Annotated in this window: 811 protein-coding genes, 4 tRNA genes, 35 pseudogenes and 1 riboswitch (1 of these 851 only partly in view); of the genes and pseudogenes, 382 read left to right on the forward strand and 468 right to left on the reverse strand. The window is 62.9% G+C overall.

Features of this window, described 5'->3' with window-relative positions; genetic code table 11:
• Positions 1–1,568: the 5' portion of a thiamine pyrophosphate-binding protein gene (locus IVA93_RS26410; protein WP_018457079.1), read on the reverse strand. It extends 796 nt beyond the left edge of the window; only the first 1,568 of its 2,364 coding nucleotides appear in the window; its start codon is at positions 1,566–1,568; its stop codon lies beyond the left edge, outside the window.
• 133 nt (positions 1,569–1,701) lie between these two features.
• On the opposite strand from IVA93_RS26410, the gene IVA93_RS26415 reads away from it, so the two are divergent.
• Positions 1,702–2,163 (forward strand): Lrp/AsnC family transcriptional regulator, encoded by a 462-nt coding sequence (locus IVA93_RS26415; protein WP_018457080.1) that lies wholly within the window; start codon positions 1,702–1,704, stop codon positions 2,161–2,163.
• Positions 2,164–2,167: 4 nt separating this feature from the next.
• Here IVA93_RS26415 and IVA93_RS26420 read toward each other — a convergent pair whose 3' ends face one another.
• From IVA93_RS26420 to IVA93_RS26470, 11 genes are all read right to left on the reverse strand, one after another.
• Positions 2,168–3,238: a zinc-binding dehydrogenase gene (locus IVA93_RS26420; RefSeq protein ID WP_026233296.1), complete on the reverse strand. Its 1,071-nt coding sequence runs from the start codon at positions 3,236–3,238 to the stop codon at positions 2,168–2,170.
• 59 nt (positions 3,239–3,297) lie between these two features.
• The gene (locus IVA93_RS26425) at positions 3,298–4,239 is read right to left on the reverse strand and encodes a DMT family transporter (RefSeq protein WP_018457082.1); all 942 of its coding nucleotides are present in this window, start codon (positions 4,237–4,239) and stop codon (positions 3,298–3,300) included.
• 185 nt (positions 4,240–4,424) lie between these two features.
• Positions 4,425–5,264: an aldo/keto reductase gene (locus IVA93_RS26430; RefSeq protein WP_018457083.1), complete on the reverse strand. Its 840-nt coding sequence runs from the start codon at positions 5,262–5,264 to the stop codon at positions 4,425–4,427.
• A gap of 45 nt (positions 5,265–5,309) precedes the next feature.
• Positions 5,310–6,212 carry an SMP-30/gluconolactonase/LRE family protein gene (locus tag IVA93_RS26435; RefSeq protein ID WP_018457084.1) on the reverse strand — a complete coding sequence of 301 codons (903 nt, stop codon included), beginning with the start codon at positions 6,210–6,212 and terminating at the stop codon, positions 5,310–5,312.
• A 232-nt stretch (positions 6,213–6,444) separates the two neighbouring features.
• Positions 6,445–9,150: a nitrate reductase gene (locus IVA93_RS26440; RefSeq protein WP_018457086.1), complete on the reverse strand. Its 2,706-nt coding sequence runs from the start codon at positions 9,148–9,150 to the stop codon at positions 6,445–6,447.
• A gap of 15 nt (positions 9,151–9,165) precedes the next feature.
• A complete protein-coding gene (locus IVA93_RS26445) occupies positions 9,166–10,383 on the reverse strand; it encodes an NAD(P)/FAD-dependent oxidoreductase (RefSeq protein ID WP_256469915.1) in 1,218 nt (405 codons plus the stop codon).
• Positions 10,384–10,393: 10 nt separating this feature from the next.
• Positions 10,394–10,822, reverse strand: a complete 429-nt coding sequence (locus IVA93_RS26450) for a globin family protein (protein ID WP_026233298.1) — start codon at positions 10,820–10,822, stop codon at positions 10,394–10,396.
• 119 nt (positions 10,823–10,941) lie between these two features.
• On the reverse strand, positions 10,942–12,321 hold the full coding sequence (locus IVA93_RS26455; protein ID WP_247789267.1) for an MFS transporter: 1,380 nt from the start codon (positions 12,319–12,321) through the stop codon (positions 10,942–10,944).
• Between the two features lie 338 nt (positions 12,322–12,659).
• Complete coding sequence (locus IVA93_RS26460; RefSeq protein WP_247363492.1) at positions 12,660–13,454, reverse strand: ABC transporter ATP-binding protein; 795 nt, start codon at positions 13,452–13,454, stop codon at positions 12,660–12,662.
• 11 nt (positions 13,455–13,465) lie between these two features.
• On the reverse strand, positions 13,466–14,362 hold the full coding sequence (gene ntrB / locus IVA93_RS26465; RefSeq protein ID WP_018457091.1) for a nitrate ABC transporter permease: 897 nt from the start codon (positions 14,360–14,362) through the stop codon (positions 13,466–13,468).
• 60 nt (positions 14,363–14,422) lie between these two features.
• Complete coding sequence (locus IVA93_RS26470) at positions 14,423–15,742, reverse strand: CmpA/NrtA family ABC transporter substrate-binding protein (protein WP_085352121.1); 1,320 nt, start codon at positions 15,740–15,742, stop codon at positions 14,423–14,425.
• 674 nt (positions 15,743–16,416) lie between these two features.
• On the opposite strand from IVA93_RS26470, the gene IVA93_RS26475 reads away from it, so the two are divergent.
• Entirely contained in the window at positions 16,417–17,256 is an 840-nt protein-coding gene (locus tag IVA93_RS26475) for a formate/nitrite transporter family protein (protein ID WP_018457093.1), read from the forward strand.
• A gap of 55 nt (positions 17,257–17,311) precedes the next feature.
• Positions 17,312–19,048 (forward strand): bifunctional protein-serine/threonine kinase/phosphatase, encoded by a 1,737-nt coding sequence (locus tag IVA93_RS26480; protein ID WP_018457094.1) that lies wholly within the window; start codon positions 17,312–17,314, stop codon positions 19,046–19,048.
• Positions 19,049–19,071: 23 nt separating this feature from the next.
• Here the strand turns inward: IVA93_RS26480 and IVA93_RS26485 are convergent.
• Both IVA93_RS26485 and IVA93_RS26490 read right to left on the reverse strand, forming a co-directional pair.
• Positions 19,072–19,745: pseudogene (locus tag IVA93_RS26485) on the reverse strand (NAD(P)-dependent oxidoreductase).
• Positions 19,746–19,787: 42 nt separating this feature from the next.
• Complete coding sequence (locus tag IVA93_RS26490) at positions 19,788–20,657, reverse strand: SDR family oxidoreductase (RefSeq protein ID WP_018457096.1); 870 nt, start codon at positions 20,655–20,657, stop codon at positions 19,788–19,790.
• 100 nt (positions 20,658–20,757) lie between these two features.
• On the opposite strand from IVA93_RS26490, the gene IVA93_RS26495 reads away from it, so the two are divergent.
• Complete coding sequence (locus IVA93_RS26495) at positions 20,758–21,651, forward strand: LysR family transcriptional regulator (RefSeq protein ID WP_018457097.1); 894 nt, start codon at positions 20,758–20,760, stop codon at positions 21,649–21,651.
• 31 nt (positions 21,652–21,682) lie between these two features.
• Here IVA93_RS26495 and IVA93_RS26500 read toward each other — a convergent pair whose 3' ends face one another.
• Positions 21,683–22,600, reverse strand: coding sequence for an intradiol ring-cleavage dioxygenase (locus tag IVA93_RS26500; protein WP_018457098.1), 918 nt, complete (start codon positions 22,598–22,600; stop codon positions 21,683–21,685).
• A 170-nt stretch (positions 22,601–22,770) separates the two neighbouring features.
• Between IVA93_RS26500 and IVA93_RS26505 the strand changes: the two genes are divergently transcribed.
• Complete coding sequence (locus tag IVA93_RS26505) at positions 22,771–24,045, forward strand: serine hydrolase domain-containing protein (protein ID WP_018457099.1); 1,275 nt, start codon at positions 22,771–22,773, stop codon at positions 24,043–24,045.
• A 49-nt stretch (positions 24,046–24,094) separates the two neighbouring features.
• Here IVA93_RS26505 and IVA93_RS26510 read toward each other — a convergent pair whose 3' ends face one another.
• The 4 genes from IVA93_RS26510 to IVA93_RS26525 form a co-directional block, all read right to left on the reverse strand.
• Positions 24,095–25,414, reverse strand: coding sequence for a TRAP transporter large permease (locus IVA93_RS26510; protein ID WP_018457100.1), 1,320 nt, complete (start codon positions 25,412–25,414; stop codon positions 24,095–24,097).
• The gene (locus IVA93_RS26515) at positions 25,411–25,926 is read right to left on the reverse strand and encodes a TRAP transporter small permease (protein ID WP_026233300.1); all 516 of its coding nucleotides are present in this window, start codon (positions 25,924–25,926) and stop codon (positions 25,411–25,413) included. The genes IVA93_RS26510 and IVA93_RS26515 overlap by 4 nt, the downstream gene beginning before the upstream one ends.
• Positions 25,927–26,010: 84 nt before the next feature.
• A complete protein-coding gene (locus tag IVA93_RS26520; RefSeq protein ID WP_247789268.1) occupies positions 26,011–27,009 on the reverse strand; it encodes a TRAP transporter substrate-binding protein in 999 nt (332 codons plus the stop codon).
• Positions 27,010–27,383: 374 nt separating this feature from the next.
• Positions 27,384–27,617 (reverse strand): hypothetical protein, encoded by a 234-nt coding sequence (locus IVA93_RS26525; protein ID WP_026233301.1) that lies wholly within the window; start codon positions 27,615–27,617, stop codon positions 27,384–27,386.
• 137 nt (positions 27,618–27,754) lie between these two features.
• Between IVA93_RS26525 and IVA93_RS26530 the strand changes: the two genes are divergently transcribed.
• From IVA93_RS26530 to IVA93_RS26540, 3 genes are all read left to right on the forward strand, one after another.
• On the forward strand, positions 27,755–28,099 hold the full coding sequence (locus tag IVA93_RS26530; protein ID WP_018457104.1) for a DUF1236 domain-containing protein: 345 nt from the start codon (positions 27,755–27,757) through the stop codon (positions 28,097–28,099).
• Between the two features lie 346 nt (positions 28,100–28,445).
• Positions 28,446–29,903 carry a sensor histidine kinase gene (locus tag IVA93_RS26535; protein WP_039799959.1) on the forward strand — a complete coding sequence of 486 codons (1,458 nt, stop codon included), beginning with the start codon at positions 28,446–28,448 and terminating at the stop codon, positions 29,901–29,903.
• A gap of 13 nt (positions 29,904–29,916) precedes the next feature.
• A complete protein-coding gene (locus IVA93_RS26540; protein ID WP_018457107.1) occupies positions 29,917–31,053 on the forward strand; it encodes a mandelate racemase/muconate lactonizing enzyme family protein in 1,137 nt (378 codons plus the stop codon).
• On the opposite strand, the gene IVA93_RS26545 is transcribed toward IVA93_RS26540, so the two are convergent.
• Positions 31,050–31,781, reverse strand: coding sequence for a cytochrome c biogenesis CcdA family protein (locus tag IVA93_RS26545; protein ID WP_083926459.1), 732 nt, complete (start codon positions 31,779–31,781; stop codon positions 31,050–31,052). The two genes, IVA93_RS26540 and IVA93_RS26545, sit on opposite strands and share 4 nt — an antisense overlap.
• 200 nt (positions 31,782–31,981) lie before the next feature.
• Entirely contained in the window at positions 31,982–32,248 is a 267-nt protein-coding gene (locus tag IVA93_RS26550) for a hypothetical protein (protein WP_018457109.1), read from the reverse strand.
• 512 nt (positions 32,249–32,760) lie between these two features.
• Between IVA93_RS26550 and IVA93_RS26555 the strand changes: the two genes are divergently transcribed.
• The 5 genes from IVA93_RS26555 (at position 32,761) to IVA93_RS26575 (ending at position 37,330) form a co-directional block, all read left to right on the forward strand.
• On the forward strand, positions 32,761–33,807 hold the full coding sequence (locus IVA93_RS26555; RefSeq protein ID WP_018457111.1) for a LysR family transcriptional regulator: 1,047 nt from the start codon (positions 32,761–32,763) through the stop codon (positions 33,805–33,807).
• Between the two features lie 29 nt (positions 33,808–33,836).
• Complete coding sequence (locus IVA93_RS26560; protein WP_026233304.1) at positions 33,837–34,208, forward strand: helix-turn-helix domain-containing protein; 372 nt, start codon at positions 33,837–33,839, stop codon at positions 34,206–34,208.
• A gap of 374 nt (positions 34,209–34,582) precedes the next feature.
• Positions 34,583–35,932 carry a L,D-transpeptidase family protein gene (locus IVA93_RS26565; protein WP_018457113.1) on the forward strand — a complete coding sequence of 450 codons (1,350 nt, stop codon included), beginning with the start codon at positions 34,583–34,585 and terminating at the stop codon, positions 35,930–35,932.
• A 111-nt stretch (positions 35,933–36,043) separates the two neighbouring features.
• Complete coding sequence (locus IVA93_RS26570) at positions 36,044–36,865, forward strand: enoyl-CoA hydratase (RefSeq protein WP_018457114.1); 822 nt, start codon at positions 36,044–36,046, stop codon at positions 36,863–36,865.
• Positions 36,866–37,045: 180 nt separating this feature from the next.
• Positions 37,046–37,330, forward strand: a complete 285-nt coding sequence (locus IVA93_RS26575; RefSeq protein ID WP_085352111.1) for a hypothetical protein — start codon at positions 37,046–37,048, stop codon at positions 37,328–37,330.
• A gap of 33 nt (positions 37,331–37,363) precedes the next feature.
• Here the strand turns inward: IVA93_RS26575 and IVA93_RS26580 are convergent, their stop codons facing one another.
• From IVA93_RS26580 to IVA93_RS26590, 3 genes are all read right to left on the reverse strand, one after another.
• Positions 37,364–38,443: an isocitrate/isopropylmalate dehydrogenase family protein gene (locus IVA93_RS26580; RefSeq protein ID WP_085362255.1), complete on the reverse strand. Its 1,080-nt coding sequence runs from the start codon at positions 38,441–38,443 to the stop codon at positions 37,364–37,366.
• A 127-nt stretch (positions 38,444–38,570) separates the two neighbouring features.
• Complete coding sequence (locus tag IVA93_RS26585) at positions 38,571–39,638, reverse strand: alcohol dehydrogenase (RefSeq protein ID WP_018457117.1); 1,068 nt, start codon at positions 39,636–39,638, stop codon at positions 38,571–38,573.
• Positions 39,639–39,822: 184 nt separating this feature from the next.
• Complete coding sequence (locus IVA93_RS26590; RefSeq protein WP_018457118.1) at positions 39,823–41,019, reverse strand: CaiB/BaiF CoA transferase family protein; 1,197 nt, start codon at positions 41,017–41,019, stop codon at positions 39,823–39,825.
• A 195-nt stretch (positions 41,020–41,214) separates the two neighbouring features.
• On the opposite strand from IVA93_RS26590, the gene glgA reads away from it, so the two are divergent.
• Positions 41,215–42,630: a glycogen synthase GlgA gene (gene glgA / locus IVA93_RS26595; protein ID WP_039799962.1), complete on the forward strand. Its 1,416-nt coding sequence runs from the start codon at positions 41,215–41,217 to the stop codon at positions 42,628–42,630.
• Between the two features lie 128 nt (positions 42,631–42,758).
• Here the strand turns inward: glgA and IVA93_RS26600 are convergent, their stop codons facing one another.
• The 3 genes from IVA93_RS26600 to IVA93_RS26610 form a co-directional block, all read right to left on the reverse strand.
• Positions 42,759–43,757, reverse strand: a complete 999-nt coding sequence (locus tag IVA93_RS26600) for an oxygenase MpaB family protein (RefSeq protein WP_249799825.1) — start codon at positions 43,755–43,757, stop codon at positions 42,759–42,761.
• A gap of 36 nt (positions 43,758–43,793) precedes the next feature.
• Positions 43,794–44,939: a patatin-like phospholipase family protein gene (locus IVA93_RS26605; RefSeq protein ID WP_018457121.1), complete on the reverse strand. Its 1,146-nt coding sequence runs from the start codon at positions 44,937–44,939 to the stop codon at positions 43,794–43,796.
• A 68-nt stretch (positions 44,940–45,007) separates the two neighbouring features.
• Positions 45,008–45,823, reverse strand: coding sequence for a 3-hydroxybutyrate dehydrogenase (locus tag IVA93_RS26610; RefSeq protein ID WP_018457122.1), 816 nt, complete (start codon positions 45,821–45,823; stop codon positions 45,008–45,010).
• A 177-nt stretch (positions 45,824–46,000) separates the two neighbouring features.
• On the opposite strand from IVA93_RS26610, the gene IVA93_RS26615 reads away from it, so the two are divergent.
• Entirely contained in the window at positions 46,001–46,888 is an 888-nt protein-coding gene (locus IVA93_RS26615; RefSeq protein WP_018457123.1) for a LysR family transcriptional regulator, read from the forward strand.
• A 24-nt stretch (positions 46,889–46,912) separates the two neighbouring features.
• On the opposite strand, the gene IVA93_RS26620 is transcribed toward IVA93_RS26615, so the two are convergent.
• Positions 46,913–47,629, reverse strand: a complete 717-nt coding sequence (locus IVA93_RS26620; protein ID WP_018457124.1) for a peroxiredoxin-like family protein — start codon at positions 47,627–47,629, stop codon at positions 46,913–46,915.
• Positions 47,630–47,709: 80 nt separating this feature from the next.
• Positions 47,710–47,994, reverse strand: a complete 285-nt coding sequence (locus IVA93_RS26625; RefSeq protein WP_018457125.1) for a hypothetical protein — start codon at positions 47,992–47,994, stop codon at positions 47,710–47,712.
• Between the two features lie 242 nt (positions 47,995–48,236).
• On the opposite strand from IVA93_RS26625, the gene IVA93_RS26630 reads away from it, so the two are divergent.
• Positions 48,237–48,719 carry a cupin domain-containing protein gene (locus IVA93_RS26630; protein WP_018457126.1) on the forward strand — a complete coding sequence of 161 codons (483 nt, stop codon included), beginning with the start codon at positions 48,237–48,239 and terminating at the stop codon, positions 48,717–48,719.
• A gap of 100 nt (positions 48,720–48,819) precedes the next feature.
• Positions 48,820–50,023 (forward strand): annotated as a pseudogene (locus tag IVA93_RS26635) (MFS transporter).
• On the opposite strand, the gene ccoS reads toward IVA93_RS26635, so the two are convergent.
• The 10 genes from ccoS to IVA93_RS26685 all read right to left on the reverse strand — a co-directional run bounded on the left by ccoS (position 50,020) and on the right by IVA93_RS26685 (position 59,433).
• Positions 50,020–50,187, reverse strand: a complete 168-nt coding sequence (gene ccoS, locus IVA93_RS26640; RefSeq protein WP_007594007.1) for a cbb3-type cytochrome oxidase assembly protein CcoS — start codon at positions 50,185–50,187, stop codon at positions 50,020–50,022. The pseudogene IVA93_RS26635 and the gene ccoS overlap by 4 nt on opposite strands.
• Positions 50,187–52,379 carry a cation-translocating P-type ATPase gene (locus IVA93_RS26645; protein ID WP_018457128.1) on the reverse strand — a complete coding sequence of 731 codons (2,193 nt, stop codon included), beginning with the start codon at positions 52,377–52,379 and terminating at the stop codon, positions 50,187–50,189. The genes ccoS and IVA93_RS26645 overlap by 1 nt, the downstream gene beginning before the upstream one ends.
• Before the next feature lie 11 nt (positions 52,380–52,390).
• Complete coding sequence (locus tag IVA93_RS26650) at positions 52,391–52,876, reverse strand: FixH family protein (protein ID WP_018457129.1); 486 nt, start codon at positions 52,874–52,876, stop codon at positions 52,391–52,393.
• Between the two features lie 15 nt (positions 52,877–52,891).
• The gene (gene ccoG, locus IVA93_RS26655; protein WP_018457130.1) at positions 52,892–54,358 is read right to left on the reverse strand and encodes a cytochrome c oxidase accessory protein CcoG; all 1,467 of its coding nucleotides are present in this window, start codon (positions 54,356–54,358) and stop codon (positions 52,892–52,894) included.
• Positions 54,359–54,469: 111 nt separating this feature from the next.
• The gene (gene ccoP / locus IVA93_RS26660) at positions 54,470–55,345 is read right to left on the reverse strand and encodes a cytochrome-c oxidase, cbb3-type subunit III (RefSeq protein WP_018457131.1); all 876 of its coding nucleotides are present in this window, start codon (positions 55,343–55,345) and stop codon (positions 54,470–54,472) included.
• Positions 55,346–55,351: 6 nt separating this feature from the next.
• Entirely contained in the window at positions 55,352–55,516 is a 165-nt protein-coding gene (locus tag IVA93_RS26665) for a CcoQ/FixQ family Cbb3-type cytochrome c oxidase assembly chaperone (protein WP_018457132.1), read from the reverse strand.
• 13 nt (positions 55,517–55,529) lie between these two features.
• A complete protein-coding gene (ccoO, locus tag IVA93_RS26670) occupies positions 55,530–56,264 on the reverse strand; it encodes a cytochrome-c oxidase, cbb3-type subunit II (RefSeq protein ID WP_018457133.1) in 735 nt (244 codons plus the stop codon).
• A gap of 10 nt (positions 56,265–56,274) precedes the next feature.
• Positions 56,275–57,924, reverse strand: coding sequence for a cytochrome-c oxidase, cbb3-type subunit I (gene ccoN / locus IVA93_RS26675; protein WP_007607681.1), 1,650 nt, complete (start codon positions 57,922–57,924; stop codon positions 56,275–56,277).
• A gap of 211 nt (positions 57,925–58,135) precedes the next feature.
• Positions 58,136–58,561 (reverse strand): CBS domain-containing protein, encoded by a 426-nt coding sequence (locus IVA93_RS26680; protein ID WP_018457134.1) that lies wholly within the window; start codon positions 58,559–58,561, stop codon positions 58,136–58,138.
• 38 nt (positions 58,562–58,599) lie between these two features.
• Positions 58,600–59,433: a universal stress protein gene (locus tag IVA93_RS26685; RefSeq protein WP_018457135.1), complete on the reverse strand. Its 834-nt coding sequence runs from the start codon at positions 59,431–59,433 to the stop codon at positions 58,600–58,602.
• A gap of 205 nt (positions 59,434–59,638) precedes the next feature.
• Here IVA93_RS26685 and fixL point away from each other — a divergent pair, with 205 nt between their 5' ends.
• The 4 genes from fixL (at position 59,639) to IVA93_RS26705 (ending at position 63,061) form a co-directional block, all read left to right on the forward strand.
• Complete coding sequence (gene fixL, locus IVA93_RS26690; protein ID WP_018457136.1) at positions 59,639–61,156, forward strand: sensor protein FixL; 1,518 nt, start codon at positions 59,639–59,641, stop codon at positions 61,154–61,156.
• Positions 61,157–61,159: 3 nt separating this feature from the next.
• A complete protein-coding gene (gene fixJ / locus IVA93_RS26695; protein ID WP_018457137.1) occupies positions 61,160–61,777 on the forward strand; it encodes a response regulator FixJ in 618 nt (205 codons plus the stop codon).
• Positions 61,778–61,836: 59 nt separating this feature from the next.
• Positions 61,837–62,259, forward strand: a complete 423-nt coding sequence (locus IVA93_RS26700) for a response regulator (protein ID WP_018457138.1) — start codon at positions 61,837–61,839, stop codon at positions 62,257–62,259.
• A gap of 103 nt (positions 62,260–62,362) precedes the next feature.
• Positions 62,363–63,061: a helix-turn-helix domain-containing protein gene (locus IVA93_RS26705; RefSeq protein ID WP_026233309.1), complete on the forward strand. Its 699-nt coding sequence runs from the start codon at positions 62,363–62,365 to the stop codon at positions 63,059–63,061.
• A gap of 37 nt (positions 63,062–63,098) precedes the next feature.
• On the opposite strand, the gene IVA93_RS26710 is transcribed toward IVA93_RS26705, so the two are convergent.
• From IVA93_RS26710 to IVA93_RS26725, 4 genes are read right to left on the reverse strand one after another with little or no spacing between them, the layout of a single operon-like run.
• Positions 63,099–64,412 (reverse strand): MFS transporter, encoded by a 1,314-nt coding sequence (locus IVA93_RS26710; RefSeq protein ID WP_018457140.1) that lies wholly within the window; start codon positions 64,410–64,412, stop codon positions 63,099–63,101.
• A 23-nt stretch (positions 64,413–64,435) separates the two neighbouring features.
• Entirely contained in the window at positions 64,436–64,957 is a 522-nt protein-coding gene (locus IVA93_RS26715) for a PRC-barrel domain-containing protein (protein ID WP_026233310.1), read from the reverse strand.
• Between the two features lie 22 nt (positions 64,958–64,979).
• Positions 64,980–67,184, reverse strand: coding sequence for an amylo-alpha-1,6-glucosidase (locus IVA93_RS26720; protein ID WP_026233311.1), 2,205 nt, complete (start codon positions 67,182–67,184; stop codon positions 64,980–64,982).
• Positions 67,185–67,240: 56 nt separating this feature from the next.
• Complete coding sequence (locus IVA93_RS26725) at positions 67,241–69,004, reverse strand: ABC transporter ATP-binding protein (protein WP_247452757.1); 1,764 nt, start codon at positions 69,002–69,004, stop codon at positions 67,241–67,243.
• Here IVA93_RS26725 and IVA93_RS26730 point away from each other — a divergent pair.
• Positions 68,927–69,172, forward strand: coding sequence for a hypothetical protein (locus IVA93_RS26730; protein ID WP_018457144.1), 246 nt, complete (start codon positions 68,927–68,929; stop codon positions 69,170–69,172). The two genes, IVA93_RS26725 and IVA93_RS26730, sit on opposite strands and share 78 nt — an antisense overlap.
• 110 nt (positions 69,173–69,282) lie before the next feature.
• Positions 69,283–70,353, forward strand: a complete 1,071-nt coding sequence (locus IVA93_RS26735; RefSeq protein WP_018457145.1) for a glycosyltransferase family 4 protein — start codon at positions 69,283–69,285, stop codon at positions 70,351–70,353.
• A 133-nt stretch (positions 70,354–70,486) separates the two neighbouring features.
• Here IVA93_RS26735 and IVA93_RS26740 read toward each other — a convergent pair whose 3' ends face one another.
• The 5 genes and pseudogenes from IVA93_RS26740 to IVA93_RS26760 all read right to left on the reverse strand — a co-directional run bounded on the left by IVA93_RS26740 (position 70,487) and on the right by IVA93_RS26760 (position 76,653).
• On the reverse strand, positions 70,487–72,418 hold the full coding sequence (locus IVA93_RS26740; protein ID WP_018457146.1) for an alkyl/aryl-sulfatase: 1,932 nt from the start codon (positions 72,416–72,418) through the stop codon (positions 70,487–70,489).
• A gap of 124 nt (positions 72,419–72,542) precedes the next feature.
• A complete protein-coding gene (locus IVA93_RS40965) occupies positions 72,543–73,835 on the reverse strand; it encodes a TRAP transporter large permease (RefSeq protein WP_039799985.1) in 1,293 nt (430 codons plus the stop codon).
• Between the two features lie 204 nt (positions 73,836–74,039).
• Positions 74,040–74,603 (reverse strand): annotated as a pseudogene (locus tag IVA93_RS40970) (TRAP transporter small permease); the annotation flags it as partial.
• Between the two features lie 67 nt (positions 74,604–74,670).
• On the reverse strand, positions 74,671–75,672 hold the full coding sequence (locus IVA93_RS26755; protein WP_018457148.1) for a DctP family TRAP transporter solute-binding subunit: 1,002 nt from the start codon (positions 75,670–75,672) through the stop codon (positions 74,671–74,673).
• A 210-nt stretch (positions 75,673–75,882) separates the two neighbouring features.
• A complete protein-coding gene (locus IVA93_RS26760) occupies positions 75,883–76,653 on the reverse strand; it encodes a methyltransferase domain-containing protein (RefSeq protein WP_018457149.1) in 771 nt (256 codons plus the stop codon).
• 163 nt (positions 76,654–76,816) lie between these two features.
• Between IVA93_RS26760 and IVA93_RS26765 the strand changes: the two genes are divergently transcribed.
• Positions 76,817–77,560 carry an SDR family NAD(P)-dependent oxidoreductase gene (locus IVA93_RS26765; protein WP_085352088.1) on the forward strand — a complete coding sequence of 248 codons (744 nt, stop codon included), beginning with the start codon at positions 76,817–76,819 and terminating at the stop codon, positions 77,558–77,560.
• A 110-nt stretch (positions 77,561–77,670) separates the two neighbouring features.
• Here the strand turns inward: IVA93_RS26765 and IVA93_RS26770 are convergent, their stop codons facing one another.
• Complete coding sequence (locus IVA93_RS26770; protein ID WP_081747934.1) at positions 77,671–78,024, reverse strand: UBP-type zinc finger domain-containing protein; 354 nt, start codon at positions 78,022–78,024, stop codon at positions 77,671–77,673.
• 237 nt (positions 78,025–78,261) lie between these two features.
• Positions 78,262–79,324: pseudogene (locus IVA93_RS26775) on the reverse strand (isocitrate/isopropylmalate dehydrogenase family protein).
• Between the two features lie 169 nt (positions 79,325–79,493).
• Here IVA93_RS26775 and IVA93_RS26780 point away from each other — a divergent pair.
• The gene (locus IVA93_RS26780) at positions 79,494–80,882 is read left to right on the forward strand and encodes an MFS transporter (protein WP_018457152.1); all 1,389 of its coding nucleotides are present in this window, start codon (positions 79,494–79,496) and stop codon (positions 80,880–80,882) included.
• Positions 80,883–80,886: 4 nt separating this feature from the next.
• On the opposite strand, the gene IVA93_RS26785 is transcribed toward IVA93_RS26780, so the two are convergent.
• Positions 80,887–82,506 carry a B12-binding domain-containing radical SAM protein gene (locus tag IVA93_RS26785; RefSeq protein WP_018457153.1) on the reverse strand — a complete coding sequence of 540 codons (1,620 nt, stop codon included), beginning with the start codon at positions 82,504–82,506 and terminating at the stop codon, positions 80,887–80,889.
• A 257-nt stretch (positions 82,507–82,763) separates the two neighbouring features.
• On the opposite strand from IVA93_RS26785, the gene IVA93_RS26790 reads away from it, so the two are divergent.
• The 10 genes from IVA93_RS26790 (at position 82,764) to IVA93_RS26835 (ending at position 91,908) form a co-directional block, all read left to right on the forward strand.
• Positions 82,764–83,213, forward strand: coding sequence for a (2Fe-2S)-binding protein (locus IVA93_RS26790; protein ID WP_007594050.1), 450 nt, complete (start codon positions 82,764–82,766; stop codon positions 83,211–83,213).
• 11 nt (positions 83,214–83,224) lie between these two features.
• Positions 83,225–85,411 (forward strand): xanthine dehydrogenase family protein molybdopterin-binding subunit, encoded by a 2,187-nt coding sequence (locus IVA93_RS26795; protein WP_018457154.1) that lies wholly within the window; start codon positions 83,225–83,227, stop codon positions 85,409–85,411.
• Between the two features lie 54 nt (positions 85,412–85,465).
• On the forward strand, positions 85,466–86,737 hold the full coding sequence (locus tag IVA93_RS26800; protein WP_018457155.1) for an NAD(P)/FAD-dependent oxidoreductase: 1,272 nt from the start codon (positions 85,466–85,468) through the stop codon (positions 86,735–86,737).
• A complete protein-coding gene (soxX, locus tag IVA93_RS26805) occupies positions 86,730–87,182 on the forward strand; it encodes a sulfur oxidation c-type cytochrome SoxX (protein ID WP_018457156.1) in 453 nt (150 codons plus the stop codon). The genes IVA93_RS26800 and soxX overlap by 8 nt, the downstream gene beginning before the upstream one ends.
• 8 nt (positions 87,183–87,190) lie before the next feature.
• Positions 87,191–87,658, forward strand: coding sequence for a SoxY-related AACIE arm protein (locus IVA93_RS26810; RefSeq protein WP_247539554.1), 468 nt, complete (start codon positions 87,191–87,193; stop codon positions 87,656–87,658).
• Positions 87,658–87,975, forward strand: a complete 318-nt coding sequence (gene soxZ / locus IVA93_RS26815) for a thiosulfate oxidation carrier complex protein SoxZ (protein ID WP_018457158.1) — start codon at positions 87,658–87,660, stop codon at positions 87,973–87,975. The genes IVA93_RS26810 and soxZ overlap by 1 nt, the downstream gene beginning before the upstream one ends.
• A complete protein-coding gene (soxA, locus tag IVA93_RS26820) occupies positions 87,972–88,751 on the forward strand; it encodes a sulfur oxidation c-type cytochrome SoxA (protein ID WP_018457159.1) in 780 nt (259 codons plus the stop codon). The genes soxZ and soxA overlap by 4 nt, the downstream gene beginning before the upstream one ends.
• Before the next feature lie 78 nt (positions 88,752–88,829).
• Positions 88,830–90,152, forward strand: a complete 1,323-nt coding sequence (locus IVA93_RS26825; RefSeq protein ID WP_026233315.1) for an ABC transporter substrate-binding protein — start codon at positions 88,830–88,832, stop codon at positions 90,150–90,152.
• Positions 90,149–91,087: a carbohydrate ABC transporter permease gene (locus tag IVA93_RS26830; RefSeq protein ID WP_018457161.1), complete on the forward strand. Its 939-nt coding sequence runs from the start codon at positions 90,149–90,151 to the stop codon at positions 91,085–91,087. The genes IVA93_RS26825 and IVA93_RS26830 overlap by 4 nt, the downstream gene beginning before the upstream one ends.
• On the forward strand, positions 91,084–91,908 hold the full coding sequence (locus tag IVA93_RS26835) for a carbohydrate ABC transporter permease (protein ID WP_018457162.1): 825 nt from the start codon (positions 91,084–91,086) through the stop codon (positions 91,906–91,908). Before IVA93_RS26830 ends, IVA93_RS26835 begins: the two co-directional genes overlap by 4 nt.
• On the opposite strand, the gene IVA93_RS26840 is transcribed toward IVA93_RS26835, so the two are convergent.
• The 3 genes from IVA93_RS26840 to IVA93_RS26850 all read right to left on the reverse strand — a co-directional run bounded on the left by IVA93_RS26840 (position 91,909) and on the right by IVA93_RS26850 (position 95,450).
• Complete coding sequence (locus IVA93_RS26840; protein ID WP_018457163.1) at positions 91,909–93,564, reverse strand: xanthine/uracil/vitamin C permease; 1,656 nt, start codon at positions 93,562–93,564, stop codon at positions 91,909–91,911.
• 10 nt (positions 93,565–93,574) lie between these two features.
• Positions 93,575–94,276 (reverse strand): cysteine hydrolase family protein, encoded by a 702-nt coding sequence (locus IVA93_RS26845; RefSeq protein ID WP_018457164.1) that lies wholly within the window; start codon positions 94,274–94,276, stop codon positions 93,575–93,577.
• Positions 94,277–94,481: 205 nt separating this feature from the next.
• Positions 94,482–95,450 carry a hypothetical protein gene (locus IVA93_RS26850; RefSeq protein ID WP_026233316.1) on the reverse strand — a complete coding sequence of 323 codons (969 nt, stop codon included), beginning with the start codon at positions 95,448–95,450 and terminating at the stop codon, positions 94,482–94,484.
• Positions 95,451–95,626: 176 nt separating this feature from the next.
• Here IVA93_RS26850 and IVA93_RS26855 point away from each other — a divergent pair, with 176 nt between their 5' ends.
• A complete protein-coding gene (locus tag IVA93_RS26855) occupies positions 95,627–99,103 on the forward strand; it encodes an indolepyruvate ferredoxin oxidoreductase family protein (protein ID WP_247789269.1) in 3,477 nt (1,158 codons plus the stop codon).
• 205 nt (positions 99,104–99,308) lie between these two features.
• Here IVA93_RS26855 and IVA93_RS26860 read toward each other — a convergent pair whose 3' ends face one another.
• The 4 genes from IVA93_RS26860 to IVA93_RS26875 all read right to left on the reverse strand — a co-directional run bounded on the left by IVA93_RS26860 (position 99,309) and on the right by IVA93_RS26875 (position 104,259).
• Entirely contained in the window at positions 99,309–101,033 is a 1,725-nt protein-coding gene (locus tag IVA93_RS26860; RefSeq protein WP_018457167.1) for an FAD-dependent oxidoreductase, read from the reverse strand.
• Positions 101,034–101,092: 59 nt separating this feature from the next.
• Positions 101,093–102,112, reverse strand: coding sequence for a S1C family serine protease (locus IVA93_RS26865; protein ID WP_018457168.1), 1,020 nt, complete (start codon positions 102,110–102,112; stop codon positions 101,093–101,095).
• Positions 102,113–102,203: 91 nt separating this feature from the next.
• Positions 102,204–102,653, reverse strand: a complete 450-nt coding sequence (locus IVA93_RS26870) for a hypothetical protein (RefSeq protein ID WP_018457169.1) — start codon at positions 102,651–102,653, stop codon at positions 102,204–102,206.
• 7 nt (positions 102,654–102,660) lie between these two features.
• On the reverse strand, positions 102,661–104,259 hold the full coding sequence (locus tag IVA93_RS26875) for a GMC family oxidoreductase (protein WP_247363502.1): 1,599 nt from the start codon (positions 104,257–104,259) through the stop codon (positions 102,661–102,663).
• Positions 104,260–104,455: 196 nt separating this feature from the next.
• Between IVA93_RS26875 and IVA93_RS26880 the strand changes: the two genes are divergently transcribed.
• Positions 104,456–105,244 (forward strand): thermonuclease family protein, encoded by a 789-nt coding sequence (locus IVA93_RS26880; RefSeq protein ID WP_018457171.1) that lies wholly within the window; start codon positions 104,456–104,458, stop codon positions 105,242–105,244.
• Positions 105,245–105,463: 219 nt separating this feature from the next.
• Here the strand turns inward: IVA93_RS26880 and cyoD are convergent, their stop codons facing one another.
• From cyoD to IVA93_RS26900, 4 genes are read right to left on the reverse strand one after another with little or no spacing between them, the layout of a single operon-like run.
• Complete coding sequence (cyoD, locus tag IVA93_RS26885; protein WP_018457172.1) at positions 105,464–105,853, reverse strand: cytochrome o ubiquinol oxidase subunit IV; 390 nt, start codon at positions 105,851–105,853, stop codon at positions 105,464–105,466.
• Positions 105,850–106,491, reverse strand: coding sequence for a cytochrome (ubi)quinol oxidase subunit III (locus IVA93_RS26890; RefSeq protein WP_018457173.1), 642 nt, complete (start codon positions 106,489–106,491; stop codon positions 105,850–105,852). The genes cyoD and IVA93_RS26890 overlap by 4 nt, the downstream gene beginning before the upstream one ends.
• The gene (cyoB, locus tag IVA93_RS26895; protein WP_085362444.1) at positions 106,491–108,491 is read right to left on the reverse strand and encodes a cytochrome o ubiquinol oxidase subunit I; all 2,001 of its coding nucleotides are present in this window, start codon (positions 108,489–108,491) and stop codon (positions 106,491–106,493) included. The genes IVA93_RS26890 and cyoB overlap by 1 nt, the downstream gene beginning before the upstream one ends.
• Entirely contained in the window at positions 108,481–109,314 is an 834-nt protein-coding gene (locus IVA93_RS26900; RefSeq protein ID WP_018457175.1) for a cytochrome ubiquinol oxidase subunit II family protein, read from the reverse strand. The genes cyoB and IVA93_RS26900 overlap by 11 nt, the downstream gene beginning before the upstream one ends.
• A gap of 231 nt (positions 109,315–109,545) precedes the next feature.
• Here IVA93_RS26900 and IVA93_RS26905 point away from each other — a divergent pair, with 231 nt between their 5' ends.
• Genes IVA93_RS26905 through IVA93_RS26915 form a run of 3 tightly spaced genes read left to right on the forward strand, consistent with a single transcriptional unit; the run spans position 109,546 to position 111,729 of the window.
• Positions 109,546–110,358, forward strand: coding sequence for an SDR family NAD(P)-dependent oxidoreductase (locus IVA93_RS26905; protein WP_247789270.1), 813 nt, complete (start codon positions 109,546–109,548; stop codon positions 110,356–110,358).
• Between the two features lie 14 nt (positions 110,359–110,372).
• Positions 110,373–110,927, forward strand: coding sequence for a carboxymuconolactone decarboxylase family protein (locus IVA93_RS26910; protein ID WP_018457177.1), 555 nt, complete (start codon positions 110,373–110,375; stop codon positions 110,925–110,927).
• 1 nt (position 110,928) lies between these two features.
• Positions 110,929–111,729, forward strand: a complete 801-nt coding sequence (locus IVA93_RS26915; protein ID WP_018457178.1) for an SDR family NAD(P)-dependent oxidoreductase — start codon at positions 110,929–110,931, stop codon at positions 111,727–111,729.
• Between the two features lie 168 nt (positions 111,730–111,897).
• Here IVA93_RS26915 and IVA93_RS26920 read toward each other — a convergent pair whose 3' ends face one another.
• Positions 111,898–113,238, reverse strand: coding sequence for a PQQ-dependent sugar dehydrogenase (locus IVA93_RS26920; protein ID WP_026233318.1), 1,341 nt, complete (start codon positions 113,236–113,238; stop codon positions 111,898–111,900).
• Positions 113,239–113,473: 235 nt separating this feature from the next.
• On the opposite strand from IVA93_RS26920, the gene IVA93_RS26925 reads away from it, so the two are divergent.
• Positions 113,474–114,664 carry a urate hydroxylase PuuD gene (locus IVA93_RS26925; RefSeq protein WP_026233319.1) on the forward strand — a complete coding sequence of 397 codons (1,191 nt, stop codon included), beginning with the start codon at positions 113,474–113,476 and terminating at the stop codon, positions 114,662–114,664.
• 147 nt (positions 114,665–114,811) lie between these two features.
• Positions 114,812–115,669, forward strand: coding sequence for a VOC family protein (locus tag IVA93_RS26930; protein ID WP_018457181.1), 858 nt, complete (start codon positions 114,812–114,814; stop codon positions 115,667–115,669).
• Between the two features lie 346 nt (positions 115,670–116,015).
• On the opposite strand, the gene IVA93_RS26935 is transcribed toward IVA93_RS26930, so the two are convergent.
• The gene (locus IVA93_RS26935) at positions 116,016–117,050 is read right to left on the reverse strand and encodes a L,D-transpeptidase family protein (RefSeq protein WP_026233320.1); all 1,035 of its coding nucleotides are present in this window, start codon (positions 117,048–117,050) and stop codon (positions 116,016–116,018) included.
• A 183-nt stretch (positions 117,051–117,233) separates the two neighbouring features.
• Here IVA93_RS26935 and IVA93_RS26940 point away from each other — a divergent pair, with 183 nt between their 5' ends.
• A complete protein-coding gene (locus tag IVA93_RS26940) occupies positions 117,234–118,190 on the forward strand; it encodes a lytic transglycosylase domain-containing protein (RefSeq protein ID WP_018457183.1) in 957 nt (318 codons plus the stop codon).
• A gap of 49 nt (positions 118,191–118,239) precedes the next feature.
• Here IVA93_RS26940 and IVA93_RS26945 read toward each other — a convergent pair whose 3' ends face one another.
• Positions 118,240–119,364 (reverse strand): DUF1236 domain-containing protein, encoded by a 1,125-nt coding sequence (locus IVA93_RS26945; protein WP_018457184.1) that lies wholly within the window; start codon positions 119,362–119,364, stop codon positions 118,240–118,242.
• A gap of 102 nt (positions 119,365–119,466) precedes the next feature.
• Between IVA93_RS26945 and IVA93_RS26950 the strand changes: the two genes are divergently transcribed.
• Positions 119,467–119,949 carry an NUDIX hydrolase gene (locus IVA93_RS26950; RefSeq protein ID WP_018457185.1) on the forward strand — a complete coding sequence of 161 codons (483 nt, stop codon included), beginning with the start codon at positions 119,467–119,469 and terminating at the stop codon, positions 119,947–119,949.
• On the opposite strand, the gene IVA93_RS26955 is transcribed toward IVA93_RS26950, so the two are convergent.
• Positions 119,936–120,910: a Bug family tripartite tricarboxylate transporter substrate binding protein gene (locus tag IVA93_RS26955; protein ID WP_026233321.1), complete on the reverse strand. Its 975-nt coding sequence runs from the start codon at positions 120,908–120,910 to the stop codon at positions 119,936–119,938. The genes IVA93_RS26950 and IVA93_RS26955 overlap by 14 nt on opposite strands.
• A gap of 441 nt (positions 120,911–121,351) precedes the next feature.
• Between IVA93_RS26955 and IVA93_RS26960 the strand changes: the two genes are divergently transcribed.
• From IVA93_RS26960 to IVA93_RS40995, 8 genes are all read left to right on the forward strand, one after another.
• Positions 121,352–122,008: a hypothetical protein gene (locus tag IVA93_RS26960; protein ID WP_018457188.1), complete on the forward strand. Its 657-nt coding sequence runs from the start codon at positions 121,352–121,354 to the stop codon at positions 122,006–122,008.
• Between the two features lie 29 nt (positions 122,009–122,037).
• Complete coding sequence (locus IVA93_RS40865) at positions 122,038–122,286, forward strand: HGGxSTG domain-containing protein (RefSeq protein WP_274535510.1); 249 nt, start codon at positions 122,038–122,040, stop codon at positions 122,284–122,286.
• Between the two features lie 407 nt (positions 122,287–122,693).
• Positions 122,694–123,044, forward strand: coding sequence for a hypothetical protein (locus tag IVA93_RS26965; RefSeq protein WP_039799972.1), 351 nt, complete (start codon positions 122,694–122,696; stop codon positions 123,042–123,044).
• Between the two features lie 358 nt (positions 123,045–123,402).
• Entirely contained in the window at positions 123,403–124,809 is a 1,407-nt protein-coding gene (locus IVA93_RS40975; RefSeq protein ID WP_345956515.1) for an invasion associated locus B family protein, read from the forward strand.
• A gap of 335 nt (positions 124,810–125,144) precedes the next feature.
• Complete coding sequence (locus IVA93_RS40980) at positions 125,145–125,489, forward strand: hypothetical protein (RefSeq protein ID WP_026233322.1); 345 nt, start codon at positions 125,145–125,147, stop codon at positions 125,487–125,489.
• Positions 125,490–125,592: 103 nt separating this feature from the next.
• Complete coding sequence (locus IVA93_RS40985; protein ID WP_026233323.1) at positions 125,593–125,826, forward strand: HAMP domain-containing protein; 234 nt, start codon at positions 125,593–125,595, stop codon at positions 125,824–125,826.
• A gap of 14 nt (positions 125,827–125,840) precedes the next feature.
• Positions 125,841–126,041: an adenylate/guanylate cyclase domain-containing protein gene (locus IVA93_RS40990; RefSeq protein WP_345946757.1), complete on the forward strand. Its 201-nt coding sequence runs from the start codon at positions 125,841–125,843 to the stop codon at positions 126,039–126,041.
• A 199-nt stretch (positions 126,042–126,240) separates the two neighbouring features.
• Positions 126,241–126,663 (forward strand): hypothetical protein, encoded by a 423-nt coding sequence (locus IVA93_RS40995; RefSeq protein ID WP_346015378.1) that lies wholly within the window; start codon positions 126,241–126,243, stop codon positions 126,661–126,663.
• A gap of 156 nt (positions 126,664–126,819) precedes the next feature.
• Here the strand turns inward: IVA93_RS40995 and IVA93_RS26985 are convergent, their stop codons facing one another.
• The 8 genes and pseudogenes from IVA93_RS26985 to xylB all read right to left on the reverse strand — a co-directional run bounded on the left by IVA93_RS26985 (position 126,820) and on the right by xylB (position 136,551).
• Positions 126,820–127,866: a sensor histidine kinase gene (locus IVA93_RS26985; protein ID WP_247363506.1), complete on the reverse strand. Its 1,047-nt coding sequence runs from the start codon at positions 127,864–127,866 to the stop codon at positions 126,820–126,822.
• Between the two features lie 387 nt (positions 127,867–128,253).
• Entirely contained in the window at positions 128,254–129,201 is a 948-nt protein-coding gene (locus IVA93_RS26990) for a phosphatase PAP2 family protein (RefSeq protein ID WP_247368254.1), read from the reverse strand.
• Between the two features lie 405 nt (positions 129,202–129,606).
• Positions 129,607–130,407, reverse strand: coding sequence for a vWA domain-containing protein (locus tag IVA93_RS26995; RefSeq protein ID WP_247789271.1), 801 nt, complete (start codon positions 130,405–130,407; stop codon positions 129,607–129,609).
• 62 nt (positions 130,408–130,469) lie between these two features.
• Entirely contained in the window at positions 130,470–130,985 is a 516-nt protein-coding gene (locus tag IVA93_RS27000; RefSeq protein WP_247539546.1) for a TadE/TadG family type IV pilus assembly protein, read from the reverse strand.
• Positions 130,986–131,232: 247 nt separating this feature from the next.
• Positions 131,233–132,180, reverse strand: a complete 948-nt coding sequence (locus IVA93_RS27005) for an ABC transporter substrate-binding protein (protein WP_018458273.1) — start codon at positions 132,178–132,180, stop codon at positions 131,233–131,235.
• 153 nt (positions 132,181–132,333) lie between these two features.
• Complete coding sequence (locus IVA93_RS27010; protein WP_018458272.1) at positions 132,334–133,389, reverse strand: ABC transporter permease subunit; 1,056 nt, start codon at positions 133,387–133,389, stop codon at positions 132,334–132,336.
• Positions 133,382–134,917, reverse strand: a complete 1,536-nt coding sequence (locus IVA93_RS27015) for a sugar ABC transporter ATP-binding protein (RefSeq protein WP_018458271.1) — start codon at positions 134,915–134,917, stop codon at positions 133,382–133,384. The genes IVA93_RS27010 and IVA93_RS27015 overlap by 8 nt, the downstream gene beginning before the upstream one ends.
• 210 nt (positions 134,918–135,127) lie before the next feature.
• Positions 135,128–136,551 (reverse strand): annotated as a pseudogene (gene xylB, locus IVA93_RS27020) (xylulokinase).
• A 143-nt stretch (positions 136,552–136,694) separates the two neighbouring features.
• Between xylB and IVA93_RS27025 the strand changes: the two are divergent.
• From IVA93_RS27025 to IVA93_RS27040, 4 genes are all read left to right on the forward strand, one after another.
• Positions 136,695–137,948: an MFS transporter gene (locus IVA93_RS27025; protein WP_018458269.1), complete on the forward strand. Its 1,254-nt coding sequence runs from the start codon at positions 136,695–136,697 to the stop codon at positions 137,946–137,948.
• Positions 137,949–137,972: 24 nt separating this feature from the next.
• A complete protein-coding gene (locus IVA93_RS27030; RefSeq protein ID WP_018458268.1) occupies positions 137,973–139,166 on the forward strand; it encodes a M20/M25/M40 family metallo-hydrolase in 1,194 nt (397 codons plus the stop codon).
• A gap of 74 nt (positions 139,167–139,240) precedes the next feature.
• Positions 139,241–140,329: a mandelate racemase/muconate lactonizing enzyme family protein gene (locus IVA93_RS27035; protein ID WP_247789272.1), complete on the forward strand. Its 1,089-nt coding sequence runs from the start codon at positions 139,241–139,243 to the stop codon at positions 140,327–140,329.
• Positions 140,330–140,434: 105 nt separating this feature from the next.
• Positions 140,435–141,583 (forward strand): amidohydrolase, encoded by a 1,149-nt coding sequence (locus IVA93_RS27040; protein WP_018458266.1) that lies wholly within the window; start codon positions 140,435–140,437, stop codon positions 141,581–141,583.
• Between the two features lie 6 nt (positions 141,584–141,589).
• Here the strand turns inward: IVA93_RS27040 and IVA93_RS27045 are convergent, their stop codons facing one another.
• Positions 141,590–141,901 (reverse strand): hypothetical protein, encoded by a 312-nt coding sequence (locus IVA93_RS27045; RefSeq protein WP_018458265.1) that lies wholly within the window; start codon positions 141,899–141,901, stop codon positions 141,590–141,592.
• Here IVA93_RS27045 and IVA93_RS27050 point away from each other — a divergent pair.
• Positions 141,900–142,685 carry a DUF72 domain-containing protein gene (locus tag IVA93_RS27050; protein WP_018458264.1) on the forward strand — a complete coding sequence of 262 codons (786 nt, stop codon included), beginning with the start codon at positions 141,900–141,902 and terminating at the stop codon, positions 142,683–142,685. The genes IVA93_RS27045 and IVA93_RS27050 overlap by 2 nt on opposite strands.
• Here IVA93_RS27050 and IVA93_RS27055 read toward each other — a convergent pair.
• Positions 142,682–143,869, reverse strand: a complete 1,188-nt coding sequence (locus IVA93_RS27055; protein ID WP_018458263.1) for a CaiB/BaiF CoA transferase family protein — start codon at positions 143,867–143,869, stop codon at positions 142,682–142,684. The genes IVA93_RS27050 and IVA93_RS27055 overlap by 4 nt on opposite strands.
• Before the next feature lie 166 nt (positions 143,870–144,035).
• Between IVA93_RS27055 and IVA93_RS27060 the strand changes: the two genes are divergently transcribed.
• Positions 144,036–144,923 (forward strand): VOC family protein, encoded by an 888-nt coding sequence (locus IVA93_RS27060; protein ID WP_018458262.1) that lies wholly within the window; start codon positions 144,036–144,038, stop codon positions 144,921–144,923.
• A gap of 109 nt (positions 144,924–145,032) precedes the next feature.
• On the opposite strand, the gene IVA93_RS27065 is transcribed toward IVA93_RS27060, so the two are convergent.
• The 4 genes from IVA93_RS27065 to IVA93_RS27080 form a co-directional block, all read right to left on the reverse strand.
• Positions 145,033–146,379, reverse strand: coding sequence for a carbohydrate porin (locus tag IVA93_RS27065; RefSeq protein WP_026233545.1), 1,347 nt, complete (start codon positions 146,377–146,379; stop codon positions 145,033–145,035).
• A 137-nt stretch (positions 146,380–146,516) separates the two neighbouring features.
• Entirely contained in the window at positions 146,517–147,578 is a 1,062-nt protein-coding gene (locus IVA93_RS27070; RefSeq protein ID WP_018458260.1) for an ABC transporter permease, read from the reverse strand.
• Entirely contained in the window at positions 147,575–149,101 is a 1,527-nt protein-coding gene (locus tag IVA93_RS27075; RefSeq protein ID WP_085352050.1) for a sugar ABC transporter ATP-binding protein, read from the reverse strand. Before IVA93_RS27075 ends, IVA93_RS27070 begins: the two co-directional genes overlap by 4 nt.
• Before the next feature lie 65 nt (positions 149,102–149,166).
• Positions 149,167–150,132, reverse strand: a complete 966-nt coding sequence (locus IVA93_RS27080) for a sugar-binding protein (protein WP_247368261.1) — start codon at positions 150,130–150,132, stop codon at positions 149,167–149,169.
• A gap of 254 nt (positions 150,133–150,386) precedes the next feature.
• Between IVA93_RS27080 and IVA93_RS27085 the strand changes: the two genes are divergently transcribed.
• On the forward strand, positions 150,387–151,649 hold the full coding sequence (locus IVA93_RS27085) for an ROK family protein (RefSeq protein ID WP_026233544.1): 1,263 nt from the start codon (positions 150,387–150,389) through the stop codon (positions 151,647–151,649).
• Between the two features lie 598 nt (positions 151,650–152,247).
• On the forward strand, positions 152,248–153,018 hold the full coding sequence (locus IVA93_RS27090; RefSeq protein WP_026233543.1) for a hypothetical protein: 771 nt from the start codon (positions 152,248–152,250) through the stop codon (positions 153,016–153,018).
• A 37-nt stretch (positions 153,019–153,055) separates the two neighbouring features.
• Here the strand turns inward: IVA93_RS27090 and IVA93_RS27095 are convergent, their stop codons facing one another.
• The 19 genes from IVA93_RS27095 to IVA93_RS27185 all read right to left on the reverse strand — a co-directional run bounded on the left by IVA93_RS27095 (position 153,056) and on the right by IVA93_RS27185 (position 188,299).
• Positions 153,056–153,472 (reverse strand): tetratricopeptide repeat protein, encoded by a 417-nt coding sequence (locus tag IVA93_RS27095; protein ID WP_018458254.1) that lies wholly within the window; start codon positions 153,470–153,472, stop codon positions 153,056–153,058.
• A 202-nt stretch (positions 153,473–153,674) separates the two neighbouring features.
• A complete protein-coding gene (locus IVA93_RS27100) occupies positions 153,675–154,073 on the reverse strand; it encodes a hypothetical protein (protein ID WP_018458253.1) in 399 nt (132 codons plus the stop codon).
• A 12-nt stretch (positions 154,074–154,085) separates the two neighbouring features.
• Positions 154,086–155,741 carry a type II and III secretion system protein family protein gene (locus IVA93_RS27105; protein WP_018458252.1) on the reverse strand — a complete coding sequence of 552 codons (1,656 nt, stop codon included), beginning with the start codon at positions 155,739–155,741 and terminating at the stop codon, positions 154,086–154,088.
• A gap of 494 nt (positions 155,742–156,235) precedes the next feature.
• Entirely contained in the window at positions 156,236–156,655 is a 420-nt protein-coding gene (locus IVA93_RS27110; RefSeq protein WP_018458251.1) for a TadE family protein, read from the reverse strand.
• A complete protein-coding gene (locus tag IVA93_RS27115; RefSeq protein WP_026233541.1) occupies positions 156,652–157,989 on the reverse strand; it encodes a TadG family pilus assembly protein in 1,338 nt (445 codons plus the stop codon). Before IVA93_RS27115 ends, IVA93_RS27110 begins: the two co-directional genes overlap by 4 nt.
• 9 nt (positions 157,990–157,998) lie before the next feature.
• Complete coding sequence (locus IVA93_RS27120; protein ID WP_051113041.1) at positions 157,999–158,445, reverse strand: hypothetical protein; 447 nt, start codon at positions 158,443–158,445, stop codon at positions 157,999–158,001.
• Positions 158,446–158,496: 51 nt separating this feature from the next.
• Positions 158,497–159,144, reverse strand: coding sequence for a methyltransferase family protein (locus tag IVA93_RS27125; protein ID WP_018458248.1), 648 nt, complete (start codon positions 159,142–159,144; stop codon positions 158,497–158,499).
• Positions 159,145–159,146: 2 nt separating this feature from the next.
• Positions 159,147–160,055, reverse strand: coding sequence for a type II secretion system F family protein (locus IVA93_RS27130; RefSeq protein ID WP_018458247.1), 909 nt, complete (start codon positions 160,053–160,055; stop codon positions 159,147–159,149).
• On the reverse strand, positions 160,052–160,984 hold the full coding sequence (locus IVA93_RS27135; protein ID WP_018458246.1) for a type II secretion system F family protein: 933 nt from the start codon (positions 160,982–160,984) through the stop codon (positions 160,052–160,054). The genes IVA93_RS27130 and IVA93_RS27135 overlap by 4 nt, the downstream gene beginning before the upstream one ends.
• Positions 160,981–162,405, reverse strand: coding sequence for a TadA family conjugal transfer-associated ATPase (locus IVA93_RS27140; RefSeq protein ID WP_026233540.1), 1,425 nt, complete (start codon positions 162,403–162,405; stop codon positions 160,981–160,983). The genes IVA93_RS27135 and IVA93_RS27140 overlap by 4 nt, the downstream gene beginning before the upstream one ends.
• Positions 162,402–163,607 carry a CpaE/TadZ family protein gene (locus IVA93_RS27145; RefSeq protein WP_018458243.1) on the reverse strand — a complete coding sequence of 402 codons (1,206 nt, stop codon included), beginning with the start codon at positions 163,605–163,607 and terminating at the stop codon, positions 162,402–162,404. The genes IVA93_RS27140 and IVA93_RS27145 overlap by 4 nt, the downstream gene beginning before the upstream one ends.
• Positions 163,607–164,572, reverse strand: a complete 966-nt coding sequence (cpaB, locus tag IVA93_RS27150; protein WP_018458242.1) for a Flp pilus assembly protein CpaB — start codon at positions 164,570–164,572, stop codon at positions 163,607–163,609. Before cpaB ends, IVA93_RS27145 begins: the two co-directional genes overlap by 1 nt.
• Before the next feature lies 1 nt (position 164,573).
• On the reverse strand, positions 164,574–165,080 hold the full coding sequence (locus IVA93_RS27155) for an A24 family peptidase (protein WP_018458241.1): 507 nt from the start codon (positions 165,078–165,080) through the stop codon (positions 164,574–164,576).
• A 101-nt stretch (positions 165,081–165,181) separates the two neighbouring features.
• Entirely contained in the window at positions 165,182–165,397 is a 216-nt protein-coding gene (locus tag IVA93_RS27160) for a hypothetical protein (RefSeq protein WP_018458240.1), read from the reverse strand.
• A 17-nt stretch (positions 165,398–165,414) separates the two neighbouring features.
• The gene (locus tag IVA93_RS27165; protein ID WP_247368265.1) at positions 165,415–165,654 is read right to left on the reverse strand and encodes a hypothetical protein; all 240 of its coding nucleotides are present in this window, start codon (positions 165,652–165,654) and stop codon (positions 165,415–165,417) included.
• 406 nt (positions 165,655–166,060) lie between these two features.
• The gene (locus tag IVA93_RS27170; RefSeq protein ID WP_026233538.1) at positions 166,061–167,431 is read right to left on the reverse strand and encodes an HlyD family type I secretion periplasmic adaptor subunit; all 1,371 of its coding nucleotides are present in this window, start codon (positions 167,429–167,431) and stop codon (positions 166,061–166,063) included.
• A 9-nt stretch (positions 167,432–167,440) separates the two neighbouring features.
• Positions 167,441–169,153: a type I secretion system permease/ATPase gene (locus IVA93_RS27175; protein WP_026233537.1), complete on the reverse strand. Its 1,713-nt coding sequence runs from the start codon at positions 169,151–169,153 to the stop codon at positions 167,441–167,443.
• A gap of 94 nt (positions 169,154–169,247) precedes the next feature.
• Complete coding sequence (locus tag IVA93_RS27180) at positions 169,248–185,306, reverse strand: cadherin-like domain-containing protein (RefSeq protein ID WP_247789273.1); 16,059 nt, start codon at positions 185,304–185,306, stop codon at positions 169,248–169,250.
• A gap of 2,315 nt (positions 185,307–187,621) precedes the next feature.
• Positions 187,622–188,299: a hypothetical protein gene (locus tag IVA93_RS27185; RefSeq protein ID WP_247477991.1), complete on the reverse strand. Its 678-nt coding sequence runs from the start codon at positions 188,297–188,299 to the stop codon at positions 187,622–187,624.
• A 430-nt stretch (positions 188,300–188,729) separates the two neighbouring features.
• On the opposite strand from IVA93_RS27185, the gene IVA93_RS27190 reads away from it, so the two are divergent.
• Positions 188,730–189,068, forward strand: a complete 339-nt coding sequence (locus IVA93_RS27190) for an H-NS histone family protein (protein ID WP_204510834.1) — start codon at positions 188,730–188,732, stop codon at positions 189,066–189,068.
• 1,132 nt (positions 189,069–190,200) lie between these two features.
• Here the strand turns inward: IVA93_RS27190 and IVA93_RS27195 are convergent.
• On the reverse strand, positions 190,201–190,449 hold the full coding sequence (locus IVA93_RS27195) for a hypothetical protein (protein ID WP_158091481.1): 249 nt from the start codon (positions 190,447–190,449) through the stop codon (positions 190,201–190,203).
• A 486-nt stretch (positions 190,450–190,935) separates the two neighbouring features.
• On the opposite strand from IVA93_RS27195, the gene IVA93_RS27200 reads away from it, so the two are divergent.
• Both IVA93_RS27200 and IVA93_RS41005 read left to right on the forward strand, forming a co-directional pair.
• Positions 190,936–191,493 (forward strand): hypothetical protein, encoded by a 558-nt coding sequence (locus tag IVA93_RS27200; RefSeq protein WP_247367259.1) that lies wholly within the window; start codon positions 190,936–190,938, stop codon positions 191,491–191,493.
• A gap of 2,836 nt (positions 191,494–194,329) precedes the next feature.
• On the forward strand, positions 194,330–194,671 hold the full coding sequence (locus tag IVA93_RS41005) for a cyclic nucleotide-binding domain-containing protein (RefSeq protein ID WP_338014020.1): 342 nt from the start codon (positions 194,330–194,332) through the stop codon (positions 194,669–194,671).
• Here IVA93_RS41005 and IVA93_RS27210 read toward each other — a convergent pair.
• The 3 genes and pseudogenes from IVA93_RS27210 to IVA93_RS27220 form a co-directional block, all read right to left on the reverse strand.
• A complete protein-coding gene (locus IVA93_RS27210) occupies positions 194,619–195,095 on the reverse strand; it encodes a 2Fe-2S iron-sulfur cluster-binding protein (RefSeq protein WP_083926417.1) in 477 nt (158 codons plus the stop codon). The two genes, IVA93_RS41005 and IVA93_RS27210, sit on opposite strands and share 53 nt — an antisense overlap.
• A gap of 75 nt (positions 195,096–195,170) precedes the next feature.
• Positions 195,171–195,450, reverse strand: a pseudogene (locus tag IVA93_RS27215) (aldehyde dehydrogenase family protein); the annotation flags it as partial.
• A gap of 274 nt (positions 195,451–195,724) precedes the next feature.
• Positions 195,725–195,799: transfer RNA gene (locus IVA93_RS27220), tRNA-Gln, on the reverse strand.
• 253 nt (positions 195,800–196,052) lie between these two features.
• Here IVA93_RS27220 and IVA93_RS27225 point away from each other — a divergent pair.
• Positions 196,053–197,831: an acyl-CoA dehydrogenase family protein gene (locus IVA93_RS27225; protein WP_018456266.1), complete on the forward strand. Its 1,779-nt coding sequence runs from the start codon at positions 196,053–196,055 to the stop codon at positions 197,829–197,831.
• Positions 197,832–197,922: 91 nt separating this feature from the next.
• On the opposite strand, the gene IVA93_RS27230 is transcribed toward IVA93_RS27225, so the two are convergent.
• Entirely contained in the window at positions 197,923–199,164 is a 1,242-nt protein-coding gene (locus tag IVA93_RS27230; protein ID WP_085352688.1) for an MFS transporter, read from the reverse strand.
• 245 nt (positions 199,165–199,409) lie between these two features.
• Between IVA93_RS27230 and IVA93_RS27235 the strand changes: the two genes are divergently transcribed.
• From IVA93_RS27235 to IVA93_RS27275, 9 genes are all read left to right on the forward strand, one after another.
• A complete protein-coding gene (locus tag IVA93_RS27235; RefSeq protein ID WP_018456264.1) occupies positions 199,410–200,168 on the forward strand; it encodes an enoyl-CoA hydratase-related protein in 759 nt (252 codons plus the stop codon).
• A 200-nt stretch (positions 200,169–200,368) separates the two neighbouring features.
• Positions 200,369–202,027, forward strand: coding sequence for a bifunctional metallophosphatase/5'-nucleotidase (locus tag IVA93_RS27240; protein ID WP_018456263.1), 1,659 nt, complete (start codon positions 200,369–200,371; stop codon positions 202,025–202,027).
• 133 nt (positions 202,028–202,160) lie between these two features.
• Positions 202,161–203,090 carry a histone deacetylase family protein gene (locus tag IVA93_RS27245; protein WP_018456262.1) on the forward strand — a complete coding sequence of 310 codons (930 nt, stop codon included), beginning with the start codon at positions 202,161–202,163 and terminating at the stop codon, positions 203,088–203,090.
• A 73-nt stretch (positions 203,091–203,163) separates the two neighbouring features.
• Positions 203,164–203,415 carry an exodeoxyribonuclease VII small subunit gene (locus IVA93_RS27250; protein ID WP_007594646.1) on the forward strand — a complete coding sequence of 84 codons (252 nt, stop codon included), beginning with the start codon at positions 203,164–203,166 and terminating at the stop codon, positions 203,413–203,415.
• Positions 203,416–203,637: 222 nt separating this feature from the next.
• A complete protein-coding gene (locus tag IVA93_RS27255) occupies positions 203,638–203,838 on the forward strand; it encodes a hypothetical protein (RefSeq protein WP_085361378.1) in 201 nt (66 codons plus the stop codon).
• 175 nt (positions 203,839–204,013) lie between these two features.
• Positions 204,014–205,942, forward strand: coding sequence for a 1-deoxy-D-xylulose-5-phosphate synthase (gene dxs, locus IVA93_RS27260; RefSeq protein ID WP_026233122.1), 1,929 nt, complete (start codon positions 204,014–204,016; stop codon positions 205,940–205,942).
• Positions 205,943–205,975: 33 nt separating this feature from the next.
• A complete protein-coding gene (locus IVA93_RS27265) occupies positions 205,976–206,530 on the forward strand; it encodes a nucleoside 2-deoxyribosyltransferase (RefSeq protein WP_018456259.1) in 555 nt (184 codons plus the stop codon).
• A gap of 26 nt (positions 206,531–206,556) precedes the next feature.
• Positions 206,557–207,291, forward strand: coding sequence for a TlyA family RNA methyltransferase (locus tag IVA93_RS27270; RefSeq protein ID WP_026233121.1), 735 nt, complete (start codon positions 206,557–206,559; stop codon positions 207,289–207,291).
• Positions 207,284–208,531 (forward strand): class I SAM-dependent RNA methyltransferase, encoded by a 1,248-nt coding sequence (locus IVA93_RS27275; RefSeq protein ID WP_018456257.1) that lies wholly within the window; start codon positions 207,284–207,286, stop codon positions 208,529–208,531. The genes IVA93_RS27270 and IVA93_RS27275 overlap by 8 nt, the downstream gene beginning before the upstream one ends.
• On the opposite strand, the gene IVA93_RS27280 is transcribed toward IVA93_RS27275, so the two are convergent.
• Positions 208,532–209,131, reverse strand: coding sequence for a hypothetical protein (locus IVA93_RS27280; protein WP_018456256.1), 600 nt, complete (start codon positions 209,129–209,131; stop codon positions 208,532–208,534).
• A 167-nt stretch (positions 209,132–209,298) separates the two neighbouring features.
• Here IVA93_RS27280 and IVA93_RS27285 point away from each other — a divergent pair, with 167 nt between their 5' ends.
• From IVA93_RS27285 to IVA93_RS27295, 3 genes are all read left to right on the forward strand, one after another.
• Positions 209,299–210,357, forward strand: coding sequence for a class I SAM-dependent methyltransferase (locus tag IVA93_RS27285; protein ID WP_018456255.1), 1,059 nt, complete (start codon positions 209,299–209,301; stop codon positions 210,355–210,357).
• Between the two features lie 268 nt (positions 210,358–210,625).
• The gene (locus IVA93_RS27290; protein WP_018456254.1) at positions 210,626–211,003 is read left to right on the forward strand and encodes a hypothetical protein; all 378 of its coding nucleotides are present in this window, start codon (positions 210,626–210,628) and stop codon (positions 211,001–211,003) included.
• Entirely contained in the window at positions 210,979–211,143 is a 165-nt protein-coding gene (locus IVA93_RS27295; RefSeq protein WP_018456253.1) for a hypothetical protein, read from the forward strand. The genes IVA93_RS27290 and IVA93_RS27295 overlap by 25 nt, the downstream gene beginning before the upstream one ends.
• Positions 211,144–211,147: 4 nt before the next feature.
• On the opposite strand, the gene IVA93_RS27300 is transcribed toward IVA93_RS27295, so the two are convergent.
• Positions 211,148–211,780 (reverse strand): hypothetical protein, encoded by a 633-nt coding sequence (locus IVA93_RS27300; RefSeq protein ID WP_018456252.1) that lies wholly within the window; start codon positions 211,778–211,780, stop codon positions 211,148–211,150.
• A gap of 175 nt (positions 211,781–211,955) precedes the next feature.
• The gene (locus IVA93_RS27305) at positions 211,956–212,840 is read right to left on the reverse strand and encodes a DUF1194 domain-containing protein (RefSeq protein WP_018456251.1); all 885 of its coding nucleotides are present in this window, start codon (positions 212,838–212,840) and stop codon (positions 211,956–211,958) included.
• A gap of 286 nt (positions 212,841–213,126) precedes the next feature.
• Positions 213,127–213,204: riboswitch (Fluoride riboswitch) on the forward strand.
• A 126-nt stretch (positions 213,205–213,330) separates the two neighbouring features.
• Here IVA93_RS27305 and IVA93_RS27310 point away from each other — a divergent pair.
• The 7 genes from IVA93_RS27310 to IVA93_RS27340 all read left to right on the forward strand — a co-directional run bounded on the left by IVA93_RS27310 (position 213,331) and on the right by IVA93_RS27340 (position 218,107).
• The gene (locus IVA93_RS27310; protein ID WP_051112995.1) at positions 213,331–214,539 is read left to right on the forward strand and encodes an MFS transporter; all 1,209 of its coding nucleotides are present in this window, start codon (positions 213,331–213,333) and stop codon (positions 214,537–214,539) included.
• Positions 214,540–214,546: 7 nt separating this feature from the next.
• The gene (gene crcB / locus IVA93_RS27315; RefSeq protein ID WP_162847276.1) at positions 214,547–214,945 is read left to right on the forward strand and encodes a fluoride efflux transporter CrcB; all 399 of its coding nucleotides are present in this window, start codon (positions 214,547–214,549) and stop codon (positions 214,943–214,945) included.
• A 6-nt stretch (positions 214,946–214,951) separates the two neighbouring features.
• A complete protein-coding gene (gene crcB / locus IVA93_RS27320; protein WP_018456248.1) occupies positions 214,952–215,380 on the forward strand; it encodes a fluoride efflux transporter CrcB in 429 nt (142 codons plus the stop codon).
• A gap of 2 nt (positions 215,381–215,382) precedes the next feature.
• Positions 215,383–215,724: a putative PII-like signaling protein gene (locus tag IVA93_RS27325; RefSeq protein ID WP_085384121.1), complete on the forward strand. Its 342-nt coding sequence runs from the start codon at positions 215,383–215,385 to the stop codon at positions 215,722–215,724.
• A 43-nt stretch (positions 215,725–215,767) separates the two neighbouring features.
• Complete coding sequence (clpS, locus tag IVA93_RS27330) at positions 215,768–216,073, forward strand: ATP-dependent Clp protease adapter ClpS (protein ID WP_007594672.1); 306 nt, start codon at positions 215,768–215,770, stop codon at positions 216,071–216,073.
• 551 nt (positions 216,074–216,624) lie between these two features.
• Positions 216,625–216,876 carry a hypothetical protein gene (locus tag IVA93_RS27335; protein ID WP_026233118.1) on the forward strand — a complete coding sequence of 84 codons (252 nt, stop codon included), beginning with the start codon at positions 216,625–216,627 and terminating at the stop codon, positions 216,874–216,876.
• Between the two features lie 61 nt (positions 216,877–216,937).
• Positions 216,938–218,107 (forward strand): sensor histidine kinase, encoded by a 1,170-nt coding sequence (locus tag IVA93_RS27340; RefSeq protein WP_026233117.1) that lies wholly within the window; start codon positions 216,938–216,940, stop codon positions 218,105–218,107.
• A gap of 44 nt (positions 218,108–218,151) precedes the next feature.
• Here the strand turns inward: IVA93_RS27340 and IVA93_RS27345 are convergent, their stop codons facing one another.
• The 4 genes from IVA93_RS27345 to fabI all read right to left on the reverse strand — a co-directional run bounded on the left by IVA93_RS27345 (position 218,152) and on the right by fabI (position 222,106).
• A complete protein-coding gene (locus tag IVA93_RS27345; RefSeq protein ID WP_018456244.1) occupies positions 218,152–219,342 on the reverse strand; it encodes an adenylate/guanylate cyclase domain-containing protein in 1,191 nt (396 codons plus the stop codon).
• A gap of 80 nt (positions 219,343–219,422) precedes the next feature.
• A complete protein-coding gene (gene aroC / locus IVA93_RS27350) occupies positions 219,423–220,511 on the reverse strand; it encodes a chorismate synthase (RefSeq protein ID WP_018456243.1) in 1,089 nt (362 codons plus the stop codon).
• Between the two features lie 165 nt (positions 220,512–220,676).
• Positions 220,677–221,276: a histidine phosphatase family protein gene (locus IVA93_RS27355; protein ID WP_018456242.1), complete on the reverse strand. Its 600-nt coding sequence runs from the start codon at positions 221,274–221,276 to the stop codon at positions 220,677–220,679.
• 14 nt (positions 221,277–221,290) lie between these two features.
• A complete protein-coding gene (gene fabI / locus IVA93_RS27360; protein ID WP_026233116.1) occupies positions 221,291–222,106 on the reverse strand; it encodes an enoyl-ACP reductase FabI in 816 nt (271 codons plus the stop codon).
• A 172-nt stretch (positions 222,107–222,278) separates the two neighbouring features.
• On the opposite strand from fabI, the gene IVA93_RS27365 reads away from it, so the two are divergent.
• On the forward strand, positions 222,279–222,767 hold the full coding sequence (locus tag IVA93_RS27365; protein ID WP_007594679.1) for a sigma-70 family RNA polymerase sigma factor: 489 nt from the start codon (positions 222,279–222,281) through the stop codon (positions 222,765–222,767).
• A gap of 106 nt (positions 222,768–222,873) precedes the next feature.
• Complete coding sequence (locus IVA93_RS27370; RefSeq protein WP_085352549.1) at positions 222,874–223,644, forward strand: anti-sigma factor family protein; 771 nt, start codon at positions 222,874–222,876, stop codon at positions 223,642–223,644.
• A 328-nt stretch (positions 223,645–223,972) separates the two neighbouring features.
• On the opposite strand, the gene IVA93_RS27375 is transcribed toward IVA93_RS27370, so the two are convergent.
• Both IVA93_RS27375 and IVA93_RS27380 read right to left on the reverse strand, forming a co-directional pair.
• Positions 223,973–224,938, reverse strand: a complete 966-nt coding sequence (locus IVA93_RS27375) for a DnaJ C-terminal domain-containing protein (protein WP_018456238.1) — start codon at positions 224,936–224,938, stop codon at positions 223,973–223,975.
• A gap of 109 nt (positions 224,939–225,047) precedes the next feature.
• The gene (locus tag IVA93_RS27380; RefSeq protein WP_018456237.1) at positions 225,048–225,455 is read right to left on the reverse strand and encodes an RT0821/Lpp0805 family surface protein; all 408 of its coding nucleotides are present in this window, start codon (positions 225,453–225,455) and stop codon (positions 225,048–225,050) included.
• A gap of 113 nt (positions 225,456–225,568) precedes the next feature.
• On the opposite strand from IVA93_RS27380, the gene pdxH reads away from it, so the two are divergent.
• Together pdxH and IVA93_RS27390 are read left to right on the forward strand one after the other, a co-directional pair.
• The gene (gene pdxH / locus IVA93_RS27385) at positions 225,569–226,210 is read left to right on the forward strand and encodes a pyridoxamine 5'-phosphate oxidase (RefSeq protein ID WP_018456236.1); all 642 of its coding nucleotides are present in this window, start codon (positions 225,569–225,571) and stop codon (positions 226,208–226,210) included.
• Positions 226,211–226,307: 97 nt separating this feature from the next.
• Positions 226,308–227,060 (forward strand): SDR family NAD(P)-dependent oxidoreductase, encoded by a 753-nt coding sequence (locus IVA93_RS27390; RefSeq protein WP_026233115.1) that lies wholly within the window; start codon positions 226,308–226,310, stop codon positions 227,058–227,060.
• A 206-nt stretch (positions 227,061–227,266) separates the two neighbouring features.
• Here the strand turns inward: IVA93_RS27390 and IVA93_RS27395 are convergent, their stop codons facing one another.
• Both IVA93_RS27395 and IVA93_RS27400 read right to left on the reverse strand, forming a co-directional pair.
• Positions 227,267–227,485 carry a hypothetical protein gene (locus tag IVA93_RS27395; RefSeq protein ID WP_026233114.1) on the reverse strand — a complete coding sequence of 73 codons (219 nt, stop codon included), beginning with the start codon at positions 227,483–227,485 and terminating at the stop codon, positions 227,267–227,269.
• A 186-nt stretch (positions 227,486–227,671) separates the two neighbouring features.
• The gene (locus IVA93_RS27400; RefSeq protein ID WP_018456234.1) at positions 227,672–228,649 is read right to left on the reverse strand and encodes a magnesium transporter CorA family protein; all 978 of its coding nucleotides are present in this window, start codon (positions 228,647–228,649) and stop codon (positions 227,672–227,674) included.
• Positions 228,650–228,983: 334 nt separating this feature from the next.
• Here IVA93_RS27400 and IVA93_RS27405 point away from each other — a divergent pair, with 334 nt between their 5' ends.
• On the forward strand, positions 228,984–229,670 hold the full coding sequence (locus IVA93_RS27405; protein WP_018456233.1) for a L,D-transpeptidase: 687 nt from the start codon (positions 228,984–228,986) through the stop codon (positions 229,668–229,670).
• Positions 229,671–229,707: 37 nt separating this feature from the next.
• On the opposite strand, the gene IVA93_RS27410 is transcribed toward IVA93_RS27405, so the two are convergent.
• Positions 229,708–230,844 carry an extensin family protein gene (locus IVA93_RS27410; RefSeq protein WP_247363551.1) on the reverse strand — a complete coding sequence of 379 codons (1,137 nt, stop codon included), beginning with the start codon at positions 230,842–230,844 and terminating at the stop codon, positions 229,708–229,710.
• Positions 230,845–230,909: 65 nt separating this feature from the next.
• On the opposite strand from IVA93_RS27410, the gene IVA93_RS27415 reads away from it, so the two are divergent.
• Together IVA93_RS27415 and IVA93_RS27420 are read left to right on the forward strand one after the other, a co-directional pair.
• On the forward strand, positions 230,910–232,538 hold the full coding sequence (locus tag IVA93_RS27415; RefSeq protein ID WP_018456231.1) for a fatty-acid--CoA ligase: 1,629 nt from the start codon (positions 230,910–230,912) through the stop codon (positions 232,536–232,538).
• A 242-nt stretch (positions 232,539–232,780) separates the two neighbouring features.
• The gene (locus IVA93_RS27420) at positions 232,781–233,635 is read left to right on the forward strand and encodes a DUF1499 domain-containing protein (RefSeq protein WP_018456230.1); all 855 of its coding nucleotides are present in this window, start codon (positions 232,781–232,783) and stop codon (positions 233,633–233,635) included.
• A gap of 7 nt (positions 233,636–233,642) precedes the next feature.
• Here IVA93_RS27420 and IVA93_RS27425 read toward each other — a convergent pair whose 3' ends face one another.
• The 4 genes from IVA93_RS27425 to IVA93_RS27440 all read right to left on the reverse strand — a co-directional run bounded on the left by IVA93_RS27425 (position 233,643) and on the right by IVA93_RS27440 (position 239,048).
• Positions 233,643–234,566, reverse strand: coding sequence for an MBL fold metallo-hydrolase (locus tag IVA93_RS27425; RefSeq protein ID WP_085352554.1), 924 nt, complete (start codon positions 234,564–234,566; stop codon positions 233,643–233,645).
• 149 nt (positions 234,567–234,715) lie between these two features.
• Positions 234,716–235,930: an acyl-CoA dehydrogenase gene (locus IVA93_RS27430; protein WP_007594720.1), complete on the reverse strand. Its 1,215-nt coding sequence runs from the start codon at positions 235,928–235,930 to the stop codon at positions 234,716–234,718.
• A 160-nt stretch (positions 235,931–236,090) separates the two neighbouring features.
• The gene (ribB, locus tag IVA93_RS27435; protein ID WP_018456228.1) at positions 236,091–237,167 is read right to left on the reverse strand and encodes a 3,4-dihydroxy-2-butanone-4-phosphate synthase; all 1,077 of its coding nucleotides are present in this window, start codon (positions 237,165–237,167) and stop codon (positions 236,091–236,093) included.
• 153 nt (positions 237,168–237,320) lie between these two features.
• Complete coding sequence (locus IVA93_RS27440) at positions 237,321–239,048, reverse strand: cation:proton antiporter domain-containing protein (protein WP_018456227.1); 1,728 nt, start codon at positions 239,046–239,048, stop codon at positions 237,321–237,323.
• A gap of 67 nt (positions 239,049–239,115) precedes the next feature.
• Between IVA93_RS27440 and IVA93_RS27445 the strand changes: the two genes are divergently transcribed.
• Positions 239,116–239,643: a DUF3124 domain-containing protein gene (locus IVA93_RS27445; protein WP_026233112.1), complete on the forward strand. Its 528-nt coding sequence runs from the start codon at positions 239,116–239,118 to the stop codon at positions 239,641–239,643.
• 91 nt (positions 239,644–239,734) lie between these two features.
• Positions 239,735–240,967 (forward strand): aminotransferase-like domain-containing protein, encoded by a 1,233-nt coding sequence (locus IVA93_RS27450; RefSeq protein ID WP_018456225.1) that lies wholly within the window; start codon positions 239,735–239,737, stop codon positions 240,965–240,967.
• Positions 240,968–240,971: 4 nt separating this feature from the next.
• Here IVA93_RS27450 and IVA93_RS27455 read toward each other — a convergent pair whose 3' ends face one another.
• Positions 240,972–241,244 (reverse strand): helix-turn-helix domain-containing protein, encoded by a 273-nt coding sequence (locus tag IVA93_RS27455; RefSeq protein ID WP_018456224.1) that lies wholly within the window; start codon positions 241,242–241,244, stop codon positions 240,972–240,974.
• Positions 241,245–241,401: 157 nt separating this feature from the next.
• Between IVA93_RS27455 and IVA93_RS27460 the strand changes: the two genes are divergently transcribed.
• Together IVA93_RS27460 and IVA93_RS27465 are read left to right on the forward strand one after the other, a co-directional pair.
• Positions 241,402–241,854: a hypothetical protein gene (locus tag IVA93_RS27460; protein ID WP_026233111.1), complete on the forward strand. Its 453-nt coding sequence runs from the start codon at positions 241,402–241,404 to the stop codon at positions 241,852–241,854.
• A gap of 96 nt (positions 241,855–241,950) precedes the next feature.
• A complete protein-coding gene (locus IVA93_RS27465) occupies positions 241,951–242,178 on the forward strand; it encodes a hypothetical protein (RefSeq protein WP_026233110.1) in 228 nt (75 codons plus the stop codon).
• 235 nt (positions 242,179–242,413) lie between these two features.
• Here the strand turns inward: IVA93_RS27465 and IVA93_RS27470 are convergent.
• From IVA93_RS27470 to IVA93_RS27500, 7 genes and pseudogenes are all read right to left on the reverse strand, one after another.
• Positions 242,414–243,230, reverse strand: a pseudogene (locus IVA93_RS27470) (aldo/keto reductase).
• Positions 243,231–243,457: 227 nt separating this feature from the next.
• Positions 243,458–243,877: a hypothetical protein gene (locus IVA93_RS27475; protein WP_026233109.1), complete on the reverse strand. Its 420-nt coding sequence runs from the start codon at positions 243,875–243,877 to the stop codon at positions 243,458–243,460.
• Positions 243,878–243,984: 107 nt separating this feature from the next.
• A complete protein-coding gene (locus IVA93_RS27480) occupies positions 243,985–244,986 on the reverse strand; it encodes an NAD(P)H-dependent flavin oxidoreductase (protein WP_247789274.1) in 1,002 nt (333 codons plus the stop codon).
• A 107-nt stretch (positions 244,987–245,093) separates the two neighbouring features.
• Positions 245,094–246,713 carry a DHA2 family efflux MFS transporter permease subunit gene (locus IVA93_RS27485; protein WP_018456216.1) on the reverse strand — a complete coding sequence of 540 codons (1,620 nt, stop codon included), beginning with the start codon at positions 246,711–246,713 and terminating at the stop codon, positions 245,094–245,096.
• Positions 246,710–247,864 (reverse strand): HlyD family secretion protein, encoded by a 1,155-nt coding sequence (locus IVA93_RS27490; RefSeq protein ID WP_026233108.1) that lies wholly within the window; start codon positions 247,862–247,864, stop codon positions 246,710–246,712. Before IVA93_RS27490 ends, IVA93_RS27485 begins: the two co-directional genes overlap by 4 nt.
• A gap of 199 nt (positions 247,865–248,063) precedes the next feature.
• A complete protein-coding gene (locus IVA93_RS27495; protein ID WP_204513880.1) occupies positions 248,064–248,222 on the reverse strand; it encodes a hypothetical protein in 159 nt (52 codons plus the stop codon).
• Positions 248,223–248,246: 24 nt separating this feature from the next.
• The gene (locus IVA93_RS27500) at positions 248,247–248,621 is read right to left on the reverse strand and encodes a PRC-barrel domain-containing protein (protein WP_007594753.1); all 375 of its coding nucleotides are present in this window, start codon (positions 248,619–248,621) and stop codon (positions 248,247–248,249) included.
• Between the two features lie 157 nt (positions 248,622–248,778).
• On the opposite strand from IVA93_RS27500, the gene IVA93_RS27505 reads away from it, so the two are divergent.
• From IVA93_RS27505 to IVA93_RS27535, 7 genes and pseudogenes are all read left to right on the forward strand, one after another.
• The gene (locus tag IVA93_RS27505) at positions 248,779–250,566 is read left to right on the forward strand and encodes a thiamine pyrophosphate-requiring protein (protein ID WP_018456213.1); all 1,788 of its coding nucleotides are present in this window, start codon (positions 248,779–248,781) and stop codon (positions 250,564–250,566) included.
• 8 nt (positions 250,567–250,574) lie between these two features.
• Complete coding sequence (locus IVA93_RS27510) at positions 250,575–250,802, forward strand: hypothetical protein (protein WP_018456212.1); 228 nt, start codon at positions 250,575–250,577, stop codon at positions 250,800–250,802.
• A gap of 87 nt (positions 250,803–250,889) precedes the next feature.
• Positions 250,890–251,441: a DUF4142 domain-containing protein gene (locus tag IVA93_RS27515; RefSeq protein WP_026233107.1), complete on the forward strand. Its 552-nt coding sequence runs from the start codon at positions 250,890–250,892 to the stop codon at positions 251,439–251,441.
• A 188-nt stretch (positions 251,442–251,629) separates the two neighbouring features.
• Positions 251,630–251,728 (forward strand): annotated as a pseudogene (locus IVA93_RS27520) (SDR family oxidoreductase); the annotation flags it as partial.
• 134 nt (positions 251,729–251,862) lie between these two features.
• Positions 251,863–252,447: a phosphatase PAP2 family protein gene (locus IVA93_RS27525; RefSeq protein ID WP_018456209.1), complete on the forward strand. Its 585-nt coding sequence runs from the start codon at positions 251,863–251,865 to the stop codon at positions 252,445–252,447.
• Positions 252,444–252,791: a DUF3147 family protein gene (locus tag IVA93_RS27530; protein ID WP_018456208.1), complete on the forward strand. Its 348-nt coding sequence runs from the start codon at positions 252,444–252,446 to the stop codon at positions 252,789–252,791. Before IVA93_RS27525 ends, IVA93_RS27530 begins: the two co-directional genes overlap by 4 nt.
• Entirely contained in the window at positions 252,791–253,279 is a 489-nt protein-coding gene (locus IVA93_RS27535; protein WP_018456207.1) for a DUF3147 family protein, read from the forward strand. The genes IVA93_RS27530 and IVA93_RS27535 overlap by 1 nt, the downstream gene beginning before the upstream one ends.
• Here the strand turns inward: IVA93_RS27535 and IVA93_RS27540 are convergent.
• Positions 253,276–253,443 carry a hypothetical protein gene (locus tag IVA93_RS27540; RefSeq protein ID WP_162847273.1) on the reverse strand — a complete coding sequence of 56 codons (168 nt, stop codon included), beginning with the start codon at positions 253,441–253,443 and terminating at the stop codon, positions 253,276–253,278. The genes IVA93_RS27535 and IVA93_RS27540 overlap by 4 nt on opposite strands.
• Before the next feature lie 176 nt (positions 253,444–253,619).
• Between IVA93_RS27540 and IVA93_RS27545 the strand changes: the two genes are divergently transcribed.
• Positions 253,620–253,868 carry a hypothetical protein gene (locus tag IVA93_RS27545; RefSeq protein ID WP_018456205.1) on the forward strand — a complete coding sequence of 83 codons (249 nt, stop codon included), beginning with the start codon at positions 253,620–253,622 and terminating at the stop codon, positions 253,866–253,868.
• 137 nt (positions 253,869–254,005) lie between these two features.
• Here the strand turns inward: IVA93_RS27545 and IVA93_RS27550 are convergent, their stop codons facing one another.
• Together IVA93_RS27550 and IVA93_RS27555 are read right to left on the reverse strand one after the other, a co-directional pair.
• Complete coding sequence (locus IVA93_RS27550; protein WP_007594775.1) at positions 254,006–254,212, reverse strand: hypothetical protein; 207 nt, start codon at positions 254,210–254,212, stop codon at positions 254,006–254,008.
• A 315-nt stretch (positions 254,213–254,527) separates the two neighbouring features.
• On the reverse strand, positions 254,528–254,722 hold the full coding sequence (locus IVA93_RS27555) for a hypothetical protein (RefSeq protein ID WP_026233106.1): 195 nt from the start codon (positions 254,720–254,722) through the stop codon (positions 254,528–254,530).
• 96 nt (positions 254,723–254,818) lie between these two features.
• Between IVA93_RS27555 and IVA93_RS27560 the strand changes: the two genes are divergently transcribed.
• Positions 254,819–255,331: a DUF4142 domain-containing protein gene (locus IVA93_RS27560; RefSeq protein ID WP_018456203.1), complete on the forward strand. Its 513-nt coding sequence runs from the start codon at positions 254,819–254,821 to the stop codon at positions 255,329–255,331.
• Between the two features lie 4 nt (positions 255,332–255,335).
• On the opposite strand, the gene IVA93_RS27565 is transcribed toward IVA93_RS27560, so the two are convergent.
• A complete protein-coding gene (locus IVA93_RS27565) occupies positions 255,336–255,632 on the reverse strand; it encodes a hypothetical protein (protein ID WP_026233105.1) in 297 nt (98 codons plus the stop codon).
• Positions 255,633–255,913: 281 nt separating this feature from the next.
• Here IVA93_RS27565 and IVA93_RS27570 point away from each other — a divergent pair, with 281 nt between their 5' ends.
• Positions 255,914–262,201 (forward strand): HAMP domain-containing protein, encoded by a 6,288-nt coding sequence (locus IVA93_RS27570; RefSeq protein ID WP_247363566.1) that lies wholly within the window; start codon positions 255,914–255,916, stop codon positions 262,199–262,201.
• A gap of 13 nt (positions 262,202–262,214) precedes the next feature.
• Positions 262,215–263,705 carry an HWE histidine kinase domain-containing protein gene (locus IVA93_RS27575; protein ID WP_018456201.1) on the forward strand — a complete coding sequence of 497 codons (1,491 nt, stop codon included), beginning with the start codon at positions 262,215–262,217 and terminating at the stop codon, positions 263,703–263,705.
• Here IVA93_RS27575 and IVA93_RS27580 read toward each other — a convergent pair.
• The gene (locus tag IVA93_RS27580; protein WP_018456200.1) at positions 263,702–263,923 is read right to left on the reverse strand and encodes a hypothetical protein; all 222 of its coding nucleotides are present in this window, start codon (positions 263,921–263,923) and stop codon (positions 263,702–263,704) included. The genes IVA93_RS27575 and IVA93_RS27580 overlap by 4 nt on opposite strands.
• 138 nt (positions 263,924–264,061) lie before the next feature.
• Here IVA93_RS27580 and IVA93_RS27585 point away from each other — a divergent pair, with 138 nt between their 5' ends.
• Both IVA93_RS27585 and IVA93_RS27590 read left to right on the forward strand, forming a co-directional pair.
• Complete coding sequence (locus IVA93_RS27585; protein WP_018456199.1) at positions 264,062–264,319, forward strand: hypothetical protein; 258 nt, start codon at positions 264,062–264,064, stop codon at positions 264,317–264,319.
• 94 nt (positions 264,320–264,413) lie between these two features.
• Positions 264,414–264,662 (forward strand): hypothetical protein, encoded by a 249-nt coding sequence (locus IVA93_RS27590; RefSeq protein WP_018456198.1) that lies wholly within the window; start codon positions 264,414–264,416, stop codon positions 264,660–264,662.
• Positions 264,663–264,792: 130 nt separating this feature from the next.
• Here IVA93_RS27590 and IVA93_RS27595 read toward each other — a convergent pair whose 3' ends face one another.
• Both IVA93_RS27595 and IVA93_RS27600 read right to left on the reverse strand, forming a co-directional pair.
• On the reverse strand, positions 264,793–265,002 hold the full coding sequence (locus IVA93_RS27595; protein WP_039799669.1) for a hypothetical protein: 210 nt from the start codon (positions 265,000–265,002) through the stop codon (positions 264,793–264,795).
• Between the two features lie 18 nt (positions 265,003–265,020).
• Positions 265,021–265,242 carry a hypothetical protein gene (locus tag IVA93_RS27600; protein ID WP_018456196.1) on the reverse strand — a complete coding sequence of 74 codons (222 nt, stop codon included), beginning with the start codon at positions 265,240–265,242 and terminating at the stop codon, positions 265,021–265,023.
• A gap of 115 nt (positions 265,243–265,357) precedes the next feature.
• On the opposite strand from IVA93_RS27600, the gene IVA93_RS27605 reads away from it, so the two are divergent.
• A complete protein-coding gene (locus IVA93_RS27605) occupies positions 265,358–265,552 on the forward strand; it encodes a DUF3072 domain-containing protein (protein ID WP_018456195.1) in 195 nt (64 codons plus the stop codon).
• A gap of 85 nt (positions 265,553–265,637) precedes the next feature.
• Positions 265,638–265,955 carry a DUF6496 domain-containing protein gene (locus tag IVA93_RS27610; protein WP_018456194.1) on the forward strand — a complete coding sequence of 106 codons (318 nt, stop codon included), beginning with the start codon at positions 265,638–265,640 and terminating at the stop codon, positions 265,953–265,955.
• Positions 265,956–265,961: 6 nt separating this feature from the next.
• Here IVA93_RS27610 and IVA93_RS27615 read toward each other — a convergent pair whose 3' ends face one another.
• The gene (locus IVA93_RS27615; RefSeq protein ID WP_026233103.1) at positions 265,962–266,336 is read right to left on the reverse strand and encodes a hypothetical protein; all 375 of its coding nucleotides are present in this window, start codon (positions 266,334–266,336) and stop codon (positions 265,962–265,964) included.
• 267 nt (positions 266,337–266,603) lie between these two features.
• Positions 266,604–268,142, reverse strand: a complete 1,539-nt coding sequence (locus IVA93_RS27620; RefSeq protein ID WP_247789275.1) for a Do family serine endopeptidase — start codon at positions 268,140–268,142, stop codon at positions 266,604–266,606.
• Between the two features lie 209 nt (positions 268,143–268,351).
• Here IVA93_RS27620 and IVA93_RS27625 point away from each other — a divergent pair, with 209 nt between their 5' ends.
• Complete coding sequence (locus IVA93_RS27625; RefSeq protein WP_018456191.1) at positions 268,352–269,188, forward strand: universal stress protein; 837 nt, start codon at positions 268,352–268,354, stop codon at positions 269,186–269,188.
• A gap of 114 nt (positions 269,189–269,302) precedes the next feature.
• On the opposite strand, the gene IVA93_RS27630 is transcribed toward IVA93_RS27625, so the two are convergent.
• The 9 genes from IVA93_RS27630 to IVA93_RS27670 all read right to left on the reverse strand — a co-directional run bounded on the left by IVA93_RS27630 (position 269,303) and on the right by IVA93_RS27670 (position 278,539).
• Positions 269,303–269,515 (reverse strand): hypothetical protein, encoded by a 213-nt coding sequence (locus IVA93_RS27630; RefSeq protein ID WP_018456190.1) that lies wholly within the window; start codon positions 269,513–269,515, stop codon positions 269,303–269,305.
• 280 nt (positions 269,516–269,795) lie between these two features.
• Positions 269,796–270,533: a ribulose-phosphate 3-epimerase gene (gene rpe, locus IVA93_RS27635; RefSeq protein WP_018456189.1), complete on the reverse strand. Its 738-nt coding sequence runs from the start codon at positions 270,531–270,533 to the stop codon at positions 269,796–269,798.
• Positions 270,530–271,465, reverse strand: coding sequence for a CbbX protein (gene cbbX / locus IVA93_RS27640; protein WP_018456188.1), 936 nt, complete (start codon positions 271,463–271,465; stop codon positions 270,530–270,532). The genes rpe and cbbX overlap by 4 nt, the downstream gene beginning before the upstream one ends.
• A gap of 98 nt (positions 271,466–271,563) precedes the next feature.
• On the reverse strand, positions 271,564–271,971 hold the full coding sequence (locus IVA93_RS27645) for a ribulose bisphosphate carboxylase small subunit (RefSeq protein WP_018456187.1): 408 nt from the start codon (positions 271,969–271,971) through the stop codon (positions 271,564–271,566).
• 11 nt (positions 271,972–271,982) lie between these two features.
• Positions 271,983–273,443, reverse strand: coding sequence for a form I ribulose bisphosphate carboxylase large subunit (locus tag IVA93_RS27650; RefSeq protein WP_085352576.1), 1,461 nt, complete (start codon positions 273,441–273,443; stop codon positions 271,983–271,985).
• A gap of 31 nt (positions 273,444–273,474) precedes the next feature.
• Entirely contained in the window at positions 273,475–274,560 is a 1,086-nt protein-coding gene (fba, locus tag IVA93_RS27655) for a class II fructose-bisphosphate aldolase (protein ID WP_018456185.1), read from the reverse strand.
• 14 nt (positions 274,561–274,574) lie between these two features.
• Positions 274,575–276,596 carry a transketolase gene (gene tkt, locus IVA93_RS27660; RefSeq protein ID WP_018456184.1) on the reverse strand — a complete coding sequence of 674 codons (2,022 nt, stop codon included), beginning with the start codon at positions 276,594–276,596 and terminating at the stop codon, positions 274,575–274,577.
• A 16-nt stretch (positions 276,597–276,612) separates the two neighbouring features.
• Positions 276,613–277,488 (reverse strand): phosphoribulokinase, encoded by an 876-nt coding sequence (locus IVA93_RS27665; protein WP_247789276.1) that lies wholly within the window; start codon positions 277,486–277,488, stop codon positions 276,613–276,615.
• 13 nt (positions 277,489–277,501) lie between these two features.
• On the reverse strand, positions 277,502–278,539 hold the full coding sequence (locus IVA93_RS27670; protein WP_247452740.1) for a class 1 fructose-bisphosphatase: 1,038 nt from the start codon (positions 278,537–278,539) through the stop codon (positions 277,502–277,504).
• 121 nt (positions 278,540–278,660) lie between these two features.
• Between IVA93_RS27670 and IVA93_RS27675 the strand changes: the two genes are divergently transcribed.
• Positions 278,661–279,632, forward strand: coding sequence for a LysR family transcriptional regulator (locus IVA93_RS27675; RefSeq protein WP_018456181.1), 972 nt, complete (start codon positions 278,661–278,663; stop codon positions 279,630–279,632).
• A gap of 257 nt (positions 279,633–279,889) precedes the next feature.
• Here IVA93_RS27675 and IVA93_RS27680 read toward each other — a convergent pair whose 3' ends face one another.
• From IVA93_RS27680 to IVA93_RS27705, 6 genes are all read right to left on the reverse strand, one after another.
• Positions 279,890–280,099, reverse strand: coding sequence for a hypothetical protein (locus IVA93_RS27680; protein WP_018456179.1), 210 nt, complete (start codon positions 280,097–280,099; stop codon positions 279,890–279,892).
• 138 nt (positions 280,100–280,237) lie between these two features.
• The gene (locus IVA93_RS27685) at positions 280,238–280,648 is read right to left on the reverse strand and encodes a hypothetical protein (RefSeq protein WP_026233102.1); all 411 of its coding nucleotides are present in this window, start codon (positions 280,646–280,648) and stop codon (positions 280,238–280,240) included.
• A gap of 136 nt (positions 280,649–280,784) precedes the next feature.
• The gene (locus tag IVA93_RS27690) at positions 280,785–281,978 is read right to left on the reverse strand and encodes an MFS transporter (RefSeq protein ID WP_018456177.1); all 1,194 of its coding nucleotides are present in this window, start codon (positions 281,976–281,978) and stop codon (positions 280,785–280,787) included.
• A 52-nt stretch (positions 281,979–282,030) separates the two neighbouring features.
• Positions 282,031–282,651, reverse strand: coding sequence for a TetR/AcrR family transcriptional regulator (locus tag IVA93_RS27695; RefSeq protein ID WP_039799656.1), 621 nt, complete (start codon positions 282,649–282,651; stop codon positions 282,031–282,033).
• Positions 282,652–283,693: 1,042 nt separating this feature from the next.
• Positions 283,694–284,653, reverse strand: a complete 960-nt coding sequence (locus tag IVA93_RS27700) for an N-carbamoyl-D-amino-acid hydrolase (RefSeq protein ID WP_026233664.1) — start codon at positions 284,651–284,653, stop codon at positions 283,694–283,696.
• A 233-nt stretch (positions 284,654–284,886) separates the two neighbouring features.
• Positions 284,887–285,321 carry a hypothetical protein gene (locus IVA93_RS27705; RefSeq protein WP_018458810.1) on the reverse strand — a complete coding sequence of 145 codons (435 nt, stop codon included), beginning with the start codon at positions 285,319–285,321 and terminating at the stop codon, positions 284,887–284,889.
• A 258-nt stretch (positions 285,322–285,579) separates the two neighbouring features.
• Between IVA93_RS27705 and IVA93_RS27710 the strand changes: the two genes are divergently transcribed.
• The 3 genes from IVA93_RS27710 to IVA93_RS27720 all read left to right on the forward strand — a co-directional run bounded on the left by IVA93_RS27710 (position 285,580) and on the right by IVA93_RS27720 (position 286,692).
• Complete coding sequence (locus IVA93_RS27710) at positions 285,580–285,759, forward strand: hypothetical protein (protein ID WP_371258555.1); 180 nt, start codon at positions 285,580–285,582, stop codon at positions 285,757–285,759.
• Between the two features lie 161 nt (positions 285,760–285,920).
• A complete protein-coding gene (locus IVA93_RS27715; protein ID WP_026233665.1) occupies positions 285,921–286,145 on the forward strand; it encodes a hypothetical protein in 225 nt (74 codons plus the stop codon).
• A 220-nt stretch (positions 286,146–286,365) separates the two neighbouring features.
• Positions 286,366–286,692 (forward strand): hypothetical protein, encoded by a 327-nt coding sequence (locus IVA93_RS27720; RefSeq protein ID WP_018458813.1) that lies wholly within the window; start codon positions 286,366–286,368, stop codon positions 286,690–286,692.
• A 198-nt stretch (positions 286,693–286,890) separates the two neighbouring features.
• On the opposite strand, the gene IVA93_RS27725 is transcribed toward IVA93_RS27720, so the two are convergent.
• Positions 286,891–286,967: transfer RNA gene (locus tag IVA93_RS27725), tRNA-Pro, on the reverse strand.
• A gap of 68 nt (positions 286,968–287,035) precedes the next feature.
• Here IVA93_RS27725 and IVA93_RS27730 point away from each other — a divergent pair.
• From IVA93_RS27730 to IVA93_RS27755, 6 genes are all read left to right on the forward strand, one after another.
• Positions 287,036–288,025 carry an L-threonylcarbamoyladenylate synthase gene (locus IVA93_RS27730; protein ID WP_247452736.1) on the forward strand — a complete coding sequence of 330 codons (990 nt, stop codon included), beginning with the start codon at positions 287,036–287,038 and terminating at the stop codon, positions 288,023–288,025.
• Between the two features lie 22 nt (positions 288,026–288,047).
• The gene (locus IVA93_RS27735; RefSeq protein WP_018458814.1) at positions 288,048–289,475 is read left to right on the forward strand and encodes an FAD-binding oxidoreductase; all 1,428 of its coding nucleotides are present in this window, start codon (positions 288,048–288,050) and stop codon (positions 289,473–289,475) included.
• Positions 289,472–289,915 carry a GNAT family acetyltransferase gene (locus tag IVA93_RS27740; protein ID WP_018458815.1) on the forward strand — a complete coding sequence of 148 codons (444 nt, stop codon included), beginning with the start codon at positions 289,472–289,474 and terminating at the stop codon, positions 289,913–289,915. The genes IVA93_RS27735 and IVA93_RS27740 overlap by 4 nt, the downstream gene beginning before the upstream one ends.
• A gap of 9 nt (positions 289,916–289,924) precedes the next feature.
• Positions 289,925–290,506, forward strand: coding sequence for an NUDIX hydrolase (locus tag IVA93_RS27745; protein ID WP_018458816.1), 582 nt, complete (start codon positions 289,925–289,927; stop codon positions 290,504–290,506).
• Between the two features lie 279 nt (positions 290,507–290,785).
• Positions 290,786–291,715 carry a glycine reductase gene (locus IVA93_RS27750; protein ID WP_018458817.1) on the forward strand — a complete coding sequence of 310 codons (930 nt, stop codon included), beginning with the start codon at positions 290,786–290,788 and terminating at the stop codon, positions 291,713–291,715.
• A gap of 36 nt (positions 291,716–291,751) precedes the next feature.
• Positions 291,752–292,945, forward strand: a complete 1,194-nt coding sequence (locus tag IVA93_RS27755; RefSeq protein ID WP_018458818.1) for a CaiB/BaiF CoA transferase family protein — start codon at positions 291,752–291,754, stop codon at positions 292,943–292,945.
• Positions 292,946–292,957: 12 nt separating this feature from the next.
• Here IVA93_RS27755 and IVA93_RS27760 read toward each other — a convergent pair whose 3' ends face one another.
• Positions 292,958–293,713 carry an SOS response-associated peptidase gene (locus IVA93_RS27760; RefSeq protein ID WP_026233667.1) on the reverse strand — a complete coding sequence of 252 codons (756 nt, stop codon included), beginning with the start codon at positions 293,711–293,713 and terminating at the stop codon, positions 292,958–292,960.
• 63 nt (positions 293,714–293,776) lie between these two features.
• On the opposite strand from IVA93_RS27760, the gene IVA93_RS27765 reads away from it, so the two are divergent.
• The 4 genes from IVA93_RS27765 (at position 293,777) to IVA93_RS27780 (ending at position 295,564) form a co-directional block, all read left to right on the forward strand.
• A complete protein-coding gene (locus IVA93_RS27765) occupies positions 293,777–294,277 on the forward strand; it encodes a hypothetical protein (RefSeq protein WP_085352590.1) in 501 nt (166 codons plus the stop codon).
• Positions 294,278–294,295: 18 nt separating this feature from the next.
• Complete coding sequence (locus IVA93_RS27770) at positions 294,296–294,730, forward strand: NUDIX hydrolase (RefSeq protein ID WP_018458821.1); 435 nt, start codon at positions 294,296–294,298, stop codon at positions 294,728–294,730.
• A gap of 47 nt (positions 294,731–294,777) precedes the next feature.
• Complete coding sequence (locus IVA93_RS27775; protein WP_007607220.1) at positions 294,778–295,155, forward strand: TIGR02301 family protein; 378 nt, start codon at positions 294,778–294,780, stop codon at positions 295,153–295,155.
• A gap of 142 nt (positions 295,156–295,297) precedes the next feature.
• Positions 295,298–295,564, forward strand: a complete 267-nt coding sequence (locus tag IVA93_RS27780; RefSeq protein ID WP_007594892.1) for a hypothetical protein — start codon at positions 295,298–295,300, stop codon at positions 295,562–295,564.
• A gap of 92 nt (positions 295,565–295,656) precedes the next feature.
• Here IVA93_RS27780 and IVA93_RS27785 read toward each other — a convergent pair whose 3' ends face one another.
• The 5 genes from IVA93_RS27785 to IVA93_RS27805 all read right to left on the reverse strand — a co-directional run bounded on the left by IVA93_RS27785 (position 295,657) and on the right by IVA93_RS27805 (position 299,625).
• The gene (locus tag IVA93_RS27785; RefSeq protein WP_018458822.1) at positions 295,657–295,974 is read right to left on the reverse strand and encodes a cupredoxin domain-containing protein; all 318 of its coding nucleotides are present in this window, start codon (positions 295,972–295,974) and stop codon (positions 295,657–295,659) included.
• A 10-nt stretch (positions 295,975–295,984) separates the two neighbouring features.
• Complete coding sequence (locus IVA93_RS27790) at positions 295,985–296,518, reverse strand: DUF4142 domain-containing protein (protein WP_018458823.1); 534 nt, start codon at positions 296,516–296,518, stop codon at positions 295,985–295,987.
• A 90-nt stretch (positions 296,519–296,608) separates the two neighbouring features.
• Positions 296,609–297,313 (reverse strand): RNA polymerase sigma factor, encoded by a 705-nt coding sequence (locus IVA93_RS27795; protein ID WP_026233669.1) that lies wholly within the window; start codon positions 297,311–297,313, stop codon positions 296,609–296,611.
• A gap of 104 nt (positions 297,314–297,417) precedes the next feature.
• The gene (locus IVA93_RS27800) at positions 297,418–298,287 is read right to left on the reverse strand and encodes a sulfurtransferase (RefSeq protein WP_018458825.1); all 870 of its coding nucleotides are present in this window, start codon (positions 298,285–298,287) and stop codon (positions 297,418–297,420) included.
• A complete protein-coding gene (locus IVA93_RS27805; protein WP_018458826.1) occupies positions 298,288–299,625 on the reverse strand; it encodes a dihydroorotase in 1,338 nt (445 codons plus the stop codon).
• A 101-nt stretch (positions 299,626–299,726) separates the two neighbouring features.
• Here IVA93_RS27805 and ygfZ point away from each other — a divergent pair, with 101 nt between their 5' ends.
• The 6 genes from ygfZ (at position 299,727) to IVA93_RS27835 (ending at position 306,425) form a co-directional block, all read left to right on the forward strand.
• Positions 299,727–300,608: a CAF17-like 4Fe-4S cluster assembly/insertion protein YgfZ gene (gene ygfZ / locus IVA93_RS27810; RefSeq protein WP_018458827.1), complete on the forward strand. Its 882-nt coding sequence runs from the start codon at positions 299,727–299,729 to the stop codon at positions 300,606–300,608.
• A complete protein-coding gene (locus IVA93_RS27815) occupies positions 300,605–301,231 on the forward strand; it encodes a DNA-3-methyladenine glycosylase I (protein WP_085361347.1) in 627 nt (208 codons plus the stop codon). Before ygfZ ends, IVA93_RS27815 begins: the two co-directional genes overlap by 4 nt.
• Positions 301,228–301,842: a YfbR-like 5'-deoxynucleotidase gene (locus IVA93_RS27820; protein ID WP_018458829.1), complete on the forward strand. Its 615-nt coding sequence runs from the start codon at positions 301,228–301,230 to the stop codon at positions 301,840–301,842. The genes IVA93_RS27815 and IVA93_RS27820 overlap by 4 nt, the downstream gene beginning before the upstream one ends.
• A 144-nt stretch (positions 301,843–301,986) precedes the next feature.
• Positions 301,987–302,493 (forward strand): tyrosine phosphatase family protein, encoded by a 507-nt coding sequence (locus IVA93_RS27825; RefSeq protein ID WP_007607206.1) that lies wholly within the window; start codon positions 301,987–301,989, stop codon positions 302,491–302,493.
• A gap of 205 nt (positions 302,494–302,698) precedes the next feature.
• Positions 302,699–303,667: an NUDIX hydrolase gene (locus tag IVA93_RS27830; RefSeq protein ID WP_018458831.1), complete on the forward strand. Its 969-nt coding sequence runs from the start codon at positions 302,699–302,701 to the stop codon at positions 303,665–303,667.
• A 49-nt stretch (positions 303,668–303,716) separates the two neighbouring features.
• Positions 303,717–306,425, forward strand: coding sequence for a DUF2339 domain-containing protein (locus tag IVA93_RS27835; protein ID WP_247363575.1), 2,709 nt, complete (start codon positions 303,717–303,719; stop codon positions 306,423–306,425).
• 3 nt (positions 306,426–306,428) lie between these two features.
• Here IVA93_RS27835 and IVA93_RS27840 read toward each other — a convergent pair whose 3' ends face one another.
• The 8 genes from IVA93_RS27840 to IVA93_RS27875 all read right to left on the reverse strand — a co-directional run bounded on the left by IVA93_RS27840 (position 306,429) and on the right by IVA93_RS27875 (position 318,406).
• Positions 306,429–308,117 carry a methyl-accepting chemotaxis protein gene (locus tag IVA93_RS27840; protein ID WP_018458833.1) on the reverse strand — a complete coding sequence of 563 codons (1,689 nt, stop codon included), beginning with the start codon at positions 308,115–308,117 and terminating at the stop codon, positions 306,429–306,431.
• A gap of 281 nt (positions 308,118–308,398) precedes the next feature.
• Entirely contained in the window at positions 308,399–310,369 is a 1,971-nt protein-coding gene (locus tag IVA93_RS27845) for a methyl-accepting chemotaxis protein (protein ID WP_026233670.1), read from the reverse strand.
• Positions 310,370–310,576: 207 nt separating this feature from the next.
• Positions 310,577–312,733 carry a methyl-accepting chemotaxis protein gene (locus tag IVA93_RS27850; RefSeq protein ID WP_247371502.1) on the reverse strand — a complete coding sequence of 719 codons (2,157 nt, stop codon included), beginning with the start codon at positions 312,731–312,733 and terminating at the stop codon, positions 310,577–310,579.
• A 329-nt stretch (positions 312,734–313,062) separates the two neighbouring features.
• A complete protein-coding gene (locus tag IVA93_RS27855) occupies positions 313,063–314,796 on the reverse strand; it encodes a methyl-accepting chemotaxis protein (protein WP_240543332.1) in 1,734 nt (577 codons plus the stop codon).
• Positions 314,797–315,002: 206 nt separating this feature from the next.
• On the reverse strand, positions 315,003–315,254 hold the full coding sequence (locus IVA93_RS27860) for a DUF6894 family protein (RefSeq protein ID WP_007594936.1): 252 nt from the start codon (positions 315,252–315,254) through the stop codon (positions 315,003–315,005).
• Between the two features lie 159 nt (positions 315,255–315,413).
• A complete protein-coding gene (locus IVA93_RS27865) occupies positions 315,414–316,013 on the reverse strand; it encodes a hypothetical protein (RefSeq protein WP_026233672.1) in 600 nt (199 codons plus the stop codon).
• A gap of 112 nt (positions 316,014–316,125) precedes the next feature.
• Positions 316,126–317,112, reverse strand: a complete 987-nt coding sequence (gene acuI / locus IVA93_RS27870; protein WP_085352604.1) for an acrylyl-CoA reductase (NADPH) — start codon at positions 317,110–317,112, stop codon at positions 316,126–316,128.
• Positions 317,113–317,152: 40 nt separating this feature from the next.
• Positions 317,153–318,406: an MFS transporter gene (locus IVA93_RS27875; protein WP_018458839.1), complete on the reverse strand. Its 1,254-nt coding sequence runs from the start codon at positions 318,404–318,406 to the stop codon at positions 317,153–317,155.
• 328 nt (positions 318,407–318,734) lie between these two features.
• On the opposite strand from IVA93_RS27875, the gene nadA reads away from it, so the two are divergent.
• The 3 genes from nadA to nadC are packed head-to-tail and all read left to right on the forward strand — an operon-like array spanning position 318,735 to position 322,342.
• Positions 318,735–319,841: a quinolinate synthase NadA gene (nadA, locus tag IVA93_RS27880; protein WP_204513858.1), complete on the forward strand. Its 1,107-nt coding sequence runs from the start codon at positions 318,735–318,737 to the stop codon at positions 319,839–319,841.
• Positions 319,842–319,850: 9 nt separating this feature from the next.
• Positions 319,851–321,452, forward strand: a complete 1,602-nt coding sequence (locus IVA93_RS27885; protein WP_247363584.1) for an L-aspartate oxidase — start codon at positions 319,851–319,853, stop codon at positions 321,450–321,452.
• An 11-nt stretch (positions 321,453–321,463) separates the two neighbouring features.
• Positions 321,464–322,342, forward strand: a complete 879-nt coding sequence (nadC, locus tag IVA93_RS27890) for a carboxylating nicotinate-nucleotide diphosphorylase (protein WP_085352608.1) — start codon at positions 321,464–321,466, stop codon at positions 322,340–322,342.
• Positions 322,343–322,346: 4 nt separating this feature from the next.
• Here nadC and IVA93_RS27895 read toward each other — a convergent pair whose 3' ends face one another.
• From IVA93_RS27895 to IVA93_RS27905, 3 genes are all read right to left on the reverse strand, one after another.
• Positions 322,347–323,801 carry a cell wall hydrolase gene (locus tag IVA93_RS27895; protein WP_018454891.1) on the reverse strand — a complete coding sequence of 485 codons (1,455 nt, stop codon included), beginning with the start codon at positions 323,799–323,801 and terminating at the stop codon, positions 322,347–322,349.
• 479 nt (positions 323,802–324,280) lie between these two features.
• The gene (gene ppdK / locus IVA93_RS27900; RefSeq protein ID WP_018454892.1) at positions 324,281–327,247 is read right to left on the reverse strand and encodes a pyruvate, phosphate dikinase; all 2,967 of its coding nucleotides are present in this window, start codon (positions 327,245–327,247) and stop codon (positions 324,281–324,283) included.
• A gap of 96 nt (positions 327,248–327,343) precedes the next feature.
• Positions 327,344–327,499 carry a DUF3096 domain-containing protein gene (locus IVA93_RS27905; RefSeq protein WP_007594951.1) on the reverse strand — a complete coding sequence of 52 codons (156 nt, stop codon included), beginning with the start codon at positions 327,497–327,499 and terminating at the stop codon, positions 327,344–327,346.
• 221 nt (positions 327,500–327,720) lie between these two features.
• Between IVA93_RS27905 and IVA93_RS27910 the strand changes: the two genes are divergently transcribed.
• A complete protein-coding gene (locus tag IVA93_RS27910; RefSeq protein WP_018454893.1) occupies positions 327,721–328,074 on the forward strand; it encodes a DUF1236 domain-containing protein in 354 nt (117 codons plus the stop codon).
• 267 nt (positions 328,075–328,341) lie between these two features.
• Here the strand turns inward: IVA93_RS27910 and glyS are convergent, their stop codons facing one another.
• The 6 genes from glyS to IVA93_RS27940 form a co-directional block, all read right to left on the reverse strand.
• The gene (glyS, locus tag IVA93_RS27915) at positions 328,342–330,453 is read right to left on the reverse strand and encodes a glycine--tRNA ligase subunit beta (protein ID WP_026232838.1); all 2,112 of its coding nucleotides are present in this window, start codon (positions 330,451–330,453) and stop codon (positions 328,342–328,344) included.
• Positions 330,453–331,388: a glycine--tRNA ligase subunit alpha gene (locus tag IVA93_RS27920; RefSeq protein WP_018454895.1), complete on the reverse strand. Its 936-nt coding sequence runs from the start codon at positions 331,386–331,388 to the stop codon at positions 330,453–330,455. Before IVA93_RS27920 ends, glyS begins: the two co-directional genes overlap by 1 nt.
• 195 nt (positions 331,389–331,583) lie before the next feature.
• Positions 331,584–331,775, reverse strand: a complete 192-nt coding sequence (locus tag IVA93_RS27925) for a hypothetical protein (RefSeq protein ID WP_018454896.1) — start codon at positions 331,773–331,775, stop codon at positions 331,584–331,586.
• 118 nt (positions 331,776–331,893) lie between these two features.
• Positions 331,894–332,802, reverse strand: a complete 909-nt coding sequence (locus tag IVA93_RS27930) for a S49 family peptidase (protein WP_018454897.1) — start codon at positions 332,800–332,802, stop codon at positions 331,894–331,896.
• 211 nt (positions 332,803–333,013) lie between these two features.
• Positions 333,014–333,784: a tRNA1(Val) (adenine(37)-N6)-methyltransferase gene (locus tag IVA93_RS27935; RefSeq protein WP_018454898.1), complete on the reverse strand. Its 771-nt coding sequence runs from the start codon at positions 333,782–333,784 to the stop codon at positions 333,014–333,016.
• A complete protein-coding gene (locus IVA93_RS27940; RefSeq protein ID WP_007607161.1) occupies positions 333,777–334,004 on the reverse strand; it encodes a putative signal transducing protein in 228 nt (75 codons plus the stop codon). The genes IVA93_RS27935 and IVA93_RS27940 overlap by 8 nt, the downstream gene beginning before the upstream one ends.
• 131 nt (positions 334,005–334,135) lie before the next feature.
• Between IVA93_RS27940 and IVA93_RS27945 the strand changes: the two genes are divergently transcribed.
• The 5 genes from IVA93_RS27945 (at position 334,136) to IVA93_RS27965 (ending at position 338,902) form a co-directional block, all read left to right on the forward strand.
• Positions 334,136–335,143, forward strand: coding sequence for a polyprenyl synthetase family protein (locus tag IVA93_RS27945; RefSeq protein ID WP_007594965.1), 1,008 nt, complete (start codon positions 334,136–334,138; stop codon positions 335,141–335,143).
• Between the two features lie 411 nt (positions 335,144–335,554).
• Complete coding sequence (locus IVA93_RS27950) at positions 335,555–336,070, forward strand: winged helix-turn-helix transcriptional regulator (RefSeq protein WP_018454901.1); 516 nt, start codon at positions 335,555–335,557, stop codon at positions 336,068–336,070.
• Position 336,071: 1 nt separating this feature from the next.
• Entirely contained in the window at positions 336,072–337,328 is a 1,257-nt protein-coding gene (gene fabF, locus IVA93_RS27955) for a beta-ketoacyl-ACP synthase II (protein ID WP_026232839.1), read from the forward strand.
• A 58-nt stretch (positions 337,329–337,386) separates the two neighbouring features.
• The gene (locus tag IVA93_RS27960) at positions 337,387–338,019 is read left to right on the forward strand and encodes a LysE family translocator (RefSeq protein WP_018454903.1); all 633 of its coding nucleotides are present in this window, start codon (positions 337,387–337,389) and stop codon (positions 338,017–338,019) included.
• Positions 338,020–338,026: 7 nt separating this feature from the next.
• The gene (locus tag IVA93_RS27965) at positions 338,027–338,902 is read left to right on the forward strand and encodes an alpha/beta fold hydrolase (protein WP_039799260.1); all 876 of its coding nucleotides are present in this window, start codon (positions 338,027–338,029) and stop codon (positions 338,900–338,902) included.
• A gap of 27 nt (positions 338,903–338,929) precedes the next feature.
• Here IVA93_RS27965 and IVA93_RS27970 read toward each other — a convergent pair whose 3' ends face one another.
• The 3 genes from IVA93_RS27970 to IVA93_RS27980 form a co-directional block, all read right to left on the reverse strand.
• On the reverse strand, positions 338,930–339,814 hold the full coding sequence (locus IVA93_RS27970; RefSeq protein ID WP_018454905.1) for a 4-(cytidine 5'-diphospho)-2-C-methyl-D-erythritol kinase: 885 nt from the start codon (positions 339,812–339,814) through the stop codon (positions 338,930–338,932).
• A gap of 28 nt (positions 339,815–339,842) precedes the next feature.
• Complete coding sequence (locus IVA93_RS27975) at positions 339,843–341,645, reverse strand: tetratricopeptide repeat protein (protein ID WP_026232840.1); 1,803 nt, start codon at positions 341,643–341,645, stop codon at positions 339,843–339,845.
• Between the two features lie 331 nt (positions 341,646–341,976).
• The gene (locus IVA93_RS27980; RefSeq protein ID WP_018454907.1) at positions 341,977–343,638 is read right to left on the reverse strand and encodes an electron transfer flavoprotein-ubiquinone oxidoreductase; all 1,662 of its coding nucleotides are present in this window, start codon (positions 343,636–343,638) and stop codon (positions 341,977–341,979) included.
• A 135-nt stretch (positions 343,639–343,773) separates the two neighbouring features.
• Here IVA93_RS27980 and IVA93_RS27985 point away from each other — a divergent pair, with 135 nt between their 5' ends.
• On the forward strand, positions 343,774–344,583 hold the full coding sequence (locus tag IVA93_RS27985) for a uracil-DNA glycosylase (protein WP_018454908.1): 810 nt from the start codon (positions 343,774–343,776) through the stop codon (positions 344,581–344,583).
• A gap of 124 nt (positions 344,584–344,707) precedes the next feature.
• Here IVA93_RS27985 and IVA93_RS27990 read toward each other — a convergent pair whose 3' ends face one another.
• The 4 genes from IVA93_RS27990 to IVA93_RS28005 form a co-directional block, all read right to left on the reverse strand.
• On the reverse strand, positions 344,708–346,216 hold the full coding sequence (locus IVA93_RS27990) for a glycosyltransferase family 39 protein (protein ID WP_018454909.1): 1,509 nt from the start codon (positions 346,214–346,216) through the stop codon (positions 344,708–344,710).
• Positions 346,217–346,314: 98 nt separating this feature from the next.
• Positions 346,315–347,172, reverse strand: coding sequence for a ribonuclease HII (gene rnhB, locus IVA93_RS27995; RefSeq protein WP_026232841.1), 858 nt, complete (start codon positions 347,170–347,172; stop codon positions 346,315–346,317).
• 77 nt (positions 347,173–347,249) lie between these two features.
• Positions 347,250–347,705, reverse strand: coding sequence for a VOC family protein (locus tag IVA93_RS28000; protein ID WP_018454911.1), 456 nt, complete (start codon positions 347,703–347,705; stop codon positions 347,250–347,252).
• Positions 347,706–347,728: 23 nt separating this feature from the next.
• Positions 347,729–348,892, reverse strand: a complete 1,164-nt coding sequence (locus IVA93_RS28005) for a PA0069 family radical SAM protein (protein ID WP_018454912.1) — start codon at positions 348,890–348,892, stop codon at positions 347,729–347,731.
• Between the two features lie 211 nt (positions 348,893–349,103).
• Here IVA93_RS28005 and IVA93_RS28010 point away from each other — a divergent pair, with 211 nt between their 5' ends.
• The 4 genes from IVA93_RS28010 (at position 349,104) to IVA93_RS28025 (ending at position 354,615) form a co-directional block, all read left to right on the forward strand.
• Positions 349,104–351,518: a phosphoketolase family protein gene (locus tag IVA93_RS28010; RefSeq protein WP_039799262.1), complete on the forward strand. Its 2,415-nt coding sequence runs from the start codon at positions 349,104–349,106 to the stop codon at positions 351,516–351,518.
• 8 nt (positions 351,519–351,526) lie between these two features.
• Positions 351,527–352,711, forward strand: coding sequence for an acetate/propionate family kinase (locus IVA93_RS28015; RefSeq protein ID WP_018454914.1), 1,185 nt, complete (start codon positions 351,527–351,529; stop codon positions 352,709–352,711).
• A gap of 338 nt (positions 352,712–353,049) precedes the next feature.
• Complete coding sequence (locus tag IVA93_RS28020) at positions 353,050–353,625, forward strand: glycosyltransferase family protein (protein ID WP_247789277.1); 576 nt, start codon at positions 353,050–353,052, stop codon at positions 353,623–353,625.
• 63 nt (positions 353,626–353,688) lie between these two features.
• Positions 353,689–354,615 carry a bifunctional helix-turn-helix transcriptional regulator/GNAT family N-acetyltransferase gene (locus IVA93_RS28025; protein ID WP_018454916.1) on the forward strand — a complete coding sequence of 309 codons (927 nt, stop codon included), beginning with the start codon at positions 353,689–353,691 and terminating at the stop codon, positions 354,613–354,615.
• A 244-nt stretch (positions 354,616–354,859) separates the two neighbouring features.
• On the opposite strand, the gene moaB is transcribed toward IVA93_RS28025, so the two are convergent.
• On the reverse strand, positions 354,860–355,423 hold the full coding sequence (gene moaB, locus IVA93_RS28030; protein ID WP_018454917.1) for a molybdenum cofactor biosynthesis protein B: 564 nt from the start codon (positions 355,421–355,423) through the stop codon (positions 354,860–354,862).
• A gap of 134 nt (positions 355,424–355,557) precedes the next feature.
• The gene (gene ypfJ / locus IVA93_RS28035) at positions 355,558–356,493 is read right to left on the reverse strand and encodes a KPN_02809 family neutral zinc metallopeptidase (protein WP_018454918.1); all 936 of its coding nucleotides are present in this window, start codon (positions 356,491–356,493) and stop codon (positions 355,558–355,560) included.
• 400 nt (positions 356,494–356,893) lie between these two features.
• Here ypfJ and IVA93_RS28040 point away from each other — a divergent pair, with 400 nt between their 5' ends.
• From IVA93_RS28040 to IVA93_RS28050, 3 genes are all read left to right on the forward strand, one after another.
• Positions 356,894–358,024: a site-specific DNA-methyltransferase gene (locus tag IVA93_RS28040; protein ID WP_026232842.1), complete on the forward strand. Its 1,131-nt coding sequence runs from the start codon at positions 356,894–356,896 to the stop codon at positions 358,022–358,024.
• Positions 358,025–358,145: 121 nt separating this feature from the next.
• On the forward strand, positions 358,146–358,472 hold the full coding sequence (locus IVA93_RS28045; protein ID WP_018454920.1) for a hypothetical protein: 327 nt from the start codon (positions 358,146–358,148) through the stop codon (positions 358,470–358,472).
• A 132-nt stretch (positions 358,473–358,604) separates the two neighbouring features.
• On the forward strand, positions 358,605–359,291 hold the full coding sequence (locus IVA93_RS28050; RefSeq protein WP_018454921.1) for a glutathione S-transferase family protein: 687 nt from the start codon (positions 358,605–358,607) through the stop codon (positions 359,289–359,291).
• A 59-nt stretch (positions 359,292–359,350) separates the two neighbouring features.
• Here IVA93_RS28050 and IVA93_RS28055 read toward each other — a convergent pair whose 3' ends face one another.
• Together IVA93_RS28055 and IVA93_RS28060 are read right to left on the reverse strand one after the other, a co-directional pair.
• Positions 359,351–361,360, reverse strand: coding sequence for a methyl-accepting chemotaxis protein (locus IVA93_RS28055; RefSeq protein WP_247789278.1), 2,010 nt, complete (start codon positions 361,358–361,360; stop codon positions 359,351–359,353).
• 340 nt (positions 361,361–361,700) lie between these two features.
• Positions 361,701–362,144: a nuclear transport factor 2 family protein gene (locus IVA93_RS28060; protein ID WP_018454923.1), complete on the reverse strand. Its 444-nt coding sequence runs from the start codon at positions 362,142–362,144 to the stop codon at positions 361,701–361,703.
• Between the two features lie 90 nt (positions 362,145–362,234).
• Here IVA93_RS28060 and IVA93_RS28065 point away from each other — a divergent pair, with 90 nt between their 5' ends.
• The gene (locus tag IVA93_RS28065; protein WP_018454924.1) at positions 362,235–363,155 is read left to right on the forward strand and encodes a LysR family transcriptional regulator; all 921 of its coding nucleotides are present in this window, start codon (positions 362,235–362,237) and stop codon (positions 363,153–363,155) included.
• Between the two features lie 199 nt (positions 363,156–363,354).
• Here IVA93_RS28065 and IVA93_RS28070 read toward each other — a convergent pair whose 3' ends face one another.
• Positions 363,355–363,975, reverse strand: a complete 621-nt coding sequence (locus IVA93_RS28070) for a glutathione S-transferase family protein (RefSeq protein WP_026232844.1) — start codon at positions 363,973–363,975, stop codon at positions 363,355–363,357.
• A 128-nt stretch (positions 363,976–364,103) separates the two neighbouring features.
• Here IVA93_RS28070 and IVA93_RS28075 point away from each other — a divergent pair, with 128 nt between their 5' ends.
• Positions 364,104–365,381: a flavin-dependent oxidoreductase gene (locus IVA93_RS28075; protein WP_018454926.1), complete on the forward strand. Its 1,278-nt coding sequence runs from the start codon at positions 364,104–364,106 to the stop codon at positions 365,379–365,381.
• Positions 365,382–365,587: 206 nt separating this feature from the next.
• Here IVA93_RS28075 and IVA93_RS28080 read toward each other — a convergent pair whose 3' ends face one another.
• Both IVA93_RS28080 and mutY read right to left on the reverse strand, forming a co-directional pair.
• A complete protein-coding gene (locus tag IVA93_RS28080; protein WP_018454927.1) occupies positions 365,588–366,010 on the reverse strand; it encodes a PaaI family thioesterase in 423 nt (140 codons plus the stop codon).
• Positions 366,011–366,062: 52 nt separating this feature from the next.
• Positions 366,063–367,178, reverse strand: a complete 1,116-nt coding sequence (mutY, locus tag IVA93_RS28085; RefSeq protein ID WP_018454928.1) for an A/G-specific adenine glycosylase — start codon at positions 367,176–367,178, stop codon at positions 366,063–366,065.
• Positions 367,179–367,300: 122 nt separating this feature from the next.
• On the opposite strand from mutY, the gene IVA93_RS28090 reads away from it, so the two are divergent.
• From IVA93_RS28090 to IVA93_RS28130, 9 genes and pseudogenes are all read left to right on the forward strand, one after another.
• Complete coding sequence (locus IVA93_RS28090) at positions 367,301–367,795, forward strand: DUF721 domain-containing protein (protein ID WP_018454929.1); 495 nt, start codon at positions 367,301–367,303, stop codon at positions 367,793–367,795.
• Between the two features lie 126 nt (positions 367,796–367,921).
• Entirely contained in the window at positions 367,922–368,596 is a 675-nt protein-coding gene (locus tag IVA93_RS28095) for a DsbA family protein (protein ID WP_018454930.1), read from the forward strand.
• 217 nt (positions 368,597–368,813) lie between these two features.
• A complete protein-coding gene (smc, locus tag IVA93_RS28100) occupies positions 368,814–372,278 on the forward strand; it encodes a chromosome segregation protein SMC (protein ID WP_018454931.1) in 3,465 nt (1,154 codons plus the stop codon).
• A gap of 60 nt (positions 372,279–372,338) precedes the next feature.
• Positions 372,339–373,319, forward strand: a complete 981-nt coding sequence (locus IVA93_RS28105; protein ID WP_018454932.1) for a small ribosomal subunit Rsm22 family protein — start codon at positions 372,339–372,341, stop codon at positions 373,317–373,319.
• Between the two features lie 138 nt (positions 373,320–373,457).
• Complete coding sequence (locus IVA93_RS28110; protein ID WP_018454933.1) at positions 373,458–374,018, forward strand: LemA family protein; 561 nt, start codon at positions 373,458–373,460, stop codon at positions 374,016–374,018.
• A gap of 32 nt (positions 374,019–374,050) precedes the next feature.
• A pseudogene (locus IVA93_RS28115) lies at positions 374,051–375,294 on the forward strand (M48 family metallopeptidase).
• A 205-nt stretch (positions 375,295–375,499) separates the two neighbouring features.
• The gene (locus IVA93_RS28120) at positions 375,500–376,255 is read left to right on the forward strand and encodes a P-loop NTPase family protein (protein WP_018454934.1); all 756 of its coding nucleotides are present in this window, start codon (positions 375,500–375,502) and stop codon (positions 376,253–376,255) included.
• A gap of 60 nt (positions 376,256–376,315) precedes the next feature.
• Complete coding sequence (locus tag IVA93_RS28125; RefSeq protein ID WP_018454935.1) at positions 376,316–376,984, forward strand: hypothetical protein; 669 nt, start codon at positions 376,316–376,318, stop codon at positions 376,982–376,984.
• Positions 376,985–377,070: 86 nt separating this feature from the next.
• Positions 377,071–377,403, forward strand: coding sequence for a GIY-YIG nuclease family protein (locus IVA93_RS28130; RefSeq protein WP_018454936.1), 333 nt, complete (start codon positions 377,071–377,073; stop codon positions 377,401–377,403).
• A 23-nt stretch (positions 377,404–377,426) separates the two neighbouring features.
• Here the strand turns inward: IVA93_RS28130 and IVA93_RS28135 are convergent, their stop codons facing one another.
• The 5 genes from IVA93_RS28135 to petA form a co-directional block, all read right to left on the reverse strand.
• Positions 377,427–377,966 carry an adenine phosphoribosyltransferase gene (locus IVA93_RS28135; RefSeq protein ID WP_007595035.1) on the reverse strand — a complete coding sequence of 180 codons (540 nt, stop codon included), beginning with the start codon at positions 377,964–377,966 and terminating at the stop codon, positions 377,427–377,429.
• A 12-nt stretch (positions 377,967–377,978) separates the two neighbouring features.
• Complete coding sequence (locus tag IVA93_RS28140; RefSeq protein WP_018454937.1) at positions 377,979–380,141, reverse strand: anthranilate synthase component I; 2,163 nt, start codon at positions 380,139–380,141, stop codon at positions 377,979–377,981.
• A 314-nt stretch (positions 380,142–380,455) separates the two neighbouring features.
• Complete coding sequence (locus IVA93_RS28145; protein WP_008134159.1) at positions 380,456–381,130, reverse strand: dienelactone hydrolase family protein; 675 nt, start codon at positions 381,128–381,130, stop codon at positions 380,456–380,458.
• A 144-nt stretch (positions 381,131–381,274) separates the two neighbouring features.
• Entirely contained in the window at positions 381,275–383,347 is a 2,073-nt protein-coding gene (gene fbcH, locus IVA93_RS28150; RefSeq protein WP_018454938.1) for a cytochrome b/c1, read from the reverse strand.
• A 62-nt stretch (positions 383,348–383,409) separates the two neighbouring features.
• Positions 383,410–383,940, reverse strand: a complete 531-nt coding sequence (gene petA / locus IVA93_RS28155) for a ubiquinol-cytochrome c reductase iron-sulfur subunit (protein WP_026232845.1) — start codon at positions 383,938–383,940, stop codon at positions 383,410–383,412.
• 279 nt (positions 383,941–384,219) lie between these two features.
• Here petA and IVA93_RS28160 point away from each other — a divergent pair, with 279 nt between their 5' ends.
• From IVA93_RS28160 to IVA93_RS28185, 6 genes are all read left to right on the forward strand, one after another.
• Positions 384,220–384,678 (forward strand): tRNA (cytidine(34)-2'-O)-methyltransferase, encoded by a 459-nt coding sequence (locus IVA93_RS28160; RefSeq protein ID WP_018454940.1) that lies wholly within the window; start codon positions 384,220–384,222, stop codon positions 384,676–384,678.
• A gap of 28 nt (positions 384,679–384,706) precedes the next feature.
• Positions 384,707–385,339, forward strand: a complete 633-nt coding sequence (gene queE / locus IVA93_RS28165) for a 7-carboxy-7-deazaguanine synthase (RefSeq protein WP_018454941.1) — start codon at positions 384,707–384,709, stop codon at positions 385,337–385,339.
• A 17-nt stretch (positions 385,340–385,356) separates the two neighbouring features.
• Positions 385,357–385,722, forward strand: a complete 366-nt coding sequence (locus IVA93_RS28170) for a 6-pyruvoyl trahydropterin synthase family protein (protein ID WP_018454942.1) — start codon at positions 385,357–385,359, stop codon at positions 385,720–385,722.
• A gap of 4 nt (positions 385,723–385,726) precedes the next feature.
• A complete protein-coding gene (gene hemF / locus IVA93_RS28175; protein WP_088930634.1) occupies positions 385,727–386,626 on the forward strand; it encodes an oxygen-dependent coproporphyrinogen oxidase in 900 nt (299 codons plus the stop codon).
• Positions 386,617–387,369: an HAD family hydrolase gene (locus tag IVA93_RS28180; RefSeq protein WP_018454944.1), complete on the forward strand. Its 753-nt coding sequence runs from the start codon at positions 386,617–386,619 to the stop codon at positions 387,367–387,369. Before hemF ends, IVA93_RS28180 begins: the two co-directional genes overlap by 10 nt.
• 371 nt (positions 387,370–387,740) lie before the next feature.
• A complete protein-coding gene (locus IVA93_RS28185; RefSeq protein WP_018454945.1) occupies positions 387,741–387,947 on the forward strand; it encodes a YodC family protein in 207 nt (68 codons plus the stop codon).
• Between the two features lie 112 nt (positions 387,948–388,059).
• Here IVA93_RS28185 and IVA93_RS28190 read toward each other — a convergent pair whose 3' ends face one another.
• Entirely contained in the window at positions 388,060–389,133 is a 1,074-nt protein-coding gene (locus IVA93_RS28190; RefSeq protein ID WP_026232847.1) for a TauD/TfdA family dioxygenase, read from the reverse strand.
• Positions 389,134–389,523: 390 nt separating this feature from the next.
• Here IVA93_RS28190 and IVA93_RS28195 point away from each other — a divergent pair, with 390 nt between their 5' ends.
• A complete protein-coding gene (locus tag IVA93_RS28195) occupies positions 389,524–389,739 on the forward strand; it encodes a hypothetical protein (protein ID WP_018454947.1) in 216 nt (71 codons plus the stop codon).
• Between the two features lie 99 nt (positions 389,740–389,838).
• Here the strand turns inward: IVA93_RS28195 and IVA93_RS28200 are convergent, their stop codons facing one another.
• Positions 389,839–393,588, reverse strand: a complete 3,750-nt coding sequence (locus IVA93_RS28200; RefSeq protein WP_020571944.1) for a LuxR C-terminal-related transcriptional regulator — start codon at positions 393,586–393,588, stop codon at positions 389,839–389,841.
• Positions 393,589–393,629: 41 nt separating this feature from the next.
• Between IVA93_RS28200 and IVA93_RS28205 the strand changes: the two genes are divergently transcribed.
• A complete protein-coding gene (locus IVA93_RS28205) occupies positions 393,630–394,049 on the forward strand; it encodes a nuclear transport factor 2 family protein (protein ID WP_231188813.1) in 420 nt (139 codons plus the stop codon).
• 50 nt (positions 394,050–394,099) lie between these two features.
• Here IVA93_RS28205 and IVA93_RS28210 read toward each other — a convergent pair whose 3' ends face one another.
• From IVA93_RS28210 to IVA93_RS28230, 5 genes are read right to left on the reverse strand one after another with little or no spacing between them, the layout of a single operon-like run.
• Positions 394,100–394,867, reverse strand: a complete 768-nt coding sequence (locus IVA93_RS28210) for a TSUP family transporter (RefSeq protein WP_018454949.1) — start codon at positions 394,865–394,867, stop codon at positions 394,100–394,102.
• The gene (locus IVA93_RS28215; RefSeq protein WP_018454950.1) at positions 394,864–396,120 is read right to left on the reverse strand and encodes a CCA tRNA nucleotidyltransferase; all 1,257 of its coding nucleotides are present in this window, start codon (positions 396,118–396,120) and stop codon (positions 394,864–394,866) included. Before IVA93_RS28215 ends, IVA93_RS28210 begins: the two co-directional genes overlap by 4 nt.
• A gap of 9 nt (positions 396,121–396,129) precedes the next feature.
• Positions 396,130–396,393 (reverse strand): DUF6111 family protein, encoded by a 264-nt coding sequence (locus IVA93_RS28220; RefSeq protein ID WP_018454951.1) that lies wholly within the window; start codon positions 396,391–396,393, stop codon positions 396,130–396,132.
• Positions 396,390–397,061, reverse strand: coding sequence for a CoA pyrophosphatase (locus IVA93_RS28225; protein WP_027568565.1), 672 nt, complete (start codon positions 397,059–397,061; stop codon positions 396,390–396,392). The genes IVA93_RS28220 and IVA93_RS28225 overlap by 4 nt, the downstream gene beginning before the upstream one ends.
• Positions 397,058–397,669: a DUF1285 domain-containing protein gene (locus IVA93_RS28230; RefSeq protein ID WP_018454953.1), complete on the reverse strand. Its 612-nt coding sequence runs from the start codon at positions 397,667–397,669 to the stop codon at positions 397,058–397,060. Before IVA93_RS28230 ends, IVA93_RS28225 begins: the two co-directional genes overlap by 4 nt.
• A 280-nt stretch (positions 397,670–397,949) precedes the next feature.
• Here IVA93_RS28230 and IVA93_RS28235 point away from each other — a divergent pair, with 280 nt between their 5' ends.
• The 7 genes from IVA93_RS28235 (at position 397,950) to IVA93_RS28265 (ending at position 409,182) form a co-directional block, all read left to right on the forward strand.
• Positions 397,950–398,948, forward strand: a complete 999-nt coding sequence (locus IVA93_RS28235) for an AAA family ATPase (protein WP_018454954.1) — start codon at positions 397,950–397,952, stop codon at positions 398,946–398,948.
• On the forward strand, positions 398,948–399,892 hold the full coding sequence (locus tag IVA93_RS28240; RefSeq protein WP_018454955.1) for a DUF58 domain-containing protein: 945 nt from the start codon (positions 398,948–398,950) through the stop codon (positions 399,890–399,892). Before IVA93_RS28235 ends, IVA93_RS28240 begins: the two co-directional genes overlap by 1 nt.
• The gene (locus IVA93_RS28245; protein WP_026232848.1) at positions 399,889–402,702 is read left to right on the forward strand and encodes a DUF4159 domain-containing protein; all 2,814 of its coding nucleotides are present in this window, start codon (positions 399,889–399,891) and stop codon (positions 402,700–402,702) included. The genes IVA93_RS28240 and IVA93_RS28245 overlap by 4 nt, the downstream gene beginning before the upstream one ends.
• Before the next feature lie 7 nt (positions 402,703–402,709).
• Positions 402,710–404,773 (forward strand): membrane protein, encoded by a 2,064-nt coding sequence (locus IVA93_RS28250; protein ID WP_018454957.1) that lies wholly within the window; start codon positions 402,710–402,712, stop codon positions 404,771–404,773.
• 261 nt (positions 404,774–405,034) lie between these two features.
• Positions 405,035–406,048 (forward strand): alpha/beta fold hydrolase, encoded by a 1,014-nt coding sequence (locus tag IVA93_RS28255; protein ID WP_026232849.1) that lies wholly within the window; start codon positions 405,035–405,037, stop codon positions 406,046–406,048.
• Between the two features lie 221 nt (positions 406,049–406,269).
• Positions 406,270–406,674 carry a DUF2946 family protein gene (locus IVA93_RS28260; RefSeq protein WP_018454959.1) on the forward strand — a complete coding sequence of 135 codons (405 nt, stop codon included), beginning with the start codon at positions 406,270–406,272 and terminating at the stop codon, positions 406,672–406,674.
• Between the two features lie 147 nt (positions 406,675–406,821).
• Positions 406,822–409,182, forward strand: a complete 2,361-nt coding sequence (locus IVA93_RS28265) for a TonB-dependent receptor (protein ID WP_247542170.1) — start codon at positions 406,822–406,824, stop codon at positions 409,180–409,182.
• 22 nt (positions 409,183–409,204) lie between these two features.
• Here IVA93_RS28265 and IVA93_RS28270 read toward each other — a convergent pair whose 3' ends face one another.
• The 5 genes from IVA93_RS28270 to IVA93_RS28290 form a co-directional block, all read right to left on the reverse strand.
• Positions 409,205–410,362, reverse strand: coding sequence for a hypothetical protein (locus IVA93_RS28270; protein ID WP_240543335.1), 1,158 nt, complete (start codon positions 410,360–410,362; stop codon positions 409,205–409,207).
• Positions 410,363–410,392: 30 nt separating this feature from the next.
• Positions 410,393–411,094, reverse strand: a complete 702-nt coding sequence (locus tag IVA93_RS28275; RefSeq protein WP_018454962.1) for a methyltransferase domain-containing protein — start codon at positions 411,092–411,094, stop codon at positions 410,393–410,395.
• A gap of 37 nt (positions 411,095–411,131) precedes the next feature.
• Positions 411,132–411,647, reverse strand: a complete 516-nt coding sequence (locus tag IVA93_RS28280) for a GNAT family N-acetyltransferase (RefSeq protein ID WP_018454963.1) — start codon at positions 411,645–411,647, stop codon at positions 411,132–411,134.
• Positions 411,648–411,714: 67 nt separating this feature from the next.
• The gene (locus tag IVA93_RS28285; RefSeq protein WP_026232850.1) at positions 411,715–412,662 is read right to left on the reverse strand and encodes a glycosyltransferase family 2 protein; all 948 of its coding nucleotides are present in this window, start codon (positions 412,660–412,662) and stop codon (positions 411,715–411,717) included.
• Positions 412,663–412,724: 62 nt separating this feature from the next.
• Complete coding sequence (locus IVA93_RS28290) at positions 412,725–413,216, reverse strand: NUDIX domain-containing protein (RefSeq protein WP_018454965.1); 492 nt, start codon at positions 413,214–413,216, stop codon at positions 412,725–412,727.
• 80 nt (positions 413,217–413,296) lie between these two features.
• Between IVA93_RS28290 and IVA93_RS28295 the strand changes: the two genes are divergently transcribed.
• The gene (locus IVA93_RS28295) at positions 413,297–414,178 is read left to right on the forward strand and encodes a metallophosphoesterase family protein (protein ID WP_018454966.1); all 882 of its coding nucleotides are present in this window, start codon (positions 413,297–413,299) and stop codon (positions 414,176–414,178) included.
• Positions 414,179–414,217: 39 nt separating this feature from the next.
• Here IVA93_RS28295 and IVA93_RS28300 read toward each other — a convergent pair whose 3' ends face one another.
• The 3 genes from IVA93_RS28300 to IVA93_RS28310 all read right to left on the reverse strand — a co-directional run bounded on the left by IVA93_RS28300 (position 414,218) and on the right by IVA93_RS28310 (position 416,839).
• A complete protein-coding gene (locus IVA93_RS28300; protein WP_018454967.1) occupies positions 414,218–414,772 on the reverse strand; it encodes a hypothetical protein in 555 nt (184 codons plus the stop codon).
• Positions 414,773–414,971: 199 nt separating this feature from the next.
• Positions 414,972–415,178 carry a DUF4170 domain-containing protein gene (locus tag IVA93_RS28305; RefSeq protein WP_007595122.1) on the reverse strand — a complete coding sequence of 69 codons (207 nt, stop codon included), beginning with the start codon at positions 415,176–415,178 and terminating at the stop codon, positions 414,972–414,974.
• A 29-nt stretch (positions 415,179–415,207) separates the two neighbouring features.
• On the reverse strand, positions 415,208–416,839 hold the full coding sequence (locus tag IVA93_RS28310; protein ID WP_018454968.1) for an isocitrate lyase: 1,632 nt from the start codon (positions 416,837–416,839) through the stop codon (positions 415,208–415,210).
• Between the two features lie 222 nt (positions 416,840–417,061).
• On the opposite strand from IVA93_RS28310, the gene IVA93_RS28315 reads away from it, so the two are divergent.
• Complete coding sequence (locus tag IVA93_RS28315) at positions 417,062–418,507, forward strand: helix-turn-helix domain-containing protein (RefSeq protein ID WP_018454969.1); 1,446 nt, start codon at positions 417,062–417,064, stop codon at positions 418,505–418,507.
• 138 nt (positions 418,508–418,645) lie between these two features.
• Here IVA93_RS28315 and IVA93_RS28320 read toward each other — a convergent pair whose 3' ends face one another.
• Positions 418,646–418,939 carry an antibiotic biosynthesis monooxygenase gene (locus tag IVA93_RS28320; RefSeq protein ID WP_007607017.1) on the reverse strand — a complete coding sequence of 98 codons (294 nt, stop codon included), beginning with the start codon at positions 418,937–418,939 and terminating at the stop codon, positions 418,646–418,648.
• 229 nt (positions 418,940–419,168) lie between these two features.
• On the opposite strand from IVA93_RS28320, the gene IVA93_RS28325 reads away from it, so the two are divergent.
• Both IVA93_RS28325 and IVA93_RS28330 read left to right on the forward strand, forming a co-directional pair.
• Entirely contained in the window at positions 419,169–419,975 is an 807-nt protein-coding gene (locus IVA93_RS28325; RefSeq protein WP_018454970.1) for a hypothetical protein, read from the forward strand.
• Positions 419,976–420,139: 164 nt separating this feature from the next.
• Complete coding sequence (locus IVA93_RS28330; RefSeq protein ID WP_018454971.1) at positions 420,140–420,481, forward strand: hypothetical protein; 342 nt, start codon at positions 420,140–420,142, stop codon at positions 420,479–420,481.
• A gap of 144 nt (positions 420,482–420,625) precedes the next feature.
• Here the strand turns inward: IVA93_RS28330 and IVA93_RS28335 are convergent, their stop codons facing one another.
• Both IVA93_RS28335 and IVA93_RS28340 read right to left on the reverse strand, forming a co-directional pair.
• Positions 420,626–421,375 (reverse strand): DUF4145 domain-containing protein, encoded by a 750-nt coding sequence (locus tag IVA93_RS28335; protein ID WP_026232683.1) that lies wholly within the window; start codon positions 421,373–421,375, stop codon positions 420,626–420,628.
• 12 nt (positions 421,376–421,387) lie between these two features.
• Positions 421,388–421,822 (reverse strand): PIN-like domain-containing protein, encoded by a 435-nt coding sequence (locus IVA93_RS28340; protein WP_247541858.1) that lies wholly within the window; start codon positions 421,820–421,822, stop codon positions 421,388–421,390.
• 130 nt (positions 421,823–421,952) lie between these two features.
• On the opposite strand from IVA93_RS28340, the gene tnpA (IVA93_RS28345) reads away from it, so the two are divergent.
• From tnpA (IVA93_RS28345) to tnpC (IVA93_RS28355), 3 genes are all read left to right on the forward strand, one after another.
• Positions 421,953–422,381: an IS66-like element accessory protein TnpA gene (tnpA, locus tag IVA93_RS28345; RefSeq protein WP_018459013.1), complete on the forward strand. Its 429-nt coding sequence runs from the start codon at positions 421,953–421,955 to the stop codon at positions 422,379–422,381.
• On the forward strand, positions 422,378–422,734 hold the full coding sequence (tnpB, locus tag IVA93_RS28350) for an IS66 family insertion sequence element accessory protein TnpB (protein WP_247295361.1): 357 nt from the start codon (positions 422,378–422,380) through the stop codon (positions 422,732–422,734). The genes tnpA (IVA93_RS28345) and tnpB (IVA93_RS28350) overlap by 4 nt, the downstream gene beginning before the upstream one ends.
• Before the next feature lie 122 nt (positions 422,735–422,856).
• Entirely contained in the window at positions 422,857–424,335 is a 1,479-nt protein-coding gene (gene tnpC / locus IVA93_RS28355) for an IS66 family transposase (RefSeq protein WP_247789924.1), read from the forward strand.
• A gap of 133 nt (positions 424,336–424,468) precedes the next feature.
• On the opposite strand, the gene IVA93_RS28360 is transcribed toward tnpC (IVA93_RS28355), so the two are convergent.
• Complete coding sequence (locus tag IVA93_RS28360) at positions 424,469–425,158, reverse strand: DUF433 domain-containing protein (protein ID WP_247371179.1); 690 nt, start codon at positions 425,156–425,158, stop codon at positions 424,469–424,471.
• Positions 425,159–425,408: 250 nt separating this feature from the next.
• Between IVA93_RS28360 and IVA93_RS28365 the strand changes: the two are divergent.
• Positions 425,409–425,826: pseudogene (locus tag IVA93_RS28365) on the forward strand (hypothetical protein).
• Between the two features lie 80 nt (positions 425,827–425,906).
• Here IVA93_RS28365 and IVA93_RS28370 read toward each other — a convergent pair.
• Positions 425,907–426,227, reverse strand: coding sequence for a hypothetical protein (locus tag IVA93_RS28370; RefSeq protein ID WP_371258507.1), 321 nt, complete (start codon positions 426,225–426,227; stop codon positions 425,907–425,909).
• A gap of 472 nt (positions 426,228–426,699) precedes the next feature.
• On the opposite strand from IVA93_RS28370, the pseudogene IVA93_RS28375 reads away from it, so the two are divergent.
• From IVA93_RS28375 to IVA93_RS28385, 3 genes and pseudogenes are all read left to right on the forward strand, one after another.
• Positions 426,700–426,852 (forward strand): annotated as a pseudogene (locus tag IVA93_RS28375) (SOS response-associated peptidase); the annotation flags it as partial.
• A gap of 195 nt (positions 426,853–427,047) precedes the next feature.
• Positions 427,048–427,257: a hypothetical protein gene (locus IVA93_RS28380; RefSeq protein ID WP_018454200.1), complete on the forward strand. Its 210-nt coding sequence runs from the start codon at positions 427,048–427,050 to the stop codon at positions 427,255–427,257.
• 320 nt (positions 427,258–427,577) lie between these two features.
• Positions 427,578–427,940 (forward strand): hypothetical protein, encoded by a 363-nt coding sequence (locus IVA93_RS28385; RefSeq protein ID WP_157642909.1) that lies wholly within the window; start codon positions 427,578–427,580, stop codon positions 427,938–427,940.
• An 853-nt stretch (positions 427,941–428,793) separates the two neighbouring features.
• On the opposite strand, the gene IVA93_RS28390 is transcribed toward IVA93_RS28385, so the two are convergent.
• The gene (locus IVA93_RS28390) at positions 428,794–429,114 is read right to left on the reverse strand and encodes a hypothetical protein (RefSeq protein ID WP_018454195.1); all 321 of its coding nucleotides are present in this window, start codon (positions 429,112–429,114) and stop codon (positions 428,794–428,796) included.
• Positions 429,115–429,347: 233 nt separating this feature from the next.
• Between IVA93_RS28390 and IVA93_RS28395 the strand changes: the two genes are divergently transcribed.
• From IVA93_RS28395 to IVA93_RS41245, 9 genes and pseudogenes are all read left to right on the forward strand, one after another.
• Positions 429,348–429,932 (forward strand): ATP-dependent DNA ligase, encoded by a 585-nt coding sequence (locus tag IVA93_RS28395; RefSeq protein ID WP_018454194.1) that lies wholly within the window; start codon positions 429,348–429,350, stop codon positions 429,930–429,932.
• Positions 429,933–430,019: 87 nt separating this feature from the next.
• Positions 430,020–430,379, forward strand: a complete 360-nt coding sequence (locus IVA93_RS28400; protein WP_018454193.1) for a hypothetical protein — start codon at positions 430,020–430,022, stop codon at positions 430,377–430,379.
• A gap of 2 nt (positions 430,380–430,381) precedes the next feature.
• Entirely contained in the window at positions 430,382–430,594 is a 213-nt protein-coding gene (locus IVA93_RS28405) for a hypothetical protein (RefSeq protein ID WP_018454192.1), read from the forward strand.
• A gap of 633 nt (positions 430,595–431,227) precedes the next feature.
• Positions 431,228–433,015: an adenylate/guanylate cyclase domain-containing protein gene (locus IVA93_RS28410; RefSeq protein ID WP_247371183.1), complete on the forward strand. Its 1,788-nt coding sequence runs from the start codon at positions 431,228–431,230 to the stop codon at positions 433,013–433,015.
• Between the two features lie 171 nt (positions 433,016–433,186).
• A complete protein-coding gene (locus IVA93_RS28415) occupies positions 433,187–433,750 on the forward strand; it encodes a DUF5625 family protein (protein ID WP_018454190.1) in 564 nt (187 codons plus the stop codon).
• A 372-nt stretch (positions 433,751–434,122) separates the two neighbouring features.
• The gene (locus IVA93_RS28420; RefSeq protein ID WP_026232680.1) at positions 434,123–434,416 is read left to right on the forward strand and encodes a hypothetical protein; all 294 of its coding nucleotides are present in this window, start codon (positions 434,123–434,125) and stop codon (positions 434,414–434,416) included.
• Positions 434,417–434,535: 119 nt separating this feature from the next.
• A pseudogene (locus IVA93_RS28425) lies at positions 434,536–434,933 on the forward strand (response regulator).
• Positions 434,934–434,945: 12 nt separating this feature from the next.
• Positions 434,946–435,149: a hypothetical protein gene (locus IVA93_RS28430; protein ID WP_157158672.1), complete on the forward strand. Its 204-nt coding sequence runs from the start codon at positions 434,946–434,948 to the stop codon at positions 435,147–435,149.
• 140 nt (positions 435,150–435,289) lie between these two features.
• On the forward strand, positions 435,290–435,559 hold the full coding sequence (locus tag IVA93_RS41245; RefSeq protein ID WP_157642908.1) for a PilZ domain-containing protein: 270 nt from the start codon (positions 435,290–435,292) through the stop codon (positions 435,557–435,559).
• Between the two features lie 191 nt (positions 435,560–435,750).
• On the opposite strand, the gene IVA93_RS28435 is transcribed toward IVA93_RS41245, so the two are convergent.
• From IVA93_RS28435 to htpX, 10 genes are all read right to left on the reverse strand, one after another.
• Entirely contained in the window at positions 435,751–435,981 is a 231-nt protein-coding gene (locus IVA93_RS28435) for a hypothetical protein (RefSeq protein WP_247541289.1), read from the reverse strand.
• Positions 435,978–436,316 carry a hypothetical protein gene (locus tag IVA93_RS28440; RefSeq protein WP_018454185.1) on the reverse strand — a complete coding sequence of 113 codons (339 nt, stop codon included), beginning with the start codon at positions 436,314–436,316 and terminating at the stop codon, positions 435,978–435,980. Before IVA93_RS28440 ends, IVA93_RS28435 begins: the two co-directional genes overlap by 4 nt.
• Positions 436,317–436,583, reverse strand: coding sequence for a hypothetical protein (locus tag IVA93_RS28445; RefSeq protein WP_018454184.1), 267 nt, complete (start codon positions 436,581–436,583; stop codon positions 436,317–436,319).
• Between the two features lie 54 nt (positions 436,584–436,637).
• On the reverse strand, positions 436,638–436,877 hold the full coding sequence (locus IVA93_RS28450) for a hypothetical protein (protein ID WP_018454183.1): 240 nt from the start codon (positions 436,875–436,877) through the stop codon (positions 436,638–436,640).
• Between the two features lie 437 nt (positions 436,878–437,314).
• Entirely contained in the window at positions 437,315–439,849 is a 2,535-nt protein-coding gene (locus IVA93_RS28455) for a virulence-associated E family protein (protein WP_247486199.1), read from the reverse strand.
• The gene (locus tag IVA93_RS28460) at positions 439,846–440,100 is read right to left on the reverse strand and encodes a hypothetical protein (RefSeq protein ID WP_018454181.1); all 255 of its coding nucleotides are present in this window, start codon (positions 440,098–440,100) and stop codon (positions 439,846–439,848) included. Before IVA93_RS28460 ends, IVA93_RS28455 begins: the two co-directional genes overlap by 4 nt.
• An 81-nt stretch (positions 440,101–440,181) precedes the next feature.
• Positions 440,182–440,391, reverse strand: a complete 210-nt coding sequence (locus IVA93_RS28465) for a hypothetical protein (protein WP_018454180.1) — start codon at positions 440,389–440,391, stop codon at positions 440,182–440,184.
• 196 nt (positions 440,392–440,587) lie between these two features.
• Positions 440,588–441,775, reverse strand: coding sequence for a site-specific integrase (locus tag IVA93_RS28470; RefSeq protein WP_018454179.1), 1,188 nt, complete (start codon positions 441,773–441,775; stop codon positions 440,588–440,590).
• 312 nt (positions 441,776–442,087) lie between these two features.
• Positions 442,088–442,729 (reverse strand): tetratricopeptide repeat protein, encoded by a 642-nt coding sequence (locus IVA93_RS28475; RefSeq protein ID WP_026232851.1) that lies wholly within the window; start codon positions 442,727–442,729, stop codon positions 442,088–442,090.
• A 134-nt stretch (positions 442,730–442,863) separates the two neighbouring features.
• Positions 442,864–443,796, reverse strand: a complete 933-nt coding sequence (gene htpX, locus IVA93_RS28480) for a zinc metalloprotease HtpX (RefSeq protein WP_026232852.1) — start codon at positions 443,794–443,796, stop codon at positions 442,864–442,866.
• 186 nt (positions 443,797–443,982) lie between these two features.
• Here htpX and IVA93_RS28485 point away from each other — a divergent pair, with 186 nt between their 5' ends.
• From IVA93_RS28485 to IVA93_RS28495, 3 genes are all read left to right on the forward strand, one after another.
• Entirely contained in the window at positions 443,983–445,284 is a 1,302-nt protein-coding gene (locus tag IVA93_RS28485) for a lytic murein transglycosylase (RefSeq protein WP_247366961.1), read from the forward strand.
• A 256-nt stretch (positions 445,285–445,540) separates the two neighbouring features.
• Positions 445,541–446,044, forward strand: coding sequence for a DUF1993 domain-containing protein (locus IVA93_RS28490; protein ID WP_018454975.1), 504 nt, complete (start codon positions 445,541–445,543; stop codon positions 446,042–446,044).
• Positions 446,045–446,227: 183 nt separating this feature from the next.
• Positions 446,228–447,328: an alkene reductase gene (locus IVA93_RS28495; protein ID WP_018454976.1), complete on the forward strand. Its 1,101-nt coding sequence runs from the start codon at positions 446,228–446,230 to the stop codon at positions 447,326–447,328.
• A gap of 188 nt (positions 447,329–447,516) precedes the next feature.
• Here IVA93_RS28495 and IVA93_RS28500 read toward each other — a convergent pair whose 3' ends face one another.
• The 7 genes from IVA93_RS28500 to glpD all read right to left on the reverse strand — a co-directional run bounded on the left by IVA93_RS28500 (position 447,517) and on the right by glpD (position 455,220).
• Positions 447,517–449,259, reverse strand: a complete 1,743-nt coding sequence (locus IVA93_RS28500; RefSeq protein WP_039799251.1) for an ABC transporter substrate-binding protein — start codon at positions 449,257–449,259, stop codon at positions 447,517–447,519.
• 127 nt (positions 449,260–449,386) lie between these two features.
• On the reverse strand, positions 449,387–449,716 hold the full coding sequence (locus tag IVA93_RS28505; protein WP_018454978.1) for a DUF2160 domain-containing protein: 330 nt from the start codon (positions 449,714–449,716) through the stop codon (positions 449,387–449,389).
• Between the two features lie 11 nt (positions 449,717–449,727).
• Complete coding sequence (locus IVA93_RS28510; RefSeq protein WP_018454979.1) at positions 449,728–450,534, reverse strand: carbohydrate ABC transporter permease; 807 nt, start codon at positions 450,532–450,534, stop codon at positions 449,728–449,730.
• A complete protein-coding gene (locus tag IVA93_RS28515; protein ID WP_018454980.1) occupies positions 450,534–451,436 on the reverse strand; it encodes a carbohydrate ABC transporter permease in 903 nt (300 codons plus the stop codon). The genes IVA93_RS28510 and IVA93_RS28515 overlap by 1 nt, the downstream gene beginning before the upstream one ends.
• The gene (locus IVA93_RS28520) at positions 451,436–452,521 is read right to left on the reverse strand and encodes an ABC transporter ATP-binding protein (RefSeq protein WP_018454981.1); all 1,086 of its coding nucleotides are present in this window, start codon (positions 452,519–452,521) and stop codon (positions 451,436–451,438) included. The genes IVA93_RS28515 and IVA93_RS28520 overlap by 1 nt, the downstream gene beginning before the upstream one ends.
• 12 nt (positions 452,522–452,533) lie before the next feature.
• Positions 452,534–453,673 carry an ABC transporter ATP-binding protein gene (locus tag IVA93_RS28525; RefSeq protein ID WP_018454982.1) on the reverse strand — a complete coding sequence of 380 codons (1,140 nt, stop codon included), beginning with the start codon at positions 453,671–453,673 and terminating at the stop codon, positions 452,534–452,536.
• A complete protein-coding gene (gene glpD, locus IVA93_RS28530; RefSeq protein WP_085361305.1) occupies positions 453,670–455,220 on the reverse strand; it encodes a glycerol-3-phosphate dehydrogenase in 1,551 nt (516 codons plus the stop codon). Before glpD ends, IVA93_RS28525 begins: the two co-directional genes overlap by 4 nt.
• Positions 455,221–455,451: 231 nt before the next feature.
• Between glpD and IVA93_RS28535 the strand changes: the two genes are divergently transcribed.
• On the forward strand, positions 455,452–455,730 hold the full coding sequence (locus IVA93_RS28535; protein WP_018454984.1) for a type II toxin-antitoxin system Phd/YefM family antitoxin: 279 nt from the start codon (positions 455,452–455,454) through the stop codon (positions 455,728–455,730).
• Positions 455,727–456,152 (forward strand): type II toxin-antitoxin system VapC family toxin, encoded by a 426-nt coding sequence (locus tag IVA93_RS28540; protein WP_018454985.1) that lies wholly within the window; start codon positions 455,727–455,729, stop codon positions 456,150–456,152. Before IVA93_RS28535 ends, IVA93_RS28540 begins: the two co-directional genes overlap by 4 nt.
• A gap of 2 nt (positions 456,153–456,154) precedes the next feature.
• On the opposite strand, the gene IVA93_RS28545 is transcribed toward IVA93_RS28540, so the two are convergent.
• Both IVA93_RS28545 and IVA93_RS28550 read right to left on the reverse strand, forming a co-directional pair.
• Entirely contained in the window at positions 456,155–456,997 is an 843-nt protein-coding gene (locus IVA93_RS28545; protein WP_018454986.1) for a DeoR/GlpR family DNA-binding transcription regulator, read from the reverse strand.
• 91 nt (positions 456,998–457,088) lie between these two features.
• A complete protein-coding gene (locus IVA93_RS28550) occupies positions 457,089–457,763 on the reverse strand; it encodes an HAD family hydrolase (RefSeq protein WP_018454987.1) in 675 nt (224 codons plus the stop codon).
• Between the two features lie 154 nt (positions 457,764–457,917).
• On the opposite strand from IVA93_RS28550, the gene IVA93_RS28555 reads away from it, so the two are divergent.
• Positions 457,918–458,394, forward strand: a complete 477-nt coding sequence (locus IVA93_RS28555) for a nuclear transport factor 2 family protein (protein WP_026232853.1) — start codon at positions 457,918–457,920, stop codon at positions 458,392–458,394.
• A 230-nt stretch (positions 458,395–458,624) separates the two neighbouring features.
• On the opposite strand, the gene IVA93_RS28560 is transcribed toward IVA93_RS28555, so the two are convergent.
• The 13 genes from IVA93_RS28560 to IVA93_RS28620 form a co-directional block, all read right to left on the reverse strand.
• On the reverse strand, positions 458,625–458,816 hold the full coding sequence (locus tag IVA93_RS28560) for a hypothetical protein (protein ID WP_018454989.1): 192 nt from the start codon (positions 458,814–458,816) through the stop codon (positions 458,625–458,627).
• A gap of 222 nt (positions 458,817–459,038) precedes the next feature.
• Positions 459,039–459,449 carry an acyl-CoA thioesterase gene (locus IVA93_RS28565; RefSeq protein WP_018454990.1) on the reverse strand — a complete coding sequence of 137 codons (411 nt, stop codon included), beginning with the start codon at positions 459,447–459,449 and terminating at the stop codon, positions 459,039–459,041.
• 36 nt (positions 459,450–459,485) lie between these two features.
• Positions 459,486–461,582 (reverse strand): 3-hydroxyacyl-CoA dehydrogenase NAD-binding domain-containing protein, encoded by a 2,097-nt coding sequence (locus tag IVA93_RS28570; protein WP_247542168.1) that lies wholly within the window; start codon positions 461,580–461,582, stop codon positions 459,486–459,488.
• A gap of 2 nt (positions 461,583–461,584) precedes the next feature.
• Positions 461,585–462,868 carry an acetyl-CoA C-acetyltransferase gene (locus tag IVA93_RS28575; RefSeq protein ID WP_018454992.1) on the reverse strand — a complete coding sequence of 428 codons (1,284 nt, stop codon included), beginning with the start codon at positions 462,866–462,868 and terminating at the stop codon, positions 461,585–461,587.
• Complete coding sequence (locus IVA93_RS28580) at positions 462,868–465,135, reverse strand: acyl-CoA dehydrogenase (RefSeq protein ID WP_018454993.1); 2,268 nt, start codon at positions 465,133–465,135, stop codon at positions 462,868–462,870. The genes IVA93_RS28575 and IVA93_RS28580 overlap by 1 nt, the downstream gene beginning before the upstream one ends.
• A 176-nt stretch (positions 465,136–465,311) precedes the next feature.
• On the reverse strand, positions 465,312–465,935 hold the full coding sequence (locus tag IVA93_RS28585; protein ID WP_026232855.1) for a flavin reductase family protein: 624 nt from the start codon (positions 465,933–465,935) through the stop codon (positions 465,312–465,314).
• A 178-nt stretch (positions 465,936–466,113) separates the two neighbouring features.
• Positions 466,114–466,713, reverse strand: a complete 600-nt coding sequence (locus IVA93_RS28590; protein ID WP_018454995.1) for a TetR/AcrR family transcriptional regulator — start codon at positions 466,711–466,713, stop codon at positions 466,114–466,116.
• A 34-nt stretch (positions 466,714–466,747) separates the two neighbouring features.
• On the reverse strand, positions 466,748–469,885 hold the full coding sequence (locus IVA93_RS28595) for an efflux RND transporter permease subunit (protein WP_018454996.1): 3,138 nt from the start codon (positions 469,883–469,885) through the stop codon (positions 466,748–466,750).
• Positions 469,886–470,064: 179 nt separating this feature from the next.
• Positions 470,065–471,171, reverse strand: a complete 1,107-nt coding sequence (locus IVA93_RS28600) for an efflux RND transporter periplasmic adaptor subunit (protein WP_018454997.1) — start codon at positions 471,169–471,171, stop codon at positions 470,065–470,067.
• Positions 471,172–471,387: 216 nt separating this feature from the next.
• Positions 471,388–472,719, reverse strand: a complete 1,332-nt coding sequence (locus tag IVA93_RS28605) for an MFS transporter (protein ID WP_018454998.1) — start codon at positions 472,717–472,719, stop codon at positions 471,388–471,390.
• 145 nt (positions 472,720–472,864) lie between these two features.
• Positions 472,865–474,028 carry a winged helix-turn-helix domain-containing protein gene (locus IVA93_RS28610; protein ID WP_018454999.1) on the reverse strand — a complete coding sequence of 388 codons (1,164 nt, stop codon included), beginning with the start codon at positions 474,026–474,028 and terminating at the stop codon, positions 472,865–472,867.
• Between the two features lie 108 nt (positions 474,029–474,136).
• Positions 474,137–474,385 carry a hypothetical protein gene (locus IVA93_RS28615; RefSeq protein ID WP_007595197.1) on the reverse strand — a complete coding sequence of 83 codons (249 nt, stop codon included), beginning with the start codon at positions 474,383–474,385 and terminating at the stop codon, positions 474,137–474,139.
• A 119-nt stretch (positions 474,386–474,504) separates the two neighbouring features.
• Positions 474,505–474,750, reverse strand: a complete 246-nt coding sequence (locus IVA93_RS28620) for a hypothetical protein (protein WP_018455000.1) — start codon at positions 474,748–474,750, stop codon at positions 474,505–474,507.
• A gap of 513 nt (positions 474,751–475,263) precedes the next feature.
• Here IVA93_RS28620 and IVA93_RS28625 point away from each other — a divergent pair.
• Complete coding sequence (locus IVA93_RS28625; protein WP_018455001.1) at positions 475,264–475,905, forward strand: OmpA family protein; 642 nt, start codon at positions 475,264–475,266, stop codon at positions 475,903–475,905.
• Positions 475,906–475,962: 57 nt separating this feature from the next.
• Here the strand turns inward: IVA93_RS28625 and IVA93_RS28630 are convergent, their stop codons facing one another.
• Positions 475,963–477,393, reverse strand: a complete 1,431-nt coding sequence (locus tag IVA93_RS28630; protein WP_085352672.1) for a phospholipid carrier-dependent glycosyltransferase — start codon at positions 477,391–477,393, stop codon at positions 475,963–475,965.
• A 51-nt stretch (positions 477,394–477,444) separates the two neighbouring features.
• Here IVA93_RS28630 and IVA93_RS28635 point away from each other — a divergent pair, with 51 nt between their 5' ends.
• Together IVA93_RS28635 and IVA93_RS28640 are read left to right on the forward strand one after the other, a co-directional pair.
• Complete coding sequence (locus IVA93_RS28635) at positions 477,445–478,146, forward strand: FecR family protein (RefSeq protein WP_018455003.1); 702 nt, start codon at positions 477,445–477,447, stop codon at positions 478,144–478,146.
• A gap of 2 nt (positions 478,147–478,148) precedes the next feature.
• Positions 478,149–479,318: a hypothetical protein gene (locus IVA93_RS28640; RefSeq protein ID WP_085384930.1), complete on the forward strand. Its 1,170-nt coding sequence runs from the start codon at positions 478,149–478,151 to the stop codon at positions 479,316–479,318.
• Between the two features lie 155 nt (positions 479,319–479,473).
• Here IVA93_RS28640 and IVA93_RS28645 read toward each other — a convergent pair whose 3' ends face one another.
• From IVA93_RS28645 to IVA93_RS28655, 3 genes are all read right to left on the reverse strand, one after another.
• On the reverse strand, positions 479,474–479,962 hold the full coding sequence (locus IVA93_RS28645; RefSeq protein ID WP_018455005.1) for a VOC family protein: 489 nt from the start codon (positions 479,960–479,962) through the stop codon (positions 479,474–479,476).
• Between the two features lie 42 nt (positions 479,963–480,004).
• Entirely contained in the window at positions 480,005–480,433 is a 429-nt protein-coding gene (locus tag IVA93_RS28650) for a VOC family protein (RefSeq protein ID WP_026232857.1), read from the reverse strand.
• Between the two features lie 131 nt (positions 480,434–480,564).
• Positions 480,565–481,077, reverse strand: a complete 513-nt coding sequence (locus IVA93_RS28655) for a cupin domain-containing protein (RefSeq protein WP_018455007.1) — start codon at positions 481,075–481,077, stop codon at positions 480,565–480,567.
• Positions 481,078–481,204: 127 nt separating this feature from the next.
• Here IVA93_RS28655 and IVA93_RS28660 point away from each other — a divergent pair, with 127 nt between their 5' ends.
• On the forward strand, positions 481,205–481,423 hold the full coding sequence (locus tag IVA93_RS28660) for a CsbD family protein (protein WP_247542167.1): 219 nt from the start codon (positions 481,205–481,207) through the stop codon (positions 481,421–481,423).
• 58 nt (positions 481,424–481,481) lie between these two features.
• Here IVA93_RS28660 and IVA93_RS28665 read toward each other — a convergent pair whose 3' ends face one another.
• The 5 genes from IVA93_RS28665 to ggt form a co-directional block, all read right to left on the reverse strand.
• On the reverse strand, positions 481,482–481,946 hold the full coding sequence (locus IVA93_RS28665; protein WP_026232858.1) for an FKBP-type peptidyl-prolyl cis-trans isomerase: 465 nt from the start codon (positions 481,944–481,946) through the stop codon (positions 481,482–481,484).
• Between the two features lie 60 nt (positions 481,947–482,006).
• Positions 482,007–484,298, reverse strand: a complete 2,292-nt coding sequence (locus tag IVA93_RS28670) for a xanthine dehydrogenase family protein molybdopterin-binding subunit (RefSeq protein ID WP_018455010.1) — start codon at positions 484,296–484,298, stop codon at positions 482,007–482,009.
• 2 nt (positions 484,299–484,300) lie between these two features.
• Complete coding sequence (locus IVA93_RS28675) at positions 484,301–485,317, reverse strand: FAD binding domain-containing protein (protein WP_026232859.1); 1,017 nt, start codon at positions 485,315–485,317, stop codon at positions 484,301–484,303.
• 4 nt (positions 485,318–485,321) lie between these two features.
• Positions 485,322–485,936, reverse strand: a complete 615-nt coding sequence (locus tag IVA93_RS28680) for a (2Fe-2S)-binding protein (protein WP_026232860.1) — start codon at positions 485,934–485,936, stop codon at positions 485,322–485,324.
• Positions 485,937–486,105: 169 nt separating this feature from the next.
• A complete protein-coding gene (gene ggt / locus IVA93_RS28685; protein WP_247789279.1) occupies positions 486,106–487,692 on the reverse strand; it encodes a gamma-glutamyltransferase in 1,587 nt (528 codons plus the stop codon).
• 184 nt (positions 487,693–487,876) lie between these two features.
• On the opposite strand from ggt, the gene trhO reads away from it, so the two are divergent.
• A complete protein-coding gene (gene trhO / locus IVA93_RS28690) occupies positions 487,877–488,659 on the forward strand; it encodes an oxygen-dependent tRNA uridine(34) hydroxylase TrhO (RefSeq protein ID WP_018455015.1) in 783 nt (260 codons plus the stop codon).
• Positions 488,649–488,867: a SlyX family protein gene (locus tag IVA93_RS28695; protein WP_007606917.1), complete on the forward strand. Its 219-nt coding sequence runs from the start codon at positions 488,649–488,651 to the stop codon at positions 488,865–488,867. Before trhO ends, IVA93_RS28695 begins: the two co-directional genes overlap by 11 nt.
• Before the next feature lie 6 nt (positions 488,868–488,873).
• On the opposite strand, the gene IVA93_RS28700 is transcribed toward IVA93_RS28695, so the two are convergent.
• The gene (locus tag IVA93_RS28700; RefSeq protein WP_018455016.1) at positions 488,874–490,778 is read right to left on the reverse strand and encodes a sensor domain-containing diguanylate cyclase; all 1,905 of its coding nucleotides are present in this window, start codon (positions 490,776–490,778) and stop codon (positions 488,874–488,876) included.
• A 171-nt stretch (positions 490,779–490,949) separates the two neighbouring features.
• Positions 490,950–491,165 (reverse strand): hypothetical protein, encoded by a 216-nt coding sequence (locus tag IVA93_RS28705; RefSeq protein WP_007595236.1) that lies wholly within the window; start codon positions 491,163–491,165, stop codon positions 490,950–490,952.
• Positions 491,166–491,275: 110 nt separating this feature from the next.
• On the opposite strand from IVA93_RS28705, the gene hemE reads away from it, so the two are divergent.
• Positions 491,276–492,310 (forward strand): uroporphyrinogen decarboxylase, encoded by a 1,035-nt coding sequence (hemE, locus tag IVA93_RS28710; protein WP_018455017.1) that lies wholly within the window; start codon positions 491,276–491,278, stop codon positions 492,308–492,310.
• A 203-nt stretch (positions 492,311–492,513) separates the two neighbouring features.
• On the opposite strand, the gene hemC is transcribed toward hemE, so the two are convergent.
• The 3 genes from hemC to IVA93_RS28725 are packed head-to-tail and all read right to left on the reverse strand — an operon-like array spanning position 492,514 to position 495,787.
• Positions 492,514–493,494, reverse strand: a complete 981-nt coding sequence (gene hemC, locus IVA93_RS28715) for a hydroxymethylbilane synthase (protein WP_018455018.1) — start codon at positions 493,492–493,494, stop codon at positions 492,514–492,516.
• 25 nt (positions 493,495–493,519) lie between these two features.
• On the reverse strand, positions 493,520–495,145 hold the full coding sequence (locus IVA93_RS28720; protein WP_018455019.1) for a GMC family oxidoreductase: 1,626 nt from the start codon (positions 495,143–495,145) through the stop codon (positions 493,520–493,522).
• A gap of 51 nt (positions 495,146–495,196) precedes the next feature.
• Positions 495,197–495,787, reverse strand: a complete 591-nt coding sequence (locus IVA93_RS28725; RefSeq protein ID WP_018455020.1) for a TetR/AcrR family transcriptional regulator — start codon at positions 495,785–495,787, stop codon at positions 495,197–495,199.
• Positions 495,788–495,887: 100 nt separating this feature from the next.
• Here IVA93_RS28725 and IVA93_RS28730 point away from each other — a divergent pair, with 100 nt between their 5' ends.
• Entirely contained in the window at positions 495,888–496,253 is a 366-nt protein-coding gene (locus tag IVA93_RS28730; protein WP_018455021.1) for a nuclear transport factor 2 family protein, read from the forward strand.
• 344 nt (positions 496,254–496,597) lie between these two features.
• Positions 496,598–498,559, forward strand: a complete 1,962-nt coding sequence (locus IVA93_RS28735; protein ID WP_247789280.1) for a putative bifunctional diguanylate cyclase/phosphodiesterase — start codon at positions 496,598–496,600, stop codon at positions 498,557–498,559.
• A gap of 145 nt (positions 498,560–498,704) precedes the next feature.
• Here the strand turns inward: IVA93_RS28735 and IVA93_RS28740 are convergent, their stop codons facing one another.
• The 4 genes from IVA93_RS28740 to pgm form a co-directional block, all read right to left on the reverse strand.
• Entirely contained in the window at positions 498,705–499,685 is a 981-nt protein-coding gene (locus tag IVA93_RS28740) for a PDR/VanB family oxidoreductase (RefSeq protein ID WP_085349959.1), read from the reverse strand.
• 11 nt (positions 499,686–499,696) lie between these two features.
• Positions 499,697–500,449, reverse strand: coding sequence for a GntR family transcriptional regulator (locus tag IVA93_RS28745; RefSeq protein ID WP_007595257.1), 753 nt, complete (start codon positions 500,447–500,449; stop codon positions 499,697–499,699).
• Between the two features lie 6 nt (positions 500,450–500,455).
• Positions 500,456–501,505 carry an aromatic ring-hydroxylating dioxygenase subunit alpha gene (locus tag IVA93_RS28750; RefSeq protein ID WP_247789281.1) on the reverse strand — a complete coding sequence of 350 codons (1,050 nt, stop codon included), beginning with the start codon at positions 501,503–501,505 and terminating at the stop codon, positions 500,456–500,458.
• Between the two features lie 289 nt (positions 501,506–501,794).
• Positions 501,795–503,441: a phosphoglucomutase (alpha-D-glucose-1,6-bisphosphate-dependent) gene (gene pgm, locus IVA93_RS28755; RefSeq protein WP_018455025.1), complete on the reverse strand. Its 1,647-nt coding sequence runs from the start codon at positions 503,439–503,441 to the stop codon at positions 501,795–501,797.
• Positions 503,442–503,582: 141 nt separating this feature from the next.
• Here pgm and IVA93_RS28760 point away from each other — a divergent pair, with 141 nt between their 5' ends.
• Complete coding sequence (locus IVA93_RS28760; protein ID WP_247366976.1) at positions 503,583–504,725, forward strand: alpha/beta hydrolase family protein; 1,143 nt, start codon at positions 503,583–503,585, stop codon at positions 504,723–504,725.
• Positions 504,726–504,810: 85 nt separating this feature from the next.
• Entirely contained in the window at positions 504,811–505,629 is an 819-nt protein-coding gene (locus tag IVA93_RS28765) for a transglycosylase SLT domain-containing protein (RefSeq protein WP_039799270.1), read from the forward strand.
• A gap of 233 nt (positions 505,630–505,862) precedes the next feature.
• On the opposite strand, the gene IVA93_RS28770 is transcribed toward IVA93_RS28765, so the two are convergent.
• The gene (locus tag IVA93_RS28770) at positions 505,863–506,675 is read right to left on the reverse strand and encodes a response regulator transcription factor (protein WP_247542163.1); all 813 of its coding nucleotides are present in this window, start codon (positions 506,673–506,675) and stop codon (positions 505,863–505,865) included.
• 246 nt (positions 506,676–506,921) lie between these two features.
• Between IVA93_RS28770 and IVA93_RS28775 the strand changes: the two genes are divergently transcribed.
• Positions 506,922–507,770 (forward strand): MBL fold metallo-hydrolase, encoded by an 849-nt coding sequence (locus IVA93_RS28775; RefSeq protein WP_018455029.1) that lies wholly within the window; start codon positions 506,922–506,924, stop codon positions 507,768–507,770.
• A gap of 30 nt (positions 507,771–507,800) precedes the next feature.
• Here the strand turns inward: IVA93_RS28775 and IVA93_RS28780 are convergent, their stop codons facing one another.
• The 3 genes from IVA93_RS28780 to IVA93_RS28790 form a co-directional block, all read right to left on the reverse strand.
• Positions 507,801–508,691, reverse strand: coding sequence for an aldose 1-epimerase family protein (locus IVA93_RS28780; RefSeq protein ID WP_018455030.1), 891 nt, complete (start codon positions 508,689–508,691; stop codon positions 507,801–507,803).
• A gap of 74 nt (positions 508,692–508,765) precedes the next feature.
• On the reverse strand, positions 508,766–510,178 hold the full coding sequence (locus tag IVA93_RS28785) for a mannose-1-phosphate guanylyltransferase/mannose-6-phosphate isomerase (protein WP_247366991.1): 1,413 nt from the start codon (positions 510,176–510,178) through the stop codon (positions 508,766–508,768).
• A gap of 24 nt (positions 510,179–510,202) precedes the next feature.
• Complete coding sequence (locus IVA93_RS28790) at positions 510,203–511,210, reverse strand: NAD-dependent epimerase (protein WP_026233673.1); 1,008 nt, start codon at positions 511,208–511,210, stop codon at positions 510,203–510,205.
• A 383-nt stretch (positions 511,211–511,593) separates the two neighbouring features.
• On the opposite strand from IVA93_RS28790, the gene IVA93_RS28795 reads away from it, so the two are divergent.
• From IVA93_RS28795 to IVA93_RS28825, 7 genes are all read left to right on the forward strand, one after another.
• Positions 511,594–512,679 carry a glycosyltransferase family 4 protein gene (locus tag IVA93_RS28795; RefSeq protein WP_085349966.1) on the forward strand — a complete coding sequence of 362 codons (1,086 nt, stop codon included), beginning with the start codon at positions 511,594–511,596 and terminating at the stop codon, positions 512,677–512,679.
• Positions 512,680–512,841: 162 nt separating this feature from the next.
• The gene (locus IVA93_RS28800) at positions 512,842–514,023 is read left to right on the forward strand and encodes a glycosyltransferase (protein WP_210350951.1); all 1,182 of its coding nucleotides are present in this window, start codon (positions 512,842–512,844) and stop codon (positions 514,021–514,023) included.
• Positions 513,944–515,404, forward strand: a complete 1,461-nt coding sequence (locus tag IVA93_RS28805) for a cellulase family glycosylhydrolase (protein WP_247363631.1) — start codon at positions 513,944–513,946, stop codon at positions 515,402–515,404. Before IVA93_RS28800 ends, IVA93_RS28805 begins: the two co-directional genes overlap by 80 nt.
• 27 nt (positions 515,405–515,431) lie before the next feature.
• Positions 515,432–516,706 carry a glycosyltransferase family 4 protein gene (locus IVA93_RS28810; RefSeq protein ID WP_018458846.1) on the forward strand — a complete coding sequence of 425 codons (1,275 nt, stop codon included), beginning with the start codon at positions 515,432–515,434 and terminating at the stop codon, positions 516,704–516,706.
• Positions 516,703–518,094: a hypothetical protein gene (locus tag IVA93_RS28815; protein WP_018458847.1), complete on the forward strand. Its 1,392-nt coding sequence runs from the start codon at positions 516,703–516,705 to the stop codon at positions 518,092–518,094. Before IVA93_RS28810 ends, IVA93_RS28815 begins: the two co-directional genes overlap by 4 nt.
• Before the next feature lie 479 nt (positions 518,095–518,573).
• Entirely contained in the window at positions 518,574–522,485 is a 3,912-nt protein-coding gene (locus IVA93_RS28820) for a glycoside hydrolase family protein (RefSeq protein WP_247789282.1), read from the forward strand.
• Positions 522,486–522,700: 215 nt separating this feature from the next.
• Positions 522,701–523,858 (forward strand): acyltransferase family protein, encoded by a 1,158-nt coding sequence (locus tag IVA93_RS28825; protein WP_018458849.1) that lies wholly within the window; start codon positions 522,701–522,703, stop codon positions 523,856–523,858.
• A gap of 16 nt (positions 523,859–523,874) precedes the next feature.
• Here the strand turns inward: IVA93_RS28825 and IVA93_RS28830 are convergent, their stop codons facing one another.
• Positions 523,875–525,236 (reverse strand): polysaccharide pyruvyl transferase family protein, encoded by a 1,362-nt coding sequence (locus IVA93_RS28830; RefSeq protein WP_240543968.1) that lies wholly within the window; start codon positions 525,234–525,236, stop codon positions 523,875–523,877.
• Positions 525,237–525,255: 19 nt separating this feature from the next.
• Positions 525,256–526,713, reverse strand: a complete 1,458-nt coding sequence (locus tag IVA93_RS28835; protein WP_018458851.1) for a lipopolysaccharide biosynthesis protein — start codon at positions 526,711–526,713, stop codon at positions 525,256–525,258.
• A gap of 247 nt (positions 526,714–526,960) precedes the next feature.
• Here IVA93_RS28835 and IVA93_RS28840 point away from each other — a divergent pair, with 247 nt between their 5' ends.
• Positions 526,961–528,106, forward strand: coding sequence for a glycosyltransferase family 4 protein (locus IVA93_RS28840; protein WP_247366994.1), 1,146 nt, complete (start codon positions 526,961–526,963; stop codon positions 528,104–528,106).
• A gap of 22 nt (positions 528,107–528,128) precedes the next feature.
• Here the strand turns inward: IVA93_RS28840 and IVA93_RS28845 are convergent, their stop codons facing one another.
• From IVA93_RS28845 to IVA93_RS28860, 4 genes are read right to left on the reverse strand one after another with little or no spacing between them, the layout of a single operon-like run.
• Entirely contained in the window at positions 528,129–529,223 is a 1,095-nt protein-coding gene (locus IVA93_RS28845; protein ID WP_247542160.1) for an acyltransferase family protein, read from the reverse strand.
• Positions 529,220–530,326 (reverse strand): acyltransferase family protein, encoded by a 1,107-nt coding sequence (locus IVA93_RS28850; RefSeq protein ID WP_018458855.1) that lies wholly within the window; start codon positions 530,324–530,326, stop codon positions 529,220–529,222. Before IVA93_RS28850 ends, IVA93_RS28845 begins: the two co-directional genes overlap by 4 nt.
• 8 nt (positions 530,327–530,334) lie before the next feature.
• The gene (locus IVA93_RS28855; protein WP_018458856.1) at positions 530,335–531,678 is read right to left on the reverse strand and encodes a hypothetical protein; all 1,344 of its coding nucleotides are present in this window, start codon (positions 531,676–531,678) and stop codon (positions 530,335–530,337) included.
• 7 nt (positions 531,679–531,685) lie between these two features.
• Positions 531,686–532,897, reverse strand: coding sequence for an acyltransferase family protein (locus IVA93_RS28860; RefSeq protein WP_247789283.1), 1,212 nt, complete (start codon positions 532,895–532,897; stop codon positions 531,686–531,688).
• A gap of 281 nt (positions 532,898–533,178) precedes the next feature.
• Here IVA93_RS28860 and IVA93_RS28865 point away from each other — a divergent pair, with 281 nt between their 5' ends.
• The 4 genes from IVA93_RS28865 to IVA93_RS28880 all read left to right on the forward strand — a co-directional run bounded on the left by IVA93_RS28865 (position 533,179) and on the right by IVA93_RS28880 (position 537,122).
• Positions 533,179–533,388 (forward strand): hypothetical protein, encoded by a 210-nt coding sequence (locus tag IVA93_RS28865; RefSeq protein WP_157643072.1) that lies wholly within the window; start codon positions 533,179–533,181, stop codon positions 533,386–533,388.
• A gap of 87 nt (positions 533,389–533,475) precedes the next feature.
• The gene (locus IVA93_RS28870) at positions 533,476–534,036 is read left to right on the forward strand and encodes a hypothetical protein (protein WP_240550517.1); all 561 of its coding nucleotides are present in this window, start codon (positions 533,476–533,478) and stop codon (positions 534,034–534,036) included.
• A gap of 28 nt (positions 534,037–534,064) precedes the next feature.
• Positions 534,065–536,296: an AAA family ATPase gene (locus tag IVA93_RS28875; RefSeq protein WP_018458860.1), complete on the forward strand. Its 2,232-nt coding sequence runs from the start codon at positions 534,065–534,067 to the stop codon at positions 536,294–536,296.
• A gap of 532 nt (positions 536,297–536,828) precedes the next feature.
• The gene (locus IVA93_RS28880) at positions 536,829–537,122 is read left to right on the forward strand and encodes a hypothetical protein (RefSeq protein ID WP_018458861.1); all 294 of its coding nucleotides are present in this window, start codon (positions 536,829–536,831) and stop codon (positions 537,120–537,122) included.
• A gap of 37 nt (positions 537,123–537,159) precedes the next feature.
• On the opposite strand, the gene IVA93_RS28885 is transcribed toward IVA93_RS28880, so the two are convergent.
• On the reverse strand, positions 537,160–538,590 hold the full coding sequence (locus IVA93_RS28885; protein ID WP_018458862.1) for an undecaprenyl-phosphate glucose phosphotransferase: 1,431 nt from the start codon (positions 538,588–538,590) through the stop codon (positions 537,160–537,162).
• Positions 538,591–539,182: 592 nt separating this feature from the next.
• Between IVA93_RS28885 and IVA93_RS28890 the strand changes: the two genes are divergently transcribed.
• Positions 539,183–539,920: a metallophosphoesterase family protein gene (locus IVA93_RS28890; protein ID WP_026233678.1), complete on the forward strand. Its 738-nt coding sequence runs from the start codon at positions 539,183–539,185 to the stop codon at positions 539,918–539,920.
• A 102-nt stretch (positions 539,921–540,022) separates the two neighbouring features.
• Here IVA93_RS28890 and IVA93_RS28895 read toward each other — a convergent pair whose 3' ends face one another.
• A complete protein-coding gene (locus tag IVA93_RS28895; RefSeq protein WP_018458864.1) occupies positions 540,023–540,286 on the reverse strand; it encodes a hypothetical protein in 264 nt (87 codons plus the stop codon).
• A gap of 941 nt (positions 540,287–541,227) precedes the next feature.
• Here IVA93_RS28895 and IVA93_RS28900 point away from each other — a divergent pair.
• On the forward strand, positions 541,228–541,611 hold the full coding sequence (locus IVA93_RS28900; protein ID WP_143273163.1) for a hypothetical protein: 384 nt from the start codon (positions 541,228–541,230) through the stop codon (positions 541,609–541,611).
• 179 nt (positions 541,612–541,790) lie between these two features.
• Here IVA93_RS28900 and IVA93_RS28905 read toward each other — a convergent pair whose 3' ends face one another.
• On the reverse strand, positions 541,791–542,006 hold the full coding sequence (locus IVA93_RS28905) for a hypothetical protein (protein ID WP_018458866.1): 216 nt from the start codon (positions 542,004–542,006) through the stop codon (positions 541,791–541,793).
• Between the two features lie 952 nt (positions 542,007–542,958).
• Between IVA93_RS28905 and IVA93_RS28910 the strand changes: the two genes are divergently transcribed.
• Both IVA93_RS28910 and IVA93_RS28915 read left to right on the forward strand, forming a co-directional pair.
• Positions 542,959–544,179 (forward strand): IS701 family transposase, encoded by a 1,221-nt coding sequence (locus IVA93_RS28910; protein WP_247285483.1) that lies wholly within the window; start codon positions 542,959–542,961, stop codon positions 544,177–544,179.
• A 664-nt stretch (positions 544,180–544,843) separates the two neighbouring features.
• Positions 544,844–545,677, forward strand: coding sequence for a Crp/Fnr family transcriptional regulator (locus IVA93_RS28915; protein WP_018460248.1), 834 nt, complete (start codon positions 544,844–544,846; stop codon positions 545,675–545,677).
• Between the two features lie 114 nt (positions 545,678–545,791).
• On the opposite strand, the gene IVA93_RS28920 is transcribed toward IVA93_RS28915, so the two are convergent.
• Together IVA93_RS28920 and IVA93_RS28925 are read right to left on the reverse strand one after the other, a co-directional pair.
• Positions 545,792–546,223: a hypothetical protein gene (locus IVA93_RS28920; protein WP_018460247.1), complete on the reverse strand. Its 432-nt coding sequence runs from the start codon at positions 546,221–546,223 to the stop codon at positions 545,792–545,794.
• 233 nt (positions 546,224–546,456) lie between these two features.
• A complete protein-coding gene (locus tag IVA93_RS28925) occupies positions 546,457–546,726 on the reverse strand; it encodes a cyclase (protein ID WP_026233982.1) in 270 nt (89 codons plus the stop codon).
• A 606-nt stretch (positions 546,727–547,332) separates the two neighbouring features.
• Here IVA93_RS28925 and IVA93_RS28930 point away from each other — a divergent pair.
• From IVA93_RS28930 to IVA93_RS28940, 3 genes are all read left to right on the forward strand, one after another.
• Positions 547,333–547,740: a hypothetical protein gene (locus IVA93_RS28930; RefSeq protein ID WP_026233981.1), complete on the forward strand. Its 408-nt coding sequence runs from the start codon at positions 547,333–547,335 to the stop codon at positions 547,738–547,740.
• A gap of 841 nt (positions 547,741–548,581) precedes the next feature.
• Positions 548,582–549,019, forward strand: a complete 438-nt coding sequence (locus IVA93_RS28935) for a hypothetical protein (RefSeq protein WP_157643137.1) — start codon at positions 548,582–548,584, stop codon at positions 549,017–549,019.
• A 96-nt stretch (positions 549,020–549,115) separates the two neighbouring features.
• The gene (locus tag IVA93_RS28940; protein WP_247789284.1) at positions 549,116–550,654 is read left to right on the forward strand and encodes an OpgC domain-containing protein; all 1,539 of its coding nucleotides are present in this window, start codon (positions 549,116–549,118) and stop codon (positions 550,652–550,654) included.
• Between the two features lie 359 nt (positions 550,655–551,013).
• Here the strand turns inward: IVA93_RS28940 and IVA93_RS28945 are convergent, their stop codons facing one another.
• Entirely contained in the window at positions 551,014–551,223 is a 210-nt protein-coding gene (locus IVA93_RS28945) for a hypothetical protein (protein WP_245288561.1), read from the reverse strand.
• 1,541 nt (positions 551,224–552,764) lie between these two features.
• Between IVA93_RS28945 and IVA93_RS28950 the strand changes: the two genes are divergently transcribed.
• Both IVA93_RS28950 and IVA93_RS28955 read left to right on the forward strand, forming a co-directional pair.
• Entirely contained in the window at positions 552,765–552,962 is a 198-nt protein-coding gene (locus IVA93_RS28950) for a DUF6494 family protein (RefSeq protein WP_018459985.1), read from the forward strand.
• Positions 552,963–553,182: 220 nt separating this feature from the next.
• Positions 553,183–553,933 (forward strand): annotated as a pseudogene (locus tag IVA93_RS28955) (IS5 family transposase).
• Between the two features lie 400 nt (positions 553,934–554,333).
• Here the strand turns inward: IVA93_RS28955 and IVA93_RS28960 are convergent.
• The 3 genes from IVA93_RS28960 to IVA93_RS28970 form a co-directional block, all read right to left on the reverse strand.
• The gene (locus IVA93_RS28960) at positions 554,334–554,570 is read right to left on the reverse strand and encodes a hypothetical protein (RefSeq protein ID WP_018459966.1); all 237 of its coding nucleotides are present in this window, start codon (positions 554,568–554,570) and stop codon (positions 554,334–554,336) included.
• 497 nt (positions 554,571–555,067) lie between these two features.
• Positions 555,068–555,514 (reverse strand): hypothetical protein, encoded by a 447-nt coding sequence (locus IVA93_RS28965; protein ID WP_245288559.1) that lies wholly within the window; start codon positions 555,512–555,514, stop codon positions 555,068–555,070.
• 860 nt (positions 555,515–556,374) lie between these two features.
• Positions 556,375–557,274: a hypothetical protein gene (locus IVA93_RS28970; RefSeq protein ID WP_018459965.1), complete on the reverse strand. Its 900-nt coding sequence runs from the start codon at positions 557,272–557,274 to the stop codon at positions 556,375–556,377.
• A 1,151-nt stretch (positions 557,275–558,425) separates the two neighbouring features.
• Here IVA93_RS28970 and IVA93_RS28975 point away from each other — a divergent pair.
• Both IVA93_RS28975 and IVA93_RS28980 read left to right on the forward strand, forming a co-directional pair.
• The gene (locus tag IVA93_RS28975) at positions 558,426–558,635 is read left to right on the forward strand and encodes a hypothetical protein (RefSeq protein ID WP_007595423.1); all 210 of its coding nucleotides are present in this window, start codon (positions 558,426–558,428) and stop codon (positions 558,633–558,635) included.
• A gap of 319 nt (positions 558,636–558,954) precedes the next feature.
• Positions 558,955–559,131 carry a hypothetical protein gene (locus IVA93_RS28980; RefSeq protein ID WP_157643135.1) on the forward strand — a complete coding sequence of 59 codons (177 nt, stop codon included), beginning with the start codon at positions 558,955–558,957 and terminating at the stop codon, positions 559,129–559,131.
• A gap of 180 nt (positions 559,132–559,311) precedes the next feature.
• Here the strand turns inward: IVA93_RS28980 and IVA93_RS28985 are convergent, their stop codons facing one another.
• From IVA93_RS28985 to IVA93_RS28990, 3 genes are all read right to left on the reverse strand, one after another.
• Positions 559,312–559,524 (reverse strand): hypothetical protein, encoded by a 213-nt coding sequence (locus tag IVA93_RS28985; RefSeq protein WP_018459962.1) that lies wholly within the window; start codon positions 559,522–559,524, stop codon positions 559,312–559,314.
• Positions 559,525–559,754: 230 nt separating this feature from the next.
• Positions 559,755–559,889: a hypothetical protein gene (locus IVA93_RS40810; RefSeq protein WP_007595432.1), complete on the reverse strand. Its 135-nt coding sequence runs from the start codon at positions 559,887–559,889 to the stop codon at positions 559,755–559,757.
• A 431-nt stretch (positions 559,890–560,320) separates the two neighbouring features.
• Positions 560,321–560,566 (reverse strand): PilZ domain-containing protein, encoded by a 246-nt coding sequence (locus IVA93_RS28990; protein ID WP_018459961.1) that lies wholly within the window; start codon positions 560,564–560,566, stop codon positions 560,321–560,323.
• Positions 560,567–561,079: 513 nt separating this feature from the next.
• On the opposite strand from IVA93_RS28990, the gene IVA93_RS28995 reads away from it, so the two are divergent.
• The 6 genes from IVA93_RS28995 to IVA93_RS29025 all read left to right on the forward strand — a co-directional run bounded on the left by IVA93_RS28995 (position 561,080) and on the right by IVA93_RS29025 (position 568,643).
• The gene (locus tag IVA93_RS28995; RefSeq protein ID WP_162847251.1) at positions 561,080–561,253 is read left to right on the forward strand and encodes a hypothetical protein; all 174 of its coding nucleotides are present in this window, start codon (positions 561,080–561,082) and stop codon (positions 561,251–561,253) included.
• Positions 561,254–561,924: 671 nt separating this feature from the next.
• The gene (gene tnpA, locus IVA93_RS29000; protein ID WP_018459013.1) at positions 561,925–562,353 is read left to right on the forward strand and encodes an IS66-like element accessory protein TnpA; all 429 of its coding nucleotides are present in this window, start codon (positions 561,925–561,927) and stop codon (positions 562,351–562,353) included.
• On the forward strand, positions 562,350–562,706 hold the full coding sequence (gene tnpB / locus IVA93_RS29005; protein WP_247295361.1) for an IS66 family insertion sequence element accessory protein TnpB: 357 nt from the start codon (positions 562,350–562,352) through the stop codon (positions 562,704–562,706). The genes tnpA (IVA93_RS29000) and tnpB (IVA93_RS29005) overlap by 4 nt, the downstream gene beginning before the upstream one ends.
• Positions 562,707–562,828: 122 nt before the next feature.
• Complete coding sequence (gene tnpC / locus IVA93_RS29010; RefSeq protein ID WP_247789924.1) at positions 562,829–564,307, forward strand: IS66 family transposase; 1,479 nt, start codon at positions 562,829–562,831, stop codon at positions 564,305–564,307.
• A gap of 64 nt (positions 564,308–564,371) precedes the next feature.
• Positions 564,372–564,641, forward strand: coding sequence for a hypothetical protein (locus IVA93_RS29015; protein WP_018458898.1), 270 nt, complete (start codon positions 564,372–564,374; stop codon positions 564,639–564,641).
• A gap of 3,786 nt (positions 564,642–568,427) precedes the next feature.
• Complete coding sequence (locus tag IVA93_RS29025; RefSeq protein WP_247369700.1) at positions 568,428–568,643, forward strand: hypothetical protein; 216 nt, start codon at positions 568,428–568,430, stop codon at positions 568,641–568,643.
• A 796-nt stretch (positions 568,644–569,439) separates the two neighbouring features.
• On the opposite strand, the gene IVA93_RS29030 is transcribed toward IVA93_RS29025, so the two are convergent.
• The 5 genes from IVA93_RS29030 to IVA93_RS41250 form a co-directional block, all read right to left on the reverse strand.
• On the reverse strand, positions 569,440–569,787 hold the full coding sequence (locus IVA93_RS29030; RefSeq protein ID WP_018458891.1) for a hypothetical protein: 348 nt from the start codon (positions 569,785–569,787) through the stop codon (positions 569,440–569,442).
• A gap of 100 nt (positions 569,788–569,887) precedes the next feature.
• Positions 569,888–570,463, reverse strand: a complete 576-nt coding sequence (locus IVA93_RS29035; RefSeq protein ID WP_247789285.1) for a hypothetical protein — start codon at positions 570,461–570,463, stop codon at positions 569,888–569,890.
• The gene (locus IVA93_RS29040; RefSeq protein ID WP_247295609.1) at positions 570,456–571,115 is read right to left on the reverse strand and encodes a hypothetical protein; all 660 of its coding nucleotides are present in this window, start codon (positions 571,113–571,115) and stop codon (positions 570,456–570,458) included. Before IVA93_RS29040 ends, IVA93_RS29035 begins: the two co-directional genes overlap by 8 nt.
• A 1,122-nt stretch (positions 571,116–572,237) precedes the next feature.
• Positions 572,238–572,414 carry a type II toxin-antitoxin system VapC family toxin gene (locus IVA93_RS29045; RefSeq protein WP_018458887.1) on the reverse strand — a complete coding sequence of 59 codons (177 nt, stop codon included), beginning with the start codon at positions 572,412–572,414 and terminating at the stop codon, positions 572,238–572,240.
• A gap of 137 nt (positions 572,415–572,551) precedes the next feature.
• Positions 572,552–572,653, reverse strand: coding sequence for a type II toxin-antitoxin system VapB family antitoxin (locus IVA93_RS41250; RefSeq protein ID WP_371258556.1), 102 nt, complete (start codon positions 572,651–572,653; stop codon positions 572,552–572,554).
• A gap of 420 nt (positions 572,654–573,073) precedes the next feature.
• On the opposite strand from IVA93_RS41250, the gene IVA93_RS29055 reads away from it, so the two are divergent.
• The 3 genes from IVA93_RS29055 (at position 573,074) to IVA93_RS29065 (ending at position 575,381) form a co-directional block, all read left to right on the forward strand.
• Positions 573,074–573,883: a YqaJ viral recombinase family protein gene (locus tag IVA93_RS29055; RefSeq protein ID WP_247789286.1), complete on the forward strand. Its 810-nt coding sequence runs from the start codon at positions 573,074–573,076 to the stop codon at positions 573,881–573,883.
• A 71-nt stretch (positions 573,884–573,954) separates the two neighbouring features.
• On the forward strand, positions 573,955–574,182 hold the full coding sequence (locus IVA93_RS29060; protein ID WP_018458884.1) for a hypothetical protein: 228 nt from the start codon (positions 573,955–573,957) through the stop codon (positions 574,180–574,182).
• 17 nt (positions 574,183–574,199) lie between these two features.
• On the forward strand, positions 574,200–575,381 hold the full coding sequence (locus IVA93_RS29065) for an ERF family protein (RefSeq protein ID WP_247363689.1): 1,182 nt from the start codon (positions 574,200–574,202) through the stop codon (positions 575,379–575,381).
• Between the two features lie 833 nt (positions 575,382–576,214).
• Here IVA93_RS29065 and IVA93_RS29070 read toward each other — a convergent pair.
• The 5 genes from IVA93_RS29070 to IVA93_RS29090 all read right to left on the reverse strand — a co-directional run bounded on the left by IVA93_RS29070 (position 576,215) and on the right by IVA93_RS29090 (position 584,897).
• Positions 576,215–577,579, reverse strand: a complete 1,365-nt coding sequence (locus tag IVA93_RS29070; RefSeq protein WP_247295615.1) for an HlyD family type I secretion periplasmic adaptor subunit — start codon at positions 577,577–577,579, stop codon at positions 576,215–576,217.
• 18 nt (positions 577,580–577,597) lie between these two features.
• The gene (locus tag IVA93_RS29075; protein WP_018458879.1) at positions 577,598–579,421 is read right to left on the reverse strand and encodes a type I secretion system permease/ATPase; all 1,824 of its coding nucleotides are present in this window, start codon (positions 579,419–579,421) and stop codon (positions 577,598–577,600) included.
• A 12-nt stretch (positions 579,422–579,433) separates the two neighbouring features.
• Positions 579,434–582,865, reverse strand: coding sequence for a hypothetical protein (locus IVA93_RS29080; protein ID WP_247369694.1), 3,432 nt, complete (start codon positions 582,863–582,865; stop codon positions 579,434–579,436).
• A gap of 730 nt (positions 582,866–583,595) precedes the next feature.
• Positions 583,596–584,138 (reverse strand): hypothetical protein, encoded by a 543-nt coding sequence (locus IVA93_RS29085; protein WP_018458876.1) that lies wholly within the window; start codon positions 584,136–584,138, stop codon positions 583,596–583,598.
• A 141-nt stretch (positions 584,139–584,279) separates the two neighbouring features.
• A complete protein-coding gene (locus tag IVA93_RS29090; protein ID WP_026233681.1) occupies positions 584,280–584,897 on the reverse strand; it encodes a sigma-70 family RNA polymerase sigma factor in 618 nt (205 codons plus the stop codon).
• A 793-nt stretch (positions 584,898–585,690) separates the two neighbouring features.
• Here IVA93_RS29090 and IVA93_RS29095 point away from each other — a divergent pair.
• The 5 genes from IVA93_RS29095 to IVA93_RS29115 all read left to right on the forward strand — a co-directional run bounded on the left by IVA93_RS29095 (position 585,691) and on the right by IVA93_RS29115 (position 592,644).
• Complete coding sequence (locus IVA93_RS29095) at positions 585,691–585,885, forward strand: hypothetical protein (protein WP_157643074.1); 195 nt, start codon at positions 585,691–585,693, stop codon at positions 585,883–585,885.
• Between the two features lie 116 nt (positions 585,886–586,001).
• Complete coding sequence (locus IVA93_RS29100; protein WP_018458873.1) at positions 586,002–587,252, forward strand: beta-barrel domain-containing protein; 1,251 nt, start codon at positions 586,002–586,004, stop codon at positions 587,250–587,252.
• Positions 587,253–587,255: 3 nt separating this feature from the next.
• Positions 587,256–589,646 (forward strand): peptidase domain-containing ABC transporter, encoded by a 2,391-nt coding sequence (locus IVA93_RS29105; RefSeq protein WP_026233680.1) that lies wholly within the window; start codon positions 587,256–587,258, stop codon positions 589,644–589,646.
• 958 nt (positions 589,647–590,604) lie between these two features.
• Positions 590,605–591,024 carry a hypothetical protein gene (locus IVA93_RS29110; protein WP_018458871.1) on the forward strand — a complete coding sequence of 140 codons (420 nt, stop codon included), beginning with the start codon at positions 590,605–590,607 and terminating at the stop codon, positions 591,022–591,024.
• A 693-nt stretch (positions 591,025–591,717) separates the two neighbouring features.
• On the forward strand, positions 591,718–592,644 hold the full coding sequence (locus tag IVA93_RS29115) for an ERF family protein (RefSeq protein ID WP_018458870.1): 927 nt from the start codon (positions 591,718–591,720) through the stop codon (positions 592,642–592,644).
• Between the two features lie 817 nt (positions 592,645–593,461).
• On the opposite strand, the gene IVA93_RS29120 is transcribed toward IVA93_RS29115, so the two are convergent.
• The 5 genes from IVA93_RS29120 to IVA93_RS29140 all read right to left on the reverse strand — a co-directional run bounded on the left by IVA93_RS29120 (position 593,462) and on the right by IVA93_RS29140 (position 606,050).
• Complete coding sequence (locus tag IVA93_RS29120) at positions 593,462–593,785, reverse strand: hypothetical protein (protein ID WP_018458868.1); 324 nt, start codon at positions 593,783–593,785, stop codon at positions 593,462–593,464.
• Positions 593,786–593,926: 141 nt separating this feature from the next.
• Positions 593,927–602,998 (reverse strand): Ig-like domain-containing protein, encoded by a 9,072-nt coding sequence (locus IVA93_RS29125; protein ID WP_247789287.1) that lies wholly within the window; start codon positions 602,996–602,998, stop codon positions 593,927–593,929.
• A gap of 452 nt (positions 602,999–603,450) precedes the next feature.
• On the reverse strand, positions 603,451–604,329 hold the full coding sequence (locus IVA93_RS29130) for a FecR family protein (RefSeq protein WP_247789288.1): 879 nt from the start codon (positions 604,327–604,329) through the stop codon (positions 603,451–603,453).
• 715 nt (positions 604,330–605,044) lie between these two features.
• Positions 605,045–605,284 (reverse strand): hypothetical protein, encoded by a 240-nt coding sequence (locus IVA93_RS29135; RefSeq protein ID WP_247539980.1) that lies wholly within the window; start codon positions 605,282–605,284, stop codon positions 605,045–605,047.
• 610 nt (positions 605,285–605,894) lie between these two features.
• The gene (locus tag IVA93_RS29140; protein ID WP_157642954.1) at positions 605,895–606,050 is read right to left on the reverse strand and encodes a hypothetical protein; all 156 of its coding nucleotides are present in this window, start codon (positions 606,048–606,050) and stop codon (positions 605,895–605,897) included.
• A gap of 174 nt (positions 606,051–606,224) precedes the next feature.
• Here IVA93_RS29140 and IVA93_RS29145 point away from each other — a divergent pair, with 174 nt between their 5' ends.
• Both IVA93_RS29145 and gmd read left to right on the forward strand, forming a co-directional pair.
• Complete coding sequence (locus IVA93_RS29145) at positions 606,225–606,791, forward strand: transglutaminase-like cysteine peptidase (protein WP_247789289.1); 567 nt, start codon at positions 606,225–606,227, stop codon at positions 606,789–606,791.
• Between the two features lie 204 nt (positions 606,792–606,995).
• Positions 606,996–608,087 (forward strand): GDP-mannose 4,6-dehydratase, encoded by a 1,092-nt coding sequence (gmd, locus tag IVA93_RS29150; RefSeq protein ID WP_247368966.1) that lies wholly within the window; start codon positions 606,996–606,998, stop codon positions 608,085–608,087.
• A 121-nt stretch (positions 608,088–608,208) separates the two neighbouring features.
• Here the strand turns inward: gmd and IVA93_RS29155 are convergent, their stop codons facing one another.
• The 4 genes from IVA93_RS29155 to IVA93_RS29170 form a co-directional block, all read right to left on the reverse strand.
• A complete protein-coding gene (locus tag IVA93_RS29155) occupies positions 608,209–609,516 on the reverse strand; it encodes a WcaI family glycosyltransferase (RefSeq protein ID WP_247453932.1) in 1,308 nt (435 codons plus the stop codon).
• Positions 609,517–609,577: 61 nt separating this feature from the next.
• Complete coding sequence (locus IVA93_RS29160; RefSeq protein ID WP_018456090.1) at positions 609,578–610,552, reverse strand: GDP-L-fucose synthase family protein; 975 nt, start codon at positions 610,550–610,552, stop codon at positions 609,578–609,580.
• Positions 610,553–610,830: 278 nt separating this feature from the next.
• Positions 610,831–611,103, reverse strand: coding sequence for a hypothetical protein (locus tag IVA93_RS29165; RefSeq protein WP_245288426.1), 273 nt, complete (start codon positions 611,101–611,103; stop codon positions 610,831–610,833).
• Positions 611,104–611,307: 204 nt separating this feature from the next.
• Positions 611,308–612,306 carry an ABC transporter substrate-binding protein gene (locus tag IVA93_RS29170; protein ID WP_018456092.1) on the reverse strand — a complete coding sequence of 333 codons (999 nt, stop codon included), beginning with the start codon at positions 612,304–612,306 and terminating at the stop codon, positions 611,308–611,310.
• Between the two features lie 379 nt (positions 612,307–612,685).
• On the opposite strand from IVA93_RS29170, the gene IVA93_RS29175 reads away from it, so the two are divergent.
• The 9 genes from IVA93_RS29175 (at position 612,686) to IVA93_RS29215 (ending at position 623,448) form a co-directional block, all read left to right on the forward strand.
• Entirely contained in the window at positions 612,686–614,053 is a 1,368-nt protein-coding gene (locus IVA93_RS29175) for an undecaprenyl-phosphate glucose phosphotransferase (protein WP_018456093.1), read from the forward strand.
• 46 nt (positions 614,054–614,099) lie between these two features.
• Entirely contained in the window at positions 614,100–615,593 is a 1,494-nt protein-coding gene (locus IVA93_RS29180; protein WP_039799615.1) for a lipopolysaccharide biosynthesis protein, read from the forward strand.
• Complete coding sequence (wzy, locus tag IVA93_RS29185; protein WP_247789290.1) at positions 615,590–617,056, forward strand: O-antigen polysaccharide polymerase Wzy; 1,467 nt, start codon at positions 615,590–615,592, stop codon at positions 617,054–617,056. The genes IVA93_RS29180 and wzy overlap by 4 nt, the downstream gene beginning before the upstream one ends.
• Positions 617,057–617,070: 14 nt before the next feature.
• Entirely contained in the window at positions 617,071–618,135 is a 1,065-nt protein-coding gene (locus IVA93_RS29190; protein WP_083926412.1) for a glycosyltransferase, read from the forward strand.
• Between the two features lie 89 nt (positions 618,136–618,224).
• Positions 618,225–618,695, forward strand: coding sequence for an acyltransferase (locus tag IVA93_RS29195; protein ID WP_157642955.1), 471 nt, complete (start codon positions 618,225–618,227; stop codon positions 618,693–618,695).
• Between the two features lie 86 nt (positions 618,696–618,781).
• On the forward strand, positions 618,782–619,558 hold the full coding sequence (locus IVA93_RS29200) for an SGNH/GDSL hydrolase family protein (protein WP_346659612.1): 777 nt from the start codon (positions 618,782–618,784) through the stop codon (positions 619,556–619,558).
• Between the two features lie 7 nt (positions 619,559–619,565).
• Positions 619,566–621,569 (forward strand): right-handed parallel beta-helix repeat-containing protein, encoded by a 2,004-nt coding sequence (locus IVA93_RS29205; protein ID WP_247542923.1) that lies wholly within the window; start codon positions 619,566–619,568, stop codon positions 621,567–621,569.
• A 27-nt stretch (positions 621,570–621,596) separates the two neighbouring features.
• Entirely contained in the window at positions 621,597–622,331 is a 735-nt protein-coding gene (locus IVA93_RS29210; RefSeq protein ID WP_083926414.1) for an FkbM family methyltransferase, read from the forward strand.
• A gap of 4 nt (positions 622,332–622,335) precedes the next feature.
• Positions 622,336–623,448, forward strand: coding sequence for a glycosyltransferase family 4 protein (locus IVA93_RS29215; protein WP_247789291.1), 1,113 nt, complete (start codon positions 622,336–622,338; stop codon positions 623,446–623,448).
• A 414-nt stretch (positions 623,449–623,862) separates the two neighbouring features.
• Here the strand turns inward: IVA93_RS29215 and IVA93_RS29220 are convergent, their stop codons facing one another.
• The 6 genes from IVA93_RS29220 to IVA93_RS29245 all read right to left on the reverse strand — a co-directional run bounded on the left by IVA93_RS29220 (position 623,863) and on the right by IVA93_RS29245 (position 631,357).
• On the reverse strand, positions 623,863–624,534 hold the full coding sequence (locus IVA93_RS29220) for a hypothetical protein (RefSeq protein ID WP_051112994.1): 672 nt from the start codon (positions 624,532–624,534) through the stop codon (positions 623,863–623,865).
• Between the two features lie 58 nt (positions 624,535–624,592).
• Positions 624,593–626,857 (reverse strand): succinoglycan biosynthesis protein ExoP, encoded by a 2,265-nt coding sequence (locus IVA93_RS29225; RefSeq protein ID WP_018456104.1) that lies wholly within the window; start codon positions 626,855–626,857, stop codon positions 624,593–624,595.
• A gap of 280 nt (positions 626,858–627,137) precedes the next feature.
• Positions 627,138–627,764 carry a hypothetical protein gene (locus IVA93_RS29230; protein WP_018456105.1) on the reverse strand — a complete coding sequence of 209 codons (627 nt, stop codon included), beginning with the start codon at positions 627,762–627,764 and terminating at the stop codon, positions 627,138–627,140.
• A gap of 137 nt (positions 627,765–627,901) precedes the next feature.
• Complete coding sequence (locus tag IVA93_RS29235) at positions 627,902–629,389, reverse strand: O-antigen ligase family protein (RefSeq protein WP_018456106.1); 1,488 nt, start codon at positions 629,387–629,389, stop codon at positions 627,902–627,904.
• Positions 629,390–629,417: 28 nt separating this feature from the next.
• A complete protein-coding gene (locus tag IVA93_RS29240; RefSeq protein ID WP_018456107.1) occupies positions 629,418–629,999 on the reverse strand; it encodes a hypothetical protein in 582 nt (193 codons plus the stop codon).
• A gap of 155 nt (positions 630,000–630,154) precedes the next feature.
• Entirely contained in the window at positions 630,155–631,357 is a 1,203-nt protein-coding gene (locus IVA93_RS29245; protein ID WP_018456108.1) for a polysaccharide biosynthesis/export family protein, read from the reverse strand.
• A 278-nt stretch (positions 631,358–631,635) separates the two neighbouring features.
• On the opposite strand from IVA93_RS29245, the gene IVA93_RS29250 reads away from it, so the two are divergent.
• The 3 genes from IVA93_RS29250 to IVA93_RS29260 all read left to right on the forward strand — a co-directional run bounded on the left by IVA93_RS29250 (position 631,636) and on the right by IVA93_RS29260 (position 633,934).
• A complete protein-coding gene (locus tag IVA93_RS29250) occupies positions 631,636–632,157 on the forward strand; it encodes a hypothetical protein (RefSeq protein WP_245288427.1) in 522 nt (173 codons plus the stop codon).
• A 74-nt stretch (positions 632,158–632,231) separates the two neighbouring features.
• Positions 632,232–632,507, forward strand: coding sequence for a hypothetical protein (locus tag IVA93_RS29255; protein WP_018456110.1), 276 nt, complete (start codon positions 632,232–632,234; stop codon positions 632,505–632,507).
• 146 nt (positions 632,508–632,653) lie between these two features.
• On the forward strand, positions 632,654–633,934 hold the full coding sequence (locus IVA93_RS29260; protein WP_018456111.1) for a hypothetical protein: 1,281 nt from the start codon (positions 632,654–632,656) through the stop codon (positions 633,932–633,934).
• 10 nt (positions 633,935–633,944) lie between these two features.
• On the opposite strand, the gene IVA93_RS29265 is transcribed toward IVA93_RS29260, so the two are convergent.
• A complete protein-coding gene (locus tag IVA93_RS29265; protein ID WP_018456112.1) occupies positions 633,945–634,568 on the reverse strand; it encodes a transglutaminase-like cysteine peptidase in 624 nt (207 codons plus the stop codon).
• A 192-nt stretch (positions 634,569–634,760) separates the two neighbouring features.
• Here IVA93_RS29265 and IVA93_RS29270 point away from each other — a divergent pair, with 192 nt between their 5' ends.
• Together IVA93_RS29270 and IVA93_RS29275 are read left to right on the forward strand one after the other, a co-directional pair.
• Positions 634,761–635,498: a metallophosphoesterase family protein gene (locus IVA93_RS29270; RefSeq protein ID WP_018456113.1), complete on the forward strand. Its 738-nt coding sequence runs from the start codon at positions 634,761–634,763 to the stop codon at positions 635,496–635,498.
• A gap of 13 nt (positions 635,499–635,511) precedes the next feature.
• Positions 635,512–636,219, forward strand: a complete 708-nt coding sequence (locus IVA93_RS29275; protein ID WP_245288428.1) for a hypothetical protein — start codon at positions 635,512–635,514, stop codon at positions 636,217–636,219.
• 41 nt (positions 636,220–636,260) lie between these two features.
• Here the strand turns inward: IVA93_RS29275 and IVA93_RS29280 are convergent, their stop codons facing one another.
• A complete protein-coding gene (locus tag IVA93_RS29280) occupies positions 636,261–636,710 on the reverse strand; it encodes a hypothetical protein (protein WP_245288429.1) in 450 nt (149 codons plus the stop codon).
• A 142-nt stretch (positions 636,711–636,852) separates the two neighbouring features.
• On the opposite strand from IVA93_RS29280, the gene IVA93_RS29285 reads away from it, so the two are divergent.
• Complete coding sequence (locus tag IVA93_RS29285; RefSeq protein ID WP_018456116.1) at positions 636,853–637,245, forward strand: hypothetical protein; 393 nt, start codon at positions 636,853–636,855, stop codon at positions 637,243–637,245.
• 322 nt (positions 637,246–637,567) lie between these two features.
• Here the strand turns inward: IVA93_RS29285 and IVA93_RS29290 are convergent, their stop codons facing one another.
• A complete protein-coding gene (locus IVA93_RS29290; RefSeq protein ID WP_231188852.1) occupies positions 637,568–637,900 on the reverse strand; it encodes a hypothetical protein in 333 nt (110 codons plus the stop codon).
• Between the two features lie 104 nt (positions 637,901–638,004).
• On the opposite strand from IVA93_RS29290, the gene IVA93_RS29295 reads away from it, so the two are divergent.
• Positions 638,005–639,228, forward strand: a complete 1,224-nt coding sequence (locus IVA93_RS29295) for a hypothetical protein (protein ID WP_018456118.1) — start codon at positions 638,005–638,007, stop codon at positions 639,226–639,228.
• 20 nt (positions 639,229–639,248) lie between these two features.
• Here IVA93_RS29295 and IVA93_RS29300 read toward each other — a convergent pair whose 3' ends face one another.
• The 3 genes from IVA93_RS29300 to IVA93_RS29310 all read right to left on the reverse strand — a co-directional run bounded on the left by IVA93_RS29300 (position 639,249) and on the right by IVA93_RS29310 (position 640,461).
• Positions 639,249–639,524 (reverse strand): hypothetical protein, encoded by a 276-nt coding sequence (locus IVA93_RS29300; protein WP_083926416.1) that lies wholly within the window; start codon positions 639,522–639,524, stop codon positions 639,249–639,251.
• A 203-nt stretch (positions 639,525–639,727) separates the two neighbouring features.
• Positions 639,728–640,144 carry a hypothetical protein gene (locus IVA93_RS29305; protein ID WP_018456120.1) on the reverse strand — a complete coding sequence of 139 codons (417 nt, stop codon included), beginning with the start codon at positions 640,142–640,144 and terminating at the stop codon, positions 639,728–639,730.
• A 41-nt stretch (positions 640,145–640,185) separates the two neighbouring features.
• Positions 640,186–640,461, reverse strand: a complete 276-nt coding sequence (locus tag IVA93_RS29310; protein ID WP_018456121.1) for a hypothetical protein — start codon at positions 640,459–640,461, stop codon at positions 640,186–640,188.
• Positions 640,462–641,459: 998 nt separating this feature from the next.
• Between IVA93_RS29310 and IVA93_RS29315 the strand changes: the two genes are divergently transcribed.
• From IVA93_RS29315 to IVA93_RS29325, 3 genes are all read left to right on the forward strand, one after another.
• On the forward strand, positions 641,460–641,633 hold the full coding sequence (locus IVA93_RS29315) for a hypothetical protein (RefSeq protein WP_162847250.1): 174 nt from the start codon (positions 641,460–641,462) through the stop codon (positions 641,631–641,633).
• A gap of 638 nt (positions 641,634–642,271) precedes the next feature.
• Entirely contained in the window at positions 642,272–643,822 is a 1,551-nt protein-coding gene (locus tag IVA93_RS29320) for an EAL domain-containing protein (RefSeq protein WP_247368938.1), read from the forward strand.
• Between the two features lie 115 nt (positions 643,823–643,937).
• On the forward strand, positions 643,938–644,303 hold the full coding sequence (locus IVA93_RS29325) for a VanZ family protein (protein ID WP_018456125.1): 366 nt from the start codon (positions 643,938–643,940) through the stop codon (positions 644,301–644,303).
• Positions 644,304–644,346: 43 nt separating this feature from the next.
• On the opposite strand, the gene IVA93_RS29330 is transcribed toward IVA93_RS29325, so the two are convergent.
• Both IVA93_RS29330 and IVA93_RS29335 read right to left on the reverse strand, forming a co-directional pair.
• On the reverse strand, positions 644,347–644,793 hold the full coding sequence (locus IVA93_RS29330; protein ID WP_018456126.1) for a CHRD domain-containing protein: 447 nt from the start codon (positions 644,791–644,793) through the stop codon (positions 644,347–644,349).
• A 148-nt stretch (positions 644,794–644,941) separates the two neighbouring features.
• Positions 644,942–645,226 carry a hypothetical protein gene (locus tag IVA93_RS29335; RefSeq protein ID WP_018456127.1) on the reverse strand — a complete coding sequence of 95 codons (285 nt, stop codon included), beginning with the start codon at positions 645,224–645,226 and terminating at the stop codon, positions 644,942–644,944.
• A 239-nt stretch (positions 645,227–645,465) separates the two neighbouring features.
• Here IVA93_RS29335 and IVA93_RS29340 point away from each other — a divergent pair, with 239 nt between their 5' ends.
• Both IVA93_RS29340 and galE read left to right on the forward strand, forming a co-directional pair.
• Positions 645,466–645,615, forward strand: a complete 150-nt coding sequence (locus tag IVA93_RS29340; RefSeq protein ID WP_240543981.1) for a hypothetical protein — start codon at positions 645,466–645,468, stop codon at positions 645,613–645,615.
• Between the two features lie 6 nt (positions 645,616–645,621).
• Positions 645,622–646,614: a UDP-glucose 4-epimerase GalE gene (gene galE / locus IVA93_RS29345; protein ID WP_018456129.1), complete on the forward strand. Its 993-nt coding sequence runs from the start codon at positions 645,622–645,624 to the stop codon at positions 646,612–646,614.
• Between the two features lie 40 nt (positions 646,615–646,654).
• On the opposite strand, the gene IVA93_RS29350 is transcribed toward galE, so the two are convergent.
• The gene (locus IVA93_RS29350; RefSeq protein WP_018456130.1) at positions 646,655–647,113 is read right to left on the reverse strand and encodes a hypothetical protein; all 459 of its coding nucleotides are present in this window, start codon (positions 647,111–647,113) and stop codon (positions 646,655–646,657) included.
• 186 nt (positions 647,114–647,299) lie between these two features.
• Between IVA93_RS29350 and IVA93_RS29355 the strand changes: the two genes are divergently transcribed.
• The 3 genes from IVA93_RS29355 to IVA93_RS29365 all read left to right on the forward strand — a co-directional run bounded on the left by IVA93_RS29355 (position 647,300) and on the right by IVA93_RS29365 (position 650,547).
• The gene (locus IVA93_RS29355; protein WP_245288431.1) at positions 647,300–647,536 is read left to right on the forward strand and encodes a hypothetical protein; all 237 of its coding nucleotides are present in this window, start codon (positions 647,300–647,302) and stop codon (positions 647,534–647,536) included.
• A gap of 179 nt (positions 647,537–647,715) precedes the next feature.
• Positions 647,716–648,387, forward strand: coding sequence for a hypothetical protein (locus IVA93_RS29360; RefSeq protein ID WP_026233092.1), 672 nt, complete (start codon positions 647,716–647,718; stop codon positions 648,385–648,387).
• An 18-nt stretch (positions 648,388–648,405) separates the two neighbouring features.
• Complete coding sequence (locus IVA93_RS29365; protein WP_247368936.1) at positions 648,406–650,547, forward strand: adenylate/guanylate cyclase domain-containing protein; 2,142 nt, start codon at positions 648,406–648,408, stop codon at positions 650,545–650,547.
• Between the two features lie 35 nt (positions 650,548–650,582).
• Here the strand turns inward: IVA93_RS29365 and pobA are convergent, their stop codons facing one another.
• Positions 650,583–651,755, reverse strand: coding sequence for a 4-hydroxybenzoate 3-monooxygenase (pobA, locus tag IVA93_RS29370; protein ID WP_018456134.1), 1,173 nt, complete (start codon positions 651,753–651,755; stop codon positions 650,583–650,585).
• A gap of 48 nt (positions 651,756–651,803) precedes the next feature.
• Between pobA and IVA93_RS29375 the strand changes: the two genes are divergently transcribed.
• Both IVA93_RS29375 and IVA93_RS29380 read left to right on the forward strand, forming a co-directional pair.
• Complete coding sequence (locus tag IVA93_RS29375; protein ID WP_018456135.1) at positions 651,804–652,709, forward strand: helix-turn-helix domain-containing protein; 906 nt, start codon at positions 651,804–651,806, stop codon at positions 652,707–652,709.
• A gap of 359 nt (positions 652,710–653,068) precedes the next feature.
• A complete protein-coding gene (locus tag IVA93_RS29380) occupies positions 653,069–653,680 on the forward strand; it encodes a LabA-like NYN domain-containing protein (RefSeq protein ID WP_018456136.1) in 612 nt (203 codons plus the stop codon).
• A gap of 18 nt (positions 653,681–653,698) precedes the next feature.
• Here the strand turns inward: IVA93_RS29380 and pcaG are convergent, their stop codons facing one another.
• Entirely contained in the window at positions 653,699–654,325 is a 627-nt protein-coding gene (gene pcaG, locus IVA93_RS29385) for a protocatechuate 3,4-dioxygenase subunit alpha (protein ID WP_026233093.1), read from the reverse strand.
• Positions 654,326–654,329: 4 nt separating this feature from the next.
• The gene (gene pcaH / locus IVA93_RS29390) at positions 654,330–655,118 is read right to left on the reverse strand and encodes a protocatechuate 3,4-dioxygenase subunit beta (protein ID WP_039799636.1); all 789 of its coding nucleotides are present in this window, start codon (positions 655,116–655,118) and stop codon (positions 654,330–654,332) included.
• 97 nt (positions 655,119–655,215) lie between these two features.
• Here pcaH and IVA93_RS29395 point away from each other — a divergent pair, with 97 nt between their 5' ends.
• From IVA93_RS29395 to IVA93_RS29405, 3 genes are all read left to right on the forward strand, one after another.
• Positions 655,216–656,160: a LysR family transcriptional regulator gene (locus IVA93_RS29395; protein WP_018456139.1), complete on the forward strand. Its 945-nt coding sequence runs from the start codon at positions 655,216–655,218 to the stop codon at positions 656,158–656,160.
• 51 nt (positions 656,161–656,211) lie between these two features.
• The gene (gene pncB / locus IVA93_RS29400; RefSeq protein WP_018456140.1) at positions 656,212–657,516 is read left to right on the forward strand and encodes a nicotinate phosphoribosyltransferase; all 1,305 of its coding nucleotides are present in this window, start codon (positions 656,212–656,214) and stop codon (positions 657,514–657,516) included.
• A 246-nt stretch (positions 657,517–657,762) separates the two neighbouring features.
• Positions 657,763–659,070 carry a GGDEF domain-containing protein gene (locus IVA93_RS29405; protein WP_018456141.1) on the forward strand — a complete coding sequence of 436 codons (1,308 nt, stop codon included), beginning with the start codon at positions 657,763–657,765 and terminating at the stop codon, positions 659,068–659,070.
• Between the two features lie 14 nt (positions 659,071–659,084).
• On the opposite strand, the gene IVA93_RS29410 is transcribed toward IVA93_RS29405, so the two are convergent.
• Positions 659,085–659,705 (reverse strand): TetR/AcrR family transcriptional regulator, encoded by a 621-nt coding sequence (locus IVA93_RS29410; RefSeq protein ID WP_247789928.1) that lies wholly within the window; start codon positions 659,703–659,705, stop codon positions 659,085–659,087.
• Between the two features lie 537 nt (positions 659,706–660,242).
• Between IVA93_RS29410 and IVA93_RS29415 the strand changes: the two genes are divergently transcribed.
• Positions 660,243–663,647, forward strand: coding sequence for an acyl-[ACP]--phospholipid O-acyltransferase (locus IVA93_RS29415; RefSeq protein WP_247789292.1), 3,405 nt, complete (start codon positions 660,243–660,245; stop codon positions 663,645–663,647).
• A gap of 72 nt (positions 663,648–663,719) precedes the next feature.
• Here IVA93_RS29415 and tcuB read toward each other — a convergent pair whose 3' ends face one another.
• From tcuB to tcuA, 3 genes are read right to left on the reverse strand one after another with little or no spacing between them, the layout of a single operon-like run.
• Positions 663,720–664,826, reverse strand: a complete 1,107-nt coding sequence (gene tcuB / locus IVA93_RS29420) for a tricarballylate utilization 4Fe-4S protein TcuB (protein ID WP_026233095.1) — start codon at positions 664,824–664,826, stop codon at positions 663,720–663,722.
• 4 nt (positions 664,827–664,830) lie between these two features.
• Positions 664,831–665,859, reverse strand: a complete 1,029-nt coding sequence (locus IVA93_RS29425) for an alpha/beta hydrolase (protein ID WP_018456146.1) — start codon at positions 665,857–665,859, stop codon at positions 664,831–664,833.
• A 28-nt stretch (positions 665,860–665,887) separates the two neighbouring features.
• Positions 665,888–667,279 (reverse strand): FAD-dependent tricarballylate dehydrogenase TcuA, encoded by a 1,392-nt coding sequence (tcuA, locus tag IVA93_RS29430; protein WP_247789293.1) that lies wholly within the window; start codon positions 667,277–667,279, stop codon positions 665,888–665,890.
• 157 nt (positions 667,280–667,436) lie between these two features.
• Between tcuA and IVA93_RS29435 the strand changes: the two genes are divergently transcribed.
• Positions 667,437–668,120, forward strand: a complete 684-nt coding sequence (locus tag IVA93_RS29435) for a GntR family transcriptional regulator (protein WP_018456148.1) — start codon at positions 667,437–667,439, stop codon at positions 668,118–668,120.
• Positions 668,121–668,133: 13 nt separating this feature from the next.
• On the opposite strand, the gene ybaK is transcribed toward IVA93_RS29435, so the two are convergent.
• The 8 genes from ybaK to mobB form a co-directional block, all read right to left on the reverse strand.
• Positions 668,134–668,607 (reverse strand): Cys-tRNA(Pro) deacylase, encoded by a 474-nt coding sequence (gene ybaK, locus IVA93_RS29440; RefSeq protein WP_018456149.1) that lies wholly within the window; start codon positions 668,605–668,607, stop codon positions 668,134–668,136.
• A gap of 246 nt (positions 668,608–668,853) precedes the next feature.
• Positions 668,854–671,622 (reverse strand): formate dehydrogenase subunit alpha, encoded by a 2,769-nt coding sequence (gene fdhF / locus IVA93_RS29445; RefSeq protein ID WP_018456150.1) that lies wholly within the window; start codon positions 671,620–671,622, stop codon positions 668,854–668,856.
• A complete protein-coding gene (locus tag IVA93_RS29450; protein ID WP_018456151.1) occupies positions 671,619–673,328 on the reverse strand; it encodes an NADH-ubiquinone oxidoreductase-F iron-sulfur binding region domain-containing protein in 1,710 nt (569 codons plus the stop codon). The genes fdhF and IVA93_RS29450 overlap by 4 nt, the downstream gene beginning before the upstream one ends.
• 248 nt (positions 673,329–673,576) lie before the next feature.
• The gene (locus tag IVA93_RS29455) at positions 673,577–673,864 is read right to left on the reverse strand and encodes a hypothetical protein (protein WP_026233096.1); all 288 of its coding nucleotides are present in this window, start codon (positions 673,862–673,864) and stop codon (positions 673,577–673,579) included.
• A gap of 91 nt (positions 673,865–673,955) precedes the next feature.
• A complete protein-coding gene (locus IVA93_RS29460; protein ID WP_018456153.1) occupies positions 673,956–675,611 on the reverse strand; it encodes an OFA family MFS transporter in 1,656 nt (551 codons plus the stop codon).
• A 316-nt stretch (positions 675,612–675,927) separates the two neighbouring features.
• On the reverse strand, positions 675,928–676,191 hold the full coding sequence (locus IVA93_RS29465; protein ID WP_018456154.1) for a sulfurtransferase TusA family protein: 264 nt from the start codon (positions 676,189–676,191) through the stop codon (positions 675,928–675,930).
• A gap of 66 nt (positions 676,192–676,257) precedes the next feature.
• Positions 676,258–677,514, reverse strand: a complete 1,257-nt coding sequence (locus IVA93_RS29470) for a molybdopterin molybdotransferase MoeA (RefSeq protein WP_018456155.1) — start codon at positions 677,512–677,514, stop codon at positions 676,258–676,260.
• A gap of 9 nt (positions 677,515–677,523) precedes the next feature.
• Entirely contained in the window at positions 677,524–678,051 is a 528-nt protein-coding gene (mobB, locus tag IVA93_RS29475) for a molybdopterin-guanine dinucleotide biosynthesis protein B (RefSeq protein ID WP_085350470.1), read from the reverse strand.
• A 207-nt stretch (positions 678,052–678,258) separates the two neighbouring features.
• On the opposite strand from mobB, the gene fdhD reads away from it, so the two are divergent.
• Complete coding sequence (gene fdhD / locus IVA93_RS29480; protein ID WP_018456157.1) at positions 678,259–679,149, forward strand: formate dehydrogenase accessory sulfurtransferase FdhD; 891 nt, start codon at positions 678,259–678,261, stop codon at positions 679,147–679,149.
• The gene (gene mobA / locus IVA93_RS29485) at positions 679,094–679,771 is read left to right on the forward strand and encodes a molybdenum cofactor guanylyltransferase MobA (protein ID WP_249799859.1); all 678 of its coding nucleotides are present in this window, start codon (positions 679,094–679,096) and stop codon (positions 679,769–679,771) included. Before fdhD ends, mobA begins: the two co-directional genes overlap by 56 nt.
• 7 nt (positions 679,772–679,778) lie before the next feature.
• Here the strand turns inward: mobA and IVA93_RS29490 are convergent, their stop codons facing one another.
• The 3 genes from IVA93_RS29490 to IVA93_RS29500 are packed head-to-tail and all read right to left on the reverse strand — an operon-like array spanning position 679,779 to position 683,735.
• Positions 679,779–681,728 (reverse strand): molybdopterin biosynthesis protein, encoded by a 1,950-nt coding sequence (locus IVA93_RS29490; RefSeq protein WP_018456159.1) that lies wholly within the window; start codon positions 681,726–681,728, stop codon positions 679,779–679,781.
• Between the two features lie 12 nt (positions 681,729–681,740).
• Positions 681,741–682,847 carry a molybdopterin-binding protein gene (locus IVA93_RS29495; protein WP_018456160.1) on the reverse strand — a complete coding sequence of 369 codons (1,107 nt, stop codon included), beginning with the start codon at positions 682,845–682,847 and terminating at the stop codon, positions 681,741–681,743.
• A gap of 54 nt (positions 682,848–682,901) precedes the next feature.
• Positions 682,902–683,735: an ABC transporter substrate-binding protein gene (locus tag IVA93_RS29500; RefSeq protein WP_018456161.1), complete on the reverse strand. Its 834-nt coding sequence runs from the start codon at positions 683,733–683,735 to the stop codon at positions 682,902–682,904.
• Positions 683,736–684,036: 301 nt separating this feature from the next.
• Between IVA93_RS29500 and IVA93_RS29505 the strand changes: the two genes are divergently transcribed.
• A complete protein-coding gene (locus IVA93_RS29505) occupies positions 684,037–684,921 on the forward strand; it encodes a substrate-binding domain-containing protein (protein WP_247789294.1) in 885 nt (294 codons plus the stop codon).
• Positions 684,922–685,020: 99 nt separating this feature from the next.
• Positions 685,021–686,250 (forward strand): ABC transporter substrate-binding protein, encoded by a 1,230-nt coding sequence (locus tag IVA93_RS29510; protein WP_018456163.1) that lies wholly within the window; start codon positions 685,021–685,023, stop codon positions 686,248–686,250.
• 180 nt (positions 686,251–686,430) lie between these two features.
• Here the strand turns inward: IVA93_RS29510 and IVA93_RS29515 are convergent, their stop codons facing one another.
• Positions 686,431–687,408 carry a TAXI family TRAP transporter solute-binding subunit gene (locus tag IVA93_RS29515; protein ID WP_018456164.1) on the reverse strand — a complete coding sequence of 326 codons (978 nt, stop codon included), beginning with the start codon at positions 687,406–687,408 and terminating at the stop codon, positions 686,431–686,433.
• Positions 687,409–687,514: 106 nt separating this feature from the next.
• Between IVA93_RS29515 and IVA93_RS29520 the strand changes: the two genes are divergently transcribed.
• Both IVA93_RS29520 and IVA93_RS29525 read left to right on the forward strand, forming a co-directional pair.
• On the forward strand, positions 687,515–688,489 hold the full coding sequence (locus IVA93_RS29520) for a Bug family tripartite tricarboxylate transporter substrate binding protein (protein ID WP_039799642.1): 975 nt from the start codon (positions 687,515–687,517) through the stop codon (positions 688,487–688,489).
• A 380-nt stretch (positions 688,490–688,869) separates the two neighbouring features.
• Positions 688,870–688,945 (forward strand) — tRNA-Ile (locus tag IVA93_RS29525).
• 258 nt (positions 688,946–689,203) lie between these two features.
• On the opposite strand, the gene IVA93_RS29530 is transcribed toward IVA93_RS29525, so the two are convergent.
• The 3 genes from IVA93_RS29530 to IVA93_RS29540 are packed head-to-tail and all read right to left on the reverse strand — an operon-like array spanning position 689,204 to position 691,010.
• Entirely contained in the window at positions 689,204–689,962 is a 759-nt protein-coding gene (locus tag IVA93_RS29530) for an ImmA/IrrE family metallo-endopeptidase (RefSeq protein ID WP_247402860.1), read from the reverse strand.
• Positions 689,959–690,384, reverse strand: coding sequence for a hypothetical protein (locus IVA93_RS29535; RefSeq protein WP_247402862.1), 426 nt, complete (start codon positions 690,382–690,384; stop codon positions 689,959–689,961). The genes IVA93_RS29530 and IVA93_RS29535 overlap by 4 nt, the downstream gene beginning before the upstream one ends.
• On the reverse strand, positions 690,381–691,010 hold the full coding sequence (locus tag IVA93_RS29540) for a hypothetical protein (protein WP_247402864.1): 630 nt from the start codon (positions 691,008–691,010) through the stop codon (positions 690,381–690,383). The genes IVA93_RS29535 and IVA93_RS29540 overlap by 4 nt, the downstream gene beginning before the upstream one ends.
• A gap of 149 nt (positions 691,011–691,159) precedes the next feature.
• On the opposite strand from IVA93_RS29540, the gene IVA93_RS29545 reads away from it, so the two are divergent.
• The 4 genes from IVA93_RS29545 to IVA93_RS29560 are packed head-to-tail and all read left to right on the forward strand — an operon-like array spanning position 691,160 to position 695,331.
• Entirely contained in the window at positions 691,160–692,359 is a 1,200-nt protein-coding gene (locus IVA93_RS29545; RefSeq protein ID WP_247402867.1) for a nucleotidyltransferase domain-containing protein, read from the forward strand.
• Between the two features lie 34 nt (positions 692,360–692,393).
• The gene (locus IVA93_RS29550) at positions 692,394–692,858 is read left to right on the forward strand and encodes a type II CBASS E2 protein (protein ID WP_247402870.1); all 465 of its coding nucleotides are present in this window, start codon (positions 692,394–692,396) and stop codon (positions 692,856–692,858) included.
• A complete protein-coding gene (locus tag IVA93_RS29555; RefSeq protein WP_247789295.1) occupies positions 692,855–693,838 on the forward strand; it encodes a CBASS cGAMP-activated phospholipase in 984 nt (327 codons plus the stop codon). The genes IVA93_RS29550 and IVA93_RS29555 overlap by 4 nt, the downstream gene beginning before the upstream one ends.
• Positions 693,839–693,852: 14 nt before the next feature.
• Positions 693,853–695,331, forward strand: coding sequence for a T6SS phospholipase effector Tle1-like catalytic domain-containing protein (locus IVA93_RS29560; RefSeq protein WP_247485820.1), 1,479 nt, complete (start codon positions 693,853–693,855; stop codon positions 695,329–695,331).
• Positions 695,332–696,046: 715 nt separating this feature from the next.
• On the opposite strand, the gene IVA93_RS29565 is transcribed toward IVA93_RS29560, so the two are convergent.
• Genes IVA93_RS29565 through IVA93_RS29575 form a run of 3 tightly spaced genes read right to left on the reverse strand, consistent with a single transcriptional unit; the run spans position 696,047 to position 698,465 of the window.
• Entirely contained in the window at positions 696,047–697,027 is a 981-nt protein-coding gene (locus IVA93_RS29565; protein ID WP_247541364.1) for a cupin domain-containing protein, read from the reverse strand.
• A complete protein-coding gene (locus IVA93_RS29570) occupies positions 697,027–697,551 on the reverse strand; it encodes a MarR family winged helix-turn-helix transcriptional regulator (protein ID WP_157643140.1) in 525 nt (174 codons plus the stop codon). The genes IVA93_RS29565 and IVA93_RS29570 overlap by 1 nt, the downstream gene beginning before the upstream one ends.
• A gap of 38 nt (positions 697,552–697,589) precedes the next feature.
• Positions 697,590–698,465 carry a fumarylacetoacetate hydrolase family protein gene (locus IVA93_RS29575; protein WP_018460125.1) on the reverse strand — a complete coding sequence of 292 codons (876 nt, stop codon included), beginning with the start codon at positions 698,463–698,465 and terminating at the stop codon, positions 697,590–697,592.
• 182 nt (positions 698,466–698,647) lie between these two features.
• Between IVA93_RS29575 and IVA93_RS29580 the strand changes: the two genes are divergently transcribed.
• Together IVA93_RS29580 and IVA93_RS29585 are read left to right on the forward strand one after the other, a co-directional pair.
• On the forward strand, positions 698,648–699,865 hold the full coding sequence (locus IVA93_RS29580; RefSeq protein WP_524536833.1) for an ABC transporter substrate-binding protein: 1,218 nt from the start codon (positions 698,648–698,650) through the stop codon (positions 699,863–699,865).
• A gap of 41 nt (positions 699,866–699,906) precedes the next feature.
• On the forward strand, positions 699,907–701,133 hold the full coding sequence (locus IVA93_RS29585; protein WP_247789296.1) for an FAD-dependent monooxygenase: 1,227 nt from the start codon (positions 699,907–699,909) through the stop codon (positions 701,131–701,133).
• 340 nt (positions 701,134–701,473) lie between these two features.
• Here the strand turns inward: IVA93_RS29585 and IVA93_RS29590 are convergent, their stop codons facing one another.
• From IVA93_RS29590 to IVA93_RS29605, 4 genes are all read right to left on the reverse strand, one after another.
• Positions 701,474–702,337 carry a class I SAM-dependent methyltransferase gene (locus IVA93_RS29590; RefSeq protein ID WP_247402913.1) on the reverse strand — a complete coding sequence of 288 codons (864 nt, stop codon included), beginning with the start codon at positions 702,335–702,337 and terminating at the stop codon, positions 701,474–701,476.
• 93 nt (positions 702,338–702,430) lie between these two features.
• On the reverse strand, positions 702,431–703,357 hold the full coding sequence (locus tag IVA93_RS29595) for an NmrA family NAD(P)-binding protein (protein WP_247368926.1): 927 nt from the start codon (positions 703,355–703,357) through the stop codon (positions 702,431–702,433).
• Positions 703,358–703,507: 150 nt separating this feature from the next.
• On the reverse strand, positions 703,508–704,305 hold the full coding sequence (locus IVA93_RS29600; protein WP_198293413.1) for an alpha/beta fold hydrolase: 798 nt from the start codon (positions 704,303–704,305) through the stop codon (positions 703,508–703,510).
• Positions 704,302–705,195 carry an NAD(P)/FAD-dependent oxidoreductase gene (locus IVA93_RS29605; protein WP_247402903.1) on the reverse strand — a complete coding sequence of 298 codons (894 nt, stop codon included), beginning with the start codon at positions 705,193–705,195 and terminating at the stop codon, positions 704,302–704,304. Before IVA93_RS29605 ends, IVA93_RS29600 begins: the two co-directional genes overlap by 4 nt.
• Positions 705,196–705,309: 114 nt before the next feature.
• Here IVA93_RS29605 and IVA93_RS29610 point away from each other — a divergent pair, with 114 nt between their 5' ends.
• Together IVA93_RS29610 and rnhB (IVA93_RS29615) are read left to right on the forward strand one after the other, a co-directional pair.
• Positions 705,310–705,960, forward strand: coding sequence for a TetR/AcrR family transcriptional regulator (locus IVA93_RS29610; protein WP_247368920.1), 651 nt, complete (start codon positions 705,310–705,312; stop codon positions 705,958–705,960).
• Between the two features lie 64 nt (positions 705,961–706,024).
• A complete protein-coding gene (gene rnhB, locus IVA93_RS29615; RefSeq protein WP_026233098.1) occupies positions 706,025–706,849 on the forward strand; it encodes a ribonuclease HII in 825 nt (274 codons plus the stop codon).
• Positions 706,850–706,876: 27 nt separating this feature from the next.
• Here rnhB (IVA93_RS29615) and ligD (IVA93_RS29620) read toward each other — a convergent pair whose 3' ends face one another.
• The 3 genes and pseudogenes from ligD (IVA93_RS29620) to IVA93_RS29630 all read right to left on the reverse strand — a co-directional run bounded on the left by ligD (IVA93_RS29620) (position 706,877) and on the right by IVA93_RS29630 (position 710,082).
• The gene (gene ligD, locus IVA93_RS29620; RefSeq protein ID WP_247368917.1) at positions 706,877–707,824 is read right to left on the reverse strand and encodes a non-homologous end-joining DNA ligase; all 948 of its coding nucleotides are present in this window, start codon (positions 707,822–707,824) and stop codon (positions 706,877–706,879) included.
• A gap of 11 nt (positions 707,825–707,835) precedes the next feature.
• Entirely contained in the window at positions 707,836–708,399 is a 564-nt protein-coding gene (locus tag IVA93_RS29625; protein WP_018456168.1) for an MOSC domain-containing protein, read from the reverse strand.
• Positions 708,399–710,082: pseudogene (locus IVA93_RS29630) on the reverse strand (DNA polymerase/3'-5' exonuclease PolX). The gene IVA93_RS29625 and the pseudogene IVA93_RS29630 overlap by 1 nt, the downstream one beginning before the upstream one ends.
• Positions 710,083–710,642: 560 nt before the next feature.
• On the opposite strand from IVA93_RS29630, the gene IVA93_RS29635 reads away from it, so the two are divergent.
• The gene (locus IVA93_RS29635; protein WP_018456171.1) at positions 710,643–710,828 is read left to right on the forward strand and encodes a DUF3606 domain-containing protein; all 186 of its coding nucleotides are present in this window, start codon (positions 710,643–710,645) and stop codon (positions 710,826–710,828) included.
• A gap of 39 nt (positions 710,829–710,867) precedes the next feature.
• Here IVA93_RS29635 and IVA93_RS29640 read toward each other — a convergent pair whose 3' ends face one another.
• Complete coding sequence (locus IVA93_RS29640; RefSeq protein ID WP_018456172.1) at positions 710,868–711,569, reverse strand: 3'-5' exonuclease; 702 nt, start codon at positions 711,567–711,569, stop codon at positions 710,868–710,870.
• 484 nt (positions 711,570–712,053) lie between these two features.
• Between IVA93_RS29640 and IVA93_RS29645 the strand changes: the two genes are divergently transcribed.
• Positions 712,054–712,623, forward strand: coding sequence for a PAS domain-containing protein (locus IVA93_RS29645; RefSeq protein ID WP_018456173.1), 570 nt, complete (start codon positions 712,054–712,056; stop codon positions 712,621–712,623).
• Positions 712,624–713,225: 602 nt separating this feature from the next.
• Here IVA93_RS29645 and IVA93_RS29650 read toward each other — a convergent pair.
• Positions 713,226–713,435: a hypothetical protein gene (locus IVA93_RS29650; RefSeq protein WP_026233100.1), complete on the reverse strand. Its 210-nt coding sequence runs from the start codon at positions 713,433–713,435 to the stop codon at positions 713,226–713,228.
• 583 nt (positions 713,436–714,018) lie between these two features.
• On the opposite strand from IVA93_RS29650, the gene IVA93_RS29655 reads away from it, so the two are divergent.
• The gene (locus tag IVA93_RS29655) at positions 714,019–714,219 is read left to right on the forward strand and encodes a hypothetical protein (protein WP_018456175.1); all 201 of its coding nucleotides are present in this window, start codon (positions 714,019–714,021) and stop codon (positions 714,217–714,219) included.
• 516 nt (positions 714,220–714,735) lie between these two features.
• Here the strand turns inward: IVA93_RS29655 and IVA93_RS29660 are convergent.
• Together IVA93_RS29660 and IVA93_RS29665 are read right to left on the reverse strand one after the other, a co-directional pair.
• Positions 714,736–715,488, reverse strand: a complete 753-nt coding sequence (locus tag IVA93_RS29660; protein WP_247360727.1) for a Crp/Fnr family transcriptional regulator — start codon at positions 715,486–715,488, stop codon at positions 714,736–714,738.
• 323 nt (positions 715,489–715,811) lie between these two features.
• A complete protein-coding gene (locus IVA93_RS29665; protein ID WP_018455624.1) occupies positions 715,812–716,543 on the reverse strand; it encodes a PRC-barrel domain-containing protein in 732 nt (243 codons plus the stop codon).
• A gap of 789 nt (positions 716,544–717,332) precedes the next feature.
• Here IVA93_RS29665 and IVA93_RS29670 point away from each other — a divergent pair.
• Positions 717,333–717,779: a hypothetical protein gene (locus IVA93_RS29670; protein ID WP_018455625.1), complete on the forward strand. Its 447-nt coding sequence runs from the start codon at positions 717,333–717,335 to the stop codon at positions 717,777–717,779.
• Positions 717,780–717,851: 72 nt separating this feature from the next.
• On the forward strand, positions 717,852–718,037 hold the full coding sequence (locus IVA93_RS41255; protein ID WP_083926404.1) for a DUF2934 domain-containing protein: 186 nt from the start codon (positions 717,852–717,854) through the stop codon (positions 718,035–718,037).
• A 365-nt stretch (positions 718,038–718,402) separates the two neighbouring features.
• On the opposite strand, the gene IVA93_RS29675 is transcribed toward IVA93_RS41255, so the two are convergent.
• Entirely contained in the window at positions 718,403–719,137 is a 735-nt protein-coding gene (locus IVA93_RS29675; RefSeq protein WP_018455627.1) for a sensor histidine kinase, read from the reverse strand.
• A 186-nt stretch (positions 719,138–719,323) separates the two neighbouring features.
• On the opposite strand from IVA93_RS29675, the gene IVA93_RS29680 reads away from it, so the two are divergent.
• The 3 genes from IVA93_RS29680 (at position 719,324) to IVA93_RS29690 (ending at position 722,421) form a co-directional block, all read left to right on the forward strand.
• Positions 719,324–719,689, forward strand: a complete 366-nt coding sequence (locus tag IVA93_RS29680) for a response regulator (RefSeq protein WP_039799526.1) — start codon at positions 719,324–719,326, stop codon at positions 719,687–719,689.
• A gap of 1,121 nt (positions 719,690–720,810) precedes the next feature.
• Positions 720,811–721,230: a ribbon-helix-helix domain-containing protein gene (locus tag IVA93_RS29685; protein WP_018455630.1), complete on the forward strand. Its 420-nt coding sequence runs from the start codon at positions 720,811–720,813 to the stop codon at positions 721,228–721,230.
• Between the two features lie 3 nt (positions 721,231–721,233).
• A complete protein-coding gene (locus IVA93_RS29690; RefSeq protein ID WP_018455631.1) occupies positions 721,234–722,421 on the forward strand; it encodes an extracellular catalytic domain type 1 short-chain-length polyhydroxyalkanoate depolymerase in 1,188 nt (395 codons plus the stop codon).
• A gap of 22 nt (positions 722,422–722,443) precedes the next feature.
• Here IVA93_RS29690 and IVA93_RS29695 read toward each other — a convergent pair.
• The 3 genes and pseudogenes from IVA93_RS29695 to IVA93_RS29705 all read right to left on the reverse strand — a co-directional run.
• Positions 722,444–722,674, reverse strand: a pseudogene (locus IVA93_RS29695) (sensor histidine kinase); the annotation flags it as partial.
• Positions 722,675–722,676: 2 nt separating this feature from the next.
• Positions 722,677–724,494, reverse strand: coding sequence for a DNA ligase D (ligD, locus tag IVA93_RS29700; protein ID WP_247452882.1), 1,818 nt, complete (start codon positions 724,492–724,494; stop codon positions 722,677–722,679).
• A 124-nt stretch (positions 724,495–724,618) separates the two neighbouring features.
• The gene (locus tag IVA93_RS29705) at positions 724,619–724,921 is read right to left on the reverse strand and encodes a hypothetical protein (protein WP_247369845.1); all 303 of its coding nucleotides are present in this window, start codon (positions 724,919–724,921) and stop codon (positions 724,619–724,621) included.
• Between the two features lie 716 nt (positions 724,922–725,637).
• Here IVA93_RS29705 and IVA93_RS29710 point away from each other — a divergent pair.
• Positions 725,638–725,868 (forward strand): hypothetical protein, encoded by a 231-nt coding sequence (locus IVA93_RS29710; protein ID WP_018455636.1) that lies wholly within the window; start codon positions 725,638–725,640, stop codon positions 725,866–725,868.
• A 221-nt stretch (positions 725,869–726,089) separates the two neighbouring features.
• Here IVA93_RS29710 and IVA93_RS29715 read toward each other — a convergent pair.
• Positions 726,090–727,998 (reverse strand): annotated as a pseudogene (locus IVA93_RS29715) (diguanylate cyclase).
• Positions 727,999–728,647: 649 nt separating this feature from the next.
• Between IVA93_RS29715 and IVA93_RS29720 the strand changes: the two are divergent.
• The 4 genes from IVA93_RS29720 to IVA93_RS29735 all read left to right on the forward strand — a co-directional run bounded on the left by IVA93_RS29720 (position 728,648) and on the right by IVA93_RS29735 (position 734,097).
• Positions 728,648–729,001 carry a hypothetical protein gene (locus IVA93_RS29720; protein ID WP_018455639.1) on the forward strand — a complete coding sequence of 118 codons (354 nt, stop codon included), beginning with the start codon at positions 728,648–728,650 and terminating at the stop codon, positions 728,999–729,001.
• A 91-nt stretch (positions 729,002–729,092) separates the two neighbouring features.
• The gene (locus IVA93_RS29725) at positions 729,093–729,500 is read left to right on the forward strand and encodes a FixH family protein (RefSeq protein ID WP_026232992.1); all 408 of its coding nucleotides are present in this window, start codon (positions 729,093–729,095) and stop codon (positions 729,498–729,500) included.
• Entirely contained in the window at positions 729,497–730,915 is a 1,419-nt protein-coding gene (locus IVA93_RS29730; protein WP_018455641.1) for an efflux RND transporter periplasmic adaptor subunit, read from the forward strand. Before IVA93_RS29725 ends, IVA93_RS29730 begins: the two co-directional genes overlap by 4 nt.
• Positions 730,912–734,097 carry an efflux RND transporter permease subunit gene (locus tag IVA93_RS29735; RefSeq protein ID WP_018455642.1) on the forward strand — a complete coding sequence of 1,062 codons (3,186 nt, stop codon included), beginning with the start codon at positions 730,912–730,914 and terminating at the stop codon, positions 734,095–734,097. Before IVA93_RS29730 ends, IVA93_RS29735 begins: the two co-directional genes overlap by 4 nt.
• 60 nt (positions 734,098–734,157) lie before the next feature.
• On the opposite strand, the gene IVA93_RS29740 is transcribed toward IVA93_RS29735, so the two are convergent.
• Positions 734,158–734,946: a nucleoside phosphorylase gene (locus IVA93_RS29740; protein WP_018455643.1), complete on the reverse strand. Its 789-nt coding sequence runs from the start codon at positions 734,944–734,946 to the stop codon at positions 734,158–734,160.
• Positions 734,947–734,980: 34 nt separating this feature from the next.
• Here IVA93_RS29740 and IVA93_RS29745 point away from each other — a divergent pair, with 34 nt between their 5' ends.
• Positions 734,981–735,601, forward strand: coding sequence for a class I SAM-dependent methyltransferase (locus tag IVA93_RS29745; RefSeq protein WP_018455644.1), 621 nt, complete (start codon positions 734,981–734,983; stop codon positions 735,599–735,601).
• A 48-nt stretch (positions 735,602–735,649) separates the two neighbouring features.
• On the opposite strand, the pseudogene IVA93_RS29750 reads toward IVA93_RS29745, so the two are convergent.
• The 4 genes and pseudogenes from IVA93_RS29750 to IVA93_RS29765 all read right to left on the reverse strand — a co-directional run bounded on the left by IVA93_RS29750 (position 735,650) and on the right by IVA93_RS29765 (position 741,239).
• Positions 735,650–738,893, reverse strand: a pseudogene (locus IVA93_RS29750) (efflux RND transporter permease subunit).
• Between the two features lie 3 nt (positions 738,894–738,896).
• On the reverse strand, positions 738,897–739,196 hold the full coding sequence (locus IVA93_RS41260; protein WP_524536835.1) for an efflux RND transporter periplasmic adaptor subunit: 300 nt from the start codon (positions 739,194–739,196) through the stop codon (positions 738,897–738,899).
• Complete coding sequence (locus IVA93_RS29760; RefSeq protein WP_247371365.1) at positions 739,079–739,939, reverse strand: efflux RND transporter periplasmic adaptor subunit; 861 nt, start codon at positions 739,937–739,939, stop codon at positions 739,079–739,081. Before IVA93_RS29760 ends, IVA93_RS41260 begins: the two co-directional genes overlap by 118 nt.
• 652 nt (positions 739,940–740,591) lie before the next feature.
• Complete coding sequence (locus tag IVA93_RS29765) at positions 740,592–741,239, reverse strand: cation efflux transmembrane domain-containing protein (protein ID WP_247371367.1); 648 nt, start codon at positions 741,237–741,239, stop codon at positions 740,592–740,594.
• A gap of 75 nt (positions 741,240–741,314) precedes the next feature.
• On the opposite strand from IVA93_RS29765, the gene IVA93_RS29770 reads away from it, so the two are divergent.
• Positions 741,315–741,713 carry a MerR family transcriptional regulator gene (locus IVA93_RS29770; protein ID WP_247371371.1) on the forward strand — a complete coding sequence of 133 codons (399 nt, stop codon included), beginning with the start codon at positions 741,315–741,317 and terminating at the stop codon, positions 741,711–741,713.
• 47 nt (positions 741,714–741,760) lie between these two features.
• Positions 741,761–741,943 carry a hypothetical protein gene (locus IVA93_RS29775; RefSeq protein ID WP_247371416.1) on the forward strand — a complete coding sequence of 61 codons (183 nt, stop codon included), beginning with the start codon at positions 741,761–741,763 and terminating at the stop codon, positions 741,941–741,943.
• Positions 741,944–742,300: 357 nt separating this feature from the next.
• Here IVA93_RS29775 and IVA93_RS29780 read toward each other — a convergent pair whose 3' ends face one another.
• The 3 genes from IVA93_RS29780 to IVA93_RS29790 form a co-directional block, all read right to left on the reverse strand.
• Positions 742,301–742,447 (reverse strand): hypothetical protein, encoded by a 147-nt coding sequence (locus IVA93_RS29780; protein ID WP_247371375.1) that lies wholly within the window; start codon positions 742,445–742,447, stop codon positions 742,301–742,303.
• Positions 742,444–742,983, reverse strand: a complete 540-nt coding sequence (locus IVA93_RS29785) for a chemotaxis protein CheB (protein ID WP_247542344.1) — start codon at positions 742,981–742,983, stop codon at positions 742,444–742,446. Before IVA93_RS29785 ends, IVA93_RS29780 begins: the two co-directional genes overlap by 4 nt.
• A gap of 268 nt (positions 742,984–743,251) precedes the next feature.
• Entirely contained in the window at positions 743,252–743,521 is a 270-nt protein-coding gene (locus IVA93_RS29790; protein ID WP_247542345.1) for a hypothetical protein, read from the reverse strand.
• Between the two features lie 237 nt (positions 743,522–743,758).
• Between IVA93_RS29790 and IVA93_RS29795 the strand changes: the two genes are divergently transcribed.
• Positions 743,759–745,450 carry a recombinase family protein gene (locus IVA93_RS29795; RefSeq protein ID WP_256465018.1) on the forward strand — a complete coding sequence of 564 codons (1,692 nt, stop codon included), beginning with the start codon at positions 743,759–743,761 and terminating at the stop codon, positions 745,448–745,450.
• Positions 745,451–745,725: 275 nt separating this feature from the next.
• Here IVA93_RS29795 and IVA93_RS29800 read toward each other — a convergent pair whose 3' ends face one another.
• The 3 genes and pseudogenes from IVA93_RS29800 to IVA93_RS29810 all read right to left on the reverse strand — a co-directional run bounded on the left by IVA93_RS29800 (position 745,726) and on the right by IVA93_RS29810 (position 748,876).
• The gene (locus tag IVA93_RS29800) at positions 745,726–747,936 is read right to left on the reverse strand and encodes an exonuclease domain-containing protein (RefSeq protein ID WP_247371387.1); all 2,211 of its coding nucleotides are present in this window, start codon (positions 747,934–747,936) and stop codon (positions 745,726–745,728) included.
• A 98-nt stretch (positions 747,937–748,034) separates the two neighbouring features.
• A pseudogene (locus tag IVA93_RS29805) lies at positions 748,035–748,247 on the reverse strand (hypothetical protein); the annotation flags it as partial.
• 134 nt (positions 748,248–748,381) lie between these two features.
• Complete coding sequence (locus tag IVA93_RS29810; protein ID WP_157642946.1) at positions 748,382–748,876, reverse strand: hypothetical protein; 495 nt, start codon at positions 748,874–748,876, stop codon at positions 748,382–748,384.
• Here IVA93_RS29810 and IVA93_RS29815 point away from each other — a divergent pair.
• On the forward strand, positions 748,863–750,617 hold the full coding sequence (locus tag IVA93_RS29815; protein WP_247789297.1) for an amidohydrolase: 1,755 nt from the start codon (positions 748,863–748,865) through the stop codon (positions 750,615–750,617). The two genes, IVA93_RS29810 and IVA93_RS29815, sit on opposite strands and share 14 nt — an antisense overlap.
• Positions 750,618–750,651: 34 nt before the next feature.
• Here IVA93_RS29815 and IVA93_RS29820 read toward each other — a convergent pair whose 3' ends face one another.
• From IVA93_RS29820 to IVA93_RS29835, 4 genes are all read right to left on the reverse strand, one after another.
• The gene (locus IVA93_RS29820; protein WP_247542350.1) at positions 750,652–751,224 is read right to left on the reverse strand and encodes a CGNR zinc finger domain-containing protein; all 573 of its coding nucleotides are present in this window, start codon (positions 751,222–751,224) and stop codon (positions 750,652–750,654) included.
• Entirely contained in the window at positions 751,221–752,108 is an 888-nt protein-coding gene (locus tag IVA93_RS29825; RefSeq protein WP_018455650.1) for an EamA family transporter, read from the reverse strand. The genes IVA93_RS29820 and IVA93_RS29825 overlap by 4 nt, the downstream gene beginning before the upstream one ends.
• An 8-nt stretch (positions 752,109–752,116) precedes the next feature.
• Entirely contained in the window at positions 752,117–752,443 is a 327-nt protein-coding gene (locus IVA93_RS29830) for an antibiotic biosynthesis monooxygenase family protein (protein WP_018455651.1), read from the reverse strand.
• 63 nt (positions 752,444–752,506) lie between these two features.
• Positions 752,507–753,382 (reverse strand): alpha/beta fold hydrolase, encoded by an 876-nt coding sequence (locus IVA93_RS29835; RefSeq protein WP_018455652.1) that lies wholly within the window; start codon positions 753,380–753,382, stop codon positions 752,507–752,509.
• A gap of 262 nt (positions 753,383–753,644) precedes the next feature.
• Here IVA93_RS29835 and IVA93_RS40815 point away from each other — a divergent pair, with 262 nt between their 5' ends.
• The 5 genes from IVA93_RS40815 (at position 753,645) to IVA93_RS29855 (ending at position 755,297) form a co-directional block, all read left to right on the forward strand.
• Positions 753,645–753,773, forward strand: a complete 129-nt coding sequence (locus IVA93_RS40815; RefSeq protein WP_018455653.1) for a hypothetical protein — start codon at positions 753,645–753,647, stop codon at positions 753,771–753,773.
• 139 nt (positions 753,774–753,912) lie between these two features.
• Positions 753,913–754,122, forward strand: coding sequence for a hypothetical protein (locus IVA93_RS29840; protein WP_018455654.1), 210 nt, complete (start codon positions 753,913–753,915; stop codon positions 754,120–754,122).
• 120 nt (positions 754,123–754,242) lie between these two features.
• Positions 754,243–754,422: a hypothetical protein gene (locus IVA93_RS29845; RefSeq protein WP_018455655.1), complete on the forward strand. Its 180-nt coding sequence runs from the start codon at positions 754,243–754,245 to the stop codon at positions 754,420–754,422.
• Positions 754,423–754,683: 261 nt separating this feature from the next.
• Positions 754,684–754,896 carry a hypothetical protein gene (locus IVA93_RS29850; RefSeq protein ID WP_018455656.1) on the forward strand — a complete coding sequence of 71 codons (213 nt, stop codon included), beginning with the start codon at positions 754,684–754,686 and terminating at the stop codon, positions 754,894–754,896.
• A gap of 104 nt (positions 754,897–755,000) precedes the next feature.
• Complete coding sequence (locus IVA93_RS29855; RefSeq protein WP_026232997.1) at positions 755,001–755,297, forward strand: hypothetical protein; 297 nt, start codon at positions 755,001–755,003, stop codon at positions 755,295–755,297.
• Between the two features lie 72 nt (positions 755,298–755,369).
• Here the strand turns inward: IVA93_RS29855 and IVA93_RS29860 are convergent, their stop codons facing one another.
• The 5 genes from IVA93_RS29860 to IVA93_RS29880 all read right to left on the reverse strand — a co-directional run bounded on the left by IVA93_RS29860 (position 755,370) and on the right by IVA93_RS29880 (position 758,437).
• Complete coding sequence (locus IVA93_RS29860) at positions 755,370–755,660, reverse strand: hypothetical protein (RefSeq protein WP_018455658.1); 291 nt, start codon at positions 755,658–755,660, stop codon at positions 755,370–755,372.
• A gap of 167 nt (positions 755,661–755,827) precedes the next feature.
• Positions 755,828–756,319 carry an Hsp20/alpha crystallin family protein gene (locus tag IVA93_RS29865; protein ID WP_018455659.1) on the reverse strand — a complete coding sequence of 164 codons (492 nt, stop codon included), beginning with the start codon at positions 756,317–756,319 and terminating at the stop codon, positions 755,828–755,830.
• A gap of 365 nt (positions 756,320–756,684) precedes the next feature.
• Positions 756,685–757,557 carry an RNA polymerase sigma factor RpoH gene (rpoH, locus tag IVA93_RS29870; protein WP_026232998.1) on the reverse strand — a complete coding sequence of 291 codons (873 nt, stop codon included), beginning with the start codon at positions 757,555–757,557 and terminating at the stop codon, positions 756,685–756,687.
• 25 nt (positions 757,558–757,582) lie between these two features.
• Positions 757,583–757,765: a hypothetical protein gene (locus IVA93_RS29875; protein WP_018455661.1), complete on the reverse strand. Its 183-nt coding sequence runs from the start codon at positions 757,763–757,765 to the stop codon at positions 757,583–757,585.
• A gap of 120 nt (positions 757,766–757,885) precedes the next feature.
• Positions 757,886–758,437 (reverse strand): TetR/AcrR family transcriptional regulator, encoded by a 552-nt coding sequence (locus IVA93_RS29880; protein ID WP_247789298.1) that lies wholly within the window; start codon positions 758,435–758,437, stop codon positions 757,886–757,888.
• 115 nt (positions 758,438–758,552) lie between these two features.
• Here IVA93_RS29880 and IVA93_RS29885 point away from each other — a divergent pair, with 115 nt between their 5' ends.
• From IVA93_RS29885 to IVA93_RS29895, 3 genes are all read left to right on the forward strand, one after another.
• The gene (locus IVA93_RS29885; protein ID WP_018455664.1) at positions 758,553–759,410 is read left to right on the forward strand and encodes an oxidoreductase; all 858 of its coding nucleotides are present in this window, start codon (positions 758,553–758,555) and stop codon (positions 759,408–759,410) included.
• Positions 759,411–759,457: 47 nt separating this feature from the next.
• The gene (locus tag IVA93_RS29890) at positions 759,458–760,459 is read left to right on the forward strand and encodes an NADP-dependent oxidoreductase (protein ID WP_018455665.1); all 1,002 of its coding nucleotides are present in this window, start codon (positions 759,458–759,460) and stop codon (positions 760,457–760,459) included.
• A gap of 212 nt (positions 760,460–760,671) precedes the next feature.
• Positions 760,672–761,505, forward strand: coding sequence for an enoyl-CoA hydratase-related protein (locus tag IVA93_RS29895; RefSeq protein ID WP_247363735.1), 834 nt, complete (start codon positions 760,672–760,674; stop codon positions 761,503–761,505).
• Positions 761,506–761,520: 15 nt separating this feature from the next.
• On the opposite strand, the gene IVA93_RS29900 is transcribed toward IVA93_RS29895, so the two are convergent.
• The 6 genes and pseudogenes from IVA93_RS29900 to IVA93_RS29925 form a co-directional block, all read right to left on the reverse strand.
• Positions 761,521–762,318, reverse strand: coding sequence for an adenylate/guanylate cyclase domain-containing protein (locus IVA93_RS29900; protein ID WP_026232999.1), 798 nt, complete (start codon positions 762,316–762,318; stop codon positions 761,521–761,523).
• Positions 762,319–762,451: 133 nt separating this feature from the next.
• A complete protein-coding gene (locus IVA93_RS29905) occupies positions 762,452–763,636 on the reverse strand; it encodes an adenylate/guanylate cyclase domain-containing protein (protein WP_018455668.1) in 1,185 nt (394 codons plus the stop codon).
• Positions 763,637–763,779: 143 nt separating this feature from the next.
• Entirely contained in the window at positions 763,780–764,361 is a 582-nt protein-coding gene (locus IVA93_RS29910; protein ID WP_247363737.1) for a HutD/Ves family protein, read from the reverse strand.
• A gap of 73 nt (positions 764,362–764,434) precedes the next feature.
• Positions 764,435–765,283 carry an SDR family NAD(P)-dependent oxidoreductase gene (locus tag IVA93_RS29915; protein ID WP_247789299.1) on the reverse strand — a complete coding sequence of 283 codons (849 nt, stop codon included), beginning with the start codon at positions 765,281–765,283 and terminating at the stop codon, positions 764,435–764,437.
• A 9-nt stretch (positions 765,284–765,292) separates the two neighbouring features.
• Positions 765,293–765,844, reverse strand: a pseudogene (locus IVA93_RS29920) (carboxymuconolactone decarboxylase family protein).
• Positions 765,822–766,523 (reverse strand): TetR/AcrR family transcriptional regulator, encoded by a 702-nt coding sequence (locus tag IVA93_RS29925; protein WP_247789300.1) that lies wholly within the window; start codon positions 766,521–766,523, stop codon positions 765,822–765,824. The pseudogene IVA93_RS29920 and the gene IVA93_RS29925 overlap by 23 nt, the downstream one beginning before the upstream one ends.
• 303 nt (positions 766,524–766,826) lie before the next feature.
• Between IVA93_RS29925 and IVA93_RS29930 the strand changes: the two genes are divergently transcribed.
• From IVA93_RS29930 to IVA93_RS29940, 3 genes are all read left to right on the forward strand, one after another.
• Positions 766,827–767,630: a Bug family tripartite tricarboxylate transporter substrate binding protein gene (locus tag IVA93_RS29930; protein WP_247371395.1), complete on the forward strand. Its 804-nt coding sequence runs from the start codon at positions 766,827–766,829 to the stop codon at positions 767,628–767,630.
• Between the two features lie 25 nt (positions 767,631–767,655).
• A complete protein-coding gene (locus IVA93_RS29935; protein ID WP_247542354.1) occupies positions 767,656–768,192 on the forward strand; it encodes a VOC family protein in 537 nt (178 codons plus the stop codon).
• 114 nt (positions 768,193–768,306) lie between these two features.
• Positions 768,307–769,119, forward strand: a complete 813-nt coding sequence (locus IVA93_RS29940) for a class I SAM-dependent methyltransferase (RefSeq protein ID WP_247542356.1) — start codon at positions 768,307–768,309, stop codon at positions 769,117–769,119.
• A 24-nt stretch (positions 769,120–769,143) separates the two neighbouring features.
• Here the strand turns inward: IVA93_RS29940 and IVA93_RS29945 are convergent, their stop codons facing one another.
• From IVA93_RS29945 to IVA93_RS29955, 3 genes are all read right to left on the reverse strand, one after another.
• Positions 769,144–770,700 carry a L,D-transpeptidase gene (locus IVA93_RS29945; protein WP_026233000.1) on the reverse strand — a complete coding sequence of 519 codons (1,557 nt, stop codon included), beginning with the start codon at positions 770,698–770,700 and terminating at the stop codon, positions 769,144–769,146.
• Positions 770,701–771,029: 329 nt separating this feature from the next.
• Positions 771,030–772,079 (reverse strand): fatty acid desaturase, encoded by a 1,050-nt coding sequence (locus tag IVA93_RS29950; protein WP_018455677.1) that lies wholly within the window; start codon positions 772,077–772,079, stop codon positions 771,030–771,032.
• 181 nt (positions 772,080–772,260) lie between these two features.
• Positions 772,261–773,697, reverse strand: coding sequence for a lipopolysaccharide biosynthesis protein (locus tag IVA93_RS29955; RefSeq protein WP_018455678.1), 1,437 nt, complete (start codon positions 773,695–773,697; stop codon positions 772,261–772,263).
• Between the two features lie 305 nt (positions 773,698–774,002).
• Here IVA93_RS29955 and IVA93_RS29960 point away from each other — a divergent pair, with 305 nt between their 5' ends.
• The gene (locus tag IVA93_RS29960; RefSeq protein WP_018455679.1) at positions 774,003–775,070 is read left to right on the forward strand and encodes an endo-1,4-beta-xylanase; all 1,068 of its coding nucleotides are present in this window, start codon (positions 774,003–774,005) and stop codon (positions 775,068–775,070) included.
• 3 nt (positions 775,071–775,073) lie between these two features.
• On the opposite strand, the gene IVA93_RS29965 is transcribed toward IVA93_RS29960, so the two are convergent.
• The 3 genes from IVA93_RS29965 to IVA93_RS29975 all read right to left on the reverse strand — a co-directional run bounded on the left by IVA93_RS29965 (position 775,074) and on the right by IVA93_RS29975 (position 780,381).
• Positions 775,074–776,024 (reverse strand): DUF6492 family protein, encoded by a 951-nt coding sequence (locus IVA93_RS29965; protein ID WP_018455680.1) that lies wholly within the window; start codon positions 776,022–776,024, stop codon positions 775,074–775,076.
• Between the two features lie 95 nt (positions 776,025–776,119).
• Positions 776,120–776,914, reverse strand: a complete 795-nt coding sequence (locus IVA93_RS29970) for a protein-L-isoaspartate O-methyltransferase family protein (RefSeq protein WP_018455681.1) — start codon at positions 776,912–776,914, stop codon at positions 776,120–776,122.
• Positions 776,911–780,381: an ATP-binding protein gene (locus IVA93_RS29975; protein ID WP_018455682.1), complete on the reverse strand. Its 3,471-nt coding sequence runs from the start codon at positions 780,379–780,381 to the stop codon at positions 776,911–776,913. Before IVA93_RS29975 ends, IVA93_RS29970 begins: the two co-directional genes overlap by 4 nt.
• A 142-nt stretch (positions 780,382–780,523) precedes the next feature.
• Between IVA93_RS29975 and IVA93_RS29980 the strand changes: the two genes are divergently transcribed.
• The 4 genes from IVA93_RS29980 (at position 780,524) to IVA93_RS29995 (ending at position 789,236) form a co-directional block, all read left to right on the forward strand.
• Positions 780,524–786,967, forward strand: coding sequence for a non-ribosomal peptide synthetase (locus IVA93_RS29980; protein WP_247542359.1), 6,444 nt, complete (start codon positions 780,524–780,526; stop codon positions 786,965–786,967).
• A gap of 141 nt (positions 786,968–787,108) precedes the next feature.
• On the forward strand, positions 787,109–787,282 hold the full coding sequence (locus IVA93_RS29985; protein WP_007600599.1) for a hypothetical protein: 174 nt from the start codon (positions 787,109–787,111) through the stop codon (positions 787,280–787,282).
• A 245-nt stretch (positions 787,283–787,527) separates the two neighbouring features.
• Positions 787,528–788,259, forward strand: a complete 732-nt coding sequence (locus tag IVA93_RS29990; RefSeq protein WP_018455684.1) for a 4'-phosphopantetheinyl transferase family protein — start codon at positions 787,528–787,530, stop codon at positions 788,257–788,259.
• Entirely contained in the window at positions 788,256–789,236 is a 981-nt protein-coding gene (locus IVA93_RS29995; protein WP_018455685.1) for an LLM class flavin-dependent oxidoreductase, read from the forward strand. Before IVA93_RS29990 ends, IVA93_RS29995 begins: the two co-directional genes overlap by 4 nt.
• 138 nt (positions 789,237–789,374) lie before the next feature.
• Here IVA93_RS29995 and IVA93_RS30000 read toward each other — a convergent pair whose 3' ends face one another.
• The 3 genes from IVA93_RS30000 to IVA93_RS30010 all read right to left on the reverse strand — a co-directional run bounded on the left by IVA93_RS30000 (position 789,375) and on the right by IVA93_RS30010 (position 793,497).
• Entirely contained in the window at positions 789,375–790,400 is a 1,026-nt protein-coding gene (locus IVA93_RS30000) for a histone deacetylase family protein (RefSeq protein ID WP_018455686.1), read from the reverse strand.
• 126 nt (positions 790,401–790,526) lie between these two features.
• The gene (locus tag IVA93_RS30005; RefSeq protein ID WP_026233001.1) at positions 790,527–791,468 is read right to left on the reverse strand and encodes an SMP-30/gluconolactonase/LRE family protein; all 942 of its coding nucleotides are present in this window, start codon (positions 791,466–791,468) and stop codon (positions 790,527–790,529) included.
• Positions 791,425–793,497 carry a PQQ-dependent sugar dehydrogenase gene (locus IVA93_RS30010; protein ID WP_247371401.1) on the reverse strand — a complete coding sequence of 691 codons (2,073 nt, stop codon included), beginning with the start codon at positions 793,495–793,497 and terminating at the stop codon, positions 791,425–791,427. The genes IVA93_RS30005 and IVA93_RS30010 overlap by 44 nt, the downstream gene beginning before the upstream one ends.
• Before the next feature lie 206 nt (positions 793,498–793,703).
• Between IVA93_RS30010 and IVA93_RS30015 the strand changes: the two genes are divergently transcribed.
• From IVA93_RS30015 to IVA93_RS30025, 3 genes are all read left to right on the forward strand, one after another.
• Entirely contained in the window at positions 793,704–793,937 is a 234-nt protein-coding gene (locus IVA93_RS30015) for a DUF6894 family protein (protein WP_007606355.1), read from the forward strand.
• A gap of 9 nt (positions 793,938–793,946) precedes the next feature.
• Positions 793,947–794,123, forward strand: coding sequence for a hypothetical protein (locus IVA93_RS30020; protein ID WP_018455689.1), 177 nt, complete (start codon positions 793,947–793,949; stop codon positions 794,121–794,123).
• 227 nt (positions 794,124–794,350) lie between these two features.
• Entirely contained in the window at positions 794,351–795,940 is a 1,590-nt protein-coding gene (locus tag IVA93_RS30025) for a gamma-glutamyltransferase family protein (protein ID WP_018455690.1), read from the forward strand.
• 2 nt (positions 795,941–795,942) lie between these two features.
• Here IVA93_RS30025 and IVA93_RS30030 read toward each other — a convergent pair whose 3' ends face one another.
• From IVA93_RS30030 to IVA93_RS30045, 4 genes are read right to left on the reverse strand one after another with little or no spacing between them, the layout of a single operon-like run.
• Positions 795,943–797,229: an NAD(P)/FAD-dependent oxidoreductase gene (locus IVA93_RS30030; RefSeq protein WP_247789301.1), complete on the reverse strand. Its 1,287-nt coding sequence runs from the start codon at positions 797,227–797,229 to the stop codon at positions 795,943–795,945.
• 12 nt (positions 797,230–797,241) lie between these two features.
• Entirely contained in the window at positions 797,242–797,973 is a 732-nt protein-coding gene (locus IVA93_RS30035) for an amino acid ABC transporter ATP-binding protein (protein WP_018455692.1), read from the reverse strand.
• The gene (locus IVA93_RS30040) at positions 797,970–798,623 is read right to left on the reverse strand and encodes an amino acid ABC transporter permease (protein WP_018455693.1); all 654 of its coding nucleotides are present in this window, start codon (positions 798,621–798,623) and stop codon (positions 797,970–797,972) included. The genes IVA93_RS30035 and IVA93_RS30040 overlap by 4 nt, the downstream gene beginning before the upstream one ends.
• 30 nt (positions 798,624–798,653) lie before the next feature.
• Complete coding sequence (locus IVA93_RS30045) at positions 798,654–799,412, reverse strand: ABC transporter substrate-binding protein (RefSeq protein WP_018455694.1); 759 nt, start codon at positions 799,410–799,412, stop codon at positions 798,654–798,656.
• Between the two features lie 180 nt (positions 799,413–799,592).
• On the opposite strand from IVA93_RS30045, the gene IVA93_RS30050 reads away from it, so the two are divergent.
• The gene (locus tag IVA93_RS30050; protein ID WP_018455696.1) at positions 799,593–800,249 is read left to right on the forward strand and encodes a helix-turn-helix domain-containing protein; all 657 of its coding nucleotides are present in this window, start codon (positions 799,593–799,595) and stop codon (positions 800,247–800,249) included.
• A gap of 106 nt (positions 800,250–800,355) precedes the next feature.
• On the opposite strand, the gene IVA93_RS30055 is transcribed toward IVA93_RS30050, so the two are convergent.
• Together IVA93_RS30055 and aptA are read right to left on the reverse strand one after the other, a co-directional pair.
• Positions 800,356–801,621 carry a D-amino acid dehydrogenase gene (locus IVA93_RS30055; RefSeq protein WP_018455697.1) on the reverse strand — a complete coding sequence of 422 codons (1,266 nt, stop codon included), beginning with the start codon at positions 801,619–801,621 and terminating at the stop codon, positions 800,356–800,358.
• Positions 801,622–801,691: 70 nt separating this feature from the next.
• The gene (gene aptA / locus IVA93_RS30060) at positions 801,692–803,020 is read right to left on the reverse strand and encodes an omega-aminotransferase AptA (RefSeq protein WP_018455698.1); all 1,329 of its coding nucleotides are present in this window, start codon (positions 803,018–803,020) and stop codon (positions 801,692–801,694) included.
• A 149-nt stretch (positions 803,021–803,169) separates the two neighbouring features.
• Between aptA and relB the strand changes: the two genes are divergently transcribed.
• Positions 803,170–803,718 (forward strand): type II toxin-antitoxin system RelB family anti-toxin, encoded by a 549-nt coding sequence (relB, locus tag IVA93_RS30065; RefSeq protein ID WP_007600574.1) that lies wholly within the window; start codon positions 803,170–803,172, stop codon positions 803,716–803,718.
• Positions 803,719–803,858: 140 nt separating this feature from the next.
• Entirely contained in the window at positions 803,859–804,011 is a 153-nt protein-coding gene (locus IVA93_RS30070) for a hypothetical protein (protein ID WP_018455699.1), read from the forward strand.
• A 42-nt stretch (positions 804,012–804,053) separates the two neighbouring features.
• Here IVA93_RS30070 and IVA93_RS30075 read toward each other — a convergent pair whose 3' ends face one another.
• From IVA93_RS30075 to IVA93_RS30085, 3 genes are read right to left on the reverse strand one after another with little or no spacing between them, the layout of a single operon-like run.
• Positions 804,054–806,309, reverse strand: coding sequence for a xanthine dehydrogenase family protein molybdopterin-binding subunit (locus IVA93_RS30075; RefSeq protein ID WP_247542364.1), 2,256 nt, complete (start codon positions 806,307–806,309; stop codon positions 804,054–804,056).
• A complete protein-coding gene (locus IVA93_RS30080; protein ID WP_018455701.1) occupies positions 806,302–807,357 on the reverse strand; it encodes an FAD binding domain-containing protein in 1,056 nt (351 codons plus the stop codon). The genes IVA93_RS30075 and IVA93_RS30080 overlap by 8 nt, the downstream gene beginning before the upstream one ends.
• Entirely contained in the window at positions 807,354–807,851 is a 498-nt protein-coding gene (locus tag IVA93_RS30085) for a (2Fe-2S)-binding protein (RefSeq protein ID WP_018455702.1), read from the reverse strand. The genes IVA93_RS30080 and IVA93_RS30085 overlap by 4 nt, the downstream gene beginning before the upstream one ends.
• A gap of 240 nt (positions 807,852–808,091) precedes the next feature.
• Here IVA93_RS30085 and IVA93_RS30090 point away from each other — a divergent pair, with 240 nt between their 5' ends.
• Both IVA93_RS30090 and IVA93_RS30095 read left to right on the forward strand, forming a co-directional pair.
• Positions 808,092–808,733 (forward strand): TetR/AcrR family transcriptional regulator, encoded by a 642-nt coding sequence (locus IVA93_RS30090; protein WP_026233005.1) that lies wholly within the window; start codon positions 808,092–808,094, stop codon positions 808,731–808,733.
• A 53-nt stretch (positions 808,734–808,786) separates the two neighbouring features.
• Positions 808,787–809,194 (forward strand): DUF4864 domain-containing protein, encoded by a 408-nt coding sequence (locus tag IVA93_RS30095; RefSeq protein ID WP_018455705.1) that lies wholly within the window; start codon positions 808,787–808,789, stop codon positions 809,192–809,194.
• Here the strand turns inward: IVA93_RS30095 and IVA93_RS30100 are convergent.
• Complete coding sequence (locus IVA93_RS30100) at positions 809,191–810,456, reverse strand: MFS transporter (protein WP_026233006.1); 1,266 nt, start codon at positions 810,454–810,456, stop codon at positions 809,191–809,193. The genes IVA93_RS30095 and IVA93_RS30100 overlap by 4 nt on opposite strands.
• Positions 810,457–810,632: 176 nt before the next feature.
• Here IVA93_RS30100 and IVA93_RS30105 point away from each other — a divergent pair, with 176 nt between their 5' ends.
• The 8 genes from IVA93_RS30105 to IVA93_RS30140 all read left to right on the forward strand — a co-directional run bounded on the left by IVA93_RS30105 (position 810,633) and on the right by IVA93_RS30140 (position 817,994).
• Entirely contained in the window at positions 810,633–811,055 is a 423-nt protein-coding gene (locus IVA93_RS30105) for a hypothetical protein (RefSeq protein ID WP_018455707.1), read from the forward strand.
• Positions 811,056–811,134: 79 nt separating this feature from the next.
• On the forward strand, positions 811,135–811,419 hold the full coding sequence (locus tag IVA93_RS30110) for a hypothetical protein (RefSeq protein WP_018455708.1): 285 nt from the start codon (positions 811,135–811,137) through the stop codon (positions 811,417–811,419).
• A gap of 9 nt (positions 811,420–811,428) precedes the next feature.
• A complete protein-coding gene (locus tag IVA93_RS30115) occupies positions 811,429–812,850 on the forward strand; it encodes a TolC family protein (protein WP_247294686.1) in 1,422 nt (473 codons plus the stop codon).
• A 13-nt stretch (positions 812,851–812,863) separates the two neighbouring features.
• Positions 812,864–814,201, forward strand: a complete 1,338-nt coding sequence (locus IVA93_RS30120; protein WP_039799528.1) for a copper oxidase — start codon at positions 812,864–812,866, stop codon at positions 814,199–814,201.
• Between the two features lie 35 nt (positions 814,202–814,236).
• Positions 814,237–814,692 carry a cupredoxin domain-containing protein gene (locus IVA93_RS30125; RefSeq protein ID WP_018455711.1) on the forward strand — a complete coding sequence of 152 codons (456 nt, stop codon included), beginning with the start codon at positions 814,237–814,239 and terminating at the stop codon, positions 814,690–814,692.
• Between the two features lie 16 nt (positions 814,693–814,708).
• On the forward strand, positions 814,709–815,011 hold the full coding sequence (locus tag IVA93_RS30130) for a copper-binding protein (protein WP_018455712.1): 303 nt from the start codon (positions 814,709–814,711) through the stop codon (positions 815,009–815,011).
• A gap of 346 nt (positions 815,012–815,357) precedes the next feature.
• A complete protein-coding gene (flhA, locus tag IVA93_RS30135) occupies positions 815,358–817,499 on the forward strand; it encodes a flagellar biosynthesis protein FlhA (protein WP_018455713.1) in 2,142 nt (713 codons plus the stop codon).
• Positions 817,500–817,793: 294 nt separating this feature from the next.
• Complete coding sequence (locus IVA93_RS30140; protein ID WP_018455714.1) at positions 817,794–817,994, forward strand: hypothetical protein; 201 nt, start codon at positions 817,794–817,796, stop codon at positions 817,992–817,994.
• 299 nt (positions 817,995–818,293) lie between these two features.
• Here the strand turns inward: IVA93_RS30140 and IVA93_RS30145 are convergent, their stop codons facing one another.
• From IVA93_RS30145 to fliI, 6 genes are all read right to left on the reverse strand, one after another.
• Positions 818,294–819,514, reverse strand: coding sequence for an NAD(P)/FAD-dependent oxidoreductase (locus IVA93_RS30145; protein ID WP_018455715.1), 1,221 nt, complete (start codon positions 819,512–819,514; stop codon positions 818,294–818,296).
• A gap of 141 nt (positions 819,515–819,655) precedes the next feature.
• Complete coding sequence (locus IVA93_RS30150) at positions 819,656–820,615, reverse strand: helix-turn-helix transcriptional regulator (RefSeq protein ID WP_018455716.1); 960 nt, start codon at positions 820,613–820,615, stop codon at positions 819,656–819,658.
• A gap of 353 nt (positions 820,616–820,968) precedes the next feature.
• The gene (locus IVA93_RS30155; protein ID WP_018455717.1) at positions 820,969–822,024 is read right to left on the reverse strand and encodes an anti-sigma factor; all 1,056 of its coding nucleotides are present in this window, start codon (positions 822,022–822,024) and stop codon (positions 820,969–820,971) included.
• A gap of 51 nt (positions 822,025–822,075) precedes the next feature.
• The gene (locus tag IVA93_RS30160; RefSeq protein WP_018455718.1) at positions 822,076–822,621 is read right to left on the reverse strand and encodes a sigma-70 family RNA polymerase sigma factor; all 546 of its coding nucleotides are present in this window, start codon (positions 822,619–822,621) and stop codon (positions 822,076–822,078) included.
• 178 nt (positions 822,622–822,799) lie between these two features.
• Positions 822,800–823,219, reverse strand: coding sequence for a flagellar export protein FliJ (gene fliJ, locus IVA93_RS30165; protein WP_007606301.1), 420 nt, complete (start codon positions 823,217–823,219; stop codon positions 822,800–822,802).
• A gap of 121 nt (positions 823,220–823,340) precedes the next feature.
• Positions 823,341–824,666 (reverse strand): flagellar protein export ATPase FliI, encoded by a 1,326-nt coding sequence (gene fliI / locus IVA93_RS30170; protein ID WP_018455719.1) that lies wholly within the window; start codon positions 824,664–824,666, stop codon positions 823,341–823,343.
• Between the two features lie 415 nt (positions 824,667–825,081).
• Here fliI and ctrA point away from each other — a divergent pair, with 415 nt between their 5' ends.
• The 4 genes from ctrA (at position 825,082) to IVA93_RS30190 (ending at position 827,910) form a co-directional block, all read left to right on the forward strand.
• A complete protein-coding gene (gene ctrA / locus IVA93_RS30175) occupies positions 825,082–825,783 on the forward strand; it encodes a response regulator transcription factor CtrA (RefSeq protein WP_007600544.1) in 702 nt (233 codons plus the stop codon).
• Positions 825,784–825,953: 170 nt separating this feature from the next.
• Positions 825,954–826,358: a DUF350 domain-containing protein gene (locus IVA93_RS30180; RefSeq protein WP_018455720.1), complete on the forward strand. Its 405-nt coding sequence runs from the start codon at positions 825,954–825,956 to the stop codon at positions 826,356–826,358.
• A gap of 1 nt (position 826,359) precedes the next feature.
• Positions 826,360–826,746: a hypothetical protein gene (locus tag IVA93_RS30185; protein ID WP_018455721.1), complete on the forward strand. Its 387-nt coding sequence runs from the start codon at positions 826,360–826,362 to the stop codon at positions 826,744–826,746.
• 3 nt (positions 826,747–826,749) lie between these two features.
• Positions 826,750–827,910 (forward strand): glutathionylspermidine synthase family protein, encoded by a 1,161-nt coding sequence (locus IVA93_RS30190; protein WP_018455722.1) that lies wholly within the window; start codon positions 826,750–826,752, stop codon positions 827,908–827,910.
• A 173-nt stretch (positions 827,911–828,083) separates the two neighbouring features.
• Here IVA93_RS30190 and IVA93_RS30195 read toward each other — a convergent pair whose 3' ends face one another.
• The 6 genes from IVA93_RS30195 to chpT form a co-directional block, all read right to left on the reverse strand.
• Positions 828,084–828,956: a CheR family methyltransferase gene (locus tag IVA93_RS30195; protein WP_018455723.1), complete on the reverse strand. Its 873-nt coding sequence runs from the start codon at positions 828,954–828,956 to the stop codon at positions 828,084–828,086.
• On the reverse strand, positions 828,953–830,155 hold the full coding sequence (gene cheB, locus IVA93_RS30200; RefSeq protein WP_026233009.1) for a protein-glutamate methylesterase/protein-glutamine glutaminase: 1,203 nt from the start codon (positions 830,153–830,155) through the stop codon (positions 828,953–828,955). The genes IVA93_RS30195 and cheB overlap by 4 nt, the downstream gene beginning before the upstream one ends.
• A 75-nt stretch (positions 830,156–830,230) precedes the next feature.
• Entirely contained in the window at positions 830,231–830,596 is a 366-nt protein-coding gene (locus IVA93_RS30205; RefSeq protein ID WP_007600538.1) for a response regulator, read from the reverse strand.
• A 71-nt stretch (positions 830,597–830,667) separates the two neighbouring features.
• Positions 830,668–831,138: a chemotaxis protein CheW gene (locus tag IVA93_RS30210; protein ID WP_085409211.1), complete on the reverse strand. Its 471-nt coding sequence runs from the start codon at positions 831,136–831,138 to the stop codon at positions 830,668–830,670.
• 31 nt (positions 831,139–831,169) lie between these two features.
• On the reverse strand, positions 831,170–834,007 hold the full coding sequence (locus IVA93_RS30215) for a hybrid sensor histidine kinase/response regulator (RefSeq protein ID WP_247789302.1): 2,838 nt from the start codon (positions 834,005–834,007) through the stop codon (positions 831,170–831,172).
• Positions 834,008–834,204: 197 nt separating this feature from the next.
• On the reverse strand, positions 834,205–834,858 hold the full coding sequence (gene chpT / locus IVA93_RS30220; protein WP_018458347.1) for a histidine phosphotransferase ChpT: 654 nt from the start codon (positions 834,856–834,858) through the stop codon (positions 834,205–834,207).
• A 171-nt stretch (positions 834,859–835,029) separates the two neighbouring features.
• On the opposite strand from chpT, the gene IVA93_RS30225 reads away from it, so the two are divergent.
• Positions 835,030–835,857, forward strand: a complete 828-nt coding sequence (locus IVA93_RS30225; RefSeq protein ID WP_018458348.1) for a 3'(2'),5'-bisphosphate nucleotidase CysQ family protein — start codon at positions 835,030–835,032, stop codon at positions 835,855–835,857.
• Positions 835,858–835,871: 14 nt separating this feature from the next.
• On the opposite strand, the gene IVA93_RS30230 is transcribed toward IVA93_RS30225, so the two are convergent.
• A complete protein-coding gene (locus IVA93_RS30230; RefSeq protein WP_026233560.1) occupies positions 835,872–836,357 on the reverse strand; it encodes a YHS domain-containing (seleno)protein in 486 nt (161 codons plus the stop codon).
• A 139-nt stretch (positions 836,358–836,496) separates the two neighbouring features.
• Between IVA93_RS30230 and IVA93_RS30235 the strand changes: the two genes are divergently transcribed.
• The 6 genes and pseudogenes from IVA93_RS30235 to IVA93_RS30260 form a co-directional block, all read left to right on the forward strand.
• Positions 836,497–837,102 (forward strand): DUF1134 domain-containing protein, encoded by a 606-nt coding sequence (locus IVA93_RS30235; RefSeq protein WP_018458350.1) that lies wholly within the window; start codon positions 836,497–836,499, stop codon positions 837,100–837,102.
• A gap of 119 nt (positions 837,103–837,221) precedes the next feature.
• Positions 837,222–838,520, forward strand: coding sequence for a coiled-coil domain-containing protein (locus IVA93_RS30240; RefSeq protein WP_018458351.1), 1,299 nt, complete (start codon positions 837,222–837,224; stop codon positions 838,518–838,520).
• A gap of 156 nt (positions 838,521–838,676) precedes the next feature.
• Positions 838,677–838,751: transfer RNA gene (locus tag IVA93_RS30245), tRNA-Val, on the forward strand.
• A gap of 792 nt (positions 838,752–839,543) precedes the next feature.
• Positions 839,544–839,741 carry a hypothetical protein gene (locus IVA93_RS30250; protein WP_247371227.1) on the forward strand — a complete coding sequence of 66 codons (198 nt, stop codon included), beginning with the start codon at positions 839,544–839,546 and terminating at the stop codon, positions 839,739–839,741.
• Entirely contained in the window at positions 839,741–841,198 is a 1,458-nt protein-coding gene (locus IVA93_RS30255; protein ID WP_247789303.1) for a hypothetical protein, read from the forward strand. The genes IVA93_RS30250 and IVA93_RS30255 overlap by 1 nt, the downstream gene beginning before the upstream one ends.
• Positions 841,199–841,256: 58 nt before the next feature.
• Positions 841,257–842,123, forward strand: a pseudogene (locus tag IVA93_RS30260) (IS3 family transposase); the annotation flags it as partial.
• Between the two features lie 7 nt (positions 842,124–842,130).
• On the opposite strand, the pseudogene IVA93_RS30265 reads toward IVA93_RS30260, so the two are convergent.
• Positions 842,131–843,538 (reverse strand): annotated as a pseudogene (locus IVA93_RS30265) (IS30 family transposase).
• 54 nt (positions 843,539–843,592) lie between these two features.
• Between IVA93_RS30265 and IVA93_RS30270 the strand changes: the two are divergent.
• A pseudogene (locus IVA93_RS30270) lies at positions 843,593–843,841 on the forward strand (IS3 family transposase); the annotation flags it as partial.
• Here IVA93_RS30270 and IVA93_RS30275 read toward each other — a convergent pair.
• On the reverse strand, positions 843,811–844,497 hold the full coding sequence (locus tag IVA93_RS30275) for a MerR family transcriptional regulator (protein ID WP_247766882.1): 687 nt from the start codon (positions 844,495–844,497) through the stop codon (positions 843,811–843,813). The pseudogene IVA93_RS30270 and the gene IVA93_RS30275 overlap by 31 nt on opposite strands.
• A gap of 250 nt (positions 844,498–844,747) precedes the next feature.
• Between IVA93_RS30275 and istA the strand changes: the two genes are divergently transcribed.
• Both istA and istB read left to right on the forward strand, forming a co-directional pair.
• Entirely contained in the window at positions 844,748–846,262 is a 1,515-nt protein-coding gene (istA, locus tag IVA93_RS30280; protein WP_524536836.1) for an IS21 family transposase, read from the forward strand.
• On the forward strand, positions 846,259–847,071 hold the full coding sequence (gene istB / locus IVA93_RS30285; RefSeq protein WP_247300139.1) for an IS21-like element ISBj11 family helper ATPase IstB: 813 nt from the start codon (positions 846,259–846,261) through the stop codon (positions 847,069–847,071). The genes istA and istB overlap by 4 nt, the downstream gene beginning before the upstream one ends.
• Before the next feature lie 129 nt (positions 847,072–847,200).
• Here istB and IVA93_RS30290 read toward each other — a convergent pair.
• Together IVA93_RS30290 and IVA93_RS30295 are read right to left on the reverse strand one after the other, a co-directional pair.
• Positions 847,201–848,532: pseudogene (locus tag IVA93_RS30290) on the reverse strand (recombinase family protein); the annotation flags it as partial.
• Positions 848,522–848,692 (reverse strand): hypothetical protein, encoded by a 171-nt coding sequence (locus tag IVA93_RS30295; protein ID WP_247293539.1) that lies wholly within the window; start codon positions 848,690–848,692, stop codon positions 848,522–848,524. The gene IVA93_RS30295 and the pseudogene IVA93_RS30290, both read right to left, overlap by 11 nt.
• Positions 848,693–849,200: 508 nt before the next feature.
• Between IVA93_RS30295 and IVA93_RS30300 the strand changes: the two genes are divergently transcribed.
• On the forward strand, positions 849,201–849,347 hold the full coding sequence (locus IVA93_RS30300) for a hypothetical protein (RefSeq protein ID WP_247338444.1): 147 nt from the start codon (positions 849,201–849,203) through the stop codon (positions 849,345–849,347).
• 478 nt (positions 849,348–849,825) lie between these two features.
• On the opposite strand, the gene IVA93_RS30305 is transcribed toward IVA93_RS30300, so the two are convergent.
• Together IVA93_RS30305 and IVA93_RS30310 are read right to left on the reverse strand one after the other, a co-directional pair.
• Entirely contained in the window at positions 849,826–850,164 is a 339-nt protein-coding gene (locus tag IVA93_RS30305; RefSeq protein WP_346771672.1) for a cupin domain-containing protein, read from the reverse strand.
• A complete protein-coding gene (locus tag IVA93_RS30310) occupies positions 850,068–850,487 on the reverse strand; it encodes a nuclear transport factor 2 family protein (protein WP_247412624.1) in 420 nt (139 codons plus the stop codon). Before IVA93_RS30310 ends, IVA93_RS30305 begins: the two co-directional genes overlap by 97 nt.
• A gap of 130 nt (positions 850,488–850,617) precedes the next feature.
• On the opposite strand from IVA93_RS30310, the gene IVA93_RS30315 reads away from it, so the two are divergent.
• Positions 850,618–851,187: a bifunctional transcriptional activator/DNA repair enzyme AdaA gene (locus tag IVA93_RS30315; RefSeq protein WP_247789304.1), complete on the forward strand. Its 570-nt coding sequence runs from the start codon at positions 850,618–850,620 to the stop codon at positions 851,185–851,187.
• A 318-nt stretch (positions 851,188–851,505) separates the two neighbouring features.
• Complete coding sequence (locus tag IVA93_RS30320; RefSeq protein WP_247338441.1) at positions 851,506–851,979, forward strand: hypothetical protein; 474 nt, start codon at positions 851,506–851,508, stop codon at positions 851,977–851,979.
• Positions 851,980–852,115: 136 nt separating this feature from the next.
• On the opposite strand, the gene IVA93_RS30325 is transcribed toward IVA93_RS30320, so the two are convergent.
• Together IVA93_RS30325 and IVA93_RS30330 are read right to left on the reverse strand one after the other, a co-directional pair.
• Positions 852,116–853,906, reverse strand: a complete 1,791-nt coding sequence (locus tag IVA93_RS30325; RefSeq protein ID WP_247338440.1) for an adenylate/guanylate cyclase domain-containing protein — start codon at positions 853,904–853,906, stop codon at positions 852,116–852,118.
• Positions 853,907–854,088: 182 nt separating this feature from the next.
• Entirely contained in the window at positions 854,089–855,459 is a 1,371-nt protein-coding gene (locus IVA93_RS30330; protein WP_247789305.1) for a transposase, read from the reverse strand.
• A gap of 579 nt (positions 855,460–856,038) precedes the next feature.
• On the opposite strand from IVA93_RS30330, the gene IVA93_RS30335 reads away from it, so the two are divergent.
• The 3 genes from IVA93_RS30335 to IVA93_RS30345 all read left to right on the forward strand — a co-directional run bounded on the left by IVA93_RS30335 (position 856,039) and on the right by IVA93_RS30345 (position 858,081).
• Positions 856,039–856,923 (forward strand): hypothetical protein, encoded by an 885-nt coding sequence (locus IVA93_RS30335; RefSeq protein WP_247789306.1) that lies wholly within the window; start codon positions 856,039–856,041, stop codon positions 856,921–856,923.
• A gap of 409 nt (positions 856,924–857,332) precedes the next feature.
• Positions 857,333–857,695 carry a hypothetical protein gene (locus IVA93_RS30340; protein WP_247336287.1) on the forward strand — a complete coding sequence of 121 codons (363 nt, stop codon included), beginning with the start codon at positions 857,333–857,335 and terminating at the stop codon, positions 857,693–857,695.
• Positions 857,692–858,081: a hypothetical protein gene (locus IVA93_RS30345; RefSeq protein ID WP_247336284.1), complete on the forward strand. Its 390-nt coding sequence runs from the start codon at positions 857,692–857,694 to the stop codon at positions 858,079–858,081. Before IVA93_RS30340 ends, IVA93_RS30345 begins: the two co-directional genes overlap by 4 nt.
• Here IVA93_RS30345 and IVA93_RS30350 read toward each other — a convergent pair.
• Both IVA93_RS30350 and IVA93_RS30355 read right to left on the reverse strand, forming a co-directional pair.
• Positions 858,062–859,084: a site-specific integrase gene (locus tag IVA93_RS30350; RefSeq protein WP_247368943.1), complete on the reverse strand. Its 1,023-nt coding sequence runs from the start codon at positions 859,082–859,084 to the stop codon at positions 858,062–858,064. The two genes, IVA93_RS30345 and IVA93_RS30350, sit on opposite strands and share 20 nt — an antisense overlap.
• Before the next feature lie 143 nt (positions 859,085–859,227).
• The gene (locus tag IVA93_RS30355; protein WP_524536837.1) at positions 859,228–859,497 is read right to left on the reverse strand and encodes a Dabb family protein; all 270 of its coding nucleotides are present in this window, start codon (positions 859,495–859,497) and stop codon (positions 859,228–859,230) included.
• 211 nt (positions 859,498–859,708) lie between these two features.
• Here IVA93_RS30355 and IVA93_RS30360 point away from each other — a divergent pair, with 211 nt between their 5' ends.
• Both IVA93_RS30360 and IVA93_RS41265 read left to right on the forward strand, forming a co-directional pair.
• Complete coding sequence (locus tag IVA93_RS30360) at positions 859,709–859,903, forward strand: chorismate-binding protein (protein ID WP_247335419.1); 195 nt, start codon at positions 859,709–859,711, stop codon at positions 859,901–859,903.
• A 91-nt stretch (positions 859,904–859,994) separates the two neighbouring features.
• Positions 859,995–860,136 (forward strand): annotated as a pseudogene (locus tag IVA93_RS41265) (IS110 family RNA-guided transposase); the annotation flags it as partial.
• 644 nt (positions 860,137–860,780) lie between these two features.
• On the opposite strand, the gene IVA93_RS30370 reads toward IVA93_RS41265, so the two are convergent.
• The 5 genes from IVA93_RS30370 to IVA93_RS30375 form a co-directional block, all read right to left on the reverse strand.
• Positions 860,781–863,156, reverse strand: a complete 2,376-nt coding sequence (locus IVA93_RS30370) for a T3SS effector XopP-like protein (protein WP_524536838.1) — start codon at positions 863,154–863,156, stop codon at positions 860,781–860,783.
• An 849-nt stretch (positions 863,157–864,005) separates the two neighbouring features.
• Complete coding sequence (locus IVA93_RS41270) at positions 864,006–864,167, reverse strand: hypothetical protein (protein WP_524536204.1); 162 nt, start codon at positions 864,165–864,167, stop codon at positions 864,006–864,008.
• On the reverse strand, positions 864,139–864,372 hold the full coding sequence (locus IVA93_RS41275; RefSeq protein WP_524536871.1) for a hypothetical protein: 234 nt from the start codon (positions 864,370–864,372) through the stop codon (positions 864,139–864,141). Before IVA93_RS41275 ends, IVA93_RS41270 begins: the two co-directional genes overlap by 29 nt.
• Before the next feature lie 29 nt (positions 864,373–864,401).
• Positions 864,402–864,716 (reverse strand): hypothetical protein, encoded by a 315-nt coding sequence (locus tag IVA93_RS41280; protein ID WP_524536839.1) that lies wholly within the window; start codon positions 864,714–864,716, stop codon positions 864,402–864,404.
• 727 nt (positions 864,717–865,443) lie between these two features.
• Positions 865,444–865,659 (reverse strand): hypothetical protein, encoded by a 216-nt coding sequence (locus IVA93_RS30375; RefSeq protein ID WP_247335422.1) that lies wholly within the window; start codon positions 865,657–865,659, stop codon positions 865,444–865,446.
• A 569-nt stretch (positions 865,660–866,228) separates the two neighbouring features.
• On the opposite strand from IVA93_RS30375, the gene IVA93_RS30380 reads away from it, so the two are divergent.
• Genes IVA93_RS30380 through IVA93_RS30390 form a run of 3 tightly spaced genes read left to right on the forward strand, consistent with a single transcriptional unit; the run spans position 866,229 to position 869,086 of the window.
• Positions 866,229–866,918, forward strand: a complete 690-nt coding sequence (locus IVA93_RS30380; RefSeq protein ID WP_018458359.1) for a response regulator — start codon at positions 866,229–866,231, stop codon at positions 866,916–866,918.
• 4 nt (positions 866,919–866,922) lie between these two features.
• Positions 866,923–868,413 carry a secretin GspD/PilQ domain-containing protein gene (locus IVA93_RS30385; protein WP_524536840.1) on the forward strand — a complete coding sequence of 497 codons (1,491 nt, stop codon included), beginning with the start codon at positions 866,923–866,925 and terminating at the stop codon, positions 868,411–868,413.
• 10 nt (positions 868,414–868,423) lie between these two features.
• The gene (locus tag IVA93_RS30390) at positions 868,424–869,086 is read left to right on the forward strand and encodes a CpaD family pilus assembly lipoprotein (RefSeq protein WP_018458361.1); all 663 of its coding nucleotides are present in this window, start codon (positions 868,424–868,426) and stop codon (positions 869,084–869,086) included.
• A 43-nt stretch (positions 869,087–869,129) separates the two neighbouring features.
• Here the strand turns inward: IVA93_RS30390 and IVA93_RS30395 are convergent, their stop codons facing one another.
• From IVA93_RS30395 to IVA93_RS30445, 11 genes are read right to left on the reverse strand one after another with little or no spacing between them, the layout of a single operon-like run.
• The gene (locus IVA93_RS30395) at positions 869,130–870,167 is read right to left on the reverse strand and encodes an EscU/YscU/HrcU family type III secretion system export apparatus switch protein (protein ID WP_247789307.1); all 1,038 of its coding nucleotides are present in this window, start codon (positions 870,165–870,167) and stop codon (positions 869,130–869,132) included.
• A complete protein-coding gene (sctT, locus tag IVA93_RS30400) occupies positions 870,164–870,985 on the reverse strand; it encodes a type III secretion system export apparatus subunit SctT (RefSeq protein ID WP_247789308.1) in 822 nt (273 codons plus the stop codon). Before sctT ends, IVA93_RS30395 begins: the two co-directional genes overlap by 4 nt.
• A gap of 11 nt (positions 870,986–870,996) precedes the next feature.
• A complete protein-coding gene (locus tag IVA93_RS30405; RefSeq protein WP_018458364.1) occupies positions 870,997–871,272 on the reverse strand; it encodes an EscS/YscS/HrcS family type III secretion system export apparatus protein in 276 nt (91 codons plus the stop codon).
• Between the two features lie 2 nt (positions 871,273–871,274).
• Entirely contained in the window at positions 871,275–871,940 is a 666-nt protein-coding gene (gene sctR / locus IVA93_RS30410) for a type III secretion system export apparatus subunit SctR (protein WP_018458365.1), read from the reverse strand.
• Entirely contained in the window at positions 871,933–873,018 is a 1,086-nt protein-coding gene (gene sctQ / locus IVA93_RS30415; protein ID WP_051113044.1) for a type III secretion system cytoplasmic ring protein SctQ, read from the reverse strand. The genes sctR and sctQ overlap by 8 nt, the downstream gene beginning before the upstream one ends.
• Before the next feature lie 26 nt (positions 873,019–873,044).
• The gene (locus tag IVA93_RS30420) at positions 873,045–873,578 is read right to left on the reverse strand and encodes a hypothetical protein (protein ID WP_247282067.1); all 534 of its coding nucleotides are present in this window, start codon (positions 873,576–873,578) and stop codon (positions 873,045–873,047) included.
• Entirely contained in the window at positions 873,554–874,912 is a 1,359-nt protein-coding gene (sctN, locus tag IVA93_RS30425) for a type III secretion system ATPase SctN (protein ID WP_524536841.1), read from the reverse strand. Before sctN ends, IVA93_RS30420 begins: the two co-directional genes overlap by 25 nt.
• Positions 874,912–875,532, reverse strand: coding sequence for a type III secretion system stator protein SctL (gene sctL, locus IVA93_RS30430; RefSeq protein ID WP_247789309.1), 621 nt, complete (start codon positions 875,530–875,532; stop codon positions 874,912–874,914). The genes sctN and sctL overlap by 1 nt, the downstream gene beginning before the upstream one ends.
• Positions 875,529–876,161: a nodulation protein NolU gene (locus IVA93_RS30435; RefSeq protein WP_157643061.1), complete on the reverse strand. Its 633-nt coding sequence runs from the start codon at positions 876,159–876,161 to the stop codon at positions 875,529–875,531. The genes sctL and IVA93_RS30435 overlap by 4 nt, the downstream gene beginning before the upstream one ends.
• A 13-nt stretch (positions 876,162–876,174) precedes the next feature.
• The gene (gene sctJ / locus IVA93_RS30440) at positions 876,175–877,041 is read right to left on the reverse strand and encodes a type III secretion system inner membrane ring lipoprotein SctJ (protein ID WP_018458371.1); all 867 of its coding nucleotides are present in this window, start codon (positions 877,039–877,041) and stop codon (positions 876,175–876,177) included.
• Positions 877,042–877,050: 9 nt separating this feature from the next.
• Positions 877,051–877,530 (reverse strand): nodulation protein NolB, encoded by a 480-nt coding sequence (locus IVA93_RS30445; protein WP_245288502.1) that lies wholly within the window; start codon positions 877,528–877,530, stop codon positions 877,051–877,053.
• Between the two features lie 185 nt (positions 877,531–877,715).
• Here IVA93_RS30445 and IVA93_RS30450 point away from each other — a divergent pair, with 185 nt between their 5' ends.
• From IVA93_RS30450 to IVA93_RS40875, 4 genes are all read left to right on the forward strand, one after another.
• Positions 877,716–878,411: an EscC/YscC/HrcC family type III secretion system outer membrane ring protein gene (locus IVA93_RS30450; RefSeq protein WP_018458373.1), complete on the forward strand. Its 696-nt coding sequence runs from the start codon at positions 877,716–877,718 to the stop codon at positions 878,409–878,411.
• Complete coding sequence (locus IVA93_RS30455; protein WP_247789310.1) at positions 878,329–880,089, forward strand: integrase catalytic domain-containing protein; 1,761 nt, start codon at positions 878,329–878,331, stop codon at positions 880,087–880,089. Before IVA93_RS30450 ends, IVA93_RS30455 begins: the two co-directional genes overlap by 83 nt.
• 36 nt (positions 880,090–880,125) lie before the next feature.
• Positions 880,126–880,695, forward strand: coding sequence for a hypothetical protein (locus IVA93_RS40870; RefSeq protein ID WP_276577876.1), 570 nt, complete (start codon positions 880,126–880,128; stop codon positions 880,693–880,695).
• 116 nt (positions 880,696–880,811) lie between these two features.
• Positions 880,812–881,276, forward strand: a complete 465-nt coding sequence (locus IVA93_RS40875) for an ATP-binding protein (protein WP_276577877.1) — start codon at positions 880,812–880,814, stop codon at positions 881,274–881,276.
• Here IVA93_RS40875 and IVA93_RS41285 read toward each other — a convergent pair.
• The 7 genes and pseudogenes from IVA93_RS41285 to IVA93_RS30490 form a co-directional block, all read right to left on the reverse strand.
• Positions 881,266–881,411, reverse strand: a pseudogene (locus tag IVA93_RS41285) (IS3 family transposase); the annotation flags it as partial. The gene IVA93_RS40875 and the pseudogene IVA93_RS41285 sit on opposite strands and share 11 nt — an antisense overlap.
• An 837-nt stretch (positions 881,412–882,248) precedes the next feature.
• Positions 882,249–884,372 (reverse strand): type III secretion system export apparatus subunit SctV, encoded by a 2,124-nt coding sequence (gene sctV / locus IVA93_RS30465; protein ID WP_018458376.1) that lies wholly within the window; start codon positions 884,370–884,372, stop codon positions 882,249–882,251.
• On the reverse strand, positions 884,353–884,796 hold the full coding sequence (locus IVA93_RS30470; RefSeq protein ID WP_018458377.1) for a tetratricopeptide repeat protein: 444 nt from the start codon (positions 884,794–884,796) through the stop codon (positions 884,353–884,355). The genes sctV and IVA93_RS30470 overlap by 20 nt, the downstream gene beginning before the upstream one ends.
• Before the next feature lie 2 nt (positions 884,797–884,798).
• A complete protein-coding gene (locus tag IVA93_RS30475) occupies positions 884,799–885,335 on the reverse strand; it encodes a hypothetical protein (protein WP_247789311.1) in 537 nt (178 codons plus the stop codon).
• 36 nt (positions 885,336–885,371) lie between these two features.
• Complete coding sequence (locus IVA93_RS30480) at positions 885,372–886,262, reverse strand: SctD/MshK family protein (protein ID WP_018458379.1); 891 nt, start codon at positions 886,260–886,262, stop codon at positions 885,372–885,374.
• A 126-nt stretch (positions 886,263–886,388) separates the two neighbouring features.
• Complete coding sequence (locus tag IVA93_RS30485) at positions 886,389–886,673, reverse strand: hypothetical protein (protein WP_247789312.1); 285 nt, start codon at positions 886,671–886,673, stop codon at positions 886,389–886,391.
• Positions 886,674–886,740: 67 nt separating this feature from the next.
• On the reverse strand, positions 886,741–886,926 hold the full coding sequence (locus IVA93_RS30490) for a hypothetical protein (protein WP_247290861.1): 186 nt from the start codon (positions 886,924–886,926) through the stop codon (positions 886,741–886,743).
• A gap of 629 nt (positions 886,927–887,555) precedes the next feature.
• Between IVA93_RS30490 and IVA93_RS30495 the strand changes: the two genes are divergently transcribed.
• Positions 887,556–889,445, forward strand: a complete 1,890-nt coding sequence (locus IVA93_RS30495; protein WP_247789313.1) for an HrpF/NolX family T3SS translocon protein — start codon at positions 887,556–887,558, stop codon at positions 889,443–889,445.
• A gap of 76 nt (positions 889,446–889,521) precedes the next feature.
• Here IVA93_RS30495 and IVA93_RS30500 read toward each other — a convergent pair whose 3' ends face one another.
• Positions 889,522–889,941 (reverse strand): transposase, encoded by a 420-nt coding sequence (locus tag IVA93_RS30500; RefSeq protein WP_247385773.1) that lies wholly within the window; start codon positions 889,939–889,941, stop codon positions 889,522–889,524.
• A 1,786-nt stretch (positions 889,942–891,727) separates the two neighbouring features.
• Here IVA93_RS30500 and IVA93_RS30505 point away from each other — a divergent pair.
• Entirely contained in the window at positions 891,728–892,537 is an 810-nt protein-coding gene (locus tag IVA93_RS30505; protein ID WP_247789314.1) for an effector protein NopP, read from the forward strand.
• 500 nt (positions 892,538–893,037) lie between these two features.
• On the opposite strand, the pseudogene IVA93_RS30510 reads toward IVA93_RS30505, so the two are convergent.
• The 3 pseudogenes from IVA93_RS30510 to IVA93_RS30520 all read right to left on the reverse strand — a co-directional run.
• Positions 893,038–893,533 (reverse strand): annotated as a pseudogene (locus IVA93_RS30510) (transposase); the annotation flags it as partial.
• Between the two features lie 480 nt (positions 893,534–894,013).
• Positions 894,014–894,626, reverse strand: a pseudogene (locus IVA93_RS30515) (ISNCY family transposase); the annotation flags it as partial.
• A 25-nt stretch (positions 894,627–894,651) separates the two neighbouring features.
• A pseudogene (locus IVA93_RS30520) lies at positions 894,652–894,894 on the reverse strand (IS256 family transposase); the annotation flags it as partial.
• 58 nt (positions 894,895–894,952) lie between these two features.
• Here IVA93_RS30520 and IVA93_RS30525 point away from each other — a divergent pair.
• Positions 894,953–895,949 (forward strand): annotated as a pseudogene (locus tag IVA93_RS30525) (IS110 family RNA-guided transposase); the annotation flags it as partial.
• Here the strand turns inward: IVA93_RS30525 and IVA93_RS30530 are convergent.
• The 3 genes and pseudogenes from IVA93_RS30530 to IVA93_RS30540 all read right to left on the reverse strand — a co-directional run.
• Positions 895,936–896,259, reverse strand: coding sequence for a hypothetical protein (locus IVA93_RS30530; RefSeq protein ID WP_247542621.1), 324 nt, complete (start codon positions 896,257–896,259; stop codon positions 895,936–895,938). The pseudogene IVA93_RS30525 and the gene IVA93_RS30530 sit on opposite strands and share 14 nt — an antisense overlap.
• Before the next feature lie 13 nt (positions 896,260–896,272).
• A pseudogene (locus IVA93_RS30535) lies at positions 896,273–897,319 on the reverse strand (IS256 family transposase); the annotation flags it as partial.
• 89 nt (positions 897,320–897,408) lie between these two features.
• Positions 897,409–898,228 (reverse strand): annotated as a pseudogene (locus IVA93_RS30540) (ISNCY family transposase); the annotation flags it as partial.
• 143 nt (positions 898,229–898,371) lie between these two features.
• Between IVA93_RS30540 and IVA93_RS30545 the strand changes: the two are divergent.
• Positions 898,372–898,662: pseudogene (locus IVA93_RS30545) on the forward strand (IS66 family transposase); the annotation flags it as partial.
• A gap of 716 nt (positions 898,663–899,378) precedes the next feature.
• Complete coding sequence (locus IVA93_RS30550) at positions 899,379–902,555, forward strand: Ulp1 family isopeptidase (RefSeq protein ID WP_346771674.1); 3,177 nt, start codon at positions 899,379–899,381, stop codon at positions 902,553–902,555.
• 72 nt (positions 902,556–902,627) lie between these two features.
• Here the strand turns inward: IVA93_RS30550 and IVA93_RS30555 are convergent, their stop codons facing one another.
• The 6 genes and pseudogenes from IVA93_RS30555 to panB all read right to left on the reverse strand — a co-directional run bounded on the left by IVA93_RS30555 (position 902,628) and on the right by panB (position 908,549).
• Complete coding sequence (locus IVA93_RS30555) at positions 902,628–902,900, reverse strand: hypothetical protein (protein ID WP_018458918.1); 273 nt, start codon at positions 902,898–902,900, stop codon at positions 902,628–902,630.
• A pseudogene (locus IVA93_RS30560) lies at positions 902,891–903,010 on the reverse strand (transposase domain-containing protein); the annotation flags it as partial. The pseudogene IVA93_RS30560 and the gene IVA93_RS30555, both read right to left, overlap by 10 nt.
• 1,363 nt (positions 903,011–904,373) lie before the next feature.
• Positions 904,374–905,509, reverse strand: a pseudogene (locus IVA93_RS30565) (MFS transporter).
• A gap of 673 nt (positions 905,510–906,182) precedes the next feature.
• On the reverse strand, positions 906,183–906,389 hold the full coding sequence (locus IVA93_RS30570; protein ID WP_247363771.1) for a hypothetical protein: 207 nt from the start codon (positions 906,387–906,389) through the stop codon (positions 906,183–906,185).
• A gap of 422 nt (positions 906,390–906,811) precedes the next feature.
• A complete protein-coding gene (panC, locus tag IVA93_RS30575) occupies positions 906,812–907,663 on the reverse strand; it encodes a pantoate--beta-alanine ligase (protein ID WP_247363772.1) in 852 nt (283 codons plus the stop codon).
• Positions 907,664–907,676: 13 nt separating this feature from the next.
• The gene (gene panB, locus IVA93_RS30580; RefSeq protein ID WP_247363773.1) at positions 907,677–908,549 is read right to left on the reverse strand and encodes a 3-methyl-2-oxobutanoate hydroxymethyltransferase; all 873 of its coding nucleotides are present in this window, start codon (positions 908,547–908,549) and stop codon (positions 907,677–907,679) included.
• 2,356 nt (positions 908,550–910,905) lie between these two features.
• Here panB and IVA93_RS30585 point away from each other — a divergent pair.
• The 3 genes and pseudogenes from IVA93_RS30585 (at position 910,906) to IVA93_RS30595 (ending at position 913,295) form a co-directional block, all read left to right on the forward strand.
• Positions 910,906–911,232: a Dabb family protein gene (locus tag IVA93_RS30585; protein ID WP_247363774.1), complete on the forward strand. Its 327-nt coding sequence runs from the start codon at positions 910,906–910,908 to the stop codon at positions 911,230–911,232.
• Between the two features lie 97 nt (positions 911,233–911,329).
• Positions 911,330–912,720 (forward strand): annotated as a pseudogene (pabB, locus tag IVA93_RS30590) (aminodeoxychorismate synthase component I).
• The gene (locus tag IVA93_RS30595) at positions 912,717–913,295 is read left to right on the forward strand and encodes an anthranilate synthase component II (RefSeq protein ID WP_247789316.1); all 579 of its coding nucleotides are present in this window, start codon (positions 912,717–912,719) and stop codon (positions 913,293–913,295) included. The pseudogene pabB and the gene IVA93_RS30595 overlap by 4 nt, the downstream one beginning before the upstream one ends.
• 340 nt (positions 913,296–913,635) lie before the next feature.
• Here the strand turns inward: IVA93_RS30595 and xopAD are convergent, their stop codons facing one another.
• Complete coding sequence (gene xopAD / locus IVA93_RS30600) at positions 913,636–922,041, reverse strand: XopAD/skwp family type III secretion system effector (RefSeq protein WP_346771675.1); 8,406 nt, start codon at positions 922,039–922,041, stop codon at positions 913,636–913,638.
• Positions 922,042–922,746 lie beyond the last annotated feature (705 nt).

The following is a 922,746-nucleotide window of genomic DNA, read 5'->3' on the forward strand; positions in this document are numbered from 1 at the left end:
TCGATGAAGGGATCGTAGAGCGTGCCGACCGGCAGCAGCCGCTCGCCGTTGATCTGGTGCGACAGGCCGAGCGCCGAGAGCATGATGAACAGGTTCATCTCGGCGATGCCGAGTTCGAGATGCTGGCCCTTGGGCGAGAAGTCCCAGTTGAAGGTGGATGGAATTTTCTCGCTGCGGAATAAGTCCGCCTTCTCGCCGAGCGCAAACAGGCCGCGCCGGTTCACCCACGGACCGAGATTGGTCGAGACGGTGACGTCAGGCGATGTCGTCACGATGCGCTTGGCGAGCTCCCTGTCGCCGCGCGCGATCTCGTTCAGCACCAGCCCAAAACCCTGCTGGGTCGACATCTGCGGCGCCGGCTTGAAGGCAAGCTGCGACGGCACCTCGATAACAGGCGCGGTGAGCCGGCGGCCGTCCTGGTTGAACGGCACGCCCGCGAGGAAGGCGTCGAGCTCGGCGGCACTTTGCGCGAGACCCTCGTATCTGTCCCATTCGTGTCCGGGCCGGATGTTCTGGCTGTCGCGATATTTCTCCATCTGCGCGACCGTCATCAGGCCGGCATGATTGTCCTTGTGGCCCTGGAACGGCAGGCCGACGCCCTTGATGGTGTAGGCGATGAAGCAGACCGGGCGATCGTGATCGATGGATTCAAAGGCGTCCAGCATGCTCGCCATGTCATGGCCGCCGAGGTTCGACATCAGCGCCAGTAGCTCGTCGTCGCTGCGCCTGTCGATCAGCTTGGTGATGGGGCCCTGATCGCCGATCTCGTCGTGCAAATGCTTGCGGAACGCCGCGCCGCCCTGAAAACACAATGCGGCGTAGAGTGCGTTCGGACAATTGTCGATCCAGCGCTTCAGCGCCTCGCCGCCAGCTTCCGCAAAGGCCTCGCGCATCAGCCGGCCGTATTTCACGATCACCACGTCCCAGCCGAAATTGCGGAACACGGTCTCGAACTTTTCCCAGAGACCTTCGCGGACGACGGCATCGAGCGACTGCCTGTTGTAGTCGACCACCCACCAGGTGTTGCGCAGGCCGTGCTTCCAGCCTTCCGCCAGCGCCTCGAAGATGTTGCCCTCGTCCATCTCGGCGTCGCCGACCAGCGCAATCATCCGCCCCTCGCGGCGATGCTTCATCCAGCCATGCGCCTTGACGTAGTCCTGCACCAGCGAGGCGAACAGCGTCTGCGCAACGCCGAGGCCGACCGAGCCGGTGGAGAAATCGACGTCGTCGACGTCCTTGGTGCGCGAGGGATAGGACTGCGCGCCCTTGAAGCCGCGAAAGTTCTCCAGCTTCTCGCGGCTCTGCCGGCCGAACAGATACTGGATGGCGTGGAACACCGGGCTCGCATGCGGCTTCACCGCGACGCGATCTTCGGGTTTCAGCACGTGGAAATACAGCGCCGACATGATGGTGGCGAGCGAGGCCGACGAGGCCTGATGTCCCCCGACTTTCAGGCCGTCCGCATTCGGGCGGATGTGGTTGGCGTGATGGATGGTCCATGACGACAGCCACAGCGCCTTGCGGGCCAGCGCGGTCAAGGTGTCGAGGCGGGCGGTATCAACGGGCATGGCAATGCTCCCGGAAAACAGGTGCCCGATGATACCCCTGCAGGAAGCGCCAAACTTCTCAATGTTTCGCGCAATACCAGCCAATATTGGGATAGCTTACCAATCAGCCGGCAAAAACGACAGGTTCATCCCAATGCCCGATCTCGACGCCATCGACCGCAAAATCCTCAGCTACCTCCAGAACGACAGCCGCCTGACCATGCAGGAACTGGCCGACAAGGTCGGGCTTTCGGTGTCGCCATGCCATCGCCGGGTCAAGCTGCTCGAGGAACGCGGCGTCATCTCGCGCTACATCGCGACCGTGGACCAGAAGGCGCTGGGGCTGCATGTCAGCGTCTTCATCTCGATCAAGCTGGCCCGGCAGAAGGAGGAGGACCTCAACCGCTTCGCGCGCGCGATCTCGAAATGGGACGAGGTGCTGGAATGCTATCTGATGACCGGCAATCGCGACTATCTCTTGCGCGTGGTCGCCGCCGACCTGGCCTCCTACGAGACTTTCCTGAAGACCAAGCTGACCCGGCTTGACGGCATCGCCTCGATCGAGTCCAGCTTTGCGCTCAGCCAGGTGAAATATTCGATCGCGCTGCCGGTGTAAGGCATCACCGCCACGGCTGCACGATGATCTTGGTGTGAGCCTCAGGATTGGCGAGATCGGCGAAAGCCTTTGCAACGCCGTCGATGCCGACTTCCGCCGTCACCATTGCCGCCGCATCCACCTGCCCCTCCGCGATCAGGCGCAGTGACGCCGCGAATTCGTCCGGCGTGTAGCCGAGCACATACTGGACGTTGAGCTCTTTCATGATGCCGAGCATGGGCTCGCTCCTGTCGGTCTCCATGCACACACCGACCACGACGATCCTCGCATCGCGCGGAGCGCCCTCGAACACCTGCTGCAAGAGACCGGGCACGCCAACGCATTCGAAGATGATCGCGGGTTTGAGCGCGGGCAGCAACGGCGGCCGCGCGGCCTTCTCCGCCTCCGACATCTGCGCATGCTCGGCCCAGGTCAGATAGGGCTGCGACACCCGTGGATCCACGACGACATCGGCGCCGAGCTTTGCCGCAAGCGCGCGCCGCGCCGGCGAATAGTCGGCGGCGACGATCGGATGCAGGCCCTTGAGCTTCAGCGCCGCAATCACCGCTAGCCCGACCGGGCCGCAGCCGATCACGAGCGGCACTTCGCCGCCTCGGATGTTGGCCTTGGCGACGGCGTGAACGCCGACCGCGAGCGGTTCGGTGAGCGCGGCATGCTCCGGCGCGAGACCGTTGGGCACCTCGAGCAGCAGCGCTTCGCTCAGCAGCATCGCCTCGGCATAGCCGCCAATATTGTCGTTGGAGTAACCGATGCCTTCGATGCCCTGCGGCGTTACGAGGGCTGGCAGCGAGCAGACGCGCGTGCACGACTTGAGCTTGCGCACGGTCCCCGGGCCGAAGTCGACGATCTCGCAGCAGAACTCGTGGCCGAACACGACGTCGCGGGCGAGATCCATCGGCTTGCGGCCGGTCTTTCGCGCCATCTCCACCATGCGGTGGGCGTGCTGGCGCGCGTGCAGATCGGAGCCGCAGATGCCGCAGGCGAGCGTCTTGACCAGCACCTGGCCGGGGCCGGGCTTCGGCTCGGCCATTCTGTCGACGACAATCTCACCGTTCCTGAAAATCGCAGCGCGCATCCGGCTCCTCCCGTCTTGTTGGAGCCGTCGATAGCACGAAGCGGACGCGCGATCTTGCGTCAGGGGTTCGGGGAACGCTCTTCCAGGATCAGGAGCTGGGCGCGGCGGATGCGCTCGCGATGGGCGATGTAGAGGCCGCTGGCGACGATGAAGGCCGCACCGGTGACGGTCCAGACATCAGGCACTTCGCCGAACAGGAAGAAGCCGAGGATGCTCACCCACAGCAACTGCGTGTAGGAGAACGGCGCCAGTACCGAGGCATCGCCGTAGCGATAGGCCAGCACGATGATCCACTGGCCGACGGTGGAGGCGACGCCGATCACGATACCAAGCCCGATCGCCGTCCAGGTCGGCGTGACCCAGACGAACGGTACCATCAGGGAGAGGATCGCAACGCCCGTCAGCGCCGAATAGGCCATCGTGGTGAGGACGGCTTCACGCCCGCTCATCATGCGCGTCAGGATCAGCGCCGCGGCCCAGCAGAACGCCGAGACGATCGGGAAGAAGGCGGCGGCGTGAAACGCGCTGGAGCCCGGGCGCAGGATGATCAGCACGCCGGTCAGGCCGATCGCGGTCGCGATCCAACGGCGCATGCCGACCTTCTCGCTCAGGAAGACGATCGAGAGCGCGGTGACGAACAGCGGCGAGACGAAGCCGGTCGCGGACGCTTCTGCGATCGGCAGGAAGCTCAGGCCGGTGATGAAGAACAGCGAAGAGCCGAGCAATGCCGCGCCGCGCATCAACTGCAGGCCGAGGCGCTCGGTGCGCATCGCATGGAGCGGCGAGCCCGGCAGCATCACCGGCGTGAACATCAGCGCAAACGTCACGAAGCGGATCCAGGTGATCTCGATCGACGGCAGGCTCGACGACAGATATTTCGCGGTAACATCGGAGCAGCCGAGAAAGATCGTCGACAGCAGCACCAGCGCGATGCCTTTGAACGGGTGATCGACGCGCGCCGGCGCCCGTCGCGCCTGCGGCTTCTTTTCCGGCATGGGCATGGGAATACTGTCGAGCCTTGCGGCTGCGGCGGGCGGCGGGGTCACGGCTGGAACCTAGGAATGCGAATCGGGAATGATCGTAAAAAACGATAATTGCGCCGCTTTCACAACTTCCGAAAACAGGATGCCGATATGCGCTCACGTCCGCGCACGTCAAGACTCCATTAATAACGGGCGTTTGTGCACTACAGCATGGGCAGGCCGCGCGGCTTCGGACCGCGCGGAAACGCCGCATCGAGCGCCGCGATCTCGTCTTTCGTCAGCACCAGATCGCCGGCCGCAGCATTGTCGCCGGCATGTTCCGCGGACGACGCCTTCGGGATCGCGAACACCGTAGTTGCACGGGTGAGGAAGCTCAGTGCGACCTGGCGCGGCGTCGCGCGACGCGCCTCCGCGATGCGCGCCAGCACCGCGCCGCCCTTGCTGTTGCTCGCAGGGAAATCATCGTGGCCGAATGGCGAATAGGCGACCACAGCGACACCATGCCGTTCGCACCACGGGATCACCGCGTGCTCGATCGCGCGTTCCTTCAGATGATAGAGCACCTGATTGCAGGCGATGCGGTGTTCGCCGGCGGCGTCGAGGATCTCGTCGAGATCATCGGCATCGAAATTGGAGACGCCCCAGGATTTGATCTTGCCGGCCTTCACCAGTTCCTCGAATGCGGCGACGGTGTCCTCCAGCGGATACGAGCCGCGCCAATGCAGCAGATAGCAGTCGAGCCGATCGGTTTTCAGCCGCTTCAGCGAGCGCTCACAGGCGGTGATGGTTCCGCGGCGCGAGGCGTTGCTCGGCAGCACCTTTGACACCAAGAAAACCTCGTCGCGTCGGCCCGCGATCGCATCCGCAATGACGAGTTCGGCATCGCCATACATCTCGGCGGTATCGATGTGGGTCATGCCGAGGTCGAGCCCGCGCTGAAGCGCCGCGATCGCGCGCTTGCGATCGCCATGGTCGAGATACCATGTGCCCTGCCCGATGACGGAGACGCTGGCACCCGTTTTGCCGAAGGGTTTCGTGTTCATCTTTGCTCCGATACCACTCGTTCGCTGAGGCAACCGCCGTCGCGCTCAAGAGTTCAATACGCCGATGTCAGCGACCAATACGCTACCGGTTGCGGACTCCGTGATGTAGAGCCGATCCTTCTTCGCGCCACCAATGGCGACATTGGTGCAATTCGGACCTGCACACGACTTGACCCGCGCAATCAATTCGCCGTTGGGCGCGAACACGAAGACATGGCCGAGTGAGGCGTGACCGACGAACAGGCGGCCCTTGGCATCCATTGTCATGCCATCAGGGCCGCTCGTGCCGAACAGCGAGCAGAAGCGGCCAACCTTCGACACGCTGCCGTCCTTCATGAACGGCAGCCGCCACACCGCGTTGTCGCGCGTCATTGCGACGAACAGCACGGTCTCGGTTGGATCGATCACCAGGCCATTCGGGCTGATACCAGTGTCGATCAGGCAATCGAGCCGGCCGCTTTGCGTCAGGCGATAGACGCGGCCGCTGGGGTCATGCAGGCCGGTCTGTCCCTGGTCGGTGAAATAGATGTCGCCGTTGGACGCGAGATGCAGATCGTTGCAGCCCCGGAAAGACTCCGAGTTGCGCGAGGTCAGCACCGGCGCAATGCGCCCTGCCCTGGCGTCGAACTCCACGATGCCGTGCCTGTAGTCGGCGACCAGGATGCGGCCGTCCGCCGCAATCTTCAGTCCGTTCGGCCAGCCCTCATATTCAATCGCCAGCGACCACTCACCGTCGGGCGCAATGCGGAAGATGCGGCCGAAGGGAATGTCGACGATGTAGAGATTGCCATCCTTGTCGAACGACGGCCCTTCGATGAAGGAATCCGTCGGCACACCGGGCCGGTTGGCATCGGCCCAATCGGTGCGCTCGCCCTTGCGGCGGAATTTGTCGGGCATGGCGGAAAAGAGTCTGGTCTCGATCAGGCGCGGCGGCGTTTCCAGGTACATCATTGTTGTTTTTGCGTGTTGAGGGCGAGAGCGCGGCACCATAGGGCACAATGAGGCGTGCGTCGATTGGGCCGAAGCATAGCGCCCCGCCCTCGCTGTCATTCCCCGCGAAAGCAGGGAATCCAGTACGCAGTGGCCTTAGCGCTTGATCACAGGCGTCTCGGCGTACTGGATCGCCCGGTCAAGCCGGGCGATGACGGCGGAGTATGCGCGACGACCGAGAAAGTCGCCCCTACCCCGCCGCGCCCGCGTGCTTGGCATGCTTCGCCGGCGCAATTTCGGTCGTCGCGATCAGGCGCTTCAGCTCGGGGATGCAGGAGCCGCAATTGGTGCCGGCCTTGAGCTTTGCGCCGATCTCGGCGGCTGTGCGCGCGCCTGCGGCGATGGTGTCGCAGATGGTGCCGCGGCCGACGCCGAAGCAGGCACAGACGACAGGACCGGTCGAAACCGCGCCCTCGCTCGACTTGCCGGACAGCAGCATGCGCCGCTGCTCATCGGTGACGTGGTCGGCCACGAACAGGCTCTTCACCACCTCCCAGTCCCCGGCATCATGCGCGGGGCCGACGAACAGGCAGGTTTCGATGCGGTCGCCGGCAAACGAGGCCGCGCGATAAACGCCGCCGCCGAGGTCGCGATAGTCGGCGACGTCCTCGCCGGCAACGCCACCGAGCCAGGCCGGCCAGCGCGACAGGTCCGCATTGTCGGCGAAGAGGTAGCCGAAGCCGCCGGTAACAGTGACGCGGGTCCACATCAGGTTCGGTGGCAGCTCCAGCTGCTTGCGCGACAACGCAAAGCCGCGGAAGACGTATTCATAAGGCACGATCGCGGCTGGTGTCGCCTTGGACTCCGGCTGCCCCGAAAACGGATCGGTGAACGGTGCGACCAGCGCCCCGACGCGACCGTGCGAGGCGTTCATCGCACTCCAGTGGATCGGCGCGAACAGCGTGCCGCGCTGCTGGTGGTCGCTGACGACGACCTTGAGGGTGCACTGGCCGTAGTCGGTGGTGATGCGGGCATAGCCGTCATGAACGACGTTGTATCTGCCGGCGTCATCGGGATGAATCTCGACGAACGGCTCGGGCAGATGCGCGCCGAGCCGCTGGCTGAGGCCCGTGCGCGTCATGGTGTGCCACTGGTCGCGGATGCGCCCGGTGTTGAGCCGCAGCGGCCGCGACGGCCCGGTCTCGCCGCGCAGCGCCGGCACCTCCGGCGCGACGAAGCGGCCCTTGCCGTCATTGGTGAAGAACCCGCCGGCCGCGAAGAAGCGCTCGCCGGGCGCCTGGCCTTCGCGCGCGGGCCACTGCACGGGCTTCAACGCGTCGAAGCCCTCGTCGGACAGCGAGGTCAGCGCGCCGATATCGAAGTCGCGGCTGCCATCGTTCTCGAACGCCGAGAGCGCGGCGTGCTCGCGAAAGATGTCGGCTGCGGATTTGTAATTAAAACTGTCGCCGAAGCCGAGGCGTTTTGCGGTTTCGCTCAGGATCCACCAGTCCGGCCGCGCCTCGCCGGGCGCCGGCAGGAACGAACGCTGGCGCGAGATCCGGCGCTCGGAATTGGTCACGGTGCCCGACTTCTCGCCCCAGGCGAGCGCGGGCAGCAGCACGTGCGGGCCAGCATCGACCGTGTCGTTGGAGAGCACGTTCTCGGAGACCACGAACAGCTCGAGCTTCTTCAGCGCCTCGCGCACGAAGTCCGCGTCGGGCAGCGACACTGCGGGGTTGGTGCCCATCACCCACAGCGCCTTAACCTCGCCGCGGTTGATGGCTTCGAACAGCTGCACCGCCTTCAACCCTTCATGGGTCGCGATACGCGGCGCCTTCCAGAACCGCCGCACGCGATCGATGTCCGGCGGCGTGAAGTTCATGTGTGCGGCGAGCTGGTTGGCGAGGCCGCCGACCTCGCGGCCGCCCATCGCGTTGGGCTGGCCGGTGAGCGAGAACGGCGAGGCACCGGGCTTGCCGATGCGCCCCGTGGCGAGATGGCAGTTCAGGATCGCGTTGACCTTGTCGGTGCCCTGCGCCGACTGATTGACACCCTGCGAGTACAGCGTGACGACGCGGGGCGTGTCACGGAACATCTTGAAGAAGGTGGCAACGTCCTGCTCGGAGAGGCCGGTCGCCAGTGCGGTCGCGGTGATGCTGCCGGCGATGCTGCGTGCGCGCGCCAGCGCGTCGTCAAAGCCCGACGTGTTTTGCCCGATGTAGTCCTGATCCAGGGCACCATTGTCGGCGAGGTGAACGAACAGGCCGGAGAACAACGCCGTGTCGGTGCCGGGCTTGAGGCCGAGGAACAGATCGACGTCGGTCGCGGTGTCGGTGCGGCGCGGATCGATCACGATCATGCGCGCGCCGCGCTCCTGCCGGTTCTTCAGCATGCGCTGGAACAGCACGGGATGGCACCAGGCGGCATTCGAGCCGACGAACACCAGAAGATCGGCCTGGTCGAGATCCTCGTAGCAGCCGGGCACGGTGTCGGCGCCGAAGGCGCGGCGGTGACCGGCGACCGATGACGACATGCAGAGCCGCGAATTGGTGTCGACGTTCGCAGTGCCGACAAAGCCCTTCATCAGCTTGTTGGCGACGTAATAGTCCTCGGTCAGCAGCTGGCCCGAGAGATAGAATGCGACCGCGTCGGCGCCGTCGCGCGCGACGATGTGCTGCATGCGGTGGGCGACGTGATCGAGCGCATCGCTCCAGGCGACGCGTTCGAGCACGCCCTTGCAGCGGATCATCGGATAGAGCAGCCGGCTTTCGAGCCCGACCGTCTCGCCGAGCGCCGAGCCCTTGGAGCACAGCCGGCCGAAATTGGCAGGATGATCGGGATCGCCCGCGATCGCCGCGCCGCCCTTGCCGTCTGGCGTCGCCAGCACGCCGCAGCCGACGCCGCAATACGGACAGGTCGTTTTGGTAGCGCGGAGCGTGGGATCGATCGCCGTCATATCGAGCCGCCTCAATCAAGCCGCTTTGGAGGGACGCGCGAGCGCGCGGCCGAACATCATGTCGGTGCGGATCGCCGCCACCTTGTCACGATTGCGGATCAGCTCGAGATACCAGAGCGCATCGACGGTATCGCCGATCAGCACCGCGCCGGTGAGCCGGCCGTCGGAGATGACGAGCTTCTTGTAGGTGCCGCGCCTGCGGTCTGACAGCACGAGGCTCTCGCTGCCCTCCCCGCCCATGAAGTCGCCCGCGGAGAATACGCTGACGCCCGACACCTTCAGATTGGTCGAGACCACGCTGCCCTGATAGGCCGCGGGACGGCCCGCGAGATGCCGCGCCAGCACGCGCGCCTGCTCGTAGGCGGGCTCGACGAGGCCGTAGCAGGTGCCGCGATGCTCGGCGCATTCGCCAAGCGCGTAGATATCGGGTGACGCCGTCTGCATCTCGTCGTTGACGACGATGCCGCGGTTGACTGCGATGCCGGCGTCCTTTGCGAGCGCAATGTTGGGCCTGATGCCGGCGGCGAAGATCACCGCATCGGCCTCGATGCGGCTGCCGTCGGCAAGCTCGACCGCTTGGACATGACCTTCGCCGTGGATGCGCGCTGTGGATGCATTGAGCAGGATACGAATGCCCTTGCGCTCGACCAGTGTCTTGAGCAGGTCCGCGGCGGAGGCATCGAGCTGGCGCTCCATCAGCCGGTCCATCAGGTGCAGCAGCGTCACCGGCGCTCCGGCCTTGGCGAGGCCGTAGGCCGCTTCGAGTCCGAGCAGACCACCGCCGACCACGACGACGCGCTTCCTGGCGGCCGCGAGCGTCAGCAGCAGGTCGACGTCGCGGGTATCGCGAAAGGTGTGCACGCCGGCGAGATCGGCGCCGGGCACGTTGAGCCGTAGCGGCGTCGAGCCGACGGCGAGCACGAGCTTGGAATATTCCATGCTCTCTTCGCCTTCGATCTTGAGCTCGCGTCGGCCGGTGTCGACCTCGGTGACCCGATAGCCGTAGCGCACCGTGACACCGCGATGGCGCCACCAGTCGGCGGGTCGGAGCTCGATCTCGTGCGAGCCGGTCTCGCCGGCCAGCACGGAGGAGAGCAGAACACGGTTGTAAGCGAGCCGCGGCTCTTCGCCGATGACGGCGACCGCGTAGCGGCCGAGTGCGGTCTTGGCGAGCTCGTCGACCAGACGCGCGGCCGCCATACCGTTTCCGACAATGACCAGCGGTTCACTCACAACGCATCTCCTATTCAGCGGCCTGCGACTGTGCGCCGTAGGCCTCGGACATCATGTAGCCGGACAACACGCCGTAGGCGTCGGTCCAGGCGGTAGCGAGTTCGGGCGTCCAGGCCTCGCCAAGGCCCTTCTCCAGGGTCCACAGCAAGGTCGCGCCGACCACGGGGTAGTGCTCGGCCTTGGCGCCGTAGCCGACGTGACGCTTCGCAAGCGCGGAGGCCGCCGGAAGAATCGAGTCCAGATTCGACAGACCGCCGACGACGGCGGCGAGCATGCCCATCAGCTTCTTGCGCTGCTCGGTCATGTCCTCGGGGAACATCGCGCGCACGGATGGCGCCACCTCGAACAGGCGATCGTAGAACAGCACCGCGGCCTGCGCGGAAATCGGCGCGACCTTGGCAAAGCTCTGCTGCACGAGGGTGATCTGTTCCGGCGTCATGATGTTCTCCTGCCTGTTGGGTTTGCCTTGGTGCGCGCCATTGCGAACCAGGTTCATTGTCAAACTGTCGGGCAATGCTTCTCCCCGCGTATGGGGAGAAGCGAGATTCGTACCAAGTATTAGACACGCGCGCCGGCGAGGCTTGACGCGCCTTCGCCCTGCGGGCTGCGACGCAGATAGAACCACCAGGTCAGCGCGAGGCAGGAGGCGTAGAAGCCGAGATAGATCGCGAGCGCGAGCTGCGGCCCGCCGGTCAGCGCGATCGACTTGCCGAACCCGGTCGGGATCAGATAGCCGCCAACGGCGCCGACCGCGCCGATGAAGCCGACCGCAGCACCGCTCTCGATGCTCGCCGTCTTCAAGGCGACCGCGCGCTCCGCATCGCCCTTGCCGCGCACCCTGAACAAATTCTGCTCGCGGAAGATCGAGGGGATCATGCGGTAGGTCGAGCCGTTGCCGATGCCCGTCGTCACGAACAGGACCAGGAACATCGACAGAAAGCCGATGAAATCCTTGTGCCCGACGAAGTAGAGCACGCCGATCGTCGCGCCTGCCATCACGATGAAATTCCAGAACGTGATCACCGAGCCGCCGATCCTGTCGGCAAGCCAGCCGCCGAGCGGCCGCGACAGCGAGCCGACCAGCGGCCCCAGGAACGCGATCGCAATGGTGACTTGCGGGAACTGGGTCTTGATCAACAGCGGAAATGCAGCCGAGTAGCCGATGAAGGAGCCGAACGTGCCGATATAGAGATACGCCATGATCCAGGTGTGCTTGCGCCTGACCACGGCGAGCTGGTTCTTGATCGACGACTTGGCCGTGGTCAGGTTGTTCATGAAGAACACTGCGCCGAACACCGCGATCGCGATCGGCAGCACCCACATCAGGCCGGCGTTCTGGAGGAAGACGCCGTCGACGGGCGATGCCTCGAACAGGTTGATGACGGCGAGCGTCATCAGGATCGGGGTCAGGAGCTGCACGCTGGAGACGCCGATATTGCCGCCGGCCGCATTCAGTCCGAGCGCCCACCCCTTCATCCGGTCGGGGAAGAAGAACGAGATGTTCGTCATGCTGGAGGCAAAATTGCCGCCGCCGAGACCGGCGGTCGAGGCAATCAGCAGCATCAGCCAGAACGGCGTGTCGGGCTGGCCGACGAAATAGGCCAGCGAAAGCGTCGGAATGAGCAGGATCGCCGCGCTGAAGATGGTCCAGTTGCGCCCGCCGAAGGTCGTCACCGCGAAGGTGTAGGGAAAGCGCATCAACGCGCCGATCAGCCCGGGCACCGCGACGAGCTGGAACAGCTGGTCGGTGGTGTAGTGGAAGCCCGCCTGCGGCAGCTTGGTGGTGACGATGCTCCAGATCAGCCAGACCGAGAAGCCGATATGTTCGGCCACGATCGACCAGATCAGGTTGCGTCGCGCGATAGTCTTGCCAGTCGCATTCCAGAACGCCTCATCTTCGGGGCGCCAGTCTGAAATCCAGGTTGGATTCTTCGTCATTGAGTATCCCTTCTTGCCTCACCGCTGCGTCGTTGCAGGCTCAGCCTCCGGCCACGGAGGCGCGCGCCGAGGCCAAGCCCCGGTGGCGAGTTCACGATGCTGATTGATGATGTTGAGGGACGTCGTCGTTGGCGTCGCGGCCGGTGTTTCAATTTCCGTGCCAACTGCGCGCATTCCGGAAACGCAGGAAATTCAGGAGCTTGTTCGTCGTGCCCCAAATTCTTGCAGCACTATTTCGCACGCAAATTTTGCGATTCGCTCAATCCCTGTGCGCCGCACAAGGATTGAGCTTGATGATTCAAAATTAGGCGTTGCGTGAGCATCTGTTGGTGACGCGCCTACGCGGCTTCGACGAAGCGATGACGCTCATAGAGGAATTCGAGCACGCGCTGCCGGCACTTCAGGTAAGTGACGTTGGTCGCGAGTTCGAGCCGCTTGCGCGGCCGCGCCAGCGGCACCTCCAGCACCTCGCCGATGCGCGCGCTCGGCCCATTTGTCATCATGACGATGCGATCGGACAGCAGCACCGCCTCGTCGACGTCGTGGGTGATCATCAGAATGGTGTTGCCGAGCTTCTGATGCAGCGCCATCACCGAATCCTGCAAATGCGCGCGGGTCAGTGCGTCGAGCGCGCCGAAAGGCTCGTCGAGCAGCAATACTTTCGGCTCCATGGCAAGCGCGCGGGCAATGCCGACGCGTTGCTTCATGCCGCCGGAGATTTCCGAGGGCCGCTTGTCCTTGGCATGGGCCATCTGCACGAGGTTGAGATTGTGCATGACCCAGGCGTCGCGTTCGGAGCGCTTCTTGGTCTTGGCGAAGACCTTGTCGACGCCGAGCCGGACGTTCTCGTACACGGTCAGCCATGGCAACAGGCTGTGGTTCTGGAACACCACCGCGCGATCCGGTCCCGGCGAGTTCACCTCGCGGTTCTCGAGCAGCACGCCGCCCATGGTGGCGTTGGTCAGGCCTGCGATGATGTTGAGCAGGGTCGACTTGCCGCAACCGGAATGGCCGATGATCGAGACGTATTCGCCCTTGTCGATGGTGAGATTGATATCCTTCAGCACCTCCGTGGAGGCTGCGCCGCGGGTGAAAATCTTGTCGATATGGTCGAGCTTCAGATAAGCGGTCATGTGCTTCCCCTTTAATTCAGCGCGGTGCCGCGGGTGACGATCTTGCCGGCGCCCGCGATCAGGCGGTCGAGCACGAAGCCGATGATGCCGACATAGAACAGCGCCAGGATGATTTCGCTGATATGCGAGGAGTTCCAGGCGTCCCAGATGAAGAAGCCGATGCCGACGCCGCCGATCAGCATTTCCGCGGCGACGATCGCGAGCCATGACAGGCCGATGCCGATGCGAAGTCCCGTGAAGATGTAGGGCGCGGCGGCAGGGATCATGATCTTGGCAAAGAACTCGAGCGGGTTGAGCTGCACCACTGCGGCGACGTTGCGATAGTCCTGCGGAATGTTGCGGATGCCGACCGCGGTGTTGATGATGATCGGCCAGACCGAGGTAATGAAGATGACGAAGATCGCCGACGGCTGGCCGTCACGGAAGGCCGCGAGCGAAAGCGGCAGCCAGGCCAGCGGTGGGATCGTGCGCAAGACCTGGAACAGCGGATCGAGCCCGCGCATGGCCCAGACCGACTGGCCGACCAGGACGCCGAGCGCGATGCCGGCGATGGCGGAGAGCGAATAGCCGAGCGCGACGCGCTGGAGACTGGCGGAGAGATGCCAGAACAGACCCTTGTCGATGCCGCCATGGTCGAAGAACGGATCGAGGATCAGCTCCTTGGTGTCCTTGAAGACTTTTGACGGCGGCGGCAGCGCCGAGCCGGCGCGACGGCAGACCAGCTCCCATATCAGCATGAGCAACGCGACCACGACGAGCGGCGGGATGACGCGCACGGCGGTCTCCCGCGCCATCCGCGCGTAAGTCTCCGATCGCGGCGGCCGCTTCGGTGTCATCGCGACGACCGGCGCGGCAGCGCTCGCAGGCTTCGCGGTCTCAACCTCGATCTTCGTGGCGGGCATCTTCATCGCAATATCTCTCCGGCTGCAAAAGACGATGCGGCCGCCCGGAGGCGGCCGCCGGCTCCATCAGACTTCGACGCGCTTGATCGCGAGCGACTTCAGATAGGCAGCGGGATTTTCCGGATCGAACACCTTGCCGTCGAAGAAGGTCTCCTTGCCGCGCGACGTAGAGGCCGGGATCTCCGCACTTGCGACGCCGAGCGTCTTGGCCGCATCGCGCCACATGTCCTCGCGGTTGACCTTGGCGATCAGCGCCTTGGTGTCGAAATTCGCCTCGTACTTGCCCCAGCGGATGTCCTCCGTGAGGAACCAGAGGTCGTGGCTCTGGAACGGATAGGAGGCGAAGTCGCGCCAATACTTCATGATGTGCGGGGAGTTCTCGACCACCTTGCCCGGGATGCCGTAGTCGAACTTGCCAGCGGTGCGGTCGAGCACGTCTTCGACGGGGCAGTTCATCCACTGCCGCTTGCCCATGATGGCGGCAAGCTCGGCCTTGTTCTCGGCCTTGTCCGACCATTGCTGCGCTTCCATCACCGCCATCAGCAGCGCCTTCGAGGCCTTTGGATATTTATCGACGAAGGCGGCGCGCATGCCGAAGGATTTTTCCGGATGCTTGTTCCAGAGTTCGCCGGTGTTGATGGCGGTGTAGCCGATGTTCTGATGGATCAATTGCAGATTCCAGGGCTCGCCGACGCAGAAGCAATCCATGGTGCCGACCTTCATGTTGGCCACCATCTGCGGCGGCGGCACCACGATGGTCTCGATGTCCTTGTCGGGATCGATCCCGCCGGCGGCGAGCCAGTAACGGATCCAGAGGTCATGCGTGCCGCCGGGGAAGGTCATCGCGGCCTTCACGGCCTTGCCTGAGGCCTTCTTCTTCTCCAGCGCCGCCTTGAAGGGCGTGGCGTCGACGCCGAGCTTCAGGTCGGCATATTCGTTGGCGACGGAGATGCACTGGCTGTCGAGATTGAGCCGCGCCAGGATGTACATCGGCGTCGGCTGATTGTTCTGCGTCACCTTGCCGGCCGAGATCAGATACGGCATCGGGGTGAGGATGTGCGCACCGTCGATGCCGTTGCCTTCTGAGCCGAGCACGAGATTGTCCCGCGTGGTGCCCCAGGAGGCCTGCTTCTGCACGTCGGTGTCAGGCATGCCGTATTTGGCGAACAGGCCCTTGTCCTTGGCGACGAACAAGGGGCCGGCATCGCTCAGCGCGATGAAGCCGAGCTTGGCACCCTTGACCTCGGGGCCGGCGTCCTGCGCGAAGGCGCCAGCGGGGAAATTGAGTTTTACGGCGGCCAGGAGTGCGGCGGTCGAGCCGGCGGCCTTCAACAATTGACGGCGGCTGAGGCCAGTGTCCGACGGCCGGCGGGTGCGCTTGGTCATGGGCGATATCGTCCTTTGCGTCGTTGCAGAATGATTGCGTCAGTGCACACGAGCAGCCCATCCGGTCCGGCGACGCCTGAAGCTGCGCATGCGAACGCGAGGCGGGGAGACCCCCGTCTGGTGGCGTCGGCAATTCGGATGAGAAGTCTCGCGGGACGGCTTCAATGGCGTCGGGCTGGAACTATTCAAGCTTCGTGCCAAGCGCCACAACGTAGAAAATCTCGAAAGATCAGTATGCTACAGGCAGCGCGCCAGTCTGTCGCAGGCCCGTTCCGCTCGCGAAATTTGCGGCTGCCCAATAATTGTGCGGCGCACAACAGTTGTGCAGCAGCCCAAGCAAAAGGCCGCATCAAGCGCAAAAGCCGGGGCAGCCAAAGCTCTACCAGATTGATGTTGCTTGCTTTTTATGAGCCCAGCACACGGCACGCAACTTGCCTCTCCATTTACGTCAATGAAGACTGCGGCTTTGCCGCATTGATGCAGGCGCTGGCGGCTGCATCCCGGAAGCTCAACTGCTTCGCGGCCCTCCTCGGCTCGGTCGTCGTGACGCAATCCCAAAGGCTTCCAACTCTCCATCGCCTCGTGCGCGGCAGGTCAGCCCGCACGGGCAGTGACGTTCAATCGCTCTCGCAGGAGGGCGAGATCTCTTTCTTAGGAAGCAAAAGGAACCATCGATGTCGTATCTCGCGCCTTCGGAATTCGTCACCAAGATGGTGGATGCGGGCGAGTCCAAAGTCTTCATGTCCACCCGGGATACCATCATCCGCGCCTACATGGCCGGCGCCATCCTGGCGCTCGCGGCATGGTTCGCCGTCACGATCAACGTGAACACGGGGCAGCCGCTGATCGGCGCGCTGCTGTTCCCGGTCGGCTTCGTCATGCTGTATCTGCTGGGCTTCGACCTCCTGACCGGCGTGTTCGTGCTCTCCCCGCTCGCGCTGATCGACAAGCGCCCCGGCGTCACCATCGGTGGCGTCTTGCGCAACTGGGGCCTCGTCTTCGTCGGCAACTTCGCCGGCGCCTTCACCGTGGCCTTCATGATGGCTTTCGTCACGACCTTCGGCTTCACGCAGGACCCCGATAAGATCGGCACCGCGATCGGCAATATCGGCGAAGGCCGAACGCTGGGCTACGCTGCGCATGGCGCGGCCGGCATGGCGACGCTGTTCCTGCGCGGCATGCTTTGCAACTGGATGGTCTCGACCGGCGTGGTCGGCGCCATGATCTCGACCTCGGTCCCCGGCAAGGTCATCGCGATGTGGATGCCGATCCTGGTGTTCTTCTACATGGTGTTCGAGCATTCCGTCGTGAACATGTTCCTGTTCCCGTCGGGCCTGATGCTGCACGCAAAATTCTCGATCATGGATTACCTGATCTGGAACGAGATCCCGACGGTGCTCGGCAACCTCGTCGGCGGCCTCGCCTTCACCGGCATGACCCTCTACGCCACGCACGTCATGACCAAGCCGAAGCGCCAGGCCGGCAAGGCCACGTCGCCCCGCGTCGCGGCCTGATACGTCTCGACAGGAGAGCCTCGCCCGATCAGGGTGAGGCTCCCCTTTGCCGGTGATGACGATGACTCGCGGACTTCAGATCTCGGTCGGCCAGCATTCCGACAAGGGTCGCAAGCCCATCAACCAGGATTTTCACGGCGTCCTCGTTCCGGACGAGCCGATGCTCAGCCTGAAGGGCATTGCAGCCGTCCTCGCCGACGGCATCTCCAGCAGCACGGTGAGCCAGATCGCCAGCGAGTCGGCGGTCAAGAGCTTCCTGATGGACTATTATTGCACGTCGGAATCCTGGACGGTGAAGACCTCCGCCCGCCGCGTGCTGGACGCGACCAATTCCTGGCTCCACGCGCAGACGCGCAAGAGCCAATATGCCTATGACCGTGACAAGGGTTATGTCTGCACGCTGAGCGCCATGGTCATCAAGGCGACCACCGCGCACATCTTCCACGTCGGCGACTGTCGCGTCTACCGCGTGGCCGGCAAGGCGCTCGAACAGCTGACCGACGATCACCGGATCATCGTGTCCTCGGAGCAGACCTATCTCGGCCGTGCGCTCGGGATCAATCCGCAGCTCGAGATCGACTACCAGAGTTTCGAGATCGAGACTGGCGACACGTTCCTGCTGGCGACCGACGGCGCCTATGAATTCGTCGACGCGCGTTTTGTCACGAGTGCGCTCAGCGACCATGCAGCCGAGCTCGACGGAGCGGCGAAGGCGATCGTCGAGGAAGCCTACCGGCGCGGCAGCGACGACAACATCACAGTCCAGATCCTCCGCATCGATGCGGTGCCGCAGCGCGAGCCGGCCGGCATCTTCAACCAGACCTCCCAGCTGCCGCTTCCCCCGCTGCCGGAGCCGCGGGCCGTCTTCGACGGCTACAAGATCGTCCGCGAAATCCACGCCAGCAGCCGCAGCCATATTTACCTTGCCGTCGACGCGGTGACCGAGGAGCCGGTCGCGCTCAAGCTGCCGTCGATCGATTTGCGCGACAATGCCGCCTACCTGAAGCGCTTCCTGATGGAGGAGTGGATCGCGCGCCGGATCGACAGCCCGCACGTGCTGAAGCCGCTGTCACAGTCGAAACGGCGCGGTTACCTCTACGTCGCGACCGAATTCGTCGAAGGTCAGACCTTGCGGCAATGGATGACGGACAATCCGCGCCCCGATCTCGAAACCGTCCGCGGACTGGTCGAGCAAATCGCCGCGGGCCTGCGCGCCTTCCACCGCATGGAGATGCTGCATCAGGACCTCAGGCCCGACAACATCCTGATCGACAAGACCGGCACCGCGAAGATCATCGACTTCGGATCGGTTAAGGTGGCAGGCGTCGCGGAGGCCGCGCCACAGGACGAGACCGACGAAATTCTGGGAACGGTCCAGTACACGGCGCCGGAATATTTTCTTGGGCAAGGCGGCTCGCCGCGCTCCGACATGTTTTCGCTCGCCGTGATCTGTTACCAGATGCTGACGGGAAAGCTTCCCTATGGCACCCAAATCGCCAGGGTCCGGCGCAAGGCGGACGTGCGGAGGCTCAAATACCGCCCGGCCGATGACGACAGCAACGTGCCCGCCTGGGTCGACGGCGCGCTCAGACGTGCGCTGCATCCGGATCCCTACAAGCGGCACGAGGATCTGTCCGAATTCGTCTTCGAGCTTCGCACACCCAATCCGGCCTATCTCGACACGCGGATCACGCCGCTCTTGGAGCGCAGCCCGCTGATGTTCTGGAAATTGACCACGGCGGCGCTCGCCTGCGTCGTCGTGGTCCTGCTAGCGATGCTGCACGCGCGCTGATCCGGGTGTAGCCACGCAAAGCATCACCACGTGATCAGCGGAGACCGATGCAGCCAGGTATCGGCGCGCACCTGATCGAGCACGAATGTCGCAACGTCTTCGCGCGCGATGGTACCGCCATGGAAGCCCGAAAAATCCGTCAGGGCCCGGACCGAGCCGCGGCCGGGCTTGTTGTTCAGGATCGAGGGGCGAACCAGGACCCAGTCCAGCCCGCTGTCTCTGACGATTGCTTCCTGCCGGTCCTTGTCGGCGTACACCTTCTTCAGGAGAAGCGGAAAGATCACATTGTCGGCGATAAAGCCGCCGTGCCCGGCACTGTCGCCGGCGCCCATTCCCGTGATGCAAACGAGCCGCGAGACCTGCTCGGCCTTCATCGCGCTCACGAGCGCGCGCGTCGCGGTCGAGAGAAGCGTCACCTCGCGGAACGGGCTTACCGGTGTACCCAGCGCACTGACCACGGCCTCACGGCCTTTGAGGGCTGCGCGCAGGGCTGTTTCATCGCGGGCGTCTCCGACGATAAGCTTCGCCCCGTGATGTCACGTGCCTTCTCGGCGGAACGCACCAGCACGGTGACGTCGTAGCCTCGCGCCACCGCCTGGTTGACGATCAGGCGACCGGTGGCACCGGTCGCTCCAAGCACCAATATCTTCGTCGCACCTTGCGGATCCGCCGGAACAGTGGCGATTGAAGAGGTCATGATGGGAGTCCTCGTTGTCGTGATGGGGACGTGCCCATGCCGTCAGGCAGAGGCCGCGATTTCGGAGACGAAGTCGCGATAGGAGCGCAGGGGACGGCCCAACAACGCGGTCAGACGCTCGACGTCGCCGGCTTCGGGGACCATTCCCTCGGTGAGGAAACGCTCGCTCATCAGCCGCATGTCGTAGGCCATCCAGCTCGGCATGAACTGCCGGAGATTCTTCTCGAAGCCGGCGGTATCGTCACCGGGATAGGCGACCGTGCGGCCCAGCACCTCCGACCAGACCGCGGCGGCTTTCGCGCCGGTCAGCGTATCAGGACCGACGAGATTGACGCGGTCGAGCGCAAGCGGCGTTGCGGCGCGCTCACGACGGATGAGCTCGAGGGCCGATATCTCACCGATGTCGCGCGCATCGATCATGGCGAGCCCCTTGCTCCCGATCGGCATCGGATAGATGCCGTATCCGGTCACCACGTCCTTGATCGTGACGTCGTTGTTCATGAAGTACGCCGTGCGCAGGATGGTGGCGTTGAAGCCCATCTGCTCGATCATCCGCTCGACGCCGAACTTGCCGGCAAAGTGCGGGACGTTCACGTAGCGATCGCTGTGGATCACCGAGAGGTATACGACCCGCTCGACACCAGCCTCGCGGGCGACGTTGAGCGCGATCAGCGCTTGCGTGAATTCATCCGGCACCACTGCGTTGAGCAGGAACAGGGTCGAGACGCCCTTGAATGCGCTGCGGATCGAGTCGACGTCGAGCAGGTCGCCCTGCACGACGGTGACGCCTGCCGGGAGGTTTGCCTTGGCTGGATCGCGGGCGAGAGCACGGACATCGGCGCCGCGTTTGGCGAGCTGTTCGACGACGTGGCGGCCGACGGTGCCGGTTGCACCGGTAACGAGGATGGTCATGGAGATCACTCCGGGTTGGTCAGAAGACACCCGGAAATTAGCGATCCACAAACGAACCGATAGCCGCTATATTTGGACGGACTGTCTCACTGGTGGAACGATGTACCTGCTCGCACTGACCGACTTCAATCTCGTCGCCCGGCACGGCGGCTTCGGACGGGCCGCACGCGCCACCGGACGCCCGAAAGCCACCCTGTCCCGGCGGGTCGCCGAGCTGGAAGCTGCCCTCGACCTGCGCCTGTTCGAGCGCGGGGCGCGCACCCTGAAACTCACACAGGAAGGACGCGCCCTTTACGAGCGGACGGGGGCCTTGCTCACCGAGCTCGATGAGACGGCGACAGCGATCGCCTCGGGTGGGGACAGGCCGCGGGGGCGCTTGCGGATCAGCGCGCCCTTGCTGTTCTCGCAGACTGCAATGGGAAACCTCGCGGCCGGGTTCGCGCTCAGATATCCGGAGATCCGTCTTGAGGTCACGACGGAAGATCGCTCCGTCGACATGGTGGAGGAAGGGTATGACCTCGTCATTCGGGTCAATCCCGATCCGGATGACAGCCTTGTCGGACGAATCTTTCTGCGCGATCGGCTGGTGGTCGTGGCAAGCCCGGACCTGAAACGACCGAGGGACGGCATCGCTGTGCCGGCTGTCATGCGCGGAGCGGGCGACCAGCTGACAAGCTGGGAAGTCACGATGCCCAGTGGAAGGTCGCGCATCGCGATTGATCCGGTCCTGCGCCTGTCATCGCTCGTCATGGTTCGCGACGCGGTCCGGGCGGGCGTCGGCGCCACACGCCTTCCGGTATCACTGGTCAGTCACGACCTGGCTGCCGGCACGCTGGTGCATTGGGGCGACATGGACGGACCAGAGATCGCGTTGTGGACGCTCTATCCATCGCGCCGGCTGTTGAGCGCGCGCGTCTCCGCCTTCCTCGACTTCATGAAAGAAGCCTTTCCGATGGGGACGCCTGACGAGCTGGCGGCGTTTATCGGGAGATGAGCGGGTGGCGCGCGCTGCTCGCGCCTGACGGTCAGGCGTGCTCCTCCGCCTTCGTCCCCAGCGGCCTCGGCGCCATGCCGCCGCCCGGCTTGAGGTGGAATTCGTAGCTCATCAGATGCCACTGCCCGTTCGCCTTGCTGCCGTCGGGCATCGCCGCATCGTTGCGCGGCTCGACCTTGGCGACGAGGTCGTCCTTCACGCCGAACACCACGTCGGAATCCAGATATTTGTCGCCGTCCATGAAGACGTGGGTGATCAGCGGCTCGTAGCCCTTGGCATTGACCAGGAAGTGCACATGCGCCGGGCGCATCGGGTGGCGGTTGGTCTGCACGATCATCTCGCCGACCGGGCCGTCGGTCGGGATCGGGTAGCTGCACGGCAAGATGGTGCGGAAGAAGAAGCGGCCATCGCTGTCGGTGATGAAGCGCGCCCGCGCCGAGGCGCCGACCTCGTCATAGTTCGGCTTCTGCGAGTCATAGAAGCCGTCATCGTCAGCGTGCCAGACGTCGACGGGGACATTCGCGAGCGGCTTGCCGTCGAGATCGGTGACACGGCTCTGCACGAACATCCGTTCGCCGGTTTGATTGTTCGGAGAGATGTCGGTTCCGTGCGCCGTCACCTTGTGCTCGCCGACATAGAACGGCCCGAGCACGGTGGTCTGGGTGGCGCCCTCGCGCTCGCGATGGTTGACCGCGTCGACCAGCATGGAGACGCCGAGCACGTCGGACAGCAGGATGAATTCCTGTCGTGTGTCCGTGCATTTCTGGCCGGTGCGGGTCAGGAAATCGATGGCGTATTCCCATTCCGCGAAAGTGAGGCCGGTCTTGCTCACGTAATCGTGCAGCGACTTCACCAATTCCTGGAGCAGGAATTTCGCGCGCGGGTGAGGTGTCTGGTCAAAGCTCCGGACGACGGCTTCGGTGAGTTCGGTTTCGTTGAACTGGGTCATGGTCGTTTGCCTGCGTTTTCTCATTGGCCCGTTGGGGATCTTTTTGGGCTGCTTGGAGGCGTTCCAAAGTGAAGCCTACACCAAACAGCCGGCCGGCGTTAAGCGCGACCGGCTTGGAATAAGACCGCCTTTTCGGCTATCAACGGCGGACAAAACTTTCGGAGGAACTGATGCTCGCCCCCACCCCCGCGTCGCCCGAATCCGTGGGCATGTCCAAGGCCGCGCTCGACCGTGTCGATGCGCATCTGAAGAGCCGGTACATCGATGCCGGTCGCTTCCCGGGCACGCATCTCCTGGTCTATCGCCGTGGCAAGATCGCCCACAGCTCGGTGCAGGGTTTTGCCGACGTCGAACGCAAGCTGCCCGTCAAGGATGACACCATCTACCGCATCTATTCCATGACGAAGCCGCTCACCAGCGTCGCCTTCATGATGCTGGTCGAGCAAGGCCTCGTCGCCATCGATGAGCCGGTCGCCAAGTACATTCCGGAATGGAAGGATCTCGGCGTGTTCGTCGCCGGCACTGCGCCTTCCTTCCTGACCCGGCCGCCGTCGCGGCCGATGCTGATCGTCGACCTCCTGCGCCACACCTCCGGCCTCACCTACGGCTTCCAGCAGCGCTCGAACGTCGATGCCGCCTACCGCGCCGAAAAGATCGGCGAGGTCGAGAAATCCGGCACGCTCCAGACCATGATCGAGAGCCTTGCAAAAATCCCGCTGGAGTTCTCGCCGGGCGAGGCCTGGAATTACTCGGTTTCGACCGACGTGCTCGGCTACCTCATTGGCAAGATCTCCGGCATACCCTTCGAGCAGTTCCTGAAACAGCGCATTCTCGATCCACTCGGCATGACCGACACTGATTTCCACGTGCCGGCTTCCAAGGCCCACCGGTTCGCTGCCTGTTACTCGGCCGACCCGGGTGGCGGCATGACCTTCCATGCCGGCCAGCGCCGCGAGGGCCTGACGTTGCAGGATGATCCAACCAAGAGTTCGTTCCTGTCACCGCCGTCCCTGATTTCGGGCGGCGGCGGGCTGTGCTCGACGACGGCCGACTATCTCACCTTCTGCCGTGCGCTGCTCAATGGCGGCGAACTCGGCGGCGTCAGGTTGATCGGGCCGAAGACGCTGGCGCTGATGACGACCAACCACATTCCGGGTGGACGCTCGCTGCCGGAAGTGTCGCGCTCGCTGTTCGCGGAAGCCGCCTACAACGGCATCGGCTTCGGCCTCGGCTTCGCCGTGACGATGCGCCCGGCCGAGACGCTGGTCGCCGGCAGCCCCGGTGAATACAATTGGGGCGGCGCGGCCACGACTTCGTTCTGGATCGACCCGGCCGAAGAATTGATCACCATCTTCATGACGCAGGTGCTGCCGTCGAGCGCCTACCCGCTCCGGCGCGAGCTGCGCAGCATGGTCTACGCTGCGATCACCGAGAGCAATCTCTGAGAAAAATGCACCGATTCCGCGGCATCAGAGCCGCGGGATCAAGCCCCGCTCATTTCAACATCTCCGGCACGATCAGGCGCGGCAGGAACAGGGAAACGCTGGGCCAAATAATGAGCGCCGCCAGCACGAGCAGCATGGGGATCAGCATGATCACCGTGTCCTTAAGCGCATAGCGCAGCCGTACCCCGGCGATCGAGCAGGCGATCATCAAGCAGAGGCCATAAGGCGGCGTCACCAATCCGAAGGCGAGCGAGACGATCGAGATGATCGCAAACTGCACCGGATGAAGGTCGACCGATTTCGCCAGCGGTTCGAGAACGGTGCCGACGATGATGATCGCCGGAATGGCGTCGAGGAAGCAGCCCACCACCAGAAAGCAGAACGCGATGAAGAAGCCGGCCCCGATCGCGCCCATGCCCCAGGTCGAGACGTTAGCCAGCAGTTCCTGCGGAATCCTGTAATAGGCCAGCAGCCAGCCGAACGCGCTCGCGGTACCGACGCAGAACAGCGCCACGCCGGCAAGGCGCCCGGTATCGAGCAGCGCCTTGTAGAGTTCGCGCGCGCCGGTTTCACGGTAGAAGAACGTCGACAGCGCCACGGAATAGAGCACTGCGACGCAGGCGGATTCGGTCGCGGTGAACCACCCCAGCAGGATGCCGCCGACAATGATGAACGGCGTCATCAGCGCCGGTATCGAGCGCCAGATGGCGCAGCACATCTCCCTCCAGGTGTCCTTCGGATAGGTCGGATAGCCCCGGCGCACGGCATAGATATGCACTGTTGCCATCTGCGCGCCCGCGATTAGCAATCCCGGCACGATGCCTGCGAGGTACATCGCGGCGATCGAGGTCGAGATCAGTCCGCCCCACACGATCATCAGGATCGAGGGTGGGATGATGACGGCGAGCACGGCCGAGACCGCGGTGATGGCGATCGAGAACGAGAGGTCGTAGCCCTCCTTGGTCTGGGCATCGATGAATATCTTGGACTGGCTCGCCGCGTCCGCGGTGGAGGATCCGGAGATGCCGGCAAAGAACACCGACAGCACCACGTTGATCTGCGCCAGCGACCCCGGCCAGTGCCCGACCATCGAGCGGGACAGCGCGACCAGCCGGTCGGTGATGCCGCCGATGCTCATCAGATTGGCGGTGAGCAGGAAGAACGGGACCGCTAGCAGGATGAATGAATTGTAGGCGTTGAAGGTTTCCTGCGCGAGCGTCATCAGCGACAGATGCGGCTCGATCAGCAGGATCGGCACGCAGGCAAGGCCAAGCGCGAAGGCGACCGGGACGCGGATGATGAGCAGGCCAACGAAAGTACCGAACAGGACCATTGCGGCCTGCCCGGCAGAAAGAACATTGCCGCTCATTGATTTGCCCCAAACAAAATCCGCATCTCGTCGACGATCTGTTCACCGGCGAACACGATCCAGGTCACGCCGGAAATCGGCCAGGCGACGTGGATCAGCCAAAGCGGCAGATCGGCCAGCTCCGAAGTTCTGTTCCAGGCAAAGCGGGTGAACTCGATTCCGGCGGTTACGAACACCAGTGCCAGCGCCAGCACGCCGAGCCGCGCGAGAATCCGGACCATGGCTTCGCTTCGGCGTGACAGGTCAGGCCAGACGTCGACTTCAAAATGCTGCGACTCTCTGATGCCGACCATGGCGCCAATCATGATCGTCCAGATGAACATGAACCGCGCCATCTCCTCGGTCCAGATGTAGGACGGAATCAAAGGCGTGTAGCGCGAGATGATCTGCAACGTGACCGGAATGACCAGCATACCGACGGAGGCGGCGAGCAGGATTTCCAGCAGTTTTGCATAGGCCGCCGTTGCTCGGCGCCATGGCGACGGGTTCGGTGGCATCGATATTTCAGTCATCACGACTCCGGGGGATCACAATCACGCAATGGGGCAAGCCGTCTGGCTTGCCCCGACGTCCTGTCGCGTGGGCGGCGACAGTTTTCAGACGACGTTGATCTTCTCGAAAATGCCTTCCGCGCCAATTTCCTTGGCGTAGGTGGCCATCACGGGATCGGCGAGCTTCTTCATGGTGTCCCGTTCTTCGAAGGGAACGCGCTTGAGCTTCCCGGCCTTCTCCAGCGTGTCGAGCTTGACGACTTCTTCACTCGACTCCAGTTGTCGGCCGTAGTCGCCGGCCTCCTTGCCGGCCTTCATGATCGCGTCCTGCAACTCCTTCGGCAAGGTCTTTAGCGTCTTCACCGAGAAGCAGATCGGCCGGATCGACACGGCGTGTTGGGTCAGGTTGAGATGCGGAGCCACTTCGTAGAACTTCATCGCCTCGACGCCGGCCGCCTCGTTCTCGCCGGCCGCAATCACGCCGTTCTGGATCGCGTTGTAGATTTCGTTGTAGGCGATCACCGTCGGGCTCATGCCCACGGCCGCAAAGGTCTTCGACCAGATCGGCGCGCCCTGTACGCGCACCTTGAGTCCCCTAAGGTCGGCGAGAGTCTTGAGCGGCTTGTTGGCGAAGATATTGCGGATGCCACCGCCGGAATAGCCGATCAGAACGACCTCGGCCTTGGACGCGACTTCGTCGGCGATCGGCGCCAGGATATTGGCTTCGACGACCTTGTTCATGTGGTCGATGCCCTTGAACACGAAGGGCGCGTCGATGAACGGGGCCGCCTTGGCGAAGGTCGACATGTGAGCCGGCGAGACGATGCCGTAATCGACGGCTTTGCCCTGCGACATGTACTCGAAATATTGCTTTTCGAGGCCAAGCGAGGAATTCCTGTGCAGTGTGAAGTTGACGGGCTTGCCGTAGTACTTCTTGACCAGCTCTTCGAACCGGAGCAGGGCCCGGTTGAAGGCGTGGTCGTCGTTGAACTGGACCGCGCCGTTCAATGTGATCGGCGACTGTGCCCTGACGATTGACGGCATGCCCATCGCAGCCGCCGCAGTGGTCGCGCCGAGCCCAGCGAGAAATGATCTTCGCTTCATCGTCTCCCCTCCTTTTGATGCTCCGGCCCTGTCGCCGGGCCGTGAGCGCAGCCGGTATGCGGCTTGCGAGTGGGAAGCGTATGGAAAACCTCGGCGGGACGGAAGTCATTTCACGCGCGCGGGAGGCCCTCTTCGTCGCAGGGCCACCCCTTTCGCGAACTGCTGCACTGCAACTTGCGCTCCTGCCGGTGCGTGGCAGGCCGAGGGGAGCAGCCTCTCTTAGCAGACAGACGGCGTGCGGGCCCGTGCGCTGCACGCACAGACCCGCCTTCCACTGCCGCTTAGTGCATGTGGCCGATCAGATAGATGCCGCCGCCGATCACCAGCACGGCCGGCACGGCCCAGAGAATCAGAACTGGCATTTGTCATCCTCCTCAGTTGGACGTGCAGACCTTGACGGTCTTCATGCCGGCTTCAGCTTCGGTGCGCGATTTGTAGATCGCGCCCGATGGGCTGACGACGGTCATGGACGTGTCCGTCGGCTTCTTGTCGACGATTGTGCACTTCTTCGTCTTGACGTCCTGCACGACATAGAACTCGTCGGCCGCGAACGCCGGCAGGGATATTGCGGAAAGCATCAATGCTGCAGTTACTATCTTCAACTTCATTTGTAGTCCTCCTCCAGAGCCCGAGCCGTCAGCCCGGTCATCTACAAACGGGAAAAAGCGGCAATTAGTTCCCTGAGCCGGGAACGCTGTCCGCAATGAGGGGTTGTTGCGGCGCATGTTCAAACGAGGAGAACGAGATGAAGAAGTTGTTCCTGCTTTCCGCCGCGGCGGTCCTGATGTCGACCGGTGCTTTCGCGCAATCGACCGTCGTGACGACGACCGGGACGGGCCACGCGGCGGCCGTCCAGATCGAGCCGCAGTACCGAACCAAGATCAAATCCTACGTCACCGAGCATCGCATTCGCCCGGTGACCACGAAGGAAAAGATCGTTGTCGGTGCGGCGGTGCCGAGCGACGTCGAGCTTGAGGCCGTTCCCGCAGACTGGGGTCCGTCGCTGACGAAGTATCGCTACGTCTACTCCGGCGATCGCGTGATGCTCGTCGATCCCGGTACGCGCACGGTCGTTCAGGAAATTGATTGATCCAGGTGTAAGGGGGCCGCCTTGAGGCGGCCTCCCTCTCTGGGAGTTGACATTATGAAATCGCATCGAGAGGCCCGGATCGCCGGGCTCAGCCTGGCGGCCGTGTACGCCATGTGTCTCCTACTGACCGCAATCAGCATGAGCTGAGGCGCAGCCGCGGACCGCGCTGCAAAATCTTCTTCCTGGGCGGCGCGTCCGAACGCAAAAATTATTGGCGTAGCGCAAATCCCGCCCCTATGGTCTCCCAAAATCATAAATCCGGCGCTCCCCTGCGCTGGAACCGGGACGCCCGCGTTTGTCAAAGCTCACTTTGCCGGTCCGGCTCGCTCTTCTGGTGACGGGAACGATGTTGCCGCTGATCGTCTTCGCGGTCGGCATTGCCGTCTACAATTACAAACAGGACCGCAACGACGCGACCCGCCGCGTGCTGGAGAATGTGCGCAGCATGCGCCTCGTGCTGGACTCCGAGGTGCAGCGGATGACCGGCGGCCTGCAGGTGCTTGCACTGACGAATTCGCTGCGCAACGACGACTTCCAGAGCTTCCGCCGCATCGCGCTCGGCTTCGTCGACCAGTACGGCAAAGGCGGCCTCGTGCTGATCTCCGATCGCAAGGGCCGGCTGTTGTTTTCCTCCGCGACCGAGGACACCGCAAGCCTGCCGCCACGCGGTCATCTTGAGATCATCGAGAGGGTGTTTGCGACCAGGTCGCCGCAATATTCCGACCTGTTCACCGGCGCGATCAACGGCCGGCAGGTGCTTACGGTCGAGGTTCCGGTGCTCCGCGACGGCGAAGTGATCTACGACCTCTGCTTCAGCCCGCCGGTCAGCACCTTTCAGGACCTGGTGGAAAAGCAACGGCCCGACCGGGATTGGACGGTCTCCCTGCTCGACACCAAGGCTATCGTGTTCGCGCGCACGCCGAACCCTACGGAGATCTTTGGCAAACGGGCTACCGGCGCACTGTACGAGAGTATGTTGCGCACGCCGGAAGCCGCACTCTCGACGGTTTCGCTCGACGGCGTCGCGTTGTCCACCGTCTATACGAGGTCGCGGCTGACCGGCTGGACCATCGTGGCCGGCGTCGCCGAGAGCTCGCTAATCGCTCCGCTCTGGCGCAACATCGCGATCACCAGTTTTATCGGCGGCGTCCTGCTGCTGACCGGCCTGACCTTCGCGGTCCGGATGGCGACCACGATCGCGCGCGGCGAGATGCTGCACGATCTCCTGATCGACGAGCTCAACCATCGCGTCAAGAACACGCTCGCGTTGATGCAGGCGATCGCGGTGCAGACCTTCCGCAGCGCCAGCCGGGACGAGCGGGTAAAATTCGAGGGCCGGCTCGGCGCGCTGGCCGAGGCGCATAATTTGCTGAGCCAGGAGAAATGGGCGGGCTCCGAGCTGCGGGACGTGATCGCCCGCGCGCTCCAGCCGTTCCTGCTGAATAATCCGGAGCGCATCCGCATGGCCGGACCCGCGGTGCCGCTGTCGCCGCGGCTCGCCGTGGTGCTGTCGATGATCGTGCACGAGATCGCCACCAACGCGGCGAAATACGGCGCGCTATCCAACGAGACCGGCCGGGTGACGCTGGAGTGGCAGGTCGTCGCCGATGCGCCGAAGCCGCGGCTGCGCCTGATCTGGACCGAGATCGGCGGACCGCCGGTGACGGCGCCGGTGCAACGCGGCTTCGGCTCGCGCCTGATCGAGCGCAGCGCGCGCGACCAGCTCGGCGGCGAGGCAACGGTCGACTTCCTGCCCCGCGGCGTGGTCTGCACGGTGATTTGCGCGCTGGACGAGGCGCGATGAACGGAGGCCGGCAATGAAGATCACTAGGGTTCGCACGCACATTCTCGAAGCAAAGCTGTCGCAGCCCTTTGCCTATTCGCGCGCCTGGTACGACACGCGCACCGCAATGCTGGTCGAGATCGAGACTGACAATGGTCTTGTCGGATGGGGTGAATGCTACGGCCCGGCGCGCATCACGGCGGCAGTGGTGCAGAGTATCGCTCCGTGGCTGATCGGCGAGGATCCGTTGCGCACCGACGTGCTGTGGCAGATGGTCTATGCGCGCCTGCGGGATCACGGCCAGAAGGGCGTCGTGATCCAGGGGATGAGCGGCATCGACATCGCGCTATGGGACATCAAGGGCAAGCATTTCGGCCTACCCGTGCATCAGCTTCTCGGCGGCGGCGCGCGCAAGCAGGTTGCGGCCTATGCGACCGGTCTCTACCGGCGCAAGTCAGGCGATCCGCTGAACTATCTGGCGGAGGAAGCGGCGGGTTATGCCGCCGAAGGATTCCGCGCCGTGAAGCTGAAGGTCGGTTTCGGAATCGCGGAGGATGCCGCGGTCACCCGCGCGGTGCGCGAGGCGATCGGCCCCGATGTCGCGCTGATGGTCGATGCGAACCACGCCTATGACGCGGTCGCGGCGATCCGGCTCGGCCGCCTGATCGAGCGCCATGACATCGGATGGTTCGAGGAGCCGGTGCCGCCGGAGGACATCGCGGGCTATCGCGCGGTGAAATCCGCGCTTACGATTCCGGTCGCCGGCGGCGAGTGCGAATTCACGCGCTTCGGCTTCCGCGAGTTGTTCGTCTCGCACGCACTTGACATCGCCCAGCCCGACACCTGCGCGGCAGGTGGTCTCTCCGAATGCAAGAAGATCGCCGACATGAGCGAGGCGTTCGGCATCCGCTACAATCCGCATGTCTGGGGCACCGGGATCGCGATCGCCGCGTCGCTCCAGCTCCTCGCGGTGCTGCCCTCGCAAACGCCGACTTCGCTGTCACCGCTCGAGCCGATGCTGGAATTCGACCGCACTGAACATCCGATCCGGCAGGCGATTTTGCAGGAGCCGATCGAGCATGCGAGCGGCGTCGTGCGGGTGCCCGAGGGGGCGGGCCTCGGTATCGAGATCGACCGCGCCGCGCTAGCGCGCTTTGATGCGGAGGCCTAACCGATCGTCTGCAACGTCGGAAACGTCTCCAGCAGCCAGATGCTCACGTTCGAGACCGCGCCGGTGAGGAATCCAATACCGGTGATCACCATCAGGACGCCCATAGCGCGCTCGACATTGACGAGATGGCCCTTCATGCGCGCAAACAGGGTGGAAAACTGCTCGATCATCAGGGCAGCGATCAGGAAGGGAATGCCGAGCCCGGCCGAATAGACCGCGAGCAGGACGGCGCCCTTTGTCACCGTGGCTTCGGCCGCGGCGACCGAGAGGATCGCGGCAAGGATCGGGCCGATGCAGGGCGTCCAGCCAAAGGCAAAGGCCAGCCCCATCACATAAGCGCCCCAAAGGCCGACGGGCTTGGGCGCGGTCAAGCGACCCTCGCGCATCAACAGGCCGATGCGCGTCAGGCCGAGGAAGTGCAGGCCCATGACGATGATGACGATGCCGGCGAGGATCGAGAGTTCGGCCGACCAGGCCCGGATCAGCGCCCCGATCAGCGAGGCGCTGGCGCCGAGCGCCACGAACACCGTGGAGAAGCCGAGCACGAACAGGAGTGCCGACATCATGATGGCGCGTTTGGAGGCGGATGCGGGCTCTTCGCTTTCGACATGCTCGATCGTCGCGCCCGTCAGATAGATCAGGTAGGGCGGGACCAGCGGCAGGACGCACGGGGAGAGGAAGCTGACGAGGCCGGCAATCAGCGCCGCCGGGATCGAAACATTTTGCATGATGCAGTCGGAACCATCTCTGATGCGGCGCGCGGGGAATGCGCGCGGCCCGGAGCCGAACCGGCTCTGGTGTAGCCGATGCCAGCGAATGCGCAACAGAGGCGCACAAAACCAGGGCTCCTCCCGATGCCGTCTGTGATCACAGATGCGGCACCGGGACACGCACAAATCTCGCCAAAAAGCGAAACTCGGCGGCGCGGCTACTTCACCACGCGGAGCAGCGGACGCCGGGGCTGGTCCTGCGTCTGCTTGGAAGGGGGCTGCGGTTCGCTCGTGGCCGTCCGCAGCATTTCGTCGCACAGTGCCTTGAGATCGGCACTGTCAATTCCTTTGAGCTTCATCCGCACGTCCAGGATGACAATGGACAGCAGCTCGGCCGACTCACGGCTATTGCTCTCGTTGAGCACCCTGCGGCACTCTTCGAGCGTTTCCAGCACCGACTGCAACTGTTCGTCTGAATGCGACACGGCGTTCTTTCCGCTAATTCGGCCTGTGAGACGTGGTTGTGACGACCCCTTTGGCCCCCATGGAGCGTCGAGGATAACACGAGGCCGCTACGCCCCCGAACATGATTTCAGTGTGTTTCTGCCTTGAAACCGCGGTTCCGGCGCGTATCGCGTCGCGCCGCCGGCCGTCGAAACGCTCAGTCGTAAAGCGCTCGATCGTAAAACGCTCGCTCGTAAAACGCCTGGCGTGCTGCAATTGATCCATCGTGGAAGGCACCTGCTCTCGCGCAAGGACGTTCATTGCGGACAATGCCGACAATCCCGCAGGCAAGTCACGGCTCACAACGGAACTCACGCCACACCCCCTCATACGGGCGATGGTTTGCCCGATTCCTAGCCCTTGTTCCTAGGCTTGGCAGCACCCGAATACCACCTGCGGCGTAAGGATGACGTTCAAAACTCGTCGTTCCCCAACCCGCCGTGGTTGTGGTTTGCCCGAGATTCTGCCAGTTTAGCGACCCGAAGGGACTTGTATGCACTCCTTGGCGGAAAGGGGCGTTCCTCTGGAGGAACGCCCAAAGACAAACGTCAGCGGCCTCTCGGACTGGGATGCGGCGCGCATTTTCCTGGAAGTTGTCCGATGCGGAAGTTTCCGCTCGGCGGCCGAGCGCCTGTCGCTGTCGATCAACGCCGTTCGCCGCCGGATCGATGATTTCGAACGCCAGACCGGCACCACGTTGTTCACCCGCGACGTCCACGGCACCCGTCTGACCGACGAAGGCGCGCTGGTGGTCTCCGCCGTCGAGCAAATGGAGGCGGCTGCCTTCGACGTGCTGCGCACCAGCGATTCGACAGCGAACGCCCTGTCCGGCGAGGTCCGCGTCGCCGTCACCGAGGGACTTGGCACATTCTGGCTCGCCCCGCGACTGGTCGAATTCCAGCAGACCTATCCGAAGATCCTGGTCGATCTGCATTGCGCGATGCGTTCGGCCGACGTCTCCCGCCACGAGGCCGACGTCGCCATTCACCTGTCGCGGCCTTCGGCACTCGACGTCAAGCTGGTGCGGCTCGGCCGCATGCATCTGATGTTCTGGGCCTCCGAGAAATACATTTCAAAACATGGCGCGCCGCGCTCGGCGGCGGAGTTGATCAAGCACCGCCTGGTGCTGCAATTCGCGGACCAACTCGCCGCCAAGCAAACTTTCGAGAGCTTCTTCCCCGGCGTTCCGGAACGTGACCTTCTGGTCATGAAGACCAACGTCTCGAGCGCCAACTACTGGGCGGTCGCGAATGGCGCCGGAATCGGCGTGTTCCCGAGCTACGCCATTGCGCTTGGCGGGAAGTTGATTCCACTGGAGGTCGAGCTGAACAGACCGCTGGATATCTGGTTGTCCTACCATCCTGGTAGCGGCCGGATTCCGCGCGTACGGCACATGATTGACTGGCTGATCGAAGCCTTCAATCCGGCGCGTTTCCCGTGGTTTAAGGAAGAGTTCGTGCACCCGCATGAATTCAAGGACGAGTATATGGGCGAACCCCTGACCCAGCTCTTCGGGGGGTTTTCAACCGAAGACCGATGAGAAAAAAGATGAAGACAGCGGCGAAGAGAATGAAGCAGCGCAGTGCCGGCAAGCCGGACATTGAGCTGGGCAAGCGAATCCGTCTACGGCGCGTCGAGATGAAGGTCTCGCAGGCCGAGCTCGGCGAGAAGCTCGGCGTCAGTTTCCAGCAGGTCCAGAAGTACGAGAAGGGCGTCAATCGCGTCGGCGCGGCCCGGCTTCAGCAGATCGCCACCGCCCTCGATGTGCCCGTGACCTTCTTCTATGACGGCGACAACAAGGCGCGCGAAGTCGAGAGCCTGCTCTTCCTGGACTCGGCCTTCAGCCTCCGCCTGCTGCGCGCCTACAGCAAGATCAAGGACCAGACGGTGCAGCGTCAGCTCGTCTCGCTGATGGAATCGATCGCAGCGAACGAAGCCTGAGCCGATCGGCGTTCGTGCCTTTCCGCCCGATGTTCAATCCGCCGCGTCACGGGGCGCGGCTGGATTGAACGAGACCCGGACGAGATATATCCGGCCCGCGCTTGCGCGGACTTCTCGGGGCGGCATGACCGCCCCTTTTTGTTGACCATTTTTCCCGCCGTCGCCCGCGGTTTGCGCGAACCCATTCCTGCCCTGTCGCGACCCGATCCAGAGACCGCGTGCCTTGCGCATGGGGCTCGCGATGCGCCGTGCTTGAGGGAGCCGCAACCGGGAGACGCTAGCCTCCCGCCGATTTCTCGAATCAGCCCGACGAACCGGGAATTGCCGATGCGAGCGCCCGTCCGGGCCTCGCTCTCATAGGGAAGATGGGACACATGTCGAAGCGCCATGCGATAATCATTGCCGTCGGCATGCTTGCGAGCGCCTCTGCGCTTGCTCAGACCGAGACCATTGGACAGGCCGGGCCCAAGCCGGCGACTGCGGCTGGCACGGTGCCGGCCACCGCCAATCCGGCCCACGCAGCCGCACCGAAAACCGCCGCGCCGGCGGCCGCATCTACGGCGGAGAGCCGTTCGGCCGCAGCGCTCGCGCTGACGCATGAGCCGACCTATGACGAAGGCTCCGCCCAGCGCATCAAGGATGCGGCGCTGAGCTATTCCGATCTGGCCGTGCGCGGCGGCTGGCCGACGATCCCGGCAGACGCCAAATTCGCGCCCGGCGCCCAGGGCGCCAATGACGATCTCCTGCGCAAGCGGCTGATCGTCTCCGGCGATCTTTCCGCCGACAAGGCGAGCGGCGCCTTCGACCAGGATCTCGCCGACGCCGTGAAACGCTTCCAGGCCCGCCACGGCCTCGCGCCGACCGGAACGATGACGCCGCGCACGATCGCGGCGATGAACGTGCCGGTGCAGAACCGCATCCGGCAGCTCGAGGCTTCGCTGCAGCGGCTCGAGAACATGAATTTCGGCTTCGGCCAGCGCTATGTCGTGGTCAACATCCCCGCCGCCTTTGCCGAAGCGGTCGAGAACGACGTCGTGGTAAGGCGCTATCGCGTGATCGTCGGCAAGACCGAAAAGCCCTCGCCAACGCTCACCGCCCAGATCAGCAGCGTCGTCCTCAATCCCACTTGGACGGTGCCCTCCTCGATCGCCAAGACCGAGATCTCCGCGCATATGCGCAAGGATCCCACCTATCTGTCGCGCATGCACATGGAGGTGCTCGACGCTCACGACAATCCGATCGACCCGAATTCGGTTGACTGGTCGGGCACGCATACGCCGAATTTCACCGTGCGCCAGCACAACGGCACGTTCAACGCGCTCGGCGCGGTCAAGATCGACATGCCGAATTCCTATTCGGTCTACATGCACGACACCAACCAGCGCAATCTGTTCAGCGATGATTACCGCTTCGATTCCCACGGCTGCTCGCGCGTCGACAATGTGCGCGATCTCGCCGCCTGGCTGCTGAAGGACCAGCCGAAATGGAGCCGCGCCGCGATCGACGCGGAGATCGCCAGCGGCCAGCATCTCGACGTCGCCATGGCGAAGAAGGTGCCGGTGGCCTGGATCTACCTCACGGCGTGGATGACCAAGGACCAGACCGTCCAGTTCCGCAACGACGTCTATCACCAGGACGAGCAGTTGCTGGAGGCGACCGCCGAAGAGGCGGCCTTCTTCAGCAATGCCGGCAGCCACCCGCTGACCGCGCACATGACCAGATAGATCGCGCCATGCAATCGCGGCACAGGCGGCTGCAAAGCCAGGTCCGTTGTCGCGGTTGACCCTGGCCTCGCCCCGGCCGAACATTGCGCCTCGCCAACGAAAGCGCCCGCGATGTCCGACATGTCCAGCACGACCGAAATTCCCTACGCCGACGGCAAGATCCTCAAGCACACAGCCAGTGGCGTCGGCGTGATCACGTTCAACAATCCCGACAAGCGCAACGCGATGTCGCTGGAGATGTGGGAGGGATTTGGCGAGGCGCTGACCGCCTTACGCGATGACGCTGCCGTGCGCGTCGTGATCCTGCGCGGCGGCGGTGGCAAGGCATTCGTGTCGGGCGCCGACATCAGCCAGTTCGAGAAGACGCGCCATAACGCCGCCGCTTCCGAGGAATACGCAAAACGCAGCGCCGCCCAGCGCGCGCTGCTCGCCGATTATCCCAAGCCAACGATTGCCTGCATCCAGGGTTTTTGTCTCGGCGGCGGCATGCAGGTGGCGATGCTCGCCGACATCCGCATCGCCTCCCATGGCAGCCAGTTCGGCATTCCCGCGGCGAAGCTCGGCATCGCTTATGGCTATGACGGCTTGCGGCACTTGGTGTCGCTGGTTGGCCCGTCCTGGGCACGGCTCCTGATGTATACGGGCATGCGCATCGATGCGTCGGAAGCGCTGCGCATCGGGTTGGTCGAGCGCGTGCTTCCGGAGGATCAGCTCTGGGGCGAGACCATGGCCATCGCCGAGACGATCTCGCAAAATGCGCCGCTCGCGATCAAGGCCGCCAAGCTCACCATCGCGCAAGTGTTGAAGGACGAAAGCGCGCGCGACATGGACGCGATCAGGGCGGTCGGCACGGCCTGTATGGACAGCGTGGATTTTCGCGAGGGCCGGCAGGCCTTCATGGAGAAGCGCAAGCCGCAGTTCCAGGGACAGTGATTCCGTCGCCAGCGAGCAAAATGAAACAATCCAGAGTGCCTCTGCCTGCTTGGCTCTTCGCGATGACGGCGGGCAAACTGAACATGCATTCAGGAAGATTAAATTCCCACGGCCCCGCAACACCATAGCAACCAGCTGATTTGCTGGAAGTTCTCTCGCCATCAAACGAGGGAGATTGCGATGAAACTGAAATTTGCTGTTGTTGGTCTGGCTGCCCTGGGCGGCGCCGCTCTCGCATCAGGACAGGCACTCGCAGCGATGCCGAACGGCATTCCGCAGGCCGACCGTATCGCGAGCGGCCCGGCAGCCGACGTCGATCAGGTGCGCTGGGTCTGCAACCCCTGGGGTCGCTGCTTCTGGCGTCCGAATTATTACGGCGCCTACGGTTTTTACGGCGGCCCGCGACGCTTCTACGGCGGCCGTCCGTGGGGCTGGGGCGGCCACCGCCACTGGCGTCGCTGGTGAATTGCGAGGGGCCGCGAGGCCTCTCTTCCTTGACTACAGCGCCGCAAGCACCGCCTTCGTGATGTCGGCGGTTCCGTTGCGGCCACCAAATTCCATCGGCTTGAGACCGTCGGCATAGACCTTGTCCACCGCACGCTCGATGGTCTCGCCGGCCTCGGCCGCTCCTTCGACGCCGTGCTTGTCGGCGAGCCAGTCCAGCATCATTGCAGCCGACAGGATCATCCCGGTGGGATTGGCTTTGCCCTGCCCCATGATGTCGGGCGCGGTGCCGTGGCACGGCTGGAACACGGCGTATTTGTCGCCGATGTCGGCCGACGGCGCCATGCCGAGGCCGCCGATCAGGCTCGCGGTGATGTCGGAGACGATGTCGCCGAACATGTTCTCCATCACCATCACGTCGAAATCCCAGGGACGCTTCACCAGCATCGCCGAGCAGGCGTCGACATAGAGCCGGTCGGTCTTCACCTCCGGATGACGCTTGGCGATCTCGTCGAAGATGCCGCGGAAGAACGCAAAGGCCTTGAACACGTTCGCCTTGTCGACGCAGGCCAGCGCGCCGGGCTTGCCGCGCGCCTTGCGCCGCTCGGCGAGACGAAACGAGAACTCGAACAGGCGCTCGGACGTCTTGCGCGTGATCAGCATGGTCTCGCGCGCCTCCTCATGGGTGACGACGCCCTTGCCCATCGAGGCGAACAGGCCTTCGGTGGACTCCCTGATCACGACGAGATCGATGCCGCGCTGGTCGGCGCCGACGATCGGGCTCGGCACGCCCGGAATGAGCCGCGCCGGGCGCACACCGGCATAGAGATCGAAGATGAAGCGCAGCTCGATCTGCGGCGCGATCTCGGTGTTGTCAGGATAGCGCACCGACGGCAGGCCGCAGGCGCCGAGCAGGATCGCGTCCGCCTCCTCGCACAGCTTGATGGTGGTGTCCGGCATCGACTTGCCGGCGGCGAGATAATGATTGGCGCCCGCCGGCGCCTCGGTGAAGCGAAAGCTCAGGCCGGATTTCGTCTCGATCTTGCGCAGGACTTCGATGGCCGGCGCCATGACTTCGGGACCGATGCCGTCACCGGCAAGCACGGCAATGTGGAAGGCGTTATTTGCGGACATCGGTTTCCTACTCTCTCCAACGTCATGCCCGGGATCGTCCCGGGCATCCACGCCTCGATACCAACTCCATGGCAAGACGTGGATGGTCGGGTCAAGCCCGACCATGACGACAAACTAGCAGCGTTGGTTACGGCGTCAGCACCGTGCGGCCAACCACCGCGCCCTGCTGCAGTTGCACCAGCGCGTCGTTGGCCTTGGCGAGCGGCTGCCGCGTCACGGGGATCGGCGCTATGTTCTTCGCTCGCACGAGGTCGAGCAGCTCCTGCGTCTCGCGCAAATTGCCGACATAGCTGCCCTGGATCGTCACCGCCTTGATCGGAATCAGCGGCAGCGCCCAGGTCGCACCGCCGCCGAACAGGCCGACGAGGACGAGCTTGCCGCCCTTGGTCAGGCAGTCGAAGCCGAGTTGCGTGGTGGCGGCGTTTCCGACGAGATCGAGCACGGCGCGGATGGGACCACCGGCTTTCTTGGCAAGCTGCTCCAGCGCGTCGGGCGCCTTGGGATCGACGGTCGCGAGCGCGCCGGCTTGCTCCGCCGCTTCGCGTTTCTTCGCGTCGATGTCGACCATGATCGCGCCCTTGCCGCCCATCGCCTTCAGCAGCGACAGTGCCATCAGGCCAAGTCCGCCGGCGCCGAACATCACGATCGGCGTGTCGAAGTGCTGCTCGAGCTTCTTCAGCGCGCTGTAGGTCGTGACGCCCGAGCAGGCGTAGGGTGCAGCCGACGCGGGATCGAGGCCTTTGAGGTTGAGCAAATAGCGCGGATGCGGCACCAGCATGTGGTCGGAATAGCCGCCGTCGCAATAGACGCCGAGCGAGCGCGGCGTCAGGCACATGTTCTCGTCACCGGCGAGACAGGTCGCGCATTTGCCGCAACCGATCCAGGGATAGACCAACCCGACATCGCCGATCTTCACGTCGCCCTGGTCCGACGACTTCACGTCCGGGCCGAAGGCGAGCACCTCGCCGACCGTCTCGTGCCCCATGGTCAGCGGCAGGTTGATGCCGCGGTCCTTCAGCGAGAGCGGCTTGCGGCCGTGGCCGAGATCGTAGCCGCCTTCCCAAATGTGAAGGTCGCTATGGCAGACGCCGGCGGCCTTCACCTTGATCAGCACCTGCGTGCCGGACGGTTGCGGCGTGGCCTCGTCGAACTCCTGCAGCGGCGCCTTGAAATCGGCGACCTTGAAACTTTTCATTGGCGTCCTCTCGGATATTTTTGTTGTCGTCGCCACCATGGCATGGGCGGCAGGACGAGACAAACTCGGACCTGTCTAATTTAGGCTGACGGATGATGGCAAGCCGGCCACGCGCAACGCCGCATTGCTTGCCACAGCGTGGTATCCGTCAGACTTCCCGTGAGACTTGCCGTCAGCCTTGCCCTCAGCCTTGCACGGCTGTTTTGCCTGACGGAATTGGCGCATTGTCGGTGAGCCCGATCTCCGCGCGCAGTCCGTCCGTGTGCTCGCCAAGAACGGCTATCGTCTTGCCCGGTGTTGTATCAGCACCGGTCATCCGGAACGGCAGATTGAGGACCTGGAACGAGCCGCCTTCATCCTCGACAGACGAGAGCGCCTCTCGGTGCGCGAGCTGCGGATCGGCCAGTGCTTCGGACACAGTGCGGTAGGCCGAGGCCGGCACGCCGGCCGCACCTAACGCGACAAGACAGACATCGGTCGAGAGCTGCCGCGACCAGGCCTCTACACCGTCCATCAAGTCGGCCCAATGATCGCGACGCGCGGCGTAGGTGGAGAAGCGCGGATCGGAGATCCATTCGGGCCGGCCGATCACTCCCATCAGTCCCTGAAACGTCTTCTCGCTGGCAACCGTGATCATGACATAACCGCTCGCCGTCTCGGTCGGCCCGAACATCGGGCGCGGCGGCGGCTTCACGGTGAACTGCGAGTTCTGCAACTCGATCAATGTCAGCGTCAGCATCGATTCCAGCATGGAAACGTCGATATGCTGGCCGAGCCCAGTCAGGGTGCGCTGGTAGAGCGCCGACGCGATCGCGCCGAACCCGTAGGTGCCGGTGACGACGTCGGCATGGTAGATGCCGCAATAATCCGGGCGGCTGCGGCCGGGCTGATAGGCGAGATGCGCCATGTCGTAGCCCGAGGCTGCATGGATCACCGGCGCATAGGCCGGCAGCTCGGCCGACGGGCCGCTCTGGCCGTAGCCGGAGATCGAGCAGTAGATCAGCTTCGGGTTGACCGTGCGTATTCTGTCATAGTCGAGCCGCAGCCGATGCATCACGCCCGGGCGGAAGTTCTCGACCAGGATGTCGGCAGTCGCGGCCAGCCGGCGGACCGCCTCCTTGCCGTCCTCGGACTTGAGGTCGAGCACGACGCTCTTCTTGCCGACGTTGAGCTGGCCGAACACGGTGCTGCAGCCCTTGCGCAGCGGCGGCCGGGTCCGCATCGTCTCACCGCCGTCGGTCTCGATCTTGATGACCTCGGCGCCCATGTCGGCGAGCATCCGCGCACAATGGGGACCGGCGATGGTGGTCGAAAAATCCAGGACCCTGAGGCCGGCGAAGGCCTTTGTCGTGGTCCCCTCATGCTTATCTGATAGCTGCATGCCTGCTTGCGTCCTTGAGTCACTTAGGAACTTATCGAAGTTCTCTGTTGTTGGTGCGCCGACCCTAGAGGGCGGCGGCTGAGTAGGAAAGTCTTTACCGAACAGACACGTCTCGCGGGCGGGCTTGGGAATTCCAGGGCAACTGGACCCGTTCTTGCATAGCAGCAATCGGGCTCCGGCAGAGGGCAGCAGTTCTTGAGGGTCTTGTTCGTTACGACAGAAATGGACGACTTTGTCCGCGTCGGCGGACTTGGAGCCGTTTCCGCTGCACTCCCCCGAGCCCTTCGTCCTTTCGCCGACATCCGGGTCATGTTGCCCGGCTATCGCGACATCATCGAACAACTCACGCATATCCAGGTCGTTGGCCGCTGTCCGGCGTTCGCGGAGATGCCGGCCTGCTCGCTCGGCCGCGCCGCGACCAAGGACGGCCTGCCGGTCTATGTGCTGTTGTGCTCGCAACTCTACGACCGGCCCGGCAACCCCTATGGTGACGAGTCCGGGCGCGACTGGCCCGACAACGACATCCGTTTCGCGCGCTTTGCCTCGGCCGCCGCTGAGCTGGCGATGGGCACGTTGGACAAGGATTGGGCAGCAGACCTGATCCACGCCAATGACTGGCAGGCTTCGCTCGTGCCGGCCTACCTCGCCTGGCGCGGCTCCAAGCTGCCGTCGATCCTGACCATTCACAACCTCGCCTATCAGGGCCTCTTCCCGAAGGACTCGCTGCGGCGGATCGGCGCGCCGGAGAGCTCCTTCCACATCGACGGCGTCGAGTTCTACGACCAGCTCTCCTTCCTCAAGGCCGGGCTGGTCTACGCCTCGCATCTCACCACAGTCAGCGGCACCTATGCGCGGGAGATCACCACGGATGAATTCGGCTGCGGTCTCGAGGGCCTGCTTCGAGTCCGCTCCGACGCGGCCGAACTCACCGGCATCCTCAACGGCATCGACGAGAGCTGGGACCCGCGTTCCTGCGCCCAGCTTGCCCAGCAGTTCGGCGCCGGCGACTGGGTCGGCAAGAAGGCCAATGCGGATTACGTGCGCAAGCAGTTCGGGCTTGCGGTGTCGCGCGGCCCGATGTTCGGCATCGTCGCCCGGCTGGTGCACCAGAAGGGCATCGACCTCGTGCTGGCGGCGGCCGACGAGATCGTCGATGCCGGCGGGCAAATCGTGGTCACCGGCTCCGGCGAGCCGGCGCTCGAGCAGGCGCTAATCGACGCGCATCGCCGGCGGCCTGACGCGATCGGGGTCGTGATCGGCTTCAACGAGGCCCAGGCGCGCCGCATCTTCGCCGGTAGCGACTTCACATTGATGCCGTCACGCTTCGAGCCCTGCGGGCTCAGCCAGATGTACGCCCAGCGCTTCGGCTCGCTGCCGATCGGCCACCAGACCGGCGGCCTCGCCGAGACCATTACCGACGGCGAAACCGGCTTCCTGTTCTCAAAACCTTCGCATGAATCCTTCCTCGGCGGCGTCCGCCGTGCGTTCTCCGCCTTCATGGCGCAGGACCAGCTCGACACCATGCGTCGCAGTGCGATGGGACGGTCGTTCTCCTGGAGCATCCCGGCCGGCAGCTACAACGCGCTGTACCGGAAGCTGGCGGCGGTGTGAGGCCTGCGTGTCCTCGTCATTGCGAGCGTAGCGAAGCAATCCAGACTGTTTTCCGTGGCAGCAGCCTGGATTGCTTCGTCGCAAGAGCTCCTCGCAATGACGGTGGTTTGTGGCAACGGCGGAGGACTTCACCCCCTCCCGCGCACATCCATCTGCGACCGTCCGATCCAGGCACGGTTGAGGCACCGCGTCATCCAGTCGGGCTGCGGCTCTCCGCGCAGCCGCGCTTGCGCTTCCTGGTAGGGACCGACATAGCGCAGCCGGTCTGGCAACCTTGGATAGACCCGCCGTATCCATCGCAGCGCCTTCTCGGCGGATCTGGTGTCACGCTCGTCAAGCTCGAACCCGAATCCCACACGCAAGCTTTCCGGCAGCAGGCTCGCGGTGAGCGCGCGATACCAGCGCGGCGGACGCAACCACGGGCGCGCTCCACCAAAGATCTGCGCGGCGATATCGCGCGCGGCCGGGCTGACGGTCAGCGTATCCGACTGCGTCATTGCCGCGGTGTAGGCCGCAAAGCCGGACCAGTCCGCCGGCAGATCGTGCGCCGTCAACCCGAACAACGCACCGAACAACCGACTCTCGGCCCAGTAGCGTTCGCGTTCGTCCGCCGAGAGAGGCGGCAAGACCAGATCATGCGCCATCAGCGCGGTCTCGACCAGCGTGGCATGAACCCAGCGCAGCGACGGGATGTCGTTGGCACAGTAGCGCGAGCCTGCCGCGAACGGACCGACGGTCTCGGGCATCTCGCCGACGATCATGCTGTGGCGCCGGTGCAATTGCCGCGACGACAACAGCGCGCGGTCAAGCGAACCGAACACCATGGCAAAGACGATGTCGAAGGTGCGGTGAAATCGTCCGATCGGATCAGCGAGGGTTTTCGAATGCTCGGCGATGGCGGCGGCGACCCAGGGATGCGCGAGTTGAAGGAGCAGCGCCCGGCCGGCGCCGAGAAAGATCACGGCCTCGCGGTCGATTTGCCAGGTCACCGTGTCAGGGCCGAACACGCCGGCGACCGGTCCCGCCGCGTTGGCGCGGACGGTATCAAGGGCAGATTCAAGTTCGCTCCCGGACACCACCTGCAGGGACTTTCGATTGCGGACCAGGACCGACAATCCGCAAGGCATGTGGCAATTCGATGAAGGGGACGATCGCTTGCGGCCCTACTCCGCCGCCATCGGCATCTCGTCCATATGTTCGTGCAGCACCACGCTCGCGAGCGGATCGAACTCGCCAACCCACGGCCTTCGCTCAAGCACTGACTTTGTGTGCGAATAGCCGGCATCCCAGCGCCGCATGATGCCGGACGGACTGAAGTCGATATCCTTGGTGTGGCTCTCGCGGTCGAGCTGCGGCGCAAGCAGGCGCACGACATGCATCCTGGTCGGGCAGCCGTAGTCGATCAATTCCCTCACAGCCGGATTGCTGCGCTCGCTTTCAGGCAGTCGCGCGGCGAGCTGGCTAATGACGTGGCGCAGGCGATGGGTTTGCTGCTGGCGCGTGATCTGGCTCGCGATCCGGCTGGAATATTGCACATCCTTGTGCCGGTTCAGCACCTCCGCCATCGTGGTCGGCTCTGCGCCGGCGGGATTCCACAAATGCACGGCGAGGATCAGCGAATTTTTGCGTGGATTGTCGTCGAAGACGGCCTCGGTCGGCGTGTTCGACAGAATGCCGCCGTCCCAATAGAGCTCGCCGTCGATGCGTACCGCCGGAAACGCCGGCGGCAGCGCGCCCGAAGCCATGACATGCTTCACCGTCAGCTCGCCGTCGCGGCTGTCGAAATAGCGCATCTGGCTGCTGCGGACGTGAGCGGCGCCGACCGTCAACCGTGGCGCGCAGCGGTTGATCCGGCCGAAATCGACAAGCTCGAGCAGCGTCCGCTCCAGCGGCGCCGTCGAATAGAAGCCGGCGTGATCGGCTCCGAGCGGATAGGAATCGCCCGCATGCGCCAATGGATTGGGACGGAAGAAGCCGGGAATGCCGTGGGTCAAGGTCGACCAATAGGCGAGCTTTTCATTGAAGCCGGCAAACGGGGTGCGCAGATTCCAGACCGGATTCTGCTCCATCCGTTTCCAGAACTGCTTCAGGCGCAGCAGCCGCTGGTCAGGCGCGTTGCCCGCAATGAGCCACGCATTGATGGCGCCGATCGAGGTGCCGATGATCCAGTCCGGCTCGATGCCGGCCTCGTGCAGCGCCTGGTACACCCCGGCCTGATAGGATCCGAGTGCACCGCCGCCCTGAAGCACCAGCACCACCTGGCCGGGCAGATCCTTCGACACGCTGGTATCGCGCTTCACATCGTTCATATTCTGCTCCCTGAGAGCCCGTACCCTTGCCATGTTCGCTCCTAGCGATCCTATGTTACGCGCTCGCCTCAATGCGCGGTCCAGCCTCCGTCCACGGGCAACGCAATCCCGGTGATCGTGGCCGCTGCGTTGGTGGACAGAAATACGCTGAGCGCACCGAGCTCCTCGACGGTCGAGAAGCGCTTGTTCGGCTGTTGCGCCAGCAGCACGTCACGGATCGCCTGGTCACGCGAGATTCCATGCGCCTTGGCCTGCCCATCGATCTGCGCCTCGACCAGTGGCGTATAGACATAGCCGGGACAGATCGCGTTGCAGGTAATGCCCTCTTCTGCCGTCTCCAGCGCGGTCACCTTGGTGAGCCCGACGATGCCGTGCTTGGCGGCGACGTAGGCCGCCTTGAACGGCGAGGCGACCAGGCCGTGCGCGGAGGCGATGTTGATGATCCGCCCGAACCCGTTCTGTCGCATTGCGGGCAGCGCGAGCCGCGTGGTGTGGAAGGCCGACGACAGATTGATCGCGAGGATCTGGTCCCATTTCTCGACCGGAAACTGCTCCAGCGGCGCAACGTGCTGGATGCCGGCATTGTTGATCAGGATATCCAGGCGGCCGGCCTGCGCAACCGTCGCCGCGATCATTTCGGCGATCGAATTCGGTCTGGTCATGTCGGCCGGCGAAAACCTTGCCTTGACGCCGAACTCCGCCGCGATCTGCTCGCGCGTCCGGTCGAGCTCGGCCGCCACACCAAGGCCGTTCAGCACGATGTCGGCGCCGGCCGCGGCAAGTGCCCGCGCGATACCGAGGCCGATGCCACTGGTTGAGCCCGTGACCAGCGCAACCTTGCCCGCGAGCGCCCGGGAGGCGGACGTCTGCGGCTTGACGGACATATTCACGGGCAAACTCCTTTGACATGACGACTTGTGCTGAGCCGACTGTGAAGCATCGCCGGGTTTGACGGAAATGCCCGTTGGCTTCCGAAACCATGCCTGTGCGCTATTGCGGTCGGGATGTCATTCTCCGCGCCGATCGGCTAGCTTTCGGCTGATCTTGCCGGGAGCCGATCCATGGAAATGCACCAGGTCCGCTATTTCCTCGCGGTGGCGCAACTCTTGAACTTCACGCGTGCCGCCGAGGAATGCAACGTGACGCAGCCTTCGCTGACGCGCGCGATCAAGCAGCTCGAGGCCGAGCTCGGCGGCGATCTGTTTCGCCGCGAACGGCCCGCGGCGCAATTGACCGAGCTCGGCCAGCGCATGCATCCGCTGCTGAAGCAGTGTTTCGAAGCGGCCACCGGCGCCCGATCGCTGGCCTCCTCGTTCCGGAGCGGCGAGATCGGCGCGCTCCGCGTCGCGCTGACGCATGCGATCGACCTGTCGCTCCTCATTCCGCATCTCAACCAGATCAAGCGGCAGTTCAACCGGCTCGAATTCCGCTTCCTGCGCGGCTCGAGTCGTGAAGTGGCCGAGTTCCTGAAGAAGGGCGAGGCCGAGCTAGGGATTGCCGCGGACATCGACGAGGCCTGGGAGCGGCTCGATGTCTGGCCGCTGTTCACCGAGAGCTTCGAGCTCGTGGTCAGCGACGGACATCGCCTGGCCGGCCGCAGCAGCATCGCACTGGACGATCTGCGCGCGGAGCAGCTGCTGAGCCGGACGTTTTGCGAGCATTCCGCCCGTATCTCGGCGAGCCTGCGCGAGCACGGCATCGCGATCGAGCAGGGTCACGAAATCTCGAACGAGCGCGATTTGATCGAACTGGTCGAGGCCGACATCGGCGTCGCCATGCTGCCGCACACCTCGCCCGTTCCGGAGACGTTGACGCGCGCTGCGGTCGCCGGGCTGGACGCCCGTCGCACCGTCAGCCTCTACGGGGTGGCCGGCCGGCAGCGCACGGCGGTGGCCAATGCCGTTATGCGCATGTTGCGCGGTGCGGATTGGCGGGAGATTGCGGGGTAGCAGCCACGCTCGCTCCTCACTCTTTCAGGCCTCCCTGCTCGCGCCTTCCAACGCTTCAAGCAGATCATCGATCTCGATTCGCTTGCGGAAATCCGGATCGACGAAGCGGGCTTTCACGAGACCGTCGCGACCAACGACGAACGCGGCCGGGATCGGCAGCATCCAGCCATCATTGCCGTGGAATTTCGCCATGTCCTGATAGGACAACAGGTGCTGGATCTCGGCACCGAGCCAGATCGCGAGATTGAGCGACAACGCATAGCCGTTGTCGAGGTCGGTCAGGATCGGAAATGGGGCACCAGCTTCCGCCTTGAGCTGCTGGGTGTATTCCTGCGTCTCCGGCATGATCGCGACTATGCGCGCACCCATGGACTCGACGCGGTCCAGCGCCTGGACCACCGCGCGGACATTGAGCCGGCAATAGGGACACCAATGGCCGCGGAAAAACATCACGGCGACCGGGCCGCTCTCCAGCAGTGAGGACAGCGCGACGAGACGCCCGCTCTCGTCCGGCAACATGAACGGCGGCATCGACTCGCCCGGACGCGGCGCGGTCTCGCCGCCGCCGTTTCCATTCAATCTGGTCACCAGATTGTCGACTGCCTCGCCATAGGCCGGGAACACGTCGCGGCTGGCGTCGGCATAGGCGCGGAGTTGCTCGTTCAGCGTGCCATCCATGTCACGGCAGCGCTGGAAGGCGTGTTTAAGCCGCTCGGCATCGGCCGGCGAGAGAGAGGTCATCTTGCGCTCCAGCGTTCAGGGGACGAATATTAGGTGCCCGATCCGGCCGCCCGCAAGGGGCGGCCGTCATGCGCACGCGATCAGTTCACGTAGAAATTGCCGGTCGGGTCCAGCCGCCCCGAGGTGGAATACAGCGATCCGTTGTCCATGAAGAAGACGGTGTTGTCGGGGACTTTCTTGGCGTTCTTCATCATGGCCTCGTGGTTCTTCTCCGCCGGGGCCATGGCCATCGCCGACATCTTGCCGGGTCCGCCATACAGGTAGGCCATGCCGGCCTTGAAGTCCCATGTGGCTTCCGAGAAGGCCGATGTGGCGATGACCACGAACGCAGCCGTGGCAATCAAGGTCTTGGACAATTTCGTCATGAGATGTTCCTCCGGAGTGACGTGAACGCCCGCCAACCGGGCGCCCCACCATCGAACGCCAGTCGCTCGGGAAGCGGAAATGCCAATCCCCAATCGGTTCGATAGCGAGCGCCTATCGGGCCCGATAGCGCCGGTCTATCGCAGCGAGAGCGAAAGAGCATTTCAGAACGAGCGCCCTCTCGACGAAAGTCCCAACAGAGCCAGCGACCATTGCGGTTGCGGCCAACACAGGAGACGTCCCGATGTTCAAGCATCACACATTGTCGCGTGCGGTCTGGCCCGGCCTGGCCATCCTCGGCGTATTGACACTCTCGGCGCAGCCAGTCTCCGCCGGCGAATGCCCGGCCGACAAGATCAAGCCGAACGCGCAGCAGATGGTCGACTACAAGCCGGTCGGCGTCACCGACGTCACGCTCGGCGCCATCGACCTCGGCAAACAGCCGGCGCATATCGAAGGCCACGAGCTGCGCTTCCGCAAGCTGACCATCGAGCCCGGCGGCATCGTGCCCTGGCACAGCCATGACGACCGCCCTGCCCTGATCTTCGTGCAGCAAGGCGAGATCGTCGAACACGTTTCCAACTGCGTCGATCCGATCGTGCACAAGGCCGGCGACATCCGCCCGGAGGTGTCCGGCACCTCGCACTGGTGGAAGAACCTCGGCAAGGAAACGGTCATTCTCTATGTCGGCGACGTCCGCAAGGACCCGCACGACCACAACATGTAACGGGTGCGCGACCCCAGCGCACGCGTGACGGAATGTGGCGCCCGCGATCCCCATGCTGCCCCGCATGCGGGCGCCACATTCATCACAAGGGAGGCCTGCCATGACCGATCTTTCCGCGCCGATCAAACCAACCGCGATGACGATGGACGCGCATTCACCAGGTCTTGCGCTTCGCTCTCTCGTGATCGGCCTCACTGCCTTCCTGACGGTCGTCGATCTCTTCGCGACGCAGGCGATCCTGCCCTCGCTGACGCGCCGCTACGGCGTCACGCCGGCCGCGATGAGCCTGGCCGTCAACGCCAGCACGTTCGGCATGGCTGTCGCAGGCCTCGTCGTCGGCCTTCTCAGCCCGCACATCGACAGGCGGACCGGCATCCTGCTCAGCCTGACCCTGCTCGCGATTCCGACGAGCCTGCTGGCGACTGCGCCCAATCTTGCCGTCTTCACCGGCCTGCGGGTCGCGCAGGGCCTCTGCATGGCATCCGCCTTCGCGTTGACATTGGCTCATCTCGGCGAGCAATGCAGCGCAATGGATTCCGGCGGCGCCTTTGCCGCCTACATCACAGGAAACGTCGCCAGCAATCTCGTCGGCCGGCTGGTGTCGGCCGCGATCGCCGATAGCCTTGGCCTGGCATGGAATTTCTACTTCTTCGCGGCCCTCAATCTGGCCGGTGCCGCCCTGGTCTATTTCACCATTGCGCGCGTACAGCCGACGCGTGCAACGACGTCGACGGCATCGGCGTTTGCCGCGACGATCGCGCAGTGGCAGGATGCACGGCTGCGTGCCGCCTACGGCATCGGCTTCTGCATCCTGTTCGCATTCATCGGCACCTTCACATTCGTCAATTTCGTTCTGGTTCGACCACCGCTGTCGCTGAGCATGATGGACCTCGGCTTCGTTTACTTCGTCTTCCTGCCGTCGGTGGTCACCACGTTGCTGGCTGGCAAAGTGGCGTCGCGCCTCGGAACGCGTCCGACGATCTGGGGCTCGCTCGCCATCGCCGGGGTCGGCTTGCCGCTGATGTTGGTCCCGCACCTGGGCGCGGTCCTCGCCGGGATGGTTCTGGTCGGAAGCGGCACCTTTTCCGCGCAAGCGGCTGCGACAGGATTCGTCGGACAGGCTGCGGCTGTAAACCGCGGCATCGCCAGCGGCACCTATCTCGCCTGCTATTTCTGCGGTGGGCTCGTCGGCACCGCCGTCCTCGGCCGGCTGTTCGACGCGTATGGCTGGCATGCCTGCGTTGGCCGGGGTGGGCCTGGCGCTCGCTGTCGCGGCCCTGCTGACGCTCGCCTTGAAGCGCTAGCGCTTGGCCGGCGCCTCCTGCGGCGGCTCGTCGTCGGCGATGGCGCGCCAGGCGGCGCCGTCGAGATCGTCGTACTGGCCGCTTCGAAGCGACCAAAGGAATGCGGCCAGACCGGCGAGACCGAGCATCAGCGCCAGCGGCACCAGGATGACCAGGATTTCCATCACACGATCTCCCGCGGGGCGCCGCGCGCACGCAGCGAATTCAGCATCACCAGGATCGACGATCCGCTCATGGCGGCAGCCGCGATCAGCGGCGTGACGACGCCGCTGATCGCGACCGGCACCGCGAGGAAATTGTAGCCGATCGCCAGCCAGAGATTCTGCCGCATCAGGTGCAGCGCCTTGCGCGAAGCATCGATGGCGGCGACAACCGGGGCCAGCGGCCGGCCGAGGAAGACGAGATCGGCGGTCGCTTGGCTCAAATGCGCGGCCGAGATCGGCGATATCGAGACATGGGCCGCCGCCAGCGAGGGCGCATCGTTCATGCCGTCGCCGACCATCAGGACCTTCATGCCCCGCTGCTTCAGGACCTCGATCCGCGCGATCTTGTCGGCCGGGGTCACGCCGGCTCGCCATTCGGAGATGCCCAGCGCATGGGCCGCCGCGATCACCGCCGGTTCACGGTCGCCGGAGAGAATCTCGATGCCGATATTGCGCGCCTTCAGCGCCGCGATCACAGCTTGCGCATCGGGGCGGAGGCCCTGGCGCACGGAGAGGATGAATTTTTCGCTGCCCTTGCTGAAACCGACGACCGAGGCTTCGGGATCCAGATTTGTCACGTCCGAGACCAGCGTCTCGGCGCCGCAGAAAGAAGGACGACCGAGGCGAACCTCGATGCCATCGACCACAGCACGCACGCCCTGGCCGGCCTCCTCGACCGCGCCGACGATCGGCGATCTGGCGTCAGAGGCCTGCGCGACCGCGGCGGCGACTGGATGATGGCTCGACAGCGCAAGCCGTCCGGCAAGCTCGAAGATATCAGCGGGAATATCGGCCGCATTCATCACTTCGAGATCGGGCAGCGTCAGCGTGCCGGTCTTGTCGAAGACGACGTGATCGGCTTCCGCGAGACGCTCGATGGCATCGCCGGAATTCAGCAGGACACCAGCCTCGAACATCGCGCCAGAGGCCACGGTCTGTACCGTCGGAATGGCGAGCCCGAGCGCGCAGGGACAGGTGATGATCAGCACCGCGACGCCGGTCACGATGGCATCATGCCAGCCGGCGCCCGCGATGACCCAGCCGAGGATGGTGACGAGCGCGGTGGCATGCACCACCGGCGCGTAGAGTCGCGAAGCGCGGTCTGCGAGCCGCATGTAGCGCGAGCGCGCCTGCAGCGCATTGTCGAGCAGCCGCGTGATCTCGGCGAGCAGCGTCGCCTCGGAGGCCGCCGAGACCCGCACCCGCAAGGTCCCCGAGATGTTCATCGATCCCGCATAGACCGGCGTGCCCTGCTCGGCCGTGACATAGAGCGTCTCGCCGGTGATCAGGCTCTGGTCGATCTCGGAACGGCCCTCGATCACAGTGCCGTCGACCGCGCAGCGCTCGCCGGGCCGCAGCAGCACGATGTCGCCGGGATAGATCGCGGCCACCGGCACTTGGGATATCTCGTCGGGCCCGACGAACTTGGCCGCGGTCTCCGCCTTAAGCGCGGCGAGATTGCCCGCGACCGCGCGGGTCCGCCGCCGCATGTTCTGGTCGAGGAAGCGACCGACCAGGAGGAAAGTGAGCAGCATGATCGCCGCGTCGAAATAGGCGTGCTCGGCGTGGTTGATGGTCTCGACCACGGACATGCCGAGCGCCAGCGTCACGCCGATCGAGATCGGCACGTCCATGTTGGTGGTCCTGGCCGACAGCGCGCGCCAGGCCGAGCGGAAGAACGGCTGGCCGGCATAGGCCGCCGCCGGCAGCGCGATCAGCGCCGACAGCCAGTGGAAGAAATCGCGCTGCTCCGGCAGCATGTCAGAGACGTTGCCGGACCACACCGGGATCGATAGCATCATCACGTTCATGGTGGCGAACGCGGCGACGCCGAGGCAACGCAGCAGGAAGCGCGATTCGGCGACCTCGGTCGCCTCCGCGCTCTCGGTCTCGTAAGGATAGACCTTGTAGCCGAGCTCTTCGAGGCGATCGATGAAGCTGATAGGATCGAGCTTGCCCGCCTTCCATTCCAGCGCAACGCGCCGGTCGGTGAGGTTCACGCGCGCCAGCGTGACGTCGGGAATCGCGGACAGCCCGCGCTCGATCTTGGCCATACAGCCGGCGCAGTGCACGCCCTCGACCGCGAGATCGATGTGCTGGACGCCCTCGCCCGCAGTCCGGACGTAATGCGAAAAGTCCCGCGAGACGTGCATGGCAAAATCCTTCAGTTCAGGATCACGCGGTTGCGGGACATGAACACGCGCGTTCCCCGCGCCTCGCCCTCGATCACCAGGTCCCATTGGCCCGGCGCGACCGATGCGACATTGCCGCGATAGAGGCCGATGCCGGCCTCCGAGAGCTCGATGGCGAGATCGGCGCGCTTGTCGGTCGGCCGCTCCAGGCGGCCGCCGAATTTCAGTCCGGCGATCGGCTGGCCGCTCGCGTCGCGCACCTCGACCTGAAGCACGGCGCCGCCATCGGCGCGGCGCTCGACATGGGCGTTGACCTTCCATTTGCGCGCAGCCTGGTCCTGCGCCGCCGAGATCTCGCGGTCATAGGCGAGCCCAGCGGCATAGGGGCTGTCGACGTCCGTCCCTGGCAGCGTCGCGATCGCGAGCTTCATCATGGTCGCGTTGACGCCGATCACGACGCCGAAGAAGGCGACCAGCATCAGAAACACCTTGGTTCCGGTCAGCGGCTTGGTTGCCATGGCGAACTCCTGATCCTAGGGCGCGACGAAATTGTCGGTGGCGCTGGCGACTTCGCCGAGGCCGATATCGGTGACGTGAAAGTGAACCGGGATGGACTTTTCCGGATTGCCCTCCACCGGAGCGGTCACGAGCAGCCGCAGTTCGCTGGTGGAGTCGCGCGGAACCACGATCATCGGCCGGTCCGGCGTCACAGAATCGATTCCGATGACATGGATTGTCGCATTGACCGGGCCGCTCGCGTCGATCGCGATGACCCGGTCGTAACCGCTCTTGTTGAGCAGCCGCACCGTGTAGGCATTGCGGATCGAGCCGTCGCTGAGCCTGACCGCGACCGGGTTGCGGTCGTGCAGCACGTTGACGTCGAGCAGGCTGCGAGTCGCCAGCGTATAGATCATGATGCCGCCGACCGCCGCGATGATCGCGCTGTAGGCGACGGTGCGGGCCCGGACGATGCGGTAGATCGGCGCCTTGCCTTCCTGGCGGCGCTGGATGTTGACGTCGTTGTCATAGCCGATCAGCCGCTTCGGCCGGCCGATTTTCGTCATCACATTGTCGCAGGCATCAATGCAGAGCCCGCACTGGATGCATTCCATCTGCGGTCCGTTGCGGATGTCGATGCCGGTCGGGCAGACCGCCACGCACTGGTAGCAATCGACGCAATCACCAACCTGCTGCCCGAGCGCGCGCAGCTCGGCCGCCTTCTTCACCGACGTACGCTTCTCGCCGCGGTCGTAGCGGTAGGTGACGTTGAGCGCCCATTCATCGGTCAGCGCCGCCTGGATGCGCGGCCACGGGCACATATAGGTGCAGACCTGCTCGCGCATGTAGCCGGCGAGCAGATAGGTCGTCGCGGTGAGAATGCCGATCCAGACATAGGCGAGCATCGGCGCCTGGAACGTGACGAGTTCCTTGACCAGCGTCGGTGCGTCGTTGAAATAGAGCACCCAGGCGCCGCCGGTCCACCAGCCGATCAAGAGCCAGATCGAATGCTTGAGCACGATCTCGGAGATCCGCTCCAGCTTCATCGGGTCGGACGATTTGTCCTTCTTCATCCGCTCGCGCCGGTCACCCTCGATCAGACGCTCGACCGCATAGAACAGGTCGGTCCACACCGTCTGCGGACAGAGATAGCCGCACCAGATACGGCCGCCGACCGAGTTCATCAGGAATAGCGCCACCGCGGCGACGATCAGCAGGCCGGTGAAGTAGTAGACCTCCTGCGGCCACAGCTCGATGAAGAAGAAATAGAAGCGACTGTTGGGAAGATCGATCAGCACCGCTTGGCTGGGAGCGCCGAGTCCGCGGTTCCAGCGCACGAACGGCAGGAAGTAGTAGACGCCGAGGCAGAAGGCCATCAGGCCCCATTTGATCCGGCGGAAGGTGCCAGAGGTGCTCTGGGGATAGACTTTCTTCTGGGCCACATAGAGCGGCCCGTTGTCATCGTCTAATGGGAGCTCTTTTGGGTTCGCGGTCCTGTTCATCGCCTGCAGCTTTTCGAGAGGTGCGATAAAACCTACACCCGACGCCGCCGCGTCAGTTGATCCAGCGCAAGCGGGGGCTTTTTTTGTTCGCCTCCGCGTGTCCCGGATTGGCTATTTTCCGCCGCCCAGCGAGTGGACGTAAACTGCCATCGCCTTGATGGTGGCGGGATCGAGCCGCCCTTCCCAGGCCGGCATCACGCCCGCGCGGCCCTGGCTGATGGTCTCGATCAGCGTCGCCTCGTCCGAACCATAGAGCCAGATCTTATCGGTCAGGTTAGGGGCACCCATCTCCGGGTTGCCCTTGCCGCCGTCGCCATGGCAGGCGACGCAATTCTCCGCGAAGATCTTCTCGCCCTTGGCCGCGTCATAGCCCTTGCGGGTCGGAAGGCCCGACAGTGCCCGGACATAGTTGGCGGCCGTGACGATCTCATCCGGCTTCAGCACGCCGTCCTTGCCGAATGCGAGCATCTGGCCTTCATGCGTCTTGGCGTGGCCGGAACGTGCGCCGAACTGGATGGTCTGCATGATCTGGTCGAGCGAACCGCCCCACAGCCAGTCGTCGTCGTTCAGATTCGGATAGCCCTTGGCACCCGCGCCGCCTGAGCCGTGACATGGCGCGCAATTGTCGCCGAACACGGTCTTGCCCTTGGCGCGCGCGAGCGCCAGCAGCGCCGGGTCCTTCTCGATGTCGGCGAGCGAGGCCGCGCCCAGCGCAACCATCTTGGCTCCGCGGATCTTCTCGAGATTGGCGAGCTCGACCGCGACATCGGCGCGTGTCGAGTAGCCGAACAGGCCCGTGGTATTGCTGGAGATCAGCGGCCAGGCCGGATACACGATCCAGTAGCCGATCGACCAGACGATGGTGAGGTAGAAGCTGATCACCCACCAGCGCGGCAGCGGCGTGTTGAGCTCCTTGATGCCGTCCCATTCATGTCCGGTCGTGGACTTGCCGGTGACGGAATCGATGTCGCTATGATGATCGGTCATGGTCTCTCACTCCTCCCGCAACGGCAGGTGTGCTGCTTCGTCGAACGCAGCCTTGTTACGGGGCCATAATGCGTAGGCGATGATCGCGAGAAAGATCGCGACGAACACCGGCGTCCAGATCGTGGTCACGAGACCGGACGCGAGATTGTCGAGTGTCAGGATGGCTTTCATCGTGGGTGCCTTCTCAGCGAAGATTGGCTTTCTCGTTGTAGATCTTGAAATCGACCAGCGTGCCTAGCATCTGGAGATAGGCGATCAGCGCGTCCATCTCGGTCGGCGTGCCGGCCTTGCCGTCGAAGTTGCGCACCACGGCCTTGGCGTAGCGCTTGGTGAAAGCGTCGGAGTCGGCATTGTCAGGATCGGCCTGGGCCTTCATGTCGGCGCCCGCATTGGCGATCTGGTCGTCGGTGTAGGGCGTGCCGACGGTCCGCAGCGTGCGCATGTGGTCGGCGATCGTGTCCGGATCGACCTCGGTCTGGCTGAGGAACGGATAGCCTGGCATCACCGACTGCGGCACGATCGCGCGCGGATTGGCCAGATGGGTCACATGCCAGTCGTCGGAATATTTGGCGCCGACGCGGGCAAGGTCGGGACCGGTGCGCTTCGAGCCCCACTGGAACGGATGGTCGTACATGCTCTCGGCGGCCAACGAGAAATGTCCGTAGCGCTCGACCTCGTCGCGCAAGGGCCGGATCATCTGCGAATGGCAGAGATAGCAGCCCTCGCGGATGTAGACGTTGCGCCCGGCGAGCTCCAGCGGCGTATACGGCCTGATCCCGTCGACCGCCTCGATCGTGCTCTTGAGGTAGAACAGCGGGGTGATCTCGACGAGACCGCCGATCGCGATCACCAGCAGGATGCCGACGATGAGGATGATCGAGTTCTTTTCGAAGATTTGGTGGCGTGTCCAGAACGACATGGAAGACTCCTCATTCCGCCGGCTGAAGAGCGACGGGCATCTGGACTTCCTGTTCGCCGACGCGAACCGTCATCCAGAGATTATAGGCCATGATCAGCGCGCCGATCAGGAACAGCCCGCCGCCGGCGGCGCGGATGATGTAGAAGGGATGCATCGCCTCGACGGTCTCGATGAAGGAATATTCGAGGAAGCCGAGCGAGGTGTAGGCGCGCCACATCAGGCCCTGGAGGATGCCGGACACCCACATCGCCGAGATGTAGAGGACGATGCCAAGCGTCGCGATCCAGAAGTGCCAGTTAACGAGCTTGAGGCTGTAGAGGCCCTTCCGATTCCAGATCCAGGGCACGAGGCAGTAGAGCGCGCCGAAGGAGACGAAACCAACCCAGCCGAGCGCGCCGGAGTGCACGTGGCCGATGGTCCAGTCGGTGTAGTGGCTGAGCGAGTTGACCACCTTGATCGACATCATCGGGCCTTCGAAGGTCGACATGCCGTAGAAGGCGACGGAGACCACGAGCATGCGCAGCACGGGATCGGTGCGCAGCTTGTCCCAGGCGCCCGACAGCGTCATCAGGCCGTTGATCATGCCGCCCCAGGACGGCATCCACAGCATGATGGAGAAGGTCATGCCGAGCGTCTGGGTCCAGTCCGGCAGCGCCGTGTAGTGCAGATGGTGTGGGCCGGCCCAGATGTACAGGAAGATCAGCGCCCAGAAGTGGATGATCGAGAGACGGTAGGAATAGATCGGCCGCTCGGCCCGCTTCGGGATGAAGTAATACATGATGGCGAGGAAGCCGGCGGTCAGGAAGAAGCCGACCGCGTTGTGGCCGTACCACCACTGGAACATGGCATCCTGGATGCCGCCCCAGGCGATGTAGGATTTCGAGCCGAACACCGAGACCGGCAGCGCCGGGTTGTTGCCGAGATGCAAGACCGCGATCGTCACGATGAAGGCGAGATAGAACCAGTTCGCGACAAAGATGTGCGGCTCCTTGCGCTTGATGATCGTGGCAAGGAAGACCAGCAGATAGGTGACCCAGACGATGGTCAGCCACAGATCGGCGTACCATTCCGGCTCGGCATATTCCTTCGACTGGGTGACGCCGAGCAGATAGCCGGTGCCGGCGATCAGGATGAAGAAATTGTAGCCTACGACGACGAACCAGGGCGCGAGATCGCCTGCAAGGCGCACGCGGCAGCTCTTCTGGACGACGTAGAACGACGTCGCGATCAGGACGTTGCCGCCGAAGGCGAAGATCACTGCGGACGTGTGCAGCGGACGCAGGCGGCCGAAGCTGGTCCAGGGCAGATCGAAGTTCAGCGCCGGCCACGCCAGTTGCGAGGCGATGATGAGGCCGACGAGAAAGCCGGCAATGCCCCAGAACATCGCCATGACGGAGGAGAACTTGATCGGCCCCATGTTGTAGTTGGGCCGGCCGTTGATCTCCGCAGGCGGCAGCGCCGCCGGTCGGTCGAGGTAACGGTTGATGATGCAGAAGACCGCGGCCAGGCTCGCCGCCGCGCTCAGCGCGGCATGGAAGGCGAAGGGCGCATCGAGCGCCTTGGCCGAGGCAATCACGCAGAGGAAGGCGGTGACTGCGAACACGACAGCCAGGCCGCTTTCACCTGACGTCATGGACTTGGAGATGGAGGGCTGGCTCATGCGGACTCTCTCTGAAAGAACACAGGGCCAGAAACCACATTCGCCCTCGCGGGGAATTGATTGAAATCAAGCTATGTGGATTTCTGTTAATGTGAGACCGATGTAGATCGCAGAGCGATATCAGTCGCTTGGGCACCGCAGAGCATAAACGGGCAGCCCACCGCCTGCGTGACATGGCGGAGTCGAGAATTGCGAATCTGCAGCCGCCTCCTCAGTCGCGTGCCGTCGCCTTGAGCGCCGCGATGACGTCCTCGCGCGCGACGATTCCGATCAGCTTCTGCGCGCCGTCGAGCACCATGATGCTCCTGATGCGGTGCTCGACCATGATCTGGAGCACGCGCGTCAGCCGCGTGTCGGGGCTGACATAGATAAAGTCGGGCGTCATGACGTCGCCGATTTTGCGGGTCATCAGGTCGTGGTAGCGCGGCAGCATCTGGCTCGGCGTGAAGGCGAAGCACTTCAGGATGTCGAACTTGGTGACGATGCCGACGACCTGTCCGTCGTCCTCGACCGGATAGGAATTGAAATCATCGCGCTCGAACATCTCGCTCAGCGCGAGCAGGTCGAGGTCGCGCCTCACTGTCCTGACGTCCTGCGTCATGTAGCTTTCGACGGTCTGTTCAAGGAATCTGTACACGGCGCGTCCTCTTTGATTGGTCTTGTATCGCTCCAGCGTCAGTGCGACAGCAGCACGCAGCGGGCAGATTGAGTGACCAGATATTGGGTGACGCCGCCGAGGATCAGTTCGCGGAAGCGCGAATGACCGTAGGCACCGGCGACGATCATGCTGGCGCCGACGTCGCCGGCAATTTTCTCCAGTTGCCCGGCGACGGTTTCGTTCCGGGCCGCTTCGGAAACGCGCGTGATCGCGGTCACGCCGTGGCGGGCAAGCCACGCCGTCACGTCGGTCGCGCCAGCGACCGCGGCAGTGCGGTCGTCGTCACCTTCGGGAATTGCGAGGACGGTGACATCCCTGGCCTTGCGCAGTAATGGTAGCGCATCGGCGAGCGCCCGCCGCGCTTCCGGCGTATCCTTCCACGCCACCAGGACGCTGCGCAGATCGAGCCAGTTGACCCCGTCAGGCACGACCAGGATCGGTCGGCCGGCCTGCATCACCAGATCCTTTGGGCTCGCGAGCGCGAAGGCGTCGGAGAAGGCCGGGCTCTGCCCGCCAGCGACGACGATGTCGGCGCAACGTGCCTGAGCGAACGTAAAGCGCGCCGGGAAATCCATGGCGCTGCGCCATTCCACATGCCCGCCGCGATTCCTGATCGCGGCGCGGAATTGCGCCTCGAGCCTGCCCAGGCGTCGCTTGACCGAGGCTTCTCCCTCATCGATCAGTCCCTGCGCTGCGGCGCCATCGCTGAAGTAGAGCGGCGGGGCGAACTGCGCCGCAGCAACGCCGATGATCGACGCCTCAAATCGTTCGGCAAGCTCGCCCGCGACCTGAAGCCGCGCCTCGTTGGGCTGATCGAGCGCCAGGCTGACCATCACGGTCGCGTATGTCATCGGAGTCTCCGGGGCAATGAGCTTTGATCCGATCGTAAGCCCACCGCCGCCGGGGCAGGATGAGATAGATCAAAACCTTGGATCACCGCGACGGCCGGAAATCTGCCGATGGTATAAGACATCGGAACTTGCCTCTGGCCCCTCCTTGGGTACATTGCCAACGGTAACGCTGTGCGGTTCCCCGCATCAGAATGGGAGTGATCGTTTGGCGCCGACCCGCGTGATTCATCCGCAAGATGACGGCCGGGGCGAACATTTCCGCGTTCGAATCGAAGGATTTGGCGTCGGGACCTGGGACCTCGATCTCAAGACACTGGAGTTGGAGTGGTCGGAGACGGCCAGGATCCTGTTCGGAATCGAATCTGGCCAATCGGTGAGTTACGCGCTGTTCCTGTCCCAGCTGGAGCCGAACGACCGCGAGCGGATCGAGAGTGCGATCCGACACGTCTCCGAACGGGGCGGCAGCTTCGACGTGTCGTTCAGGGTCGCGGGGGCGTTGGGCAGAGCGCAGTGGATCCGTGCGCGCGCGGGGCTGATTCGGGACGACGCCGGCGCCGCCCGACATCTCAGCGGCATCTTTCTTGACGTCGATGAAGAGAAGCAGGTCGAGGAAACCCTGCGCACGCGCGAGAGTCACCTCCGCTCGATCCTCCAGACGATTCCAGACGCCATGATCGTCATCGACGGCCACGGCGTCATCCAGCTCTTCAGCGCGGCGGCCGAGCGCCTGTTCGGCTGGGCCGAGTCGGAGGCGATCGGCCAGAACGTCCGCATCCTGATGCCGGAGCCCGACAGCTCACGTCACGACGGCTACATCGCGCGCTACCGGACCACCAGCGACCCACACATCATCGGCATCGGCCGCATCGTGACCGGCAAGCGCCGCGACGGCACGACCTTTCCGATGCACCTGTCGATCGGCGAGATGCAGTCGGGCGGCGAGCCCTATTTCACCGGTTTCGTCCGCGATCTGACCGAGCATCAGAAAACCCAGGCGCGGCTCCAGGAACTGCAGTCCGAACTTGTCCACGTCTCGCGGCTGAGCGCGATGGGCGAAATGGCGTCCGCGCTCGCTCACGAGCTCAACCAGCCGCTGGCAGCGATCAGCAACTACATGAAGGGGTCGCGGCGGCTCCTCGCCGGAAGCCAGGATCCGAATACGCCGAAGATCGAGAGCGCGCTGGACCGCGCCGCCGAGCAGGCGCTGCGCGCCGGCCAGATCATCCGCCGCTTGCGCGACTTCGTCTCCCGCGGCGAATCGGAGAAAAGGGTCGAGAGCCTGTCCAAGCTGATCGAGGAGGCCGGCGCGCTCGGGCTCGCCGGCGCGCGCGAGCAGGACGTGCAGCTTCGGTTCAGCCTCAATCCAAATGCCGATCTCGTGCTCGCCGACCGGGTGCAAATCCAGCAGGTGCTGGTCAACCTCTTCCGCAACGCGCTGGAAGCGATGGCGAAGTCGCCACGGCGCGAGCTCGTCGTCGCCAACACCCGCGCCGCCGACGACATGATCGAGATCGAGGTCTCCGACTCCGGCTCCGGCTTCCAGGACGACGTCATGCCAAACCTGTTTCAGACTTTCTTCACCACCAAAGACACCGGCATGGGCGTGGGACTGTCCATCAGCCGCTCGATCATCGAGGCTCACGGCGGCCGGATGTGGGCCGAGAGCAATGCATCGGGTGGGGCGACATTCCGCTTCACCTTGCCGGCAGCTGACGAGAACTGATCCATGACGACCAAGGGAACCATCTACGTCATTGACGACGACGAGGCGATGCGGGATTCGCTGAACTTCCTGCTGGATTCAGCCGGCTTCGGCGTCACACTGTTCGACAACGCGCAGAGTTTTCTCGATGCCCTGCCCGGCCTCGCCTTCGGCTGCGTCGTCTCCGACGTGCGGATGCCCGGCATCGATGGGATCGAGCTTCTGAAGCGCCTGAAGGCGCAGCGCAGCCGGTTTCCGATCCTGATCATGACCGGTCATGGCGACGTGCCGCTCGCGGTCGAGGCGATGAAGCTCGGTGCGATGGATTTCCTGGAAAAGCCGTTCGAGGATGACCGCCTCGTCGCCATGATCGAATCCGCGATCCGCGAGGGCGAGCCGGCCGCCAGGAACGAGGCCATGGGCCAGGACGTCGCCGCTCGCGTCGCGTCCCTGAGCCCCAGAGAACGACAGGTCATGGAGGGGCTGATCGCGGGCCTCTCCAACAAGCTGATCGCTCGCGAGTACGACATCAGCCCGCGCACCATCGAGGTCTACCGGGCCAACGTAATGACCAAGATGCAGGCCAACAGCCTGTCGGAGCTGGTCCGGCTAGCGATGCGCGCCGGAATGCTCAATGATTGAAGTCAACAGGAGTTGAGGCAAGTCAAAACCCTCCGCTCGCCCTGTGCTACCAGATCGGAATGATTGCGATCAGCTCCCATCCCGAGCGGCTCCAGATGTCGTCACCCGCAAAGCCAACTGTCTATGTGGTCGACGACGATGCCGCTGTGCTTGGCTCGCTGAGGTTTTTGCTGGAAACCGACGGTTTTGCCGTACGGACCTTCAGGAACGCCACGGCGCTGCTCAATGCGGCGCGCCCGTCCGGTGCAGACTGTTACGTGATCGACTACAAAATGCCTGACATTAACGGCATCGAGCTGGCCGGGCGACTGCGCCAGTCCGAGGGCGATACCCCCGTGATCCTGATCACCGGCTATCCCGACTCGAATATCTCGGCCCGGGCGGCGGCCGCGGGCGTGAATGAAGTGATTCTGAAGCCGCTTCTGGACGAAAACCTGGTCAAACGCATTCGCCACGCCATCCAGAACCGGGTCCATAGCTGACCTACGGGATTCTACGTAAGGCAATCTCCTTAAGATATCTCGCGAAATTTTCGAGGCACCCGATACCGCGTACCTAAGCGTCATCACAACGGAGATGGCGCAGATGCTGACCCAGACCTTCAACGCCCCGGCGATCAAGACCCAGATCGGCGGCAAGATCGCACCCGCCCATCCCGTCTCCGACCAGTTCGGTGCGATCGCCGGCCATGTCGGCCTCGTTGCCACCGAGTTCTCCTACCGCAAGGAAGAGGAAATCTATGGCGAGGACGAGTCGGCCGAGTATGTCTATCAGGTCGTCACCGGCGCCGTGCGCAGCTACAAGCTTCTCTCCGACGGCCGCCGCCAGATCGGCTCCTTCCACCTTCCCGGCGACGTGTTCGGGCTCGAATCCGGCACCACCCACCGCCTTGCTGCTGAAGCTATCATCGACACCACTGTGCGCCTCGTGAAGCGCGCGAGCCTCGAGAAGGCCGCAGCCACCGACGTCCAGGTCGCCCGCAAGCTTTGGGCGATGACCGCCGGTGAGCTTCGCCACGCCGAGGACCACATGCTGCTGCTGGGCCGCAAGACCGCGATGGAGCGCGTCGCAACCTTCCTGCTCGAAATGGACCGCCGCCTCGCGGTTGCAGGCATGATGGCGCTGCCGATGTGCCGCCGCGACATCGGCGACTATCTCGGTCTCACGCTCGAGACCGTCTCGCGCGCGCTGTCGCAGCTTCACGCCCAGGGCATTCTCGGCTTCTCCGGCGCCCGCCATATCGTGCTGCGCAACCGCGCACGCCTGCACAATCTCGACGCCTGATCTCCCCTCTCCCACCCCTCATGGCCGGCTGATTGATTCAGCCGGCCATTTCTTTTGCTGCGATCATGCCCTTGCGCCGCGTCTCCGGCATGACAAGCAGAATAAGCAGAAGTCCCGTCGCCGCGACGCCGGACAGTCCGGTGAACGCCATGGCATTGCCGAATTTATCGCTGACATAGCCGCCAAGCGCGGCGCTCAGCGACGCGCCGATGCCCATTGCCGTGCCGACAATGCCCTGCGCGAGGTTGAAATGGCCGCTGCCGAAGGCGACGTCGGCCACGATCAGCGGGATCATCACCGCGAACACCGCCGCTGTGAGGCCGTCGAACACCTGCACCAGCACCAGCAGATACGGATCGCGCACTGTCGCGAACAGCAGACCGCGAATCGTCAGCGCCGCGAATCCGATCAGCAGCAGCGGCCTGCGGCCCCATACTTGCGCCTTGCGCCCGACGCTCGGCGACAGCAGCGCCACGATCGCCTGCGGCACGACAATGCAAAAAGCGACGAGCACCGTCGCCCACTCGCTCGATCGCGCTGTCACCGCGCTTGCCATCAGCGGCATCATCGAGGCGTTCGCGAGCTGCAACAAGAGCACGCTGAGCGCAAAGACAATGAGCGGCCGCTGCCGGATCAGATGCCAGATATTGGTGTCGCCGCGATCCTCCGCCTCGCGCGGCATCTCGCCGTGACAGCGCGCGATGTCGACCTCATGCTCGCGGATGCGAGAGAGTGCGATCAAGGTGGGGATTGCGAGCAGAAAGGTGACCAGGAATACCGAGCGGCTCGACAGCAGATAGCCGGCCGTTCCCATCACCGCGGCCGCAACGCCGTTGCCAAGCGAAGCAAAGCGCGCGTTGCGGCCGAGACGCTCGCCGATCGCGAGCGGGCCGACCAGACCGAGGCTGATCGCCGCGATCGCCGGTCCGAGCACGCAGCTCGCAGCCGCGTGCAGGGTGGCCGCAGCCACCACCACGGGGAAGACTGGCATCGCCGCATAGGCGAGCGCGCAGCAGCCGATGGTGGCGATGGCGAGGCCTGCGACCAGCCGTTCGGATTTGGCGGCATCGATGATGGCGCCGCCTGGCATCTGGCCGATCAGGGCAACGATGCCGCCGATCGACAGCACGAGGCCGATCTCGACCTGGGTCCATTTCTGGGTCGTCAGATAAACTGCGATGAACGGCCCGAATCCGGTCTGCACGTCGGCGAGGAAGAAGATGAACCAGTCGAGGCCACGCAGGCTTTGGCGCGACGGCGCCGGAATGCCGGCAGGCGACGGCGCCGAGAATTTATCCTGCTCAACGCGGCCCTCGCGGTCTGCATCATTCGGCTTCCTCGACAACAGCACCGGCGGCCATCCCTCCCCGCGCCTCACTGAACGGCTTGCAGCGGCTGCAGGCTGCCGGACGCGCCGAGTACCACCATCGGCGTGTCCTCCTTGTATTCCGGCGCGGCTGCGACCTGTGCCTTGGTCAATTCCAGCGTGATGCTGTCCTTCTTGTTGGTGATCTTGCCGAATCGGAGCGCGTTCCAGTCCACCACGATCTTGCGGCTGCCGACGCCGAGGAAGCCGCCGAAATCGATCACGGCGGCGCGCACGTGCCCGCTCCGATCGACGATGACGTCGACGATGCGGCCCATGTCTTCGTTCGCCGCGCTGAGCACGTCACGGCCAAGCACACCGTGCGCATCGCTCGCGCCGATGATCGTGACCGACGGCGGTGGCGCGGCATTCTTTGGCGTGACGGGGACCGATGACGCCGGCGGCTGCGCCGTCGGCGGTGCATTCGCTTCCGTCGAGGGTGCGGGCGACTCCTCCGCGGCGCGTGACACGGCGAGAGTCGTTCCGCAGACGATCACGACGCCCAGAGCCAACCATCCGGCGGTACGCATGCACCCTCCTTCCGGCGCGCCGCTAGCGCGCCAGCACGATCGAGACCTGAATCTGGCCACGCGTGCGCAACACCTCCAGCGCCACGTCGTCGCCATGGCGGCTGACGCGCAGGTCCACGCTGGACTCGCCCAGACGCAGATCGCGCAAGATCACCTCGTGCAGGAACGCCGGCAGATGCGGATTGCGCAGCCGGATCTCGCCGCGCGCCACGTCGAACTCGATGCCCAGCGCCGCCTCCAATAGCGTGAACGCCGTTGCGCTGGCCCAGGCCTGCGGCGCGCAGGCGACCGGATAGAGCGTCGGGCCGCGCCGCTTTTCGCGCCGGAAACCGCAGAACAATTCGGGCAACCGGCGCAGGTCCATGTAGGTCGCGGCGTCGAACAATCCCTTGAAGACATGCGCGACCGAATGCTTGAGCCCATAACGCGCGAGCCCGAGCGCGATCAGCGCATTGTCGTGCGGCCAGATCGACCCGTCATGATAGGACATCGGATTGTAACGCACCTCGCCTTGCGCGACGGTGCGGATGCCCCAGCCCGAGAAGAAATGCGGCCGCATCAAATCGGCGGCGACGAGGCGCGCGCGGTCCTCGCGGATCATGCCGCTGAACAGGACCTGGCCGGCGTTGGAGGTCCGCACCTTGCAGGGCCGCTTCTTGCCGTCGAGCGCAAGCGCATAGGTACCGAGCTCCTCGCACCAGAACGCGGCCTCGAAACGCTCGGCCAGCGTCTTGGCCTCGGCCTCGAGCTTCTTGGCGAGATCAGGCTTGCCCAGGCGGAGCGCGCAGCGCGCGGCGAGCCGCTTGGCCGCAAAGACGTAACCTTGCACTTCGGCCAGCGCGAGATTGCCTTCCGCGAGCTGGCCATCAGCATGGAAGATCGCGTCGTAGGAATCCTTCCAGCCCTGGTTGGCGAGGCCCTTTTCCGTGGCGCGCTGATATTCGACGAAGCCGTCCTTGTCGGGATCACCGGGGCCGTCGATCCAGGCCAGCCCCGCCTCGATCGCCGGCCACAGCTCGGTCAATGTCGCCTCGTCGCCGGTGCGTTCGAAATAGCTTCCTGCCAGCAGGACGAACAAGGCCGTGGAATCGACGCTGCCGTAATATTGCGCGAACGGTACCTCCCGCAGCGCCGCCATCTCGCCGCCGCGCATCTCATGCAGGATCTTGCCCGGCGCGGCATCGGCGAGCGGGTCGACCGCCTTGGCTTGGAAATGGGCGAGCCGCCGCAGCACGCCCTTGGCGATTCGCGGATCGACCCACAGCATCTGCAACGCGGTGATCAGCCCGTCACGGCCGAACGTCGTCGAGTACCAGGGAATTCCTGCATAGGGATAGCGGCCCTGCGGCGTCTCCGTCATCAGCATGTTGAGGTCGGCCATGGCCTGGCACAGCACCTCGTTGAAGATGTTGTTGGAGGTCTCGATGCTGGCCGCCCCCATCGTCGATTGCCGCATCTCGCGGCGATGGGCGAGCAGGCTCCTGAAAAAGCGCGCCGGCTTCTCCGCGACCGGCCGGTTGCAGGACACGGCCACGAACAAGGATTTCGACTCATGCGGGTCGAGTTCGAGCTGCCAGGTCGCGGCATTCACCGACAACTTGGTTGGGCGCGGGTCGAAATGCAGGCCCGTGGTGCGCTCGGCGTCATCGAGACCGCGGTAATCGAACAGCACGTCGGTCGGTCCCAACAGCCGGCTCGAGCCGATGCCGCGGCGCGGGCGCCGTTCGCCGCGGACCTCGAACAGATCGGCGAAATCGTTGTCGAACAGCAGCGTCAGCGCAAAGCCGGCTGGGCGGTCGCCGTGGTTCTGCACGCCGATGCGCTGATACGCGGTGCCGCGCCACAGGAAGATCGTGCGCACGATGTGCAGCAGGTCCTTTTGCAGCACGAGGCTGCCCTGCCGGTAGATGTCCGGATTGGTGAGATCGACGGTCAGGGCTGAGTTGTCGTCGCGCAGGTTCGAGCCCAGCAGTAACGGCTGGAGATCGTCGAGCACGAGCTCGAGCCTCGCAAGGTAGCGCGTGTCGTGATGAAACAGGCCATCGGGCCCGCCGGCCGAAGCGCCGATGTCACCATGGCTGTCGAGCACGATAAAGGTGTCGTCGTGCTTGAGCGAACGCCGCGGCCGCGCTGACGGTCCCGTCATCGGAATATAGAAAGGCTGCTCCGCGACCTGGTCCACGGTCCGCGTCACAGAGACGAATTGGGTAACGGCTTCAGCCGACATCAGCAGCTCCCCTGCGCTTGTTTCGACACGCAACCGACTCGAACGCGACTATTGGTTTACGCGGCGGCTTGGGCGAGCCGGCTCATTTCCTGCGTGACCAGCTCACGATAGGGCCCGTGGCCCTGCATCAGACGCTCGGGCGACCCGTCCTCGATGATCTTACCACCCCTCAACACGACCACGCGATCGAAATTGCGCAGGGTCGCGAGGCGATGCGCGATCGCGATGACCGTCCGGCCGCGCATCAGCCGCGACAACGCCTCGCGGATCGCCTCCTCGGATTCGCTGTCGAGCGCGGCGGTCGCCTCGTCCAGCAGCAGGATCGGCGCGTCCTTCAGGAAGGCGCGCGCGATTGCGATGCGCTGGCGCTGGCCGCCGGACATCTTGACGCCGCGGTCGCCGACCATGGTGTCGAGACCACCAGGCAGACTCTCGACGAAATCGCAGCGCGCCGCAATGGCTGCGCGCAGCACCTCGTCGTCGGTCGCGTTCGGGCGACCATAGCGGATATTCTCGCGAATCGAGCGGTGGAACAAGGAAATGTCCTGCGGCACGACCGAGATGGCCTCGCGCAGGCTCAGCTGCGTCACCTTGGAAATGTCCTGGCCGTCGATGGTGATACTTCCCTCGTCGGTATCGTAGAAGCGCTGGAGCAGCGTGAACAGCGTCGACTTGCCGCCGCCGGACTGGCCGACCAGGCCGACGCGCTGGCCGGGTTGCAGCCGCAGGCTGAAGCGCTCGAAGATCTTTTCGCCGCCGGGATAGCCGAAGGTGACATTGTTGAACGCGATCGCGGCGCCGCTCTTCACCAGCGGCTCGGCCTCGGGGTGGTCGCGCAATTCATGCGGCACCAGCAATGTGGCGATCGCCTCGGTCAGCCGCGCAACGTGCTGGGTGACGTCGACCAGCGCCACCGCGAGATCGCGCGTCGCGTTCAGTATGGAGAGACCGAGGGTGCAGACCAGCACGACGTCGCCGGTCGTTGCCCTGCCATCCTGCCAGAGCATGATCGCCCATGCCATCAGGGCGATCGTGAGCACGACTGTGACGCCGGCATGGATAAGCCGCAGCTTCTCCAGATAGCGCAGGCTGCGGCCGCGCGCGGTGAGCTCCCGGTTCACGGTCGCGTCGAACCGCTCATGCTCGTGCCCGATGCCGCAGAAGGCGCGCACCAGCGGCATGTTGCTGATGACGTCGATCATCTCGCCGTCGACGACGGCGGCTTTGTCGGCGAAGTCGTCATGCAGCGGTTTCCCTGCGGCCGCAAGGCGGAACATCGCAAGCACCATGCCGCCGGCAATCACCATCAGGCCGAGTGCCATGTAAGGGCTGACGGTTCCAATCAGCGCGATGGCCGCAACTGTTGCGATGCACGGCGGCAACACATTCCAGACGAACATGTTTTCGACCGTGAACACCGCATTGGACGTCGCCGTGATGCGGCTCGTCAGCATGCCGGGCATCCGGTCGGAGAAGTAGCTCGGCGCGTGGCCGGTCAGATGACGAAATATGTCACGGCGTAAATCACCCGTGACACGGACGAAGGTGAAGCTGGCGGTCCAGCTCGCGATCCGCCAAAGGAAATTATCGGCGCCGATCAACGTCATGAGGAAAATGAATGCCAGCCATACGCTCCCACCATGCGAAGCGCCGGCCGACAAGCTGTCGACCAGGGATTTGACGCCATACTGAGTGCCTACTGAGCAGGCAACGGCCGCCACCACAGCGGTCAGGATCACGAGATGCGACGCGAGCCGACGCCGAAGATAGCGCAAAACAAAGGCAAACGGCCGGTGCGCATACCCAGAAAGATGATCCATGTGACTATTGACCCCGTCGTGATGATTCAAACTTTTGTTGTTAGCCGACTGAACATCGACCACTTCGCCTCGGTTCCCGGGCAACGCCATCACGACATGCGGATGCGGGCGTTCTGCGAAGATGTGATGGCAGCATCGCGACAGGCGTCCGACGTGTCGAATAAGTAACGTTCGGAAGGAGGAACTTCGCAAGTGCGGGAACGTTCCCTTGTCTGGCGTGCCGGTGCAGAACAGGCGGGGGCTTTCTACAATCATGATCGCACAGAGGAGATGGTGAGATGCGCATCGCGCAGGTAGCTCCGTTGACGGAGGCTGTTCCACCCAAGCTGTATGGCGGCACCGAGCGGGTGGTGCATTGGTTGACGGAAGAGCTGGTGGCCCTTGGGCACGACGTAACGCTGTTCGCCAGCGGCGATTCGCAGACCTCGGCGAAGCTGGACGCGTTATGGCCCCGGGCGCTCCGCCTCGACGGTTCCGTGCGCGATCCCAATGCGCTGCACATGGTGATGCTGGAGCGGGTGCGGCAGAAATGTGACGACGAGGAGTTCGACTTCCTCCACTTCCATCTCGATTATTATCCGTGGTCGCTGTTCTACCGGCAGCCGACACCGTTCCTGACCACGCTGCACGGCCGGCTCGACCTGCCGGAGCATCAACCGGTCTTCAACACCTTCTCGAAGGTCCCCGTCATATCGATCTCGAACGCGCAGCGCCGGCCGGTGCCGCAGGCGAACTGGGTGAGGACGATCCACCACGGCCTGCCGGAGAACCTGCTGACGCCGAAGCCGGCGAAACAGGAATACCTCGCCGTGCTTGGCCGCATCGCACCGGAAAAGGGCGTCGACCGCGCCATCAAGATCGCGACGCATTGTGGCATTCCGCTCAAGATCGCCGCCAAGGTTGATCGTGCCGACCAGGATTACTATGACGAGCTGATCCGGCCGATGATCGAGAACAATCCGCTGGTGGAATTCATCGGCGAGATCAGCGATCACGAGAAGTCGGACTTTTTGAGCGGCGCGCTGGGCTTATTGCTCCCGATCGACTGGCCGGAGCCGTTTGGCCTGGTGATGATCGAGGCCATGGCTTGCGGAACGCCGGTCATCGCCTTCAACCGCGGCTCAGTGCCGGAGATCATCGACGAGGGCCTCACCGGCTTCGTCGTCGAGGACGTCCTCAGCGCGGCCGGCGTCGTCGGCCGCCTGCAGCAACTCGACCGCTCCGTCATTCGCAAGCAGTTCGAGACGCGTTTCACGGCGCGTCGCATGGCGCTGGATTATCTCGCGGCCTATCGCAGCCTCGGCGAGGAACAGGCGCCGCGGATCAAGCTGGTGAGCAGCGCGGAGTAGCCACTGTCATGCCCCGCGTAGGCGGGGCATCCAGTACGCCGCGGCAGCAGTTTGCTCACGCAACTCCCGCCGCGGAGTACTGGATCGTCCGGTCAAGCCGGATGATGACAGTAGGAACGCGGTGACGGCTGCCCTACCTCACCACGGCCCGCTTCGGCTCGACGATCTCGAACATGCGCGGGAATTCGTCCATCAGGCCCATCAGCTCGGCGAGGCGCATCGGGTTGCCGGCGAATTTGACCTTGCCGGCGGCCACGGCCTCCGGGAAGCTGGTCAGTTTTGCGATCACCTCGTCGAGCGTCGACCGCGCCAGCGTGAAGCTGGCATCGGCATTGTGCGCCTGCATGCCCTCTGTGTAAGTCAGCGCGCAGTTCTCCAGATTGAGCACGAAGGTTTCGCCGGTGTCGGAGAAGCTCCAGTTCAGCACGATGTGCTTTCCTTCCGCCTTTGGTCCGTTCAGGCGGATGCCGAGCACGTCCCAGAGCTGTGAGGTGCGCAGCGCCGCCAGCGTCTCGCGCGGCATCGGCGGGCGCGCCGGCACCTTCGGCATGCCCTGGCGCAATTCCTGCGCGCCGAACAGATAGGCATTGCGCCAGGTCGCGCTTTCAGCAGCGTAGCCGAGCTGCTCCAGCGTATCCGCAAGCAATGCACGCGCCGCCGCGTTGTCCGGCTGGGCAAAGACGAGATGGCCGAGCGCCTGCGCCACGAAGCGGAATTCGCCCTTGTCGAAATCGACACGCGCCCGCGCGAGGATGGCGTCGGCGCCGCCCATGTACTCGACGTATTTCTTGCCCGACTCAACCGGGGGCAAAGGATCGAGATTGACCGGATTGGCGTCGTACCAGCCCAGATATTTTTGATAGATCGCCTTCACATTGTGCCGGATGTGGCCGTAATAGCCGCGGCCGTGCCAGGCGCCCTCCAGGCTCTTGGGCAGCTGGATCGTTTCAGCGATCTCGGCCGCGGTGAGGCCGTGGTTCATCAGGCGGATGGTCTGGTCATGCGCGAATTTGTAGAGGTCGCGCTGCTGCCGGATCATCGTGCCGATGCGTTCGTGTCCCCACACCGGCCAGTGATGCTGGCCGCACATCGCCTCCGCCTTGCCATCCCAGAGCTGCAAGGCCTCGCCCAGATATTTCGACCAGGCCAGCGCGTCGCGCACGTCGGCGCCGCGGAACGGCAGCAGATTGTGGAAATTGTGGGTGCAGTTCTCGGCGAGGTTCAACAGCTTGTAGCGCGGGATGAAGAAATGCATCTCCGCCGGCGCTTCGCTGTTCGGCGCCATCTGGAATTCGAATTCAACGCCGTCGATCACGCGCCGGTCGCCGGTCGCCATGATCAGGTCGGTCGGCCGCAGCAGCGCCACCGAACCTGCCGCCATCGACTTGCCGAGGCCGCAATCGACCTGCCCGCGCGCGCCCTTGGCGAGGAGAGGCCCGAACTGGTACTGCGCCCGGCGCAGCATCGCAGGTCCCGCGATGATGTTCTCGGAGACGGCATGCTCCATGAACAAGTTCGGCGCGATGATCGGCACGCGGCCGGTCGCGAGTGCATCCTCCTCCAGCACGCCGCGCGCACCGCCCCAATGGTCGGTGTGGGTATGGGTGAAGATCACGGCCGCGACCGGTCGCTGGCCACGATGCTTGTAGTAGAGATCGAGCGCGGCGCGCGCCCCCTCGATCGAGGTCAGGGTGTCGATGACGATGACGCCGCTGTCGCCTTCGATCAGCGTCATGTTGGCGATGTCGAGCCCACGCACCTGGTAGATTCCGGGCACCACCTCGAATAGGCCGTGCTGCATGTTGAGCCGCGACTGCCGCCACAGGCTCGGATTGACCGTGGCCGGCGCCTGCTCGGCGGCGAGAAAGGCGTACGGCTCGAGGCTCCAAACCGTCCGCCCTTGCGGATTGGTGATCTCCGCGTTCTCGATCGTGCCGAGGAAGCCGCGCGCGGCGTCGTCGAAATCGCGCGTGTCGGAAAACGGCAGTGCACTCAGCTTCGCCGTTTGCTGCGCGATGACGCACGGCGTTGCGCCCTTCGGCTCGTTGCTGGACGTGTCCGTCATCTCGATCTCCTCCCCGCCTGTTGCGCGGCATCTAACCGCATCCCGCGGCCGATTGCCATGACGGGAGGACGCAGCAATGCGTAACCCCGCGCCCACAGGTGGAGAGAAGCAGCGTGTTCGCGGGCTACATGCCCAACAGTCTCGGCAGCCACAGCGACAGGCCGGGCCAATAGGTCACGACCACCAGGAATCCCAACATCGTCAGCAGCCATGGCCACACCGCGACCGTGAGCTCGGTGATACCCATCTTGGCGATGCCTGAGGCCACGTAGAGATTGAGGCCGACCGGCGGATGGCACAGCCCGACCTCCATGTTGACCGTCATCAGGATGCCGAAATGGATCGGATCGATGCCGAGCTTGATCGCAACCGGAAACAGGATCGGCGCCATGATCAGGATGATCGAGGATGGCTCCATCACGTTGCCGGCTAATAGCAGCAGGAGATTGACGACGAGGAGGAAGCCGATCCAGCCGAGGCCCTGGTCGATCATCCATTGCGCGAGCGCTTGCGGCACGTTCTCGTAAGTCATCAGGAACGAGAACAAGACGGCGTTGGTGATGATGTAGAGCAGCATCGCTGAAAGATTTGCCGACGACAGCAGCACCCGCGGCACGTCTCGCAGCTTCAGATCCTTGTAGATGAACACTGCGACGATGAAGGCGTACACCGCGCTGACGGCGGCAGCTTCGGTCGGTGTGAACAGGCCGCTGTAGATGCCACCGATCACGATCACGATCAGCAGGATACCCCAGATCGACTTGCGGAACGCATCGAAGCGTTCGTAGAGGGTTGCTTTCGGCATCCTCGGATAGTCGTTACGCCAGGCCCGGTAGAACGTCGTGGCGCCAAGCAGCATGGCGAGCACCATTCCCGGCACGATGCCGGCGATGAACAGCTTGCCGACGGAGGTGTTGGTGGAGACGGCAAACAGCACCATTGGAATCGACGGTGGAATGAGAATTCCCAGCGAGCCGGAGGTCGTGATCACGCCCGCCCCGAACTTCTTGGGAAATCCCTGCGCGACCATCGCGGGCAGGATCACCGATCCGATCGCCACCACGGTGGCCGGCGACGAGCCGGAAATCGCGGCGAACAGCGCGCAGGCGACCACGCCCGAGAGCGCAAGGCCTCCGTACCAATGGCCGACCAGCGAAGTCGCGAACGTGATCATCCGGCGCGCCACGCCGCCATGGGTCAGGAAGTTGCCGGCAAGGATGAAGAACGGGATCGCCATGATCTCGAAGCTCTCGATGCCGGTAAACAGCTTCAGCGCCACCGATTCCGTCCGTACGTCGGTCAACGTGAACATGAAGCTGAGCACGGTCAGGCCGAGCGCGATGGAGATCGGCATGCCCGTGAGCATCAACGACAGCAGAAGGCCGAAAACCACGGCGACACGCAGGCCCTGCGGCATCGTGATCACGTGCGCCGAATGGGCGAAGCACACGGCGACGATGAGGACCGGCAACAACATCAGGACCCAGCCGAGCGGGCTGCGTTCGTCGCGGACGACCTGACTGCGCGTGACCGGGGCCGGATGGACCGGGTCTATTTCGACGCCCTCGACGCCTGCCATGTCGTGATGCGGCAGTTCGCCGGTGCGATAGAACGACCAGGCGACCTGCAGGAAGCGGAAGCACATCAGCCCGGAGCCGAGCGGGATGGTGAGATACACCAGCCACATCGGTGCTTCCAAGTCGTTGGATTGCTGGCCGGTCTGCCACATCTGGCCGACGAACGCGGCCCCGAAATAGCACACGATGGCAGTGAAAAGGGCGCCGCACATCAGGCCGAACGTGATGACGCGGCGGCGCGATCCGCCGGGAAGGACATTGACCAGGACGTCGACGCCTACATGGATGCCGGTGCGCACCCCGTAGGCCGCACCGAACTTCGCCATCCAGATGAACATGTAAATGCAGAGTTCCTGCGCCCAGGACAAGTCGAGAGCGGCAAGCCAGACGAACGCCGCTCGCGCGGGCGCGGCCAGCAAGGACAGATTGCGCGCCTCCGCCCATTTGGCGATGTCGATCGACAGCCCGGCGCCATATCGGTGCAGCACGGCAACGAAGATGAGCAATGTCGCGGCCGCGATCATCGTCGCGATCAGCCATTCCTCGAGATGATCGAGCACACGATTCAATGCACGCAGCAACTTGGTCCCCTCAGCTTGGCTCATCATTCAAGAGCAACGGCCGGGAGTGCGATCACCCCCGACCGTTCATGGTTGTTCTTCCAGCGCGCCGGCGTCAGTTCATCTTGACGTCGAGTTCCTTGGCGAGGAGATCGAGCACCTCCTGCCCGACCCGCCCCTTTGCCCATTTGTAGGTCGGCTGCATCGCCTCCTGCCACGCCTTGCGATCGGCGTCAGTCAGATAATGCAGCGTGGTCTTGCCCGTCTTCTTGATCTCGGCCAGCGCATCCTCGTTTTCCTGACGCGCGATCGAATTGGTGTAGTCGGTCGCCTCGTTCATCGCCTTCTCGAGCTGGGCGCGGATATCGGGCGGCAGGCCGGACCAGAATTTCGAATTGACGATGACGGCATATTGCAGGTGCGCGTGATAGGACACCGTGATGTCCTTCTGCACCTCGTAGAACTTCTGAGTCAGGTAATTGGACGCGGTATTCTCGCAGCCGTCGACCACGCCCGTCTGCAAAGCCTGGTAGACTTCGGAAAACGCCATTATCTGAGGGATCGAACCCATGATACGGAGATATTGGTCGGCGACCTTCGATCCGGAGATGCGGAATTTGAGACCCTGGAAATCGGTCGGCTTTATCAGGGCACGGTTGGCGGAGAGCATGTGGAAGCCGTTGTCCCAATAAGCGAGCCCGGTGATGCCCTTGGTCTCGAGCTTATCGAACAGCCACTTGCCGATCGTGCCCTTCATCGCGTTGGAATAGGTTTGATCGTCCTTGAACAACCAAGGCAGGTCGAGCGCCTCGAACTCCTTGATACCGAGCGGTGCGAACTTCGCGGTCGAGGGGGCGAGCATGTGCACCGAGCCAAGCTGCAGCGCCTCGATCTCCTCCTTGTCCTTGTACAGCGTGGAGTTCGGGTAGATTTCGACCTTGACCTTGCCGTCGGTGTACTTCTCCGCAAGTTCCTTGAACTTCAGGGCGCCCTTGCCCTTGGGAGTATCGTTGGCGACGACGTGGCTGAATTTGATGACGATCGGGCTCTGGGCCTCGGCAACGGCGGGCCCCACGAGAACAGCTGCGGCGGCGACCGCAAGAAGCAGCTTGCGCATGAACGAACCTCCCAACAACCTCTAAAACCGGGTCTTTTTTGTTTTCCGATTTCAGTACTGACAGCAATCCGCCACCCGAACAACTAGACCTAAGCCCAATTTGCCGCAGCCAAGCAACCTTCAAGCTATCTTGGCCGCTGCTGAATGCGCAACCCGGCACCTGCTGCCGCTCCCGGAAACGAGCGCTTATGTCGCATTGCGGCAGTGCGATCAGCCGTTGCGCTGGGCGACCATGAACAGACGCCGGAACGGAAACAGCGTCTGTCCCGCGGCGTTCTTCGGATAGGCTTTCGCGACCCGCATCCCATAGGCGGCTTCGAACGCGGCCTTCTCGTCGCCCTGCAAGATGTCGAGATAGCGCGTCAGCCAGGTCCCCTTGGTCCACTCCTTCACGGGATTCTCGCCTTCCAGCACCTGCAGATATTCGGTCTCCCAGATGTCGATATTGGCCGACATCGGAGCAAGAAGACCGTGATAATAGGCCGGCGCTTCGACCGGCGGCGGCGTGACGAGATGCTCGACCTTGGACCGCCAGGGACCGTTCAGCGCGGTCTCGCCGATCAGCACATGCGAGGGCGCCAGAAAGTTGCGCGGCATCTGCACAGCGAGCATTCCGCCGGGCGTCACCTTCTCCATGATCGACGGAAACAGGGCCGCATGATTGGGCAGCCAGTGCAGCGCGGCATTGGAGTAGACGACGTCATATTGCTTCGTCGGACGCCAGTGGCCGAGATCCTCGTGTGACCATTCCACGTCCGGCGCCGCCTTGCGGCCGGCGGCGACCATCTCGGCCGAACCCTCGACACCGGTCACCGTCGCGTCCGGCCAACGCTCCTTGATCAGCTTGGTGACGTTGCCGGCGCCGGCGCCGAGATCGGCAATCGCACGCGGACCAGAATCCGGGATCCGCATCAAGAGGTCGACGGCGGGCCGGAGCCGGTGGCCGGAGAATTTCAGATATTGCTGCGGATCCCAGACCATCGCTCGGCGCCTTTTCTTTTTCGTGTTCCCTTCAACGCGGCTCTTGGTTACCACTGCTCCTCCCGGTCGGGCAAATCAGGCTGACGGGGACAGGGCAGGAAAACGAACAGAAGAACGAACAGCCCAGCGACAAGCAGAAAAGCGAACAAGAGGGCGTGTCACCATGGATCTCGGGCTCAAATCGAAAACCGCCGTCGTCACCGGAGCGAGCGTCGGCATCGGCCGTGCCATCGCCAAGGGCTTGGCTGCCGAAGGCGTGCGCGTCGTCGGCGTGGCACGGCGCACCGACCTGCTCGCCGAGCTGGTAACGGAAGTCGGCTCCGGTCTGATCACGCCATTCGAGCAGGACGTGATGGCCAAGGACGCGGCCGAGAAGATTTCGGCGTTCGCGCTCAAAGAGCTCGGCCATGTCGACATCCTGATCAACAATGCCGGCGGAAGCCGCCCCCTCCCCGTCGATGCGCCTGACAGCCAATGGGACGAGGCGATCGCGCTGAATTTCACCAGCTACCGCCGCATCGCGCATGCGCTGCTGCCGCAGATGATCGAGCGCAAATGGGGCCGCATCGTCAACATCACCGGCAAGTCCGAGCCGGAAGGCCTCAACGCCGCGTTTGCCGCCAAAGCCGCCGTGCACGCCTGGGCCAAAGGCCTGTCGCGCGAGATCGGCGAGCACGGCATCACCATCAACTGCATCCCGCCCGGCCGCATCATGAGCGAACAGATCCGCCGCAACTACGCGCCTGATTATCGCGAGCGCTTCGCGGAAGAAGAGATCCCGGTCGGCTATTGGGGCGAGCCGGAAGACCTCGCCGCGCTCGCGGTGTTCCTGGCATCACCCGTGGCGCGCTACATCACGGGCACGGTGATCCCGGTGGATGGGGGGTTGCGGAGGTATCAGTTCTAGAACCGATTGGACTTCGTAGGATGGGTAGAGCGCAGCGAAACCCATCGACAGCATACGACGTGAACCTGATGGGTTTCGCAAGTGCTCTACCCATCCTACGGCCTACCGCCTTACTCATGCAGCAGCGTTTGCCAGTCCGGAGGCACCGCGCCGTCCGGTCCGGGCACCGGCTGATCCAACGGATGCGCGTGAGGACCTTGAAGCTTCGGGCCGGCGAAAGCCTCTCCCGTGCGATAGTCGTAAAACCATCGTTCGCCCGGCTCGAAGCTCGTGATGATCGGATGACCTGTCGCCGCGCTGTGTTTCGTTGCGTGCTGATTTGGTGACGCATCACAGCAGCCGATGTGACCGCATTCGACACATCTGCGAAGGTGAAACCACCACCCGCCCGCAGCCGAGCATTCCACGCACCCCGTTCCGCTTGGTTTGGCCGCGAGATTGATGCCACCCCTCTCAGACTTCATAGGTCAGCTCACTGAAATTGCCCGCAGCCACCACCGATGCATTCACGCCGCGATCTCCGCCACGATCGCATTTTGCCAGTGTTTTGCCCGACGGGTCAACGTCATGGCAGCGGCGAATGCCGCCGCTGCGCGGTTCGGAAATCCCTTATTAATCAAGGGGCCTTCTACTGTGCATGGGGTTGTTTTCGCGCTTTTTTGTTTTGAGCCCTTAAAAAAAACAAGGCCCCGCATAACCACTCACCCGGCCTGCAGGATTTCCGCAATCGCCGCCCCCCGCGGCGATCGTGCCGAGCTTTCCGCCGACATCGCGCGTTGCCCTGCCCTCGCCGATCGCTTTTGCCACCGCCGCCTCGATCGCACGTGCGGCTTCCTCGTAGCGCACCGCGCCGCTATTCTCGCCGTGCCATCCGAGCAGCAGGGCCGTGGATAGGATCAGCGAGACTGGATTGGCAACATCCTGTCCGGCTATGTCAGGCGCCGAGCCATGCGCGGCCTGCGCCATGGCGAAGCTGTCGCCGACATTGAGCGAGCCGCCGAGACCGAGGCTGCCGGAGAGTTCGGCGGTGAGATCGGACAGGATGTCGCCAAACATGTTGGTGGCGACGATGACGTCGAAGCGGTCGGGGTTGCGCACCACATGCGCCATCATGGCGTCGACGAGGATGTCGTCGACCTCAAGGCCGGGATAGGCCTTCGCCGCCTCGCGGCAGATCTCGAGGAACATGCCGTCACCGAGCTTGAGCACATTGGCCTTGTGCACGATGGTGAGATGCTTGCGCCGCTTCATCGCCAGCCGGCACGCCGCATGCGCGATGCGCTCGCAGCACAGGCGCGTGATCCGGCGCAGCGAGATCACGACGTCCGATGTGACCAGCATCTCGCCGTTGCCCTGCTCCATGTTGCGGTCGGCGTAAAGCCCTTCCGTATTTTCGCGCACCACGACGAGGTCGAAATCGCCCACCCGGCCGGACCGCCCCGCATAGGTGCGTGCGGGCCTGACATTGGCGTAGAGGTCGAGGTTCTTGCGAAAATATCGCGACGGGTTGATCTCGCCATGGGCCTCGTCCTTGAAGTCGAAGGTCGCGGTCGGCCCGAGGATCAGGCCGTCGGCGGCGCGGACGATGTCGAGCAGCTCGGGGCGCACCGTCGTGCCAAATTGTTTGAGGCTCGCATGCCCGACCGCGTGCTCCTCCAGCTGCAGATTGAGCTGGAAGCGTTCGGAGGCCGCGCGCAACACGCCTGATGTCGCGGCCGTGATCTCGGGCCCGATGCCGTCACCGGGCAAAACGACGATGTGCATGGCGGTCCCCTGACATTGCAGCAGTTCGCGCGATCATACGCCGGCGCGCAGGTTCATCGCCCAGCCTTCGCGCATACACAGCATGCAAGCATATGCCTGTGGAAGGCGGCCGCGCCGTAGTACATGCCGAGTCCCCTGGAGCCGGCCGCCGGAGCAACGCGCTAACGCAATGACAATCACGTTACCCGCCGGCGCGCGCGAGCCCGACCACACCATTTCCGACGGCCTTCCAGCCGCACAGCGGCGCTGGGCCATTGCCGCGATCTTCACCGCGCTGGCGATGGCGTCGCTCGACACCGCGATCGCCAACATCGCGCTGCCCGCCATTGCCGGCGACCTGCATGTGAGCCCGGAGCAATCGGTCTGGGTGGTCAACGTCTACCAGATCGCGCTGGTGGCGACGTTGCTGCCGTTGGGAGCACTCGGCGAGATCGTCGGGCACCAGCGCATCTATCTCGGCGGCCTGATCCTGTTCACCATCGCCTCGCTGTTCTGCGCGGTGGCCTGGTCGCTGGAGAGCCTGCTGGTTGCGCGCACGCTGCAAGGGTTAGGTGCGAGCGGCATCATGAGCGTCAACACGGCGCTGGTGCGCTTCGTCTATCCCGGCCGGATGCTCGGCCGCGGCTTCGGCCACAACGCGCTGGTGGTCGCGACCGCCTTCACCTTTGGTCCCTCGATCGCTTCCGCTATCCTCGCGCTCGGCCCGTGGCCATGGCTGTTCGCCGTCAACATCCCGTTCGGCCTGGTCGCGATCGGCATCGGCTTTGCGATGCTGCCGAAGACGCCGCGCGCCGATCACGGCTTCGATTTTCTCGGCGCGGCCCTGGCGTCGGCCTGTCTCGGGCTGTTCATCACGGGCATCGGCAGTGCCGCGCACAATCTCTCACCGATGGTCGTGGGCATCGAGCTGGTCACTGCCCTCGCGCTCGGCTTCATCCTGACGCGCCGCCACGCCGACCATCCGGCGCCGATGCTGCCGATCGACCTGTTCAGCCGGCCGATGTTCGCGCTGTCGGCGGCGACCGCGGTGTGCTCGTTCGCAGTGCAGGGCCTCGCCTTCGTCTCGCTGCCGTTCTATTTCGAGGACGTGCTGGGGCGTTCGCAGGTCGAGACCGGCTTCTTCATGACCCCATGGCCGCTGGTGGTCGGCATCATGGCGCCGATCGCCGGGCGCCTCTCCGACCGGCACGCGGTCGGACTGCTCGGCGGCATCGGGCTCGTGCTGCTCGGCCTCGGCACGGCGCTGCTGGCGATGCTGCCTGCCAATCCTGCGATTCCCGACATCATCTGGCGGATGGTGATCTGTGGCATGGGATTCGGCTTCTTCCAGGCGCCGAACATGAAAGCGGTGATGTCGAGCGCGCCGCCACATCGCAGCGGCAGCGCCTCCGGCATCGTCGCCACCGCGCGCCTGACGGGGCAGACGACAGGGGCGGCGCTGGCCGCGCTCTGCTTCTCGCTGGCCGGTCACGACGGCGCAGTCGTGGCATTGGCACTCGGCGCCGGCTTCGCCGTACTCGGCAGCGTGATGAGCTTTTTGCGGCTGGCGGTGGAGTAGACGGTCAAGCCAGATGTCGGGCCGCCGTCACCTCGACTGTCGCGGCCGGAATGACAGTCTCCTCGTCGAGCGCAGCGAGGCGCTCATCGATGGCAGCGATGACCTTGCGCGAGAACGGCCCGAGATGCGCATAGGCAGCGATCATCTGCACGGCGATCCGCGCCGATGTTGTGTCGCGCTTGGCGCAGTTCATGAAGGTCTGCCACAGCGGCCCGCGCGCCTCGGGAAGGGCTGTGACCACCTTGTGCACCGTTTCCATCGCGCCGATCCGGGCACGGATATCGCCTTCCGCGAGCTCCTGGCGCTGGCGAGAGCGGTCGAGCAGCGTCATCAGTCGGTCGATACGCCTTGCATAGGCGGCCGGGCTGTAGATGTGCTCCAGCACGCGCTTGTAGTCCGTCAGAATGTCGCGCAATGGACGCACCGGATCGAAGTTGATCCCGGCGGTGCACTGATCCGCGCCGATGGTCGGCGCCAGGTCGTGGCCCGGATGCAACCGGCCTTCGCGCTCCAGGCGGCGCGTCAGCTGCGTGTTCGGCAAGGCATAGAGCAGGCCGACCATGCTGACCGGGATCGCCGCCTCTTCGATGAAGTCGATCATGGCATCCGCCATCGAGAGCTTCTCATTGTCGAAGCCGACGATGAAACCCGCGGTGACGAGCATGCCCGCGGCGTAGATCTTGTGGATGCTCTCGGCGATGTTGCGCCGCGTGTTCTGCTTCTTCCGCATGGCGACCAGCGTCGCCGGATCCGGACTTTCGATACCGACGAAGATGGCGAAGAAATTCGCCTGGCCCATCAGGTTCAGGAGCTCGGGATCGTCGGCCAGATTGACCGAGGCCTCAGTCGACAATTCAAAGGGATAGCCGTGAGCACGTTGCCATTCGGCCAGCTGGGGCAGGAACAGCCGCAACGACTTCTTGTTGCCGATGAAATTGTCGTCGACGAAGTCGAGATGGCCGCGGTAGCCCATGGCATAGAGCCTGTCGAGCTCGACCAGCATTTGCTCGTTCGTCTTGGTTCGCGGCACCCGGCCATAGAGCTCGATGATATCGCAGAACTCGCAGGTGAACGGGCAGCCGCGGGAATACTGCACACCGAGATAAAGGTAGTCCTCGAACTTCAGCAGATCGAAGCGCGGAACCGGCGTCTTGGTGACGTCGGCCTGGAATTTCGGCGCAATGAAGACGCCGGAGCGTGCGCCACTGTCCCAGGCCGCGACGAATTCGTGGAGAACGCTTTCGGCCTCTCCGAGCACCTGGAAGTCGGCCCTCTCATAGATATGGGGGCTCGAGGTGGGATCGGGACCGCCCACGACCACCGGCTTGCCCGCGGCACGGCAAATTTCGATCAGGCGCAGCGTGTCGGCCTGCTGCGGCATCATTCCGCCGGTGAAGACGACGTCGGCCCAGGAAAGATCCTCGTCGCTGAAGGATTCCGTGTTGCAATCGATCAGCCGGACCGTCCAGCTCTCGGGCAGCATCGCGGCAACGGTGATCAGCCCCAAAGGGGCCGCGGGCCGCTTCACACCCAACACTTTGCAGGATTCGCCAAAGCTCCAGAAGGACTCTGCCGAGAACAGCGGATAGAGCATCAGGACTTTGCAAGGCTGCGGTACGTTCATGGAACCCCTTTTTGGCTGATTCCACTGTAGCAGAGCATTCTCGACTTGCACCCTGCCAAAAGGGACAAACTGTCGCTCTCGGTTCCGGGGGCGTCGGCGCGGAAGCCAGTAGACGTCGCTCCAAGCCGTGCCGCGGGCGCCCGGGGAAGGAATCCCCGCCGGTTACCCCTCGGACTATTGATTTGAACGTTTCCAATTTGCCGGACACATTGCGCCGCTGAGTCCAGTCGGTGGATTGGGCCAATCAGGGGACTGCGATGGCAAACCTAACAATCAACGGAAAAACCTTCACGCTCGACGTCGAGCCGGATACGCCCCTGCTCTGGGCGATCCGCGAGAATGCCGGCCTCACCGGCACCAAATATGGCTGCGGCATTGCACAATGCGGCGCCTGCACCGTTCACATCGACGGCGTCGCCACCCGCTCCTGCGGGGTTTCGGTCGGCGAAGCCGCAGGCAAGAAGATCACGACCATCGAAGGGCTCGCCTCCGGCAACGCGCTGCACAAGGTGCAGGAAGCCTGGATTGCCCAGGACGTTCCGCAATGCGGCTATTGCCAGAGCGGCATGATCATGGCGGTGGCGGCGCTGCTGAGCGAGAAGCCGAAGCCGACCGACGCCGACATCGACGAGGCCATCACCAATATCTGCCGCTGCGGCACCTTCCAGCAGGTGCGCGAAGCGATCCACACGATCGCAAGCGCGTAAGGAGCCGCCACATGAACAAGCATGTCTCTCCCAGGATGAACCGCCGTGCCTTCGTCATCGGCACCGCCGCGGTCGGCGCAGGTCTCGCAATCGGCCTCGATATCCCCTTCGGCGGTCCCGCCGTGGTCCGCGCGGCCGACGGCTCCCCGGAGATCGGCGCCTGGGTCGTGGTCAGGCCCGACGACACCGTCGTCATCCGCATCGCCCGCTCCGAAATGGGCCAGGGCTCCCTCACCGGCCTTGCCCAGCTCGTCGCCGAGGAACTCGAATGCGACTGGTCGAAGGTCTCGACCGAATATCCGACACCGGGCCAGAGCGTCGCCCGCAAGCGCGTCTGGGGCGATTTCTCGACCGGCGGCAGCCGCGGCATCCGCTCTTCGCAAGACTATGTCCGCAAGGGCGGTGCCACCGCACGCGTGATGCTGATCCAGGCCGCCGCCGAGGCGTGGAAAGTGCCGGCGTCCGAATGCACGGCCGCCAACAGCGTCATTACCCACACGCCGTCCGGCAAGACCACGACCTACGGCAAGGTCGCCGAGGCCGCGGCCAAGCTGACGCCGCCGGCCGAGGTCAAGCTGAAGGACCCCAAGGACTGGAAGCTGATCGGCAAGGGCGTGAAGCGGCTGGACACCGCCGAGAAGACCACCGGCACCATGGTCTACGGCATCGATGTCAAGCTGCCGGGCATGCTGAACGCCGCGATCAAGGATTGCCCGGTGTTCGGCGGCAAGCTGAAAAGCTATGACGAAGCCAAGATCACCGGCATGAAAGGCGTCAAGAAGGTCGTCAAGGTCGGCGACACCGCGGTCGCCGTCGTTGCCGACACCTGGTGGCACGCCAAGACCGCACTGGAGGCGCTGCCGATCGTCTGGCACGAGGGCGACAACGCCAAGGTCTCGAGCGAGTCGATCGCGAAATGGCTGACCGAGGGCCTCGATAACGGGCAGCCGGCCTATGTCGGCAACAAGAACGGCGACGCGAAGGCGGCGATTGCCGGTGCCGCCAAAAAAATCGAGGCCGTCTACAGCTATCCCTACCAGAACCACGCCACCATGGAGCCAATGAACGCCACGGCGCTCTACACGGCGGACAAATGCGAGGTCTGGTGCGGCACGCAGAATGGCGAGGCAGCCTTCGCGGCCACGTTGGAAGCGTCGGGCCTGCCGGCGGAGAAGTGCGACGTGCACAAGGTGATGCCGGGCGGCGGCTTCGGCCGGCGCGGCCAGACCGACTATGTCCGCCAGGCCGTCTTGATCGCCAAGGAGATGCCGGGCACGCCGATCAAGCTGTTGTGGTCGCGCGAAGAGGACATGGCGCACGGCAGATATCACCCGATCACCCAGTGCAAGATGACCGGCGCGTTCGATGCCGACAACAATCTGGTCGCGCTGCACTACCGCCTGTCCGGGCAATCGATCCTGTTCTCGCTCCGCCCCGAAGCGCTGCAGAACGGCATGGATCCGGCCGCATTCCAGGGCGTCGCCCAGTCCGGCGAAGCCGCGTTCGGTTACTCCGTGCCGAACCTCCTGGTCGAGCATGCGATGCGCAACCCGCACGTTCCGCCGGGCTTCTGGCGCGGCGTCAACGTCAATCACAACGCGATCTACATGGAATGCTTCATGGACGAGCTGGCCCAGGCCGCAGGCCAGGACCCGCTCGAATTCCGCCGCAAGCTGATGGGCAATCACCCCAAGCATCTGGCGGTGCTCAATGCCGTGGCCGAGAAGATCGGCTGGAGCACTCCGGCGCCACAGGGCATCTATCGCGGCATCGCGCAGGTGATGGGCTATGGCAGCTATGTCGCCGGCGCTGCCGAAATCTCGGTGACCGACGGCAACAAGATCAAGGTGCATCGCATCGTCGCCTCCACCGATCCCGGCTACGTCGTCAATCCGGCCCAGGTGGAGCGGCAGATCGCGGGGTCCTTCGTCTATGGCCTCTCCGCGCTGTTCTACGGCGGCTGCACCGTCAAGGACGGCAAGATCGAGCAGACCAACTTCGACACCTACAATTCGATGCGCATCAACGAGATGCCGAAGGTGGAGTCGGTGATGGTGCCGAGCGGCGGGTTCTGGGGCGGTGTCGGCGAGCCGACCATCGGCGTCGCGGCGCCGGCGGTGCTCAATGCGTACTTCGCGGCGACGGGCAAACGCATCCGTTCGGTGCCGCTGCGCGACCAGAACATCACCTTCGCCTGAGAAACGCCGCGGCGGCCGCAATCGCCGCCGCGGCACACTTTCCGGACAAGACTCATGAATGCGCCGGTGACACGGCGGGATGCCGTCCTCGGCATCGCCGCTGCGGCCACATCATTCGCCGCCCCTACGATCCTGCGCGCGCAATCGGCGGGCCGCGTCGTCGTGGTCGGCGGCGGCTTCGGTGGTGCGGCGTGCGCCCGCGCGCTGAAGCGCGCGCAGGCAAACTTGCAAGTCATCCTGATCGAACCCAGTACCGTCTTCACTTCCTGCCCGTTCAGCAACGAGGTGATCGCGGGTCTGCGCGAGATCGACGTGCAGCAGTTTGGCTATGACAAGGTCGCCGCCGAAGGCGTCACGGTGATCAGCCAAGCCGTAACCACAATCGAGCCGCAGCTGCGCAGCGTCGTGACGGCCGATGGCGTTGCGCTGCCCTATGATCGTCTCGTCCTCTCTCCCGGCATCGACTTCCATTTCGAGGCTCTGCCCGGCTACGACGACGCCACATCAGAAAAGATGCCGCATGCCTGGAAGGCCGGTGCGCAGACGCTATTGCTGCGTGGGCAGCTGGAGGCCATGCCGGACGGCGGCACTGTCGCCATTGCCATCCCCGCCAATCCCTCGCGCTGTCCGCCGGCGCCTTACGAGCGAGCCAGCCTGATCGCGCATTACCTGAAAACGACGAAGCCGCGCTCAAAGGTCTTGATTCTCGATGCCAAGGACACTTTCTCCCAGCAGCGGCTGTTCGAGAAGGCGTGGAAGGAGCTTTACGGGGACATGATCGAACGCATCGCTCTGTCGCAAGGCGGCCGCGTGACCTCGGTCGATCCTGCGACCAGGACCATCGTCACCGAATTCGGCAATTACACCCCCGACGTCGCCAACGTCATCCCGCCGCAGCGTGCCGGACGCATCGCTGAGGTCGCGGGCGCGGCGGATGCCACCGGCTGGTGCCCGATCGATCCCGTTACCTTCGAATCGAAACTTGTCCCGAACATCCACGTCATCGGCGATGCCTGCCTCGGCGGGGGCATTCCCAAATCGGCATCCGCGGCAAGCGCACAGGGCAAGGCCTGCGCTTCCGCGATCGTGAACCTCCTTGCCGGCCGCGCACCAGAAACGCCGCGACTGACAGGCGTGTGCTACAACATTGTCGCACCCGGCTACGGCTTTTCACTCGCGGGCAATTACCAGCCCAGGGGCGACATCTTCGCCGAGGTCGAGGGCGGAGCGACCAGCCCGGCCGATGCGCCGCGCGAATTGCGCGCCCGCGAGGCGACTGAAGCCGAGCGCTGGTTTCGAGCCATCACGGCGGACACCTTTGGCTAGAACATCGGTCCATATCGCAGCGCTGATCGCCGCCAATTGCGCCTTCGCCTGCCATGCAGGGGCCGAGGAGCTCCGGCACTACAACGTCGCCGGCGACGGCATCGCGGAATCGCTCACCGGCGCGCCCGGCGATGCCGCGCGCGGGCGCGCGCTGGTGCTCGCGCGCACGACGACCTGCATCCTGTGCCATTCCGGCCCCTTCCCGGAGACCCGGTTCCAGGGCGACCTCGCGCCTGACCTCTCGGGTGCGGGGAACCGCTGGACGGTGAGCCAGTTGCGGCTTCGACTGGTCGATGCGGCGCGCTTCAACCCGAAGACCATCATGCCGTCCTATTATCGCACCGATCACCTCGTGCGGGTCGGGCGAAACTTCGTCGGCAAACCGATCTTGTCCGCCGCCGAGATCGAGGACATCGTGGCTTTCCTTGCAACGCTTCGGGACTAGGACTGTTCATGCCGACCACGCGACGACAATTCCTGAACCTTGCTGGAAGCGTGACGGTCGCCGGGACGCTCCCGATCGTCACGCTGCGGCCGCTCGAGGCGACACCGGCGATGCTCACCGCCGCGATCCGCAACGTCGTCGGCGAAGCACCTGTACGCTCCGGCAAGGTGAAGCTCGACATTCCGCCGCTGGTCGAGAACGGCAACACGGTGCCGCTGACCGTGAGCGTCGCGAGCCCGATGACGGCGGACGACTACGTCAAGAGCATCCACGTCTTCAACGAGAAGAACCCGCAGCCGAACATCGGCAACTTCCATCTCGGCCCCTCCTCCGGCCGCGCCCAGATCTCGACCCGGATTCGGCTCGCGGATACCCAGAAGGTGGTGGCGATCGCGCGTCTTTCCGACGACACGTTCTGGCAGGTCACGACGGAAATCGTCGTGACGCTGGCCGCCTGCACCGAGGGGATGAACTGATGGCCGCGCTCATCAACGTTCCCGCGAAAGCCAGACGCGGCGAAATCGTCGAGATCCGCACGTTGACCTCGCACATCATGGAAACCGGCTTCCGCCATACGGCGGACGGCGCGCTGGTGCCGCGCGACATCATCACGAGCTTCACGTGCCGCTACAACGGTACCGAGATTTTTCGCGCCGATCTCTTCCCCGCGATCGCGGCCAATCCCTATCTGTCGTTCTTCACGGTCGCGAAGGAGAGCGGCAAGTTCGAGTTCGAATGGATCGGCGACAACGGCTATTTGTCCAGCGCATCGGCGTCGATCACGGTCGAATGAGTTTTTGGCGCGCGATATCGGCCGCGGCGTTCCTCGCCACGGCCCCTGCCCTGCTCGCCGGCGAGATTCCGCCGGACGCGCGCCGCTCCGGCTATTCGTTCATGGGGCCCGACACCCGCGCGATGCAGGATGACGACACCTCAAATCCCGGCATGCTGTTCGTGCTCGACGGCGAGGCGTTGTGGACGAAGAAGACCGGCAGCGCCGACAAGGCCTGTGCGGATTGCCATGGCGATGCACGCGGCAGCATGAAAGGCGTCGCGGCGCGCTATCCGGCCTTCGACAAGGCGCTGGCGCGGCCCGTCACGCTCGACCAGCGCATCAATCTGTGCCGCAGCAATCATCAACAAGCACCGGCGCTCCCCTACGAAAGCCGCGACCTGCTGGCCCTGTCCGCCTTCGTCGCGCATCAATCGCGCGGCATCACGATCACGGCCGGCGACGATCCGCAATTGAAGCCATTCGTCGAGCAGGGCCGCGACCTCTTCATGCAGCGCGAAGGGCAGCTCAACCTTGCCTGCACCAATTGCCACGACGACAATTTCAACAACCGGCTTGCCGGCGCGCCGATCACGCAGGGACAGCCGACCGGCTATCCGCTTTATCGGCTGGAATGGCAGACGCTGGGATCGCTGGAGCGCCGGCTACGCAGTTGCATGACGGGTGTCCGCGCCCAGGCCTATGATTTCGGCGCGCCCGAGCTGGTCGCGCTCGAACTCTATCTGATGTCGCGAGCGCATGGCTTGCCGATGGAAACGCCGGCCGTGCGGCCCTGAATTCCACAGATTAGGACTAGGCAGACGCGCAACGGCCGCTAGTATCCGCCCAAATTGAGTCACAGGGAGGGACCTCAAGTGGTCAACCACAAAATCTCGCGTCGTACGCTATTGACCGGCACTGCCGCAGCTGGCGCGCTCAGCCTGACGGGATTGCCGGCGCGCGCCGAGGTGAACTGGAAGAAATACGCAGGGACCAAGCTCGAGGTGATCCTTGCCAAGGGCCCCCGCGGCGACAACCTGCAAAAATACGTCAAGGAGTTCACCGAACTCACCGGCATACAGGTCGAAGCGGAGCAGATTCCCGAGCAGCAGCAGCGCCAGAAGGTGGTGATCGAGTTCACCTCGGGCCGTCCGAGCTTCGACGTCGTCCATCTCAGCTACCACGTGCAGAAGCGGCAGTTCGAGAAGGCCGGCTGGCTCGCCGACTTGACGCCCTTCATGAAGGACCCGGCGCTGACCGCGCCCGATCTCGTCGAGAGCGACTTCTCGGCCGCGGGCCTGCAATATGCCAGGAACGACAAGGGCCAGATGCTGTCGCTGCCCTGGTCGGTCGATTATTTCATCCTCTATTACAACAAGGAGCTGTTCGAGAAGAAGGGCGTCGCCGTTCCCAAGACCCTCGACGAGATGGCTGCGGCCGCCGAGAAGCTCACCGATACCAAGGAAGGGATTTACGGCTTTGTCGGGCGCGGCTTGCGCAATGCCAACATGGCGATGTGGAGCAACTTCTTCCTCAATTATGGCGGGGAATTCCTCGACGCCAAGGGCAACATCCTGACCGATGGTCCGGAAGCGATTGCCGCGACCAAGCTGTATCAGACGCTCCTGACGAAATCGGCACCGCCCGGCGTCGCCGGCTTCAACTGGATGGAGTCGATGGCCTCGTTCACGCAAGGCCGATCCGCGATGTGGATCGACGGCGTCGGCTGGGCGCCACCGCTGGAGGATCCGGCCGCCTCGCGCGTTGTCGGCAAGGTCGGCTACACCGTCGTGCCCGCTGGCCCCAAGGGCCAATATTCCTCGACCTATGGCGACGGCATCGGCGTTGCCGCTGCGAGCAAGAACAAGGAAGCCGCCTATCTGCTCTGCCAATGGGTGGTCTCGAAAACCCAGGGCGCGCGGCTGCTGCAGGCCGGCGGCGGCGTGCCGTTCCGCAATTCGATCCTCGGCGATCCCGAGGTCCAGAAGGGCGTCAAGACCAAGGAATGGCTGCAATCGGTGATCGATTCCGGCAAGATCAGCAAGCTGGGCCTGCCCGTCGTGATTCCGGTCGCCGAATTCCGCGACATCGTCGGCGCCGCGGTCACTGCGACCTTGTCCGGCGCCGATCCTGCCGCCGAGCTGAAGAAGGCCAACGATCAGTACCGGCCGATCCTGGAGCGTAGCGAGAAGGCGTGAGTGCGTTGACACAATCGACTCCGGGCGCGGCACAGTCTGATGCCGCGCCGGAGAAGGAGTTGCGGCCGCCGTCCTACTGGCCGTTCGTGGTCCCGGCGCTGGTCGTCGTGATCGCGATCATCATCTTTCCGTGGGTCTTCACGATCTGGATGAGCCTGAACGAATGGAAGGTCGGCTCGTCGACCACCTTCGTTGGCTTGTCCAATTATCTGCGGTTGACGAGCGATCCCCGCTTCATTGAGGCCATCGGACATACACTGGTCTACACCGCACTCTCCGTGCTGCTGCCGCTCGTGCTCGGCACGTTTGCGGCCGTAGTGTTTCACCAGAAATTCCCTGGCCGCGGCTTTCTGCGCGGCGTCTTCATCATGCCGATGATGGCGACGCCGGTGGCGATCGCGCTGGTCTGGACCATGATGTTCCACCCGCAGCTCGGCGTACTGAACTATCTGCTGTCACTGGTCGGAATCCCCGCGCAGCTCTGGGTATTCCATCCCGCGACCGTCATTCCCTCGCTGGTGTTGGTCGAGACCTGGCAATGGACGCCGCTGGTCATGCTGATCGTGCTCGGCGGCCTGGCAGCGATCCCGACCGAGCCTTACGAAAGTGCACAGATCGACGGCGCCAGCATCTGGCAGGTGTTCCGCTTCATCACCCTGCCGCTGATCATGCCGTTCCTGTTCATCGCCGGCATGATCCGCATGATCGATGCCGTGAAGAGCTTCGACATCATTTTCGCGATCACGCAGGGCGGTCCGGGATCGGCGTCGGAGACGATCAACATCTATCTCTACAGCGTCGCCTTCTCCTATTACGACCTCGGCTACGGCTCGGCGATCGCGGTCGTGTTCTTCCTGCTGATCGTTCTGCTCGCGGCGGTGATGCTTTATGCGCGCCAGCGCATGCTGTGGACCGAGATCGCGAGCGGCACATGACGCCAAGGCAAATCATCGGCAAGATCGGCCTGTGGTTCTCGGTGTTCGTCATCGTATCGCCGGCGATCCTGTTCTTTCTCTGGATGCTGTCGCTGTCGCTCAAATTCGAGATCGACAACGCCGCCTACCCGCCGGTGTTCTTTCCCGAGCATGTCGCCTGGAAAAACTATGCCGACGTGCTCGCCTCCAACCGCTTTCTGACCTATTTCATCAACAGCCTGATCGTCACCGGCAGTGCGACGCTGCTTGCCCTGCTCGTCGGCGTTCCCGCCGGCTACGGCATCGCACGCATGGCCGCGCATAAATCCGCGATCGTGATCCTGATCGCCCGCATCACGCCGGGCCTGTCCTATCTGATCCCGCTGTTTCTCATGTTCCAGTGGCTGGGACTGCTCGGCACGCTGGTGCCGCAGATCATCATCCACCTCGTGGTCACGGTGCCGATCGTGATCTGGATTATGATCGGCTATTTCGAGACGACGCCAATGGAGCTGGAAGAAGCAGCCCTCATCGACGGCGCCACGCGCTGGCAGGTCTTCCGCCATGTCGCGCTGCCGATCGCCAAGCCTGGCATCGCGGTCGCTTTCATTCTCGCCGTGATCTTCTCCTGGAACAACTTTGTCTTTGGCATCGTGCTGGCCGGACGCGAGACCCGCACCCTTCCGGTCGCCGTCTACAACATGATCTCGTTCGACCAGTTGAGCTGGGGACCGCTCGCGGCCGCCGCGCTGATCGTCACGCTCCCGGTGCTGCTGCTCACGGTGTTCGCCCAGCGACAGATCGTCGCCGGGCTCACCGCTGGTGCCGTCAAGGGCGGGTAGCTACTCCGCCGGTGCCGCGTGCATGTCCGCGTGCGGCATGTAAGGCTCGCTCGCGCCGAGCCTGCTGGCCGCGAACAGACCGGCGGCCATCACGGCATAGGCGAACGCGACCGCGGGCGTGACGCCAAATCCGCCGCCGATGCCGACGGCTTCGCCGTGCATGAAGCCGAAGTAGGTCAGGACTGCACCAACCAGCGCGAATGCCGAGGCTTTCTCGAAGTCGCGCTCGATGATGAAGACGCCGATCGCACCCAGGATCAGGCCGCCGAGGATGGAGCCGCCGCCCATCACTTCGAGTCCGTGATAGAACACGCCCTGCTGAGGCAGTGCTGCGATCGCCGCAGCCTTGACCGCGTCGGCCTTGTCGGCGGCCATTCCGCCGACGGTCGCAGCCGCGTTCATGGTCGAGCCCAGCATGGTGTCGATCTGGAGCTTGGCCCAGGCGGCCAGATGCGGCGTCAGCGCCAGCACGATCGCGGGCGCGTGCTTGACCGGCGTGGTCTGGAACGCCTGCGCGCCGATCAGCATGCCGATATAGAGCAAGATTGGCGAGATCGCGACGACCGGGACCAGCGCCAGCAGCACCGAGATGATGCCGAACCAGGCCAGCACCACCACCATGATGCCGGTCGCAGCCGAGTAACCGATGCGGCCGCCCATCGCCTTCCAGCCGGGATGGCCGATATAGACGGCGTTGATGAAGGGATTGCCCATCAGGCAGCCAATCAGGCTGACGATTCCGTCGGCGGTGAGCACGCGCGTGGTCGGATATTCGTCGCCGGCGGCCTCCGCGCTCTCGACATTGTCCATGGCCTCGACGAGATCATAGATGCCGAACGGAATGGCGGTAACCAGAATGATTCCGAGGAATTCGAAACCGGAGAAGACGTAGCCTACCGCCGGGATCGGCACCGAGAAGCCGAAATTGGCAAAGGCATCACCGACGCCTTTGACGCTCAGTCCACCGAGACCGAGGCCGAACAGGTTCGAACCCCATGCGATGACCATGCCCACCGCGATCGCGACGAGACCGGCGGGAATGCCGCGCCAATATTTCACGCCACCGAACCAGCTCACCAGAATGATGGCGAAGCAGACCAGGCCGATCTGCGGCGTCATGTACATTTCGAGCGCCGGCCGCATCGAGATGAAGGTGACGGATACGCCGGCGAGCGTACCGAGCAGCGCCGCGCGCGGTGTGATTTTTCGAATGAACGGCGCGATGAAGCCGCCGATCATCAGGATGAAGCTCTGGAAGAACACCCAGACCAGGCCCGCCGACCAGCCCTTGAGCGGATCGCCGGTCTTGATCGTGATCGGCAGCATGATCACGAAGGTGACGATGAACATGTGCGGTACGCTGACGCCTGACGGTAACGCACAGACGTCGTTGCGGCCGGTCGTCTGTGCCAGACGATAAGCGAGGAACGCGTAGTAGAAGGTGGAAAGGCACATCATCAGCCCGAGTGCGGGAAGGATGCGGCCGAACACCAGTGAGTCGGGCATCTTCAACACGAAGCGCAACAGGCCTGTGAGCACCAGCATGTTGACGAGGATGTTGGTGCCGAAGCCGAAAAACGCGTTCCAGTCGCCCGGTGTCCATAGTGCTGGCTTGAACTCGGAGGTGCCGGCCGTCCCTGTCGTGCCTGTGCTCATCGTGATGCCCCTACGCTGATGTGGAAATCTTCATCGCCTCCAGAACCGCGGCTGAGCTTGCAACCCAGCCGAAGATGCCGCCCTGGGCCTTGATCATCTTCAAGCCCATCTCGTGAAATTCGGGGAAGTAGGATGCGCAGCCGTCCGAGATAACGATGCAGCGATAGCCGCGGTCATTGGCCTCGCGCACGGTGGTGTTGACGCACACCTCGGTGGTGACGCCGCACACCAGCAGATTCTCGATGCCGTATTTCTCCAGCACGTCGGTGAGCTCGGTGGCGTAGAACGCGCCCTTGCCGGGCTTGTCGATCACGATCTCGCTGTCGAGCGGATAGAGCTCCGGGATGATGTCGTGGCCCGCCTCGCCGCGAATGAGAATGCGGCCCATAGGACCGGGGTCCCCGATGCGAAGCGATGGCGCGCCGCGCTCGACTTTCGCCGGCGGCGCGTCGGAGAGATCGGGCAGATGGCCCTCGCGCGTGTGGATCACCAGCATGCCGGTCTCCCGCGCCGCCTTCAGCACCGCACCGATCGGCTTCACCGCGCGCGCGAGCTGGCTGACGTCGTTGCCGAGCGTCTCGCCGAAGCCGCCGGGCTCCATGAAGTCGCGCTGCATGTCGATGATGAGGAGCGCGGTAGCCGACCAGTCGAGCTTGACCGGCTCCGGTTCGGCGATGATGACACCCAATGTCGGCTTGGTTGAGTTCAACATGACTCAAGGCCCCCGCGAGAACTCTCGTTGCCCGGAGTTCTGCAAGCGCCGTGCCATTGTGTACAATGGCAATCGGGCGGACAGCGCGGGAAAATTTCCTGCGCCGTCAGAATGTTATGAGGAAAGCCGGGGTCTGCTTATTCGCTGTGCGGCGGCTTTTGCGACGTGCATTTGCCCAAAGGATGAGCGACAACGAAGCTCGCTTCTACCGGGCAGTATCTCCGTACAGCCGTCGATATTCTTCCTCATACGGCGCGTAAGAATCCTTCAGCGTCGCCATGTTCAGCAGCATGGTCGCCACCACCGAATTCGTCTTGTCGAACACGCGCGTCTTCACCCAGGCGCTCTCGGTGCGTCGGCTGCCGGAGAGCGCGACGACCTCGCGCTCGACTTCGTAGTCCTCGTCCACAAACAGCGGGCCCTTCACCAGCCTGATCTCCTGGTCGGCGAACAGGCCGACGGCCGGGCCCTTGGCCGGGAGAGGATCGTCCTTGGAGCGGTACTGGAACAGCACGCTCAGCATCTCCATCGGGATGATCGCCCTGCCCCACGGATTCGCAGAAGGATTGCCGGCGCCTGAATAATACGGCGAGGTCTCGGTGATGACGGCGAGCTTCTGCCGCAGCGAGAACGGATAAAGCTCGCCCATGATCTGGTCGAACGCCATCCGCACCGCCTGGCGCCGGCTCGTCTGCGCCACCTTCACGTCGCGCAGGATCACGGGATCAGTGAGCGGGTTGAGTTCGCCAAGACGCGCCTCCAGCGCGGTTGCGGCCTGCGGTTCTCCGACCGAGGCCGTGCCACGCAGCACCTCGGTGCCGTCACGTTTGACCATCTGGATCTGGCACTGGCTGGTGCCGGGCAGCGGCTTCGACAGGATCGCCTGCACCTCCTCGCCTTCGTAACAGACGCTGCGGTAATGCGCGGAGAGACAGCCGCTCTCGAACCAGACCTGTCCCCACAAACGCGCGCCGAGCGGAGCAAACTGGCTGAAATGGGTCGGGCCCTCGATGGTGCCGCCCTTGAAGCCGAGCTTCTGCGCGGTGGCGTCGTCGTGGATCGAGGCGTGCGCGTCGTAGGTTTGGGATTGCAGCATCTGACGCGGCTGACGCCACGGCCCGATCAGAGCGCCGTCGGTCTCCGTGATCTCGGTATCGAACACTTGTGCCGTCATGGTGTCCTCCGCAAGCAAGCCATGACTAGCAGGAGCGCCACGGATGCGGCCAGCGATATTGACTTCGCCTGTGCATGCCCTTGACTGTCACAATTCGCGTCGCGCAGCCGCTCCTCCCTCCCGCAGCGCAAACCCCAAGTCGAATAAGAGCCGACCAAGAGACGAGGACTTCCGAAATGACGCTGATGCAGGTCGAGCTGGACGACAAATACCGGCTCGAATCGAAGCGGATCTTCCTGTCCGGCACGCAGGCGCTGGTCCGGTTGCCCATGTTGCAGCGCGAACGCGATCGACTTCAGGGCCTCAACACCGGCGGCTTCATCTCGGGCTATCGGGGCTCCCCGCTCGGCATGTACGACCACGCGCTGTGGCGCGCGAAGTCATACCTCCAGCAGCACGACATTGCCTTCGTCCCCGGCCTTAATGAGGACCTAGCGGCGACCGCCGTCTGGGGCAGCCAGCAGGTCGGCCTGTTTCCCGGCGCCAAGGTCGATGGCGTGTTCGGCATCTGGTACGGCAAGGGGCCCGGCGTCGATCGCTCGGTTGACGCGCTCAAGCATGCGAATGCCGCCGGCACCTCGCTGAATGGCGGCGTACTCGCGCTTGCCGGCGACGACCATGGCTGCCAATCCTCGACACTGGCACACCAGAGCGAGCAGGTCTTCGCAGCGGCGCTGATCCCCGTGATCAACCCGGCGACGCTGCAGGATTATCTCGACCTCGGCCTTTACGGTTTTGCGCTGTCGCGCTTCTCCGGCTGCTGGGTCGGCTTCAAGGCGATCAGCGAAACCGTGGAGAGTTCGGCGTCGATCTACAGTGATCCCGAACGCATCCAGATTAAGCTCCCCGACGATTTCGAGATGCCGCCCGGCGGCCTCAACATCCGCTGGCCCGATCCGCCGCTGGACGCAGAGAGGCGCCTGTTCGGCCCGAAGATGGCGGCGGTGCAGGCCTTTGCGCGCGCCAACCAGCTCGACCGCATCGTGCTCGACTCCAGGCCGGCACGGCTCGGCATCGTCGCGACCGGTAAGGCTTATCTTGATCTGCGGCAGGCGCTGGCCGATCTGGGCATTTCCGACAAGGACGCGGAGGACCTTGGCCTGCGCATCTACAAGGTCGCGATGACCTGGCCGCTGGAAGAAAGCGGGGCCAAGCGCTTCGCCGAAGGGCTTCAGGACGTGCTGGTGGTCGAGGAGAAGCGCGGTTTCATCGAAGACCAGCTGATGCGCATCCTCTACAATATCGATGCGTCCAGGCGCCCAACCGTTACCGGGAAGCGCGACGAACGCGGCGCGCCGCTATTGCCGAGCGAGGGCGAGCTGACGCCGACCATCGTTGCATCCGCACTGGTGGCGCGGCTGCGCAAGCTCGGCCACCACAGCCCAGTGCTGGAGCAGCGCCTCGCCCGGCTCGAGGCCTTCGACACTCCTGTTCCGGCCTCCGGGCAAATCAAGCTCGCGCGCACGCCGTTCTTCTGCTCGGGTTGCCCGCACAACACCTCCACGCGCGTGCCCGAGGGAAGCCGAGCCATGGCCGGCATCGGTTGCCACGGCATGGCTCTGAGCATGCCGACGCGCCGCACCGATCTGATCTCGCATATGGGCGCCGAGGGCGTGAACTGGATAGGACAAGCGCCCTTCACGACCGAGCAGCACATTTTCCAGAATCTCGGCGACGGCACCTACACCCATTCCGGGCTGCTCGCCCTTCGCGCGGCATCGGCCGCCGGCATCAGCATCACCTACAAGATCCTCTACAACGACGCCGTCGCGATGACCGGCGGCCAGCCGGCCGAGGGCGGCTTCAACGTCGCCCAGATCGCGCATCAGGTCTGGGCCGAGGGCGTCAAGCGGCTCGCGATCGTCTCGGACGATCCGACCAAATACCCTGACACCAACTACTTCCCGCAAGGCGCGACCGTCCATCATCGCCGCGAGCTCGACGCCGTGCAGCGCGAGCTGCGCGACATCCAGGGTCTTACGGTCGTGATCTACGACCAGACCTGCGCCGCGGAAAAGCGCCGCCGCCGCAAGCGCGGGCTCTATCCGGATCCCGCCAAGCGCGCTTTCATCAACGAGCTCGTCTGCGAAGGTTGCGGCGATTGCTCGCAAGCGTCGAACTGCGTCTCGGTGCAGCCGCTGGAGACCGAGTTCGGCCGCAAGCGCCAGATCGACCAGTCGAACTGCAACAAGGACTTCTCCTGCGTCGAGGGTTTTTGCCCGAGCTTCGTCACCGTGCACGGCGGCACGCTCAAGCGGATCAAGACCTCGGCGGTGGATTCAGGCCAGTTGTTTGCCGACCTGCCGCTGCCACCCGCGCGTGAGCTGGACGCATCCTACAACATCCTCGTCACCGGCATCGGCGGCACCGGCGTCATCACCATCGGCGCGCTGCTCGGCATGGCCGCCCATGCCGACGGCCGCGGCTGCTCGGCGCTGGACTTCACCGGCCTGTCGCAGAAGAACGGCGCGGTGATGAGCCATGTGCGCATCGCCGCGAAGCCGGAAGACATCTCCGCGGTCCGGATCACGACGGGCGGCGCCGACGTCATCCTCGGCTGCGACATGATCGTCTCGGCCGGTCCCTCCGCGCTCAGTCGCGCCGAGCGCGGAACGACGAAAGCGTATATCAACGCCGACCTGCAGCCGACCGCGAGCTTCGTGCAAAACCCCGACCTCGATTTCGAGATGGGGACGATGCAGACCGTGCTGCGCGACGCCGTCGGCGACAAGAACCTCGACATCATCGATGCCACCGGCATTGCCTCGGCACTGATGGGCGATTCGATCGCGACAAATCCCTTCATGCTCGGCTTCGCCTTCCAGAAGGGCGCAATCCCGCTGTCGCTGGAAGCGCTGCTTCGCGCCATCGAGATCAACGGCGCCGCGATCGAAATGAACAAGCTCGCCTTCACCTGGGGACGCCTCGCCGCCCACGACATGTCGCGGGTGCGGAGCGTGCTGCAATTCAGGAGCCGAACCTCCGCGCCGACAAAGTCGCTCGACGACATCATCGCAACGCGCGCGGAGTTTTTGACCGGCTATCAGGACAGGGCCTACGCCGATCGCTACCTCGCCGCCGTCGCCAAGGTGCGCAAGGCGGAAGCAGCAACCTCGCCTGCTAGCACGGAGCTGACCGAGGCTGTCGCGAAAAACCTGTTCAAGCTGATGTCCTATAAGGACGAATACGAAGTCGCGCGGCTTTACACCGATGGCAGCTTCTCCAAGAAAGTCTCGGAGAAATTCGACGGCGACTTCAAGCTGAAGTTCTATCTGGCCCCGCCGATCTTCGCGCAGCGCGACAAGACGACGGGACACCTCCAGAAGAAGGAATTCGGCGGCTGGATGATTCACGCCTTCCGCCTCCTCGCCGGGCTGAAGTTCCTGCGTGGCGGCGCGTTCGACCCGTTCGGCCGCACCGAGGAGCGCCGCACCGAGCGGAAGCTGGTCGCGGATTATTTCGACATGATCGATCAGCGCATCGCCGGGCTGAAAGCGGAGCAGATCCCGCTGCTGACGAGGCTCGCGCGGCTGCCGGAGACGATCCGCGGCTTCGGGCATGTCAAGGAAGCCAACATCAAACTGGCGGCGGCGGAGAAGGCGCGGCTGGAAGCAAAACTGGAGAACAGCCGCTTTGCTGCGGCTGCGGAGTAGCGGAAGACTGGCGCTACATTCTCGGTGTCATCGCCCGCAAAGGCGGGCGATCCAGTACTCCGAGGCGGTTGTGATTAGTCCGATGGGCTGCGGCGTACTGGATGCCCCGCCTGCCGCCTACGCTAAAGCTTCGGCGCGCCCAGACTTCGACCTCGGCGAAGCCTTGGCGTAGCCGGGTCGCGGGGCATGACAGCGGTGGAAATGGCTAGACCAACGCTGTGGCCGCACTCGCCCCGGCCACACTCCCCTCCGCCAGATGCCTTCCTGCGATGTACCCGAACGTCAGTGCCGGTCCCAACGCGATCCCCGGCCCGGGACAATTGCCGTTCATGATCGAGCCCATGTCGTTGCCGCAGGCGTAGAGGCCCGCAACCGGCGTGCCGTCCTCGCGCAATACGCGCGCCTGGGCATCCACCTTCATGCCGATCGCCGTGCCGAGATCGGCCGGATAAATCCGCATCGCAAAGAACGGCGCGTAGAGGATGGGCGCGACGCAAGGGTTCGGCTTGTGGCTGATATCACCAAGGTGTCGCTGAGAGATGGTGCTGCCGCGACCGAACTCGGGATCGCGGCCGTCCTTCGCATCGGAATTGTAGTTTGCGATCGTCGCCGCGAGTATCGACGGCTTGATGCCGATCTTCGCTGCGACCTGCGCGATATCAGCGGCCTCGACCAACTCGCCGCTCGCCACATAGCGTCTGATATTGCGGGTGAACGGCTTGATGCGGCCTAGGCCGTAACTCCACAGGAACGGACCGTCGCAGATCAGATAGAACGGCCGGTCCGATTCGCCGTCACCGTCACGCAGCATCGCGAGCACGAACTCGTGGTAGGACAGCGCCTCGTTGGCGAAGCGCCGGCCGGCCGCATTGACCGCGATCACGCCGGGCTTGGCGCGGTCGGTCGCTGTATGCGGGAAAACACCACGGCTTCCATCGGCACGCCGGAACAGCGAGGCCGGCACCCAATAGGCCGGGCTCGTCGCATCCGTGTTGAGCGCTGCGCCGGTTACAGTCGCGAGGCGGAGCCCGTCACCCGTGGCGGACGGGTGGGTCGCCGAGATGAATCCGGCAGCGGGTGGGAAGAAGCGCTTGCGCAAGGTTGCGTCGTGCGAAAAGCCGCCGGTCGCCAGCACCACACCGCGCCGCGCGGCGATCAGGCGATCGCGCGAGCCATGACGGATAATTACCCCGCCGACCCGCTCGCCCTGCGTGGACAGGCCTTCGACGTCCGCACTGAAGAGGATCTCGACCTGCCGGGCCAGCAGCGAGGCATACAGCCGTGCGGCGAGTGCGTTGCCAAGCTGCAGCGTCGTGCCGCGCGGGCCGCGCAGCCGCTGCCACGCATGCTCCGAAACCAGCCGCGCCGCGCGAAGAGTCGAGCGCAGCGATCTTCCGGCCCGGTGCAAATGCGGGATGTCGAGGCGGTTGACCATCATCCCGCCGAACAGCGTGAACTCCGGCACCGGCGCGCGCAGCCGCGCGAATGCGGCCCCCAGCCGCGTGCCGTCGAAGACGACCGGCTCGAGCACGCGCCCGCCCGGCGTCGCGCCCAATCGCTCCGGATAATAGTCCGGACACGCTTCCACCGGCTGGAGCCGCACTTGCGTGTTGGCTTCGAGATAGGTGACCGCCTCCGGTCCGCGCGCGAGGAAAGCGGCGCGGAGGCCCGCATTGGCGGGCTCCGGCACTGTGCTCGACAAATATTGCACGGCGTCCGTTACGCTATCGGAGAGCCCCGCCTCTTCCATCTTGGCATTGGCGGGAATCCAGACCGTGCCATCGGACCACGCGGTGGTGCCGCCGACGAAAGCGGTCTTCTCGATCACCAACACGCGCAGGCCTTCGGCGGCGGCGACGGCCGCGGCCGTCATGCCACCGGCACCGGCGCCGACGACGATGACATCGTAGGTCTCATGCGCCGGCATCATGCGGCGGGGTTCCCGAAGCGAGGCATGACACCGTCATACCCCGCTTAGGCGCCCACACGCTAGCGGGCCGGCTTGCGCTCGACCGGGTCGATATCGATCGCCCGCAGACGGCCGAGCCGCAGGACGTCCATGGCGAGCCGCCGGCCGATCCGGTCGCGGTCGAGCACACGGATCAGATCGTCGACGCCGTTGATCTCGACGCCGTCGAGGCCGATGACGACATCGCCGGACAACAGGCCCGCCTTCGCCGCCGGCCCGTCCGGCTCGATCTGCGCCAGCAGCGCGCCCATCTTGTTCTCGACACCCGCCAGCAACGCGTGCCGCCGCGGGATCGGCGCGGTCTGGCCGGCCACGCCGATATAGGCGCGACGGACATAGCCGTGGCGGATGATCTCCGACAGCACGAATTGCGCGGTGTTGCTGGCGACCGCGAAGCAGATGCCTTGCGCGCCGTTAATGATGGCGGTGTTGATGCCGATCACCTCGGCATTCGACGATACCAGCGGGCCACCGGAATTGCCGGGGTTGAGCGCAGCGTCGGTCTGGATCACGTCCTCGATGGTGCGGCCACTGACCGAGCGGATCGAACGCCCGAGCGCCGAGACCACGCCGGCGGTGACGGTCGATTCAAAGCCGAGCGGATTGCCGATCGCGATCACGAGCTGGCCCCGCCGCAAGGTCTTGGAGTTGCCGAGCGCCGCATAGGGCAAGTCCCGCACGCCATTGGCGCGAAGCAGCGCAAGGTCAGTGTCGGGATCGACGCCGAGCACCCGGGCGTCGCCGACATGGCCCTCGACGTCGCGCAGCCGGATCTCCTTCGACGAGCCGACCACGTGGCTATTGGTGAGAACGAGCCCGTCCGGCGAGATCACGATGCCCGAGCCGAGCCCGCCGCGCTCGCGGCCGTTCGGCACCTTTGGCCCGGTCTCGACGCGCACGACGGCGGGACCAACGCGGTCGGTCACGTCGATCACGGCATTGGAATAGGCGTCCAGCAGGGCCCGGTCGTTGCCCGGGACAGCCGCTGTCGCTCGCGATGACGATCCGTCATCGGCAATGTCTGAAGTAAAATCCAGCATGGCAACAGTCCTTGAGGCTCACACAGATGGTGGCCTGCTCCGTGAGGCGCAAGGGATCCGTCCGGCGCGCAAGGCTGGACTGCTCAGGTGGCTAGGGCGCCCGTCGCAGCGTGCCGGCCCTTGCCTTGACCGGGTCGAGCAGCGACCAGTCGCCATCCGGCAGCACATGGCCCTTGGGAAAAGGTGCGCGCGGCTCGATCCCGAGCGAGCCCAGCACACGGTCGTCGCGGTAGTAGCATTGCAGCACCACACGGACGAGCGTCGCGGCAGCCGGGCCGCCATGCCTGCGAAACTCCTGCGCCACCGCATCGCGCCTGGCAGCATCGAGCTCGGCCAACGGTTGGCCAGCAAGCCGCGCCAGATGGTCGAGCGCCGCCACCACCAGTTTGCTGTCCCGTCCCAACGTCGCCAGCATGTCAGCCTGGATCGCGGGATCGTCGGCGCCGGGCACCTTGTACTCTTCGCTGGCGGGAACGATCATCGCGGCGATGGCTCGGAGGTCGTCGCGCTGGGCGCGTGTCAGTTGGTTGTCTGCGGACATGATGGCCTCAGTCGAAGAGATTGGCGAGGCGCTGCTTCATCTGGTCGGCGATGTAGAGCGCGAGGGCCTGGATGGTGGACGTTGGATTGACCCCGCCCGAGGTAACGAAGATGCTGCCGTCGACGATGAAGAGGTTTTTGACGTCGTGCGCGCGGCCCCATTCGTTGACTACGGAGCGGTCGGGGTCGGTGCCCATGCGTGCCGTGCCGAGCAGGTGCCAGCCGCCCCAGGAGATCGGCGAGTTGACGCAGATGTCGCTCGCCCCAGCGGTTTCGAGAATCTCCCGGCCCCGCGCCAGCGCATGCTCCATCATCTTCCGGCTGTTCTCGCTGATCGTGTAATTGATCTTCGGCGCGGGAATGCCGTGACCGTCCTTCAAGACCGGATCGAGCGTGACCTGGTTATGCTCCTCCGGCAGGTCCTCGCAGATCGCGGAAAACCCGATCCGGTGGCCGTTGAGCTTGCGGAAGACGCGGTGATGATCGGCGCCCCACGGCAGAATGCCCTTCTGCTCGCTGACGACAGCCTCGAACACCGGCCCCGCGCCGCGCACGAACTGAACGCCATAGCCGCGCACGAAGCCGCGCGACAGGTCCGTGTCATACCATTCCTTGCTCCACAGGCAGGTCGGCGGCGCGCGGTTGCTATCGGTCGGCTCCTTCACATAGCCGTAGATCTGCGCATAGGGATGGAACATCAGGTTCTTGCCGACGAGTCCGGACGAATTGGCAAGCCCGTTCGGAAAGCGGTTCGATGCCGAATTCAGCAGCAGCCGCGGCGTGCCGACTCCGTTGCAGGCGACGATAACGACATGCGCCGGCTGAAACTGCTCGACGCCGTCCTTGTCGTAATAGACCACGCCGGTGGCCATGCCGCTCTCGTCGGTGGTAATCTCGCGCACACGGCAGTGCGTACGCAGCTCGACACCGGCGCGGACCGCATGCGGCCAATAGGTGATGTCGGTCGAGGATTTGGCGCCTTGCGCGCAGGCCGGCGTGCAATGGCCGAGATTGATGCAGCGCGCGCGGCCCTCGTAGTCCATGGTCGCGACCGTCGTATCCGACGGCCACCAGTGCCAGCCAAGCTTGTTCATGGTCTTGCCGATGATCGCACCCGACAATCCCATCGGCTGTGGCGGCATCGGCGGATGCGTCAGCGGCGAGAGCGGGTCGCCCGACAGGCCAGACGTGCCCATCATCCGGTCGTTCTCTTCGAAGAACGGGGTCAGCGCGTCGTAATCGATCGGCCAGTCGTCGGCGACGCCGTCGAGCGTCCTCACCTTGAAATCGGAGGGATGCAGCCGCGGCCAGTGCGCGGTGTACATCACCGTCGAGCCACCGACCGCATTGTAGTTGACGACCTTGATCGGCGAATTGTCGTCGTTGATCGGATAGTCCTCGGGCCGGCCGCGGACGTTGGGGCTTGACGACCACTCGCCGTAGAATTTGGCCTCCCAGTCCCGGCCCGTGCTGGGATATTCCGCCGGGTTCATCCAGCCGCCCTGCTCCAGGCAGAGAATATGCATCTTGGTCTCGGCCAGCGACCATGCCACCGCCGCGCCTGAAGCGCCGGCGCCGATGATCAGGACGTCCACAGGGTCATTCATCACAAATTTTTCCTCCCTTCGCCGCTTCCCGGGCGATTCGGCCTCCGCTCCGCGAGGCCGGCGAACGATAGGATCAGAGCTGCGGCCGAGTAAAGCCACGAGGCCGGAATGTCGCACTTCGCGGGGCGCAGACCATTGGTATCGCCACATCCGGATGCTAGGAACAAGGCGCACGAGCCATCGATAGCGAGACCTTATGTCCTTCCGAAAATCCTTTGCCAACGCCCGCGCTTTTGCGTTCGTTTGCTTTCTCGCCCTGTCCGGATTTCTGGGCACCACCGGCCCCGGCTCCGCGTTGACGGCCACCGCGACGGTCCGCGACGGCAACGCCGTTCAGCTCGGCGACGTCACCTACCGCCTCGAGGGCATCGACGCACCCGAGCTGGATCAGGTCTGCATCGACGATCACGCCGATCCCTGGACCTGCGGGATCGAGGCCCGCGACCAGCTCGCCAAGCTGATTGGCAAGCGATCGGTGCGTTGCGACGATGTCGGACCGGAAAAGAGTTTTGGCAAGCGGCACCGCGCGATCTGCACGGCCGAAGGCGACAAGACCAGCTTGAACGAGCAGCTCGTCAAGCTGGGCTATGCCATCGCCCGCGAGCCGGTCAAGGCGAACGTCAAGTCGGCCGCGGCCGATGCGAAATCAACCTCGGCCGGAATTTGGAAGGGCTGCTTTGTTGCACCGCAAGAATTCCGCACCGGCAAGAAGGACGGCGCGCTCCTGGGCGCCGCCTGCCGCGCCGACCGCGACAAGGAGATTCGCGCGGTGTTGTTTCCCGAGGATCTGACGATGCCGCCGAGCTGTGGCATCAAGGGCAAGCTTGCGGTGCGCGCGCGCGTGACCGGCAATATCGGCATCTACCATTTACGGGGCTGCCCGAGCTACCCCGCGACCACCAAGCCGGACCGCTGGTTCTGCTCGGAGGACGACGCCCAGGCTGCGGGCTTCCGCAAGGCCTACAATTGCCGGCGGCCAAAATAGCGAAGCTCATCACGCAGCCGTGAGCGGCAGCCGAAGACAGTATTCATCCGGAATTGAACTCTATCGGGAGTTGCTGCATTTGTAAGCGTACGCGAGCGCTTTGCGCGAGCGTTTCTTTAGCGGCAATCCGGCTCCGGCCCGATTGCTTTGCTCGGGCGTTTCCTCCCTAGACTTGGGCCGCTTGTCACAACAAGCGGCTCTTCTTTTTTGCACAATGCGCTAGCGGCGCATCGGCATGATCTGATCCATGGCCGGCATGTTCGCGTTCAGATGCGCCATGATCCAGACGGTGCCACCGACCACCAGGAACACCACCAGCAGCCCGAAGGCGAGCGCCAGCACGTTGTTGGTATTATCGGGGCCGGTGGTGATGTGCAGGAAGAACACGAGATGCACGCCCATTTGCGCGATCGCCAGCACGATCAGCGCGACGGGAATCGAAGGCTGCCAGACCAGATCCGTGCCCGCGATGAAGAACGACGTCGCCGTCAGCAGCAACGCGAGAACAAGACCGACCACGTAGCCGAGGATGCGCGTCCCGACACTGTGTTGCTCCTCATCGCCCGGCGCAAGATCATGGCCGGCCGGCATATGCGTCTGATCGCTCATACGCCACTCCCAAGCAAATAGACGACGGAGAAAACTCCGACCCAGACAATGTCGAGCGCGTGCCAGAACAGCGCAAAGCACATCATCCGGCGCAGCACGTCGGCACGAAAACCCTTTGCGAAGACCTGGGCCATCATGGTGAGCAGCCACAATATGCCGGCGGAGACGTGGAGGCCATGGCAGCCGACGAGGGAGAAGAACGAGGTCAGGAAAGCGCTGCGCGATGGGCCATAGCCGCGGGCAACGAGATCAGCGAATTCGCGAAACTCAATGACCAGAAAGATGAGGCCGAGCAAACACGTCACGGCCATCCCGAGATAGAACCACAGCCGGTTGCGCACATCGGCCGCGATGCTCGCCATGCCACACGTGAAGCTTGACAGCAGCAGGCAGACCGTCTCGATCGCGACGTTTCGCGGCTCGAATATCTCCGAACCCTTCGGGCCGCCGGCGGTCTGGTCGGCCAGCACCGCGTAGGCCGCAAAGAAGCAGGAGAACATCACGATGTCGGAGAGCAGGAAGATCCAGAAGCCATAGGCGGTCACGATGCGCTTCGGCGCCGGCCCGGGATGCTCGATAACGAGGCCGATGTGATGGGGATCGGCGTGCGCTCGGCCGGCGGTCGCGGTCATTGACATCAGACTGTCCCCGCCATGCTGACGAGGCTGCGCCGCTCCTCGAGGTTGACGCGGTCTATCGCCGCGACCTCCTCGGCCGGAATGACGTATTCGTCATGGTCGCGCCAGGCGAACACGACGAATGTCGCGAACGCTCCGATACCGCCCAAAATCACCATCCACCAGATGTGCCAGATCAGCGCAAAGCCCATGACGGTGGCGAAGAACGCGCAGACGAACCCGGTCGGCGAGTTCCTGGGCATCTCGATGTCATGATACTCGGGCGCATCATGATCGAGCGATTGCTGCTTGGCATGAGCCTTCATGTCCCAATAGGCATCCTCGCCGCGCACATCGGGATTGAAAGCGAAGTTGAAAACGGGTGGCGGCGACGACGTCGCCCATTCCAGCGAGCGGCCGTCCCAGGGATCGCCAGTGCGGTCGCGCAGGGCCTCGCGGTTGCGGATGCTGACCACGAGCTGCACGATCTGGCAGATCACGCCGATCGTCAGCACGGCCATGCCGACCGCTGCAACCAGCATCCATGGCCGCCACGCCGCGACGTCATAGTGCTGCATGCGCCGCGTCATGCCCAGCATGCCGGCGACGTAGAGCGGGATGAAGGTGACGTAGAAGCCGAGGAAAGTGAACCAGAATGCGAGCTTGCCCCAGCGGTCGTTGAGGCGAAAGCCGAACGCCTTCGGGAACCAGTACTCGAAGCCGGCGAAGGCGCCGAACAGCACGCCGCCGATGATGACGTTGTGGAAGTGCGCGACCAGAAACATGCTGTTGTGGAGAATGAAATCGGCCGGCGGCACCGCGACCAGCACGCCCGTCAATCCGCCGATGATGAAGGTGACCATGAAGCCTATCGACCACAGCATCGGCGTCTCGAAGCGGATGCGTCCGCCATACATCGTGAACAGCCAGTTGTAGATCTTCACTCCCGTCGGTATCGCGATGATCATGCTGGCAATGCCGAAGATAGCGTTGACGTCGGGACCCGCTCCCATCGTGAAGAAGTGATGCAGCCAGACCATGAAGGAGATGACGCAGATCGCCATGGTCGCCAGCACCATCGAGCGATAGCCAAACAGCGCCTTGCCGGAGAAGGTCGAGACCACCTCGGAGAAGATGCCGAAGGCCGGCAGAACTAGGATGTAGACCTCGGGATGCCCCCAGGCCCAGATCAGGTTCATGAACATCATGACATTGCCGCCGGCCTCATTGGTAAAGAAGTGGAAGCCGAGATAGCGGTCGAGCAGCAGCATCGCGAGGGTGGCGGTCAAGATCGGGAAAGCCGCGACGATCAGGAGGTTCGAGGCCAGTGTGGTCCAGCAGAACATCGGCATGCGCAGATAGTTCATGCCTTTGGTGCGCAGCTTTAGCACCGTCGTCACGAGATTGATGCCGGCCACCAACGTGCCGACGCCGGAGATCTGCAGCGACCATGCGTAATAATCGACGCCGACGCCCGGCGAGTAGGACAGTTCCGACAGCGGCGGAAAGGCGAGCCAGCCGGTGCGGGCGAACTCGCCGATCACAAGCGAGAGATTGACCAGCAGCGCACCGGTCGCGGTCAGCCAGAAGCCGACCGAATTGAGCGTCGGGAAAGCGACATCTCGTACGCCAAGCTGGAGCGGCACGATGAGATTCATCAGTCCGATCACGAACGGCATCGCCACGAAAAAGATCATGATGGTGCCGTGCGCGGAGAATATCTGGTTGTAGTGCTCCGGCGGCAGATAGCCTTGCGACTGGTAGGCGACCGCCTGCTGAATCCGCATCATGATGGCGTCGCTGCCGCCGCGCAGCAGCATCACCGAGGCCAGCAGGATGTACATCACGCCGATCCGCTTGTGGTCGACGCTGGTGATCCACTCGTGCCAGAGATAGGGCAGATGCCCCTTCACCACGACCCAGGCCAGCACGCCGAGAATCCCGACCAACACCACGGCGCCTGCGATCAGCGGTATCGGCTGATCGAACGGAATGGCCGACCAATCGAGCTTACCGAGCATCATGGCCTCCACTGTGCGACCGGCCTGCTTCGGATGCGAGCTCCGGCCCCGGTCCCGGCGGAATGTGCTGGGTCGCGATCAGGTCGAACAGTCGGGGATCGTCGAGCCTGTAGCTTGGCCTGCCCTTTTCGACGCCCTGCTGCATCAGCTTCTTGTAGCTGTCCTCATTGAGGACAGCATCGCTCTTCGCCGTGGTCGCGACCCAGTCCGGAAAGGCGAGCGGCGAGACCACGTTGACGTCGAACATCATGTCCGGAAATCCGTCGCCGGAAAAATGCGCCGACAGTCCCTGCAGCTTGCCTTCGTTGTCGGCGCGTAGGTTCAGCTTCGTCACCATGCCGTTCATGGTGTAGATCATGCTGCCGAGCTGCGGGATGAAGAAGGTGTTCATCACGCTCGAGGACGTCAGCTGGAAATTCAGCTCGGCGCCTGCCGGCACCGTCAGCGTATTGACGGTGGCGATGCGCTGGTCCGGATAGATGAAGAGCCATTTCCAATCGAGCGAGACGGCCTGGATGCGAACCGGGCTGCCGGTGCCGGGCACGGGTGCCGCGGGATCGAGCTGGTGCGAGCCGATCCAGGCGACGCCGCCGAGCAGGATCACGGTGAGCGCGGGGATCGCCCACACCACCATCTCGACGCGCCCGGAATAGACGAAGTCGGGCTGAAACTTTGCTTTGGGATTCGAGGCGCGAAACCAGAACGCAAAGGCCAAAATCGCGAAAATGGTCGGCACCACGATCGCGAGCATGATGAAGACGGAATCGACCAGGATGGTGCTGTTGGCCGCAGCCACAGGCCCTTGTGGATCGAGCAGATTCATCGGCAGGCCAATGACGGTTGGAAAGCCCCGGGGCAGAGCCTAGCGCGGGAAAGGCTCCGCAACAAACGCGATTGCGTGAGATCGGTTCCTAACGGCGCGGTCGATCGTTCGCCCTTCTCGCGCGGCGGCATGCAATTCCATGCGATGTCAATGACATGAAAGCGGGAGCCGGCCCTTCTCGCCGCTCCGCGCGATTGCTAGACTGCACGAAAATATTTGGGATGAAACGACATGCAGGGGCCCGAGGACGATCCCGGTCTCGCCGGCAAGGTGGCGCTGGTCAGCGGCGGGGGTGCTGCGGGCGACGGCATAGGCAACGGCCGCGCCGCCGCACTTCTACTGGCTCGCGCCAGCGCCAAAGTGCTGGTGGCCGATCGCGACCTCAAGCTCGCCGAACGCACCGTGGAGATGATCGCAGCCGAAGGTGGCACGGCCGCGGCGCATGGCGGTGACGTCACCAGCGAGAGCGATTGCAAGACACTGGTCGAAGCCGCGCTCGACCGCTGGGGCCGGCTCGATTTCCTCGACAACAATGTCGGCATCGGGAGCCGCGGCAGCGTGGTCGACGAAGCGCCCGAGCAATATCGCCGCGTCATGCAGGTCAATGTCGAAAGCATGTTCCTGCTCTCCAAGCACGCGATCCCTGCGATGATCCGGACCGCGCAGGGCGGTGCGATCGTCAACATCTCCTCGATCTCGGCGCTGCGGCCACGCGGGCTCACGAGCTATACGACCTCGAAGGCCGCCATCATCGGTCTCACCCGCGCGATGGCGGTCGATCACGGCCGCGACAACATCCGCGTCAACTGCATCTGTTCCGGGCCGATGTACACGCCGATGGTCTATGCCCGCGGCATGAGTGAGCAGGCCCGCGCCCAGCGGGAAAAGGCATCCTTGCTGAAAACGGAAGGCACCGGCTGGGACGTCGGCCATGCCGTCAAATTCCTGCTCAGCAATTTTGCGCGCTACATCACCGGCCAGGTGCTGGTGGTCGACGGCGGCGTGACGCTACAAGCCGCCGAACGTGAATCACAAGAACACTGAAAGGAACATCAGGGATGGCTCGCCTGCCCTATCTCGAGGCCGACCAGGTCGCGCCCGAATATCGCGACATGCTCAAGCGCAACACCAATCTGCACAAGCTGCTGATCAATTCGCCGGATATGGCGCGCGCCTTCAACGGCATCGGCGGCTACATCCGCTTCAAGAGCAAGCTCGACCCGCGCCTGCGGGAGCTTGCAATCCTCCAGGTCGGCTGGATGGAGAAGTCGGAATACGAGTTCACTCATCACGTGAAGATCGGCAGAGAGTTCGGCGTCACCGATGATGACATCGCCGGCCTGATGGCTGAGACCGAGGGCAAGCCCTCGACGCTCGAGCCACAGGCCAAGGCGATCCTGAAAGGTGCCCGCGAGATGGTACGCGAACTCGCGATCTCGGATGTGACCTTTGCCGAGATCAAGCAGCATCTCTCGGACGAACATATGGTCGACCTCGTGCTGACCATCGCCTTCTATTGCGGCGTGGTGCGCGTGCTCGCCACCATGAAGATCGACAACGAGCCATATTACAAAGAGGTACTCCAGCAGTACCCGATTCCGGGAGTGAACTAACATGCGCTTGAAGGACAAGGTTGCGGTCGTTGTGGGCGCCGGGCAGAGCCCGGGCGAAGGCATGGGCAACGGCCGCGCCACGGCGCTGACCTTCGCGCGCGAGGGCGCCAAGGTGTTGTGCGTCGATCATCATCTGGAATCAGCCGAGGAAACCGCCGCCATGATCGCCGCGCAGCATGGCACGGCAGCGGCGTTCAGGGCCGACGTCACAAAGTCTGCCGACATCAAGGCAATGGTCGCGGAGGCACAGGCGCGCTGGGGCCGGATCGACGTGCTGCACAACAATGTGGGCGTCAGCCTGTCCGGCGGCGACGCCGAGCTGCTGCAAATCACCGAGGAGGCGTTCGACCGCGTCGTCGCGATCAATCTGAAGAGCTGCATTCTGGCGGCGAAAGAGGTGATCCCGATCATGCGCGCGCAAGGAAGCGGCGTGATCATCAACATCTCCTCGATGGCGGCGATCACCACCTACCCTTACGTCGCCTACAAGGCGACGAAATCGGCGATGATCGCCTTCACCGAACAGCTCGCCTACCAGAATGCGGAATACGGCATCCGCGCCAACGTCATCCTGCCGGGCCTGATGAACACGCCGATGGCCGTCGACACCCGGGCCCGCGAATGGCACAAGACCCGCGCCGAAGTCGAAGCCGAGCGCGACAGCAAGGTGCCGCTGCGCAAGAAGATGGGCACGGGGTGGGACGTCGCGAATGCCGCGCTGTTCCTGGCCTCGGACGAGGCGAATTTCATCACCGGTGTGACGTTGCCGGTGGATGGCGGAGCGAGTGTGAGACGGGGGTAGACATCCTAAGCACGCTGCTCTTCCTTCTCCCCTTGCGGGAGAAGGTGGCGCGAGGCGCCGGATGAGGGGTTTCTCTCCGCACACGCAGAGGAGTTCGCCGATAGAACCTCACTCGTCCCGCCGCTGCGCGGCGAGCCACCCTCTCCCGCAAGGGGCGAGGGTACACCTTCATCGCGGCACGCTTGTCACCCGCCAGATCGTCCCGTTGCCGTCCTCCGACACCAGCAGCGATCCGTCCTTCGCCACGGCAACACCGACGGGCCGCCCCCACACCTCGGTGTCGCTCACCACGAATCCCGTGACGAAATCCTCATACTCGCCGGTCGGCTTGCCGTCCTTCATCCGGATGCGGATCACCTTGTAGCCGGTGCGCTTCGACCGGTTCCACGAGCCGTGCTCGGCCGCGAAAGCATCGCCCTGATACTCTGACGGAAACTGCGTGCCCTGATAGAAGGTCATGCCCAGCGAGGCCGAGTGCGGCTGCACCAGCACATCGGGCACCGTCACCTTGCCCTTGAGGTCCGGCCGCGCTCCGGCGTGACGCGGGTCTTCGTTGCCGCCGATATAGAACCACGGCCAGCCGTAGAACGCGCCTTCCTTCACGCTGGTGACGTAGTCAGGCACGAGATCGTCGCCGAGCCCGTCGCGTTCGTTGGTCGAGCACCAGGGCAGCCCGGTCTGCGGCTGGATCGCAAGTCCGACGCAGTTGCGGATGCCGCTGGCGTAGATCTTCCGCTCCTTGCCCTCGGGGGTGAAGGCGAGCACGGTGGCGCGTTCGGTCTCGCTGGCCCAGGCCGCACCGAGCGGTTGCGCTTTCGACCAGGCTTCCACGCCACCCGGCGGCGTGCCCATGCCCTCGGCGACGTTGCTGAGCGAGCCGACCGACACCAGCATGCGCTTGCTGTCGGGCGTGAAGACGACGTCGCGGGTGGAATGACCGCCGTCATGCGGCAGGCTCGCGACAATCGTCTCCGCCTTGCCACCCGCCTTGAGATCGCCGGCCTGATAGGGAAAGCGGACGACGCTGTCGGTGTTGGCGACGTAGACCCATTGCGGATTGTCGCCGTTCGGGAAGAAGGCGATGCCGAACGGCTGCCTCATTCCGGCAGCGAACACCTCGTTGGTCGCGGCCTTGCCGCCATCGCCGGCGCGCAACACGCGGATGTTGCCCGCGCGCGTCTCGGCGACGAAGACATCGCCGTTCGGCGCCACGCGCACGATGCGCGGGGCGCGCAGGCCCTCTGCGAACAGCTCGATCTTGAAGCCGGCCGGGACCTGAAGCGCCCCCTCCGGCGGGCGCGGCACCACGCGCGACGAACTCGCAACCGACCGCGTGGCGCCGGGCCTGACCAGATCCTGCGGCCGGATCAACCTGACCGTGCCGGGCTTGTCGGCCTGCCAATCGCCGTAGGCGTCCTTGCCTTGCAGCACCGCCTCAGCCTGTGCGCAGGTCGCGACCGCGGCCAGCCATCCCGCGGACATCGCCGCGAATGAAATCCTGTTCTTCAAATCGTTTCCTCCCGGCCTTCACGTATTGCGCTTCAACGCCGATCGACGCGCAAACGTTCTGCGACAGGTCAAATGCCTGCCGAATCCCACGTCAGCTCATGCCCGCACGATGTGCAACAGCCGCAGCCCATCGTACTGGAAAATACGGCTGATCGGTGCGACACATTGTAAGGGCGGGACCGCCGGTTGCGGTCATCAAGGCTGCGGCATTGGGGTCGCACCTGTTGGGGTGATCATGTGGGGATCCATCATATCGGAATGGGCGAGCCTGCTGCTCCGCTGGCTACACGTGGTCGCCGCGATCGCCTGGATCGGCAGTTCCTTCTATTTCATCGCCCTCGACCTCAGCCTTAGGCCCAGGCGCGATCTGCCGGACGGCGTGCAAGGCGAGGCCTGGCAGGTCCATGGCGGCGGCTTCTACCGGATCATGAAATATCTGGTCGCGCCCGCCCAGATGCCGGACGAGCTGACGTGGTTCAAATGGGAGGCCTACACCACTTGGCTGTCCGGCTTCGCGCTGATGGTGGTGGTGTATTATCTCGAGGCCGATTTGTTCCTGGTCGACAAGTCGATCCTCGATCTCACGCCATTCCAGGCCGGCCTGTTCAGCCTCTGCAGCCTCGCGCTGGCGTGGCTGCTCTATGAAGGCGCCTGCCGTACCGGGCTGGCGCAGCGCGAGCTGCCCTTCGCGATCGGCGGCTATCTGTTCCTGGTCGCGTTGACCTATGCTTTCACCCACGTGCTGAGCGGGCGCGGTGCCTTCAACCAGATCGGGGCGATCATCGGCACCATCATGGTTGCCAACGTCTTCGCGCTGATCATCCCGAACCAGAAGAAGATCGTAGCCGCCCTTCTCGCAGGGCAGGCGCCCGATCCGAAGCTCGGCAAGACCAGCAAGGAGCGCTCGGTCCACAACAACTATCTGACGCTGCCTGTCGTCGTGCTGATGATCAGCAACCACTATCCCCTGCTCTATGCCACCCGCTTCAACTGGATCATCGTCGCAATCATCCTGGCGCTCGGCCCCGTGATCCGCCATTTCTTCAACGAGCGGCACGCCGGGCGCAAATCGCCGTGGTGGGTGTGGGGCGTCGCAGCGGTCGGCGTGATCGCGATCCTGTTCCTCTCGGCGGCCGGCCCGCGCGAGGTCAAGACAAGCGCGCTGTCGGCGCAGCCGACGCTTGCCAATGTCGAGGAGATCGTGATGTCCCGCTGCAGCATGTGCCATGCCGCCGAACCGGTCTGGGCCGGCATCGTCACCGCGCCGAAGGGCATATTGCTGGACGCGCCCGAGCACATCCATCGCAACATCCGCCTGATCGGCCGCGTCGCCGCCTGGTCCAATGCAATGCCGCCGGGCAACATCACCGAAATGACCAGCGAGGAGCGCGCCATCCTCGCCGCCTATATCGAGCAGGCGCGCTGACGCCATCAAGTGTCAGATATCGCGCTTCACGGAATGAAATTTCCGCATGTCCCACCGATTTGAAAATGACTTGACCGCCTATCCGGCGTAGACAGGATTTGCGGCCGCCGACGGCGGTCCAGTCAGTTTGCACTCGGGGAAAGAACAGTGGCCCTCAAGAACGTCATCGGTATCGACCACGCCGTGGTCATGGTGCAGGACCTCGACAAAGCCGCCGAAAACTACCGGCAGCTCGGCTTCACCATCTCGCCGCGCGGCACCCACAGCGCACATATGGGCACCGGCAACTACACGATCATGTTCGACCCGGATTATATGGAGCTGCTCGGCGTGCTCGCGGCGACCGAGCACAACGCGCCGGCGCGTGCCTTCCTCGACCAGCGCGGCGAAGGCATCGAGCGCATCGCCTTCACAGCGGTCGATTCCACCGCCGGCGCGGAGGAAATCCGCGCGCGTGGCCTGGAGCCGATCGGCCCGACCGATTTCGAACGGCCCGTGACGCTGCCTGATGGCACGATCTCGGCGGCGAAATTCCGCACCTTCATGTGGCCGACCGCAGAAGCGCCCGGCGGCGTGCGCATTTTTGCCTGCCAGCACAAGACGCCAGAGACGGTGTGGATTCCCGAGCTGATGAAGCACGCCAATGCGGCCAAGCGGATCAAGCAGACATTGATCGCGACGCCCGAGCCCGCGAAGGAAGCCGCGGATCTGGGACAGCTGATCGACCGCGAGCCGAAGGCTGAAGCCGACGGCGCAGTGACCGTGCCCTCCGGTGGCGATCGTGCCGATTTCGTTTACTTGACGCTGGAGCAGCTCGGCAAACGTTATCCCGGCGTGCCGCTCGCGGGTCTTTCCGAACGCGGTGGCGCTGCCCTGGTGCTTGTCAGCGGCGATCTCGCTGCCACCGACAAGGCGCTTGGTTCGGCAGCCGTGCGCAGCGGACCTGCGATCTGCGTGCCGCCGGCCAAGGCGAACGGCACCCTGCTCGCCTTTGTTGCCGGCTGATTTGAACTAATTCTTCAACGAGCGTCTACAGGGCGGCCCCAGGCTTCGGGGCTACCCGCGCCTTCAGGGCCAAGCGCATGTTCAAAGAGAAATCGCCGATCGCCTATGACGCGCCGGCCGAACTGAAGAAGTGACCGTCGCTGAAGGGCCAGAGGCAAAAGGATCGAGGTCCGCCCTATCCCGTCTACAACGGCACGCTCGCCGACTGCGTCCGCGAGCTCATGGGCAAGCCATCAAGGGCATCTCGCTCTACGATATCATGACGAGGGCAAGCAGCGTTCGACCAGACCGTGCTGTCGCCCGGTGATGCCGCCGAAATCGCGATGCGCAAGGACTTTCCCAAAGACTAGTTCGAGGCGCGCCTACCGCCGGACTTCCGCCGCTGCTCGGACGAGGAGTCCGTCGGCGCATCCAGAAAGACCACCGGTGTGCCGCGCTTGACGTGCTCGCCCAGCGCGCGCACGTCCCAATTGGTCAACCTGACGCAGCCATGCGACGCGGACTTGCTGACCCTGTCGGGCTCCGCCGTTCCGTGGATGCCGTACCCCTGTGCGGACAAGCCGATCCAGTATGCTCCCACCGGATTGTTCGGGCCCGGCTGAACATCGAACGGCTGTTTCGATTTGACGCTTCTGAACTTGTAGTCAGGGTTGTAGTGATAAACCGGATTCTCGTGGGTGCTGGTGACCTTGAGCGTACCGCTCGGCGTCGGACGATCCGGACTTCCGATTGACGCGGGATAGAACGCGATCAGGGTGGCGCCCTGGTCGAATGCTTTCAGCGTCCCGTTCCTTTTGTCGACGTCGAGCCGCGCGATGTTCGGAAGCTCTCGCCGCGCCGGAACGTTTGCAACGACGATGGTCGCTCCCACCTTGTCGAAGGCCTTGTCCGGGTTGAGCGCCTTGAGCAGATCGGCGCTCATGTGGAATTTCTCGGCAAGCCCTTCGAGCGGGCTGGTGTAGCTCAGCGCCTTCAGCGGCTTCATGTCATCAAGCTTGCCGGGCAGCTCCTTCAGAAACGGGCCCTTCACATCCGCGTCCGTGATCTTGTATTCGACGAGGACGGCGCCTTCGCTCGCGGCGTTCAACTTGTCCCAAAGCTCGGGCGCGATCGTTTTATCCGATGCAACGCCGTTCTGCTCGGCGAATGCTTTCAGTGCCTTCTGCGCGTTCTCTCCGAGCTTGCCGTCGATCTCCCCGGGCGAGAACCGCGCACGGTCGAGCAGAATCTGAAGCTTCACGATCGCGGCGTTGAGCTTGTCGCTAGCAGGTTGCTTTGCGGGACGCGCAGCATCGTTTACCGCTGCCGCATCGAGATTGCCCGCAAGCGCCGAAGAGATCGCCGCCAGCGAAATCACCGCGCCAAGCATCCACCGCATCATCTCGCTCGTCCCCATTCGCCAACGCCCCCGCAAATTCGCGGAGCAAAGAGTTTCCGGCGGGAACACCGTAGTAACACCGTGGGAACCGACGAGACCGCAGCTTTGCCGCAATCGCTCGGTTAATAACTCCTTATCGCCGGCGCATCGCTGGCCGTTCACCCACAGTTCGAGGTTGCTCCAGCAATGCGATTTGTCGTCGCGGCGTGCGCCGCGTTCATGATTCTGATGTGCGACTTCGATCCGTCGGCGTCCCGCCAACCATCAGCTTTCGATCACGCCGTTCTTCAAAACACTCAGGCCTCGTCACTTGTTCCGGTGGTCGAGCTGTTCCTTGCAAGCGTGCAGGCCCTCGAGCTCGCCAATGCGCGTGCGGCCTATGAGGAGACCCCCGAGCCGCCGGATACGGTCGAACCCGTCGCGCAGGCGCCGGTTTCGCCGACGGAACGCTTCTGCCACGCGCTTCGCGGAGCTGCCGAAGCCAGCGGCATTCCCGTGCCGTTCTTCGCGCGTTTGATCTGGCAGGAGAGCCGCTTCAAGTCCAACGAGGTCAGCCAGGCCGGCGCGCAGGGCGTCGCGCAGTTCATGCCGGAAACGGCAGCGGAGGTCGGGCTAGATGATCCGTTCGATGCGATGAAGGCGCTGCCGGCATCGGCCAAGTTCCTGCGCAAGCTGCGCGACGATTTCGGCAATCTCGGCCTTGCCGCAGCCGCCTACAACGCAGGTCCCGGCCGAATCCAGAAATGGCTCGCCAAAGAGAGCGAGCTGCCGCGTGAGACACGCGACTATGTCCGCATCATCACCGGCACCAGGGCCGAGGACTGGACCGAACGCGCGGAAGCCCTCGCGATCCGGATCGACCTGCCGCGCGAAGCACCCTGCGAGGGCATCGGCAGCCTGTCCAAGACGAAGGACGTCGCCTGGGTTCCGGTGAACCTGACGCCCTCGGTCGCCACCATCATTCGCAAGGCCGAGCAACTGGCGGCGCGATTGACCGCCAGCCACGCACGCAAGCGGCTCGCGTCTCTGATCCGGAAGAACACCCACGGCAAGGCACGCAGCATGATCGCCGCGCGTGCGGCGGGAAAGAGCGCGAAGGCCCGCGCCATCCGTTTTGCAGCGCGCGAACGATCTTCGGGCTGATGCGCAAATCCGGAAGCCGCTCTATGGAGCGGCTTCCAGTGGCCGCGAACTAGTCGATCTCCTCGATGATGCGGCGTTCGCGGGGCTCGACGACATAGGTCCGCGTATCGCGGTGGATGTAGCGGTACTCGCGGAGGTCGGGCGCGTCCCGATAGACGGTGCTCGGGAATTCCTCGACCTCGACACTCTCGGGAACGCGGTCACCAACATGGATTTCGGACCGCGCGGTGCTGCCGGTGGTCTGTCGTTCGCTCCGTCCCTCGGTGCGGGTCTTCGCATGCTTGCGGATCACTTCGCGATCGCGATCCGAAAACTTGCTGGCGCTGCGCTCACGCGTGGTCGTCGTTGTCGCGGTGGATTGTCCCGAGTACGGCAGCACGGTTACGATCTTGTATGTCGCCGGATCGACCACGACGATTTCATCCTTCACCAGCGCAAAGCTGTAGCCGCGATATTGCGGCACGATCTCGACCACATCGGGTGGCAGCGTCGATAGCTGGACATCGCGCGGCACCACCGTGCCGACGTTGAGCGAGAAATTGACGCTGGTCAGCGGCCGCACGTTGAGATGCGAGATGGACGCGCTGATCTTGGTCTCCTGCTGCTTGTTGAGGTTGACGTCAGTGCGGGCGGCGGCCTGTGAATTGGCACCGGTCCGCTGGTCTTGCGCCTGATTGCTGCTCGGCGTGTTTGGCGATTGCTGGGCCTGGTTGGTACCAGATGAACCAGGCGCCTGCTGCGCCTGATTGGTATTGTTCGACGGAGGGTTGGAGCGATCCTGCGTCTGGTTCGAGTTCGCCGCCGGCGGATTGGCGCTCTGCTGCGAGGCGGGCTGGTTACCGGCCGCGTTGGAGTTTGCCGTACCACTGGGCGGCCGCGAGGACGTGTCCGCGCTGTTGGTGGCGTTGGTCCCGGAGCCGGAATTGGCCGATCCGGAAGACGGAGTGGTCGCCTGGGTATTCTGTGTCGACGCTCCGGGCGTTGATGATTGCTGCGGCTGCGATCGCGACTGCTGTGTTTGTGCCGCGCCAGACGGCGACGTGTTGGACGGAGCTGCGGAATTGGACTGGGATTGCGGCGTTTGCTCAGACTTGGTGTTGCTGCTTGGCGATTGCGCAAAGGCGGCGTTCGCCAGCACCAGCCCTAAGGCGGTCGTTGCCAACAGGCGGATCATGGTTCACTCCCTTGTTCGGTCAAAGCGTTAGCTATTAACCTGCGCTAAAAGCGTCTGTTCCACTTTTTCCCGGCCGAATGCGCCGCCTGAACGGAACCTGCGATGCCATCGAAAAGCGCCGGGATCATTGCCTATCGCAAACGTGGGGAGCTCGAGGTTCTGCTCGTTCATCCCGGAGGACCGTTCTGGCGCAACAAGGACCTCGGGGCATGGTCGATTCCGAAGGGCGAGTACGCAGACGAAGACGCAGAAACCGCCGCGCGACGGGAGTTTGCCGAGGAGCTTGGGCTTGAGCTGTCCACGCCGCTGACTTCGATTGGCCAGGTCAGGCAGCGCGGCGGCAAGATCGTCACCGCGTTCGCGGCCGAGTTCGACGTCGATTTGCGCAGCATTCGCAGCAACACATTCGAGATGGAATGGCCGCCACGCAGCGGCAAACGTCAGACCTTCCCGGAGGTCGATCGTGCCGAATGGTTCACGCTCGCAGCAGCGCACGAGAAGATCAACGCAGGACAGCGCCCGCTGCTCGAGCGGCTGGCTCAGGTGGCCGGCAGCACGCCAAGCAGACGCCCTACTCCGCCTTGATGTTCGCCGCCGCCACCACTTCGGCGAGTTCCTTGATCTCCTTCGCGATCTTGGCGGCGTAGTCGGCCGAACTCAGCACGCTGACGACGCCCTGCGTCTCCAGCCGCTCCCGTAACAGCGGATCGTTGGCTGCGGCGACGATCTCCCGGTGCAGCATCTCGAGCGTCGGCGCGGGGGTTGCCTTCGGCATGAAGAAGCCGACCCAGAACGAGATGTCGAAGCCGGGATAGCCGGCTTCCGCGACGGTCGGCACATCAGGCAACGCCGGCAGCCGCTCGGCGGAGGACACCGCGAGCGCGCGCAGCTTGCCGGCCTTCACCAGCGGCACGGCGGATAAGGGATCGAACACTGCCAGGACCTCCTGCGCGAGGATACCGACCTCGGACGCAGCACCACCGCGATAGGGCACGTGGATCATCTTGACGCCGGCCCTCTCGCTGAGCAGCTCCATGGCGAGATGGGCAAGGTTGCCGTTGCCGCCCGAGCCGTAGGCAAGCGCGCCGGGCGCAGCCTTTGCCGCGGCGACGAGATCGGCGACGGTGTTGATGTTGGCCGTCTTGGAATTCTCCGGATTGACCACCAGCACGAGCGGCGCCGACACGACGGTGGTGAGCGGCGCGAAGTCCTTTTCCGGGTCGTAGCGGATATCCTTGAACAGCGTCTTGTTGAGCGTGATGGTGGAGGAGTTGCAGGCCAGCATCGTGTAGCCGTCGCCTTCCGCACGCGCGACGCCTTCGGCCGCGATCATGCCGTTGGCGCCGGCGCGGTTCTCGACCACGAAAGCTTGTCCGAGCTTGTTGCTCAGCCGATCGGCGACGATGCGCGCGACGACGTCGACCGGGCCGCCCGCGCTGAAGCCGACCATGATCTTGACCGGCCGCACCGGATATTTTTGCGCGAAGGCCTCCGTCGTCACGCACAATCCGGCGACGATCGCCAGCAGGCGAAGCGTTCGTTGCATTCGTTCTCTCCCCAGAAGTTCTCGCCGCTTTTGCAGGTCGCGGCGCATTCGCGGATCATGATGAGCGGCCGCGCCGGATTTCGCAATCGCGTTTGCAGGCCGGCATTCCGTCGCGCGGCAGGTCGGAGCCGGTTCGAAACAAAAAACGCAAAAACAACCGCATGCACAGTAGCCGACGCTTGCGAGATCAAGGACTTGCACGAACGAGGATTTGCACGAACGAGGATTGCGCGCTTCGCAATCTTCGTTTGACACGTCGGGCAAAACACCGGCAGAATGCCATCATCGCAACAATCGTCAGCGTCCACGCCGCCCGACCACGGGGCGTCGCGCGGCGATTGCGCGTAAGCCCTTCATCAACATCCCGAAAACCCCACAGGCGCGCAAGCCGAGCGATCGATGTCGCGCGCAATGAGCCCGCGCGGGCAAAGGACACAGCACATGACGACATCTGCCAAACGCCACGGCACGCTGCCGGTTGCGGCAAACGATCGCAGCGGCCCCGACGCGAGCCCGCGGATCAAGCTCTACAAGCGGGGAATTGCGATCCTCCACGCGGACCCGCAAGCCGGCGAACGGCTGCTGGCCGAGGCGCTCGGCGCCGCTGACCGCGACGCGCTGCATGGTCTCCTCAAGCAATTGGTGAAGGCCAGCGTGACCGGACGCAAGCCCGATGAAGCCAATCTCGCCTTCATGATCTCGCTGGTGAAGAGCATCGCGCCGAAGGACTCGATCGAGGCGATGCTCGCAGTGCAAATGGCGTCCGTTCACGCGGCCACGATGCGCTCTGCCTGCCGCCTCGCCCTCACCGACGACGTTCCGCAGCAAGAGAGCCTCACCCGCGTGCTGACCCGGCTGGCCCGCACCTTCGCGAGCCAGATCGAGGCACTCAGCCGCCACCGCAACAACGGCGAGCGTGCGATCACGGTCCGGAACTTGTCGGTGCAGGATGGCGGCAGGGCGATCGTGGGCAACGTGACCCAGCACGCGAGCATGATCGTCGCGGAGCCGCACGCTGCGACAGTCGCAGGACTGGTCCCGCCGCGTGAGGCCGGCGCATGCGAACAGGCCGAATCCAGGCAAGGCAGCAATGCATGAGCGGCGACCAAATTCGCAAGACGCGTGCGATGTGGACGAGCCCGCGCTGTGGCGCCGAAACGCGAAACGGCACCACCTGCCGCGCGCCTGCAGTGCACGGCAAGTCTCGCTGCCGCATGCACGGCGGCGCACGGAGATCAGGCGCGCCGAAGGGAAATCAGAATGCGCGGACGCATGGCGAATTCACGGGTGATGCGGCCGCTGAACGAGCGCAGGATCGGGCCGTGCTGAATGATGCGTTGAAGCTCCTTGCGGAGCTGTCGCGAGTTGCCGAATAGGCCATAAAGGCGATGCACCGTAGATCGCAATCGTCGTTGACGAACGCGGTTGTGGAGACCCGCAACAGATGCCCTGCAGACTCATGCACCGTGGGTCATTTCCTTAAGTCTGTGAGGGCTTTGGTCGGCTACGCCGTCATGAGCGGACAAGCTCGGCGCCAGCTGAGAGGTCGGCTAAGGGCAGGCTAGGCCAAAGAAGCAGCTGCACTGACCTTTAGTTGAAGCGTTGTCGTATTTGAACCTTCGCTCGAATTTCCGGACTCACCTCAGTGGGGATGGGAATGAACTGTCCCATCACAGCATCGAGCGATCGTCAGCGGCAGTTGCAACGGATTTAGTTTCCGGGTTGCCAGCCTAAGCCGCACCAAGCCAGCGGATCGGCCGGCGAATATCGCGGAGGCAAACAGATGTTTCCAGCGAAACTTGCGGCATCGTTGCTGGGTTCAGCGTTGCTACTGACGCCGGTCCTTGCACGCGACGATGGCCGATACGACCACTCTCCGCTGAAGTCTTGGTTTGAAAGCTTGCAGAGCGAATTTGGAAAGTGCTGTACTGATGCCGACGGATACATAGTGTCCGATGCCGATTGGGAGTCCAGTCGGGGCCGTTACCGCGTCCTCATCGACGGCGAATGGGTGCTCGTACCTGACGGTGCGGTTGTCACAGAACCAAACCGCTTCGGCCGTACAATGGTCTGGAGGCATTACATAGACGGCCATCCGCGCGTCCGATGCTTCATGCCCGGATTCATGACTTGACCTCACTTTCAAGGTGCTCCGCTTCGGGTCATTCGCACCGATTTGCCCGCGTATTCTCGATGTCCGCTATGGCCCTAGCTGCCGGCGTGCCGGATATTTCGCCTTCAGGCCCACAAGCAGACCAACGACGATAGCGGCGGCGGGGTTAAAGCTCGAAACAGGCCCTAAGGCCGTCAAAAAGCCAGGAGCCGCATGAAAGGCCGTGCACGCTCATCCGGGTTTCCGACGACGCTTTCTTTGCTAGGCCACTAAGCCGCACGACGTCGGGAACTTGCGGTTGGTCGCTTTGATCCAAATCAACGGATTCCTGCCTCCGAGACCTAGCGTCAGACCCAGACCAGATCGTCGGAGAAAGAAGATGCTGAAGCACTTGCTGGCCATTCTTCTTTTGCTGGCTTTCCCCTCGGCAGTCCATTTCCCAGCCGCGGCAGATGACCGAACTGCGGGACAAGTAATCCAAGAGGAAATTTGGGCGCTGCCGTTTCCACTGCCGGTGCTTGCCTTCCTGGTACGGCCGGTCGGAGATGGTCCGTTTCCGCTAGTGGTTATGAACCATGGAATTTCGCTGGAAGCCAACCAGCGGACGATGTTTCCGGCGATCGAGTATCGTGACGCGGCACGTTGGTTTGCACGTCGCGGTTATGTGGTCATCTCGCCCGTCAGGTACGGGGCCAGCAGTCTCGATGATAAAGATCAGGGTCTCTACGGAGCCGTCTTTGCCCACGTCGGTAGCTGCGACAACCCAAACTTCCGTGGTCCCGGGCTCGCCATCGCCACTCTGAACGAGTGGGTCATCGACTACATGAGCAAGAAGAAGATGATCCAGCCGGGTAAGGTCATCGTCGTTGGCCAGTCGGGCGGCGGATGGGGCTCGATTGCTCTTGGGAGCCTAAACCCGTCATCAGTTCAGGCCATCATTACCTTTGCAGCGGGACGTGGAGGCCGAGTTGACGGCAAACCCAACAACAATTGTGCTCCCGACAAGCTCGTTGCCGCCACCAGCGAATTCGGCCGCACCGCACGCGTACCGATGCTTTGGATCTACGCGGAAAACGACAGCTACTTCGGTCCGGAATTGACGATGAGGATGCATCAGGCCTTTGTCGAAGCGGGCGGAAATGCCGATTATCGTATGCTCCCGTCCTTTGGGACCGACGGGCACTTCATGATCGATTTCGCCGACGCGGTGCCGATCTGGTCGCCCTTGGTATCGCAATTTCTGGAGAAGCATTCAGCGACCGCTCCGCCGCTTGGGCAGCCAGTCAACGGCCCTTCTGCCCAGCGGGAGCCTCCGTCGAAGCCGCCACGATTGCGGCTGCCTGAGAACATCCATTTCTCAACCTGGAAAAAGCTTTGTTTCGCCTCATCCGATCGAACCAACATATGCCGATCGACGTCAACCGCCACGGACGATCTCGATCAGATCGTGGCCCGTGTCGATCTGATCGAACGAGCTGACGGTCCCGCTCGCCTGCAGCTGTTCGTTCCGCAAGGGGCAAATCTGCAGCAGGGAGTCAAGGTGACGGTAGATCAAGGCAGTCCTGTCCAGGTTCCTTTCACCTGGTGTCTCACCAACATCTGCATCGCAGCACGTGGAATTGAACCAACGGTGGCGGCTCAAATGGAAGCCGGCCAACAGCTCAAACTCGAACTCACAGACCTTTACTCCTCTTCGGTGACGATAAAGTTGCCGCTGAGCCAGTTCGGGGCTGTTCACCAAGACCCGCCTGCCGAAACTTTCGATTTCAGCCTGACTGAAGAATGAATGGAGTTGGACCGCCTGACGGGGCTGACCGAAAGGAAGCTCGACTGTGAGTACGTCGGATATGCCTCTACGGAGCACGAGACAACGGATCCTCGCTCTTAACGGACTGAAAAAATTCTCCGGATCGACGATCAAGCAGTCAATCCGGCAGCGAATTGTAGCAATCGCTGTCGGACTGATCATCCTCATGCTCGTGACGTCGGTCCTATCGATCGCGATGGTCAGGCGAGTCGGCTACCTGCTTGATGAGCTCTCTGCACGTTACGCACCTATCAACGCCCCGTCTGACACGGATCAATACTCTATCGCTCGAACGAGGCCTCGGGCTCCGCCGGATGGTGATCGCGAAGATGCAGGAGCCGCCCGATGTGCTCGGATATAGAGCCCGCTTGGAGCTCTACAACGAGAAGGGAGCCGAGGTCGAAAGCGAAGCGCAAGCCGCGCGGACACTGATCAATTCGATCATTGAAGACACAAGTACACCATCGGACAACGCAGCCCTGGCGTGCATCGACAACCGGATTGAAAATCTGGACGATACTCGCCGCCAGCTGAAGCAGGAGACCAGAGAGCTACTTTCACACCTTGAGGCGAGAGACTTTCCAGCGGCGAGACGCAGCCTTGCGCGAGCAGACGCTGTTCGCGACGACTGGATGAGAAGGTCAGTGCTATTCGATTGAGTATGCTGACCGTCAGCGAGGGGGCTATCGCAAAAGTGAGGTCGGAACAGACCCGGGTGGCGCTGACCTCGGCCATCGTGACGCTGCTTGCCGCGATCGTCGATTGATCTTCGCCAATCTGGTCAGCGGCGGCATCATTCGCTCTGTCCGACTATTGCTTGAAGGTGCCCGCGCGGTGGAAGCGGGTCAGCTCGATCAATCAATCGATGTAAGGGCGACTGACGAAATCGGACAACTGGCTGCCGCCTTCAATCGAATGATTGTGCAATTGCGCAACAACCAACGCATCAAGGAAACATTCGGAAAATACATCGATCCGCGCGTCGTTGAAGGCTGATCGATCACCCAAATTTGACGGCCCCCGAAGGCCAGCGCCGGGTGATGACTGTGTTGTTCTGCGACTTGAAGGGCTTCACCAGCCTTAGCGAAGGCATGACCCCGCAAGGTCTCGTCAAGGTCATGAACCACTACCTTTCGGTCATGTCCGAACCAATCCGGAACAACCGAGGGATCATCGACAAGTATATCGGCGACAGCATCATGGCTTATTGAGCCCCACCTTTCGTCGATGAGGCCGATCATGCCCGACTTGCATGCCTCGCCTCCCTGGAAATGATCGAACGTATCGGAAAATTGCGCGAGGAGATTCCTGAGCTACTTGGCGTTCGCGCAACTCCAATGAAGCAATGCGATCTAAGGATCGGGATCGCGACCGGCGAGGCGCTGGTCGGCAGCATCGGCCGACGTGATGATGAGCTACACCGTCATGGGCGATGTGGTGAACCTCGCCTCGCGGCTGGAAGGCGCGAACAAGGTGTACGGCACCCGCAATCTCGTTTCCGAAAGAACTATTGCTGCCGTGGGCACTTCACTTGAGGCGCGGGAGATCGATCGCATTGTGGTGGCGGGTCAAACTCGTTTCGAGGCCGTTTCTGAAATCCTCGGAAGCCGAGCTGATGTCACGCCACAACAACTGGTCTTGCGGGACAAGTATCTGGAAGGGCTCTCGAACTATCGCAACCGGCGATGGGATGATGCGCTTGCTGCGTTCAATGCGTCGCTTGAAGCGATGCCCGACGACGGGCCTGCAAGGGCCCTAATCGAGCGCATCGGAAGCTTCAAAGCAGAACCGCCTCCGAACGACTGGGACGGGTCGTGGCACATCGAAAAATGAGCGCCGGGCTGATACGGCGGACGTCTCCAATGGGTCACAAGCGGTCCTCCACCGGCTGCGCGCGGCAGGTCAGCTACGGGACAGGACCCGACATGCGGGCCCGTGAGGGGCTCCTCGTCCTCGCGGCAGTCAACATGGGTCGGGTAAAAGCTCCCACTATTGTGGTGACATTTCCAGATTTTCGAGCGGAGCCGTGAGGCGGCAAGTGAGTCCGGTCGATTCATAGGACACCGCAACCGACCCTCTGAAGTCGTATTCCAGCGCCCCCGAAATGAGTTGCGAACCGAAGCCTTTATCGGTGGGCTCCGACACAGATGGACCGCCGAATTCTTGCCAGACGAAGACGAATTTTTGATCACCCGCCTGATCTTCGGTTGACCACACGATGGACACCCGGCCGCCTGTCACGCTCAGAGCGCCATACTTTACTGCATTGGTGGCGAGCTCGTGAACCGCTAAGGAAAGGGCGAGAGCCTGTTGCGATCTGAGAACAAGCGGAGGACCGGACGTCGTAATCCGGCCTTCGCCTGTTCTGTAAGGGCTCAGGGCCGTGTTGACGACATCTCGAAGTGGGGCAGCAGCCCAATTCGCCGCAGTCAGCAAGGCGTGTGCTCGTCCGAACGCGGCAAGTCGTGCCTTATACTTTTCAAGATCGGCGCGGCTCGATACGTCACGAAATGTTTGGCTGGCAACAGCACCAAGCACAGCAAAGGTGTTCTTGAACCGGTGCTTTAGCTCTTCGTTGATAAGCCTCAGGGCTTCCCTTGCCATGTGCTCGGAGGTGACGTCTTTACAGACAACGAGTACGCCGCCGACTTTATCTTCAAGGTCAATTGGACCGAAGCTGTACGTCCACCAGACATCCTCGCGCCGACCGTGGCGGGTTACAGGCACCAATTGATCCTCATGCCACGTCGCCCCCTTACCTGCCATGACGTATTCAATCTGGGGACCAATGATGTCCCATATTTCATCCCAGCATTCACGGCCGCCCGCGCCCAAGGCGCTCGGATGCCGCTCGGGACCCATCGTTTCGCGATACGCATCGTTATAGAACTGGATGAGGTCCGGTCCCCACCAAATGAACATCGGGTGGCGTGAGGTAAGAACGAGCCGCACCGTGACCCGAAGACTTTGCGGCCACGCTTCCGGCGAGCCGAGCGATGTTTTTGACCAGTCAAACGCTCTTGTGAGAGCGCCCATCTCGCTGCCCCCCGACAAGAAAAGGCTACCTGTGTCCCCGCCCATGCGCGCAACTCCTGACACGTTGCCCAAGCGTAAAGCCAAAATTCTCGGCAATGCAATGTCGATGGTTGGTCAAAGCGGTCCACGCCGGGCGCTGCGATAGATCAGTTTCGGGCCAGATGGGGGTGCCACTACACCGGGCGCGCCGGCGACATCGACCAGACCCTGGCGATGTCCGTTCCGGGTCAGTTTGCCCGCGTGTTCTCGATGTCGGCTGGCCCCCGCTCCGGTGTACCGCAGGCGATGGCGACCTTCGCCTTCGGGCCACAAGCGAACTTCAATCTGTTTGTCGTTTGATGACCTCTGCCAAGACAAATCGCTCTGTCGCTTGCAGAGCGTGGATGACTATCCGGCCGCGTGCGATGGCGAGGTGTTCCATCGCGCAAACAAAACGCCCCAGCGAAGCTGTCGAAGGCAAGCGAGGCAGAGAACGATGCCCGCACCGGCGATGATATCGATGAAATAGTGGCCGCCTACAGTAGGTGTTGCAGCAAGCATCAGCAAGTTCAAGACAAGGTATAGTGGGAAAAGCATCTTCACGCCTCGGCTGGCGTATATAAGTATTGTGGCCAGCGCAGCGTGGAACGAAGGAAATGTGATCAGACCATTCACGTGCGTCAACGAAATGCGTGTCATCTCGCCGCTTCGGAGTGCGTTGAAATCGATCAAATGATACGCGTCGACGCGTTCGACGACGCCAAAGTAGACCCATGCGCTCGCTGCCGGCAGTCTCCATGAGATCGGAAGAATCACGAGGAGCGATGTTACGAACAGCCAAACAAACTCTCGCATCCTTTCAAATCGCCCGCACGCACTCAGCCACACCAACAAGATGGCGACCTGCAGCATACAGCTGTGATACGCGACTGCGAGGACCGCTTTGATAATTGGTCTGACCTCAACCCACTCAAAGAAAGCCAGCCAATTCAGTCTCAGCAGGGTGTCGACGCCGGCCAGCTGGGAATCGACCAACGGAAACTTTGCCGTGATGGTTAGATAACTCAGGATCGCGCCCACGACCGTAAAGGCAATGATCTGAGCCAAAGCCGTGGCAAGCTCAGCGATACGCCGATCCGGCCTCAACCTCGTGTAAACAAAGGAGAGAAGAGCAGCAGCACAGAACGCAATCGCTTGCGTCGGATCGATAGCCATCGTCATCCCAGCGGCGCGAAGCCATATGAGGTCAACGGCTGCAACAATCGCAATTGCGATCCACAAGCGCAGAATTTCGCTGAACCGATAAGCATTGAGGACGGCAAAGACAAAGCCTTCATTTCGCATCACTCTGTCCATCTATCGCATCGTTTGGGATCCCTGACCCCTTCTGGAGCATCAATATCTGGTGCTCATCTAATGATTGTTTAATTTGGCTTATACAAATTCAGCGTGTTGGACTCGATGGGTTCCGCGCTGCTCATCAAATCTGACTACGCGTGTTCGCATTCATCGGCTGACCGTAGGCTCCGAGGGAGCTCACGTCCGCTTCGGGTCAAACTGCGACTCCGCTTTGCATGAGCGACGGTCCGGTCTAGCTCGCGAACGGACGTCACGATCGCTCGCGCGAAGGTCAGCCGCCGAGCCAACATATGACGCGCGTTGGCGCTCACGTGAGGATGCGATTTCGCCCTTGGCGGGCTCTGCCTGCTGTTTCAGCCTTTGCTTCCCCGGGCCAATATCAAGCAAAATGGATATGTGGGGCTACTTCGAAACGCGCAGCTTGGAAATGGATGTGCCGATCTGGGTGAAGGCGGCGTCGATTTCGCTGGGGTTGCTCAGCATGAAGAAGTTTGCCGAGCCGCTCGCACATTTGGGAAGCACGGGCGACACCCCGGTGCCGTCGTCGAGCTGGACCGTGTAGATGGTCGTGTTCTTGGCCTTGACGGCGGTGCACAGAGCCTCCATTCGCGTGTCGATCTTGCCGCGTTCAGTCGAGGACGAGGTCATGGACCCGTCGCCGTTCCACCGATTGACCGTGTTCTGGCCGTCGGTGAACAGGATGATCACGTGCTGGTACACGTTGTTGACGTCCTCGGCCGGCGCGTTCAGCGGCGCTTGCTGCAGCAGCGACAGCCAGCCCCAGTGCAGCCCGATGGTCTGATTGGTGCCGCCGTTCGCCGACATCGCGTCGATGGTGCTCTTGACGGTGCTGGCTGTGCTGGTCAGCGCCAGCAATTTGGCCGGGCAGTACGGGTCTTGGTCGGCGACAAATTGCGTTGTCAGCGCCGATGGCAATGCGTCGGAGACGTCGTAGCTCTGATCGCGGTCGGTCACACAGCCGTTCCAGTTCGAAGTTGAAGGCGAGCCTACGGAATGGCTCCAGGGGTAGCCATGCCCCTTGCACATCGCCATCGTGTACCAGGAGCTCCGTCCGCTGCTGCAATAGGAGTTGCTGGAGGAATCCTCCGACCTGGGGTCCCATAGATCCCAGCGCAGCCACGTGGCCGAGACCTTGTCGATGCCGACGTTGACGGCGCTCGCGAACGGAATCACGGAGAACATGACATCGCCCGGGGTCTTCGCCAGCGCCCCGAGCTTGTCGACAAGGTTCTTGGATGCGGTCTTCAGGTTGCTGATCTTGGTGCCCCCATGGAACCGGTGTTGTCGAGCACCAGCGCGATGCGCAGCAGGTTGTTCCCCCAGGTCGAGGTCGAGCCGACGCTGAGGTCGAGGGTTGGAAAGCCGGCAATCTGCATGAACTGGCTCTTGATTTCGCCCGACGCCGCCATCGTCACCGTCGATCCCTTGCCGCTATTGTTGGCGGTGTAGGTGGCGGACGCCTTGACGTTCTGGCTGCCGGTGTGGGTATAGAGTGCGGCGAAGTAAGCGGCGCCAGCGGTCGGAACCTGGTCAGCCGTGATCTTCCCATCGGACAGGTTCTTGGCGACCATCAGCGCGGCCGAATCGAGCGCACCCTGCATCGCGGTGCGGGCGTGGGCGGCGCGGCTGTAGTCGATCGCAGCGCCGACGAATGACAAGACCGGCAACAAGGCGATGGCGAAGATGACGGCGATATTGCCGCGCTCGTCCCGGGCTAGGCGACCCAACGTGGTGGCGGCGGAAGAAGGGCTCAAGGTCATCGGGAATCCTCTGCAACCTCCAATAGGCAGTGGACTCTAAAGTATACGTTAAGTTACGCGCGAAAATGCTGGCAAACCGCCTTCCGCATGCGCGGCGCCGCCAAGGAGACCCGGACCTCCTGCGGGTTCCGCAGGCCGCTTTGGTGATATGCGAACGGGGCCATCCTGCAGGGATCGCTGCCACATCTTCCGCTGGTGCCACGCGAGCCGACCAGCGCCGCATCCGGCGCCGGCCGCCTCTCGCCCGCTACTGCGACCGATCCGAGGTCCAGCCTTTGTACTCGCCGACATTGTCGCGCGTCACGAGTTTCGACGGCAGCAGCTCAACCGTGGACGCCGGCTTCTGGCCGTTGAGAATGCTGACGCCGACCTGCACGGCGCGGCGGGCCATGAAGAACGGGTCCTGCGAGGCGGAGGCCTGAATCTGCGTCGCCTGCGGGTCCTTGAGGGCCGCTTCGATGTCGGGGGCGCCGTCGACCGCGGTGATGACGATGCCGGTGCGCTGCTGCTGGCGCGCGGCGAGGTCGGTGCCGATCGCCTGCGGGTCGTTGATGGCGAAGATGGCGTCGATCTTGGCGAAGCGGGTCAGATAGCCCTGCGCCACCGTGAGGCCGCCTTCGCGCGAGCCCTTGCCGTCCTGGTCGCTGGACAGGACCTTGATGCCGGGATTCTTGCCGAGCACGTTCTTGCAGCCGACCACGCGATCGATCACCGCGGAGACCTGCGGGCCGTTCTCGATGATCACGTCGCCCTTGCCTCCCAGCTTGTCGACGATGTACTGGCAGGAGATCTCGCCGGCCTGGACGTTGTTGGTGGTCACCGTGGCGTCGGCGCCTTCGGCCGCGGTGTCGACGGCAACGACGACGATGCCGGCGGCCTGCGCCTTCTTGATCGCTGGTCCGATCGCCTTGGGATCGCCAGGGTTGAGCAGGATCAGGTCGACGCCGGCGGCGATGAAATTGTCGATCTGGGTGACCTGCTTGCCGAGATCATATTCGAAGCCCACCGTCGTGATCTTCACGTTGGGGTTGGTCTTCTTGGCCTCGAACTCGGCGCCCTTCGACAACGCGACGAAGAACGGATTGCCGAGCGAGCCCAGCGAAATGCCGATCGACTTAAGCTCCTTGGCGTAGGACGGCGCGGAGCTCAGGACGAGCGCCATCGCGGCGCCGGCAAGCGAGATCGACTTCAACATTGGCTTCCTCCCTGGTCTGTTTGAAGCTCCGGCGCGGCGACCAGTTGCCGTGACGGAATGAACATGACGGCGCGGTGCCGGCTGCATTTTCATGCTCCTTGTTTGAGCATGATCCTTTCGAAAAACCGCTTCGCACTTTTTCGGATCATGCTCTCAAGTCCGAGCCGAGCCCTGCAGCCGATAGCGGTCCAGCGCCACCGCGCCGATGATGACCAGACCCTTGATCACATATTGCCAGACGTCGGACACGCCGATCAGGATCAGGCCGTTCGACAGCACGGCAATGATCAGCGCGCCGACCAGCGTTCCCCAGATCGAGCCGATGCCGCCGACAAAGGAGGTGCCGCCCAGGATCACGGCGGTGATGGCGTCGAGTTCGTAGGACTGGCCGAGCTGCAGGCCATTGGCGGCGTAGAGGCGCGCTGCCTGCATCGCGCCGCCGAGGCCCGCGAGCAGGCCGGACACGCCATAGACGAAAATCAACACGGCCCAGACCTTGATGCCGGCGAGCCGCGCCGCGCTCTCATTGCCGCCGACCGCGTAGATGTGCACCCCGAGCACGGTGCGCTTGAGCACCAGCCACGACACCAGGATGACCAGCAACGCGATCACCCAGAGCCAGGGAATCGACAATACGCCGGGAATGAGGGTCAGAGCACCGTTGCCGATGAAGGCATAGGGGATCGACGGATTGAACACCGTGGTGTCGGCGCCGAGCAGGCGCGCCGCGCCGCGCACGGCGGTCAACGATCCCAGCGTGACGATGAAGGGCGGCAGGCGCAACAGCGCGATCAAGCCGCCGTTGAGAATGCCGAAGACGGTGCCGGTGAGCACCGCGGCCGGCAACCACAGCGCCCCGAGATCTGGAAATTTGGAGATGATCAGCCCGGCCATCGCCGCCGCCGCCAAGATGGAGCCGACCGACAGGTCGATGCCGCCGGTGAGGATGACGAAGGTCATGCCTGCGGCCAGCACGGTATTGACCGCGGACTGCTGCACCACGATGCCGATGTTCTGGCCGGTGAAGAAGCGGCCGTCCGACAGCACGTGAAAGCCGATGCACAAGAGCAGCAGCACCGGCAGCATGCCGACCGCGCGAATGATCATCCGCGTCCGCTGCCGCTTCGTCTCCTGCGCGGCGGCAAGACCGGGCGCGACGGGGACGGCTTTGGCGGGGGCGGTGTTGGCGGAAGCGCCGTTCTCAGGCATCGAGCTGCTCCGTTCCGGTGGCGAGGGCCATGATCTCCTCCTGATTGAGCGGCGATGTCGCGTCGCGCCGGATCTGCCCGGCGATATGTCCTGCACGCATCACGATGACGCGGTCGCAGATGCCGATGATCTCGGGCAGGTCGGACGAGATGACGAGAACCGCGGTGCCCGACTTCGCGAGATTGTCGATGATCGAATAGATCTCGGACTTGGCGCCGACGTCGACGCCGCGCGTCGGCTCGTCGAGGATCAGGATTTTCGGGCCGATCGCGAGCAGCCGCGACAGCAGCACTTTCTGCTGGTTGCCGCCCGAGAGCCCGCCAGCGGGAACACCGACATTCGCAGCGCGGATGCCGAGCCCCGCGAACGCGCGCTTGGCGCGGTCGCGGGCCTTGTCGCGATCGAGGATGCCGCCGAATTTCGCGTCGCGGCCGAGCACCGCGAGATTGATGTTGTCGAGACAGGACATGTCGAGGAACAGGCCGAGCGCCTTCCTGTCCTCGGTGAGATAGGCGATGCCGGCGTCCAGCGCCTCGCCGGGCGTGCGGATGGAGACCTCGCGCCCGTCGATCTCGACATGGCCGGAGATCATGGGCGCGGCGCCGATGATGAGGTGCGCAAGCTCGGTGCGGCCGGCGCCGACCAGGCCCGCGAGGCCGACCACCTCGCCCGCATGCACCGCCAGCGAACATCCCTTGACGCGCCTGCCGTCGGCGATGTCGACGGCCGCAAGCACGGGAGCTCCCGACCGCGCGTTGGGATCGTTCCTGGGATCATGCTCCTTCTTGTAGAAGGACGAGACGTCGCGTCCCACCATCATCCGGACGATGGTGTCGGCACGGATGTCTGCCTTGTCGAGCGAGCCGACCAGCGTGCCGTCGCGCAGCACCGTGACGCGGTCGCCGAGCGCATAGACCTCGTCCATGCGATGCGAGATGTAGATGATGGCGAGACCTTCGGCGCGCAGCTGGCGGATCAGCGCGAACAGCCTTTCGCTCTCACCGGCCGACAACGCGGTGGTCGGCTCGTCCATGATCAGGATCCTGGAGCGGGCGTGCAGCGCGCGCGCGATCTCGACCAGTTGGCGCTGGCCCATCGAAAGATTGGCGACCTGCGTCTGCGGCGTGAAATCCGCGCCGAGCCGCGCCAGGATCGGACCGACGCCGGCCTGCATCGCCTCGCGCGCCAGCAAGCCGCCGCGGGAGACCTCGCGACCGAGATAGATATTCTCCGCAACGCTCAGGTTGGGGGCGAGCGAGAGTTCCTGATAGATGATCGCGATGCCGGCTGCGCGGCCGCCGAGCGGACCGCTGATCTGCACGGGCTGGCCGTCGATGCGGATTTCGCTGCCCGGGTCCGGCCGGTAGGCGCCCGACAGGATCTTCATCAGGGTGGATTTGCCGGCGCCGTTCTCGCCCATCAAAGCGTGGATTTCGCCCGCGTAGACGGTGAGGTCGACGTCGCGCAGCGCCTTGATGCTGAAGAACGATTTAGAGACCCGGCGCATCTCGAGGATGGGCTCGCTCATCACACCTCCCCGATGCGCCGACGGCGGCATCGCAATCTCACCCGCGTCTCGTTGGTCCCTGGCGCGCGCGCAAGCATTAAACAAAAGGTTGTGGCGCAGGGCAATACCTCCGGCATACCGACCAACGGTCCGGCGCTGCTTTTATCTTTTGCAGACGGAACCGATCCCGCGCGTGATGCCTTTTCTTCGCCACATCATCGCGTATCGCGATCAGCGCCGCGGCCGGTACAGGCGGCGCCATTGCGGCAGCCGCTCGGCATAGGCCTGCGCAAGCGCGCCGTCGGGCTCGAAGGTCTCGACGCGCTGTGGCGCGGTGCAGACGGCGTCGATCGCCTCACCGGTGACGGCGAGGCGGCCAAGCCGCGCCGCACCGAACGCCGCGCCCGTCTCGCCGTCGGCAAAGCGATGCACCGGCACGTTCAGGACATTGGCCAGCACCGAAAGCCAGAACCGCGACCGTGAGCCGCCGCCGATGACATCCGCCTCCGCGATCACCAATCCGGTCTCGGCCAGCACGTCCCGGCAATCGCGAAGGCGACGCCTTCGAGCACGGCTTGCACGATCGCGTCACGATCGGTGGCGTGACTGATCCCATCGAGCATGCCGCGCACGTCGGGGTCATGGTGCGGGGTGCGTTCGCCGGAGAGGTACGGCAGGAAGCTGACCGGCGACGGCGCCCGCGGGCGCAACCCGAGCGGCGCCAGCAGCTCAGTCTCAGGGATCCCCAACAGCCGCGCGATCCAGGCCAGGCACGATGCCGCCGAGAGGATCGCGCCGGCTTGAATCCACCTGTCGGGGACGGCGTGACAGAACGTGTGCACGACCCGCTCCGGATTGGCCGCGATCGTCTCGGTCGGCACCAGCAATGCGCCGGAGGTTCCGAGCGAAATGAAGGCTGCCCCGGGATTGATGGCGCCGATGCCGATGGCTCCCGCCGGATTGTCGCCGGCCCCGCCCGCGATCATCGGCCAGCGCTGCGCCAACTCGCTCCGCAGCCGTGCAGCCGGCGCGCAGCCCTCGACCAGACGGGGCATCTGCCGGCGCGATAGCGCGGTCGCGGCGAGTCCTTCATCCGACCAATCGCGGCTGCTAACATCGAGCCACAGCGAACCCGAGGCGTCCGAGACATCCTCGATCGCCTCGCCGGTCAGCACCAGGCGCAGATAGGCCTTTGGTTGCAGCACGAGTTTTGTCGCCGCGAAGATCTCCGGTTCGTGCCTGGCGACCCACAGCAATTTTGGCGCGGTGAATCCCGGCATCGCCTTGTTGCCTGTCGTGGTCCGCAAGGCGGGCCAGCGCCGCTCCAGCTCGGCGCATTCCGCAAAGGACCGTCCGTCATTCCAGAGAATGCAGGGCCGCAACGGCCTGTGGCTGGCGTCGAGCAGCGTCGCGCCGTGCATCTGGCCGGACAGGCCGATGCCCTCGACCTCGGCCAGCTCGCGCGCGTGATCCGCCTTCAGCGCGTCCAGCGTCGCGAACGTCGCCTCGATCCACTGTGCCGGGTCCTGCTCGCAATGGCCGGGACGCGGCGAGGAGACCGTCAGTGACCGGCTGCGGCTCGCCACCACGCGCTGCGCGTCGTCGACCAGAACGATTTTGACGGCGGAGGTGCCGAGGTCGATGCCGAGATACATGATGTCACTAGCCTTGCACGTTTAGGATCTTGCGCGTCCGTTGCCTTGTGCATCCACGACATTGCGGCCATGGCGGTCCCGATGTTGGCATGCACCCGTCAATCATGTAACCCCACCCGAAACCTTGCCGGGACGCAACGCCCATGACCACCGCCGCCACCCACGACGCGGGAGCCACCCGCGCGCTGATCTTTGCGCTGCTTGCGCTGGCCTGCGGGCACATGCTCTCGACCTTGCTGCGCACCATTCCGGCGGTCAGCCTCGACCTGATGGCGGCGGATTTCGGCATCGAACCGCAGGCGCTGGCGAGCCTCACCTCGGTCTACCCGTTCGCGTTTGCGGCCGCGCAGATCCCGGTCGGTGCGGCGATGGACCGCTTTGGCGTGCGGCCGGTGTCGCTGAGCCTGCTCGCGGGAACCGTGGTCGGCGCCATCGCGTCGGGGTTCGCAACGGGACCCGAAAGCTTCGCCATCGGGCAGGTGCTGCTGGGCATTGCCACCTCCGGCATGCTGATGTGCCCGATGACGTTGGCGGCCAAGCAATTGTCGGCCGCGCGCTTTGGGCTGTGGTCGGGCGCGATCCTCTCGATCGGCAATATCGGCATGCTGTTGTCGTCGAGTCCGCTCGCCTTCGTGGTCGACACTTACGGCTGGCGCGCCGGGTTCTGGATCTCGGCGCTCGGCGGCGTCGCCGTGGCGCTCGCGGTGTTCCTGCTGGTGCCGAGCCAGCCGGCCGAGCACAAGGACGAGTCCTCGCCGCTGTCGCAGATGATCGAGGTGCTCAGGCTCGGACTGTCGCGGCCCTTGCGCGGCCTGATCGCGCTGGCCCTGGTGTCGCTTGCGACCTCGCTGGTGCTGCGCGGCCTGTGGGGCGGACCGTGGCTGATGCAGGTCAAGGGATTGTCGCGGGTCGAGGCCGGCAACCAGCTCGGCGCGTTCACGCTGGCCATGATCGCAGGTCCGCTTGTCATCGGCATGATCGACCGCAGGCTGGGACGCCGCCGCGCGCTGGTGGCGGGAACGCACCTCGTCGGGGCATTGCTGCTGGCGCTGATGGCGTTAGGGGCCCCGCGCTATGCCATTTCCGTGTTGTCTGGTGTTGCGGTGATGCCGCCGCAATACGACCTCGTGCTGTTCGTGCTCATCGGGCTTGCCACTTCCGCACAGCCGCTGCTGTTCGGCATGTCGCGGCAGCTGGTCGACGCCCAAGTTGCGGGCAAGGCGCTCGCGGCGATCAACCTCGCCTTCTTCCTCGGCGCGGCGCTGATGCAATCGATCACCGGTGCGGTGGCGGCGTTTGCAGGGTTGCCGGCGGTGCTGCTTTTCATGGCAGCCATGCTTGGCATCGGCGCGCTGATCTTTTTGGTCTATACCTCGCCAAGACCGACGATAGAGTAGAGCCCTGCATCAAGGGGACATCTCATGCCTGTCGACACCAAAGCCGCCACCGACCGCCTCTTGCGCTTTCTCGCCGTCGAGGGCGTCACCGGACAGGAGGCCGCGATCGGGCGTGAGCTCACGGCTGCGCTGAAGGAGAGCGGCGTGCCGGCGAAAGCGATCCGGCTCGACGACGCCAATACCCGCATTCCGGTGCCGACCGAGACCGGCAACCTCATCGTCGACCTGCCCGGCCGCGGCGCGCTGCACAACCAGCCGCGCATCATGTTCATGACCCACATGGATACCGTGCCGCTATGCGCCGGCGCCAAGCCGAAAAAGTCGGGTCGCAAGATCGTCAATGATGCGAAGACCGCGCTCGGCGGCGACAATCGCTGCGGCTGCGGCGTGCTGGTGACGCTGGCGGCCGAGCTCGAAAAGCAGCAACTCGATCATCCGCCGATCACGCTGCTGTTCTGCGTGCGCGAGGAGAGCGGGCTCTATGGCGCGCGCCACGTCAAGCTGGACGAGTTCGGCTCGCCGGTGATGGCCTTCAACTATGACGGCGGCTCGGCCTCCAACGTCGTCATCGGCGCCGTGGGTGCCGACCGCTGGACCGTGGAAATCTTCGGCCGCGCCTCGCATGCCGGCGTCGCGCCGGAGCGCGGCATCTCCTCGACCATGATCCTCGCGCTTGCGCTCGCCGACGTGAAGGCCGGCGGCTGGTTCGGCAAGGTGGTCAAGCGCAAGCAGCAAGGCACCAGCAATGTCGGCCCCGTCACCGGCGGCGAGGGAAGGCCCGCGGGCGACGCCACCAACGTCGTCACCGACTACGTGCATGTGCGCGGCGAAAGCCGCAGCCACGACGGAAAGTTCTTCAAGGAGATCACGAAAGCCTACAAGGCCGCGTTCGAGAAGGCGGCCAAGAAAGTCACCAACGCGCAAGGCAAGTCCGGCAAGGTCAAGTTCAAGGCCGAGACCGACTATTTCCCGTTCCGCATGAAGGACAACCTTCCCGTCGTCAGACGCGCGGTGGAGGCCGTGTCCGCCGTCGGCGGCACCCCGAACGTGCGCACCGCCAATGGCGGCCTCGATGCCAACTGGATGGTCCGCCACGGCGTTCCGACCGTGACCTTCGGCGCCGGCCAGAACGAGGTGCACACGATCGACGAGTGGATCAATCTCGACGAATACGACCGCGCCTGCGCGCTGGCCGTGCAGCTCGCGACGATGCGGTGAGCTGCCTTGCATGGCGCGCGCTTGCCGGGCGGTGCGCGTCGGCCTAGCCTGCAAAGAAAACGCAGGGAGGCCGCATGCCGCGCATTTCGACCATCGAGACCGGATTCTACCGGATCCCCCTTCCCGTCACGCTGTCGGACTCGATGCATGGCGACATGGCGGCGTTCGAGCTGATCACCTGCCGCATCCGGGATGCCGATGGCGCCGAGGGCGTCGGCTACACTTACACGGTCGGACGCAATGGCGGCGCCGTCGCCGACATCCTCAAGCGCGAGATCCCGCCGCTCGTCGAAGGCCGCGAGGCCGATGATACCGAGGCGATCTGGCACCAGGTCTGGTGGGCACTGCATTATGGCGGGCGCGGCGGGCCGGCGGTGCTGGCGCTCTCGGCACTCGACATCGCGCTGTGGGATTTGAAGGCGCGGCGCGCGCAATTGCCGCTGTATCGATTGCTCGGCGGGTTCGACGCGCGCGTGCCGTGTTATGCGGGCGGCATCGATCTCGATCTCTCCGTCGAGGCACTGCTCGCGCAGACTGACGGCAATCTCAGCAAGGGCTTTCGCGCCATCAAGATGAAGGCCGGCCGCCCCGATCTCAAATCGGATGTGGCGCGGGTCGCGGCGATGCGACAGCATCTCGGTGACGGCTTTCCGTTGATGGTGGATGCCAACATGAAATGGACGGTCGAGGAAGCGATCCGCGCCGCCCGCGCGTTCCAACCGTATGACCTCACCTGGCTCGAGGAGCCGATCATTCCCGACGACGTCGCGGGCCACACTCGCATCATGCAGGCCGGCGGCGTGCCGATCGCGGCGGGCGAGAATTTGCGTTCGCTTTGGGAGTTCAAGAACTACATCGTCGCGGGCGCGGTGTCCTATCCCGAGCCTGACGTCACCAATTGCGGCGGCGTCTCCGCCTTCATGAAGATCGCGCGGCTGTCGGAGGCGTTCAACCTGCCCGTCACCAGCCATGGCGCGCATGACGTCACCGTGCACCTGCTCGCGGCCTGCCCGAACCGGTCGTATCTGGAGGCGCACGGTTTTGGGCTCGACAAATTTATCGAGCATCCACTGGTGCTGCAGGACCGGCTTGCGCTCGCGCCGGACCGTATCGGCCACGGCATCAGCTTCGATTGGGACGGGCTGGCGAAGCTGTCGGCGTAGACGGGAGCGCGTTGCTGCACGCGAGGCATTCGCTGAGGCTTGATGCAAGCTGCGGTTATTCGGCTATGGTGTCGACGCCGACACACAAGCCGAGAGATTCCCGCCTTGACCCCCGAGCTGCACCAGAAACTGACCGCGTGGCGCCGGCATTTGCATGCGCATCCCGAACTGTCCCTCCAGGAGAAAGTCACCGCGGCCTTCGTGCAGGACAAGCTCACCGAGCTCGGCATTTCCTTCGAGGCCAACATCGGCGGTCACGGCATCGTCGCGACCCTGACGCGCGGCCACGCCCAGGGCCGCGTCGGCCTGCGGGCCGACATGGATGCGCTGCCGATCACCGAAGATACGGGGCTAGCTTACGCTTCGCAAAACCCCGGTGTGATGCATGCCTGCGGCCATGACGGGCATACCGCTTCGCTGCTCGGCGCGGCCGCGCTGCTCGCCGCCGACACCAGCTGGAGCGGGACGGTCGATTTCATCTTCCAGCCGGCCGAGGAAGGTTATGGCGGCTCGCGCGCGATGGTCGCGGCCGGGCTGTTCGACCGCTTTCCGATGCAACGGGTGTTCGGCTTTCACAACTGGCCGGGGCTCGCCGCCGGCACCATCGCGGTCCATGACGGCGTCGTCATGGCCTCCGGCGGGCGCATCACCATCACCATCGATGGCCATGCCGGTCACGCCGGCATGCCGCATCTGACGCGCGATCCGGTGATGGCGGCCGGCCATTTGATCGTGGCGCTGCAATCGATCGTCTCGCGCAGCGTCGATCCGCTCGACACCGCCGTGCTCTCGCTCTGCACGCTCGAAGGCGGCACGGCACGCAACCAAATCGCCGGACGCGTCTCGATCGGCGGCACGCTGCGCTACCATCGCGATGCGGTGAAGGACACCGTTTTGGCGCGGATCGAACAGATCTGCGCCGGGATTGCCACGAGCTTCGGCGTCAAGGTCACGCCCGAGATCGTCATTGGCGTCGGCGTGGTCATCAACACGCCGGCAGAAGCGGATCTCGCGCGCCTCGCGGCGGACACGGTACGGGCCGAGTTGCGGCGCGACCTCGCGCCCAGCATGGCCGGCGAGGATTTTGCCCACTATCTCTCGCGGCGTCCGGGCGCCTTCGTCTGGATCGGCAATGGCGAATTGCGGGATGGCGCCGAGCTGCACGGCCCGCGCTATGATTTCAACGACGCGATCCTACCGGTGGCATCGAGCTGGATGGCGGAACTCGCCAAGGCGGCGCTGGCCTCGAACTAGGCCCGCTCACGAGATCTCGCGCGGCAACTTCCAGCCGGGCTTCGGCTCGAACGTCTCCTCGACCTGCGCGACGTGATAGCCGGCGGGCAGAAGGCGGCCGCCCTCCTCGTCCGCGACCGGTACGTCGGTTACCAGCCCCTCGATCAAGGCGGCTTCCCACACCTCCTTCTCCGTCGGAAAGGGATCGCCGATCTGCTTGTTGCCTTCGAACAGCGCGTACATCGGTTCCGGTCCTGCGTTGATCAAGCTCACGAGCAACGTATCGGCCGCACGGACGTTCCCATCCGGCAAATCGCAATGGATGGACACGTCGAACATGGCGCGCGTTCTGATCGGAACTTCCGGCTGGCATTACGCCTCCTGGCGAGGCCCGTTCTTTCCCAAGGGCGTGACGCTGAAGCAGCAGCTGAGCTACTACGCCGGACAGTTCGACACCACCGAGCTGAACGGGGTGTTCTACCGCACCCCGACGCCGGAGGCCGTCGAGGGTTGGCGGGAGCAGACCGGCCGCGATTTCGTCTTTGCCTGGAAGGCCTCGAAATTCATCACGCACTGGAAGCGCCTGTCGGATCGCTCGGTGAACAGCCTCGAACTGCTGGAGGATCGCATCTCACGGCTCGGCGGCAAGGCCGGCCCGATCCTGTTCCAGCTCCCGCCGCAATTCGAGGCCGACGCGGACCGCCTCGCCGGCTTCTTCAAGCTGTTGTCGCGGAAGCGGCGTTACAGTTTCGAATTCCGTCATCCGAGCTGGTATCAGCCGCGCATCTTGCGGATGCTGGCCGACGAGAACATCTCGCTGTGCCTGTCCGATCATCACGACGCGCCCGCGCCATGGAAGCGCACGGCGGATTTCGTCTATGTGCGCGGGCACGGGCCCAGCGGGCGCTATCACGGGCACTATACGAAACCCACGCTGGCGCAATGGGCGCGGCGCATCAAATCCTGGAAGCGGCAGGGCTGCGACGTCTACGTCTATTTCGACAACGACCAGAAGAGCGCGGCGCCGGCCGATGCACAGGCGTTGAAGCAATTGCTCAACGTGCGGCAAAGCGCGGCGATCACGACGGCAAGCCGCCGTGCAGGTGCCGTTGTTCACCGCTAGACGATGCCGCCTTGCCGGAGCGCCGCGATCGCGGCCTTGTCGTAGCCGAGCTCGGTCAGGATAAGATCGGTATGCTCGCCGAGCGTGGGCGGGCGCATCGCGATTTCGCCGGGCGTTTCCGACAGGCGGACGGCGGCGCGTGCCACCGGTGCGGGCTTCGGCAGACCTGGATAGTCGACGTCCTGCATGAATCCGGCGGCGCGGACGTGCGGATGATCCAGCGCCTGCTGCGGGCTCAGCACGGGGCCGGTCGGAATCATGGCCTTGCCCAGGGTGTCGACGGCTTCCTGCGTGGTGCGCTCGGCGCACCAGCGCGCCATGCGCTCGCTGATGACAGGGCCATTGTTGCCGCGGCTGATGTCGTCGGCAAAGCGCGGATCGTTCAGCCAGACCTCCTCCTCGCCCATCAGTTTCGCCCAGCGCTTGAACAGCGGATGCCCCGTGACCTGGCACAGCACCCAGCCGTCCCTGGTGCGGTAGATGTCGGCAGGCGCCGCGGTCTGGCCGAGATTGCCTGTCGGCACGCGATTGACGTTGATGACGGCCTGCTCGATCAGCGTCGCGTTGGTGAAGGACAAGGCGGTTGCGAGCAACGCGCCCTCGACGATCTGCCCGCGCCCGGATTTGCCGCGCTCGATCAGTGCGGCGAGCGTGCCGAACGCGCAATGTAGCGCGGTCCCGAAATCGACCCAGTTGACCGCGGCCCGGTAGGGTGGATCGCCGGCGCCCGTCATGTACACCGAGCCCGACATGACCTGGCCGACACCATCGAAGCCGACACGGTCGGACCATGGCCCCGGCCCGCCAAACGCGGTGGCCGTCGTCAGGATGATGTCCGGCTTGATCGCCTTGAGCGAATCGTAGTCGAGCTTCATCGCGCCCAAGGTCTGCGGCGGCAAATTGGCGACGACCACGTCCGCGGTCGCAATCAGGCGGCGCATCACCTCCTGTCCTTCCGGCTTCATCGGATCGAGCGTGAGGCACTTCTTGTTGCGGTTGACTTGAAGAAACAGCGCGCCTTCGCCAGTTTCGCCGACCGGCGCCACGAAACGATCCTCGCTGCCGTCGCGCTTCTCCACGCGAATGACCTCGGCGCCGAATTCGGCCAGCAAGGTCGCGCAATAGGGCCCCGCGATATAGCGCCCGAAATCAAGAACGCGGACGCCCGCCAGAACCCCTCCCATCGATCTCTTTCCTTTGTGCTTTTTGTCAGCTTACAGGGATTGGCATTTGCGGCAAGGTGGCAATGGACGCCATGCCCCACCCTCGAGATGTGATCGGCGAATCATTTCGACTGGCGGAAATTGTGCTCTAGTATGGACCTGTCCCTCCCCCATCAGAGCCCCGTCCATGCCGCAACAATTCGATCGATCCAAAGAAGATCTCGGCAACGCGATCCATTTCGAGCACGTCAACATCCAGGTCCCGGACCAGCGCCTCGCCACGCTGTTCTATGTCGCAGGTCTCGGGCTCACCCGGGATCCGTATCTGATGGTGTCCGACACCAACATGTGGATCAACGCCGGACGGAGCCAGTTTCATTTGCCGAGCGGCCGGCCGCAGGTGCTGCGCGGTCATGTCGGACTCGTCATCGCGGGCCGCGAGGCGCTGCTGGCGCGATTGGCGTCGGTCGCCAAAAAGCTCGAGGGCACCGCGTTCGCCTTCGCCGAGCATAACGACCATGTCGAGGCGATTTGTCCGTGGGGCAACCGCCTGCGCTGCTACGAGCCCGACGCCGCGCGCTTCGGCCGTGTCGCGCTCGGCGTTCCCTATGTCGAGTTCGACGTGCCGGTGGGATCGGCCGCTCGCATCTGCGCCTTCTACCCCGAGATCATGGGCATGCCATCCGAGTTACGGAACGGCGACGGTACGGTTGCCGCCGTGAAGACCGGCCGCGACCAGCATCTGTTGTTTCGCGAGACCGATCGGCCGCAAGGCGACTATGACGGCCACCATGTGCAGATGTACATCACCGATTTTTCCGGCCCTTACCGCAAGCTGCTGGCGCGCGATTTGATCTCGCGCGAGGACAATCAGTACCAGTACCGCTTCTGCGACATCGTCGATCTCGACAGCGGCAAGCCGCTGTTCACGGTCGAGCACGAGGTGCGCAGCGCCACCCACCCGATGTTCATGCGGCCGATGGTCAATCGCAATCCGGCGATCAACAACCGCAATTACGCGTTCGGTCACGATCAGGCGTCTTGGGCGATGGGACCGGATCAATACGAGGGATAGGTGATAACCAAGTCCCGGGCGGCTCCGCTGAGTGGAGCCGCCACACGTTGCGTGCGCTCCGGTGGGACGGGCATGCCCCACCTTTCGCATCAGACGGGTGAGCGTCCCGTCAGAAGTGGACCTCGGTGCGCATGCCAAGAACCACGGCGTTGTCGGTCTTCACGCCCGCCGCGTTATAGCCGCGCCCACCGGGATTGATGACATACTGAGCGTCGAACTTGAGGTTCAGCCAGCCGGTCGCCTGCCATCCGTACCAGACTTCAAGCGGCACTTCGTTGCCGCCGGCGTTCGGACTGAGGGCAGCCGTGTTCACGTGCGTCGTGCCGACCGCGAAGCCGACTTCGTCCTGGGGACGCCAGGAGAACGTTCCGGTATGCCTGAAGCCCAGGGCGATCTGGTAATCCTGGTACGAGGTCCGGTGATCGGCAACGGTCGTATTGAGGAAGGTGTACCAACCTACCGCACCGGGACCGTCAACGGTCAATCGTTGCAGGATCGATTCGTAGACACCGTAGCGGCCGCGTTGATCGCTGATATTTTGATCGGGCACACCACCGACGCCCGGGATGGTGCCGATAACACCCGGAAGGCCGCCATCAATGGACGAGGCGCTGTCGTACCAGCCGCCGAGTCTCCAGGTCCCGGTCAAGGGGCCCTTCGGCGTCCAGACCAACTCCACCGGCACCATCACGCCACTGGCGGGGTTCGAGGCGGGAATGCCGGGCAAGAAGTAGACGCCCGGGTCTGACGTCGTCAGGTAACCCGGATTGGCATCGTAGACACCGACCGACACCGTGAATTCCGGCGCGATCTTGTAGTGGACGACACCGGCCCACTGGCTCACCGGCCAATTGTAGATGTAGCCGCCCTGGATGTTGCCGGGCTGACCGCCGCAGAAGGTCAGGTTGATGAACTCGCACAGGCCGAAGAAGAAGTCGGAGCCGACCGGAAGACGGCCGCCCTTGAGTTCAAGGCTGTCATCGAAAAGCTTCTGCGAGTAATAGAGCTGCGTCAGGCGCAGAATATTGCCGCGGCCGAACACTTCGTTGGTCAGCTGCAGGGCGGGAATGTCCGCTTCGGTATTCAGATTCTTGCCGAAGCGGTCGACCAGCGTGAGACCGACGGTGCCGCCGGGAATGCCGGCGAGTTTTCCCATGTCCAGCTTCGCGCCGAACCACAACTGGCCGGCGTTGGCCGCGGTATTCCTGCTTCCGCCGGAGACATTGCCGACCGATTCGTTACCGAGCGTCAGGCCGACATCGATGCCCTGCTCCTTCAGCCTGGTCCTGCCGAGATCGCCGAACAGATACGGTCTCGTCCAGAAATCGTCAGCCGCATAAGGAACAGGCGCAGCTTTCGTCGAAAAGTCGGCCGCATACACTCCACCGCAAAACAGCGATGAGAAAGCAATCCCCACACCGCACACCCCTGCGGTGTTCATAAACCTGCGCAACATTTTACTCGTCCTCCCGCCGTCTCAGGCTTTACTTGTTTCGCCTCACGCCCCTGCCCAAAGCCCTCGAGCCTGGAACGCGCTCCCTCCCCCAGCGGCCGCCGACCAGGCAGCCTTGTGTCAACTGGAGCGTGGATCTGTCATGCCCGATCAACCGTTCTCGCCGGCAATGCATCCGCGGCGCGCGGTGACGTGCCCTGGACTTGCTCCGCCAATGTCGATTTCGGCGCAGTGCGGGCGACGCCGGCCAGTGCCAGCTTGCGCCGCCGTCGCGCCTGCAATTGCTGATCCGCCAACACGCCGATCAGAATGACCGTCCCCATCACCGCGAAGTTCAGCGAATTCGGGATGCCCAGGATATTCACCAGGTTCTGCAGCACCTGCAGCAGCGCCGTGCCCAGCACGATACCGAGAATGGACCCCTCGCCGCCGCGCAGGCTGCACCCGCCCAGCACGGCGGCAGCAATCGCGTAGAGCTCGTAGAAATTTCCGAAGGAGCTCGGCGACACCGAGTTCGTGTAGAACACGAACAAGACCGTCGAAACTCCGGCGAGTCCGCCGCTGATGATATAGGCGGTTGCGATCACGATATTGGTGTTGATGCCCGAGAAGCGTGCCGCCTCCTCGTTCTTGCCGACGGCATAAAGCCAGCGCCCGTAGACCGAGCGGTGCAGCAGCACGCCAAGGATCAGCGCAAGGATGATCAGGAGGATGAAGGTGTTCGGGATTCCCGCCAAATGGCCCGAGGCGATGTTGCTCAGTGTCGCCGCCTCGTCGCCGTAACCGAAGCCGCGGGTCGAATCGCTCGTGTAATAGCGGGCGGCGCCGCGATAGATCAGCAACCCACACAGCGTCACGATGAAGGGCTGCATCTTCAGGCGGGTGATCAGGAACCCCTGGATGCCGCCGAGCACCAGCCCGCCCAGCAGCACGGCCAGCAGTGCCAGGGGCCACGGCACCTGGTAGGTCGTCAGAAGATCCACGAACACGACGCCGAGCAGCGCAAACATCGAGCCGAGCGACAGGTCGATGCCGCCGGTGATGATCACGAGTCCCTCGCCGAGCGCGAACACACCGAAGAGGCCGATCAGATTGGCCATGTTCAAGAGGTTCACCAGCGACAGGAAGGCGGGATTGATCGCGCCGGTGATGGCGGCGATCACCACCAGCAGCAATGCCAGACCGAGCTCTTTCCTGATCATGGCGCGGCCGCTTCCGCGGTTTCCAGCGCCTGGCCCATGGCTAGCCGCAACACGTTGTATTCGCTGAACTGCTCCCGCTCGAGCACGCCGCTGACGCCGCCTTCATGCATGACCGCCACGCGGTCGGAGACGCCGATGACCTCCTCCATGTCCGAGGAGATCATCACGATCGCGACGCCCTGGTCGGCAAGCTCGCGCATCAACGCGTAGATCTCGCCCTTGGCGCCGACGTCGATGCCGCGGGTCGGCTCGTCGAAGAACATCACGCGCGGCTGCATGGACAGCCATTTGCCGAGCACGACCTTCTGCTGGTTGCCGCCGGAGAGCGTCACGGCCTCCATATCGATGCTTGGCGCCTTGATGGAGAGGCGCCTGACCTGCTCTTTAGCGACCTTGCGCTCGGCCGCGCCGCTGACCAGCCACATCCGCGCGTGATCCAATAGGCTCGCCAGCGTCATGTTCTCGCGGATCGGCAGCTCCAGCACGAGCCCGGATTTCTTGCGGTCCTCCGGCACCAGATAGATGCCTTGGCTGATCGCGTCGCGCGGCGATGCGACAGCGACCGGTGCGTTGTCGATCCTGATCTCGCCGCCCAGCAGCGGGTCAATGCCGAAGGCGGCGCGGGCAAGAGAAGTGCGGCCAGCGCCCACGAGCCCCGCCAGTCCCAGGATCTCGCCATGCCGCACGGAAAGATCAACCTGCCGGTCGGGAAAGGCCGATGTCACGGCGCCGACGATATCGCAGCCGCCCGGCCGCGGCGCCTGTTTCGGCGGGGTATGCAGCGCTTTGAGGTCGCGACCGATCATCAACCGGATCAGCGCGGCATGGCTTAGCTCGTTCCGCGCCAGCTCTCCCACGGTGCGACCGTCACGCAGCACCACGACGCGGTCAGCGCAGGTCATGATCTCTCCGAGCCGGTGAGAGATATAGATCACCGAAATGCCGTGCGCCTTCAGATCGGCAATCACCTCCAGCAGCCGTTCGGTCTCCGAGATCGTCAGGCTGGAGGTCGGCTCGTCCATGATGATCACGCGGGCGTCGATCGAGAGCGCCTTGGCGATCTCCACCATTTGCCGCTCGGCGATGGAGAGGTCTTCGACCAGCGTATCCGGCGCAAAATCGGCACCCAGCCGCTCCAGCAGCGGGGTCACCCGAGCACGCATCTCGGCATTGTCCACCAGCTTCAGCGGCCCGCCCATCAGCTTCTCGCGCCCGATGAACACGTTGGCTGCGACGTCGAGATTCTCGAACAAGTTCAGCTCCTGGTGCACGAAGGCGATGCCGGCCCGCGTCGCCTCGGTCACCGTGGTTCGGGCATACTCGCTGGTGCCGATGCGGATCACGCCTTCGCTCGGCGCGATCACGCCACCCAGCACGCGCATCAGCGTCGATTTGCCGGCGCCGTTCTCGCCGATCAAACCCAACACTTCGCCGCGATAGACGCGCAGATTGACGTCGTCGAGCGCCCTGACCCCGGGATAGGTCTTGCTGATCCCGCTGAGCTCCAGCAGTGTCTCTGCCATGTCTCCGCTTTCCTCCCGCCCAAAGCCCGGCCACCGCGGCGGCCGGGCCGTGAAGCACGCTGAAGTCACTTCTTCAGCAGCTCCTTCAGATGAGCGGTAAACTCCGCAACGTTGGACGTGCTGACCACCTGGGTCGGCACGATCAGCTTGCTGTCGGCCGGAATCCAGGACTTGTCGCCGTTCAGCGTCTTGATGATGTTGATGGCGGAGAGATACCCGAACTCGTACGGCTGCTGCACGACAGTGGACTCGATCGTCCCGTCGGATATTCCCCGCAGCGTGCGCTGATCTTCGTCGAAGCCGACTATTTTCACCTTGCCGGCCTTGCCAGCCGCCTTGACTGCGTCATAGATCAGCGGAGTCTCGTAGCTCCAGAGGCCGGACAAAAGCGCGATGTCGGGATATTTGACCAGCACGTTCTCCATGTTCGCCTTGGCCTTGGCGAAGTCCACCTGGTCGGTGAACACGTCGACCAGCTCGACCTTGGTGCCGGCGATCGCGTCCTTGATACCCTGCACCCGCTCGCGGGCGTTGTCCGCGTCCATCGTGCCGACGAACAGCGCGATCTTGCCGCCGTTCGGCAACGCCTTCTTGATCTCCTCGCCTGCCTGGCGCCCGGCCGCGACGTTGTCGGTGCCGATATAGGCGAGACGCTTGCTCTGCGGCGCGTCGCTATCCGTCGTGATCAACACGGTCTTGGCCGCAACCTTGTTGAGCTCTTCGGTTGCGTGCGGCGCATCGTCGACCGAGATGGAGATGCCGGCGACGCCGCGCACCAGCAGGTCATCCAGCTCGCGCCGCTGGCCCGCCGCCGTCGCTTCGTTCGTGACGATCAACTGGATGTCGTATTCCGGGTGCTCCTTCTGAGCCTTTTCGAGCCCCCGGCCGGCGATCGTCCAGAAATCGGCCGCGGCATTGGTGACCAGCGCGATGGTCTTTTTCTGCTGGGCCTGCGCCGCCCCCGTGGCGATGGCCAGCGCAGCTGCGGTCGCAAACAGCGACACCATTAGTTTTTTCAGCGATTCGTTCATGTACACCTCCCTTGGGTCACCCCGTTCAGGGGTTTCACAGCGCTTATGCGCTATCTTTTATTTACGTCGCGAACAAATGTCGCAGGGCAAACCAGCCGGATCAGGATGTACTTGCCCCTTCTTCAAGTCTAAATAGTACAGACGGTACGATAATAGTAAATATGGCTGCTGAAAACCGAATCCGATTGTGCTTTTCTGGTCACACACGCATCCCATCCCTCAATTAAATTTACCTGATGAATTAAAGAGGCAGCATGGTTGACCAAATTGAGCCGTCCAGACGCGTGTCAAACACCGCCCGTGAATCCAACCGCGGCCGTCTCGTCGATGTCTTGCGACGCCAAGGGCCGCTGCCGCGCGTGGCGCTCGCCCGGAGTACAGGGCTGAGCTTCCCGGCCGTTTCCGGCCTGACGTCGCGGCTGATCGCAGAAGAGTTGCTCTGTGAGAGCGAGACGGCGGCAACGCCGTGGTCCGAGGACGGCGAGGAAGAAGATGCGGACGGGCTGAATGGCCGCCGCCGCGGCCGGCCGGCCGTGCTGCTGACCCTGAATCCGGAGTTCGGGCGCATCGCCGCGGTCTCCGTGCGCATGAACCTGATCGAGACGCTGATCGCGGATTTCCGGGGCTCCGGCGTCGCGCAGTCGCGACTTGCACTGTCGACGCGCGCGCTCGATGCAGGCGCGCTGCGCGATCTCGTGATTGCGCAGATCAATGCGCTGCTCGATGCGACGGCGACGCCGCGCCATCGGCTGTTGGGAATCGGGATTGCGCTGCAAGGCATCGTGAACGTCGACACCGGCACGACACTGTGGAGTCCCGCGCTGTCGATCACCGAAGTCGATCTGGCGACGCCGATACGTCAGGCGTTCGGCGTCGATGTCGTCATGGCGAACGACGCTGTCGCGGTCGCGCTCGCCCTCACGGCCGCCGAACCGGCATTGGCGCAAGGCCTCTCGGCCACGATCATGGTCGGTCACGGCATCGGGATGGGCGTCGTTGCCGATGGTGAAGCACGTTGGGGCGCCGGCAGCGAGATCGGCCATGTCAAGCTGGCGCCGGACGGGCCGCAATGCCGCTGCGGCCAGCGCGGCTGTATCGAGGCTTATCTTGCCGATTACGCGCTCTACCGCGACGCCCGCACCTTTCTCGATCTGCCGCCGGCGGACTCGCAGCAGCCATCGGAGGGACAGATGGCCCTGTTGCGCGAGCGCGCGCTGGGCGGCGATCCACGTCTCGAGCACCTATTCCTGCAGGCGGGTCGCGCGCTCGCCGAGGCGGTCGCAGCAACGATATCCGTGCTGCGGCCGCACCATGTCATCCTGGCGGGTCCAGGCCTGATGGCATTCGACATGATGCGCCACGCCTATGAGGAGCGGCTTGAGCAGGCGGTGTTGCCATGGCTGCTCAGGTCCACGGCGATCCATCTGCGTCCAAGCGAATCGGCGGTCATTGTCGAGGGCATGGTGCGACGGACGCTGCGGGTCGTGGACCAAAACCATATGGAAGCGACCGAGTAAGCGCCGAGAGCTAAGCGCTGGCTGGGGCGGGAGGGATCGAACCTCCGAATGGCGGAATCAAAACCTGCCCGATTATATAGTGATTTCAAGGCGCATTTGGAAAAAATGGTCGAAACACGCTCCAGTAATTTCAGTAGGTTGGCTAGTGTTTCCAAATGAAAAGGGGGCAGCTAGCGATCGATCGAGCAACGCAGCTGCCCTTCAGATTCGCTTAGTCATGGCGCGCGCTATCACGCATGCAAGCGCCTTGGCGTAAGCGTCTGAAGAACCCGATAAAGCGGCTCATTGAGAGACAGCCACAGCGGTAGAACAACCAATAACGTACCGGTCGCACCCTGGGCTTAACCAGCTGAAATTGGGCATTCGTCGCACGACATGGTGCCTCATTGCACTGTCTATGGTCCGCGTGGTCGGAACGTGCATTCGCGGGGCGAACCTTGGCATCTGTTGGTGCCCTATCTCCTGAAGCTATCCTCAGAACGGTTCACGGCGCGGCCTGGCGCCTTTTTCGTTCCGATTGATCCAATCTTCGGGTACCCTATTCTATCCGCGTCGGCGGAACTGCTGAAGTTGATAGATGGCTCCACGGAGAATGGAGATGGGCCGGCTCGATAAGCAGATGGATCCCTTCCACCCTGCCGCTCATCTGACTACGGAGGATCGCGTCCCCGAGGATCTAGAGCTTGAGCAAGTCGACACGGCGTCGTTAGTTGATCCGGCCCGAGAGGAAGCCGCCTCGTCGCCCGCGCATTTTGGGTCAGGCCGGTCGGCGGCAAGCGTAACGGGCTCTACCGACTGGATGCACCGAGCACGCCGCATCTGGCGGAGCCATCTCCAGCGCGAACAACTCCCCCGGACGGCCGGACGGTCGATGGGAAACTTTGAGCGGTGGTTGATCGCATTGCTGAGCGTCGGCTTTGTCGTGGGCTGCGTTTGCGCGATCATTGTCTTCATGCAGGCCAACGCGCGCAAATTGGAGATCGCAGCACTGCAACGTGACATCATCGCGCTCAAGCTACGCGTAGCCAGGCTCGATCAGATCGCAAGCACCAATGAGATACGTGAAAAAGCAAGCAGTGAAACATCCAAGCCGCCGTCGGAGACCCGTCCTGACCAGGCTCCGCTCATCCTATCACGTGAAGAGATTCAGCTTATCCGAGACTATATCAAGCCTGCACCAGTTGCAGGCTCCGCGACTGCGACGATCAAGGTCGGCGAACCCGTCGTGGGAGACACCGTTCCGTTTCCCTCTCCGATCACGGAGAAGGTGCGGAAACTGCTCGGCGCACGATTTACCGTTCGCAATGGCGTTGTTGTCATCGTCCGCAGCGGCAGCCGTCACGCTGATGCTGTGATTGGGCCAAATTGACGAGAACTGGCCGTGATCGCAGTATCCGGTCGATTGCTTATGGCTGGTTGTTTGGTGGTCTTTCAATGAACCGCCGGCTGCCATTGAGAAGCTCGAGGTTGTTGGCGATGACCGGATTACCTGGGTCGAGTGAATAGGCCTTCTCGAATTTCCGTCGCGCTGCATTCAGATTGCCGCGCAGCATGTACGAATATCCCTGGTCATTCAGAATCTGAACGGTTTCGCCTCCCAGCCGGATCGCTTGCGCATAGGCCTGATCGGCCAGATCGAAACGACGCAGCTTGTCGTAGCTCGCTGCGAGACCAATCCAGGCGGTGACGTCCTTGGGTGATTTCTCGACGGCGTCCTTGAAATAGCGCTGTGAGAGCCCGTAACTGCCGCGATTGTAATGCTCCAGCCCCAGCCGCACAGGCTCGTCCGACGGGTAGTACTTGACGTCGGTCGGCTCCTGCACCGGGTCCCCACCCGGTGGGTCTACGGGAGCCACGACGGCAGCCACCCTCGTGGTCTGGTCACATGCCGCAAGGCCTGGCGCCAGCCAGCAACAGGTCAGCAGTAGAATGGCACGTCGCATAATTTTTTGTCCCCCGCCCGGCCCAGCGGACTCACTGCACCGCACTCAATGTCCCGTCGCTGAACTCAACTACCAAAAGCCGCTACCTGCCCCCTGCCCCGCCGACTGGCACCGATATGCCCGACGATGCTCCCGCTCCCAATCCAGTTACGTTGACATTCTGCGTGACGGGCGGGCGCTGGCCCATTAGTTTCGTCGGATCACCGTTATCGGGAAGCTGATCCACCGGCTGTTGCTGGTTGCCGTAGCGCGTCACGGCCGAGCCCACACGTCGCGCGTCATACGCGATCCGGCGATCGCCCACGTATCGCGGCCATGGGTGGATGGTATGGGTCACGGCGTTGACCTGCTTGGCATCGCCGGCGGTCATCGTGATGCTGTTGGAACGCTGAAAGTAGCGGTCCACCTCGTCATGACCGGCGACGCCGTAACATCCCCCGAGCAGGATGGGCGCAAACAGAACCAGATGCCTGATCGTCATCTCGCGCGTCCTTTAGTTTAGAGTTTTGACGACCGTCTGATCGGCACTAGCGGCCGGGACGACGATGGGGGCCCGGACTTCAGGCGCGATGATGTGGCCATACGGTCCCTTCACTTCGCCTCCGGAATTGACGTAGTCATTGTAACGCTTGCGGACTTCCATCTGACCATTGAGGAAGAAATCGACGTCGTTGGCCGGCAGGCGGGAGTCGAGCGGCGAGGCCAATTGCTGACCGGGCGCCGCCGGCGCGACCAGGCGCGGCGTCACGATGATCACCAGATCGGTTTCTTCCTGCTGATAAGATTTGCTGCTGAACAGGCTTCCAATCACCGGCACCGAACCGATCCAAGGTAACTGCGAAACGTCCTGGCGATTGCGGGTCTGCAACAGGCCGGCGATGGCAAAGCTCTGGCCATCGCGCAACTCCACCGTGGTTCGCGCGTCGCGACGGGTCAGCGCAGGAACGGTCGTCCCCTGGATCGTCACCGCGTTGGCGAAATCAAGTTCGCTGACCGACGGCTCGACCCGAAGATTGATCACACCGCGCGAGAGCACAGTGGGGACGAAGGCGAGCTCAACACCGAACTTCTTGTAGTCGATCGTGATGGTGGGAAAGCCGTTTGTTGTCTGGGTCGGTATCGGTACCGGAAACTCACCGCCGGCAAGAAAGCGCGCGGCATCGCCGGACAGCGTGGTCAGATTTGGCTCCGCCAGCCGGCGTGCCAACCCCTTGGTTTCCAGCGCCGAGATCAATAGGTCCACCGAGCCGCCGCTGCTGGTTCTGACAATGCTGGTCAACAAGCTTCCGAACGGGGCCGGCGCGATGCCCCCCGCTGTACCGGCGAGCGTTCCCAGAGTTCCTAGTACCGGAAGGCTACCCGTCGGGGGAGCGCCGACATCCCCTCCCCCGGCACCGAGAGGACCGTTGGCGGTATTGATCCCACCAATCGGTGATCGACCGGCGGCGGTCACACGACCCAGCCCGGTGTTACCAACGTTCGTGCCGTTGGCATTGGCCGCATAAAGATTGACACCGAGGTTGCGGCCGGCTTCTCGGTTGACCTCGAGGAAGCGCACCTCGAGCATCACCTGTTGCGGGGCCGCGACGCTCATCGCGTTGACGACGACCCCCCCTTTCGCGACCGTGCTGGTGGCGATCGCCATGGCCCGCTCGGCCGTAACTGCGTCGGCCGCGACCCCGCTGAGCACCACCTGGCCCTCGGAAGCCGACACGCGGATACCTTGCCCGCCGGTGCTGGTCCGGATGTTCTGCTGCAGATTGCCGGTATCGATCACGACCTCGACGTCGAGAATCCCGATCTGCTTCATCGAGCTGTCGAACAGGATGACGTTGGTAGTGCCGGTCTGCTTGCCCTGCACGTAGATGAGGTGATCGCTCAGCGACTTCACGTCGACGATGTCAGACGAGCCCGCCACGATCGTCGCAAAGGCCGTGTCGACTTTGAAGGTACGTGACTTGTTGAGGACGAGCTTGACCCGCTGGACGTCGTTCATCTCGCTGACGATGACGCCGCCGGATGAGCCCCGCCGGTCTGCAGCCGCCGCGCGGTCAGCGAACCCAGACGAGGCGAGCGCCGCGCCCAGACCCATCACGCCGAAGGCGAGAAGCCTCCCGACCTTGTTACCCGAAACGCCATCGCCACTCATCCGAGTCCCCCACTGCGATCCACGAAGATTCCCGCAAATCTACGTGCTCGACGTCCTCAACATTTCCCCTCTGCGCACCACGTCGCAGAGCTTACAATCTGTCCCACTACAATTCGTTACTTCGTGTTTCCAAGATCATCCTCCCTGATGCAGGCAGCTTGCAAGACGAGATACTTACCGCACCGCCGCAAGCGGAAAGAAAACTCTTCAATGTTGCCAGCGCGCATCATTCCCACTGGCTGTGGGGAACTATCCCGCCGCACGAGTGCAATTGGCGCGCGCTTGCGTCGCGGCATTTGCTATCGAAGGACATTCGGTCGCACGCTCGGAGATTCGCTTGGCCGAGTGCAAATCCCTCTGGTGAAATTCCGCACCCGCGCGTTTGACCAAACTCGACCAACTTCTTAATCCCCGATCGAAAAGCGGACGCCCGAACGGCGTGGCCACGTAGCGCTGTCGGGCGAAACATGTCAGGCGTGCTGCCATATTCGCCCCTAGAAGGGAATCTGGTTGGAGGCGCTCGGCGCATTGAGCGCTGTGCCCCATATGGGCATCAGCATCGTAAACTTTGCTTGGGAAGCTGTAACACTCAAGCTGTTGCTGTTGGCCCCCACGGTCAGCGTTGGCGTCAGACCTCCGAAAAACAGGAAGGGAGCCGCGTTCTTCTTGGCGGCGGTGGACAGGGGATCCCCGGTGCAGCCGGCCGGCGACTGCGGCGGGCTTTGAAGCAAGGCAGGCGTATAGCAGCTGATCATGACCGCACGGGCGCCAGCACTCGCAAGCGTCCGCAAGGATTGCATCGTGATGGCATAGCGCCCAAGATCGAAGATGACGAACATCAATGTGAAAAGCGCCACGAACACCACGATGAATTCAAAGGGCGCGATACCGCGATTGTCGAGCTTTCTCATCATTGCACCAAAGCGACAACTTGGGTGTAAATGATGGTGGCCGGCGCACAGCCTTGCGTGCTGAGGTAGCCGCCACCGCTCATGTCGATCGTTTTGGCGATCACTTGCGAACAGGTCGTATTCGCACTTGAAGTCGTACCGGCCCAGCTAACGTCGACCTTGGGAAAGTAGATAGCCCCGCCCAGGCTAACCTGGCCGCCGCCGTTTATAGTGACCTTGTTGCTGGTCTTGCTCGGGGCCTGATCATCAATCAGGACGCCATTTAGATCAGAGGAGAAGGTGTTAGTGGCAGGTGCGGATAGATCAGCCGTCCCCCCGTTGATGGTGAGCTGCGAGTCTCCGAGCAAGACGAGGGTTACGCCTGCGCCTTTCAGTTGTCCGCCGGTCATCTTTATATTTGCTTTGTAGAAGAAATATGTTCCCGGATCCAAAACGTACTTGTCGCCATTCTGCACCGTGAAATTGCCGTAAGCTCCAGTCCCGGCGCTATTGGGCGCGCAATGCTTCCACCCATCCGCCTGAAGGGTGCAGGGCATACTTGTATTGCCCGTCCTGCTGTTAAACGATGCGGTGTCCAGTTTGCTGAGCGGATTGCTAGCGTACGTCATGAAATAGTTGTGCGGCACGCTGACATTGCTGCAGCTGCCCGTGGGGGTGCAGCCACTTACACCATAAACTGCCCATCCCGAGCCGGTGAACGTTGGAGTGCTGGCAAGTTGAACACTGCTATCCGACATCAGCGCGCAGCCGGTTCCGTTGTTGCTGAGGTTGCCAGCAAGCTTGAGCGCGCCTGAGTCAGGTCCAAGCGCCAGGACGCAGGCCTTTGTCGGCTGCTGAACCATGGCAATCGCTTGGGCGGGGATGTTGACGGTTGTCAAACCCAGCACTGCCGCCAAGTACGCCGGTTGTTGCTGGCTGACCCTGGCGCGAACGGCATTGCCGGTGCCTGCAGGTGGCGTTGTGAACGCGCCCGCATTGTAATCGCCGATATCGATCTGCACGGCCCGCGAGGTTCTGGTCGGTAGGCTCGTCGGACAGTTTCTCCCCGGATAGCCGGTAGCGTCGTTGGGACTGTAGTTGCAAAACCCGTTCTGTGCCGCGAATTCCTTGCCGCGATAATCCACTGTCTGGGTTTCGCAGGCCGCGCCCGCCATCGTACATGAAAGCCGCAATGCGCCCGAATAGGCCGCCGAGTCCGCGGCGTTCTGCGCGTGCTGGCGGGTGACGTACCACGATCCGGCCTCGGCCCCGATCGCGACTACTCCGATGAGCGGCACGAGAGCGATGACTGTTGCTAATGCGGCGGAACCTCGTTGGGAACGGAGCAGATCACGCATGGAAACACCCTACTGGAAGCGTTCTGAGTGACGCAGCGTGTACGTGCAGGTGGTCGGACACAGCAGCGAACCCACAAAAGGCGGGCGTGCCCCAAGCGGGGCCAAAGTGACGGTTGTCGAAAATGTAATGTACTTTGGAGAAGCAAGATTGCTCGGCGAACAGGTGGCCCCTGCGTCGCCGCACAAAACCTGAAGGTTGCTGATCGCATGACCTGCGACTGTGGTCTGTAGCCCTGTCTTCCAGCTCACCGTGCCGTCAGGGGCGAGCGGATTAGCGTACTGCACATACTGCCCGAAGGAGCGCAATGCGCTCCATGCGGAGATAAACTGGAAGCCCGCAGCAGCCAGGTCGGCGAGCGGCACAAGCAGGAACGACGCCAAGAAAATGTAGACGATCATGGCCTCAAGCCCGACGGCGCCGCGTTGATCCACGATCAACGACTTCTTGTGGCTCATGAGTTGACCTCCACCGATACTCACCCTTCCGGTCTCCGACCGGAACAGCACTCACCAAACGTAAGGGACCACTCTCCAGCGCGATGCTTCGTAACCGGAATATTCCGGGCAGTTGCGACGAAGCAGGTCCTCTTCGTAATAAATGCGGCAAACCTGAACGCCGATATGCAAGACGAGCAAGGCCGCTGTCAGCGGCGTCGGGCTTCTCAGCACCACGCCCAACACGGCGATTTCCTCCGCAAGGTAGAGCGGGTGCTTGATCCACCGATACGGGCCCGTTTGCACCACGTTGCGCGCCTGTGGCACCAGACTGAACGACCTGCCAAGATGTCGGATGGTGACCAGCATCATGATCATGCCGATCAACACGCACGCGGTGGACGCCAGGTTTGGTAACGCCTTGTCGGTTTCGCCGAAGAAGGCGATCGTCCACGGCATGTAGGTACCGACGAACGCCGCTATCCTTGGCAGACGGCCGTTCGCTTGCGCCTTCGCCGGAGGCCGCGTGATGATCAACAGCGCCAGGAGCACGTAGAAGACAGCGAGGCAAACACTCGACAGGAGCGACGGCCAGGGATCATGAGCCGACGATCCGATCTTGATGGCGACGCCAAGCGCCAGCAACATGAACCACATGCCGCCGAACAGTTGCATCGTCCGATCGTAAGAGGAGGTTTTCGACAGGGCAATCGTGCTCATGGCTACTTACCGAAGCTGGCGAACGAACGCACGAGGTGCAGAATGGGACTTCCTCCCAAAATGACGAACATGGCTGGAAGCAGGAACAACACCATCGGAATAGTCAGCTTGGCGCCCAACTTGTGTGCTCTTTCTTCAAGCTTGGTAATACGTTCGCGCCGGAGGTCGACAGCGACACTCCGCAGAGCCTGGCCCACCGGCGTTCCGTATTGCAGGCTTTGGGCGACCATGAGTCCGAACCGGCGGAGCCCATCCGACGTAGATCCCAGTTTATCGAATGCGTCGCTGCGCCTTGGCAGGATTCGGAGATCATCAAGAAGGCCGCTCATGACCCGGGCTATAGCAGGATTGGTCTCATGCATTTCTTGCGCTACGCGTGCCAGCCCGCTTTCCAGGCCCATTCCCGATTCGCTGCACACAACCAGCAAATCGATCATATCCGGCGTGCCCAGTCGAATGGCGGCATCAAACCGCCGCTTCAGCACCGCCAGTATCAATCGCGGCGCTAAAATGCCGATCGCCACGCCAATAAGTGTGAAGACCAGCACATCCAGCAGTGCCTTCCCGAAAAGCTGAGCGACACACCCGGCGATGATCGGGCAGAGGGCCATGCTGACGGCTTTGACACCGATCCAGGTCGGCAAGGCTCGATGATGATTGAAACCTGATGATTGAAGGATGGTTCGTAGCTGATCCAGATTTTCCTCAGCATAGAAGCGACGATACCGCATGCCGAGTGACGAAAACCAACCGGTCACATCCTGGAAGGGGGCAGACTGGCCAGCAACGCCCATCACAGCGTTCGACACCCGGGCGTCCAATGTACGAACGTGTATTTCGCGGATAATCAACATGCAGGACGCAGTCCCAGCCACGACTGCGAGGGCCACCAGACTGAGACCAGAGGTCATAGTGCTGTTTCCCTTCTGACCATCCAACTTATCACCAGGGCTCCAACAAGCACCGAAACGACTGCGTAGACCAGCAGCTTGTTTCCGACCGGATCGGTGAACAACAGATCGACGGTTTGCGGATTGGCTGCGTATAGGACCCCACCTGCAATCAATGGCGAGACCGTCAGCGCTCGTGAGGAAAAGATCACCTCTCCCGCCAGTGCCTTGGCGCGAGCAGCCAGCGCAACACGTTGCCTGACAGTGTCTCCCAGGTTCTGCAAGGTCTCGGCCAGGCTGCCACCGGACTTCATCTGAACGGCAAGTGTCACCGCAAAGATCGCATACTCCGCCACCTGAGTTCGCCGATAGACAGCCTGGACAGCTTCCTCTGGAGGTCTACCCAGATTCACTTCGCTGCATACGATGGCAAACTGCCCAGCCGTTGGCTGCGGCATATCGCGCGCGAGGGCACGAAATGCCTCGTGCACAGGCAGGCCTGATCGCACGGTACTTGTCACCAGCTGGATCGCGTCAGGCAGCTGTCGAAAAAGCTGAAGAGCGAACCGACGTTTCTGCCATCCAAACAGGCCTCGTATCACAATAATGGCCGTGATTGCGGCGACGATGGACACGTAGACCAGGGAATATCCCAGCTGGCTGTTCGCATAAAGGATCGCTGCTGCTCCGAATGCACCGGCGAGCAGCACATAGGCCGGATGCAACACGTAGGGTATATCGGGATTGTAATTGGACAGCCGATTGAGAAACTGAGCCTGGGACCCGGTCTCCAAGCGGCGAATGGATGGTAGGTTAGCCGGATGCGACGTTGGCAGAGCAATCGCCAACTGGCGATTGATGCGTCTTTCCCGAGCGTCGAGCCACAACGAGATGGCTGCTGCACACATCGCGAGGGCCAGAACAGTGACGATCACGGACTCCAGCATCATACTTGCCTCATGGCCTCGGCCCAAGCACCATCTAGCCCGAAATAGACAAGACGGCTTTTGAACTTCGGAGTTGCAAGGTTGGACTTATAGCTGCCCGATATCCGCCCGTTCACATCCTCCTCTTGATACTCGAAGGCTGCGATGTCATTGGTGGTGATCACCTCCCCTTCAAGGCCGATCACCTCGCTGATCTGAATGATGCGGCGCTGTCCGTCCCGCATGCGTTCGACCTGCACAATGAGATCCAGCGCAGCGACGATCTGACTTCGAATGGCGCGCGACGGTAGATTGACCTGTCCCATCTGCACCATGTTTTCGATGCGGGTCAGGGCATCCCGGGTACTGTTCGCGTGTACCGTGGAGATCGAACCATCATGGCCGGTGTTCATCGCCTGCAGCATGTCGAATGCTTCGGCACTGCGCACCTCGCCAACGACGATCCGGTCGGGACGCATGCGCAGGGCATTCACCAGCAAATCGCGCTGTGTCACCTGCCCTGTGCCCTCGAGGCTGGGGGGCCGGGTCTCCAGGCTGATCACGTGCGGCTGCTGAAGCTGCAACTCCGCCGCGTCCTCGATCGTGACAATGCGTTCGGTGTGATCGATGAACTGGCTCATAGCGTTCAGGAGCGTCGTCTTGCCGGATCCGGTACCGCCGGAGACCAGAACATTGAGCCGCGAGCGGGCGGCGATCTCCAGCAAACGTCCGATGGCCGCGGTCATTGAGCCGTTTTCAATCAATCCGGCTATGTCCAAACGGCGGCTTGGAAATTTTCGGATGGAAATGCACGGACTATGGATCGCCAGCGGCGGGAGGATGATGTTGACCCGGCTGCCATCCAGCAGGCGACAATCGACCATCGGACTGGACTCGTCGACGCGCCGGCCAACCTGCGCGGCAATCTTCTGAGCGACGGAAGCAATGTGACCATTGTCCCGGAATCGCACCGCAACTCGTTCCAGCTTGCCGTTTCGCTCCACGTAGACATTACTCGGACCGTTCACCATGATATCGTTGATCGATTGGTCCAGTAGTAGCGGACGGAGCGGCCCGTAGCCCGTCATGTCGTCGGCAATTTCGTCTGCGAGCTGCAGCTGCTCACGGCCCGACAGCTCGAGCCGTTCCTGGTTGGCAATTTGATGGATGATCTCCTCAATCTGCCGCCGGAGAACTTCCCGCGAGACAGTTGCGGCCACCGATGGCTCGATCTGCTCAATTACCCGTTCGCGCAGCGAAGGCGGGATTATGGGTTGGTCGATCGGCGGTTCGTCGCGCCTTGGCGCGGGCGACGGCACGCTCGGTGCGGATACAGCCGTGCTGAGCGGCGGCAAAGGCAAGGCCATCGCAGATGCAGGGAGGCTTGTCGCCAATGAAGATATGTGAGCTGGTGTGTCGTCTTCACGCCTACCAAATTTTTTCATCGCAGATGTGCTGTGAGCACCCTCCTCCACCAGCCACTCCGCTCAGCAGCGACACCGCTGATCTCCCGTACGATCGGTGCCAGGTGGCGCCGCAATTTTCTGACGTGCTTCAGAGCTGGAATGCCCAGATTGAGCGCCTCGGTCATGCCCTTGCCGAGATCGGGAATGACGATGTCGGGCTCTGCACCCAACGCCTTGACGACCGCCGCCCTCGGCAGGCCCCCGGGACGACCGGCCCGGTTGAGCAAGGTAAAGACCCGGTCCTTGCCCGCGATGTTGATCACGGCGGCGCGTAGCGCATGGGCATTGCGAAGTCCGGTCACCTCGGATTCGAGCAGCACCATCACATGACGGGAAAGTTTAATCACGGGATAGATCGACGGCGGAAACGGGACGGGTACATCCACGACGATGTAGTTGAACCGTTGACGCAGCAGACCCAGCACGTGTCGTATGCCAGCTTCCGTAATTTCGAGCTGCGCATCGAGGTCCTCGTCGGCCGAGACCAAGCAAACCCTTTCGTTGACTTCGATTGCCGCGCGCTCGAGGAAGAGTGTGTCCGCCCGCATCGGATTTTCCAGAGCGATGCGCAGCCCCGGCCCGGGACGAACACCCAGCATCACGGCGGCCTCGCCGCCCTGCAAATGAAGATCAAGCAGCGCCACTTTGGCCTTGGTTGTCTCGGCGAGTTGCAGCGCCAGATTGATCGCGATGCTCGTGGCGCCGGCGCCGCCCTGCGCCCCGCAGATCGAGACCACGTGCCCGCCACGATCGATGTGGTTGGCTGCCACGTCGCCGAGCAGCTTGGGGCGCAGCTTGTCCAGCACCATATCGCGCGTGAGCGGCCGCGGCAGATACTCCGTCAAGCCGAGCTCCAGGAGCTCACGGTAGAAAGTAATCTCCCTGTTATCGCCGATCACGGCTACTCGGACATCGGGTGGACAGACGCCGGACAGCCTTTCCAGTTCAGTAAAAGGATCATCGATGCCACTGATGTCTGCCACCAGCGCAAACAGGTCGGTGTCGGTTTCAAGCATCCGTATGGCATTGCGGATCGTGCCGCGCCTGATCGAGAGGTTGGCGCCTTCGAGCCCCTTGCGCAACGCCGCAGCGCTGAGCTCATCATTTACGAAACCGACGATGCGGTTACGCGTGACGATTGAGGTCGATTCTTCAGGCGGAGTGGCTATGGCAATGTTCATCAGCGTTTCTCCGACAACCTGTTATCGTAACCCACCGCCGTTGCAGTCGGGCCTACGGCATCCGATGCACCGTCGCAGCTGACGAGAGCGTCTTCCACTTGCTTTCTGACCGTGTATTGCTTGACCTCACCGCCTGAATGAACGACTACTGCCGTTCTCTGTGCAGAAATTGCATACTGGCGGGCAAGTTCAGGCGACACATCACAGCTCGACATCGCGCCGGTGTCTGCCTTGTCCCACTGATCGACTGCTGCGCGTACGGCCAAGGAGAGCGTCCCGAGCTGCTTTGCGACGGTGACTTTCTTGACCTGGACCTGCGTAAGCTCCAGTGAAACAGTCTGCGTTTGCTTACCTGCCATCCCGCTAATGGGTCGCGCGCCCTGCACGATCTCCTGATCAATCGCGATGACTCGAACATTGCGCAGAACGGTTTCGCTCAGGGCGCGACGCGCGGTATCGACTTTCTCGAAAACCTGGGTCAACACGACGTCCACGTGATCGCCCGGCCTGATGAGGCCCGAGACACCGGCCTCCTCGTCAACCTTGATGCTGATGGCACGGCTGTCTGGCGCCAGGATACTGGCGAGGAAACCGCGGTCCCGCGGACGCAGGATATCCTGCAATGTAATGAGACTGCCCGCTTCGACGAAGTTGCGGATGAGTGAACCCGGAAGTCCGGACTTGGACTCGGGGGTTTCAAGGATAGCTCCCTGGGGAACGCGCTCCGGCGGCACCGCGCGCACGGCGAAATCCTCTTCGCGGGCCAACGTCCCCCTCGGCAACGGCCGTACCGCGATAAAGTATCCGGCCGTCGCCGGCGCCGCCGGCGCGAGGGTCGTCGCTGTCACCTGTACCGGGACCGGAGGCGTGGCCTTCGGCAGGTTCATGCTATAGGCAATCAGTCCGAACGCTGTGGTTGCAAGCAAAAGCACCACGATGATCGACAGACGCAGCGCGGATGACATTTCACGATCCTTTGCTCAGAATGGTCCAGATACCGCCACATGCGATAGCAACTCCGTAAGGCAGCGGGGCGTGTCGCAAATGGCGCCAACGCTCGATCGCGTAGATCCGCCGTACGAGCGACGATCCGGCGGGTGCCAACCTGGGATATGGCAGGTGGCGCATCATCAGATGCCCCAAGGCAAGAACGCCGCCGGCCAGCACGGTGACCGTTAGCAACTGCATCACGCCGCTCGGGGGGAGACCAACCGCCAGGGCAACCAACAGCTTGACATCGCCGCCACCAATTCCTCCGCGCGCGTATAGGACAAAAAGCAGCAGAAAGAGGATCGCGGCTGCGATCAGCGACACAGCGACTTGAATCGGGCTAGGCAATTGACCGGCGATCCCGAGGAGCGCCAGCGCGAGACAAATTTCGTTTCGGATCAGGCGCGTCGCAACGTCCATCGTTGCGACATAGAGCAACAACAGGATTTCCAGGATCGAGGCTGTGGGAGCAATCCAACTCATGAAATGCACGGTTCAAAAAAGGTGGAAGGCAAACTAGCGGGAGCACTCCTGCGGGAGGGGGGCAGCTTGGATTGCCCCCCTCTGGCGCCAAGATGGCCGTATCAACCAGCGATCGCGGTGGTGAAAGCGGTGGTGATTGCGGTGATCCCGGTCGTTAACGCCGCCCCGATCTGTCCACCGGCTCCGCCACCGAACACAGCACCCACTGCGCCAACGATGCAAACCGCGACGATGATGTACTCGAATGACACCACGCCATCCTGGTCCGTCCGCAGACGCTTCAACGCTTCCTTGGTCTCGATGTAATATTGCAACATTGGAAGAATCCCTTCTTTCAAGATGAATTTGCAGACACCTCGGCAACTTCCAGCGGCTGCGGATTATATCCGGCCGCCAGCGATAAACTATCCATTAAATGTTTATTAGCGTCAATATTTAATATATAATACCATCCTGAATTAACCGCCGCAAAACGCGCCGTCGTGACAATCCAAAAATCGATAAAACGTCGTAATACAAAGCCGATAGCCGGCCAACAATCGGAATCCTGGGCAGAGCGCTGGCTGAGAGTCATTAAAGAATCACCGGATTATTACGGGTGGCCGCCGGTATAATTTGATTATTCGGAAATTCGATATTTGTGCAAAGCCGATGAGCTGTCGGAGTGCATCCAACCCTTTCAATCCACTCGCATATGTCCGGCGGATGCAGCGACGACACCAGCGTGCATGGATCAAATTTCGCGAGGTCGGCCGGATGACCTAGCGCGCCGTCTGCAAGCCGTTGATATCACCCGTGCGGTAAGCGCTATGAATGCCTTGATGGCCTCGTGCCTCTCACACCGCACCTCCTCGGCCTCTGGCTTTTGCAGCGATTTGCGTCGTCCAGCGAAGTTGGCCTCCGGGACGAGGCCATTTGATCCTTCGTCGTCCGGCTCGGCGTCGCTACTGGATTGCCTCGTCCATCGGTTGCTTGACCGGTTACTTCTGCCGGAACGACTGATTGAATGACATCGCGAGCGGCCCGACGATGTAATCAAACGCGGTTCGCTGGACGGTCGGGATCATAACGGTCGCCGGCATGCCAGGGTACAGGCGAATGTTCGGCATGTCCGCCAACTCACTCTGATCAATCCGGACAAAGGCCGTGTAGTACGGCGCATTTGTCTTAGGATCAGTGAGGCGGTCAGCCGAAACCTGAATGACGTCGCCGTGAATGATCGGGACGATGCGCTGCTTGTAGGCAGTGAGATGGACTTCGGCGCGCATATTGGGATGTACGTCGCTGATGTCCTCCACCGCAACCTGGGCTTCGATGGTGAGTGCGTCCTCGGCCGGTACGATGTCGAGGATCTTGTCGCCGCGCTGGATGACGCTGCCGACGGCGAACACGGTCAATCCCACGACCCGGCCGGTATAGGGCGCCCGAATTTCCATGCGACCCAGGACCGACTTTGCACTCAACGCCTTCGGAATGACCTCGAGCAATCTGGCCTGCGTGTCACGCAAGTCCTTGGTGACATCTGTCATCCGATCATTGTCGAGTTGGGCGATCTGCTGCTCTTGCTCGGCGATGGCCTGTCGGGCCTTCGCGATACCGGCTTTTGTATCGGCGATCTGGCCTTCCAAACCGTACGCCGTCCGCTCCAGCTGGAGAATTCGCGGACGCGCAATCAGGCCCCGTTCGACCAACGGCGCAAGATCCTTTGCCTCGTTGCGGACCGAGTTGATCTGATCGGTGAAGGCCTTGACCTGTGCCTCGGCGCCCACAATCTGTGACCCAAGCTGGTTGATCTTCTCGCGAATGACGCTTCGTTGCCCGTCAAGCGATGCTCGCCGACTGTCGAACTGATTGAGCTGACCGGTCCATACGCTCTTAAAGTAGCGGTCATCAGAGCGCGCCCTCAAATCGGCCGGCATGGCCAGCTCGGATCCATGATCGAGCTCCGTCAGGAGCCGTACTTCCGTTGCACGAAGCACGGCATATTGTTGTGTGAGCACCTCATACTCGGCACGGACCTGCGTATCGTCCAGAACGATCAGGAGATCGCCTGCCAGCACCCGCTCCCCTTCTCGGACATGCAATTCCCTGACAATGCCGCCATCGAGGTGCTGAACGCTCTTGCGGTTGCCGTCGACCTTTACGATAGCATTTGCAACCACGGCGCCGTTGAGTGGTGCCGTCAGCGCCCAGGTGCCGAATCCGCCGAAAAAGATGGCGATGATCAGCCATCCCGCGAGTGCTACGCGACGAATCGAGTCGCTCGGTGCACCGCTCCTGAGTTGATCACTCGTCGAGCTCGGCGCTAATGCGCGTGGTTTCGACCAGCTTGTAAACTCCATCAGCGCCATGACCATGTCCTAACCCGTCGTCTCGCGGACCGTGTGGATCGGTACGGGCCTCGTCAGACGGGCCAGGATCTCGGCGCGCGGTCCGAACATCTCGACGACGCCTTCACGCAGCACCAGGATCTTGTCAGCCACGCCGATGGTGGCCGGCCGATGGGAGATAATCACCACCGTCGTGCCGCGCTTCTTGAGTTGAAGAATGCAATCGGCGAGCGCGGCGTCTCCTTCGGCGTCGAGATTGGAGCTCGGCTCGTCGAGCACGAGAAGGCTCGGATTGGCGAAGATGGCGCGGGCAAGACCAATACGCTGACGATAACCGCCCGAGAGTATGGCGCCGCCTTCTCCCACCTGCGTATCATAGCCATCCGGCAGGCGCAGGATCATCTCGTGCACGTCCGCCATCCGCGCCGCCAGAATCACCTCCCTGTCTTCGCCCTCCTGGAATCGGCTGATGTTGACGGCAACAGTGTCAGCAAACAGCTCAATATCCTGGGGGAGATAACCGATATGCTGGCCGAGTGACGTCTTGATCCAGCTCGAGACGTCCGCCCCGTCCAGTCGCACCGCGCCAGCAGATGGCGCAAGCACACCGACCAGATGACGCGAAAGCGTGGATTTCCCGGCGCCCGAAGGACCAATGATGCCTAGTACTTCGCCCGGCTCGATTGCGAACGATACCCCGCGCAGGATGGGCTTCGAACCAAACGGCGGCACATAGGAGAGCCCCTCGACCGAGAGTCGGCCCTGCGGGCGCGGCAGCGTCAAACCGACCTCCCGTTGGGGATCGGCTTTCAAGAGCTCGCGGATGCGCAGGAATGCTCCACGAGCAGATACAAGATTGCGCCAGGATCCAACGATCTGCTCTACCGGCTGCAGGGCTCTTCCGAGCAGAATGCTCGCGGCGAACATGGCGCCGACAGTTGCAAGTCGCTCGATCACGAGATAGGCGCCGAGACCAAGTATCATCGACTGCATGGCAAGCCGCAGAAAACGGATGATGCTCTGCATGGTGGCGGCGCGATCGCTCGCAGAGACCTGCCGTTCAAGCATGCGGGTGCGATCACGGGCCCAACGCCTCAGCAGCCCTTCGGTCATGCCCATTGCCCGCACCACTTCGGTATTGCGCAGGCTCATCTCTGTAAAGCTGTAGCTCCGGGAAGCCGCCTCGCCGGCCTCCGTCAACGGCAGCTTGACCCGCCACTCGTTAAACAGGGCCATAAGAATCAGCAGGATGGAGCAGCCCAATGCGAACGCCCCCAGGAACGGGTGCAGCACAAAAATCACGGCAATGTAGATCGGCGCCCAGGGCAGATCGAAGATCGCATGGATCCCCATGCCGGTGACGAACTGGCGGAAGGTGTCGAAATCGCGCAGCAGCTGGCTGCGCGCGCCGCCGGCGCCAGCGGAGCGATGAATGATCGCCGTCATCACGCGCGCCGCGATCGTCTGGTCGAGGCGAATGCTGGCGCGGGTCAGCACGCGGGCGCGTACGGCATCCAGCCCTGCCAGCGCCAGAAACGCCATCAACAGCGCGATCGTGAGCATCAGCAGCGTGATCTCGCTGGCGCTTGAGATCACCCGGTCATAGACCTGCAGCATGTAGAGCGGCCCGGCCAGGTAAAGCAGATTGATCGCCAAGCTGAAGATCGCGGCAGTGACGAAATAGCCCCGGCAGCTTTGCAGCAAACGCCGGAGTTCGTCGGGTCTTTTGAACGGAGTACTCACACAGATCAGCGGAAAATCCGCCCCTCTTCAAAATCACACCGTAATCCAAAGTCGGGGCCGCAACATTGGCCCCGACCCATTTCCCCGCAGCGCATCAGGCCAGATGGTCGTGGTAGCTGATGAGCGTTCCCGTGTTCTTGTCTGCCTCGGTTTGGAAGCCCGCGGGGTCGTACTGGCCCAACAGGGTAATATTGGCGGTATGGACTCCGTCGGTCACCGACAGGGTTCCTCCAGCACCAGCCTGATTTGCGACATAGCTCGCGGTCGTGCCGGCCCCGAATGCCACATCGAGGAGATCCAGGTGGTCATCCCCGTTAAATCCGGACACGACCCCGCTAAAGTCGAAGGAGTCATGGAGCACGATTGTCCCGGTCGCTTGGGCATCAAGCGTGACATGCGCAGATGAGGCCGCTCCGAATTCGAGTGTGGCCGAACCGCTAATCTGAGCCGTTCCGTTACCGCTGACATTGCCATCGATTGTGACGTTGCCGCCATTGGCCCACAACACGCCGGTGTTGACGAGGTCGCTGTGGACCTCCAGTCCACCGGTTCCTGTTGCCTCGATCGTGCCGGTGTTGATGACGGCGTTAGCTCCGGTATCGATGTCGAGCGCATTGGTGCCGGTGGCGATGATCGTGCCTTCGTTGACCAGCACCATCATCCCATCCCCGAGGTGGCCGGCACCGGAGATCGTGTTGTCCACGTTCGTCAGCGTAACGTCGGAAACCGTTCCGGTGATCACGTTCTCACTGCTGTCGGACAGGATGACCTGCCCGTGGCCCTGCAGCGTGATGCCGTGCTCGATCAGTTCGAGATCGGTCTCGCTTCCGCTCGAGTTCAACTCGATCGTGCCGGTATTGTCGATGATGCCGGAGAGCGGCAGGATTGCACCATCGGCGATCACCATGTGGCCGGCGTTTTCAGTGACCGGCGTTTGATCGAAGATGAAGTCGCTTGCCGTGAGCGACGAGGCATCGACCCCATGCAGCGTGATCGACTGCCCCTCTCCCGCTGAGATCACCGCGTTGCCGTTACTGTCATTGGCCGTGTGCGCCTGAATGTCGCCAAAGCCGGTGAACTCGGCATAACCGACCAGATCGATCTGGTCGTGCGCGGTGTCAAAATTGTAGATCGTATCCCGGCCAATCGGTTGAGCGAAAACGAGCAAGTCGTTGCCGCTCGAAGCGGTCAGGTTGTCGTCGCCCGAAATGGCGAAGATTGGTGAACCGGCCGCGTAAGCTTCAATATTGTCGAAAACAACCCTGGTTCCCGTGCTGCCGTCTGCCTCCGTCCACGTTTCGGCAACGTTCAGGACAACCGCACCCGCGAAGTCGGTGAGCGTGGTAACTGCTAGCGACCGGACATCATTTGTTTGCACCGTCCAGGTGCCGTTGCCTTCGTTCGTCCCCGCGTTCAAACTCCACCCCAACGGAACACCGCTGACTGTGACCGTTATCAGGTCGTTCAGGTCCGACGAGGGATCGGTCAGACCAAGGTTGATCTGCTCGCCGGCGATGCCGGCCGGAGCTACTCCCGTCGCAAAATCGGTGGCAGTCAATGACGTCACCCCTGCGAGGTGTATTTCCAGCAGGCTGGCGGTGCCGCCGTTGAGGGCGCCATTCGTGGCGTTACCGTAGACGATCGTCTGGTTGTTGGCAGTATCGACAAACCAGGCAAATGTATGGGCCGCAACTGAGCTCGTCGCCGTGGCCAACGACGTGCCGATCGATGTGATTGCAAGGCCCGAGGTGGCCGCGATTTTGTCAGACCCCGACGCAAAATCGGTGACAATATCGAAGCCGGCATGGTTTGAGTCGGTAACGGCCGTATACCTGAACGTATTGTTTCCGGTGCCGCCTGACAGAATATCAATGCCGGCCCCGCCGGTGAGCGTATCGTTTCCAGAACCGCCGAGAAGCAGATCGGAGCCGTTTCCGCCATTCAGGGTATCGTCGCCGCCGAGACCCACCACGATATCGTTGCCGTCGTTACCCGAGATTGTCTCACCGTTGGCAGTTCCAACCAGGGTATTATCCGAAGGATTGCCGGTTAACCCCGCAAGGAGATTGGGCAAGTCATCGGCGATCGCGGAATAGGTCGCAGCGCCACCTCCATTGAGTGCGAGCGCGAGATTTCCGTTTTCGAAAGCGGTGGCGCTCGCTTGCCAGCTCGAAGCTAAAAGGTCGAGAGTTCCTGTCGGAGAACCGTTAAAGTAGTTTTGTAACGCTCCTTCGAACGTTGCATTCGAGAGAACTTGCTCAAGCTGAGTGGAGGAGAACACCAGGGTGATGTCGTCTGCACCATTTCCACCGTTATAGGTGGTTGTCCCGTTGATGTGATTCCATGCTGTCACCAGAGTATCGCCGCCATTGCCCATCAAGACAGACCAATTGCCTGAAGGGGCCGGCGTATTTCCATCAAAAGTATTGTTGGCGAAATTGGCAATGTCAGTACCGTTTCCAAAATTGATCACGTGTCCACTGACGCTACCGGCCAACGTTATTGTGACGGTCACAGGATTGGAAGAGAGAGAGCCATCTGAAGTATGATAGGTGAACGAATCCGTGCCTAAGAAAGAGTCTGTCCGCGTGTAAGTAAATGAGCCATTGGGGTTAAGCGTCACCGTTCCGTGGGTCGGGTTGGTGTCTTTGACCGCAGTTATTGCACTGTCTGGATCAGAGTCGTTGGTGAGAACTCCTGGCGTTGTAACCGTCAAGATATTTCCGCCTGAAGTGTCGAGGATATATGCGTCATTCTGCGCCACCGGCGCGTCGTTGACCGGCGTCACCGCCACCGTCGAGGTCGCGATGTTGCTGGCGTGATTGGCGCCGGCCCCATCGTCCACCTGATAGCTGATGGTGCGGGTCGCACCCGAGGGGTTATCGCTTGAGTTCGAATACGTCACCGAACGTAGCGCCGCCTGGTAGTTCGCCACAGTCGCAGAACCGGTCAGCGTCAGCACGCCGGTCCCCGCATTGTAGCTGCCCGTGATGCCATTCTGGTTGGTGAAGCCGAGCACATCCTGGCCTGAGGCGAAGTTGGTTGTGATCGATACCGTCGCCCCGGTCAGATTCGTGCTGTCGACATCCGATGCCGTCAGCACGGTGTCGATGGCCGTCGCCGCCTGGTTCTCGGTATAGGACAGCGTGCCACCATTAGCGTTCAACACCGGCGCGTCGTTGACCGGCGTCACCGCCACCGTCGAGGTCGCGATGTTGCTGGCGTGATTGGCGCCGGCCCCATCGTCCACCTGATAGCTGATGGTGCGGGTCGCACCCGAGGGGTTATCGCTTGAGCTCGAATACGTCACCGAACGTAGCGCCGCCTGGTAGTTCGCCACAGTCGCAGAACCGGTCAGCGTCAGCACGCCGGTCCCCGCATTGTAGCTGCCCGTGATGCCGTTCTGGTTGGTGAAGCCGAGCACATCCTGGCCTGAGGCGAAGTTGGTTGTGATCGATACTGTCGCCCCGGTCAGATTCGTGCTGTCGACATCCGACGCCGTCAGCACGGTGTCGATGGCCGTCGCCGCCTGGTTCTCGGTATAGGACAGCGTGCCACCATTAGCGTTCAACACCGGCGCGTCGTTGACCGGCGTCACGTTGATCGTGTCGGTCACGGCCACGCTGTTGGCGGCCCCGTCATTGGTGATGATGGTGACGGTGCGGGCCAGGCCCGACGGGTTGTCGCTGGTGTTGAAGTAGGTCACCGAGTCCAGCGCGGTCTGGTAGTTCGCGACGCTGGATGACCCGGTCAAAGTGAGCGTTCCGGTCGCTGCATTGAACGATCCGGTGATGCCGTTCTGGTTGGTAAAGCCCAGCACATCCTGGCCGTTGACGTAATTGCCGGTGATCTGCACCGTCGCCGAGACGAGATTGGCGTTGTCGACGTCTGACACCGTCAGCGCCGGGTCGATCGCGGTGGCGGCGTGGTTTTCCGTGTAGTTCAGCGTATGACCGGCAACCGCAACCGGCGTGTCGTTGGTGCCGGTCAGCGTGATCGTCAGCGTCGAGGGGGCGCTGGCGCCATGCTCGTCGGTGACCGTGTAATTCGCAACCACGACCTGCGTCGCGCCCTCGGCCAGGTGCTGGTAGGCCGCATTCGACGCCTCGAAGCTGTAGCTGCCGTCCGCGTTGATCGTCAGGCCGGCGACCGCGCTGGTCTGCGCATAGGTCAGCGTCGCGCCGTCATCCACGTCGCTGTCGTTGGTCGCCACAGAGCCCGTGATGGTGCTGTCTTCCAGACCGCTGTTGGTGTCGGCAACCGCAACCGGCGTGTCGTTGGTGCCGGTCAGCGTGATCGTCAGCGTCGAGGGGGCGCTGGCGCCATGCTCGTCGGTGACCGTGTAATTCGCAACCACGACCTGCGTCGCGCCCTCGGCCAGGTGCTGGTAGGCCGCATTCGACGCCTCGAAGCTGTAGCTGCCGTCCGCGTTGATCGTCAGGCCGGCGACCGCGCTGGTCTGCGCATAGGTCAGCGTCGCGCCGTCATCCACGTCGCTGTCGTTGGTCGCCACAGAGCCCGTGATGGTGCTGTCTTCCAGACCGCTGTTGGTGTCGGCAACCGCAACCGGCGTGTCGTTGGTGCCGGTCAGCGTGATCGTCAGCGTCGAGGGGGCGCTGGCGCCATGCTCGTCGGTGACCGTGTAATTCGCAACCACGACCTGCGTCGCGCCCTCGGCCAGGTGCTGGTAGGCCGCATTCGACGCCTCGAAGCTGTAGCTGCCGTCCGCGTTGATCGTCAGGCCGGCGACCGCGCTGGTCTGCGCATAGGTCAGCGTCGCGCCGTCATCCACGTCGCTGTCGTTGGTCGCCACAGAGCCCGTGATGGTGCTGTCTTCCAGACCGCTGTTGGTGTCGGCAACCGCAACCGGCGTGTCGTTGGTGCCGGTCAGCGTGATCGTCAGCGTCGAGGGGGCGCTGGCGCCATGCTCGTCGGTGACCGTGTAATTCGCAACCACGACCTGCGTCGCGCCCTCGGCCAGGTGCTGGTAGGCCGCATTCGACGCCTCGAAGCTGTAGCTGCCGTCCGCGTTGATCGTCAGGCCGGCGACCGCGCTGGTCTGCGCATAGGTCAGCGTCGCGCCGTCATCCACGTCGCTGTCGTTGGTCGCCACAGAGCCCGTGATGGTGCTGTCTTCCAGACCGCTGTTGGTGTCGGCAACCGCAACCGGCGTGTCGTTGGTGCCGGTCAGCGTGATCGTCAGCGTCGAGGGGGCGCTGGCGCCATGCTCGTCGGTGACCGTGTAATTCGCAACCACGACCTGCGTCGCGCCCTCGGCCAGGTGCTGGTAGGCCGCATTCGACGCCTCGAAGCTGTAGCTGCCGTCCGCGTTGATCGTCAGGCCGGCGACCGCGCTGGTCTGCGCATAGGTCAGCGTCGCGCCGTCATCCACGTCGCTGTCGTTGGTCGCCACAGAGCCCGTGATGGTGCTGTCTTCCAGACCGCTGTTGGTGTCGGCAACCGCAACCGGCGTGTCGTTGGTGCCGGTCAGCGTGATCGTCAGCGTCGAGGGGGCGCTGGCGCCATGCTCGTCGGTGACCGTGTAATTCGCAACCACGACCTGCGTCGCGCCCTCGGCCAGGTGCTGGTAGGCCGCATTCGACGCCTCGAAGCTGTAGCTGCCGTCCGCGTTGATCGTCAGGCCGGCGACCGCGCTGGTCTGCGCATAGGTCAGCGTCGCGCCGTCATCCACGTCGCTGTCGTTGGTCGCCACAGAGCCCGTGATGGTGCTGTCTTCCAGACCGCTGTTGGTGTCGGCAACCGCAACCGGCGTGTCGTTGGTGCCGGTCAGCGTGATCGTCAGCGTCGAGGGGGCGCTGGCGCCATGCTCGTCGGTGACCGTGTAATTCGCAACCACGACCTGCGTCGCGCCCTCGGCCAGGTGCTGGTAGGCCGCATTCGACGCCTCGAAGCTGTAGCTGCCGTCCGCGTTGATCGTCAGGCCGGCGACCGCGCTGGTCTGCGCATAGGTCAGCGTCGCGCCGTCATCCACGTCGCTGTCGTTGGTCGCCACAGAGCCCGTGATGGTGCTGTCTTCCAGACCGCTGTTGGTGTCGGCAACCGCAACCGGCGTGTCGTTGGTGCCGGTCAGCGTGATCGTCAGCGTCGAGGGGGCGCTGGCGCCATGCTCGTCGGTGACCGTGTAATTCGCAACCACGACCTGCGTCGCGCCCTCGGCCAGGTGCTGGTAGGCCGCATTCGACGCCTCGAAGCTGTAGCTGCCGTCCGCGTTGATCGTCAGGCCGGCGACCGCGCTGGTCTGCGCATAGGTCAGCGTCGCGCCGTCATCCACGTCGCTGTCGTTGGTCGCCACAGAGCCCGTGATGGTGCTGTCTTCCAGACCGCTGTTGGTGTCGGCAACCGCAACCGGCGTGTCGTTGGTGCCGGTCAGCGTGATCGTCAGCGTCGAGGGGGCGCTGGCGCCATGCTCGTCGGTGACCGTGTAATTCGCAACCACGACCTGCGTCGCGCCCTCGGCCAGGTGCTGGTAGGCCGCATTCGACGCCTCGAAGCTGTAGCTGCCGTCCGCGTTGATCGTCAGGCCGGCGACCGCGCTGGTCTGCGCATAGGTCAGCGTCGCGCCGTCATCCACGTCGCTGTCGTTGGTCGCCACAGAGCCCGTGATGGTGCTGTCTTCCAGACCGCTGTTGGTGTCGGCAACCGCAACCGGCGTGTCGTTGGTGCCGGTCAGCGTGATCGTCAGCGTCGAGGGGGCGCTGGCGCCATGCTCGTCGGTGACCGTGTAATTCGCAACCACGACCTGCGTCGCGCCCTCGGCCAGGTGCTGGTAGGCCGCATTCGACGCCTCGAAGCTGTAGCTGCCGTCCGCGTTGATCGTCAGGCCGGCGACCGCGCTGGTCTGCGCATAGGTCAGCGTCGCGCCGTCATCCACGTCGCTGTCGTTGGTCGCCACAGAGCCCGTGATGGTGCTGTCTTCCAGACCGCTGTTGGTGTCGGCAACCGCAACCGGCGTGTCGTTGGTGCCGGTCAGCGTGATCGTCAGCGTCGAGGGGGCGCTGGCGCCATGCTCGTCGGTGACCGTGTAATTCGCAACCACGACCTGCGTCGCGCCCTCGGCCAGGTGCTGGTAGGCCGCATTCGACGCCTCGAAGCTGTAGCTGCCGTCCGCGTTGATCGTCAGGCCGGCGACCGCGCTGGTCTGCGCATAGGTCAGCGTCGCGCCGTCATCCACGTCGCTGTCGTTGGTCGCCACAGAGCCCGTGATGGTGCTGTCTTCCAGACCGCTGTTGGTGTCGGCAACCGCAACCGGCGTGTCGTTGGTGCCGGTCAGCGTGATCGTCAGCGTCGAGGGGGCGCTGGCGCCATGCTCGTCGGTGACCGTGTAATTCGCAACCACGACCTGCGTCGCGCCCTCGGCCAGGTGCTGGTAGGCCGCATTCGACGCCTCGAAGCTGTAGCTGCCGTCCGCGTTGATCGTCAGGCCGGCGACCGCGCTGGTCTGCGCATAGGTCAGCGTCGCGCCGTCATCCACGTCGCTGTCGTTGGTCGCCACAGAGCCCGTGATGGTGCTGTCTTCCAGACCGCTGTTGGTGTCGGCAACCGCAACCGGCGTGTCGTTGGTGCCGGTCAGCGTGATCGTCAGCGTCGAGGGGGCGCTGGCGCCATGCTCGTCGGTGACCGTGTAATTCGCAACCACGACCTGCGTCGCGCCCTCGGCCAGGTGCTGGTAGGCCGCATTCGACGCCTCGAAGCTGTAGCTGCCGTCCGCGTTGATCGTCAGGCCGGCGACCGCGCTGGTCTGCGCATAGGTCAGCGTCGCGCCGTCATCCACGTCGCTGTCGTTGGTCGCCACAGAGCCCGTGATGGTGCTGTCTTCCAGACCGCTGTTGGTGTCGGCAACCGCAACCGGCGTGTCGTTGGTGCCGGTCAGCGTGATCGTCAGCGTCGAGGGGGCGCTGGCGCCATGCTCGTCGGTGACCGTGTAATTCGCAACCACGACCTGCGTCGCGCCCTCGGCCAGGTGCTGGTAGGCCGCATTCGACGCCTCGAAGCTGTAGCTGCCGTCCGCGTTGATCGTCAGGCCGGCGACCGCGCTGGTCTGCGCATAGGTCAGCGTCGCGCCGTCATCCACGTCGCTGTCGTTGGTCGCCACAGAGCCCGTGATGGTGCTGTCTTCCAGACCGCTGTTGGTGTCGGCAACCGCAACCGGCGTGTCGTTGGTGCCGGTCAGCGTGATCGTCAGCGTCGAGGGGGCGCTGGCGCCATGCTCGTCGGTGACCGTGTAATTCGCAACCACGACCTGCGTCGCGCCCTCGGCCAGGTGCTGGTAGGCCGCATTCGACGCCTCGAAGCTGTAGCTGCCGTCCGCGTTGATCGTCAGGCCGGCGACCGCGCTGGTCTGCGCATAGGTCAGCGTCGCGCCGTCATCCACGTCGCTGTCGTTGGTCGCCACAGAGCCCGTGATGGTGCTGTCTTCCAGACCGCTGTTGGTGTCGGCAACCGCAACCGGCGTGTCGTTGGTGCCGGTCAGCGTGATCGTCAGCGTCGAGGGGGCGCTGGCGCCATGCTCGTCGGTGACCGTGTAATTCGCAACCACGACCTGCGTCGCGCCCTCGGCCAGGTGCTGGTAGGCCGCATTCGACGCCTCGAAGCTGTAGCTGCCGTCCGCGTTGATCGTCAGGCCGGCGACCGCGCTGGTCTGCGCATAGGTCAGCGTCGCGCCGTCATCCACGTCGCTGTCGTTGGTCGCCACAGAGCCCGTGATGGTGCTGTCTTCCAGACCGCTGTTGGTGTCGGCAACCGCAACCGGCGTGTCGTTGGTGCCGGTCAGCGTGATCGTCAGCGTCGAGGGGGCGCTGGCGCCATGCTCGTCGGTGACCGTGTAATTCGCAACCACGACCTGCGTCGCGCCCTCGGCCAGGTGCTGGTAGGCCGCATTCGACGCCTCGAAGCTGTAGCTGCCGTCCGCGTTGATCGTCAGGCCGGCGACCGCGCTGGTCTGCGCATAGGTCAGCGTCGCGCCGTCATCCACGTCGCTGTCGTTGGTCGCCACAGAGCCCGTGATGGTGCTGTCTTCCAGACCGCTGTTGGTGTCGGCAACCGCAACCGGCGTGTCGTTGGTGCCGGTCAGCGTGATCGTCAGCGTCGAGGGGGCGCTGGCGCCATGCTCGTCGGTGACCGTGTAATTCGCAACCACGACCTGCGTCGCGCCCTCGGCCAGGTGCTGGTAGGCCGCATTCGACGCCTCGAAGCTGTAGCTGCCGTCCGCGTTGATCGTCAGGCCGGCGACCGCGCTGGTCTGCGCATAGGTCAGCGTCGCGCCGTCATCCACGTCGCTGTCGTTGGTCGCCACAGAGCCCGTGATGGTGCTGTCTTCCAGACCGCTGTTGGTGTCGGCAACCGCAACCGGCGTGTCGTTGGTGCCGGTCAGCGTGATCGTCAGCGTCGAGGGGGCGCTGGCGCCATGCTCGTCGGTGACCGTGTAATTCGCAACCACGACCTGCGTCGCGCCCTCGGCCAGGTGCTGGTAGGCCGCATTCGACGCCTCGAAGCTGTAGCTGCCGTCCGCGTTGATCGTCAGGCCGGCGACCGCGCTGGTCTGCGCATAGGTCAGCGTCGCGCCGTCATCCACGTCGCTGTCGTTGGTCGCCACAGAGCCCGTGATGGTGCTGTCTTCCAGACCGCTGTTGGTGTCGGCAACCGCAACCGGCGTGTCGTTGGTGCCGGTCAGCGTGATCGTCAGCGTCGAGGGGGCGCTGGCGCCATGCTCGTCGGTGACCGTGTAATTCGCAACCACGACCTGCGTCGCGCCCTCGGCCAGGTGCTGGTAGGCCGCATTCGACGCCTCGAAGCTGTAGCTGCCGTCCGCGTTGATCGTCAGGCCGGCGACCGCGCTGGTCTGCGCATAGGTCAGCGTCGCGCCGTCATCCACGTCGCTGTCGTTGGTCGCCACAGAGCCCGTGATGGTGCTGTCTTCCAGACCGCTGTTGGTGTCGGCAACCGCAACCGGCGTGTCGTTGGTGCCGGTCAGCGTGATCGTCAGCGTCGAGGGGGCGCTGGCGCCATGCTCGTCGGTGACCGTGTAATTCGCAACCACGACCTGCGTCGCGCCCTCGGCCAGGTGCTGGTAGGCCGCATTCGACGCCTCGAAGCTGTAGCTGCCGTCCGCGTTGATCGTCAGGCCGGCGACCGCGCTGGTCTGCGCATAGGTCAGCGTCGCGCCGTCATCCACGTCGCTGTCGTTGGTCGCCACAGAGCCCGTGATGGTGCTGTCTTCCAGACCGCTGTTGGTGTCGGCAACCGCAACCGGCGTGTCGTTGGTGCCGGTCAGCGTGATCGTCAGCGTCGAGGGGGCGCTGGCGCCATGCTCGTCGGTGACCGTGTAATTCGCAACCACGACCTGCGTCGCGCCCTCGGCCAGGTGCTGGTAGGCCGCATTCGACGCCTCGAAGCTGTAGCTGCCGTCCGCGTTGATCGTCAGGCCGGCGACCGCGCTGGTCTGCGCATAGGTCAGCGTCGCGCCGTCATCCACGTCGCTGTCGTTGGTCGCCACAGAGCCCGTGATGGTGCTGTCTTCCAGACCGCTGTTGGTGTCGGCAACCGCAACCGGCGTGTCGTTGGTGCCGGTCAGCGTGATCGTCAGCGTCGAGGGGGCGCTGGCGCCATGCTCGTCGGTGACCGTGTAATTCGCAACCACGACCTGCGTCGCGCCCTCGGCCAGGTGCTGGTAGGCCGCATTCGACGCCTCGAAGCTGTAGCTGCCGTCCGCGTTGATCGTCAGGCCGGCGACCGCGCTGGTCTGCGCATAGGTCAGCGTCGCGCCGTCATCCACGTCGCTGTCGTTGGTCGCCACAGAGCCCGTGATGGTGCTGTCTTCCAGACCGCTGTTGGTGTCGGCAACCGCAACCGGCGTGTCGTTGGTGCCGGTCAGCGTGATCGTCAGCGTCGAGGGGGCGCTGGCGCCATGCTCGTCGGTGACCGTGTAATTCGCAACCACGACCTGCGTCGCGCCCTCGGCCAGGTGCTGGTAGGCCGCATTCGACGCCTCGAAGCTGTAGCTGCCGTCCGCGTTGATCGTCAGGCCGGCGACCGCGCTGGTCTGCGCATAGGTCAGCGTCGCGCCGTCATCCACGTCGCTGTCGTTGGTCGCCACAGAGCCCGTGATGGTGCTGTCTTCCAGACCGCTGTTGGTGTCGGCAACCGCAACCGGCGTGTCGTTGGTGCCGGTCAGCGTGATCGTCAGCGTCGAGGGGGCGCTGGCGCCATGCTCGTCGGTGACCGTGTAATTCGCAACCACGACCTGCGTCGCGCCCTCGGCCAGGTGCTGGTAGGCCGCATTCGACGCCTCGAAGCTGTAGCTGCCGTCCGCGTTGATCGTCAGGCCGGCGACCGCGCTGGTCTGCGCATAGGTCAGCGTCGCGCCGTCATCCACGTCGCTGTCGTTGGTCGCCACAGAGCCCGTGATGGTGCTGTCTTCCAGACCGCTGTTGGTGTCGGCAACCGCAACCGGCGTGTCGTTGGTGCCGGTCAGCGTGATCGTCAGCGTCGAGGGGGCGCTGGCGCCATGCTCGTCGGTGACCGTGTAATTCGCAACCACGACCTGCGTCGCGCCCTCGGCCAGGTGCTGGTAGGCCGCATTCGACGCCTCGAAGCTGTAGCTGCCGTCCGCGTTGATCGTCAGGCCGGCGACCGCGCTGGTCTGCGCATAGGTCAGCGTCGCGCCGTCATCCACGTCGCTGTCGTTGGTCGCCACAGAGCCCGTGATGGTGCTGTCTTCCAGACCGCTGTTGGTGTCGGCAACCGCAACCGGCGTGTCGTTGGTGCCGGTCAGCGTGATCGTCAGCGTCGAGGGGGCGCTGGCGCCATGCTCGTCGGTGACCGTGTAATTCGCAACCACGACCTGCGTCGCGCCCTCGGCCAGGTGCTGGTAGGCCGCATTCGACGCCTCGAAGCTGTAGCTGCCGTCCGCGTTGATCGTCAGGCCGGCGACCGCGCTGGTCTGCGCATAGGTCAGCGTCGCGCCGTCATCCACGTCGCTGTCGTTGGTCGCCACAGAGCCCGTGATGGTGCTGTCTTCCAGACCGCTGTTGGTGTCGGCAACCGCAACCGGCGTGTCGTTGGTGCCGGTCAGCGTGATCGTCAGCGTCGAGGGGGCGCTGGCGCCATGCTCGTCGGTGACCGTGTAATTCGCAACCACGACCTGCGTCGCGCCCTCGGCCAGGTGCTGGTAGGCCGCATTCGACGCCTCGAAGCTGTAGCTGCCGTCCGCGTTGATCGTCAGGCCGGCGACCGCGCTGGTCTGCGCATAGGTCAGCGTCGCGCCGTCATCCACGTCGCTGTCGTTGGTCGCCACAGAGCCCGTGATGGTGCTGTCTTCCAGACCGCTGTTGGTGTCGGCAACCGCAACCGGCGTGTCGTTGGTGCCGGTCAGCGTGATCGTCAGCGTCGAGGGGGCGCTGGCGCCATGCTCGTCGGTGACCGTGTAATTCGCAACCACGACCTGCGTCGCGCCCTCGGCCAGGTGCTGGTAGGCCGCATTCGACGCCTCGAAGCTGTAGCTGCCGTCCGCGTTGATCGTCAGGCCGGCGACCGCGCTGGTCTGCGCATAGGTCAGCGTCGCGCCGTCATCCACGTCGCTGTCGTTGGTCGCCACAGAGCCCGTGATGGTGCTGTCTTCCAGACCGCTGTTGGTGTCGGCAACCGCAACCGGCGTGTCGTTGGTGCCGGTCAGCGTGATCGTCAGCGTCGAGGGGGCGCTGGCGCCATGCTCGTCGGTGACCGTGTAATTCGCAACCACGACCTGCGTCGCGCCCTCGGCCAGGTGCTGGTAGGCCGCATTCGACGCCTCGAAGCTGTAGCTGCCGTCCGCGTTGATCGTCAGGCCGGCGACCGCGCTGGTCTGCGCATAGGTCAGCGTCGCGCCGTCATCCACGTCGCTGTCGTTGGTCGCCACAGAGCCCGTGATGGTGCTGTCTTCCAGACCGCTGTTGGTGTCGGCAACCGCAACCGGCGTGTCGTTGGTGCCGGTCAGCGTGATCGTCAGCGTCGAGGGGGCGCTGGCGCCATGCTCGTCGGTGACCGTGTAATTCGCAACCACGACCTGCGTCGCGCCCTCGGCCAGGTGCTGGTAGGCCGCATTCGACGCCTCGAAGCTGTAGCTGCCGTCCGCGTTGATCGTCAGGCCGGCGACCGCGCTGGTCTGCGCATAGGTCAGCGTCGCGCCGTCATCCACGTCGCTGTCGTTGGTCGCCACAGAGCCCGTGATGGTGCTGTCTTCCAGACCGCTGTTGGTGTCGGCAACCGCAACCGGCGTGTCGTTGGTGCCGGTCAGCGTGATCGTCAGCGTCGAGGGGGCGCTGGCGCCATGCTCGTCGGTGACCGTGTAATTCGCAACCACGACCTGCGTCGCGCCCTCGGCCAGGTGCTGGTAGGCCGCATTCGACGCCTCGAAGCTGTAGCTGCCGTCCGCGTTGATCGTCAGGCCGGCGACCGCGCTGGTCTGCGCATAGGTCAGCGTCGCGCCGTCATCCACGTCGCTGTCGTTGGTCGCCACAGAGCCCGTGATGGTGCTGTCTTCCAGACCGCTGTTGGTGTCGGCAACCGCAACCGGCGTGTCGTTGGTGCCGGTCAGCGTGATCGTCAGCGTCGAGGGGGCGCTGGCGCCATGCTCGTCGGTGACCGTGTAATTCGCAACCACGACCTGCGTCGCGCCCTCGGCCAGGTGCTGGTAGGCCGCATTCGACGCCTCGAAGCTGTAGCTGCCGTCCGCGTTGATCGTCAGGCCGGCGACCGCGCTGGTCTGCGCATAGGTCAGCGTCGCGCCGTCATCCACGTCGCTGTCGTTGGTCGCCACAGAGCCCGTGATGGTGCTGTCTTCCAGACCGCTGTTGGTGTCGGCAACCGCAACCGGCGTGTCGTTGGTGCCGGTCAGCGTGATCGTCAGCGTCGAGGGGGCGCTGGCGCCATGCTCGTCGGTGACCGTGTAATTCGCAACCACGACCTGCGTCGCGCCCTCGGCCAGGTGCTGGTAGGCCGCATTCGACGCCTCGAAGCTGTAGCTGCCGTCCGCGTTGATCGTCAGGCCGGCGACCGCGCTGGTCTGCGCATAGGTCAGCGTCGCGCCGTCATCCACGTCGCTGTCGTTGGTCGCCACAGAGCCCGTGATGGTGCTGTCTTCCAGACCGCTGTTGGTGTCGGCAACCGCAACCGGCGTGTCGTTGGTGCCGGTCAGCGTGATCGTCACGGTCTGGGTGGCCGTTGAGCCATGACCATCATTGACAGTAACGACAAAGCTCTCGGTCACGCTCTGGCCCGCAGCGAGGTGCTGCGCGGCCACGTTGTCAAGGTTGTAGTGCCACTGCACCGACCCGTTGGCGGCATTTGCCGCCTCGCTCACCGGACCAAGCGAGAAGGTGCCGAGCGCAGTCGTGTTGGCTGGCGCAACGACGAATGTGGCGGTATGCCCGTCGCTTAGATCCACGTCAGTGAAGCTGACCGTGCCGGCTGCGGTCAGAGAATCCGACGGGTCCGGCGTCGCCGGGGCATCCTCGACCACTGTGCCGGCCTGAACACCAGAGGTGACGCTAACGACGTCATTCGCACCAGCTATGGTGATGGCGACGTCCTGAGTGACCGTCGAGCCTTGGCCGTCGCTCACTGTCACGGCGTAGTGCTCGACCACGCTCTGGCCCGCAGCGAGGTATTGCGCGGCCGCGTTGTTCAAGTTGTAGTGCCACTGCACCGAGCCGCTAGCAGTGTTGGCGCCCTCGCTCACCGTATCAAGCGAGAAGGTGCCGAGCGCGGAGGTGTTGGCTGGCGCGGCGACAAACGTCGCGGTATGCCCGTCGCTCAGATCCACGTCGGTAAAGCTGATGGTGCCGGCCGTCGTCAGGGAATCCGACGGATCCGGAGTCGCCGGGGCGTCCTCCACCACCGAGCCGCTCTGGACACCCGAGGTGATCGACACGATGTCGTTGGTGCCGGTGGTCGTGACCGTCACCGTCTGGGTGGCTGTCGAGCCGTGGCCATCATTGATCGTCACCACGAAGCTCTCGGTCACGCTCTGGCCCTCGGCGAGGTACTGCGCAGCCGCGCTGTTCAAGGCGTAGTGCCACTGCACCGACCCGTTGGCAGCATTGGCCGCCTCGCTCACCGGATCGAGCGAGAACGTGCCGAGCGCGGTAGTGTTGCCGGCCCCGGCGACAAACGTCGCGGTATGCCCATCGCTCAGATCTACGTCGTTAAAGCTGATGCTCCCGGCCGTAGCCAGGGAATCCGACAGACTTGGCGTCGACGGGGCGTCCTCCACCACCGCGCCGCTCTGGACACCCGAGGTGATCGACACGATGTCGTTGGTGCCGGTGATCGTGACCGTCACCGTCTGGGTGGCTGTCGAGCCGTGACCATCATTGATCGTCACCACGAAACTCTCGGCGACGGTTTGGCCTGCAGCGAGGTACTGCGCAGCCGCGTTGTTCAAATTGTAGTGCCACTGCACCGCGCCGTTGGCGGCATTGGGCGCCTCGTTGACAGGGTCGAGCGAGAAAGTGCCGAGTGAAGTGGTGTTAGAAGAAGCTGCTGCGAACGAGGCCGAATGCGTGTCGTTGAGATCGGCGTCGTTGAAACTGATAGTGCCGGCCGCGCTCTGCGAATCCGAGAAATCGGGTGTGGCATTCGCGTCTTCGACCACCGAGCCGCTCTGCGGACTCGATGTGATGAAGACCGAGTCGTTTGCCCCATTGAACTGGAGTGTCACGGTCGCCCAACTGAGCGTGCCATTGCCCAGCTGGATCGCGTAGGTGAACGTGTCAGTCAGCGTTTGCCCGGTCGCCAACGCCTGAAGCTGAACGTTGATGTCGCCCTTGTCGTAATGAACGGTGCCGTCCGCTTCGATCCAGATGCGTGCACCGAGGGCGCTGCGGTCACCGGTTGCGGCCATTCCGGCGGCAAAGCTGCTGTACGCTACATCTTTGACCAGTAAGTCCGCTGGTGCGTAGTTTTTGGTGGACGCGGAGGAGCTCATTCCATCGTCCAGGGAGAACAGCGTCTTGGCCGCGCCCCCAAGATCATTTGCCAGCACGTTCAAGATGAGAATGTTGCTGGCGTCTTCCGCAAACGAGAAAATGTCCGTGTTGGCTTGCGGAGTATTGCCGAACGAAACTGTGCTGCCGCCGCCCGTTGCCTGCGTCGCCATAGCTTAAATCCTCTGGATGATGCGCCGTCCGCATTCGCGGACCGGCACAAATTGCACAATGGCGCGGGGATGATCGGCCGTTGCCTTGCCTATGCTGCTGAAGAAAGATGCCGAGCTACTCAGCATCCCTATCGTCCTGCTCAGCGCTTCGTGCCGCTCAAGCCTGTTTAGGGCTAGAGCCGCTCCGAGCTTGCGAGCGAATGTCGTGTGCACGGTCGAGCGCCCGACAGCTGCCATGTTTGCAAACCGCAAACTTGGCTGGATCGAAAAATCGAAAATTGACGGAGAAGAATTCGAAATTTCCCGCGCCCGAGTGAACATTGCTACAAAATGCGTGCACGTCATTCGCAACCTCGCCTGCCAATGCAGAGCAGAGAGCGTCGCCGCAAAATCAATTCACGCAAATTGGTAGCGCTCGCTCGAACGGCGATAGGTCCGCCGACCGCAGCTCCATCAACTGCTGCCAAGTTACGCGAAAGATCTAGCGGTATCCCCCTTGCCCATCGTGGCCAGTGCTTGGCCGCCACGTTTGGCAATTATTGATTTTGCAATATTCGCCACTTCAGAAGCGACCACCGTGGCCAAGAAGCGTCACGATCATCCACTCCCCGATTAAATCGAGCCTATTTTAAATTAAAGCGCCAGTCTATTTATTTATTTATACGCCGCATTTAATGATTAATGCATGAAAATCAAGAAGAAGGAGGCTCTTGCGCCACTCCTTGCGAGGCGACCCCGGAATTTTACGGCTTTTACCCTGATGCACTCCGTCCGCGAGATGGTCATTGCTTCGCGTAGATCGACAGTCGCAGGGAGCCAACTGGAGCCAAACTCAGCCCTATCTGCGAAGACGAGGCATGAAAGCAACAGCCTCGCAATGCGTCGCGCGTGATTATTAACTTACGCACCCGACGCGCTCCAGGTCCGCCCGCCGTGACGCGGCGAATTTGGCTTTCGGCGAATTTGGCTTTCAATGTGATGCTGGTCATCCTCATGGAGGGCGGCAGCCGTCATTGTCGCCGGGGGCCCACGTTCCAGAGTGTGAGACCATCGCGGGACTCAAGGGTGGCGCGCTCCTAGAGCGAGGCGCGTAGCCAGACCGCTGACGCAACCCAACTGCTGGGTTATCGCTCGGTAGCCGTCGCACGTGCCCTGGAGGGCGGCGAGAAGAGTCCTCGGCTGGGATTTCTGACATTGCGATGCTCGCGCATGAAGCTTCGCATCTCGTGCTGCCGTCCCGTGCAGTCTCGTTCGCTTTACCGCGCAGCGGGGGTCGGCGAGCAAGCATTCGAAATCCATGTGAAGCTTAAACCGAAAGCAGTTCCCGGTCGGCTTACAAATGGAACCAAATTGACTACCATTAAATGAGAAATTTGATTATGTCATATAATCATGATGACTCCATCGCAAAAACGAAAAATATGTTGGGGGAAAACATGGGAGGTTGAAATGGAAGCTGCCCGCCGCCTGCGTGCAATGGCGCTGCTGTGCCGACAGACTGCCGCACTCCAACCTGAGAGAAGCTGGAAACTGCTTGCAGAGGCAGAGTACTGGGAGCATCTGGCGGCTGCGGCTTCAGCTCATTGAGCTTCGGTGGAGTATTCTTTAGCTTTCGCTTTTCGTCGACTTCTTACTTCAAATCATTTTCTGAGGCATGTGATGTCGAGTACGCGTCAGATTTTTTCTAGTGCTGTTCTGAATGAACGGCACCAGGCGCTTCTGGAGGAGCTTAGAGAGGTGGAAAAGCTTCGAAGTAAGCTCCGACATGTAGAAGCAAGAACAAGAAGAAAGCGTACCAAAGCGAGCGGCAGAGCAAGAGCCGTTTAGAGACGGCCGGGACCGCAGTAGCGAGCCCCGGTGACGACGTCGCTGCGACATGTCGGCAACCAGCCAGGCCGGGGTGCCTCACAATGCTCGAACTAACTCGGCGGCGAGACCGGCCGTCTATTCAGGATCGCGCGTTAGCTCCGATCTTCATTCGACGTTGCACTTCGGAACACAGCAACGAGTCGATCGCCTTGCCAAAGCTCAACGTCGTGCTCGTCATGCATTTGCTCGGCTCGGCGTCTCGCCGCCTGCTCGTCAATGCAGTCGAGCTTTGCAGCGCAGATCAGTTGCCGGCTGCCGTCCACCACGAACACCTTGTACCGCATAATGCAGTCCGATCCCAAAGGCGACCGTCATCGTACTCGAATGTCCGTCTAAGGCACGTGCCAAACTAGGCGTGGCGCACGGAATCTTTGTACGTGTGGCAGTTCGACTATACCGGCTCGTGGAATCCATTGATTGCGCGGCGGATGTACCTCGCATCTAAGCTAACGTAATCTCCACGCATGCCGAAGCGTGCGGCTCGAGCTCAAGAGCGAGAGGCCACCAAGCGTCATCAGCAGCACACCGAACCAGGCCGTCCAGCTGGGCGCTTCGCCGTGCGCCTCTGCAGTGCGCGCGCCCAGCGGCATATCTCGAGGTGCGTCGGCGAGAAGCTGCCCAACGTCGACTTGGCCCGGCACGGAGTGTTCGGAGGTGAGCTGGTTGGGAAGATCGACAATGGGGGCCGCCGACCCCGTGCCGAGATTGGAAGCGGCATCAGCTACCTTCATTTCGGGTACAGGCGGCTGAGATTGCTCGGGCGGTGCGGAGCGCAGCACCTCCGCGCGCGCATCAACGACCGCGCTCCACCTCGTCCCGTTCTCGTCCAAACTGGCGCTGCGGTCTTTGGCCATGCGAGCCCGAATGGGCTTCTTCACCGTCGCGATGCCCTCGGCCAGGAACCAGCATTTGCGGCGACCGTCCATTCGGTAGACCCAATGCTGTCCACCAGTGGTCGAGCTACCGGGACGCGGCACGCATTCGGCTTGCGGCGGAGAGGTTACCGTGGGTTGGGGCGTAGCAGTATTGAAGAAGTCGGCAAGAGGGTTGGCAGACGCAGGCGCCGCCGATAAACCTCCGACAAGCACCAAACTGACGAAGTATAATCGCAAATGACCGGACATCGAAAACTCCCGGGTGCGCCCCACCCCCGCTCGAACCTTAGCGGCGACAACGGCTCCCATGCGGCTTAAATCGGGCGGCGCGATGAATTAATTAATTGTACTCTTGGCTACCTGATTAATATGCCGGTCACGAGGCAGCGCGATTCATCGAGCCGTCCGCGCCGCCGTCCGGTCGATCGCCATCTTTGCGCTCGTCCCCGAGCACGAAAGCGCAACTGGCCAAGGGTGAGTTTGTGGAGGTCACGAGACGTGGCTACCCCGCGCGGCGATTTAAATACTCCGCCACGATATTACCACTGTCGCGCCTTTCTCCCTGCTACCTCTCGTATTAAATGTGGATTGCACGATCAATATTTCACTGAGGGCTTGTCTGCTCCCGGATTCCCGACTTGTCTGCCTGGGCCTTCTGCCCAAGATTAGGGATGGAGCCATGAACACCGCGCATTTCAATTCGCTCTCCGTTGACGAGCTCTGGATATTTCACCAAGAGGTCGCCGCCAAACTCACTCAGAAAATGTTGATGCAAAAAGCACATTTGGAGGAACGGCTCCACAGGATTGGACTGGCCAACGAGGCCACGCGGTTCAATCGCGAGCGCCGTCCATACCCGCCCGTTCGTCCCAAATATCGCAATCCGAAGAACCCGGCGGAGACATGGTCGGGTCGCGGCAGGCTGCCTCGATGGCTGCGGCCGCAGCTTCGAGGCGGCCGAAAATTGGACGATTTCCTAATCGATCGGGCTTCAGCCGAAAAGCGGCAGACCAATTGAGCGCGCGTTGCGGCATTTTGGGATGGAAATGCTGGCGCCGGCTGTTCCCCCCTGGGCTCTGAGCTCCTCACATCATCGTTGAAGCGCGGGTCATAACCATGCTTCGAGGCATGGCCATAGCGAGAGCGCTGGGCTGATGGTCTCGCTGAATCGCTCGGGGGGCCCGCGGCGCAGTGAGGACATCGACGAGAATCTCAAGCACGCGATGGCCGTGTCTAGTTGTCGTGCCCGCTGAAGTGCCGCCTAACCGCATTCCACGCTCGAAGGACTGGAAGGATGAGCACGATGAAAAGAACCCTGATTGCAACCGGCCTCATTGCGCGCTGCAGGAGTGGTGGGTCGTGATCGTCCAAGCGACCGGCCGTCGTGTTAATCGTCACCGGAGATGGAATTCCTGCTCGCCGAGTAGGTGCCGGTCTGCGCGAGGGCAGGACAACTACAACAAACAGAACGTTCACCAGTAGCCATATTCCCACAATGAGAAGAAAAGTACGCACGAGAACGACCATCGTTGATCTAAATCTGCCGAGCTTACTCCTGCCTCATACCCGGCACGCAACCGGCAACACTGCGTTCGCGGACGGAGCCGCTTCAGCGCAGCCGGCACATTTTCGCATCTCCCCGAGGCCGTTGGGTCCCGAGCGCTTTGCGAGCGTCCAGGATCGCTCCCAGCCTAGTCGGGCGCAACACTCGCGTCTGTGCGCTTTCGAACATTCATGCCCCCTTCAGGTATGCTAGTTCTATGCATCATCCGGCGAGAGCCGGACAGGGATGGCTCATCGGCCAAGACGGCCGTCCTCAGCCCGCAATCCCTGAACAGGGGCTGGGTCATGGAGCATGGCCCAAATATCGCAGCACGAAGAGCGGCGAATTTGGCGGTCCGCATAGAACCAGTATCGAGTTTCGGCAGTTGACTCCGGGTGGATCCGAACCAGCAACTGATTTGTTCGGGCCAAGGATAAGTTTAAAAGCTAAGCCGGCACACATGAAGGACCTCCGACGACGTTTGGAAAAAGTCCGCGCTGACGCCAGAGAGTTTATGCTGATGAGCCAGCAAGCGACGGACATAGAAAAGCGCGAGCTGTTTAAGCGCTTGGCGGATGAACTCGCCTTCGAGGCTCTCGAGCTTGAGCTAATCGTCAAGAAAAATGAGCGAGCTAATCCGTGCGACCAGCACGAGGTCGTGGAGTTTAAGCCGCCCTCTCAGCGAGCGCGTGGCTGATGCGGAAGAGGTCAAGCCGGCTAGATCGGCGTGACAACGGAACTTTGCGCATGGCTCCGCCAGCGAACGCTGCTCCGCCTTCGCCGCATCGCATTGCGGTTGGGAGGGGCCCAATCCGGAAGCGGTGATGTCATTGTACGCCGCCAGCAGTTCATCCATATGGTCCTTCCGTCGATTTCGAAGAACAGCGGGGTTTCAGGCAAGGCGCCGAGGCTACGGAAGTGGTCGACTATTTCTCGGTGAACCTCGATCGCAGCCCACGGACCCACCCGTAAATTTCCCAAGTGTTCGAAACGAGGCGCGCTGGTTAACTGGTACGGGTGAGCACCGCACCATGAAAACGCCGAAGCCAAAGCAATGGACCGACCGCGAGGTCCAGCAATTGTCGAAGCTGGCACGGACGGGCGCTGGCGTATCGAAGATTGCAGCCGAGCTGGGCCGTCACGCAGGATCAGTGATGCGAATGGCGCGAACGATAGGGGTATTGTTGAAGAAGTAGCCGTCGAGGAAGCTCGCGCATGCCCCGCCCGAAGGAGCGCAGCACGGCTGACCTACAGGCCGGAACCACGACTAATGTCCCGCACAAGCCTGAGCGCGGCGCCAGTATTTCTACCGTAGAAGAGCGTCTGATCGAGCTGCGAAAGAATGGTCAGCCCAAATAGCGTGATGGCAATGCCTCTAAACATTGTCGTGGACCACGGTGCAGTGCAAGTTCAAACGGCCCCGGCCGCAGGTTGGGAGGAACAGCCGGGGCCGGTATTCCCATTCCATGTGCCGCAATCGGCGGTAATCGGCACGCACCTAGCAAGCCAGATAAAAGCTAACGAATTGTTTCGTAAGTCCCGAATTCGGAGCGAAGCGCTGCTTTGGTGTTGCAACGGCAACGTGCTTCGCAACCAACATAGCGCGAGCGCCGCCCGTACTTGTACGGAGGTTGAACCAAACCTCTTGCCGTTGCGTGTCGTCCATATTCAACGTCTACTTCAGATTGATTTTGTGACGATCCGATTTTTCAGACGAGGCCGGTCCATGAGCGTCAAAGCCATGATGGCGACTATCCTCAAGAACCACCTGACATCGCGCGGAGTGCATTCGCTGACGCATTCGGACTGCGCGGAGATCGTGGAGCACTTGATCGAAAAGCTCACTGAGCTTGAGCTTAGTTTAGCGCGAGAAGTAGCCAACAACCAGAAACTGCAGTAGCACGAAGCATGATGAGCAATCGAGACTGACAGCGGCGTGATTGCTGATCCGTTCCGCTGCCCGATGGCCGCAGTCTGAACACGCTGCACGTCGCCACGACCGACGACGCTCTCGGCGCGCGAGAATGATGCGCCGGAATGGTGCCCCTAACGACATTGATGCTGTTTGTGGCACTATCGGCGCAGGTCGCGCCCATGGGCGAGAGACCGTCTCGATTAACCCGACCGAGATGTGTAGAGCGCCGACAGCGACCCAACTCACGACTAGGTGAGTAGGCCATGTGCTTACAAGGCAGAGGCCCCAGGAGTGCCTGAGGCGGACCTCTTCCCTCATCAACTAATCGTCGTCCCGGTCGTGAGGATGGTGTTCGAGGTGGTGCTCATGGTGATGGTGCTCTGCCCCACCTCCGTTCACACCTTTTGCCCCAGACGCAGCGATGGCGTTTGACGTGAGTGAGGTCGATAGAAGCAAGGTCATGGCGGGCGGCGTTACGGCCGCAAATCTACCGCAGGTCCTCAAAAATTCACGTCGATCGTCATCTTCTGTCGAGGCATGACATCCACGTCACGAACGTCTTCGGACCGACAGAGGCACCACATTATTTTCAGTTATCCGAATTTAATTCGTTAAATGTATTTAATCGATCATGCAATGCAACGAAGGCAGCTTAATATTCGGGGTTGGGTGAATCCGAACGTGTACCTCCTCAGCGGCGGTGGCGCTCTTGAGTATGTCCAGAGCAGTGATCCGTCGGGAACGGATGGGAGTATCGTCCTAATTAAATGGACAGCTTCTTGATGTTGTTGTAATTTTCTCGGGTTTCAGCTTCGGAACTGATGTTTTGGAGCAACTCATGCCGGAGTATCGAGCCTACATTCTTGGATCGGACGGCCACATACAGCTTCGCCTTGAACTTGATTGCGTCGACGAACCAACGGCGAGCGAACGAGCCAAGCAGCTCGTTAACGGCCAAGTCGTCGAGCTTTGGGAAGGCGCGCGCAAAATCGCGACATATAGGCCAGAAGAGTAAGGTCGCCGACTCTGGCGCGCTGGACCAACCCACATTTCGATTGCCGCGACGAGGATCTTGCTCATAGGGGCATAAGCGCACACTGCGCGTCGTTCGTGGTCGCCGTTGCTTCGGGGGCAATCGTCTCCCGGCGCGAGTAATCATTCGCCTCTGTGCGTGCTTGAGGCTCTGTTCTTTCATTTGCACAAGCGACGTTGCATTCTTGGAAATGGGACGACAGCTCAAGCTCAGCCAAGTGCTCCCAGTATTCTGCTTCCGCGAGGAGCTTCCATTTATTCACGCCATTGTACGCTGCTTGTTGACGACACAGCGAACCCATCGCGCGTAAGCGTCGCACCTTCTCCACTGCGGACCCCCTTCGGCTTGTTTTTGACAAACCTGTTATTTCTGAGTGTCAGAGTTAAAGTCTCGCAGATTGAAATGACAAGCCCGGTGTTTGACTGGTTTTATGACAGCGCAATAGTCTGACTTTTGCCGCTAGCGTGCATCCGGTTGAAACATTGACTAGATCGATAAACCCCGCTCTTCCGACTGCCCGCAATCCCCCTCGCGGAGGCGCTTAGGAAGGTGGCGGCTCCAGTCCGATGACTGGAGCCTTTTGTCCGCCATCCATCAAAGCAGGTGAGCAGTCCCAGCGCTGAGTGCAATGTCGAGTGTCAGCGCCAGAGCGTCGTCCGCCTGTGCTCTGCGCAGGCATGCAATAAGGTTCGCACCAGCAGCAGTGAACTTTTGAGCGATCCTTCTTCGATTATGGTTAGCTTTTCATCACTCCGACGTTTGATCCTTACTTTGTCTCGCCGCATTGGACCACGAACCTGCTCGACGACCGATGCCAATTGATCAACACAACCCCCGCTATTGCGCGAGCCTCGGAGGGCTATCAGTTACTGCAACTTGGACACTAAGAGCCCGACACACGCAACGAGCGTTGCCGTACTCAGGGTCAAGAGCTGCTCGGTGCGGGCTTGCAGATAGCGGTTAGCAACCAGCTGATTCAGTTGGTTTCGAAGCCCCTCAGATCGAATTTGCTGGAATGCCAGTTCGCAGAGCGCTCACACCATCTAATGGGACGTAAGCTCTGACAGATTACGACAGGCGCAAGCAGGAGCCTTTAAACGTTTATGGACGTGGATCGATCTGGAAGATGATCGACATGGACCGGACCGAGCGCTTCTTTGCCGGAATGACTGTCGTGGTCACGATCTGCCTCTGCGCCGCGTTTACGATGTGGATGCTCGTTTGAGCCGCCACTCATGCTGCCAACGGAGGCGCCCTATTTCGGTGGCTGCCATCTTGGCAAGGTCAGCCACTCGGTTACTGAGACGTGATTTCGTTCTGCCGGACCTTCCTAAGCAGACTGTCTCGTTTGTGTCCTGGCGGAAATGACCGGACTTCATCACGTAGCTGTTGAGCTTCTAGGTCAAGCCGAGCCCCACACTTCCGAGATCGCCGCGGCGTTTGCCGCGTCCCGGGAACCGGACCCTATGGTATTACCCATGCGCATTTCGCAATTGTGCAGCGGCGCGCTGGGACCTAACTCCTCAATCACCCTGAGAGACAACAATTCGCCTCCGAGCGCGTGTGGTTGGAGTTTTTGAGATTGAGAGCTTCCGCAGCTGAATTGGACTTCGGGGCGCGAGGCGTAGGCGGATTCAAACAAAGTTCGAGTTGGCCGCCCCATGACGCTCGAAATGCGATGCGGCGATCGTTAGAGGAGGCCGCAGTGACGCTTCCCGCCGAAATTGGTAACCGACTCTGGCAGCACTACCGGCGGCGGACCTCGATCTGCTGGCGCCCGAGCTAGAGATGGTAGCGCTCGATCGGGATGCGGTCGTCTCGCAGGCGGGTGACCAGACCGAGCACGTCCTCTTTCCTCATAGTGGCGCCATTTCTGTGATGATCGACATGGCCAACGGACAGACGGTCGCCAGCGCCGCAATAGGGCGCGAGGGAGCAGTAGGCACTGTTTCCGTGCTGGGGCTGTCCCCTTCGGCCGTTACCGCCGCCGTTCGTGCCGCGGGCATCGCCTCGCGAATCCCCGCATCGGATAAGGCGCACGTTTTGTCATTAGACGTTGGCAGTCGGTTGGGCCTATTTAGAGGTCCAAGGTCAGCTTTTTCGACTTTGCACCCGAATAGCAAATCATGATCGTCTTGTTTGTCTCTTGTTCCTGCTTGCTCAGAAACTGCTCGCGGTGATCCGGCATGCCTTCGATCACGCGTGTCTCGCAGGTTCCGCAGCCACCTTCCACAAGCGAAATTCCTGAATCGATCAGTGCATCCAGGAATCGACTTCCCGGGCTCAACGGCAACCGTACGATATCGAAACATAACGGCCGTGCCCATCTTCCAACCCAAGATCGCGCGAACCATCGGTTTGCTTCAGCGACGCGGAGCCATCTATCCACGGCCGCACGGGTTTCTCGCGACAGATTGATTTCGAAATGGCCTGGAGAAATATGAGATACCGCTCCACATGTCGGGCGAACTGAACTCACGGGCCAACTCAGCCAGCCGTCAAAGCCCCGACCTTGAGCCAGAAGGTGTTCTGCGGATTCCGACGCGTGTGCCATCACGGCCGGAAACACTTTTGCATTGGCGGACGCTGGTCGTGACGAGCGCCAAGACCCGATGCGACGAGAGCAACTTCATGAGTAGAATCCGAGAACGGCCTTTGTCTCGAGATATTCTTCCAAACCCCTCTAGGCCGTACTCCCGGCCGTTGCCGGAACGCTTGTATCCACCGAAAGGTGCGTTCGGGTCCCAGTCAGGATAGTTCACATGGACCTGACCAGACCGGATCTCTCCGGCTACGGCCCGCACCGTTTCCATATCCGTGCCCTGCACGTGGGCGCCGAGGCCGTAGACAGTGTCGTTGGCGATCTCGATCGCCTCCTCCACTGTGTTGTAGGAAATGATGGACAGCACGGCGAATTCCGCACCAATGCATTATTTCGACTGCTTGTCCGATTGTTCGCTGTAGTACCCTATCCTACGATGAGGGCGTAACAGACCACCCCAAGTAGCCTCGGCGGTATATACTGAGATGAAAGCCACGGAGATAGGCCACTATGGTCGATGTAATGCACGACGCCGTTTAGTTTGATTCGGGAACGAGCATCAGAAGCTCCATTTCCAAACGCGTTCAAAAAATTCGGCGGCATCAGAGCTGCTTACATAACGAACTCAGCAGCTTAAGCGCTGGCTGGGGCGGGAGGGATCGAACCTCCGAATGGCGGAATCAAAATCCGCTGCCTTACCACTTGGCTACGCCCCATCAGGCCCTCGGGAAACGGCGGCGACAGGAGCGTCCGCGGATTCCCTCGAGTGGTGCCGGTCTATAGGGAGAGGCGCGGCATTTCAACCGCCCGGAGGGGCAAAATACCACAGGCGCCGGTGGCGCCGCGCCATGCCTTACAGGAGCGCTACGCCAGCCCGTTGCCGACGGGCGTTCCGCCACCCTCCTGACAGTTGAGACCTCCCCCGTTTCATGGGAATACGGCGCCAAGAACTGTCCACGGGAGTGAGCCATGACCTACCGCGCGCCGATCTCTGACATGCTGCTGTCGCTCAACCACGGCGCCGGCCTGAAAGCTGCCATGGAGGCCGGCCATTACGGCGATTTCGACGGCGATATCGTGAGCGCCGTGCTGGAGGAAGCCGGCAAGTTCGCAACCGACGTGCTGGCGCCGCTCAACAAAGTCGGCGACGAGCACGGCATCAAGCTCAGCGACGGCAAGGTCACGACCGCGCCGGGCTGGCCGGATGCCTACAAGCGCTGGACCGAGGGCGGCTGGAACGCGGTCTCCGGCCCCGAGGATTTCGGCGGCCAGGGCCTGCCGCTCGCGATCAACGCCGCCTGCAGCGAGATCTGGAGCGCCGCCAACGTCGCCTTCGGCCTCTGCCCGCTGCTGACGGCGTCGGCGATGGAGGCGCTGGACGCGCATGGCAGCGACGAGCTGAAGAAAATCTATCTCGAGAAGCTCGTCTCCGGCGAATGGACCGGCACGATGCAGCTGACCGAGCCGCAGGCCGGCTCCGATGTCGGCGCGTTGCGCACCCGCGCCGAGAAGCAGGCCGACGGCACCTATCGCATCAAGGGGACGAAGATCTTCATCACCTACGGCGAGCACGACATGACCGACAACATCGTGCATTTCGTGCTGGCGCGCCTGCCGGACGCGCCCGCAGGGACCAAGGGGATATCGCTGTTCCTCGTGCCGAAATTCATGGTCAACGAAGACGGCTCGCTGGGTGCGCGCAACGACATCTTTGCCTCCGGCGTCGAGCACAAGCTCGGCATGCATGCCTCCCCCACCTGCACCATGACCATGGGCGATCATGGCGGCGCGATCGGCTTCCTGGTCGGCGAAGAGAACCAGGGCATGCGCTGCATGTTCACGATGATGAACCAGGCCCGCCTCGGCGTCGGCCTCGAAGGCGTCGGTGTTGCCGACCGTGCCTATCAGCAGGCATTGTCGTACGCACAAGAGCGCAAGCAGGGCCGCGCCCTCGGCAACAAGGGTGACGGTTCCGATGCGATCTTCGTGCATCCCGACGTCAAGCGCATGCTGATGCGGATGCGGGCGCAGACCGCTGCGGCGCGCACCATCTGCTATGCGACCGCGGTGGCGATCGACGTCTCGACGCGTGCCAGGGATCCGAAGGTCCGCGCCGACGCTGCCGCGCGTGCGGCATTGCTGACGCCGATGGCCAAGGGCTATTCGACCGACATCGGCAACGAGGTCGCCTATCTCGGCGTGCAGGTGCATGGCGGCATGGGCTTCATCGAGGAGACCGGCGCGGCGCAGCACTATCGCGATGCCCGCATCACCGCGATCTACGAGGGCACCAACGGCATCCAGGCCATCGACCTCGTCACGCGAAAGCTCGCGGCCAACGGCGGCGCGTCGGTGTGGGCGCTGCTCGACGAACTCTCCGCAATCGTGAAGCAGGTCGAAGCCTCCAACGATCCCGCCTTCGGCACCACGGGCGTGAAATTGCGTGAGGCACTGGAGTCGCTGACGCGCACCAGCAAATGGCTGCTGGAGCGGCTTCCTTCCGCGCCGAACGAGGCGCTGGCCGGCGCGACGCCGTATCTGCAACAGTTCGGCGCCACGCTCGGCGGCTGCATGCTGGCGTCTGAAGCGCTCGCCGCGAAATCCGACGGCATCGCGGACGCCGGGCGCTACGTCTCGCTGGCGCGCTTCTTCGCCGAGAACATCGCCGTGCAGGCCGGCGCGCTCGAGCGCACCGTGACGGAGAGTGCGGAGTCGGTCGCGGCAGCGGATGCGGTGCTGTTGGGGTAGCTGGGACGCGTAGCCCGGATGGAGCGCAGCGCAATCCGGGGCCATCATTGCTGGTGACACGAATTCCGGATTGCGCTGCGCTCCATCCGGGCTACGAAGCCGCAAGCTTCGTACGTCGCCCCGGCCGCCATAGTACGACGCTCGCCGCCACCACGTCGAGCACCACGCACATCGCAAACGCGCTCGTGTAGTCGCCGGTTACGCTGCGCACGAGACCGACGATGCCGGGGCCGAAGGCGCTGACGATGCCGCTGATCGAGGTGCCCAGCCCCATCGCAGCGGCGAAGGCGCTCGCGCCGATCTCCCGCTGGATGATCAAGGGCGGAAACGTGATCATGTTGCCGATCGAGAAACCGTAGACGGCGCAGCACACGAGCAGCACGGTCGGATTCGTGCTTTGCAGAAGCACGAACAGCGCCGCCGCCTGGCTCGTCATCGATGCCGCGCAGGCGAGCCGCGGATCGAGCCGGTCCACGAACAGGCCGAGCGAGAGGCGCCCGACCACCGCCATCGCCGCCATGACGGTGACGGCAAGGCCCGCACTGGCGCGGCCGATCAGCGGTTCGAGGAACGTCACCTGATGGATGATGAATCCCATCTGCGCCAGCAGCGCGACCGCGATCGGCAGCACCATGGTCCAGAACGCCGCGTTGGCGAGCAGCGTCTTGCGTGAGTGAACCGAAGGCAAGGCAGTGCCGCCAGTGGATGAATTCCCACCCGACGTCGGCGGCATTTCGGTTCGCCACCCGGTGAAGATGACCACCACCGGCAGCACCAGCACCACCATCGCCAGCGTGGCCGCCAGCATCGCGGAACGAAAGCCGATGCTGCCGCTCAGCGACAGCAGCAGCGGCACGAGCACGATGCCCCCGCAGGTCGCGCCGTTGTAGGCGAGGCTGAGCGCGAGCCCGCGGCGCCGTTCGAACCAGGAGTTCAGCACGGTCGCGATCACCACCGTGCCCATGCCGGTCCAGCCGACCGACATCAGCGCATAAGCGAGATAGAGCTGCCACGGCGTCTGCAGCAGCGCCAGCAGCACCGTCGAAGCGCCGAGCGCCGACAGGCCGCACAGGATCAGCGACCGCAGCCCGATGCGGGCGAGCAGATCGTCGGTGAAGATGACGAGGACGGCAGTCAGGAGAAAGGAGAAGGTGCTGGCCGCGGAGACCAGCGTGCCCGGCCAGCCATGGGCGCGCTGCAGTTCCGCGAGATAGACGCCCTGACCGTACAGGCCGAAGCCGAACATGAAGAAAGCCATCAGGAAGCAGGCCAGCACGACGCGCCAGCCGCGATAGTGCAGCGAGGATTCGTCAACACGAGTGGCGGCAATCATCAATCGGGCAATCGGCCAAATGGAACGGCGCGAGGCGATCGTGCACCACAACCAGTGGTTTTTCAATCGAAAATGGCGGTTGATCATTGCAACGCGGAACACGGCGGCGAGCGTGATGCGCCCGTCTCGGGCGAATTCGGTCTCCAAAAGGTCGCGCTAGCGCATTGGCACGCCTGCAAGATGATGTAGGCTGACGTTTCGCGAGTCTAGCAATGTCAGTATCGCGGCGACCGCAGGGGCCCCTCATGCCGAATGGCAATATCGTCGTCAGCGAAGAGCGCGGAACGCGCGTGATCACCCTGCGCCGCCCGAGCAAGAAGAACGCGATCACGCAGGACATGTATCGGGAGATGAGCCGCGCGATCGACACCGCGCAGAACAATCCCGACATCCGCTGCATGATCATCACCGGGGGCTCCGGCGTGTTCACCGCCGGCGACGACATCGACGATTTCATGCACGCCGACACGTCGCGCCCCGAGACGCTGTCCGACGGCGCCAAGTTTCTCTATTCGCTAGCTCTCAACGCCAAGCCGGTGATCGCGGCCGTGGACGGCGCGTCGATCGGCATGGGCACCGTGATGCTGTTCCATTGCGACTATGTGCTGGCCTCGAACGCGGCGACCTTCTCCGCGCCCTACATCCATCTCGGGCTCGTGCCGGTCGGCGCGTCCAGCCTCTTGATGCCGAACACGATGGGCTACCAGCGCGCCTTCGCCATGCTGGTGATGGGACGGACTTTTACGGCCGCGGAAGCGCATGCCGCCGGCTTCGTCAACACCGTGGTCTCGCCGGGTCATACCGAGGTCGAGGCACGCAAGGTGGCGCGCGACATCTGCCGGCTTCCCGCCGAAGCGGTCGCGATCTCGCGCAAACTGCTCCGCGTCGCATCCGAGGAGCTCACCCGCCGCATCGATCAGGAGGCCCATCTGTTCGGCGAGCGGCTGAAGTCGGAAGAAGCCACCGCCGCGTTCAACGCGTTTATGAACAGGAAGAAGCGGTAGGCTGTCTTCCCTCTCCCATGGCGGGAGAGCCTGGCTCGCCGCAAAGCGGCGAGACGGGTGACGGGTTCTATCCGCGAGTCGAACTCACATTTGAATTTGCGGAGACCCCCCCTCATCCGGCGCTTCGCGACACCTTCTCGAGACGGGGAGAAGGAAGAAAGCTTCGTGAAATCTTCGTGCGGAACGACTAGTCTGGTTTCATGCAACATGTTCTCCGGCTGACCGTCTTCTCGCTCGCGCTCGCCGCCCTGCCCGCGTCCGCCCAAACCGCCGCACCCGTCGAGCTGCGCATCCTGGCGATCAACGATTTCCACGGCAATCTGCGCCCGCCGCCGGGCGGCATCCGGATCAGCGATCCCGAGGACAAGGCCAGGAAGGTGATGGTGGCGGCCGGCGGTGCCGAATACATGGCGACGCTGGTGAAGCAGCTGCGCGAGGGCCACAAGAACACGATCTTCGTCGCCGCCGGCGACCTGATCGGCGCGAGCCCGTTCCTGTCGGCGATGTTCCACGACGAACCTTCGATCGAGTCGCTCTCGATGATGGGGCTCGCGATCAGCTCGGTCGGCAATCACGAATTCGACGAAGGCAAGACCGAGCTCCTGCGGATGCAGAACGGGGGCTGTCATCCCGTCGACGGCTGTCAGGGGCCGCATTCCTTTACGGGCGCCAGATTCCGCTATCTAGCGGCGTCCACCATCGAGACGGCGACGGGCAAGAGCGTGCTGCCGCCTTACGAGATCAGGGAATTCGAAGGCATCCCCATCGCCTTCATCGGGCTGACCTTGAAGGACACCGCGGGCATCGTCTCGCCATCGGGCATCACCGGCCTCGAATTCCGCGACGAAGCCGAAACGGTGAACGCGCTGGTGCCGCAGCTGAAAGCGGGTGGGGTCGAGGCGATCGTAGTGCTGATCCACCAGGGCGGCGAGCCGGCCGGCGACTACAATGAATGCCCTGCTATCACGGGGCCGATCGTCGACATCGTGAAAAAAATCGATCGCGCCGTCGACCTCGTCGTCAGTGGCCACACCCATCGTGCTTATGTCTGCGATATTGACGGGCGGCTCGTCACCAGCGGCGACAAATACGGTACTCTGGTCACCGCGATCGACCTCAAGCTCGATCCGGCAACGCGCGACATCGTCAGCGCTAGGGCCGAGAACGTCCTCGTCGCCAATGCCTCGCTGCCTAGGGATCCCGAGCAGACCGCATTGATCGACGCTTACGACAGGCTTTCGGCGCCGATCGCCAATCGCCCGGCTGGATCGGTGACGCAGACGCTGTCACGCGTGCCGAACGAGGCCGGCGAAAGCCCGCTCGGTGACGTCATTGCGGACGCGCAGCTGGCCGCGACCAGGGACGCCAAGGACGGCAGCGCCGTCATCGCGCTCACCAATCCCGGCGGCATCCGCACCGACATCGTGCCAAAGGAGAACGGCGCGATCACCTTCGGCGACGTTTTCGCCAGCCAGCCGTTCCGCAACCGGCTCGTCACCATGACGCTCACGGGCAGCCAGCTCAAGGACATGCTGGAGCAGCAATGGCTCGATCCGAAGCGGCCGCGGATTCTCCAGGTCTCGAACGGGTTCAGTTACGCCTGGGATGCGGCGAAGCCATACGGCGAGCGCGTGATCAACGAGAAGATGACGCTCAATGGCAGGCTGATCGAAGCCGGAAGCGGCTACCGCGTCACCCTCAACGATTACCTCGCAGTCGGGGGCGACGGGTTTACGGTCGCCAAACAAGGCACGGGGCCGCAATATGGCGGCTACGACGCTGACGCGCTGTTCGCGTTCTTCCGGGCGCACGGACCGATCGGACCGCTGCCGCTGAGCCGCATCCTGCGCGTGAATTGATCCGGATCAAACAGGCCGCTCCGGGACACCCTTTGCCATTCCCGGGGGAACGCATAGATTGGGTTTTGCATTTGCGTTTTGGCGCCGGATGCGCCAAGCGACGTCGAGAGCCCGCATCCCATGAGGCCGACTGATGAGTACGCTTCTCCTCTCCCACAAGGCCTGCCTCGACCACGTCACGCCGCCGGGACACCCTGAAAGGCCGGACCGCCTGCGCGCGGTGGAGGAAGCGCTGTCGCATGAGCGCTTCCAGTTCCTGGTGCGCGACCAGGCGCCGGAGGGCGATCTCGACCTCGTCACGCTCTGCCACAACGAGCACTACGTCACGGAGCTGCGCCACATCGCGCCGACCAGCGGACAGGTCTATATCGATGGCGACACCTCGATGTCGCCTGGCACGTGGGAAGCGGTGATGCGCGGCGTCGGCGGCGCGGTCGCGGCGACCGAAGCGGTGATGGCGGGCGAGCATCGCAACGCCTTCGTCGCGGTGCGCCCGCCCGGCCACCACGCCGAGATCGGCAAGCCGATGGGTTTCTGCTTCTTCGACAACGTCGCCATCGCCGCGCGCCACGCGCAGCGTAAATACGGCATCAAGCGCGCGGCCATCGTCGATTTCGACGTGCATCACGGCAACGGCACGCAGGATATTTTCTGGTCGGACCCGACCGTGATGTACTGCTCGACGCACCAGATGCCGCTGTTTCCGGGCACCGGTGCCAAGAGCGAGCGCGGCGACCACGACACCATCGTCAACGCACCGCTCGCCTCCGAGGACGGCGGGCCGGAATTCCGCATCGCGTTCGAGAATCTGATCCTGCCGCAGCTCGAAAAATTCAGCCCGGAGCTGCTCGTCATCTCTGCCGGCTTCGACGCGCATTATCGCGATCCGCTGGCGTCGCTGAATTTGCGCGCGGAGGATTATGCCTGGGTGACGCGTAAGTTGATGGACCTCGCTGACAAGACCGCCGGAGGGCGCGTTGTTTCTGTGCTCGAGGGCGGCTACGACCTGCAAGGACTGAAAGAATCTGTTACGGCGCATGTCGGCGCCCTGATGGGCGCCTGACACACCCGCCACATTGCGCCCGCAAAACTTTGCTTTCTCCGACGTGAAGCGAATCGGGCAATCGGAAACTTATATGGCCGAAAATACCCAAATCGACATCTCCAGGCTGACCTTCGAACGCGCCATCGAGGAGCTCGAAACGATCGTGAAACGGCTCGAGGACGGCAAGGTGCCGCTCGAGGAATCCGTGACGATCTACGAGCGCGGCGAGGCCCTGAAGCGCCGCTGCGAGGAGTTGCTGCGCCAGGCCGAGGCGCGCGTCGACAAGATCACCACCGATGCCAGCGGCCAGGCGACCGGCACCGCGCCGCTCGACGTCCAGTAAGGGCCGCCTTCAAAGCCGCCTATCTCACGCAGCGCGCACCGGCAATTTTTCATGATCGCACGCCGCCGTCGGCGTTGCTGCTGCTTGATTCCAGGGAACCGGCGCTCCGGAGATTATGGAACCTCCCTCAGAGCGCCCCTCGTCCTCCTGAATCCGGCCTAAAAATAGCTTCCCCACGCGAAAAACCTTGCCGAGGAACCGGGCTAGCTTGGAACCCTTCCGATGGCGCCAGGATTAACCACTCTGGCCCGCGGGTTGCAGGTGCATGCCCGTAATCGGGCCCAGCGGGTTGGCTTTGGCCCAAGCTTTGGTGTAAAGCTGCGCGGAGTGTGGCTTTTTGTAAGCCTTGCGTGGGCACTGATTACCGACGACAAGCGCTTCAAACTGCTGATGAATTGGCTGGGATGGACGAAGCCGATCTAAGTGACAGGGATCACAGAGACTGAACCGGAGAGCACTTAAGCTCACCTAAGCTTGAAGACGGGGCTTTGCCCCATGCAGGTGGCTCCGACGGTTTAAGGACTCGCGCTGCGCCGATATTGAGCAAACCCATCGCGCGCCGGAACGATCTTCCGGCGCTGACAAATTGGAAATCGCCGTGAACGCATATAGTAAAACGCCGCTTCTCGACACCATCCGGACGCCGGACGACCTGCGCAAACTCAAGGTCGAGCAGGTTCGCCAGGTCGCCGACGAGCTGCGTCAGGAGACCATCGATGCCGTCTCGGTGACCGGCGGTCACTTCGGCGCAGGCCTTGGTGTGGTCGAGCTCACCACTGCAATCCATTACGTCTTCGACACCCCGCGCGACCGGCTGATCTGGGACGTCGGCCACCAGGCCTATCCGCACAAGATCCTCACCGGCCGGCGCGATCGCATCCGCACGCTGCGCACCGGCGGCGGCCTGTCCGGCTTCACCAAGCGCAGCGAGAGCGATTACGATCCGTTCGGCGCCGCGCATTCCTCGACCTCGATCTCCGCCGGCCTCGGCATGGCGGTCGCGCGCGACCTCTCCGGCGGCAAGAACAACGTTATCGCCGTCATCGGTGACGGCGCGATGTCGGCGGGCATGGCCTATGAGGCCATGAACAATGCGGGGGCGATGAACTCGCGCCTGATCGTCATCCTCAACGACAACGACATGTCGATCGCGCCGCCGGTCGGCGCGATGAGCGCCTATCTGTCGCGGCTCTACTCGGGCAAGACCTATCGCACGCTGCGCGATGTGGCCAAGCAGATCAACCAGCGCCTGCCCAAGATCCTCGCCAACCGAGCCAACCGCGTCGAGGAATATTCCCGCGGCTTCATGATGGATGGCGGCACGCTGTTCGAGGAGCTCGGCTTCTATTACGTGGGCCCGATCGACGGCCACAACCTCGACCATCTCCTGCCGGTGCTGAAGAACGTGCGCGACATGGAGACCGGCCCGATCCTGCTCCACGTCGTGACGCAGAAGGGCAAGGGCTACGGCCCGGCGGAAGCCTCCGCCGACAAGTACCACGCGGTCGTCAAGTTCGACGTCGCGACCGGCACCCAGGCCAAGTCCAAGCCGAACGCGCCGGCCTATCAGAACGTATTCGGCCAGAGCCTCGTCAAGGAAGCGGAGAAGGACGACAAGATCGTCGCCATCACCGCGGCCATGCCTTCCGGCACCGGCGTCGACATCTTCAACAAGGCGTTCCCGGACCGCACCTTCGACGTCGGCATCGCCGAGCAGCACGCAGTGACGTTCGCCGCCGGTCTCGCCACCGAGGGCTACAAGCCGTTCTGCGCGATCTACTCGACGTTCCTGCAGCGCGGCTACGACCAGATCGTGCATGACGTCGCGATCCAGAGCCTGCCGGTTCGCTTCGCCATCGACCGCGCCGGCCTCGTCGGCGCCGACGGCGCCACCCATGCCGGTTCGTTCGACAACGCCTATCTCGGTTGTCTGCCGAACATGGTGATCATGGCCGCGTCCGATGAAGCCGAGCTGGTGCACATGGTTGCAACCCAGGTCGCGATCAATGATCGTCCGAGCTCGCTGCGCTATCCGCGCGGCGAAGGCCGAGGCATCGAGATGCCCGAAGTCGGCATTCCGCTCGAGATCGGCAAGGGCCGCATCGTCCGCCAGGGCAGCAAGATCGCCCTGCTCTCCTTCGGCACGCGCCTCGCCGAATGCGAGAAGGCCGCCGACGAGCTTGCAGCCCACGGCCTTTCGACCACGATCGCTGATGCGCGCTTCATGAAACCGCTGGACACCGAGCTCGTGCTCAAGCTCGCGCGCGACCACGAGATCCTGATCACGATCGAGGAAGGCTCGGTCGGCGGTTTCGGCTCGCATGTCGCGCAATATCTGACCGATCAGGGCGCGCTCGACAGCGGCCTGGTGCGGTTCCGCACCATGGTGCTGCCCGACGTGTTCCAGGACCACGACACCCCGGCGGCGATGTACGGTCGTGCCGGTCTCGACGCCAAGGGCATCGTCGCCAAGGTGTTCGAGGCGCTCGGCAAGGACGTCAAGGCCGAGACGGTCAAGCTCGCCTGATAGCGAGCTTCGACCTTCCGCGAAGCAGCTGTGATGAAAATCTATCTGGCAGGCCCCGACGTGTTCCTGCCAGATGCGGTCGAGATCGGCCGGCACAAAGTCGCGGTCTGTGCCGCGCACGGCGTCACCGGCCTCTATCCCCTCGACAACGAAATCGACCTCGCCGCGCCCGACGCCTCGCGGCAGATCTTTTGCGGCAACGAGGCGATGATGGACGCGGCCGATGCGATCATCGCCAACCTCACGCCGTTCCGCGGCGCCGGCGCCGATCCCGGCACCGTCTACGAGCTCGGCTACATGGCCGGCCGCCGCAAGTTCTGCCTCGCCTATTCCAATGACGGTGCCGCCTATGCCGACCGTGTCAGTCGCTTCATGGACGTGACGTCCGAAGACGGACGGCTGGTCGACGCGCAGGGGCTGACGGTCGAGGATTTTGGCCTCGTCGACAATCTCATGATGATCCACGCGCTGGAGCTGCATGGCTGCCCGCTGGTGACGCCGGCGCAGATGCCGATCGACGTCTGGCACGATCTGGCCGCGTTCGAGGCTTGCGTCCGGATGGCGGCCGCGCGATTGATCGCTACATAAGCGCCTCAGGCGTCTTCGGAGAGATGATGTCCCCTGCCCGCAAGCGCGCGGATGTTCTGCTGGTCGAGCGCGGCCTGTTCGAGAGCCGGGCGCGGGCGCGCGCGGCGATCGAGGCCGGGCTCGTCACCGCCGACGACAAGCAGGTCGCAAAGCCGTCGGAGACCATCGCCGAGGACGCCGTGATCCAGGCCGAGCCCGCGCACCCCTACGTCTCCCGCGGCGGCGTCAAGCTCGCCGGCGCGCTGGAGCGCTACCCGATCGAGATCGAGGACCATGTCTGCCTCGACGTCGGCGCCTCCACCGGCGGATTCACCGAGGTACTGCTGGCGAATGGCGCGAGCCTCGTCTTTGCCCTCGATGTCGGCACCAGCCAGTTGCATCCCTCGCTGCGCGGTCACGCCAAGATCGTGTCGATGGAAGAGACCGACATCCGCGCCTATGACGGCAAGCGCCTGCCGGCGCGGCCCGATGTCGTCGTGATCGACGTCAGCTTCATCTCGCTCAAGACGGTGCTGCCCATCGCGCTGTCGCTGGCCGCCGCGCCGATGAGCCTGCTGGCGCTGATCAAGCCGCAATTCGAGGCGGACCGGAAGCACAACAAGAAGGGCATCGTCCGCGACGCCGCCGTGCACCGCGAGATCTGCGACGACATCGCCGCCTTTGCTGCCTCGCTCGGCTGCACCGATATCGAGGTGTTCCCGTCGACGATCACCGGCGGCGACGGCAACATCGAATTCTTCCTGGGCGCGCGCCGTGGTTGAGCGCGTGACGATCGATCACGTCGGCCATCGCGGCGACGGCGTCTCGCTCGACGCTGGCGATGCCATCTATGTGCCCTACACGCTCGGCGGCGAGACCGTCGAAGTCGATCATGTCGTCGGTAATCATCCCGACCGCCGCAAGCTGCTGGTAGTGGACGTCGCCAGTCCCGAGCGCGTCGCGCCGTTCTGTCCGCATTTCGGCGTCTGCGGCGGCTGCGCGATCCAGCACTGGGCGACTGAACCGTATCACGCCTGGAAGCGCGGCATCGTGGTCGAGACCCTGGCCCAGGCCGGCATCGACTGCGAGGTGACGCCGCTGGTCGACGCTCACGGCGCGGGGCGCAGGCGCATCACGCTGCACGGCCGGTTCGGCACCCATGACATCCTCAAGGTCGGCTTTTCGGCTGCCAGCGCGCACGACGTCATCCCGATTGATCGCTGCCCGATCCTCGATCCCGGGCTCGAGGGTGCACTCGATGCCGGTTGGGCGCTCGCCGAGCTGCTGACGTCCAAAATGCCGGTGACGAAACCGCTGGACATCCAGGTCACCGCGACCGCCAACGGTCTCGATGTCGACGTGCGCGGCTCCGGCCCGCTGCCCACGTCGCTCGTGACGGCGCTGTCGCGCGTCGCCGAGCAGCACCGCCTGGCGCGGCTGACACGGCACGGCGAACTGGTGCTGCAACGCCTGCCACCGACCCTGCAGATGGGCCGCGCCGAGGTGACGCTGCCGCCGGGCTCATTCCTGCAGGCGACCGTCGCCGGCGAAGAGACGCTCGCGTCGCTGGTCGCCGAGCGCATCGGCAAGGCGAAGAACGTTCTCGATCTCTTCTGCGGCGTTGGTCCGTTCGCGTTGCGACTCGCCGAGAAGGCCCGCGTCACTGCCCATGACAACGACGCCGGCGCCATTACGGCGCTCGCAAAGGCCGCGCGCACGCCGGGTCTCAAGCCGATCAAGGCCGAGCCGCGCGATCTGTTTCGCCGTCCCCTGGTGGCACCGGAGCTGCGCGATTTCGACGCCATCGTGTTCGACCCGCCGCGCCAGGGCGCGCAGGCGCAGGCCTTGAAGCTCGCCGCGAGCAAGGTGCCTGTGGTGGTCGCGGTCTCCTGCAACGTCGCGACCTTTGCCCGCGACGCGCGGCTGCTGATCGATGGCGGGTACAAGATCGACGTAGTCGTGCCGGTGGATCAGTTCCGCCACACGCCGCATGTCGAGCTCGTTGCGAAGTTCACGCGCTAGTTAGCGTCGAAGGCCACTCAACGCCGGCGACTCGCCGGGCAGCATGTTCGATCTGAGATCGCTGTCCATGCGGCCCGAGTCCTGCTGGGTGAACCCGGCCCCAAACGACAGGCTGAGGTTGGAGGTCGGCTTGAACTCGACACCCGCAAATGCGCCGTAGCCGGGCGAGGCGCTGGAGGTGAGCGGCGCAAGCGAGCTGCCAATGCCGCCGCCGTATTTCAGGGTGTCGAACCCGGCAAAGAACGTGACGGGCATGCCGCCCGCGGTCTTGGTGTTGTAGCCGAACTGCGTGCTGTCGTAGGAGAGCGCGCTGAAATTGCCGCTCAGTCCGGCCGGGCTGAGGCCGCTCCAATTGAGATTGCCATGCTGGCTGCCGACAAAGAAGCCGTTCGAATTGCTGCGGCCGCTTGCGTCGCCGCCATTGAAGCTCGGGAAAATGCCGTAGCTATCGGCGCTCTGGCCGGCAACACCGCCGAATCCAAAAGGTCCGCCGGGGATCCAATATTGCAGGGGTGCGGCTTGCGCATGAGCCGGCGCTTCGCCGAGGCAGAGCAGGGCAAGAAAAACCGCGAGACCGCAAGAGGGTGTAAGCCTGAACATTCAAATAACCGTCGAAAAGCTTGCGAATTATACCCACCAGACATCATGAATGCCAGCATAGCGACACCATTCTTCCCTGAGTTCCGGGATCACGTTTTTCTGCCAATTTGAACTTCCCCCATGCCAGATTGACCCACCTAAGGGGGCGCGTCAGCACGGAGGCTGTCATGGAGGTCAATTCCGACAAGTTGAATGCCTTTATGGGCAAGATGGTCACCGAATTCGGGGCGGCGATGAATGCGTCGCTGGTCCTGCTCGGGGACAAGCTCGGTCTCTACCGTACCCTTGCCGCCAAGGGACCGATGAACTCGTCCGAGCTCGCAAGCGCCACCGGGACGGCGGAGCGCTACGTCCGCGAATGGCTCGCGAGTCAGGCGGCGTCCGGCTACATCGAATACGATTCCGCTTCGGCAAAATTCTCGATGCTACCGGAGCAGGCGATGGCGCTTGCCGATGAGGACAGTCCGGTGTTCCTCGGCGCGTTCGGCAATGTCATTGCCTCGGCGTTTCTCGACGAGCCGAAGATCTCGGACGCATTCAAATCCGGCAAGGGCGTCGGCTGGAACCGGCGCAGCGAGTGCCTGTTCTGCGGCACCGCCCGCTTCTTCCGGACCGGGTACATGCATCATCTGGTGCAGGAATGGTTGCCCGCGCTCGACGGCGTCGTGGACAAGCTGAAGCGCGGCGCCAAGGTCGCCGATGTCGGCTGCGGGCACGGCGTCTCGACACGGCTGATGGCGGAAGCCTTCCCGAACTCCCGCTTCTACGGCTTCGACTATCACGAGGGTTCGATCGAGGCCGCGCGAAAGGCGGCCACCGAAGCCGGATTGGGCGACCGGGTCAGCTTCGCTGTTCATTCCGCCAAGACCTATCCGGCCGAGGGCTATGATCTCGTCTGCTTCTTCGATTGCCTGCATGACATGGGCGATCCCGTCGGCGCCATCGGCCACGTGCGCGAGACCATGGCAAAGGACGGCACCTGCATGCTGGTCGAGCCGTTCGCAGGCGACCGCCTCGAGGACAATCTCAACCCGGTCGGGCGGGTCTATTATGCGGCGTCGACCATGATCTGCACGCCGGCCTCGCTCGACCAGGAGGTGGGCCTCGCACTGGGCGCGCAAGCGGGCGAGGCAAGGCTGCGCAAGGTCGCGCGAGAGGGCGGACTGACGCGCTTCCGCCGCGCCGCTGAAACGCCCTTCAATCTGATTCTGGAGGCGCGGATCTGATCTTCCGATTCCGGCGCGTGGCCGCGGCATATGCCATGCCGATGCTGCAGCCACGCCCGGCGCCGACACCCTCCCTCGCTCGCGCTGCAACGTAAGCTGGCGATCGGACAAGGCGACGCGAGTCCGTCATGACGGGAGGACGACGAAGCCGCTCTCCATGAATTTGCGATGGCGCTGAATGGGGGCCGTGGATCATCGGAGGTGCCTGGCTGTCCGTTGGCGGACAAAGGGTCGATCTGCTCTATCGCAACGCCGACGCTGTGTCGTCATGGAATCCTGTCGGGCCGGCATCATCACCATGGACTACCAGCCCGGCCATCCACACGGCTTCTGCTCGGCGATCTGGATGGGCGAGATCGCCTATTGCCAACCACTGCGCGATCCGCAAGACCTGATCAACCGGTTGAAATCGATCGCGCTGCCCTACCTGCAACCGTTGCGGGATGCCCTGATCCGGCGCTTCCAGTGGGAAATCCTCTTCGGCATCGAGAATGCGGAGCTTGCGGCCGCACGTAACGAGCAGACCCATATCGCCGGATGCGTCTACCGGTCGCTGGCCTGCGTTGCGCAGATCGTGTTCGCACTGAACGAGCGCTATCTCATCAACGAGAAGGGTGCGCTATGGAAGCAGCGCGGTTACCGCTGACAATTCCGCATCTGGACGAGCAGGCGACGGAGATCTGGCGACTGATCGGCAATGGCGCTTTGGCGACCGCCTGCGACGTCTTGCGTCAGATCGACCGGCAATTGAAGGCGCTGACGCGGTCCAGCGAGCAGCAGCCGTGATCTGCTACGCCGTCCTGTCCACCGAGGACGATGTATCCGACGGCGGATATTTGGTCACGGGCACCACGAAGGACTTGTTGCGGACCTGGTAGATGATCTTGCCATTCTGCCCGTCGTCGGTCGCAATCTGCGCCTGGCCGAACATGATGACGTTCTTGTAGACGGTGCCGGTGCCCTGACGGGTGACGCCATCTGTGGTGACGCTGACCTGCGCTTCGTTGCCGTTGACAGCGAGCACCCTGAAGCTCGCGCTCTTGCCATTGTCACTGGAATAGCCGCCCCAGCTTCCCATCAGGCGGCTGTCGGAGGCCGGCGGCGCCTGCTTCTCGAGAGTCGCGGTCTGCTTGCCCGCGCCTGCAGATGACAACAGCACCAGACTCTTGCCGTCCTTGGTGCCGACCGTGACCGTGCCGAAGGTGAGAAGCGAACCGGCGACCTCGCCAAAGCCGCGCTCGGTGCGCCCGTTATGGGTGTACTCGACTTGCGCCCGGGCCCCGCGGATGTTCACGACCTTGAAGCTGACGGGCTGGTTGTTGCCAGCCCAATTGCCCTTCCACTCACCGAGCAGGGAGCTCTGGTGATACACTCGCTCGAGAGCGGGAGAAATCTGGCTGGTGCTCGAGGTGACGATGGCCATTGGGTTGCTCGGCGGATGTGTCTGACAGGCCCGCTTCTTTCGCGCCCCGACAGCAACGTCAGAACCTTATCCGGAAACAAATGAAAGCAGCCGATTAGGGCCACGCAACGGTAAACGCATGGTTAAAATTCCATCGCCGGCAAATAGGGCAAAAGGTCTCGTCCGGTGGCCGCGCTCAGCGACCCCAGCGGTCCGACCAGATCTTCTCGCCGATCATGCAGTTCACACGCGGCTCCTTGTCCTTCTCCGCAACCCGCATCACGGGACGCTCCGGCATACGGCCCGCAACCTCCATCAAGAGCTTGGTGCGGATGGCTTCCTTGAACTTATCGCGGTCCTTGATCGTGATGACGAAGGAACCGGGGCCGCCGATGACGCAATCCTCATAGTAGAAATCGAGATTGTCGATATCCATAGTAGAGTAGGAGGGTTCCTTGACCATGATCGGCAGGCCGTTGATGACGATACCCTTCTCGATCGCTGCGTCGCGCGCAATCGTGACCGGAGTGCCATTGTTGTTGGGACCGTCGCCGGAAATGTCGATCACGCGGCGCAAGCCCCGATAGGGATCCTCGTCGAACAGCGGCATCGCGAAACTGATCGCGCCGGAGATCGAGGTGCGCGAGGCACGCCGGATCGGCGTCTTCAGGATTTCGGCGGCGACGGCATCGGCGGTCTCCGGTCCGTCGACCAGCCGCCACGGAATGATGATCTTCTGGTCGGTCGAAGCGGCCCACTCGAAATAGGTCACCGCGATCCGGCCGTTCGGGCCCAGCTTCAGCGCCTGCAGGAATTCCTTCGACTGGATCGCCTGCGCATAGCCTTCACGCTGGACCGCGAGCTCGTCCATGTCCATGGAGTAGGAGACGTCGACGGCGAGGATCAGTTCGACATCGACCGTCTGCGCGTCTCTGTCGGCTGCTTGCCGCTGCGGCTGATTTTTGAGTAGCGCCAGTCTGGGCGACTCAAACTTGGGTCCTGGTGCCGCGATGCCCGCGACGTCCCCTCCGGCGAACATGCCGGTCACCAGCACAGCCCCGATCGAGAACAGCAAGCGCATCGCAGCCTCCCGTCGTATGACCTGATGGTGACATGCAATCGCCTTGCCGCAAAGTCCGAAGATCGCTCGCGCTTCACATTCCGGTTAGGCATTTGCCAGTTAGGCATTTGCAGGCGGAATTGCGAAGCAGTACGCAAAGCGGCCGCGATGTTGCCGCGCTCGCGCCGCTGGACTGCGCGATCGCTGGCGCCGGCATGCCGTCATGTGCGGTCCGCTCCCGGACTGACGGGCCACTGGACAGCGCACCTCGCCCACTTGTCCGGCGCGATTTCCATGTTAGGCTGGCCGGACAGATGGGGATGGAGTCCCCCGACAACCGCCCGGCGGCCTGTGACCGTAGTGGGCTGATGACTCCTGCTTGAGGAGAGGCAATTTCTAGGCCTCTGCCTTCGGCGGGAGCATGGACAAACCCGCCGCCGGCGGGTTTTTTGTTGCCTGGATGAAGGCCGAGGAGAGGTCAAGCAGAGGCCGAGGAGAAGTCCTGGACGTGATGACGACAACACCGAATGCTGCGCGTGCGGGGCTGCCCAGGGGGATCTGGGTGCTCGGTTTCGTCTCGATGCTGATGGACGTCTCTTCCGAGATGATCCACGCGCTGCTGCCGGTCTATCTCGTCACCGTGCTCGGCGCCTCCACGCTCACCGTCGGCTTCATCGAGGGCATTGCCGAGGCGACCGCCTCGATCACGAAGATCTTCTCCGGCGCGTTGTCCGACTGGCTCGGTCGGCGCAAATTGCTCGCTGCGCTCGGCTACGGGCTGGCCGCGCTGACAAAACCGCTGTTCCCGCTTGCCCCCAGCGTCGAATGGCTGGTTGCCGCGCGCTTCATCGATCGCGTCGGCAAGGGCATTCGCGGCGCGCCGCGCGATGCGCTGATCGCCGATATAGCACCTATCGGTCTGCGCGGCGCGAGCTTCGGCCTGCGGCAGTCGCTCGACACCATCGGTGCGTTCGTCGGGCCGCTGATGGCGATCGGCCTGATGTGGTGGACGGCGGACAATTTTACGATGGTGTTCTGGGTGGCCGTGCTGCCGGGCTTCCTGTCGTTCGGACTGATCGCGTTCGCGGTGAGCGAGCCGGAGCCGGACCCCGGCCGGGAGCCGTCAAGGAATCCGCTGAATACCGCTGCGATGCGCCAGCTCGGGTCCGTGTACTGGCGCGTGGTCGCGGTTGGCGTCGTGTTCACGCTGGCACGTTTCAGCGAGGCCTTCCTGATCCTGCGTGCGCAGAATATCGGGCTCAATGCGATGTGGGTGCCGGCCGTGCTGGTGCTGATGAACATCGTCTATGCGTTGTCGGCCTATCCGGCCGGCGCGCTCTCGGACCGGATCAACCGCACCGGCCTGCTCGCGCTCGGCCTCGTCTTCCTCGCCGGCGCCGATCTCGCGCTCGCGCTGCTGCCAAACCTTGGCGGCCTCGCCCTCGGCGTCGTGCTGTGGGGACTGCATATGGGATTGACGCAAGGCCTGCTCTCGGCCCTCGTCGCCGACGCAGCGCCACCGAGCTTGCGCGGCACCGCGTTCGGCTATTTCAACCTGTTCACCGGCCTTGCCTTGCTGGCCGCAAGCGTGATCGCCGGCGCCTTGTGGGATGCCTATGGTCCGGCCGGCACGTTCCTGGCGGGGCTCGGCTTCGCGCTGGTCGCGCTCATGGGACTATTTGCCGTCGGCAACGGGCTGGCAACGGAGGAGAAACGATGACGGGGGGCTGTTCGCCGTGCTGAGCGGAGTGCTTGCGATTATGATCGGCAGCGTGCTGGGCGGCTGTGCGCGCTATTTCATCTCCGGCGCGATCGCGCGGCGGCTGGGCGAGACGTTTCCGTGGGGCACCGTGACCGTCAACGTCACCGGCGCCTTCCTGATCGGCATTTTTGGCGCATTGGCGACCCATCCCGGCTCGGTCTTCGCCGCGCCCGATCCATGGCTGTTCGCGGTCACCGGCTTTCTTGGCTGCTACACCACGGTGTCCTCGTTCAGCCTGCAAACGCTGACGCTGGCGCGCAACGGCGAGGCGATGCACGCGCTCGGGAATCTCGCGGTCTCGGTCGTGCTCTGCCTCGCGGCCGTCAGTTGCGGCTTCCTCCTCGCGGACACTCTGGGAGGCTAGAGGCAGATGAAGTCCCCCTCCTCTGCCGATCGCTGGCGCACCGCGACGCTCTATGCCTGGATTGCCGCCGGCAGCATGGTCGGCGGGCTAACGCGCTATCTGGTCGGGCTCGCGCTCGACACCGGCTCCGGCTTCCCGGTCGCGACGCTGTTCATCAACGCCACCGGCTCACTAATCATCGGCTTCTACGCGACGCTGACCGGGCCCGACGGCCGCCTGCTGGCGCGGCCCGAGCACCGGCAGTTCGTCATGACCGGGTTCTGCGGCGGCTACACGACCTTTTCAACCTTCAGCCTGGAGACCTTCCGCCTGTTCCACGGCGGCATGAAATATACGGCGCTCGCCTATATCGCGGCATCCGTCATCTGCTGGCTGGTGTCGGTATGGGCAGGCCATATGATAGCCAGCGGCACCAACCGCTTGCGAAGGAGCTGACCATGCAAATCCTTAATCAGGCAGTTTCGCTCCGGATCTTCCTTGGCGAGAACGACCAATTCGACGGCAAGCCGCTCTATGAAGCGATCGTGATGACGGCGCGCGAGCGGCATCTGGCCGGCGCCACCGTGCTGCGCGGCCCGATGGGCTTCGGCAAGTCCAGCCGGCTCCACACTTCCAAGATTCTGCGGCTCTCGGAAGACTTGCCGTTGCTGATCGAGATCGTCGACAGCGAGGACAACATCAATGCATTCCTGCCCATCCTGGATGGCATGATGTCGAGCGGCCTGATCACCTTGGAGAAGGTGCAGGTCCTGCAATATGGTGAGAAGGCCGCGCGCTGAGCGCGCCGGCAGGAACCCGAGCCCGCCATATCCGGGAGGCGGAATGAACGATACCGTTGCCAAACCGAAAACCAGGACGAAGACCAAGGTCGAGCGGCCGAAGCTGCATAAGGTCATCCTGATCAACGACGACTTTACGCCCCGCGAATTCGTCACGATGATCCTCAAGGCCGAGTTCCGCATGACCGAGGATCAGGCCTACAAGGTGATGATCACCGCCCACAAGCTCGGCGCCTGCGTGGTCGCGGTCTTCACCAAGGACGTCGCCGAGACCAAGGCTACCCGCGCAACGGATGCCGGCCGCACCAAGGGCTATCCCCTGCTGTTCACCACGGAGCCGGAGGAATAGTGCACCGGTCCGGCTTTGGTGCTTTTGCGCCCGCTTTCGATTTCGGCGCCGAATCTGCTCTGCCGAATAGTGTATCTATTGGCTGTCAACAGGCGCATGCTGAGCCATCACCGGCTCATCACGGCATCCATCGGTGACTGAGAGAGTCTTTGCGCTCCCGCCCAATGCGGAGCGTCCTATGCAAGACACCACCAAGCGCACCATCCCTCTGAGCAATCGCATTGCCCAATTGGCAGCCGAGGCTCGCCGTCGCGCAGAGATTGCCCCGCCCGGCGTTCAGCGGGAATCGCTGCTCAAGGCGGCGCGATTGAGTGAAACGGCCTCGCACATTCATGATTGGATAAGCCTGCCTGGCCCCAAAACCCCGAGGTAATGGCAAGCAAACCTTGTCGACCGCCTGTTCACGTCGAGCGACGATCCGGGCCAAGGGCGGCATCCGCCTTCAAATCGCACTTCAAATATAAGTTGTATGAAATGAACTATATTTCATCTTGGTTGTTATAACAGCGTCCCCAAACGAAACGGGGCGGTCAACAGCCAAAGCAGCCCAAATGATGAAATCTCTTGTCGCGTTCGCGATGTTCGCGCTCCTCGGAGTGTCCGTAATGGTGCTGCCCGGTTTTGCTCCGCAAGTAAAAGCGCGCGAAACCGTTGCTTTGGCGAAGGCGGACCGGCTGGCGAGCCTTCCGGTGGCGCGGAATTGCCTGGGCCAGGTCTGGCCGGACTTCGAAGCATCGTGTCTGCGCCGGGGTGAATCCGATGTCAGGGTTCATGAAGCTCGTTTGGTGACGGCTCGCCGCTAGACCAACCATCGCAAAGCGCCGGCCGAGCTTGTCGGATGATCCAGGAAAGTGTCGTGCACAGATGTCAACGCCCCCAACCTCCTTGCCGAACGTTCTCGTCGTCGAAGACGAGATGATCCTGCGCATGCGCGCGGTCGATATCGTAGAGGATGCAGGCTTCTGCCCTGTGGAGGCCGTCAACGCCGACGAAGCCATCTCGATCCTCGAGTCGCGGTCGGACATCTCGCTTCTGTTCAGCGACATCCAGATGCCCGGGACCATGGACGGCCTGAAGCTGGCCCACGCGGTGCACGATCGCTGGCCTGCCATCAAGATCGTACTGGTCTCCGGTCAGGTAAAGCCGTCTGAAACCGAAACGCCGGCGGACAGCCGCTTCTTTCGCAAGCCGCTCGCCGTCGACGAAATGATCTCGCAGTTGCAGACGATGATCGGAGCGGGCGCGCTAAAAATCCTTCCGACCACAACGACGGATCCCGGGGAAAACCTTGGGGTTGCTCGATCGCCACAGGAATCGGTTCTGGTGGCGGAGAACGACAATCTGCGCCTGTTGCTGGAACAGGCCGACACCGACGCCAAGGTCCTGCTCGCTCAAGCCGGCATCGAAGCCCACGAACGCGAGGCGGCCGACAAGTTGCAAAAGCTCATCCTCGGAGAGCTGCATCATCGCATCAAGAATACGCTTGCGACGGTGAGCGCAATCGCAGCCCAGAGCTTCCGGGCCGCAATCAATCTCGAGCAAGGCCAAAAAGCCATGGATGGCCGCTTGCTGGCGTTGGGGCGCGCCCACGACCTGTTGATACAGGTCAGCTGGTCCAATGCGAGCCTCACTCATACCCTGAGCGGCGCCACCGATCCCTATGACGGTCAGGGAGGTCGACGATTCCATTTCAATGGGCCGGATCTCCGGATCACATCCGGTGCCGTGATAGCGCTCGCGATGACGTTCAACGAGCTCTGCACCAACACGACGAAGTTCGGCGCACTGTCCAGTTCCTCCGGACATGTCGAGATCGCATGGACGGTGGACGAGATCGAGCAAAGGCTGCGCCTGAAGTGGAGCGAAAGCGGCGGCCCCGTGGTGGCGCCGCCGACACGACGGAGCTACGGCACCCGGATGATCGAGTCGCTCGGCCAGCAACTGAACGGACAGGTGCGGCTGGCCTACGAACCGTCCGGATTTGTCTATCAGCTGGATGTACCGCTGAAGTCGGTGATGGCGTCGAACGCCTGAATTCTGCTCACCAGGCTGACGGCGGCGGACATCCGAGGATGACCTCAGGCCATCACCACCGGCGTCTCCTCCGTCAGCCCGTACACGCGCTGCGCCTTGGAAAAGCCCGCGATCGGGAATTCGCCGAGCTCGTGCCAGTCGTGGCGGCAGACATTGGCGAAGCCTTCTGAGGCCACGACGGTCCGCCCCAGGCGACCCGTGATCTTCTCCAGCCGCGCAGCAAGATTGACCGCGGGGCCAATGCAGGTGAAGTCGAGGCGGTTGCCGCCGCCAATATTGCCGTAGAGGATGTTGCCGACGTGGAGCGCCACGCCGAAGCGGAAGCGCTCGACGACGTCGCCGACAGGATACGCGAGCGCCTCGACACTGGCGCGAGATTCGCGCGCTGCCTCCAGCACCCGCGTGCAGACATGCGCGGCATCGCCGACATATTCGTCGATCGGGAATACCGCGAGCAGGCCGTCGCCCATGAATTTCAGCACCTCGCCGCCATGGCCGCGGATCGCGGCAACCTGGCAGTCGAAATAATGGTTGAGGATCTCGACCACGGTCTCGGCCGGCAGCCGGTCCGACAGTGCCGTGAAGCCGCGCAGATCGGAGAGCCAGATCGCAGCCTGCATGGTGTCGTTGTGGCCGCGGCGGATCTGACCGCCAAGGATGCGCGCGCCGGCACGATTGCCGACATAGGTGTCGAGCAGCATCTCGGCGGTGCGGCGCAGGCTGATGATCTCGGTGATGCGCGCGAGCGGCTTGACGATGGTGTGAATCGCCGCGATGTGTTCATCGGTGAAGCCGCCTGGATGGCGCGTTGTCCAGCTCGTCGCGTGGACCGAGCCGTCGAGAAACTGCATTGGCGTCGCGACGTAGTCGGTTACGCCTTCGGCACGCATATCGTCGAAAAAAGGGAAATGCTTGCTGCCGGGATCGTCCATGCGTCCCCGCACCTCAAGTCCCTGCTCGAACACGACCCGCAGCGGACTTCTGGCGAATTCCGGCGTCTCCAGGATCTCGAAATCGACCGTGCCGATCTCGACCTCCTCGCCTTCCCGCCAGATGAAGTTGCGACCGAAAATTTCGGGATGCAGCGTGCGGATGAAGATGCCGAACCGCCATAGCGGCAGACCGGCTGCAACCATCCGTTCGCAGGCTTCGGCCGTCATCTCGGCCGGGGCCTTCGACGACCAGGCGCCGTCGATCAGCCAGTTGGTGATACGTTGGAGCTCGGAGCTTTCCATGCGCGCATTTGCGGACGAAGTTGTGGGATCGTCAAGCTGCGCGGTGGACTAGTGGCGCGATACAAGCGCCCTGCGGAACGCTAGCGCCCGACCTGGCCGCGGTCGCGCAGGAAATGATCCGCCAACACGCAGGCCATCATGGCTTCGCCGACGGGGACGGCGCGGATGCCGACGCAGGGATCGTGGCGGCCCTTGGTCATGATCTCGGTGTCGGCGCCGTTGCGATCGACGGTGAGACGCGGCTGCAGGATCGACGAGGTCGGCTTGACGGCGAAACGCACCACCACCGGCTGCCCCGTGGAGATGCCGCCCAGCACGCCACCAGCGTGGTTGGACAGAAAACGCGTGCCGTCATTGCCCGTGCGCATCTCGTCGGCATTCTCTTCCCCGGTGAGTTCGGCCGCGCCGAAGCCGGCGCCGATCTCGACGCCCTTCACCGCATTGATGCTCATCATTGCGGCGGCGAGCTCGGCATCGAGCTTGGCGTAGATCGGGGCGCCAAGGCCAGCCGGCACACCTTCGGCGACGACCTCGATCACCGCGCCGATCGAGGAGCCGCTCTTGCGGATGCCGTCGAGATAGGTCTCGAAGAACGCGGCCTTGTCCTTGTCCGGACAGAAGAACGGGTTTTTCGCGATCTCGTCCCAGTCCCATTTCGCGCGGTCGATCTTGTGTGGCCCCATCTGCACCAGCGCGCCGCGCACCTTCACATCGGGCAGCACCTTTCGAGCGATCGCGCCGGCGGCGACGCGCGTCGCGGTCTCGCGCGCCGAGGAGCGGCCGCCGCCGCGATAGTCGCGCAGGCCGTACTTCGCTTCATAGGTAAAGTCAGCGTGGCCAGGCCGAAACTTGTCCTTGATCTCGGAATAGTCTTTTGAGCGCTGGTCGGTGTTCTCGATCAGGAGCCCGATCGGCGTGCCCGTCGTCACCTGCACGCCGGTCTCCGGATGCGCCATCACGCCGGAGAGGATCTTGACCTGGTCCGGCTCCTGACGCTGGGTCGTGAAGCGCGACTGGCCGGGTCGGCGGCGATCAAGATCACCCTGGATGTCGGCCTCGACGAGCGGGATCATGGGCGGGCAGCCGTCGACCACGCAGCCGATCGCCACCCCATGGCTCTCGCCGAAGGTCGTGACGCGGAACATGTGGCCGAAGGTGTTGAAGGACATCCGTATCTAGCTCGTAAGTCAGTGCTGACTTAACTCGCCCTGAAATTGGGGTCAAATGCCTACACGGTCGTCATGGCCGGGCTTGTCCCGCCATCCACGTTCTTGGCCCACAAGCGCAAAAGGGCGCCCCGGGCATGACGGCGCAGGACGCGCAAGCGAACCGGCTTAACTAAACTTCTCCAACCGCCCGTCGCGGAACACGTAGACGGCGCCCTGCTCGATATAAAGTTCGGCGGCGCTCGCCGGCGTCTCCAGGCCGAGTGAAACCATCAGGGCCCGGCAGGTCCCACCATGGGCGACCGCGACGGTGTCGGTCCGGAGTTGGTCGTACCAAGCGCGCACGCGGACCTGCACATCGGCGTAGGTCTCTCCGCCCGCGGGGCCCACCGTCCATTTGTCGGCGAGGCGCCGGGCGTAGATGTCGGGATCGGAGGCCTCGCTCTCGGCCAGCGTCAGTCCCTCCCAGGTGCCGTAGCCGATCTCACGCAGGCGATCGTCGAGCGTATAGCCCGCAGTCGGCAGTTCGAGCTTGCTCCGCGCCAGTTCCATGGTCTCTCGTGCGCGGCCAAGCGGACTCGACACGTAGGGTAATGCGGCCTTGTCGCGGCCCTCGCGCTTGAAGAGATCGGCGAGAATGCCGCCGGCCTGCACCGCCTGACCGCGACCGCGTGCGTTCAGCGGAATGTCCTTGATGCCCTGAAGCCTCCCGAGCGCATTCCACTCGGTCTCGCCGTGGCGAAGGTAATAAATCGTGGGCACAGGCATTGCTGGGTGAAAAGTTAGTCCTTCCCGCCGAACGAAATGTCCGGCGCTTCCGGGCGCTTCATGCCGAGCACGTGATAGCCGGAATCGACGTGGTGCACCTCGCCGGTGACGCCGCGCGAGAGGTCGGAGAGGAAATACAGAGCGCTGCCGCCGACGTCTTCCGTGGAGACGTTGCGCCGCAGCGGTGCGTTGGCCTCGTTCCACTTCAGGATATATCTGAAATCGCCGATACCGGACGCCGCGAGGGTCTTGATCGGCCCCGCGGAGATCGCGTTGACGCGGATATTCTTCTCACCGAGATCGACGGCGAGATAACGCACGCTCGCTTCGAGCGCCGCTTTCGCGACGCCCATGACGTTGTAATGCGGCATCCACTTCTCGGCGCCGTAATAGCTGAGCGTGATGAGCGAGCCACCGTCGGTCATCAGCTTCTCGGCGCGCTGCGCCACCGCCGTGAACGAATAGCAGGAGATCAGCAGGGATTTCGAAAAATTCTCCTGCGTGGTGTCGACGTAGCGGCCGTCGAGTTGCTCGCCATAGGCGATCGCATGCACCAGAAAGTCGATCTTGCCCCACTTCTCCTTCAGCACCGCGAAGGCCGCATCGATGGTCGCAGCATCGGTGACGTCGCAATGGCCGAGCACGAGCCCGCCGATCTCGGCGGCGAGCGGCTCGACGCGCTTCTTCAGCGCATCGCCCTGATAGGTGAAGGCAAGCTCCGCGCCGGCCGCGTGGCATGCCTTGGCAATGCCCCAGGCGATCGAGCGGTTGTTGGCAACGCCGAGGACCACGCCCCGCTTGCCCTGCATCAGACCTGAATTCTGCGCCATTTTGCTAACGTCCCGTCGAGCTCCCGGTGAGGTTTGGAGGTACACCAGCCCTCCGTTGCGGTACAGTCCTAATACGCGGCGTTAACGCTGTTTCAAGCGCCGGAATAGCCGTTCCGCTCGGGTGTTATGATCGTTGTGGCGCTCGCGCCGACATCAGGACGTCAAGACCGCAATGAGTGCGTTTCGCCAGAGTGTTGAAGCCATGATCCCGGCGTTGCGCCGCTACGCCCGCGCGCTCACGCGCGAGGCGGATGCGGCCGACGATCTGGTGCAGGATACGCTGGTGCGGGCGCTGCGTTCGGAGCGTCTGTTCCTCGGAGGCGACGTCAGGAGCTGGCTCTATACGATCCTGACCAACCTCAACAAGAACCGGCGGCGTTCGCTGGCACGACGGCCGCAATTCATGCAGCTGACGGAGAACAACCCGGATGCCAGCGGGACCGAAGCCGAAGGGCGCGATATCGAGAGGGCGCTGGCGACGCTCGTCGAGGAGCAACGCTCGGTGCTGCTCCTGGTGATGCTGGAGGGCATGAGCTACCGCGAGGTCGCCGACATCCAGGGCGTGCCGATCGGCACCGTGATGTCGCGCCTGGCACGCGCCCGCGCCCACGTCAAAGCCTCGCTGGAGGGCGAGCGCCCGGCGCTCAGGCGGGTGAAATGATGGCAGGATTGATGCATCGCGCCGGTCGTTTCTCCTGCATGGCGCGGGAAGCGGCGCAGTTGAACCACGAAGAACATTTTGGGCCGCAGAGCCAGAGACGATCGATATGAACGACCGCAAGATCCCAGTGACCGAGGACGAACTGCACGCCTATGTTGACGGCGAGCTGCCGGCCGAGCGCCGCGCCGATGTCGAGGCCTGGCTTGCCGCGCAGCCCGAGGATGGCGAGCGCGTGCAGTCCTGGCGCGCCATGGCCGAGATGCTGCACGCCCGCTACGATTCCGTCGCCCAGGAGCCGGTGCCGGCGCGGCTCGAGCTCGAACGGCTGGAGCGCCGCCCGCGGCACTGGCTCTATGGCGCCGCCGCGGCTGTGCTGGTGGCCTTCATGGCCGGCGGCACCGCCGGCTGGCTGGCGCACGGTGCCGCCAACGCGCCCTCGACTTTCCAGAGCTTTACGACCGACGCACTCGACGCCCACCGCCTCTATGTCGTCGAGGTTCGCCATCCCGTCGAGGTCGGCGGCAACGAGCGCGACCACCTCCAGGCCTGGCTGACCAGACGCTGCGGCTGGACCGTGTTTGCTCCGAACCTGGAGGCGAGTGGACTAAAGCTCGTCGGCGGCCGGCTCTTGCCGGGGCCGAACGGCCCGGCGTCGTTCCTGATGTATGAGGGCGCCTCGGGCGAGCGGTACACGATCTACACCGCCAAGACCGAGAATGGCGCGACGCAGATGCGGTATGCCAGAACGGACAAGGACGGGGCGCTGTTCTGGTCGGAGCGCGGCGTCGGCTACGTCGTCAGCGGTGGCGGCGACCGGGACCGGCTGACCAAAGTGGCGCAGGCGGTCTACGACCAAGCAGAGAAAAGCGGCACCTAGACAACCACGCAAACGCGGTGCCTCGATTCCGACATTGAAAATTTGGAATGAAGACATCGGCGCGTCTCATTATCGCACCGGATGATCACGCGAAAATGAGCAGCGTTCGATCCGCCGATCGACGCGGGCGGCCTCGATTGGGGTTTTTGGTACCGCGCTGGTCCCCCTCTCGAGGCCGCACCTTTTTATCGGCTGCCCCGCCGGACAGCCGACACGTCGAGCACGTGAGCCAAGAAGGGCTACCACGCCTCGGGCATATGATGAGCATCATCTCGATGCACGACGCTCTCAGTCTTTAGGAGAACCCCTCACACTTTCCGGATCACACTTAGCCAAGCCCGCTACGCGGATTGTAGGGGCGCTGCTCCCGCCACTTTTCCATCAATGCTTCAAGCTCGGCGTCGTTCCCGTCCGGTAGCATAATCCTGACGGTGACGAAGAGATCCCCGGTTCCACCAGTTTTTGGCAATCCTTTGCCCTTGAGGCGGAAGGTCCGGCCGCTGGAGGTGTTTTGCGGAACCGAAAGCTCCACGGCATTGCCGAGGGTGGGCACGCGGACCTTGCCGCCAAGCACCGCCTCGTAGAGCGTGACCGGCAGGTCGATCCTGAGATCGGCGCCCTCGATCTTGAAGAACGGATGCTGCGCGATGCCGATCGTGATCAGGAGATCGCCCGGCGGATGGCCCTGAGCGCTCTCGCCCTGCCCCCGCAACCGGATCTGCTGGCCTTCGGTCACGCCGGCCGGAATCTTGACGTTGAGCTCCTTGCCGTTCGGCAGCCGGACGCGCTTCTCGCCGCCCTTCACCGCCTCCTCCAGCGAGACGGTCATGGCGACATTGACGTCGAGATCGAGCCCGATCCCGCCGGTGTCGAATTCGAACTGGGCACCGCCGCCGGCCCCTGGGCGCGGACGCGGCCCTCCTCCGAACATGCTGTTGAGGATGTCCTCGAACGCGCCGCCGCCCGGACCAGGGCCCGCGCCGCCACCGCGGAACGTATAGCTCTCGAACCCGCCGGGACCCGCGCGCCCGCGCGGCCCACCGCCGCCGCCCGGAAAACCCTGGAAGCGCGGCTTGCCGTCGGCGTCGATCTCGCCGCGGTCGAATTGCTTGCGCTTGTCCTCGTCGCCGAGGATCTCATTGGCCGTATTGAGCTCAGCGAAGCGCTCGGCCGCCTTCGGGTCGTTCTTGTTGCTGTCGGGATGGTGCTTCTTGGCAAGCTTGCGATAGGCGCTCTTGATCGCGGCAGCGTTGGCGCTCCGCGGCACCCCCAAGACCTCATAGGGGTCGCGCATCCGTCACGTCTCCTTCAAGAAATCGAATTGTTCAAAGGGCTCCCCGCCCCAACTGAGCCTCATGTGGGGGGCGAGTGGTATTTTTGCAACTAGCCTGGTGAAGCGATTCCTAGCTCCGCCACGGCTTTAGCGTATGAATCTCCCAACTGCCACGGCTGCTTTGGCAGCCCGCGCCCTGGAGCCAGCTTTCGGTGCTGCCATTGACGTAGCTCGCCAGGAAGTCGCGGCACTTGCGGCCGTCCTCGGCGGCATAGGATTGCGCGATCGGCGTGACCGAACCGCGCGCCCCGGTTTCCGGATTCTCCCAATGCTGGCTGGAATCCTTATCGTTCTTGCTGAGCACGTCGGAGGCGGCGTTGCGGGCGAAGGCGAGATCGGTCTCTGTCGGTGCCGCCACCCTGGCCGGCATTGCGATCGAGCCGGTAAGGTCGCTGTCATCGGCCTTGGCGTAGGCACTCTTGTCGTTGCGGGAAAAGCTGCAACCGCCGGTGCCGAGTCCGATCAGAATGATCGTCATGACGAAGCCGAACGGCCGGATCGCCGATAGGCCAACGCGTCCCCATACCCTATATAGGGCGGTAGCAGACAACAACGCGTTTTGGACCGCAGGACGCAACTCGGACCCCAGACATGACCGACACGACCTCGATGAAACACCAGACACCCTTAACATCCGGTGATTTCACCGCCGCCGACGAGCCGTTTGCGCTGTTCGAGGCCTGGCTGAACGAAGCCATCAAGAGCGAGCCGAACGATCCGAACGCCATGGCGCTCGCGACCGTCGATCCCGACGGCCTGCCGGACGTGCGCATGGTGCTGATGAAGGGCTTCGATACCGATGGTTTCGTCTTCTACAGCCACATCGCCAGCCAGAAGGGCCGCGAACTCGCCGCAAATCCTAAGGCGGCGTTACTTTTTCACTGGAAGTCGCTGCGCCGTCAGGTCCGCATCCGCGGCAACGTGACGCCGGTGACCGAGGCCGAAGCCGACGCCTATTTCGCCACCCGTCCCAAGCAGGCGCAGATCGGCGCCTGGGCGAGCAAGCAGTCGCAGGAGCTCGAGAGCCGCTTCGCTTTCGAGCAGGCGATCGCCAAGGTCGCCGCCAAGCACATGATCGGCAAGGTGCCGCGTCCGCCGGGCTGGAGCGGCTGGCGTATAACACCGTCGCGTATCGAGTTCTGGCACGACCGCCCGTTCCGCCTGCACGACCGCATTGAATTTCGCCGTGACGCGGCCGGCCAGAAATGGTCCAAGACGCGAATGTATCCCTAGAATTTTGTTCGAGAATGATCCCTTCGGAAAACCGCTGCACAGTTTGCGCTAACGCGGCCCTCCGGGTCCGGATCATGCTCCAGCCTGAAAGATGTCCATGCCGCAGTCGTCCAATGCGCCGCGCCGTACGCTGCTCCTGACCGGGGCGAGCCGCGGCATCGGCCATGCCACCGTGATCCGTTTCTCCTCGGCCGGCTGGCGCGTGATCACCTGCTCGCGGCATCCGTTCCCGGAGGATTGTCCCTGGGACGCGGGCCCTGAGGACCATATCCAGGTCGACCTCGCCACCCCCGCAGATACCACGCGCGCGATCTCCGACATCCGCGACCGTCTCGAAGGCGGCATGCTGCATGCGCTGGTCAACAACGCCGCGATCTCGCCGAAGGGGGCCGGCGGCTCCAGGCTCGGCTCGATCGACACCGACCTCGACACCTGGACGCACGTGTTCAATGTCAACTTCTTCGCGCCGATCATGATGGCGCGCGGGCTGATCGAGGAATTGAAGGCGGCCAAGGGCTCTGTCGTGAACGTCACCTCGATCGCGGGCTCGCGCGTGCATCCCTTCGCGGGCGCGGCCTACGCCACCTCGAAGGCCGCGCTGGCGTCCCTGACGCGCGAAATGGCCTCCGACTTCGGCCGCGTCGGCGTGCGCGTCAACGCGATCGCGCCGGGCGAGATCGACACCTCGATCCTGTCGCCGGGCACCGAGAAGATCGTCGACCAGCAGATCCCGATGCACCGGCTCGGCACACCGGACGAGGTCGCCAAGATCATCTACGTGCTGTGCACGGACACCAGTTCTTACGTCAACGGCGCCGAGATCCACATCAACGGCGGCCAGCACGTGTAGGCTACCGCGTCATTGCAAGCGCAAGCGAAGCAATCCAGACTGCCTCGGTGAGGACAGTCTGGATTGCCTCGTCGCTTCAGTGCAAAATTGCTTCGCAATTTTGTCGCGAGCTCCTCGCAATGATGATGTTGGAAATTACGCCGGAGAAGCAAGGCGATCCAGACAACGCCGCCGCAAGACCTGGATCGCCCTTAGCTTTCCGTTCCTCAATCGAGTCGAATCCGACGTGACCTCTCGCGTGGCTGCGGAGCGGCCGTGCTGATTGCAGTCGAGCAATCGTCGTCGTTCTCGCCGTCGAGCAGCGGAGCACCACAGTGCCGGCACATGCGCGCCGACATCGACGACGCCTTGCCGCTCGTCGCGACGTGGCGATAGCTCGCCAGATCGATGACGTTGGGGGGCGTCGTTATGTGTTTTTCAACCATGGCTGTTCCTCGCGGCTTACCTGCTCCTTATCGCAGACAAGTTTCGCGCAAACGTTCAGCCCACCGCTCAAATTTTACCGGAGGAATTGGGGCGGCGAGCACACATCGCCGTGCGGCCGCAATCCCGCTCTATTCTGCGACACCAGACACTGTGTCTCTGCGTCCGGCGTAAGGTCTCGGTCACTATTACAGCCACTTCTTCCACTTGAAGATCCAGTACGGAACGATCGCCGCAATCAGCATCAGCACCAGCGCGAACGGATAACCGTGCACCCATTCGAGTTCCGGCATCGACTTGAAGTTCATGCCGTAGATCGAGGCGATCAGCGTCGGCGGCATCAGGACAACCGCCATGACCGAAAACAGCTTGATGATGTTGTTCTGCTCGAGATTGACGACGCCGAGCATGGCGTCGAGCACAAAGGTGATCTTGCTGGAGAGATAGGAGGCATGATCGGTCAGCGAGACGACGTCACGCTGCATGGTCTTGAGCTGCTCGCGCATGTCCTTCGACCATTTCACGCCCTCCACCACCGCGGAAAGGAAGGCGACGACGCGGCCGATCGAGACCAGGCTCTCGCGAACCTTGGAGGTCAGATCGCCCTTGCGGCCGATCGAGATCAGGATTTGCGAATATTGCTTGGCGTGACCGTGGCGCTCGCTCTCCGGCTCGAAAATGTCATGGGAGACCTGATCGATCTCGGCGCCGCAGCGCTCCAGGATGTCGGCGCAGCGGTCGATCACGGCATCGAGCAGCTCCATCAGCACCATCTCGCCGGTGATGGCCGGTGTGCAGGAACGGGCCAGCTTGGCCTCGACCAGCGCAAAGGGCTTGGGCTGGTCATAGCGCACCGTTACCAGGCGGTGGTCGCCCAGAATGAACGTGACCGCCGTGGTCCTCGGCATATCGGTATCGGATTGGCACATCAGCGTCGCGGTCATGTAGCGCGCGCCGTTCTCCATATAGAGGCGGCTCGAGATCTCGATCTCCTGCATGTCCTCCCGGGTCGGGATTGCGATCCCCGAGAGCTTCTCGACGGCTTTGTCCTCGGCCGCGGTGGGGTTGACCAGGTCGATCCAGACCGCATGCTCCGGGACTGCTGCGAGATCCTCGATGACGGCCTTCTTGAGGGAGGACTCGAAGGGAACGAACACAGAAAACATGCACAACTCCAGCAGGGGCCTGCGACAGACTGACAGCGCTTAGCGCGATTCTGACAAGTTGATGATGACAAGCACATTAACGAGCGTTTGCATTTGTGGCGACGGCATGGCCCAACTGTGGCACGGAATCGACACATACGACCGTTTTGCCCAAAAACCGGCTCTGGCCCGCAAAACTTGCGGCAGAAAAGCCACAGGTAAGGTCTTGCAGCGCGGGAGAAGCGTCGTGAGGCTGGAATTGTGGCAGATTTCAACGATAATGGGGCCAACGGAATCGTGGAATTGGGCTTACTCAAGCTCCACGAAGCTTGTTGTTGTCGATTGGAACCAAATCATGTCGTCGCTGAAAGTTACGCTGGGTATTTTGGCCGCTGGCCTGATGCTGTCGGGCTGCATGCAGGCCACGCATTTTGAAGCGACCGACACCAAGGCCTTCAAGCCGAAGGACAAGGAACTCCTTGCCAAGGTTCGGTACGAGAACACCCCGGTCGCAGAGCCGTTCCGCCGCGCCATCGTTGAGTACCACCGCAAGGAATCGCCGGGCTCGATCGTGGTCGATTCCGACAACCATTACCTCTACTACGTTCTGGATGGCGGCAAGGCGATCCGCTACGGCATCACCGTCGGTGAAGAAGCCATGGCTTGGTCGGGCATCGCCAAGGTGGGCAGCAAGACCGAGTGGCCGGCCTGGCACCCCACCCCCGGCGAAATTTCGCGCCTGGGCGTGCCCACCTTCGTCGCCCCCGGTCCGGACAATCCAATGGGCTCCCGCGCGATGTATCTCTACTCGGGCGGCAAGGACACATTGTTCCGCATTCACGGCACCAACCAGCCGGAATATATCGGCGCGTCGATCTCGTCGGGCTGCATCCGCCTGACCAACGAGGACGCGATCGACCTCTATGATCGCGTCAAGGTCGGCACCCTCGTTGTGGTGCTCGAGCCCAAGCATGGCGACTCGCCCTACAATTCACGGCTTGCGCTCGGCGGCAGCCAAACTGGCCAGGCGGGCAGCTACTGATCAGGTACCTGATCTCTGACATTCAAAAGCGCCGGTCTCACCGGCGCTTTTTTGTTGCCGGCTTGTGCGGCCGGGCTTTGTGGCCGTCGGCCGCCGGCTTGTCCGCAGAGGCAGCCGATGTCTCCGCCGCCTCGTCGTCAATTCCTTGCTTCGTCTCGGGCTTGGCCTCGGGCTTCGCTTCGGGTTTGGCCGCGACCTCACGCGGCGGCGCCTCCTCGGGCCGTTCCGCCGGCAGCAGCGGGGCAACCTGCGGCAGCGGATCCCAGACGTTCCACTGGCAGATCCGGTAGTCGTTGCGCCGCTGCGCGAGATCGAGATGGATATGGTCCTCGTGGTACCAATCCGAGCCGGGGCCGAGCACGGTCGAAAAGCGCGAGCAGACCGAATGCAGCACGCGCTCGCGCACCTCGCGCGGCATGGTGCGGTCGGTCAGGCCGATCGACTGCCCGTTAGCGAGCTTGATGGCGCGCACATCGATCGCATTGGCCTTGCCGTGCTCGGACAGCATGGCGCCGACGACGCGGTTGCGGCCGCGACACTCGAAGCTGTCGAAATTGTCGAGATCGCTGATGGTCGAGCCGAGGCTCGCGGCCAGCGGCACCACGTCCTTGCGCACCCAATCGGCGATTGCGGATGCCATGGTGCAGCGGAGGATCGCCGCCGGCTTGACCGCCACCTTGCGCTTGTCCGGCAGCACGATGGCCTCGAGCCGCACCAGATCCTCGCCGCCACAGGCGCCGGGGCCGCGGATATCCGGGATCGAAGGCGCGATCGCGATCTCCTCGGTCAGCGCGAGGCGGCACGCCGAGGCCTGCTTCTCGGGCGGCGGCGCCGCCTCGGCGGGCTTGGTGGCGCCTGGTTTGTCCGCGGAAGGCTTTTCCGCGGAAGGCTTGCCGCCGGTCTCCGCAGGAGCCTCGTCCGATGCCTTAGCCGACCCCTTGGGGGCCTCCTCGGGGCGAGGTTTTGGGAGCGGGATCCTGCCAGAGATATTGGCAGAATGAACCGTGGCGCGCGGCCGTGGTGCAGCAATACCAAAGATGTCCAGCGGGGACCCATATTTGCGCGCCTCTGCCCGATCCGCGAGCCCGAGCGCGACGGTAACCATTGCCGCGCCGACGGACATATAGCCGCGACAAGACCATTTGCGGCGAAAGGCGGGCAGGCTAAAACTCATGACAATTCTTTGGCCCAACGCTGAGAGCGACAATCCGCCCAGCGGCTTCTCGGAGGAACGACGGAATGCTTGGTTTGATGCAAGACTGGCCCCTGCTCTGCCACAGGATCATCGAACACGCCGCCAAGATTCATGGCAAGCAGGAGGTCGTGACGCGCTCGGTCGAGGGACCGATCCATCGCACCACCTATGCCGATATCCACAAGCGCGCGCTCAAGGTCTCGCAGATGCTGGAGCGCGACGGCATCAAGCTCGGCGACCGTGTCGCAACGATCGCCTGGAACACCTGGCGCCATCTTGAGGTCTGGTACGGCATCATGGGGATCGGCGCCATCTGCCATACCGTCAATCCCCGCCTTTTCCCCGAGCAGATCGCCTGGATCATCAACCATGCGCAGGACCGCATCGTGATGACCGACATCACGTTCGTTCCGGTCCTGGAGAAGATCGCCGACAAGCTGACAAGCGTGGAACGCTACGTCGTGCTCACCGACAAGGCGCACATGCCGCAGACGACGCTGAAGAACGTGGTCGCCTACGAGGACTGGATCGCGGAGGCCGACGGCAAGTTTAAATGGAAGGACTTTGACGAGAACACGGCGGCCGCGATGTGCTACACATCGGGCACCACCGGCGATCCCAAAGGCGTGCTGTATTCGCATCGCTCCAACGTGCTGCACGCGATGATGGCCAACAATGTCGACGCGCTCGGTACCAGCGCCTCCGAGACCATGCTCCCCGTGGTGCCGCTCTTCCACGCCAACAGCTGGGGCATCGCCTTCTCCGCACCCTCGCAGGGCACCAAGCTCGTGATGCCGGGCGCCAAGCTCGACGGCGCCTCGGTCTATGAGCTGCTCTCGACCGAGAGGGTGACGCATACCGCCGGCGTGCCCACGGTTTGGCTGATGCTGCTCCAGCACATGACCGCCAACAATCTGAAGCTGCCGGACCTGAAGATGGTGATCTGCGGCGGCTCGGCGATGCCGCGCTCGATGATCAAGGCCTTCCTCGACATGGGCTCGAACGTCCGCCACGCCTGGGGCATGACCGAGATGAGCCCGATCGGCAGCGTCGCGGCGCTGAAGCCGCCGTTCCAGAATGCGATCGGCGAGGCGCGGCTCGACGTGCTCCAGATGCAGGGCTACGCGCCCTTCGCCGTCGAGATGAAGATCACCGACGATGCGGGCAAGGAGCTGCCGTGGGATGGCACGACCTTCGGCCGCCTCAAGGTCGCCGGCCCGGCCGTCGCCAAGGCCTATTACCGGGTCGACACTGATATTCTCGACGAGGACGGCTTCTTCGACACCGGAGACGTCGCGACCATCGACGAAGCCGGCTACATGCGGATCACCGACCGCTCCAAGGACGTGATCAAGTCCGGCGGCGAGTGGATCTCCTCGATCGAGCTGGAAAACCTCGCCGTCGGCCATCCCGCCGTGGCGGAAGCCGCCGTGATCGGCGTGTTCCATCCCAAATGGGACGAGCGTCCGCTGCTGATCGTGCAGCTCAAGCAGGGCCAGCAGGCCAGCCGCGAGGACATCCTGAAGTTCATGGATGGCAAGATCGCCAAATGGTGGATGCCCGACGACGTTGCCTTTGTCGACGGCATACCCCACACGGCGACGGGCAAGATCCTGAAGACCGCGCTGCGCGATCAGTTTAGGGAATACCGCTTCCCGAACGCGGCGGCGTAGGCCATCTCGGACGTCGTGCCCGGGCTTCGTCCCGCCTGCGGGGTCAAAGCCCCTTCGGCGCGGCGACGGCCCGGACATCCGCGTCCTCATGGCAAAAAGACGTGAATGGCCGGTCAAGCCCGGCCATGACGATGCAGCCTTCTGCGGAACTCTTGAATTTGCCCGCCGGCCGTGGTCTCAACGGCCCATCGTCGTGCCAGATCGGCCGGCACCGTCCCCAAGATCCCGGCAGAGCTGACCCGATGGCCCGCAGGTTTTCCGCTCCCTACCAGTCGGAGCCCGTGTCCAGCCTCGCGAGCTGGGCGCGCAATCTGGCCGTGTTCGCCCTGGTAGCGGTGGTGGTCTCGATCATCATCGTCCGGTTCGGCTTCCTGGAGATGAAGCCGGCGCTCGCGACCTTCTTCGGCGGGCTCGGGATTGCCGCGCTCTCGATCCTGTTCGGGCTCGCCGGCTTCGCCGCGATCTGGCAGAACGGCTCGCGCGGCATGGCGCGCATCCTGCTTGCGTTCCTGATCGACGGCGCGATCCTCGCCTATCCCGCTTATCTCGGCCTGCAATACCGCAAGCTGCCGGCGATCCACGACATCACCACCGACCCGATCGACCCGCCGCGCTTCGACGCGCTGGCCCGCCTGCGCACCGGCGATGGTGCCAATACCGCTGTGTATGCCGGCCTCTATTCGGCCGAGCAGCAGCGTCAATTCTATCCCGATATCGAGCCGATCGAGCTCGAGATTTCAGTCGACCGCGCCTATGCGATCGCGCTTCAGCTGGTCAACAAGCGCAAATGGTTGATCATCGACGAGCGCGCGCCGCAGCCCCCGCGCCGCATCGGCCGCATCGAGGCGGTGGCGCGCTCACCGATCATGGGTTTCCGCGAGGACATCGCCATCCGGGTCGTGCCCGACGGCGAGGATTCCCGCGTCGATATCCGCTCCGCCTCGCGCTATTTCGAGAGCGACCTCGGCAGCAACGCCGCACGCGTGAAGAAATTCATCGACGATCTCAACACCGCCGCCGATGCCGACGCACTCAAACCGGTGAAGAAGACGCCGGTGGCGCCGCCGAAGGCGCCGGCAAAGACGGTGAAGAAGTGACGGAAGGCTAAGCGTTCGCCATCCGATAGGTCCCGCCGATCACGGGATCGCCGTCCGTCGCCACCACGCCGCGGGCGACCAGGTCTTCCAGATGCGCCAGCACGGAATAGCCCGCCGCGGTGGTGAGCCTCGGATCGATGCCGATATAGATCGCCCGGACCATGGTCGGGATGTCGGTCTCGCCCTTCGCAAGGCGGTGCAGGATGGAGGCCTCGCGCGCCTTGCGGTGACGGATCAGGAAGCGCACGAAGCGCGGGCCTTCTGGAATTTCGGGGCCGTGACCGGAGAAATACACATCCTCCTCGCGCGCGGCGAGACGATCCAGCGATTCCATGTAGTCGATCATCGAGCCGTCGGGCGGGGCCACAATCGAGGTCGACCATCCCATCACGTGATCGCCGACGAAGTTGAATTTTCGCTCGGGCCAGGCAAAAGCGAGGTGGTTGGCGGTATGGCCGGGTGTCGCCACGGCCTCGAGCCGCCAGCCATCTCCTTCGACCACGTCGCCATGGCCGATCCTGATATCGGGCGCGAAGTCGCGGTCGGCGCCGGATTCCGGGTTGTGCTTCTCGCTCTCGAAGCGCGGGCGCGAGGCGCGGTGCGGGCCTTCGGCGTAAACTGGCGCGCCGGTCGACCGCTTGATCCGCGCGGTGTTCGGCGAATGGTCGCGGTGGGTGTGGGTGACGAAGATATGGCTCACCGTCTCGCCGCTGACGGCATCGAGCAGCGCCGCCGCATGCGCCTCGTCGTCCGGACCGGGATCGATGATCGCGACGTTGCCCCGGCCCACGATGTAGCTGACCGTGCCGGTGAAAGTGAACGGACTCGGATTGTTACAGAGCACGCGCCGCACGCCGGGGCGGACTTCCTCGACGATGCCGGGCTTCAGCGGAAAGTCGCGGTTGAACGGGACGTCGTCGTTGTCGGACATGGCTTGCTCGTACCTTGCTGACTTCGTCATGCCCGGCCTCGTGCCGGGCATCCACGTTCTTCGCGTGGTCTAAGACGTGGATGGCCGGGACAAGCCCGGCCATGACGCGATTGGAGAGTTCAGTCGCATCCCACACTGGGGCGGTTTGCTCAGAAAAACGCCTGAATGCCCGTGATCGCGCGGCCCAGGATCAGGGCGTGGACGTCGTGGGTGCCCTCGTAGGTGTTGACGGTCTCGAGGTTATGGACGTGGCGCATCACGTGATACTCGATCGAGATGCCGTTGCCGCCGTGCATGTCGCGCGCGACGCGGGCGATGTCGAGCGCCTTGCCGCAATTGTTGCGCTTCATGATCGAGATCATCTCGGGAGCGAACTTGCCCTCGTCCATCAGGCGACCGACGCGCAGCGAGCCCTGAAGGCCCAGCGCGATCTCGGTCTGCATGTCCGCGAGCTTCTTCTGCACGAGCTGGGTCGCGGCGAGCGGCTTGCCGAACTGCTTGCGGTCGAGCGTATACTGGCGGGCGCGGTGCATGCAGTCCTCGGCCGCGCCGAGCACACCCCAGGAAATGCCGTAGCGGGCGCGGTTGAGGCAGCCGAACGGGCCTTTCAGGCCGGAGACGTTGGGCAGCAGCGCGTCTTCCGGAACCACGACACCGTCCATCACGACCTCGCCGGTGATGGAGGCGCGAAGCGACAGCTTGCCGCCGATCTTCGGTGCCGACAGGCCCTTCATGCCCTTCTCCAGCACGAAGCCGCGGATCTGGTTGTCGTGCGCGGCCGACTTGGCCCAGACCACGAACACGTCGGCGATCGGCGCGTTCGAGATCCACATCTTGCTGCCGGTCAGGCGATAGCCGTCCGACACCTTCTCGGCGCGCGTTTTCATGCCGGCCGGATCGGAGCCGGCATCAGGCTCGGTCAGCCCGAAGCAGCCGACCCACTCGCCGCTGGCGAGCTTCGGCAGGTACTTCTTGCGCTGGTTCTCGTCGCCATAGGCGTAGATCGGATACATCACCAGCGAGGACTGCACCGAGTTCATCGAGCGGTAGCCGGAATCGACCCGCTCGATCTCGCGCGCGACCAGACCATAGGCGACATAGCCTGCATTGGCACAGCCATATTCCTCCGGCAACGTGATGCCGATCAGGCCGAGTTCGCCCATCTCGTTGAAGATCTCGCGATCCGTCTTCTCTTCGAGATAGGCCTTGGCGACGCGCGGCAGCAGCTTGTCCTGGGCGTAGGCGCGCGCGGTGTCGCGCACCATGCGCTCGTCTTCGGTGAGCTGCTCGTCGAGCAGGAACGGATCGTCCCACTGGAAAGAAGCCGAAGCCGGCTTGTCCTTGGCCTGAGGGCGCGCGGTCATGAAACGTCCTTTCGTCTGGTTCCGTCAAAATTTGCCCGACAAAGTAAAGCGCCGCGGCAACAAGTGCAATTGCGTTGCAGATGTACGGGTCTGCGTGATTCCCGGGGACCCGCGAGGCGCGCCTCGGGGGATGCGCTTCGCGCACCCCTGGATGACAGCGCTAGCTTTCGAGTAGCTCGTTGGCGACGATCTCGATGCCGAAGCCCGAAAGGCCCTTGTAGTCGTGCACCGAGGAGGTGAGATGCCGGATCGAGGTGACGCCGAGATCGCGCAGGATCTGTGCACCGACGCCGACTTCGCGCCACTGGCGGTTGCGGTCGGCCTCGGTCGCGCTCTCATCGGGCAGCGGCGCCACAGGGACACCGGCCGCACCGTCGCGCAGATAGACCAGAACGCCACGGCCCGATTTCTTGAAGTGCTCGAGCACCGCCGCCATGCGCTTGTGGCCGGTGAAGATGTCCTTGACGATGTTCGGCTTGTGAAAGCGTGTCAGGACGTTCTTGCCGTCGCCGACGCCGTTGTAGACGAAGGCGACATGGGCGATGGAATCGAACGGCGAGCGGTAGGCATAGCCCTGCAGCGGCCCGATCGGGCTCTCGGTGACGAAGGTCGAGACCCGCTCGATCAGTTTCTCGCGCACCTGGCGGTAGGCGATCATGTCGGCGATGGTGACGTGCTTGAGCTTGTGCTGGGCGGCGAAGCGGGCGACCTGCTCGCCCTTCATCACGCTGCCGTCGTCGTTCATCAACTCGCTGATGACGCCGACCGGCGGCAGGCCGGAGAGCTTGCACAGGTCGACCGCGGCCTCGGTATGGCCGGAGCGCAGCAGCACGCCGCCGTCCTTGGCGATCAGCGGGAAGATGTGACCGGGACGGGCGAAGTCGTTGGCGCCGGCATTGGGATTGGACAGCGCGCGGCAGCACGAGGCGCGCTCCTCGGCCGAGATGCCGGTGCCGCCGTCGGGCTTGTAGTCGATCGAGACCGTGAATGCGGTGGTGTGCGCTGAGTCGTTGTGGGCCACCATCGGATCGAGCCGCAGGCGGCGCGCATCTTCGCTGGTGATCGGGGCGCAAACGATGCCGGAGGTGTGGCGGATGATGAACGCCATCTTCTCGGCGGTGCAGAACGAGGCGGCGACGATCAGATCGCCCTCGCCCTCGCGGTCTTCGTCGTCGGTGACGACCACGAGCTCACCCCGGGCAAAGGCCTGCAAGACTTCCTGGACGTTATCCGGCATTTCCCAATCTCTATCGGTTATGGCCCGGAGGCTTAGCCGGACTTGAGCCGGGGCGCTAGTGTCCCCGGCGCAACCGCATATGCCGGACCGCAGCCCTGCCCGACGGGCGGCTCGCGTCGGGCCTAAGCCCGGTGAGAAGCCGGCCGGGAGCGGTCAGGGCAGCACTTCGCGCCGCTCGCCGAGCCGCTGATCGAGCTCGGCCCGCTTGTCGGCCAACAGGCCGGCCTGGGCGGCCTCGATCACCGTGAACAGCTCATGGGCGTCGCTGAGCCGGGTCACGGTGACATAGCTGGCGCCAGCCGCGTAGAGTTCGTCTACATCCGACAACAGATCGGCCGTGGCAATGATCATGGCGGTCGGGTTGAGGGTGCGGACGTGGCGGACCAGCTTCTCGTTGCTGGCACCCTTCAGAAGCGCATCCGGGACGCTGAGGATGATCATCTCGGATTTGCCGACGCCGGCATGGAGCAGCGTGTCGGCGCTGCTGATATCGCCGTAGATCACGTGCAGGCCGCGCGACAGCAGCGTCTGGTACACATTGGGATTGAAGTCGATCACGGTGATCTGCTCGAGCAGCACCGGTGCCTGCCGCTCGATCTCGGCCAGCAGCGCGCTCGCCGCACGGAAAAAGCCGAGGATGACGATGCGGCGCGCCTCGCCATGGCCCTCGTGTCCTTCCTCGCCGTGGCCATTGCCGTGGTCGAGATCGCGCAGGCCGATCCGCTTCAGGGGACCGATCGCCCAGCGGGTGATCTCGTCGCTGCGGGTCATCACGAATGTCGAGAGCACCGCCAGCACCACGAAGGCGAAGGAGGCCGCGTTCGCCGTCTGGGCTGCGATGTGGTGGTCGGCGACGCCGGTCTGGATCACCACCAGCGAGAACTCGGAGATCTGCGCGAGATTCAGGGCCGGCAACAGGCTGGCTCGCAGGCCCTGCCTCATCAGATAGAGCGGGACGAAGGTGGTCACGAGGCGGCTCACCACCGTGAACGCCGCGATCATCAGGGCAAGTCCGATCACGGAGAGGCCGGGCACGGGAATGGTCATGCCGAGCGCGACGAAGAACAGCGTGATGAAGAAATCGCGAAGCGTGGTGACCTTGGCCGTGACATCGAGCGCATAGGGAAAGGTCGAGAGCGAGACGCCGGCGATCAGGGCGCCCATCTCGCGCGACAGCGACAGCCGCTCGGCGGTCTCGGCGACCAGGAAGCACCAGGCGAGCGCGCCGAGCAGGATCAACTCGGGGCGGCGGGCGATCTGGTGAAACAGGCGCGGCAGCACGTAGCGGCTCACCAGCAGTGCCGCGGCGACCAGCACTGCGACCCGCCCGATCGAGAGCAGGATCACGCTGATTTCCAGATTGGCAAGGCTCGGCTGCACCGCCAGAAACAGGATGGCGAAGATGTCCTGGAGCACCAGCACGCCGAGGGTGATGCGGCCGGGCAGCGTGTCGAGCTCGCGCTTCTCGTAGAGCACCTTGACGATGATGACGGTGCTCGACAGCGCGCAGGCGACACAGAGGTAAACCGCATCGAACTGTCCGCCCCCGAGCGACAGGCCGATGCCGACGAAGAACAGCACCCCGAGCAGGCAGCCGCCGAGGAGCTGGCCGCCCGCCGCGAACAGGATGACCTTTCCCGCCCGCACGATCTTCTTCAGGTCGATCTCCAGGCCGATCATGAACAGCATGAAGATCAGGCCAAGCTCGGAGATGACGCTGATCGATTCCTGCGACTTGACCCAGCCGGCGCCAAATGGACCAATGCAGAAGCCGGCGATAAGATAGGCCAGGATCAGCGGTTGCCTGGAGAAGTGGGCAAGCAGGCCCAGCATCCAGGCAAACAGGATACAGAGAGTGATGTCGCGAATGAGCTCGTGCATGCCAGATTGGTCCGTTTTGCCGCACCCTAGTGATCGAGTGCGTTGCGGCAAGCGAGCAATTCGTCACATGCGGATGGGGCTCGCCATTGCACTGCTGCTATGCCCCCTCGCCTGCTCCGTGCCCGCAGCCGCTCAATCCAAGGTGAATATCGAACAAAACTTTGCAGATTCCCTCACCGCACTGCCGAAAGAAGAACTCGCCGTCGCCGGCGGGTTCTACGTGCCCGCCTATTCCAGTGTCGCGATGAGCCAGGGCAAGCTGCGCGTCGACTTCTCGGTGACCCTGAGCGTGCACAACGCCTCCGAGACGCAAGCACTGGTTGTCAAACGCATCGCCTATTTCGACACCGCAGGCAAGCAGGTCGAGAGCTATCTGAAGGCGCCCGTCGCGTTGAAGCCCCTCGCCACCGTCTCAATCTTCATTCCGACCGACGACGTACGCGGCGGGACCGGAGCCAATTTCCTGGTCGATTGGGCCGCAGCAAGCGAGATCGCCGAGCCTGCTGTCGAGGCCTTGATGGTTGGCGGCGTCGCCAATGCGCATTACGCTTTCATCAGCCAGGGCCGTCCGACCCGGACGGCCGGCAAGAACTAAGGCCGTCTGTCCGCCGGATGCGGGCAAAAGAAATAGGCATGGCCGACGCAACGCCGGCCGGCTCAAAAAGAAAACAACGAGGAACGCTCCCATGACGTCCAGCTTCGATTTTGCGCCCCTGTTTCCCGCAGGGCTGCCGGCCCCCTCTGCGCGCTGGACGGGCCTCGCCAAATACAGTTTTGTCGGCGGCAACAACGACTCCGAGCAGGTGCCGCTCGATGATCTGATCGAGGCGGCCAATCTGGCTCTGCAACGCGAAGGCCGCTCGCTCGCCACTTACGGGCTGGCACATGGTCCCCAGGGCTATCTGCCCTTGCGCGAATTCCTGGTGGCAAAACTCAAGCGCGATGCCGGCATCAACTGCACGGTCGACGATCTCCTGATCGTGTCCGGCTCGCTGCAGGCGCTCGACCTCGTCAACGCCACGCTGCTGACGCGCGGCGACACCGTGATCTTCGAGCAGGATAGCTATCAGGGCTCGCTGACCCGCCTGGCACGGCTCGGAGTCAACGTGATTGGCATTCCCCTCGACAACGACGGCATGCGCATGGACGTGCTGGCCACGACGCTGGCCGACCTCAAGGGCCGCGGCATCCGTCCGAAATACATCTACACCATTCCGACCGTGCAGAACCCGACCGGCAGCATCATGCCGGAGGGCCGCCGCACCGAGCTGTTGCGGCTGTCGGCAGACTACGGCGTGCCTGTTTTCGAGGACGATTGCTATGCCGATCTGGTCTGGTCGGGACAGCGGCCGCCGGCGATCCATGCGATGAGCCCGAACGGCGGCGTGATCCATATCGGCTCGTTCTCCAAGTCGATCGCGCCGGCGCTGCGCGTGGGCTTCATCGTCGCGCCCTGGGATGTGATGTCGCGGATGTTGGCGCTGAAGACGGACGCCGGCTCAGGCGCGCTGGAGCAGATGGTGCTCGCTGCCTATTGCAAGCCGCATTTTTCGACCCACGTGCCGGCACTGACGAAGGCGCTACGGACCAAGCTTGATACGCTGATGGAGGCCGTCAACGAGCAGTTCGGGACGGCCGCCGAGTTCGAGGAGCCCAAGGGCGGGATCTTCCTGTGGGTGAAGCTGCCCGATCAGGTGGATACGCTGAAGCTGTATCAGGCCGCGCTTGCCGCCGGCGTATCGATCAATCCGGGGCCGGAATGGTCGACTGACAAAAACCACTCCAGATCGCGACTGCGGCTGTGCTTTGCGAGCCCCTCGCATCAGCAGATCCGCGAGGGCGTGGCCGTGCTGGCCGAGGTCTGCCGCAAGGAGTTCGGCGTGCCGGCCCGCAGTGCCAATGTGGAGAATCGAGCTTGAGCCTTCAGACGATCTGGGGCTGGCTGCCGTGGATCGCGGAGGCCAGCCGCAGCAGCAGCACAATCGAGACGTTGCCCTTTCCGGCCTCGATCTGGGCGATGTAGCGCTCGGATATCCCGGAGCGGCGGGCGAGCTCCCGCCGCGACAGGACGCAGCGCATGCGCGAGGACTTCAAGCGGTCGCCCAGCTCGGCCAGAAACGCGCTCTCGGAATAAGGCGGCACGGCGCAGCTCCCCGGCAGCACCTCGCCTGCGAAATCCCTGACTTGATTCAGCATCGGTTTATCCAATTTCCCTTCGGGAGCGCCATCCTACCGGGGAAACGGGCTGCCTCATTGACGCGGATCAAATTCGCGCGCGAATGGCGGTCAGCGTGGACGATGGCGCGCGGGATGCTACACTTCGGAATTCTTTGCAGGTGGGGCCTTTCAGGACATGAGACGTTGTTTGTGCCGCTCTATCGCGGCAGCAGTGCTGTGGGTTGCGTTCACGCCCGCGGCCGGTGCCGAGTCGCTTGCGGCGACCGTCGAGCAATGGGGCCTGCTCGGCTCATGGGCGGTCGATTGCGCCGGCCGGCCCGACCGCGAGAAGGGCGCGCTCTTGACTTACGAGATCCGGAAGGACGGAAGGGTGATGTACCGGCGCAATTTCGGCGAGGCCAAGGACGAAAACGAAGTGGTATCGGCGATGGTCAACGCCGACGGCCTGCTCAATGTGATGGTGTACTTCCCCTTGCTGCAGCAGACGCGCGAGTTCGGTCTGCTACTCTCGAAGCAAGGCAGCTTGCGCGCAATCTACAATCGCAGTGAGCGCGGCGAGTACACGATCAGGGACGGCAAATACGTCGCGACCGGCGCGCCAACACCTTCACAACAGCGCTGCGATTAACCCACCTGAACAGGCGTTCAGAAATCTCCTGCGATTCCTCCGGAACGTTCCCGCGAATGCGCCGTTTAGATTTGCATTCCATTGGAGGAGGACATCATGAAGAAGATTGGTTATGTGCTTGCCGCTGTCGGCGCGCTCGCGGTTGCAATGCCGACGCTCGCCAGCGCGGAGACGGTAGTGATCAAGCGCGGTGGTCATCATCACGGCATGTATGGCGCCCGCGCCGAATACGGCATGCATCGCGATCACGGCTGGCATCGCGGCTGGCGCCATCGCGACCGCGTCGTCGTGATCAAGCGTGGTCACCGTCATCATTGGGACTAATGCGCAACGCAATATGGAAATGGCCCTTCACGGGGCCATTTTCTTTGCGTGCCTTCTTCCTTCTCCCCTTGTGGGAGAAGGTGGCGCGAAGCGCCGGATGAGGGGTATCCCTCGGCGAATTCAAACTGACAAATGTGCGCGCGGAGAGAGACCCCGCACCCGTCTCGCCGCTGCGCGGCGAGCCACCCTCTCCCACAAGGGGAGAGGGTCCGGCGGTGCGGCCCAGCGTCGACTCTCAGTCCCATGCCGGTGCGAAGCCGGGATTGACGCAGCGCCTGTCCTTCGGCAGCGCGGCGATCTTGTTGCGGTCGGCATCGTCGAGCGTGATCTTCAGCGCGTCGAGATTGGCCTGCTGGCTCTCTCGGCGCGAGGCTTTCGGGATCGCGGCCACACCGTCCTGGTCCAGCAGCCATTTCAGCGCGACCTGCGCCGCATGCATTATGCTTGGCGCCGATCTCGGCCAGCACCTCATCTGACGCGATGCGTCCCTGCGCCAGCGGGCAATAGGCGACCAGCGGGATCGACTTGGCGTTGAGATAGGCCAGCACCTTCGATTGATCGAGCAGGGCGTGGTATTCGATCTGATTGCATGCGATCGGCGCCTTGATGTCCTCGACCGCGATCTTCAGCAGCGCCGTGGTGAAGTTGGCGACCCCGATCGCCCGCGTCCGCCCCTCCTGCTTCAGCGTCATCAAGGTCTCGAACACAGCACCCCAGTTCGCCGCCTTGGACGGCCAGTGCACGAGATAGAGGTCGACATGGTCAAGCCTGAGCTTGGTCAGGCTGGCGTCGAAAGAGCGGCGGATGGCGTCGGGGCTGAGGTTCTCGTGCCAGACTTTCGTCGTGACGTGCAGCTCGCCCCGCGGCAGCCGGGCCGCGGCGAGCGCCGCGCCGATCGGTTCTTCGTTGCCGTACATCTCGGCGGTATCGATATGGCGATAGCCGATCGACAGTGCGCTCTCGACCGCCGCGCGGCAGGTATCGCCCTGCATGCGGAAGGTCCCGAGGCCGAGCTTGGGCATGCTGATGCCCTGTGTCTTGAGATTATCCATGAACAAGTTCCTGACATCGTTCGGCCCGCCGGAGGCCAGCAGCGATGCTGCGTGAGCAGACTCTTCGGGGATGGAAAAGAGGTGGCGGGAGCGGACAGCATAGTGCGGCAGACGCACGGCGGCCAATCAAGATCGGGTTAGGTGCTTCCTCACCGTCCCCCGGCTTACGGTTTCTTGACCGCGGGCCTACGGTTTTGCAACGTGCCGGATGACGGCTCGGAGCTGACCTAGTGCTTCCAGTTGCAGATGCCGCCGCTGCGGCACGGCCAGGTCTGGATCCGGGTGTCCATCGCCTGCGCGTCGAGCGGATTGCCGTGGCGATGCGCGAGCTTGGTGCGTGCCGCGCCGCGTGGCTGCGCGGGCTTGACGTGCGCGACCTTCGGCTCCGACACGCGCACGCGTTCGGCGGCGACCTTCTTCGGCACGTCGACCGGCTCGGCGCGCGCCTGCGCCTCGTTGCCACCGCGCGCCTCCAGCGCGACAGGCGCGAACCGGGTTTCGGGCCCGAGCCGCTTGGGCGACAACACCGCCTTCGAAAGATCGAGGCCGAGATAGTCGTCGGGCTTGTAGTCGTCAGCGCGCGCGACGCCGCCCCATGCGAGCACGAGGGCAACGGCCATTGCAAAAGGAGCGCTCTTCAGAATCACGGACGCCTCCTGAAATTGATTGTTAAGAGGTAATTTACCTCTATTTAGGAGGCGTCGCGCGCAATTCCAGCGGTCAGCTGCCGCCGTGGTTAAGAAGTTTGGCGGTGTCAGGCGACCTTTCGCGGTGCACCCATCTCTTCAAGAAACCCCATTAGACGGGTACGGATGATGGTTTCCGCCTCAGCCATGATCCTGTCGACGAGTTCCTTGCAGGTGGGGATGTCGTGGATGAGGCCTGCGACCATTCCGCAGCTCCAGGCGCCGGCGTCCATCTGCCCGTCCAGCATGATCCTGGGATAGACGCCCGCGACCTGGTCGTGGATGTCGTCGATCTTCAGCTTGTCGCCCTTCTCGCGTTCAATCTCGAGCAGGCGGTCGACATTGGCGTTCTTCAGCACGCGCTCGGTGTTGCGCAGGCTCCGCATGATGAGGCGGGTGTCGCGTTCGGTCGCCGCGACCAGCGCGTTCTTGACGTTCTGATGCACCGGGGCTTCCTTGGTCGCGATGAAGCGCGTGCCCATGTTCATACCGGCCGCCCCCAGCGACAGCGCCGCGACGAGGCTGCGGCCGTCCGCCATGCCGCCGGATGCGACGAACGGAATCTTCAATTCCTCCGCCGCGCGCGGCAGCAGAATCATGTTGGGAATGTCGTCCTCGCCGGGATGGCCGCCGCACTCAAAGCCGTCGACGCTGACCGCGTCGCATCCGATGCGCTCGGCTTTCAAGGAGTGGCGCACCGAGGTGCATTTGTGGATGACCGTGATCCCGGCGGCCTTCAGCGCCGGCATGTAGGCTTCCGGGCTGCGGCCGGCGGTCTCCACGGACTTGATGCCGCCTTCGACGATGGCGGCGATGTATTCCGGATAAGGCGGCGCGGCGAAGGTCGGCAGGAAAGTGAGGTTCACGCCGAACGGCTTGTCGGTCATATCGCGGCAGCGTGCGATCTCTTTTGCCAGCAGCTCCGGCGTCTTCTGCGTGAGACCGGTGATGATGCCGAGTCCGCCGGCATTGGAGACGGCAGCCGCCAGCTCGGCAAAGCCGACGAAATGCATGCCGCCCTGGATGATGGGGTGCTCGATGCCGAACAGTTCGGTGATCGCGGTCTTCACTTAAATTACCTCCCGGGCTTTTGCTTGACGTTCGCGCCAGTCTAGCCGGACTTTTGCGCCGCGGTCATCCTTTCTCTCTCGCCATTTCTCTCAGAACGGCCGTAGGCTCAATGCCCCCGCGCGGGAGCGCCCAGCTTGATCGGGCGCAGCGCCGCGGCGGTCGGGATCATCAGCACCGCGATGATCGCGAGCGTCCAGAACACGTCGATATAAGCGAGCAAATCGACCTGCTGCTGCAAGGTGCGCCCAACCCAGGCGACCGCCTGCGAGGCTGCATCACTCGCGTTCGAGCCCTGAGCCTGGAAGAAGCGGGTCATCATCTCGATGGTCTGCTGATAGCCGAGGTCCGATGGCGCGGCGTGCTCGATCAGGCGGCTCTGGTGGAATTGCTGGCGCTGCGCCAGAATTGTCTGCGCCAGCGCGACGCCCATGGAGCCGCCGATATTGCGGGCGACGTTGATCAGCGCCGACGCCTGGTTGGTCTTGTCGGGCGGCACACCGTCATAGGACGCGGTCGTGACCGGCAGGAACAGGAAAGGAAGACCGAGCGCGAGGAAGATCCGCGACATCGCGGCATAGCCGTAGGTGATATCGCCGGTAAGGCCCGTGAGATGCCACATCGAGAAGGCGACGATGGCGGCACCGAACATGATGAGATATTTCGGCTGCACGCTGCTGACGAGGCGGCCGACCACTGGCATCAGCACCAGGGTCGCGACGCCGCCGGGCGACAAAGCGAGACCGGCCAGCATGGCGGTGTAGTTCAAATCGCTCTGGAGCAGTTGCGGCAAAAGCTGTGTCGTCGAGATCAGCACCGCGCCGGTCGCAAGCATGACCAGGAAGCAGGCGGCGAACTGGCGACGGCCCAGCAGGCGGAGATCGACGATGGGATCCTCCCGCGTCAGCTCCCACGGGATCAGCGCAAGCAGTGACATGGCCGAAAGTACCGCGAAGAACACGATCATGTTCGAGCCGAACCAGTCGTTGCGCTGGCCCTCGTCCAGCACGTATTCGAGCGAGCCGAGCCCGATCGCGACCAGCAGGAAGCCGACATAGTCGACGCGCAGGCCCTTGCTCAGCAGCTTCTCCCTCTCCTCCTCCGCGCCCGAGGGCTCCTTGACCAGCGTGCCGACCAGGAACAGCGACAGCAATCCCATGGGGACGTTGATCAGAAACACCCAGTGCCAGGTGTAGGTGTCGGTGATCCAGCCGCCGAGCGTCGGACCGACCACGGGCGCGACCACGACCGCGACGCCATAGATCGCGAACGCCTGGCCGCGCTTGTGCGGCGGGAAGGAGTCGGCGAGGATCGCCTGCTCGCTGGTCGCCATGCCGCCGCCACCAAGGCCCTGAAGGATTCGGAACAGCACCAGCGCCTGCAGATTCCAGGCGAAGCCGCACAAAAGCGAGGAGACCGTGAAGATCGCAACGCACATCATGTAGAAGCGCTTGCGGCCGATCACGGTCGACAGCCAGCCCGAGATCGACAGCACGATGGCGTTGGCGACGAGATAGCTGGTGATGACGTAGGTGCTCTCGTCGATGCCGACGGCAAGCCCACCGGCGATGTGGCGCAAGGCAACGTTGGCAATGGTGGTGTCGAGCACCTCCATGAAGGTCGCGATCGAGACGACGAACGCGATGAGATAGGGATTATGACCGCCCGCCGCCGAGCGCTCCGGCGACCAGCCGCCCGCGGATGCACTGCCCTGCGCCGTGTCGGTCATCGCACCCTGGTCCAGGGCACGACCGACATGCCGGGACCAACGGGCAGATCGGCCGGCCAGCTGTCGACCACGATCTTCACCGGCACGCGCTGCACCACCTTGACGTAATTTCCGGTGGCGTTCTCCGCCGGCAACAGGCTGAACGCGGTGCCGGAGCCCGGCTGCACGGAGTCGACATGGCCGGTGAGCTTGCGCGCGGGATAGGCATCGATGCGGATCTCGACCGGCTGACCCGGCCGCATGTCGTTGAGCTGCGTCTCCTTGTAGTTGGCGACGATCCAGACCTCGTCAGGCACGAACATCATCAGGCTCTGTCCGGCTGTCACGAAAGTGCCCTTGGCGCCGCTGAGCTTGACGACGCGGCCGGACTGCGCCGCAACCACGCTGGTATATTGCAGGTTCAGCTTGGCCTGATCGAGCTGCGCCTGCGACTGCTGGAGCTGCGCCCGGGCGCCCTCGAGCTGCGCCTGCAGCGTCTTGATGCCGACCTGCGCGGCCGTCACAGCGGTCTTCGCGCGTTCCGTGTTGGCCTGCTGCGCCTGAAGATCGGAGCGGGTCTGCTGCTGGCGCTGCACGGTGCCGGCGCCCTTCTCGACCAGATCCTGGGCGCGCGCGAATTCTTCCTGCGAGAACTGAAGCTGGGCCTGGGCCTGTTCGAGCTGCGCCTCCGCCTGCTTGATCTGCTCCTGCTGGGAGACGATCTGCGCCTCGACATTGGCGATGTTCGCCCTGGCGACCGCGACCTGCGCATTGGCCTGATCGATGGCGATGCGATAGTCGCGCTCGTCGATCTTGGCGAGAAGGTCCCCGGCTTTGACATGCTGGTTGTCCGTCACGGGTATGTCGGTCACGTAGCCGCCAACCTTGGAGGCCACGGAAAAGCTGCGCGCGGCGACGAAGGCATCGTCGGTGGATTCATAGTGGCGCACCTGGAGCCAATAGAGCACTCCGCCGATAAGGGCCGCGAGCAAGACGATGGTGCCAACGCTTGCCAGCAACCAATGCTCGCGAATCCGCTCTCGCAGCGACGGCGCCTTGGCCGGCTTCGAGTCCGTGGCGTCACGGGCCTGATCAGGAGATATCTTCGGAGCTTCCTTCGCCCTCTGCGGCTGCTCCGCGGACGGTCCACGCTCCCGTGTTTGAGCATCCACGGTGAACACCTTTCTCGGGGATCAAACTGGCGGCAGAGCCGCCAAGGCCGGCACACGCGCCGCGAGCCCAACTGCAACTCCTGATCATGGTTCCGCTTGTTGCGAGCACCATCGCGTTCGTGAACGCCTGCCCAAAAAGCGAGCGCGGCACAGTGCATGCCGCGCTCGCCTCGATATCTCATGGGAAGCGCACCCGGTCTCAGTGCGTCTTCGTCGCGTGCCATTTCTCGAGATCGGGTTTCACCTCGTCCGATCCCTGCTCCTTTTCCGGAGTGCCCTTCCAGGGCTTGTCCGTCTGCTTGTGCGAACCCCAGTCGCTCTGCTGCCGGGGATCGTCGTTAGGCCATTCCTTGCTCATCGAGCTTCCTTTCGTTGGAAACGCTTACGCGAAGGGGACACCGTAATAGGAGTTGATCCCGCGAACCGCGGCGTCATCACCCCAGTTCCAATCACTCCGTTCGCCGTATTTGGGCGCGCCTTCCAGTTCCTTGGTGGTGATGCCGGTGACGTAACCGCCGAGCTCCGTGTCGTATTTCAGCGACTGCCACGGCAGCGGATAGTGGTCGTTGCCGAGGCCCAGAAATCCGCCGAAGCCGAGCACGGCGTAGGACACCTTGCCGCTGATCTTGTCGATCATCACGCGTTCGATCGAGCCGATTTTGTTGCGATCGGCACCGTAGACCGATGTTCCCTCGACCTTGTCGCTGCCGATCAACCGACCCATCTCGTTTTGGTCCAGTTCACCCTGATTCAACATCTCAATTCTCCACTCAGCCAGTTGTGGAGACAACCCGAAGAGGTGCGCGATCGTTCCGGCATGTTCCGTCAGACTTGAGGAACATCGCCGGAAACGGGTGGTTCTCTCAACTTCAAATCCCGGAAACCAAATACCGGAAAACGAAGGGCCGCCCTTGATGTCCCAGACCGTCTCCGACTTCATCGTTCAACGTCTGCATCAATGGGGCGTGCGCCACCTCTTTGGCTATCCTGGCGATGGCATCAACGGCGTGTTCGGAGCCCTTCAGCGTGCTGAGGGCAAGATCGGCTTTGTTCAGACCCGGCATGAGGAGATGGCCGCTTTCATGGCGAGCGCCTATGCGAAGTTCTCTGGCCAACTCGGGGTCTGTATCGCAACTTCGGGCCCCGGCGCCTCGCATCTGATCACCGGGCTCTACGATGCCCTGCTGGATCACCAGCCCGTGCTCGCGATCGTCGGCCAGCAGGCACGCAATGCGCTGGGCGGGCAATATCAGCAGGAACTCGATCTCGTCTCGATGTTCAAGGATGTGGCTGGCGCCTACGTCATGCAGGCCTCCTCGCCGGCGCAGATCCGGCATCTGATCGATCGATCGATCCGGATCGCGCTGGCCCGGCGGACGCCAACGGTGATCATCCTGCCCAACGATATCCAGGAGGAGCCCTACGAGGACCCGCCGCGCGCTCACGGCACTCTGCACTCCGGCATTGGCTATAGCGCTCCAAGCATCAAGCCTCGTGACGCTGACCTCGACCGTGCCGCCGAGGTGCTCAATGCCGGCAAGAAGGTCGCGATGCTCATCGGCGCCGGCGCGCTCCACGCCACCGAGGAGGTGATCGCGGTCGCCGACCGCTTGTCCGCCGGCTGCGCCAAGGCGCTGCTCGGCAAGGCGGCGCTCCCCGACGATCTGCCGTGGGTCACCGGCTCGATCGGCCTGCTCGGCACCGAACCCAGCTACAACATGATGATGGAATGCGACACACTGCTGATGGTCGGCTCCGCCTTTCCCTATGCCGAATTCCTGCCGAAGGAAGGCGCGGCGCGCGGCGTGCAGATCGACATCGACGCCAGCATGATGTCGATCCGCTTTCCCATGGAGGTCGGCCTCGTCGGCGATGCCGCCGAGACGCTGCGCGCCCTGCTGCCGCGACTGAAACCCAAGAGCGATGGCGCCTGGCGCCAGGGTATCCAGGACGACGTCGCGAAATGGTGGAAGACGCTCGATGATCGGGCACATCAGCCCGCAGCACCGGTCAATCCGCAGCTCGTCGCCTGGGAGCTGTCTCCGCGCCTGCCCGACCGCGCCATCGTCACCAGCGATTCCGGCTCCTGCGCCAACTGGTTCGCGCGCGACCTGAAGATGCGCCGCGGCATGACGGCCTCGCTCTCAGGCGGGCTCGCCTCGATGGGTGCCGCGGTGCCCTATGCGCTCGCCGCGAAATACGCCCATTCCGACCGCCCGGTGATCGCACTCGTCGGCGACGGCGCGATGCAGATGAACAACATGGCCGAGCTGATCACCGCCGCCAAGTATTGGCGCGACTGGAAGGATCCGCGCTTCATCGTCTGCGTCTTCAACAATGAAGACCTCAACCAGGTGACCTGGGAGCAGCGCGTCATCAACGGCGATCCGAAATTCGAGGCATCGCAGCGCATACCAAACGTGTCCTATTCGCGCTTTGCCGAACTGATCGGCCTCTCCGGCATCTATGTCGACAGCCCGCGGCTGCTGGGCTCGGCCTGGGAGCAGGCGCTGGCGAGCGAGATGCCGGTGGTGCTGGAGGTGAAGACCGATCCCGAAGTGCCGCCGCTGCCGCCGCACATCACCTTGCAGCAGGCCAAGAACTTCTCGCTTGCGCTGCTGAAAGGCGATCCCAACGAGAGCGGAGTGATCAAGGGGGCGGCGCGGCAGGTGCTGGAAAAGATCCTACCTGGAAACGAATGAGGTGAAGCATGAGCGATTTCCGCGATATCCAGCACGGCGTCAACGATCCCGTGGATGGCCTCGACGTGAAGCGGCAGATCAACGACAACCGGACGCCGCATGAACGGGCACAACGCCATGCAGACGTGCGTGCCGAGGCCACTGCCACGCCGAGCGAGCCATTTCTGCCCGAACGGCTTCGGCGCAAGCCTACCGATCCAATCAACCCGCGGAGCGGGCGGAGACCGACGGATTAGCCGTTAGGAACTCCGGCCGCTGCAGTGTGTTGGTGGGCGCAACGTCGCGCGGCGAGAGGCTGCGCGCCCATTCGGAGGGATCGGACCATGAAACGAATGATTATCGCAGCTGCTTGCGTGCTGCTCGCAGGCCCCGCACTCGCCCAGTCGCTCGGCGAGAAAACCGGCGTCAACTCGGCGCTCGGCGTCGCGCCCGCCACCGCCGACTTCGTCAAGGAAGTCGCCATCAGCGATATGTTCGAGCTCGAGTCGAGCAAGCTCGCCGAGCAGAAAGGCAACGCGCAGGAGAAGACCTTTGCGCAACAGATGGTGACCGACCACACCAAGACCAGCAGCGAACTTAAGGGCCTTGTCAGCGGCGGCAAGGTGCAGGCGACGCTGCCGACAGCACTCGACAGCTCGCATCAGAGCAAACTCGACAAGCTCAAGAGCGCGAATGGCAAGGACTTCAGTTCGGATTACAATTCGTACCAGGTCAGCGCCCATGAGGACGCGGTCTCGCTGTTCGAGCGTTACGCCAAGGGCGGCGACAATTCCGACCTGAAGGATTGGGCCGGCAAGACGCTGCCGGCGCTCAAGCACCATCTCGACATGGCCAAGGAGCTCGGCAAGGCGCCGAGCGTCGGTCAGACCAAGTAAACATCTTACGAGGACGCCGGCCCTACCGGCGTCCTCTCGTTTTGCAACGATGCCTGTCTCCGCGCAGTGAGATCGAAGATCGCGGAGATCGTCATGACACATCACGACAAGACTTCAGTATCCCGCCGGCACGTCGTCCAAGCGGCGAGCGCAACGCTCGCTGCTGCTTCGCTGGCCTCTTCGACAGCGGAGGCATGACGCCGCTCGGCCGTTCCGGCCAGCCCGCCGAACTGGCCTCGATTTATGTGCAGCGTGCCGCGGCCGACGCGAGCAATGCGACCGGCTAGGTGTATGGGTCCGCTGGTGGATCGGGACAGCCGTAGTCGGCGCGGCAGACTTATGCCACGAGGCAGAGCCCAGGAACCTTCTTTGTCTCCGGGCTTTACAAAACTGTCATGAAGGACATCACGCTTGCAGACCGATGGCATTAGTAGAGGTTAAACCTAGCCGGATCGACACCGCGATCGCGGATACGATCGCTGATCACACCAATTCAGGCATCGAGCACACGGCGCAGACATTGACCTGGGCTGCCGACGAGCACGTGCTGCTCGCGCTGGCCGCGGCAGGGTGGCTCTACACTCATATTTGGCAGCCCCAACAGCGCCCCGTTGCAAATCACGTTCTGGCCGTGTCGCTGGCGACTGCCGTCCTCCCGCATGTCCTGAAATCCATATTCGATCAGACCAGGCCAGACCGGCTGACCATACGCGGACACCGACATGGAGTACCCATCTCAGGACAGGCGCGCGACGCCTTCCCGTCCGGTCACGCGGTCCATATGGGCGCACTTGCCTCGGCGGCGGGCCTGCTGCCAAAAACGCCGCGTCGGTTGGTGCGTGCGATTGCGGTCGCACTTTCGCTGACACGGATTGCGGTACTCGCGCATTGGGCAAGCGACGTCGTCGCAGGCTTTGCGCTGGGCGCGGCCGTAGAGAGACTCTTGCGGCCATGGACACTGACGCAATCGTTGCGCAAGCAGCTCACTTGGCGGAAACGGCCATGACCGAATATGTCGTGCGCTTCATCGCCGGTGGCATCATCGTCTCCGCTTTTGCGATCTTGGGCGATATGCTCAAACCCAAAAGCTTTGCGGGGTTGCTCGGCGCAGCACCGTCAGTTGCACTGGCGACGCTCGGCATCGCCGTCGTCCAGCACGGCCCGCAATACGCCGCGGCAGAAAGCTGGACGATGATCTATGGCGCGGTCGCGCTCGGCTGCTACAGCGTCGTCGTCTGCCATCTGCTGATCAGATACTGTGTGTCCGCGCTGCCGGCGACCGTCCTTGCTGGTATCGTGTGGCTTGCGGTCGCCTTCGGCCTGCTCGCCGGCTTTGGAGGTGCGGCCTGATGCCGGTCAAGCTGTCGCTCTCCGCGCTGAAGCAGACGCGCTGGTACGAATACGGCATTCGTTTCCTGCTCGGTGGCCTGGCGACCGTGCTCACGGGGGTTCTGGGAGCGCGCTTCGGTGTTTCCGTCGGCGGACTTTTCCTTGCGCTTCCCGCCATCTTCTGCGCGAGCGCAACGCTGGTCGAAAGCCATGAACGCCGCACCAAGGAGAAGGCCGGCCTCAGCGGCACGCGCCGCGGACAAGAGGCCGCCGGGCTCGACGCGGCTGGTGCCGCCTGGGGAAGCATCGGTCTCCTGGCATTCGCCGCCGTCTTTCATGTTACCGTGGCCGCAAGCGTTCCGGGCGCTTTCGCCGCCGCGTTGATAGCTTGGGCCGTGGTTTCGGTATTGGCCTGGGGGCTCAGGCGCAAGCTGCGCATCGTCTCCCGCAAACCGCACCGGTCAGCCCATTCGCCATCAGCAAAGGGTTCTCCCCTTACGAAGCGTTAGCCCGCCTTGGCATGCATTGACGGCTGCAATCTCGGCGGTTGAAGGCCCGGGCTGTTGGCCCAGCGCTCGACCTGCTCGATGACCTTCTGGTGGCTGGGGCGCACCGGCCTGGGTGCTTCGCTCTCTTCGACATGTGTGCGGGGCAATCTGACTTCGTTCGTCATGACGTCTCTCCCATTTGCCGGGAGTATACACCTGTCAAAGGATCCTTGCATCACATAAATTATTGATTTCATTATATTTTCTGGCTAACTTGGCGTCATAGCCGCATCTTGTGGAACCGCGGCCGAATGAGTTCGTTGAGTAAACTACTCAACTTGCTCATTTTGGGTGATTGATCATGAACGACCTTCGCGCCGAGCGGCTCCAGGTCATGCTGTCACCGGAAGAACTGGCCGCGGTGGACGACTTCCGGTTCAAACATCGCATGCCGACGCGAGCCGCGGCCGTGCGCGAGCTCCTGAAGCTCGGACTGGCCACCGCCGCAGTCGATGCAGGGGCGAATGTCAAATCGAGCAGGTTCGGAGTTTTCGGGCGCGGCCCGGACGGCCATACGCAACCGCATCCCGAGCGCGGCTCCGAGGATTAGTCCAGCCTGATGCTCAAGCAAACGGCCCCGGCACGGGGTGCCAGGGCCGTCCTTGGAGATTACTTCCGGATCACCGGGGGCATGACAACCGGAAGCAATCCCTCGACTCTTCGCGTGCGAATTCGTTCCTGAAGGAATTAGCCGCTCGGCGCGTCGCCGGAATCATCGGGCGCCATGCCGGAACCGGGCGTCTTGCTGTTGTCGTTCAGCTTGGGATCGCGCGTGGCCTCACGAGAGGGCGAGCCCTTTGGCTCCGACTTGTGCACGGTCTGCGCACGCTGCTTGTCCCGCGGCTGCTGTTCACCGCGCTGATCTCTGATGATGCCTTGGTCGGAATGGGCCATGATAGCTCTCGCCTCTTTGCTGTCTCGAAGCGCTTACGCGCCGGAGCGTCGAAGGTTCCGACCCGCGAGATCAGACTGCTAACTGTGCGCTGAGTGCACCGGGGTCGATGCATTTTCGTGATGCACCTGCCGCACTGTCGTCACGGTGGCGAACGCGACCGACACGCCAAAGGCGAGGATGAGCGAAAGAAGAGCCAGACGTGGAGCCATTGCAAAAACCTCCTGAAATAGGAAATCAACGCGATCGACTGTTACGAATGATCCTGCTTGTTGTCCGTGCGCAGTCTCACACGCAGATCCACGAACACGACAGAATTACGCATCCTGCTTTTGAGGCCTGCGCGTTGGAACGGGCGGCACCTCGCCGTCGAGCCAATCCTGCTCGTCGGCAAGTGCCGTCCACGCATTCGCCATGCGCAGAAAACGATTGTGTGCCGGCTGTGCTTCGGCCCTCTCGGCGAGCTGGAGGCAGTTGTCGGCGTTATCCCTGAAGATCTCGGACTGTTTCATCAACATGAATTGGGGACGGAACCGACGCGTCGCAACCGCCCTTACCGGATCGTAACATCTGCGGAACTTTCGACCGCCGTCCGCCATTGGACGTCCATGCGGATTCTTCTCGCGATGGTTTTGGCGTTCATCAGCACTGCACCGCTTGCCGACAGCACCGGAGAGCGACGCCCGACCGGCAGCACGCCGACCGCAACCGAGACCATCAGCGACCTCTACACTTTCAGCCGCTTTCAGCAGGGCTTGCTGGAGAGCACCGACCTGAAGGGCAATGCCGAGGTCAAGAACCTCGCCGCCCTGCGCGCCGAAGAAGCAGCCCGGCGCGACAAGGCCCTGAAACAGATTCAGGAGACGATCGGCACCGAACCGCGCGTCGCCAAGACGACCTCGGCGAGCGCGAGCCTGGTCGAGCCCGAAACTTCGGACGGACCGACTTTCGTCAGAAGCTTCTATGCCGCGCAGATTCCCGAGTATGAATCGGTGATCGACCTGCTCGAGCGCTATCTGAAGGCGCCCGACAATGCCGCGCTTGCAACATTCGCGCGCGAGCAGCTCCCACTGTTGCGCTCACAGGTCAAAGAAGCCGAGCGCACCATGGCAGACAAGTAGCCGTTTATTTATTGTTCGGACGACTTTGCTGGCTCTCCGGCCGCACGGTGCGGTCGCTCTCCGGCATCCGGTCCCGGCCGGCATCCCCATTGTCATCCTTGCCGCCCGAAGTCGAGGTGCCGCTACCGCTGGGATTGGACCGGGTCGACGCACCCGTAGTTGGTGTGTCCGCGCGTGGGGTGGCGGAGCTTGCGGCGGGGTCGCCGGTCACCGCACCACGGCCGCTGGGCGCGCCGCCTTGTGCGAACGCCGATCCAGCCAACAACATCACGGTGCCGATCACGGCAAATCCTGCTTTCATGTGCGCTCTCCCTGTATTCGAGGCTAACAGCAGGACCAGCGGCCAGTTCCGGAAGCGATGACCGAGGCCCGAACGGGCCCCCAAGGTGTCTTCCCTCGGCAGAAATCAGGAACCCAATGGAACCATTCCGAGGTATCGCTATTATGTTAATCGGGCTGAGCAAAGCAGGTTCCACGTCCTGGCGCCGTAACGTTGGCGCTTGATTTCGAATTTGGCTGACGCTCTATTTTGATAATCCGCGTCTTGCCTGGGAATCGGCTGACGCCTGCGGGGGACAAATTATGAGCGACCTCGATCCCGGATCTGCATCACGTTCCGGTCGTCGCGTTCCAAAGCCAAAAACCAACGGCATGTCGGAGCCCGATTCCCGGGCAGAATTGCTGCTCGCCCTGCAGGCCATGCGCAACGGCGATTTCTCCGTGCGCATGAGCGGCGACTATCTCGGCATCGACGGCAAGCTCGCCGACACTTTCAACGACATCATCGCCGCCAATCAGCGCATGGCGCAGCAGCTCGAACTGGTCGGCCAGGTGGTGGGCCGCGAGGGCAAGACCCGCCAGCGCGTGAAGTTTGGGCTGGCCTCCGGCTCCTGGGCCGACATGGAAGGCTCGGTCAATACGCTGATCGACGATTTGCTGTGGCCGACGCGCGAGGTGACGCGCGCGGTCGCAGCCGTGGCGCAGGGCGACCTGCTCCAGACCGTCAAGCTCGACGTCGATGGACGCCCCCTGCGCGGCGAATTCCTGCAGTCGGCGACCATCGTCAACACCATGATCAAGCAGCTCGGCGTGTTCACCTCCGAGGTGACGCGCGTGGCGCGCGAGGTCGGCACCGAAGGCAAGCTCGGCGGCCAGGCCCAGGTGCCTGAGGTGACCGGCGTCTGGAAGGATCTGACCGAGAGCGTCAACTCGATGGCGAACAACCTGACCAACCAGGTTCGCAACATCGCCGAGGTGACGATCGCAGTTGCGAACGGCGACCTCTCGAAGAAGATCACGGTCGACGTCCGCGGCGAGATCCTTCAGCTCAAGGAAGCCATCAACACGATGGTGGACCAGCTCCGCTCCTTTGCGTCGGAAGTGACGCGCGTGGCGCGCGAGGTCGGCACCGACGGCAAGCTTGGCGGCCAAGCCATCGTGCCAGGCGTCGCCGGCACCTGGAAGGATCTCACCGACAGCGTCAACGCGATGTGCGGCAATCTCACCGCACAGGTGCGCAACATCGCCAACGTCACCACCGCCGTGGCCCGCGGCGACCTGTCGCGCAAGATCACGGTGGACGTGCGCGGCGAAATCCTGGAGCTGAAGGACACCATCAACACCATGGTGGACCAGCTCAACTCGTTCGCCTCGGAAGTGACGCGCGTCGCGCGCGAGGTCGGCACCGAAGGCAAGCTCGGCGGCCAGGCCCAGGTGCCGGGCGTCGCCGGTACCTGGAAGGACCTCACCGACAACGTCAACTTCATGGCGTCGAACCTCACCGCGCAGGTCCGCAACATCGCCGACGTTGCCACCGCCATCGCGAGCGGCGACCTCTCCAAGAAGATCACGGTGAACGTCTCGGGCGAAATCCTTCAGTTGAAGGAAACGCTCAACACGATGGTCGACCAGCTCAACGCCTTCGCCGGCGAAGTCACGCGCGTCGCGCGCGAGGTCGGCACCGAGGGCCGGCTCGGCGGCCAGGCCAACGTGCTCGGCGTCGCCGGCACCTGGAAGGACTTGACCGAGAGCGTCAACTCGATGGCCTCGAACCTCACCGCGCAGGTCCGTAACATCGCCGAGGTGACGACCGCGGTCGCGGGCGGCGATTTGTCGAAAAAGATCACCGTCGATGTCCGCGGCGAGATCCTCGAGCTGAAAGACACCATCAACACCATGGTGGACCAGCTCAACGCCTTTGCCGGCGAAGTCACGCGCGTTGCCCGCGAGGTCGGCACCGAAGGCAAACTCGGCGGCCAGGCCCAGGTGCGCGGCGTCGCCGGCACCTGGAAGGATCTCACCGACAGCGTCAACTCGATGGCCTCGAACCTGACCGGCCAGGTCCGCAACATCGCCGAAGTCGCGACCGCGGTGGCCAAGGGCGATTTGTCGAAGAAGATTACCGTCAACGTGTCAGGCGAAATCCTTCAGCTGAAGGAAACGCTCAACACCATGGTGGACCAGCTCAACGCCTTCGCCGGCGAAGTCACGCGCGTCGCGCGCGAAGTCGGCACCGAAGGCAAGCTCGGCGGCCAGGCCGAAGTCCCCGGCGTCGCCGGCACCTGGAAGGACCTCACCGACAGCGTCAACTCGATGGCGGGCAACCTCACCGCCCAGGTCCGCAACATCGCCGAAGTTGCGACCGCGATCGCCGGCGGCGACTTGTCGCGCAAGATCACCGTGGACGTGCGCGGCGAGATCCTTCAGCTCAAGGACACGCTGAACACGATGGTCGACCAGCTCAACCGCTTCGCGGGCGAGGTGACGCGCGTGGCGCGCGAGGTCGGCACTGAAGGTCGGCTCGGCGGCCAGGCCAACGTGCCCGGCGTCGCCGGCACCTGGAAAGACCTCACCGACAGCGTCAACTCGATGGCGGGCAACCTCACCGCCCAGGTCCGCAATATCGCCGAAGTCACCACTGCCGTGGCGCGCGGCGACCTCTCGCGCAAGATCACCGTCGACGTCCGTGGCGAGATTTTGGAGCTGAAGAATACCATCAACACCATGGTGGACCAGCTCAACGGCTTTGCCGGTGAAGTGACGCGCGTCGCGCGCGAAGTCGGCACCGAAGGCAAGCTCGGCGGCCAGGCCGAGGTGCCCGGCGTTGCCGGCACCTGGAAGGATCTCACCGACAACGTCAACTTCATGGCCTCGAACCTCACGGCGCAGGTCCGCAACATCGCCGAGGTCGCGACCGCGATCGCCGGCGGCGACCTGTCGAAGAAGATCACGGTGGACGTGCGCGGCGAAATTCTGCTGCTCAAGGACACCTTGAACACCATGGTCGAGCAGCTCCGCTCCTTCGCCGCCGAAGTGACGCGCGTCGCGCGCGAGGTCGGCACCGAGGGCCGGCTCGGCGGCCAGGCCGTCGTGCCCGGCGTCGGCGGCACCTGGAAGGACCTCACCGACAACGTCAACCTGCTGGCCGCGAACCTCACCACCCAGGTCCGCAACATCGCCGAAGTCACCACCGCCGTCGCGCGCGGCGACCTGTCGCGCAAGATCACCGTCGACGTGAAGGGCGAAATTCTCGAGCTCAAGAACACCATCAACACCATGGTGGACCAGCTCAATGCCTTCGCCGGCGAAGTGACGCGCGTTGCCCGCGAGGTCGGCACCGAAGGCGAACTCGGCGGCCAGGCCCAGGTGCCCGGCGTCGCCGGCACCTGGAAGGATCTCACCGACACGGTCAACTTCATGGCGGCGAACCTGACCGAGCAGGTCCGCGGCATCGTCAAGGTGGTGACCGCGGTCGCCAACGGCGATCTCAAGCAGAACCTCACCGTGAAATCGAAAGGCGAGGTCGCGGCGCTCGCCGACACCATCAACAACATGACCGAGACGCTCGCGACTTTCGCCGACCAGGTGACGTCGGTGGCGCGCGAGGTCGGCGTCGAGGGCAGGCTCGGTGGTCAGGCCGACGTGCCTGGCGCCGCGGGCACCTGGAAGGACCTCACCGGCAACGTCAATTTGCTGGCAGCCAACCTCACCTCGCAGGTGCGCGCGATTGCGGAAGTGGCGACCGCCGTGACCAAGGGCGACCTGACGCGGTCGATCCAGGTCGACGCCCGCGGCGAGGTCGCAGAGCTGAAAGACAACATCAACACGATGATCACGAACCTCCGTCTCACGACGGACGTGAACACCGAGCAGGATTGGCTGAAGACCAATCTGGCGAAATTCACCAACATGCTTCAGGGCCAGCGCGACCTCACCACCGTCGGTCGCCTGCTGCTGACCGAATTGTCGCCGCTGGTGAATGCGCATACCGGCGTGATCTACCAGGTCGAGAATGAAGAGAATCCGCGGCTCCTGCTGCTTGCCTCCTATGCCGGCGACGGCGTCTATCCGTATCCGCGCGTGCTGCCATTCGGCGATGGCCTGATCGGCCAATGCGCGCTCGACCGGCGCCCGCGCGTGATTGCGGACATTCCGGCCGACGTGGTGCCGATCAATTCGGCGCTGCTTCGCGTCGCGCCGAAGAACCTCGTGGTGCTGCCGGTGCTGTTCGAAGGCCAGGTCAAGGCGGTCATCGAGCTCGCCTCGCTCACCTCCTTCACCACCTCGCAGATGACCTTCCTGGAGCAGCTTACGGACTCGATCGGCATTGTGCTCAACTCGATCGAGGCGACGATGCAGACCGAGGGCCTGCTCAAGCAGTCGCAGCAGCTCGCCGGCGAGCTCCAGACCCAGCAGCGCGAATTGCAGCAGACCAACGACCAGCTCGAACAGAAGGCGCAGCAGCTCGCCGAGCGCAACGTCGAAGTCGAGCGCAAGAACCAGGAGATCGAGCAGGCCCGGCGCGCACTGGAGGAAAAGGCGACCGAGCTCGCACTGACCTCGAAGTACAAGTCCGAATTCCTGGCCAATATGAGCCACGAGCTGCGCACGCCGCTGAACTCGATCCTGATCCTCGGCCAGCAGCTCACCGACAATCCGGACGGCAATCTTACCGGCAAGCAGGTCGAATTCGCCCGCACCATCCATGGCGCCGGCACCGACCTGCTCAATCTCATCAGCGACATTCTCGATCTTTCCAAGATCGAGTCCGGTACGGTGACGGTCGACGCCGAGGAAATCCTGACCGCGAATCTGCTCGAGACGGTCGGGCGGCCGTTCCGTCACGAGGCGGAGAACCGCAATTTGTCGTTCAAGATCGACGTCGATCCGAATCTTGCGCGCAGCCTCGTCACCGATTCCAAGCGCCTGCAGCAGGTTTTGAAGAACCTGCTCTCCAACGCCTTCAAGTTCACCGCCGAGGGCGAAGTGCGCCTGAAGGTCGCCGCCGCGGTCGGCGGCTGGGGCACGGATCATCCCGTGCTGAACTCGGCGCCGGCCGTGATCGCATTCGAAGTGTCCGATACCGGCATCGGCATTCCGCTGGAGAAGCAGAAGCTGATCTTCGAGGCGTTCCAGCAAGCGGATGCCGGCACCAGTCGCAAATATGGCGGTACCGGCCTCGGCCTTGCGATCAGCCGCGAACTCGCAAGCCTGCTCGGCGGCGAGATCCACCTGCGCAGCTTGCCGGGCAAGGGCTCGTGCTTCACGCTTTACCTGCCGCTGAAATATTCCGGCCCGACGCTCGCGCCCCGCGCAACGCCCCAACAGAGCCAGCCGCCGGCGCTGCAGCCCGCGACAGCCGAACCGCAGCGCGTGATCGAGCAGCTTCCCGACGACCGGCTCAACCTCGAACCCGGCGATAGCATCCTCCTGATCGTCGAGGACGACCCGCACTACGCGCGCGTGTTGGTCGACCTCGCCCGCGACAAGGGATTCAAGGTGCTGGTCGCGGCCCGCGGCGCGGAGGCGCTGGAGCTTGCAAAGCAGTACCAGCCGAGGGCTGTCTCGCTCGACGTATTCCTGCCGGATATGCTCGGCTGGACCGTGTTGAGCCAGCTCAAGCACAATCCGCTGACCCGCCACATCCCCGTGCAGATCATCACGCTCGACGAGGACCGCCAGCATGCGCTGGCGCGCGGCGCCTTCTCCTTCGTCAACAAGCCGACGACGACCGAGGGTGTCTCGGCCGCGCTGACCCAGATCAAGGAATATGCGCGACCGCGGCGCAAGCGGCTGCTCATTGTCGAGGACAACGAGGCCGAGCAGCTCTCGATCCGCGAGCTCCTGCATCACGACGACATCGAGATCGTGACGACCGGCACCGGTGCCGACGCGCTCTCGATGCTGCGTGAGAACCCCTGTGATTGCGTCGTGCTCGACCTGCGCCTGCCCGACATGACCGGCTTCGAGGTGCTGGACCAGATCCGCAATGACGAGGCGCTCTCGAACGTTCCGGTGGTCGTCTTCACCGGCCGCGAGCTGTCGGCCGAGGAAGATGCGGAGCTCCACACCATGGCGCGGAGCATCGTGGTCAAGGGCGTGGAATCGCCGGAGCGCCTGCTCGACGAGACCGCGCTGTTCCTGCACCGCGTGATCACGGAGTTGCCGATCGAGAAGCAGCGCATGCTCGAGAAGCTGAACAGTTCCGACGAAGACCTGATCGGCAAGACCGCCCTGCTCGTCGACGACGACGCCCGCAACATCTTTGCGCTGTCGAGCGTGCTGGAGCGGCGCGGCATGAAGGTGCTGACGGCCACGACTGGCAACGAGGCGGTGGCCCTGGTCGAATCCAACCCGGAGATCGCCATCGTGCTGATGGACATCATGATGCCGCAGATGGATGGCTATCAGACCATCGGCGTCATTCGTGAAAACCCCACCTTCGCCCGTCTTCCGATCATCGCGTTGACGGCCAAGGCCATGAAGGGCGACCGCGAGAAATGCCTCGAGGCCGGCGCGTCCGACTATCTCGCCAAACCCGTCAACACCGATCAATTGCTGCTTGCAATCCGCATGTGGCTGCACCGCTGAGTTGGATGCCCGTATGGACCACGAAAAGGTCAACATCCTCCTCGTCGACGACCAGCCGGCCAAGCTGCTCGCCTATGAGGTGATCCTGAAGGATCTCGGCCAGAACCTCGTGATCGCCTCGTCCGGTCGCGAGGCTCTGGAGGTGCTGCTCAAGACCGAGATCGCGGTGATCCTGGTCGACGTCTGCATGCCCGAGCTCGACGGCTTCGAGCTCGCCGCGATGATCCGCGAGCACCCGCGCTTCCAGAAGACCGCGATGATCTTCATCTCGGCCATTCAAGTCAGCGACATCGACCGCCTGCGCGGCTACGAGATGGGCGCCGTCGACTACGTCCCGGTGCCGGTCGTGCCGGAGGTGCTGCGCGCCAAGGTCAAGGTGTTTGCAGAGCTCTATCGCAAGACGCGCGAGCTCGAACGGCTGAATCAGGACCTCGAGGACCGCGTGCGTGCACGCACCGCCGAGCTTGAGAATTCCACAGCAAAGCTGCGCGAGAGCGAAGAGCGGCGCAGCATGGCGATCGCCGCCGGCAAGATGGGCTCCTGGGACTGGGACTGGATCACCGGCGACTGGATGTGGGACGAGGGACAATACCGCATCTTTGGTGTTGGCCCGGAGAGCTTCGAGGTGAATCCGGCCAACGTTCAGGCGCTGTTGCATCCGGATGACGTCGATCAGTTGCGCAAGGCGATCGCCGAATTCAACAAGGGCACGCGCTCCTATGAAACGGAGTTCCGCATCGTGCGGCCCGACGGCGATGTGCGCTGGTGTGTCGGCACGGCCGCCGCCACGGTTGACGATAGCGGTCGGGTCATGCGCGTCAGCGGCGTGACGGTGGACATCACCGAACGCAAGCGCGCCGAGGAACGGCAGACTCTCCTGGCGCGGGAAGTCGATCATCGCGCCAAGAATGCGCTGGCGCTGGCGCAATCGATCGTGCGCCTCACCCGCGCCGACGAGGTCAAAGCCTATGTCAGCGCCGTCGAGGGACGCATCAATGCACTGGCGCGCGTGCACACGATCCTGTCGCTATCGAGCTGGCAGGGCGCCGAACTCTCGAAGCTGATCGACGAGGAGCTTGCGCCCTATTCCCTCGGCGGCCAGATCAAATTGGCGGGGTCGGAAGTTCAGTTGCTGCCGGCAACCGCCCAGACGCTGGCGCTGGCGCTGCATGAGCTTTTCACCAACTCGGCGAAATATGGCGCGCTCTCGACGCGGAAGGGACGGCTCGCAATCGGCTGGCAGGTCGAGGACGAGCTGCTCACGCTGACCTGGGAGGAATCCGGCGGCCCGCTCGTCATGACGCCGAAATCCCGCGGCTTTGGTACGCGGAGCCTGCTTGCGAGCGTCGAGTCCCAGCTCGGCGGGCAGGCGCGATTCGATTGGCGCGCCGAGGGTCTGCTGTGCCGGCTCGAGGTGCCGTTGGTCCGCAAGACTGCCGCGACGACCGCGCCCGGCAACTTCGAAGCCGCCAGCTCCGCCGAATTGCAGCGCGCTTCCGGCTAACCGGAGGCCGCACTCTTCCTGCGCTGCGTCGTTTGCGGCTCGCGCGCGACCCGTCCTTCGAGCCAGGCTTCTGTTTGGGCGAGATCGCGCAGAGCCTTGGCATAGCGGCACGCCGCGCTTCGCTCCGCGCCGCGGGGCAGCTTGCGCGCTTTGCGGAGGATGTCCGCAGCGGCATTACGATAAGCCAGAGAGCGATAGAGAAAGACCACCTTACCCATATCGAATGTTCCCGTGTTGCGCGGTCATTCTCGCCCACCCGGCATGAACGTCGGATGAAGCGGACGATGACAATTCCTTCATGCGGGTGGAACCGGCGCGTGTCGCAGGCGTTGCATGCGAGATTGGGATAGAGTTCCATGCGCGCGAAGAAGTCGTCTGACCTGATCTCTCCCAGCGGGCTCGTCAAGCTGATGACGCACGCGATGATGGGCGCAGCCTTAGGACTCGCTTTCAGCCTCTTGCTCGTGCTGTCCAATCCCGGCGTCGCCAATTTGCTGAGTCACGGCGGAAGGCAGGCCGTTGTCGTTTTCGCCCTCACCTTGGTGACGACGTTCGCGATCGGCGCGACACTGACCGGCGTCGTTTTCATCCTGGCCGAGGACAAGCAATCTTGAACTATGCGTGCTTTACCGGAATTCTTTGTTCGGAACTCCTGCGACGAATGGCAGTTGGCTGCCTGCGTCAATTCAACTCAGGGAGTTCCCGCAGATGAAGACCACCAAGCTCGCTCTTGCCGTGATGTTGGCAACCGGCCTCGCCGCTGCACCGTTCGCCGTGCAGGCCAAGTCGCACAAGGCAAAACACGGATCATCGATGTCATCGTCGCAGACCACCACGGGCGCCAACACCAAGTCCTCCAAGGGTGCTGATCCCTCCGGTCAGGGCGGCTCCGGCCCCGGCTCCGACCAGGGCGGCACCATGACGAACAACAAAGCCGGCATGAGCAACACCAAGTAGGCGTTCGTCGAAAACACGAAGGCCCCGCGATCGCGGGGCCTCTTGCTTTGGTATTCGAACAGACTTCTCTCGGGCCGCTTCGTCAACATGCGGTATCGACGAGCCCCGCACCTCGCGTTGCGCGTAGGCTTCAGCTACGATGGCTGCCCAGGATGTCAGGATGAACGCCTGCAGGATCTGACTTCACCAGATGGTCGAGTCGTGCGCGCTTGCGCGCGATCAAGAGCTGGGCCGCGGCGTCGTCGAGCCCCTCGCGTTGCAGCTGCCGGATGGCAGAGCCCAGTTCGAGAATCTCGGCGCGCAGCTTTAGAATCCGGTATGCATCCGGATCTTCCTCCACCATGCGCTCCCAAGGCTCTCAGCGGCGCGCGATCACGCGCAGAGGACTACCTGATGTCTTCGCGGAACGAAGGCGCATCCTATCGCGGACATTCGGCAGGACATCGCCGCCACCTGCAGCCTTCCATTCGCCGATCAGCAGATTGATTTTCCGGCGCAGATCCATCTGCGCCAGGGCCTTCTCCGTGCAGTCCCGATCGCGCTCGACAAGCTCGCGTACGGCCGCCTCGACATCGGCCATTTCCAGCCTCAAGGCGCTGATTTTACGTCGAATTTCATTAATTTTGTTGTCCATGACTTGTTAGAACAAAATAAGAACATATAGTCAAGTCACGATTTCAGAAGGGAGAAGCGACATGCAGGTTCAAGGTAAATACGATGCCAAGTCTTTCCTCACCGAGCAGATGACGCGGGCGCAGGGCCTCCGGCTGAAACGGCTGAGCGAAGAGGCGTATCAGCCCGCGCAATACGCGCGGGATCTGTCCTCCAGCGAGGCAGCACGGCGCATTCAGGTGCTGGAAGCGGAGATCGAGCTGGCGGATTCGTTCTAGGCTAGGTCGCCCATCCGGAACGTTGCTTGCGCTTTCGGAACCATGCCTGTCCCGGATTGTTTTCCCAGGCCAAGGGAGAACATGCATGGCACGCAAGGCAAAGAAGCGCCGCTACTCGCGCAGCTCCGGCAGCGATGTCGAAGGCGAGATGAAGCGCTACAAGAAGGGGACCGCGAAAAGCGGACCGGGCGGTCGAGGCGGACGCGTGAAGAGCCGCAAGCAGGCAATCGCGATCGGCCTGTCGAAAGCGCGCAAGAAGGGCAAGAAGGTCCCGAAGAAGGCCGCGAAACGAAAGACGTCCAAGAAGACGTCAAAGAAGACATCTCGGAAAACATCCAAGAAGACTTCGAGAAAGAGTTCGAAGAAGACGTCGAAGCGCAAATCCTCCAAACGGTCGCGCTGACCTCAGTCAGATCATGCTGCCCGGCATGAAGCAGCGGATCGAAACGCCGAACGCGGTCTTCACCGGCCACACCATGGTGCGGCCGGCCCGGTTCGGCTCGGTGATCACGGCTTCGTCCGGTACCTCGACCCACTCGCCGTCGAGCCGCACGCGGTAATGTCCATTGTGCGAGTCCCAATCGGGATCGGCGACCGCAAACCCATCCGCATCCGAGCAGCACGGACCGAGATGGCTGCGCAGGCCGTCGAACCACGGCTTGAGAGGTGAGTCCGCGTAGCGGCCGTCGTCGCGCCCGAGAGCGTTTCCACCCCATAGCACGAGTGGCGCTACCAACGGCGCCACAAGCAGCGCACTTCTCAGCGAGAGCTTCAATCGATCCATGTCGGCACCGATCAAATACGAATTGCCGGCCGGCTCAGCGGCGGCAAGTTCGAAGTTCCACGCTTGCAATCGTCGGCGGCTTCATTGCCGCCGAGTCCGTACGAGATCCGCAATTGTGATGAGCGAACACGGCTTTTTCGGACGAAACCGGGTCATCCTCCCTGCCGTTAACGAGAATGTTATCGGCGATGTGCGGAAATCCTGAAGGCGAACGGGAAAGGCGGCCCGAAGGCCGCCTTTTTGGAGTTGCGCCGATCGACGTTCGCCTTATGCGAGCGGCACCGCCACGAACCGGGTCGTCTGCGCGCTTCTGACCTGCAGCAGCACGCTGCGCTTGCCGGACGATTTCGCTTGCGCCAGCTCCGAACGGACATCGCCGATATTGGCGACGGCCTTGCCGCCCACGTTGAGGATGACGTCGCCGGTCTGGATGCCGCGTTGCGCGGCCGGGCGTTGCGGATCGACTTCAGTGACGACGACGCCCTTCTGGCCGGCGCCCTGCACGTCGCCGGCCGGAGCCAGGCTGAGCCCGAGACGCGGCGGCATGCCGGCATCTGGCTGAGACTTGCCCTCGTCGGCTCTAGCCTGCCGCTCGTTCGGCAACTCGCCAAGCGCCAGTGTCACCGTCTTGCTGTCGCCTTTGTGGACGACATCGAGCTTCACGGACGTGCCCGGCGCCAGGGTGGCGATGGTGCGGGCGAGATCGCGGGAATCCTTGATCGCGGTGCCATTGACGGCGGTGATGACGTCGCCCGCCTCGATGCCCGCCTTCGCCGCCGGGCTGCCGTCCTGCGGATTGTCAACGATCGCACCGCGCGCCTCCTTGAGGCCGAGACTGTCGGCGATATCCGACGTCACCGGCTGCACCTGCACGCCGAGCCAGCCGCGTGTGACCGCGCCCTTGTCCTTCAACTGTGCGACGACGAGCTTTGCGGTCGAAGCCGGAATGTCGAAGCCGATGCCGACCGAGCCGCCGGAGGGCGAGAAGATCGCGGTGTTCACGCCGATCACGTTGCCGTTCATGTCGAAGGCCGGCCCGCCGGAATTGCCCTTGTTGATCGGCGCGTCGATCTGGATGAAGTCGTCATAGGGACCATTACCGATGTCGCGGCCGCTGGCCGAGACGATGCCGGCGGTCACGGTGCCGCCGAGGCCGAAGGGATTGCCGACCGCGACCACCCAGTCGCCGATACGCGGCTTCTGGTCGGAGAATTTGACGAACGGAAAATCCTTCTTGCCCTCGACCTTGATCAGCGCGAGATCCGTCTTCGGATCGGTGCCGACCACTTTCGCGCTGTAGATGGTGCCGTCGTCCATCGTCACTTGCACCGATTCGGCGTGATCGACGACGTGGTTGTTGGTCACGGCATAGCCGTCGGCGGAGATGAAGAAGCCGGAGCCCTCACCCGTGATCATCTGGCGGCGCTGGCGCGGCATGCCCTCCATGCCACCCGGGCCGCGGAAGCCGAATTGCCGCGAGAACTGGTCGAACGGCGTCGCCTCGTCCGAATCCATCCGGTTCTGTTGCAGCATCGCGCTCTTATCATTGTCCTGGTCGATCCTGACCCGCACCGAAATGACGGCGGGTTTGACCTTGCTGACGAGGTCGCCGAAGCCCGGCGGTGTCGCGGCGGTCTCCGCGGCCTGGGCGGGCGCAATGAAGGAGGTCGCGCTGAACGGCGAAGAGCCGGGAGCAGTCGCCAGCACGGCCACGCCAAGCGCGGCCACGGTGCCGAGCAGCGCGAGCCGGCGCGGCCTCAGGACCTTGCGGGACGTTGTGGTGTCGGAATTGACGTGATCGCTCATGTCGATATGTCCATGTTGGGTAAGTCGCCTTGCACCCAACATGGTGGTCGCCACCTTACAGCGTCCCGTCCACGCGATTAAATCTTGGCAAAGTAGCCGGGCCGGCGATACGGCCAAAGGTCAAGGCTGCACGTTTGATGCAGCTCAACGCGGGCCATGCGCACCGTGGAAGACTGCGGCCACCGGATGATGTCCATCGGAGGCACGTCATGTACAAAGACATTCTCGTCCACATCCCCACCGAGCGGCCGATCCGCCCGGTGATCGACGGCTCGATCTCGCTCGCAGCGGGCCTCAACGCCCATCTCGATGCAGTCGCGGTTGGCTATGTGGCAACCAGTGCGGCCTATATCATGGAGGGCGGCGCTGCGGTGGCGGCGGTGTTCGAGATGGAGCGCGAGAGTGCAGTGGAGCGGGCCGAGGCGGCGCTCGCGGTATTCAAGAGCAAAGCGATGAACGCCGGCATTTCCTACACATGCCACCCACTCGGGGCGATGCCGGGGGATGCGGTCGGCTTGCTCGGCGAGATGGCGCGGCTGCACGATCTCAGCATCGTGCTCCAGCCGGATCCGGCGCAAGGCTCACTCGACAACGATGTGCCCGGCGAGATCCTGTTCCAGGCGGGTGGCCCGGTGCTTTTCCTGCCCTACACCTTCCATGGAGCGTTCAAGGCGAAACGGATCGGCATCTGCTGGGATGGCAGCCGCCTCGCCGCGCGCGCTATGCGCGACGCCGCACCATTCCTGGCCCGCGCCGAGGAGATCGTGATCATTGCGATCAACGAAACAGATATGGTTCCCGAGGAAGTCTCGACGCGCAATCTGGCAAGGCATCTCGGCCGGCGCGGACTGTCGACCCGCACGGTCAACCTGTCGGCCCCGCGCTCTGACATTCAGCCGACCATGCTGTCGCTGGCAGCCGATGAGAACCTGGATGTTCTGATCATGGGCGGCTACGGCCATTCGCGTTTGCAGGAGCGGTTCCTCGGCGGCGTCACCCGCGCCATGCTGGAAGCCATGACCGTCCCGACGCTGATGTCGCATTAATCGAGGGCTTATCCAGGTCGGGCCGGTCACAAGCCTTGTCGTTCGGGCTGACAACCGCGTCTTGAGCGGTGCCGGCGTCGGCAAGTTCAGGTCATATTCGAACAAGTTGGACCGTCACGCCGCGGCGGGTCTCTCCCACGCCGTGGCCTCGACGCCGTCCTCGTCTTGTTGCGCATTGCACGCGTCGAAATGCGCCTTGAGTTCGACTTCGGCGAGATGTTCGAAATGTTCGGCCTGGCCGAGCAGTTCCCAGCTCTGGAGCGGCCGGTAGGCGGCCTGCTGACGACAGAGGGACGCTAGCGCGCGGTAGCGACGTACGTTGTCCATGAGACCCTCCCTCGCATTCACAGAGCTTATTGCCCTTATTTGCGTCAGGGCGATGGCGGTTGTGCAAAAGATTTGCTGCGCCCGCCGCGCGCTTGACTCGCTTGTTTCTAGGCAAACGCGTATCGAGGCGAAAGTTCCAATCAGCGCGGACTCAACCGCTTCGGACCTTACCGCAGGCCAAGGCTAGGGTTGTGGGTCATCCTCGTATATCTGCAGTGCAAAGGGGCACGCCCTGGCACACCCCATTACGGTGCCGGCTCGCCCGCCTGTATCCGGCAGTCTACCGGATGAGCGCGGGCTCACCGGCACGCATTGTCTGCGCCGAACTATGTTGCAGCATCGGAACCCTGCCGGCTTCCGCAGCGGCGCGGATGGCCGCGATGTTGCCGGCATAGTCCGCGCTGCTCTTGCCGCGAAACACGGCGGAGCCCGCTACAAGCGTATCGGCGCCCGCAGCGGCCACGGCGGCGGCATTGTCGCGCGTGATGCCACCGTCAACCTCGAGTCGGATCGGCCGGTCGCCTATCATGCTTCGAATACGCCCGATCTTCTCGAGTTGGGATTCGAGGAAGGACTGGCCGCCAAAGCCCGGATTGACCGTCATCACCAGGACGAGGTCGAGGCGATCGAGCACATATTCGATCGTGCTTTCGGGAGTCGCGGGACACAGGCTGACGCCGGCTTTCTTGCCGAGCGCGCGGATGGCCTGGAGCGAGCGATCGAGGTGCGGACCGGCTTCGGCATGCACCGTGATGACATCCGCGCCGGCCTTCGCGAACGCTTCGAGATAGGGATCGGCGGGCGCGATCATGAGATGCACGTCGAACATTTTCTTCGTCAGCGGCCGGATCGCCCTGATGACGTCCGCGCCATAACTGATGTTCGGGACGAAATGCCCGTCCATGACGTCGCAGTGAATCCAGTCGGCACCCGCCGCATCGATCGCCACGATCTCCTCGCCGAGGCGGGCGAAATTCGCAGCCAGGATTGACGGCGCGATGAGGATTTCTCTCGTCATGGCTTCGCACTCCCCTGCGCGTCCGCACCGCCGCTGAAGACGCGGCTCGCCAGGACGTCCATGGGATCGATCGTTTCGAGGTCGGCGATATCGAGCATGCGGTCGAGATCGGACACCAGCCGATCGGCCTGCCGCAGGCGGATGCGGTCGACGGCGTTGCGGATCGAGCGCGCATTGGAGAAGAACGGCTGGGTCCGACGTAGCGCGATGTATTTCTCGAACGCCTCGCGCGCCGCCGCCGAGAGGCGATAACCCCGTTCCTTCAGCATCAGCTCGGCGATGACGAGCAGCTCGGCTTCCGCATAGTCCGGAAAGTCGATGTGATGCGCGATCCGCGAACGGAAGCCGGGATTAGAGGCAAAGAAGCTCGTCATCCGCTCGCCATAGCCGGCAAGGATCACGACGAGGTCCTCGCGCTGGTTTTCCATCACCTGGAGCAGGATCTCGATCGCCTCCTGGCCGTAGTCGCGCTCGTTGTCGGGACGGTGCAGATAATAGGCCTCGTCGATGAACAGCACGCCGCCCATCGCCTTCTTCAGGATCTCCTTGGTCTTCGGCGCGGTGTGGCCGATATACTGGCCGACCAAATCGTCGCGCGTCACCGAGATCACCTGCCCGCGCCGCACGAAACCGAGGCCGTGCAGGATCTTTGCCATGCGCAGCGCGACCGTCGTCTTGCCGGTGCCGGGATTGCCGGTAAACGACATATGCAGCGTCGGTGGCGACGAAGCCAATCCCGCACGCTGCCGGATACGTTCGATCAGCAAGAGCGACGCGATCTGGCGCACGCGGCTCTTCACCGGCTTCAATCCGATCAGCTCCTGCTCGAGCTGCTGCAGCGTGCCCGTGATTCCAGCCTCTTCGGCCTCCTTGCGGAGATCGAAACTGGTCTCGCCGGGCTCAGTGGTCATGGCGTGGGGAACATCCAGCATCGGCACCTCGAAGAAAAGGGCTTCGCCGCGGGGGAGCGGCGAAGCAGTGGTCCGCCAAGGAAACGGAGCAGGGAGTGCTCCGCGCGGAGGAGAATGACTTAGGTTGGTGCGTGCGCGAGCTGCCGGCGCACGGTGGTGTAGCGGATCGCGCGTCCGCTCACCTCCTGCCGCACCAGCTCGAACTCGGCTTCCTGCGGCGGGCGGTTGACGATGAACGAGATCCGCACCGATTCCCAGCCATGGCTGGAGTCGAAGCCGCTGAGGCGGATGTATCGGTCGCCATACACTCTGCGGCATTCGGCGAGCTCCATCATCACGCCGGCGGCGTCCTGGAGATCGAACATCGGCAGGCCCCACATCTCCCAATAGGTGTTGCGGGGATGCGGATCGTCGGTGAACTCGATGTTCACCGCCCAGCCGTTGGTCAGGCAATACTGCACCTGCTTGGTGATCTGGTCGTCGGTCAGATCGGGCAGGAATGAGAAGCAGCCTTGGGTCAGCTTCATGTCAAATCTCCTCAAACGGTTTCGAGCGCGGTCGGCACGAAGTCCGGCGTGTCGGTGGATTCATAATTGAAGGAGACGTCCTTCCAAACCTCAAGTGCAGCTTTCAGCGGCGTACAGGTCTCGGCCGCCCTGGCCAGGATCTCCGGTCCTTCGTGGACGTAGTCGCGGCCCTCGTTGCGGGCGAGGATCATCGCTTCCAGCGCCACACGGTTGGCGATCGCGCCGGCCGCGATGCCCATGGGATGGCCGATGGTGCCGCCGCCGAACTGGAGCACGACGTCCTCGCCGAGCAGGTCGAGCAGCTGGTGCATCTGGCCGGCATGGATGCCGCCGGAGGCGACCGGCATCATCTTGTTCAGGCTCGCCCATGACTGGTCGAAGAACAGGCCGTGTTCGAGCTTGGCCGGGTTGAAGTCTTCGCGACAGACATCGTAATAGCCGCGCGTGGTGTTGGGATCGCCTTCGAGCTTGCCGACCACGGTGCCGGCATGGATGTGATCGACGCCGGCGAGCCGCATCCACTTGGCGATGACGCGGAACGACACCCCATGGCTTTTCTGCCGCGTGTAGGTCGAGTGACCGGCGCGATGCAGATGCAGGATCATGTCGTTGCGGCGCGCCCATTTCGCCATCGACTGGATTGCGGTGTAGCCGATCACGAGATCGATCATGACGATGCAGGACCCGAGCTCCTTCGCGAACTCGGCGCGCTCGTACATATCCTCCATGGTTCCCGCGGTGATATTCAGGTAGGTCCCCTTGGCCTCACCGGAGGCCGCCTGCGCCCGGTTCACCGCCTCCATGCAATAAAGGAAGCGGTCGCGCCAGTGCATGAACGGCTGCGAGTTGATGTTCTCGTCATCCTTGGTGAAGTCGAGCCCGCCCTTCAGCGCCTCGTAGACCACGCGACCGTAATTGCGGCCCGAGAGGCCGAGCTTAGGCTTGACGGTCGCGCCGAGCAGCGGCCTGCCGAACTTGTCGAGCCGCTCGCGCTCGACCACGATGCCGGTGGCCGGTCCCTGGAACGTCTTCACATACGCGACCGGGAAACGCATGTCCTCCAGCCGCAGCGCCTTCAGTGGCTTGAAGCCAAATACGTTGCCGATGATCGAGGCCGAGAGGTTGGCGATCGAGCCCGGCTCGAACAGGTCGAGGTCATAGGCGATGTAGGCGAAGTACGAGCCCGGCGTGCCCGGCACCGGATCGACGCGGTAGCATTTCGCGCGATACTTCTCGGCGGCGGTCAACCGATCGGTCCACACCACCGTCCAGGTCGCGGTCGAGGATTCGCCGGCGACTGCGGCTGACGCCTCGATCGGATCGACGCCCTCTTGCGGCGTGACGCGGAACAGCGCGATGACGTCGGTGTCCTTGGGCACGTAGTCGGGCTCCCAATAGCCCATGCGCTTGTATTCCATCACGCCCGATCGATATCTTTCCTTGCCGCGGACGGTTCCTGCATGTGCATTCATGGCTCTCTCCTGCTCTTCTCTCTCTGAATGATTAGGCCGCGACGGGCTCGCGGGCGTCGACGCGCGGATCGAGATCGCCGGCGCGGTAGCGCCGCGCCATCTCGCTCAAGGGAACGACCTTGATACCGCTGGCGTGGCCTGCGGTGCCGAACTGCTCGAAGCGCTCGCGGCAGAGCTCGCGCATCGCATCCATGGCGGGCTTGAGAAATTTGCGCGGATCGAACTCGGAGCGCGTTTGCGCGGCCACTTTCCGGAACACCGCGGTCATTGCCAGCCGGCAGTCGGTGTCGATATTGACCTTGCGCACGCCGCTCGTGATGCCGCGGACGATCTCCTCGACCGGCACGCCCCAGGTCTGCGGCATCTCGCCGCCAAACTGGTTGAACATGTCCTGGAGGGGCTGCGGCACAGAGGAAGAGCCGTGCATCACGAGATGCGTGTTCGGCAGCCGGCGATGAATCTCCTCGACCACCCGCATCGCCAGAATGTCGCCGTCCGGCTTGCGGCTGAACTTGTAGGCGCCGTGCGAGGTGCCCATCGCGATCGCGAGCGCATCGACTTTGGTGGCGCGGACGAAGTCGACCGCCTGGTCGGGATCCGTGAGCAACTGATCATGGCTGACCGTGCCTTCGACGCCGTGACCGTCCTCCTGCTCGCCGCCCCCATGCTCGAGCGAGCCGAGCACGCCGAGCTCGCCTTCGACGGAGGCACCGACCCAATGCGCGAGATCGACGACGCGGCGGGTGATCGCAACGTTGTAGTCGTAGTCGGCCGCGGTCTTGGCGTCGGCCTTGAGCGAGCCGTCCATCATCACCGAGGTGAAGCCATGGGCGATCGCGGACGCGCAGGTCGCCTCGTCATTGCCATGGTCCTGGTGCAGGCAGAGCGGGATGTCTGGATAGGTCCGCTCCAGCGCATCGATCATGTGCGAGAGCATGAGGTCGCCGGCATAGCTGCGCGCGCCGCGCGAAGCCTGGATGATGACGGGCGCGTCGACCTCGGCCGCCGCCTGCATGATCGCGATGCCCTGCTCCATGTTGTTGATGTTGAACGCCGGCACCGCGTAGCCGTGACTGGCGGCGTGGTCGAGCAGCTGACGAAGAGTGATACGGGCCACGACAAATCCTCCTGTTATTGCTTGCCGGCGCGGGCCATCGCCCGCCGGGCGGCTTCCGCAACGCCTTGCGGCGTGATGCCGAATTCGCGGTAGAGCACCGGGGCCGGCGCCGAAGCGCCGAAGCCGCGCATGCCGACGAATTCGCCCTCGGTGCCGATCCAGCGGTGCCAATCGCCGACGACTGCCGCCTCGATGCCAACCCGCGGCGCGGTGCCGAGCACAGCGGCGCGGTAATCCTCCGGCTGCTCCTCGAACAACGCGAAGCAGGGCGCGGAGACCACGGCCGCACGGACGTGCTCGGTAGCGAGCAGGCGGGCCGCCTCCAGCGCAATAGACACTTCCGAACCCGTTGCGATGAGCGTCACGTCGCGGCCACCGTCCGGCGAAACGATCAGATAGGCGCCGCGTGCGACGCGGTTCCTCCCGCGGACATCGCTGCGGAAGGTCGGCAGCGCCTGACGGGACAGGCACAGCACGGAGGGACGATTTTCAGCTTGGAGCGCGCAGTCCCATGCTTCCAGCGTCTCAACCGCGTCGGCCGGCCGGAAAACAAGCAGGTTCGGAATGACGCGGAGCGCTGCGAGATGCTCGACCGGTTGGTGCGTGGGGCCGTCCTCACCGAGGCCAATGGAGTCATGGGTCATCACATGAATGACGCGGATCCGCATCAAGGCCGCAAGGCGGATCGCCGGCCGGCTGTAATCGGAGAACGCGAGGAAGGTGCCGCCATAGGGAATGAAGCCCCCGTACAGCGCGAGGCCGTTCATCGCGGCCGCCATGCCATGCTCGCGGATGCCGTAATGGATGTAATCGCCGGCGAACGCGTCGCGCTTGACCGGGGTCTGCGCCTTGGCATGCGTCAGGTTCGAATGCGTGAGATCCGCCGAGCCGCCGACAAATCCGGGAATCGTCTCGGCGATGCCGTCGAGCACCTGTTGCGACGCCTGCCGCGTCGCGAGCTTCGGACGCTCGGTGGCAAAGCGCTCGCGCAATTTCGCCGAGGCCTGGGCATAGGCGTTCGGCAGGGCAACCGCCTTGCCCTCGATAAACAGGTCGCGCTGCTCGGGCGTCGCGCATTCATAGCGATCGAGCCAGGCGAGACGCTCGACCTGCCCGCGCTGCCCGATCATCCGCCATGCTTTCAGGATCGTGACAGGCACCACGAAGGGCTGATAGTCCCAGCCGAGCGTTCGCCGCGCCGCGGCCGTCTGCTCCGTGCCGAGCGGCGCGCCATGCGCCTTCTCGGTGCCCTGACGATCCGGCGCGCCGAAGCCGATGATGGTGCGGCAGGCGATCAGCGACGGTCTTGTGCTCTCACGCTCCTCGGCAATCGCCTGCGCAACTGCTTCGGGATCGTGCCCGTCAACACCGCGCACCGACCAGCCGGAGGCAGCGAAGCGCGCGAGCTGGTCATCGGAGGTCGCAAGCGAGGTCGGGCCGTCAATGGATATGCCGTTGTCGTCGAACAGCACGATCAGGCGGCCCAGCCCGAGATGCCCGGCGAGCGAGATCGCTTCCTGGCTGATGCCTTCCATCAGACAGCCGTCGCCGGCGATGACGTACGTGAAATGATCGACGAGGCCGTCGCCATGTTGCGCATTGGCCATGCGCTCGGCGAGTGCCATGCCGACCGCGGTCGCAATCCCCTGCCCCAGCGGACCGGTCGTCGTCTCGACGCCCGGCGTATGGCCGTATTCCGGATGGCCCGGCGTCTTCGAGCCCCATTGCCGGAACGCCTTGATGTCATCGAGGCTGACGTCGCCGCCGGTGAGATGGAGCAATGCATAGAGCAGCATCGAGCCATGGCCCGCCGACAGCACGAAGCGATCGCGATCCGGCCAATGGGGGTGAGCCGAGTCGAACTTCAGGAAGCGCGAGAACAGCACGGTGGCGACATCGGCCATGCCCATGGGCAGTCCGGGGTGGCCGGACTGCGAAGTCTCGATGGCGTCGACCGCGAGGAAGCGGACGGCGTTGGCGAGATCGCCATGCGATACCGCCGTGAGGTCAGCGTCGGCGTGGACGGAGATGTTCATCGGATCCTCCCCTCGTTCACTTCAGGTTTCGCTTACGCTCGATCAGCTGCATGATCAGCGGCGTCAGGATCAGCTGCATCGCAAGATCGAGTTTCGCGCCGGGACACACGATCGAATTGGCACGCGACATCCAGCTTTGCGGCAGCATCGAGAGCAGATAGGGGAAGTCGATGCCGCGCGGGTTCTTGAAGCGGATCACGACCATCGACTCGTCCGGCGTCGGGATCCAGCGCGCGATGAACGGATTGGAGGTGTCCACCGTCGGCACACGCTGGAAGTTGATGTCGGTCTCGGAAAATTGCGGGCAGATGTAGTGGATGTAATCGGGCATCCGCCGCAGAACGGTGTCGGTAACGGCCTCGGTCGAATAGCCTCGCGCACTGCGGTCGCGGTGCAGCTTCTGGATCCATTCGAGATTGATAACGGGCACGACGCCGATCTTGAGGTCGGCATAACGCGCGACGTTGACCTTGTCGGTAACGACAGCACCGTGCAGGCCCTCGTAGAACAGAAGGTCGGAGCTCTCCGGCAGCCGTTTCCATTCGGCGAAGGTGCCGGGTGCGGCGCCATGCAGCGCGGATTCCTCGGCGTCGTGGACGTAGTGCCGCGTCGTCGCCGTGCCGGTCTCGCCATAGTCGCGGAACGCCCGCTCCAGCTCCTCGAACAGATTGGTCTCGGGGCTGAAATGGCTGAAATGCCTGTTGCCGCGATCGGCCTCCTTCGCCATCTGCGTGCGCATTTCCGCGCGATCGTAGCGATGGAAGGCGTCGCCTTCGATGTAGGCGGCGTTGACCCTCTCGCGGAAGAAGATCTGCTCAAAGGTCTTCTTGACCGACGTGGTGCCGGCGCCGGAAGAGCCGGTGATGGAGATGATCGGATGCTTCCTGGACATCGGGGCGCCTCGCTCAGAGCCGGAAGAAGCCGCGCCGCGCGAACAGCGGTGCGGAGACGCTGGCGACCAGCAAGGGATCGCAATGCAGTTCCTCGACGCGCTGCACCTCGTTGTTCGAACCCATGATCAGCGGCACGCGTTGATGCAGGCTCTGCGCCGAGAGTTCGAGGATACGCTCGCGCCCGGTCGAAGCCGAGCCGCCGGCCTGCTCGACGATGTAAGCCATCGGATGCGCCTCGTAGACGAGGCGCAGGCGGCCGTCGCCATAGCCAGGCCGTGCATCGGAGGGATAGAGGAACACGCCGCCGCGGGTAAGGATGCGATAGGCCTCGGCCACCAGCGAGCCGACCCAGCGCATGTTGAAATTGTGGTTGGCCTGCCCTTCCACACCGGCGAGGCATTCGTCGACGAAGGCGCGCACCGGCTGTTCCCAATGCCGGCGGTTCGAGGCGTTGATCGCGAACTCCTCGCAGGTCTCGGAGATTTGCACGGCGCTACGCGCGAGACGGAAGCAACCGGACCCGCGGTCAAGCGTGAAGATGTCGACGCCCTCGCCGAGCGTCAGCACCAGCGAGGTCTGCGGGCCGTAGGTGACGAATCCCGCCGCGAGCTGCGCCGAGCCGCGCTGATGGAAGGCGAGCGCGAGATCGTCGGGCGCGGGCAGGATCGAGAAGATCGTGCCCACGGTCATGTTGATGTCGATATTGGAGGAGCCGTCGAGCGGATCGATCGCGACGCAGATCTTCGCCGCGCGGTCACCGATCTGCGGTTCACGCATCTCCTCCGACGCCAGTGCCGCGATCGGCAGCTTGCCGAGACAGCGGCGCAGGATCGCATCCGCCTGCACGTCGAGATCGCGCTGCACGTCACCGTCGCTGTTGCGGCCGGTGGTCAGGCCCGACGCATCCGCAAGGTCTCCCGTGGCGATAAGATCGGCGATCTCGATCGCGGCCGCCGCGATGGCATCGACCGCGACCGCTACGGCCAGCGCATGCGGCGCCGTCTCGGAATACCGCTGAAGGTGGTCGTCCAGCCTGAGTTGCCCGGTCATCTGCGTCCATCCCTTTGCAGGCGCCGCATCCAGTTCCCTCCTCGCTGGGAGGTCGGTGCGGTCAGTGCCAACAACGACGAGATTGACAGAGGCGGCTTAATAAGGAAAATTTCTATTCATAATGAGCGCTAAAGAATTATCTTATAATGTCCATTCGGCGGCACAGCTCCGGCATCTCACGATCCGGCAGCTTCGCTCGCTTGCGGCGCTCTCGGCAAAAGGCAGCGTCACGGCAGCCTCGACCCAGCTCGGCCTGACGCAGCCGGCCGTGACCCAGCAATTGCGCCAGCTGCAGGATCTCGCCGGACTGCCGCTGCTGCAGCGGACCGGCGACGGCATGCTGCTGACGGAAGCCGGCAAGGAGGTGCTGGCGCTCGCCGAGCGCGTCGAGGCCGCAATCGCGGACTGCCAGGGTTCGCTCGACCTGCTTGCGGGGCGAACCGGCGGCACGGTGCATCTCGGCGCGGTCTCGACCGCGAAATATTTCGTGCCGCACGCGATCGCGGCATTCTCGAAGCGGTATCCGAAGATCGAGATCAAGCTCACGGTCGGCAATCGCGAGGAGATCCGCGGGGCCATGCACGGCTACGACCTCGACTTCGCGGTGATGGGTCGGCCACCGGCCGATGTCAGCGTCGACGTCCGGCAGCTCGGGCGCAATCCGCACATCATCGTCGCGCGCAAGGGGCACTGGCTGGAGAAGGATTCCGGCCTCAACCTCACCGACCTCGTGCACGAGACCTTCCTCACCCGCGAGCCCGGCTCGGGGACGCGGACACTGATGGAAGGCATGTTCCAGAGGTCGGATCTTGAGCCGATCATCGGCATGGAGATGAGCAGCAACGAGACCATCAAGCAGGCGGTCATCGCCGGGCTCGGCATCGCCTTCATCTCGGCCCACACCGTGGCGCACGAGCTCACCGAGGGCCGGCTGATCGTGCTCGACGTCGCGGGCCTGCCGATCGTGCGGCAATGGTACGTGATCCGCCGCAGCGACAAGGTGCTGTTGCCGCCGGCGCAGGCGATGTTCGATTTCTTGGGATCGGAGGGGTCGAACTATCTTCCCGACGTGCCCGAATTCGGCGCGCGATAGCCCGTCGAAATTCAGCCCATCAGCTTCATCGCGACCGTAGCCGCGAGAATGACGATGATCTGGAGCAGGCGCTCGGTCGTGAAGATGCGGTTGAAGGTGGTCATCGCTTGCCCCGGCCGAATTGGGATGTCTCGGTCGGGACGTTGCTAGCACAGACGGGCGACGAGATAACTCCGTAATCGCCCCGTGTTTTCCGTGCACGACCCGACGACCGGCCCTTCGGCGGGCCTGCGCAAGGCCGCGCCGATGGTTAACGATCAGGCCGCGCGTGTAGGGGCGTAGTCCATCCGCGCGGCGAAATAGGCTTCCAGCTCCAGCAGCGCCCGCGCTTCCCAATCCTTCGCCTGCTCGAGCAGCGACCAGCTCTGGTCCGGGCGGAATGCAGCGGTCTGGCGATAGAGCGATGCGATACCGCGGTAGCGGCGCACGTTCTCCAAGATGGCGTGACCGGTGATTTGGCCGTTCATGTCCGAAAACTCCCTCGTCATTCCCGAGGGAGAAATTGCGGCCAAATCTTTTTCGAAAAGTTAGCGCCGCACAGCAAGCGTGCGAATGGTTTCCGGACTGTTGCCCGCGCGCAACGTGCGCGGCCGCACAAGGCCGATCTATTGCGAATTCGTCGCCGCGCTCTCGCCCCGCGGCTTCAACCCACCGCGGCTGATGATCTCGCGGCAGAGATCGGCAAGGCCGATCACCAGCACGGCGAGCAGGCAGAACAGCTTGATGGAATCGGCATGCGCGCTGGTCAGCGAATTGAACTCGAAGAAGGGCGGCATGAATGCCCACCATACCAGCGGAATGGTGAGTAGTGCGGCGAACGCCGCCGCCGGTGCGCCCGCAATAATGCCGAGCACGAACAGGCTGGGCAGGAACGCCGCGAAATAGAGTTTTGCGCCGAGCGCGACACAGCCGCCCTGGAGCGCAGCCGACATTGCGACAACGATGAATCCAAGCAGAAACGCCTGCCACGACCATGGTCGTACCCGCGGTACGCCAACCAGCCCCGCACGCCTCATCAGCCTCCCCCTGCCGCCCGTTAACCAGGCTCGCTTGCGACCAAAGTACTACAGCGGCAGGGAAACTGCGAGGTGGAAATTGCCGACCCGGCGGCCTTGGTAAACGGGCCGGATCGCTAATTGGAGCAACCAGCCCCTACTCGGTGGCCGCATAGACCAGGCCTGCGACGGGCAGCGCGAGGCCAAAGGCCGATGCGAGCGTCCAGCCGCCTTGTGCAAACGCCCACGCGCCGACCGCCGAGCCCGCCGCGCCCGCGGTGAAGAAGGTCGCCATGTAGAGACCGTTCAGGCGGCTGCGGTGCTCATGCCCCAGCGCGAAGATCGCGCGGAAGCCGAGCACGACGTTGCCCTGCACGCCGATGTCGATCGCGATCGCAGCCACGACCAGGCAGGCGAGGTTCAGCACCGATCCGGGCGCGCCGACATGCGTAATCAGGAATCCTACGGCCGCGAGTAGCAGCGCGACCAGCGTGGCCATGCGGCTATGGCCGCGATCGGCAAGCCGTCCCGCGATCGGGGCTGCGAACACGCCGGCGACACCGGCAAGCGCGAACAGCGCGATGCCGCGCTGGGTGAAGCCGAATTCGCTCGCGAGCAGCAGCGGCGTCACGGTCCAGAACAGGCTGAAGGCGCCGAACAGGCTGGCCTGGTACAGCGCGCGGCGGCGCAGCAGCGGCGTGGTCCGCACCAGATGGAGCATCGACAGCAGCAACTCGCCGTAATGCATCCGCGCGACCGGCCTGCGCTTCGGCAGCGTCATCCAGAGTACCGCTGCGAGCACGATCATCAACGCGGCCGAGCAGAAGAACACTGCATGCCACGACAGCATCGCCGTGACGAAACTCGACACCGGCCGCGCCAGCATGATGCCGAGCATCAGGCCGGTCGAGACGTTGCCGACGACGCGGCCGCGAATGGCTGCCGGCGCAAGATGCGCCGCATAGGGAATGATGATCTGCACCGCGACCGAGCCGAGTCCGATGAACAACGCGGCGATCAGGAAGGGCAGCGCGTGGGACGCGAACCCCGCGGCGAGCAGGGCTGCCGCGCCGAGCGTGATGACGGAGCAAATCAGGGTACGGTTCTCGACGAGGTCGCCGAGCGGGACGATGAAGAGAAGCCCCACGCCGTAGCCGATCTGCGTCATGGTGACGATCAGTCCCGCCGCTTCATGCGACAGGCCGAGCGCGGCGCTGATCGGGGCGATCAGCGGCTGGGCGTAATAGATGTTGGCGGCGACCATGCCACAGGCCGCGGCAAGCACGAAGGTCAGTCGCTGCGACACCGCATCCGGATCCGGCGCGGTCTCGATCGTGGCATTCATCGTCATTCACAGGCTCTCCAGATATCGGAAACGGTCGTTTCCTAATATGACAAAAAATTCAGGCGAGCAGCTTCATCGCGACGGCGACCAGGCGCTTGCCGTCGAGCGAAAGGCCCGCCTTGCCGACCACGCGCAGGCCTTGCGTGATGCAGATCATCAGGCGCGCGGTGTCGGCGGCGGCGACATGGCGGGGAATCGAGCCGTCGGCCTGCCCCTCGCGAATCAGGCCGGCGATGAAGCCTTCGTTGGTCTCGAGCCGCGCGCTGACGAGGGCGGCGACCACCGGATCGACCGCGGACAATTCGACCGCGCTGCCGACCACGAGGCAGCCGCGCCGCCCCTCGCTGCCCTGGGAGTGCTCTACATACGACAGCAGCATGTTGCGCAGCCGCTCGCGGCCATTGTCGCCTTTTGCCGCCGCGCTGCGCGTCTGCTCCTGGCGCAGCGCGGCGTAGCGCTCGAAGGCGGCGAGAAACACCGCATGCTTGTCGCGAAACGCCTTGTAGACGCTGCCGGTCGCCAGCCGCATCGCCGCGGTGAGATCGCCGATCGAGGTGGCATGATAACCGCGCTCGGAAAACACGCGGACGGCCCTGTCGAGCGCGGTGTCCATGTCGAACTCCCGGGGACGGCCAGGCGGACGGCCAATGGGCGGGGATTTGCGGGCCGCTTTTTGCATTGCAGGATAATAGGGAATGTTTGTTTCCAAACAAAGACACTTGGTTGTGATTGGGGCGGTAGGGCCACTAACTCCGGCGTCGCCCCTGGCCAAGGCCAGGACCCATTATCCCAGGGAAGGGGTTGGGCGGACATTCGTTCGGTGGGATTGATATCGCCTTAAATCGATAGACCTCGCGGTATGGGTCCTGGCCTTCGCCACGACGACATTTGAGGTTGTTATGCCTGACTGCCGGGCATCGCCACGGCGCAGGCCACATCGCGGTCCTGCGCACATTTCAACTTGCAGACATGCCTTCTCATCCTCGCGGCTGATTCCGCCCGAGCTTTGCTTCGTCGCTTCACCCTCTTGTCCAAGAGGGCGCAGGGAAGGCCGGGTGCCGGCTGGCACCCGCGGTCCGCTGCGCGAAAAGCACACGCAGAGAGAACCGCACAGCAGCATACAGGTGTAGCCAATCACTCGGCCTTCCCTGCGCGATGGTTGGACGGCTTATGCCGTGCTCTCCCGGGAGCCGAGTTCTCTTTGGCCTCCCTCGTCCTCGCAGAAGTCACCGGCACCCGCGCCGGTTGACGCAGATGCCGCATCCGCAAGAGCTTGACCGTAGCAACGACGGCCAGGACCACACGGTTTTGCCGTACGCACGGCTCGCCATTTCGCCGCAGTTTTCCCAGCCCTGTCGACGGAGCCGGAAACTTACAGACGAGACGAAGCCTAGCAGCGCCGCTCGTCGGCACGCAGCCTTGGGCTCACGGAGAGCAATCCGCCCTGCCCTTAGCCTCTCGCACCCGAACGCTGCCGCGTCCACCGCAAGCCCGGCTCGCGAACATGACGACCACAAGATCGCCCCTCAAGGATGAGCCGGGATGGGCGACACATACGCCCTTTCCGAATTTCGGTAAAGCGGAATATTTTTGTGAGAGCGGATTGACACGGGGGCGACACAGCAAGGTCCCGTAGCCCGGATGAGCGAAGCGACATCCGGGGTCTTGCCACAAGCGACAGCGGTCCCGGGTGTCGCTGCGCTCACCCGGGCTACGAGAGCTCACCGCTTCGTTCGCACCGGCGTTCCGTCGGCCATGAGTGTCACTCCCTTCCGTTCGACAATCATCCCGTAGGCGTGCGGCTGACGGTGAACGTCGAAATTGAAAGTGGTGCGCTTGTAAGAATTGCAGAGATCGAGATCGCAACGGGCGAGCGCGATCTCGTCCCCCTTGGTCGTGCATCGCGAGATGATCTCGCCGGAGGGCGCGATGACGCAGCTTCCGCCGATGTGGTCGACGCCCTCCTCGACACCCGCTTTGGCGACGCCGACCACGAAGGTGCCGTTCTGGTAGGCGCCGGCCTGCATCACCAGATGATTGTGGAACAGCGAGAGATCGTCATGCTCGGGTGCGGGCGGATTGTGCACCGGCGTGTTGTAGCCGATCATCACCATCTCGACGCCCTGCAGGCCCATCACCCGGTAGGTCTCGCTCCAGCGGCGGTCATTGCAGATCGCCATCCCCATCACGCCGCCAAAGGCCTCGGTCACGCCAAAGCCATCGCCTGGATCGAAATAGCGCTTTTCCAGATGCTGGAATTCGCGCCACGGCTCATGCTCGGCATGCCCGGGCAGATGAACCTTGCGATATCTCGCGACGATGGCGCCGCTCTTCTCGACCAGGATCGAGGTATTGTAGCGCCTGACAATTCCGGCCTCGACCGTCAGCTCGGCATAGCCAAGATAAAATCCGATGCCGATCTCGCGCGCGAGATCGAACAGGCCTCTTGTCTCCGGCCCCGGCATCTCGCGCTCAAAGAAGCTGTCGATCTCAGCCTGATCCTCGAAATACCAGCGCGGAAAGAACGCGGTCAGCGCGAGCTCGGGATAGACGATCAGGTCGCAGCCGTTGGCCTTCGCCTGGCGCATCAAGGCCATCAGGCGCGCCACGACCGCGGTTCTCGTCTCGGTCCGCGCGACAGGGCCAAGCTGGCCGGCTGCGATCGTCACAAATCTCGTCACGAATCTTTCCCTCGTCCGCTTCCCGGGTCAGGTCGCGGCAGAGACTATCGCGCGATGCGCCGCGCGCACAGACTCGCTGTCCGGCACGGTGCCCAACCGAGAGGCAGCCCGACCGTCACGTGGAAAGTACCGAGAACAGATAATCTCGCAAACCCCCGCTCGTGCTGCTCAGGCGATCGAGCATGGGCAGCTACACGCCTACCGGGGGGAAGATGCATCTCACGGAGCGCGACTTACCAACCCGCCGATGCAGGTTCGTTGAAGAACATCGTCTGATCGCGCGCCGCCATGCGCGAGGGCTGGCGTCGACGGTGCCTCTCCGCACTGCGCTTGTTCGAAACGGTCCGAGCTGCTTGCTTCGGCGTCGCATCAGGCTGCGCCACCATTGCAAAAGCTTGGCGGGGCCTCTCCTGCGTGGGCAGCGCGTCGGCGACGGCAGGCGCGGGAGTCGGCGGAACCGACTCGGCTTTGGACAGCGATATTTGCCGTACGCTGGTGTCGAGGACGATCTTCTCAGGCCAGGTTTGCGCGGAATGAACGCGCACAATCGACCGATCTGGCTCGGCCGGCGCGGCGGCGCTCACGGGGGCGGTCATGTACCGGTCGGCGAGGAAAAGGAGGGCGAGCAGAGCGCCGCCGGTGAAGACGAAATAGCGGATGAGCGGCATGGGTCCCTCGATCGCCTCGTTGTCGAGGCCCCTGCAGCAACGGGAAAGAGTGGCAATCGTTCCGGTGCGCTGTCGAGCAATCGCGGGAGACGCTCAGCCGCCCACTGGCATTCCGCTTGCTGCACGGGAGTCAAATCCCTCAGACCCGCAGTGGGTCTGTCTCATCGTGAGGCGATCATGCACCCGACGTCCCGTTTCGAAGCGACCATGCCGACACAGCTCCACGCATTGATCTCCGATCTGCGTTGGCGCTTGCAAATGATCGACGCCGACATTCTGGAGGAAGAACGGAAGGCCGGAATCTCCGATCCCCAAAACCTCGCCTACCCCATGCTAGCGCAGAACCTGCGGGCCCGGCGCGACAATATCCGGGTGAGCATCGCGATTCTCGAAAGCCGCCTCGAAAAGCGATCGACGGAGCGGCCGCGCGCGGCCTGATGCGGCGACGGCGATTGGCTCCCGTCGCACCCAGGTTAACGCGAAGGAACTCCCGTTGCCGATCTGCAACGGTTCCCGTCCGTCTGAAGCCGGACAAAAGAAACTCCCATTGCGGCCACGAACCCCTCTCACAACGCCGTGAGACGAGCAGGGGAACGACGATGCGTGCGCAAAGAGTCTGGGTGGTGAATGGGGCCGCCAGCGTCGAACAGTTGCAAACCAGATTGGACGATCTGAACAAGCGGCTCGGTCAACTCGAGACTCAGCACCCCGAGAGCTGGAAGGTCGAAGAGCTCAGATCGACTGCGCTCAGCCTGTCGCGCGAGATCGACGACATCCGCTGCGCCGAGGCGACGGCGGCGCTGAGCGAGCTCCTGCGGAAATAGCCGGCGTTCGCGATTCGCCCGTCGCGCAGGAACCAACGCCGCCTCCCCGCCATTGCCATGCCGAGCATGGAGCAAAATCATGACCAGGCACCTGACGCGGGCCGATCTCGCGCGCGGCGTGGCCGGCGCGGTATCCACGCTGGTCCTGTGCGCGACGATGGCATTCACCATCGCGCGCCACTTCGCTTTGTAAGGCATTTGGCGCTGTGAGGTATTTTCGATGACGTCCGACCCCGAGGAATCGGTCAGGCTGCAAGGCTACGGCGAGATGACCCTGCGTACGGCCGTCACGACGATGATGTTGCTTGCGCCGCGCGAGCGCGCGGATGCCGCCATCTTCCGCGTCCGCGACGGCGTCCGGCTTGCCTTAAGCGAGATTGCCGAACTCGCCTCCGAATGGGGCATCACGCCAACGCCGGAGATCAGGTCTCCGAACCTCGTCCCGGAGCAGCACTGGACCCACGTCGTTCGCGGCATGGTGCGTGAGGCGCCGCTGCCGGCGCTGATGATTGCGTTTATGGTCGGCGTGCTGGTGGCGAGGCGGTAGTCCTCTGACCTAGCTTGCAACGCCGAGTTATCGAAACAGGCAATGCCGAGCCATGCCACCGCGACAGACCGCCCTGTCCGGCCAAATCGGCCGTGGACCCGCCCTGAAAATCGTTGCAAGAAGACGCTCCCGGGCGCCGGCGGCTGGTCCGCCAAGCTTGGGAACGAGCCTCTAGAAAAACGTCGACTTTTGGAAGAATGGTCGGAGTGGCAGGATTCGAACCTGCGACCCCTGCGTCCCGAACGCAGTGCTCTACCGGGCTGAGCCACACTCCGACAAGAGGCCGGCTTATAGCGTCGGGTTTGGCGCACCGCAAGCGGCCGAGCTGAGGAATCTTATCCCTGTGAAAACGGGTCTTGAAACGCTGATTTTACCGGCCGGCGAGGCCGGCGCGGAAGCTGCCGCCCGGACATTGGCAGCCGGCGGGCTGGTCGCGTTCCCGACCGAGACGGTCTACGGGCTCGGGGCGGACGCCGGAAATGCCAGTGCCATCGCCCATCTTTACGCCGCCAAGGGGCGGCCGGCCTTCAATCCGCTGATCGCGCATGTCGCCGACCTCGCGGCCGCGCGCAGGATCGGACGATTCGACGCCTGCGCCTTGCGCCTTGCGGAGGCGTTCTGGCCGGGGGCGCTGACGCTGGTGGTGCCGAAGACGGAAAACTGCCCGGTGGCCGAGCTTGCCACCGCGGGCCTCGACACGGTCGCGATCCGCATTCCGGCCCATCCGGTGGCGCAGGCGATCCTGCGCGCCTTTGGCGGGGCGGTGGTGGCGCCGTCCGCCAACATCTCCGGCCACGTCTCGCCGACGCTGGCGGCCCATGTCGAGAGCGACCTTGCGGGGCGGATCGACCTGATCGTCGACGGCGGGCCTGTTACGGTCGGCGTCGAATCGACGATCGTCGGCTGTTTTGCGGCGCCGATGCTGCTGCGGCCCGGCGGGCTGTCTCGCGAGCGGATCGAGGCCGTGCTTGGTGCAGCGCTGGCGCGACTGCCCGCGGAGACCGACAGCGAAGACAGCCAGCCGCTGGCGCCGGGCATGCTGGCCTCGCATTACGCGCCACACGCCCATGTGCGGCTCAATGCGCTGGACGTCGCGCCGGGCGAAGCGCTGCTGGCGTTCGGCCCGGCGCGCCTGCCTGGTCTGGAGGCCGCCGTCGCCGTCATGAATTTGTCGCCCACCGGCGATCTCGATGAAGCCGCCGCCAATCTGTTCGGCTATCTTCGCGCCCTCGATGCTAGGGGGCCGCGGGCGATCGCCGTGATGGCGATCCCCGAAGAGGATCTGGGCGAAGCGATCAACGACCGCCTGCGCCGGGCGGCTGTGGCGCGATAAGAGCGAAGCAAGAGACAAGACAATGAACATTAATCATCCCGCCACCCCTCCGCTTGCGCCCGAGCTGATCGAACAATTCCGCAAGATCGTCGGCGAGAGGCACGCCATCACCGATGTAGCCGACATCGAGGCCTACGTCACCGAAGAGCGCAATCTATTCCACGGCCGCTCGCCGCTGGTGCTGCGCCCGGGCTCGACCGCGGAAGTCGCCGCAATCTGCAAGCTCGCCTCCGAGCACAAGATCGCGCTGGTGCCACAGGGCGGCAACACCGGGCTCGTCGGCGGCCAGACCCCGCACAATGGCGAGGTGGTGGTGTCGCTGCGCCGGCTCGACAAGATCCGCGAGATCGACACCGCCTCCAACACTATGACCTGCGAGGCCGGCGTCGTGCTGCAGATCGCGCAGCAGAAGGCCGCGGACGTGGACCGGCTGTTTCCGCTGTCGCTGGGGGCGGAGGGCAGCTGCACCATCGGCGGCAATCTCTCGACCAATGCCGGCGGCACGGCCGCGCTGGCCTATGGCGTCGCGCGCGAGATGGCGCTGGGGCTCGAGGTGGTGCTGGCGGACGGTCGCGTGCTCAACGTGCTGTCGAAGCTGAAGAAGGACAACACCGGCTACAATCTGCACAACCTGTTCATCGGCGCCGAAGGCACGCTCGGCATCATCACGGCGGCGACGCTGAAGCTGTTTCCGAAGCCGCGGTCGATCGAGACCGCCTTCGTCGGGCTGAAGTCGCCGGACGCCGCGCTGAAGCTGCTGGCGATCGCGCAAAGCGAGGCCGCCAATGCGCTGACGAGCTTCGAGCTGCTCTCGGAGATGGCGGTCGATTTCTCGATCCGCCACGGCATCGACGTGCGCGATCCGCTCGCGCAAAAGCATGCCTGGTACGTGCTGATGGAATTGTCGTCGCCCGGCGATGACGCCCGGACGCCGCTGGAAACGATCCTCGGCCGCGCCATGGAGGACGAGATCGTCGACGACGCGGTGATCGCGGCCAATCTCACCCAGCGCGCTGGCTTCTGGAAGCTGCGCGACGAAATGTCGTCAGCACAAAAGCCGGAGGGCGGCTCGATCAAGCACGACATCTCCGTGCCGGTGGCCACCGTGCCGGCCTTCATCGCCGAGGCCAATGAAGCCGTGGTGAAGCTGATTCCCGGCGCGCGGCCGGTGCCGTTCGGCCATCTCGGCGACGGCAATCTGCACTACAATGTCAGCCAGCCCATCGGCGCCAACACCGCGGACTATCTGGCGCGCTGGCACGAGATGAACGCGGTCGTGTTCGCCATCGTGCTGCGTATGGGCGGCTCGATCTCGGCGGAGCACGGCATCGGCGTGCTCAAGCGCGACGAGTTGCCCGACGTGAAGGACAAGACCGCAATTGAGTTGATGCGACAGCTCAAGGCGATGCTCGATCCGCTTGGAATCATGAACCCGGGAAAAGTGCTGTGAGTGCGCTCAAGATCGACGCGATCACCGAGGCCGAAGTCGAGCCCGTGGTCGCGCTGTGGCAGCGCTGCGGGCTGACGCGGCCGTGGAACGATCCGCATGCCGACATCGCGCTGGCGCGACGGCGCGACAATTCCACCATCCTGCTCGGCCGCGACAACGGCGCCATCGTCGCCACCGTCATGGTCGGCCATGACGGCCATCGCGGCTGGGTCTATTACGTCGCCGTCGATCCGGATAGCCGGAAGCGTGGCTACGGCCGCGTCATCATGGCCGCGGCCGAAGACTGGCTGCGCGCGGCTGGAATTTTGAAGCTCCAGCTGCTGGTCCGGCGCGGCAATGAGCAGGCCAATGCGTTCTACCAGTCGCTGGGTTTCGAGGAATCGACCTCGGTGATGTTCCAGAAGTGGATCGACGGCCGCACCACAACGCCAAGCAACTGAGATCGAAGCATGACCATATCCGACCGCGTTCGCATCAAGGACGTCCGCGTGCTCTCGGACGGCTGGACCCCCCTCAAGACCACCACGTTCGAGTACCGGCGCGCCAATGGCGAATGGCAGACGCAGCACCGCGAGACCTATGAGCGCGACAACGCCGCCGCCGTGCTGCCCTACAACCGAGCGCGGCGCACGGTGATCCTGGTGAAGCAATTCCGCTTGCCGGCCTTCATCCGCGGTTACGACGATCTCCTGATCGAAGCCGCCGCCGGGGTGCTCGACGACGCCTCGCCCGAGGTGCGCATCCGCGCCGAGGCCGAGGAGGAAACCGGCTATCGCCTGCACCGCGTCCACAAGGTGTTCGAAGCGTTTATGAGCCCCGGCGCCATCACCGAGAAGCTGCATTTCTTCGTCGCCGAGTACGAGCCGGAGATGCGAGTCAGCGACGGCGGCGGCCTCGAACACGAAGGCGAGGACATCGAGGTGCTGGAGCTCGGCATTGACGAGGCGCTGGCGATGATCGCGGACGGGCGTATCATCGACGCCAAGGCGATCATGCTGCTGCAGCATGTGGCGCTGCATGTGTTTCGGTAGGTTGTCTTCCTTCCTTCTCCCCTTGCAGGAGAAGGTGGCGCGAAGCGGCGGATGAGGGGTTTCTGTCCGCGCGCGCATCTCATGCAGTTGAGCACGCGGAGAGAGACCCCTCACCCGTCTCGCCGCTTCGCGGCGAGCCACCCTCGCCCGCAAGGGGAGAGGGGAAAAAGCGGACCTGGCTCTATCAGTGCAATTCTGACCTGCATTGCCTCGCCCCCCGTTGAGCTCACCCCCGACTATCTCTAGTCTGTCGCCAACAAGAACCAGGAGACGCGCCCCATGTCCGCTTCGCGCGACGACGAATTCGGCTTTGCGCCCGACTATGACGCCCCCGTTCCCTATATGCAACGCACGCGGGACTATTACGCCGCGATTGGCTACACCACGGCGTATCGCTGGGCTCACTACACCGAGGCGCCGTTCCAGCCGCTAAAGAAGCCGTTGTCGCAATCAAGCGTCACCATCATCACGACCGCCGCGCCATACGACCCCGCCAAGGGCGACCAGGGACCGGGCGCGGCGTATAATGGCGGCGCGAAATTCTACCAGGTCTATGAGGGCGACACGGCGAAGCCCCACGACCTTCGCATCTCGCATATCGGCTACGACCGCAAGCACACCACGGCCACCGACAACGGCACCTGGTTTCCGCTGCCGCAGCTCTTGAAGGCAAGCACCGCCGGGCGCATCGGCGAGGTGGCCCCGCGCTTCTTCGGCGCGCCGACCAACCGCAGCCATCGCGTCACCCTCGACACCGACGCGCCGGAAATTCTGGCGCGCTGCCTTGCCGACAAGGTCGATGTCGCCGTGCTGGTGCCGAACTGTCCAGTCTGCCACCAGACCACGGCGCTGGTGGCTCGGCATCTCGAGGCGAACGGCATTCCGACCGTGATCATGGGCTGCGCCAAGGACATCATCGAGCACGCCGCCGTGCCGCGCTTCCTGTTCTCGGATTTCCCGCTCGGCAATTCCGCCGGCAAGCCGCACGACATCGCCTCGCAGGCGCAGACGCTCGAGCTGGCGCTCAGACTGCTGGAGACCGCGAGCGGCCCGCAGACCACGATGCAGTCGCCGCTGCGCTGGAGCGAGGACGCTTCCTGGAAGCTCGACTACAACAACGTCGCGCAGCTCTCAGCTGAAGAGCTGGAGCGCCGCCGTGCCGAATTTGACAAGCAGAAGGAGATCGCGCGCGGCAATCGCGCCGCCTGACGTCCTCCGACAACCAAAACAAACAGGGAGAGCGACGTGACGCGACCGTTCGAGGGCGTGAAGATCCTGGACTTCACGCAAGTGCTGGCCGGCCCCTATGCGAGCTACCAGCTCGCGCTACTGGGCGCCGACGTCGTCAAGGTCGAGCGGCGCGAGGGCGAGGACATGCGCCGCACGCCGCTGTCACGCGAATGGGCGGAGCGCGGGCTCGCGCCCGCGTTCCAGGCCATCAACGGCAACAAGCGCAGCCTGACGCTCGACCTGCAAAAGCCCGATGCGATCGCGATCGTGAAGAAGCTCGCCGCGCAAGTCGACGTCGTCATGGAGAATTTCCGCCCCGGCGTGATGGACAAGCTCGGCATCGGCTACGAGGCGCTGTCCGCGATCAATCCGAAGCTGATCTACTGCGCGGTGTCCGGCTTCGGCCAGACCGGTCCGGACCGGCTGCGCCCCGGCTATGACGGCAAGATGCAGGCGCTGTCCGGCATCATGGCGATCACGGGTCATCCCGAGACTGGGCCGACCCGCGCCGGCTTTGCGGTGTGCGACGTGCTGTCGGGCGCCACCGCTGCGTTCGGCGTGTCGAGCGCGCTTTACCAGCGCGACCGCACCGGCAAGGGCCAGCTCATCGACGTCTCCATGCTGGAGGCGACGATGGCGTTCCTGTCGGGGCAGATCGCGGACTGGTCGGTCGCGGGCCATCGCCAGCAGCTGTCGGGGAATCAGGCCGTCAGCCGCAGGACCACGGCGAATTTGTTTAGATGCGGCGACGGTCACATCCTGCTCGCCGTCAACAACGAGAAGCAATATCGCGCACTGATGTCTGCGCTCGGCCGCGAGGACACGCTCAGCGATCCGCGCTTTGCCGACTGGTTTGCGCGCAACGAGAACGAGCCGGCGCTGCGCGCCATCATCGAAGAGGCGCTCGCGGCAAGGCCTGCGCGCGAATGGGAGACCATTCTGGAAGACGCCGGCGCGCCCTGCGCCAGCATCTGGAAGGTCGAGGAAGTCATCGACCATCCGCAGATCAAGGCGCGCGGCGCGATCCAGGAACTCGATACGCCCTACGGCCGGCTTCGTTTCGCCGGCAGCGGATTCAAGCTCGCGCATGGCGGCGGCAGGCTCGACCGGATGGCGCCGGAGCTCGGCGCGGATACGGATGCGGTGCTGGGCGAGCTGGGATTTGACGCAGCGGAGATCGCAGCACTACGGGCGCGGGAGATCGTGTAAGGGCGAAGCCGCTTAAAACAACGACCCCTGCCCGTCATCAGCCGGCCCGGCCGCCGCTTTCCGCACCACCTTCTTCTTCGGCGCCTCCGCCTCCATGTCCTCCGCGCTGATCGGCAGGAGCAACTGGTCGTCGTCATTGGCGACGCGGTTGACGCGGGTGGAGACCGGGTGCCAGGCGAATTCGCCGATGCGCGGGGCGGTCATCAGCGGCAACACCGCATCGAGGTCATCGCTGCGGCTGTCGAGCCAGCGCTCGAAATCGCGCGGGCTGATGGTGACGGGCACGCGATCATGGAGCGTGGCGAGATCCTCGCTCGCCGCCGCCGTGACGATCGCGACCGTGTCGAGCTCCTCGCCGTTCGGCCCGACCCAGGTCTCGAACACCGCTGCAAAGCCGAGCGGCGCGCCGTCGGCGCGATGGATGAAGAACGGCTGCTTGCGCCCACCCTCCGCCTTCCATTCGTAATAGCCGTCGGCCGGAATCAGGCCGCGGCGCCGGCGAATCGCGTTCTTGAAAGCGGGCTTCTCCAGCACGGTCTCGGAACGGGCATTGATCAGGAGCGAAAATCCCTTGGGATCCTTGACCCAACCCGGCAGCAAACCCCAGCGCATCAGGCGAAAATGGCGCGCGCCGTTCTCGGCCAGCACGACCGGAATCGGTTGTGTCGGGGCCACATTGAACCGGGGCGGGAAGTTCGGCTGCTCAATGTAGCCGAACAGTTGCCGCAAAGCCGCGGGGGCCGAAGTTATGACGAAGCGTCCACACATCCTTGAGGGCCTATATAGGGTCCGTTCAGGTCCTTTTAACCCCGAACGTTAACACTGCGGCAGATGAGCTCAACGGTCTCCCAGCCGGCGCGAATGCATGGACAGACGGGGCCCGAGGCTGCAGCCTGGGCCGAGCGGCTGCGCGTGGCCAACATCAACCCGCGGACCGGGCTTGCCACCGACTATCTCAACCATTTCAATGAAGCCGTGATGCTGCTGGAAATGGTCCCCGACATGCCGGAATGCGCGGAAGATTTTCTGACCTGGTCGCCGCTGTCCTATGCCGAGCATTTCACCGCCTCGAACTTCAAGGCCCGGGATCTGGCGATCGAGGCCTATGAAAAGGCCGACCCGAACGTGCGCGCCCAGTTCGACCACCTCACCGACACCATGACCTCGATCCTGACGGCGGTCGGCTCGGCCATGCGCGAGGTCGAGAAGGACACGACCCGCGTTCGCCTCGCCGAGCAGGCCGCCCACTGGGTCAAGCCGCTGATCGCGGCCTGCGGCGGCATCATCAATGGCGGCGCGGAAGCCGACGTCGACAACATCATGGCGAACTGAGCCCGAGCAGGTGAAGTCATGGCTGCGATCGTTCAGCCCACCCGTCCCCAGATCGCGGTCAGTGCCGCGATTTTTCGTGACGGCAAGGTGCTTCTGACCCGTCGCGCACGCTCGCCGGCAAAGGGGTTCTATTCGCTGCCGGGCGGCCGGGTCGAGTTCGGCGAATCGCTGCACCAGGCGCTGGCGCGCGAGATCGACGAGGAGACCGGGCTAGATATCGAAATCATTGGCCTCGCGGGCTGGCGCGAAGTGCTGCCGGCCGCGGCCGGCGCCGGCCACTACCTGATCATGTCCTTTGCCGCCCGCTGGGTGGCCCGGGAGCCGGTTCTCAACGACGAGCTCGACGACTGCCGCTGGATCGCCCCAAAGGCCCTGGCGAGCCTTGGCGACCTCAAGCTGACCGGCGGGCTGGAAGAGGTCATCCAGTCCGCTCACCGGCTGATGGGCGCCTGACGGCCCCGCCTTGCGTCTATCGCCCCGAGGAGGCATACACCCGGCCGATGTCGACGCGATTTCTGGCCATTTTTGCCCTGATTCTCGCCTGCGCCTCGGTGCCCACGAGGGCTCAGGACGGGGCAGCGCCGTTTGACGGCGATTTGCAGCGACTGGCGGAGATCCTCGGCGGGCTGCACTATCTGCGCGGCATCTGCGGGTCCAACGAGGGCAACAAATGGCGCAGCGAGATGCAGGCGCTGATCGATGCCGAAACCCCCGCCGGCGAACGCCGCACCCGCATGATCGCCGGCTTCAACCGCGGCTATAACGGTTTTCAGCAGACCTACCGGAGCTGCACGCCGGCCGCGACGGTGGCGATCCGCCGCTATATCGAGGAAGGCGCCAAGATCTCGCGCGATCTCACGGCGCGTTACGCGAACTGAGACAGCGGCGGGAACCCTGTCATCGACTTTGTACACAGCCGTTAACCGTTCCTAAAGATGTGGCCTAGCGGGCGTTAACGTGCGTGCTACACCTCTCGCACAGCGCATCGCCGTGGATTGCGCCCCAGCCCCGACGAGTTTCATGAGCCATCCAGTGTCCTACGCTCCCGCACGCGCGCCGCTGCCCGATCACGAGCAGAAGCAGGCCGCACTGAGTTATCTCAACGAGGCCTGGGCCGAAGCGCGCCATGATGGCGTCGACGGCGACTGCCTGGCGCAGGCGAGCCTGTTTGCGGCCCTTGCCGAGCTCGTCGGCACCTATGGCGAGGACGCGGTGGCGAAGTTCGTCGAAGGCTTTCCCGGCCGCATCCGCAACGGCGAATTCTCGGTCGACATTTCCAGACAGTAAGTCTTTCTCCAGGCAGTAAGCCTTGCCGAAAATGACCCCGCCACGTAGGCGGGGCCAGCTTCCGCTACGGTCGGGAATACGCTCCGAGCCCGTTACGGCTCGATCTTGAGCGTCGCTTTCATGTTGGGATGAAAGCGACAGTAATAATCGATCGTGCCCGCCTTCTTCAGAACCAACGTCCCTGATTTTTTCGCCGGCAGGTTGACGTCGAAATCGCCGTTCCTGGCTGTCGCGGTGTGGACGAAGACGTCCTTGTTGATCCATTCAATGGTGTCGCCGACCTTGGCCGAAGCGTCTTTCGGCGACACTTCGAGATTCTCCATCGTGATCTCGATGGTCGCAGCGTGCGCCGGGACGGCCACCGCCACGAGCAGGACCGCTGTCGCGATCGCGGACAATCGTCCCAGCATCATCGCCTCCCTATTTCAGCTCCGCCGCGACGTGCTCGGCGTGCTGCTGATGGCCCTGGAAGATTTTCAGGCCGGTCTGCAGCAGGCTCTTCAGTTCGGCATTGCTGGCGGACGGAATGAGCTGGGTTTCCAGCGCGCCGTTGACCGTCTTGTGGTAGGCGACCTCGTTCGCGACATAGGCCTTGTCGAAGGCCGCACCGCTCAGCTTGTCCAGTTCGGCGAGCTTCTCGCTCGCCTGCTTTGACAGCGCTTTGCTGGTGTCGTTGTCTTCAGGCGTGACGTTCAGCTTCTTGACCAGCGCGAGCGCCTGCTTGTTGACGGCCTCGTGGTCGCGCAGCATGTCCTCGGCAAACGCCTTCACGTCCTTGATCTTGGCTTTCTTCTGCGCCTGCTTGGCTGCGTTGATGTCGATCACGCCCGCGGTGTAGGCGATGTGGGCGATCTGCGGATCGGTCAGCTTGTCGGCTGCTCTGGCGCCTTGCAGCAGCGCGGGGCTCGACAACAAAATTGCAGCGGCGATCGCCGTGGTCCAACGAACGAACATGGTTTGACACTCCTGTGGTGCCGGACGTTTTGCCGGCGCGTTGCTTCACAGGCGTTGGATGGAATTCTCGCGCAAACGTTCCCGAAAAATTCAGCCGCCGATGCCAAGCCGCTTCAGCACTGACACGGTCAGCCGCTCGCAGCGCCACCCGGCGAACGGGAACGCATCCATCACCACCGGACCGATCTCCTTTTCGACGTTCTCGCGCAGCATGGTCCGCGCACGGTGCAGCCGCGTCTTCACGGTCTCGGGCTTGACGCCGAGCAGCTCGGCGGTCTCCTCGATGTTCATCCCTTCCATGACGCGGGCGACGAAGACCATGCGGAAGACATCCGGTAATTCATCGATGGCGCGCTCGACGACGCGCTGGATTTCACGTTGGGCCATGGTCCTTTCCGGATCGCCTGGGGGAGAAGCGGGAAATTTGATGATCTGCGCCTCGAGCGTCGCTTCGGGCACCGAGCCGAGCTCGACCTGCGGCCTGGCGCTTCGCGCCCGGCCAAGTGCCTCGTTGATGGCGATGCGCGACAGCCACGTCGACAGTCCGGACTCGCCGCGGAATCCGTCGAGATGGGTGAAAGCGCGGACATAGGTTTCCTGAACGACATCCTCGGCTTCGCTGTCGCTGCGCAGAATTCCGCGCGCCAGACGATAGAGCCTGCGGTTGTTGGCCTGCATGATCTCGCGCAGCGCGGCCTCGTCATGGCCCCGCGCCCGCTCGACCAGTTCGGCTTCCAATGTCCTGATTTCTGAAGTCTTGGCGCCGGCGGACAGGCCGGCTGCGATCCGTGGCATGGCGGTCACCTGCTCGTTTGGCTTCATTCCGGACATTGGATGCCGCCCCAAGGGAAAGGTTCCCAACTTTCTGTCCCTCCCCTGGGGAGGGGCCAAGGAATGTCCTAATCCGTCTCGATCGGCAGCGCCGGATCCTTCGCCCACTCCCCCATCGAGGCATCGTACAGCGTCAGCTTGTCGTAGCCGAGTTGCGTCAGCAGCATCAGGTCGATCGTCGCCGAGATGCCGCCGCCGCAATACAGGATCACATTCTTGTCGCGGGTGACGCCTGCCGCGTCGAATTTGGCCTCGGCATCGGCGAGCGTCGTCAGCGTCTTGTCCGCATTGACGAGCGCTGCCGCTGATACGTTGACGCTGCCGGGAACGCGGCCGGGCCGCCCGTAGCGGCTCGGCTCGAGGCCGCGATGAAACTGGGGACCGAGCGCGTTGACGATAACAGTCGCGGGATCTCCGAGCCGTGCCTTGACCGCATTCTTGTCGACGAAGAAGCCTGCGCGCGGTGTGGCCTTGAAGGTCGTGGCCGGATAGCCCTTCGGGGCGCCTGTTAAGACCGGCCGTCCCTCGTCCTTCCATTTGTCGAGGCCACCGTCGAGCACCCGCGCCTCAACGCCGAGCGAGCGCAGCATCCACCAGAACCGCGTCGACCACATCATGGTGCCGATGCTGTAGAGCACGACGGATTTGGATGCATCGAGGCCGTGGCGGCCGAAGGCGGCCTCCAGCTGGGCCACATCAGGCATCATGAAGAATTGCTGCGCAGAGGCGTCGGAGAACTCGCCTTGCAGGTCGAGAAAATCGGCCCCCGGAATATGGCCGGCCTCGAACGTCTTATCGCCCGGCACGGCGCGATAGGGCACATCGCTGCCTGGCGGCACCGGCTCGTTGTAGGTCGTGCAGTCGTAGAGGCGCAGGTTGGGATCGCCGAGCTGGGCTGCAAGTTGCTCGGTGGTGATGAGGGGTGTCGGTTCGGTCATTCACTCCTCCCTCAGCGTCTCCAGAAACCGCACCGGCTCACCTTGCGCGGCCGTCACGAGCTCGCCCTGCCACATCACGCGGCGGCCGCGGATGAAGGTGCCTACGGGCCAGCCGGTGACGCGCAACCCGTCATAGGGGGTCCAGCCGGCCTTGGACGCGACCCATTTGTTGGTGATGGTCTCGCTGCGCTTGAGATCGACGACGGTGAAGTCGGCGTCATAGCCGGCGGCGATCCGCCCCTTGCAGGCCATGTTGTAGAGGCGCGCGGGGCCGGCGCTGGTGAGATCGACGAAACGCGCCAGCGACAGCCGACCCGCATTGACGTGGTCGAGCATGAGCGGCACCAGCGTCTGCACGCCGGTCATGCCGGAGGGCGAGGCCGGATAGGTCTTCTGTTTCTCTTCCAGCGTATGCGGGGCGTGGTCCGAGCCGAGCACGTCGATGATGCCCTGCTCGATGCCGCGCCAGATCCCGGCGCGGTGATCGGCGCCGCGCACCGGCGGGTTCATCTGGGCCAGCGTGCCGAGCCGCTCGTAGCATTCGGGCGCAACCAGCGTGAGATGATGCGGCGTCGCCTCGCAGGAGGCGACGTCCTTGTGGTCGCGCAAAAATTCGATCTCTTCCTTGGTCGAGATATGCAGCACGTGGATGCGCTTGCCGGTCTCGTGTGCGAGCTTCACCAGCCGCTGCGTCGCCATCAGCGCGGCGGTCTCGTCGCGCCACACCGGGTGCGAGCGCGTGTCGCCCTCGATACGCAGCGATTTGCGGTCGTTGAGGCGGTATTCGTCCTCGGCGTGGAACGCCGCGCGGCGCCGGATCACCTGGAAGATGCGGCGCAGGCTTTCGTCATCCTCCACCAAGAGCGCGCCGGTCGAGGAGCCGATGAACACCTTGACGCCGGCGCAGCCGGGCGCACGCTCCAGCACCGGCAGGTCCTGCACATTCTCGCGGGTGCCGCCGATGAAGAAGGCGAAGTCGCAATGCATGCGGTGATGGGCGCGCTTCACCTTGTCGGTGAAGGTGGCCTCCGTCACGGTCAACGGCGCGGTGTTTGGCATCTCGAACACGGCGGTGACGCCGCCCATTACGGCGCTGCGCGAGCCGGTCTCGAGGTCTTCCTTCTGCTCCAGCCCGGGCTCGCGGAAATGCACCTGCGTATCCATCACGCCGGGCAGGATGTGCAGGCCCTTGCAGTCGATCACTTCCGCGGCGGAAGCCTGCGACAGCGCGCCGATCTCGGCAATGCGACCGTTGACGACGCCGACATCGCGGGTCCCCTCGCCGTCCTGGTTGACGACAGTGCCGCCCTTGAGGATCACGTCGAAACGCTGGGTCATGGCTGAAGGCCTCTCTCGTCCCCAAGCGCGGGGCTTGAGGTCTTGTCGTTTTTGCCTTGCGGGCTTACGTTCCGGAGCAACATGTCGCAAGAGATTTTCGTATGAAATCAGCGTTTCTTCCGGACCGGGGCGTGATCAAGGTCGCGGGCGAGGATGCGCGCAACTTCCTCAATGGCCTCGTCACGACCGATGTCGACAAGCTGAAGCCGGGCCTGGGCCGATTCGGCGCGCTGCTGACGCCGCAGGGCAAGATCATCGTGGATTTCCTGATCACGGAAGCGCCTGCCGGCCATGGCGGCGGGTTCCTGATCGATTGCCCGAAGCCGCTTGCCGACGGCCTCGCCACCAAGCTGAAATTCTACAAGCTGCGCGCCAAGGTCACGGTGGAAAACCTGTCCGAGGATCTCGGCGTGCTCGCGGCCTGGGACGGCAAGCCTGCGGCCCAGCCCGACCTCGCCTTCGCCGATCCGCGCAATGAAGACCTCGGCTATCGCATCCTGATCCCTCAAGACCTCCAACAGAAGCTGTCCGATCTGATCGGCGCCGAACTCGTCGACGCCGCCGCATACGAGGCCCACCGCATCGCGCTCGGCGTGCCGCGAGGCGGGCTCGATTTCACCTACAGCGATGCGTTCCCGCACGAGACCAACATGGACCGCCTTTCCGGCGTCGATTTCGACAAGGGCTGCTATGTCGGCCAGGAGGTCGTCTCGCGCATGCAGCATCGGGGCACCGCGCGCACCCGCAGCGTGAAGGTGCTGCTCGAGGATTTCTCGCCTGAGCCCGGCGTCAGCGTCATGGCCGGCGATAAGCCGGTCGGCACGATGGGCTCGTCGGCGAAAGGAAAGGGTATCGCGCTGGTGCGCATCGACCGCGTCGCCGATGCGCTCGATGCGGGACAGGCGCTGACTGCCGGTGGGCTCGCTGTGAGGCTTGCGGAACCAGACGTCGTGCGCATTCCAACGAAGCAACCCATCGCATGAGCCGTGCCCCTCGCCTGCATCCCGACGGAAAGACGCGTTGCCCCTGGCCCGGCGAAGATCCGCTTTACGTCGCCTATCACGATACTGAATGGGGCGTGCCGGAATATGACGACCGCGCGCTCTATGAGAAGCTGATCCTCGACGGTTTCCAGGCCGGCTTGTCCTGGATCACGATCCTGCGCAAGCGCGACAATTTTCGCAAAGCCTTCGACGATTTCCAGCCGGAAAAGATCGCACGCTACAACGAGAAGAAGGTTCACGCGCTGATGAACGATGCCGGCATCGTGCGCAACAAGGCCAAGATCGACGGCGCGATATCAAGCGCGAAATCCTATCTCGCCATCATGGAGAAGGGCCCCGGCTTCTCGAAATTCCTGTGGGACTTCATGGACGGAAGGCCCAAGGTCAATCATTTCAAGACCACCGCGAGCGTGCCTGCCTCGACGCCGCTCTCCATGCAGATCTCCAAGGAGCTGGCCTCGCGCGGCTTCAAATTCGTCGGCCCGACCATCGTCTATGCCTTCATGGAGGCGACCGGCATGGTCAACGATCATCTCGTCGACTGCCATTGTCACGCGAGCTGCGGCAAGTCGCAGCGCAAGCCGCGCCTCAAGGCCAAATGAGCGCGAAGAAGACGGACCGCGGCGCCGACACCCGCGCCTGGCAACGCATGCTGTCGGGCCGGCGGCTCGATTTGCTCGATCCCTCCCCGCTCGATATCGAGATTGCCGACGTCGCGCATGGGCTGGCGCGTGTTGCCCGCTGGAACGGCCAGACCATCGGCGCACACATCTTCTCTGTCGCGCAGCATACGCTGCTGGTCGAAACCGTGATGCGGCACGAGAATCCCCGCGTGGATCAGCGCATACGGCTTGCCGCGCTGCTGCATGACGCGCCCGAATATGTGATCGGCGACATGATCTCGCCGTTCAAGGCCGTGCTCGACGGTCATTACAAGGCGGTCGAGAAACGTCTGCTCGGCGCGATTCACATCCGCTTTGGCCTGCCGCCGGTACTGCCGGACGAGATCACGCTGGCGATCAAGGCCGCCGATCGCGGCGCGGCCTATCTGGAGGCAACGACGCTTGCCGGCTTCAGCGAGAGCGAGGCCAAGCGCCTGTTCGGCAAGGATCCCGGCCTGTCCGACAGCGTCCGGCGCGACTATCTCACCCCCTGGACGGCTGCCCGGGCCGAGAAGCAGTTTCTGGAGCGGTTTGGCGCCGTGTTTGCGTGATCGTTGTCGTGGGTTAGAGTCCTGCAGGGCGGGCAAAGGGGCCCTTGCCGCCCACTGTTTTGCGCAATGAGACGAAAGTGGTGGGTACGCTTCGCTTTGCCCACCCCGCCAACGCTCGCTATAATCTGCGGAAAAAGGTCCGCCATGATCCACGTCTGCTCCCTCGCCGCCCTTCCCGAAACCGTCCGCCTCACCAAGGCCAGCCACGTGCTGACCGTGATGGCCAATGTCGAACAGGTGGCGCGGCCGGTGTCGGTGCTGCCGGCCAACCATCTCAAGGTGTCGATGGACGACATCACCGAGGAGATGGACGGCTTCGTCGCGCCGTCGGAAACGCATATCGAGCAGGTGCTGAACTTCGTGCGCGGCTGGGACCGCGACGCGCCGCTGGTGGTGCATTGCTATGCCGGCATCAGCCGCTCCACCGCGAGCGCCTTTGCCGCCGTGTGCGCACTCAATCCGAATCGCGACGAGACCGAGATCGCGAAGAAGATCCGGGCGGCGTCCCCGATCGCCTCACCGAACCGCCGCATCGTCGGCCTTGCCGACCGTGCGCTGGGGCGCAACGGCCGCATGCTGCGCGCACTCGACGAGATGGGCCCGGGCGCGATGATGGTCGAGGGCCGCCCCTTCGTGATCGAGCTCGAATGACAGTTGCGCACCACAGCACAGGTGTGCCCCCTCTCCCGCTTGCGAGCAGAGCAATCGCATGCGAGCCTTTACGCAGACGCCTCCACATCGTCATGGCCGGGCTTGTCCCGGCCATCCACGACCTTTGCTGCGGCACGAAGAACGTGGATGCCCGGGACAAGCCCGGGCATGACCAGTTCACGGCCGCACTGGCGATCGCCATCGCATGAGCGAAAAGCTGCTGACGCCGATCGAGATCGGCCTGACCGCCGCGATCGTCGCGATCGAGGATCACGAACCGCTGATCCTCACCGCGCGCGACAGTGACGGCCTGGCCGGCCTGCCGTTCGGCCCGTTCGATGCGCCTAGCCATCGCACTTTCGAGATCGGGCTGCGGGCGTGGGTCGAGGAACAGACGGGCCTGCGGCTCGGCTATGTCGAGCAGCTCTACACGTTCGGCGATCGCGGCCGGCATGCCGAGGCTGGCGACACCGGCGCGCACATGGTGTCGATCGGCTATCTCGCACTGACGCGCGCCTTCGGCGGCGAACTGGCCGCCACGAGTGCGAGCTTCGCGCCGTGGTATCGCTTCCTGCCTTGGGAGGACTGGCGCGAGGGGCCGCCCGCGATCATCGCGGACGACATCATCCCGGCATTGACCGGCTGGGCCGAAGAGGAGACGCCGGAGACGACGCGCGCATTGCCGCGCAAGGATCGGATGCGGTTCTATTTCGGTCTCGACGGCGCGTCCTGGGACGAGGAGCGCGTGCTCGACCGCTACGAGCTCCTGTACGAGGCAGGGCTGGTCGAGGAAGCGCGGCGCGATGGTCGCCCTGCGGCATTAGCGCGCAAGGCGCTGTCCGCGCTCGGCACATCCATGCGCTTCGACCACCGCCGGATTCTTGCGACAGCGGTCGCGCGACTGCGTGCAAAACTGAAGTATCGTCCTGTGGTCTTTGAACTTTTGCCCGCCGAGTTCACACTTACCGAATTGCAGTATACGGTGGAGGCGATCTCCGGCCGACACCTGCACAAACAAAATTTCCGCCGCCTGGTCGAAATGGAAGCCCTGGTCGAACCGACCGGGGTGATGTCGACACAGACGGGCGGACGTCCGGCGGCGCTCTACCGCTTCCGTCGCGACGTGCTTCAGGAGCGACCCGCGCCGGGCTTGCGCGTACGCTCCCGGCGCTAACCCGAGATATGCGTGATCGGCCCCTGCCCGCCGGTTGCCTGGAGGCTTTATGTCTGACGGCCCGTTTGACGTCTTCGCGCTGATCATTGCGATCATCGCCTTCATCATCGCGATCAAGGCTTCCAGCCAGGCGGCTGAACTGCGACGACGGCTAAGCTCGCTCGAAGAGATGTTCCGCGCGCAACGGCCCGTGCAGCCGCCGCTGATCCCCGCAGATGTGTGGGCTGACGCGCCCCCCACAACTTCCGCAGCGCCGCCGCCGCTTGTGCCCCAAGCCGAAGCCAGAGCCGAGGCGCCGCCCCCGCTCGTCACCGAAGATATTTCACCGCCTCCGCTCGAAGCGAGCACCGAGGCCGACGCGACGCCGCCGCTGCCCGCACCCGCGCCCGGGTTCGAGGAACGGCTCGGCACGCGCTGGGTAGTCTGGATCGGCGGCCTGGCGCTCGCGCTCGGCGGCTTCTTCATGGTGCGCTATTCGATCGAGGCTGGCCTCCTTGGCCCCGGCGTGCGCGTGTTCCTTGGCGGCGTATTCGCGCTGGCGCTGCTGGGCGCCGGCGAATGGTCACGGCGCAAGGAGAGCATCTCCAACATCGCCGCGCTGCCGATCGCCAACATTCCCGCTATCCTCACCGCAGCCGGTACGGCGGTGGCATTTGCGACCATCTACGCGGCGTACGCGCTCTATGGCTTCCTCGTGCCCGCGACCGCCTTCGTGCTGCTCGGCCTCGTCGCGCTCGGCACGCTGGCTGCCGCGCTCCTGCACGGACCCGCGCTCGCCGGCCTCGGCGTGGTCGGCGCCTTCGTGACGCCGATCCTCGTCTCCAGCGACAAGCCGGACTATTGGGCGCTCTACATCTATCTCGCCATCGTCACCGCCGCGAGCTTCGGCCTTGCCCGTATCCGGCTGTGGCGTTGGCTTGCGGTCACGACAATCGCCTTCGCCGTGCTCTGGATCTTTCCGGGGCTCGATGCCGGCGACCTGCAGGTCGCGCCGCACGCTTTCCATGTGATCGCAGGGTTCGTTCTTGCCGCTCTTCTCGTGGTCTGCGGCTTCATGTTCGGCCCGACGATCGAGGACGGTGAGATCGAGCCGGTCTCGTCGGGCTCACTCGGTGCCTATCTGTTCGGCGCGATGTTGATCGTGCTGTCGAGCGCGCATGCGGATCTGGCGCTGATCGCCTTCACGCTGCTGGTCGGCGCGACGCTGCTGGTCGCCTGGCGCGCGCCTGCGGCGACCGGCGCACTCGGTGCCGCCGCCGCGACCGTCTTCGTCGTGTTCGCCGAATGGGCGGTGCGCGCCAATCCCGACATGCTCGTGCTGCCGAGCGGTCCCATGGCCGGCATCGCACCGACGGCGATCGATAGCGCGGTGACGCTGCATCTGGTGATGGCGGCGATCTTCGCCGCCGGCTTCGGCATCGCGGGCTTCCTCGCGCAGGGACGTTCGAACTCGGCGATCATTCCGGTGGTGTGGTCGGTCGCGGGGGTCGCGACGCCGATCGCGATCCTGGTCGCGCTCTACGCACGCATCGCGCATCTCGATCGCTCGATCCCGTTCGCCATCCTCGCGGTGCTGCTCGCCGCCGCCTTCGGCGCCGCCACCGAAGCGCTTGCGCGCCGCGAGACCCGGCCGGGCGCCATGATCTCCACGGCCTTGTTCGCGACCGGCACGCTCGGTGCGCTGGCGCTGGCGCTGACGTTTGCGCTGGAGAAGGGCTGGCTCACGATCGCACTGGCGCTGATGTCGCTCGGCACCGCCTGGATCTCGATGCAGCGGCCGATCCCGTTCCTGCGCTGGCTGGCCGCGATCTTCGCAGGCCTCGTCACCGCTCGGATCGGCTATGACCCGCGCATCGTCGGCGACGCCGTCGGAACCACGCCGATCTTCAACTGGCTGTTGTGGGGCTACGGCCTGCCGGCGGCATCGTTCTGGGCGGCGAGCCTGTTCCTGCGCCGCCGCGGCGACGACGCCCCGCTGCGCATGGTCGAGAGCGCCGCGATCCTGTTCACCGCGCTGCTCGCCTTCATGGAGATCCGCCATTTTGCGACCGGCGGCGACGTGACGTCGGCGCCGTCGCTGCTCGAATGCGCGCTCCAGGCCTGCGTGACGCTCGCCATGGCGATCGGGCTGGAGCGCCTGCGGCTGCGCAGCCGCAGCGTCGTGCACAATGTCGGCGCGGTGGTGCTCACGGTGATCGCCGGGCTCGTCAGCGTGTTCGGTCTCTTGATCCTGGAGAACCCGCTGCTGTGGCGCACCGACGTCGGCGGCGCCGTGTTCAACCTGCTGCTGCTCGGCTACGCGCTGCCGGCAGTGCTGATGCTGCTCTTGTCCTATGCCGTGGCCGGCGAACGCGGCAAGGCCTACGCCAACACGATTGCAGGCGGCGCGCTGCTGTTCGCGCTGATCTATGTCACGCTGGAGATCCGCCGCTTCCATCACGGCCCGATCCTCTCCTCCGGGGCGACGACGGGCGCCGAGCAATATACCTATTCGATCGGCTGGCTCGGCTTCGGCGTGGTGCTGCTCGGCGTCGGCATTCTCGTCAAGTCGGAGCGGGCGCGGCTGGCATCGGCCGTCGTGATCGCGTTGACGATCCTCAAGGCCTTCGTCATCGACATGTCGACGCTGACGGGCGTCTACCGCGCGCTATCGTTCATGTGCCTCGGCATCGTGCTGGTCGCGATCGGCTGGCTCTACCAGCGTATCCTGTTCCGGCGGCAGATCGCACCGCCGCCGGCTCCGCAGACGAGCACGTGAGCGTCAGGCCGCGCGAACCGATTCCAGGAACTGCGCGACCTCGACCTTGAGACGGGTGCTGTCGGTCGCCAGCGATTTCGCCGCCGACAATACCTCGGTCGAAGCCTCGCCGGTCTCGATCGCACCGCGCTGCACGTTGGTGATGTTCGACGAGACCTCCTGCGTGCCGACCGAGGCCTGCTGCACGTTACGCGAGATTTCCTGCGTGGCCGCGCCCTGCTCCTCGACGGCGGCGGCAATGGCCGCAGCCACCTCGGAGAGCCGCTCGATGGTGCCGCCGATCTCCTGGATGGCACTGACCGATTCCTGCGTCGCCGCCTGGATACCCGAGACCTGCGCCCCGATCTCACCGGTCGCTTTCGCGGTCTGCTCGGCCAGCGCCTTGACCTCGGAGGCGACGACCGCGAATCCGCGGCCCGCATCGCCGGCACGCGCGGCCTCGATGGTCGCGTTCAGCGCCAGCAGATTGGTCTGGCCCGCGATGGTGTTGATGAGCTCGACGACGTCGCCGATGCGGGACGCCGCCTGCGACAGCGCATTGACACGGTCGTTGGTCCGCGCCGCTTGCTCGACGGCCTCCGCCGCCATCCGCGCCGAATCCTGCACGCGGCGGCTGATCTCGGTGATGGAGGACGACAGCTCCTCCGAAGCGGATGCCACCGCCTGGACGTTGGTCGAGGCTTCCTCGGAGGCGGCTGCGACGACGGTCGCGAGTTCCTGTCCGCGCTGCGCGGTGTTGGTCAGCGTCGAGGCGGAGGCCTCGAGCTCGGTCGAGGCCGAGGAGACGGTCCCGACCACCTCGCCGATCATGGCTTCGAACTTGCGGGTGATGGCATCGACGCGGCGACCGCGTTCGATCTTGACTTCGGCGTCGCGCGCAGCGGCCTCGTCGGCGGCCTTCTTGGCGATCAGCGCCTCCTTGAAGATCTGCAGCGCATCTGCCATCGAACCGATTTCGGTCTTCTCGCCGCGATGCGGAACGTCGGCCGAGAGGTCGCCCTCGCCGAGGGACTGCATCGGGCGGATGATTGAGGCAATGCCGCGAGAAACGTCGCGCACGAGGTAATAGGCGGCGCCGATCGCGATCACGACCGAGAGCACGATGATGCCGACCAGCACGCGGAAGATCATGGCGTAGCTGTCGGCGGCCTGCTTCGTCTCAAGCTCGGCGCCCCGGTTGTTGAGTTCGATGCCCTTCTGAAGCAGGGGATCGGCGGCCTGGGCCATCTTCGCAACCTTGGTCTGCAGCAGCTCGTTGGCGTCGGCCGGGAAACGGCCAACGCCCTTGCGCGACAGTGCCATCACGTCCTGCACGCCGTTCAGATACTCGGCCCACGCCGTGCTCCATTGCCCATAGAGCGAGCGCTCCTCGGCCGAAGTGATCAGCGGCTCGTAGACCTTGCGGGTCTGGTCGATGCGCGCGCGCAGCGAGGCCAAGCGCTTCTCGGCGGCGTCCTTTCCCTCAACGCTGTCCTGCATCAGATGCAGACGGAGCGCGACGCGCAGCTCGTTGATGTCGGCGCGAAGCGAGCCGAGCGCGCGCACGCTGGGCAGCCAACTCTCCGCGATCTCGACCGTATGGGAATTGATGTTCTGCATGGTGCCGATCGCCGTCACGCCAACGCCGGCGAGCGAAAGGACCAGGACCGACAACACGGCCAGAAGCTTGAAGACGATCGACAATTTCGACATCACGACAAATCCCGATGTTACCTGGCAACGCGCAAATTGTCCGCGCCGCAAACCGCCACGAAGATGGCGAGACGGAGGTCAGTTCAACAATGCTGGCTGGTTCTTGTCCCGTGAGATTGCACACATAGTCGCAAGCAGGCGTTAACAGGGCCCTACGTAAAATTACGGGACAGCGCTGACGGTCGTTATTTCTCCTGCAACCAACTGTGCAGCTGCACAGCCACCTGATGCTGCGACGCGACCTGTCCACTTGCGACGCAATGTGCGGAAGGCGACGGCTGTCACGCCGCCCGTACCGAATCCAGGAAGCGCGCGACCTCGCTCTTCAGCCGATGGCTCTCCTGCGACAGCGATTGCGCAGCCGAATGCACCTGCGCCGAGGCCGCCCCGGTTTCGCCTGCGCCACGCTGGACATCGCCGATATTCGCCGAGACTTCGGAGGTGCCATTCGCGGCGTGCTGGATGTTGCGGGAGATCTCTTGCGTGGCGGCACCCTGTTCCTCGACCGCGGCGGCGATGGTTGACGAGATCTCCGACATCCGCGCGATGGTGTCGCCGATCTCCTTGATCGCACCGGCGGAATCTTCCGTCGCGGTCTGGATCGCGCCGATGTGCTGGCCGATCTCGCCCGTGGCCTTCGCAGTCTGCTCGGCGAGCGCCTTCACTTCGGAAGCGACCACGGCAAAGCCGCGGCCGGCCTCGCCGGCACGCGCCGCCTCGATCGTCGCGTTGAGCGCCAGCAGGTTGGTCTGGGCGGCGATGGTGTTGATCAGTTCGACCACGTCGCCGATGCGGGCGGCGGCCTTCGACAGTTCGGCGACGCGTGCATTGGTGCGCTGGGCCTGCCCGACCGCCACGTCGGCGACACGGGCCGATTCCTGCACCTGACGGCTGATCTCGGAGATCGAGGAGGTCATTTCCTCGCTCGCTGCAGACACCGACTGCACGTTCGCGGAGGCCTCTTCGGAGGCGGCCGCCACGACCGTGGCAAGCCCGTTGCCGCGCTCGGCAGCCTGCGTCAGCGTATTTGACGAGGCCTCCAGCTCGGTTGCCGCCGACGAAACAGTATCGATGATCTCGCCGACCGCGCCTTCGAAAGTATCGGCGAGCCGGTGCATGTCGGCCTTGCGCTGCTGGCGCCCGCGCGCCTCAGCTTCGACCTGCTCGGTGCGCAGCCGCTCGGCCTCCGCCATATTGGTCCTGAACACCTCGACGGCACCGGCCATCTCGCCGATCTCGTCTTTGCGCCCGATGCCCGGAACGGATATCGAAAGCTCGCCGCGCGCAAGCCGCGTCATCGCGCCGACCATGCCGGCAAGCGCCTTCGAGATCGAACGTCCCAGAAGGAAGCCCACCGCGGCGAGCACGACGACGGCAATGGCGAAGGCGACCATCATCCACATGCGCACGGCATCGCGGGTCGCAGCTTCCGCAACGTCGGCCTTCCTGTAGAGGTCTTCGACTGTGTTGCGCACCTCGATCATGCTCGGTTCTAACCCACGGAACGTTTTCATCATGCTGGCGTCGAGGGCCGCAGTTTGCTGCGCCGTCTCCACCCACGCCGTGAACTCGGATTGATATTTCTGCAGCTTGGCTGTGATGTCGTTCATCACTGCCGTAGGGATTGCGACGACCTCTATCGCCTTGGAGAATTCGACCGCGGCCTTCTTCATCTCGGCGATGTATTTTGGGTCGCGCCGCAGCATGAAGTCCTTCTCGTGCCGGCGCATCATCAGCATCCAGCTCGTGGACCTGGGATCGTCGATCTCCTTGAGCTTGGCCTCAATGTCGTGCACGGCGGCGCGGAGCGAGCCGGAGAGGCCCAGAGTCTCGTTTAGGCCGAGCCGGGTCTCCGCGGCCACCAATGCGCCGAAGTCCGACGCGTATCGCTTGAAGCCGTCCTGGGCCTGCTTCATCCGGTCGGACAGCGCGCCCAAGCCGCCGGCCGACATCAGCCGCTCCACCTCGTCGAAGTCGCGATTGATCGGCCCGATCAATTCGGCATGTGCCTTGGCGTAGCTCTCGTTGCGGCGCTGCTGAAAGTTCTTCTCGTTGCGGCGGGCCTCCAGCATCTCGATCGAGAGCTGCTTGTCGAGGTCAGCGATCGCACGAGCGCGGTTGGCAATCTCGCGGGAGGCGTCCTGGGAGAGACTGCCGATCTCGTAGATCGCGCCGAAGGCGACGAGACCCAACAATCCGAACAGTCCGATCGCCATGACCTTATGGGTGAGACGAATGGAAGGGCCACTCATGGAATGTGCTCCAATACGATTGATACGCAATACGAGGAGGGCGACTCGGCACCCGGAATATTGCGGAGATCATGACTGCATCGGTTTTCCGGAAGGTTAACCGTGCGGCTCATCGCGCCGCGACATCCAACTGCGAACGCATGCGAACCACCGCAGCGTCTTCGCGCGGCGGTTGTAGTCGATCGATGATTGGTGACGGCGACCGCGTCATGCTGCGCGCACGGTATCGAGGAAGTTGCCGACCTCGAGCTTGAGGCGGTTGCTGTCGCCAGAGAGCGACTGGGCCGCCGCCAGCACCTGCGACGACGCCGAGCCGGTCTCGTTCGCGCCGCGCTGCACATCGGTGATGTTGGCCGAGACCTGATGGGTGCCTTCCGCCGCCTGCTGCACGTTGCGGGAGATTTCCTGTGTCGCCGCGCCCTGCTCTTCCACGGCAGCCGCGATGGTAGAGGAAATCTCCGAGAGCTTCTCGATAGTGCCGCTGATGTCCTTGATTGCGCCGACCGAATGCTCGGTCGCGGTCTGGATGCTGGCGATCTGCTGCCCGATCTCGCCAGTGGCCTTTGCGGTCTGTTCGGCGAGTGCCTTGACCTGGGAGGCCACAACCGCAAAGCCGCGACCGGCTTCGCCGGCGCGCGCGGCCTCGATGGTCGCGTTGAGCGCCAGGAGATTGGTCTGACCCGCGATGGTGTTGATCAGTTCGACCACGTCGCCGATCCGCGTCGCCGCCCTGGACAATTTGCTGACGCGCTCAGTGGTGACACGCGCTTGGCCGACAGCTTCGTTGGCCACGCGGGCCGATTCCTGCACCTGCCTGCTGATCTCGGTGATAGAAGACGACAGCTCCTCGGTGGCCGACGCCACCGCTTGCACGTTGGTGGACGCCTCCTCGGAGGCCGCAGCAACCATGGTCGTGAGCTGCTGCCCTCGCTCCGCGGTCGATGTGAGGGTCGACGCCGAGGCTTCGAGCTCGGTCGCTGCCGAGGAGACGGTGTCGACGATCTCCCCGATCGCGGCTTCGAAGCCGTCGGCCAGCTTCCGCATCTCCGCCTTGCGCTGCTCGGCTGCCCGGCTCTCGGCCGCAGCGTGATCGCCGCGCATGCGTTCGACTTCGAGGCCGTTTTGCTTGAAGACTTCAACGGTCCGCGCCATCTCGCCGACCTCGTCACCTCGGCAGGTGCCAGGCACGACCGTCGTGAAGTCGCCATTGGCGAGCCCACGCATCGCAACCGAAATGGCTGAAAGCGGCTTGAGGATCCGGCCAAAGGTGATCCAGAAACTGAGGCCAGCGAGCATCACCGAGGCGCAGAGCAACACAACTGTGAAAACAAAATTACGAGTGCTGACCTCTGCCTGCATCGTGGCTTCGCGGTCAGCGGCCGCGCCAATGGCTTCACCGAGCTTCAGCACTGCATTGATGCCGGCGGTGGCCCGCGTGAAGTACTCGGGTCCCGTGATTCTGTAGTCCCCGCCTTCGCCACCGGCGAGCACAGTCACCCGCGTTTCACCGTAGGCACCAAAATAGGACTTCTCGACCTCCGTCATCGCCTCGCCGATCTGCAGGGCGAGGTCCGAACGCAGCCGCACCGGCAATACCGTGTCCCATGCGAGTTCGACCTTGGCCCGCAGCGCCGAAAGGCGCTCATAGCCCTCCATCCCGAGCTTCGCGCGCGCACCGACGACCCCAGCCAGCAGGGCCCGCTCCCTTCCAGCATTCTCGACCATCTGAGCTGTCAGATGTCGCAAGCCGATGAGCTGGGCCAGCCTTGCCACGGGCGGGCTGGTGAGTGTTTCGAGCGTCAGCCGCAAGCGGTTGCTCGCGACGTCGATCACCTCCGTAATCGTTGGCGCGAAGCCATCTACGAGGTCAGGCTCGCGTTCGACGCGCGAGCGCGACATTCCCGCGTCGGCTTTCTCACGCAGGAGACGCAGCGCCTCGAATTTCGTCGCTGCGTCCGCAATCTGTCTTTGCCCCGCCGTCATTTCGGAAATCGCGCTGATATCGAGGACGGCTTGGCGAAAGGCCTCGTCGGCCGTCGCGCGCGCCTTTGCGATTTCCGCACGGCGCTCGGCACTGACGACATCAGGAGACTTCAGCACGGCGTTGGTCAGCCCGCGTTCAATCGCCCAATGTCCTGCGCTGCGCAGCAGCAGTTGCGCAACTGCATTGACCTTCAGGAATGCCTCGGACTCTCGCCTCTTGAGGACGGCCTCATAGGCGATGAATCCGGCCGAGGCCAACCCAAGCACGACCAGGGCAGAGATGATGATCGGCAAGATCGTGCCGATCCGAACATGTCCGAGCCGACTCCACGCGCTGGCGGACTGAGTTCGGACCTGCTGATGATGAGCAGGGCTCAACATGGTACGTTTCCCCCAAAGGAAACACGCAGCCAAGTCCTTGCCGGCTGCATGGACGTTGATCGCCCTTGCCGGAGAATCTATTCCTTAGGGTTACTCATTCTGGTTAACGGGAGGGCTCGGAGAAATACTGAGATTTCAACCCAAACAGTTGAAATGGAAGAGATAATCTCGCCAGAAAGTTGTAAATTTCAGCTTGAGGTCGCCACTGTTTGCTTTTGCAGCCGACGTTCGCCGAAGTCATGCGCGAGACGTTCGCGGCGAAGATCAGGATGCAAAAACGCCCCGCCTGAGGAGGCAGGGCGTCTTCCGAACTGTCTGGAACGAGGTTCTTAGGCGGCGCGCACGGTGTCGAGGAACTTGCCGACCTCGAGCTTGAGGCGGTTGCTGTCGCCGGACAATGACCGCGCGGCTGCCAGCACCTGCGACGATGCCGAGCCGGTTTCGCCTGCACCGCGCTGCACGTCGGTGATGTTGGACGAGACCTGATGGGTGCCTTCGGCCGCCTGCTGCACGTTGCGCGAGATCTCCTGCGTCGCCGCGCCCTGCTCCTCGACGGCCGCCGCGATCGTGGACGATATCTCGGACAGCTTTTCAATGGTGTTGCTGATGGCGCTGATGGCGGCGACGGAGTCCTGCGTCGCGGCCTGAATGCCGGAAATCTGCTGGCCGATCTCGCCGGTCGCCTTCGCGGTCTGCTCGGCAAGCGCCTTCACTTCGGAAGCCACCACGGCAAAGCCGCGACCGGCCTCGCCGGCGCGTGCCGCCTCGATGGTGGCATTAAGCGCCAGCAGGTTGGTCTGGCCGGCGATGGTGTTGATCAGCTCGACCACGTCGCCAATGCGAGCCGCCGCCTTGGACAATTCTCCGACACGGTCGGTCGTGGTTCGGGCTTGGGTAACCGCCTCGCTCGCGACCCGCGCCGATTCCTGCACCTGGCGGCTAATCTCCGTAATTGAAGACGACAGCTCTTCCGTGGCCGACGCCACCGATTGCACGTTGGTCGACGCCTCCTCGGAGGCCGCAGCCACAACTATCGTCAGTTCCTGTGCCCGCTCCGCCGTCGAGGTCAACGTCGAGGCCGAAGCCTCGAGCTCCGTCGCGGCCGACGACACCGTATCGACGATCTCGCCGACGGCGCCTTCGAAACTATCAGCAAGCTTGCGCATATCGGCCTTGCGCTGCTCGGCCGCCACCTGGTCCTGCCGCATCTTGGCTTCCGCTTCCTGGCGCGCCTTCTGCTCCGACACGACCTTGAATTTCTCGACGGCCGCGGCGACACCGCCGACCTCGTCCTTGCGGCCGAGACCCGGCAGGACAACAGAGAAGTCACCACCAGCGAGCTTGTCCATGGCAACCGTGAGCGCGCGGATCGGCCGCGCGATGGTCAGGAAGGACATCAGCCACGAACCGATGAGGACGAGCACGGCGCACGCACCGACCACCATGCCGAGACGCTCGCTCACGGCCATCTCCTGGCTCGCGGCAGCGATTTCTTCATCGCTCTTGTGCTTGGCGAAATCGGCAATCTCGCTGGTCAAATTGTCCAGCTGTGTGGCAAGCGGCAGCGTCACCTCGCGGATCTGGCGCGCGCCTTCCTCGGAAATCTTGGCGGCGCGGACGGGGTCCGTGGCCGCAACCGCAATGGCCTCGCTGCGAACAGAGGCGTTCTGCTGCGCGCCCTTCAGGTAATCGGCCGACGTAGACTTGAGCTTCTCCATCCGCGCGCGGTTTTCCGGGGCGTGCGACAACCTGAGCATGGAATCGACAACGCCGTTCAGTGCTTTCGACCGCTCCAGCAGAAGCTCGCTCGCCTTTTGCAAGTCACCCTGATTGTTGGCGAGACGCATGTCCCGTACGGCGAGTTGCAAGCCGCGTATCCCAAGCTTGGCTTCGGTAGCCTCGCGCACCAATTCCTGCTGCGCAAGCGCGGCCTGGTTGGAATGCCGCACGTTGTTGTTGCCGATGACCTGGCTCGCGATCATGGCGCCGACGAGAACAACGCCGAACGCCGAAGCGAGCGCGAGCTTGGTACCGATTTGCAGATTCTGGATGAGTCTCGACATGAGGGCGTTTCCCGGGTTGCGCGGCCAAGTCATTGTCGGCCGCCCTCGGCGTTGATCGCCCTTGCCTAAAAACTGAGCTTCAGGTGTGGTGATCTGGTTAACGATCGCCCCCGGACAAATACCGGACTTATCGGAAAATCCCTTGAAAACGGCACGGTCCGCGCGCTTAACAGGTTAACCACACGCGGCGGTAGGATGCCCGATTTCTAGCCAGTGCGACCAAGGGCCTTTTGGCTCTCGCCAATCAAGCTGATCCGGAACACCGGCTCCTTGTTCTCGTCGAGCAGCTCCATGCGCCATTCGGCGTCCTGTTTCAGGCCGCGCGAGATGCCGCCGAGCAAATTGGCACAGACTTCGGTCATCTCGGTCCAGGCCGCGGCGCGGTCCTCGAACTCATATGGCTGGTCGGCAGCACCGGAATAGCGGCCCGTGCTGATACGGAAGAAGTACAGCGACATCGTTGAACCCTTTTATCGGGCCGCGCCCCCGGCCGTACCTAAACTGGGGCGCGAACAGCTACCAACGCATGAAAGCCGCCGTCCGTATGACTACGGCGCGGCGGCTTCGTGTCTGATGGCAGCTCTCAACGACAAAGTGCGCGGACGCGCGCAGCCAACTCACTGGGTCGAGCGGCGCAGCTCCAGCGGGGCGTCGTCCCTGGCGGGCTCCGATTTAACTTGCGGCTTCACCGGCTCGAGCCGGCTACTCTCGACGCGCGGGGTCTCGACACGCGCGGCGACTTCGGTGTTGGGCGTGCCGACCGAACCCGTGTGTTCCGAGGTGCGCAGCGAGCGCGGCCGCGCGACGGCCCGCGCCATCAGCATCTGGTTGCCGCCCTGGTGATGGAAGTCGCAATAGGCGAAGCCCATCCCCGATACCGAGCCGCGGAAACTGCGATCGTCGGTCTTTTCAAGGTTGAAACAGGGCTCGAACGGAATGCCCTTGATCGAGGCGCAGACGTTCTGGCCGCGGATCTGCAGCGTGTTGCCGGGCAGGCGGAGATGTTTCACCGGACCTGCACCCGAGAACTGCACTGCGCCAGCGGCGCCGAGGTCGTCCATGATGCGGCCAGCGCCGCGGGTGCCGTCAAAACAGGTGAAAGCAAACACCTTCCCGGCGACGAAGCGGCGCGCCTCATCGGCGTTCATGCTTCCAGCAATGGCCGGCGTAAGCGTCGCTACCGCCGTGACCGCCCCCAACACAATACGCGCAAGCATGCTCAACTCCGAACCAACCCCGCAGCGGGCTATGCCTTATCTCTTTACCTGCTGCTTACCATACTAACCATGGCGACATTGAAGCAGCATGGTTGGTAAAGTCTGAACGCCGTTAGACAATTTTTACAACGGTGCGACCGCGGACCTGGCCGGCGAGGATTTTCGCGCCCCACTCCGGAACTTCAGAAAGCGGAATTTCGTGAGTAATTTCAGCTAGTTTTGACCGGTCCAGATCGGACGCCAGGCGTTGCCAGGCAGCTTTCCGCGGCTCGATCGGGCACATCACGGAATCGATGCCGAGAAGGCACACCCCGCGCAAAATGAAGGGTGCGACGGAAGACGGCAGGTCCATGCCGGCAGCCAAGCCGCAGGCCGCGATCGCGCCGCCGTACTTCGTCATCGACAGCAGGTTTGCGAGCGTGGTCGAGCCGACGCTGTCGACGCCACCCGCCCAGCGCTCCTTGGCGATGGGCTTGGCGGCCGCCGACAATTCGTTGCGGTCGATCACCTCAGCCGCGCCGATCTCTTTCAGATAGTCCGCTTCGGACGCACGTCCGGTGGAGGCGATGACGTGATAGCCGAGCTTCGAGAGCACGGCGGTCGCAACCGAGCCGACGCCGCCTGCAGCCCCCGTCACCACGACCGGACCGCTGTTCGGCGACACTCCGTGCTTCTCCAGCGCCAGCACGGACAGCATCGCGGTGAAGCCGGCAGTGCCGATCGCCATGGCGTCGCGCGCCGATAGGCCCTGCGGAAGAGCGACCAGCCAGTCGCCTTTCACCCGCGCCTTCTCGGCATAGGCGCCAAGATGGGTCTCGCCCATGCCCCAGCCGGTGCAGACAACCTTATCGCCCGCCTTCCATTGCGGATGCGAGGACTGCTCGACGGTGCCGGCGAAGTCGATGCCGGCAATCATCGGGAAGCGGCGCACCACCGGCGCCTTGCCGGTGAGCGCAAGGCCGTCCTTGTAGTTCAACGTCGACCATTCCACGCGGACGGTGACGTCGCCCTCCATCAGTTCGGCTTCGTCGAACTGCGTGAGCTGCGCGGTGGTGCCCTTGTCCGCCTTGTCGATCCGGATCGCCTTGAACGTCGCCACAGCAAAACTCCCTGACTTGTTTCAGGGGATGTTTAGCCGATCAGGCAGGCTGCGCAACCGCCCGCTGGACCGGTTTCTCCACGATCGGAAGATTGATCAGCGCCGAGAGCACGCCGAACAGGATCGAGAGCCACCAGATCGGCGTGTAGGAACCGAACCGCTCAAACACGATGCCGCCGAGCCAGACGCCGAGGAAGCCGCCGACCTGATGGCTGACGAAGGCGAAGCCATAGAGCGTGGCGAACCAGCGCGTGCCGAACATGATCGCGACCAGTGCCGAGGTCGGTGGCACGGTCGACAGCCAGGTCAGGCCGGAGACCGCGCCGAACGCAATCGCCGAGAACGGCGTGATCGGAAACGAGATGAAGGCAAGCGTCGCAAGCGCGCGGGTGAAATAGATGGTCGAGAGGATGTAGCGCTTGGGCAGGCTGTTCTGGAGATAGCCGACGCTGAGCGATCCCATGATGTTGAACAGGCCGATCGCCGCGATCACCCAGCCGCCGATCTGCGTGGAGATGCCGCTATCGACCAGGAAGGCCGGCAGATGCACCGTGATGAAGGCAAGCTGGAAGCCGCAGGTGAAGAAGCCGAGCACCAGCAGCACGTAGGAGCGATGGCCGAAGGCTTCCGCGAGCGCTTTGGTGAAGGTCTGCTGGTCCGCAGGCGCCGCGTTTGCCGTGCTTGCGACCGGCGGCGTCGAGAGCGCCAGCGACAACGGAATGATCAGCAGCATTAGGAAGCCGAACACGGTGAGCGCCTGCTGCCAGCCGAAATTGTCGATCAGGGCCACACCGATCGGCGCGAACAGGAATTGCCCGAACGATCCCGCCGCAGTACCGGCGCCGAGCGCAAGGCCGCGCTTCTCGGCCGGCAAGAGCTTGGTGAAGGCCGAGAGCACCAGATTGAACGAGCAGCCGGCGAGACCGAAGCCGACCATGACACCAGCGCCGATGTTCAGTGACAGCGGCGTCGATGAGTAGCGCATCAGGAGCAAGCCCCCGGCATAGAGCAGAGCGCCGACGCACATCACCCGAAACAGGCCGAAGCGATCGGCGACCGCGCCGGCGACGGGCTGGCCCAGTCCCCACAGCAAATTCTGAAACGCGATCGCGAGGCCGAACACGTCGCGGCCCCAGGCATATTCATGGCTCATCGGCTGTACGAAGAAGCCCAGCGCCGAGCGCGGGCCGAACCCGAGCATCCCGATCGCGCAGCCGCAGAGAATGATGATCGCCGGCGTGCGCCAGGAGGAGGAACGGGAGACCGAACCGAGCTCACCCATCTGTATCGACATGCTGTTCCTCGTGCGTGGTCGCGGATTCGCAAATGGCGGCCGCGAGCCAACTCGTTTAATGCATCTGCATGGAAACCCCAAGTCAAAAACGATTGCATTCCGCGAAGAGCTGGCGCGGGAGCATTGCATTTCCTCGCGGCCTCAGCCGACGCGCCGGGCGCGACTTAACGGAAACGTGTGCGGCAAGATCTGGCGGCTCCCAACACGACGTGTTATTTTATATTTGCTCATATCGAGCATATCGAATGATCCCCCGGCCTGTCGGCCGGATTTCTCAGGCTTTATATATGCTCAAAATGAGTACAAATGACATGCACGGGAGGCTTGGATGCCGCTAACTGGAATTTACGGCCCCGACGACTTTGCCAACCGGCCGCAGGGCCACGTCATCACCCCGGCACAGGCCAAGCAGTCGCGAACCGGACCTTCGCTGCCGATGCCTTCACTGGAATGGACGCCGGAGGTCGAGCGAGCCACCGCACCGCTTTACGAGCGCGTGAAACGTGTCATCCCGCCGATCGAATGGCCGCTGATGGCCCCGACGATCAAGGCGATCAACGAGCTGAAGCAGGCCCGGGGCGCGGTGATCCTCGCGCACAATTACCAGACGCCGGAGATCTTCCACTGCGTCGCCGACATCGGCGGTGATTCGCTCCAGCTCGCGGTCGAAGCCACCAGGGTGAAGGCCGGCATCATCGTCCAGTGCGGCGTGCACTTCATGGCGGAGACCTCGAAACTGCTCAATCCGGACAAGACGGTGCTTATTCCTGATACGCGCGCCGGCTGCTCGCTCGCTGCCAGCATCACCGGCGCCGACGTCCGCCTGCTCCGCGAAAAATTCCCCGGCGTGCCTGTCGTTGCCTATGTCAACACCTCCGCGGAGGTGAAGGCCGAGGTCGATATCTGCTGCACCTCGTCGAACGCGGTGCAGGTGGTCGAAAGCCTCGGCGCACCAACCGTGATCTTCCTGCCCGACCGCTATCTCGCCACTTACGTGGCCTCGAAGACCGACGTGAAGATCATTGCCTGGAAGGGCGCCTGCGAGGTGCACGAGCGTTTCACTGGCGCCGAGCTGCGCAGCTACCGCGAGGCCGATCCCTCCGTGCAGATCATCGCTCATCCCGAATGCCCGCCGGACGTGCTGGCCGAGGCCGATTTCACGGGCTCGACCGCGCACATGATCAACTGGGTGCGCGAGCGGCGGCCGCGGCGGCTGGTGATGATCACGGAATGCTCGATGGCCGACAATGTCCGCGCCGAGCTGCCCGATGTGGAGATGCTGCGCCCCTGCAACATCTGCCCGCACATGAAGCGCATCACGCTCGCCAACATTCTGGAGAGCCTGCTGACGCTTCGCGAAGAAGTGACGATCGATCCCGCGCTCGCGGACCGCGCAAGGCGCTCGGTCGAGCGGATGATCAATTTGAAGAACTGAGATAAAGCCATGACAAACAACATCAACACCCTCCCCCGCTCCGACGACGTCGTCATCGTCGGCGGCGGCCTTGCCGGATTGTTCTGCGCGCTCAAGCTCGCGCCGCGGCCGGTAATATTGATCTCGGCGGCGCCGCTCGGACAGGGCGCGTCGTCCGCATGGGCGCAAGGCGGCATCGCCGCGGCAATGGCTGAAGGGGATACGCCGGAAGCGCACGCCGCGGACACGGTTGCAGTTGGCTGCGGCATCGTCGACGAAGCTGTCGCACTCGGGATCGCGCGCGAGGCCGCACCGCGGATTCACGACCTTCTCGCCTATGGCGTGCCGTTCGACCGCGATCTCGAAGGCAGGCTCGCAGTCGGGCGCGAGGCCGCACACTCGGCGCGGCGTATCGTACATGTGCGTGGCGATGGCGCGGGCGCCGCCATCATCGCGGCGCTGAGCGAAGCCGTGCGGCGCACGCCGTCGATCCGGCTGATCGAAGGTTTCGTCGCCGAAGCGCTGTTGACCGAGGACGGCGCGGTCGCCGGCCTACGATTGCGCGAAGCTGGCGACGCGGCAGCACAGCCGATCCTGCTCGCCGCGCGGATGGTGGTGCTCGCGACGGGCGGCATCGGCCATCTCTATGCCGTCACCACCAATCCGCGCGAGGCCAGCGGATCCGGCCTTGCGATCGCCGCACGCGCCGGCGCGGTGATTGCAGATCCCGAGTTCGTGCAATTTCACCCGACCGCCATCATGGTCGGTCGCGATCCCGCGCCGCTCGCCACCGAAGCGCTGCGCGGTGAAGGCGCGACGCTGATCAACGGCCGTGGCGAGCATTTCATGGCGGCGCGCCATCCGCTCGCCGAGCTCGCTCCGCGCGACATCGTGGCCCGCGGCGTGTTCGCGGAGATCTCGGCCGGGCGCGGCGCCTTTCTCGATGCGCGGCAAGCGCTGGGCGCACGTTTTGGCGACAGATTCCCGACGGTTCATGCAAGCTGCATGGCCGCTGGCATGGATCCCGCCACGCAGGCCATCCCGATCGCACCGGCGGCGCACTACCACATGGGCGGCATCGCCGTCGACCATCGCGGCCGCAGCTCGATCGACGGGCTGTGGGCCGGCGGCGAGGTGTCGTCCACCGGCGCGCATGGCGCGAACCGGCTTGCGTCGAATTCGCTGCTCGAGGCCGTGGTCTACGCCGCACGCATCGCCGATGACATCGCCGGCCGCACCAGCCCCTCGCCCGCCCGCCTTGCGGACGCGGCGACGCCGCGCGGCGGCGCACCGGATGCTGCGGCCGTGAAGCGGCTGCGGATGCTGATGAGCGCGCATGTCGGCGTGATCCGCGACGGTTACGGGCTTGCGGACGCGGTTCGCAGCTTCGCCGCGCTCGAACGAGAGGCCACGAGCATCGCGGTCCGCAACATGGCAACGGCAGCCCTGCTCGTGGCGGCGTCGGCCTGGAACCGGCGCGAGAGCCGCGGCGCGCATTTCCGCTCCGACCATGCCGCGGACGTACCCGCCCTCGCGCAGCGCACGATGACGACGCTCGCAGCAGTACGCGAGGTCGCGGACAGCCTGAGCGAACGCCCGACACCGCGCACCGCACAACCCATGATCGCCTGACGGAGTCTGCCATGATCACCCCGACCTCTCTGCTCTATCCCGACGCCTTTCTCTCCCCGCTCGCGATCGACGAGGCCGTGCTCCGCGCGCTCGATGAGGATCTCGGCCGCGCCGGCGACATTACCTCGCTTGCGACGATCCCCGAGGCAACGAAGGCGCAAGCGATCCTGGTCGCACGGCAGTCCGGCGTGATCGCCGGCTTGCCGCTGGCGCTCGCCACCTTGCAAAAGCTTTCGCCCGACATCGAGGTACGCGCACATGTTCGCGACGCCGCGCGCGTCGCCCGCGGGCAGCAGGTGCTGACGATCTCGGGGCCGGCACGCGCCATCCTCACGGCGGAGCGGACCGCGCTGAATTTCGTCGGCCGGCTGTCGGGCGTCGCGACGCTCACGGCGGACTACGTTGCGCGCGCCGAGGGCACCCGGATGAGGATCTGCTGCACGCGAAAGACCACGCCCGGGCTGCGCGCCTTGGAGAAATACGCGGTACGCTGCGGCGGCGGCTTCAATCACCGCTTCGGGCTCGACGACGCGATCCTGATCAAGGACAACCACATCGCGGTCGCCGGCGGCATCCGTCCCGTGCTGGAGCGCGCCCGCGCCCAGGCCGGCCATCTCGTCAAGATCGAGATCGAGGTCGACACGCTTCCGCAGTTGCGCGAGGTGCTCGACACCGGCCTTGCCGACGCCGTGCTGCTCGACAACATGGATATTGCGACGCTGCGCGAAGCCGTCAGGCTCAACGAGGGACGCCTCAAGCTGGAGGCATCCGGCGGTGTCACCCTGGACTCGATCCCAGCCATCGCTGCGACCGGCGTCGACTACGCCTCATCCGGCGCGCTGACGCATTCGGCGCCAAATTTCGACTGCGCGCTGGATATCGAGGCGTGAGGCGCTACCGCCGCTCGGTCGCGCCCATCTCGGCGGAGCTCTTGGCTTGCTGAGTGAGCTCGGCGGAGAGCGCGGCGGTCTGCGCCGGGGTGCCCCAGCTCGGCTCTTCGCTGCCATCGCCCCAGGCGCGTGGGCGATAGAAGGTGTGGACGCCGGTCTTGTACATCTTCTTCATCTCGGCGACCCAGGACGGGCGCACCCAATAGGCGTGGTAGTGCGTGGACTTGCCGACCTCGGGCAGCCAGATCTGGCCGTCGAGCATGGCCTTCGAGATCTTTTTCGCACGGTCCCACATCTCGGGCTCGCGGATCACGTCGGCATTGTTGTCGCAGGCAAAGGTGAACTGGCAAGCGAGATGGCGGTGCTTGTTCTGATAGACGGCGCCGCACACAGTGTCCGGGTATTTGCCGGAGAACACGCGGTTCATCACCACCTGCGCAACCGCCATCTGACCGCGCACGGCCTCGCCGCGGGACTCGAAATAGACGGCCTCCGCGAGGCATTTTTCGGACTTCGCGCGCGACTTGTCGTCGAGCGCGAGCCGTTCCGCCGGCGATCTGGCGCGCTGATTGTCGACGTTGACCTCACCCTTCGGCGCGACGCTCTCGCCGCTTTCGATATCCTTCGCAATATCCTCCGACGGCGGCGATAGCGACGCCGTCACCTTCATGTCGGGGTCGGGCATCACGATCAGCGGCTCCGCACCGGGTTGCCAGCTCTCGATGCTCTCGACGTTGCCTCCGAGCGAGGAGCTGCCGAAGAACAGGCTCGAGGTCTTGACCCGGAACGGATCGCGCGGCGGTGCAGCCGGAATGGTGGCCTGCTTCAGCGCTTCGAGCGGCTGGAGCGCGAGCGAGCGCGCAGCGTCGCTGGCTTGTGGCGCATTGGTGTATTGCGGCAGCGGCGGCGCACGCAGCGCCTCCGCGAGTTCGGGATCCAGCGCGGCCGCGGATTCCGGCGACATCGCCTGCGGCAGCGCGACGGTCTTGGCGCCGAACACCGAGCTGTTCGACGTCGCGGGATCCTCCTGCGTCGGCGCTGCCGTCGGCGCGCCCGCTTCGGGAGCCTGCGTCGGTGTGACCGTTGCGAGGCGGTCACCCTTCATGGAGCGATCGACCTTGGGAAAATCGGCGGCCTGGTAGCGGGGCGGCGCCTGCAGCGCCGGATTGCGGCTGATCGCGCCGGTGACGTCGCGGCCGTCGAGGCTCGCGAGACGAACCATCGCGCTCTGCGGAGCCGAAGTGCCGATCGGCCGGGAAAAACTGTAAGTGGCCAGTTGTATGGAGGACGCAGCAGAGAAAACCTGCTTCTGCCAACGCTCCGCGACGCCGGGTTGGCGCGCCAGCAGCGAGGCAATGTCCTGATAGCCGGTCTCTCTCGGCATCAATGCGAAGATGCAGAGACCGATGCCGAAGGACGCGAACCGCGCGCCCTTCGGATGGGTACGCAACAAAAACATCGATACGCTCACGCTACGCTTACGCTAGAAAAATCGAGCCGCAGTACATCCGTGCAATTCGATCTTTATCGTGAGTATCTAATTTAGGTTGCTGGGGCGTTAATCGGCGTTGAGCATGCGGCACACGCAAGCAATCGCAGGTGTTTTCACGGGGCGATGATGCGCCTTGGTAAATGCGCCCTCACGCGAAGGGGTAAACAACTGGTCAACGCGAATGGTGAAGGAACTCTTGCGCGCACGTGTCATTACGGGACGCGCGCGGTTCCATCGCCACTTCGACCACAGCCGCCATGCCCGCGAAGGCGGCCCATCCAGTACGCCGCGGCTCCTTCCCTATCACGTCACCGCCTCTGGAATACTGGATCGCCCGCTTACGCGGGCGATGACACTGAATGTGTGGCAAGAACGTCGCCTCAAAAGAAAGAGGCGGGGTTTTGGCCCCGCCTCTTTCGCTCTCAACATTCAACTCGCCGCTTACCTTACGCTTGGCTCGCGATCGCCTTGCCGAGCGCGGCTTGCGCGGCGGCGAGGCGGGCGATCGGGACGCGGTAGGGCGAGCAGGAGACGTAGTCGAGGCCGATCGCGTGACAGAAGGCGACGGAGGCGGGATCGCCGCCGTGCTCGCCGCAGATGCCGACCTTGAGCGAGGGGCGCGTCTTGCGACCGCGTGCGACGCCGATCTTGACGAGCTCGCCGACGCCTTCCTGGTCGAGCGCGACAAAGGGATCGATCGGCAGGATGCCCTTGGACACGTAGGTGCCGAGGAAGCTTGCGGCATCGTCACGGCTGATGCCGTACGTCGTCTGCGTGAGGTCGTTGGTACCGAATGAGAAGAACTCGGCGCTCTCCGCGATCTCGGCCGCGAGCAGGCAGGCGCGCGGCAGCTCGATCATTGTGCCGACCTGATAGGTCAGCTTGGTGTTGGTGTCGCGCATCACCGCCTTCGCGGTGGAATCGATGCGCGCCTTGACGAGGTCGAGCTCCATCTTGGTGGCGATCAGCGGCACCATCACCTCGAGGCCGACGGCCTTGCCGGTGCGCTTCTCGGCCTCGACCGCCGCTTCGAAGATCGCACGTGCCTGCATCTCGGCGATCTCGGGATAGGCTATCGCGATACGGCAGCCGCGGAAGCCGAGCATCGGATTGAACTCCGACAGCTCCCGCGCGCGGTCGGCCAGGCGCCGCGGGTCGGTGTTCATGGCGCGCGCCACTTCCTCGACCTCGGCATGGGTGTGCGGCAGGAACTCGTGCAGCGGCGGATCAAGCAAGCGGATCGTGACGGGCAGGCCCTTCATGATCTCGAACAACTCGACGAAGTCGGCGCGCTGCATCGGCAGCAGTTTTGCCAGCGCAGCGCGGCGCGACTGCTCGTCCTCGGAGAGGATCATCTCGCGCACCGTGCGGATGCGCGTCTCCTCGAAGAACATGTGCTCGGTACGGCAGAGGCCGATGCCTTCCGCGCCGAACTTGATCGCAGTGTGCGCGTCCTCCGGCGTGTCGGCGTTGACGCGCACGCCGATCTTGCGGACCTGGTCGGCCCATTTCATCAGCGTGCCGAACTCGCCGGACAGCTCGGGCTCGATCATCGGCATGCGGCCGGCGAGCACCTGGCCGAGCGAGCCGTCGATGGTGATGACGTCGCCGGTCTTGAAGGTGCGTGAGCCGATGCTCATGGTGCCGCGGCCGTAATCGACGCGGATGGTGCCGCAGCCGGAGACGCAGGGCTTGCCCATGCCGCGCGCGACGACCGCAGCATGCGAGGTCATGCCGCCGCGGGTGGTCAAGATGCCTTCGGCGGCGTGCATGCCGTGGATGTCTTCGGGGCTGGTCTCGATCCGGACCAGAATCACCTTGCGTCCGTCGGCCTGAAGCTTGGCCGCTTCGTCCGAGGAGAACACGATCTCGCCGGAGGCCGCACCCGGCGAGGCCGGCAGGCCGGTCGCGATCACGTCGCGCTTGGCGTTGGGGTCGATGGTCGGATGCAGCAGCTGGTCGAGCGAGGCGGGGTCGATCCGCGTCACCGCTTCCTTCTTGGTGATCAGGCCTTCATTGGCGAGTTCGACCGCGATGCGCAGCGCCGCCTTGGCAGTACGCTTGCCGCCGCGGGTCTGGAGCATCCAGAGCTTGCCCTGCTCGACCGTGAACTCCATGTCCTGCATGTCGCGGTAGTGCTTCTCGAGCAGCGTGTAGATCCGCGTCAGCTCCTTGAACGCCTCCGGCATCGCCGATTCCATCGACGCCTTGTCGGAGCCGGAGTCCTTGCGCGCTTCCTCGGTGATGTCCTGGGGCGTGCGGATGCCCGCGACCACGTCCTCGCCTTGCGCGTTGATCAGGAACTCGCCGTAGAGCTTGCTCTCGCCGGTCGAGGGATTGCGCGTGAAGGCAACGCCGGTCGCCGAGGTCTCGCCCATGTTGCCGAACACCATGGCCTGCACGTTGACCGCGGTGCCCCAGGATTCCGGAATGTCGTGCAGCCTGCGGTAGGTCACCGCGCGGGCGTTCATCCAGGATGAAAACACCGCGCCAATCGCGCCCCAGAGCTGGTCGTGCGGATCCTGCGGAAAATCCTTGCCGGTTTCGCGCGCGACCGCGTCCTTGTACTTGCCGACCAGATCGACCCAGTCGTCGGCGGTGAGATCCGTGTCGAGCGTGTAGCCCTGGCTGTCCTTGAAGGTGTCGAGGATTTCCTCGAAATGATGATGCTCGAACCCGAGCACCACGTCCGAATACATGGTGATGAAGCGGCGATAGCTGTCATAAGCGAAGCGGCGATCGCCTGACAGTTCCGACAGCGCTTCCACGGTCTCGTCATTGAGGCCGAGATTGAGCACGGTATCCATCATGCCCGGCATCGAGGCGCGGCCGCCGGAGCGCACGGAAACGAGCAGCGGATTCCTGGAATCGCCGAAGATCTTGCCGGTCAACTTGCCGACATGGTCGAGCGCCTTCTCAACCTGCGACTTCAATTCCTTCGGGTAGGATTTGTCATGCGCGTAGAAATAGGTGCAGACCGAGGTCGGGATGGTGAAGCCCGGAGGCACCGGCAGGCCGAGATTGGCCATCTCGGCGAGGTTGGCGCCCTTGCCGCCGAGCAAATCGCGCATCTCCGCTTTGCCCTCGGCCTTGCCGTCCCCAAAGGTGAACACCCACCTGCCGGCCTTGGCCGCAACAGGCGCAGCCTTGGTTGAAGCAGTCTTGCTCGGTACCGGCTTCGCGGCGACCTTCGGTGCAACCGGCTTCGTCGGTGCCTTTGCAACAGCCTTGGAAACCGACTTGGCGGCGGGCTTCACAGCCGGCTTGGCCACCGGCTTGGCAGCGCCCTTGGCCATGGGCTTCGGGACGCGCTTGGCAAGTGACTTGCGGGCCGCCGGCGCGGCTTTCGCCTTGGTCGAGGACTTTGATTTCGCTGGCATTTTCGCTGGAGTTTTCGAGGCGGCTTTGGCCATAGCTTGCACACAACCTGCGAGAGGAATGGGTAATTGCGCGCCTTACACCACTTTGGGCAGGTCCGCGCAAGTCGAAGAGTTCCCTAGAATGAAGGCCTAGAGATGGAGCCACTTCAACAATCCGAGCCCGATCGCACCATTTATGATGAGAAAAATCGCGACGATCAGGTTCAGGAGGCGCGGCATGATCAGGATGAGCACACCCGCAAGCAGCGACAGGATCGGCGAGATGTGGGCGACGGTGATGTGCATGAATTTTCTTTCCGTGGGTGGGGCGAATCGCGGCGGGATCATAGCGGACTGGGTTCCGCGGGTAGAGACGCACCGGGGGCGCGCGAGTTCCCGGCTTCGCGAAAACTGCCCGAAAATGCCGCGAATGCGGCGGGCGTTTTCCGGAACATCGCGGAGACGCATGCATTGGCAACCGGTCGCGCCAGTGGCGCTTCCCGAAAACCTTCTCGAAGGAGTTGCCCATGCGGAACAGGATTCTTGCTCTTGCAGCGCTCGCGGCCTCGATCGGCTCGCCCCTTGCGGCGCAGGCGCAAAGCAGCGTCACCGTGGGACGCGCGCCCGTCGTCGTCGAGAGCGGCCCGACCATTGCGGTCGAGCAGCGGCCGGCTTTCCGCGACTATGTCGTCGAACAACGCGTGCCGGCTTTCCGCATTCCGGATCGCGTGGTGGTCGGTGCCACCCTACCTGAAAGCGGTGTCACCTATTATGACGTGCCGCAACGTTTCGGCGCCACCACCTATCGCTACACCGTCGTGAACGGCGAGACCGTGCTGGTCGAGCCGCGCTCGCGGCGCATCGTCGAGGTGATGGACTAGCGTCTTCAGGGATCGACTAGGTGTCCGGCGCGTCACATCAATCAGGCTGACGCGAGCAGTATAGTCGGACATCAGGCCCCGCCCGGTCCTCCCCCCGCCGGGCGGGGCTTTTGTGTGGGCACTCTTCGCGCACAGCAATTGCGGCCACCAACTGCGTCGTCATGGCCGGGCTTGTCCCGGCCATCCACGCGTCTCCACGAGCGAAGAAGAACGTGGATGCCCGGGACAAGCCCGGGCATGACGGTGTCCAGTTGCGCCAAGACGCGCTCAATCCTGGATCTTCGAGAAATCCGCCACCGCACGCGTGGCGCTGCGGATCTCGTTGAGCAGTTTTAGCCGGTTCTCACGCACCTTCGCATCCTCGTCGTTGACGCGAACTTTCTCGAAGAACGCATCGACCGGCGGACGCAGCTTGGCCATCGCACTCATCGCGGCAGCGAAGTCTTCCCCGGCGACGGCGGCACGGGCTTCGGCCGTCACTTCATCGATCGCGCGGGCCAGCGCCTTCTCCTCGCTGAGAGCGTAGAGCGAGGCATCGGGTGCGCCGTCGAATAAGCGCTTATCCTTCTTCTCCTCGATCGAGAGAATGTTGCTGGCGCGCTTGGTGCCTGCCAGCAGATTCTTGCCGTCGTCGGTATCGAGGAATTTTCCGAGTGCTTCGACGCGGCGGACGACCGCCACTATTGGATGCCCTTGCACCAACGAACCAGCGTTGAGAACCGCATCGACGAGATCGTAACGCGCCTTCTGATCTCGCAATTGGACCTTAAGCCGGTCTTCGAAAAAGACCATCAGATCATCAAGCTTTTCTGCAACTTCCAAGTATTGTTTGTCGTACGAGCGCTCTAAGTGCCCCCAAGCGAGTTCTCGCAAACTAATCTTAGTCTGATTTTCGAGCACAATCCTGATCACGCCCAGCGCCGCGCGGCGCAGCGCATACGGATCCTTCGATCCCGTCGGCTTTTCGTCGATCGCCCAGAAGCCGACAAGCGTGTCGAGCTTGTCCGCGAGCGCGACTGCGACGCTGACCGGATCGGTCGGCACGCGATCGGCAGGCCCTTGCGGCTTATAGTGCTCCTCGCAGGCGGCAGCGACGGAGGCGTCCTCGCCCTGGGCCAGCGCGTAGTACTTGCCCATCAGGCCCTGCACCTCGGGGAATTCGCCGACGACTTCGGTCAGCAAATCCGCCTTCGCCAGATGCGCGGCGCGCGTCGCCTTGGCGACATCGGCGCCGACGAGCGGCGCGATCTCTGCGGCGAGACGCTCGATGCGCTTGATGCGCGCAGCCTGGGTGCCGAGCTTCTCGTGGAACACGATCTGCTCGAACTTCGGCAGCCGGTCTTCCAGCTTGGTCTTCAGGTCCGTCTCATAGAAGAATTTTGCATCCGACAAACGCGGACGGATCACGCGCTCGTTGCCGGCGACGATGGTCTTGCCGCCGTCGGGCGCCTCGATGTTGGCGGTGAGTACGAACTTGTTGGTCAGCTTGCCCGTCTTGGGATCTTTGACGACGAAGCACTTCTGGTTGTTGCGGATGGTGGCGCGGATCACCTCGTCGGGGATCGCGAGATACTCCGCTTCGAACGATCCCATCATGACGACGGGCCATTCGACGAGACCCGAAACCTCATCGAGCAGCACCTGATCCTCGACCAGTTCGAACCCTTGCGCAAAGGTCACCTCCTTGGCGTCGGCAAAGATGATGTCCTTGCGCGCCTGCGGATCGAGGATGACTTTTGCGGCCTTCAGCTTCGCTTCGTAGTCCTCGAAGCGGCGCACGGAAATCGCGCTAGGAGCCATGAAGCGGTGACCGTAAGTGGTCTGGCCGGCCTCGATGCCGTCCACCGAGAATTTGACGACATCGGGCTCTTCGGTCTCGAGCCCGAACGTCGCGGTGATCGCGTGCAGCGGACGCACCCAGCTCAGCGAGCCCGGCTTGCCGGAGCGCGCGCCCCAGCGCATCGATTTCGGCCAAGGGAAAGTGCGGATGATCACGGGGAGGATTTCCGCGAGCACGTCGATGGCGTCGCGGCCGGGCTTCTCGATCAGCGCGATGTAGAAGTCGCCCTTCGGATCGCGCTGGATCTTGGCCTCGTCCAGCGACGTCAAACCCGTCGCTTTCAGAAAACCCTGCACGGCCGCGTCGGCCGCACCGATCTTCGGTCCGCGGCGTTCGGTCTTCAGGTCAGGCTGGCGCGCAGGGATGCCGTGCACGGTAAGCGCAAGGCGGCGCGGCGTCGCGAACGCCTTCGCGCCTTCGTAGACGAGACCCTCGGCGACGAGCTTGTCGGTGACCATGCGGCGCAGATCGTCCGCCGCCTTGGCCTGCATGCGCGCGGGGATTTCTTCCGAGAAAAGTTCAAGCAAAAGATCGGGCATCAGGTCGCTCCGCCCGCTTCAGTATGTATCCAGGCCTCGCCGCAAGCTTTTGCCAGTTCGCGCACGCGAAGAATGTAGCTCTGCCGCTCCGTCACGGAGATCACGCCGCGCGCGTCGAGCAGGTTGAACACATGGCTTGCCTTGATGCACTGGTCATAGGCCGGAAGCGACATCAGATGCGCCTCGCGCTTGCCATCTTTCCAACCCGCATCGAGGTATTTCCGGCAGACGGCTTCCGCCATCTTGAAGTGCTCGAACAGCATCGCGGTGTCGGCCACTTCGAAATTGTGCTTCGAATATTCCCGCTCGGCCTGCAGGAAGACGTCGCCATAGGTGACCTTGGCGTCGCCGTCGCGGCCGTTGAAGTTGAGGTCGTAGACCCGGTCGACGCCCTGCACGTACATCGCGAGGCGCTCGAGCCCGTAGGTGAGCTCGCCGGCGACCGGCGCGCATTCGACACCCGCGACCTGCTGGAAATAGGTGAACTGGCTGACTTCCATGCCGTCGCACCAGCACTCCCAGCCGAGGCCCCAGGCGCCTAGCGTCGGGCTCTCCCAATCGTCCTCGACGAAGCGAATGTCGTGCACGGCGGAATCGATGCCGATCGCGGCGAGCGACTGCAGGTACAGCTCCTGAAGGTTCGGCGGCGACGGCTTCATGATCACCTGGAACTGGTAGTAGTGCTGCAGCCGGTTCGGATTCTCGCCGTAGCGGCCGTCCTTGGGCCGCCGCGAGGGCTGCACATAGGCCGCATTCCAGGGCTTTGGCCCGAGCGCGCGCAGCGTGGTCGCCGGATGGAAGGTGCCCGCACCCATCTCCATGTCGTAGGGCTGCAGGATCACGCAGCCCTGCTCGGCCCAGAACCGCTGGAGCGCGAGGATAAAGCCCTGGAACGAGCGTTCCGGGCGCATATGGGCGGGCAAGGAGGCGTCCATCGTCAGATCGGGCTCTCGCGGGGGGTTGAATCGCGCGGGACCGTATCGACGGCAAGGGTGGGAATCAAGGTGAAGGGGGTGGATTCGGGCCTAGTTCTCCGTCATGCCCGGGCTTGTCCCGGGCATCCACGTTCTTCGTGCGGTGAGACAAGGCGTGGATGGCCGGGACAAGTCCGGCCATGACGACTGCAGCAGCTAACCCGGCCGATAGGCTCCGGTGACGGGATCCTGCTTCAGCGTCTGGACGGCCCCCATATGGGCGGCCTCGGCGACGCGCGAGAGGCGCATCTCCTCCAGCTCCTGGTTGATCCCGACGGCGGTCTTGTAGGCCCAGCGGACCACGGCAAGCCCGCCCAGGACGCCCGCGAATGCGACGAACGGCGGCATCGGTCATTCCTTGTTCACAATGCTCAGCCCCCACGCGCATTCTTGCGCAGACCGGGCCGCGCGGCAATTGGCACGGCTTCAAGTCTCCTTGGGGCCAAATGGCGCGGAGGGGCGCCGTCTAGAACCCGAATTTCGCCCAGATCGCGCGGGTCTCGACCGCCGAGATCAGGTCGTCCGGCAGGCTGGCCATTGATTCCATGGCCGAAAGCTGCCCCGCGCCGGGCGATTTCCGGCCCAAAAGGCCGGAGAGCAGACCGGTCGGCTGGGCTATCACGGGGGTGAGAACCTTCTCGCCATAGCGGGCACGAAGAGTTGAGCGGAGATCGCCGATGCTGTCGGCGAGCCCCAGCGTGATCGAACTCTCGCCGGCCCAGTATTCGCCCGTGAACAGGGTGTCGTCGGAGCCCTTCAACCGCGCGCCGCGGCTCTCCTTCACCAGCGCGATGAAGATCTGGTGGATCTCGCGCTGGAGCGCCTTGAGCTTGGCGACGTCGTCGGGGTTTTCAGGGAGAAACGGATCGAGCATCGCCTTGTGCGCGCCGGCGGTGTAGAGGCGCCGCTCGATGCCGAGCCGCTTGATCGCCTCCTGGAAACCAAAACTGCCGCCGACGACGCCGATCGAGCCGAGGATCGAGGACGGATCGCAGATGATCTCGTCGCCGGCGCACGCGATCATGTAGCCGCCGGAGGCCGCGACGTCCTCGACGAACACCAGCACCGGCAGCTTCTTCTCCGCCGCGAGCTGCTTGATGCGCAGGTAGATCTGGCGCGACTGCACCGGCGAGCCGCCGGGCGAATTGATCACCAGCGCCACCGCCTTGGCGTTGCGCGTCGAAAACGCCCGCTCCAGAACCCGCGAAACCGTCGCGAGCGTCATGCCCGGGCGCAGCGGCGTCACTGCGCCGATCACACCGGACAGCCGGACCACCGGCACCACGGCCGTGCCGGGACGGAAGCGCGCCGGCAGATATTGCATGAGCTTGTCGGCCAGGCCGGAACTCTCACGATCGTTCAATTTTTCGGCCATGCCATTACCTCTGATTAACCGTTTCTTATCACGCGACTGTCATTGGAAGGGCCCGGAACGTGTTTTGCAGAAAACCCGTTGAGAGGCTGCAATGGGCCAGCGGAGAACACCATGAAAATCTATCTGCTGATGCTGCTGATCGGTGCGCTGTTCATGGCGATCCGCCTGACGACTCCGCAAGAGCAGCAGTCGGAATCGCTTCCGCAATAGCTCAGCACGGTTCCACCAGGGGTAGAACCGCCCTTCCCTCCAGAATATCCATCACCTCTTTTTTCGACACGCGTGACTCCTCGTTGAGTATGAGGCCCGGCAACAATCGCGCCGGGGCCCTGCCGCCCTTGACCGCGCGCACCAGCACGCGGATCGCGGGCCGCCCGGCTTCACCGTGAACCGGCAGAATCGCGAGACTGCCGAAGCCGCGCGACAGCGCCGCCAAAACCTCAGCGATCCCATCTGCGCGCCAAATCAATGTCAGCGCGCCATGCGATCGGAGGATGCGCCGCGCCGCATGCACCCAGGCATTCAGCGTCTCATCCGTCGCCACATGCGCGATCTGGCGCGCCTGATCGGGCGAACCGCGATGGCGAGCGGGATCGTTGAAGGGCGGGTTCATCAGCACGACGTCGACGCTGTCGGGCGCGAGCCCGCTCGCTGCGAAGGCCTGCGCGTCCGCGGTGACGTCGAGCACGATCGTCTCGGCGGCAATCGCATTCGCGGCCGCATTGGCGCGCGCAAGCTCCGCCAGCTCCGGATCGATCTCGAGCAGGCCGAGCCTGATCCCGGCGACGCGCCGAGCCAACGCAAGGCCCGCCGTGCCGATGCCGGCGCCGAGATCGACGACACGGTCGCCCGCCCTCGCCTCCGTCGCCGCCGCGAGCAGAATGGCGTCGTGCCCGGCGCGATGGCCAGACCGCTTCTGCTTCAGCCGCAATTGCCCGCCGAGAAAGGCGTCCTCGGTGAGGTCTGTCAGTGCTTCACTCATCGCCGCGCAGTTCGTGGCTGAGGCCGGCCTCGGTCAGAAGCTGCCGGGCCTCGATGGCGTCGTCCTCGTGGACCAGGATCCGCCGCGGCAAAATGCCGAGCGAGCCCTCAATGATGCTCATGTTCTGGTCCAGCACCAGATGATGGATGTTGGCGCCGTCGAGCAGCGCGCCGATCGCCGACACCAGCACCATATCGTTGGTCCGAACCAGTTCTCGCAAAACACAGCCTCCTGCCTGACGGGGACTAAGCGCCAAATGTCAATGGTTCCACGGCCCTTGCCGCATCCCCGTCCAGTTTCTATTGTCTTTCCATCAGAATAGCCCTTCCGGGGCAAATATTGGAGACCGGCGTGGCCGTCATCGTACCTTTCGAAACTCCCGGCGCGTCGATCGAAGAGCTGGTTGCCCTTGTCGCCGGTGACATGGAGCGCGTCAACGCCACGATCCTGTCGCGGACCGGTTCGGACGTGACCATGATCCCGGAGGTCGCCAACCATTTGATCTCCTCCGGGGGCAAGCGCCTGCGGCCGATGCTGACGTTGGCCATGGCCAACCTCGCCGGCTACACCGGCGACGGCCATATCAAACTCGCCGCCAGCGTCGAGTTCATGCATACCGCCACGCTGCTCCATGACGACGTCGTCGACGAGAGCGAGATGCGCCGCGGCAAGCTGTCGGCGCGCATGCTCTGGGGCAATGAGGCGAGCGTGCTGGTCGGCGACTTCCTGCTCGGCCAGGCCTTCCGCATGATGGTCGAGGTCGGCTCGCTCCGCGCGCTCGACATTCTCTCCGCGGCCGCCGCCACCATCGCCGAGGGCGAGGTGATGCAGCTTGCCGCCGCCAAGAACACCGCAACCACCGAAGACGAATATCTCGCCGTAATCCGCGGCAAGACCGCCGAGCTGTTCGCGGCCGCCTGCGAGGTCGGGCCCGTGATCGCCAACCGCCCGAAGGCGGAGCAGACCGCCTGCCGCTCGGTCGGCATGAATCTCGGCATCGCCTTCCAGCTCGTCGACGACGTGCTCGACTATGGCGGCAAGAGCGCCAAGCTCGGCAAGAACACCGGCGACGATTTCCGCGAGGGCAAGATCACGCTGCCCGTCGTGCTCGCCTTCCGCCGCGGCAACGACACCGAGCGCGCCTTCTGGATCCGCGCGCTGGAGCGCGGTGAGATCGGCGACACCGACCTCGACCACGCCATCGGGTTGATGAACAAGCATCGCGCGCTCGAAGACACGCGCAGCCGCGCCCAGCACTACGGCGCCATGGCCGTGGACGCGCTGGCGCTGTTCCCGTCCTCGCCGATGAAGAGCGCGCTGGAGCAGGTCGTGGCGTTCTGCCTGGCTCGGTCGCATTAGCTACCTGCATCCTTAGCGCTTGCTGGTAGCCACACCCTCAGTGTCGTCCCGGCGAAGGCCGGGACCCATTACCCCGGTCAGCGTTGTCTTAGCGCCTGTGGCAACCATCGTGCACCACAACAACAGTCGTGGCTATTGGGTCCCGGCCTTCGCCGGGACGACATCGTTGAGATACGCGCCACCACCGCATTAACAGCGTCATTGCGAGCGCAGCGAAGCAATCCAGAATCTTCCCGCAAAGGGACTCTTGATTGTTTCGCTTCGCTCGCAATGACGAGCTAGGTGTGCGAGGGCCGCCTTCCAACTTGCATTCAAATCCTGTGCGCCATCTTGCGGCACACCTCCGTCGGAGTGTTCCAACGGTTCGCCTACTAACTTGCATTTTGCAAGCCACTCTCCTACGTTCCCCTCATGCAGCCCAAATCCCCCTCCATTCAGGAATGTCCGGTCGGCCGCGCTGTGGAGACGGTCGGCGAATGGTGGAGCATTTTGATCCTGCGGGATGCATTCCAGGGCGCAACGAGGTTCGACGAATTTTCGCAAAGCCTCGGGATCGCGCCGAACATCCTGTCGCGGCGGTTGGCCCATCTCACCGAAAGCGGCATGTTCGTCCGTCGCCGCTACAATGAACGGCCGCCGCGCTACGAATATGTGCTGACGGACAAGGCCCGGGACTTCTTCCCCGTGGTCGCAACCCTGCTCGCTTGGGGCAACAAGCATCTCGCACCGATGGGCGAAGCGATCCTGCTCGCGAACCGGCACGATTGTCGTCCGTTCAATCCGGTCGTGGTCGATGCCGCCGACATGCAGCCGATCACGCTCACCAATGCGGTCGTCGTCGCAGGCCCCCGCGCCAGCCGTGTCATGCGTAAACGGCTGACCTCGCTCAAAGCCATGAACCCGGCCGTCGCGCCGGCTGGAGACTGACATGCGTCGTATCGTCGTGACGGGAATGGGCGCGGTGTCGCCGCTTGGCTGCGGTGTCGAACTTTCGTGGCGCCGGCTGCTGGCCGGCCAAAGCGGGCTGCGCCCGCTGCCGGAATGGTCGCAGGCGCTGCCCGCACGTATTGCCGGCCTCGTGCCCGACAAGGCCGATGACGCAGAGGGCGGCTTCGATCCCGCGCAGGCCGCCGCGCCGAAAGACCAGCGCAAGATGGACCGCTTCATCCTGTTCGCGCTGCTCGCCACCGCGGAAGCGGTTGCGCAGGCCGGTTGGACGCCGCAGGACGCGGCGGCGCAGGAACGAACTGCGACGATCATCGCCTCCGGCGTCGGCGGTTTTCCGGCAATGGCGGAGGCGGTGCGCATCACCGAACAGCGCGGCCCGCGCCGGCTGTCGCCGTTCACGATCCCCTCCTTCCTCGCCAATCTCGCCGCCGGCCACGTCTCGATCAAATACGGCTACAAGGGAGCGCTGGGCACACCGGTCACGGCCTGCGCTGCCGGCGTTCAGGCGATCGGCGATGCCGCGCGCATGATCCGCGCGGGCGAGACTGATGTGGCGATCTGCGGCGGCGCGGAAGCCTGCATCGACATCGTCAGCCTCGGCGGCTTTGCCGCGGCCCGCGCACTGTCGAGCGGATTCAATGACGCCCGCGCCTCGCGCCCGTTCGATCGCGACCGCGACGGTTTTGTCATGGGCGAAGGCGCCGGCATCCTGGTGATCGAGGAGCTGGAGCATGCATTGGCGCGCGGCGCGAGGCCGATCGCGGAGATCGTCGGATACGGTACGACCGCGGACGCCTATCACATGACATCGGGTCCGCCTGACGGCGACGGCGCCCGGCGCGCCATGGAGATCGCGCTCCGGCAGGCCAAGCTTGCGCCCGCGGATTTACAGCACCTGAATGCGCATGCGACCTCGACGCCGGCCGGCGACGAGAGCGAGCTTGGCGCGATCGCGGCGCTGTTCGGCCGCCACCGCGGCATCGCGGTGAGCGCGACCAAATCGGCCACCGGGCATCTGCTCGGCGCCGCCGGTGGCCTCGAAGCGGTCTTCACCGTGCTCGCCCTGCGCGACCAGATCGCGCCGCCGACGCTCAATCTCGAAAACCCTGATCCCGCCGCTGACGGCATCGACATCGTCGCCGGTGTGGCGCGACCGATGCCGATGCAGCACGCGATCTCGAACGGGTTCGGCTTCGGCGGGGTGAATGCCAGCGTGATCTTCCGCCGGATGGGCTGAACGACGGGCCTTAGTCGACGGGCCTTGCAATCGCGGCAAGCATCGCTACCAAAGCAGGATGATCAACACGAATTTCTGGCTGTTCCTGGCCGCCGCTTGTCTCATCGCCGCCGTTCCCGGCCCCGGCATTTTCTACGTCGCGGCACGGACCCTATCGGAAGGGCGCGGCAGCGGTTTTGCATCGACCGCGGGCACCGCGCTCGGCGGGCTGGTTCATGTGGTCGCGGGCAGCTTCGGCATCTCCGCGATCATTCTTGCCAGCGCCGAGCTGTTTGCCGCCGTGAAATTCGTCGGCGCACTTTATCTCGTCTGGCTCGGCATCAGGACTTTTCGCAGCGCCAGCCGCGCGCCGTCATTCGACAGCAAGCCCGTCGGCGACAAGCGCGCCTTTCGCGACGGCGTGCTGGTCGAGGCGCTGAACCCGAAGACCGCCGCCTTCTTCCTCGCCTTCATTCCGCAGTTCCTTGACCCGGCGGGATCGAACCCGACACTGCAATTCATCACGTTGGGCGCGCTCTCGGTGACGCTGAACACGCTCGCCGATATCGTGGTGGTGCTGATGGCCTCCGCGACACGTACGCAGTTGATCGGACGCCCGCATCTGATGCGACGTCTCACCCAGGGCTCCGGCGTCTTCATCGCAGGGCTCGGCCTGTCGCTCGCACTGGCGCGGCGGCCCGTGAATGGATAGCGCCACCATGCCCGCCCCGCAAAGCCGCATTTACGAGTCTCACGGCCTGCGGCTGCACTATGCCGACTGGGGCAACGACGGCGCGCCGGTCGCCATCCTGGTTCACGGCGGCCGCGATCACTGCCGGAGCTGGGACGTCATCGCCCGGTCGCTGCAGCCGCATTTTCACGTGCTCGCACCGGACCTGCGCGGTCACGGCGATTCCGACTGGACCAGGGGCGGCAGCTACGCGCTGACGGAGTATGTGTACGATCTGGCCCAGCTCGTCCGTGCCATCGCGGCGCCTCAAGTCACTCTCATCGGCCATTCTATGGGCGGCATGGTCAGCCTGATCTTTACAGGGGCATTCCCCGAACAGGTCTCGAAGCTGGTCGTGCTCGACGGCGTGACGATGTTGCCGGATACACCAAAACCGCCGGTGCATGAGCGGATCGGCAAGTGGGTCGGTCAGCTCGACAAGTTGCACGACCGCGCACCGCGCCGCTATTCGACCCTCGAAGACGCGGCGGCGCAGATGGTCCTTCACAACAAGCGGCTGTCTCGCGAGCTCGCGCTGCATCTCGCCACCCACGGCGCGCGGCAGAACGAGGACGGCACCTATAGCTGGAAGTTCGATCCCTACCAGCGCGCCTCTGCGCCGCACCGGCTCTGGCCGGACGATCACATCGCGCTGTGGTCGCGCATCACCTGTCCGACGCTGCTCTTGAATGCCGGCGAAAGCTTTCTGGCTGGCGCGAGGGCCGCGGGGCTGGAGCGCTACTTTCCGCAGGCGCGCGTCGAGACCATTGCAGGGGCCGGACACTGGCTGCAGCATGACAAGCCGCAGGAGGTGTTGGGTGAGATCCGGCGGTTTCTCGGGCTTGGCGAGGACGCTGCGGGCTAGCTCCGCAACATCCGCGTCATTGCAGATCTAGCTCAGCGTTCCCGAGTGCACCCACCAGCCGGAATGATCCCTGCGGATATTCTCGGCGGCGGCATGCGCCTCGGCAGATGCGCCATAGATCGCAAAGCACGTCGCCCCCGAGCCGGACATGCGGGCGAGCTTGACGCCGGCGGAGCCACGCAAGGCTTCCAGCACGTCGCCAATCACCGGCTTGATGCGCATCGCAGGCGCTTCGAGATCATTGGCGACGGTCTCGAGAGTATCGATCCAGTCGGCGATGGAGGCGCCCTCGCCTGGCCAGGCCGGGCCGTCGAAGACGGACGTGGCGCCGACCAGGAGTTCGCCGTTGCGCAGGCCCAGCTCCTGGAACACGTCCTTTGTCGCGACCGGCACGCGTGGATTGACCATCACGCAGGGCATGCTCGGCAGCATCAAGGGCAGCAGCTGCTCGCCGACACCGGTCATGTCGCAGGCGCGCGAGAACAGACACACCGGCACGTCGGCGCCGGTCGCAAGCGCAACCTTCTGGAGGCGGGCGTCGTCGAGCGACAGATCGTTGAGGCGCGCCAGCAACCGCAGCGCCGCCGCGGCGTCGGCCGAGCCGCCGCCGATGCCGGCGGCGACCGGGAGCACCTTGTCGAGCGCGAAGGCGCCCAGCTTCAGGTTCGGGACGGCTTCGGCCAGGAGCTTGGCCGCCTTGAACACGAGGTTGTCGGCCATATTGCCGCAGGCCGCGGCGAGCGGCCCCGTCGTGGTGAGCTTCAGCTCGCCGCCGGGCTCCAGCGTGAGCCGGTCGGCGCAGTCGGCAAAGGCGACCACGCTTTCGAGATCATGATAGCCGTCGGCACGACGGCCGACCACGCGAAGGCTCAGATTGACCTTCGCGCGCCCTTCTTCAATCAACGCCGGCATTGACGACACGCCCCCAACTTCAACTCACTCAGCCGCCCTTGCCGTCGTCCTTCTTCTTCTCCTTCTCCGCCTGCGCAGCCGAGGAGTTCGAATTGTCGTCGGTCATACCGTTTGCAATCTTGGCCTCGATCTTCGGAAGCTCATCCGCTTCGGGCTTGAGATCGCGGGCGTGGGCCCACTGGAACTTGGCTTCCAGCGTGCGGCCGACGCGCCAATAGGCGTCGCCAAGGTGATCGTTGATAGTGGGATCCTCGGGCTTGAGATCAATGGCGCGCTCGAGGTTCTTCACCGCGTCCTCGTAATTGCCGATGCGGTAATAGGCCCAGCCAAGGGAGTCGACGATGTAGCCGTCATCCGGGCGCTGCTCGACTGCCCGCTTGATCATCTTCATGCCTTCGTCGAGATTGATGCCCTGGTCGATCCAGGAATAGCCGAGATAGTTGAGGACGTGCGGCTGGTCGGGTTGCAGCTCGAGCGCCTTCTTCATGTCGGCTTCGGCCTTGCCCCACTGCTTGGAGCGCTCCTCGCAGATGCCGCGATAATAATACCAGACGCTGTTGGCCTTATCGTTGCCGGCCGGCAGCACGTCGACGCCTTGCGAATAGGTCGCGCCGCATTCGCCGAACTTCTTGCGGCCGCGCTCGATGTTGCCGAGCGCCATGATGGCTTCGAGATCCTTGGGATCCTCAGTGGTGACGCCCTTGAGGATCTTGATCGCCTCGTCGGTGCGGTCGGCGGAATCCAGATCGATGGCGAGCTGGATTTGGGCGTTGCGCTTGAGTGGAGAGGACGACGGCACCCGCTCGTAGACCTTGATCGCCATCTGCGGCCGCTTCACCGATTCATAGAGATCGGCGAGCGAGAGCAGCGCCAGGGGATGGGTGGGCTGCAGGTAGAGCGAGAGCTGGAGGTAGACCAGCGCCAGATCCTCGCCGCCGCGGCGGGTCAGTGTGGCGCCGATGCCGTAGAGTGCTTCTGCGGCGCCGGCTTGCGCGCTATCGACCAGCGGCGGCATCTTCTTGCCGGCCTTGGTGTCGCGCAACCCTTCCACGATCAGCGGATGGCGGGCGAGCTTCTTGTCGAAAGCCTGGTAGACCGTGGTCGCGGCGGCCGAGTCCTTGTTGCGAGATAGCCAGCGCGCATAGGCCTCGGTGACACGCAACATGGAATCGTCGAGCTTGTAGGCACGCTCGAACCGGGTGCCAGCGTCTTTCTCCTTGCCGGCGAGTTCGAGGATCATGCCGGCATGGAGATCCTTGAACAGCGGATACCATTCAGGACCGGCCAGCTTGTCGATGGTGGCGACGCCGCCCTTGGCATCCCCCGCACCATAGGCGGCCCAGCCCGACAGCAGCGTGGCGACGAGATCGGTGATCGGACCGCGGATCGACTGGTTGATGTTGGTCTGCGCGGTCGCGTACTTCTTGAACTTGAGATCGTGCACGCCAACGACGAGCCGTGCAACGCGGTTGGTCTTGTCGATGGTCAGGATGCGCTCGGCGAGCTTGACAGCCTCGTCGATGTCACCGTCGGCGACCGAGGAGATGAAGGCGCGGTCGAGCAGCTCGTTGTTCTTGGGGTCGGTGCGCAGGGCCGAGCGATAGAATGCAGCGGCGGAGGCCGCGTCGCGCTCGACGCTGGCGTGGCGGGCGGCGAGATAGCTGCCGGAGGTGGTCAGCGCCTTCAGATCGTTTCGGGTCGGAAACTGCGCCGCCGTGTCGGACGGATGGTCCGGCGTCTGCGCCCGGACCGCGCCGGGGACCGTCGCCATCGCTGAGCCCATGAGGGCAATGGCGGCAACAGTCCAACGGTTGAAACGATTTGAAAGCATCGGGGCTCGCCTTGAGTTGGTAGTGCCTGGGTTTGCAGAAGGCCGTATCGCAAGCGAACGCGGCCGGTGGCATGGGGACCCGGAACCGTCAGGCCGACAATGCCGCTTTTGGCGCTTCACCGCAAGGATTCGGGCCGGGCGATCCCCTCCGCACGGCACAAATCGGCCAAGTGACCCGTCAAGAGCGCCCCAAGACGCCGCCAGTATGGCCTTATCGTGACCACGGGGACCGCGGCCGGGTTCTCACGCGAACGTGCGTCACAGGGCGAAGATCACGCAACTCTGGTCACATTGGCCTCGGTCACATGGATCGTGACTTGCTGACCCCAGCCTACATGGCCTCGTAGTTCGGACCGCCGCCGCCCTCCGGGGGAACCCAGGTGATGTTGCCGTTGGGGTCCTTCACGTCGCAGGTTTTGCAGTGAACGCAGTTCTGGGCATTGATCTGGAAGCGCGGGCCCGAACCTTCCTCGATCCACTCATAGACGCCGGCCGGGCAATAGCGATTCGAGGGACCGGCAAACACGTCGTGCTCGGAGGTCTTCTGGAGGTTCATGTCCGTGACCTTGAGATGGACCGGCTGGTCCTCCTCATGATTGGTATTGGACAGGAACACCGACGAGAGCTTGTCGAAGGAAATCTTGCCGTCCGGCTTCGGGTAGGTTCTCGGCGCGTGGGTCTTGGCCGGATCGAGCGTCGCGCGATCGGGCTTCGCGTGCGACTGGGTGCCAAATAGCGAGCCGCCGAACAGCGTGTTGCACCACATGTCGAAGATGCCGAGCCCGGCGCCGATGAAGGTGCCGAACTTCGACAACAACGGCTTGGCATTGCGGACAGGATAGAGGTCCTTACCGACGACGGAATCGCGCCAACCGTTCTCGTATTCGACCAGCTCATCATTGGCGCGGCCCGCAGCGAGAGCCACGTTAACATGTTCGGCCGCGAGCATGCCGGTGCCCATGGCATTGTGCACGCCCTTGATCCGGGGCACGTTGACGAAGCCGGCCGCGCAGCCGATTAGCGCACCGCCCGGGAAGCTCAGCCGCGGCACCGACTGGTACCCGCCTTCGGTGATGGCGCGCGCGCCGTAAGCCAGCCGCTTGCCGCCTTCAAGCGTCGCGCGGACGGCCGGATGGTTCTTGACGCGCTGGAATTCGTCGAATGGCGACAAATAGGGGTCGTTGTAGTTGAGATGAACGACGAAACCGATCGACACCAGGTTCTCGTCATAATGGTAGAAGAACAGGCCGCCGCCGGTGTTGTTGTTCAAGGGCCAGCCAACCGCGTGCTGCACGAGGCCCTTCTGATGCTTGGCCGGATCGATCTGCCAGACTTCCTTGAGCCCGATGCCAAATTTCGGCGGCTCACTTTTGGTGTCGAGCGCGTATTTCGAGATCAGCTGCTTGGTCAGGCTGCCGCGCGCACCTTCGGCGAACAGCGTGTACTTGCCGAGCAATTCCATGCCACGGGTAAAGGAGTCCTTCGGCTTGCCGTCCCGGCCGATCCCCATGTCGCCGGTGGCGATGCCGCGCACCGCGCCATTGTCGTCATAGAGCACTTCGGCCGCGGCAAAACCGGGATAGATCTCGACGCCTAGCGCTTCCGCTTTGCGCGCCAGCCAGCGGCAGACATTGCCGAGCGAGCCGATATAGCAGTGATGATTGTCCATCAGCGGCGGCATGATGAAGTTCGGCAGCTTGATCGCGCTGGTCTCGGTGAACCAGAAGAAGCGGTCGTCCTTGACCTGCGTCTTGAGCGGACAATCGGAATCCTCGCGCCAGTCCGGGATCAGCTTGTCGAGCCCGGCCGGATCGATCACGGCGCCGGAGAGAATATGCGCACCGACCTCGGAGCCCTTCTCCACCACCACGACATTGAGATCGGCATTGATCTGCTTCAGCCGGATCGCCGCAGCCAGGCCCGAGGGACCGGCGCCGACGATGACGACGTCGAATTCCATGGATTCGCGCGGGGGAAGTTCTTCGGTGCTCATCTGATCTCAGCCCTTGAGACGGTCCTTGGTCGATTGCGCCCTCTTGTTTCCGATTTTTCCGGGTAGGACAACCTCGGAAATGCGTTTCGCCGGGGTGCAAGGCGCCCCAAACTGGACTAATAGTCAGACTTTCCGATGATCCCAGAACCCGCACCCACGGTCCGAGAGCTGCTCGCCTTCTATCTGGAGGCCGGAGTCGATTGCACGCTCGCGGAGGAACCGATCGACCGCCTGGCGGAATTGGATGTTCCACCTCCGGCCCCGCGCGCGCCACCTCCAGTCGAGGCCCCACGGCCGGTCGCCGCGCCCGCGGTGATGCGCGGCGAGGCGGCACCTGCGCCCGACATCGCGATCGCCTCGGCGCGCGAGGCCGCACGCACCGCGCCAAGCTTGGAGGCGCTGCGCGAGCTGATGCAGAGCTTTGACGGCTGCGCGCTGAAGCACACGGCGACACGTTTGGTTTTCGCCGACGGCAATCCGCAGGCACGCATCATGTTCGTCGGCGAGGCACCGGGCCGCGACGAGGACATCGAGGGGCTGCCCTTCGTCGGGCGCAGCGGCAAGCTGCTCGATTTGATGATAGGAGCCATAGGCCTCAACCGCACCACGGCCTACATCGCCAACGTGATTCCCTGGCGGCCGCCCGGCAACCGCACGCCGACGCCGCAGGAGACGCAAATCTGCCTGCCGTTCATCCAGCGCCAGATCGAGCTGGTGAATCCGGAGGTGCTGGTGACACTCGGCAATCCCTCGACGCAGACGCTGCTGTCGACCCGCGAAGGCATCATGCGTACCCGCGGCCGCTGGTTCGACTACGAGACGGGCGGGCGCACCATTCGCGCGCTGCCGACCTTCCATCCCGCCTATCTGTTGCGCTCGCCGTCGTACAAGCGGCTGGCCTGGCAGGATCTGCGCGCGATCGCGAAGGTGCTGGCGGAGGCGTGAGGGGCCGTACAGCCTTTCGCCGTCATTGCGGGCGCAGCGAAGCAATCCAGAATCTTTCCGCGGAGGGGCTGTGGATTGCTTCGTCGCAAGGGCTCCTCGCAATGACCACCGAAAGAGCGAGCAACTAAGTCCCCTTCGGCCGCACGATGGCCCAGCCGATGCGCAGGAGTTGCTGGCGTCCGGTCACCAGCCATTCGAAGGCGCGCGGGACTTCCGGCACGATGCCGGGAAAGCGCGCGAGGATGTCCGGCGGCGGCGTGCCGGCGGTATCGGAAGCGCGCCAGACCACGACGCCGCCGGTCTCGCTGAATTTGGCCTGATTGATCCAGGGTGTACGCGCGGGCTCGGCATCGATGAAGAGATGCGGCCGGCCGGAATGCAGCGTGATCAAGCTCGCAAGCTGGGTCTCGCCGGCGACCGCGCGCAGGCGATGATTGGTGCGGCGGGCAAAGCTCTCGTCGAAGAAGTCCGAAATCGCGCGGGCCGGCATCGAGGTCGCGATCTCGTTGGCACCGGTCCACGGCAGCAGCAGGACGGCGAGCACGACGCCGATTGCGGGCGCCACGACGGCAGCCGCCCAGACCATCCGCAGCATCCTCGCGCGGCGCATCGCGATGAGATCGCCGGCCCCCACGACCACGGCAAGCCCCGACAACACCAGCACGACGCCGGCGCCGCCGACGACGGCGTCGAGGCCCAGCAGGCCGGAGATCAGCACCGCGCCGAGCGCCGGCGCCAGCGCGAAGAAATAGACGAAATTACGTGCGAGCGGCTCGACCGGCGGGCGGTAGATGATCGGCGCCTCCTCGCTCTTGGGCACGAACAGGCCGGTGTTGAGGACGGTCAGCGCCGGGATCGCCGCCGCACCGAGCAGGAGCCCCCCGAGCAGCCAGGCCGCGTGCAGCGCACGGGCATTGAGCTGGGCGACCTCAGGCAGGGCCGGCAGGACGAGCGCCTCGGCGCGCGTCAGCCAGACGGCATAGGGCAATGCCAGCACGGCGACGACCACCAGCGCAAACAGCGGGTCGAAGGCACGCAACGTGCGGCGGCCGTCCGCGGTTGCGAGCGCGAAGACGACGATCAGCAGCAGCAGGAAGATCGCAGCCGGCGTCGTCAACAGCAAGAGGCCGGCCTCGATCGACCAGGCAAACCAGGCGTTGCCGCGGCGCTGTCCGATGATCTGCCAGGAATGCAGCAGCAGCAGCGCCCAGAGCGGTCGCGCCAGCACCAGAGGGCCGAAGTCGAGTGTGGGCGAGGAGAAGGCCAGCAGCGTCATGGTCAGCAGCACGGCCAGCACTGCCTGCTGGGGGCCGACCACCGCGCGGGACAGATGATAGAGCGTGATCAACGTCGCGATCCCGCAGAGTTCGGCCAGCACGTAGACACCGAACAGGTGGCCGCCGGCAGCGCGATAGGCGATGTCGGCGAGCCAGACCGGCAAGGGCGGCCCGAGATCGGTGCCGACCTGGTATTCGCGGCCGAAGGCCAGCAGGGTCGCGAGACTGCCGGGCGGGCTGCGATAAAACACGAGCGCCACGAACAGCCACATCGCGGCCTGGAGCAGCACGGCGATCCAGACGATCAGCCGCGGCCGCGCGCGAATGAGCTCGATGACCAGGGAGGTAAACCGCATGTAACGTCCGAAAGATGCAGCCAACCCGTGAAGCCGGCCCTATTCGCTCACGACTGTTTTGATAAAGGGCGTGACGCGTCGTGGCAACTGAGTCTCGTCTAGAGATTTGCCGACGCGTCGACTTCCAGGCTCGCGTCCACCTGCAGCTGGATCTCGGTCACCGCAAACAGATCCTGCGCCGGCTCGACCGTCCAGGGCATGTGCTTGGCGCGTGCGGCGGCGACGGGGGCGAAGAAGCTGCGGTGGTGGACGGTGGGACCGAGGCGGTTGAGCGCGTCGAGGTGCTCGGGCACGGCGTAGCCCTTATGCTGCTCGAAACCGTAGCCGGGACAGTCCTGCGCCAACGCGCACATCAGGCGGTCCCGCGTTACCTTGGCGATGATCGAGGCCGCTGCGATCGACAGGACGATGCCGTCGCCGCCGATCACGGCCTCGCAATCGCATTCCGTGTCGAGCCGGTCGCGGCCGTCGACGAAGACGTGCCGCGGCTGCTGGGGCAGCGCCACCACGGCGCGCTTCAGCGCCCACAGCGAGGCGCGCAGGATGTTGTCGCGGTCGATGCGGGAGCGCGAGGCGACGGCCACCGAGACCTGGGCGGTCGCGCAGATCTTGCCGAACAGCCTTTCGCGCTCCTCGGCCGTCAGGCGCTTGGAATCGTCGATGCCGCGCGGGATGCGGTCGGGATCGAGAATCACCGCCGCCGCCACCACCGGACCGGCCAGTGGCCCCCGGCCCGCCTCATCGCAGCCCGCTACCGGCCAAACGCCGCACTTGATCAGCGCGCGCTCACGGCGGAAGCTTGGGGCAACGATGATGGCGCTCTTTGTGCCGGCCAGCGCCTTGGCGATTTTTTTGGGCGCAGCTTTCTTGTTCTCAGGCGCAGCCTTCTCGTTCTTAGGCGCAGCCTTTTTGGGCGCGCCTTTGGCCGGCTTCTTGGCGGATTGATCCCGAATCATGGCCGGGATCGTGCGCAAGCGGCATGGCCTGCGCAATCGGGAACCTCGAACAATTCCCGTTATTCAAGCCAGCCGCCCTATTCCGCCAGATGCACCCGCCGGTCCTCGCCGACGTCGATGCCGGGCGCGACCACGACCTCCCAGGGATGGCCGTCAGGATCGGCGAAATAGCCGGAATAGCCGCCGTAGTCGGTCTCATGTGCTGCCTTCAGCAACGCGGCTCCCTTGCTGACGGCGAAGACCAGCACCGCATCCACCTCCTCACGCGCGCGGCAATTCCAGGCGAGCGTCATGCCGCGGAACGTCGATGGCCTCGGATGATCAGGCAATTTGGCGTCGACCGCGAGTTGATCCCAGGGAAACAACGCGAGCACCGGACCGCCGGTGTCATAGAACGCAACGGTCTCGCCGGTTACCTTGAGCCGGCGCGAGAAACCGAGCGCGTCGTAAAAGGCAATGCTGGCGCGGATGTCGTTCACGCCCAGCGTGATGACGGTCAGCCGCGGGATAGGAGCTGGCGGTTCCTTACTCATAGACGCCTCTCTCACTTCGTCCCTCAGAACAGGCTGAGCTGATCGCCGTTCCGCTTCGGCTTGGCAAAATGATCCGTCGTCAGCTTGGCGCGCCGTTTGTTCAGCCCGAGCCTGTCGCAAGCGATCTCGAAGCGGCGGCCGATGGTCCAGGCCATCGGGCCGGTGCCCTTCATGCGCTCGCCCCATTTCGCATCGTAGTCACGGCCGCCGCGCATGTCGCGGATCAGCGTGAAGACGTGGCGATACCGGTCCGGATAGTTCGCCATCAGCCATTCCCGAAAGAGATCGCGCACCTCGAGCGGCAACCGCAGCAACACGTAGGAGGCCTCCTTGACGCCGGCATGGGCGGCGGCATCCAGGATGCGCTCGATCTCGGAATCGTTCAGCGCGGGGATCACGGGCGCGACCATGACGGTGGTCGGAATGCCAGCCTCGGAAAGCTGCTTCAGTGCCTCCAGCCGCTTCGGCGGCGTGGACGCCCGCGGCTCCATGGTGCGCGCTAGTTTCGGATCGAGCGAGGTCACGGAGATCCCGACCTTGGCGAGGTTGCGTTTGGCCATTCGCGCGAGAATGTCGATGTCGCGCACGACCAGCGCCGACTTGGTGACGATCCCGACGGGATGGCCGGCGCGCTCCAGCACCTCCAGAATGCCGCGCATGATTTTGCGCTCGCGCTCGATCGGCTGATAGGGATCGGTGTTGGTGCCGATCGCGATCATCCGCGGCTCGTAGCCCGGCGCCGCAAGCTCCTTCTCGAGCAACGCCGGCGCCTCGGGCTTCACGAACAGCTTCGACTCAAAGTCGAGCCCCGGCGACAGGCCGAGATAGGCATGCGTCGGCCGCGCGAAGCAATAGACGCAGCCGTGCTCGCAACCGCGGTAGGGATTGATCGAACGATCGAAGCCGATGTCGGGAGATTCGTTGCGGGTGATCACCTTGCGCGAGGTGTCGATCCCGACCGTGGTCTTGAACGGGGGCAGTTCTTCAAGGCTCTGCCAGCCATCGTCGAATGCGACGCGCGCCTCGGCCTCAAACCGGCCGCTGGCGTTGGACTGCGCGCCCCGGCCTCGCCTGCGCTGGCGGTCGATGGCGACCGCCAGCTCAGGGAAGTCAGAAGGCGCACCCGCCGGCTCGGAGGGCGCCGTGACCGGCGGGTGCTTGAGAGCATGAGAGGATGCTGGACTCATGAAGCCAAGATAGCATGTCAAAGGAACAAATCAAGAACACAAACAAAAAACGTGAAAACAACCCCATGCACAGTAGAGCTGCCCAAATTTCGGGCGGGGGTTTTTGACTTCACGCAACACCAGCGTGACCACGATTCCGTTTGATCACGGGAGGGATCGATCGTCGCGGAACATGGTTGATGACGATCGTTGGGTGAAGGTCGGCAAGAACATGACAAATCAACAACAATTGGCCGCAGCGAGCAGCAACCTCGAACTGCTCGACCGCTATTGGCGCGCCGCGAACTATCTCTCCGTCGGGCAAATCTATCTCCTCGACAATCCGCTGCTGCGCGAGCCCTTACGGCCCGAGCACATCAAGCCGCGTTTGCTCGGCCATTGGGGCACGACGCCCGGTTTGAACTTCATTTATGCCCATCTCAACCGCGTCATCCGCGCGCTGGACCTGAACGTGATCTATGTCTGCGGTCCCGGGCACGGCGGCCCCGGCATGGTCGCCAACACCTATCTCGAAGGCAGCTACAGCGAGCTCTATCCCGATATCGCGCGCGATACCGAGGGGTTGCGCAAGCTGTTCAGGCAATTCTCCTTCCCCGGCGGCATCCCGAGTCACGCGGCGCCGGAAACGCCGGGCTCGATCCACGAAGGCGGTGAGCTCGGTTACGCGCTGGTGCATGCCTATGGCGCGGCCTTCGACAATCCCGACCTGATCGTCGCCTGTGTCGTCGGTGACGGCGAGGCCGAGACCGGCCCGCTCGCCGCGTCCTGGCACTCCAACAAATTCCTCAATCCTGCGCATGACGGCGCGGTGCTGCCGATCCTGCATCTCAACGGTTACAAGATTGCCAATCCGACCGTGCTCGGCCGGATGCGCGACGACGAGATCCGCGATCTCTTCCGCGGGCTCGGCCACGAGCCGCTGTTCGTCGAGGGCGACGATCCCAAATTGATGCACCGGGCCATGGCAGACGCGCTCGACGTCGCGCTCGTCAGCATCCGGTCGATCCAGCAGCACGCCCGCGACGGCCGCAAGAGCGTCGAACGCCCGCGCTGGCCGATGATCGTGCTGCGCAGCCCGAAGGGCTGGACCGGCCCCAAGGAAGTCGACGGCAAGAAGGTGGAGGGCTTTTGGCGGGCGCATCAGGTGCCCGTCGCGAACTGTCGCGAGAACCCGGCGCATCTGAAGATTCTCGAAGACTGGATGCGCAGCTACGAGCCGGAAAAGCTGTTCGACGCGAACGGCGCGCTCATTGCCGAGCTCCAGGCGCTCGCGCCCGAAGCCAATCGCCGCATGGGCGCCAATCCGCACGCCAATGGCGGCCTTCTGAAGAAGGAGCTGAAGCTGCCGGACTTCCGCAGTTTCGCCGTCGAAGTAGCGCAGCCGGGCGGCGTCGTGGCGGAGGCAACCCGCGAGCTCGGGAAATTCCTGCGCGACGTCATCCGCCTCAACGCCGATGCCCGCAACTTCCGCATCATGGGCCCGGACGAGACTGCGTCGAACCGGCTCGATGCGGTGTTCGAGGCCACCGAACGCGTCTGGATGGAGCCGACAAAACCTTACGACGTGCATCTCGCCCAGGACGGACGCGTGATGGAAGTCCTGAGCGAGCATCTCTGCCAGGGCTGGTTAGAGGGTTACCTGCTCACGGGCCGGCACGGCTTCTTCTCCTGCTACGAGGCGTTCATCCACATCGTGGATTCCATGTTCAACCAGCACGCCAAATGGCTGAAGGTGACCCGGCATCTGCCGTGGCGGCGACCGATCGCCTCGCTCAACTATCTGCTCACCTCGCATGTCTGGCGTCAGGACCACAACGGCTTCAGCCATCAGGATCCCGGTTTCGTCGATCTCGTCGCCAACAAGAAGGCCGACATCGTCCGCATCTACTTCCCGCCGGATGCCAACACGCTGCTGTGGATCGCCGATCACTGCCTGCGCACCTATGACCGCATCAACGTCATCGTCGCTGGCAAGCAGCCGGCGCCGCAATGGCTGTCGATGCAGGAGGCAGCCACGCATTGCGCCGCCGGCATCGGCATCTGGAGCTGGGCCGGCACGGAAGATGCGAATGGCGAGCCCGATGTCGTGATGGCCTGCGCCGGCGACGTGCCGACACTGGAAACGCTCGCTGCCGTCGACCTGCTGCGCAAGGCGCTGCCCGAGCTGAAGATCCGCGTCGTCAACGTCGTCGACCTCATGACGCTGCAACCCAGGGAGCAGCACCCGCACGGCTTGTCCGACCGCGACTTCGACGGCCTGTTCACGCGCGACAAGCCGGTGATCTTCGCCTATCACGGCTATCCTTATCTGATCCACCGGTTGACCTATAACCGCACCAACCACGCCGGCATGCACGTCCGCGGCTTTGCCGAGGAAGGCACCACGACGACGCCGTTCGACATGGTCGTGCTCAACGAGCTCGACCGCTATCACCTCGCGATCGAGGCGATCGAGCGCGTGCCGGGGCTCGCGACCAGGGCGGCGCAGGTGAAGCAGCAATTCCGCGACAAGCTGATCGAGCATTCGCGCTATGTGCGCGAATACGGCGAGGACATGCCGGAAATCCAGGAATGGGTCTGGCAGAACAGCGCCGGCGGCAACACGCCGGCAGAGGCAGGCGACTGAGGGGAGCCATGTCGAACACGGTTCTCGTTCTCAACTCGGGATCGTCGAGCATCAAATTCGGCCTGTTCGATATCTCGGCGGCCGAGCCCGCCCTGCTCTGCAAGGGCCTGCTTGACGAGCACGAGACGAAGCCGCGGCTCGTCGTGAAGAGTCCCGCGGGCGAAGACCTGTTCGAGAAACGGAGGGAAGCATCGGATGCGGCCAGCGATCATCTGTTCGCCGACGTGCTCGGCTTCATCGAGGATCGTTTCGGCGACCATCGCTTGCGCGCCGTCGGCCATCGCGTCGTCCATGGCGGTCCGGACTATTCCGCTCCGGTCGAGCTGACGGAGGATGTCACCGCAAAGCTGCAAGCGCTGACGCCGCTGGCGCCCCTGCACCAGCCGCGCTGCCTGGCTCCGGTCCGCACTATCACGGCGATCAGGCCCGACCTGACGCAGATCGCCTGCTTCGATACCGCTTTCCACCACGGCATTGCGCCGCCCGCCAGCCGCTTCGCCATTCCGCGACGTTATGAAGAGCGCGGCATCCGGCGCTACGGATTTCATGGCCTCTCGTTCGAATATGTCGCGGGACGGCTCGCCCGAATCGCGCCGCAGCTCGTGGCGAAGCGCACTGTGATCGCGCATCTCGGCAACGGCGCGAGCCTGTGCGGCTTGCGCGACGGCCGCAGCATCGACACCACGATGGGACTGACGCCGCTCGACGGGCTGGTGATGGGCACGCGCTGCGGCAGGCTCGACCCGGGCGTGCTGCTCTATCTGCAACAGCACGAGAAGATGTCGGTCGAAGATGTCCAGCACCTGCTCTACCACGAATCGGGCCTGCTCGGCGTCTCCGGCATCGCGTCGGATATGCGCATGCTGCTTGCGAGCCGCGAAGCTGCGGCGCGGGAGGCGGTCGAGCTCTTCACCTTCCGCGCCGCGCAGGAGGTGGCGGCGATGGCGACAACGCTTGCAGGGCTAGACTGCCTGGTCTTCACCGGCGGCATCGGCGAGCATGCCAGCGAAATCCGCAGCGCGATCGGTGAGCGTCTCGACTGGCTCGGCGTGCGCATCGATGCCGCTGCGAATGATGCGGCGCGCGAGCGCATCAACGATGGCGATAGCGCAGTCGATGTCTTCGTCATTCCAACGAATGAGGAACTGATGATTGCACGACATTGTGCGGCGGTGCTGCGAACAGCGAGTTGACCGGCGTTCATTCGAAGCCCTCGTCAGCAGCGTGGTTGCACGTTTTCCCGTCCTCGCGCTCGTCCGCTATCGCATCCTCCTCTTGCATGATCGCGAACGGCCGGCGCGCCGCGCAATATTGCGGCTCACCTCCGGATTAATACGGACAGGACAGGCTGGGGCGACACATTCGGCAATATCGCCGCCCCGTACGGGACATATTTGGATGCGAGGGCTGCAGCGGTTTACCATCGTCTGCCGAGGCGCGGCCGGAAAGTTGCACTCGGCAGCGCCATGTTTTATGACGCCCTCATAATGAGCTACGCTTCTCCCGAAGTGTGGACAGTGAAGCTTCCATCATGCTGAGCGTCATCATTCCGACCGAAGGCGTCGAGCAGACGGCCGTCGCAACTCTGGCCGCGCTGGTACCCGGTGCCGCCGCAGGCGTCATCCGGGAAGTGCTCCTGGTCGACGGCACCCGCAATGGCGTCATCGAGCGCGTTGCCGACGTCGCGGGCTGCCGTTTCATCGGCTTCGAAGGATCCACTCAAGGCGCCGCGCTCGCCGCCGGCGCACTCCAGGCCCGTTCGTCCTGGCTGATGTTCCTGCCCGCGGGCGCCGTGCTGGAAACCGGCTGGATCGAGGAAACCACCCAGTTCATCCAGTCCGTCTCGACCAGCGGCCGGGATCGTGCGGCCGTCTTCCGCTATGCGCGCTCGCCCTACGGCGATGCCGGCTTCCGCCACATCCTCCGGGCCCTGATGCGCAAGCTCGTCGGTCCCTTCGGCGATCAGGGACTTTTGATCGCGCGTGATCACTACGACCGCATTGGCGGCTACCCGCCCCAAGCCCGCCACTCCGAGGCACGGCTGCTCCGGCGGCTCGGCCGCTCGTCGCGGATCTTGCTGCGCAGCCGGATCGTCATGGTCGGCTGAGGCACGTCGATACTTGCCAAGGTCAAATAATTATTTGACAATGGCAAATATCGGAGGTGACCCATGTCGTTCAATCCTACCGACGACCACATCGCAGCGGTCCGCGCCTTCAACCGCTTCTACACCCGCAAGCTTGGCGTGCTCGACCAGCACCTTGGCAAGAGCCCGTTCTCGCTCAGCGAGGCCCGCGTGCTCTACGAGCTCGCGCAACGGGACGACCTTGCCGCCAAGGAGATCGGCAACGAGCTTGGCCTCGACCCCGGCTATCTCAGCCGGATCGTGCAAAGCTTCGACGAAAAGGGCCTGATCACCCGCAGGGCCCTGCCCGCGGATCGCAGGCAATACCAGCTCAGCCTCACCGCCAAGGGGCGCCAGGCCTTTGCCAAGCTGAACCTGGGCTCGCAAAATGAGGTCGCCGCAATGCTGGCTCAGCTTTCGACCAGCGATGCAACGCGGCTCACGCAGGCTATGGCGACCATCGAGGCCGTGCTGGAGCATCGAAGCCACCCCGCGGCTTTCATGCTGCGCAGCCATCGCGTCGGCGACATGGGCTGGGTCATCTCCCGGCAGGCCGCCGCCTATGCGGCCGACTACAACTGGGATATCAGCTACGAGGCCCTGGTCGCCGAGATCTGCGCACAGTTCATCAAGAACTATGACGCCGCCCGCGAGCACTGCTGGATTGCGGAAGTGGGCGGAGAGCCGGTCGGCTCTATCTTTCTGGTCAAGGCCACGGACCAGATCGCCAAGCTGCGCCTGTTGCAGGTGGAAAAGAAAGCGCGGGGACTCGGTGTCGGCCGCGCGCTGGTCGACCAATGCATCCAGGGTGCGCGCGAGAGGGGCTACAGCAAGATGACGCTGTGGACGCAAAGCATCCTGGTCGCCGCGCGTGGCATCTATCAAAGCGCAGGCTTCAAGCTCGTGAAGAGCGAGCCGCATCACAGCTTCGGGCAGGATCTGCTTGGGGAAACGTGGGAGCGGGATCTGTAGAACTCTCGCAACGAGCGAGAGGCGCATGTATGCGCCCTCGCCCCTTGTGGGAGAGGGCAGCGATGCTGCCAGACGCACACTCACTAGGGCGAGGGGTATGTCTCCGAGCACTCCGTGCCGATAGATACCCAAGCTTCGCTTCGGCATTCTTTAAGGACGGGCGGCCGAAGGCGGCCTATGCCACCTTCCCCGCATCCGCCTTCGCTAAAGCTTCGGCCGACATGAGCGGAGAAGAAATGTCCAACTACACCGTCGCGCCCTGGGCCTTCGGCCGGCGCAGATGCTCGTCCAGCCGTGGCATGATCTCGACGAAATTGCAGGGGCGGGTGCGGTAGTCGAGTTGGGCTTTGAGAATGCCGTCCCAGCCGTCGCGGCAGGCACCGGGCGAACCTGGGAGGCAGAAGATGTAGGTTGCGCCCGCGACGCCGGCCGTGGCGCGGCTCTGGATCGTCGACGTTCCGATCTTGGCGTGGCTCAGCATGTGGAATGAGATCGAGAAACCGTCCATGCGCTTCTCGAACAAGGGCTCGATCGCCTCCGGCGTGACGTCGCGCCCGGTGAAACCGGTGCCGCCGGTGGTGATGACGACGTCGACACCTGCGTCCGCAATCCAGCGGCGGATGACGGTGCGGATCGCCTCGACGTCATCGGTGACGATCTCGCGCGCGGCGAGATGATGGCCGGCAGCGGTGAGACGGTCGGCCAGGGTCTGGCCGGATTTATCATCCGCCAGCGCGCGCGTGTCCGACACGGTGAGCACCGCGATGTTGAGCGGGACGAACTGTTTTGTTTCGTCGATGGAGGTCATTGCAACGCACCTTCTTCACAGACCACTGACGTCATCCTGAGGTGCGCGCTCTTGCGCCCTCGAAGGATGGGCCACGGGCTCGCCATCCTTCGAGGCTCGCCAATTGGCGAGCACCTCAGGATGACGGATAACCCCTACTGTCCGCCCCCAAACGTGTTGCAGGCCTGGACGGTGCCCTGCTGGTAGCCGGTCATGAACCATTGTTTGCGTTGCGCCGCCGAGCCGTGGGTGAAGGAATCGGGCACGACGCGGCCTGTGGACTGGCGCTGCAGCGTGTCGTCGCCGATCGCGCTCGCCGTGGTGAGTGCGGCGTCGATGTCGCCCGGCTCCAGGAAGTTCGGCCGCTTCTTCGCCTCGCGATTGACCCAGACACCGGACAGGCAGTCGGCCTGCAATTCGACCTTCACCTGCAGCGCATTGGCCTCCGCCTTGCTGCCGGCCTGCTGCTGCAGCCGCGTCACGCGCGGAATGATGCCGAGCAGGTTCTGGATGTGATGGCCGGCCTCATGGGCGATGATGTAGGCGGTGGTGAAGTTACAGGCCGACTTGCCGGAGCAGCCGCGAAAACGCGTCTCGACCTCTCGGAAGAAACCGGTGTCGAGGAAGATGGTCCTGTCGGGCGGACAATAGAACGGTCCCATCGCCGACTCCGCCCGGCCGCAGCGCCCGCCATTGGTGACGTTGCGGAACAGCACGACCTTTGGACCGGTAAAGGACTGGCCGGAGGCCTGGAAGATCTCGCTCCAGCGATCGTCGATCTCGCCGAGGATGCCGGAGATCATGCTGCCCATCTCGTCTGTCGGCGCGCCGCGCTTGCCGTTGGACGACGATTGGCGATCGGTCTGGTAGGACGGCGCCTGGCCGCCGCCGGTGAGTATCTCGGCGCCGCCGATCAGGATGCGCGGATCGATGCCGAAGGCGTAGCCGACCAGGCCGAGCACGATGATGGTACCGATCCCAAGCCCGCCGCCGCCCATGGGGAGGCCGAACCCGCCTCCTCCACCGCCGCCGCCACCATCGTCGCGACGATCCTCGATGTCGTCGCTGCGGCGGAAATCATCGTAGCGCATGGCGGCTTCCCTCGGTCCTAGCTCAATTCGGCGCGAAAGCGCGAAAGCTCAACGCGCCACATACGTTTCCGTTGCGTTAATCAATATCCCGCTCGGCAATTATTGCCTAGTGCGACAGCATGGCAATGCCAGCAATTTTTTCCGGGCATCGAGCAATTTTTTCCGAGAGGAATTTTGAGTCTTTTTGCGCTCCGATCACAGCCGCAACGCGAAGAAACGCGAAATACACTGCAAAACATGGAGAATGCGCGGAGCGAGCCGCGTGCAAGGCGCGATGTGAGGGCTGTTCACGAAAGCCACGGGTTAAGTCGATTTTTACTTTGCCGCTTCAATGTAACGGTCAGTCGGTTGTTTGGTCCCGCGTCGCCGACAGCGTCGCCTGAGTCAGAGTTCTTGAGTCATGGTAGAGTCGCGTCGCGGGGCGTCTGCAAAGGCGCCCCGCACAAATTTTGAGTCTCCTTCGCACAGCATCGTCCTCGGCGATTGCGTCGCCGAGATGTCGAAGCTTCAGGCTGGTTCGGTCGACCTGGTGTTCGCCGATCCACCCTACAATCTCCAGCTTAAGGGCGATCTCAAGCGCCCCGACGAATCTCATGTCGATGCGGTCGACGACGACTGGGACAAGTTCGATTCGTTCTCCGCCTATGACGATTTCACCCGCGCCTGGCTGCTCGCCGCCCGCCGCGCGATGAAGCCGTCGGCGACGATCTGGGTGATCGGCTCCTATCACAACATCTTCCGCGTCGGCGCGATCATGCAGGACCTCGGCTTCTGGCTGCTGAACGACATCGTCTGGCGCAAGACCAACCCGATGCCGAATTTCCGCGGCCGCCGCTTCACCAATGCGCACGAGACCATGATCTGGGCCGCGCGGGACGAGAAGGCCAAGGGCTACACGTTCAACTACGAGGCGCTGAAGGCCGCCAACGAGGACGTGCAGGCACGGTCCGACTGGCTGATCCCGCTTTGCACCGGCGAGGAGCGCCTCAAGGGCGCCGACGGCAAGAAAGTGCACCCGACGCAGAAACCGGAAGGCCTGCTGGCGCGCGTGCTGCTGTCGTCCTCCAAACCCGGCGATCTCGTGATCGATCCCTTCAATGGCACCGGCACCACCGGCGCGGTCGCAAAGCGCCTCGGCCGCTCCTATATCGGCTTCGAGCGCAACAAGACCTATGCGAAAGCGGCCGAAGCGCGCATCGCCGCGATCGAGCCGCTTCCGGAGGCAAGCCTCGCCCCGTTCATGACGGCGCGCGAAGCGCCGCGTGTGGCGTTCTCCGAGCTGATCGAGCGTGGCATGATCATGCCCGGCACCAAGCTGTTCGACGCGAAGAAGAAACTCGGCGCGCTGGTGCGTGCCGACGGCGCCATCATGTTCGGCGACAAGGTCGGCTCCATCCACCGCATGGGCGCAGTGGCGCAGGGCGCGCAAGCCTGCAACGGCTGGACCTTCTGGCACATCGAGACCAAGAAGGGCCTTAAGCTGATCGACGAGCTGCGCGCCGAGATCCGCGCCGGCATGGCGGCGGGGTAGCCTTCCTTTCGTCGTCCCGGAGCGCGCCTCCTGGCGCGGCCCCGGAATGACGAGACTGGTTGAATACAGCGGCCGGCGGGACTAGATTGACCGCCTACGCCCCGTCTTGATCGGTCGAGCCATGCGACGACAGTCCGAGACATTGCTGCTGGTGCCGCTGCTGCCGATCTTTCTGGTCGGCATGTTTCCGATGTTCCTGATCGCGCTGCTGGGATTTTTCGGCCTCGCCTTGTTCGGCGTGCTCGTGGTCTGTGTCGGGCTCGCCAGCAGCAACGAGGCCCACGACAGCTTCAATCACGACGTCATCGTTCACGGCTACGCGCGCGGATCGGAGCGCGCGGCGCGGGCCTCCGACATGCATATCGCTACCCGGCTCGGGTTGCGCCTGGAGGTCGTGGGCGCGGCCATGGTCATTACGGCGGCGATCGGCCTTTGTTACGCCGGCTGATCTGCGTGACGCGCAGACGCCGCCCGGCAAACTCGCCGGTTGCCCTCCCCGATAAGGTTCAGGCAAGACAAGGCCGCTTGCGGACATGTTGCTGACTCCACTCTCAGCCAACAAACACAGGGGAGATGCCCGATGCTCAAATTCTATTTCAACGGTTCGCCGAACCCGACCAAGGTCGCGCTTTATCTCGAAGAGGCCGGCCTGCCCTTCGAGCCGGTGAAGATCGACACCCGCACGGGCGAGCAGTTCACGCCGGACTACCTGAAGATCAATCCGAACGGCAAGGTGCCGGCGATCGACGACAACGGCACCATCGTGTTCGATTCCAACGCCATCCTGCTGTATCTCGCCGAGAAGACCGGCAAATTCCTGCCGGCCGCCAATGTTCGCGGCGAGATGCTGTCATGGCTGATGTTCGTCGCCACCGGCGTCGGGCCGTATTCGGGCCAGGCCGTGCACTTCAAGCATTTTGCGCCGAAAGACCAGAACCACGACTACGCACATAACCGCTATCAGTTCGAGACCGATCGCCATTACAAGATTCTCGACGGCCACCTCAAAGGCCGCCGCTACATGGTCGGCGACAGCTATTCGATCGTCGACATGGCGCTGTGGGGTTGGGCGCGGATGGTGCCGTTCAAGCTCGGCGACGATGCCTTCGCGCGATACCCGAACGTCAAGCGGCTGGTGGACGAGGTCACGGCGCGGCCCGCGGCGGCGCGCGCGATCGCGCTGAAGGACAAGTTCACCTTCAAGGCGGAGATGGACGACGAGGCCCGCAGCAACATGTTCAAGCACATGACGACGAAAGTCGCCTGATCGTCTCAGGTCACAATGCGAGGCCACGCGCGTGCGCGTGGCCTTTTGCTTCTTGAGGCTCAGGCGGCGTGGGCCGAGTTCAGGAAGTTGGCGACTTCCTGCTTCAAGCGGTTGCTGTCGGCCGACAGCGAGCGTGCCGCCGAGAGCACCTGCGAAGACGCCGAGCCGGTCTCGGACGCCCCGCGCTGCACGTCGCCGATGTTGGACGACACGAGTTGCGTGCCTTGGGCCGCCTGCTGGACGTTGCGGGAGATCTCCCGCGTCGCCGCACCCTGCTCCTCCACGGCGGCGGCGACCGTCGACGAGATCTCCGACAGCCGCTCGATGGTGCCGCTGATTTCCCTGATCGAGCCGACCGACTCCTCCGTCGCAGCCTGGATGCCCGAGACCTGCTGGGCGATCTCACCGGTGGCCCTCGCGGTCTGCTCGGCGAGCGCCTTGACCTCCGAGGCGACTACGGCGAAGCCGCGGCCGGCTTCACCCGCGCGCGCCGCCTCGATGGTGGCGTTCAGCGCCAGGAGGTTGGTTTGGCCGGCGATGGTGCTGATCAACTCGACCACGTCGCCGATGCGGGCTGCAGCCTTGGAGAGCTCGCTGACGCGCGCGTTGGTCTTGCTTACCTGACCGACGGCTTCGCCCGCTATGCGCGCCGATTCCTGCACCTGGCGCGCGATCTCCGTCACCGAGGAGGACAACTCCTCGGTCGCGGAGGCGACCGCCTGCACATTGGCCGAGGCTTCCTGGGAGGCGGATTGCACTTCGGTGGAGAGATCCTGAGCGCGCCTCGCGGTCGCGGTCAGGGTGCCGGCCGAGCCCTCGAGCTCGTGCGATGCCGAGGATACGGTATCGACGATCTCGCCCACCGCCTGCTCGAACTGACTGGCGAGCCGGGCCATGTCGGCCTTGCGGCTCTCGGCCTGCCGGGCCTCGGTTGCGGTCTGCTCTTGGCGCAGCCGTTCGGTCTCGATCATGTTTGTCTTGAAGACGTCGATCGCCTTGGCCATGTCGCCGATCTCGTCGACCTTGCCGCGCGAGGGGATCTCGACGGCGAGATTGCCGCCGGCAAGCAGCCCCATTGCGCGCGTCATCGAGGTCAGCGGCCGCACGATGCTGCGGGCGGTCAGGAAGGCGACGATCAGTCCGAACAGGACGGCGAGGCCGCCCGCGATCTCCTGCAGCGAGGTCGTGCCGTCGATCACAGCATCGGCCGCGGTGCGCGAATCATTGTAATCCGTCTTCAAGGCGGTTTCCGCGACCTTGAGCTTGGCTATGCTGGCGGAGATGAGCGGTGCGAGATCCTTGTGGTAGATCTCGTCGGACCGCAGCATCGCCGCAGAGGTGGTTTCGAACGCGGATTTGTAGATACCAAGGGCGGTCTTCACAGGCGTCAGAGACGAGCGAAGGTCCGCCGCCTGCGGGCTCCTTTCGACGGCCGCCAGCCGCTGCACCGCCCTGTCGACATTGGTTCTGAAGGCGGTGGGCCCGATGGCGTCGCGCAGAGCGAGGAAGCGCCAGTTCGCGATTCGAACCAGCAGGACCCGGGACTCGAGGTCCGCGACGAGCGACACCGTGTCGTCGTCGGCGGCGGCACGGGCCACATCGACCAGCTTGGCCATCTTGACGGTCAGCTCTTCGCCACTCGGCAACAGCGTCGCCTTGCCGGTCCGCGCCTCGTTGACGGCGTCGCCGAGACTGTCGCGCAGGCTTTTCATTTTGGCGATGTCGGCGATCAGATCGTCGTAGAGCTTCCGCCGCTCCTCCGAGAGGGTGCCCTTTGCTCCCAGCTGCAACAGCCCGGTCGCCGCGGCCTCTCGCTCGGCAGCCTCCCGCATCGCAGGCTCGTTGGCGTCGTAAATGTAGCGCAGATTGGCCCGCTGGATGGCCTGAAGATGGGTCGATATCTCCAGGACGCGCGCCGTGCTGTCCGACAACGCGGAGAGTTTTGCGACCTGATCCTGGACGGATCGCAAATTCCAGATGGCGACCACCGCCATCACAAGACCAACCGCCACCAAGGCCATGAAACCTGCGTACAGGCGTCCCCTGATCCGCAAACGAAAACTCGGCATTCCCACTGTCCACCCAGATGCATGTCAATTCGAGCGGCCGGCCTAATCCGGCGATCGTCACCGGCCACTCTGGCAGCCGCGCGTCGCGTTGTTCGCGACCCACGCTGCACCGCGACACAATGGGGGACACTCGTTAATTGAACCTTCAAATTTTTCGCGCGCGCATCCGTCGGATGGTACAACATCTGCTGATTTTATCGGCAGGTGAGCAAGGTTTTAGCGAGAAGCCCGCAGCGGCATGCAGGCCGCTGCAGCTGGTCCGGCCTGCGCCAGACCAACACGCCCCTCGCCGACCGCGGCGGACGGCACCGGTCGACGGAGGCGACGCTGCTCGATCCGCTCAGCTCGCGGCCCTCACGGCCGTTTGTGGAAACGGACCAAGGGCCTTCTCGGTCAGCACCGAGTCGCAATATTCCCGGATCTCCTTGATCTTGCCGTCCTCGAGACGAAACACGAGACAATAGTCGTTGTCGTAGCGCACGCCTTCTGGCGTGACATTGTCGCCCTTTGCTTCGATGACGACGATATCGCCGTCGGCGATGAAGCGATGAGCGACCGTCCGCGTCCGGTCGACAAGGCGGGTCCGCACATAGCCGTGCAGATCGTTGAGGATCGCCTGTTTGCCCGAAAAGGTGCGCGACCAGGAATACTGGCCGGTCACGATCCATTTGGCGTCGTCGGCAAGACTTTCGGTGAACAAGCCACGGTCGCGCGCAGCCGGATCGGGGCTGGCGGCGGCTGCAAAGATATCCTGCATCAGTTTCTTGTTGGCGCTCGCGCTCATGGCGGCATCTCCTTTGGTGAGAACACGGAAATCATCGCCGCCGGTGCTAAATTCTTCAAATCGATAGTGGATATGATATCTATTCGCCTCATGAATTTGAATTCGCTCGACCTCAATCTCCTGACCGCGCTCGACGCGCTGCTGCGCGAGGCCAGCGTCAGCCGCGCCGCATTGCGGATCGGGCTGTCGCAGCCGGCGGCGAGTCATGCGCTCCAGCGTCTGCGCGACATCCTTGGCGATCCGCTCTTGGTACGCACAGGCGCGCGGATGGAGTTGACGCCGCGGGCGCAAGCCTTGCGCGCGCCGCTGGCGCAGGCGCTCGACCAGGTGCGCGGGCTGTTCGTATCGGATGAATTCGATGCGGCGCGCAGCGAGCGGCAATTCCGACTGATGATGCCGGACCTCGCGGTCGAGCTGTTGATGCCGCCCTTGATGGAAAAGGTGACGCAGGCCGCCCCCAACGTCCGCATCGACGTGGTGCCGTGGCGAGGACCGGCGATTTTCCACGCCGAGTTCGCCCGCACCATCGATCTCGTGATCTCGATCGGCAACGCCTTCAAGGGATTTCACCGCCAGTTGCTCTACACCGACAGCGACGCGCTGGCGGTGCGGCGCGGCCACCCCATGACCACGAAGCTGAAGCGGCGCGAGACGTTCCTGGCCGCGCGCCATGTCGGCGTGATCATCCGCGGCCAGCCGGAGGACCTCATCGACACTTGGCTGGGCACCAAGGGCATAGACCGGCATATCGCTCTCGTCGTCCCGGGTTATCTCGAAGCGCTGCACGTCGCCGCCCGTACCGACCTCGTCGCCTTCGTGCCGCGCCGGTTGATCGCGGCGCTGTCCAAGCAGCTCGGCCTCGTCACGGTGACGCCGCCGCTCGACCCCGGCATCGATGAGCAGTTCATGTTCTACCCGACCCGCGCCCAGATGGATCCGGGCTCGATCTGGTTGCGGCGGCTAATGCTGGAGACGGGACGGGATTTGGAGAAGAAAGGGCGCGCTGGATAGGACGCAACTTCAAAGCAAATGGTGTCGTCCCGGACAAGCGCAGCGAAGCGGAGCGCCGATCCGGGACCCATAACCACAGGACGTGGTTTGGCGAAGACTCGTGATTGTCAGCTTGCGTCACAACTTCTCCCTGTGGTTATGGGTCCCGGGTCTGCGCTGACGCTTGCCCGGCACGACAGGGGAATATATTGCCGCGCTCCTACGCCTTCTGCGCGTCCATCACCTTGCGCACGGCGGGGCGGTCGGACATGCGCTTGAAATGGTCGGCGATCTTGGGCGTCGCGTTGATGTCGACGCTGTCGCCTTCGAGCCAGGTCGACAGGGTGTAAAGATAAGGATCGCAGATCGTGTATTGCTCGCCCATCACCCACGGCCCCTTGTACATCTTCTGCTCGATCAGGGCGAAGCAGGCGCCCATGGTCTTCGGGATCATCGCCTTCATGTCGGCGAACGAGCTCTCTTCGCTCGCCCAGCGTGCGCCGCGCATCTTGTGGGCATGGTTGATGTGCACGGTCGAGCAGAGGTAGGAGTTGAACGACTGGACCTGGGCGAAGTCGAAGGGATCGTCGAGCGGCGCGAGCTTCGCCTTGGGGAAGGTCTGCGCGAGATAGGCGAGCATCGCCGGGGTCTCGGTCAAAACGCCGCGATCGGTCACCAGCGCGGGGACGCGGCCTTTCGGGTTGATCGCGAGGTACTCCACGCTGTTCTGCTGGTTGTCCTTGAAGCTCAGCCGCTCCGCCGCGTAGTCGGCGCCGGCTTCTTCCAGGGTGATGTAGGTGGCGAGCGCGCAGGTGCCGGTGGCGTAGTAGAGCTTGAGCATGTCGGACCTCATGGGAAAGCCGGAAGGTAACGGCTGCGGGCCCCGAGGTCCATAGCACGAACCTCTCTTCGCAGTTGCCCACCGGCGCCCGGCTGTGCCAAGACGCCCCGAGTTGGAGGGGCTTTCCCATGACCGTACTCATCGCCGGTGGCGGCATCGGCGGGCTGACGCTTGCGCTCAGCCTGCACGGAGTCGGCGTTCCCGTGAAAGTGTTCGAGAGCGCCGCCGAACTGCGGCCGCTCGGTGTCGGCATCAACGTGCTGCCGCACGCGGTGCGCGAGCTGATCGAGCTCGGGCTGATGGACAAGCTCGATGCCAGGGGCGTGCGCACCCGCGAGCTTGCCTATTTCTCCAAGCACGGCAAGCCGATCTGGAGCGAGCCGCGCGGGCTGGAGGCCGGCTATAAATGGCCGCAGTTTTCGATCCATCGCGGCACGCTCCAGCAATTGCTGCTCGACACCGCCATCGAGCGCCTCGGCCGCGACAACATCCTCACCAGCCATCATCTGACCGGCTGGAGCGAAACCGCCGACGGCGTGCGCGCCGATTTCGTCGACAAGGCCACCGGCAAGGCCGCGGGGACTTACGACGGCACGATCCTGATCGCCGCGGACGGCATCCATTCCGCCGCGCGAGAAAAACTCTATCCCGACGAAGGCCCGCCGATCTGGAACGGCCGCATCCTGTGGCGCGGCGTCACGCCCGCAAAAGCCTTCCTCAGCGGCCGCACCATGATCATGGCCGGTCACGAGATCCTGAAATTCGTCTGCTATCCGATCTCGAAGGAACTGGACGCCGCGGGCAACCATCTGATCAACTGGGTTGCCGAGCGCCACATGCCGCCGACCTATCAATGGCGGCGCGAGGACTATAACCGCACCGCGCGGCTGGAGGAGTTCTTACCCTGGTTCGAGAGCTGGCAGTTCGACTGGCTCGACGTGCCCGGCCTGATCAAGAACTGCCCGCACGCCTATGAATATCCGCTGGTCGACCGCGATCCGGTATCGCAATGGACTTTCGGCCGCGTCACGCTGATGGGCGACGCCGCACATCCAATGTATCCGATCGGATCCAACGGCGCCTCGCAGGCGATCCTCGATGCGCGCACCATCACGCGCGAGATCCTGGCGCACGGCCCGACGCAAGCGGCCCTGCTCGCCTATGAGGCCGAGCGGCGGCCTGCAACCACCAGTCTCGTCCTGCTCAACCGCAAGAACGGCCCCGAGCAGGTGATGCAGCTGGTCGAGGAGCGCGCGCCCGACGGCTACAAGGTCGTCACTGACGTGCTGTCGCAACAGGAGCTCGAGGATGTTGCCGCCAATTACAAGCGCGTCGCCGGCTTCCAGGTGGAAGCGCTGAATGCGAAGCCGCCGATCGTGAGCAAGGACGCGCGCGCGACGAAATGAGTATTCGCACGAAGCGAGACGCACGTTGATGCGCCCTCGCCCCTTGCGGGAGAGGGCAGCGACGCCGCTAGACGCAAGCTCACTCGGGTGAGAGGTCTGTCTCCGCGAGTCTAACTCTCATTTGAACTCGCCGAGACAAACCGCTCATCCGGCGCTTCGCGCCACCTTCTCCCGCAAGGGGAGAAGGAAAAAAGACTGCGCGGCAGCTATTTGCCCACCACCCTCGCCGCCTCCAGCAGCCGCTCGCTCGCCGTCGCCGTCGCCAGCAGCGTTCCGTCCTCTGCCATCAGCTTTGCCTCGACGAACGCAATCGTCTTGCCGAGCTGCGTCACCTTGGCCTCGCCGATGATCGGTCCGGGCTTTGCGGGCGCCAGGAAATTCACGGTCATGCTGATGGTGGTGGTGTAGAGCCTGCCCTCGCTCATCACCAGCACGGCGGGGCCCATCGTGTCGTCGAGCATGGCCGAGAGCATGCCGCCCTGGATGAAGCCGGCCGGATTGCAGAACTCCGGCTTGCCGTCGAAGGCGAGCTTGATCCAGCCTTCCCTGGGTCGGGCATCGAGCAGGCGCCACCCCAATAGCTCGGCACAGGGCGGCCTGGGAAAGTTGTCGAGCGCGGTCTTGATCATGCGAGCCTCCGTTGCCTACCACAGCTAACGCAGGCCTGCTGCCAGCATTTTGTCAGCAGGATGGGCTGCTAGGGTCCAATCCATGCGCAATCACCTTACGCATGACGTTGGGCAATGCTTCATCGGCGAGCGTGGCGATCGGCACCCAGCGCATGCTGGCGGGTGCCCGCGTCCGCGCTTCCACCCTCGCCGTGTAGACCACCAGTTCCAGCGGAAAATGCGTGAAGACGTGGGTGACCACGCCGACCTTGCGCTGCCAGCGCGACAGCCCCTTCAACTCGGGCGCCTGCCGTTTTGCCTTGGCGTCGTCCTGCCCGGCCAGCCAGTCCGACCCCGGTACTTCGGTCATGCCGCCGAGCAACCCCTTTTCGGGACGGGTGCGGACGAGAAGCTCGTCGCCGCGCGTGACAACGAAAGCGGCGCCGCGCCGTAGCGCGCCGCTCTTCTTCGCGGCCTTGCGCGGAAACGTGTCCTGCGTTCCCAGCGCGCGCGCCGTGCAGCCCTCGTTCAGCGGGCATAGCGAGCAGGCCGGCTTTTTCGGCGTGCAGATCGAGGCGCCCAGATCCATCAGCGCCTGCGCGCTATCACCGGCGCGAGAATCGGCAAGCAGCGTCGCAGCCAACTCCTGAATCAGCGGCTTGGCCTGCGGGAGCTCTTCCTCAACTGCAAAGAGCCGCGAGACCACGCGCTCGATATTGCCGTCGACCGGCATGGTGCGTCGATCGAACGCTATCGCCGCGATCGCTGCCGCCGTATAGGGCCCGACGCCCGGCAGCGCGCGCAGACGCACTTCGGTGTCGGGAAAGGTGCCGCCATGCTCGCGCGTCACCGCGACCGCGCAGGCATGGAGATTACGGGCGCGAGAATAATAGCCCAGCCCGGCCCACATCCGCAGCACGTCCTCCTGCGAGGCCCGTCCGAGCGCGGTGACATCAGGCCAGCGCGAGACGAATTTTTCGAAATAGGGCCCGACCGCCTTCACTGTGGTCTGCTGCAGCATGATCTCGGACAGCCAGACGCGGTAAGGGTCGGATGCTTCGCCGGGCGGAGCCCGCCAGGGTAATCGGCGGCGGTGGCGGTCATACCATTGGAGCAGCGCGAGCGGACGCGATGGGGTCTCCGGCGGAACTGGTTCCGATTTCGCCTTGAGGGCGGATTTGGGGCTCATGTCCGCACTGTAACGGCAATGCGTCGATCTCTCCACGTCGTGCCCACGCATGTCGCGGGCATCCACGTTTTTCTTCGCGGTGAAGAGCCTGCGGCCGACGCCCCGGAGTGCTATAAGGTCCCATGTCCAAGCTTCGACCCATCAAACCCGGTCCCATCAGCGCCAAGCCGCTATCGCTCCTGCTCAACGACGTCTTTGCCGAGGCCTATGCCAAGCAGGGATTTGCCGCGCGCGAGCTGGTGACGCGATGGGCGCAGATTGCCGGGCCGGAGATCGCGGCGCACGCCGAGCCGCTCAAGATGCAATGGCCGCGGCCGGTCGAGGGTCAGCCGCAGGAGCCGGCGACGCTGGTGCTGCGGGTCGAGGGGCCGATGGCGCTCGAGATCCAGCACTCCGCCGATGTGATCCTGCAGCGGGTCAACCGCTTCTTCGGCTGGAGCGCGGTCGGCAAGCTGGCCTTTCGCCAGGCTCCGCTATCACGCGCCCGCCGGCCGACCCGGCCCGGCCCGCCGGACGCCAAATCGGTGGCCGAGGTGGCTGAGCGCCTGGGCGATATCGAAGATGAACAATTGAAGTCGGCGCTGGCGCGCCTCGGGGCCGCCATCAAGCGAAATTGAGCCTTATTCTGCGGCCAAACTGGACCTGTCCTTGCCGCTCGCCATTGCCTCAAACGACGTTTCAAGCTAGCGACAGGCCGTCTGAATGGGAATTCGGGCGAGACCACGCCAATCCGGGAGCCGACCTTGATCATCACCCGCCGCGCCTTCACCTCGATGCTGTCGCTGACCGGGCTTGCCGCGCTCGCCGGGTTCTCTCCGCTGCGATTCATCTCCGATGCCATGATCCCTGAAGCCATGGCGCAGGCAGCGGCTGGTGACGTGGCCAAACCGGTGTCGCTGCCCGACATGGCGCTGGGCCCGAAGGACGCCGCCGTCACCATCACCGAATACGCCTCGATGACCTGCCCGCATTGCGCGGCCTTCAATGAGCAAGTGTTTCCCAAGATCAAGTCGGAATACATCGACACCGGCAAGGTGCGTTACGTCTTCCGCGAGTTCCCGCTCGACATCAAAGCCGCCGCCGGCTCGATGCTGTCGCGCTGCATCGCCAATGGCGACGCGCCGAAATACTTTGCCGTCACCGACATGCTGTTCCGCCAGCAGAACGATTGGGTCGTGAAGAACACCACGGAGACCCTGACGCGGATCGGCAAGCAGGCCGGTCTCACCCAGCAGCAGGTCGAGGCCTGCCTGAAGGACCAGGCGCTGCTCGACAAGATCGCCGCCGACCAGAAATATGCCAGCGACGTTCTGAAGGTCGATTCGACGCCGACGTTCTTCGTCAACGGCGAGAAGATCAAGGGCGAGACCTCGTTCGAGGAATTCGCCAAGAAGATCAATCCGCTGCTCAAGAGCTGATTCGCACGGCGCAATCCTGATTCGCATCTCGATAGCCGTATCTTTCCCGGCATAAATCCCTTGGGAAAAGCGGCTTTCGCCGGTTGCCCTCGCAGCGCACCGCGGCCATTGTCCAGCCGCATGAGGCGCCTCGCGCGACTCGCCCGGATACCGACATTGCCTTCCATGGTATTGTCCCGGCAGGGGGATTCGCGCCTGCCAACAGAGATGCGTGCTTATGAAAATCACCCGCCTGCGCCTTCACGGCTTCAAGTCCTTCGTTGAGGCCACCGACTTCGTCATCGAGCCCGGCCTGACCGGCGTGGTCGGGCCCAACGGCTGCGGCAAGTCGAATCTCGTCGAGGCGCTGCGCTGGGCAATGGGCGAGACCTCCTACAAGTCGCTGCGCGCCGCCGACATGGACGCGGTGATCTTCGCCGGCTCCGGCAATCGCCCCGCGCGCAACCACGCCGAAGTGACGATGACGATCGACAATTCCGATCGCACCGCGCCGGCGGCGATGAACGACAGCCAGCTTCTGGAAATCTCCCGCCGCATCGAGCGCGAGGCCGGTTCGGTCTACCGCATCAACGGCCGCGACGTGCGCGCCCGCGACGTGCAGATTCTGTTCGCCGACGCCGCCACCGGCGCGCGCTCGCCGGCTCTCGTCCACCAGGGCAAGATCGGCGAGATCATTCAGGCCAAGCCCGAGCAGCGCCGCCGCGTGCTGGAAGACGCCGCCGGCGTGGCCGGCCTGCACGCCCGCCGCCACGAAGCCGAGCTGCGGCTCAAGGCGGCCGAAACCAATCTCACCCGCGTCGAGGACGTGATCGGCCAGCTCGCGGGGCAAATGGAAGGCCTCAAGAAGCAGGCCCGCCAGGCCGTGCGCTATCGCGAAGTTGCGGCCAAGGTCCGCAAGGCCGAAGCAACCCTGTTCCATCTGCGCTGGATCGGCGCCCATGCCGACGTCAACGAATCCGGCCAGACCCACGATCTCGCGGTCCGCGAGATGGCCGAGCGGACCCAGCACCAGGCCGAGGCCGCTCGCATCCAGGCGATTCGCGCCGCCGAAATGCCGGCGCTGCGCGATGCCGAAGCGCGCGCCGCAGCGGGGCTGCAGCGCCTGACCAACGCCCGCGAGCTGCTCGATCGCGAGGAAGAGCGCGCCAAGGAGCGCGTCGCGGAACTCGAGCGGCGCCTCGCGCAGTTCGAAGGCGACATCTCGCGCGCCCAGCAGCAGACCATGGACGCCGATATCGCGCTGCAGCGCCTCGACGCCGAAGATGCCGAGCTGAAGGAAGAGATCAAGTCGCGCGTTGAGAAGCGCTCCGGCGTCGACGAGCGTGTCGCCGAAGCCGAGGCGGTGCTGACCGAAACCGAGCAGCAGTTCGCCGAGCTCACCACCGCGCTCGCAGACCTCACCGCCAAGCGCAACCAACTCGAAGCCAACGTTCGCACCCACCGCGACAAGCTCGCCCGGCTCGACCAGGAGATTTCGAACGTCGCGGCGGAAGAGCAGAAGCTCACCGAGGAGACCGGCGGCTTCGGCGATCTCGACGAGCTGACCGCGACGGTCGAGAGCGCCGAGCAGACGCTGGCGGCCTCGGAAGCCGCCGCTCAGGCCAGCGAAGCCGCGCACGTCGCCGCGCGGCAGACGCTGGAATCCTCGCGCTCGCCGCTGGTCGAAGCCGACAAGCGCGTGCAGCGGCTCGATACCGAGGCGCGCACGATCTCCAAGATCCTCAACGGCGAGACCAAGAATTTGTGGCCGCCGATCATCGACGGCATCACCGTCGACAAGGGATTTGAAAAGGCGATCGGCGCAGCCCTTGGGGACGATCTGGACGCCCCGGTCGATCCGTCCGCGCCGATGCGCTGGACCAATGCCGGCGTCACCGACGGCGATCCGGAACTGCCCGAAGGCGTCGTGCCTCTCGCCAGCCACGTGCAGGCCCCGGCCGAGCTGACCCGCCGCCTGGCGCAGATCGGCGTGGTGCCGCGCGAGCGCGGCGCCGAGCTGGTCTCGCAGCTCAAGACCGGCCAGCGGCTGGTCTCGCCCGAAGGCGACGTCTGGCGCTGGGACGGTTTTGTCGCAGCCGCCCACGCGCCGACCGGCGCAGCAAGGCGGCTTGCCGAGCGCGCCCGCCTCATCGACATCGAGAACGAGCTGGAGCAGGCCCGCATCGACGCGCAGATCAAGCGTCAGGCGCTGGAGAACGCCGAGGCCGAGCTGCAGATGGCCGCCAGCACCGAAGGTGCGAGCCGCGAAGCCTGGCGCGCTGCGCAGCGCGAACTCAACGTCGCGCGCGAGCGCCATGCCACGGTCGAGCGCGAGATCAGCCGCCACGCTGCACGCAAGGCGACGCTGTCGGAAGCGCACAGCCGTCTGGCCGCCGACCGCGCCGAGGCCGAAGCCGCCTACGAATACGCCGAAGCCGGGATCTCCGAGCTGCCGTCGAGCGAGGACACCGAAACCCGTCTCGCCGCTGTCCGCAGCGACATCGAAGGTCATCGTCGCATGGCCGCCCAGGTCCGGGCCGAGGCACAGGCGCTGGCGCGCGAAGCCGAGCTGGCCGACCGCCGCGTGCAGGCGATCCTCGCCGAACGCACCGAGTGGCAGAACCGCAAGGAGAGCGCGGCCTCCCACATCGACACCATCCAGGCGCGCATCGCCGAAGTCTCAATCGAGCGCAGCGATCTCGAGAACGCGCCGGCCGTGTTCGCGGAGAAGCGCAGCGCGCTGATCACCGAGATCGAATATGCCGAAAACGACCGCCGCATGGCCGCCGACGCGCTCGCCAGCGCGGAAACCGCGATGGCCGAAACCGATCGCGTCGCCAAGCTGACGCTCGAGGCGCTGTCGAGCTCGCGCGAGGCCACCGCCCGCGCCGAGGAGCGCATGGAAAGCGCGCGGCGCAGGCTCGATGACATCGAGCGCGAGATCCGCGACATGCTCGAAGTCGAGCCGCAGGCCGTTGCCGGGCTCGCCGAGATCGAGCCCGGCGCCGAGCTGCCGCCGCTGCACGACATCGAGGAAGACCTCGAAAAGATGCGCCGCGATCGCGAGCGCCTGGGCGCGGTCAATTTGCGCGCCGAGGAAGAGCTGCGCGAGGTCGAGACCCAGCATAATGGTCTGGTCACCGAGCGCGACGACCTCGTCGAGGCCATCAAGCGGTTGCGCCAGGGTATCCAGAGCCTCAACAAGGAAGCTCGCGAGCGGCTCCTGACCTCGTTCGAGGTCGTCAACAACCACTTCAAGCGCCTGTTCGTCGAGCTGTTCGGTGGCGGCGAAGCCGCGTTGCATTTGATCGAGAGCGATGACCCTCTTGAAGCCGGCCTCGAAATCATCGCCAAGCCACCGGGCAAGAAGCCGCAGACGCTATCGCTGCTCTCCGGCGGTGAGCAGGCGCTGACCGCGATGGCGCTGATCTTCGCGGTGTTCCTCACCAATCCCTCGCCGATCTGCGTGCTGGACGAAGTCGACGCGCCGCTCGACGACCACAACGTCGAGCGCTATTGCAACCTGTTGCACGAGATGACCGCCTCGACCGACACGCGCTTCATCATCATCACCCACAACCCGATCACGATGGCGAGGATGAACCGCCTGTTCGGCGTCACCATGGCCGAACGCGGGGTCTCGCAACTGGTGTCGGTGAACCTGCAAGAGGCGGTGGACATTCTCGACCAGAACGTGGCGTGAGTCCGCTCCCGTCACGCACCCATTGACGTCGTCATCCGCGCAAGCGGATGATGACCACGAATGATGATCTCACCCACCCTCCCCGCCGAACTGAAAGCGGCCCTCGACGGCAAGCTCCAGGGGTTCTCGCGCACCGACGCTGCGCAGCGATCGCAGAAAATCTCGACCACCTATCGTGCAGGGGGCGGCTCCGGCACGATCAAGTCCGAGGCCGATGCGCTCGCCTATGCGCTCGCGAGGATGCCGGCGACCTACGCTGCGGTGGCGGCAAGTCTGAATGCGCTGACCGAGGTCGCACCGGACCTCGGTCCGGAAACGCTGCTCGACGTCGGCGCAGGTCCGGGCACCGCGAGCTGGGCCGCTGCGGAAGCTTTTCCGTCGCTGCAATCCTTCACCCTGCTCGATGCCAACGCCACGCTGAGCCGTCTCGCGCTCGAACTGGCGCGCGACAGCACGCGTCTGGCGAATTGCCGCTATCTGCCGGGCGATGCCGGCGCGAACCTCGCTGAGGTTTCGCAAGCCGATCTCGTCGTCGCGAGCTATGTCATCGGCGAGCTCAGCGAGGGCGATCAACGCAAGCTCGCGGAAGCGATGTGGGCGAAAGCGCGCCACGTGCTGGTCGTGATCGAGCCCGGCACGCCCGCCGGCTACGCCCGCATCCTCACCTTGCGCCAGCAACTGATCGCGGCGGGCGCCTATGTCGCCGCACCCTGCCCGCACGAAAAGCCGTGTCCGCTGACGGCGCCCGACTGGTGCCATTTCTCCCAGCGCTTGCCGCGCTCGCAGGCTCACCGCCAAATCAAGGGCGCCGAGGTGCCGTTCGAGGACGAGCGATTCATCTACGTGGCGCTAACCCGTAGGCCTCCCGCCACCCGCGCCGCGCGCGTGTTGGCGCCGCCGGATCTCGGCAAGGCCGAGATCACGGCAAAGCTCTGCACCGAGCAAGGCGTCGAACTCGCCAAAGTCCCACGGCGGGACAAGGTCGCCTATGCAAGCGCCCGCCGCTGGCGCTGGGGTGATGCCATCCTGTCCGAAAGTTAACCTGCTCCGGCGCTTTCGCCTTGAACTCGGATAGTCCCTCATCCGACCAAGTCTTACCTCTCGTCTGTACCGGGCTCTCGCTCGGCGTCAATTTGGTCTACCCTAGCGCCCGCCTTCTTCCCCCTTCAGGAGTTCTCCATGTCGACCGGCTGGATCGTTCTCGGCGTTATCGTCGTCCTCGTGTTCTTTGCCTTCGCCGCCTACAATCGGCTGGTGGCGCTGGGCCAGCGCGTCGGCCAGGCCTTTGCCGACGTCGACGTGCAGCTCAAGCAGCGCCACGATCTGATCCCGAACCTGGTCGAGACGGTGAAGGGCTATGCCTCGCATGAGCGCGGCACGCTCGACGACGTCATCAAGGCGCGCAATTCGGCGATGTCGGCGCAGGGACCGGCGCAGGTGTCCGCGGCCGAGACCCAGCTCTCCGGCGCGCTCGGCCGACTGATCGCGCTGTCGGAGGCCTATCCCGACCTCAAGGCCAACGCCAATTTCCAGCAGCTCGCCAGCGAGCTGTCCGATCTCGAGAACAAGATCGCGGCCAGCCGACGCTTCTTCAACAGCGCGGTCCAGGAATACAACACCGGCGTCCAGCAGATGCCGGCAGCCTTGTTCGCCGGCATGTTCGGCTTCACCAAAAAGGACTTCTTCGATCTCGGCGCCAGCCGCACCGAGGTCGAGGCCACGCCGCAGGTGAAATTCTGAGTTGAGCCGATAGGCCGGCAGGGCATCGCGTCATGGCCGCGTATGGTCTCTACACGCACATCGCCTCGAACAAGTTTCGTTCGATGCTCCTGCTCGCCGGTCTGTTCGCGCTGGTCTACGTGCTGGTCTATGCCGGCGCGCTGATCGCCGAAGCCGTCATCAATGGCGACGAGACCGTCCTCCATTATCTGAGACGCGCCTTCTATGATCTGAAAGTCGCCGCACCGGTTGCGACCGTCGTGGCAGCGACCTGGATCGTGATCGCCTATTTCTTCCACCAGTCGATGATCGATGCGGTGACCGGCGGCCACGACGTCACCCGGCAGGAGCAGCCGCGGCTCTATAATCTGCTTGAAAATCTCTGCATCTCGCGCGGCATCACGATGCCGAAGCTGAAGATCATGGAAAGCCCGGCGCTGAACGCGTTCGCGACCGGCCTCAACCCGCGGCAATATTCGGTCACCGTCACCACCGGTCTCCTCAATGCGCTGGACGACCAGGAAATCGAGGCGGTGCTGGGTCACGAGCTGACCCATATCAAGAACGGCGACGTGCAGCTCATGGTGGTCGCCGTCATCATCGCGGGCGTGGTCGGATTCTTCGGCGAACTGTTCTTCCGCCTGTTCACGAATTTCAGCTGGAGCTCCGGCTCCGGCGGCTCGTGGTCGTCGGGCTCCTCCTCCTCACGATCGTCCTCGTCGTCGAACGACAGCAAGAGTTCGGGCGGCGGCGCGGTGATCGTCATCATCATCGCGGTCGTGCTGATCGTGGTGGCCTGGCTGTTGTCTCAGGTGGTGAAGCTCGCGCTGTCGCGCTCGCGCGAATATCTCGCGGACGCAGGCTCCGTCGAGCTGACGAAAAATCCGGACGCCATGATCTCGGCACTGCGCAAGATCGAGAACCGCGGCGAGCTGCCGGGCGCAACCTCGGCAGTGATGGAGCTCTGCGTCGACAATCCGCGCGAGGGTTTTGCCGATTTGTTCGCGACCCACCCCTCGGTGCAGTCGCGAGTCGACGCGTTGGTCAAGTTCGCCGGCGGCCATGATCCCGGCCCGCTGCCGCTTTCCGCCGACGAGGCCGAGGAGCCAGACACGCAGCCGACCAGCAGGGCGTCCGACCGCCACCGCGCCAGGGGCCCTGGAACGACGTAGGCGGCGCGGCCAGTCCGCCGCCCCTGCCCGCACCCAGCTCCGCCGGAACCGCCAGCAGCAACCCGATAGGCAATCGAGTAAGCAATCCCTTGGGCAATTCCTTGGGTCCTTGGGGCCGCCATTGAGCGTGATTTGACGCCATGCCCGGCAGGATTCGTCGTGCTTGGGAAAAACCTCGGGAATTGCCATAACTGGGCCCTGCGGAATTGAATTCTCCCTTGTTTCTGCCATGTTCGCGCCCAACAGCAGACTTGGGACATGTCTGCGACATCGATTTGGGGCCCGTCCGATTGCAACCTCGCGATCGGGGGCGCGCGTTAGGGGACAGCAATGGCAAAGCCGGCAGTGGTTGTGGTGGGCGCGGACAAGGGTGGGGTCGGCAAGACCACGGTGTCGCGCACCCTGCTCGATTATTTTTCCGCCAACAACGTGCCGACGCGCGCTTTCGACACCGAATCGCCGCGCGGAACCCTGAAGCGCTTCCATCCTGACATCACCGAGATCGTCGACATGACGACGACGTCGGATCAGATGAAGATCTTCGATACGCTCAACGCGACGAGCCCGTCGGTCACCGTGATCGACGTCCGGGCCGGCCTGCTCTCGCCGGCGCTCGCCTCCTTGCGCGACATCGGATTCCTCGACGCCGCCAAGGCCGGCCAGATCACCTTTGCCGTGTTCCACATCCTCGGACCCTCGATCGCCTCGCTGGACGAGATCGCCGAGACCGCGGGCTTCATGGGCGGCGCGAAATATTTCCTGGTGAAGAACTTCATCAACGATACTCAGTTCTTCCAGTGGGATCAGTCGACTTACCAATCGTATTTCAACCGCATCAAGGACGCGACCGAGCTGACCATCCCCAAGCTCAACGAAATGGCCTATGAGCAGGTCGAGGTGTCCTCCGTCCCATTCCTGAAATTCGTCGCCAACAAGGGCGTCAACGACGAGGCCGCCAACTACTCCTTCGTGCTGCGTGGTTATGTCCGACACTGGCTGGCGAACGTCTGGAGTGAGTTCGATCGGATCCGGCTGACCGATATCGTCGGCTCGACGAAATCCGGGGCCCGCAACAGCGAAAAATAGTTGCGCAAGCCGGGCGGATACGGCTGGATTGGTCGCCAAGTTCGACTGATATAGCTATCGATGTCCGCAACGCCCCTCTACATCATTTGCTCGCCCCGCCCGCAGGTCGGCAAGACCCTGCTGGCGCGGCTTTTGAGCGAATTTTTGCTGCTCAAGAACGGCAACGTCGTGGCCTTCGACGTCAACCTGAAGGAGCCGTCGCTGCTCGACTATCTGCCAACGATCACCGAGACCGCCGACGTGATCGACACCTACGGCAAGATGCAGCTGATGGATCGTGTCATCGTCGATGACGGGCTTGCCAAGGTGATCGACCTCGGCTTCCACGCCTTTGACGAGTTCTTCAAGATGACGGAGGAGATCGGCCTCTTGAAAGAGGCTGCGCGCCGCCACGTCGCGCCGATGATCCTGTTCGTCGCCGACACCGACCGCGTCTCGGCCCGCGCCCACGAGATGCTGCGCGAACAGATCCCGCGGATCAACCTGATCACGGTGGACAACGAGCACATCGTGCGCGGCGAGCTGCCGGAAGCGATGGCCGGCGGCCGGCTGCTGCGCCTGCCGGCGCTGCCCGGATTCCTGAAGACCTATATCAGCCGCCTGAATTTCTCCTTCACCGGCTATCTTCGCCAGGAGAAGGATGCCTCGACCGAGCTGCACCAATGGACCCGGCGCAATTACCTCGCCTTCCGCGAACTCGAGCTCAGCCTGATCCTGCAACGGTCCTGAATATTTTACCCGGATAATATTGACGCCCAGCGACGTTGCGGTTACTGAGTGTACGCACCATCGTTCCTCAGCAAGGCCTCTTCACCGTGAGCATCGACCGTAAAGCAGCAATCGCCGCCTATAAGGAGCGGAAGACCGTTGCCGGCATCTACGTCGTCCGCTGCGCGGCCTCGGGCGAGGCCTGGGTCGGCCAAGCCTCGAACCTCGAGACAATCCAGAATCGCATCTGGTTCTCGCTGCGCCAGGGTAGCCACACCTGCCGTAGACTCCAGACTGCGTGGAACATGCACGGTGAGGCAGGCCTGACACTCGGCGAATGCGAGCGGCTGAAAGATGAGGCGAGCGACTATGTCAGGAATGCGCTCCTCAAAGAGCGCATGCTGCATTGGCTGTCGGAGCTAAAGGCCGAGCCGATCTGAACGTCGCCAGCCGTGCCGTGCCCTCAGTGCCCCTCGAACGTCATCAGCGTGCGCACCGGCACGTCCATCGCGCGCAGCTTGGCGGCGCCGCCGAGATCGGGCAGATCGATGATGAAGCAGGCGGCGACCACATTGGCGCCGATCTGGCGCAGCAGCTTCACCGCACCTTCCGCGGTGCCGCCGGTGGCGATGAGGTCGTCGACCAGGATCACACGCTCACCCGGCTGGATGGCGTCGACATGCATCTCCATCTCGTCGATGCCGTATTCGAGAGAGTAAGCGATCCGCACGGTGGTGTGCGGCAGCTTGCCTTTTTTCCGGATCGGCACGAAGCCGGCCGAAACCTGGTGCGCCACCGCGCCACCGATGATGAAGCCGCGCGCTTCCATGCCAGCGACCTTGTCGATCTTGTTGCCGGCCCAGGGATTGACGAGTTCGTCGACCGCACGGCGGAACGCACGCGCATCTGCGAGCAACGTGGTGATGTCGCGGAACAAGATCCCGGGTTTCGGATAGTCCGGGATGGTGCGGACGCTCGCCTTCAGATCATGGTCAAAAGTCATGGTGCCTCTCAATCAGCGCGACGCATCCAGGCGGAACGCGTTCTCGACAATTCGTAAGCCCACCTCGCCGCTCAGCGACATCAGCGATTCCGGATGGAATTGCACGCCGGCGACCGGCAGGGTCTTGTGCTCGAGCGCCATGGCGACGCCGTCCTCGGTGCTGGCGGTGACGGATAGCACCTCCGGCATGCTGTCGCGCTCGACATACAGCGAGTGATAGCGGCCGATGACGATCTCGTTCGGCAGATTGCGCATCAGCCGCCCGCCACGTACCTGAACCCGCGAGGGCCGGCCATGGGCGGGATGCGTGAGCTGCCCGAGCTCGCCGCCGAAATACTCGCCGATCGCCTGGACGCCGAGGCAGACGCCGAACACCGGCAGCTTGTCCTCCAGCGCCGCGTCGATGGTCTTCTTGATCCCAAAATCCTCGGGCCTGCCCGGCCCTGGCGACAGCACCAGCAAATCCCACCGCTTCTGCTTGAGCATGTCGAGCGCATGCACATGGCGGACCACGGTGACGTCGGCGCCGACCTGGCGGAAGTAATCGGCCAGCATATGGACGAAGCTGTCGTCATGGTCGATCAGCAGTACCCGCTTGCCGCTTCCGGTGGCGTCGGGCGCAAAGGCCGACAGCGGCTTCGGCGGATCGCCGCGCAGCGCCTGGAACAGGGCCGCGGCCTTGACCTGGCATTCGCGGTCCTCGGCGGCGGGATCGGAGTCGAACAGACAGGTGGCGCCGACACGCACTTCCGCGAGGCCCTCCTTCATCCGGATGGTCCGGATGGTGAGGCCGGTGTTGATGCTGCCGTCGAAATTCACCGCCCCGATCGCGCCGGCATACCAGCGGCGGGGCGAGCGCTCGTGATCCTCGACGAACTGCATCGCCCAGAGTTTTGGTGCGCCAGTGACGGTGACGGCCCAGGCGTGGGTGAGAAAGGCGTCGAGCGCATCGAAGCCGGGACGCAGCATGCCTTCGACATGGTCGACGGTGTGGAACAGTTTTGAATAGGTCTCGATCTGCCGGCGCGCCAGCACCTTGATGGTGCCGGGAACGCAGACGCGCGCCTTGTCGTTGCGGTCGACGTCGGTGCACATGTTGAGCTCGAACTCGTCCTTCTCGGAGTTCAGGAGCTGGCGGATCTGCTCGGCATCGCCGATCGCATCGGTACCGCGCGCGATCGTCCCCGAGATCGGGCAGGTCTCGACCCGGCGTCCGTCCGAGCGCACGAACATTTCCGGAGAGGCCGAGACGAGAAATTCGCCCTCGCCGAGATTCATCAGCGCGCCGTAGGGCGACGGATTGATGACACAGAGCCGCTGGAACACTTCCGCCGGCGAGCGGTCGCAGGGCTCGGCGAAGAGCTGCCCCGGCACCGCCTCGAACAGATCGCCACGCGCAAAGGCAGCGCGCGCGGTCTCGACAGTGGCCTGATATTCGCCGGGGGCGTGATCGGCAAAACCCTGGCGCGGTGTCTTGAGGTAGGGGCTCTCGGCGGTCTCGTGCGGCAGGCCCGCGGTGGACTTGCCCTTCCACGCGAAATCGTATGTGAGCACGACGCCGCGGCCGGTGGCGCGGTCATAGGCGAGCAGGCGATCGGGGACGTAGAGCACGATGTCGCGCTGGTCGCTCTCGCGCGCGCGCTTCTGCACGAGGTCCTCGATCTGGAACACGAGGTCGTAGGCGAAGGCGCCGAACAGGCCGAGCACGCCGTCGTCATTGGCGGAGAAAGCGGCGACGAGATCGCGCACCAGCGACATCACGCTGGCGCGCCGCGTGCGCTGGTCTTCGTCGATCGGGGCTTCGCCGCGGACGATATGACCCGCAAGGCGCGTGGGCGTCTTCTCGGAGATCACGACGCAGGGCTCGCGCAAGACATCCGCAAGGAAGGCGATCAGGACCTCCCCGCGCGCGTTCAGCGCTTCCAGCTTGAAATTGACGCCGGTGGTCTCGAGCTTGAGCGGCGGATCGGAGAAGCCGAGGTCAAAACTCTCGTAGCGGCCGGGCACGGTCGTCCCCGACGACAGCACCACGCCGCGGCGACGGTCGAGCAGGCTGACGAGATCGTCGAGCCGGTTGGCGCCGCCGGAAAACTGTTCCGCCACGCGCGTGATCGCAAGCCCTGCGCGGGTCACGTAGTCGCTTCGAGCCGGAAGGGCAAAGACGGTCCTGTTCATGGGGTCCTCTTACGAAACTTGTCGAGGGAACGCCACACAGGACAAACGATCAGGCCGCCGCACTGCGTGGGCGACCTCAGACGATTTTGGGAGAATAAATCGCACCGGCCACCTCTCAGGAGGTGCGCCACCAAAGACGGGATGGGCGGACGGCGGTGCTCATGGGCGGATACTCACCATGGCGCGGGGACGACGTCAAGGCTGGCTGGGCTGGCTGCTCAACGCCGATCACCACAGTCGTCCCGGCGAAGGCCGGGCAATTGCGCACCAGGCCGGGGCGACACTGAAATGGTAGCGCGACTGGCGCAGCACACCTACCCCAGATGCTTCCTGAAAAACTCCGTCGCCCTGCCCCAGGCGAGCTCGGCGGCTTCCCGGTCGTGCACGGCCTGGCGCTGCTCGTTGACGAAAGCGTGCTCGGCGTCATAGCGGAACAGCTCCAGCGACTTGCCGGCGGCCTTCATGGCCTTTTCGAAACCGTTGACCAGCTCCGGCGTGCACCAATCGTCCTTGTTGGCGAAATGGGCCTGAAGCGGGATCTTGACGTCGGCGGGCTTGGCCGCCTGCTCTGGCGGGATGCCGTAGAACACCACGCCGGCGGCGAGCTCCGGCACATGCACCGCGCCGATGATGGTGACGGCGCCGCCGAGGCAGAAGCCGGTCAGGCCCACCTTGGCGCCGTTGCGCGACAGATATTGCGTGGCGCCGCGCACCGTCTGCGTGGTGGCGTCCATGAAGTCGAGCGAGTTCATCTCTTTGCCGGCGGCGTCGGTGTCGTGATACGGCACCACCTTGCCCTTGTAGAGATCTGGCGCCAGCGCATCGAAACCGGCGAGCGCGAAGCGGTCGCAGAGGCCCTTGATCTGGTCCGAAAGGCCCCACCATTCTTGGATCACCACCACGCCCGGCGCGTTGCCGCGCGCGGCATTGGCGAGATAGCCCGATGCGTCCTTGCCGTCCGGGCGCTTGAAGGTGATGGCGGTTCCCATGGTGTCCTCCGACGAGTTTTTGGGGAGCGGTTGGCGGCATTTTGGCGTTTGAGCGGGCGATAGGCAATCGCGCCTGACAACACACTCTCGTGCCCAACAAAAAAGCCCCCTTGCGGGGGCCTCTTCATTCTCGCCTCGGGCCCCTCAGTGCGAGTCTGCCCAGACCTTCTTCTTGGTGAAGTACATCAGGCCGGCGAAGATGATCAGGAAGATGAACACCTGGAAACCGAGGCGCTTGCGCGCTTCCATATGCGGTTCGGCGGTCCACATCAGGAACGTGGTGACGTCCTTGGAATACTGCGCGACAGTGGTCGGCGAGCCGTCGTCATAGGTGACCTGGCCGTCGCTGAGCGGCTTCGGCATCTTGATGGCGTGGCCCGGGAAGTACTTGTTGTAGTAGGAGCCCTCCGGGATGGTCACACCTTCGGGCGCCTTGTCCTCAAAGCCCTGGAGCAGCGCCGAGACGTAGTCCGGACCCTGCTCCTGATACTGGGTGAAGAAGTCGACGATGAACATCGGGAAGCCGCGGCCGTAGGAACGCGCCTTGGTGATCAGCGACAGATCCGGCGGCGCCGCGCCGCCGTTCGCCGCACGCGCCGCCTGCTCGTTCGGGAATGGCGAGGGGAAATAATCCGCCGGCCGGCCCGCGCGTTCGAACATGTCGCCGGCGTCGTTCGGACCATCCTTGACCTTGTAGTCGGAGGCGAAGGCTGCAGCCTGCGCGACCGAATAGCCGGGACCGCCGGCTTCCGCGAGATTGCGGAAGGCGACGTAGGACAGGCCGTGACAGTTGGCGCAGACTTCCTTGTAGACCTTCAGGCCGCGTTGCAATGCGCCGCGATCGTACTTGCCGAACGGACCGGCGAACGACCATTTGTTGCCCGGCGGCTTGTCGCTGCCTTCGGAGGCGCGCGCGCTGTCGGCTGAGCCCGCAAACAACGCGCCCGCCAGCGCAAGCACGATCGCGCTCGACACCATCGGCGTCGACCTGCTCCCGGTTTTGGCCAGGACGGCATCCGAGATCGAGTTCGGCACCGGACGCGGCTTCTCGATCCGCGAGAGCAGCGGCAGCACGATCAGGAAGTAGGCGAAATAGCAGAACGTCAGGACCCGGCCGGCGATCACATAGATGCCTTCCGGCGGCTGCGCGCCGAGATAGCCGAGCAGGATGCAGACCGCGACGAAGATCCAGAAGAACTGCTTGGCCAGCGGACGGTACTTCGACGACTTCGTCCTGGCGGCGTCGAGCCAGGGCAGGAAGCACAGGATGATGATCGCCGAGAACATCCCGATCACGCCCGCGAGCTTGTTCGGGATCGAGCGCAGGATCGCGTAGAAAGGCAGGTAATACCATTCCGGCACGATGTGCGGCGGCGTCACGCCCGGGTTCGCCGGAATGTAATTGTCGGCGTCGCCGAGATAATTCGGCATGTAGAAGATGAACCAGGCGTAGAGCAGCATGAAGCAGGAGACGCCGAACATATCCTTGATGGTTGCATGCGGCGTGAACGGAACAGTGTCCTTTTCCGTCTTGGGCTCGACGCCATCAGGGTTGTTCTGGCCGGAGACATGCAGCGCCCAGACGTGGAGCACGACGACGCCCGCGATCAGGAACGGCAGTAGATAGTGCAGCGAGAAGAAGCGGTTCAGCGTCGGGTTGCCGACCGAATAGCCGCCCCACAAGAGCGTCACGATGCTCTCGCCGACATAGGGGATGGCGGAGAACAGATTGGTGATGACGGTGGCGCCCCAGAAGCTCATCTGGCCCCACGGCAGCACGTAGCCCATGAAGCCCGTCGCCATCATCAGGAGGTAGATGATGACGCCAAGGATCCACAGCACCTCGCGCGGCTCCTTGTAGGAGCCGTAATAGAGGCCGCGCAGCATGTGGACGTAGACAGCGACGAAGAACATCGAGGCGCCGACGGCATGCATGTTGCGCAGCAGCCAGCCGTAATTGACGTCACGGACGAGCAGCTCGACCGACTTGAAGGCGAGGTCGGCATGCGGCGTGTAGTGCATCGCCAGGATCACGCCGGTCAGGATCTGGATCCCCAGCATGAAGGAGAGGATGGCGCCGAAGGTCCACCAATAGTTCAGGTTGCGCGGGGTGGGATAGACCACGAAGGAGGAGTGCATGAGGCCGAGGATCGGCAGACGTCGCTCGATCCATTGCAGGGCCGGATTGCTCGGCTGGTAGTCGGATGGTCCGCTCATGATGCGATCCTGAGGAAATAATACGACGAGACGGCGCGAAGCTTCGGACGAGGGCCCGAAGCTCAGCCGATCTGGATTTTGGTGTCGGAAACGAACTGGTACGGCGGCACCGGCAGGTTCGCGGGCGCGGGCCCCTGGCGGATGCGGCCGGACGAATCGTACTGCGAACCATGGCAGGGGCAGAAGAACCCGTCGTAATTGCCTTCATGGGCGATCGGGATGCAGCCGAGATGGGTGCAGATGCCGATCACGACCAGCCACTGCTCATGGCCGGACTTGACCCGGGCCTCGTCGGACTGCGGATCGGGCAGGCTCGCCACGTTGACGGCGCGCGCCTCGTCGATCTGCTTCTTGGTGCGGTGGCTGATATAGATCGGCTTGCCGCGCCAGAACACCTTGATGTCCTGCCCCTCGGCAACCGGGCTGAGATCGACCTCGATCGGCGCACCAGCGGCGATGGTCGACGCATCAGGATTCATTTGGGAGATAAAGGGCCAGAGCGCGGCTGCGCCCCCTACTGCTGCAGCTGCCCCCGTTGCAACGAATAAGAAATCACGGCGTGTCGGATGGTCCGCCGAAGACGCTGTCGTCACGATTCCAACCCTTTCTTCTTATGCAGCCGGCGGAACCGCTCCGGGAGCCCCCAAGGTCCCCAGAACAGCCTGCCGGCGCCCGCGGCCCCCCCGCGGCGGCAGAACTTCGCGTGCCCCCACCAAAACAAGGCGAAAACAGCAGTCCAGAATCGTTCTATTGGCACCCTTGCCGGGCGAGCGCAAGCCCGCTATCGGCGCGGGAGCGTGCAATGCACGAATTCCGCGGCCAGCGATGTTTTATTGAGACATTTCCGGCCCGCACCGAACCCGGCACCGCCCATGCAGATAGCGCTTTTCCAACCCGACATCCCCCAGAACACCGGCACGATTCTCAGGCTCTGCGCCTGTCTGGGCATGGCCGCCCATATCATCGAACCGGCGGGCTTCCCGGTCTCCGACCGGCATTTCCGCAGGGCGGGAATGGACTACCTCGATCAGGTCAGCATCGTCAGGCATGACTCCTGGTCAAAGTTCGAGCAATGGCGGGCGGCGCAAGGCGCTCGCCTGCTGCTGTTCACCACCAAGGGGGCGACCGACTACCGCGATTTCCGTTACCAGACGGCGGACATCCTGCTATTCGGGCGCGAGAGCGCCGGCGTCACCGAGGCGGTGGTCGAGGCGGCGGACGCGCGGCTGGTGATCCCGATCGCTCCGGGGCTGAGGTCGCTCAATGTCGCCATGACCGCGGCGATGGCCGCAGGCGAAGCGCTGCGGCAGCTCCGGAACCCGCAAGTTTAATATGTTGAGGTATGTTGAGGAGAGACGGTTGAGTTACGCGGTCAAGGAAATCTTCCTGACCTTGCAAGGCGAAGGCGCCCATGCCGGGCGCGCGTCCGTGTTTTGCCGTTTTGCCGGCTGCAACCTCTGGAGCGGGCGCGAGGCCGACCGTCAGGAGGCCACTTGCAAATTCTGCGACACCGATTTCGTCGGCACCAACGGCACCCTCGGCGGTCGCTATGGCTCGGCCGCGGAACTCGCAGACACCATCGCCGCGCAATGGACAGCCTCCACCGAAGACCGCTATGTGGTGCTCACCGGCGGCGAGCCGCTGCTCCAGGTCGATACCGCGCTGGTCGACGCGCTCCATGCCCGCGGCTTCGAGATCGGCGTCGAGACCAACGGCACCATCGCCCCGCCCGAGGGGCTCGACTGGATCTGCGTCAGCCCAAAGGGCGGCAGCGATCTGGTGATCCGGCGCGGCCACGAGCTGAAGCTGGTCTATCCGCAACCGCTCGCCATGCCGGAGGCCTTCGCGGATCTCGCCTTCGAGCGCTTCTCACTGCAGCCGATGGACGGGCCCGAGGTCGCCCAAAACACCGCGGGCGCCATCGACTATTGCCTCAATCATCCGCAATGGCGGCTCAGCGTGCAGACGCATAAGTCGCTTGGTATCAGATAGGATTGGTTTTCGAACAGATGTGGGAATTGACGAAATCGTTTCGCTTCGAGGCGGCGCACTCATTGTCGGGAACGACGTTCGGCGCGGATAGCGAAGAGATCCACGGCCACTCCTTTCGCGCCGAGGTGACGCTGCGCGGCACGCCCGATCCCAAAACCGGCATGGTGGTCGATCTCGGCCTGGTCCAGCGCGCCATCGAGGATGTGCGCATGACGCTGGATCACAAGTACCTCAACAAGATCGAGGCGCTGGGCACACCGACGCTGGAAAACCTCTCGCTCTTCGTCTGGGAGCGGCTGGCTCCTATCGGCAAGCTCACCCGCGTCAGCATCCACCGCGACAGTTGCAACGAGAGCTGCACCTATTACGGTCCGCAGGGCTGACGAAATGACATCCACATTGGACCCGAGCTTGATCGAAGACCGCAAGACGCGCGCACGCGCCTGGTTCGAAGCCTTGCGCGACGACCTCTGCGCGAGCTTCGAGCGGCTGGAGGACGATGCCCCCGAGAGCCTTTATCCCGGTGAGGCCGGCCGCTTCAAACGCACACCCTGGCAGCGCACCGATCATACCGGCGCGGCCGGCGGCGGCGGCGTGATGTCGATGATGTCCGGCCGCCTGTTCGAGAAGGTCGGCGTGCATTGCTCCACCGTGCACGGCGAATTCGCACCAGAGTTTCGCGCGCAAATTCCGGGCGCGGCGGACGACCCGAAGTTCTGGGCCTCCGGCATCTCGCTGATTGCGCATCTGCGCAATCCGCACGTGCCGGCGGTGCACATGAACACGCGCTTCGTCGTCACCACCAAAGCCTGGTTCGGCGGCGGCGCCGATCTTACGCCGGTGCTCGACCGCCGGCGCACGCAGGACGATGCCGATAGCATCGCCTTCCACGCCGCAATGAAACAGGCCTGCACGCAGCCGAACGGCATCGCCGATTACGACAAGTACAAGAAGTGGTGCGACGAGTATTTCCACCTGCCGCACCGCAAAGAGGCGCGCGGCATCGGCGGCATCTTCTACGACTGGCACGACAGCGGCGACTGGGACGCTGACCTCGCCTTCACCCGGGATGTCGGCCGCGCCTTCCTGAAGGTCTATCCCGACATCGTGCGGCGCAATTTCGCGACAAGCTGGACCGCGGAGGATCGCGAGGAGCAATTGATCCGGCGCGGCCGCTATGTCGAGTTCAACCTGCTCTACGACCGCGGCACCATCTTCGGTCTCAAGACCGGCGGCAATGTGGATTCGATCCTGTCGTCGCTGCCACCGGTGGTGAAATGGCCATGACGACGATGAAGCCCGCAATGAGACCGCTGCCGCGCGCCATGCTGATCGACATGGACGACACCATCCTGTCGGCCTATGCGCGGCCCGAGATCGCCTGGAACACGATCACAGCGGAGTTCGCCGAGGAACTCGCGCCGCTGCCGCCGCAACTGGTCGCGAGCACCGTCCTGGCCTTCGCGAAGAATTTCTGGGCCAATGCGGACGCTTCGTGGCGGCTCAAGCTCGCCGAAGCCCGGCACCTCACCGTCAAGGGCGGTTTCGCCTCGCTCGCAGCCGCCGGTCATCGCGCCCTGCCCGACGACCTCGCCATTCGCCTGGCCGACCGCTTCACCGCCTATCGCGAGGAGGAGATGTTCGTCTTCCCCGGCGCGCATGACGCTATCGACAGGCTCAAGGCGCTCGGCATCAAGCTCGCATTGGTGACCAACGGCGCCGCCGACACCCAGCGCGCCAAGGTGGAGCGCTTCGAGCTGGCGCATCGCTTCCACCACATCCAGATCGAGGGCGAGCACGGCTTCGGCAAGCCCGAGGAGCGCGCCTATCTGCACGCGATGGAGGCGCTCGGCGTCACCGCAAGAGACACCTGGATGATCGGCGACAATCTGGAATGGGAAGTCGTGACGCCGCAGCGTCTCGGCATCTACTCGATCTGGATCGACGTGCATGGCGACGGCCTGCCCGAAGGCTCGATCGTCAAGCCCGACCGCATCATCCGCTCGCTGACAGAACTGGTGCCGGACTGACTGCAATCGGGGTGCGCAAACAAAAACGTCGAAAACAACCCCATGCACAGTAGACGGCCGCAGCAAAATCAAGGACTTGCGGCAAGCGCAAACTGCGGATCTGACGAAATCATTTGCGCCGTCGGGCAAAACAGGCGCATGGTGTGATGGTCGCGACGCACGGGACGGAAGAGCCCTTGTGCCATCCATCGAACAGGCACCATTGCCTCTCGTGATGGGATCGCTCCGGCCTAAAGCTCTCTGATCGACGTTTCAGCAGTCTGGCCGGCGGATGCGCGCTACCGCAACACATCCACTGACCGAGTAGCCCGTGATCGGCATGTCATGCCGGTTTGCTAGCTTCGCCGTCAATCAACCCGAAAGGACCATCCATGGAACTAAAAGCCGGCGATATCGTCATGCTGAAATCCGGCGGGCAGCCGCTCACCGTCGCGGACGTGAAGGGCGACGACGTGATCTGTCTCTGGATGGGCGCGGAGGGCGATCTGTTTCGCGAGACGCTCCCGCTTGCGGTGCTCGAGCACCTGGAAGAGCTCGACGACGAAGACGAGGATGAAGACGACGAAGACGAGGAGTAAGCGCGGCTGAGGCCGCGTCCTCATTAGGTCGGGGTGCTCGGCTCCGCCCAACCTGGTGTCCGCTCCTCTGTCCATATCGGCACGAGAGCGGACATCGCTGGATGCTCGAACGTCAATCCAACGGAACGTTCAAACTGGTCCCTTTGGTGATGATGCCGCCACGGTTACCGATCTCGATCGAGCCATAGCGCTGCTTGAAGCAATCGGGCAACGGCCGGTCGCTCTCCATGCTGAGCCAAAGGCGCAATAAATGACGCTTCTGGCCTGCATCGGGCCAATCGCGGAATCCGGTCCGGTCATGCAGCAAGGCATGATTGTAAACGAACTGCATGTCGCCCGGCTGAAGCCGCATGCCGAAATGCAGCGCGGGATCATTTGCGAGCGCGTCAAAAAGATCGAGCGCCTCGACGTGAGCCGGCGTCAGTCTCGGCGCATCGGGAAAGCGCTGCGCACTATCGATATATTGGCGCTGATAAAACCCGGTCAGGAACCCCGCATGCCAATTCAGCACCGGGATTTCAAGATATGGCTTTTCGTTCTCCGGCACCTCGCCCCGTCGGTCCGTCGCGATCGGATCAAACAAGAGAGCGGCAAGGTCGGGACGTCTGTCAAACATCTCGTTGTAGATTGTCGTCGTACTGACAAGGAGAGAATCCCCTCCCTCCATCGCCTCGCGAATGCATAACAATCCAACCACGTCGGACGAATCCGTGTGGAATGTTTGCCGTTCCGAGGTTTGATAAATTCGGGTGTTCGGATCCTTAGCATCGGCGCCGGTGTCACGGACGTGACCGAGAATGTGGCCCGCTGCATTCTGAGACCGCGCCGATCCAAGATGGGCGCCCACTCCGCAAAAGATCGTAGCGGCAAACTCCTGACTGTATTTTGCCACCGGGAGGCCGCGGATCACTTCGAAGCCAATGCCTACCAGGAGCTTCTTCTTGAGATCTTCCAGGTGCGCGCCGAGATGGGGAAGCGGAAAGCTTTCCTTCGTGATCTCGGCGATTTTTTTGTTTCTGCCAAGATATGTTTCAGCCACGCCCTCGAGTTCGGCGATTTCGCCGGCAGCAAGCGATATCAACCATCGATCAGGATTGGCTTTCATCTCAGCCCCCTCCCAGGCGGATGGGATATCGACCTTCCCTGGAGGGCGATGGATCCCGCTGGGCAGTGAGACCACATTCATAGGGTTGGTTCCTGAGGGAGATTGAACGTCAGACATCGGCGCGGACGATCGACGATATTGTGCCGACCGCTTGTTTGCAACTTGGCTGACGCGCAGCCCTGGGCCGAGTGCACTGTCGCCGACAACGGGTGCGCTCGCTTGACGAGATCCGTTCCGGGCAGTTGGCGATCCGCTTCCGCCAAGGGGATCGGTTAACAACATGGCCTCTCGTGCGATCGATCAAAGCCCGGGAAAAAATGGCATCAGCCGGAACGTTCGCGAAGCTGGCTGAGTTAAAAGCCATACGCGTCGCGCTGTGGTCATAGCCGCACCGCGCGCCCGATAAAGGCCCTGCACGAAGCGAAACCTACTCTGCGGCGTGCTTCGCAGCACGGCCGCGCGAGGATCGCGATGTACACGACGGCGATATACGATGAGCTGAGGCAGATCGAGCGCGACGTCGTCGAAGGAGAACGCCGGCTCGCCGAGCAGGAGGCGCTGATCATCGAAATGAAGCGCCAGAACGAGGACACAACCAAAGCTGAAGGCGAACTCGAACGGATGCGCATGGAGCAGCGAGGTCGCGATCAGGATCGGCAACGTCTGCTCTCACGGCTGCAACCCTGAACAACTGCTCCCCATCAGGCTGATCCGCCAAAGGCGTCGCGTTCCTGAGCCGTGGCTACGGTGACAGTTGCCATTTTCGGTCAATGACGATGCAGCGGTTCAGATCAGCAAATCATGATGCGCAGGTAGAATCGCTTGGTGCGGGCTGTTGGTGCCGTGATCGTCCGCGTGTCCGTTCAGTGCATGAGGGACGAGCTTGACGTTGAACCCGAGGCCTTCTTCCTGACCGGGCGGAACGTGCGCATCCAGCGGATGATTGAACTCTTTCAGTCCGACTATCTCGACGAAAGCAGAAGGAGCTACGCCGCTATCGAACCGGAATACCGGTCCCTGGTCTGCGCCGCCGGTTTCGAACGCAGCCTTGGCCGCGTGTGCGTCGTCTGCGATTGCTGCAGATTGCGCAGCGTGCTGCGAGTTACCGTGGTCCACGGTGGCTGGTTCTGCTGTCTTCACGGTCCCCGCAGCCTGCGAAGCCGAAGAGGGATGCTCGGCCCCATCGCCGGCGCCGTTGCCCGGTTTGCCTCCATGTTCCGTCGATTCCGTGCTTGCCGCCTTTGCAGATCCTGGCTCCGAAGCGCGTTGCGAGTTGCCGTGGCCCGCGCTGGCGGGCGTTGCGGCGGCCGGATCGATCGCTGCTCCGTCCAGCGGGCTTGCAGCGGCTGAGTGCCCGGATTTTCCGTGTTCCGCGCCGTCTGGTTCTGCCGTTGTCGCTGGTGTTTGCGCGCCTTCGGAAGCCGAAGCGTGATGCTCGCCACCACGGTCGGCGGCGTTGCCCGCTTTGGAGCCAGCTCCAGTCGATTCGCTGGCTGCCGCCTTCGAAGATTCTGGCTCTGAAGCGTGCTGCGCATTGCCGTGACCCGTGCTGGCGGCCGTTGCGGCGCCCGGATCGATCTCGGTTGCGTCTGGTGCGTTTGCAGCGGTTGAGTGCCCGGATTTGCCGTGTTCCGCGCCGTCTGGTTCTGCCTTCTGCGCTGCCCCTCCCTGAGCCTCCGGGTCCTTATCGTGATGCTCGGCGCCATTGCCGACGCCGTTGCCGGGTTTGCCCCCATCTTCCGTCGACCCCGTGCTTGCCGCCTTTGCAGATCCTGGCTCCGATGCGTGCGGCGGGTTGCCGTGGCCTGCACCGGCGGCTATCGCGGCGCCCGGATCGATCTCGCCTGCGTCTGGTGCGTTTGGGGCGGCGGAGTGCCCGGATTTGCCGTGTTCGGCGCCGCCTGGGTCGGCCTTCTTCGCTGGCCCTCCCGGAGCTTCCGAAGCCGAAGCGTGATGCTCGGCGCCATTGCCGACGCCGTGGCCCGCTTTGGAGCCAGCTTCAGTCGATTCGTCGGCTGCCGCCTTTGCAGACCCCGGCTCCGAAGCGTGCTTCGAGTTGCCGTGACCCGCGTCGGCGGCCGTTGCGACGTCCGGATCGGTCTCGGCTGCGTCCGGTGCTTTTGCAGCATTTGAGTGCCCGGCTTTGCCGTGTTCCGCGCCGTCTGGTTCTGCGTTCTTCGCTGACCCTCCTGGAGCGTCCGAGGCCTTATCGTGATGCTCGGCGCCATGGCCGACGCCGTTGCCCGGTTTGGAGCCAGCTTCAGTCGATGGGTCCGAAGCGTGCTGCGAGTTGCCGTGCCCCGCGCTGTCGGCGGTTACGACGCTGGGTTGGCCGATCTCGTTGGGCCCCGTCGACGAAACGCCGTTGCCCGCATTGATCGGACCATTGTTCGATGCGACATTTGCCGCTGCCGGGGCCGTCGCGCTATGAGCAAGCTCGATGGATGATGCGTGAGCCGACGCGGCAGACGCACCATCGCTCTCTTCCGTTGCATCCGCCGACGCGTCGCTGGAGCTTCTGAGCCTCGTCGACGTTCCCAAGCCGGTCCGGGCCGGCCCGAAATGGAAACCCGAGCCGTTGTTGGCCAGAAGGGCCCAGGCTCCAGCCGTCCCGAGCGTGCTCTCGCTCCCCTCGATACTGGTTTGGACATGATCCTTCGTCAGAGCGGCCTCATCGGTTGCGATCGCCGGTATCAGCGCGGCTTCGAGCTGCTCCAAGGTGGTCGCAACAGCCGCGCCATCTGGCTCGGAGCCGACATCCGCCTCCGCAACGGCCACGATCCCCTCGAGATGGATTTCCAGCAGGCCGCGATCGCCGATATCAAGGATATGATCGGTCGCATTCACATAGACGATCGTCTCGTTGCTTGCGGAGTCGTAGACCCAGGCGAGTGTATGTGGCGGTATAGACTTGGTTGCCGCCGTCATGTGCAGCCAGGCAAGCCCTCCGAAAGCCGCAAGATTGATCCTGCCCGGCCCAGATGCGAAATCGAACACGGCGTCGGAAGAGGTCGACTTGAACTGGTTAGACTCGGAGTCAATCGGGGAGCGATAAACAATTTTTCCAACGTCGCCGCCCCCGCCGACACCGGCATCGTGACCAGGGTCCGCGCCAACAAATTTATGGAGATTGTCACCCGCATCGCCCGGGCCCTTTTCGCCCAGAGCGCCTTCAGCGAGGTTGCCGCTTCCAGTGGTCACAGCGGCGAAAGACAGGCGGACATCGTGCGAAAGGAAACCCGGGGCTGAATTGTGGTCATGATTGGCGGCAGCATGGGTGATCGCGGCCAGTTTTGTGGTCGCACTCTCTTCAGTGACGGCCAGGATGCTGTCGATCGACGCTTGACGAAGGTCATGCGCGTGGGCGGCGAGATGGGGATCCTCCAGTGCGTAGATCAACGCACCGGTGAGAATAGCAAAGTTGCCATACCCTCCATGCATCGACATCGCATTGGAAAGAAGCCGCGGGAATTGATGTTCCGGGGCCGGGTCAGCTCCGACCTGTATGTCGTTTGCTCCTCGCAGTAAGGGCACGGGAAGATCGGGCGCGCCCGATCCAGCAGGAGCGTGGTGCGTCCACGCTTTCGCGCCCCCGAATTGCTCGGCCGCGCATAGCGCTTCCATTGCCGCCGCCGGGTTGGTGATTTGGGCGGCCTTGGCGAACAAGTCTCTCTGAGCCTGCGTGGGCGGCTCGCCGGATTCCCAGACGACGAGGTGCCGGAGAATCCCTTTTTTCCAGGGCTCGTACCCCGCGTGCTCGTCCACGTGGCCGACGCCGTTCTCATCCGGGAAGATGTCGTTCGCTTCCGACGCCTTGAGTTCGTCCGCAATTGCGAGCGCCAGAAATGCCAGGGAGAGCGCGGCCAGGCCGGAGGGCCGTTGCAGCAATGCGATGGTCGCGAGCACAGTTCTGTTGGTGATCTCAAGCTTCTGGAAAATATTGTACAGGTGGACCTTGACCGTCCCGTCGGAAACGTTGAGCTGACGCGCGATCTCCTTGTTCGACATTCCTTCCGCCACGAGTCGTGCGATTTGACGTTCCCGTTGCGTCAACAGCTCCAGCATCCCTTCGACTTTGCTATCGCCGTCCGCCTCCTTGCCGGGTGCGGAGAGATCGGACTTCTCCAGTGCCACGCCGCTCTTCGTCATCAGCCGCAGCGATCGCAGCATCGTGGCGGGAGAGGCATACTTCGAAATTGCGCTGCAGGCGCCGGCTGCGATGGCTGAAGTCAGATCGTGGTCGGTATCGGACTCGGTGAAGAACACCAGGCGCGTGGAGAGCTTCTCCGCCTTCACAATCGCGAGGATCTCGGAGACCGTCAGATCCGGCACCTTGTCGGCAAGAAGCGCGACGTCAGGTGTCAGCTTCCGAATTGCTTCGAGGCAGCTTGTCCGATCGCTGGACGATGCGACAACGTCGAAGTCCGGCTGCGTCCCGAGGACCGACCTCAGTCCCTGCAGAACGATCGGCTGTGGATCGACGATCACGAGCCGGATGGGCTTGAGTATCCCCTGCCTGGCGGACGTGTCCAACATCGACTTTGGCCCTCGGCCCGGTCCCCTATGTCGTTCGCCATATGGCCGTGCCCGGGTGGGATATTAAAATCAAAAAAGGCCTGGCGGTTCCAGAGCCTGACCCAGATTTGGACGCGATGCGAGTGAAAAATATGTCCTTTGACCCGATGGCCGTTGCGGTCGACTGGCTTGATGCCTATCGCGCGGGCGATATCGAAGCGATTTTGGAACTTCATGCCGAGGACGCCGTGGTCCACTGCGGCTGCGCCGGCGGCCAAACCATCACCGGCCGCGAAGCACTTCGTGCCTATTGGGTCGATCACCTCCGGAAATATCCGGCAGGCACGTTGGATGATCTCAATCCCTGGCGCAACGACGGCACCATTATCTCGTACCTCACCAGTGCTGGCGTCATGAGTGCACTTTTGGCATTTGACGCCGCCGGCAGGATCAAGGAACTGGACTGCAGTCCCTCACACTAGACCCGCGGCGTGAACCAAACTGGCAGCGGGACAGCGCCACATCCGATTGATTAGATGAGCTGCCTCGCCCCAGCCGAGATCATCACTACGCCGCCGGTGATCACCGCGACGTCGAGGATCGCGGTGTGGATGTGCACCGGCATCCGCTCGACGAAGGCTTTTGCGAGGAACGCGCCGGGGATTGCGATTGCTCCGATCAGCAGCGCAAAGGCGAGCACCTGTGCGGTCACGGCGCCGGCGAGGCCGAACACCGAGATCTTGATGAGGCCGGTGCCGAGCGAGATCATGGCATCGGTCGCGATCACGGCCGCGCCTTCCAGGCCCGCGGCCATCAGCAGCGACAGCAGGATCACGCCGGAGCCGGAGGTGCCGCCGACCAGCACGCCATAGCCGACCGAGCCGGCCGCAAGCCCAGTGTCGCCGATCTTGACCTGGCGGCGGCGGAGCACACGGCGCAGCGGCACGCTCAGGATCAGCATGGAGCCGATCACCAGCGCCGCGCCCGCATTGGTCAGCCGTGTGTAGCCGTAGGCACCAAGCGCTGCCGTCAGTGCCGCACAGGCCAGCACGATCAGCGCGCGGCGGCGATCGGCATAGCGGAGATAGGCGAGCGCGCGGCTGGAATTGGTGAAGATCGCGGAGATCGCGATGATCGGCACCACCGGTTCGGCGCCGACGAGAGGCACCAGCACCAGCGGCATCAAGGCGCCGGTGCCGTAGCCGGCGAGACCACCGATAATCGAAGCAAACAACGCCATCAACGCGACCAGCAGGAGCTGAAAGATCGAGATGTCGGCGAAGCCTGAGACGATGGTCACGTTCTCTCATCGCGGCTGACGCGTGCCGCAGCTTGATCGGCGATGGAAGCGAGTGCGGCTTCCTCTAGGGGAAAATCCGCCGCAAGCCAAGCGTCCTCCGCGAGCGTCAACACATGTCCGAGCGAGGGTCCTTCCGCCATGCCGCGCGCGATGAAGTCGGCGGCGCGAAGCGGAAATTTCGGCGCAGTCCAGCGCTGCGGCAGCTCGGCGAGCGCACGCCATCGCGACGAGCCGACGTCACCGCCGGCTCTCGCCCAGCCCAGCAACACGCGATCGTGATAGCGATCCGCACCGAGCCGGTAGAGCAGCCGCCGCGCATCGGCTTCGTCCTTGGTGGCCAAGCGCCACCAGCGGTGCCCCATCGAATCCAGCGCCTTGGTTTCCGCATTGGAGAGCCTCAGGCGCGTGGCGACGCGCTTGGCGTCTTCAGTCACCGCGATCGCCAGCGCGGCGAGGCGCCGCGTGCTGCTTGCGGTGAGGCCGAGCTCGCGCTCGATCACGATCATCGCCGCGAGCGGTCCGGTGTAGACCACGCCGCCGGTCAGCGCCTGCAGCAATCCGCCATCGGCCATCGCAAGCGCGGCGGCGGACGCGCCGGGAGCGACCAGAAGCTTCAGCGTCTCCATGCGCAGCCGCTCGGCCGAGAGGCTCGCGAGGCCGGCGCGTCCCCGGATGCAGGCGAGATAGCCGTCGCGGTCGGGATCGCCGGCGCCGAAGGCGGCGTGGATGCGGAAGAAGCGCAGGATGCGCAGGAAATCCTCGGCGATGCGCTGGTCGGGATCACCGATGAAGCGCACGCGCCGCGCGGCCGCATCCGCGATGCCTCCGACGTAATCGCGGACGACGCCGTCGGCATCGACCGAGAGCCCGTTCATCGTGAAGTCGCGGCGCTCGGCGTCCTTCACCCAGTCGCGGCCGAACGCGACCTTGGCCTTGCGGCCGAAGGTCTCGGTATCCTCGCGCAACGTCGTGACTTCGTAAGGTTGCCCGTCGATGACGAGGGTGACGGTGCCGTGGTCGATGCCGGTCGGCACAGCCTTGATGCCGGCAGCTTTGGCGCGCCGCATCACCTCGTGCGGGAGCGCCGTGGTCGCGATGTCGATGTCGCCGGGGACGAGGCCGAGCAGCGCGTTGCGCACGGCGCCGCCGACAACCCGCGCCTCCTCGCCATCCGCATTGAGCAATTGCAGGACGCGCGCGGTGCCACCCGAAATCAGCCAGGGCGCATCGGCGAGCATGGGCACCGCGCTCATCGGCCGGCCCTATCTTTCCACGCCCGGCACGAGCTTGCCGTTCTCGACATGGGCGGGGACATAGGTCGAATCCGGTGCGGCGCCGGAGAAATGCGCAAAGCCGATCAGCCCGGCGATCACCAGCACGAGCGCCGCCAGCATGAGACGCGCGACGATGGTGATCGGCCAGGACGATTGCACGAACAGGCCGGAACGCGTGGCGGCCAGGAACAGCGCATAGACGGCAAAGGGAACGAGGAAGATTCCGATCTCGGTCAGGATCGGCCGAATCATGACGAATAGATCCGCTCATAGAGCACACGGAGCATGCCGGCCGTCGCGCCCCAGATGTAGCGTTCGGCAAACGGCATCGCGTAGTAGGACCGCTCCATGCCGCGGAATTCCTTGCTGTGCACCTGGTGGTTGGCCGGGTTCATCAGGAAGGATAGCGGCACTTCGAACGCATCATCAACCTCGGAATGGTTGATCGTCAGCTCAAAGCCCGGGCGCACCCTGGCCACCGTCGGCAGGATGCGGAAGCCGAAGCCGGTGCCGTAGAGATCGAGATAGCCGATCGGCTCGACGAAGTCGCGCGACAGCCCGACCTCCTCCTCGGCCTCGCGCAGCGCCGCATCGAGCGGCGAGCGGTCGGTTGCGTCGATCTTGCCGCCGGGGAATGCGATCTGGCCGGCATGGTCGTTCAGATGCGCCGAACGCTGCGTCAGCAGAATGGTCGGCTCGGGATGATCGACCACCGCGATCAAGACCGCCGCCGGCCGCACCGGCTGCTCGCGCGCGATGATCTCGAGCATCTTGTCGGTGCCGGGATCGCCCGAGGCCGGAATGATGTTGGGATCGTAGAGGCCGGGCGGAACGTCGAAGCCGAGCCGCGCGGCGGAGCGGGCGAAGAAATCCGCCGCACCGATCACGGCGGGATCGTTCCTGGAGATAGGCTTGTTCAAAGCGCGGCCCTCACCTGCTCCGCATCGGCCATGGCGAAGAACTCGCCGGCCGACTCGACACCGAACATCGGCTGGCCATCGACCATCCGCTCCTCACCCATGTCAACCAGATCGTAATAGAGCGCGCGGGTGACCTTGGCCCAGAGCTCGGCGCGGATATGCAGATAGGGCGTCAGCCCGCCGTCCTTGGCCTGCTCGAAGCGCAGCCGGTGCGCCGCATCGCAGGTGACCCAGTCGTCGACATTGGTGCGGAAGCGGAGCACGCGATGGTTGGCATCGCCGTCCTTCTGCATCTCGACCGCCATGAACGGCGCGTCGTCGACGCGAATGCCGACCTTCTCCACCGGCGTGACGAGGAAATGCTTGTCGCCTTCGCGCTTGAGGATGGTCGAGAACAGGCGAACCAAGGCATGACGGCCGATTGGCGTCCCCAAATAGAACCAAGTACCATCTGACGCGATTCGAATGTCGAGATCGCCGCAAAACGGCGGATTCCACAAATGCACCGGAGGCAGGCCCTTTTTGGCGCCTTCGGCATCGGCAGCAGTTTTGGCAGCGGCAGTCAGCCCCTCAAGACCGCGATCGGCGCTCTGCCCTTGGTTCGCCATGGTTTGCCCTGACTTTGTCATTTGGCACGATCGGTCATTTGGCACGATTGGTGCAGGTTTACGTTGTATCCGGGTACTCGGTTCCACCCCGCATTCGTCCGGTGTGGAGGTCGCCACTTCGTGATGCCCTACATATCCCTAAGCCGATAAGGTGGGGATAGGTTAATTCAACGAATACATGGCCTTCCTGCAAGTCTAGCATAGGGCCCACGTCTTGAGTTGAGGACGTGATGACATGACGACGCAAGCGAGCTGCATGGCAGGCTGAAGGAGCTAACGGATGGCGGAGAGTGTCGAGAAGCTCGAAGACGGGATAGTCCGTTCGGCCGAGCAGGTGTCGAGCCAGATTCGCGCGGCAAAGGATGCGATCGCGTCCGTCATCTTCGGCCAGGATCGCGTGATCGAGAACACGCTGGTCACCATCCTCTCCGGCGGCCATGCGCTGTTGATCGGTGTCCCCGGTCTGGCCAAGACCAAGCTGGTCGAGACGCTCGGCATCACCCTCGGCCTCGATGCCAAGCGCATCCAGTTCACGCCCGATCTGATGCCGTCGGACATTCTCGGCGCCGAAGTGCTGGACGAGAGCACCTCCGGCAAGCGTGCCTTCCGCTTCATCTCCGGCCCCGTGTTCGCGCAACTGCTGATGGCCGACGAGATCAACCGCGCCAGCCCGCGCACGCAGTCGGCGCTGCTGCAGGCGATGCAGGAGCAGCACATCACCGTTGCCGGCGCGCGTCACGATCTGCCGAAGCCGTTCCACGTGCTCGCCACGCAAAACCCGCTGGAGCAGGAAGGCACCTATCCGCTGCCTGAAGCCCAGCTCGACCGTTTCCTGATGGAGATCGACGTCGACTATCCCGACCGCGACGCCGAGCGCCGCATCCTGTTCGAGACCACCGGCGCCGACGAGACGCTGGCGAAGGGCTCGATGACACCTGATGCACTCATCACCGCGCAGCGACTGATCCGGCGCCTGCCGGTCGGCGATTCCGTGGTCGAGGCGATCCTGTCGCTGGTGCGCTCGGCCCGTCCGGGTCCGGACGGCGGCGACACCAGCAAGTTCATCGCCTGGGGACCGGGCCCGCGCGCCAGCCAATCGCTGATGCTCGCGGTGCGCGCTCGCGCGCTGATCGACGGCCGCCTCGCGCCCTCAATCGACGACGTGCTCGACCTCGCCGAGCCCGTGCTGAAGCACCGCATGGCGCTGACGTTCCAGGCGCGCGCCGAAGGCCGCACGATTCCGGACGTGATCCGGCAATTGAAGACACGGATCGGTTGATGGCGGCGGAGAACGGGCACACAGCAAAGGAGGTCATCGCGATCCGACGTGCCGATGGCGAAAGCCGCACGCTCGCCGCTTCGCTGCCGCGCCTGGTGCTCGAGGCCCGCCGTATCGCCGCCAACGTCATCCACGGCCTGCACGGCCGCCGCCGCGCCGGCTCCGGCGAAAATTTCTGGCAATACCGCCGTTTCGTCTCCGGCGAACCGTCGCAGAATGTCGACTGGCGGCGCTCGGCGCGCGACGATCTCCTCTATGTCCGCGAGCTCGAATGGGAAGCCTCGCATACGGTCTGGATCTGGCCCGATCGTTCGCCCTCGATGGCGTTCGCGTCAAAGCAGGCGCGTGAATCCAAGCTCGAGCGGACGCTGATCGTCGCCTTCGCGCTGGCCGAGCTGCTGGTCTCCGGCGGCGAGCGCGTCGGCATCCCCGGTTTGATGGCACCGACCGCCAGCCGCAGCGTCATCGACAAGATGGCGCAGGCGATGCTGCATGACGATGCCGACCGCTTGAGCCTGCCGCCCTCCTTTGTGCCCGCGGCGCTGGCCGAGACGATCGTGCTGTCGGACTTCTGGTCGCCGCTCTCCGAGATCAGGACCACGCTCGCCGGCCTGTCCGGCTCCGGCGCGCATGGCACGCTGGTGCAGGTCGTCGATCCCGCCGAGGAATCATTCCCCTATTCCGGCCGCGTCGAGTTCGTCGAGCCCGAGGGGTTCGGCGTGATCACCGCCGGCCGCGCCGAGAGCTGGGCGCAGGATTACACCGCCCGGCTCGCGCTGCACCGCGATCAGATCCGCGCCGAGACCAACAAGCTCGACTGGCTGTTCACGACGCATGCGACCGACCGCTCGGCCGCCGAGCTCTTGCTGTTCCTGCATGCCGGCATGCAGGTGAGCAAATCGGGCGCGCGCACCACAACGATCAAGGCGGGGCCGGCAGCATGATGGGACTGCCGCTCGCCTTCACCGAACCGCTGCTCCTGATCGGCCTCGTCAGCCTGCCGGTGCTGTGGTGGCTGTTGCGCGTGATGCCGCCGCGGCCGCGCCGGATCGAGTTTCCGCCGACGCGCCTGCTGTTCGACATCGCACCGCGCGAAGAGACCCCGTCGCGAACGCCGTGGTGGTTGACCGCATTGCGGCTGCTGGCTGCGGCACTGGTCATTTTCGCCGCCGCCGGTCCGATCTGGAATCCGCAAACAGGCGCGGCCGCCAGCAAGGCGCCGCTGATGATCATGTTCGACGACGGCTGGAGCGCGGCCTCGAACTGGGACATCCGGATCAGGGCCGCCGACGAATTGATCGCCAGTGCCGAGAACGACCGCCGTGCGATCGCGCTGGTGCCGCTGTCCGAGCCGAACCGCGATATCACCCTGATGCCGGCGGGCGCCGCGCGCGTCGCGCTGCGGCAGCTGACGCCAAAGCCGTATTCGATCGAGCGCGTCGAGACCCTGACCGCAATCGATCGCTTCCTGAAGGCGACCGGCGACTGCGAGATCGTCTGGCTCTCCGACAGCGTCGATACCGGTCGCGGCGAGGAATTCGTGGCGGGCCTCGGCAAGACCATCGGCGATCGCAGCCTGACCGTGTTCGAAGGCGGCACCTCCTCAGCCCTAGCCCTGGTCGCGGCCGAGAACGCCGCAGCCAGGATGACGGTGAAGGTGCTGCGCACCGACGGCGGCATCGCCATCGGCACCGTGCGCGCGCTGGACCAGAAGGCCTCGCCGATCGGCGAGGCGCGTTATTCGTTCGGCCCGCAGGACAAGGAAACCGAAGCGTCGTTCGATCTGCCGGTCGAGCTGCGCAACGACATCACGCGGCTGGAAATTGCCGGTGAGCGCTCCGCCGGCGCAGTGCAGCTGCTCGACAAGCGCTGGCGCCGCCGCGCCATCGGCATCGTCTCGGGCTCGACCAGCGAGACCGCGCAGCCGCTGCTGGCGCCGACCTTCTATCTCACCCGTGCGCTGGCGCCGTTCGCCGACGTGCGGCTTGCCGACAAGGGCTCGCCGCAGCAGGGCATCACGCAGTTCCTCGATCAGAAGCTGCCGATGATCATCCTTGCCGATGTCGGCACCATCGCCCCTGAAATCCGCGAGCGTCTCAATGCCTGGATCGACCAGGGCGGCGTGCTGGTGCGGTTCGCCGGTCCGCGGCTGGCGCAGGCCGAGGACGATCTCGTCCCGGTCAAGCTGCGCAAGGGCGGCCGGACGCTCGGCGGCAGCCTGACCTGGGAAAAGCCGCAACATCTTGCCTCCTTTGCCGCCGATGGTCCGTTTGCCGGCGTCGTGGTCCCCAAGGACGTCACCATAAGCCGCCAGGTGCTGGCCGAGCCCGACGCCGTGCTCGCCACCAAAAGCTGGGCGTCGCTGGAAGACGGCACGCCGCTGGTAACAGGCGAGCATCGCGGCAAGGGCGTCGTCAGCCTGTTCCACGTCAGCGCCGACATGCGCTGGTCGGATCTGCCGATGTCGGGGACCTTTGTCGAAATCCTGCGACGTGTCGTCGACATGTCCGGCTATACCGCCAAGCCGGGCCCAGGCGTTGCCACTGAGGCGAGCGCCGAAACGGTGGCGCCGTTGCACATCCTCGATGGCTTTGGCGCCTTCGGCCCGCCGCCGGCCGCCGCAAAGCCGCTGCCCGCGGATTATCGCGACCGCGCCACACCCGATCATCCGCCGGGCTTCTATGGTCCGGCAGAAGGACCGCTCGCCGTGAACACGCTTGCCAGCGCCGACCGTATCGCAGCCCTGAACACCGCGAGCCTGCGCGCCCGGCATGCCACCTACACCAACGCCGAGCCGCAGGACTTGCGCGGTTGGCTGCTATCGACGGCGCTCGCGCTGTTCCTGATCGACGCCATCATCGTCGCGGTACTCGGCGGCGGCCTTGCCGCGCTGGTGCGCCGCCGCGCCGCGCCCGCGATGATCGTCTTTGGGCTGGTGCTCGCAGGTCTCGCCTCGTTCGTGCCGACGCCGTCGCATGCGGACAGCGCGCCCGACGAGTTCGCGATGAAGGCGGTGTCGCAGACCCGCCTCGCCTATGTCGTGACCGGCAATGCCGACGTCGATTCCATCGTCAGGGCCGGGCTATCCGGACTGACGCTGTTCCTGGCGCAGCGCACCGCGCTCGAGGCCGGCGATCCCGTCGGCATCGACCCGGCGCGCGACGAACTCGCTTTCTTCCCGCTGATCTACTGGCCGATCGTGCCGGGCGCGCCCAAGCCGTCGCGGGACGCCATCAACAAGATCGACGCCTATATGAAGCAGGGCGGCACCGTGCTGTTCGACACCCGCGACGCGGTCGAAGCGCCACCCGGCGCGAACGGCGCCGCGCAGACCCCGGCCATGCAGACGCTCCGCGAGATCCTGTCCTCGCTCGACGTGCCCGAGCTGGAGCCGGTGCCGCGGGAGCACGTGCTGACCAAGACCTTCTATCTGTTGCGCGACTTCCCCGGCCGCTTCAGCACCGGCCAGACCTGGGTCGAGACCTTGCCGCGCGAAGACGACGAGGACAGCGCGCAGCGGCCGGCACGCGGCGGCGACGGCGTCTCGCCGATCATCATCACCTCGAACGACCTGGCCGGCGCCTGGGCCGTGCGGCCCGACGGCCAGTCCATGCTGCCGGTGATCGGCGCCGACCCCCGCCAGCGCGAATTCGCCTACCGCGCCGGCGCCAACATCGTGATGTACACGCTGACCGGCAACTACAAGGCCGACCAGGTGCACGCACCGGCCCTGATCGAACGGCTGGGGCAGTAGGATCGATATGAATTACGGCATCGCATTCACGCCGCTTGTTCCCACGATCGTCCTGTGGCTCGCGCTGGCCGCGATCGCCGTCATCGCGCTCGTGCTGCTGCTGGCGCGGGCGCGCGGCGCTGCCGTGCGCGTGGCCGCGCTGGCGCTGTTCCTGCTGGCGCTCGCCAATCCCTCCTTTACCCGCGAGGACCGCGATCCCCTCACCTCGGTCGCCGCAATCGTCGTCGACAAGAGCCCGAGCCAGAATTTCGGCAATCGCAATCGCGAGGCCGCAACGGCGCAGGAAGCGCTGGTCGACAGCCTGAAGAAGATCAAGGGGCTCGAGGTCCGCGTCGTCGATGCCGGACAGGCTGACGGCGAGACCGACGGCACCAAGCTGTTCGGGGCGCTGGCCTCGGCCTTGTCGGACGTGCCGGTCGACCGCGTCGCCGGTGCGTTCCTGATCACCGACGGCCGCGTCCACGACATTCCGGCCAACGCCGCCGGGCTCGGCTTCCAGGCGCCGGTGCATGCGCTGATCACGGGGCAGAAGGACGAGCGCGACCGCCGTATTGCGGTCATCGCCGCGCCGCGCTTCGGTATCGTCGGGCAGCCCCAGACCATCACCTACCGCCTCGACGACCAGGGCGTCAGCGGCGAGCGCGCCAAGGTTACGGTCCGCAGAGACGGCGAGGTCATCAACGAGCGCACGCTTTCGAGCGGCCAGAGCGCAAGCGTCGACGTCGACATCAAGCATTCCGGGCCGAACATCGTCGAGATCGAGGCCTCGCCGCTCGAGCGGGAATTGACGCCGGTGAACAACCGCGCCGTCGTCGCCATCGACGGTGTGCGCGACAAGCTGCGCGTGCTGCTGGTCTCGGGCGAGCCGCATTCCGGCGAGCGCACCTGGCGCAATCTGCTCAAATCCGATGCCAGCGTCGATCTCGTCCACTTCACCATTCTACGGCCGCCGGAGAAGCAGGACGGTACGCCGATCAACGAATTGTCGCTGATCGCGTTTCCGACCCGGGAGCTGTTCCAGCAGAAGATCAACGAATTCCAGCTGATCATCTTCGACCGCTATGCCCGCCAGGGCGTGCTGCCGATCGCTTATTTCGACAACATCGCACGCTACGTGCGTTCCGGCGGCGCGGTGCTGGTCTCGGCCGGCCCCGACTACGCCTCCAACACCAGCATCTGGCGCACGCCGCTGGATTCGGTGCTGCCCGCCGAACCGGTCGGGGTGACGGAAAAGCCGTTCTACGCGCATCTGTCCGACGTCGGCAAACGCCATCCCGTCACGCGTGGCCTCGAGGGCTCCGCCTCCGAGCCGCCGCGCTGGAGCAGGTTCTTCCGCACCGTCGATACCCGCAATGCGGTCAACCCGCCCGTCATGACGGGCGTCGACGGCAAGCCGCTGCTGTTCCTGTCGCGTTTCGGCGAGGGCCGCGTCGCGCTGCTGCTCTCCGACCACATCTGGCTGTGGGCGCGCGGCTATGAAGGCGGCGGTCCGCATCTCGACCTGTTGCGGCGGATGTCGCACTGGCTGATGAAGCAGCCTGATCTGGACGAGGAAGCGTTGCGCCTGCAGGTGCAGGGCAAGAATCTCGTGGTGGTGCGCCAGACCATGGCGGACAGCGTCCAGCCGGTGAGTGTGACCTCGCCGTCGGGCGTGTCGCGCGACCTGACGCTTGCAGCCGGAGATCCCGGCGAATGGCGCGCCAGCCTGCCGGCGAGCGAGCTCGGGCTGTGGCAGGCCACCGACGGCACGCTGAAGGCGCTGATCAATGTCGGCCCGACCAATCCGAAGGAGTTTTCGGAAGTCACCTCCACCACCGAAACGTTGAAGCCGCTGACCCAGGCGACCGGCGGTGACGCCGTGCGCGTGGTCGACGGCGCCAGCGTCGAGCTGCCGCGCATTCTGCCGGTCCGCTCGGCGAGCGTCTTCCATGGCGACGGCTGGATGGGCGTGCGGATGCGCGACGCCAGCGTGGTGAAGGGCGTCGGCGTGCTGCCGATCTTCGCCGGCCTGATCGGGCTGTTGCTGCTGCTCGGCGCGTTTGCTGCGACGTGGATGCGCGAGGGGCGCTAGGCGGCTTACGCGCGTCCCTTCGCTTCCCGTTAGTCGGATAAATCCCATCGTCACTTCTTCGCCGGAAGCTCCATAACGCCTTCGACCCCGAACTCGGTCGCATGTAGCACGTTGTGAAATCTGGAGGCGGTTCTTCCTCGACCCTGGGCAGGCGTGTCCCTGTCCAGGCATCGCCCGCAGCGGACAAGAGCAGTTCTGAACGCAGCCCTTCGCAGCACTTAAACAGTGCGAGCGTTCGATGAGAAGCGGAGTTACTCGACCATGACAGACCCACTTCACCAGCGCACGTTCAGCTCGCCTCGTCAGACAACGCGCTATATCGAGTGCGGGCCGGTCGACAGACCGTTGATGATTTTCGTCCATGGCTGGCCGAGCATCAGTTTGATGTGGCGCGCGCAGATGGAAGCGTTTGCCGCCGACGGTTGGCACTGCGTCGCTCCCGATCTGCGCGGCTACGGCGGCTCTTCCACGCCTGCAGCCAACGACGCCTATACCATCGAGGAAATCGTGACGGACATGGCCGAACTCCATGATCACCTGGGCGGCAAGCCTGCGATCTGGGTTGGCCACGACTGGGGCTGTGTTGTGGTCGGTGAGTTGGTCGCGCATCAGCCAAAGCGCAGCCGCGGAGTCGTGCTGACCTCGCTGGCATATCAACCCGACGGGCACGCCCTGCGCACAGTCGTCCCGCTGGTCGACCGGACGATTTATCCGGTCGACCAATATCCGGATGGCCAATGGGATTACTACCGTTACTACAACACGCACTTCGAGGCGGCAGTCGCCGACCTCGATGCAGACTTGGCAGCATCGCTGGCGTCGATCTTTCGGCCAGGCGACCCCGCCGGCATCGGCAAGGTTTCGCCGAATGCGATGGTCACGCGCAATGGAGGGCGCTTTGGCGCCGCGCACCGCGCTCCGCCGACTGAGCCCGATTCGGCTCTCTGGCCGCCGGCGGACTTCGACGTGCTGGTGCAGACGTTCAAGGCTCATGGCTTCCGCCCATCCTGCGCGTGGTACATGAACGACGACGCCAACATCGCCTATGCGCGCAAGGCACTCAATGGCGGCCGCCTGTCGCAGCCGGTGCTGTTCGTTAACGGCGACTTTGATCAGATCTGCAGCATCACCGGAAATCGCCAAGGTGACCCGATGCGCGCCACCTGCCCGGACCTGACCGTAACGAGCATGCCCGCAGGGCATTGGCTGCCGCTGGAGCGCAAGGCAGAACACATCGAGGCCATCCGCACCTGGCTCCGGAGCAAAAAGCTCTGATGCCACCTGCTCGCGCTGACACTGAGTCCAATCGCCGTCCGCGTAAGCCGTTTGACAGGTCCTCAGCCTAGGCTTTCAGTTGCCTGCACGACACGGCAAGGAGCCGGCCCGCTCGGGTCGGCTCGACAGCGGTTGACATCCGCTGACGGATTGCGCGATGTTACATTATAACATCGCGGGATCAGGGGATGATACCTCGCGATGTGGGGTGGCGTTTCCAGATGAAGTGGTTCCGGTCGAATATCAGGCACGGCGCCCGGCTCGCGATCTTCGCGATGCTGGTGCAGTTCGCGCTGACGTTCGGCCACAGCCATTGGTTCGCCCAGGCGGCTCCCCTCGCCCAGTCCTCGCTGCAGCAGACCGACGGCGCCCAAGCTCCCGCTTCGATCGACCGTTCCGCGGTCGAGAGGCAATCGCCATTGGCTCCCGACAGGGAGCAACCGGGCGAGGACAATTGCGCGATCTGCGCATTGGTCGCGATGGCGGGCACCGTCTTGTTCGCGGCGCCGCCTGTGTTGCTGCTGCCGCAGGCGATCGACCTGCTCTACCGCACCACCGACGCCGAATTCGTCCACCTGAAATCGGCCGGTACGGCATTCCAGCCCCGCGCCCCTCCCGCGTCCTGACTTCCACAACGCTTGATCACGCCCGGGCTCGCCGCTTTCAGGCGCATTCCCGGGAGCAGCTGAAGTCGAATTCCGTCGCGCAGCGACGGCAGGCCGCCTCCGATCAGCAGACGAACATGCGGACGGCGCCTGACTGGAATCAGGACCATGTCATTCAAATTGCGGCGCGCGCAGCGCCTTGGCGGAGCAAGCCTGCTCCTGCTCGGCGCCGCCACCTCGGCGCTGGCCGAGGATAAGTCATCGACCGAGATCCCCGCCGTCACCGTGACGGCTCCGAGCCCCATCGTGCGCAGGGCGGTGGTGCCGACCCGCAACCCCGGTCGTCCCACCCGAACCGCGCGGGCACGCAGCCACCAACGCGCTGCGGACGCCACGCCGGCAACCTCCACGCCGGCCGCACCTCAGCAGGGCGTGCTGCCCATCGTGACCAACCAGTTCGCGACGGTCACGGTGGTGCCGAACGAAGAGATCCGCCGCGAGGGCGGCGGCCAGCTCGGCGACCTCCTGTTCTCGAAACCCGGCATCACCGGATCGAGCTTCGCGCCCGGCGCCTCCAGCCGGCCGATCATCCGGGGACTTGACGTCAACCGCGTCGGCATCGTCGAGAACGGCACCAATGCCGGCGGCGCCTCCGATCTCGGCGAGGATCACTTCGTTCCAATCGATCCGCTCGCGACCAACCAGGTCGAGGTGGTACGCGGGCCGGCTGCGCTGCGCTATGGCTCGACCTCGATCGGCGGCGTCGTCAGCGCCACCAACAACCGGATTCCGGATGCGCTGCCGAACTGCGGTGCCCAGCCGTTCCAGAGCTTCGGCCTGCCGGTCAAGGCGCCGCTCGCAGCGGCCGCGACTTCGCCTTGCGTCAGCGCCGAGACGCGCAGCGCGTTCAGTTCGGTCGACCGCGGCGTCGAAAGCGGCGTGCTGCTCGACACCGGCGGCGGCAATTTTGCCTTCCATGCCGACGTCTACGGCCGCAACACCACCGACTATAGCATCCCGAGCTACCCGTACCTGAATGACCAGACCCGGTCCGTCGCCAACGGACGCCAGCCCAACTCGGCGACGCGCTCGGACGGCGCCTCGATCGGCGGCTCCTACTTCTTCCAGGGCGGCTATATCGGTGCGGCGATCACGCAGAACGACGCGCTCTACCACATCCCCGGCGTCGACGGCGCCGACCACAACACGCGCATCGACGGCCATCAGACCAAGATCAACGTCAAGGGCGAGTACCATCCCGACGCTACGGCCATCGATGTCGTTCGCTTCTGGGCCGACGCGACCGACTACCGACACAACGAGATCGGGCTTGCCGATCCCGCCGATCCCAACACCGACGGCGTGCGGCAAACCTTCACCAACAAGGAGCAGGAGATCCGCACCGAGGTGCAGCTGATGCCGTTCAACGCGCGCTTCGCCGAGGTAACGACGGCGCTGGGCTTCCAGGTCGGCCATCAGGAATTGAGCGCGCCGAGCCCGGACAATCCGGGCACGCTGTTTAACGGCCTGTGGGACCCGAACAACAGCACGCGCGTTGCGGGCTATGCTTTCAACGAGTTCAAGTTCACGGAAGCGACGCGGGCGCAGATCGCCGGCCGCATCGAGCATGTCGAGCTGCACGGCACGACGCCGGATTTTCCCGCGGACTTCCTGCCCGACGGCACGCCGCAGGCGGGTATCGGTCGCAATCCGTCCTTCACGCCGAAGAGCGGCAGCATCGGCCTGTTGCAGGACCTGCCGGGCGGCCTGGTCGGCAGCATCACCGCGCAATACGTCGAGCGCGCGCCGAAGGCGGCGGAGCTGTTCTCGCGCGGCGCACATGATGCGACCGCGACCTTCGACATCGGCAACCCCAACCTCACCATCGAGACCGCGAAATCCGTGGAGGTCGGCCTGCGCAAGGCAACGGGGCCGTTCCGCTTCGAGGCGACGGTCTACTACACGCATTTCAACAACTTCATCTATCGCCGTCTCACCGGCGTGATGTGCGACGACGACTTTGCCTCGTGCGGCACGCCCGGCGCCGAGGTGAACCAGGCGGTCTATTCGCAGCGGGACGCGAACTTCCGCGGCGGCGAATTCCAGTCGCAGCTCGACGTCGGTGCATTCCAGGGCGGCATCTGGGGCATCGAGAACCAGTTCGACGTGGTCCGGGCCACCTTCACCGACGGCACCAATGTGCCGCGCATTCCGCCGGTGAGACTGGGCGGCGGCGTGTTCTGGCGCGACGACAACTGGCTGATGCGCGTTAATCTGTTGCACGCCTTCGCTCAGAACAACGTCGCGGTGATCGCGGAGACGCCGACGCCGGGCTACAATCTCTTGAAGGCCGAGGTGAGCTACAAGACCAAGCTCAACCCGAATGCATTCGGCGCGCGCGAGATGCTGCTCGGCCTCGTCGGCAACAATCTGTTGAACGAAAACATCCGCAACTCGGTGTCCTACACCAAGGACGAGGTGTTGATGCCCGGCATCGGGGTACGGGCGTTCGCGAACTTCAAGTTCTGAAAGCGCGATTGCTAGCCGGACTTCATCGTGCTGTGGCTGAGGCGGCCGCTTCGGGGGCCCCCTCTGATGCCTCCTGAAACAGCACGGCAAACAGCAGGGTCCACAATGTCAGGAGAGAAATAGGAATCGTGTAGTACGGCGTCGCGATCGGATAGGTGAAGAAGAAGGCGAGGTTGAGCGCCAGATTGGCGATCGTGAGCAGCGCGACGCGGCGAATGCCGTTCGCCTGCCGCAACAGCCAGATCGAGCCTGCGATTCCGATGACGATCAGCAAGGTCTGGAGCGGATCGGCCAGATAGTCCCGGACCACCGCGAACGAAAAATCCAGTGGCCTGACATCGGGATTGTTGCCGTAGGTCGATGCGAACGGACTGCCGGCGTTGACGGCGTAAGAGACGATGGTCGGGATCACGCCGGCCAGCAACGCGACGCCGAACACAAGCCCCTGCAAGAACCGGGACATCGTCCGCTTCGCAAGAAACGCGACGAGGAGAAAGAGACCATAGCCCGACGCCAGGAAAAGGTTGGCCAATCGAAAGTCGACGGTCAATCCGAGCAGGAAACCGATTGGCGCCAGCAGCCAGATATTCGGTTGAGATCGCGGGCCCGCCAGCCATCGCGCCGTGAGACATCCTACGAGCGCGCACACGACGACCGTCGGGGCCATCGAATAGCTCGCCTTGACCGGATTGACCATCAGGTAGATCGCAAGACAGCCGAACGTCCCGGCCATCAGGACCAACCTCATGCTGCGCGCGAGAGAAAGCGCAAACAGCGCAAAGCCCAGGACGACAATGGTCGCCAGCATGTACATGGGCGCGACCTGGTGCCCTGGCGGAAACAACGCCAACACGAGGCCGACGCCCGGCGGGTATTGAATGACGACCTTCCCCGTGGCCGGCATCAGATTGTGACATGGCGCCGCGGTCGTATCGTTCCAGTCGGGGTAGCCGATCTCCTTCAGCTTTGCTTTCTGATAGCCATCGTCGTCGCGGGTGAGGCTGGTGTCGAATCCCTCCACCAGCCCGAATCTCTGGAACAGATGCGCCTGCCGCAGGTAGCAGATGTCGTCATAGACGCCGCGCGCCTCGTTCCATCGCATCATGGTCCAGAAATGGCCGACCAGCACCGCGAGAAACAACACGACGAAGAAGGCTTTGCTGGTGTGGATCTTCTTCATCGGGATCATGCTGGGGCGGGAGGCGCTGCTTCAGCGGAATGCAAGATAGAGATTGGACGATAGCGGGCCGAGCGACAAACCGGTGTAGCCCACAGCCGCGGACATGGGGTTGGACGACTTGGCACTCGCAGACTCGGCAACCAGCGCGGCGAGCCCCAGCAGCCGTTTTCGCGTCATCAGGATCAGGTTCTGCTCGTCGGTCCATTCCGACTTGCCGGCGATCATGCAGGCGATCCTGAAGGTGCCGTCCAGATAGTGCGCCAGCGGGATGGCCGTGTGGTGCTCAACCGGAAAGAACCTGTTGGGCACCGTGATGAAGACCCGCCGCGCGACGCGGCCAAGCTCCTCGACCAGGAGCACCTGGTTTTCATGGCTGCCGGCATGCTCGAGCACGGCATTGGACGTCGCGACGTCGAACGCATTGTCGTCAAACGGCAGCCGTGTATTCGGTTCGATCTGCACGTAACGGCAAAGCGGAAAAGCCGCCTTGAACCCGATACCTTCGCCGAGCCCGCAAGCCGTGATCTTGTGCTGATGCGGGTAGCTTCGCTCCAGCACGTTGGCGCCGTCGTTGATCACGTCGGACACGCCGACATCCAGGATCTCGTCCGCCGAGGACGGCTGCATCTGGGCGATGAAATCCTGGTAGATGCGGTCGCGCGCCGCGATCAGCAGCTTTTCCGCCGTGCTCCCGGACGCCACTTCCCGGTAATATTGCTGATCGACCGGCACTGCCCTACCTTCATGTGAGCTTCGAAGCGAGGGCGCGTCAGGTTCGCGTCTTGCTCCAGTCGGGACCGACCGGCCCCGATACGCCTTCGAACGCGCCCTCGACCAACTCGATGACGAGGAGCCGGCTGTAATCGACCGGGCCCGGCATGGTGACGCGTCCCTTGGGGACTTGCTTGAAGCCGACGCGGCTGTAATAGGGTTCGTCGCCGACCAGCAGCACCAGGCGATGGCCCTGCGCCTTGGCATCCTTCAGCGCGCGCTCGAGCAGCAGCCGGCCGACGCCGCGGCTGCGGAACGGAGGCTCGACCGTCAGGGGCCCGAGCAGCAACGCCGGCGTGTCGCCGACGCAAATCGGCAATTGCCGGACGGATCCGACCAGCAACGTACCGACGCGGGCGGTGAAGGATAGATCGAGCACATGGTCCACGTGCTCGCGGATGCGGTACGCGCTGAGCACGAAGCGGCCCGGTCCGAAGGTGCGTTCGTGCAGCCGCTCGATCGCCTGAGCATCGCCGACGGCTTCCGACCGGATGGTGAGGGAAAGATCGTTCATCGCGTCGGCGGGATATCACCTTGGAGGGCAGCGGTCCATACGATTGCGCCCGGCCCCCGGGGCAATTTCAGCTCCGCCCGAGCGGTGGTTGGGACAGGTAGGCGAGCATCTTCATTTCCCGCCGCCCGCGCGTCACGGTGTCGAGCACGAGCCCCGACGAAGCCGAAAGCAGCGCCATGATCATCAGACCCATGGAAAGCACGGCGGTCGGCAGGCGCGGTACCAGGCCGGTTTCGAGGAAGGTGATCACCACGGGCAATCCGAAAGCGATCGACAGCAGCGCGAAGACGATGCCGATCGCCGAAAAGAAGCGCAGCGGCCGCTCCAACCGGTTGAGCTTCAGCATCGTGTTGAAGATGCGCAACCCATCCTGCCAAGTATTGAGCTTGGAGAAGGAGCCTTCCGGGCGCGCATAATAGGGCGTCCCGACCTCGGCGACCGGCAGCGACAATTCCAGCGCATAGACCGCGAACTCGGTCTCGATCTCGAAACCGCCGGACAGGACGGGAAAGGATTTGACGAAGCGGCGGGAGAACACGCGGTAACCGGACAAGATGTCCTTGAAGGTGTGGCCGAAAGTCGATGCCAGGAAACCGGTGAACAGCCGATTGCCGATGCGATGACCGCGCCGGTAGGCCGCTTGCGATTGATCGACACGCAGGCCGACAACCATATCCAGATGCTCGTCGAGGAGCTGGTCGATCATGCGCGACGCGCTCGGCGCGTCGTAGGTCGCATCGCCATCGACGAGCACGTAGATGTCGGCTTCGATGTCTGCGAACATGCGGCGAACGACGTGGCCTTTGCCCTGGCGCCGTTCGCTGCGCACGATCGCTCCCGCCTCGCGCGCGACCGCCGCGGTACGGTCGGTCGAATTGTTGTCGTACACGTAGACCTCGGCCGCAGGCAGGGCCTTGCGGAAATCGGCGACGACCGTCGCGACGGCGGCTTCCTCATTGTAGCAGGGCACCAGCACGGCGACCCGAAATGGCCATGACGTCGTCGATTCAGACAATCTTCATCCCTCGTCCATGCGCCGACACCGCAGGCGCGGCGATCTACTAGCACGGGCAGCCATCATCGCCACGTCGCAATCCGCGGCCTGCCGTCCAGCACTTCGGCGATCCGCAGCCGCGTGCCCGGCGTGGTCCCTTCGGGCAGCGCAGTGACCGCGAAGAATCCGCACTCCGCGATCTCGCGGTTGGGCGCGGGCAGGCGATCCTGCTTGAACTGCCTGACGACGTAGACCGCGACATGGTCGCGGCGGGAGACGTGGCTGTTGAGGAAGATGCCGTGCAGCACGGCGTCGCCGGTGAGATCGATATCCCCCTCCTCCTTGAGCTCGCGGCGCATCGCGTGCTCCATGGTCTCGCCGAGATCGACGCCGCCGCCGGGCAGATACCAGCCCGTGACGTAGCTGTGCCTGACCAGGAACACCCTGGTGTCGGCATCCACCACCACGGCGCGGACGCCGAGCGTCATCCCGCGGACCAGCAGGAAATAGGCGTGGAAGATTCGCCGCAGCAGCGGCTCGAATTTCCGTCGGACGCTGTTCAGACGTTCCCCCATCGGGCTCCCTTGATGCCCCGCTTGCACCTAGCCTGCGACCTTGCCATTACAGCGGACGAATAGCGAGGCAATCGCCCCCCATGGCTCCCTTCACGCTCGCCCATCTGTCCGACCCGCATCTGCCGCCGCTGCCGAAGCCGCGGCTGATCGAGCTCGCCGGCAAGCGCGCGTTCGGCTATGTCAACTGGACGCGCAACCGTCACAAATACCAGCGCCGCGAGGTGCTCGACGCCCTTGTCGCCGACGTGAAGGCGCAAGGTCCCGACCACATCGCGGTCACAGGCGATCTCGTCAATCTGGCGCTGGAGGCGGAGTTCGCGCCGGCGCGCGCCTGGCTCGACGGCGTCGGTCCGCCCGACCGCGTCACCACGATTCCCGGCAATCACGACGCTTATGTCCGCGCTACCTTTCATCGCTTCGGCGAAACCTTCGCGCCCTATCTTGCGGGCGACGATGGCCGTATCGGCTTTCCGAGCCTGCGCCGGCGCGGGCCGCTCGCACTGATCAGCCTGTCCACGGCGGTGCCCACCTTGCCGTTGATGGCGACAGGCGCGCTCGGACGCGAACAGCTCGCGGCGCTCGAAGAGGTGCTCGAGCGGCTCGCAACCGAGGACGTCTTTCGCGTGCTGCTGGTGCATCATCCCCTGAAGTCCGGCGCGCGCCACAAGCGCATGACTGACTCCGCCGGGCTGCTGACGCTTTTGAAACGCCACGGCGTCGAGTTGATCCTGCATGGACACGACCACATTCATTCGACGATGTGGTTCGAGGGACCCAACGGCAATATTCCGGCCCTCGGCGTGCCGTCGGCCTCCGCGCTCGCGCACGGCCGCACCCCGGCTGCGGCCTACAATCTGTTCACGATCGAGAAGGACAACGCCGGCTGGCGTTGCGAGCAGACGGTGCGGAGCCTGGGGGTTGGACTTCAGATCGGACAGATCAAGCATGTGAGATTGATTTGAGGCCGCCCGTCATTGCTCGCAATGACGACGGCGAACGTCTCACCAGCTCCGCAGCGCCGCGAGCACGGCAACACCGAACAGCGCGGCGGCGCCGAGCACAAATCCGAACACGAACGGCCACACGCGCGAGCGGCGCCGCGGCGGCGCTAGCTCGGGCTTCGGCTCGGGCGGGACCACCATCGCATGCTCGCGTTCGATCATGCGGCGGGCGACATAATCAGTCACGGCCTCGACGATGACAGCGGTGTCGTGCGATTCGGCGAGCACGATGCGGCCGAAGCGGGTGTCCTGCACGAAGCGGTACATTCGCTTGTCACGCCCCATCAAGATATGCGCGACGACGTCGATCCAGAGCCTGGGCGTGTCGCCCTGGCTGATGCCACGGTCGAACAGGTCGATCTGATCGGGCACCTGCGCGAACAGGGGATCGAGCGAATCGTTGAGGATCTCGAGCCGCGCCACCTCGGCATCGCGCAAATCGACGACGACGCCGGTCCGGTCGGCGGCCTCGATCCGCGCGCGCAACAGCGCATCGCGCAGCCGCACCGGGCGCGGCTGGCTGGGATGGATCCCGCTGGTCTCGGGCTCTGACATTGGCGGCCTCGTCCTCACTTGGCGGGATTAACCTATCAGCAACCAAAGTGTCCGCAAAGGGCCTACAATTCCAGTGACTTACGACGCCCACAAGTCTTTCACCTGTGCCAAAAACAGACGGTCCCACCCGGCTTGCGCCGGATGGGACCCTCCGTCCTTGGACGTCTTCTTATTCAGATTGGCATGCAAGTTCAGATTGTCACGCCGAGACCCGCGACGGCTCTTCCACGATCGAGAAGCGGACGCCCGCCTTGTGGCGGTTCTCTTCCGAGACCGAGCGCCAGGCGTCCTCGGCCTCCTTGCGGGTCTTGAACGGACCCTGCACCTGGGCCGAACCTTCCACGAGCTTGTGGAAGTTCATCGAACCGAACTCGCCGCCGATCACCCAGAAATTGCTGTTGGTCATTGTCGTCTCCTGTCGATTAGCGTGATGCGTTAGCCGAACTGGTTCATCGTGTTGTGGGCACCGCCCGCCTTCAGGGCAGCCTCGCCGGCGAAGTATTCCTTGTGGTCGTCGCCGATGTCGGAGCCGGCCATGTTCTGATGCTTGGCGCAGGCGATACCCTGACGGATCTCGGCGCGCTGGACGTTCTTGACATAGCCGAGCATTCCCTGGTCGCCGAAATATTCCTTCGCCAGATTGTCCGTCGATAGCGCCGCCGTGTGATAGGTCGGCAACGTGATCAGGTGGTGGAAGATGCCGGCACGCTTGGCCGAATCCGCCTGGAAGGTACGGATGCGCTCGTCGGCTTCCTTCCCCAGCGGCGTATCGTCGTATTCCGGCTTCATCAGCTCGGCACGATTGTACTTGCTGACGTCCTTCCCGGCTTCCTTCATGGCGTCGTAGACCTGCCAACGGAAGTTGAGGGTCCAGTTGAACGAGGGCGAGTTGTTGTAGGCCAGCTTCGCGTTCGGAACCACCTTGCGGATCCGGTCGACCATCTTGGCGATCTGCTCGATATGCGGCTTCTCGGTTTCGATCCAGAGCAGGTCGGCGCCGTTCTGCAGCGAGGTGATGCAATCCAGCACGCAGCGGTCTTCGCCGGTGCCCGGGCGGAACTGATAGAGATTGGAGGGCAGGCGCTTCGGACGCATCATCTTGCCGTTACGGTTGATGATGACGTCGCCGTTGCGGGCGTTCTCCGCGGTCACTTCCTCGCAATCCAGGAAGCTGTTGTACTGGTCGCCGAGGTCGCCGGGCTTGTGGCTGACCGCGATCTGCTGGGTCAGGCCGGCACCGAGCGAGTCGGTGCGGGTCACGACGATGCCGTCTTCAACGCCGAGTTCGAGGAAGGCGTGACGGCAGGCCCGGATCTTGGCCAGGAACACCTCGTGCGGCACGGTGACCTTGCCGTCCTGGTGGCCGCACTGCTTTTCGTCCGAGACCTGGTTCTCGATCTGGAGCGCGCAGGCACCCGCCTCGATCATCTTCTTGGCGAGCAGATAGGTGGCCTCCGCATTGCCGAAGCCGGCGTCGATGTCGGCGATGACGGGCACGACATGGGTCTGGAAGTTATCGATCTTCTCGATCAGCTCCTTCTCTCTGGTCTTGTCGCCTTCCTTGCGGGCCTTATCGAGGTTGCGGAAGATATCGTTCAGCTCGCGCGAATCGGCCTGACGCAGGAAGGTGTAGAGCTCTTCGATCAGCGCCGGCACCGAGGTCTTCTCGTGCATCGACTGGTCCGGCAGCGGGCCGAACTCGGAGCGCAGCGCCGCGATCATCCAGCCGGACAGGTACAGATAGGTGCGATCGGTCTTGCCAAAGTGCTTCTTGACCGAGATCAGCTTCTGCTGGGCGATGAAGCCGTGCCAGCAGCCCAACGACTGCGTGTACTTGGTGGGGTCGCCGTCGTAGGCGGCCATGTCGGCCCGCATCAGCGCCGCGGTGTAGCGAGCGACGTCGAGGCCGGTCTTGAAGCGATTCTGCAGGCGCATGCGGGCGACGGCCTCGGCCGACACCCCGTTCCAGGTCGGCTGGGTCTCAAGGAGCGACCGGGCCGCCTCGACCTCACTCTGATACGAGGCAGGGGCCTGGAAGGTGCTGATGCCGCGGGGCTGGTAATTCATGTGCCTGATCCTTTCACGACGATGGCACCGCCATCGACATTCTTGACAATGCATTGCGAGATGCGTGTCAGAAGCTAAACGCGAGAAAGCCTAGCTCGTATAGTAGTCTTGTATTTGAATGGTGATGTCATGTAACATAGGTGATTGTAATAAATGTCACTTTGTAAAACTTGTAAAGAATATAGGTCAGTAAGACTGCCTTACGACTTTGGAGACCTGAGAATGCCCGCCGGATCCGGTAAGAAGCTCTTCGTCGGCCCGCGCTTCCGGCGGATCCGGCAGCAATTGGGGCTGTCGCAGACTCAGATCGCCGAGGGGCTCGGGATCTCGCCGAGCTATGTCAACTTGATCGAGCGCAACCAGCGTCCGGTGACTGCGCAGATCCTGCTACGGCTGGCCGAAACCTACGACCTCGACCTGCGCGACCTCGCGACCGCCGACGAGGACCGCTTCTTCGCCGAACTCAACGAGATCTTCTCCGACCCGCTGTTCCGCCAGATCGACGTTCCCAAGCAGGAACTGCGCGATCTGGCCGAGCTTTGCCCCGGCGTCACCCATGCGCTGCAACGGCTCTATGCCGCCTATACCGAGGCCCGCCAGGGCGAGACGCTGGCCGCGGCGCAAATGGCCGACCGCGACGTCGGCACCCGCTATGAGGCCAATCCGGTCGAGCGCGTCCGCGAGCTGATCGAGGCCAACCGCAACTACTTTCCGGAACTCGAGCAGGCCGCGGAGACTCTGCGCGACGGACTGAACGTGCCGGCCGAAGAGCTTTATGCGGCACTGGCGGCACGGCTGCGCGAAAAGCATTCGATCCAGACCCGCATCATGCCGGTGGACGTGATGCGCGAGACGCTGAGGCGCTTCGACCGCCATCGGCGCCAGCTCCTGATCTCCGAACTGGTCGACCCGCCCGGCCGCGCGTTCCAGCTCGCCTTTCAGCTCGGCCTCGTTGAATGCGCGCAGCATCTGGAGACCATCATCGGCCGCGCCGGCGCGCTCGACGACACACCGCGCCGCCTATTCCGGATCACGCTCGGCAACTACTTTGCGGCCGCGGTGATGATGCCCTACCCGGCCTTCCTGGCCGCGGCAGAAGCGTTGAACTACGACATCCATCTGCTGGCGCAGCGCTTCAATTCCGGCTTCGAGCAGGTCTGCCATCGGCTCACCACCCTGCAGCGGCCGAACGCGCGCGGCATCCCGTTCTTCCTCTTGCGCGTCGACAATGCAGGCAATGTCTCGAAGCGATTTTCGTCGGGCACGTTCCCGTTCTCGAAATTCGGCGGCACGTGTCCGTTGTGGAACGTGCACTCGACCTTCGACACGCCTGACCGCCTGCTGAAGCAGGTGATCGAGCTGCCGGACGGCACGCGCTATTTCTCGATCGCGCAGATGGTGCGCCGCCCCGTCGCGCCGCACCCGCTGCCACAGCCGCGCTTCGCCATTGGCCTCGGCTGCGAGATCCGTCACGCCGCGCGCCTCGTCTACGCTGCCGGCATCGATCTGGAGAAAACGGAGGGCACGCCGATCGGCGTCAACTGCCGTCTCTGCGAGCGCGAAAACTGCGCCCAGCGCGCCGAGCCGCCGATCACGCGCACCCTGATCCTGGACGAGACGACGCGGCGGGTGTCGAGCTTTGCATTCTCGAATGCGAGGGAGCTGTAAAGCACACCGCTGTCATGCCCCGCGAAGGCGGGGCATCCAGTACGCCGCGGCCTATCGGTTCAATCCCTGCCGTCTCGGAGTACTGGACGCCCGGTCAAGCCGGGCGATGACAGTTGAATGTGCGGCTGCACCCAATCCCTACGCCAGCGTATGCACGATCACCGGCCCGGCGGCGGCGCGGGCGTCGCCTGCAAGCAGCGCGCCCAGATCCTTCTCGATCCAGGCGATCGCACGCCTGTTCGCCTCCTCCGCCTGCTCGAATTTGTCGAAGATCGAAATCGCCGTGACCGTGTCGTCACCGGCATAGACGACGTAATAGGCGCGGAAGCCGTCGACGTCGCTGATGATCGGAACGGCGCCTTCCTTGATACGGCGCGCCAGCTCTTCGGCGCTCCCGCTTTTTGCCTTGGCCTGACGGATGGCGGCATACATGGCATCCTCGCTTCCGGCTATCTGGTTTGAGGGCTTGGTGCCCGGACCGCATGCTACGCCGAAGCGCGCGGGCAATCCACGCTTGGTTAACTCGGCGCTAATTCAGTTCCGCGATCCGCAACGATCGATTAAGCACGCCTCAACATCGCTGCCTTAGTCTCGCCCCACTCACTTTTCGCAAACAACGGCGGCTTATTCTGCCGCGTGAAGTGACATCAGGGGGTTCATCATGCGCATTGCGTTGCTGCTGACCGCGACCATTGTCGGCGCGCTCTTTGCCAATCCATCCCATGCCGGACCGCTGGATCCGTCCTCCGGCGCAGCGCAGGCGTTACCGCCGGGCTTCCAGAGCTACCGCGGCTACATGTTCGACCTGTCGGAGAATTCCGACCGCAAGGATGTCGACAAGCTCACCGACAATGTGAAGAGCCAGATCGACGTGGTCGAGGCTGCCGGCCTCTCGCCGCGCGTGCTGCGCTTCTTCCGCACCGTCCCGATCATCGCCAGCGAGCTGGCCTGCCTCGACGAAGGCGCCGCGACCGCGTGCTACGGCCGGGTCACGCCTGACATCCAGCGCACCGCTCCCCGCACGCTGACGGTCTGGGACCCCAACAAGCAGCGCTGGAGCAATCCGAACGCCGTCGACCTCGCGGTCGATTCCGGCCTCGGCGTGATCATGCTGCGGCCGGATATGATGCGTTACGAAAAGGAAGCGGTGCTGCTGCACGAGCTCCTGCACGCCTACCATGCGCGGCTGTTGCCGGACGGCTACGCCAACAAAGGCGTGATCGGCTATTACGCCTACGCCAAGTCCAAGGATCTCCTGCCCAAGGAGTCCTATGCGCTGAAGAATCACATGGAATTCTTTGCGGTGACCGCCAGCATCTTCCTGGCCGGGAAGAGCGAATTCCACGACCCGAAGTCGCGCGAGGCGCTCAAGGAGAAGTTGCCGGACTATTACAAGTATCTGGTGGGGGTGTTCGGCTTCGACCCCGATCCGGCAGCTGCGAGCGGCCCGGTCGCCTCGCTGAAGTAAGACAGACAGCGCAAAACCAAGGCAGAGAGCCGCGCGCACAGCGCGGCTTTTTTGTTTTGGTCACCGGAAGCTGCGGATGACGCGCGGCCGGGAATTGCCAAGGTGGGGCCCGATCTGCATAGTCCCGCCCGCATCGATACCGTTTTCGAAGAGGATAGAACAACATGGCGGACGCCGACCTGGATGTCGTGATCCGGCAACTGGCCAGACAGCTGCATACGGGCCTGATGACCCGCGCCAAGGAGCGCCGGGATCGATTCAACGGCCTTGCGGCCAAGGCCAAGGGCAAGGAGACCGGCGACCGCTTCAAGATGATGGCCAAGGCCACCATGGAGCAGGCCGTTGCCGCCGCCAAGCGCCTGCAGATGTCCGCCGACAACGTCGCCGACAGCTACGCGCGGTCGATGCGGATCGCCGCCAGCACACCGGTCGCGGTGAAGGTGGAGAAGAAGGCGCCCAAGGAAAAGCCGGTGAAGAAGGCGAAGAAGGCCAAAACCAAGAAGTAGGAGCGCACTTTCTTCCTTCTCCCCTTGTGGGAGAATGGATAGTCTTAAAATGTTAGAAACTTCAATTAGTTACGGCGGTGATGTCCCTATAGTGTCCTTATCAACCTTGGTTCCAAAAAGCCGCCGGAGGCGGTCGCACGCCCGCTACCCACGCTCAGGCGGGGTTGGCAAAATGCCGCCGAACATCTCCGCGAGAGACTTCCGAGGTTTCTTTTTTTCCGCCTGCCGCTCCTTGAACTCTTCGTGACGGTCAGTGAGATCGTAGACGTATTCCGTGATCGCATTGACGAACACCTGCAAGTCTTCGGCATCCTCACGCGAAACGGTGATGTCTTCTGGATGAGCTACCAGATTTCGAATTGCGTGAAGACTCTGGCTCCATTCATATAGTCGCTCATCGATGATTTTTCGGTCATGCAATTGCCGGATGCCCTCTCCAAGCATGAGGTACTTTTTCCGACTTGGCTCACCGGGTGACGCTTCCGGTTTGCTGTCTTTCGGCTCAAGAAGGTCTCGACACAATGCTTCGAGAGCCCGTCCAAGCATCATGCAAGCCGCAATGTTTGCACCCACTTGGAGAGACAGATCAGCTTCGAGCAAAGATTGGCGGAGCGTTCTCGGTATGCGGTAGCTCGTAAATGATTTCGGAGGGTTAGGGTAAACTCTAACGATATCGCCGAAGGTGTCGTATTCAGAGCCCTCATAATTTTGGAACTGCAACTGTTCCGAACGCCCCACCAAGACAATTTTACAATGGAGACATTTGCCAACTGAGATGCGGTGACCATATGGCTCTCCTGCGTCATCGTCGAAGTATGAACTATCGACGTGGACTCCCTGTTCGGCCCCTACTTTGGCTTTGCAACGCGGGCAATCGATGATGAAGGTCGTCATGTGGTAATCAGCTCATCTTTCTTTGGTCGGGACAGCCATCAAATCGAAAAGCGTGAGTTCGCGCGCAGGAGGTGGAGACTCTGTCTTCTTAGTTGCAGGGGACTTGCGAACAGGGCGTTGTGGCCTTGCGTTACGCTCTAGCTTCAGCTTCTTCGGATCATCAGTAGATACTTTGCGCAGCTTGGCCTTCTCATTCCAGCTCAGCGGAACGTGCCAGAACGCCGGTGCCTTACCTCTCTTGATCCGGTCAGCTATAGCAGGCCAATGATGGATTAACAGGGAGCACTTGCGAAAGAAGTTCCACTGGCTCCATTTTCCGTCGAAGAAGAACACAAGCATTCCGGCTTGGATCAGCGCCAGCCTCTCGTGCGGCACATGTCTCATCTCGGTGTCACCTGAAATGATTACCCTGCCTCCGGCCGCAGCAAATCTTTTGATCCAAGGCACATCGTTCTTCTTGAGGTAGTCATCATCGCCTGGTTTTGGCGTGTACTGTGTAAGCGCTGTTCAGCGGCCACCTACCGGATGACGGTGTGATCTGCGAGTCTGCGGTTCGGTTTGGACCGTTAGGCTTAGAATGGACACAGTGCATACTGCTATCACGGAGCCGGTGCGGCGGCTCGAGGTCTTCACCGGAGCCGGTCGTCGGCGGAAGTGGAGCGACGAGGACAAGGTGCGGATCGTCGCGGAGATCGTGGCGAGTGGCGACTCGGTGTGTTCCGTGGCTCGACGGCATGGATTGTCGCCGCAGCAGCTGTTTGGCTGGCGACGTCAGTTGCGAGAAGCAGCAGGCGGTCATTCCGAAGCTAACGAAGTACAGTTTGTGCCGGCGGTGGTGGACGCAGTGGTACCGGCGCCAAGTGCTCACCGGGAGCGCAAAACGGTGCGCAAGGCAGATAGCGGGATCATCGAGATTGAAGTGGACGGCATCACGATCCGAGCCGGTCGTGGAGCGGATACGGCGATGATTGCGTCGATTGTCCAGGCGCTGAAGGTGAGCCGGTGATCGGTCCGTCAGGTGCGGTCCGGGTGATGGTGGCGACCAAGCCGGTAGACTTCCGCAAGGGCATGGAGGGTCTTGCGACCCTGGTGCGCGAGAGCATGGGTGCAGATCCATTCTCGGGAGCTGTCTATGTGTTCCGGGCCAAGCGGGCGGACCGGATCAAGCTGGTGTTCTGGGATGGAACGGGCCTGTGCCTGTTCGCCAAGAGGCTTGAGGATGGGACCTTCCGCTGGCCGAAGATCGAGGACGGTGTGATGCGCCTGTCGGCAGCGCAATTGTCGGCGCTGCTGGAAGGACTCGACTGGCGGCTTGTGCACGAGGCACGGGGGACGCCGGCGCCAGCGCAGCCCGGGTAGTTGTTGGCAGCGCTGCGGCGAAGTGAATCAGGACCGTCGGATGCGTCGCCAGATGGCGGCGAATATGCTCTGATTTGGCTGTGAGCGACGTCCTGCCTGACGATCCGGAGACGCTGAAAGCGATGCTGCTCGCCGAGCGGTGCGAGAGCGAGCGGCTGCGTCAGATCATCAAGGAATTGCAGCGGCATCGGTTTGGCCGACGGGCAGAGACGCTGCCTGAAGACCAGATGCTGCTGGGCCTGGAAGACGTCGAGCAAGTCGCAGCGTACGGCGAGACGGCACAGGACATCATTGCACCTGAAGGCCGTGATGCGCGAGCTCGCAAGCGCCGGGGCAACCGTGGCGCCTTGCCGGCGCACCTGCCGCGGATCGAGGTCATCGTCGACATCGAGGACAGGACCTGTCCCTGCTGCCAAGGCGAGTTACATCGGGTCGGCGAGGATAGAAGCGAGCGGCTGGACCTGGTCCCGGCGCAGTTCCGGATCCTCGTGACCCGGCGGCCCAAATACGCCTGCCGGGTTTGCGAGGATGGCGTCATGCAGGCGCCAGCTCCGGCTCGGCTGATCGAGGGCGGACTGCCAACGGAAGCAACCGTCGCACAGGTTCTGGTGTCAAAATATGCCGATCACCTGCCGCTCTATCGGCAAGCGCAGATCTATGCCCGCCAGGGCATTGAGCTCGATCGTTCAACGTTGGCGGACTGGGTGGGGCAGGCAGCCTTCCATCTGCGTCCGTTGCATGAGCGCCTCCTAGGCAAGCTTAAGCAACGGCCAAAGCTGTTCGCCGACGAGACGACGATGCCGGTGCTCGATCCCGGCCGTGGGCGCACCAAGACCGGTCAGCTCTGGACCTATGCTGCGGACGACCGGCCGTGGGGCGGCGCAGATCCGCCCGGCGTCGCCTATGTCTATGCCCCCGATCGCAAAGCCGATCGACCGATCGCTCATCTGGCAGGCTTCAAGGGGATTCTGCAGGTCGACGGCTATGCCGGCTATGGCAAGCTCGCCGAGCGTGGCGATGTTCGGCTTGCATTCTGCTGGTCGCACATGCGGCGTAACTTCTACGAGCTTGCCACACCCGGTCCGGCGCCCATTGCGAGCGAGGCGCTCAAGCAAATCGCCGAGCTCTATGCCGTCGAGAAGGACATCCGTGGCCGCAGCGCCGAGGGGCGCCGTCTCGTTCGGCAACAGAAAAGCCGACCGCTGGCGGAAGCGTTCGAACGGTGGCTCCGCGCCAAGCTTGCGCTGATCAGTCAAAAGGGCAAATTGGCAGACGCAATCCGCTATGCGCTCTCACGCTGGGAGGGCCTGACGCGCTTCATCGATGATGGCCGTATCGAGCTCGACAACAACGCCGTCGAGCGCTCGATCCGTCCGATCGCACTCAACCGGAAAAATGCACTGTTCGCTGGCTCCGACGGCGGCGCCGAGCACTGGGCCATCATCGCATCCCTGGTAGAAACTTGTAAGCTGAACGACGTCGATCCCCTTGCCTTCCTGACTGACGCGCTCACCAGGATCGTCAACGGTCACCCAAACAGCGAAATCGATCAGCTGCTTCCCTGGGCCTATCGCGCGCAATCCCTCAAAGCCGTGGCGTGAGAACGACGCTTACTGTACTGTACGGCGCTTGCGATCTCAAACGCGCCGATCTTCCGTTTCAATTGCCTCTCGTTGGCGAAAGTCTGGAAGACTTTGACCATTGCAATCGGAACGTTCTCGTCAAATGCTATTTTCAAGCGGCCTTGCGCAATGCTTGCTCAAATCTCATAGCTTCGCGGACTTGTCGCTCCGGCACTTCAAATATGTCGGCTACAAATGCGGCGCTGCCTTCGACTTTGACGGATTGTGCCAATGTGGCGGTGGGAATACGGCTCTCCTTCAATATCGGTCGGCCGAATGAAAAATGTGGATGTACGATTACGTTGGGTGCGACCTTGGGTCGGGGTCGCCACAGAATGGCATCGCCCTCGGGGTCATACGTAACGTCGTCCTTCAACGACTTCATTACGACCGCCAGCATCTCGAAATTTTTAGTTCTAAGATCATAGATGCTAACGCCATTGCGTTGGGCAATTTCGGCAACGATCTTCTTGCCGTCCGTTCGGAATACTGTGTGTGTGGCGAAGGGGTGCGGATGTTCTAGCGTTTCCTTAACCTCGTCCATGATCTTGCGGATTTCGCGCAATCCAACTCCCGCGCTCGCAAATGTCGCGACGAAACGTAACTCCATGAGGTTTGTGAAACTTACAGCGACCTTGCCGCCGACACGGCCAAGCTGATTGTCAATTACGGCCGCCTGCTTGCCGGCGTGTCCCTCAACCCAGACCCGAACAACATCCTGTGGCGCTTGCACAAGCTCGGCGGCCTCAGGGATCGTATAAATCCCCGTTTCCAACAAGTCCGGTTCAGAGCTTCTTTTCATGAGACGAGGGCGTCCTCCCGGTATACGAGTGTCTTCTTATGCACTAAATCTAGCCTTGTTAGCAACCCAGCACAAGGTCTGGGCGGGGCAGCGCCACGACAGAGCCCCTTTGCTTAGAGTAGACTTCCTGGCGACTCCGCTAGAGCCCGTCGCCGCAGCTATCTACACCCACGACGCCCGGTAGCCCGCCCCCCGGTTCGATCCCCAACAGATTGATAATTTGCGTACCGACCCGCGCTTTCATGATGTCTTGGGCACCAAATCACGAGAGACCATCTACGGCGGTTCGGTCCAAGCATCAGCCGAGCGGGCCGCCGACGCGCGCAAGGTGGCCGACCGCCTCGCTTGCGAAGCGTGGAATAAACGCATGCTCGGCTTTCAGGGACCCGCGCAGCCGTCCCCGGCGCTCGGCGACGTGCTCAACGCCGGTTACCTGTATCTTGAAGTGAAATACCTCGGCTGCGACACCCATCAGACCATCGCGCTGGATGACGTCCGACGGCCCAAGACGACGCCGATCCCAAGAGTTGGAGCGGTACATGCGGTGCAAAGGATTGTTCGGAGGTGCGGCGCTAATCCGTGCAAGCGCAGCCATCTCGTCGCACTGCGACCGACGAAGATTTCAGCGAGCGACCCCGCCGTCGACGTGGTGGCCGGGAGAGTGGTGAAGTGCCTAGCTTGGGCGTCTTACTGAACTCCGGCCGACTCTTCAACAGCGTGCTCGTCTTCTCCGCAGCGTCATGCGCTTTTATTTAGCAGCAGACTTCCTCAACGCTGGAATTTCTAAGCCGCGAGACCCGACCGATCCATTCGAGCCGATGGCGATCACAGTTTGGGTGTCGATACCAGGCGTCCAAGATGGAAAATCGGCCGCCGAGATCGTCTTGATCCGGTCGGCATGCAGTGACCAGTCACGCAGAGACTGTAATGCGCAGAATTTTCGCTTTGCTGTCTCGGTGGCCACCCCCTCGTCGGCGGCGTCGATCTCGATAGAACTCTGGCAGACCTCGCGCTCGCGGCCGTTATTGCCAAGCACGTCTTTCATGAAGCAGACGAGAAATCGTGACATGGGAGCCTCCTGCTACGCTGTTGCTACGCCGACCGGCCACTACGTCCGCGTCAGCAACTCGCTCGCATTTGCTTTCATATTCGGTTTGCACATTCTAGGCTGTGGCCTCAGTTCGCCTTCGATCCAGCCCAGCGCCCCGGAGTTCAACGGGTCAGTGTCCACTGCATTTGGTCGATGCGACCGCAGCTTGTGCAGCGGAGTGTCCAGTGCTCAAAGCCCGCGCGGGCCGCAGCAATACGCTGGACTTCCATTGGAGCTTGGCTAGCAAGCACCTGCGCCTCATGCTTCGGCGCTGCGGCAATATAGGTTTTGGAGGCTCGGACATAACGCACCCGCTTAATAGGCCGGGAGCGCAACACTCTCAGTCACCGAACGCAGCCAAGGGGTCGAGGCGGTGATGCTGAAAGGGTGCGCTTTGTGGGGCGGCCCCGCAAGTTAATTCGGGTCAAGCAGGGCGCGGGGAAATGATGGCGTGTGCAATCTCTATTGGATCACCACGAACCAAGAAGCCGTCCGCGCGCTGTTTCGCGTGATCAAGCGCTACGTCGGCAACCTACCGCCGATGCCGGGCGTGTTTCCCGATTATCCGGCCCGACCGCCGCGCACAGGCGGTCCACCTGTCACCATATCCGCAAAACGCGCCCAATTTGGCGATGCCACGGGCTTGCTTTAGTTCGTTCCCAACCCGGAACGCGATGAAGCAATAGTCGCGGGCGTCGCACATTTACAACCCGCACAGCCATTGGAGGTACTAATCTCATCGACTGACACGACGAAACATATTTCATTCTTAGTTCAATATGATCTGCGGGGGCGAAAGATGTTTGATGTCTATCGCAATGACAAGCGCGACTTGCTCGTTCTAAGTACAGGCTCTGCCGTACCCGTGCTTTACTCTGCACATAAGTGGCGCAAGAGCAGAAAAAGAGTTCTCAAGGTCAGCGACGAAATCAAGTCAGCCGTTCAGGCACGGGGCTATTACCTCCGCAGCCTGCGGGCGAGCAAGGAGCGAATGATCGAGGTCGAGTAGGGCCGCCGGCCGGTGTTCTCCACTTGCGATCTCTATTTGATCACCACCAACCAAGCCGCCGTCCTAACGCTCTTCCGCGTGGTCAACCGCTACGTTGGCAACCTTCAGCCGATGCCTCTGGCAGCAGCCACCATAGCCCTTGATTTCGGGGAACCGCGACCTGACCACCTGAGTTTATTCGCGGGGCGGACATGGAGGTCACCCCATGTGGACGCTACTAGTACTGATTGGAACCGTGCTGATGACTATCGTCGTCGTCCTCGGTCTCTTTAAAGCGGCTGGGCTGAAGCGGCTGGAAGATTTGATCCCCACAAAGACGGATGATCCTGACCGTCTCCGGCAGGAGTAAGGCCGCCTTGGCGGCCCTTGTCCACACCACGACAGGCAGTAGCTCGCCGCCGATCCGACCTCCTACCAATCGACAATTTGCCAGCCGCGCGTGGCCCCGCTTTGATGGCGGCATGGCGACCGTCCGCATCCGCAAGCATGAAGCTGTGCCGCAAACCGGCAGTTACGAAGTCTGCTTCGGCGACGGTCGGCCGAGCGTCTATTTCTATTGGGACGATATCGCGGGACGGCGGCTCGGGCCTGACCGGCTGACCGGGGCAGAAGCGCTAGAGAAGGCCCGGGTACTCGCGAGAGCGGAGTCTAGCTCGCTATCGAAAGACGAAATGAGCAAATAGGAACGAGAACTGCGGGCGGTTGTTGAAGGGCCGCCGGTTCCCAGCCCAAGCCGTCGGAGCGGCCCCGGCCCTAATCAGAGTTCCCTTGAAGCCGCCAACAGAGGCCCGCCGGGCGTGAACCGCCAAACGAAATGAAATAGGCCGCCAACTGAGGCCGCCTCAATGCCTTGTATGGTACCTCACGATGGCCACTCGGCGCGCGTGCTCCCAGACTTCCAAATCGTGGCCGTCGAGCAACTTGGCGGCTTGCTGTTTAGCCTCATCCTCATCCGCACAATTCAGTTTATGCACGCCGATGATATGCCCCTCATCGTTGAGATGTAAGCGCGGTAGTCCATGACATTCGTTCCATAAACGGAACGATTATGCCCGGCGACGGGCCGCTGAAGTCAAATCAGGCGATTGTGATTTGCGGCGGAGCAGCTAGGGCGAGCGGTCAGTTGGCGGCCACCGACTTTTACTCTTTACTCTCGGTCCAGGTCTGCTCACCGCACTGGCACTTGAACATGCGAACGATCCCACCGGTCTGGGTGTTGAGCATCTTCGCCGCAAAGATCGGCTGGCGGCCACACTGATTGCACGGCTTCACTGGATTTGGCTGATAGCTGGAAAAGACTTCGTTCTTAAAATCGCGGTCCACAGTGCTGCCCTCGCGGAGGACTCACTAAGTACCAGAGTGTACACAAGTTCCAAGTAGCCTAAGTTATAGGCGCCCCCCGAAAAGAGAGCAGCATCAGGCCGTCAACTGAGGCGGCCGTACTTCTAGGTGTTCCGCTTATAAATACACGCGCGAGGAACGAACGAAGATTTATTAAAATCACAATCTGTTCTCGCCCGGAGAACAGCGGGGCCGTCAGCGTGAACCGGCACGCAAAGAGGCCGCCAGCGAGGCGGCCTCTTGTTGCGCGCCGAAATGCCAAAACTGGCTACATGCGGCCGCCGCGACACGTTTCCCTATAGCGGCGACAGTTACCTTCACCTTGCTCGCCCAACCGATCCTTGTTGAGACAGGCGGATCGTAGCTCGCCGCAAACATCTTGCCGGACGGGCCGTTGGCACGTCTCGCGATAGCGACGACAATTTCCTTCGCCTTGCTCTCCCAGCCTATCCTTGTTTTCGCAGGCAAGGCGCAATTGTTCACATTGTCCACCGCCTCTCGCCCGGCGGCCGTCATCCACCCGGACCCCGCCAGGTCCGATTTCGATAGATTGTGAAAAAGCTGAAACTGGGAACACTGAAAGAGCGGCAACGGCAGCCATTGCGAGTGCTAGTTTGCGCATGTCTTACAACTCCTTGGCGATCAACGCCGTGGGACTCAGATGACCCTAGCTGAATGGGAATGCCCTTGATTGCCGGTTGTTCCCTACTCCCAAAACGCGCGCAAAGGCCTATCTGTGGCAAATGCGTATGGCGTACGAGCTTTGCTTGGCGAGTGCCGGCAAGCAGGTCCCGTCAGGACCGGACTGGATTCACGAAATCAAACACGACGGCTACCGGATGCTGGTCATTCGGGAGAACGAGCGCGTGCGGCTGTTCTCTCGTAACGGCACCGACTGGACCAGGCGTTATCCATGGATCGTCGAGGCGGCGCTTAAGAACCGGCAGAAGCATTTCGTCATCGATGGCGAGGCCGTGGTGCTCGGCGTCGATGGCGTCTCCGACTTCAACGCGCGGCACAGTCGCAAGCACGAGCACGAGGTGCAGCTCTACGCTTTCGATGTTCTCGCCATCGGAGGGGATGATCTCCGGCAGCTCCCGCTACACCTGCGCAAGACCAACCTGGCGCGGCTGCTGGCCCGCCGGTCAGACGGGATCACCGCCGCGCCGTTCGAGCGCGGCGAGATCGGGCCGGAGCTGTTCCTGGCGGCGTGTCGCATAGGCCTTGAAGGTCTCGTGTCGAAGCATCGCGATCGGCCATATCGCGGGGGCCGACAGAAGCACTGGCTCAAGGTGAAGAACCGCAGCCATCCCGCGATCGGACGGGAGCTTTGAAGGAACTGGTCGACCGATGGCGTGGGCCGAGCCCACGGGAACGATGAGCCAGCAGCGTCATTGCACCTTCTGAGTAGGAGTTGCGTCATGCGTCATGCGCCGTCGATCGTGCCGCTGGATCGCCTCGACCGGGACATTTACCTAGTACTAGAGGACTTCGGCGCCCGAGCCGGCTGCTCCTGGCGCGAGACCGACGAGCAGGACACCGATCGCGAGACCGTGCTCCGCGACCTCATCTCCGGCCAGTATGCCTATCCGGTCCGAATCGTCGCCTTCAACGCCATTGAGGGGTGGTCCCGCGACGCGACCGGCGAAGTCGCAGATGAGCTTGGTGAGCGCGCCGCCGGCAACACCGAGATCACGCCGGCCTTGCGGGCCTTCATCGAAGCGAATGCTCTCCGGCCCTTTGCCGTCCAACTGGCGCTTCCATTACCCGGAGCTGCTTGAGCATGGCGTGCCTGACCCCCGCCGAGAAGATTGAGCAGAGCTATGACGACGCCATGATCGCGCTGGCCGACTATCTCACGCGCGACTGCGATGCCGAGATCACCGTCGACCGGCTGCTCCGCATCCTCGATCGCGACAGCCTCCGAGATGGTATCACTGAGGTCTTGGTCGATGCGCGGGTGCATCCTAGGCCGAGGGCGGATGTGCAGGAATAGACGGAGCGGCCACGCGGCTTACCGGCTGAAACGGAACAAATAGCACACCTATGGTTCCGGTGACTCTGACCTACGCTGGTGCGAGAGCCGTTGTGCCTCCTCGTTCTGGACCTGTTCAAGCAAATCGAGGGTGGCGGCAAGGCCACCGTAGGTTCGGGACACGTTTATAAGCAGGTTGGCGACCCGCTTTGTCGTACCTTCAATGTTGGCGCGTGTTCGATATTCAGCCGCGAGTTTGCGGCACTGTTCAGAGCTTTGCCGTGCTGCCGTGATCATCCACACCCGCCCACATGTCCCAAGCGCATGCTTACCGATTTGGATTTCTCAGTGCACGTCAAATCCGACTGAAGAACTACATACGAAGGTTTAGACGCTGCGATTGCAGCCGACCGAACAAGGGCGCGGGTGTCCGCATGGGCGAAGAGCTGAAATCCCAAGTGAATGAGCACCGCAAGCGACTGCTGCCGATCAAAAGCGTCGGTCTAGCGCTCAACTGCAAACTTCCGGTCTACCGCTCTGAGCCGACATGTAGCGGCACCGCCCCAACGGTAGCGATGGGCCAAAAACCGACTTTGCCTGGATAGGCAGCTTAGCTAGCCTGTCGTATAACTCTACGCAAAGAGGCCCGGTGCCATGGTGCAAGATCGCCCAGCGCGGATCGAACGCAGGTTGTCAGCGATATTGGCCGCTGACGTCGCAGGCTATTCCCGGCTCATGCATCATGATGAGGAGTCTACGCACGCCAAGTTGACGGCGCTCCTAATGGAAGCTGTTCACCCAGCAATCGCTGAGCACCAAGGCCGCATCGTGAAGAACACGGGTGATGGTTTTTTGGCAGAGTTTCCCAGCGCGGTCGAGGCGGTTCGGGCTGCTGTACAGTTTCAGACACGCATCGAGGAACTTACGATCAGCGAAATGGAAGACACGCGGATTGCTTTGCGCGTGGGAATCAACATCGGCGACGTAATCGTCGAGCCCCATGACATCTTTGGAGATGGCGTCAACATTGCGGCTCGGCTTGAGAGTATCTCGGAGCCGGGAGGCATCTGCATTTCCTCGTCTGTCTACGAACACGTGCTTGGTAAGGTCCATGTCGAGTTCAGGGATCTGGGCGACCAAAACTTCAAAAACATCACCCGTCCCGTCCGGACCTATGCAGTGGGCTCACGGAAGGCCGGCGCGTCAACACAGGTCGCCCGCGCGAAGCCGGACGTGCTTTCACCTCCGCGCCTATCCATCGTTGTGCTGCCGTTCACCAACCTAAGCGGGGATCCTGACCAAGATCATTTCGTTGATGGTGTAACTGAGACCCTGACGACGGACCTGTCGCGCATCTCGGGCTCATTGGTGATCGGCCGACACACAGCATTCACCTTCAAAGGGAAATCGATCGATGTGAGGAAAGTTGGCCGCGAGCTAAACGTTCGCTACGCGCTTGAGGGTTCGGTGCAGCGAAGTGGCAACCGGCTTCGTATAAATGCGCAGCTTGTCGACGCCTCAAGTGGAAAACACCTTTGGGCCGAGCGATTTGACAAGCCGATGGCCGATCTCTTCGACTTGCAAGATGAAATAGTTTCGAGACTCGCCAATACGCTGAATGCTGAGCTTATCGCGGCAGAAGCGAGGCGCGCGGAAGGTTCTTTGCACCCTGACGCACTGGACTTGTATTTTCAAGGCATGGCCCGTTTGAACCGGGGCTTGACGCCATCCCATATTACGGAGGCACGCATGTTTTTCAAACGTGCCTTGGAAATTGATCCCGAGAACGTCGATGCATTGGCGGGCATCGCTTGGGTTGACTTGGGAAGCGCCGGTCTTCTCGTCGTTGACGACTTCGAGGCACGTTTGTTTGCTGCCGAAGCTGCGGTGACAAAGGCACTTTCCTTGGCGCCACGCCATCCCCTGGCCCGCCTTTGTCTCGCTATGGTATATAGCATTACTGACGTAGCGAAATGCATCGCCGAATGCGAGCACGCGTTGGCGTTGGATTGCAACTTGGCCGAGGCCCATGCTTTTATGGGCGCAGCCAAGACTGTTCTTGGTCGCGCTGTCGAAACAGAGGCTCACGTACAGCATGCGCTGCGCCTGTCTCCCCGCGATGAGGCTGCACACCGATGGATGAGCTCGGTCGGTTTGGCCAAACTGCACCTCCAGGAGTATGAGGAAGCAGCGAAGTGGTTCGATGGCGCCCTAAAGCGCAATCCAAATTCGCCGTTCGCGAAATTCTTTCTTGCTACCGCGCTTGCCTACCTTGGAAGGGAGGACCAGGCGCGATCAGCCGCGAAAGAGGGCTTAGCGCTAGACCCCGCTTTCACTATCCGCCGCTTCAAGTTTCATCCCTTGCGGGGGAGCACTAGTTTCATCGAGGGGAGTAAGCGGATTGTTAGAGGCTTGCGTATGGCGGGGGTACCTGAAGGGTAACGTCCGCTCAGGGTCAATCGCGTCGGTATGCATCTAAGTTAGGGACTTCCGGTCCACCTCGGCACCGGACATGTCGTAGCACTGCGCCAACTCACGCCACGCGCCAGCAGCGAAAGTTGCGGCAGACCGTCGTTTACCTAAGGTTAGGCACTGCTGCCTCACAACCAATGGATGTTTGGGCAATCGTGGCATCGAGCACTTTGTGCGGTACTGCTCTTCGTTCTGGCCGTCGGCGTCTTCCGAATTGCGGGAGGCTGGGCATACGGCGAGCCTCCGTATGTTCAATACTTAAAATGGGCGCATCACGACATCCCGCGATTTACAGTCCCAGCGCGTCTGATCGAGGCAACACCCTTCACTTTTCAAGCCCAGATCATCGGAAAGAAGCGATATGAGCTGAACCTCGTGGTCTATTCCACCGGACCAAGGGAGGAGGCTGCTCTTGAGGCTCTGCTCGGTGGTCCCATCGCACAACCGATTAACGCAGGATTGCCCCCGGGGAAGCTGCCGACAAAGGTTCATGTAACCGTTCAGGATCAAGAGCGGCGCGTGGTGTTTGATCAGACCCGGAGTTCGGACGGGATCGTCGCACGGACAGCTTTCTCGCGTGCTCGTGAGCTTGCCTTACTGCCTTTGGATGAAGGCCGTTACACGGTCACTGTCACGCCCTTGAGCGACATGACGGCATTGTCTCCATTTCGAACGGAAATCGAGGTCACTTACTCCGGGAAGTAGTGCCCGCGCAAGCGCAGGAAAGCCAGCTATGGGTCACAAGCCGCCGAACTGGCGCCCGGCTGCAAACTTCCGGTCTGCCCTTGTGAGCCGACATGCAGCGACACCCCGACAACGGAAGCGACGGGCCAGAGGGCTGCCTTCGGCCGCTCCCATGACCTCAGTCGGCTCACCTCCCGAAAGCCGACTTCACAGCCCTCGGAGCGAAGGTCCGTCACGAAGCAGACCGTTCACGCGGCAAGCTCATCTTCATCTTTGGTTTCTCTTGCTTGGACTCGCCTTAGAACCAACTTGCCGAATTTTCCCGAACGTGGTTACGACTTCTTAGTTGCTTCTCACTACCGTACGAGGCAACGGTTCAGTTGCCCATGCGTCATGACAAAAGAACAAGAAAGCCGACGGGTCACCTTTGAGCACCGCTTGCCAGCGCAAATGATGGCGATCGATGGCACCTGGCGTCGTTCGTGTAGCCTCAAAGATGTGTCTGAAGTAGGTGCTACCCTTCAAGTTGAAGCGACGATTGAGGGGCTAGCCTTGAAGGAGTTCTTTCTCCTGCTCTCCGAGACGGGGCTTGCCTATCGCCGGTGCCAGCTTGACCGAGTGAATGGCGAGGAATTGGAGGTCAGCTTCCATCGCCAAAAGTCTAAGGCGACGAAATCTCCAGCTTAGTCCATCGCGCCTGCCGAACATCTCGCATGCCAAATTTTCCCGGACCATGGAACCTTTCGCTTCTGTACACTTTGTAACATCCAGTGAAAGTGTGAGTACTGGGGGAAGCCTTGACGGAAATGCCATCCATCCTTGTCATCGAGGATGACGACGCGATCCAGAGCCTCGTTGAGGATGCGCTGAACGAGGGGGCTTCGAGACCGCTGTCGCAAGTACCGGCGAGGAAGCCGTGACCCTCCTTAAAGGGGGGCTCGTTACATACCGCGCCCTCGTGACTGACATCACTCTGCTGGGAAGGTTCAACGGCTGGGAGGTAGCGCGCGCAGCACGTGAGGTCGATCCGAGCTTCCCTGTGGTCTATATGTCCGGGGTGGCCGCTGACGAGTGGCTGGTACAGGGCGTTCCCAACAGCATAATGCTTCAGAAACCGTTCGCGCCCGTGCAGCTCGTGACGGCAGTTTCCCACCTCCTCAACGGCTGCTTGAGTCCCAAAGCACCAAACGAACCCTCCGGCTAGCTTGGTGCTCAGATGGCGCGATTTTTCTTCGGCCTTTGCGGTACAGAAAACGTCAATGATCCCGGCGGCCTCGTCTTTGAGCACGAAATAGATGCCTTCCGTGCGGCTCAAAGACTTGCTGAAGAAGTAGCAAGCAGCCGACCCCATTTGAGAGAAAATACATGGGTGGTTGTGAGTCGGAACGATAGCGCCAGCGCATATTATCTGAGCCTTTAACATCATCCCCGATTGCCATTCCGTAACATGCCATTACGAACCGGCGACGGCTTGCCGAGTACACAGCGCAGTCACCCCAGGAAGCCACTCGAAATCAGGACGGAAGGAAAAAGATGAACGGCCCTCGGGGGAGTATCCCGATGTTAGAACGTCGCGCCTCAAAGCGGCTTTCAATTAATCAACCCGCGCTGCTACGCTTTCGCGACATTCGTGGAGTCCATCCATGTGTTGTGAGAAATCTCAGCGAAGAAGGAGCTTGCCTTAGCTCTCCGGTCCGCATTTTCGCCGATGAGCTTGACCTGTCGGTTGACGGGTTCAAGAGTACTCTGAGGTGCCAAGTTGTGTGGAGAGACGAGCATCTGTATGGCGTAAAATTCCAACGCGGGAAACACACATGTGTCCCCTTGTGATGCGGCCTTGGCGCGGGCTGAGCAGCACTTTCGGCAGAGCAACCAGTGTGCTGGCCTGTGGCCTCCTGACGGATAACGCCCGAATGTCCGTTGAGGGTCAGACTCGGAAGTCGAACTACGCAATCGTTCCCACAACAGCAGACTAACAGCGCTACGAACTCCTTGATGCGCTTAGAGTCATGATCGGCCAGTTAGTGCAGCGTCGCGGACGGCCGCTCCGTCATCGCCTCGACAAATTGCCGCAAGCGATCCATCGCTTTGCTGCGCCACGCCTCCAGCTCGACGGTGTATTTGCGCAAGGCCGCGCGAAATTCTTCCCCGTCGATGTCAGCGCCGCCTGCAAGCAGCCGGCGCGCATAGGCAGCTAACGCAAGATCGCGATGGCGGCATAGCTCGGCGTTTGCGTCGTCCAATACTTTCATTTTGTGCCCCGCTTCACAGCCAGTCGCCAAAAATTTCCGCCTTCACCCGGCCGAATGCCGGAGTTTTGCGCGTCGGTATGCCAAATCGAACCCGCATGTGTGACGAAGGTCCCCGGCGGATATGTCCGCGATGCATCCCAAATGCCCAGGTAACGGAGTGTCGGGCGCGACTCGAGTTCCTGGATCCGCTGTCTCAGCGGCCTGATTGCCGCCAGGACGAAATCGCCGATCACTGGTGCCAGCGATTTGACGAGGCCTTCGATCTCGGCTCGCCGCTGGGGCGAAACCTGCGCTTCGATCGCACGGCGCTCTTCGAGAGTTGGGAGGTTTGTCATTTACACGTGCTTGATGTTGGGAGCTTTCCCATGGCGTCGCTCATACGCAAGCGACAGCCGAGCTTGCTCGCGGACCAGCGCGCGACACGCGCGCATGTTGTCGGGATCATCGCGGTGCCACAGCAGTTCGCGGATGCGCTTTCCGAGCCGAGCGATAGGAATTAGGTCGTCAATTTCGGCCGGAAGTCGAACCACCAGGCCCGCTGCTTTTTTTGCGGCGAACCGTCGCCCATATTCCAGCTCGCTCGCAGTCAACCGGACGACCATTTGTCCTGCCCTCAACGTGGTTTGATCTCGACCTTCTCATAGCAGATCGCGATCTCAACCCTCGTTACGCCGTAACCCTGCGAGTTTCCGCAGCGCCCGTTTCAACGCTTTCGAGAGTTCTTTCCGATCCGCCTCGTTCCATTCCTGCAGCACGCCCTGGCTGCGAAGCCAATCTACGTCGCTCCCGTCGAGATCGAGCGCGATCCGCACGGCGCCGATCGCCTGGCGCGCGCGGTGCTCCCGCATGCGCTGGGCGGCGGCCGTCGGTGCAAGGTGCGCCTTCGCCTTTTTCACGGTGAACCTCCCGGGCTAAATGCCGTCACAGCGGGCAACCCCCTTTTAGGAATTTGATCCCATTGCATAAGGACCAGACGGTGCGGTTCTCGGGGCTTTGCAGGCCGGTTTCGAGTCCACCCCCCCCCCGGTGACCGGCTTTCGATCCGCCAACTGGCGTCCTGCCGCAGGCCCGCCCTTGGCGTCGGGCGAGCGACCGAGTGACTTCAGCCCGGAAGGTACGAGACGGTCGCTCGCACCGTGCCCCCTTAAAACATAGCCAAAGAGCGACTGAGCGACCTTGAGCGACCTATCTGGTAAACTTCTCCCCAGCCAGCCCACCAGCGGCCAAGCCGCTTCCCGACGGGCACAGCGCGCCGGCTGGGCTGCTCCGCCGCAGACTCCTGACAAGTGGTCACTCAGGTCGCTCAAGGTCGCTCAGTCGCTCTTTGCGTATGCTAAAAATGGAATGGTTTGCTTCGGTAATAGCCCTTCACCCGGTTGCCCTTGATACTGACATAACCGTTGTCATTACGGCTCCAGCCGAGCCGCTTCATTACGGTCGCCAGCCGCATCGTATGCCCGGTCTGCTGGTTGCCGGGCGCGATGTTGAGCACAAAGGTCAGCAGTTCCTCCGACGACACCCGCTGTTCGTCGCCGAGCACCGCCTTGCCCGATGCGTGGCGATCCTCATCGCGGGCATAGTGAATAATGGTCCGCGTTCCCTCATGCTGCACGCCGTCCTTCCAGTAGCTGTAGGTGGTCATCTCCGTCATGTTGCGCAGCACGTCCTCCCACGGATCGGTCACCCGCCGGTACTCCTGCTCAAGGCCAGCTTCACCCCACAGTGCCGGATCGAGCACGAGGCTTTCGCCCTGGCTCTGGTAGTGCGCGGCTTCACCCCACAGTTGGAGCCGGTCCCGCTTCAGCTTTTCGATATCGATCGCCTTGAGAATCCGTAGCGGCCAGAACCGGCGATTCCCGGTCTGCGATTGCAAGTAGCTATCACTGTTGGTGGTACCGACCTCGATCGAATGCCGCTTCTGCTTCTTGGGAAAGTGACCGTAGGCCGGTCGCGCAATATCGACCATCCTGCTTGCGTAAGCCTTGACCGTCTCGACCTCAGCTTTCTTCATCCCGGCGAGATCGGCGTTCTCGTGAACCCAGACCTCGGCCAACTGCTCCTGCACCTCGCGGCTATTCTTGCCGATGATGCTCTCGTCGGAGAAGTTCTCATCGCCAGCGAGCACGCGCCAGGCCGTGGACTTGTTGAAGCCTTCCTCGCTCTCCAGCACCAGGATTTCGTCCTTCTTGATACCGGGGACGCGTGCCCGTGCGACGGCGGCGATCATGGTCTTGCGCACGAAGGCCCTGTTGAGCGGGGTATCGTCGGCATTGAAGAATTCGGTCGCCATGTGGTCCAGCCGCTCGACGCCATCCCATCCCGCCTCAGCCTGGGCGAGCATATCGACGACGGGGTCGAAGCAATGATCAATTGCGAGCGAGATGATGGCATCGCGCGTGTACTTATCGTGAAAATCAACCCCGAAGGTGTCGGACATCATCCGCCGCAGCGCGATGATGCCGTTGTCGGTCACTTCGCCCAAAAATTGTTCGAGGGCGTGCCGTGTGGTGTCGTCCTTGAAGCCGAACAGCAGCTTGTTGTGGAACATGTCGTAACTGCACTCGATGCCGAGGGCAGTGATCGCAAGGCGTGCGTTGTGCAGGCTGGGCAGCGGCGAGCCGTCTTCGCGCTGTTCGCGCCAGTTGGGCATGTCTGCCCGTTGTACCTTGCCCGGCGGTGGGGCGTGTGACCGCAGGATCAGGCGTTCGATGGCTCGCCGCTTGTTCGATTGGTTCTTGATGTGCTGATTGCATTCCAGGTCGCACAGCAATGCCGCCGCGATCTGCTCATTGCTGTAGCGACCATCGGATTTGAGGATGGCAGCAAGCGCCAAAGAAACCTCGCTCCAGCTTTGGTATGGTTTGACAAGAGTACCGGCGTGTTGGAGATCGAAATTCAGGTCCTTGAGATTGCCGGCATGCCCGACGATCGCCTTGCCCTTCACGCTGAAGTCGGCAGGCAGGTCAGCGGCGCTCTTCAGCCAGCCACGATGTTTCTCGACGGCGGCCCAATCGATGCTGCTGGTGCCGCTCGCGCTGCGGGTCGGATTGGCGCTGCCGGTGTTGCTGGTACCGGCATTGCTGGCGCTGCTGTCCTCAGGGCTATCGGCTTTTGCGCTGCCGGCATCGGTCGCGAAGTCTTGCAACCTGCACACCGCAAGCTCGTTATACGCGAGCAAGCTCGACTGACACGCCTTGCGGCCCTTCTTGATCTTCGCCTTGGTGGGCAGGTTCTTGGTGCCAGGCAAGCGCAGGATGCGGTCGATGTTCTGCGTCCCGGCGACGCTGCCCAACTTCTCCATCGCCACCTTGGAGCGGGATTCGACATCGTCAACGATGGTTTGCGCTTCCGGCGAGAGGGCCGGCTTGGTCTTGCCATCGGCGCCGATGACCATGACCGGATCGGGCAGCGGGATCGGCTGATCGAGACGCCACAGCACCTGCACGCCATTGCCGCTATCGACCACAAACATGGGCGCGGGATCAAACGACTTCAGTGCCGCGAGAAAGCGAGCCTTCGCGGCCTCGGGCGCTTCACCTTCGTTCGGGTCGAGATCGCCGGGCAGAAATTCGATCGCGCTGACTTCGGTCTTGGCCGCTTTCTTGTCTTTGATCCGGACCGGATTGGGTGCGTAGTAGAGATTGTGGTTGCCGTTGTAGCGATTGATGAACCTGCGCGCTTGATCAGGAGTGGTTGCGGTGACCGTCTTGATATCGTTGTTGACCTTCGGATTGATCGCGGACAACTGCCACGGCCCGCCGGGACGCAGCAGCTTGAGAAAATCGACCGCGACATCGGTGGCGCCGCCAACCTCACGCTCGGCGGCCAGCGGCTCCCCGCTCGGCGAATTGGAATCGTGCGCGTTCACGGCTGCACCCCACGCGTTTCGCCGAGGCTGCGGACGTGCTCCTTGCAGGCCTCGATCAAGGTTTCAGTTTGGGTCTCAGTGAGACCATATTTATCCCTTTGCTGCTGCTCGTCGTTCCACCAAGACCGGAGATCATCCGCGCTCTTGGCGAGCGGAATGACCGGCAGCGCCATGGCGACATAGGCGGCTGCCTGAAGCTGTTGCTTCGACGGTTGTGTGTGCGCGGGCGCGATGGGATTCATCACCGACATTCTAAAAAATTCCGTGAGAGGATGATGGGTAAGGCGGCTGGCAGGCCGCCTTTTCAGCGACTACGCGACGCTGGCTGCCGGCTACGCCACATTCTCGCGAGCACGACGCCACGCTGCGGCAGCCTCGCGCGAGATCAGCACGCGCCTGCCGACGTTGAACGTCGCGGGCATCAGGCCCTTCGGCTTCAATTTATAGAAGAGCTGCGAGCTGATCCGATTACGCGCGCAAAACTCGTCAACACTGTAGGCGTCGGCGTCATCCGGACCGTTCGGTCGCATCGGAAAGTGCATCAGTATGCTCCTATAATTTGGGGTGAGGTCAGGTGACTTCACCTCATGAGGAGCAGTATTAATAACGCCGCGTTTGCATTTGTCTGCAACAGCAAGGAACGCGCTGCTCGATAAGACACCTTTAAGATCAGGAACTGTTCGAAAAGACACTCAGCGTCAGGCGTGGATGGTCACAGCACCACAATGAAGAGAAGCCTCAAGCGGCACGGCACCTCGTGCTGGATGTGACGCTCGTCTCGAGATCGAGTAACGCCGCCCGCGTCAGCGATTCACTTGGATCGCCAATGATGTACCGGCTGTAGTTCTTCTCGATCATCGCGACGGATGTGTCGTGGTGAGCGGCAACAACGCGGGTCGGCACGCCTTTCAGCAGGTGCCGGACGATCGAACAGTGCCGCAGAGCATAGGGCGTCACCTCCGGGCCAAGCCCGAGACTTTCGACGACCGGACGGAAGCTCGTCGCCAAGTTCCACATCTTGTCGAACATCGAATCATGCCCGGCCCGGCCGGCAACCTGCTTACGCAGCGCCTTAGCCAACCGTGTCGAGATCGGCAGCGGCCGATATTCGATCTTGCGGTTCTTGCCCTTGCGGCTGGTCGGCATCATCAAGCGCGCCGCGTTCAGATGATCCTGCAAATCGGCTGGCGTCAGCTTGAACACCTGACTTTCACGAGCGCCGGTCTCGGCCAGAACGTCGATCAGCAAGCCGAAGTCACGATCCTCATCATACGACCCGGTAACCAGCGCGGCGACGGTTTGATCGGGCAGGATCACGTTGCGAGCGACCTCGCTATCGGGCAGCTTCCTGAGGCCATTCTTCCATGCGGCGGCATTGGTGATGCGCTTATCGTTCCTGGCAGCCAGCGCGAGCGCGGCCTTGAGCGAACGGCCGATGCGATCGGCGGATGAGGGCTTTAGGCCGGCCTTGACCAAGCCGGCGCGCCAGTCGCGCAGCTCCCGCTCGGTCAGCAGTGCGACCGCCTTGCTCTTCAAGGCGTCGGTCAGATGTAGGCGGAGCTGGGTGGCGTTGTATTTGCGCCCGCCGCGAGTTTCGAGATCGGCTTCATATGCATTGATGGTCTCGGCGACACTGATCGGCTGCTCGGTGTTGCCTTCGCCGGCACGCGCCAACATCTTGGCGCGCTCCAGCGCTTGCCAATATGACATGACGCTTTCGCCGTTGGCGTCTTCGTGGTCGTCGGCGAGACCGAACCGCTTGAGCCAGCCATGGCACTTCACCGACCACGTGCCGGGACCAGTGTTGCGACGATATGCGAGAAAGATGCCGGGCGCGATCAGCGCGGTGTATGGCTTCTTACGTGTCGCGAGTTTCAAGCGCACAGTACGGTTTTCCAGAAATGAAGAGCGGGTGCGGCGGGCCATGGTGTCCCTCGAAATGTCCCCAAAATGGGGGTGGGTCGGGATGGCACCCATCGTACCTGAATAGGAATAAGATAAGCAAACACAATGAGTTATGTGAGCTGTATGGGTCTGTATAGGTCGCTATGGACTTCGGTTTCTCCCCTTGTGGGAGAAGGTGGCGTGAAGCGCCGGACGAGGGGTGGTTTCCGCGAATTCAACTGCAGCAGACTCACGCGCGGAGAGATACCCCTCACCCGTCTCGCCGCTTCGCGGCGAGCCACCCTCTCCCACAAGGGGAGAGGGTTGCAGCGGCGCACGCAGCTCTAGATATCTCTACCGCCCTGGCGCGGCGAGCCGGGTCGGCTCGGCGCTCGCGAGTTCAGCGAGTTTTGCGCGTGCCGCGTCGCGGGTGCGGGCATCCTTGCCGGCGGGCAGCGCCAGCGCGGCTTCGAAATCGGCGCGCGCTTCATTCGCCTGGCCACGCGCCAGGAAGGCGAGGCCGCGATCGAGCCGAGGCTGCGCATCGGAGGGGTCGAGGCGGACCGCGGTGTTGTAGCTCAGGATCGCGCGATCGAGATCGCCGGCGGCCGCGAGCGCGAGACCGCGCTGGTGATAGGGCGCGGCGTGCCTGGGATCATGCGCGATCGCCTCGTCGTAATCCTCGATGGCAAGTTCGAGGTCGCCGTTCTGCCGGCGCGCCAGCGCCCGATCGCGATAGAGCGAGGCACGGTTGGGATTGAGATGGATGGCCTCGTCGAAATCCGCGATCGCCCGCCGCCAGTCGCCGTGGCGCAACGCGATCCGTCCGCGCCCCTCATAGGCGAACGCGATCAGCGAGCCGCGCAGCGGCGAGAAGCCGATCACCGCCGAACAGATGTCGGGCTCGTCCTCGTCTCCGCAATTGACGACGGTGTGCGTGGACAGGCCAATCAGCACGCCCACGACGATCAACAATGGTACTGCAGCTTTGGTCATCTTCGACGGTGGCAGGCAGAGGGCCGGCCACGCATCCCCTTTCGCAGGAACTGTCACGGCAGGGTGTTAACACCGGCCGGGACCGTCCTGTGTGCGACAGGTCACAAAGCGTGCAAATTAGAGCCGCTGCTGCGTCAGCCCCAAGGCCCGCGCGAGGAGGAGCGGCCCCACGGGCTCCGCGGCGGATAGTTCTCATTGGCGCCGACCGACGGCGACGCCTGCGCACCAAGCTCGGCTGCGAGCTGCTGAAGCGCCGCGATGCGATTTTGCGTCGAGGGATGGGTGGCAAACAGATTGTCCACGCCGTGGCCCGACAGCGGATTGATGATGAACATGTGCGCGGTGGCTGGATTTCGTTCCGCCTCGAAATTCGGGACCTGATGCGCCGCGCTTTCGATCTTCACCAGCGCCGATGCCAGCCACATCGGCTGACCGGCGATGCGTGCGCCGAGATTGTCCGCGGCGTATTCGCGGGTGCGGCTGATCGCCATCTGCACCAGCATGGCGCCGATCGGGGCGAGGATCATCATCAGGATCGAGCCGACGATGCCCGGGCCGTTGTTGTCGCGGTTGCCGCCGAAGAACATGCCGAACTGCGCCAGCATCGAGATCGCACCGGCAATGGTCGCGGTCACAGTCATCAGCAGCGTGTCGTGGTGCTTGATATGAGCGAGCTCGTGCGCGATCACGCCCGCAAGCTCCTCGCGGCTGAGCTGGTGCATCAACCCGGTGGTGACCGCAACCGCGGCATTCTCGGGATTGCGCCCGGTGGCAAACGCGTTGGGCTGCGGCTCGTCCATCAGGAACACGCGCGGCATCGGCAAGCCGGCGCGGGCCGCTAGCTCGGCCACGAGCCCGACCAGCTCCGGTGCGCTGCTGCGGTCGACCTCATGGGCGCCATACATGGACAGCACCATCCGGTCGGAGTTCCAGTAGGTGAAGAGATTGGTCGCCGCGGCAATGACGAGCGCAATCATGGCGCCGCCGGCACCGCCGATCAGATAGCCGACGCCCATGAACAGGGCGGTGAGGCCTGCGAGCAGCATTGCGGTACGAAGATAATTCATGGCCGTCTCCCGAGGCCGGCCGTAGCCGCTGGAGGCGTTGCGGGCCGGCGAGCATGAGGTAGGGATGACCCCGGCCCGCCCGCAAGGTTTCAAGGTGCGTCGCGGAGCCGCGGCACTGGTTTGAGGTCAATCGTTCCATTAAGCTTGGCCGAGAATCCAAGCGTCTCCTCCCCTTGCGGAAACCTCATGCTCCAGACCCGATTTGCGATCGCGGCCGCCGCCCTGCTCACGCTCGCCCTTCCCGCCTCTGCCCAGTTCGCGCCGCCGCCGGCAAAGCCCGCGGCTCCCAGGGCCACTGGGCCCTCGCCGCGCGCGGCGTCGTGCCATAACGGGGCGAACTTCGATCGCTTCCTGGTCGACGTGAAACAGCAGGCCGTTGCCGCCGGCGTGTCGCAGCGGACGATCGCGGCGGCCTCGCCTTACCTCGTCTACGACCAGGGCATCGTCAATCGCGACCGCGGCCAGCGCGTGTTCGGCCAGCTCTTCACCGAATTTGCCGGCCGCATGGCCGCGCCCTATCGCATGCAGAACGGCCAGCAACATATCAAGCAACATGCGGCCGCGTTCGCACGCGCGGAAAAGGAATACGGTGTGCCGCCGGCAGTGATCGCCGCGTTCTGGGGACTGGAGAGCGATTTCGGCGTCAACATGGGTAATCTGCCGACACTGAAATCGCTGGTGTCGCTGGCCTATGATTGCCGCCGCTCGGAGATGTTCGTGAACGAGACCATCGCCGCGCTGAAGATCATCGACCGGGGCGACCTGCAACCGGACGAGATGGTCGGCTCCTGGGCCGGCGAGCTCGGTCAGACCCAGTTCCTGCCCGTGCATTACGTCAACTATGCCGTCGACTATGACGGCGACGGCCGACGCGATCTCCTCCGCAGCGAGGACGACGTGATCGGCTCGACCGCGAACTACATCGCCAACGGCTTGAAGTGGCGGCGCGGCGAGCCGTGGCTGGAGGAGATCAAGGTGCCGCAGAACCTGCCGTGGGATCAGACCGACCTCACGGTGCAGCTGCCGCGCTCAAAATGGGCGCAGCTCGGGGTTACCTATCCCGACGGCCGGCCGCTGCCGAACGACAATCTCGCGGCCTCCGTGCTGCTGCCGATGGGACGCTTCGGTCCGGCCTTCATGGCATACCCGAATTTCGCGGCCTACACCGAGTGGAATAACTCGCTGATCTATTCGACCACCGCGGGCTATCTCGCCACCCGCATCGCGGGCGCGGCTCCGATGCGAAAGCCGTCCACACCGGTCGCGCAGCTGCCATTCAACGAGCTCAAGCAATTGCAGCAGCTTCTGGTCCAGGCTGGCTTCAATGTCGGCAAGGTCGACGGCGTGCTGGGCCAGCAAAGCCGCGCCGCGGTGAAGGCGATGCAGATCAAATACGGTCTGCCGGCCGATTCCTGGCCTTCGGCCGAACTGCTCGCTCGCATGCGTGGGGGCACGGCACAGGCGCAGCCAGTGGGGACGATCCGGTAAGCACCAGGATCGCTGTCATGCCCCGCGAAAGCGGGGCATCCAGTACGCTGCGGCCTTCAATCACAGCTGCTCGGAGTACTGGATCGCCCGGTCAACCGGGCGATGACACGAGGGTATGACGCCGATAGCACCACAGCCCGCTCGGTAGAATTTTCGCACTGCACAAGCCCCTCCGGCGATTGTATTTTTCCATGACGTTCCCATGTGAGTAACTCAGGTTTCTCCTGAGATTTCCCACTTTTGAAGCGAGCATCACATGTCCTTCCACGACGCCGTCGTTCCTGCCTATTTGCAAATGTTGAACAGCCTGATCGGCCTGCTCACGAAAGCCGAAGCGCATTGTGCGGCCAAGAAGGTCGACCCCAGCGTCCTGCTGGGCTCCCGCCTGTTTCCGGACATGCTGCCGCTCTCGAAGCAGATCCAGCTGGTCAGCGATTTCGCAGCCAAAGGTTGCGCCCGGCTGACCCATAGCGACGTGCCCTCCACACCGGACACCGAGACCAGCTTTGCGGAGTTGAAGCAGCGCCTGGCGAAGACCATCGACTACGTGAAATCGTTCAAGCCCGAGCAGTTCGAGGGCGCCGACACCAAGGACGTCACCTTCCCGGCCGGCCCCGACAAGTCCATCACCATGAAGGGCCAGCAATTCCTGAGCGCGTTCTCGCTGCCGAACTTCTATTTCCACGCCGCAACCGCCCACGGCCTTCTGCGCCACGCCGGCGTCGAGATCGGCAAGCGCGATTTCCTCGGCGCGAACTGAAAGGCGATTATTCAGACGGCCGCGGCGGGAGATCCAATCTGCTGCTGCGGCTGAAATTGCACATGCTTTATGCTGCGCGGCTCGGCTGCGCATCTCGCCTGCAGTTTCTGTATGGCTCCTCCCTTGCGCTGATTGCCGCAATGCACAAGTGTTCCGGATCTCTCACCGCCTGGAAGCATTCTCATGAGCCGTTCGACCAAATTGTTTGAGACCTACAAGCTCGGCCCGATCACGCTGGCGAACCGTTTCGTGATGGCGCCGCTGACGCGCAACCGCGCCGTTCCCGGCACCTTCGTACCGGGCGCGCTCGCCGCTGACTATTACGCCCAGCGTGCCTCGGCGGGGCTTCTGATTACCGAAGCGAGCCAGGTCTCACAGCAGGGCCAAGGCTACCAGGACACCCCCGGCATCTACTCAAAGGACCAGGTCGCCGGCTGGCGCACGGTCACCGATCAGGTGCATCAGCGCGGCGGCAAGGTCTTCATCCAGCTCTGGCATGTCGGCCGCATCTCGCATGTCGACCTTCAGGCCAATGGCGCAGCCCCGGTGGCGCCGAGCGCGATCCGCGCCAAGGGCAAGACTTTCGTCAACGGCACTTTCGCCGACGTCTCCGAGCCCCGTGCGCTCGAGCTCTCCGAAATTCCAGGCATCATCGACGATTTCAGGCGCGCCACGAAGAATGCGCTCGAAGCCGGCTTCGATGGCGTCGAGATCCACGGCGCCAACGGCTATCTGCTCGAGCAATTCGCCAAGGACGGCACCAACAAGCGTACCGACGCCTATGGCGGCTCGATCGAGAACCGCGCGCGGCTGATGCTCGAGGTCTCCAGGGCCGTCGTCGCCGAGGCCGGCGCTGATCGCACCGGCATCCGCATCTCGCCGGTGACGCCGGCCAACGACATCTCGGATTCGAACCCGCAAGCCTTGTACGACCATATCGTCGACGGCCTCGCCGCGCTCAAGCTCGTCTATCTCCATGTCGTCGAAGGCGCCACCGGCGGTTCGCGCGACATCGCGCCGTTCGACTATGCAGGCCTGCGCAAGCGCTTCCCCGGCGCCTACATCGCCAACAACGGCTATGATTTCGACCTCGCTGCCAAGGTGCTCGAGGCGAACGCGGCCGATCTCATCGCCTTCGGCAAGCCGTTCATCTCCAATCCCGATCTGGTCGAGCGGCTGAAGCAGGGCGCGGCGCTGAACGACTGGGACAAGAACACGTTCTACGGCGGCGGCGCGAAGGGATACACGGACTATCCGACGCTGGCGGCTGAGCCGGCGGAATAAGGCGTCGTTGTCGCTCCATCCTCCGTCATTGCGAGGAGCGAAGCGACGAAGCAATCCAGACTACCTCCGTGGAAAGACTCTGGATTGCTTCGCTTCGCTCGCAATGACGTGTGGAAGCAAAATCCACGACAATAAAAAGAAAAAAGGCCGGGATTGCTCCCGGCCTTTCGTCGTTATGCTGATGTGCCTTACTGCAGCGAAGCGCGCTTCGGGGGCTGTGCCGGCCACGACTTGATCAGAGTGTCGTAGTCGACCGTCTCACCCTTCGGCTTCTCGTTGGCGAGCTTGCGCTGCGGGGCAATCGTGCCGTCCTTCTGGGCCTTGGCGAACCAGAACTCGGCCGACTCCTTCTTGTGCAGCTTCGGACCGCAGGCGCCCTGCACGCCCGACTTCTCCAGACGCTCCATGACGGAGTCCTGGGCCGCGGCAAGCGAGTCCATCGCGGCCTGCGGCGTCTTGGCACCGGACGACGCATCGCCGATGTTCTGCCACCACAGCTGCGCCAGCTTCGGATAGTCGGGCACGTTGTTGCCGGTCGGGGTCCACTGCACGCGCGCGGGCGAGCGGTAGAACTCGATCAGGCCGCCGAGCTTCGGCGCACGCTCGGTGAACGACTTGTCCCAGATGTCGGATTCACGGATGAACGTGAGACCGACATGGCTCTTCTTCAGCGACACCGTCTTGGAGACGATGAACTGGAGATAGAGCCAGGCCGCCTTGCGGCGATCCGGGGGAGTCGATTTGAGCAGCGTCGCCGAACCCGCATCCTGGTAGCCGAGCTTCATGCCTTCCTTCCAGTACGAACCGTGCGGCGACGGAGCCATACGCCACTTCGGCGTACCGTCCGCGTTCATCACGGCGATGCCCGGCTTCACCATGTCGGCGGTGAAGGCGGTGTACCAGAACATCTGCTGGGCGATGTTGCCCTGCGCCGGCACCGGACCCGACTCGGAGAAGGTCATGCCCTGGGCCTGCGGCGGAGCATACTTCTTCATCCACTCGAGGTACTTGGTGATCGAGTAGACCGCGGCCGGACCGTTGGTGTCGCCGCCACGCTCGACCGAGGAGCCGACCGGACGGCAGCCTTCCATGCGGATGCCCCATTCGTCGACCGGCAGACCGTTCGGGATGCCCTTGTCGCCGTTACCGGCCATCGACAGCCAGGCGTCGGTGAAACGCCAGCCGAGCGACGGGTCCTTCTTGCCATAGTCCATATGGCCATAGACCTTGACGCCGTTGATCTCCTTGATGTCGTTGGTGAAGAACTCGGCGATGTCTTCGTAGGCTGACCAGTTCACGGGCACGCCGAGCTCGTAGCCATACTTGGCCTTGAACTTGGCCTTGTAGTCGGCGTTGGTGAACCAGTCGTAGCGGAACCAGTAAAGGTTCGCGAACTGCTGGTCGGGCAGCTGATAGAGCTTGCCGTCCGGCGCCGTGCCGAACGACTTGCCGATGAAGTCGTTGACGTCGAGCATGGGGTCGGTGACGTCCTTGCCCTCGCCGGTCATATAGTCCGACAGCGCGATGGTCTGGCCGTAGCGGAAGTGGGTGCCGATCAGATCGGAATCGTTGATCCAGCCGTCGTACACGTTCTTGCCGGACTGCATCTGGGTCTGCAGCTTCTCGACGACGTCACCTTCCTGGATGATGTCGTGCTTGAGCTTGATGCCGGTGAGCTCGGAGAACGCCTTGGCCAGCGTCTGCGACTCATATTCGTGGGTCGTGATGGTTTCGGAGACCACGTTGATCTCCATTCCCTTGAAGGGCTCGGCGGCCTTGGCGAACCACTCCAGCTCCTTCTTCTGGTCTTCCTTCGACAGCGTCGAGGGCTGGAATTCCGCGATCCACTTCTGGATCGCGGCGTCGTCGGCGGCGCGCACCGGCGCCGAGACGGCCAGCGACACCGCGACGATGGCGGCGACGCTGGACATCGTCAGAAAGCTATTCTTGGTCAATGGACGTTCCCTTCTCCTAAACTGCCGCATGTTATTCCTCCGTTGCAGCGACAAACTTTTTACAGGCCCGGGTTGGTCCCGGATCTGGCCGTTCCTTCGCGGGCTAGACCGTGCGGAAAATGAGTACGGCCGTGGCCAGCGAAATTCCTGATGCGATCCAAAGGCGCGAAATTTCAACTCCGTCCTCGCCGATCGGCAGCGTGGCGAGGGGGTCGGTGCCGGCGAAGGCGATCCACAGCAAGTGGATGACCGCCGCCGTGATCAGGGAGATGAACAGGCGGTCGCCGCGCGTGGTCGGGATGCGCAGCACGCCGACGCGCTCGGCTTCGGGATAAGCCACCCCGAGCCAGGTCATCACAGCCAGCGTGCAGGCGAGCGCGACAAAAAAGATCGCCGTCGGCGGCGTCCAGGCCATCCATGCAATCCATTCCATTTGATGCCTCCCTAGACCCGACCGAGCGCGAAACCGCTCGCGATATAATTGCGGACGAACCAGATCACGAGTGCGCCCGGGATGATCGTCAGCACGCCGGCTGCCGCCAGCAGGCCCCAGTCCATGCCCGCAGCCGACACCGTGCGCGTCATGATCGCCGCGATCGGCTTGGCCGAGACCGAGGTCAGCGTGCGCGCGAGCAGCAGCTCGACCCAGGAGAACATGAAGCAGAAGAAGGCGGCGACGCCGATGCCGCTCGCAATCAGCGGCACCAGGATCTTGATGAAGAAGCGCGGGAAGGAATAGCCGTCGAGGAAGGCGGTCTCGTCGATCTCGCGCGGCACGCCGGAGACGAAGCCTTCCAGGATCCACACCGCCAGCGGGACGTTGAAGATGCAGTGCGCGAGCGCGACCGCCCAGGGCGTATCGAACAGCCCGATCGCCGAATAGAGATTGAAGAACGGCAGGGCATAGACCGCGGCCGGCGCCATGCGGTTCGAGAGCAGCCAGAAGAACAGATGCTTGTCGCCGAGGAAACGGTAGCGCGAGAACGCGTAGGCCGCCGGCAGCGCCACCGAGATCGAGATGATGGTGTTGAGGACGACATATTCCAACGAGTTGATATAGCCGGAATACCAGCTCTCATCGGTGAAGATGCGCTTGTAGTGCTGGAGCGTCGGCGCGTGCGGCCACAGCGTCATCGTCGAGACGATCTCGGCGTTGGTCTTGAAGCTCATGTTGACGAGCCAGTAGATCGGCAACAGCAGGAAGATCAAAAACAGCGCCATGATGAGGCGACGGCCGGGGATCGAGTGCATCACACGGCTCCTTCCTGCGGCTTCCGATCGCTGCCGGCGTTGGTCATGACGGTGTAGAAGATCCAGCAGACGATCAGGATGATGAGGTTGTAGACCAGCGACAGCGCGGCGGCCTTGCCGAGGTCGAACTGGCCGAGCGCGATCTTGACCAGCTCGATCGACACGAAAGTCGTCGAATTGCCGGGCCCCCCACCAGTCACCACGAACGGTTCGGTGTAGATCATGAAACTGTCCATGAAGCGCAGCAGCACCGCGATCAGCAGCACGCGGTTCATCTTCGGCAGCTGGATCGCCTTGAACACGGCCCAACGCGAGGCGCCATCGATCTGCGCCGCCTGGTAATAAGCCTCCGGGATCGACTTAAGTCCGGCATAGCACAGCAGCGCGACCAGGCTGGTCCAGTGCCAGACGTCCATCACGATGACCGTGACCCAGGCGTCGATGTCGTTGGAGACGTAATTATAATCGATGCCGGTCGCATTGAGGACATAGCCGAGCAGGCCGATGTCGGGACGGCCAAAGATCTGCCAGATCGTGCCGACCACGTTCCACGGGATCAGCAGCGGCAACGCGAGGATGACGAGGCAGGCCGCAACCGTCCAGCCCTGGCGCGGCATCGAGAGCGCGACGACGATGCCGAGCGGCACCTCGATCGCGAGGATCACCAGCGAGAAGAACAGATTGCGGCCGAGCGAAGCCAGGAAGCGGCCGCCGAGGTCGGTCGAAGGATCGAGCAATTCCTTGAACCAGCCGACACCGTTCCAGAAGAACTGGTTGTTGCCGAAGGTGTCCTGCATCGAATAGTTCACCACCGTCATCAACGGCAGCACTGCCGAGAAGGCGACGACCAGGAACACCGGCAGCACCAGGAACCAGGCTTTTTGGTTGATAGTCTTGTCCATCAGGCGGCTCCCTCCACCAGAAGGCTGTCGGCATAGACGTGGACGTGCGACGGATCGAATTTCAGGCCGGCCGTGCCGTCCGGGCTGGTGAAGCCGGCCGGCGCGCGCGCCGCGAGCTTGGCGTCACCGAGCCGCGCGCGCGCGAAGCGGATGCGGCCGAGGTCGTCGACGCGTTCGATCTTCGCACTGAGCAGGCCGGGCGCCGGCGCGACGGCCTCAACGAATTCCGGACGGACGCCGATCTCGATCTTCGCGCCAGCAGGCAGCTTGTCGTAGCTGCGGTTGAGCGCGATCACATGACCGCCGATCTTGGCCTCACGGCCCCTCACCTCGGCCGGCAGGATGTTCATGCCGGGCGAGCCGATGAAATAGCCGACGAACGTGTGCGCCGGCTTGTCGAACAACTCGGCCGGCGTGCCGCTCTGCACCACGCGGCCGTCATGCATGACCACCACGGTGTCGGCGAAGGTCAGCGCCTCGGTCTGGTCGTGGGTGACGTAGATCATCGTCAGGTCGAGCTCGCGATGCAGCGCCTTCAACTTGGAGCGGAGCTGCCATTTCAGCTCGGGGTCGATCACGGTGAGCGGCTCGTCGAACAGCACGGCGGCAACGTCGGAGCGTACCAGGCCGCGGCCGAGCGAGATCTTCTGCTTGGCATCGGCCGTGAGCCGCGTCGCCTTGCGGTTCAGATAGGGCTCGAGGTCGAGCAAGCGGCCGATCTCGGCGACCCGCTTGTCGATCTCAGCCTTCGGCACGCCGCGGTTCTTCAGAGGGAACGCCAAATTTTGCCCCACCGTCATGGTGTCGTAGATCACCGGAAACTGGAACACCTGGGCGATGTTGCGCTTCTGGGTTGACAGCGGTGTGATGTCCTCGCCGTCGAACAGGATTTTCCCCCGCGACGGCGTGATGATGCCGGAGATGACGTTGAGCAGCGTGGTCTTGCCGCAGCCGGACGGCCCGAGCAGCGCATAGGCGCCGCCCTGCCGCCAGGTCATGGTGACAGGCTTGAGAGCAAAGCTGTCCTGCGGGGCATCATTGCCGCCGTAGGAGTGGGCGAGATCGACGAGGTCAATGCGGGCCATGTCGCATCCCCCTCAGGCTTTTTTCTTTGACGCGTTTTCTTCACGCGAACCGCTCGGCACTTCGCTTGAAAACGCTATGGGACCGGGTGCCGCGACCAGCCGGTCGGCAGCATCGAAAACGAACACGTCGTTGGGATCGAGCACGGCATCGAGCGTCTGGCCGGGCTCAAATTCGTGCACGCCGTGCAGCACCGCCACCCAGTTCGATCCGTCGCGGGTCAGATGCACGAAACTCTCCGAACCGGTGATCTCGGTCACCGTTACCGTCGCATGGAAGGCGTGGCGGTCAGTCTCGCCATTGGCAAGTGCGAGCTGATGGGCGCGAAATCCGACGCGATAGGCGCCGTCCGCGAGCGAGGAATAGAGACCGGACGCCGGCGCGGCAATGCCGCCCGCATATTGCACGGAACCGTTCTTCTTCTCGATGCCGACGAGATTCAGCGGCGGATCGGAGAACACCTGCGCGACCCGCAAGGTCTGCGGATGACGGTAGACCTTTGGAGTCTCGCCGATCTGGAGCGCCTCTCCCTGCCACATGCACACCGTGTTGCCGCCGAGCAGCAGCGCCTCGGTCGGCTCGGTGGTGGCATAGACGAAGATCGCGCCGGAGGCCTCGAAGATGCGCGGCAGCTCGGTGCGCAGTTCCTCGCGCAGCTTGTAGTCGAGATTGGCGAGCGGCTCGTCGAGCAGCACGAGGTCGGCGCCCTTCACCAGCGCGCGCGCCATCGCAGTTCGCTGCTGCTGGCCGCCGGAAAGCTGGAGCGGCGTGCGCTTCAGGAACGGCTCGAGCCGGAGCAGCCGGGCGGCTTCCGCAACGCGCGCCTCGATTTCGGCGCGCGGCTTGCCCTGCACGCGCAAAGGCGAAGCGATGTTCTCGTAGACCGACAGCGAGGGGTAGTTGATGAACTGCTGATAGACCATGGCGACCGAGCGCTGGCGCACGTCGACCCCGGTGACGTCCTTGCCGTTGACCAGCAGCTTGCCCGATGTCGGTTTGTCCAGGCCAGCGAGCAGCCGCATGATCGAGGTCTTGCCCGACAGCGTCGGCCCGAGCAGCACGTTGAGCGTGCCGCTCTCGAGCGTCAGCGAGACGTCGCGGATGTGTGGGACCCCGTCGACAGTCCGGGTCACGTGATCGAGTGTCACCGTCATGAGCGTCCTCCGGCTTCCAGCAGGGGACTTTGCTGCACGGCGTGGGTCCTGATCCAGTCGTCCAGCGCCGCGATCTCGTCGGCACTTAGTCGCAGGCCGAGCTTGGAACGGCGCCAGACGATATCTTCGGCGGTGACGGCCCATTCGTTGGCGATGAGATAGCGGACTTCGCGCTCGGTCAGCGTCGCACCGAAGGCCTGGCCGAGATCGACCGCCGATTTCGCATCCCCAAGCAGCTTGATCGCCCTCGTGCCATAGGCGCGCGCCAGGCGCCGCGCATGCTCGTGGCTGAGGAAAGGATAGCCGCGCTGAAGCTCGGCGATCAGGCCGTCGACATCGGACACGCCCATGTCGCCGCCGGGCAGCGGCCATTTGCCGGTCCAGCCTTCGCGTGCTTTCGCACTGCGAAGATAGGGCGCGAGCCGCTCCAGCGCCTCCTCGGCGAGACGGCGATAGGTCGTGATCTTGCCGCCATAGATCGACAGCAGCGGCACGCCGCCGGGCGTGTCGAGTTCGAACACATAGTCGCGCGTCGCGGCCTTGGCTTCGCTGGCCCCGTCGTCATAGAGCGGACGTACGCCGGAGTAGGTCCAAACCACGTCATCGGGCGTGACAGGCTTGGCCAGATATTCGCTCGCCGCCGTGCAGAGATACTGGATCTCTTCGGCCGTCGCCTTCACCTTGGCGGGATCGCCGTCATAGTCGCGGTCGGTGGTGCCGATCAGCGTAAAATCGTCCTGATAGGGAATGACGAAGATGATGCGGCCATCTGCATTCTGGAACATGTAGGCGCGGTCGTGGTCGTAGAGTTTTTTCACGACGATGTGCGAGCCCTGCACCAGGCGCACCTTGGCTTTCGCGTTGACGCCGGCGCCGCGGCCGAGCACATCCTCGACCCAGGGCCCGCCGGCATTGACAACCGCACGGGCCTGGATCGACGAGCGCGCGCCTGTCAGCGTGTCGATCATGCTGACGGTCCAGATGCCGTCTGACTGTTTGATATCCGTCGCGCGAGTGCGGGTGCGGATCTCGGCGCCCTTGTCGGCGGCATCGCGTGCGTTGAGCACGACGAGACGGGCGTCGTCGACGAAGCAGTCGGAATATTCGAACGCGCGGCCGTAGCGGTTCGGGATCAGCGGGCGGCCGACCTCGTCGCGTCGGAGGTCAACCGAGCGCGTCGCCGGCAACAGATGACGGCCACCGATGTGGTCATAGAGAAAGAGGCCGAGGCGCAGCAGCCAGGCTGGCCGCAGGCCCGCATGGTGCGGCAAAACGAAACGCAGGGGGCGAATGATGTGCGGCGCGATGCCCCAGAGAATCTCGCGCTCGATCAGCGCCTCGCGAACCAGCCGGAACTCGTAATATTCGAGATAGCGCAGGCCGCCATGCACCAGCTTGGTCGACCAGGACGACGTCCCGCTCGCCAGATCGTTCATTTCGCACAGGAAAACCGTGTTGCCGCGGCCCACCGCGTCGCGCGCGATGCCGCAGCCGTTAACACCGCCTCCGATAATGGCGAGGTCGAAAATACGATCCAACAGACGCATCCCCCCGGCGACCGCCCGTTCAATCGAGCGGTTACTTTCGCTTTTGATTAGATCACACCAGAAAACGAAAGCAAGATGAAAGAGGAGAGAAACGAAGTGAAAGCGGAACTTTTAAGCGGGCACACGGGGGGCGAAATAGGCAGTTCAGGAGGGATTTGAGCGGCATTATTGCTCTTGAAAAGTCGTCGATGACCCTTATTAGTAAGAATAGTCATATTGGTCGTTGTTTGCATGACGGAACACACTGCACCAGATTCACCAGCGACGGACTCGTGGACGCTTGCCAACGCCAAGGCCCGGCTCTCCGAGGTGATCGATCGTGCCCAAGCCGGCCCGCAAATCATCACCCGACACGGCAAGCCCAACGCGGTGATCGTTTCCGTCGAGGAATGGGCGCGCAAGACGGCGCGCAAAGGTACCTTGGCCGAATTCCTGCTGGCTTCGCCGCTGCGCAGCGGCGACCTCGAGCTTGAACGCGTTCACGACGCGCCGCACGACGAGCTGCCGTGAATCTACTGCTCGACACCAACGTGTTGTCGGAGGTCCAGAGGCCCGCCCCTTCGCCGAAAGTCTTGTCATGGCTTGATACGATCGACGAGGATCGTGCGTTCATCAGCGCGGCATCGATCGCCGAGCTTCGTCGCGGCATCGCGTTGCTGGAGGACGGCCGTCGCCGTGCAGCACTGGCCGCCTGGCTTGCCCGCGATCTGCCGGAGCGTTTTGCCGGGCGCACACTGCCGATCGACCACGCGGTCGCGGAACGCTGGGGTGACCTGATGGCTCAGAGTCGCAGAAGCGGTCTCGCATTGTCTGTCATGGACGGCTTCTTTGCCGCGACCGCGCTGGCAAACAACCTCATGCTCGTCACGCGCAATGTGAAGGATTTTGCGGTATTCGGCGTGCCGCTGCTGAACCCGTGGGACAACCCATAGTCCTACCTCAGCCGCACCACCGGCGCGGCCTCGGGCGCTTCTTGTGCCTCGGCCTGAGCCTCATCGACGTCCGCCCCCTTCGGCATCGCGGCCATCACCTCGATGCCCTTGCCGTGGCAGATGGTGGCGAGGCGCTCTGGCAATTCCTGGTCGGTGACGAAGGTCTGGATCTGGCTGATATGCGCGATGCGGACCGGCGCGCTGCGCCGGAGCTTGGTGGAATCAGCGACCAGCATGACGCTGCGGGCGTTGGCGATGATGGCCTGCGCCACCTGCACCTCGCGATAGTCGAAGTCGAGCAGCGCGCCCTCCTCGTCGATCGCGGACGCTCCGATGATGGCATAGTCGACCTTGAACTGGCCGATCAGCTGCGTCGCGGTCGAGCCGACCACCGCGCCGTCGGCGCGCCGCACCGTGCCGCCGGCGACCACCACCTCGATGCGGGGATGACGATAGAGCAGCATGGCGACGTTCAGATTGTTGGTGATAACGAGGAGGTCCTCGTGCGAGGTCAGCGCGCTCGCGACCTCCTCGGTCGTGGTGCCGATGTTGATGAAGAGCGAGCAGCCGTTCGGGATCAGCGAGGCGGCCGCGGCTCCAATCGCCTTCTTCTCGTCGGCGGCGACGAAGCGCCGCGCCTCGTAGGCGAGGTTTTCGACGCCGGATGCGATGATGGCGCCGCCATGAATGCGGGTCAGCGAGCGCCGCTCACAGAGGTCGTTGAGATCCTTGCGGATGGTCTGCGCCGAGACCTCGAACCGGCGCGCCAGCTCCTCGACCATGACGCGGCCCGAGGCTCGCGCGATGTTGAGGATTTCGGCTTGGCGATGGGTCAGTCCGGTCACGGCGATGGCCTCAAGTCAGGAAGCTGCATGGTGCGGCGGTTCGCGCGCTCGGTCAATGCGCGCGCCGATCACGGTTAACGGACCAAGGTCCTCACCACGCCATTGCGGCGGCGAGACGCGCCAGCAGCTCCGGATCGTCGAAGGCGCTGGCGGAGGCGATGGCCCCGGCGGCGACGAGATCAGCATGGCTGAGGCTGGTCCGGATACCGATGGTCGGAATGCCGGCCGCTGCGGCCGATTGCACGCCGGTGCGGGAGTCCTCGAACGCGATCGAGGCCATGGCGCTGGCGCCGGCAAAGCGCAACCCTTCCTGATAAGGCAGCGGATGCGGCTTGCCGTGCAACAGCTCGGCACCGATCACGAGCGCCTTGAAGCGGTGCGTGATGCCGAGGCCGGACAGCAGCAGCTCCGCATTGAGCCGCGGGGCATTGGTCACGGCAACCATGGGAATACCGGCCGCATCCGCCCTGTCGAGCAGCGCCATCAGGCCCGGCAGCGGCTCGATCTGCCCGGCAACAAGCGTGCGGAAGACTTCCTCCTTCTCATCGAGGATCAAGGCACGCCGTTCGGGCGCCTCGTCGGGCAGAAAACGCTCGCCGATCGATACATTCGCGAAGCCTTGCAGCTCTCTGGAGAAGCGCGCGTGATCGAAGACGTGGCCGCGAGGGCCGAGCACCAGATTGAACGCCTTCAAGTGCAGCGGATCGGTGTTGGCGAGCGTACCGTCGATGTCGAACAGCAACGCCCTGCCGATAGCCTCGATCATGTCCGTACTTTCCCGAATATATGACGCATCAATACGAAAGCCGTATCAATACAGCGTCAATCGCGCAATGACGCACGTGCATGACCAATACGCGACCCTCGACAAAGTCGCGTGCGACTGCAACACTCCATGCAAGACCAAAAAGGAGGAAACGATGACGATCAACCGACGCGATCTCGCTCTCTCGACTCTTGCCGTCCCAGCTCTTGCCGTCTCCACTCTTGCAGTTTCAGCGCTCACGACACCGGTGCTGGCGGCCTCGGCCGACGAGGAAGCCGTGGCGAAGAAGGTCGAGGCGTTCCGTCTCGCCCAGATCGCGGCCGATCCCAAGGCGCTCGGCGCACTCTGCGCCGAAGAGGTGAGCTACAGCCATTCCAGCGGCAAGGTCGAGGACAAGGCGACCTTCATCGCCAACGCCACCGACGGCAAATCCAAATTCCTGTCGATCGAGTACAAGGACCCGACCATCAAGGTCGTCGGCCCCGCCGCGATCGTGCGCTTCCACTGGGTGGCGGAACAAGAGATGGCGGCTGATGGGAAAAAAGTGCCGACCAACCTTCACATCCTGATGAACTGGCAGAAGCAGGGCGACGACTGGAAGCTGCTCTCACGGGCGGCGACGAAGTTGTGAACAACGGCTCTTCCCCTCTCCGTTGCGGGAGAGGGTGGCTTCGCGAAGCGAAGTCGGGTGAGGGGTTTCTGTCCGACAACGAATCCTCTCGCATTGGAATTCGCGGAGACGACCCCTCATCCGGCGCTACGCGCCACCTTCTCCAACAAGGCGAGAAGGGAAGGCAGAGTTCGCGGCAAAAGATTCCCACCTCTCGGGCCACACGCGGCCCGGAATGACCCGCGGGAGGACTAAGCCGCTTCCTTCACATCACCGTTAACCAGCTTGCGCGCGGCGCGCTCGGCTTCGCGGGCGTTGCGGAAGAGCTGGCCTTCGAGACGGTTGAAGCGGCTGGACGAGGCGAAAAAGCAGTAGCCTCCCTGGGAACGAACGACGATACCTGCGGTCTGCGAATCGACTTCGATGATGTAGCTGTCCGGCATGGTCCGTGGATTCCTCAGTGCGGGCAAACAACGGCAGTTCTGCCCAAAGGTTCCTGGGCATTTTGACGCCGTTTCCACCCCGGATCGACACGCGACGGAGTACGCCGGGACCTCATCCGTTTTATGACTGGTTCTTGGCAAAGCCGCGGCGGCGGGACTCAGTCGCGCCGCGTTTGGTGTTGCCGCACGCATCAGACAGATGAGGCGCAACGCCGCGTGCGATTACGTCGCGATCGCGGTGTCGGTCGGGCGAACCGGCTGCGGGCGGCCGTGCTCGTCGATCGAGACGTAGGTGAAGTTGCCGTCGGTGACGAGGAACGGTTGCTGCTCGCCGCGGCGCAGCGCCCATGCTTCCAGATGCACGGTGATGGAGGTGCGCCCGACGCGAACGAGGTGGGCGTGGACCGAAACGAGATCGCCGACATAGACGGCCTTGCGGAAATTCATCGCCTCGATGGCGACGGTCACGGTGCGCGACTTCGCGACCTTTGACGCAAACACGCCGCCGCCGACGTCCATCTGGCTGAGCAGCCAGCCGCCGAAGATGTCACCGTTGGCGTTGGTGTCGGCAGGCATCGCCAGCGTGCGAATGCAGAGATCGCCGCCCGGCCCGGCATCGGCTTGCTCGTTCATGCCGCTCTCACTTGAAGATTGCTCACTTGAAATTGCTCACTTGAAATTGTCCCAGCCCGGATCCGGCGCAAAGCGCTCGCCGAATCTTCCGGCCAGCGCGCGCAAGGTGGATACGACATGATCGACGCCACGCGTGCGCGCATAATTCAACGGGCCGCCACGGAACGGTGCATAACCGGTGCCGAAGATCATGGCGCCGTCGACCATGTCGGCATCATCCACGATACCCTCGCGAAGCGCCGCGACGCAGACGTTGGACATCGGCAGCACCAGGCGGTCGATCATCTGGTCGGTGACGCGCGGACCGGTCTCGGGCAACGGCGCCTTCTCGGCCTTGCCGTCACGCCAGACGTAAAAGCCCTTGCCGGTCTTGCGGCCGAGTTCGCCCTTGGCGACCTTCTCGCGCAGCCAGGCCGGCGTCGGCGGCAGCAGATCGCCGAACTTGGTGCGCAGCATGTCGCCGACATCGAGACAAATGTCGAGCCCGACCTGGTCGGCCAGTTCGATCGGCCCCATCGGCATGCCGAACTGCTCCGCGGCGGCGTCGATCAGGCGCTGGTCGATCTTCTCGTCCAGCATCACCATCGCTTCCAGCATGTAAGGCGTCAGCGCGCGGTTGACGAGGAAGCCCGGCGAGCTCTTCACCGGCAACGGCAGCCGATCGATCGCGCCGACGAAGGCGAGTGCCTCCTTCAGCACCTGCGTATCGTTACCGTCATGGCTGACGACTTCGACCAGTTGCAACCGCGGCACCGGGTTGAAGAAGTGGAGACCGACCAGCCGCTCCGGCCGCGCCAGCGTGGTGCGCAAATCCTGCAGCGGAATGCTCGACGTGTTGGTCGCGAGGATCGCGCCCGGCTTCATTCGCGGCTCGAGGCCGGCATAGACCTTCTGCTTGAGCTCGAGCTTCTCCGGGACCGCCTCGATGATGAGATCGGCGTTGCGGACGCCCTCCCCATCCATGTCAGGCATGAGGCGATCGAGCGCGTCGCGCACCTCGGTCGGCTTGCGGATGATCTTGCCGTAGAGCTCGGCGGCGCGCTTGACTGCGCCCGCGATCGGCTCCGCCTTCATGTCGGCGAGCGAGACGCGCACCCCCTGCCCCGCGCACCAGGCCGCGATGGCGCCGCCCATGGCGCCCGCGCCGATGACGTGGGCATGCCTGATCGTGTTGCCGGAGCCTGCCGCTTTCTTCATCTGCTCGCGCAGGAAGAACACGCGGATCAAATTCTGCGCGGTCGGCGTCACCATCAGCTTGGCGAACGAGGCCTGCTCTGCCCCGAGCATCGCGGCCTTGCTGCCGCCATGGGTCTCCCAGAGATCGATCAAGGCATAGGGCGCCGGATAATGCTCGCGGGACGCGGCCTTCGCCGCCTCCGATCGCATCCGTTTGGCCAGCAGCCCGCGCACCGGGCCGAAATTCGCCGCACGCGTCAGAAAACCCGGCCGCGCCCTCTTGAGGCGGCCGAACAGCGCATCCTTGACGGCATTGCGAACGTGGCGCTCCTGCGTCACGGTGTCGACGAGGCCGAGCGATCTGGCGCGGCGGGCATCGATGGTGCGGCCGGTCAGCATCAGGGCCATCGATTGTGTCGGATTGACCAGCGCAGTGAAACGCGCGGTGCCGCCGAGACCGGGATGTAGCCCCAGCATCACCTCAGGGAAACCGAAGCGCGCGCCGTCGATCGCGATGCGCGATTGGCAGGCGAGCGCGACTTCGAGCCCGCCGCCGAGGCAGAAGCCGTGGATCACCGCGACCGTCGGCAGCTTCAGCGCTTCAAGATGATCGACCACCGCATGGGCGGCGCGGATCCGCGTCTCCACCATCCCGGCGTCACTGGCGCCGCGAAATTCGTTGACGTCGGCGCCCGCGATGAAGCCGGACGGCTTTGCGGAGCGGATCACGAGGCCGGCAGGGCGCTCGGTCTCGATCGCCGCCAGCACGGCGTCGAACTCCTCCATCACCTCCGAGGACAGCGTGTTGGCGCTGGCGTCAGTGCGGTCAAACAGCAGCCAGGCGACACCGTCGGCGTCGCGCGTCAGCTTGAAGTGCTTGTAGGGACGATCGGCGGCGGGCTTGGGCCCGAGCTCCAGCACGCGGTCGCCGAGCGCGGTCATGATCCTGGAATCCATGGTCATACCGCCTCGATCAGCATGGCGCCGCCGAGCCCGCCGCCGATGCATTCGGTGGCAACGCCGCGCCGCGTGCCGAGCCGCTTCATGGTGTTGACGAGATGCAGCACGATGCGATTGCCGGACGTGCCGACGGGATGCCCGAGCGAGATAGCGCCGCCATCGACGTTGAGTTTGTCGCGGTCGACCTCGCCGGCAGCGCCGTCCAGTCCCAAAATCTCGCGGCAGAACTTGTCGTCATTCCAGGCGGCGAGGCAGCCGAGCACTTGGGTGGCGAACGCCTCGTTGAGCTCCCAGGTCTCGACGTCCTGGATGGTGAGATCATTGCGCTTCAGTAACGGCGTCGCCGACATCACAGGACCGAGACCCATGATGCTTGGATCGAGTGCGGCCCAGTTGCTGTCGACGATGACGGCCTTCGGCGTCAGCTTGTGCCTGGCGACCGCTTCGTCGGACGCCAGGATCACCCAGGACGCGCCATCGGTGATCTGCGAGGAATTGCCGGCGGTGACCTGGCCCCAGGGACGCTCGAACACGGGCCGGAGTTTTGCGAGCCTCTCGGCCGTCGAGTCCGGACGCACGCCATCATCATGGTCGAAGAATTTTCCGTCGCGGGAGAACGCGGTTTCGACTTCGCCCTTGAGAAAACCTTCCGCCTGCGCATGCGCGAGCCGGCGATGGCTCTCGGCGGCATAGGCATCGGACTGCGCACGGGTGATGCCGAAGAGATGGCCGACGACTTCGGCCGTCTGGCCCATGTTGAGATCGGTAATAGGATCGGTCAGCCCGCGCTCGAGGCCGATGATCGGTTTGAGATAGCGCGGCCGCAGCTTGAAGGCCGCGGCAAGCTTCGCGGCGACGCCCTTGGCGGTGGCGAGGCCGGCGAACCAGCGCACGCCGGAATTGGGCCAGACCAGCGGCGCGTGGCTCAAGGCCTCGGTGCCGCCGGCCAGGATCATGTCGGCATGGCCCTCGCGGATGTAGCGGTACGCGGTGTCGATCGACTGCATGCCGGATCCGCAATTGATCTGAACGGTGAAGGCGACCATGTCCTCGCCCATGCCGAGCCGGAGCGCGGCGACGCGAGCCGGGTTCATTTCGTCCGCGATCACGTTGACGCAGCCGAGGATGACCTGGTCGAAGGTATCAGGCGAAAACGGCTGACGCGCCAGCAGTGGCCGGCCGCATTGCACGGCGAGATCGACCGGCGTGAACGGCCCCGGCCCCGAACGCGCCTTCAAAAACGGCGTCCGACTGCCGTCGACGATGAAAACCGGTCGTGCCATCAGCTCGCCGCCCTTTGTTCACCGAGTTCCTGGAAGAACTGATGCACGTCGCCGGTTTTCTTGTAAATCGGCGACAGCGCCTCCGGCGCAAAATCGTCGACCTCGATCACCTTTGTAACGGCTTCGCGGGCCGCGGCCAGCTGCTCGCCCTCCGCCTGCGTGATCACACCCTTGGCCACCGCATCCTTCCAGTCGCTCAGATGAGCCGCGCGCATGCGCCTGGCGATGGCGTCCGCACCTGCGATCAGGTTGAACGCGCGCTCCAGCCGGGCGAAGCCGCCATCGTCGTCGACATAAGCGAGATCGGGCGTGAGGCGGTCGCGCGCGGCCGACGGCTCCAGCACGAGGCTCGCGCATTGATGCACGACCCGGTCGGAGGGACCCAGCACGCGGGCGCCGAAGGGCTGGACCACGAATTTGAGGATGCCTGCGACGAAGCGGTTCGGCAGATTGGCGAGAATCTCGGCAAGCCGGTTCTCGATGGTCCGAAAGCCCGTCGCCATGCACCATTCGAGCGCGGCAAAATCCTCCTTCTGCCGGCCCTCGTCCTGCCAGCGCTTCAGCGCGGCAGAGAGCAGATACAGCTCGGACAGGATGTCGCCGAAGCGCGCCGACAGCATCTCTTTGCGCTTGAGCGCGCCGCCGAGCGTCAACAGCGCCATATCGGCGCAGAGGGCAAAAGCCGCCGAGTAGCGCGAGAGCTGACGATAGAATGGCCTGGCGTCACCCGCATCGGGTGCAAGCGCGAAGACACCAAAGCTCCAGCTCCGGCCGAACGCGCGCAAGAGTGTCTCGAAGCTGTGGCCGACATGTTTCCAGAACACCTTGTCGAAGGCGGTGAGCCCGCGCTCGCGATCGGCATCGGCAAGCGCATTCATCTCGTCGAGCAGATAGGGATGGGCGCGGATGGCGCCCTGTCCGAACACGATGAGATTGCGGGTGAGGATATTGGCGCCCTCGACGGTGATGCCGACCGGAACGGCGCGGTGGAGATTGCCGAGATAGTTTTGCGGACCGTCGATCACGGCCTTGCCGCCATGGATGTCCATAGCGTCGTCGACCGCGGTGCGCATCCGCTCGGTCGCGTGCAGCTTCATGATGCCCGAGATGACGGCGGGATGGATCCCGGCATTCAGTGCCGCGCAGGTCAGCCGTCGCGCCGCGTCGAGCTGATAGGCAGTGGCGACAATGCGGGCGAGCGGCTCCTCGACGCCCTCGAATTTGGAGATGGAGATGCCGAACTGCTCGCGGATGCGGGCATAGGCGCCGGTGGTGCGGGCGGCATAGGCGGCGCCGGCGGCGGAGAGCGACGGCAACGAGATGCCGCGGCCGGCGGCGAGCGCCGTCATCAGCATCTTCCAGCCCTGCCCCAGCCGCGCCTGGCCGCCGATGACGTAGTCGAGCGGAATGAAAACGTCGCGGCCCCAGTTCGGACCGTTCTGGAAGACCTGCATCGAGGGCAAATGGCGTTTGCCGATTTCGACGCCGGGAAGATTGGTCGGGATCAGCGCCACGCTGATGCCGAGCTCTTCCTGGTCGCCGACGAGATAATCGGGATCATAGGCCTTGAAGGCGAGGCCAAGCAGCGTCGCGACGGGGCCGAGCGTGATGTAGCGCTTGTGCCAGTTGAGCTTCAGGCCCAGCACCTCCTGGCCCTCGAAGGTGCCTTTGCAGATGATGCCGGTGTCGACCATCGAGGCGGCATCAGAGCCGGCCTCGGGGCTGGTGAGGCCGAAGCAGGGAATGTCGCGGCCATCGGCAAGACGCGGCAGCCAGCGCTGCTGCTGCTCCTTCGTGCCGAAGTGCATCAGGAGCTCGCCGGGGCCCAACGAGTTCGGCACCATCACCGTCACCGCGGCGGCGATCGAGCGGGTCGATATCTTGCGCACCACTTCCGAATGCGCATAGGGCGAGAAGCCGAGGCCGCCGAACTCCTTCGGAATGATCATGCCGAAGAATTTTTCGCGCTTGACGAAGTGCCAGACATCGGGCGGCAGGTCGCGCCATTCCCAAAAGATCTTCCACTCGTCGAGCATGGCGCAAAGCTCGTCGACGGGGCCGTTGAGGAAGGCCCGCTCCTCTTCGGTCAGCGTTGCCTGCGGGACCTTCAGCAGCTTCGACCAATCGGGGTTGCCGGTGAAGAGATCGGCGTCCCACCAGACGTCGCCGGCCTCCAGCGCCTCGCGCTCGGTGTCCGACATCGCCGGCAGCACGCCGCGCGCCCAGGAGAAAATCGGCTTGGTCAGGGTGTCGCGGCGGAAGCTCATGGCGGACCTCATGCATCGGCGCGGTGATCGGGCATTTTAGCGGAAAGTGGCCGGCGGCGGTGAAGACTTCGCCTGCGGAAAGACGCGAATTGACGCGGCCGGGCAGCCGCCCAGGGGCCATAACGGCCGAGGCGTGGTGGCAGTTCCGGGAGGGGATAGCTTCGCGGTCGGCCGGTCTAATCCGGCCGCACCATCTCGAACATGTTTTCCGGCTTGATTTCGAAATAATCCCCGCTGCGGCCGGCGCGTACGATCGGGCGGGCGGCGGCGGTCTGGTAGACGCCGTCCTTGATCATGGCCTTGTCGATGTGGACGGCAACGACCTCGCCGAGCGTCAGCCAGGCATTGGCTTCCTTGCCGTCGGCGCCCTTGAGGCGGACGATATCGGACACCTTGCATTCGAAGGCGACGGGACTCTCGCCGACGCGCGGCACGTTGACGAGCCTGCCGGGCACGGCGGTGAGGCCCGCAACTTTGAACTCGTCGACCTCAGGGCCAACATGCGCCGCAGTCGCGTTCATGTGCCTGGCCAGGTCCATGGTGGCGAGGTTCCAGACGAACTCGCCGGTCTGCTGGATGTTTTCGACCGTGTCCTTCCAGTTGGTGGAGGAGAAGCCGATGATCGGGGGGACGTAGCAGAAAGCGTTGAAGAAGCTGTAGGGCGCGAGGTTGACGTGGCCGTTGGTGTCGCGCGACGAAATCCAGCCGATCGGCCGCGGCGCGACGATGGCGTTGAAGGGATCGTGCTTGAGGCCGTGGCCCTTGGCGGGCTCGTAGAAGTGCAGGTCTTTGTCGGTCACGCGCTGTTTCCTTCTCGTCATTGCGAGCGCAGCGAAGCAATCCAAAATCCCTCCGCAGAGACAGTCTGGATTGCTTCGCAAAGCTCGCAATGACGGAGTTTGTTGATCCGTCCTTGCCCGCCATCAGCCGTCATTCCGTGGCGGTCGGCCTGCTTATAGGAGGAAATCCGCCGCCGCGTCAGTGGCGCGGGGACAATCCCGCGATGACGAAATCGATCATCTGGTCGATGGTCGGGCCCGGCTTGGTAGCGCACTGGGCGATCATCTGGGGGTGGAAAAAGCGCATCATCGCGGTGCAGGCGCACAGCGCAGCCAGTTGCAGGTCCGGCGCCTCGAACTCGCCGGAAGCCACGCCTTGCGTGATCATCTGGCCGATGACCCCGGCAATGCACTCCATGTGGTTGACGCAGACGTCCCAGTCCTCCTGCATCGCGATCTCGACCATCTCGTGCAGCTTATTGTCGCCGACATAGCGCTCGGTGTTCATGCGATTGATGGTGGTGAGCAGCTCACGGAATCGCGGCAGTACCGGACCGGGCCTGGCCACGATCCGCTGCGCTTCCAGCTCGACCTCGCCCATTAGCGAACGGGCCACCGCCTGATGGATCGCCTTCTTCGATTCGAAGAAGCGATAGACGTTGGCGGGGCTCATCTTGAGCTCCTTGGCGATGTCGCCGACCGTGGTCTTGAGATAGCCGATCTGGCGGAACAGCCTCTCGGCCACCTCGAGAATGCGTTCCCGGGTGTCGCCTTCGATATGTTCCGAAACCAGTGTCATCTGTCAGACTCGTCAATCAGCAGTTCATCTTCAGTTATTCAGCCGCCTCAGCAAGCGGAATTGCGTTCTGGTCATCGCTCCCATGCTGCGGCGCGGCAGGCTGCTCGGGCGTGCCCGCCTCATCCAGGCTCTTGCGGAACCAGAGGGCGTAGAGGCCCGGCAGGTACAGCAGCGTCAGGAAGGTCGCGACGAACAAGCCACCCATGATGGTGATCGCCATCGGCCCCCAGAATGCCGAGCGCGACAGCGGGATCATGGCGAGGATGGCGGCAAGCGCCGTCAGCACCACCGGACGGGCGCGGCGGACGGTGGCCTCCACGATCGCCTCGCGGCGGGTCAGGCCGTGCGAGACGTCGGTCTCGATCTGATCCACCAGGATCACGGCGTTACGCATGATCATGCCGGCGAGCGCGATCAGGCCGAGCAGCGCCACGAAGCCGAACGGGGCGTTGGCGATGTTGAGCCCGAACGAGGCGCCGACGATGCCGAGCGGCGCAGTCAGAAACACCAGGATCAGGCGCGAGAAGCTCTGCAGCTGGAACATCAGCAGCGTCAGCATCACCATGACCATCAGCGGGAAGAGAATGAAGATCGAGGCGTTGCCCTTGGCGGATTCCTCGAACGCGCCGCCCGCCTCGATGCGGTAGGCCGGCTCCAGGTTGTCCTTGATTGCCTTCAGCTTCGGCGCGATCTGGCCGGTGACGTCGGGCGCCTGCACGCCGTCGACGACGTCGGAGCGCACGGTGATCGCCATGTCGCGGTTACGCCGCCACATGATCGGTTCCTCGTGCGCATACTCGATCTTGGCGATCTGCTGCAGCGGCACGGCCACGCCGTTGCGCGAGGTGATGGTGAGATCGCCGACGGCGCCGAGGTCGAGCCGCTCGGACGAGACGGCGCGCGCGACCACGCCGACCTTTTCGATGCCGTCGCGCACGGTCGTCACCTGCGAGCCCGAGATCAGCATCGACAGCGCCTGCGACACGTCCTGCGGGGTCAGGCCCATGGCGCGTGCGCGATCCTGGTCGACGACGAGCTTGAGGTAAGGCGACTGCTCGTTCCAATCGAGCTGGACGTCCTTGACGCTCTTGTTCTGCCGCATGACGTCGCGGACTTGGTAGGCGATCTCGCGCACCTTGTTGGCGTCGGGTCCGATGACGCGAAACTGCACGGGAAAACCAACCGGGGGACCGAAATTGAAGCGGTCGACGCGCACGCGGGCCTCGTTGAGCGCGCCGTCGGCAACGGCGTGTTCAAGCTTGGCCTTGATGCGCTCGCGCGCCTCGACCCCCTTTGCGACGATGACGATTTCGGCAAAAGCCTCGTTCGGAAGCTGCGGATTGAGGCCGAGCCAGAAGCGCGGCGAGCCCTGTCCGACATAGGCCGTGTAGGTCTCGATGTCCTTGTCGTCCTTGAGCATGGTCTCGGCCTTCTTCACCGCCTTTTCGGTGACGTTGAAGGCGGTGCCCTCGGGCAGGCGAAGCTGGAGGAACAGCTCGGGACGCTCGGACAGCGGGAAGAACTGCTGCTGGACGTGGCCGAAACCGACGATCGAGGCGATGAAGACGCCGACGGTCGCGACCACCACGGTGATGCGGTGGTCGACGCACCACTGCACGATGGCGCGCAGGCCCCGATACATGCGGGTCTCGTAGACCGCGTGCGGATCGTGATTGTGGTGCACCTTGATGTTGGGCAGCAGCATGACGCCGATATAGGGCGTGAAGATCACCGCCACGAACCAGGACGCGACCAGCGCGATCGCCACGATCCAGAAGATGCTGCCGGCATATTCGCCGACCGCGGAATTGGCAAAGCCGATGGGGAGGAAGCCAGCGGCCGTGACCAGCGTTCCCGTGAGCATCGGAAACGCAGTGGATTCCCAGGCAAAGGACGCCGCACGCATGCGGTCCCAGCCCTGCTCCATCTTCACCACCATCATCTCGACGGCGATGATGGCGTCATCCACCAGCAGGCCGAGCGCGATGATCAGCGCACCGAGCGTGATGCGGTGCAGGTCGAGCGACATCGTGTTCATGACGACGAAGACGATGCCGAGCACCAGGGGCACCGACAATGCGACCACGATGCCGGTGCGCCAGCCAAGCGCCAGGAACGACACGAACAGCACGATGACGAGGGCTTCCATGAAAGAGTGTACGAACTCGCCGACCGCGTGCTCGACCACCTTGGGCTGGTCGGCGATCAGTTTGACGTCGACGCCCTGCGGCACCGCCTTCATGAATTCAGCCGTCGCCTTCTCGACCTCCTTGCCGAGATCGAGGATGTTGGCGCCCTTGGCGGTGACGACGCCGATGCCGATCGCGGCCTTGCCTTCCTGGCGCACGACGAAACTCGGCGGGTCGACATAGCCATGGGTGACGGTGGCGATGTCGCCGAGGCGGAACACGCGACCGTTGCTCTCGACCGGGGTTTCGGCGACGGCCTTGGCGCCGTCGAGCGCACCGGTGACGCGCAGCGGCACGCGCTGCGACGAGGTCTCGACCGTGCCGGCCGGCGTCACGTTGTTCTGCTTGGCGAGCGAATCGAACAGCGCCTGCGGCGTGATGCCGAGCGTGGCGAGCTTGGCATGGCTGAACTCGACGAAGATGCGCTCATCCTGGTTGCCGTAAACGTCGACCTTGGTCACGCCCGGCACCTTCAGAAGGCGCTGACGGAAACCTTCCGAGACCTTCTTGAGCTGGGCGTAGTCGGCGCCGTCGCCCGTCATCATGTAGAGGATGGAATCGACGTCGGAGAACTCGTCGTTGACGACGGGCCCGAGAATCCCTGCGGGCAGCTGGCCCTGCACGTCGACCAGCTTCTTGCGCAGCAGATAAAAGAGATACGGCACGTCCTTCGGCGGCGTAGAATCGCGGAAGGTCACCTGGAGCGCAGTGAATCCGGGCTTGGAATAGGTCTGCACCTTCTCGAAGTAGGGCAGCTCCTGGATCTTCTTCTCGATGGGATCGGCGACCTGCGCCTGCATTTCCTGCGCTGTCGCGCCCGGCCACAGCACGGAGACGTTGACCACCTTCACCGTGAAGAACGGATCCTCGGCGCGACCGAGCTTCTGATAGGAGAAGAATCCGGCGACGCCGAGTATGAGCATCAGGAACAGGATCAGCGTCGGATGGCTGACGGCCCAGGCCGAAAGATTGAAGCGCTTCATCGCACTCTCCAAAGATGATCCGGTTGCAAAAAACCACAGCCACTCTGTTGAACGCGTCGTCGCGAGGCAGCGAAGCAATCCAGGGGGCTGGGCAGGTTCTGGATCGCTTCGCCGCTTCAGCCCCAGCATTTGCGCTTGGGCCGAAACTCACCTCACACGACGTAACTCGTAAAAGAGACTTAAAAGGACAGTGACGACACGACCCGTACCTTCTGGCCGGGATCGAGCTTCTGAACGCCGAGGGCGACGATCTTGGCGCCCTCTTCGACACCACCGGTGATGACGACGTCGTTGCTCTCGTAGGACTTCACCACGACCGGCTTCAGCGTGACCGCGCCGTTGTCGTCGACGACGTAGAAGGACGGCTTGCCGCCTTCGTTGAACAGCGCCGACAGCGGCAGCCGCGCGACGCGTTCGGTGGCGGCGTCCGACAGCGTCAGCGTCGCGGTCATGCCGAGCGAGACCTTGTCGTCGGCCTCGGGCAGCGAAAACTTGGCAAGATAGGTGCGCGTGGCGGGATCCGCGGTGGGCGCGATCTCGCGCAGCTTGGCCGTGTACTTTTTGCCCGGCTCCGACCAAAGAGTGACGCTGGCGGCGCCCGATTTGGCACGTCCGACCAGCGTCTCAGGGATCGCGACGACCGCTTCCTTTTCGGCAAAGCGGGCGACACGGATCGAGGTCTGGCCTGCGGCAACCACCTGGCCAGGCTCGATCAGCGTTGCGGTGACGACGCCACGGGCGTCGGCGTTGAGCGTCGCGTAGGAAAGGGAATTGTTGGTCAGTTCGACCGAGCGCTCGGCCCGGTTCAGGCGGGCGCGGGCCTCGTCGGCAGCGGCGCGGCTCGAATCCAGCTGCGCGTCGGTGGTCCAGCCCTTGGCCTTCAAATCCTTGGCGCGCTGCTCGGCCGCGGCGGCCTGGGCCAGCACGCCGGTCGCAGCGGTCTGTTCGGCGACGGCTTGCTCGGCCTGGAGCTTCAGATCGACCTCATCGAGGACCGCGAGCGGCTGACCGATCTCGACGGTCTGGCCAACTTCGACCAGACGCTTGGCGACCTTGCCCGCGACCCGAAAGCCCAGATCGCTCTCGATCCGCGGCCTGATCGTGCCGACGAAGCTGCGCTCGGGCTTTTCGGCATCGTAGTGGGCGGTGGCGACCAGGACCGGCCGCGGCGGGTCGGCCTTTTCAGCGACGGTGTCATTGCACCCAGCGAGGGCGGCAGCCATCAGCGCCAGCGAAACACCGGCCAAAAGCCTCGAATAGCTGTACAAAACGGATCGGACGAACATCGGAGGACACTCCCTCGGCTGCAATGAGAGGAATGTCGACTAATCACTGATGAAAGTCAATAATCGTCAGTCATCAGGAAAGCGTGATCGTTAAGAGGTGGTAACCTCCCCGCTGCCCTTGGCGGAAAGCCCGGACTGTTGGAAGAGAGCGTCGCGCCGCGGCCCAGAGGGACCGCACGGAATGGGCCTGGCTTTCGCCAGGGCGACATTTCGAGGCTACCGCCCCTGTTCGGCGAACTCGTGCTTGCTGTCGTGGCCACCGATGAAGACCAGGATGCCGGCGATCAGCGGCAGCACCGCGAGCACGAGCAGTCCGGTCGAGGTCTGCCCGGTGGCTTCCTTGACCCAGCCGATCAGATACGGTCCGCCGAACCCGGCGAGATTGCCGATCGAGTTGATCAGAGCGATGGCGCCGGCCGCCGCCGTGCCGGAGAGCCAGGCCGTCGGCAGGGTCCAGAACACGCCGAAGCAGCAGAACACGCCGATCGCGGCAACCGTCAGCACGATCATCGTCAGGGTGGGGTCGGTGAGATAGCTGGAGACGCCGAGAGCGACGGCGGTGAGCAGCAACGGCGCGCCGACATGCATCACGCGCTCGCGCGTGGCATCGGAATGCCGCGCCCACAGGATCATTGCGATGGTGCCGAACAGATACGGAATCGCGGTGACGAAGCCGGTCTGGGCGTTGGTGAGGCCGAACGCCTTGACGATCTGCGGCAGCCAGAACTGCATGCCATAGAGCGCGCCGACGAAGCCGAAATAGACGAGGCTCAGCATGATCACCTTAGGTGAGGTCAGCGCCTCGCCGAGCGACATATGCTTCACCGCCTGCTTGGCCGCGATCTCGGCATCGAGCTTGGTCTTGAGCCAGGCCTTCTGCTCGGCCGAGAGCCAATCCGCCTTCTCTGGCCTGTCGGTGAGATAGAACCAGGTGACGATGCCGAGCAGCACGGAGGGAATGCCCTCAATGATGAACAGCCACTGCCAGCCCTTCAGGCCCATGGCCCCGTCGAGGCCGAGCAGCAGGCCAGAGACCGGCGCGCCGATCACGGTGGAGACCGGAACGGCGATGGCGAAGGCCGCGAGGAAGCGGGCGCGATATTCGGCAGGATACCAATAAGTGAGATAGAGGATGATGCCGGGGAAGAAGCCGGCTTCGGCGACGCCGAGCAGGAAGCGCAGCACGTAGAAGCTCGTGACCCCGCTCGTGAGCGCCATCAGCGCCGAGATGATGCCCCAGGTCACCATGATGCGGGCGATCCAGCGGCTGGCGCCGAACTTCTCCAGCGCCAGATTGCTCGGCACCTCGAAGATGAAATAGCCGATGAAGAAGATGCCGGCGCCCCAGGAGAAGATCAGCGGCGTGAATTTCAGCTCGGCATTCATGGTCAGCGCGGCGAAGCCGAGATTGACGCGGTCGAGATAGGAGAAGAAATAGGCCAGCACCAGGAACGGGATCAGACGCCAGGAGATGGCGCGGATCGTCGAGGTCTCGATTTCCGACTTGGCTGCGCCGGTCGAACCGGCATAGGTCGTGGTCTGGCTCATGGCTTCCCCCGGGTTGTTGCTTTTATGGGCTGATCCGGGGTTTTGAGCATCGCCGCGAAAGAGTCAATGGAGCAAGCAATGCAAGGGGCGCAGCCGGCCACCACGTTGCGCTACGACAGAGCTCGGTGATCCCCGCCGCGCACAACTACTCTGCCAATTGAAACTTCGCAAAGCGATCGAGCTCCTCCTCGATCTTCCGTTTGAGCTCCTTGCGCCCCGCGGTCTTCTTCCCCTCGCCGACCCAGGTCCATTTCTGCATCAGCAGCTTCTTCGCCTGCCGGTCGGTCTTCAGATCGAGCGCGGCGACGATCTCGTCGCCGACCAGCACGGGCAGCGCGAAATAGCCGAGCTTGCGTTTGGCCTTCGGCACATAGGCCTCGAACAAATGGTTGTAACCGAAAATGAGATTGGTGCGCTTGCGCTGGATGATCAGCGGATCGAACGGCGACAGGATATGGACCAGATCCGGCGGCGCGCACTCGCCCGGCTCGAGCGCAGCCGGCACTGCCCAGTGCTCCTGCTTGCCGGCACCGTCGATGGCGACAGGCACGAGCTCGCCACGGCGGACGCGCGAGCCGATCAGGGCAGCCACCGCCGGCTTGCGCGGCGCGTTGAGATGGCAGACCGAATCGAGGCTCACGACACCTTGCGATCGCAGCGCGCGATCGAGCAGATAGACCGTGATGTCCTTTGCCGACGCCGGCTTCGGCAGCTTGTCCCAGCCGAAATGGCGCGTCATCAGCTCATAAGTCTTGAGCATGCCCTGGCGCTCGCTGACGGTCACGGCACCCATGTAGAAGGCGAGCTGCAATGCCCGCTTCGAGGGTTTTCGGCTTTGCCAGAGATGCTCCTTCTCGGTGAGCACGTCGTCCTCGATGTCGCGGATCGTCAGCGGGCCGGCGCGCACCAGCCGCATCACCTTGCGCATGTCGGCAGGTTTCACCGAGGCGAACCATTTGTGCCCCTCGCGGCGGTGCTCGCACATCGCCGGCAGGAAGAAGCGGAAGTCGCCGGCCGGCACGTAAGACAGCGCATGCGTCCAATATTCAAAGACGCTCTTGTCGACGCTCTGGGCATGGCGCAGGTCGGCGCGCCGGTAGGACGGAATCCGGCTGAACAGGATGTGATGATGGCAGCGCTCGATCACGTTGATGGTGTCGATCTGCACATAGCCGAGATGGGCGACCGCGTCGGAGACGGCTTGCGCGCCGTCACCGAACGGCGCGCGCTCGTCCAGCCGCTGGGCATGAAGCCAGATTTGCCGGGCCTGTGTCGTGGTGAGTGGAATCGGTTTGGGCGCGCGGGACATTGCGGAATGCAGTGTAGCGGGATTCGCATCCAGCCAAGAAGCCGATCCAGGAGCGGACAAGGAAAAACCGCGCCGCCATCTGCTGACAGCGCGGTCGGAAGGCGCTTGCTACTTCATCGACATGGCCTTCTGCGCCTTCATGTAATGCATGCAGGCGCTTTTCATCTTGCCGTTGCTCATGTCGGTGTTGGCCATGGCCATTTCCTTGTTCATGGCCGTCTTGGCCGGCGTATCCGCCGTGCCGCCCATCATGGCGGCGGACTTCATCATATTGTCGCTGGTGCACGCCATCATCGCGGCAGATGCAGGGGAAACGGCGAACGCGACCAAAGCTGCAGCTGTGAGCAAGATTTTCATCGAAAAGTCTCCTCCGCAAAACGAAACCGGCGTCATGTCGGCCTTCGCAATACGTATTCTCCCGCGAAGACGTTTCGTGGAGAAGACAATTTCTTGCTGCGGTGCGAAGACGGCAGGACTCAGCGGCCGGCTTTCGGGGCTTTGGACCGGTCGCCGACGCTGCCTGTTGCGACATCGGGTTCGCACGAGGCCTTGCCGCGCTCCTCCGCCTGGCAGCGATAGACGTTGCCGGTGAGACGATCGACCAGCCACATGTTCTCGTCGGTCGGCGCTTGAAGCCCGACATAGCGGGAGGTCAGCCCCGTGATTAGTGTCGACAGCAAGATCGCCACCGCGATCATCGCCGCCCCGATATAGATGGGCATGGAGCTCAGGGACACGGTCCGATCCGGCGGGCCATTGCGATAAAACTGGTAATCACTTGGCCTCGGCACTGGGTGGAACTCAGCTCCCTTCGTTTGCGCTTGTTGGAGGCTGTGCCCTGCTAGGCGTCCATCTGGCCGAAAAATTGTTCACAGACAGGCCAACACGCGACGGCTTTGCGACAATCGGTGAGCATGGGTTTCCTTGAGTGAACCGGCCCCCGCCGCCCGAGCGGCACCTCGGCGCGGCGGTCCTCAGTGATGCGGATCACGACAGGACTGCGACGGCTCGAACCATCGCCGGAGAGGTGTGCGACCACTTCTCTTCCCGCGCTGGCGCCCCTCCTCGGAGCGGACCGCGGGTCGGCTCTCTATGAACCGAAACCGCTTGAAATACGCTGCCGTGGTCCAGGACGGCCCCGTTTCCACCGTGACCAAGATCACACCAGGGCTTTTGAACCTGCCCTATGCTCGCAGCATCAAATAGCCATCAGGCGTCACAACGAGGATACGACAATGACCCGTTTCAATAACTCTTTTGCACTCAAGGCGGTGACCCTCTCGGCAATTCTGTCGATGACAGCCGGCTTGGCTATGGCCGGCGACGGCAATGTCTCTACCAACCAGATCCTGGATGCACTGAAGCCGAAGCCCGTGACCCGGGGTCTGTCCGCAGGTCCGCAGGTTGATCCGGCGGTCCAGGCCAAGGAATCGACGTTCCTGAACACCGTGCGCAACCGCTCGACGCGGTCGCTGTCGACGGGCGAGCGCGAGCAGATTGCCGAGCTCGCCGCGACCAAGCCGAAGATCGATCTGGAGATCCAGTTCGACTACAACTCGGCCGACATCGCCAAGACGTCGGTGCCGTCGGTACAGGCGCTCGGCAAGGCGCTGTCCGATCCCTCGTTGAAGGGCTCGACCTTCGTGGTCGCCGGCCACACCGATGCGGTCGGCACCGAGGCCTACAATCAGGGGCTCTCCGAGCGGCGGGCCGACACCATCAAGAAATACCTGGTGCTGAACTACGGTCTCACCGGCACCGATCTCGTCACCGTCGGCTACGGCAAGACCAAGCTGAAGGACGCCGCCAACGGCGCCGACCCGATCAACCGCCGCGTCCAGGTCGTGAACATGGACACCAAGACCGCGTCGAAGTGATTCCGAAATTGTCGCCCATCAAGACGCCGCCTGCCGTTCTCCCGGCGGGCGGCGATTTCATATCCAGCTTTGGAAGAGCATCAGCCGATTGAAGGTCTGCATCGATGTGCCGACGAAGGCCGCCGAGATCGGCAGCATGGCGGCAAAGCCGATCGCGACGACCCCGACATAGGCCCACAACAGCCAGCCCGGTAGACCGTCCCGCCGCAGCACGTAGACCAGCGCGAGCGACGCCACGGTCGCAGCCGGCAGATAGTAATAGATGAAGGCGAGCGTACGCGGCAGCAACGCCCAGGCGAGCCAGGACCCGAAATAGAAGACCGCGATCAGGAACGCATCCCGGCGACGCGCGACGACGAAATCGCGCAGCACGACGGCGAGCGCGAGCAGCGTCGGCCACAGCACCAGGGGGTTACCGAGAAAGACGATCGCGGAGACATTGTCGTCCACGGTCTTGTCGAACAGGAACCACACCGGGCGCGCGAGCAGCGGCCATGACGGCCAGGCGCTCATATAAGTGTGGCCGGCGATGGCAGTGGTGGTGTTGTCCGCGAAGATCCGGCGCTGCGCCTCGACCAGATCCGGCAGCGACACGCCGTAGAGTGGGACGAAGGCCGCAAGATATGTCATCGCGGGCAGGACAGTGAAGCAGAGCACGACGTGATGTAATCTGAAGTCGGGCCAGAGATCAGGCCGGTACCAATCCCCCGGCTTCGCGTCGGCAAACAGGGTGTGCCAGCCCTGCATCAGGCGGATCACCGCGACGATGACGATGCAGATTCCGAGCGGAAACAGGCCGCTCCATTTGCAGGCGGCCGCACAGCCGAACAGGCTGCCGGCAGCCGCGAATAATGCATGGGGACGATCCTTTCGAAAGCCATGCATGAAGGCGGCAATCGCGAGCAGGCCGAAGCCGAGTGCAAAAATGTCGAGCATCGCGACGCGCGCCTGCACGTACAGCATCTGGTTGCAGGCGGCGATCAGCGCGGCGGCGATCGCAGGCCCTTGCGCGGCGAACAGCGCGAGGCCGCACAGATAGATCGCGACGATCGCGAGCGCGCCGAACAATGTCGCGGGATAGCGCCAGCCCAGCGCGCTATCGCCAAAGGCCGCGATCGATAGCGCGATCAGCTCTTTCGCCAAAGGTGGATGCATCGGATTGAGCATCGATTGCGACACCGCTGGTGCCAGCATCTGCCGCGCCGCCGGCACGTAGTGCACTTCGTCGAAGACGAACTTCTCCGGCGTCGTCAGGCCAATCAGCAGGGCAAGATGCGCGACCAGGAAAATCGCGACAGCAATCACTGCGCTCCGCGACACCTTCGGAACCGCAGGCAAGTCAAGTCGCGTTTGTGGGGATGTCTTGCGTGGCAATTTTGCGTCACCGCGGAGAATAATAGAGATCGCGGTTTTCATTGAACGCATTCTGCCGCAACTGTCACTAAGCATAACGCAGGTCTCGCGCTGCTTGTGATAATTCCGCCACATCGCAAGCGCGCGTGATCCGGTACGATCAGGGACACATCGATCGGTTGCGAAATGAATTTGCGTTTCTGGCTTTTCTCCACGCTGTTGTCGACCCTCTTGTGCGCGGCCCCTTGCGCCCAAGCCCAGACGCGCGTCGGTGAAGCCGTCTTGATCCAGAATGAAGTCGTTCGCGTGGCCTCGACCACGACGCCGATCAGCGTCGGCGACAGCATGCTGCGGGACGAGACCGTGCGCACCGGCGCCGGCAGCGCGGCTCGCTTCGTGATGGCCGACAGCACCAATCTGTCGCTCGGTCCGAGCGCCACGCTCAAGCTCGACCGCACCGTCTTCAACGACGAGCACAGCTATCGCGACGTCGCGATCCGCATGACGACCGGCGCATTCCGTTTCGTCACGGGACATTCCGAGAAGACCGCCTACAAGATCACGACCCCGCTCGCGACCATCGGCGTGCGCGGTACCACTCTCGATATCCTGTCCCAGCGCGGCCGCTCGGTCGTCGTGCTGCAGGACGGTGCCGCCAGCGTCTGCACGACGAGCCAGCAATGCGTGCAGCTCACCCAGCCCGGCGACACCGCAATCATCACCTCGACCGGCGGCAAGATCTCCATCAGTAAGACCAATACGCCGCCCTGGACCTTTGCCGCGACCTGCGCCGCGAGCGCGGGACTGTGCGCGGTCAGCCAATATGCGGAGGCCTCGCCGACCGTCACGCCCGCCATCCATGACGACGGCATGCTGTGCGGACGCTGAAGATGGCGAATCTCACCAGCCTCAGGCGCTTCATCCTGGCGAGCGTGCTGACCGCCGTGGCTGCGTTTGCGTTTGTCGCGTTCCATGCCCGTCCGGCGGCAGCCGCCGCGATTTGCGAGTCCGAGTGCGGAGGGTCGACGCCCACCCCGGCGCCGAGCTATTCCCCCTCGCCCACGCCGACCTACAGCCCCTCGCCCTCGCCCAGCCCCACCCCGTCATCGTCGCCGAGCCCTTATCCGTCATCCTCGCCGAGCCCGACGCCGACACCGACACCAACCGGCGCGGATTCAAGCGGCAGCTCGATCGGCGGCCTTGCCAATCAGCGCTTCAACCAGATGATCACCAACCGGGTGCTTGGCACGGTGCTGCTCGGGGTCAACGAGCAGATCAATTGCAGCAACTGCGTCAGCGCGTTCGGCTCCGCAGGCTCGTTCTCGGCCGGAATCCACGGCCGCAAGGAGCTGACCAACAATCTGTCGCTGCTCGCCGGCATCGCCTACACGCAGTACAGCGAGGGCGGCTACAACATCACAAGCGCTCCCATCGCCGCGTTCGCGCTGCGCTATGATTTCACCGACTGGGGCTCGTCGCGCCCGTTCTTCGACGTCGGCACGATCCTGACGCCGTGGGAGAAGGCGCGCTACACCCGCAGCTACAACACCAGCCTCGGCCCGGTGAACGTCACGAGTTCGACCAACGCCGCGAACTACGCCGTTTATGGCCGCGCCGGCTGGATGAGCCGCGTGTCGCCCCGCGACGAGGTCGCCGCCTCGATCGAGGTCTGGCAGCTCTGGCAGCGTGTCTCGGGCTATACCGACAGCGCAGTGGCGTTCAATCCGTTCGACGCCAGCATCGCGACCGGCACCGACCGCACCAGCCTGGTCAAGATCGGCGGCCAGTGGACGCATCTCTACGGCAGCAGTATCGAGGCCAACATCAATGGTGGCTGGGTGCAGTCATTCGCCAGCCATAGCGGCATCGTCGCCACCGTGACCGGTGACGGCATGGTGGTGCCGACCATGGGTAACCAGGGCTGGTTCGAATATGGCGGCCGGCTCGGCTTCCGCGTGCAGAAGGGCTGGATCGTCGACCTGTTCGCCAACGGCACGCTCGGCCCGCAGCCGGTGGGTAACACCATCCATGGCGGCGTGGGGCTGCGGATCAATTATTAGCGGCAGGCCTTCGCTCATATTCCGCTGTCATGCCCCGGCTCGACCGGGGCATCCAGTACGCCGCGGCCTATCGATTGACCAACGACCGTCTCGGCGTACTGGATGGCCCGGTCAAGCCGGGCGATGACAGTGAGGATGTGGCAAGGGGACGCCCTTCACGCCGCCGACTTGCCATCGAACGCCCGCCGCAGCGCCTCCACGTCCAGTTTCACCATCTTCATCATGGCCTGCATCGCGCGTGCGGCAGCCGCCTTGTCGGGGCTGGAGAGGAATTCGAACATCACCTTCGGCACCACCTGCCAGGCCACGCCCCAGCGATCCCTGAGCCAGCCGCACTGCTCTTCCTTGCCGCCATGGGCCAGGAACGCATTCCAGACGCTGTCGACCTGGGCCTGATCGTCGCAATGGATCATCAGCGAGATCGCGTGGGTGTATTCCATTTTCATGCCGCCGTTGAGCGCGACCAAAGGCTGTCCCGCCACCGAGAATTCGACGACGAGCACGGAGCCTTCCTTGCCGGACGGGCCATCTGAAACGTTGCGCTGAACATGCGTGATCGCCGAATTCGGCACGAGCGAGACGTAGAACTTCGCGGCTTCCTCGGCATCGCCGTTGAACCACATGCAGGGAACGACCTTGGACATCTTGAATGCTCCTCTTCGGTTTCTTGCTGTTGTGGGGTTAGATCAGGCGTTCGCCATGTCGGACTGCGCCGCGAAGGCTGCCATGTCCATCCAGTTCACGCCCCACATGTGGCCGTCCGGATCCTCGAAGCTGCGGCCGTACATGAAGCTGTATTCGTCCTTCGGGCTGGGATCGGCCACCCCGCCTGCAGCCGCGGCCTTGCTGACGATATCGTCGACCTCGGTCCGGCTATCGGCGGACAGGCAGAATAGCGCCTGGTTTGAGGTCTTTGCATCCGAGATCGGCTTCGGCGTGAACTGCCGGAATTTCTCGTGGGTCGTCAGCATCGCGTAGATGGTCTCGGAAAAGACCATGCAGCTCGCTGTTTCGTCGCTGAATTGCGGGTTCCTGGTCGCACCGACCGCCTCGTAAAAGGCAGTGGCGCGCTTGAGGTCGGTCACGGGCAGATTGAGGAAAATCATCCTGGGCATCGGAGCTCCTTGGGCGGGGTTCTGCCCAAGGACGGACAGCCAAGCGGCGATCCGACACGGCTTCCGGATCTTTTTTGGAGCCCTGCCCGCGAGGTTCTGTCACACAGAACCCGCTGGCTTTCAGGCGATCCTCACTTCTTCTCGTTCGGATCGCGGTGAATGGGATCGACCCACAGGACGGTCGCTGGCTTCTCGACCGGCTCGATATCGAGGTTGATCGCCACCGCCTCGCCGTCGCTGCGCACCAGCACGCATTCCAGCACCTCGTCCGCGCTGGCGTTGATCTCCTGATGGGGCACGTAGGGCGGCACGAAAATGAAGTCACCGGGGCCGGCCTCTGCGGTGAATTGCAGGCTCTCGCCCCAGCGCATCCGCGCCTTGCCCTTCACCACATAGATCACGCTTTCGAGATGGCCGTGGTGATGCGCGCCGGTCTTGGCGTCGGGCTTGATGCTGACCGTGCCCGCCCACAATTTCTGCGCACCGACGCGCGCGAAATTGATCGCGGCCGCGCGGTCCATGCCCGCCGTCGACGGAACGTTGGTATCGAGCTGGTTGCCGGGAATGACGCGCACGCCGTCATGTTTCCAGCGATCGTGGTGATCGTGGTCATGGTGGGAATGCGAATGGTCATGGCCGGTCATGGGACTTGCTTTCTATTGGTTCCGTGTGCGGCAAACTAACCCAAAGCCGCGACATCGAGCCATAACAAAATCGGAACCCTCATAACCGTCGAACGTTGTCTTGGCGAGCAAACCGCAGGAGAGTTTCATGGGTAGCACGACCGACAAGATCAAGGGCACCGCAAACGAGGCAATGGGCAAGGCCAAGCGGGGCGTCGGTGAAGCCACTGGATCCGAGCGCCTGAAGGGTGAAGGTGCAGTCCAGGAAGTGAAGGGCAAGGGCCAGCAGGCCATGGGCGACGCCAAGGACGCCGCGAAGGACGCGGTTGATCGCGCAGCCGCTGCGGCCAAGCGCGCGACGGAGTAACGGCGTCGCACTGAATGCGAAAAGACCGGCCGAGAGGCCGGTCTTTTTGTTTGCGGGCTTACTTCACCCCGAGCAATTCCACGTCGAACATCAGCGTCGCGTTCGGCGGGATCACGCCGCCTGCGCCCCGGGCGCCATAGCCGAGCTGCGGCGGAATGATCAGCGTGCGCTTGCCGCCGACCTTCATGGAGGCAACACCCTCGTCCCAGCCGGCGATGACGCGGCCCTTGCCGATCGGGAATTCGAAAGGCTCGTTGCGATCCACTGACGAGTCGAATTTCTTGCCCTTCTGGCCGTTCTCGTAGAGCCAGCCGGTGTAGTGCATCACGCAGATCTGGCCCGGCTTGGGCGAAGCTCCGGTGCCGGCGACGCTATCGGTAATCTGCAAACCTGAAGCTGTTGTCATGGTCTTCCCTGCGGTCTGGGCCGAGGCCGTGGTGGAAACGAAATCGGACACGCCGGCGATCACGGTGATCGCGAGTGCCGACATGATGGCGAGGAGCATGCGCTGTAAACGCTGCATAAGAGACCTTCCGTTTGAGGCGCAAGGTGTCTAGCGCAACGCTGACGCCGTTTCCACCCCTCACACCTCGATATTTTCGAGCCGCACGGGCAGCTTGCGGATGCGCTGGCCCGTGGCGTGATAGATCGCATTGCAGATCGCCGCATTGGTGCCGACATTGGCGAGCTCGCCAAGGCCTTTCACGCCGGCCGGGTTGATACGGTCGTCCTGCTCGGAGAGCAGGATCACTTCGACACCGGGCACGTCGGCATTCACGGGGACGAGATAGTCGGCGAGATTATCGTTGACGTAGCGTGCATTGCGCTCGTCGATCTCGGTGGCCTCCAGCAGCGCCGAGGACATGCCCCAGATCAGGCCGCCCATGAGCTGGCTGCGCGCCGTGCGCGGATTCATGATGCGGCCCGCCGCAAACGCTCCCACCAGCCGGGGGCAGCGGATTTCATGGGTAAAGCGGTTGACGCGGACCTCGACGAACTCAGCACCGAAGGCATAGGCGATCTTGTCTTTCATCTGATGGCCACCGACGAGCCGCGCGTGCCCGCTGTGCATGGCCGTGAAGGAATCCAGCGGCGCGCCTTCGGGCTTCCACTCGCCGTATTCCTCGACGATGCCGACGCCGAGCGCGTCGAAGGCCTTCTCGAGATCGAGTGGACGATCGCTCTGCGCCGCCTGCGTGCTCGGCGCCTGGCTGATGCCGACAGTCTCCTTGGCCTTGTCGGCGAGGCTGTCGCTCGGCATCACGGCCTTGAACAGCCTTTGGCGAATGCGGTCGCACACCATCATCACCGCCGAGCAGGTGCTGGCAGTCGAGTTCGAACCGCCGGCAACGGGCGCCGGCGGCAGATCGCTGTCACCCAGGAAGACCGCGACCTTCTCCAGGGGCACGCCGAGCCGCTCGGCCGCGGTCTGGGCGATGACGGTATACGCACCGGTGCCGATCTCGTGACCGGCGATCTCGACCCGGGTACGGCCGTCGCGCTGGAGGCGGACGCGCGCGGCAGACGGCGCCATCTGCGTCGGATAGCAGGTGGCAGCACAGCCATAGCCGACCAGCCAGTCGCCGTCCGACATCGATTTCGGCTGCGGCGAGCGCTGCGACCAGCCGAACGCCTTCGCGGCCTCGTCGAAGCACGCCATCAAGGACCGCGATGTATAGGGCTTGCCGCCGATCGGCTCGACGGTGGTGTCGTTGATGCGGCGGAGCTCGACGGGGTCCATGTTCAGCTTCACAGCGAGCTCGTCCATCGCGCTCTCCAGCGCGAAGAGATACGGCACCTCCGGCGGCGAGCGCATGAAGCCGGGCGTATTGCGGTCGGCGCGCACGATCGACACCAGACTTGCGACGTTCGGGCAGGCATAGAGCCGCGTCGTCGTCTTGGTGCCGCCGACGCAATAGGCATCCGGACGCGACGAAACCTCCGCGCCGTCGTGCCTCAAAGCCACCAGCTTGCCGTCCCGACCCGCACCAAGCCTGATCTCATGGCGCGTCTCGGCGCGGTAGGTGGCGATGGTGAAACCCTGGTCGCGGGTTGGCACCAGCTTGATCGGCCGGTTCAGGCGTTTGGCAATGCCGGCGATGATGGCAGTGCGGGACGTCATCGAACCGCGCGAACCAAAGCCGCCGCCGACATAGGGATTGACGACACGGACCTTGTCGGCGTCGATACCGAGCTGCTCGGCGACGCCGTTCTTCAGGCCGTAGACGTACTGGCTGCCCTCGTAGACGACGAGCTCGTCGCCCATCCAGGCGCAGCTCGTCGTAAACAGCTCCATCGGATTGTGGTGCTGGGTCGGCGTTTCATAAGAGGCGGTGAGCTTGACCTCGGCCGCGTCGAACGCCTTGGCGAAATCGCCGACCTCCGGGTCTTCCTTGAACTGTGCGTTCTGCCCCTTTGCCGCTGCCGTGGTGGTCCCCGGCGAGTCGAAGCTCGCACTCGGCGCCGCGGCCGTGTAGCTGACCTTGACGCGATTGGCGGCCTCGCGCGCCGCCTCGTAACTCTCGGCGATGACGACGGCGATGATCTGGCCGTCATGGGCGATGTCGGCCGATTTCAGCGGCTGGATCGTGGTGCCGGCATAGCCGCCATTGCTGAACAGTTTCGATTCCTTCAGCTTCGGAGCGTTCTCGTGCGTGACGATGTCGATCACGCCGCGGACCCGCCTGGCATCGTCGAGATCGAAACTGTCGATGCGGCCCTTGGCGATGGCGCTGGTGACCAGGAATGCGTAAGCTGGATTGTCGAGCGGCATGTCGGACGCATATGTCGCCCGGCCCGTGACCTTTGCGGCCGCGTCATAGCGCGGCACCGGCTTGCCCATGTTCGCTTTCGGCTCGGGAGCTGCAGCGGTCATGATCAGATCTCCATCGTTACGGCCTGCTGGAGCGCGCGCGCCACCACGCGCTTGCCGAGCGCGATCTTGAAGCTGTTGTGCTGGCGGCCCCTGGCGTCGGCAAACGCGGCATCGGCCACACGCTGCGCCAGACCGTCGTCGAATTTCTGTCCCTTCAGCAGCGCCTCCGCCTCGCGCGCCCGCCACGGCACGGTGGCGACGCCGCCGAGCGCGACACGCGCGTCCCTGATCGTGCCATCCTGCACGTCGAGCGCGACCGCAGCCGACGACAGCGCGAACTCGTAGGACTGCCGGTCGCGCGCCTTGAGATACACCGAGCGCGGCCAGCGGCCGGGAACGGAGAACGCAGAGATCAGCTCACCGGGCCGAAGCGTGGTCTCGATGTCGGGCGTCCTGCCGGGTGCCTTGTGCAAATCCGCAAACGGCAGGTTGCGCGTTCCGGACCTGCCGGTAATCTCGACCATCGCATCGAGCGCGATCAGCGCCTGCGCAAAATCGCCGGGATAGGTCGCGATGCACTGATCGGACGTACCGAGCACCGCATGCATGCGATTGACGCCGTCCATGGCGGCACAGCCCGAACCAGGATTGCGCTTGTTGCAATTCTCATAGGAAACGTCGCGGAAATAGCTGCAACGCGTTCGCTGCATCACGTTACCGCCGAGCGTCGCCATGTTGCGCAGCTGGGCGCTGGCGGCGAGCTTCAGGGAATTCGCGATCACCGGATAGTGGCGCTGGATCTCGGCATGCGCGGCCACGTCGGACATCTTCGCGAGCGCGCCGAGCCGCAAGCCGTCACTGCCGGGCTCGATCGCCGACCAGCCCCGCGCCAGCGGATTGATATCGACGATCGCGGCGGGCCGCATCACGTCCAGCTTCATCAGGTCGATCAGCGTGGTGCCACCAGCGAGCGGCTGTGCTGTAGCCTTCGTCAGCGGATTGTTCGCAGTTGCGGCAGCACTGAGCGCCTGCACCGCCATGTCGGGGTCTGTTGCCCTTTGATACGAAAACGGTCGCATGCGCCTAGCCTTTCATGATCTCGGGCGCGGCCTGCTTCACGGCGGCGACGATGTTGGGATAGGCGGCGCAGCGGCAGATGTTGCCGCTCATGTATTCGCGGATGTCGGCCTCGCTGCCCGCATGCCGCTCCTTGACGCAGGCAACGGCGGACATGATCTGGCCCGGCGTACAATAGCCGCATTGAAACGCATCGTTGTCGACGAAGGCCTGCTGCATCGGATGCAAATGATCGTCGGTGGCAAGGCCCTCGATCGTGGTGATCTCCTGCCCCTCGGCCGCGAGCGCGAGCGTCAGGCACGACACCACGCGCCGGTCGTCGATCAGTACCGTGCAGGCACCACATTGGCCGTGGTCGCAGCCCTTTTTGCTGCCGGTGAGCTTGAGATGCTCCCGCAGCGCGTCGAGCACCGTCGTGCGGGCGTCGATGCGCAGGCGCTTGTCCTTGCCGTTGACCCGCAGCGTGACATCGACAGGAAGCGCCGGATCCTGGGCGGCCGACACGCTCGCATCCTGCGCGGCCGCACGCGCCGTCATGGGGACCAGCGCGCTGCCGGCAACGCCGGCCATGAAGGCGCGCCGATCGAATTCGGACGGTCCGGAACCTGATTTTTCGGACATGGAGGGCCTCCGCCGCTTCGAGCAAGAGCAGCGCACGCCTGCACCGCTCATCGGCCCTTAACCTGAAGCAATGAGCTCCGTTCCGAACGAGAAAGGGCGACGCAGCAAATGCCGCGTCGCCCTTCGTCAACTTTTCCTGATCTCGCGCGGGGAACTCCGTGCGCGGTGGTCAGTATCCAAGCGCGCAACCGTCTTTGCGCGGATCGGAACCGCCGGTGAGCGTGCCCTTGTCCCAGTCGATCCAGATCGCCTGCGCGCCGCCGAGCGGACCGACGACGCTGGTGGTCTTGTGGCCGAGCTTCTTCAGGCCTTCGACAATGGCGGCCGGCACGCTGTCCTCGAGCTGGTACTGACCTTCATAATGCAGGCCGCGCGGCATATCGATCGCCTCCTGCACGTCGCAGCCATAATCGAGAATGTTGGTCACCACATGGGTCTGGCCAACCGGCTGATATTGTCCGCCCATCACCGCGAACGGCATCACGGAACGGCCGCCCTTGGTGAGCAGGCTTGGCATGATCGTGTGCAGTGGACGCTTGTCGCCGGCGATGCAATTCGGGTGGCCGGGCTGGATGCGGAAGCCGCCGGCGCGGTTCTGGAGCAAAATGCCGGTCTTGTTCGAGACGATCGCCGAGCCGAAGGAATGCGCAACCGAGTTGATGAAGGAGCAGACGTTGCGGTCCTTGTCCACGACGGTGATGTAGATGGTCGACGGGTTCATCGGCGGCGCGACGTTCGGCAGGTCGAGCATGCCGTCCATGCGGATCTTGTCGATGTGCTCGTTGCAGTATTCCTTGGCGAGGATCCTGGCGACCTCGATCTGCATATGCTCGGGATCGGCGACATGCAGCTCGCGATGCATGTAGGCGATGCGCGCGGCCTCGGCTTCGAGGTGGAAGCGCTCGATGCTGAGCGGCGCGTATTTCGTCAGGTCGAAACGCGACAGGATGTTCAGCATCAGCAGCATGGTGAGGCCGGGTCCGTTCGGCGGGCACTGCCAGACGTCATAGCCCTTGTACATGGTCCCGATCGGCGTCGTCGTCTCAGTGGTGTGCGCGGCGAAATCGTCGAGCGTGTGCAGGCCGCCGATCCCGCGCAGGGTCTCCACCATGTCTTCCGCGATCGGGCCCTTGTAGAAGGCGTCGCGGCCGTCCTTGGCGATCGCCCGCAGCGTCTTGCCGAGCTCGGCCTGGCGGATGACGTCGCCGGCCACCGGCGGCTTGCCGTGCGGCAGCAGATACCGCTCCGTGTTGGTGCCGGCCTTCAGCTTCTCGAACTGGTTCTTCCAGTCGAAGGCGATGCGGGGGGCGACGACGTAGCCTTCCTCGGCCGCCTTGATCGCGGGCTGAAGCAGCCGGTCGAAGCCGAACTTGCCGTGATCGCGCAAGACGGTTGCAAAGGCGTCGATCACGCCGGGGATCGAGACCGCATGCGCCGAGGTCAGCGGCACGGAGTTGATCTTGCGCTCGAGATACCAATCGGCGTTCGCCGCCTTCGGGGCGCGGCCGGAGCCGTTATAGGCGATGATCTTGCCCCCGCCGCGCGGCTGGATCAGCGCAAAGCAGTCGCCGCCGATGCCGGTCGATTGCGGCTCGATCACGCCGAGAATGGCCGAACCCGCGACGGCCGCGTCCACCGCCGTGCCGCCCTCGCGCAGCACCTCGATCGCGGCAAGCGACGCCTGCGGATGCGAGGTCGCCACCATCGCGTTGGTGGCGTGGACCGTGGACCTGCCGGGGAAATGGAAGTTTCTCATCGAATTCTGCTCTCATTGGGCGTCTGGTGCGGATGGCGCGCCATCTCGGAAAAACCGGGCCTACATGACACATTCCGGCCGGCCGGGGCAATGCTGGCATGCCAGGGAAATGGCTGCCATCCGCCGGGAATAGAGCTGCTCGATGCGGGTTTTCCGGGCGAGCCCCGCCTGCTAAACGGGCGCCATGATTTACAAGGTCGCCGCCTTCTACCAATTCGCCGCGCTGCCCGATTACCGCGAGCTGCGCGAGCCACTGCGCGCGTTCTGCGCCGGCCTGGAGCTAAAGGGCAGCGTGCTGCTCGCGCAGGAGGGCATCAACGGCACGGTCGCGGGCGCGGGCGAGGCCATCGACGCGCTCACCCAAGAGCTCGCTCACGGCGACATGTTCGGCGGCAGGTTGAACAATCTCGAATTGAAGTTCTCGACCGCCGAGACGATGCCATTCGGCCGGCTCAAGGTGCGGTTGAAGAAGGAGATCGTCACGCTCGGCGACGAAAGCGCCGACCCGACGCGGCAGGTCGGCACCTATGTCGATGCGGCCGAATGGAACGCGCTCATCGAAGCGCCGGATACGCTGGTGCTCGACACCAGGAACGCCTTCGAGGTGGCGATGGGGACGTTCGAGGGCGCGCTCGACCCCGGCATCAGGAGCTTTGGCCAGTTCAAAGATTTTGCGGCCGAGCAGCTCGATCCCGCCAGACACCGCAGAATCGCGATGTTCTGCACCGGCGGCATCCGCTGCGAGAAGGCGAGCGCACACCTGCTCGCGCGCGGCTTTGCCGAGGTCTATCACCTCAAGGGCGGCATTCTCAAATATCTGGAAGAGGTGCCGGAGGCTCAGAGTCGCTGGCGCGGCGAATGCTTCGTGTTCGATGAGCGTGTCGCGCTCGGCCACGGTTTGCAACAACTTGGTTTGCAAGAATTTGGATTGCGCGAACGGGACAAGGACGCGGCACGTGACGAATGAGATCAAGACGCTCGGCGAGCGCATCGACACGCTGGAGACCCGCCTCGCCTATCAGGACGACGCGATTGAGACGCTGAACCAGACCATCACCGCGCAGTGGAAGCAGATCGACGCGCTGACGCGGAGAATCGCAGAGCTCGGCGAGCGGCTGCAGGAGGCCGAGGCGAATGCGCCGGGAGCCGCCAATGAGCGTCCGCCGCATTATTGAGCGGGCTTACTGACCGGACGCCTTGAGAAGAAGGTTACTCACCTCGCCCGACATCATCAGCCGGTTGCGCCCGGCCTCCTTGGCGGCATAGAGCGCCTGGTCGGCGGCCTCGACCAGCGAGGTGACGCCGGCCGTGCGCTCCAGCGCCGGCCGGCACGCAGCACCGCCGAGCGAAGCGGTGACGCAGCCAGCCACATGGTTGCTGGTGTGGACCAGGCCCGCATCACGGATCGCCCGTCGAATCCGGTCGCCGATCAGGGCGCAGCCCGCAGCGTCGGTGTTCGGCAACAACATGGCGAACTCCTCGCCGCCGTAACGCGCCGCAAGATCGCCGGAACGCTGCGCCTCAGCAGCGATGATCTGGGCCACCTGCCGGAGGCAGGCATCGCCCGCGGGATGGCCGTAGTCGTCGTTGTAAGACTTGAAGTGGTCGACGTCGATCATCAGCAAAGAGAGGCTGGAGCGCTCGCGATAGGCACGCGCCCACTCCTCCTTCAATCGTTCATCGAAGCGGCGGCGATTGGCAAGCCCGGTGAGGCTGTCTTCGATCGCGAGCGTTTCGAGCCGGGTCTCGAGCTTCTTCTGCTCGGTGATGTCGCGCGAGATCGCGACCACGCCGTCGACGCGGCCATTCTCCTTGCGGGTCACCCGCATGGTCGATTCGAGCCAGACTTCCGAGTTCTGCCGGTGCACATTGCGATAGGTGACCCGCGCCTCCTCCGCATCGCCGCGCTTCATGGCGTCGACGAGGGCCTGGACCTGCGGCCGGTCGTCCGGGTGAATGCCGGCCAGCGCGAGGGTACCGATCAGTTGATTGGCGCGCCAGCCAACGACGCCGATCGATGACGGCGAGACATAGCGCAGCCGCTCGTCGAGCCCGATACGGGTCACCATGTCACTGGAGCCTTCGGCAAGCAGCCGGAAATGCGCTTCCTTCTCGACCAGCGCGGCCGCCATACTCTGGCCCCGTTGCAGCTGCCGCACCAACACCGCACCGATGATCGCGATCAGCATGACCAGCGCGAGCACGTAGAGCATGCGGGAGATCGCCGCAGCACGCCAGGGCGCCAGCAATTCGGCCTTGTCGACGGTGGCGAGCAGGACCAGCGGATAACGGCCGGAGCGCTTGAAGAAGCTGACCCGGTCGGCACCGTCGAGCGGCGACTTGAAATGGTAGGCGCCGCCCGGCCGCTGCAAGGCGGTATCGCGGAACAGCGGCGTATCGGCAACGCTGCGACCGACGAACCTGTCGTTGCTGGGGTTACGCGCGATGATCAGGCCGTCGCCGTGCGTCAGCGCCACCGAGCTGTTGCGGCCGATCTCGAACTGTTCGTAGAAATGCGAGAGATATCCCGAGCTGATGGTCGCGAGCACCACGCCGCCGAAGCTGCCGTCCAGCTTGTTGAAACGGCGCGACAGGGTGACGACCCACTCGCCGTCGAGCAGGCTCTTCACGGGGCGGCCGACATGGGGTTCCCGTTTCGGCGAGAGCTGGTGATAGCGGAAGAACGCGTCGTCATTGAGCGTCGAGCCGATCGTGCCGGGCGAGGTCAACCAGTTGCCGCGCTCGTCGATGATGGCGAGGCTATGGATGCGCTCTATCGCCTTCTTTCGCGCCTCCAGCAGGTTTCGGAGCTTGGCGATCGTGGCCGGCTCACTGCCGTCCATCTCCAGCCGGCTGACGACGCCGACGACGCCTGAATCCAGGAGATCGAGGCTGTCCTCGGCATGTTGCGTCAGCGAGCGCGCAACGTTCGCCATTTCTGCCTCGGCGCCCTTGAGCACCGCGTCGCGGGCCGCCCATTCCCGCCAGCCGCTGACGCCGAGGATGGCCACGCAGGTCAGCGCGACGAACGCAGCCGCCCGCAGCGGCAGGCGGCTCCATCCGGCTCTTTGGGTCACAGCACTCATGCAGCAGAATTCTCCGATGCCCGGAAACTCTGCTGCTTCTGTTATTGAACTCTGAAACACCGGGAGAAATATGCAGTGATGTCCCCGGCTTTCCGTAGTCGTACGGACGCCGGAATCAGCGCATCGCTAACAAGGCATTAGCAAACCTATCGGAATCCGGCGCTCTCCGCCTTAGCTGAAGATCGCCTTAACCTTGTCCCAGAGCGAGGGATTGTCGGCCTCCGCATCGGCCTTCGAGGGCGTCGGCTGGGCGGCGCTCACGGGGTCGGACGCCGGGAAGGTATCTTTCAGACCGGCGTCGAGCTTGGCGTGGCGGTCGGCGGCGAGCGCTTCGTGCAGATCGTCGGCGTGCTTGTCATGCGGCGCGGGGTTGAATGTCTCAGCCATGGTCTCGTCCTCCGTTGGCTGGTCAACGCGGCCCAATTGCGCTTGGTTCCCCTGTTCCGCTTCGGGCCGTGGCGGTGTATCAGGAGCCCTAACCATCTTCAGGACCGTTCGTGCCCCAGTCTGCGACCAAACCATTCATCGACGTCCTCTCCGGCCCGCGGCAGGTCGTTCCGCCGATCTGGATGATGCGGCAGGCCGGCCGTTACTTGCCCGAATATCGCGAGGTGCGCGCCAAGGCCGGCGGCTTTCTCGATCTCTGCTTCAACCCGGAGCTTACCGCCGAGGTGACGCTGCAACCGATCCGGAGGTTCGGCTTCGATGCGGCGATCATCTTCTCCGACATCCTGGTGATCCCCTATGCGCTCGGACGTTCCGTGCGCTTCGAGGTCGGCGAGGGTCCGCGGCTCGAACCGCTGGATGATCCCGCCAAGGTCGCAACACTGGCGAAGCACGCCGATTTCGGCAAGCTCGCGCCGGTGTTCGAGGCCCTCAAGATCGTGCGCAGCGCGCTCGATCCCAAGATCGCGCTGATCGGCTTCTGCGGCGCTCCGTGGACGGTGGCGACCTACATGGTCGCCGGCCAGGGTACGCCCGACCAGGCCCCGGCGCGGATGATGGCCTACCGGCATCCGGAGGCGTTCGCCGAGATCATCGACGTGCTGGTCGAGAACTCGATCGAATATCTGCTGGCGCAGCTTGCGGCCGGCGCCAGCGCCTTGCAGATCTTCGACACCTGGGCCGGCGTGCTGCCACCCTCCGAGTTCGCGCGATGGTCGATCGAGCCGACCCGGCGCATCGTCGAAGGCGTGCGCGCCAAGGTGCCGGACGCCAAGATCATCGGCTTTCCGCGCGGTGCCGGTGCGCAACTGCCCGGGTTCGTCGAGGCGACCGGCGTCAACGCCGTCAGCATCGACTGGACCGCGGAGCCGGCCTTCATCCGCGAGCGCGTGCAGAGCAAGGTTGCGGTTCAGGGCAATCTCGATCCGCTGGTGCTGATCACAGGCGGCGCCGCGCTCGACCGCGCGATCGACGATACGCTGGCGAATTTCGCGCAAGGGCGGTTCATCTTCAATCTCGGCCACGGCATCCAGCCGGAGACGCCGATCGCCCATGTCGAGCAGATGCTGAAGCGGGTTCGGGGCTGATTTATTTTGCGCCTGGGGAGCGGAAAAACAAAAAAACGCGAAAACAACTCCATGCACAGTAGAGAGGCCACGCCCGATCAATGACTTAGGGCGGACTGAAATCAGGTGCGCCGTCATCGCATCAGAGCGCGCCAACATTTGACCCGTCGGGCAAAACAGGCGCATGATGCCATCATCCCACCGACCCCCGCCTCGCGGCAGACTTAGCGCGGCCGGCTGCGCTCGATGATCTCCGCGGCGCCCTTGGCCAGCAGATCCAGTCCCACCGCACGGCCGAGTTCGCGTGGGCGATTGGCGGGGCCCGAACGCAAGGCTTCGATGATGGTGTTGCCGGAGAGATCGAGCACGGACGCGGTGAGCGACATCTGATCACCCGCAATGGTCGAAAAGCCCGCCACCGGCGAATTGCAATGGCCGTTCAGCACCCACAGCACCTCGCGCTCTGCATCGGCGCAGGCGTGGGCAGCGGGATCGTCGATCGATGCGAGGACGCGACGCGTCTGCCAGTCCTGCGCGGCGCATTCGACGGCGACGATGCCCTGCCCCGCTGCCGGCAGCATCTCGGCTGCGGTAAACTCGTAGGCGATGCGCTGTGAAAGGCCGACGCGGTCGAGGCCGGACCGCGCCATGATGAGCGCATCCGCAGGCCCCACCGCGCCGCCATCCGGCAGGCGCTGCTTCTCGCCATTGTCGAGTTTTCGCACGCGCGTGTCCGCGGCGCCGCGGAAGTGGATGATCTCCACGTCCGGAAACAACCGCCGCGCATAGGCGGCGCGGCGGACGGCGTTGGTGCCGATCTTGAAACCCTTGCCACGAGATTGGCGCAACGCCTCCAGCGTCACGCCGTCACGCAGCACCAGCGCGTCGTTGGGAGGATCGCGCGAGAGCGTGGCGCCGATCACGAGGCCGGGCGTGTCTTCGTTGCCGGGCATGTCCTTCAGCGAATGCATCGCCGCGTGGAGTTCGCCCGACAGCACCGCGGCGCGGATCTGCGCCACGAAGGCACCGCCCTTGCCGCCATGGGGCAACAGCTTACTGGTCTGGTCGAGATCGCCCGTGGTGTCGAACTTGACGATCTCGACGTCGAGATCGGGCATGGCGGCGGTCAGGCGGCGCGCGATCTCTTCCGTCTGTGCCAGCGCCATCGCGCTCTTGCGTGTGCCGATCTTGAATCGCGTAGCCAAGCCCAAATCCTCTCAAGACGCGAGTTTACCGCGCATCCTCCAATATCATGTCGGAGGCCTTTTCGGCGATCATGATGATCGGCGCGTTGGTGTTCCCCGACACGAGATCGGGCATGATCGAACCGTCGACGATTCGGAGGTCTTCGAGGCCCCTCACCTTCAGCCGCTGATCGACCACCGCGAGCGCATCATTGCCCATACGACAGGTCGAGGTTGGATGGTAGATGGTGCTGCCCCGCTCACGGCAATAGTCCAGCAGCTCGGCATCCGTGGACACCTTCGCTCCGGGATCGTACTCGTCGACCACGAACGGCTTCAGCGCCGGTGCATGCAATATCTTGCGCAGGATCTTCAGGCCTTCCACGTTGGTGGTGCGGTCGGTCTCGGTCGACATGTAGTTGATGCGGATCTCCGGCGGCACTGTCGGGTCGGCGCTCTTGATGCGCAAGGACCCGCGGCTTTCGGGACGGAGCTGGCACACCGACGCCGTGAAGCCGGAGAAATCGTGCAGCTTCTCGCCCATCTTGTCGGTCGAGAACGGCAGGAAGTGGACCTGGATGTCGGGCGAGGCCAGCCGCGGACTGGTCTTGAAGAACGCGCCCGCCGTGCCGGCCGCGATCGTCAGCCAGCCTTTGCGGAACAGCGCATAGCGCGCGCCAGCCATGGTGCGGCGGAGCGGATGATTGACGGTGTCGTTCAGCGTGATCTTCTGCGAGCAGCGCATCACGATGCGGACCTGCATGTGGTCCTGGAGATCGTGCCCGACGCCCGGCGCGTCCAGCACGACGTCGATGCCGTGCTTGCGCAGGAGGTCGGCGGGTCCGACGCCGGAGAGCTGGAGCAGCTGCGGCGAGTTGTAGGCGCCGCTCGACAGCACGACCTCCTTGCGCGCACGGGCGCGGCGCAATGTGGCGCCCTGACGGTATTCAACGCCGATCGCGCGGCGGCCCTCGAACAGCACGCGCTGGCCAAGCGCGCCAGTTTCGATCTTGAGATTGCGACGGGCCTTGGCGGGGCCGAGATAGGCCACCGCCGTCGAGGCGCGGCGGCCGTTGCGCGTCGTGGTCTGGAACAGGCCGACGCCTTCCTGGGTGGCGCCGTTGAAATCAGGATTGTAGGGCAGACCGGTCTCGACCGCGGCATCGATGAAGGCCTTCGACAGCGGGTCGGTCACCACCATGTTGGAGACCGGCAGCGGGCCGCCGCTGCCGTGGTATTGATCGGCGCCGCGCGACTGGTTCTCGGCCTTCTTGAAATAGGGCAGCACGTCGTCATAGCCCCAGCCGGCGTTGCCGCGCTGACGCCATCTGTCGTAATCCTCGTGCTGACCGCGGACATAGAGCAGGCCGTTGATCGAGCTCGATCCGCCCAGCGTCTTGCCGCGCGGCTGGAACACCTGACGGCCCTTCAGCTCAGGCTCCGGTTCGGTCTGGTACATCCAGTTGACGGTCTTTTCCTTGAACAGCTTGCCGTAGCCGAGCGGCACGTGGATCCAGATGTTGGAATCCTTCGGGCCTGCCTCGAGCAGCAGCACGCTGTGCTTGCCGTTGGCCGACAGCCGGTTGGCGAGCACACAGCCGGCAGAGCCGGCACCGACGATGATGTAGTCGAATTCAGGGTCGGAGGGTGTCAGGGAGGAAGTTGCGTTCATGCGCTACTGTTCTTTTTGTTGACGGGCGTTTCCAATCATCACTTAGCACGATCATGCAGCCACGCGCAGCGCCTCGACCAGCGACCTGAACGCACGGGCATATTCCGCACCCGCCCTTGCGATATCGGCGCGTCCGGCGCAGGCGACGGCGGCCTCCGTTACCGCGCCGAGCAGCAGCCGGGCCAGCGGCTCGACCGGCTGCCGCGCGATCAGGCCGGCCTCCATCGCCGCCGCAATCGCGCGCGGCAGCTTGCCGCCGAAATGTTTGGCGTCGATCTCGCGCCAGCGCTCCCAGCCGAGCACGGCCGGGCCGTCGCGCAGGATGATCTGGCCGGTCGGGCCCTTCGCGGTCGCGGCGAAATAATGCTGGGTGCCGGCGACCATCGCGGCAAGCACGTCCTTCTCGGCACGGGCCGTGCTGTCGATTTCGGCGACGAGGTCGCGCGAGACCTCATTGAACACCGCTTCGAACACCGCCTCCTTGGTCTTGAAGTGATGATACACCGCGCCCTTGGCGACGTGGGCGGCTTCGGCGATCTCGTCCATCGTCGTCGCGACAAAGCCTTGCGTCCCGAACAGGCGGCGCGCCGCCGTCAGGATCGCCTCCGATGTCGCAGCCCGCCGCTCCGCCTGTTTCGCCATGGGTCTGCTGTAGTCGAAATGGACGAGGACAGCCAGTTGACTTTTCGACCGTCGGTCGGTATTTACCGACCAACAGTCGGTTTTATTCGTGAGGTGCACCATGCCGAGCCGTGATGTCGTCGAAGCTTTTGCCAAACGATTGGAGGACGGGGATTTCGTCGGGGCGATCCTCGACTACTACACGCCGGACGCCGCCACCTATGAAAACCAGGGCGATCCCGTGGTCGGACGCGACAAGCTCGCCGCCAAGGAGCGCGGCGTGCTGGCAGCCTTCAAGGAGGTCAAGGCGGTGCGCATTGGGCCGAGCCTGATCGAAGGGGATCATGTCGCGACGCGCTGGAGATTCAGCTTCACCAATGCCGAAGGCATCATCCGAACGTTGGATGAGATCGCATGGCAGACCTGGCGGGGCGATCAGTTGATCGAAGAGCGGTTCTATTACGATCCGAAGCAGTTGGGGCGGTGATGCCTGAAGCACAACTGTCATCGCCCGGCTTGACCGGGCGATCCAGTACTCCGAGACAGGCGTGATTGATCCGATAGGCCGCGGCGTACTGGATGCCCCGCCCCAGTGCGCAAGTGCGCACAAGGCGAGGCATGACAGCGGAATTGGTAGCGAACATAGCCTCCCGTCACAGCCGTAACGCGAGGCGCCGCATTTGTATCGATTTGTTATCGATACAATATCGCGAACACGCAGAAGTGGTCAGAGCAATCGTCGCAAGTTTGGATAATTCATAGTTCGTCAAAGGTTTGCAGCGAATTCTCCTGACCGGGCCGGACAAGCGGCCCATGCTGCTAGGCTCTGGAATGCGGACTCAAACGACCAGCTATTTCGCGCGGCTGTTCGCCGGCGATCTGTCGGCCTTTGGCGGTCCCGTAACCGACGAAGCCGTCGCCGGCCATATCCGCGCCGAACAGATGTCGCTGGTGCTCGGCTATTCGGTCGGCATCATGCTGGCCAATGCCTGCAACGCCGGGGTACTCGTCGTCGCGCTGTGGCATTCGCCGGACTTGAAGCTGGCCTTGATCTGGGCCGCCATCGTGGCGGGCGCCGCGATCGCGTTCGGCCTGCAATCCCATGCCGCGCGCCGCATCACCAAACCGCAATTCGTCTCGCGCCGGGCCATGCATCGGCTGGTGCGCAATGCTTTCATCCTCGGCGCCGCCTGGGGCACCGTTCCGGTCGCATTCTTCGTCAATGCCTCAACGGGCGGGCAGCTCGTCATCACCTGCCTTTGCTCGGGGATGCTGGCGGGGGGCGCGCTGGCCTTCGCCACCATCCCGATCGCCGCGATCGCATTCACGGCCCCGATCTTCGCTGGCATCGCGATCTGCCTCGGCAGGAATGGCGATCCGGCGTTTCTGCTGATCGCTTTCCTGGTGGTCGTCTACGGATCAGTGCTGCTGCGCAGCGTGTTCGTCAATTCGATCGCGTTCGCACGGCGCGTGATGCGGCAGATCGAGGCCGAGCGTACGGTGCGGCAGGACTCGCTGACCCATCTGCCCAATCGCGTCGCGTTCAACGAAACGCTCGATGCAGCCTTGAAGCGGCTCGCTCTGTCCGGCGAGGAATTCGCGGTGCTTCTGTTCGATCTCGATCGTTTCAAGGAGGTCAACGACAAGTTCGGCCATCCCGCCGGCGACGAATTTCTGGTCCAGATCGCGAGCCGCCTGCAACGCTGCACCCGCGCGGCCGAGCATGTCGCACGCATCGGCGGCGACGAGTTCGCGCTGGTGATGGCCAATCGGGCGCGGCCGGAGGATGCGCTCGAGATCGCCGAGCGCTTCGTCGCGGCCTTCGACGAACCGTTCCAGATCGAGGGTCGCCAGATCGTCGGCGCGACCAGCGTCGGCATCGTGCTGGCGCCGCGCGACGGCAGCACGCAACTCGACATCATGAAGAACGCCGACACCGCGCTCTACCGCGCCAAGAAGGCCGGACCCGGCACGGTGTGTTTCTTCGAGGAAGCCGACGACCGCTCGTCACGCGACCGCAAGGCGCTGCAATCGGATCTGGAAGGCGCCGTCGCCAGGAACGAGCTGTTCCTGGTGTTCCAGCCGTTCCTCGACCTCGACGGCAACCGCATCACCGGCTTCGAGGCACTGCTGCGCTGGCAGCATCCCCAGCGCGGACTGGTGCCGCCGAGCGAATTCATACCGATCGCCGAGCAAACCGGCTTGATCCACGAGATCGGCGAATGGGTCGTCCGCCGCGCCTGCGCGACGGTTGCCGAGTGGCCCGAAGAGATCAGGGTCGCCGTAAATTTCTCGGCCGCGCAGTTTCACAACAACGGCCTCCTCCAGATCATCGTGCAGGCGCTCGCGGACGCGAAGATCGCCCCGCACCGGCTCGAGATCGAGATCACGGAATCGATGCTGCTGTCGAAATACGCCTCGGCCGCGTCGGTCCTGAACGCGCTGCTGGAGCTCGGCGTCACCGTGGCGCTCGACGATTTCGGCACCGGCTTCTCCTCGCTGACTTACCTGCGCAAGCTGCCGTTCAGCCGCATCAAGATCGACCAGTCCTTCATCCGCGACATGCTGGTGCAGCCCGACTGCGCCGCGATCGTGAAATCGGTGATTGGGCTCGCGCGCGACCTGCGCATCGGCGTGGTCGCCGAAGGCGTCGAGACCGCCGACCAGCTCGAATATCTGCGCCAGATCGGTTGCGACGAGGTGCAGGGTTATCTCATCAGCCGGCCGGTGTCGGCGGATGGCGTTCTGGCGCTGCTTGATCCGAAGAAGTTGCGGGCGACCTACGCGGCGTAGCCACCAAAGCATTCACGGCGTCACGGCCGGGCCTGTCCATCCACACCTACGACATCGCACGAAGAACGTGGATGCCCGGGCCTTCGCCTCGCCGAAGCGGCTCCGACCGCGCAGGCGGGACAAGCCCGGGCATGACGACCTCACCTCAGACCGGATCCGCCCGCAGCAGCGTGTCCACCGTGATGGTGCCCCGCGCGCGGGAAACGCAGGCGCAGATCTTCTGGTTGCTTTGCTTCTGATGGTCGCTGAAGAAGACGTCGCGATGGTCGATCTCGCCGTCGATCGCGACCACGTCGATGGCGCAGAGGCCGCATTCGCCCCGCTTGCAATCGTACATCACGTCGTGGCCGCTGGCGTTGAGCACGTCCAGCATCGAGCGCTCGCGCGGGATCTCCAGCTCGACATCGGAGCCCTTCAGGCGCACGCGAAATGTCTCAGTCGGCAGCGTGCCGCTGGAGCCGAAAGTCTCGTAGCGGAGATCGGGAAGCGGATGGCCGGCGCCGATCCAGGCGTGGCGCGCGGCATCCAGCATGCGCATCGGGCCGCAGAACAGCGCCAGCGTGTCTTTGGGCACCGAGGCGAACAGGGCGTCGAGATCGAGCCGCTTGCCCTCATCGCTGGCGTGAACGACCAGGCGATCACCCAGCGTTGCGGCGAGATCGTCGAGATAGGCGGCCTCGGTGCGCGAGCGCACCGCGTAATGCAGCGTGACATCGGTGCCGCGCCGGGCCAGCGCCTGCGCGGCACCGAGGATCGGGGTGATGCCGATGCCGCCGGCGATCAGGCAGTAGTTTTGGCGTGCCCAATCGACGGCGAGCAGCGAGGCGGGCGTCGTGATGTCGAGCCGCGCGCCCGGCCGTAACGACCACATATAGCGCGAGCCGCCACGCGAGTCCTCGGCGCGGCGCACGGCGATCCTTAGACCCTGGGACGAGGCTTCCCCGACCAGCGAATAGGACCGCGTCTCGGGCTGCCCGTCGATGGTAACGCTGATATTGATGTGGCTGCCGACCGGATAGGCCGTGCCGTCGAACTGGTCGGGCCGGATCAGGAATTCGCGGATGCCGGGTGCGAGATCGCGCATCGAGACGAGCGTCGCCGGAATCCAGGTTTCGATGAAGCGCATGGTGACTGCCCTCAATCGGTTGCGGACTTGATCAGCGCAAGCGCCGGCAAGAGGTCGAGATGGGTCCGGTTGCGCAGTGCGAGCCGCAAATTGCGCACCGCGAGCCGCGCATGCTCGCGCATGACCGCTTCGGCGCGGGCGCCTTCGCGGTTCTCGATGGCGTCGATCACGACGCGGTGGTGCTCCTGCCCGATGATCAGGATTTGCTGTGCCTCGGGCAGCGCCGACTGCGCCATCACGAAACCGCTCGGCGACGCAAACGGCAGCGACGAGGCGCGGTCGATCTGCCGGATCAGCGGCGGGCTACGCGACAATTCGGTGAGCAGGGCGTGGAAGCGCGCGTTCAGCGTGACATAGGACGAGAACGCATCGACCGAGATCGGCACCTGGCGCAACAACTCGTCGATCGCGGCGAGGCACTCCTTCAGCGGCTCGAGCTCGCGCGCGGAGACGCCGCGCTCGGCGGCAAAGCGCGCGGCGAGCCCTTCCAGCGTGCCGCGCAGCTCGATGGAATCGGAGATGTCGCGCTCGGAGAACGCCTTCACCATGAAGCCGCCGGAGGGAATCGCCTCCAAGAGGCCCTCCTCCTCCAGCCGCACCAGCGCCATGCGCACCGGGGTGCGCGAGGCGCCGGTGGTCTCCACCGCCTGGAGCTCGGAGATGCGCTCGCCCGGGCGCAACGAGCCCGACAGGAGCTGGTCGCGCAGCGCGAGCTGCGCCTTCACGGTCTGCGAGACGGAGCGGTCGACCTCGCGCTCGGCCATGTCGGCTTACTCCGCGGCCTGAAGATGCTGCGGCGGATTTTCCTTTGCCACCATCTTGTCGATCAGCTTGCGCGTCCACATCGCGCCGGCGTCGATGTTGAGATTGTAGAAGATGCGATCCGGGTTCTCGTCCATCGCGCGCTGCTGCGCCTCGAGGATCAGCTCGTCCTCGTGGAAAATGCCGGAGACGCCGTCCCGGATCTCGGTGGTGATGCGCTGCTCACCGAGCTGATAATTGCGCACGAAGGCCCAGAAATAGTGGCAGGTCTTCTCGGTCTCGGGCGTGATGGTGTTGCGCACGAAGCCGTTGACGCCCTGCGAGCGGTCGCCTTCCGGCGCGCCGGTGCCGGTCGGGGCCACGCCGACGTCGATGGCAATGGTGCAGGGCGCTTCGAAACGGATGATCTGCCAGCGGTCGACGAGGCCGGACTTGCCGAGTTGTTTCGCCCAGAACGGCGGCGCCTCGATGCCGCGCATCCAGCGCGTCACCGTGACCGTCTTTTCGCCATGGGTGACGTCGAACGGCGCCTCCGCGACCGCCTCGTTGCCGATGGAAGAGCCGTGCACGAAGGTCTCGTGGGTGAGGTCCATGAGGTTGTCGAGCACGAGGCGATAGTCGCAATTGACGTGGATGGTCTTGCCGTCGCCGGCCCAGGCGGGGTCGTGATTCCAGTGCAGGTCGGGCACCAGCGCAGGATCCGCCAGCGCGGGATCGCCCATCCAGAGCCAGATGTAGCGATGACGCTCGACCACCGGATAGGCGCGCACGCAGGCCGACGGGTTGATGGTCTCTTGCGAGGGCATGAAGGTGCAGCGCCCTTGCGCGTTGTACTTCAGGCCGTGATAGCCGCAGACGACGGTGTCGCCTTCGAGCCTACCCTTGGACAGCGGCACCAGGCGGTGCCAGCAGGCATCCTCCAGCGCAGCCACCGAACCATCGGCCTTGCGGTACATCACGACGTGCTTGCCGCAGATCGTCCGCGGCAGCAGTGCCGGCTTCACATCGGCGTCCCAGGCGGCGGCATACCAGGCGTTCATCGGGAAGGGTTTTGTCACCGGTTCACTCCCAAGGCTTGTGGATACGTTATGTATACAATAGCGGAGGAATGGAATCGTTCAAGGGCGGATGGGAGCGTATTATAATACCTTTATCTCGCATCGTGTATACAAATCTGTTCCGCTGTCATTCCCCGCGAAAGCGGGGAATCCAGTACTCCGCGGCGGTTGTTGGTTTACTCAACTGGCGCCACGGCGTACTGGATCACCCGCTTTCGCGGGTGATGACACCTGTTGATGCGGCGAGTCCCCCCGGGGGAGCAGTGGCAGCGGCGCTTTGGCTCGACGACTACGCCCCGAACACCTTCGCCAACCCTGTCTGAGCCTCCTGCTGAATCGCCTTCAGGTGCTCGGGGCTGCGAAAACTCTCCGCGTAGATCTTGTAGACGTCCTCGGTGCCTGACGGCCTTGCGGCGAACCAGCCGAAATCGGTCTCGACCTTGATGCCGCCGAACGGCTGGCCGTTGCCGGACGCCTTGCTCAGGGTGGCGCGGACGGGATCGCCGGCGAGATCCTTCAGGCCGAACTGCTCGGGCGTGACGGACTTCAGGATGTTCTTCTGCGGCGTGGTGGCGGCGACGTCGATGCGCGCGTAATGGGGCACGCCGAACTCGACGGTGAGATCGTTGAAGAGCTGGCTCGGATCGCGGCCGGTCTTTGCCATGATCTCGGCCGCGAGCAGGCCGAGGATGATGCCGTCCTTGTCGGTGGTCCACACCGTGCCGTCGCGACGCAGGAACGAGGCGCCTGCACTCTCCTCGCCGCCGAAGCCGAAGCCGCCCGTGAGCAGGCCGTCGACGAACCATTTGAAGCCGACCGGGGTCTCGACCAGCTTGCGGCCGAGTTTTTTCGCGACGCGGTCGATGATCGAGCTCGACACCACCGTCTTGCCGATCGCGGCGCCCTTGCCCCAGTTCGGGCGGTGCGCGAACAGATAGAAGATCGCGGTCGCGAGATAATGGTTCGGATTCATCAGGCCGCCGGTGCGCGTCACGATGCCGTGGCGGTCGGCGTCGGTGTCGTTGGCGAAGGCGACGTCGAAGCGGTCGCGCATCGCGATCAGGCTCGCCATCGCGTAAGGCGAGGAACAGTCCATGCGGATCTTGCCGTCCCAGTCCACCGTCATAAAACGGAACGTCGGGTCGATCGCCTCGTTCACCACGGTTGCCTTCAGGCCGTAGCGCTCGATGATCGGATGCCAGTAATGCACGGCGGCGCCGCCGAGCGGATCGATGCCGATATTCACGCCGGCGGATTTGACCAGGTCGAGATCGACCACGTTGCCGAGATCGGCGACATAGGGTGTGACGAAGTCATAGGCGTGGACGTTCGCGGCTTTGCGTGCCCTGGCGTAGTCGATGCGGTTCACGCCTTTGAGGCCGTCGGCGAGATAGGCATTGGCGCGCTTCTCGATCACGGAGGTCGCGTCGGTGTCGGCCGGTCCACCATGCGGCGGATTGTATTTGTAGCCGCCGTCCTCGGGCGGATTGTGCGAAGGCGTGACGACGACGCCGTCGGCAAGGCCGGAGGTGCGGCCCTTGTTGTAGGTCAGGATCGCATGCGAGATCACCGGCGTCGGCGTGTAGCCGCCGTCCTTGTCGATCATGATGTCGACGCCGTTGGCCGCGAACACCTCGACGGCGCTGACCAGCGCCGGCTCGGCCAGCGCATGGGTGTCGATGCCGATAAAGAGCGGACCGGTCAGCCCCTTTTCACGTCGGTAATCACAGATTGCCTGCGTCGTCGCGAGGATATGGCCCTCGTTGAAGCTGGTTTTGAACGAGGTGCCGCGATGGCCGGAGGTGCCGAACGCCACCCGCTGCGCGGGATCGGCGACATCAGGCTTGCCGGCGAAATAGGCCGTCACCAGCCGCGGAACGTTGGTGAGCGCGTCCGGCGAGGCCTGCTTGCCCGCCGCGGGATGAACATCAGCCACTGGATATACCTCGTCCTGTCGTAGAATTGCGCGATACCATAGCATCGGCCAAGCCCCCGCCAAGAGCACAACACCCGCGATGGGGCGGCCGTTCCTGGGATCATGCTATGGTCTTTTGATCGGGGCTTTTCGAGTCGGGGCATGACGCTGTTTCAGAGGCTCTTGGTTGTTCTGATGGCCTGGTTTGCGACGGCTGGCATCGTGCCCGATGCAATGGCCGCGGAGTTCTACACCGAGGACTTGCATATCCCGATGGCCGAGGCCGGACCGCAGGGCCTGGAGGCGTTCCTGGTCCGGCCAGCCGGGACCAAGCGCTATCCGCTCGCGCTGCTCAGCCACGGCTCGCCGCGCAGTTTCGACGATCGCGCGACGATGTCCGCGCACAAATATTACGGCATCGCTCTCGAATATGCCCGGCGCGGTTTCGCCGCGCTGATCGTGATGCGGCGCGGCTACGGCACCTCGCCCGGCGGGCGCGTCGACAGCGTCGGCGGCTGCGCCAATGCCGCTTATCTGCCGGCGGCGGCGGTCGCGGTGGCGGATTTGCGCGCGGCGATCGAGGCGATGGTGCGCAGGGCCGACGTCACCACCTCGGGCATGATCGCGGCCGGCCATTCCGCCGGCGGGTTCGCCACTGTCGCCTTGACCGCGCAGGCGCCAGCGGGTCTCGCCGCCGCGATCAGCTTTGCCGGCGGGCGCGGCTCGCGCGACGATGACGACGTCTGCAATCCGAACGGGCTGGTGCAGGCCTTCGCCACGTTCGGCAAAACCTCCCGCGCGCCGATGCTGTGGGTCTACGCCGCCAACGATTCGTACTTCGGTCCCGACCTCGCGCGCCGCCTCCATGACGGATTTCGCGCCAGCGGCGGCAACGCGAAATTCGTCGCAGCGCCGCCTTACGGCGACGATGGCCACTATCTCTATTCGGTGGTGAGCCGTCCGCAATGGACGCCCTATCTCGACGCCTTCCTGCGCGAGCGAGGTCTCGGCCACGACGTCCTGAGCCCGCCCGATCCGCTGCCGCCGCCGGGCCAGCTCAGCGAGGCCGCGCGGGCCGAGTTCGCGCGCTATCTCGCCAGCACGATGCCGCACAAGGCTTTTGCGGTGTCGCCGAACGGCGGTTACGGCTGGCGTACGGGGCGCGCGACCGCCGACGACGCCCAGCGCGATTCACTTGGCGCCTGCACAAAATGGTCACCCACCTGCACACTCTATGCGGTCGACGACAAATTGGCCGGGGCTGCGCCAAGCACATCAACCGACCAGAGCTCGCGGTCGCGATAGCTTCATTGCGCCGCTGGCCGGTCGCGCCGTCCGAGCCAGGCCGCCAGAAAATCGGTTGTTAACTCGAAAGATATAATACATGTCCATGCTGCGGGATCGAACACACATCAATGCCCGCGCGGCGTGGACACACGTTGCGATCGCTGTGCTTTGGTTGGCATCCACCTCCGTGCACGCTCAGGGCAGCGCTCTGAACGCCGCGGAACCGGCGTTGGCGGCTGGCGGTCACGATGCAGATCTCGGCGCTGGAGAGACGCCGGCCTCGCGGGCGGCGATTCGAAAAATTATCGAAAGAGAAACGGCCAGGACCGATCTGCCCGCCGACATCGCGGAGGCCGTCGTCTTCGTTGAAAGCGGATACAATCCGGGCACCATTGGCGCCGTCGGCGAGATCGGCCTCATGCAAATTCGACCCGAAACGGCAGCGATGCTCGGATTTCGGGGACATAACGCAGAGCTCGCAGAGCCCGATATCAACATCCACTATGGCGTTCTCTATCTGAGCCGCGCATGGCGCCTGGCAGGCGGGGACCTTTGCCGCGCCCTGATGAAATATCGAGCCGGTCATGACGAGGAGTCCATGACGCCGCGCTCCCAGGTCTACTGTAATCGCGCCCGCAATCGTCTTGTCGCCATGAACTCGACGAATGTGGGAAACCAGGCTGCCGCCGTCCCAGATGTGGCACCGGCGCCAACTCCGGCGCCCACCGTCTCGAAGTCGGCGCACAATCAGAAATCAGCGCACAATCAAAACAGACCGGCACAGCCGAAGGACGTTTACGCACGTTACGGTCAAGGCACGGCGGTCGCGAGCAGGGCATACTGGGCAGCACAGGAAGCCCGGGTCCGCATCATCAAGGCTCGCGTCGAAGCCAAGTGGAAACGGGTCGCATCACGCCAATAGAATTAGAGTCGCCTGCCTTGAGACGAGCAGCGATTGGACGAACGACATTTTTGAAACCGGACTTTGAAACCGAACCTGAATAGAGATCATGCACAATAGTTTGAGAGTTTTGTTTGCAATCTTCGCGACCGGCGCCGTGGCGCTGTCGGCCTTTCTCGCCATTCGGTTCCTGGTCGGCTTCAGTGGCTGAACCCGACGGCTCAGCCGGCACCGTTTCGTGCTGCGCCCGGCTTCTAGAGCCGCTCGCTCAGCGCGAGCTTGTAGCCGACGCCGGTGACCGTGGTGATGACGGGCGTGCCGCTGCCGACGAGCTTGCGGCGCAGCCTCGCCACCAAGGCATCGACGGTGCGGATGTCGACCTCGGCCTGGCGATTGCTGACGACCTCGATCAGATAGTCGCGGCTAAGCGGCCTGCCGTCGGCACCGACGAGCGCCGCGAGCAGGTCGAATTCGGCGCGCGTCAGCGCCACCGGCTTGCCGTCGCTGCCGAGCAGCTCGCGCCGCGTCAGGTCGATGATCCAGTCGCCGAAGGCGATCGAATTGTGGTTGCGCGCCGCCTTGCGGTCGATCGAGCGCCGCCGCAGCACGCTTCGCGCGCGCGCGAGCAGATCGCGCAGATCGATCGGCTTGGTGACGTAGTGGTCGCCCGCGACCTCGAGGCCGAGGATGCGATCGACGTCGGTGTCGCGGCGGGTCACGAAGATGATGCCCGCGTTGCTGGTCGCCTGGATCTCCTTGGCGAGATCGAAACCGTCGCCGTCGGGCAGCTGCACGTCGAGGAAGACGAGATCGGTCCGCGTCCGCAGCGCCTGGCGGCATTCCGCGCAGGAGCCGGCGCCGACCACGTCGAAATTGTTCTCGCTGAAATAGCCGACCAGCATCGTCCGCGTCACCGGATCGTCCTCGACGACGATCGGCCGCTCGCGGCCAGCGACACGCAATTCCTGAACTGCGGAATCAGCCACGATGTTGGATGTCCTGTGTGCTTGCGAACTGGCCTGGATGCTCAGGTCGCCGAGCGCGCCGTCCTGTGAACGTACATTCACGACTGTTCGAGCCCCCTCGAATTGCCTGCTGCAACACTAGGCGCGTTATCGCGCCCAAACAACATTGGTCACGATCTGGCCGAATTAAGTATGAATTGGCCCACACTTCTCGTCCCGCGCATCGTGTTCGGGGGCCCCGCACAAGCGGTTGTTGTGGGGGCTGACGGCCGTCCCACGGACGCTTGCCTCGCCAAACGCTTCAAATCTACTGTAACGCCCGAAAAGTCTGCCCCAGGAGGTGGCGCCATGGAAGTCATCCTGCTCGGCACCGGCGGCCCGCGCCCGGACCCGCGCCGCATGGCGACGACAACGCTGATCAGGCTCGGCGGAGAAAATATCCTGATCGACGCAGGCCGCGGCGTCATGGTGCAGCTCAGCAAGGCCGGCGTGCCGCTCGGCTCGATCAACACGGTCTTTCTCACCCATCACCATTTCGACCACATCGGCGACCTCTACGACGTGATGCTCAATTCATGGCTGCACGGGCGCAAGGACGATCTGCGCATCTATGGACCGCCGGATACCGAACGGCTCGTCAATACGCTGGTCACGCAGGTCTACGACAAGGACATCGCCTGGCGCGATCAGGGCGAGCCGAGCTTCGGCGGCTGGAAACCTGTCGTCGCGACCGACATTATACCGGGCCCCGTTCTCGACACCGGGCGCTGGAAGATCAGTGCCGAACTCGTCTCGCATGGCGACGGCCTCGACATGTCGCCGGCCTTCCTCGCACGCTGGACGTGCCTCGGCTACCGCTTCGAGGCCGAAGGCAAGGTCATCGCAATTTCCGGCGATACGGTGCCGTGCCCCGGTCTCGAACGACTGGCTGAGGGGGCCGATCTGCTGGTCCAGTGCTGCTTTCTCGCCACGCCGGAGATCGACAACGAGCACCTGCGCCGGCTTGCGAAATTCACGATCGCCTGCGGCGATACAGTCGGCAAGGTCGCGGCCAAGGCCGGCGTCAAGAAGCTCGCGCTGACTCATCACCGGCCTCGCACCGATGATTCCATGCTGAATGCGCTGCTCGCGGATGTCAGGCGGGACTACGCGGGTCCTGTCGTGCTCGGCGAGGACCTCACGCGGATCGAGGTCTGAGAACTCGAGATGCGCGAAGGCCGTCCGGCCTCAGGACGATCCAACCTCAACCCGAAATGACAATTGCTCTTCCGTCCCGGGCGCGATGTGCATCAGGCCCGCCTTGTCAGTGAATTCGCCGTCGAAGCCGGTGGGACTGGCATAGCCGCGCCAGGGCTCGATGCAGAGGAACGGCGCGCCCGACGGTTTCGACCAGACGCCAAGCTCGCGAAAGCCGCGCCATGACATTTTCAACCACGGCCCGGTGGACGCGCCCTGCTCCGCGGCATAGCGGACCGAAGTGCTCGCAATCCGATCGAAGATGATTGCGTCGTCGACGAACAGGGATTCTGACAGGGGCAACACGGAGCCTTGGACCGGGCTCGGCTCCGTTGCCGGACGCAGCAAGCCGCCGTCGAGACGGCGGACGGGGGATGGCTCTGCGTTCGCGAAGCTCAGCGCGTAACTCTCCTTCGCCAGTCCTGGTTGCAGCGGCCAGTTGAAAGCGGGATGGCCGCCGAGCGAGGCCGGCAACATCTCCTTGCCGGTGTTCGCGACCACGAGTGAAAGATCGAGACCGGATTCGTCGAGCGCATAGGTTGCCGTCAGGCGGAACGCAAAGGGGTAGAGCGCGCGCGTCGTCTCGCTGTCTTCGAGCACCAGGATACAGCGACTTTCGCCACGTTCCATCCACGCAAAGCGGCTGTCACGCGCGAAGCCGTGCTGGGTCATCCGGTAGGTCCTGCCCCGGTGCCGCAATTCGTCATTGGCGAGACGCCCGACGATCGGAAACAACAGCGGCGCATGGCGCGGCCAGGCCGCCCCCGCCTGCCAAACGAACTCGATGCCGGCATCGCTCGCCAGCGAACACATCTCCGCGCCTTGCGCCTTGATGGTCGCGGCGAGCCCGCCGCAGCGGATTGTGTGCGTGTCGTCGGTCATAACAGCCTGCTCCGATCATCGCAATTCGCAGGACAATTTCTAAATGTTCGCGGAATGTTGGAGCGACATTCTGCTCAAGAGCGCTGATAGTCGTCTTCAATCCGGATGATGTCGTCTTCCCCGAGATAGCTTCCCGTCTGGACCTCGATCAGCTCCAGCATGATTTTACCGGGGTTCTCCATCCGGTGCACCGCGCCCATCGGGATGTAGATCGACTCGTTCTCGTGCACGCTTTTGACGGTGTCGTTGACGGTGACGCGGGCGGTGCCGCGGACCACGATCCAGTGCTCGGCGCGATGATGGTGTTTCTGCAGCGACAGACGCCCGCCCGGCTTCACCACGATGCGCTTGACCTGGTGGCGCTCGCCATTGTCGACCGACTGGTAGCTGCCCCAGGGCCGATGCACCTTGAGGTGCTCCTCGGTGACCTTCGGTGCGACCGCCTTGAGTTTCGTGACCAGCCGCTTCAGCCCGTTGGCATCCTTCTGACGCGAGACCAGCACTGCGTCCGCGGTCGCCACCACGATGAGATCGTCGACACCTTCGAGCGCGACCAGCGCAGAGTCGGTGGTGACGTTACAGTTGCGGGAATCCTCGAACACCGCACTGCCATGCGAAGCATTGCCTTGCGCGTCCTTGTCCGACAATTCCCACACCGCGTGCCAGGAGCCGACGTCGGACCAGCCGCAGGACACCGGCACGACCGCGGCGCGCGCGGTCTTCTCCATCACCGCATAGTCGATCGAGATCGCCTTGGCCGCGCCGAACGCCTCGGGCTCCAGCGTCACGAAGCCGAGATCGCGGCCGGCATTGGTCACGGCATTGGAGATGGTCTCCACGCTCGCCGCATCGACCTTGCGGTATTCGTCCAGCAGGACGCTGGCCGGAAACATGAAGTTGCCGCTGTTCCAGAGATAGCCGGAATTGACGTAGTCGGCTGCCTTCACCGCATCCGGCTTCTCGACAAAGCGCGCGACCGCGTGCACCTCGCCTGAGATGACCTCGCCCGGGCTGATATAACCGTATTCGGTCGCCGGCCGCTCCGGCTTGACGCCAAACGTGACGATGCGCCCGGCGTTCGCGGCGGTGAGGCCTTGGCGGCACGCCGCGACGAAGGCCGCATTGTCCTGCACCACATGGTCGGCGGCGAGCGCGAGCACGATCGCCTCACTGGCGCGGTTCTGTGCGAACACCGCGCCAGCTGCGATCGCAGGCCCGGAATCGCGCCGCATCGGCTCGAGGATCACGTCGGCCTCAATGCCGATTTCGGCGAGCTGCTCCAGCACCATGAAGCGGTAGGAGGCATTGGTGATGACGATCGGGCGATCGAACAGCGAGGCCTCCGAGACGCGCAACAGCGTATCCTGGAAGGTCGAGCGCGTGCCGAACAGCGGCAGGAACTGCTTGGGGCGCACCTCGCGCGAAGCCGGCCACAGCCGCGTTCCGGCACCGCCGCACATGATCAGGGGGATAATTTTTTGGGACAGGTGTGAGCTACTCAAGAGAGGGGTTTATACGCGGTGATAATTTCGGTACCATTCGACAAAGCGGCCCAAGCCATCCGCCAGCGGCGTCGAGGGCGTGAAGCCGACGTCGCGTTGCAGGGCCGAAATGTCGGCGCGCGTCTCGAGGACGTCGCCTGCCTGCATCGGCAAAAGCGTGCGGATCGCGGGCTTGCCGATGATCTTCTCCAGTGTCTCGACGAACTCGATCAAATCGACCGAGCAATTGTTGCCGATGTTATAGACGCGATACGGCGCATAGCTCGACGAGTTTTCCGGCTGCTCGGCGTTCCACGCGGGATTCGGCGTCGCGGGACGATCAAGGGTGCGGATCACGCCCTCGACGATGTCGTCGACATAGGTGAAATCGCGCCACATATTTCCATTATTGAAAAGCTTGATCGGCTCACCCGCAAAGATCGCGCGCGTGAAGAGCCAGGCGGCCATGTCGGGCCGGCCCCATGGACCATAGACAGTGAAGAAGCGAAGTCCGGTCACCGGCAGCTTGTGAACATGTGCGAACGTGTGCGCCATCAGCTCGTTGGCCTTCTTGCTCGCGGCATAGAGGCTGACCGGATGATTGACCGAATGCTCGGTCGAATACGGCAAGGTGCGATTGGCGCCATACACGGAGCTCGACGAGGCGTAGACGAGATGCGCCAGGCCGTGGCGCCGGCCCGCTTCGAGCACGGTGACGAAGCCATCACAATTGGCGCGGATGCTGGTGATGGGATCGTCGATCGATGCGCGCACGCCGGGCTGCGCCGCAAGGTGCACTACGCGGTCGGGCGAGACCTCGTCGAACACACGCGTCACCGCAGCGAAGTCTGCAAGATCGATCTCGTGGAATGTGAAAGCCTCATGCTTGAGCGTCTCGAGGCGAGCGCGCTTGAGCGCGGGATCATAGTAAGGGGTCACTGCGTCGATGCCGACAACTCGTTCCCCGCGCGCAAGCAAGCGCTCACAGACATGCATGCCGATGAAGCCGGCAGCGCCGGTAACCACCACGGGGGCCAAAATAAACTCCGTTGTCCGTCCTCATATACCGCATTGCCAGACTGAACCGGTAGAGGCAAGGGTTCAGCATTGGAGAACAGCCCCCTAGCATCGGCAAGCTTAATGCCGGGCGCTTCGGATGTCAGCCTTCCCCAAGTTAACCAGACGGGAGCGCCCTCTGCCTGCCGACGCAACATCAGGCGCGCGTCCATAAAAGGCTCCCGGCTGCCCGGGAAGACTTTCAACAAGTGTTCCCGGGGAGCACCGAACGAACAGCGCGATCACGCGGCCGATGCCGTCATAATTCCGTGCCTTCGGGCTGCTTCTTTCCGTGCTCACATTTGGTTCGAAAGCACACATCGCGACCCACGCGTTGTGGCATCGACAACCCGAACGGCACAAAATTGAAGCTTTTCATCAACGGCCGCTTTCTCTCGCAAAAGCTGACCGGCGTTCAGCGTTATGCCGCCGAACTGGTCAAAGCGATCGATGCCCTGCTTGCGTCCGACCAATCGCCCGCTGCCCTCAGAGGAGCCGAGTGGCAATTGCTCGTGCCGAGCGAGACGAGCGAAGCGATCAATCTCGCCCACATCAAGGTACGCAAGATAGGACGGCTGAGCGGACATGCCTGGGATCAGATTGAACTTGCGCGCGCCGCCGCTGGAGGTCGCCTGATCAGTCTGGCCAATGCCGGACCTGTGTTTCATGGCGATCATATCGTCGTCATCCACGACGCACAGGTCTTCCGCCGGCCCGATTTCTTCAATTGGCGCTATTTGGCCGTCCACCGCACGATGGGCCGCCTGCTTGCACGGCGGGCCACGATCGCGACCGTATCGGCCTTTTCTCGCAATGAATTGGCTGCAATGCTTGGCCTTTCGAAAACGGACATTCCGATATTCCCCAACAGCGCGGAGCATTTCGCGTCCACAACGCCTGATCACGGTATTCTCGAACGATTAGGGCTTCAGCCGGGAAAATATTTTCTCTTTGTCGGCTCCAGAACCAAGAACAAGAATCTCGCCGTTGCAATCGAGGCGGCGCGGCTGCTCGAACGAAAGGACGTTCCCCTCGTCATTGTCGGCGGAGATAACAGCAAGGTATTTCAAGACAATCTGGGCGAGAGCGAATCGGGCCTGCTTCTGGCAGGACGCATGGCGGATGGCGAGATTGCAGCTCTGTATGCGCACGCTCTGGCGTTTGTCTTTCCCTCTCTATACGAGGGCTTCGGTGTACCGCCACTTGAAGCCATGATCTTCGGCTGTCCGGTCATAGCCTCGACGGCTGACGCGGTGATGGAAACGTGCGGCGAAGCAGCTGCTTATTTTTGCGCCAACGATGCTCAAGCGCTGCAACAGCTTATGCTCGAAAGGTTGGCAATCGGCGCAATCTCTGATCAGGAGCGCCGAAAGCAACAAGATCGTCTTGCATTATATTCGTGGCAAGACTCGGCGCGAGCACTGTTGGATTTTCTCGCGTCGCGCGCATAGCGGCGACAACGGCCGCCATCCAACGAGTTCCGTGTGTACGTTCGACTTCGAAGCAAGAGAGCTTCGACATCGCGGCGCAACAACACCACACCGCTGCCCAAATCTCGCTATGGATTGGATGGATTGTGATCGCATCCGTTGATGCTCAATTAAGGATGCGCCATGTCGATCTTCCCAACTCAATCTTCCGCAAGGCAGGCGGTGAAGGTGCTGCATGTCGCGGAAACCATCCGGGGTGGGATAGCGAGCTACCTGAACGAATTGCATCCGCAGCAGCAAGCGAGCTTCGGCGCGGAGAACGTGCACTATGTTGTGCCATCGGATCATCGCCACGACCTCGTCGGAATCGATGACAGCCAGATCACGACCTTCGACAGATCGGGCCGCAGCATCGCCGGACTATTTCAGATGCTGCGGGCGAGCATGCAGGCGCTCGACGCCTTCAAACCCGACGTAATGCATCTCCATTCGTCGTTTGCCGGACTCGTTCTCAGGCCCGCGTTGGCGGCTCGTTCCGAAGGTCCTCGCGTCGTCTATTGCCCGCATGGCTGGGCGTTCTCGCGAGAGACCGGCCGCCTGAGCCATCTGGCGGCAAAAGCTGCAGAGACTCTTCTGGCCCGCACGTCGGATCGTATCATCTGCATTTCCGGCGATGAATTCAATGAAGCGGTCCGGGCGGGAATTCCGACCGACCGTCTGACCCTGGTGCACAATGGCATCTCCAAGAGCCGCCCACTGCCGTACGGCGCTGCGACAGATTGGACTTCAAAGAAGGCCAAGGTCCTTTTCATTGGCCGTCTTGATCGACAAAAGGGCTTCGACCTCCTGATCGAGGCCGCACGATCCCTCGAAGATGTCCTGGATGTTCGCATTGTCGGCGCCTCCGTGGTCAACAAGTTCGACGGAGCTGCGGTTCCCGCCAACGTCTCGCTGCTAGGCTGGCTGGATCGTCAGCAGATCGAGGCTCAGCTGGAGGCGGCCGATCTCGTCGTCATCCCGTCACGATGGGAGGCCTTCGGCCTCGTCGCTCTGGAAGCGATGCGCGCGGCCAAGCCCATCCTGGCCTTCCACAGCGGAGCGCTGCCTGAAATCGTCGTTGACGGCGTCACCGGCGTGCTTTGCGAACCTGTTGCGGTTCAACCTCTCATCGACGGCTTCCGACGGATGCTCGATCTGGATCTCAAGGTCCTGGGGCAACGCGGCTACGATCGCTTCAAGCAGTTTTATGACGTCCAGAAGACACACCGCCAATTGCATCAGGTCTATGTCGAACTCCTCGACGACAACAAGAGCGGAGTCGAGCAGAACGTGGCACTGCAATCGGACCTCTCGAAGCCTTTTTGAGGTGAGTTGCGGCAGGCGAGAAATGATGACGGGTATGATCCAGGCGATGGCAGGCCACCGCACCTTGGGTCGCAACAGGCTGCTCTGGATCGCGAGCCTCATCGCGTCTGTTTCTCTGTCTGTCCCGGCATGCGCTCAACAGGCTCAGACGCTTGAAAGCAGATTCCTGTTGGGTATCGGCACCCATCAGGGACTGGGAGGGCCGGTCAGTTCGCGAGGCTACGTGCCCTCCGTGAACGTCAGCCAGATCAAGCAACTGGGCTTTAACGCCTTCCGCGACGATTTTCCCTGGTCTGATTTCGAATTGCCGGGACGTCGGATGGGCTTCACGCCGCGGTTGGGCAGGCTCGACGCGCAGGTTCAGTCCGGCATCGCCCGGCCGCTCCTCATCCTTGCATTCGGCCATCACCTCGTGCCGAACTCATCGCCTCCGACGACGGACGAAGCCCGGCAGCGGTTCGCGGACTATGCGGCAGCGGCCGCGCGATCGGTCGCGCCGCAGCGCCCGATCTTCGAACTCTGGAACGAGTGGAATCTGGCAGCCAAGAAGGACCCTTCATTCTCAGCCGACAACTACCTGGCCCTCGCGAAGGTAGCACGGCCCGCGGTCAAGCAGGCGGTGCCGAATGCACCTTTCGTCGTCGGCGCGATCGGCGACGATCCCGGTTGGACGTGGACGGAGAAGATGCTGCAAACCGGCATCCTTCAATACGCCGATGGCGCCTCGATTCATCTCTACAATTTCTGCATGGCGCCGGCGAAGCGCAATTCGGCCGAGATTATCGACCGGCTCACGGCGTTCCATCGACTGGTCGGCCAAGCGAGCGGCAATCCCGACTTCCCCATTTACGTGACCGAGACTGGCTGGACCACGGCTGCGAACAAATGTGGTGTCAGCGAGCAGGCTCAGGCCGATAACACGGCACAGCTCATCCTGTGGGCCTCGACAGCGGCGCGCTGGCTCAAGGGGATGTGGATCTATGAGCTCAAAAATAGTGGTCAGAATCCAGCCGAGCTGGAGGACAATTTTGGCCTCTACGGTTTCGACAATTCGCCCAAACCCGTAGCCTGCGCGGCGCGTGGCGCCTGGGCATTCGTCCGTTCCACTCTAACCGCCGAACGAAGAAGCCTTGCCAACGGGGTGATGTCGATCGGAGCATCCTCGACCACCGGCGGCAAGATCGCGGTCTGGTCCGAGGATCCGGATCGACGCTACGAGGTCCGGATCAGAGGCGATCTGCCGGGGGCGACTTTCGCGGCCCCCTGCGATGCAACTGCAAGGCCAGCCTCCGGGATCTGGCTGCCGGTTTCGAGCACGCCGGTGCTGATCGCCGCCAATAATGACGCCATTCCCGCACTGGATATACGGCCGGCACGGTAATCGGATCGGCACAAAGAGGTTGACGCGATGAAGATCCTTTTGACATCCACGCTTTATCCGACCCCGCAGGCACCAAAGATCGTCGGCGGAGCAGAGATCTTCGCGCGGAGATTTGCCGAGGGCCTGGCTCAGCGCGGCGACGAGGTCGAGGTGGTGCGCGCCGCATCCGCACCCGAGCAGGGCCGTGAATTATGCAACGGTATCAACGTCTATTCCGCACCGGTGCAAAACGTCTATGCGCCGTTCACGGAGCAAAAGAACGTCGTGAAACGAAGCATCTGGCATGCGATCGACGATTGGCAGATCCAGGCCCCGATGATCGCGGAGCGCATTCGCGCTTTCAAGCCGGACGTTCTGCATTCCAATAATTTATCGGGCCTGACCACGGCGATCTGGCGGGTAGCCGCCAAGCTCGGAGTTCCGGTCCTGCATACGCTTCATGATTATTATTTGACGTGTCCACGCTGTTCCCGCTTCGACAAGGGCCGCTCCTGCGAACACACCTGTACGAGCTGTGGGATCCTGACGTACCACCGCAAACGGGCGACGCATTGGCTCGATGCCGTGGTCGGCGTCAGCGAGCGCGTCCTCTCCATTCACACCGATATGGGCATGTTTGCCGAGACGCCAATCCGCACCGTCATCCGCAATGCCTCGACCGAGCCGCCGCGCTCACCCTACCCGCGGCCTGTCTGCACGACGGAAGTGACATTCGGCTTCATCGGACGGATCACCGAGGAGAAGGGCATCGACAATCTCATGCGAGCGCTGGCCATGCTGCCGCCCGATCGGATCCGGATGATGATTGCCGGCCGCTTGGGCGATCAGGAACAACAGCGCCTGAGAGCACTGGCGCCGCATGCACGGGTCGAGTTCATGGGATTCGTGTCTCCCGATGAATTCTACAGGCAAGTCGACGTCGTGGTCGCTCCGTCCATCTGGCACGATCCGGGCCCGCTCGTCGTCGCCGATGCCAAGGCGGCGGGCAGACCGCTGCTCGGTACGCACTTTGGCGGCATGCCGGAGGCGATCGAGCATGGCGTAACCGGGTGGTTGACCGAAGCAGATCCACAATCCCTGGCCACGAGCATGCGCGAAATCGCCGCGGACCCGCACAAGATCGACGAGATCAGCCGTCGGCTTATCGCCGACACGAACAAGTGGATCTTTTCCGACGTATTGTCGTCGTACAAGAACCTGTATGAACAACTGCGTCAGCGACGGATGTCGTCCGTGCGCCCGGCAATAGCCGGGGTACCACAAGCGCATGCGGTGGCAAAGAGTAGCTTCATTCCGAGATGACACGTCTCTTCGCGATCGCCGGCTACGTTTACCAAAGCGCAGCAGCGATCATCCTGATCTTTGTGATCAGTCACCTGCTGCCTGCCGCCGACTACACCAATTATTCTCTCGCAATGGCCTCGAGCCAGTTGCTCTGCGTCCTCATGTTCGAGTGGCTGCAGCTCGCGGGGCTGCGCTTTCTTGCGGCCGCCAAGGAGAGCGAGGCGGCTCGACTGAGATCGTCGCTCTTTGCGGCGGCCCTCATGAGCGCCGGCGCGCTCGTTGCGGTCGGGAGCTGCGCCTCCTTGGTCAGCGGCCTCACGCCACGGCTGGTCGTCCTCGGCCTGAGCGTGGCCGTTCTTCAGGGCTCGACCGATTTGTACTTCTTGTCGGTACGACTGTCGAACCGGCTGGGGACCGCCTCCTGCCTTCTTGCCTTGCGTGCGACGGCTCTTTTGGGCGGGGCCGTCTCGGGCGGAATGATCTCAGGCACGGCCGAAGCAACGCTGCTCGGCATCGCATTGGGTCACCTGCTTGGGCTCCTTGCCGGTCTCATCGCATATCGCACGCCGCTGGATCGCGTGTCGCTGCGAACAATGCTGGCTGACTGGAAGGACTTCTCGCGTTACGGCATGCTTGCAGCCGGCGCGTCCGTGATCCATTTGTCCGTGCCGGTTCTGCTTCGTATCATCGTCGTCGGGCGACTCGGCGCCACAGGAGCCGGTGCAGGATTTTCCATTGCGCTCGACCTGCTGCAACGTCCCTTCTGGGTCCTCAATGCGGCGATCCACACCGTGAGTTATCCTGAAGTGGTCAATGATTTCGAGCACGGGAGCGCCACGAAGTCGAGACAATCGGCGCGGCACATGTTCGAGTTCATGATCTGCACAACCCTCGTCCTGCTGGGCGGGCTTGTCGCCTTCATTCCGGACGCGGCCCGCATCCTGGTCCCGCGGGAGAGCGTCGAGGGCTTCCTGGCGACAGGGCCGGCGGTCGCTGCTTTCTACTTCCTCCATACCCACCTGCAGGCGACGATCGCGGTCGTTCCCCACCTGGAAAAGCTCGCGACCAGGCTCGCCCTCGTTGCTGCCGGGCAGCTGGCAATGGTTGCGGCGTTCTCCCTGGTTGCCGTCTGGGCCGGCCTGTCACCCCAAGCGGCAGTCACCTGCGCCTCGATCGCCACGCTCGCGGCGATCTTGGCCGGGCTTGGCCCTACCCTCAGGTTCGATGCGTTCCCGCGCTGGCCCTTGGTGCTTCAGGCGCTCGCAGCCGCCATTCTGATCGGATCGCTCAGTCATGCGCCGAGCGAACCGGCGGCGTGGCTTGCTGGAAAGATCGTCATCGCCGCAATCGTCACGGCTGCGGTCGGCTGGCGCGGAAACTTTCTCCTCCTGGCCCGCCCGAGCTGATCTGTCGACCGGTCTCTTGCAAACCTTCTTTGGAGCTAGATGCGCCCTTGACGCTCTGCCCGCGTCCGCGAAGTTCCTACCGTGGAACTCTCTACTTCGCTTCAAAATGCGGCGAAGTGACTGACAACCAGTACGAGAATATTGAGTGACTTGCTCGTGCCGGCAAACTCTACCAGCGCATCGGGTCGGCCTGACAGCTTCACAGCTCCGCGCCCCAAGTCACATGCATCATTGAAGCGCGACATGCGCATAGATTCAGCAGTGAAACCTTGCGAATTCTTGGAAGCGCCATGTTGAGGTCATGCTGCGTCGGCACGACATCGTTATTGTCTTGAATCAGAGTCGAGCTGTTCCTGCGAGGAACTGCTGATCGCTCTCGATTTGTAGCTCCGATTTTTATCTGAAATTCACACTCGATCGAGAAGGTTGAACGCAAATCCCTGCGAGCAATTTCGTTCGCGTAGAAACTCGAGTGTGAAATGTCGTCAGATCAAACCGTCCTCTCCGCAAGCGGCTTCATCAACTCCATCGGCGTCAACACGCATGCCGGCTTCGGGTGGACCGACTACAATAACCTCGCATTGATGGTCGATGACCTGAAGTATCTTGGCGTCACCCATTTGCGCGACGCGATGGGAACCAGCCCCGCCGCACAACCGGTCGTTGAAGGGCTGGCGGCTGCCGGCTACAAATTCGACTTCCTGGTGTCGTCCGCCCTGCCCCAGCTGGGCACCGCCGGCCTCCAGAAGTATATCGTGTCGCTCGAGAAGTTCGTGGCGAGCCATCCAGGCAGCATCAGCGCCATCGAGGGGCTCAACGAGGCCAATCACCAGCCCTTCAGCTACAATGGCAGCTCGAGCCTTAGCGCTGCGGCCCAGTTCCAAAGCGCGCTCTATCAGGCGGTCAAGGCAGACGGCACGCTTTCCAGCATTCCCGTCATCAATTTGTCGCTCGCCTACAACGATCCCCAAGGCTACAGCCAGCTCGGCAACATGTCGGGCTCGGTCGATTTCGCCAATGCGCATGCCTATGTCAGCACCAGCTTGACGACCAGCAGCTCACTTGCTGCCACCTTGAGCGCCGTCTCGACCGCCGCGCCGGGAAAGCCCATCGTGATTACGGAGACCGGCTACACCACCCAAGCCAACACCCAATATCTCGGTGTCGACGAGACGGTGCAGGCCAAGTCGATCTTGAACACCCTGGTGGATGCCTACAAGGCTGGCGTGAGTGCGACCTATCTCTACGAGATGTTCGATCGCGACTCGTCCGCCAGCAACACCAATCCTGAAGCCAACTTCGGTCTATTCAACTCCGACGGAACGCCGAAGCTCGCCGCGACGGCAATTCACAACCTGACGAGCATTCTGGCCGATGACGGCAAGGGCGGCCTGCAGCCGACTAATCCATTGAACTACACCCTCAGCAACATGCCGGCCTCGGGCAACAGCATGGTGCTCGGCAAGAGCAATGGCGCCTACGAGCTTGTCGTTTGGGCGGAGCCGAAGCTCTGGAATGATGCGGCCGATGCCGAGATCTCCAATCCGACCCAGACGGTCACGGTGAACCTGGGCGGCGTGCATCATTCGGTCAAGGTGTACGACACGCTGACCGGGACCACCGCGATCGCGAGCTACACGGACGTCAGCACCATTACGATTCCGGTCAGCGATCACCCGCTGATCATCGAGATCGACGCGCCTGCGACCACCCCGATTCCGCCGGACACCCGAACCAGTGTCAGCGGTACGGCTGCCGAGATCGTGCCGCAACTGTCCGACCTGAGCACGTCGACGGCGCTTCAAGCCATTACGCTCACCGACTCGCATGTCCTGCCCGTCGCTTCGAAGGCGACGATGGACTATATGATCGCGCATTACGGCAATGCGCTGTCCAAGATCCAGGGCGGCCATTCCTTCTCGATCACGAACTCGGCCGCGACCTGGAGCAGCACGAAAACCTATGATGCCAGCGGCAACCTCCTGTCGAAAGCGGACACCGGCCTGAACGCAAGCGGACTGCCCACTTCGACCACGATCGTCTACACCGACGGGTCCAAAGACGCGATCGGCTACACCGGCGGCGTAAAGACCACCTCCGTCCATTTCGCTACCGACGGAACCAAGACCACCGACACCTACAACACCACCGGCACGCTTCTCAGCGAAGTCGTGCAAAAACCGGACGGCTATTATTCGACGGCCATCTACACCAACGGCGTGAAGACCACGGTCTACGTCAAGAACGCCGACCACACCCAGGACAACTATACCTACAACATCAAGGGGCAGAGCTACACGAGCCAAGTCCAGCACCTGGATTCAACCGGCAAGGTCACGTCCGTGGTCCGCAGCCATGCGGACGGCTCGCTCGATTCGACACAGGTCTACAACAGCGACGGCAGTCGCGTGATCACCACCTATAGCGCCACGGGGGTCAAGCTGGTCGAGACCGACTACCATGCCGATCGCAGCAAGGACGTCTGGACCTACAACATCAAGGGCCAGAACTACGCGACCGAGCACGACGTTTACGATACGACCGGCTTTCTCACGACCCTGACGCGCCTCCACACCGATGGCAGCCTGGCGTTCAAGCTGGTGCAAACGACCGACGGCACCAAGACGACCGATTGGTACAATGCCGCCGGCAGCCTCACCAGCGAAGTCGTCCAAAAGGCCAACGGTTTCAGCTCGACGACGCTCTACAGCAACGGCGTCAAAACCAACGCCTATGTCAAGAATGCCGACGGCAGCCAGGACAATTACGCCTATGGCATCACCGGCCAGAGCTACAGCACACTGATCCAGCACGTCGATCCCTCCGGCAAGGTCACGGCCGTGACCCGCAAGCATGCCGACGGCACGCTCGACTATACGCAGGTCATCAACAACGACGGTAGCAGCGTCGTCACCAACTATGACTCAGCGGGAAAGCGGACGAAGGAAAGCGACTATAACGCCGATGGCAGCAAGGATATCTGGCTTCTCAACATAACCGGCCAGACCTACACGACCGAGCACGACATCTACGATGCGGCGGGCTTCCTCACCTCGCTCGTTCGCACGCACGCCGATGGCAGCCTGGCTTTCAAACTGCAGCAGGGCAGCGACGGCACCAAGGTCTCGGACTGGTACGACGCCAGCGGCATCCTCACCAGTGAGGTCCTGGAGAAGACGAGCGGCTACAGCGCAACGACGATCTACACCAACGGCGTCAAGACCGCGGCCTACATCACCAATGCGGACCAGAGCCACGACAATTACAGCTACAATATAACAGGTCAGAGCTATACCACGCAGTACCAGCACCTCGACCCCTCCGGTGTCACGACCGAAGTGGTCCGCACGCATGCCGACGGGTCGCTCGACTACAGCCAAGTCGTCAATAGCGACGGCAGCAGCGTGGTGAGCAACTACAATGCCTCCGGCGTCAAGATGACGGAGACCGATTACCACGCCAACGGTTCGAAGGACGTCTTCCAGTTCAATATCGTGGGCCAGACCTACACGACCGAGCACGACAGCTACGATCCGACCGGCTTCCTCACTAACATCGTGCGCACCCACGCCGATAGCAGCCTCGCCTTCACGCTTGTCCAGAGCTCAGACGGGACCAAAACCTCGGACTGGTACGACGCCAAGGGCGTTCTGACCAGCGAGGTGACGACGAAGATCGACGGCTATAGCTCCACGACCGCCTACACCAACGGCGTCAAGACTGCCGCGTACATTACCAACGCCGATGGCACGTCGGACAATTGGAGCTACAACATCAAGGGGCAGTCCTACACCACGCAGCATCAGCACCTCGATGCCTCCGGGCATATCGTCGAGCTTACCCGGACCCACGCCGATGGCACGCTGGACTATACCCAGGTCATCAACAACGACGGCAGCAAGCTGACCGGCATCTACGACGGCTCCGGTTCCAAGACCCAGGAGATCGCCAACAACGCCGACGGTTCGAAGGACGTGTTCCTGTTCAACTTCAACGGACAGGCCGGCACGACGCAGCACGAAAACTACAATTCAGCCAATGCACTCCAGTTCTTCGACGACACCAAAACCGACGGCACACACAACGTCACGGCGGTTGCGAGCGGCGTGACGATCCAGGGCGGGGCCGGCAACGACCTGTTCTCGGCGGCGCCGAGCTCGACCACAATCGTCTACGATCACGGCCAAGACCAGATCGTCAACTTCCAGGCCGGCGACGCCGCCACTCACGACGTGATCCAGATCTCGAAGCTCCTCGCCGCGGACTACGGCCATCTGCAAATCACGCAGTCGGGCGCGAACGCCCTGGTCACGCTTTCGGCCAGCGACTCGATCCTCCTGAAGAACGTCAACGTCGCCAGCCTGACGAGCCACGATTTCCTGTTCGTCTGACCACGGCGAATTGTCCGCAGGATCGCATCAATATCTCAGGCGCCGGGACCAGCTCAGGCAAGTCCCGGCGCCGTTCAATAATTAGGCGGTTGCCTTGTCGCGAGGCAGGAGCTGCATAACGGCTATTCGCCTGCCGTCGAACGCCGGCCCAGCGAACTTGCGTCACAATTGACCGCTAAGCAGACGGTAGCGTCAGGCAAGGAATTCGACACGCGATGGAAGCCAATGAAGCAAGACGGTTCGTCGTTCTCGACTTCTATCGTTTCGTTGCCGCTCTCGGCGTTTTCATTTTCCATCTGAAGACCATCGACAGCGGTATCGCGCCGATCTGGAACGGATCTTATGGCCTTTTCGTGGACATGTTCTTCATCTTGTCCGGGTTCGTGATCTCCTATTCCTATCCGTCTGACGCGCGTGGTCTCAAGGCATATTCCCGGTTCATGATCCGCCGCATTGCGCGGATCTATCCGCTGCATTTTCTGACTTTACTCGTGTTCGTATTGCTGATCGGGTTCGGTCTGGACCGATCGGCGAGGTCGACGCCGCTGGACTTCCTGTACAACCTCGTGCTGCTTCAGGCCTGGGGCGTTACCGATCATTTGAGCTTCAACTCTCCGTCCTGGTCGATCAGCGCGGAATTCTTCTGCTATCTGATCTTTCCCCTGCTTATGCTGCTTGCACGCAAGGTCCATCCGCTGGTGCTGGCCGCCATCGTCGCTGCGCTCTATCTGGTCCTGGCCCACGGCCATTTGCCGATCTGGCAAGAACGATCGCAGATGTATGGAGCCAATTATGACTACGGGATGCTCCGTGCGCTGCCGAGCTTCTTGAATGGAATCCTGCTCGCCATATTGTTCAGGTTGTCGCACCCGTATCGGCACAAGCCGGTCGTCTTCGCCGGCATCGCCCTGTTCGGGATCTCCGTGCTTGTCCTGAACATCTTCGCCAAGCCGGATCTGGCCATCATTCTGTTCTCCTGCGCGATCCTGCTCACCGCCGTCGGGGAGAGCGCTTTCGTGCAAATTCCGGGCAGCCGCCTCCTCGGGCGGCTCGGCAACACTTCATACTCGATCTACATGCTGCACGACGCCGTCCTCATCGCCGTATTCAAGCCGTTGTGGGCGTCGCTTGGTCTGCGTCCGGATCAATTTGGCCTCTTTGCTCTCGCGTGCTGCGCGATCCTGACCATCATCGCCGATCGCACCTATGCCTATTTCGAGAACCCGGCGCGGCGGCTGATCAATCGTGGGGCCGACATCGGATTTGGATCGCCGCGCAAAGTGCAATCGTCCGCCAAGACGCCTGCCACCAACAAGACGTCTGTCACCAAGACGTCCGTGCGTTTCGACGAGACGGAGCAGGCCGCCAACTGACGTCCGCCCGCTTCCCTCAGGCGACCTTACCGTCGGACACCGCGTCAACCGACATCAAACCATCGCCCCGCAGCGGAGCGATGTTGGCGCGCGACAGCTCCATGACTGCCGGCAGCATATTGCGGACCTGCGCGCCGGCCGTCTTGTAGGCGCCGAGGAACCTCAGCAGAAACTTCTCGAGATTGTCTCCCGCGAGCAGTTGCTCAGGTGAGAGAAGAAGCGATTCGCTCACACCGAAATGAGCGAACAGGCCCTGGAACTTGTCCTGGTATGTGATCGCCGCAACCGGCGTTCCCTGTCCGAGAGCCGCAATCGCAAGATGCATGCGGCCGGTGACGACGCCGTCCACCAGACCGACGACTGCCTTGATCTCGCTCGCTGACAGCACGTGCTCGACATGATGAACATGGTTGCCCAGCGCTGCGCTCAGGCGACCGGCCAGCGGTCGAAGGCAATTGTCGTCGGCGATCTCCGGACGATAGTCGTGCGCGAGCAACACCCAGCTCGCGTTATGCTCTCGAGACATGCGCTCGATTGCGCTCGCCGCGAGTTCGATCATTCGCCGTAACTTGGCCGGCTCGGATTTCCTGAACAACATCGGGTGGATATTGAAGACAAAGACGTCGCGTCCCTGCCTGCGCTGCTCCGCAATCGCGGCCGCAATCTGCTTCACAGCCGCGGTCTCCGCCTGTGGCACCAGCATGAATGCGGAATCAGCGACGAGGTGCGCACGATTCGGGGCGAACTCTTTGAAGCGCTGAAGAGATAGTGCATCGCGCAAATTCAAGACCACGCCGGGATCGAGCAGCCGAAACACCTCGCGCAATGCCTTGGCCGGACGGGAGTTGAAGCTGAATCCGAGCACGCTGACCTTGGCGCCGCACGCTGCCATGAGATCGGCGACGAGCAGCATGCGAGCGGCGTCCACGGGGGAATAGTAGCCGTCCAGCACGTCTGCCCCCAGAACCATTCCGAAATCCGGCCTGGTGAGAGAAAGCTCCTGCGCCACCGTCATATAGGAAAACGGCTGCCTCCAAAATTCGAGCGGCTTGAACCCCATTGCGCGCACTTCCGCGCTTGCCGCTTTGGTGGCGGTGACAATGTAGACCTCGATGTTCGGATGGGCCTGCTTCATCTCGCCGACGGCCGCCTCGATCATGGCCTCATCGCCGCGCGACTGATGAATGCTCCAGGGGTCGGACGGGAGCAGGACGAGCCGGCGCGGGTTGTTGCGCGGCGCGGCACTGCCGCCGATAGCCTTCCTGGCGATCTGCCACCTGCGCAACTCGAGCAGATCGACCGCAAAGGGCGTGTTCTTCGCGCTGTTGAGCCAGCCTCGGAGATGCTTGCGAACGGGTACCGGAATCAATTGCTTCACGACGTCTTCCTCGTCTTCATCAGGCGGTCGCACCACGCTTCACGACGAAAGCGATCAGGGAGAACAGCTGCTTTCGCCAGAACAGCAAGATGCTCATCAGATAGGTCGCCCCGAAACATGACGAGAGCAGTCCTATCCGCAAATAGGGATTCATGTCCGGGGTCGCTTCGCGGCATAGCGCAACTGCGCCATAAGCCAGAAGGATGGCGCAAAGACAGCCTGCGACGGGCCGCAGAAACTGGTTCCAGCTCAGGCCCAGCAGCCTGAGCGCCAGCGCGAACGTCACGGGCGTCACCACGAGCTGCGCGACAGCGAAGATGGTGGCCAGCTGACCAATGTCGTGCGACGGCAGCAGGAACATGGCGGGGACCACCGTGGCGAATTTGAGAATGTTCAGCAGGAAAACGTAGTTGGGCTTGCCCATGGCGCCAAAATAGGCGCTGTTCACGAACTGCACCGTCTGAATCGCGCCGATGAGCATCAGCGGCCTCATCACGGCTTCGCTGCCGGCCCATTTTGAGCCGAACAGCAGCAGGGAGAACTCCGGCGCGATCGCCGCCAGGAGCACAAAGACCGGAGAGCCAATCAATGCTCCGAGGCTCACGCTTCGCAGATAGGCGTCGGCAATACGGTGACGCTCATGCGCGATCTTGGACAGTGCGCTCAGCGCGACGTCCATGACCGCCTGTGTCAGCAACTGCATCAGGATAATGTAGACCCGCGCGCCCACCGTGTAGATGCCCAAGGCCGCGACGCCATAAAGCGACAGGATGATCATGTCGATCGTACGCACGATGGCGAAGTCCAGCAGCCTGTTCGACACGACGTGGATGCTGTAGCCGGAGAGTTCGCGCAAGCTCTTCAGATCGTAGCCGCGCATCGGGAGCCATCTGGGCTGGCTCCAGAGCCACAGGCCGCTGACCGCGCTCTGAACGACCACCTGGATCACGAGACTGAGGGCACCGAACCCGGCATAGGCACAGGCGATCCCGACCACTCCGGAGATCGCGGTCGCCACCATGGTCCTGAGCGCAAGCACACGAAAATCCATCTGGCGCTTGTAGAGCGCCTCCTGGAACAGCGTGGCGGTACCGATCGGAAGCGAGAGGCTCGCAGCCGTCAAGAGCGGCGCAAGTCCCTTCACGTCGAGCCAACGCTCGATATCGGTCGCCAGCAGGGCGATGAGAACGGCAAGGAGGACCGATGCCGCCAGTGAGCAGAAAAATGGCAGCGTCACGTCCGCAGGCTCGAGCGTGCGTCGCTGGATCAACGCGTCACCGAACCCGAATTCGGAAATGGAGCTCAGGAGCAGCAGGATGAAGCCAACCAGCGCGGCAAGACCGAAATCCGCAGGATTGAGCAGCCGCGCCAATATCAAGAACAGAACAAATGACAGCGCACGGCCGCCCCAGTTCTGCGCCAGCGACCACAACAACGCGACCACGACCTGATGTTGTTTGCCCGGAGTGACGTTCATCAAAAAATCGACCCAATTCCGACAGATCCAATCACAATCGCCCGCTAGACAAACAGGGAATCGATGACCGCGCGTGACGTCGCCCTTTTCCACTCCGTCCCGATGGCGGCAGCAATCGCGCAGCAGTACGACGACGTTATGGCAATCAGATGAGCACCATCTATCATCCGATTTAGCGTGGAAGTGAGTTCAAATCGTGGACTACACTCCAACCGGCTCAGCGATGTGATGCAAAATGGATGCCTTGATGAATTCGCCTACCACCGCCTTCAATCGCAACTCCAGGCGCTTGCGCGTGGCGATCTACGCGCCGCATTTTGCAGAATATTCCTACCGGCTCGCGTCGGGCTTGGCGCGCCATTGCGATGTTCGCCTCGTCCTCAACCGCAAGGATGCGAACCAGCAGTGGGAACTGGCCGATATCGCGGTGACGACACCCTTCAACACAAGGATCCGCGATTTGAGCCTGCGCCGCGCCGGCGCCATCGGCATTCCAGCTTCATTCATGGACATAATTTCGTTTCGTCCAGACGTGGTTCATTGTCACGAAGTTCCGGAAGTCTACACATCCAAGCTGATCCAGTTCCTGCGTCCGCTTGGAATCCCGCTGGTGCTGACCGTTCACGACGCAATTCCTCATTCGGAAGGCGGCTCGGGCACCTCTCCGCGCGAGGACGGCTGGCGCGCGCGCATGCGCGCGGCAGCGTCAGTCGTCACGACGCACGGCGAGAGCTGCATTGCAGATTTCCGCCATGCGACGCCGGACTTTAATGGAGAAATCGTCTCCAGCATGCACGGCGTGCTCATGGTGCCCCCGACGCGCGCCGCGGCCATCGAACCCGAATCTGCACGAATCCTGTTTTTTGGGCGGATGTGGGCTTACAAGGGGTTGGACATCTTCATCGATGCGATCGACCTGCTGGACCGGCGCGGCGTGGCGCACGAAGCGATCGTCGCGGGCCGCGGTCCCGAGATGACGCGGCTCGGCGCGCGCATGGAGGCCATGCCGACGGTCAAAACGATCGATGCCTATATCTCGCCCGAGGATACGGGACAATTATTTCAGTCTGCGACCGTGGTCGCCCTGCCCTATAAGGATGCGACGCAGAGCGGCGTGCTGGCGTCTGCTTACGGGAATTCCCGTCCCGTCGTCGCCAGCGCCACCGGTGGCATTCCTGACGTCGTGACAGACGGCGTGAACGGGCTTCTGGTCCCGCCTGGTAATGCTGCCGCCTTGGCCGATGCGCTCGAACGCGTCCTGACCTCGAAATCGCTTACCGCGACATTGACCGACGGTGCACGGCAGACAGCGGCGGGCCAGTTGAACTGGCATCGCATCGCCGATGGCCTGTTGCCATCCTACCGCAAGCTTGCCGGCCGTACCGTGAGCTGATCGTGACTTATATTGCGATCTTCTAGGCGGACTGTTCCATCTTGCTCAATGACCGAAAGAACATGCCGCGGACCGCGCCATCCAACAATCGTCTCAGCCTCACCTCGATCAGCTCGTAGGTGATCGCGCTTGCAACCAGCGACATCAACGATCCCAGCAGGATGAATGCTGCCCACAGCAGCCAGCGGTCGACACCGACAGCGACGAGCTTGAGCCCGATCACCTGTAACGGAAACAGGACGAACGGGTGCACGAGATAAAGGCTGTAACTTATCTTGCCGACATACTGCAGGGCCGGCGTGCTGAGCGCCCTGGCGAGACCGGAGTCCGGGGCCAGCACCATGGCGAACAGCAAAAGGCCCGGAATAAGACCTACGAACGGGTGAAACAGCACCAGGCTCGCGTACATGGCGACCCCGCACGTCAGGCCCGCCATCAAGCCAAGAGGTCCCGGAATGGAGATGCGCCAACCCGTGGCGCTGAGAAGCATGCCAATGCAGAAGAACGCCGTGATCGGGCAATGCAGGACACAGGCCACGCCCAGCAAGATCAGGGGCGCCGCCAGCATTCTCCCTCCGATGCGCCACACCGAGAATGTCAGCCCGAACCAGATGTAGAACGCCCATTCGTAAGTCAAGGTCCAGGCATTCTGCTGAGCGATGGGCAAGCCGAGAGCGTCCTGCACGAAGAACAGATTGGCCGTGAAGATCGCGAGATAACCGGTCAGATCGATCCCGCGGAAGAATTTGTAGCCCACGATCGGGCCAATCACGAACAGCGCGAGATGCAGCACGACGAACACCGGCATGATGCGCAGGACACGGTCGAAGAAGAACCTTGGCAGCGAGCCGTGCCGCACCAGACTGGCCGGGATCAGGAAGCCGCTGATCATGAAAAACAGCTCGACACCGTGGCCGCCGACATTGATCACCGATTGCAGCCAGAGCCAGAGCGGCGGCAGGAAGCCCGGATCCGGAATGTCGTACACGCCTCCCTTTGGCATGTCGTAGAAATGATCCATCAGCACGCTCAGCGCCGCAATGCCACGAAGTCCCTGGACGGAGGGAACGAAAGATCCGTCGTATCCGGCATTCGGCTGGCGCGTTTTTTCGATCACTCAGCTGCCCCTTGCGCGCTGAGCGCCGGCTCGAGAACGACCGCCCTCCTGCGCTTCGACCGGAACCTCTGGCCGAACGATATGCTGGGCTTCTCGACGAACGCATATGTCGACCAGCTGACCAGAATTGACAATGCTGCGACCAGCGCGGCGAAAGCGGCCCATCCCAGCGGTCCATCACCGAGCCAGACGAGGCGATGGATCCAGACGATCACGAACGGCGACATCAAATAGACGGAATAGCTGATGGTTCCCACGAACGCCATCGAGCGCCAGGCCATCCTCTCACCGAACGCCGCAAACGCGATGAAGACGAGCGCTGCGCAGACATAAGCCGACCCGATCGAATAGCTGTAGAAGAAGTTCTCCTGATAGACGCCGCCGAACCGCCTCTCCGCCAGCGTGATGGCGAAGATCGCATAGAACACCGTACAAACGGCGACGTGCGGCCATCGCAGCTTTCCGCCGATGACGGTGTCGCGGATGACCTTGCCCAGGAACATCGCCGAAAGGTTCAGCCCAACCTCCATCAGCGACGACACCGTCCTGCTTTCGATCAGAAGTGCTGCGGCGGTCCCGACCAGCGCCGCAGCAATGACAATCGCAACTGCAGTAAAGCGCCGGTTCAGCAATCCCATCGCGAAAAGAATGGTGCATCCGACATAGAACAGGAGCTCGATCGCCAACGTCCAGTAGAAGATCCAGAGGTTCGGGATGTTCACGAAAGTCTGCAGCATCGTCACGTTCGCGATGACCTGCGACAACGGGTAGGCATTGGCCTCCAGCACCTGCATCGTGACGAGCCCGATCACCATCGACGTCCAGTACGCCGGGTAGAGCCGAAAGAAGCGGCTGATCGTGAAATCGCGCACAGGAGTAGCACTGTCCGGAAAACTGAACGGGATGACGAATCCGCTGACGAAGAAGAACAGCACGACTCCGAACCGGCCGAAGTTCATGTAGTAGCCGATCGCATCGTGGAAGACCCAGTAATACGCGCCGGTGGGGTGCTTCTGGACGATCACCTCGAACACGTGCTGGAACAGCACCGCCAACACGGCAATGCCGCGCAGCGTATCGATGAATGCAAGCCGTCTATGCATCGTTTGTCTCATCTGCTCCCACGCGCTGCCGTCCCTGGCATATCTACGCCGAGACCCTCCAATGAGCGGATCGGCCGCGGCAATTCTATCGGAACGGTATCGGCTGCCCGTGCGGAGGTCGCCCGCCGGGAGAATACTTCGCTGAAGCTCAATGCGATGATCAGGAGCCCTGATGCTGGACCGTAGTTCAGGACGGTGATGGTAAACAGGTTGACCACGAAGAGCAGCGTCAGCTTGTAGACGTCGGTCGCTCCGAAGTTGGCGCGGAACACCATCACCATGAATGCGACGAACGGAAGCCCGAACATCAGGTATGTTCCGATGTAGAAGTTGTCGACCGGTACCCAGTACGCCGCGAGCGGCGAGAAAAGCTTCTGCGGATAGTTGAAGCAACCCGCGCCGCAGCCGGTTACCAGACCGATCGGCATCAGCTGGCTCATGTAGACGAACGGCAGCTGCCAGCTGTTATTGATGCGGTCGAGAATGCTGAACAAGGTCGAGTGCGGCACTGCTGCGGTGCCCGATGCGACCACGATCATGAAGAACGGAACGAGGATCGCAGCGAACGACCACAACGCGATCGCGCGGATCGCGGGGAAACGCGACTTCTCCGGCAGCATTCGCACGATCACCAGCAGCACCAGGTACAGCACGAGAACGATCATGGTCGTCTTGCTGGTGGTCAGACGAATGACGTAAACCGCCAGGGAGCCGTACAGAAGGCACCAGAGCGTGCTCTTGCGGATCGACGTGATCGCAAACGACACGAGGATGAAGAATGCGGCCATGGTATTGTCGGCGGCAAAGCCCATCAGGCGCTGATCGTCACCGCCATAGGCCCACCATAGCCGGCCCGCCTCACGCACGGCGCCAAAGGATTCATATTTGTAGCCGACCCAGGGCATGAGGTAGAACTTGGTCAACAACACGCCGATGACGGAGAGATAGAAGGTCACGGCGATGATCGACAGCAGCTTTCGGTAGGAACCCAGGCTCGAATCGCAGAAACAGAATCCGACAAACACCGGCAGCATCATCTTGAAAGCCGAGATCGCGGCGGTCGCAGTGCCCATCATGAAGTAGCCGAGCACCAGCGACAGCATGATCTGCGCGAACACCAGGAGCGCCAGGGTGCTGCGATTGCGCAAAATGCAATGCACGAAGAACTGGGCCAGACACAGCAGCGCGACGCCGTCGGGCAGGTACCAGAGCGTGTCCAGATGAAAGATGCTGGTGTAGTAGCGGATCACGCCGCCGAAGGCGTCTCGGACCAGATAAACCCCGAGCGCGATCGCCTCGATGTTGAGGCTGACCAGCGTGATCTGCGGGCGCTGCAGCGCAAGGGCCGTCATGCTCGCCTCAATTCGTCAGCCGCGCCGATGGCGCCGGAGATGGCGAAAAATCGGGCCGGCTTCCAAGGGCATTCCGAAGCAGCTTACCGCCAAGACTCTCGATGTAGAGATAGCTGAAGTTCGAAACTACCAGCACAGCGGCCAGGGAGATCACGAGGTTCAGCGTCGCCGGCAGCCCCGTCCAGATCGAATCGAGCGCCGCGATCGGCCGTGGCCCAAGTGCCCGCACGAAGTACTCCGCGAAGAGCACCACGAGCGCATGCACCATATAGATGGAGTAGGATCTGCGCCCCAGCCACACCAGCGGCCGCGCCACCAGAATCTTCGGCACCACCAACGCATCCGGAAACGCCAGCAGCGTGCCAAGGAAGGCTGCGAAAACAAGCGGCGCCAGGAAGGTGGTCGCCGGATTGGTCTCTGCGAGGCTGACCAGGACGATACTGGCAATCATGGCGATCAACTGCAGCCCTCCCTGCACGGCAGGGCTCGGCTTGCCTGGCAGCCGACGAACGATCCTGACGGTCAAGACACCGAGGAAGAAGCTCACAAAACAGCGAAGAATGCCGAAATCGGTCTGGAGTCCCAGACTCCTCTTGTCGAGCACGAAGACGATCACGACAAGACTTGCGACCGCGACGAGCCCGGAGACGGCGTAGAACCACGACAGCGAACGCATGCGCTGGGCCAGCAGGACGATCAGGCCGAACACCAGGTAGGTGTAGAATTCGACACTTATGCTCCAGCTCGGAGCGTTCCAGCTGAGATAGTCGATCAGTCCCATCGAATGCAGGAGAAAGACGTTGAGCAGGAAGGAATAGGCGTTGTTCACCTCGAAGGCGGCTGGCGCGGCAACCACGACGCCTGTGGCGACCAAGCCGATACGCAGGAGGCGGAACAGCAGGTTTGCGATCAGCATGACGATGTGAAGCGGATAGACCCGCGCCAAACGCCGCACCATGAATTCGCGCAGCGAGAAGCGTCCGAAGTCGCCCTCGACGTAGCTCAACGACATCACGATGCCACTGAGAACGAAGAACAAGTCGACCAATAGCCACGCGCTTCTGAAGAACGAGCAATTGATCCACGCATTGTGTGGGAATGCCGCGAGAAAGGTCGGCATCAGCAGGAGATGGTGGATCACCACAGATGTCGCGGCGATACCCCGGATGCTGTCGAGCGGCAGGACATGCGCTTTCTCACGATGAACCAACTCCGTCACATCGACATTCCGTAGCTGTTGCACCGCAGCAGTCTGTATCAGGTCTTTGCGTGCTTTCAATCGTCACGATTGAGGATTCGCGTATGACGCATGACGACCGGCGATAAATTCAACGCTCTCTGTCATTCGAACATGCGCGCGACAACTTTGCGCCATTTTTGCTGATCGAGGAGCATCGGGACGAACGAACTGACTCGCCGGCGAATGGTCGCGAGCATTTGCGAACAAAGTATGCGCGAAACCCGGCGGTGTTGCGATTTAGCCTGTACAGAAGATGTTTCTTGATCCAGGCGCTATCCAGCGCTGCTCGCTCGAACAATTTTCGTGTGTCAATTTCGCGACAAGATTTTTGCGACCGCCTCATAAATCTTCAAACTGCAAAAATCGCAGGCGCCATTGTGCCGATCTCGCAGGCATTGCAAATCGTACTTGCACAACCGACGAAAGGTAAGGCACTGATGTATCAATCGATGGGAAGCGCGACCGAATGAAACCCGCTTTTGCATCGCACAAAAATTGACACAGTTGGCTGCCACTCTTCGCGTGTACTGGTTTGCAGCAACGACGAAGGGACACGGATGAGCTGCGAAGTGACGCGTCGTACGAAGCCGAGATGGCTACCCATCATCTTGACGGGATTTGCTCTGATCGCATCGGGCGTCGGTCCGACCCGCGCTCAATGCGTTGGATTCTCGGACCGCGCCTCACAAACCGAACTCGACGCCTTCGTGAAGGCGCCGTCTTCGCTTCTGGAACGGCTACGCAACGACAAAGAGAAGCTGAGGGCTCGCCTTTCTTCATATATCGCGACCAATCCATCGGTGTTGCCGTCGGTGCAGACGCTCATTTCCGAATTGGCTTCCCCCGACCGCTCGACCATCGGCGCGGCGCTGCGGCTCGCAGAAGCGCTGTGCACGTCAACGAAACCGGACGCTGCGCGCAAGATTAGGGATTTCACGCAGCGAGTCGGTGACCTCGCCGTGCAGGCGGGCTATTCCGCGGCGGGAGAAGATGGCTCCAGCGCCCAATTGCAGCCGAGAGACAACAAGCCGACGCAGCCTCGGGGCGGAGCGCTGTTGGAAGGCGAATGGAAGACCAAACTGGCCAATCCATTCAAACCTGTTCCCCTCCCGAATTGATCCTGACCATTAAGGCAGCGAATTTCAGATGTATCAGCCTAGAGAACACTTCCAATCGGGACACCGGTTTGGCATCGAGTTTGGCGGCGCGGTCCTCAGCTTTGACCGTGTCACTGATGTCCTTCGTCGGCAATGGCCGCTGATCGCTGCGGCAGTTGGCGCTTCGCTGGCTCTGGTGATCGTCTATCTGGTTCTGGCAAAGCCGATGTATACGGCAAACGCCCGTATCATGATGGACACCCGGCAAACCCAGGTTCTGGACAAGGACAGCGGGACCAACAGCGCTCTGATCGACACCGGCTATGTCGACAGCCAGGTCGAAGTCATCAATTCTGACGATCTTATCCTTTCAATCGTTCGCCGCCTGCGGCTCACCGAGGATCCGGAATTCAACGGATCCAATCCAGGACTTCTCGCCGTCGTTACCGGCAAGATCATGTCAGTGTTCGAATCCGGCGAACCGCCCACGCAGGAGCGGATCGAACATGCCGTGGTGGAATCGATTCAAAAGAGTCTCAGGGTCGAGCGCGTCCTGACCACATACGTCTTGTCGCTCAATTATCGCGCACACAGCCCGGACAAGGCAGTCAAGATCGTAAATGCGATCGCCGATGCCTACATCGTGGGTGCACTGGAAGCAAAATACCAGTCCACTAAACGGGCGACCGAATGGCTCCAGCAGCGGAGCGTCGAGCTCAGCGAGCAGGCGACGGCCAGCGACCGCGCGGTGCAAACCTTCAAGGCAGAGCACAATATCGTCGGAACCAGCCGCGGCCTCATGTCCGAGCAGCAATTGTCGGACTTGAATACACAGCTGGTTCAGGCGCGGGCGGCCACGGCCGAAGCCAAGGCGCGCCTCGATCGGATCGAAGCGATTTCCGACCAAGACCTCGCCCAACCCACCGTGACGGACGCCCTTAACAACTCGGTCATTACGCGCCTGCGCGCCCAGTACCTCGATTTACAGGCCCAATATGCCGATTGGTCAAGGCGTTACGGCAAGACCCATCTTGCAGCGGTCAATTTGGCCAACAAGATGGAGGAACTGCGCAAGAATATCGCCGATGAGCTTCATCGGATTGGGGACGCTTATCGCAGCGACTACGAGATCGCAAAAAGCCGAGAGGCTTCTCTCGATAAGAACGTGAAAGAGCTGGTCGCCCAGGCGGGTCACACCGGCCAGGCAGAAGTCAAGCTGCGCGATCTCGAAAGCGCGGCCGACACCTATCGCAATCTCTACAACAACTTCCTGGAGAAGCTGCAAAGCGCCACCCAAAATCAGAGCTTCCCGCTCAGCGAGGCACGCCTGATCAGCACCGCGACCAAGCCTGATCGCAAAAGCTCGCCGCGGACGGTTTTGGCCCTGGTGGGAGGCTTGGTCGGCGGCCTCTGCCTCGGCTTCGGCGCCGCCTTTGCGCGCGAGCTCCTCAACGACGTCTTGCGGACCCCCGGAGAGGTCGAGGACGAACTCGGCGTGAAGTGTCTTGGCGTTCTCCCAGATATTCGCCCGCCGACAAAGACGCGCGCGTTGCTTTCGGCATCCGCGAAAGCCGACGAAGCGGGACTATCCCGCTATGTCGTCGATCATCCGTTCTCGCGGTTTGCGGAAACGTTGCGCAACATCAAGGTCTCAATCGACGTTGCGCGCATGACCCGAGAGATCAAGGTCATCGGCATTGTATCGTCGCTGCCAAAGGAAGGAAAAACGACAGTCGCGGCCAATTTCGCTCAGTTGATTGCCATGACAGGTCACCGCACCATCCTCATCGACGGCGACCTGCATACGCGCTCACTCACACGGGAACTCGCGCCGAACGCCAACAGCGGACTGGTCGAGGCCCTCAGTGATCCCACGGGCTTCAGCTATCACGTGCAACGAAGCAAGGAGACCGGTCTCGATTTCCTGCCGTCCATCGTTGCTTCGCGCATGGTCAATTCGGCCGACGTCATCGCATCGAGGCCAATGGCCGACCTGCTCGCGATGCTCCGGGAACACTACGAATATATCATTATCGATCTTGCGCCTGTGATGCCGGTGGCGGACTCAAAAGCGTTCAGCGTCCTCATCGATGCAATGGTCTATGTGATCGAATGGGGAGCAACCACGCGAGCTGCGCTTCAAGAATCAATTTCGGGGTCGGAGATCCTTCAGAAGAAGCTGCTGGGTGCTGTCCTCAATCGCGCCAACCCGAAGATGCTTGGACGCATCGAGGCGTATAAGGGTAAGCACCGCAACAGCTATTACGTCGAACATTCCTAGAGCGAGGGGCGCAGCAAGCCGCACAGTCCGCGGCTGCGCCCCTAGCGCAGGCCCCGACCTGCTGACGGCCGCCGCGGAGCCTTCCGAAGAGACTGCAGGGACCCACTTTTCGGTCCCATCGTCTGCAGGAGCCGACCGAAACGGGCCGTCGGAAATTCGCAGCCGTGGGGCGGGACGCCAGGCGGGGCGAAGATGCGTCAGCGGGGCTCTATTTGAGTTCCGGGGCCGCGACGACGTCGGAACCAACCCGCCAAGTGACCCCATCGTCGGGCTCCGATACGCGCCCAATCCCCGTATTCATCCGGAATCCACAAATGCCGATCTCTGCCATAGCCCAAGGCATGGATTGACGACGGCGATCCGGACGAAAGATAGTAGATAGTGACGTGTTGCCTGCACAAACCTGCCCCCGGCACGAAGGGCTGTTGATCGTGACCGCAACCTGGACTGCCGAATCTTTGAGCACCTTTCCTTCCGAGGTTCAGGGGGCTAACGTGCGCTCATACTCTTCGCATTTTTTCGGCAGGTTCGGATGGTGATTGCTCTTATTGTCCTGAGCATCTGGGTGTTGCTCAATATTCTTTTCGTGTTGATCGTGGTTCCCCCGCGTAAGGCCCGCCGGGGATCCCGACCGCTGGCGACCACTCTCGCGCCTGCCCCGCTCGATCCGAATCGCCGAGAGCTCGAGCATGACGAGCCTTTTTCGCTTCGTCACGTCGTTGCCTCAGTCGCCATGGGAGCGTTCTTCGTCCTTGTGCCGCCAATGCTTGCGCTGCGGGACGCCGTCCTTCGTCTCTTCAAGAAGACCCCCGGCAACGGAAGCTGACGGCCGATAAGTGCCGCCGCCACCTAGGCGGCTCCTACTAATAGGCCTCCTGGAACAGGACCGTCGAGGCCGTACGCGCCATGATCTTCAGATCCAGCCAGATACTCCAATTGCTGACGTACCAGACGTCATATTCCACCCTTTTTTCCATCAAGTCGATCGTCGGGGTTTCTCCCCGGAAGCCGTTGACCTGAGCCCAGCCTGTCAGGCCCGGCTTCATGTGGTGGCGGTAGACGTATTTGCTGATGAGTTCATCGTAGTAATTGTCATGGGCGAGCGCATGCGGGCGCGGCCCGACCAGGGACATGTCGCCGCGCAAGACATTCCAAAGCTGCGGCAACTCGTCGATGCTTGTCATGCGAAGGAAACGCCCGATCTTGGTGACCCGAGCATCCCGTTTGGTGGCCTGGGTAATCGTCTGGCCGTCCTCGCAGACCGTCATGGTCCGAAATTTCCATATCTCGAACGGCTTGCCGTTGAACCCTCGGCGCGACTGGCGGAAGATGGCAGCTCCCGGCGATCCGAGCTTGATCAGAACGGCGACTGTCAGCAGCAGCGGTGCAAGTATGACGAGCGCCAACAAGGCCACCCCTACATCAAGACAGCGCTTTTGGAAACGCTCGAAAACACTGAGCGGCGGCCGCTGAATCTCGACCGCTACGGTCCCGCTGACTGGCAGGAATGGGCGCGACACGAGGTCGGCGATTGAATCATCCGGCAGAAGGCGTACCGGTTGGGGCACCGCGCGCAGGAAGGGCCCGATCTTTCGGAGCATCGGCAATTCGTTCCAATCGATCGCTAGAAGATATTCATCGACGTCCGCCTGGCGCGATTGCCGAATAACATCGCGAATCTGTCGCTCCCAATGGCCGTCGCCGCTGTCGATCCCAAGCACGAAATGACGCATGACGTCGAAACCGTTTCTGCGCAAATCCTTGAAGCGGCTTGAGGTGAAATCGAGCGGCTTCAGGCTCAACAGGATCACCTTGCGATCGACCAAGCGGCTTCTGGCATAGTTTGTCGCGAGTACGAACTGCCAGACAAAGCGCAGACTGATCAATCCGGCGCCTCCGATTGCAGCAAAAATGATCACTGTGCCGCGAGACAGATTGTCCGTGGATTTGAGCAGAAATGCCGCCATAGCGAGGATCGTCAGCGACGCCAACCAGATGAAGACGGCCTTGCGCAGCTGCCAGACCAGATTCAGCAAGCGGTGCGTGGCGTAGACGTCCTGGGAATATGCGACCGCGACGAACACAACGCCGACAATCAATCCTGCCCCCATCGACGCGCCGTCGCCAGTGGAGGCAAGCGCAACATTGTAGAGCGCCGCCCCTGCACCATAACTGAGCAGGATCAGCAGCAGGTCGGCAGCGATGATGACGATCTGAAAAGGCCGCTGAAGAGCCGTGCCGCGCGTTGACGACAGTGCACCAGCGCCTTCAGAACCATAAGTTGCAACAGCCATTCGAACCTCTGCTATCGAGAATGCTTGACGCTGATCCGTGATGCTGAAGATCCGTCACTTCCCCGAACGCAAACTGTGAAGTGATCACAGCGATATTGTGGCGCTGCACGCGAAACTTTTGCGATGCATGAATGCATCGCGTTTTGTTGAGAGGTCATGGGCGCGGAAGACCTGCGTCACAGTGCTGACACACGATCGAAACTCGCTGCCCTATTTTGAATCAGGTTCCGCGTCGAATTCGCTGGGGCGCCTGCGTGAAGCGATAGCAGCTCATCTTTGATGCGCCTGTTGCCCACATTGAGTGACTCCGCAACCGATGTGATTCGATTAGTAGAAGTCCGATGAATTACGATCTAGAGCTGTATCCGCCCAGCTGTCTTCAGCGAGGCAGGCATCTTCCCGCTGCCGGGCGCGATGCAGCCCACGGCAGAGTTGCCTGATTTGCTCAGCGCGCGCCGACAAGCTAAGCAAGCGAATACCCTCCTTTCCTTCGGCGCAATCGGGCTGTCTGAGAGGCGACACCCTTCAATAAGGTCCGGCCGCGGACCGACTTGGCGAAACTGTCCCCACCACCTCACCGAGTGTGCGCGCCATGACATCTTTTGCCCAATCACACCCGCCGATTCATAGGCCGCAACTGCCGGATGGCGTCCGAATTTACGCGATCTCGGATATTCATGGCTGCTCGCATTTGCTGCAGCCCATGCTGCGGGTCATCGACGCCGACTTGGCCCACAGTCGGCCACGCTATGCGATCGAGGTGTTCATGGGCGACTATGTCGATCGCGGCCCGGACACGCGCGCCACGCTTGACCTCTTGGTCGAACGAAGCCGGCGGGGAAACTCGATTTTTCTCAAGGGAAACCACGAGGCATTTTTAGTGAGGGTTTTCGAAGACCCTTCGTTGTTTGAAGATTGGCTTCGCATCGGTGGCGCCCAGACACTCATGTCCTATGGACTCGCGCCGCCAGACCTGAAGCGCGACGACCCAGCGTCGATCATGCGCGATTTGATCCGCGCAATGCCGGGTGAGCATCTGGAGTTCCTGGACGAACTACGGCTTAGCTTTACCTGTGGAGATTTTTTCTTCGTCCACGCCGGCGTTCGCCCGGGTGTCCCCTTGGCCGAGCAAAGCGAAAGCGACCTGCTTTGGATTCGCGAAGAGTTCCTTCAGAGTGAGGAGCAGTTCGGCAAATATATCGTTCATGGTCACACGCCGGTGCGCACCGCCGAAGTTCTGGCAAACCGGGTCAACATCGATACGGGCGCCTACGCGACGGGCAATCTAACTCTCATGAGCATACAAGGCAGCCGGATGCTCGCGGTATGACTGCCCAGGATATGACTAGCCTGGGAATGTCTCCCGATTCGTCGGGAAGATTGTTCCTGAAGCCAATGGAATGCCTCGGCGGTCACGAGCTAAGAGCATCACCTAGTTGAGCACGAGTGGCATTTCCCCTCCAGCCCGCGTGTCGGCCATCCAGTTGCGCCAGGCCCGCTCATGCTTGGCGTAGAGCTCCAGCCATCGTTGTCCCGGCTTGTTCTGATCGAAGCGAAGGCCAGGGCCGAGGGGCGCGTCGGGCTTGTCCAACGTCTCGAACTCGATGGTTTCCGCGATCGTCAAACCGAAAAGGACACGCTGTCCTGTACCGTCCACGATGTACCGTCGCGGTGCGTCCCTCATCGGCTGGGTCATGTTCTGTGTCGCCTATGGTCGTGAGAACAAAGGTGTCGCTCGCACGCTGGACGAGGCCTAAAGGGCACGTCGGACGCGCCCGAATGCCGAGCTGGGAGTCGATCGGGCTGTTCTGCGCGAGGTACCGGAGGGTTCGTTCGTCGTCGTTCGTTGCGACCGCCGGGGACGCAGCGCATAGACCGACATGACGCCGGCGCAGAAGATCAAGGCGAAGACAAATGCAGAAGCCATAGGAGTCGTCCCTGAATAGTGCAGTGCTCATCAAGAGTGAGCAGTGTGTCGACATCATGATTCCTGATGATCTTGGTGGCTCTCCTGCTGCCAAAAGATTGCCCACGCGTGATCGTGTCCTGAGCAGCAGCATCTGAGTTGTCTGATAGCGCGATCTTTTGGCCGGACGCACCGACACGGATGGTCACCTTCAAATCTGTTCTGTCCCGTCCAGGTGGATTCGCGCACCTGAAGAGCTGGATTTCGCAGCCATTCTATGGAACGATGCGCTTGCAACCTTTTAGAGGCCGTCGCGTTATTTCTCGCCCATTTCGAGAGGGATTGATCCAATGAACTTCCGCACCCTTGCTCCATCCATTGCTCTTTCTGTTCTTGGCCTTGCTTTGATAACGACCGCAGCTTCAGCCGCGGAGCTCGCGCTTGCTCCTGCGCATCATCGGTCGGCCCACCTCCGAACCGGTTACGTGTTTTGGGATGATGTCTACCCGCCTGCGATCTATGGCCCCAACCTTCGCTCTGTCGAGGAAGTCGCCGCGCTCAAGGCGGAGGCCCGACCTGTGTCGCAACGCTGGTGGGGGTATTGGTACGCTCGGTGAACGGCACAGCGTTTAGCGACCAGCCGCGTTCACCCATGAATCGCCGCAACACCGGGCAGCCGGTGGCGGCGATTTTGTTTGAGCTTGCCTGGCCGATCCAACCATGATCACCGCATGGGCGGCAGCATGAGGCCCAAAACAGCGGCGGCAAGCCTATGTTTTTTCGCGGGATACTGGCTGCAAGCGCATGCTGCGGCCGCAGGTGAATGCGCCTTGCGGCCCGAGCGCTTCGTACTGCTTTCCGACACCGTGTATTGGGTTGTTTCAATCCCAGCCGGCACGGAATGCCTGCAAGGCCTGCGCGGCAGAACTCAGCTTCTGGATGAAGTTAAACTGGCAGAGGCGCCCAGTGCCGGTCATGTGACGATCGTCGGCCCGTCATTTCGCTACCAAGCCCCCTCACGTCCAGGGACTGACCGGTTTCGAATTGCGGTGTCAGGCGAAAACCGCAGGCAGCGCGGATCCTCGATCATCGCTGTGGAAGTGACCGTCAGATAGGGCCGTGCCGACTGGCGAGGAAGCGGAGCCGGAGCGCTGTCGCTGCACTGGACGGCTCGATGGAGAAATTGAGGCAGCCCCAGCCCGTGCCGCCTAAACTCAGTTCCGTCGCGGAAGGATCCTCACGGAAGGCTGCTGCCGATTGCCGGCAAGCTTTCGAGGTCCCGTCGGGAACGCTGCTACTTCGCCTGCGCACCCCGGTCCCAGGGCCGCTTGCCATCCGCGCCCCTGTCCCACGGCCGCGCGGTCGGGGCGTCCTTCTCCTGCGTGGCGGCCTGCGCACGATCGGCCTGAACCCGTTCGCGATCGGTTAATGGGGCCTTCGGGGCTAGCGGTTCGGGCTGCGCCAAGGCCGGCGTCGCGATGAGCAGCATCGCCAAAATCAATTTTTTCATCCCCGGCCTTAACACACTGGCCGCAGGCTGTCCGATCTATTCGGAGCCATAGCTCGAAGGAAAAGGCCCACAACGGTGGGCCTTTCGGTGAGAGCTGATGAATAGATCGCCCTATTTCTGATCTTCGTTGCTGGTGCCTGATCCGGGGCTTCCGATCGGCAAACCATTAGCTGAATGACCAACCCCGGAGTTACGCTCGGCTTGCGCGGCGGCCGGCGTCTTTCCGTTCGCGGTTGGGGGTTGGACGTTCGGATTGTTCTGGCTGGGGTTGGGGCTGCTCGTGTTCACGTTAGCGCCGGTGGTGGTGCCTTGAGTCCCTATGCCGGAAGGAGCCGAGGGGCCCGAGGTCGCGCTGCTCGACGAGGTGCCTGTCCCAGCACCAGAGCTTGCCGCCGAACCCGCGCCGCCGCCGGCTCCCCCACCCGAGCCGCCACCGCCGCCTTGGGCGAACGCTGTCGACGAGAATGCTATGCAGGCAAGGACAACGAACAGAGGTTTGCGGATCATGGATGCGTCTCCCTGCGCTTGAACAGCAATCACGACAGACGCAGGAAGTTCCTTCGCTGCCGCGGTCCGAATTCCCTGCGAACAGGGAATTTTACAGGGAAAGCGCGCCTGCGGTGAGGCCGCTATCCCATGAAAATGCGAACATTTGCCTCGAAATTCAGTGCATCCGGGGCGCGATCCGCCAAATCCGAACAGGGAATTTATCGCTAGCGAACAGGGAATTTGCGTGCATACGGCTGGACGAAACAGGCGATGTGCGGGCTACGGATCCGTGCCGCATGCCGTGGCGCGAATAGCGCAAGCATCGCCTGTGGATCACCGCCAGTGCAGGGGCGGCGTCTGCGCACGGCGAGGAATCCCGAACAGTCGCCGAATTTAACTGGCAGCAGGGCCCTCCTAGCATTACAGTTGCTTTTGTTGCGGGCTTCTGAATCCATGGGCAACCATGATTCGAATGTCGTGGGCGCGGGCCGCGTCGGTTGAGGCGACGCTTGCGTTGTGGGCGGCGTCGCTTCGAGAGATCAAGCAACGGATACGTCCGTTGTTCACGCAAGAGCGTGTTGCGACGAATGCAGGTCTGTTCCTGGAAGGTCTGCTCGGAGATGAGCAGCGCAAGACCGGTTGGATGCGCGCGGAGGCGGCTGGCGATCCCGGCCCATGGCGGCAGCAGGCGATTCTGGGTCGTGGAGACTGGGACGCTGATGCCCTGCGCGATATCGTGCACGACTATGTCATCGAGCATTTGGCGGATGACGATGCGGTGCTCGTGATCGACGAGACCGGTTTTCTCAAACAGGGCAAAGCGTCATGCGGAGTGGCGCGGCAATACACTGGTTCGGCAGGAAAGATCACGAACTGCCAGATCGGCGTCTTCGCTGCCTACGTTTCGCGTCATGGCCATGCGTTCATCGATCGCGCGTTGTATCTTCCGAAGGAATGGACCGACGATCCAGATCGTCTGGAAGCCACATATGTGCCTGCCGATGTCGGCTTTGCGACCAAACCAAAGCTTGCGACGAGAATGATCGCACGCGCGATAGCCGGGTCTGTACCATTCAAGTGGGTTGCCGGTGATACCGTCTACGGTGTTGGCAACATCGAACAGCAACTACGTCGGGCAGGCAAAGGCTACGTGCTTGGGGTCAGCAGCGCTCATGTGTTTCGATCCTGGGGCAAGCGACCGCCGGTCGCCGGTACGGCTGCAGACCTCGCCCGGACGCGGCGCTCATCCGACTGGAAGCGCCTGTCGGCGGGAGCCGGAACCAAAGGACCGCGGCTGCACGATTGGTGTTATCTCGAATTGGCGGATCTCGAGGCCGAGCAGTCCAACAGTGCAAATGACGGTTTGTGGACACGCGGTCTACTGATCCGTCGTCGCATTGCCGATGATGACCTCGCCTTCTTCACCACCTGGTGCCCAGCGGGAACAGCCATTGAAACGCTGGTCGCGGTCGAAGGCCATCGATGGGCGATCGAGGACAGCTTTGAAACGGCGAAAAACGAGTTCGGGCTCGATCACAACGAGAGCAGATCCTGGCATGGCTGGCACCGTCATGTGTCCTTGGTGATGCTCGCCTTCGCCATGATGGCCGCGATCCGACATCGCGCTAATCCGCCACCGCCCAAAAAAACGAAACGGCGCCCCCCGGCAAAAGCCAAAACATAACCACCCCACCACTGATCCGTTGGTCAATCCAGGAAATCCGCCGCATTGCTATCAGACTTGCGCGGAAGCGGATTCAACCCGCACACATCATCGCATGGTCCTTCTGGCGCAGAGCTCACCAGGCTGCCGCTCAACGCGCCCACTTCAAATCAAAAAAGCAACTGTAATGCTAGGCTGTGTACTCATTAAGCAGCTGGCCGCGTTATGTCCGCACTTTCGGCAGACCTAAGCGTGCTGGCCTGGGGCCTCCTGACGGACAACGCCCGCATGTCCGTTGAGGGCAAAAGCGTCGCTCTGGCGGACGGCGGCAAATTTCCGGCTTTACCCCAATCGACCGACGGATAATTGCACCGTGTCAACGGAAGCGCCGGGCCAAAAGACGTGCACGCCCCACACCGCCGAAGACGTCAGCTAGGAAGCCAAGAGCAAGCGCTGCCGGAACCATCACCGGTTGATCATCCCGCAGGGCCCCGCTCGCCGAGTCGCACAACGGGCGTGAATAGTATGATGTATGCAAGATCCTGCTTGCGCGGCGAGACGCCGGCAGCGTCTCCGCAAATGTCCGTGCTTGATCTCGACTAATGGCTCTGTTTGGATAGTTGCCTTTCGGCAACTCATAATTCGGATAATCCTAGTGAATGAAATAGATGGACGCGGCCGTTCAGTGGGGGCTCTTTCACAAGAAAGCATCGGGACCGTCAACCGCACTGGCATCGGGAATCGGCTACTGGCAGCGCTGCCGCCAACGGATCTCAGCTTGCTCACGCCCTACTTCCAGAAGATCTCGTTTGAGCCAGATGCGGTTCTGGTGCGCTCGGGCGATGAGATGGACCCGGTCTATTTTCCCCATAGCGGCGCAATCGCCTTCATGCTCGATATGCCGGACGGGCAAACGGTCGCAACCACCTTGATGGGACGGGAAGGCGCTTTGGCCTCTTTCTCCGTACTCGGCCCATCGCTTTCATCCGTGACCGCGATTGCACGCATCGCTGGCACAGCATCATTGATTTCCGCCGCCAAATTTCGGGATGCCTATGCGCAAAGCGCAGCCATCAGGAATGTCGTTCAGCTCCACGCCCGCGCGGTGTTATTGCAACTCCAGCACGTAGCCGCTTGCAACGCGCTGCACCGGGTGGATGGCCGCATGGCGCGGTGGCTTCTGCAGCTTCACGACCGCGTTCCCGATGACCTCCTTCCGGTGACGCAGGAGGCGCTTGCGCAATTGCTTGGGGTGCGGCGGACGACAGTGACTCTGACGATGAGCAAGCTGCGCGCGGCCGGCGCCGTCCCCTCCGACCGGCGCGGGTTTATCGAGATCGACCGGGTGCGGCTCGAGCGCGTTGTATGCGACTGCTATGCGCTCATGCAGCGCAAGATCGATCGGATGTATTGCCAGGAATTGTCGGCGCCCCAGCCTACCCGTGCGCCGTTCCGGGAAAGCGCCATCGTCTCGTCCGGCGGAGCGAGTGGTGAATCCAGAGCCGTTTCGCAGAAATAGAGACCATGCGATAGCCGCCTTCGGTCAGAAGCTGCCATTAGGTAGCAGGCCGGCGCAGGTCCGCAACGGGACATGAGCCGACTTCGCTCCAAGCAGCGATACTTGTCAGGCTCCTTAGCGGCCGTAGGGGAAGCAGCGGTGGCGATCGAGTGTGAGACCGAAATGCGCTCCTAGCGCAGCGATGGCCGCATCCTGCTCAGGATAAGGATCGGCATTGCATGCGGCAACGATGATGATCCGGAACCCGCCGCGATCCTTGCCACCCGGTGGCAGCATCGCTGTAGCCAGTGGATTACCCTCCCTGTCACGCAACGTGAGGAAAAGCGGCATCTCTCGCTGTACATGGGCCTCGAGGCCGATGTCGCGCTCGATCGCGTTGGGCTGCTCCGGACGCCAGGATTGGACTGCCTTCTCTCGCTCGCGGCAGAAATATTTCTCGACTGTGTGGCGCATCAGGCGCGACTCTTGCACCGCTTCACCTTCCGTTTCGATACGGAACCAGGTCTTACCCTTCGGCGTGTCGCAAACATACTGCATTTCGCCCATCCTGATCGCCGCAATTCTAGGGCGGCGGGCCCGCAAAGCCAGAATGTCATTCTCGTCGCGTTTCGATCTTTGCGTTTTTACACAGCCAGGGTCAATCGCGTCACTTTGGCCGCGTGCCGTTCTCTACCGGTCTACCCCTGTGAACGGATATCGTCAGACCGCTTCGGCATGTCTCAATGGGCCAACAGGCGACATGGTACCACCACAGCCGGCACTTGGCCGGGATCGATACTTCACGCCTTTTTGGTAAACCAAATCGTTGGAGCTTTCGCTACTCCCGCATTCTGCATGGCATTCTTCAATTCAGCACTCTCCGCGAAGGCTTGCGCAGCTTCAATCGTGGCAAACTCGTGAGTTACTGTGATGTCATTGGGATTTTCGACTGCTCGGTAGACAGCCTCGGCTGTTACGCCCTTCGTCTTCTGAACCGAAGCAAAATCGTCGTAAACTTTCCGCCAGGTCTTGTAGTCGGAAACCGTGTGTCTAACAAACATAGTCGTCATCAGATGTTCCTCCCAGACTGGTCGTAGCAATCTTTCCACGAACGCTTGAAACAGCACTTCCAGTAGCACCAGTATAATACCGGCCACCGCTTGGAGCTATTTCATTTCCGGGTTGCACTGATGGCATCGGACCCTTGCCCTTTGTCCGATAAAACTGAGGCGTGCTGCCACTTCGCTGATGGGCTAGCTCCGGGCGGTCTTGCGGGAGCAGCATCATCGCCTCCGCACTCGACGCCAATAGGTCGTGGCCGCGCACTTACTGCGACCCGCCACAGGACCAGTCAGTGACACTGACTTGCGTATTCAGTTGTCGCAGTGTGAAGTTGCTGACGCCGGGTCCGAACTTCAGGCCTAAGCAAACTGAGGCATTATGCCTCTTGGGCGAAACACCCATTTCTAGGGCGCGTCCGTTCTCGTAGAATGTGGTTGCCCTTGAAGCGGGATGTGCCGAAGTCACCGTTCGGGACGAACGAGCAGTACTAGCGCTGTCGGCAGGTACGCTAGCCTAAGAGACCGCCCCCTTTTCGGTTTCACACCACGATTTCACATTCCACACGCGCGCAGCTTTTGCGGCGGCTTGTTGCAAGTAACCCAGGGAGAAAAGCGATGAGCAAGATCGATCGAAGGTCTGCATTGAGATTCGGGTTGGCAGCGGCTTCGGCGGCCATGATAAAGCCCGCCGCCGCTCAAACGACGGGCTACAAGGACACAACTCCGTGGCCAGGTGTGGTGGTGCGTGAGTATGATGGCGAGACACCATCGCTGATCCCGGGTTTTAAGACCGTCTCAATGCGCGACATCATCATGCAGCCGGGATCGAAGACCATGGGGCCCCCGATGATGAATGCCATGGTCTGCCATATCACCGAAGGAGAGCTTCGGCTTGAGCAGGACGAAAAGACCTTTACCGGCAAGAAGAATTTTGTCTGGACCTGCAACAAGGACACAAAGGAGCAGGCGTTCAATGATGGGAACGTGGTCGCGATTATGCGGATCACGGACCTGAAGGCTTAAGGCTCGTTCTTCGTAAGTAATCGATTGTGGGAGCGAATGGCGCACGCGACGGCACCGATCGGGTCGGCTTGCCCTCTGACGTGACTTCCTGGTTGCGCCGAACTCTAGATATGTCGCTGCGCCAACTGACGCGAGACAAACGTCTAAGGGCTAGTTGGTGGACGATATGAAATCGACGAGCGCCCCGCCAATTGGTCGGGGCGTCTCAATTCAAGACTACTGCAACATGAAGAGAGAGAGAGAGAGAGAGGGAGAGGGAGAGGGAGAGGGAGAGGGAGAGGGAGAGGGAGGCCGATGTCTGAATTGGGGTCACAAGCGGTCCTCGCCGGCCTGCTCCCGACAGGTCGGCTATGGGCCAGGAAGAGACATTTATCTCGCGCTGCGCGTCATGCGATCTGAGTCCGTCTCGCGCGCCGTTGCCCTTCTATGCCTCAGCGGTTGTGTGAAACCTCCGCGCGTTCATAAATCGTGAGTTGTGTTTGCCGTTGATCAGATCATGCTCTTCCAGTCGAGGTAAACGTGTGCCCGAATCGGACATCTAGTGCGCTGCCAGGCTCGCCGCTCGGCACGCAGTGACACGCAAGGTTCGAGCCGAGCTGACGCGGCTTTAAACGTATCAGTCAGCCAGCTTGACATCTTTTCGCGACAGGTCAGTGCCGCTGCTTGAACCCGCTGCCGCTGCTGCACTCCCCGCTGTGCCACTGCTCATCGAAGGGTAGGGCTCAGTTCCTGGGCGGTTGCAGCGATCAGCGCCGTTCACGACGTACCATATTTCGTTAGGTTTCTCGGGCCTCGCGACGCCGCGATGGCCGCAATGTCTCGATCTCTGGGAGGGAGAGACATGATGAAGCGATCGCCTATTCTCTCTCTGGTGGCTGTCGCGAGCTTCACCGTCCTATGGTTTGTTCTGGATGCCGATCTGCATTCTAGAAGGGCGGCTGCCACTGCAACAACAGCCATGCCACCCGAGGTCGTAGCTGCCGAGCCTTTCAGAACGGCCCACGCCGCTAACAAAAGGTCGATGAGGATACTTGCACTGGATCAGGCTAAGCATCTCGCTTTCTGGACGTCCGTTTTGAAGAATAGAAAGCAGGCCTGTGGAGCTGTTGTTCGGACCATGTATCAAGGCGGCACCGAATCTGGGGTCGATGCTTGGCGCATTGGCTGCCGGGACGGCAGCGAATATTCGATAACAATTAATCCGGACGCGCATGGCTCTGAGGCGGAGTTTCCGGTTTCAGTTTGCAGTGGAATCGCTTTCGCCCGAGGTGCTGAATAGCCCCGTCATTGAGCGTTCAGCACCCGCGAGATCGCCTCTTTATGCCAGCTGTTATCCGCTGTCCCGGCGCGTCCTCGCCAACATGCGAGGATGATCATGACGATTACCCGATCACGACGTGAAACGGTGGAGTTCGAGCACCCATTTCGGATCACAAGCTTCGAGCGGATACTACCGGCTGGCTCCTATGAAGTGATTACCGACGAAGAATTAATGGAAGGAATGGAAGGATTATCATTTCCGTCCTTTCGGTCCGTCGCCACCATGATGATGGTGCCTGCGCCGCCGCCGCGCAGCTCTTTCGTCGAGATGGTGGCGATCAGTTCGATCAATCTGTCCGATGCCCGGGAGCCGATGCGATCGTATCCCGTTAGTGACGCGCCGGCCCACCTCGACAAGCATCGGACTGCGCTGAACATTGACAGTCGCCGGATGCTGGCGGAGATCGAGCGAAACGCGTTGCGCGGACTGCATCCGCAGCCCGAACCCGAGTTGCTCGCGGCGCCTGCGATGCCATTGGCGGGCCCGCGGCCGGAGCCGAAAGGGCTAGGCCGCGACCTACGCATCGATGCTTGCCGCGGCCTCGCGCTCTGGTGCATCTTTTTGAATCATTTCCCCAACAACATCGGAAGCTGGCTGACGCTGCGGAACTACGGCTTCAGTGATAGCGCGGAAGTATTCATGTTCGTCTCGGGTGTGACCTGCGCACTGGCTTACGGCAGCGCACATTCGCGCGATGGCTGGCCCGGCGTCATCACCCGTACGCTGTGGCGAAGCTGGGACATTTATGTTGCATTTCTATTGCTCACTATAGCTTGCGCCATCATGGTCTACCTAACCGGCGGTGGCCGGATCGCCGACGAGAGCAACACGCGCCTTTTGCTGGAACATCCGGGTGCGGCGCTCGCGCATGCGGCGATCCTGCAATACCGTCCGGTCAATACCGACGTCTTGCCGATTTTCGTGGTTTATCATCTTTTGTTTGCACCACTATTGTGGTTGCTGTTGCGAGTGCCGAACGTGACACTCGGCGCGTCGCTCTTGCTTTATGCGCTGGTACACGTCTTCGGCTGGACCGTCCCGGCCTGGCCTAACAACGTGTGGTTCTTCAACCCGCTGGCTTGGCAGCTGCTGGTTGTGCTCGGCGCCTGGTGTGTCATTGCGGGCAAGGGAGTCTGGCCCTGGATGACCTGTCGCATCGCGCTTGTACTTGCAGTTCTCTATCTAACTTTTAGCCTGATCGTCGCATTGAGTTGGTGGCTCACGACCCTGGAAGATCTGGTCCCACAAGCACTCGCCAGTGTGGTTTACCAAGTCGACAAATCGGATCTCGCTCCCTTGCGGTTGCTGCATTTTTTAGCGCTTGCGATTTTGGCGGTATGGCTCGTACCCCGCGATTGGCAAGGACTGCCGATGCCGCTGATGCGCGCAGCGATCCGCTGTGGGGAGAATTCGCTGGCAATCTATTGTCTCGGTGTTCTGCTGGCGCTCGCCAGCCAAATAGCGCTGGCCGACATCTCGAATGGTCTTGCGATGCAGATCGCGCTCAGCCTCGCCGGCATCCTGCTGATGATCGCCGCCGCAACGCTGCTGAACTCAATCAGGATCAAACCCGGGCAGCCACGATTGATTTGAAGACTTGAGGAAACTTGTTGGCCAGAGAGGCGAGCAGGCAAAATTCGGAGAAGGCTGCCAACGGCCAGCCTCCACGTCTTCTCTTCCGGGAGGCGATCAAGCTGCGAACTTCACGCGGTGACACGATTTGCAGCGTGATGCGAACGTTGAGATGCTTCCTCCCAAAATCGCAACATGACCGCTTCGGGTCAAAACGCGAAGAACTGAACGTGAGTTGATCTGGTCTGCCATCCCTCAATCAGCGGACCTTGTGGAGGGGCTCGACTTTGTCGCCCAAAACGGCCGCCCGATCGCCTCTCAGCGCACGGGAGGAATTATGTCGACACATGAGCTTAAGGATGCTCAGAGTCGGCAGCACATCATTGGTGGTCAAGCCGCACCACGTCATTCGCCAATTTCGGCGAGCTGCGGCGCAGGAGGAAGCACACCCCGCAAAGTGTCTCCTTCCTCCACATGAGGCGGCAGGTGAAGGTTTCGGAATGTTCGTCGAACGATAGCGCAAATTCGCTGGCGAATATGTAGTACGGCGTGGAGATGCAGGTTCCCAGGGCGCTGATGTCGCGCACCACGCACGGATGGGTCCCACTCATCCACCAAACGACAGCCGCGCCGCCCGGTTGATCGGTATCCGCTCCATTGCTCGACGTTCGACCATGGCGAGATTCTCCAATGAAGAGGTAACTTCCAATCGAGCCATCGCAGCGATCGCGATTGCACCTCTACAGAGCCAGTTTTCCGATCCCGCCGAGCCCGGAAAACGGCAATATCTGCACGTTGATCTGCACCGCCTAGGCTAACAAGGCAGTATTTTGTCTCATTAAAATTAAACCGGATCGCGTGGTTCATCCGCCGACGTTGGTACCCACCTCACAAGCAAATGAAACCGCTCAGGACACGTCTTTTCCACGATAATGAGGTATTTCACAGCACTTTCAGCGAACCTGAGCTACTATTAATTGAACTGAGTGATTTTACGTCCTCCGGCCTGACAATGGCGGTTTTTAAATAGTCATAGTAAGGCGCGCTGATGAGTAGGCCTGGTCAGGGGCACAACCGCATGTTGAGCAAGCCGAGGAACGAAGTCGGCAAACGTTCAAAAGTCACAGGTGTCTCGGCGATGCGTCGCCGATTGCGGCGACAGCGGCGTTTTGTTTTCTAGCCACACACCGTGGCGACGAAAGTGCCGTAGGCTCGCAGCCACGAAGCATCAGAGATCTCTGGCCGAAAAAAGCGCCCGCGTTGACTTGTTCGGCTTTGGGTCAAAGGCAGCCCTCGGCAGCTTGCATGATCGGGTCGGCTCATCTCCCGGAAGCGGCCCTCGCAGCGCTCTAACTGAGGTCGGTGACGGGCCATGTGTGGAAGTCGTTCGTACACTGGCTACTCGCAAGCCGAGCGAGACGGATCGCTCGGCTACAATTTAGTTATGGCAGCCCAGCAACGAGGCAAATGTCTATGAGGTCTTCCCATTCGACGAGATTTGCGATGTCCGTGATGTGCGTGTCGAGATTTATGTCTCTGCTGAGGAGATGCGAGCGTTCTGCCAATCCCGTAAGCGTAAGCGCATAGACTTTGTGGCCCTGCTTTTCGAGCCTCTCGGTGACGCCAACACCAAGCTTGGTAAAAGGCTCCGCCAATAAGAACAAACGTCTTTTGCGCGGATTGAGCACGTGCGCTGCTGATGCTTGATGAAGTTACCGAGACCGCGCTTACTCCGGCCGCGAGACTGCCGATCAATCAGCGGCGGGTGACGTCTGACAAGGTCATGAAATCTCTCCGTGCAAAAAAATTGGGTACCATACGAGTGCAACAGTGTAATCGCCAAAGCCGAACAAATGGAAGATGACTTCAGCGGCCTTCGAATGAATATTTTTTTGACCGGTCACTGACTTCCGCCATGGGTCACAAGCGGCGGTCGGCGACAGCTCCAGCCGTGTCCGGTCCACCTCAAACGGCCGACCTTGCGCCGCCTCGGGTGTAGTCTTCAGCTCCGGGCCGACGTTGTAGGCAATCAGGTTGAGGAGGAAGTCGGGGGTGACGCGAGTTGGGCCTCGATGTTGGGTCTTTGCTCGCCTCGTGTTAGACATCGCCTGACCGACCAGGGAGAACAGCCATGACCGCCGAGTTCGATGAAGACCGCTTCAATATGGCTATCCGTAAATTTCTGAAGCATGTTGGAGTTACATCGCAGCGCGAAATCGAAAACCTAGTGCGCAGCGGGGTGAAAGGTGGCCAGCTCAAACTGCGAATGACCCTGTCGGCTGAGGGAACGGCGCTGAAACATGTAGTCGAGGAAACAATCGCACTCTGACGATGTCCCGGCTGCCCCGGCATTGCCGCCCTGTTGGTGGAGCATTCAATCCTGTTGATTTCCAGCAACGACTGCTTTGGGTCATTTTCGACAGTTTTGGCACAGAGTGCGGGATGGTTGATGCCCGTTCCTGTCCAAAAGGCGCGTACCAGTGTCTGCCCATGAGCGTTGCGTTTGGCCGAATGGCCGTGATTCAAACTTCCGAACTGGAGCTCGAATCATGCGCTACGAACTCGCTGACTATGAATGGACCGCTATCAAGCCGATGCTGCCGAACAAGCCGCGTGGCGTCCCCCGGTCGAACGACAGACGGGTCCTCTTCTGGATCCTTCGATCAGGAGCACCCTGGCGTGATCTGCCGGCGGCGTTTGGGCCATACACCACTTGCTACAACCGCTTCGTCAGGCGGCGGCGGGCTGTCGTCTGGGGCCGCATCATAAAAGCGCTTGCCACTGCCCATGATGCCGCTACCCAGATGATCGACACCTCCATTGTCAGCGTACATCAGCATGGGGCCTGCATCGCAAGGAACCAGCCAATCGATGGGAAGGTCCCGCGGCGGTTTGACGAGCAAAATCCATGCGGTGGTCGACAGCAATGGTCTGCCGGTACGGTTGGCGCTGAGCCCCGGTAAGGCCAATCCGTTCGACTTGCCGGAAAACTGCTGTCTCGTCTGAAATCCGGGTCAATGTTGCTTGCGGACCGTGGCTATGACGCGGACTGGATCAGGGAGCTTGCCATGAAGAAGGGCGCGCGTGGGCCAACATCCCGCCGAAGAGCAATCGCAGCGATCCGATCTGCTTCAGCCCATATCTCTACCGCGCTCGCAACCGGGTTGAGCGGTTCTTCAACCGGATCAAACAATGTCGTCGGGTGGCGAGGCGGTACATAGGCTGGCCGCCAACTACCTTGCCTTCGTTCAGCTCGCGTCAATCAGGCTATGGCTGCGTCTTTATGAGTCCGCGTCCTAGTTCTTGCCAAGGCGGTCCGATGCAACATCGCGATGTGCGGTTTCGTTCTTCCCCTTGTCGTCGATGCCGCGCGAAGGGTTGGTGTCCGGCTGGGCGCTGGTACCTTGCCGAGACCGAGCTGCTGGGCGGCTGCGATGCCGATCGTCACCTTGCACGATCTGAGCGAGGTGCCAGCTCCGGATACTGCGACTTGCGCTCAAATGCTTGAGCAAGGACGCCGCCTGGGACGTGGCCGGCCCCGCGGGTCGAGCTGATCGAGCTGATGAACCGCGCGACGTCTGGATCCATGCGCAATAGGATGAGGCGAAGGTGCCTTAGCGGCCGTTGGTGGAAGCTATGCTTAAAATCGTTCAGGGCGCGGGACGGATAAGACAAGCCGACCGCCCAGCCTCTTTCCGCATCAGCCGCGCTTCTTGTGAGCGGATGGCTTAAATTCCACGACCTCGTGCTGCTCGCTGGAATCCGAGTGCCCTTGTTGTTTTACGATGATCTCAAGCTCAAGAGCTTCGAAGGCGAGTTCATCCGCCAAGCGTTGAAAGAGCGCGCGCTTTTCGGCATCGGTCGCCGACTGACTCATAAGAGCAAAGTCTCTGGCGTCCGCACGGAGCCTCTCCAATCGTCGCCCGAGGTCCTTCATCGTCTTGGCTCAGGTTCTAAACTCATCCTCGACGCAAACAGTAACCTTGCTTTCCGGGATGACGGATGATTCAACTACGGAAACAATATATTGGTTCTCCTAACTGTTAGTTAGCGGCGTATTCACCGAGCGGTGCATAGGCACGGTCGCCCATGGGACCAACTTTGGTTGGACGGGCTGGTGGCCGCGGCGCGAGGCCTCGTCTCCGACCTTGCCGCAGGTCCACCCAGGGTGCCATCAAAGGTACATCAAGGTCTGAAACCGCACAGACCCGAGTTTTGCACGCATCAGGTCTACGGCACCAAGCTGCTGTGCGTCGAACATTGGCCGGGCGCGCGCCGCGGCAGGACCGGTTCAAGGCTTGAGTTAAATGGCGCGATATTAAATGATTCAATCATCCGGCTTCTGGCAGGCGAGTTGCGGCGCCAGCCATCGGGACCGGCCCTGCGAAGCCCACCGGATCTCGGTCGCAAGTCTGCTCGCCGCTTCGCTCGCAGCTACAAACCCCGCTTTGTGATGCCGGGAACGCGTTTGGGCGAAACGGTTGTTCGTCGCTCGACCTGCGCTTTGGCGTCCAGCACTTTATCGCCAGCTCGCGCGGCGCGCGGCCGGCTCACCTGGTCCGAAAGACTGGGGCCCTTTCCAAACGTTCCGACCGGGGGACCATTTGTCGCGTGACCACCACTGATGTTTCCTTTGGCCTGTGCTGCCGGGGCTGATGCGTTTCGGGAGGGTAATGAGCCGATGATGATCTGGTCCTCGTTGCTTGTACCCGTCCCAATGGCCCCGATCGGCAGGCCATTTTGCGCGTGACCAACTCCGACATTTCTTGCGGCCTGTGCGGCCGTCCGCGACTTTGTCGGCGTGGCGGGTTCAACGTTCGGATTGTTCGATTGATTGTTGGTGCTCGGATTTGCGCCGGTGGCGGTGTCTTTCGTCCCCATTCCGGCAGGCGCTGAGGGACCAGCGCCGGCGCTACCCGCATTCGTCCCCATTCCGGCAGGCGCCGACGGACCAGCGCTGGCGCTGCTCGCGCTTGTCCCCGTGCCCGCACCCGCCGACCCAGCATTTGCGGCGCCTCCTGGCGCGAGGACCAGCAGAGCTGAGCTGGCGACGATGGCGGCGAGCACCAAAGGGGTGGCATGGGGCATTGGACGATCTCCTTGCCAGACCGTTAACCATGATCCCCCGGCGCGGTTCCTCTGCGCCATGGCGGGTTCTGCCGCATAGTGCTGGACCGCACGCGCGCCCTCGATTGGTCGCACGCAAAGCGCAAAACCGCGCGAGCTACTATTGCCGATTCAAGGTGCCATTGCAGATTAGTCAGCAGCTCTGACGGAGGTGGCCGCTTTAATGTAACACTCGGGTTGCTTCTGCTAGCCGGACCTTCTCTCTCAGCTCCTCAAGATCCTCGAGCGCGTCGAGTAGTTGCATCAGATTGCGGGTAACATGTGCCAGATTGGGCTTTGGGCGTTTGAAGATTCGAATTTTTGGTCCCATTGCTAGACGTCTCCTCGCAACGAAAATCACTGGTCCGACTGATTGGCAAGGAGCGTGCCATCTGAGCGTCCGCGGAGAGCTCCGGTGATGGGAACGCCAGTCCCGCTCCCGCCCCAATCTAACAGGGAAGGAGAGCGCCAAAGGCTTCACCATCCCCCACATTGGGACGATTATCTCCCTCCCGGTTGCGAGTGAACTATGGGCTGCAAGCCGCGCGATGGCGGCAGCTGCGGAGCAAGCAACAGCCCTCGGCGCTCCGCACCGAGGTCTCGCAGCGATCGGACGCGTTGAAAACAGCTAATCCCTAGTCCTGCACGGCCTGGTCGGTCTGCAGCGGCGCGTGTGGCCGCCCCCTGTCTTGCGGCCGCGGAACGGTTGGCACAGGTTTGCGGATCGTGGCGGCAATTGGCCTGGGCAACGGCACTGGCGTCTTGGGGCGTAGGATCTGCTCGGAAGCGTTGGTGGTGATGCCGGCCAATTGTTCTTGGACCATCCTAAGCTGCTCGGCGGCATCCGCTCTGTCTCGCACCATTTGTGCCTGGACCGCCGTAAGCCGGTCGGAGAGCTGGCCAAGGTCGCGAACGATTTGATCTTGGCTGGCCTTGAGCTGCTCGATCGCTTGCGGCGGGTTCGTAAGGTCGCCCGCCAATCCCTGGAGCGCCAGCTCCGGCGAACTGGGGCCGGCTGCCTGGATCGCATCGTGCGGTGTAGTCAGCGGCCCCGGTTGCTGAAGTGCCACATAGGTTGCACTCGTCTGAGTGGTAGGCAGAGCCGAGGAGATCTCGGCTCTTTCTTGCGGCAACGAAGATGAAACGGCACGCGCGGACCACCGATACATCATTGCTCTGACCGCATCGCCGTCGGATGACTGCGCTGCAAGAGCAGCTAAACAGATGCCGCTTGCCAACAGCAGACCGATCAGGCCGCGCAGTGCCGGCCTTCCGCGCAATGAGCTCGCCCCGCGGTCGGGTGGTCGAAACCATTTCGCGGAATTCTTCGGCTGAGAAGGGTGGCGCGTGCCATCCTGATCTAACTTGGAAAGCTGTTCGTTGACACGCGCCAGCTGTTCATCTGCACGTGCGATCTGATCATAGGTGTGGACGAGCCGTTCATCCGCGCGCGCAACAAGCTCGACGTCTTCTAGTGAGAGCGCGGGACCATGAATTTGTGAGCCGGGATATATCGGTTTAATCGGCGAATGCATCGGCGTTCCCCATCGCACCCAATGTCACCCGGACCGAGGCCGAGCATTAAATCGGGCAGGTCCACACTCCCCAACGCCGGTTTGACCAAAGCAAGGCCACAAGATGAAAACCGGAGGGCGGATTTTCGGCGACAGCGCACAGGGCTCTAATCCGTCGAGGGTCTTCGGGAACGACGGACGGCGGCGCATCGCCCGGCAACCCGACGGAGCTGGCCCTCGCGGTTCGCGGGCCCATTCAAAGCGGTCGTAGTGCCAGCGACTGCACGCTTCTCCCCCAAGCCCGCCACCAGGGCATCTCGACCACTCTCGAAGACCTGACTTTGGTGGTTACAACCCTGGCGCTGCACGCCATGAACTCCGCCGCGCGCATCGAGCAGATGCCTGCCAGCGGATGCATCTTCGTTGCGGCGAATTCGTTTCCTTGTCGCGATCGTAAACCGTTTTGACGCCGCGGCCTCGGCCTTTCTGACCCGCTTTCGTAGCTCGATGAGCTGACGGTACTCGGCTTCCAGCGGGTCGCGATAGGAGAACTGCGCGGCTGGTGCACGATAGTTCGAATTGCCATACGACGAATATCGAATCATGGAAATCGAACCCGTTTTCAGGCAACCCCCGCTAACTGGTGGTTCGGAAAAAAAGCCGATCGACGCGATCGATATTCCGTCTGGGCAAGTTGGCAACGAATGTCACTCGTTAGGCTTGATGCTACCGAGGACGCAGGATTGCGCTCGCGCTCGTGAACCGCCTACACGGAAGCTGTGCGATCGAGATGATCCTGATGCGGTGGAGCATCAGTAGCTTGACTTCGATGCACCGACCGCAGATCAACTCGCCGTCCCCGGCCGGTGGCGCAAGAACTATCAGCTCTTCTGGCGCGAACTCTTCTTCGCAGTGATCGCAGCGGGGGATTTCGAGCATCCGCGCATTTGCTCACGCAGTTGTGGCGGATTCGATAGCCTCTTTACCCGACCGCTCGCAAGAGCTTGATCAATACCCACGGCCGAGCTGCACCAAGTTCGTTCCCAATCGGGAACGTTGTTGAAGAAATCCCGGACGTTGCAGATTTACAACCCGCGCAGCCATTCGCGATACTAAGCTCGTCCATGGAGACGACCAGACATGCTTACTTCAACATGATCGCGGGGGGCGAAATGTATGATGTCTATCGCAATGACAGGCGCTTCTTGCTCGTTCTAAGTTCAGGCTCTCCCGTGCCCGTGCTTTACTCTGCACATAAGTGGCGGAAGAGCAGGAAACGAGTTCTCAAGGTCAGCGACGAAATCAAGTCAGCCGTTCAGGCACAAGGCTATTACGTCCGCAGCCTGCGGATCACCAAGGAGCGAATGATCGACGTCGAGTAGGTGGCGAGCGGGTGTTCTCGTTGGCGCGTTTGATCACCAGCAACCAAGCCGCCATAAGCGCGCTGTTCCGCGTCGTCAACCGCCATGTCGGCAACTTCGCACCGATGCCGGGGTGTTTCCGAACCATTCGGATCGGGGCTTTTCGGAGGGTGCAGAGTGCGAGATCCTCACGATTGCGGGTGGGCATGCCGCCTAGCACGGGCGGGCCGCCCTTACGTCTCAAACGGAACTCCATGAGCAGGCCGAGATTTTGGCTTTTTCCATTGAACCTTTAATCGAACTGTCGGACGAACCTTCAATTGGAAACCGGAGGTTTCCCATGAAGCGTCTGATCTCATCTGCAATCGCCGCCGTTGCCTTCCTCATTGTTGCAACCACTATGCTGTGGTCTTACACACCTTCGGCTGAGCGCCATGTCACCCGTACAGCCATAGGTCATTGCAAGAATTTCCACAGCCTGGCCGGGACAAAAGCGTCCGAACTATTGCCTTACTAAGCGCCAGTAAAATGCGTCGAGACGATGTGACCTGTAGCAGGTGGCTGGATGCCACGCCGACATGAGAGTAGGCGAAGGCGCTGCAATGGCCCGTTGCCGGATGATGTGCTCAAGATCATTATGCGCGGGACCGAGAAAGAAGCTAATCGGGCGGCTTGAACCGCGAACTGCTTTGGCAGCTTAGCTCGCCGCCGCGCCATCCAACCGCGCCAGCCCAGCCTCGATCACGGCGATATCCTCCTCGATCTGCTGGACGGTCGTCCCGAAATCAAAACCTGTACGTGCCTTTAGGTCCACGGCCAGTTTCCGACGCTGCATGCGGAGATCATCCAGAGCCCTCCGATTGTTCAAGCGAACGTAACCGTCCACAATCAGCTCGATTGCGTTTGGCATCCCACCCCCTGTCGTGATCGACCGGCGCCGAACCGCTTACACACTTCAAAACGGCATCTCTTCGCAAATTGTGTGCAGCAGCCCAAGCCGACCTGACGCCAGGAGAGCAAGGGGCTGCACAGTTTAATGGAAAGACCGGCTCCCAATGTCGCGATTGCGCGTTGTTCATCCCTTTCGAGATCGCCCCATGAGATGCCGTCCATGACGGGTCTCCGTCGCAAAAGAACTATTTAAAATCCAAACGCGCGACCGATCTGCCGCAGCATAGCCATGGCCGCGTCGGTGTACCGACCGTGGGTCAGGTATTGATCCACTTGCGCTGTACTGATCAGCGCAACAACGAAGACCGTGAAGCCCTTAAGCATTGGGGCGTCTCCTGAAAGAGACCGCCAACCGGGCGTGTCGAATAGACTGTTCTCAGAATGCGCTGCCGCATAATGCGACTGTATGTAAATGGTGACAGTGACCGGTAACCAATCCCTTAACCGGCGTTAGGTGCGCGCGCCAAGGGCCGAGGCGAAGGCGCTGCAAGAGCCGTTGCTCATGTGCTCTAGGTCTTGATGCGAGAGTTAGGAAAGGAAGATTAGCCGCTGCACAGAGGCGCGCGGTTCCTCGATAGCGCAAACAAGAAGCGGCGAGTGTTAGTCCCCACAAAATGGAAGTCACTTCTTCATGGCGTCTGCTGCATCGGGGGACCACGAACGGATTTCCGGTCTATTGTTTGACATCGCCCATCCATGCCAGCAAAAGAACCGCGAGTTCCATTGTAGGGCAGAGCTAACTGACTCTTCTCCGCCTAAAGATCCTCGAACGAAACCCCGATAAGATTTCCACTCAACCAGACTAGGCGGCAACTTCGGATGATGCGATCTTTCTCGAGCATTAGTTTGAATGTGGAGGCCACGTGCCGCTTCGACGGAAGCTCAACTGCTGCCCCTTCTTCCGACATGTTGACCACGCGGCAGCGTAAGCTGGCGCCGTCGCCTGAAATGTAGGCGACCTCGTCCACATCGATGCGCTCCAGCTTTCGACGTTCTATCATTTCATTATAGCCGCAACGAGATCATCTTCGCCCGATGTGCACCTTGTCTCTAGCAGCTTAAATTGTCGCGCGATCTGTGTTGCTAGGTCTGATCGTTCCTTAGCAAGAGCTTTTCTTTGCTCAAGCATGTCGTGTCCGTCACGCTCGAGCACCTGGATCAAGGTGGTTTGACTTTCGATATAAAGCTGCTTGGTTGCGATTGCTCGAGCGATAGCCGCTAGTTCATCATTGCAATCCGAAGTCATTAGCAATCTCATGGCTGGCCTGTCGGCGAGTAAAGCTACATCCTACCTGGCCTTACCTGCGAAAACGTTACACTTGTCCCAGCAGCCCGGCGCCTTCTTTTCCAACGGATTAGTCTGAAGGCGCACACGCGACACATTCTCCCGTTTGTGCGGTGCCAAACGGATTTGCCGCCTTGTCCGTACTCTTACGGACGTTGCGCATCCGCAAGCTTTGACGTCTACTTCTGATTGTTTTTATGACGATCTTTGTTTCCCGACGAGAGGGCCCATGAGCGTTAAAGCCATGATGGCGATGATCCTCCAGAACCAACTGGCCTTGCGAGGCGTGCATTCGCTGAAGGCGTCTGACTACGACCAGATCGTAGAACTTCTGATTGAGCAGCTCAGAGAGCTGGAGCTGAGCTTGGCTGTGCGAGAGATTACCGACAAGCCCCGGGAATAGCAGCAGCACCCGATTTTTTAAGGGAGGACGAAGACGAATGCGGAGATTGTTGTTCAGCACCAGTGCCCAAAGCCGACAACCGCTACTGGCTGATCCGATAGAACAGTGGCGGATACCCGGCCAATCGGGTCCAGAGCCACGCGTTGGTGCGGCCTTCAGTCAGATTTCGTCCGTGCAGCAATCTCTTTGACCTTTATCAACGTTCGTTCGAATTCGGATTTGAGATATTGCTCGTGCGCCCGGTCCATTGGCTTCAGGAGAAATGCGACTTTCACGAAAAAGCGGTTCAACAGCGAAGTAATTAAAAGATTGTCCGAGTGTTTCGACCGGAGCGCCGTAAGTCGGCGACGCATCTCGATGAGATCAAGCGTTTCGTGGTCCGGCTGCTCTCTCAAGTGAAGCTCGCGCGACTGTCCAGCGTCGAAGTCGCTGCACCGAATATAATGGTGCGGCGACTTCGCTGGGGTGGAGCGGACAAGGACAATGTCCGTGTGCGCAAACTAGTCCTCTAGCGCGCGGCCGCAATCGCGGTCTGGAATTAAGCTTGATGTTCGTGTTGCAAGTTAATTCTGGAACTGAGCAGGGCGAACGTAAGCGCTGTTCAGCGGCCACCTACCGGATGACGGTGTGATCTGCGAGTCTGCGGTTCGGTTTGGACCGTTAGGCTTAGAATGGACACAGTGCATACTGCTATCACGGAGCCGGTGCGGCGGCTCGAGGTCTTCACCGGAGCCGGTCGTCGGCGGAAGTGGAGCGACGAGGACAAGGTGCGGATCGTCGCGGAGATCGTGGCGAGTGGCGACTCGGTGTGTTCCGTGGCTCGACGGCATGGATTGTCGCCGCAGCAGCTGTTTGGCTGGCGACGTCAGTTGCGAGAAGCAGCAGGCGGTCATTCCGAAGCTAACGAAGTACAGTTTGTGCCGGCGGTGGTGGACGCAGTGGTACCGGCGCCAAGTGCTCACCGGGAGCGCAAAACGGTGCGCAAGGCAGATAGCGGGATCATCGAGATTGAAGTGGACGGCATCACGATCCGAGCCGGTCGTGGAGCGGATACGGCGATGATTGCGTCGATTGTCCAGGCGCTGAAGGTGAGCCGGTGATCGGTCCGTCAGGTGCGGTCCGGGTGATGGTGGCGACCAAGCCGGTAGACTTCCGCAAGGGCATGGAGGGTCTTGCGACCCTGGTGCGCGAGAGCATGGGTGCAGATCCATTCTCGGGAGCTGTCTATGTGTTCCGGGCCAAGCGGGCGGACCGGATCAAGCTGGTGTTCTGGGATGGAACGGGCCTGTGCCTGTTCGCCAAGAGGCTTGAGGATGGGACCTTCCGCTGGCCGAAGATCGAGGACGGTGTGATGCGCCTGTCGGCAGCGCAATTGTCGGCGCTGCTGGAAGGACTCGACTGGCGGCTTGTGCACGAGGCACGGGGGACGCCGGCGCCAGCGCAGCCCGGGTAGTTGTTGGCAGCGCTGCGGCGAAGTGAATCAGGACCGTCGGATGCGTCGCCAGATGGCGGCGAATATGCTCTGATTTGGCTGTGAGCGACGTCCTGCCTGACGATCCGGAGACGCTGAAAGCGATGCTGCTCGCCGAGCGGTGCGAGAGCGAGCGGCTGCGTCAGATCATCAAGGAATTGCAGCGGCATCGGTTTGGCCGACGGGCAGAGACGCTGCCTGAAGACCAGATGCTGCTGGGCCTGGAAGACGTCGAGCAAGTCGCAGCGTACGGCGAGACGGCACAGGACATCATTGCACCTGAAGGCCGTGATGCGCGAGCTCGCAAGCGCCGGGGCAACCGTGGCGCCTTGCCGGCGCACCTGCCGCGGATCGAGGTCATCGTCGACATCGAGGACAGGACCTGTCCCTGCTGCCAAGGCGAGTTACATCGGGTCGGCGAGGATAGAAGCGAGCGGCTGGACCTGGTCCCGGCGCAGTTCCGGATCCTCGTGACCCGGCGGCCCAAATACGCCTGCCGGGTTTGCGAGGATGGCGTCATGCAGGCGCCAGCTCCGGCTCGGCTGATCGAGGGCGGACTGCCAACGGAAGCAACCGTCGCACAGGTTCTGGTGTCAAAATATGCCGATCACCTGCCGCTCTATCGGCAAGCGCAGATCTATGCCCGCCAGGGCATTGAGCTCGATCGTTCAACGTTGGCGGACTGGGTGGGGCAGGCAGCCTTCCATCTGCGTCCGTTGCATGAGCGCCTCCTAGGCAAGCTTAAGCAACGGCCAAAGCTGTTCGCCGACGAGACGACGATGCCGGTGCTCGATCCCGGCCGTGGGCGCACCAAGACCGGTCAGCTCTGGACCTATGCTGCGGACGACCGGCCGTGGGGCGGCGCAGATCCGCCCGGCGTCGCCTATGTCTATGCCCCCGATCGCAAAGCCGATCGACCGATCGCTCATCTGGCAGGCTTCAAGGGGATTCTGCAGGTCGACGGCTATGCCGGCTATGGCAAGCTCGCCGAGCGTGGCGATGTTCGGCTTGCATTCTGCTGGTCGCACATGCGGCGTAACTTCTACGAGCTTGCCACACCCGGTCCGGCGCCCATTGCGAGCGAGGCGCTCAAGCAAATCGCCGAGCTCTATGCCGTCGAGAAGGACATCCGTGGCCGCAGCGCCGAGGGGCGCCGTCTCGTTCGGCAACAGAAAAGCCGACCGCTGGCGGAAGCGTTCGAACGGTGGCTCCGCGCCAAGCTTGCGCTGATCAGTCAAAAGGGCAAATTGGCAGACGCAATCCGCTATGCGCTCTCACGCTGGGAGGGCCTGACGCGCTTCATCGATGATGGCCGTATCGAGCTCGACAACAACGCCGTCGAGCGCTCGATCCGTCCGATCGCACTCAACCGGAAAAATGCACTGTTCGCTGGCTCCGACGGCGGCGCCGAGCACTGGGCCATCATCGCATCCCTGGTAGAAACTTGTAAGCTGAACGACGTCGATCCCCTTGCCTTCCTGACTGACGCGCTCACCAGGATCGTCAACGGTCACCCAAACAGCGAAATCGATCAGCTGCTTCCCTGGGCCTATCGCGCGCAATCCCTCAAAGCCGTGGCGTGAGAACGACGCTTACGGGCGAACGATAGGAGGTGTTGAATTTCGGATGCACTGCCCGGGCTGTTCAATGTTGGGCGCAACGTGGACACTCCCCATCTGCTGCTTTGCCGAGCTGTCATGCGAATTCTTGTCTGAGGTCTTGCGTCTCCCAACGTGCACCATCGCTCCTGACGATCTTCTTGGCGCGTTCGAAGGCGTGGCTTTCGGCTGCATCGTCGCCGACGCGGACATCCTAAAGACGTTGGCCGTCTTCCGGCTCGGCCCCTGGGCGATCATCGGCGGCTCGTGCGTGACGCGCTTCGTCTCTCATCTGAGAGGCAAGCCGGCAATTGATTAGCTAATCCGGTGAGGGTCCTTGCGACGCTCTTCAACAAAATTGCTCGTCGGTGTGGAAATAGCGGATGATTTAGCAAGGGCCTGTATTCAATCGCGAGTTCTTGACGTCGGGCAGTAACATACAACCAAGGACCGGTCTGTCCGGTAGCGGGCACACCCACCTGACTGGAGGCCGGCTCGCGGCCTTGTAAATAATAAAAGGAACTTAATTTGTTTAATTGATTTAAATTTCGTTCGGCTTAATATCCGCACGCCACCAACCGGAGTCAAGCATGCCAAGCGCCACAGAAGACGAGGATCGCCGCGAGTTCTTAAAGACCTGCGGTAGGTTTGCCGTCGTGACGCCTCCAGCGATGACGCTACTGCTATCAACATCGCTGACGTCTAACGCCATTGCGCGGTCTGGCGGGGGCAGTTCGCATGAGCACCACCACCACCACCACCATCATGACGACTAAGGCAGTGGCATTTCGATAGGCGGTGCCTTGGGCAACGCCGTAGGCGATCATGCCGGCCTTACGCCGTCGTCGGCATGGAGTGGGCGGCCCTGGGGCGCTCCTTTAGCCCCCCTGCGCTCCAGGGCGCTTTCCACAGGCGCACGACCCCGATCCGGGCGAACATCACCGGCGCGCCTCGCTCCGCGACCAGCAGCAGCACTTTCATTCTGGCCGATCGCTGACCAGCAGCCCACCTCGCTTGTTGGGCGCGAATCTGCGAACTGTATAGGCAGGCATAGGCGTGCAACAGGCTGGGGGGCCGCTGGCGCGATGGAACAGTCACGCTACCCACTAGTGAGAAGGTGGACGCCGGAAGATCATCAGCGGCTGATCGCTATGGCCGTGGCCGCCGCAGGAAATCGACCCGACGACATTGCTCGCGCGCTGGGGCATGGACAGAACCGGCTGTGCGAGGTCGCGCGCATCTCCACAACATCCCCTTGCGATTGGTGACGCAAAAGCGGAAGTGAACCGGAGTTGAGGCGGCCTCATTCGCGCGTAGGGGGACCTGATTGAGGAGCTGCGAGATCGCCGTGACAAGTTGGGCCGGCGCAAACGGCTTCTGCAACAGGATGCTGTTCGGGACGCTCTGGGACGCCCAATGGTCGGCCGCAGCGCCGGTCATGTAGATCACGGGAAACGTCGGCTCTTGTTCTCGAACCTGTCTGGCCAAGTCCCAGCCGCTGAGCGAGCCCATAACGTTCACGTCCACAACAAGCGCCCGATACTCTTTCATTCCGCTCTTAAAGAGAGTCAGAGCTATCGGCTTAATCGGCGAATGCATCGGCCCATCGCACCCGATGTCACCCGGGCCGAGGCCGAGCATTAAATCGGGCAAGTCCACACTCCCCAACGCCGGTTTGACCAAAGCAAGGCCACACGATGAAAACCGGAGGGCGGACTTTCGGCGAGAGCGCACAGGGCTCCAATCCGTCGAGGCTCTTCGGGAAAGACGGACGGCGGCGCATCGCCCGGAAATCCGACGGAGCTGGCCCTCGCGGTTCGCGGGCGCATTCAAAGCGGTCGTAGTCCCACCGACTGCACGCTTCTCCCCCAAGCCCGCCACCAAGGCATCTCGACCCCTCTCGATGACCTGACTTTGGTGGTTACAACCCTGGCGCTGCACGCCACGAACTCCGCCGCGCGCATCGAGCAGATGCCTGCCAGCGGATGCATCTTCGTTGCGGCGAATTCCCTTCCTTGTCGCGATCGTAAACCGCTTTGAGGCCGCGGCTGACCCGCTCTCGTCCCTCGATGAGCTGACGGTACTCGGCTTCCAGCGGGTCGCGATAGGAGAACTGCGCGGCTGGTGCACGATAGTTCGAATTTCCATACGACGAATATCGAATCATGGAAATCGAACCCGTTTTCAGGCCACCCCCGCTAACTGATGGTTCGGGAACAAAAATGCCCGATCGACGCGACGATATTCCGTCTCGGCAAGTTGGCAACGAATGTCACTCGGTAAGCTTGATGCTACCGAGATACGTTAAACCTGGAACTGCTACCAGAAATGGATCTGCACGTGAGCCGGCTAGCTATACGAACACGCGAGATCGAACCGCTCCGAATACTGACGACGCCAAACCACGAACATAATACCGCAAATATTCGTTGCGAGTTGCGGCCACTTCTGTTTGAGCTGTGGAGAATAGTGAAAACCAGAAGAAATAAGAGCGCAGCTCGCATTTAATCCGACGCAGTGAGTCGGAGTGCCTGAAGTGCCGGACATTTGGTTTCCACTTCTCGCGACCGCCATCGTCGGCACACTCCTTTTCCTGGCGTTCCGACGATAGCGCGCCGTGTGGCAATAAATCCTCAGCGGCCGCTGAAATCGCGGTTCCCTACGTGATGCCTTTGACTGTGCATAAACAGGAAGCTTCACTTCCAAGACAGGAGGTGGACGTGAGTACCTGGTTGCTCATTTTTCTAGTTATTTTGAGCGTGGGCATTTTAATCGCACACGCTATCGACGCGATGCGCTCCTGAATCGCCGGACGTCACGTGCCATTTAATTGGATTTTCCTGAAGAAGACCAAAATCGCGCACTTGTCTAATCGTAAGCGCTGCTCCGGCTCGAAATAGAGCGGCTGAGGGCTGAGTCTTCCCGCATCGGTCGTCAAGGCGAGGCAGACTGGTGAGTCGGGAAGCAAGACAAAGGAATGCATGTTGGTTTTGGCACTAACAAGGCGAAGGCTGTCTTCGCGCAGCTATGCAAGTCGCAAAGCGTTCATTGTTCAGACGCCTAGCGGCTAAGTTTGCTCTCTCAAGAGAGAAGAAGCCCCGCGGATCACCACCCGGAGAGCGAGACCGACATCGGCTCGCGCCTTACTAATGCTAGCAGAAGGAGGGAGAACCACCGCATGAAAGCCGCGCAAATCGGGCGTTATTCGCAATGCTCAGCAGACGCCCTGAAACTAACCTCCTGCGAAACGATCCACCGCCCGATGGGAAAGAGCCGCGCGAGCCGATATTCGGCCCCGGAGACAGCCCCGTGTTGAGATCCACGCTCCTGCGCTTTCCCGCGCCAGCGTTTCGCGGCGCTCGCTTGCAGCTGTCGAACTGCGGGACCTTTCGAGATTAGGTAGCCAAGGCCAAGCAGAGATCTCGTCGTCGTCGGCCAAAACGCGCGATCTGCCGATTTTCCTTGGCGCGGGATGCTACATCCGGCGGATCCAAGCTAACGCGCGCAGATCGCGGCGGTGCCGGGGCAGTAGACGGTGCTGGCGGTGTTTTGTGCGATTGCGAGATCCAAGGCGCGGCCTTGTCTGCGGGCGGCAGTCACCTGGAAGCCGTCCATTTTGCGAATTCGAAAACCGTGAGGCCCGAGCGGCAGGCCAGCAGCAATATCTTGCTTGCCGCTCGCAGCAACTCGACGCGCGGCAATCCACCGAGGGAAAGCCTACAGCGAGTGTGCGAAAGCGAACAGACCTGATGGGTGAATTTGACTAGTCTCGCGGTGGTCCCAATTGCGGGCCACGTCTTCTGGGGCAGTACCATAGAGGGGCGTGCAATGGACGCTCGTGCGCGACTGGATGGTTGTCATTTCGCTCTGCACCAAAATTGTGAGGCACTCGCGTCTCAAGTATCCGAACTTGAGGCTCTTCGAGACCGAGTAGCCAAGGCCGAGCGCAGAATCGTCGGTGCGGCACGCGAAACTGGAGCTGGAAAGGCGGTTTATGAGCGCAGTGCGGTCGGCCCGGCCAGCAACGCGATCATCTGATCAGCGTAAGGGTCCGGGCTTTTAAGACTGACTTAGCTGCTACCCGCCCCAGCCGGGGGGCCGGACTGTGGACATTCGTGATTACCAATCACAATTTGAGCAGATGTCCCTCGATGAGTTGTGGGCGCTCTACACGGACGTCGATCAGATTCTCGCCGCGAGGATCGTTGCCAAAAAACAAGAACTCGACAGGCGACTCCAACAACTCCACCAAACTAATGGACCGGGCGGTTCATCAGAGCTCAATGTCCGCGCATCATCGTCGGGTCGCGACCGGCTCTGACAAGGGCGTCGCGCTTGCCGCAAACCCTGCGCGCGAGCGAGGCTCCCCACCTAAGGTGATCGGGCCATCGATCAATGTCTGCCGGCGGTTGCTTCAGCTTGTGGCTGCACCTGTCGTCCTGGCAACAGACCAAGAGACCGCGGCCGCCGAACCAGCTGATGTCCATAACCGGGAGCAATGAAAATGCAACACCACAGCATCGCCGACGTCAGCTGCGTCATTCTTCAATGCCTGGATGCATATCAAGCCGCTGACGTTGAACCACTCGTGTTGAAGTGTTTCCCGGATCTCGACCGGCATACGCTTTGGCAGGCGTACAACGTCGCCTTGGTGGCATACACGTCAGGCACAGGCCTTCACCACCAACAAAAAGGGAGCAGCAGCCGCGCGATAAGTGAATTTGGAAAATGCACGGGTTGATCGATCGTCTTAATAAATTCCGTTCGGAGACCAAGCTCGACACGTCGATCGACGCTAACACCGGCGCGATTGTTGGCACACCCGAGGCGACCGGCGGCCGCTCAAAGCGTTGGGGTCTGAGCGCGTCAACTTGCGGAGCTAAGTTGAATCGCTTCAACAAAATTGGGTTCGTTCTGCACATTCCGAGTCTCCCTTCATCTCGCGGGCGGAGCCGCGCGCGAACATTCCAGTCCCAGTGCGCCATCTCCGCTCGGGCTCGCCTTGGGCTCAAAGCGGTGCTTGAGCAGCTGACGGGTGTGGTCGGCTGCTTGTGCAAGCCGGCTATCCCCACAGCTTTCCGCCTTGGCGCGCCGCAGCAGCCTTGAACCGACCGCGGCTATGTGCCTGCGCCAGAGAGGCAAAGTCGGACCAACTTATCCCGCCTTGCCTGCGAGCGACGAAGATACCGCTCGACCATCTTGAGGTCGTGGAACGTATGGAGGCCCGCGCCCGGTCGCAATGGTCGCCACGGCACTAGGGCCAGATCGCAGTCAGGCACAGTTCCGTACAATTCCGTCAGAAGCGCGCCAGCCACCGCGCGCGCCGCGGTGACATCGAGTTCGGCCTGCGCGATCGATCGCGCTTGCATCAGGTCGATCTGGCCGGGCATTGAGGCGATGATCGCGCGGGCGAGTTGATCGACGCGCTCGAGCCGATCAGAGCCGAACTGCGCTTGCGCGGCCAAACCATGGCGACGGGCATTTCGGCTCGCCCGCGACTTTCCAGCCGCGGATGCTGGGCCGGTGCTTCGTTTCGCGTTGGCGCGATTGGCGGCGCGTTGCCGGTCAGTGGTCATTGCTGGGCGGCTCCCGCAAACGCAACACGTCGGATGCAACAGCGTCCCGGTCCGGCTGCGCCGGCCGTTGCCCTTGCGTCTGCATGCGGCGGTAGAACGCAAGCCCCGCGAGTGCCCTGTCGCGCCGCGCGACCTTTGACGATTGTAACTGCTCGAGCACGAGCAATGTCGACAATGAATCGAGTACCGCCTCTGCCTCCAGGCAGAATTCGTTTAAGCCGGCCTCCTTGAGGGCGGCTGCCACTTCGGCCCTTGCTTTCAGATCGCCACGTGACCAGCGCTCCACCAGAGCCACACGGTCGGCGTCGTTCGCAGGGTGATGTTCTGCAAGGAAATTGTAGAGTGCCTGACCCTGGCGCGCCGCGATGACGTGAGAGGCGGCGCGCCGGAAGATTGTAGTCTGCCGATCGCTTTGCGCCAAATCCTCGGCGTACATTTCCTCGATCCGGTCGCGCGGCTTGAGGGCGGCCTTGACCTGACGATCATTCCCCTCGGCTTCATCGCCCCAGGCGCCCGGAAGCGCTCCTCCGTTGATCGAATCTGCACCGCGCGCGGGTCTAGACATCTTTGACCTCCAACAGGGCAGCCCACAATTGATTGCATAGTCGCGAAGGCTCCTTTTCATGGAAGCTCTTGCGCTCCTGCAAGGAGAGGCCCCGCTTGGCGGCCTTCAGTCGTGTCAATCGATCAAGCGCCCGATCGAGTATCGCATCGCATTCGCGTTCGTATTCCAGCTCGCGCGCCAGCACGTCCTCGGTGAGAAACTCAGCGGCCATCATCATCCGGACCTCCTCGCAAGGTGGCGCCAGTGCCGGCAGAAACTTCTTCTCGACTTCCCGGCGTAGAGCCTTGATCCATGCTTTGGTCGTCCTGAACTTATATCTCGGGCAATGTTCGCTGAGGTGACCCGTCACATGGCTGCGCAGTGACGCGAGCGCTATCTCCACCTCATGCGCTTCATGCGCGCGGTTCAGCATCTCCAGGAATACCTGCAGCCCCTGAGATTCGTCATACGCCGCATGCCTGGGGTCGAGCCGCGCGGAGTTCATGCGGGTTTTGAGCAGTCGCTGGTAGCTGTGCTTGCGCCAGACCCACTTGGTCATCGTTAGCACGCAGTCTTCTTCGTCCGCCCCGCAGGGCATGTGCTCGTTGGTCAACCGCATCAGCAGAAGCGCAAACTCAAGCGGATCTTCGCCGTCCAGAAACAAGAAATCCATTTACCTTTCTCCCCACTGATCAACATCGCTGAACTGACACAACTGGCGTCTCACCAGGCGCGGAGACGGGCTGCGACAGATGCGCAACGCCGCGCCGGTCCACGGCTGGATCAAACAGTTCGCCAACGCTGGCCGCGAATGATGTCCGACGGCGGTTCGATCAACGTCGTCGACCCACCTCGCCTGGATTCCATCATCGGTGTAAGGGTGCACAATCACGGCCGCCGCGCGGCGGCCGTCGAAGGGCCGTTGCGAAACCCGCCGTGCGCGGCCGTGCCGAACAATATGGGAGCAATTGAGCTTTGATCGCGCGGTCATTTCCTTGCCTCTCGTAGAGAGAGAACTCGTCCGACCGAACGTCGGACGAGTTGTTTCCCGGAAACTCCCGTGGGAAAAAATGAGCCAATCCAAATCAAGCGGTCTTGGCTTCACCGAAAAGGTGACACGCCAGAAGTTAAAGCAGACCTAACGAGCGCCGACAGGGTCCGCGGCTGCGTTCTACTTTTCAACACCTATATGCGGCAGGGAGCATCCACACGGCAGCCCCTGCAAGTCCGAGACGGCGCGAACGCAAAGTTTGAACGGCGATACGATTGAAATGCTTGATTTCGCGCACCAAAATTGGGTTCGTTTTCGCATTTGAATTCCGGATGCGATTTCTGATGCTCCGAGCCTGCCGCTGCTCAAGCTGCGAGCTTCATGCGCGAACTACGACACCATGACGCTTCGCCTCGATCCTTAGTTTTCGAGTTCGCTGATTTCGTAGCCACACGCCCGGTCCGCCGCCGTTTTCGATGAACTCGACCCGGGCGAACTTGAGCGCTTGCCGAAGGGGCTGCTCGTTCACTGAAGTGACCGAAATTTCCCCATCAAGGGACTGCTCGCCGGATGGTCTTGCGGGGCTGTCAGACTAAGGCCGCCGCAATTTCCGTATCGATGAAGTCATCGCCTTTGAAGAGCAGGGGCTCACGTGGTCGTTGCCAACGCGTAAGCAAAGCAGTCGCCGAAATTCAGCTTGGCGGGATGTCCGCTGCCCTTGCCAAAATCACGGTAGCCTCACGCGCAATTCGTGCCTGAGGTTCAGTAACCGGCTCGATGGCAATCCGTGCTTCCTTAAGCAGATCATGGAAGCGCCGGCTGGCGATCGGATCGCGGCTTCCATCGATCACGAGTGCCGCTTCCAACGAAGTTGGCGGCCGACATGCAGCGCGGCGAATGGCTCTCGATCGCAAGTGCGGAGGCTTCCGCTTCGGGTTCGTCACGCAGGATGGCGACCAGCGCGGAGGTATCGATGATCATCGGGGCAGTCCACGATTATCGTAAAGGAGTTCGCTGTGATTGGCCGAGCGATAAGGTTCTTTCAAGCGCTTGGCACGGTCTGACCGATCTGCAGACGTCGGTCCGATAGCCGGGCGTCCTGCTCGCGGTGGACGCGCTCAAGGCGCTTGGGGAACGGCGGTCGTGACCGCGGCAGCCATGGGTTCACCGGTGCGCTGCGCGAGCTCTGCAGCCAGACGGGTTTTGATGTTCAAGCCCATTGGTACCTTCTACCATGTAAGTCATGCCATTCTACCCGACCGCGCGCAGCGACCGCACACCTAAATTCCAGGGCGTGGTCTGCGGGCTATTGGCGCGGTCTTTCCTCGGCTGCTTTCCGGAGGCGAACGCCGGGACCTCCTCCATTCGAGTCGATGAACTCGACGCCGGCCGACTCTAGGGCTCGGCGGATTGCCTGATCATTCGCCGCTGTCAACGAAGTATCTCCGTCGCTTACTTCCGCGCGGCGAATAGTATTGGCGCCAAGCGCCGAAGCCTCCGCAAGCTCAGCCGCGCTCCACCTCACCAATGCTCTACCGGCCCTGATCTGAGCGCTAGAAAGCTTGCTTTTCATGTTGACTTTTAGCCTAAATAGGTTATATTTGCCCATATGGAGCGATTCGTGTAGGGAGCGATCTTGAATGAAATCCACCAGCTGGACAAAGCGTTTCGAAGACCGCCGCTCGTTCATCGGCGGGTCCGATGCTCGGATCATTATGGGCAACGACGCAGGCGCACTGCTCCGGCTCTGGCAGGAAAAGCGCGGCGAGGTCGAACCTATCGACCTGTCGGGCGATCTCATCGTCCAGCTCGGCACCGCGACCGAGCCCCTCAATCGCGCCTGGTACGAGCGCCAAACCGGCCGCGCCATCGAGCACGTTCAGCGGCAGGTATTCCACCACGTGCACAAGTGGATGGCCGCGACCCTGGATGGGCGGGTGCACCAAACCGGCGCGGTGTTCGAGGCCAAGTTCATGCTGCCCTGGAATTTCTCTGAGGAAGCGGCGGCCGACAAGCACATGGCGCAGCTCCAGCACAACATGTGGGTGGTCGCCGCCCGCGCCGCGGTGCTCTCGATCATCACCGGCGGCGGCAAGTGGCTGGAAATCGAGCTCCATGCCGATCCCCTGTACCAGCATCTGCTGCTCACCGCGGAGAAGAAGTTCTGGCGCTGCGTGCAAAATGGCGAGGCGCCGCAGCTGTTCGGCATCGAGCCGCCCCGGCCGCGGCTAGCGGCGGTGCGGGTGGTCGACATGACCGGCTCGAACGTCTGGGCGGAACTGGCCGCGCTCTATCGCCAAACCCGCGCCGCGGCGCTGGACCACGAACGGGCGAAAACCGAGCTCAAGGCACTGGTGCCGGAAGACGCCAAGGAGGCGAGCGGCCATGGCTTGCGGGCCAAGCGCTCCAAGTCCGGCGCGATCAGCTTCGAAGTGGTCGACGCCGCGTAAGCAGCCGGCCAGATCAACCGCGGGCCGCGGCTTGGCGCGGCGCCAGCTCCCCGCCTTCAGAGAGTCTGTCGATGCAGCCGCGCTTTGACTTTATCCATCTCGACCCCTCCTCGGATCCTCCGGAGCCGTATCAGGAAGCGTTCGAACTGCTCGGGGAGTTGTGGGCCAAACTCCACGGCTTTGAAGCGTCCTGCGCCCAAGACCACGTGCTGCTCGGCCTGGTCCGTCACCTAGAGCAGCAGCTGGTCGTCGCCGGAGTCGTCTTGGCGGTCCAGCTGGACGTCCTGAACAACCGATGATTTCAGCGGAGACGGCGATGCAGCGATGCAGCGAGACCATCAGCCAGATCGCCGGCGCGCTCGCCAAGGCGCAGGCCGAGCTGGACAACCCGGAGAAATCATTGACTGCCACGATCGCATCACCCTTCCCGCGCGAAGAGAGCCGCACCTTCCGCTACGCCTCGCTCGCCAGCGGTCTTGAGATCGTGCGCAAGTGCCTCACCAAGTACGAGATCGCGACCGTGCAAGCGACCGCGATTGATTCCGACACCGGCCTCATCAGGCTCACCACCACCCTACTCCACAGCTCGGGCGAATGGATCGCCTCCGACTGGCCGGTGTGCCCGGTCACTGAGACCGCCACCCCGCACCGGATGGGCGCCGCCCTGACCTATGCCCGGCGCTACGCGCTGTTCACGCTGGTCGGCATTGCCGGCGAGGACGATCTGGATGAACCGGATCTAATGGCCGCCCCCCCGGCTGCGGCCCCGTTGCACACCGCACCGCTGGCGAAGGCGAAGCCTGTCAAAGGCGTGGTGAACCAGACGCCACTGCGAAACCCGCAAGCATCGGCCGAGCTGCGGGATCGGCTGCTGAGCGAGTTGAGGCCGCTCACGAGCGCGGATGACCTCCTGAACTGGGCCAAGACCAGCCTGCCGCTCAAGAACACCCTGTTGGAGCGAGACGCTCGTTCGATTGGGGCCGCCTATCAGGCGAGGCTCGAGGCGGCCGTCCCTTGCGAGATCGGCATCGCGCCGGACGAGCTTGCGCTCGGAGACCCGGTGCAGGCGGAGCGATCTGTTCAGGTGGGCGCCGAGCGAGTTGGCGCGGCCGACGGCCAATCCATCCCCGAGCCAAGCATCGGGCTCGCGTTCCCCAAGGAAGCTTCGCGCAAGCGCAACAAGGCGCACCTCGCATTCGTGCGCGACCAGCCCTGTCTCATCTGCAAGCAGACGCCCTGCGATGCCCACCATCTCAAGTTCGCGCAACCACGAGCGCTCGGCCGCAAGGTCAGCGACGAGTTCACGGTGCCCTTGTGCCGCGCCCATCATCAACAGCTGCACCGCCATGGAAATGAAAGGGCATGGTGGTCGGAGGTACAGATCTCACCGCTGCCCCTTGCAAAGGAGCTTTGGGCAGCGAGCCCAGTCCATGAGCGTGCGACAGCGTCCGCCATACCACCTCCGCCGGCCTCAGGTCCGGGGACCACTGCACGATGACTCGGCCGCAATGTGGGGTCAGCGAAGCGAATGGCGCGAAGGATGGGGACTTAACCGCCGAGCGATCTTTTTGTGTCCTGCCAATGGGTCGCGCGGCTGAACCTTACAGCCCAAAACCCCGGCCAATCTCCCGCATCAGTCTGAACGCGGCGTCAGTATGGCGGCCATAGAAGAGCGCGCGATCAAGCTGAGAAAAGATGCCCATTCCGAATAGCGCGATAGCAATGCCTCTAAGCATGGTTGTCGACCGGGTTGAACGATGCTGTTAAAATTCAAAACGGCCCCAGCCGCAGGATGGGGCCAACAGCGGGGGCCGGCATTCCCATTCCAATGTGCCGCAATGGGCGGTAATCGGCACGGTCCCAGCTGGCCACATGAAAGCTAACGAATAGTTTCGCAACTCCCAAGCCGATCATGGCGCCTCCATTGGTTCGTGCTCCCTCGTTTCGCGGGTGCCAAGCCGACCAAGCAAGCAAAATCACCGTTCGGGAGCACGCCATGTGTTTGAGCGTTGTCGTCGCCGGCCAACGGCTCGACGCTGGCCCCGAAACGACGGCACGCGGACCGCAAATGCCATTGCGGCCGCTAGGGTAGCTAACTCTCGCGATCATGGCGCGCCGATACCGCACGGAAGCGACGCTGTATGTCGCGCATTCGCTGTTCAGGACCTTAGGCCGAAACGAGCAGGATCGAGTTCGGGGCTATCCTGCCGCCATGAAAAACGAACGCGAGAAGGGCTGAGCGAAGCAGCGCCGTTTTATCAAGCCTCAGACCGAAAGGCTTGAGCTCACCGTACACGCGAGTGCTCAGCATTGAGGTCCAAACCGCTCGCTTCAGGTTTCGCGGAACGCGCGGGAGAGGCTGTCGAGGACAGGCTTCATGATGTACTCGAAAAACGTACGTTCTCCGGTCTTGATGTAAATGTCCGCGGGCATCCCGGGCGTCGGGATGAATTCAGGCATTTGCCTGAGAATATCGTCCTGGTCCAGGCGCACCCGAACAACATAGAATTCCCCACGCGTGTCGCCGTCGCGACGGGTTTCGGCCTTCCCCTGCACTTGCTCCGCCAAGGCGTCCGCTGACACGTAGATGACGCTCGCCCCGACCATGGGCGTGATGCGCTGGTTGAGCGCCGACAGCCGCACCAGCGCCTCCTGGCCTACGCTCACATGCGAAATGTCCTTGGGGTTCACATGTGCCTCGATGATGCGCTCGTCGCCAATCGGCAGGAGCTCAAGGATCACGGCACCAGGAGAGACCACGCCGCCCGGTGTATGGAAGTTGTTCTTCACCACAATACCTCGAACCGGCGACCGGACATCGACCCGATCGACCACATCCTGAGCGGCGCGAATCTGCTCCTCTCCGTCGTCCAGCTCGGCCTCGGTCTCGCGCAACTCCTTGATCGCCTCCCGAAGCGCCGTCGTGTGGAGCTGCGCTATTCGTTCGTTCGCCTGGGCGATCCGCTCCTTCGAATCGGCGATGCGGCCGAGATATTCGCCTAGCTCACCCCCGAGACCCGCCTCTGAGCGTCGCAACGCAAGCACATCCGACTTGCGGACCAACTGCTGGCCAAGAAGGGAATTCTTGTCCTTCAGCTCTTCGACGAACAAGGAAATTCGCTCTTTGGTGGACTGAACTTGCGCCTGATATCCGCGGATGCTTTCCTCCAGCCCAGCGATTTGCTTTAGGAGTACGCTTTCGTCGGTCACCAGACTTGCCCGGCGGGCCTGAAGCTCGGCACGTTGCCGCTCAAGAATCGCTTTGATTTCTGGATCACGTGCGTTCTCGCTGAATGCGGCCGGGGTTTCGATTGCGTCAGAAGAGCTCATTTCAGCTTCCAGACGCGCCTTCATGGCGAGCAGTCGATACTTCTTCAAAACCAGCCGTTTCAGCTTGGCGTTGGCAGCGGTATCGTCCATGCGAACCAGGACCTGGTTGGCCTCGACGGCATCCCCGTCCTTGACCGCAATCTCGCGGATGATGCCGCCCTCGAAGTGCTGGACAAGCTTGTTCTGCCCGGTAGCCACGAACGTACCCGAGGCGACGACCGCACTGTTGAGGGGAGCGACTGCGGCCCAAACGCCGAAACAGCCGAGCCAAACAACCAAGATGGCGAGGCCGGTGAAGATGGGCCATTTGGCGCTCAGCGGAACACCGCGGTACCACTCGCCGATGTCGTCCTTTACCGCTCTCATGCTGTCCTCCCGCGCTGGTCACCCGCCCGAGGATTCGATGCGTTGCGGCTGCTCCGGCTCATCACCGCCGGCCCTGGCGGGCGACCGAACCAGGCGATGCAACACCTCGCTCGGAGAGCCGAATGCTTCCGCGCGTCCGGCCCGCAGTATCAGCACTTTGTCAACACTGTTCAGTAGCGCCGGGCGCAGGGTTACGACCACGGCGGTGACCCCCCGCCTCTTGGCGCGCTGCAGGGTCTCGGTCAGAGCCTGCTCGCCCGCCGCGTCGAGATTCGAGTTGGGCTCGTCGAGCACGACAAGGGACGGATTACCGAAGAAAGCCCGGGCGAGCGCGATGCGCTGCTTCTGTCCTCCCGAGAGCGGCCCGCCACTGCGGTCGAGCACGGTCTCGTATCCTTGCTTCAACTGGCAGACCATGTCGTGAATTCCCGACAATATCGCCGCCTCATAGATGCTCTCGTCGGGCAAGTCGTCGCGCATGCGGCAGATGTTCTGCTTGATGGTCCCGGGAAATAGCTCGACCTCCTGGGGCAGATAACCGCTATATTCCCCGAACTGGCGGCGATCCCAATTGCGCAGCTCCGTTCCGTCCAGCCTGACCTTGCCGGCTGTCGGCACCAGACAACCCACCAGAATGCGCGCGAGCGTCGACTTGCCCGATCCGGACGGTCCGACAATGGCCAAAGACTCTCCGGGCGCGAGCTCGAGCGACACGCCATTGAGCACCGGCTCCTTCGAGCCCGGCGGCAGATACAAGACCCGATCAACGCTCAGGCGCCCTTGCGGTCTGGGCAAGCGCAGCTTAGGCGCCTCGCGCTGAAATGACTCGACGGCCTGCTTGACGCGGGCATAGGCCGATCGCGCCTGAACGCAGCTGCGCCATCCCTCAATCAAGCCCTCGAGCGGCTGCAGGGCGCGGCCGGCAATGATCGAAGCCGCGATCATCATACCCCCGGTGATCTCGGCGTGCAGGGCCAGATAGGCACCGGTACCAAGGATCGTGATCTGGGCCACGAGGCGGACAAATTTCGACGCACCGCTGATCCAGAAATTCCGGTCAAGGGCTTGGCTCTGCACCGTCAGCGCCGGCGCCTGCCGGCGCCCCCAGTGGAGAATGCTTTCGCTGAGCATTCCCATCGCATTGATCACCTGCGAATTTCGCGCCAGCGACTCCGCCGCCGCATCGGCCTCGGCGGCATGCAGGCCAGCCTCGCTCAGACGCTCCGAGGTCGCTTTCTGGTTGATCAGCGCAATAAGTGCTAGGACCAAACCCGATACGACTGCGATCCAGCCCAGATCTCGGTGAACGAGGAATATGACTGCGAAGTAGAGGGGCGAGAGGGGCGCGTCCATCAGTAAAAGCATGATAGGGCTCGAGATGAAGCCCCGCACCTGGTGAAGGCTGCGGATCGCCTGGATGGTTCCTCCCTCGCCGGCCCTGGCGTTGTTGATGCTGCTCGCCAGCACTGCGCCGCCCAGCACCGCTTCCATCTTGGTCGCAAGACGCCCCAGCACCTGCCGACGCAGAATGTCCACGATCGAGAGGACACCGATGAACGTCAGCGCGAGAGCCGAGAGCATCAGCAGTGTCTCGAGACTACGGCTCGTCAGCACGCGATCGGATATTTGAAAGAGGTAGATCGGCAACGTGAGCATCAGCAGATTCACAACGACCGAAAATGCTGCGACCGCTACGAGGTTGGTGCGCGCGACCGAACGCCAGGCGGCCAGCGCGTTGACAGGTCCGACATAGTCGCGGGCCTCGCCGCCGGGTGCGACGCGATGTTGAGCTCCGGAATGATGGTTGCGCGGCGGATCGTCCAGTGTCTCGACAGCTGCCATGTTTGCCTCCCACTAGAGGATGGCATCATGAGTTCCAACATGATCGATCGGAGTATTATCCACGATGTCGGGAGGCGGCGGCGCGGGTTTTTGGACGTCGGCAGCCAGCGGCGCCGAAACGTCTTGCGCCGATGCGGTGTCCGCCTGCGACACGGCAGTCTGGGAGGGCGCGATCTCGCTGCTGAGCGTGACGCCATAGTCTGTATACTGGGTTCCGTTGAACAGCGAATCTGCCGGCGGCGGTGGCGCATCGTTCAACGCGATCACATCGCCCGCGACGGCGGTCGTCGCCGCGGCATTTGAGGTGTCCGTCACGACGTTCTCCGGGGCAGTGGTGGCGGATGCCGAACTCTCGATCGGTGCGTCAGCGGTGGTGGCGAGCGCAAGAAGCGTGTCGGCCGATCCAGGAGCTTGAGCGCTGCTGGTGTCCGGCACGGCCGGCGCCACCGGTTCGGTCGCGGGGGTGCTGAGCGAGTCTCCGGTGCTGGTGAGCACCGGCTCGGTCGTGTCAGCGACGGGTGCCGCACTCGCCAAAGCATCGCCAGCCACCCTCCCCGTGTCCGCCGGTTGCGACACGTCGCTCGGCGCATCGGTCGGAGCCGCAGCTGTGGTGAGCGCCGGCTCGCTGATGTCCGCGACCGGCGCCGCACTGGCCAAGGCATCGCCAGCCACGCTGCCCGTGTCGGCCGGTTGCGACGCGTCGCTCGGCGCATCGGTCGGAGCCGCAGCTGTGGTGAGCACCGGCTCGGTCGTGTCCGCGACCGGCGCCGCACTCGCGAAGGCATCGCCAGCCACGCTGCCCGTGTCGGCCGGTTGCGACGCGTCGCTCGGCGCATCGGTCAGCGCGGTTGTGGTGAGCACCGGCTCGCTCGTGTCCGCGACCGGCGCCGCACTGGCCAAGGCATCGCCAACCGCACCGCCCGTGTCGGCCGCTTGCGACACGTCGCTCGGCGCATCGGTCGGAGCCGCAGCTGTTGTGGTGAGCACCGGCTCGCTCGTGTCCGCGACCGGCGCCGCACTCGCCAAGGCATCGCCAGCCACGCTGCCCGTGTCGGCCGGTTGCGACGCGTCGCTCGGCGCATCGGTCAGAGCCGCAGCTGTGGTGAGCACCGGCTCGCTCGTGTCCGCGACCGGCGCCGCACTGGCCAAAGCATCGCCAGCCACGCTGCCCGTGTCCGCCGGTTGCGACACGTCGCTCGGCGCATCGGTCAGCGCGGCAGCCGTTGTGGTGAGCACCGGCTCGCTGATGTCCGCGACCGGTGCCGCACTCGCCAAAGCATCGCCAGCCACGCTGCCCGTGTCGGCCGATTGCGACGCGTCGCTGGTCGCATCGGTCGCAGCCGCAGCCGTTGTGGTGAGCGCGGGCTCGCTCGTGTCTAGGACCGGCGCGGCACCCGCAAGACCATCGCCAGCCACGGTCCCAGTGTCGGCCGGATGCGACACGTCGCTGCTCGGATTGGTCAGAGCGGCAGCCGTTGTGGCGAGCACCGGCTCGCTCGTGTCAGGGACCGGCACCGTACTCGCCAGAGCATCGGCAGCCACACTACCCGTGTCGGCAGGTTGCGACAGGTCGCTCGGCGCATCTGCCAGAGCGGCAGCCGTTGTGGCGAGCGCAGGCTCGCTGGTGTTAGCAGCGGGCGCCGCACTCGCCAAAGCATCGCCAGCCACGCTGTCCGTGTCGACGGGATGCGACACCTCGCCGGCCGGATTGGTCAGAGCGGCAACTGTTGTGGTTAGCACAGGTGCGCTCGTGTCAAGGACCGGCGCGCCACTCGCAAGTGCATTGCCAGCCACATCGGTGGGCTGTGATACATGACCAGGGGCACCGTTACCGGTGATCAGTTCCGCCTCCGCGATCTCAAGGGGTGATGCTGAACTATCAAGCGTGTCAGTTCCCGTGCTTTCCGATGCAACCGTTTGCGACAACGCGGTCGACTGAGTGTCTGGACCCGTCGTCTGGTCAACCACCTCGTTGCTCACCGTGCTCACGGTGTCGATCGCCGTCGCAAGCGCCGGCGGCACCGTAGCCTCGACCGGCGCAATTGTTCCAACCACGTCATCGGGCAGCGTGCTCGCAGTGTCGGCCAGAGTCGATAGCGTCGGCTGCGCCGCCGACTCGACCGGCGCAATCGCGCCGACCACGTCGTCGGGCAGCGTGCCCGCGGTGTCGGCGAAGGTCGTGAGCGTCGGCTGCGCCGCCTCGACCGGCGCAATTGCGCCAACCACGTCGTTGGATAGCGTGCTGACGATGTCGGTCGCCATCGCCAGCGCCGGCGGCACCGCCGCCTCGATCGGCGCAATCGCGCCAACCACGTCGTTGGGCAGCGTGCTGACGGCGTCGGTCGCCGTCGCGAGCACCGGCGGCACCGTCGCCTCGACCGGCGCAATTGCGTCAACCACGTCGTGGAATAGCGTGCTGACGCTGTCGGTCGCCGTCGCGAGCACCCGCGGCACCGTCGCCTCGACCGGCGCGATCGCGCCAACCACGTCGTTGGGCAGCGCGCTGACGGTGTCGGTCGCAGTCGCCAGTGCCGGCGGCACCGCCGCCTCGATCGGCGCAATTGCGCCAACCACGTCGTTGGGTCTCGTGCTCACGGTATCGGTCACCGTGGCGAGTGCCGGCGCTACCGCCGCCTCGACCGTCTCAATCGCGCCAACCATGTCGTTGGGTAGCGTGCTGACGCTGTCAGTTGCCGTCGCCAGTGCCGGCGGCGCCGCCAACTCGACCGGCGCAATTGCGCCAACCACGTCGCTGGATAGCCTGCTGACGCTGTCGGTCGCCGTCGCCAGGATCGGCGGCACCGCCGTCTCGACGGGCGCAATCGTTCCAACTACGTCGTTAGGCAGCGCGCCGACGCTGTCGCTCGCTGCCGCCAGTGCCGGCGGCACCGCCGCCTCGACCGGCGCGATTGCGCCAACCACGTCGTTGGATAGCGTGCTCACGGTGTCGGTCGCCGCGGCGAGTGCCGGCGGTACCGCCGCCTCGATCGGCGCGACCGGCTCAACCACGTCGTTGGGCAGCGCGCTGACGGTGTCGGTCGCCGTCCCCAGTGCCGGCGGCACCGCCGCCTCGACCGGCGCAATCGTTCCAACTACGTCGTTGGGCAGCGCGGTGACGCTGTCGCTCGCCGTCGCAAGTGCCGGCGGCACCGCCGCCTCGACCGGCGCCATTGCGCCAACCACGTCGTTGGGCAGCGCGCTGACGGTGTCGGTCGCCGTCGCGAGTGCCGGCACCACAGCCGCCTCGAGCGGCGCGATCGCGCCGGCCTCGTCATCGGATCGCGTGCTGACGGAGTCGCTCGTGGTCGCGAGCGCCGGCGGCACCATCGCCGCGACCGACGCAATCGTGCCGGCCACGTCGTTGGACACCGTGATGACGATGTCGCTCGCCGTCGCGAGCGTCGGCGGCACCGCCGCCTCGACCGGCGCAATCCCTACCACCACGTCATTACTAAGGCCGCCGAGCATTCCAAGCGGGGGAAAGGAGTTGACGATCGACGGGCTAAACGAGTCGCAAAGCACATTAGACCCAACGGATTCGAGCGTTGACTCACCCGGCAATTGAGTGCTTCCGAGGTCGGAATCCGCTGAAAGCGAGTTGACGCGACTGACGCAACTAACGTCGGCTGAGGCGTGAGCATGGTGCTTGCAAAAATCGACCTCGTCGCCACTCCCACCCCCACCCCCAGAGTTCGCAGTAGCGACTGCTTCGCCACGAGCGGTGCTCGGTCTGGGCGCGTCTTCATGCGGCTCCGCCAGGAGCCCGGTCGGATCGAGCTGAGCCACATGCGTGTCCCACGAGGCGGCCGGCCCTTTTGGCCTCTCATCTTCCGCGCCCGGTTTCGCGGGATCGCTCGCAGGCAGCTCGTCATTTGTCCCTTGCGGCCCCGCACCTGCTTGAGCGGCTGTCGCGTCTTCTTGCTTGGCCAGCGCAGATTTGAACGGGGCGGCAAGAAACTCCTCGCAGGCAACTAGCTGGGCAATAAAGAACGACCCGGTCAAGAAACTGAAAGAGCCGGATCGCTTGTCGGCGCGCTGCACTCCGGCTTCGAAAATCTTCCGCTCTTGTTCGAACAATTCGCGCTTTTCTACCTGGTGCATGACCGCCGCCTTTCTTGATCAAAAATCACCCTCGCCCGGCAGCATTCACCGCCAGGCGAGTCTCTTCGGCATGTCAGGCGTCCGTGTCGTGCGACGTATCCGTCGCCGTGTCGAAATGCCCTACGTCGAAGTGATCCATTGGGCCCATCAAACCGATGGCGTATTCGAGCGCATCGTCGCAAGACATCGAAGCTAGCGCGCCGTGTATGTCACCCGAATGATCTGGACCGTGCGAGCTGATATCACCCGCGAACTCACTATGGGAGAAGTCGAACTTGGCCAGCGCGTCACCCGGACTGCGATCGGTGTCGCCCCTGCTGCCATCGTCAGCCGGCTCGAGATCGCAATGGTCCTTGGGCTGGTATTCGCCGTCGTTGGCGTCCTTCCAGCCCCCATCGTGCTCTGGGTAGTCGCCCTTGGGGTAGGCGCCGCTAAGCTTGGCATAATTGTCCTTGCCGTCGCCGTTTTTCGAGCAGTCGTCGTCAGCGCTGTGATCGTCGTTCCATTTTGACAGCCTGCCGTCGTCATAATCGTCGGGCTTGGTTGACGTGCATTGCTCGGGTGGGGCGCCCTTTATCAGCCCGAGAATGCTCGTAACACTGCTCAGGATAGACATGGCTTCGCTCCTCGCTTCAGCTTTGCGACAGTCGCGGGCACGTGCGTCACGCGCGCGTGCCCTGCCCGGATCACCGCGCCATCACCCCTACTGTCGCCGAAGCACGCCGATGGATGCAGCGGCGAAAAAACAATTCACGCGTCATTCGAGCTGCCGGCGCATGGCCACAAGCTCTCTCCGGATCCACGCCTTGACGGTTCCGACAGGAACCCGGAGGTATTCGGAAATCTCCTCGTGCGTGCGCCCGTCGACGATCGCCAGAAGCAGGCTCGCGCGGCGCTGTGGCTCGAGTTGATCGAGCATGGTTCGCAGCGTCATGCTGTCTGGGATACAAGAGGCAGGGTTCGGAGCGGCCTGCTCGCGCGCGCAAATGGCATTCAATGCATCGTCCTCGAGCGCGAGTTCGCGCCTGGCGTTCTGCCGCATCTTGAGCGCCGTGTTGCGGACGATCGCGTAAATCCAGCCCCGGGCGGATCCTCGTGCAGGATCGAAGTTTTCCGCATATCGGAGAATCTGCGCGAATGCGTCGTGGATGACGTCCTCGGAACGCGATCTGTCGTGCACGATACGGTGCGCCATCGCGCGCAACTGTTCCTTCTCCCGCGCGTAGATCTGGCCGACGGCGGACTGCGATCCGGAGGCGCACTCAAGCAGAGCTGTTTCGTAATTAAGAGCCGTCTCGCCAGTGAGACAGCTGTCATGGCGCGCTACGCCGCAGCGAGACCTTGCGTTTGTTAAATCGAGGCACTGATGGGGCATGGTCGAAGTCACCCCTCATAAGGCAGAGCAGATGCGCGACATTTTCACGCACAGGGCCTGCGGCATTTAATATCGCGCATTTAATTCATTTAAATGATCTATTTTAAAAAAATACGAAATCGCTTTCGGCGAACTCAAGTCAGCAAGCATCGACTTCGTTCCCGGAAGTTTTCAAAAATTTTTTTCCCAATCGCCAAAGGGTGACGTGGTCGTCAGAGTGCAGGCGGACCATAGCACGTCGTTCTCGGCGGCCAGGTGAGCCGCTGAGAGGAGCAACGTAAGTCCTCGAGCCAACTTCCAAAATGGAGAGCGTCAACATCGTCGCTAGTCGCGTTTATAACTTCAGAGCACGCATCGGATCCGACCACCATGTAATGCCATCGAGGGACATTCGAAGCACCTTCAACACGCTATGTGACAGGACGTGACAGGGCGCGGCGACTTGCGCAGCTTCCGCGATGAGTGCAGCGATCGAAACAAGCTAAGGCGCTTCTTGGGCCGAGCTCGCCACATGGCGCGTCATCGCGCTTTCCTTCGAAGGCGCGATGTCGCATCTCAGCCGCGCAGAACATCCAGCAGACCAGACCGTCCAACTCACTGTGACGAAGCCGCCACCGAGTCCCACTTTAAAGCGCCTTGCACACGACGCTGCAGAACGCGATACAACAAGCGTCAAACACGTGCCGCTCACAAAATTTACGCGACCGTGCATCCAGATTGGCGTCTCGCACCTAGTGATGACGTGGCAACAGTTACATCAATGTTCCGCCACTTACATCGAAAGGAGACCAACATGCTGGAGATGACCAAACTTGCTCACCCTATCGAACTGTCTGATGAGGAGCTCGACCTCGTGGCCGCCGGCACCGGCGGCTGTGGCTGCCAGGATGGCGGATCACTGATCCGAACTGGCGACATCAATGTGCTCAGCGGAAACCAAGTTCAGGTTGGCCTGCTGTCCAAGCAGTCCCAAGTCTTTATTGGGTAAAGGCGGGATGCATCGGCGAACCGCTTCTCCAGCAGGGGAAGCGGTTCTCCGGTAGCCATCCGCAGTCTTGCTTTGGCGGAAAGATACTCCGCGCAGCGCTTCAGCAAGGTGCGTCCATGGCGAACCGACCAACTCTGTTTCGTAAGGAAGCCGTCGACTTTTTGCATCAGCGCCACACCTGGGGTGAGGTCGTATTGCTGCAGCCGCTGTCGAGCACACTTCTTAGCTGGAGCCTTGCGGCGCTCGTTGTATTCATTTTGTGTTTTCTCTCCATCGCGCAATACGCCCGCAAGGAGACCGTCTCCGGGTATCTGACGCCGACCTCCGGCACAGCTAAGATTTTCGTATCACAACAGGGCTTCATCAAGGCGATACACGTGAAGGAGGGGCAAGAGGTTTCGGGGGGCGACCCGCTCCTGACCATAGTTACTTCCCAAATCACGGCCAATGGCGATGACGTCAATGCGACCGTACTTGCGGTGCTGACGCAGCAACGGAATGTGGTCGAGCGACAGATCGATGCCGAAGATCGCCGAACCGCCTCAGAACGGGATCGCCTCGGTTCCACGATCAAGGGGATTGAAGGAGAGATTATCCAACTCGAGGACCAGCGGAACATCCAAAACGAGCGACTGAAACTTTCCGAGAGCTTCGTATCAACGGGCGCTAAGCTAACCGCGAGCGGCGCATTACCAACGATTGAGCTCAAGCGCCGCGAGCAGGCCGCACTTGAGCAAAAGCAGAGTGTGGTGTCGCTCGATCAGCAGATCACCGCGCGACACACCCAGTTGACAGACGCTCGGCATACACTCGAGCAACTCCCAACCATCGCCGCAGAGAGGATCCGAGGACTGCGTAATGAACTGTCCTCGATCGAACAGCGCGTGGCCGAAGTGAATGGGCGGCAGGCTTACGTTATCAAGGCGCCAACGAGTGGGCGCGTATCGACGCTGCAGGCGACAATGGGCCAAATCGCGGATCCCCGGCATATGCAGCTCGAAATCATTCCCGTTGATGCGCCCTTGCAGGCCGAGCTGTTCTTTCCGACACGCGCGTTTGGTTTTGTGCGTCCCGGCCAGCAGGTTCGGATACTTTACGATGCATTTCCTTACCAGAAATTCGGCACCTACCGCGGCAGCGTGACCAACGTCTCTCACACCATTCTGACCGGCAACGAAACGACCGGGCCGATCGCCCTCAAGGAACCGGCTTACCGTGTGACTGCGGCTCTCGAGCGGCCCGACATCGACGCCTATGGCCGTAAGATGCCGCTTCAGCCGGACATGCTGCTCAGGGCCGACGTGATCCTCGAGCAGCGGTCCCTGATGAGCTGGCTGCTTGATCCGGTGTTAAGCGCAAGGATGTAGCTCATGCAGGGACTATTGAATTTCAGCGGACGCAGAGTCCTCCCGGTCATTCGGCAGACGGAGGCGACGGAATGCGGGCTCGCGTGTCTTGCCATGGTAGCGTCTTATCATGGTCATCGAACTGACTTGAACAGCCTGCGGCGGCGGCATCCAGTGTCCCTAAAGGGCGTCACTCTCCGCGACCTCATGCAGATAGCAGCTCACCTGGGGCTGTCATGTCGGCCGCTGCGAATCGAGATCGGCCATCTCTGCCAATTGCGTCTGCCGGCTATTCTGCACTGGGACATGGCTCATTTCGTTGTACTGAAAGCGTACAGGAGGAAAGGGATCGTGGTGCACGATCCGGCAGCCGGCGAGAAATGGTTTCCCCTCACTGAAGCATCAAGACATCTTACCGGGGTCGCGCTCGAACTCTCGCCTACTGAAACGTTCTGCCGCACAGATGAGAGAATGCGACTGCCGTTCTCGGTTTTCTGGAGCGGAATGAACGGAAGCAATTATGCTCTGGCCCAAATACTAGTTCTGTCAGTGGTCATCGAATTGCTTCTCCTCGCCGCCCCTTTCTATATGCAGCTCACGGTTGACGAGGTCATCGCCAGGGGAGATGTCGATCTCCTGGTCGTACTCGGGCTAGGATTCGCGCTCCTTCTCCTGATACGGATCGCCTCGACCGCAACCCGCTCCTTCATTATTCTCGTTCTGCAAAACACGTTGAGCTTTCAAATCGGCGCGCGGCTGTTTCATCATTTGGTGCGCTTGCCGCTCTCATTCTTCGAAAAGCGGCACATCGGCGACATCCTGTCACGCTTCAATTCGATCGAGCCCATCCGCAACGTGCTCGCGGAGGGATTGATCACGGGGTTGATCGACGGTCTCATGTCGGTGTTGATGCTGGTGTTGATGTTCACCTACAGCATCCAGCTCGGACTTGTCGTCCTGCTGGCGTTCGCGTTGTATGCCGCCCTGCGGCTCGCTCTCTTCGGGATGTTCCGACAACGGAGCGAAGTGGCCATTCACAGCAAGGCAGACGAGAACTCCACCTTCATCGAAACCGTGCGAGCGGTGCAAAGCCTAAAGTTGCTCAACCGAGAGAACGAACGGGAGGGCCAGTGGCTGAATCGCTATGCTGCGTATATTAACGCCAACGTGCGGCTAGGCCGGGCGAGGATCAGCTTCAAAGCGATGAACGACACGATATTTGGCTTGGAGAACGTAATCACGATCTACCTCGCCGCTCGTCTCGCACTGGACAACCTCATCACGGTTGGAATGATATTCGCGTTCGTCAGCTACAAGCTGCAGTTCGCTGAGCGGACAGCGCTGTTGATCGAGAAGCTGGTAGATGTCCGCATTCTCGGACTGCACCTGGAGCGTCTCGCCGACATTGCGCTCACCCCGCTCGAGCGCGGGCACCACCTGGACCTGTCGTATATCCGGCAGATTCGCGGCGCGATCGAACTGCGCAACGTGTGCTTCCGGTATGCAGAAGGAGAGTCTCTGATTCTTAACAACGTCAATCTGTGCGTTGCTCCCGGACAATTCGTGACGATCATGGGACCATCGGGCTGCGGCAAGTCGACTCTTGTCAAGATTATGCTTGGGCTGCTCGAGCCAACGAGCGGAGAGGTTCTGATCGACGGTCTTCCGCTAGGCCAGATTGGACCGCGCGCTTATCGCGAGCAGATTGGCGCGGTGATGCAGGAGGATCAATTGCTGTCGGGATCGATTGCCGACAATATCTGCTTTTTTGATACAGCATTCGATCTGCAAGCGATGATCGATTGCGCGCGGATTGCCGGCATCCACGACGACATCATGGCAATGCCGATGAGCTACAACAGCCTCATCGGTGACATGGGAAGCTCGTTGTCTAGCGGGCAGAAACAGCGAGTATTGCTTGCGCGCGCGCTCTATCGCCGACCAAAGATCCTGTTTCTGGACGAGGGCACGGCACATCTCGACACCGAGAAGGAAAAGGAAATCAATGCGAATCTCCGGCACCTTAGTATGACTCGCGTGAGCGTAGCGCACCGACCGGAAATTACCCATGGAACAGATATGATCATCCATCTTGCCGCGGCGGCCAGACCGTTTCGGGTCGGAATGACGAGCCTCAGACGAGAAGCGGGGCCTGCGCAAGATGTCGGCGTCACCGGGTTTGCCGCCGAAGGTGCGAAATCGGCCGAGACCGGCCACGATGACTGCCCCGGTGACCCCACGGGCGATTGCTCGAAGCGCGATAGTGACTGGAAAGACGCCAAGGACGACGACTGCCATTCACAGAAGGACTGCTGCCAGCCGCGGAAAGACTGCAACCCCAAGCCGTCCGACGACTGTGGCAAAGCCGACAACCCGGGTGAAGCGCTGGCCAGGATCGACTTCTCACGATGCTGATTCGGCTCGCGCAGTCCGGATCCTTCGCGTGACATGCAAGGCGCACTCGCTTCGATGACCCGCTCGGATACGCCATCGGCTGGCCAAACGCCTGCTGAAGTCGCGCGAGGACGTCCTGGCCGGATAGGACTCAACAAGCCGATTCATTGTTGCCTGGATTCCGATGTAAGGCCGGGCTCAACTTTCCCCCAGCCTTGAGCCTGGGTCGCTCCGAACATCATGGAATTAGTCTCGATGCTCACGCTCCGGTTGGCTGCTGCCGCCATCAAGGCATTCGGAGAACGCCTCGACCAAACCAGTCGCGGTCCCGCCTGTTCACGCGGGCCGGGCGCCATCAATATGCGAAACACCGACGTTTTCGCAGATTGAGACGAACGCCCTCTTCGCCTCAGCGTCCTCAAAGCAAAATCGTGTGCCTTGGATGCCGCGCTCGATCCACCAGTCGATTTTGTTTGCCCGCGAAATGCGGGATGCCTCTCCGCGCAACTGATCCAATTGCCTTCCATAGGCCCGAACGATCACACAATTTGTCATTCTCTTATCCCCCAAAAAAGCGGCGTGCTAACTAGCCCTGAACGCAAGAGTCCTTCCGACCGCTCATCGCGGACGCGCGGTGAGCGATCCCTTCAAAACGCCAGAAAGTCACACAGTCAGTCGCTCCGCAGCGATCGCACGTCAATCGCTCCTGGCCGAGCATGTAGCGCCCGTGGATCGCGGTAGCGGCATTTTTGCAAGATGGACAAATCAACAAAAAATTGCGCATACGCCAGCGCATCACCAGACCACCCAACACCTTCGACGCCCCTTCGTGAATCAGGTATCTCGCTGAGGAGAAGCTTAGCGAAACTTTGCACGCCTGAATGTTCGATCGCGAACACAGGAACCGCCCTGCGCTTGCTCAGAGCGTGGTGGTATCCTTTCGGAAAGCTGCTAGGCTACCCTCAACTGCGAGAGAGCGATGAGCGATGACGCGAAAAATGCAGGCCTTGCGGCGTTAATCAGTGGTATTTTTGCTCGGTCCGCGTCGCCCGTCGCCGCGCCTCCGGCGCCGGAGATGCCGTCAACACTCCAACGGGAGCCCGCGGTCGCGGCAGCGCCGCCAGCCAAGCCGCTCGTTCCCTTGTCCCCGGGCGGCCCCGATGAAAAACGAGCGCGGCTGCCCGCGGTGGCGATCGCCGACCTCGTCCTTGGTGAGCTTCGCAAAATGGATGGCTTTCCGGAATCCGGAGTCTCGATCACCGTCTACGGAAGTCGACCTTGGAACGCCATGATCAGGTTCGCACCGTTCTCGACTACGTCGCAAGACGCTGCACGCCTGCGCCACGCTGTGCCCGACATCGTCTTCAGGCTTCGGGGATATGTCGAGCTCGAAAACTAGGTTCTGCCGATCACGTTCGCCAAACTCGCCTCCTATACCGGGCTCGGCGTGACTTCCGACAATTGGACTTGCTGCGCCCATCCCCCTGCCGTTGTGAAATCTAGGAAGTCGGAAAAGGGCGCTCGTAGCCCTCAGCGGAAGTATGGATGTGCCCGCGTTTCGTCCGCGGCCTAATAGCACGTCCTGTTCCCGCGAGTTCCGATTTCGCGGACTGGCCAGGGGAGGGCCACCAAGGCTAATCTGAGGGAGGGAATCATGGCGAACCTGGTCCTTTGCCGCCCCTAGCGATCCCGACGACGCTCCAGGACTCGTTGATGGCGCGCCTCGATCGATTGGCGCCGGTAAAGGAAGTCGCCCAGATCGCGGCATGCATTGGACGCGAATTCGGACACGAGCTTCTAAGATCGGTAACGGCGCTCGACGAACACGCGTCAGCGTGCTCTCAATGATCTAATGACAGCGGAACTCATATTCCGCCTGCCGGCAGTAGTTTTGCCTTTGGCCAGTTCAGAGAGCCAGCGATGATGCAGCCCTTCAGTCAATCCATCAGCCAAATCGCCGGCGCGTTAGCCCGCGCGCAGGCTGAACTGCAAAATCCCGAGAAGTCCCTCACCGCCCACCATCGCCTCGCCCTTCCCGCGGGAAGAAAGCCGCAGCTTCCGCTATGCGTCACTGGCGAGCGGGCTGGAGATCGTGCGCAAGTGCCTGAGTAAGCATGAGATCGCCATCATTCAGGCCACCGCCGTCGAGCCAGCGACAGCACTGATCAAGCTCACAACCACCCTGCTGCACAGCTCCGGGGAATGGATCGCCTCGGATTGGCGGGTATGCCCGGCCGCCGACATGGCGGCTCCGCAGCGGATGGGCGCAGCGTTGACATATGCCCGCCGCTACGCGCTGTTCACCCTGGTCGGCATTGCTGGCGAAGACGATTTCGATGCGCCAGATCTGATCACCGCGGCAGCGCCCGCCGCGCCGCCAACGAACCCGAAAGCCAAATCCGCCAAGAGCATTCTCACCCGCGCACCGATGCTCGGCCCACAAGCCTCGGCAGATCTGCGCCAGCGTCTGCTGGAGCAACTGGACGGCTTGCGAGACAACGCGGACCTGTTGGGATGGGCCAAGACCAACCTGCCGCTCAAGAACACGTTGTTGGAGCCGGACGCCCGGCTGGTCGGAGCTGCCTACCAGACACGCGTCGAGAAAGCCTCGCCGCCATCCGCATCAGACGTTGAGCGCAACCTCGAACAGGCGGGGCTTGCCATCCCCAAGGAGCCGCCGCGCAAGCGCAGCAAGGACCACCGGCTGTTTGTGCGCGGACAGCCCTGCCTGGTCTGCCAGCAGTCTCCGTCCGATCCGCATCACCTGAAGTTTGCGCAACCGCGATCCCTGGGCCGCAAGGTCAGCGAAGAGTTCATCGTGCCGCTGTGCCGCACCCACCACCGGGACCTGCACCGCCATGGCAACGAGCGAGCCTGGTGGGCCGATATGCAGATCGCGCCATTGCCGGTCGCGCAGGACTTGTGGGCGGCAAGCCCCGTCCACGGGATTGCCAGCCCGGCAACGATCGTCGACAGCAGCATGTCCGCACACGTCGCTTCGGAGGCGAGACGGCGATGAACGGCCCTTTCCAAACCGAACAGCAGCCCACCGTCAACGCCATGCCGGTTCAGCTCGAATTGCTGGCGCCGCCTCCCCTGCTGTTGCCTGGTGAGAGCCGCGAGCACCACCAATCGCTGCGGGCAAGCGATCTTTGCCGACCTCGCGCCGCGATCCGCCATCGAATGGCCGCTCGCGAACGATGCCGCTGAACCATCCTGGGAGATCCAGCGCTATCGATGTTTGCGCCACCAGCTACTGGAGATCTAGCGCGAACAGGCGAATCGCAGCGACCCTGCGCCGCATCGATCTGATCGGCATCGCGCCCGAGTTCGCGGACGAGGCCGAGTACTATACCCTGCAGAACGCCTCGAGCTGGCAGCGCGACCCTCCATCTCCTTCACCCGGTGCGATATGCATCGCGTCACCATATCGGTTTGACTGGCGGATTGCTCACACTTTCTGGCACGTTCATCGCAGCATCGGTACGATCAGCGCAAAAAGCGAAGCGTGATGGAGATACTGCACAAGAACCGATCGACGACCACTGCATGAAAAGCCGCGCTGATCGGCCGTTGTCCGTAGTGCTCAACAGATGCTCTGAAACTAACCTTCTGCCAGACAATCATCGGTCCGATCGTAAAGAGCCGCGCGAGCCGATATTCGGCCCCGGCGCGCCTCCATTTTTCGCCGAGCTGACTATCTCCGTCGAAGCGCTTGGGCTTTGCTCCTCGTCTTGCTGTTAGCCGTTGCGGAGTCGCAACGCTCTCAACCTCTAAAGCCCGGCAGGCCGCCGGCGATCGACGGATACAAATTCAAGGGCATCGACTAGACGCCCTTACAAACCCAGCTGCCTGCGCAGAGCGTCACGTTCTTCGAGCAATCCACGAACTCTTTGAGCATTGGCCGATTGCGTCTCCTGCCACTCGATGCGATCTTCTGCGGTCCACAGGTAAGACTCGCGATTCAGCCGATCCTTCTCGGCCTTATCAAATTCTAGGTATAGTTCGATTTCGCGCTCAACTTGATCCAGTCGTTCCTGGAGAATTCTCGGCATCCGCCGTTCCTTCGGCTTTGCCTCCAGCCCGCTTCGGGCTTCGGTGCAACCGGTGCGACGACCAATAGGAGTTCTTTCCAGTCGGGTAGATGCGAGCTTTTCCATAAAATTATCACGGTGCGAAAAAAATCTTTTGCGAAGCGCGTCTGACGGGGCGACCGAAGCCCCTGCATTCACCGACCGAAATCTCAAGCTGTTCACGCGCGGCGTAAGCGGGCCGAGCGGAAGGAGCGAAGGATTCGATTGTTAGACATGGAAGAAGTCCAAATTGGCCAAACTGCTTGCTGTTACGGCCGTTAAGACGACTTCCATATCCGCCGAACCCTGGTTCTGAGCTGCCCCGGAACTGTTAACATAAACAATCGTGTCCGCGCCGCTTTGGATCCACGCGATACTATGCGCAGCCACCTGCGTGCTACCGGCTATCAAGCCTTGGACGGTCGTGGCTCCAGTGATACCCGAAATGTCAATGACGTCTGTCCCATGAACGAAGTCGCTGATCGTGTCATGGCTTGCAACAGTCGACTCGGAAACGGCAGCAAAGACAAACTGATCAGCGCCAGCGCCCCCTATCAGCGTATCGGCGCCAGCTCCGCCCCGAATAAAATCGTTCCCCGCTTGACCGTCCAACGTGTTATTTCCAGCGTTGCCAATAATGACGTCAGCGAAACCCGAGCCACGAACAGCATTCACGCCGGTGAATGCATCTGTACCGACGTCCGCAACATCGCCAGAGGCCGTTCCGTGGGAGTTGCCAGCGGCGAGATCTACGGTCACAGCATCCAGAGCATTGTAGAATGCGATGCGGGTATTACCGTTGCCCGTGATAGTGTCATCGCCGGCCATCCCCTCAAACTCGTTGAAGGTACCGAAATCACCGACATTTGGCCCGGAGACGCCGAAATTGGTCGCGACATAAGTGTCGGCGAAGGCGGTCCCGCGGATCGCTTCAATTGATCGAAGGGTGTCTGTTCCGATGGCAGCGTCACCTGACACCGTGCCCGAAGCCATATCGACTTGAATACCTGAAGCCGAACCATCGTGGTTGTAGAATGTCCTGTCGAACCCACCTTTGCCGTCGATGAAGTCATTGCCGGCGCGCCCGGAAAAATCTTCCGCCGTACCACTCGGATTGGCAGAGCCGGTGATGGTGTCGGCAAATGACGATCCCGAGACCGAGCCAACACCCGAGAACGTATCGATGCCCACTGACCCATCACCGGTTACTGTACCCGACGCGCCACTGGTGGTGCTGGTCCAGCCATTGAGACTAAAAGTTATCGTCACGGAGCCGGTTGCATTGGCGTAGATCAGACGGGTATTGCCGTTGCCGGTGATGATGTCGTTACCACCCATTCCTTCAAACTGATTGAGGTTGCCGTTATTGCCGATGTTGGCATAGGGAAGTCCGGTTGCAGGATCGATAGCGCCGCTGACGCCGAAATTCGTGGCATCATACGTATCGACAAAATTGGTTCCCTGAATGCCTTCGATCGAACGCAAGGTGTCGGTGCCGCTCGATGCATCGCCGATCACCGTTCCTGCCGCAAGGTGAACGCTGATCCCACCCGTCGTGAAGGTTAGATTGGCGTATTGCGCCGTATCGAAGCCGCCGTTTCCATTGATAAGATCGTCGCCGGCAAGGCCCATGAAGTTCTCGTTGGCGCCGCTTCCCGAAAAGACGTCCGCAAACATCGATCCCATGACGGCGTTGACACCGGTGAACGTATCGGTACCCACCGAGGCATCGCCGGTCGCAGTGCCCGCAAGGAGATCGACCGTCACGCCGGCGCTTGATTGCGTATATTGGAGTCGGGTGTTGCCATTGCCGATGATTGCATCGTTGCCGCCCATGCCTTCAAAATTATTGAAGGTGCCGCTCGATCCGGCATTGGTGCTGGTACCGCTGAAACCAGTGGCATCGTAAGTATCAGCGAAGTTGGTGCCGCGGACGGCTTCCATCGAACGCAGCGTATCGGTTCCGATCGTCGCATCGCCAGTGACGGTTCCGGCCGCAAGATTAACGGTTATGCCCGTGGTTGTGGTGACGTCGTTATTATAGATGGCGAAATCGTAGCCGCCGCGGCCATCGATCAGATCGTTACCAGCACGACCGTCATATTGCTCGAAAGTACCATTCGGATTGTCACTGCCCCGCAGCGCGTCGCCAAATGCTGACCCAATGACTGAATTGACGATTGTAAAGGTGTCGTTGCCGACCGACGCATCGCCGCTCGCTGTGCCTGCGACAAAATCAACGATGACTGCTGCTGCCGCATTGACATAGGAAATACGAGTCAAACTCTCGCCGGAAGGATTGACCGTGCCGACGATGATATCATCTCCCCCCATGCCTTCGAAGCTGTTGAAGCCAATTGGCGTACCAGGCACCCCGGAGTTACCGCTGAAGCCGACCGCCGAGTAGTGGTCGGCAAGATTGCTGCCCTGGATGGCTTCGATACCGATGAGAGTGTCGGTGCCGACGCCTGGTCCCGTCACGGTCCCGGCAGTCAGATCGGCGGTAATGCCCCCGGTCGCGTCGACATAGACCGCCCGATCAACACCCGACAAGCCGTTGATCGTGTCATTGCCGCCGAAGCCCTGGAATGCATCGTTCCCAGCGGTGCCGGTCAGGGTGTTGTCGCCAGCGTCGCCGAGAATGGCGCCGGGCACGCCCACCGTATAGACCACCGCGCTGCTGGTGGCGGTGTTGCCGGCGGCATCGTTCACCCGTGCGGTCAGCGAGTTGCTGCCGTTGTTGAGGCTGACTGTGGTGCTCCAGCTGCCATTGCCCTGCACGACGGCGGTGCCGATCGGCGTGGCGCCGTCGAGGATGGTGACGCTGGCGCCGGCGTCGGCGACGTCGACCGTGCCGGTGATGGTCTGGCTGGCCTGGTTGACCGGTCCGCCGGTGCTGGTGATCGCAACCGTCGGCGCAGTCGTGTCCAGGGTGAAGCTCAGCGCGGCCGAACCGGTGTTGCCGAAGCTGTCGGTCTGGCTTGCGACGATGGTGTGCGATCCATCCGCCAGCCCGCTCGGGAGGAACGACCACGCGCCTTGCGCATCGGTGGTGGCGGTGGCCGCGACCGGAGTGCCGTCAATGGTGAAGTGGACCACGGTGTTGGCAAGGCCGGTGCCGCTCAGCGCCGGGTTGGCGGTGATGTGGTCGGCGGCCGAGCTGCCGGTGTCGGCGACCAGGGTCTCGGTCACCGTTGGCCCGGTGGTGCTGAGCGTGTAGACCACCGCGCTGCTGGTGGCGGTGTTGCCGGCGGCATCGCTCGCCCGTGCGGTCAGCGAGTTGCTGCCGTTGTTGAGGCTGACCGTGGTGCTCCAGCTGCCATTGCCCTGCACGATGGCGGTGCCGATCGGCGTGGTGCCGTCGAGGATGGTGACGGTGGCGCCGGCGTCGGCGACGTCCACCGTGCCGGTGATGGCCTGGCTGGCCTGGTTGACCGGTCCGCCGGCGCTGGTGATCGCAACCGTCGGCGCAGTCGTGTCCAGGGTGAAGCTCAGCGCGGAGGTGGTCGAGCTGTTGCCGGCGGCATCGCTGAACTGCGCCGCGATCTGCCTGGTGCCATCGGCTCCGAGATCGCCGGCGGTCACTGTCAGGCTGACGCTGCCTGCCGTCACGTCAGTGGCCGTGATCACATGCGTGACCGGATGGGCCAGCGGCGAGCCGCCCAGCAACAGCTGCACCGTATCGCCGACCGCAGCCGTCGGGGTCAGCGCCACCGTGAAGGTCGGCGCCGTCGCCGACGTGAGATTGTCCGTGTTCGAGGTGCCGGTGTCCGAGCCCGCCGTCAGGTCCGGCGTGCCACCGCTCGGCGCCGCCGTGTCGAGGGTGAAGCTGAGCGAGGCCGAACCAGTGTTGCCGAAGCTGTCGGTCTGGCTTGCGACGATGGTGTGCGATCCATCCGCCAGCCCGCTCGGGAGGAACGACCACGCCCCTTGCGCATCGGTGGTCGCCGTGGTGGTGCTGAGAACACCATCGATCGTCAGATGCACCACGGTGTTGGCAAGCCCGGTGCCGCTCAGCGCCGGGTTGGCGGTGACGTGGTCGGCGGCCGAGCTGCCGGTGTCGACGGTGAGGGTCTCGGTCACTGTCGGCCCGGTGGTGCTGAGCGTGTAGACCACCGCGCTGCTGGTGGCGGTGTTGCCGGCGGCATCGTTCACCCGGGCGGTCAGCGAGTTGCTGCCGTTGTTGAGGCTGACCGTGGTGCTCCAGCTGCCATTGCCCTGCACGACGGCGGTGCCGATCGGCGTGGTGCCGTCGAGGATGGTGACGCTGGCGCCGGCGTCGGCGACGTCGACCGTGCCGGTGATGGTCTGGCTGGCCTGGTTGACCGGTCCGCCGGTGCTGGTGATCGCAACCGTCGGCGCAGTCGTGTCCAGGGTGAAGCTGAGCGAGGCCGAACCGGTGTTGCCGAAGCTGTCGGTCTGGCTTGCGACGATGGTGTGCGATCCATCGGCCAGCCCGCTCGGGAGGAACGACCACGCGCCTTGCGCATCGGTGGTGGCGGTGGCCGCGACCGGAGTGCCGTCAATGGTGAAGTGGACCACGGTGTTGGCAAGGCCGGTGCCGCTCAGCGCCGGGTTGGCGGTGATGTGGTCGGCGGCCGAGCTGCCGGTGTCGGCGACCAGGGTCTCGGTCACCGTTGGCCCGGTGGTGCTGAGCGTGTAGACCACCGCGCTGCTGGTGGCGGTGTTGCCGGCGGCATCGCTCGCCCGTGCGGTCAGCGAGTTGCTGCCGTTGTTGAGGCTGACCGTGGTGCTCCAGCTGCCATTGCCCTGCACGATGGCGGTGCCGATCGGCGTGGTGCCGTCGAGGATGGTGACGGTGGCGCCGGCGTCGGCGACGTCCACCGTGCCGGTGATGGCCTGGCTGGCCTGGTTGACCGGTCCGCCGGCGCTGGTGATGGCAACCGTCGGCGCAGTCGTGTCCAGGGTGAAGCTGAGCGAGGCCGAACCGGTGTTGCCGAAGCTGTCGGTCTGGCTTGCGACGATGGTGTGCGATCCATCGGCCAGCCCGCTCGGGAGGAACGACCACGCGCCTTGCGCATCGGTGGTCGCCGTGGTGGTGCTGAGAACACCATCGATCGTCAGATGCACCACGGTGTTGGCGAGCCCGGTGCCGCTCAGCGCCGGGTTGGCGGTGATGTGGTCGGTGGCCGAGCTGCCGGTGTCGACGGTGAGGGTCTCGGTCACTGTCGGCCCGGTGGTGCTGAGCGTGTAGACCACCGCGCTGCTGGTGGCGGTGTTGCCGGCGGCATCGCTCACCCGTGCGGTCAGCGAGTTGCTGCCGTTGTTGAGGCTGACCGTGGTGCTCCAGCTGCCATTGCCCTGCACGATGGCGGTGCCGATCGGCGTGGTGCCGTCGAGGATGGTGACGCTGGCGCCGGCGTCGGCGACGTCGACCGTGCCGGTGATGGTCTGGCTGGCCTGGTTGACCGGTCCGCCGGTGCTGGTGATCGCAACCGTCGGCGCAGTCGTGTCCAGGGTGAAGCTGAGCGAGGCCGAACCGGTGTTGCCGAAGCTGTCGGTCTGGCTTGCGACGATGGTGTGCGATCCATCGGCCAGCCCGCTCGGGAGGAACGACCACGCGCCTTGCGCATCGGTGGTGGCGGTGGCCGCGACCGGAGTGCCGTCAATGGTGAAGTGGACCACGGTGTTGGCAAGGCCGGTGCCGCTCAGCGCCGGGTTGGCGGTGATGTGGTCGGCGGCCGAGCTGCCGGTGTCGGCGACCAGGGTCTCGGTCACCGTTGGCCCGGTGGTGCTGAGCGTGTAGACCACCGCGCTGCTGGTGGCGGTGTTGCCGGCGGCATCGCTCGCCCGTGCGGTCAGCGAGTTGCTGCCGTTGTTGAGGCTGACCGTGGTGCTCCAGCTGCCATTGCCCTGCACGATGGCGGTGCCGATCGGCGTGGTGCCGTCGAGGATGGTGACGGTGGCGCCGGCGTCGGCGACGTCGACCGTGCCGGTGATGGCCTGGCTGGCCTGGTTGACCGGTCCGCCGGCGCTGGTGATCGCAACCGTCGGCGCAGTCGTGTCCAGGGTGAAGCTCAGCGCGGAGGTGGTCGAGCTGTTGCCGGCGGCATCGCTGAACTGCGCCGCGATCTGCCTGGTGCCATCGGCTCCGAGATCGCCGGCGGTCACCGTCAGGCTGACGCTGCCTGCCGTCACGTCAGTGGCCGTGATCACATGCGTGACCGGATGGGCCAGCGGCGAGCCGCCCAGCAACAGCTGCACCGTATCGCCGACCGCAGCCGTCGGGGTCAGCGCCACCGTGAAGGTCGGCGCCGTCGCCGACGTGAGATTGTCCGTGTTCGAGGTGCCGGTGTCCGAGCCCGCCGTCAGGTCCGGCGTGCCACCGCTCGGCGCCGCCGTGTCGAGGGTGAAGCTGAGCGAGGCCGAACCGGTGTTGCCGAAGCTGTCGGTCTGGCTTGCGACGATGGTGTGCGATCCATCCGCCAGCCCGCTCGGGAGGAACGACCACGCCCCTTGCGCATCGGTGGTCGCCGTGGTGGTGCTGAGAACACCATCGATCGTCAGATGCACCACGGTGTTGGCAAGCCCGGTGCCGCTCAGCGCCGGGTTGGCGGTGACGTGGTCGATGGCCGAGCTGCCGGTGTCGACGGTGAGGGTCTCGGTCACTGTCGGCCCGGTGGTGCTGAGCGTGTAGACCACCGCGCTGCTGGTGGCGGTGTTGCCGGCGGCATCGTTCACCCGGGCGGTCAGCGAGTTGCTGCCGTTGTTGAGGCTGACCGTGGTGCTCCAGCTGCCATTGCCTTGCACGATGGCGGTGCCGATCGGCGTGGCGCCGTCGAGGATGGTGACGCTGGCGCCGGCGTCGGCGACGTCGACCGTGCCGGTGATGGTCTGGCTGGCCTGGTTGACCGGTCCGCCGGTGCTGGTGATCGCAACCGTCGGCGCAGTCGTGTCCAGGGTGAAGCTCAGCGCGGCCGAACCGGTGTTGCCGAAGCTGTCGGTCTGGCTTGCGACGATGGTGTGCGATCCATCCGCCAGCCCGCTCGGGAGGAACGACCACGCGCCTTGCGCATCGGTGGTGGCGGTGGCCGCGACCGGAGTGCCGTCAATGGTGAAGTGGACCACGGTGTTGGCAAGGCCGGTGCCGCTCAGCGCCGGGTTGGCGGTGATGTGGTCGGCGGCCGAGCTGCCGGTGTCGGCGACCAGGGTCTCGGTCACCGTTGGCCCGGTGGTGCTGAGCGTGTAGACCACCGCGCTGCTGGTGGCGGTGTTGCCGGCGGCATCGCTCGCCCGTGCGGTCAGCGAGTTGCTGCCGTTGTTGAGGCTGACCGTGGTGCTCCAGCTGCCATTGCCCTGCACGATGGCGGTGCCGATCGGCGTGGTGCCGTCGAGGATGGTGACGGTGGCGCCGGCGTCGGCGACGTCCACCGTGCCGGTGATGGCCTGGCTGGCCTGGTTGACCGGTCCGCCGGCGCTGGTGATGGCAACCGTCGGCGCAGTCGTGTCCAGGGTGAAGCTGAGCGAGGCCGAACCGGTGTTGCCGAAGCTGTCGGTCTGGCTTGCGACGATGGTGTGCGATCCATCGGCCAGCCCGCTCGGGAGGAACGACCACGCGCCTTGCGCATCGGTGGTCGCCGTGGTGGTGCTGAGAACACCATCGATCGTCAGATGCACCACGGTGTTGGCGAGCCCGGTGCCGCTCAGCGCCGGGTTGGCGGTGATGTGGTCGGTGGCCGAGCTGCCGGTGTCGACGGTGAGGGTCTCGGTCACTGTCGGCCCGGTGGTGCTGAGCGTGTAGACCACCGCGCTGCTGGTGGCGGTGTTGCCGGCGGCATCGCTCACCCGTGCGGTCAGCGAGTTGCTGCCGTTGTTGAGGCTGACCGTGGTGCTCCAGCTGCCATTGCCCTGCACGATGGCGGTGCCGATCGGCGTGGTGCCGTCGAGGATGGTGACGCTGGCGCCGGCGTCGGCGACGTCGACCGTGCCGGTGATGGTCTGGCTGGCCTGGTTGACCGGTCCGCCGGTGCTGGTGATCGCAACCGTCGGCGCAGTCGTGTCCAGGGTGAAGCTGAGCGAGGCCGAACCGGTGTTGCCGAAGCTGTCGGTCTGGCTTGCGACGATGGTGTGCGATCCATCGGCCAGCCCGCTCGGGAGGAACGACCACGCGCCTTGCGCATCGGTGGTGGCGGTGGCCGCGACCGGAGTGCCGTCAATGGTGAAGTGGACCACGGTGTTGGCAAGGCCGGTGCCGCTCAGCGCCGGGTTGGCGGTGATGTGGTCGGCGGCCGAGCTGCCGGTGTCGGCGACCAGGGTCTCGGTCACCGTTGGCCCGGTGGTGCTGAGCGTGTAGACCACCGCGCTGCTGGTGGCGGTGTTGCCGGCGGCATCGCTCGCCCGTGCGGTCAGCGAGTTGCTGCCGTTGTTGAGGCTGACCGTGGTGCTCCAGCTGCCATTGCCCTGCACGATGGCGGTGCCGATCGGCGTGGTGCCGTCGAGGATGGTGACGGTGGCGCCGGCGTCGGCGACGTCCACCGTGCCGGTGATGGCCTGGCTGGCCTGGTTGACCGGTCCGCCGGCGCTGGTGATGGCAACCGTCGGCGCAGTCGTGTCCAGGGTGAAGCTGAGCGAGGCCGAACCGGTGTTGCCGAAGCTGTCGGTCTGGCTTGCGACGATGGTGTGCGATCCATCGGCCAGCCCGCTCGGGAGGAACGACCACGCGCCTTGCGCATCGGTGGTCGCCGTGGTGGTGCTGAGAACACCATCGATCGTCAGATGCACCACGGTGTTGGCGAGCCCGGTGCCGCTCAGCGCCGGGTTGGCGGTGATGTGGTCGGTGGCCGAGCTGCCGGTGTCGACGGTGAGGGTCTCGGTCACTGTCGGCCCGGTGGTGCTGAGCGTGTAGACCACCGCGCTGCTGGTGGCGGTGTTGCCGGCGGCATCGCTCACCCGTGCGGTCAGCGAGTTGCTGCCGTTGTTGAGGCTGACCGTGGTGCTCCAGCTGCCATTGCCCTGCACGACGGCGGTGCCGATCGGCGTGGTGCCGTCGAGGATGGTGACGCTGGCGCCGGCGTCGGCCACGTCGACCGTGCCGGTGATGGTCTGGCTGGCCTGGTTGACCGGTCCGCCGGTGCTGGTGATCGCAACCGTCGGCGCCGCCGTGTCCAGGGTGAAAACAACGGATCCGCTCGTGGTAACGTTGGCGTTAGGGTCCAAAGCCACGATGCTGTGGTCGCCGTCACCTGCCAGCGTGACTGCTATGCTCCAAACGCCGCCAGAGCGGACAGTAACCGTTCCAATTTGCGTGGTGACACCGTTGTAGGTGTCATACAGCGTCACCGTGCTTCCAACGAAAGCGGCATCAACAGTTCCGCTGATCGTCTGACTTCCTTGGTTGATTGGACCGCCTGCGCTGCTGATAATTACAGGTCCGAACGAAGTCGCGACAACAGCTTGCGGCGTATCCAAAACGGGGACGAGCGGTTTCGATGCGGACGCAGAACTTCCCGTGACGGAAGCTAGGGTCACAAAAACCGGAGTGATCGATCCGCCACCCGCTTGGCCCTTCACGTCGTCTGCAATGACGGTGGTCGAGGCTTCGGTAGGTGATGGTGGAGGACTCCCAGCGAACTTCTGCAGCGACTTTGTATCGGCATCTCCTCGCTTGCCGTCGCTAGGTGCCGGAGTGTCTGGGGCCATCTGTTTGCCGATATCGTAGGTCGTCAACACCTGCTGGAAAGCGCTGAATTCCTGCGCGACCTGGCCTGGGCTCTTACTGATGGCTTGGGTGATCACCTCGAATTGGCAGTTGGCGTGATGGTCAGCGATGGACCGTCGCTGGTAACTATTCCGATTGGATCCCCCGCGGTACAAACGCCTTGAAGCAAGTTAGTTGGGACGCATTTGAAGACCTGCACGGAATGAATCTGACCATCTTGCTGATCGGCAACCGAGATCGAGACCTGCCCATCCACCGCATCGACGTTAAGAAGAACTGCGGTACCGCGAATTCCAATCACGGCACTTGGCGTCGCGATCTGCATGTCACCCGTTTTGGCGACCTGGCCAGCGACGAAGCTGGCCGCGCCTTGGACGAGAGTGAACATCGAATGGTTCGCGCCACTCGTCAGACTGACTAAGGTACCGCTCGCACTACTCTGCCCTTCATACCCCAATTCGTTCAACATGAAGCGAGCGTTTGCACTTAGGTTGAACGTTGAGCCGTCGATTAGAACCAGGCCGATGGTAGAGCCACTTCCAGTCTGCACAACGTCGTTCTGATAGACCACGTCCCCGTTGTTCGCTTCGATGGTAACGCCATTGCGAACGATGCTGGCGCTTCCCGTTATGGTGGCGACATGGCCGATGACCTTTACAGGCGCCGCATTTCCTCCGGCTTGAGCAAAGGTTTGATAGCCCGTCAGCGCTTCGACGACTCTCGCATCGAGTTGCGCGCCGTCTGCCGAAATGAGCGGCGAACGCTTCTCACCGAGAAAGTAGTTGTGAATCGAGACCCGATGGTTGGGATCAGAAATGATGAGATCGGGGCCCGAACGTGCATATTCGCCCGAGAAGAGATGTGCGTCCGGAATGATGAGTGAATCAGTTGGGCCAGGCTCAAGGAGGCCAAAGGACCCCCACGCGGCCTCAGATGCAGCAACATCAAGCATTGGGTTTAATGGGGTATTCAAATCCGCGACCCCATGAATAAATTTGCTAATTAATCACATTTAATGTTAATAACACCCGATCGACGGACTGAAAAGCGTTTTTGCAGGCAAAGCTGTATTGGTTTGAAGTCTGTTGATCGTTCGACGCGCAACAATGCGCCTGCGCGTTATGTGGCGCGATAATACGTGTACGGCGGCGGGACGAGTTGATCTGAATAGTCCCGCATCCAGCCGGACACACCGCCAGAGTCCAACTCGCATGGTGCAACCGAGAACTTTTCGTCGCATGGACCTCATCGAGGTGCGCCGTCAACTAGTGCACGCGCGCAACCGGCATTCCAATAACAGCCTTATTGTAAGGCGTATCAACGGCCTGCTATGCCGCATTTATCACTTGGAGGAAGCGCTCGACCCTAGCCAAGGTGAGCGAATCCGCAAAGCTGTTCAAATTGTGCTACGAGATACGTCGAAGAGTTAGTTTGACCTAAGTCCCGGATCAAGCGGGCAGACAGCAACAGCAGGTCCAGAGCATTGGCGCGAGGGCGTCGCCGATACGTTCTCCCACGATTGAGAATGCCGGCCTTTAGATCTGGATCCAATTTAGGCCATGCCAGCATTGATCTGCATATCGGCCCGTAGGTGCATTCGCTCTCGCGGTGATCTCTGTGCATCCCACTTGCGGACCAGTGGCGCATTGGATCTCGGTTGACCGTTGTTAGCTCTTTTCTGCGGCGTTGAAGCCGGGCTGGCGGCTGCATGCTTGTCTGGCACCATTAGCCTCGACGGCTATCTGAAACGACGAGGCAGACAGCAGCTCCATGGCTGATTGTTCTTCGGTCAGGCGCCTCTTAACATACTGCCGTTCAATCTCAGTCAGCGTAGTTTGAAGCAGGCCCAAATACCGCTCAACGTTCTTTCGATAAATGCGCAAACGAACAAGCTTCTCGTCGATCATCTTTTATCCCGATGAATGGGTGCAATACGCCTGAAAATACCTCTTGAAGAGGCTATTTTTAAATGAGTATATTTAAATTTGGTGTATTTAAAATGGCAGACAAATTCGGTCGGGTCAAGAAGGGGTATCTGCGATGAAATCGATCATGCTCGCAGTCCTAACTCTGTTCGCGATTTCAACCGTCGCGCCGCTCTAATCATCGGCAGCGCTGGCCCAGCAAAACCCACCCGCCAAAGCCAAATTCGCTGAGAAGGGATGCAGGCTGGACGCACGGTACGCCTGCTAATGAGTGGCCTCACATCGCGGCGGCTCGCGAGCCTACATGAAACGTGGGAGCACGGTTGTTTGGTAACGTATAGCGGCCGCTGGGGCAAAAGCCGCTGGCGAGGAATCTTTGTTGGACATGACCTAATGATGAAGCGGCAAACCACGCTCTTCGGGACCCGGAAGCACCGATTTGGTGCAGGCACGAGCGATGGAAGCGCCACTTACAATGAAGGCCAATTTACGATTGGCTCTCGCATCGAGGTAAGGCCCTCAGCGGGGCCACGGTTGTGCGGCAAAACCGGAACGCTGATTGGTGCTGGATACCATCCCAGGAGTCTCCGCGTCATATTGGATGGTTCAAAATCACCAATAACCCTTCACGTTGCATACGTTGCAATTGTAAATGAGAAATTCTGATTGATGCTGCGGCAGCTTGCGTGACGAGTTCATCATCCAGCCGCGGCAGCGACAAATAAGTCTGGTTGATCTGATTCAGCAAAGTCCGCTCTCGGCTTTTCGGGGACGTCAGATCCGCCCAGTGGACCTCACGCCGACAGATTGAGTTGGGTTAACGGCGCAGATTGAGGCATTGACTGCCTCACATTTGATATCGCGTTTTCATTATTGCGTCGCAATATACAAGGATCGTCCAGCCCATCATGAGGCCGATGCGATGATCCGACATGCTGCACGCATGCTGGTGCTGGCGTGTTGCGTTAGCAGCCGGCCCGCCTACTCCGATTTCGACACACAGGAGGTCGTTCCTCCGCTTTCGTTCACGCTGTTCTGCACAAAGTACCCTGAAGATTGCCAGGAACAGCAGGACCTTCGCATAACAGGCTTCCGCTCCCGAGGGCAGCGCTGGCGCGAGCTCAATCAAATCAATTCAATTGTCAATTCTAGCATCGCGTCCGAGAGTCTGTTGGTAAGCCGGAATGACTATGAATGGCAAATCTTTCCCTATGATGGAAACTGTGGCGATTATGCCGTTACAAAACGCCATTTGCTGCTCCAAGCGGGCTGGCCAACCTCGTCTCTCCTTTTGGCAGAAGTTGTTATTCGCAACACAGGAGAGCATCACCTCATTTTGCTCGTACGAGAAGGAAGAGTCAGTTTCGTTCTCGACAATCTGAGCGGGGCGGTCGTCCAGCTCAACGAAGCCTCGGATCAATACGTCTTCCTGCGCACCCAATCGGGTCTGAACCCTCAACTCTGGATGCGCGGACTCGCGAGATCTTAGCTGCTCGCCTGCTGTTCGAATTCTGCCACGTTCGGGAATTCGGTCATCCCGAGGGCTTGGGGTATTAGTCCCTTGCCGGCCCTCCGAAGTTGATACGGCTGGCTCGTTAATAATAGCGCCCAATCAGCTCAAAAATACTCTGCCGCGGGTAGCAACGGGACAGCCTATTGGATAAGAACACGCATCCAGTCTGTGAGAATTTGCATGACCAAAAAGCGCGCATTGATTACCGGTGTTACGGGCCAGGACGGGGCCTATCTGGCCGAGCTGCTTCTAGGGAAGGGCTATGAAGTCCATGGCATCAAGCGCCGGACCTCCCTCTTCAATACGGATCGCATCGATCATCTTTATCTCGATCCACACGAGCCCGATCCGCCGTTCCGGCTGCACTACGGCGATCTGACGGACTCCTCCAGCCTCATCCGGATCGTTGCCCAAGTACAGCCTGACGAAATTTACAATCTGGCTGCGCAGAGCCATGTGGCCGTGTCGTTCGAGGAACCCGAATACACTGCCAATTCCGACGGGCTGGGGACGCTGCGGATTCTCGAAGCCATGCGCATCGTAGGGCTCGAGAAGACGGCCCGCTTTTACCAGGCATCGACTTCCGAACTATACGGACTGGTTCAGGAAATTCCGCAGAAGGAGACCACTCCTTTTTACCCGCGCTCTCCTTACGCAGTCGCCAAGCTCTACGCCTATTGGATCACGGTGAACTATCGCGAAGCGTACGGCATGTATGCCTGCAACGGCATCCTGTTCAATCACGAATCGCCGGTTCGCGGCGAGACGTTTGTCACCCGAAAGATTACGAGAGCGCTGGCGCGTATCCATTTGGGTCTGCAGGAGCGCCTGTATTTGGGCAATCTCGACGCCCTGCGCGACTGGGGCCACGCCCGCGACTACGTCGAGATGCAGTGGTTAATGCTGCAACAGGAGAAGCCCGAAGATTTCGTGATCGCTACCGGCGTACAGCACTCCGTGAGAGATTTCGTCAATATTGCAGCGAACGAGGTCGGGATACAGATCCGCTGGGAAGGCAGCGGCGCCGATGAGATGGGCTATGACACATCTAACGGAAAATGCATCGTCTCGGTCGATCCCCGCTATTTCCGCCCCACAGAGGTCGCAACTCTCTTGGGAGATCCATCGAAAGCCAAGCAGAAACTCGGATGGGAGCCAACGACCTCCTTCGAAACGCTGGTTCAGGAAATGATGAAGGAAGACCTCGAATCCGCAAAGCGCGACGAACTGATCAAGCAGCACGGATTCAGATACTTTCCGCGTCACGAGTGATCCTGAGTTAGATCAGCCGCCACCGCGAGCGGCCCGGAGGTAAGCGCTCATCGCGACGCTCACCTTTGGCTGCTCTTGTTCGTCGACCGACGTCATCTCTCCGCAGTCGCGGTCAGACGCCTCAGGGCAAGCGAACCGCATCCTCCACTGGAAGTCCAATGTTGTCGTTAGCGCTTGTCGGTCCGATACCCTTCGGTCCTGCCGACTTGCGCTCGTCGATCATGACTTCCGACCACCGACGAACAATTGTTTGTCGGTCCCACCGATCAAGGGCGCGCTTTCTTCCTTGCTCCCCGTAATGCTCGCGGAGGCCGGATGCCTCACTAAGCTCGCAAATTGCGACTTGAAGAGCGGACGAATCTCCCGGTGGAACCACAAGGCCCGCGCCGATGACTTCCGTCGCAAGCCCCGTACCCTCTTCGGCCATGGCGATGACTGGCCGAGCGGACGCGAAGATCGCGCCAAGCTTGGAAGGCAACACCAGATCGGCCGCCTCCGCCTTCTGCGGGATCAGGTGGAAATCTGCAGTTGCCAACAACTCGTTGAAGCTTTCCTTGGGCTGAAGCCCGAAAAAGTGGATGTTGGAATGTCCGGCGGCCAATTGCTCGAGCCTCGTCTTATCTGGTCCGTCGCCGGCAAGAATAAACCGAATATGTGGATGGCTTTGCTCCAACCCGATCGCGGCCTCGATCACGAATTCAAGCCCTTGCTTTCTCGACATCGTTCCGGAGTAGAGCGCAACGATGTCGGTCTCGCCAAGCTTGAGCTGCTCGCGATATTTCGTCATCCGGGAAGCGGGACGGATCGCCCGGGTATCAATCCAATTTCTGACCTCAACGGCTTTATCGAAGTCCACGCCTTTGAGGATCAGGCGATCCATCATCGGCTGAGAGATGGTCGAAACATGATCGAAGGATTTGAGGATCGCTGCTTCAGTTCTAAGCATCCATTTGCGCAAGAAACCGTTGCGCAGCAGACCAAGATCGAAAGCCGCATCGACCTCGAAATCCTGAATGTGCAGCCACGATTTGGCGCCGACGCGACGAGCCACGAACGAGACGAAGGCAGCCGACATCAGAGACGGGGCTACCGCGATCATGACGTCTGGTCGCCAGGAGAGCGCATTCACGAGGGCCGGCACTGCGCTCGAGAGTGCGAAGGAGGCATGATGGATAAGTCGCTTTGCCCCTGACGGATGTTCAGGCACATAGATCGGCGTACGCGTGACCCGAACGCCATCGATATGCCTCGTTCTGAAGTAAGAACTACTAAAGCGGTGCGGGATCTTCCAGGCGGGATAATACGGCGGAGCCGTGATCACCCTCACCTCGTGACCGTCGGCGACGAGGCTTTCGCAGAGCTCGCTATTGTATTTCGCCACTCCGATCAGATCGGGGGCATAATTGATGCCGACCAAAAGAACACGCATAGAGCCCCGCCCAGATCAAAGTTCAGAATAAAGGATTTTTCTTACAGCCCAAATCGTCTACTCAGCGCGTTGCGCTGACTTCCAGGTGACGTCCGTAGCCCTTCAAAAAATCTACGTAGGCGGCCGCGAGACCGGCCCGCAGAGCAACGTTCGGCCGCCAGCCAAGCCCTCGAATTCTCGAGCTATCGAGCAGCTTGCGCGGCGTCCCGTCAGGCTTCGACGTATCGAACGCAAGCTCGCCTTGATAGCCCACGACCTCCGCGACTGCCGTTGCAAATTCGGCGATCGACAATTCCTCGCCACTGCCGACATTGATCGGCAGATCGCTGGAATAGTTCTTCAGAACGAAGACGCAGGCATCGGCGAAATCGTCCACGTTGAGAAACTCGCGAAGCGGCGTGCCGGTGCCCCACACGGAGACGCTGGGTGCGTTAGCGATCTTGGCTTCGTGAAAGCGCCGGATCAGTGCCGCCGGGACATGGCTATGATCCGGATGATAATTGTCGCCACGACCATAGAGGTTGGTGGGCATGACCGAGATGAAATCATCACCATACTGCCGACGATAAGCTTGGCACATCTTGAGGCCGGCAATTTTGGCGATGGCGTACCATTCGTTGGTCGGCTCGAGTGGCCCGGTCAGCAACTCGCTTTCGGCGATCGGCTGATTGGCGTGTTTGGGATAGATGCAAGACGAGCCGAGAAACAACAGGCGCTGCACGCCAACCATGTGACTTGCGCGGATCACGTTCAATTCTAGCGCAAGGTTGTCGCAGAGAAAATCGACCGGGAAATTGTTGTTGGCTGCGATGCCGCCCACCTTTGCAGCGGCGTGAACAACGGCCTCTGGGCGATTGGCCTCGAGCCATTTTAGGGTGGGCTCTTCCTTCGTGAGGTCCAGCTCACGCCGGTCGGCCGTCAGCACGGTGCAGTTTTCTGACGCAAGCCTGCGGACGACAGCTGATCCGACCATGCCTCGGTGACCCGCGACAAAGACACGTTTGCCGGAGAGTTCGTAGGTAGCAGCCCCTGTCATCGCAATCCTCTACCGGCGCTCGGTGCGCAGGAACCTTATCCTGTGAGATCTAGCGACCGCCGCATTACGCAATCACGCTGCCGATGCAGTCCCGCCGGACAGGTAACACAATCTTCATCATGCGACAGCCTGTCCAGACTACGGGAAGATATTCATGGTGAACCCGCGCCGCGCGCACAAAAGGTTGGCACAGAATGAAACAAAAACGAGCAAGGCAGCCGCGTCGGCCGCGCGGCTGCCCTGAAATTCGTTAAAACGGCAGCGCCGCTCGGGTTACTTCAGTAGGCCCGGCGCAGGACAGGGCCGAGAGGCGCGCAAACCCGGTCCATATACCAGCCATAGGGCGTCTCGACCCGCACCAGAGGGCAACGGCGCCACGGCACGTACCGATAGGGATAGGGTTGGGCCCAGAACGTCACAGGCGTCACCTGGCTCTCACCCGTGAGCAGGGCTGCCGGTGCCGGCATCTGCATCGCGGCGTTCGCTCCGCTCGCCGCGATGAAGGTAACACTTGCGCCCAAAAGGCCTGCTCGCATCAACGTCTTAAACATCCAAAATAGCTCCTCACCCCTGCGGAGTTGATCCCCGAACGCGCTCGTCAGGCCCCAGCCGACCGACGCCAGTTCGCAAGACCGCTCCACGACCAGCCCAAATAGTGAACCGAACTTTACCAAAGCCACCGGCAGAAATGCAACCGATGCCGGGCACCCGAGCGACTTTTGGACGATATGGCGCGCGGGTGTGGCTTCTTGGTCCTATTTTTGCTCGCTCCAGGCGCCTGGAGCAGCGAGGTCGGGTGAACGGCGGTACACATCCCGAAGGAACTGGTAGTTGACCGTCTGAGCCAAAGGCACGCTTTCCTCGCCCAGCTTCGCAAAGAGCAGGATATCCCGGAGCGTCCGCCAGCGGCTTTCGTCGTAGTCGCCGATGCGGCCGCCCGTCGGAAGCACGAGGGGCCGCTGCTGCTGCAGCTCGAACCTGAGCCGTTCGGGATGCAGAGCGGTCGGTTCGGTACCGGCGAGAACAGGCACGCTCCGTGCATAGTCAGCGTAGGTGAATTGCCATCCTCGGATGAGGCCCTGAAGGACGTCGGCGATCATGGATGGCTGTTCATGGACGAGAGCGGTGCTTGCGAAGTAGACCAAGCCAGGAACATGAATCCCGTAGTCTTGCGGCTTGATGACATTCAACTTCATGCTATTCGAACTGGCCGGATCTGGTTGGGCGTCGATTGCGGCAATGACCGCATCCACCTCCCCGGCCCTGAGAGCCTCGAAACTGTCGCGATCGGGCACCTTCGCGATTTGGCTTCGAGGCAGTCCAAGCTGCGCCATCATGGCATCGAACACCACATCGCCCTCACTCGCTTTGCGGTATCCGATTCGTTTTCCGACCAGATCAGCCGGCCGCCGCAGGCCCGAGCTTTCGAGAGTAAAGATCGCAACGGAGGTATCGAGAAAGCTTGCTGCAAACGCGGTCACGGGAACGCCGCGCCAGCTTGCCAGCAGGAACTTTTGGCCGCTCGTCACGCCGATGGCATGTTGACGTGCAATGGTTTGGACGAAGTCCGGGTCGGGTTGGGCCGCCACCTCAATGCGGGAGGAGAAATATCCCTGCCGGGATGCAGCGAGTTCGCCGCCAAAGCGCGCGCCATATGGCCCGTCCAGGAGGAGCTTGACCGCTGCGCTGGAGGCCGTCGGGGCTCGTACGGGCGCCGCATCGCGGCGAAGCAGAAGCAGCACGGTTCCGGCCAAGGCGAGGACAGCCAAGGCAACGGCGAGGTAACGCCTCCCTCTCGGCGTCGTCCGCCGCCGGGACTGGGTTCGAGGCAACGAGATTTTCCTAATGGTTTGTAAAATTGAACATATCAGTCGGGGCGAGATGGACTACAATGCAACTGATCGGGTAAGGTTAATTTTCCCTTCGCCTTGTTTTAACAGCGATTTTGACTGATAGCACGGCTTCTTCGGTAAGGAATTTTGCGTCAGTGGGTTTGCCAGGATGACAATTCTTTCCACTCGACAGGTGCCCGTCCCTGATTCTGCGACGGAAACTGGTGGAGTCGAGCCATTTGCAAAAACACGTAAAGGGTATGCGCCGCGGTGGATGCGACCTTTGGTTGTGGAACGGGGGATGGCCGTTGTGGATGCGGCCCTGATCGTGGTCAGCGGCATCGGCTGCGCGGTCGCCTATCATTTCTACACCCAATCGACGCTGGGCAAGGCCGATGTCTATGCCGCGGCGAGCGTCCTGGTCGCCATCAACTTCATCCTGCTGACCACGGTCCAGCACGGTTACCGGCTCAAGAACATCACCAACCTGTCGCGCGCGTTCCGCACCGCGGTGACGACGTGGACCGGGCTGTTCGGGGCGCTGCTGGCGATCGCCTTCACCATGAAGGTCAGCGAGGAGTTTTCCCGCGGCACCACGCTCTCGTTCTACTTGGTCGGCCTCACGGTGCTGCTGGCCTGGAAGCTCGCGGCCGGGCGCTGGACCGCCAGGGCGCTTGCCACCGGGGCGTTCGCCAACAGCCGCGCGGTGATGATCGCCGAATTCGGGCTGCCGGCGGCGTCCAACACCATGATGGACCTCGCCCAGCACGGCTATCGCCTGATGCGGATCATGGAGATCCGCTCCGCCGACCTCGCCTCGCCGCTGCTGCTGTCGGCAATCGCGCCACGCTTTGACGAGCTGATCGCCTATGCGCGCGAGAACCGGGTCGAGCACATCTTCCTGCTGATGAGCTGGAGCCGGCAACACGCGATCGACAGCATCCTGGACGCGCTGAAGATCCTGCCCGTTCCCGTGCATCTGGTGCCCGATGCCCACGCCGCGCGCTTCCTGCGCTATCCGCTGCAATCGACCGGCAACACCTTCACCGCGGAGCTGCGCCGCGCCCCGCTGTCGCGGAACGAACGCGCGCTCAAGCGCACACTCGACCTCGCCGGCACGGCCCTGGCGCTGATCGTGTTCGCCCCCGTGATGCTGGTGACCGCCGTGCTGATCAAGGCGTCCTCGAAGGGGCCGGTGTTCTTCCGCCAGACCCGCAACGGCTTCAACGGCCGCGCCTTCAAGATCTATAAGTTCCGCACCATGCGCGTGCTCGAGGACGGCCCGAAAATCGTGCAGGCACAGAAGAACGACCCGCGCGTGACCGCCATCGGCAAATGGCTGCGCAAGACCTCGATCGACGAGCTGCCGCAGCTCTTCAACGTGCTCAAGGGCGACATGTCGCTGGTCGGCCCCCGTCCGCACGCGGCCGCCCACAACACCGAATATGAGCAGATCATCGGCAACTACGCCTACCGCCATCACGTCAAGCCCGGCATCACCGGCTGGGCCCAGGTTAATGGTTACCGCGGAGAAACCCGCGCGCTCGAGATGATGGAGAAGCGCGTGGAGCATGATCTGTGGTACATCAATAACTGGAATGTGGGGTTGGATGTCAGGATCATTGTTGGAACGGCCTTCACTGCTTTTCGTCAGCAAAAGGCCTACTGATAATTCCGCTCCGTACGTGATCTTTTCGGGCTGACAACCACTTCTTATGAGCCGCACAAAATTAAATGCCATCGCGCTATACGCAAACTTTGTTGTAATGGCATTGCTCGGACTTGCGATCAATCCGCTCCTTGTCCAAAGCTTAGGTCCCACCGACTTTGGAATCTGGAAATCCCTGTTGCGGCTGCTCGACCTCTCAGGCGTTGCCGACGGCAGAGCTACGCAAGCCCTGAAATGGATTGTCGCCCACGGATCCGGAAAGGATGACGATTTAAGCCTGCGTCGCGCCGTCGGTGCAGCCATCCTAATGTGGCTATTTTGGCTTCCGGTGCTTCTGTTAGCAGTCTCAGGAGTTGTCTACCTCCTGCCCTCACTCATCAACGGCATCACCGCCGATCATCTTACATTTGCGAGATGGGCAGCACTGGCGCTCGGAATCAATGTAGTCTTGAGCGCTGTGGTCGGCATTCCGGATGCGGTTCTGATCGGCACCAATCAAGGTTACCGCTCCATCGTTCTGACGACCACAATTCTGATTGTAAGCAACGGGTTGATGCTTCTTGCTGCGCGAGGAGGCTATGGACTACCGACTCTGGGGCTGATTACCTTAGGCTGCACCGTGCTAAACGGTACGCTCACATGGTGGATTGCCCGCAGACGCGTCAACTGGTGGGGAATTGCCAAGCCAACGCGCAGCGACCTTACCCGTTTCGCTGGCTTCAGCAATTGGACGCTGGTGTGGGCACTCGTTCAACTATTCCTGCTTTCGAGTGAACTTCTCCTGATCAGCGCCCTGTCGGGTCCTCTCGCGGTCACCAAATACACGTTCACCTCCTATTCGATTCAATTCGCACTTGCGATTTGTCTGATGACTGGCAGCGCAGTTACACCGAGCTTGGGCGCGCTGATCGGAAATGGTGATCTTCGCGCGGCAGGAAGGCTTGTCGACAAAACACGCGAAATCCTGCTAGCAGTCATGACCGTGGGCGGAGCGGGTATCTTGCTACTGAACAAGGCATTCGTCACTACGTGGATCGGACCTCAGTACTACATGGGTGACACGCTTAACGTTCTGATGGTGATCGCATTCCTGCAACTTTCACACATACGATTGGAAGCACAAGTTCAGGACGTTGGACTCAACATTTCGAAGAAAGTTCTCGTTGCCCTGGCGGGGACGTTTGGCAGCTTCCTATTGGCAGGGCTGCTTTACCTTGCGTTCAGCTCGCTCGAGAGCATCTATGTGGGCCTTATCATTGGCCGCCTGCTCGCTTCTATCCTGCTGCCGCGGTTGGTCTGCGGTCTTGTTCCGGTACCCTTCTGCCATTGGCGCGGAATGGTAGTATTGAGCATTGTGATTGCGGCTTCGATCCTCGTTGCGCCCTTTATCGACCCGCACGGCTGGCCTGCCCTTTTGCTGACAGCCGCAGCGACGTTCATCGTGCTCGCTGGTATTGCATTTGCGTTCGTCCTCACTCAGGAGACCCGTTCGCTCATCTATGGACGAACCTTCGCAGCTCGCGAAAGAATTACGCAATGAATCGCACCCGTTCAATCCCCCACAAAACGTCGCTCATAGGTCAAGCCCTATTACTCGGCTGCTTGACGTTCGCATTATACGCTGTCCCCACCGGAAACGACGCTTATCTCGCTTGGCCGGTTATTGTTCTATTCTATATTTACTTCATACACTCGTTTCTCTCGACCGTTCGTATTCGTCCGGACATCCCCGTATACACGTCAATCGAAACTCTCTTTCTAATGTTCTATTTCTTGCTGTTCATAAATCCTTACCAGCTGCATTTTCTCGGGATTTCCGATCTGCGTAACAACTCGTACCTTCCCTTCGTGTACGAGCACGGATCGAACCAAGCTCTCGTTGCATCTGCGCTCGGGTTCGTCGCATTTCATCTTGGGCTGAGCATTGGCACTGGATCAAATTCAAACTTGCCGCCGGCCAAGAGCGCGAACGAAGGCCAATACTATGTTGCTTTTGGCTATATAGTTTTGCTGCTCCTCTCCGGATTCATTCTCATTTATGAAGGAGCTGGCCTCCAGAGCGCGGATGAGGGGCGGTATACCAAGATAACGAGCGGCGGCGCCATTGCAGACGGCATCTATCTCATAATCACAATGCTATGCATCGTTGCAGGATCGCGCGCCATCGCCCTAATCGCGCAAAGGAAGGCTCTGGAGCTTCCTATCCTTCTTTGCCTTCCCATAATCGCTTATTGGTCTGCGCGAATACTCCTTCATGGAGACCGTAATTCATTCTTCCTGATTGCAATCGCCGCGGGAGGTGGCTTTTTCACCTTTATTCGACGCACATCCTGGATGGCCTTGGCGGCGTGCGTCTTCGCTTCACTAGTACTTTATACTACGGTCGAGACCGTTCGAATGTCGCAGGATCGATCTTTTTCGGGCCTCATAGCGAGGATGTTTGAAGCTCGGCCGAGCGAGGAAGCAAATCGTAGTAGCAGCTTCAGCATAACGACTGCCACCTTGCGAGCGACTTTCGACATTGTCCCCGAGCGGCTAGATTACGGATACGGCAAGTACAAGCTGATTGGCTTCGCAGGAATCGTACCGTTGGTCCGAGGCTCCCTGCTGGGCAGCGACGCACATATGACCAATACAGCGGAGGTGCTCTCCAGTTATATGCTCGGTCCGAATGCAGGCTGGAGCGTCGGATCGAATCTGCTTACAGATGCGTATATGGACTTCGGGCCCTTTGGCATCCCGGGCTTGATCCTGCTGGCTGGGATATTTTCCGGAACGGTCCAAAAGCGCGCGGCATTGACCCCATTCTCGACGCGCACGATCACTTTCTATCTCCTTGTGCTCGGCAATTTTGCCGAACTGTCGCGATACACCGTCGATTTTCCAGTTAGGATGCTCACGTGGACCTATATCCTTTTTAAAGCCTACGACGTGCTCATGTGGATGCAGGGCCGCGCGCTGCCCACTGCTCGCTTGAGCAATCCTCTCAACAGTAAACGCTAGCCGCCGAATTCACCATGAGACCAATCCGCGTCTGTTTTCTTATACAGGCAATGTCAGACGGTGGAGCGCAAAAGCAATGCATCTACCTTCTGAACGAGCTTCAAAAAAGAGATGACATCGAACTTCATCTCATTCATTTTTATACTGGTGTTCATGACCATCTGCTTCAGAACATAAATCTAAGGATTCATAGGCTTTCCGTTAGATCAAACTACGATCCAAGAAACATTCTGAGCTTACGCGCTCTAGTTGGAAAGCTACAACCGGACATTCTTCTTTCTTGGTTGCACGCGTGCGATGCTTACAGTTTCTTCGTTCGACTTGGCATGGCCAAGCTGACGTGGATCATGACAGAAAGAGACTCAAAGTATCCGCCTGATCTTCGCTATTGGCTCCGGCGTCGTCTCGGAGTTTTTGCTGACGGGATTATCGCGAATTCTGAGAAGGGGAGATTGTACTGGGCTGAGGCGGGCGCGGATCGTCCTTGTTTCGTGATCCCCAATATTGTGCATCCACAGGCCCTTGCCGGCAGATCGACCAACTCCAATTCCGTTATTTATGCCGGCCGACTAGAGCCTCAGAAGAATGTGCCAGTCGTTGTGCATGCGTTCTGCGTGTTGGCCGAACGTCGTCCTGACATCACGTTTACCATCCTTGGCGATGGCAGCCTCAAGAGCGAGCTCGAAGGCACAGTTTCGCGCGCTGGATTTGGCGATCGGATAAGCTTTCTTGGTTTTCGCCAGGACATATCTCCTTACCTGTCGAGGGCGGCGGTGGTTGTAAGCTTAAGCCATCACGAAGGCTTGCCAAATGTCCTTCTAGAGGCCGCCGCGGCGGGCTTGAAGATCGTAGCTTCCAACATTCCTGAACATCGGGAGCTGCTGGGGCCCGACTACCCGTTTTACGTTAAAGACCGAAATGATCCTGTTGCTTGTGCAGATGTCGTCGAAAAAGCTCTGCTACCTTGTCAGGGCAATGCTATGGAATTTGCGATATTGAGAATTGCCAAAATGACCCCCGAGAAAATTGCGACGTCATATGCCGATGTTTTCAGATCCATGGTGGGGGGCCTCGAATGAGCAGGACAAGGCGCGCGATTTCGCGCATAGTGCTGCATGCGCTCAGGATTGCGCTTGCGCCGATCGAGAACCTTAGTCCGCGGACATACATGAAACTGTACGTCCCGCTGCTTTCCGCTTACGGAATGCGTCTGACGGGTTTCCCCCGCTACATTTCTCTTAGAGCTAGATTCGACGACTTCAACTACATCACTCTTGGCGAACGGACAGTCATTTCTAAATACGTCATTCTCCTGACTCACGATTATTCATTGACTACAGCATTGGTTGCGATCGGAGAACCGCCCCCCACTGACATTGCTGTAAAGCGAGAGATAAAAATCGGCGCCAATGTATTCATCGGAATGAGCGCCGTGATTCTGCCCGGGACAGAAATTGGAGATAATGTAATCATCGGTGCCGGCAGTGTTGTGAGAGGACGAGTTCCGTCAGACTCGATCATGTTCGGCAACCCTGCCCAGAGAGCTGGCAGCCTATGCGATCATCCAGAACGCTGGAGAGAGCGCCGCGCCGCGCCTTCAGCATCCGAGGATTGGGAATTTCGGAAGGACAGAGGATGAGGGTGAAGAAGGTTGCCAGGGATAGTACACTCAGAGGCCTCATACTTTTAGCAGCACTGCCAGTTCTATCAGTCAGTGCAGTAGCTATGAATCAGCCAACAGGACGATCTAGGGAGTCCTTGCGCATTATTCTGATTGGCGATTCAACCGTAGCGCCTCAAACCGGATGGGGTAGCCTATTCTGCGCGGTCCACGTGAAGGAGGATGTCGCCTGCCTCAATCTTGCTCGAGGCGGTCGCAGCACTCGAACCTACAGAGAGGACCGCTTTTGGGACATTGTCAAAAGTGAGGTTCAGGTTTCTGGGTATCAAAAGACTTTTGTTCTGATTCAGATGGGCCACAACGATAAATCGATGGACCCTGCAGTTGGAACCGATCTCAAGAGTGAGTTTCCGAGCAATCTGCACCGATTCGTCCAGGAGCTTCGCGTGCTGGGTGCTACACCAGTAATGGTAACTCCATTAGCAACCCGCCACTTTAAGACCGGTCAGATCAACAATACTCTGCTGCCTTGGGCTGAACAAGTTGAGAAGGTGGGACGAGAGCTTAACACGCCGATCGTCGAATTGAACCGAAGCAGCGCGCTGCTCTTTCAGAGCCTCGGAGCGGTTGCCTCTGCCGAATTCTCGCAAGTAGCGCCATCCGAGCCCGAAAGGAAAGCAGCCGAGGCAGGTAGCACACTGCAGCCTCGGCTTCCGAAATCGACACCGATTACTGCTGAAGCTCCCGAGAATGATCCACGTCGAAACTATACACAAGACTATACTCATCTGAATCGAAAGGGCGCCGAGGCCATTTCCGCATTGGTCGCATCGAACTTAGCTGCTGCCATCCCCGAATTGCGTTCTCATCTAATTCCTTAGCTGCCACATGCGTAGGATGCACTTAGCTTTATTAATACTGCTTGGCAGCTGCCTCCTTTCGCAGCATACCAAGGCCAATGAGCGATCGAACGACATCAAGATATTCGTATCTCCCGAAGGGAGTGACGATGCAGATGGCCTGAGACCAGAGCCCAATCCGCTGGGGAGAGATGGGCCGCTCCGGACCATCCAAAAAGCGGTCACGCTCGTACGCGGATTGAAAGCCCATCAAACTGAGGTACGAGCAAGAGCCATCACCGTTTTTCTTCGAGGCGGTAGATACGAATTGGAGGGTCCGCTGGCTTTCGGACCAGAAGACTCCGGCTCACCTGATACCCCCATTATTTATCGCTCTTATCCCGGCGAGATAGCTCGCATCGAAGGTGGCTTGCGCCTCAAAGGCTGGCAACTTGGACACGATGGGGTTTGGTTAGTCAAATACCCCTTCTCGCTTTCGCCGGCAGGTTGCCCGCGGCAACTATTCGTTGGAGGAGAAAGACGTTATCGGCCACGCCTGCCGGCGACCGGGACGCTCAAAATCGAAAGCGTTCCAAAAGATTCGCCGCCGCCCAATGATCGCTTCGTTGCACGCCAAGGAGATTTGCCAGCGCAACCCAGAAGTTTCATCGACAGCGAGATTGTAATCTTCGATGCATGGACTGCGTCCCGCATGCGGCCGACGTCCTACGATCCGTCATCGAGACTTCTTCGGCTTTCGGGCAAGTTCGCCGGTCATGGAGTCCACCACGACATGACCGCCGGACTTCCGTACTTTATCGAAAATTATCGAGATGAACCCCTTGCCGAAAGATCGTGGCAGTGCGACATGCGCGAGCGCGAAATCAAGTACCGTCCCGCCAGCAACGACGCCTTTCCCACCGATGAAATCGTTGTTCCACGTCTTTCAAAATTGATATCCATCGAAGGGGGCAAGACCCAAAGCGTTCACGATATTCATTTCGAAGATCTGTATTTCTCGACGACGGCATGGCACCTGCCTGACGAAGGCTGGGCGGCCATGCAGGCGGAGGTTGGCCTACCGGGTGCGATCGAGATACAAAATGCGAATGCCATTAAATTCAGCCGTTTCGCGCTGGTTCATACTGGCGCTACCGGCATCCGCATTCGAGAAAATTGTTTTGATATCGAAGTCAATGAAGGCGAATTGCGAGATCTTGGCGGCACGGGTATCGCGATCGGCTCCGAACAACGCAGACCAGCCGTAGGCACACCATGGAGCGAAGGCGAGACTAGCTCATCACGAACACATGACGTGAGAATACTCAATAACCTTATTGCCTCCGTCGGTCGAATTCACTTCGCCGCGGTCGGCGTATGGATTGGCCAGGCAGACCACGTTTTGGTAGAACGAAACGAGATCCGCGATCTCTACTATACGGGAATTTCGGTGGGGTGGACTTGGGAGTATGGTCCAAGCTTGAGTCACGACAACAGGATTATCGGAAACGTAGTCTCCAACTTCGGACAAGGACTGCTCTCTGATCTAGGTGGAATCTATACGCTTGGGCGTCAAGCCAACTCGCTCGTCGAAGGCAACTTCATTTCTAAAGGCAAGGCCCGTACATATGGCGGCCATGGGATCTATGCGGATGCAGGAACAGCTGGATTTACGTTTCGAAATAATGTTGTAACGAACGTTTCGCACGCGGGTATTCATATCCATTACGGGACAGACTTGCTGTTCGAGCGAAATTATCTTCTCGATTATGGAGAAGCCGCTGTCCGCTGTACCCGCCCCTCGAAGGGCTCATCCGTCGTATTCAGAAACAATGTCCTGAGTTCGAACCGCGCGGCACCATACTTTGGCGTATGCACCGATCGATCTTACGTATTTGGAAACAACGACATCATCACTGCGAGCCCCCCACACGGATCCGACCTACCGATCAAAATTCAGGAAGCCGTCGACGAAATTCACGCGCGGGCTGGACGCAGCTCGCCAATCCGATTGACTGGAGATATACAAGATGGCCCAAGTATCGTTCCTTAGGCGGCATTTGCTGCAGGATCATAGTTGATGAGCTTCGACCTATTTGCATTACGCGCGCGAAAGCTCAGCTATGCTTTGCGGGTTCCGCTTTTCCGACGAGCACTACGCGCTGGAGTGCTGGCGGGCGTCGAGCATACCCCTGCCTTACGTCACCTCACTCCGGACTTGGTAATCGATGTTGGGGCGAACCGCGGTCAGTTTGCCCTGGTCGCTCGCCATCTCTGGCCCGCTGCTCGTATAGCATCGTTCGAACCCTTACCCGGCCCTGCTGCGATTTGCAGGTCGGTGATGGCTGGTGACGAGCGGTTTACGCTGTTTGAAGCTGCAGTATCGACGGCAACTGGGAATTCGACGATCAACGTAACCAGCGAAGATGACTCATCTTCTCTGCTTCCGCTGGGCGAGGAGCACCAGCGCCTATACGGTTCCAGAGTTGCTTCAACGCTTACGATCAAGACGGGCAGACTCTCCAGCTTTATCGCTCCTGACCGATGTCCAAAAGCATGTTTGCTGAAAATCGACACGCAAGGTTTTGAACTTCAGGTGCTCAAAGGGAGCGAGGAATTGTTTCCACGCGTTCAGCTCATCTATGCGGAGCTCTCTTTCATTGAACTCTATAAAGGACAGCCCCTGGCGTCCGAAGTGATCAGCTATCTTCATGCGATGAGCTATCAACTAGTGGGCGTATTCAACGTCGCTCACGACGGAGCCGATCGGCCGGTCCAAGCTGACATGCTATTTTCCTGCGCCGCGAAGGAATAGTGCTGTGTCAGGCCCCCAGACGCCGAGTGTAGTAGTTGTCGGCGCGCTTCCTCCCCCGATGCACGGTCAGGCGGCGGTAAATGCCGCGGTTGCTGAGAGCCTGCAAGGCCTACCGGTTTCGCTTTCCGTCATAGATACATCACCAGGTAACGCGACGAAGAGCGTTATGTATCACTTTAAGCGGATGTCTGGAGTTTTGAGGGCCTCGGTAGAACTGGCCAAGCGCAGTAATCGGCACGCAAAAACCCTATACATGCCTTTTCAGGCAGGCCACGGCATCGTTTACAATTTCTTCTTAGCTCTAATTGCACGGCTGACGGGCTTTGCAATTGTGCTGCATCATCATTCATCGGCACACACAATCCGGCGTCTGTCGGTGTTCGCTCTGCTTGCTCGGATATGTGGCCAACAAACCACTCACGTCGTTCTTTCAGACCAGATGGCGCTTGACTTGAAAGAGCACTATGGCCTCACCGAGCGAACGCTCGTCAGCAGCAATGCCTGCCACGTTCCGTCTTCTGCGCTATCGGAATCCAAGCCGATACACGACGACTTGGTCGTTGGCTTGCTCGCAAACCTCAATTCGGAAAAAGGCCTCCAGTTGGCAATCGAAACGGTAATCGACGCACGAGCGAGGGGCGCGAATGCGAAATTAGTCCTTGCTGGCCCATTGTTAGGAGCCGCGTCAGAAGAATGCGTCACCCGCGCGTCCCGCATTTTGGGCGAATCTCTGGAGGTCTGGGGACCGGTCGATAGAGTAGGAAAGGAGCGCTTCTTCAGATACGTGCATGTCTTCTTATTTCCCACCACATACCGGTACGAAGCTCAACCACTCGTAATCTACGAAGCCATGAGCCACGGTGTCCCAGTGATCTCCACGAGTGCCGGCTACATTCCAGAGATGCTCGAGCGAGTTGGGACGGTCGTCCATATTGACCAGAATATCAGGAGCCGGTTGACAGAAGAGCTTCTCAGATTCTGGAACGATCTCGATCTGCTCGTTCGCGCGTCCATCGAGGCGAAACGCGAATTCGAGAGGGCCGCAGAGATCAGCCGGACCGAGTTCGCTGAGCTATGCGTTGCGATAGTCGCAAACCGCTGCGCGCTCAGCGTATAACATACCTGAAGAATCTCACGTTCTTCATCGTTCCAATAATCACTTCGGTGTGCGTGTACGGTCGCAGGTCAACCGGCGTGCATCTATCCGAATTAAAATAGCAAGCTTTCAATTTCAGCGGCTTGGTACAGTTATTCTTCAGGCTGATAATGTGATCGTAGACGCTTGGGTCGACAATATGAGCCCGCGCTACGGCGTAAGTCTCATAACATAGTCTACCAAGCGGATCACGTACGCTTCCGCTCGGAATGTTTGGGGAAGATTCGGCAGGGCCTTGGACGGTAAATGAGGAGCTGGCCGTCCCCGGGGCGGCCGAGCTCGCTGCCGTCTGAGCATCAGCCGGAAAAATGGTGCTAAGGATTGCACAGATTCCGCAGGCTGGCAGCAACGCTCTAAGAAAATAAATACCTGTCATTACCATGGCCTATCTTCCAACTCGATGCCAGGTATCTGCATCCTATAGCCGTTACTGGACAACCACTTCGACAAGGCCTGACGCGAAATAATGTCTACAGAACCCAGCCCGTTCACAAGCCGCGCGCGGTATTGCCAACCGACCCCGGTCAGATTCAGTCCTGCATCTTCAGTAAAATCGGAGTCAACAATGCTCGCGAACTCCGCTACGGCCCTGCTTTTCTGAAGCTCGTCGAGCATCGAGAAGGCAGCAAGCGTAAGCCGATTTCGTCGCAAGGAAATCCAGCCTTCACGTGGACCTGTCGCATATGATTGATCGAGATAGGCGAGGTTCTCGGGTCCGATCCCCTCACGCGCCGTAGCCAAAGAGTAAAGCATCACCCAGAGAAATGAGTCTCCCGGGTTTACGGACAAAGATGAACGCACTCTGTCATCGGCAGCGGCCATCTCGCGATCAGCCTCACCCGGAGAACCGCGCGCCATCGCCCCCTCGGCGGCTCCAAGACCAACGAACGCCTCTGCGCGGACGAATGTAGCTTGCGTCAGTGACCTCTTGGGCTCGGATTCTATCCGCGCCAATACGTCTGCAAGCACGCCGAATTTAAACCGCCGATCAGCCATAATGCGTTCAGTTACCTCCCGCGCCGGCGCGGTGGAGCGGAAGATCGGCAAGACCGTTAGCGACCAGCAGAGACCAGCTGCCCCAAGCACGCAGAGCAGAGGCCTTGCGCTACTCCACATACCCGTACCGCGCGTAATATTTCTGGTAGTAGTAGCGACCATGGTAGGATTCATAACGCGCTAGTAGTTTTGTGTCCGCCTTGTTGAGGACGACCCCAAGAAGCTTGTCTTGGATTTCCGGTGAGCCGCGGAGATTGTGGCGAACGACATCGATCTTGGTCCTGCCCCACTCGACCACAAACACGTATGAATCGACGAAGGACGAGGTGACGCGCACGTCCACCACTGGGGCCATCGGCGGCATGTCCAGCACCACGTAGTCAAATTGCGAGCGCAGCTGGGTCACGAGCGCGTGCATCGCCTTCGAGGCCAGCACCTCGTTGGTGTGCAGCAGCTTCGAGGTGGCGCCCGCCGGCAGGATGGAGAGCTTTGTCTCGGGATCGACGACCATCGCATCCTCGAGCCGGGCCTTCTGGGCGACTACGTCGACGAGGCCGATCTTCGCATCGGGCACCAGCGCGCGCGACAGCGAGGGGTTGCGCAAATCGGCGTCGACCAGGATGACCCGGGCGCCGCCATGCGCCATCAGCTGGGCGAGGTTGGTCGACAGCGTGCTCTTGCCCTCGTTCGGCAGGGTCGAGGTGGTCGCCAGCACGCGGTTCTCGCGCACGATCGAGTTGAGGTCGATAGCTACCTTCACCGAGCGGACGGCTTCCGCAAAGCGCGACAGGGGATGCTCGACGACATAGCGCAACAGATCGGACTGCGGATTGCCTTTGCGGGCGAGCTTATTACCCCGCATTTTTTCGCGCAGTCCGGCGCTAGCGGTCACGCCGAGCGCCGGCAGGATCGCGATGCAGTTTGCACCCAGCACATCCTCGACTTGGCCTGTGGTGCGGAACACCTTGTCCGCGAGCTCGCGCGCCATCGCCGCGCCGAAGCTCAGCAGCAGCCCGCCAAGCAGACTCGCGCCCAGGATGATCAGCGTCTTCGGATAGCTCTTGATCAGCGGGGTCGTGGCAACGCTGATCACCCGAGCCTCGGTGATCGGGAACGACTGCTGCTGCACGCTCTCCATGTAGCGCTGAAGGAAATTGTCATACATCGCCTGGTAGGACTGCGCGTTGCTCTCGAGCTCGCGCAACTGCACCTGGGCCTGGTTGGTGAGCTGAGATTCCGACACAGCTGTCGCAAGACTCGCTTTGATGCTTTCTTCGCGAGTGACGGCGATGTCGTAGTCGCTCTTGTACGACTCCTGGATACGCTTCAGCTCCGCAGCGATATTCTTCTTTATCTCCGCCATCTGGCTACGCAGGTTGACGGCGGCCAAGTGATCATGGCCGTACTTCGTCGCCCAGATCGACTCCTTAGAGGCCATGTCGACATATTGCGCGCGCAGCTTGACGATGGTGTCGTTCTTCAGCGCGTCGGCGACATTGGCGTCGGGAACGTCCAGCTTCTGGATGTCGTTCATGCGGTCAAGCCGCGCCCTGGCCTCAGCGGTGGCGGCATGCGCCATAATCAGTTGACTATTCACCTCGGCCAGCTGCTGCTCGTTCATCAGCCGGCCGCCGGTGTCGACGATGTTGTTGGCGGTCTTGAAGTCCACCACCGCCCTTTGCGCCGCAGAAGCCTGGGTGCGCAGCTCCTTGATGCGGTCCTGGAGCCAGACGCTGGCGCGGCGGGTCGCCTGGTATTTCGCCTCGAGCTGGTCGACAATGTAGGCGTCAGCGATCGAGTTCGCGATCTTGGCGGCTTTACGCGGGTCCTTCGAGGTGTAGCCGATCTCCATCACATAGGTGAGGCCAAGCCGCTTGATGGTGCGGTTCTTCTCGAATCGTTCCAGTGCCTTGCGGGTCTGCTCAAATTCAGACGCGGGACGCCCATCGGAGAACAGGTCGCCAACGAAATCGACGATAGCGCCGAGCACGCCTCCGCCGGAGCCGGAGAACTCGGGATCCTCGATCAGGTGCAGGTCGCGGATCACGGCGAGGCTGATATTCTCGGATTTCAGGATCTCGACCTGCGTTTCCACGGTTGCGGAATCCACCGCGATGTCGCCGAGGATCGATTGCTGCTGGAACAGCTGCACCTTGCGGGTGTCGATCACCATTGAGGCGGTGGAGGTGAATTGCGGCGCGGCGGTGAAGAGATAGAGCAGCGCCAGGATCACGCAGGCCGAGACGATGACGACGATGGTCGGGGATTGCCGCCTGATAATCTCGACATAGGAGGTGAGCGTTTGCGTCGGCGAATGTTCGGCCTCGGCGTAGTCGCGGTTGATCTCCGACGAAGGCTTATTCACCTGCAGCATTGTGCAATTCCCAAAAGCAATCCGTTAAATACACTGGGATTGGAAGTCCGACATCGCGGGCGCAGCGTTTCGCAAAGCGCTCGCACAAGAAAGAGACCGCACGCCAGAATAGCACGGCCTCAATGCAACCAGAACCGGTTTGATGCAGCGCAATGCGCCAAGCCCCTGTCAATTCACATGAAGCTTAACGGCCGAAATGCAAAACGGCGCGATGAAGCGCCGCTTTGACTGGATCGCGAATAAGGCGGCCAGGAGGCTTTCGGCCTCCGGGCAAATACGGTCAGCGCGTGCTGATGCGATTGGCAGCGTTGGTGGTGCCGGCCACGCCGCCCGAGGCGGCGCCGCCATTGACCTGGTTCGCGTAGTGCAGGCCGCCGAACGTGCTGGTGGTCCCGCCCTGTCCGCCGTTCGCAAAACCGCCCGCTCCCGTAGGCCCGCCCGCTCCGGAGCCGCCGCCGCCCGCGCCACCGCCGGCCGCCGCGATCGCGACGTCGCCGGTTGCGGCCTGGTAGGCTGCGATCACGTCCGGGTTGTTGGTGCCTGCGATCGCCGCCTGGATCTCAGCGGCGAAAGCCTGGTCGCTCGCCGCGGCCATGCGGGCGAGCTGGGCCAGGCCAGCGGTGATCGCGCGGATCTGATCCTTGGTGGTCGCGGGATCCTTGAGCAGGGCGATCAGGGCCGGAACCGTGGTCGGATCAGACGCGCCGAGATCGCGCACGCGCGAGATCAGCTGCGCACCGGCCGGAAATTGCGTCAACAGCGTGCCTGGTGTCGCCTTGAACTCGGAAATGACCGTGGCCGGCAGCTGGCGCTGCGGCGGATAGACGGCGGCGCTCGCGGCGCTCGAAATCGTCGCGGCCAGGGCCGCGGCCGCAGCCATGCGAAGCGCAATCTTGATAACGCTCATAATAAACCTCCAAAAAACGTCTGCCCACTTGACGTCTCGGCCCGGGCAAGTGGCTGTGTAGTGCCGGAACCTAGCGGAAGAGTAAACCGCTGTCCACTTATTCTAAAGACTTCGTAAACGGCGCAACTGCTTCAAAACTAGACAGTTTTGTGAAGCTCGCGGGCGCGGCGCAGGCCTCGCGCAGGCGGCGTCCGGCGCCCCTTCTGGTCCGATGCGGCGATCGCCTCGCCTTGCGCCCGCGCCGGCTCGCGGATGCGGAACGATTGCGCCAGCCCCGCGCCGAAAAGCGCAAAGAACGGAATGGAATAGCCGGGGATCTGGAGCGTGAAATCCAGGCAGGAATGCAGCAGCGACAGGCTCGCGGTCGCCGCCGCCGCCAGCGGGATGATGGCGTCGCGCCGCCGGGCGAACACGCCGCGGCCCAGGATCACGAACATGACCGCCCATGCAACCGCCACCAAAAGCGCCATGGGAATGCCGACGTCGGAGGCGAGCTCCAGCGGCGTGGAATGGGCGATATCCCAGATTCCGCGAATCGAGATGTTGGGGCTGCGGTAGGGCGGGAAGGCCCATTGGAAGGTGCCCATGCCGGTCCCGAACCAGGGATTGTCGGCGATGATCTTGAGCGTCGATTTCCAGGCCTCGATGCGGCCCTCGTCGACCAGGCCCTGGCTGTCGAACCGGCTGGAGACGCGGCTGCCGAGCAGCTGCATCAGGCCGAGCGCCACCACCAGGCCTGAGCCGAGCGAGATCCAGATTCCGGTCCGCGGCGGCAGGTCCTTGCGCAGGAACACGGTGAAGGAGACGATCATCGCGAGCAGCGACAGGCTGACGCCGGCGCGCGAGCCGGTCATGAACATCGCCATCAGGCAAATCAACAGCGCTCCGAGATGCGGCAGGATCTGGCGCGGCGGGATCTCGGCCACGTCGCGCGACACGCGCTTCCACTCGATGTGCCGCTCGGGCAAGCGCCGGCGGACATCCTCCAGGATCAAGAGCATCCAGATCACCGCGCAGGACCCGAAATAGGCGGCGGCCGTGTTGCGATTGATGAAGGTGCCGGTGACGCTGCCCATATAGGCCGTCTTGTCCCGCCACAGGATCATGGTGGGCTCGATCAGGAACGAGGCGACGCCGTAAAGCGCGTAAAGGCTGCCGGAGACGGCGATGACCCAAACCAGACGTCGGGCGCGCTCACGCTCGGCGCCGACGGTAATGCCGAGGAGGATCGCCAGAATGTTGGCGAGTGGCGCACCCAATGCGAAGAACGCCTCGTTCTTGACGATGGATGCCGACGGCGCAATCGGCACGCCCAGGAGTTCGGACGCCTGCTTCCAGATCGGATTGAACGGCGCGATCCAGGGATGGTCGGACAGCTGCTCATGCAGCACGAAGGCGTATCCGGCCACGATCAGCCCGATGCCCGCGATCATCCAGAAATGGGGCCGGCGCAAGTCGCGCGTCGGCGCCACGATCAAGGCGAGGCCCAGGCAGAGGCACCAGAACCCGATCGAGAGGTCGTTGGTCGAGCCGAACGGGAACGGCGCGCCGGCGGCGACGAAGAACAGGATGAAGGTCGCAGGCCAGCTCCACGACCAACTTATACGGGGAAGCGGAAAGCGCATCGTCGGTTCGCCGGCCTTGGCTCTAGCTCTAGAGGAAGCAATCGATCGGATAGATCTTCAGATCCACATTCAAGCGGCTGATCCGGGTCTGCGCCCGAAAACCGTAGAACAGCCCAAGGTTATCACTCCCCTGATCGAGCTTTATTCCAGGGGTTAATTCGTCGGGTGGCACCAGATTGCCTATGTGGCGATTAATGCCGGATATCTCGATACGCCCCCCCTCCTCGCCGAAATGCCCGGCGAGTCGAGTGACCGTCACCTTGGGCAAGCCCCGCCGCTGATGGCAGACCTCCTCCTCCCATAGCTTTGTTTGTGGGACGAGAGGTTTGCCCGCTCCTTCAGGCACAACGATATCCGAGAAGGAGGGGTGCAGCATCCCGAAGAACCGGCTCTCCTTGGAATTCGCCGACAGGCGCACTGTGAATGAAACTTCTCCCTTGGCACCCCGAAGGCGCTGAAAGATCGGCGCGTCGGGCTCGGCAGAGACCACGACATCGATCCGGTGGCGTACTCCGAACTTCCCCGCCGCAGCGGCAGCCTGCTCGAGCAAAACAGGACCCCCGATGATGAGGGTCAGAAAACACCAGAATGCTCGTCGTCGAAAGCGCATGACGCCCCTCGCAACACTGCGGGGTGACCGATGACCGGCGCGCCTTGCTCAGTGGTGCCTTGATCCATAACCCGAACTGCGTCGCCTTCGCTAAACGAAATGGCACCGGGACAAAGCCCCGGTGCCATCGTTTCGTGGATCAGGTTGGCCCCGCCTTACGGCGCCAGCTTGATGTTGTTGCGGAAGATCAGGGCGTCGTTGGAGAGGTTCACGGCATCGCTGCCGGTCGCCATGATCACTCGCAGGAACTGCAGGAACTTGGCAGTTTCGACGTTGCGCGAGTTCGAGACATAGAGCACGTCGCCATTCTTCATCATGACCTTGGTGGCGAGGAAGAAGCCACCCGGATCGCGGAAGTTCACGTTGAAGATGACCGGGATCGTCTCAGAGGTGTACTTGCTGACGTCGATGCCAAGCTGGGCAGCAACCTCACGCGGCTCGCGGCGATAGAGATACACCGCAGCCGGATCGGCTTGACCATCGAGGAGACCACCGGCCTTGCCCACGGCTTCGCCGAGGTTGATGCGCCAGGCGTCGAAGTTGAACTCGCCGCTCTGTCCGCTGGCACCGAACGCCAGGAACTTCTGCTGCTCGCGATAGACGTAGACGCTGTCGTCCGGACGAACATAGATATTGTTCTCCGGGCTCATGACCAGATTCTCGAACGGCACGGTCGCCCGCTTGCCGGCACGCTCCAGCATGACCCAGGTCTCGAAGCCCTGGCCCTTGATGCCGCCAGCGCGGGTGATCGCGTCGAGCACCTTGTCCTTCGCACCTGCCGCACTCGCCGGATAACGCGCCGGCGCGTTGACCTCGCCGAGCACGCTGATGAGCTGGGTCCGCTGCGAGGACATCGCCACCACGACCTGAGGCTCAATGGCGCGGTTGGAGATCTTCTCAACGATAGCGCGCTGAATTTGTACGGCCGTGAGACCGGCCGCCTTGACCTGGCCGGCGTAGGGCACCGTGATGAAGCCGTCGTTGTCGACCGACTGATCCGGAATGGTGACGAAGTTGCCCGGACGGACGCCGGCTTCCGCCGGGATAAACAGGCCGCCCGCCGCGGCTTCGAAGATGGTAACCGCAACAACGTCGCCGATGCCGAACACGATGCTGGCAGGCGGACGCCGGTCCGTGAACACCCCGGCCAGCCCCTTGGGCTCATGGGTGTGCAGGATCTTCACCGTGGCTGGATTGAGCGGCACCAGCTCATAGGCCGGTGCATTCTCAGTCTGGATCTTGTTGTTAACGTCATCCGTTAACGGTCCGGAGCCTGGATTGGTGGAGCAGGCGCCAAGCGCCAGTGCCACGGCCAAAAACACGGGCTTGAATAAATAGGTCTTAGCAAAGGAATGCATCAACGCGGCCCCAATCGTCCCAATTACCTCAAAGTGGTACGGGCTAGCGGACGGCGCGACAAGGGTTCCAGGCCGAAACCGATGGTTAATGGCGCAATGAATCCGCCGGTGTTGCGCCCGCGCCACTACTTCGGAACCCCGCTAACCCTTTGTGACTGTTTGTTGTAATTCGTGTGCCTGATCGGTAGGCAACCGCTCAACCGATGGGCGAGGCGTTCTCACACCCGCGTATGTCTGGTATTGCTCCGGCCGTCTCATGAGGAGTTCCGGCGTTGCTCTTGTCGATTCTTTCCCTTGCGCTGACAGGATGGTTGCTCGCCGGACCGGGATACGACCCCCCGGGGCGCCCCTTTATTGAGATCGCAGGCCCATCCTCCTCGATTTGGAAATTCGCCCGCACCCAAGGCCCCAAAGAGGGCGAGAGCTTCGCTTCCATTTCCAAGACAGCCGAGACGATGCAGTCTGACCCGGAGTTCGCCGGCCTGATCGTCCGCTGCGCTCCCAAAGGCAAGATCGACGTGTTGGTGGCCTTGATCCGCCCCTTCCCGCCACGGAGCCGCCCCAAGGTCACGATCGCCTCCGCTACGGGGGGCACCGTGACGGTCGAAGCCAGCATGGCAGCGGCCGGGGCCGCAGTCCTGTTACCGGACGAGGTCTCAGCCTTTGCCGCCGGAAAGTGGCAGACGACGCCCTCGCTTTCCGTGGTGGTGAAGGAAAGCGACAGCGAGATCAAAGGCGTGGTGGCCCTGAACGGGCTCCGCGAAGCCTATAACTCGCTGCAGGCAAGTTGCGGCCAATAGACAAAATTTAGCCATACGACTTAAGGGTCTTTTTAGGGTGCGGAACCTAAGGTCCGGAGCACGGAGTGTTTCGGATGACCGAGCTTTTGATCTTCAGCTTTCTGGTGGGCGCAGTTCTGGGCCAGCGTTTTCGCGTCCTGGTGCTCCTGCCGCTGACCTTCGTCATGCTGCTCGCTGCGATCCCGGTCGGCTGGATCGCCAATCTGGGCTTTCTTGACGGCCTGAAGGGCGTCGTGTTCGCGGCCATCGCGCTCCAAGCCGGTTATCTCTTTGGCTCGGCCACCCGCTTTGCTCTCGCCGCTGGTCGTGCCGCTCGCGTGTTTGCCCGGCCGCTCAAGACCGCCCGCTGACCTCTGTGGCCGCCTGACCCCCCGCAGGCGACGCTCCGTTGATGTGAGGTGGGGCTGGGAGCTGTTGGCTGCAGAGCTCTGTTTGAAAACCAGCCTCCGGCTTGTATGGTGGCCTGACCCTTTCAGGATTCCTTCCAGGCGCACGTTTGTCCTTCGCTTATTTTGCCCTCATCGTTTGCCTTGTTTCTGCATCCGCTCTCGACATTGCCGGCGCCAAATTCGGCGTACAGCTCGGGATGACGGCTACGGCCCTGGGGCTATTTGCAGCGGTCTTCAGCGCACGAAAGGCCGACTACGAGCACTATCTGCGTGCCACGGTCTGGGGCCGTTGGATCCTGATCGGCATTCCCCTTTGTATCGCGGCTCAGCTGGTGCCGCTGTGGCTGAGTTGGGCGCATCCGATCTGGGCGAGCAGCCACGATGCTCTGGCTGGCCTGTCGCTTGGGCCAGTGACGGCGGATCTCGGCCTCACCCTGAATGCGCTGTTTCAAGCCCTCGCAGCGATCTCGTTGCTCAGCGTGACCATCGTCGTGGTCCGTGACCGCAGCCGTGCCGAACTGGTGCTGTTCGTGCTGAGCGGGGTAACAGCGGTGTCGGCTCTGACCTTGGATTTGCGTCCGTTCTCATCCGCCCTTGCAACCGCCGTTCCTTCCGACCTGGCGACAACGATGGCCGGTCTTGGCGTCATGCTTAATATAGCCGTCATGCAGCTGGCCGCCGAGCGGGCCGAAACGCGCCACTCGGTCGTTCGGTCGGTCGCCATCGGCCTTTGCGGCCTTGGGGGCGCTCTGGCCAGCGCGGTTGCGGTTTTTGGCTTGTCGGGGACGAACAGCGCGATCGCCGCGGCCTTTGGCCTCGTCTTGATCTTGCTGATCCTTGTCATTCGAAGGATCGACTTATCGCCGTTGGCCGCAGGCGCGCTGTCCTTAGCCGCGCTGGTCGGAGCGATCATTGTCCTGAGCTTCTTGTTCGAAAAGAATGCAGGGCCGATTCTTTTGCGGCTTGTCGCGGATGTGGGGGCCGAAACCAGAGCCGCGCTGGAGCGAATGTTGGCCGACACCAGGTGGTTCGGTGCGGGGGCAGGCACCTTTTCTGCCGTTGGCAGGATCTACCAAAGCGATGCCGGCGCGGCTTTGATGGCGCCCTCGACGGCTTTTGCCATCTTCGCGGATACCGGATGGGTCGGTTTTTCCGCCGCGCTGCTGGCGGGCATGATGGCTTTGGGCCGCTTGTTTTTGGGGGCTTTGCAGCGCGGCCGCGACTCGTTCTTCCCTGCGGCGGCCGCGGCCTGCCTTGTCTTCGCGTTGGTTGAGAGCTTCGCCGGTTCAGGACTGCTGCATCCTGCAGCAATCCTTTGCCTGTCAACGATCGTGGGACTCGGATTGTCCCAAAGCGTCACCCAGTCCTCACGAGGCACGGGTCATTAGTCGTTCGTCGTTAGACGTCGCGATCAGCCAGTGACGCCCAGTAGGTCGGGTTCTTGGGCATTTGGATGCGGACCCACCGGTAGGACTTCTTCGACCACGGCAGGATGTGCCCGGTGAGGTTATCCAGCACGAGATCGCCGGAGAACGTGCGCACCACGACCACGAGGTGATGCTCACCCCAGCTCGTCACGACCTCGCTGAGCAACACCGATCGCGCCGGGAAGCCCTTGGCAATCAGATCGTGGCGTTTTGTTACGGCATAGTCGTTGCAGTCGCCGCTGGTGGGATGCAGCAGCCACTTCTCGCCGCGCAGCCCCTCCAAATTGGGCTCGGGTCGGATCGCGCTGTTGACCCGCCGATTGACCTCCTGAAGCTGGGCCATGCGCTCGGCCGTGAGCTTGAGACGTCCGCCCCTGAACACGATTTGCTGCGGTCGCGGCTTACACTCGCCCTCGTACTTCAGGCAAAAGAGCGTGAAAGCCATCGGCGCTAGGGTCGGCTGGTCGAACTTGATGTACTGGATGGCGCCGCGCAACGCCGACGGCGCACCGACAAAGGCGGCCTCGGCCTTGTGTTGAGCCGCCCCAGCTAACAGAGCGGCGGCAATCGCCAGGAACTTTAAACTCTTGCGCATGTCGCGCTCCCCATTTCTTGTTGGGGAAACGCTACGGGACACGTCTTGAAATCCGGCTCAAAAGCCGAGCGATCCTTTAATCAAAACCGCTGCGACTCCGTCAGAAACAATTAAGAATACCGATGCGTAACTTGTTCTGCTATGAGCGACCATGCCCTCCATTCATGACGCCAGACCCGATTCGACCAGCTGATGGGCCTTTCCAAGCGTTTTCGTAAGAACGTCAAGCCGCGGCTCCCCGACGGCGTGAGGATCTATGCCATCGGCGATGTGCATGGACGCGCCGACCTGCTTCAGTCGCTCTTAACTGTCATCGACGCCGACCTTGCCCGCTCCGCTCCCGAACGAGCGATTCAGGTCTTTCTTGGCGACTACGTCGACAGGGGCCCGGACTCGCGCGCTGTGATTGATCTCCTGATCGAGCGCTCGAAGTCGCATGAGACAGTGTGCCTCAAGGGCAATCACGAGGTGTTCCTGCTCGAGGTCCTCAAGGACCCGGCGCGCCTGGAGGAATGGCGTCGCTACGGAGGCCTGCTGACCCTTGTTTCATACGGCATCAACCCGACGATGAATCCGACGCCGGAGCAGCAGATTGAATTGATCGAAGGGTTGAGGCAGGCGCTTCCGCCGGAGCATCTTTCGTTTCTTCAGCAGCTCCGCCCGTCCTTCGCGTGTGGCGACTTCTTCTTTGTGCACGCCGGCGTCAAGCCGGGCGTAGCCCTGGAACGTCAGAAGGAGGAGGATCTGCTCTGGATCCGCGAGGAATTCCTCGAGTCCGAAAGACGCTTCGGCAAATATGTCGTCCACGGCCATACCCCGGTCAGCGTCCCGGATATCCGCTCAAACCGGATCAATATCGACACCGGCGCTTACGCGACCGGCAACTTGACCTTGCTCACGATCCAGGGCGATAGTCTGCTCGCAATTTAGGACTTTTGCAGAGTTGCTGGCCAACTCCTGCCCTTCCACACGGGCATCGAAATTCATCATGAGCCGCATGACCTTGCTTCGCATCATTGGCGCCTGCATCGCAGCGATGTTGCTGCTTGACGCAGCGTTGGGGTTTTACGGCGATCTCACGCGGTCGAACTTTCGGGCGAGCGATTTGTTCTTGGGCGAGTTTCCGCCCGAGAAGGTCAACGTAGCCGCTTCGGGCGTTCTGGCGCCCCTTTCATTCGACGGCGACTTGCTGGCGAATTATGCGGCGGCCAAAGCCGCGGATTTTCTTCACCGTCCTGCAGCCGATGTGAACAGCAGGGCCGCCGAGAACAAGGCGGCCCAGGACGTCGTTGTTGCGGCCCTGAAAGTATCGCCCATCCGGCCCGCGCTTTGGCTCACGCTCGGCACGCTGAAGACGCAGGCGGGTGAGCTGGCGACGCCTGCAGTGAAAATGTCTTACCTGGCCGGCGCGGTGCCGATCGCCGTTGCCTTCGCACGGCTCCAAACCGTCACATCGAATGCGGCAGCAGCCGACGAAGAGATCAAGCTGCTGGCGCAATCGGACGTCCGCGCGGCGCTTGCCAACCGCTCTCGCTACGAGCAGCTCCTGATCGCAGCCTACCTGCAGGCCACGCCGCAAGGCAAGTCGCTGCTTCTGGAGGCCACGCAGGGGATCGATCCCAAGTTCAATCAGATTTTGCGGCGGTACTGACGTTCGAGCGCGAGTTAGCCTGCTGGCTTGCAGTCAATTTTTCAGCGCGTCGCTTTTGGTGCGATCGGCACGAAATCCTGCTCACGGCGCGGTTGATCCGGTCGCCCCTGGTAGACGAACATGCCCTTCTTGGTCGAGACGATGTCGCCGCGCTGCAGGCTGTCGTCGTTGAGGAGGCGTTCGGTCGCGACAAGGTCCGGATCCTCCGGGACCGGTTTATAGAGCTCTGGATGGTCCCGCCGCTCGCGCGAGAGCTGCTTGGCTCGTCGCCGCGCATCTTCGATACGCTGACGCCACTCGTCACGGCTGACTTCCGGCTCGCTTGGTGGCAGATAGTCGCTGACCGAGGGCTCCGGTTCGGTCTGCGCAAAACGCGAGGGCGGATTGGCGAGACCGAAGTCGATTGCACCGGCAACGGTCAGGACCACTCCGGCCAGCTGCCCAAGCCGCCTGGCATGAGCTAGAAAGGTGTGAGGTCGCGCGGTTGGCACGCTGTAACTCCAGGGCAGAGCGAGAAGAACGAGCAAGGGCCGGAAACTTCTCGTCCATTCCCTTCAATCTATACGTTTGCCGATTGCACGAAAGCCAAATCGCGGGCAAGCTTCGTGCTTTAGCTCGCGAGGATATTGACCAGTGGTCCGCAACGTTACTTTCCTGGTTCTGGTGATCTTTTTAGGCACTCACTTTGCGACAGCAGGCCAGATCGAATACCCGCAAGTGATCCATACGCAATATGAAGCCGTCGATCAGAAGACCGGGGGTCACTTCGTGCTGTGGTCGGAGCGGGAAAAGATCTTCTATGGCCTGGACCAGAAGCTTTTCCCGGGAGCTCGGTTTGTCGACATCACCCAGGTAACCCCAAGCGTGGGTTCGATCACACTGACCTATGTCGAGGTGCGGACCGTCAGCAGCACGACGTCGGACTATCTGTATCTGGCGGGAAATGTCCGCTTTCGCGTCAGTGGGATGGCGCTCAAATCCAGCAACTTCCCCACCGGCGGCGGAATGACACCCAACGTACAGTAGCCAGACTAACGCCTGCTCGACCCACTAGTCCGCGTTCTGTTGCCGTAATAGGGGCGCGCGCGCCCTCCACTGACCAGAGGCGGCTGAATCTGGCTCGGAATATTCCGCGTAGCCGTGCTCGGCGCGGGCTGCGAGGGATTGACGATAATTACATTTCGATCGGGGGTCGATGGATCATTGACCCCCTGGGCGCGAGCGCTGAGGGCCCACGTGCTTGCCGTCACAAGAAGCGTAAACGCGGTCAGGACTAATCGTTTCATAAGATGTCTCCCAAGCGAGAACATCGGGAGGCGATCACCGTTCCTTCACGGTTGCTTGGTCGTCATTGCCGAGGCACGGCGATCAACTTGCCGTCTCTCCAGACCCCCTGAGCCGCCATCCCGCTCGGCAGCTTGCCCGGCGCCAGGTTTCGGGTGGCGGTGGGTCGTGAGGCGCTCTGGGCCGTTTGGGTTTTCTTCGTAGGGGTGGTCACGATGCTGGTGCTCGTCAAATTGGCTTTGTCCTTGGTCCCTTGTGCAAAAGAAGGTTGCACCAGGAGAGCCACAAACGTGAGTGCTATGAAACCGTCGCGCATGATCAAAATACCGGAAAGAGGAGCTCGTCGAACTGTCACAGCTTTCTGCCCAAAAGCAAGCCCCCGAAGCTGTTCGACCATGGGCTCTTGCAAGGCTGGCGATCAGAGCGGCTTTCGCCGAGATAGGATTTTGACGCGGAAAAGCCTAGCGAAACAGCCTGTTCCGGGTTACTTGATCGGCCTTGATGACCGACCCCAGCGACACCGCCGCCGGCGCGCCAAATATGCACGCGATCAAGGCCGGGTTTGTGCGTCTCCTGTCCGGGCGGATTCGCGACATATCCAGCGACCCCCGGCAGATCCGCGAAATCGTATACGAGCTGGCTCGCATCAAGCTTCTGGAACAATTAACGCATGGCGACGCACGGGAGTCCCGCGAGCTCCAGCAAGTGCTTGAGCGCGCCATCCGGGAGGTTGAGCTTTCATTTGACCGTAGCGAGCGCGACGCGCTGTCCAAAGCGCCGGAGTTGGCGCTAGACGTCGCTTCGCATCAGTCGCCACCCAGTCCCCCGGCTCCTCAGCCCGTTCCGCATCTGGCGCCCGTTCCGCCCTCGCCGCCCGTCCCGAAGCCTGCGGAAACAGGGCGCGGTTCTGTCGCACCGCCAAGCCCGCCCGACCAATCTCGGCGAAGCGGCATCCTCAACTCCCTCATCCGATTAGCCGCCATCCTGGTCGTCATTGCCGGTGCCAGCGCGGCGGTTACTTATTGGCCGCGGTTGAGGACACAATCCCTCGCATTGTGGCAGTCCGCGACGCTGTCCAAGCGCACCTCCACAAGCCCCGAGCCTCACCCCACCGGGGCTGTGACTCCATCGAGCGGTGAGAGCGTCGAACGGACACCGGATCAACCGAAGGAGCCGGTGACGCCTGCGCAACCCTCGATGCCGTTGCCAACGACCTTCGGCGTCTACGCCCTGAGCCAGGGCCAGCTCCAGGAGCTCAAGCCGGTCCCCGGGAAGATTCCGGATCGTCGTGTCGCGATCTCAGCAGCAATCACCACACCGAGCGCGACGACCCTGACAAGCGGAGATGTCAGCTTCATTGTTTTCAGGCCCGACGGTGGTGTCGATGCAACCGGGACCGAGGTTCGAGTAGTCGCAAAAGTCTCCCGAGCGATGGGCGTCGATGCAACCGGGAAAGCGGCCATGGTCTCTGCCGGCGACACCTGGGTCATCCGCAGCATGTCCTTCCCTTACAAAGTAGGTCCGGTCGAGGATCAGCCGAGAATGCTATCGCTGCAGCCGGAGCAGGACGGCTTTACGCTTTCGCCGGGTCGCTACGTCGTGGTCGTCAAAGGTATGGGCTATGACTTCACGGTGGCCGGGACGCCGACTGATCCCAACCAATGCGTCGAACGCATCAATGCAACGAACGGCGCATTCTACTCCCCCTGCCCGCCGCGACGCTAAAGTGGCGCGACGCGTTCCGTTTATTTCTTGGCCTTGGCGTCTTTAGGCGCATCCGCGGGCGCATCATCGACCTTGCCGTTGTTCGTGACGCATTTGCTGAAATAATCGCGCCGCTCCTTGGCTGTCCCTGCGCTGCCGGCAGCGGGATTGCCGATTTGCTTTGGAGGAAAGGCCTTGGCCAAAGCTGCGTCGCATGCACGCGCTACTTCTACAGTGACGGCCGACGCCGTTACTGGCGCGCCAATAGCCAAAACAAATGCCAATCCCATTGACCTTTGCAAATTTCTGGAGATCACCTGGCTCGCTCCTTCAATCCGTCCGAGAACGCTGGACGGGACCATATCAAAACCGGCAGAAGAGCCAAACGGCAAAGCGGCGCCCGAATTGTCCCGTGGCAAAGCTGTTCAGCGAGAGATTATGCTTTTCGGACCGAGATATCCATCGTGCCCAAACCTGCTGCGTTTAGCAGACGGAAGGGTGCCGAGCCAAACCCTCGATCCTAGCTATTGAGCTGCGGCGGCTTCAGGTTCGGAAAGCGCGTGAGCATCGCGGTCCTGATAAACCTCAGATGAGCGATGGTGTTTGCCAATTCCTTGAGCCGCCGCTGGCCGTTGGAGATGTCGGCGGCAAAGAGATCTTGATGATGACTGTCGATCGGCTCCCGTTCGAGATATTCATCGGTGCCGTTTCCGAAAGTGACGGATGCACGCGCGAGTGCGTCATCAACACGTCGTCCGAGGCCGACCTGCTCCCTCTCCGCATCGCGCAATGCCGTATCGATCGCGACCATGACGGCATCGATTCGAACGCGGTCCGTCTCCGCATCGCGCTCGATGGTACGGGCCTTGAAGCCTTTGTCCTCACGGCGGGAGCTGAGAAAATTGTGTGCGCGCGCTCTCAGGAACAGCTGAAACATTTGGGCCATCCCACGTTCGAGATTTGGACCGCTAACATCGGTCAGACATAGTTAACAAAGCTTGAATCTTGTGGCTGCTCCGCCTGGCTTTGTACGATCCACGCCCGCCAGGCTCCTTCGTGTTTCGAATAAAGCTCAAGCCATCGAGCTTCGTGCGCCGCGGCGGCCCCATCGCCCGGACCGATTTGAACCGTCTCTCCCGATGTGATGTCCAGCGCTTCGAACTCCGCCGTTTCCGGAAGCGACAGCCCTATCAGCACCCGCTTCCCTTGCGCATCAACGAAATACCTGCGGGGCGCGTTGTGCCTTTCAGTCATTCGAATGAGCCTCGTCCATGATCCAAGGACCTGGAAGATCTTTCAGGTGTCGATCATAGGCGCGAACGAAAACCATCAAAATAACGATGCAAATTATCGCGCCTAGCAATGCAATCAGATACGTCATTTACGCCTACCCTAACGCGGGGCCACGGAAAAATCGGGGCGGCTAAGCTTCCGCCGTGAATCGAGATGTTCTAGGTGGCATTGGCTAGGCTCTCAAGAATTACGACAAGTTAACCTAACCGCACATGGTTATTTCGATAATGCTACAGAGATCGCTCGGCAAACAGGCCAGGCGCGAAATACCATCATTAGGAGGGCGACCGACTTCGTCCCGCCCCTGTTGCGGGAGTATAGGGCGCATAGAGACGATATCTTGCCGATCGCTTGCGTGAGCGCCACGCCCTCGCACCATAGCCGCAAGCAAAACCGCCCGCGAAGATCGAACCCAAAATCACAATTGCCAACATTTGAACGTCCCATTTTTTCGGCGCGTTCCTCCCATTGCATTTCATCTTGTCGTTGTGACGACTTCAAGATCGGCACCGCTGGAAGTTTTGCCAGGCGATGACGAAATTTGTGCAAGGAGCTGATTGAAGTTTGGTCGTTGCCGGACAGCCGCGGGCCGGGGAATGACAAAACGTCTCACTGATTGAAGTTGGATCCGGCCGGATGTTAATCGGGGTTCACGCAGTCCATGCAGCCTTCAGAACCGGCGCCCGACAATTCGGCTTCCAGCCATTCAAAGCGCGGTAACGGCCGCCGCTGATCAGCATTGACACCTCCGTGATAGTACGGAGCGACAAAGCCGGATTAGACGCGTTAAGGTTGAGCGGTTAGCTTAATCCGCGTTGTTTGTTGCGAATTCTCACTAATCACTTATCCCATCGTCTCACCGGGCTCCCCCAAGCTCGGCCCACCCAAGCAAAGCCGTCGAGCGACATGGGTCCGCTTGGCGGCTTTGTCCTTGTCGCGACGAGAGGATGATTTCGGTTATGGCGCGCAAGCCCTGGTCGTTCAAGGAAGACCGCCGGCTGATGGAGTTGGCTAAGTCTTCGGCTTCATTGGAGGAGGCGGCGAAACAGCTCGGACGATCGCCCGATGCGATCAAGCGCATGGCCCTGCGCCTTGGTCTTTCGTTGAAAACGAAGGCGAGAAAAAAGGCCTAAGCGAGCGTGCGGCGGCGTTCCGCCAACGACGTCATGATGGCCGCGGGCGCGCGATCGCCGGTTCTGACGAAGAACGAATGCGTCGTGTTGCTGATCGGAGTAGAGCAAGGACCTCAAGGCAAGGTGAGGTCGCCGTCCGCCCCGAAGGCTCGACTCCGGCTACATGAAATAGATGCGCTCTAGCCCGGTTCGCCAGGGAACCGAACCAGCGCGCTCGCGTTGACTCCAACTTCATCGCGAGGTCTGGCCGTGGCCCATCTTGCCATTTCCGTCATTCTGGTCTGGTTGGCTATCAATATCGCCTTCGTGGTCTTGCGCTTGCGAGCCACCCGGCCACAGCATGGTGGCAGCCCTCGGCAGGCTTCCATCGCGCCCTACAATCCCGCACCCGCTTCGCTCCGCCATCGAATGGGCCGCCAGAACTTGGGAGCGGAAGGTTAAGTAGCATTTTCGATAGGGTCCCCCGGTCCGGGGGCAGACGGGTCCCTCGCCTGCCCACCCCCAAAGGCCGGTTCCACATGCCTCGCCCGCGCATTAAACCCTATCTTAGCGCGTCCTGATTAGGATCGGCCGACGCTTCCCTCTGTTCCGCCGGGCCGAATGAGATTGCAGCGACCGACTTTCGTATTTGCGGCCTCGTGCTCGCGAGCGCGGCCGCGTTCGGCGTGGCTGGCCACTTTGCGGCAACTTCGTTCATTCGGTACCAGCAGGCCCACCAGCTCGACGAATTGACCGAGGTGGTTCTGCGTCGCGCCGAATTTGCGGTCGACTTTGCCGGCGCGAGCCTGGGCGAACTCGCGCGGCGCGATCTTGCCGATTGTGGGCCCGCGACGCTGCAGGCGATCCGGCTCCACGTCTACCAACGTTCCGCAATCAAGGATGTGCGCCTCGTCAACCCGGATGGCTCGGTGATCTGTTCGGCCTATTCCGAAACGCTGGAATTCGACAAGGGATGGATCGACCGCCGCGATATGCTTCCCTCGCACGACAAGAACCTTTCGCTCTTCCGTGTTGAGCAATTCGGCGGGGATGCTCTGGGCGTGCTCAAAGACATCAACGGCAATGCCGCATTGGTCGCCATTCTTGGCGTCAACGCCAGCCTGTTCGACATCATGCCCGCCGAGTTGCGCGCCCACAGCGAAGTGATCCTCGCGTTGAGCAACGGCGAGAAACTTGGCGAATTCCTGCTCGATCCCGACAAAGCCTTGCAGGCCCCGATCGATCTCGACAAAAATTCAGCTCGATTCCCACTCCATGCGACCATTCGCCTCGAACGCGGCATCCTCTCGACGTGGAACAACGAGGCTTACTGGCCGACGCTGGCCGTAGCATTTGCAATCGGCGCCCTTTTCGGCGGGCTTTTCGCGCGGAGCCGCCGCATGGAAGGGCCCGTCGCCGATCTCGACCGCGGGCTGGCCGCGAACGAATTCAAGCCGTACTACCAGCCCATCTTCGAGCTCAAGACCGGTCGGATCAAAGGCTGCGAGGTGTTGGCTCGGTGGCTCCTCAAAGACGGATCGGTCGTGCCTCCGATGAACTTCATCCCGCTCGCGGAATCCAGCGGCCGCATCCAGGTCATGACCTGGCAGATCCTGCGATCAGCGCTGTCGGATCTGCAGCCGCTGTTGAAAGCGAACAAGGATTTTAAGCTCTCCCTCAACGTCGTACCAAAGCATCTCTTGAGTGCGGGCTTCATTGAAACGCTCCGCCGCACGGTCATGGCGGCGCAAGTCTCCGCGCGCCAGATCGTCATCGAGGTGACCGAGCGCGACGAGCTCGACGACCTCGCACGCGCCGCAGCCGTGGTCAGCGAATTGCGGGACTGCGGGTTTCGCGTCGCCATCGATGACGTCGGCGTCGGTCATAGCGGGCTATCCCGGCTCAAGGGCCTGGGCGCCAATACAATCAAGATCGACAAATTTTTCGTCGACACGATCACCGTGGACGCATCGACTGCCACGATCGTGGAGATGCTGGTCGCACTTGCGAAGGACCTCCAAATGACGGTGGTCGCGGAAGGCATCGAGACGGAGGAGCAGGTCCGGGCGCTTATTTCATCCGGCGTAGAGGAGGGGCAGGGCTATCTGGTCTCCGCCCCACTGCCCTTCCCTCGATTCAACGAGTTGGTCGAGTCACGCTGCTTGGCGCAGAGCGCTAAATTGCCGACCGACGCGGCGTTGGTGGCCTGAAAGGATTGAGCCGTTAACCCGGGACGGCAAACGCGCCGCGCCCCTTGCTCAATCAGCCTTAACGATACTCTCATCTTTCAACGCGGCCTGGCTCCGGTCCGGCTATGGTCGTCCAATGCGCCGCAACCACCTTATCGCAGCCGCAGGCGTCTGCTTCGCGCTCATCGTCTATGCCACGCTTGCGAGACTGGCGGGGAGACCCGTGCTTATTGGCCATCACGAGGCTTATTGGGTCGTCGTGATCGAGCGCTTCAGCGTCTACGGGTTGCTGGGATTTCTCTTGTCCTTCCTGTTGCCCGGTCGGCTCACCCTCGCATGCTCGCTTGTCGTGGCGGTCGCAATGGGGCTGGAAATCCTGCAAGCGATGACGCCCGATCGTGATCCGGGTTTCCTGGACGTGCTGCAAAAAGCAGCAGGCGGGACCGTCGGGGTCCTCCTCGCTCAAACAATCCTGGCCTTCTTACCGAGGCCGCCCTCCTGAGCAGATGCATGGCCTGCACGTCTGCATCGGGAAGTGACCGTCCTTATTTTATCATTTGTCCGCGTAGTTCACCGCCCGGGTTCGCGGCCGTATGAATGTTGGCATACCATTTCCCAGCCAGCAGGTCCGCAGCCTGAGCTTCGGTGAGCGTTGCGCTCCCCTGAATCGGGCTTTGGACCGTCTTGAACGGCAGCACGATGCCGGCGTTCTTGCCGGCCTCCACGGGGCCATGGAAATGTGCCCCCATGGCTGGCCCGGTCAAGCCGGCGAAGCTGACTGTGTAGGTCAGGGTTTTCGCCTCCGTATCGTAGGTCGCCTCGGCCTTGCCTGTTCCAGGCGAGTTGTTCGGAGGCACTTCATTGCTGCCTTTTAAATCGGCCTGCAACTTCACGAGCTCTGCATTTGCCGTTGCGGCTGTCATGATGATCAGCGCACCCAGCATCGCCGCTGCCAACAGTGTCGCGTAGCCTCGATCGCTGTCGTTCCTCATGGCATCCTCCTTCAGGCTCTACGGCCCGCTGCGGTTAAACCCCGGCCAGCAATGAAAATTCCGGATGGAGATTTATGCCTGATTCGGAACAACTATCGCGAGAATCTCGGCTCCTTGTACCCGGAGCCTGATGGATTGCGTGCGGGAGCTAAGCCGAGCGGCGCCGGCCCAGGAACTGGTTCGGCGTCAGGAGTTCTGCCATCTGCCGATGGGTGGCCTGGAGCGTCTCGATGGCGCCGTCCAGATCAAAATCGGCGTCCCGGACAGAGGCGAAATATTTGGCCGTCAGCGCCAGATCGAGCTTGACGCGGGTTGCGCCGTCGCGGCTTTTGCGGCGGTCAAGTGACAAATGGATGGCCCGCATTCGTGCCTCGGCAGACGTGCAGCCGCTAAGCTCGGCGAGTTCGTCATAGGTCATCCAGATCTGTGCCATGTTTCAGTCACTCCTTTACTCGGCATCAGCTTAATTTTGGTTCTTAAAGCTTCGGTTGCCGCGATGCGCGCGCCCACCGTTTCGCAGCGATAGGGTCAATGCGAGCTAAACGAAGAAGGACGATCGTGCCGAGCCGCCGGTGGGTTGCATACAGCGAAGATCAATCTATGCTCACCAGATCGATCAACTATTGAACTGAGGCAATCGCATTGGGACAGGTCACTTCGGAAGCCCTCTCCTTGATTGATGTCGTCTCCCGTGGCGCCACGCGGCATGTCCTCGCCTTCCGCAAACGTCCCGCATGGCTGACGCTTGCGGTGCTCGTGCCGGGTGCCGATTTGGTGCTGGCCGCGGACGCATGGATGATCGTTGATTTCACCTCGAGGTAAGCAGACATGACCGACCGACCGACTGTCCTCGTTACGGGAGGCGCGGGCTATATCGGCTCGCATGCCTGTCGCGCCCTGACCGCCGCCGGCTATCAGCCCGTCGTTTATGACAATCTGTCGACAGGTCATCGCGGCTTCGTCGCCGGCCCGCTGGTAACAGGCGATCTGCTCGACGGCGCCACGCTGGCGCGCGCCTTCGCCGAGCACAAAATCACGGCGGTCATGCATTTCGCGGCGGCGAGTCTCGTCGGCGAGTCCATGACCGACCCGCAAAAGTACTACATCAACAATGTGCAGGGCACGCTGTCGCTATTGCAGGCGATGCGCAATGCGGGCTGCCATCGTATCGTGTTCTCCTCGACCGGCGCCGTCTACGGCAATGCCGATTCCAAGGAACTGCCGGAAGACTTCCCCTGCGCGCCGATCAACCCCTATGGCGCATCGAAGTGGATGATCGAGCGCATGCTCGCCGATTACCGCGCCGCTTACGGCTTCGGCGCGTTCTGCCTGCGCTATTTCAATGCCAGCGGCGCCGATCCTGCCGGCGGCATCGGCGAATTGCGTGACAATGAAACCCATCTCATTCCGCGCGCCATGATGGCATTACAGGGCCATGTCGATTTTGCCGTGTTCGGTCAGGACTACGACACGCCCGATGGCACCGCGATCCGCGACTACATCCACGTCACCGACCTCGCCGCAGCGCACGTCGCGGCGCTGAAGCTGCTGGAACAAGGGCATGCCGGCGGCAGCTTCAATCTAGGCACCGGCTCCGGCTTTTCGGTACGGGAGATCCTGACCGCCATCAGGCAGGAGACCGGGCGCGAGGTGCCCCACACCGTCAAACCGCGCCGCGCCGGCGATCCCACCTATCTGGTCGCCGATCCCTCCGCAGCGCGAAAAGCGCTGAATTTCGTGCCGCGATATTCGGATCTGCCGACTGTAATCCGCACCGCCTGGGCCTGGCACCAGAGGGCTCATCCGCTTAAGCAGCCCTGACAACATCCTCGAAGTCGATCAGGCGGGATAAGACGTGGCCTTATGGTCTATTCCGTTCTGAGCCGAGCGATCCCGGCGCAAACGGATGGCGCGATCGCGAACGGCCGTCGAGCCCCTTGGGCAGCTTGTCGGCGTTGAGCTTCACGACCGCACCTCGGGCGTCAACGGCCGGCACCTCGTCCTGGCTGTAGATGAGCGTCGCCTCGAAGGTCACATCGGGGGCCTGCTCGGCCGTTCCGGAACAGGTCGCCATCGCACCGCTGCACACGCCCGCGAGCTTGACCTCGACCTCGTCGAGCCCGAACACGGTCGGCGGCCCCTCGGCATGACGCCGCGTGGTCAGAACCGCCGTGAAGCGCTGCTCGTCAATTCGGTAAGAGCCTCCATAAGTGAAGAAGCTGTCGCTGCCGGAGATTCGTCCCTCCGCCAGATGCACGACGCCCGTGCCCTGACCGCGCGGGGTCCTGAACCAGGCCGCATATTTGCCGTCTCTCAGCATGAAAACATCCACCGTAAAACTCCAACGTATTTGCAACCAACTCTGGGGCGCGACAATGACCCGCGCGGGGAGCATTCCGCCACGGTTAACGCCCTGCAAAATCAACCCGTCAATTTGACGCCGAGGCGCAGCGACGCGGGCGCACGCTTCCCGTGCGGCGGGCAAGAAAGCTGGAGCTGGACCTCGTTGCATACCGCGCTAAAAACGATCGGCGTGCCGACCTCGTTTGGCAGCACGCATATAACCGCTATCAACTCCAGCCAGTTCGTGACAGCTAGCCTGTCACGCTGGGAGGAAGTGGTCGAGATCGCCGCCGGTCAGCAGGCGACGCCGTATCAGAAAACCGAGGCTACGCTCGCGCCCATCATAGATATGGAGAGTGCAGCGGAGAGCCACCCGGTTGAGGCCGTCCCAGCCGAATGAAATTATCCATCCAGCTTGCCGGCGCACTGTCTTCTCGAGTCGCCGGCTTGAACCTCTTCCTGATAGAGTGCACCAATATCAAAGAGTGATTCCGGTCACACTTGCCTGGGCGTTTCGCTGCTAAGCATCGGGCCTGGATGGGGACCGGCAAATATTGGTCGAACTGGATGAGAATTGCCATGAAAAGCCTGATCGGCGCTGTTGTCGGCACATGCTGTCTTGCTGCTCCGGCTTTGGCGGAGAGCCCGACCGCCATCGTCGAGGACGTGCAAGGCAAGGTCGACGGTGTCGCGTTCATGGATTATGTGGTGCCGGGCAAGATCATCAAGCTGGGGCCCAAGGCAACCATTACGCTCAGCTATCTCAAATCGTGCCAGCGCGAGACCATCAGCGAAGGCGTCGTCATGGTCGGCACCGAGCAGAGCACCGTGCAACTCGGCGAGGTCAAGCGGGAAAAGGTCCCCTGCGATACCAACGCGGCAAAACTGTCGGAGCGCGAGGCGAACCAGAGTGCCGCGACGACCTTCCGCACCATGCGGTCGGACGCCAAGGGCAGCGCTCCGGCCAAGCTGCCTACGCTCTACGGTGTCGCGCCGTTGGTGCAGGCCAAGAGCGGCAGCACCCTGGTGATCGAGCGCACCGATGGCAAGGAGCCCACGATCAGCGTGCCGCTCACGAGCGAGACCATGGTCGGAGGCAAGTTCTATGACTTCGCCAAGGCCGGGAAGTCGCTGACGCCGGGCGGCAGCTATCTCGCCATCCTCGGCACCAAGCGTTACGCCTTCCAGGTCGATCCCAGCGCCACGTCGTCGCCGACGCCGATCGTGGGACGCCTGCTGCGGCTCGAATAGGCAGCTAGCGACGGGGCGATGCGGCGGATCGGCAGACGGGACATCGTTGCAGCGATCCTGATTGCGCTTCTTGCAGGCGCCGTCGTCACGTCTCCGCCGTTCCAGACGCTGCAGGGCCTGTCGCTCGACGTCCTCACGGCACTGCGCGGCAAGCTCGTCGGCGACCACCGCGATCCCGCGACATCACCGGTCGTCGTCGTGGCCATCGACGGCGAGACCTACGACACTCCGCCGTTCCAGGGGTCGCCGACGCTGACCTGGACGCGCGAGATCGGCCGGGTGCTCGGCAGCATTGCCGACGGCGGCGCCAAGGTGATCGGTTTCGATGTCATCTTTCCGAGCTCGATCGAGCGGTCGGAGATTCCCTTTGGCGATGCGCCGCTTGGCGCGCGACTGAAGGGATTCGACCGAGACTATCTCATCGCCTTGCGGAAACTCTCTAGTGACGGCAAGCTGGTGCTGGGCGAGGTCCTCAGCAGCGATCATCCGGACCGCGCACAGCAATTGGCTGTGGGGAATAACGTCCGCGGCCTCAACGTCTATACCGACACCGACCATGTAATCCGGCGAATGCCGCTGAGTTTTCCTGTCGGCGACATGCCAGCTTCCGCAATGGCCGTCGAACTCGCCACCCGCGCGCTCGGCGCAAAACCGCAGACCGCGCCTTCTGGCGTGACTGCTTTGTCCGGCTATACGATCCCGAGCGCGGTGCCGAACACGCTAACGCTCAATTTCCGAGGGCTCGGCCGCGACGTGCCGACATATTCGTTCGCAGACCTGCACGCCTGCGTCGAGAAGAACGACCGCGACTTCTTCCGCCGCGCCTTCGGTGGCAAGATTGTGGTGCTCGGCACGATCCTCAATGTCGATGACCGCAAGATCACCTCGATGCGTCTTTCCGGCGGCTATGACGGAACGCCGGCCGCAAGATGCGCCCTGCCTGCACCGGCAAGCACCGAACAAAAAGCCCGCAGCGACATCGCCGGTGTCTTCGTGCATGCCAACGCGGTGCGAAATCTGATCGAACGCGATGCGGTGACCGAGCTCGGCTTTCCACTGCGGAGCATTCTCACCATCGTGTTCGCAGCGATCGTGGCCTGCGCGGCCTGCGTGCTCGCACCGGGTGGCGCACTGATCGCATGGTTCGGCCTCACCGCTGTATACGCCGCTGTGGCTGTCGGTGCATTCGTCCATGCCTTGGCGCTGCCGCTGACGGAGCCGGCACTCGCAAGCCTTGCCGCGCTCGCGATGATGATCGGCTACCGTTTCGTGCTGGCCGATCGCGACGAGCGTTTCCTGCGCAGGAGCTTTGCGTTCTATCTCGCCCCCGAAGTGATCGACACCATGGTTGCCTCCGGCAAGATGCCGGCGCTCGGCGGCGAAATGCGCAACGTCACCATGTTCTTCTCCGACCTGAGTGGCTTCTCCTCCATCGCCGAGACGATGACGCCGGGCGAACTGGTGACGCTGATGAACGAATATCTGTCGGCCATGACCGACATCATCGAGAGCCATGGCGGCTATGTCGACAAATATATCGGCGATTCCATTGTCGCCATGTTCGGCGCGCCCGCCGACGATCCCGCGCATGCGCGCCACGCCGTCCATGCCGCGCTGAAATGTCACGCAAAGCTGGCGGAGCTCAACGCCGGCAGCGCCGCTTTCGCCCGCCGCGGCCTGTCGCACCGCATCGGGCTCAACAGCGGCGAGGCTGTCGTCGGCAATATCGGCTCCCGCCGCCGCTTCAACTACACCGTGATGAGCGACACCGTGAACGTCGCCTCGCGGCTCGAAGGCGCCAACAAATATTATGGCACCGCAATCATGGCTTCAGAAACGACTGTCGCGCAGACAGGCAATACTTTCACCTGGCGCGAGCTCGACGCCATCAAAGTGATAGGACGCGGCGAGGCGATCAAGGTGTTCGAGCCCCTCGCGGAGAAGGGCACGGAGAGTGCCGGGCAGACGAAGGTTGCCGCCGCGTATGCGGAAGGGCTGGCGTGCTGGCGGGCAAGGGAGTTTGCGAAGGCGGCTGATGCGTTCGGGCGAATGGCGGAAATGGATCCGGCGTCAGCGCTTTTTGGCAAGCGCGCGACTGCGCTCGCTACAAATCCACCGGGGTCGGATTGGACGCCGGTGAACATCCTAGAAGGAAAGTAGCGCAGCGTCCCACCGCTTTTCGGGTCCACTCCCCGCTAGAACGGCAACCCCACGTAATTCTCCGCCAGCAGACGCTGCGCCGTCTCGGACGACAGCAGATACTCCAGCTCCGTCTGCTGAAGCCTCTCTTCATACTCGGAACGGTCGGGGAAGCGATGCAGCAGCATCGTCATCCACCACGAAAAGCGTTGCGCCTTCCAGATCCGCGCCAGCGCCTTGGCGGAATAGCCCTGGAGCCCGGAATCATCGCCGTTCTGATAATGCGCGAGCATGGCGTGGTAGAGATAATAGATGTCGGAGCCGGCGCTGTTCAGCCCGCGCGCGCCGGTCGGCGGCACGATGTGGGCGGCATCGCCGGCGAGAAACAGGCGACCGTAGCTCATCGGCTCGGCGACGAAGCTGCGCAACGGCGCGATGCTCTTCTCGATGGACGACCCCGTGATCAGGCGGTCGCCGACCTCGTGCGGCAAACGGCGCTTCAGCTCGGTCCAGAACGCATCGTCGCTCCAGTCCTCCACCTTGTCGGTGAGCGGCACCTGGACGTAGTAGCGGCTCAGCACTTGCGACCGCAAGGAACACAGCGCGAAGCCGCGCTCGTGCTTCACATAGATCAGCTCCGGCGACACCGGTTTCGTGCGCGACAGCACGCCGAGCCAACCGAACGGATAGATCTTCTCGTATTCCCGCAGCACGTCCTTCGGGATCGACTTCCTGCTGACGCCGTGAAAGCCGTCAGCGCCGACGATATAGTCGCAATCGACTCGGACGGTTTCGGCATTCGAACGATAGGTCACGTACGGCTGGTCCGAGGTCAGGTCATGCGGCGTCACGTCCTCGGCATTGTGCACGACGTTGCCGCCAAAGCGATCGCGCGCCTCGTAGAGGTCGCGCGTCAGCTCGGTCTGGCCGTAGACCAGCACCGAATTGCCGCCGGAATGCTTGTGGAGGTCGATCTGGGAGAGCACCCCGTCATGGGCGATCTCGAATCCCTTGTGGATCTCGCCCTCGCGGTCCATCCGCTCGCCGCACTGTGCCTCGCGCATCAGCCTGGCGAAGCCGTGCTCGAGCACGCCGGCGCGGATCCGGGCAAGCACGTGGTCGCGGCTGTACTTTTCCAGCACGACCGTGTCGATGCCCTTGAGGTGCAGGAGCTGGGACAACAGCAGCCCGGACGGCCCGCCGCCGATGATACAGACCTGGACTTTCATTTTTGCGTCCTCCTCGGCACTTTCTTGCAGATTCAGCGCCGCTGACGGATGGAGGCTTTCGTCTTTGTCTTGTACTATTCGAACATGAGAAACCCAGCCCCCGCCCCGGCAATCCGGGTCTACAATTTGTTCGGCGAATCCGGTGATCTGCCCGATGTCGTGCATTGCGAGACGATAGCGTCGCGCTCGGTGCTGCACGATTGGACGCTCGCCGTGCACCGCCATGCCCGGCTGCACCAGGTGCTGCTGATCGAGCGCGGCGGCGGCGAAGCGACGCTCGACGGGCGCGTGGTGCAGCTGAAGCCGATGCAAATCGTCAACGTGCCCGTCGGCCACGTCCACGGCTTCCGTTTCGTGCCTGATACCCAGGGCTGGGTGCTGACCATCGCCGCGGAAATATTGGACGAAGCGCTGCTCGCCTCCGAAGGGCTGCGAGGTGCCTTGTCGCGCTCGGCCGTGATACGCGGCACGCCGCAGATTCGGACCACCATGAAGCAGATCTTTGCCGAACACGCCGCGCGCGATTTCGGCCGAGCGCATGTGCTGCGTGCACTTTCGGCGGCCATGATCGGGCTGGTGGCCCGCGCGCTCACCGGCGAGAGCGGTGGCAACGGCACGGCTGAAAGCGGACTATTCCGCCGCTTCGAGGCGCTGCTGGAACAGCATCATCTGGAACGCTGGAGCGTTGCGGACTATGCGGGCGCGCTGTCGATCACGCCGACCCATCTCAACCGTGTGACCCGGGCAGCAACCGGCGACACCGCCTCGCACCTGATCCTCAACCGGCTGATCCGCGAGGCGCGGCGCAACCTCGTCTACACCAATTTACCGGTCTCGACGATCGCCTATGCGCTTGGCTTCGAGGACCCCGCCTATTTCAGCCGGGTCTACGCCGCCGCCACGGGCGTGTCACCGCGGGCCTTTCGTGCCCAGCTTCATGGCGATGAAGGCTGACACACCGGCCGATCGATCAGCCGCGCCTGTGGTCGAAGGCCACGCTGGGAACCGCAATGGCCTTTGTGCCAGCGCTGCCACTTAACCTTCGTATATGGGGCCCTATCCTTTGGATAGGCGCCCTTTACCTCAGTACAATTGAGTAGGGAATGCGCGCGCCTTAGCCTGGCTGCATTCGGCGCCCTGGCGCCGGTGGCATTGTATCCTCCCTAACCTGGGCGCAAGACGGCCGCCCCTGTCCGGTCGTCTGCGCTGCTTTTTCGGCAAGCCATCGGTGCCTTCAATGTTTTTCCGGCCGACACACCGCCCCCGGCGGTTGGACCGGCCACCTTTCGCGTACAACTGGAGATTTGTGCATAATGTCTTCGATTGAGAAGATCGCACTCTTTATCGATGGCTCCAATCTCCATGCCACCTCCAAGGCGCTCGGCTTCGACATCGACTACAGGCGACTGCTCGGCGAATTCCAAAGCCGAGGTGCGCTGTTGCGGGCCTTCTACTACACGACCGTCGTCGAGGATCAGGAGTATTCGTCAATCCGTCCGTTGATCGATTGGCTCGACTATAACGGATACACCGTCGTCACGAAACTCACGAAGGAATTCGTCGACGCCATCACCGGCCGCCGCAAGGTGAAGGGCAGCATGGATGTCGACCTCGCCGTAAATGCGATGGAGCTCGCCGAGCACGTCGATCAGATCGTTTTGTTCTCGGGCGATGGGAATTTTCGTTCGCTGGTGGAAGCCCTGCAACGCCTCGGTGTCCGCGTGACGGTCGTCTCCACACTCTCCACTCAGCCGGCCATGGTCGCTGACGAGCTGCGCCGACAGGCGGACATATTCATCGATTTGGCAGAACTGAAACCAAAAGTGGGGCGCGATCCGGCCAATAGGCCGGGATCGCGCGAGATGCGTCAGTCACCGCAATTCCACGCGCGCGTAGCGATCGATCGCAGTGACCAGGTGGAGTGAACCTTCGGGCGGCGGCTCTCAGACGTCGAAGAACATCGTCTCCTCCGGCCCCTGCAAATTGATCGTGAAAGCATACACGATCTTGGCGCCACGCTCGCTGCGCTTTGCGATCAACGTCGAACGTCGCACCGGCTGCTCGATCAGGCTGAGCACGGGGTCGGCGGCGTTCGCAGTCTCTTCATCGGAGAAATACAGCCGGGTGTTGAGCCCGATATTGATGCCACGCGCGACGATCCAGATGTTGACGTAAGGCGCGCATTTGCGGCCCGCCTTGTCGGTGATGGCCCCGGGCTTGATGGTCTCGAACGTCACCAGCCCGCTCTCGAAGTCGGAGCCGGCGCGGCCCCAGCCACGAAATTCCTCGTCGAGCGCGCCGGTCGACCGATCGGCCGGATGGTTGTAGCGGCCGGCCGCGTTCGCCTGCCAGATCTCCAACAGCACGTCACGCAGCGGCGTGCCGCTGCCGTCGAACACCTTGCCCTCCAGCGTGATGCGTTCGCCTTGCGTGTTCGGCGTCACCAGCACGTTGGAAAAGTTCTTCTCGAAGATGTCGAAGCCGGCCATCGCCGGGATCAGGCCGATATGGACGTAGGGCCCGGCGGTCTGCGAGGCGGTTTCCTTGAGGTAGTTGAGCGGCTGCGGCATGGACCTAGTTCCCTGCGGTGCGATTTTCAAAGTAAGTGGAGCGCTGGCCGCGCAAGACGATGTCGAAGCGGTAGGCGAGCGAGTCGAACGGGGTCGATGCGTTGAGGTCGAGCGGCGCGATGAGGCGCTCCAGCGCATCCTTGTCCGGGATCGTCGTCAGGATTGGGCAGACCGGGATCAGGGGATCGCCCTCAAAGTACATCTGGGTGATCAGACGCTGTGCAAAGCCCGAGCCGAACACCGAGAAGTGGATGTGAGCGGGACGCCAGCTGTTGACGTAGTTGCGCCAGGGATAGGGTCCCGGCTTCACGGTGCGGAAATAATAGTAGCCGCTGTCGTCGGTCAGCGCGCGGCCGCAACCGCCGAAATTCGGATCGATCGGCGCCAGATACGTGTCCCTCTTGTGCCGGTAGCGGCCGCCGGCATTGGCTTGCCAGAACTCGACCAGCGTGTTCGGCACGCCGCGGCCCGTCTCATCCAGCACGCGGCCGTGGACGATGATGCGTTCGCCGACGGGATCGCCGTCCTTGGCGTAGTTGCGGATCAAATCATTGTCGAGCGGGCCGAGATCGTTGTGCCCGAACACCGGCCCCGTGATCTCCGAGACCGAGTTCTCAAGCGACAGCAACGCCTGGCGCGGCGAGCGCAGCACCGAGGATTTGTAGCCCGGCGCGTGCGCCGGCGGATGCATGGAACGGTCGCGCTGGAAGAAGCCGCCGTCACCGAGCGGCGGCGTGAACGGCTCGGGACGGTTGGGGCGGGATTCCCGCAAGGCTGGCGCCTGGGCATGCATCGGCGTTGTCTCTCCCTCTGGCGCGCTCCCGTTGGGGCGCACGGCTTATCGGGAGATGATGGCGCCGGCTATTCTCAAGATAAATAGATCGATTATAATGCATTCCATGAATAAAATCGATCATTTGGCGCTCGATGGCCACGCGCTTGAGCTGTTCCTGGCCGTGTTGGAAGAAGGTTCGGTGACGGCGGCCGCAACGCGGCTCGGCCTGACGCAATCCGCGGTCAGCCACGCCCTGAACAAGCTGCGGCGGATCGTCGGCGATCCGCTGTTTGCCAAATCCGGCCGCGGCATTGTCGCTACGGCGCACGCCCAGGCGCTCGCGGCAAAGGCGCGAGCGCTGATCGACGAGATGCGCAGCTTTGCCGGCGGTGTCACGTTCGAGCCGGCGAGCGCGCAGCTTTCGCTGACAATCGCCGCCAATGACTTCCAGCGCGACCTGCTGCTGCCGCGGTTCTTCGATCATGTCGCAGCGCAAGTGACGAGCCTGAACCTGCGCGTGATCCCCTCGCAGTCGCCCTCGCCGGCGATGCTGCGCGAAAACCGCTGCGATCTGCTGATCACGCCGCTGCCGCCATCCGGCGTGGACATCGTGCAGAAGCGCCTGCTGCAAGACCATTACGTTTGTTACTACGACCCCAAAGCGCGCGCGGCGCCGGCTACGCGCGGCGACTATCTCGCGGCGCGTCACGTCACGGTGGTCTACACTGACAATGAGCGGCTCGACTTCGATCGCCGGCTTGCAGCCAACGGCTTCCACCGCGACATCGCGATCTCCGTGCCGAGCTTCTCCGGCGTGCCGTCCTTCCTGCGTGGCTCGCAGATGCTGGCGAGCATGCCGAGCCTGCTGGCGACCGGCGTGATGCATGGCTTCGCCCAGGTGCGGATTCCGCTGGCCTCGCGCACGCGAACCCTGGCTGAGTTGCCGATGTTCATGGTCTGGCACCAGCGCTATCAGAAGGACCCCGCGCATCGCTGGATCAGAAGCCAACTCGAGACCGTGGCGGCGACGGCCTCGCACCCCGCCCCCGCGAAAACCTGATCCCCGTCAAACCCACTGGTTGCGCCGCGGCCGCCACGCTAGAATTCCCCCATGACAGTGACCGACATTGCGAGCCGGACCTACAATCACAGCTGGCGGCTGGATCCCATCATCCGCAGCCTGCTTGATACCGACTTCTACAAGCTATTGATGTTGCAAATGATTCGGGAAGCTTACCCGAATCAGCAGGTGACATTCTCGGTCATCAACCGATCGCGCCATGTCCGGCTCGCCGAAATCATCGACGAGGGCGAGCTGCGCGCCCAGCTCGACCACGCCCGCACCATCCGCTTCACCAAGAAAGAGCTGATCTGGCTTGCCGGTAACACTTTCTACGGCAAGACCCACATGTTCTCGGCGGACTTCATCCGCTGGCTCGCCGAATTCCGGCTGCCCGAATACGAGCTGCGCAAGGTCGAAGGCCAGTACGAGCTGCACTTCCACGGGCCGTGGAGCCATACCACGATGTGGGAAATTCCTGCGCTCGCCATCCTCAACGAATTGCGCTCGCGGGCGGCGATGAAGGGCCGCGGCCGCTTCGAGCTCGACGTGCTCTATGCCCGCGCGAAGGCCAAGCTGTGGACCAAGGTGGAACGCCTGCGCAAGCTGGATGGCCTCCGGCTCTCCGATTTCGGCACCCGTCGCCGCCATGGCTTCCTCTGGCAGCGCTGGTGCGTGGAGGCCGTGAAGGAAGGCCTGGGCCCGTCCTTCATCGGCACCTCCAACGTGCTACTCGCGATGGACAATGATCTCGAAGCCATCGGCACCAACGCCCATGAACTGCCGATGGTCGCGGCTGCGCTGGCCAAGGACGACGAGGAATTGCGCTGGGCGCCCTATCGCATCCTCGACCAGTGGCGCCAGACCTATGGCGGCAACCTCCTGATTGCGCTGCCCGACGCTTTTGGCACCAAGGCTTTCCTGCGCGATGCGCCGGAATGGGTTGCCGACTGGACCGGCTTCCGCCCCGACAGCGCGCCGCCGATTCAAGCCGGCGAGGAGATCATGAAATGGTGGGAGCAGAAGGGCCGCAATCCCAGGGACAAGCTGCTGGTGTTCTCCGACGCGATGGACGTGGGCTCGATCGAGGAGACCTACCACCACTTCGTCGGCCGGGTGCGGCTCTCCTTCGGCTGGGGCACCAATCTCACCAATGATTTCGTCGGCTGCACGCCGGACGGCTCGTTCAACCTCGATCCGATCTCGCTGGTCTGCAAGGTGTCGTCGGTGGACGGACGTCCGGCCGTCAAGCTTTCCGACAATCCCGAGAAGGCGACCGGCCTGCCTTCGGAGATCGAGCGCTATTTGCGCGTCTTCGGCGACGCCGGCCGCGTGCGCAAGCCGGTGCTGGTCTAGCGCCAGAGCAATCTATCTCCATCAAGTAAACCATCTGGGGCAAATGCGCGACATCAGCTCGCCGATGCCGCGTCAGTTCCGGGTCGACGGCATTTGCGACGATCTGCAAGCATCCACTTCACAACGCCTTCACCCTGCGACGCAGTCTCCTGGCATTTTCAAGTCGAGTTAAGCACCTTTCGCGCGTAATCCGCGTTATGAGCGGATCGCTCCGCTGGGGTCGTTGAGCGACTTGGGGAACGCATAGTGTTTCGCAGAACAGCGCCGTCAACGAAGGGACGAAGCTTCCTTCACGTCATCAAGCTCGTTTCGCCTTTCGTCACCGTCGTTCTGCTGCAGGCGGCGATCGCCGGATTCAGCCTGGAGGTGATGTCCTCGGTCCGCGCCTATGTCGCGGGCGAAGCGTTGTGGTCGCGCTCGCAGAAGAACGCCGTCTATTTCCTCAATCTCTATCTGCATTCGGGCGACGCCAGCCAGTTTGCGCAATATCAGACCTCGCTGGCCGTTCCCATCGGCGACGAGTTCGCGCGCTGGGCGCTCGAGCGCGATCCGGTCGACGTCGAGGCCGCCCGCATCGGCTTCCTGCAAGGCGGCAACCATCCCGATGACGTGCCGGGACTGATCTGGCTGTTTCGCTACTTCAAACAGGTCAGCTTTCTCAAGGAAGCGATCAGCGAGTGGGCTGCCACCGACCCCATGCTGCTGGAGCTGAGCGTTTTCGGCGAGGTCATCCGGTCAGAGTTGAAGAGCGGACCGGTTCAGGACGGCAACCGCCTGCAATTATTGTCGTCGCGGCTTTCGGAGCTCAACACTCAGTTCACGGTGCACGCCAAGCGGTTCTCCACCGTTCTCGGCGAAGGCTCGCGCGCCATCAAGATGACGCTGACTGGCGTCAATATCGTCACAGCCATGACGCTGATCCTGCTCCTGATCTGGCACACGCGGCGATTGGTGCTGCAACGACAGGCGTTTGAGGATGCCCTGCATGCCGAGAAGGAGCGCCTAGTCTGGCAGGCGTCGCACGACTGGCTGACCGGCTTGTCCAACCGGCGCGCGTTCGAGGCCCGCCTGCAAAGCGAGTTGGACGACACCGCGGCGGGTTCGCTGGGCCTGGTCCTGCTCGATCTCGACCAATTCAAGGACGTCAACGACAGCTGCGGTCATCTCGCCGGCGACCGCCTGCTCTGCCAGATCTCGCGTCTCCTGCAACAGGAACGACGGCCGCATGACCTGGTGGCCCGGCTTGGCGGTGACGAATTCGGCCTAATCCTTCCACAAAGCACGCCGTACGACGCCGTGGATATCGCCGAACGGCTGCGCCGGTCGCTCGAGCTATCCGTCTTCGCGTGGGACGATCGTTGCTTTGCAGTGACCGCCAGCATCGGCGTTGCCTGCATCACCGACGGCAACACCATGCTCGAGGACGCGATGCGGCGCGCGGATGCCGCCTGCTATCGCGCCAAGGAGAACGGACGCAACCGTGTTCAGGTCGACAACGGGACGACGGACGTCGTCGTCGTCACCTCGCGGCACCGCAAGGCCGCCAGCGCGTAGCAGCGCTCCACACTTTATCGTACTGGCACAATCCCGAGCCCTGCGAGATGCGCATCCAGAAACTGATCGACTTGCTGGCGCAGCATCTGCGGCGGCACGGCTACCATGCGTTCTTCGAGGCCGAGCGAGATGATCCCGTGCACGGCGGAAAACAGGGCGCGTGACAGCAGCGCGATCTGCACGTCGTCTGCATTCGGAAGCAGCCGCACCAGGGGTGGATGCATCAGCGCGAAGGCGTCCATCACCATCTGAAGGATGTCATCGGGGTAAGGGCGGTCGTCCTCCATCCGATGTTCGAACAGCGAGCGCAGCAGATTGGCGTGCTCCGCAAAAAATTCGAGGTAGGTCGCGGCCAGCCCGTAGAACTGGCGAACGGGATCCTCGGCGGGAACCTGGCCCAGCCGCACCGTCAGCTCCTTAACGGTCTCCCGATTCACGGTCAGGATCACCCCGTCGAAGTCGCCGAACTCGTTGTAGACGCTCCCAACCGAGCAGCCTGCGGCGTCCGCAACATCCCGGACTTTCAACGATTTCAGCCCCTTAGCCGCGATAATGCTGCGAGCGATCTCCACGATCTGCTGCCGCCGGCGAGATTTTTTTCGGTCTCGCAACGATTCGTCTTGAACATTGTTCATTTTCAAGGTACTCATTTGAACAATGTTCAAATTAACCTGGAGATCTGCAAAATGCAAACCCTCGCTGTTGATATCGCCTCCACCTTCGTCGATGACGCCACAGCTCTCGTGACCGGATCTGGCCGCGCCCTCCTGCGGTTCGCGACGGGGCCGATCGATCGCATTGCAAATGCCTGCGACATCGCCGGCGTCCTGACCGAGCGGCGGGCGACCTTCCGGATGTGGCGGGCCAACCGCGACCGCGCCCGTCATGAGGGCCGCCGCATTAGCCTGCTCGGCCGCCTCTCGCCCTTTCGCCGCCTTGCCCACCTTACCTGAGGCGCGCACGCCTCCTTGCCGGGGCGTGATAGAGCCGCGACCAGCCATTTGCGAACCAAACGTCGCCACGCGGAGACCAACAGGATCGGAAGGTAAAGGCGCAGAGCAGGCCGGGGCGATCGTTCGTCAACCCGCAAATGCCCGTCGCATCTCCTCGGGTCCCGAAGCCCATCCGACAATGAAACAACCTCAGACAGCGTTTCCAAAACAGGACTAGTCATGATCAGGGATTTGATGTCGTCACGCCGCTTCGCGCCGCTGTTCTGGGCGCAATTCTTCTCGGCGCTGAACGACAACGTGCTCAAGAACGCACTCGTCATCATCCTGCTTTACAGTGCCGCGACCGGCCACGGTGATGCGCTGGTGACGGTCGCGGGCGCGGTGTTCATCTTCCCCTATTTCATCCTGTCCGGGCTCGGCGGCCAGCTCGCCGACAAATACGTCAAATCCGTCGTCGCAAGGCGGCTCAAATTCGCCGAGATCTTTGCCGCGGGCTTTGCCGCGGCCGGCTTCTTCCTGCACTCGGTGCCGCTGCTGTTCGCAGCGCTCGCACTGTTCGGCGTCATCGCCGCGTTGTTCGGACCCGTGAAATACGCGATGCTGCCGGACCAGCTCGAGCTCGGCGAGCTCGCGACCGGCAACGCGCTGGTCGAAGGCGCGACCTTCATGGCCATCCTGCTCGGCACCGTTGCCGGTGGCCAGTTCGTGGCCGGCTCCGCGCATATGGGCTGGGTCGCATCGGCCGTGGTCGTGCTGGCCCTGCTGTCCTGGACCTTCGCCTCCCGCATTCCCGCGACGACGCCGTCTGCACCCGATCTGCCGGTCAACGCCAATCCCTGGACCTCGACGCTCGGCCTGTTGAAGACGCTGCACGCCGACCACCGGCTGTGGGACGGCACCGTGATCGTCTCCTGGTTCTGGCTGGTGGGCGCCATCGTGCTCTCGCTGCTGCCGGCGCTGGTCAAGGAGGTCATCGGCGGCACCGAGGGCGTGGTGACGTTGTGTCTCGCGATCTTCGCAATCGGCATCGCCATCGGCTCGCTGTTCGCCGCGAATCTGAGCCACGTTCGCCCAAACCTCGCGCTGGTGCCGATCGGCGCCGTCATGATGGGGTTTGCCGGCATCGACCTCGCTTGGGCGATCGGCGTGACCGCCAAGGGCCAGGACATCACTGCTGCCGACTTCGCAACTTCGTTCGCGGGCCTGCGCATGCTGCTCGACTTCGTCGCCTTCGCATTCGGCGGCGGGCTGTTCGTCGTTCCGTCCTTCGCCGCCGTCCAGGCCTGGTCCGCCCCCTCCGAGCGCGCCCGCATTATCGCCGCCGGCAACGTGCTGCAGGCCGCCTTCATGGTGGCCGGCTCGCTGTTCGTCGCGCTGTTGCAGGCCGGCGGATTGCACATCGGCTGGATCTTCTTTGGCCTCGGCGTCATCAGCTTCGGCGCAGTCTGGTTCGTGCTGACCAAGTGGGGCAAGGAAGGCGTGCGCGACTTTGGCGGGCTGCTGTTCCGCGCGCTGTTCCGCACCGAGGTCCGCGGGCTGGAGAACCTGCCGCCTGCTGGCACGCGCATGCTGATCGCGCCCAATCATGTCAGCCTGATCGACGGCCCGCTCCTGCACGCCGTGCTCCCGATCGACGCGAGCTTCGCGGTTGATACCGGCATCGCCAAGGCCTGGTGGGCCAAGCCGTTCCTGCGGGTGGTCAAGCACTACACCATGGACCCCACCAAGCCGCTGGCGGCGCGCGACCTCATCAAGCTCGTCGCCGCCGGAGAGCCGGTGGTGATTTTCCCGGAAGGACGCATCACTGTTTCCGGCTCGCTGATGAAGGTCTATGACGGCACCGCGATGATCGCGGACAAGGCCGACGCAGTCGTCGTCCCGGTCCGCATCGAAGGCGCCCAGCGCTCGCATCTCAGCTATCTCAACGGCAGCCAGATCAAGCGCTCGTGGTTTCCGCGGGTGACCGTCACCATCCTGCCGCCAGTCAAGCTTCCGGTCGGTCCGTCGCTCAAGGGCAAGGCGCGCCGCAACGCCGCGGGCGCAGCACTTCAGGACGTGATGATCGACGCCATGGTGAAGAACGCCATGCTCGATCACACCCTGTTCGAGGCGCTCGGACACGCCTATCGCGACCGCGACACCGGCAAGGTCATCGTCGAGGACGCGCTCGGTACCAAGCTGACCTATCGCAAGCTGATCCTGGGCGCGCAGGTCTTGAGCCGGAAGCTGGAGAACGGCACCGCTATCGGTGAGAATGTCGGTGTGCTGCTGCCGAATTCCGCTGGCGTCGCCGTCGTCTTCATGGCGCTGCAAAACATCGGCCGGGTGCCGGCAATGCTCAACTTCTCGGCGGGCCCGGTCAACGTGCTTGCCGCCATGAAAGCCGCGCAGGTCAAAACCGTGCTGACGTCGAAAGCTTTCATCGAGAAGGGCAAGCTCGACAAGCTGATGGCGGCGATCTCCGCGGAAGTTCGCGTGGTCTACCTCGAGGACGTCCGTGCTTCGATCGGCACGGCCGACAAGATCAAGGGCCTGCTCGCCGGCACCGCGCCCCGCGTCGCCCGCCAGGCGAGCGATCCGGCGGTCGTGCTGTTCACGTCGGGCTCGGAAGGCACGCCCAAGGGCGTTGTGCTGTCCCACCGCAATATCCTTGCGAACGCCGCACAGGCGCTGGCGCGGGTCGATGCCAACGCCAATGATAAGGTGTTCAACGTGCTGCCGGTGTTCCACTCCTTCGGGCTGACCGGTGGAATGATGATGCCGCTGCTCGCGGGCATTCCGATCTACATGTACCCCTCGCCGCTGCACTACCGGATCGTGCCCGAGCTGATCTACCAGACCGGAGCCACGATCCTGTTCGGCACCGACACATTCCTCACGGGCTATGCACGCTCGGCCCATGCCTACGACTTCCGCACCTTGCGCCTGGTGATCGCCGGCGCGGAGGCGGTCAAGGATCGCACCCGGCAGGTCTTCATGGAGCGTTACGGCATCCGCATCCTCGAAGGCTATGGCGTCACCGAGACGGCACCGGTGCTGGCGATGAACACGCCGATGGCCAATCGTCCAGGCACGGTCGGCCGCCTGTCGCCGCTGATGGAAAGCCGCCTCGACCCGGTCCCCGGCATCGAGGAAGGCGGACGCCTGTCGGTGCGCGGACCCAACGTAATGCTCGGATACTTGCGGGCCGAAAATCCCGGCGTGCTCGAGCCGCTCGCCGACGGCTGGCACGACACCGGCGACATCGTGGCGATCGACCCGGCCGGCTTCATCACCATCAAGGGTCGCGCCAAGCGCTTTGCCAAGATCGCCGGCGAAATGGTCTCGCTGTCGGCGGTCGAGAACATCGCGACAACGCTGTGGCCGCAGGCCGGTTCAGTCGCCGTGTCGATCCCGGACCAGCGAAAGGGCGAGCGCATCGTGTTGCTGACGACGGAGAAGAACGCCGAGCGCAGCGCCATGCAAGGCCACGCCAAGGCGATCGGCGCGTCCGAGCTGACCGTTCCCGCTGCGATCATGGTGGTCGACAAGGTGCCACTGCTCGGGACCGGCAAGACCGACTACGTCACGGCAACGACGATGGCCCGCGAGCAGGCGTCTGGACCAGAGCGCGAGGTGGCATAAGAGAGATGCACGAGGCGCCTCAATCAGGCGAGGCGCGGTGCCCCGATCGGCCGCTTCCGCGCCGCCTGAATCTCAAGAACCGGCTTCTCCGCGTCGCTCCTGCGCATAACGCACCAGCGCCGCGAAGCGATAGATGCCGTGCACGAACTTGCCGTAGGGCATGGTGATGAACAGCGCGAACACTGCACCTAAATGGAGTGCCAGCAGCGGTCCCATGGCGGCAGTCTCCCGCAGAATCAGAAGCAGCATGCCGGTGAACCCGGTCAGGAACAGCATGGCGATGAAGCCGACATCCATGCCGTAGCGCTGCTCGTCGAGCAGCGCCGGATCACGCCGCATCTTGGCGACGAACAGGCCGATCGGCCCGATGATCAGGCCGATGCCGCCGAGCGTGCCGAGAACCACCGGCAGATCCCACCACGGATACGGCGCCTCGCGGCCGAGCAGATAGTGATACAGCGTTGCGGCCGAGGTCGCGGCGAAGCAGAGCAGGAAGCCGTAGAAGGTCAGGTGATGGAAAAGCTTGCGCCGGTCGGTCGGCTTGTCATCCTCATTGTAGCAGCCGACGCCGCCACCATGGAGGTAGCGCAGCTCACCAGCGTCGCGCATCGCCTGAAAGATCGAGCCGCCGTCCGCACGGCCGCCGATCGGCGGGCCGATATCCCGCCAGAAGGCACGCACGCTCATCACCAGCGCGAAAATCGCATAAAGGAAGGCGGCGCTGAACAACGCTGCCATCGCGTTGTGCGGCATCAACTTGTAGAACGCGCCGGGGCCAGTGTGCACGCCAAACAGCACGCTGCGGTCGTTTAGGGCAGCGAAGCCGAGTATGAAGGCGGCCATGCTGAGCGCGGCGACGATGCTGATGACGAGACCATTGCGGGCGAAGGCACCGGACAGCGCCTGCGGCCAGGCATAGGTCGCATAGGATTCCGCGCGCGCGATCGCCAGCGTCTGCGGGACGTTGACGTTGAATTCGTGCGGCGGCGAGAACTGGCAGTCGACGTAGCAGGCGCCGCAGCCATGGCAGAGATTGGCGAGATAATTGAGGTCGCCGTCGGAGAAGGCGCGGCGCATCTCCATGGCGGGAAAAACCGCGCAAAGGCCTTCGCAGTAACGGCAGGAATTGCAGACCGTCATCAGGCGGTCGCCTTCATCCAAAATTCTGCTTCCGTGCATGGCTTTACTTCGTCAGGCCTTTGCCCTCGAGCCATTTCTGGATCAGGGCCGCGACCTCGAGATTGTTCTTGTCCATCATCACCATATGCGAATTGCCCTTGATGCCTGTCTGCGGGAGATCGATGATGTCGACGCTGCCGCCGGCCGCCTTGATGGCGTCCGCAAAGGCGATGCCGTTGGCGCGGATCTTGGGCCAGCGCGAATCGCGCTCGATATAGTCGCCGTAGATGATGAGGGTCGGGACGTTCTTCAGCACATCCGCTTTGGCGGGATCGCCGATGCCGGCCGGCTCGATCGCAATCAGCGCCTTGACCTTGTCAGGGCGGGCTTGCGCGACCTTGAAGCCGAAGGTGCCGGCCTGGCTGTGGAACAGAAGCACCGAGGGGCCGACGCGATCGATCTCAGCGATATAGGCGGCGATGGTCGCATCGTCGGTCGTGGTCCAGCGCGGTACGTTCTGCTTGACGAAATTCTCGTAACCCTCGACGGGGAACTGGTTGCCCGGCAACAATTTTCGCTTGGCGGGATCGGGATCGTACGAGTTCGGCCCATCGCCGATGCGGAAACGCTCGAACGGGTTGGCCGTGGTCAGGAAGACCGGCTCGCCTTTGAAGATATCGGGATATTGCGCCCAGCCCGCGCGTCCGCGCTCTACTGCGTCGGAGTTATAGACCCCCCACCCCATGCGTAGAAAATAATTCAGCCAGCCTTCGCGTCCGTCAGGCGTGGTCTCGTAGGTGACGCCGGTCAGTCCGCCGCCATGCCACATCAGCAAAGGATAGGCACCCTTCTCGTTTGCCGGCAGGAAATACTGAACATACATCTGCTCGACCTGATACGTGCCGTTGGGATCAACCTTGGCCGGCACTCCGCCGGGCGCGAACACGACCTCCCTCACCGGCTTGCCCGAGATTTCGACAAGACGGCCACCGACATGGAACGAGCCCATGTCTCGCAGCGTGATCGGCTCGGCCGCGTGGGCGTAGCCGACGGTCAGCAGCGCCGCGATCGAAGCAATGGCAATGCGTGACATGGTTCCTCCCTCGTGTCTGTTCTTCCGCCTAATTCTTCGCGTGGCGTGCCGCTTCCCGTCCTGCGATCCGCCCGAACACGCTGCCGATGGTCATGCCCATGCCGGCGGCATAGCCCTTGCCGAGCACGTTGCCGGCCATGATCTCGCCGGCCGCGAACATGTTGGCCGACGGCTTGCCGTCAGCCATCAGCATGCGCGCTTCCCTGGTCACGCGCGTGCCGAGATAGGTGAAGGTGATGCCGGGCCGCACCGGATAGGCAAGGTAGGGCGGTGTCTCGATCCGCCGTGCCCAATGCGTCTTCGGCGGCGTCATGCCTTCCGTGCGGCAATCGTCCAGAATGGTGTGGTCGAAGGTGCCGGGCTGCACCGCGGCGTTGAATTCGGTGATCGTCTTTTCCAGCGCGGCCGGATCGAGCTCGAGCTTGCCGGCAAGCTCAGCCACCGTCTGCCCTGCGATCGGCGGGAATAGCGTCGGCATGAAGCTCGTGACCACGGTGGAGTCGAAGATGATGTAGGCGATCTGTTCGGGCTGCGCGGCCACCAGCCGGCCCCAGATCGCGTAACGCTTCGGCCAGATGTCCTCACCTTCATCATAGAAGCGCTGCGCGTGCTTGTTGACGACGATGCCAAACACGACAGAATCGTGCCGCGTGATGATGCCGCCGTCGAATTTCGGCGCGCGCGCGTCGATCGCGACCGCATGGCACTGGGTGGGGTCGCCGACCTCCTGCACGCCCTTGGCGAGCAGCATCTTCAGGATCGAGCCGCGGTTATAGGGGGTACCGCGGATCAGGAAATTGTCGGCGGCCTCACCCCAATATTGCTTCAGCCATTCGATGTTGGCCTCGAATCCGCCGGCGGCGGCGACCAGCGACGTCGCGCGGATCTCGGTGTCGCCCTTGATCGGCCGCCTGAGGTGGGCGGCGAGAAACATGCCGTCTTCGATCATGAGGTCGATAACCTCGGCGTCGTATTCGATTTCGACGCCGAGCTTCTCGGCGGTGAGATAAAGTGCGTTCAACATCGCGCGGCCGCCGCCGAGGAAGAATGAGTTGGTGCGGCCGAGGCCCAGCGTGCCGCCGAGCGAGGGCTGCCAGCGCACGCCCTGCTCCACGATCCAGTTCAAGATGTCCTTGGACTCGCGGATCATGTGCCGGGCGAGCACCTCGTCGGTCTGGCCGCCGGTGACGCGCAGGAGATCCTCCCAAAACTCTTCCTCAGTGTAGGGGCCGGTGAGGATTTCGGTCGCCTCGTCATGTGCGCAACGCATGTTGCGGGTGTGGCGCGTGTTGCCGCCGCGATAGAACTTTGGCGCGCCTTCGAGCACCAGCACCGATGCCCCACCGCGTCGCGCGCTGATCGCCGCACACAGCGCCGCGTTGCCGCCGCCGATCACCAGCACATCGTATTTGCTGCTCATGCCGTCTGTCCGATGCGACGAAGTTGGAGACATTCTGCCCGCCGGCGGCCCCGGCCAATCCGGCTGGTCATTGCGCACCTTTGTATACAAAGATATACGAATGTCCGGCAAGCGTTATCCTGCATGGGAAGGATGCGCGTGGCGAGCACGAGGATGCATGGCAAGACGCCCGACAAAAGCAGGCGGCTCGATCGCGCGCGGCAGCGGCGTGGCGCTCGGCGAAGCAGTGTTCCGCTCGCTCTGCGAGGCGCTGCAGGCCGGCAGCTACCGCGCCGGCGACCGCCTGCGCGAGGAAGAGGTCGCCCAGCGGCTGAAGGTCAGCCGCACCCCGGTGCGGGAAGCGCTCGGGCGGCTTGCCGCACGTGGGTTCGTCGAACCTGCCGGCGGCCGCGGCCTGATCGTACGCAACCTCGACATCTCGGAGGTGCTCGAGCTCTACGCCATGCGCGAGATCATGGAGGGCGCCGCCGCCCGACTTGCCGCCGAGCACGCGTCTGCGACCGAGGTCGACGCGCTCAGGGACATCGAGCAGACCTTCGTGGAAGCGTCGGGGACTGATCCCGCCGAGATGGCGCGGCTCAACCGCGCCTTCCACGAGGCGATCTGCCGCGCCGCGCGCAACCGCTATCTCGACAACGCTTCGCGGGAATTGCAGGACTGGATCGCCCTGCTCGGTCCAACCACGTTCACCGTATCCGGTCGCCCGTCGACCAGCCACGGCGAGCACCAGGCCATCATCGACGCCATCGCGGCTCGCGACGGCGGCAAAGCGGAGCAGCTCGCGCGCACACACATCCGCGAAGCGCTGCGCTGTCGGCTGAAGCTGTTGCAAAAACAATAGCAGAGCGCCGCGCTCAGGCGACCAGTTCCGCGACGATCGCCTTCAACACGTCCCGCACATCGCCCGGACTGAGCCGCACCTGCAGTCCGCGCTGACCGCCATTCACGTACACGTAATCATGTGCGAGCGCGCTCTGCTCGATCACGGTGCGCACAAGCTTCCGCTGCCCGAATGGGCTGATGCCGCCAACCTTGTAGCCGGTGAGGCGCTCGGCCTCAGGCGGCTTCATCATCTGCGCCGACTTGCCGCTAACAACAGCGGCGAGCTTCTTCATCGAGACTTCCTGATCGGACGGGACGATCACGCAGACCGGCTTGCCGTCGACCAGCGCCATCAGCGTCTTCAAGACGCGCGCGGGATCCTCGCCGAGTGCGGATGCAGCCTGAAGGCCGATGCTCTCGGCGTCGGGATCGTAGTCGTAGGTGTGGACAGTGAAGGCAAGACCGGCGGCCGTGAGCGCGCGTGTGGCTGGGGTGGCTTTGGACATGGACGATGTCTAGCACCGCCGCTGCGAGGAGCGAAGGGACGGCGACACGGGTGGACACATGCACCACAGCCTCAGCGTCGTCCCGGCGAAGGCCGGGACCCATAACCACAGGGAGGAGTTTGGAGAAGACTCGTCGTTCGGTACGCCCACCATCCGCTAACGAGACACCTCGCGGTATGGGTCCCGGCCTTCGCCGGGACGACACCGCAGGCATTGTGTCGCCAAATAACCGGCGAGCGCGCTGCCCTACTCCGCCGCGTCGCGCATCTCGGCACGTTCGGCCCTGGCCGCGCAGAACTTGAACTCCGGGATCTTGCCGAACGGATCGAGCGCCGGATTGGTCAGGAGATTGGCCGCCGCCTCCGCGTAGCAGAACGGCATGAACACCATGTTCTCGGGAACGTCGCGGTCGGAGCGGACCTTGACCTCGACCGCGCCGCGGCGGGTCTCGAGCCGGATGAAATCGCCGGGCGCGAGCTTCTTCCTGTGCATGTCCTTTGGCGACATGAACGCGACCGCCTCGGGCTCGATCTGGTCGAGCACCTGCGCGCGGCGGGTCATCGAGCCGGTGTGCCAATGCTCGAGCACGCGGCCGGTCGAGAGCACCATCGGATATTCGGTGTCGGGGATCTCGTCCGGCGGGATGACGTGAGCCGGAACGATCTTGCCGCGGCCGCTGGCGGTCGGGAAGCCCGTGGTGAAGATGATCTCGTTGCCGGGCACGTCGGGACCGTCGACGGGATAGGTCACCGCGCCTTCGCGCACCAGCCGCTCCCAGGTGATGTTCTTCAGCGACGGCATCAACTCCGCCATCTCGGTGAAGACCTCGCCGGGACCGGCATAATTCCACGGCAGCCCCATGCGCTTGCCGATCTCCTGGATGATCCAGAGATCCTGCCGCGCATCGCCCGGCGGCTTGATCACCTGGCGTGCGAGCTGCACGCGGCGATCGGTGTTGGTGAAGGAGCCTTCCTTTTCGGCAAACGCCGAGGCCGGCAGGATGACGTCGGCGTGGAACGCGGTCTCCGTGACGAAGAGATCCTGCACCACGAGATGGTCGAGCATGGCAAGCGCCTGGCGCGCATGCTGGAGATCGGGGTCGGACATCGCTGGGTTTTCGCCCTCGATATACATGCCCTTGATCTCGCCGGCATGGATCGCGTTCATGATCTCGACCACGGTCAGACCGCGCACGGGATCGAGATCCTGGCCCCACAGCTTCTCGAAGACGCCGCGCATGTCGTCGCGGCCGACCGGCTGATAATCCGGCAGGAACATCGGGATCAGACCGGCATCGGAAGCGCCCTGCACGTTGTTCTGGCCGCGCAGCGGATGCAGGCCGGTGCCGGGACGCCCGACCTGGCCGGTGATCAGCGCCAGCGCAATCAGGCAACGCGCATTGTCGGTGCCGTGGACATGCTGGCTGATGCCCATGCCCCAGAAGATGATCGACGATTTTGCCCGCGCATAGGTTCGCGCGACCTCGCGCAGGGTCTGCGCCGGGACACCGCAGATCGGCTCCATCTTCTCCGGTGTGAACTCCTTGATCTTCTCCTTGAGCTCCTCGAACCCCTCGGTGTAGCCGGCGATGTACTGATCGTCGGTCAGCCCTTCGGTGATGATCGTGTGGATCATCGCGTTCAGCATGGCGACGTCGGAGCCCGGCTTGAACTGCAGATGCTTGGTCGCATGGCGCGACAGCGTCTGCCGGCGCGGGTCCATGACGAACAGCTTTGCGCCGTACTGCTTGACCGCGTTCTTGATGAAGGTCGCGGCGACTGGATGATTCACGGTCGGATTGGCGCCGATCACGATGATGACCTCGGCGTCCATCGCAGCCGAGAACGGCGCCGATACGGCGCCCGAGCTCAGACCTTCGAACAGCGCCGCGACCGACGAGGCGTGGCACAGACGGGTGCAATGGTCGACGTTGTTCGAGCCGAAGCCGGTGCGCACCAGCTTCTGGAACAGATAGGCCTCCTCGTTGGAGCCCTTCGCCGAACCGAAGCCGGCCAGCGCCTTCACGCCCTTCTCGTCGCGGATCTTGACCAGGCCTTTGGCCGCCATGTCGAGCGCTTCTTCCCAGCTCGCTTCGCGGAAATGCGTGAACGGATTGGCCGGATCAACCTGGTCGTTGGAATCCTTCTTCGCGTTGGGCAGCCGCACCAGCGGCTTGGTCAGGCGATGCGGATGATGGATGTAGTCGAAGCCGAAGCGGCCCTTGACGCAAAGGCGGTTGTGATTGGCGGGGCCGTCACGGCCCTCGGCATAGATCACCTTCTCGTCCTTGACCTCATAAGTCACCTGGCAGCCGACGCCGCAGAACGGGCAGAGCGAGTCCACCTTCTTGTCGGCATAGACGACACGGGTCTGCTTCTCGTCCAGCATTACGGCCGGCATCAGGGCCCCGGTCGGACAGGCCTGCACACATTCGCCGCAGGCGACGCAAGTGGACTCGCCCATGGGATCGTCGAAATCGAACACGATTTTCGAGCCGTGGCTGCGATAGGCCATGCCGATGACGTCGTTGACCTGGACCTCGCGGCAGGCGCGCACGCACAGTCCGCACTGGATGCAGGCGTCAAGATTGACGCGCATGGCCGGATGGCTGGCGTCGGTCGCCCAACGCTCGGCGGCGGGGAAGCGACTCTCGGTAACCCCAGTGGTTTCGGCCCAGTGCCAGAATTTGGAGTCCGGATCGTGCGAGGTCTCGCGCGCCGGCTGGTCGGCGACCAGCAGCTCCATGACCATTTTTTGCGCGGAAACCGCGCGCGCGCTCTCGGTCTTCACCTTCATGCCGACCGATGGCGTGCGCTTGCAGGACGCCGCGAGCACGCGCTCGCCCTCGATCTCGACCATGCAGGCGCGGCAATTGCCGTCGGGGCGATAATCCGGCGCGGGCGAGTAGCACAGATGCGGAATCTCGCGACCCTGGCGTTTTGCGACTTGCCAGATCGTCTCGCCTGCATTGGCCTCGACCTGCTTGCCGTCGAGTTCGAACGTAATCTTGGTCATTCGGCCGCTTCCTTGAACTCGTCAGGGAAATATTTAATCACGGTGGCAAGCGGATTCGATGCCGCCTGTCCGAGCCCGCAGATCGAGGCATCGCGCATCGCCTGGCTCAATTCGTCCAGGAGAGCGCGGTTCCAGACCGGTTGCTGCATCAGCAGCGCGGCCTTCTGGGTTCCGACGCGACACGGCGTGCACTGGCCGCAGCTCTCGTCCTCGAAGAACTTCATCAGGTTCAATGCGGCCGCGCGCACGCTGTCCTTTTGCGACAGGATCACGATCGCGGCAGAGCCGATGAAGCAGCCGTATTTTTCAAGCGTGCCGAAATCGAGCGGGATGTCGTCCATCGCCGCCGGCAGGATGCCGCCGGACGCACCACCCGGGAGGTACGCGTAGAACTGATGGCCATCGGCCATGCCGCCGCAATATTCGTCGATCAACTCGCGCACGGTGATGCCAGCAGGCGCGAGCTTCATGCCGGGATTCTTGACGCGGCCCGAAACCGAGAAGCTGCGCAGGCCGTGCCGCTCATGCCGGCCGTGGCCCTTCCACCAGTCGGCGCCCTTCTCGATGATGTCGCGCACCCACCACAAGGTCTCGATATTGTTGATCAACGTCGGCAGGCCGAACAGACCGACTTGGAATGGATAAGGCGGCTTGTGCCTGGGTAAGCCGCGCTTGCCCTCGATGCTTTCCAGCAGCGAGGATTCCTCGCCGCAGATATAGGCGCCAGCGCCGCGGCGCATGTGCAGCGTCGGACCGCCCGGCGGCAGCTTCGCGATCTCACGTTCGAGGATTTCGCGCGAGGCCGGATATTCGTCGCGCAGGTAGATGTAGATATCCGAGGCCTGCACCACATGCGCACCGATCAGCATGCCCTCGAGGAAACGGTGCGGATCGCTCTCGAGATAGACGCGATCCTTGAACGTGCCGGGCTCGCCCTCGTCGCCGTTGATCGCCATCAGGCGCGGGCCGGGTTCACCAAGCACCGCGCGCCATTTACGTCCCGTCGGGAAGCCGGCGCCGCCGAGACCGCGCAACGAGGCGTCGTCGAGCGCCTTCAGCAGGTCGTCCGTCGGTAGTTCGCCCGAGCACAGGCGATTGAGCAGCTTGTAGCCGCCGCCGGCGACATAGGCTTCATAGCCGATATAGTTGGGCAGATGCGCGTGGGTATCGCCAGCCTTCGCCGCCGCCATGACATTGGCCACCGTCGCATGGTCAACAAAGTTGTGTCCGACTTCCGCGGCAGGCGCCGTATCGCAGCGGCCGACGCAGGGCGCACGCACCACGCGGATGCCGGGACCTGACGCGTCTTGCAAATCCGCGAGCAGCTTCTCTCCGCCGAGCATCGCGCAGGTCAGCGAATCGCAGACGCGGATCGTCAGCGGCGCGATATCGGGCTCGCCTTCCTTTACCACGTCGAAATGCGCATAGAAGGTCGCGGTCTCGAACACTTCGGCGAACGCGAGCTTCATCTCGTCGGCGAGCGCGGCGAGATGCGCGGCCGAGATCTGGCGGTACTGATCCTGGATCAGGTGCAGATATTCGATCAACAGGTCGCGACGCCGCGGTCGGTCGCCGAGCAACTGCGCGATCTCATGAGAGGCGGTGGGATCGACCTGCCGTCCCTTGGGTGTGGATTTGGCGCGCTTCCGTCCCTGGCCGGGATGTTCGAACTCGCGAACCTTGTGAACGTCGTCGTTGCTGCTCATGGAGACGTCGCGTTCTCTTCAAATGCGTGATGAGTTTGGACCGGACCGCCAAGGCGATCAGTCTTCATTTCCCGACTCGATCAAACGGAACCACCGGTTCCTGCGTCCCGCCGATCAAGCCAAATTCGACGCAACTCTAATCTCTGGTATGCCAGATGCAAGAGAATTTAGAGCGTCTCTAGAATGATTTAGGAGGCAGGCGGTCGCCCGCCGTGCCCTTTTGCGCAAGCGTCGGATGGAACCCGATCTCAAGTCTTGCTCATGCACTCTTCAATGTAGAACCAGCGATCGTCGCCGGCGAGGCCCTTGGACTTCACGTCGGCGCGGCAGGCTTTCAGCTTCGGCTTGTTGGTTGCCCATTTCGCCTTCATGTCTTTCAGCTTCTGCATGGTGAGCTTCATCTTGCCAGGTTTGGCTTGCGTCGCTGCAGCAGGCGCCGCCGGCGGCGTCGCCGTCTGCGCGGATGCGGCATGAAGGCCAGCGACGAGCAACACGGCCGCGAGGCAAATTCGAAGGCAAATTCGGGTGCGAATCATTTCAATCCCCCTAAGTCCCATTTCTGATGATGTCCGAAAGGCCAACGAAGCGGGACGCCTGATGAGCATCCCGCTTCTGTCTCGACGACGGTCAGAAGATCTTGACCGCGCTCTCCAATGTCTTCCAAACACCCCAAAGCAGGGGGACGCCGACGAACGCCCAGAACAGCGCCGCCTTGGCGTCAAGCCCGCCAAATCCGATGCCGTAGGAGCCGTGCGGCCCCGCGGCGGCGGCGCTGGCGCTTGCAGCCTGCAACTTGGCGACATCGGCGTCCTTCATGTGCCACTTCGAATCGACCGGCTTGATCAGATAGTTGCAGATCAAGCCCGCAATCAGCATCGCACAGAGGATGTACATAGTCGTGTTGTAGAGCTGATCGCGCGGCACGCCTGCCGCGAGCTGGAACTCGCGGATGTAGTTGACGACGACGGGACCGATGATGCCTGCGGTGGACCACGCCGTCAGCAGCCGGCCATGGATGGCGCCGACGAACTGGGTTCCGAACATGTCGGCGAGGTAGGCCGGCACGGTGGCGAAGCCGCCGCCATACATCGACAGGATGATGCCGAAGCCAAGCACGAACAGGAGCTTCGAACCCATCGCGGCAAAGGTCGGCGCCAGCGCGTAGAGCACGATGCCGAGGATGAAGAACGTATAGTAGGTGTTCTTGCGCCCGATCTTGTCCGACAGCGATGCCCAGAAGAAGCGGCCGCCGATGTTGAACAGCGACAGCAATCCGGCGAAGCCCGCGGCGATCGCGGCGATCTGCGCCTTCTGTCCCGCATCGAGCGCGTTGAAGCCCACCTCCGGCAGGCCGATCAGCTTGCCGGCGAAGATCTCCTGTAGCATCGGCGATGCCATGCCGATCACACCGATGCCGGCCGACACGTTCAGGCACAGCACCCACCAGATCAGCCAGAATTGCGGCGTCTTGTGCGCGTCGTTGAGATGGACGTTGGCCTTCGAGATCATCGCGTTGGCCTTCGACGGCGCGGTCCAGCCCTCGGGCTGCCAGCCGGGCGGCGGCAAGCGATAGCGGAACGCGCCGATCATCATGAACACGAAGTAGATGACGCCCATCGTGACGAAGGTCTCCCAGACGCCGACCGAGGTCGGGGTCTTGAAGTAGTTCATCAAGAGGTTAGCCAGCGGCGCGCCGATCATGGCGCCGCCGCCGAAACCCATGATGGCCATGCCGGTCGCCATGCCGCGACGGTCCGGGAACCACTTCACGAGCGTCGAGACCGGCGAGATATAGCCAAGACCGAGACCGATGCCGCCGATCACGCCCGAACCCAGCCACAACAGCCAGAGCTGATGGGTGTATACCCCGATCGCACCGAGGAAGAGGCCGCCGCACCAGCACAAGGCCGAGACGAAGCCGGCCTTGCGCGGGCCTACGCGCTCCAGCCAGCCGCCCCAGACCGCAGCCGCGATACCGAGCAGCACGAAAAAGAGCGTGTACATCCACCCCATGCTGGCGACCTTCCAGTCGCAGCTGGTCGTGAACAGCTCCTGAAACAGTGACATGTCCGCGCACGCCTTCGGCGCGGTAACTCCGATCGCGCGCGACAGCGGCAACCAGAACACCGAGAAGCCGTAGGCCATGCCGATACAGAGATGGATGCACAGCGCAGCCGGCGGCACCAGCCAGCGATTGAACCCGGCGGTCGCGATGGTCCGCTCGCGATCCAGAAAACCTGCGCCGGCACCCGAAAGTGTTCCAGCGCTCTCGATGGTAGACATGCATTCCTCCCCTAAAGCCGCCCTTCTGAACGGCCTGCCACGACGGTCCTGTTCCTCAGCCTGCAGCGCAGCCTTTGTCCCTGCTGCTCCACAATGATCGACGCGCGCCAGGATCGTCACGCGCATCCGAGACGTTAAACCCCTAACCGTGGGGACTATGCCCGACGCCACGGCCGGGCTTCTTTCGACGGCCCATTTGCTCCGCATATCGCAGGCACGACTCGACCTCCGCGTCTCGGCGGAGGACGTCAATTGGGGCAGAAGTGATGATCGATGTCGATAGACAAAAGGTAGGTATCAACCGAGTGACCGCGAGCTAAGTGGGCGGCGCACCATTGATATTTTCTATCGATCGATCGGCCTTCTCAATCAAGAACACGATGCGCGCGTCGTTGCGCTCGGTGATCTCCACCGTGTCGCCGGTCTCCCGGATCAGGTTCGGAATGTCAATCACCGACAGCGGATCGGTGCAGTACACTTCGAGCTGATCCCCCGGATGCAACGGCTTCAGCGCTTTGCGCGTCTTCAGGGCGGGCAGCGGGCATTTCAGTCCGGTGAGATCGAGCGTCGTTCTGGTCATCGGCGCAACATGGCGGGAGCGACCGATGGCGTCAACGCCGAGCCAGCACCAGCATCACGTTCAGACTCAGAGCAAATCGGCATAGGACAGGAAACCCACGCTCTGCCCCGGCTCGACACGCGTGACCTCCTCATCGAGCTCGATGAGGCCGTCGGTGTCGATCAGAGAGGACAACAGCCCAGCCCCCTCGCGTGGAAACTTGATTGCCTCGAATGCGCCGTCCTGCGTGCGCCGCAAGGAGGCGCGAACATATTCGCGTCGGCCCGCCTTCTTCTTGTAGGTGAATGCCGCGCGCACCGGGATCGGCAACAGCGGCGCCGGCAGGCTCCCCGCAAGCGCGAGCACCGTCGGCCGCACCACATGCACGAAGGTGACGAAACTCGCGACGGGATTGCCCGGCAATCCGATCAGCGGCGTGCCCTCGATGATGCCCATCGCCACGGGCCGTCCCGGCTTGATCGCCATCCGCCACAACACCAGCGAGCCGATGCTTTCGACCGCGGCCTTGACGTGGTCCTCCTCTCCGGTCGAGACGCCGCCGGTGGTGAGGATCAGATCGTGCGTGCCTGCGACTTGCTTGAGGCCATTCGCAAGCGAGGTACGTTCGTCGCGCAAAATGCCGAGATCGCTGACCTCGCAGCCGAGCCGGCGCAGCATCGCCATCAGCATGAAGCGGTTGGAGTCGAACAGCTGCGAGGCCGCGCGCGGCTCGCCGGGCGAAGTCAATTCGTCACCGGTCGAGAACACCGCGACACGGATGCGCCTGACGACGTCGAGCCCGACCAGGCCGAACGCCGCCGCGAGCGCGACATGTTGCGGCAGCAAGCGCTGGCCTGCGCGCAGCGCGATGTGGCCCTGGGGGATGTCCTCTCCCGCAGGGCGGACATTCGCGCCCGGCTTCAGCCCCGGCGGCAGCACAATTCGGCCGGCGTCATCGACGCGGACGTCTTCCTGCATGAAGACGGTTTCGGCATCCGGCGGCATCGGCGCGCCGGTGAAGATGCGCGCGGTGTGGCCGGCCTTGATCGGCGCTAGTGCCAGACCGCCGGCCTGGATGCGGCCGTCGAGCGGGAGTGCCCGCTCGGCGCTGTCCGGAAGATCGGCGTTGCGCACGACGTAGCCGTCAACAGCGGAATTGGTGAAGGGGGGCAACGGCAGCGGCGCCGCGATATCGCGGGCCAGCACCCGCCCATCAGCATCGATGAGCCTCACGGTTTCGAGATCGACAATCGCGTTGACGCGCGTCGTGATCAGGCCAACCGCCTCGTCGACCGACATCATCGGTCCGCCGAAGGCAAAACAATCGTCCGACAATTGCGCCATGGTGCCTCGTCAGCGCATCGCAGCGCTTTTCGCGACCGCTTCCTCGACCGGCATCGCCGCGCGCAGCAGCAATTCCGCGGCAGCGGCGATATCGTCGAGATGGACGGTCGGCAGTCGCGTTTCAATGGCGACATCGGCCGCGATCCCGTAAATTCCGGGATCATCGGGAAACAGCAACGGCTTGTCGTTGGCCGCGCGATGCACCTCGATCTTGCGATGCGGCTCGCGCTTGAAACCCTCGACCACGACGAGGTCGACGGCTGACAATTTGCTCAACAGTTCCGGCAGTCGCGGCTCCGCCGCCCCGCGCAATTCGTGCATCAGCGCCCAGCGATTTGACGAAGCAACCAGCACCTCGGCCGCGCCGGCCTCACGATGGCGCCAGGAGTCCTTGCCGGGAACGTCGACGTCGAACTGGTGATGCGCATGCTTGATGACCGAGACGCGCAAGCCAAGCGCATTGAAATGCGGGATCAGCCGCGTCAACAGCGTGGTCTTGCCCGCACCGCTCCAGCCCGCAAGGCCGATGACTTTCATTCCAGCTCCGTCTCCGCGAGCGACCAGGTCCCTGATGGAACCACTCTCTCCTCCGTCATTGCGAGCGCAGCGAAGCATCTAGGAATGGATCCACAGCGGCAGCCCGGATTGCTTCGCTTCGCTCGCAATGACGAAAAGGCGGCATTTCGTTCTTTCGCTAGCATGCTTATATCGGCTTGACCCGAATGTCATGCTAACGTCGCGGCCATGATGAAGATCGACAAAGCCCCAGTGCCCCTGATCGTCCCTGATACCGACGACCCGCGCCTCACCGAGAGCGTGACCGGGACCGACCAGTCCGGCGCCAGAATCGAGATCAAGGTGCCGGTGGAGCGCCCGCTGACGCTCTACCTGAATTCGCAGGAGATCGTCACCATGATGACGATCGGCGACTATCCGGAATATCTGGCGCTGGGCTATTTGCTCAACCAGAACATGCTGAAGTATAATGACGCGGTCACCGAGGTCGAATACGACGACGACCTCCAGGTGGTGGTGGTGCGCACCGAGCATCACACCAATTTCGAAGCCAAGCTGAAGAAGCGCACGCAGACATCGGGCTGCGCGCAGGGCACCGCCTTCGGCGATCTGCTGGAGGCGGTCGAGAGCGTGGCGTTGCCGAAGGCGGAGCTGCGGACCTCCTGGCTGTACCAGATGACGCAGACCATCAACACCATGCCCTCGCTCTATCTGGAGGCCGGTGCGATCCACGGCTGCGTGCTGTGCAGGGAGGGGGAGCCGCTCTGCTACACCGAGGATGTCGGCCGTCACAACGCCGTCGACAAGATCGCGGGCTGGATGTACCGCCACGGCGTCGATGCATCCGACAAGATCCTCTATACCACGGGACGGCTCACCTCTGAGATGGTGATCAAGACGGTCCGCATGGGAATTCCGATCCTGGTGTCGCGCTCCGGCTTCACCGCCTGGGGCGTCGATCTCGCCCGGCAGGTGGGCTTGACGCTGGTCGGCCGCGCGCGCGGCAAACGCTTCATCGCGTTGTCGGGGGAAGAGCGCATCGTCTACGACCAGAACCTCGCTTATGTCGAGGAGGAATCGGCCAAGCACAAGCGCAAGGGTGAAGGTGGTGACGATTAGCTGTCCGACCACGCAAGGCGTGCTGCTCGCCGGCGGCCTCGCGCGGCGCATGGGCGGCGGCGACAAGCCGATGCGCACTATTGGCGGCCGCACCATTCTGGAACGCGTGATCGCGCGCCTATCACCCCAATGCAGCGGGCTGATCCTCAATGCCAACGGCGATCCCGCCCGCTTCGCCGCGTTCGGTTTGCAGGTCGTCGCCGACGACGTGCCCGGCTTTCCCGGTCCACTCGCCGGCATCCTTGCCGCGCTCGACTGGACCGCGGCGAACCGGCCTGAGGTGGAATGGGTGCTCAGTGCCGCCGGCGACTGTCCATTCCTGCCGCGCCATCTGGTCGCGCGCTTGCATGACGAACGCATCGCGGCGAATGCCGAGCTCGCCGTTGCGGCGTCGGGCGGCCAGTCGCATCCGGTGATAGGCTTGTGGCGCGTTGGCTTGCGAGACGAACTGCGTCACGCGCTGGTGGTCGAGGATCTCCGCAAGATCGACCGCTGGACCGCGCGTTATCCGCTCGCGACCGTGACGTGGCCGAGCGAACCGCTCGATCCGTTCTTCAATGCCAATACGGTCGAGGATATCGCGGAAGCCGAGCGGCTCGCCGCACTGGATGCGGCGTCCTAACCAAGCTCTACGCCGGCCGGAATCCGGCCCGCTCCAGCGCGGCACGCGCTTCGTCCGAGCCGAGCGCATCGAGAAAGGCCCGCACCGCCGGACGCTGCTTCCGCGCCGTCACCAACGCGAAGTCATAATGCTCCTCCGCGAGCGGAATGAAACCGAGGCCGACCGCCTTGGCGACCGGCGCAATGGTCATGCCCCAGTCGGCGCGATGCTGCGCGACCGCCGCGGCCACCGCGTTGTGCGAGCGTGGCTGGTTCCAGTAGCCTTCCGGGCGCGCACCACCGAGCAACCGGTCGATCAGGATGCGCGTGCCGGCGCCCTGGTTGCGGTTGACCATGATGCAGGAGGGATCAGCGAGCGCCGCGACGACGGCGTCCTTCGCGCTGTGGCCTTCGAAACGCTTGTCGCCCTTGCGGAACACGATGCCCTGCATCCGTCGCCAGCCCGGCACGAGTTCGAGACCTTCGACGAGGTAAGGCGCATTGTAGGTCTCGCTCTTGTCGTCGAACAGATGGATCGGCGCCAGATCGCATTCGCCGCGCCGCGCCGCCGCAAGTCCACCGAGACTGCCGACCGCGATCGAGCGCACGGTCAGCCCGGCATGCGCGAGTTGCGCCGTGACGAGATCGAGGCCGGCGCAATGACTGCCGACGATGACGAGATCGGGCACCCGCACATGCGGCGTGAACAGCGTCACCTCGGCTTCGGTCCCGGCCGGCATCTGGTCGGCGAGTGCGTCGATGCGCAGAAAACCGTCGGCCTGCGCGAACGACGTGATCGCACCGGACCCCTTGCCGGAGGGATAAGCGATCAAGCCGTCCTTGCCTTCGACCAGCGAGACCATGACGAATTCGGTGCGGCCGAGCTCGGAAGCAATGCGCACCGGCACGGTCGCGCTCACCTTGGCATCGGAGCGCGGCGGCAGTCCGGCCATTTTGCGCAGCACCGGTACGATCATGTCGTGAAAGGTGAACATCGCCGAGGTCGGAAAACCCGGCAGGATCACCACCGGCTTGCCGTCGCACACCGCAAGACACAGCGGCTTGCCGGGCTTGAGCGCAATGCCATGCGCAATGATCCCGGGCTGGCCGAGCCGGCCGATGATGCGATGAGACAGATCGCCCGCGCCTTTCGACGTGCCGCCGGAGAGCACTAGCATGTCGGCGTCCGCCAGCGCACGCCGCATGGCGGCTTCGAGCTGAGCTTCGTCGTCGGGAATGGCGCCGAGGAAAACCGCCTCTCCGCCGTTCTCGTCGATCGCAGCAGTGACGATCGCGCCGTTGGTATCGTAAATCGCAGCAGGCGCGAGCACCTCGCCGGGCTGAACCAGTTCGTCGCCGGTGGAGATCACGGCCACACGAGGTTTGCGCACGACGCTCACCTCGGCAAGACCGCAAGCCGCCAGCATGCCCACCTCGCGCGAGCCCACGATCGTGCCGGCGCGCAGCAGCGCCTCGCCGCGCGCGATATCGGATCCTGCGTAGGATATGAATTGCCCGGGCGAGGCGGCGCGACGGACGTCGATGGTGGCCGATCCCGCCGGCTGGGTATGCTCGACCATGACCACGGCATCGGCACCGCGCGGCAGCGGACCGCCGGTGGCAATCGGCGTTGCCGTTCCCGCCGCCACTTGCAGCGCGGGTACGGTGCCGCAGTGAATAGTCTCGCCATTCAGCCCGAGGCGAACTTGCGCACCTTCGCCGGCTGTCGCAAGGTCCGCTGAGCGCACCGCGAAGCCGTCGACGTTGGAACGGTCGAACGGTGGCACGTCGATTGGCGCAGTGATGTCTTCAGCAAGCGACGCGCCGAGCGCTGCTGCGAGCTTGCGTCTTTCGCTTGGGATCGCGCGAGGGAACAGCGCAGCCTCGAAGCGTGCCAGGGCCTCCTCGCGGGAAACGATTTTCAGGAACTGTTCCTGTTCGAGTGCGCTGCGGACTTGCGATTGCGGGATCATGGTCATGCTAAACCCATATCATTCCCGCATCAGATAGGCATCGACCGGCGCGCCCGCTGCAAATCCCTCGTGGCCGGCGGGAACAAGCAGCCATGCATCGGCACGGGCCATTGCCTGGAGCGGCCATTCTCCTACCGCAAGCGGCACCCACGCATGATGTTCCTCGGCCAGCAGGACCATTTCGGCGATGCCGACGCTGGATGCAATCTTTCGCGCGAGCGGCAAGACTATCTGTCGGCGCGGCTGCCGCGCCGACAGAAGGTCGACGAGCGGCAGCACGAGCGCGAGCCAGACCGCGAGCGCATGGTCCGGCGATCCGGGCAAGCCGACGACAGGAATGGTTCCCAGCCGCCCGATCGCGGCGGTGCGTCCGGGCTGGAGCGCAAGACCATGGGCAATCACGTCACCACCCTGGGCCAGCGCCGTGACCGCGGCATCCTTGCGACCGACGCCGCTGCCGCCGATCGTCAGCAGGAGATCGCAGGTAGGCGTCCCCAACGTCTCCGCGATCGATCCCGCGTCTCGCGCGCCGGCCTCGCTCGTCTGCACATCCAGTCCAGCGGCGCGAGCAATGTCCGCGATCAAATGCATGGTCAGCGTTGCACCTGATACATTGACAATGCGCAGCCGCGGACGGCGCACGCTCAGCCGGTCCAGCCCGGCGGCGCGCGCGAGCAAAAGAGCGGCAGGACCGACCGGATACCCCTCTGCGGCGGCAGGCGTTCGTCCGTCGATGTCGCTTCCTGCGCGCCTGACGCCCTGCCCCGGCACGCCCTCCGCCAACACCTGGGCGAGCGGACCAGACACCTCGACTGAATCGGCATCGAGCACACAGTCGCATCCCGCTGGCATCGCGTCGCCGGCATCGACCCAGGCGGGCGCTGTCGGCAGCGGCAGCGGTGAATAGGAGGACGCGCCGACCAGATCATTGGCGCATAACGCCCAGCCGTCCGCGGCAGCGACGTCACAGGATGGTCGAGGCGCGAGCAGCGGATTGCCCGCGGCGATGCAGCCGGCCGCTTCGCTCAGCGGCAACTCCACCGGCGTGAGCGGATCAAGCCCCTTCAGCAACGCGGCGAGCGCGGTGTCGAGTGGCGTCAGCGATGGCGGCAGGCGCTGGGTCATGCGCCATGATGGACCATGCATCGCCCGGTTTGGCAACCGCTGGCGACACGAACGTCAGCCGCCCGATTTGTCCGCATTGGGGAAGAACAGTTGTTGTCCGTCGACCTTGTATCCGGCGATCGCCGCCTGCCCGTCCGGCGAGATCAGCCAGTCGACGAAGTCTTGCCCCAATTCCTTCTTGACGTTCGGAAACTTCGCGGGGTTCACCAGCATCACGCCGTACTGATTGAGCAGCCGCTTGTCGCCTTCGACGACGATGTCGAGATCGCCGCGATCCCGAAAAGCGATCCAGCTGCCACGGTCGGACAGCACATAGGCGTTCGCCGTGCGCGCTGCATCAAGGGCTGAGGCCATGTCCTGCTTGGCTTCGCGATACCATGCGCCCTTGGTACGGGCGATGTCGATGCCGGCGACGATCCAGAGCGCGAGCTCCGCGGCATGCGTGCCCGAGCGGTCGCCGCGCGTCACGAACGGCGCGCCCTTGGCCTCGATCGCCTTCAGCGCGGTCGCGATGTCCTTGCCCTTCACGCCGGCGGGATCGCTCTTCGGCCCGATCAGCACATAGTCGTTGTACATCACGTCAAAGCGCTTCACCGCAAAACCGTCGGCAACGAATTTCTCCTCCTGCGGCCGTGCATGCATCAGCACGACGTCGACTTCGCCCCTTCGTGCCCCCTCGAGCACCTCGTCGGCGCGCCGCGCGATCACCGTCACCTCGATGCCGGTCTTCTCACGGAACATCGGCAGCAGATAGTCGAGCAGGCCGGACTCCTGCGTCGCTGTGGTCGTGGCGAGCACGATCGCGCGGTCCTCCGCGGATGACGCTGCAACGCCGGCGACGAGGCCGCAGAGAAGCGCGAGTGCAACGGAGAGGCGGCGGACGGCCATGATCGGGTTCCCACTGGCTATGACGCGATCATGATGCTGATGGATTGCGCCGCACTCGTGACGCGTTTGCACATTGTGCCCGCAGCGTCGGGAAATTCCGGCAATGCGCCGCGCGCGAAGACCGCAAGATCCGCACCACGCGAGCGATTCAGGATCGTTCACCAAGGCAGAGATCGCGCGTGGGGATGTGTTGCAAAGCAGCGAGATGATCGGGCATGGTCGTGGCGGACAAAACTTGAAATGCAGAATTCCACCTGCGTCGAACGTCAAAAAGAAGCAAGAATTTGCATAGGAATGCAGGATGGAATTCCTGACGACCAGCGAAGCCGCCGACTATCTTCGGCTCGGCGAACGCAAGCTTTACGAACTCGTCACCACCGGTGCGATCCCCTGCACCAAGGTGACCGGAAAATGGCTCTTCCCGCGGCACGAACTCGACCTCTGGGTGCTGTCCGGACTGGCGCGCCCGGCCGGCATGCTGATCGCGGAGCCGCCGCCGGTCGTCGGCGGCAGCCAGGACGAGCTTCTAGATTGGAGTCTGCGCGAATCCGTCTCGGGCCTGGGCTCGATGAGCGAGGGCAGCGCACGCGGGCTCGAGCGCTTACAGCGCGACGAGGTGATGGCCGTGGCAATGCACTTCCACAGCGTCGACGCCGACGGCAATCTTGCCGCCGAGGCCAATGCGACGGTCCTGCGAGACGCTCCGGACCTGCATGATGCATTGCTGGTCGCGTTCGCGCGCCGCGAGCAGGGTCTCGTGCTGCCGCCGGGCAATCCCAAGCGGCTGCGCGGCCTTTCCGACGTGCTCGCGCTCGGGGCCAGGATGGCGATGCGACAGCAGGGCACGGGCGCGCAGATGCTGCTCGATGTGCTGCTGAAGCGCGCCGGCGCCTCGACGCGCCGGATCGAGATGCCGGCCCTGACCGGGCCGGATCTCGCCGAGATCGTTCGCGCGGGACAGGCCGATTGCGGCATCGCGACGCGTGCGTCCGCGCGCTCGGCCGGCCTCGATTTCGTGCCGCTGGTCTGGGAGAACTTCGACCTCGCGATGCGGCAGCGCAGCTATTTCCGCCCCGCCATGCAGGGCCTGATCCGGTTCCTCGGCGAAAAGCGGTTGGTCCAGCGCGCCGAGGAGCTGACCGGCTACGATCCCTCCCCGGCCGGACAAATCCGCTTCGCCGCCTGACGTTGACGCCCGCCCCCAAATAGTTGCAAAAGAAACCAATTCAGCCGGGCCATACCCGGGGGTACACCGGCCAACGCGCCGGATCAGGGGAGGACAAATATGAAGCCAACGAGATTTGGACTGCCGGTCGCTGCCGGCTTTGCAGCGACGTTCCTGGCGGCGACGCTGCTGCCGGGCGCCGCAATGGCGCAGGTGTCCGACGACGTCGTCAAGATCGGCGTGCTCACCGACATGAACGGTCCGGCCTCGGCGCCGACCGGCCAGGGTTCGGTGACGGCGGCGCAGATGGCGATCGACGATTTCGGCGGCACCGTGCTCGGCAAGCCGATCAGCATCGTCGTCGGCGACCACCAGCTCAAGGCCGATATCGGCGGCGCCATCGCGCGGCGCTGGTACGACGTCGACCAGGTCGATCTGATCGTCGACGTACCGGTCTCCGCGGTCGGGCTCGCGGTGCAGAACATGGCCAACGAGAAGAAGCGGCTGTTCATCACCCACTCCACCGGCACCGCCGATTTCCACGGCAAGTTCTGCTCGCCCTATGCGATCCAGTGGGTGTTCGACACCCGCGCGCTCGCGGTCGGCACCGCGGACGCGGTGGTCAAGCGCGGCGGCGACAGCTGGTTCTTCATCACCGACGATTATGCCTTCGGCCATTCGCTGGAGCGCGACGCCTCGGCGGTCGTGACCGCCAATGGCGGCAAGGTGCTGGGCTCGGTGAAGCCGCCGCTGGCGACGCCCGACCTCTCCTCCTTCGTGCTGCAGGCGCAGGCCTCCAAGGCCAAGATCATCGGCATCGCGGCGGGTCCGCCGAACAACATGAACGAGATCAAGACCGGCTCCGAATTCGGCGTGTTCAAGGGCGGCCAGCAGATGGCGGCGCTGCTGGCGCTGATCACCGACATCCACGGCCTCGGCCTGCAGGCAGCCCAAGGGCTGTTGCTGACGACATCGTTCTATTGGGACCTGGACGACAAGACCCGCGAATGGTCGAAGCGCTACTTCGCCAAGATGAACAAGATGCCGTCGATGTGGCAGGCCGGCGTCTATTCGAGCGTGATGCACTATCTCAACGCCATCAAGGACACCGGCACCGACGATCCGCTCAAGGTGGCCGCCAAGATGCGGGAAAAGCCGATCGAGGATTTCTTCGCCCGCAACGGCCGCTTACGCGAAGACAATCTGATGGTGCACGATCTGTGGCTGGTGCAGGTGAAGACGCCGGAGGAAAGCAAATATCCGTGGGACTATTACAAGATCCTCACCACGATCTCGGGCGACAAGGCTTTCGGTCCGCCGGACCCGGCGTGTGCGATGGTGAAGAAGTGAGAGTGTAGCGACGCCGCGCTGACGGTGCACCCTCTCCCCTTGCGGGAGAGGGTGGATTCGCGAAGCGAAGCCGGGTGAGGGGTCGTCTCCGCGAGTCCAACTCGCTGTTGAGTTCGCGGAGAGATACCCCTCATCCGGCGCTTCGCGCCACCTTCTCCCACAGGGGGAGAAGGAAGCGCCCTACTTCAGCACCCCGATCTCGCGAAAGTACTTCATCACGCCGGGATGGATCAGCTCGGGCTTCGGCGCGGCGGCGACCGTGTTCGCGGCCGTGGTCTCGCAGGCTTGCGCGAGCTGCTTGCAGAAGGTCGGCTCGACACCGTGAAGCGTCTTCGCCAGGCGATAGGCGACGTCATCGGGCAAATCTTCGCGCGTCAGCACAAAGCTCCAGGACCCCAGCGAGGCGATCGGCTCGGACTGGTTCGGGTAGCTGCCGGCCGGCACGGTGAGCGGCTTCAGGAAGGCATGCTTGGCGCGGATGCGCGCGATCTCCTCAGCACTGGGCGCGATGAAGCGCGCGCCTGATACGCTCGAGGCCACCGCCGCGAAGCCGGGCCAGCCGATGCCGGCGCCCCAGAGTGCTGCGACGCGGCCATCCTCGACCATCGCGGGCCCGTCGCCGGCGCGGTCGAGATAGATCGCCTTGAAGTCCTCGTCCTGCTTCAGGCCGAGGCCATCGAGCACGTAGCGCGCCAGGATCGGCAGGCCCGAGCCCTTGGCGCCGAACGCGACGGGCTGACCGACGAGATCGCGAATGGTCTTGTACGGACTGTCCGCGCGCACCACGAACATGCCGGGGTTGGAATAGATCGCCGTGAGAATCTTCAACGAGACCTTCGCACGGCCGATGCCGGCGAAGGCTTCATAGGCCGGCTCGCCCGCGACCAGAGCGAGATCGAGCTCGCCCTTCTCCAGCAGCGGAATGTTCTCGTTGCTGCCCTTGGTGTTGCGCGGGGCGATGATCACTTGCGGATCGGCTGCGTTCATCGCTTGCGCAAAGGCGTTGCCATAGAGCGGAAAGCCGCCGCCGGGCGTCGCGGTGCCCAAGCTGATCGTCAGGCTGGGTGTGTTGGTCGGAATGGCGTTGGCTCCGGTTTGAGCGGCGGCGGGGCTTGAAAGCAGCGCCGCGCCGAGCAGGAAAACAAAAGCGAATCTCATGGTCGGTCCCGGCGGGGGCGCGTCAACATCGACTTGCGGGATGTAGGCAGCGCCCCGATTTTGTGAAAGCATGCAGCCCAACGACAATAGAACAATGGGAGACGTCATGTTGCGAATTTTGCGTAACAGTGTTTGCGGGCTGGTTTTCCTTTCAACGCTGTTGGGCGCCGCACCTCCCGCCTCCGCCGCTTATCCCGACCGTCCCGTGCACTGGATCATCGGCTTCTCCGCCGGCGGCCCGGTCGATATCGTGGCGCGGATCATGGCGCAGTGGCTGACCGACCGCCTCGGCCAGCAGTTCATCGTCGAGAACCGCACCGGCTCGGGCGGCAACATCGCGGCCGCTGCCGCGATCACCTCGCCGCCGGACGGCTACACGCTGCTGTTCGTCGCGCCCAACAACGCGATCTCGACCTCGCTCTACAAGAAGCTGCCGTTCGACTTCCTGCGCGACACGGTGCCGGTCGCGAGCATCATGCAGCTCACCAACATGCTGGTCGTCTCCAACGCGTTCCCGGCGAAGACGGTTCAGGAGTTCATCGACTACTGCAAGGCCAATCCCGGCAAGATCTCCTTTGCCTCGTCCGGCAACGGCACCTCGGTGCACATGTCGGCGGAGCTGTTCAAGGTGATGAGCAAGTGCGACATGGTGCACGTGCCCTATCGGGGATCTGCGATCGCGTTCCCCGACATCATCTCCAACAAGGTGCAGCTGATCTTCGACAACCTCCCCTCCGCGATGGAGCAGGCCAAGGGCGGCAATGTCCGCGCGCTCGGCGTGACCTCGCCGCAGCGCTGGCCGAGCGTGCCCGACGTGCCCGCGATCGCCGAGACGTTGCCCGGCTTCGAATCGGTCGGCTTCTACGGCATCTCCGCGCCGAAGGGCACGCCGCAGGACGTGATCGAGATCCTCAACAAGGCCGTCAACGAGGCGCTGAAGGACCCGAAGCTGGTCGCGCGCCTCACCGAGACCGGCGGCATCCCCAAGCCGATGACGCCGGCCGAGTTCGGCAAGCTGGTCACCGACGAGACCGAGAAGTGGCGCAAGGTGGTGGAGTTCGCCGGCGTGTCGGTGGACTAGGCCTGCGGAACTGCCGCGCGCCTCAGCACGCCAACGCGACATCGGAGGGGATCGGAAGACCCCTCCGAACAGAATGTGCGAAAACAACCCCATGCACAGTAGAAATATCGAGCGATCACAAGGGGTTACAAAATCGAAAAACCGAGCACCCTGGCGCGATTACCAGAAGGTGGGGGCGAAGGCTCGGCGAGATGGGCTTGCGCCGTCGGGCAAAACAGGACTATAAGGGCATTATCGCAAATTTCGGTTATTCAAAAATCTCAGACCTTTCCGCGCCAACGTTTGCAACCGCCGGCGCCAGCATTGCACCCCCGCCTCCGTCCCTGTAAACGAACCGCGCACCGTTGCCGGCCGCTGATCCCGCGGGCCGTCTCGCGGCGGGGCCTGTAGCTCAATGGTTAGAGCCGGCCGCTCATAACGGTCTGGTTGCAGGTTCGAGTCCTGCCGGGCCCACCACGCTTCGCCCTTCGGGCTACGCGTGGTGTGCGGACACCGAAAGAGTGACTCGATTCCCGAATAAGAGTGACTCGATCGCCGCCCTTAAGAGTGACTCGATTTCGTAGATCATTGAATTGATTTACCAAATCCGCTTGGATTTTCGCAATCCTGCTTATGAGCGCGAAAAAGCCCCGAGGGGTCTTTTGGCTGTGTGGACACGCTTGGCGAATGGGCGCAAGACGCATCTGCGAACGTGATCGACCTCGCACTGGCGGACTAATGTGCGATCGCCTGCTGCGGCAATGTCAGCACCGTCAGGATCTCCTCGTCCGGCAAAAGGAACGACTGCTCTTCCACCATATGCCGGTCGCACCCCTTGAAGTCGAACCAAGCGTCCGCCGGGTTCTTTCTAGGAAAGGTCTGCTCGCCTGCACCCCGGAATAGCATGTCAGCGGCGAACGTTTGGTCGTCCAATTGCCTGACAGGTCGCCACCACGGCGCAATCATCGGAGCCGCCTGGTACCAGACCCGTTCCCGCTTGTTGTGGCAAACGATGACCATCGGGAAATGGTTCAGGACCGTCATCTTCACCAGCGTAGCGGTGAGGCTGACGTCGAATTCCTCGGCCAATTCTCTGGACGCGATTAACATGAGCCGCTTCATCTTGCGCAAGCGGGGAAGCACCATGAAATTAGGCAGAAGCAGGTCGGATGCGAACTCGTCGGCGTGGCGCTCTGGATTGAGCGCGTCGTGCTTGAAGTTGCAGACATCGTTCTTGCCGCAGAAGAGAACCTGTCCGCGATGATGGTGCCAATGCCCAAGCTCGTGCCCTAGCGAAAATCTCTGGCGCTGACGCATGCTGAGACAATTGATCGAGATCACCGCATGCCGCTTTGATCCCACGATCGTGGCTTCGCAATTGTCGATCGGCTTGTAGTTGACTACCGCGCGCTGGGTCCAAGCGATGGCATCGAGGTCGATGTCCTTGGGCTCAGTGATTCCAAGTCCGATGAGCAGGCGCTCCGCTGGCGTCATTCTTCCCGTTCTTCCTGGTCCTCGTTTTCGAGCGCCTGTAGCTGGGCCAAGTCGTTAAGTAGCCCCTCTTCGTCGCGTTCCGACAGCTTGCCACCCTTACGCGCGGCCATCATGGCGTCCGTCACGCGGCCAGATCTCATTCCATCCAGCCGTCGGCGCGCCTTTTCAAGATCCAGACTTTTGACATTCTGCTGGTCGCGTAACGCGTTCACCTCGTCCTGAGCTTGCTTGAAGCGCATTCGAGCCGCGCGCGCCTTGGCCTCTTCTACGGCCGAGCCGGCGCGCGTGGCAGCTTTGTCGAAATCATCGCCCGCCTCTTTGAAATCTTCACGAAGGTCGGCTTCGGATGCGTCGAGAATGCTGTCGTCGATGGCCTTGCCGATTTTTGCCAGCCGTTCGAGGTCGGTTGGATCTCTGCTCATATCCGCCATCCCCTCGGGTATTCCCGGCGACCGATGCGCCGGATCTTCTTGATCACGTAATCCAAGCGAGCCTGGTCGATGCCCACAAAATCGCGGAGTTCCTCGCCCCTCATGTCATTTTCCCAGCCCAGCAGCACCATGCTCATCTCCTCGTCGGGGCCGAAGTGGGCATTCAGCACCGTCCAGACTTCCGATGCCCGCCTGTCCTGCTCCGCTTCCATCATGCCCTGCTCCGGATTCGGCCCCGCATCCTTCAGCGGCGACTTACTCTTCCCGTCGCTTGTCTTCCTGCCGCCGTCGTCCGTCCTGGCATCCTCAGGTGCCACCTGCTTCTGGAGCCGCTTGCGCCGCCTGCTCGCAATATTCCGCATCGACTGAGCCAGGAAGGCAATGAACAGGATGGATCGGGGGCACGTCTTCTCCTCGAACACCGCGGAGCACACAGCCTCTTGAAGCAAGTCGCCGTCCGCGAAGTCCGTGCCCTCGAGGTGACGCCGCTCAATTGCATCGAGCCGAGCGAGATCTAGCGGGGTCAGCCCATCCAGCGCCGAGACCACCTCGTCATAGGTAAGGTGATCCGGGGGAGGAGCCGCAGCTTCGGCAAAAGGCGCGCCAAGGAGGTCCATAACTTCACGCTTCCTATGCCGGCTGAAAAATCATTTCGGACAAAGATTTTTTGAGTCCGAAAGGTCCGGCTGGCGGGCATTCAGTTGTAGAGGCGACCGGTTTCGAGAGGCAACCGGGGGCAAGTAACTCGAAAACTGGTGTCGGAACAATGAATTACATAACAGAGCGGGCGCAGTTGCGCCAGACGCAACTGGTCGGCCTCATCGAGGAGGTCTGCCAGTACGTGGAGCCGTCCTCCTATCAGCGCGACCTCGCAAAGCAGCGATATGAACGCGTCGGTGACTGGCTGGCCCGATCGGACGACTGGCTGTTGGCATCGATCGCAATCAGGCTTCAGGGATCGGTTGCCATCGGCACGGCCGTGAAGCCGATCGGAGCCAACGAGCACGACGTTGACCTGGTCGCGCATGTGCCCGACCTTGATCTCGCGGTCTCTCCGGCGCTGCTCAAGCAGCGGATCGGCGACCGACTCCGCAGCAACGGCAACTATGCGGGGTTGCTGGTCGAGATGCCGCGGTGCTGGCGCCTGGATTACGCGAACGAATTCCACCTCGACATCACGCCCTCGATCCCGAATCCGGAATGCCGCCTGGGTGGAGAGCTCGTTCCCGACAAGACGCTGAAGATGTGGAAAGCGTCCAATCCGCAAGGCTACCGCGCCAAGTTCGAGCGACGGGCAGCGCTTCTGCCGCGCATCCGGTCGGTGTTCGGCAAGGCATTCGACAGCGCCCGGTCCGACGCGCAGGTCGAGCCGTACCCCGAGGAGAAGCGGCTGAAGGGCATCCTGCGCCGAATCGTGCAGATCGCCAAGCGCCACCGTGACGTCCATTTCATCGATGACGACCAAGGGCTCGCACCACTCTCGATCATCATCACGACGCTGGCGTCGCGGGCCTATGAAATGTGCGTCAGCACCTCCGAGTACGACCACGAGCTCGACCTGATCGTCGATGTGCTCAGCCGGATGCCGCAGATGCTGCAGACCAGTACGGTCGAGGGGCGCGTGATGTGGTGCCTCTGGAATCAGACCACTGCCGGCGAAAACTTCTGCGAGAAGTGGAACAAGCACCCCGAGCGTGCGAGCGCCTTCTTCGCATGGCACTGTAAGGTCGTTGCCGACGTCGAGCACCTCGCCGGCGCGCGGGGTCTTGACCAGGTGCGGCGTCTCCTCGGCGACATCTTCGGCACGGCGCCGGCGAACAAGGCGATGGATTCCCTGACCGAACGCGTCGACACCGCGCGCGCCACGAACCGCCTCTCGGTCTCGCGGCCGGCGGGCCTGATCGTGGGTACCGCGGCAAGCGCGACTCCGGTTCGCGCCAACACCTTCTTCGGCGGTGGGCCCTGACATCATGCGGCTCGGACGACCGAAAGCGCTGACGATGGCGCAGCAATACGTGAACCTGCAGGGCAATCCCCTCAGCGCAGGCGCCGGCGCCCTACGGGCCGGCAGCTTCACGTGGGCCTACGCCACGTCGCCAACGCCGTTGAGCCGGGACTACCTGATCCGGATCGAGATGGCTTGCGACGCGTCGCCCAGGGTCTTCGTCGACGACCCTGACATCGAGCTGCTCGCGGGCGACCGCGACCTTCCCCACATTTACCGCAACCCCACGCGCCTCTGCCTTTACTTGCCGGGGACGCGAGAATGGCAGCCGTGGTTGCGGCTCGACCAAACCATCGTGCCCTGGACGTCTCTCTGGCTGTTTTACTTCGAAGACTGGCTGGAGTCGGGAGAGTGGAAGGGCGGCGGCATGCATCCGGGGGAAGCCTCCCGCACCCGGCAAGGCCGGCGTCGGCTGGGAATCCGCCGGCCCGACGAATGCGAGATTGGAAACGAAGAATGAGCGACGAAACGCGCACCTACAAGATCCTGTCGATCGATGGCGGCGGCATCCGCGGCGTGTTTCCCGCGGCCCTCCTCGCCAAGCTGGAAGATCACCTGAGGTCGCCGGTCGGGTCCTACTTCGACCTGATCGCCGGCACATCGACCGGCGGCATCATCGCGATTGCCTTGGGCCTCGGGCTGTCGGCCAAGGACATCCTGAAGCTCTATGAGGAGCGGGGACCGGCGATCTTCGATCAGCAGCACGGCTTGGTCGGCAACTTCGTTCGGCAGCGGCTGCGCGGAGCCATGCACTGGTTTGGAACCAAATACTCGTCGCAGTCGCTGCACGACGCCATCGCCGACATCCTCGGCGAGCGCCGGCTCGGCGAAAGCCGCACTCGTTTGGTGATTCCGGCATGGCATCCGATGCTCGAGCGCGTCTACATCTACAAGACGGCCCATCACCGGCGGCTCGAGACCGACTACCGTGTCCGCGCATTGGATGCGGCGATGGCGACGGCGGGCGCGCCTACATTCCTCAAGCCCCACATGACGGATGACGCGATCGAACTCGTCGATGGCGGCGTCTGGGCGAACAACCCGATCGGCGTGGCGACGATCGAGGCCGTCGGGATGCTGAATTGGCCGGCGGACAGGCTGAAGATCCTCAGCATCGGCACCATCAACGACATGAAGGCACCGCCGCGGTGGAAGGGCAAGCTTCCGATGGCATCCTCGATCGCGCGCCTATTCATCGCGGGCCAGTCGCACAGCGCGCTCGGGACGGCCAAGATCGTTACCGGCGACGGCCATGACCACCGCGCGATCTGGCGCATCGACCAAACCGCGCCTGCCGGCCGTTACACGATGGATGACGCAGAACGGATCGCCGAGATGAAGAACCGCGGGTTCACCGAGGCCCGCGAACAACTGCCCGAACTGCGGCGCCACTTCTTCGACCGCGAGGCCGAGCCCTTCGTTCCCTTCCACTCACTCTGACCTGCGAGGACGCCATGCCAAAGAACATCCTGATCTTCTCCGACGGCACCGGCCAGGCCGGCGGCCTGCGTCCGGACGAGAACCGCTCCAATGTCTACAAGCTGTACCGGGCGACGCGCTGCGGCCCCGACACAGCGATCGACCCGCGCGAGCAGCTCGCCTTCTACGACGCCGGCCTTGGCTCCCAACCGCCGGGCGGCGCGCTGTTCGTCACGCGCGCCTATCGCTGGCTGCACAATGTGGCCAGCCAGGCGACCGGCCTCGGCATCACCACCAACATCATCGACTGCTATGCCGCGATTATCCGGATGTGGGAGCCGGGCGACCGGATCTTCCTCTTCGGGTTCAGCCGAGGTGCCTACACGGTCCGCTGTCTTGCCGCCGTGCTGGGCCAGTGCGGCGTACCGACGACGATGTCCGACGGCTCACCGTTGCGGCGCGATGTCGGCACGACCACCCGCATCGCACGCGACGCCGTAAAGAAAGTGTACCAGCACGTCAGTTCGCCGAAGGACACCAAGTACCTGCCTCAACGCGAGGCGCTGGCAACGCACTTTCGCCAGCAATATGGCAGCGACGCCGACGGCGCTGCCAATGCCGTTCCGTTCTTCGTTGGGGTGTTCGACACGGTCGCATCGCTCGGCAGCTACGCCCTCTCCGCCGCTCTGGTGGGTGGCGCCGCCGGTGTCATCGCCGCCTTAAGCTTTGCGCAGTCATTTTTCCTGTTCCCGTTCCTGCCGACCTTCCTATGGGCGGCCGGGGGCGCGGCGGCTGTCGCGGGAATAGGCTACGTCGCCACGCACCTGAAGTCCGCCGTGAGCCTCCCCGGCTATACGTTCTGGCAGACGTTGCATCTCGCTTCGCCGAAAATGAAATTCTACGACCTGCACCTGAACAATGCCGTCTGGTACGCGCGCCACGCCATGTCCATCGACGAGAACCGCGCTGACTTTGCTCGGGTTCCTTGGGGCGGATCACACAACAAAGGTCCGGAACGTCCCCATGAATATCCGGACTGGCTGCAGCAGGTCTGGTTTGCCGGCAACCATTCCGATATCGGAGGTAGTTATCCGGAAAACGAAGCGCGGCTTTCCGACATCTCACTCGGATGGATGGTGCATGCGGCAAGAAATCTGCCCGACGGCAAGACACCCGATGGCTTCGGCATCAAGGTAGACGACAGTTACCTGAAACTGCATCCGGATCCGCTCGGTCCACAGCACGACGAGCGCGAGCCCGGTTACCTGGGCGGCCGCTTCAAATGGGACGAAGGTCTGCGCGAAGTCCAGGACGCAGCGATCCTGCATTCCACCGTTCTCGAGCGATTTGCCGTCAACGGCGGCGTGCAGCACTACTATGAGCGGCTGCCGTACCGCCCCAAAAACCTTAGGTCGCATGTAAAGGTCAAGAAGTATTACGGGCTCGAGGCTTCGACTTCGAACGGAGCAGAAATCATCGCTGGTCCGGCTCGATCGCAACCGAATCCGGTCTAAGCGAGTTCGACGACCTGGCCAGAGATCTGTTCCTTTATAAAAGCGCTCGCTAGGAAACCGTGCGCCTCTGGATCCTGTCCGATCGTCACGTCGAGCTCACCCGCGGCTGGGACCTTCGTCCGTTTTGGGCAGGGGCTTACGCCTCGAAAACACGCCGCGAATCTTACCGCAGCGGAGAGAGTGGGACTTTCTTCCCCGATGCCGCAAATACGCAAAAAGCGCCGCAAAACAAGGATTCCAAAAAAACCGGTCGAGTTTTGTGACCACCGCTGTGTACCACCTGGCCGGCCAATTCGGGCGTCAATCTCGGGCGATTTCGAGGCGTCCTGCGGGCGTTTGTTTCGGACCTGGGCAGCGGAAGCGGGGCGCGTTTGGGTCGAGAGCTGCCCTCAATCACCAGCACGACGGCGCCAGCTCACCTCTCGAAAGGAGACCCCGCAACGCGCCCCGCTGAGGTCAGCCAAAGGCCACAAGGGGCTGTGAGCAGATATTTGAGTTAGTATCGCGGCTTTCGTGCGCGTACCGACGCAGGCATACGCACCCAAATTCGCTTTGTCTTGAAAGCTCTCGGCAAGTCCACCCAAGCAGCTTGCCATATTCGGACCTGACGCTTTCCCGCGCCGGCCTGCGACGAGGCGGGCGCTTCCGAATCAGTGAAAGGCATGAATATAATGACCAGTGGCGCCGAACTATTGGCGCCAAGTCGGCGCAGCCATCACACAAATTCCGATCTATAGTACCTGAAGGCTCGCATGAGCGGTTCGTCCGACAAACAGAAAAGCTGAGCATCCGACGACGCTTCGTGACTGAAGGCCGACCACGTCGGGACAACGATAGTGTCACCTCTTTGCCAGGCAAAAACACTGTCACCCACTCTCGTCGTACCCGTTCCCTCCATGACGACGAAAATCCGATTGGCTGTGGAACGCTGGCGGCGCGTCAGCTGGCCGGAGTTCAGCCTTTCGACCGTGAGCCCCACCATGGGCATGTCCGGGGCCTCAAGGGTGATCCGCGGCCCGTGAGCTCCCTCGCTATCCGCGGCAGTTTTGTCCAACTCAGTCAAGATCAAATCGCGCGAGTATCTGAAACGCGAGCTCGCTGCGACCGAAGCAATCTTTTCGTACTTCTCAGGATGCTCTTCATAGAACATCGGCTCCATCAAATGCACCGACGGGATATCCAGGCCGTCCAGCCAGTAAGCCGGCTCCGAGCCCTCATGGCCATGCCCGTGCCAGTACCCACCGGGCGTCAAAATGACGTCGCCCGATTCCATCGGGGTCTTTTCGCCGTTGACGACGGAGTAGGATCGCTTGGCGTCGAGAATGACACGCAAGGCATGTGCCGAGTGACGGTGCGAAGGCGCCACCTCGCCCGGCAGGATCATCTGATAGGCGCAGACCAGGGTCCTTACGGTCGCGAAATTGTTGGCAGGAAATGGATTGCGCAGAATGAGATTACGGCGCTCGGCCAGCGCGACGTCGATCAAGTTTCCGGCCGACGCCAATGCACTCCGGACATGCTGATAGTGCCAATGAGCGGGCACAAAATCGGTTCGCGGTTCCTTCCAGAAGATCGGCCGGTCGCGGCTGATCCAGCCAGGCGTAACCTGCAGGCGCTCCGCCTCGCGATAGAGATCATCCAGCGATGTGATGCTGCCGTCGTGGACGGCGCGGTCCTGGGTCACTACATTATTCATCATGATCTCCCATCGGCTGGATTGGCGGCATCGTCATTCTCGTCGGCATCGGCGAGCATCTGCAGGCACTTCAGAAACACCGGCCGGAGATAATCGGGCAAAGGCGACAGCAACGCCTTCTGAGCTTCCAGAGCCTGTTCGACCACTGTCAACATCGCGGTCTTTCCGGTTTGCGTCAGAACGATCTCGACGGCGCGTCTGTCTCTTTCATGCGCGCGCCGCCCCACCAGTTTGCGATCGACCATCCGCTGCAGCATTTCGCCGAGCGTGCTGCGATCAAGATGCAAGCGGTTGCCGAGCTCGGTTTGGGGAAGCGGGCCCGCTTGAAACAACGTGAGCAGGACACCGAATTGCCGCGGCGTGAGGTCCGATTGCGCGGTGAATTTTTCGTAGAGGAAGGCCGCGCGGCTATCGAGCCGGCGGATGAGATACCCCGGCAATTCGTGAAGAATCAAACTCTTCGCAACGGACTCGATCCCTGCGGGGCTCGGATTGGTGGAGGAAGCTGTGGTTGCTTTCGGCAAGATACATTCCTGTAGCTGTGGGCAGTCCCGGAGGATCTTCAGATGCCGACGGGCACTGTCATTTCGCCGAGGCCATCGCATCCGGTCACGATGATATCGCCCGGTGACACCGCGCCGACACCTTCCGGCGTTCCGGTCATCAGGATGTCGCCGGGATAGAGCGTGTAGGCGCTCGACGCGATCTCGATCAGGTGCCGTATGCCCACGGTCATTGCGGCCGTCGATGATCGTTGCCGCTCGGTTCCATTTAACGTCAACCAGAGGGTCAGCTGCTCGGGATCGGCAATCTCGTCGGCGGTCGTGAGCCATGGGCCGAGCACGGTGTAAGAGTCGGCGGATTTGCGGAAGCTTCGCTCCTGCGCGCCGCGGACGCTCATATCCAGGCCGACGCAGTAGCCGGCGATGTGCTCCGTCGCATTCTCAGCGCGGATGTTCTTTCCGGCTTTTCCGATCACGACCACAAGTTCTGCCTCGTAGTCATTCCGCCGCTCTTGCCAGTTCAGGTTGATGCCAGGGCTTGGCCCGACCACCGAGGACGTCGCCTTCAGGAAGAGGCCGAGCGTTTCCACGGGACGCTCGAGCCCCGCCAATTGCTTGTTGTGAACATTATGGTGGACCGCCGGGTCCTTCGCGTCGATCTCCACGTGAAGACGGTAATTGGCCGGCGCCGCCATGACCTTCCCTGGATTGGCAATGGGGCTGCGCAACGCGACCCGCGCCAGATCGAATCGGCTGGCGTGCGGTTTCAGCTTCTCGGCAGCGCGGCACACCTCAGGCAGATGCGCGACAAGCGCATCTCCCATTGGAAACGGCCAGCGGCGGCTTGGCAGTGTCTCAGTCGATGAGGTGACGTCGTAGATGGTGCTGCCCTCGACCAGGCCGAGCCGGTCGTCGTTGAAACGGCACAGACGCATCGCGCGCTCCTCCCCGTGGATGGACTGGCATTGAAGCCGATTATTGTCCGTACACATACGATATGGCGACGCCGATGTCCAGACAAATGGCCGCGTATGCAGGATAAGCTTGACCTTCTGCACTATATTATGTAGGTATACGGACATAAATATCGCCTCCGAACAGGGGCAATTGGGAGGATATGGATATGATGAGGCGTTGCATTGCCGCAGCAGCTTTTGCCGCCCTGCTGTCGAGTACGGGGGCTCAGGCCGAGATTTCTAATGGCGTCGTCAAAATCGGTGTCTTGAACGATCAGTCGAGCCTCTATGCAGATGCCGCCGGTCCGGGCTCGGTCCTCGCCGCGCAAATGGCTGTGGAGGACTTTGGTTCGCTCGGGCCGGGTCTCAAGCTGGAAGTGATATCCGCGGATCACCAGAACAAGCCGGACATCGGCTCTGCCATCGTTCGTCGCTGGTTCGACGTCGATGGCGTGGACGCCGTTCTGGATCTTCCAAACTCGGGCGTCGCGCTGGCAGTCAACGAAATCACGCGCGGGTCCCGCCATGCGTTGCTTGCGTCGAGCACTGCGTCTTCCGATCTGACCGGCAAGGCGTGCTCGCCCAACACCGTGCAATGGACATTCGATACCTGGTCGATAGCCAATGCGACTGTTAAGTCCGTCGTCGAACGCGGCGGGGCCTCATGGTTCTTCCTCACCGCCGACTATGCGTTCGGGCACGCGCTGGAGCGCGACGGCACGGCAGCGGTAGCGGCGAACAATGCAAAGGTAGTCGGCTCTGTTCGGCATCCGATCGGGACGTCCGATTTTTCGTCGTTCCTGCTTCAGGCGCAATCCTCGAAGGCCAAAGTCATCGGATTGGCCAACGCCGGCGGCGATACAAGCACCGCCATCAAACAGGCTTCTGAATTCGGGATACCGCAGGGCGGTCAGACCCTGGCGGCTCTGCTGGTCTTCATCTCGGACGTTCATGCGATCGGCTTGCAGACTGCGCAAGGCCTACTCTTCACCGAAGCCTTCTACTGGGATTTGAACGACCGAACCAGGCAGTGGAGCAAGCGCTTCGCGGCGCGCAACAACGGCAAGATGCCGACCATGAACCATGCCGGCGTGTATTCCTCGGTGTTGGCCTACTTGAACGCCGTGAAAGCAACGAACTCCGATGACGGCGCTGAGGTGATCGCCAAGATGAAGGAGCGTCCGATTCAGGACGACCTCTTCGGTGCGGTCACCGTCCGCCCCGACGGCCGGGCCATCCATGACATGTATCTGTTCAAGGTGAAGAAGCCTGAGGAATCCAAGGGACCTTGGGACTATTACGCGCTCGTCAACGTGATCCCCGCTGACAAGGCCTTTAGGCCAATCGCCGAAGGCGGCTGCCCGCTGGTGCAGAAGTAGCCGCATCGGTTTCGTCCTGGCAAAGCCAATAGGAGCTTCTAATGAGCCGCGATAGCAACGAAATCCTGATTGTAGGCGGTGGCCTTGGCGGCCTTTCGGCGGCCTTGGCGCTCGGCAGGAAGGGACTGCCGGTGCGCCTGCTTGAGCAAAGCGAGCACATCGGCGCCATTGGCTACGGGATCCAGATGGGCCCCAACGTGTTCTCGGCCTTCGTGCAAATGGGGGTCGCCGACACTGTTCGCGCACAATCTCACAAGCCGAGCGCATTGCTCATGCTCGATGCATATTCGGGAGAGCAGCTCGCCGCCGTTCCCTTTGATGAGACGTTCAGGGCCCGGTTTGACGACCCCTATGTCGCGATTCATCGCGTCGACTTGCACAACATTCTCCTGGATGCCTGCCGGAAGCTCCCGAACGTTCGCTTGGATCAATCGATCACAGTGTCGAGCTTCGAAGACCTGGGGGACAGGGTCAGCGTGCTCACGGCCGAAGCGGGGATCATCGAAGGCGCGGCTCTGATTGGCGCCGACGGCTTGCGGTCCGTGATCCGTTCTCAAATGCATCCGCAAGATCAGCCGCGTCTGCTGGGCTATGTGGCGCACCGGACCATTGTTCCGATCAAATCGGTTCCCGATATTGTTCGATGCGACGAAGTCGTCCTATGGGTCGGTCCGGCCTTTCACATCATCTACTACCCGCTGCGGAATGGCACGGAGCTCAACATCGTCGCGGTGTTCAGGACGGATACCTACGCCCAGAAGAACGATCCCGTAGCCCACAAGGCCGAGCTCCAAAAAACCTATCAGGATACGCATCCGGAGATGCAGGCAGTCCTTGGATTGATGGATCTGTCCAGGCGCTGGCCGCTTGCCGATCGCAATCCCATTCGACAATGGGCCAGAGGCCGCGTCACGCTGCTTGGCGATTCCGCGCACGCGACCTTGCAGTCGCTCGCGCAGGGTGCCGGCATGGCGATCGAGGACGCCGTCTATCTCGCCGCACTGCTCGAAGTGACAGGTGGTGACATAATCGCCGCATTTCAGCGATTTCAGCACGACCGCGTCATTCGGACTTCAAGGGTTCAGCTCGAATCCCGCGCGCTCTGGGACATATATCATGCCGAGGACGCGATCGCGCACGATGTAAGGCGCCAACAATATCAGGAGCGCACCGCCGAAGATTATTACCGGTGTTTGAACTGGCTATGGCAGCCGATCGCGATACCAAGGCGTGAATATCGGCTTCAACCGATCGGCGAGCGAGCTTAGCTTCGATGGCGCGAACATCTGGGCGCACCCATCAAACGACTTTGACGCAAATCTCGAAGTTCACCGCGGCGACTTCGAAGCTCCATTTCCATGGACGTTCGCAACTTTCCCGTTGGGGAGTGTTGGCCTCATCCAGGCTCTTCCGGGCAGGTACAAGAGCGTCAGGAAGCTCGCGACGAACAAGCCGCCCATCATGGTGATCGCCATCGGGCGATTAGCCAACTAATAACTCTCTACTCTCCGAGCCGAGACCGCCGGCGAATACGCCCTTATCTGGTCCCGCTGACCGGTCAAAGACGCCCCCCTCCACCGAGCAGGGCGTCTCCTCTGCTAATCGGTATCAGCTTGCCGGATCGCGCGCCGTGACGATCCACGCCGCGCTGTCGATCGTCACCGACCGCTCGCCGGCGCGGCCCGCGAAAGCGGCACGAACCGCGGCCGAGGCGCGGGCGCGGATGTCGTCGGGCTGATCAGCGAGCGCGCGCGACAGCGGGCCGACCTCCAACGTCATCTTCACCGCATCGTCGATCGCCCCGTCCCGCGTCTCGCCCTCGCCAAACGGGATGGAAACATCGAAGGGCGCGATAGCGATATCGGTGAAGCCGGCCGCCGTCAGGATGCGAACCACCCGCCCCCGGTCGCCGAACGAGAATGGGCCGGGCACTTCGGGATCGGGCGGCGCCGTCGGCGGGACGATGCCTTTGATCGCGTCCATCGGCAATCGCACCCAATCGTTCTCGGCCGCACCACGCCAACAGACGAAAGCGACCCGCCCGCCCGGCTTGAGCGCACGGCGCATATGAGCGAACGCCGCCGTAGGATCGTCAAAGAACATCACCCCGAAACGCGAGAACAGGATGTCGAACGCGCCCTCGGGCAGCTCGGCTCTGCCAGCGTCGGCCACTCGGAACTGGACCGGCGTATCCGGTGGCGCAAGCGCGCGCGCTCGGCCGATCAGCGGTTCGGATATGTCCACGCCCAGCACATAGCCCCCCGCGCCGACGCGGGCGGCCAGAGCCAGACTCGACGCGCCCGCGCCGCAGCCGATGTCCAGCACGCGTTCGCCCGTGGCGGGCGCTGCGGCTTCGATCGCTGCCTGGCCGAACACCGCCACCCTGGCATCGAGCCGGGCCTGGTGGGCGACCCAGCGCTCCCCGCTTTGGCCATTCCAGTCGGCGACCTGATCGGCATTGTGCTGTGCCACGACATGTCCTTGTTCTGGCCCGGTCACTGGAAGCAGTGGCGACCGCCGGGGACTTCCGAGACGATGCAGTTCATCCGGCCTATAAGCGAAAGATTACGGCTTGCGCGCGTCTGCCTTTTGAAAGTCGTCCCGATGCGCGCGCACAAATTCCTCGACCGACATCGGCGACACACCGGTCAGCAGGTTCACATCGTCCGAGGATCGGTCGTATCGGCCGTCCCGGTGCAGCAGTGCCATCGACTCCAAGTGCGCGACCACGTGTGCGGATGCGCCAAAGGATCGCAGGCTCTCCAGCCACGGTTCCAACGGAATGTTCATGTAGGTGATCGGGCGCCCCAAGACTCTTGTGAAATCTTCGGCGACCTCGCGAAGAGTCTCCGCACGGGGACCGGTCAGTTCGTAAACCTTTCCAAAGTGAGATTCGGGATTCACCAACACCTCTGTCACGCACCGCGCAACATCGTGGGCGGCGATTGGCGACGTCTTTGCCTCTCCGAAGGGCAACATCAGCGCGTTCTGAGCGGTGATAGTCGGAACGGCAAATCGCCAGAAGAACGCGTCCATGAAGGCGGTGGGACGGATCGTGACCACCGGCAAGCCGCTCCACCGCAACACCTGCTCGGCCAGCCAGTGCTGCTTGTGCTGCGGGCTGCGCGCGGTCTCACGGATGCTCATCTCCGAGACCGTCATCTGCGACATGTTGACGAATGCTTCGACGCCATGGTGCCGGGCAACCGCCGCCACGTTCGTCGTAGCCTCGAGATACTTCTCGCTGGCCGACATGCTGAAGTACAAGCGCTTGCAGCCATCCAGGGCGCGGTGCACCGCGTCCAGGTCGAGCAGATCTCCGACGATCACCTCGGCACCGAGTGCCCTCAGCGATTCCGCCCGGCCGTCATCCAGGCGGACCATGGCGCGCACCTTCAGCCCGCGCTCCAGCAGAGACTTCGTCACGCTCGGTCCGATCGCTCCAACTTGGCCAGCGGCACCGGTGACGAGGATGGGATGGGAGTGTTTCATGTCAAGGTTTCCTTCAGAGCGATACCGGAGCTTCCGCCGGTGACGGAATGGTGTGACCGGACAACTTCACTGGCGGCTTCTGCAATTGGTGTTGAATTGGTTGAAGGGGCTGTTCGAGGCCGATCACCTGGTAGCGAGGCTCGGCGCGTCTCACGACGCCACCATGCCGGCGTGAATCCCCTCGACGACCGCGGCGGGGTGGGTCAGCGGGATCATGTGTGCAGCGCCGGGGACAACGACCGTGTGGGCGTCGAACGCTCCCGCGAGCAGACGGCTCACCGACCGCGGAGCGACCGACGTCCGCTCGCCGACGAGCACCGAGGTCGGCACCGCGGTCGAGGTGAACTCGGCGAGCGTGGTCCGATCGGCTGCGCTGGCGGTCATCTCGAGCCTTAGCCGCGGTGCGAGCCGTGTAACCAGCGCACGCCCCTTCTCGCCCAGCGCGTTCCACGCGCCGGCGCCGCTCCAGTGCTCCACCAGCAGGCAGGCGGCCGCACCGTGATCCGGCCACGCGCGCATGAACCGATTGCACAGGGTCTGCCCCTCGCGCAGGGCGTCTTCTTCCCCGGGCACGCGCAGCACGCTGACGACCACAGGATCGACCAACGTGAGCCGCGCCACGCGAGACCCGACGGCCAGCCGCAGGTGAAGTCCGAAAAATGCCCCGAGCGAGTGGGTGACGAGGTGGAACGCGCCGACGCCCTGCATGTCGAGCCAGCCGCGCAGGTGGGAAACCTCGTCCTTTGGCTGCCACGCCTCGCTCGGTGTCGGCGACCGTCCGTAGCCGAGCATGTCGGGTGCCAACGCCCTGGCGCCGCGCGCCTCAAGACCTGTGCGGACCGCGGCCCAGGAGTGGGAGCCGGTGGCGGAGCCATGGAGGAGCACAATGGGAAGGTCGTCGATCATCGGAAATCCTGATTTCGGGAAAAAGGGAATCTTTGATCTCAAACCAGCATCGACTGCTGGGCGAAGATACCCGCCATCGCGCCCTGCGATGATGCCTGGGTGACCGAGGGCAAGAAGGGCGTGGTGAGGTCGCCGGCGGCGTAGATGCCGGGCATGCTGGTTTGGCGGCGCTCGTCGACCTTGAGAACGATGCCGCCCGGCGTATCCACCGTGGCGAGGCCCAGTGATTCATGCAGGCTTGCGGACGGCTTGGTGCGCGGATGGGCGAACAGGATATCGACTGCGACATTGCGGCCGGTATCGAGATTGACGATGGCGATATGCCCCTTGTGATGGGCGATCTCGGCGATCCGGCCATCGACGACCGGTATCTTGCGGCGCGCCAGATCGGCCTGGATATCGGGCGGAATGTCGCGACCGTTGGCAAAGACAGTCAACTTGTCGGTCCAGTCGAGGAACAGCCTGGCCTGATTGTGCGACTGCGGGCCGGACCAGACGAGGCCCCAATGCTGGCCGGCGACTTCAAAGCCGTCGCAATAGGGGCAGGGCACGATGGACGTCCCCCAGCCTTCGGCAAAGCCCGGAACGTCAGGCATCTGGTCGGCGACGCCATAGCTCAGGATCAGGCGTCGCGCCCCAAGGCTTTCGCCATCGCCGGTGAGGACGGAGAAACCGTCGATGGCGCCGGAGACGCTGTCGGCCCGGGCCCTGACCAGCTTGATCGTGGGATAACGCGCAAGCTGCTGCCGCGCCTCGACCAGGATGTCCAGCGGCGGCTTGTGATCGTGGCCGAGCAGGCCATGCGAGTGGCCGGCGAAGCGGTTGCGCGGCAGGCCGGTATCGAGAACGGTGACCTTGCGGCGGGCACGGCCGAGCTGCAGGGCGCCGGCCAGACCGGCAAAGCTGCCTCCGATGATGATGACGTCATCCATGGTGATGGGCTCCGTTGGAGGACAGGTTGAAACCTACCCATTGGCTTGCACATTTCCGATACTATATGGTATCGTAATGCAAGAATTAGAATACTGTCAAGTACTGGAATTATCGTGACCGAAAACAGTCAGGGTCGACGCGGCCGGCCCGCCAACCAAGCGCTTGGCCAAACGATACTCGACGCCGCGAGCGAACTCTTTGTGGAATTGGGTTTCCAAGCGACGACCTTGGACAAGGTCGCCCAGCGGGCGAAGATATCCAAGCTCAGCATCTATCGGCGTTTCGAGAACAAGGAGGCGCTGTTCAGCGCGGCCATCGCGGCCGGCTGCCATCAATTGTTTGCACCACAGGCCCTTCTTGAAAGGGTCGACGGTTCGGTCGAAGATCAGCTCATGGCGGTGGGATCATCACTGCTTCGCACGCTATTGAGATCAGACGTCCGCAGTGTCGAAGCCATGGTCATTGCCGACAAGACCAATCAAAACTCGTTAAGCAAGCTCCACTATGAAGCCGGCCCCGCCCATGTCATCGCCCAAATCGAAGCCCTGTTGCGTCAGTTGCACGCTAAGGTGCTTCTGAACGTGCCCGATCCTCTCCGCTCCGCCCGCTTGTTTGCCGCGCTTTTCAAAGGATCCGATCTCCTGATGATCGCACGCTTCGATCAGGCGAGAGCAAAGGACGACGACGAAATTGAATCCTATTGCCGGTCGGCGGTCGCAATGTTCATCGCCGCGCACGCTGGCAACGACCACGCGGGCGGATAACTTCAGACAATCGCCACAAAGTTCACGGACACGCTGCCCACAGTCAGTCTTCACGAAGGCCGCTATGTCCCAATATTCACTCGGTGCATTGCGCCAGCGCTATGTCGTCGAGAAAAGGCCGCTCGAGGCCAGCATCGAGCAGATCTTGCGGGCCGACACCCGCGCGGGAGCCCGTGCCATCCTGGCTTCGATCGATAAGCGGCGTTTCGAAAATAGGTCCGAAGGGCAGCGCCTCCGCAAGATGCTCCGCTTCGAGACCTCTCTCTGGGCAAGCGGCCATCATGCCGTCGCAGGCGTGGACGAGGCTGGAATGAGCCCGCTCGCCGGGCCGGTCTCCGCTGGCGCTGTGATCCTGAAACCCGGCACGCGGATAGTCGGAATTGACGACTCGAAAAAACTCGACGCCGCGGCTCGCGAAGAACTCGCGAAGGAGATCAAGGCAAAGGCAGAGAGTTGGTGTGTGGCGTTCGTAGAGGTCGAGGAGATCGACACGATCAACATCTATTGGGCGGGCATCCAAGCCATGCAGCGTGCAGTCCGAGGGCTAGGGTTGAGGCCGCAGCACTTGCTGATAGACGCGAAGCGGTTGAAGGAGATCGACCTGCCCCAGCAGGCCATCATCAAGGGCGACGCCAAGTCCGCCAGCATCGCTGCTGCGTCAATCCTGGCGAAAGTCGAACGCGACACGGTCATGCGGACTCTCGACATTCGTCACCCCGGCTACGGCTTCGCGGATCATAAGGGCTACCCCGTGCCGGCTCATTACGAAGCTCTTGCCAGGCTTGGTGCATGCGCAGTTCACCGCCGGTCGTTCGGACCGGTACGAAAAGCTCTCGGGTTGCCGCCCCTGCCGCCGTGGCCTTCGGCAACCGAGCGCGAAGCAGGATAAATCCGAGACTTTCCGCCTCCGCTGCCCTTATTTTCGCGACCAACTCTTTTCGCGAGCGACGTCCCTGGCCTTCTTGTCGGACCGGAGGCCGAGATAGACCGGCTGACGCAGCTCCCCCTTGCTGGTCCACTCGGCGAACTTCACTTCCGCGACCAACGAACGACGGACCCAAGTGGTGACGTGCTCATCCTTCACCTTGGCGGGGAACGGGGACTTGCCTGTCTTGAGCTTCACGAGCTTGCCGTGAAGCTCTTCGAGAACCTGGTGACTGAAGCCGGTGCCGACGTGGCCGATGTACCGCCATGCGTCGCCTTCGCGTACCGCCAGCACGAGGGCGCCGAAGAATGGCCGGGTTCGCCGCGGCGCCGTGAAGCCGGCGATCACGACCTCCTGCCGCTGCGCCGTTTTCACCTTCAGCCAATCGGCGGTCCGGCGTCCGGACGCGTATGGGCTATCGGCGCGCTTGGCCATGATTCCTTCGAGATGCCTCCGCTCGGCTTCTGCAAAAAACTTCGTTCCCTTGCCTTTGCGGTGGTTGCTGAACGCGAGCAGCTTGTGGCGCGGCAAGATCGCCTTTAGCCGCTTCTTGCGCTCGAGGAGTGGCAGCGCGCGTAGATCCTCGCCCCCCGCGAACATGAGGTCGAACGCGCAGTACAAGAGCTTGGCCTCGTGGCGCAAGGCGTTCTGGAGCAACTGGAAATGGGATGCGCCGTCCTTGCCGATCGCGACGAGCTCGCCATCGATCACGGCGTCCGCCTTCACGCCCTCGAGCGCCTTCGCGACCTCCAGGTAGGAGTGGCTGATGATCTTTCCATTGCGGCTGTAGAGCGCGACCCGACCACGCCGGATTTCCGAGACCATGCGGAAACCATCGAATTTGTCCTCGAAGACCCAATCGGGATCGTCGAACGGCGCATCCGTCAACGTGGCCAGCATGGGCTGCAGGCGATATGGCAGGGTCGATTTGCGAGCCATGGTTGGACTTTCTACACGGCCGGCAGAGGCCGAAACGAGGAGGACGGAAGGCGAGCCCGCGCGGTATCACCAGCCGCGACCATCCCGCCTGCCCGTACCACGCCCAAAACCCCGGATTTGAACGGAGGGCCCGTTTCCGCCGACGAGAGCACCTGTTGCTTAAGGCCGAGCTGGAAGCGGTCGATCAGAACGCAAGGCGTCCGGAGGCCGGTCAGTTCTACGATCGCGGTGCCTCCGAGCTCAATGAGCGTCCCGAGCGGCATCCACTCGAGGGCCAAGCCGGCGGTGCTGATGTTCTCGCCGAGGTCGCCGGCGCCGACCTTGAAGCCGGCTTTAAGTAGCGTCGCGAAGAGTTCGGACGGGATCAGGTGAACCTGCCGGAGATTGGGCAGGCGTGGCCGGCGGCGGGCAAGGTAACGGTGCCGGACGAATGGGCCTGCGTGGGCGTCGCCTTGGACGCCGTGGCCTTCCACCAGCACGATCCGATCCTGAGGGGGCTTGCTGAAGTGGTGACCGCGATCGGCCGCAACTGCGACCACTGTGCCCTCCAAGGAGAGCGGGTGCGGCTTCGGCATCAGGCGGCCCGGGCGAATGAGCGCCGCTTCTGGCGGAGGTAGCGCGTGATTTCCGGAAGAGGCATCGCGTTGAGGACGCGGTCGGCGGGGACACCGCCCTTGCGCGCCATCTGGACGCCCCAGTGCATGTGGTCGAGCTCGGGGATCGAGTGCGCGTCCGGATTGATGCTCAGCATGCAGCCGAACTCCAGCGCCGCCTGGTGCCAGCGCCAATCCAGGTCGAGGCGCCATGGATGGGCGTTGATCTCGACGACGACGTCGTGCCTCGCGCAAGCGCGCAGCACCTTTTCGACGTCGATTTCGTAGCCTGGCCGCCGCTGGAGCTGGCGCCCGGTCATATGGCCGATGATGGTGGTGTGAGGATCGGAGACGGCGCGCAGCAGCCGCTGCGTCTGCGCCTTGCGGTCGAGTTTGAAGCGGCCATGGATGCTTGCGACCACGAAGTCGAAGCGCTGCAGCACGTCGTCCGCATAGTCCAGCGAGCCGTCGGCCAGAATGTCTGACTCGATGCCTTTGAGGATCCGGAAATCCTTGCCGAAGCGCTTGTTCAACCGGTCGGCGTCCCGGTGCTGCTGCGCGATCTCTTCCTCCGAGAGACCGCCCGCGTAGTGCGCGGACTTGGAGTGGTCGGCGACGCCGAAATATTCAAAACCGCGCTGGCGCGTGGCCTTGGCCATCGTCTCCAGGGTCTCCGTGCCGTCGGAGGCATCGGTGTGGCAATGAAGGATTCCGCGCAAGTCGTTGTCGGTGACGAGCTTCGGCAGGTTGCCCTTCTGAGCCAGTTCGACCTCTCCGCGCCCCTCCCGCAGTTCAGGAGCGATGAACGGCAGGTCGAGGGCGCTATAGATCTGGGCCTCGTCGCCGGCGATCAGGATGCGACCCTTGTGCAACCCGTCGCTCTCCAGCCGCATTCCTTTCTCCGGGGCCAAAGCCTGGAGCCTCTCGATGTGAGCGGCTGAGCCGGTGCCGAAAAGAAGGGCGGCGCCGAAGTGGTTGCGGTCGGACAGGCGGATCTGCAGTCCGTCCGCCGCGGATGCCTTCGACCTCTTGTCGAGCTTGGGAGCCTCCGCGACGATCGTGAGGTCGCCGACGAGTTCGCAGCCGCGGCGGAAGTCGCCTGCGATCGTCACGCGCTTGAGCTCCGGCCGGGCCTTGCGAAGCGAATCCTTGGCGTGCGCAAGCAGAGCGGCGGCACGGTGCAGGTGGAGGCGACCTTCTCCGCTTTTCGCGATGGCCAGGTTCTGCAGAATCTTTGTCTGCAGGGCGGCGCCCAATCCTTTGGCTTTCTGGATGCGGTCGTCCTTGGCGGCGGCCTCCAACTCCGCGAGCGAGGTGATGCCGAGATCCTCGTAGAGTCGCAGAACCTTCTCCGGGGGAAGACCGGGCACGGCGAGCATCTCGAGCACGCCCTCCGGAATCTCCTTCCGGAGCTTTTCAAGGCTCGGATGAGTGCCGCTCTTGTGAAGCTTGGTGATGATGTCGGCAATCGCCTCGCCGACGCCGGGGATTTCGGTAAGCCGGTCTTCGGCGATGAGCACGTGCAGAGGGACTGCGAGGGCCGCCAGGCTGTCGGCGGCCCGAGAATACGCTTTTGCCCTGTAGGGGTTGCCGCCACGCAACGCGGTGGCGCTGAGCGTACTCTCGCAGGAGACTTGCTACAGTGCGAGCGTCGACGGAAGCCACTCAACGAGCCTCCCGTTCCGCGCCCCGCCTCGCCGCAGCAAAGCGAGCTTGAGAGATCGGGCCGTCATCGGGCCGACCCTCGAGAGATTCCTCAAGCTTCTGCGCTGCCCGGAAGTCCTGAAGGTACTGCGTGTTCGGGGCATAGGCGGCCTCTTTCTTGAGGAGATTGTAAATTCGGCCGACCACCAGCTGCAGATGCTTGATCCTGCCCCGCGGCATCGCTCGGGCTTTGCAAAGAGCCCGGAGAGCGTAAGCGCGGAAGTAATCAAAAGCGTCGGACATGATCTCGGTAAACGCAGGCAATCGCCTATGGTTCGGTCGGCACCGCAGGATCGGAAGCCTCTTCGGCTGGTCATGAGGAACCTGACGCGTGGGCAGCGCGATCTTAAAAGTCAGCGCTCCACTGATTCCACCGCGTTTCTCCGGTCGACGGTGAAGCCCAGGCGCTCACAGACGGATGGCCGCTTGTCTCGAGTCCGGCGGCAATGGCGAGGAGCTTCGGGAACCCCGGGAATCCTTACGGCGTTGCACCGCCATCAGATTCGCAGAAGGAGGAGCAGATGGCAGCCGCGAAGAAGAAGACCGCGCGAGGACGCAAGCAGGACCGGGCTCGTGTCGCCGGCGGGCAGAAGTACGAAGTCGGCTACGAGGCGAAGAAGACCGGCCGCTCGGCCGCCGCGGTGAAGAAGGCCGTGAAGAAGGTCGGCAACTCCCGCAAGAAGGTCGATAAGCGCCTCGGCCGCTGAAGCCCGAGGTTCGCCGCCTACCCACGCGGTGCCGCCAGGTCAGACCCTGGAAGAGAAGCGAGTGAAGGCGGTCAGCGTCTGCAGCCGCGGCTCGACGTGCCGTAGGTAGATCTCGGTCCGCAGGAACGTGAGCTCCTCATCGAGCGCGGTCTCGCAGACGTCGATGTGCCAGGACTTGGGTCGGCCGTCACTGCCGTCGTTCCAGCGGTAGCCGCGCCGCTTCAGCGAATCCTTCAGCTCGAACGGCGACTGCTCGGCCCATATTCGCACCGTTGGCTGGCGGGCGTTCTCCAGCAGCGCGGCGAGCGCCGGCACTCCGGTCGTCGGCAGCGTGAAGTTCAGGACCTCTAGCAGCGCATGGCAATCGTCGACCGCCCGGTGCGCCTGATGAAAGAAGCCCGCCCCGTTCAGCAGGTAGCCCAACTGGGCACCTGCGAACCCGTGTCCGCGCCAGTCGATCTCCGTCGCGCTGCAGCCCCAGGCCACACCTTCGAAGGCAGGCCAGTAACGCTCCGCGAACTTCCGGTCGAAACCACTGTTATGCGCGATCGTGATCACGGCACCTTCGGCGAAGGCGTTCACGGCGGCCTCATCGATTCTGTGACCCGCCACCATGCCGTCGGTGATCGCGGTGAGCGCCGTCACCTCGGGCGGGATCGGCGCGGACGGCTCGTTGAAGGCTGAGAAAGTGTCTCTGACCCCGACGATCCTGCCGTCCGGCGTATAATCGAATTTGACCATCCCGAGCTCGATGATCTCGTGCGTGGGTGGTCAAGACCCGTCGTCTCGGTGTTGAGCAGGATGCCGATCTTGGTTTCCTGTCCTGAGGGCGGCATCGACGTCGGCCGTGGCACCAGGCGGCGCAGCACCCGGTAGTCCGTCGACCGGCTCAAGGCTTCGGCCATCGCGGCCAGATCCGATGCGTTTTGAAACATCGCTTCTCGAGGTGAACCCACGGATCGGTGGGTGAAGGCGCAGAATACCTTGAGCGCATGCCAGGAGGTATCTGAAAATCGGGCAATTCACGGGCTTTTCGGAAGTGCCGGTGCAATTCGATCCTGTTGTAGGGTCGCTCGTGCAGCGGCTGCCGAGCGCAAGCGCTCCTGATGAGGGGCCGCTGGTCCACTAGCCTCCTGCCACCGCGCCCCCGCTAAACCAGCTTCGGCGCGCGCTGCGGCAGTCGAACTACGGCTCGTTAACGCGGTGGCGTGTAGGTTTTGGGGCCATGCAATACACGGACGGTTCATTCGCGGATGTGAAGTCCATCAGTCAGCAGGCCATGTGCCGGTACTGGGCCCGCACGGCCGGCGATCTGCCCTTTCCTTCGCTCGATCAGTTCAGGCCGGAAGCGCGGCTGCATGACCCAAAGCAACTCATCATCTGGAGCGTTGAGCACCGGGGAGACGGGCACATATTTCGCGCGCTTTACCAAGGTGCGAGCGTTGGAGAGGTCTTCAATTCGAGCTGGGCCGGGAAATCGATGGAAGAGGTTCTTCCACCAGCCTTGAAGGAGTTCGGTCTAGCCGCCGCCGAGCAGTGCGTGACTAGCGGCTGCGCCATCTACAGCGTGTTTTCGACCTACAACAGCGGCGGCCATACGATCGATTGTGAGCGCTTGCTCCTGCCTTTGGGAAGGGCCGGCCGGGTCGAGCAAATGGTTGGCTCGCTTCAACTGATCAGTATGGCGGGATCGTTCAACCGCGACACCGTCATCCGACACTTTGAATGGAAAACCGACGTATCCTGCGCTATCCGCATCTACGCTTCAGCCGGTCTCCGCGGTCACCTCACATAGACGACTGAAAAGCGTGAAGCGGCTCGTTCTCCTTAGCCGGCTGCGCGCCGAACGAGTGGGGCGGACGGGGGCGGGGCATGTCCGGACGGCTAGACACCAGCCGCGTATGGTGCCGACCCCGGATTGCTACGGTCACACCGGTGCGTGATCGTTTACGATCTGCAACTATATTGCGTGCATGGATATCCAGTACGGCCCCGAGGGCCAGGCCGTCGCGGCGATGAAGCTTGGCGCCGAAGCCGATGGGCCAGAGCGGCAGAGATGGATCTCCGCCGCGCTGGCATGGTCGGAACTGACTCGTCTAGGCGGGGCTGCCGAGCACAGCGTGCCGGAAGGGTGGCCTACGCGGCAGCTCGTCGCCGGAGCAAGGCGCAGCTCCTCCTCGGACCCCCTTTCAAGCCGCTGGGATCGCGTTCAGGGCGGAATGCGATTCCGCACCCGCTTACGGCCTCAAATCCTCGCTGGTGAGGCCAGAACCGCCGGCTGGGCACGCAAGGTCCGGAAGGCTCCATTGGCGGGCTCTCGTGGCGCGCTGCGGGAAGGCGGCCAGGCTCGATCGGGGGCGCACTATGCCACCATCAACAACGACAGGGGCGTGCGCGTCAGGCCTCGCCGGATCCGGAGAAGCTGGATGCAGGCGGCGTGGTGCGCGGCACCGGCAGCGGCGGTTCGGTCGCTCCCCGTCCTGCGGCGCCGCCCTTGGAGTCGTACCGCTTGGCGAGATCGAGGAGACGACGCCGGGTGAACGGATCAGCCTTCTCGGCCATACCGCGGACCCGTTGGGCCAGACCTCGGTAGAACTCCTGCTCCATGACACGCCCCTCAACATCACTGCCCAGAGTGGAGTGCTCTGCGGCCGCGGAGTCAAGAAGGCCCGCAATAGTGCGTGGACGCGACCAGGATTTCATCAGCCAGCTTGAGCCTCCGCTGTCGGCTGAACTAGAGTGCCGTCACAGGGGGAAATAGATGGCCATGCTCCATCCGGTCCGGAAGGCGTGCCCCGCGTGCGGCAAGCCGATGAAAGCTGTACCCGACGAAGCTTCGGAAAAGCGCCCGCGGTACGTCTGCACCACTTGCAACGACGACCCTCTGCGCGACCCCAACGTCCTCAAATGGGCGCACAGCCCGCTGCGCCCTCCGGAGCCATAGTTCTTTGCGTTCCGAGCGGACATCTCGTCTGCATGGAACGGGTTTGGCCGGATGCCGTTGATGCGGCGGGCCCGCGCGAATGCAAGGCCTGCGTGGCTCCGCCCTCAAGCCCCCCAGCCCCCAAAAGGCGGGGCCACGCTCAATCCTCTCCGTCCTTTCGCAGAATTTTTCCTTCTCCCTAACTTGCGTGAATCCCAGGCTGCGCGGGTTCAGGCAGGATGCTGGCTTCGCTGGGAGAGACCTCCAATGTTCGATGCTGAAACAACCGCGCTTTTGCGCGCGGTCCTCGAAGATGTGTGCGAGAGCGTGTCTTGCTACGAGACCGCTGCCCGCACGCACGTGGCCTCCATGATCCTCGAAGCCGCGAGCAAGGGCGAGACCTCGGTCGACGGCCTTAAGCAGATCGGCAGGAGTGCACTTCGCGGGGCGCCGATCGTGTGGAATTGACTGCTTCCAGGTGAGGGGCTTCGGGATCCGCCCAAAAGCAGAGGAGCGCCTAAGCCCGAAGTAGGCCGCATACTTATAGCCGCGCGAACTCACGTTGCGGATGAGGTCCGCTCTGCTCTGATCGGGGGCAGTACGGCACTTCACCGGACGTCGGAGTGGGGCCAACAGATGGCGTTAGCGAGCGCGTCGCTGCCATCGTCACGGTTCCCTCATGGACTCGGCTATCCAGCACCAGCGCAGGCAATCAGTTGGATCGACGGACGCGCGAAGAGTTGGTGTCAGCGGCTATAACCCTATCGTAGGCCTCGAGGGCAGCGTCCAGTTCAAACGGGCACTTCTCGCACGGGCCCACAAGCGGCAGTGGTCTGCCAGTCGGCTTGCGACAAAAGGGCAGCAACCGCGTGTTGTTCGGACCGGCAGCTTACGCGGCGCTAACCTGCGCGCTTCATGACCCTCCCGAGCTGCAGAGGTGTTCTTGTCACTTACCGGCACTCCGGCCGTGAGTCAGTATTTTTCCTACGACCCAAAGCCAGCTGTGGTGATCTTTGATCCTAGGATTGGGTTTAGCTCATGTAAATATTCAGGGCTGAACTCGGCTACAGCTTGCAGTTCGTCGGCGCGGAGCAGAGTAACGGTGTGGTTTTCCCATTCGATGAGGCCCAAACCCCTGAGTTCCTGGATCGTCCTGTTCACGTGAACTATCGAAAGCCCACATGCATCGGCAACATCTTGCTGGGTGAGCGGGATCCGGAAGCTGCCGTTGTCCGCCAGCCCAACGAATTCCATGCGAGTGGTAAGCTCGCAAAGAAGATGCGCGAGTCGACCTAAGGCTTGGCGCGCTCCGAGATTCTCAACCCATTCGCGATAGATGGCCGCCTGTATCAGCGTTTCGCGCCAAAACGCGTGTGTAAGTCCGAGAGATTCGGTCATCATCTCTCTGAGAGATGAATGAGACACAGCGGCTATCGTCGAATTGCCTACGCTGCACAGATCACAATCTGCAATCGGCAGATGCAGGGTAGGCAAGTCGGGCATGTCCCCAGCCAGGTAGAATGACGAGATCTGATTTCGATCATTCACCACTCTTTGCCGAGCTAGAAAGCCGTCGATCACAACGATGCAGCTGCTGGGCTTGTCTCCCTCGCGCACGGCGTATTCGCCATCAGCCAGGGACTTCACTTTGTATGGTATGCGCGCGAGTCTAACCTTATCGCGTTCGAATAGACCGCCGACTGCCTGTAGGCGCGCTATTAACTTGCGGTGCGGCATGATCACTCCCTTGCACATGCAGGCGGGAGCGCGACCTCTCTCAGCCACCGACGCCTACGGACAAAGCCTCGGCCGGTGATGCTTCAGTAGAGCATGAAACTCGCCAGCGTTCTAGATTTTTCGGTAACGAAGATCGCGCCTCGCGCGCCAGCCAGATGGAGCAGCGTTGCACTCAGGAGCAAATCTGGCCGCCATGCCTGCGCCGCGTCCCAATCCGTTGCACCGACTACCACTGTAGCGCTTCCGCGCTCCTCAGCCCGACCAATGGCCGGGTGAGTTGGGGCTGTGCGGCATCAGCGGTCCATCTACAAATTGACCACGACCTAGGGTTTTCCAAAAAATGCATCGTTGTGGATACGCCAGGCTTGATCAGAGAGCCACTTGTAGTCTTGATCAGGCATCACAGGCACCGTTTTCATGACCTCTTTTGCAATAGGAAGAAAGAAGCTGGATCGATCCTGCGTCACCTTAAGAGATCGGATCGGGACCACAATGCTGTCCTTGCCGGTAGTGAAAAAACCTCCCGACGCGACAATCGCATAGTCCGTTCCATCTTTGGTGCCGAACACGATGTTCCGCACCTCGCCAACGATCTTGTCATCGGAGCTGCGAACTTCCGCCCCAATCATCTCGTCGGTCCTCAAGCCGGGCGTAAGTTGGTCGATCTTCATCAACGGCTTGGCGCCTTTTTTGTCCCTGCTCCCTGACGATGCCCCGCGCCTGGCTTTGGGTTCGCTATCAGCCATTTGCTTATCGGCCGCCTCTTCATCATTGTCTCCAAGGGACCCCATGGGTGGTCCGGCGATAAGTTCGCGAATGTTGGCGAGGAGACGCTCACAGTCTTCGTGACGCCCATAGGACCGCAGCGTAAAGGCGGCATCCCTCAAACTCCGGAGGTCGCGCACGGCCTGAGTGTTGGCTGGGCCTCGGAGGCGTGGATTTAGCTGAATAGCCTCTTCAAGCCCTGCGTCGGCAATCTGGCACTCAGCGCGCGCCTGGTTGGCGCCAGCCACTGCTATCATTGCGGCTATGAACGTAATTCTGACGGTATTCATAGCAATCTACCTCTTGGCGCTCGGGGTTGTTCTTCACGCGGGTCGACAATCTGCTCGGGCTGGTACGGCTTCGGGATAAATGTCGCCCTCGCCACCCCGCCGGATAAGCACGTTTATCGCGCGCTTGATCCCATGTTCGGCGAGAAGTTTCGGCGTTCGGAAGACGAATCACTTGCTCCAAATGGTTGGACATCCCCGATTGACCTGTCTGATAGGCAAAGGCGACGGGCGATCCAATATCGGCACCGAGAGTCACATGATCTACAGTCCCAGCCGGCCAGCCGATCCCGGCACGCACGATCAAACGCCTTTCAGCAGGGAGATATTCGAGAACCTTGGCGTATGAGCATCCCAGAGCGCGGGCACTGAGTTCGACCGGCTCTGTAGTGTAGCGGCACCAAAATCCTTGAGGATAGCCTGTTTGGGTAGCATCTTCGCAGAGACGATGGCCCTACACGATGGCCAGAGCGCACCGTACCAACTGCCTGAGCGATGACACTCAACAACTCTCCTGCCCCCTCTTGGTTCCCCATCGGAATCAGCCGCGTGGATCGGAAGCCGCAAACCCCGACGAAGCCAAACCAACGGGCAGCGCGTTCGTCTCCTCAACACTTTGATTTGCCGCCTCATACAAATAGACACGGGCACACCCGTTCGCAGGACTAGCTAATCACGTAGCAGCCGAGCGGCATCCCTACCAGCTCCGATGCGTCCGGATCCGCTGGTGCCGCCGATAAGCCGTAGTCCTATGAAACACATGGATCAGGGACGAGCTCGATTGGAACAAGAATGAACGCCGAGCAGCTGGCTGAAAAATTCCGACAGAAATTATCCGCAGCGGTCGCCGAAAGAGAGAGGCAGGCGATCATCGCCGCAGAAAACAAGGACAAGCGGACCGCCGATATCGAGCACTGCAAGCAGGCGATGGAGCGCGAAGTCATACCTTTTCTGGAGGAGCTGAAGCATCATTTCGGGGAAGAGCAGTTCTCCTTCGCTCCGCAGATTGAGCGCAACGACCACCGTCCAGTCGGGGTTTCTTTCACAATCGGCAATGGTCCTCCGACCAGCATCTCAACTGCATTCGGCAACATCGTCGTAACTCGCATCGGTGACAGCGGAACTAAGAAGGGTATCCCTTTCGTTTTTACCCCTGAGGTTGAGCCCTACATTTCTAACTCCGGTGATCTGACGCGTGCCAAGATAGCGAAGCTGGTCGAGATGGTGATTGAGGAGTAAAGGACTGCCAACACAGCCTGAACGGTAAGATCTCCATCGGCAACGGCCGTCGCGATATCCGAGTTTGAAGACATGTCCGATTCCAGCACTGATTCCGATCAAGAGCGGCGCATCCGAGAGCGGGCCTACCATCTTTGGGCACTCGAGGGGCGCCAAGAGGGGCGAGCCGAAGAATACTGGCATCGGGCTGTAGAGCAGCTGGAGGCCGACACACACGCGGCCTATCCGCCGGTTGCTTCCAGGGGACACCGGACTTGATCTCCTCGGCGCCGATGTCAGGCCGGGCAGCGAGCCCACCATAACCGGTGTCGTCCTGCCCGCATGAAGACGCGCCGCCGTTCTGGCCGATCGCGGGGCTGTTACGTCCGCCGTACCGAACTGAACTCGTGTTGCTTGATGGTCCAGCAGGATGGCCGCCGTGTGCGACAATGGGCACCGCGCGGCAAGACGATGCAGGCTTTGGGTGCCAGCTCCGTGTTCGCTTGACCTGTGGATGCGCGCCCTGGGGAAGGCATGATCGGAGCGGCTGCTTTCAGCGCCACGGGCAACCGGATGCTGGGCGACTTCACCGGCGCTGTTTCGCTGCGCGCGTTTGGGGACGAGTCGAGCGGTCCAACCACGCTCTAGTCGACTACCGCAATAATGGTTTCTTGAAGCGAGCTTAGGGGAATGTTGATGTCGCAAACGACTCCGGTTGACTCGAACAGCAATCGAGCTTCGCCTTTAAGCTGACCGGGCAAAGCCGTCTGAATGAAACGGCTACCAAAATTCTTTTTGGCTGGTTCGACAACCGGCGGTCCACCGCGTTCGCGCCATTCAAGATGAAAGCGTTGGTTTTCCGCGTCAATCGACCAAGTGATGGCGACCCGTCCCTCAGCAACTGAGAGCGCGCCATATTTCAACGCATTGGTGCTTAGCTCGTGAATTATCATAGACAACGCGACCGCAGGTCCTGAAGACACGGCGACGTTGTTCCCCTCAATAGTGAATTGCTCGAAGCCTTTGGTCTGAAATGCTTTGATCGCGTTCTCGATCAGCGTTCGGCAACCCGCCCCGGTCCAGCTTTCTTGGATCAAGAGATCATGAGATACGCCGAGCGCGCTCATCCGCTCGGCGATGGTCTTGGCCGCCGCGTCAATAGATGAAGCATCGCGTAGGCTTTGAGCCGCAATCGCGGATGCAATCGCGAGCATGTTCTTTACGCGATGGTGGAGTTCCCCGATAAGAACGGTTTGTAGTTTTGCGGCAGCCACGTGGGCGTTGGCTTCAACGCCTGCCTTCAAAAGGAGCTCGCGAAGCACGTCGTTTTCGTTCTCAACTTCTCGCATGCGCTGATCGGCCCCGCTTGAAGCATTCATTCCATGTCACTCCGGCGAACGGTACTTGGACGACAATATCCGACAAACTTCAATAGATCCAAGGTTGGTCTATATTCGGGAGCCGACGGAACCCTTCCATCATCAAGCGGTTAGCATGCATCATCGCATCATTGCAGGCATCCCGGTGATTGGAGCCCTTTAGAGGCTCACGCCATGGGAGGGGTCATGCAGTCACGGCTCGTGGTGCTTGTCGTTGAAGATGAGCCATTGTTGATGATGATGGCTGCTGAGGTAATTACCGAGTTAGGCTTCGAGGTCATCGAAGCGCGGCACGCTGACCAAGCAATCGCCATTTTGGAAAAGCGTTCGGACGTCCACGTTGTGTTTTCCGACGTTCACATGCCCGGCTCGATGGATGGTTTGAAGTTGGCGCATTACGTTCGCCGCCGCTGGCCACCGGTCAAAATCCTCACCACATCGGGGAAGGCCCGGTTTGCCGTAGAGGAACTGCCAAGTGGCGGGCGGTTCATGCCCAAACCCTACACCGCGGCTGACCTTGGGACCGCTCTGCGCGAAATCATCGCAGCGTAGCGGAAGCCAGTCACCAACGCAGCCGAACATCTGTACCCTCTCTTGGAACTCGACAGCGGCTCAAACCGGATCCGCCGGCGCCACCGCAAGGCAGGCTGCATGCGTCCTCCGGATGCATTGTCATCGGCCTTGTGCTGGCGGGCGTCACGAGTTCGGCGCTTGCCGCCGAAATGAAGCCGGCCGCGATCGACGCGGCCGAGCCCTCGACGAAGACCCTGTCCAACGAGAAGCCGACCCCGGCGGGGGCCCGGTTGCGGGTCCTGCTCGAGCGGGCGCACTTCTCGCCAGGCGAGATCGACAGAAGGTTCGGGGAGAACGCGAAGAAGCACTGCGGGCCTTCGAAGAGGCGCAGCAATTGCCGGTCTCCGAGACCTCAACGCCGGTGTTTGGGGAAAGCTTGCTGCGGACGGCCGCCGGGTGACGATGAACTACACCACCGCGGGAGCCGTTTCTCAAGAAATTGCCTGCGCAGATGGAGGACGTGAAGGACATTCCGAAGCTGTCCTACGACAGCCCGCACGAAGGCTTGGCCGAGAAGTTTCACATGAGAGTCCGCTCTGAATCCGGGAAGGCACTTCGGCCGCGCCGGCGAGGCCATCCTCGTGATCGACTCCAGAGCCGAGCAGACTTCAGAGAAGGCGGCCAAGGTCGAAGTCAACAAGCCGGCAGACGGCCAAGCTGTTCGACAAGTCGAACGCGCTGATAGGATTCCACCCCGCGACGATCGGCAGTGAGGAGAAGCCATTCCCCTCCGGCACCTTGAAGGTGACGGAGATCGATCGCACCCCGACCTACCGCTACAATCCGGCTTACCATTCAGCGGCGTTCACTCCCTCAAGCCGTTCACCATCAAGCTACGGGGTCCACGGCACGCCGATCCCGGGAGAAGTTTCCAGTCGGAATAGCACGGCTGCGTACGGCTCACGACTTGAGATGCCGAGCGAGTCGCAGAACGCCTCTCCAAGGGCACGCCGGTGGAATTCGTCAACCGGGTGAAGTGACCCCCGGCAACTCTGCTTACGTCGGCGCTTACAGCTCCAGAGGCCATGTGCCCCTTGAACTAGGCCATAAAGCATCCATCTAGCGTAAAGCCATCCGATTGGATGGCGAGGGGATGACATATGGCTGATAGTCTGCGCGAACTGCGACCCAAAACTCCCGAAACCGAGAAGATCACGATCAACCTTGGCTATGTGGACCTCGGTCAAGTCGATCTCATGGTGCAGGAGGGGTTCTATTCCAATCGGACCGATTTCATCCGGACTGCCATCCGGAACCAGCTCGAACGTCATGCAGACGTCGTGAGGCAATCCACGGCCCGGAAGAGCCTGGACCTCGGTCTGCGCAATTACACCCGCGAGGATCTCGAAGCGGCGCGGCGTGCCGGCGAGATGCTGCAGATCAACGTTTTGGGCTTAGCCACCATCGCGCAGGACGTCACTCCCGAGTTGGCCCGCGCGACCATCGTGTCGGTGTCGGTGCTTGGGGCGCTTCACGCCACTCCCGCGGTCAAGGCCGCTCTCGCCGACAGAACGAGTTGAACGATGCTGAATCAAGACATGGTCCGCGAAGCCACGCGCCTCACCCGTGCCGGCCAACTGGTCGAAGCCACCGCACTCCTGCAGCGCATGCTTCAGGGCGGCAGCGCCCCAGCACCGACGTCTCGCAGCGGCACTCAGGCTCCGCTCGCGCGGCTCGAGCCGCCAACCATCGATGCCAAGGCCGACGTCGTCGAGCAGAGGGAAAGTCGGCCGACGCCCCCTAGCGCTGTTCAAGGACGCAAACGCAACTCGTCGCTCGATGGCATGAGGAAGTTTTCCGGGTTGGGCGTGCAAGGCCCGATCGGACGCGCTCCGCCGTCAACGTCGGATATCGCGCCCGAGGGCACCCAGTTCATCGCCGGTACCTTCAGCAACGCAGCGGGAAGCCGGACCTACAAGCTGTTCATCCCGAGCCGCCCTCAGGGAAAACAGCTCCCCCTGATCGTCATGCTCCATGGTTGCACCCAGTCGCCGGACGATTTCGCCGCCGGCACCCGGATGAACTTCATGGCAGAGGAGCGGAATTGCTTCGTCGTCTATCCCGAGCAGCCGAGCGGAGCCAATCAGTCGAAGTGCTGGAACTGGTTTCGGACGGGCGACCAGCGCCGCGGCGGAGGCGAGCCGTCTATGATCGCCGGCATCACCCGCCAGGTCATGCGGGACCATGCGATCGATCCGAAGCGCGTCTACGTCGCAGGCTTGTCGGCCGGCGGGGCCGCCGCCGCCATCATGGGCGCGACGTATCCCGACCTTTACGCTGCCGTCGGTGTTCATTCGGGCTTGGCGTGCGGCGCCGCGAGCGATCTTCCCTCTGCGTTCGCCGCCATGCGGCAGGGAGGCGAGTCCAAGGCAATTACCAACGGCAAAACTTCTGTGCCGACCATCGTTTTCCATGGCGATCGCGACACGACGGTCCATCCAAAGAATGGCGATCAGATCATCGAGCAGTCGGCCGGAGCGACGAGACCGACGAGCAAGGTGCTTCGCGGACGCGTACCCGACGGCCATGGCTATACTCGCACCGTTCTGATCGACGGGGGCGGTCGGGCGATCTCCGAACACTGGAATGTCGACGGCGCCGGACACGCGTGGTCGGGCGGCAGTCCCGCAGGGTCCTATACCGATGCTCAGGGGCCGGATGCGACGAGGGAAATGCTGCGCTTCTTCCTCGAGCATTCGCTCGCTGGGTAGGCGGACCTCGCCCGCGCTCAGATCAACCGGCATGTCCCCGAACTCGCGTGCTGGGACTGGGCCGCAGCGATCCGTCGCCTTCGAGTGGCATCCGGAACATGAACCTGGTCTCGGTCTTGGACGAATCCACTTCGATCGTGCCACCGTGCGCCTTGGCGATTTCGGCTGCGATATAGAGACCCAGCCCAAGTCCCTGCGAACGCCCGTGCGCCTCTCCGCGGTAGAATGGCTGAAACAGGCGCTTGCGCGCGTCGCTCACCTCCTTGGTTTGGCGCGGAACGGACTGTCGATGATGAAGGCGTCCGGCTCGATCCCGCTCTCGATGCGCTTCCAGGTCACGGGCGCTGCGATGGGGAATCCCTCTCGGGCTCGCGGGGAATAGGTGCCGATCGCGGTGGTGCCGCGGCCATTGCGCAGATAATCGAGGAAGATGCGATCGCGACGCTTTGCCTGGGCGGACAGCAGGTAGCGGTCTGGATGGCGCGCTGCGAGGGCGGAGACCAACTGATGCGCGACCCGATGCGCCTTGTCGTGCAGCACCGGCTGATCCAGTGGCGCCATCAGATGAATTCCTTTGCCGCCGGTGAGCTTGGGCCACGTTTCAAAGCCCTCGCGCTTCATCAGCGTGCGCAGATCGAGCGCGGTCTCCACGACCGCATCCCAGCCGACACCCTCGCCGGGATCGAGATCGATTACGATGCGGTCGGCATGTTCGAAGTCCTCGACGGTCGCATTCCACGGGTGCAGCTCGACAGCGCCGATCTCGACGAGCCCAAGGAAGCCATCCAGGCTGTCGACCCACAGGCGCGTTCCCTGGCCGCCCTCGCGCTTCTGAATACGGAGCTGGTGCACGGCGGCCGGGATCTCCCTCGGCAACGGCCCCTTGTGATAGAAGGTCGTGCCGTGCACGTGACGCACGAGCTTCAGCGGACGATGGCCGAGATGCGGGAGGGCTTTCTTCCACACCCTGCGCCAGTAGTCGGCAAGTTCTTCTTTCGACGGCACAACGGCGTCGGGCAGGAGCTGCAGGATGTTCTCTCGGGGGACGCCCAGCTTCGGCCGGCCGGCCACCGAGGGCACCAGTCGCGGCGCCTTGACCTTGCGCACCGCAAGATCATCGCGAAAGCCCTTGAACACGGCTTCGCGGAGCAGGCCATCGTCGGTCAGCGCGCCGTATTGGATCTCGACTGCGAGGGTTGGCTCGAGCCAGGTCGCCTTCGGCTTTTTGACGGCAAGATCGAGCGGAGAAGTCTTGCGGATCAAGGGATCCAGCCGCTCGCGCAATTCGCGCGCGGTGGTCTCGGTGTAGCCGGTACGCACCTTGCCGGCGTAGAGCAGCTTGCCATTCTCGCGCCGGCCGACGTAGAGCGAGGCGACCTTGCGCGGGCGCGCCCCAAGCTTCTCCACGAAGGCGACGATCGGAAAGGTCTCGCTCTTCTTGCACTTGAGCTTGATCCAGCTCTCCTGCCGACCCGAGCGGTACGGCTGGCCCAGCCGCTTGGCGACAAGGCCTTCCAGTCCCAGCTTGCACCCCTTGTCGAAGATCACGTTGCCGTCCGCCGCAAGCGCCTCGACGTAAATGAATGTTTCCGGTGCGTCCTTCAGAAGGCGCTGCAGCAGGCGCTTGCGATCCTCATACGCGACGCCGCGCAGGTCATAGCCGTCGAGGTACAGGAGATCGAACGCGAAATAGCGCACACGCTGGCTGCGCTTGGAGCCGAGCTCCCGCCTGAGCTGCTGGAAGTCCGGCAGGCCGCCACTGCCGTACACCACGGCCTCACCGTCGATAATCGCACTGTTTGCCTTGAGTAGATCGGCGCTCGCGGCGATCGAGGAGAATTGTTCCGTCCAGTCCAGGCCTGTGCGTGAATAGACCTTGGCGTCCCCGTCTCGCAGGTGCAGCTGCGCGCGGTAGCCGTCGGCCTTGATCTCATAGACCCAGTCTTCGCCGCGCGGTGGCCTCTCGCGCAACGTGGGATCACACGGCTCGATGTAACCAGGAATAGCAGCTTTGACGGCGCCGTGGACGCGCGATACTCCCGAACGAGACTGACGCAACGCCACGGCACACATGGCGATTCAACGTCGTCACGCTGATTCGTTCCGTCCACGGAGTCCGCTACCGCGGGCGCGAAGTCCAGTTCCGGCCTCGGCGCTGCGCGCCGAAGCGCTCCAGAGGCAGATGACGGGACGCTGGCTACGGCCGCTGCGCCCTTTCAATCGCTGCCTTGGCTTCTGCCAAGGTGCAGCCGTTCGCGGCACGGAAAAGTGAAACTGCGCGGACCTTCTCGCCGGCTTTGAGCGCGTCCTCTATTTCCGTCGAACCACCCAGCGGCTCATAGCTCAGACCCCCGTGCTTCAGTAGCAAATCGAGCTTTGCTTCAACTCTTTCCAGCGAGACCAGTCGCCGCTGCAGGACTGCTATTCTCAAGCGAAAATAGAACGCCAGCGCCACGAGCATGGCCAGCACAAAGGCGGTAGATGTAGCAATCGTTTCCATGAAGCACTCAATTTAGCGTCGGGCGATCATCCCTCCGCATACGATTCCAGATAGCCGCAGGCCGAGCACCGATAGGTCGTCACGGTAAGCGCCTTCCTGCCAAACATGAACGACTCGCGGTACGTGGCGGGCGGCACTCCCGCAAACCAGAGCAACTGCCCACGCCCCACGCTGGGAATGAAGCCCTGCTCCGTGGTCCTCTCGCATCTCGGGCAAGCTTTGTGCTCTGTCATTTCGGGATCGTAGACGGACTACCGAACGTTACAAGGTCCTGAGCAGCGCGCTCCTCTCGTCTGAGCGCGGCCACCGTTCAGTGAGCCGGGGCAACATCGGTCCCGTGCTCTTCGCGGCAGCTTTTCCTAGGTCTGCCAGCACGCAGGAACGTCTCCGATTTGGCGCGGTTGCCCAGCGGGGCGGCAGAGAACGGCAACGATGCTTGAAACGGATACCTTGCTGGTTAAGTGCCCGAACTGCGGCGCCTGGCCGATGGCCGCAAACCCGCCGAAAAACCTCTTACCCGGTGTCGAGCTCGAATTCAGATGCTCGCGGTGCGCTCAGCATGAGCTCGGGCGTTTGCGGCGTCCGAGCTTATCAGGCGCAGCCGAGCGGGTGACGTGAGACCAGCAGCAAAATGGATCACACGAACAATGGCCGCGGAACGGCCATTCACTTCGCGACTTGACCATCGCGAGCGTCGAATTTTCGGAGGAGATATCATGAAGACCATCTTTGCGGCTGTCTGCCTGCTGTCACTGGCGTTGGCCTCGCCGGTGCAAGCGAAGGGGTGCATCAAGGGCGCGATCGTCGGCGGTGTTGCCGGCCACATGGCGGGCCATGGCAAGCTCGGCGCGGTGGCGGGCTGCGCGGTGGGCCATCATGAGGCTAATAAGCAGAACGGCAACAACCCGAACAACTCGAACGCGCAAGCTCCGTCCGGGCAGAAGTAATCTATCAGGGCTCCTTCGGCCCCCGGCGAGCGCGAGCCTGACGGCGGCACTATCCAGACGACCAGCTCGGGCCGCATCGCCTGGTCGGGAGAAGGTGGGTGGCGCTCCTCAATCTCGCTCGTCCACCCCGTCTTAGAACGACCTGATCGGATGGCGGGCGGAACGCTGCCAGCGGTCGCTTGCGCCTCAGCATCAGGAGTGCCGGGCAACAGCGGCTGGGCTCATGCGCTCTTTGCGCCGGGCCAAGGGATAACCTGACCTGCCATCACCAGCCGATCGCGACCGCTTTCCTTGGCCGCATAGAGCGCCCGGTCTGCTGTCGCGACAAGGGCGTCTTCGGTGACACCCTGGATGGGGGTGTTGGTGGCGCCTCCCAGGCTGACCGTGACAAGCTTCGAAGGCGGATTCAGCGCGTGCAACATGCCTAGCTCGCGCAGCGCCTTCCGAACTCGCTCACTCACCTCGGCGCATCCGTCGGCGCCGGTGTTGGGCAGCAACAGCGCGAACTCCTCGCCGCCGTACCGAGCAGCCAGGTCGGCGGGCCTGCGAACCTGCTCAGCCAAAATCCTGCCCAGCGAGCGCAGGCAGGCATCGCCTGCCTGATGGCCGTATTGGTCGTTGAATTTCTTGAAGTGGTCCACGTCGATCAGCAGCAAGGAAAGCGGCGTTTCATCGCGCTTGGCCCGGGCCCATTCCTCGGCAAGACGTTCGTCGAAATGGCGACGGTTTGCCAGTCCGGTCAGACCATCGGAGGTGGCAAGAGTTGCCAGCTTGTCCTGCAGATCCTTTTGCTCAGTCATGTCCCGTGAGATGGCGACCACTCCGTCGATCTCGTTGCTGAGCGCGGACCGGGTGACCCGCAGCGCCGTCTCGACCCAGATCTCGGACTTCGCCCGAGTGCGAGTCCGGTAGATGATCCGCGCCTCTTCGGCTTCCCCCGTCTTGAGGGAGTTGATGGCCTGCTCCAACCGGGGACGATCCTCAGGATTGATCCCGGCAAGCGCCGGCGTGCCGAGCAGCTTGGCAGGCTCCCACCCGAGAACGCGCGTGCAGGATGGCGAGACGTAAAGGATTCGCTCGTCCAGACCGATGCGCATGACGATGTCGCTCGACTGCTCGGCCAACAGGCGAAAGTCCGCCTCCTTCGCCACCAACGCCGCCGCCATGCGTTGGCGCTGCCAGAGGTAGCGCACCAGAAAACATCCGATGAGCGCGATCGCCAGTGTGAGGCCGGAGACGATGGTCATGCACGGCCGCCTGCCGACGCCACGGCTCGAGAACGTCTTCCTCTGCTTTGGTCGCGACCGTCAGGATCGGATAACGGGTGCTCAACCGATAGAAACTCAGGCGTTGCCGCCCATCAAGCGGAGACTTGAAGTAGTAGACGCTGGCACTGGGTCCGTTTCCCAAATTCGAAAACAGCGGCGAGTTGGAGAGGTCCCGGCCCACATAGGCGCCCTGGTCGTCGCCGCTGCGCGCCAACATGATTCCGTCGGCGCTGAGCAGAGACACCGCGCCGTTTGGACCGATATCGAACTGCTTGTAGAATTCGGCGAAGTACGCGACGTCGATGCTCGTCAGCACCACACCAGCGAAACTGCCGTCCGGATGATTGAAGCGCCGAGACGCGGTGATGATCCACTGGCCGCCCGAACGGCTTTTGACAGGTCGGCCGAGCAGTGTGCCGCGGTCAGCACTCGCGCGGTGCTGCTGGAAGTAGTCGCGGTCGCTGTTGTTCAGGCCGGCCAGATCGACGTCCTCGGTGGTGGCCAGCCAGCGGCCGGTTTCGTCGTAGACGAAGATGCCGCGGATCCGCTTCCTGTTGTACTTGCGCGCCTGAAGGAAAGTCTGGATCTTGGTCAATGCGCCGGCGCTCGTTCCGCCGATCTCTATGCGATCGACCATACCGGCGAGGATGGTGTCCGCAAGTTCGAACATGTCCTCGGCGTGCTGGGTGAGCGAACTGGCCAGATTGGCCATGTCCACTTCCGCGTTTCTCAGGTCGACCTGGCGAGCTTCCCATTCCCGCCATCCGCTCAGGGTGAGGATGGCAACGCAAGCCAACGCGACAAAGCCCGCGACCCATAGCGGGACGCGGGACTTGCCCACTTCTCGGCGGCTGGTTGACATCTAGGAGGCGGCTCCGTTCGCGGCACGTTCCCACCCGAGGTCTTAATGTCGGCTTGCCTGCCCGGCAGCGGCAGGCGAGGTGGTAAACGCCTCCTCTCCAAGTCGCTCACGGCCTTCGTGAGAAGCTGCGGACGGAGTGAGCGATTGGTTTGACCTCACAGAAGCGCTGCCCCTGCCGCGCTGCGCCGGAGGGGTTCTGCCGCCGAGGAATGGGGCGAAAAAGGAACGGTCCCCGCGCGCTGGGAACGCACAGGACCGGTTGAGTCGACAGACGGAGGCGAAGCCGTGCGTCTTGCAGAAGTCTGCGGTTGTGGAGTTAACGATCCATATCGCAGTTCCATTCGGCGATATTGCGCAGTGGAGGATAAAAGGCTCGTCCGCACTGATGTGGCCTCCGTGTGCAGGCCAGGCCAGATTGAAGACGCCCGCTGAGTGACGGAGCGCGAGGTGCAGGGGTGCTGCCACTGCCCCGGTGTGCGGCGCGCACGGGCGCGTTGGAGCGAAACGGGATGTCAGGGCCGGCCAAAAGCCTGGGATCCTCCTGGGCGGCCCAAAAGGACGGCTGAGCTATGTCGCTGCGGATCCCGGGTGGCGAACATGTGAAGGGGGCCGACTTCCAAAGCGACCCCGCCCGTGGGATGCTCGGTCCATGAATCTGCGAGGACTGCTCAGAATTGCCTTCGCGGTCTTGGTGACCGCCGGTTTGACGTTGGCGCCCTTGGCCGCGCCGGCGGCAGCCGCGCAAGCTCGCTCGGACGGCATTAGCGACATGTCCGTGTCGGCCGACATGCCCTGTTGCCCCGATGAGCAGAAGGGCAAGGACTGCCAGGACTGCCCGCTGGTTGCGATGTGCGTCCTGAAGACGGTCCAGGCGGGCCTCTCCGAGACCGCCGCCCTCCCGCTGCGCCACGCGATCCGAACTACGCATTTGGTTGCGGACGACCTGGTCGGCGACGGTCTGACCCGTCCACCTCCCGACCAACCCCCTCGAACCCTGGCCTGAACGGCGCTTGACGCCGATCGCGTCCGTGCGTCCGCGCGCGGACGACGCGCGCCGCTTCGGTGGCGCATTCAGGACAATCGAGGACCAGAAAATGAAGACCTCTACCATTGTGCGCGCCGTCCAGGCGGCGTTGATCGCTGCCGCAGTCGCAGGCACAAGCACGGCCGCATTGGCCGACATCAAGGACTACAAGTTCGAACTCGTCGACCAGTCGGTCCAGGCCGGGCCGGACAAGGTCATCACCGTCAGGCTCGTGAACATCAAGACCGGCAAGCCTGTGCCCGATGCCGTGATCTTCGCCAGCCGTTTGGACATGGCTCCGGACGGGATGCAGGAGATGGCGACCAAGGTCACGACGATGCCGGGGACGGAGCCGGGCACGTATCGCTTCAAGGCGACGTTCGGCATGGCGGGGCGCTGGCAGCTTTCGCTCGGAGCCAAAGTCCAGGGCGAGAGCGGCACCGTCGAGAACAAGCTCGTCATCACGGCGCAAAAGTGACCCGCCCCTTCGCAGCAAGCCTGGCCGCCGTCTTGATCGCGGCGGCGGGGATCGCATTCGTTGTCGCCGGCCCGCAGCGGCTGGCGGCGCGAGCCGTCGCCATGATCGGCGAAGCTGCGGCCGAGGAGAGCGGCGCTCCGATCTACTACCAGGATCCGGACGGCAAGCCGTCGTACTCGCTCGTGCCGAGAAAGAGCCCGGATGGCCGGGATTTCCGCGCCGTGCCCGCTGGCGCCGACGTCAGCTTCGACGACGAGCAGGCGGAAACCCCGCCGCCTGCGACAACGGCGGCCGGCGCCTCCGGAGAGCGCAAGATCAAATACTACCGCAATCCCATGGGCCTGCCCGACACATCGCCGTCGCCGAAGAAGGATTCGATGGGAATGGACTACATCCCCGTCTATGAGGGCGACGACAGCGACGACGGGTCGATCAAACTCTCGCCCGGCAAGATCCAGCGGACCGGCGTCAAGTCGGAGCCCGCAGCGATGCGCGTGCTCCGGACCGCCGTCAGGGCGCCGGGCACGATCGCGCTCGACGAGCGGCGGATTTCAGTGGTCGCGATGCGGGCGGAAAGCTTCATCCTGAAGGTGGCGGACGTGACGACGGGATCTCACGTCGTGAAGGGGCAGCCGCTGATGGAGGTCTACAGCCCATCCGTCTCCTCGGCTGCAGCCGAGTACCTCACCACCATCACCTCCAAGACGACCAGCGGCGACGTCCAGTATGGCCGTGGATCGCGCCAGCGCCTGATGAACCTGGATGTGCCCGACGCTGCGATCTCGGCGATCGAGAAGAGCCGGACAGTGCCGACCTCGATCGGATGGACCTCTCCGCGCGACGGCATCGTGCTGGAGCGCAACGCCGTCGAGGGCATGCGCGTCGAGCCCGGCGGGGTCCTGTTCCGGATCGCAGACCACTCGATGGTGTGGGCCCTGATCGACGTCGCCGAACGCGACCTCGGCATGATCGCCAACGGCCAGCCGGTCACGGTGAAGGCGCGGAGCTTTCCTGGACGCGAGTTCACGGGGAAGGTCCAGGTGATCTACCCGGAGATCAACAAGGAGACCCGGACCGCGCGCGTCCGGATCGAACTGCAGAATCCGGACCTGATCCTGCTGCACGACATGTACGTCGACGCCGACATCGACACCGGCAGCGGCGAGGCCGTCCTCGCGGTGCCGGAGAGCGCGGTCATGGATACTGGCAGCCGGCAGGCCGTGTTCGTCGACAGGGGACAGGGTCGGCTTGAGCCGCGCGAGGTCAAGCTCGGCCAGCGCGGCGGCGGCCTCGTGGAGGTCCGGCAGGGCCTCGCGGAGGGCGATGCCGTGGTGGTCTCGGCGAACTTCCTGATCGATGCCGAAAGCAACCTGAAGGCGGCGCTGAAGGGCTTTGCCGAGGGGGCGCAGCAATGATCGCGCGCCTCATCGCCTGGTCCGCCCGCAACCTGCTGCTGGTCCTGTTCGGGACCGGCTTCGCCGCCGCAGCGGGGCTCTACGCTCTTCTGCATCTGCCGCTCGATGCCATCCCGGATCTCTCGGACACTCAGGTCATCGTCTACACCGAGTATCCCGGCCAGGCTCCGCAGGTGATCGAGGACCAGGTCACCTATCCGCTGACGACGGCGATGCTGACCGTGCCGAAATCGAAGGTCGTCCGCGGTTTTTCGTTCTTCGGCGTCTCGTTCGTCTACGTCATCTTCGAGGATGGCACCGACATCTACTGGGCGCGCTCGCGCGTGCTGGAATTCCTCAACGGCGCGAGCGCGCGCCTGCCGGCCGGCGTGACACCGACGATCGGTCCCGACGCGACTGGCGTCGGCTGGATCTACCAGTACGCGGTGATCTCGAAGGAACTGAACCTCGCCGACACCCGGACCATCCAGGACTGGAATCTGAAGTTCGCACTGGCGAAGGCCGAGGGTGTCGCCGAGGTTGCGAGCGTCGGCGGCTTCGTCAAGCAGTACAACGTGATCCTCGATCCGCAGCGGATGCGCGACCGGGGGATAACGATGCAGAAGATGCGCGATGCGATCCGCGCCAGCAACGCCGACGTCGGCGGGCGTACGGTCGAACTCTCCGAGTTCGAGTACGTCATCCGCGGCAAGGGCTACATCAAATCGATCAACGACCTCGGCGACATCGTGCTGAAGACCTCCGGCGGCACGCCGGTGCTGCTGCGCGACGTCGCGCGGGTCGAACTCGGGCCCGACGAGCGGCGCGGCATCACGGAGCTGAATGGCGAGGGCGAGGCCGCCAGCGGCATCGTGCTGCAGCGCTTCGGCCTCAATGCGCTGGAGGTGATTGAGAACGTCAAGAAGCGCTTCCAGGAGATCGCCTCCAGCCTGCCGAAGTCGGTCGAGATCGTACCGGTCTACGACCGCTCCAACCTGATCTATGCGGCCATCGACACGCTCAAGCACACGCTATTCGAGGAAAGCGTCGTCGTGGCGCTGGTCTGCATCGTGTTCCTGCTGCACGTTCGTAGCGCGCTTGTAGCCATCCTGATGCTGCCGGTCGGCGTCCTGATGGCCTTCGGCGCCATGAAGCTGTTAGGCCTCGGCTCCAACATCATGAGCCTCGGAGGCATCGCGATCGCGATCGGCGCCATGGTCGATGCGGCCATCGTCATGATCGAGAACGCCCACAAGCACCTCGAACGGGCGGAGCCCGGAAGGTCGAGGATCGACGTACTAATCGCCGCCGCCTCGGAGGTGGGGCCTGCACTTTTCTTCAGCCTGCTGATCATCACGGTGTCGTTCATGCCGATCTTCACGCTGGAATCGCAGGAGGGACGGCTGTTCAGCCCGCTCGCATTCACCAAGACGTTCTCGATGGCGGCGGCCGCGTTGCTTTCGGTGACGTTGGTGCCGGCTCTGATGGTGATCTTCGTGCGCGGGCGGATTGTTCCGGAGCACCGAAACCCTATCAACCGCTTCCTGATCTGGATCTACCGCCCCGTGATCAAGGGCGTCATGCGCGCCAAGACGTTGGTGGTCGTGCTCGCGCTCGCCGTTCTGGCCGTCAGCATCTGGCCGGCCCGCCAGCTCGGCACCGAGTTCATGCCGAACCTGAACGAAGGCACGTTGCTCTACATGCCGACCACGCTACCGGGCATCTCGGTCACGAAGGCCGCCGAATTGATGCAGACCCAGGACCGCATCATTCGCTCGTTTCCGGAGATCGCCTCGGTGTACGGCAAGGCTGGCCGTGCGGCGACCGCCACCGACCCGGCCCCCTCCGAGATGTTCGAGACGATCATCAACCTCAAGCCGAAGGAGAATTGGCGCCCCGGCATGACCATCGACGGACTGATCGCCGAGATGGACAAGGCGCTGCAGTTTCCCGGGATCTCGAACGCCTGGACCATGCCGATCAAGGCCCGCATCGACATGCTGTCGACCGGCATCCGGACGCCGATCGGGGTCAAGGTGATCGGGACCGATCTGGTCGAGATCGACAAGCTTGCGAAGCAGATCGAACAGGTGCTCAAGGCCGTGCCGGGCACCTCCTCGGCGTACGCGGAACGCGGCATTGGCGGCTACTATCTGGAGGTCACGCCGGACCGCACTGCGCTGGCACGCTACGGCATCATGGTCCAGGACGTGCAGGACACGATCGCGACCGCCCTCGGCGGCCAGACCGTGACCACGACCGTGGAAGGCAGGCAGCGCTTCACCGTCAACATGCGCTACCCGCGTGATCTGCGCGACAATCCGCAGGCCATCTCCAACGATGTGCTGGTGCCGATGCCGGCCGGCGGCGCTGTGCCGCTCGGCGAGGTCGCGAAGGTCGCGCCGGCGCGCGGGCCGACCTCGATCCGCACCGAGAACGGGCAGCTCGCGACCTACATCTACGTCGATATCCGCGACCGCGATCTCGGCGGCTACGTGGCCGATGCCAAAGCCGCCGTGCAGGCCAGCATCCAGTTCCCGGCCGGCTACTACGTGATGTGGAGCGGCCAATACGAATACCTGGAGCGTGCCACAGCGCGGCTGAAGATCGTCGTGCCCGTGACGCTGCTGATCATCTTCCTGTTGCTGTACCTGAACTTCCGCTCGATCACCGAGACGATGATCGTGATGCTCTCGCTGCCGTTCGCGCTGGTCGGCGGGCTTTGGCTGATGTGGTGGCTGGGCTTCAACCTGTCGGTCGCGGTCGCGGTAGGCTTCATCGCGCTCGCCGGCGTCGCCGCCGAGACCGGCGTCGTGATGCTGATGTATCTCAACCAGGCGCTGGCGGAGACCGCGGCGAGGCGCACAGCCGAGGGGCGGGCCGTGACGCGCAGCGATCTCTATGACGCCGTCATGGAGGGCGCGGTGGAGCGCGTGCGGCCCAAGATGATGACCGTGGTCGCGATCATGGCGGGCCTGCTGCCGATCATGTGGAGCACCGGGACCGGATCGGAGATCATGCAGCGCATCGCGGTCCCGATGATCGGCGGAATGATCTCATCCACGCTGCTGACATTGGTCGTGATCCCGGCGATCTTCGGGCTGTTCAAGGGCTTCCGCTTGCCTCCCGAGGACAACACCAAGGGACAAGCGCCGGAAGTGACGAAGCCCACCGTATTGCGTTTACTGGAGCCTGCTGGGTGAGGTGAGGAAGGGGGTTTTGTGCAACCCGCCGAGCATAGCCGATTGAGGAGACGAACCCCTCTATTCTTCGGCCAAAGCAGCTACTATTGGGCCCAGTATCGCCAACGCATCCACCGCGCCGTCGTCGTCGCCCTTCTCGAAGTCCGCGCCCGTTTGAGCCATCGTGTTCGTCACGTGAGCGACGCAGAGGACTTTGCTTTCGGTGGCGCCGGCGAAGGCGTACAGCGCGGCCGCTTCCATCTCGACCGCAAGTATTCCCCGGTCCGCGGCTGCTTGAACAGCTTGGCTGGTCTCGCGGAACGGAGCATCCGTGGTCCAACTTGCGCCCGCGATAGTTCGCGGTGCGCCGTGTTTGATTGCCTCTTTCGCGACTTCCAGCAGGTGAGGACACGCGCTGGCATACTCCGAAGGCGGAGCGTAGTGGTAGCTCGTCCCTTCGTCGCGAAGCGCCCGTTCGATGATGATGAAGTACGGCGGTTCGCCGGCAGCGACTATCTGCCCAGCGGACGTCAAGCTGATCAGGAGGCGACAGCCGCTGGCAAACAGCTCCTCGGCGACCAGAACGGCGAAGGAGGCCCCCACGGCCCGTCCGACGATGCCGACGTCCCTTCCGGCAAGGGAGAACACATCGAGCTCAGTGTGATAGCATGGCCAGCCTCCGAAGGGCTTTGCGCGCCCGGTCCGGCGGAGATGGCGCACGAGATCGCCGTCCGGATCGAGCAGGCAAACGGAGGGGACGCCGACCGCCTCGATGTTCTTCTGTCGGCGTGCTTCCCGCATCAAGGCAGCCGGCATGAAAACGGAAGGAGCCGAGGGGTCCTTGTTCTCAAGGATCGGGGGGATGGCCATCTATGCACCTTGAATCGATGGAGGGACGGAAGCCATGAACGACCTCGACCGCCAGGCTCATTGGCAGAGCGTATACGCGACGAAAGCGGAAAGGGAAGTAAGCTGGTTTCAGGAGGATCCGGCTCCGTCGCTCGATCTCATCACCGAAACCGGCATCTCGACTGACGACGGCATAATTGACGTCGGAGGCGGCGCTTCACGGCTGGTTGATGGCTTGGTGCAACGGGGCTTTACCCGGGTAGCGATCCTGGATCTCTCCGCCAAGGCGCTTGAAGCAGCCAAACAGCGGCTTGGTCGCGGCGGCGAGGCGGTCGCCTGGATTGTTGCGGACGTCACCACCTGGAATCCTTCGGATACCTTCGACCTGTGGCATGATCGGGCCGCTTTCCACTTCCTGACGGACCCCGCCGACCGCGATGCATACATCGCTTGCCTGAAGAAAGCGGTTCGCCCAGGCGGTCATGTCATCATCGCGACGTTCGCGCCCGATGGTCCCGAAAGGTGCAGCGGGCTCCCGATCGTGCGGTACGATCCGGAGGCCCTAGCCGAGACGCTGGGGCCCACCTTCGAGCTCGTCGGCTCTCGGCGACATGATCACTTGACCCCAGGCGGCAATACGCAGCGCTTTCAGTTCAGCCGCTTTCTGCGGCGGTGAAGGTATGCAGTGGCACCCGCCTCAAGAATGACGGGCCGGCCGGCGGAGCTACTCGGCGGCCCGATCGGGCGCGAACTTCGCGGCCTCGCGCGGCACTTGAGCGTGCGCGGTCGAAAAGCGCGAGTAGAGCGCGGGCAGCACAAGCAAAGTGAGTTAGCGTCGCGGTCAGAAGGCCACCGATGACGACTGTGGCGAGGGGCTTCTGGACCTCCGCGCCGGTGCCGGTCGCGAGCGCCATCGGCACGAAACCGAGCGAGGCGACGAGGGCGGTCATGACGACGGGGCGGAAGCGGGTCAGCGCGCCTTCCCGGATCGCCGTTCTTGACGTGGCTCCTTCTTCGATGAGCTTGCGGATTTGAGTCAGCATCACAAGCCCGTTGAGCACGGCGACCCCCGACAACGCGATGAATCCGACGGCGGCCGAAATGGAAAAGGGCATGCCACGCAGCCATAGGGCCGCGATTCCGCCGGTCAGAGCCAGCGGGACCGCGCTGAAGACGAGAAGCGCATCCCGCAGCGAGCCCAACGCGCCGAACAGAAGGAGATAGATCACTAGGAAGCAGCCTGGGACGACGATCATCAGCCGCTGGCGCGCGACGGAGAAGTTCTCGAACCGCCCGCCCCACGTCAAAAAACTGCCCGGCGCAAGCCTGACTTGCTCCTCGACCTTGTCCCTCGCTTCCGCCACCAGCGAGCCAATGTCACGGCCACGGACCTCAGCAGTGGCAACCACGCGGCGTTTTCCGTTTTCTCGGCTGACCTGGTTTGCGCCCTCGGTCTGCTCGAAAGACGCGATCGTCCGCAGCGGTATCGAAGCGGCCGCCGCGTTCGCATTGGCATGAGGAAGCGGCACGGGCAGGTTTTCCAATGCCGAGATGTCGTTGCGGAGAGCATCGTTGAGACGAACCACGATCGGGAACCTCCGGTCGCCCTCGAAGACGAGGCCGGCATTGCGGCCACCGACCGCCGTTTCGATCAGATCTTGGACGGCGACGAGACTGATGCCGAGGCGGGCGATCTCAGGTTTGTCGATGCGGATTTCGAGGAACGGCAATCCGGCCGTTTCCTCGACCTTGACGCTTTCGGCTCCTTCGATCTTTCGCAGCACGTCCGCGATCCGTCCCGCGGTCCGCTGCATCTCCGCGAAGTCGTCGCCAAAGACCTTCACGGCCAGATCCGCTCGGACGCCGGCAATGAGTTCGTTGAACCGCATCTGGATCGGCTGCGAGAAGCCGAGCTTGTTGCCGGGCAGTTCGGCGGCTTCGGCCTCGATCCGCTTGATGAGATCGTCTTTCGTCATGCCGGGGTCGGGCCATTCGTTCTGCGGCTTGAGGATGATGTAGGTGTCGGCGGCGTTGGGGGGCATCGGGTCGGCCGCCAGATCGGGGGTTCCGACGCGCGAGAAGACGAATGCGACTTCCTGAAGTTTGCTGATCTGTCGCTCGATCAGGAGTTGCATCGCCTGCGACTGCGCGAGCGCGGTGCTCGGCACCCGGCGTACCTCCATGACGATATTCCTCTCGTCGAGCGTCGGCGTGAATTCCTGCCCGAGCTGGCCGAAGAGGACAACCGCAGCGGCGAACAGCAGCACGGCACCCGCCAAAACCGGCGTCGGCCTGGCTATCGAGGCGCCGAGCAAAGGCACGTATGCCGACTTCAGGCGCCGCACGATGGCGTTCTCGTCCTCGCGCACCGGCTTCGAAAGGCCGACTGCGATCGCCGCCGGAACGAAAGTCAGAGAGACGACGAACGCGGTCGCGAGCGCGATCATCACGGTCAACGCCATCGGTTCGAACGTTTTGCCTTCCACACCGGTGAAGGCGAGGAGGGGGACGTACACCAGGATGATGATGATCTGCCCGTATACCGTCGGACGGATCATCTCCGAGGTCGACGCGGTCACCGTCGACAGTCGCTCCTCGATCGACAGGGCACGGCCGAGCTCTCGCTGCCGATCTGCCAGATGGCGCAGGCTGTTCTCGGCGATGATGACGGCGCCGTCCACGATGAGCCCGAAGTCCAGGGCACCCAAGCTCATGAGATTTGCGCTGATCCGCCCTTGGAGCATTCCCGTGGCGGTGATCAGCATCGTCACCGGTATCACGGATGCGGTGATGATCGCGGCCCGTAGGTCGCCTAACATGACGAAGAGAACCGCGATCACGAGGAGCGCCCCTTCCGCCAGATTGCTCGCGACCGTGTGAATCGTCGCGTCCACCAATTCCGTTCGGTTCAGCACGGTATGAGCATAGACGCCGGGCGGCAGGGTTCGGCCGATCTCCTTGATCCGCGCGTCGGCGGCGGCCGCGACCGTGCGGCTGTTGCCGCCGATCAGCATCAGGGCCGTTCCGAGCACCACTTCGCGCCCGTCGATGCTGGCGCTGCCGGTGCGCAATTCGCGGCCGATGGCGACGTCGGCGACGTCCTTCACCCGCACCGGGACGCCGGCGCGCGTCGCGACGACGATGTTCGAGATGTCGTCCATGTTCTCGACCCGGCCGGCGGCGCGCACGACGTAGCCTTCCCCGTTTTGCTCGATGTAGTTGGCGCCGCGGCTGACGTTGTTCGCTTCGATGGCAGCAATCACGTCGCTGAACGAGAGGCCGAAGCCGATGAGCTTGGTTGGATCCGGTTGCACCTGGAATTGCTTGACGAAGCCGCCGATCGCGTCGGCGCCGGCGACGCCGGGCACGGTTCTGATCTGGGGCCGGACGATCCAGTCCTGGACGGTGCGCAGATACACCGTGCGCTGGAAGTCGTCGGTCAGGCGCTCGCCTTCGGTCGTCAAATAACTGCCGTCGGTCTGCCAGCCAGGCTGTCCGTCGCGTACCGGGGCGCTTGCGCCTGGTTTTTTGTACTCGACGGCCCACCAGTAGATCTCGCCTAGGCCGGTCGACACCGGTCCCATCTTCACGTCCACCCCCGGGGGAAGACCGGATTTTGCGTCGTTTATCCGCTCCGCCACCAGTTGGCGCGCGAAGTAGATGTTGGTGCGGTCGGTAAACACGGCGGTGATCTGCGCGAATCCGTTCCGGGAGAACGAGCGGGTGGATTCCATTCCCGGAATGCCCGCCAGCGCGGTCTCCAACGCCACCGTGACCTGCTTTTCGATCTCTACCGGGGTGAGCGCCGGCGCGACGGCGTTCACTTGCACCTGGACGTTGGTGATGTCCGGAACGGCGTCGATCGGCAGCCTTGTCACGGACCAGATGCCGGACGTCGCGATGGCGATGGTGACGAGCAGGACGAGCCACCTGCGTCGTACCGAAAAATCGACGATGGCCTCGATCATCGTTCAGTCCTCTTCGCTGGGTTTGGCCAGTTCTGCCTTCAGCGAGAAGGTGTTCGACACGGCGATGGTCTCGCCGACTTCCAGACCGGAGACGACCTCTACGGACTGACCGTCGCGCTGGCCCAGGACGACGCCGCGGGTTTCGAAACCGTCCTTCGTGCGCACGAAGACCGCCTTGCGACCATCTACAGTCTGGACCGCGCTGACCGGCGCGACCACCGGGGCTTGATGCTCGTCGATCGCGATCGCCGCCGTGACGAACGATCCGGGGCGCCAGCGGCCGTCGGCGTTGTCGATGACCACGACAACTCGCGCGGTGCGGGTCTCCTTGTCGAGCAGGGGCTGACGAACATGATCTTACCGGTCGTCGCATCCGGAAAGCCACGCAGCGTCACGGCGACCGCTTGTCCTTCCCGGACCATCGGCAAGTCCGGCGAGGAGACGGAAAGCTCGACCCACACCCGGCCCAGGTCGACGAGGACGAAGAGCTCGGTCTCGAGATTGTCTCGGCCGACCGCCGTCCCGAGTTCGACCTTGCGCTCGGCGATCCGCCCCGAGATGGGCGCTCGCACGTTCTGGCTGCGCAGCGACGCATCCGGAGCCTGCGGAAGCGTCGTGATCTCGTCGTCGCGCACGCCCAACGCCAGCAGCTTCTGACGCGCGATACCGAAGCGCATCACGGTCTGCGCCGCCGCGTTGCGGGAGCGGATATACTGCTGCTCCGGAACGGCGCGTCCTTCCCAAAGTGATTTGTCCCGCGCCGTCAGGTCCTGCTGCAGATCGTTGGAGAGTCGGGCAGCCAGGTAATCGCTTTTAGCGTCCGCAACCTCCCGGCTCTCGAGGACGGCCAAAACCTCGTCCTTGACGACGTCGTCGCCGATGTTCTTGCGCAGTTCCGCAACGGTCCCGGACAGCTTGACGGAAACGTGGGCGACGCGCGCGGCATCGGGCACGATCGTGCCCGGCACGGCAAGGCGCTTGGCCACGGTCGCAGGGCCGACGCTCTGCTGTTCGATTTGCGCGAGTTCGATCCGTTCCTCGTTCATCGTCAGCGATCCGGCGGACGGCTCGAGTGGGGTTGGCTTTGCGGCGGCTGCCGGCCGGGTCTGCGAACCTATACCGAGCGTGCGCTGAATACCGGTCGACAGGCCCGGCGCGAGCGCGAAGATTGCGGCGCCTGCCAGAAATGCGATGACGATGATGGTTGGCTGGTTCGCCATGATGTTTTTCTGATGCGAGGCCGACGGCAATAGCCGCCCGTCCTCATTGGTGCATGACCGCACTCGAAATTGTCGATGACCGCTCCGGTCTCCGGGCGGAGCCCACTCGGCCGCCGCGCTCAGGCGCGGGGCGGTCTGAACAACGGCAGACCCGCAAGTCCGGAGAGGGGCCGAACGTGCTCTAAGGATGGCACGATACCAATCGCATCGGCTGGCCGGACTGCCGACGTGGTGCGAGGCGTGGTGATGTGCGAAAGGCATTGGCCGCAGTGAGGCGGCAACCGCTGTTCGGCACGATCCGGACTTGTGTCCGGGGCCGGGCTCGAAACGATGATCGCCGGTCCGTCGTTTGCGAAAGGAAGATCGCAGCAGGCGCAGTGCAGCAACGAAAGCAGCAGCCCGACCGTCAACATCAGGACCAGCGGCAATCGTGGCCAGCGGGTACCGCTCTCCTCGGCCGAGCTGGGAAGCGCGCTTATCATCCACCTACCGGAGCGTGTCTGGAGTTTCCAAGCGTCAACTCCGATGCCGCATGCCTGACGACGAGCCAAGCGCCCTGGAGCGCGAGACAGGCCATGACGACGGCCACGATGATATCAGGCCAGCCGGTGCCGGTCCCAAGGACGCCGGCGGCCGCGAGCAGCACCGCCAAATTTCCCAAAACATCGTTGCGGGTGCAGATCCACGCCGACCGCATGTTGGAGTCGCCGCCGCGATAGGCCCAGAGCAATCCGAACGAGACGGCATTAGCCGCCAGAGCCACAACGCCGATCGCGCCCATCGTGATCGCTTCGGGCCGGGTGCCGGAATAGAGGTGCCAGATCGCAACCCCCAACACCCAGAGACCGAAAAGACCCATCGAAACGCCCTTGGCGAGGGCGGCGCCGGCGCGATGGCGCAACGACATGCCCACAACGAAGAGGCTGATCCCGTAATTCGCCGCATCGCCCAGAAAGTCGAGCGCGTCGGCCTGGAGCGAGGCCGAGCCCGCGTGCAGGCCGGCGCCGATCTCAACGGCGAACATCGACGCATTGATCGCCAGAACGGCCCACAGCACACGGCGATACGCCGCGTTTGTCTCCGGGCGCGGCTCTTCGTGATGGTGACCGCAACAGGCTGCGCTCATGGTTTTCTCCTTCACAATCCTTCGGACGGCGACTATAAACCCTCTAGTCACTAGAGCTTCAAGTGGAAACTGGTCATGCTTTCTATCGGTGCGCTGGCGAAGGAGGCCGGGGTAAAGGTCCCGACCATCCGTTACTATGAACAGATAGGCCTCCTCGAGGCGCCCCCGCGTACCGAAGGCCAGCAGCGCCGCTACCGAGTGGAAGCGGTTCGCCGGCTGAATTTTATCCGTCACTCCCGCGAACTTGGGTTCGAGATTGACGACATCCGGGAACTACTTTCGCTAAGTACGCAGCCCACTGGACCGTGCGAAAACGCGGACAAGATTGCCGCCCGCCACCTCGAAGCCGTCGATCTACGTATCAAACAGCTGACTTTGCTCCGGAACGAACTCAAAAGGATGCTCGATGACTGTCACGGCGGCTGCGTCGCCGAATGTCGGGTCATCGATAGTCTGAGTGCACGCGCCGATTAGCTGCGTGTCGCCCCTGCTCATGTTGCGCGGAGCAGGCCGGATGGCCAATGCCGCCGCCGCAGACTGACCGTGAAATGGAATCCTCAGCGCCCGCCGTGAAGCCGGGCGAAACCGTCGGATCCACGATGAACCAGCAGAATCCGACCGTTCAGCGGCAGGATCCGTCGAACATCAAGGGTATGCCCGGCAACAAGAACGGGCCACCGGCCAAACAGCCTAATCGCCAGTGACCTCGCGGCGGCCGCTGGCGGGTAACGAACATGACCGCCAAGACCCTGTACGAAAGTCCCAATGGTGACGTCTGGCGGCTGGTTCGCGACCCGCAATCTGCCATGCCCATGGTGGAGCACCAACCGAACACTGGCTGGGGCGGCCGAAGCTCATTGACTGAGATTGGCCGATTCCTTCGTACAGGCGCGAAAGTCCGGAACACCCGGCGCTCCTGCAACTGATCGGCACTTTGGTCAGCGACACCTGAGGGGGGTGCGGCTGGCAAGAAGTCAGTCAATGAGCGGAGCTTCCTATGCAAAGCCGCGGCGCAAATGAGCCAAGGTCGCCGCTCGCGCTCTTGGTGCGGGCGAGCCTAGTCAATGAATTGGGCCACGAAGTTGCTTGATGATCTCCGCCAGATCGTTCGCATACTCCTGGACGACCCGGCGGGCTTCCTCGGAGCGCGACGGGGGCTTGCGTTCCTGCTCGTCGTGGGTGGCGGAAGGCGAAGCCGGTTGTTTCATGAGGATGGATCTTCAGCGTCCAGCTGGGAAGTCTGTTGAACTGGATGTACCTCGAGTCCTGGCAGCGAAGGAATCTTCGCCATGGCTCTCGATATCCCGGCAGCGATCTGAGTCGGTGAACCGATCAGATCGATCGGCCCATCGTAGCCGATCGCGTTTTCAGGCATACCCGGCGGCGTCGGCGAATCCGGCGTGATGACCATCGTCAGGCCTCCTGCCGCGTGGATCGAAGCCAGTCCCCGCGACCCGTCATCCAGCGAACCGGAGAGGACCACACCGATGACATGCGGCTTTGCATGCGCTGCCACCGAACGAAAGAGAAGGTCGATCGTACGATTGCGGTAAGCGAAGCCAGGATCCTGCACAAGTTCGCCGAAGCTCCGCTCGGCTAACACCAGGTGCGCGGCGGGCTCTCCGATATAGACCGTTCCTGCTTCGAAGCTCTGACCTTCATCGGCAATGACGATGGGGTGTGGGCATCCACGTGCCAGCACCGCCTTGAGGTTCGAGGTTCCACCGTCTGTGAAGCACAACAAGAGTGACGCCGGGGATCGGGGAAGGTAGCGTTCGGAGCAGTGCCAGCAGGTCCGACATCCCTTCCGCTCCGGATGCGCCGATGGCCACAAACCAGGTGGAGGAATTCGCCATGGGCAACTTTAACAGGAGTTGACACGCCGGACCAGCCGCCTGAATGACCCGGTGTTAGATGCGCGCCGCTGAAGCTCGCCCGGGGCGGACGGGCGCCGCTTCGGTTCGTCGCCGCTGCGGCACCAAGATCATAGTCAGATCGCTGCTTTTGCCTGTCTACTCCAGTGCGGGCGAGCACTCCGGACAGGTATCGCCGACCGTATCCAGCACGGCCTTGACCTCGGCCATCGCTTCGTTCGGAGAGATGCCGTCCGGCGGCTCCCGCTTGGCGATGTCCAAAGCATGCTCGCGGGCATGCGGATCGGCGCGATCCTTCGCCCAGCCGTGCTCCTCGCATTCGTGGATGGCGCCGGCCTCCTGCAGCACGTGGATCGCCCAGCCGCGTAGCGTGCGGATCGCCGGTCGCCGTTCCTTCGTCATCAGCATCGAGAGCTCTCCTGCCCGGACGAATCCTTTCGCCCGTCTTCTCGTTCCGGGCGGTTAGCACGCAGCAGGGATTCGCAATCGGCAGGGCTGAGGTTTGTCCCCGTGTTCCGCGGCGCTGTGCACAAGCCAACTCCGGCGCCGGCATGAGGCGCACCCAGTGCTTCTGGAGGTATTGCCATCCCGAGTGCGGGAGGTGTATTCGCACTCGCGGGTACCTCTGGATTGGCAGGAGGGTGCATGGGTAACTGGCTCGTTGTTCCTACAGGGACAAGCTTGGCGAGGCGGACCCGATCGCGGCGTGCTGCGCAGTACGTTCGAATGTCGAGGGAGCTCCAGCGCTACTCGATCCAGAACCAGATGGCGGCCATCGCAGCCTATGCCGAGGCGAACACGCTCACGATTGTGCGCACCTATCGCGACGAGGGCCGCAGCGGCCTCCGAATCAAGGGGCGTCCTGGTCTCATCGAGCTGATCGAAGATGTCCAATCGGGCCGAGCCGACTTCGACCACATCCTCGTCTACGACGTCAGTCGCTGGGGCCGGTTCCAGGATGTCGACGAGAGTGCCTACTACGAATTCCTATGCAAGCGGAACGGCGTTCAGGTCGAATACTGCGCGGAGATCTTCAAGAACGACGGCACCTTTGTTTCGGGGATCGCGAAAAGCCTGAAGCGCGGCATGGCCGCCGAGTGGAGCCGAGAGCTCTCCGTCAAGGTGCACGCCGGACACTGCCGGGTCGCGAGCCTTGGATACCGCGTTGGCGCCCCCGTCGGCTACGGCCTCCGACGCTTGATGGTCGACGAAAGCGAGCATCCGAAGGCCCTTCTCGAAAAGGGACAATTCAAGGCCCTGCAATCGGATCGCGTTCGACTGCAGCACGGCTCAGCCGAAGAGGCCGCCGTGATCCGGGAAATTTTCGATCAGTTCGTCAACTGCCGGAAATCCTACAGCGACATCAGTCGCCAACTGAACGACGCGAGCATCGCCAATCACAACGGTCGGCCCTGGACCGACGGCATGATACCCACCATCCTCGAGAACGAGAACTACATCGGCAACACCGTCTACAATCGCACCTCAAGACGCTTGGGCCAGAAGCTGGTCAAGAATCCGGATAACGCTTGGGTCCGGGGCGCTGCGGCGATCGAGCCTATCGTGGACCAAGGCATCTTCGCTCGCGCCCAGAAGCTGCTGGCCGAGCGCCGCGTGGAGATTCCGGAAGAAGAGATGCTGTTGCGCCTTCGTCTCACGCTGCGCCGGCGCGGTAAACTCAACTCGCACATCATCAATACGACGCTCGGTCTCAATCACGTCTCCTCGTACGTGAAGCACTTCGGTTCGCTGCGGAAGGCGTATGCGCTGATCGGATACGTGTCGCCGCGCGACTGCGACTGGATCGATACCCGGGATTTTTGGGCCGCCGAACAATCAAGGCATGTCACCGAACTCGCGGAGGTGCTGCGAACGGAACTCGGCCTCCAAGCCGATCTTGTTCCGGACGGCATAGGGCTTGATGTCGCGGGCGCGCGGGTGGTTTCGTTTCTTGTCGCGCGACGACTGGCGCATCGTGGAAGGGACCACGCTGCGCAATGGAAGGCCTACCGAAGGCAGATCTCATCGGGCCTACTCGCCGTGATGCGGTTGGATGCGGCGAACCGCGAGATCGAGGACTACGTGCTGTTGCCTGCCCCGTTGAGCTCAGGACGCTACGTCTGGCTCTCATCTGATTCCCTTCGTCGACGTCGGGGCGCGCTTTACGCGGAAAAGGGAGCATTGTTCGGTGCCATCAAGGCGACTCTGACAAAAACCAACCGTGCCGCCCCAACCAGCTTAGCACCGCCGAAAAAGCGATCGAAATCAGGCTGGCCCAAAGCCAGGGGCTTCGGCGGGCGGCGCTCACGGTGCGGAGATACAAAATCGCTCCGATGAGCGTGCCGTAGTTCCTTCGGAAGTCACCATTCAGTTTCGCGATCTTGGACAATTCCGAGGATGTATCGACGTCATTTGCCATCGCGCTGGCTCCTTCGTCTTGCTAGGACCAGCGCCTTATGAACCACTGTTTTGCCCGACGGAGCAAGCGATTATTTCTATTTATCAGAAGTTTGACGCAAACGCTGCGGCTAATGAACTGCTGTCACGATCGACTAGATTCGCTTGAATCTCGGCCACACCGCGGTTCCTGGCAGCTTTTCGTATCAGAGGCCTTACGCTGCTTCAGCGCTGTGTCTCTCTTCGCTCCGCTTCCGATTGATGAGATTCAACAACTGCGCCGAGGCCCTCGCATCGCATAAGGCGCGATGGTGAATCTTGAGGTCTATGCCGTAGATCTCGCAAAGCTTTCCAAGTCCGTAGGATTTGTGTCCCGGATAGCGCCGCCGCATTCCGGCGCACGTGCAGAGCTTCGGGAATCTGAAGCGTCGCCCAATCCGCTCGAATTCGTAGGCGATGAAGCCGTAGTCGAAACTGACATTATGGGCGACGAAAATGCCGTCGGCCATGAACTCCATGAATGGATCTGCAACTTCTGCGAACAAGGGCGCGTCGCGAACCATTTCGTTCGTGATGCCGGTCAGTTGAACGATCTTTGCGGGAATGGAGCGCTGCGGATGGATGAGAGAATGCCATTCGTCGACGACGCAGTGATTGCGAACCTTCACCGCACCGATCTCGGTGATGCGATCGCCGTTCGACCAGGAGCCGGTCGTCTCGATATCGACCACCACGTAATCCTGCGCGGGGTCGAAACGGTAATCGACCCGGCCGATCTCGGCCATGATGCCAGCGGCGCCGAGTTGGCGGAGGCGGGTCAACTGGTTACGGCGAATCACATCCCCTTCCGCCTTGATCTCCATGAAGGACGCCTTCCCGTCCTGCACCAGCATCAGGTCGGGGAAACCGTCTCGCATCCCGCGGAAGTCGTCACACATGCTGCCGATGATGCTGGCGATGCCAGCCGGATCGGATCCTTCGAGCAGCGCGCGCAGCGCGTCCACTTGCACGTGATCCCAGCTGAATATCCCATTTGGGCGGCCCCATTTCGCTGCGACGGTGCGGAGGATCAACGGAAGAGTAGCTCCGGACGTGATGGCAGCCAGCTTCTCGTCAATCGTCGCGGCGAACAGCCGACGGAAGCTGCGGTCCTTCAGGCAATGGGGTAGCCAATCGAACCCGCTGGGCATCCGGGTGCTCTCGAAGAGCTCGTCCCAAAAGAGCAGGCCGAACAGAGTTTGCCACAGCACATTCTCAGCGAAGAAAACCTTGGTGCCCTCGCGCCGCAGAACGCCGGCGACGCCGGCTTCGGGGTTGCCGCGATAAGTGTCGTCGACGGTGATCGCGCGGCCGGACCGCAACACTTCGGTGCAGAGGCCCGTACGCCGTCCGCCGAACTTGCGGGCGTAGAAGTCGGTGGCGAAAAGGTGCTCCCCGTCACTGGCGGGATCATCGATCATCCGGTGCAGCAGTTCTTCGGCTCCGATCCGATCGCCGATAGTGTAAAGCAGGCGCACCAGTCGCTCGTTGCAGTCCGGCGAGCAGCCCACGCGGTAGAGCTGACGCGCAAGATCGCTCTCGCCCGCTTTCTCGAAAAAAAGTCCGGTCTGATGAGCCGCTCGGCTGCGGAGGTCATTGGCGTACTGTGTCCCGCAGGCAGGCCCCGATAGCACGTGGATGGCGGCCCGCCTGTGGACAGATTCTGATCCGCCCTCAAGGCTGTCGAGAATTTGGCTGTAGTGGAACGAGGCAAGCGCTTCCTCCGCATCGGTGAAGCGCGCGCTGAACGAGGTCTCGCGATTGGTGCGAAGGATCCCCAGGTCACGCAACGCGAAGTTCTTCAGAGTCACCTCGGTCTTGCCGAAATAGAGGTGGAGCAGGAATTCAATTGGCTGCGTGCCGGCGAGCGCGATGAAGTTGCGGGCACCGCAGTGCTGCGCCGCCGTCGAAAAGGGTATCTGTTCGAGATAGTAGTCGATGAACTTCGGCTTCGACCATGATCTGCGGACATCTCCTCGGCCGGCCGCCTGCGCGCCTGTGACAAGGACGTCCTTCGGCAGACATGAAACGAAGACCGAATAATCGGCCTCGCCAATTGCGCGTGCGTGACCGGCCGCTGTCAAATCGGATATTGCCCGCTCGACGTCATCGATCTCGGAGTAGTTGAACAGGGATCGATTGAATATGGCACCACGCCGGTTGATCATGCGAACCAACAGGCATTGGGCGTCTCGCGAGAGGCGCTCGAAGCGCGCTATGAACGCGTGATGATCCGGACCGAGAACGGGTTCATACGTCCGCTGCACAAACCCGAGCATCTCGGCGAAGTGGTCGAGGTAATAGTAGACGGGAAGTTGCGGCAGTTTGGCCAAGCGTACCTTCGCGGCGGGAATCGTTTGTTCTAGTTTTGTTCGAATGTCATGCATGGAGTCAAGCGCCTCGATAGGCTCTAGAATGCCCGTCGATGTTCGCCGGCTGCGCCGTCCTTCCACCGCACGAAGCCAAGGGCCGCACTCGCGGGGTGTTAGGAAGGCGAAGGTAGGGCATCTTCCTTCGCGCCGCGGGCGACGATCCGGAGCGTCCCGTCCGGAAGCGGCCGTTGCAGCTGCAACGCTTCGTCCGCTGGTGCCGTCATCCAGGTCTCGACCTCTTCCGCCGTCCTTAGGATCACGGGCATGGCCTTGGGGTGGATGGCGCCGACTTCGGCGTTCGGCTCCGTCGTCAGGAACGCGTACCTGACACGCGCGCTCTCGGTGACCGTCGTCGACAACTTGCCGGCGGCACTGCGGATAGCCGATGCCGTGAAGCCGAATCCCCGCGCTCTTGCGACGATGCTCCGAGACGAGGCCGAAATCGGCCGTCTATCGCTTTCTACCGACCGACGTAAGATGCGCTATATAAGAGACTTTTGGGCACCTTCAACATCGCAGCGGCCGATAGCCTACAACCGATCTTTTTCGCTTTCGCCGCACCAGCGCTGTCCTCGATGAATTCCACGAGCTCGAAAAGCAGGAAATTTATTTTGCGCCGCCTCAGGAACTCAACGATCCCATGGAGCGAAGCAAGATGTTTGTCTGGCAAGGCGATGCTACCGTCTGGCATAATCTCCTCCGGCACTTCCAAACGCAGACAAGACCGATCATTATCCCGTCGCTCATAACGGTCTGGTTGCAGGTTCGAGTCCTGCCGGGCCCGCCAGCCTTCGCTCGCTTCGCGAGCTTCGGCTAGGCAAGCCGGAGCCACAAACGAAGGCTGCCGCGCCGAAGCCCAACCGGCGAAGGCGGGCTGCAAAATCAAACTTGGGCCTTGACCGGATTTTCCGGTGGACCGGCTGATTTTGTTGGAGCCAGACATGGTCAGGATCACGATATTCCCCGTTGCGACACGCGATGTCCGCGAGCGCATCCGGCGGCGGATGTGTGGCGCCGCTTCGGCCTCTCTCATGTCGGGACTGATGATGCGAAAGCTTCTGGCGATTATGGTGATCTCGTGCTGGGCCACCTTGTCCTACGCACAAAAGGCCGACCTCATTGTCACGAACGCAAAGCTCGTGACGCTGGATGCCGCATCGACGATCGCGCAGGCTCTCGCAGTCCGCGACGGCAAGATCGTCGCGATTGGCGGCAACGATGCCATGGAAGGACTGATCGGGCCCGCGACGCGCCGTGTCGACGCAGGTGGACGCACCATCATTCCGGGATTGATCGATTTCCATATTCACGCCGTGCGCGCCGGCCTGACCTACGCAACCGAGGTCAACTGGATCGGCGCAAAGACTATCCCTGAGGCCATGGAACGCTTGCGCCAGGCGGCACAAGCCCGGCCGGCGTCCTGGATCATCGTGGCCGGTGGATGGAGCGAATTGCAGTTCGCGGAGAAGCGGCGGCCGACGCTCGCCGAGGTGATGGCGGCCGTTCCCGACAATCCGGCTTACATCCAGCTGTTCTATTCGGCGGTGCTGATGACGCCGAAAGCGCAGCAAGCGCTCGGGCTTTCCGCGGATCAGTTGCCGGCCGGCATCACGGCTGAACGCGCCGCATCGGGCGACACCACGGGCTGGCTCAACGGCTCCATTGTCAGCATCTCCGCGCTGTTCGATCGGCTACCGAGGCCGAATTTCGAAGAGAATGTCGCCGGGACCCGGCAGTTCTTCACGGAGCTCAATCGTCTTGGCGTGACCGGGATCGTGGATCCCGGCGGCTTCAGCATCTATCCCGGCCATTACGCCGCCTTGCAAAAGCTCTGGCGTGACAAATCATTGTCGGTTCGGGTTGCCTTCAGCCTGTTCGCGCAGAATGTCGGCGCGGAATTCGAGGAGTACAAGTCTCTCACGCCGTTCCTGCCGATGGGATTCGGCGACGACATGCTGCGGTTCAACGGACTAGGCGAGCGGATCACCGGCGCCATGTACAACAACAATGCGCCCGACGCGGCCGCCAAGGACAAGTTCCGCGAGATCATTCGCTGGGCGGCCAAACAAGGGCTGACGGTCACCATCCACTGGCAGGAAGACAAATCCGTCCATCACCTCCTGGACCTCTATGACGAGGTCAACAAGGAGACGCCGCTCGCGCCGTTGCGCTGGTCCATCGCCCATCTCGACAACACCTCGCCCCAAACGCTGGCGCGCATGAAGGCCCTTGGTGTCGGCTGGACCATGCAGGACGCGATGTATCTCGGAGGCGACCGCATCGTGGCGCAGGCCGGCGAAGCCGCGCGCAGCATGCCACCCATCGCCACGGCGTTGCGCATGGGGGTCCATGTCGGGGCCGGCACGGATGCGCATCGGGTCGCATCCTACAATCCGTTCGTGGCGCTGCAATGGATGCTCGACGGCAAGACCGTCGGCGGACTCTCGACGCGCGGCCCGGACGAAACACCCAGCCGCGAAGATGCCTTGCGCCTCTACACCGTGGGAAGCGCGTGGTTCTGCTTCGACGAGACGCGGCGCGGCACGTTAGAGACCGGCAAATTCGCCGACTTCGCGATTCTCGATCGGGATTTCCTGTCCGTCCCCGTCGAGCAGATTGGCGCCACATCGTCTCTGCTGACGGTCGTGGGCGGCAAGGTCGTCTACGCAGCGGATGCTTTCTCGAGCGCAAAATAGAGCTGGAGGCTTGTTGTTCAAGGCGGCTGTCGGCTTACCGGCGCGATTGCATCTTTGCGCGGTTTCCGCAGGTGGCCATTTCGCACCAGCGACGGGATCTGTTCTTGGTGCGATCGATGAACAGCCAGTGGCAGTCGTGCTGTGGACATCGTTTCAATCGGTCGAGTTCGTCGCCGCGCAGCAGGTCGACCGCAGCCCAGGCAAGCGGACCAAGGATTCGGTCCCCGTGCGTGAATTCGATGGTGGCCGGCGAACCGGTCAGCAATGCGGCCGTGAAGGTACGGGCCGCAACATCGTGGATCACCGCCATGCCCAGCGCCGGCGGTTCATCGCCGTCCGCGATCGCAGCGCCTACCTGGTCGATCGCGTTGCGCAGGCGCCGGCCATCGCAGACCAGCGACGCCCGCTGCCTTGCATTAGGCGAAAAATCGACGCCCACCAGTCCAGCATCCCTTGCCCAGGCCAGCATTCCCTCGGCGTCGCGCAAGTGATCGGCCTCTTGGTCCGTGCCGCGCCAGCTGATCGTGTTGGCGAAATCGAGCGCCAGATTCCCCGATACGCGGTGAAGCGGCGGCGGTCGATCGGCGATGCTGCGCAAACGCTTCACGTCGGACGTTCTTCCCAAGGCCGGAGCAGCGCCATCGCGGCGGCCACCAGCATGAGGGCAGCGCCGCCGATCTCGAGCCAGCCGATCGCCTCGCCGAACAACCACGCACCGGTGCCAAGCGCGATGATCGGAGAGACAAAGGCATACAGACCTGCGCGCATCGTACCCCATTCACGCAGCAGCACGAGATAGATCGTATAAGCCACGATCGTTCCGAGCAGCAACAGGAACAACAGGCTGCCGATTGCCGCCGGAGTGAGGAAAGCGTCGAGCGTGTCTCTCGATACGGGTTCCAGCACCAGCGAAAGGACGAGCAGGGCGGCGCCGCCGATCGCCGCCTGCACCATCGTCAGCGCCAGGGGCTTCACCGGACCAACCAACGGACGCGCGACCACGCTGCCGACGCAATAGCTCACGGTCGCGGCGACGATCGCCGCGAGCCCAAGGCCGCTCGCATCGGACCCGGCCCCGAGCCGCGCCCAGAACAGCCCGATGACACCGACACAACCGATCGCGAGCACGACGGCATGATGCCAGGTCGGCCTCTCCTCGCCGGTCAACGCGGCGAGGGCAAACAGCAGGACCGGAATCAGGGTAAGGTTGACCAGCCCCGACAGCCCTGATGGCACGTGCTGCATCCCCCAGAACAGCAAGCCGTAGGTGCCGGTGTTGACCAGCAGAGCTGAAACGATCGTTGGCCGTGCGCGGCCTTCGGCGAATGCGGCGCCGGCGCCACGCACTCCGATGGCCAGCAGTGCGGCCGCCAGCAGGTATCGCGCGGCGGCGAGCAGCAGCGGGGGCAGATCGCCGAGCCCGACCTTGATGGCGGCCCAGGTCAGCCCCCAGATCAACGACATTGCGGCGAACAGGACAAAGTTGCGCACCGTCGTGCTCAGCGCATGCCGTACCGATCGACCAGAACGCGGTGGATTTCCACCCTTTGAGGGAGTTCGATCAGGAGTTCGGGATCGCGGTCGAGGTGATGCACCTTGGTCGGCTCGCCCTTGGTGAAGGCAGTCATTGCCTGCATGTCGGACCAGTAAGAGATGGTCGTGAACCATGTCTCCTCGTCAAGGTCCTCGCGCAGCAGCTGGACGCCGAGCGCCGTCTTCTCGAGCGGCGGAATGCCTTCAGCGCGAAGATATTGCTCGTAGCTGTCGGCGATGTCCCGCCGGGTACGACCACGCCAGATTCGTGCGATGGAAGGATTGGTTGGCATGCTTGCTTCCTCCTTTAGGCGGCGAAGGGACACCAGCGCGGCGAAGGCCGCGCCGTGGGACGATCAGGCATGGACACGCGCAAGGAAGGCGCGGACCGGGGGCAGCGCCTCATCGAAATGCGTCTCGAGCAGCCAGTGTCCGGCGCCGTCGAGCAGGTGCAGATCGACATCAGGCAAGTCGCGGCGATAGGCGCGGGCGGACTCGGCCGGCATGTATCCGTCTTCGGGGCCCCACACCACGAGCGTTGGAGGACGGTGCTCGCGCAGATACGCCTGATAGCGCGCGAACCAGCCGAGATTCTCCTCCAGCTTCTCCATCAGCCCGACGCAGACCTGTCGGCGCACTGGCGTGTCCATGAGTGGCCAATGAAGCTTCCAGAGGTCGGGCGGCACCCGGGCAGCGACGTCGCCCGCCACTTCGCCAACGAACTCCGCACGGAAGCCATCCTCGCTCACGGCCTCCTCGAGCGGCCGGTGCCTCGCCGGCGTCTTGTCGGCCCACCAGGCCTTGATGGTCGCGTATTTCGGGCCCAGCACATCCTCATAGATATCGCCGTTCTGGATGATGAGCGCGGCGATCCGCTCGGGGTGAGCGATCGCGTGCCTTAGCCCAATCTGCGAGCCGTAATCGTGGAGCCACAAGGCGTATCGTCGCAGGCCGAGCGCATCGGCGAAGCGGGCCAGCACGTCTGCATAGGCATCGAAGTCATAGGCGAATTCCGACGGGTCGGGCGTGTCGCTGTAGCCAAAGCCCGGCCAGTCGAACGCGATCGTCCGCCATTGGTCGGCGAGCGCCGGCATCAACCGGCGGAACTGGAAGGAGGAACAGGGATAGCCGTGCGGCAGCAGCAGGACCGGCGCGCCGGCGCGTCCCGCTTCGCGATAGAAGATCGACATCCCGTTCAACGCCAAGCGCCGGTGCGTGAGCCCGCTCGCCATTCAAGGCCTCCATCATCTGACACCACCTAAATGCGTTTAGGCGGTGAACGTTCCGAGGCCGGGGAGCCGTGTGGCGACGAACAATCGGCGCGATCACGCGCCATCGTTGTTCGGGTGGTGCCGAAGCCGACATGAGCGTAGGGCTTATCTGGCACCGTTCGGCTGTTCCGCTGGGCTGCCCCACCAGAAACGCTGCGTGTTCTCGCCGAGAACCCGCCCATACAATGCTCAATCAACCGCTCTTTCGCGGCAGGAGCCGTCCATGACCAATGAAAAAGGCCCGAACATCAAGAAGAAGCAGAAATGCAAGAACTGCGAAGGCAAAGGCCTGCTCAAGAAGGGCGACAAGGTGGTGAAGTGCCAGCGCTGCAAAGGCACGGGCGTGCGGTGATGATGAGGTGATGGCCTCCAATGCGGACGGCGTACTTTCCCCGGTTGCGCAGGCTCGCGACTGACGTGCACCGCATCTGACATCACGATTGGCACTTCCTGCGGCAAGACGCGTTGCGGTCTTTTCGAGGGAGGTGCAGATGACCAAGACCGACACGGAGGGCGTAAAGACCGGGACACCGCCGACGGGTTCGGCGGCGCTCAACCCCGGGGATGAAGCCGCACCGGGGACGATGGGCACCGGCGAAGATGTGTGTCCGGATTGCCATGGCAAGGGGCGGATCGACGGCGCGCCCTGCGCGACGTGCGGCGGCAGCGGGACCGTGATCCGGGCCGTCGGCGGGGCCTGAGCAAAGCGCGGGCCGCGCGGCGCTTGAGCCCGGCTGTGGCTTTCGATCGCGGCTTCATTGTTCCAGCAACGAACGGCCCTCGCCCGTGTTTTCCGGATGCGAGACACAATGAGGCGCGCCATGACCAAGGATGCCGGACTGAAGCCCGACGATTTTCCCATCGAAGCCGACAAGGACAAGCTCAGGACCCACAAGGGCGAGCCGGTGGCCTCGGCCGAGTCGGAGAAGATCGCGGATCAGATCGCCGAACGGCTGAACGAGCATGCTCACCAGGAAGAGCAGGATCGTTGGTCGGCCTAGGCAATTCGCCTTGCCGACACCCATCCGGAAAGAGCAACGGATAGTTTGTAGGACCGAGCTCGCAGGAACGACGTCGTTGGAACGACCTGGGGCCGTTGCGTATTGGGCCGCGCCGGGTCCTTGCGATTCCGGCAATGGCGGCCTCGGCTCGAAGCCCCGCCCCCGGGCCACAGGCCGGGGCCGCCTGACGGGGGATCGGCCCGGCATCTCAGGCCGTCTTGGAGGACTGCGCGAGAGACCATGGAGGCGCCCACACCAGGGATGCAAAACCCGCTTCGACAGGCGCGGCTCTACGGCTACCTGATCGAACGCGAGGGCGCGCTGTTTCATCCCGGCGGCAGCCACCCGCTGTGCAGCGCAGGCATGACGCGACGCATGATCGAGGCGGGCTGGCTGGTGAAAGCCGGCGATCGCTACGAGTTGACGCCGCAGGCGCAGGAACGGATCGCCCCGCGTGCGATGAGCTCGGGATGACTCATCGTCGCTGTCGCGGGATTTCCGCTCCCGCCCAGGAACAGGTGCGTGCCGAGATCTTTGCCTCGGCACGGCATGTGACGACGTCAAGCACAGGAGCGGACATGAAAAAGCTGGTTCTCGCAGGGCTCGTTGCGGCTCTCGCATTCCCCTCTTCCGCATTCGCGCAAGGCGGCGCGGGTGCGTCCAGGACCGGGTCGAGCATCGACTCCTCAGGCACCGGCGGCACGACGGGAGCGGGAGCCTCCGGCCTCAACACGTCATCGGACAACAATGGCGGCGGCGCGAACGCACCGGCCAAGTCCTCCACGACCCGGCCAGGCGACAACGACACCAGGCAAACCCAGGGCGGTCAGCAGGCCATGCCGGGCTCAGGCTCGACGGGAGCGAACCGCAAATAGACGCGGCGCGACGCGCATCCAGTGGATGACCCTCACGCAAAAGGCCCGGATGATGGTCCGGGCCTTGTCTCGTCACCACCAGGGATCCCAATAGGGCGGTGGAGCGTAGGCGTAAGGCACATAATAGGCCCGCCGCACGACGCGCGGTCCATAATAGCCGTAGGGCGGGCCATAGAAGCGCGGGCCATAATAGGCATCGGCCGCCAGCCCCGCCGCAAGCGCACCGGCAACAAGACCGAAGCCGATGCCGGGACCGCCCCAATGGCCGTGCCAGCCGCCGCGCCAGCCATGGGCTTCCGCCGGCGAGGCCGCCGCCACGAACAGGGCCGAGATCATCGTCAGGACTAAAGCAAGTTTCTTCATGTGCGACTCCCAGAACTTGGAAACCGACCGCAAAACGCCAGACCGGAATTGAAGTTTCCGAGCGTTCCGGAAAATTTTGCAGCGAGCCGACGGACGCAAATGCGGCCGCCGGCCGGACGCGGGCGGGAGCGGCGGCTCCCGCCCACGGCCATGCTTACACATGGTGCTTACTTGCCTTTGATCGCGATGCGCCTCACCTTCTGTTGTGCCGCCGGTGACTTCGGCAGGGTGACGGTGAGAACGCCGTTGTTGAAGGAAGCCGCGACATTGTCCTGGTCGACGTCATCGACCGGAATGCGCCGCTCGAAACGGCCATAGTAACGCTCGCTGAAGAGACGCTCCTTGTCTTCCGTTTCGCTCTTCTTCTCGCCGCTGATCGTCAGCACGCCGTTTGCAAGCTCGACGTTGACGTCCTTCTGTTCGAGACCGGGAAGCTCGGCGACGACCTTGACTTCCTTGTCGCTCTCGTCGAGTTCGACGTTCGGCCAGCCCATTGCGGTCGAGGAGCCGAACGGACTGAGATCAAAGCTGCGGAAGGCGTCGTCGAACAGCCGGTTCATCTCACGATGAAGCGCAAGCAGCGGGTTGCCGGCTTCGCCGCGTTGAACGGCCATGTTGCGTGAGCCGTTGTTCCACGGAATGAGATCGCGTAGTGCCATTGTCGTTTCTCCTTATCTCCTGTCTTGATTGTCGATTGGCGCAGCTCGGCGCGCGGCGAGGGCCACGCACGCGCTGCAAAGCCCGGACGATCAACTCGTCAGGCCGCCTGCTTGTGCTCGATTTCGGGTCGGCATTGCCGGCAGCATCGATCGCGATGCGACGCGGCGGAACGGCGGTCGAAACCGATGGTCGAACGCCAGAGGGGAGACATATCGTCGGTTCTCATAACCACATCCTCCTGTGAGCAACATGGATTAAGAGCATCACCGGGGCGAGCCCCGATGGCCTTGCCGGACCCTGCTTTGGCGTCCGGCACCGCACTCGCATGCGGCTGCCAAAAGAATTAGGAGGCGCCGATTTGGTTTCAAGAGCCGGCTGCCAGGCGTCCGGCGATAGCAGCCCGAACCTTTTCGAACGCGCGCATTTCGATCTGCCGCACCCGCTCGCGTGAAACGCCATACCGTGCCGCGAGCTGCTCAAGTCTCAGCGGCGGCTCGGAGAGCCAGCGCGCCTCGAGAATGTCGCGCTCGCGCGGCTTGAGGACGTCCATGGCGCCGGCGAGGGCTTCACGCCTCCGTCTGGTTTCTTCCCGCTCGGCGTATTCGGCTTCAGGACTGGACGCGGGGTCGACGAGCCAGTCCTGGACTTCCCTGCCGTCGGCGTCGCGCACCAAGGCATTGAGCGACAGGTCGCCGCCGAGGCGCCGGTTCATCTCGATGACGTCGTTCTCCTGCACGCCGAGCCGCCGCGCGATCCGGCTGGCGTGCTCGGGACGGAGATCACCATCCTCCAGGGCGGAAATTTCCGCCTTGGTCCGGCGAAGCTTGAAGAACAGCTTCTTCTGCGCCCCGCTGTTGGCAATCTTGACCAGCGACCAGGACCGCAGGATGTATTCCTGGATCGACGCCTTGATCCACCACATCGCGTAGGTCGCGAGCCGAAAGCCCCGCTCCGGCTCAAAACGCTTGACGGCGTGCATCAGGCCGACGTTTCCTTCGGAAATGATGTCCGCAACCGGCAGGCCGTAGCCGCGATATCCCATCGCAATCCTGGCAACGAGCCGCAGATGGCTTGTGACGAGATGATAGGCTGCCTCGCGGTCGCCGTGCTCGCGCCATCGCTTGGCGTAGGCGATTTCCTGATCGGGCCGCAGCATCGGAAACTTGCGAATTTCCGCCAGGTAATGTGTCAATCCGCCCTCAGACGACAGCATCGGAACAGTTGCAGTGCTTCCCATTGCCCACCTCTTCGAGTTGGTCTGCTTACGCTCCAAAATCGACATGACAAAAAATGGTTTCGGCCGACGATGTAACGACCGGTGGGGCCGGCGCGTGAGTTTGCGGCGGCTCTGGCCGGGTCACGAGATAGAGCTCGCCCGCCACCAACAGGAGGGCAGCGACGGCCAGGGCCAACATGCCGAGCACCAGATCGCTGTAGTCATCCATGCGCGTTCGAAAGTATGTCGATGTCGAAGATCGGCAGCCATCGCTTTTGGCTGTCCGCGACGTCGAACGTCGTCACCGGAATTTTGTTCCGGACTTTCGGCGCCCCGCCGGGACGCGGCCTCACCCCGCCAGCGAATTCCTCGTCGCGCGAAGAATATCGTCCGACAGCTTGGGATCGTCCACGGCGCGGGCAAGCACGAGGGCTCCCACCATGGAGGCGGCGGCGGCGAGCGCCTTGTCCTCGCGCTGGCGTGGCTTCAGCGTGGAGGCCATCCGGCTGCTCAGCAAACCGATCACGCCGCGCACGCCGGCGGTGAAGCGCTGCCTCAGGCCGCCGCTTTGACGTGACACCTCACAGGCGAGCGCAGCGAAGGGGCAGCCGGCGGCGGGATCGTCGCGATGCCCCGGCGAGAGATAGTGCGAAACATAGTCCTCGAGCTCGAAGGCCTCGGGGAATTCCTGACCCTTGGTGTCGATCGCATGGGCCACGGCTTCCTCGACCAGCCGCTCCTTGGAGCCGAACTGGCTGTAGAGGCTGCCGTGCGTCATCCCGGCCGCCTCGGCGAGTGCGTCGACACCGACGCCGGCGATGCCGCGCTCCCGCAGCAGGCGCGAGGCAGTCTCGAGAATATGCTCGCGATTTTTGGCGGCCTGTTCCTTTGAGACGCGCATGCGACCGATCCTTAGAGGCGGGGCTTGACTTTTATAATTACGATCGTCATGTATATCAATAGTTACGATCGTAATCAAACGATTTCAGGCCCGGAAGTGGCGTCGGAGAGGCATTATGAACAGGATTACACCGAAGATCGCGCTGGTGACCGGCGCCTCCTCAGGCATCGGCCAGGCGACGGCGGAGCGACTCGCGAACGCCGGCTACAAGGTGTTCGGCACCAGCAGGCGGGGCGCGCAGGCGGGCAAGCAGGCGTTCGAGATGCTGGCTCTCGACGTCACCAGCGATGCATCGGTGGAAGCCGCCGTCGGCGAAGTGATCCGGCGCGAGGGCCGCATCGACCTGCTCGTCAACAACGCCGGCTTCGGCGTTGCCCCTGCCGGCGCGGAAGAGAGCTCGATGGAGCAGGCGCGCGCGATTTTCGAGACGAACTTCTTCGGCCTGATCCGGATGACGCGCGCCGTCGTGCCGCACATGCGGCGCCTTGGAAGCGGCCGCATCATCAACATCGGCTCAGTGCTCGGCTTTCTGCCGATGCCTTACGGCGCGCTCTATGCCGCGACCAAGCACGCCGTGGCAGGCTATTCGGAATCGCTCGACCATGAACTGCGCACGCGGGGCATCCGGGTCTCCGTAGTCGAGCCCGCCTACACCAAGACGCCGTTCGACGCGAACTTCATGGAGCCCGACGCCACGCTCGACGAATATCGCGAGGCGCGCGCCGGCGTGACCAAGCGGGTGAACGAGGTGATGGCGACGGCCGAACAGCCCGGCGTCGTGGGCGATGCCGTGCTGAAGGCCGCGAGCGCGGTGCGCCCGCAACTCAAATACGCGGCCGGCAGCCTTGCGAAGCGCCTGCGATTTCTGCGCCGGTTCGCGCCCGCAGCCCTGGTGGATGCCGGAATCCGAAAGGATTTGCGGCTGGATGCGACGGCGGCGCTGCAGCCCGCCCGCACCGCGCGGGCTTTCTGAGGGCCGCAATCTTGCCAGTGCGAAGAACCTTCGGACCGAGAGAAAAAATGAGAGCCCTCGTGTTCAAGCGCTACGGCAAGCCGGACCAGATCGCGTTGGCCGATATCCCGCGGCCGACGCCGAAGCCGAACGAAATCCTGGTCCAGGTTCATGCCGCGGGGTTGAACCCGATCGACAACATGATTCCGAAGGGAACGTTCAAGCCGATCCTGAAGTTTGAACTGCCGGCCACGCTGGGCAGCGACCTGGCGGGCGTCGTCGTCGAGGTCGGAAGCCGCGTGACCCGCTTCAAGCCGGGCGACGCCGTCTTCGCCAGCATCTTTGATCTCGGCACAGGCGCTCTCGCCGAATTCGCGACCGTGCCGGAGGATGCCGCCGCGCTCAAGCCGCCGAACCTGGACTTCGTGCACGCGGCCTCGATCCCGATGGTCGGCCTGACATCGTGGCAAGCTCTTAGGGAGCGCATACGTCTCAAACCCGGCCAGAAAGTCTTCATCCCCGCCGGCGCCGGCGGGATCGGCACGTTCGCGATCCAGCTCGCGAAATATTTCGGCGCCAAAGTGGGGACGACGACCAGCACTGGAAATATCGATCTGGTGCGCAGCCTCGGGGCTGACGAGGTGATCGACTACAAGACCCAGCAATTCGAGGAAGTGCTGCGGGACTACGACGCGGTGCTGGGCACGCTCAGGGGCGATGCGGTCGAGACATCGCTTCGGATCCTGAAGCGGGGGAGCAGGATTGCCTCGCTGGTCGGGCCGCCGGACGCCGCGTTCGCGCGCGACCGCGGGATGAACGTCGTCATGGTGTTCCTGTTCGGATGGCTGAGCCGCAAGATCATTCGCCGCGCCGGCAAGATCGGCGCGGAGTATTCGTTCGTGTTCGTGCACCCGGACGGCAGGCAACTCGCCGAGATCGGCGAGCTTCTCAAGGCGGAGCGTATCCGGCCGGTGATCGACAAGGTCTTTCCGTTCGAACAGGCGAAAGACGCGCTGGCCTATCTCGAAAAGGGACGAGCCAGGGGGAAAATCGTCGTCCAGATGAGATGAGGGCGTGGATCCGCCCCGCGCGCAATCGCCTCAGTCCCCACCCCGCCACCGCTCCGGCACGCTCTTGAGCCCACACCCTCGTTCATCGTCGTTTCGAAAACGCAGATGCGTTTTCCGATACGCACGATCGCCCATGTCGGGCCTGATGCAATCTTCTGCATGATACCACATCATCGCTGCAGCGCTCTCATCAGCACGGGAAGACAGAATCCATGATGTCACAATCTGACGAGTCCGCGCCGATGGCGGACATTCCGTACGGTGAGCGGACGAAGATCACCATCGAGCGCAAAGGCCACATCGTGCTGATCGGCATCAACCGGCCTGGCATCGACAATCGGCTGGACCCGGAGGCGACAGAGAGCCTGGCGAGAGCCTACTACCAGTACGATCGAGATCCCTCGCTGCGTGCAGCGGTTCTGTTCGGCTACGGCGAACGCTTCTCCAGAGGTGTCGATGTCGACGCCTACAAGGCATTTGCTCAATCGGGAAAGACGATGATGGAGGGACCCGGCTTCATCGACCCTCTCGGGCGGACCAAACCGGCGCTCACCAAGCCGCTGATTGTCGCGGTGCATGGCGATACCTGGAATATGGCGCACGAAATCTTCCTCGTTGCGGACATCCGCATAGCATCGGAAGACACGGATTTCGGCCAGGACGAGAACACGCACGGCCGCTTTCCCGGCGGCGGCTCAACCGTTCGCTTCCCACGAGAAGCCGGTTGGGGAAATGCCATGCGGTTCATTCTGACGGGCGATCATTGGGATGCGAACGAAGCGCTCCGGATGGGAACGGTTCAGGAGGTGGCAACAAACCGCGACGCCGCTCGCGCGAAGGCCGTCGAGATCGCCGAGAAGATCGCCGCATGCGCTCCCCTCGGCATCAAGACCTCGATTGCGTCCTCGCACCTTGCGCTCGAAGACCCCGAGGCCGCGCTTGCCAAACTTGGCGACCAATATCGTGCGCTGCTCACGACCAGGGACTTCCAGGAAGGGCGGGATGCCGAGGCACAGAAGCGTCCACCCGTTTACGAAGGACGGTGAGAGCTTCACCCACTCTCACCCCTCCACTCTATAGAGTCTCCATTTTTCCGGCACGCCCCTGAGCCGGTGAATGCCGTGATCTTTCAGCTTGATCGCCGACTGCGACGCCATCAGCTCCTTCACCGCGCTCGACACCAGCACCTCGCCGGCGCGCGCCTTTGCGGCGACGCGGGTGCCGATGTGGAAGGCGAGGCCGACCGCCTCAGTGCCGCTCACGGTGTATTCGCCGGCATGCAGGCCGACCCTGAGCTCGAGGCCGAGCGTACGCACGGCCTTCTGGATCGCGGTCGCGCAATTGATTCCGGCGGCCGGCGTCTTGAACGTCGCCAGCACGCCGTCGCCCGTCGTCGTGACTTCCTTGCCGCGCGAGCTCTTCAGCTCCTTGCGGACCGCCGCGTAATAATGGCCCATGATCTTGGTCCAGCGGACATCGCCGAGCTTTGCGGCTTTTGCGGTGGAGCCGACGATATCGACGATCAGGATCGTGGCAAGCGCCCGCTTGAGCTCGGTGTTGCCTGCGGCCGGTCGGCGCCGGAGCACGATCGCGCCGGTCAGCGGTTCATAGCGATGATTGCGGCGCCGCGCGATCGCGGCCTTGGCGTAATCCTGGGCACGCTGCGCGCTGCCGCAGCGAATTGTCTTCTGCTGCGGCAGACGCGTCCAGTAGACCTTTCGTCCGTCACCCGCGCCCTGGACTTCCACGGCGCCCCATTTCAGGAGGATCGCCGTGCCAACGCGCCGGACACACCACGCCTTCGACGTGTAACCCGATACGTTCGACTGATGGATTCCGATGCGGAGGAATTTTGGCATGAACGTGCGGCCGATCGATGACACGCTTGGACGAAACGCTTGGGCGGCGTCGCACCGAGCGTAGTCACACAATCCAGCGTTGGCAACAGGACTCGATGATCGCCCGCTGCTTAGCCGGGGGCCTCCGTCATCTTCAAAACGCAAAAAGCTCGATCGGATCGCTGAAGCCGCGCACCTCATATTTTCCGACCTGCTCCAGCTCGAACTCTCGCTCGACCAGCTCGGCAAAGTCGCGTGACAGCAACACTTTCTTTCCCAATTGCTTGGTCAAGGCCTCGAGGCGTGAGGCCATGTTGACGGCGGGACCGATCACGGTGAAGTCAAGCCGGGTGGACGATCCGATATTGCCGTACATGACGTCGCCGACATGGACGCCGATGCCGTAGTTCAGCGGCGCTCGGCCGGTGCCGTCGTTGCGCGCGTTCAACGCGATCATGGCCTGCCTGGCTTCGGTCACGGCATGCAGCAGGTTTGCGCAGGCCTTGGGCTCGCTCAGCGGAAAGATGGCGAGCAGGCCGTCACCGATGAATTTCAGGATCTCGCCGCCATGCCGCGCGATCGGCTCCGACATCGCGTCGAAATAATCGTTGAGCAGATCGATGACGTCGTCGCGCGGCCAATTGTCGGAAATCTTGGTGAAGTCGCGCAGATCGCAGATCATGATCGCGGCGCGCACCGTCGTACCGGTACCGCGCCGCGTGGCGCCGGCCAGGATGAGCTCGCCGGCATGGGAGCCGACATAGGTCTCGAGCAGCGTTCGCGCCAATCGATTCTTAACGCGGATCTCGCTGACCAGCGCCAGCACAGGCAACAAGTTCTTGAGGGCAGCGACATGGGTGTCGTCGAAGCCGCCGGGCCGGTTGGTCGCGAAGGTGACGAGATGGCGCTTGCCGAGCGTATGATAGAGCGGCCAAGCCACATAGTCGGTGAGGCCCTGCGCGCGCATCTCGCGGTAGAGCGCGTGCTTGCGGCCGAGCGCTGGGTCCTGCTCGAGATTTTCGCGCAACTCGGTCGCGCCGTCGAACATTTCGTTGGCGGGACTGCCGATATATTCAGACCGCTCGCGGACGTCATGGTCGACCCGTGCAATCTCTGCCTCGCGCATGCCGTCGGCCCACATGAAGCGGGCGCCCAGCCATTGCGGGTGCTGGATCAGCACGTGAAGGGTTGAGCGCGCCAGCGGAATGCCGGCCTGCTGAAGCCGGATGCACATCTCGGCAAAGATATTGTCGATAAAGCGCTGGTCGCGCGTGCCGTTGATCAACCAGTCGACGACGCCGTCGGACAGCGTGGCGGATTTGTTCTCTGGCGCGGTCATATCTGCCCGTTCATATCGTGGCCACCCATATCGCGCTTGGGGCGGCGGCCTGCATCAAGGCAGATATCGTGCTCCGGCGCGACGGCGTCAACCTAGCCAGTTGCATGGATTGTACGCATCGCTCTGATCGGCGGGAACGCCGTTCAGCCGACGACCTGGATAGAGCCCAGCACGGCCAGCCCCGAGACGAGCGCAAGCGTCGATGCCCCCGTCAGCTCGACTTTCAAGGTGTTTTCGTGCGAAATCGAAAAATCCGTGCCTTCGAGACGGATAGTGCAGTCGCCGCGCGCCGCATAAATTAGATGCGTGCCGGCGGAAAATCGCCGCTCACCGGGCTCCTTAAGCGCTTCGAGCTCAAGCGCGACCGCACCGCGCCGGCCCATCAAATTCACCACCTCGACTCGCCCTTCCTCGAGCCGGGTCACGATCTCGAGCTCGCCGGTGAAGCGCACCGTCGTAAACGGCTCGCGCTCGTCGAATTCCTCGGTGGGCGACTTCAGCACCAGCCCGCGTCCGCCGACCACCATCTGCAGGCGGTCGATGCCGGGCATATGGGAGAATGGCCCCGGCGCCACAATCGGCGTGGTCGCGAAGCGCCAGAGCAGGCTGTCCCAATCCTTCACGGATTCAGCGCGATGGGCATCCGCAATATCGGTGAAGATGCCGCCGCCGTTCTTCCAGGGCGAGCGGGCGTAGTCTTCGGATTTCAGCAGTGTGGTTTTCATGCCTTTGAGGCTTATCAGATGAGCAGGCCCTGCGAAACTGTCGCGTCGAGCCGCAGCCTGTTACGGATCGACGTCACATCCCGCTCAGGCCGCTATCGACCGCGAGCGTTTGCGCGGTGACGTAGACGCTCTCGTCCGAGAGGAAGAACAGCACGGCATGGGCGATTTCCCAGGCGGTGGCCTGGCGGCCGAACGGGACGTGACCCTTGCCGCGCGAGGGGCGGCCGGCGCCGGCCTCGCGACCGTTCGGCGTGTCGACGAGACCGGGATAGACGAGGTTGGCGCGGATGCCGCGGCGCGATCCGAGATGGGCGATGTTGCGCATGAGGCCGCCGAGCGCGGCTTTCGAGGAATCATACACCGCCATCTGCGAGCCGGCCTTCAGAGCGGCGATGGAGGAGATGAAGACGATCGATCCGCCGTTGCCGAATTTCGGCAGGCCCGCGCGGCAGCACAGCATCGGACCGCGAACGTTGACGTCGTAGATCGCATTCCACTCCTCGGGGCTGACGGCGTCGAGGCCGACCTTGCCGAAGGTGCCGATGTTGAGGACCATGCCGTCGAGCCCGCCCATGGCGCGATGTGCTTCCTCGATCATGCGCTGGACGTCGGATTCAGAGGTGACATCGGCCGTGATGGCAAAGCCCTCGCCGCCTTCGTCGGTGATGTGCTTGACGGTCTGCTGCGCGGAGGTGTGGTTGAGATCGGCGACCGCGACCTTCGCGCCCTCGCGCGCGCAAAGAATGCTCATGGCGCGGCCGTTGCCGATCGGATCGGTGGCGGCGTCGAACACACGCTGGCCACCGCCGACGATCAGGATGCGACGCCCCTCAAGGCGTCCCCTGCCCGGCGCTTCGCCCAGCGATTCCGCACTCGGCGCGCGAACATAGCGCTCCAGCCTGGTCTCGGAATTCTCACGCATGCGCGCCGCCTATCTCTTGCCGCTGTCGTAGACCTTCATGCCGGCTGCCGGGTCGAGATCGGTCTCGGTCGCCTCGGTGACACGCGCCATCATCATGTAGAAGCCGAGCGCGACAATGGATTCGACGATCTCCTGGTCGCTGAAATGCGCGCGCATGGCGGCGAAGATCTGCTCGGGAACGCGAACGTGCTCGACCACTTCGCGGCCGAATTTCAGCAGCGCGCGCTCGGCCTCGCTCAAACCGGCAGCATCGTAATCGGCGCGCTCGACCGCATCGATCTGTGCTTGCGTGCAGCCGACACCAAGCGCGATCGGCACGTGCTGGCGCCATTCATAGGCACCGCCTTCGAGCTGGGCGGCCTAAAGGATCAGGAGCTCGCGATGGACCGCACTGAGCTTCTGCTTGTGCAGGATCGAATTGCCGAGCCGCATCGCCGGGATCATGTTGGCCTCGGCATGGGCCATCATGCGGAAAATATTCAGCTTGACCGGCATGCGGTCGAACGAGGCGCGGATGTCGCCGCTCGTCGTCTCCGGATCAATCAGGGGCAGCCTTGCCACGAGTCTCTCCCTTGGCTTTTCGTTTCTTATTGTCCTGTGTCCCGCCATCCGCCGCGATCAGCGACAGGAAGAAGGTGAGATAGCTGTCGATCGCCTCGATCACCTTCGGCCGCGGCGACGGTGCCGCGCCCATCACGTAATGCTCGAGACGGATGTAGATCAGCCCGGCCGCGAACAGCCGCGCGGTCTCGCGTGGGTCCGGCGTCGAGACGAGACCGGCGAGCGCAAAGCCGCGGAAATAATCCGTCATCATGCTCTGCTCGCGCGCATAGAAATGATCGGCGAATTTGGCGCGGATGCCGGGCACGCGGTTGCGCTCGGCGGTGATCACTTTCTGGAACTGGTGCTCGCGCGGATCGGACCATTGCTCGACGAGATCCAGTGCAAACTGGCGGCAGAACGCGGCGGGCTGGCGCGCGAGCTGCTTGTAGCGCGGCTCTTCCAGCCGGCTCGCCGAGCTGGCCGGGCCGTGCTCGCTGACGATCGCCTCGAGGATCGCGGCCTTGCCGGCGAAGTGATTGTAGAGGCTGCTCTCGCGAATGCCGACGCGACGCGCGAGCTCGCGCATCGAGGCGCCGCCATAGCCGCTCTGCGCGAACAGATCGAGCGCCTCGGCGAGAATGCGCGCGCGGGTCGTGGGCGCAGCCGCTTCCGCCGCGCTGGTGGTGTGCAGAGCCATGCGGGCTTGACTAACGAACGATCGTTCGCTAGTCAACCGCCGGCACGATCGCTCGTTCGGTCTTGCGCTTCAACTCCGCTCTCAAAAGAAGCGGAGAGCAATCTGGGGAGATCAGGTCATGGCGCGCTTCGTCCATTTTCGTCTGCTGCGCGCCGCAACTTTGTCATTGGTCATAACGTTTTCGGCAATGCTGCCTGCGCGGGCCGAGGATCCGGCCGCCTATCCCACGCACAAGATCAGGATGCTGCTGCCTTATGCGGCCGGTGGCGGCGGCGACGTGATCGGACGACTGCTCGGCGACAGATGGGCAAGACGCTCGGACAGAGCGTCTATATCGAGAACCACACCGGGGCTGCCGGCACGCTCGGCACCCAGATGGTCGCGGCGTCGGCGAATGACGGCTACACCATCACCGTAGGCGGCATGACCACGCATGTGCTGGCGCCGGCGATCTATCCGAAACTGCCTTACGATTCGATCAAGGATTTCACCACGATCGGGCGCATCGGCACGTCCTCGATCATGCTGGTGGCGACCAAGGATTTTGCCGCCAACGACATCAAGGGCCTGATCGCGCTGGCCAGGAAGGGCGAGCCGATCCAGTACGGAAGCTGGGGCGTCGGCTCGACCGGACAGTTCTGCGCGGAAATCCTGATGCAGCAGACCGGAATCAAGATGGACCACGTGCCGTTCAACGGCATCGCCAAACTGGCCGGCGATCTGCTCGGCGGCCACATCTCGCTGGCGAGACTCGACATGGCGACCGCGACGCCGCTGGTGAAGGACGGCTCGATCAAGGCGCTGGCCGCCTGCGGCGAACGCTCGCCGAGCCTGCCGGATGTCGCAAGCTACAAGGAACAAGGCGTGCCGTTCGACCGCAGCCTGTCCTGGGCGATGTATGCGCCTGCGGGGCTTGCCGAACCGATCGCAAGAAAGCTGTCCGCGGCGCTGAAGGACGCGCTCGCCGATGCCGACGTGAAGGAGAAGCTGCTGGGGCTTGGCATCACGCCGCAATTCGTGCCGGGCGACGAGCAGCGTGACATCAACGCCAGCGACATCGCGGCCTGGAAGCAGGTTGCCAAGGACGCGGGCATTGAACTGAAGTGATCAAGCTGACAAGAGGAGCGCGGGCATGAGCCGCATCTTCGGCGCGGTACGCCAGAACGGTTATGTGGTGCGGGACATCCACTCCGCGATGAAGCACTGGATCGAGGTGATGGGCGTCGGTCCCTGGTACTACATGGACCGCGTCAAGACCGACTGGTTTTGCCATCGCGGCGAAAACTCCGCCCTCGAGATGAGCATCGCGCTGGCCAATTCCGGCGACCTCCAGATCGAGCTGATCCAGCAGCGCAACGACGCGCCCTCGCTATATAGGGAATTCCTCGAGTCCGGCCACGAAGGCCTCCAGCACATGTCCTACTGGAGCCACGACTACCAGGCGCTCTACGACAGGGCGCTCGGGCTCGGCTACAGGATCGGCCACGAGGGCCAGATCGGCGGCGACAGAGGACGCTTTGCCTATTTCGACACCCAGGCCCATCCAGGCACCGTGATCGAGATCTCCGACATCAGCGGCACCAAGGGGCCGTTCTTCGAGAAGGTCCGGCAGGCGGCGGCCAACTGGGACGGCACGCGGCCGATCGGCGAGGTCGGCGCAAGCCGATGACGCCGGCGGCCAGCAAGGCGATGCAGGCATCGGCCGGATTCACCGCGCTACTGGCGCGGTAGACGGCAATCCATGGTAACGTGAGCCTCGTCTCCGAACTTCAGCGAGGCAAGCATGTCCAACACCGACAAGGTTTTGGCCGGCTCGATCCCGAAGCTTTACGACGAATATCTGGTGCCGATGATCTTCGCCGTTTACGCCGACGACATCGCAAGACGTGTCGCGGCCCGGTCTCCCTCCGTGCTGCTCGAGATCGCGGCAGGCACCGGCGCCGTGACGCGCGCGGTGGCGGCGGCGCTGCCGCGCGGCGTTCGTTATGTCGCGACCGACCTCAACGAGCCGATGCTGGCTGTCGCGGCGCAGCGTCAGGCAGACGACGATCGCATCTCGTGGCGCCAGGCCGACGCATCGGCCCTGCCCTTCGACGATGCAGCCTTCGACGTGGTCTGCTGCCAGTTCGGCGCCATGTTCTTTCCGGACCGCGTGAAGGCCTACGGGGAAGTGAAGCGCGTCCTCAACGGCAATGGCACGTTCGTGTTCAACGTCTGGGATCGCATCGAGGACAATGTGCTGACGCATGAAGCGACCGTCGCGCTCGAAAAGCTGTTTCCCGACGACCCGCCTCGTTTCATGGCCCGGACGCCGCACGGCTATCACGACAAGGCCGTCATCAGAACCGACCTCGAACGCGCAGGCTTCCGTGACATATCGATCGAAACGCGGGCTGAAATAAGCCGGGCCCCGTCGCCCGAGCACGTCGCGATCGCGCTCTGCCAGGGCACGCCGCTGCGCAGCGAGATCGAGGCACGCGATGCCAGCAAGCTTCAGGCTGCGACCGACATCGTTGCCGAGGCGATCCGAACGCGCCATGGGTCCGGACCGATCGAAGGCAAGATCCAGGCTATCGTCATCGAGGCGCGGCGATAGTGGCGAGCTTCGATCCGCCCGCTCCTACCAGAAGCCCCGCTGCATCGGCTGTGCCGGCTGATAATATTGATACTGGCCGCGCCGGCGCGGATTGACGGGCTGCGGATTCGGATCGCGCTGGAAGAAGAAGCCGAAACCGTTGCCGCCATTGTCCCAGCCGTCATCGCTCGCCATGGCCATCGGAGGCGCGGTCGGCTTGCGCGTGATGAAACCGCCCTGGGGCTGGTTGCTCAGCACTGCGACGAACTCGGTGCGGTAGTTGGTCTCGCTGCTCAGCGGCTCGTCCGAGATGATGATCGAGGAGCGCGGCAACGCGGTCGGCGCGATGCGATCGAGCACCTCCTGTGGGATGGTGATGCGGTCGAGTGCGTTCCTGGCGTTGTCGCTGTCTTCGATCGTGACCACGCTCCAGCGCAGGCCTGTGTCGGTCTTCGCCATCGCGGTGAAGATATGCGTGCCGAGCGGCTGATCCGGATTGCGGATCGCGACGGGAACCTCGATGCTGGTGTCGAACACCTCGCCGCCGCCGTCCGGTGCCGGCTTGTGCGTGTTCCGCCGCACGTAGAGCTTCTGCGTCGCGCGGCTGATGTAGACCGAGACCGGCTCGAGTGCGAGCTTTGCGTCGGTCGCGGCCTTCACGGCATCGGCCTTCCTGGCCGCTGCCGCCTTGGCGGCCTCTTTCGTGGCAGCCACCGCGTCGCGCTTCGGTTGTGCGGCGCTCTTGGCGGCATCGAGCTGCGTCGCCGCGTCGGCGGCCTTGGTGGCGGCCTTCTGCTTCAGCTCCTCGGCCTTGGCGCGGGCCTGATCGGTCTTGGCGGCCGCGAGCTGCCTGTCGGCGAAGGCGAGCTCGGCGTCGGCGCGGGTCTTCTGCTGTTCCAGCTTGCGCAACGAGGCCGGCAGCGATGCCGCCTCTTTCGCGGCCGCCGTCGCGGCCTTCTTGGCCTCGTCGGCCGCCCTTGTGGCCTCCTCGGCCTCGCCGGAGAGCCTGCCAATTTGGCCCGGCGCCGCCGCAATGGCGTCCCGCTTCGGCATGAACAGTGCGGGATGAACGATGTCGATCGGAGCCGCGTCGTTCGGCGAGATGATCACCCGCATCCCGATGTTGGTCTTGTCGAACAGGCCCTCCGCAAAGCCGAACGGCATCCGCACGCAGCCATGCGAAGCGGCGTAGCCGGGCAGCGGCCCGCCATGCAGCGCGATGCCGTTCCAGGTGATGCGCTGCATGTTCGGCATCCAGGCGTCGTCATACATGGTCGAGTGGTGGTCCTTGTCCTTCTCGATGATGGCGAAGACGCCGGCCGGCGTCTCGCGTCCCGTCGTGCCGGTGGACACCGGCGCGCGAAAAATCCAGCCCTCGGCGTCGTAGAAGGTGACCTGCTGGCTCTTGATCGACACGATCGCCATGATCGGTTCGCCAGCCTCGCGCGGTGCCACCGCCTCGGCCGGCTGACGCGCCTGCTTGGCCGCATTGGCCGGAGCCACGGCCGCAAAGGCGAGCATTGCCGCCAGGGTCACAATTCCGGGGGGCCCCCAACGCCGCATCGCCACGGTGGATTGCGCCGTTGTCATCAGGTTTCTCATGCCATCCTCGGTCGAAATGCCAGTCCGCCGGTCATTGATCAGATTGCGATCTTTGAATTAAGAAATCGCCGCCGCCTTACGTTCCGTCTGTGGCGACATTCGGCACGTTCCGGCGATAAATCTCATATACGACGGTTAACGCAGGCGGAAGGGCGCCGCGCGGCCGAAGCTGGCGGTCTATCGCTGCGACAGAATGACCGGGGATCGGTGACACGGCTGCCAGCGCCCGGCGTCGGACGGCGAAGCCACGTTGAACGGCCGCTAGACGCCCATCGCGTTCCGATCGCGCGAATTCACGCCGGTCGGCGGCCGCGCGGGGCGGCGTAAAGCTAAGCCACTGGAGTCAAGGCTGCCTTTTCAAACAAGGCTGCCTTGCCAAACAAGGCTGCCTCTCCAAAGGAGACGAGCCGCTGCCGTTCCTCGTCCCACAAGGTCAGCCGCACGGTCCGCAAACTCTGGAGCAGCGTGATCCGCCCGACACCAGCGAACTGCGGATGGTCGCGCAATACGTCCTGCAAGCGATAGCAGGGAATTCGACTGGACAAATGATGGATGTGGTGGACGCCGATATTTGCCGTGAACCATCGCAAGACACCCGGCAATTGGTAGTGAGAGCTGCCGTGCAGCGCGGCGTCGTGAAAGTTCCAGGTCTCGTCGTGGGCCCAGTGCGTGTGCTCGAACTGGTGCTGGACGTAGAACAGCCACACACCGATCGACGCCGCCAGGACAACGATCGGCAGATGCACAAGCAGCAACGGCCCATAGCCGACCAGCCAGATCATCGTGACGGCGAGAACCGCGAGGGCGATGTTCGTGCCCATCGTGCTCAGCCAGGGTTTCCAGCCGCGACGCATCATCCCGACCGGCAATCGGTGCTTCAAGATGAACAAATACGAGGGACCGGCGCCAAACATCACGAGGGGATGTCGATACAAGCGATACAGCGTCCGGCGCCATCGCGACCGCCCGAGAAATTCGCGCGTGGTCAACGTATCGATGTCGCCCAAGCCCCTGTGGTCGAGATTGCCGGAATTCGCGTGATGGCCCGCATGGTTATGCCGCCAGTAGCCGTATGGCGTCAGTGTCATCACGCCGATGGCACGGCCGACCCAATCGTTGGCAACGCGGCCGCGGAAGAACGAGCCGTGTCCGCAATCGTGTTGGATCATGAAGAGGCGGACCAGCAAACCCGCCGCGGGCACCTCGAGCAGGAGGGCAAACCAATAGCCCTGGTCAAGAGCGACCCAGATCAGAGCCCAGATGACGACGAACGGGATCGCCGTGATCGCCAGTTCGAGGACACCCCGCGTATTGTCAGGCTCGCGATAGCGGGCAAGCAACTGCGCCGATGCGCGGATTTCCGGCGTTCCTTGGGTCATATCTGCTCTGCTCCCGACATGCCGCCCAAGAAGCACAGTTATGGCCACGGACGCAACAAAATCGCCCTCCGCCCTAGACCCGGGCGGCTGTGCGCTTCCGGTCGGAACCGAGCCATCGCCAGGCCAGGCGGCGCTTTCAGAGCTTCAGACGCTGAGGCCGAGCCTCGTCAGGCATCGCGGCTTAAACGCCCAGCGCCTTGCGGTTGAAGGTTCGCAGGAAACGCAGCGACAGCGTCCGGACGTTTGCGATGTTCAGCAACCACGCGGCAGCGGCATAAGCGAGCCCGCCGGCGAGGCTCACGAGCATGAGCGGGACGAGGCCGATGCCATTGACCTGGGATCGTGCCACGAGGATCGCAGCCGCCATCGCCGCGGCGGAGACCGCAACGCCGGCGAGGCGGTGGAGGTCGAACGGGACCGGATGGGCGCGATGCATCAGCACGACGGCAACGAGGAAACCGATCGCTTCGGTTGCAAGGGTCGCCAGCGCCGCGCCGTAGAGACCATGGCCGGCCACCAGCACGAACATCAACGCCACGCTGACGACCAGCGTCAGGAACGACTGCGCCGCCAGCATGAACGGTCGCTCGGCAAGCTGGAAGCTGATCTGCACATAGAACTGATTGGCGATGCCGAACAAGCGCGCGAGCACCAGGGTCGGCAGCAATACCGACACGCCGGCGCGGAAGTCGACGCCGACGAGCGTGCCGGCGACCTGGTCGGCTGCGAGCGCGAGCCAGACCGCGACGGGCGCAACTACGACGAGCAGAAGTTCGAGGCTCTCGGTCAGCCGCTCCCGCGTCGTCTCGATGTTCTTGTCCGACAATGACCGGAACACCAACGGCACGGTCGCCGCGGCGACGCTGGAGGCGATCATGACCATGAACTGTCGCGGCAGATCGGCGGCGACGCCAAAGATTCCGGCGGCGTCCTTGCCGAGCAAATAAGCCACGATGAGGCGGTCGCAGGCCGAGTAGACCGCAACCGACAATCCGGCCAGCGTCAGCGGCAGGCCGTAGCGCGCGAGCTGCACGAACTGGCTGCGCTGAAAGCGCGCGATCCTGGTGCGGTCACCGAGAAGGTTCAGGATGATCCCGGCGAGCGAACCCAGGCCGAATGCGGCGAGCAGTCCCAGTCCACCCCAGCCGAGCCAGATGCCGAGCAGGCCGAAACCGACGCTCGACACGCTGCGCACGATCGAGATCGCCGCGAACCTGTAAGGGCGCAGTTTTGCGCGCTCGAACTCCTGGCCGACATCGACGGCATTCGCCATGATCGCGACGAACATGCTGGCAAGCAGCAGCCCAACGCTGAGATCATTGCGGAACAGGAAAACCAGCGGCGTGGTGGCGCAGAGGACGGCAACGGTGAGCGCGAAGGCGACCATTGCAGTGCCGCGGAAATCCACCTCGGCCGACATCGCCTGATAGCGCGACACCGACAGCTTGATCCAGGCGAAGAAGATCGCGCCTAGAATGCCGGCCAGGCTGATGCCGACGACATAAACGCCGTACTCCGCCGGCGTCAGCAGTCGCGTGTAGGCCGTGACGGCGAAGAAACCCACCGCCGCAGGCAGGATGTAGGCGACGAGATAAATCGAGAAATGGCGGTTCAGCATGCGAGCACGGGACCGACAACATTGTTGCGAGTGTGACGGCCGTTCATCAATTGGACCATGGCGGGGCGAACGAATTGCGCCGCAACATCTCTCAAGAGTGTCACATAAGTCTGGAGATCGGGCGGCGAATCCGGTTTTGAAGCCGCTTTCGCGGGTTAGCGTTAAATTTGCCCTTCCCTGACGGCGCCACGGCCACCGAAAGGAACCGTGATTTCGCACTGGCAAAGTTAACCCAACGAGGGAAATCCCCGGCGTTGCAAGGCGTCGCTTGGTACGGTGGCGCGTTGGCTCCGATAAGGAATGCCGTGACCAGGCTCGACAGACGCGAATTTCTCCTCGGCAGCGCCGCAGCACTCGCGGCAGCCGCATCGGCGTCCGCAGCGCCGGCGTCGAAACTCGCCCAGCGCTATCAGGGATTTGGTGCCGCGGCCACGCTCTGGGATCTGCAAGCGGATCCCAGGCTCGGCGAAGCCATCAGCACCTACTGCACACAAGTCGTGCCGGTGCTCGAGCTGAAATGGCCGATGCTGCGTCCGGACGCGCACACCTTTGCCTTCGAACGCGCCGACGCGATCCTGGATTTCGCCCGGCAGAACGACCTGACGATGCGCGGCCACGCGCTCGCCTGGTATCACGACATTCCGGACTGGACCAAGCAGATCAAGGATACCAAGGGCGTCGAGCGCGCCTATGTCGACCACATCGGCACCGTCGTCTCCTATTACAAGGACAAGCTGACGTCGTGGGACGTCGTCAACGAGCCGATCCCGGACAATCCGCACAGCCCGAAAGACCGACGCGAGTCGTTCTGGACGCAGCATCTGGGCAACCGCTGGATTCCGCTGGCGTTCCGCACGGCGGCCGCGGCCGATCCCTTCGTCAAGCTCGCGATCAACGAATACGACATCGAGTCGGCCAAGGACACGTTCGTCGCGAAGCGCGCTGCCTACCGCCATCTCATCATGGAGCTGCTCGACCAGGGCGTGCCGTTGCACGCCGTGGGACTGCAAGCGCATCTGCATGCCGAGCTCGAGATCGACACCCATGGGCTTGCCGAATTCGTCACCGAGCTGCGCGCCTGGGGCCTCGAGGTGCTCGTCACCGAGCTCGATGTCGACGACCAGAAGCTGACGGGGACGCCGGCGGAGCGCGATGCCATCGTCGCCAAGCGCGTCGATGATCTCTTGACCGCGATCTCGACCAGCGGACCGGTGCGCTCGATCCTGACCTGGGGCCTCTCGGACCGCTACAGCTGGATCAACGGCACCTTTGCCCGCGCCGACAAGCAGCCGAACCGTCCTTTGCCGCTCGACGGCGAGTTCAAGCCGAAGCCGTTCATGAACGTGATCAGCAAGTTCACGAGAGACGTGTAAGGTCTAGCGAGCTTTCGGCACTTCGAACTGAGCCTCGTCGCCCATGTGCTCGGGCGAAAGACTCGGACCGCGACGGTCGCGCGAGCTGAGGCGGAACACGTCGCGGATGTCGTCGATCGAGGTCGACGAATAGGACTGGATGCACAGCGCGACCTGGTCGGGCGAAGCGGCGCGCATCATCGCTTCGATGGCGGGACGGTCGAGGCGGGTGTCGTCCCAATGCGAGACCGCGATGCTGTCCTCGGTGACCCGATGAGTGGCCAGATGCGCGGGCGCGTTCGCGACGAAATGGCCGTACATGAGATATTCCGAGAACTTCTTCTTCCGGCACAGTGCCAGAACCCAGTTCAATCCCGTTGCCGACTTGATCGAATCGGTCATCGCGCGCGCGGTGTCCTTGTCCCAGACCAGCGCGTTGCCGACATAGTCGTCCGCGGGGAAGGACCGGTCCTTGATGCCAAGGAGCTGATCGACGGTGCGGAGCCACAGGACATGCAAGGGGTGGGCGGCGTCGATCCCGTTGCGCGTGACGAACAGCGGGGTCTTCTCGGCGCCGGCATACTCACCGACGTCGAATTCGCGGAAGAACAGATTGTCCGAATCCAGGATGCAAACGCGCTGCTCTGGCGCGTTGAGGACGCCGGCGATCTTGAGGATCTGCTGAATGTGCCAGCCATGAACAGGTGACGACAGCAGCGACAGCCAGACGCGCCGTTTGCTGATGAACTGCAGAGCCGGCGGCAACGCCCACAGCCATTTCGGCAAATAGCGCGAGGCCGGAACGATGACGCGTTTGTCGGAAGCGAACCGCGCGAACAGCGGCAGATCCTCATCGTTAACGAGAACATAATGCCGTGTGTAGCCCGTCAACCAGGTGTCGATGCTCTCGCTGAGCAGCGAAAAGCGCTCGATATCCTTGGCGTAGCTGGCGGTCAGCAGGGCAACGGAATGCATGGCGCGCGCTCGTATGGCGATCAGGCCGCAGTCATAGCGGCGCCGAGACGCGTTGGATACTTACATTCGCAATCAAGGTAAAATGAAACGAAGCATTAGCCATCCGACGGCAACCCCTGCGCGATGCCGCGAAAGCGCAGCGGCGCCAGCGCGGAGGCGCGCTGCCACCAGTCGGCGACGCGGTCGTCGAGCGCGGTCAGACCGCGGCCTTGGCCGGGAAATATCCGGATCTGCTGCACCGCCTCGGCTTCGAACCCCCTGCCCTTGCGGGTGATCTTGAGGGCGGCGCCTTCGCGGTCCCGCTGGGTCAGCGGCACCAGAAGCCGGCCGCGCGGACGAAGCGACCGAAGCCAGAGCGGATGCGGCTGCGAGAAGCCGGCATGAACGATGATCACGTCGGCGGGTTCGCCGATGTCCTCGCATCCGTCGCCATGGACGACCGCGACGTTGCGATAGGCGCCAAGATAGGTTGCGGCGCGCGCCGCAAGCCGCTCGTCGCATTCGATTGCCTGCACCCTGCCCTTGGGCCCCACGATCTTCGACAGCACGGCTGAGAAATAGCCGAGCCCGCAGCCGATCTGGACCACACGGTCTTTTTCCCCGACGTCGAGCAAATCGATGAAATGCGCCCACAGGCTCGGAAGTCCGGTATCAAGCTTGCGGCGCGCATCGATCGCGACCAGCACATTGTCCTGGAGATGAACGGGATCAGCATCCGGCGTCAGCCGATAGTTGCGCGCCGCCTCGGTCTTGATGCGCCACGGCCCCTTCGCCAGAAACTTTTCGCGCGGAACAGTGCCGAGGGCTTCGAGCAGGCGCGTTGAAGAGATCCGCTCGCGTTTTGAGATCAGCTCCACGTAACGCGCACGCGCGGCGGCAAGATCGCTCATCTCACGGAATCGGCCTGTTTACGAACAAGCGCGTCCACGCCGAGCTCGTCGATCAGTTGCATCGCCTGTTTCAGGTCCGGCGTGGAAAAGCCCTCGCTGAACTTGGCCACAATCGGTACGAGCAGGAGACGAGCGTGCTCGCGCTTGCCGGCTTGGTGCGACAGGCGCGCGAGGCTGACGGCGGTGCGAAGCTCCCAGGACAGAGCCCCCTGCTTACGCGCGATCTCCAGCGACAGGTTGAACAGGTCCTCGGCCTCCTGCACCGAGGCCGGATTCTCATCCGACAGGGTGATCTCGCCTTGCAGGCGGTAGACTTCGGCGAGGTAGGAGTGGTCGCCGGTCCGTCTTGCGGTCGCGAGCGCACCGTCCAGCGCGCGCAAGGCGGCATCGCGCATTCCGACCTTGGCGTAGGCCTCCGCGAGCAGGCAGCGGAACCAGCAGCCGGCGAGCCAGGAATCCATCGCTTCGTATTCGTCGAGGCCGAACCGCATCTGGCTGAGGCCTTCGTCGGCCTCGCCGAGCTGCGCCAGCGCCCAGCCGCGCAGGATCGCCGCCTGCTGCTTCCAGTGCAGGAAATTGTGCTCCGTGGCGATGATCATGGCGCGGTTGGCATGGTCGCGCGTGCCCTCAACATCGCGCAAATGCTGGCAGAGATAGGCGCCGAACACGAGCGCGAAGGCGAGCGTGAATGGGTGGCGGATCTTCTCGGCGTTCGCGATCGCCTGTTCGCTGTGCTGGCGCGCCGCGTCGGGCCGGCCGAGGAACCACAGGAGGTAGCCGAGATAGGACAGCGAGACGACACCGGGATCGGTGCCGTGCCGCTCCATCAGATCGGAGTGCAGGTCGGGGCTGTAGAGGTTGATGCAGCGGTGAAGATGATGCTGGGACGCGGCAAAGCGCCCGCGATAGAGCATAGTCATCGCGATCGAGCGATGCGCCTCGATCAGATAGCCGGTCTGCTGCGCCGGTTGCGTCCCCTCGTTCAGCCGCTCGCGCTTGGCGAACTTCAACAGCTCGACGCTGAGATCGTGCGCGCGGGTCAGATCGGCGCGGATGAAATGACAGACCCAGAGCCCGCGCGTGGCGGCGAAGGCCTTTTCGTCGTCGTCGAGCTGCTGGCCGAGTTCGAGGGCGCGGACGTAGTTCTCCTCGACCTCCTGCACGGCATAGCCCTTGGCGGCGATCAGCGCGTTGCCGAGCGCGATGCGCAATTCGAGCTCCATCTCATCGGCGCCCTGCATGCGCGCATTGGCCTGCACGACGCCGAGGCCGCGGCCCAGATGCCCGATCGCCTCTAGATTGGCGCCACTCTTGGCCGCCTGCTTACCGGCCTTAAGCCAGAAGCTGGCGGCGCTCTCGCTCTGGCCGGATTCGGTCATATGATGGGCGAGCAGTTCCGGTTCGCGCTCGGTCTTCTCGGGATACATCTCGGCCAGCACCTGGGCGATCCGGGAATGCAGCTTGCGCCGCTCGCTGTGCAGCAAGCTCGCATGCGCGGCGTTCTGAATCATCACGTGCTTGAAGGAGTAGAGCGCGTCGGGCGGATGGCCGCGGCGCATGATCAGTCCGGCCTCCTCCAAATGATTGAGCGCGGCCTCGATCTGTTCGGCGGGTGTGTTGGCGACCGCGTGCAGAGTCTCGTAGGAGAATTCGCGGCCGATGGTGGCACCGATTTGCGCGATCCGCTTGAACGGCCCCATCCGGTCCAGCCGCGCCATCAGCGAGTCCGTCAGCGTCGCCGGGATCGCAAGCTGCCGCCACGGACCCGACAGCACGTAGCGCCCGTGCCGTTCGGTCAGGAGGTTGGATTCGAGAACCGTCTTGGTCAGCTCCTCCAGGAACAGCGGCACGCCGTCGGTCTTGACGATGATCTCCTCGATGACCTCCTTGGGAAGCTCGCGTCCCGCCACGCGCTCGACCAGCGTCGCGCGCAACTGCCGGCTCAACCGGTTCAGCACCAGGGTCGTGATATGCGAATGGGCGTTCCAGCTCGGCTGGAATTCGGTGCGCGCGGTGATGATGACCAGGATTGCCCGGTTCTGCGCCCGGTCGACCAGGAGATCGATCACCTCACGGGACGTCGGGTCGATCCAGTGCAGATCCTCGAATGCGATCACCAGCGGCTGCTCGCGCGCAAGGCCGAGGAAATGATTGACCAGCGCCGCGACGGTCGCATCCTTTTGCTGCTGCGGCGACAGCTCGAGCGGCGGATAGCGGTCGCCGGTCGGAATGGACAACAGCACGGCAAACAGCGGCGCAACCTGCTCGATGTCGCCATGAGCGGCGGCGATCGCGGTCTCCAGGCTCGCCAGCGACTGAACGGACGCATCCTCGCGATCGAGACCGAGAGAGAATTTGAGCTGCTCGGCGAACGGATAGAACGCCGTGGAGGTGTAATAGGGCGAGCACTGGAACGAGACCTGTCCATGGCGATCGCCCGCGATCCGGTCGAAGATCTCCTGGATGATGCGCGACTTGCCGATGCCGGGCTCGCCGAACTTGACCACGACCTGGCCCTCGCCCTCCTTGGCCTGCTGCCAGCGCCCCATCAGCAGCGCAATCTCCTCCTCCCGGTTGACGAGTGGGGTCAGCCGCGTGCCCATGGCGGCGGCGAAGCGGGTCTCCACCCGCGAGGCGCGCATCACGTGCCAGGCCTGGGCTTTCTCCGAGATTCCCTTAAGCACGTGGACGCCGAGATCGCGGTAGTCGAACTTCCCCTTCAGCAGCGACTGGGTCGACGTGGAAATCACCACACCGTTGGGCGGCGCCAGGCCCTGCAGGCGCGCGGCGAGATTGACGGTTTCTCCGACCGCGGAGTCGCGCTCTTCGGTGCCCTGTCCGACGAGGTCGCCAACCACGACGAGACCGGTTGCGATGCCGATGCGGACGGCGGGTGAGTGGCTGAGCGCGCCACGCGGCTCGATCGCGCGAGCGGTCGACAGCACCCGGACGATTTCCAGCCCCGCACGCACGGCGCGCTCGGCGTCGTCCTCATGTGCGGTCGGATAGCCGAAATAGACCAAAATACCGTCTCCGACGAAGCGGGCAGCAAAACCTTCGTAATGCTTCACGACGCGGACACAGGTTTCGCGGAAGCTCGCGATCATGTCGCGCACGTCTTCCGGATCGAACTGCACCGAGAGCGAGGTGGAATCCACCATGTCGCAGAACATGGTGGTGAGCTGACGCCGCTCGGCGCCGACCTCCGTCCGGATTTGCGGGCGCGCCATCGCGTCGGGCTTCTCCGCGGTTTCGGCCCGGAACAACGCGGTCATGGCGCGCTGGAGCCGCTTCCGATCGCCGAGCGGCAATCCGAGCTCGACCAGATCGGATTCGGTCAGGTCCGCCATGACGTCGAGATCGAGACGGTGCTGCGCGAAGAGATCAGTATAGTGGCTAAGACCGATACCCTCGAGCCAGCGCTTCAGCCCGCCTTCCGCTCCCGTGCCCGGCTCATTCTCCAGCATGGTGATTCCGCCCGACCAATCACTCCGTCGAAGGGCTTAGGGCCCCGCAACCACAGATTTTGGGGCCAAAACTTCACCTCAGACTGGACGCGTTTCCTAACTTCTTGGAAGAATAGCCCAATCGGATCAAAAGGGAACGGAATTGTCGGACGCCACACGCCCAGCCCCGCGGGAGGCGAGTACGACGGCCGAAGCGAAGATATTCGAGGATATCGGCGGTCTTCTCGATTTCCATGCCCGCAAGATGCCGGTGGCCCCCGCCCTCCTCGCCCCCGGCCGGCCGGTCCTCAACTACGGCGGGATTGGCGCGCGGACGCAGGATCTCGTCCGCACGCTGCGCGGGCTTGGCATCGCTTCTACCGACCGCATCGCGGTTGCGCTGCCGCGCGGTGCCGACAGCGCACTGGCCCTGATCGCGGTAGCCTCGAGCTGCGCTTGCGTTCCCGTCAATCCCGATCTGACGGCGGACGAGCTGCAACGCTATTTCAGCGAATTGAAGCTGACGGCGCTCGTCACCCGGGCCGACACGAACTCGGCGGCCCGCGATGTCGCCAAGGCGCTCGATATTGCGGTGATCGATTTCGTGCCGGGGCCGCAAGACGATCTCGGCGGTTGCGCGTTGGTCGGGCCGGCGGTCGGACCGGCGAGCAGCAGCGGCGCCTCGCGCGGCGACGACGACGCGTTCATCCTGCTGACCTCGGGCACGGCGGCGCGACCGAAGATGGTGCCGCTGACGCATCGCAATGTGTGCCTCTCCGCCTACAATGCCGGCCGCGCGCTCTCGCTCGCGTCCCACGATCGTCTGCTCAACGTCCTGCCGCTGTTTCACGCCCATGGTCTGATTTCCGGCCTGCTGACGGCGCTGGCCGCGGGCTCCAGCGTAGTCTGTACCGAGGGTTTCGACGCAGCCTCCTTCTTCGGCTGGATGCGGCAGCTGCAACCGACCTGGTACACGGCAGTGCCGACCATCCATCGCGCGCTGCTGACGGCGGCGGAAGCCAACCCGGATCTTGCCCGATCGTCGTCGCTGCGCGTGATCCGCTCCGCCTCGGCCTCGCTTGCGCCTGCGATCCTCGACGGGTTGGAGGCGACGTTCGGCGTTCCCGTGCTCGAAACCTACGGCATGACGGAGGCGGCCTCGCAGATCGCGGCCAACCCGTTCGAGCTGCGCAAGGTCGGATCGGTCGGCCGCGCCGCGGGCCCCGAGATCACAATCATGGACGAGACGGGCCGCGCGCTCGCCAGCGGCCAGCACGGCGAGATCATGCTGCGCGGACCCAACATGAGCCGCGGCTACTATAATGACGAGGCGGCGACGCAGGCTGCCTTCCGCGACGGCTGGTTCCGGACCGGCGATCTCGGCTATCTCGATGCCGACGGCTATCTCTTCATCGTCGGCCGCATCAAGGACGTCATCAACCGCGGCGGGCAGAAGATCTCGCCTCTGGAGGTGGAAGAGGTTCTGCTCAGCCATCCGGCGGTGCTGGAGGCCGGCGTGTTTGCCGTCCCGCACCCGAAGCTCGGCGAGAACGTCGCCGCAATCGTGGTGCTGCGGCCGAATTCCGAGGCGACTTCGGACCAGTTGCGCCAGTTCGCCCGGAAACGGCTCGCGGCCTACAAGGTGCCGAGCCTGATCCGCAGCGTCGCGACGCTGCCGAAAGGCGCCAGCGGCAAGGTCAAGCGCAATGCGCTCGCCGAATTGATTGCAACGGACGGCGGCGAGGAGGAGGCCCGTCTGCCGCGCAACGCGCTGGAGACCGAGCTCGCCGGGATCTGGGCCAATCTGCTGGAGCTGCCGCAGGTCGGGGGCGATCAGGACGTCTTTGCGCTCGGTGCCGACTCGCTCGCGGTGACGCAGATGCGTTCGCGCCTGCGCGAACGCTTCAATGTCGATTTCTCGTTCGAGGACGTTTTTGATTGCGCCACGGCCGCCGCGCTTGCGGCCCGGATCGAGACCGCCGCAATCCATCGCGAAACGATGCTACCGGCCTGGCGCCAGGCCGGGGAAGCAGACGCGCCGCTGTCGTTCCAGCAGCAGCGGATGTACGTGCTCTCGCGGCTCGACCCCACGCGCTACAATTATAACGTCGTCGAAGTCGCGCTCCTCAAGGGTGGGCTCGACGTCGCCGCACTTTCTGCGAGCCTCACCGCCGTATCGGCGCGCCATGAGGCGTTGCGGTCGGTCATCGTCGAACGCGAGGGCGAGCCGGTGCAGCTTGTGCTGCAATCGCCACCGCGGTTCGAGCGGATCAAGCTCAAGCCCTGCCCCGCGAACAAGCGGGTCGCTGTTGTCAGGCGCGAAGCACTCCGGCTCGCGCAACATCCGTTCGACCTTGCGAACGAGGCACCGCTGAAGGTCACGCTGCTCTCGTTCGACAAGAGCAGCCATGTGCTGGTGGTCAACGTCCACCACCTCGTCACCGACGGCTGGTCGCAGCGGCTGTTCTGGGAAGAACTCGCCGCCCATTATTCGGCAGCGCGCAAGAACGACGTGGCGGCACTGCCTTCGCCCGCCTTCCAGTATCGCGACTTTGCGCTCTGGCAGCAGAGCTGGGCGCAGACGCCGGCGGCCAAGGAGCAGCTCGATTACTGGCGGGTGCAACTGGACGGCGTCACCACGCTGCCGCTGCGAACCGACCGCCCAAGGCCGGAGGTCTGGAGCGGCCACGGTGCCCGTCACTATCTCGAATTCTCCAAAACCCTGTCGGCCGACCTGCGCGCGCTGAGCCAGAACCAGGGCGTCACGCCCTTCATGACCCTGCTCGCCGTGTTCCAGTGCCTGCTGTTCCGTCACACCGGACACGAAGATGTCGCGACCGGATCGCTGATCGCCAACCGCAATCAGATCGAGAGCGAGCGCCTGATCGGACTGTTCGCCAACACCCTGATCCTGCGCAATGATTTTGGCGGCGATCCGAGCTTCGGCGACATGTTGCGCCGGGTACGGCAGGTCACGCTCGATGCCTATCGCAATCAGGATCTCCCGATCGAGGAAGTCCTGCGCTCGCTTCAGATCGCACGAAGGACGGACGGCAATCCGCTGTTCCGGATCATGTTCATCCTCCAGAATGCCTCGATCGAGGCGGCACGATTCTCCGGTCTGTCGACGCGGCGGATCGAGATCGATCCAAAAGTGGCGCGATTCGACATCACGCTCGAACTGGTCGAGGCCGACGGCCGTTTCACCGGCTTCTTCGAATACGCCACCGATCTGTTCGACGCGGCGACGATCGAGGGCATGGCCGCTCAGTTCAAAACCCTGCTCAAATCCGTCATCGCCGATCCGGAGCAGCGCATCTCCCGCCTGGCACTCCTGACTGAGGCCGAACGCCGGCAGCTGCTGGCGCAGGGCCGGGGCGTGCCGGCCAATTTCGTCGCGCGCGGCAATTTGAGCGAAGGTTTCGATCGCCAGGTCAAGAAGACGCCGAACGCGATCGCGGTGTCGGACGGCCGCACATCCCTGAGCTACCGCGAGCTGGCGCGCCGCAGCCAAGCGGCTGCGCGCTGGCTCACTCTCGAAGGCGTCGGCGCCGAGGCCGTGGTCGCCTTGCTTGCAGATCGCGGGCCCGACCTGCTCGCCGCGATGATCGCCGTACAACGCGTGGGCGCCGCCTTCCTCAATCTCGATCCCGACCAGCCGCGGGAACGGCTCGCAACCATCCTCGGATCGAGCGGGGCCCGCATGCTGCTGATCGAACGGGCGCAGTCATCCATGGCGGAGGCGCTGCTCGAACCGCTGGTCGAGCGCATCCAAATGGCCGAGCTCGAGGACGCGATCGCGCCAGCGTCGGCCAAGCCGGCCCCCGCAAAGCGGCGCGCGGCGTCGAGCCTTGCCTATCTCATCTACACCTCCGGGTCCTCCGGCGCGCCCAAGGGCGTCATGATCGAGCAGCGCGGGCTGTCAAACCATCTGGCGTCGCTCATCTCCGAGCTGAACCTCTCGTCCCGGGACGTGATCGCGCAGACCGCGCCACAGAGTTTTGTCATCTCGGTGTGGCAGTTCCTCGCGGGGCCCATGGTCGGCGCGCGCGTCCACATCTGCGGGACCGCGATCGTGCAGGACCCGATTTTGCTCGCGCGCGAGATCGAGCGCGAGGGCATCACGGTGCTCGAGATCGTCCCATCGCTGCTGCGCGTGATCCTCGATCGCATGGACGAGGCACAAATCCGACGCGCCTTTGCGAGGCTGCGCCTTCTGATCTCGACGGGCGAACCGCTGCCCGTCGATCTGTGCAAGGCCTGGTTCGCCCGCTGTCCGAAAGTGCCGCTGATCAACGCCTATGGTGCCTCGGAATGTTCCGACGACGTCTCGCTGCATCGCCTGACCAGGGCGCCCACGACCACGACGGGCAACGTCCCGGTCGGCGCGCCGCTGCCGAATACCCAGCTCTACGTGCTCGACGCAAGCCTGCAGCCGCAGCCGGTCGGCGTAACCGGCGAGCTCTGCATCGGCGGCGCCGGCGTCGGCCGCGGCTATGTCAACGATCCCGCGCAGAACCGGCAGCGCTTCCTGCCCGATCCGTTCTCGCGCAAAGCTAGCAGCCGGCTGTACCGGACCGGCGACCTCGCCCGTCGCCGTGCCGACGGCACGATCGAATGCCTCGGTCGCGCCGACCATCAGGTCAAGGTCCGCGGCTACCGTATCGAGCTCAAGGAGATCGAGAACGCGCTTGCCGACCATCCCAGTGTGTGCGCCGGCATCGTCGAGCCGCGTCGCGAAGCAAGCGGCGATATCAGGCTGATTGCCCATATCGTCGCGAGATCCGGCAGCCGGAGCAGCGCCAGCGAGCTGCGCGATTTCCTGAAGAGCCGGCTGCCGGGCCATGCCATCCCGTCCGCGTTCCTGTTCCTGGGTCAGGTGCCGCTCAATGCCCATGGCAAAATCGATCGGGCCGCGCTGCTGGCGTCGGCGCAGCAGGAAACGTCCGGACCGGATGCGGCCGTGCCGGCGCGGCGCTTTACCGAAAAGGTGCTATCCGACATCTGGATCGACCTGCTGAAGGTCGAAAGCCTCGGCGTCACCGACAATTTCTTCGACCTCGGCGGCCATTCGCTGCTGGCGGGCCAGGTCATGGCGCGCGTCGCTCGGGCGCTCGGCGTGTCGCTGCCGATCAAGACCATCTTCGAGGCACCGACGATCGACGAGCTTGCCCGGCGGGTCGACGAGGCCGTGGCGGCAAAGCCGCGCAAGCCGGCCCCAAGTGTAGCGAGGTTGGCTAGTGCGAGCCTGGCCGAAGGCAGCCCTCTCTCGATCGCGCAGGACCAGATGCTGCGGATCGAGCAGAATCTTCACGGACTGCCGCTGTTCAATCTGCCTTTCGCTTTCCGTCTCCAGGGGCCGCTGAATCCGGCCGCCCTGGCGCAGGCGATCGACGACATCGTGCGCCGGCACGAATCGCTGCGGACCCATTTCGGCTGGAGCGGCGGGGAGCCCGTCAGCCGCATCGCCGCGCCCGGCGCCCTCGGCCGTGTCCTGAGTGTCGAGACGATCGGCGACGGTCAGCCCCACAATAACAAGCGGCGCAAGGCGCTGGAACTCCGCAAGATCAATCTCCTGATCGAACAGGAGACCTATGTCCCGATCGACACCACGCGCGCGCCGCTGCTGCGCGCCCGGCTGTTGCGGCTCCACGATGGCGATCACGTGTTGCTGCTGACGCTGCATCACGCCGTCGTCGATGGCTGGTCGATCGGCGTGATGTTCGAGGAATTATCCAACCGTTATGCGGCGCTGGCCGGCTATCGGTCGGTGCCGCTGCCGAAACCGCCGCCGGCCTTTTCGGACGTGGCGCGCTGGCAGCGCTGGTGGTGCGGCACCGATGCCGCCCGCCGTCAGGCGGCCGACTGGACCGAGAATTTGCGCGGGGCGCCTCCCCTCTTCGAGGGCGAATCAAGCCCGGGCCCGTCCAGGGGGCACCATCCGGTCAGTCTCGAACGTGAGCTGATCGGCCGGCTCGCGGCTTTCGCCGGCCAGCATAATTGCACGCTCTTCATGTGCCTGCTGGCCGGCTTGAAAGCCGTGCTGCTGGCGCGGACCGGCCGCGACGACATCTCTATCGCCACCGCCATGGCCAATCGCGGCCAGCCGGACACCGACCGGATCGTCGGTCCGTTCGAGAACACGGTGATTGTTCGTACCAAAATCACGCCGGAGCTGTCGTTCGCGCAGGCCGTAGTCCGGGTCCGCCAGAGCGTGCTTGACGCGCATGCGCGCCAGGAGCTGCCTTTCAACATCCTGGCCGATCATTTGGAGCAGGAGGGGGTCAATCCAGCCTCGCTGCTCCAGGTCTTTTTCACCCTGCAAAATCCGCTGCGCCAGCCGCTCGATCTGCCTGATCTCACGACAGGATCGATCGGCAACATCGCCCGCGAAGGCCAGCCGGTGCTGCCGATCGACCAGACATGGCTGTCGCTGATGCTCAAGGAGCGGCCGACGGGGATCACCGGTTCGTGCAATTACAAGAGCGAGCTGCTCGACGGCGCTACGGTCGGCCAGTGGATGGAGGATCTCCTCGCGCTGCTCGCGGCCGCCCTCGCCCAACCCAACACACCGCTCGGCCGATTGCTCAATCGCAGGGCGGCATGACCGGCCGTACATCACGGACGAATACGGGGTCACTCGTCAAAGCTGTGAATGACCAAGTTGCATCTTGATTATTTGGCGCCATCGCGCAAGATTATTCTCGCGTTTTGATTTGGACGAGTATTTTCAACCGGGGAGTTCGTTATGGGTTTCATCAAATTTACCAAGGGCACCTCGTTGAGCGACAAGGACCGCAAGGCCCTGCAGAAGTTGCTCGGCGCCGAGAAGAAGAAGCTGCAGTCCGCGCTGAAGGACGTCGACGCCAGCATTTCGATGTTGGGCGGCTCCAAGAAGTCCAAGAAGAAGAAGAAGACGTAAGACTCGTCGGCCGGGACGCCGCACGAATCTTCAGGCTTCAGTTTTCGGGCTTCATTTTTCACATTTGGCCGCTCGCGTGTCGAGTTGGGGTCTCGCACAAGCTTGCGCCCGTAAACCGGCCAGCAATCGACAAGGATTCGCCCGAGTGGACCGCTAGAAGCGGTCCGCTTAGTTGATTCTTGCTCAGTTGATTCTTCCGTCATGGCAGGGGATTTGGCCCCGGCCTGGCGCCATGGGCCCAATTGATGGCAGACGACAGAATTGAACTGTTTGTCGGATTGATCGAGAATTTTGACACGCCAGGTGCGATCGATACGTGCCGGCGCCTGCTCTCGGTCGACGAACGGGTACGAGCCGACCACTTCGTGTTCGAGCGGCACCAGCGACAGTATATTTTCGCGCACGCGATGTTGCGCCTTGCGCTCTCGCACGTCGCACCTGAGGTCGCACCGACCGACTGGTCATTTGCGGCCGGGCGTTACGGGCGGCCGTTTGTCGCATCACCCAGGACATCGAGCACGCTGCATTTCAGCCTGTCGCACGCCGACGGCTGCGTCGCCTGCGTCGTGTCGGGGCATGAGACCGTCGGCGTCGATGTCGAGACCGTGTCGCGTCGGGTGGCGCCGCTGTCGACCGCGCTTCGGTTCTTCGCGCCGGAAGAGGTCGAAACGCTGCGCAGGCTGCCGGAGCCCGCCGCGACCGAGCGCTTCTTCGACTACTGGACGCTGAAAGAAGCCTATCTGAAGGCCAGGGGTTTCGGCCTCAATTTGCCGCTCGACGCCTTCGCGATGCAGGTATCGCGCGAGGCCATCGAGATCAGCTTCAAGCCCGATATCCCCGACGATCCGCAAGGCTGGCGATTCCAGCTGATCTCGCCGTCGCCCTCGCATCGTCTCGCGATCGCGGACGGCTCCCGCGCCACCGGCGGCCTTCCCATCACCCGCAATGGATGGCCGCTACAGGAGGCGGCTGAATGACGCCGCGGCGGCTGCGCGTCTTTCCCGCGATTTCGCGCAACCGCGACCCCAAGAAATATGTCGACGAGCTGATGCGGGTGGCGCAGTTCGCCGATCGCAACGGCTTCGAAGGCATCCTGCTATTCGAAGGCAACGACGTGTTCGTCGAGCCCTGGGCGATGGCCCAGCACATCATCGGCGAGACGACCCGATCCTCGCCGCTGATCGCGGTCAATCCGGTCTACATGCACCCGTTCACGGCGGCAAAATTCGTCTCGTCCTTTGCGCAGCTCCACGGCCGCAAGGTCTATCTCAACATGATCACGGGGACTGCGGTCAGCGATCTGCAGGGGCTCGGCGACGAGCAGTCGCACGCCGATCGCTATGTCCGGCTCGGCGAATTCGTTGCGCTGATGCGCCAGCTGCTGGCAAGCCCGCGTCCGACGACTTTCGAGGGCCGGTTCTACCGCGCCAGCAACCTGCAACTTCGGCCGCGCCTGCCGCCGGAGCTGATGCCGGAATTTCTGGTCGCAGGCCAGTCCGAGCCGGCACAGCGCGTCGCAAAGGAGACCGGCTGCATCAAGATGCAGATGTTGCCGCCGGATCTCGACCGCGGCCTCGATGCGCCGGGCATGAATTTTGGAATTTTCGCCCGCGAGGGACGCGACGAGGCGCGGCAAGCGGCAAAGGCGCGTTTCCGCGATAATGCCGACGATCGCGAGCTGCTCGCGCTCACCGTGGAGAACAGCGATTCCGTGTGGAAACGGCGCCTCTACGAGAGCCAGAGCGGCGAGCTCGCGGACAATGGCTATTGGCTGCTGCCGTTCCTGACCTTCCAGGCCGACTGCCCCTACCTCGTCGGCAGCTACGCGGAGATCGGCGCGAAGCTGAAGGAGTTTGCCGCGAAGGGGCTGACCACGATCATGCTCGACATGGTCGCGGACGAGACCGAGATGCAGCACGTCTGCAAGGCGCTCGCGGCAAGCGGGATGTTTTGAGTTGTGGATGAAGTCGACCTAACCATCCACATCGTCATTGCGAGCGTAGCGAAGCAATCCAGAGTCCCTCCGCGGAAAGATTCTGGATTGCTTCGCTACCCTCGCAATGACGGAGAATGATGGGCTACTCAGCGAGAATCAGCGCGCCTCTTCGAAGCCGGCCAGCACCGAGGTCAGGTTCGCGCCGAGGATGTCCGAGAGGTAGCCGCCCTCCTGCACGAACACGGTCGGCAGGCCCATCTTCGCGATGGCCTGTCCGATGCGGCGGAAGCCCGGCGTGGTGACGGCGAGACCCTTGAGCGGATCGTGCTCGGAGGCGTCGAGGCCGAGCGCGATGACGAGGGCGCCGGGCGCAAAGGACTCGATCGCCTTGCGCGCGACGTCCATCGCCTGGATGTAGCCGTCATCGCCGGTGCCGATCGCCAGGGGAATGTTGAGATTTGTGCCAAGGCCGGGACCTTCGCCGCGCTCATGCGCATAGCCCCACACGTAAGGATAATACGCGACGGGATCGGCATGGATCGAGACCGTGTAGACATCCGGCCGCGCGTAGAAGATTCCTTGCGTGCCGTTGCCGTGATGGACGTCGACGTCGAGGATCACGACACGCTCGTGCCTCTGCCGCAGATGCGCCGCCGCGATCCCGCTGTTGTTGAGGAAGCAGAAGCCGCCGGCCATGTCGCGATAGGCGTGATGGCCGGGCGGCCGGCAGAGCGCATAGGTCGCATCCTCGCCGTCCATCACCATCTGTGCCGCGGTGACCGCGACGTCGGTCGCAGCGCAGGCCGCAGCCCAGGTGCCCGGGCCGATCGGCGCCGCGGTGTCGGCGGTGTGCCAGCCGAGCTTGCCGGTGATATGGGTGGGATAAGTCGCGGCATGGCGCACCGGATGGATATTGCCGATCATCTCCGGGCCGGAATCGCCGAGCGCGGTCCAGGCCTCCCAGGCCTCGCTCAGGAACGACAGATATTCCGGACTGTGGATGCGCGCACGCGGTCCCTGCCCGAATGTGGTCGGCTCGACCAGTTGATGCTTGCCGTCCTTGAGCCCTTTGAGCAGGCGGTCGGCACGTTCGGGCTGCTCGGTGGTCCGCTTGACCACACCGCGAACCAGGAAGAATTGCGGATCGTGGCTGCGATGCAGCTCGGTATGGACGGCTTTCACTCGAACACTCCGTGGTCGCTTTGAGGGTGCCACAGATGTCTAAATCCCCGCGGCGGCGAGATGCAAGCAAGAAGAATGCCGCCCCTGTCGCACCGCCCTGCGCCGGAAGCAGATCCCTCGTGAAGCTCAGCAGCGCCCGCGCTGAAGGCAGTGCTCGCGGCCCTGCTGGTCGGTGCGGAAGGACTCGACGAAGCCGCCCTGACGCTGAGTGACGAAGATCGTCTTGCCGTCGTGGCCTCCGAAGGCGAGGTTGGTCGGCTCCTTGGCTCTCAGCGTGATCTCCCGCTCCACCGCGCCATTGGCCTTCATCAACGTGATCGTGCCCTTGAGGATGCGCGCAACATACAGGCGGCCAGCGATGTCGGTGCGCAGGCCGTCGACAGTGTCGGGCTGAAATGCCTTGACGAGTCTTGGACTGGTGAGCTCGTTGCCGGCGACCGTATAGGACCAGATCTGACCGCTGCTGGATTCCCCGACATAGAGCGTCTTGTCATCAGGGCTGAGATCTATGCCGTTGGTCGTGCCCATCGCGCGCGGCGCCGACATCAGCTGTCCCTGCACCGTTCCGTCGGCTCCCTTCGCGATGCGCCAGATGTGGCCTTCGCGACCTTTCCAGTTCGGATCGCTCGCGTAGATCGTGCCGTCGCGGGCGATGGTGATGTCGTTGGGCTGGTTCATCTCGTCGGAGTGAAACCAGATGGCGGGCTCGGTCGATCCCTTCGGGATCGCGAAGATGTTGTGCTTCTTGTAGTCGGCGATGAACATGGTGCCGTCGCGCGCGAAGCGGATGGCATTGCCGACGCTGCCCTCGGGCAGCGCCGTGAACGGCTCGGACGCCGTGCCGCCGACGGGCAGCTTGCCGATGGTGCCGGGCTTGCCGAAATTGACGACGAAGAGATTGCCGTCGAGATCGGCGGCCGGCCCTTCGATGCCGAACGTGTATTCGCCTGATGGCGTCACCTGCACGCTTTCGAACAGTTTCGTTTCCGCTCGGGCCGGTGCCGTCGCAAGGACGAGAACAACGCTACTGCACAGGCACCAGAAATTCCTGCCGGATGTAATAGCCATCGCCGTCGCTGCACTCGCCATTCAGATAGGCATCGGCCGGTCGGAAGAAGCGGCTGAAACCGGGTTTGTCTACAGCGTTCCTTTGTGTCACGACGACGACCTTGGCAGCCGGTATTTCGCCGCATTCCTTGTTCGGTTTGCCAAAGAACTTGCGCTGCGGCGGGCCGGACTTGATCCGCATCCGGATGCCTGGAACCATTCTTGACACCAGCAGATCCGCCGTGTCGAGCAGGCGCGTGTAACCGGGTTCGGCCTTCGGCAGGCCGTCGCCACCCGGCGGCATCAGTTTCTCCGCGCCCAACCCACGAAGCCGCGTGCGCAACTTTCCGGAATCGGGATCACCAGGATAGATCCAGCCATCCTGCGACAGCATGAAGCGAAGCACCGTCGCGTCCTTCTGAGCGTCCGATAGGCCCGGCTTCAGGCCGAAATCCGAGTGACAGCCGACGCAGTGCTTTTCGACGAGGCCCTTGCGCAAATTGGTGAGCCGGACGCTGTTCTGCGCGTCCCTGGCCACGAAGACCGCCAGTTGCTCGATCAGCGCCTGGCTACGCACGTCGCAGGGCAGCGGCGACGGCGCATCGCCCGCGGCGCGGTCGATCCGGATCACGGTCTGGTTTTTGTCCTCGACCAGCCAGATTGCGCCGTCCTCCGCGACCGTCATGCCGACCGGCGCACCTTGCGGCCGCGCGCCGTTGACGCGGTGCCAGCCTGCGATCAGCTCCTCGAACGGCGCGGCGGCGACGGCGCCGGCCTCGGTCTGAAAGCTGTGGGTCGGATCGGCCGCGCAACTGACATGATAGCGTACCGGCGCCGGGGCGGGCTTCGGGAAGCCGTGATCGTCGACGTCATAGACGATGACGCGGCTGCCGGTCGGGCGGTAGCCATGCAGGCCGACCAGCAGCTTGCCCTCGAGCTCCGGAAATTTCGCGCCGTGATAATAGAGCATCGCGAGCGGCGCGCCGTGCGGCGGCAGCAGCGAGAACGGCGCCTTGTAGAGAGCGTTGGCGGTGCACAGCGATTTGTAGACCCCCGACCGCAATACGATCCTGAATTCTAGACTCGGCGTCGACAAATCGTAGCAATAGGGCCAGCCGTAATGCCTGCCCTGCTCGATCGCGTTGATCTCCTCGTTCGGCTTGAAAATGTCAGGCAGGTCGCGGCCGTTCTCGCCTTGCAGAAAGGCATAGCCCGCATCAGGGAAGTTCGGATGCAGCGCCAGCGCCATCGAGTTGCGCAGGCCGCGCGCATAGACACCGTGCGGCGGGTCGGGTTCGCCAGGCTTCAACGCCGGGAAGATACCGCCCGGGGGCGGCGTGAACAGCCAGATCGACGCCATTGCGGAAACGCCCTCGGCCGCCGCGCAAGGTCTCGTGATCGGCGCCGGCGTGATGCAGTCGTCGCTGTGCGAGCCGACATTGACGAACAGCCGGCCGTTCTTATCAAAGACAAACTGCTTGAATGGATGCGCGCTCTCGTCGAGCTTTTTGCCGTCGGGCAATGTGATCCGGCGGCCGGGCATGTGACGGACGACGGTCTCGACCGTGTCGCGCGGATTGTCGGCGAGCGGATCGAACCGGAAGATCGTCTCCGCGCTCGAGGCATAGAGCTTCTTGTCCGGGCCGATCGCGAGGCCGAACGGATATTCGATTGCAGTCAGCAACTCCTTGAACCGCTGTCCCTGGGGTGCCCGCGGGTCGAGCAACAGCAGCCGGCCATCGGTATGGCCCCAGCCCGCCATGTCGGCGACCACGAACAGGTCACGACCGGGCACCTGGATGATCGAGCGCGGGAATTTCAGCCGATCCTCCTCGCTGGCGACGAGGCCAGCGCAGAATCCCGCCTTCATGTCGATCTGGATTCTGGGAAAGGCGAGATCGGCGCTGCCGCAGGTCTCCGTGCCGATCGCATAGCCGCTCTTGCGGACCGGTTCTGATGAGCCTACCGAGGCGAGGGCCAGGAGGACCACCAAGGCGCCCGTGCATGCGCGCAGGCTTCGGCTTTCACGCCAAAATGTGAGGTGGTTCACGGCGCCTCCCGGACGTTCCGTCCAGGGTTGTTCCATGCCGCGGGAACGCCGTCCAGTTGATCAACACCCCCTTGTGATCAAACCAGCAGGGGGCTTGGCGCCGACCAATCTCCGTAGATTCCCTTACCGGGCTCGACCCGAATGTTTCGCGAAGGCTTGGAATGGTATCGGTTTGCCGTCCCAATCGCTCCCAATAGGAGACGCATATGGTCCAGGTCTATTTTCACTGCTCCAACTTGGACGGCACGCTGATCGATCGCAGCGGCACAGCCGTGACCAACCTGACCGAGGCGCGCGACCGTGCCGCCCAGATCATGAACGCGATGATCCTGACGCCCGGCGCTGAGGATTGGCGCGACTGGGTAATCCATGTCAGCGGCTCCGACGGCGAGGAGATCTTCGACCTCCCCTTCACTGCCATGCTCGGCAAGCCGCACTGAGTTGATGCCATGTTGCTCGCGTCACTGACCCTGCTCCGCCAGCCCCTGAACTTCATCGCCAGCAAATGGCTGACGCTGATCCGGATCGCGGGCAATCCCTACCGCCCCGAGCTCCACTACATGCGCGGGCCTGGCCCGAAATGGCACGCCAGGTATCAGGCCAGCCGGCTGGATCGCGCGCGCTGAGCCCTGCGGCTTCCGCTTCCCACTGATCGGTCTCATAACTCGTCATGCCCGGGCCTGTCCCGGGCTTTCTCGTCTTGGCATCTACGTCTTGCCGACTGCGCCACCCCCGCTGTTACACACCAGCCATGCCGCGTCGCCCTTTCGATGTTCTCGATGGGGGCGATGTGCCATTCTTCGCGGAGCTCAGCGCAACGAAGCCAAACCGAAGACAGCACACAGACATCATCATGCCGCACCAGTTCAGCCACACCCAAACCGTCCGCAAGCCCGCCGTCACATCCAAAGGCGGCATCGTCGCCGCGCAATCGCGGCGGGCGGCCGAAGTGGGGGCGCAAGTGCTGGCGGCGGGCGGCGACTGTGTGGACGCGATCGTCGCCACCACCTTCGCGCTTAACGTGCTGGAGCCCTGGAACAGCGGCATGGGCGGCGGCGGCGCGATGGTGCTCTACCGTGCCGCGGAAAATCTCTACGAGGTGATCGACTACGGCATGTGCGCGCCGCAAAGCCTGCGCGCCGCCGACTATCCGCTCAGCGGCGAAGGCGCGGCTTCCGACCTGTTTCCCTGGCAGCGGGTGAAGGACGACCGCAACATCCACGGCCCCGGCTCGATCGCCGTGCCCGGCGTCGTCGCCGGCATGGAGGAGGCGCATCGCCGTCACGCCAGGCTGCCGTGGAAGGATCTGGTCGCGCCGGCCGTCGCCCTCGCCGGCGAAGGCCTGCTGGTCGATTGGTGGACCACGCTGACGATCGCGGCATCGGCGTCCGATCTTCGGCGCTATCCCGCGAGCGCGACAACGTTCCTGAAGGACGGCCTCCCGCCGAGCGCGCCGTGGGGCATCAAGTCCGAGACGCGACTGCCGCTGGACACGCTGAAGGCGACACTGGCGCACCTTGCCGACGCCGGTCCGCGCGATTTCTACCAGGGCGATCTCGCCAGGAGCATCGCATCCGACATCAAGGCCGACGGCGGCGCGCTATCGGTGGAGGACCTCGCCGCGTTCCGAGCCCATCTGCGCGATCCGCTGGCGATCCCCTATCGCGGCGGCAAGGTGTTTGCGACACCGGAGCTGACGGCCGGACCGACCATGGCGCATGCGCTGCGCCTGTTGCAGCAGAACCTGAAGCCGGGAAGCGCGCCCGATGCGGGCGCCTATGCCGAATATGCCGCCGCGCTGCAATCGGCCTATCGCGAGCGGCTCAAGGATATGGGCGATGCCGACGGCAAGCGCTCGCTCGGCGCGGACTATCTGGCGCCCGCCTGCACCACGCACTTCTCCGTGGTCGACCGCCACGGCAACATCGCGGCGGTGACGCAGACGCTGCTGTCGTCCTTCGGCTCGAAATACGTCACGCCGCACACCGGCATCGCCATGAACAACGGCATCATGTGGTTCGACCCGAAGCCAGGCACCACCAACTCGCTCGCCTCTGGCAAGCGCTGTCTCACCAACTACACGCCCGTCATCGCCGAGGCCAAGGACGGCAGACGGCTCGCGGTCGGTGCCTCCGGCGGTCGCCGCATCCTCCCGTCGGTGATGCAGATCGTGTCGTTTGCGATGGATTTCGGCATGGATCTCGATGCCGCGATCCACCAACCGCGCATCGACGCCAGCGAAGGCGCCATCGTGATCGGCGATACCAGGCTGCCGGCGGACACACGCGAGGCGCTCGCGGCGCGATTCGACTATGAGGAAGCGCGGGTGCAGTCCTTGCCGCAGAAGTTCGCCTGCCCGAGCGTCGTGATGCGCGACGGCGACACCAATTCCGGCGCGGTCGAGATCTTCCAGCCCTGGGCCGACGCGGTGGCGGAGGGCTGAGCCTAGATCCCCAACCGGTCGCGCAGGCGACCAGCGATCACTGCCGTCGTCACGCCGACCGGCCAGAAGGCATGCATCGGGATCGGCTTGATGCCGGTGACGGGCATGTCGAGCTCGGCCTTGGCGCCGCCGATCAGACGCCGCGCGAGCTGCGCGCCCATCGCGGTCGAGAGCGCGACGCCGCGACCGTTGCAGCCGAGCGAGATCAGGATGTTGTCCGCGGGCTCGTGCAGGTGCGGGTAATGATCCGCGGTGATGGCGAGCCGGCTGTTCCAGCCATGGGTCCAGGCCACGCCCTTGAGCTGCGGCCATAGCCGTTCGGCGTATCGCATGAGATAGGCGACGTCGCGCGGCGAACTGATCCAGCGCATCGGGCCGCGGCCCCCCATCAAGAGGCGGTTCTGCTGATCGATGCGGTAATAGACGGTGATGTGGCCGCTCTCGTAAAGGACGGGACGCGTCGGCATGATCGAACGGGCCACGTCGTCAGAGAGCGGGGCCGTGGCCGCGATCGAGGAAAACACCGGCACGATGGTGCGGCGAAGCGCCGGCCAGAGATCGTCGGTAAAACCGTTGGTCGCGAGCAGCACCTTGTCGGCATGCACCACCGCGCGCGGCGTCTCGATGCGCCAGCGGCTGCCCTCGCGACGGAGTGATAGTGCGGGTGTTTCGCCGTGCACCTTCGCGCCTGCCGAGATTGCAGCACGCGCGAGACCACGGGCGTAGCTGAGCGGATGCAGATCGCCGCCGCGCGCATCCAGCATGGCGCCGATATAGCGATCCGTGCCGGTCATCCCGCGCAATTGCTCGCGATTGAGATACGACACCGGCATTCCGCGGGCGATACACTGTTGTGCGGTTTTCTCGATGGCGGCCGCGCTGGCCTCGTTATAGGCCGCGCGCAACGTACCGTTCTGCCGCGCTTCGCACGGGATCTGGTAACGGCGGATCAGATCATGCGTAAAATTCGTGGTGCCGTAGGAGAAGTCGATCATGCGGCGGCCGAGCTCAGCGCCGAAATCGGACTCGATCTGATCGGGGTCGTGCTTCAGTCCCGGATTGGTGTGGCCGCCATTATTGCCGGATGCGCCCCAGCCCGGCTCCTGCGCCTCCAGCACCAGTGCCTCGACACCCTGCTCCGCCAGGTGCAACGCCGTGGACAGGCCGGTGTAGCCGCCGCCGACGATCGCGACCGAGACCGTCCTGTCGACGTCGAGCGGCGGCGTAGTCGGCGGCACGACGGCGGTGTCGGCGTAGAGGGACGGCGGCAGAGGCAGGCGCGTGGTCATGGCGAAGACCGGTCAGAGCGGATGCAGCACGCGGCGCAAAAAGTCCTGCGTGCGCGGATGCTGGGGTTGATTGAGCAGCGACTTGGCCGGCCCCTGCTCGACGATGACGCCGCCGTCGATGAACAGCACGCGGTCGGCGACGTCGCGGGCAAAGCCCATCTCATGGGTGACGACGACCATGGTCATGCCGTCGTCGGCGAGCTTGCGCATCACGCCGAGAACGTCGCCGACCAATTCAGGATCGAGCGCCGAGGTCGGTTCGTCGAACAGGATGGCCTTGGGCTGCATCGCCAGCGCCCGTGCGATCGCGACGCGCTGCTGCTGGCCGCCGGAGAGCTGGGGCGGATGCTCGTTGGCTTTCTCGGCAAGGCCCACCTGGGCGAGCAGCGCGCGGCCACGCTCGAATGCGGCAGCGCGTGGCTCCTGCTTCACATAGAGCGGACCTTCAACCACGTTCTCCAGCACCGTCCGGTGCGGAAACAGATTGAAGCGCTGGAACACCATCGAGACCTGGGTGCGGACTTTCACGATCGACGGCGCGTCGCGGTCGACCTTCAATCCCTCGACGCTGATCTCGCCGCGGTCGTAGCTTTCGAGACCGTTGATACAGCGCAAGATGGTGGACTTGCCGGAGCCGGAGGGGCCGACGATGCAGACCACCTCGCCCTTCTGGACGGACGCCGTGATGCCCTTGAGCACCTCGTTCGCACCGAAGCTCTTGTGGACGTCGGTCAACTCGATCATTTCTTGCCGGCCCGCTTCTCGAAGTGACGGACCAGCAGGATCAGCGGAATGCTCATGGTGAGATACATCAGCGCGACAAGCGTGAACACGTTGGTGTTCTTGAAGGTCGAGGACGCGATCAGCTTGCCCTGAAGGGCGAGTTCGGCGACCGTGATGGTCGAGGCCTGCGAAGAGTCCTTCAGCATCATGATCATGACGTTGCCGTAGGGCGGAAGCACGATCCGCACCGCCTGCGGCAGCACGACCCGGCGCATGGTCAGCCACCAGCCCATGCCGATCGATTGCGCCGCCTCGATCTGCCCTTTGTCGATGGCCTCGATGCCGGCGCGGAAATTCTCCGCCTGATAGGCCGAGTAGGCGATGCCGAGCCCGAGGATCGCGGCCTGCAACGCGGACAGGGTAACGCCGAGATCGGGCATCACGAAATAGAGGTAGAACAACAGCACGATGATCGGAATGCCGCGGATCACGTTGATCAGGCTGGCGCTGAGCAGCGACAGGACGCGGATGCCGGAGACCCGCATCATCGCCCAGACGAGGCCAAGAACCGTCGAAAGCAGCAGCGAGCCGATGGTGACGACGATCGTCAGCGCGACGCCGCTCATCAGGATCGGGAAGAATTCGGCCGCGTCGTGCCAGAAGCCTTTCATCGATCAGCTTTCATCGATGGCCTCTGCCGATCAACCCTGTGCCTTCAGACCCCATTTATCGAGGATCTTGTCGATGGTGCCGTTGGCCTTCAGCTTGGCGAGCGAAGCGTTGATCTTGCCGAGCAGCGCGGCCTCGCCCTTGCGCACGCCGATGCCCACCGAACCGACGGTGACGGGCTTGTAGCCATCGACCAGGCGCACCTCGGGGAAGCCGCCCTGCTTCAGATTGTAGGCGAGGATCGGATAGTCGGCGTAACCGGCCTTGAGGCGGCCGGTGTTCACGTCGCGCAGGATGTCGGGGATGGTGTCGTAGGCCTTGACATCGGCGAACAGGCCGGACTTCTTCAGCGCGTCGACGAAGGCGGTGCCGACCTGAGCGCCGACCGTCTCGCCCTTCAGATCGTCCTGGGTGGCGTAGGCCTTGGTGTCGCTCTTGGGGACCACGAGGCCTTCGCCATAGGTGTAGATCGGGTCGGAGAAGTCGACGACCTCCTTGCGCGGCGCTGTGATGAACATCGCGGCCGCGATGATGTCGATCTTGCTTGATGTCAGCGACGGGATCAGGGCCGAGAACTGCATCGGCTCGATCTGCACGTTGAAGCCGGCATCCTTGCCCACTTCAGTGACGAGATCGACCATGATGCCCTGGATGCTATTGGTCTTGGTGTCGAGGAAGGTGAAGGGAATGCCTGTCGGCGTCGAGCCGACCTTCAGCACTTGCTGCGCCGAGGCCGGCGCTGCTGCGGCAATCGCGAGTGCCGCGAGCGCGGCCAGACCAAAACGCTTCATCGCATCCCCCTTGGGCCCGACCGATGGCGGCGCTCGCAAACCTCGTCATCGCAGACGTTGCGAGCAAAGCCGTTTCGGCCTATTTTCACCAATATGAAAATTTGGTCACACTTCTGCGGCCGATGCAAGTGGTTTTCATGCACATGAAGGAAGCGGTTTGACGTGAGCGGTGGCAAGAGAATGCACAGGCCGGCCGCCGCAAAGCCGGTGAAGAAGGTGAAGGTGAAAGCCTCCGCCCGGGCTATCGCCAAAGCGGCCGAGCCGGCGATGGATGTTGCGGTCGGCCGCCGCATCCGCGATCTCAGGCGCATCAGGCAATTCTCGCTCGAGACGGTTGCCTCGCGCACGGAGCTGTCGATCGGTTTCCTCAGCCAGATCGAGCGCGGACTGTCGTCGCCGTCGCTGCGCGTGCTGGCCACGCTCGCCGACGTGCTCGGCGTCGGCATCGCCGCGCTGTTCGGCGCGAGCCCGAACGCCGACGGTGCACCAGATCAGGTGGTCACGCGCGGACTGCAGCGGCCCGAGCTGAAGCTCTGGCGCACCGGCGTGTCCAAGCAGTTGCTGAGCCCCGCCAGCCCCGACAACCGGCTCAACCTGTTCCTGGTGCATCTGGAGCCGGGCGGCTCCACCGGTGACGAGCTCTACACCCATGACGGCGAGGAAGCCGGCCTCGTTCTCGAAGGCGAGATGATGCTGACGGTGGACAGCGAGACGTGGTCGCTGAAGACGGGCGACAGTTTTCGGTTTGCAAGCCGTCGGCCCCACCGGTTTTCAAATCCAGCCAATGACGCGAAGGCGGTGGTGCTGTGGGTGAATTGCGTGACGGGGACGGCGTAGCGCAGCCGTCATTGCCAGCGAAGCGAAGCAATCCACATTCTCACCGCAGAGACACTCTGGATTGCTTCGTCGCGAGAGCTCCTCGCAATGACGGGAGGATAGAGTCTTAGCCAAACCGGTACTTGTACCGGTCCACTGTCAGCGCACTCACATCAATGTCCGGCTTTTTGCCTGACAGCATGTCGGCGAGCACGCGGCCGGAGCCGCAGGACATGGTCCAGCCTAGCGTGCCATGGCCGGTGTTGAGGTGAAGGTTGGCGTATTGCGTCGGGCCGATCACGGGCGGGCCGTCCGGCGTCATCGGGCGCAGGCCGCTCCAGAACGTCGCCTTGGAGAGATCGCCGCCTCGCGGGAACAGATCGGTCAGCGAGTGATCGAGCGTGGCGCGCCGCGCACCATAGAGCTGGCTCGAGAAGCCGGAGATTTCGGCGGTGCCGCCGACGCGGATGCGATTGCCGAGGCGCGTGATGGCGACTTTATAGCTCTCGTCCATCACCGTCGATTCCGGCGCGCCGGAAGCGTCCTTGATCGGTACCGTGATCGAATAACCCTTCACGGGATAGACCGGCAGCGAAATATCGAGCGGCGCGACCAGCCGCGACGACCAGCTTCCGAGCGCGAGCACGTAAGCGTCTGCCTGCAACATCCCAGCGCTGGTCGCGACGCCGCTGACGCGCGCCCCCTCGGTGACGATGCGGTCGATGCCGGTATTGAACATGAAGCGCACGCCGAGCGCTTCGGCATGCTTGGCCAGTGCCTGCGTGAACATGTGGCAGTCGCCGGTCTCGTCCTGCGGCAAGCGTAGTCCGCCCGCGACCTTCTCTTTCACGCCCGCCAGAGCCGGCTCGGCCGCGATGCAGCCCTCGCGGCTCAACACCTCGAACGGCACGCCGTATTGCTTGAGCACGGCGATGTCCTCACCGGTGCCGTCGAGCTGGGCCTGGTAGCGAAACAGCTGCAGCGTGCCCTGCGAGCGCTCGTCATACTGGATGCCGATGTCGCGGCGCAGGTCGCGCAGGCAATCGCGGCTGTATTCCGCGATCGGAATCATCCGGCTCTTGTTGATCGCGTAGCGTTCGCTGGTGCAGTTGCGCAGCATCTTGAGCAGCCAGACCCACATCCCGGGATCGAGCTTCGGCCGGATCACCAGCGGGCCGTGCTTCATCAGCAGCCATTTGACCGCCTTCACCGGCACGCCGGGACCGGCCCAGGGCGAGGAATAGCCGGGCGACACTTCGCCGGCATTGGCAAAGGAGGTCTCGAGCGCCGGTTCGGGCTGACGGTCGACGACCGTCACCTCATGGCCGGCACGCGCGAGGTAGTAGGCAGAGGTGACACCGATGACACCGCTGCCGAGGATCAGAACTTTCACGCTTGGTCAAACTCCTGCGGCATCACGCTCGCCGCTGCAAGAGGGAACTCCGCAACGGCGAGAGCAATTATCAGGCCACCCGCTTGATGGCATCGCCGAGGATCGACACGATATCGTCGATGTGGCTCTTCTCGACGATGAGCGGAGGCGACAGCGCAAAGCTATCGCCGCTCATGCGGAAGTACAGCCCGCGATTGAAGCAGTCGACCATGACGTCGTAGCCACGCACGCCGACCGTACCGTCACGCGGCGACAACTCGACCGCGCCCATCAGGCCGCAATTGCGGATATCGACGACGTTAGGCAGGCCCTTCAGTGAATGCAGCGCGTCGCGCCAATATTCGGAGATCGAAGCACCGCGCGTCAGCAGGCCTTCATCCTTGTAGATGTCGAGCGTCGCGATGCCCGCGGCGCAGGCGACCGGGTGCGCCGAATAGGTGTAGCCGTGGAACAGCTCCATCGCGTTCTCCGGGCCGACCATCAGGCCGTCGTGAACCTTGCGGCTCGCAAACACGGCGCCGCAGGGAACGGTGCCGTTGGTGATGCCCTTGGCCGTCGTCATCATGTCAGGCGTGACGCCGAAGAAGTTGGCGGCGAACGGCGTGCCGAGGCGGCCGAAGCCGGTGATGACCTCGTCGAAGATCAGGAGAATACCGTGCTTGTCGCAGATCTCGCGCAGGCGCTGGAGATAGCCCTTCGGCGGCGGCAACACCGCGGTCGATCCGGGCACTGGCTCGACGATGACGGCGGCGATGGTCTCGGCGCCATGCAGGGCCACCAACCGCTCGAGATCATCGGCGAGCTCGGCGCCATGCTCGGGCTGATCCTTGGCGAAGGCGTTGCGGGTGAGATCGTGGGTGTGGCGGATGTGGTCGACGCCCGGCAGCAGGGTCGCGAAGGCGCGGCGGTTGGCGACCATGCCGCCGACCGAGGTGCCGCCGAAGCCGACGCCGTGATAGCCGCGCTCGCGGCCGATCAAACGGGTGCGGCTCGCCTGGCCGTTGGCGCGGTGATAGGCGAGCGCGATCTTCAGCGCGGTGTCGACCGACTCGGAGCCGGAATTGGTGAAGAAGATGCGATCGAGACCCTTCGGCGCGATCTCGGCCAGACGCTCGGCGAAGTCGAATGCCAGCGGATGGCCCATCTGGAACGACGGTGCGAAGTCCAGCGTCATCAGCTGGCGCTCGACGGCGGCGGCGATCTGCTTGCGGCCGTGGCCGGCATTGACGCACCAGAGGCCGGCGGAGGCGTCGATCACCTTGCGGCCGTCGACGGTGGTGTAGTGCATGCCCTCGGCCGAGGAGAACAGGCGCGGCGCCTTCTTGAATTGCCGGTTGGCCGTGAACGGCATCCAGAACGAGTCGGTCTTGATGGTGTTCGGAATCTGATGAAGGGTCACGGGCCACGCTCCTTTGCTGACCTGCTACCAGAGGCACGGCTTGAAAAGCGCAACAAGTCCTTTTCTGAGAGGCTGCAAGCCATTGATTTAACTGGGGCTGCCGGTCCATATTTGCGCGATCCGCAACACCTGCAACACGGGACAGGGACATGAGCGTCGATATCGGTGGACGGCTGCGATTCATCCGGGCGCGCCAGAAGCTGTCGCAGCGCGAACTCGCCAAGCGCGCCGGCGTCACCAATTCGACGATCTCGCTGATCGAATCCAACCAGATGAACCCGTCGGTCGGCGCCCTCAAGCGCATCCTCGACGGCATTCCGATGGGGCTCGCCGAATTCTTCGCGCTGGAGCCGGAGAGCCGGCGCAAGATATTTTACCGCGGCGAAGAGCTGACCGAGGTCGGCAAGAAGCCGATCTCCTATCGGCAGATCGGCGACAATCTGTTCGGTCGCAGCCTGCAGATTCTGAAGGAGCGCTACGAGCCCGGCAGCGACACCGGGCGCGTTCACCTCGTCCATGACGGCGAGGAAGGCGGCATCGTGATCTCGGGAAAGCTCGAAGTCACCGTCGAGGACGAGCGCCGCATCCTCAATCCGGGCGATGCCTATTACTTCGAGAGCCGGCGTCCGCATCGCTTCCGCTGCGTCGGCGGCAAGCCGTGCGAGGTGATCTCGGCCTGCACACCGCCGACATTTTGAAGTTATCCGCGATCCTACGGAGCCACCGGTATCTTACGGAGCTTGAGCCATCTCAATTTCCGCAGCCTGATCCTCTATATATTTCGAGCCATAGCCAAGCAGCCTCCGCTTTCCGGAGCGGCTTCGTAACAGGGCTCGCTATGAAGATCACGCTCGCAAATGCAGAGGCCGCACTCGATGAAGTGCAGCGCGACAACGACAAGCTCCATTCGGAGGAGCTGCGCAAGGCCATCGCGAACTACATCGAGTCGCAGCGAGAAGCGCTCAAGGCTCTTCGCAAGAAGCTGCACTAGCAGGCGGAGAGCGAGACGGCCTCGCCCGCCGCTGCTTAAAGGCTACGTCAGCAACTCCTCGATCCGGATCGGGAAACGGCGGACACGGACGCCCGTCGCATGCCACACCGCGTTGGCTACCGCGCCCGCACTGCCGGTGATGCCGATCTCGCCGACACCCTTGATACCGAGCGCGTTCACGTGCGGGTCGTGCTCATCGACCGTGATCACGTCGAGCGGCGGCACGTCGGCATTCACCGGGATATGGTACTCGCCGAGATTGGCGTTCATGATCCGGCCCGTGCGGCGGTCGGTGATGGCTTCCTCGTGCAACACGAAGGACAGGCCCCAGATCATGCCACCGAACAGCTGGCTCTGCACCATACGCGGGTTGACGATGCGTCCCGCGGCGAAAGCGCCGACCATGCGGGTGACGCGGACCTGGCCGAGCTCGGGATCGACCTTCACCTCCGCGAACACCGCGCCGTGGGCGTGCATCGCATACTCCTCCATCGCCGCCGGATTCGGCGCGCCCGTGCCGCGCGCCTCGAGCTCGGCGACGCCGGCGCGCGCGAGAATCTCGGAATAGCTTTCGCCGCGGCTCTCGTCGTCGCGCCGGATCAACCTGCCATCGCGCGCGATCACGCCGGCATTGCCGGCGCCAAACAGCGGCGAGCGCTCATCGTTGGTGGCGAGATCGGCGAGTTTTGCAATCACGGCCGCGCCTGCGCTGTGGATCGCGGCACCCGCGGTTGCCGTGTGTGCCGAGCCGCCGGCGATGCCGGCATCGGGCAGGTCGGATGAACCCGCCTTGAACTCGACGCGGTCGATATCAAGCCCCAGTTCGTCGGCCGCAATCTGCGCCAGCGCCGTCCAGGCGCCCTGCCCCATGTCATGCGCGCCGATTTCCATGGCGCCGGAGCCGTCGCGGCGAAGCACTGCGCGTGCCTCGGCCTGGAACATCAGCGCCGGGAACGTCGCGGTGCCCATGCCCCAGCCGACCAGAAGGCCATCGTCGTCGCGCATCTGCCGCGGCTGGAGCGATCGCTTCGCCCAGCCGAAGCGCGCCGCTCCCTGCTCGTAGCAGGCGCGCAATGCCTTGGACGAGAACGGCTTGCCGGTGATGGGCTCGACCTCGGCATAGTTCTTCAGACGAAAGGCGAGCGGATCGATGCCGCAAGCCCACGCCATCTCGTCGATCGCGCTCTCTAGCGCGATCGAGCCGGTGGCCTCGCCCGGCGCGCGCATGAACAACGGCGTGCCGGTGTTGACGCGCACGGCATCATGCGAGGTGCGGATCGCGGGCGCCGCATAGAGCGTGTGCGAGGCATCAGCCGCGGGTTCGTAGAAATCGTCGAACGTGCTCGACACGGTCCTCGCATGGTGATCGAGCGCGGTCAGGCGCCCCTCGCCATCTGTGCCGATGCGCAGCCGCTGCCGCGTCGGCGCGCGATGGCCGACCGGGCCGTACATCTGCTCACGGCGCAGCACCAGCTTGACCGGTTTGCCGACGAGCTTTGCCGCCATGATGCCGAGCACCGGAGGGCCGGCCATGAGCCCCTTCGAGCCGAAGCCGCCGCCGAGGAACGGGCTGCGGATGTGGATCTTGTCGTGCGCGATGCCGAATAATTCGGCAACGCGCGCCAGCGACAGCATGAGACCCTGGGTCGGCATGTCGATCTGCAGACTGTCGCCGTCCCAGGCAGCCACGATCGCATGCGGCTCCATCGCATTGTGATATTGCGGCGGCGTCTCGTAGATCGCGTCGATCCGCTTGTCGGCGGAGGCAAGCCCCGCCTCGACATCGCCGCGGTGATTTTCCGTGGGGTTGCCGACACCGACGACCGGCGGCACGAAGCTTTCACCCGCATCGAGGCCGATGAGCGCGGGCAGCGTCTCGTAGCGCGGCGCCAGCAGCGCCGCGCCTTCGGTCGCAGCCTCCAGCGTCTCGGCGATCACGACGGCGATCGGCTGGTTGGCGTAGCGGACCTCATTGCTCTGCAACACCTCCATCCGGAACACGAAGGGATTGGTCTTGATCTCGGGATCGATCGCGAGCCCAGGCTTGTGGTCTGGCGTCATGACATCGACGACGCCGGGGTGGCGCTTGGCGGCGCTGACGTCGAGCGAAGTCACGCGGCCGTGCGCGATGCTGGAAACGGCCATCACTGCAAACAGCATACCGGGCGGATGATTGTCAGCGGCGTAGGTCGCCTGGCCTTTGACCTTAAGCACGCCGTCGCGGCGGGTCAGCGGCTGGCCGATGTTCGAGCCGTGGCGCAGATGAGCGGGCGCGCTGGTGAGATTAACCTCAGGCATAAATGGCTCCGGACGTCGAGGCAAAGGGAGAGGCCGGCAGCGCGGGGATGCGCGCAGGCGTACCGGCAGCGGCGAGGCTCAGCGCGCGCACGACGATGCGGCGCGCGAGCTCGATCTTGAAGGCGTTGTCGCCGGACGGTTTTGCGTCGGCGAGCGCGCGCGAGGCGGCTTCCTGGAAAGCGTGCACCGTGGGCGCGACGTTCCTGAGCACATCCTCCGCAGCGCGGGCGCGCCAGGGCTTTGCGGCGACGCCGCCGAGCGCAAGCCGCGCCTCCGCGATCTTGCCGTTCTCGATCCGCAGCGCAGCCGCAGCCGAGACGACGGCGAACGCGTACGACGTTCTATCGCGGACCTTGAGATAGCGCGCATGAGCGGCAAAGCCGCGCGCCGCGGGCGGCAGACGCACCGCGACGATGAGATCCCCCGGTTCGAGCGCCGATTCACGCTCAGGCGTATCGCCGGGCAGGCGATGCAGTTCGTCGAGCGCGATCTCGCGCCGCCCGTTCCTGCCTTCGATCTCGACGATGGCGTCGAGCGCGACCAGCGGCACGCAGAAATCGGACGGATGCGTGGCGATGCAGTTTTCGCTCCAGCCGAGCACGGCGTGGGTGCGGTTCTCGCCGTCGCGGGCGTCGCAGCCGCTGCCGGCCTCGCGCTTGTTGCAGCGGCTTGCGGTGTCGTAGAAATACGCGCAGCGCGTCCGCTGCAGCAGATTGCCGCCGACGGTCGCGGCATTGCGCAGTTGCGCCGATGCGCCGGAGAGCAGCGCTTCGGCGACGGCCGGATAGGCCTTGGCAAAGTCTGCGTCATGCGCAAGATCGGCGTTGCTCACCAGTGCGCCGATGCGGATACCACCGTCGGCGAGGCGCTCGACCCGATCGAGTCCGTCGAGATGGGTAACGTCGACCAGACGATCCGGACGGCTGACGCCGCCCTTCATCAGATCGAGCAGATTGGTGCCGGCGGCGAGATAGACGGCGCCCGACTGCGTCGCGGCCGCGACGGCTTCGGCGACCGTGGCGGGCCTGACATAATCAAATTGCTTCATGCGGAGCGCCTCTGATTGGATTCGTCCATGCCGGCCTGCGCGTCGAGCACGGCATCGACGATGCCGGCATAGGCGCCGCAGCGACACAGATTGCCGCTCATGCATTCGCGAATGCGCTCGGGATCGTTGCCGGCCTGTGCCTCGCTCATCATGCCGATCGCGCTCATGATCTGGCCGGGCGTGCAGAAGCCGCACTGAAATCCGTCGTGGGAGATGAAAGCGGCCTGCACGGGGTGAAGCTGGTCGCCGCGCGCCAGGCCCTCGATGGTGAGAATGTCGGCGCCATCATGACTGATGGCCAGCGCGAGACAGGAGTTGATGCGCTTGCCGTCGACGAGAATGGTGCAGGCGCCGCATTGGCCGCGGTCGCATCCCTTCTTGGTTCCGGTCAGGTGGAGGCGCTCACGCAGGAGATCGAGCAGCGTGACGCGCGGATCGTCGAGGACGAAGTCGCGCCGCGCACCGTTCACGGTGAGGCTGATGGAGTGGTTCATACAAGGCTCCGATCAGGAATAGACATGAGTGATCGCGCAGCGCGCCACCGCCGTGGCCGCCGTCGATATGCGCCCCCCGAACATCATCCGGGGCAACGACTTCAGCGAAGATACGGAGGCAGCCTCCGCTTAACAAGGGCCGGCGGGAAATATTTGGAATTCGTCAAAAGCCCGTGCGCATCAACGCGATGCAGCCCCGTAAGGGTTCAATCTAACCAATTCGTGATCTACATTGCCGGCATGGACGAGCACACCGACCAGACCCGCAAGCCCCGTGCCGATGCCGTGCGCAATCGCGAGCGCGTGCTCGAGGCGGCCAAGGCCGTGTTCAACGCGGGTGGTCCGGAGGCGAGCCTGGAGGCGGTGGCAAAACGCGCCGGCGTTGGCATCGGCACGCTCTATCGGCATTTCCCGACCCGCGAGGATTTGTTCGAGGCGGTGTACCGGCGCGAGGTCGAGCAGCTCAGCGAGCTCGCCGAGCAGTTGAAGAACGCCAGTGACCCGGTCGACGCGCTCAGGCGCTGGCTGCGCTCAGGAGTCGAATTCGTTGCCACCAAGAAGGGCATGGTGGCAGCCCTGGCACTCGCGGTGCAGAGCGGGTCGGAGTTGCATGCCTTTTCCTTTGAGCGCCTGACCAAGGCGATCGGCTCGCTGCTCGATCGCGCAGCCGCGGCCGGTGCGATGCGCGCGGACGTCAGTCCCGAGGACTTGCTGCGCGCGTTCTTTGGCATGTGCTACATGCACGACCAGCCCGGCTGGCAATCCTCGGTGCTGCGGATGCTCGATGTGTTCGTTGACGGTTTGCGGGTGCAGCCTGCCATGAAAGCCAAGGTCCGCGCGTCCGCCAAGCCTGCGAAGCCGGCTGCAAAGCGGAAGCGATAGCCCTCGAGATGTGCTAGGATCGGCGCCGCCGGGATTTCAACGCGGAGCTTGTCATGCGCATCGCCGCCTTGCTGGTCTTTCTCAGTGTCGCCTTCGGTCCCATCTCAGCGCGCGCCGACGATGTCGCGACGGCACAGAGTATCATCCGCGCCCAGGAGCAGGCATTCGGCCGTGACGACGCGCGCGGGGCCTATTCCTACGCCGCTCCTGCGATCCAGGAGATCTTCCCCGCGCCCGACATCTTCATGTCCATGGTGCAAAACGGCTACCCGCCGGTGTACCGGCACAAGAGCTTTGAATTTGGCGACAGCAAGAGCGAGGGCAGCCGGATTGCCCAGCACGTCCATATCATCGATGCCAATGGCGAGGCCTGGGAAGCGCTCTACACGCTCGAGCAGCAGGCAGACGGCAGCTACAAGATCACGGGTTGTTCGCTGCTGAAGGCGGGACAGGCAGTCTAGGTCGCAAAACCCGGACCGGTCCTGACTGCATTGATCCGCGAGCGGATCAGCAGCGTCAAGACGATGCCGATATTGAGCGCGTTCCACGCCACGCCGTTGGCGAACGCCGCGGCGTAGGAACCTGTCGCATCGAAGATGACGCCCGAGACCCAGCCGCCGAAGGACATGCCGAACACGGAGGCGAAGATCACGATGCCGACGCGGGTTGCGGCCTCGCTCGCCGGCATCGCCTCGCGCACGATGATGGCATAGCTCGGCACGATGCCGCCCTGGAACAGGCCGAACATCGCGGAGATCAAATAGAGCGAGGTCAGGCCGTCGAAGAACAGATAGAACACGAGTGCAAAGCCTTGCGCCACCGCACCGATCAGCAGTGTGGGGATGCCGCCGATCTTGTCGGCGAGGTAGCCGGAGCCGATCCGGCTGACGATGCCGCAGGCCATCATCAGCGACAGCATCTCGGCGCCGCGCGCCACGCCATATCCGAGATCGCCGCAATAGGCGACGATATGCACCTGCGGCATTGCCATGGCGACGCAGCAGGAAATGCTGGCGATCGAGAGCAGCACCGTCAGCGTGTTGGTCGAGAGCTTGAGGTCGACCCGCGGCGGCGCTGCATTGGCATGATCGTGAACCTTGTCATCGCCCATCTGCGCGCGCAGGACCAGCACCAGGATGGTCATCAGGCTGACGCAGACGAGGCCGATGCCGATATGAGTGAAGCGCCAGCCGATCGTCTGCATGCCCGTGCTCACGAGCGGCGGCCACATCGTGCCGGCGACATAATTGCCGCTGGCGACGATCGTCACGGCCAGGCCGCGATAGCGCTCGAACCAGTGCGAGGCCTCCGCCATCAGCGGCGCAAAGGTCGCCGACGTGCCGAGCCCGATCAGGAAATACGCCGCCACGAACTGCCAGAGCTGGGTCGACAGACCCGCCAGCACATTGGCGACCCCGAGGAAGGCAATGCTGATCGCCATAGCCGCCACGATGCCGAAGCGGTCGGTGATCCTGCCGGCGATGACGCCGCCAAGCCCGAAACCGAACATCATCAGGGTGAAAGCCAGCGACACCGCGCCGCGCGTGGCGGAGAATTCGGCTTGCACCGCGGGAATCATGACGACGATCGCCCACATGCCGACGCCGCCGATCGAGCCGATCAGAAGCGCAATGACGAGGCGCATCCAGGCCTGACGCGAATCAGGGGTGAATGCTTCGGGTGTTTGTCCTGACTGATTTGGTGCGTGCACGGGCGGGACCATGGCCCGCGGATCACCACAGGGTCAACCATTGTGGCGCGATATTGGGCATGCACGGTGCACTGCGGTAAGATGGAGCTTGGCGAACGCGCGTTTTGTCATTATTTTGCAAATCAGCGCATGCAACACGGCGGCGCGGAGAGCATGTCGGCGGAATGTTGCTGCGATTGACACGATCGATGCGGATCAAGGTGGGGCGCTTCATTGCCTTCGCCTATCTGTTCTGCGTGATCGCGCCGGCCGCAAGCCTCGCCTGGGGTAGCGCTCCAGCACCGTGCCTCGACGACGCGCTTCTCGCCGACCGCGTGCCGGTGCATCACCAGATGCAGGCCGGCCACACGCATGACGGCGCCTCGCATGACCACGCCAGGCCGCATGCGCATCATCAGGGCGCCGCGCAGGACGCGCCCCCCACCCCTCATCATCACGGCGGCAAGGGTACGGCGGGACCGTGCTGCGCGATGATGTGCGTGAGCGCGCTGCCGGCCGACCTGCCCAGCGTCGCAAAGTCGCTTCAGCCGGTTTCCGCCTGCTCGCCCGAGATCGTGGCCAGCCTGCACAGCGCGGCGCCGCCCCTGCACTACCGCCCTCCGATCGCCTGATCTGACGCGCGACGACGTCAGGCCGAGCGCGCATCCGCGCGCGCGCACCTGTGGTCTCCAGACAGATCAGGGATGACTCATGCTTACGCTTTCCGGGGCGAAGTCCGCCGCTGCATCCGCGGCGCGGGGACGACACTTTCGATTCAATTGGCCGCTGCTGGCCGCGACGGCCTTGGCGTTGTCCGGCTGCATGCCGGCAACGATACAAGTCGCTGGCGCTGATCCTGCCGATCCCGCGGCCAAGATCGCGCGCGCCGGCTATCGTTCGACGATTGCGCCCTACACCAGCCTGCGGCCCGCGACGCCGGCACCATGGCGCGAGCGCAACGAGAGCGTCGCGCCGCAGCTCAAGCAAGACCGGTAGGAGCGCGCCATGACACATCGTCTCGCGCTAAGCCTGCTCGGTCTCACCTCGTTTGGACTTGCAGGCTGCGCCGCCTTCTCGCCCGACAGCGGCATGAAGGCCGTCTCGGAACTGACGAGCCAGACCATCAACAAGGATGTCGCCTTTGTGCGAACAACCGAAGGAGCCGGCGCGGTCGACGCGCGCGGTCGCCAGCTGCTGTCGCGAACACTCAGCATCGAGACCGCCGTGCAGATCGCACTGCTCAACAACAAGGGGCTTCAGGCCGCTTATAACGAGCTGGCGCTGGCCGAGACCGATCTCGTCGAGCAGAGCCTGCCGCCCAATCCCGTGTTCTCGGTCTCCCGGATCTCGGGCAACGGCGCCAGCGAAATCGAGCGTCAAATTGTCGGCGACATCCTCGCGCTCGCCACCCTGCCGTTCCGCTCGGAAATCGCCCGCGACCGTTTCCGCCAGGCGCAATTGCGCGCAAGCCTGGCGACGTTGCGGCTTGCCGCCGATGTCCGCCGCGCTTATTGGCGCGCCGTTGGCGGCAACGAGATGGTGGCGTTGCTGACGGATGCGAAGGCGACGGCGGAATCAACCGCGCAGCTCGCGGTCAAGCTCGGCGAAACTGGCTCGATCAACAAGCTCGATCAGGCCCGAGAACAGGTGTTTTACGCCGAAACCACCGCCGACCTCGCCACCGCGCGACAGACGGCGACGAGCGCGCGCGAAAAGCTGGCGCGCCTGATGGGGCTGTGGGACGGCGGCCTCGACTTCCGGCTGCCCAATCAACTGCCGCCGCTGCCACGCCGGCCGCAGGCTTTGCCGTCGATCGAAGCCGACGCGGTCGCCCATCGCATCGACCTGCAGATCGCGCGGCTCGAGCTGAGCGCGCTCGCAAAGTCGCTGAACCTCACGGAGGCGACGCGCTTCGTGACCCTGCTCGATCTCGCCGGCATCTCCCGCCGCACCCGGGATCCGGAAGGCGCGCCGTTCCGCGAGCGCGGCTTCGACGTGCAGTTCCAGATCCCGATCTTCGACGGCGGCGAGGTGCGGGTGCGGCAGGCGGCGGAGACCTACAATTTCGCCTTCAACCGGCTGACCGAGCGCGCCGTGAATGTACGCTCCGAGGCACGCGATGCTTATCGGGTCTATCGCTCCGGCTACGACATCGCCAGCCATTATCAGCGCGAGATCATCCCCTTGCGAAAAATCATCACCGAGGAGATGCAGCTCCGCTTCTCCAGCATGCAGGTCGATATCTTCGCGCTGCTCACCGAGGCGCGGCAGCGGCTCGCGTCGCTGCGCGGTGCAATCGATGCCAGGCAAAGATTTTTCCTTGCCCAATCCGACTTGCAGACCGCCGTCAATGGCGGCGGCGCGCCTGCTGACGGCGACAATTCAACCACTCTCGCCGCGGCAGCGCCTGCCGATGGCGGTCACTGACATGGAGGCCAACATGTTTTCCCGCCGAGGATTTTTGGGTAGCGCCGCGCTCGCCGGCGCATCCGTCGTCAGCGGCCGCGCCCAGGCCGCCTCGATTCCGGAAGCCCCGCACATGGACAAGGTCGTGATGCAGCCGCCGCTGCACCCCGTCAGCGGGCCGGACTATCGACCCGTCGTCACGCTGAACGGCTGGTCGCTGCCGTTCCGGATGAACGGCGACTGGAAGGAATTCCATCTCGTTGCCGAGCCCGTGGTGCGCGAATTCGCCGAGGGCATGAAGGTGAATTTGTGGGGCTATAACGGCCAGTCACCGGGCCCGACGATCGAGGCCGTCGAGGGCGACAAGGTCCGCATCTTCGTGACCAACAGGCTGCCCGAATACACCACCGTGCACTGGCACGGCATGATCATTCCCAGCGGCATGGACGGTGTCGGCGGACTTACCCAGCCGCACATCCAGCCGGGAAAAACCTTCGTCTACGAGTTCGAGATGAGGAAGAGCGGGACCTTCATGTACCATCCGCATTCGGACGAGATGGTGCAGATGGCGATGGGCATGATGGGCATGGTCGTCGTGCATCCGCGCGACCCGAGCTTTCGGGCCGTGGACCGCGACTTCGTCTTCGTCATGAGCACCTATCGCGTCGATCCCGGCACTTATCTGCCGAAGGTCAACGAGATGACCGACTTCAACATGTGGACCTGGAATGCGCGGGTGTTTCCCGGCATCGATCCGCTGCCGGTCAGGCTCGGCGACAAGGTGCGCGTGCGCATCGGCAATCTCAGCATGACCAACCATCCGATCCATTTGCACGGCCACAGCTTTGCGGTGACCTGCACCGACGGCGGCTGGATTCCGGAGAGCGCGCAATATCCGGAGACGACGACGGACGTACCGGTCGGCGCTGTCAGGGTGTTCGACGTGCTCGCCGACAACCCCGGCGACTGGGCGTTCCACTGCCACAAGTCGCATCACACCATGAATGCGATGGGACACGACATGCGCAATATGATCGGGGTGTCGCGCAAGGATCTCGCCAAGGCCGTCGGCAAGCTCGCGCCTGACGGCATGGCGATGGGCTCGACCGGCATGGCGATGGGCAACATGGAGATGCCCGCGCCCGACAACACGCTGCCGATGATGACCGGCACCGGTCAGTTCGGCCCGATCGAGATGGGCGGCATGTTCACGGTGATGAAGATCCGCGAAGGCCTCGCGCGGGACGATTATCGCGATCCCGGCCCCTGCCAATTCCCGCAGGGCACCGTCGCCTACGAGGTCACGCCGCCGGCCCCGGAGCCCGTGCGGCAACAACCAGGCGGACCGCCGATGAAGAACATGAAGATGTGAGCGTTTCGATGAACCACCACCAACTGGAGCTACCAATGAAGACGACGATCAAGCTCGGTCTCGCGCTGGCCGCGCTTTCCACCTCGCCGGCCTTGGCCCACGACCAGCACGGGCACGGCACCTTTTCGGCCGGCGAGCCCGGCGATCCCAAAAAGCCCGCGCGCACCATCGAGATCCTGCTGAACGAGATGGACTACGCACCCGCCAGGATCGAGGTCAAACGCGGCGAGCAGATCCGCTTCGTGCTGCGCAACGTCGGCAAGGAGGACCATGAATTCCTGCTCGCCACCACAAAGGAGAATCTCGCGCATGCGGTGGAGATGAAGAAGCACCCGCACATGGAGCATGACGATCCCAACGGGGTCAGGCTCGCGCCGAGCAAGACAGCCGAGATCCTCTGGAAGTTCAGCAAGGCCGGCACGTTCGAATTTTCCTGCCTGATTCCCGACCACCGCGACTACGGCATGGTCGGCCACGTCACCGTGAAGTAACGCAAGGGAGGCTCCCATGAACCGCATCATCCGTATCGCCGCCGCGCTGGCGCTGGCCGTCGGCCTTGCCACAGGTGCCCGGGCAGCCCAGGGCGCCGCGATCAGCGGCGAGGTCAAGAAGATCGACGAGGGCGCCGGCAAGATCACGCTCAAGCACGGGCCCGCGAAAAACCTCGGCATGGATGAACCCATGACCATGGTCTACCGCGTCAAGGACCCGGCCGTGCTCAAGCAGGTGAAGGTCGGCGACAAGGTGACTTTCGAAGCCGAAGAGGCGACTTCGGGCTATACGGTGACCCGGATGGAGAAGGCGAAGTAGGGCCACTTCCTCCGTCCGCCGATATCGGCTCCAGACGCTTCCACAAGTCATGGCCGGGCTCGTCCCGGCCATCCACGCCTTCGGCGGGACAAGCCGGGCATGACGACTGCTTGCCTGCCAGATGGCCGAAATACCCCGGTCAGCCCCCATGCCGCACCCTTTATTAACCCTTTGCTAACCATACACCCGGCAAGAATTGCCCAGTGGAGTCGAGTGTCGTCAGCCGCGTAGAACGGGAGCTCCCGTGGACGCCAGTGCGGTGCCTCACTTTCGGAACGGCGGCCCCTCGGCCGCCGCGCAGACATTTGGGGCGCGCGGACGGCAGTCGCGCGGAGGGGCAGCTACCATGGTCGACGTCACCGCAGGACAGGGCGTAGGCAGCACGAACGCCGGTTTCCCGACCCTTGCCGAAGTCGGCAACATCCTCAAGCGCGGCGATATCGCGCTCGCGCTCGGCGTTCTCACCATCCTGGTGGTGCTGATCCTTCCGCTGCCTGCGATAGTGCTGGACCTGTTCCTGGCGATTTCGATCACACTCTCGATCCTGATCCTGATGACGTCGCTGTTCATCCAGGCGCCGCTGGAATTCTCCGCTTTTCCGACCGTTCTGCTGATCTCGACCATGCTGCGGCTGTCGCTCAACATGGCCTCGACCCGCCTGATCCTGTCGCACGGGCACGAGGGCACGGATGCCGCCGGTCACGTCATCGAAGCCTTCGGCAGCTTCGTGATGGGCGGCAATTTCGTCATCGGCATCATCGTCTTCGCCATCCTGATCATCGTCAACTTCGTCGTCATCACCAAGGGTTCGGGCCGTATCGCCGAAGTCGCGGCACGCTTCCACCTCGACGCCATGCCCGGCAAGCAGATGGCGATCGACGCCGACCTCTCCGCCGGCCTGATCGACGAGACGGTCGCCAAGCAGCGGCGCAAGGATTTGGAGGACGAGAGCGGCTTCTTCGGCGCCATGGACGGTGCCTCCAAATTCGTCCGCGGCGATGCCATCGCCGGCCTCCTGATCGTCTTCATCAACGTCGTCGGCGGCATAATCATCGGCGTGGCGCAGCAGGGTCTGTCCTTTGCCGATGCCGGCCGCAGCTACACGCTGCTGACCGTCGGTGACGGCCTCGTCACCCAGGTGCCGGCGCTGATCGTTTCGACCGCGGCCGGCCTGCTCGTCTCCAAGGCCGGCGTGTCCGGCGCCGCCGACAAGGCGTTGATGAAGCAGTTCTCCGGATATCCGCAGGCGCTCGCGATGTCCGCGGCGGTCATGCTGGTGCTGGCGGCCCTGCCGGGCATCCCGACCCTTCCCTTCCTGGCGCTCGGCTCCGGCGCCGGTGCGCTCGCCTGGCACGCCCGCAACCGCAACCGGGCGACTGCCAGGGCTGAGGAAGTCGCGAAGACCGCACCTGCGCCGGGAACGCCGGGCGCAGCCGGCTCCGCTGCGGCGGAGGAGCCGATCTCCGCGGCGTTGAAGATCGACGATCTCAAGATCGAGCTCGGCTATGCCCTGCTGCCGCTGGTCAACGGCCCCGACGGCACCGATCGCCTCACCGAGCAGATCAAGGCGCTGCGCCGCTCGCTCGCGATCGAGATGGGTTTTGTGATGCCCGCCGTGCGCATCCTCGACAACGTCCAGCTCGAAGCCAACACCTACATCATCAAGATCAAGGAGGTCGACGCCGGCACCGGCAAGATCTGGCCGAACCAGTTCATGGTCATGGACCCCGGCGGCAGCCAGGTGCAGGTGCCCGGCATCCACACCACCGAGCCGACCTTCGGCCTGCCCGCGACCTGGGTCGATGCCAGCCTCAAGGAGGAGGCCTCGCTCAAGGGCTATACCGTCGTCGACGCCGCGACCGTGCTCTCGACCCACCTCACCGAGCTGCTCAAGGCCAACATGTCGGACCTGCTCTCCTATGGCGAGGTGCAGAAGCTGCTCAAGGAGCTGCCGAAGGAGCAGGGCGAGCTGGTCAAGGACATCGTGCCCGGACAGGTCACCGTCTCCGGCATCCAGCGCGTGCTGCAGCTGCTGCTCGCCGAGCGCATCTCGATCCGCGACCTCTCGACCATCCTCGAAGGCATCGCCGACTCGCTCGCCTTCTCGCGCAATCCGGCCACCATGGTCGAGCACGTCCGCGCCCGCCTGGCGCGGCAGATCTGTGCGCAGAACACCTCTTACAGCGGCTACCTGCCGCTGATCGCGCTGTCGGCCCGTTGGGAACAAGCCTTCGCCGAATCCATTATCGGCCAGGGCGAGGAGCGCAGCCTCGCGATGCAGCCCTCGAAGCTGTCGGAGTTCATGACCGGCGTGCGCGACGCCTTCGAGCGCGCGGCGCGTGAAGGCGAGGCCCCGGTGCTGGTCACCTCTGCGGCAATTCGTCCCTTCGTGCGTTCCCTGGTCGAGCGGTTCCGGGCCCAGACGACCGTGCTGTCGCAGGCTGAAATCCACCCCAGGGCGAGGTTGAAAACGGTCGGAAGCATCTGATTTGCCTTAAGAAGCCGTGTGTTTTTTGGCCACAGGCAAATGGTTTTTCAGGTTTTGGCGCCTTGCCGATCGACGGCGGGCAAGGCGCTTGGCAGACACATTACAGCTTTGAAATAATTGCTAATTTGCACGATCAAGGGTCGTTTCTGATCGCGGCTTCTCACGTCCTGTCACGCCCTTGTGATCGCCTCTTGGGAACGAATCCCCCCAGTACTAGGTTGTTGGGCACCGGAAGCATGAACCTGCCCAAGCACGCAGGCGACTACTTCGGGTAGATGGCGGCAGGAGCCTTCCATGAACCACTCGATTTACAGCGCAGATCGCTCGACCCACCTCAAGATCGTGGTTGTCGCGCTCGTTGCCGGCATCACGGTGGCGGGTCTCGGGATCACCGCGCGTACGAGTTCAGATGAAGGCCTGACCCAGACCGCTCGCGTCATGAAGGCGGGCAAGCCGATCGCTATCACCAGCTCGAACGTTTCCCTCGTTCGCTAAGGAGATTTGACTTTCAGGAATTCACGCGGCTCTTTATCAGCCCCCCAAAGTCGCCACGTGGATATGTAGACGACCCCAACCCCAAGTCGACTACAGAAAGCGCCCGCCCCCCACGGGCGCTTTCTCATGTCTGGGGTATGTCGTCACCGTGAGCGCACGCGCGTGCAGCTGCGTCATTGCGAGGAGCTCTTGCGACGAAGCAATCCAGAATCCCTCCGCAGAGACATTCTGGATTGCTTCGTTACGCTCGCAATGACGATGGAAAACGTACCGCCGTCATCCCGCAACAGGCACGGATACTACCGCGCCCCATACGTCGGCGGCGGCGCCTGCACGGTTGGGACTGCCGCAGCGAATAGCTCGTCCTTGCTGCCCGACAACGGCGGATAGATGCGCTTGCGGTTGATCGTCTGCTTGGTTGCCTTCGCGGCCGCGCCGGTGGCGCGGACTTCGCGGTCCCACCCTTCCGTATAGAGTGCGCCCCAGCCGCCGAGATCGAGCACGGTCACGTACCAGTCTATCCGCAGCGGCAGCATCGGCAGGCCCGCGAGATCGGCGACCACATTGTGGCCGGCGAAGCGGCCCATCGGACGCGCGAACTGGCAGGACATCACGGTCGGATGCAAGCCGTCGACCACGCTCGAGGCGACGTCGCCGGCCGCGAACACGCCGCCGGCATCCGCAACCCGCATCATGGGATCGACCAGAAGACGCCCGAGGCGATCGCGTGCGTCCGGAAAGCTTGCGGCCAAGGGGCTCGCGCGCATCCCGGCACACCAGATCACCGTCCGCGTCGGAATGAACTCGCCCGAGCTCAGACGCAGTCCGGCGGCCTCGACGGAGACGACGCGCACGCCGAGCCGCGTCTCGACGTCTAGCGAGGCCAACGCCGTCGCGATGACGGGACGCGCATGCGCGCCGATCGTGGCGCCCACCACCGGATTGGGATCGACCAGGATGACGCGGCGGCTGCCGGTAATGCCGGCGCGCGCCAGCCTGTCGGGCATCTCGGCCGCGACCTCGATGCCGGTGAAGCCGGCGCCGACCACGACGATCGTCGAGCGCCCCGGCGCGGGCACGCTGCGTCCGAGCGAGGTGAGATGATCCTCGAGGTGGCGCGCCGCTGCATAAGTGTCGACATCGAAAGCATGCTCGGCAAGCCCGGGAATGTCGGGACGCATCACTTCGCTGCCGAGCGCCAGCACTAGCCGGTCATAAGCCAGCGTCTCGTCGCCGCCTCCCGTGACCAGAGAAATCTCCCGCCGTGCCGGATCGATGGCTTCGACCTCGCCGATCCCGTGACTGACGCCGATCGGATCGAGCAGCTGCGGCAGCGGAAGCGCGACCTCGCTGAGATCGGCCTCGTAATTGCGGACGCGGATGTTGTGGTAGGGATTGCGATCGATGACACGGATCTCGATGTCACGGCCGGCCGCGCCGATCTCCTCGCGCTTGCGTGCGGCACCGATGGCCGCCCACAGACCTGCAAACCCGGCGCCGAGCACGACGATACGCGCCATGTCCGTTGACTGCATTTCCCAAGAGAGCGACGACGAAGCGACGAACGATCAAGCTGTCTGACCGCGCAGACAAATATAGCTCATCCTGCCGGATGGACCAACTGCGGTGATACCGGCGCGCCGCACAAATTCTCGGTCGGCTCAGGCCTCGCGCAGTTCCGACGGCGTCGCGGCAAAGCGCTTGCGGAAGGCGCGGTTGAAATAGGACAGATCGGAGAAGCCAGACGAATGCGCGATGTCGCTGATCTTGCGGGTCCTGGCGCGGGGATCGCTGAGCAGCTTGCGCGCCTGCAGCAGGCGCTGTTCCAGCACGAACTCGGTGAAGGTCGTTCCGGCCTGCTCGAACAGACGCTGTGCCTGGCGCGGGCTCAAGCCGGAGCGCGTGGCAATCTCGGACAGGCAGAGATCGTTGCGGCCAAGCGCAGCCATCACGTCGGCGCGCATGAGATCGAGACGGGCCGCCGCATGACCTCGCCCGCGCGCGAGACTTGCATGTTCGGCGTCGGTGCCGAGCAGGAGGCCGACGAGATCGACCATGTGCTGCGCGGTGAGGCGCTGGCCGACGGCGTCGAGATGCGGCGCATGATGGGCGGCAAGGGAGTGGTAGCGCAAGATCGTCTCGGCGAGCGCGCCGTCCGAGAGCACTTGCGACAGCTTGTCCTCGGCGCGCGGATTGATCTCGAGCAGCGCGCGGCGCGGCATGCGGATGGTGGTGAAGCGATCTTCCTCGGTGTGGCCGACGGTGCCGGTGATGCCCATGTCGACGAGCACCATTTGCGCGGGCGCAAGCTCCACGGCATGGCCGTTCTGCCCGACGCGGACGAGGCCCGCATGCGCGGCGATCAGGACGAGATCGTCGCTGCCGTCGGCAAGATGGCTCTGGGTGCGTGAATATTGCGCGGAGGCGCCTTCGGGAATGGCGAGCGCGATATTGTCGACCACGCTGACCTGGAGCCGGCAATCGATGCTATCGCCTCGGCTCGGCCCGATATCGAGGCCGCAGGCCCCGAAAGTCCGCTCGCGCCAATGCTCGAAGGCCGGGCCGTGTGGCAGCCCCGCATATTGGTGAATGAAGATGCCCGACGTTTTCGCTGCATCCATCTGATTTCTCGCCCCTCTCCGGCACCATGATTGGGGGGCGCCGACTGCAAATTCCGGGCATTTGACGCCGCGAAGCGCGGAGAGGTTCAAATCGAGGGCGGATTCGGCGGAATTTGTCGGAAGACGACGGCGGGACGGACCGTGGCGACAGAACCGATCAGGCATTGCCACCACGATGTCGAAGCGTCCAATGCCCCCCGGTGTCGTCCTGGACAAGCGAACAGAGCGAGCGCCGATCCAGGACCCATTACCTCGGGGATTGAGTGGTTGCTCACCCGTGTTGCCAGCGCTCACTCTTGCAACAAGCTCTTGGGGCAATGGGTCCTGGCTTTCGCCAGGACGACAATGGAAACCTACTTCTTCGCGGGCGCCTGCGGCTGTGACGGCGGCACGGTTTCGATCAGCTTGCCGGAAAACACCGGCGCCGAGGTCGGCTGGCCGTTGGGCGAACCGCCCGCCTGCTCGAGCGTGACGGCGTAGGTCGCGCCGTTGACGACGTCGGCATCGTACGAGCCGAGCACCGGTCGTGCGGTGAAATCGCCGGCGCCGATCACACCCAGCGAACGCGGACGCTGCAGCTTGTCGGAGATCAGCCAGAGCTCGAAACTTTTGCCGGGCTCCGGTGTCGCGCCCACTTTACGCACCGTAAAGTTCTTGGTCGCACCGTCGATGGTGAGGATGAAGGCGGGACCCCCGCCCTGGCCCTGCAACAGGGCGACATATTGCGACGACGCCGGGAGCGGCGCCGGTGTCTTCACCTCGACGGTCTGGATGCGCGGTGCCGGTCGCAAGCCGCCCGGCAGCGCGTCGGGCAGGAAGATCTGAAGCGACAGCGTCACGAGCAGCGCGGCCGCGAGCGCGCCGACGGCGGATGCGATGGTGCGCCAGCGCTTCACGCGGCCCTCGAGCCGGATCACGTTGCTGTTGTCGGCAACCGGCGGCGGTGGCGCACGCGCGACCTCCGGGTCCGGCGCGTGGACCTGCGGCATGAATATCGGCACGACGTCGGGAATCGCATCGGTCTCAAGTCGCGCCGCGGCAGGCTGCTCCGCTTCAGGAGGCTGCGGCGCCGGCTGCATATTCTCCGACGGCACCTGCGGAGGCACGGTCTCGGGCGAGGAATATTCCGGCACAGGTGGCGGCGGCGCTGCGTCCGGCAGTGCTGGCGGATCCTGCGCAAAGCCCGTCCGCGCGAGCTCGGACCTGATGTTCTCCCACACGATCGGACGCGGCTCGATCGAGCCGACCATCTGGTTGAGGACGCCGAGCCGGAATGCCCACGCCTGCACGACATCGGCGAACGCCTTGTCCACCGCCATCATTGTCTCGACCTGCGCGCGCTCGCCGGCGTCGAGCGTGCCGAGCGCATATTCCGCGGCGAGCGCGATATGGTCCTCCGTATAGGCCATCACTTGCGGTCCAGACCCACCCTCACCGTATGAGCTCCCGTAGCCCGAATCTCATAGCCCGAGACATTCGCGAATATCCATCATGCTGCGCCGAAGCCACGTCTTCACCGTGTTGACGGGCGCCGCGAATTTCTCCGCCAATTGCTCGCGGCTCCAGCCGTTGTAATAGGCGAGAAGCACGAGCCTCTGACGGTCCGGCTCGAGCCGGCCGATACATTCCAGCAGCCGCTTCAATTCCTCGGTCATCTCCCTCCGCGCCAGCGGATCGGGGCTGTCGCTTGCGACTTCCATCGCCTGGGGCTCTTCCTCGATGGAGACTTCCGTCTTCTTGCGCACGATGTCGATGGCGCGGTTGCGCGCGATCGACGCCATCCATGTGATCGGCGACGCGAGAGCGGGATTGAACTGGCCGGCGCTGTTCCAGATCTTGACGTAGGTCTCCTGAATGACCTCCTCTGCGAGATCCTGTCGGCGCAAGATACGGAGCACGACGCCATAGAGTTTCGCGCGCGTGGCGACGTAGAGGCGCTCGAACGCGGCCTGATCGCCCTGCGCCATCGCCCCAATCAGCCCGACCAGCTCTGCTGGCGTCAGCATTCAGCCCCCCAATGCGCGGCCCGTCGCATTCCGCGCAGGCGCTGGCACTCCGCCACCATAGCGCGCGACAAAGCCGACCACCAAGGGGGCGCGGCGCCACACTGTGGACAGGGCATGCGAAAACCCGGACCTTGGGGTCCGGGTTCTGCAAATTCTCGCAGGTCTGGCGGCTAGCGTCTCAGGCGACGGCGCCCATGCGGGCACGCATCAGGCCGATGCTGTCGAGATCGGCCTGCTCGCGGGCGTTTTCCTCGGCGCGTTCGCGGGCCTGATCGCGCTCGTCAAGGAGCTCGACCTTCTTCAGCTCCTCGAAGGCTTCGGCCAGCGCAGCCTTGGCTTCGTCGAGCTGGCCCTTCAGCTCGTCGGCCGAGCGGGTCAGGTTCTCGCGACGCTGGATGGCAGCCTTGGCGTAGGTCGGATAGGCGAAGTGCGAGGGATCGTTGATCCCGGCGCGCTCCTGCTCGGTCGAGATCTCGCGTTCAAGATCGGTCGACATCCGCTGGAAGTCGGCGATCATGGTCTCGATCTGGGTGACCCGGCGGCGCTTCTCGTCGACCTGAAATTTCTTCAGGCGGATGAGTGTATCACGTGACTTCATCGACTCGTACTCCCCAGAAGTCCCTTGGCTGCACGTGGGACAACACCGGTCTCCCCACAGGCCCGACGGGGGCCAAGACCGGCTCTACTACTCTGTGGGATGGGATGATGACGGGACAAAGTTAGCGTTCCGTTTCCAAATCACCAAGGATTTGCGCCAACTGGCGGTAGCCGTCCGCCAGCGATGCATTTTCATCCTTGCGCTGGCGCAGGAAGGCCTCCAGCGGCTCGTGCAGGCGGATCGCCTCGTCGACCTCGGGGCTGGAGCCGGCGCGGTAGGCGCCCAGACGGATCAATTCTTCCATGTCGGCATAGGTCGCCATCACCGCCCGCGCCTTCTGGATGGTCGGCCAGAACTGCGGGTCGGCCGATTTCGGCATGGTGCGGGAGATGGATTTGAGGATGTTGATGGCGGGGTAGCGGCCGCGCTCGGCGATCGAGCGCTGCATGACGATGTGTCCGTCGAGGATGCCGCGGACGGCATCCGCAATCGGCTCGTTATGGTCATCGCCATCGACCAGCACCGTGAAGATCGCGGTGATGGCGCCCTCCCCGAGGCCCGGACCGGCGCGCTCCAGAAGCTTCGGCAGCTCGGTGAACACGGTCGGCGTGTAGCCCTTGGCGGTCGGCGGCTCGCCAGCGGACAGGCCGATCTCGCGCTGGGCCATGGCAAAGCGCGTCACCGAATCCATCAGGCAGAGGACGTCCTGCTCCTCGTCGCGAAAATACTCGGCGACCGCAAGCGTCAGATAGGCGGCCTGGCGGCGCATCAGCGCCGGCTCGTCGGAGGTCGCGACCACGACCACGGAACGGGCCAGGCCCTCCTCGCCAAGGTCGTCCTGCAAGAATTCCTGCACCTCGCGGCCGCGTTCGCCGATCAGCCCGATGACGCTGACGGCGGCATCGACGTTGCGCGCAAGCATCGACAGCAGCACCGACTTGCCGACGCCGGAGCCTGCGAAGATGCCCATGCGCTGGCCGCGGCAACAGGTCAGAAAGGTGTTCATCGCGCGCACGCCGAGATCGAGCGGCGCGCCGACGCGCTTGCGCGAGTGCGCCGGCGGCGGCGAATTGCGGTACGGCATCGGCGCCGGGCCCTGCGGCAGCGGCCCCTTGCCGTCGATCGGCTCCCCCAGCGCATTGACGACGCGGCCGAGCCAGGCCGCGCAAGGCCGCACCTGATTTGCGGCATTGGCGATGACGGCCTTGCAGCCGCGCCGTACGCCGTCCAGACCGGCGAACGGCATCACGACGGCGTTGTTGCCGGAGAAGCCGATCACCTCGCAGGGGATGGAACGGTTGCCGCCGGTCTCGATCACGAGCCGCGCGCCGACCGACATCGCATGGATCGGACCGGCGACCTCGACCATCAGGCCGCGCACGCCGACCACACGGCCATAAATATTGATGCCGTCAATGTCGCCGATCTGTTCGGCAAGAGCCTTCACAAGAGGGCCTTCATGAGGTGATCGCCTTCATAATCCGGGGTTTCGTGGCGAGAACCTTAAGTTTCGCCATATTTCTGAACGGCGCTTAACTTCGTGTTTACCCGCATCGTTAATCATTGCGTCACTGTCTTTGTGACTGAGCGTGGCTCCCCTTCAGAAGAAGGCTGAGTCGCGGGAGTCGGTTAGGCCCGTCTCTTAAAGTGGAACTTGAACGCAACCGGATAACGAAAGCTGCTTCGCACACAAGACCTTAGGGCGATTCGACGAAAATTGCATCTACAGGGCTTGCGTTCCAGAATCAGAATTTGTTAACCATCTGTTGTCAGGATCCGAATCAGTTGTTCAAAGGCGTTTTGTTGTGTGCCGCGAATGCGGCCGACCTGACGCCCAGGAGCGGCGACTATGGGGAACTGGCATGCGCGTTTTGCTGATTGAAGATGACAGCGCCGTCGCGCAGTCGATCGAGCTGATGTTGAAGTCTGAGAGCTTCAACGTCTACACGACCGATTTGGGGGAAGAAGGCGTCGATCTCGGTAAATTATACGATTACGACATTATCCTTCTCGACCTCAACCTGCCCGACATGTCCGGCTACGACGTGCTCAAGCAGCTTCGGGTCTCCAAGATCAAGACACCCATTCTGATCCTCTCCGGCCTCGCCGGCATCGAGGACAAGGTCAAGGGTCTCGGCGTCGGCGCCGACGACTACATGACCAAGCCCTTCCACAAGGACGAGCTGGTTGCCCGCATCCACGCGATCGTGCGCCGCTCCAAGGGCCATGCCCAGTCGGTGATCCAGACCGGCGACCTCGTCGTCAACCTCGACACCAAGACCGTGGAAGTCGGCGGTCAGCGCGTGCATCTGACCGGCAAGGAATACCAGATGCTGGAGCTGCTCTCGCTCCGCAAGGGCACGACCCTCACCAAGGAAATGTTCCTCAACCACCTCTATGGCGGCATGGACGAGCCCGAGCTGAAGATCATCGACGTCTTCATCTGCAAGCTCCGCAAGAAGCTCGCCAATGCCTCCGAAGGCCGCAACTTCATCGAGACCGTGTGGGGCCGCGGCTACGTGCTGCGCGAGCCGCACGAGGTCGAAGAGCGCATCCCCGCCTGATCCTGGGTTTTACCCGCGAGCCCTTCGGGGCTTGCTCCTCCCAGCCTGGACCCCGCCGCAAATGGCGGGGTTTTGTTTTTTGGGGACGCGAACGGGGCCTCATCGTCCTTGCGCCGTTGAACCGCTATCCTTCCCCCGCCGACGAATGGTCGCTGCACGATGGGGGAACGATGATCCTGCAATCACTGGCCGGCCTGCCCGCCTTCCTGGTCTATTTCTGCACCGGGCTGATCGCGATCGTGGCGTACCTGTTCGTCTACACCCGCATCACGACGCATAACGAATTCCAGCTGATCCGCGACAACGATCCGGCTGCGGCGATCGCACTCGGCCTCAGCCTGCTCGGCTTCGTGGCGCCGCTTGTCAGCGCGATCGCGCATTCGGCCAATGTGCTGGACTGCCTGATCTGGGCGATGATCGCGCTGATCGTCCAGATCGTCGTGTTCTTCCTGGTGAGAGTGCCGGTGCCGAACCTGTCGGCGCGGATTGCCGCCGGCGAACTTGCAGCTGCCATCTGGCTCGGGCTGTCCTCGCTCGCCGCAGGCCTGCTCAACGCCGCCTGCATGATCTACTGACATGACCGACAAGCGCTCCAAAAAGGAGTTCGGCAAGCGCCGGCCGGCGGCCGGACCGCCGCCTGCACAACAGCCGGTGAAGCGCTCCGGCCATGTCGCGCTGCTGGTGATGGGCACGATCGCGGTCGGCACCACCGCCTACACACTGATGCCGCGGCAGAATTGCGAGCCCTCCCCTGCCGGCATGGACCCGGCGGTGCAAGCGAGCACCTCGTGCAGCAGCAGCCGCAGCTCCTCCAGCGGCGGCGGCAGTTCGTCGCGATCGAGTTTCTTCAGCAGCGACTCCTCGAGCCATTCCTCGTCCGGAACGTCGTCCGATTCAGGCTCCGGCGGCGTGAGCCGCGGCGGCTTCGGCTCGTTTGGCCATGGCTTCTCCGGCGGCGGCTGACCCATGCAACGCATCGTCTGCCCCGAGCGCGACGACTGGCGGCAGACCGCCGAACAATGCGGCTTCGCCTTCCACACCATCGACGGTGAGCGCTATTGGGACGAGCGCGCCTATTACGCCTTCACGCTCGACGAGATCGAGCGTGGCATCGAGGCGCCGACCGGCGAGATCGACGCGATGTGCCTGGAGCTCGCCGGCCGCGTGATCGGCGACGAGCGCCATCTGCAGCGCTTGAAGATACCGGAGGCGTTCTGGAGCCTGATCGCCGAGAGCTGGGCACGAGACGACCGCAGCCTCTATGGCCGGCTCGATCTGAAATTCGACGGCAAGGGACCGGCAAAGCTGCTCGAATACAACGCGGATACGCCGACCTCGATTTTCGAAGCCGCGGTCTTTCAATGGACCTGGCTCGAACAGGCGATCGAACGGCGCATCATCCCGTCGCGGGCCGACCAGTTCAACTCCATCCACGAACGATTGATCGAAGCCTGGAAACAGATTGCCGCTAGCCGCCACGTCCATCTCACCGGCACCACGGGCAATGAGGAGGACGCCGGCACGCTCGCTTATCTCGAAGATACCGCGCGCCAGGCGGGCCTGACGACCACGCTATTCGACATCGAGGCGATCGGCTGGCGCAATGATACCGGCGGCTTCGTCGATCTCGGCGACCGCGACATCACGCTCGCCTTCAAGCTCTATCCCTGGGAATGGATGTTCCACGACGCCTTTGGCGCAAAGCTCAAGGATGCACAGACACGCTGGATCGAACCGCCGTGGAAGGCGGTGCTCTCCAACAAGGGCATCCTGCCGCTGCTCTGGGAGATGTTTCCGAACCATCCCAATCTGCTACCGGCGTTCTTCGAGGACGATCCGCGGGCAGCCGAGCTCGGTAGCTCCTATGTGCGCAAGCCGCTGCTGTCGCGCGAAGGGGCCAATGTCACGCTGGTGTCTGGTGGAATGCCGCTCGACGAGCAGGCAGGCCCCTACGGCGCCGAAGGATTCGTGCGGCAGGCGCTCGCGCCGCTGCCGAATTTTTCCGGCTTCTATCCCGTGATCGGAAGCTGGCTGGTGGATCACGAACCCTGCGGCCTGTCGATCCGCGAGGACGAAAGCCCGATCACCGGCAACGGCTCGCGGTTTCTGCCGCATGCGATCTTGTGAGGTGCGCTCTTCATTCCTTCTCCCCTTGTGGGAGAAGGTGGCGCGAAGCGCCGGATGAGGGGTTCTATCCGCGAGTTCAAGTGTCGGTGGGCTCGCGGATAGAACCCCTCACCCGTCTCGCCGCTACGCGGCGAGCCACCCTCTTCCGCAAGGGGAGAGGGGAAGAACGCATCTCACCGCGCCGCTGCTACCTTCAATGACGGCGGCATCAATCCACCCATCGGGCGCCCGGAGCGCGTCGGATTGAGCTGATAGAGGCCACGACGATCGGCGATCGGGCGGAACGCGTCGGTAATTCCGACGACGGATTCGGCGGCGCCCAACAGCAGCGTGCCGTCGGCTTCCAAAACCTTCGCCATGCGCTCGAAGATCACGGCCTTGGTGTCCTGGTCGAAATAGATCAGCACATTGCGGCAGAAGATCACGTCGAACGTGCCGAGATGGGAGAAGTCCTGCAACAGATTGAGCTGGCGGAACTGCACCATCGCGCAAATGTCGGCATTGAGCTGCCAGACTTCGCCCGCTTGCGTGAAGTATTTCATCAGGTGCTGGATCGGCAGGCCGCGCTGCACCTCGAACTGGCTGTAAAGGCCGGCCTTGGATTTCTCCAGTACCTCCTGCGACAGATCGGTGGCCACGATCTCGATGCGCCAGCCGGCGAAGGCTGCGCCCATCTCCTTCACGCACATCGCGATCGAATAGGGTTCCTGTCCCGTCGACGACGCCGCCGACCAGATGCGCAGCGACTTGCGCGCCGCGCGCGCCCGAAGCAGCCCCGGCAGGATCGTTTCGCGCAAGTGATCGAACGGGATCTTGTCGCGGTAGAAGAAGGTCTCGTTGGTGGTCATCGCTTCGACCACGTCGCTTGCAAGCCGCCCGTCGCCGTTCCTGATCTTCAGCACGAGATCGGGGATCCCGGCGAGGCTCGCCTTGCGGGCCAGCGGCAGCAGCCGGCTCTCGACCAGATACTGCTTGTCCGGCGAGAGATCGAGGCCGGAGCGCTCTTTCAGGAACTTGCGTAGATAGTCGTAGTCAACAGGCGTCACGAACGGTCTCCCGCAAACAGGCGATTGACCCTGGCGCCGATCTGGTTGAGCGGCAGGATCGCCGCGCAGATGCCGGCATTGGCGGCTGCGCCCGGCATGCCCCAGACCACGCTGGAGGCTTCGTCCTGCGCGATCACGCTGCCGCCGGCGGCGACGATGTCCTTGCCGCCGCGCATGCCGTCCGAGCCCATGCCCGTCAGGATCACGGACAGGATGGCGCCATGCCAGATGTCGATGGCGGACGTGAACAGCGGATCGACCGCGGGCTTGCAGAAATTGACGGCGGGACCGTCGTCGAGCGCGATCGCCACGTCGGCGCCGCTACGCACGACGCGCATGTGCTTGCCGCCCGGCGCAAGATAGATGCGGCCCGGCTTCACCGGCTCGCCGTCGACCGCCTCCGCCGCCGGCTTCCGGCTCGTGCGTGCCAGATGCTCCGCGAGAATGGTGGTGAAGGTCGGCGGCATGTGCTGGGTGATCAGCACCGGGACACGGTCGATCACGGGACCGAGCTCGGCGACGAGCGCCATCAGCGCCTGAGGACCGCCGGTCGATGAGCCGATCAGCAGCACCTTCGGGGCCTGGGTCGAAAACGGACGCGTGGACAGCACCGAGGACGACGACGGCGCATGGACGGCCGGAGCGGCCGCGGACGCGGCAGGCCGCGCGACAACCGGCCCACGTGTCGCCGGAGCCGGGCTTGCGGGCGCGAGCGGCGGGCTCGCAACCGCGGCCTTGCGGCGCAGCCGTGCGCCGAGGTGGCGGATTTTCTGGATCAGGTCGTGATGAAAGATGTCCGCAGCCGAAGCCTCGCGCGTCGATTCCGGCTTCGGAATGTAGTCGGCGGCGCCGAGCGACAACGCCTTGAAGCTGATCTCCGCGTTGCGGCGGGTCAGCGTCGAGGCCATGATGATGACGAGATCGCGCTTCTTCGCCAGGAGTTGCGGCAGCGCCGAGATGCCGTCGAGCACGGGCATTTCGATATCGAGCACGGCAACATCGGGATTGATGCGTTCGATCTGGTTGACCGCCTCGAGCCCGGTGCGCAGCGAGGCCGCGACCTCCATGTCGTGCTCGGCGCCGATCCAGCGCGAGATCAGACCGCGGATGACGACGGAGTCATCGACGACCATCACCCGCAACGGTCCGGCTTCCCGCGACGAGCCCGGGGTCGAATTACCTGCGAACGCAACACTCATTACTCACCAACTCAGACTGAAACGGTCAGTTGAAAACAAACGCCGAAGGAGCCGTTCAGCCTCCAGGGCGGTCGCTCAGATAAGGCCGACTTCCTGGAATTTCGCCGTCACGATGTCCTTGTCGAAGGGCTTCATGATGTACTCGTTGGCGCCAGCGTGCAGCGCGCGCGCGATATGCGCGACGTCGTTCTCGGTGGTGCAGAACACCACCTTGGGCTGGTCGCCGCCGGGCATGCGCCGGAGATGGCCGAGGAACTCATAGCCGTCCATCACCGGCATGTTCCAGTCCAGCAGCACCGCATCGGGCAAGCCGCGCTTGCAGGCCTCCAGCGCCTTCTCACCGTCCTCGGCTTCGAGGATCTGGAAGTCGAGGCCCTCCAGGATCCGGCGCGCAACCTTGCGGATGACGCTGGAATCATCAACGACGAGACAAGTTCGCATGTGAACCTCTGCTTCCCCCCTTTTGCGGGGGCACTTCCAATTGCAGGTACGTCGGCGGATGTGCCGGCGTATCAGGCCGCCATCATATCGGGCGCGAGCTCGAGGACGCGATCGACGTCGAGGACGACCATGAGTTGGCCGTCGAGACGGTGGACACCGCCGGCGAGCTTGGCCATGCGGGGGTCGAGGTTGACGGGGTTTTCTTCCATGCCGTCCTCGGCGAGCCGCAGCACTTCGCCGATCTGGTCGATCAGCAGACCATAGGATTCACCGCGCAGGTCGACGCCGACCGCCATCGGGATCTTGCCGTCCTCGGGCTTGGGCAGGCCGAGCCGGGCGCGCATGTCGACCACGGTGACGATGCGGCCGCGCAGGTTCAGCACGCCCGCAATCTCGCGCGAGGACAGCGGCACGCGGGTGACGCGCTCGGGCATGAACACGTCCTGGACGCGGGAGATCGGCAGGCCGAACAGCTGGCCGCCGATCATCGCGGTGACGTATTCGACCATGGCGCCTTCGCCGGACTGGGTCTTCTTGGTCATGTTGCGTATCTCCTGATCCATCCCGCTGGGGTTAGGCGGCTGCGCGGCTCAGCTCGGAGGCACCGGCGGCGCCCGCGGTCTGTTCCTTCAGCGCCGCGATCAGACCGGGACGGTCGAACTTGGCGACATAGTCGTGGAAGCCGGCCTGGCGGCCGCGCTCGATCGCCGCCGGCGACACCAGCGCGGAGAGCCCGATGATCGGCATCGCGCCCAGATTGCTGTCGGAGCGAATGGTCTCGGCAAACTCGAACCCGTTCATGTCGGGCATCTCGATGTCGGTCAGGACCACGTCGAAGCTCTGCGCGCGCAGCGCCGCCAGGCCCTCCTGCGCGGTCGGCGCGGTGCGGACGCGGTAGCCGGCGGCCTTGAGCACCGGGGCCAGCATGTTGCGGAAGAACGCCGAGTCGTCGACCAGCAGCACCGATTGCGAGTGCAGCGACGGCTTCATCTCCTTGCGGGTGAACCAGTCGGCGAACGCCATCGGCAGGAAGTGGCCGACGTCGATCACTTCGGTGGCCTGGCCCTTGATCACGGCCGAGCCGAGAATGCCGGAGGAGGATCCGCCGACCTCGATGTTGAGCCGTTCCTCGACGATGTCGATGATCTCGTCGACGACGAGGCCCATGGAGCGGCCGTCGTCGGAGAACACCAGGATCGGCTGGGCGCCCTGGCTCGCGATGGTGACGCTCTCCATGGCAACGAGCGGCATCAGCTGCTCGCGGTACTGCACCATGTAGCGGCCGTTCGAGAACTCGATCTTGTCGGCCGGGAGCTCTTCCAGGCGCGTGACGAGCCCGAGCGGGACCGCCTTGGGCTGGGCCGAGCCGGCGCGGAACACCAGCAGTGAGGTGGTCTGCTCGCCCGATCCGATGCTGTGCGTCCCGTTCTCGTTGTTCATGTCATGGGCCGAGGAGCCGGCGGCGCCGAGCGCCTTGGCAATGCCGTTGGGGTCGATGATCATGATGACCGCGCCGTCGCCCAGGATGGTATTGCCCGAGAACATGTCGATGTGGCGCAGTTTCGTCGACATCGGCTTGACCACGATTTCTTCGGTGTGGAACACGCCGTCGACGACGATGCCGAAGGTCTGGCTGCCGACCTGCGTCACCACGATGAAGCCGTTCTCGGGATCGGAGACGGCGCCGTCGTCGATCTTGAGCAGCTTCTTGAGATGGATCAGCGGCAGCAGCTTGTTGCGCAGCCTGAGAACCGCGGTGTCCTTGATGCGCTCGATGCGGTGCTCCGAGTTGGCGCGGGCCCGCACCAGCTCGACCACGGAGAGCTGCGGGATCGCAAAGCGGTCGCCGGCGGCTTCCACGATCAGCGCGGAGACGATGGCGAGCGTCAGCGGGATCTTGATGGTGACGGAGGAGCCTTCACCGGCGACCGACTTGATGTCGATGGTGCCGCCGATCTGGTCGATATTGGTGCGCACCACGTCCATGCCGACGCCGCGTCCCGACACCGAGGTGATGGCGGCAGCAGTGGAGAAGCCCGGGGCGAAGATGAACTTGTGGATCTGGGCTTCGCTCATCTTCTCGAGCTCGGCCTCGGTGACCAGACCTGAGGAGATCGCCTTGGCCTTGATCCTGTCGGTGTTCAGGCCACGGCCGTTGTCGGCGATGCAGATGATGATGTGGCCGCCCTCGTGATAGGCGGACAGGCGAATGGTGCCCTGCTCGCCCTTGCCGCGGGCGAGACGCTCGGCCGGGGTCTCCAGGCCATGGTCGGCGGAGTTGCGCACCATGTGGGTGAGCGGGTCCTTGATCAGGTCGAGCACCTGGCGGTCGAGCTCGGTGTCGGCGCCGTGCATCTCCAGCTCGATCTGCTTGCCGAGTTCGCTCGAGAGGTCGCGAACGATGCGGGGCAGCTTCTGCCAGGCATTGCCGATCGGCTGCATGCGCGTCTTCATGACGCCTTCCTGCAGCTCGGCGGTGACGTTGGACAGCCGCTGCAACGGCACCTTGAACTCGGTGTCCTCGTTGCGGCGGGAGATCTCCAACAGCTGGTTGCGGGTCAGCACCAGCTCCGAGACCATGGTCATCAGATGCTCCAGCGTATCCACGTTGACGCGGATCGACTGGTTGGCGATGCTGGCTCCCTCAGCGGCGCCCTCGTCGGCGATCGCCTTCTTCGGCACGGCCTTGTCCTTGGGCGCCTTGGCTTCCTTCGCGGCTTCCTTGGCAACAGGCACCGGGGCTTCAGCGGCAGGCGGAGGCTCCGCCTTGACTTCGGCCCTGGCAACCGGGACCGGCACTTCGATCGCGGTCTCGCGGAAGGCACGCTCGAGTTCGTCGAGCGAGACTTCGCCCGGACGCAGCGGACGCTCCAGGCTCTGGTCGGCCAGCACGCCGGAGGTCGGCGCGGCTTCAACGGCGACAGGCGCGTCCGGCACCAGCGGCGGCGCTTCGGCAACGGCAGCAGCAGCGCCGGCCGGCATCGGCTGCGCCGAGCCTGACGCGATCGGCTGCGCCGACGCTGACATAGCCGCCATGCCCTGCTCGACCATCGCTTCCAGCTTGTCGATGAGATCGCGGTCGGTGCCCTCGGGCTCGGCTTCGGTCGCCTCCAGCCCGGCCAGAATTTCCTTGATGCGGTCGATCGAGGACAGGATCACCGTCACCGCCTGCCCCGTCACCGGCATGCCGTCACGGAATTTGCCCATCAGCGTCTCGCCGGCATGCGCCAGCGCTTCCAGTCGCGGCAATCCGAGGAAGCCGCACGTGCCCTTGATGGTGTGGACCAGCCGGAAGATGTTATCCAGGATCTTGGCGTTGTTCGGCTCCTGTTCGAACTTCACCAGCTGATTGTCCACGGTGTCCAGGCTCTCGCTGGTTTCCGTCAAAAACTCCCGCAACAGATCATCCATGAAAACAGGCCTTCATACAGGGAGGGCGCGCACACAAGACGTGATGCGCCAATTCGGAATGGGGCCAGCTTCACCGCAAAGCGTTTAATAATGGTTGAGTATGTGGAAAAGAACGGAACCAACAAAGAGATAAGGCGCTCCGGACAAGCCGAAGCGCCTCGTAAAGATTCGATTAACGTTTGAGAGCGGCGGCGTGTCTACGACGCGATAATGGTGATGGCCTCGCCTTCGTGCGCGAGCCTCACGGTCAGCCCGCAAGCCTCTGCCAACAGCCGCGTATAATAAGGCTGGATCGCATGTGCATCCGCAGCCGGGCCGCGCTCGCCGCTCAGGAGCTCGGAGATGTTCTGCGGCAGGCGCGCATTATGTCCGGTCGCGGTGATGCGGAAGCTCATGGTCTCGCCCTCGCCGATCGGATCGATCGTCAGCGTGCCGCCGCGCGGGATCGTGTGCTGCGAAACGACCAGCATGTTGAGCAGCAGCTTGACGCGATTCTTCGGCAGCAAGATCCGCGGCAGATTCCAGGTGATCGAGCACTTGCCGTCCTCGATGTGGCCGCGCGCCATGGTCTGGGCATCGCCGAGATCGATCTGCGCGCCGGACGAGCCGGCCGCACCAAAAGCGAGGCGGCAGAACTGGAGGCGAGCGGAGGCGGTTTTCGCGCTCTTGCGTATCAAGTCGAGTGCGAACTCGCGGTCGTCGGGCTTGGGATCGTCGTCGAGCACTTCGAGCCCATTGACGATGGCGCCGACAGGGCTGATGAGATCGTGGCAGACCCGCGAGCACAGCAGCGCAGCGAGTTCGAGCGCATCTGGAGCGGTGGCGGTAGCGGGTGACGAAGCGTCAGACATAAAGGGTTCCTGGAATTGCACGGCGCGGACGCGGCGAATCAAGCATGCTTGACGAATGCCGCAGGTTCTAACATTCGCTGGCACGTGGCAGCTAGCTTGCGATCGGTTCGAAGCGGCCCTAATGCCGCGGCGAATCACTCGCTTAGGGATGGAATTGCCGATGAATGAGGCATGCAGGTGAAGCGGATCATCGACGGCGCGGCCGCCTCCCACCTGATGGAGCCGCTCACCGCCCTGGTGGTGAAGGCGGGCGAAGCCATCCTCGCGGTCAACCGCGCAGCGATGCGGGTCGACGGCAAGCAGGACGGCTCGCCGGTGACCGAGGCCGACCTTGCGGCCGACCGCATCATCGCGGACGGGCTGGCACAGCTTGCGGGCGACATCCCGACGCTCTCGGAAGAGCGGACCCAGCTCGCCTCGCCGCCGTTCCGCGCCAGCTTCTTCCTGATCGACCCGCTCGACGGCACCAAGGAGTTCGTCGCCGGGCGCGACGAGTTCACCGTCAACCTTGCCCTGGTGACATCGGGCGTGCCGCTGCTGGGCATCGTCAGCGCGCCGGCACTCGGGCTGCTCTGGCGCGGCATCGTCGGCCGTGGCGCCGAGCGCGTCGGGTTCGACGGCGCAACCATCGGCGCTGCCGAGCCGATCCATACCCGCAAGCTGCCGCCCCTGGGCGAACCCTGGATCGCCGCGGTGAGCCGCTCGCATGGAGATCCCCGAACCGAGGCGTTCATCGATCATCGCCCCAGCGCCGTCAGAAAGGCGGTCGGCTCGGCCGTGAAATTCGGACGGATCGCGGAAGGCAGTGCCGACATCTACCCCCGCTTCGGGCCCACTTGTGAATGGGACGTCGGGGCCGGCTACGCGGTCGTGACCGCGGCCGGCGGCAGCGTGACCGACGGCAAGGGCGGCGCGCTCCGCTTCGGCGAGCGGCACGATAGCGGCTTCATCATCCCGGAGTTCATTGCTTGGGGTGACCCGCAGGCGGCAAGACTCTGAGGTCGTAAAGGGGCCTACTGGCTGAGCTTGTCCTGGAGGGCGGGCCAGCGCTTGCCCACCTCATAGAGGAAGCGCTCGGGATTGGCGGCGAAGGCGTCGCGATTGGCTTCCCGGCTGAACAGATAGAGCCGCTGCGCCGCGATCGCGAAGAAGCGGGGGTTACCGGCGATGATGACGCCGCGGGCGATATCGACCGGATCGTAGCCGCCGAACTGCGGCCCGTAGACCTCGGGATGGGCGAGGAAAGACGCCCGGTTGCCCTCGTTCCGAAAGCGCCAGACGGCGCCCCACAGGTTCGCCTCGAACTCGGCCGTCCCCTGCACGGCCGTGCCAGCGACGAAATAGGCCACGGGGTCGAAGCCCTCGATCGCCACGCCACTGAAACGGTTGACGACGATCCGCTCGGTGGTGGCCGCCTGCGCCGGCAACCCCGCGCAGAGGATCCAAATGCCCGACAGCATGCAGACCAGAAGGCCGATCAAGGCAATTCCGGGGCGCAAAGGGCTGGCTTCCTGCCGTTGTGCCGTCATAGTTGCTGCGGATAACATCCGAGTCGAGGGGACATCCGGCGCAACCTAGAGCCGCGCCTGTTGGCGCCAGGTTAAGGAAGCGACCGGATTCGATACCAGGGGTTCTTTTATGACTTTCGCATCACGCCTTGCCGCAGTCGCGCTTGCCGCGATGGTCGGGTGGATCAGTCCGGCTTCCGCCCAGCAGCCGCCGCCGCCCGACTTGCCGCCGCCGCAGCGGACCCAGACGCCCAGCACCTATGGGCCGGACGAACTCGTGAACGCCGGGCATCGCTTCTTCGGCAACGTCTCGCGCGGTCTCGCCTCGATCATCGAGAAGGCGGTCAGCCAATGGGGCCTGCCCAACGGCTATATCCTCGGTGAGGAAGGGTCCGGCGCTTTCGTCGCCGGCCTGCGCTACGGCGAAGGCACGCTCTACACCAAGAACGCCGGTGACCTCAGGGTCTACTGGCAGGGTCCCTCGCTCGGCTTCGACTGGGGTGGCGACGGCGCGCGTACCATGACGCTGGTCTATAATCTGCCAGCCACCAACGCGATCTACCAGCGCTTCGCCGGCCTCGACGGCTCGGCCTACATCATCGGCGGCTTCGGCATGACGGCGCTCACCGCCAACAACATCGTGCTGGTGCCGATCCGCTCGGGCCTCGGCCTGCGGCTGGGAGCCAATATCGGCTATTTGAAATTCACCCCACGCGCGACCTGGAACCCATTCTAGCGTTCCGCTTTCCCCTCCGGCGACGGATCAAGGTTAACGACATGTCGGGGCTGGCTTTTTGCCGGCCCCGCATGCAATGTCCTTGGTAAATTTTTCCTTAGCTTTGGGAGTTCTGGCCCATGGTCGAACCGATCATGTACCTGGCGATCGGTTTCCTGCTCTCGATGCTGTGCGGGCTCGCGATCGTGCCGCTGGTGCATAACCGCGCCGTGCGCCTGACCACGCGCCGGCTCGAGGCCGCCACGCCGTTGTCGATGGCCGAGATCCAGGCCGACAAGGACCAGCTCCGCGCCGAGTTCGCCATGTCGGCGCGACGGCTGGAGATGAGCGTCGACCAGCTCAAGAACAAGACCACGAGCCAGCTCGCCGAGCTCGGCAAGAAGAGCGACGCCATCAACCGCATGAAGATCGAGCTCGGCGAGAAGAACGCCACGATCTTCGCGCTCGAAGCGCGCGAGAAGGCGGTGAAGGAGCAGCTCCGCGCCACCGAAGAGGAATTCAACACCAAGACCGCAGCCCTGCGCGCCGCCGAGCTCGCGCTGACCGACAAGCAGGGCGAGCTCGCAAAGATCAATTCCGAACTGTCCGACCGCTCGATGATGGCGGAGAGCCGTCAGGTCGAGCTGGTCGCGGTCCGTGCGCAGATCGAGGAGCTGAAGCACCGCGTCGGCGACGCCGAAAAGGAATTTGCCGCGACACAGGCGCGGCTGGCGCAGGAGCGCACCGAGTCCGAGACCGCTTCGCGCGAGCTCGGCGACGCCCGCGGCCGCGTCGAGAATCTGAGCCAGCGCGTCACCGACCTCGATCGCCAACTCATCGTGCAGGTGAAAGAGGCCGAGATGTTGTCGGGCCGCGTCGGCGATCTCGAGGGACGCCTTGCCACGCAGGGCAAGCTGCTCGCCGAACGCGACTATGAGAACAACCAGCTCCGCCAGGCCAACGAGGCCAATGAGCGCATCATCAAGGAGCTGCGCGTTGAGATCGCGGCGTTGAGCGGCGGCAAGTCCTCGGCCGCAATGGAATCGATCCGCGCGGAAAAGACCGCGCTCGAGGAGCAGCTGCGCACCGCCCGCGACGAGCGCGCCAAGCTCCAGCGCGACATCAACGCGATCCAGCAACAGGCCGAGAGCTCCTGGGCGACCGAGCGGATGGAGAACGCGCTGCTGCGCGAACGCATCAACGACATCGCAGCCGAGGTGGCCAAGCTCGCGATGCAGCTCGAAGGGCCGAACTCGCCGATCGAGGCCCTGCTCGCGGCGGAGGCCGGCCAGCCGCCGAGGCCGGCGCCACGCCCGGCCAACGACGCCCCTGCCAACGGCACCGCCGCAGGCACCCTGCCCGAAGGCGGCGGAACACTGGCCGAACGCATCCGCGCGCTCCAGGCCCACGCCTCCCGCGCCCGCCAGCAGGGCGCGTAAGCGGCCCCAAGATGGTCTGACCGCCGAATTGCGGGTCCGGGGGAAGGTTTTCCGGCCCGGCAGCGCCTCGAAACTTGACACCTTCGGCCTGCACTTCTAAATCGCGGGCTCCAAAGCATCGGCGGCCGAAACTCGGGTCGCCTGCATGATGGTTTCGGGTGCATAGCTCAGCGGGAGAGCGTTCCCTTCACACGGGAGAGGTCCAAGGTTCGATCCCTTGTGCGCCCACCATTAACCTAGCTAAATCAGCCACTTAGCGGCGAGGTTCTCCAAGTATGTGCCCCAAAAAAGCGGGGGCACAATAGGGGCACGAAGCGGGCAATGATGGTGCGAGGTCTACAGAACGGCTCGGCTGGTCATCGTACGACCGTTCGATCTTCTCCCCACCCAACCAGTGTAGGCGACCTCGTTTGTCTCGACGCGCTCTTGTCCTGCGACGTTCCTGCACTGTTTCGCTCTACCTTTAATCCTTCTCAGGCGGTAAGCGATCACTCTGCCGAGCAGCAGGACTTCGGCTGCGTCCCTAAAGAAAAACCCGCCAGCGACGTAGGGCTGACGGGTTCTCATTTGCCCGCGCGTATCCGCGGTACTCGTCACCCATCCGCGATGGCACATCGTGCAGCCATAACGATCGACGTTTAGGTTATCACCGTCTCTTGCTGGCTGATGTGTTGCTCGCCTTGATGAAGGCGACGCTCGGCCAAGGTCAAGAATGAGGGGCGGCAGCGGTCTCGCTTACCTTCGCTCTGGCTCAAAGCGACCGAGCCGCCGTGGGCCACACCAGACTTCGATCGGTTGGTTAAGAGCGGCGCCTGTGCCACCCCATTTGGGGGACCGGCAAAAAGAAAACCGACCCTGGCAATCGGAAATCGAAACCCGATTCAAACACCGCTAGGTGGCCAATGTCGCACGTCCGTTCGGCGCGTTTCAGCGCCCTACTCCAGATTTGCGCTCCCGAATATTTCACCGAAGCCGTAGATCGTGCGGCCGATAGGCGCGCTCAGTCGCGTTCTGACTACGTGCGTGCTGCTGTTCTCGATCGCCTTCGCGCTGATGGAATCGAAGTCGAGCGAGGGGCAGCCTGACATGCTTGCCAATTTCGCCCGCGCGGTCGCGCTTGGCTCACTCATCGTCATTGGCGCTGTCGCGCTGTTCGGCGGGGACAAGTCCGAAGGCGCCTTTGACGTTTCGTTTGGCCTCGCATTCGATCGGGGCCGCTGATGTTCGGTGACTCGTTCAAGTTCGTCATCGGATCGCTCTGCGTCGCCTCGCTGGTCTTAGCCGCCCCCGCATTCGGTCAAAAGACTAAGGCGCAACTCAACACAGAAGTCGGCACGACCTTCCCGGATCAGTCCACCCGCCAGATCACCCCTTCGGGCGTCCGGACGTTTCAGAATGACCTGATCAACTCGATCATGCCGACCGCGCCGGTCATCAGCGGCAATCTTGCGTGCTTCAGTGGCACTACAGGGTTGCTTCAGGATTGCGGATCGGCGCCCTCGTCAGCTCAATTGCAGCCGTACACAGCTGCGAATACATCCCCAGCATCGCAGACAATCCAGGCGCAGCTCCGCAAGATACCCGTGTCGTGTGAGGATTTCGGGACGTGCGGCACGACCGACGATACGATGAATGTGCAGGCGGCGATCAACTACGCCGCAGCTCAGGGAAGGTGTTTCCAATTCAATAGAATTTATACATTAACGACAATTATTATCGATACTGTTTCAGCGCCTTGCATGAATGGCAGAGGTGGACTAATTGCGAAAGCAGGCTCTGTTGCCAATGCACTGCTTGAAATCAAGGACTCGGTCGGTATCGTTATCGACGGCAATATTTCGCTAAACTGTAGCGGAGAAGCCGGCGTAGCGAATGGGTTCAAGTTTTGGGGCACAGGTGCCAATGCCGCTCAGTACAATCCAGGACTATTCTTTGCGGCAATCGCTGGCTGTAAGAACATGGCACAGTTCGGCGATGTCTCGAAGCCAGATGCGACGACGTTTAGCGAGAACTCGTTCAAGGTCGGGTATAGCTATTTGAATGCTGGCGGTCTTACCGTCACTGGCTATCAGGCTGTCGTCAACCTTCACGACAGCGTTCTCTACATCAACAACACGCTTTTCCCGGCGGTGACACCCTACGCCATCCGTCTGGTCGGCGGGGGCGTGCAAAATACGGGCGGCGAGATTGTCATCGCAGGCACCAGCGGGGCAGCTGTGCGGATAGAGGCGATTGCTAGCCCGACCTATGGCAACGCCTACGGCAACGCCCAAATGACGAACGTTCTCGTTGAGAGCAGTACACTTGCGAGCATAGCGAACCCTGATGCCGTTTCGTCTCCACTGTTTGGCGCGTTAATGTGCAGCATGTGCTACGGGTCTATCGGTACAGACGTCGGCAGCTTCATCAGCGCCGCCTCCGATTTTGTCGGCACGATCCAGATGAAGGGGAACCGTTTCTTCGCGGGGGCCGCTCGCTCAAACCCGAATATCGCCGCAGCGTCCGCGACAATCTCTTTCGATTGGGAAAGTTTCGGAACTAACATGCTGCAAGGTTATGCCGGCGTCGTCGGCGGCATCCAGCGCATGACGTCGAAAGACTTGGCGCCCGGGGTTCCACACGCTGCTCAATCCATCGTTCTATCCTGGCCGCACTCTGTACCTCAACAATGGGGCTGAGCTGCTGCCGGTTTGATGGACACCAAGATTGGGTGTTTTATCGAGCCAGAGGTGGGTCATGCAGAGACGGAAGTTCAGTCGAGAGTTCAAGATCGAGGCGGTCAAGCTCGTCAGGGAGCGCGGGGTATCTGTGGCGCAAGCTGGCCGAGACCTGGGCGTTCATGAGAACGTGCTGCGCAAATGGGTGAAGGAGTTCGGCTTCGACGCTGCGCAGTCGTTCCCCGGCCACGGGCAAATGAAGCCTGAGCAATTGGAGATCGAGCGGCTGCGGCGCGAGGTCAACAAGCTGAAGGCGGAGCGGGATATCCTAATACTTCGCGAAGGAAGCGACATGAAGTTCGGCTTCATCGCGAAGCACCGGGGCATCTGGCCGGTGGCATGGCTATGCGAAGCGATGGGCGTGTCGCGGTCGGGCTTTCATGCCTGGCTGAACCGATCGCCCAGCGCCAGATCCCGAAGCGACGAGACCGTAGGCCAGCAGGTCAAGGTCAGCTTCCTTGCCAGTGACCGGACTTACGGCGCGCGGCGCGTCTGGCGAGACCTTCTGGCGGACGGCGTCGAATGCGGCCTGCACCGGGTCGAACGGCTGATGCGCCTGCAGGCCCTGCGGGCGCGGCCACGACACCGGCGTCTGCCGAAGGACGCAGGCCATCGCCAGATTGCGAACGTGGCGTCGAACCTTCTGGATCGGCAGTTCGAGGCCGAGCGCCCGAACCAGAAGTGGGTCGCCGACTTCACCTACATCTGGACGGCTGAGGGCTGGCTCTATGTGTCGGCGGTGATCGACCTGTTCTCGCGCCGGGTGGTCGGCTGGTCGATGAGCGCCAGCATGACCGCCCAGTTGGTTGCGGACGCCCTGTTGATGGCGGTCTGGCGGCGCGGCAAGCCGGATGCCCTGATGCATCATTCCGATCGCGGCAGCCAGGGCGGATTCAAGCGGTTGTCGCAACACCGAATGTGTTCCACTCATGACAGCAACTCGTCAAGCGCCTCTGCTGGCGTTTTCCAACCCAAAGTTTTTCTCGGTCGAGCATTGAGGGCCGCGGCCACGGCGGCGATGTCGTCGGCGCTGTGGACGCTCAGGTCGGTGCCTTTCGGGAAGTACTGACGCAGCAGCCCATTGGTGTTCTCGTTGGTGCCACGCTGCCAGGGGCTTTGCGGATCGCAGAAGTAGACTTGGACGCCCGCGTCGATCTTGAGACGATCGTGCTGAGCCATTTCCGCTCCCTGATCCCAGGTCAGCGAACGACGCATCTCTTCGGGCAAGGTGATGATGGTGCGCGTAATCGCGTCGCGCACGGCTTCAGCTCCGTGTCCCGCGAGAGCAGGGCCATTCTTCATGCGTGGAGCTTCGCCATGCCCCGCAAGCCGGGGAAGATGCAGCAACATCGTGAAGCGTGTTGTCCGCTCAACCAGCGTGCCGATCGCCGAGCTGCCAAGACCAAGGATGAGGTCTCCCTCCCAGTGGCCCGGCACCGCGCGATCGGCCGCTTCGGCGGGGCGTTGGCTGATCATGATCTCCGGCGAGACAAAGCTCTTGCCTCGCCTGCGTACGCGCGCCCTGGGGACCCGCAATACGCGCCCCGTTCGCAAGCAGGCTGACAGTTCGCGGCGTAGCGCTCCCCGACCCTGAACGAAGAGAGCTTGATAGATGGCTTCGTGGCTGATGCGCATCGTCTTGTCGTCCGGGAAGTCGATCGGCAAGCGTCGGGCAATCTGCTCCGGGCTCCAAGCCCTGGCCCATCGCCGATCCTTTCGCGGGCCATGCCGGCGGCCCTTCCACGGAACGGCGGGACCAGGAACGGCAGCGCCACTCGGGGTCATGACCACGCCGGCCAGTCGCTGCTCCAGATAAGTGCGCAACGTTGTGTTGAGCGCAAGCTTAGTCGGTTTGGGCCGACGGGCCGATCGCTCGGCGTGCCATTGGGCTGTCGATGCACGATACTCCAGGCCGCCGCTGCGCGTCGCGGCATTGCGTCGTAGCTCACGGGAGATGGTCGAGGCGGATCGGCCAAGTCGGCGTCCGATCTCGCGTCTCGAAAGGCCCTGAACGCGAAGAAGTGCGATCTCCTCACGTTCCGCAAACGAGAGGTACCGCCCGGACCGCGGCTGGGTTGAAGATCTGAACATCGCTGGTGCCATGCCGCCTGCCTGTCGGAACAATCTGGTTCCGACAGGCTGCGACATACCAGCCGTTAATGCAGCATCCTCGCTGGTCATTCCCTGCACGATCCCCAACCAGAATCGCTGGAGTTCAGATCGCCCCGCTACCGGCGGCCGTCCCGGTGACGCCAACGGTGCTCGTCGAGAGCGGTGTGATCGTCGCTTTCGAATGCCCATCGCAACCTCCTTCGTTCAGGTGTTGCGACGACCGCTTGAATCCGCCCAGTCGTCAGCGAGCAGTTCCAGCGCTTGATGGCTGATAGCGGCATCGTCTGCAGCATGAGTCGGTCCGGCAACGTCTGGGACAACGCGGCGATGGAGAGCTTCTTCTCGTCGCTGAAAACCGAACGCACCGAGGGCAAAACCTATCGCACCAGGAACGAGGCCAGAGCAGATGTGTTCGATTACATCGAGCGGTTCTACAACCGCGCATCAGAACACCCATCTGTCTATGTTGTTGAAGAGAAAAGACTTTGCTGATTGGGATTCGATCCCGTGGGGTATCTTGGGTTCTGTCGCGCTCGTTCGGCGATAGATCGAGCAGCAGTTGTTATCAGCGAGCTGCGGGCGAAGATCCAAGGACCATCCGACAGAGGATGGATGGCTTCGATTTCACCGGCTTCAGCGGCCAGCCGGAGCGTCTTGGGCGCGATCTTCAGGAGCTTGGCGGCGTTGCTGAGGTTTAGCCAGTGCTCGATGCCGTCCTCGGCGGGCTTGAACACCGGGATGCGATAGTTCGAGCGCAGCGAGGTAACACGCTCGCGCGTCCAGCGATTGCCGTTACCGGTCTCGAGGCCGTTGCGGTTGAGGAGGCCGGCGATCAGATCGTCGCTGGCGATCAGCACCAGTCGGCGCACAGCCTCGATGATGTTGGCGGAGGTGCTGTTACGCTGCCCGCGCCGGCGCTTGGGCAGGCGTATCTCGCTGTGAACGCCGCCGACCCAGTGGACGATGAGGACGATCTCGGAGGCCGCATCGTCGATATCGGCCACGACCTCATGGATGAGGGTGCGCACAACGCGCTTCTTGAGGCGAGCATCCGTCGTCGGCGCATCCCAGACCGCTTTGAGGTTCGAGGCTAGAACGCCGAGCGAAGCTGGATCGGCAATGGGGGCGGGCGTCGCCGCCTCATGCATTGCGATCTTGCCCTCGACCTCCGCCGCGTGAGCGAGCGCCCTGTTCCAGCGCGCTTTGCGGCGCGGCAATCAGGATGGAAGTGCAGCGTCAATCAGGATGAGAGAGCTTCGCCGGGCTCGTGACGCAGGGAGGGCGTAGCCCGACCGGAGTTACGAGCCCGGCGACGGCGCGATCCGAGCGGACCGCGCCGTCTGGTGATCGCGGCTGGCCGGTGATGGATGGTTCTTCTCGCCAAAGAGGAATCACCCGTTGCCAGGCTGCCATGTCACCGATCACCAGATGAGGCTCTACATGAAGTTCCGTCAAACCAATTCGCCGCCAGAGGCGGCCGCGAAGGCGTCGTTCAGTTCGTCGACCGCTTATCGGCTCGAGAAGGATCTGCGCCTTCCGTCGCAAAAGAAGACACCGCGGCAAAGGCGGCGGCCGGATCCCTTGGCCAACGTCTTCGGCCTGGAGGTCGTGCCGATGCTGAAGGCGGCTCCCGGCGTGCGGCCCGTGGCCATCTTCGAGGAGATGCTCCGACGCCATCCTGAGCTGGGGGCTGGAATCCGCCGCACGCTCGAGCGCCGGATCCGCGCCTGGCGGGCGATCCACGGCGAGGAGCAGGAGGTCATCTTCCGCCAGACCCACGAAGTGGGCCAGGTCGGCCTGTCCGACTTCACCGATATGGGCGAGCTTGGGGTCGCCATCGCTGGCGTGCCGCTCGATCATCGCCTGTATCACTTCCGGTTGGCCTATTGCGGGTTTGAACACGCCGATGTCGTGCTCGGTGGCGAGAGCTTCGTCGCATTGGCCGAAGGGCTGCAGAATGCCCTGTGGTCGCTCGGTGGGGCACCGCGGGAGCATCGGACCGACAGCCTGTCGGCCGCCTTCTGCAATCTCGATCGCAATGCGAGGGACGATCTGACCAGGCGGTACGAGGACCTCTGCGCCCACTACGGCATGCGGCCTTCCCGCAACAATCGCGGCATCGCCCACGAGAACGGGGCGATCGAAAGCTCGCATGGCCATCTCAAGCGCACGATCGCCGATGCGCTGCTGTTGCGCGGCACTGCCGACTTCGATGATCTCGCCGCCTATCGCGGCTTCATCGACGAGATCGTCAGCCGCCGTAATGCCCGCAACTCCAAGCGGATCGACCACGAGCGCGCCACCCTGCAGGCGTTGCCAGATCGCCGCACCTCGGACTACGAGGAGGTGATTGTCCGCGTGACGTCAAGCGGCGGCTTCACCTTGCGCAAGGTGTTCTACACCGTGCCGTCGCGTTTGATCGGGCACCAACTGCGGGTGCGCCTTTACGACGATCGTCTCGACGTGTTCGTCGGCGGCACCCATCTCGTCACCCTGCCGCGTGGGCGGCCGCATTCCAACGGCAAGCACGACCAGGTCGTCGATTATCGGCACGTGATCCATTCCTTGCGGCGCAAGCCAATGGCGCTGCTCAATCTCGTCTACCGTGATCGGCTGTTCCCGCGCGATGCCTATTGCCGAACCTTCGATTGCTTGCGCGAACGGCTGCCGGACAGGAAAGCCTGCCGGATCATGGTCGATCTGCTCGCACTGGCCCATGAGCGCGGCTGCGAGGCCGAACTCGCCGATCAGCTCGCGACCGAGCTTGATGCCGGCCGACTGCCCGACCTCAACCGGCTGCGCGCTTACTTCTCTCCCGATCCGGCCTGCGTGCCGCACGTCGTGGTGCAGCTCGCACCGCTCGCCACCTATGAGTGCCTCATCGGTGCCGGCGAGATCGGAGGTGCCGCATGAGCACGGCCAATACCATTGACACCGCGCGCCTCAATCTATTGCTCAACGAGTTGCGGCTGCCAGCCATCAAGGTGCTGTGGCCGCAATTTGCCGAGCAGTCCGACAAGGAAGGCTGGCCGGCGGCCCGCTTCCTCGCCACCATTGCCGAGCACGAGATCGCCGAACGCGGCCGCCGCCGCGTCGAGCGCCATCTCGTCGAGGCGCGGCTGCCCGCTGGAAAGACCTTCGACAACTTCGACTTCGAGGCTGTGCCGATGATCTCCAAGGCACAGGTGACCGCGCTCGCCGCCGGCGATGGTTGGCTCGGCAAGGGCGCCAATCTGCTGCTGTTCGGCCCGCCCGGCGGCGGCAAGAGTCACTTGGCGGCAGCCATCGGCCTGGCCCTTATCGAGAACGGATGGCGCGTCCTCTTCACCCGCACCACCGATCTCGTCCAGAAGCTCCAGGTGGCGCGGCGCGAGCTCAATCTCGAGGCCGCCATTAACCGCCTCGACCGCTTCGACCTCCTGATCTGCGATGATCTTGCCTACGTCACCAAGGACCAGGCCGAGACCAGCGTGCTGTTCGAGCTCATCAGCGCTCGCTACGAGCGGCGTTCCATGCTGATCACCGCCAATCAGCCCTTTGGAGAGTGGAACAGGGTCTTCCCGGATCCTGCTATGACGCTCGCCGCCATCGATCGCCTCGTTCACCACGCCACCATCGTCGAGATGAACGTCGAAAGCTATCGCAGGCGCACCGCGCTCGAGCGGAAGCGTGGTCCAGGGCGACCATCCTCGCACGCGACACCAAAAACACTCGCTGATTGACGCTCCGCGACAATCAGAGCGAACAAAACTCTTGCGCGCGACAATCATCGCGGCAATCATCACCTCGCCGCGACACCGACTCGCCATCCTGATTGTCGCGCGCTTCCCATCCAGATTGTCGCGCTATATCGCTTCAAGCTCGCCCGCCACCAGCCGGTTCGCGGGGTCAGCGGCATCGTACTGCCGGAAGGCCCGGTCGGCGGCATAGCGCGCCGCTTCGAGGTCGCGACTGAGAGCATCGCGCACCTGATCCCGCCGTTCCCTGGCTTCCTTGGCGGCCGCGGTTGCAGCGGCGATAGCGCCCGGACCGACGACGCCAAGCAGCGCTTCCTCGACTGCATCATCGACGCGCAGTCCGCCGAAGCCGATGCAGTGAGGGCCACCATTGTCCATCCAGGCGCGGCTGCAGCTGTAGCGCGGGATATGGTGCTTCATGCCGGAGTATCGGAGTGTGAGCTTGCGGCCGCAGCGCTTGCACCGGATCAGGCCGGCCAGCAGCCCGTCACCATGCTTGGGCGCGCCGTGATGCCGGCCGGTGGGAATGTTGCTGCTGACCATAGTGCGGATCGCCTCGAACCTCTCCCAGCTCACATACCCTTCGTGGGTGTTGGGCTTCAGCGCCAGCCATTCGTTCCGCGCCTTGCGGCGGATCTTCACGCTCACGCCTGCGGCGCTGTATCCCGCCGCCACAGCCGTCTTACCATAGGCATAGGCGCCGCCGTAGACCGGGTTCTCAATGATCCGGTGGATGGCGGAGTAGCTTGGTCGCCGCCAGGCCGTGTCGCCGCTGGTCTGCTTCACCGGCAGATCGAGATTGTACTCGTGGAGCCAGCAGAGCGCCTGTCGCGCGCTGCCCAGTTCCTCGACCTTGTCGAACACCAGCTTGATCGCTTCCTGGACACGCCCATCCGGATCTTTCTCATAATGGTCGCCGGCCTTCACGAAGCCGACGGGCGCCGCCACAACCAACTCGCCCCGGCGCGCCTTCTCGTAGCGGGCCGAGAGCGAGCGCTGGCGCAACAGATCCAGCTCGTACTCGTTGAGGCTGCCCTTGAGCCCGAGCAGCAGGCGGTCGTTACCGTGCCTCGGTGCATAGATCGTCTCCTGATCGACCAGGACGGTATCGACCACACGACACATCTCGATGAGTTGCTGCCAATCCCGGCTGTTGCGAGCGAAGCGCGAGACCTCGCGGGCGCAAACCGCGCCAACCTTACCGAGGCAAACCTCCGCTACCATCCGCTCGAAACCGGCGCGTTGTACCCCGCCGGCGGCTGAACGACCGAGATCATCATCGATCACTTCAATCTCTGACCACCCGAGCGCCGTCAGCCGGTCCCGCATGGCGTACTGCAACGCACTGCTCTCGCGATTGTGCAACACCTGATGCGCTGAGGATTGACGCACGTAAAGAAGCGCCTTGCGCTCGAGATGATGAGGCCTGACCTTGTCAGAAGTCATGACCGACCTCCTTCGCGCGCGGCGTCGCCGTCGTCGCAGCATGGTCGAGGATCAACTGCGTCATCAGACTCATAAGGGCCGCCTGCGCTTCCGCCGGCAGCTCCGACCATGCCGGCGCGCCGATGGCGCCGTTCGACAGGCCGCTCCCGAACAGATCCATCTGCTGCTGCGGCCGCGGTCGTTGATTGTGTCGGTATCCGCTCCCTGGCATTGCCGTCTGGCTTGACATGAGTCGCTCCCCGATTCTGGCCGTGAGAGCCTCTGGATGCGCCAGAAAGCGGGGCAGCTGATGGCGTTCGATCCTTCAACGCTACATCGAGAAGCGCAGAAAGCGCCGCAAGTGCATCGATCCTAACAAGCGGCTGAGCTGTCAGAAACCCGGCGTCATGGCATGCCGTCCGGTCGAACATCCATGCGGGAACTTCCAGCCAACGGTCTGCTTGCGATCCGTCCAGGGTGCAGCGAAAAACGACATCGTCGGCCTTGTCGATGGCCCCATGAACGCAAACTCGGCGCCCAAACCAAGGATGATGCCGATAAAGAACCTCGCGAAGAACGGTCCTGTGGGCGTTCTCAAACGTCGTTGTACAACACGACCCGACGTCACTCGACGATCGGTTACCTCAGCCCTGTTGAGTTCGAGCGCAAGGTGGGATTAGCTTAACCCGGTGTCCATCAAACCGGCAGCAGCTCACCTTCTTCTGATCGGTCGCCAGCTTTATCTTCTCTCTCAAAAGAAGGATGTTCGAATATTCCTTCTCGATCTCGGGATCGATGCGAAGGGATTCAAGCTGTTGGGCGTGCAGTTTGAATAGCGCAGCAATGTGCTCACTTTGGATGGGGCGCATGGCAATCAACCCCAGATTGGAAACGAACTCAGTCAGCGCAAATCAGGTAGAAATTTTTCCGAACGCACATCATAGAGCGAATTTCGGTGCGGCGTCTCGTAAAATAAACTGCCAACGTTACTGTCTTACTTTTGTAGCGCGTTACTCCCTCGGGGCACGCGCCGATCACTCCCTTCAACGGAGCGAATTGCTAGAGCCCGCTAAGGACGGTATCGGACATCACAAATCTGATGATCGGCACTTTGGCTAAGCGCCATAGGCGGTCATTCTTTTGCGCAGGGCAACAACCACCGATATGCGAGACGGCGGTGGGAAGCGTGCCGAGCTGCCGGGTGCACGCCACCTTGACGGCGGTCCGGATGTTCCATCTAGGGATCAAATGGACAGTCCCGCTCGCAGCGGCCAAGCTCTCACTTCCGAGCCCACGTCACAGGCGAACGACGTTCTAATGATGCCTGACCGGAATCAGCGAAGGACCATTCAGGTTAACCGGCAGTATTTCGAAGAGCACGTGCACCATAGGTGTATCCGTCTTGTTAAAAACGGTGTGGTTTATATCCCCAGATTCAAAGAAGAAATCGCCCGGGGCGTAAACTACAGTCTTATCCGGCAAGACGTAAGTCATGTAGCCGGAGGTGACTTGGCGGATGCCGGGGCCCTCGTGATTGTGCTCACCCAAAGCGGCCTTCAAAGTGGCTCGAAAATCATCTGCCAGCCCTTTCGGGTGTCCATGTATTCGCGAACCAGCTTGATCCGCTCGCCGGAAAGGACAAAAGCGAAGCAATAGTCATTCTCGTAGGGCTTGCCTCCAGGAAGAGTGGCTCGCATTCGCTCCTCGACGATCACAGTATCGCCATCGGCATGAATGCCCCGAAACGAGATGTCGACGTTCGAGAACAGATGATGCATTTCCGAGGCAATAAAGTGTGCGATTTGGTCCGGTCCAATCATGTGGTCGGTGTGCTTGAGAGCGACCGCCGTGGCATTTCCAGCCGGTGCGATCCATTCGGCATCGGGAGTAAACAGCTCCGCGATCAACTGCGCATCACGGGTTTTAAAAGTCTTCCAGGCATTGATGACGATCTCTTTAGGATTCGTGCTGTTCATTTTTGCTTCTCCAAGTGCTCAGCGAAGTTGGACCTTCTCTATAAGAAGGGCGCACCGATATCGCTGGCCGGAATCGGACCTGATCATCTCAGGGCTATTCTTCTGGCTGCGGCCTGCGGTAAAATGAGTCATGCTCAGTTTTGAGGTATGCAACACCGCGCGCTTGCAGCGCGATCCGCGCTATGACGGCCGTTTCTACACGGCAGTGAAGACCACGGGGATCTACTGCCGCCCAGTTTGCCCAGTGAAGCAGCCGTTGACCCGTAACGTGGCCTACTATCAAACTGCGGCGGCCGCCGAGGCTGCGGGATACCGGCCTTGCCTGCGTTGCCGTCCGGAGACCGCGCCCTTCTGTGCTGCCTGGAATGGCACGCGTTCGACAGTCGCGCGGGCCTTGAAATTGATCGATGGTGGCGCGTTAGATGACGCTTCGGTTGCCTCACTGGCCGATCGGCTCGGGGTAAGCTCGCGCCACCTTGCGCGTCTGTTCGAGCGGTACGTCGGGGCCAGCCCCCAACAGGTCGCGAAGACCAGGCGTGTACAGCGGGCGAAGCGCCTCCTTGACGATACGACTGAACCATTGGCCCAGATCGCCTACCGAGCTGGCTTTGGCAGTGTGCGCCGATTCAACGCCGTCTTTCGCGAACTCTATGGGCGCTCGCCCTCCAGCATTCGCCACCGCCGCAGAGTATTCGCCTGAGATCGGGCATCCCAACGTTGGTCCGCTGTTGGCCCCTTCGCGTCCGTTGATGCGGCGTCGGTGCATGTCCGCTCAAGAGGACAGACCGGAGGTTTGCAGCAGCGCTAGACAGACCGACCCATTGCAGAAGTGAGATGGTGTTGGGGTGATCTTGCGACCGGTACTGTGGGCTGTCGTTCTCCGACGCTTCTAAGCGATTGCGGCAACCAGGGCTTAACCAGAGACTTGAGCGGGAAATTCACCAGTGCGCTCTACCCAAAGTCGGGCTTTGATTGAACGCCTCAAGGAACGTTGAGCAGAGCTGAAAGGGTGCCCAGCATGGAAGTACAAGCGGCAAGATCTCTCTTCAAGACGATCGGCTTCGTATTCGGGCTGTTCTGTCTTCTTCTGACCTATGCTTCAGGCGTTCGATTTTACGAACACGTGCTGGGGGGCCGATCCATGCCAGAGCACGGGGCGAGCCTGGCGCTCGACGTTGGCGGGAATGTCCTCCTCTTGGGCATGAGTGGCTTCGGGTTGGTTGCAGTGTTGCTCATCGCCCGAAGAGGGTTTGACCGAGTTGTAGGGAACTGGCCATACGTCGTTCCTGCCATCTTGGTCGCTGTGTTTTGCGCGACGATGGCCGCTACGCTGGGCGCCAGACGAATGACCTGGGTTCTTCCTGCGGCCAGTCTCTTCGGCCTCATCGGGCTATGGGCCGGATGGAGTGTTCTTAGGCAGCATGGATTGCCGATCACTGCCCGCGTCTCGGATATGTCCCTGATCCGAAGACAGAACGAGACCGGCCAGTGACGGGGGCGTCCCGAACGTACGTCAGCTTTGTGGCCCATCGCGTCGGCTGGCGCAGTGCACAGGCAGGCCGGGACTCAGGGGCGAGCAGAAGTCATCGCCTCCGGTGCGGACCGCCGCCTTTGACCCAAGTCGGACATCATTCCTCCGGTACGCCGGCCACGCGCAGCCCTTTCAGGATGCGCCTACTTCCCTCGAGATACACCGCACTATTGCCCATTGAGATGCTCTGCACCCGACGAATAGTAAATGTGGGATCGAGCGCTTGCCCTGCTTTCGCAGCGGCGTACGCGTCGTTCAGCTTGCCAAGTAAGGCGAGAGCAGCCGCAAGCCCAAAATGTACGAGGGGATAATTTCGGTTGACTTCGATACCGCGAAGGAACCAGCTGACTGCTTCGTTATCTGCTCCGATCTGCAACTTGGAAAACCCGACTGGCGACAGCCATCGGTAGGCAAGGATGTCACGAGGAGAGAGGCGCAATGCTTGATTTACGTGAGCCTCGGTCTCTGCGCCGCAGCCCATCATATACTTAGCGAGACCAATCATCGCGTGGGCGTCAGCAAAATTGCGATCCAATTCCAACGCTCGCTCGCACTCTGTCAGGCCTTGAAGCGCGCGGTTCGTATGCATCAAGACGATCCCTAGGAGCAAATGTGCAAAGGGATGATTCGGTGCATGGGACAGCGCCTCTAGGAGTATCGTCTCTGCGGCTGCTAGCCGAAGAGATAGGTCGTCGATCAAAAAAATCGATGAGGATGTCACATCGACCGCCGCCATCCAGACCGTCGCGTCAATGTTTTCAGCGTCGATCGCCAATGCCCGCTCGAAACAAAGGCGAGCTTGTGTCAGGGATCTAGACGTAAGGCCCTCATTGAATGAATGGCGGCCTCGGAAAATCAGATCCATGGCGTCGGGGTTCGGCGTGTTTTCCGCTCGCCGTGCCTCAGCCTCAATCAGCTGGGCATTTACTGTGTTCGCCAGCCGCGCAACGATCTCGTCCTGCATGTCGAGCAGGTCAGCGATAGATTTGTCGAATCGGTCAGCCCAGAGGTGACTACCTGTTTCGGTATCGACAAGCTGCACGTTCACTCGCAGCCGGGTGCGGTCACGCTGTATGGAACCTTCGAGTGCGTACCGGACCTTCAGTTCGCGACCGATCTGTTTGAGGTCAGCGACCTTTCCTCTGTAGGTGAATGCTGTGCGTCGGCCAATGACGAACGAGCCTCTAATGCGCGACAAATCCGTGGTCAGGCTCTCGGTCACGCCATCTACGAAGTAGTCCTGCTCGGCATCACCGCTGAGGTTGGTAAAAGGCAACACAACGACGGAAAAATGAGGTGGCGAAACCGGGGCCTGTCTTGTGCGCCTAGTCTCTGATGCCAACTTATCTCCATCCCGGATCATCGCATAAGCCCGGACAGGGTTGGCGATGTTCTTGAGATGTTGTTCGCCCATATCGGCGAACTCAGCGTCGACCTTGCCTCGGACGTGTTCGTAGACAGAAGCCGACACGCATATGCCACCCGGCTCTGCAATGCTCTCCAGCCTTACCGCTTTGTTGACGCCGTCTCCAAAGATATCGTGGGGCTCGACGATGACGTCGCCAATATTGATGCCTACGCGGAAAGCAATACGTGTTTCGTCGGCGTCACCTATTGTAAGTTCCTTGATGAGCGTTTGAAATTGTACGGCAGCCCGCACCGCTTGGACGGCGCTCGAAAATTCTGCCAAGAACCCGTCGCCGGTATTCTTCACGATGCGGCCCCGGTGTTCGGTGATTGCTGGGTTGACAGCGTCCGCCAAGAGCGCGGCAAATTTGGCATGCGTAGGCTCTTCATCGGTATGCATTAGCCGCGAATAGCCAGCCACGTCGGCCGCCAATATCGCTGACAATCTGCGTTCGACCCGGACTGGCCGTTCTTGCACCATGGCTTAGAATCCAAACCTGGGCGATTGTACATCAGATCGAACAGGATTCCACCTAACCGATGTCTCCTATTGGCCGATTTTGTTGCAAAAGTTGGCTGCAATGGATTTGGCCGCTGGGCCTTTTGTTGAGCCGCGCTTTGAAGCGCTGGCCCTGACGCATTTTACGCAACTTTGACGCTACGCTACGCGATGCGCAGAACCTGAGCCGGCGGCGGTCGTGCGACCAGCGATGCAAACCGCCTCAGATTCTGAGCGATGGCGGCTAGAACAAACTCATCCTGGGCACCTTGCGGGCCTCGCAATCGGAGCCGACCAAGCTTCAGGATGCGCTTCAAGTGTGCGAACCTCATCTCGATCTTCTTGCGCTGACGCCGAGAGAGCTCGAAGCCCTCGGTGCCAGCGAACGACCGGGCAACGTCTCGGGCATGCTCATGGATATCGCGCGGGATCTTGCGTGATGGTTCCTTTGGGCAGCACTGCGGTTTGAGCGGGCATACATCGCAGTCGAGCTTGCTGGCACGATACAGAAGGGTCTTGCCCTCGTGCACGGTACCGCTCGTCCCAAGCCGCTTACCACCCGGGCAGTGGTAAACGTCCCCGGTTGGGTCATATCGAAAGTCGCTCCGCGAGAAGGTGCCATCATCCCGCTTCGACTTATCGAACACAGGGATATGCGGCGCGATGCCCTTCTCCTCGACCAGCCAGTTCAGCATCGGAGCCGCTCCGTAAGCGGTATCCCCGACAAGTCGCTCTGGCTTGAGACCAAAGCGCTCCTCGGTTCGTTCGATCATGGTTTTTGCTGCACCGACCTCGGCCTGGCGAATGGCGCGGGAGGCCTCGACATCCACGATGACGCCGAACTTCACGTCGATGAGATAGTTGTCGGAGTACGCGAAGAATGCCGGCCCCTTGTGAGCGCCGGTCCACTGCGCTGCCGGATCGGATGGCGAGACAAACTTCGGGATGACATCGCTGGCGGCGCCCCACGCCGGATCGTCGAGGGTTGCCAAATACTCCTTCACCGCGCGGCTGGACCTGGCCGGATCGCGATCCCTGCGCCAGTCCTGACCTGCGATCGAGCGCTGCTTGTTCGCGTCGGCCGCAATCAGGCTCGCATCGACTGCAAATCCTTCGCCACCAACCAGACCGGCGGCAATGCATGTCTCGACAATCCGTTCGAACACGCGGCGGAGAACATCTCCATCACGGAAGCGCTCGTTGCGGGCGCGCGAAAATGCCGAATGATCCGGGATAGCGTCCTCGATACCAAGCTTGCAGAACCAGCGATAGGCGAGGTTCACCTGCACTTCACGGCAGATCAGCCGTTCCGAGCGGATCGCAAAGAAATACCCCACGACCAGCATCCGGATCATCAGTTCCGGATCAATCGACGGGCGCCCCATCGACGAATAGTGAGATGCTAGTTCACCGCGAAGCCAGGACAGATCGAGAGCAGCATCGATCTTCCGCACCAGATGATCTTCGGGTATCGCGTCGCCAAGACGAAACTCGTAGAACAGTTGACCTTGGTCACTCTTCAGACGGCCCATCATGGATCGACCTCGCCGAGATTCGCGTCAACACAACGGAATCACGGTTCGTGACTTGTCTCAACCGACTTTTGCAACAAAATCGGCCCTTCGACGAAGTGGCAGCATCGCTCCACGAGGTCCGCTTATTGAGGCATGGCAGGCCAGATTTGCTCACGTTCAGTTCTTCGTATTTTGACCCGCAACTGACTTTCGAACGGTTGCGATGTTGGGCGGCCCCGAACTCATGCTGATTCGATGAAAAAGGGTGTAGAGCCAGAGCGCTCGCTCGGTATCCGGGTGATCGACTTGGCCGTAGCCTCTTAGGAGGGCTGATGGCTGCGCGGGTCTTCGTGGGAAGAGCAGAACAGGGCCTTGGCCAAGTCGAAGAGCTTGGTCGGTGAAGCTTGGTGCGTAACTCTAATTTGCATTCTGGCCAAGCCGCTACAGCTGGCTGGAAGTTGGTTGAAATCTACTACGGGATCGTCAAGCAAGACCTTGGATGGGGGCACGCATTAGGCTCGTCGGAAATTTCCGAGCTCCAGAGGCTTGCGCCTGTCGATAACTTGTTAAACCATGGCTCTCTTTTGATGAAGCTTGCACATGGCCCTTTCCGTTAGATTTTACCTCTTTGCCGAAGACGGGCTAAAGCGCATTTCGCAGCGCCTGATGATGGCGCTGGTGCATGCCCAGGATGCCATGCCGCAATATGCCGGCACAAAACAAAAGGTTGCTGATGTAATTCTGGAGGTGGAGGACGGAAAGCCGCTCCGTATCCAGCAGGCAGAAGGCACCTTTCTGAGATTTGATGAGCGTGGACAAGTTCGCGAGGGCCTCGTCGCCTCAGGATTTGCGGCTCTCAATACAGGTCTCGCACTGCAAGAAGCTCTTCGAAAACCGCCTAGCAAAGTCGTCAACCTCGCTCCAAAGCTCAATCGAGAGAAATGGGAGCGCGAGAATCGCTGGACGTTGTCCAAAGAGGATCTCGATCTGATCGCTGATGACATCTGGGGCCGTAAGCGCGTGGCTGCATCCAAGGTGGAAAGGGCGAAGGGGACAGTACCCAAATCTCCGCAAATCACTTTTGACGCGCGCGAGGCGCTGCGAGAAATTCAAACCGGCATCTCGAGTATCGACAACAAGCTGACCTGGTTGAGCGAACCGTCCCTGAAGGGGGTTGCGCATGAATCCCGACAGAACGCCAAGAGTGACGTGGACGGACCGTTCTGGCTCGCTGTGGCGCAGGCCGCCGATCGTTATCATGAGCTTCTTGTCAGACGCCGCACTGGACGAGGCGCTTGGTATGCCGTGGTTTCTATTCTGCATTGGGACGCTGTCCGTCGAACGGCCGATACCAGCGCCTCTTTTCATGAGCGTTGTGCTTCCAAAAAAGAAGCAGAGGACGCGGTGCGGCGGCTCTTGGCCGAGCACGGAAAGCTTTTCAGCGCCATAGCGCGATCGGCAACAAGGCGCCGATATCGCTGTTGAATGGCTCATCGGCGCCCCCGCCGGCATGAGCTAAACCCCGGAAAATTCCAGCATCAGCTGGCCTAGTTTTGGGGAGCACTTCAAAACCCCGGAAAATTCCAGCATCAGCTGGCCTAGTTTTGGGGAGCACTTCAGCACTTCAAAGCGGAAGTGCTCTCTGAATTGGAATGGGATGATAAGGAGGAGCAGCGCGCTACTTGATGGCCAGAACAGCGCATGAACATATTCCCCGGATTTCCCCCGGGTGTTGCAGCTTCGTTCTGCCATCTAGTGCCGGTAACTGCCGAAAGCCAGCAAACCACAAAGGGCGAATACGCCTATAATATCAGAGGGATTGGTGGTGGCCGCACAAGGGATCGAACCTTGGACCTCTCCCGTGTGAAGGCGCTACCAGCCATTGTAATTGTTGATGGATTTTTATCTGATCGGGCATTCCCCGCGATTTCCCCGGTTCACCCACCTTGTTGAGCATTGGTTGCGACTCTGGCAATCTTCTGTGATGGCCTCTAATCCGGACGCTCAACTTTTTGCGCAGTTTCTGGACGCCAAGGGCGTCTCGAACAAATGTCCTCGCTGCAATACCTCGAATTGGTTGTTGAACAACCAGCCTTCCCCTTGGGGTGGGATTTGGGGGAAGAATGCGGAGGGCAGCTTTTCGCTGGACTCGCCGATTTTCGAGATATCGATCTTGATCTGCACCAACTGTGGATTCGTCAGTCCCCACGCGAAGCATTATTATGACCAATGGGTGGAGGGGCGGAAAGAGAAATGAGCGAGCAGTCAGCGACTTCCGGAGGCATTGCCGAAGGGCATACGCCTGCTGCTCGCATATCAATGCCTGCTTTTGTGGATTGGCACATGATTCTTGATCGCGAGCTTGACCAACTTACCCAGCCGCAGTCGGGGCTGCTTGGGTCCCTCGGCTTCGTAGGCTTGGGGGCGGTGCTCGGCCTGATCGGCTCTTTTGTCGCGGCGCTTGAGAAGCTCGCCACGATTCCTGCCGCTCCTGTATCCAAGGCCGATATCAGTAATCTGCTGGCGTTTCCGGCCTGCATCGTGCTTACCGCTATTTGTCTTTTACTCGCGTTCCTGTCATGGCGGCGCAATTCTGGCCTCGCTGATGAAATCCGTAAGCGACCTAAGCACGCTTCCTTCTAGAAAGGGCAGTATCCGGCACCGGCAGCAGATCCGCCTGCCGCGCCTCCGCGCTCGCCATCGTGTGATTGTACCGATCAGCCGAGTCAGGATCCTTCCATCGGCCGGTGCGGGTCAGCCCATAGGTGTCGAGCCCGCCGTAGCGGTGCATCCAGGTGCCGTAGGTGTGGCAGAAGATGTGGAAGCCGCGCATGCGGCGCGGCAGCACGACGCCGGCGCGGTCCAGCGCCAGGTAGAGCATCTTGTAGAGCCGGCCGCCTTTGCAGAACCGGAACAGCCGCTCATCGCCATGGCGGTCGAGGAACGGCTCACCGGCACCAATGCGGTTTCGGCCGGCAGCACCGTTGGCCAATACCGTCCCGGCGGCCTTTCGGGGCCGGGTGGGGCGGGGCGGCGCCTTTCGAAACGCTTCCACCACGATCGGTGGCAGGTGTACCGGGCGGGGCTCGCTGTTCTTTGTGGTGCCCAGATAAAGCAGCGCCTGGTCCAGCTTCAGCCCGCGTAGCAAGGCCTCTTCCGTCACATCCCCAAGCCGCATACCTGTGTAGAGCAACGTGAGACAGAACAGGCCGAACTCAGGCTCGATTGCATAGGCCTCGCGGATCACGGCAAAGGCCTGGTCCGGCTCGAGCCATTCGGTGGCCTTGCTGCCGCGCCAGCCCTTGGGCCGGCGGATCTTCAGTTCGATGCCGGCGTGCTTAAGCACGGCCGATACGGGCGTGTAGAATTGGCGGTTCAGCGTAGTAGCGGGCGCCAGAGGGTAGACGCCGCGCGCGGCGTTGTCGATTGCGATCTGGTCGATGCTGGAGAGCGGTTTGTCGCGCAGGGCGTGGTCGCCAGTGGCTTCGATGATCTTGCCCAGAAACTTGGCCTCGCCGCCGGCCTTGAGATAGGCGAGCGCCGCATCGGCGAAGGTGGGCGGCCGAGGTGCCTCGACTACCTCCGGAGCGGGACGATAGCCTCCCCGGCAGAGCCAAGCTGAAGAGCTTCTTCCGCGTTGCCGCACTCGATCTCCTGCACATCGAGTGTCTTCTGCCCCAGTCGTCGAGCGTCGATCCGCGCGAAGCTAATGACCTCCACGGAAGCATCTACTCAAAGTTCATCGCGAAGTTGCGGATTGACTTCGCTCAGGTCAGTCCGCTCCGAGAGCTACTGCCGGATCGACTCCTGGTAAAGCTCGTGCGCTTTATAGGCTTCGAGTTCGACTTCGTCCTCGAATTCACCGCAGACGATCACGTCAATTTCGTTGCCAAGCCGGTCACTCTTGCGCTTGCGAGCGAGCTCAAGCCGGCGTGCGTGCGGGATTTTGCCGAGAACGGAAAGGCCGTCGCGCCGATCTCCCGGCATTCCAGGGCGGCGCCGCCGCCTTTTTTGGCTACGAGCTGAACAGGACGCTGGAACGATACCGTCGGGAGGCATCGCTTGCCTCAGGCACTCCTATATCTTTACGAGGCGTGATAAGCTTGGATTACCGCCATGACAAATGCTGGTCCTTTCTACCGGGTGGCCGGAGCAGGATCCGGTTCGCCGGCGTGAGAGAGCTCGCCGAACAGTCGAAGAATTTGTTGGGCTGGTTACAGTCTCAGCCCCCTCCTTTACACCAGGCCAGGCCGTCACGGCTGTACAACGCGTGATTGATCTGTCGGGTGACGCCTTCCAGGTCAACATTGCGCAGCGCTTCAGCGCTCGCCTGGCGAACTCGTTCGATCTGATAGCCTTCTATTGTCAGCTGCGGAAAATGAATTCGGCTCCCTTTGCCGACCTTCTTCGGTATGGCGAGCTCACCATTGCATCGAGTTCGCCCGAGCATTTCACAAAAGTTTGACGCGCCGGCAGATCAGCTCAAAAGCGCGGCCGATCGCGCGAAATGCCTGCTCACCATCGCTGAAATCGCCGCTCACCATCAGCGAAACGCGGAGGCCTTGGGAATAAAGCTCGCGAAGCGTGTCGGTATGAAAAGGCAACGTCGCCATTGCGCACAATATCTCTGTGATCCTCCACTGCATTTCCCTCGACGGCACGTCGTTTGACTGGGGCCACGCGCCGGCCCGGCCTTAATTTGCAAGTTTCTGGCCCGGTCCGCCGGGCCGGCGATGTCCCGCTGAGACGGTGGTCGTGGTGACCTCGGTCAATCGACTGGTGGCGAGCTCGCCCGCCCGCCGTTGCAGAGGATGACCCACCCCATCCGGACATCATCATGAGGCGCTTGCGATCTCGGAAAGGACCATAACCCCGGCGACGGGCAGCTGATCGCATTGCATTTAGGTGACGGCTAATCGACCAAGAGAACCGAGCTGGTTATCGATCCGAGTCTCTTTACACCGCATTCTGGTGCTCCAGGCCGGGAAGCGCAATCATTGGTAGGGCGCTAAGCACGGCGCCGCAGACACTTACGAAGCGATCGGCGATGGGATCTCGAACACAAATGCGCAAAACTGTTTCATTCACGATCTGAAGCATAGCCGGATCCTAGGCTATTCGGACCCGGCCATCGCAAGCGCGGCGACAAGGGCCGCGATGCTGTTTTTCAAGCGAACGGAAGTCGGGGTCTCCACGCTCCCGATCGAATTTCAGTCGGACCCGTTGTCGATCTGTTCGAGGAGCCCGCGCGGGCTTCGAGTGCATCGAGGATTTCCTCTCGGTGATACGGTCTGCTTGATGGTGTCAGCACAGCGACGCTCTGGCGCGAGACACTCAGGTAACTACATCCTGAGGCGCGCGAACTGCATCGACGCGTGCTCCGCCTCGGGAAGGGAGGCGATGCTCAACAACGACTTACAGAACGCAGGCGCGAGCTTGCCGCGGTGGATCACGACGTTCTTGTGCCCCGTGCGGGCTTGAGCGCTCTGCCATTGCCGATTGTAGCCGCGCTGTTCATTGGACTTCACGTGGCAAGCGGCGAAGTCGGCGACGCCCAGCGTCGCCAACTGCAAGGCATGTACCGGCAGCTTGGTATGGATGTGCACCCACATCGGATTTGGCATCCTACCACTGCGCAGCGCCTTGGGCTGCAGCTCGACCTCGAACAGCGTCGTTGGCTCGATCTTCAATGCGTGGGGTGGATACACAGACGCAAGTTCTTCGGCCGCCCGCAACTGTTCAAGGTACTTCTGCGATGGAAACGCATAGGTCTTCATGCAATCGATCGTGATCGCCGCCTTTTGCGCGTTCACTGAGTTTGCCTGTCCCTGAACCTCGGACAACATCGCCTTAAGCCGGACTATTTTGTTGTGCACTTCGGTCATTTGCGCAGGCGTGAGTAGGCCACGTCGGCGGGGCTCCTCCAGCGCGGCTACACAGGTCTTAATCTCGATGGTCTGCGTCTGCAGGCGTTTAAGGACGAGATCCACGACGTGGTCGGCGTCCTCGGGCTTCATCTGGCGCGCTTGCGAGACGGCGCTTTGCTGAGCCGGCAGATCGAACTGCAGCAGCTCGTCCAATCGCTTGAGTAATCCCGTCAGTGCGTTCCTGGAGGGCGGAGCCTTCCACATGTCCAGGTGCCTGGTCGCCGATGACGACGCCCTCGCGCGCGCCTCCTCTGCACTCGCGAGTTTCTTCGTACCCAGATCCGAGAGTACGATAACCGTGGCAGCGTCGGGCCTGGCGAGCTGCGGCTCGCGCAGCCTGGCAGTTGAACTCGCCTCGCCTGCGGCCGGTGCGCGCTTGCCTTTCCCTTTCCTGCGCGCCGCGTGGTTCTCAGCCGCTAAGTTGGTCTTTTCCGATATCGCAGTCTGGGCAGGCGGCTCCACTTGCCTGTTTGGCTGCACTGCCAAAAGTCGCGTGACTTGGTGCGCGGTGACCCATGCACCTTCCACGATCTGGTCCAATTGTTCCAATGGAAGGTCGGCATCCGTTTTAGCATCCCTTAGGCTGGCAACGATGCGTTCCACCCCTGAGGCAAATTCCGAATGCCGTTCCATGGCTCCTTCCAGAACGGCGCAGTGCTCTGCGTCGAGTGGTTCTCCGTCCTCGTTAAGAACGGCTTTGCACGTCGAGTTGAATGCCGGAAAAGCATCCTGGATATAGGTCCCGAGCAGACGCACCCGCCCCTTCTCATCCATGAGGGCGTCCCTCACGACTGGTTCAAACGTGCTCGCCTGAGACTCAATCAGAAGCTTCGCGAGCTTAATCCGCGATTCCAGATGCAAGCACCCATCATAAAGTGCCGAGCCGGTATGCAGGCGTAGTGCGGCCTCGATGGGCTTCCGCATCTCGGCCGTCGTGCTTGGCAAGTTGGCAGCGGTCTCGCAGACGGACACCATCCGTTCCGAGCGTAACAGCTTCTTTCCCCACCACTCGATGACAGGCATATGGTCCTTCACCATACTGGAAGCCACTCGGCTCAGCTGGTCGGGGGTAGCGTTCGCGAAAATCCGCTGGAACAGGTCTGCCGAATTCTTTCTGCGGTCTTGCAAGGCGGAGATAATCGCCGAGCCCACCAATTTGGCTTTCCCCCCAGCATCGAGCACGACATAGCAGCATCGACGGACGTCAGCGTCGGACAGAATGCTTGGCGCCACGGCCGGGCGCAGCCTCGCGTAGTACTCCAGAACTGCCGAACCTGCTTCGACGAACCGATCGATCAGCTCTAGCGTCTCCTCCAGCTCGGCATCCTCGCCCGGCTGACGGCAAGCGGCAAGTTCCTCACGCAGGCGCTCCATGTGCCGCCTTGTTGCGTTGATTTCTTCCTCTGACGAAGAAATGGGGACTGCCACACCGGAAGTTGGCGGCTGGCTGGCGACCGGTGCCGTGTCTCCACCCTCCGACACTGAGGGAAAGCCGCGCCGCCGTGCAGTGACTGCACGTGGCGCAGCGGCTGCACGTGCCGCAGCGCCTAGGATTCGATCTGGGCCAACGGAGGGACCGGAAGACCTGTCGCCAAGGGCATCGTCGGCACCGCGCGCCGTGCTAGCGGACGGCGTCCCTCCATCTTGGGGCCCAGAGCGCATCCGCTCCACGACGGAATCGAACGATTGACTGCCTTCCCCAGGGGCTAGATTTGAGTGCGAGCGTGAACTGCTCGATCCGGCTCCAGCATCCCCAATGCGCGATCTGCCAGATCGGCCAATGCCCGTCATATTCCATCTCCGATCAAGTCGAGAATGCGTAGCCTGTCTGGATAGACAGGCTGGCTGACGAGTAGCTGACGAAGGGCGTTTTTCCGGTTGCACAGGAAACCCACATCGCCGTGGATCGTGGTCGAGTAGCGAGGCCATTTGGCTTTGCCCTCACACATCCGGGCAGACGGCTTGGCGAGTAGGCCGGCGGAGTCTCACCGCCGGGCTCTCATGGATCCCAGCGTGAGACTCTCCCGTCACTGGGCTCCCATCAGGCGAACGAGCCGCGTATGCCGGTCTTGCATTGTGCAAAAAACCGGGACGTTCGCGAGATAGCCGTTCGAGAACGCGGCCGGTCTTCGCCTTGCGACCCATAAAGCGTTTGGACCTCCGCATCATCCAAGCCTCGATTGTCTGATTGACGTATCGGAGGATTGCCCCAGAGGCGCCCGCCTGAATCGACCGTATTACACAATCCCCGCCCGCGGAGCGGATTGAGCTGCCGAGCGATGTCACCATTGACACATGGGTCCGTTTTCGGAGGTCCAAATCCCGGATTGCCACCCGCATAAACTTCACCGCCGAAGCGCTGAGCCGAGGCAGAAAACTGCAAAATGCCGACGCGTTTTGTGAGTTCTTTGCCCGTCGCGGTCGAAGCGTAGCCGAGGAAGTCGAACTTGACGTTCCAAACTGGGCATCTGTCACGCGCGAGGAGCACTATTAGGCGCGAGCGCTTCCTTCAAGTTCACTACTGAACCGGTCCCTACAATAGCGAAATACCAGTCGGTTCCGCCAGCTTTCATCATTCCGAATCGCGTTGTCCCACAGCCAATCTTCGCGGCGCGCTCCAGGTAATACGAGGGATCATCGTCAGACGAAATCCGTCTCGCAGCTCTCTTCACCATCGCTATCCTCGACTTTGGAAAGATACTTTGTAGGGCTGTCTACTCGGTGCCACTGGTCGTTCTCGTTCTCCGTCCACACTTTGGGATGCTGTTGAGGATCAAGCACCCAGTTTTTGCGACCCGCCATGAACAAAACCTATTTCCGCTAGACGGGGTTCCATACCTCCTACGCCAGGACGTGATAAGACCAACGGATGATCGCCGTCCATTCGCAGTTCATGCTCCAGCAGGATATCGCCCGCGTACTCGTCGAGCGGATGAGTAACGCGTAGATCTACCACGGACGTGATAACGTTACGCCCGAACTGTTGGCGAAACTGGTCTCCCTCGATCCGGACCGAGCCTCCGGCTCACAGTTTCGTCACCCGACCTGATAGCTGAAAAATCGCGCCGGCTTATCCGGATCACCGTAAGTACTGGAATAGCCTTCACCGGCAGTTGCAGCCGGCTCGGCTTTCTCCGACAAAATCCGAATACTCCTGCGGGTTACTGGCGATGTGCATGATGTCACTGGACAAGACTGTCTCACTTTGCGCATGAACGATTCTCGGTCGACGATCTTGATAATGGGCGGATTGGAACGCAAGGAGTATGGCGACGCGCCCGCCGACGACGACCCACCTCGCTCCAGGCCGGCAACCGCTTCCGCAACGGATCCACCGATTCTGCCATACATCAGATCGCTCCCGCATTGGCAAAGTGCACGCGATTGAGCTCGTGCGCGGCAAGCTTTGCCAGGAGGATATACAGCTTAGCTGACCACAACGTGACCAAAGCAGCTGTCCGCGCTCCAATGCGCCGGCCAAGCACTCTGCGCAAGACTTATTGGCCGTCAAGCTCTCTAGGACCGGGGCGCTTCGGCTCAGACGGGACAACTTGCAGACGCGCGGTCATGCACCATGCGATTTCCTGAGCAAGTCGCCCACCGATTCCGAGATGCTGCACATTCTGATCAGACGTAGAATGTCGATCAGAACAACATTTTTCTCACGTCCGGATGGAGCAAAACCGACATTGCTGGGCGAGTGACCATGACTGGGTTTGCTAGTCCAGAAGAGTCGGTGCCCAATGTGAGCCTTGCAGGAAGACGCCGTCATGCAAAATCACCAAAATCATCGCTCACCCTACCAGAGCTGCCACCGACAGATTGCGTTCGGTCATCAGAGCATCAGGTGCGACTAGGAGAGTGAGACACAGACCTCAGACGTCTTGTCACTATCCAGGATGTGAATGCAATCTATCCAAAGAATTGATTTCACACTTCATGTGCTGCCGGGTAGGGAAAGCGCCGTGCATCACGCAACGTCGTAGGTTTGCTGTCGGCAAAGCTGCGATGAGTACGTGATCATGGACACCGCGATCGGATTGTAGGCACGGTTTTGCCCGGTGCGGCCAAGTTCATGTCACCCCCGTTTTTGGATTGTCCGGCCGTTGAGCAGTTCTTTCCAAAGCGTCTCGGTGATTTTATAAAAGTCAAAAAATAGGAAGGCGCGGCAGGACGGCCTCGTTATGGCGTTCTCCAGCTGAGCGTAGCCGCGCTTGGCCATCACTGTCGCTCCGGTGATCGGAGCACGAAGGAGGCTCACCTTTTTGGCCGAATGAGGAAGTTCGTTGCTCAAGCACGGAACGCCTGCCCGCGTGTGAGGCTTTGCAAATTGAGGGCCGCGATGCAAATCGCATATCATCGCTGCTCCCCCATCAAACCTGCGGCCGTGCGGCTGCGCTCGCCATCGGAAGCATCGATCGTGATGAGGAGATTTAGATCCAGACCATGGAACGGCATTGTCACTAATCCGCCTTGTGAATGCATCGAACCAAACCATCGATTTCACCAATCAATGTGTTCTCGGCAATCATCTCGACTTCACGATGTCGGCGACAACTGCCGCGATTGTTCCGGCGCCGAGCGGGTGCTGCCCGCCTATCGATGCATTGTATTGATTGCCGCCTACGCCCCGGTGGAAAGAGCACATTCGACGTCACCAAGATTCACGCGCGCCACGTGAGACAGTAAACAACGCCAGTCGAGCTCACAATGGAATCCCGATCCAATATGCGATTCGCCAGTACCGCAGCTCTTCGTCTATTCCGGATTCCAATGCTTACGCTGAGGCCGGACTGTTCAATTCCGCTCGGGGGTGGCGTGACGTGGTGGGTGTCTTGGCGTGACTTGATAGGAGGTCCTGGAATGCGAACGCTACTCGTTGATCATGAGAGGGACCCCGCGCGCGTTGTACAAGATGCGCTCTCCGATTGCGGTTTTGCCGTTGACGTAGCGTGCACCCTGGACGAGGCCGCCGCCGCTTTTTCTTGCGCCAGCTATGACATTCTCTTGCTCGAGTTGGTTCTACCGGATGGAGACGGCTTGGATTGGCTGAAGCAGTTGAGACGTGACGGACATTCGATGCCTGCCGTGATGATGAGTAACTTCAATGAGCTCGGTAGGCGGATAGCGCTATTTAATGGCGGTGCGGACGACTTCCTGCCCAAGCCCGTATCTACTGATGAACTCATCGCACGAATGCGCGCTACTCTGCGCCGGTCAACGCAAATGACGGCCCCCATTGTTACCTTTGGCAATCTACGGTTCGATTCGATCGGTCGGCAAGCGACGGTCAATGGTCGACCACTGAAGATTGCCCGCCGCGAGGTGTGCATTCTTGAACATCTGCTCAGCCGCGCCGGCCGCACTGTGGCTCGTGCGTCATTGGAGGATAGCCTCTATGCATTTGACGACGAAGTCTCAACCAATGCGCTTGAGGTCGGAATCTATCGTTTGCGCGGTCATTTGAGTCGGTCCGGTGCGACGCTACGGATCAAAACCGCGCGCGGGATCGGCTACGTCCTTGAATTGAAAGGCGCGGCATCGACCGCGTAGTTAATTGAACTTGAAAGAAAAGACCATCTTGAGCATCATTCTTGACAAGCATGCTGGCGTCACTCGAGGATCGATCGCCGCCAACGGCCTTTCGTCCACATTTCTTCCTTGTCTTTGGCATCTTTTGTGCGTGGTCATCCTGCTATTCCCGGCTGCGGCCGTAGCTCAGATCAAGCGGGATGATGGAAGTGGGCCGCAGCGTACGGCTGCCGACGGCATTAGCGCAACGCTGACCCTTTCCTCTTCGCTAGGTAAGACGATTCACCTGCCAGCGCCAGCCGCGAGCATCTTTGTCGCAGATCCTACGGTCGCGGACTATCAGGCACCTTCGAACAGGACCATCTTTGTTTTCGGCAAAAAATCCGGTCGGACCACCTTGTTCGCACTGAACGAGGCCGGGGAGGCTCTCGCTGAGCTGCGTGTTGTCGTCACCCAGCCGATCGAGGATCTGCGCGCCACGCTGAAAGCCCAGGTCGGCGACTATCCCATCCAGGTAAGCTACACCCCGCGCGGGGCCATCCTTAGCGGTACGGCGCCCAATGCGGAGATCGTCGATATAGCGATGAAAGTGACCGAGCAGTTTCTCGGGTCTGGTGCGCTCGTCGTCAACAAGATTCAGGTGGCGGGGTCATTGCAGGTGAATCTGAGCGTGCGGGTGGCGGAGGTCTCCCGGAGCGCCATGAAGGAGCTCGGCGTCAACCTCTCCGCTTCCGGTCAAGCTGGCCCTTTCACTCTCGGCTTGGTCAGTGGCAGTGGTGGTGGATACGGCGCGGCGCAGGGCGGCGGTACGGCGAAGATGGGGGTCAACACTGGCCATGTGAACGTCAGCGCTATGCTCGATGCACTGGCTCACGAGCGCCTCGCTTCCGTACTTGCTGAACCGAACCTCACCGCAATGTCAGGCGAATCCGCCAGCTTCCTCGCCGGCGGCGAATTTCCCATTCCGGTGTTGCAGGACAATCGGCAGGTCTCTGTCGAGTTCCGTCACTTCGGCGTCAGCCTGGAGTTTGTGCCGACCGTTCTCAGTAACAATCAGATCAATATCCGCGTGAAGCCTGAAGTCAGCGAACTATCGTCACAAGGTGCTGTCAACATCAACGGCATCTCCGTGCCGGCTCTCTCCACCCGGCGTGCAAACACGGTTGTCGAGCTCGCCAGCGGCCAGAGCTTTGCAATTGGTGGGCTTATCCGGCGCAACTTCAGCACTGAGATCACGACTTTCCCTTGGCTCGGCGACGTTCCGATTCTTGGTGCGCTATTTCGCTCATCGTCATTTCAACAGGATGAGACGGAACTCGTGATCATCGTCACGCCTTACGTCGTGCGGCCAAGATCGAACTCGAAGCAGATGAGTGCGCCCACCGACCGCATCGCTCCGCCCTCAGACCTCGCGCGCAGTCTGACGAACACATTGGCAACGCGCTCGCCTGTTCGCGGTGCTCCCCCGATAAGCGTACCAGGCGCGACAAGGGGCACCGGCCACACCATCGAATGAGGATCGACCAATGAGATTACGATTCGTGCGCCCCTTCATCGGTCTGACGGCCAGTCTAGGTGGCTGCGCAAGCACCGCGCCGACTTACCTCGAGCCGACCGCGCAAGCGATCCTGGTTGAACAAGAGAAGAACGTCTTACTGTTACAGACCCTTGGAGGGCCCGAACGGCAGCGTCTGCGTTACTTCATAGCGAGTACCAGTCGCGGTCGGTACGACACGCTCCATCTTGATATCGTCGGCTCACGTCGGCTCGGGGCGCAGATAGCAGCTGAGGCCCGCGCAGTGGGCGTCGACGCTCACAACATCCGCCTGTACGGTCCATTCATCGATAGGCGTGATGGCTCTGCCGCCCGAATCGAGGCGATTACGTACGAGGCGCGCCCTCCAGTTTGTCCGTCGATTGCGATCGTCGGCCCTTCAGTGAACGACAATTCTTTCGATCCGACGCTTGGCTGCTCGATCCGCAACAACTTGGCCGGCATGGTCAACGATCCGCGCGACTTGATTGACAATCAGGCCGTTGTGCCGAGTGATGGTAATCGTGCGGCCATTCCCGTTGCCACATACAAAACCTTCGCGACCGGCAATAACAGCAACTTGGGTATGGCTAACAACAAGCTGCCGTCAGATCCCACGTCTGCCGGCACCCAGACCGTGCAGCCCTCTCGATAGCGAGAACATCAGTCATTCGATGCGACCTCATTCACAACACGAACTAGATTTGGCCGGCGGCAAAGAGTGCTTTTGCGACAGCCTCGAAGTACTGGACAGGAATGGAATTGCCAAGGCTAGTGTTGCGGATTAGCTCACGGACCAGGACGTGATCTTCGACGATACTGAGACGAAGGCGCCTCGCTTCATCAAAGAGCCGTGAAGCCGCCTCCCCGTCGCCGCGGCAAACCAGGACCGGGACGCCCGTTTCGCCACGGATGTAGCGTACCCCGACCAGCAGCTCGCGCCCAGTCAAGATCAATGTCGCGCGACTCACGCCGAGAGGGGACTCGCTCGCCTGCTCCCGCCGAAGGCGTCGGTGTTCGCGTTTGACCTCCGGATTGCCTTGCTGCTCCTTGTCTTCGCGCTTCATATCGCTCTTAGTCATGCGCATGCCGCGCAAGAACAACCAACGCTGGATGAGGAGATCGACCAATCCGCCGATAAGAAATGCACCACTTGCAATCCCGATCAACAGTTTCACTTGAATGAACACGAACTCGAAGCAGCCCGTGCCGCAAACCGGCAGATAGACCAGTGTCTTCCACGCGCCGACAACGACGAGGACAAAGATCGCGCCGAGGCAGAAGACCTTGAACAAGCTCTTGCCAAGCTCGATGAGGGAACGCAAAGAGGCGATGCGCTTCAGTCCGTTGATGGGATCAATGTTCTCGAATTTCGGCGTCATCGGCTCGGAGGAGAACACTAATCCACCATTGGCTAGGACCGTCGTCAGAATTGCGCAGGCGACCATACTCCCAAGAAGCGGGCCAACAATTCCCAGTGCAAGTTCGGGCAAGACGTCGAGCGCAAGATCGACCGCAATATTGAACGGCTTATCAAGCAGCTTGTCAGTCAGCATGAGCGCTTCACGACATTTGTCGTAGATGGAACTCGCTTCTAACCAGACATAACCGAGACCGGCGCAAGCGCTGAGGGCCCTGACTAGATCCGTGCTATGCGGAACCACGCCTTTCTTGCGCGAGTCGCTTAGCTTCTTTTCAGTGGGGGCGAGCGTTTTCTCTTCGCTCGTGTCGCTCACTTCAGTTTCCTCTCAAGCCTCTCCAGCTCTCGGCTCGACTGCATGATTTCCGCTTGCATGTATTCGATGAGGTAGAGCGTATAAGTCACCATGACGATCGCAAAACCTATATTCTTGATCGTCAACGATAGGTCCCGCGGGTTGAATTGCGGCGCAAAGCGCCCGAGCAGAAGCGCTGATATGTCGGCCAGCAAGAGGAAAGCTACCACAGGTCCAGAGACCAGGACGGCGGTACGTATGATGCTGTCGAGCACGCCCCACAACTCCAGTGTCCCTTGCATGCTCAGCGTGGGTCCAAGCTGATAAGCCGGCCAAACCAGATAGCTGCCGTAAAGCCCGCTGATCATGGTTTGCAGGCCCCCCGATACGACGAAGATCGTGGTCGCGGTGGTCCCGATAAGAAGTCCCGTCGCCGAAGCCTGACTGCGTGTCGCGGGATCGGCGGGAGTGACCACGCTACTGATGCCCCGTTGCGCGTCGATGAACTCGCCGACGGCCTGAAGACTCCAGAGGGGAATACTGAGGAGGGCGCCGATCAGTAGGCCGACACACGTCTCCTTAAGACCGAGTAGCGCGATCTTGAGCAGACGAGTGTCCGGATCTAGCTCCTTCAGGCCATCGGCGATGTGCGCCAAGTATGGTAGTTCGAGCGCGACGGCAAGGCAACCGCGGATCAGGCCGCCGATCTGCGGACGCGTAAATACCGGAAGCACCAGCATGATGCCCACGGGGCGGGCCGCACCAAGGCCGGCAGCAACGACGAGTTCGATGGTCGCCTGCATCAGACTTTGCGTGTCGGCGGTTGACAGATCATACATGACGGCTGCTGCTAGTAGCCCGTCGTGAGCGCGGGAAAATCAGTAAAGATCTGCTTGGCTTGTTCGATGAGCGGGGCGCTCAGCACCGGAGCAAACAAACCTATAATCCCAACAATGACCAAAAGCTTCACAGTCAGTGGCAATGTCTGATCCTGGATCTGCGTTGCCGCCTGGATGATGCCGATGATGGTTTCGGCGACCGCCGCTGCAATGAGCGGAGGCAGAACCCAGGTCATGAAAAGCACCAGTGATCGGCTCATAAAAGGGAGAATAGTGGCCTCATCCATGCTCACCCTCCAGGTGTTGAATAGCTCAGCACCAGCCCGTGCATAAGCCGCGACCAGCCGTCAATCGCCACGAACAGAAACAGCTTGAAAGGAACTGAGATCACTGTCGGAGACACCATTGACATGCCCATGGCCATCAGAATGGTCGTTACGATCAGATCGATAGTGATAAACGGAAGGTATAGTAAAAACCCGATTTCGAAGGCACGCTTGAGTTCTGAGATTAGAAAAGATGGGACGAGAATGACAAAATCATCGGCTGTCGCTCTGCCGCGCATCTCTTCCGGCCAGACACGCTCGGTCGAGGACAGGAAGAAGCCTCGCTGTTCTTCATTGGTGAAGTTCTTGAGATAGCCTCGCAGCGGCTCCTGCCCCACTTTCGCGGCGGCTACCCAATCCTCGAGCGTTTGATAGCGGAGCTGCAGATCGGCGACTCGATTGTAGCTCTGCTCAAAGACGGGGGCGCTCGTGAAGGCGGTGAGCATCAATGCTGCGCCGTATAGAACGATGTTCGGTGGAATCGATTGGGTCCCAAGCGCATTGCGAACGAGGAAGAGAACGACAGATACCTTTACGAACGCCGTGGTCGTGACGACAGCGAAGACCAACAAGCCGAGCGCGGCCGTTACCGCAAGAAGCGGCAGTATTGCTGGTTCAATGTTAGTCATTGCCCGCTAACCCGCCACGCAGTCTAACGCCGAGCTCGTCCCCAATACGTACTATGTCGCCACTCCCGATACGTACGCCGTTTGCAAGGATATCGACCGGGCCGTCGACCGGCCGGCCAAGTTCGAATACATATCCTTTGCTGATGCTTCTCAGGGCTCCCAGCGTGATGGGCCATCGGCCGCATTCAAAGACAAGCGAAATCTCAATATCGTCGAGATCGGCTTCCGAAGGCGACTGCTGTAAACCGGGCAGTGTCGTCATATGCGCATACTCCAGAGGGCGCGGCCGCAAGCGAAACGGTCCGTGCAGAATCAGGCGGGTGCCAGTGACATCTGCCGCGGCCCATAACGGGCCGGCAGTGAGGATGATCTGACCGCGGGCGAATGGCATTACATCCGGCAGCAAAGCGTCGCCCTCACGTGTTTTGCGAAGAAGCGAGGCTGACGCCCGGAGGGAGCCGATCTCTCCTGCAATTGTAACGGGTAGCTGTGCGGGGACCTCACACAACTGTCGCGGCAATTGGCCGAGCAGCTCGCCTAAGGCGCGGAACGCCGGCGGTATCGGTCCGTCAAGAGGCGAGAAAAGAAATAGGCGACCTTTGCCCCTGACCGGACCGTAGATGATGTCGAGTTCGATATAAGGCCCGTTCTTCTCGGCCTTTCCAACATGAAGGAGTCGCAGTTGCTGCTCTGTCTCAGTCTCCAGGTGCGCGAGCAACGATTCAATTGCAAGTTCGAGAACCAGCGAACGACTTGGCTCGGAAAGTAAAGCTAGGCCACTCTGTACTGTCGAGATCAAGACCTCCGCAAGCGCATGCGGTATCGACAACACGAGCGCATCATCACCGAGGCGCCAAACGCAATCGAGCATCGACAGAGCCGGAGGTTCCTCCTGCCACACAAGTCGTTCCAGTCGCACCGATAGCGGCTTGTCGCAAAGATTACTCCGCAAAGAGGCGGAGGGCCGCACGTTTCTGTTGAGCCATGAGACGAGACTCTGGGTTAGACGCTGGCTCGGCTCGTACTTCGCGTATGCGTTCGCGCGAGTTGCAGGAGGCGACTGTACAGGGCAGCGCATTTGGTTCCCAACTGGACTAGCGGTCATCAAATTGAACCGCCCGCCACCAGCGTGGGCAAACCCCTCCCATGGCGAAGCAAGACTTCATCATCAGCCTCTAGCTCGGCTGTTACTTCCGAATGGGTATCGGCCGCACGCCGGACGTCGGTCTCGATTTGTCGCCATTTATGAGTCGCTGCGGAACGCTTCGCCCAGTGCGCACGCCTCTCGGATGCCGCTGTCTCGGCCTGCTTCTGAGTGATACGCGCCTCCTCAAGTGTGCGGCGTTTCGAGCTGATCTCAATCGCTAGCCTCTCAAGAGTGAGCTGGCAATGATCGAGTTCAACGACGGACAAGGTACCGACCGACATCAACTGCTGGTAAACCTCCGCCTGGGCCTCTGTATGATGCTTTTCAGCAATTCCAAGTTCCTGCCATGCGTGCTCCGCGGCCGAGGTCGCGATATGACGCTTGGCTTCCATATTGGACAACTCACTACGAGCACTACGCTCGCGCATATCCTTCACTTGCCGCAAGCTCGAAACGTGTATGCAACTCATGCGGTCAGACGGCACATCCATGTGACGGTTTCCTCAAAAGTGGACGCATCGTTTTCACCCTGGCGTAAAAACTCGCGCAGATCATCGATCGAAGCGACAGCTCGGTCCGTCAGCGGATCGCTGCCTTGCTTGTATTCGCCAACCTTGATCAAAAATTCGGCCTCTGCATGACGGGAGATAAGATCACGGAAGAGGGATGCTGCCTTGCGATGCGGTGCAGATACGACGGCATCCATGACGCGACTGCGGCTCGACAGTACGTCGATGGCGGGGAAATGCGCCCGCGCCGCGAGAGAGCGTGAAAGAACGATATGACCATCGAGAATGCCACGCGTTTCCTCGGCGATTGGATCGCCCGTGCCGTCACCTTCCACAAGCACGGTATAGAAGGCGGTGATTGAGCCACGCTCACTCATACCAGCGCGCTCCAGCAAACCTGGCAACATTGCAAAGACAGAGGGAGGAAAGCCCCGGCGAGTCGGTGGCTCACCGGCAGCAAGCCCGATCTCCCGCATAGCGCGGCTAAATCGCGTCAATGAATCCATCATCAGAACGACGCGCAGGCCTTGATCGCGAAAATATTCGGCGAGCGCGGTTGCCGTATAAGCACATTGCGCCCGCTCCGTCGCTGAGCGATCGGAGGTCTCAACGACGACGACCGTGCGGCGGAGGGCAGTCTCCCCAAGATGCCGCTCGATGAATTCACGCACTTCGCGTCCACGCTCGCCTATCAGCGCAACCACGGTCACGTCAGCGACCGCGCCTTTTACGATCTGCGACAGTAACGTCGACTTGCCGCCACCAGGCTCTCCATAAATGCCGATGCGTTGGCCCTCGCCGCATGTCAGAAGACCATCCAAGACGCGAACACCGAGTGGCAGAGGGCGAGCGATGATGCACCTCGTCATTGGATTTGGCGCTTTGCCGCGCAGCGGGCGCGTCTCCATGGCTTTGACTGCGCCCTTGCCATCGAGTGGACGGCCGAAACTGTCGATCACCCGGCCAAGCAAATTGGGGCCGACCGGCACTTCGTGCATTCGGCCAGTGGCAACGACTTCTGCGCGGCCGGACATGCCTTGCAGGTCACCGATCGGCGTCAGCAACACGCCGTCCTGCAACAGACCGATCACCTCGGCCTCAAGCGACCATCCGGTGCGCGGATCCTTGAGCACACAAACTTCTCCAATACGAGCATCCGGCAAGACTGCATGGATCAACGTGCCGATCGCACGCGTGATCCGCCCGCGTATGGCACGCGTGTCCACATGGCTTGCCGTAGTTCGCAGACGCGCCAGCGCCGCGTGCAGAGTCCCATCTCCATCAGGACAGCTATGGTCTGGTCTCGGCGCCGTCACTATTCGTCTGCCTCATGATCTAACCCAAGCCCCAAACGCAATGCGCGGAGCTGCGCGTCAAGTCCGAGATGGATATTGCCAAATTCGCTCCACAGCACGCATTCGTTCGCTGACAGCGCCGGGTCCGGAATAATTCGGACTTCCGGCCGGGCCTCCCGTCCGTCGCAGGCAGCAAATTCGCGCGTAAGCGCATCAGCATCCATGGGGGACGCATGAAGGGACAGTTTCGGCCCGCCATATCTGTGCGAAATCGTGTGACGAACCGTCCTCACCAACATCTCGCCGGGATCGAAATCACCCAGTAGATCAGTTACGATGTCCATCACGAGCGCTGACAGTTCCTGCTCCAAAACGGCCTTTCGTCGTGCCACTTCCGAGGCAGCCTGCGCGACCAGCTGTGCCATTTCCTCGGCGCCGGCCCTCACCCCCTCAGCATGGCCGCGCGCACGCTCCTTCTGATAAGCTCTGCGCGCCCAGCCGCGAACGCGCTTCAGATTGCGCTCGGCCACGGCACGCGCCTCGAGGGCGCTGTGCCAAATCTCGAGATCCCTCGCCGCTATGAGTGGCCCAAGGGGGCGGATCTGCGGAGCGACGGGCGGCGCAGTTTCGTCGTCTGTCATCCCGCTGGGGCCTCCCTCGCCAAATGGGCCAACACCGGCGAAAACAATTGGCCCGCGGCATCGCGGTGTTCAGTCGCCGGATTGTCGGCGGCCGTTCCGACAGCTAGGCGTAGAAGCACGCGGCGGCAATCAAGCGTTGACGCTTCATCGAGCCAAGCGCCGAGGCAGGCATGTCCATCGTCTTCAATCCCTAGCGCGAGTTGTTGAGGATCAGCAATTAATCTGGTCGAAACCGCATGCGCTGCATGTCGGATCCCGAAAGCCAGCACCTCGGTGCCGACGTGCTCGACCAGAACGGCGACATCATGCTTTGAAACCAGCCTTGTCAGCGAACGGGCATGCCAAATGCCGCCGGCGAGGAGGGCAGCCCTGCTCGGATCATGCCCGAGGAGAAGGTCTGGCCCGAAGTCACCTCCGTTCAAGCCCAGTTCATCTTCAAGCAGCAACGCTTGCAGTCTTATCTGCAGCCTAGGACTCTTCTGCAGTCGCACCAACGTCGCAGACGAGAGGTTCGCGTCAAGTCGCGCGGCAAGGCGGGTCGGATGAATCGTGGCAGCAAGCTTACGAATACCTACAGAGGCTAGTTTCAGCGGATCATGCCGCTCGGCAGACGGATTCGGTCTCGTCATGTCGGATACCACACTACGCCGCATTAGGCTTAATCGCTTTGCGAATCATCTCCATAGCAGAGACAGCCGAGCGCCCACCGACAGCGCTAACTTTCTGAGATGATTGCCTGCGCTGACGCCCACGAGCGCTCAGCAAGACGCAGGACAGCACGCCGAATACAGACCCGCCGAGACCCATGGCAACCGCAACCAATGGCGTCGAAATGACTCCAGATGCTTGGGCGAGACCAGCCGCAGCCGCCGGTCGCGGCTCTAGTGCGGGCCGCTCGACTGAAACGAAAACAACAGCCACCTTGTCATAGGTTAAGCCCTCGATGCTGTTGGCGACGAGCATTTTAATCTGCGGCAGCAAGATTGAGAGATTTGCCCTCGAGTCATGTCGGATGAAAACCGACGCCGAAGATGGCGTGGTGTCACGTCGCAACAGGTCGTTCTTTGGCAGAACAACGTGGACGCGCGCCGAGAGGACACCATCGATATCACTGATCGTGCGAGATAATTCCTCGCTCAGCGCATAGACGTAACGGGCGCGCTCCTCGATTGGCGAAGCAATCAGACCCGCCGCGCTGAACACTTCGCCTAGACTCTTGAAAGCGTGGCGCGGCAACCCTTCGCCATTCAGCAGGTCGATTGCGGAAGCAATCTGAGTCTGCTCGACCTGGATCGTGATAGTCCCGTCCTTAGCAGCAACGCGGAGCGCATCGACCCCGTTCTTGAGGAGGACCGCAAGCATCTCATTGGCCTCACGCTCCTGAACTTTCGTGTAGAGATCGGCTTTGCAACCAACCAGGGCAAGCAGGAGCGGCAGCAGAGCCACAAGTTGAAGCCGCTTGCGGAATGGGCGCGCCTGATCGCTTTCGCGATCGATTAAACCAATCATTCGCCCCACTCAGCCCGCCGATATCAGCTTATTCAGAGATGAACCGAGGCTACCGATGCCATTTGAAATGAGTGTTACCTGGATGACGCTGTCAGAAACATCCTTCAGATTCGCCAACATCGCCTCGAAGTCACCTGCGCCACTGGGGGCGCCCGGCACACCTGCTTCCGCTTTGCCGGGTTGCAGCAAAAGGGGCTCCGACGTCGACCCGGTCTCCGCACCTTTTGGAACTGCATTGACCGGATACATCGCAGAAAGATTCTGGAGGATCCGATCGCCCAGCGGGCTCGCCTGTGTTGTTGCACGCGATACCTCGGATGTCGACGGAACCGCCACCGCTCCCGTTACTGGAGGCGCAAGGTCTTGAACCGAAGCCGCTTGCAAGAGACTCTGCTGAAACTGGGCCTGCTCGTCGACCGCTGTTGCCGAACAGGCCTTGGACAGGCCTTCCAGATTGTGAGAGATCGGCGCAGCGCCTAACATCATCATGGAAAGACTCGCTCTCATCGAGATGTGATACGACCAGCCGTTCAAGCCGATTAGCGGCTCAATGTCCTAGACAGGCCAGCTGACGACAAGCTGACGAGTTCGCCCGCACATCGCCATCTAAAGATCACGTTTCGCGTTCACGTACCGAACGTACTCCTGTTAGCTTAAGTCAAAGAGAACCATGAATGCTCATCCGATCCATAATCCCGCACGTTTTGAACGGAGTTCTGTGTGTCGCCGTTTTCGTTTCCGGCGGAACACAGATCGCGCGCGGCGCTCCCCTGTCGCTGCCCTCGACCCCTTATCGATATACGGTTCTGGATCAGGAGCTTTCTGCCGCGCTGCAGGAATTCGGCAACAACCTCAATATTAAAGTCACCATCAGCGCCGAGGTGAAGGGTCGGATTCGCGGGCACATGCCGGACCTGCCACCGCGCGAGTTCCTTGATCATCTGACTCAGGTCTACAATCTTCAATGGTATTACGATGGGCTCGTGCTTTACGTCTCTACCGCAAAGGAAGCGCAAACTCGTCTGCTTCTGCTAACTTCAATCAGCTGCGACGCGCTCAAGGCAACCCTCGATGCGCTCGCCATTTCCGACGAACGCTACATCATGAGATCGGCTCCGGGAAGTGGCCTAGTCCTTGCGTCCGGTCCACCGCGCTTCATCGCACTCGTGGATCAGACGCTCAATGGTCTTGTGGCGGAGGCGCAGGCGCGACCTCGCTCCGTCGAGATGCCGTCTCGGGAATCTGTGCTGATGTTATATCGCGGCGCCTCCGCGACGATCGTTCGGGATGGGCGAACTGAAGGCCCGTACTCTTCAGACCTGCCGCGTCGGGAGGGTACCTTGCCTGCGCAAGGGCCGGGCCCAAGATGATACCGCTCAATCAGCCGTTACGCGGGGTGTGCAAGGAGGCTGGACCGATCGTCTGATCAGACGCCGCACAAGCGGGGCGAGACGAACGTGTCGTAAATCGGCTCCAGAACACGAGAATTGTCGCTGCGCGACCTTGTCCACCAGTATCGGGATATCCGGTGGTAGTGTGCGGGAGGTTCTGCAAAAGCTAGCGGCTGAAGCGGTCATAGTAAATCCGGTGCTTGCGAAGATCACCGCCCCTAGCGGAGCAAGCGATCGGGTGTGCGGCAAGCGGCTCAAGGTGATGATCCCGACCTTGCTGCCGGCGCTGGAGCAACATGGCAGATTGCAGCTTGGCCAACCGGACCGTGATCGTGTTCTGGTCATCAGCGCCGCAACCATCGATCGCCTACTCGTCGCTGTGAAGATCGCGGCGAGCGGCGGCAGGCGGCGCCGTGCCGGATTTTATTCGGCAATCCGGCGCGAGGTCCCGATCCGCACCTTCAATGACTGGAACAGCCCGCCGCCCGGTTTCTGCGAAGTTGATATGGTCGCCCATGGCGGCACGTCGGTGGCTGGCTCGTTCATCCAGACCTTGACGATGGTCGATGTCGCCACGGGCTGGACGGAGTGCCTGCCGTTGGTGACGCGGGAAGGCTCGCTCGTCGTTGAGGCGATCAATCGAGCACAGAGCCTCTTCCCTTGGCTCTTGCGCGGGGTGGACTTCGACAACGACAGCGCCTTCATGAACGATGTCGTTGTGCCATGGTGTCGCGAACAGAAGCTCGAAGTCACACGCTCGCGCGCCTACAAGAAGAACGATCAGGCGTTCGTCGAGCAGAAGAATGGTGCCGTCGTCCGTCGCCTGATGGGCTACGGCCGCTTCGATGGCGTCGAGACGGCCCGTGTGATGGGCCGCCTCTATGCGGCGGCACGGCTCTACGTCAACTTCTTCCAGCCGTCGTTCAAGCTGAAGGAGAAGCGCCGCGAAGGGGCTAAAGTGATCAAACGCTATCATCTCCCATCAACGCCCTATGAGCGTGCATTGGCGCATCCCAAGGTGACCGCGGCCGTGAAGAAGCGGCTGCGCGATCAGTATCGCTCGCTCGATCCCGTCGCGCTGTTGGCCGAGATTCGCGCGACCCAGGACAAACTCGGCAATCGCGTCGATCGTCGTGCCGGACAGGTGCGCCGCCTGCAATCCGCCAGCACGAGCACCGCGCCAGCCACCACAGCCACTTTTGCGAAGACGCTCGGCAAGACGACGACGTCCGGCGAGTCACGTGCCACACACCGGCGCACCCGTCGGCCCTATAAAACCAGGGTTCGCATGCCGTCCAAGCTCGACCCGCATATTGCTGCGATCGAGGGCTGGCTCGGTACGCAACCGCCGTTAACTGCACTCGCCATCGTCGACCGGCTGAGGGAGAAACACCCCGAGGAGTTCGGGACGAGACAGCATTCGATCGTGCAGCGTCTGCTGAGGGCGCTTAGACGGAAGATGGCCGAGCAGTTGTTCGCGAAGGAGCCGCTTGCGGACGCCACGACTGCTGCCCCATTGCCCGGGGTTGTGGACGGCTCGGGCTATGTAGGGCCCGACCCGCCCACAGCCCCTCTCATCGAGCAAGCCGGAAAAGCCACTTGGCGCGGCCGATCAGTCGAGGTCGCATCGACCAGTGCAATGGCGCCATCAGGGTAACATTCGCTGATGCGGCAATACGGGGGGTCCACTCCAATGCCGAACGCCACCCGTGTCAGCCACGACGGGCTCGTGTGGATCAGTGGGAACTATTACAGCATACCCGACCATACGCGGCGCAGTGTCGAGGTGCAGCAATTGCCCGATGTAATCCCATTCTCGATCAAGCGCAATCGTTGCCGTCCATCCCGTTCTAGAGAAGGCCGCCGGCGAACTCGCGTCGCGCCCGAGCATCGACAGGCGGTCAACCGGTCTAGGTCGCGACCAGGCGTATCCGAAGCCCTCGTCGATCGGGCCGGCGATCACATGCCAAGGCGGTCGCTGGGTGTTACCGAGGTGTCGCAAGCGCCTCCCCCAATCGGAAGGCCGGCCATAACCATCCACGCGCAGCCGGCAGCGATCGACAGCGTCAAGAAAGGCCTAGTCGCACTCAACATGCCAGGTGCGCTCAGAATGACACCACGCTGCGGCGGATTGAAAGAGGGTGAGGTCACCTGGATTGAGGCGCTCGAAACGCTTATCGAGGAGCTGACCGTGCGCGACAGTCGCGGTGTCAGCACCGCGGTGAGAATGTCTCGCCTGACCACGGTCAAAAAGGCTCGCTAGCTTCGACTTCGCATTCCAGCTCGATCGCAATCGCATTCTGGCGCTTGCCCAATTGAAATTCATCTGCTTGCGACACCGGCAAGAGCGATCTCACGACGGCACTCGCGGTCGAGGCCGTGAAGGCGGGAAAGAGCGTCGCGTTCGCCACGATCGCGGACATTGTGACGACCACCGTGCGCGAGCACCTGCGGTTCCTCGCCCGCGCCTCCCTCCTTGTCGTCGACGAAATCGGTTACCTCCCGGTCGCGCCTGGCGGCGGCAATCTGTTCTTCCAGTTGGAAGACGCCCGCTATGACAAGGGCGCGATGATCCTCAATTCAAACTGGCCACAGCAGTGCTTGATGGACTGCTTCCCCACGCAATTGTTATCACATCGAGGGATCGAGCTATCGGCTCCGCCAGCACGCCGCTCTCGTCCCGGAAAACGTCCGCTCGCCAACCCACCGCAGCCCAAGCGCCGCGGCCGCCCGCCTGGAAGGACCAATGACCTAGCGGCTGATCCCCGAAGCACAATCGCCGCCACCCAGGGAAATCTGGACATTCTCACGGAAAGTTCGCTGCCCGTTGACAGAGGTCCATGATCGCCACCAGGTACAACAGCCATCTGCAGTCGAAACGTAAGTGATGTCGGCGAGCCAGATCCGGTTCGCTGCTGCGGCCCTAAAGTTGCGATCGATGAGGTTTGGCGCGATCGGCAGGCCATGACGGCTGTCGGGAACGCGGTGCGGCCTGGCCATCATGGCGCCGATGCCTTGCCGATGCATTAGGCATTCGATCCCGCCACGGCTGGCGCCAGGTCCCTGTGCCCGCAGCGCGGCATAGACCCGTGGGTTGCCGTCCCCGAGCGCCGCTGTCCTGATGAGATATCAGTCGAGAGCGCAGCATTGGTCGTCGTGCGTGCTCTGTCCGGACGCTCGCGCCAGGCGTGATAGCCGGCCGGCGAGACCTCGAGCAAGAGACAACAGAACCAATACGTCCGCTACTATTAGCTATGCCCGGGTCACTTGTGTAGGGCGGCAGCGCCAGCGCAGCGGCCGGGTGCTTGCATTGCGCGATATCGTGCACCGATCGTTGCGGACAACGTGATTTGGTCCGCGCAATCGGAATAGCTGCGCTGACGCGATTGCTTGTATTGCGGTTGTGGCTCACGAAGCGTCCCACGTTCTCAAGTTAACGCATTTAGTCTTGAGCGCATATAGGTTGCAGGTCCAGGCAGACGTTGACGAGCAATCAATGCGAGGCGCTTTCGCATCGACACGCAAGACCGATCCGCTGCATTGATCTTCCGAGCATTTTTGCTTCAACGCGTCGCGCAAAGCTCCTGGTTAGGAGTCCGGCCGATCGCGCACTCAATGCGTTCGCGCATAGCTGGATCGATATCTTTGGCGCCGAGCAACTTTGGCGCCGGCCGCTCTTGCATTTGAAGAGCTGGTCTATCCCAGCTAGCGCAACTGCAGAGCCCCAGAGTGGCGAAGAGAGCCGAGCACGAAAGCAGACAAAATGAACCCAAGCGCCACCGCGCTGCCTTACGAGGTGAATTCATGCGGTCCTTCTTAAATTGACTGCTGCGCCTGTGAATCGGGCGCAAGGAGCGTGTTGCTGAGTTCCTCGGACGGGGCGTCGTCGTCCTTTGCAGCTGCGAGTGTAATGGATCCAACAGGCTGGATTGTGAAGTCCGAGGCAAGGTCCTGATAGGATAGAACAGCAAGATCGATCCCATTACGGGTGAGAAAGCCGCGGACAAAGCGTCGAATATCCATCGAAGCAAGGATAACCGGCTTGATCTGCGCCCGAACTACGTTCGAATGGATGTGACGCATTTTTGAGAGCAGCGCCTCGCTTTGCCCGTCGCTCAAAACCAAGTAGGGTCCTTTGGCAGTCTCTCGAACCGCGCTGCGCACGATATCCTCGGTTTGACGCTCGATGATAAAGACCGGCACGACGCGGTGTGCGTTGGCATACCGGTGGCAGATTTGCCGTCTCAGACCGGAGCGAACATGTTCCGTGAGCAAGACGACGTTTTGTTCACGTCCGCTCCATTCGGCCAATGCCTCCAAGACCAGCCGTGTGTTCCGGATCGGAATACCCTCCTCCAGGAGGCGCCGCAAGACGTCGGCTACTTTAGGGACCGGCGTCGTACGCAACACCTCCTTGACCAGATCGGAATATTCGGTCTCCATGCGGGCCAGCAACTGGCGCGTCTCCTGGATACCCACCAAGCACTGTGCATAGCGGGTCAACGCCGAATGGACGCGCAAGGCCAGGATTTCAATGGGACGGTGGTGCCCGATACCGGCTGCTTTGAGAGCCGGTGCATTGCTCTGTTCAATCCAGATTTGATCCGTCTCCCGGTCATGCCGAAACGGGATGCCACTCAATTCAATGTTGGCCGGATCGTCGTGGAGTGCGAGCTGGGTTGGATCAATTAACTCCTGCTCGACGGGCACGCCCTCGACATCCACCCTGTACTGCAGGTCTGGCAAGCGCTCGTCGACCTCGATGGGGATGCGCGGAATTGTGATGCCGAGATCAGACGAGATCAGTCCCGAAACGCGTGCAATGTGCTGTTGCAATTCTTCTTTGTCGATCGCCCGTGTCAGACTTGACGCAAGGAACAACGCGATGGGAAGCGCCTCCGCAGGCACGATTTCCTTGTTAGACTCTGTGGGAGCCGGGCGAGAGACATCAGCGCTTTTCTTGCCGCTTTGGGTCCCACCGTCGGCAAAGCTCGCTGCCGCAAAGACTGCAGCCAAGACGAGAAAGACAGGGAGCGGAAAACCCGGAATAGCCCCCATTACAACGAGGACGCAGGCAGACAGCCGCAATGCGTGCGAGTTTGCTGTGAGCTGGTTAACGATGTCGGTCCCAAGATTGAGCCTTACGACCCCATTTACACGAGTGATGATTGTCGCAGCTGTAATCGAGAGCAGCAGCGAGGGAATTTGTGAGATTAACGCATCACCTATGGTCAGCAGGGTATATTGATGCAGCGCCGCCTGGAAAGACATGCCCTTGGAGAGCAGGCCGATCGTGATCCCGCCCAGCATGTTGACGCAGATAACCACCAATCCTGCGATGGCGTCGCCCTTCACGAATTTCATGGCGCCATCCATAGCCCCGTAAAGCTGGCTTTCTTTCTCCAATGTAGCGCGCCGGCTGCGGGCTTCGTTCTGATCGATATGGCCATTGCGCAATTCCGCATCGATTCCCATCTGCTTGCCTGGCAGAGCATCGAGCGTGAACCGCGCCGCCACCTCCGCCACGCGTTCAGCCCCCTTGGCCACGACGATGAACTGCACCATGGTCACGACTAAAAATATGACAATACCAACGACGATATTCCCCGATATGACGAAATCACCGAACGTGCGAATGATGCTGCCCGCATCCCCCTCAGCCAAGATCAGCCGCGTCGTTGATACGGTGAGCGCCAGACGGAATACCGTGGAAATCAGAATGACGCCTGGCAAGGACGAGAAATCAAGTGGAGTGCTAATATAGAGAGCGACCATCAGCAGCAATATGGCGAAGCCCAGATTGAAGCCGACGAGCGTATCGATCGCCACTATCGGGATCGGCATGATCATCATGCCGACCGTCAGAAGCAGCATCAACGCGACCATCAAATCGGAGCTGGCCGACGCGCGCGCAATGATCTTACGCAGGACGCTGGTCATGGGGACCTTCCGATCGTTGATTGATCAGGCCAGTGCCGTCACGCAACGAGACATAGCGTTGGAAAGCGGCGAGCGCCTCGTCTATGAGGCCGGCCCGCCGCAGGGCGTGGCTACGCAACAGCATCAAAGAGATACGCGCCGAGGGTTCGTCATCAAGTGTGTTCAGCCTATCTATGACCTGCAACGCCTCACCTCCGAGACCTTCCAAGATGAGGGCATAGGCGAGAATCCGTAATAGATCGACATCTCGCGAGTCCTTGCCGACGATGAGTCGTAAGAGAGCCACGCATTCTGCGCTCTGCCCACATGCAAGGTGAAGATAGGAAAGTGTACAGAGCAAATCGCGCTCCTGCCCGGAACTCAGTGAGTCGTTATCGGATTTGGAAACGTTGGTCGTCCGTTGCGCTCCATCGGAGTTGAACATTGTTAGGCTTCGATCAAGCTATTCCGATTCCGGCGGAGCAGCGCTAGCCAGTGCAGTCCCTGCCGTAGGACGACAATACCGCCCCCAGCTATCGGATCCGCAGGCGCGGCCGCCAGCTTATGGACGAGACCTTCCAGAACACTGCTATACCGCTCCGCCCGCAGCATGTCCGGATGACGAAGGCTTGGCGTGACGAAGGAGAGTAGATCGTGCGCGATATCGCGCCCGTAGAGCGATGCCATCCCAGCGCGTTGCTCGAGCTCATAAATGCGAGTGCGCATCTCGTTGAGACTGACACGCCCGACTGCATCAATACCTTTGGCCTCCGATGCGGCTTCGATCGCTAGATCCAGCGGCATATAGCGCGTGTTCAGCTCGCCCCAGATCGACGCCAGCTCCTTCTCGCCGTTTGCACGAGCGCCGTCCGCCTCACCTTTATTGGGTTGGATGGTCGGCCCTATCACTGGTTGATGATGGTGCTCGCTGAGTCTCTGCGAAGCAGTGCCAGGCCCGACATCGTAGCGGGACACCTTTGACATGACGATCTCCTTATCCTTCCTTCGGGCCCGGAAACCCTAATACGGAACGGCAACAACGCGGCCATTGCGGCTTAGCAGCACACGCCCATCCTCGATTCGAGTGACCGCCCATCCGTCGGCCAAGAGAGCGCCGACGAAATACTTCTGCCCACCGACAAGGAGATAGGGCTGAGGTCCGCGCGAAACAGCTTCGATCGCGATTGAGGATGGCTGCTTTTCCTCCTTGACGATCACTCCGTTCACCAGTGTCACCGCACCGTATGTACGACCATCGAACCATTGCTGGAGCTCCTGCCATTTCGCAACGGTTGCAGGCGTGACTTTTCCCTCAGCGCTAACAAAACCCGGCCCCGAACCAACCCTGATATCGAGCAGGCCCGCCTTATCAATTTCCTGTTTCAGCACTTCGGCCGCAGCCTGAGCTCGCCGATCGTCAGGCCGGTTCATACCCAGCTTGGGTACAAGCTCTGCGGCAGGCGGAGCAATGCCGGTCGGTGCACTTCCGCTGGCTTTGAAGAAAATCGTCGAGAGACTGCCTACGCCAAGAAAGCTGAGGAGCACGAGGGCGAGAGCTGAGATCCAAACGCGCGAGAGGCTGATCGACCGAGCCTCAATCGCATTCTGCATCGACCAGCGAATAGACATGGCGCCCGCACGAATGACGGCGGGAAGAAAAAGAACAACACGCTCACCTGCGGCGATATCCCCTTCGCCCTCTGGGGTGCTTACGGTCGCAAGAGCCTCAAGCTCGATTGAATTGCCAACGAGGGTGATACGTAGGTGATGCGGCTCAAGCCCTTGTTCGACGAAAACCATATCCGCGTCGAGGCCGCTACCGATAAGACTCGTTCCGACAGCCGCCTTCCCGCTTAGCCCAGCATAAGGTCCCGACAGTACCTCGAAATGTAAGGAGGCGGCCTCATTCACGGACAATTCTCCGAACTATGAGGAGCACGGCAGGGCGATTGGTCGCACGACTCATTCCTAGGCCGCACCACTCACATCACCCCGACGACGGGAACGGCGGGGCGAGATTCGCCCCGCCTTTCACCGTTATCCGTTGACGCGCTCGCTGGCCGCCTTCCTCTCACTCGAGAGCTCGGTCGTCAGTGCACGCAACTTTATGTCCTGCACCATGGCCTGCTGGTTAACCGCCTTCAATTCGTCGATCAGTTTCTCGAAAGTACCCGTCCCACCAACGTTATCGGTCGCCGAGTTACCGACGCCGGGACCCGCGGACTTGGTATCAGTCTTGCTAGCAGTCTTGCTATCAGTCTTGCTATCATGGGAGTCGTGGACACCACCAGTAGAAGGGCTAGTAGAGCTTGTTTTGGTCATATCGCTTCACCTTCCGTTTTTTTGCTGCCATCAATGGCAACACTCCACTGACGTCGAAGAACCGGCGTCAGGTATCCTCTTCTGTTTCAGCTATAGCTTCGCGAAGATTTGACATGTTTCGCTCCATCGCCTGCATCGCGACGTTGGCAAGAACCGAACCGAACGCCGATTCGAACTTCTGACGATCAGCTACCGACTGCGAGCTGCCAGTGTCAGAATTGGTATGGATCACGCCTTCGATTGCCCCGGCCATCTGGTGCCTCTCACTTCAGTTCCGCCAAAACGGTGGTATCACCACCGAGCGATTCACATTGCTCACGCTACTGGGACTAGCTGTCGAGAAGCTGACGAGAATGAGAACAACCTCACTATCGTCAAGTGAACCCAGCTGAGAGCGCGCATTCGCAGGTACATGCCGCGACTGCCACCGCGCGAATTTCTCGGCCCCACTTTCAATCTCTACATAATGCCGACGAGCGCCAGATCGCGGCGTCGGCCCAACGCACCTCATCACATTGCTCGATCAGCAATGGTGTGATGGCAAGTCAGAGGCAAAACCGCGCGCAGTTGGAAATGCTACCGCGGGAATCGGTGGTGATGTTGTTTCGTGGCCCCACAGCGATCGTCACTCGGGACTGACGACCGCAGGCACCTGCTTTGCGAAAGCGTCAGAGCAGCGTCGTGCCTGCACATGCTCTGAGCCGGAGATGAGTTTCATGAGCACGATGACGCCTCTCCGGGATGTTAAGACGACCGACATTGGCTCGTCCTGCTCCGTCTAAAAGTCGTCAGCTTCTCGAAAGCTCGCCCCCTTAACGTGAAAGCCTCGATCTTACGATGTCGATGCCAAGTATTTACCGCAATGGAATGGAAATGAACCTAATGCAGCTCAACAGCGTTTCGCTGCCCGCCAGTGCAGATCCAGCTCTGTTCGGGCTTGTTCCGGGGGCTTCGTCGGCCTTGGGATCATCCGCGCAGACCCCCGGCCAGATTCGGGAAGGCGAACCTTCGATGTTCGAGGCGATGGTGTCCATCTGCTCGCGGGAAGAGAAATCCGACGTTCCCTCCACGCCACCGGATCTGCTGCAATCAGAGCGACAGATCCCGCAGGATTCGCTGGACCAGTTGTCAGCGCACTCGAAGGCGGCGATCGAGGCGGTGATGAAGGATCCGGTTTTTTCTTCCTCAGTCGATTCCTCCTCGGTCGATTCCTCTTCGGTCGATTCCTCTTCGGTCGACACCCCTGGTGCAGACGCATCGTCGACGGCTGCTCCATCGCCTGACGTACCGAGCACTCCAATGCCAAGCTCTAGGATCACGTGGAACGGCGGCACGCTCACCAATGCCGAGTTGCAGATCGTGGCAGTGCTGAACCGGCACAAGGACCAATGCCCACTCAGCTGGGACTCGCTGGCAGCCAAGGCCAGCGATCCATCGACGCCCCCGGATCTGAAGGAGGCGATCGAAGGATTGCGACGCGATCCAGAGCTCTTCTATGCGATTGGCTCCCAAGGGGACGGCCGCTGCGGCGGCAAGATCAAGGCCAAGGATCTGTCAGAGTTTTCCGCCAGCCATTCGCAGGTTGCTACATTCCAGGAGCAGCAAGCGCAAAGCTACGAGCAGAACTATATTCCATCCGACGGCACCTCGAATGGACAAGCATCGGTCATGACGTTGAATGATGCATTGCGCGAGCTTTACAAGTATTCTGACTACCTGCCCAAGAATTTGAGCCTGGACGATTTCAAGCGGATCGTCGACGGCAAAGCCGACATCGGTAAGTGTCCGCCTCAGCTGATCGCGGCGGCTCAACACTTCCTCGAGCACCCGGACGCCTGGGAGCAGTTGTGCGGTGGTGCGACTGATAAAATCCACAAGGAAGACTTCTTGCAAGTCGCCTCCTCGTCGATGAATTCCACGCAAAGCGAGCTGAACACGCTCGACACGATCAACAAGAATCAGAACGCCTTCTTCGGGGACGGTGACCTGACACGACACAAGTTGGCGAGTATGGTCGAGGACAAGACTCTCGACCCGAAGATACGAGAAGCGGCATCGCAACTGCTCTCGGACCCGATCTTGTTCCGTTTGCTAAACAATTCGATTACGGGCTACAAGACCCATCAGGAGTTCTTCGATTTAGGCGGCGGGCATACGGTCGACTCCGGTAATATCAGCAACAACGACTTCAGGCATTTCTATAGCAACATGTCACCTGCGAACCATACCGTTCAGCAGATCAAGACCGATGTCCCCAAGACCGCCGCTGAACAAAATGCAGTCACAGACATGTTGATGGGGGTATCCGACCAACCCGATGTCGCGTCTCCGAAGAAGAATGGCGGGGTCCTCATGCATGCGGTCGATGACGTAGCCAAGGTGGGCTCGAAGGTGCTCGACTGGGAGGCCACGGCAGTAGGCCTGCTCGGCGTCATTCCGGGACTGGGCGAGTTGGCCGATGGCATATCGATGGTGCTCGAGCTCGAGTCGCAAGCATTGAGCCTTCTGCATACGGGCATTAGCGGAGGTGATATGAAACAGGCTCTGAAAGAGGTTGGCCTTAATCTTGCGGGGCAGGCCATTAGCTTTGTTGCTGGGCCCGAGGTCAAATTCGCGCTGCGCGAGGGCCTCGCAAAGGAGATGCTCGAACAGACCGTGCAGTTCGGCCTCGATACGGCGATCTCGAAAGTGCAGTCCTATGCCGAGGACCATTTGGACGACCTGAAGGCACGCCTTACCGAGCCCATGCAGGCCGCAGGCGTTCCGAGTTAGGTCGCTACGCCGCCGTCGTCTCAGAAGGTGGCCTGAAAGGCCAGTTGCGGGTAAGGTGCGATTCGTATCTACCTTTTCAGGGACGGACGCTTGCAACTTCTGCGCCGCTCGACAGTACGGCCTCGAGAAAGTCGGTATGTGCCACGTCATCAGGGCGAAGCCGCCGCTCGGCAAGCGGCGGAAGAACGCGCGCTGCACTCGAGGCGCACCCCACGCGCGATGAAAGTCGCCTGTAAAAGCCGCCGAGCGCGGTGTCTGTACGGCCCACGGTTACGGCAGCAAGGCGCAGAATTGCCGCCGCCCTACCGCCGGATCCGCGCGTTTGGGACGAGAGCATTCTGCCGCCGGAGACCTTGTCGTTCGGCGCCAGTCCCAGCCAGGAGGTAAAATGCTTTGCACTTCGCCACGAGGAGAGGTCGTCGCCCCATTCAGCGATCAGCTTCAGCGAGAGGTAAGGACCGAGGCCGTCGAGCGTGGTGATGTCCTTTCCGAGCAACGGAACAGCGCCACGCGGACGTTCGTAAGCTAGAGCGTTCGCCTGATCGGTTCGATTCCGACGCGCCTTCAACACGGCTTCGATCCGGGGCGTCGCAGACAGATGCTTTCTCGTGGTAGGCGTCCTAAAGCGCAAGTGCCTGCTCGAGCGCAAACAGACGCTCGGCGCGATAGCTTCCGGTGAGCGCGTTCACGATCGTCTCCGCGCTAGCGTGGCAACTGTAATGGCGCAAGCACGCCAGCGCCTCAGGATCGCGCGGATGAGGCGCAGCCGGTGGCGCCGGTGATGTCGGCGACATGTGGTGGAGTTGAAGATTATCTCCGTCAAGGCCTTGTGCATATGCTTGATGTGGGAGGCCGCGTACCCAATCAGACGCTCGCGCTGGCGCACGTAGGCTCGCAGCTCCGCAATCTGTCCTTTGGGCCGAAAGCTGGCTCGCGACAGCCCAAACGAACGGAGCCGCTGCAGCCACTGCGCATCGGTGATATCGGGCTGCCTCGAGCATCGGCACCACTTCTGACTCAAAACACATCGGCCAACCGGTCCGGCCGGCGACGGCCGCGCCACCCTTCTTCTGCGATGGTAGGCGGGGTTGTTCTGGGTCCGATACGCGGTTGACGGACTAAACGACGCCTTGGCGGCGGCCACTGGCGGGCTGACGGTACTTCGTGTAGAGCCTTCTGTCGTTGCCGCCCGTGATGCAAGAAGTTTCTGACCCGTTCGGCGTGTGGACGATGCGCTCTTCTGTCAGGCCTTCCTTTACGGCGTCCTCAGAAGCCGCTGGCCGGTATGGTGATCCGCGGATCAAGTCCAATTCTCATCTCCGAGCACCTCGGCTCTTCAGCTCTAACTGGTTTTCCTGATCCAGATCTGTTCGATCGTTCCGCCCATTAGGGTCGTCCCCTTCTCACACCCTTCACCAACGTCAGGCTATTTCGTGCTGCATTCATCATGATGCCGTCACCTCCTGCGCTGGGTTCCGATAATCCACCTTCCGGGTGGCCATGGCCCAAATCGTCCGAGCCATCTTGGTCGCGAAGGCGATCGCCACGAGCAGTGCGCGGCTTCCGCGAGAGCGCTTCGGCGAGCACAAGAGCTGCGTTTGCGCTCAGGTAATCTACCACTTCGCCGGCGGCCAGACCGTCGTCCGCCACTGATCCAGCAGAGCTGGCTCGAGACCGGAAGACGAGCCGCGGGCGTGGTAGTCGATGGCTCAGCTCCGGCTGCCTGTCTTCTCGACTCGGCTTCGGAAGGCGGAGCTTCCATGAGTTCGAGCACGGCGCGCCCCTTCCTACGCCAACCGCCGTTCAGGCGCTCGTCGAACGGCAGTGCCACGTAGTAGGCGACGTCATCCGGAGTCACTCTCGCGATCGCGTTGCGCGCCACGCGCCCACCATCCAGTCGACACTGCGTGCAGTTCGCTGCCTCGGACTGGGAGTGCCACCAGGTCGAGCAAGCCATCCAGCGCACGAGACGCTCGGGCGGCGGTGGAAGTCGCTTTCCTCGCGGCGAGCTCGACGCCTCGGCGGGTCCGAGTGCCCCGCATCATGTTCCCCTTGCGACGTGCCGCTTGCACCAGTCCAGCACCTCCTCGCCTCGTGCTGGGTGGATAACGTGGAAGCCTGCATCGCGCAACGCCTCGACGATACGCGGTCGAGCTGCCCAAAGGGGTCGGATTTTCCCTTTATGCGCTGGCGTCAGCTTACGGACAGCTAAGCTGTCTATCAATCGGGTAAGGTCTAACGACCTGAAGCAATGCAAGACGTATGATCCAGGTGCAGTCGTCATGTACGGTCGAGTTAACAATTGGCCCGATATTCCGGCCGAAGAAAGATATCATCGGGCAGCAAACGCTGAGGAAGCGGGTGCCGAAAGCCAGGGCTTCGCGGATGCGTTCGCTAGAACGCGATTGCAGGAGTCCGCTGGCAGCTCACCTTCGCAACCGAGTTATTCCCTCGTTCGAAAACCTCCTGTGGTCGAGATCGACAGAGCTACCTTCAGGACAGAAGTGAGGACCTTTCATGGCGACGCAATCAACCGCATCGCCAACAATCCACACGAGTACTCGGAATTTGTATCCGCAAGAGCTAAGCGCACAGCAGAGGTCGCTAAGGAATACGGTATCAGAAGAGATTCAGAAGACGCCCGATATTACAGCTACCAATTAGGAAATGTGAGCGTTGGCCTCCAAAGAACGGAGGCCGGATTCAACATGACTGAGTTCGAAAGCGATAAGTGGCGAAAACAGTTCCCTGGACGAAGTGAAGTCACCTCAATTGTTGATTTTCAGGTTGCTCATCCGCTTGTCGCGAACGCCGGCGATATTCTGCTCGAACATCAACTTCGGCAAGACGGCGAACGACCATTGGTGAACTGGCGTCCTGCTAATGCAGAAGCGAAGGCCCGCGCAGAGACAATGGGCTTCGTTGAAGTGGACGAGGACGACATGGTACTTGACCCCACTCAGTCCGCCCAGTGGACAAAAAACAGCCTCGGTGAATGGCAGCGCGCAACTCAATCTCAGCTTTATCTCTCCAAGGTCGATAGTGATACTGAGGTTGCAGCAGATTCCGAAGAGGATGGTGACTTTATGTAATGCCCAGATCCGCAGGCATTCATGTTTGGGCAGGCGGTGGAGCAAGGAGCGCAGGCAAACGGAGAGCTGCGGCACGGTCAAGCCTCAGCCGAGCGAAACCGACAATTCGACTGGATCCGCGAGGTACTTTGTAACAAGGCACCAATGTTCACCATCAGGCCCGTCCGAAGTGATTTCGCCGTTTGATGCGCCAATCTGAGGGAGATAGGGTGTCTCGGCCAATTCGGTCGAAGACACCAAATCAGGAGAGATGTCGAGCGAATTGAGCCACAGCAGCCATGCGCTCTGATCCTGGCGCTAAGCTCTGCGCCGCTGCCGCCGACCTTAAAGGACGGACGTGTTGACCGGCGCGATGTGGCCCGTCCTGAACCGGCTTAATGCCAGATGCGATCTCGACAAGCTTGTGTGCGGCGGCTTCGGAGCCAAGCTAGCCTGATCGGCTCAAATCTCATCAGGCTTGGACTGACTCGCTGCCGCCAAGCATCGCGGAATCGTCGCCGCTAAGAAGGCGGTTTGAGCGCCTGCGGCCGGACACCTGCTTGCCAGAGGATGATCAGGATTGATGTCAGCAAATCCCTCAGCCAGGTGATCACGCGGCGGAGGTTGTGGCTGACGGCGGTGAGGATGACGTTGCTGGCATCGCTCTCACGCCCCTTGGGATCGCAGCGGCCGAGGTGGCCGTCGCTCTTCATGTGGCCAATGATGGGCTCGATGGCTGAACGGCGCCGGAGCTCGCGCTCGATGACGCCGAAGACGCCCCGTTCTGCCCGGTGATGAAGACGCGGCGCGGTCTATCGGTGTTGCGGCCGCGACGATGCCGGGCAGTGCGCGAGCGTGCACCACGAACTAGCCGCCCGGCGCGCGGCCGTTGGTGGTGACGATCGAGGCCTTGACGCCGAACTCGTAAGGCGCTGCCGCCTTGCCTTTGCGGATGTACTCGACCTCGGGCGCATGGAAGGAATAGAGCTTCCTGCGCTGCCGCTGCTGTTGCGATCCGCGCATGTCAATGGTCGTGCTGAAGCCTTCGCCGTGTTCGATCTGGGGGCAGCACCGGGAAAGCCGCTATGGCCAGGCTCATCGACTTCGGCCGGGGTCTCGGATCAGGGGGAAAGGTGCGGGATGGGTCACCAGGAAACCTGAGAGATCCCGTTGTTGTCCACATGGAAACCCCGCGCGGAGCGCCGGCGTTAACAACGCTCCTGGCGCCATGTCCGGACTTTGTGGCGCGTCAATCAACGTGAGACAAGGCGGCCAAGTTAAGCGATAATTGACGCTGGCCGCCGGCTTGGCAAGCGCTGATTGACACTGCGCGACAATGAAGCGGTACTGCCGTATGCCTCATGGAGGAGTGTTCCCGAAGAAGCGATCGTTGGCTCATTTATTTTGCTCCCGAGATGACGGACGGCCGGTACCTGGGAGGCCGGTCCAGCTGGCCGGGTTGCGCAACGACCGGCCTCCCTCCTCGTCGAACCGCCCTGGATGATCTTCCGATCCAAACAGCAGCGCGCTTGCCTCCTCGCTGCGCCAGGATTTGACGCGGCGCTGAAGCGTTCGCAGCAACTTATCCGGATAGCAGATATTCCGCCTGCAGCCTTATCAGGAGCTCGGCGCCGTTTCGCCACGGCTCGGCCTTGAACCACTCCTGCAGCTGTGGGGTCGCCTGAACGAGCGGATCAGGGGACGACGACCTCGCTTCGCTTTGAGGATCGGACGGTCGTCCGTCGAGATGCGCCCTCTTTCCAAGCCGTTCGCAAGCTGTCGAGGAAGAAGTCGATGGGCGGGGCCGCAGTAATGGAATCGCCCGACGACTTCACGTCGGCAAGGTCGGCCAGACGTTGCTGCGCAGACCGAATGTTACGGAGCAACGCGACCGGGTCCAAGCTGAAGCAGATTTCCTGCAGTCGGGCCAGAACCGCATCGGAGGTATGTGGGTTAGCTGTCAGCCGCTCATGCGGCGGCGTCGGTGCCACTATTAGATTTACGGACGCGTGCGCCATCGCGCTATCAGCTTGAACGACGGTTGTAAGAAGTTCACGAACAGGCGCACTGAGCGATAGAGTTCTGCGAGCAACGCAGCCGAGCTATCGCCAAATTTTGGTGACGGCCGGAGCCGGTCAGGCGGCGGCGGTTATGGGCTGACGGTCGGTCGGCTTGGCGATGACCTCGATCCCATCATTGAATGTCACACGGACAACGAGTTTTGGCAACTGGTTGTGGCCATCGAGACGACGCCAGCTTCTCTGCGCGGCCTCGAGCAGTTTGAAGACCATCGCGAGTGCCGTCTTGTTGGACAGGCAGCCCTTCGATCGGATGGTGCGGTGGCGAACGGTGGCGAAGGTGCTTTCGATGGGGTTGGTAACCGGTATGAGATTTCTCGGTGCCAACGTTCCGCTGCGGTGTTCTGCGTCGTGGCGTATGCAGGTGAAGGCGATCGCCCAGGCTCACGTCAAGACCGACAAGATCGATGCCGGCACGCTCGCCAGTCTGCAGGCGGCTGGGTACCTGCCGCAGATCTGGACGCCTGACGCGGAGACGGAACGCAAGCGTCGGCTGGTGGCGCGGCGCTACCAGGTCGTGCGCCATCGCACGCGGCTCAAGAACGAGGTGCATTCGATCCTGCACGCGCACCTGATCCCGAAGTGCCCGCATGCCGATCTTTTCAACGGCCGCGGCCCGGCGTGGTTGGCCGCCCAACCGTTGCCGGACGATGAGCGCGCGGCGATCGATCGGCACGTCCGCGAGCTTGACCGGCTGGCGGAAGATCTGGCCCTGCTCGACCGCGAGATCGCGCAGGACGCCATCGACGATTCCGCGGTCAACAGATTGATGACGATCACCGGCGTCAACTTGGCGGTCGCTGCCGGCATCATGGCGGCGATCGGCGACATCAGCCGGTTCAACAGCCCGCAGAAGCTGGTGAGCTATTTTGGGCTGAACCCGCGGGTGCGGCAGTCCGGACTGGGCGCCGCCCATCACGGCCGTATCAGCAAGATCGGCCGCAGTCACGCGCGCGCCATGCTGGTCGAGGCGGCATGGGCAGCGGCCAAGGCGCCCGGTCCGCTGCATGCGTTTTTCGTGCGCATCCGCGCCCGGCGCGGCCATCAGATCGCCGCGGTGGCCGTGGCCCGGAAGCTCACCGTGCTTTGCTGGCATTTGTTGACGAAGGGCGAGGATTACCTGTGGGCGCGCCCGGCACTGGTCGCCATCAAGACCCGCGCGATGCAACTTCAAGCCGGACATCCGCAACAGAAAGGCAGCCGGCGTGGGCCAGCGTATGCCCACAACATCAAGGCATTGCGCGACCGCGAGATGTTGATTGCCGCACAGGCGGAGCAAAGCTACGAGCGCTTGGTGAGGCAATGGAAACCACGGCGGCCAAAAACCGGCGCGCGGGCGCCTCAACTCGGCAAGACAAAATAGGGCAGCCTGGTGGCGCTTGCAGCCGATGCGCCACGCTTCGCCACGAGGTCGCCCGCGCCCACCCAGGATAATCCCGCCTGACGGCAAGTGCCAGCCAGGAATGCAGTCCCGTTCCACGCCAGCATGCCGCCGTGCTCGGGCCGGTCAAGGCCAAGCCTTGCGGTGGCCGCAAACGCGGCCAGCCTTGACCGCCCCTGCGCGCGGCGGCTGCGAGATCGATGGCCGGGACGGAAGGATGGCCCGCGGCGCAGCCGAACAAAAGAATGGACGTACGCGATTTCTGCAATCGTCATCTCGGTCATGAAAAAATCACTTGTCCATCTCATCCGTCGTCCGCAAGTGTTTCCAGTGCTCGGCCGGGAAGTCGTAGAACGCCAGTAGCGTGTCTCGATCCTTGCTCAGGCAATCGGCGGCCTTCTCGTACTTCAGCGCGTAGCTCTCGATGAAGGCGTCGAAGGCCAGCTCGGCGGCGAGCTTCATTTCAGCCATCCAGATCTCCTGCTTGGCCTTCGGCTGCTGGCTCTTCGGCAACTTGGCGAGCACGTTGGCGGTCTTGTGCACCCAGCAGCGCTGCTCGCGCGTTTTCGGCCAGACCTCGCCGGCCGCCTTCCAGAACCCGAGTGCGCCATCGGCGATGGTAAGCTGCGGCGCCACGTCGAGCCCGCGCCGCTTCAGATCGAGCAGCAGATCGCGCCAGTCCTGCGCGCTCTCGCGGGCGCCATCGGTGAAGCCGACCAGTTCCTTGCGGCCTTCCGGGGTCGCGCCGATCAGCACCAGGATGCACTGCTTTTCGTCTTCGAGGCGCGCTTGAAGATGGATGCCATCGGCCCAGATGTAGACGTAGCGCTTCGCCGACAGATCGCGCCTCTGCCACGCGGCGTGCTCGTCGAGCCAGCCATCCTTCAGGCGACCGATGGCGGATGCCGACAACCCGGCAGCATCCTTGCCGAGCAGCGCAGCCAGCGCCTCAGAGAAGTCGCCGGTCGAGATACCCTTCAGGTAAAGGATCGGCAGCAGCGTCTCGATCGACTTCGACCGGCGCATGTAGGGCGGCAGGATCGACGGCGAGAACCGGATGCGGCCAGGATCGGCGGCGTCCGCTTCGCGATCGCGTACACGCGGCTGGCGGACGGCGACCGGACCGATGCCGGTCATCACCTCGCGCTCCGGCAGGTGACCGTGGCGGACCACGCGCTGGTGGCCGTCCCGGGTCTTCGAATCGGCATGCTGGCCGAGAAAGTCTGCAACCTCGGCCTCGACCGCCTGGGCCAGCAGGGCACGCGCTCCATTGCGCAAGACTTCTGTGAGTTGATCGTCGAAGATTCTTGGCTGAATCAGATGGATGACGTTATCGTTGGACACGGCATATCGCTCCTTCGGTGGAGAAGTGGAGGCGTCAAGCACCCCCACGATATGCCGCCTTTCCGATTCCCGCCGTCACCAACTTTGGGCGATAGCTCCGCAGCCGCCTCCAGTCCTTCAAACCGCCGATAACCGATGATGCGTCGGACCACGGCTCCGTTCTTCTGTTCGACAAACGCCTGGTCGTTCTTGCGGTAGGGTCGGCAACGCGTGAACTCGATGTTCATCTGCTCACATGCCGTGCAGCGAGGGCGGCAGCTGTCGGCGAACTTTTGTCGTCACGGTGCTCAGGAGCGTTTGCCCGCGCACCAGCAACGGCGCACACTCCGTCCAACAGGTCGCAATATCCGTGAGCACCAGCGTCTGTATAAAACCGGCGGCGCGCCGAGGGCCCACTGTGAGCGACCAGATCGGCTTCGACTAAGCCCGGCGCCGGATACTTCCAGCCGGCGGACGTCCGTACCGGGATTCCGTCGCTCTGCGCTCGCCACCGGGCGGCGCCGGTGGCGTCCACCTTCCTCTCGGATCTTGCCCAGCGCCCTATCGATCGTGGACGCGCTCCCCGCCAGTAGCTTCGCACGGGATTTCAGGAGCCAGGCCCATGTGACCGTTGCGTTCCATCGACTCGATCAGGAGCGGCAGCAGCGCTTTCAGCCTCTTGCCGCAGATCCGGTCGGATGGCTCACAAAGCACTACCAGCGCATTTCGCTCAGCTTCCTCGTAATCCGGCGACGGGTGCGCCGAACCGAGGATTGCCTCATCTCCTCGGAGCAGGCGCATCGCATGCTTTCGATGCAAGCCCGTCACAAGCACAAACTGGTCCAGAATTCGCGCTTCTCCGCGCGTCTCGCCTCTCTGTAGCGCTGCGCCCGTCAGCTCTCTCCGAATCGCCATGCTCAGTTGCCTCATTATCGCGCCCGCGGTCCCATCCCACTGGGGAGCAAATTACGTGAGGCAGGCACAGCACAGCATTCAGGAACATTTCAACCGACTTCTTGCCATCCTCGTATGGCTTCCGACCGGGACGATCGCCCATGATGCCCTACACGCTTGAGGCCGATCCGTGTGCCACATCCAGGCGCACCGCTCTCGAGCGCTTCCTAAGCGACGGTCGCATCAAGCTCGACTCCAACGCCGTCGAGCGCGCAATCCGGCCACCAACCATCACGAGAAAAAACGCGCTCTTCGCGGGCAGCCATGGTGGCCGGACCTGGGCCACCATCGCCACGCTGCTGCAGACCAACGAAGATGAACAACCAGACCCGCACTCCTGGCTCACGCAAACTCTCGAACGGATCGCGCGGCGCTGGCCGATCTCTCAGATCGATACTCTCATGCCCTGAACTTCCAAGCCTGAACGGCCAAAGCTTCGCGCTTACGCCGCTGCCAACACGTCTTATCGGCGGCGGCGCGCCTCGCGCAATTAAGGTGCTCGAAAGCGGGGTAGATCACCAAGCTGCGAGGATTTGCCGCATCGTGAAACGGGTATGAAAACCCAAGCAGGCTCGACGCGACAGCGATGGGGGCTTGAAGTCTACGTAGCGTCAGGTTGTACAGTCTGAATCATACATACGGCCTTCTCTGAAGCTTCATGATCACTCGGAGAGGCTCGGTTGGTTGTAGCGAATGTGAGGACGTTGATCTGAAGAGGAAGCAGAGCTTGCAGTGCAAGTATTGAAACCCGGTCGCCTTCCAACAGCAGTGGGGCGGCCCAATGTCGGTCTCGCCGATGTGCCGCATGCGATGTCCCGGAAGGCGGGGCGGCAACACCGTGGCTTTTTGAGTCGTGCGAGTATTTGGGTTTCGTTTCTCCTGGATCGTTTTGAGGTTTGGCGAGCGGTCACCTGTTGCCCAGGAGCCGGGGCGCTTTTCTGCAGCAGCCAAGACTGGGCAGGTGTGAGTAATGCACGAGCTCGGAGCGACGCGCGATAACAGTCCCTTTTTGTTCAATTTGGCGATCTTGACGTCCGGCTTTTTGAAGCCGGAGTCTCTGTGGTCAATGCGCCGGAGTGTGGCTCCGGGGCAGCTATGAAGAATCTTCTCATCTTAGGAGAGTCGTGTGGAACCGATCTATAACGATCCGAACTCTTGGATGCGCTGGTACGCCGAGCAGCAGGCGTTGCAGCGTGCGGGGCAAGAGGCCGACGTCGACCCTGCGGATCAAGCTGGCTTCGAGCAGCAATTGGGCGAGCTGCAACTCCGCTCTCCTGAGGAGAGTTCCGGGGTTAGTTCCCCCGACAGTTCAGCCGCACGGTCGCATGAAAACATCCAGCGTACGGACGTTGGTGGTTCGATGCGAATGCGGCCAAGGTCCAACCTGCGGGACAATTCGTTCAGCAGCACGCGTCACAGTGTCGATGTTCCGCACGCTCATCTTGGCTCGGCTGCAAATAATTACCGGTCTGACTTGCAGGACAGGCCATTCAGCAGCATGCGTTACGCAGCGCCCTCGGAGGAACAACCTACGGCGCGGACGAAGGACAATAAGCCGCGTGGACTGTTCTCTCGGGTCAAATCAGGGTTAAGCAAAGTCTTTGGAGGAAATCACCGTGAGAAGTGGTCCGGCGGCCCAGCCTCTGATGACGTCTACTCGGAGCTTCGCATCGACTTTGCAAAGCGCAGTCGCCCGTCCGAAGCAGACCTAGCGCTGATTGAAGAGTTCAAGACGGCATTGGGCAGCGCGAACCGTAAAACGAAGACGATCGAGAATTATGTGATGGCTCTACGAATGTTCAGCGAATTCCTCCAACCCAAAGGCGTCACTCTGAACGACCTGCTTGGCAATGCTGATCTGCTGACAGCCTATAAAGATGAATTTAAGAAGGTGGCGAGCGCCAATAGCAGGAACTATGTGGGTGGAGCCTTGGATACACTCCAGAATTTCCAGGCTGGAAATCCCATATCTGCTCCAGCTGGGGTGGGTACGCGAGAGCAACCGATGCACCCCCAAGACGAGCGGATGATCCGCCAGTTCGTGGAAAACGTCAAAGACTACAGAGTAGATCCCGATGGTACCAGAGGCCGCGGGACTGGAAAGGTCCCGCTTGCAACGATCAAGGGCAATGTGCAAGCGCTCAACGCGTTTGCTCGTTGGCTCCGAGCGCAGAACAAGGGGCCCCTGGCTCCTCGGGCATTCAATGAGCCAAGGTCGCTCGCCGACGACATCAACGAGTACTTCGTAGCTGGCGGCGATGATCGTGACCGCCTCAGCGCGGCATTGTCTCATCTCCGCAGGATCGGGGCTGACGGGCTCCAAGCTGTCGGTGCCGGGCCCCGCCTGATGGGGCGCGAAACGTTGTCGGCTCATCCGAAGGACGTCTCCACGATCAGTGACTTTTTAACGGACGCTCTATCCAAGCTTGGATCCGACGCGACTCGCAAGGAGAAAATCTGCGCTTCGGCGAGGGCTTCCAGGCTACGCTCTTTTAGTGATTGGCTTCAAAGAGAGGGCAGGCCGAGCATCATGGACCGTATCGAGGGCAATGCTAAGCAGCAGTCGTCATTGAGCGCAGATTATGCGGCGTACAGCAAAGCCACAAAGCAGACACCCCCACTCGATCTCCTTCGACAATACCTGGGGCTCGAGCCCCAACAAGGACTTCGTGCTTATGACGATGACGCCAGCCTGATCGAGAGCCTGGCCAAGGAAGAGCTGAGAAACCTCGACCCAGCTTCCGAACAGAGAAGAAAAACAATTCGTAATACTGCTTCGGCCCAACGCAATTTCAGTAATTGGCTCCGCACAGAGGGTAGGGAAAGCATCGCGAGCCGAATCAACGGCAATAGTGAGCAGCGGCGCTCGCTGGAGGCAGACCACCGGGCTTTCACGGAAGCCAAAGGGAAACTTGGCCTGAGTCTCAGGAAGCTCAGGCAGTATCTGCAACTCGTTGAGGCAAACAGAGGGCTGGGTGTGACCTTCCCTGAGCAGAGGGCTAGCTCGAGCTCAACCTCAACCTGGGTGCGAGATTTGCCGACGCCGCCGTCCGAAAGTGAGTGGCCGCCGCTGCTAGATCCGTTTGGGCAGGCTGGCTTGCAGGAACCGGCCAGGTCGAGCTCGACCTGGTCCCCGCACGTGCCGTCCGACTTTGATCCAAGTGAGTGGCCGGCAGCGCAAGGCCCGGTTGGACCGGGTTGGCAGGACCTGGCCGGCTCGAGCTTAACCTGGTCTCCACGAGTGCCGTCCGACTTCGAGTGGCCAACTCCAGAGGGCGCGCCAGCTCGGTCCTCAGACATCTACCACGGTTTGGCTTCTTTCACTGATCTGCCGTCCACACCGCAGGAAATACGTGACGACGCCCAGTCAAGGCCGGTGCTCAGCCCTGCCGGCAGACCGCCGTTCTTCATCGGTTCATCAGGCAAGCCGCAAGAGCTCGAGGATATCGGATATCTCGTCGGCGAGGATTGGCAGCATGGCACACAGCCGGTGCCAGACTTCCTGCTCGATGTACTGGACAATAAAATGCTGCTGCCGAGCTCGCAAATGGCTCCCCAGCCGGTCTCTATCAACGGTGAGACCTACTCCATTGCGTTGGGGCCGCGAGGACGCCGCGACGCCCAGCTGATCCATCACCCTGGCCCATCCTCGGTTCCTGATGCCCGGATCGGCGCTTCGAGGGCGAGTGCCTCTGCCAGCGATCGCAGCGGACGGGTGCTCGGAGCCGGGGAATGGCTGGGTGACCAGCATATCCAGCGGGACTACGAGCTCCTGTCGCAGGAGTTGCGGCAAAGCAATCCAAACCTCGCCGCCCGGACCCGGTTCGTCGATCCTCTCATCGCCTTTCAGGTGGGCCATGGTACGCACGGCGACGCCCTGGACGCATTCCATCGCATTGTCAACGATCGGAATGGCAACGATACGGCCGACTTCCTGTTCTTGCCGGTGAGTGATGCGAGCGCGACGAACCTTCGTGCCCGCGGCTCCCATTGGTCGTTGCTGCTGGTAGATCGCCGCGATCGCGACAGGCCGGTCGCCTATCATTACGACTCCGCCAAGGCATACTACGACGCCGCCAAGGCATACAATGCCACACCTGCAGCAAAGCTCGCAGCGCGGGTGGGAGCCGATTTGCGAGATGCCCCCATGCGCCAGCAGGGGAACGGCTATGATTGCGGAGTGTTTGTGGTCGACGGTACCCGGGCGCTGGTCAGACGGCTCGCGGGAAGACGGCACGCAGATCTGAGCCTCCTCTACCTCGTCGTCGATCGGCAGGCACTGCGAAACCGGCTAAGTGGGTGAAGTCGGCTTCAACTGAATAGCGCGTGCAGCTGGTTGAACTGTATCCGTCCGAGATAAGCCGGGGACAGTGGATCACCGATTCCACCGCCTGAGGGGTTCGGTTCCCCTGTGCATCCTGATGAGCTCCATCAGGTTAGCCGAGTCGGTGAACGCCGTGACGCCGTCGTTACCTATGCTGTAAACCGAGATGACGCCGCCCACCGGGTCCACTCCGTTGGCCACATCCCAGAGCCAGTCCTCGTCCTCGCCGAGGTCCTTTGCCACGCGACCGATGGTGAAGACGAAATTGACTCTGTTGACGTGCGCTGAGCGGAGGACGTCGACGTGAGCGACGTCTAATTCCACGGCAGCAACTGGTGTAGGCAGCTCTGTGGCATGTCCGCGATGCGCGCGAAGGCGTCGGCGAGCCACGCTTTCGCATCGATGTTGTTGAGACGCGCCGTCATGATGAGCGTCATCCGGCGGGAAGTTCCGAACCGGACGTTTAATTGGACAGCCCGCGGCCGGGCTTCTGCGAGGTCGACATGGTCGCCCCTGGCGGCACGTCGGTGGCGGGATCGTTCATCCAGACCATGACGATGGCCGATTCGCGACGGGCTGGACGGAGTGCCTGCCGTTGGTGAGGCGGGATGGCTCGCTGGTTGTCGAGGCTATGAAACACGCACAGAGCCGGTTCCGCTGGCTTCTACGCGGTGTGGACTTCGACAACGACAGCAGGTTCATGAACGAGGTCTTCGCGCCGCGGTGCGCCAACCGAAGCTCGGGGTGACGCGCTCGCGTGCCTACAACAAGAACGGTCAGGCCTTCGTCGAGCAGAAGAATGGTGCGTTGTGCGTCGCTTGATGGGCTACGGCCGCTTCGTTGGCCTCGACACGGCGCACGTGATGGGCCGCCTCTATTCGGCGGCAACTCTAGGTCAACTTCTTTCATCCGTCGTTCAAGCTCAAGGAGAAGCGCCGAGAAGGGGCCACGCCTGCACCCTTTGGTTTTAAGAGTTGGTACGCGGCTTGCTCCGTTCGGAGCAACATTATGGCGCGAGAGACACACGTCCGCCTTGTAAGGAGCGGTTCATCTGCAGGGTTTGCGATAAGCGCGGCACCATCCTAAGGGAACGAAGTGACCCAACCATGCCCATGAGAAAGCGTGCCGACCAAAAACTGCAATATCTTCACGTCGTGTACGCGTCAATCCAGCTTTCTCTTCTGGTGCCGACTTCGAGACTCCTCCATGCAAGATCCGTACGAAGGCCGATCTCGTGGTCCTTCTCACTCTCGTCGACCCTATCGAGCACCGCCCGCACCGGCGAGGTTGTCTCGGCTTCGAACGTCGGGATAGTCCCGAGAAAGAATGATCAAATCGACCGGGCTTGCAGAATTCGATTGATTAAGGCCACCGCACAACCCTGTCCAGGGGCTGCGAGATACCAGATACCGGTATTTCGAAGTCCGTGAGGTATCAACGCCTGCTCGGCGAACGTCCGCTTTGGGCAATCGGGTTGAACGCTCGAGCTTGCGAACAGCCGAAAGCGCGGATTCGCATAGGCATAGAAGCCTGGGATGAAACGATTGGGCGAACAGCAAGCGCATCAAGCGACCTATCATAGGCATGAAGGCAGATCTCTGTAAGAACGCGGACCACCAATCGCCGGGCCTGAAGCACTTCCGGAGAAGCGCACCGCTTTGTGACCAGCAAAAAGTAAGCGATCATCGGCGCCAGGCAGATATCAGCTAGCCAACTCATTGCCGTCTCGATCAGAGACAAGACACGATCGGAGCTTCTCTTGCGCGCGGGTGCCGCTCTTTCACGTTTCAAACGCATTCACCGTGTGTTCGCCGTCGCGATCGGCGCCAAGAGCACGACGAGGCACATGAGCCCGGCTAGGACCCCAAATGCGGCCGGCAGTCCCACGTACTTGGCCAGTAAGCCGATACCAGCTGGCCCAATGAGAATTCCGGCATAACCCACCGTCATGATGGCGGCAATCGCCGGACCAACGGGCATCGCCTCCTGGGTGCCGGCGCGCCGGAACAGAATCGGGCGACATTCGATAGGCCAAGACCAATGAGCAGCAAGCCGATCATGGCGATGACGGCCGCCGGTGCCGCCAGCAGAGCTCCGAAACCTGCCAAGGCCAGTAGACTTCCGAACATAAGTGTCGCGCGGTCCCCCGCGCGTTCGACGACGGCGTCGCCAGCAAGGCGTCCCACCGTCATGGCTATGGAGAACAGTACATACGCTAAGCCGCCCTGCGTCTTTGGAGCAAGACCAGCGCCGACGACCAACAAGGCAGCCCAATCGAGCATCGCGCCTTCGATAAGGAAGGCGATCGCCGCAATCACGGCTAGAAGGAGCACGATGGAACGCGGCAGAACGAACGACGGTCCCTGGTCCGCCTGCGCCGTTGGTACCAATCGCGGCCACGCCAGCATGATCGCGATCACTATCAATCCCGAGCAGACCACAGCCGAAACAAATGCGTCAATCTGCAGCGAGAGAAAAGCGGTCATGGCTGCAGACCCCACAAGTCCCCCGATGCTGAATTGAGCGTGGAAGCTGGACATCAGCGGGCACTCCGCCGTGCGCTCCACCTCCATCGCATGAATGTTCGCCGCCACGCTAATCGAACCTATTGAGGCGCCTAAGGCGAATAGCGCGGCGCCGAGCGCCAACTTGCTAGCTGTCGTGAGGCACGGCAGGACGATCGCGAGACTAAGCCCACCCACAAGAATGATCAGCCTGACGCCGTAGCGGGCGCTCAAAACACTGGTCAGAAGCATCGCGATGATGGATCCAGCACCCAGGCAGAGCAGTAGTAGGCCAAGTACGCCGTCATCGGCCGCCAGCCGGTCTTTCGCAAATGGTATGAGCGGGGCCCAGGCCCCGAAGCCAAACCCGGGAACGAAGAATGCAAGACGCGTTGCTAAGCGAGAGGATGGTTGACCAGCAGACGCCATGACAGGGACCCTATATTGATAGACGACCTGCGGGCGCTGTACCAGCGACGGGCTCCCGAGCGACAGAGAGTGCGCAGGTTCGGCGGTCGAGAGGACATCGTTTGTTGGCGCAATCCGCCATGCCGGACGGTTCAGCGCGTGATATCGGATCGCGTCGATCGTCACTCTAGTTCGATCCGCGACGACATTTTTGATTGCAAATACGATGCCACCGCGAAAACGCACGTGACCCCTCGATCCGGCCTCGATACGATCGGACAACTGTGCCGGCTAGGCATGGAGCGTCGGGGGCTCTCAACAAGCTTGTTACTTGCTGAATTGGTGAGCGCGGTCGCGCACGGAAGGAGCACGAAGCACCCGAGTGCGCCTCGAGAGCGCGTATTACGATTTGGTGACGCCCTTCAGCGCGCCAACGCGGCCTCGCCTTCCGTAGTCATATCCGCGACAAGTCAACATGGCTCAGCCGCAAAGCTGACAACGAGACGAAACTCCATCAGCCGATCGCAATCGGTCTCAATGCGAGGCGATGGGTTTGCAACCCTGTTACTCTGGGCTTGCGTAGTCTGCCATAGCTTGTGGCAACCGACATCGCGGTGTAGACGCCGAGTTGATCATGGAAGGCACGCAGAGGCTTATGTGCCTGCTAGACTCACGGTCTTTGTCAACGCCCCCCTCACGGCACGCCATTGACGACTTCTTCATCCAATTGGCTGTGCATATGGACCGGCATTGATTCTTGTCCGTGTGCGGAGGGATGCGCTCGTTGCCCAACAGTCCATTGAGAAAGCTGCCCCGCCGAGATCGCGACCCGCTCCGCGTAAACAGCGGACGAATCCGTTGCTTGGTCTGCCGCAACAAAGAAGCCCACAGCGTCGCGCATCTTCGACCGACGCTCCACCAATCATCAAATCCCGAATGATGGTGGCCCAGAGATTCAGAACCACCCGAAAATTGCAACTGTAGTGCTAGATCCGGTGCGCCAAATGCATCGAACTCCGTCCGGATCGCGTGTCGGTGTTCCGTTACGCGCATATTCTCTCCTTCAAGAAGGATCAGTGCAAGATCGGCGAATACGCGCTGCCCCAGACAGTCGTGCGTCATCTTCAGTCGGAATTGATTGCGCAAGCCCCCGGTCGACGCGGGCTACGTGCGCATTAGTTTCGACCACTTCGATCTACCCCGGCTAGAAATCTTGCCGAGGCGAAGCGCGAGGGGCGGCCGCGTCGGAACTTCCAGGGTTACACCGACGACCGCCGAAACGGATAAGAAGAACACAGTTTGTCGATCTGGTTCTGAATTGCGCTACAGAGTTGGCAACGCGAGCAGTACGTTGTCGATCAGCCGGGTCGAACCGACGTAGGCTGCGGCACAGAGCGCCGCCGGAAGCCGCAGCGGACTCGCGGCGCGCTTGAGCGTATCACCATCGACAAGTTCAAGGTATTGCAGCCGATCAACGGTCTCAAGATGCCGCTCCGCGATCGCAATCAGCTTATCCACCTCGCGCACTCCTGAGCGGAACTCATCCGCCGCGGCGAACAGCCCACGACTGATGGCAACGGCTCGCCGACGTTCTTCCTCGCTCAGATTGCGATTGCGACTGCTCATCGCGAGCCCGTCCGGTTCCCGAACGGTTGGCACGGTGACGATCTCGATCGGAAGATTGAGATCAGTTGCCATGCGACGCACGACCGCGCATTGCTGAAAATCCTTTTGCCCGAAAAACACGACGTCCGGACGCACCATGTTGAACAGCTTGCATACCACGGTTGCGACGCCGCGAAAATGCCCAGGCCTAAAAGCCCCGCATAGTGGCTTCGCCAATTCGCCCGGTTCGACGAAGGTCTCGAATTGAGCCGGATAGACTTCCCGTGCACCCGGTGCGAAGACAATCGCAACACCGGCATCGCGGCACAATTTTTCATCGCGCAGGAAATCGCGAGGATAGCTGCTGAGATCCTCGTTTGGTCCGAACTGAGTCGGATTGACGAAGATGCTAACGACGGTGACGTCGCATTGCGCTCGGCTCGCCTTGACCAGAGCCAGATGGCCCTCGTGCAAATAGCCCATTGTCGGCACGAGCCCGACGCGTTTGCCCGCGCTGCAAGCCTTCGCGAGTTCACGACGAAGCTCAGCGACCGTCGTAATCGTCTGCATCGTAGCACCTACATCAGGTTGTCTTAGGAGGAGCCCAGTTTGCGATGATGTTACCCAGGCTTTCAGGAAGCCGATAGGACTCTTGCGGCGCCGGGAACGCTCCACTGCGGACATCGGTAGCCCAGCGCGACAGCGCCTCCTGCAACAGCTGAAAACCATCTGCATAGGCCCGAACGAATTTGGCCCGACGACCTTCGGTCAGCCCCAGCACGTCATGGAATACGAGCACTTGGCCCGAGCACCCGGGACCCGCGCCTATTCCAATAGTTGGTATCGACAGCGATTCGGTCGCTCGCTGGGCGAGCTCGGCCGGAATGCCTTCAAGCACCAACGCGAAGCATCCGGCCTCCTGCAGACGGTGAGCGTCATCAAGCAGCCGCAAAGCGTCATCGGCTTTCCGGCCCTGCACCTTGAATCCGCCCATGATATTGACGCTCTGCGGGGTGAGGCCGAGATGGCCCATGACGGGAATTTCGCAATCGACCAGGGCGCGCACCATTTCCACGCGCTTGGCCCCGCCCTCGAGTTTCACTGCATCTGCACCTCGCTGCAGGAATCCTCCGGCGTTGCGTATCGTCTCCTCCGGACTGAGGTGAAAGCTAAGAAACGGCATATCGGCCACGAGCAGGGCACGGGGCCTTGTGCGCGCAACAGCCTCGAGATGATGATTCATCATCGCCACGCTGACAGGCAACGTGTTGTCGAATCCGAGGCAGACATTGCCAACACTGTCGCCGACAAGAATGATGTCGACGATGGGGTCAGCGATGCCTGCAGTAACCGCATCGTAGGCGGTGGTCATGGCGACACGCCGCCGCTCCTGCTTCCACCGCTGCAGGATTGGAATCGTGATCCGCTCAACTGATACTTCCGAAGCGTGGCTCATTTTCGATCCGTTCCGTCAGATGGCCTCAGGTCGATTTCGCAGCTCTAAGCGATACAATTTAATCTCACCTGTCTCGCCTACGATTTTGAAGCCACCGCCCTCCCGAAGTCCCCGCGTCACCGAATATGCTAGGCGAACGGTAATCCGATTCTTGCGACCGAAGCAGTTGAGTATTGCGCGCATCCCGGGGGACCACCCTTTTTCTATGGCGGACGAGTGAAAACTCGTCAACCATGAAAGGGAAACATACGCCTCCAAAGTAGCAGGCGCGTGCATAAAAACTCCAATGGTCGCGCGACCATCAAGCAAGAACTCCCAGATTCAAATTGTCATTTGGAAGCGCGTTGCGTCACGCTGGGCCTCAGGGCGCGCCGATGTGATCATTCTGGCAATTTGCCTGCGGCGTTGTCTTAACCGCATCTCTTGCATGTCGGACTGGCTGGCTCTGCCCAGGGAGGCAATACTCTACCGGAGCGAGTTCTTTTCTGAGCCTCATCAAGTTCAACTGCAGCCAGAGGATTTGTTGCCGCTCACACCTGCGGCATACTTCCCCATACAGAGCTGATAGAAATTGCGTACCATGCCCTGCTCCAATCCCTTCCCCGGGATACTTGGCACTTTCCAGCTCCCGAAACAGGCCTCGCGCTCACCCTCTGTTGTAGCGGCATATCGCGATCGATTAGTTCGATGAACCCCTGCCTGTCGGCCGAAAATTGCGTTGCGCGTATTCCGCGGTGAAATCCTTCAAACGAGCTCGGAGTGACCGCCGCGCCTTCGTCAAATGCAAGCATGGGAGTGCTTTCCAGCGCAGCAGATCGTGAAAGCTATGCAGACGCGCGTCTGCCGCCGCTAATTCGATGGCGTGTGGATAACCCGACCGTACAGACGTGTCAGGCGAGCCGCTTAGAGGCGTCGCTGACCTGAGGCGCCGGTGCGCTTGCCGTCGGCTTGCTGCTCAATTCGCAGCAGCCGTGGCAACCCAAGCGTCAGGCCATCGAAGACTCGACAGTTTGACACGGCCAGCCAAGTCATGCGATGCAAAAAGGGCTAAGCGGGGTTAAGGCGCAGTAGTGCGATCGCAATCTAAGCGGCGGCCGCCATTGCGAGGTCAGCAGCTTCTGCTGCACACGTTCAAAGGCCACTACTATTCGTCGAAGACACGATTTCGTAACAACACCCCGCATTTCCCTTGTGCGTCTTTTCGTGGCGTCTTGTACTGGTTGTCAGCGCGATCGTTCTACCCGCCGCGCCAATGCGTATGTCGGGTCGATACCGCAATAGGCGTCCGTCCCCGAACGAGAACTGGCAATTGCCAGGATCCCCCAGATACGTCCTTGCAGACAAGAGCGTCCTGCCAAGCGGGTCGCAGGACGTACGCCCGAAGGCGAGACAAAGCCAAGTGGCATGGGAAGTGCTAGCAGCGACAAACAGCAGATAGCGCATGTCTTGCCTCCGCTAGGCTTTGCTTAAGGATAGACCATCGAATTACTTGTATTGATGTCAAGCAAATGGCAGCCGCGCTTCCCTGGGCAATCGCATCCACCGATGTACCAGCGCGTTGGGCTCTCACGCGCATGCCAGCAACGCGGTCCAAGTGAAGGCCGTCTAGGAGTGCTCGATCAGAACCGCGGCACCTCGGGCCGCCATTTTTCCCAAAACTTGGCGAAGGCGGAGCAGCATTTCAGCGACTTTCCGGAAGGCAGCGCAGCCTTCCGGCGCGATGCAGCTGCGCGTTGGAAGCGCCTCCAGGCAAGCGTGTGCACCAGGTACTACCCTTCTTCGTTACTTCGCGACGAGCAGCGCCGAAACGATAAGCTCCTCCCAGGCGATATGTATGGCTAAGACTATCGCCACGTTCCGCGATTGAAAGTCGTTTCACGATCATCTCTCTGCGGTGATCAGCCGAAGAGCGGAATCAACCTTGAAGTCACGCGTCGATGTCATCGCTTCAGGGGCTGGCGGCGGCCTTGCCCCTTCTGTTTGGTGACCCAGCCTGTATTCAACGAAGCAGCGCATTTTGCTGCAGTTCTTATGCGCCGATCCTGCAAGTGAGACCGTTTCATGCACGAGATCCGCGCGAAGCTAATGACCGTCGACGGAAGCATCTACTGAAGTTGTCCTAGCGACTATGATCAGGCGGTTCCTTACTTCGATGCAGAATTTCGTCTCAGAGATTGTCTACCTTGTGTAATAGCGGAGGAAGAACAGCGAGCTAAACACCCGCCACCGCGATGGTGCAGGGCGCCTGCCGTGCAGTGGCATCTGAACGGCTGCCCGAGGCTTGCAGACTTTGCGATGAGGCATCTGTCGCTTTGGGCGAAGTCAAACCGCAGTTCGCGATTACCGACGGTCATCTATGATTCGACACATCGTATTCTTCACCGCAAAAGATAAGGCGCATGTCGACAAAATAGTCGACGGCCTTTCCGTACTCGCCAAAATCCCGCACGCGCGCCGGCTTGAGGTCGCTCGCAACCGCAAGAGTGACCGGCCTGGCAACGAAATTGACGTGATCGTCTACGGTGAATTCGACGATGAAGTCGAACTCGTAGCCTATAAGGCGCACGAGCTTCACCAGGAGTCGATCCGGCAGGTAAGACCGCTCCGAGAGCTACGTCTCGCGGCCGATTACAGCATGTCAACAGATGCGGAGCCATTTGGCAGGCCCTACCCGCGGGCGTAATTAACCTGGCAGGCAAGTAGGGGTTTTTGAGTGCCCATGAAGCACGCCTTCGCCGGACGGGATTACAATCGGCCATGTATCGCTGAGCGACAGACTAATGCATGTATTGGAACTGCAGTGGATTGAGCCCGTCACAGCCATGCGACGCCTCGCGCATCGGAGGCACCTCACGTTCCTGGATAGCGCATCGAGACACGCGGTGCTCGGCAGTACTCGTATGTGACGTGCGATCCCTTCAGCACTTACATCATCGCGGACGGGAGAGGTATTTGCAACGGAGGGTCCATTGTGGGCGATCCGTGGGCGGCACTTCGCGCTCTGCTAGCCAACTATCCGCAAATACATCGCGCCGATCTCCGGGCATTCCAGGGCGGCGCCGCCGGCTTTTTTGGATACGAGCTGAACAGGACGCTGGAGCGATTGCCGGTGCCGACCATCGGGGGCATCGCTTGCCTCAGGCACTCCTACATCTTTACGACGTCGTGATAAGCTTCGATCATCGCCATGATAGATGCTGGATCCTTTCTACCGGGTGGCCGGAGCAGGATCCAGTTCGCCGGCGTGAGAGAGCTCGCCAAAGAGCCGAAGGATTTGCTGGGCTGCTTACAGTCTCAGCCCCTCCTCCTGATTTTAAACCAGGCGAGGCCGGCTCATGGCATTCAAACTTCAGTCGCCAGGGATACATCGCGGCGGTACAGCGCGTGATTGATCTCATTCTGTCGGGTGACGCCTTCCAGGTCAACATTGCGCAGCGCTTCAGCGCTCGCCTGGCGAACTCGTTCGATCCGATAGCCTTCTATTGTCAGCTGCGGAAAATGAATCCGGCTCCCTTTGCCGCCCTTCTTCGGTATGGCAAGCTCACCATTGCATCGAGCTCGCCCGAGCGTTTCCTAAAGTTTGACGGGCGACAGGTCGAAACGCGACCTATCAAGGGGACGGTGGCGCGTTCTGCTGATTGCGAGGAAGGCCGGCGTCGCGCTGAGACGCTGGTACATTCGGAGAAAGACCGCGCCGAGAACACCATGATCCTCGACCTCCTGCGCAATGATCTCTCGCGCGTTTGCACGCCGGAATCAGTCCACGTCCCGTCCTTATGCAATCTCGAGTCCTATGCCTCACTGCACCATCTCGTGTCCGTCGTTACGGGTGAGCTAGCACACGGAGAGGATGCCGTAGGCCTACTTAGGGCCTGCTTTCCCGGCGGCTCTGTTACCGGAGCTCCCAAGGTACGCTCGATGGAAATTATTTTGGATATCGAGCGTGTGGCGCGAGAGGTGTATTGCGGGGCCATAGGCTACATTGGATTCAATGGACATATGGATGTAAATATTGCCATTCGCACCGTAACGATCGGCGACGGCCAGGCCGTCTTCCATGCAGGCCGGGATAACAGCAATGTCCGATCCGGCCGCCGAATATGAGGAGAGCCTTGCAAAGGCAGAGCGCATTTTTCACGCATTCATTGCTGAAGACGCCGGTGCATCTTGATTGTCATTATCGACAACTACGACTCTTTCGTCTTCAACATTGCGCGATATTTTCGCAAGCTTGGTGCAGCAACACGTGTCGTCCGGAACGACGCGATGGACGTGAGCGAACTTGCTGACCTCAGGCCCCGCGCGGTTGTCATCTCCCCCGGTCCGTGCACTCCAATTGAGGCTGGAATATCGATAGCCGTCGTTCGTGAACTTTCGGGTCAGGTGCCAATTCTCGGGATTTGTCTCGGACACCAGTGCATTGGGACGGTGTTCGGCGCACGCGTAACGCGCACCCGTCGTCCTATGCACGGTCGGTCCTCGTATGTCACACATGAAGGCGGCGGGCTTTTCAAAGAACTACCGTCTCCACTTCGTGTGGGGCGCTACCATTCGCTTATCGTCGAATTGGATCCTTCATCTGCCCGTCACCTGACGGTGACAGCACGCTCGGATGATGCGGAACTCATGGCCCTTGCCCATCGCGATCAACCAACATATGGCGTGCAGTTCCATCCAGAGTCGATACTCACCCCACAAGGGGACGTACTGTTCGCAAACTTCCTACGACTTGCAGAGCTTCCTTAAGGCGGCCGGAGAGGACTGGTGCAGCCATAGCGTTCGTTTCGGCTGTCGGACATCGAGCCGCGGTTCGTTTGAGGCGTCTGTGGCCGGCTCGGCGCCGAGGTTCGGAACTTTCCATTTGAATGTCGAAGGGTCCATCGGCGACATGGGGCCACCGGTAGCCTTAAAGACGGCCTCGGCCATGGGGACTTTTGGGGTCGTGGAGGCCGAGGCCGCTGGAGGCGCTTGAACCTTAGAAGGGCCAAGCGAGCGCGAGCTTACTCACAGGCAAAATGGCTGTTCTGTTCGCTTCCGCACATCGGCGATACCATTCCGGTCAAGAACCGCACGGGGGAGCTGCGGCTCACCCTGGTTTTGCGCGGTGTGAACAAGTCGCCGCGATAATCTCTCTTGCCTCCGTTGACCTGGCGATCTCGGGCATTCTTGATTCATCGAAAGCTCGCAATCCAAATGCCGCAGCGGCACCGTCCTTACGATCTCCTTCGGCTCCCCAGTGGGGTATGCCCAGGGCGCCGTCGGGGATCGCAATCCCTGTGCAAACCTCTCTCGTCCGCTGCACCAGTTTCTCGGCCTCAGCTTGCTCCAAAGCATCCTCCCTTGATTGCCGCCGCAGCCTGCCGAGAATTTTATAGCTGTCGTGATTGGCAAGCTTGGCTTGATAGCTGCCTGGCGTGTGGAACTCCACTTCGAAGCGATAAGAGTCCGCCGTGGTGAGCACTGTCTTGATGCCGACGAAAGTCGGACTGCGCATTCTGAACCAGTTGGTTGTCTGGCGTTCGGTGTAGTCCCGCTCCTCGAAGGCCAGCATGGCTTTCTTGAAGGCACGTGTAAAATCCTTGTCAGGAATTTCTAAGACGTGGCGTACCGCGTTGCTGAAGAGCTGTGGGGCGCTGCTGGGTGGGATGCTCATGCCGGTGAGCTGATCTGTCATGGAGGCATGCGATTTCAAGCGGCGCTCCAGATGGGGCATCTTCACCTCGATGCCGGCTTGCGCAAGGATTCCGGCAACCTCGCGTGCCGCTGCGGTGATTTTCCTCTCTTCGGCTATAGCTCGGCCAGCCTCATTTTGGGCGCGTTCTGAGGCCTGCTCGCGGGTCAGCGTGATCATGTCAGCATCGTCGGCGGCTGGCCGGAGGCCGGACGGTTTGCGCAAAATGCCCTGCTCCGCAGCGAGTTTTATCGAGGTCTCCATGATTGAAGCCGCCAGAGTGGGATTGTCCCTCAGATCCTCCAAGGTCGCATCGACATCAAACCTTCCGCGGGCGAGGGTCGCCGCCACGCCCTTGACGTAGGGCACGGACTTCAGGCCCGGCGTCTCGTAGAGGAGCCGCTGAAGATGACTGCTCTTCTGGAAAAAGAGGTTGGCGCCAGTATCGGATTTATAGGCGTCGGTGCCGACCTTGATGCCGAGGCTCAGCAAGTTGTTTGCGCTTTTTACGAGGTCGTCCGCATTGTAACCATCCGGGCGGGGATCGATGCGAGGAGGATAGTGGTCGAGTAAAAGCTGGATGCGGTCTCGTGGCTGAGGCGTTGCCGGATAGGTCTCCGCCAGATCCGGGAAAAGGTTGCAGAGCCTTGCGCTGAGGCTCGGGTTTGCGGCGTTCGAGCTTTCGATTGTTTCGGGCAGGGGTTGCTCATTCGGCTTCACTGCCCATGCCGCTAGGTCGTCGACGAGCAACTCGGCCATTTCGCGAGCAACCAGATGTTTGGCGACCTCAATCTCGCTCCTCGCTCTCGCAAACGTGTTCTGGATATCTTGGCTACTCACCTCTTCCTGGCCCAACAGCTGACGGATCTCTCGCCTGAGCTCGTGGTGAACGCCCTCATAGGTGCCAAAGACAGCACGCTCGGCAAACCAGCGTTGTGCTTCATGGGATTGAGCCAGAAAGTTTCGCTGCAGGCAGCTATAGGTTCCCAGGACATCCTGCGTGGCGGCGAGGATCTGGCGGGCGCGACCGAACTGGTAATTGTCGCCCTCAAGCGCCGGGGTATGCGACTTTGGCGGCTTCAGCGACGGAAGTCCGAGAGCTTGCTCCTTGCGATCGAACTGGCGCACATGCTCATAAAGCTGCGGCCGGTCGCCGACGATGACGACGGTGTCCCCGTCGAAGTCTCCGTCAAGTTTTTTCTGTTCACCGATCGGGACGGCAACCAACGAGCCCGGAGCGAACACCTCGGTAGCCTGCAGGATGCCGACGCACTCGAGCGGCGTGTCCACCTTGGCGCGGTCCTTGCTCGAGGTCCAGCTCGAATGGCATTTGACGTCCTCGGCAGACAACACCAGCCCACGGTCGGCGTAGCCGGCCGGCCACATCTTATCCGGCACAACCATCAGAATGCCTTTGGCAAAAAAAGTCGGATCGTCGCCCGCCAGTTCCTTCCCCGACTTCTGCGCGACATTGAAGCTGTATTGGATGGCTGTGCAGTTTTCGAGGAACACAGCGGTCGGGTCCCCCTCAACGGCCGACTTGACTCGCTCGGCGGCAAACGGGCGCAGATTGGGCTTGTCGTAGGGCGAGCGCCCGATCAGCACGCCGCTCGCCCCCATCAACGTCTCGCTCTTGAGCGTCGGCACATGGAGACAGTCATCGCTGGACGGTACGGCAACCGCGCCGGGACCGTCGATGTGTCCGGCCGTCACGGTGCGAAACAACTCTTCAGACGTCAACTCTCGCCCTTGTCTGCTCTCGAGCCAGGTTTTGGCCTTCTCCCGCGCCTCATCGGTCACCGGCTCGCTTCGGGGATAGTGTTGCAGCGCCGATGCGGGAACGGACATTCTTCTTCCCTCAGCAAAGGCAGGCACCCGATCAGGACCTTCCTGTCGGCGGGCGCGATTTACAGCTGGCATACGGTTGGCCAGCGAGGCCTTGATAAAACCGCAACCATCATGCGGCCGCAAGGCGATCGGGCCTTCTGGCCCAGTCAGCTTGAAGGGATGCTCCTCGCTGGCAGGACGGTCCGGCAGCAGCGACAGTTTGAAGGCGCCCTCCAGCGCGTAGTCCCGAGGACCTAGGTCCTTGATTGCCGGCGGCGCGGCAAAACCCCTGCGCTGAGTGTAATAGTATGCCTCTTTGAAAGGGGCCCAGGCACGTGACAGCTGCTCGAACGCTGTGCCCGGCGCCGTTTCGGCATACGGAATCGCCAGCAGCTTTCCCCCGGAGGACTCTGCCCTCGCCACACCTGGAAGGCGGCCGGCGATCTGCGACACGGGCTTTTTGGGCGGCTTTAACTTGCTTCCGCCGAACAGGTCCATGCGGTATGGCACACCCTGGACGGTGATCGTACGCGCCAGCATGAACGCGCTCGGCTTTCCTGGCAGCTGGACCGCGACGACGGGCAAAACCCCCGAGGTCAGGCGATGAAAAATCGAATAGCGTGTCTCGGGCTCCGTGGCCACTGGCCGGCCCTGCATGTCCACCACTGACAACTGCATAAGTCCCGCGTCACCCTGCGGAGGTCTGGGCTCGTGGGCCATGGTTCGCAACACCTGATGGACGTCGAACACGGACGCTGGATGTTGGGCCTGGACCGTCGCCGCATTCTGCGCCAAGAACGTGTCCAGCGCATCGACCGGACTCTCCGCCGCGATCTCCGCCATCAGGTTCCAGCTCATGTTGGAAAGATCGCCTTCGACGAGGCCGCCCGTTTTGTCCAAAATCTCCTTAGTCTTGCGCTGCAGCTCTTCCTGCCTCACCCGCAAATCGGACTTCTTGCCTTCGACATAGGGCCGGCGGAACAATGCCGCGAAAACCGCACGGGCCTTGAGCGTTTGATAGATCGACAAGGCGGGGCAACGGCTCGAGTACGGCCCTCGGGCTCGCTCGGCATCGCTTGCTTTGAGATGCCCCTCGATCTTGTGCTCGACGATCGGTTGAATGTCGTTCAGCAAGTTTAAAGCCCGCCTCCGGTGCCAGCGCAGGTGCGGGCTGCGCGCCAGCGGCAGGAGAGCGACGCAGAGAGTACCCATGGTTTCGAGGTCGTTCTCAGCGGCAAAGCCAGGGGCACGATGCAGTTCCGTCAGCCGGTCTAACCCCGTGGGTGCGAGCAAACCGAGATCGTCAAACAATTGAGCCTTAGCCAGCGCTTTGAAAATCATGGCGATGTTCAGAACCTGGGTCTGCTCCAGGCGATCACTGGCATAGTGAAGGTAGTGGGCCATACCGTGCAGCCGATTCTTCAGCAGAGCGGTCTCTATGATCTCTCCAGTGCCCTCTCCCCTCGTGACACCTCGCCCGAGAGCATTGGCTATCATGCTGAGCTGAGTTGTGGTGAACGCTCCGAATCGGAGGTCTCCCGAGCCGAGTTTGCCCGCTATGTCGATTATCGCCCCATGGCACACCGCCTCTTCCGGCCACTTGCTAAAGCCGTTCACCAGGATCGCCAGTTCCCGCGGAGTAAAATCAGAGAGCCGGTTGTCACGGCGAGAGACCTCGTTGGCAATCGCGACTGTGGCTTGGCGAGCGTCCTGCTCTTGCAGCCACTTGCTGAAACCGTTCACCAGGTTCGCTAGACCCTGCGGAGTGAAATCAGACAGCCGGTCGGCGCGAAGGACCTCATGGGCGATTACAACGGTGGCCTGACGTGAGTTCTCCTCTTGTGGGTACTTGCTAAAGCCGTTCACCAGATTCGCCAGGTGCTGAGAGGTAAAATCGGAGAGCCGGTCGGCGCGGCGAAGCACCTCACCGGCGATCACAGCGGTGGCGTGACGTGAGTTCTCCTCTTGTGGCCACTTGCTGAAACCGTTCACCAGGTTCGCCAGACCCTGCGGATCAAACTCAGAAAGCCGGTCGGCGCGGCGACAGACCTCACCGGCGATCGCCAGCGTGGCTTCGCCACAGCCCGTCTCGTCAGGCCACTTGCTGAAACCGTTCACCAGGTTCGCCAAACCCTGCGGATCAAACCCAGATAGCCGGTCGGCGCGGCGACAGACCTCACCGGCGATCGCCAGCGTGGCGTCGCCACAGCCCGTCACATCAGGCCACTTGCTGAAACCGTTCACCAGGTTCGCCAGACCCTGCGGATCAAACCCAGACAGCCGGTCGGCGCGGCGACGGACCTCGTCGGCTATTTCAATTATAGCGCTGCAGCAGTCTGTCCTTTCCGGCCACCTGCTGAAGCCGTTCACCAAGCTCGACAAGTGCCGGGGAGTAAAACTGGAGAGCCGGTCCGCTCGGCCAGCGCGGCGACGAACCTCGTCGGCGATTGCAAGTATAGCGTCGTTGCACTTCGCCCCCTCGGGCCACCTGCTGAAGCCGTTCACGAGGTTCGACAAGTGCTGGGGAGTAAAATTGGAGAGCCGGTCGCCGCGGTGATGGACGACCTCGTCGGCGATTTGAACTATAGCGTCTCGGCAGTCCTGCGGCCACTTGCTGAAGCCGTTTACCAAGTTCGACAACGCCTGTGGATCAAAATCAGAGAGCCCGACATCGCGGCGGCCCGCGCGGTAACGGACCTCGGCGGCGATTTGAACTATAGCATCTCGACAGTCCTGCGGCCACTTGCTGAAGCCGTTCACCAGGTTGGCCAACGCCTGTGGATCAAAATCAGCGAGCCAGACATCGCGGCGACCCGCGCGGCGACGGACCTCGACGGCGATTGCCCTCATTGCACCGCGACACTCCGCCTCTTCCGGCCACTTGCTCAAACCGTTCACCACGGTAGCCAAGTTCTGCGGACCAAAGTCAGAGAGCCAGACATCGCGGCGGCCCGCGCGGTGACGGACCTCGCTGGCAATTGCCCTTATAGCACCGTGACACTCCGCGTCTTCCGGCCACTTGCTCAAACCGTTCACCACGATAGCCAGGCTCTGCGGACCAAAATCAGAGAGCCCGGGAGCGCGGCGGCGAATCTCAGCGGCAACTGCTATTGTGGCCTCACGAGAGTTCTCCTGTTCCGGGCACTTGCTGAAGCCGTTGACCAGCAGGGCGAGACTTTGAGCGTTGAGCTCCGAAAGTGCTCCGCGTTGCTCACGAAAAAATCTGGCGATTCGGATCATTCCATTGCGACATTCCGCCACCCCGGGATATCGACTGAACGACAATACGAATAGGGAAAGCGTTTTGCTTTCGACGTCGTATAGTGCATTGCCGAGGCTCGACACCTGAGCTGCCATGGCCCTGCAAGCTTCCACGCCTGCCTGACCTCCAGCCTCCCGGCTCATCGTGTTGCATGAGGTGGCGTACCCCCATGTATTCCGGGCGCGGATATCTTGTTCCCATCTTGGGACAAATTCGCGTTTGAACTCGGAAGCGGCCTTTTGCAGGAATGTTGCGTGGTCCGCTCGACCCTGCAGCTTCCTGTCATACTCCACCACAGCGCATGAGAATTTAGTGATGTCGCCAGCGAAGGAAATGTCATGTAAAGCGTTATTAAGTAGTTCCGAGTATCCACGCTTGAAGCTCTGTTCGGCTACATGGACGAAACGCCGCCTTCCCGGTCCTGCACCCGGGTCGGTCTCCGTTTGCCTGTGGGGTGGCACCGTGTCTGGTTGCCAGCTTCTGGATCCTTTATTGCCGAGCCAGGGTTTGCCATCAGAACCTAAAGAAGTTTCTTCTCGACCTGGCGCTCCACCCTCCGGCAATGGGGGAAAACCGCACCGTCGCGCAGTGGCTTCACGTGGCGCAGCACCCAGGATCCGATGTGCGCCAACGGAGGATCCGGAAGATCTGTCGCCAAGGGCATCATCGGCACCGCGCGCAATGCGAGCGAAGGACGTCCTTCTATCTTGAGGCCCAGAGTGCATCCGCTCGACGGAATCGAACGATTGGCTGCCTTCCCCAGGGGCAAGACTTGATTCCGCGTTCGCCGCCTTCGCCAGTCCCTGCGCCTCGGACAACTTCATCTTGAGCCGGACTGTTTTCTCGTGCACTTCGTGCACATGCGCAGGCGTGAGCAGGCCGCGTCGACCAGGCTCTTCCAGCGGGTCCAGACAGGCCTGCATCTCGGCGGGCTGCGTCTGCAGGCGCTCGACCACGATGCCCACTACGTGATCGGCGTCCTCGGGCTTCATCTGGCGCGCTTGCGAGACGGTCCTTTGCTGACCAGCCAGATCGAACTGCAATAGTTCGTCCGACCGCTTGACCAGTGGCGCCAACGCCTCCGTCGATGCCGGGGCCTGCCAGACCGCCGAGTGTGCCGCCGCCGACGACGCACTCGCATGCGCCTCCTTGGCGCTCACAAGCTTCTTCGTACCTAGATCCGAGCGCACGAGAACCTTGTCCGCTGGCGCGGTGTCGCTGTCGCCCGCGGCGACTTGCGGCTCGGGCCGCCCGGCCGAACTCGCGGCATCAGCAGCCGGCTTGCGGTTGCCTTTCCCCTCCCTGCGCGCAGCGGTGCCTTTGGCCGCCGCTGCCTTGCCGGCAGTGTCGGCCGGTACCGTAGCGCCAGCGTCGGCCGGGGATGCAATGATGGCTGACGTTTTCAGCTGCAGTGCCAGGAAGTGCATGACCTCGTGCGCAGTGATCCGTGCGTCGTCTACGATCTGGCCCAACAGTTCGAATGGGAGGCTGGCACCTGTTCGGTTATCGCTTAGCTTGGCAAGGATGTCGTCGTGCAACGCCAACGCAAATTCCGAAAGCCGTTCCATGACTCCTTCCAGAACGGTGCAGTGCTCTGCGTCGAGTGCCGCTCCGTCGTTGTGCAGAACGGCTTCCTCCGTCGAGAGGAATGCCGGATAAACATCCTGGACAAAGGTCCCGAGCAGATGCACCCCCCCGTTCTCACCCATGAGGGCGTCCCTCACGGCCGGTTCAAACGTGCTCGCCTGAGACTCAATCATAAGCTGCGTGAGCGCAATCCGCGATTGCAGACGCATGTACCGCGCATGAAGTACCAAGCCGGTATTCAGGCGTAGTGCGGCCTCTTCGGGCTTCCGCATCTCGGGCGTCGTGCTTGGCAAGTTGGCGGTGGCCTCGCAGACGGACACCATCCGTTCCGAGCGCAACAGCTTCTTTCCCCACCACTCCACGCAAGCCGCGTGCTCCTTCGCCACACTGGAAGCCACTCGGCTCAGCTGGTCGGGGGTAGCGTTGGATTCGAAAATCCGCTGCAACAGGTCTGCCGAATTCTTTCTGCGGTCTTGCAAGGCGGCGATAGTCGATGAGGCCAGTGCGTTGCATTGGTGGGCCGCATCGAGCACGGCATAGCGGTATCGACGGACCTCAGCGTCCGACAGAATGCTCCGCGCCACGGCCGGGCGCAGCCTCGCGTAGTACTCCAGAACTGCCGAACCTGCTTTGATGAACCGATCGCTCAGCTCTTGCGCCTCCTCCGAGTTCTGGGCGTGCATGGCCGCATTACGGCAAGCGTCAAGTTCCTCAACCAGGCGATCCATGTGCCGCCTTGTTGCGTTGATTTCTTCCTCTGACGAGGAAATGGAGACTGCCACACCCGAAGTTGGCGGCTGGCTGGTGACCGGCGTCGTGTCTCCACCCTCCGACACTGAGGGAAAGCCGCGCCGCCGTGCAGTGGCTGCACGTGGCGCAGCGGCTGCCCGTGCCGCAGCGCCTAGGATTCGATCTGGGCCAACGGAGGGACCGGAAGACCTGTCGCCAAGGGCATCGTCGGCACCGCGCGCCATGCTAGCGGAGGGCGTCCCTCTATCTTGGGGCCCAGAGCGCATCCGCTCCACGACGGAATCGAACGATTGACTGCCTTCCCCAGGGGCTAGGCTTGAGTGCGAGCGTGAACTGCTCGATCCGGCTCCAGCATCCCCAATGCGCGATCTGCCAGATCGGCCAATGCCCGTCATATTCCATCTCTGATAAAAGGGGAGAATCGCTGCTTATGATGTTGCGGGCTGATGTCGCTCAACCATGGTGCATCAAGGCTTTGGCCCATAAGTGCAATCGCCCAGATGGCGCATGGCATGAGGTCTGAGGAACCTGCGGCATGTTTTCGTCAACCGTCATGGTCAGCCCGGACCCGAGACGGCGCGGCCTACTCCTGGCCAAAGTACACGCCAGCAGCCCAAGATCGGCCGAGACTGGCACGCGATCGCATCACGCCGCACTCGCTATCCTCAGTTTTTCAGAGACAGAGTGGAGGTTTGATTGCGCGCTGCCATTCACCGGGACCGTTCTTCGTCCACCCACGCGAAGATGAATTGTCGGTAGAACCACTCCGGCCAAATGCATCCGGGCAAACATGTTCGCGAATCTTTGGCTTCCTACATCCGTTTGCCCGGTGGCTCCCGACTGATTCGCTTCGTCAGCTTCGCCGCTGTAGAGGACATCGAACGAGGCACCAATTCGACCATACATGATGATTCGCAGCTCCTGCGTTTGCATTGGGTTCAGGCTGATGAGGCGCGGCAGGCCTAGATACACCGCCTGGCTGACGATTGGCTGACGAAGGCGTTCTCCCGGACCGATAAAGAAAATCCGAGACCTGGCTCAAGCGTTAATGAATCGGGCTGCGGCCTACACCGGCCGGCGAAGGCCGCAGGTCAGGCCGC

The organism is Bradyrhizobium sp. 155 (assembly GCF_023101105.1).
Lineage (GTDB): Bacteria > Pseudomonadota > Alphaproteobacteria > Rhizobiales > Xanthobacteraceae > Bradyrhizobium > Bradyrhizobium canariense_D.

Bases quoted from the DNA above. Each gene is read 5' to 3' on its own strand.
- IVA93_RS26650 (WP_018457129.1), bottom strand. From the start codon at position 52,876: ATGGCAACCAAGCCGCTGACCGGAACCAAGGTGTTTCTGATGCTGGTC.
- IVA93_RS40995 (WP_346015378.1), top strand. From the start codon at position 126,241: ATGAGCTACACCGTCATGGGCGATGTGGTGAACCTCGCCTCGCGGCTG.
- IVA93_RS28120 (WP_018454934.1), top strand. From the start codon at position 375,500: ATGGCAAAGCCGGCAGTGGTTGTGGTGGGCGCGGACAAGGGTGGGGTC.
- IVA93_RS27970 (WP_018454905.1), bottom strand. From the start codon at position 339,814: ATGCCGGCGTTGATTGAAGAAGGGCGCGCGAAGGTCAATCTGAGCCTT.
- IVA93_RS26740 (WP_018457146.1), bottom strand. From the start codon at position 72,418: ATGACGGACACGTCCAGCAACGAGCCGAAGGGCGCAACGCCGTGCGTC.
- flhA (WP_018455713.1), top strand. From the start codon at position 815,358: ATGGTCGACGTCACCGCAGGACAGGGCGTAGGCAGCACGAACGCCGGT.
- IVA93_RS29505 (WP_247789294.1), top strand. From the start codon at position 684,037: ATGGAATTCCTGACGACCAGCGAAGCCGCCGACTATCTTCGGCTCGGC.
- IVA93_RS28385 (WP_157642909.1), top strand. From the start codon at position 427,578: ATGATCCTGACCGTCTCCGGCAGGAGTAAGGCCGCCTTGGCGGCCCTT.
- IVA93_RS28010 (WP_039799262.1), top strand. From the start codon at position 349,104: ATGACAAATCAACAACAATTGGCCGCAGCGAGCAGCAACCTCGAACTG.
- IVA93_RS28580 (WP_018454993.1), bottom strand. From the start codon at position 465,135: ATGAGCTTCCGCCGCGACACCCTGACCAAGCCGATTTTCTCCTGGGCG.
- IVA93_RS29110 (WP_018458871.1), top strand. From the start codon at position 590,605: ATGAGCGATGACGCGAAAAATGCAGGCCTTGCGGCGTTAATCAGTGGT.
- IVA93_RS30185 (WP_018455721.1), top strand. From the start codon at position 826,360: ATGACCGACAAGCGCTCCAAAAAGGAGTTCGGCAAGCGCCGGCCGGCG.
- IVA93_RS27210 (WP_083926417.1), bottom strand. From the start codon at position 195,095: ATGGCACACGCGTCGGAATCCGCAGAACACCTTCTGGCTCAAGGTCGG.
- IVA93_RS27010 (WP_018458272.1), bottom strand. From the start codon at position 133,389: ATGCCTGAGAACGGCGCTTCCGCCAACACCGCCCCCGCCAAAGCCGTC.
- IVA93_RS26425 (WP_018457082.1), bottom strand. From the start codon at position 4,239: ATGCCCATGCCGGAAAAGAAGCCGCAGGCGCGACGGGCGCCGGCGCGC.
- IVA93_RS28975 (WP_007595423.1), top strand. From the start codon at position 558,426: ATGTATGATGTCTATCGCAATGACAGGCGCTTCTTGCTCGTTCTAAGT.
- IVA93_RS26555 (WP_018457111.1), top strand. From the start codon at position 32,761: ATGCACTCCTTGGCGGAAAGGGGCGTTCCTCTGGAGGAACGCCCAAAG.
- IVA93_RS26440 (WP_018457086.1), bottom strand. From the start codon at position 9,150: ATGACGGCGATCGATCCCACGCTCCGCGCTACCAAAACGACCTGTCCG.
- IVA93_RS28675 (WP_026232859.1), bottom strand. From the start codon at position 485,317: ATGCGACCGTTTTCGTATCAAAGGGCAACAGACCCCGACATGGCGGTG.
- IVA93_RS28105 (WP_018454932.1), top strand. From the start codon at position 372,339: ATGATGATCTCACCCACCCTCCCCGCCGAACTGAAAGCGGCCCTCGAC.
- IVA93_RS29860 (WP_018455658.1), bottom strand. From the start codon at position 755,660: ATGAAGAAACTTGCTTTAGTCCTGACGATGATCTCGGCCCTGTTCGTG.
- IVA93_RS29375 (WP_018456135.1), top strand. From the start codon at position 651,804: ATGGAGGCTTTCGTCTTTGTCTTGTACTATTCGAACATGAGAAACCCA.
- IVA93_RS27030 (WP_018458268.1), top strand. From the start codon at position 137,973: ATGCCTGTCGACACCAAAGCCGCCACCGACCGCCTCTTGCGCTTTCTC.
- IVA93_RS30090 (WP_026233005.1), top strand. From the start codon at position 808,092: ATGGACGAGCACACCGACCAGACCCGCAAGCCCCGTGCCGATGCCGTG.
- IVA93_RS29075 (WP_018458879.1), bottom strand. From the start codon at position 579,421: ATGGCAGCTGTCGAGACACTGGACGATCCGCCGCGCAACCATCATTCC.
- IVA93_RS29235 (WP_018456106.1), bottom strand. From the start codon at position 629,389: ATGCGCTTTCCGCTTCCCCGTATAAGTTGGTCGTGGAGCTGGCCTGCG.
- chpT (WP_018458347.1), bottom strand. From the start codon at position 834,858: ATGTCTGACGCTTCGTCACCCGCTACCGCCACCGCTCCAGATGCGCTC.
- IVA93_RS29245 (WP_018456108.1), bottom strand. From the start codon at position 631,357: ATGCATTCCTTTGCTAAGACCTATTTATTCAAGCCCGTGTTTTTGGCC.
- IVA93_RS29675 (WP_018455627.1), bottom strand. From the start codon at position 719,137: ATGAATGCTTCAAGCGGGGCCGATCAGCGCATGCGAGAAGTTGAGAAC.
- IVA93_RS27735 (WP_018458814.1), top strand. From the start codon at position 288,048: ATGAACATTAATCATCCCGCCACCCCTCCGCTTGCGCCCGAGCTGATC.
- IVA93_RS29305 (WP_018456120.1), bottom strand. From the start codon at position 640,144: ATGTTTCAGCTGTTCCTGAGAGCGCGCGCACACAATTTTCTCAGCTCC.
- IVA93_RS27085 (WP_026233544.1), top strand. From the start codon at position 150,387: ATGGTTGACCAAATTGAGCCGTCCAGACGCGTGTCAAACACCGCCCGT.
- IVA93_RS27820 (WP_018458829.1), top strand. From the start codon at position 301,228: ATGAGCGCGAAGAAGACGGACCGCGGCGCCGACACCCGCGCCTGGCAA.
- IVA93_RS27135 (WP_018458246.1), bottom strand. From the start codon at position 160,984: ATGATGCTGGAGTCCGTGATCGTCACTGTTCTGGCCCTCGCGATGTGT.
- IVA93_RS28760 (WP_247366976.1), top strand. From the start codon at position 503,583: ATGACGCTGTTTCAGAGGCTCTTGGTTGTTCTGATGGCCTGGTTTGCG.
- IVA93_RS30320 (WP_247338441.1), top strand. From the start codon at position 851,506: ATGGAAGTACAAGCGGCAAGATCTCTCTTCAAGACGATCGGCTTCGTA.
- IVA93_RS28370 (WP_371258507.1), bottom strand. From the start codon at position 426,227: ATGTCACGATTTCTCGTCTGCTTCATGAAAGACGTGCTTGGCAATAAC.
- tnpC (WP_247789924.1), top strand. From the start codon at position 422,857: ATGCTGCTCGCCGAGCGGTGCGAGAGCGAGCGGCTGCGTCAGATCATC.
- IVA93_RS30035 (WP_018455692.1), bottom strand. From the start codon at position 797,973: ATGATCGAGTTGACCGACGTCCACAAGAGCTTCGGTGCGAACGAGGTG.
- IVA93_RS27840 (WP_018458833.1), bottom strand. From the start codon at position 308,117: ATGTCGAAATTGTCGATCGTCTTCAAGCTTCTGGCCGTGTTGTCGGTC.
- IVA93_RS29725 (WP_026232992.1), top strand. From the start codon at position 729,093: ATGAAGACCTCTACCATTGTGCGCGCCGTCCAGGCGGCGTTGATCGCT.
- IVA93_RS40870 (WP_276577876.1), top strand. From the start codon at position 880,126: ATGCCGAACGCCACCCGTGTCAGCCACGACGGGCTCGTGTGGATCAGT.
- IVA93_RS28650 (WP_026232857.1), bottom strand. From the start codon at position 480,433: ATGCCCAGGATGATTTTCCTCAATCTGCCCGTGACCGACCTCAAGCGC.
- IVA93_RS28200 (WP_020571944.1), bottom strand. From the start codon at position 393,588: ATGTTGGACACGTCCGCCAGGCAGGGGATACTCAAGCCCATCCGGCTC.
- IVA93_RS30490 (WP_247290861.1), bottom strand. From the start codon at position 886,926: ATGGCCGGGGCAATCGAAGGCGTGATCCATACCAATTCTGACACTGGC.
- IVA93_RS26870 (WP_018457169.1), bottom strand. From the start codon at position 102,653: ATGTCCGCAGACAACCAACTGACACGCGCCCAGCGCGACGACCTCCGA.
- IVA93_RS30370 (WP_524536838.1), bottom strand. From the start codon at position 863,156: ATGACGGGCATTGGCCGATCTGGCAGATCGCGCATTGGGGATGCTGGA.
- IVA93_RS28510 (WP_018454979.1), bottom strand. From the start codon at position 450,534: ATGCACTCGATCCCCGGCCGTCGCCTCATCATGGCGCTGTTTTTGATC.
- IVA93_RS30085 (WP_018455702.1), bottom strand. From the start codon at position 807,851: ATGAACCACTCCATCAGCCTCACCGTGAACGGTGCGCGGCGCGACTTC.
- IVA93_RS28655 (WP_018455007.1), bottom strand. From the start codon at position 481,077: ATGACCGGCCATGACCATTCGCATTCCCACCATGACCACGATCACCAC.
- IVA93_RS28680 (WP_026232860.1), bottom strand. From the start codon at position 485,936: ATGTCCGAAAAATCAGGTTCCGGACCGTCCGAATTCGATCGGCGCGCC.
- IVA93_RS29975 (WP_018455682.1), bottom strand. From the start codon at position 780,381: ATGCTGGAGAATGAGCCGGGCACGGGAGCGGAAGGCGGGCTGAAGCGC.
- IVA93_RS27065 (WP_026233545.1), bottom strand. From the start codon at position 146,379: ATGTTGCGCAGGTTTATGAACACCGCAGGGGTGTGCGGTGTGGGGATT.
- IVA93_RS26875 (WP_247363502.1), bottom strand. From the start codon at position 104,259: ATGAATGACCCTGTGGACGTCCTGATCATCGGCGCCGGCGCTTCAGGC.
- fbcH (WP_018454938.1), bottom strand. From the start codon at position 383,347: ATGAGCGGACCATCCGACTACCAGCCGAGCAATCCGGCCCTGCAATGG.
- IVA93_RS27245 (WP_018456262.1), top strand. From the start codon at position 202,161: ATGAGTACGCTTCTCCTCTCCCACAAGGCCTGCCTCGACCACGTCACG.
- IVA93_RS30150 (WP_018455716.1), bottom strand. From the start codon at position 820,615: ATGGATGCAGCGAAAACGTCGGGCATCTTCATTCACCAATATGCGGGG.
- IVA93_RS30325 (WP_247338440.1), bottom strand. From the start codon at position 853,906: ATGGTGCAAGAACGGCCAGTCCGGGTCGAACGCAGATTGTCAGCGATA.
- IVA93_RS27625 (WP_018456191.1), top strand. From the start codon at position 268,352: ATGTACAAAGACATTCTCGTCCACATCCCCACCGAGCGGCCGATCCGC.
- IVA93_RS26905 (WP_247789270.1), top strand. From the start codon at position 109,546: ATGCAGGGGCCCGAGGACGATCCCGGTCTCGCCGGCAAGGTGGCGCTG.
- IVA93_RS30585 (WP_247363774.1), top strand. From the start codon at position 910,906: ATGATTCGACACATCGTATTCTTCACCGCAAAAGATAAGGCGCATGTC.
- IVA93_RS27610 (WP_018456194.1), top strand. From the start codon at position 265,638: ATGGCACGCAAGGCAAAGAAGCGCCGCTACTCGCGCAGCTCCGGCAGC.
- IVA93_RS29410 (WP_247789928.1), bottom strand. From the start codon at position 659,705: ATGAACAATGTTCAAGACGAATCGTTGCGAGACCGAAAAAAATCTCGC.
- IVA93_RS29655 (WP_018456175.1), top strand. From the start codon at position 714,019: ATGTTCGATGCTGAAACAACCGCGCTTTTGCGCGCGGTCCTCGAAGAT.
- IVA93_RS26470 (WP_085352121.1), bottom strand. From the start codon at position 15,742: ATGACCAAGCGCACCCGCCGGCCGTCGGACACTGGCCTCAGCCGCCGT.
- IVA93_RS26570 (WP_018457114.1), top strand. From the start codon at position 36,044: ATGTCCGACATGTCCAGCACGACCGAAATTCCCTACGCCGACGGCAAG.
- IVA93_RS27340 (WP_026233117.1), top strand. From the start codon at position 216,938: ATGTCAACGCCCCCAACCTCCTTGCCGAACGTTCTCGTCGTCGAAGAC.
- IVA93_RS29055 (WP_247789286.1), top strand. From the start codon at position 573,074: ATGAAATCCACCAGCTGGACAAAGCGTTTCGAAGACCGCCGCTCGTTC.
- IVA93_RS29840 (WP_018455654.1), top strand. From the start codon at position 753,913: ATGACCAAGACCGACACGGAGGGCGTAAAGACCGGGACACCGCCGACG.
- IVA93_RS27540 (WP_162847273.1), bottom strand. From the start codon at position 253,443: ATGACGAACGAAGTCAGATTGCCCCGCACACATGTCGAAGAGAGCGAA.
- IVA93_RS26560 (WP_026233304.1), top strand. From the start codon at position 33,837: ATGAAGCAGCGCAGTGCCGGCAAGCCGGACATTGAGCTGGGCAAGCGA.
- IVA93_RS28880 (WP_018458861.1), top strand. From the start codon at position 536,829: ATGGTGATTGCTCTTATTGTCCTGAGCATCTGGGTGTTGCTCAATATT.
- IVA93_RS27580 (WP_018456200.1), bottom strand. From the start codon at position 263,923: ATGGGTAAGGTGGTCTTTCTCTATCGCTCTCTGGCTTATCGTAATGCC.
- IVA93_RS27195 (WP_158091481.1), bottom strand. From the start codon at position 190,449: ATGGATGAACTGCTGGCGGCGTACAATGACATCACCGCTTCCGGATTG.
- IVA93_RS29535 (WP_247402862.1), bottom strand. From the start codon at position 690,384: ATGAGCAGAGATCCAACCGACCTCGAACGGCTGGCAAAAATCGGCAAG.
- IVA93_RS27620 (WP_247789275.1), bottom strand. From the start codon at position 268,142: ATGAGCGATCACGTCAATTCCGACACCACAACGTCCCGCAAGGTCCTG.
- IVA93_RS29940 (WP_247542356.1), top strand. From the start codon at position 768,307: ATGTCCAACACCGACAAGGTTTTGGCCGGCTCGATCCCGAAGCTTTAC.
- IVA93_RS27535 (WP_018456207.1), top strand. From the start codon at position 252,791: ATGCCGGTCAAGCTGTCGCTCTCCGCGCTGAAGCAGACGCGCTGGTAC.
- IVA93_RS28090 (WP_018454929.1), top strand. From the start codon at position 367,301: ATGTCCAAGCTTCGACCCATCAAACCCGGTCCCATCAGCGCCAAGCCG.
- IVA93_RS26610 (WP_018457122.1), bottom strand. From the start codon at position 45,823: ATGTCCGTCAAGCCGCAGACGTCCGCCTCCCGGGCGCTCGCGGGCAAG.
- IVA93_RS28135 (WP_007595035.1), bottom strand. From the start codon at position 377,966: ATGACTTTTGACCATGATCTGAAGGCGAGCGTCCGCACCATCCCGGAC.
- IVA93_RS29580 (WP_524536833.1), top strand. From the start codon at position 698,648: ATGGATATGATGAGGCGTTGCATTGCCGCAGCAGCTTTTGCCGCCCTG.
- IVA93_RS28930 (WP_026233981.1), top strand. From the start codon at position 547,333: ATGAGCAAGATCGATCGAAGGTCTGCATTGAGATTCGGGTTGGCAGCG.
- IVA93_RS26900 (WP_018457175.1), bottom strand. From the start codon at position 109,314: ATGAATCTGCTCGATCCACAAGGGCCTGTGGCTGCGGCCAACAGCACC.
- IVA93_RS29060 (WP_018458884.1), top strand. From the start codon at position 573,955: ATGCAGCCGCGCTTTGACTTTATCCATCTCGACCCCTCCTCGGATCCT.
- IVA93_RS27710 (WP_371258555.1), top strand. From the start codon at position 285,580: ATGATCGACGCCGACATTCTGGAGGAAGAACGGAAGGCCGGAATCTCC.
- IVA93_RS29310 (WP_018456121.1), bottom strand. From the start codon at position 640,461: ATGACTGAAAGGCACAACGCGCCCCGCAGGTATTTCGTTGATGCGCAA.
- IVA93_RS28635 (WP_018455003.1), top strand. From the start codon at position 477,445: ATGAATTTGCGTTTCTGGCTTTTCTCCACGCTGTTGTCGACCCTCTTG.
- IVA93_RS27295 (WP_018456253.1), top strand. From the start codon at position 210,979: ATGGAAGCAGCGCGGTTACCGCTGACAATTCCGCATCTGGACGAGCAG.
- clpS (WP_007594672.1), top strand. From the start codon at position 215,768: ATGAACGATACCGTTGCCAAACCGAAAACCAGGACGAAGACCAAGGTC.
- IVA93_RS29490 (WP_018456159.1), bottom strand. From the start codon at position 681,728: ATGACCATGATCCCGCAATCGCAAGTCCGCAGCGCACTCGAACAGGAA.
- IVA93_RS26935 (WP_026233320.1), bottom strand. From the start codon at position 117,050: ATGATGCGGTGGATGCTTGGCGCGGTGATTTCGCTGGCGGCGATCTCT.
- IVA93_RS28900 (WP_143273163.1), top strand. From the start codon at position 541,228: ATGGGCGGCAGCATGAGGCCCAAAACAGCGGCGGCAAGCCTATGTTTT.
- IVA93_RS26600 (WP_249799825.1), bottom strand. From the start codon at position 43,757: ATGCCTTGCGGATTGTCGGTCCTGGTCCGCAATCGAAAGTCCCTGCAG.
- IVA93_RS26860 (WP_018457167.1), bottom strand. From the start codon at position 101,033: ATGATGCCGGCGCATGAGACCTACGATGTCATCGTCGTCGGCGCCGGT.
- IVA93_RS27905 (WP_007594951.1), bottom strand. From the start codon at position 327,499: ATGCACATCACCGTCGCCCACATCTCGCCGATCCTGTCGCTGCTTGCG.
- IVA93_RS30275 (WP_247766882.1), bottom strand. From the start codon at position 844,497: ATGCATGAGGCGGCGACGCCCGCCCCCATTGCCGATCCAGCTTCGCTC.
- IVA93_RS28170 (WP_018454942.1), top strand. From the start codon at position 385,357: ATGTGGGAATTGACGAAATCGTTTCGCTTCGAGGCGGCGCACTCATTG.
- IVA93_RS28885 (WP_018458862.1), bottom strand. From the start codon at position 538,590: ATGGCTGTTGCAACTTATGGTTCTGAAGGCGCTGGTGCACTGTCGTCA.
- IVA93_RS26455 (WP_247789267.1), bottom strand. From the start codon at position 12,321: ATGACGAAGAATCCAACCTGGATTTCAGACTGGCGCCCCGAAGATGAG.
- IVA93_RS26535 (WP_039799959.1), top strand. From the start codon at position 28,446: ATGTTGCCGCTGATCGTCTTCGCGGTCGGCATTGCCGTCTACAATTAC.
- IVA93_RS29835 (WP_018455652.1), bottom strand. From the start codon at position 753,382: ATGGCGAGCGGGCTCACGCACCGGCGCTTGGCGTTGAACGGGATGTCG.
- IVA93_RS28605 (WP_018454998.1), bottom strand. From the start codon at position 472,719: ATGAGCCAGACCACGACCTATGCCGGTTCGACCGGCGCAGCCAAGTCG.
- IVA93_RS30120 (WP_039799528.1), top strand. From the start codon at position 812,864: ATGTTTTCCCGCCGAGGATTTTTGGGTAGCGCCGCGCTCGCCGGCGCA.
- IVA93_RS28410 (WP_247371183.1), top strand. From the start codon at position 431,228: ATGGTGCAAGATCGCCCAGCGCGGATCGAACGCAGGTTGTCAGCGATA.
- rnhB (WP_026233098.1), top strand. From the start codon at position 706,025: ATGTCCCAATATTCACTCGGTGCATTGCGCCAGCGCTATGTCGTCGAG.
- IVA93_RS28665 (WP_026232858.1), bottom strand. From the start codon at position 481,946: ATGCAGCGTTTACAGCGCATGCTCCTCGCCATCATGTCGGCACTCGCG.
- IVA93_RS27615 (WP_026233103.1), bottom strand. From the start codon at position 266,336: ATGGATCGATTGAAGCTCTCGCTGAGAAGTGCGCTGCTTGTGGCGCCG.
- IVA93_RS28300 (WP_018454967.1), bottom strand. From the start codon at position 414,772: ATGTCAGAGCCCGAGACCAGCGGGATCCATCCCAGCCAGCCGCGCCCG.
- IVA93_RS30380 (WP_018458359.1), top strand. From the start codon at position 866,229: ATGCGAACGCTACTCGTTGATCATGAGAGGGACCCCGCGCGCGTTGTA.
- IVA93_RS27170 (WP_026233538.1), bottom strand. From the start codon at position 167,431: ATGGCGCTGATGGAGTTTACAAGCTGGTCGAAACCACGCGCATTAGCG.
- IVA93_RS27455 (WP_018456224.1), bottom strand. From the start codon at position 241,244: ATGCTGAATCAAGTCAGGGATTTCGCAGGCGAGGTGCTGCCGGGGAGC.
- IVA93_RS27670 (WP_247452740.1), bottom strand. From the start codon at position 278,539: ATGACCGGGCAACTCAGGCTGGACGACCACCTTCAGCGGTATTCCGAG.
- sctJ (WP_018458371.1), bottom strand. From the start codon at position 877,041: ATGATTGGTTTAATCGATCGCGAAAGCGATCAGGCGCGCCCATTCCGC.
- IVA93_RS27100 (WP_018458253.1), bottom strand. From the start codon at position 154,073: ATGACGATCAGGCATCTGGTTCTGTTTGCGCCCATCCTGCTCGGGGGA.
- IVA93_RS28820 (WP_247789282.1), top strand. From the start codon at position 518,574: ATGTCGTCAGATCAAACCGTCCTCTCCGCAAGCGGCTTCATCAACTCC.
- IVA93_RS30025 (WP_018455690.1), top strand. From the start codon at position 794,351: ATGCCGCACCAGTTCAGCCACACCCAAACCGTCCGCAAGCCCGCCGTC.
- IVA93_RS30340 (WP_247336287.1), top strand. From the start codon at position 857,333: ATGGATTTTTATCTGATCGGGCATTCCCCGCGATTTCCCCGGTTCACC.
- fliJ (WP_007606301.1), bottom strand. From the start codon at position 823,219: ATGAAGTCACGTGATACACTCATCCGCCTGAAGAAATTTCAGGTCGAC.
- IVA93_RS28055 (WP_247789278.1), bottom strand. From the start codon at position 361,360: ATGCCGAGTTTTCGTTTGCGGATCAGGGGACGCCTGTACGCAGGTTTC.
- IVA93_RS28960 (WP_018459966.1), bottom strand. From the start codon at position 554,570: ATGAAGGACCTCGGGCGACGATTGGAGAGGCTCCGTGCGGACGCCAGA.
- IVA93_RS28535 (WP_018454984.1), top strand. From the start codon at position 455,452: ATGACGGAACACACTGCACCAGATTCACCAGCGACGGACTCGTGGACG.
- IVA93_RS40965 (WP_039799985.1), bottom strand. From the start codon at position 73,835: ATGCCGCAGGGCCTGCGTGTCGCCGTGGTTTTCGGCCTTCTGCTGTCG.
- IVA93_RS41005 (WP_338014020.1), top strand. From the start codon at position 194,330: ATGGTAGCGCTCGATCGGGATGCGGTCGTCTCGCAGGCGGGTGACCAG.
- IVA93_RS26590 (WP_018457118.1), bottom strand. From the start codon at position 41,019: ATGCAGCTATCAGATAAGCATGAGGGGACCACGACAAAGGCCTTCGCC.
- IVA93_RS26915 (WP_018457178.1), top strand. From the start codon at position 110,929: ATGCGCTTGAAGGACAAGGTTGCGGTCGTTGTGGGCGCCGGGCAGAGC.
- IVA93_RS28305 (WP_007595122.1), bottom strand. From the start codon at position 415,178: ATGACCAACAGCAATTTCTGGGTGATCGGCGGCGAGTTCGGTTCGATG.
- IVA93_RS30005 (WP_026233001.1), bottom strand. From the start codon at position 791,468: ATGGCTATTACATCCGGCAGGAATTTCTGGTGCCTGTGCAGTAGCGTT.
- IVA93_RS27495 (WP_204513880.1), bottom strand. From the start codon at position 248,222: ATGAGCAAGGAATGGCCTAACGACGATCCCCGGCAGCAGAGCGACTGG.
- IVA93_RS30445 (WP_245288502.1), bottom strand. From the start codon at position 877,530: ATGATGATGTTAGGCGCTGCGCCGATCTCTCACAATCTGGAAGGCCTG.
- IVA93_RS29200 (WP_346659612.1), top strand. From the start codon at position 618,782: ATGAATCAGCCAACAGGACGATCTAGGGAGTCCTTGCGCATTATTCTG.
- IVA93_RS28775 (WP_018455029.1), top strand. From the start codon at position 506,922: ATGGAAGTCATCCTGCTCGGCACCGGCGGCCCGCGCCCGGACCCGCGC.
- IVA93_RS30255 (WP_247789303.1), top strand. From the start codon at position 839,741: ATGTTCGGTGACTCGTTCAAGTTCGTCATCGGATCGCTCTGCGTCGCC.
- IVA93_RS28840 (WP_247366994.1), top strand. From the start codon at position 526,961: ATGAATTCGCCTACCACCGCCTTCAATCGCAACTCCAGGCGCTTGCGC.
- IVA93_RS26795 (WP_018457154.1), top strand. From the start codon at position 83,225: ATGAACAAGCATGTCTCTCCCAGGATGAACCGCCGTGCCTTCGTCATC.
- IVA93_RS28160 (WP_018454940.1), top strand. From the start codon at position 384,220: ATGCAGATAGCGCTTTTCCAACCCGACATCCCCCAGAACACCGGCACG.
- IVA93_RS27695 (WP_039799656.1), bottom strand. From the start codon at position 282,651: ATGCAAAAAGCGGCCCGCAAATCCCCGCCCATTGGCCGTCCGCCTGGC.
- IVA93_RS30390 (WP_018458361.1), top strand. From the start codon at position 868,424: ATGAGATTACGATTCGTGCGCCCCTTCATCGGTCTGACGGCCAGTCTA.
- IVA93_RS28730 (WP_018455021.1), top strand. From the start codon at position 495,888: ATGCCGAGCCGTGATGTCGTCGAAGCTTTTGCCAAACGATTGGAGGAC.
- IVA93_RS26855 (WP_247789269.1), top strand. From the start codon at position 95,627: ATGACGCTGATGCAGGTCGAGCTGGACGACAAATACCGGCTCGAATCG.
- IVA93_RS28075 (WP_018454926.1), top strand. From the start codon at position 364,104: ATGACCGTACTCATCGCCGGTGGCGGCATCGGCGGGCTGACGCTTGCG.
- IVA93_RS28500 (WP_039799251.1), bottom strand. From the start codon at position 449,259: ATGTCCAGCGTCGCCGCCATCGTCGCGGTGTCGCTGGCCGTCTCGGCG.
- IVA93_RS28390 (WP_018454195.1), bottom strand. From the start codon at position 429,114: ATGACGGCCGCCGGGCGAGAGGCGGTGGACAATGTGAACAATTGCGCC.
- IVA93_RS27780 (WP_007594892.1), top strand. From the start codon at position 295,298: ATGAGCCATCCAGTGTCCTACGCTCCCGCACGCGCGCCGCTGCCCGAT.
- IVA93_RS27140 (WP_026233540.1), bottom strand. From the start codon at position 162,405: ATGAAAAAATTTGGTAGGCGTGAAGACGACACACCAGCTCACATATCT.
- IVA93_RS29205 (WP_247542923.1), top strand. From the start codon at position 619,566: ATGCGTAGGATGCACTTAGCTTTATTAATACTGCTTGGCAGCTGCCTC.
- IVA93_RS26925 (WP_026233319.1), top strand. From the start codon at position 113,474: ATGTGGGGATCCATCATATCGGAATGGGCGAGCCTGCTGCTCCGCTGG.
- IVA93_RS40975 (WP_345956515.1), top strand. From the start codon at position 123,403: ATGCTGAAGCACTTGCTGGCCATTCTTCTTTTGCTGGCTTTCCCCTCG.
- sctV (WP_018458376.1), bottom strand. From the start codon at position 884,372: ATGACCAGCGTCCTGCGTAAGATCATTGCGCGCGCGTCGGCCAGCTCC.
- soxA (WP_018457159.1), top strand. From the start codon at position 87,972: ATGAGTTTTTGGCGCGCGATATCGGCCGCGGCGTTCCTCGCCACGGCC.
- IVA93_RS29040 (WP_247295609.1), bottom strand. From the start codon at position 571,115: ATGGATTTCTTGTTTCTGGACGGCGAAGATCCGCTTGAGTTTGCGCTT.
- IVA93_RS29555 (WP_247789295.1), top strand. From the start codon at position 692,855: ATGAGCGACGAAACGCGCACCTACAAGATCCTGTCGATCGATGGCGGC.
- IVA93_RS28265 (WP_247542170.1), top strand. From the start codon at position 406,822: ATGTCATTCAAATTGCGGCGCGCGCAGCGCCTTGGCGGAGCAAGCCTG.
- IVA93_RS29325 (WP_018456125.1), top strand. From the start codon at position 643,938: ATGCGCCGCAACCACCTTATCGCAGCCGCAGGCGTCTGCTTCGCGCTC.
- sctT (WP_247789308.1), bottom strand. From the start codon at position 870,985: ATGTATGATCTGTCAACCGCCGACACGCAAAGTCTGATGCAGGCGACC.
- IVA93_RS29895 (WP_247363735.1), top strand. From the start codon at position 760,672: ATGATGTCACAATCTGACGAGTCCGCGCCGATGGCGGACATTCCGTAC.
- IVA93_RS29335 (WP_018456127.1), bottom strand. From the start codon at position 645,226: ATGGCACAGATCTGGATGACCTATGACGAACTCGCCGAGCTTAGCGGC.
- IVA93_RS26715 (WP_026233310.1), bottom strand. From the start codon at position 64,957: ATGCGTACCGCCGGATGGTTGGCTCTGGGCGTCGTGATCGTCTGCGGA.
- IVA93_RS28825 (WP_018458849.1), top strand. From the start codon at position 522,701: ATGGAAGCCAATGAAGCAAGACGGTTCGTCGTTCTCGACTTCTATCGT.
- IVA93_RS28920 (WP_018460247.1), bottom strand. From the start codon at position 546,223: ATGGGCGAAATGCAGTATGTTTGCGACACGCCGAAGGGTAAGACCTGG.
- IVA93_RS29510 (WP_018456163.1), top strand. From the start codon at position 685,021: ATGAAGCCAACGAGATTTGGACTGCCGGTCGCTGCCGGCTTTGCAGCG.
- IVA93_RS27795 (WP_026233669.1), bottom strand. From the start codon at position 297,313: ATGCCACGGATCGCAGCCGGCCTGTCCGCCGGCGCCAAGACTTCAGAA.
- IVA93_RS29175 (WP_018456093.1), top strand. From the start codon at position 612,686: ATGGCCGTTGTGGATGCGGCCCTGATCGTGGTCAGCGGCATCGGCTGC.
- IVA93_RS26620 (WP_018457124.1), bottom strand. From the start codon at position 47,629: ATGACCTCTCTCTCGCCGGCCGATGCCGAGCGGCTTAAACACGCCTTC.
- IVA93_RS28600 (WP_018454997.1), bottom strand. From the start codon at position 471,171: ATGTTCGTCCGATCCGTTTTGTACAGCTATTCGAGGCTTTTGGCCGGT.
- IVA93_RS28660 (WP_247542167.1), top strand. From the start codon at position 481,205: ATGGGTAGCACGACCGACAAGATCAAGGGCACCGCAAACGAGGCAATG.
- IVA93_RS27055 (WP_018458263.1), bottom strand. From the start codon at position 143,869: ATGGGAGGGGTTCTGGCGGGCGTCCGCGTTCTTGATTTCGGGCGCTAT.
- IVA93_RS27185 (WP_247477991.1), bottom strand. From the start codon at position 188,299: ATGTCCGGTCATTTGCGATTATACTTCGTCAGTTTGGTGCTTGTCGGA.
- IVA93_RS27230 (WP_085352688.1), bottom strand. From the start codon at position 199,164: ATGATTGCCGCCACTCGTGTTGACGAATCCTCGCTGCACTATCGCGGC.
- IVA93_RS29470 (WP_018456155.1), bottom strand. From the start codon at position 677,514: ATGGCGCAATTGTCGGACGATTGTTTTGCCTTCGGCGGACCGATGATG.
- IVA93_RS28330 (WP_018454971.1), top strand. From the start codon at position 420,140: ATGGCGGACGCCGACCTGGATGTCGTGATCCGGCAACTGGCCAGACAG.
- IVA93_RS28045 (WP_018454920.1), top strand. From the start codon at position 358,146: ATGCGACGACAGTCCGAGACATTGCTGCTGGTGCCGCTGCTGCCGATC.
- IVA93_RS27785 (WP_018458822.1), bottom strand. From the start codon at position 295,974: ATGCTGGGACGATTGTCCGCGATCGCGACAGCGGTCCTGCTCGTGGCG.
- wzy (WP_247789290.1), top strand. From the start codon at position 615,590: ATGAATCGCACCCGTTCAATCCCCCACAAAACGTCGCTCATAGGTCAA.
- IVA93_RS28890 (WP_026233678.1), top strand. From the start codon at position 539,183: ATGACATCTTTTGCCCAATCACACCCGCCGATTCATAGGCCGCAACTG.
- IVA93_RS29790 (WP_247542345.1), bottom strand. From the start codon at position 743,521: ATGCTGATGACGAAGGAACGGCGACCGGCGATCCGCACGCTACGCGGC.
- IVA93_RS27565 (WP_026233105.1), bottom strand. From the start codon at position 255,632: ATGAAAGCAGGATTTGCCGTGATCGGCACCGTGATGTTGTTGGCTGGA.
- IVA93_RS26730 (WP_018457144.1), top strand. From the start codon at position 68,927: ATGCGACGCGAGCCGACGCCGAAGATAGCGCAAAACAAAGGCAAACGG.
- IVA93_RS28065 (WP_018454924.1), top strand. From the start codon at position 362,235: ATGAATTTGAATTCGCTCGACCTCAATCTCCTGACCGCGCTCGACGCG.
- IVA93_RS27925 (WP_018454896.1), bottom strand. From the start codon at position 331,775: ATGCCGCCGTTCGTCGCATTCGCGGGCGTCCTGGGCGGGCTTGCCGTG.
- ccoS (WP_007594007.1), bottom strand. From the start codon at position 50,187: ATGGAAATCCTGGTCATCCTGGTGCCGCTGGCGCTGATGCTCGGTCTC.
- IVA93_RS26865 (WP_018457168.1), bottom strand. From the start codon at position 102,112: ATGCTGGATTTTACTTCAGACATTGCCGATGACGGATCGTCATCGCGA.
- IVA93_RS27895 (WP_018454891.1), bottom strand. From the start codon at position 323,801: ATGTTTTTGTTGCGTACCCATCCGAAGGGCGCGCGGTTCGCGTCCTTC.
- moaB (WP_018454917.1), bottom strand. From the start codon at position 355,423: ATGACCTCCATCGACGAAACAAAACAGTTCGTCCCGCTCAACATCGCG.
- IVA93_RS26840 (WP_018457163.1), bottom strand. From the start codon at position 93,564: ATGAGCACAGGCACGACAGGGACGGCCGGCACCTCCGAGTTCAAGCCA.
- IVA93_RS28910 (WP_247285483.1), top strand. From the start codon at position 542,959: ATGATTCGAATGTCGTGGGCGCGGGCCGCGTCGGTTGAGGCGACGCTT.
- ccoN (WP_007607681.1), bottom strand. From the start codon at position 57,924: ATGAGCCAGCCCTCCATCTCCAAGTCCATGACGTCAGGTGAAAGCGGC.
- IVA93_RS28220 (WP_018454951.1), bottom strand. From the start codon at position 396,393: ATGATTCGGCCGATCCTGACCGAGATCGGAATCTTCCTCGTTCCCTTT.
- tcuB (WP_026233095.1), bottom strand. From the start codon at position 664,826: ATGCACGGAAGCAGAATTTTGGATGAAGGCGACCGCCTGATGACGGTC.
- IVA93_RS26755 (WP_018457148.1), bottom strand. From the start codon at position 75,672: ATGCGCAAGCTGCTTCTTGCGGTCGCCGCCGCAGCTGTTCTCGTGGGG.
- IVA93_RS27910 (WP_018454893.1), top strand. From the start codon at position 327,721: ATGCGGAACAGGATTCTTGCTCTTGCAGCGCTCGCGGCCTCGATCGGC.
- IVA93_RS26940 (WP_018457183.1), top strand. From the start codon at position 117,234: ATGCGATTTGTCGTCGCGGCGTGCGCCGCGTTCATGATTCTGATGTGC.
- IVA93_RS29145 (WP_247789289.1), top strand. From the start codon at position 606,225: ATGATCCGACATGCTGCACGCATGCTGGTGCTGGCGTGTTGCGTTAGC.
- IVA93_RS29640 (WP_018456172.1), bottom strand. From the start codon at position 711,569: ATGGTCAAATTCGATTATACGCCGGACGGCAGGATCGTCGGGGTCAGA.
- IVA93_RS28050 (WP_018454921.1), top strand. From the start codon at position 358,605: ATGCTCAAATTCTATTTCAACGGTTCGCCGAACCCGACCAAGGTCGCG.
- IVA93_RS29255 (WP_018456110.1), top strand. From the start codon at position 632,232: ATGACCGAGCTTTTGATCTTCAGCTTTCTGGTGGGCGCAGTTCTGGGC.
- IVA93_RS26515 (WP_026233300.1), bottom strand. From the start codon at position 25,926: ATGACTGAAATATCGATGCCACCGAACCCGTCGCCATGGCGCCGAGCA.
- IVA93_RS26530 (WP_018457104.1), top strand. From the start codon at position 27,755: ATGAAGAAGTTGTTCCTGCTTTCCGCCGCGGCGGTCCTGATGTCGACC.
- IVA93_RS28725 (WP_018455020.1), bottom strand. From the start codon at position 495,787: ATGGCGAAACAGGCGGAGCGGCGGGCTGCGACATCGGAGGCGATCCTG.
- crcB (WP_018456248.1), top strand. From the start codon at position 214,952: ATGAAGTCCCCCTCCTCTGCCGATCGCTGGCGCACCGCGACGCTCTAT.
- IVA93_RS29520 (WP_039799642.1), top strand. From the start codon at position 687,515: ATGTTGCGAATTTTGCGTAACAGTGTTTGCGGGCTGGTTTTCCTTTCA.
- IVA93_RS29265 (WP_018456112.1), bottom strand. From the start codon at position 634,568: ATGCGCAAGAGTTTAAAGTTCCTGGCGATTGCCGCCGCTCTGTTAGCT.
- ccoG (WP_018457130.1), bottom strand. From the start codon at position 54,358: ATGAACAGGACCGCGAACCCAAAAGAGCTCCCATTAGACGATGACAAC.
- IVA93_RS27935 (WP_018454898.1), bottom strand. From the start codon at position 333,784: ATGAGTGAAGCACTGACAGACCTCACCGAGGACGCCTTTCTCGGCGGG.
- IVA93_RS30295 (WP_247293539.1), bottom strand. From the start codon at position 848,692: ATGGATCTGTTCGGGAGCGGCCTGTCGAACGGCGCCATCGGCGCGCCG.
- IVA93_RS27265 (WP_018456259.1), top strand. From the start codon at position 205,976: ATGAAAATCTATCTGGCAGGCCCCGACGTGTTCCTGCCAGATGCGGTC.
- IVA93_RS26720 (WP_026233311.1), bottom strand. From the start codon at position 67,184: ATGTCGGCTGAAGCCGTTACCCAATTCGTCTCTGTGACGCGGACCGTG.
- IVA93_RS27130 (WP_018458247.1), bottom strand. From the start codon at position 160,055: ATGACCTCTGGTCTCAGTCTGGTGGCCCTCGCAGTCGTGGCTGGGACT.
- IVA93_RS27345 (WP_018456244.1), bottom strand. From the start codon at position 219,342: ATGGAAAGCTCCGAGCTCCAACGTATCACCAACTGGCTGATCGACGGC.
- IVA93_RS29990 (WP_018455684.1), top strand. From the start codon at position 787,528: ATGGCAGACGACAGAATTGAACTGTTTGTCGGATTGATCGAGAATTTT.
- IVA93_RS26735 (WP_018457145.1), top strand. From the start codon at position 69,283: ATGCGCATCGCGCAGGTAGCTCCGTTGACGGAGGCTGTTCCACCCAAG.
- IVA93_RS28140 (WP_018454937.1), bottom strand. From the start codon at position 380,141: ATGAACAGGACCGTCTTTGCCCTTCCGGCTCGAAGCGACTACGTGACC.
- IVA93_RS40810 (WP_007595432.1), bottom strand. From the start codon at position 559,889: ATGCTTAAGGGCTTCACGGTCTTCGTTGTTGCGCTGATCAGTACAGCG.
- ccoP (WP_018457131.1), bottom strand. From the start codon at position 55,345: ATGACCGATCATCATAGCGACATCGATTCCGTCACCGGCAAGTCCACG.
- IVA93_RS27510 (WP_018456212.1), top strand. From the start codon at position 250,575: ATGAGCGATTTCCGCGATATCCAGCACGGCGTCAACGATCCCGTGGAT.
- gmd (WP_247368966.1), top strand. From the start codon at position 606,996: ATGACCAAAAAGCGCGCATTGATTACCGGTGTTACGGGCCAGGACGGG.
- IVA93_RS26420 (WP_026233296.1), bottom strand. From the start codon at position 3,238: ATGCGCGCTGCGATTTTCAGGAACGGTGAGATTGTCGTCGACAGAATG.
- IVA93_RS28255 (WP_026232849.1), top strand. From the start codon at position 405,035: ATGACAGACCCACTTCACCAGCGCACGTTCAGCTCGCCTCGTCAGACA.
- IVA93_RS27235 (WP_018456264.1), top strand. From the start codon at position 199,410: ATGCCGAATGGCAATATCGTCGTCAGCGAAGAGCGCGGAACGCGCGTG.
- IVA93_RS27365 (WP_007594679.1), top strand. From the start codon at position 222,279: ATGAGTGCGTTTCGCCAGAGTGTTGAAGCCATGATCCCGGCGTTGCGC.
- IVA93_RS29090 (WP_026233681.1), bottom strand. From the start codon at position 584,897: ATGCCCCATCAGTGCCTCGATTTAACAAACGCAAGGTCTCGCTGCGGC.
- IVA93_RS29415 (WP_247789292.1), top strand. From the start codon at position 660,243: ATGATCAGGGATTTGATGTCGTCACGCCGCTTCGCGCCGCTGTTCTGG.
- pcaH (WP_039799636.1), bottom strand. From the start codon at position 655,118: ATGCATGCCCAGGCGCCAGCCTTGCGGGAATCCCGCCCCAACCGTCCC.
- galE (WP_018456129.1), top strand. From the start codon at position 645,622: ATGACCGACCGACCGACTGTCCTCGTTACGGGAGGCGCGGGCTATATC.
- IVA93_RS27850 (WP_247371502.1), bottom strand. From the start codon at position 312,733: ATGTTGAGCCCTGCTCATCATCAGCAGGTCCGAACTCAGTCCGCCAGC.
- IVA93_RS30225 (WP_018458348.1), top strand. From the start codon at position 835,030: ATGCAGGTGAAGCGGATCATCGACGGCGCGGCCGCCTCCCACCTGATG.
- IVA93_RS30435 (WP_157643061.1), bottom strand. From the start codon at position 876,161: ATGACGAGACCGAATCCGTCTGCCGAGCGGCATGATCCGCTGAAACTA.
- IVA93_RS30180 (WP_018455720.1), top strand. From the start codon at position 825,954: ATGATCCTGCAATCACTGGCCGGCCTGCCCGCCTTCCTGGTCTATTTC.
- IVA93_RS41280 (WP_524536839.1), bottom strand. From the start codon at position 864,716: ATGTATGGCAGAATCGGTGGATCCGTTGCGGAAGCGGTTGCCGGCCTG.
- IVA93_RS27250 (WP_007594646.1), top strand. From the start codon at position 203,164: ATGGCCGAAAATACCCAAATCGACATCTCCAGGCTGACCTTCGAACGC.
- IVA93_RS27415 (WP_018456231.1), top strand. From the start codon at position 230,910: ATGCTTGGTTTGATGCAAGACTGGCCCCTGCTCTGCCACAGGATCATC.
- IVA93_RS29575 (WP_018460125.1), bottom strand. From the start codon at position 698,465: ATGCGTCTGTGCCGTTTCAACGACGACCGGCTCGGCCTGGTCGAGGGC.
- IVA93_RS29225 (WP_018456104.1), bottom strand. From the start codon at position 626,857: ATGCTGCAGGTGAATAAGCCTTCGTCGGAGATCAACCGCGACTACGCC.
- IVA93_RS30470 (WP_018458377.1), bottom strand. From the start codon at position 884,796: ATGTTCAACTCCGATGGAGCGCAACGGACGACCAACGTTTCCAAATCC.
- IVA93_RS30570 (WP_247363771.1), bottom strand. From the start codon at position 906,389: ATGCGCGACGCTGTGGGCTTCTTTGTTGCGGCAGACCAAGCAACGGAT.
- IVA93_RS28020 (WP_247789277.1), top strand. From the start codon at position 353,050: ATGCTGAGCGTCATCATTCCGACCGAAGGCGTCGAGCAGACGGCCGTC.
- IVA93_RS27325 (WP_085384121.1), top strand. From the start codon at position 215,383: ATGCAAATCCTTAATCAGGCAGTTTCGCTCCGGATCTTCCTTGGCGAG.
- IVA93_RS26705 (WP_026233309.1), top strand. From the start codon at position 62,363: ATGCTGACCCAGACCTTCAACGCCCCGGCGATCAAGACCCAGATCGGC.
- IVA93_RS28515 (WP_018454980.1), bottom strand. From the start codon at position 451,436: ATGGACAAGACTATCAACCAAAAAGCCTGGTTCCTGGTGCTGCCGGTG.
- IVA93_RS26790 (WP_007594050.1), top strand. From the start codon at position 82,764: ATGGCAAACCTAACAATCAACGGAAAAACCTTCACGCTCGACGTCGAG.
- ribB (WP_018456228.1), bottom strand. From the start codon at position 237,167: ATGCCGGATAACGTCCAGGAAGTCTTGCAGGCCTTTGCCCGGGGTGAG.
- IVA93_RS28855 (WP_018458856.1), bottom strand. From the start codon at position 531,678: ATGACGGCCCTTGCGCTGCAGCGCCCGCAGATCACGCTGGTCAGCCTC.
- IVA93_RS29705 (WP_247369845.1), bottom strand. From the start codon at position 724,921: ATGGAAACGATTGCTACATCTACCGCCTTTGTGCTGGCCATGCTCGTG.
- IVA93_RS28670 (WP_018455010.1), bottom strand. From the start codon at position 484,298: ATGACCGCTGCAGCTCCCGAGCCGAAAGCGAACATGGGCAAGCCGGTG.
- IVA93_RS29585 (WP_247789296.1), top strand. From the start codon at position 699,907: ATGAGCCGCGATAGCAACGAAATCCTGATTGTAGGCGGTGGCCTTGGC.
- IVA93_RS28700 (WP_018455016.1), bottom strand. From the start codon at position 490,778: ATGAGTGCTGTGACCCAAAGAGCCGGATGGAGCCGCCTGCCGCTGCGG.
- IVA93_RS30450 (WP_018458373.1), top strand. From the start codon at position 877,716: ATGCTCATCCGATCCATAATCCCGCACGTTTTGAACGGAGTTCTGTGT.
- IVA93_RS29295 (WP_018456118.1), top strand. From the start codon at position 638,005: ATGACCGACCCCAGCGACACCGCCGCCGGCGCGCCAAATATGCACGCG.
- IVA93_RS41245 (WP_157642908.1), top strand. From the start codon at position 435,290: ATGTTAGAACGTCGCGCCTCAAAGCGGCTTTCAATTAATCAACCCGCG.
- IVA93_RS28485 (WP_247366961.1), top strand. From the start codon at position 443,983: ATGCTCCAGACCCGATTTGCGATCGCGGCCGCCGCCCTGCTCACGCTC.
- IVA93_RS29315 (WP_162847250.1), top strand. From the start codon at position 641,460: ATGGCGCGCAAGCCCTGGTCGTTCAAGGAAGACCGCCGGCTGATGGAG.
- IVA93_RS29240 (WP_018456107.1), bottom strand. From the start codon at position 629,999: ATGCGCTTTCGACGACGAGCATTCTGGTGTTTTCTGACCCTCATCATC.
- IVA93_RS29495 (WP_018456160.1), bottom strand. From the start codon at position 682,847: ATGACCCAGCGCCTGCCGCCATCGCTGACGCCACTCGACACCGCGCTC.
- tkt (WP_018456184.1), bottom strand. From the start codon at position 276,596: ATGAACATCTCCGTCCACGCCGACGCTGACCTCACGGCGGTATCGCAT.
- IVA93_RS27410 (WP_247363551.1), bottom strand. From the start codon at position 230,844: ATGAGTTTTAGCCTGCCCGCCTTTCGCCGCAAATGGTCTTGTCGCGGC.
- IVA93_RS26435 (WP_018457084.1), bottom strand. From the start codon at position 6,212: ATGTACCTGGAAACGCCGCCGCGCCTGATCGAGACCAGACTCTTTTCC.
- IVA93_RS29660 (WP_247360727.1), bottom strand. From the start codon at position 715,488: ATGCCGCACCGCAAGTTAATAGCGCGCCTACAGGCAGTCGGCGGTCTA.
- IVA93_RS29070 (WP_247295615.1), bottom strand. From the start codon at position 577,579: ATGAGAGCGGTAAAGGACGACATCGGCGAGTGGTACCGCGGTGTTCCG.
- IVA93_RS28315 (WP_018454969.1), top strand. From the start codon at position 417,062: ATGCCCGCCGGATCCGGTAAGAAGCTCTTCGTCGGCCCGCGCTTCCGG.
- IVA93_RS26850 (WP_026233316.1), bottom strand. From the start codon at position 95,450: ATGACGGCACAAGTGTTCGATACCGAGATCACGGAGACCGACGGCGCT.
- IVA93_RS29435 (WP_018456148.1), top strand. From the start codon at position 667,437: ATGGCAAGACGCCCGACAAAAGCAGGCGGCTCGATCGCGCGCGGCAGC.
- IVA93_RS26495 (WP_018457097.1), top strand. From the start codon at position 20,758: ATGTACCTGCTCGCACTGACCGACTTCAATCTCGTCGCCCGGCACGGC.
- IVA93_RS28870 (WP_240550517.1), top strand. From the start codon at position 533,476: ATGAGCTGCGAAGTGACGCGTCGTACGAAGCCGAGATGGCTACCCATC.
- IVA93_RS29970 (WP_018455681.1), bottom strand. From the start codon at position 776,914: ATGAGCGATCTTGCCGCCGCGCGTGCGCGTTACGTGGAGCTGATCTCA.
- IVA93_RS28420 (WP_026232680.1), top strand. From the start codon at position 434,123: ATGACAAAAGAACAAGAAAGCCGACGGGTCACCTTTGAGCACCGCTTG.
- IVA93_RS27835 (WP_247363575.1), top strand. From the start codon at position 303,717: ATGTCTGACGGCCCGTTTGACGTCTTCGCGCTGATCATTGCGATCATC.
- IVA93_RS30475 (WP_247789311.1), bottom strand. From the start codon at position 885,335: ATGTCAAAGGTGTCCCGCTACGATGTCGGGCCTGGCACTGCTTCGCAG.
- IVA93_RS27720 (WP_018458813.1), top strand. From the start codon at position 286,366: ATGACGTCCGACCCCGAGGAATCGGTCAGGCTGCAAGGCTACGGCGAG.
- IVA93_RS29515 (WP_018456164.1), bottom strand. From the start codon at position 687,408: ATGAGATTCGCTTTTGTTTTCCTGCTCGGCGCGGCGCTGCTTTCAAGC.
- sctQ (WP_051113044.1), bottom strand. From the start codon at position 873,018: ATGCGCTGCCCTGTACAGTCGCCTCCTGCAACTCGCGCGAACGCATAC.
- IVA93_RS30040 (WP_018455693.1), bottom strand. From the start codon at position 798,623: ATGAAAGGCTTCTGGCACGACGCGGCCGAATTCTTCCCGATCCTGATG.
- IVA93_RS27005 (WP_018458273.1), bottom strand. From the start codon at position 132,180: ATGTTGAAGTCGATCTCGCTTGCCGGCGCCGCGATGGCGCTCGTCCTG.
- IVA93_RS27750 (WP_018458817.1), top strand. From the start codon at position 290,786: ATGTCCGCTTCGCGCGACGACGAATTCGGCTTTGCGCCCGACTATGAC.
- IVA93_RS26565 (WP_018457113.1), top strand. From the start codon at position 34,583: ATGTCGAAGCGCCATGCGATAATCATTGCCGTCGGCATGCTTGCGAGC.
- IVA93_RS29425 (WP_018456146.1), bottom strand. From the start codon at position 665,859: ATGTCACGCATTGCCATTGCTTCGATCGCGGCGCTGCTGACCGTCGGC.
- IVA93_RS27985 (WP_018454908.1), top strand. From the start codon at position 343,774: ATGATCCCAGAACCCGCACCCACGGTCCGAGAGCTGCTCGCCTTCTAT.
- glyS (WP_026232838.1), bottom strand. From the start codon at position 330,453: ATGCCCGATCTTTTGCTTGAACTTTTCTCGGAAGAAATCCCCGCGCGC.
- IVA93_RS27450 (WP_018456225.1), top strand. From the start codon at position 239,735: ATGACGTCCAGCTTCGATTTTGCGCCCCTGTTTCCCGCAGGGCTGCCG.
- IVA93_RS27665 (WP_247789276.1), bottom strand. From the start codon at position 277,488: ATGTCCAGGAAGCATCCGATCATCTCCATCACCGGCTCTTCCGGCGCC.
- IVA93_RS26995 (WP_247789271.1), bottom strand. From the start codon at position 130,407: ATGTTCTCCGTGATTCCGTTCGCGAGCGCCGTCAACGTCGGCATCGAC.
- IVA93_RS27200 (WP_247367259.1), top strand. From the start codon at position 190,936: ATGGTCAGCCCAAATAGCGTGATGGCAATGCCTCTAAACATTGTCGTG.
- nadC (WP_085352608.1), top strand. From the start codon at position 321,464: ATGATCACCCCGACCTCTCTGCTCTATCCCGACGCCTTTCTCTCCCCG.
- IVA93_RS27770 (WP_018458821.1), top strand. From the start codon at position 294,296: ATGGCTGCGATCGTTCAGCCCACCCGTCCCCAGATCGCGGTCAGTGCC.
- IVA93_RS28970 (WP_018459965.1), bottom strand. From the start codon at position 557,274: ATGCATTCGCCGATTAAACCGATATATCCCGGCTCACAAATTCATGGT.
- IVA93_RS27145 (WP_018458243.1), bottom strand. From the start codon at position 163,607: ATGAACATTGCCATAGCCACTCCGCCTGAAGAATCGACCTCAATCGTC.
- IVA93_RS28460 (WP_018454181.1), bottom strand. From the start codon at position 440,100: ATGTCGGTGATGAATCCCATCGCGCCCGCGCACACACAACCGTCGAAG.
- IVA93_RS41270 (WP_524536204.1), bottom strand. From the start codon at position 864,167: ATGGCGGGTCGCAAAAACTGGGTGCTTGATCCTCAACAGCATCCCAAA.
- IVA93_RS27045 (WP_018458265.1), bottom strand. From the start codon at position 141,901: ATGTTCGACGTGTCCATCCATTGCGATTTGCCGGATGGGAACGTCCGT.
- IVA93_RS29365 (WP_247368936.1), top strand. From the start codon at position 648,406: ATGCGGCGGATCGGCAGACGGGACATCGTTGCAGCGATCCTGATTGCG.
- IVA93_RS29465 (WP_018456154.1), bottom strand. From the start codon at position 676,191: ATGACCAGAACGACGCTCGATCTCACCGGACTGAAATGCCCGCTGCCC.
- IVA93_RS29180 (WP_039799615.1), top strand. From the start codon at position 614,100: ATGAGCCGCACAAAATTAAATGCCATCGCGCTATACGCAAACTTTGTT.
- mutY (WP_018454928.1), bottom strand. From the start codon at position 367,178: ATGAGCCCCAAATCCGCCCTCAAGGCGAAATCGGAACCAGTTCCGCCG.
- IVA93_RS27180 (WP_247789273.1), bottom strand. From the start codon at position 185,306: ATGGCGACGCAGGCAACGGGCGGCGGCAGCACAGTTTCGTTCGGCAAT.
- IVA93_RS28525 (WP_018454982.1), bottom strand. From the start codon at position 453,673: ATGACGGTGACACTCGATCACGTGACCCGGACTGTCGACGGGGTCCCA.
- IVA93_RS28520 (WP_018454981.1), bottom strand. From the start codon at position 452,521: ATGGCCCGCATTGACCTCGTCGATCTCGCCCACTCCTACGGCGGCAAT.
- IVA93_RS27575 (WP_018456201.1), top strand. From the start codon at position 262,215: ATGGACCACGAAAAGGTCAACATCCTCCTCGTCGACGACCAGCCGGCC.
- IVA93_RS28180 (WP_018454944.1), top strand. From the start codon at position 386,617: ATGGCCATGACGACGATGAAGCCCGCAATGAGACCGCTGCCGCGCGCC.
- IVA93_RS29045 (WP_018458887.1), bottom strand. From the start codon at position 572,414: ATGATCATCGATACCTCCGCGCTGGTCGCCATCCTGCGTGACGAACCC.
- IVA93_RS29985 (WP_007600599.1), top strand. From the start codon at position 787,109: ATGGGTTTCATCAAATTTACCAAGGGCACCTCGTTGAGCGACAAGGAC.
- IVA93_RS27805 (WP_018458826.1), bottom strand. From the start codon at position 299,625: ATGACCCAGCGTTTCGACGTGATCCTCAAGGGCGGCACTGTCGTCAAC.
- ctrA (WP_007600544.1), top strand. From the start codon at position 825,082: ATGCGCGTTTTGCTGATTGAAGATGACAGCGCCGTCGCGCAGTCGATC.
- IVA93_RS28250 (WP_018454957.1), top strand. From the start codon at position 402,710: ATGAATTACGGCATCGCATTCACGCCGCTTGTTCCCACGATCGTCCTG.
- IVA93_RS29540 (WP_247402864.1), bottom strand. From the start codon at position 691,010: ATGGACCTCCTTGGCGCGCCTTTTGCCGAAGCTGCGGCTCCTCCCCCG.
- IVA93_RS27585 (WP_018456199.1), top strand. From the start codon at position 264,062: ATGCGCGCGAAGAAGTCGTCTGACCTGATCTCTCCCAGCGGGCTCGTC.
- IVA93_RS29500 (WP_018456161.1), bottom strand. From the start codon at position 683,735: ATGGCCGTCCGCCGCCTCTCCGTTGCACTCGCGCTTCTCTGCGGCCTC.
- IVA93_RS29530 (WP_247402860.1), bottom strand. From the start codon at position 689,962: ATGACGCCAGCGGAGCGCCTGCTCATCGGACTTGGAATCACTGAGCCC.
- IVA93_RS26450 (WP_026233298.1), bottom strand. From the start codon at position 10,822: ATGACGCCGGAACAGATCACCCTCGTGCAGCAGAGCTTTGCCAAGGTC.
- IVA93_RS29230 (WP_018456105.1), bottom strand. From the start codon at position 627,764: ATGAGCGTTATCAAGATTGCGCTTCGCATGGCTGCGGCCGCGGCCCTG.
- pncB (WP_018456140.1), top strand. From the start codon at position 656,212: ATGACAGTGACCGACATTGCGAGCCGGACCTACAATCACAGCTGGCGG.
- IVA93_RS28405 (WP_018454192.1), top strand. From the start codon at position 430,382: ATGGCGTGCCTGACCCCCGCCGAGAAGATTGAGCAGAGCTATGACGAC.
- IVA93_RS27975 (WP_026232840.1), bottom strand. From the start codon at position 341,645: ATGCTTTCAAATCGTTTCAACCGTTGGACTGTTGCCGCCATTGCCCTC.
- IVA93_RS29190 (WP_083926412.1), top strand. From the start codon at position 617,071: ATGAGACCAATCCGCGTCTGTTTTCTTATACAGGCAATGTCAGACGGT.
- IVA93_RS27305 (WP_018456251.1), bottom strand. From the start codon at position 212,840: ATGCGCTTGCTGTTCTCGATCGGGGCTGTGCTGGTGACCGGCATGTTC.
- IVA93_RS28215 (WP_018454950.1), bottom strand. From the start codon at position 396,120: ATGAGCGCGGTGCCCATGCTCGCCGATGCGCCCTGGCTGATTTCGGGT.
- IVA93_RS27285 (WP_018456255.1), top strand. From the start codon at position 209,299: ATGGAGGTCAATTCCGACAAGTTGAATGCCTTTATGGGCAAGATGGTC.
- tnpC (WP_247789924.1), top strand. From the start codon at position 562,829: ATGCTGCTCGCCGAGCGGTGCGAGAGCGAGCGGCTGCGTCAGATCATC.
- IVA93_RS29855 (WP_026232997.1), top strand. From the start codon at position 755,001: ATGAAAAAGCTGGTTCTCGCAGGGCTCGTTGCGGCTCTCGCATTCCCC.
- IVA93_RS28380 (WP_018454200.1), top strand. From the start codon at position 427,048: ATGTTTGATGTCTATCGCAATGACAAGCGCGACTTGCTCGTTCTAAGT.
- fixJ (WP_018457137.1), top strand. From the start codon at position 61,160: ATGACGACCAAGGGAACCATCTACGTCATTGACGACGACGAGGCGATG.
- cpaB (WP_018458242.1), bottom strand. From the start codon at position 164,572: ATGTCATCCGCGCTGCGTCTGTCGATCATCGTGGTGCTTTTGCTTGCA.
- IVA93_RS27525 (WP_018456209.1), top strand. From the start codon at position 251,863: ATGGCATTAGTAGAGGTTAAACCTAGCCGGATCGACACCGCGATCGCG.
- IVA93_RS30050 (WP_018455696.1), top strand. From the start codon at position 799,593: ATGCACAGGCCGGCCGCCGCAAAGCCGGTGAAGAAGGTGAAGGTGAAA.
- IVA93_RS27310 (WP_051112995.1), top strand. From the start codon at position 213,331: ATGACGACAACACCGAATGCTGCGCGTGCGGGGCTGCCCAGGGGGATC.
- IVA93_RS27440 (WP_018456227.1), bottom strand. From the start codon at position 239,048: ATGCACGAGCTCATTCGCGACATCACTCTCTGTATCCTGTTTGCCTGG.
- IVA93_RS28940 (WP_247789284.1), top strand. From the start codon at position 549,116: ATGACGATTACCCGATCACGACGTGAAACGGTGGAGTTCGAGCACCCA.
- IVA93_RS26770 (WP_081747934.1), bottom strand. From the start codon at position 78,024: ATGAAGTCTGAGAGGGGTGGCATCAATCTCGCGGCCAAACCAAGCGGA.
- IVA93_RS29120 (WP_018458868.1), bottom strand. From the start codon at position 593,785: ATGGAAAAGCTCGCATCTACCCGACTGGAAAGAACTCCTATTGGTCGT.
- IVA93_RS27485 (WP_018456216.1), bottom strand. From the start codon at position 246,713: ATGACCGACACGGCGCAGGGCAGTGCATCCGCGGGCGGCTGGTCGCCG.
- IVA93_RS28195 (WP_018454947.1), top strand. From the start codon at position 389,524: ATGTACACGACGGCGATATACGATGAGCTGAGGCAGATCGAGCGCGAC.
- IVA93_RS27060 (WP_018458262.1), top strand. From the start codon at position 144,036: ATGCCGCAACAATTCGATCGATCCAAAGAAGATCTCGGCAACGCGATC.
- IVA93_RS29850 (WP_018455656.1), top strand. From the start codon at position 754,684: ATGCAAAACCCGCTTCGACAGGCGCGGCTCTACGGCTACCTGATCGAA.
- IVA93_RS26890 (WP_018457173.1), bottom strand. From the start codon at position 106,491: ATGTCAATGACCGCGACCGCCGGCCGAGCGCACGCCGATCCCCATCAC.
- IVA93_RS29550 (WP_247402870.1), top strand. From the start codon at position 692,394: ATGGCGCAGCAATACGTGAACCTGCAGGGCAATCCCCTCAGCGCAGGC.
- IVA93_RS26500 (WP_018457098.1), bottom strand. From the start codon at position 22,600: ATGACCCAGTTCAACGAAACCGAACTCACCGAAGCCGTCGTCCGGAGC.
- IVA93_RS27860 (WP_007594936.1), bottom strand. From the start codon at position 315,254: ATGTCGCTGTACTTCTTCCGTATCAGCACGGGCCGCTATTCCGGTGCT.
- IVA93_RS26510 (WP_018457100.1), bottom strand. From the start codon at position 25,414: ATGAGCGGCAATGTTCTTTCTGCCGGGCAGGCCGCAATGGTCCTGTTC.
- IVA93_RS27420 (WP_018456230.1), top strand. From the start codon at position 232,781: ATGGCCCGCAGGTTTTCCGCTCCCTACCAGTCGGAGCCCGTGTCCAGC.
- IVA93_RS29745 (WP_018455644.1), top strand. From the start codon at position 734,981: ATGAACGACCTCGACCGCCAGGCTCATTGGCAGAGCGTATACGCGACG.
- IVA93_RS27460 (WP_026233111.1), top strand. From the start codon at position 241,402: ATGAGACGTTGTTTGTGCCGCTCTATCGCGGCAGCAGTGCTGTGGGTT.
- IVA93_RS27015 (WP_018458271.1), bottom strand. From the start codon at position 134,917: ATGAGCGAGCCCATCCTCGAGATGCGCCGGGTCTCTAAATCGTTCTTC.
- IVA93_RS28240 (WP_018454955.1), top strand. From the start codon at position 398,948: ATGGCGGCGGAGAACGGGCACACAGCAAAGGAGGTCATCGCGATCCGA.
- IVA93_RS27680 (WP_018456179.1), bottom strand. From the start codon at position 280,099: ATGAACGGCCAAATCACCGGTCACGCCATCTTGGAGAACGTGCGCCGC.
- IVA93_RS40815 (WP_018455653.1), top strand. From the start codon at position 753,645: ATGACCAATGAAAAAGGCCCGAACATCAAGAAGAAGCAGAAATGCAAG.
- IVA93_RS26985 (WP_247363506.1), bottom strand. From the start codon at position 127,866: ATGGGCGCTCTCACAAGAGCGTTTGACTGGTCAAAAACATCGCTCGGC.
- IVA93_RS30335 (WP_247789306.1), top strand. From the start codon at position 856,039: ATGGCCCTTTCCGTTAGATTTTACCTCTTTGCCGAAGACGGGCTAAAG.
- IVA93_RS27270 (WP_026233121.1), top strand. From the start codon at position 206,557: ATGTCCCCTGCCCGCAAGCGCGCGGATGTTCTGCTGGTCGAGCGCGGC.
- IVA93_RS27050 (WP_018458264.1), top strand. From the start codon at position 141,900: ATGGCGCGCGTTCTGATCGGAACTTCCGGCTGGCATTACGCCTCCTGG.
- IVA93_RS28395 (WP_018454194.1), top strand. From the start codon at position 429,348: ATGGCGTACGAGCTTTGCTTGGCGAGTGCCGGCAAGCAGGTCCCGTCA.
- IVA93_RS27500 (WP_007594753.1), bottom strand. From the start codon at position 248,621: ATGTTGAATCAGGGTGAACTGGACCAAAACGAGATGGGTCGGTTGATC.
- IVA93_RS27675 (WP_018456181.1), top strand. From the start codon at position 278,661: ATGAGCGCTAAAGAATTATCTTATAATGTCCATTCGGCGGCACAGCTC.
- IVA93_RS30215 (WP_247789302.1), bottom strand. From the start codon at position 834,007: ATGGATGATCTGTTGCGGGAGTTTTTGACGGAAACCAGCGAGAGCCTG.
- IVA93_RS29845 (WP_018455655.1), top strand. From the start codon at position 754,243: ATGACCAAGGATGCCGGACTGAAGCCCGACGATTTTCCCATCGAAGCC.
- IVA93_RS27080 (WP_247368261.1), bottom strand. From the start codon at position 150,132: ATGAACGAATCGCTGAAAAAACTAATGGTGTCGCTGTTTGCGACCGCA.
- IVA93_RS28965 (WP_245288559.1), bottom strand. From the start codon at position 555,514: ATGGGGACGAAAGACACCGCCACCGGCGCAAATCCGAGCACCAACAAT.
- IVA93_RS28995 (WP_162847251.1), top strand. From the start codon at position 561,080: ATGAGCGTTAAAGCCATGATGGCGATGATCCTCCAGAACCAACTGGCC.
- IVA93_RS29885 (WP_018455664.1), top strand. From the start codon at position 758,553: ATGAACAGGATTACACCGAAGATCGCGCTGGTGACCGGCGCCTCCTCA.
- smc (WP_018454931.1), top strand. From the start codon at position 368,814: ATGAAAATCACCCGCCTGCGCCTTCACGGCTTCAAGTCCTTCGTTGAG.
- IVA93_RS28000 (WP_018454911.1), bottom strand. From the start codon at position 347,705: ATGAGTAAGGAACCGCCAGCTCCTATCCCGCGGCTGACCGTCATCACG.
- tnpA (WP_018459013.1), top strand. From the start codon at position 561,925: ATGGACACAGTGCATACTGCTATCACGGAGCCGGTGCGGCGGCTCGAG.
- IVA93_RS27760 (WP_026233667.1), bottom strand. From the start codon at position 293,713: ATGTGTGGACGCTTCGTCATAACTTCGGCCCCCGCGGCTTTGCGGCAA.
- IVA93_RS27090 (WP_026233543.1), top strand. From the start codon at position 152,248: ATGGGCCGGCTCGATAAGCAGATGGATCCCTTCCACCCTGCCGCTCAT.
- IVA93_RS29865 (WP_018455659.1), bottom strand. From the start codon at position 756,319: ATGGCACTACGCGATCTCATTCCGTGGAACAACGGCTCACGCAACATG.
- IVA93_RS27815 (WP_085361347.1), top strand. From the start codon at position 300,605: ATGAGCCGTGCCCCTCGCCTGCATCCCGACGGAAAGACGCGTTGCCCC.
- IVA93_RS27395 (WP_026233114.1), bottom strand. From the start codon at position 227,485: ATGGTTGAAAAACACATAACGACGCCCCCCAACGTCATCGATCTGGCG.
- IVA93_RS28625 (WP_018455001.1), top strand. From the start codon at position 475,264: ATGACCCGTTTCAATAACTCTTTTGCACTCAAGGCGGTGACCCTCTCG.
- soxZ (WP_018457158.1), top strand. From the start codon at position 87,658: ATGGCCGCGCTCATCAACGTTCCCGCGAAAGCCAGACGCGGCGAAATC.
- IVA93_RS27560 (WP_018456203.1), top strand. From the start codon at position 254,819: ATGCGGATTCTTCTCGCGATGGTTTTGGCGTTCATCAGCACTGCACCG.
- relB (WP_007600574.1), top strand. From the start codon at position 803,170: ATGAGCGTCGATATCGGTGGACGGCTGCGATTCATCCGGGCGCGCCAG.
- IVA93_RS26990 (WP_247368254.1), bottom strand. From the start codon at position 129,201: ATGGACAGAGTGATGCGAAATGAAGGCTTTGTCTTTGCCGTCCTCAAT.
- IVA93_RS27300 (WP_018456252.1), bottom strand. From the start codon at position 211,780: ATGGCCATCGTCACCTCGAGCACCAGCCAGATTTCTCCCGCTCTCGAG.
- IVA93_RS30075 (WP_247542364.1), bottom strand. From the start codon at position 806,309: ATGCCTGAGGTTAATCTCACCAGCGCGCCCGCTCATCTGCGCCACGGC.
- IVA93_RS27950 (WP_018454901.1), top strand. From the start codon at position 335,555: ATGCAGCCCAAATCCCCCTCCATTCAGGAATGTCCGGTCGGCCGCGCT.
- ypfJ (WP_018454918.1), bottom strand. From the start codon at position 356,493: ATGCGCTACGATGATTTCCGCCGCAGCGACGACATCGAGGATCGTCGC.
- IVA93_RS27105 (WP_018458252.1), bottom strand. From the start codon at position 155,741: ATGAGTGGCGATGGCGTTTCGGGTAACAAGGTCGGGAGGCTTCTCGCC.
- mobA (WP_249799859.1), top strand. From the start codon at position 679,094: ATGTCGAGGAGGAATCGGCCAAGCACAAGCGCAAGGGTGAAGGTGGTG.
- IVA93_RS28335 (WP_026232683.1), bottom strand. From the start codon at position 421,375: ATGACGACCTTCATCATCGATTGCCCGCGTTGCAAAGCCAAAGTAGGG.
- IVA93_RS28400 (WP_018454193.1), top strand. From the start codon at position 430,020: ATGCGTCATGCGCCGTCGATCGTGCCGCTGGATCGCCTCGACCGGGAC.
- htpX (WP_026232852.1), bottom strand. From the start codon at position 443,796: ATGAATTATCTTCGTACCGCAATGCTGCTCGCAGGCCTCACCGCCCTG.
- tcuA (WP_247789293.1), bottom strand. From the start codon at position 667,279: ATGAGCAGCAAATACGATGTGCTGGTGATCGGCGGCGGCAACGCGGCG.
- IVA93_RS27190 (WP_204510834.1), top strand. From the start codon at position 188,730: ATGAACACCGCGCATTTCAATTCGCTCTCCGTTGACGAGCTCTGGATA.
- IVA93_RS30030 (WP_247789301.1), bottom strand. From the start codon at position 797,229: ATGACCACGCGCCTGCCTCTGCCGCCGTCCCTCTACGCCGACACCGCC.
- IVA93_RS29360 (WP_026233092.1), top strand. From the start codon at position 647,716: ATGAAAAGCCTGATCGGCGCTGTTGTCGGCACATGCTGTCTTGCTGCT.
- IVA93_RS27280 (WP_018456256.1), bottom strand. From the start codon at position 209,131: ATGTTCAGGCTTACACCCTCTTGCGGTCTCGCGGTTTTTCTTGCCCTG.
- IVA93_RS29710 (WP_018455636.1), top strand. From the start codon at position 725,638: ATGAAGACCATCTTTGCGGCTGTCTGCCTGCTGTCACTGGCGTTGGCC.
- IVA93_RS26460 (WP_247363492.1), bottom strand. From the start codon at position 13,454: ATGACCGCTTATCTGAAGCTCGACCATATCGACAAGATTTTCACCCGC.
- IVA93_RS28325 (WP_018454970.1), top strand. From the start codon at position 419,169: ATGCGCATTGCGTTGCTGCTGACCGCGACCATTGTCGGCGCGCTCTTT.
- IVA93_RS30115 (WP_247294686.1), top strand. From the start codon at position 811,429: ATGACACATCGTCTCGCGCTAAGCCTGCTCGGTCTCACCTCGTTTGGA.
- rnhB (WP_026232841.1), bottom strand. From the start codon at position 347,172: ATGATTCGGGATCAATCCGCCAAGAAGCCGGCCAAAGGCGCGCCCAAA.
- IVA93_RS27990 (WP_018454909.1), bottom strand. From the start codon at position 346,216: ATGCGGTTTACCTCCCTGGTCATCGAGCTCATTCGCGCGCGGCCGCGG.
- IVA93_RS29545 (WP_247402867.1), top strand. From the start codon at position 691,160: ATGAATTACATAACAGAGCGGGCGCAGTTGCGCCAGACGCAACTGGTC.
- fabF (WP_026232839.1), top strand. From the start codon at position 336,072: ATGCGTCGTATCGTCGTGACGGGAATGGGCGCGGTGTCGCCGCTTGGC.
- IVA93_RS28235 (WP_018454954.1), top strand. From the start codon at position 397,950: ATGGCGGAGAGTGTCGAGAAGCTCGAAGACGGGATAGTCCGTTCGGCC.
- IVA93_RS29565 (WP_247541364.1), bottom strand. From the start codon at position 697,027: ATGAATAATGTAGTGACCCAGGACCGCGCCGTCCACGACGGCAGCATC.
- IVA93_RS26430 (WP_018457083.1), bottom strand. From the start codon at position 5,264: ATGAACACGAAACCCTTCGGCAAAACGGGTGCCAGCGTCTCCGTCATC.
- IVA93_RS28575 (WP_018454992.1), bottom strand. From the start codon at position 462,868: ATGGCACGACCGGTTTTCATCGTCGACGGCAGTCGGACGCCGTTTTTG.
- IVA93_RS30100 (WP_026233006.1), bottom strand. From the start codon at position 810,456: ATGGTCCCGCCCGTGCACGCACCAAATCAGTCAGGACAAACACCCGAA.
- IVA93_RS28415 (WP_018454190.1), top strand. From the start codon at position 433,187: ATGTTTGGGCAATCGTGGCATCGAGCACTTTGTGCGGTACTGCTCTTC.
- IVA93_RS27960 (WP_018454903.1), top strand. From the start codon at position 337,387: ATGATCAACACGAATTTCTGGCTGTTCCTGGCCGCCGCTTGTCTCATC.
- IVA93_RS30310 (WP_247412624.1), bottom strand. From the start codon at position 850,487: ATGAACAGCACGAATCCTAAAGAGATCGTCATCAATGCCTGGAAGACT.
- IVA93_RS27930 (WP_018454897.1), bottom strand. From the start codon at position 332,802: ATGGCCGAAAAATTGAACGATCGTGAGAGTTCCGGCCTGGCCGACAAG.
- IVA93_RS29095 (WP_157643074.1), top strand. From the start codon at position 585,691: ATGCTGGAGATGACCAAACTTGCTCACCCTATCGAACTGTCTGATGAG.
- IVA93_RS28505 (WP_018454978.1), bottom strand. From the start codon at position 449,716: ATGGAATGGATTGCATGGATGGCCTGGACGCCGCCGACGGCGATCTTT.
- IVA93_RS26645 (WP_018457128.1), bottom strand. From the start codon at position 52,379: ATGCACGTCTCGCGGGACTTTTCGCATTACGTCCGGACTGCGGGCGAG.
- IVA93_RS28705 (WP_007595236.1), bottom strand. From the start codon at position 491,165: ATGGCTGAGACATTCAACCCCGCGCCGCATGACAAGCACGCCGACGAT.
- IVA93_RS27390 (WP_026233115.1), top strand. From the start codon at position 226,308: ATGCCGCAGTCGTCCAATGCGCCGCGCCGTACGCTGCTCCTGACCGGG.
- IVA93_RS29780 (WP_247371375.1), bottom strand. From the start codon at position 742,447: ATGAAACAACCGGCTTCGCCTTCCGCCACCCACGACGAGCAGGAACGC.
- IVA93_RS29670 (WP_018455625.1), top strand. From the start codon at position 717,333: ATGAACGCCGAGCAGCTGGCTGAAAAATTCCGACAGAAATTATCCGCA.
- IVA93_RS28230 (WP_018454953.1), bottom strand. From the start codon at position 397,669: ATGGCGAACCAAGGGCAGAGCGCCGATCGCGGTCTTGAGGGGCTGACT.
- IVA93_RS30125 (WP_018455711.1), top strand. From the start codon at position 814,237: ATGAAGACGACGATCAAGCTCGGTCTCGCGCTGGCCGCGCTTTCCACC.
- IVA93_RS30420 (WP_247282067.1), bottom strand. From the start codon at position 873,578: ATGGATGTGCCGTCTGACCGCATGAGTTGCATACACGTTTCGAGCTTG.
- IVA93_RS27070 (WP_018458260.1), bottom strand. From the start codon at position 147,578: ATGATCAGGAAAGAGCTCGGTCTGGCATTGCTGCTGGTGGTGATCGCC.
- IVA93_RS28290 (WP_018454965.1), bottom strand. From the start codon at position 413,216: ATGGGGGAACGTCTGAACAGCGTCCGACGGAAATTCGAGCCGCTGCTG.
- IVA93_RS29905 (WP_018455668.1), bottom strand. From the start codon at position 763,636: ATGACCGCGCCAGAGAACAAATCCGCCACGCTGTCCGACGGCGTCGTC.
- IVA93_RS30045 (WP_018455694.1), bottom strand. From the start codon at position 799,412: ATGAAGCGTTTTGGTCTGGCCGCGCTCGCGGCACTCGCGATTGCCGCA.
- IVA93_RS28850 (WP_018458855.1), bottom strand. From the start codon at position 530,326: ATGCATAGACGGCTTGCATTCATCGATACGCTGCGCGGCATTGCCGTG.
- IVA93_RS29965 (WP_018455680.1), bottom strand. From the start codon at position 776,024: ATGCATTCCGTTGCCCTGCTGACCGCCAGCTACGCCAAGGATATCGAG.
- IVA93_RS29210 (WP_083926414.1), top strand. From the start codon at position 621,597: ATGAGCTTCGACCTATTTGCATTACGCGCGCGAAAGCTCAGCTATGCT.
- IVA93_RS27570 (WP_247363566.1), top strand. From the start codon at position 255,914: ATGAGCGACCTCGATCCCGGATCTGCATCACGTTCCGGTCGTCGCGTT.
- IVA93_RS30210 (WP_085409211.1), bottom strand. From the start codon at position 831,138: ATGACCAAGAAGACCCAGTCCGGCGAAGGCGCCATGGTCGAATACGTC.
- IVA93_RS28125 (WP_018454935.1), top strand. From the start codon at position 376,316: ATGTCCGCAACGCCCCTCTACATCATTTGCTCGCCCCGCCCGCAGGTC.
- IVA93_RS29450 (WP_018456151.1), bottom strand. From the start codon at position 673,328: ATGAGCAGCAACGACGACGTTCACAAGGTTCGCGAGTTCGAACATCCC.
- IVA93_RS27025 (WP_018458269.1), top strand. From the start codon at position 136,695: ATGACCACCGCCGCCACCCACGACGCGGGAGCCACCCGCGCGCTGATC.
- xopAD (WP_346771675.1), bottom strand. From the start codon at position 922,041: ATGACGGGCATTGGCCGATCTGGCAGATCGCGCATTGGGGATGCTGGA.
- IVA93_RS26835 (WP_018457162.1), top strand. From the start codon at position 91,084: ATGACGCCAAGGCAAATCATCGGCAAGATCGGCCTGTGGTTCTCGGTG.
- IVA93_RS30155 (WP_018455717.1), bottom strand. From the start codon at position 822,024: ATGGCCTATACGGAGGACCATATCGCGCTCGCCGCGGAATATGCGCTC.
- IVA93_RS29765 (WP_247371367.1), bottom strand. From the start codon at position 741,239: ATGAGCGCAGCCTGTTGCGGTCACCATCACGAAGAGCCGCGCCCGGAG.
- IVA93_RS29680 (WP_039799526.1), top strand. From the start codon at position 719,324: ATGCAGTCACGGCTCGTGGTGCTTGTCGTTGAAGATGAGCCATTGTTG.
- panC (WP_247363772.1), bottom strand. From the start codon at position 907,663: ATGCAGACGATTACGACGGTCGCTGAGCTTCGTCGTGAACTCGCGAAG.
- IVA93_RS28270 (WP_240543335.1), bottom strand. From the start codon at position 410,362: ATGAAGAAGATCCACACCAGCAAAGCCTTCTTCGTCGTGTTGTTTCTC.
- IVA93_RS28745 (WP_007595257.1), bottom strand. From the start codon at position 500,449: ATGGCCGAGCGCGAGGTCGACCGCTCCGTCTCGCAGACCGTGAAGGCG.
- IVA93_RS29665 (WP_018455624.1), bottom strand. From the start codon at position 716,543: ATGAATACCGTCAGAATTACGTTCATAGCCGCAATGATAGCAGTGGCT.
- IVA93_RS29760 (WP_247371365.1), bottom strand. From the start codon at position 739,939: ATGAACGAGGAACGGATCGAACTCGCGCAAATCGAACAGCAGAGCGTC.
- IVA93_RS26955 (WP_026233321.1), bottom strand. From the start codon at position 120,910: ATGCAACGAACGCTTCGCCTGCTGGCGATCGTCGCCGGATTGTGCGTG.
- IVA93_RS26960 (WP_018457188.1), top strand. From the start codon at position 121,352: ATGACGACATCTGCCAAACGCCACGGCACGCTGCCGGTTGCGGCAAAC.
- IVA93_RS27605 (WP_018456195.1), top strand. From the start codon at position 265,358: ATGCAGGTTCAAGGTAAATACGATGCCAAGTCTTTCCTCACCGAGCAG.
- IVA93_RS29395 (WP_018456139.1), top strand. From the start codon at position 655,216: ATGCATTCCATGAATAAAATCGATCATTTGGCGCTCGATGGCCACGCG.
- IVA93_RS30190 (WP_018455722.1), top strand. From the start codon at position 826,750: ATGCAACGCATCGTCTGCCCCGAGCGCGACGACTGGCGGCAGACCGCC.
- IVA93_RS30110 (WP_018455708.1), top strand. From the start codon at position 811,135: ATGCTTACGCTTTCCGGGGCGAAGTCCGCCGCTGCATCCGCGGCGCGG.
- IVA93_RS29890 (WP_018455665.1), top strand. From the start codon at position 759,458: ATGAGAGCCCTCGTGTTCAAGCGCTACGGCAAGCCGGACCAGATCGCG.
- IVA93_RS29735 (WP_018455642.1), top strand. From the start codon at position 730,912: ATGATCGCGCGCCTCATCGCCTGGTCCGCCCGCAACCTGCTGCTGGTC.
- IVA93_RS28735 (WP_247789280.1), top strand. From the start codon at position 496,598: ATGCGGACTCAAACGACCAGCTATTTCGCGCGGCTGTTCGCCGGCGAT.
- IVA93_RS26505 (WP_018457099.1), top strand. From the start codon at position 22,771: ATGCTCGCCCCCACCCCCGCGTCGCCCGAATCCGTGGGCATGTCCAAG.
- IVA93_RS28435 (WP_247541289.1), bottom strand. From the start codon at position 435,981: ATGAAAGTATTGGACGACGCAAACGCCGAGCTATGCCGCCATCGCGAT.
- IVA93_RS27775 (WP_007607220.1), top strand. From the start codon at position 294,778: ATGTCGACGCGATTTCTGGCCATTTTTGCCCTGATTCTCGCCTGCGCC.
- IVA93_RS27530 (WP_018456208.1), top strand. From the start codon at position 252,444: ATGACCGAATATGTCGTGCGCTTCATCGCCGGTGGCATCATCGTCTCC.
- IVA93_RS28835 (WP_018458851.1), bottom strand. From the start codon at position 526,713: ATGAACGTCACTCCGGGCAAACAACATCAGGTCGTGGTCGCGTTGTTG.
- IVA93_RS27885 (WP_247363584.1), top strand. From the start codon at position 319,851: ATGACAAACAACATCAACACCCTCCCCCGCTCCGACGACGTCGTCATC.
- IVA93_RS27075 (WP_085352050.1), bottom strand. From the start codon at position 149,101: ATGGCAGAGACACTGCTGGAGCTCAGCGGGATCAGCAAGACCTATCCC.
- ntrB (WP_018457091.1), bottom strand. From the start codon at position 14,362: ATGAAGATGCCCGCCACGAAGATCGAGGTTGAGACCGCGAAGCCTGCG.
- IVA93_RS28610 (WP_018454999.1), bottom strand. From the start codon at position 474,028: ATGTCCCGCGCGCCCAAACCGATTCCACTCACCACGACACAGGCCCGG.
- IVA93_RS30240 (WP_018458351.1), top strand. From the start codon at position 837,222: ATGGTCGAACCGATCATGTACCTGGCGATCGGTTTCCTGCTCTCGATG.
- IVA93_RS29910 (WP_247363737.1), bottom strand. From the start codon at position 764,361: ATGAAAACCACACTGCTGAAATCCGAAGACTACGCCCGCTCGCCCTGG.
- IVA93_RS28640 (WP_085384930.1), top strand. From the start codon at position 478,149: ATGGCGAATCTCACCAGCCTCAGGCGCTTCATCCTGGCGAGCGTGCTG.
- IVA93_RS27865 (WP_026233672.1), bottom strand. From the start codon at position 316,013: ATGCTTGCGCGTATTGTGTTGGGGGCGGTCACGGCGGTAGCGACGCTT.
- mobB (WP_085350470.1), bottom strand. From the start codon at position 678,051: ATGAAAGTCATCGGCCTTGCGGGCTGGAGCGGTGCGGGCAAGACCACG.
- IVA93_RS27790 (WP_018458823.1), bottom strand. From the start codon at position 296,518: ATGTTCGTTCGTTGGACCACGGCGATCGCCGCTGCAATTTTGTTGTCG.
- IVA93_RS29625 (WP_018456168.1), bottom strand. From the start codon at position 708,399: ATGCCGAAGCCGCACCCGCTCTCCTTGGAGGGCACAGTGGTCGCAGTT.
- IVA93_RS41250 (WP_371258556.1), bottom strand. From the start codon at position 572,653: ATGGGCTTGAACATCAAAACCCGTCTGGCTGCAGAGCTCGCGCAGCGC.
- sctL (WP_247789309.1), bottom strand. From the start codon at position 875,532: ATGACAGACGACGAAACTGCGCCGCCCGTCGCTCCGCAGATCCGCCCC.
- IVA93_RS29350 (WP_018456130.1), bottom strand. From the start codon at position 647,113: ATGCTGAGAGACGGCAAATATGCGGCCTGGTTCAGGACCCCGCGCGGT.
- IVA93_RS28310 (WP_018454968.1), bottom strand. From the start codon at position 416,839: ATGAATTACCAGCCCCGCGGCATCAGCACCTTCCAGGCCCCTGCCTCG.
- IVA93_RS29830 (WP_018455651.1), bottom strand. From the start codon at position 752,443: ATGCCAACCAATCCTTCCATCGCACGAATCTGGCGTGGTCGTACCCGG.
- IVA93_RS29900 (WP_026232999.1), bottom strand. From the start codon at position 762,318: ATGCCAAAATTCCTCCGCATCGGAATCCATCAGTCGAACGTATCGGGT.
- IVA93_RS28015 (WP_018454914.1), top strand. From the start codon at position 351,527: ATGTCGAACACGGTTCTCGTTCTCAACTCGGGATCGTCGAGCATCAAA.
- tnpA (WP_018459013.1), top strand. From the start codon at position 421,953: ATGGACACAGTGCATACTGCTATCACGGAGCCGGTGCGGCGGCTCGAG.
- IVA93_RS27875 (WP_018458839.1), bottom strand. From the start codon at position 318,406: ATGTCGATACAGATGGGTGAGCTCGGTTCGGTCTCCCGTTCCTCCTCC.
- IVA93_RS28080 (WP_018454927.1), bottom strand. From the start codon at position 366,010: ATGATCAAGACCGCGCTCGACAACTTTCCCAGGCCGCCCTGTGCCGAG.
- IVA93_RS28720 (WP_018455019.1), bottom strand. From the start codon at position 495,145: ATGAACGCAACTTCCTCCCTGACACCCTCCGACCCTGAATTCGACTAC.
- IVA93_RS28205 (WP_231188813.1), top strand. From the start codon at position 393,630: ATGGCCGTGCCCGGGTGGGATATTAAAATCAAAAAAGGCCTGGCGGTT.
- IVA93_RS29035 (WP_247789285.1), bottom strand. From the start codon at position 570,463: ATGTCTAGACCCGCGCGCGGTGCAGATTCGATCAACGGAGGAGCGCTT.
- IVA93_RS27545 (WP_018456205.1), top strand. From the start codon at position 253,620: ATGAACGACCTTCGCGCCGAGCGGCTCCAGGTCATGCTGTCACCGGAA.
- IVA93_RS28925 (WP_026233982.1), bottom strand. From the start codon at position 546,726: ATGACGACTATGTTTGTTAGACACACGGTTTCCGACTACAAGACCTGG.
- IVA93_RS28765 (WP_039799270.1), top strand. From the start codon at position 504,811: ATGCTGCGGGATCGAACACACATCAATGCCCGCGCGGCGTGGACACAC.
- IVA93_RS29950 (WP_018455677.1), bottom strand. From the start codon at position 772,079: ATGACCCAAGGAACGCCGGAAATCCGCGCATCGGCGCAGTTGCTTGCC.
- IVA93_RS28815 (WP_018458847.1), top strand. From the start codon at position 516,703: ATGACACGTCTCTTCGCGATCGCCGGCTACGTTTACCAAAGCGCAGCA.
- IVA93_RS29955 (WP_018455678.1), bottom strand. From the start codon at position 773,697: ATGCTGAACCGCCATTTCTCGATTTATCTCGTCGCCTACATCCTGCCT.
- IVA93_RS26545 (WP_083926459.1), bottom strand. From the start codon at position 31,781: ATGCAAAATGTTTCGATCCCGGCGGCGCTGATTGCCGGCCTCGTCAGC.
- IVA93_RS26625 (WP_018457125.1), bottom strand. From the start codon at position 47,994: ATGACGAAATTGTCCAAGACCTTGATTGCCACGGCTGCGTTCGTGGTC.
- IVA93_RS30355 (WP_524536837.1), bottom strand. From the start codon at position 859,497: ATGCCTCCCGACGGTATCGTTCCAGCGTCCTGTTCAGCTCGTAGCCAA.
- IVA93_RS28040 (WP_026232842.1), top strand. From the start codon at position 356,894: ATGGTAGAGTCGCGTCGCGGGGCGTCTGCAAAGGCGCCCCGCACAAAT.
- IVA93_RS29330 (WP_018456126.1), bottom strand. From the start codon at position 644,793: ATGAGGAACGACAGCGATCGAGGCTACGCGACACTGTTGGCAGCGGCG.
- IVA93_RS27645 (WP_018456187.1), bottom strand. From the start codon at position 271,971: ATGAAGCTGACCCAAGGCTGCTTCTCATTCCTGCCCGATCTGACCGAC.
- IVA93_RS29740 (WP_018455643.1), bottom strand. From the start codon at position 734,946: ATGGCCATCCCCCCGATCCTTGAGAACAAGGACCCCTCGGCTCCTTCC.
- IVA93_RS28495 (WP_018454976.1), top strand. From the start codon at position 446,228: ATGAGCCGTTCGACCAAATTGTTTGAGACCTACAAGCTCGGCCCGATC.
- IVA93_RS29935 (WP_247542354.1), top strand. From the start codon at position 767,656: ATGAGCCGCATCTTCGGCGCGGTACGCCAGAACGGTTATGTGGTGCGG.
- IVA93_RS26700 (WP_018457138.1), top strand. From the start codon at position 61,837: ATGATTGCGATCAGCTCCCATCCCGAGCGGCTCCAGATGTCGTCACCC.
- IVA93_RS28565 (WP_018454990.1), bottom strand. From the start codon at position 459,449: ATGAACGAGCAAGCCGATGCCGGGCCGGGCGGCGATCTCTGCATTCGC.
- IVA93_RS28595 (WP_018454996.1), bottom strand. From the start codon at position 469,885: ATGAAGCGCTTCAATCTTTCGGCCTGGGCCGTCAGCCATCCGACGCTG.
- IVA93_RS26910 (WP_018457177.1), top strand. From the start codon at position 110,373: ATGGCTCGCCTGCCCTATCTCGAGGCCGACCAGGTCGCGCCCGAATAT.
- IVA93_RS27845 (WP_026233670.1), bottom strand. From the start codon at position 310,369: ATGAGTGGCCCTTCCATTCGTCTCACCCATAAGGTCATGGCGATCGGA.
- glpD (WP_085361305.1), bottom strand. From the start codon at position 455,220: ATGCGTCTGTTGGATCGTATTTTCGACCTCGCCATTATCGGAGGCGGT.
- IVA93_RS29290 (WP_231188852.1), bottom strand. From the start codon at position 637,900: ATGGTCGAACAGCTTCGGGGGCTTGCTTTTGGGCAGAAAGCTGTGACA.
- IVA93_RS27465 (WP_026233110.1), top strand. From the start codon at position 241,951: ATGAAGAAGATTGGTTATGTGCTTGCCGCTGTCGGCGCGCTCGCGGTT.
- aroC (WP_018456243.1), bottom strand. From the start codon at position 220,511: ATGTCCTTCAACACCTTCGGCCACATGTTCCGCGTCACGACCTTCGGC.
- IVA93_RS26845 (WP_018457164.1), bottom strand. From the start codon at position 94,276: ATGTTGAACTCAACCAAGCCGACATTGGGTGTCATCATCGCCGAACCG.
- cyoD (WP_018457172.1), bottom strand. From the start codon at position 105,853: ATGAGCGATCAGACGCATATGCCGGCCGGCCATGATCTTGCGCCGGGC.
- IVA93_RS30160 (WP_018455718.1), bottom strand. From the start codon at position 822,621: ATGCTGACGCCAGCAGAGCTGGTCGGGCTGATTGGGGCGATGGCGCAG.
- ligD (WP_247368917.1), bottom strand. From the start codon at position 707,824: ATGGCTCGCAAATCGACCCTGCCATATCGCCTGCAGCCCATGCTGGCC.
- IVA93_RS27445 (WP_026233112.1), top strand. From the start codon at position 239,116: ATGCGGATGGGGCTCGCCATTGCACTGCTGCTATGCCCCCTCGCCTGC.
- cheB (WP_026233009.1), bottom strand. From the start codon at position 830,155: ATGAGTGTTGCGTTCGCAGGTAATTCGACCCCGGGCTCGTCGCGGGAA.
- IVA93_RS28895 (WP_018458864.1), bottom strand. From the start codon at position 540,286: ATGACCCAGCCGATGAGGGACGCACCGCGACGGTACATCGTGGACGGT.
- IVA93_RS29690 (WP_018455631.1), top strand. From the start codon at position 721,234: ATGCTGAATCAAGACATGGTCCGCGAAGCCACGCGCCTCACCCGTGCC.
- IVA93_RS29685 (WP_018455630.1), top strand. From the start codon at position 720,811: ATGGCTGATAGTCTGCGCGAACTGCGACCCAAAACTCCCGAAACCGAG.
- IVA93_RS27920 (WP_018454895.1), bottom strand. From the start codon at position 331,388: ATGGACGCCTCCTTGCCCGCCCATATGCGCCCGGAACGCTCGTTCCAG.
- IVA93_RS29795 (WP_256465018.1), top strand. From the start codon at position 743,759: ATGGGTAACTGGCTCGTTGTTCCTACAGGGACAAGCTTGGCGAGGCGG.
- IVA93_RS28550 (WP_018454987.1), bottom strand. From the start codon at position 457,763: ATGATCGAGGCTATCGGCAGGGCGTTGCTGTTCGACATCGACGGTACG.
- IVA93_RS28780 (WP_018455030.1), bottom strand. From the start codon at position 508,691: ATGACCGACGACACGCACACAATCCGCTGCGGCGGGCTCGCCGCGACC.
- IVA93_RS27515 (WP_026233107.1), top strand. From the start codon at position 250,890: ATGAAACGAATGATTATCGCAGCTGCTTGCGTGCTGCTCGCAGGCCCC.
- IVA93_RS30345 (WP_247336284.1), top strand. From the start codon at position 857,692: ATGAGCGAGCAGTCAGCGACTTCCGGAGGCATTGCCGAAGGGCATACG.
- IVA93_RS26580 (WP_085362255.1), bottom strand. From the start codon at position 38,443: ATGTCCGCAAATAACGCCTTCCACATTGCCGTGCTTGCCGGTGACGGC.
- cyoB (WP_085362444.1), bottom strand. From the start codon at position 108,491: ATGCTCGGTAAGCTCGATTGGTCGGCCATTCCGTTCGATCAGCCGATA.
- rpoH (WP_026232998.1), bottom strand. From the start codon at position 757,557: ATGGGAAGCACTGCAACTGTTCCGATGCTGTCGTCTGAGGGCGGATTG.
- IVA93_RS27825 (WP_007607206.1), top strand. From the start codon at position 301,987: ATGATCCACGTCTGCTCCCTCGCCGCCCTTCCCGAAACCGTCCGCCTC.
- IVA93_RS26880 (WP_018457171.1), top strand. From the start codon at position 104,456: ATGTCCTTCCGAAAATCCTTTGCCAACGCCCGCGCTTTTGCGTTCGTT.
- IVA93_RS29770 (WP_247371371.1), top strand. From the start codon at position 741,315: ATGCTTTCTATCGGTGCGCTGGCGAAGGAGGCCGGGGTAAAGGTCCCG.
- IVA93_RS26760 (WP_018457149.1), bottom strand. From the start codon at position 76,653: ATGGTCTGGGATCCGCAGCAATATCTGAAATTCTCCGGCCACCGGCTC.
- IVA93_RS29945 (WP_026233000.1), bottom strand. From the start codon at position 770,700: ATGAGAAACCTGATGACAACGGCGCAATCCACCGTGGCGATGCGGCGT.
- IVA93_RS28260 (WP_018454959.1), top strand. From the start codon at position 406,270: ATGAAGTGGTTCCGGTCGAATATCAGGCACGGCGCCCGGCTCGCGATC.
- IVA93_RS26810 (WP_247539554.1), top strand. From the start codon at position 87,191: ATGCCGACCACGCGACGACAATTCCTGAACCTTGCTGGAAGCGTGACG.
- IVA93_RS27430 (WP_007594720.1), bottom strand. From the start codon at position 235,930: ATGACCGCGCGCCCTCAGGCCAAGGACAAGCCGGCTTCGGCTTCTTTC.
- IVA93_RS27110 (WP_018458251.1), bottom strand. From the start codon at position 156,655: ATGATGAGAAAGCTCGACAATCGCGGTATCGCGCCCTTTGAATTCATC.
- IVA93_RS28470 (WP_018454179.1), bottom strand. From the start codon at position 441,775: ATGGCCCGCCGCACCCGCTCTTCATTTCTGGAAAACCGTACTGTGCGC.
- IVA93_RS29880 (WP_247789298.1), bottom strand. From the start codon at position 758,437: ATGCGCGTCTCAAAGGAACAGGCCGCCAAAAATCGCGAGCATATTCTC.
- IVA93_RS30080 (WP_018455701.1), bottom strand. From the start codon at position 807,357: ATGAAGCAATTTGATTATGTCAGGCCCGCCACGGTCGCCGAAGCCGTC.
- IVA93_RS28935 (WP_157643137.1), top strand. From the start codon at position 548,582: ATGATGAAGCGATCGCCTATTCTCTCTCTGGTGGCTGTCGCGAGCTTC.
- IVA93_RS27855 (WP_240543332.1), bottom strand. From the start codon at position 314,796: ATGTCGAGACTCATCCAGAATCTGCAAATCGGTACCAAGCTCGCGCTC.
- IVA93_RS30315 (WP_247789304.1), top strand. From the start codon at position 850,618: ATGCTCAGTTTTGAGGTATGCAACACCGCGCGCTTGCAGCGCGATCCG.
- IVA93_RS30070 (WP_018455699.1), top strand. From the start codon at position 803,859: ATGAAGATCACGCTCGCAAATGCAGAGGCCGCACTCGATGAAGTGCAG.
- IVA93_RS27125 (WP_018458248.1), bottom strand. From the start codon at position 159,144: ATGAGCACGATTGCCCTGTCGAAAACCTCCTCTTACGATCGGACGATG.
- IVA93_RS28630 (WP_085352672.1), bottom strand. From the start codon at position 477,393: ATGTGGCGGAATTATCACAAGCAGCGCGAGACCTGCGTTATGCTTAGT.
- IVA93_RS27255 (WP_085361378.1), top strand. From the start codon at position 203,638: ATGGCGCCAGGATTAACCACTCTGGCCCGCGGGTTGCAGGTGCATGCC.
- IVA93_RS26575 (WP_085352111.1), top strand. From the start codon at position 37,046: ATGAAACTGAAATTTGCTGTTGTTGGTCTGGCTGCCCTGGGCGGCGCC.
- IVA93_RS29155 (WP_247453932.1), bottom strand. From the start codon at position 609,516: ATGCGTGTTCTTTTGGTCGGCATCAATTATGCCCCCGATCTGATCGGA.
- IVA93_RS28110 (WP_018454933.1), top strand. From the start codon at position 373,458: ATGTCGACCGGCTGGATCGTTCTCGGCGTTATCGTCGTCCTCGTGTTC.
- IVA93_RS29085 (WP_018458876.1), bottom strand. From the start codon at position 584,138: ATGTCTATCCTGAGCAGTGTTACGAGCATTCTCGGGCTGATAAAGGGC.
- IVA93_RS26490 (WP_018457096.1), bottom strand. From the start codon at position 20,657: ATGACCATCCTCGTTACCGGTGCAACCGGCACCGTCGGCCGCCACGTC.
- IVA93_RS29635 (WP_018456171.1), top strand. From the start codon at position 710,643: ATGGCAGCCGCGAAGAAGAAGACCGCGCGAGGACGCAAGCAGGACCGG.
- IVA93_RS29105 (WP_026233680.1), top strand. From the start codon at position 587,256: ATGCAGGGACTATTGAATTTCAGCGGACGCAGAGTCCTCCCGGTCATT.
- IVA93_RS27590 (WP_018456198.1), top strand. From the start codon at position 264,414: ATGAAGACCACCAAGCTCGCTCTTGCCGTGATGTTGGCAACCGGCCTC.
- IVA93_RS27505 (WP_018456213.1), top strand. From the start codon at position 248,779: ATGTCCCAGACCGTCTCCGACTTCATCGTTCAACGTCTGCATCAATGG.
- pcaG (WP_026233093.1), bottom strand. From the start codon at position 654,325: ATGCCGCAGCCGCTCAACTACCTCAAGGAAACCGCCTCGCAGACCGCC.
- IVA93_RS26785 (WP_018457153.1), bottom strand. From the start codon at position 82,506: ATGAACGTACCGCAGCCTTGCAAAGTCCTGATGCTCTATCCGCTGTTC.
- IVA93_RS27630 (WP_018456190.1), bottom strand. From the start codon at position 269,515: ATGGACAACGTACGTCGCTACCGCGCGCTAGCGTCCCTCTGTCGTCAG.
- IVA93_RS28560 (WP_018454989.1), bottom strand. From the start codon at position 458,816: ATGCCGGACAGCTACATCATCGAAGTCGATTCGCAGACCGCAGGTATC.
- IVA93_RS28645 (WP_018455005.1), bottom strand. From the start codon at position 479,962: ATGTCCAAGGTCGTTCCCTGCATGTGGTTCAACGGCGATGCCGAGGAA.
- IVA93_RS29995 (WP_018455685.1), top strand. From the start codon at position 788,256: ATGACGCCGCGGCGGCTGCGCGTCTTTCCCGCGATTTCGCGCAACCGC.
- IVA93_RS26585 (WP_018457117.1), bottom strand. From the start codon at position 39,638: ATGAAAAGTTTCAAGGTCGCCGATTTCAAGGCGCCGCTGCAGGAGTTC.
- IVA93_RS29930 (WP_247371395.1), top strand. From the start codon at position 766,827: ATGGGCAAGACGCTCGGACAGAGCGTCTATATCGAGAACCACACCGGG.
- IVA93_RS27745 (WP_018458816.1), top strand. From the start codon at position 289,925: ATGACCATATCCGACCGCGTTCGCATCAAGGACGTCCGCGTGCTCTCG.
- IVA93_RS28800 (WP_210350951.1), top strand. From the start codon at position 512,842: ATGTCGATCTTCCCAACTCAATCTTCCGCAAGGCAGGCGGTGAAGGTG.
- IVA93_RS26630 (WP_018457126.1), top strand. From the start codon at position 48,237: ATGTTCAAGCATCACACATTGTCGCGTGCGGTCTGGCCCGGCCTGGCC.
- IVA93_RS30505 (WP_247789314.1), top strand. From the start codon at position 891,728: ATGTACGGTCGAGTTAACAATTGGCCCGATATTCCGGCCGAAGAAAGA.
- IVA93_RS28740 (WP_085349959.1), bottom strand. From the start codon at position 499,685: ATGCGCTTCATCGAAACCTGGATTCCGGCGACGCTCGTCTCGATGCGC.
- IVA93_RS28985 (WP_018459962.1), bottom strand. From the start codon at position 559,524: ATGCCAAACGCAATCGAGCTGATTGTGGACGGTTACGTTCGCTTGAAC.
- IVA93_RS29160 (WP_018456090.1), bottom strand. From the start codon at position 610,552: ATGACAGGGGCTGCTACCTACGAACTCTCCGGCAAACGTGTCTTTGTC.
- IVA93_RS26665 (WP_018457132.1), bottom strand. From the start codon at position 55,516: ATGAAAGCCATCCTGACACTCGACAATCTCGCGTCCGGTCTCGTGACC.
- IVA93_RS29775 (WP_247371416.1), top strand. From the start codon at position 741,761: ATGCCGCCGCCGCAGACTGACCGTGAAATGGAATCCTCAGCGCCCGCC.
- IVA93_RS26950 (WP_018457185.1), top strand. From the start codon at position 119,467: ATGCCATCGAAAAGCGCCGGGATCATTGCCTATCGCAAACGTGGGGAG.
- ligD (WP_247452882.1), bottom strand. From the start codon at position 724,494: ATGTGTGCCGTGGCGTTGCGTCAGTCTCGTTCGGGAGTATCGCGCGTC.
- IVA93_RS30020 (WP_018455689.1), top strand. From the start codon at position 793,947: ATGTTGCTCGCGTCACTGACCCTGCTCCGCCAGCCCCTGAACTTCATC.
- IVA93_RS30140 (WP_018455714.1), top strand. From the start codon at position 817,794: ATGAACCACTCGATTTACAGCGCAGATCGCTCGACCCACCTCAAGATC.
- IVA93_RS29915 (WP_247789299.1), bottom strand. From the start codon at position 765,283: ATGCGTGAGAATTCCGAGACCAGGCTGGAGCGCTATGTTCGCGCGCCG.
- IVA93_RS27690 (WP_018456177.1), bottom strand. From the start codon at position 281,978: ATGACGATGAATGCCACGATCGAGACCGCGCCGGATCCGGATGCGGTG.
- IVA93_RS41255 (WP_083926404.1), top strand. From the start codon at position 717,852: ATGTCCGATTCCAGCACTGATTCCGATCAAGAGCGGCGCATCCGAGAG.
- nadA (WP_204513858.1), top strand. From the start codon at position 318,735: ATGCCGCTAACTGGAATTTACGGCCCCGACGACTTTGCCAACCGGCCG.
- IVA93_RS29875 (WP_018455661.1), bottom strand. From the start codon at position 757,765: ATGGATGACTACAGCGATCTGGTGCTCGGCATGTTGGCCCTGGCCGTC.
- pdxH (WP_018456236.1), top strand. From the start codon at position 225,569: ATGACCGACACGACCTCGATGAAACACCAGACACCCTTAACATCCGGT.
- ccoO (WP_018457133.1), bottom strand. From the start codon at position 56,264: ATGTCGTTCTGGACACGCCACCAAATCTTCGAAAAGAACTCGATCATC.
- IVA93_RS28875 (WP_018458860.1), top strand. From the start codon at position 534,065: ATGTATCAGCCTAGAGAACACTTCCAATCGGGACACCGGTTTGGCATC.
- istB (WP_247300139.1), top strand. From the start codon at position 846,259: ATGAGCACGGCCAATACCATTGACACCGCGCGCCTCAATCTATTGCTC.
- IVA93_RS26725 (WP_247452757.1), bottom strand. From the start codon at position 69,004: ATGGATCATCTTTCTGGGTATGCGCACCGGCCGTTTGCCTTTGTTTTG.
- IVA93_RS26945 (WP_018457184.1), bottom strand. From the start codon at position 119,364: ATGATCCGCCTGTTGGCAACGACCGCCTTAGGGCTGGTGCTGGCGAAC.
- IVA93_RS27555 (WP_026233106.1), bottom strand. From the start codon at position 254,722: ATGAAACAGTCCGAGATCTTCAGGGATAACGCCGACAACTGCCTCCAG.
- IVA93_RS30205 (WP_007600538.1), bottom strand. From the start codon at position 830,596: ATGCGAACTTGTCTCGTCGTTGATGATTCCAGCGTCATCCGCAAGGTT.
- IVA93_RS27375 (WP_018456238.1), bottom strand. From the start codon at position 224,938: ATGCGCGACCCCTATGAGGTCTTGGGGGTGCCGCGGAGCGCCAACGCT.
- IVA93_RS27355 (WP_018456242.1), bottom strand. From the start codon at position 221,276: ATGCCTGTGCCCACGATTTATTACCTTCGCCACGGCGAGACCGAGTGG.
- IVA93_RS28060 (WP_018454923.1), bottom strand. From the start codon at position 362,144: ATGAGCGCGAGCGCCAACAAGAAACTGATGCAGGATATCTTTGCAGCC.
- fdhF (WP_018456150.1), bottom strand. From the start codon at position 671,622: ATGACCAAGATTACGTTCGAACTCGACGGCAAGCAGGTCGAGGCCAAT.
- IVA93_RS30530 (WP_247542621.1), bottom strand. From the start codon at position 896,259: ATGACCGAGATGACGATTGCAGAAATCGCGTACGTCCATTCTTTTGTT.
- IVA93_RS28465 (WP_018454180.1), bottom strand. From the start codon at position 440,391: ATGCACTTTCCGATGCGACCGAACGGTCCGGATGACGCCGACGCCTAC.
- IVA93_RS27405 (WP_018456233.1), top strand. From the start codon at position 228,984: ATGTCGTCGCTGAAAGTTACGCTGGGTATTTTGGCCGCTGGCCTGATG.
- ybaK (WP_018456149.1), bottom strand. From the start codon at position 668,607: ATGTCCAAAGCCACCCCAGCCACACGCGCGCTCACGGCCGCCGGTCTT.
- IVA93_RS28590 (WP_018454995.1), bottom strand. From the start codon at position 466,713: ATGACACTGGTTTCGGAACATATCGAAGGCGACACCCGGGAACGCATT.
- IVA93_RS30495 (WP_247789313.1), top strand. From the start codon at position 887,556: ATGCAGCTCAACAGCGTTTCGCTGCCCGCCAGTGCAGATCCAGCTCTG.
- IVA93_RS30130 (WP_018455712.1), top strand. From the start codon at position 814,709: ATGAACCGCATCATCCGTATCGCCGCCGCGCTGGCGCTGGCCGTCGGC.
- IVA93_RS30485 (WP_247789312.1), bottom strand. From the start codon at position 886,673: ATGACCAAAACAAGCTCTACTAGCCCTTCTACTGGTGGTGTCCACGAC.
- IVA93_RS28555 (WP_026232853.1), top strand. From the start codon at position 457,918: ATGACGATCAACCGACGCGATCTCGCTCTCTCGACTCTTGCCGTCCCA.
- IVA93_RS27380 (WP_018456237.1), bottom strand. From the start codon at position 225,455: ATGACGATCATTCTGATCGGACTCGGCACCGGCGGTTGCAGCTTTTCC.
- IVA93_RS27115 (WP_026233541.1), bottom strand. From the start codon at position 157,989: ATGCGTGATCTGCTCCGTTCCCAACGAGGTTCCGCCGCATTAGCAACA.
- IVA93_RS28810 (WP_018458846.1), top strand. From the start codon at position 515,432: ATGAAGATCCTTTTGACATCCACGCTTTATCCGACCCCGCAGGCACCA.
- IVA93_RS29645 (WP_018456173.1), top strand. From the start codon at position 712,054: ATGCAATACACGGACGGTTCATTCGCGGATGTGAAGTCCATCAGTCAG.
- IVA93_RS27425 (WP_085352554.1), bottom strand. From the start codon at position 234,566: ATGTCCGACAACGACGACGTCCCGTTCAACCGCGACTTTCCGCTGAAG.
- IVA93_RS27120 (WP_051113041.1), bottom strand. From the start codon at position 158,445: ATGAGCCACAAGAAGTCGTTGATCGTGGATCAACGCGGCGCCGTCGGG.
- IVA93_RS27830 (WP_018458831.1), top strand. From the start codon at position 302,699: ATGAGCGAAAAGCTGCTGACGCCGATCGAGATCGGCCTGACCGCCGCG.
- ygfZ (WP_018458827.1), top strand. From the start codon at position 299,727: ATGAAATCAGCGTTTCTTCCGGACCGGGGCGTGATCAAGGTCGCGGGC.
- IVA93_RS26800 (WP_018457155.1), top strand. From the start codon at position 85,466: ATGAATGCGCCGGTGACACGGCGGGATGCCGTCCTCGGCATCGCCGCT.
- rpe (WP_018456189.1), bottom strand. From the start codon at position 270,533: ATGACGAGAGAAATCCTCATCGCGCCGTCAATCCTGGCTGCGAATTTC.
- IVA93_RS28025 (WP_018454916.1), top strand. From the start codon at position 353,689: ATGTCGTTCAATCCTACCGACGACCACATCGCAGCGGTCCGCGCCTTC.
- IVA93_RS29460 (WP_018456153.1), bottom strand. From the start codon at position 675,611: ATGTCTACCATCGAGAGCGCTGGAACACTTTCGGGTGCCGGCGCAGGT.
- IVA93_RS26540 (WP_018457107.1), top strand. From the start codon at position 29,917: ATGAAGATCACTAGGGTTCGCACGCACATTCTCGAAGCAAAGCTGTCG.
- pobA (WP_018456134.1), bottom strand. From the start codon at position 651,755: ATGAAAGTCCAGGTCTGTATCATCGGCGGCGGGCCGTCCGGGCTGCTG.
- IVA93_RS27650 (WP_085352576.1), bottom strand. From the start codon at position 273,443: ATGAATGCACATGCAGGAACCGTCCGCGGCAAGGAAAGATATCGATCG.
- IVA93_RS29165 (WP_245288426.1), bottom strand. From the start codon at position 611,103: ATGTTTAAGACGTTGATGCGAGCAGGCCTTTTGGGCGCAAGTGTTACC.
- IVA93_RS27685 (WP_026233102.1), bottom strand. From the start codon at position 280,648: ATGAGGCGTGCGGGGCTGGTTGGCGTACCGCGGGTACGACCATGGTCG.
- IVA93_RS29455 (WP_026233096.1), bottom strand. From the start codon at position 673,864: ATGATTCGCACCCGAATTTGCCTTCGAATTTGCCTCGCGGCCGTGTTG.
- IVA93_RS26780 (WP_018457152.1), top strand. From the start codon at position 79,494: ATGACAATCACGTTACCCGCCGGCGCGCGCGAGCCCGACCACACCATT.
- panB (WP_247363773.1), bottom strand. From the start codon at position 908,549: ATGAGCCACGCTTCGGAAGTATCAGTTGAGCGGATCACGATTCCAATC.
- fdhD (WP_018456157.1), top strand. From the start codon at position 678,259: ATGATGAAGATCGACAAAGCCCCAGTGCCCCTGATCGTCCCTGATACC.
- IVA93_RS29595 (WP_247368926.1), bottom strand. From the start codon at position 703,357: ATGAAACACTCCCATCCCATCCTCGTCACCGGTGCCGCTGGCCAAGTT.
- IVA93_RS28615 (WP_007595197.1), bottom strand. From the start codon at position 474,385: ATGAAAATCTTGCTCACAGCTGCAGCTTTGGTCGCGTTCGCCGTTTCC.
- IVA93_RS26765 (WP_085352088.1), top strand. From the start codon at position 76,817: ATGGATCTCGGGCTCAAATCGAAAACCGCCGTCGTCACCGGAGCGAGC.
- IVA93_RS28245 (WP_026232848.1), top strand. From the start codon at position 399,889: ATGATGGGACTGCCGCTCGCCTTCACCGAACCGCTGCTCCTGATCGGC.
- IVA93_RS27400 (WP_018456234.1), bottom strand. From the start codon at position 228,649: ATGTTTTCTGTGTTCGTTCCCTTCGAGTCCTCCCTCAAGAAGGCCGTC.
- IVA93_RS30330 (WP_247789305.1), bottom strand. From the start codon at position 855,459: ATGATGGGCCGTCTGAAGAGTGACCAAGGTCAACTGTTCTACGAGTTT.
- IVA93_RS29925 (WP_247789300.1), bottom strand. From the start codon at position 766,523: ATGGCTCTGCACACCACCAGCGCGGCGGAAGCGGCTGCGCCCACGACC.
- ppdK (WP_018454892.1), bottom strand. From the start codon at position 327,247: ATGGCCAAAGCCGCCTCGAAAACTCCAGCGAAAATGCCAGCGAAATCA.
- IVA93_RS28805 (WP_247363631.1), top strand. From the start codon at position 513,944: ATGTCGAACTCCTCGACGACAACAAGAGCGGAGTCGAGCAGAACGTGG.
- IVA93_RS28980 (WP_157643135.1), top strand. From the start codon at position 558,955: ATGAAGCGTCTGATCTCATCTGCAATCGCCGCCGTTGCCTTCCTCATT.
- IVA93_RS29015 (WP_018458898.1), top strand. From the start codon at position 564,372: ATGTTGGGCGCAACGTGGACACTCCCCATCTGCTGCTTTGCCGAGCTG.
- IVA93_RS27980 (WP_018454907.1), bottom strand. From the start codon at position 343,638: ATGAGCACCGAAGAACTTCCCCCGCGCGAATCCATGGAATTCGACGTC.
- IVA93_RS27370 (WP_085352549.1), top strand. From the start codon at position 222,874: ATGAACGACCGCAAGATCCCAGTGACCGAGGACGAACTGCACGCCTAT.
- IVA93_RS30105 (WP_018455707.1), top strand. From the start codon at position 810,633: ATGCGGATCAAGGTGGGGCGCTTCATTGCCTTCGCCTATCTGTTCTGC.
- IVA93_RS26685 (WP_018457135.1), bottom strand. From the start codon at position 59,433: ATGACATACGCGACCGTGATGGTCAGCCTGGCGCTCGATCAGCCCAAC.
- IVA93_RS27240 (WP_018456263.1), top strand. From the start codon at position 200,369: ATGCAACATGTTCTCCGGCTGACCGTCTTCTCGCTCGCGCTCGCCGCC.
- IVA93_RS28430 (WP_157158672.1), top strand. From the start codon at position 434,946: ATGGCGCGATTTTTCTTCGGCCTTTGCGGTACAGAAAACGTCAATGAT.
- IVA93_RS27705 (WP_018458810.1), bottom strand. From the start codon at position 285,321: ATGCCGCTCATCCGCTATTTCGTCTTCACCGGCGGCGCTCTGCTCGCC.
- IVA93_RS27335 (WP_026233118.1), top strand. From the start codon at position 216,625: ATGATGAAATCTCTTGTCGCGTTCGCGATGTTCGCGCTCCTCGGAGTG.
- IVA93_RS29380 (WP_018456136.1), top strand. From the start codon at position 653,069: ATGTCTTCGATTGAGAAGATCGCACTCTTTATCGATGGCTCCAATCTC.
- IVA93_RS29270 (WP_018456113.1), top strand. From the start codon at position 634,761: ATGGGCCTTTCCAAGCGTTTTCGTAAGAACGTCAAGCCGCGGCTCCCC.
- IVA93_RS28445 (WP_018454184.1), bottom strand. From the start codon at position 436,583: ATGGTCGTCCGGTTGACTGCGAGCGAGCTGGAATATGGGCGACGGTTC.
- IVA93_RS29605 (WP_247402903.1), bottom strand. From the start codon at position 705,195: ATGGATGACGTCATCATCATCGGAGGCAGCTTTGCCGGTCTGGCCGGC.
- hemF (WP_088930634.1), top strand. From the start codon at position 385,727: ATGACATCCACATTGGACCCGAGCTTGATCGAAGACCGCAAGACGCGC.
- IVA93_RS26480 (WP_018457094.1), top strand. From the start codon at position 17,312: ATGACGATGACTCGCGGACTTCAGATCTCGGTCGGCCAGCATTCCGAC.
- IVA93_RS26605 (WP_018457121.1), bottom strand. From the start codon at position 44,939: ATGAACGATGTGAAGCGCGATACCAGCGTGTCGAAGGATCTGCCCGGC.
- IVA93_RS30405 (WP_018458364.1), bottom strand. From the start codon at position 871,272: ATGGATGAGGCCACTATTCTCCCTTTTATGAGCCGATCACTGGTGCTT.
- IVA93_RS27155 (WP_018458241.1), bottom strand. From the start codon at position 165,080: ATGAGTTGGATTGCTCCCACAGCCTCGATCCTGGAAATCCTGTTGTTG.
- IVA93_RS27800 (WP_018458825.1), bottom strand. From the start codon at position 298,287: ATGACCGAACCGACACCCCTCATCACCACCGAGCAACTTGCAGCCCAG.
- IVA93_RS30095 (WP_018455705.1), top strand. From the start codon at position 808,787: ATGCGCATCGCCGCCTTGCTGGTCTTTCTCAGTGTCGCCTTCGGTCCC.
- IVA93_RS28440 (WP_018454185.1), bottom strand. From the start codon at position 436,316: ATGACAAACCTCCCAACTCTCGAAGAGCGCCGTGCGATCGAAGCGCAG.
- IVA93_RS30015 (WP_007606355.1), top strand. From the start codon at position 793,704: ATGGTCCAGGTCTATTTTCACTGCTCCAACTTGGACGGCACGCTGATC.
- IVA93_RS28360 (WP_247371179.1), bottom strand. From the start codon at position 425,158: ATGAAAAGAAGCTCTGAACCGGACTTGTTGGAAACGGGGATTTATACG.
- IVA93_RS27965 (WP_039799260.1), top strand. From the start codon at position 338,027: ATGCCCGCCCCGCAAAGCCGCATTTACGAGTCTCACGGCCTGCGGCTG.
- IVA93_RS28070 (WP_026232844.1), bottom strand. From the start codon at position 363,975: ATGCTCAAGCTCTACTACGCCACCGGCACCTGCGCGCTCGCCACCTAC.
- IVA93_RS26520 (WP_247789268.1), bottom strand. From the start codon at position 27,009: ATGAAGCGAAGATCATTTCTCGCTGGGCTCGGCGCGACCACTGCGGCG.
- IVA93_RS28570 (WP_247542168.1), bottom strand. From the start codon at position 461,582: ATGGATTCCAGGATCATGACCGCGCTCGGCGACCGCGTGCTGGAGCTC.
- IVA93_RS28005 (WP_018454912.1), bottom strand. From the start codon at position 348,892: ATGAGTCCAGCATCCTCTCATGCTCTCAAGCACCCGCCGGTCACGGCG.
- IVA93_RS28185 (WP_018454945.1), top strand. From the start codon at position 387,741: ATGGAACTAAAAGCCGGCGATATCGTCATGCTGAAATCCGGCGGGCAG.
- IVA93_RS27000 (WP_247539546.1), bottom strand. From the start codon at position 130,985: ATGACCTTGAGCCCTTCTTCCGCCGCCACCACGTTGGGTCGCCTAGCC.
- IVA93_RS27035 (WP_247789272.1), top strand. From the start codon at position 139,241: ATGCCGCGCATTTCGACCATCGAGACCGGATTCTACCGGATCCCCCTT.
- IVA93_RS28490 (WP_018454975.1), top strand. From the start codon at position 445,541: ATGTCCTTCCACGACGCCGTCGTTCCTGCCTATTTGCAAATGTTGAAC.
- IVA93_RS26525 (WP_026233301.1), bottom strand. From the start codon at position 27,617: ATGAAGTTGAAGATAGTAACTGCAGCATTGATGCTTTCCGCAATATCC.
- IVA93_RS29800 (WP_247371387.1), bottom strand. From the start codon at position 747,936: ATGCATGACATTCGAACAAAACTAGAACAAACGATTCCCGCCGCGAAG.
- IVA93_RS27290 (WP_018456254.1), top strand. From the start codon at position 210,626: ATGGAATCCTGTCGGGCCGGCATCATCACCATGGACTACCAGCCCGGC.
- IVA93_RS29560 (WP_247485820.1), top strand. From the start codon at position 693,853: ATGCCAAAGAACATCCTGATCTTCTCCGACGGCACCGGCCAGGCCGGC.
- IVA93_RS28905 (WP_018458866.1), bottom strand. From the start codon at position 542,006: ATGAAAAAATTGATTTTGGCGATGCTGCTCATCGCGACGCCGGCCTTG.
- IVA93_RS40980 (WP_026233322.1), top strand. From the start codon at position 125,145: ATGGTGATCGCGAAGATGCAGGAGCCGCCCGATGTGCTCGGATATAGA.
- IVA93_RS27550 (WP_007594775.1), bottom strand. From the start codon at position 254,212: ATGGCCCATTCCGACCAAGGCATCATCAGAGATCAGCGCGGTGAACAG.
- IVA93_RS29130 (WP_247789288.1), bottom strand. From the start codon at position 604,329: ATGCTTGATGTTGCTGCATCTGAGGCCGCGTGGGGGTCCTTTGGCCTC.
- IVA93_RS28280 (WP_018454963.1), bottom strand. From the start codon at position 411,647: ATGAACGATCTTTCCCTCACCATCCGGTCGGAAGCCGTCGGCGATGCT.
- IVA93_RS26615 (WP_018457123.1), top strand. From the start codon at position 46,001: ATGGAAATGCACCAGGTCCGCTATTTCCTCGCGGTGGCGCAACTCTTG.
- IVA93_RS30455 (WP_247789310.1), top strand. From the start codon at position 878,329: ATGGGCGAACTGAAGGCCCGTACTCTTCAGACCTGCCGCGTCGGGAGG.
- IVA93_RS29720 (WP_018455639.1), top strand. From the start codon at position 728,648: ATGAATCTGCGAGGACTGCTCAGAATTGCCTTCGCGGTCTTGGTGACC.
- IVA93_RS27715 (WP_026233665.1), top strand. From the start codon at position 285,921: ATGCGTGCGCAAAGAGTCTGGGTGGTGAATGGGGCCGCCAGCGTCGAA.
- IVA93_RS29100 (WP_018458873.1), top strand. From the start codon at position 586,002: ATGGCGAACCGACCAACTCTGTTTCGTAAGGAAGCCGTCGACTTTTTG.
- IVA93_RS26965 (WP_039799972.1), top strand. From the start codon at position 122,694: ATGTTTCCAGCGAAACTTGCGGCATCGTTGCTGGGTTCAGCGTTGCTA.
- IVA93_RS27165 (WP_247368265.1), bottom strand. From the start codon at position 165,654: ATGACTCTCAGCCAGCGCTCTGCCCAGGATTCCGATTGTTGGCCGGCT.
- trhO (WP_018455015.1), top strand. From the start codon at position 487,877: ATGATTTACAAGGTCGCCGCCTTCTACCAATTCGCCGCGCTGCCCGAT.
- IVA93_RS28620 (WP_018455000.1), bottom strand. From the start codon at position 474,750: ATGCCCATCTATATCGGGGCGGCGATGATCGCGGTGGCGATCTTGCTG.
- IVA93_RS28990 (WP_018459961.1), bottom strand. From the start codon at position 560,566: ATGATAGAACGTCGAAAGCTGGAGCGCATCGATGTGGACGAGGTCGCC.
- IVA93_RS27160 (WP_018458240.1), bottom strand. From the start codon at position 165,397: ATGTTGCAATATTACATCGAGACCAAGGAAGCGTTGAAGCGTCTGCGG.
- IVA93_RS40865 (WP_274535510.1), top strand. From the start codon at position 122,038: ATGTGGACGAGCCCGCGCTGTGGCGCCGAAACGCGAAACGGCACCACC.
- fabI (WP_026233116.1), bottom strand. From the start codon at position 222,106: ATGGCGCAGAATTCAGGTCTGATGCAGGGCAAGCGGGGCGTGGTCCTC.
- IVA93_RS29815 (WP_247789297.1), top strand. From the start codon at position 748,863: ATGGTCAGGATCACGATATTCCCCGTTGCGACACGCGATGTCCGCGAG.
- IVA93_RS27765 (WP_085352590.1), top strand. From the start codon at position 293,777: ATGAGCTCAACGGTCTCCCAGCCGGCGCGAATGCATGGACAGACGGGG.
- IVA93_RS28145 (WP_008134159.1), bottom strand. From the start codon at position 381,130: ATGGGAACCGCCATCACCTTCAAGCGCCCGGACGGCAAGGACGCATCG.
- IVA93_RS29065 (WP_247363689.1), top strand. From the start codon at position 574,200: ATGCAGCGATGCAGCGAGACCATCAGCCAGATCGCCGGCGCGCTCGCC.
- IVA93_RS27225 (WP_018456266.1), top strand. From the start codon at position 196,053: ATGACCTACCGCGCGCCGATCTCTGACATGCTGCTGTCGCTCAACCAC.
- sctR (WP_018458365.1), bottom strand. From the start codon at position 871,940: ATGACTAACATTGAACCAGCAATACTGCCGCTTCTTGCGGTAACGGCC.
- IVA93_RS29135 (WP_247539980.1), bottom strand. From the start codon at position 605,284: ATGATCGACGAGAAGCTTGTTCGTTTGCGCATTTATCGAAAGAACGTT.
- ggt (WP_247789279.1), bottom strand. From the start codon at position 487,692: ATGAGAAACTTCCATTTCCCCGGCAGGTCCACGGTCCACGCCACCAAC.
- IVA93_RS29650 (WP_026233100.1), bottom strand. From the start codon at position 713,435: ATGGAGCAGGAGTTCTACCGAGGTCTGGCCCAACGGGTCCGCGGTATG.
- IVA93_RS28190 (WP_026232847.1), bottom strand. From the start codon at position 389,133: ATGAATGTGGTCTCACTGCCCAGCGGGATCCATCGCCCTCCAGGGAAG.
- IVA93_RS30235 (WP_018458350.1), top strand. From the start codon at position 836,497: ATGACTTTCGCATCACGCCTTGCCGCAGTCGCGCTTGCCGCGATGGTC.
- IVA93_RS30145 (WP_018455715.1), bottom strand. From the start codon at position 819,514: ATGGCGCGTATCGTCGTGCTCGGCGCCGGGTTTGCAGGTCTGTGGGCG.
- IVA93_RS29195 (WP_157642955.1), top strand. From the start codon at position 618,225: ATGAAACTGTACGTCCCGCTGCTTTCCGCTTACGGAATGCGTCTGACG.
- IVA93_RS28320 (WP_007607017.1), bottom strand. From the start codon at position 418,939: ATGTATGCCGCCATCCGTCAGGCCAAGGCAAAAAGCGGGAGCGCCGAA.
- IVA93_RS26415 (WP_018457080.1), top strand. From the start codon at position 1,702: ATGCCCGATCTCGACGCCATCGACCGCAAAATCCTCAGCTACCTCCAG.
- IVA93_RS28950 (WP_018459985.1), top strand. From the start codon at position 552,765: ATGACCGCCGAGTTCGATGAAGACCGCTTCAATATGGCTATCCGTAAA.
- IVA93_RS28295 (WP_018454966.1), top strand. From the start codon at position 413,297: ATGGCTCCCTTCACGCTCGCCCATCTGTCCGACCCGCATCTGCCGCCG.
- cbbX (WP_018456188.1), bottom strand. From the start codon at position 271,465: ATGCTGGATGTTCCCCACGCCATGACCACTGAGCCCGGCGAGACCAGT.
- IVA93_RS26475 (WP_018457093.1), top strand. From the start codon at position 16,417: ATGTCGTATCTCGCGCCTTCGGAATTCGTCACCAAGATGGTGGATGCG.
- IVA93_RS27600 (WP_018456196.1), bottom strand. From the start codon at position 265,242: ATGGCCGATGTCGAGGCGGCCGTACGCGAGCTTGTCGAGCGCGATCGG.
- IVA93_RS28475 (WP_026232851.1), bottom strand. From the start codon at position 442,729: ATGACCAAAGCTGCAGTACCATTGTTGATCGTCGTGGGCGTGCTGATT.